Below are 922,746 nucleotides of genomic sequence, written 5' to 3'. Positions count from 1 at the left end.
CCCTATCAAACCTCAAGACCCGGAGGATAGGAAATAACATTGCTGTGGATATCCGCATTAAAGTTGATAATGCCCTGGACATAGGAGAGGCAAACCGGATTTCCATCCACGTTGAACATAACCTGAAAAAAACCTTCGGGCCCTATACCTATGTCCTTGTGAAGGCCGAACCCTATGAACGCGAACCCGCAGGAAACCCCGAGGACGGGAAAATTCCCGAACATCCGATACTATCTGAAAAACACGACATATGCCTGCGAAAGCAACCGATAAAAAAAGGTAAAAACAATAGATTATAAAGGTTCAAAAAGAAACATTATTAAAAAAAAACATTCGCTTCAAATATCATTCGCTTCAAAAAGATCAATGTGGTCAAAAGATCACTTGATTCAAAAATCATTTGCCTCGAAAAGCTCATTTTTACCTCAGGAAAGCTCGTACACGTTCCCCAGAGCCTTTTCAAAAGTTACATCAACGTCTTCTACGTGGGCAAAAATCGGTCCTTTCCGAAGCTCATTGATGAGAAGCTCAAGAGATTCCGTTCTTCCCTCCGCGAGAACAAAAACCCTTCCGTCCCTGAGGTTCTTAGGGTTGCAGTCCACTCCAAAACGTTCGGCAGCGTTTCTTGCAAACCTTCGAAAACCAACGCCCTGTACCCTTCCGGATACAAAGATTTTCGCCCGCACAGTTTCTTCAGTGGTCACAAATGGCTATTTTGGAGAACAATGATATATAGCTATGGTTAGTTCTGAAGAAAATTTTGGATGGAAACCGGTTTTCAGGCCAGGAGAAAAGGCTGTCAAATATAAAGAAAGAACAAAATTTTAAGATTTTTATCCACTGTACAGATAAATTACCATAAGGAATCTTTAACGTCTTTTTTGCCAAATTGTATAATTTTGATCTGATATTTTTAATATTATTCATATTATCGATAAAATATATACTATTTATTATAAATAAGATATTTAATTACCATATTAAAAATTAATATATGATAAGTATCATAAATGTGCATAAAGTGACTTAATAAATGCCAGGAAGGCAGAATTTAAAAGATCAGGTAACAGGGGTTTATTGAGATATTAATGCGCCCTATTAAGGCTGGGTTGGGGTCTTATGATTAGTTTTAAAAGCGTAGCTGTTGACAAACCGGAGAGAAGGCTAAAAGGACGGATTGATGAGCTGGAAAAATCAAAAAGAGAGTTATGGGCCAGGCTTCTCGAATATAAACACTCCGAAAAAGCCATGAGCAAATCGGAAAAAAAATTCGAATATACACCACCCAAGGGAAAAGAATACCGTTTTAATACACAAATAGCTGATAACGGGGTTACTTCCGTTCTTGCTATTTCCTGCGATATCACAGACAGAAAAGAAGCAAAAACCAGGCTGAAAGAAAATGAAAAAAATCTTGCAGAAGCTCAAAAAATAGCTCATCCTGAAAACCGGAACTGGAACACTATGACCCATGAATCATACCGGTCAGAGGACATCTATCAGATTTTCAGGTATAGCCCTCAGAAATTTGGGGCAAGTTACGATGCGTTTTTGAGTTACATGTACCCGAAAGATCAGGATTATGTGGACAATGCCGTAAGCGGAACTCTGGACGGAAAACCTTACGGTATTGACCACAGGATTATCCTGACCAGCGGAGAAGAACAAATAGTCTATGAAGAGGACGAAGTTACTTGTGCAAAAGAAAAAATGAGAAATTCTGGTATTGATATTGTTGGAGATATTCCCTGGGGGACACATTTCTGCCAGTTTTACCAGACAAAAGAAGATTTGACGGATGTACTTGTCCCTTACTTTAAAGCAGGGCTGGAAAACAATGAGTTCTGCATGTGGGTTACATCGCAACCTCTGGATGTGAAAGATGCAAAAGAAGCCCTGAAGAGGGTTGTTCCTGACATCGATGATTACCTGGAGAAAGGGCAAATCGAGATTATTCCTTACACTCACCTGTATGTACAGGAGGATTCTTTCGATTCGGAGAGAATTCTGAATGGGTGGATTGAAAAACTTAATCAAGCCCTTGAAGATGGCTATGAAGGTTTGAGGTTGAGCGGGAACACTTTCTGGCTGGAAAAAGAAGACTGGGAAGATTTTGTTGATTATGAAGAAGGAGTGGACAGAGTCATCGGTAATTACCGGATGATAGCACTGTGTACCTATTGTCTTGAAAGGTGTAACGCAACCGAGATTATCGATGTGGTCATCAACCACCAGTTTGCTTTGATTAAAAAGGAAGGAAAATGGGAGCAGATCGAGAGCTCCAAACGCAAGAGAGCAGAAGAAACTGCACTTCAAGCCGCGAAAGATTGGAAATATACCTTTGATGCCGTGCCGGACCTGATAGCCATAATCGACACCGAATACAGAGTCGTCCGTGCAAACAGGGCCATGGCGGCAAAATTGGGGATGACACCTGAAGAGTGTGTGGGGCTAACCTGTTATCGTGCCATCCATGAGACGAATGAACCCCCTTCTTTTTGTCCACACAGGCAGTTGCTTCAGGACGGGACTGAGCACATAACAGAGGTCTTTGGGAACTGCCTTGAAGGCTATTTCCTGGTAAATGCCTTACCTCTTCAGGATTCCGAAGGAAAAATCGTTGGGAGCGTTCATGTTGCCCATGATATCAGTGAACGCAAGCAGGCTGAAGAAGCACTGATAAGAAGTGAGAACGAATTCCGCACGTTGGCTGAAAACTCTCCTGACCTGATCGCTCGTTTTGACAGACAAAACCGCCACCTGTATGTTAATCCAGTGTCTGTGGAAATTTATGGCCACCCCCAGGAAAAAGTAATTGGAAAAACTCACAGTGAACTGGGAAGAGATCCTGAACAGATAAAGTTCTGGGAAGAACACCATGAAAGGGTTTTTGCCACAGGGAAACCCGAAACAGTAGAATTCCAGTATACTTCACCCCAGGGAGAGGAATACTATTTCAATACGCGGATAGTGCCTGAGTTTGTTGACGGGGAAGTTGCTTCCGTTCTTGCCATTTCCCGCGACATCACCGACATAAAAGAAGCAACGATCAGGCTGAAAGAAACGCTCGATAATTTAGAAGAACTGGTTGAAGACCGGACAGCTCAGCTTGAAAAAGCGTACCGGTTATTGAAAAAAAGTGAAAAAAGTCTTGCAGAAGCTCAAAAAATAGCTCATCTTGGAAACTGGAACTGGAATATTGTGACCGAAGAATTATACTGGTCTGATGAAATCTACAGGATTTTCGGGTGCGCTCCTCAGGAATTTATAGCAACTTACGATATATTTTTGAGTTATGTGCACCCGGACGATAGAGAAAATGTGGAAAATGCCATAAAAGAAGCTTTAAACGGAAAAACTTACAGTATTGACTACCGGATTGTCCTGGCCAGTGGAGAAGAGCGGATAGTCCATGGGCAGGGCAAGGTTTTTTTTGATGAGGATGTACCTGTCCGAATGATGGGAATAGTTCAGGACATCACCGGGAGGAAAAAAGCTGAAAAGGCGCTTGAGTCAGCTAATGCGTATAACCGTAGCCTGATTGAAGCCAGTCTTGACCCGCTGGTTACCATAGGTTCTGACGGGAAGATAACCGACGTGAATAAAGCTACCGAGCTGATTACAGGTTATAACAGATGCGAATTGATAGGAACCGATTTCTCGGATTACTTTACCGAACCTGAAAAAGCTAAAGAAGGGTATAAACAGGCATTCAGGGAAGGGCTGGTGCGAGATTACGCTCTGGAAATTCATCACAGAGACGGGAATATTACACCCGTATTGTATAATGCATCCGTGTATAGGGATGAAGACGGGGAAGTTATCGGGGTTTTTGCTGCAGCCCGTGATGTCACCGAACTTAAAAAAGCCGAAGAGAAAATTCAGACACTTGCGAATGTTGTTGAATCATCGAACGATGCTATTATAACCGAATCTCTTGGTGGTATTATTACCAGCTGGAATAAAGGGGCAGAGCAGGTTTATGGTTATATGGCTGAAGAAGTTATCGGCAAGAACATGTCTATACTCGAACCAGACAATCTTAAAAGGGAAATAAAGCAATTAGTTGACAGGGTTAAGCAGGGAAAAAAAGTTCAGCACCATGAAACATTACGGGTGAAAAAGGACGGTACAATAGTAAATATCTCAGTAACTCTTTCTCCGGTTTTCGATGTCTCCGGAAAGCTTGTTGCTATAAGTAATATTGCCGGAGATATTACGGAAAAGAAAATCTCGGAAAACCTGCTTCATGAAAAGCAAATGGCTGACGTTGCAAACCGTACCAAGAACGATTTTCTGGCAAATATGAGTCACGAACTTAGAACCCCCCTTAACTCAGTAATAGGTTTTTCTGACATGCTTTATGGGCAGGTATACGGAGAATTGAACCAAAAACAAATGAGAGCCGTAGGAAATGTCTCTAGCAGTGGGAAACATCTTCTGAACCTTATCAATGGCATCCTGGATCTTTCTAAAATAGAAGCAAACAAGATGGAGCTTAATTACAGAGAATTTGAACTTGCTACCAAGATTGACCTGATACGAAACGTTCTGCATCCCTTAGCAGATAAAAAGAATATCGACATTGAAATCGATATGGATAGCGAGCTTACCAGGATCTGTGCCGATGAGGAGAAGTTTACCCGGATAATGTATAACCTTGTAGATAATGCCATAAAATTTTCTTATGAAAATAGCCTTGTAAAAATAGGAGTAAGAAAAAAGGACAATCTGGTTGAAATAACGGTTACGGACACCGGAATAGGAATAAAAACCGAAGACCATCACAAACTTTTCAAGCCTTTCAGCCAGGTAAACGCCTTCTATTCAAAAAAATTCCAGGGAACCGGGCTCGGTCTCTCACTGGTCAAGCAGATTGTTAACCTGCATGGGGGTTATGTCTGGTTCAGAAGCGAGCAGGGAGAAGGGAGCACCTTTGCTTTTGCGATCCCGATAACATCAAAGATGAAAGTGTTGGCCTGCTACCATTAAAAGAGTAATGAGATATCCGGTGTGAATTATTAACTGTAAGAAATAGGAAGAAGCTGTAAAAAGCATATGACAAGAACCTTGAAAAGGACATTTTCCTTGACGCGGACATTGCAATTCCATCAGGGATAAATCCAGCCCAAAAATCAACTAAAAATGCTGTTTGAAATTTAAAATACCTGGAAACATAAAACAGGTCTTATTTCCTGACCTTATTTCAATAAAGAGTTATTCAGCATTTTTTATCTTTTTATTACAACTATAGGTTTTTTAAGGCTTTTTCAAATCCGTTCAAGTTCGATCCGGATTTCTTTTTTCACATACTTTGGAACTATACTTTAGAACTTCTTAATATACGGAATTAAGTATACTGGTTGAGAGTACAATTAAGTAAACATTATATGGCTTCAGGTAATTTAATGAAAAGCTTAAGCACAATAATTATATGATTTATTTATTATATTAATAATGTTTTTATTTGACCATGGTTAGTTAATAATTCTCTTTACATGTTTTTTTAAATAGTGTGTTTATATTTAGAAATAGGGGATAAAATGAATGAAAAACATCCTGAGTCCATACTAAAAATCATGGAAAAAATCGGAGTATCTGTTTTAATTTTCGTTTTTTTGATTCTACTGGGAATGTTCACCCTTTACACCATACAGTCGTACTCTTCAATAATACCATCAGACTATACACAGTCAAACCCCACACAATCAAACCTCACACAATCAAACCTCACACAATCAAACCTCACACAATCAAACCTCACACAATCAAACCCCACACAATCAAACCTCACACAATCAAACCTCACACAATCAAACCTCACACAATCAAACCTCACACAATCAAACCCCACACAATCAAACCTCACACAATCAAACCTCACACAGTCAAACATTACACAATCAAACCTCACAAAGCCAAACCCTGCACAGTCAAATTTCATCCCGTCAAATGAAACGGTTTATGTGGCCGGAGACGGAAAAGGAGACTTCAATTGTGATGGGATTGATGACCAGATAGAGATCAATAAAGCCCTCGCTTATGTGGCAGAAAATCCTGAATTCGCTACCGTTTATTTGAAAGGTTCCAACACTTACGTGATCTCAGACAAAATTCGCATCGGGAATGATACGACCCTGAAAGGGGACCCTACAGCCGTGATAAAGCTTAAAGACAACGCATATTGGCCGCATCAAAGCCCGCTGATAACTCAGATGAACAGCTCTGGAAACCAGAACATCACTATAACCGGATTTGAGATCGATGGAAACTATGAAGGTAATACCGAAAAAATGAGAGGAGATGGATACTATAATCTAATCTATTTCATTAACTGTGACAACATACATGTTTGTAATATGTACATGCATGACAGCCACGGAGACGGGCTGAAAATAAAAGACAGCAAAAACATAAAATTTCACGACAACCGAATTTACAAGCTTGGTCATGACGGCCTTTATGCAATCGAATGTCAGGATATAGAAGCATGGAATAATAACGTGAGATGTAAGACAAATTCTGCACTGAGAATCTGGAACTCAAACCATATAAAATTCCATGATAACACTATATACACCGAATTCGAGGATGATGCGGGAGGACCGGGAATTCAGATACAGTATATTAGAACATCCGAAGCTCAGCCGATGAATGATATTGAAGTCTATAACAACACTATTTATGATACATATGGTCCAGGGATCTGGCTTATAGCATTTGGTGAGCCATATTCAAAAACTGAGGCACAGAATGTTCACATACACCACAACATATTCTATGGCTGTGGCACGCATCAGACCTATGATTGGCTGGGCGGTATAGTAACAAGCGGATTTTATGATACCCTCATAGAAAACAATGTGTTTGATGCGAATTATAACGCTGCTGTTGTGTATACGTACCCAACTGGCTCGCGTTATGACGTTGACTTTACTCCAAGAGGTATAGATGGGAATTGTACGACCATAGTGCGCAACAACATTATAACAAATACTTTAAAACGCAAGTACAGCCCGGAAGGAACAGGTTATGGGGCTATTGATAACTTCCCGGAAACACACAGCTTCGTGCTGGAAAATAACTGTCTCTACAATAACTATGCAGGCAACTACAAGAACTGCACATCGACCACTGACATCTATACAGATCCGCGATTTGTAAACCAGCATAAACATAATTACTACCTGAAACAGGACTCTCCTTGCATTGGTGCCGGGTATACTTTGCTAATTTCTTCAGAAGTATCTTACAAAAAAAGAATAAAATCCATAATAAGTGCTTTTGTATCTCAAACGTGCAGGTTTTTTTCCGTTGAGACTTCAGAATAAAAATCGACATCATGAAGTACGTTTTCCTGAAACGTACGATCTCAGCTTAGTTAAAATTTCCTTTCCCTGTCCGCGTAATTCTTTAATATTTTCCTGGAATACAACAGCTGCCGGTACCAGCAGTAACGGAATAGTTGCTGCGGCTTTGGCTCCTTCCGAAACAGGCAGAGCAGCTAAAAAACTCGCTCCCGTAACACCATAAATCGGAACTATAGGAAACAGCATACCCAGGCCAAACGCTCTTCTGAAATGGATGCCCAGTTTTGCAGCCAGAAAACCATTGGATCCTATGACCAGACCAATGCCGATACTGGGCCCTATAGTCTGAAACGGATTATATGACGGTCCGACATAAAGTCCGAAATCGATACCAGAAAAGGAAAAAAGACCATTGAACTGGTTCCTTTCCTCGTTTGAGTTACCCCCAAGGCCTGATAAAACTATACCTATATCAAGCTGCAGGGGTCCTCTTCCTGTTTCCCTTCCACCCATTATAGCCATTAGGTAATTATTTTCTCTGATAAATAATAAAATTTACCTATCTTCGGTTTCACCAGAAAAATCTGGTAAATATAAATTACATTTTCCTTTCTTCGAACAAACCTGAAAAAAAGTATGGAATGATTTCTGTTAAAAGCGTGCAGATGATTCAGATAAACTCATGCGAATAGATAAATTTATACTGAAAATCTGCAAAGACAAAACCGAATCCGGACTTCCTGAAAATCCTCACTATTTCACTAAGTTCGTACACGCGCTACCCTGACGGTCTTTCTATTCCTTGATTCGTTAACAGTCTCGTATTCGAACCCCATGGCACCCAGATCCGTGACAAACCATTTCGGCATATGGCCGCAAATGACATCCAGCCTGTTGAATTCCCCGTTTTTCAGATAGGGGATCAGAATTTTCTTTGAAGTCAGGCCCGGAAATTTAAACATGATATCTTCTATATTAATCGAAAAATCCCCTTTGTTTTCACCGGGTTCCAGAAATTCCGTGATGTCGAACTTACGGGGCTCTTCCTGCCTCTTCTCAATTGTCTCAAGCATGTCTTTTTTGATCAAATCAAGGACATCCAGAACCTTACTGTCCACAAGGAAGATATCAAAGCCTGCTGCCTGAAAAGTTCCGGAAGCAATACCCGGGATTTCACTTGCAACCACTACTTTTGCATCGCCAAGCTGCTTTATAACATCTCCAACAGCCACGCGTACCGCGGCCATGCCTCTCGCGTTGCAAACCTGACTTTCAAAACGGTTCAGAACCTTCCATTCCCCGCCGTCTTCTTCGTATACTGCAATGAATCCCGGCTCAAAGATTGAACTCGTCTGCTGGTTATCGTTTTCCACAACTGCAATTTTCAAGGCGTATCCTCCTTTAGTGTTGAGATTTCTGATGATTTCAGGCTATGATCAAAGCAATAGTGCTATCGGAAATATATACTCGATCTGCATAATACTGCGGAATTAGTTCTGCAATCGAAGGAATATAGTATTTACGGACGCATAGGTTTGATTTGTACTTCAAAGCAGATTTTCCGGAACATACCAGCTACTGTTTTCGAGAAATCAAAATTTCGCTGGCGCGCCCCGCTGCAAACAACGAGACATATCCGCGTCCCCGCTCCAAAAAAGGTCTTCAGAACCTGCAATCGATATGAACTTGCAATCCGTAATTTCGAGAATTCTGCTATCACATTTGCGGTTTCACTTCTACTTTCGGCCGCCCGGTTTCTCAACATTCGGCCGCCCTGTTTTATAGATAATCTATATATTCTCCGACTTTGTCTCAAATTCGTAAGTCGTATATATATTATGATTTTTAACTTTTAAGTGAAATTATATGGAGATTAAACATGAGAAGCGATATAATCAAAGAGGGACCTGAACGAGCCCCCAACCGTTCCCTTCTGAAAGCGACTGGCGTCACGGATTCGGAAATGAAGAAACCTTTTATTGCAGTCGTTAATTCCTGGAATGATATAATTCCCGGCCATATGCATCTGAATAAACTTGCTGAAGCTGTAAAGGCCGGGATCAGGAATGCAGGAGGAGTTCCTTTTGAGTTTCATACCGTAGGGGTTTGCGACGGGATCGCAATGGGACATGAAGGTATGAAATACTCTCTTCCAAGCAGGGAAATTATTGAAGACACAATTGAACTTATGGTTAAAGCCCATCAGTTTGACGGAATGGTCCTTATTCCATCCTGCGATAAAATTGTGCCCGGGCACCTGATGGCAGCAGGCAGGCTTGATATCCCTGCAATTGTTGTAACCGGAGGGCCGATGCTTCCCGGATATGTTGATGATAATTACAGGGATTTAATTTCGGTCTCGGAGGGGGTCGGAGCTTACAGCGCAGGCAAAATTTCCGAAACCGAGCTTAAAAGGCTTGAAGATATCTCCTGTGCAGGAGCAGGTTCCTGTGCCGGAATGTTTACCGCAAACACAATGGCCTGCATGACTGAAGCCCTCGGGCTGAGTCTTCCGGGCTGTGCAACCGCTCATGCGGTGGACGCAAAAAAGGTTCGGATTGCCAAGGAATCCGGAGAGCGCATTGTTGAGCTTGTAAAAGAGAACCTCACCCCAAGAAAGATTGTTACTCACAAATCCTTTGAAAACGCCATGATGGTCGATATGGCAGTCGGAGGTAGCACAAACACAACCCTGCACCTTCCTGCCCTTGCCCATGAATTCGGGCTTAAACTGCCCCTTGAAGCCTTTGACGAACTGAGCAGGACAACTCCCCACCTGATATCCCTCAGGCCCGGAGGCCCCAATTTCATACTGCACTTTGACAGAGCGGGCGGGGTCGAGGCTGTTATGCAGAGACTTGCTTCAAAACTCCACCTTGACCAGCTTACAGTCAACGGAAAAACTATCGGGGAAAACCTGGACGAGCTTGAAATAGTTAACCCGAAGCTGAATAAGGAGATCATTGCAACCCTCGAAAACCCAATCCATGCCGAAGGGGGAATTGCAGTCCTCAAAGGCAGCCTTGCACCAGACGGCTCGGTCGTTAAACAGGCTGCAGTTGACCCGAAAATGCATGTCCATACAGGTCCTGCAAAAGTGTATGACTGTGAGGAAGATGCCATGAAGAGCATCCTTGCAGGAGATGTCAAGCCCGGAGACATTGTCGTTATCCGGTACGAAGGCCCCAAAGGAGGACCGGGAATGAGGGAAATGCTTGCGGCCACAGCTGCACTTGGAGGAAGAGGACTTTTAGAATCCGTAGCCCTGGTAACTGACGGACGCTTCTCCGGCGGGACCCGTGGACCCTGCATCGGGCACGTCTCGCCAGAAGCCAGTGACAGTGGGCCGATTGCTCTTGTGAAAGACGGAGACTTTATCGAAATCAATATTCCCGAAAGAGCCCTGAACCTGAAGATTTCCGAAGAAGAACTTAAGCAGCGAAAAGCTTCCTTTGTGCCTCCGAAAACAGAAATTACAGGTTACCTCGCCAGATATCAGCGTGCTGTCCACTCTGCAAATACGGGAGGGATAGTGGACTAAGTTTTCAGATGATTTATTTTCAGGGGAGGCTCGGAAACACTGCAAAATAAAACGAGGATGATATCATGTGTACAACATTAATTATTACCAGAGGAGCGAGCAAGGACAGCTCGATGATGGCAGCCCATTCAGATGATGATGAACTGGGAGATCAGAGGATTATTTATGTCCCGGCTCAGGAGCATGAACAGGGCTCTATGAGGCAGGTGTTTGAGGAACACTATCGTTATCCCCGCTTAATGACTTATTAAAAAAGAGGGCCGAACTATGAACCGGCCCCTCATCACGTTGCGGAGTCAACGAACCCGGTTCCCGACCTGACCGAGCCAATCGGTTACATCCCCCGAAGCATACTTACGCTTATTTTGACGGTAACTACGGGATCGTGAACGAATATAACCTAATCAGCCAACGAGTTTCGAATCCGCCACTATGAGATGAAAACCTGAAATTCCGAACTTTTAGGTGTACGATCAGCCACCCGAAACAGATGTAACTCATAACCCGGAACAAAAAATTGAATCGGGGAAAAACGGGGAAAAACGGAAAACAGCATAATCATGCCCTGTTGCCCGGCCTGAGCTCCGGAAAAAGCATCCCTGAAGAAATGCTCGAGAAAATAAATCTAGTTGGCTGGAAGCTGACCTATAGCCCTTTTTTTGTGGCCTGGTCTGTAACACAAAAAAGTAATAGGAAGATATCGTGAACCTGCAATATGTAAGTCCGATATCTTATCTAAAGTCTTGAATAAAAGACCGGAGAGTCCGCCATATCTCAGATGCCAACTTCCCGTGATCTTATTATTCAGACAAAATCTTATTCAAACAAGCTCATTTGTTCAGTTTTATTGTTCAGTTTTATTGTTCAGTTTTATTGTTCAGTTTTATTGTTCAGTTTTATTGTTCAGTTTTATTGTTCATTTTATTGTTCAGTTTTATTGTTCATTTTATTGTTCAGTTTTATTCTACCAGCTGGTTAATTTTGTAGTAAAAATCAACTATTAATTTTGCTGCCTCACTTTCCATATTCAGCTGGAAAGTTCGGATCTGCTTTCCCAGGGGTTTTTCAAGGATAACGCCGGAATCGATCAAAGGTGTGATAACCCTTGATACACTGGAATGAGACAATCCGGTCTCTTCGGCTATTCCTGAAAGATAGGTGGGTTCGTTCTGGTTTTCGATCAGGTTTTTAAGTACGGTCATCTGTGCGGTTTTTCCAAATATTTTTTCCATTGAATCCATTGATATCATCTCAGAGGTGGCTATTCTCTATAAGTGATTCTCATTTTCAATAACTAATCACGGTTATAAAGTTATCTATTTATTGAACAGATTTGATATCGGTACAAACCACTCTCAATATTTGGATACAATGTTCTATAGATAATTCATGAAATTTGAGGTACTGAATGATAATTTTTTATTCGGATTATAATCGGCTGTTTCAGCAAATTTTTAGCATCGTGTTTCCGCCCTTCTGGAACTCGTATGCTACCTTCACTTTCATCACATCCCTCTTTTCTGCCCTCAAAAAATCGGTCAGAAGGTCAATGTATGGTGATCTGTTGCCGTTTACATCCAGCAGCGGAAATATTCGGACTTCCTTTGCAACCCTGCACAACTCCGCCATCGATCTCAGGTGAAAGTCCAGCGACAGGTTATCCGTATAGAGGAATAACAGATGCGAGCACAGGGCAAGGTCGAACTCTCCGTCCCCAAAAGGCAGCGAGGGAAGTTCACCCGCAAGATATCGCTTCTGCACCACACCTTTCGGAAAATCTTCCAGAAATTTCGCCATTGCAGACATCCTCCTCCTTTCAAGCTCTGCAATTGAGCCAATTTCCTGCCAGACGAACTTATCCTGGTTTTTCCTGGTCTGGTCAAGTACGTAATCACAGGTCTCCCCGATCCTCTCTTGGATCTGGTCCGCGCTGAAAGAGTAAACAGGATCGATAGATACGATATTTCCGCCGCACTCCGTAAGTTCTGCGTTAAAACTTGCAGGGCCGTCCCCGCAGCCCAGAATTTTTCGCTTGAGATCTGCAGGGGTCAGGCTAAACATTCTCACATAATCCTCAAAAGACCTGCCCCAGGGTTTGATATCAGGATACGTTATTGTCATGATATATACACTATAGATCATAAATATACAATACATATATATAATTATCCTTACCGGATTAAGGCAAGATTCCGAAATTATACATGATGCTTTTTTCTCAATAATGCAAACCCCGGATTCATATTTAGCCTCTTTTCGGACCAGTAACCCTTCTCCTGTTCCCCTCAAAAAATCTGCAGAACTTTTCAGGACACTGTTCTTCAGGGCACTCGCGGACATATTCCAGGACATCGCTCATTTTTGCGCTGGCCATTGAGACGGATGTATCCGCACTTCCGTAATAAATTCGAAGTTCATAAACCTATCTTATCCCCCCACTTTCATTCCAGATAGAAAATCATCCTCTCCGGTCCATTAGCTTATAAAAGCCCACTTTCAAATAATCGGTTAAAACAAAAGCTGTAAGTGCATAGATCCAGATAAAGCCTGCCAGTTTCCATCCGATAGGAGATATATAGATCCCGTATACTGCGATAAAGGTTGCCAGCAGTTTTGTGATCACTGCAGACCAAAAAAGGAGCTTTCCCGGAGGAGGAGACCAGAAATGTCCCCTGGTACGGGCGACAAATATGGTCAGGTGCCCGGCTACGGCAAGTTTCAGGAAGATAAAAGACTGCAGTACACCCGGACTAAGGTAAAGAACCCTGGCTCCGATATAGTATATAAGGAATGAAGCAATCACTCCCAGAATTCCCAGAAATGTGGAAACTCTCACGACCTCGCGCATGTTCCATTCTTCCGGTTTCAGGGAATATTTCACATTGTCATATGCAATAGTCATTATAGGGGCATCGTTGAGAATAGCAAGCAAAACGATCATTATGGCAGTTATGGGATAAAAATTAAACACGATTATCGAAGTGGCAATAAAAAAAAGCACCCGGACGGTTTCGGCAATTCTGTAGATGGAGTAGCTCTTCATCCTCTGGAATATCTTGCGGCTTTCTTTTATCGCGTTAATGATGATCGAGAGGCCTGATATTGTAAACACGATGTCTGCAGCGGATTTTGCAGCATCCGTGGCTCCTGCAACAGCAATTCCCGCATCAGCCATTTTCAGGGCAGGGACATCGTTGACGCCGTCTCCTGTCATACCAACAATATGTTCTTCTTTTTGAAGGAGGTCAACGATCCTGTATTTGTGCTCGGGAAAGACCTGGGCAAACCCGTCTGCCTTTTCTACAAGTTCCTGAGCTTCGGAATCGGATTTTTCTACAAAACCATCGGCTGTAATTATGTTCGTGCCCAGGCCTACCTGGCTTGCTATCTCCTTAGCAATGGCGATATGGTCCCCGGTTACCATTTTCACGTTCACGTTAAGGGAGTTTGCCGTCTTTATGGTCTCCGCAGAGTCCTCATGCGGGGGGTCATAAAGTCCCAGAAGCCCTGCAAACCTGTATTTTCCTTCTTCCCCAACACACACTCCCAGGGCACGATACCCCTTTGAAGCCAGAGAATCTACTTTTTCTTCCACTTTCTGCCTTACTTCTTCTTTATCATCCGACATGTCCAGAATAACCTGGGGCGCACCTTTGGCAACTTTTAATTTTCCTTCAGGTCCTTCAACCGTAGCCTCGGTGTGCTTTATGACGGGGTCAAATGGCGTGAACTCTTTGACTTCATAAGAACCGATTTTTTCTTGAATTGACCCTTCATCCTTTGCCTTCAGAAGGATTGCATTATCAATCGGGTCATTGTCCTCTTCCCTTGAGGCCAGCGAGCCGTAAAGCATGAGATCGTTTTCTTTAAAGTTTCCGAAAGGTGATATTTCGGACAATTTTAGCTTATTCTGGGTAATCGTACCGGTTTTGTCCGAACACAGGATATCCATCCCGGCCATTTCTTCTATGGAGACCAGTTTGCTGACAATGGCTCCTTTGTTTGCGAGCTCGGTGGCTCCAACGGCCATTGAAACGGACATTACGGCAGGAAGAGCTGCCGGAATTGCGGCTACGATCAACACAAGAGCAAACTGGAGGGTTTCCAGAAAAGGAGTATGCCTGAAAAAAAACTCTATAACTAAAACAATCGCAACAATGCAGGCTGCAAGGACAATCAGGTAGTCTCCGATTTTGAGGACCGCTTTTTGGAAGTGGCTCCTGGTCCGAATCTCGGCCACCAGTTTGGTTGTCTCTCCAAAATAGGTATTCATACCCGTAGCCACAACAAGGGCATTCATCTCCCCTTTCTGGATAACGGACCCCGAATAGGCAATATCATCTGATTTTTTTTCTACAGGCATGGATTCCCCGGTGAGAGCGGATTCATCTACCTGCAGATAATCTCCTTCAAAGAGCTTAAGGTCTGCAGGCACAACATCTCCTGAACGTACGCGGACCACATCTCCGGGGACCAGTTCTCGTGCAGGTATCTGGCTCCATTCCCCTCCTCTGAGCACTTTGGCATTAATGGCCATTTTCTGCTTAAGGAGTTCAATGGCATTATCAGCCTTATTTTCCTGCCAGAACCCCACGACCCCGTTTAAGAGAAGGAGCAAGGAAATTATCACGAAGTCTTCCCATCGATGGATAAAAGCTGAAATTACAGCTGCAATTTCAATCATCCAGGGAATGGGACCCCAGAAATAACCGAGAAATTTTCTAAGCGGACTGACCTTCTTTTCGGAAATTTCATTATAGCCATACTGCTCAATCCGGCTCCCAGCTTCCGAAGAAGAAAGTCCTTTGTCACTCGAATCAAGTTTTTTAATGATTTCGCTTGCAGGCGAATCCTTTATTTCATCAACCTTGAGTTGCACATTTTCTTTCATAAATACCCCCAAAACTTGATTGTTCACTAAATCAAAAATCCCCAAAATGCTTACAATGCCGGAATATACCGAATTATATCGATTAGCGAATTTACCTCACGGTGACTAAGAAATCCCGGAGCTTACGTATAATGGAAAATCCTTTGCCATTGAATTTTCTTTGAAGGAAATATTTTTCCAAAGTATGACCTGATAAAATCTGTTTAAATGGAGAACTCTCCCCGTTTGACCGGGTTTGAATTTACTGGATTTGAATTTAAAGATCGAATTTTCATCTTGAGATTTCATTAACTGCCCACCCAATCTAATTTTAGATTATAATTTTTTTGTATCAATAGAACTTTCAATGTATCAATAGAACTTTCAATACTTCATCAGAACCGGCTACAATATTCATCGGCATATTGTTCCTCAGGGCATCTGCGGATATATTCCAGAATATCGTTTATTTTTGCACTGGCCGTGGAGACAGATACTTCTGCACTTCCATAATAAATTCTGATCTCATCCCCCACTAAAACCCAGCCGCAGGGCAAAATGACATCGTTGACGTCTCCACTGCGTTCGTAGAGTTCACGGGGCCCGAAAACCCAGCCTTCTGACCGGTGGAGGACTTTTCTCGGGTCTTCAGAGTCAAGGAGAGCAATCCCAAGCCGATAACTTGTTTTATCTGTGGTCTGGCGTGCACCATAGTACATAATCAGCCATCCGTCAGGCACACGCATCGGATGCGGAGATAAACCTATCTTACGGGCATCCCACCATCCTCCTTCCCGGGCATACAGGAGGACCTGATGCCCGCCCCAGTGTTTCATGTCCGGAGAAAAAGAGATCCAGATGTTTGTTTTTGTACCTGTCGTGCCGGATACTGGCCTGTGTAACAGGGCCCATTTCCCGTTAAATCTGACAGGGAAAAGAGCAGCATCTTTATTTTCAGGCGGCATTATAGCCCCTATTCTCTCAAAATTGCGGAAATCCTCTGTGAAGGCAAGAGAAGCTAAAGGACTCGAATCAGAAAAAGCCGTATATGCTACAGCCCATTTTCCCATCTCCTCTATGTAAGTTATACGTGGGTCTTCAATGCCGTATATTTCCTCAGGATAGTGTGCTGGATCCGGGACCAGGGTTGGTTGAGGATCAATTTCCCAGCCATCAATCCCGTTCTCACTCCTGGCGATTGTAAGGTGAGAAAAACCTCTATGGTCTTCAACCCGCGCAAACAATAGAGTTTTACCGTTAACTATGGCGGCTGCAGGATTAAAAACCGCATTAGCATGATACGGCCAGTCTTCAATCGTAAGTATAGGATTTTTCTTATGCCTTACAAACAATTCTCCATGATTTGCCCAGGGCGTATTACTCCCCCTTCCTTTCCAGCTCATGTTATTTCTTCACTAAAGGTGGTATACACAATTCCTATTTCAAGACCGGGTCCCACGTACTTCCTTTACGTATGCCCTTAATATCTTTGCAACATCCCCCACCCGGGTAATAGCACCAGCGGAAGACTGTGGAGAAATCCACATCAAAAACTTCGGAAATTGTGCCTGTGTTTAATTTTACAGGCCGAGAAGGAAAATCATGGTATCTCTTCCCCGGTCCGGGTACCAGTGATATCCTGCAATAACCGTGCTTTCACCCTGTAAACTGGTTTTTCACTGTAAAAGCATCAAGTTGCCTTGAGAAGCTTAAGAGCAAAAGGCTCAGTAAGCCCCGAATCGAAAGCGAGAAGATTCTGCCAATTTACTTCCCTTGAATGGAGTTTATCAATATTCTCAAGAGTTAGGAAAGAAATATCTCCTGCTGAAGCGGCAAAAACCCTCCCGGAGAATTTATCCCAAGCCTGATCCCCTATACATATTAAATTGTGGTTAAATTATTAAATAGCTGTACGTTTGGAAAAAAAAGGGCATGTAAGCCACTATTGACTCATTTTCATATATTATTAAAGCATTAATATTTTAGGAAAAGCCGGACAGAAGATATAATCTTCAAATAACTATTGGTGTTGAGGAAAAAATGTTTTTTGAAACCAGAGTAATTGAAGTCATCCAGAGGACGCCTGATGTAAAAAGTGTACGATTCGAAAAACCTCAGGGATTCAGCTACCTTGCAGGCCAGTATGTAGTCCTGATTTTAGGTGGCAGTTCGAACCCGATGAAGAAACCTTTTACACTTTCCAGCAGCCCTACTGAAGAGTTTCTTGAAATTACCAAGAAGCTGACAGGCCATCCCTTCTCAAATGCTCTGGCAGCTCTGAAACCGGGAGATCGGGTTTCAATAAATGGGCCTTATGGGGATTTTACCTTCCTCGAAGAGTATAAAAATATAGGTATGCTCTCCGGCGGCATAGGTATAACCCCATTGCGGAGTATAATCAAGTATCTGGTCGATAAGAAGCTAAATACCAGCATAATCCTGCTTTACTCTAACCGCAGTGAGAATGATATAGCCTTCAAAGAAGAGCTTGAGAATGCGCAGAAGCAAAACCCCGACATAAAAATAATTGACACGATCACAAGACCCGGCTCGGACTGGAAGGGAGTTACAGGAAGGATCAATGCCGAAATGATCAAAAAATATATCCCGGATTACCGGGAACGTACGTTCTTTACCTGCGGCCCGTCGAGAATGGTAGATTCGATGGTTTCTCTCTTAAAGGAGCTGGAAATACCGGAGAAACAGATAAAGCGGGAAATTTTTCCAGGTGAGAATTGATCCGGTTAAATTCATAATCTCCTTTCATTTCTGGATATTTACTAGCTGTTATAGACTCGCCGGTGCTTGACCTTGATATTTAAGTGCGAAAGCTCTATATAATATTGCACAATTTTTAATACAGAGTAGCTTCTGTGATAGACGAGGGGAAACGAGATTTTCGGAAGCGGGATTGGTCAATATAATGACCAGTTGAAAGGGTCCTTAACAGGCTTATGTAATTTAATAGGTTTATGTAATGTTACTTAATTACCTATTACTTAATGACCTGTTATTTATGGCCTGTTTGTTTCAAACCTTCTGCTTCTCTCCGGGAGGCTGCTTTCGATTGAATTTCAGATGGTAAGCTATTTCTCGTAAATTAAGACCATACAAATCAGATTTTGTATAAACATAAAATGAGAAAGGAGGTCTTGGAAATGAGTGAGTTGATAGTTTTTGCTTTTTCGGATGATAAAGGTGCATCTGAAATGGATGAAGCAATCAAGAAGCTTCAAAAAGAACAGTTAATAAACCTTGATGATGCTGCAGTCGTTGTCCGCAACCACGATGGTAAGGTTAAGGTAAAGCAGGCTGTAAACCTTGTAGGTGCGGGTACTGTGGGGGGAGCATTCTGGGGGATGTTGATTGGTTTGCTTTTCTGGATGCCCTGGCTGGGAATGGCAATCGGTGCAATAACAGGTGCCATTTCAGGCAAATTAAGTGATTATGGAATCGATGACGATTTCATTCATGAAGTTGCCGAAACTATTGAACCGGGCGGATCTGCTCTCTTCCTGTTGATCTCAAAGTGGACTGAGGATAAGGTTCTCGATGAGTTAAGCAAATACAATCCAAAAGTGGTACGTACTTCCCTTTCAAAAGAGGAAGAAAGCAAACTAAAAGCCACCTTTGGAGCCGGAGAATGAGCGGAGGTCTATAATTCTCGAGCGTATGTACTGAAAAACTCAAGCACAAAAGCTCTCTCTTTTTCAAACATTGAGAGATTTTGTTATATTTGGCCATATTATATTTAGCCAATAAATTCTACATAATCTTTCTTTTCTTCTTTTTATTCTAAACTTTCAGTGCACGTATTTTCAATACTTAAAAGCCGGTCTCAGTTTTTGGTTTATTTCAAACTACTTGGAATTTTATCAGTTATTTTTAACCATTTGCGGATTTATGAGTTGAAGTTTTGTCAGTTGCGGTTTCATCAATTGAGTTTTTATCAGAAATAGTACACTCAACTTCTTTTTCAAGGTTTGATCCCGAGCACGTCCTCCACATACGCCCTGAGAATCTCTGCAACGCTCCAGGCCTGGGAGATAGAACCCCCGGGAGAGTGAGGGTAATCCCCATCGAACACTTCGGAAATTGTGCCGATACCTGCAACCTCAAGGTGCGCATCAAAGCCTTCAAGAAGAACACGCATTTCCTCAAGACTGCTTTTCGAATAATTATTGACTTTCAGGTAAGCTTTTACATAAGCTCCGAGGAGCCAGGGCCAGACTGTCCCGTTGTGATAAGCCGTATCCCTGGTAAGAGCGTCTCCACGATACTGTCCTTTATACAGGGGATGATCACTAGAGAGAGTTTTGAGCCCGAAGGGTGTCAGAAGATCTTTTTCGACTCTGTCTACAATTGCTTTTTCTCTTTCAGGAGAAAGCATAGTATAGGGGAGCGAAACAGCAAAGATTTGATTGGGACGGATTGCAGGGTCTTTAACCTGGTTTCCTGCCTCATCCTGATGTATGAGGTCAAAGAGACAGTTAGTTTCCGGGTTCCAGAAAGTGTTTTCAAAATTCGAAGCAACGCCCGCTGCAAGAGTCTCATATGAGGAGATATCTTCGCCAAGAAGAGTCCCCATATAAGAAGCGGTTTTCAGAGCGTTATACCAGAGAGCATTTACCTCACAGGCTTTACCTGCTCTTGGAGTTACTGCCCATTCCCCGACTTTGGCATCCATCCAGGTTAGCTGAGGCCCCTGCCAGATAAGATAATCGGAATCCATGCCGATTGCAAAATCCGTGCCTGCACAATAGTTGTCTATAATGCTGCTCATGGTATCCCAGACATCCGAGAGGAAAAGGAAGTCTTGAGTATATGCAAAATAGCGATCCAGAGCATGAATAAACCAGAGAGAAGCATCCACTGTGTTGTAAATCGGATCCCCTCCGAAAGCCGGGAAAGTATTGGGGATCAGGCCTCTTCGACAGTACCGGGCGAAATTGTTGAGAGCGGACCTTGCTTCCTCGAAACGATAAGGTATTAAAAGCAAGCCAGGAAGAGAAATCATGGAATCCCTTCCCCAGTCAGAGTACCAGTGATATCCTGCGATAACCGTATTTTCACCCGTAGAGTGGTTTTTAACCACAAAAGAGTCGGTTGCCTTGAGAAGCTTAAGGGCGAAAGGCTTGAGAAGCTTCGAATCTAGAATAAGAAGGTTCTGCCGATTTGCTTCCCTTACATAGAGTTTGTCAACTTGTCCGAGAGTAAGAAAAGAAATGTCTTTTGTTGAAGCAGCGATAAAAAAGCGGGAAGTCCCCTTTTCGAGCTTGCTTTCGAAATAACCCGGATTGAAGATATCCTCCTGAAAGTTAAGTCCCCGTTCCTTCTCAGTGTCATACTCCAGGTTAAAGTACCATATGGGATCAGGGTGATACCGGAGGTTGGATGAAAGTGAGAAAGTAAAACCATTAGAGCTTGCCAGTTCCACTCCCTTAGGACCGGCTTTCTGGTAGAAGGACAGATATCCGGAACGAGCAGTGAGATTGAAATCTCTTGAGCTGACCAGAGGGAAAATTTTTAGCAAAGCTCCCTCTTTTCTGGAAGTTATATCATAGAGGACGTAGGTTGTGTTACTGCCATGAACCATGAAGACTTTTTTCTTTAAGGTAAAATCTCCCGCCTGGTAAACCCAGAGAGGAAAAGGGCTGTGTATGAATTCGGAGAGGTAATTAAAGCCCTCAGGAGAGAGATTGTCCGGATATTTGTGGGTCGCAAGTTTATATACTTCATTATCAATTGAGATCTCCTCATCAAGGGAAGAAAGCAGCAAGAGTCTCCCCGGAAAATTCTCCGGAGCCGCGACAAGCAGGCCGTGGTAAGTCCTGGTTCCTGTCCCTATGACCGTAGAAGAAGCATATCCTCCAAGCCCGTTGCCTATAATCCATTCTCTTTTTGTTCCTTCTTCGTATGTTGAAAGAAAATCTGCCCCAAGTCTGATCCCACTCATGCATATTTATTGGGGTTGATTTATTAAATAGCTGTACGTTTGGAAAATACTGGCCTGGTCTTCGACAGTATCGCAATTTACCGTAAATTCAAAGTCAAATTTTCGCATGTAGGAAGTAACCTGATGTGGATGTAACCTGGTCTCTCTCACCTGGGGTTTTTTCTCAATAACTCCTTTTCGCTTTTTATGGTTTTACAGAATTACAATCTGGCAAAAACGTTTCTGAGATTTTCATTCGCCAGGCCGATTGCACTGCAGGCTGCAGGTGTGCCCCCAAGGAGGTTCAACATAACGAAATCGTGTATTGTCCCCAGGTATCGAACGGTTACTACGTCGACCCCGGCTTGCATCAGCTTGTGGGCATATTCCTCGCCTGCGTTGCGGATCATATCATTTTCATCGATGACGATCAGAGCAGGCGGCTGTCCCTTCAGCCGGTCGGCCGAGGCCTTTAACGGAAATGATGTCGGCTGCCTGAGCGTTTCCTTATCGGGGAAATAATTCTCCCAGAAAAGCTTCATCGCTTCATGGGTATGCCAGAAATCGGTCGAATACTTCCGATATGGCAAAGTATCGAAATTTACATCAGTAACAGGATAAAAGAGCACCTGATAAACAATTTTTGGGCCGCCCCGCTCCTTTGCCAGGAGTGAAACAGCTGCCGCCATATTTCCGCCTACACTGTCGCCGGCAACCGCGAGCCTTGAAGTATCCATGTTGAGTTCTTTCCCGTTCTCTGCAATATATTTTGTCGCAGCATATGCCTCTTCGATCTGTACAAGGTATTTTGCCTCAGGAGACAGCGTAAAATTGACAAATACAACCGCAGCATTTACTCCTCTGGCGATTTCCCTTACCAGCCGGTCATGCGTATCTTTATCCCCCAGTATCCAGCCTGCGCCATGAAAGTACATTACGACGGGCAAGATTTCCTTATTTCCTGCCGGTCTTATTATCCTGACAGAAACCTGTCCCTTGAGCCCTACGGGAATGGTTAGGTTCTCGATGTCCGCAGGTAATTTTGCCACCTTAGCAGCCTGCAAATCGTAAAGAACCCTACAGGCGTCTTTAGGAGAGGATTTGTAGCCTGGAGTTTCGCTCCCCATTTTTATATTTTCTACAAATGTTCCGGTAGCTTGTTCGAGTGGGTCTTTTGTCTGCTTCATAATGTTGTCCTCCGGAGAATGCAGGAAATTTAAGATTTAATAAGCTTTTAAAAACAAATTGAACACATTTTGAATACACCTTTCCGTTTCAAAAATGTTGGTTCTTGCTATATTGTTGGTTTTACCATATTATTGGCTCTTAACATATTGTTGGCTCTACCATATTGTTGGCTCTTATCATCTATAACATGATTTTGCACTATTCCGGCTACCCATCTTTAGTTTTGATTATTATATTTGAATTTCATTGCAGGCCAATACATATGTGGATTATATATAAAAATATATAAAAGTGAGAATAACAAATATTTTCTGTGATTAATAGCAGGCATGGAGAGAAACTTGCGGAAGATATCCGGAAAATCTTTGAAGCTGCCGGACTGAAAGCGGAAATCTTTCCAGGAGCGGAGCCGAACCCGACCGACAGTTCGGTTACGGAAGGGGCAGAAATATACAAAAAAGAGAACTGTGACCTGATCGTTGCTGTAGGAGGGGGAAGCCTATGGACTGTGCAAAAACCGTTGGCATCGGGGCTAAAAACGGAGGGGAAATTAATGACTACGAAGGCATCGGAAAGGTTACGAAGGGGACCCCTCCGCTTATCACGGTAAATGCAACTACCGGTACTGCAAGTGAGATGACGAGTTTTACAATTATTACGGATACGAAAAGGCACATCAAAATGGAAATTGTTGATCCCCGCATCACACCCGACGTGGCAGTCAACGACCCTGGACTGATGGTCAGCATGCCGCCAGCACTTACGGCTGCTACCGGAATGGACGCCCTTACCCATCAGTTGAAGCTTATATTTCCACCATGGCTACCCCGACCACCGATGCGGCTACTATTAAGGCAATCGAGCTTATCTCAAAACACCTCCCGCACGGCGTATGCAACGCAATTCTCCTCCCCTATGTGGAAATGTACAACAAGGAGGTCTGTCCAGAACGGTTTGCCGATATCGCAAAGGCAATGGGAGAAAAAGTTGAGGGCCTGAGCCCGGAAGAAGTCGCAAACAAAACCATAGCTACCATCAAAAAGCTTGCAACCGAAATCGGAATTCCTTCAGGTTTAAAAGAGCTAGGAGCCAGAGAAGAAGACCTCGAACTGCTGGCGGAAAATGCCATGCAGGACGTCTGCCACAAACCCAAGAGAGCTCTCAAAGGAAGATGTAATTGAAATTTACAGGAAAGCTATGTGAGCGAAAAACGAATATGTGAGCGAAAAAAACTCATGCATCGATCCTAAATTATAAATCCATTTAGATATATTATAAATCCATTTAAATATATATCTGACATATTTATACATTCAGAAAGGGGGAATGGGTCTGGATAAATTCAAGAACTCATCAGTTTAGACCATAATGGGGAGAAGGTTCGAGTGTTACTATAGTTTCCCGGACTGGAAGGCAAACAGGGATTACCACCCCTACCCCATATCAGGACAAACAGAATACCTTCAAGGGAAAAAACACGGACTACAATAAACAGAGGGAGTGATGTTTAATGGGACGATTAAGGGACAGGCTCAAGGATCGTGAAAGCACGGGCGGTCCCGTTGGCCACAAAGCAGAAAGTAAACAACGCTACAAAATGCACGAGAAGCTCGTTTCCATAGGGGATGACTACTGGATTGAAAATGAGGCTGGGGAGAGGGCATTTTATGTTGACGGCAAAGCTCTCCGTATTCGCGACACCCTGATTATCAAAGATGTGCAGGGACATGAACTGTACAAACTCAAGGAGAAGCTGCTCAGGATAAAGGATACGCTGAACATCGAAGACGGACAGGGAAGAACGGCTGCAACGATCAAAAAAGCCCTGATCACACCTCTCCGCGACCGCTGGAAAGTAGACCTTGGGGACGGATCTGAAATGGAGGCTCATGGCAATATCCTGGATCACGAATATAATATCGAGTCCGGGAGAGAAAAGGTTGCGGAAGTCTCCAAGAAGTGGTTCCGAATAAGAGATACCTATGGGGTAGAGGTTTCTCCAGGACAGGATACCGCCCTGATCCTGGCAATTACGGTAGCAATTGACCAGATGGCACATGACTGACGTGAGAAGTTTGTAAGAAAAAGAAAGAAAGGGGAAGAAGGGAGGAAGAATGGTTGAAACCACCTCTTTTTTGAATTTTCTTGAGACTATAGGCGTCCTTGGCACATTGGTCTTCGTGCTTACCAGTATGCTTGGGATGGGATTTTCCCTTACGGTGCAGCAGATTCTGGCCCCTCTGAGCAACAGGAAGCTGGTAATTCTCTCACTGGCGGCTAATTTCATACTGGTCCCGTTGCTAGCTCTCGGGGTACTGCTAATATTTCCTCTTTCCGAAGGGCTTTCAATCGGCCTATTCCTGCTCGGTACTTCCGCAGGAGCCCCGTTCCTGCCGAAGCTCGCACAGGTGGCAAAAGGGGACACTGCTTTTGCAGTAGGGCTTATGGTACTCCTGATGGTGGTAACCATTTTTTACGTCCCGATAGTCCTTCCGCTTTTTCTCTCGGGGGTTACAATAAGCCCCTGGGACATAGCAAAGTCCCTCATTCTGCTGATGCTCCTCCCCCTTATTCTTGCCCTGTTCATCCGGGCAAGATACGAGGAAATTGCCAGCGGGCTTCTGCCCCTGATGACCCAGGCTACTAACCTTTCCCTGCTTGTCCTTTTTGTGGCTTTCTTTGTAGTCTACCTCTCGGACCTCATAAGCGTTATAGGCAGTACAGCGGTCCTTGCGGCAGCAGTTTTCCTGCTTATTTCGTTTATTATCGGCTATTTCCTCGGGGGGTCTGCCGGACCTGTAAAAAGAGTACTTGCTCTAGGGACTGCCCAGCGCAACCTTTCGGCAGCCCTGGCAATTTCCGCACTTAATTTCACAGACCCTGAAGTAATGGTCATGATCATGGTAGTGGCACTGGCAGGTCTCATCCTGCTTATGTTTATAGGGGAAGAGCTGGGAAAGCGGGCGGAAAAGCTTGCATAAATCGTCCGGGAGCGGGAAAAACAGGGTACCTGTAGAGTGAATACGCGGAAAAACTCGAAAAAAAGAACATCCATGGAAGCAGAAATCACAAACTTTGTCATAGCCTTTTCAGTATTGCTCTTTGCTTTCAGCCTTGTTTCCCGAAAAATCTCGGGTACTGTCGTCACAGCCCCGATGATTTTTGTTACGGCCGGAATGCTCCTTAGCCCGGAAGGGCTTGACCTGATCAAATGCTGCATTTCTTTTCCCGGATCTGATCCTTGCCGAAGCTGCGCTTCTCGGCGCCATCCTTGCCCCCGACCGATGCCGGGTTGGGCCAGCTGATAGTAAACAACCCCAAAGTGCCTGTCCGGATCCGGCAGGGCCTGAACATCGAAAGTGGGCTCAATGACGGAGGGGAAATCCCGTTCTTCATCTTCTTCCTTGCGTCCTGGGCCTGTTAGGGAGATGGCTTTCAAGCAGAGCCGTAAAGGCCGGCTGGACGTCCGGACTTTACCACAGGATAGAATTTCTGACCCTTGCCGTCATCTCCTGGCTTGTGGCTGATACGGTGGAAGGAAGCGGATTCGTGGCGGTTTTTTTAGCGGGATGGTCCCTGTGGGAATCTCCCTGATAGGTACGAAACTGCACCGGGAAACTGTCATCTTCCTGGGCTGGTCCGGGCCCAGAGGGCTAGCATCAGTCGTCCTATTATTCATTGCTGTGGAAGAGGCAAAAGGAATTCCTGGACTTGAAACGATAAACCTTGCTGTGATTACTATAGTCCTCATAAGTATTTTTGCCCACGGGATTTCCGCAGGCTCTGCAGGTAACTGGTATTCACGGATAGTAGCTGCACTGCCAGACGATGCACCGGAACGGAGAGAAGTGAAGGAACTGCCTGTACGTAAAGGCTTTGACGTTGCCGAAAGCATGAACATGAACTCAAGAGAGAACGCAGCAAAGAGAAACTCCTACTCCTGAGTCATCCTGGCTGATAATTCCCGATTAAATCCCGTTCTTCCTTTCCTACCAGTTAAATCTTGGTCCAGATACTATATATGTTAATTTATATATATACTGGACTTTATACTTATATGTGTCAAATTAGGGACTTAACACATTAATTAAAAAATGGATAAAATAGGTCTTTACCTTCTTCCGTTATTAAATTCTACTGAAAAAACAGGATGTGAAGTTACTGATTTTTAATTTTCCTCAACCTATATGCGTGGAAGTTCGGAACAGAACAGGGAAGTTGACCTGTATGAATTTGGAAAACGAAAGTAGGAAGTAAAAATTGGGGGTAAGAAAGATTGGGGGATATAAATACTAATTCAAATACTGGTTTAACACCAGCCAAAATTTTAATTTACAGCACTGCAGCAATTTTCCTTACACTCGGTATGAAGGCGATTTCGACTGTACTTGTACCGGTTTTTTTCGCTCTCTTTGCCTTTCTAATCTTTGCCCCTCTGGTTCGCTGGCTCATCAGAAAAGGGGTTCCCGGGACAGCTAGCGTTTTTATGGTAATCCTTTTTTTCATTTTTGCTTTTTTTGGAACCGCTGTTCTGTTCGTAAGCTCTTTAATCCAGCTAAGTGACCAGATTCCGGACTATCAAATCCAGTCGCAGATTATTCTGAACAGTATTTCGGCATATTTGCCCAAAGTTGGATACTCCGTTGATGAGGTACTGCAAGGTCTTGCAGCATTTGCCTTCAATGTGTCCGGGGAAATTATTACAGGAGCTTTAAGTGCCGGCTCAACAATTGTGCTCATTGTTGTCACGACAACTTTTTTACTTCTGGATGCTGCAGGTGTACCAGATAGGGTGCAAAAAGAAGCTGGAGATCAACAAACCCCGCTTTCGAAGTTTGCCGAATTAAGCAGAACCGTCATAAATTACATGCTCCTGAGAACTGAAACCAACTTGCTTGGGGGCATTGGAGTTGCCATCATTTTCCTTCTCGGAGGTATAGATTTTGCTCTCCTCTGGGGTCTCCTGTTCTTCCTTTTCGGTTACATCCCTTATCTTGGCTTTTATATGGCCACTATTCCACCTATGCTCCTTGGCCTGTTCAAATACGGGCTTATAGGGGCAGTAGCTGTCCTTGCCATCGCCACTATTATCAATGCACTTGTGGAAAATGTCGTTTTCCCGTCTATTGCAGGAAAGGGTTTGAAATTATCTCCGACGATTGTATTCCTTTCTTTGTTTTACTGGTCCTTCATACTTGGAGCTGCAGGTGCGCTGATTGCCGTACCTCTCACAATGGTTGTAAAAATAGTTCTGGAAAGTTCCGAGGATACACGCTTGATAGCTAAACTGATGGAATCAAGTGGGACCAGAGATCAGGTGGAGGAAAAAGAAGACGAAAATGGAGCCTGAGATCTCAACCCCTTGCAACCGGATTCATGGGTGCTGCTCCGAACCCCTGATCCGAAAACAATTGATTGCCCGATTCTATCTTTTTTATAGAGTTATTGATTTCCACCGTATATCTCCCTCTAATAAAACCTCCTTTTTGTTCAAAAGAGATAGAACCTTCAAAACAAAAACAAGATTCTGCGAAAGCAAACATGTGTGAAGAGATATATATTACAAAATAGCATTTATTAAAAGGAAATACGATAGATAGTCCGTCAGGACTACACATCAAGAAACCTAAATAAGTGGGGAATAATATCTATGGGAAAAGAAGAAAAATCAAAAGTCTATAACATTGTGGCGCTTTGCTTTGACGGACAGAAAAAAGCAGAAGAAATCCTCAAGGAAGTAAAGTCTGAAGGCAAACTGGACAATTATGAAATTGTCGCACAGGCAGTAGTCGAACATGACGAAAAAGGAAAGGTACACATCCACGAACCGGGAAGGGGAGTTCTCGGTGCGGCAATCGGAGCGGTTGGCGGCGGAGTTCTGGCTCTCATAGGGGGGCCCGCAGGCGTGCTGGCCTGGGTCGTAGGCGGAGCTGTGATCGGTGGCGTTGCCGGGAAATACCTCGGGCGCCCAATCAAGAAAGGTAACTTAGAAGAACTCGGGAATGCCCTGAAACCCGACAGTTCGGCTCTCCTGCTCTTGCTCGAAAACATTTACAGCGAAAGGGTCATCAACAGCATGAGCAGTTACAATGCCAATGTGGTGACGTTGACTGTGGGAGACGAGCTTTCAGGAGAGATTGCGGCCTTTGCAGCCGGGGAAGTTGAAAAGCCTCCGGCACAGTGAAACAACTGCTACTTTAGACATAACTGTCCTTGAAGGCACACTAGCCATATTCATTCTGGAAAAGAGCATGAATTGAAGGCGACTTTCGGAGCTGACCTGCTCTTTGGTTAGGGGTAAAGAGCAGCAGTTCCACAGGTTGCCCTTTTGTATCCTCTTTGCCGTGCTGCATATCACCTCCAATGTGCTCATCCGGCTCTCTATTCCCTCCGGTCCGCCGGCGGTTCTGGTTGGAGGAGCAAGCAAAGACCGTAGCCGGGGCCTGAGCATAGTGCCATTCGCCGGGATCGCCTTCCTGTGGTTCATCGGTGTGATGCGCGACCACATAGGACAGTTAGAGGACCGTTTCTTTTCGAGCGTGTTCATTGGCAGCGGATTGCTGTACCTGGGGCTACACTTTTTGTCGCGGCGGCATTGGCGGGCGGGCTCCTGACCAGATATGCTCTTGAACCGGACTTGGTGATTACCGGCGGCGTATACACCTTTAGTAGGAAGCTGATGTTTACCATCACCAATGTCTATTCCATTCGCATGGCAGGCGTATTCATAATCTCGTTGGGCACCATCGCGTTTCGCACCCGCATCATGCCGCGCTGACTGACCTTTTTAACCTATTCGGTGGCGCACGCTCATCTTACTGGTGACTATCAGCTTCAGTTACTGGGTGCCGCTTCTCTTTCCTGCATGGGTGCCGGTCATCAGCCTCCACATCATGATTATGAATCTGCACAAAAAAGCCGCGGGCGATGGATCAGCCTTGCCATGATGTTCGCCGCCGGCACCTTTTTTCTGTTGACCCTGGCCATCGACTCCATCCTGTGTTGGGCGCAGGATAACAAACTTGCGTTTTTGTATCTGCTCAATTTTATATAAATTTAGTATTATATGTAGATTGCCAATGCTGCTGAGACCGTTTTTCGAGTACTGAATTCCGGAGAAGAGTAAAAGGGAAAGATAGCCACCGGAAATGTAGGAAATTTCACGGCTTATCCGGATAGTCTTACCCCTTCAGTGAAGAATGGGGAAACAGGGAAAAGGTAAACAGAATGTGAGCAGCAGAGGAAGAGAAAGAAGGGAAGAAAAGATGATCTTCAAAGGGGGAAAATAAATGGCTGAAGTAATGTATGGACCTATGCAGATGTTAGTTATTGCATTCGAAGACCCGAAATTTCACGGCCAGATCCGCCGCGAACTTGAGTCAGTCATGGAAAAAGGGATTATCCGGCTCATTGACCTGCTGTTCGTATGGAAAGACAATGATGGAAATGTTACCTCTCTGGAAGCAACACAGCTGAACGAAAAAGAGAGAATGCGTTTCGGAGCCGTAGTAGGCGGACTCCTGGGCTTTGGAGCCGGAGGTGTGGAGGGAGCAAAGATAGGCATGGAAGAAGGAGCTCTGGCAGCAGCCCAGGAAAACTACGGAATTACCGAAGGAGATATTATGGAAGTAACCGATGCAATCCCGGAAGGCACCGCCGCTGCTATCCTCATCATCGAACACCTCTGGGCAAAACAACTAAAACAGGCGCTCCGGGATTCAAGAGGGGTACTTATCTCTCAGGGAATGCTCACCCCAGGACTGCTGATGTTAGTTGGAGATGAGCTGGCAGAAGCTGTTAACTTCGCTGAAGAAGAACAAAAATCTCACGAAGCAGCTGCTGCAGTCTGAAAGGCCGCGAAGAAACGGAAAGTTTCCGGGAATTGGTTGCATGGCAAAAACAACGATTTCTGAATAAAGTAAAGTGTAGGGAGGGAAGTGGAAACAGTTCCTTCATTCTTATTTTATACATTTTCTTAAGGCTCAATGCTATATTTTATTTAGATCCCATTTTTGTTTAGATTCCATTTTTATTTAGATCCCATATCAATTACGTAAGTTCTTTGTCCGTTTCAGTCCTGTCGGGTACGAATACTATAACCCGGCTGCTGGCTGGGACAACTACAGAATGATCGGGTTCGGTGCACAGAAGTTCATCCCGCTCAAACCTGACAGAGCTGATAAACTTGCCATGCTCGTTCTTGACAGTGATGACAAGTACACCCTCAGAACCGGGGAAATCCTCGATCTCGGGGAAGGCTATATCCTCGAAGCAAAGCAGGTCGATGTTGACGGTGAGAAAGTCTGGCTCGAATCGCCAGGGACGGAGAATACGTAGATGACGAAATCATTTCAGTCGCGACGGACGGCAACACTACCGGCAGCACCCGGGATGTGGAACTTGATGACATTGAAGACGAAGACGATGTCGTTGTTTTCAGAGTCCATGTCAACCAGGTCTTCCAGGGCGCAGTAGACAGCATTGCCCAGATCGAAGAGCTCTGACTCATTGACTACGCAAACGCAACGACCATAGAGTCGGATGACAAATTTGGTAAGCTCGACGATGTTTCAATCCAGGGCTACCCCCTTACCATCAGCAATGAAGATAACTTCGCCCTTTCCATGGGATCCGAAGAGGAAATCGGCCAGGGAATGTTCTTCAATACAGAAGAAACAAATAAATTCCGAGTGAAGGGTTTTCCTCACCCTTTTCTCTTTCAAATTCTTTTTATTTAGCCTGCTCTTTTTTAATTCCGTTTTCTTGTTCCTGTTTCCGGAATTTTTTGATCTTATGTGCATTTTTATATGTGCTCGAGTTTATATAAACTGGATTTTATATGTAGCATTGCTGATGCTGTCGAAACTGTTTTTCGGATGCTGAATTCCGGAGAGGGGGAAAAGGGGAAGATAGCCGCGGAGATGCGGGAGATTTCACGGCTTATCCGGACAGCCTTTGCCCCCTTTAATGAGGAATGGGAAACAGAGAAAAGGTTAACGGAAGGCGGGCAGCAGAGGAAGAAGAAAAAGAGGAAAAAGAAAAAGAGAAAGAGAAAGAAAAAGAACTTCAACAGGGGGAAAACAAATGGCAGAAGTAATGTATGGACCTATGCAGCTCTTAGTAATAGTATTTGATAATCCGGATTTCCACGGCCAGATCAGGCGTGAACTTGGGTCAATCATGGAAAAGGGAATTATCAGGCTCATTGACCTGCTGTTCGTGTGGAAAGACGAAAATGGAAGCATCAAGTATATGGAAGCTTCTCAGCTGGACAAAGAGGAGAGAATGCATTTCGGAGCCGTAGTAGGCGGACTCCTGGGCTTTGGAGCCGGAGGTGTGGAGGGAGCCGAGATAGGCATGGAAGAAGGAGCAATGGCAGCAGCCCAGGAAAACTACGGAATTACCGAAGAAGATATTCTGGAAGTAACCGATGCAATCCCGGAAGGCACCGCCGCTGCTATTCTTATCATCGAACATCTCTGGGCAAAAGAACTCAAGCAGGCGATCAAAGATGCGGGAGGAGTACTTGTTTCCCAGGGCATGCTCACCCCCGAGCTGCTGGCTTTAGTAGGACAGGAACTGTCAGAAGCAGTTAACTTCGCTGAAGAAGAACAAAAATCCCAAGAAGCAACTGCTGCAGCCTGAAAAGCTATAAGGAAACGGAAGAAACTCGAGAAATGATATAGAGAGAAATAAACTCTCCAAATAAGAGATTGCTCGCCTTCAGTTCACATAATCTCTGCGCTGTCCGAAATCACAATAAAAATCCGAAATCATAATAAAAAAATGGAGAAGATCGGATTTCCATTTTTCTATCTTTAAATTCAAGGAAAAACAAGGTGAAAATTGCTTATTTTTTCCAAAGTTACTAATTTTTTCTTTATTTTCATCAACCTGATCAGGGAAATCAGACGACGAGTGAGTGGACTATCAGGGAGATTCGGACTTAAAAAGGCAGGCAAGAAAGAATATACCTGAAGCTTTCGTTATACCTGAAAGCTTCTGGTGCAGGGACCGTCGGAGATTGGGGAGGAATATAATGGTTGAGATTGAACAGGTGCTTCCCCTTGGTGGAATCCTCCTGAGACTTGCCGTTATTCTGTTGCTGACAATGGGAGCAATAATAGTAAGCCGGTTAATCCTGAAGCACCTTCTCTGGCCGATGATCAAAAAGACAGAAACAAAAGCTGATGACCGGATTCTCCGCCTTCTGGAAAGCCTTCTGATGCTTTTCATCGTGCTGTGGGGTCTGAAAGCCATAGTAAAGTTGTTCAGTGAATCCAGGTTCTATGCAGGACTCGTGGATGACTTCTTCTTCCTTCTCTGCTGGTGTATAGGAGTCTACTTTATTTTTCGCCTCATATCCATTGCTTCAAACTGGTATCTCTCCCGGGTGCCCCTGAAAGATAGGGAAGAGATCGACCAGCGAATTATCCGCACCCTACAATACATATTTTTTCTGGTTTTCGGTTTTCTGGCCATAATTGTGCTTCTTGAACATTTCGGGATCACAGGAGCCGCATTTACCGCGTCCCTTACTGCCCTGGGTATCGGAGGAATCATAATTGGTCTTGCAGCCCAGGCGACGCTTGCGGATATAATTACAGGGATCGTGCTGCTAATCGACCGCCCCTTCAGGATCGGAGACCGCATTCGTATAGAAAAACTCGATACCTGGGGAGATGTTATAGAAATCGGATGGCGGTCGACTCGCATCCTCACCAGGGATAACCGACTGGTAGTAATCCCAAACTCCATTATCGGGGTGGATCTTGTCACGAATTATTCCATACCCGGCAGGATGTTCCGTGTTGAGACCGATGTAGTTGTATCCTACGGTCCTGATATCGAGTATGTACGAAACCTGATTATTGAGGCTATGAAGCAGGAAACCTGGATCATGCACGAACAACCGATACAGGCTCTCTTACTCGAGTTTACCGGATCAGGAGTGAGGTTCAAAGCCAGGTGCTGGATCGAAAACTACGTGGAAACCAGAGTTTCAGAGGACAGGCTCAACACGGCAATATATAAAGCCCTGATAAACGCGAATATATTAATGCCTTCTTCCGACATCATTGTTCATTTTGCGGATCGGGATAAGGAGCTGAAAATTTCCAGGCAGGGCAAAGATACAGGTGATTCCTGATTAATCAGTTAATCTATTCCGGTGGCCGGAGGACGCTTTCCTTTTTATTCCCCTGACCCGCGTGCGACCTGGACCGGGCCGCCAGCCGGATATAAAGGGCCCAACAAAACGACACCGCAATTAAGAGAAACAATACATTGGAGAAATGCCCATGGGCTGAAAGAATACTTTTCTTTATCCCTGGAACGGCTTTTCAATTCATAGGTACATTGGGCGCCTCTACCAGCCTGTCTGGAAGCCCTGCAAAAAAGCAGAAAAAGCAAAAGAAATAGGTTATCGATTCCCTGATCACTTTTACATGAAGCAAAACTCGGGTGCCAAATGCAATTCTGCTGGGCCAGAAAACATCATAACTTAGCCATTTTTTTCAAAATAAAGGAACAATCCATTTCAGCAGACCTAACAAAATAAATCAACATGCATAGGATAATATGTATAAAAGAAGAATTATATAAAGCGAACTAGTGAACATCGAGCTTGGGGATAGTGGTCTCGAAGGTTCCTCTGGGGTTAACAACATCAAAATTTACCGGCAGATACCTGACAGGCAGGTTTAGGGAATAATGAAAAACACCTGACGAATTTCAAGCCTTCAGGTTCAAGCCGATAATAACCAGAATTTAAATGGAATTCATCTCGCCCTGAATAGCTCTGGCTATGCAGGATATTGATATCTGTTGACTGTGTGAACTTACATGGGAACAAACCGTAAAAAGTATACTGCGGATTTCCCTGTTAGAAGCTATACTACCTTGACCCCGGCACAAAACGGTTTGTGGACTTTGAGTAGACTTTCCGGCTACTTATGCTGCTAAGACAGCAGAAAATGTGTAAGTCGTGAAAGAAGACATGTTGCCCCGGCTGTTTCAAGATTTGAAAAACGGTAGTGGAGATGACAGTTTCCCCTCTCCGGCGGGCTGGCATCAAAACACAGGTTTACATCAAAAAACAAGGACCAGCAAAATATCTGAAATAAAAGGAGGTCATGAATATAGCAACTCTAACCGTTTTAAAATTTGACACCCCTGGCGGTGCAGAACACGCACTCCAAGTGATAGAGGATTTGAGCAAGCAACAGCTGATCACCCTGCAGGACGCGGCAATCGTTTCCTGGCCTATGGGCAAAAAGAAACCAAAAACGAAGCAGTTAACCAGCATGACCGGGGTAGGCGCGCTTAGTGGAGCTTTCTGGGGCATGCTATTCGGCCTGATCTTCCTGGTTCCGATCTTCGGGATGGTCGTCGGGGCAGCTATCGGTGCGCTGTCCGCCTCCTTTGCCGATGTGGGGATCAGTGATGATTTCATCAAGTCTGTCCGCAGTAAAGTTACCGAAGGCACCTCTGCCCTCTTTCTACTTACCAGCGATGCCGTGCAGGATAAGGTAGTCGAAGCTACAAGGGGAATGAAGTTCGAACTCATCGCTTCCAACCTGTCAAAGGAAGAAGAAGACAAACTACGCGAAGTATTCGCCGAAGAAGAAGAAGCAGCAGCTCCAGCACACTGAAATTTGACTGGAAAACCATCTTCCGGAAATTAAAAATATTTCCTGAAATTGCTGAAAAAGTAAAAACAGTGATTCTTGCAAGAGATTCTTGAATAAAATGAATGGGGAAAAGGAGAAAACGTCAATTCCTTCCCCCGTTTCTATTTTTGAGTATTTTTTCAGGTTTATTTTTTTGTATTTTCGGAAAATCCAAGTCTGAGAGGAGGAGAAATGCCATTAAAAGAATACAAACCCGGAACCGCCTTCCCCGGAGTAATAGGCCGGACGGCAGACCAGTCCGAATCAGCCTGGCCTGAACCCCGGAGAGCTAAAGAAGGCGCTCCAAATGTCCTGTTTATTGTGCTGGACGACACCGGCTTCGGACAGCTCGGCTGTTACGGCTCACCCATTAATACACCCAATCTGGACAGCCTGGCAGAAGGAGGGCTTGTTTATAACAATATGCACACAACGGCCCTGTGTTCTCCCACCCGCACCTGTATCCTGACAGGGCGAAACCATCATTCGAACAACATGGCCTGCATCACCGAGGGTTCAACAGGCTATCCCGGCTACAACGGGTACATACCTTTTGAAAATGGGTTTCTGTCAGAGATGCTTCTGGAACACGGTTACAATACCTATGCCGTCGGCAAGTGGCATCTGACACCAGCAGACCAGATCGCGTCAGCAGGGCCCTATGGCCGCTGGCCTTTAGGAAGAGGGTTTGAGCGCTATTACGGCTTTTTAGGAGGCGAAACCCACCAGTATTATCCTGAGCTGGTTTACGACAACCATCCCGTAAGCCCTCCCAAAACTCCCGAGGAAGGCTATACCCTGAACGAGGACCTGGCAGACAGGGCTATCCAGTTCATTGCCGACTCCAAACAGGTCGCTCCCAACAAGCCTTTTTTCATGTACTTCTGCCCCGGAGCCATGCATGCTCCTCACCACGTTCCTAAGGAATGGGCGGACAAATACAAAGGCAAGTTCGAAGACGGCTGGGAGGCTTACCGGGAAAAAACATTTGCCCGACAGAAAGAGCTGGGGATCGTCCCAAAAGACGCAAAAATCTCCCGCCACGACCCGGATGTCAAGCCCTGGGGAGAATGTTCGCCTGAAGAGCAGAAGCTCTATGCCCGCATGATGGAGGTTTTTGCCGGTTTCCTTGAGCATACCGATTACCATATTGGAAGGCTGCTGCAGTTCCTGAAAGACATGGGAGAATTTGAAAACACCCTGATCATGGTGATTTCCGACAACGGTGCAAGTTCCGAAGGCGGGCCCACTGGCTCGGTCAACGAAAATTTGTTTTTCAACAACGTGCCCGAATCACTCGAAGAGAACCTTACCCGGCTTGATAAACTTGGAGGCCCGGAGACCTTCAACCACTATGCCTGGGGCTGGACATGGGCAGGAGATACTCCCTTCCGCCGCTGGAAACGAGAAACGTACCGCGGAGGCGTCAGCGATCCCTTTATTGTCCACTGGCCCGGAGGGATCAGTGCCAGAGGCGAGGTCCGCACACAGTACGCCCACGCTATCGATATGGTTCCTACGATCCTGGAATGCCTGGGGATTGAGCCTCTGACGGTTATCAAAGGTGTAACACAGTCGCCCATTGAAGGTGTAAGTTTTGCACATACCCTGGGAAATGCAAATGCCCCTTCCAGACACCACACCCAGTATTTCGAGATGATGGGGCACCGTTCCCTGTATCACGACGGCTGGCGTGCAGTGTGTCCCTGGCCGGGTCCTTCTTTCACTGAAGCAGGAAAACCCTTCGGCGAACCGATTTCGGCAGAAAAGTTAACCGAGCTGGATGCAACAGGCTGGGAACTTTACAATGTTCAGAAGGATTGGACAGAGAACGAGAATGTGGCTGCAGAAAACCGGCCGAAGTTGATCGAGATGATTGCCACCTGGTATGCAGAGGCAGGGAAATATAATGTGTTACCTATCGATGCCCGGGGAGTGCTGCGCCTTGCTGATGAGCGGCCGCAAATAGCAGTGGATCGAACGCGTTACACTTATTATCCCGGAACCCAGGCGATTCCAGCAAATGCAGCAGTTAGTGTGCTCAACCGCCCGCATAGCATCACAGCCGATGTGGAAATCCCTGTCGGAGGCGCTGAAGGGGTTCTGCTTGCCCATGGGGGTATTGACGCCGGATATTCGTTCTATATGAAAGGCGGAAAACTGCACTGGGTACACAACTACGTAGCAAGGGCTCTTTATCATGTCGAATCCGGTGAAAAGGTGCCTGAGGGTCGGCATAAACTCCGTTTCGAGTTCGAGGTGACCGGGGAGCCGGATGTTGCCAGCGGAAAAGGCGCACCTGGAAGGGCTCAGCTCTATATAGACGGGAACCTGGTCGGGCAGGCTGAGGTTCCGGTAACGACCCCACTTATGCTTGGACTAACGAGCGGGGTTACCTGCGGCTCGGCTCCCGGGGCTCCGGTCACACCCGACTACCGGCCTCCCTTTGAGTTTACGGGCAAAATCTACAGCGTGACCGTGGATGTGAGCGGCAAACTGATCGAGGATAAGGAAGTTGGGATGCGGATGGTCATGGCGCGGCAATAAGCAGCTTAACTATCCACTAAACCGATATCTGTGCGGCTCTGGTGATACAGTAAAGATAGGACAAAGGCCTGGCGGTCCGGTAACTGCCAGATCTATCATGGGGGATAAATCATCACGTACAAAGGTTCTCAAAGCGAATTTTCCAGAAGTGCACCGTACTGGCTGCGCCGTGCAGGTGTGGCTAGCTGGCTCTTCCTTGGCATCATGCTCGCCGCCAGTACAGTCCTCAGCGTCATTGCAACAGTGAGCAGTATCACCGTCCCGTTGCTCATCGCAGTGGTGATAGGCATCGTCTTTCGGCCGCTAGTGGACATACTGGAGCGGCGGCGTGTTCCCCGAAATATCGGCACGGTACTGACCATGCTGTTTATATTTCTGGGTGTTGCCGCCCTGTTCGTTATCCTGGTAAAAGGTTTCATTGACCAGGGAGCCGAAATCGTCCTCCAGCTCGAAGCCGGATGGGCAAGCCTGCAGGCCTGGTTGCTGCAGTTCCAGGTCAAAGAGGAAACCCTCAATTCCATCAGCACCGCATTCTCGAATTCCCTGCCTGCACTGGGTCAGGGCATTATCGGGCTTTTCAGCAGCACATTTTCGAGTGCTATAGCGCTCCTGATCGGGATCTATTTCAGCGTTTTCATCCTTTTTTTCATCCTGCGGGACGGGCCCGAAATAGAGGTCTGGCTGGCACGGCAGTTCAACCTAAAACCCGGGACAGGTGCTGCTATCGTTGCCGACGTCAGCCGTTCCATACGCCTCTATTTCCGGGGAACTGCGATCACTGCGGCGATCACTGCGATCGTGGTGGTCATTCCCCTGATCATCCTCAAGGTGCCCCTTATAGGCTCGATTCTCATCCTGTACTTTTTTACTTCATTCATCCCCTACATAGGCGCCTTCATTGGCGGGGCTTTTGCCGTAATTATCGCCTTTGGTTCCGGGGGGCCGGAAACCGCACTGATTATTGCGGTGGCTGTGACCATATCCAACGGAGCGCTTCAGAATGCCATAAATACCTGGGCTCTGGGGACAACTCTTAAGATTCACCCGCTGGTTGTGTTCCTGGTTACGATCGCATCCGGTGTTGTCGGCGGATTCCTGGCCATGATACTGGCAGTGCCGCTGACTGCAGTTGTGATACAGACGGTGCACCGCTTACGCGAGGAAGGGGTTTTCGCGGAGAAGTAAAGAGCCGAGGGCACAGGACAGAAGGAGAATTTCAAATGACCGAAAATACAGGCAGACCTTACGAAATCCGAATAATGGCCCGAATAATTGTCCGGATCATGGAGCTCAAATTCAACCCGGAAATCCGGGCTCAGGGAGGCACTGCTAAATGACAAAATCGCTGCCCCTCCGAATCCATGTGCTGGCAAAGCCTACAGGGGCTATCTGCAACCTCGCCTGCTCCTACTGCTTCTTCCTGGACAAAGAGCTGCTCTATCCGGGCAGCAGGTTCCGTATGTCAGATGAAGTGCTGGAAAACTACGTCCGGCAGCTGATTGCAGCCCACAGTAGCCCGCAGGTGACCGTTGCCTGGCAGGGGGGGGAACCCACCCTGATGGGAATCAACTTTTACCGGCGTGCCATCGAACTGCAGGAAAAGTACAAAAAACCGGGCATGACGTTCGAAAATACGATGCAGACCAACGGCACGCTGCTGGACGACGAATGGTGCCGCTTCTTTAAGGAAAACAATTTTCTCATCGGGATCAGCATCGACGGCCCCCGGGAACTGCATGATGCCTACCGGGTGGACAAAAAAGGGGAGGGGAGCTTCGATAGGGTCATGGAAGGGCTGCGCCTCCTGCAAAAAAATGGCGTGGAATATAATGTCCTGACAACAGTAAACAGGGCTAATGCCGATTATCCGCTGGAGGTCTATCGTTTCCTGCGGGATGAAGCAAAGACCGACTGGATTCAGTTTATTCCGGTAGTAGAGCGAATCAATGAGGGGGGATATACCCTTTACCAGAAGGGAGACACGGTCTCGGACCGTTCGGTACATCCGGAAAAGTTCGGAACTTTCCTGAGCCGCATTTTCGACGAGTGGGTTAGAAATGATGTGGGGAAGGTCTTCGTGCAGACTTTTGAAGCTTCTGCACGCCGATGGCTGGGGCTGCCTTCAGGAATGTGCGTTTTTGAAGAAACATGCGGGATGGGGCTTGCCCTGGAACACAACGGAGACCTCTACTCCTGCGACCATTTTGTGGAGCCGGACTATCTGCTGGGAAATATTATGGAAAAAGAGATAGGCGAGCTTGCCGCTTCGGAAAAGCAGTACATGTTCGGACAGGAAAAAAGGGCCGCTCTCCCGCAGGTATGCCGGGAATGCGAGGTGCTCTTTGCCTGCAGGGGGGAATGCCCTAAAAACCGCTTCCTTACTACTTCTTCCGGGGAATCCGGCCTGAACTACCTCTGTGAGGGCTGGAAAGCTTTCTTCCGGCACATAGATTTCCCGATGCAGGTCCTTGCAGGCCTGATACGCAGGGGCTACCCGGCCGCAGAGGTGATGCGGGTCCTGGCTCTGGAAGAGGCTTTTGAAAGGGCAGGTCGAAACGATCTCTGTCCCTGCGGCAGCGGGCTCAAGTTCAAACGCTGTCACGGTCAGCAGAAAGATCGACTGAAAAAAAAAGTAAGAATTTAAGGACGCTCGGGGCACAACCACGGCCCTGATCTATGTGTTTCCTGAAGAAACAACGTGAAGAGAAGGATAAATCCAGATAAATTTCTTCAAACTTGGATACCGCTTAAAAGCGCTAATCCAGAATCTCAACCAATCTATTATGGGGGTTAAGAATGACAGAAAAGAAACCGAATATACTGGTCATCTGGGGAGATGACATTGGCATTAGTAATCTCAGTTGCTACAGCGACGGCCTGATGGGCTACGGAACACCGAACATTGACAGGATAGCTAACGAAGGTATCAGGTTTACGGACTCTTACGGGGAGCAGAGCTGTACTGCCGGAAGAGCTTCGTTTATCACCGGGCAGAGTGCCTTCCGTACGGGACTGAGTAAAGTGGGCATGCCCGGAGCAAAGGTGGGACTTCAGCCTGAAGACCCTACAATTGCCGAACTGCTGAAACCGCTGGGTTATGCCACCGGTCAGTTTGGAAAGAACCATCTCGGGGACCGGGACGAATACCTGCCCACCAACCATGGTTTTGACGAGTTCTTTGGCAACCTTTATCATTTGAATGCTGAAGAAGAACCTGAAAAACGCGATTATCCACCTGAAAAAGACTTTCCTAATTTCCGGAAGAACTATGGCCCCAGGGGGGTAATCCATAGCTATGCCGACGGCCGCATCGAGGATACGGGCCCGTTGACAAAAAAACGGATGGAAGAAGTAGACCAGGAATTTCTGGATGCAGCCATCGGTTTTATCAAACGTCAGCATGAAGCGGAAAAGCCGTTCTTTGTCTGGTTCAATACCACAAGAATGCATTTCAGGACGCACATCCCGGACAGGATACGGGGACAGTCGGGGCGATGGCAATCCGCGTACCATGATGCCATGATCGAGCATGATCGGCAGATAGGCGTGCTTCTCGACCTGCTGGACGAAATAGGCATCGCTGACGATACCATTGTCATCTACAGCACGGACAACGGACCACATATGAACTCCTGGCCCGATGCAGCTATGACACCGTTCCGCAACGAGAAAGATTCCTGCTGGGAAGGAGCTTTCCGTGTTCCTGAGTTAATACGCTGGCCCGGTAAGATTCCGGCAGGTACAGTTTCTAACGAGATTGTGAGCCATATAGACTGGTTGCCTACTGTGCTTGCCGCAGCAGGAGAAACGGATATTAAAGAGAAGCTTAAAAAAGGCCACAAAGCAGGAGACAAAACTTTCAAGGTGCATCTTGACGGTTATAACCTGCTCCCTTACCTGACCGGGAAGGAAAAAAAATCTCCCAGGAATGATTTCTTTTACTTCTCTGACGACGGAGACCTTATGGCTATAAGGTACGACAACTGGAAACTGGTCTTTTTGGAGCAACGCGCCACCGGCACGCTCCTTATCTGGGCAGAACCTTTTGTCCCGCTGCGTGTACCGAAAATATTCAATCTGCGTACCGACCCGTATGAAAGAGCAGATCGGACATCCAATACTTACTACGACTGGATGCTCGACCATGCCTTCCTGCTGGTGCCTGCCCAGGGTGTAGTAGGAGACTTCCTGGCAACGTTTGAAGAGTTTCCTCCACGCCAGAAAGCAGCAAGCTTTACAGTGGACCGGGTAATGGAAAAGCTTTTGCAGGGAATCGGGAGCACTTGAAGGTTTAAGTCCTCTATATGAACATTCTACTCCTTCAATGTAATCTCAGTAAAATGAGTAGACTGTTCTCATACGGGACCAAAAACAAATTTTCAGGATGAAATTAAAAACCGGTTAGTGCCTATCGGGGTTCCCGGAAGTCTCTCAGAATCCGAGCCTTGCCCCGGTTTCTGCATAGATTGCGGGCCATCGGTTGAAGAGGCGCTGTTTCTCAAGTACTCAACCGATGGCCCGATAATAGAATGCGGAGTCTGTGAGTTGGTGCAATTGGTTGTTCACCAGGTGTCGTTTTTAAAGGGAATCGGGTATGAAGATAAAATCCGCTGCAATTAATTGCTCGTGGGTGTCACTCTTCCGCCGGCTTCCAAAACGAACCGACTTCCGATCTAACAGCGGCTGGAAAGGGGAGTGAAACGCTCGTACAGGACGTCGGGTGGACGATAGTGTCGCAGGTATCCCATACGAGGAATCCCAAATCGGCAGGGTAAGCTTCAGCCTTTACCAGCGAGTGTACATTCCGGCACTTTACTTTCACCACCGCTGAGGGAGGTGGATTTCATGACTTCATCTGAAATAAAGTAAGAGGAATTGACAATGTCCGAAATTCTCTCGTTGTGGAACGAAACACCAGCTAAGAAAGCAATCATCAATTACGTAAACGCCGTCATAAATCCTGAAAGCGCTGATTTTGTGCCGGAAGCCGAGCGAATTGCCATCCTGGACAACGATGGAACCATGTGGGTTGAGAAGCCCATGTATGTTCAGCTTTTCTTTGTCATAGACCGGCTGAAACAGATGGCTGAGGCAGACCCTGCGCTCCTGGACCAGCCACACTTTAAGGCAGCGGCAACGGACGACCTGACCTACTTTTTCAGGCTTGATCCTCATGCTGGCGGCGATTTTAAAGAGCTGATGAAGACCGTCTTTGATTCTCATGCCGGCATGTCTCAGGACGATTTCATGCTTATGGCTAAAGAGTTCCTGGAGACTGCCAAACATCCCCGTTTTGGCATGCTGTACAAAGATCTGACATACAAGCCGATGGTTGAGCTCGCGCACTACCTGGCCGATAACGGCTTTAAGGTCTTCCTGGCGTCCGGTGGCGGTATGAGCTTCTTGCGTACAGTCTCGGAGGAGATCTACAGCATCCCAAAAGAGCGGGTTATCGGCAGCAACATCTCATTTGAGACCCGGATGACTGATGAGGGACCGGTAATTTTTCGCAAGAAAGGCCTGGTCGATCCTATTGACGACGGAGCAGGCAAGCCGGTCAATATCGAGCTGCATATTGGCCGCAAGCCCATTCTGGCTGCCGGCAATTCGGATGGAGATCTGCATATGCTGTGGCTTGCACAGAAAAGCGGTCAAAACTCTCTATCGTTGTTGCTCCGCCATGATGACGCAAAGCGCGAGTATGCCTACGATGAGGGAAGTGAGAAGACGCTGCAGATGGTAAAGGAACGGGACTGGATCGTGATCAGCATGAAGGATGATTGGAAGAAAGTGTTCTGAGATGTTTCGTGAGAGCGGACTGAAAGCAGAAAAATGGGGGAGTCTCAAAGGGGGATCAGGTACAGTCAAAAGATTGAGCCTGTATAAAATCTGGGACTCGATGAATAATATTACAGGTTCCGAAAGAATGGGGGGCAATAATACCTGAATTGATAGAATACAAGCCCGGAAAACCTTTTCCTGGCGTTATCGGAAGGACACTTGACGAATCCTCAACTGCCTGGCCCAGGCCGACAAGGGACGGAGAAGGTGCACCAAATGTGATATTTTTTATTCTGGACGACGTGGGTTACGGGCAGATATCAGTTTTAGGGGGAATCTGCGAAACGCCCAACCTGGAAAGGCTGGCAAACCGGGCCCTGCGCTATACCAACATGCAGACCACAGCGCTCTGTTCTCCTACTCGGGGCTGTGAACTGACAGGCAGGAACCACCATACTCTGGGGCTCTCCGCCATCACCGAACTTTCCATGGGCTACAGGAGAACTGATCAAAGACGATGAAGCGGACCTGAAGCGGATGATGACGGAACAGTAAATTTGTGATATCATTCCGGATTACCAGTTCCGCCTGGGATTGCAGCGGCTTTAGAGCCACCGATATCAAAGTGTTCGAGACGGCAAAGGAAAGCCAAACTATTTCTCACAAGGTGAGAGGGGAATCTGCTTATGAAAGTTGTGAAATTTATTGCCAGAATGAGATACTTTGTACTGATTCCCGTCATCGGGCTGGCAATTACTGCCTGTGTTTTGTTTATTAAAGGCGGCGTAGATCTGGTTCTCTTTATGGGTGAACTGGTTACCGGAATGACAGATGTAAACCCGGAGGTGAACATAATTGTTGAAATTGTGGAGACAGTACATCTCTTCCTGGTCGGTACGGTACTCTTCGTGACCTCTATCGGGCTCTACCAGCTGTTTATTCAGCCGCTCCCTTTACCAGGCTGGCTGGAGATAAATGACATTGAGGAACTGGAACTGAACCTGGTGGGGCTTACCGTTGTCGTGCTGGGGGTTAACTTCCTGGGCGTTATTTTTAAACCCCCGGAAACAAACCTGGCTGTCTATGGAATAGGATATGCCTTACCTATCGCAGCCCTTGCTTACTTCATTAAGGTACGTTCATACGTAAAGGACGGTCAGGAAGGAAGTTTGAAAGACAGGAGCGAAGCGGATTCCACAAACAACAAATCAAACATGTTATCACACGAAAAGAAAGATTAAACCCGGAATTATCAATTATCCCCTTCTCTCTTTATGGTTTGTTTTCCGCATACTACCGGGCAAATCATCATAACTTTGCCCGGGAACCGGTATCTTTTATTGTCGGATCGGAGAAGACAAAGGTGCATACATCACGAAAACCCCGGCCTGTTTCACTGGTAATACTTGCAGTCTGGCTGGTTGTCGTAGTGGGAATAGGCCTGCTGCAGGTCGGGGGGCAGCCCACGCAGCTTGATGAATTGATAAATTTTTAATCAGCGGTAGCTCTTCAGCAGATTTTCTAGGAAAAACCAGACCTTCTCAATCGAGGGGATAAAGATCCTTTCAGCCGGAGTATGAGGGTCTTTGATGGTAGGCCCGAAGGAAATCATTTCGATACACTCGCATTTTGAACCTATTACCCCGCACTCGAGCCCTGCGTGCACAACCCTGATTTTCGGCTCTTTCCCGAAAGCCTCCGCATAAGCCTGCCTGCACTTCGTAAGCAGCCCGGAACGGAGGTCCGGTTCCCAGGCAGGGTATCCGTATTCATGTTCGGCCCGTGCTCCTGCAAGTTTTGCAACTGTTTCCACCTTTCCTGTGATTTCATCCAGTCTTGACATAACAGAACTGCGCTGGCTCGAGAGGATCTTGACCTCATCTTCTCTCGTCCTTACTATTGCCAGGTTATTTGAGGTCTCAACAAGTCCGGGGATAGTGTCTGAGAGCCTGTAGACCCCATGTGGCAACCCGAGGAGCACCCCGAGAAGCCTCTCCTCCGTCCCTGCCGAAAAGACCCTTGCTGCAGGCAATTCTTTTCTTTTAACCTTACCTCCGGCGGTCTCAAAGATAACTCTGTTCTCAACCTCTTTAAGTTCAAGAGTGATTTCAGGATCGGATTCCGCATACTCCTCCATGAGCGTTTGCTGAAACCCGGAGATAAAGGCTTCTGCCTCCTCTTTCTTACTCCTGGGAAGGGCAAGAAATGCCTCTGCATAGTTCGGAATTGCATTATGGACATTCCCGCCGCTGAAGAAGACAAGCCTGAGGTTTTTTTGTCCGGTTTTTTCCTTAAGGCTTACCAGCAGCCTTGCAAGCAACTGAATCCCATTTGCCCGCTGTCTGTGAATCTCAACCCCTGAGTGTCCTCCTTCAAGCCCTTCAATAGAGAGCCTGAAGAGCCCGAACCCGCCTTCTTTTCCATAGTCAAACGGCTCCCATTCAACAGGCAGGGTAACCCGGGAATTCTGCCCTCCTGCACACCCGACTATAAGTTCGCCCTCATCCTCCGAATCCAGGTTCAGCAGAATTCTGCCTTCAAAAAAACCTTCGTCAAGCCCGCTGGCTCCTGTCAGCCCGGTTTCTTCATCAACCGTAAAAAGAAGTTCGAGAGGAGGATGCTCTATCTCTCCTATTTTTCCGGCTTCTGCCAGCGCCATTCCGATTGCAAGTGCGATCCCGTTGTCCGCACCTATTGAAGTCCCATCTCCCTTCAACCAGTCCCCGTCATACACACACCTGATAGGGTCCCTGGAAAAGTCATGTTTGGAGTCTTTGCTCTTCTCACAGACCATGTCCATGTGCCCCTGCAGCACAATTCCGGGAGAATTTTCATACCCCGGAGTAGCCGGGACTTTGATGAGGACATTCTTTACTGCATCGGTTTTTACCTCAAAGCCTCTGGATCTGCCCCATTCCTGCAGCCAGAGGGAAAGCTTTTCTTCGTGCTTCGAACAGCGCGGGATTTTGTTGATCTCCTCGAAAATTTCAAGGATTTGCCGGGTTTTCGGGTGCATGGTAATCAACTCAGACTGTTTGTGCGGATCTTGTGCGGATATTATAAGGCTTCTATCAGGGTCTTGTGAAGACCGTATGAGGACTTTACAAGGATCGGCAGCGGTGTTGGAGACACTAAAACCAACCGAAATATGTCATTCAATAGAGATAAACAGAAATAAAAACACAAAAGGAGGTTAAAAAGTTGTTCTCTTCTTAAATATTCCCCTGAAAATTAAGGTATTAGATTTCTTCTTTAATGCATACCTGAAAAATAAGGAGTTAAACTTCGCGGTTAATTTTCATGACTAAATTTCCTGTTAATTTTCATGGTTCCGGAGACATGAAGCGTTTTGAGCCTCCCTTGGAACCCTGGCTTTTTTAGTCTCCTTCAATTCCTTATGAAGCCCGGATCTGACAATTTCGGCTTTCTCAATAGGGTAGCCAATTGCATGCATATGGTAGGCTGCAAACTCAAGACTTCTGGCCTTTTTTGAATCGCTCATGATGATCCGAATCGGAATTCAAGTTATAATATCTTTTCAATATTTTGAGTGTGTTTTCGGAAACTCTTACCTTCATATCCTTACCAGGCTTGAAAAACACGAAATGGTGTATCTCGTCTGACGGTGTCGGCGTTCCCTTCCCCTTGATACGGAAAATCTTGGACGCATGGAATTTAAACAAATATTTCACTTCATATGCCCGCAGCCCGGTCTCTTCCCTCAGTTCCCGGATTGCCGCCTGGATACTTGCTTCCCCTCGTTTAGGTTTTCCTCCGGGAAGCCGATAGTAGCCTCCCGAACTGCTTACAAGTAAAACCCCTTCATCAGTGTCAACTATTACCGAACCTCTTCGATTATCATATGCGCTGGGAATACGTATCACCTCCTTGAACGGATCATATTCCCCGGATATTTCCTTAACAGGGTTTTTCTGGAAATTATTTAAAACATCGGTAGGCCCGGATTAATAACTGGTCTGTTCCGGTGCCGGGAGCTGGAAGTTTTCATTATTATGTCCCTGCGCTGCACGGGACCTGAGCCTGCCCGCCAACCAGATTAAAAGCGTCCTGCAAACCATCACCGCAATTAAGAGAAAAATACACTGAAGAAATGCCCAGCACTAAAGAACACCTTCCTAACCCCGGAAACGTCTTTTAAATTCACAGGTATATATCAGCGCCTCCGCCAGCTTGTCTGGCGGCCCTTCACAAAAAGGAGAAAAAGAAGCAGAAATTAAAGAGAAACAAGACCAAAATTTCTGCCTTTTGACCTGCTGTTTTCTTTTTCACTCGCAAGCGTCTCAGAAGCTTTTAATTGCTGGCATGTTGTTTTGATTCTTATTTACGTGCTCTTTTTCTTCGTTTTTGTCTTTTTGAGAAAGACCGCTCTCCTGCGCCGAGCGGGACAAGGACGACTCAATATAGTGAGTACGGTTGTAAGGCTCAGATTGATCTATTATTTAGTCCGCTTGAGCGCAGCGAAACGGACCGCGTACTCCCGAGGCGCAATTCGGGTGGCGCAATTCGGTGAAACATCCGCTTTCTTATAACACCCTATGACCCTTCTTATAACACCCTATAACACCCACATTCTTACCCTTAATTTTTAGGATTTTAAGGCTTTCAAGGAACATTGGTTCTGCACTCAAATACCATTAATTCTTAATCGAACCTTCTAAACCGATTTTTCAACAGGAAAAGAGGATTTAAAAGCCTCATTCAAGAAAGGAGCTCTTTCAGGCCAGCCATCTGTGCATTTAAAGCAAGTATTTTGATATGAAATACTTTTATAGAAATATACCCATATTTTATTAAAATAGGAATATACGCAACTGCACTACAAAATCTTACAATTCCCATTGTATTTTCTGGCAGCAATAGCCGGAAGGAAGCGGGAGAAGAAATTAAAGAAAAAGGGTATCAATCAGGCCTGTTTTCGGGGTATGGCGGGTCTGAATTAGCGGGTATGCTTCAACAGATCTATTTTGAGAGGTCCACTTTAGCAGATCGGACTTAACATTGCCGAAATTGATTAGGGGGGTCGAACTTCATGGTAGAAACTTCGGATTTGGTGATCTTCTGGGCTGTGGTTATAGCCCGCTTCTTAATACCGCTTTCCATTCCGCGCTATCCTCTTCCCGGCGTGCTTGCCTCCCTGATCCTTGACGCAGTGGACCAGACTATCTTTCAGCTGTTTACGAACCTGCCCCTTGAAGGCTACCAGGGATATGACAAGGCTCTTGACATCTATTACCTGAGTATCACTTATCTTTCGACCCTACGTAACTGGTCGAACCTCTACGCCTTCAAACTGGACCGCTTCCTCTTCTACTACCGGCTGGTAGGCGTTGCGATCTTCGAACTCGTACATCTGCGTCCTCTGCTTCTTATTTTCCCCAACACCTTCGAGTACTTCTTCATCTTCTATGAGACCATCCGCCTGAAATGGGACCCGAAGGTGCTGACGAAAAGCAAACTGATAACTGCCGCAGCCCTTATCTGGGTTTTCATAAAGCTCCCTCAGGAATACTGGATCCACGTCGCTCAGATGGACACCACCGATTGGATCAAAGCCAATCCCTCAAACGCCTTCATCCTGATTGCTTATGCAATATTCATTCTCGGCCTGGCCTGGTGGCTAATCCGGGATCTGCCTCCTACCCGTCCTGGCCTTCAAATCGAAGCCTTACCCGTGGCAGGGGCTCCGGTACTCGCCCCCCTGCCAGAGGAAGTGAAAAAGGAGCGGGAGCGCCTCATTAACAAACAGGTGCTTGAGAAAATAGCGCTGATATCCCTCCTTGGCATAATCTTTGCCCAGATACTTCCAGGCGTGAGGGCAACTAACCTCCAGCTAGCTATTAGTGTAGCTGTTTTTGTCGTGATAAACACAGCCCTGAGCCACTGGCTGTCCCGGCGCGGAAGACACTGGAAGTCTATCATGCAGGAGTTTATCGTGATGTCGATAGTAAACCTGGGCCTCGTCCTCCTATTTGACTTCTTCCTCCCCACATACGACGGCTCAATAAACCTCGAAAACACACTCTTCTTCGTCCTGCTCCTGACCCTGATCATCACACTCTACGACCGCTACTGGCAGCTCCATACAAGAAACCATGTCAACAGCGGGAATTCCGGCAGTGGGAATTCCGGGGGAGAAGGAGAAAAAAGTTCTTGAGATGGAAAAGAGTTGGGGTTTAGATTTGAAGTCAAGGGAAAAAAGGAAACAGATTTGAAAAAACATATTTCAATATTTATACTCTTTCCAAGTTCTCAATAAGTACATCAAAAGAATTATGTCCCAGGTACCAAGCTCCTTGATTAAACTTAATTGCCGAAACCCCTGAACTTGAGCAGGCATCAACAATTTTCGTTCTTACGATTTCATCGCTTTCTTCTGGATCTTCAATAATCTTTACTCTGGATGCAATCCTTCTAACCCACACATTATTAAAGAAACCCGCAATATTCTTCCCAAACTCATTTCAGGAGAAATAGACGTTTCTGATCTGGATATTCGCGTAAGAAAAGGGAATTGACAGCTACTGGAAAGTATCGGGGGATCTTGAAGGAAAAATGGAGTTGATGCTTTTCTATGTTGAAAACGGGGGGGTTTTACCAACGAATACGGGGATATAGACGAGAAATTCTACAACAAAATCATTGACATGCTTGTAAAATTCTGCACCTTCTTAAAAAAACCTGAAGGAAAAGACCTTTATCCTCGGTTTAAGAAAAGGCTTTTTGAAATTAGAAAAAAATCAGAAAGGATAGGCTGGGGATTTGAAGACGACGTAGAATTACTTATTGAGGACGTTGAAGATTTTTTTTGAAAACCCCGAATGAAGCCTTCATAACCACTTATAAATATCATCCAGACGCAAAATATCTATGTGAAAACATGACCGAAACAGAGCTGCTAAAGAAAATATCGGATGACCTGGATTTCCTGAAAACAAAAATTCTCGAAATCGAGGAAAGCCTTGAGCTGATTGACAGCGAGCTGCACCCTGTAAGAGAAGAATACATTGAGAGACTGGACGAGATCAAAAAAGAGGGGACTATTTCGGGAAGCGAATTTGAAAAGAAATTCGGGGTAAAGCTTTGAGATATTCGTATGAAATCAGCAGGCACCTTGAAAGAGATCTGGAAAAAATTCAAAAAAAAGACAAAGAGCGTTTTGAAATCCTGCTGAACAAAATGAGTGAAATCCTTGACAACCCTCACCGTTTCAAACCATTAAGGCACGATATGAAAGGTCTGAGACGGGTACATATTGATAAGTCGTTTGTTCTCGTTTTTGAAATTGTTGAATCGGAAGACAAAGTTATATTCTGGGATTTTGCACATCATGATGGTGTTTACAGAACATCCTGATTTTATAAAGACTCTCCTCTTGCTTATTGACGTATTTTTCTAAAAATACAATCGATGAAGACGAATTGTGAGAAAAGCATGGCAGAAGAAGCAACTTTAAAATGGTCTGAACTGAAGAAATTGTTTCAAGAAACAGATCAGAAAGAACTTATCAACCTTCTCCACGACCTGTACAAAAATTCCGTTGAAAACCGCAGGTTCATTACTGCCAGGTACGCGAAGGCGGGAGACGAGAACAAAATCCTTGAGGCTTACCGGAAAAAGGTCATAAATGTTTACTATCCACCGAGAGGAGCCGCCAGCAGGCCTCGTTATTCAGTAGCAAAAAAAGCTATTAACGAATATTTTGATGCTTCGGGAGATATTAAGGGGACAATGGACCTGACCCTTACCCTTGTTGAAAATATCATGAAGTACCTTCATGAATTCTCAGGCATTGACGAAGCATCTCAGGTTGGTGGATCTGACATGATGGAAAAGTTTTGTGAACTGGGCAGGACTGAAAAAGGCCAAGAATTTTACCCATATTTCAGAGAGAGGCTTCATAAACTATACCGTGATTCGGATGATAGCCCTTACGGGATTGGAGACAATTTACAATATTATATCTCCAATCTGGTTGATGACATCGCTGATCCAAATGACGATTTTTTTGAAGAAGACCTGCAGGACAACTGATCGTCAACCCGTCCCTTTTTGTTCCGGTCCTTGTTTAAGCTTTATTCTCAATTCTTCAGGTTTCATTCTCAGGCTTCATACTTTCTTTCAGATTTGGAACCTTAAATCAATATCATTTAAATAAGAGAGTAATCTAAAAGATGATAACAAATTTGAATATAATTTTCAATATATACTCTCCAGCGTAAAACCTGTTAGGATCCTAGCTGGAAAAAAAGATGATAGGATGCAAAAAGTAACTCTAGCGGATCAGGTAACAATTTCTGAAGAAAATTCTGAAATGAATTCCGATTATAGTGAAGACTCCCTCGTAGAAAAGGCTGCAATTCCGGAATTCAAAAAGCTGGGTTACACTCCCTAAAACTGTTTCCACGAAAAAATCGGGCTTGACGGGAAAGGAACTCTGGGGAGAAAAACAAAGTCCGAAGTGCTACTTGTCCGAAAACTGAACGAGGCAATCAAAAAGCTCAATCCTGACATCTGCGGGGAAGCTGAAGAACTGGCAATTCAGGAGCTGGAAAAAGACAGAAGCAGGCTCAGCTCTGTAAAGGCAAATCAGGAAGTTTATTCCATAATCAAAAACGGGGTCAAGGTCAAAGTCAGGAACAAAAAAGGGGAACTTGAAGACCAGACCGTTAAAATCATCGATTTCGAGAACCCCGAAAATAACGACTTCTTTTTAGCGTCCCAGTTCTGGATAACCGGAGATATCGACACCAGAAGAACTGACCTTTTAGGCTTTGTAAACGGAATTCCCCTTATCTTTATCGAGTTAAAGGCCCTGGCAGAAAGGTGAAAGAGGCTTTTGACGATAACCTTACGGACTATAAAGAAGTAATTCCCCAGCTTTTCTGGTACAATGCTTTCATAATTCTTTCCAACGGCAGGGAATCAAAAATAGGGACCATTACAAGTGGATTTGAGCACTTTGCGGAATGGAAACGGATCCGGGACGAAAAGGAAACCGGGGACACTATTCTGGACACAATGGTAAAGGGGACCTGTGAAAAAAGCCGCTTCCTTGATATCCTGGAAAATTTCACTCTATTTTCAAGCAGCGAAGGGCACCCTGTCAAGATCATTTCCAAAAATCACCAGTACCTCGGAGTCAACAATGCCATCGAGTCCTTCAAAAAACGCAACGAAAACGAAGGGAAAATAGGGGTCTTCTAGCACACTCAGGGTTCGGGAAAAAGCTATTCCATGATCTTTTTTGCACAAAAAATTCTGCGAAAATTTCCGGGAAACTACACCTTTGTGGTCGTGACCGACAGGGACGAACTTGACGATCAGATCTACCGGAATTTCCAGAACGCAGGCGCAATAAGTGAAGCCGGCGTGCAGGCAAGAAGCGGAGAACATCTCAAGCGTTTGCTCACCGAAGACCACAGGCTTGTTTTCACACTGATCCATAAATTCGGGACAAAAAAAGGCGTAAAACATCCTCTGCTTTCGAAACGTGACGACATCATAGTAATTGCAGACGAAGCCCACAGGACTCAGTATGATACCCTGGCGCAGAACATGAGGGATGCCCTTCCAAATGCTGGTTTTATAGGCTTTACAGGTACGCCTTTAATGGCTGAAGAAGAAAAGACAAGGGACACATTCGGGGACTATGTGAGCATCTACAACTTCATGAACTCCATAGAAGACGGGGCAACTGTTCCTCTCTATTATGAAAATCGGGTTCCTGAAGTCCAGTTGAAAAACGATAACCTTAATGACGATATTTACGGGGAAATTGAAAAGGCCGGCCTTGATGGCGAAGAAGAATCAAAACTTGCCACCGAGTTTGCCAAGGAATATCACATCATTGTAAGGGAAGACCGTCTGGAAACAATTGCAAAAGACATTGTGGAACACTATGTCACACGGGGCTATACCGGCAAAGCCCTTGTCGTATCCATTGATAAGCTCACAACCGTAAAGATGTACGACAAAGTCCGGAAATACTGGAACCAGTATATCGATGAGCTTAAGGCACAGAGAAAAGCTACAACAAGAAGTGAGGACGCAAAAGCGCTGGAAAAGTTGATCTCAGAATTTGAAAGCGTGGACATGGCTGTTGTCGTCAGCGAAGGGCAAAATGAGGTAAAAAAGTTTGAGAAAAATAAGCTGGATATAAAGCCCCACAGGAAAAGAATGAATGAGGAAAATCTGGAAGAGACTTTCAAAGACTCAAAGAGCGATCTCAAAATTGTTTTCGTCTGCAGCAAATGGAGGGAAGGCTTTGATGTTCCTTCACTCTCAACAATTTACCTTGACAGGCCCATGAAAGACCACAGCCTCATGCAGACAATTGCCAGAGCTAACAGGGTCTACGGAGATAAAAGCGGGGGTTTTATTGTTGATTATGTGGGTATCTTCGAAAACCTTGAAAAGGCCCTCAAGATTTACGCCACACCCAGATCCGGCACGATTGAAATTCCGATAAAGCCAAAAGAAATACTTCTGGAAACTCTCGAACAGAAGATCAAAGAGCTGAATAAATTCCTGTCCGACCTTTCTGTAGATCCGAAAAAAATCATCAGGACAAAGTCAGGTTTTGAGAAAATAAGGCTTTTGAAAAATGCCACTGATGCTATTCTCAAAAACAAATCAACGAAAAAGAAGTTTTTAACCGAGGCCGGAGTCGCCCTAAAAATCTATAAATCCATACTCCCCCACAAGCGGGCTTCAGAGTTTCTTTTGCAAATAACTCTTTACGAGGAGCTGATAAACGAAATTCATTCCCTGGACCCTGAAGTTGATATTTCAAGAGTAATGGACAGCATACAGGGGGTTCTGGATAAATCGATCAAGTCCAGAGAATACATTATTGAGGAGTCAAAGAAAGGAAGAATTATTTCACTTAAAGAAATAGACTTCGATGCTCTGGCAGACAGATTTGATAAACAGCACAAGAACACGGAATTTGAATGGTTGAAAAACCTTGTTTCTTACAAATTGAAAGAAATGATAAGATTAAATAGCAGTCGCCTCGATTACCAGAGGAGGTTCGAAACCCTGATCGAAGCATATAATTCGGGTTCTGCTAATGTAGATCATTCTTACAAGGAATTGATCGATTTTGCTAAAGAGTTGAAAAAAGAAGACGAAAGAGCAATAATGGAAAATTTAACTGAAGAAGAACTCTCCCTCTTCGACAAGTTAAAAAAACCTGATCTTACAGAAAAAGAGAAAATCCAGGTAAAGAAAGTTTCAAAAGAGCTGCTTACCACATTAAAAGCCGAGAAACTTGTTCTGGACTGGAGAAAGAAGCAGCAGGCTGTCGCCGCAGTCAAAAAAGAAATCGAAGACGAACTGGATAGAGGACTTCCCGACTCATACGCTGTACCAACTTATGAAGAGAAATGCAATACGGTTTTCCAGCATATCTACGACTCTTATGCCGGTGATAACCACAGCATCTACGAAGCAATAGCCTGAAAAGCCTTCTGAGTTATAAAAGACGTTTCCTATAAAATTAAAACGCGACTAAAGATTTTTAGATGACTTATAATCTGGCTTGTTGTAAGGGCGTATTTGAATATTTAAGCTCTTCAAACTCTTTCTCAACAAAAAAGAATTCCGAAAAGCTCCGGAATACGTTTTTTCATTTGCTCTCTTTCCGCCTGCCCGATGCAGGAGATAATTTTGAAACTCTACCGGGTGCCGAGCTTTCCGCTTTTCTTGCCGTACTTCTTGCTTCCGGTGTACTTTTTGCTTCAGGTTTTCTTCCTGCTCCCGCCCTCGGTGAGGAAACTGCCGAAGCAGCAGAAGCTTTTTCCTGACCCCTGGGCACAGTTCTGGAGCCTGCCTGTTTCCAGTATTTCCGGCCTTCCGGACAGCGCCGGTTTACGCAGAACTCAAGTTCCGGGTTTTCGTCCTCTTTTAACCTGAAGAGTTTCCAGCCGCAGGTCTCACAGCTTTTATCGAGCAGGATCAGTTTTCCGGTCTTGGGGACCGAATGCGTGTACCCACAACGTTTTGTGCAGCCCAGGAAACGGCTGTCTTTAAAAGAGATCAGGAACATGCTCCCGTCACACTGGGGGCAGGGACCCACGGTTTCAGGGGGATAGCATTCCTTTTCAAGTTCGCATTTAAAGCAGGGACCTATGCCGACAGCCCAGTTGTATTTATTGCCTACCTTCAGGACAGCTGCACCTCCCTTCTTACATTCCTTGCTCCGGAGCACCGTGAGAGCCCCGATTTTCGGCAGAGGGAAAGAGTTTCTGCAGTCCGGATAGCCTGTGCAGCCCACAAAACGCCCTGTGTCCGTCTGCACGATCCTGAGTACGTGCCCGCAGGCCTTGCAGGTCCCGATATAGTTTTTCTTGTCTTCGAGGGCAGCTTCGTCCTTGATCGTACCTGCAATGTTTGCGGTCAGCTCCTTTTTGTTTGCTTCAAGCTGAGCGTACATCTCTTTGATCAGGATCGTGCCCTCGTCAAGGGCAGCTTCGAACTCTTTTTTTCCGTCCTCTACTTCCTGAATCAGGGCTTCGATTTTTGCGCGGATGTCTGGCCTGACAAGGATCGGGACGGTCAGGGAGAGTCCGTCCATCAGAGTAAATCCCGTGTCCAGGATCGAGACAGTCTTGCCCTTGGTTTCGAAATAGCCGCGCTTTTTGTTTGTTTCGATATGGGTAGGAGCTGTTGCTTTTGTCCCGATCCCGTGCTTGTCCATAAGGGTCAGGAGCTCAGCTTCGGTCAGCTTCTTCGGAGGGCTGGTTTTGGACTTGGTGTTGCTCAGCTTTTTTACGTCCACTTTCTCTTCTTCCTCTACAAAGGGGAGGAGCTTATCTTTTTTGTTTTCAAATGGATAGGCTTCAAGCCACCCCGCATCTTTAAGCACGGTCCCTGAGGAATCGAAAGGCTCTTCCCGGACCTGCAGGTGAAGGTGAGTCTTTTCAAAAACTGCTGCAGGCATAAGGTTTGACAGGAAATGCCTTACAATAAGGTCATAAACCTCTGCCGCGTGCTGGATGTTTATTGCAGCGCTGATTTCTCCCCTCGCAGCCGCCCGGATAGGGTGGATAGGAGGGTGGTCGTGCGCATCTTTGTCTCCGTTTTTCGGGACTATCGGGGCAGAGAGGATTGACTCGGCAAAGGGCCTATACTCTTTTTGCCTTGCAAAATCAGATAACAGGGTCTTGAAGTCGAAGTCGTCTGCATATTTGTTGGTCTCTGTCCTGGGGTAGCTTGTAAACCCGGCGAGGTAAAGCTGTTCGGCAACTTCAAGGGCAACTTCCGGGCTAATTCCCAGGAACTTTGAAGCCCGCTTCAGAAACTCCGTTGTATTGAGCGGATTCGGAGGGCTGGTCTTTGCTTCCTTTACCGTTTTCTTTACAACAAAGCCTTCTTTTGCTCCCTTTAATCTTTTGAAGATCTCTGCTGCCTTTTCTTTGTCGTGGATATTTCCTGCCCTGTGGGTACCCTCGAAGTCTCCGCCTTTTGCTCCGAAAATTGCAGTAATCTTCCAGAAGTCCTTTGCCTTAAAAGCCCGGATCGCCTTTTCCCTTTCGTAAACAAAACCGCAGGTAGGCGTCTGGCAGGGCCCGATTGAAAGGATATCTTTTGTCCTTGCCTTTTCCCTAACCGAAAGCGTAACAAACCTTGTAAAAGCCGCACCCATTTTCAGGTCAAGGATCTGTCTGGTTTCCGCAGCCATTGCCAGGTTATGGTCAGGGTCTACGGGGCTTTCAAAAGCTTTCCTGACTTCTTTTGGGGACAGGGCTGAAAAGCGTGCCCTTGCAACAGGCGCGTTTGTAACCTCTTCAGCAAGGGTTTTTGCCTCAAACCCTATGTTTTCCCCTTCCCTGTCATAGTCGCATGCAAGGATAATTTTGTCTGCCCTTTTTGCCAGGTTTTTTATTGCAGCTCCGTACTCTTTCCTGGTCACGAATTTTTCGGGGTCTATCCCGAGCAGCGTACCGGGGTTTACCTCACTCCATTTATTGTATTGTTCCGGAAAATCATAGTTCATGATGTGCCCGGATAACCCCATCACAAGCCATTCTTCTCCTTTCCATTTAAACTCATAAGCAGGCAGCCCTTCTACTGAAATTTTATCCACTTCCCCATCGCCCAGGATCTTTGCTATCTGGGCGGCTGCCTTATTCTTTTCTGCAAATGCGACAACTGTCATGGTTAAAAACCTGAACTCCTTGATACGGATAAAAGCTGAAATGCGGAAAGATCCCAGAGTTTCTTTTTTTCCGGAATTATTTTCTGAATTCTTCCCTTACCTTTTTCTCTATGATGGATCTTTATAAATACGATTTCTGCAGGCAGTTTTCTTTGCTTATTATGACGAACATGTAATATACAAGTAATATGCACGTAAATACACATCACATATGTAATGTGCAATGTAATGTGCAAATCAAATACAATATGCACATTATATCATGTAATGGACCTACACATGATTTATATATTTCGCCATTTATAGATTATTAATGGCTTTCCGCAAAATGAAAAGTTATATATCAGTATACCGTTTGTTCTATTTTGCACCCTGGATAGAGATTGATCTTGGTAATCAATCGGTGTAGTGAACCTTTGAGATTAATCGTTGCAACTAATCGATTACTTTGTTGTTATAGTCGGTCAATTGCTGACTAATCGCTGCAATTGATCCCTATAGCTGGATCGTTCTGTACAATTGATACATTCTAATACTTACCCATTCCCCCTCATCATACGGAGTAACAATGACGCTGATGGAAGACGCTAAAAAGGGAATCGTCACCCCCTCAATAGAAGACGTGGCAAAAGCTGAAGGAATAGATGCCGAAACGGTCCGCTCCTGCGTGGCAAAGGGCCTGATAGCCATTCCGAAGAACAACAGGCGAGAAACCCTCCCTGTCGGGATTGGCAAATACATGAGCACAAAAATCAATGCCAACGTCGGCACATCAAGGGACTGCATCGACATTGATGCCGAGGTAGAGAAAGCAAAAGCTGCAAAAGCCTTCGGGGCTCATGCAGTTATGGACCTCTCCACCGGAGGAGACCTGAACGAGATCCGTACCCGCATCCTCAAAGCCGTAAACATCCCTGTAGGCACCGTCCCTATCTACCAGGCGGCAGCGTCCCGGAAAGTTGTCGTGGAAATGACCTCGGACGACATGTTCAACGCTGTCCGGAAGCATGCCGAACAGGGCGTGGACTTTGTGACCGTGCATGCCGGGGTCAACTTAAACTCCCTCGAACGCCTGCGCCAGAGCGACAGGATCATGAACGTGGTCAGCCGCGGGGGCTCATTTACCCTGGCCTGGATGCTCCACAACGGGGAAGACAACCCCTTCTACGCCGAATTTGACTATCTCCTTGAAATCGCAAAAGAATACGACATGACCCTCAGCCTTGGAGACGGTATGCGCCCCGGCTGTATTGCCGATGCCTCCGACCGCCCCAAGTTCATGGAGTTCATCACCCTCGGAGAGCTTGTAAAACGCTCAAGGGCAGCCAATGTCCAGACCTTTGTGGAAGGCCCCGGGCACGTCCCCTTAAACGAGATCGAGCTCAGCGTCAGGGGCATGAAAGAGCTCTGCGACGGAGCCCCACTCTACCTCCTTGGCCCCCTGGTCACCGATATCGCTCCCGGTTTTGACCACATAACCGGAGCGATAGGAGGCGCAGTTGCCGGGATGCACGGCACGGACTTCCTCTGCATGGTAACCCCTTCCGAACACCTCGCTCTCCCCTCCCTCGAAGATATCAAAGAAGGCCTGCTCGTAACAAAGCTCGCAGCCCACACAATTGACCTCATAAAAGAAGGGCAAAGAAAACGCGCCTGGAAACAGGACACGGCCATGGCCTATGCCCGCAGGGACCTCGACTGGGAAAAGCAGTTCGAACTTGCAATCGACAGCGATCGCGCTCGCAAAATCCGGGATGCCCGAAAGACGGAAAGCGATGCCTGTTCCATGTGCGGCGAACTCTGTGCAGTTAAGATCGTAAAAGAAGCTTTCGGGGAAAAGAAGGCAGAAGAATGAAGCAAGAAGAGTAATTTCTTTATTTCCTCTTCTTCCGATTCTATTTTTTCTTTCAATTCCTTTTTCTTCTTTCAATTTCTTTTTTCTTTCACAAATGGATTGGCTGTTCTTTATTAATCGATTTGTACTATTCAGAGTACTCGAAGATGAAACTTCCATCTTTCTCTTCTGCGTTCTGCCGGGCCAAAGCCGGCCGCCCTGAGTAAGAAAAAGGACAGGTGAATTCAGGCTGGTATTAAGAGAATTTAATACTATGGAAAAAAGTCCCCCTTGCTCGAAAAATACTTTCCAATACCCCAAAAAACGTAATTAATCCACATGTAAATACCAGCTCCTCCGCCAGCTTGTCTGGAGGCCCTGCACAAAAAGCAGAAAGAAAATTGAGACTAAAGAAGGAAATTGAAAACAAGTATTTTTTAGAAAGTCTAAGTCATATTTTTAGAAAGTTTAAGTCATATTTACATCCTGCAGGTAATTTGACCATTTTCCTCTTACTTTTATTTTTTCAATTTTTTGAGACGACCGCTCTCCTGCGTCGAGCGGGACAAGAACGACTCAGTATAGTGGATATGGTTGTACGGATCAGAAGACCTGTAATTTTAGTCCTCTTGAGCGCAGCGAAAAGGACCGCGTGCTCCCGAAGCGCAATTCGGGCGGTTAAGCGAATATACTTCGACCATGTGATGCGGGTGGTACCGCAGCTTTGCTTCCCGAAGGCCACCAACCCCGAGGTCGCTTTCCCTGTTGATGTATTCCACCTCGCCTGCAAGAACTGATGCGGTTTCCTCATTGATAGCTTTATAGATCCCTTCACAATCCGGAAGACCTTTCTCAAAGTGGATGATCGCAGTGTCCGTGTTGAGACACTCATAGAGAGAAATAGCGCCGATCTCGGAATCTACCCGGATCAGAAGACCCTGCAGAGGGAGTTCGTTGAAATGTTCTACCGCATAGAGAGCCGCTCCGATTTCGCTGGCAAGGACTAAATTTTTCCTGCACCCCTTCCACTCAGACCATTTTTTAAGGAATTTCATTACTTCTTCCAGGTTTTCGGATATTACCAGTTCAACCGTATTCAAACAGTTCTTCCGGAACCTGTTGAGATGGCTGCGGATTTTCTGGAACTTCTTCCCCGGGAGTTCCGCAAGGTCAGATGCCCTGTACACATATTCGAAATTGTCCCGGTCCGGGACCAGCACGAGCCCGGGATCGAGCTCCTGCATCCACTGTGCAGTACCCGGATCGATGAGCTCAATGGGAGTTTCGTCGCTCACATCCAGTGCCAGCCGTATAAGCTCACGCATAAGTTCAGGGTCCCTGGGACCTATCGGCTGGTGAAATCTGGTAACTCCTTCGGTAGTGCACGAGATAATCACATTCCCGTTTACATACGCATACCGATAAGGTGTAAAATGGTTCCAGCAGACCATGTTCGTGAACGTGTTGCTGCTGTGGGTTTGCGGGTAAAGCGCATAATAACGCTCGAAAAAAGTCCTGTCAGCAAGCGTGACCGGCTTGAAATCTTCCAGGCTGAGCATCAAAGATCACCTTTAAAAACATGAAAAAAATGTTCTGAAACTGCAATACGTGAATTTGCCGGTGTTTGAATCTGTACCCTCATTTTATCGGTTCCCAGGTTTGAGTTAGAATTCTGTTAAGGTTCAAAAAATAACTGGTAATTCAGAATGCTCTTCACTTTCCATAATAGTGCCAGATATTTTCTTAATGTCAGATATTTTCATAATCTCAGATCTTCTTTTAGTTTTGAACAGGACTTTCATCTGGCTTTAAATTTGGTTTAGAGGACTAGAAAGGTATAATCAGTGATTAACAGTTATTCAGGCATTAATAATATGTTCAGTCCTATAAAACCCCATATGGTAAAATCTTTTACTAAATAATTATTTAGTCTTCGGGACTCATGCAGGGGAAACTCACTTCTACAAAATGCATTAAACTTCTACAAAATACATTAAAATATAATCTTCGATCTAATAGTTTAACGTTTGAATATTGGAAGAAAGCATATGTAGCCTCTTCAGATTTTATGGTATTATATTAATTGATCAACTTAAAAAAGGAATAAAAATGGCCGAAATTGAGACAAAAACCGGTTTGAATATCCGCACTGCAAAAAAAGAAGATGTTTCCCTTATTCTTGAATTTGTCAAAGGCATTGCTGAGTTCGAAAAACTCTCCCATCTGGTCAAAGCTACCGAAGAGAACCTGAAAGAGTCCATGTTCGGGGAAAAGGCCTATGCTGAGGTTTTCTTTGCCGAACTTGACGGGGTACCTGCGGGCTTTACGGTCTTTTTCCACAACTTCTCCACCTTTGTAGGGAGGCAGGGGCTCTATATCGAAGACATTTTCGTGAAACCCGAATTCCGGGGAAAAGGAATTGGAAAAGCAATGTTCCTCCACTGCGTAAAGCTTGCAAAAGAGAGGAACTGCGGAAGGATGGAGTGGACAGTGCTCGACTGGAACCCTGCCAGAGAGTTTTATGAGTACTTCGGAGCAGGTCCTGTTAACGGCTGGCACATTTACAGGATGGGGTCGGACAAATTCGAAAGTGCGCTTGAAAAATAAGTTTGAGAGAACCTGCACAGGCTCCTGTCCGACCCTTATCCTCTCCTACCCTGTTGACGCCCAGCTCTTAAAGACCCTTTCCCGGATTAAGCATCCGGGGTTTATGTTGTGTCTTCCTGCTGGATGAAAGAGTGGTGTTCCAGGCGTTGAATTCTTTTTTCAAGGTTCTCTATTTGTGTCAGGACTTCTTCTCCTGCGGCTCCTTCGCCAGGGGCTGAAGTTTCAACCTCCTGACCGGCTTTTCCTGCAAGTTCCTGAACCACCTCCATATACTTTCCTGGCTTCATGACCGGGAAGGTTTCGAACCTGCAGAGCCCTACAAAAGGAAGGTTGGCAGCCGCGTAAACCTTTTCGTCGTCAGCCTCGTAAATCAGAAACATCCGGTAGCCTGCAAGGTCTATCCACTCGTCGATTACTTTCAAACCCTGCGGGTACTCATAGTTCATGTAGCTACTCTTGACCTTTTCGGAGTCTTTCGGCTCCCAGGTGATGATATCCATCAATAACATTGTACCTGACACCCCCAATATTAAAAATAGATCCAAATTCTGTTCTATTGAACTTTAATCGGATTCAAGAATACATTTCGCAAAGTTAAGTGTTGTTTGTCTTCAAACGGGCATATAATTTCCGGAAGGAATGTTTCGAAAAAAGGTTAAGGAAAAAAGGTTAAGGAAAAGGTTTGAAGAAAAGGTTTTGAAGAGAATGTTTGGAAAAAAAACCTGAAACATGGCCTGCCCAGAAAAATACGTAATTATCTGGTGAATTCAATCTTCCTGATCGTAAAGATAATCTTTTATGATACAGAAGCAATCATATTTTACAGGACTTTTGTTACGTTACAAACCTGTTTATCGGGGGAAAATAGTATGCAAATAATTCCATTTTTTGTGAGAGGCATAGCACACAGTTCATATATTCTTGCAGGGAAAAAAAGCTGTGCGGTCATTGACCCGCAAAGGGATGTAGAAGTCTATATAAGAGAGACAAAATCCAGGGGCCTGAAAATTACCCACATCCTGGAGACCCATCTGCATGCAGATTTTGTCTCCGGGCATATGGACCTTGCCGAACTTACGGGAGCGCCTATCTACGCCCCTGAAGCTGCAAAATGTGAGTTTGAACATGTAGGGCTTGTCGAAGAGGATAAGTTCGAAATCGAGGACATGACTGTAAGGGTACTGGAAACTCCGGGCCATACCCCTGAACATATCAGTTATGTAGTTTCGGATACTTCCAGAGGGCCTGACCCGACTGCTGTTTTTTGCGGGGACACCCTTTTTGTGGGGGATGTGGGCAGACCTGACCTCTTTCCAGGAAAGGCCAGAGAACTGGCTTCCATACTTTACGACAGCCTGCACAAAAAACTGCTCTCCCTTCCTGACTCCTGCGAGGTCTATCCTGCACATGGGGAAGGCTCGCTCTGCGGAAGGGCTATGGGTGCCAAACGTTCGAGCACAATCGGATACGAACGCAAATACAATTATGCCCTTCAGATCCCTGATAGAGAGGGGTTCATAGAAAACCTAACAACCGATATGCCCCCTGCTCCCGACCATTTTAGCCGTTGCTCCGAAATCAACCGGAAAGGGCTCACAAAACTCAGAGAAATTCCGCCCCTGAAAGAGCTTCCTCCGGGGGAGTTTTTCAGGTTTGCCGGCAGGTACGACACGGAAGTTCTTGACAGCCGCCACTATGACAATTTCGGGGGGGAGCATGTCCCAGGCGCCTGGTGCATCGACCTCAGGAGTAACTTTGCTACCTACGCTGGCTGGCTCCTGCCTCCCGAAAAGCAGATCCTGCTCGTCTCGGATAGTGAGGAAAATGCAAGGGAATCTGCGGTCTGGCTGCACAGGGTTGGGCTTGACAGGATAGTTGGTTTTCTTAGCGGGGAAATGTTTGCCTGGGCAACTGCCGGATTAAGGGCTTCCCATGTGCCCCAGGTATCGATTCCTGAACTCTATGAATGGGCCAGAAGTAAAAACCCTCCTTTGATTCTGGATGTCAGGGCTCCTTCCGAGTATGAGAGCTTCCATATAGAAAATGCATTAAATATTCAGGTCCAGGACCTGAGGGAAAGGTATAGGGAACTTGACCCTGAAGCTGAGTATGCAGTAATTTGCAGCACGGGGCAAAGGTCAGGTATTGGGTGCAGCATTCTCAAGAAACACGGATTTTCCAGGGTGAATAACGCGGCAGGCGGAATGACCGGATACAATGCCGCAGGTTTCGGACCGGAATGTCCTATGTGCGCTCTTTCCTGGGCTGGAAAAGCAGGTAAGAAAGAGACAGCGGTTATTCAGCAGGGGAAATAAAAAGAAGATTATTTTCTTCAAAAGCCTCTGTACATTCCGATTATACATTCCTCTGCATAGGTAACATTGAAAATATTCGGAGAGAAAAAAGTTCGTAATGAAATTTTTCCAATAATTTATGTGAATCCTTCCCGGAAAGCAGGCTGATAAAATGTATGTCGGATAGAGAAAGTTTCAGTTTATTTCATTTCTGAAAGTTGCGATTTTTACCAGGTTTTATTTATGGAGCATGAGATACGTTTTTACCGGCTATGCAGAGGCAAGGAAGTACTCTGAGAATTGCTCCAACGCCTGTGGTATCTTATGAATAACTTTCAGTGCAGCTCTGTCCATGTAGCCTCCAATTTTTGAGGGCAGGGCAGCTGTTGAACTGTATCTCAAGTTAAAGGGTAAGCTCCTGAAAATAGTATACTACGGGTTCAGGTTTACGGAATTGTATTAACGATTTCCCCCAATTGCATTTATTCTCTTTTATTATTCTCCAGGATTCTCCTGCAGGGAGATTCACCGGAGAAGTTGAAGATTCCCTGATTCCGAATACTTCATGCCTGTTCTTATCACCTTTCCGGGATTTCCCCGTCACTTTTTAAGTTATGAGAGAGGGCTGAAAATGCAGAAAACTGCCTAAAAATTAACGGGCGTGGTAGATAAATATTTATAATAAGTATAAGTACTTTATAATGAGGTAAAAACATAAAAGAACTTTATAGTGGGGGAAGACATAATGAAAATTAGAGTAGTTAGTTCCAGGGAAGAAATCTTTACACTTAACCCTAATGAACGTGTTGTTCACCTGGCTTTCAGGCCTTCGAACAAAGACATTTTTGCACTGGTGGAAACTTGTCCGAAGATTGAGGTAATTCAGCTACCCAAATCATACAGGCGCACGGTTTCAAAGTCCATAGAAATGTTCCTTGAGATGCAGAGAGTCCAGCTTATTGAGGGTGATGTCTGGGGACACAGGAAAGACATTAATGAATATTACAGTATCCCGTCCTCAGTGATTGAGAAGATAAGAGAACTGAAGATGGAAGGCACACCTGCTGAGAGAATCGAAGAAAAGGTTTCAAGGGAAAGCAAGCTGAACCCTGAAATGGTTGCTTACATCCTGACAAAGGAAGCTCCGGCCTGAAGTCCTGTTGGCACAGACTTTATTCGATATGGGATTTTCCTTATACTCTTCAATACAGATAAGAAATGTTGGAAGACCAGGAATCTTTCAAACCCTTATCTGTCATTACAATTTCCAGCTTAGAACTTTGAGTTTAAGGGGCCTGAATTTTCATGTTCTGAAAAATAATTAACATATATCTGGAAAAAGCTGTCAGAGCAGGTAACTTCAGGTAGACACAAGCAGTTTTTTACTGTATATGACTGTGAATATAAATGTAAATATAACCAAATGTTCATTTCACAAGTGTTCATTTTGCAAATGTTCATTTTTTATTTTTTATAAATCTTGCATGTCATAATATTTTACTAATATATATCATAATATTTTACGAATATTGTATAGTTTTTTCGAATTAAAATAGAATTATCAGATAAGACTTACCAGATTTGAGTCTACCAGGCAGCCCTGGACATATAAAATCAAAATACTCGAGTTTGGACTTTCAGGATTGGATTTTTTGTCAGTCTTTACCTTTGGGTACCGGGACTTATTAAGATTACCTGACTTATTAAATGAATCTCTGCTTTTTGGACAGAAAGGGAGAGAAAACGTAATAACTTATATATTTTTGGCGACTGTAATCTTTTTAGTCTTATCTGCAATCTTTTGAATCTTATAACAATACAGGAGACTGAAGGGTGAAACTGGAACTGATAGAGCTGATTTTTCTCTCCGATAAGCGAAAACAGTTATTACTTTTTTTGAAAAGCGGGCCCAAAAACATGGATGAAATCACGGAAGCCCTTCAGGCAGCTTCCACTTCTATCCTTCCCCAGATAAAAAAATTAAAAGATATGTCTCTAGTCGTTCAGGTAGACAAGATCTACACTCTTTCTCCTATAGGCAAAGTCCTCGTTGAAAAAATGCAGCCCCTTATCAGCACTATAGAACTTTTTGAAGATAACTTTGATTACTGGTCGGAAAAAGACCTTCAGGGAATTCCACCTTCCTTCAGGGTGCGGCTTGGAGAACTTGGGAAATGTAAACTGATACAGCCTGACCTGGACCGTATGTTCGAACTCGACCCGGAAGTTGTGGAAAAACTATCTAAGTCCAGCAGCATTTTTGAATCCCTAGCCTACTTTAACCAGCCTCTGATAGCTCTCTGCCAGGAGCTTGCAAAAAAGGGAACAGAATTCACTTTTCTCATGTCGGAACCGGTGCTTGAGCGGTACTCTACAGACTATACTGAAGACTTCCGACTTATGATGTCTCTAGATAATGTGGAATTTTACCGGTATTCGGGAGAAATGAAGATTGCAAATCTTGCTGTTAGCGAGAAGTTTTTCCTGATATCCCTTTTCCCAAAGAACCAGAGGCACTTTGACAGAGAGAACCTTGTAAGCTACGAACCTTCAGCCATTCAGCTGGGCACCGAACTATTCAATAAACTGCTGCTGGATTCGACCCTGGTTACCGAAATTCCTCATAAATGATTAAACTACCAGAAATATTGAAAAAAAGGAAGTAAGATCACAGGAGGCGAGTCATTATAAGCTATTACGAACAGAAGACGGCTTATAGTGAACAAATAAGATTCCTTATGGTTACAGGGCTGCTCCCTATCCTGGCATTTTACATTTTTTCCCAAAACGGGCTTTTCGGCTTTGGGACTGATCCTGAAAAAAGGTACTTTCTGCCGCTTATCCTTCTCATTTACCTTGCTGCAATGTGGAGCTTTTATGATATGCGATTCCTGATAGGTTCCGACGGCATGGTCGCAGTTTTTCCGCCTTTCAGGTACAGAATTCCCTTTTCCATGATCAGCTCGGTGGAGAGTATGGAAAAATGGCCCTGAAATTATTTAGGCCACTTATTATTTAACATCCTTGGAGAAGTTATTTTTGAAATTCAAAAATCTTCATTTTTAGCAGGGCCTTCTCTTAAGCCGAGCTTTCCTCTATGCCCGGTCTGTTTCCTCTTTTCGGAGTAAAGTTTAGCTTTTCACTCCATCAGGATACTGTTTTATTCTCACTTTCTTGAGACCTGTACTTTCTTGAGGTTTTTATTTTATTGCTGCTTTTTACTCTGCCTTTGTGCTTTTATGCTTCACTTTTTCTGCAATATCAATGCCCAGCCGCTTGCATTCCTGCAGATCCTTGTCAGTGGGTTTGTGCAGGATCCTGAGTACAGGGTCCATCACAGTCATTCCCATTTCCCGCATCTTTTCAGCTATCAAGATGGGGGCTTCTCCGCTCCACCCGTAAGACCCAAAAGCAGCTCCTATCTTCCCCTGAGGGATTGAGGCAACAAGAGTCTCATCCATGAACTTTTCCATGGGCAACAGCATTTTGTAGTAAAAAGTAGAAGAACCAACGGCAATTGCTTCGGCTTCCTTGAGTTCCTCGAGCTTCACGTCATAGAAACTGACAACTTTTGTATCCACATTCTTTGATTCGATCCCGTTTCCTATAGCCTCGGCCATAGCTTTGGTATTCCCTGAGGTACTTAGATAGACTACTATTGCTTTCAACCTGTATCCCCCTCTAGCGATCTAATATAGTCTGATTAATGCAAACTCCGGAAAAAGGAGAGCAAAAACCGGCAGTTGCGTATCAAAAGCTCAGAGCTTGAAGGCATGCCCTGGAGCTTTCTCTCCCCAATTCAACAATGATTATAAAAATTATTTTAAATAAGGATTTCGTCGTCCGGATGTAGTTCAAGCTTAAGACAGCTTCCCTTATCTAAGGTATGCCTTTATGCGGATGGGAGCTATATAGTTCACTACCTGAAGGGCGATGCTCTCCAGGAAATTGCGGACGTTATGGGGAATCCTGTCCACCGTATGGGATGCAAAGTTCAGGCTGCCTATTATCTCACCTCTGTGCTTCATAGGAATGACTGCAACTGCAGTGATCTTTTCCGTCCTTAGAAGGTCTGCCATCTTTTCAGCATAGAAATCCAGTCTGTAAATGGGTTTCTCAATCCAGACCTTCTTTGCTTCCGGGGAGTCGGCTCTGTATGTCGAAACTCTTTTCACAAACTCAGATGAAAGCCCTCTGTGCGCCATAAGATTAATCTGGTCCAGAAGCTCGTCTCTTAAGTATATGCCGCCAGCATCGAGCTCTTTTATTTGCAGACAGGCATCAAGGATAAGGGAAAGCACGGTCTTGAGGTTCAGGGTGCTGCTAAGGGACATCCCGAGTTCCCGCTGAATGTCAAGCATCCCCTGCGCTTCCTTTCTCTCGGTAACATCAAGAACTATCCCCTGAAAGTGAATAGGGACACCTTCACTATTGCGCTTGATATACGTCCTCTCCTCAACCCAGCGGATTTTACCGCCCCCTGTTAAGACCCGGTATTCCATCTCAAAAGAATCAAAACCCTCCCTGACTGCGCGCTCGAGACTTTGAGAAACCGAATTGATATCCTCTTTATGAATTATATCCCCATAAAGGAGCCTACCCGAAGTGAAGGCTTCAACGGAATAACCAAATTGTGTTATATTTTCAGAAACGAACTCTACAGGCCAGTTTTCCATATTTTTCCATAGGAAAGCTACTGCTGAGCTCTTGTTTATTATTGTTTTCAGCATTTTCTGCATTTCGAGGGATTTTTTCAGGGCTTCTTCTATTTTTTTCCTTGAGGTTATATCCAGCACTATTCCCTGAAAGCCGATAACTTTCCCGTCTCCCTCTCTCTGGATAAAAGTCCTTTCGTTAACCCAGCTTATTTTTCCGGTTTTTGTAAAAATCCTGTATTCCATATTGAAATCCGGAGATCCGCTTCGAATTCTTTTTTCAAGCTCCTCTTCAACTTTTCCAAGGTCATCAGGATGTATAATGTCCCCTTATAGTACCCTTCCCGATATGAAATCTTCTACCGTGTATCCGAAGTTCACCACGTTTTCCGAAACAAATTCTGCAGGCCATTTTTCTTCGTTTTTCCAGAGAAATACTACTACCTGACTGTTATTGATTATAGTTCTCAGGGCTTCTTCCCTTTCCAGAGCTGCATGGAGGGCTTTTCCCCTTTCGCCGTCCTCAGCATCTGCTACGTGAAGAGAGGTATTTAGTTTGCCTCTGTTTTCTGAAGTCTCACTGTCCATTTTCTTCTAACCGCCTGCACAGGGATGTTTTCAATAGACTTTTCCGGGACAACGTTTTGGAAACTGCAGATCTGCCTGAAGGTACACCGGATCACAATTTTGCCTGTCTTCGCTTGTATGTGAATTTGCCAGTTCGTATATTTGCCGTAAGCACGTTTTCCTGTAGTTTTACGTTCGATTTTAAATATATAATTGTGTTTTTATCAAATATCAGTTTTTTTGATCCCGGAACCTCTTTTCCAGTTTAACGGCATCGAGCAAAGGCGAAAAGTATTTATATAAAAATCATGGCGCTTTCCAAAAGCCGCCTATGCCCCCCGTATTCATTTTTGCAATATAATAGAAATTTATATATACTACCTTGAAGGTAATAAGCTTCCGTATTCCGTATTTGAGATACGGCCCTGCCAGCCAGAAAAACCCCATTACCATACCACCAAAAAACAGCTGGCTGGATAAAACTGTGAACCCGCAAGATATGTCATGAACCCTTCACGAACCCCAACAAAACAATAACAGTATCCGATAAGGATATTAACCGACCAAAAATGAATCTAAAGCGGGTTTCAGGAAGTATATAATACCGTGAACACACGCGAATACGGAATACATAAAATGGCTAAAAAACTAAAAAATGGCTAGAAAACCAAAAAATGGCTAGAAAACCAAAAAATGGCTAAAAAACCAAAAAATGGCTAAAAAACCAAAAAATGGCTAAAAAACCAAAAAATGGCTAAAAACCCAAAAAAATGGCTAAGAAACCAAAAAATGGCTAAAAAACCAAAAAAATGGCTAAAGTCTGAAAAGGCTAGAGTGGAAAAAATAGTCCAAAAAACATAAAAACCTCCATAAAAGGATCTCGGTAAGGTTTTGAGGGAGCCTTACTGCGATTCCTTTGATCTGAAACTATTTCTTCCTATCAGTTTACTTATTTATGCTATTCTTATTTCTATCGCTCGTACCCGAGATCTTTTATTTTAACTTTTTTACCTCAATTTTGTTGACCTTAGTTTTTTTACCTCAGTTTTGTTAACCTTAGCTTTTGTTGACCTCAGCCCTCTTGCCGATTTCCTTTCCCGTCCTTTCTTTACTGCTATGGGAGCGCAGAGGGTCACGAATGCCCAGACTTTCAAGTCTGGGATGAAGTGAACCCTCGCAGGTTTTTCGATATACACCTTAAAAATCTAAAATCGTCACTTTTTTCAATATAATGTTTTTTGACACCATAGCCTACAGATTCAAAATATTCTACAACAAGAAAGTTAAAAAGGATTACGAATCAATCCTCAAAAATATTTTTACTGAGAAAGGCTATAGAATACATGCCATGGAAGTAGTAGAAGATCATGTGCACTTGTGTGTGGAATTCCATCCAAGCATCTCACTATCCAAGGTAATTCAACACCTAAAAGGAGGAAATTCTTACAGATTATTTAAGCTTCATCCTGAATTAAGGGAAAAATACTGGGGTGGAAGTTTCTGGTCAAGTGGCAAGTTCTATAGATCAATTGGGAATGTAACTGCTGACACAATCAGGCATTATATTAACGAATCCCAAGGAAAACCAAAAAAAGAGATTAGATCTAATAGAATAAAGAAATCTGGACAATTGAAACTAACCGATTTCTAACTTCCCCAGAAATAGGCGGACGGCCCGAAGCATACCCTACCTTTTAAGGTAGGGTGGCCGTCCGCAATTTGATTTTCGATTACGGTTATATGGTTTCTTTAAATTGTTTTTACCGGTATTGGTAGTTAATTATAGTTATATATTATGAAAACTTATATTTCTGCATGAACTACCCAAGATGCAAAAATTCCAGAACGAAAACTGGACAACTACTCTGGGAAAAATTAAAGAAGAAAGAGATTGGAGAAGTGATGACTGATCACTGGAAGGCATATGCAGAGTTTATTCCTGAAACCATTCATACTCAATCCAAAGCAGAAACGTATACAGTTGAAGGATATAACGGTATATTAAGGCACTTTCTGGCAAGGTTGAGACGAAAGACAAAGTGTTATACTAAGTGTCTTGAAATGCTAAAGTACTCTGTTCTTCTATTGATGAAATACAGAAAGAAAGAGTTATCTATATTTAATTAACAATACCTTATTTTATTTCTATTTTTCAATCTCTGCCTCTATCTCCAACCTTACCATCTGGACGTGGACATATCCCTCACTATCCAAAGGATGAAGCTTGATAAAATTGGATACAAGCTCATCTATGAATTCCTCTTTCAAATTCTCGGGCACCCTCTGTGTAAATAGGTGCCAGGTTGCGGCAAACCAGCCAGAGAGTCCCCCTTTCCCCCAAACTGAGCAAGTAGCTTTCCTCCGGGCCTCAGGCTTTTCAAAAAAACCTTTCAGGACGGTTTGAACCTTCAGGCAGTCTCGTTACGATTTCGGCACTGAGTTTTCCGTCTCTGCAACCTACATCAAGCACCCTTTAGTTGCCTTTGAGAGGGAGTTTTATGAGGAGTTCGAACCCCCGGCTTTTCTGGGCTGAAGAATTGAACGCATAAAGCTCAGGATTCCAGAAGTACATGAAAAGATTCTACTCTGTTCCGAAATATAACTTTGGTTTGAGAGGAGAAAAGAATCTATAAAGATGATAAAAGGCTATGCAGGTAGAAAAGCTGTAAAGGTGAAAAAAGATCCTGTGAACGGGAGCTGCCCTGTTGTGGTTAAATTTTGTGTGGTGTTTTTCTTGGGTGTGATCTTGTAGATTTAGGTCGGGCAGGTCCGTTCACTATGCTAACTTCAAAACCCTTGAATGGCTATATAAATATTTGTATATTATTATATTAAATCACCTTTTTGTGATATTATGCACCAATATTAGTAGCTTTAACGGATATTTTTTTCCGGGAATTACTCTTTCATACCACATGTAGGAGAGCATTCTTTCCGAAGAACACATTGAAAAATGTTTTTTGACCTTTCCTTTTTCGGCTACCTTTCATCAGTATTTTTGATCAGTATTTTTCATCCATTTTAATCCGACAATCTTTCCAGCAGCCTTTCCTCAAAACTTTTTTATCCTGGGTCTTCGTATTTGGATTCCCGGTATTTTTCTTTGGAGTTTTTTACAGCTTTTTCTTCCCCAACCTGTTTATACTATGAAGTTTTTTCCATTTATACATTAGAACTAATTCCACTATAATTTCCAATATCAAGATAATAAGGAGACTCTAATAAGGAGACTTACAATGAGAAGCACAATTATCAAAGAGGGGCCTGAACGTGCTGCCAATCGTTCCCTCCTGAAAGCAACCGGGGTTACGGATTCGGAAATGAAAAAGCCGTTCATTGCGGTTGTCAATTCCTGGAATGACATCATTCCTGGTCACATTCATCTGGATAAGCTTGCTGAAGCGGTTAAAGCCGGGATAAGGAACGCCGGAGGGGTTCCTTTTGAGTTCCACACCATAGGGGTTTGCGATGGGCTTGCAATGGGGCATGAGGGTATGAAATATTCTCTTCCGAGTAGGGAAGTCATTGAAGATACGATCGAGCTGATGGTCAGAGCCCATCAGTTTGATGGGATAGTCCTTATCCCCACCTGTGATAAGATCGTGCCTGGACATCTCATGGCAGCAGGCAGGCTCGATATCCCTGCCATTGTTGTGACAGGCGGTCCAATGCTCCCCGGATACGTGGACGACAAATACACCGACCTTATTTCGGTCTTTGAGGGAGTCGGAGCCTACAGCGCAGGCAAAATTTCCGAATCAGAGCTTAAAAGGCTTGAAAACCTTTCCTGTGCAGGAGCAGGTTCCTGTGCCGGAATGTTTACAGCAAACACAATGGCCTGCATGACTGAAGCCCTCGGATTGAGTCTCCCGGGCTGTGCAACTGCCCATGCAGTGGACGCAAAAAAGGTTCGGATTGCAAAGGAATCCGGAGAGCGCATTGTTGAGCTTGTAAAAGAGAACCTCACCCCGAGGAAAATTGTTACTCACAAATCCTTTGAAAACGCCATAATGGTCGATATGGCAATCGGAGGAAGCACAAACACAACTTTGCACCTTCCTGCCCTTGCCCATGAATTCGGGCTTGAGCTGCCCCTTGAAGCCTTCGATGAACTGAGTAGAAAAACACCGCATCTTATCTCCCTAAGGCCCGGAGGCCCTAATTTCATGCTGCACTTTGATAGGGCAGGCGGAGTCGAGGCTGTCATGCAGAGGCTCGCTTCAAAACTCCACCTTGACCAGCTCACAGTCAACGGCAAAACTATCGGGGAAAACCTGGACGAGCTCGAAATAGTTAACCCGAAGCTGAATAAAGATATCATTGCGACCCTCGAAAACCCAATCCATGCCGAAGGAGGAATTGCAGTCCTCAAAGGCAGCCTTGCTCCAGATGGCTCGGTCGTTAAACAGGCTGCAGTTGACCCGAAAATGCGTGTCCATACGGGCCCTGCAAAAGTCTATGACTGTGAAGAAGATGCCATGAAGAGCATTCTCGCAGGAGATGTCAAGCCCGGAGATATTGTCGTTATCCGGTACGAAGGTCCCAAAGGCGGCCCAGGGATGCGTGAAATGCTTGCAGCCACCGCTGCAATCGGAGGAATGGGACTGCTCGAATCCGTGGCTCTGATAACTGACGGACGCTTCTCCGGCGGGACCCGCGGGCCCTGCATAGGGCACGTCTCGCCAGAAGCCAGCGAAGGAGGACCAATCGGGCTCGTAAAAGACGGGGATCTCATTGAAATTAACATTCCTGAACGGATCCTGGACCTGAAAGTTTCTGAAGAAGAGCTCAAAAAGCGTAAAGCTGCTTTTGTGCCTCCTAGAAAAGAGGTAACGGGTTACCTTTCCAGGTACCAGCGTTCCGTCCATTCCGCAAACACTGGCGGAATAGTTGACTGAAAACCATTTAATATTTTATTTTCAAGGAGGACTTTCCTCCGTTTCTTCTTTTCTGGATTCAAGGATTTTTCTTTAAGAATTTCGTTTCTTTTTCTCTCTCTTTTGTAATGAGGTTCCCGGTTTAGGGGAAAGATTTCTCAGACAAATGGAAGCAGGAGTATACGGCCTCCGAGAAACGTTTATAGCGCTTGAAAACTATATTTGGTTTAGCTTTAGAATTTAAAGCCATTTATTCAAAGCGATGCATTCAAAGTGATTTATTCAAAACCAATTGCTTAAAACCATTTAACCAAAAACATCTTTTAGTGGGAGAATAAGGAGGCTTAAATTCTGGAAGTAGAGGGGTTATGTTCGATATGCGGGTGCCCGGCTAAACTTCATACCTGCCCTTTATGCGGAAAACTTGTATGCAGCCAGTGCATGGACCACAGAAAGGGAATCTGCATTAGTTGCGCAGGCGGGAGAAAAGGTTCGGTACCCGGCCCGGGGGAGACCGGGACATTTAAGTAAAAAATCAAAAATCGAAAAAGAATTTCGGGAAGAGTAACCTGAATTTTGAAGCGCTTATGCGGCACTCCTGCCTACAGGCTAACTTTCATCTGGCTTATTCTTATCTGGCTTTATTCTTATTAGCTTACCAGCCGTGAATTTCTCCTTCAGGTTCTTCCTCATCATGGTAAAAACGGAATTCTTTCTTATCGGTATCTTCTACAAACACAAATTTCTCGTCAATTCCTATTTTTGCAAACGTAAGCGCATCATCCCCATCTCTCACAGCTGGCAGGATGTCCAGGTCTACATGATCCCTGATTCCGCTCTCCGGAAGAAAAGCCGTAATAATGAACCAGTCAATTCCTCCTGCGTAATCCTTACTTATATAACGGCTGCTGCCTGACGGAATCTTGGTAGCTTTCTGAGCCATTTCGGTCCCGTCAGCCCGGTAAGCCACAAAACGAATTACATGGTTTGTTTTATTCTTTATTATGGCCATTATACTACTCCCCTATCTTAATCCACTGGGAATCCCCATTTTAAGGAATTTTATCTAATGTATCTAATTCTAGGGAGTAAATACTTTTGGTTGCAAAGCTTTTGAATGGTATTAAGCGACTAAAAAATATGCCAATTTCTGACCCCAATTTCTTACCACATATACTCCCTTAAATCAGGTTATTATCACCGCAGGGTTGCAGCACGCCGTTTTATCCCACCTGCGGATGATAGATTAAAAGAAAAATTCTGTTTGCGGGGCAACTTTGATTCCAAATAACAATAATACAACCGACTGTAACCGAAAAAAAAAGAAATGACCGGAAATGAGAGAATCAAGCCGGTTATTCAAACAAATTAAACCAGCAGGTTAATCGGGTGCCTGCTTGAGGGCTCTATATCCAGATCGGCCACGGATTCGGCAATCATGATGTCACTCATCGCAGCCATCGGAAAAACGTACCGGGCATACTCTATCGGCCCGTAGAGGATAAAATCCCCGGCAGCAGCCTGCTGGAGGCAGGTAGAGCCTACGTCGCAGATCTTATACAGGACCGGGTCTTTTTCCTTCTGCCTGTTCAACCAGTTCCAGGCTGAAGGAGCATTGTGAATTCCCGAGCCTGTGGGATGTCCCCATTTTGCTTTAGCGGTAATTGTCATCCTGAGGGCTATTCCTGCTCCGTTTCCCATGGGAGTGATGCTCGGGTCTATAAGCTTGGTTACGATTCCGCACCTGTCTGCAATTGAGAGCAGACCCTCTTCTAACAGCCCTGCCCCTGTTTCGAGCAGTTCCATCCTGCCCTGGAGAGAGGAGTCCACGGCATTGAAACCGAGAATAATAGAACTGTCAATATCGGATTGGGCAAGAGCCTCGATTTCGAAAGCAGTTATGCTCATGTTTATGGAGTTGTAAACCGTCCGGTCTGCTAGCCCTATTTCACTCACATATCGTGCTGCATGTGCACGTACCGCCCCTTCGGGAGAATCGATCAGAAAAGGAGAATCCGATACCTCTGCGATAAAATCAATGTAACGAGTGATGCTTTCCGGGGTCGTACCAAAGATATGGACCATATGGGGGTTTCCGGTCATATCCGAACCCGCTTCCTGCAGGTTTACGAGCTTCTCGGCAGCTGACCTGTCAAAGAGCCCTTTTGCAGCATCTTCCACGATTTCGTGTTTATTGTAAAAAATAGTGCCTGCAAGTAAGGTAGGTAGTTCTCCAGGCTGTCCGCCTACCTTTACTCCTGCAATGTTAGCAATTTCCTGTTCTTTCTGGAACTTAAACATCTTTACGCCCTCAAAATCCACACTTCTCAAAATTCACTAACTCTTTACTCTTTAATACTACCTTATGATTAATTTCCTAACCTTATGACCAATTTGCTTAACCTGATATCCGATTTCTTGCTTATGGTTTCAGAATTCGAATTAACTTCCTTAATCGCAAAACATCCATATAATACATCCATATAAAACATCCATATAAAACATACTGATTAAAAATATATATTCAAACTGATATCATTCTAGATAGAGGAAACTTTCTGATGAAGGTCCTGAAACTTTCGGCCTCAAGGTTTTTCTGTCTTCAGAGTTTTTCTGCCAGACAGATAATTCCTGCCCTTGAATCCATTACAAGTTCTCCAGAGATTATCACATCTCCAGAAGCAGGAACTGCAAAAGAAGCCTTCCTCTTTTTCGGAGCACAGACAACCATTGTTTCTTCAGGGTATACTTCGCCCCTATCCCTGTAATCCTCAACAATCTGCCGGATCTCTTCGGAGTTGTTCAAACCTATTCTGTCAAGGAGTGTAACCTGCTTCTGGAAGCGTTCGATTGCCTCTCTGGAGATATTTTCTATAAAGGGAATTGCTCCCTGCGACCCTATAATCCTGCCTTTTTCATCAATCCCGTTTGCATGGATTGCAAGCAGGGAATGGCCTGCCAGATGGCCCCTTGACTCGGTCCCGCAGACGAGCACATACCGGATATTGGAGTTTGAGATTACGTTCACGATTATTTTTTCCACACCCAGGTTTTCAGTCTTCGAACTCCCCCAGATAGCTGCATCGGGGAGGGCCTCAAGATTGCTTGCGAGGGTTACGACCGCAATCCTGGAATCCGGGTTTCCTGTGACATAGTCCCCTCTTAAAGGGGGCCAGTTCTCTGCAATGGTCTTCAGCGAATCACCTTTTTTCTTTCCTTGTGAAGGTAAGAGAGGGCACTTGCAAGCATGATGGCTTTTGTGAAATGTCCACCCACCCTGGATGTGTCAACAAACACATAATCATCCATTAATACCGGAGCTCCGAGCCCGTCACCTCCTCCGAGGAAAGCGACGGTCCGGAAAATAAGGTTGCCCGAAATTCCGTCGGGGGCAACGATAAAGTTTGATTCCTTTATTGCGTCTTCAATAAGAATTGTATAGTGATTGGCATTGATCCCGAGTTCCAGAGCCCTTGAAGCTACAAATTCCCCGTCTGCAAGAGTTCTGTCCACGCGCCTGTCCCTTCCCAGATCTCCCATCCTGCCCCCGGACAGCACTCCCACTACAGGTTCGACTCCCAGCCTCCTTATGTGCTCTGCGCCAAGGATGATCATACGGAGTTTATCTGAAATCGTGTTTCCTTCGTCTATTCCGACAGGAGCAAGGAAAAAGGGGATTCCATCCGCGGTCAGAAGAAGGGCAAGTCGGCAAACCCTTTTCATATCGAGAGCTCCTTTTAGGTTTGAAAGGGTTCTGGAGGCCTTTGCAGTGCCTCGTATAGCAGCATCTACTTTTCTTGAAACCAGGAGTTCGGAAAGGACTTTTTCGGGGTCGTCAGTATCCACAACCTCAAGATCTGTCCCGATCCTGTCAATCTTTTTTTTGTCTCCTACAAGGACAACCTGTGCATATCCCAGAACCTGGGCTCTCAATGCACTCTCAAGAGTTTTGGGATTCGGGTCCCTGATTCCCATAGCTACTCTTGCCCTGTTCATCCGGGCTCGTGCTTCGATAGCCTCGAGGAGGGCATACATGCCGTTCTTTTCCATATCTATCCAGACTTTTATGTAAGATTTGAAGTAGTTCAAAGAAAAACAAACACAAACATTAATTAATTTTGCCCTTCCCGAGTTTCGCTTCGGGATAACAGGAAATCGGAAATTTTCTGGGAGTTGCACTGCAAGTGCAACAGCACGAGGTCCTTTTCGCTCCACTTCGTTTAACTCAAGAGGACTACTTGATGGTTTTTAGCATCGATATGAGCTCAAGCAGAATATTTTATGAGCAGTTAACGTTGTTTAGGGCGGAGGAATGAATTATATGTTACGTTTTTTTCCTAATGCAGAGCTCATCAGGATCATTGAACATGATCAAGTGGAGAGCTCGAATGCCTTATTATCTCAATCTCGGCATGGGAAGTCGGAACTGGTTTCCAGGCGGTTTCCTGCTTATATACTCGGAAGGAGTCCAGACACAAGGATTATAGCGACTTCTTACAGTGCAAACCTTGCCTCCAGAATGAACAGGGACGAACAGAGGATAACGAGTCAAAAGAGTATCAAATCCTTTTTCCTGACACAAAACTGGCCCCTGGATCAAAGGGCCTTGATATCCGGGATCACTCCACCCAGAACGCTTCTATGTTTGAGATAGTAGGGCATGAAGGAGTGTACATCTCAGGGATTCGTGGAAGTATTACAGGATCTGGTTTCGACATAGGCATCATAGATGACCCATTCAAAAACCGAGAAGAAGCCAAGAGCGAGACAATCAGGGCAAGAGTCTGGGAATGTGGTATGAGAGTACTTTCTACACCAGGCAGGAAGAAGATGAAGCTATCAGGCTCAAATTGAAAACGACATACTTTCGGGCAGGGGCACATTAGCTCAACGCATGGGAAGAAGAACTTCTCAAATTCCCAAATTTCAGGAACGACGATTAAGTTGATACTCTGTCGTATGCTGATTATTTTATTGTGAACAATCTGATTAAGCCCCGTATCCGGTAGACCATTACCTTGGACGGCATGGGCATTTCAGGCGGAGGTTTCAGAACATAAATAACATGAAAGCATTGATTAAAACATGAAGATTATCTGTAGATGCGGACAGATAACAGAAGCAGATAACATAGAATGTGATCTCGGGGGCGTTTGTAGCTCTGTAAGTCATTTATTCATGTGCCCTAATTGCGGAGAGGTATATTACATTTCGATCTCTCAAAAGAGAGCACACGTTGTTAAAGTCGACTTTCCTTTTTATAGTCGGTTCCAAAAACCGACCCCATGAAATATTTTTCCTTCTTCAAATCTGCTGATTCTCCAAAAAAGATTCTCCAAAAAAATCTCAACTCCCTCCTGCAGGTGCAACCCTGGGCCAGATATCTTATGATGAATATGCAAATTACTCCAAGATGCTGGACTGGCTCAAGAATACCAAGAATAAGATGCCTGTAGCAGATCCTGCCCCTATTGACTGCATAGTTCTGGCTATCTGGCTGAAGAGATTGCTCCTCGTCAACAGCCCTAATCTTATTTTCAGAGTTATCAGCCCGTTCATTAAAGTTGTTTCTGGAACACTTCTTGAGATGGTAGATCCAGGCAGCGCAGGTAATTGAATGTTATAAAAATTATAAAAACTTCTGACACCAGTTAATTTTCCCTCATCAACTTGCCGGATCTGATATCTTCTTCTGACTCTATGATAATTTGTTCAGGCATCTTAGCTAAAAACCCGATGTAGCTCTTAAGCTGTAGGTGTACCCCTCTCTGGTTGTTTTCTTTGCATTGATACCGGACAGCCAATTTTTTATATACGAATCTTCAATTAGTTCTTTAGTATTCATGCTGTTTTCACCTACTCACCAACTTTATTAAATTAGATAAGGTTTCATATAAGGAAATTTTCTTATTGGTATGGTTTAAGATGATGTTGGCAATCGAATGGGCTGAAAAATACCGACCCCAGACCCTTGAAGATGTCGTGGGGAACAAGAAGGCAGTGCGGGATTTCAGGGCATGGGCTGAGGAATGGCAGTCCGGGATTCCTGAGACGAGGGCAGTGATTCTCTACGGGCCTGCAGGGATAGGAAAAACTTCAAGTGCTCATGCTCTGGCCAGGGATATGGAGTGGGATGTTATCGAACTCAATGCGAGCGACCAGAGGACGGCAGGGGTTATTGAGAAGATTGCTGGCTCTGCAGCGTCAATGAATAGTCTTTTTGGGAGCAAGCGGCTCATTATTCTTGATGAGGCGGACAACATCCACGGGACTGCAGATCGGGGCGGGATGAGGGCGATTTCCGGAATCATAAAAGGAACACTTCAGCCGATTGTGCTTATTGCAAATGATATTTACGGGTTGACACCCACAATCCGGAACCTCTGCCTGGAAATAAAGTTCGGGTCCGTGCAGAGCCGTTCGATGGTTCCTGCTTTGAAAAAGGTCTGTAAAGCGGAGGAAGTTAATTGCAGTCAGGAAGCTCTCCTGCAGATTGCAGAAAATGCGGGAGGAGACTTCAGGAGTGCAATGAATGACCTTCAGGCTGCAGCGAACGGAAAGGAAAAGCTCGAAGTTGAAGATATAGGGACTGCGGAAAGGGATGTAAAAGAGAACATCTTTAAGGCGATGCAGAAGATTTTTAAAAGCACTGACTGTAGAAAGGCGCTTGAATCGGCATACGGGCTTGATGAAAGTCCTGAAGATCTCGTACACTGGATTGATGAAAATTTGCCCATCCAGTATGCCCGCAAGGACGGAAACCTCGAAGATATAAGGACGGGATTTGGATACATTTCAAAAGCAGACCTGTATCTGGGACGTGTAAAGAAGCGCCAGAATTACAGGATGTGGAGATATGCCAGCATGCTCATGGTCTGCGGGGCTGCCCTTTCAAAGACAAAGCCGTATCCGGGCTTTATCAAATACCAGCAGCCTTCACTCTGGAAAAGGCTCGGACAGACCCGTTCGAAACGGGACATGCGGGACAATATTGCTTCGAAAATCGGGGAACACAGCTTTGAGTCGATGCACTACTCCAGAAACAACCTCCTGGGGTTTTACTCCCGTATGCTGAAGGATGAGGAATCCGCAGTGGAAGTTACCGCAAATCTCAGACTTGAGCTTGAAGAGTTGATGTATCTTACAGGAAGTACAAAGGCAAGCAAAAAACTGCAGAAAATTTATGACGAGGCGCAGAAACTTCTCGAAGAGGGTAAGGATGAAACTGCAGATCCGGATTTTTTTAAAGCTCCTATGCCTGCAGTGGACAACAAGCAGAAAACCCTTAACATAGGATTTAACTCCCTGCTTGAGACCTCCGAAAAAAAAGTAAATTCGGAGAAAAAAGAAAACTATGAGGAAAAAGAGAATTCTGGGAAACTACCAGTGGACGATTCGAAACCTGCAGAAAAGAATTTATTTTCTTTTTCCACACCTCTGCCGGAAAAGAAAGCCCTTTCTGAATCTGTAGAGCAGAAAACCTCCTCCAAGCCTTCGAAAAAGGGGAATCCGTCTAACAATGAACCTTTCAAACAAAAGATATTGGATAAGGTTTCACCTTCCGAAAGTGTGCAGGATAGTACAGGAGATGGGGCAAAGAAAGCAGAGCCTAAAAACCAGAAAACACTCTTTGACTTTTGAATAATTGTAGAGCGCTAACCACTTATTCTTTCTTTTCCAGGTTGGAGAATCCGAAAAAATTCTTTTTTGTTTGCCTTAAACTCTCTTTAAAGCTTCCGTTCTGAAAATAACCTGCTCAGGCAAGTTTTAAACTTTGCTCTTACTCTACCTCAGATTTAGAAGGATACAACTGGATTTTTTGCTATTTATACAATTTTGTTATTTGTACAGCGGGCATACACATTCGGGAGCATAGAAAGAACATCCATGACCGCAAAAGAGGAACTAAAGTTTTATGTGGGCGGAACTGACGGATTGACTCGAATGAAAGAAGAAGTTGCCGGTATTGGGAAGTTTGGACCGGAGTCCGCTCACAAATATTAGTATAGAATTTTATATATAAATATTTTTTAAATATATATAGTACAGATTGTTTTCCGCCTTATTTAAGGAGTCTTAGATGGAAAGTATTCTCATATTCATCCTACTTATATATACATCCAAAATTATTGATTTTTAGGATTTACAGACTATTTATATGGGTATGTTAAGATCATTAAACCCTCATCTCATCCATTAAACCGGTATCCTGGATTAAAACTTGTAGGATAGTGAAAAAAAGTTGAGACGATAAAAAGAAATGTTAAGGAGAGTCTAACAATGTTAAGAAGCGTTGAGATCATAATGATACTTAATGCTACTATCGAACAAAGTTGAGAAAAGAGTCGAGAGAAAAGTTAGTGAGCGGGTTGGGGGGTTTGGGGAATAGTTGGGGGAATAGTTGGGGAATATGGGTTTGGGGTTATACTATGGAAAAGAGACCCGCTCACTAAGCATGAGTAGACATTACATACTATAAATAGCTTTCGATAATATTCATAATAAATTATAATTACAGTCAGATGGATGCTAATACCTCAAACTGTCCCACAATATAGTTTTTCTCTGGAAAATAAACACAATCAGGTTAAGAATATCAGGGTTTCAGGGCTCTTAATGATACTGTAGGAATATACAGGTAGGAAATAATACTACTGAGCTCAAAAAGACTACTTGATAGGTTAAAAAGTGAAATTTGCTCAAGAAGGTAACTAATTACAGTAGCAGCTTCTCTCAGGGGGATAACTTTCGGTCAATTAACAATAAAGTATTACTTGATGTCATCCTGAAGTCTTCTTGAATTTGGCAAAACTAAATTGAGTTATGGTTTGGTTTTTACGATTCCCTTGAATAATAATTCATGAGAATCCAGTACCTTCCGGATATATCCTGAAAATAGCACAATACAAAAAAACAATAAAATTAAACAAAATAAGCAGGTAATATTAGAAAATGTATGAGCGGGTTGGGAGTATGAATTGGGGTGTTGGGGGGTTGGGGTTATCTTACAAAAGAGAGACCCGCTCACATATTACACCATGCTAATCTCGTATAAATATATTTTGCTTGTGAGAATTCTGTTTCAAAAAATAACAGAAAGGATATCTGCAAAGTTAGAACTTATTATACCTCTCAAAAAGGCTACTTAAAAAACTTCTGTTTCGGTCTTCATCAGCCCAGGATCCAGAACAGGAAGAGAGAACTATCAGGAAGAAATTATTAGGAAAAGGGAACTATTTTTATCATTGCTGCTAATGTTCTGAGCCTTCTCCGAACAAAAGACATATATATAACTAGTGACATGTTGGAGTTGCATTTCAAGCAGTTGCTTGTCAGGCAAGCATCTGGAAAATGTCACTAATAGCAAACTGGGCTCGTGGTCTAGTCGGTCATGACATCGCCTTTACACGGCGGGGATCCTGAGTTCGAATCTCAGCGGGCCCACTGATTTTAGTAAAACTCTTTTAAGAACTGATCCGTTTTTTTTATATAGAAGTAGTTCATATTTGTATTATTGAATAGCCACCGCAGGTTAGATTTCCTTTTTAGAACTTACTACATTATATAATACTGATATTGTTATATAGAAAGGGAAACGATAAAGATTAGAATCTTTGTTACCTACAAAAAGATACGCTTTAATATATTTTGAAAGCGTTGACTCTTACAAAGATTATTTTGAATCTACAGTGGGGGAGGAGTTAATATTGAAGAGAAGAAGCAGGACAGATATTGCAGTAGATATTTTAAGAGTTGCAATGAACGGGGCAAAGAAAACACATATCGTATATGAGGTAAATCTTAACTTTAACATTGCTCAGAAATACCTTGAAATGTTAAAGGAAAAAGAGCTTATCAGGCATGAGAACGGTGTTTTCATCACAACAGATAAAGGTAAAGTTTTCCAGGAAATGGCTAAAGAACTTAAACTTTAAGGAGCTTCCTTTTTTATTTAAGTTTTTAATTTGTTTATCTGTTTTTCCTTTTAATCTATTTTCTTTTATTTATTTCTCGGTCTTCATTTCTTGATATTTCTATTTCTCGGTCGTTCTGTTTTTCGCTCACTCCGCTCTTCGATCATCCTTAATTAAGGAACAATTCTTCTGAACATTTATGCGCCCCCGTATATATAACGGCATTTGGAAACATATATACTATGGCGATGAGGGCACTTTTTTTAAACTGCACACTGAAAAAATCACCTCAGGTCTCGAACACTCGCGCGCTTGTGGACAAGGCGGTTATAATTTTTAAAGAGCTGGGGGTTGAAAGTGAGGTAATAAGGGTTATTGATCATAATGTAGCCTTTGGAACTTCTTCAGATGAAGGAAACGGTGACGAATGGCCATTTATCCTTGAAAAAATTAAAGCCTGTGATGTCCTTGTTATAGCAACTCCTATCTGGTTTGGGGTACTCTCTTCGGTATCCAAGCTGGTAATTGAAAGGCTGGATGGGACATATATGGAAGGAGATCCCGAAACCGGGCAGTATCCCCTCTACGGAAAGGTTGCAGGAGTCATCGTTACAGGAAACGAAGACGGAGCACACGACGTATGTTCAACCATACTCTTCAACCTTACACACCTCGGTTGTACCGTGCCTCCAAATGTGGACTGCTACTGGGTGGGAGATGCGGGGCCCGGGCCCAGTTATATAGAAGCAGGAGGGGATAAGCATCTTTATACAAACCGGACAGTAAGGTATATGGCACATAACCTTGTGTACTTCTCAAAACTTCTCAAAAAAAATCCTATCCCTACCAATTTAAAAAGGCTTGACGAAGAGGCGAAAAGTGTAAGTAATTGAAGCCGAAACTGCCTGAAAGGCATAAGCTGTTTTGTTTTTCGAAAAAGTATTCATACTTTACTGAGGGGAATACTTTACTGAGGGGAATACTTCATGAGGAGATGGAGGGTGTTATTTGACTGAAGAGGGTAAATCAATTATAAAACTTAAGGTTGCAGAAGCTGATCAACGGGATGTCGGAAAAGGGATTGTCCGAATCGACGAAAGATTCAGGGAAAAACTTAGCCTGAAGCCCTTTGATGTTGTAGAGATTAAAGGAGGGAAATCAACTTCTGCCCTTATAGGCCGTCCCTATCCCAGTGATGCCGGGCTTGATATCATCCGCATGGACGGGCTCATTCGCACCAATGCAAAAACCAGTATAGGGGAATATGCGGATATCAGCAAAGCAGACTGGAAAGAGGCAAAGAGTGTAACCCTTGCTCCTGTAGCCCAGGGCATGCAGATCTATGCCCCAAGTGAAACCCTCAAGGCCGTATTTATAAACCGCACGGCTTCAAAAGGGGATTTCATTTCCACTACAAGCCTCAGGAGGTCCGAGGGGAGGGAAAATTTTGGGAAAGGGGTCATGTTTGAAGATTTTTTCCAGGACTTTTTCGGGCAAGGCTTCGGACCATCTTTCGGGCTTGGAGAAATTAAACTGCAGGTGGTATCTACCGCTCCTGCGGGAATAGTTAAGATTACGGATATGACGCATGTAGAGCTCCTGCCGGAAGCTATGGAAATAGTCTCCGAACAAAATATCCCTACTGTCATGTATGAGGACCTGGGAGGGCTCAAAGATGCCATCAGCAAGGTAAGGGAAATGATAGAACTGCCCCTTAAGCATCCTGAACTCTTTGACAGGCTTGGAATCGATGCTCCGAAGGGAGTACTGCTGCAAGGCCCACCCGGAACGGGAAAGACAATGCTTGCAAAAGCAGTTGCTAACGAATCAGATGCCTATTTCATTTCCATCAACGGCCCGGAGATAATGTCCAAGTACTACGGGGAATCCGAGAGGGCAATTCGTGAGATCTTTGAGGATGCCGAAAAGAATGCTCCGGCAATTATCTTCCTGGACGAGATTGACTCGATTGCCCCTAAGAGAGCTGAAGTGACCGGAGAAGTAGAAAGGAGAGTCGTTGCCCAGCTTCTTTCCCTGATGGACGGGCTTAAGGCCCGCAAGAATGTCATTGTCATAGGAGCAACCAACCGTCCTGAAGCCCTTGATATTGCACTCCGCCGTCCGGGCAGGTTTGATAGGGAAATTGAATTGAGGGTTCCGGATACGGAAGGAAGGCTTGAGATATTCCAGATCCACACAAGGGGAATGCCTCTTGCCGAAAATGTAAACCTGATGGACTTCGCCCAGATAACCTACGGGTTTGTGGGAGCCGATATTGCCGCACTCTGCAGAGAAGCAGCCATGAGTGCACTTAGGCGGATTTTGCCGAGAATTAACCTTAACGAACCTGAAATTTCAAAAGAGATCCTCGATACCCTTCAGGTCACAAGGGAAGACTTTGAAAATGCCCTTAAAGATGTTCAGCCGTCAGCCATAAGAGAAATCCTGATAGAGGTTCCCAATGTCAGCTGGGAAGATGTGGGCGGTCTTGAGAGAGTAAAAGAGCTTCTTAAAGAAGTTGTGGAGTGGCCTTTGAAGAATCCTGAGTCTTACAGGGATATAGGGGTTGAAGCTCCCAAAGGTGTACTCCTATATGGGCCTCCGGGCACCGGAAAGACCCTGCTTGCAAAAGCCATTGCCCACGAGTCCGACGCCAACTTTATAACTGCCAAGGGAAGCGACCTGCTCTCCAAATGGTACGGGGAATCCGAAAAGAGGATTGCAGAAGTTTTTACGCGGGCAAGGCAGGTTTCTCCATCCATTATTTTCCTTGATGAGCTTGATTCGCTTGCCCCCATCCGCGGGACTTCCGTAGGCGAGCCCCAGGTTACAGCCAGGATCCTTAACCAGCTACTCTCCGAGATGGACGGGCTTGAGGAACTAAGGGCTGTTGTGGTAATAGGGGCAACCAACCGGCCTGATATAATAGACCCGGCTCTCCTAAGGCCCGGGCGTTTTGATGAGCTGATCCTTGTCCCTGTTCCGGATGAGGGAGCCCGCAGGGAAATTTTCAGGGTCCATACAAAAAATATGGCACTTGCAGAGGATGTTGATATTGAAAAACTCGTTTCTTTTACGGACCAGTATACAGGTGCCGACATCGCAGCTGTGTGTAAAAAAGCAGGAAGGTATGCGCTGCGGGAAGACCTGCACGCAAAAGAAGTCAGACAGAAACATTTCCTGCAGGCGATTGAAGAAACGGGACCTTCAGTCACTCCTGATACGATGAAATACTACGAGGCGATAAAAGGAGAACTGAGAAAAAGGAAGTCAAAGGAAATAGAAAACCCCTATTATGTATGAGTGGAAAAGCGAAAAGTTCTAACAGGTGTGTAGATAAGATCCCCTACAAGCTTCAGAATAGATAAATCAGTTAATAGGGATCCTTGCCGCTAAATTTTTTTCAAATTTGGCATGAAAGTATCTTTTATTTCGCACTCCGGCCACTCGTTCAAAATTTCTGATTATATTGGACACCAACATCACATTTTAGTCCTGTTAAGTTGGAGCCAGGGTCCGGAATGTGAACTTGAGGATTCTATGTCTTCACGTACTGTCAGTTTCCTCTTTCTTTACAATAGCAAAGATTTCACTAATTATTGATATCCTTTCATCAATCAAGAATTCCTCACTCTCAATAATCTTTCTCTTTTGAACTTCTCCCTTTTTGTATCACATTTCATCCCCGTACATTTCATCTTTTGTTATGAGATGCCACAGAATTGTCACACTTTTCCTTGTCAGAGCAACTATCGCTTTTGAGTGTCCAATTGTTTTCTTCTTCCGTTCAAAAAATTCTTTTAACATGCTTCCATTTTTTTCTTGCTGCCGCCTGAGCAACCTGAATTAAAATCCATTTTGCAACTTTTGATCCTCTCTTTGTGATCCTCCCATTATGTTATTTATCTGCGGATTGGTAAACTCTAGGTACCAGCCCACGCCATGAAGCAAGTTTAGCTCCGGATGAAAAGTCATTGAAATCGCCTACTTCGGCTATGATAGTTGCGGCACTAATCTCACCAACACCTGGAGAGGACATTAAAAGTTTCATTTCACGGTTATGGTTAGTGTAAACATACCGGAAAATTTCTGCTTCTAAGATGTTAATCTGTTCATCAATATTGTTGATCAGGCTTAAACAGGTTTGAATCCTGATTGCAGCGCTTAAAGACATTTCACGGTCAAGAACCTCTTATCTTATCACTTTTTTTGCGAACATTTGGGGAGAGACTCTCTATGATCTGATCGACATTCTTACCTGAAGAAATTCCTGATAGAATTATGATTCCATTCTTACCAAAAATATCGGTAAGCACATCATTTAGATGAAACATTTCAGAGGCAAGAATTGCATGAGCCACATTTTTTATATCTGTCCTTTTTTGCACAAGTTTGTGACGAAGGCGAATATATGATCTGAATAAACTCAGAGTCGATATTGTCCGTTTTTTTGTGGGTAAAAGCCTTCATGTCACGAGCATTTCCAACAATAACAGTTAGATAGTTTATCAGTGACTCATAAATCGGAACCCAAAAATCGCTTGTTGATTCACATGCAACAACATCACATTTCTCTGAGATAACCCAGTTTTTAAGGTCTAAAATGCCTTTTTCAGTCCTCTTAAAACGAAGTTGCTTTTTCTCACCGAATATGCTGAGAATTGTGGCAATTAAAAATTTGTTATGGATATCTAAACCGCAAGCTTTGTTTATTATTCCTGCCAAGTTACATTACCCCATATTTTTGTATGGGCAGTATGATTGTCTCGAAGGCAACTTGGCATCCGTGATCAAGGTCACAGTTACGCCTTCGATGGCAATTCACTGGTTAGTTTTTTGACGGCTTCAAGAGCCCAAATAAGTACAACCTTCCTGCCCAAGATAATGATGGAGTTAAAAGGTAAAAAAGGAAGACCATAGAATACTTTCATTGGTTGTGCATGTTATTCGAAGAATTTCATATGCGTTTTTTAGTCTATTCGTTGATTTTGGCAGGTTTTCTACAAAGCTCACCTTTTTTATAATTATTGTCGGTTATGGAGGCGATCCGAACATGGCTTACTTAATCACAAATATTTTAAAGTAGTATACGCTACTATATAACAATATTTTTCCTTGTTTGAGGTGAAACTCTCTATCAAAGTCCAGATGTATGCATATAATTAGGCTTCATTTTCTGTATATTTAGCGTGTTTGAACTTATAAAGTCTAGTTATACTATCCATGCCAGCTACACACCCTAATCATAACCCTAAATTTACAACAAAGGAAAAAGGGAAATCTTTGTTTGAATTTCAAAAAGAAGAATTTCTTGCATTGAAATCAAAAAAAGGGGGTTTTTAATCGATTTGCAAGAAAAATGGTTAATTTTGTCCCAGCGAAGAGGTTCGATCGTGATGAAACTTTACAATTTTAAACCATATGTAAAATATGGACTATTTCTCATATTTGTAATTAGTCTAGCCAGTCCCACATATGCAGATACAGATCAACTTTTGTATTGCAACTGGACAGAAGACAGAGGAAATACCACAGTTGACAATTCAGAACACGGAAATAACGGCATAAATAATGACAGTACAACCTTAAATCCCCACAGCGTAACGGGCTTCAACAGACCAGGAGGTATTGCCCTATCCTGGGATGATACAGGACATATTGTGACCTGTTATCAATATTTGTCAATATTCCAGAAGTATAACGCCACGTGCACTATGAATGTTAATAAACTAAGTAACAGCAAGATTCCACAGGAGACTCTGTTATATGAACTCAATGCACTGCACGAGGCCGGGTGGGAAATAGCTGCACATGGATACAATCACACAAATTCAGTTACGTTTCTAAGTAATCATAATCCCACAGAGTGGCTGGATCAGGAAATTTTCCCGAACATTGTAGAAATCACCCGGTATGGATATCCGGTTTCGACTTTAGCGTATCCCTATTCGGATAGAAGGCCGACCACCGATGCAATAGTGGCTCCATATTTCCGAACACTCAGAACCGGAGTCCCGGATGTTATAAACGATAATGTAAATCAAACACCACTGGCTTACTACGATTGGGACGATGCTCAACTTCTGTATGGTGTTGAAATAGATGAACACACCGATACAAGCTTGCAGTCTATACTATATGGAATTGACCGCGCAATAGAAGACGGGACCGTACTGGTATTATATGGGCATACTATTACTGAAAATGTTACCGGACGATACCAAACTTCAACCGCAAGACTGGATGCGATTCTGAACTATACAAGTAATAATGGCGGGGTTTTTTATCGCATGGGAGAGCTGGGAAATACTTCCTGGGAACCACTACCCAGATTCTCGAACGTGACTGCAAATTTCACGGCTTCTACAAATATTTTATTCGCCGGGAAGAGTGTAACCTTTACGGATTACAGTATCAACCAGACAACCGAACTGCTTGATTTCGGGGACGGTTCGCCTGCAAGTAATACTGCAAATATCGTACATACGTATACAACCCCTGGAACCTATACGGTCAATCTGACGGTAACAAATGACGTTTTCAGCGATTCGATGCTCCAGACGATTAAGGTTGTTGAGCCGGCAACTCCTGTTGCTAATTTCACAAGCAACTGCACAACCGGAAACCAGCCTCTGAGTGTAGCTTTCACGGATACGTCAACCGGCGTTAGGACATCCTGGGAATGGGACTTTGGGGACGGAAATACCTCAACAGGCCAGAATCCAGTCCATGAATATTCCAGTGTCGGTAATTACTCTGTCAGATTGACTGTGACAAACGACGAAGGATCAAATTCCACTCAAAAAGTAAATTACATAACAGTACTGCCACAACCTCCCTCGGCTAATTTCTACTCAAATGTAACATCCGGAAATGTCCCGCTAACAGTTCAGTTTTGTGACAGCAGTACAGGAACTCCAGCTTCCTGGAACTGGGACTTCGGAGACGGATATACTTCAACCGAGCAGAACCCGGTTCATACTTACTGCACGGCAGGAACCTTTAATATTTGCCTTGCAGTGAGCAACACAGGCGGTGCCTCTTCAAAAACTGCCTCAATATCCGTGCTGGAGGAGAGCAGTTCCGAAGGAAGCAACAGTGGGGGAAGCAGTCACAGTAGCAGTGGCAAAAGTAGTGGCGGAGGGGGTGGCTCTCCCGAACCTGCAAAAAACGTTGAGGTCAAGGAACTTTCCCAGGTTTTCATCACAAATGATAACCCTGCAAAGTTTAATTTCCAGAAGAACGCTACTGTTATTGTTTATTTGAGCTTTGATTCTAAGAAGACGGTTGGAAAGACAACTACTATTGTTGAAATGTTGAAAAACAAATCGACGCTTACCCCGGAAGCACCTGAAGGCGAGGTATACAGTTACCTTAATATCTGGGTAGGGAACAGCGGGTATGCAACTGAAAAGAATATCGAAAACGCAGTTGTCTGTTTCAGGGTTGAGAAGGCCTGGATACAGGACAAAGGCATTGAACAGGCTTCAATCTTCCTGAACAGGTACAGTGAAAAGAAATGGAATGAACTTCCGTGCACCCTGCTCAGGGAAGATGACGAGTATCTGTATTTCACGGCCGAAACTCCGGAGTTCTCACCTTTTGCAATCACTGGCAAGCTTACAGTCCAGGAAAATGTGATTGAAATCCTGCCTGAAGCTGATCAGGTTCCCGAACAAAACGAAAGTATGGAATCCGAAATTGAAGAGAAGCCTGAGAAGACTATGCCTGGATTTGAAATTATTTACTGTATTATCGGGATTTTTGGAATTTTCCTATGGAGAAGAGGATAATGGAAAAGGGGACAAATGCAGTAGATGGCAGGGATAATTAATCCCTGCTATCTGATTTTTCCTTTTTATAGAAGTTTGTGTTTGTGGTCCAATTCCCGTTAAAATATGAGACTTTTCAGGATTTTTACAGTTGGACTGAAGAACCAGTAGAAAGTGAATACATGGAATGTGAATCCGTAGGATGTTAACAAGCTGCAGAGAATTTACAGGTGACAGATATTGAATCAAAAATGCAAAAAATTTTTGCTTACTGGCATCCTCCTTACAGGCTTCCTTCTTACAAGCTTCCTTCTTACAGACTTCGTTATTATACTTGCAGGCGTTCCTGCAGCTTTATACACGAGTTCAGCACCAATAGTCTACGTTGCGGGAGATGGAAGTGGAGATTTTAACTGTGATGGAACGGAGGACCATGTCCAGATCAATCAGGCTCTTAACTTCTTGGCAGAAAATCCTGAATATACAACTGTCTATCTCAGAGGGCCGTTTACTTACGTTGTTGACGACACCCTCCTTATAGGCAGCAATACTACCTTGGAAGGAGATTCGGATGCAAAAATCAAGCTTGTTAGTAATGCTAAATGGTCAAACTACAAGCCGATGATTAAAGAAAATAATTCTGGAAGCCGCAACATTACAATTTGCGGTTTTACTATTGACGGAAATCGGGAAGGAAATACAAATGTGGTTAGCGGGAAAGGCTACTACAATCTTATCCACCTGAGCGATTGTCAGAACATAAGTGTGTATAATATGTACCTGACAAACAACCATGGGGACGGCTTAAAGACTGAAAACTGTTCGAACGTAAAATTCTACAATAATGAAGCCTACTTACTGGGCCACGATGTTCTATATGCCATTATCTGTTCGGAAGTGGAAGCTTACGGCAACACAATAACCTGCCGAACAAACAGTGGCCTGCGATTATACAATACAAACAATGCCAGATTCCATAACAATAATATCAGGTCCGAAGGTTCCGGCGGGGCAGGGATCGAGGTCCAGAAAGAAGGACCGGATTATGCCATGGACGATATTGAGGTCTGCAATAATGTAATATACAACACTGCTCTTTCGGGGATTCTGGTCTTCGGGTCCGGAAATTATTCCACATCCTCAGCAAATGTGCACATCCACCATAACCAGATATACGATACCGGAATTCGTTTAAGCAGTGAAGTAACGGGTGGAATCTTATCCGAGGGGTTTAACGGGCTTATTGAAAACAATGTGATTGATGGAGCATACGGAGCTGGTATTGTGCAGGATAGGGCATACTATTCGTCTCCGGATGGTTCAGGGTATGTGATTACGGTAAGAAACAACATCATAACAAATACTTGTGTGTCACCGGGAGGAGAAGGGTATGGAATATGTAACCTGCTTACGGACACCCACTTATTTGTCCTGCAGAATAACTCCTTCTATAACAATGCTGGCGGTGATTACACAGGTGTTGAGGCTTCGCCTTCGGATATTAATTCAGATCCTCAATACGCAGACAGGGATATACACGACTACCGCCTGAAGTCAAAAGCAGGTCGCTGGAATGGGAGCTTCTGGGTGAACGATAATATTAGTTCTCCATGCATCGATGCAGGCTATTCCTTATCTGATTTTTCTAACGAACCCGAACCCAATGGAGACAGGATCAACATAGGTCCGTATGGAAATACGCTATATGCCTCTAAGTCAGAATTTGATATGACATACAATAGCAGTGGCAGCAGCATTGACGGTAGCAGTGATGTCTGGGAAAGTAATGAAGAAGACAATGGAGGAAGTAGTGAAGAAGGCGGTGGAGGAAGCAGTCACAGTAGCGGTAGCAGCAGCGGTAGTGGTGGCGGTGCCGGGGGCTCTCCCGAACCTGCAAAAAATATTGAGGTGAAGGAACTTTCCCAGGTCTTTATTACAAACGGCAAGGCTGCGAGGTTTGATTTCACGAAGAACGTAACCTGTGTCGTTTACGTCAGCTTTGATGCAAAAAAGACAGTAGGTAAGACAACAGCCATTGTAGAGATGCTGAAAAATAAATCTGCTCTGGTTTCGGATCTCCCTCCAGATGATCTATATAAGTTCTTTAATCTCTGGATTGGAAACGGTGGATATGGTACCTCGGATACTATAGAAAATCCAGAAATATGTTTCAAGGTTGAAAAAGCCTGGATACAGGCTGAAGAGATCGAACAGGCTTCTATCACCCTGAACAGGTACAATGATAATGAATGGAACCCGCTTGTAACCAGACAATCAGGGGAAGATGATGCATACCTTTATTTCACAGCCGAAACCCCTGGATTCTCTCCCTTTGCAATAACAGGCAAGGTGACAGAAAAAGAAACTTCAACTGAAATCCTGTCTGAACCTGACACGCAGGGTCCTGAACAAAACAATGAAAGTACTGGAGCTGAAGTCAAAACAAAACCTGGGCAGACAGGAAACCAGACCGATAATGCAAGTTTTTCTGGAAAAAAAAGCGTAATTATGCCTGGATTTGAAATTATTTACTGTATTGTCGGGCTGCTTGGAATTTTCCTGTGGAAAAGGAGATAAATTTTTGTTGCTGATTTGAATAAAACTGACTTATTAGAGATCCCCTTGACCCATTTAACTTAGAACCTACAGAAAATAGCTTTCTGGCGTCCCTGAGCGAATTTTAATAAATTATTTTTATAAGTTAGCGTTTTTCCCTTAATCAAATTCTATTATTATTCTACTGAGCTTAACATTTTTATATTATTGATGAAGTCTCCATTTATGGAGTCAATTTTACAACTGAATACAGGCAAATATCAGGAAACCAGTTCTCAGGATAGGAGCATGCGATTGAGGAGTTGAGCTTATTAACGACATAAACGAGCAGGGACTTAATGTTCAATTAATCAAGAAAAACGAAGAAAATATAGAGGCAATTTTTAAAATTGATTGTGACGCGTTCCATGAGAATTTACTTAGTAACTGGTCCCTGGTTCCTTTTATTCGATTCGGACACGTTTTCGGGCTCATTGACCGCAATTCCTTGAAAGGTTTTTCTATATTCATAAGAGCATGGGACAATCCCGGACTTGCTTATATGGTGGAAATAGCAGTAGAAGGAGAATATCAGGGAAAAGGATACGGATCTTATCTTTTATTATGGTCCCTGCTCCACCTAAAAAAGAACGGAATTTCTACTGTTACTTTAACTGTTGATCCGAATAATTTACGGGCTCAGCACATTTATTGTGATAAGTTTGGATTTGAATTTGTAGAATACCGAAAGGATGAATATGGACAGGGGCGCGACAGATTGTTCCTGAAATTAGATCTGGAGAACTGGAAGCAGTAATTTTCTTATTTTTCTTAACTGACAGGCAAAAAGGAAAAGGCGGATTTAAACTGTAACTTATACTTCTCCTGCCACCTTTTCCGTTAGTTTGGTACCTTTCAACAAAAGCCACAGGGTAAGGGACAATTCCCCGATAACCCCGGGTACGAAAACAATTAGCATAAAGATTGTTTCGTAGTCGGTGTAGCTGGGTAAAAGAAAATTTGCAAAACTATCTATCAGGTAACCTAAGGATGCAATCATCAACAGGACGCCAAGAATTCCCGGGATGTAACCCGACCTGAGAATCAGATAACCAAGGAAAAACAAATGAAAGCCAAAAAAGATCAATCCGATCAGCCAGGTATAGTTAAACGCACTGAGAAATAACATTACCTGAGCCTGCATCTGACCCGTCTCAAATACTGTCAGGTAACCGGCCCCGCCTAAAAGTTGCAAAACGCTAAAGAGGTTATACAGGGCGATTCCAAAAATAGTTGCATTCACCAGCCTGAACCAGGCAGTAAGCAGCGAAAGGCTCCTGTTTACCGGTTTGAGTAAAATATAAAGTGCCCAGGCTACCACCACATCGAAAATAACCATTATAATAAAGCCCAGAATACCCAGGCGAAATTGCCACTCATTAACCATAATATTGTTTACGGTTGCTGCAGCATCTTCCGGCACAATCAGATTCTGGAGAACAAAAAAATTAGCAATTATCCCCAGTAAAAATATAATTATATACCCAAAACCTGCGACTATTGCAGCCTGGCGTAGTGAAATATCGGCGGTATGGTTTGCCATTATATTCTCCTCATATTTATTTTTCCATACCCTTATTTATACATTACTTGGAGGTAATTTTTATTTTAAGCCTGAGGGCAAATATGAACAGCTTTACCATACTTTAGTCCTAATATTTTTTTGTAGAATTGGGATTATAATAATTATAAGCAATTAAATCTTGTATATTCAATTAAGTATTTATATAGAAAACCCAGTCATTACGATATTTTCACTTTTCACCTTATATTATATTTCATAGGAGCGATTTGATGAGGACGAAAATTTCGATGACATTGATGTCTGTTATTTTTATGCTTGCGGTTGCAATGATATCCAATATATTCCATTTGCTGCCTGGTAGAAATGAATCCGTCCTTCTGGTATTAATGAGCTCGATCTCTTTTTTCGGTTCCTTACTTTTCTTATCAGAAACAAGAAAAATACTGCCCAGATGGTATCTGGCAGTCCCGTTTTGTATTTCACTATTTTTGCTCGTTATCATAAGTTTTTGGGAAGTTAGTGGTAAAGAACTTCTTAGCAACTATAGGTATCTCGTAACCCCCATAGTGATAGCACTTCTGGCATTACTGTCTCCATTTTCGTTACTGGTCTTTTTATCTTTGCACAGACATCCGGATTCGATGGAAAAATATCTTGCAGTTACATCCATAGCAAGCGTTGTTTCCTTATTTTCTCTTTTTTTTGCAATCAGGGAGCTTTTATCAGGGAATTTACAAGAATCGTATCTCAGTGACGGTCTCATAGCAATTTATTTACTTTACTTGTTAGTTGTGATGCCAATTACAGGATTAAGTTTTTTGCACTATGCAATAAAGCAAAGGAATACCAAGGTTCCATAAAGCAAAATGCCAGGTCGGAGAAACCGTTTATTAAGCAAAGTCCGGTCGGGTCTTGCTAACGGCAGGCGGCCAAGCCTTTCCAATCCTCAAGATCGAGCTCCGGTTTTTCAGTCCGATATTTCGCATACAATGCTATCCCCACAGGGTCTTCAAGGATATCGACTTTGACGCCCTTCTCGCGCAGCATCTGTTCATTGCCCGAGGCGTTAGTAACATCCCCGACTACTACACGGTCGAACTGGCGCATATATATCAACGTAGCGCAAACGTCGCAGGGGCTGAGCGTAGTGAATATCGTGTTGTTGCTGAAGTCCTGCCGTCCCGCATCGCGTATGGCCGAAGTTTCTCCGTGGTTGTAAGGGTCATTGTCCTGCACGAGCGTATTATGCCCTTTGCCGACAATCCGGCGAGTGTTGTTATCGATTATGACACCCCCTATGGGGCAGCCATCTTCATCATAGCTTTTTTGAGCAAGTAAAACGGCTATACGCATAAAATCTCGGTCTCTCAGTTTAACAAAAAATTCATTTTCAACTATCGCAGAAAGACTTTTCGTGGGCAAATGGGCGATAACATTAAGTGTCTCATCCGTAACAGGCGTGTCTTTTGTAATGAAGTGTTTCATACGCTCCCCCCTTTTAAAGTTACGCTAGCATTATTTTCGGTATCATTAAAACAGTTAAAATTGGTTAATTGATACTGATTACCTTATTAAATTTCATTAACATTTAAAGTAAATTTCTGTAGATAATTATAGACTTTTTTGTTTAGTGTATGGATAACTAACACAGAAGCATTTACTCATCCCCAAAGCGGTGGCGTATCGAATCGATAGGTTCGATTTCAAACTTATCCGCACCAACAAGACAGGACCCTTCAAAATCACATGTCCAGATGGGGTATGTTGAAGAATATTTCTCCACAGCTTCTTTGTGGAACTCCCTAACCGGAAGTGCTCGAAGGTTAACATATTTGTCCAGTTTTAGATCCAGGGTGTCGCAAAGAATTCCAGTTAATTCGTTCAGTAAATTTAACAGTACTATAGTTCGCTGGAATTCCGGATTCCACAACTCAATTCTTTCTACAATCTCTTTGACTTTTATATACTGCTCATACTCCCACACGTCAAGTATATCATTATTGAAATGCCTGGACACCATATCATAAACGCCTGGAATATTAACTATTGACTGAAGAGTTCCATCGTTAAGAAGTGTATCATTATTGAAATGTTTGGATACTATTTCAGAAACACCCGGAATATTAACTATTGATTGAAGAGTTTCCTCATTAAGGTGTATGTAAAGAATTCTGTCAAAATCATCCTTTGTCATTTTGCTATAGTTCATGTATCTCGCCATTGTTTATTGCGTAAAAATCTTAAAGGAAAGAAGGAAGTTGATTTCTAATGAAGCTTCCTCTTTTGAACGGTCACGACTATAAAAAAATATTGGTATGGTTAAACGAGAATGTTTTTATTGGCGGACGATTGGAGTATCATTCGCGTATTCAGCGAAATATGCCAATGTCAAAATAGTAATGTCAAAATGAAAAATTTAGTACTGTTATCCAAACTTTTCCCTCAAAAATGAAATTTGAGTACTCATAAGTTACTAAAGAGGATCTCAATATACCTCGTTTGTGTGGTTGATTATTTATAAATGATATATAAGCAATTTGTTGAAATTGAGGGTAAATCGAAATTCTCAGAAAAATATTTGAAATTACCAAAAGTGCTCCTGTATCAATACAAAGCACATTTTTTGTAGGCTTTAAGGATAATTTAGGATTAATTGTTTCTTAAGCTTTGTATCAAATTGATGGTTTGACTACTTCTTCAAAGAAAAGATCTGGTTAGTTTCAGGACCTATTTTCCCCATTAAAAAATAATATAAAAATTGTGCGATTTATAGTCAATTATCTTTATTATAACAAAAACCATATTTATAATTATATATTTATATGTTATATTTATATATAATTTTACCGTATATTAATCTCATATAGGGGGGCTTTAAATGAAAGAAATGGTAAGTGGGAAAATATGGAAAAAGTATGCTTATTTGAAGATTTTAAGCATAATGATACTGGCGTTTTTAATGCTAGTTTGCATAGTAGACGCGGAACCGTTTGCATATATTACGAATTATAAAAACAACTCTCTTTCTGTAATTGATATAGAGAACAACACCATTATAACTACAGTATCTGTAGGAGCTGGTCCTTATGGAGCAGCAGTTTCACCTGATGGAACAAACGTATATGTGACAAACTTTGATGATAACACTACTTCTATAATTGACACTGCCACAAATACGGTTACAGCTACATTGAATGTAGGAGAATATCCTGATGCAGTTGCAGTCGCTCCAGATGGAACAGGGGCATATATTACAGATGCTAATGTCTCTGTAATTAACACCACCATAAATAAAGTTATAACTACAGTACCTGTAGGAAATTCTCCAGCAGGGGTTGCAGTCAACTCAGAAGGCACAGAGATATATGTGACGAATTATGGCAGTGATACGGTTTCTGTAATCGAGGCTGACACAAATACAGCTACCTCCACTATCTCTGTGGGAATTGGTCCTTGGGGAGTTGCAGTTACACCTGATGGAAAAAAAGTATATGTGGCGAATAATGACAGCAATAGTGTATCTGTAATTAATACAACCGCAGATACTGTTACAGCTACAATACCTGTAGGAGTTGGCCCTGAGGAAGTTGCAATAAGTCCAAATGGAACAGAGGTGTATGTAACAAATAAGTTGGATAACACTGTCTCAGTAATTAACAATGACACCAACACAGTTACGGCTGTAGTGCCTGTAGGAGTCACTCCTCGAGGGGTAGTGGTCAGTTCGGATGGAACAGAGGTATATGTGACGAATTCTGGTAGTGATAATCTCTCCATTATAAATACATCTACAAAACAGGTAACAGGATCGATATTTGTGGGACAAAGTCCCTATGATATTGCAATACAACCTGTATCAGTCCCTACATCTGCACCTGAGTTATTCACAACGTATTATACTACTGTTATAAGTTCAGTTTATGACCTGTATTCTACGTTGGGTATCCCCTTAGTGTCTCATAATATAACAAACACCGGTGTAAATGCTTTTGAAGTCACAGTTTCTTCTGAAATAACTGGTTATACAAATGAAGCAATAAACCACCGACAGATTCAACCAGGAGAATTTGTGCAAATTTCTCAAGCACCTTTGTTTAAACCTGGTGTTTTAAGTACCCTGAATGAAAAAAAGAGTGCAAATCTGCACTATAAAGTCATACGTTCTGAAAATGGAGTTGAACAAATATGGGATGAACAGACAATACCCATAGAACTTTACGCGAAAGATACTATGGTTTTTGGGGACATGGATTCAAGTGGAAAAACTGATCCTTTGGCTCCATTACTTGTTGCATGGGTTACTCCACATACAAGAGAAATTGATGAGTTACTCAGAATAGCAGCTGACTATGTTCCTGAGCGAACAATGGGAGCCGCACAAACACCAGAAAAAAGATTGACACAAGTAAAAGCAATTTATTACGCATTAAAGAATAATTATGATATTACTTACATCGACTCATCTATAAGTTACCCAAATAATAACAATGGGCCCACTCAAAGGATTAAACTTCCAAAAGATGCAATAAACCTCAAGTCTGCAAATTGTATAGAAGGAACGATTATTTTTGCATCTGCACTTGAAAGCATTGGAATAGATCCATATATTGTACTTATTCCAAGGCATGCATTTCTTGCATGGGGAGACGGTCAAGGTAACATCGAAGGTGCATTAGAAACCACAATGATTGGGAGTTCCAATTTTGAGGATGCGCGCAATAAAGGAATAGAAGAGTATTACCAGGAAGTAAACAACGGAAACTTCTCTAACAATGAGTCACGAATAATTTCTGTAAAGGAAAATAGAGATTTAGGAATTACACCGATAGAATGAGATATTGGATTTCTAAAATTCAAAAGCTCTTTTTAGCTCTTTTTATTACAGTGGGAGCGCGGAGGGCCACGAATATCCCGCCTTCAGGCAGGGGATGAAGTGAACCCTCAACTCTTTTTGTTTTCGTTTTAAATCTTAGTCGTTGCTTTTTTATAAAATGATTGGAAATCGGACAGGGGCTAGAGAGTAGAGTTTCAATAACTTGGATCAAGGATATCTTGTTAAAGAACACTGTGAATCTTTCCTCTTAACCGTGTAGGCGTCCCGGAGCATACACCCACCTTTAGGTAAGGTGGCCACACGCAATTATTTTGAGGTGTTTCAAAAAATAATTAAATTTTGAAAACTCGTTTTCTTTATTGTAATACGTCTGCGTATTATCATGAAGCTTTTTGAGCATATCCACTACGAGTTCTAACTTTTCCTCAAGCTTTCTCCTGTGATTAAAATACCAGAATAAAGACCTGCCAGGTACGTATTTGCAGACAAGGGCACTTCCGAAAAATTTAGTTATAACACTGAATCCTTCCCCTTTGAATTCGTATCTACATATCCTGTGCGACGCATGACTGAGTTTAAACACACGAACTTCGCAGTCTTTATCCTGTATTCTAGCCCCGAGCACTTCGACAAGCAAGTCCCTGAAAGTATCACCTGAATTAATCGTCCTGACATATTCAAAATATGCTACAAATCCCTCTCCTTTGTTCTTGAAAACAACTTAAACTTCCCTAAGAACCAACGTAAACTTCCCAAAAACCATACGCGGTTAAACTACTTAATCGATAGCATTAAACCCTCAACTGTATAAAGCATTAATTAAATCACAAACCATAACCTGATTATGTACTGCAAATACTTATAGACCCGTATGTCATGTCGTACCTGCTAGCTGGTTGACATTTCATCTTTGATTGAAACAAATGATATATATAAAGAGCCAGGAATATTATTAGTTTGGAACTCAAAATCTAATATGTTATCAAATCTATTTTTTGGGGGGGAAAATGAGAAAAGGCTAGTTATTAACAGCGTTTTATAGCTTCTTTTGGGTAATATAACACAGGTAAGGGCAAGATATTTGGAGCTAAAATTGAGAATTTTTTAACAGTTTTTGGCTTTAATCTTCCAAATAAAAAATCATAAGGCATGCATTCCCAAAAAAGTACAAAAAACAGATACTATAACTGCTATTGCTTGATTGACCCTTGGATGAAAGACGTTGTCAAAATGAAATAAAGGATTTATGAAAGTTTGACAAAAAGGAGTAAGTATATGAATATTCAGATAGGAATGTTTTCCTGGGAAAGCTTGCATTCAATACGCATAGGGGGAATTTCACCCCATGTATCTGAACTCTCTGAGGCCCTTGTTGCGAAAGGGCATAGGGTCCATCTATTTACACGAGGACATGAAAATAGTGATGAAATAATCAATGGCGTCAACTATCATAGAATCGCCTGTGATCAAAATGGGAATATAGTGGAACAGATGAACCGGATGTGCGATAGTATGTACTTCCGTTTCCTGGAGGTAAGAGAACGAGCAGGTGAGTTTGATATCCTGCATGGGCATGACTGGCATCCCGTAAACGTTCTCTGCAGGATAAAGGCCCAGTTAGGGATTCCCTTTATACTGACCTTCCACAGTACAGAATGGGGGCGCAACGGAAACAGATATGGACACTGGTGGGAGGCAAAGGAGATATCACACAGAGAGTGGCTTGGAGGATATGAAGCTTCTGAGGTGATCACTACCTCGACCATACTGAAGAATGAACTCCAGCGAATTTACCGAATTCCTGACTATAAGATCCGGGAGATTCCTAATGGCATAAATGTGGGAAAAATAAAAAGAAAAATTGACCCCGGAAAAGTGAAAAAGCACTATGGTATTCATCCATCTCTTCCAGTTGTGCTTTTTACGGGAAGGATGTCTTATCAGAAAGGACCTGATCTACTGGTTGAAGCTGCAGCAAAAGTCCTGAGGAAAAAGGATGCCCATTTTATGCTCATAGGAGAAGGGGATATGCGGGCTCAATGTGAATATCGAGCTCGAAAACTTGGCATTGGCAATTCCTGCAATTTTCTTGGTTATGCCCCGGACAATACTGTCATAGACTGGTTCAATGTCTGTGATCTTGTATGCGTCCCGAGCCGCAACGAGCCCTTTGGAATCGTGGTGCTTGAAGCCTGGGATGCAAAAAAGCCTGTAGTGGCAAGCGATGCGGTCGCACTTGTGGAGAATTTCAAGACAGGCGTTATTTCTTACAAAAAACCTTCTTCCATCGCATGGGGCCTTAATTATGTTCTTGAAGGGCTTGGTAATAATAAGATGGGGAAAAAAGGTCATGACCTTCTCAAAGAGAAATATAACTGGAAAAAAATAGCTGAAAAGACTCTTGAAACATATGAACATGTGATTGATAAACAAATCAAAGGCAGGAAAAAGTAGTTAAAAAGCAAGGGTTCAGGGCAAAAAAGCACCTAATAAAGTTTTGAAATTTGAGTTTTTTTGTTTTTTAGTTTTTTATTGGTACCTAATATCTCGACTCTTGAAACCCAAAATTTTCAGGTTCAGATTTTCTTTACATTCATATTGATTGTAACTTCTGCGATATCGGCGCTATATTCGGCTACCCTGAGCAGGCTTTCCAGAATCATGCTAAGCGCGATATTACGGGAACTTCCATCTCCTCGTGACTCCAGGGAAACCCCAAACTGGGAAACATTTTTGGCATCCACAAAGAGCAGGAAATAAGATCCTTAAAATTAAACGCCAGCAGTAATATATATCCACTATATGTTAATATATAGTATCAATGTTTACAGGTCATCTAAGAAACCATCTAAAAACAAAAAATGACATTAACTTTTTCAGGATAGAAGTTTCAGAAAAATAACCTGGATAAAGAACATAATTGCGGGAATATTTATTGAAATGGGGGTCATTTAAGGTGGAATATCGCCATGTTAATACTTTAAGCCCTGGGGATCCTTTCAGGGACTGGCTTGTTAAGAAAATTACAGGATATCGACTTCAGAATAAGCAATGTTTGGTTAACGTCTTCAAACATAATTCTTCCCACACTGTCTGTAAGTATCAGTTCGAGGGTGAACACTTCAGCGTAATGGCAAAGTTTTTTTCCGAGCCTACCGGACGTTTGAAAGACTATAACCCCTACAAAGGCATGATGAACGAATACAGGAACCTGAAGTATGCGGCTTCCATAATAAACGTTGCAAAGCCCCTTGCAGTACATAAAAAATACAACTGTGTTCTTGTAACCGAATATATACCTGGAAAATCTTTGGGCTGGTACATAAAACGTGAAGAAAAACTCTATGAACGGCTTGCTGCCGTGGCGCATATGCTTCGCCACCTTCATGAAAATACGAAATCTTCTTACAACAAGGAAAAAGAATTCAAAAATTACCATGAGGTACTGGATCATCTAAAACTGGATCATGATACCAGAAAGACTTTCAATAAATTGCTTGGAAAATGGTGGTATAGCTCTTCGCTCGACAGGGAGTACGGTTGTATGGTTCACAGGGACGTTACTCCTTCTAATTATATTTTTTATAAAGGTAAGCCCTACGCAATTGATTTTGAAAGCTCCTGGTTCCAGGCACATCCTGTAAGAGATCTCGGGATCCTTACTGCAGAACTTAAAAAAGAATTCGAATTGCATAAAGGCGGAGGCTGGAGAGCCGAACCATATATAGGAAATTTTCTCTGGGAATATAGCAGGGATGAGAAGGACTTCACCAGCATTACCGGAGCTTTGCCTTTTTTCATGAGCATAGGGTTACTTCGTTCGGCACGGATTCATAGGGGCAATAACAGAAACTACTTGATAAAAGAAGCATGCGAGTGCTTAAAGACGATTAACAGAGGTTAAATGATTCCAATATACCGTTCTCATGGAAAGAAATAATATGTTGCAATATGATTTGCAGAGAAACAATTCAACAACGTAAACCCTATTCCTTTGCGTTTGTTCTTTAGTTCTAGCAGTACTATTTAGAATATGTCCAATAAATATATATAAATCTCTGTCTATAATTAAGTGAGAGTCATACTCGTGACCTCCCCGCGCAATTCCTGCATAAAATGGCTCAGTGAATATAAGTCCGAAGGTCTGAAGTGCGAAAGCATAAACCTCTGGACGTACAGTCTTCCGGGCTGCAGTCACCCACTCTCCTGCAGCCTAAAACCCATTTTTGATGCTTTCTGTAAATGGCAATCGCCATGTCTGTTTTACTTCCTGCCATAATTTGTCAGAGGAATCATACAGATAAATTCGCTGCCTATTCCGGGCTGGCTGAAGACACAGATCTCTCCTCCCATGAGTTTTACCATCCGGTCCACCAGGGCAAGCCCGAGTCCCGTCCCTTCGTATTTTCGGGTGGAAGAAGAGTCAACCTGTATAAATGGATGAAAAATATTCATAAGATCTTCTTCAGCGATTCCAATTCCTGTATCTTTTACGGAGAGCTGGAGCATGTCTCCGTTTTTTCTGGCACTTACTTTTACAAAGCCGCCTTCTTCTGTGAACTTGATTGCATTGCTTACCAGGTTATAGAGGACCTGTACAAATTTTCCCTCATCGGAATAGATGGTTGTAATCCCGTCTCCTATTTCAAACTCAATCCTTATTTTTTTCTTTGAAAAAACCGGGAAAAGAATGTCTTTGATTTCGTCAAATTTTTCCTTGACAGAGAACTCCGTGCATTTGAAATCCATTTTCCCGGCTTCGATTTTCGAGAGGTCGAGGATTTCGTTTATCAGATTGAGAAGATGTTTTCCGCTGGTAGAAATGTTGCCTACGAACCTCTTTTGTTTTTTATTGAGGGGACCAAAACCCTCCTCATTCAATATGTCGGCAAAACCTATTACTGCATTGAGAGGAGTCCGGAGTTCATGACTCATGTTTGACAGGAACTCACTCTTGCTTCTGTTTGAATTTTCGGCCAGGATTTTTGCCTGAAGCATTTTTTCTTCGGATTTTTTGACCTCCGTGATGTCAAGGATTGACTCTATGGCTCCGATAAGCTTTCCATCTCTGTCCCTGACCGAACCAATGGTTACGGACCAGGTCTCTCCAGTCCAGCTATCTTTATCGCTTACATTAATTTCAAAAGATTGGGTTTTTCCGTTATTCAGAGCTTTTCTAACGAATGGGGCCAGAATAGGGCTTTTATCGCCCCAGAGCTCGTGGTGTGTCCGGCCTGTGACCGCTTCAGTTTTCTCTCCGAAATATTCGCTTACCTTGTTATTTGTCCAGACAATCTTGAGTTCGGTATCAAGGTAAATCAGAACTTCTCTAAGGGAATTCAGAAGAGCATGTTTTTCACTTTCTCTGTGCATGACTTCCTTTTGGAAAAGCTCCAGGTCCTGAAGCATGCTATTTATCCCTCCAGAAAGCCGGATAAACTCGTCTCCTCCTTTGATTTCCAGCCTCTTTGAGAGGTTATTCTCTTCTCCGATGTCAGTAACGAATCTTTCGATTTCTGTTAGGTTAGAGATGATGAGACGTTTAAGCAGATAATTTGTTGCGATTGCCACGATAATGCATGCCAGGCTGAAGATTATTATGAAGAAAACCAGATTGTGCTTTCCCTGGGCATAAAGGGTTCTTGGAGAATTTACTTTTATGAAAATTCCTGGCTCTTCCTCGAGGTCATTTAGACGGATATAACCAGCAATCCATTTTTCGTCTATCACTTCTATGTGCTGTCCGTCTATCTCAGTGTCCGGGTTTCTAAATGGTAAACCTTCAAAATAAGAAGCAGGTTCAGATCCCAAAATCTCCACATCCTCAATTGTGATTTTGACTCCCTGAATTCCGGCAATTTCATTCAAAAGGGATTCAGTGACATACCTGCCCATGATAATGGTTCCCCCAACGGGCCCGGAATCCATACTCGTAAGTATAGGCCTGGAACTGATAATAAGGGGGCCGTTTTCAGTCCTAATTAGCCCGCTTTTCTGATCCCCGGGATGCCGGGCAAGCAGGCTTCCGTTCTCGTGTGTTACTCTCTGGAGTTCAGAGGGTATTTGAAGTATTTCTCCTGTTTCGGGGTCTATAACTTTCTCATAAACAATTTCCCCTGAATTGTTCACATAGAGCACGAGGTTGATTCCTGCTTCAGAAAATATCTCATCCGTAAGGTAAGAATTTATATATGTCGGATTTCCGTTTTCCATAAACTCGAAGGTTTTGTCCCATGAAGCCCAATCATGGTTAAGGGAGGATATCCTTGAAACTTCACTCTGAAAGTTGCTTTCTACGAGCTCAAGCTTTTCACTGATATCCTGTTCCTCCAGATCCAGGTAACCTGATAGCAGGATGGTTCTGGAAGCACCTCCGGAAATAGCAATCAAGAATGCAAATATAAGGCAAATTATGATTAAGGTTTTATCACTAACATTCATAATCACAGCTCAAAAATCCCAGTGTAAAGCTTAAAACTTAATGTTTATTTTTTCTGATGGAGAACCCGTATTTTCTTAGAGCAGGTTCTTCTCTCGGGACAAGATTTCAATTCATAAAGATGTTTTTTCATAAAATTTTGCGTAAACCTCACCTTTCAGTTAATCTCCCTGATTGAAAAGTACCCACATTCCTTGAAAATGTAGACCGAATCTTGAGACCTGGCAAAATCGATAAACGTCTGTTCGAGAGAATCGGGTTTTCCTTTGGTAAGGTAGTTCAGAGGCCTTGTAAGAGTCGAGTTTTCGGATGGAAACGGCTTTCCAGTACCCGCAAGGGCGGCTTTTATGCTTTTATTCGTTATCTCTGTCTTTTTGTAAGACTCTATCCCGGCAATGGAGACCTTCTTACTCCTTTCCGCAAAACCAAAATCAACAAAAGCGATGGAATTGGAAGTATTTTCAACGGCTGCAAGAACTCCATCATTTCCCAGCTTGCCTTCAGCTCCGTATCCGTCAAGATTTTTTCCAAGCCCGAGGTAGCTTGCAAAGGTTTCTTCAGTACCGCTTTCATCTGATCTCTGGAAAACCTGAAAACTGCTGCCAGTCTTGTTTACGTGGATTTCCCCATTTTTTTCGTCGAGAACAAGATCAACTTGACCATCGGAATCGCCAAAAGCCTTAATAAGCTCATTTTTGTCTGTAAAATTGCCTTCTATCCCGTTCAGGATCACCACTACAGCACTCTCCCCTATTGTGTGGGTCTGGAGGTCGGGATATTTCAGGAGTTCTTCATCGGTTACAGCTCTTGAAGCCGAACCTATGTTTACAATTCCCGTGCCGGCAGATGAAATCCCTGCCCCCGACCCTCCCCCGGTTACGCTTACAATGCAGTTTTCATGGGTTTCCATAAAAGCTTCTGCCAGGAGGTCCGACACAGGCTTTACTGTGGTACTGCCTGAAAGAGTAAGTTCGGAACAAGGAATAAGTTCAGCTTCCTCGGATTCCGTAAGATCTGTTTCTTCAACTGGATGAAATAAAGAAAAAGGGTCTTCAACCATCCCGATGGCTGCAAATGCTGCGGCAACTACGATTAGAAGAGCTATCACAGCTACAGGAAAAGAGTCTGCTTTTACACAGGCAGAAATCTTTTTAGGTGATTTATCGGGGTTCATATCCTTGACTCCGTTTATTATGGGGTTTCAAAGAAAAATATATTTTTTTTTGAGAAGTAATTTTTCTTATATATTTAAGAGCAACCTATTTAATATTTCCAGAGATATGATTATCCTTTCATGTCAGCCAGAGATTTTTCATGTATACTGTAATGTGACTTTTGTTTATATCAAAAGTATTTTTATATATAGCATGCTTAATATATATAGTGTTTAAGAAATTTCTTCCTATATAATCTTTAGGTGATCCATTAGTATTCGGTTTATATTAGTGCGGATCTGTATGATACCTCAAAGAATGACACAGATGTGTAGTAATGCTCTATTCGATCAGATTCACCTGCAGACTTACTCTTTGGCTCTGAATTGTACTATATAGAATATCTACGAAAGACATATATATCCCCATATCTGCTAGTGAGTGTAAGTCAGATCCGTGACTGCCCTGCTATGAAAAAGAATTGGGCGGCATAGAGTAGTTACGTATTTGAAAATAGGAACCCCCCTTAACACTTCTACCACATCAGCTCTTCTAGGTTGAAGGTATGAATTCCTGCAGCCTGGAAGACTGAACCGTTTTAAGACTGAAATCAATAAGATTAATATACCTATTTGATGACAATAGCAATTACTTCTCATTTTTGTGGGGGCAAAAAATAAGGGGCATTTTTACAATTGTATTTTTATACATTTTTTGGTAAAATATAGTATTTAGAGGATTTCTACAGAGCCAAGATGTGAATATATGAATATATTAAACAAAATGCTCTTATCATTTGTATTGATAGTGTTGCTTTCCGGTATCATATTGACATTTGCAGCATCTCTTGATTCTGAAAGAGAACTGAAAAACATAAATAGCCTTTATGAGGAGCGAGGTTTATCTATCGCAAAAACGATTGATGCTTCGATAATGAGCGATACGCAGCTACATAATGATTCGCAAACTATCGTGGACAGGTTGATGGGTTCCAATCTGGACGTAACGATGATTAATATTCACGGGAAGGCGCCTGAGGAGATTAAAATACCCGGCTACTGGAGAGGTTACTGGATATTGGCAAGTAGCAACAAGTCAAACGTCCATATGCCTTCAAAAGCCATAAATATCGTGGCCATGAACACGAATAAATATATTCTTAGTTCCTACAATGAAAATGGAAAACCGATTATTGATGTTACCTATCCCTTACATGACCCAGGCGGGAAAAACATCGGAGCTGTAGAAATAAAATACGATATGAGTGCCATGCAAAGTCAGTTGCTCATGAAAAAAACGAATAATATGCAAATCGCATTAATTTTAACTCTTCTGGCGATTATAGCAACGATTCTTAGGCATAAGGAAACACTCAACGATTTGGAAAACTCAGTTAAAGAACGTACATCTAAACTTGAAACAGCTTTCGATTCATTGAAAGAGAGTGAAAAAAGTCTTGCTGAAGCTCAAAAAATGGCTCATATTGGAAATTGGCATTATGACATTCAAACTAATAAGCTGTACTGGTCTGACGAAATGTATAGTATTTTTGGACTCAATCCAAAAGAACTTGAAATAACTTATGACTTATTCTTAACTTATGTGCACTCAAATGATCGAGACTATGTAAATGATTCCGTCAAAAATCTCTTAAATGGAGAAACATCTGACATTGATTTTAGAATCATCACATCCGATGGATCTGAGCGTGTAGTTTACGGAAACACTGAAGTTATTTTCAATGAGAGTAATATTCCTATTCGATTGAAAGGAACAATTCAGGATATTACTGAACATAAAAAAGCTGAAGAGAAAATTCGGATACTTGCGGACGTTGTGGAATCATCGAATGATGCTATTGTGACCGAATCTCTTGAAGATATTATTACCAGCTGGAATGAGGGTGCAGAACAGATTTATGGTTATTCATCTGAAGAAATTCTGGGAAAAAACGGATCAATACTCGAACCTGATAACCTTAAAGGAGAAATAAACCAGTTTATTGGAAAGATCCAACAGGAAGAAAAGATCAAGAACTACGAAACGTTAGGGTTAAGAAAGGATGGGAAGATAATAAATGTCTCACTTACTCTTTCCCCGGTTTTTGATGTCAATGGAAAGATGACTGCTATCTCGGTCATTGCAAGGGATGTTACCAAAAGAAAAGAAGCAGAAGAAGCCCTAGCAAAAACTGAAATAGCCCGAAAACAGGAGATACATCATAGGATTAAGAATAACCTGCAGGTTATTTCCTCCCTGCTGGACCTGCAGGCTGAGAAGTTTAAAAGTAAAAAAGACATCAAGTATTCGGAAGTTCTGGAAGCGTTCAAAGAAAGCCAGGATCGCGTCATTTCAATGGCTTTGATACACGAAGAACTGTATAAAGGCGGAGAAATCGAAACTCTAAACTTCTCTCCATATATTGAGGAACTTGCTGATAATCTTTTCCAGACATACAGCCTCGGAAGTACCTGCATCAGTTTAAAGCTGGATCTTGCAGAAAATGTTTATTTTGATATGGATACAGCAGTACCTTTAGGAATTATTGTTAATGAGCTCGTTACCAATTCCCTCAAACATGCATTTTCCGGTAGAAATGAAGGGAAAATCCAGATAAAACTTGTTAGAGAAAAAAATGGAGAACGTACAAAAAGTGCAAACATAGACTGCAAGAGTACAGGTTTTGCTTTGACAGTTTCAGATAACGGTGTGGGTATTCCTGAAAATCTTGATATAGAAGACCTGAATAGCCTTGGATTTCAACTTGTAACTTCCCTTGTAGATCAGCTAGACGGTGAATTTGAGCTGAAAAGGAGCAAGGGGACAGAATTCACTGTGAGGTTTATAGTGACAGAAAAAGATAATCCAGCATCATAAAATTGTAAAGCGGGTTCTGTGTAGTTTACAGGATTACTATAAATTTTCAGTATGTGTAAGGAGATCTGTTACATGAGAGATAAATTAAAAATTTACAAAATCCTTACAATATTAGTAATTGGATTTGTGTTTCTGGGACTTGGATGTACTGGAAAAAACAGTGGAAGAAGCATTTATGTAAAAGGCTCGGATACGATAAAGCCTCTTGCAGAAGCTGAAGCGGAAAAATTCATGGAAAAAAATCCAGGAAAAAGTATAATCGTCAAAGGGGGCGGCTCCAGTGTCGGAATCGAAGCTCTCATTAACGGGACGATAGACATTGCTGATGCATCCCGGGAAATGACTGACAAAGAAATCGAAGCTGCTCAAAAGAATGGAATCAATCCTGTGCAGCACACCATTGCTTATGATGGTATTACAGTTATCGTAAACTTTGCAAATCCTGTTTCTACCCTTACCTTTGACCAGCTTCGCGGCATTTATAACGGAAGCATAAGCAACTGGAAGGATGTCGGCGGCCAGGATAAACCGATTGTAGTAAACTGCAGGAAAAGCAGTTCAGGAACTTATAAGACCTTCCAGACAATTGTTATGCATGGTGATAATTACCGGCACGACACCCTTAACCAAGCAGATACAGGCTCAATAGTTATCAGTGTCTCTCAGAACTCCGATGCAATAGGATACATTGGCTTTTCGTACTTTGATAACAGCAGCATAAAAGCCTTAAGCCTGAACAACGGAAAAGGCTCTATATTTCCGACTTACGAGACCATCCATAATGGTTCATACCCCCTCTCAAGAGCTCTTAACATGTATACCAATGGGGAAGCTACAGGCCTCAAAAAGGAATTCATTGACTTTGTCCTGAGTGAACAAGGGCAGGAAATTGCAACTGGTGAAGGGTTCATTCCGCTAAAGAGTAAGATCTAAGAGGAAAGGTTCTGTGGTCGGTGAAGTTTGTTTGGGATGTTTCGCGCGCGGTCTGGGATTAACTCTTTAACAGAAGTGCAGGTATAATAAGAAATGATATATTTTTTATTATAATCTGTGCTGTAATATTGTGGGGAAAAACATGGAAATCGAATCAAAGTTTCTGGTACTGGACGAAGCAGATATTCAAAATCTTGAAACGCTATCGCAACTGGGAGACTATTCTCTTTCCGAAGGTGAGGTACAGGTTATCGAAGATATCTTCCTGGACACGACAAGAATGGTTTTAATGTCCGAGGGTTATTTTCTGCGGCTACGAAAAGAGACCGGGAAAATAGGTCAGTGGTTGACCATCAAGAGCCTTGGGGGGTTCGAAGCCGGGGTGCACAGGAGAGAAGAACACGTCAGTTTCCTACCTGAAGAGGTCTCTGTCCTTGAATGCCCGGATATCAAGATCAGGAACATAATTTTTGAACTTAGTTCAGACTTTGACCTGATCCCTGTAATGAAACTTAAACAAAAAAGGTTTGTACGCCAGGTAAAACTGGGAGAAACGCAGGTAGCTGAATTTTCTCTTGACCGCGTGAACCTAAAAAGCGAAACAAAGGAAAAGTTGTACAGTGAACTTGAAATCGAATTGAAAGCTGAAGGAACCCTTCAAGATTTACAAGCTATTACGGAATACCTGCTGGAAAATTACAACCTTGGTGAAAATCCTTTTTCCAAATTCGAAAGGGCTATTTTCTTCAAAAACAATCTTCCTGAAAAAACCCTCTTGAACTTCAGGGAGAGAGCTTTTTGCATGCAGCTGGCAGACCAGGAAAATGTTTATGGAAAGCAGGCTAAAATTCTCCTCTCACTTGATAAGGGTTTGAATACATCGGAATTGAGTCTTCTCCTTAAAGTCCCGGAAGCAGATATCGAAGCCCTGCACGCCGGGTTTGAAAAAGAAAGACTTGCCTTATTCCCTTTTAGCTCTGAAATTAATGCGTCCGGAGAGTTTCACTTTCAGGCTGGGCGCTGTGTTCCTGGCAAGAACAGGGAAAATATCAGCTTGGAGAAGGGGTGGACCCTCGAAACTCTTTTTGAGCTCTATGGAGTAAATAAAACCAGGGCAGAAAAGATCAGGGATAACACACTCATACTTTTTGATGGACTTTTTCCTTATCACAGGTTAGGGACGGAAGAAAGAGAAATGCTGAGTTTTGCAGCTCTACTTCAGGACATCGGAACTTCTGTTTCTCCAGAAGAAAAATTCAGGATGGGGAAGGAAATTCTCCTGACCCACCCTCTGAAAGGTTTAAAGCTCCACGAACTCAGGATGCTTGCTCTAATTATGGAACTGCAGTCCCCCGTAATCAGCGTGAAGAATCTGTCTTCAGCCTTTGAAGAATCACATATTGCGCTGCCTCCGGAAATCAAGAACAAAGCCTTAATTCTCGCATCGTTTACCCGGATTGCGGATCTCCTTAAAAAAGGAGACTTGAAGTTCCTGCCAGGCAGGATCAGGCAGATAGAAGGGGCAGTTGAAGTAGAAATTTTCGGGCAAGATGCGGAAAAAGCTGTAAAAAGAGCAGAAAAAAGAAGCGAACTATGGGAATACCTTTTTGGTACAAAACTCCTCTTCACACCAGGCAAAGAGACGAATGAAGCTGAAATTATTAACAAAAGGGTAAAAGAATCAGGAGAGACAAAAAGGAAGGAGGAAAGTAAAAAAGATAACAAGGGCCTGAAATTCGTAGTCAGACCCGAAAACTCCATGGCTATGGTAGCTCAGAAAGTTTTTTCCCAGCAGTTTGCAAGAATGCTTGCCCATGAGAAAGGAACGCGAAAGGGAGAGGACATAGAAGAACTTCACGATATGAGAGTTTCAATCCGCAGGATGAGGGCTGCTGCAAAGGTCTTTGAAGCGTACCTGGATTCCAAAAAGCTTGGACCTCACCTGAAAGGACTTAAAAGTACCCTTGGAGCACTCGGGGATGTAAGGGACCTGGACGTTTTTAGAGAAAAAGCTGAAGAGTATCTGAAAAAACTGCCTCCTGAGAATGAACATGACCTTGATCCCTTATTTGCTGTCCTTGCTGAAGAAAGAGAAAAATCCCGGAAAAACATGCTTATCTACATGGAAAGCGAGAAGTACTCCAGTTTTAAAAAAGAGTTCTCAGAAGATCTTGCCGATTACGAATTTTGGGCTCTGCCAACTACAACAAAGAAACATGATGCTTTGCCGCATAGAATAAGGGATGTGCTTCCTTCTATCCTTTATGCCCGTTTTGCAGACATCAGTGCCTATTCCGAATGGGTGGAAGGACCGCATGTCTGTGTAGAGAGGTTACACAGGCTCAGGATTGCGGCCAAAGGACTGCGCTATACATTTGAGTTCTTTGGAGATGTGCTGGGAAAAGACGTAGAAATAATGATAGAGGAATTCAAAGCTTTACAGGACCACCTTGGAGACCTGCACGATGCTGTGGTTGCAATCGACCTGCTTGATAATTATCTGCAGACCGGAGAATGGGGCCTTTTAAGAGGAAGAAAAAATTTCGGAGAAAAGAGAATACCCGAAGGTATGAAAGGAGTAGAAGCTTACAGAGTGTACAGAGAAGAAGAACTCCAGACTCTACTCGACACCTTCCCGGAGGCCTGGGCAAAAATACAGAGCGAGGAGTTTAGACAAAGAATTGGAAACGCAGTTAACAACCTGTATAAAGCGGCCACATCTTCATGAAGGAAAGTATGAATTATTTAATTGAAGTTGATTGAAAGATTTTTCATAGCATTTTCAATTTCAGGTAATTGCCTCAAATTCAGAATGTATAAAGAACCGGCAGGGTCTCTAATCCTTGATCTATAATAACCTTGGACTGGAAATTGTGCCCGAAAATTTTTTTGAAATATTTTTTCTGCTTCTCGACTTCCCACAGTTCGAGCTGGCATTCCCATTGGGCCTGTATTTCAAGCACAAGACTCCTGGTAGAGGCAATGTAGAAGCGGACATGGGAAATAATTCCGTTATGAGAGCGGTCAAGACTTTCAGCAATGCGGAGCAGGGTACTCAGGACTCTGATGCTTTTCACTGTATCTTTGTTAAGCCCGGTAAGATTTGGATGTTTCTTTTTAGGCGTGTTTTTTCTGTGAAAATAGGCAAGATTTGCAATAATTTCGATTTCTTCAGGCTGGAAGCCAGGGAGACTGCTTTCCCGGATCAGATGGTAGGCGTGAGACTGGTGAGTATCATAGGAAAGAAACATCCCTATATCATGCAGCGTAGCCCCGTATTCCAGAAGCTCTCGTTCTTCTTCCCTAAACTCATAGATACCCAGGGCCTGGATACTGTCAAAGAGTTCAAGGGCACGCCTGGAAACTATATGGGCGTGTTCCTCATCGAAATTACAGGCCAAGCCCATCTGCATAATGCTGCTCTTTCGGACTGACATCTGGGTAATCAGATGGGAAAACTCGCTTTTCGAGAGGTAGTCTACAAGAAGCCCTTCCCTTAGTCCGGATTTGCTTATCTTAATCTCGGAAATTTCAAGCTCCTCCATCAAAGTCTCTATAATGGCAGCCCCGGCAATAATGATATCTGCTCTCTGAGCATTGATTCCCGGAAATTTTCGTCTTTCCTCCAGAGACAGTGCACACATATCTCTTACAATCTTTTTCAGGTCTTCATAACCGAGTTTTTCGCTGGATTCCCGGTGAAGATAGACAAAGGCTATCTTGGCGAGATTCTCAAGTGTTCCAGAACTCCCAATCGTGCAACCGATCCTGTACCGTGAAAGCTCTTTTACTACTTCTGCACCCTTGTACCGGATATATGCCTTAATCTTTTCGTAGCGTTCTAACGAAACCGGCCCGGCCTCATCAGGGAGAAACATGTTTGTCAATCGTATTGTTCCGAGGTCGAAGGAGTGGAGAAAAAAGTACTGCTTCTGATCCCCTACCGATACTTCGGTACTCCCTCCTCCGATATCAATAAAGAGGGCTTTAGAATGACCCAGCTTGAACTCGTTTGAAACTCCCAGATAGACAAACGGGCTTCTTCGTTTCCTGAAATCGTGGAGACTTCCAGATGTGCTTCTTTTTTCAACATTTCAAGAAACTGAACCTTATTACTCGCATCTCGTGTAGCCGAGGTAGCAACTGCTATGACTTCTTCTGCCTTATAGGCCCGGGCAAGTTCCATGAACTTTTTACAGACGATAACTGCGCGCTCCATGGCCTTAGGCTGCAAAATCTTATCTATGAATCCCTTGTCGCCAAGCCGGACAGCTTCCTTCTGCTTGGTCAGGGGCAGGTAAGACCCATTGGGATTAATCCTGACCAAGAGGAGACGGATCGAATTAGTCCCTATATCGATAAATGCAACAACTCTGCTTTCAGAAGTTTTATTGGGTTCCATTGACTACCATCTAAATACCCTGTTCATTATGTTTTTAAGAATATGGAAAGTCCCAAATCAGCTTAGCAATCGGACTTCAGCATAGAACATACCTGATATGCAAAAAATGGAAAGTCTACCATAAATTGCAATTTAAGCAGTTTAGTTAAAGAGCTGATCCCAAAACACTAAATTTCCTTCCATAATCTCGAATTTGGAATAATCAACCACTCTTCTGGTAATAAACCGGTTATGGACCTCTTATTGATGTGGAAATAAAATTGATTTTGGGATTAGATCAAACAACAATTACAAATAAAAGAAGAAAATATATAAAAATTCTCCATATACTATACAGGGAGCTATATATGAAATGGACATTTAAGATATGCTAGTCTAATATATACAATATATAGAAATATATGCCCTATATATAAACATGCAAATTCTGCAAAGGTAAAAGAGATAAATTAAAGAAAGGATATACGCTAAAAGAGTCACAGAATCTATGTTATCGATTAATTACACCCTTACTTCCGGCTTTTTAGGCGCATAAATTTAATTTTTCCATGATCTCTCTTTGCTTCCTTGTTAGTTCTGTAACTATTGACTCTCCATTTTCAAGCTCTATCTTTTTGATTTTTTCAAGTTCTAAGAGTAAACTCTCTACTGTATAGTCCTTGAGGATCCCCTTTTCCTTCATTATATTCAGGAGCCTCATTCTAATTATGAGTCCAATGAAACAGACAAATAAGAAGCCTTTTGTTGTCGAATCCTTCTTTGTATTGAGTGGAAGTGACTGAATGTCATTTTTCATTGTTTTGAATCTTTTTTCAACAACATCTCTTTCTCTTTATACCGTAAGGCATTCCATCCAGCCGCGTTCCCCATTGTAAAAGAGGAAAAACTTTCCCATCCTGTTTATTCTCTGCGAAACCGCATTCTTCTTGATTGTGATCTTGAAATGATCATCAATTTGTTTCCATGAATAGAAACTTGCCATATACCCTGCTCTTTCTTTGAAGACTTCTCCTGCTTTTCTCCATCCCGGAATTGCTGTTTCCTCTATTTTTTCCTTCACATCATAAATCCTTGAGTAAAATGCATTCTTCTCTTCTATTTCTCTTACCAGTGTGTAATCTTCCACTCCGTAAGCTTTTATCTTCTTGATTGTGTTTTTAAGGGTTGTGACGTCAACAATACTTCCAGGATAGATATCATACATCACGGGAATGCCTTTTTCTTTATCCACTATCATGGAAAGATTTATTTGAGGAAGATCTAAACCGTCTCTATTGTATCCGTATTCAAGTAAATTCATCATTTGGGAATAGCTCGAGAAACTGGTAAGGTCGTAAATCAATGTGCTTTTTGTCCCGAGATTTCTGAACATTTTACCCTAAATGTGGAAGGAATGTCGCTATCCCCTACTTTAGAAAGCAAGTTACTGATATTTTGGCTTTTCAAAGGTAACTCAGGCCACTTAAGGAAAAGAGCAGAACTCTCATACCAGGTTTTAAGGTTATACATGGCTGCAGGACGAGCTATACGGTTGAAAACCATTGAAAGAATCATATTCCTTTCTTTTCCGTTGAACAGATCTCCAAGATACTCTCCAATCTTAAGTTCATCTGTTATCCACTGTAAGGGGAGAAGCTCACCATAGTTGTAGGCTTTCAAGGGCTTGGAAACTGGGCATATGTTTTCACTGGAGTTTAAAGCATCCCGAACTCTAACAGGTTCACCATTAACGTTTCTTCCCAGGTATTTGGATTTATGACGAATCTGTTTCTTTTCTTTATCATAGTAGGGAATGTCTTCATACCAGTATTCAATTCCATTGATCTTCTTGATACGGCGTGTGAGCATCATATGCGCTTATAATATAAGCGCATAAATACATTTAAAACTTTCGGGTTGTGTCAAAAAAGAGGGCAAACTCATGTGCATGTGCGCATGAATTGAGCGGGTCTAAGAAATAAAATTAAGATTATGCGCTTAAAATTTGGGAACTAAGGTTTTATACTTACCAAAAATATCGAAAAAATTGAGCTTTTTAAAGAAGTATTGAACAGCCAGTGTTGTTCCAATAGGAAGACATATATTCTTGTTAGGAAGTGTAGGAAATGCTCTTAGTTTTATGTTTTTATTCATTTGATCAAATAACATAAAACAAAGAGCACTTATTTTTATTTTACTAACAAAATGAAGTTAAAATAGTGGGAACTGTCAAAGTCCTATTGGTTCATATGACCCACGACCTAAATGTAAGATTGGTGGTCCATATGAACGATATATATGTTCTAAAGAGTGGGATGACGAAGGAACAAATGTTTCGTCTTCGTTTAATAAACGGATTCAGTTTTGCCCCTATAATTGCAGACGCAATAATTGATCTGAGTAAAGATTTCTTTCAGAATGATGATTCTGGAGTTTGTAATGGTCAAATTCTTTATCTTGCTATCTCTGATGAAGAAGGCCCTGGCAAATCTATTCTTGATTCAAAGCACGTAGAGGTTATCCTGACATTAGATGCTCCTGAAGATATGGATGTCTACGAGAAACTTGGTTTATCTGCATACAGACAGCATATATTGTTAAGGATCACCCAGGAAGCCAGAGATCAGAATGCTCTTTTAACGATCAAAGATCTTGTAAAACTTCTCAAAAGCAGTTACAGCACAATAAAAAGAGACATAAAACACTTCCGAGAAAGAGAACTTTATGTCCCCTTAAGAGGTATCGTCAAAGACATTGGTCCTTCATCACATAAATCAAAAATTGTAGAGTTATACGTGAAAGGATATACGTCAACTGAGATCCAGAGATCAACAAGACATTCTTTACAAAGCATAGAACGTTATATCAAAGACTTTTCTCGTGTCTCTATTCTTACACAGAGAGAGGAATCAATAGACAATATCCGATTAATCGTTGGAATTTCAGAACGGTTGGTAAAAGAGTACCAGGAACTTTTCATAAAATACAAGGATGGGGACCATAAACAAAGAGTCGAAGAGCTAATAGATAACGTAACTGTTTATGATTCACCAGTGAGTTTCAAAAAAAATGCGGGGATGAGAATGTGAAAGAGGACTATTATAGAAAAGCATATGGTCCTTCTGCGGCAAAGACCTATGAAACAAGCCTGTTCAACCTTATAACGACAGAATTTGGATACATAGGAGGTCCTGATGTAGTCAAACTGTTCGCTAAAAAAATTGTAGAGTTGAATGACCAATACTATCTACGGGGAGAATTTGTTCGTCCAGGTCAAATGAGGTGGCTTGTGTTAAAGGCAGGACAGAAGTATTCAAAGAGTAAAAAGTTGAGTGATATGCAACTCATCCCTGTTACATTAACCTTGATATGTCCCGAAGATATTGAGGACAGAATAACGAAGGTAAAGAAAAACGAATTGATAGAGAAACTAATAGTTAGGTTATGCACTGAAACAAAGGAACAGGGAGGCGTGCTTACAGAAACGGATATCGCTATATTGTTAAGGGTGTCAGGTGCCATGATTTCCAATCACGTTACAAGTTATGAAAAAAAGACAAAGAAAGTCATTCCAAGAGCTGGTACTGAAATGGACATGGGAAAATCCTTAACTCATAAGAGATTAGCATTCCATAATTACAAGAAAAAGATTCCTACTACAGAAAATGCGCGTTTGATAGATCATACTCCAGAGTCGGTAGATCGATATATCAAAGATGGAACACGTATAGAAAAGCTCTATACGGCTGGATACAATGAATGGGATATGGCATTCTTTACAGGGCTCCCGATATATGTAGTCAAGGAATATGTAGAGATAATTAAGTCATATGAAAAAGAAAAAAAGAATATAACTGATCTTGAAAATCAATAACAAGAGTGATTAAAGGGTCATATGAACCTATGTCAGGTTAAAAAGATTTAATAAAATTTTTTGGGCCTTCAAAGTATGTTATTTTTACTCATAGAGTCTATTGCCTGAAAAATATATGTTGAAGATAAAAGGGCTTTTCTAGAAAGTTAGTTTCTTATTAAAAGACATTAAATGATTTTTCTCCAAAATAAACAAAGCATGGTCGGGAGAGCTCTTTCGGCAGGTTCTGATCTTGTAGGCCAGTATCGCGTTGGAAATGTGATTAAAAGGGGCATGGACATCCTCAATGACCGCAAGGAAGGAATGTCTCCAGGATGGAGAAAAGAGTGAACAGGACAACCTCTGCGTGGAATATGCACCCAGGGAAAACGTGGAGCTAACTGCAATAAGGGCAGAACGCATGGTTGATGAAATGAGGGAGAAAGCTTCCAGTGCAAACGTATTCAAAGGCGAGATTGAGAGAAGGCAGACCATATGCCCCGAATGCGGAAAACATTCAGGGGAAGGAAAGTTCTGTAACAACTGCGGTGCACCCATTGCTCTCACAAAATGCCTGAACTGCGGGAACAAAGTACCATTGGCACCAGGTTCTGCGGGGAATGCGGAACAAAGTTAAACTAATGTCTTTAATTCGAAGAACATTCTTTAAATAAAAAATGGGTCTATGCAAGTTTGACCCTTTTTTCTATTTTTTTCTTTCGTTTTATCTAATTTACCCGGCTCCGGTCTTACAAAGGCGCCAAGTTCCTCAAATTTTTTTATATTAAAACCCATAGACAATTGTAAGATTATTGACATTAGAAGCAGTTAGAGTAGGTTCTATCAGATTCCGATACTGCAAGAGTCAAGTATGTCAGAGTTCAGTTTATCAGAATAAGGAGCCTTTTTACTGAGATTGAGCCGGGATTAATTATTTTTTTCTCTACATTAATACCGCAAATTTATTTCAAAAAGGAATTTTGAACGAAAAAAAATACTCCAGCTTATTTAACAGTTATTTAATTTGACAGTCAAATTATAAATACCTCTAATTTAAATATGAACTTAGTGGTTAAACAACCAGAGGGGGAATAAAATATACCAGATTTGATTGGACTTGCAATAGTATTTTTAATCCTGGCGCTAATTGCATATATTTTTGGTGCGAGGGGAATTGCCGGTTTATCCATGAATATCGCAAAGTGGCTTGTTATAATCTTTATTGTACTTGCGATAATTTCGCTATTCTTGTGACGGTACTCCGTATCGCACGAAGCAGAGTTAAAAGATAAGAGATGGACATAAACGGTTCGGTGTCCATGCTTCTTTTTTATCTTCAGGATCAGGGAATGAGACATTAAATTGGATCTTTACTTGGTCCAAATATTTTGTTTAATTACCGGAAATTTTCTATAAAATTTTTTAGAAGATATATATTCCTTAATTATATTTTTAATATCTGGAGGGAGTACTTACCAGTTTCCAATAAATTAATAAAAGATGAATTCTTGCCGTCGCACAACTACAGTATATAATAATTAACTTACCTAAATTCCGACGGGAATACAATCTCAGGTAACAATGTTACCTCAAACGGCGTTAGCGGGCTTTATGTGTGTCCAAGGAGTGATAACAATCTCGTTTTTAATAACTACTTTGTTAACAACGTGAATGGAGAAATTAAGAACGGAACGGGAAATGAGTACAGTACTGCAAAAACCGCGGGCACGAACATTGCAGGTGGCCCCTATATCGGCGGGAACTTTTGGGGAAAACCTGATGGAACAGGCTTTTCCGATACTGCAACCGATGCGGATGGAGACGGAACTGCCGATATCGCATACGTTTTTGAGAAAAGTACCTACGCAGATTCTTTCCCTCTAGTATCTACCACTGGAAAATCAACTGAAGAAAGCGTAGCCTTACTTCCTGAAGCTAAGTTTGAAAGCAATAATACAGGTGGCCCTGCTCTTCTTTGATTTCACAAAGAATGCAACCTGTGTTATGTATGTGAGCTTCAATTCCAGGAAGACAGCAGGCAAGACCACAACTATTGTTGAGGAATTAAAGAATGAATCCACATTTGTTTCCGGACTCCCTCCCGACGAGGTCTATAAATTCGTTAATTTATGGGTTGGCAACAGCGGGTATTCAACTGAAAAGAACATTGAAAACCCTGTAATCGGCTTCAAGGTTGAAAAAATGGCCAACCTGCTTGGAGAATGGATTAAGTCCGCATTGGCCTGGAAGAATGATAATGGCCTAAAGAATGGCTGACAGCCTGAAATAATGGTGACAACTAAGAAATAACTGATAACCTGAAAGAATGGCTGAAACTTTCTTCCGGCTTTCACATTTTCAGGCATTTTTATGCCTGAAAATCATTTTTTGCGCTCTTTTTTTACATTAGCTAAGAAAGAGAATACTATCTGGAAAATTTTAGTCTAAGGTTAAAAGAATAATTATAATGATAAATTATGATGTTTTTACGGTTTTACTGCTCAAATTTACCCTCAAAGAAAATCCTCTTTCATCCGTATGTAAATTAAAAGAATTACATAAAAATGCCTCTTGGACCCGAAATTTCCTTACATAACGAATAAGTTTAGAGATGTCCGAAAAAGGCAAATCCGACTTTCTGGTTTTCAGTCCGGATTTTTGTGACTTATTTTCAGAAACAGGACCATGATATTGCTCCAAAATACATCTTAAAATCCCAGGCTTATACCTTTAGAACCAGCCCTCTGCCAGACCTTTCGAGAAGGACATTGTAAATGAGTTTTTCTTCAGGTAGCAGTTTGACCCGATAATGATAATTAAACAATCAATTCAAAACATTTATATATTTAGTCAAGAAGGTACACCTAATAAAATTTGGAGAAACATTTAATAAAACTTAATGAGTTGAGGTTTCTCCTGTTTTAAGAAAAAATAGATCAAAATTATAAAAAATACCCTGCTGCTTTTCATCAGCCATTCGCCATCTAACAGGTTGCGAATGCCTTGTTGGAAATGCATTGTTCAGAATGCCTTGTTCCAATGGTTTGAGAATTTCCTGAACAACTATTGTGCGAAAATATGCAGCAGTCCTCAAAAGCCCAACCCTAAAAGATTCAGAATCGGCAGAGAATCTGACAGAACCCTATAGAACTCTGTCAGAATCCTACCATAAATTCGGTTCCGAGTCAAAAGCCATCCCGGTTTACTTTAACAAATCGGGGCCCTATCACGATCCAGCCTATGGGATAGTACCCGGGAAAAATCCAACACACAATTTCCCGGGTACTGCAAGTAAGTCCAGCTTCCACCGGGTACTAAGACACCCGTTCCCTGCAAAATTCAGAGGGGAATCCAAACCCTCGATTCGATCAGACCCTAACTGGACTTCATCCCCGGATACAATCGAAGACCTAAATCAATCCAGCCCAGAAGGTCGTAGAAAACCATGTCGATTGTTAAAGAGAAACCCTATTTAGACCCTGTCTTCAAAATTCAGCATAGAACAGGCGAACAGGGAACCAAGCAAAAAGACAGACATCACTGCATGTTTAAGATTTGCAGCTGTTTAAAGGAGTTTGAAACAGCAAACTTTGAAACCCTGAACCCTGAAATGAAATTTTCCACACGATCCAAACCTTCGATCCCCAAACCTTCGATCCAGCCCAATAGGTATCTTCCTGCTAATAATCTCCCTGTTATTCATCTCATTCCTCCAAATCCCATCTCCTTATCCGGGAAAATGTCCGGGAAGACTTGCAGGGTTGAAGAATCGGGCTTTAATTTCCTGCAGCCTGCAGAAAGAAGCCCTTTTTACTTAGTTCGGTCGACCGAAAGTCCTTCAATCGTAACTGGCAGGGCAACAGCCCTCTCTGCTTTCCCAAAAGCCTCTGAAGCCAGGAATTAAAGGACGGGATCTCATGTCAGTTAACGAATCGGTCAGCCGGATAGTGACAGGTTCCGGAGTGATCCTGGCAGGCACACTTATCGGAATGCTGCTTGATATCATAATCAAAGGAGTGCTCACTTCATATCTCTCGCCAACGGATTTCGGCACCTATTCTCTTGCCCTTACGATAATCTCCATCACAGGCGCCGTGGCAACGCTTGGACTCCATGAAGGGGTGCCAAGGTACATTGCCTACTTCAGAGGCAGGCACGAGGAGCACAATATTCCCGAGTTGATTATCTCGGCTATATTGATGGGGCTTATTGCGGGGATGCTTTCCATGCTGGTCTCACCCCTGCTGTTCGAACGGCTGGCTGGAGAAGGGTTTGACATCCAGGGAAAAATCCTGTCCGTTGTCAGGATAATGATCTTTGCCATCCCTTTCACCATACTCCTGAACCTGTCAGTAGCGATCTACAGAGGCTTTGACCGTACAAGTGTCAACATGTACTTCTATAACATTGTAAGGCCGGTATCCCTGCTCGGGTTTGCTTCAGCTGCCGTGTTTTTAGGGGTGTCTCTGAAAGGAGTCGTATTTGCAGACCTGCTTTCAATGGTCTTTACCTTCGGCGTGATGTCAGTTTACTTTATAAAAAAGCCTCCGATCAAGCCGGAATGGAAACTCAAATTCAGCGAGCCCACAAAAAAGCTGATCCGGTACTCGTTCCCGCTGCTAATAAGCGCGACCCTGCTCAACCTCATGACCTGGACCGATACAATAATGCTCGGTTATTTCAAATCCGCCGAAGTCGTTGGAGTTTACAGTGCAGTATATCCTCTTGTCGGGTTCCTGTCCCTGATAATCAGCTCCATGGGCTTCGTTTACATCCCCGTAACCTCAAAGCTCTGGGGAGAAAACCGGACCGAACCTCTTGGTTCGATTTACGCGATAATGACAAAGTGGTGCTTCCTGCTCACTTTCCCGGTCTTTGCCCTGATGTTCGCATATCCTGATATCGTCCTGACAAAAATCTACGGAGCAGACTATGCAGGCGGGGCTACGGTTCTGCGCATCCTTGCCCTGGGGTTCGTAACAAACTCGTACTTCGGGTTTAATTACCACACCATAATGGCATCCGGAGACTCCGATTTCCTGATGAAGTGTTCGGTTACAAGTGCAGGAATCAATGCCGTGCTTAACTTTATACTCATACCTCAGTACGGGATGATAGGTGCAGCAGCTGCATCTTCCGTGTCCTTTGCATCCATAGAGGTCTTAATGACCCTGAGAGCCTGGAGGTCGCAGCACATGCATCCGTTTACTCCGATGTACAGAAGGTTGACCCTGATAGGAGCTGTTCTGGTTGTGGGAATGTTCACAGCAAGAGAAATGCTTCCGCTGTCAGGGGCAAGCTGGGAATATGCAGCCTTTATGGTTGTGTACTTCGCTGCCATCCGGTATGCAAAGGTGCTTGATGAGATGGAAATGGATATGGTAAACGGTATCAAGAAAACAATTGTGCAGAATATGGGTATCCTCCTCGCACAGGCCCTCAAAACTCCTGGTCTCAAACTGTAAGTCCTTAAACTGTAAGTTTTAAAATGTAAAGAAGAGCTTTTCCCGAAGACTCGAGAGAACCGGCCACCCCTTTCTTTTTTGAAGGGGGGCCGGGAATTTGTTTTTACAATTTTTAAGTCAAAGTTCCATGCACAGGGGCTTGCAAAACCTTCAGGAAACCGTACAGCAGGCCTGATTAAAAAATCAAGAGTAAAATAATAAAACAGTTGCTTTTAAAGTCTAATCTGTCGAAAAATCAAAAAAAATATATGCGGTGAGAGAGTATACATCAATAATAAAAAATTTACAAAATAATCAGTCAGAAAAATAAGAGAGTAAAGAAGAGTGGGGACTCATGATCGGAAATGTTTTTCACAGAAATAGGAGAAAAAAAGTGAGGTGTTTAACCTGTATGGGAGTAACACGTAGCTCAAGAAGACACTCTTTTCCGGAAATGAGCCCGAAAAGACCGTCTTTTGAGAGAAAAAAGGCAACATTTACTGAGAATAACACTTCTGAAACCAAGACCTGCAAAAATAAAAATTATGATTATGTAATGCACCAAACTGTAAATTTTTATTTACCTATATTAATAAGGATAAAGGCGACTGATAGAGAAGGAAACTCTATTGAAGTCACATATTGACTGAAAAAAATCAAACCGATGCTGTGAAGAAAATAACCTGCAATAGTTACCAGGGAAAACGCTGACTTACCACTTCTTTTACTTCATTTCTGCTTTTTTTAAAGGGCCGTCAGACAAGCTGGCAGAGGCGCTTCCATATCTGTGAATCTAAATGAGATTCCTATGAGATCCCATCAATCGATGACCAGATGTAAATGGATTTGTGGAAAAAACAAATTTAAAACAAATTTACATCACCTGAAGTCTCTCTATAGAGTTAAAATAATAAGAAATGTAAATAAGAAATAGGTACTTTAAAGACAGATGATTCCTTTAAAATGTGTTCTGGAGCAAGCAAAATGACCCTTGTTATCGCTTTTATAGGAAAGAACGGTGCAATCATGGCCGGAGACATGAGGGAAATAACTTTCGAAGGGGAAAAGCCCGACAGGGAAAAACTTGAAAAAGAGCTATACAACGGCACAATAGTTACGGACGAGGAGCTGGCAAGAAAGGCAGAGGAGGCAGGGGTCAAAATAACGGTCACGGACTGCAAGAACAAAGTCTCGGAGAGAAACGGCATCCTTGTGGGGGAAGTTTCCTCGGTTGAAGGAGGGATCGTTAAAAAAAGGAGGCTGTATGCATCAGCAGGCGCCTATGCAATTGCCGAACTCAGGGACTTGGAACTTACGCTTATCTCACAGGGGAAGAGCAGCAATTTCATAGCTTTCGGAAACGAGTTTACAAAGCAGGTAGCTAACAAGTATTTCAAGGATAACTGGACGAAAAAGAGCAAACTGCAGGATGCAGTGAAGATCCTCATGCTCTGTATGGAAACCGCTGCAAAGAAAACAGCTTCCGTGAGCAAGCAGTTTGTGATTGTCCAAACCTCATCGAATGCTGATGTTTTGAAACTTGTGGAAAAAGACAGAAAAAGCTGAAAAAATATCGGAAAAAGGGAGAAAAGAGAATCGTATTTCTAATTTTTTTAGCTTTTGTTGTTCCGTAATACGGACTATAGTCGGGTTTACGGAATGTCCGGACAGAAATAGATTCGATTTAATATTTGGCAGGATTGGAACCATACCTTGAACCAGTTCTTTTTTCTCCTTCTCCTCGCTCTTCTTTTTCTTCTACTTTTATTTTGTGCCAACCCGATTGCTGTTTCTTATTCTCCCATATATGTTTTACAGCATAAGCAATTCCTGCTGTTGCTAAGAGTAAACCCGTTACTTTGATGATTTTAGACATGATAATTCACCCAATTTATTATTACACCTTATCATTTATTAATATAATCAAACAGTCAATAGAAAAATTAGTTTAATATAAAATAGTGATTAGAAAATAATCTGAAAATAGAGAATAATCTGAAAAGTGCAGAGGAACTCTCTGCTAGCTGTTTTTTATCTTATACCTCTGAAAAGAGCTCGACAAATTCGAATTTTGTCACATCAAACAGGCCTTTGTCTCCAAGTTTAAGCTCGGGAATTACCAGAAGCGACATGAATGCAAGAGTCATGAAAGGTGACTCAAGCGAGTTTCCGAGTTTCCGGGCTTCTTCGTTTAGCAGCCGGTACCTGGAAGCGACCTCGGCTCCTTCGAGGGTACTCATCAGGCCTGCAACCTCAAGCGGGAGATCAAGAAGGTTTTCTGCGGTACCCACAACTACTCCTCCTTTATTTTCCACCAGCCGGTTGACAGCTTCAACTATGTCTTTATCGGTGGCTCCAACTGCAATGATGTTGTGGCTGTCGTGGGCAATGCTGCTGGCAATTGCTCCTTTCTTCAGGCCTATGTTCTTTATGAAACCGATCTGGACAGGGTCATCCGCATATCTGCTCAGGACGACTATTTTCAGGATATCCCTCCCCGGGTCCGAAACCAGGTTGCCGTTTTCGACTTTTGGCAGAATCAGTTCCTGACCTGTGACCAGTTCTCCGTCCCGGGCAACGATTACCCTGATTTTTCGCATTCCTCCCTTTCTGTCCCCGATTTCCCCTGCAGGCACAGCCAGTTTTACATCATCGATTGAAATTTTCTTTCGTTTGAACACGTTTTTTGCAGGAACTTTTTCTACAGGGAAAAGAACCTTTCCGTTCTCGTAAACACATTCTCCATCGATGAAAGTGCTCAGCACGTTGAAGGATTTCAGGTCGTCCACGATAATGAAATCCGCAGGATCTCCCTCACGCATCAGCCCGACATCGAGCCCGTAATGCTCCACCGGATTGATCACCGCTGCCCTGAGCAGGTTATAGATGTCAAGCCCTTTTTCCTGCCCGCGCCGGATCAGTTTATCGATATGCCCTTCATAGATCAGAGTATCGGGGTGGGAATCGTCGGTGCAGAGCATGACCGCTTCGGGATATTCATCTATCAGGCTGTACAGGGTTTCGAAATTTCTGGCTGAACTCCCCTCGCGGATCAGGATCTTCATCCCAAGCTTTATTTTCTCAGCTGCTTCTTCATAAGTAAAAGATTCGTGATCCGTGGAAATTCCTGCCCTGATGTATTTTTGAAGATCGGTTCCCCTCAGGCCAGGCGCATGTCCGTCAATTACTTTACCGTACTTCTTTGCGGATTCCAGTTTTGCAATTACCTCAGGAAATCCCAGAACCACACCAGGGAAATTCATCATCTCGGAAAGGTAACACAGTTCATTCCTTGCCAGCAGGCGGTCAACAGCCGCCGCATCAAGGACTGCCCCTGCGGATTCGAAAGGTGTGGCAGGCACACAGGAGGGCACCCCAAAAAAGACCTTCAGAGGGGATCTTTGCGCATCCTCAAGCATGTAATCAATGCCCTCTTCTCCCATAACGTTCGCAATCTCATGAGGATCGCTAACAACTGCAACGGTACCTTTTGCAACAGCCATCCTGGCAAAAACCGAAGGCACGGTCATGGAACTCTCGATATGCACATGGGCATCCACAAGCCCGGGCAGGATGTACTGCTCATGATCGTGTTCCTTTTCTTCAACACGAATGATCTTCCCGTCTTCAACAGTAATCTCGCCTTTGAACTGCCGCCTGGAAACGGCATCGACAATAATCCCCGGGTACTTTTTCATGAGGGTTTATTTTACTCTCAATTGTATAAATTTTTCTAAAAAGCCAGAACTCCGGAAGCTGGAAAAAAGGAATTGAAAACAAGGGCATCGTAAAGGAAGCTACTCAGCTATATACTAACTGAAAATTCCAAAAAGGGTGCCACAGATGTTCATAAACCGCAAAGTTCTATCTCTTCTGTTTTACAGGACTACTGGGACCATAGAATCAAAAACACAGAGAGCAAAATCTTTGTCTGCGGCTCTTCGATTGCAATGATGGAAAAACATTTTATTAACTACTCCGCTTCCCTCTACGGCAGGCGGACAAAGAAACTCGACTTCCAGCCTTTAAAATTCCTGAGCCTGAAGGACTTCTTCCCGGGCTCCGGCCTGAAAGACCTGATCGAAACTTACGCAGTTCTCGGCGGCACTCCCGCCTACCTCCTCGGGTATGAAGGCGATATTTTTGAAACCATAAAGAGCCGGATTTTGAAAAAAGAAGATTTTCTCTATAAAGACGCCGAATTCATCCTCAGAGAAGAGCTCAAGGAACCCGGATATTATTTTTCGATCATCCGCTCAATCTCTTTTGGCAACGTCACTTCCGGCAAAATCATAAACCACACCGGCCTTTCAAGGTGTCCTCAATATCCTGGCCCTCTTTTGAAACAATCATGCTGTAGACCCTGAAGGAAAAAGGGAACTGCTCCCCATGTAGTTCGAAAAAATAGGAAGCTGGTGGAAAGTCGGAGAAGAAATCAACCTTGCGGCAATAAACGAAAAATCAGATGAAATCCTTTTTGGGAAGATAAAGTACAGCACCCGAAAAACGAAAATTAAAGTCCTGAACAATCTGAAAGAGCGGGTTTGATGAAGAATTGCTCGAACTTACGGCAGTTGAAAAGGTTACTTTAATTGATGTCTTCCGATATTGGAAAAAGTCAGTAGTTTTGGGTTTTATTAAAATATCTCTGTAGAATACTCCATTCCGGTTTAGTTATTCAGACGGTATCCTCCGTCATTTCAAAAAAGTCCTTTGGCGGCTGCTCATAAGGCAAGGAAACCTTGAAAACCTGATCTGTATCCTTTACTCCCACGTCAAATCTTCTCCATGGGTTATGCTGTGGCGTGCCAAAAGTAATGTCTATGGCCTTTTCCTCGATGTCCAAAATGCCTCCATACAACATTCCAAACATGTTCTGTGGATCATAAAAATGGGTGCATAAGCCTCGGGGATAGCTTGTTGAAATCAGTTGTCTGATATCTTCTCTGGAGATTTTCCGTTTGGCAGTAAAAGTGTTTCGGATTACCCCAAAACGTTTTACCGAACTCTTCAAGCGGCCATTTTCCCACGCTAACATTTCGGGTAAAACGGCATGATTACTGGCACAGAGGAATCCTTCCTGATCTGAGCCAGTTACAATCTTATATGCCTTAAATCCGTGGAGATTCTCAAACAGCGCAATATCACCGGATGCATCTCCCATCATCAAATTCATATTATAGGAAATAGGTGCCTTTTCCAGGTATTCCAAAGCTTCGGAGATATTTTTACAGTTTTCCAGCAAAGCACGGATAACGCACCAGAAATTCAAGCCAGTAAGTTGAGGATCCAACCCTAAACCTTTAATAGGCGTTACGGGTATACCATTAGACGATTGACAGAGAGCTAATCCGTGTTCATTTATGCCATTGGCCCGCCCGAATATATTGCACTGAGAACCGGTATGGCTATATTTACCTATAACGGAAGTAGTCGCCAGGCACATCTCCTCCAATATGTCGGTAAAATCGTAGGTATAAGCCAAAACAGTATGTCCTTCCAGGTTTTTCTCCGGCTTCAGCGCCATCACATTACATCCGTGCGCAAAGAAGCTTATGGAATAGAACAACACCTGCGCCGGGTCAACGCCGACCGTATCGGCAAAACCCTGTATCTCTTCATTGACACCGGGACAATACTGATCAAACATTTCAAACATTGCGGCGATTGTTTCCTGTGTTCTAACGGGAAACATACCTGGGGACGCTTGCAGTTTCCTTGCTGCTTCCGGCGTCGCTAAAATCCATTTCCCCAGATGCTGGCCTATTTCGTAATTTGTACCTGAATGGTTCAGATAATATGCGGTCGTTGATTTCATCATTGGTTCCTTGAAACGATTATGACCTAAAATAAGTGATGTCAAATTAAAATATCTTAAAGTTCAGTACACCATCTACAAAATTGTTGATTAACACTATCTGCTGGTCAGCCCTGGAGGGTTTCATACTTGAAAAAGTTGTGTTTCGGTGAAAATAATCGGAAAGTGGAATTTTTGTCAATTAAGGAATAGATTCGAGCCCTTGTTTTCAACAGTAATCTCGTCTTTGAATTGTTTATTACTCAGAAATAAAGAAGCGTTATCTCTCGATTTTGCTTCAATTTCAAATACTTTGCTGTATGTAAAATTTAGACAGATTTATAAGATATCTTCGAGTTTTTTACATAGAGGCGCGAGGTGGAGAATTTATGCCTGAACAGAATGTTCCCCGAGTAAGGCTTTTTGGAGCTCACGAGCTAAAAATTAGCGATATTTTTGACGAGAAAAAAGACATTTATTATGTTCCAATTTTTCAGGGAAATGATGATGTGAACAAACTCCATCAGTCAGCTTATACGGGTAAAAACACAAAATGTGCTATCCTGGACAGTGGAGTTCTCTCTGATCACCCATATTTAAAAGACCGGATGGGCGCAATTGAAGATTTTACAGGTCATGGGCCTCAGGACAGAGAAGGACATGGCACTGCAGTTGCTTTGAATCTTGCAATGACAGTCCCTGATGCATCAATTTTGATTGGCAAGGTCTATGAAAATGATGATGTGCCTTTATCCGAATATATAAATAGAATTGCACGGGGCGTAAACTGGGCAATAGACAGCGGGGCGAGAATAATTAATCTCTCGGTTGGTATGGAAAAAAGAAAGGAAGACATCAGCAAATATTCCGGATGTTCGGAAGCCGTAAAAAATGTATGCAAAGCTATCAATCGAGCAATTGAAAATAGAATCTCAGTCCTTGTTGCAGCCGGAGCAAATTTTCCGGCAGATTGTCATGAATCGATAATCGTAGTCGGCCTGTCCGGAAATCCAGTATATCCAAAAGATGTTCACCCTACTGTTTATTCTCCTTTTAGCCCGATTCTTGTTCCAACTTTTTTGTTTGAAGGTTATGCTCATCTTAAAATGGGTATGTATGAGCAGGCTTTGACTTTATTTAAGCAGGCAGTTGACCTTCACCCTGAGGATCACCAGCTCTGGAAATATCAAGCTCTCTGCCTGTACGGCTTAAAAAAATATAATGATGCCGTACAGTCCTTTGATAAAGCCCTGGCAATCAAACAATCTGATGTAGAGACATGGTACTTGAAGGGAATTACCCTACTGGCCATTACTCAAAATGATAAAGCGATCGAGTGTTTTGATGAAGTCCTGAAGCTTGTAGATAATGCTGGTTTGACAGGGATGAAACTAACCGAATTTTCAAATTCAATATCTGATGACTGGTATAACATGGGTGTCTACTATGAGCGGGCCAGTAGATATGACGAAGCTGCAAACTGCTATGATAAAGCCATCTGGATTGACCCTCTTAACGCCAAAGCCCGGAACAACCGAGGCGTAATTTCGGCAATAGAGGAAAAATATGAAGATTCGATAAAATATTTTGAGGTAGCAACAGAACTCAACCCCTCAATGGTTGATGCCTGGTTCAATAAAGGGCTGGCACTTTCCAGGCTTGGCAGATATGAAGAATCAATAGAATTTTTCGATAAAGCAATAGCAATCGATCCTGCCTGCAACAAAGCATTAAATGAAAAAATCCGGGTCACAGGAAAACTGAAGAGCAGTGAAGAACTGTAGAGTATAAAGAACTGAAGAGCAGTGAAGAGAAGAACAGAAAAAAGAGGTGTTATAATGGCCGAAGATATGGGAGTTCAAATCGACAAAATAATAACCAAAGTAAAAAAGGCAATCCGGGAAGTCGAACAGCGATCGTATAGATCCGAGATTGGAGTTAAAGTTGAAAAGCTGGATTTGAAACTAAAAACCTTCAATAGTAAGGAAGGCGGCCTTGAGCTAAAAGTACCGGTTGTGGATCTGGATCTCGGGCTTGGAGGAAGCATCTCAAAAGAAGAAACCCATACAATAGAACTTACCCTGATTCCTGTCGATGATACCCGTCTTTTCAGGGATATGGAGATCGAAGATAATTTAGTAGATTTAATTATGGGAATAGAACAGGGGATAAAAAACGCACTTATAGAAGTTCCCAGGTTTAAGCTTCAGAAAGCTTCCGTTGAACTCAATTTTGTAGTAAATGCTGCCGGTGAAATCTCCCTGGTCGCTAAAGGAGAAAAGAAAATTGAGACAACAAACAATTTAAAGTTATATTTAACCAGTACTAATTAATTTCAATCTGATCCATTATTTTTGTTTTATCGGAAAGGCCGCCCATAAGCAGGTGATGAGGGCCTGGAATCCTTACCTATGCAGAAAAATGGAAAAAAGTAAATGAAGGGGCCTTTAAACCCTTTTATTCCCGGTTCTCCTTCAGCTTTTTTTCAACAGGCAGAACCCAACGCTTTTTCCGCTGTAATGCCCGATGGAGCCGCTGTTGACGATGGTTCTGTCAGACCCGTGCAACCTCATGATGTAACCGCAGGGGTCCATCTTTTCGGTCTTCAGTGACCATACACCTTCTTCTCCGGTGGTGGAGACGACAGGAGACGGATAAGCCCGGGTTACCGAAGGAGGGGTGCTCCAGCTCGAGCTTGCCGTGCAGGGGGTGGTGCCTGGCTGGATACATAACTCGCCGCCATCCGCCGGACCCAAAGGTTCGGCCCTGAGGTAGAAGCTGCGGATATAGTTGTTTTTCATACCGTAGGTTCCATGGATGATATCTCCCTGTCTGAAAGCTCCGCATCCCTCTGCCGGGTTTGTAACTCCGTCCCGGGTGTACCCGGTAATGCTCAGGTCAGGTGTCGGCCATGTATTATCGATCAGAACCCTTATGATCTGGTCAGTCCCATCCACATTCAGTGCCGGATATGTTGTCAATGTCACGGGGTCGAAAGCTTCCATACAAATCTCCCACAACCCGTCCATGGGAGCGCTCGTAATCCACTTTGCCAGTACAAAGCCTTCCACGAAACGCCTTTCGCTGCCTTCCAGGTCCTCAAGATATGTGTAATACCCGTCAGAATCAAGCTTCTGTGTGTGGTTATAGGGGGCGGTGAAACTGGAACCCACCTGGTCTACGAGTTTGACGTTGAAGGAATTGGTCAGCTGCTGCCAGGGTTCGCCCGGAAGGCTGCGGCGTACGAACACCCTGTACTTGAGGGGCATTGCGCTCGTCCCGCTTCCCGTGAAGGTATTTGGCGGGAATGCAATATGTCCGCAGATGGTCACCACCCCACCGAACGGGCTTTCGTTTGCGGTGAAAGCAGCCATTATCCCGGTACCGGTAGCAAGCCCTGTTGAGCTGTCGATGTCATCGATCCCCATGTTGCCGATAACCGAGATGTAAGGCGTGTGGTCCCCTTCCTCGACGGTCGGGCCCGGGGGTATAAGTATAAGCGTATCCCTTCGGTTGCCCCATCTGGGAATATAGTTCGGGTCCCATGCAGGTGGTGCCACTTCCCAGGAAAGGATCGCCCGGACCTTAACGATTTTTGCTCCCTCACTACAGGGTTTGCGGCGGCCTGTGAGGTTCACGGGCAAAAATACGGAGTACTGCAGTCCCCCCGAAGGGGTATTTTTGATGTCGTGAACGTTCACCACTGAGGTTCCCACATATGTCCAGCCGGCTCCGTCTCCCCAGTCTGCCCAGAACGCCACATACTCCTCACTTCCGGCGGTGCACAGGCCTCCGGAATAGCCGCTTGACTTCTTGAGTTCGATTACACCGGCTAGCTCTTCCAGGTTCGTGTTCAGGCCGATGCATTTCAGCTCCTCGTATGTCGTGTCCCCTGAGGATATCGGAACGAGTCCCTCAATGATGCCGGGTACTGCAGAAAGCTCAAACCCTGCATCGATCAGGGTATCGTGCAGGGATACGGCACTGGCAGCAATGATATTTTTGCCGGATTTTTCCGCAACCTTTTGCCCGAGGGAAAGCGTATCCTTGCCGAGCAGGTTCTTGATCTGTGAAAATCCGAACCTGTGCGCAGGTACTTCTTTGTCTTTGTATACCTGGATAAGTTTTGGCAGACTCAACTTTTCGGGTTCCTTGAGAGTAATTTCTTTCTCGAGGTCCACAAGCTCCAGGATATTCTCCGGAATGCTGACCGCTTCCAGTTCAAGAATATCTTTTATGAGAAGAAACCTGAGGGCATCTATCTGGATATATGCATCGAGCGAGTTCCCCCATACCGGTACAAAATCCGGGGTGTCAGCAGGAGGAGCGGTGTTCCAGGACAGGATTGCCCGTACTTTCGGAAGGTTTTCTTTTATGCACCACTTTTTCTTCGCATCAAGAGGGATGCTTACAGCATATTCCAGGGGTTTGTCGCCGGGTATATTGTAAGCCTTGAAGCTGGCCACCCCGAGGTCTTCCCATGTGTCCGTATCGTCCCAGTCCACATAGAAGCGGATATATTCGGGGGTCCCGCCGGAACAGAGATTTCCGCCGTAACCCGAAGATTTTTTGATATGTATTACAGCCTCCACCCGTTCGAACCTGGAGTTAAAACCCATACATTTCAGTTCTTCATAGGTGGTCTTATTTGTCATCATCTTTACAGCTTTAAATGAACTTTCTTTCAGGTTCCCGAAATAATTGGGGTTTATTGCGGTCAGGTACTTAAAGTAAGTCCTCTCCGTCTCAGCGACCTCATATTTGCCTGAAACGGCGGATACCAGCTCAGTGAACCTCTTTGGACCCACTCCCTTAACATTCATAACTTCTTTGAGATTACTGAAACTTCCGATCTTATTTTTTTTTGCAAGTATTTTTTCAGCAACTTTTATCCCGATATCGGGTTCATCGGGAAATTCTACGGTCTTTGCAATCTCCTCTGCGGTCTCAACGGTATTCAAAAACTCAAGGATCTTTTTTTCGTCCGCAGGATCCACGTCTTCAAGTGCGATTAAGGGCTTTTCTATTGATACTGTTCTTTTAGCTGTCAAAGAATCACTTCCGACACTACTAACTATTCATATGTACTGCTTTTTTTGCAGCCCTGCCTACTAAATCAATATCTACAGCCGCTAATGCTTGCTAAACGTTTTTGGTGGAATCTCCAAGAAAACAAGGTTATCACTGAGAAAATCATTTCATACCGTTTTGCTTTCTTTTCCCACTTTCCGGACTCCACACCGCCAGTATTTTTATATATAGTATTCCAAATTATTAAAGTTTTTCAGCAGGTATATTTGAAAGGAACCTGAGGCATTGAAAGCCATTGGGCAAATTTGTTATGGGTTCTGTCAAGCTTTTGTGTATATTCTATGCCTTTTTGAGTCCCTTTAATAATCTTGCTAAAATTAGAATTAGGATCATCCAATCTTTAAGGAAACGACCTAACTTATTTAGAGGTGTATTCAGTTTTTCTTTTTCACTATTTGAACTCACCTCATCCAAATTGTCCTGAATCTTATCCATTTCTTCATAAAGTTTTGGATCTGAGTCTTCAATTTCCCTTCTTAAATCATCGAGTTCGGCCTGTATTTTAGGGTTTATTGCGGTTAACCTTAAGAAAATATGGATTTGCTTAAATAAAAACGAGATCATTGGATGGGAAAATGGAAACAAATAGAACTTTTCACTTTAAGATTTGAGTAATAGGGAATAGAAAACAAATCTCATAAAAAAGTTTCAATCTACAAGAAATGATTTTATTTCATTACTAACAGTAATTGTCGGACAGCCTGTGAAGGGCGGGGTATTAGTGACCCTCCGCGCTCCTATTGTAATAAATAAAAGGTACACTGTTAAGTCTTCGGGGATGGCTATAATTACATGTTCGCCTGCAACTGGAAAATTTCTTATCCCCCTAAGACATAACAGTACCGAAAAAGGAAAAGATAAAATGAAACCAACACGAGTTCCTAATAATCCTTGTTTTTCTTCTGGACCCTGTGCCAAACATCCAGGTTATTCTGTTGAAGAGCTGAAGGATACACCTTTTGGCCGGTCACACCGGAGCAAACCTGGCAAGGAAAAATTAGCTGAAGCAATTAAAAGAACAAGAGATATGCTTGGACTTCCTGATGATTATCTCGTAGGTATTGTACCGGCTTCCGATACAGGCGCTTTTGAAATGTGCTTGTGGTCCATGCTGGGGTGCCGCGGGGTCGATGTTCTGGTTTGGGAATCTTTCAGTAAAGGATGGGAAACCGACATCACTAAACAGTTAAAATTAAAAGATACCCGAGTTTTTGAGGCAGAATACGGGAAATTACCAGATTTAAAGCAGGTCGATTTCAAGAATGATGTCGTCTTTGTCTGGAATGGGACTACTAGCGGAGTCAAAGTGCCCAACGGCGACTGGATTCCTGATAACCGGGAAGGGCTCACGCTTTGCGATGCCACCTCTGCTATATTTGCTATGGATGTACCCTACCATAAATTGGATGTCATTACCTTCTCATGGCAGAAGGTTTTAGGTGGGGAAGGTGCACACGGAATGCTGATTTTATCCCCGCGGGCTGTTCAGCGCTTAGAAAGCTATACTCCTGCCTGGCCATTGCCCAAGATTTTCCGACTGACCAAAGGTGGTAAACTGAATAAGGATATTTTTGCAGGCTCTACTATTAACACCCCCTCCATGCTGGCTAATGAAGATTGGCTGGCAACAATGAAATGGGCAGAGTCTGTCGGAGGGCTTAAACAACTTATCCGGAGAACAAATGAAAATCTGGCGGTCTTCGAGGAATTTGTTGCTAAAAACAACTGGATCCATTTCTTAGCGGAAACAAAAGAGATAAGATCCAGCACCAGTGTCTGCTTTAAAGTTGATTTACCCGACGAAAAGCTTAAAGAACTGATTAAAACGCTTGAGAATGAAAAAGTTGCTTATGACATCGGTTCTTACCGTGATGCTCCTTCGGGTTTGCGCATCTGGTGCGGTGCTACCATCGAGAAAGAGGATTTAGAATGCCTCTGTGAATGGATCGAATGGGCTTACAATCTGGTTAAATAATTAAATCCTTTTTGTTATCAGCAAAGAAGGGCTCGCAAGAGATCGTTAATATCTTTTTTGCTGATAGCAAAAGGATGTTATTCCTGAATAATTTCATTCTTTAGTGTTTATCTGGGGCTCGGTTTTCTCACAAACAAGTACTGAACGTCTCAATGGAATCTTTTTCTCACGCGGACAGATTTTAAATATCCCTTCAAAAGAGCTTGTGTCCCACAACCAGGAATAATTACCCTCCGAAGGAATTGTTATATCGGCTTCGGATTTTATCTGATGAAAAATACCTTTTTTATCCATTATTTCGCAAACAACTGAATCAACTTTGAAATTGATAGCGGTATCAGCGAGGTTTGTGATTGTAATTCTTACTTTATCTCCCTGCTGGCATGAAAAGTTATCAATAATCCAGTCTTCTTTTCCGTGCAGGAATTTCAAAGACAAATTAGTTGAAAAGTAATTGACGGTAAACATTCCCGAAATTCCGGAAAAGATTAGCAAAATAATATAAATCCACATAGTAATTAACGAAGTTCCCGAAATTACTGAAGTGGTGGTTATAGTGTTTGAATTTTCGGATGTGCTTGACTGCGTACTCGAATTTTCTGGAGTAGCGGATAGCGGATTTGAATTTTCTGAAGTCGTTGATTGAGTGCTCGAATTTACCAGCGTGCTCGAGGAAGTGTTTTGATCTGCATAAATAACGCCTGCGCCAATTATTACCGCTATTATAATAAAGCCGTAATAAATTTTCTGAATATAACTCTGCAATTTCTCTTTCTCAAATTTATCCGAAATAATATCGTCCAACTCAATATCCAGCAACACAACGGTTTCGAGAATTCTTGCCCTGATCGAAGCCGCTTCTACCATTCTTCGATAGTAAGTATCCAGAAGGTACAGACCAATGACAAATATGATAGTTATTAAGGACAAAAAGAATTTTGTAAAATCATTGAAATTGAAGTAAACCTGAATAGAATTAGCGGCTAGCAACGCAGCAATGAAGACAAAACCATATCTACGCAGACCGTCCAGATATCCATCGAATCTGGAAATAACCGCCCTGGCTTCTTTCCATTCGTCAAAAGCATGTGTATAAGATGACTGATTTTCTGCCATACCACACCTCCAGTACAAAAATGATTTTTTATACACCTCTTGGACAGTGTAATGCTCTGCAATGCTTATTCGAAGGAGACTTGCGTCATCCAATTAAGGACAATTTAAGCCCTGTAAGGTTTTATCACAAGCCGCTCTGATAAGCAGCATTACCCTATCATTTATTAACGATCTTCCTTTTTGCGCACCTGATTTATCAGAGAAATTTTCATTTTTCTTACTTTTTCATCACATTTCAACTCAAAAAGCTTTTTCATTTTATTCGATTCTATATTTAAGGATAAACTTCTCTCAAAGTGATTTCGAAAAAAAGAGTCTTTTGCTATCAGAAAAATCAAGCAAAATAGCCGCCGCATGGAAGGAGCCAATTTATTAATTCAGGGAGACTTTTTCAGGATATTTCTTGCAGCCCTGAACATTGAAACTATGGGATAGATGAAAGTAATGAAGGGATGAAGGAAAACTCAAACGAAATCATTTTCCAAGAAATAAATCTGGAACCTGGGGCATTGCAAGCCATTGGGCAAATTTGTTATAAGTTCTGCCGAGTTTCTGTGTGTACTCTATTCTTAATCAGTTATTTTGATGAGTATGTAATGATCTAAATATATTCTAAATTTTGAGCCTATCCCAAAACTCAAATTTTGTCTTTGGATAACCCTTATTTTTAATGATCAATCTAACTTCTGATTATGAAAACAATATGAATAATTTTGATGATTAAGATTTAAACTACGTTTTGGAATGAGCTATTTTTCCAAATCGCTACAGGACTTTGAATTTAAGTGCTCCTCTTCATATTTTTAATTTCAATCTTGATTTAAATTTGTGATAAATAAAGCTAAATTCTTCCTTAAGCAAACTTTAGGATCTATTTACAATGAATTCGAGACTGTCCATCAGTTTTTTCATAAATTGAATGTCTACAGACATACTTTTGTTTTTCCCGTGAATATGAATATTTCGCCACTCAACAGATGCTTCTGAATGATTATCAAGTAGTAATTCAAATACGGTATTGTTAATTAAGTATAGATAACTCTTTATTTCTGTGTTTCATCAATAGAAGAACAGAGTACTTTAGCATTTCAATACTCTTCGTATAACACTTTGTCTTTCGTCTCAACCTTGCCAGAAAGTGCCTTAATATGCCGTTATATCCTTCAACTGTATACGTTTCTGCTTTGGATTGAGTATGAATAGTTTCAGGAATAAACTCTGCATATGCCCTCCAGTGATCAGTCATCACTTCTCCAATCTCTTTCTTCTTTAATTTTTCCCAGAGTAGTTGTCCAGTTTTCGTTCCCCTGCTACCAAAAGAGCAGTTGATGAACTTTTTCCCAACTCTATCAACAGCAATCCAGATCCAGCAATATTTTTTTTGTTACCGATGTAAGTGTGCATCTCATTCAGTTCAACAATAGATATCTCATTTTCGCTTTTTAGCTCCTCTATCTCCTGACCAAATTTCTTTATCCATTTTTGGACAGAAACATGACTTACCCCTAAAAATCGTCCTATTGAGCGAAATCCTAATCCCTCAAGATAAAGTTGCAAAGCCTGTCTCTTAACTAAAGGAGAACTAGCAGTTGATTTTAGCTCGACTGAATAGTTATACCCACAATCGTGGCATTTGTAGCGTTGACGTCCACAAACTATACCGTTTTTTGTGTGATTGGAACTTTTGCATCTTGGGCAATTCATGCAGAAATATAGGTTTTCATAATACATAACTATAATTAACTACCAATACCTCAAATACATTTTTGTTATATTTAGTCATGTTAATAATTTCAATTTGTGTTGACAATTCAAGTGAATTAAATAAATCTAACAGGTTATATTCTGAGAGTGTTTTCCCTTCTTTAGCAAGTAAAAACTTAAGATAAAATTCAATAGAAGAAGCTAAGTCCACAATAGCAGGGACTAGAGGAGTCTCAATTTTTCCATCTGGTAATAATCTTTGTTCAAGACATCTTTCAGCCGATTTCTTATATGAATTTGCATTATTTTTTAGCAACTGCAAATCCAATGTCTCTGAAGGAAGTTTCTTTAAAAATTCAATAAATTCATTGAATTCGGTCTTCTCTGGATATGTTACTCTTTTTTTGTCTCTTAATAACAATGGGATATCATCATCATCACAATTATCCAACTTTAGTGGTATAACAAGTCTTTTCGAGTTACCACAGAATTCAGCGTTAAGAATTGCACCATATTCTGCTCTTGTCCAGCCTGATGTATTAAGGTTATTACTTAAACATGGAATAACATATTTGCTCTTTTTTAAACCTTCTTCAATCTTTTGAATAATTGAATGACCAAAGCCAATTTGTTCAGCATCAACCCAATAAGTTATATTTTCCTTTTTTAAATCTTTAAGAATAGCTTCAATAATAGGCTTATCTTTCGATGAATGGCATATAAAAACATCATATTCAAACGAGTTTGTAATTTTGTTTCCTTTTGATGGATTGATGGTGGTTTTTGTAATATCAATTTCAGATATTTCATCAATCCCTATATTTTTTATTTTTTTGTCCAAAACAGCGGTTATTTCAGGAGGAAACTTCTCAGCACGAACATGTGCCACGACATCAGAGTTGTGATCAATTATAAGAGGGATATTTTGTCCAACCAGAACATCCAAAACAGGCATATTTTTGTTTTTAAAGTTAGTAATATAATCTTCCTTCACAAAGGAACCGTATGATTCAAAATCTTCAGGACACAAATTAACTTTAATACGAATTTTGTTAGTATCGACAAAATTGATATTTGTATAGTTATGCAACCACCAGTAAACACTATTTTCTGAATCTATAGAAAAAATCTTTACAGTCTCAATTCTAACACGTGTACTACTTATGTCGAGTTCATCAGCAAAACGCAGAAGGGAAGCAACCATCTTTTTGCGACTGCTAGGATAATCAGTGAAAAAATCAGAACAATCATTAATTGATAATTTAGAATGGAATTTACAGATATCCATCAAATCGTCCACAAGATCATAAGGTATACTTTTAATCCCATGCGATAACACCGGATATTTTCCTTCATACAGGTAGTCAATCCAAGCTGCTGAAAGAAAATGATGATTTTTGCGAATTTCTTTCTGTTCTTCCAGAAAATATTCATTTGTTGTTTTTGCGGTGAATGCTTCCTCAAACCTTGCACCTAACTTCTCAGCTTTCTCTTTTATTTTAGGATATTTGACAATATCGCATTGCATCCCAATATCATGCAAATAAATACCTGCAAGAAGTAGATAGATCTCCTGCTGAGAAAATTTTGCATCTGGATTTATCAAGAGTAACTTTTCTGCAAAATAAGCAAGTCTTTCACTGTGTTTTTCACCATGATCTGTATAGTCCTGAACTATTCGAGGGGTTTCATCTGCCCAGATAGTTTCCATTACTTCACGAATTGAAGTAAGGCTTCTTGATAACTTAATATCTGGAATATATTTTTTTATGATACGATTTTCTACTTCTGTAAATCCAGACATGATATCACTATACCTAACCTCGTTGTTCTGAACTCAAATAGGGAGAGTTTGACTTCTAATAATCTGATAAAACAAATGTGATATAAGCATTGCTAATTTCGTCTTAAAGTATGTTTTAATTAGTTTATGGGTATTCTAAAAATCGAGCTACACTCAAAAAATTCCCAATTAATAATTAATACCACCTCTACAATTATTCCCTTCATGTCCCCCAAAGCCCGCTGGCAGTTCTGGATAGACCGCGGAGGCACGTTTACTGATATCGTAGCCCGCAGCCCTGATGGAAAACTGATCACACACAAACTCCTTTCCGACGACCCTTCTCATTATAAAGATGCAGCCATGCATGGAATCCGCCAGATACTCGGGCTTCCTAAAGATGCACCCCTGCCTGCAGAACTGATCGAAGCCGTAAAGATGGGGACGACCGTTGGCACAAATGCGCTTCTTGAACGGAAAGGGGAACGGACTGTTCTTGCCATAACGCAGGGATTCGGAGATGCTTTGAGGATAGGGTACCAGAACCGCCCGGATATTTTTGCGCAGAAAATCGAACTCCCTGACCAGCTCTATGAAAGGGTAATCGAAGTTTCCGGAAGGTTCGGAGCCGACGGAAGAGAGCTTGTAGATCTGGATCTCGAAAGTGCGAAAAAAGAGTTTGAAGCGGCTTTCAAATCCGGGATTCGCTCAATCGCCATTGTTCTCATGCATGCCTATAGATATCCCGAACATGAACTCAAAATAGGAAGGCTTGCACGGGAGATTGGTTTTACGCAGGTTTCCCTTTCCCATCAGGCGAGCCCGTTAATAAAACTCGTGAGCAGGGGGGAAACGACTGTTGTGGATGCCTATCTTTCCCCGGTCCTCCGCAGGTACGTTGATATGGTCCAGCAAACTCTGGAAGAAAGAGGGGCAGAAATAGAAGAAAAAGAAGGCGAAAAGAAAGTAAGCCCGGAAGAAAAAAATCCTGAAGAGGAAAACAGGGGAATAAACAGTCCAAGACTCATGTTCATGCAGTCCAGCGGCGGGCTTATAGATGCGGACGCTTTTCAGGGCAAAGACTGCATCCTCTCCGGACCGGCAGGCGGAATTGTGGGGGCGGTTGCTACTTCTCTCATGGCAGGGGCACAAAAAGTAATCACTTTCGATATGGGAGGAACTTCCACGGATGTGGCTCAGTATAGCGGGGAATATGAACGCAGCCTTGAAACAGAAATTGCAGGTGTTCGCCTGCGTTCTCCTATGATGCGCATTCATACCGTAGCTGCAGGTGGGGGTTCAATACTTCACTACGAAGGAGGCAGGTTCAGAGTAGGCCCGGACTCAGCAGGGTCAGACCCGGGACCGGCTTCGTACCGAAAAGGAGGGCCTCTTACGGTTACTGACTGCAATGTTATGCTCGGAAAATTGCAGCCTGAGTTCTTCCCGAACCTTTTTGGGCCCGATGGAGACAAGCCCCTTGACTCCGAACTTGTGCGCAGGAAATTCGCAGAGATTGCAAAAGAGGTCTCTGAAAAAGAGAGGGCGGAAAAGGAAGTATCTGAAAAAGAGATCTCGGAAAAGGGGGGCCCTGAAACACAGTTTTCAAGCGGAGGCATTGTTCGGACCCCTGAGCAGGTAGCAGAAGGTTTTCTTTCGGTTGCAGTCGAGAATATGGCAAATGCCATAAAGAAAATCTCGGTTCAGCGGGGATACAACATAAAAGAATATACTCTCTGCTGCTTCGGAGGAGCCGGGGCTCAGCACGCATGCAGGGTTGCAGACAGCCTGGGGGTCAAAAAGATCTTCATTCACCCTTATGCAGGCGTGCTCTCTGCATACGGGATGGGACTTGCAGACCAGAGGCTGATAAAAGAGAGTTATGTGGGAGCCGAACTTTCCGACGGGCTGATAGATGAATTAAAGATCGTATTTGCCAGACTTGAAAAAGAAGGCCTCCTTATGATGCTGGAACATGGAGTGCGGAAGGAGTGCATTACTGCCCTCTTTAAGGCCCATATGCGTTATGCGGGATCGGATACGCAGTTAGCTGTGGATTTTGCGGATAAGGAAGCCCTCAGGAGCGAGTTTGAAGAAGCCCACAAAAAACGTTTCGGCTTTGTGATAGAGGGAAAAGCCATTGTCGTTGAAGCTGTTTCCGTGGAGACCATAGGGATTACTGAAAGAGTTTCGGATCCAGTGCTGGAAACCGAAGCAAACCCTGTTTTTTCTCCCGTTTCGGCAGTTCAAATGTATAGCTATGGGGAATTTCATGAGACTCCCGTTTTCCGGAGGGGAGAACTCAAACCTGGGACCTGCATAAGCGGGCCTGCGATTTTAATTGAGAAAAATACGACCATTATTATCGAACCCGGCTGGGAAGGAGAGATTACGGAACAAGATCATCTTCTCCTGCACCGCAAAATTCCTCTCCCTACCCATACTGCCATAGGGACCGAAGTTGACCCTGTAATGCTTGAGATTTTCAATAACAGGTTCATGTCCGTTGCCGAGCAGATGGGCTACACTCTGCAGAACACAGCTTACTCGGTTAACATAAAGGAGAGGCTGGACTTCTCCTGTGCGATTTTCGACAGGCATGGCAACCTTATAGCAAACGCCCCTCACATCCCCGTGCACCTGGGTTCCATGGGGGAGTGCGTAAAAGCCCTTATCCGGACACAATTTCAGGAGATGCGGGCAGGAGACGTCTACCTTATTAACTCCCCGTATAACGGGGGTACCCATCTCCCGGATATCACGGTTGTTACTCCAATGTTTGGCAGCTCTGGAGAGATCCTGTTTTATCTGGCTTCCCGGGGCCACCATGCCGATGTAGGAGGGATAAGTCCGGGTTCTGTTCCCCCGGGCAGCAGGACTATTGAAGAAGAAGGGGTACTCAGCGAAGGCATGAGAATAGTCAAACAGGGTATATTCTGTGAAGAAAATTTGAGATCCTGGTTGAATTCAGGGAAGTACCCCTCAAGAAACCCGGAACAGAATATGGCTGACCTCCGGGCCCAGGTGGCTGCAAACGAAAAAGGGCTTCAGGAATTGCACAGGATGGTTGAGGAATTCTCCCTTGAAACCGTTGAGGCTTACATGAACCATGTGCAGGATAACGCTGAAGAAGCTGTGAGAAGAGTTATTGACAGGCTTTCCGACGGAGAATTCACCTATACTCTCGATGACGGAAGTGCGATTAAAGTGAAGGTCACAATCGACCGCGAGCACCGGGGCGCAAAAATTGACTTTACCGGGACCTCACCCCAGCTTTCAAACAACTTCAATGCCCCTGCCTCGGTCTGCATGGCTGCCGTTCTCTATGCTTTTCGGACTCTTGTGAAAAGTGACATCCCCCTGAATGCAGGGTGTTTAAGGCCGCTTGAAATTATCATCCCCGAAGGTTCCATGCTCAGGCCGGAATATCCTGCAGCAGTTGTTGCAGGCAATGTTGAGACCTCGCAGTACATTGTTGATGCCCTTTTCGGGGCCCTTGGCACGCTGGCGGCTTCCCAGGGGACAATGAACAATTTTACCTTCGGAAACTCAGACTTCCAGTACTATGAAACCGTCTGCGGAGGAGCAGGGGCAGGCCCGGGATTTTCTGGGACGGATGCTGTCCATACTCACATGACCAACTCGAGAATTACCGACCCTGAGATCCTTGAAACGAGGTTTCCGGTTTTGCTGGAGGAATTTTCCATCCGGCAAGGGAGCGGAGGAGAAGGAGAGTTCAGGGGTGGAAACGGAGCTGTCCGAAAACTCAGGTTCCTCAAGGACATGCATGCTGCCATTCTTTCAAGCCACAGGAAACTCCCCCCCTTCGGGTTAAATGGGGGCAGGCCCGGAGAGTGTGGAAAGAACACGCTTATCTGCAGGGACGGGAGCATTATCAGAGTTGGAGGACAGGCTGAATTGGAGCTGGAACATGGAGACGTTTTTGTCATCGAAACGCCGGGCGGAGGAGGGTATGGGGGAAAGAAAGTCGCGGGGAGCCGGAAAAAATAATTGAGTCAACCAGGTAAGAAAAAGGACGTGAAGATAATAAAGAAATTAAAAAAGAAAAAAAGTTAAAAAACAGGGGTTGTTCGGAAAGCAGGTTTTCATTTTATGAGTCTGTAAGTATAGACAAAATCTCCTCCGGCTTTTCCGTCATTATCGCCATCCAGAGCAATTCCCCTTTCATCTATTATGAATCCGGATCCGGTTTCGCTTCCAAGCAAGGTAATCGTTATTTCAGCCCCGGTTTCGTCCATGGGATAATCTACATACGGGCGGAACATCAGAATTCTGGACCCCGAATCCAGCAATCCCTCAACAGGCTCTTCTGATGCGGAACTTCTGACTATTACGGTCTCTTTCGTAATGCTTGCACTATTCATGGGCATATCGAATTCGATCCAGATCGGGGAATCATGCCTGAAAGCGAATGTCTGCCTGTCAGGATAAATTGACTTCACCTTCGGAGGGACCTGGCCCTGTTTGAAGTTAAAGGGCAGAGATTTGAAAGCCTCTGGAAGGGACCTGTTACACAACCATTTTTTAGCAGCATATACAATTGCAGCCCCTGCAACTACCCCCAGCAGAAATTTACTCCAACCGTTCATTTTATGCAAAATCGTTCTCCTCCTCTCTTCTTACTGGACTTTGATTTCATGTCCTTTCTTTTTAGCAGAGTATTTTTTAAGAGCGTAAATAGCCGTAGCTCCGACTAACACACCAATAACTATTTTGCCAAGTTTCATGGTTGAAGATCCCCCACCCGTTTCATCTAATTTCACTTCTTTCACTTCTGTTTTCGGTATCGTTTCTTTTTTAGAGGTATCTACCTTGAGTTTTTCAAGCAGATATGCCCCGAGAACTAATTTTCCATATTTACTTAGCCCTTCACTCTTTTGAGATCCCCCGGGCTTAAGTTTCTTCATGATGTATGCGCTAAGCAATAGCTCACCATATCTTTTCATATTTATCAATCCTGAACCCCCTTTATTTATATTCCTTACCGGAGAGCCTCTTATTTTAATATCTTCCGGAAAAGAGAGGAATTAAACTTAAAACCTCTTTATTTATCCTATATCGCACCTAATATATAACGCCAACTATGCGACATATTAAAAATTTTATATTAATTCCGGATGTATAGTGGTTTATTTTTTCCCGGAATACATGAAAAATTAGGAATAAGCAGAAAAGCTAAAAAAGAACTGAGGAAAGAAATAAAAGAGAATAAAAAGAGAAATGAAAAGAGAAACGAGAAGAGGAACTAAAAAAGAAATTTGAAAAAATTCATATAATTTTAAAAGAATTTTTCAGATAAAGTTCTGTTACTTAAAGTTCCGTTACTTAAAGTTTCGTTACTTAAAGTTTCGTTACTTAAAGTTCTGTTACTTAAAGTTCTGTTACTTAAGTATGTTGAACTTGTATTCGAAATCTCCCCCGGCTTTTCCATCCATATCTCCGTCAAGAGACACACCTTTTACGTCCGTGATAGCTCCGGCGCCGGTATCGGTTCCTATTAAAGTAATGGAAACTTTGGCTTTACCATTTTCTGCAGGATATTTTCCATGAGGCCGGAACATAAGAATCCTCCCACCCGCATCAAGAAAACCATCCAGAGGCTCATCAGATACCGAACTTTTGACTATTACCGTATCTTTCGTGACTGTGGAACTGTTTATAGGTGCATCGAATTCGACCCAGATAGGGGATTTCATGTTATGGGAAAAAGTCTGGTGATCCGGATAAACAGCCCTCACCGTAACAGGAGCCGGACCGCGTCTAAACAACTTCCTGGGAACGGATTTGATTTTTTTGTGCATTTGCTGTTCCTGAATATATTTATCATAAGTGTACTTCAGCGTAATTCCGGCAACCAGACCTCCGACGATTCCAGCGACTGTCCCCGCGACTGTCCCCATTACCATTCCACCAAGTATATGTTTCTTTGTCAGTTCTATACCCCCTGATATTTTCAGATTCACCCTCAATCTGATTAACTTAATTTCATTTTATTAAGAGCACTATTTGTAACTGTATTTCCTGAATGAAAAGTCAATGTTTATAGAAGAATCAGTGTTATCAACTCTCAACAAGATAGAAAATTCCCGCTTAATTTTGAATTTAAACAGAATGTTTCTGTTAGCTTGTTGTTTCAGGCGCATATGCCTTCGGTCATATTATGAGGCATTTACGTCTTTTAAGATTCTTCAGGGAAATTGACTTCGTGGAAATTGACTTGATTTTTTTGTGTATTTGCTTCTCATGAATTAGTTTGTCATAACCATACATCAGTGCTATTCCTGCAATCATACCTGCAAGAACTCCACTGGCAGACCCCACTAAAAGACCCTCAAATATGTGCTTTATTGTCAGTTTTATACCCCCCAAGTTCTTTTATTAATCCAACAAAATAGCCTGTTTCTTACAGCTACTTATCCCAGTTTATATTATCAACATTATATATAAACAATAACAAAATAAACTATTTAAACAAATAGACATCTGTTCTTGATTATAATCGATAAAAAAGTAATAGAATAATAATATTTGAATAATAACTTTTGAATAACAACCTTTGAATAATAACTTTTGAATAATAACCTTTGAATAATAACATGAAAAATAACCTTTGAATAACAACCTGAAAAAAATCAAATCGGAAATCTTCATTCCGGTCCGAAAAAGCTTTTTGTATTATCGAAAAGAAGGTTAGGCTATGAAACAATCAATCGGAGCAAAACCCCTCTCATTCCCGACCCCTGCCTGGGTTGTCGGTACCTACGACATGAATGGAAAACCAAATGCCATGACTGTAGCTTGGGGAGGAATCTGCTGTTCAAACCCACCATGCATCAGTGTTTCCTTAAGAAAGGCTACTTACAGCTACGCCGGGATCATGGAAAATAAGGCATTTACTGTAAACATTCCTTCCGAAGCATATGTGAAAGAAACCGATTACTTCGGCATTGCAAGCGGAAAGGACGAGGACAAGTTTGAGTCAACCTGTCTTACTCCGGTTAGAAGCGAACTTGTGCCTGCTCCCTATATCGCAGAGTTTCCGGTTGTCCTTGAGTGTAAGCTTCTCCACAACCTTGAGATAGGGCTTCATACCCTGTTTGTAGGAGAAATCGTGGACATAAAAGCCGAAGAAGCCGTGCTCGATAAAAACGGAAATCCTGACATTGAGAAAATCCGTCCTGTGGTATACGGGACAGGGAACAGGAGCTACTACGGTATAGGGTGTAACCTGGGAAAAGCCTTTTCGATAGGAAAGAAGCCCTGAGAAAACCATCCAGTATCTAATTTGTAGGGCTGAGGGGTAGGTTGAGGGGTATGGTGAAAATGAATTTGCTGCCTTCCCCAAACTTGCTTTCAACCCAGATTTTTCCTGTATGCATCTCCACAAATTTCTTGACAAGAGAAAGGCCAAGGCCTGTTCCTTTCTGTTTTCCGTATTCGGAGTTCTCAAGCTGGATAAAAGGCTGAAAGATTTTTTTGGCTTCGGCTTCGGAGATTCCGACCCCCGTATCTTTGACCATAATTTTTGCTTGATCTCCCTCAACGCTGGCGTTAACAACAACGTATCCTTCTTCGTGAGTGAACTTAATAGCGTTATCCACCAGATTGTATAATATCTGCTTGAACTTCGTTCTATCGGCCCTTATGGTCGTCAGCCCTTTATCAACCATGCTCAGGATCTGGATATCTTTCTTTGATGCCAGAGGGGTAAGTAAAGTTTTGACTTCAGAAATCGAATCGGATACGGAAAACTCCTCTACTTCAAGTTCCATCTTCCCGGCTTCAACCTTGGAGAGGTCCAGAATATCATTAATCAGCTTCAGGAGATGATTCCCACTCACGGAGATATTGCTGACGTATCTCAGCTGCTTTTCGTTAAGCGGGCCAAAGTTTTGAGTAAACAGCATGTCCGAGAAACCTATGATCGAATTCAAGGGCGTCCTCAGTTCATGGCTCATGCTTGCCAGAAATTCACTTTTTGCTTTACTGGCAAATTCGGCTTCCATCTTGGCTCTTACAAGCTCGCTTTGCATTTTTCGATTATCCGTTATATCCGAAACGATCGAAAAAAGAAGTTTTTTTCCATCCATCAAGATGGGATAGCTGTATCGTTCAACATCTCGTAGCACGCCGTTTGATAAGCGGTGAGTAAAAAAGAAGTGGTTTGTGTCCCTGAACTTTTCCTGCTTCAGCCCTTCAATAATCTGTTCTTTTGGAAGTATATTAATATCGGCAATGTTAAGGTTGAGCATTTTTTCCCGGGTGTATCCGTAATAAGAACATGCAGCCGTATTTGCATCAAGTATATTCCCGGTATTAGGATCAAGCAGCATTATTACCGCGCGATTATTTTGGAATAGAAAACGGTACCGAGCTTCGCTTTCCTGTATTAGCTTTTCTGCTTTTTTGCGTTCGGTAATGTCTTCTACTATGTAAATGGTCTGGATATTGAACCCGTTTTCGTCCTTCAAGCCCGAAGAATTGACGTTGACATCCACGGGGTTCCCGTCTTTTCGAACCATCCTGTACTCTTTATTAAAGGAAAAACCCCTGTTTTCGACCTCCTCGGAATACTCCTCAAATTTCTTAATGTGATCCGAAAATAAGATGCTTTTAATGGCCTTCCCTATGAGTTCAAACCGCCTGTAGCCAAGAAGTTTTTCCGCACGGGAATTGCAGTCTACAATAACCCCTTTTTTGTCAACCAGAAGAATCAGGTTGGCTGCATTCTCAAACGTGGACCTGTAGATTTCTTTCTCTGCCCGTATTGCTTCCTCCGCCTTCCTGCGCTGTATCCCCATCCCCATTATGTTAACAGCTATTCGGAGTATGGACGCATCATCCGTTCCCCAACTCCCGGTATTGACCACATTGTCCAGCCCCATGAAGCCTGCAAGTTTTCCACTCACATATAGAGGTAACACGATCAGAGATTTGATCCCCTGTTTTCCTAGCACCTCTTTTTCCACTTCTGCCTCCGGAGGCAGGGCTGAAACATCAGGGATGTGGAGAACTTCATCATTTGAAAGTTTTTCCATCCACCAGGGGCATTCTTCGCAGGGAACATTTTGAAGGTTATTTTTCTGAGGCTCCACCCCTTCAGCACACCATTCATGTGTGTTATCGAAGGCAGTATCGTTTTCTCGAAGCAGGAAAATGTAACTCCTGCCAGCCCCGCAGAGCCTACCAATCTTTTCGAGGGTAACGTTGATATCCCTCCCAAGGCTGGCAGGAGCTATGAACATATTGGAAATTTCGAGCAGTACCTCCTCAATTTCCAGTTTGCGCCTTATTGATTCTTTTGAATTTATTCCGCTATTAAGGTCAAAGACCTCACCTGAATAACTCATAATAACCCCCTTATTTTCAGGCAGTATAGGAATTCTTTTCCTGATTCACCGGGTATTTCCGGATCTTTTTTAGCAACCCGTAATTAAAAGTAAAATCCTTCTCTCCTTTTTAAAAATCAGTAAAAATTTAGATTACGCGCTTCCTGAATTCTCTTTGTATACAAGTTTATTTTGTAAACTGTTTCGACTTTCCAGATAAAATATATATGAAATTTAAAGGATAAAATTATATCTATAGATATGTCCTCAATATTTTTTTATCGATATCGAATAAACCTGGCATTTTAATATAATACTTCTATATTAACACATGAGAAGTCTTAAACATCAGATCCTCAACATCAAAAGGTCTTCAAAGGTAAAAAATCTCAACGGAGAAAAATTCTCAACAGCGAAGAGTAGTCAAGTAAGGACAGCAGGGGTATTCCTGCCCCTTACTCTTTCCTAAAAACCTTTTTTGCCATGACTCTCCAGCCCTTGAAGTCTTTTCCTTCAAATTCTTTTTCAACGGATTCAAGCATGGTTGGTATATCCAGATGCTGCGGGCACTTTTCAACACATTCTCCGCATTGTACGCACTGGGAGGCATAACCCGGGACATCTCCTCTTATTATCCCTCCGGGTTTTGCCGCATACATGAGTTTTGCTTCTTTTTCATTCCCCGAGAGATAGAAATTATCGTAGATTTCAAAACAGCTCGGGATGTCTACTCCCGAAGGGCAGGGAATGCAGTACCTGCAGCCTGTACAGCCTGTTTTCATAAGTTCCCTGTATTTCCGTTCCACTCTCGTTACCAGCTGAAGCTCAGCTTCAGTCAGGGAATTCGGATAGGCTTCCCCGGCAATTTTCAGGTTTTCTTCAATATGAGACTCTTCGTTCATGCCTGAAAGCACAACAGTAACCTCGGGATGGTTCCAGATCCAGCGAAGAGACCATTCTGCAGGCGTTCGCTTTACCGGAGCTTCGTCCCAGACCTCCTGAACTGCAGGCGGGATAGGATATGTCAATTTCCCCCCGCGCAAAGGTTCCATTATAATTACGCTGAGCCCCTTTGAAGCTGCATATTCCAGCCCTTCGGTCCCTGCCTGGTTCTTTTCATCCAGGAAATTGTACTGGATCTGGCAGAAAACCCAGGGATAGGCGTCCACAATCCTTTTGAAATCCCCGATAGTCCCGTGGAAAGAAAAACCAGCATTTACAATGCGTCCGTCAGCTTTGGCTTTATCAAGAAAACTCAAAACATCGAGTTTTTCCATCTTTTCCCACAGAGCTCCCACAAGCCCGTGCACAAGGTAATAATCGATATGGTCCGTCTTGAGCCTCTCAAGCTGCGCATTCAGAATCCTGTCCATATCTTCCAGACTTTTCACGGTCCAGGAGGGGAGCTTTGTTGCAAGCTTGACCTTTTCCCGGTAGCCGTCAGTAAGAGCTCTCCCGACAAAAGGTTCACTCTCCCCCATGTGGTATGGCCAGGCTGTGTCAACATAGTTTACCCCGTTATCGATTGCATAGCGTAGCTGCTCTCTGGCTCTTTCTTCGTCTATCTTTCCTTCTTTAAGAGGAAGCCGCATGCATCCGAACCCGAGTATTGAAAGTTCGTCTCCGTTTTCTGGTATTTTTCTGTACAGCATTTCCAGTACCTTCTGTTTCAAGTTGTTTCCTTGATTTTTAAGGGTTTCTACTCTGGATTCCGGAAAAAATAAGGAATGGGTAATTTCGGATTAATCAATTAATATTGCTCAAAAGATCCGAAGCTAAAATTTTTTGTTTATCTGTTCTATTCATTGAGGGCTTAAGTTGTCCCGCCTTCAACGCAAAAAGTAACAGGAGAATTTATACTGTCAATAAGAGAAACTGAAATTAGAAACATCTTTCCTGTCCAAAGAATGCTCCCTTGACCCCATAACCTCAATTTAATTCACAGATAAATATAAGCGCCTCCACCAGCTTGTCTGGCGGCCCGTCCCAAAAGGAAATAAAAAATGAAACAAAGATAAAGAACTAAATTACTTCAGCTTGTCTGTTATTTTTCATCCTTACTCAAAGAACGACTCGGTACAGCAAATATGGTTGTACGGGTAAGAAAAATCGACTGATTTCACTCGACCGAAGCTTGCCACTCTAACCTCATTAGCGGACCTGGCGGGCGGCTCTGTCTTCATCAATTGTTCTGTCTTCTTTTATAGGGAGACGCATACAGCCGAAGTCCAGTATTGAAAGTCGTCTCCTTTCCCTGGAATTTTTCTGTACAGCATTCCGTTTTCTCCCCTTTTCAATGTATTGATTTTTCCACAGTTAACTTTCGTAGTCAGTCTCTCTTGAAGAGTTTTTTAGCCATAGCTATCCTCTGCTCCAGGTCAGGCCCTTCCAACTCCTCCGCCACGGCTTTGAGCAGCTCAGGGATTTTTAACCCCTGAGGGCATTTTTCCATGCATTGACCACACTCAGTGCACTGGGAAGCAAGTCCCCCGGGCTCGGAATTGGTAAGTAGCAATATTCTTAACGCTTAGAATACTGCTTAGTATAGGAGAGTGTAAAATGAAAGTTGGAGAATTGGAAACCGACCCAGCAATTCAGGAATGGTTTGCCAGCCTGATCCCAGGAGACGCGACAAAACAGGTGTACCTATATTCGATGCAGGAATACACCGAACACACCGGATTAAGCCCTATAGAGCTAATAGAGGAAGCCGAGGAAGAAATACAGGCGGGAATACTACCCAGGAAGAGGAAAATCAGGGCATACATGTTAGGGTTTAAGCAGGCATTAATCAAAAAAAGATTGTCAGATTTCACTATCCGAAGCCGGCTTACTGGTGTACGTTCATTTTACAAGGCGGCCTATATCGAAATTCCCGCTCAACTCAGCGATAGACGGCGACCAATGACAATAAAAGAAAATGATCAGGTCCCGAAGAAATCCGACATCCGAGACGTGCTTAAGGTTGCAGATCCCCTGGAAAAAGCAGTAGTGTTAACTGGAGTGAGTGCGGGGCTCCCATCTAATGAAATCCGGAAATTGCGTATAAGCGACTTCAAAAAAGGCAAAAACCCGGAAACAGGCATCACTACACTTGATTTAAGACGATTCAAGGCCAGAGTTGATTTTATTACATTTTTAACCCCGGAAGCGACTGCGGCAATCGACGAATATCTTGTTTATAGGGACAGAGAAGCTAAAGCCCCAACAGCCCGGAGAAAAAGACAGCTTGAAAACCAGCGAGTTGTATCTGATGACGGCTTTTTATTTATATTGCGGCAAATCCCGCCAGAATATGCAGAAACAGGGGACGAGATGTCTTAAAATGGCTAAAAACAATTTTAAATTGGTACTATATTAGATCTTTTTTAATTTCTGTGCGGCCTGTAACATCTCATTTCCAATCCTTATGTTTTTAAGACACTCCAATGATTCTGGATTTAATGCATCGTTACTTGAAATTACATTTTTAATCATATTTTCGGTGCTTGCTTCAATCATGGATTCTATACGGTTTTCAAAATCTCTTATTTCTTTTTCGGATATCATAGGATTTAAGATAATACTTTAAAGAATATAACTATAAGTGAGGCGGGGTGAAAGTATTATTTCTCTATAATGATCACAAAAAAATTTAACTCCTCGCCCATTTTAACACCCTTATCTTCAATTTGATGCTGTACTTATAGCAATCTTTCCAGAGAGGTATAACTGTTTTATTTTTCTCAGGAAAGTGAAATAATCAAAAGCTCGATTTGTTACTTAAATATGAAAATCTAAAAAAGCAAATTTTGAGTTATGGGATAGGCTCTTCAATAATAATATTGGAATATAAAATCCTCCATTATAATCAAAAAAAGTACAAAATCATACTTAATATGAAATAGTAATGCTATGAAGCATTATGATCTCGAGAAAAGTCCACTAAAATAAGGATTGAAATCATGTCCCTGAATATGGGTTCGGTATAATCTATGAGAATTGGGAAATGTATGAAAACAGATATGGTATCAAATTTTTGAGGATTCCGGATAATCGTATTCTAGATTAGAAGAGTTTTTTCTTTTATGCTTATTTAATAGAAATATTAATTATTAAATCAATAATATCTTTACAATTTATATATTTTATATATGGATAGTTGCAACTGTGTTCAAATATTATAGATTTTTGTGTTAATAGATGCAACAAATCAATTTGAGATTTATAGCGGCACTTGAAATTGAAAGGTATAATGTTACAAGGGGCAGACAAATGGCAAAGGGGGATAAAGAGTACTCACTATTTTCAGCTTCAATAGCTTTTCTTTTACTTCTCGTTATCTTTTCATCTACTGAATTGATATCTGCCGCACAAAGTGACTCATATACTGAATATGCATATGTACCGAATGAGAAAAGTAACACTGTCTCTCTAATTAACACAACAACCAATACTGTTATCTCTACTTTACTTGTAGGAAATGTTCCTTGCGGAGTCGCATTCAGTCCTGATGGACAAAAGGTATATGTGACTAATTTTGGCGACGATAATTCTCCAGGACGCTATTTTTCTGTAATTGACACAGCGACTCAGGAGGTTACAGACCAGCTTGTGGAAGGATTCAAACCTTCTGGAATTGCAGTCATTCCAGATGGAACATTATATGTAGCATGCTATTCTACTAACGACGTTTATGCAATTGATCTGGCAACCAACAACGTTTCCAAGATTCTTGTAGGATTACATCCCCGTGAAGTTACAGCTGTAACCACTCCGGATGGACTAAGGATATATGTGGCAAATAGGCACAGTAACGATATTTCTGTAATTGACACAACCACAAACACTGTTGTGACCAATGTAGGTGTAGGAACGGAGCCTTATGGAATTGCAGTTAGCTCATTGGGAACCAAATTATATGTGACCAACCAAGGAAGTGGCAATGTCTCTGTAATTGACACAGCAACAAATAAGGTTACAGCCAATATAACTGTAGAAAAATATCCTTCTGGAATAGCAGTCACACCTGATGAAAAATGGGTATACGTGGCGAACAAAAAAACTCCCAAAGGAACAGTCTCTGTAATAAGTACATCAAACAACACTGTAATAAAAACTATAGATGTGGGAAACAAACCTAGCGGAGTTGCAGTCACTTCAGATGGAAAATGCGTGTATGTAACAAATTCCGGCAGCAATACTACCTCTGTAATTAACACAACAACTAACATTGTTATCTTAACGATACCTGTAGGAATTCGTCCTTCTGGGTTAGGTCAGTTTATAGGGCATGTTGTAGGATCCAGAATAGAAACCAAGACGACTTTAGTTTCTTTATCCAATCAACAATCCGGGAAAACAAAAGAGCTTCAAGCTACAGTTAATGCAACGTCAGGAACAGAAATACCTTCAGGCACAGTTATTTTCATGGATGCAAACAACCCTATAAAAAATGGAAATAAGGATGTAATCTCTGGACAGGCAATTTTAGATATTTCATCGCTTCCTGTTGGTTCACATTCGATAACTGCAAGATATATAGGTAATGATAAATTTAGACCCAGCACGTCATCTTCATTTCCACTATCGATTGATGAAGGATCTCATTCTGGAAATGATTCTAAGTCTGATTACACTAATGCTATTATTGGTGCTGTTGCTGTTGTTTTATCAGCTATTATTGGTTTATATGGTGCCTACCTTAAACGAAAAGAGAAATAATATAAATTACCAAAAAGACGTCTCTTCTGTGAAAGTTTCAAGTTTATGAATTAAAAAAGTGGCGTTATTAACTAACTAGAGCTAACTCTTTATTTCTATTTTTCATCAATAGAAGGACAGAATACTTTAGCATTTCAAGACTCTTCGTATAACATTTTGTCTTTCGTCTCACCCTTGCCAGAAAGTGCCTCAATATAATATGCTGTTATATTCTTCAACTGTATACGTTTCTGCTTTGGATTGAGTATGGATAGTTTCAGGAATAAACTCTGCATATGCTCTCCAGCGATCAGTCATCACTTCTCCAATCTCTTTCTCCTTTAATTTTTCCCAGAGTAGTTGTCCAGTTTTCGTTCCTCTGCTACCAAAAGAGCAGTTGATGAACTTTTTCCCAACTCTATCAGCAGCAATCCAGATCCAGCAATATTTTTTTTGTTACCGATGTAAGTGTGCATCTCATCCAGTTCAACAATAGATATCTCATTTTCGCTTTTTAGCTCCTCTACCTCCTGACCAAATTTCTTTATCCATTTTTGGACAGAAACATGACTTACCCCTAAAAATCGTCCTATTGAGCGAAATCCTAATCCCTCAAGATAAAGTTGCAAAGCCTGTCTCTTAAAAGTAGTGGAGCTAGAAGTTGATTTTATCTCCACTGAATAGTTATATCCACAATCATGGCATTTGTAGCGTTGACGTCCACAAACTATACCGTTTTTTGTGTGATTGGAATTTTTGCATCTTGGGCAGTTCATGCAGAAATATAGGTTTTCATAATACATAACTATAATTAACTACCAACACCATTAAATACTTATTCTGAGAGAAAACCCCAGTCAAGTATCTCCATTTCATATTGATGTTCTGAATGAGGACTTCATCCATCACCAACATTAATAGTTTATATTAGTATGAGCGTAATCAGACGAAAACCTGTAAATAAGTGGAAGTTCATCAGGATCTCTGAATCTCCCCTCCTCAATGACCCGACAAACCATAGCATTACATCCGTTAACAGCTACACCAAGAATAGGAAAAAGAAGGCAAGGACTTGGAGCTTGAGTTGTTTGACCATCTGCTGATTCCTTAACCCTTTAATACCAGAGGATTCACCACATTCTGGGGCTTGCCCTTCGCAAACATCTCAACGTTCTCAATACTGAAATAAGTACACTCATCTAGAGATTCTTCAGACAAAAATGCAATATGCGGAGTCAACACTACATTATCCATCACTAGAAGTGGACTATTCATTGGCAAAGGCTCTTTTTCGAAGACATCCAGCCCTGCTCCAGCAATCTTTTTTTCCTTAAGAGCTTCTATGAGTGCAGCTTCATCAACCACTTTTCCCCTGGCAGTGTTAATTAATATAGCAGTTGGTTTCATCTTTGCCAGTTCTTTCGCACCTATCATATGCTCTGTTTCGGGTGTAAGAGGCACATGCAGTGTGACTATATCGCTCTCTGAGAGCAGAGTGTCCAGATCGACGAACTTTACTCCCAGCGCCTTTGCCCTCTCAGGACTGGGGTGAGCCGTTACAGAGAGCACATTCATGTTGAACCCGTGTGCGATCTGTATCACCCTCTTACCTATTTCACCTGTTCCCAGCACGCCTATGGTCTTGCTCATGAGCTGGTTGCCCACATAGTACCTCCAATCGAATAACCCTTCTCGCAGGTTCATATCTGCCAGATGGACTCTTCTGTGCAGATTAAGGGCTAAAGCAAAGACAAACTCCGCCACCGACTCGAAGGCATAACTGGGGACGTTCGAAACAATCACTCCGTTATCAGTGGCCGCCTCCATATCTACATTATCGAAGCCCGTCTGCCACAGAGAGATAAGCTTTAGCCTGGGCGCAGAACTTATAGCCTTGGCGTCAACTCCGTATCTTCCTACTATTACAACTTCAGCATCCTTTATTCTCTCAATGAATTCGTCATGAGAGAAAGGCACATTTTTGTAAATTTCGAGTTCGCCCAGCGCTTCGAGCCGCTTTTTGTACTCTTCCGTCAGGAATATGGGGTCTGCTACTACTATCTTCATACGCCACCCTGGGAATTAAAATACTGCACAGGATTATCGTCAAACTTCCTGCAGGAAAAGCTGAAAAAACAGTACGCTCTGCCTTTGTGCTCTGACCTGAAGATAGCTAACTTGCTTTCACATCTCATCTTGCCCGGTTCCAGGTTCCTCATACCTGCCACCCTCAGGACTCGATATACTTCTCCGGATTTTCATCAAACTTCTTTTTATCCGAAAGGGCACAGAAGTAGTACGTGTTTCCTTTGTACTCACTCTTGAACCTTGCATCCTTCTCATCCAGTTTCATCTTACAAACAGGATCAACTACCGTCATAATAACCCCCAATGATTTAAGATGCGTCAAGTTATTTTTATTTTATCACCCGATGCTTAACCATAAAGTCGGAATTCTCAAATCATCCAGAGCACGGGATAAATTCTGAGTTTCAGCCATACAGCCGGGATATACTTATCCAGACTCTACCAGACCCTTTTGCCTCACATCTTACCTCAGAAAAAAATAATTCCAGACCAGCATGAAAACATTGGATCTCACTCCATTAGAAAGCGAACGGTCAACTCTGCAAGGATTCCAAGAATCAGGATCAGGGTCACGACCATCAGTGCAGTCGACCACAAACCTGCATCGTAAACCCTCAAGGACTTTCTCACACTCTTCGAGCCCAGCAGCAGCCCGGAAAAGAGCACGAATAATATTATTGTTATTATGCTCACGGACATCCAGTGATGACCCGTAAGCTCCGCCAACGATTGTCTAAAACCGGTTGACAAATCATGGGTGATGATGATGCAGCCGGTTAAAAATATGGTAATTACAGCCGCTGCTATGAAAGTTGCTGATTCTTTCATCTCAAACCTCCGTTCCCGTCTTTCCGGCATTGGATATAACCGCTCCCATCAGGAACATGAGTAGCACCATGAAGAGCGCCAGGTAGGCAACCATCGTCAGGGCGCGTCTGGACTTGGTTTCACCCTGGAAAGCATCTCTATCGAAGATGTGAAGGGTAATGGAAAGAGCAAAAACGATTATGGGAAGGAAAACAAAGATGTGCTCTTTTGCCTCCATCACAATCTCATGCGCCCAGGGGTGCGGCCCTGCAAGGATCACAGGTTTTACCCGAAAGCCATAGGCAGTTAGATAGTTGTAGCCTCCTGCTATCCAGCATCCTGCAGTTACCAGAAATGCTGTAAAATAGCTTGCTATCCTGGCCCTGGCAAGTGACTTATCTGCTGCATATAGTATTTCCAGAAATATCCAGACAAGAGCAAGGGCAGCCAGGCCTCCAGATATCGAATGCAAAAGGACAAGACTACTCTTTGTCCCGGCAACAACACCATTGTACAGTCCCCAGCTGGCATCAATAACCAGGATTGGTGCAAGGGAATAGCCCACTATTTTGTGCAATCCTCTGTACCGGGCTCTATTTTTTAAAACCAGACCTGGGATAATCTGAAGAACTATGATTAAGATGAGGATCAAACCAAGCTTTCCGTGAACGGATGACAGTATCGATTCTCCGTGCTGCAACTTTATCAACAAACCGTAGATAAATGATCCAAGCATGAAGGTTCCAAAGTAAATGCCATCCCTTTTATGAAGCTTAAAAATATTACCCCGGCTTCTCTTTATTCTTCCCCTAAGCATGGCCCCGGTTGTAAGAGTATAGACCATCAGCACCAGGCTAATGATAGCTATCAGGGCATGACCCACCCAGCTCTCATACACTAGAGCAATACCACCAATAATTAAAAGCAAAACCAGACCTATGTATATATCCGATATTGCTGATCTTCGGTTTGATTCTTCAGAAATTTAGAACCCCCCAATACTGCCTTATTTTGAAAGCTCCTCAGCTATTTCAGTTACCCTAACCGGATCCGGTTCTGGTCTAAAACCAAATCACACAAGGTGAAGACCTGATTGGTCAGAAGAATTCTTCGATATTCGGAACCGCTTTTTCTAAAAAACTGTTCACATGCGAGATCTCCTTTAATGATGCCTTAGAACATGAATAGCCCCAACGAACTCTTTCACGGACACCCTTTTCGAAAAAATACAGTCATAATAAAATATGATTATAATAAATATTATAATTAGTATAATATTACTTTATTATATCATTTAAAAAAAGTCCTGGATTTCAACGGGCACTTCTTTCAGATCTGGATCCGATCCCGAAAACATAATGCATTAACGCAGTCAATATAACAAAAGTATGCTTGCGTATGAGGAAACTATTTTCATAGCTCTGCTCACGCTGCTGGCAAGCGTGATCGGAACTCTGGCCGGATTCGGGATATCCACAATTATGGTGCCCATTCTTCTGATGGTATTTCCTCTGCCTCAGACCCTGCTTCTGGTGGGCATAATTCACTGGTTTAATGATATCTGGAAAATGATCTTATTCCGGAAAGGCATAAGATGGAAGCTTTTCCTTACCTTCGGCCTTCCCGGAATCTTCACAAGTTTCATAGGATCATCTTTATCCTTGAGAATCTCCCAGGAGGTCCTTTCAAGAGCTTTAGGGTTGTTCCTCCTGGCTTATGTTATTTTCATCATCATCAACCGGACCTTCAAGCTTAGCCAGAGGTTATCGGTAGCAATGTCCGGTGGAGCCCTTGCCGGATTTTTTGCAGGTATCTTCGGCATCGGCGGGGAGATAAATGCGGTAGCTCTAAGCACTTTTAACCTCGAGAAAGCTGCTTATATCGCAACTGCAGGTGCCATATCTTTCATGATCGACTCTACAAGGATAGCAACCTATATCAAAGGAGGTACCGAGCTGGACCCTGTCATTTTATCAGGTTTTCTGATCTTCATACCCGCATCTTTAATCGGGGCAATGATCGGGAAAAAAGGAGTTGAAAAAATACCCCAGGGAAAATTCAGGAACTTTGTAGCAGTATTCATACTTTTATTGGGCCTGAAGCTGGTGCTGTTTCCATAGCTTGATAGTACCTTTTGTTTATGATTCCTGTGCATTTTTCGTGACCTTGCGCCCCTTATCAGGCTAATAGTGAATGGATAATGTGACAGAACAATTCGGAGATGAATACAGGGAAATAAATGCGGAACAAGGGACTTTTGGTTCCAAAGTTGAGCATCCTGGATAACAAAAATAAAATTTAGTTAAACTAAGCTCTTCACTTTCAAAGATATGCCTCGGTGATATACCTTCGCATCATTCTATGGCTGTTGAAATAATAGGCGGTCTTGGAAATAGAACTTCTCATCATCTCTCTCCACCCGTCCCTGTCATGATAAAATTTGGGGATGATCAGATATTCCATCTTATTGTAAAGATCTTTAATCTCAATTCTTCTCCTTTCATTTTCTCCTATGGGTACCATGGGATAAGGCCCGATGGCCCAGCCGTTGACGCCCTCAATGCAGCCCTCTATCCACCAGCCGTCCAGGATGCTGAAATTGATAGCTCCGTTGCAGGCGGCCTTCATCCCACTTGTGCCCGATGCCTCCATTGGGGGCAGGGGCGTATTCAGCCACACGTCCACGCCGGAAACCATCCTTGCCGCCAGATCCAGATCATAGTTCTCCAGGTAAACCGCCTCGACCTCCCCCCTCAGCCCGGCCATGTAATTGTAAATCTCTTTAATGACGCGCTTCCCGGCATCATCTTTAGGATGCGCCTTGCCCGCAAATACAAGCTGCAACTTTCCAGTTCGGTTAATCTCTTTTAACCTCTCCGGGTCAGAAAATAACATTGCAGCACGTTTATAAGCAGTGGCCCGGCGGGCAAACCCCAGAGTTAAGACGTTGATATCCATAATGACGCCAGTTTTCTCAGCGATATGGTCTAATAGAGCCTTCTTGGCTTTCAGATGAGCGTTCCAGATCTCCTCATGCGAGACCTCATCCACCCTTTCCAGAAGTTCCGGCTCATTCGCCCAGCCTGGGACATACCTGTCGAAGAGCTCCCTGAAAAACTCACATGTCCATCTACAGGGGGTGAACTCCGTTGGTTATTCCCCGAAGGTGGTATCCGGGAAAGAGCCTTCTGGAATATTCCATATGCGCATTGGTCACACCATTCACATATTTGCTCAGATTCAGGGCCAGATACGTAGCATTTAGATTGTCCACTCCTGCATATTTTTTTATATTTTCCGGAGGAAACTCTTCTCCCAGTAATTTTTGTACATCTGCGTAAGAGAACTTATCAAAAGCAGCTGCTACCGGCGTATGGGTAGTGAAAATGCATAAATCCCTGGTTCTGTCTGTGTCCATGCCGTTTCTCTTCAAAAGCTCCAGGGTGAGCAGGCTCGAATGTCCTTCATTCATGTGATACTTGCGGATCTTGAAGTTCAGGGCTTTGAGCATTCTCACGCCTCCGATGCCCAGGACTATCTCCTGTTTCAGCCTGTATCTGTTGTCGCCTCCGTAGAGGAAGCTGGTAATCTCTCTGTCATCTCGAAAGTTTTCCGGCAAATCTGTATCCAGGAAGAGGACTGGAACCAGTCCACCGGTGGGGCTCTGTTAGTCGTAGATCCATGATTTGATCTTCACCTCATTGCCTCCAATCCTGACATTCACTGTTTCCGGCAACGGTCTCAGGGATCTCGATGGGTCCCAGTCCTCCGGGTACTCCAGCTGATCGCCGCTATCCGTTATCTTTTGTTTCAGGTACCCTTTTCGGCTCAGTAAAGTGACCGCGACCAGAGGAATTTTCAGATCTGCGCCGGATCTTATAGTGTCTCCTGCCAACACGCCAAGCCCGCCGCTGTAGGTGGGCATTTCACTCTTCAGGCCCACTTCCATGGAGAAATAGGCGATTCTCGGACTCTCCAGAAAGCTGCGTTTATGCTCCTCGTTGCAGAAGTAATATGTGCCACCCCTAATTTCCGCCTTAAACTGCGCTTTTTCCGTGTCTATGGGCATTCCATAAATGGGGTCTATCTGGATCATAGACAGTGTAACATAAGTTCTGTAAAATTACAAATTTCAAAAAGTTTTTGAGTCAAAAATTCCATATCAAAAGATCAAGTTTTCCTACTGTATACAAAAAATTAACTTAGAATTTACAGCAAATTCGCGACACTGCCGGATCATATGTTGATTAATAATGAGCTCATCCATAATGAGTTCATCCCAGAACCCATTTCCTTGTTAGCAGTAGTCTTCAGGCTTATTAAAAATGCGGAAGGAATACCAAAAATAACGGAAAAGCCCATTGAAAAATACCTGAATCTGAGAAGCTTTATGTTTCATTAACCCAGATGACTATGATAGTTAAAAATGACTATGATAGTTAAAAGTGGGGGGAAATGAATGGAACAGCAATTAAAACCATTAGCTCTTGGCTTAGCTGCAGCAATAGTATCTGCAATTATCATGGGTTTGCTCGGGATATTTGGTAATTTAGGGATTTACATGGGTGCTGTTGAGATGATGAGACAATGGCATATGTTTTTCTCGTTAACTCTAACAGGTATAATTGCTGGAATGATCGAAGCTGCAATCATTTCGTTTATTTTCGCATATTTGTTCGGGATATTCTATAATAAATTTGCTTGATCCGGATGTAAATAAAAGTTTCATAACTTGAGGTCCCAGTCCGTATTTAACTTGTCAAGGAATTCTATTTACTATGATTATGAGAGCAACTGCGATGCCAGTTGAGATCCACGTTCCTAATCCGCATCCACTGCCATTTCCAAAAAATAAAATCAATAAAAGAAAAATCCGGTTTAACTTGGCCTGAGTCCTAAAACGAGGCGCGGTATTAATTGAAAAATCGTTTATAAATGAATCCGGTATCCGGGAAAGATGTAAATCATGTTGCCGTAGAGAAGATGGATGTCCGGGATGTCGGGTGTATGAAGCATGTACGATTTCGGATAAACCAAGTGAGTGTATGCTTGAAGATGAACAGGCGTTTGAAAACCTATAATATCGTGGAGAAGGACGTGGTTAATTGTCAGCACACTGGAATGTAAAATCGGAAGAGGGTAAAATCATCATTACTCTTGCAGGCGGCTTTGAGTATGATCTACTCGAAGAATGGGCTTATGTGGACAAATCATCAATGGATATTGTACCTGTGGCTCTTAATACCCTCATGGATGAAATTGAAACTGAACCATTGAAAATACTACGGAAAAATCAACTAAACGGTGACATTTAACTTATTTTAGACAGTGAACACTATCAACATGGTTATATTTTTACAATAGTGTTCCGAAAACAAGGCTTTTTAGAGCTTATTTCTCATCATCTCGAAATTCAAATTTTCTCCCAAAAGTATATCAAGCCTTAAGACTCTACATACTGGTAAATACGCCACTCATATTAACCGCATACTTGAATCTGGCCCCCTCCACATTCCCGAACATATGCAGATCATTGTAAATTCTAAAGCATTCCGGGATGTGAACTCCGGACGGGCAGGGCATGCAGTACTCACAGCCGGTACAGCCGACTTTCATGAGTTCATGGTATTTTTTCTCAACTCTGCTGATAAGCTGAAGCTCGGCTTCGGTCAGGGAATTCGGATAGGCTTCTTCGGCAATTTTCAGGTTTTCTTCGACCTGGGATTCCTCGTTCATGCCTGAGAGTGCAACCGTGACTTCGGGATGGTTCCAGACCCAGCGAAGGGCCCATTCCGGAGGTGTCCTTTTTACCGGAGATTCAGCCCAGATCTCTTTTACTTCATCAGGCACAGGACCGGCAAGGTTCCCTCCTAGAAGAGGTTCCATTATAATTATGCCCAGGCCCTTTGAAGCGGCATATTTCAGCCCTTCGGTTCCTGCCTGGTGCTGTTCATCCATGAAATTGTACTGGATCTGGCAAAAAGTCCAGGGATAAGCGTCCACAATCCGTTTGAAATCCTCAACTAACCCGTGGAAAGAGAAACCTGCATTTACAATGCGGCCATCAGCTTTGGCTCGATTGAGGAAATCGATCACGTCAAAGGCCTCCAGTTTGTCCCATAATTTTCCTGCAAGGCTGTGCACAAGATAGTAATCAAAATGATCTGTTTTAAGTCTCTCCAATTGGGCATTCAGGAATTTATCCATATCTTCCCGACACTCCACAAGCCAGGATGGGAGTTTTGTTGCAAGTTTGACTTTTTCCCGATAGCCATCAGCAAGAGTGCGTCCTAAAAACGGCTCGCTCTCTCCCATATGATAGGGCCAGGCTGTGTCAACATAGTTCACTCCCTGGTCGATTGCATATCTCACCAGGCTTCTGGCCCTTTGCTCATCTATTGTGCCATCCTCTTTAAGGGGGAGGCGCATACACCCAAAACCCAGTATTGAAAGTTCGTCCCCGTTCTCTGGCATTTTCCTGTACAGCATTCTTTTTCCTCCTATGAATTTCCTTATGCTCTTATCTCATGAATATCCGTAAGTCCTATTTTCATCCGGTTGACTACTCACTCTTCTTTTGAGGAATTGTTATTATTGGTTAAGTTGTTTGACTGTTGAATATGCTTAATATCACTCAATGGCCTGTGAAGCCGGTGAAAAAATACTTTACAGGCTGTCTCATAACCATTTTAAATTGTACAATTGGGTAATACCCATTTCAATTTTTATTTCATTTCAACAATGAGAGATAATTTTCATAGGCCAACATAGCGTATTTGCTATTCTAGCTCGAATTCCCACTTTATCGAAGTCATAAGCAATATCGAAAACATGGATGAAACCCAGTTCCGAAAATCATACAAAAACGGTACTCTGTTCTTTTCCCCTCTGTTCTTTTCCCAGCCATTTGAACATACCAGTGCCGAGATGATACGGGGTTATACCAAGGTTGAAAAACGAATAGCCAAAATGATTGAAAACCAGTTGGTGAATTACCCTGTTTCAAACTGGCTTACTGCTCAGAAAGGCATCGGCCCGATCCTTAAAGGTGGGCTTATAGCTTATACTGATCCGGTATTGCCAAAGCTTACATATGCTCAGTCGCTCTGGAAGTATGCCGGGTATGCAGTTGTTGAAATGTACCAGACTGGCAGGAAGAGATATTAGCCAATCGCAACCCGTGGTCGACGGCTCACCCGGAAAGCCGAACGGCATCAAAACGGACATGCCGGGTTGATTTGTGCCCGTTGATTGATAAGTGATTAAATTGCAGGAATACCCAATCGTAAATACAGGCACGATGCAGGGACAGTAGAGGCATAATCGATATTTAAATCTTTTTATTAGGTTCCCATTACAACGGATAAATCGTGATTGATATGGCAAGCAAATACATTTCAATGCCCTGTAAGTACCATAGAAATATTATTTGTCCATACTGCAGGCAGGCATTAACGAGGTTATCAAATTTAATTGCCCTTCCAGCTAAATTGCCCTTATATTCCCTGTGATGAAAAAAACAGTTTTATTAAATAAGCATCATTATTATAAAAAGAGAATAGAATATATAATTATCAGCCTGTATGGCTATCAACCGGTATTAATTTTACAGGGGATTAGCATTACGGAAAAAAACCTTCAGAGCAAATTCACGGGTAAGGGGCTTCCTGAAAAAGAGTTACCTGACTTTTTTGAGTCAAAAGACGAACTGAAAATGTTTCTGGGAAGTATTCCGCAGGTCATTTTCATAAGGAAAGCCGAAGCTGCCTTTCCGGTTGAGTTTGTTTCTGCAAACGTTTCCTGGTTCGGATATGAACCTGCAGACTTCAGGGCAGGAAAAATGCTGTATGCTGATATCGTCCATCCCGAGGACCTTGAAGCTTTCAATTTTGGGGTTATAAGCAATTCCGAGCGAGGCATTACCGACTATATTCTGGAATACAGGATTCTTACAAAAAACGGAGAGATCCGCTGGGTTGAGGACAGGACCCTCATCCAGTACGGGAAAAACAGCAGGATAAGCCGCTATATCGGGATTGTTTCGAACATTAACACTCGAAAAGAGCTTGCAGAAAAACTGGAACAGGAGAAACAGAAGTTCAGTTCTCTACTTAACTCAAGCCGCAGTCTTGTAATTATCATGGACAGACAGGGAAAATTCCTGGAAACAAACGATAGGGTGTGTACAAGCCTCGGGTACAGCCGGGAAGAACTCCTCAGGCTCGCTCCTGCTAACATCAATACAAGGTACGGAAATCAGTTCCCAAGGCAGGTCAAAAAGATACTTCATAAAGGAAACATTGCCTTTGAGACCAGCTATCTGAAAAAAGACGGCACCTCTATCCCTGTGGAAGTGGAAGCCCATTTAATGGATTACGAGGGCAGAAGCACAATCCTTACGGTTGCAAATGACATCAGTGAGCAAAAACAAATAAAAAAAGACCTCTCAAACTCCCTGAAAGTAAATAAAGTCCTGGAATTAATTGTAAGCAGCAGCCCTATTGTTGTTTTTCTGAGCAGCCCCAGAGAAAAAAGGCCTGTGGAATTCATAACTGAAAACATAATCCTTTTCGGGTATCCGGCAGGGGCTTTTACCTCAGGGGAACTGGCATATGAGGACATAATCCACCCCCTTGATGTTGAAAAAGTTAGGGATAACCTCTTCAGGAATTACAAGGAAGGCAAAACCGACTATTTCCAAGAGTACAGGATTCTAACAGCCTCCGGAGAGGTTCGCTGGGTTAATGAGCAGACGTTTATCCATTCCGATGAAAAAGGGGATATCGATTACCTGTACGGGACAGTTATTGACATTACTGAAAAAAAGCAGAGTTCGGATCTCCTGCGCATCCGCCGTGATACAGGCACTGCCCTTGCATCCACCGATGAAATGCAGGATATCTTAAGGCAGCTCCTTGACCTTGCGCTTGAGGTCAAACCCCTGGACTCAGGCTGCATTTATCTGATGGACGAGGGAAGCGGCGAGCTGAAATTAAAAACCTGCAGAGGGCTGTCCCCTGCTTTTGTAAAAACAGCGTCAAGTTTTGGGAGATCTCAGGGGCTCGTAAATCTGTTCAGGATAGGAAAACCTATCTACAGGCAGTATTTTGAGCTTAAAAAGATGGCTTCCCTTGAGACACCTCCTGATGAAAAGCTCAGGGCAGCGGCCTTCATTCCCGTATTCTCAGGAGGAATTTTTGCGGCAGTCATGCAGTTCAGTTCCCATAAGGCGGATGAGATTTCCGAAAGCTCCAGAAAACAGCTCGAAACCATTGCCCTTGAACTCGGAAACGAGATTGCAAGGATTAAGGAAAAAGCAGAACTCCAGCAGACCAGCAGCGATTTTCAGGGGCTCTTCAAAAGCATAAAGGACTTCATTTTCATAGTAGATCAGGAAGGTTGCATCATTCACTCGAATCCCGCCTTCCGTAAATACCTTTCTTATACCGAAAAAGAACTTCTGGGAAAGAATATCCTCTCCTTCCATCCCCAGAACCGCGTCCTTGAAGCCGCAAAAAACTTTTCCGAAATCCTTGAAGGAAAAACCTCCTTTTACAGTGTTCCCTTTGTTAGCAGGGAAGGGATAGAAATTCTTGCTGAAACCAAATTCAGTAAAGGCTCATGGAGGGGACAAGAAGTCCTGATCGCAATCTCTAGGCCCGGGATTGCGGAGTAAGAAAAGACGGGCAAAACAGATCTCAATATTACAAATTCATATCAATTTTTAATCTTGTTTTCCGCTCAGAATTCGAACAAGATCAAAATCCTCCTAAATCCATTTTCAAGCAGAAAACAAACAGAATAAATTAATTTTTGTTTGAATAATCAAATATATAAGTTTATCCTGCACCAAAATCTGAGATTATAAAGATATATCCAGTTAGTTGATAACGAGAATTACAATAAATTCAAAAAAAAGTTTAAGTCAAGATGTAGTTCGAAGGAGAGGATTCTGAGCTTTCGAATTATTCTTATATATAAATCTACCGAAATTGTTCTGTTCGGAGAGAGTTAAAACTACGAGAAATATATTATAAGCTGGTGAGCTACAATGAAAAAAGCTCACACCAGTACTTTGGTTCCAACTATGTGAACCCTCTGACGGGGGGAACATATCAGCACTCACGCGAATAGACCCAAACTGACTGGAAAAAGTACCGCAACGTTTGGAACCAGAACTGCACATCATAGGCCGGATAAAAGCCCAAAAATGCCATCCACCACAGAATCTACCACAGCTACAATATCTACCATATCTAACACACCACAAATCCGGCCCTGGTGTGCAGTTGAAATAATTTGAAGCCTCTTTCCTGAACATCCTTTTTCCGAAAAACTCACTGTTGGCAAAATCATTTCTGGAGGCACATGTTGAAACCGGGAAACAACCCGTTACGGAGTTTTCTGGAAAATATATTTAACTCCATCCGCCATTTTATTTAGTAGTGAATATAAAATCACTGTAGATCGTACTTTAAGGGGGAAGGTACTATCGTTACAAAAGAAGAAGTCATTGAAGTTCTGAAGAGCTGCTATGATCCCGAAATTCCGATCAATATCATTGATCTCGGACTTATTTACGGGATTGAGATAAAAGAAAACAGAGTGCATATAAAAATGACCCTGACAGCCCCCGGTTGTCCTATGGGGGGGGTTATTGCTGAGAACGTAAAGCGAAAAGTCGAAGCAATCAAAGGGATAAAAGAAGCCGAAGTAGAACTTGTCTGGGATCCTCCATGGACTCCGGACAGAATTTCGGAAGACGCAATGAAGAAGATAACGAAATAAAACGGCGAACTAAAACCTGGTGAAATTAAACATAATAACTGAAACGTTATGGAATAAAGATTAGAAATTAAACCTTTACGGAATAAAACATCAGGAACTAAAAATTTTGCATTAAAAGTTGGGGGAACAAATATGGGAAATCAGGATCTTAGTGATCTGCCAATGAAGGTAAAGCTGCCCAAGCCAGATGATGCAGGCAGAAGCCATATAGAGGAACTTATTACAAAGCGGAGGTCGATACGGGAATATGCTGACAGAGAACTTTCCGAGCCGCTCATTTCTCGTTTTCTCTGGGCAACCCAGGGGACCAGTTCAAAAGAAGGGTTAAGGACGGCACCTTCGGCAGGCGCACTTTACCCTCTTGAGGTTCATGTCGTAATCGGTGAGGGTAGTGGGCTTGAAGCCGGTATCTACAGGTACGTTACGGAAGAACATTCCCTTATCCAGGAAATCCCTGGCGACATGAGGAAAAAACTCTCGGAAGCCGCCCTATCCCAGGGCATGATCAAAAACGCTCCTGTTTCACTCTTAATTTCTGCAATCTACCCGCGCATAACAAGCAAATATGGGAAAAGAGGTCTCAGATATGCCCATATGGAAGCAGGACACGCTGCCCAGAACGTATACCTGCTTGGAGTTGAATTGGGAATCGGGACCTGTACAATAGGGGCTTTTGAAGATGAAGAGGTAAAAAAAGTCCTCAAAATGCCTGCAAATGAAGACCCTCTCTATATCATGCCCCTGGGCTACATCTAGACCTGCCTGTAAATATTTTTCTGTGCAGAAGAAATAGCATCCGATCAGTAGCCGTAAACCGAACAGTGGCAAATCAGCAAAAGTAAATTCGGATGGACCCGAAAAAAGAAATCAAAGATTCCTTTTCACTGCCGGGTCCATTTCAGCATTTTTCCTGACCAGTCTGCCTCCGGAATATGTATAGATTACGGGCCTTGCATTTGCCAGCCTGATTTTGCGGATATCTTCATTGGAAATCCCTTCAATATGCTTTATCAGCGCTCGTAAACTATTCTGGTGAGCACAGACAATTACATTTTTTCCGTCCTGAAGGGTAGGAAAGATCTCTTTTTCGAAATAGGGCACTGCACGTCTATAGATATCCTTGAGGCTTTCTCCTTCAGGAGGGCCTTCGTCAAAACTCCGGCACCAGTGGAGGATCTGCTCTTCCCCGTATTTCTCTTTCATCTTGTCCTTTTTCTTGCCCTGCAGTATCCCGTAATAGCGTTCGTTTAAGGCTTCATTTAAATGGATAGGGATCAGGTTTTTTTCGGTTTTAGGGGGATATGCATACCGTTTTTCTTTATTATCCTTCCCGGCTTCGTTTCCGCTTTCGGCCCTGCCCCGTTCTGTCTCGGCTTCTTCGTGGACAAAGACCCCAATTTTTTTCTGCTTTGAAAGGATAAGAAAGAGCGTTTCCTGTGCCCGTATCAATTTTGAAGTGAAAGCAAGATCCAGATCAATCTCTTCCAGTTCGGCAGCACAGAGAAGGGCTTCTTTTATCCCTTTTCCAGTCAAAGGGACGTCCACCCAGCCTCCGAACCTGCCATCAACGTTCCAGCCGGATTCCCCATGTCGTACAATTATCAGATAACTCATTCAAATCTTCCAATCTCAAGACTTAATGCTTGTTTTTAAAATGTGACTTTAAAATATATTTAGAATATGGCTTATAAAGTAAAGCAGGACATAAAAATATAGTTTTTTGATTTAAACTTCATGATTTTTTCGATTGCGGCTTGAACTCAATTTCCGTATCATAGAGCAAAGACCAGAGATCCCCCTTTTTGTACATCCTTTCCGCATCAATTTCGGCTCCCTGCCCTATTATTTCAAACTTGACCTTCCGGCCTTTGAAAGTAGCCTCCCCGAGCCTGCTTTCCATTCGGCTGTAATCAAGGGCATCGGCAAGCCGGATGAGAGCAGCCACTTTCAAGGTGACGTCCTGCAGGTCTTCGGGCATTTTCCCGAAAGCTTTTCCCTTAAGTTTTGCAACCTTTTCTTTTCCAACTCTCTTTTTATGCAGAAAAGCCGTCCAGGCAACAACCGGCCACAACCTTTCAGGCAATTCGGCAGGCGGGTGCCGAAGCAGGATATCTCTCCCTGCCCTATGGTGGTTCTCAAGGTCAGTAACTACCCCGGTATCATGCACAAGAGCAGCCATTTCCACTAATGTCCGGTACTCGGGACCTAGCCCGTGGATAGGAGCAAGGATCTCAAAAAGTTCGAGTGCATTCCGGGCCACATTATCGGCATGGCTACGTTCAATTCCATATTTATGAAAAAGGTCTTCAAGGGACATGGGTTCGGGCAGGGTATCATTTTCGAACCCGTTCTTCCCCTCGGATTTGAAATTAGAGCTCATTCAAAATTCCCTTCATTTAATTTCCTTCCTACTATTGAAAATCGAACTGAAGTTATTTCTCAGTTTCCCGAGTTTCGCCTCGCCCGAATTGCGCCTCGCCCGAATTGCGCCTCGGGAGTACGCTGTCCGTTTCGCTGCGCTCAAGCGGACTAAATTATGTTTTATCTGATCCTTACAACTATATTCCCTATACTGAGTCGTTCTTGTTCCGCTCGACCCAGGAGATCGGTCGTCACTAAAAATTGAAAAAACAAAAATAAGAGTGAAAATAACCAAATTCCCTACAGGCTGTAAATCTATCAGGATGTAAATAGAACTTAAACTCTCTATAAAATACTTGTTTTCAAGTTCCTTCTTTAGTCTCAATTTTCTTTCTGCGTTTTGGGCAGGGCCGCCAGACAAGCTGGCGGAAGTACTAATGTTTACCTGTTCTTTGAAAACCAGTTTCTGGGGCTAAGGAACCTGTTCCTTCGATCTGTAGACGTTTCTTCAGTATATTGCCTCTCTCAATTGCGGCACTGGTTTGCAGATTATTTTTGTCTTACCTGATGGAACGGCCAGGGTCCCGGAAGGCACGGGAGAGAAAAATGAGAAATTCCTTTTCCGAACAGAAAAGATAAAAAATTAACTCGTGTAATAACTCCATCCTGAGCCTGCGGATAACTTAATCATTATATATCATGTCCCGACTCTTAGTTAACAATGATCAAAATCAGCTTCAAGCAGGGAACTCTTCTCATAAAGGGCAATGTAAGGGTCCCGAATTCAATCTGGGACGAAAGGAGCGGAAGCTTTCGGGCTCCTGCTCTGTATTACAGGGATATTGTCAACTACCTGAAAGAATCCGACATTGACTTTGAAGATGCTGTCCTTGACCTGCTTCCCTGTCCGGATCTTGCAGCAGCCTATGAGGCTTCGGGAAAGAAGCTGAAGCTCCGGGACTATCAGGCCGAAGCCCTTATCGCGTGGAGTGAAAACGAAAAATGGGGAGTTCTGGTCTTGCCGACAGGAAGCGGAAAGACCCTTGTGGGCATCAGGGCAATTGCCGGGTGCAACACGCCTTCCCTTGTTGTTGTCCCGACTCTTGACCTGCTCGAACAGTGGAAAACCCAGCTTGAAGCAGCCTTTTCCATGGAAATAGGAAAGCTTGGGGGAGGCGAGAAAAGAATCCTTCCCATAACCGTTTCCACATATGACTCTGCCTATATCCATGCCGAAACTCTGGGAAACAGGTTTGGCCTCCTTGTTTTTGACGAAGTACACCACCTGCCTGCAGCCGGGTACAGGAGCATTGCCGAGTTTTCCGCAGCCCCGTGCAGGATGGGGCTCACAGCCACTTACGAAAGGGAAGACGGGCTGCATACGGAACTCAACCGGCTTGTGGGGGGAAAGGTCTACGAGAAAAAGGTCTCGGAACTTGCTGGCGGACACCTTGCCCCTTACACGATAAGGAGGTTTGCCGTAACCCTCACCAAGGAGGAACAGAAAGAATACGATCGAAACTATGTCGTATTCCTTGAATATCTCCGAAAAACCGGAATGCTGATGAGAGGAGCTCGGGACTTTCAGAAACTGGTAATGAAAAGTGGCAGGAACCCTGAAGCCAGAAGAGCCCTCCTTGCAAGAAATGCAGCAAGAGACCTTGCTTTCAACAGCGACTCAAAAATCAAGAAACTGCGGGAGATCCTGGAGCAGCACAGGGAAGACAGGGTGTTTATCTTTACGGAACACAACCGACTGGTACACCGGATTTCCAATGCGTTCTTTATCCCTGCAATCACCTACAGGACCCCGGCAAAAGAAAGGAACTCCATCCTTGAAAAGTTCAGGGCAGGAAGCTACAGGGCAGTTGTTACTTCAAAAGTGCTTGACGAAGGAATTGACGTCCCTGAAGCAAACGTTGGAATCATTGTAAGCGGGACCGGAAGCAAAAGAGCCTACGTCCAGCGCCTGGGCAGGATCCTCAGGAAAAAAGAAGGAAAAGAAGCCGTTCTCTACGAAATCATAGCTGGGGAAACTACCGAAACCGGGACTGCAAGACGGAGAAAAGAAGCACTTTCCTCCGGAAAAAGAACTTCCAAAGCTAAAGACTATACCGGAATCCCGAAAAAGAAAAGTCCGGGAGGTGATTCTTCTGCTCACCTCTGACCTGCTTGTAACCCGCATTTCAAAGGGAAAAATAAAGCCGGAATATGCAGCCTTTGATTCCGAAAACCTGGAACTTGCAGAACTCCTTATAGAGACTTTCGAACAGCATGTGGGAAAAACATACGGGGACCTGCTGTCCGAACTTGAAGGATATGAAGAGATGAATTACCGTTTCATCAGGGGACTTTCCCAGCTTCTTGGCCGGCGGGCTGTGGTTGAAACCTCTTCGGCTGTTGACCCTTCCGGAGCCAGGGAAGCGGTTTTTGAGGCCTGTCGAGGGATGGCACTTTCTCCTGCCGAAAGAAAAGAGGCACTCCAAAAAGCTGCGAAAAAGCTTTCGATTTCAGCCCCGGAGCTTGAAAAATCCCTCTGGGCCGACCTTGAAAAAAACCAGGTCCTTAAAGAATTCGATACACTTTCCCCGGCTGAGCTCCTCAGGCAGTATAACATCTCCCTGACCCAGACCCTTCTTTTCCGCGCTGTTGACCTGGATATCTGGATAACAGGTGATTTCCAGAAAGTCCTCTGGAAGATCCTCAGGTCCGGGCTTATGTATTCCCTGGAGGACGCTGAAGAGGAAACCGGTGAAAAAGAAGAAACTGAAGAGCTAAAGGCTGTCCACCTCCGGCTTGAAGGGCCAGCTTCCCTTTTCCGGATGTCGGAAAGGTACGGGAATTCCTTTGCAAAACTTTTTCCAACTCTCCTGCGAACAAAAGGCTGGAGCCTGAAAGCAGGCATTCTCCACAAAGGTTACCAGGGGAAGCGAATCCTTGAGTTTACCCTCGACAGCTCGGAAGCAGCTTTTAAACCTTCATCCGAAGCAGTTCGATATTCGGAAGCCCTCTATTCCGGACTTCAACTTGAGGAAACCCGGGAAAGATACAGAGCCGGAAAAAAAAGCGGAATAGGAGGAGAAGGTGGAATCAAGGAAGAAAGTGAAATCGGAGAAGAAGGTGGGATCGGGCTTGCAGAAGAGGAAGCCGGGATTCAGGAAATAGCCGCCGAAGAAGCAAGTTATGACAGTACACTTGAACAGGCATTCGGCAGCCTTAGTCTGGGGAGCTGGAAGGCAAAACGGGAACCCACAATTCTCAAGGCGGGAAAACACGCTTTTGTCCCGGACTTTTCTCTACAGAGAAATAGTTTGAAGGTATATCTGGAAATCGTAGGCTTCTGGACTCCGGAATACCTTGAAAAGAAAGTTGAAAAACTCAAAGAAGTGAAGGAACCCCTTATTCTCCTGATTGACAGAAAACTGAAATGTTCCGAAAAAGACTTCCCTGCCCAGGAAGTAATTTTCTTTGATAAAAAGATCCCGGCAAACGAAGTCATGAAGGTGCTTCGGAAATACGAGGAAAAGAAACTTCGTGAAGAGAAATCAATACTTCAGGAGATGGAAATTCCGCTTTCCGGGGAACTGATAAGCCTTGCTGAAATAGCAACTGAAAAAGGAGTCCTGCTCGATGCTTTAAAAGAAGTGATTGCAGCCAGGCTTAAAAAATCAAAGGAAACTGAAGAAGCCGGTACAGGAGAAGAGTCCGAAGAACCGGAGAAGTACAGGGACTATGTACTCCTCGAAAACTTTGTAATCCACAAACAACTGCTTGAGAAAATAGATAAGGAGCTTGAAAAATCCGGGGTTGTGGAGACATATGCGGATGCGGTAAAAGTCTTTGAAGGCTTCGGGCTTGACAGCAGCCTCTATTATCCCGTGCTGGAAGAACTCGGATATAAAGTTAGCTGGGCAGGGTTGAGTGAAGAGGACGCTAAAGTCAAAAAAGTTCGAAAATGAAGGTTTTATTTCAAAATTATTTCGCTTCTTCTATCTTAAAATAGTCCGGTTACATTATAAAAAATCGGACATATTATTTTTTAGGCAGATATAAATTATAAGGTATTTTTTATCATCATATTAGAAAAAACCTTACAGTTCATTACAGAAGAAACCAAAAAGGAAAGAAAGCCAGATTTATCCGGGTTCCATATCATATTTTCCTGGACTTCCACCTCCCACACAGACAGATCAGGCTTCCCAATAATCCGAAGCCTGGAATTGAGTTATTTTTGCTCGATTCATTTCTACCTGAGCTACTACAGCTACCAGATTCTGAATTATTATTTTTTAAATTATTGAAGTCGACAGCATTTTGTCCTTCAGATGATAAATTAGTTTTTCCAGTTCCGACATCTTCAGTTACATTGGAGTTTGTCCCTGTGCTTTGGGCAGTCATATCAGAATCTGTAAGAGGTACTATTACAACTCCGGTAGGAAGGATTCCTGCATTTACCGTAGCAGCAACAGTATCTGTGGCTGTGTCAATTACAGAGACATTGCTGCTTCTGGAGTTTGTCACATATACTTTATTTCCATCCGGTGTGACTGCAATTCCCATAGGTTGTTCTCCAACAGGCACGTTGGCTATTACATTATCTGTGGTCGTGTCAATTACAGAGACGCTATTGCTATCAAAGTTCACTACATATACCCTATTTCCATCCGGGTTGATTACAATTTTACGAGAAGAAGTTCCTACAGGTATAGTGGCTATTACATTATTCGTATCTGTGTCAATTACGGAAACAGTGTTATTGTTAGCTACATATACTTTATTTCCATCAGAAGTGACTGCAACAAGATTGGGTGAGTTTCCTACAGGCACAGTGGCTATTACATTATCCGTGGCTGTGTCAATTACAGAGACAGTGTTGCTGCCATAGTTAGGTACGTATATCTTTTTTCCGTCCGGTGTGACTACAAGTTCATAAGGACTGTCTCCTACAGATATATTGGCTGTAACTTCGTTTGTAGCCGCATCAATTACATAGATAGTGTTGTTGTTACAATTTGCAGCATAGATTTTTTTTCCATCCGGGGTAAATGCAATACTATAAGTACTCGGCCCCACAATAACCGGTGCCATTAAAGTGTTTGTCGCTGGATTAATTACAAAGATGTCAGTGTAGTCATGCTGTTTCGTTACATAAACTCTTGTTCCTGCAGGGTTAAATGTGATTCTTGCAGGATAACTACTTCCTAAATTTACTTTGGCACTAACCTTATTTGTGGCCGTGTCAATTACATAGACAGTGGAGTCGGAAGGCGAGTCCACCACATATATCTTTGTTCCTGCAGGGTTGACTGCAACTCCTACAGGCCATCCTCCGCCGAGAGGCACTCTGGCTGTAACATTGTTAGTTGCTGTGTCAATTACAGCGACATCAGGAGTAGGAACAGTACCATTATAATTCATATCGTAATAATAACCTCTCTGATCATAATCTCCCATAGTTGTCACATATGCAAATGAAGCCGCGCCTGCTACACCAGCGAATATTAAAATCGTAAGTGAAGTTATTCCCAAAACTTTTATGAGAGTATGCTCTTGATATGTTTTATTACATGTTATTTCTTCCATTTTAAATCCCAACTTATGAACTTATGAAAAAGTAACGACATCAGCGACTCACCCTTATATTTTGTTCATACCAGCACTTTATAAACAAAGAGGTTTCGATAAACCTCAATCTTTGGCTGGTTGTTATAGGTTCATAAGCAACCGTTGAAACCAGAAGTTTATCGAACTCCTCTGAGGGATTTTTAACTTATATACACACAAAGCTTGCCTAATTGTGCCTCTTATTACATCTCTTATGGAGTATCGGACAACGTTGGAAAACATACCTGAACTCCATAAAGTTTTTTTTGCGAACTCCTTATAAGTTTTCTCTCCGGATCATCAAACTGTAGTTCTTAACACTCATTTTGAAGCCGTAATTATTCTCTCATAACTGATTGTTAGAGACCATGGTCAGAATATTTATATAATTACGTCTACTGCAAATGATTATTTGGTATAAAAGACAAAATATGGTATTCTAATAAAGAATTTAACTTTTAATATAAAATATAAGAGTAAAATTAAGAATTGGTGAAAAACTGCAGGTAATTTTCAATATGCTAAACATTGTAGTTGAGAAACAGGAACTCAAAAAGTAGAACTTTAGTTTTCACTGAAGTCCGTAATATTCGATGTTCCAGTCCGCCATAGCCTGGATCTTCTTAATTTCTTCTTCGCCGCCTTCCATAGTAAAAAGGTGCCTGAACCTTTTTTGGGCTCTAAGGTATTCTTCAACAGGTCTTGGGCTTTTAATCTTCCTGACCTGCGTTATGTGTCCGTTTTCCATCTCGTACAAAGGCCAGAGGCAGGTCTCGGCTGCAAGCCTTGCAACTTCCAGGGTTTTGGAGGTATCAAAACCCCAGCCCGTAGTACAGGGGGCGTGGGCGTGGACGTAAGTAGGGCCCACGATTTCGGTTGCTTTCTTGACTTTACGCATCATATCTCTTGGGTAGCCGATTGTGGTCGTAGCTACGTAAGGAGAGCCGTGAGCTGCCATGATGGCAGGCATGTTCTTTTTTGGAAGCGGGTTTCCGAAGGAGAATTTTCCGGGAGGGCTTGTTGTGGTGCTGGCATCAAAAGGAGTCCCGGAACTTCTCTGCACTCCGGTGTTCATGTAGGCTTCATTGTCCATACAGATGTAAGTAAAGTCATGACCCCGCTCAAAAGCACCCGAGATAGACCGGACTCCTATATCCATTGTAGCGCCATCGCCTGCGATAACGATGACCTTGATATCGTTCTTTTTGCCAAGGGCTTTTAAGCCTGCTTCAACCCCTGAAGCCACTGCACCTCCGTTTTCAAAAAGAGAATGGATCCAGGGAACCTGCCAGGCAGATTTCGGGTAAGGTGTGGATGTGACTTCCAGACAGCCAGTCGGGTTGACGATAATGCAGTTGGGACCAGCTCCCATAAGTGTAAATTTTGCAGCAAAAATATCACAGCAACCCGGGCAGGCACTGTGCCCGGATGTAATATGGGTTTTCGGTGCGGTTTTACTCATAGCAATTCCTCCTCCAAGTCCGGATAGCTTTTAAGCATGATTCAGGACATTACAGTTTTAATTAATCAATCATCAGGAAAACTGCTGTTAATTGAACTGATTTGAGTTATTCGACCCTGCAATCCTGTCAGATATGCAATTCTATCAGGTCTTCCAGATGCCATCTCTCGAATGCCATATCCAGGTACCTGATATTTTCCCCACCAAGTATATAATTTCCATCCATATATAATATTGACTGGATATTAGAGGAAAATTCCAGAAGCATCAGGGACAATACAAAAAGGTAAACTTATTAATGTGTGAAACATCGACACGATACCGGAAAGTAAAGAATAACATCACCTGTAGTGATTACGATACAATAAAAGGTTAGAAAAAAGCGATTCTTTCGCAGATTAAAAGAACAGGAAGAAAAGCCGGATGGAATCCATTTAATCTATGAATCCATTTAATCTATTATACTGTCTGCGCCTCCAAGATAAAGGCATTTTTGGCCCTGAATCCCGAGGTAAGTAAAATTATTTGAAAGTATTCCGACTCTCTTCACGAAAAACCTATCCATTTGTCTTCTGTAATTAAATAAACGTCAGACCTCGATTCCATCCATTTTTACGATGAAGTTTACCTCAACTTTCGAAACGTTAAGATTGGACTCAAGGTCCGACTCGTACTCTATAAGTATATTTTTAATGACAGTTTCCAAAGAATGTTTTAAATCGGTGACGGTTTCATCCATCAAGATAGTTTTTTCAGCTTCAGTCAGGTTAGAAAGAGCCATCAAACACCACTCCCTAAAGTTTATTTTGTATTGATTTCAACTTTTTCTCAATCCCGCTTTTTCTTAATCCAATTTTTTATAACCCACATTTTTTATAGCCCACTACAATTTTGTAATCCCGACACTTTTTTCCTTCATACAACTGTTTTTCATCTTGACACTGTTTTTTAGTTACTCAGGTCTAATTCAAACCCTGTTTTTCGTGGATTCAATCGGAAATACAAAGATCCCTTCCAACCACGGACAGGCAGGAATTATGTGACCATTACCCTCTTACCCTTCCCATTTTATCCAGTACATGCTGTGAAAGCCACAACATAATTTGAAATTTCCTTCATGTCTGAAATGAAATGTTGCCCCCCAGCAACCATGGAGCTCTTGTTGTCTAATGGTATTATATTTTACCAATAGTATAACCGTTATAATCGTATAAATACTTATTCTGTATAAAAAAGAGATCAAAAGGCATAATTTAAGATATAATTAGGCAAAATATTTAAATATAATTAATTATTTAAATTTAAATTGTAGTAAAAAATATGAATTAGTAGACAGCTTTACTATTTTAAAAAAATGTTAATAAAATATGGGGAAAAGTTCTGAGAAAACTCAATAAATTTTCATATTCAAGATAAAATAATTTACAATTCGGAGACTAGAGATGTAAATTTCAAAAATAAGTATTCGAATTCGGAATATTGCTCGGTGAGTTTCCAAGCCAGTATTTTCAGCTACTCCCTCTTTCCGGATACACTCTCTTTACAGATACACTCCCTTTCCACACTCTCTTTACAGATACTCTTCCCGCCTGGCTGCTTAAACTAGTCATTTTTTCACATTTCTGCAAACAACAACTTCGACTGGGAGCTCCCAGCTGCTAAACTCGGCTGTATCCAGAATATGAAAACTGGCTTCTTCCAGCATTTCCCTGACAAAAATGGGCCTGCAGTCAACATAATTCGGAAAGTTTCTGTGGGCCCATTCATAGAGCTTCAACATTGGAGTGGGATCATAGTTCTGTTTCATGGCTACAACACAGAGTCTTCCGTCTTTTTTAAGCACTCGCTGGCATTCCTTCAAAACCAGAGGGATCTCAGGAGTGTCAAAAAGCTCAAGTGTGAAGCTCATAAAAATTGCGTTAAAGGAAGAATCCGAAAACGGGAGACTAAGGGCGTCCCCATTTATCAGCTGCACCCATTTTGAAAACCCTGCTTTTTCTACTTTTAAGCGGGTTATTTCACACATTTTTTCTGAGATATCAATTCCGTAGACTTTTCCGGAATTTCCGACTGCTTGGGCGAGTTTGAGGATACTCTGACCTGTTCCGAAGCCGATTTCAAGTATTACTTCTCCGGGAGCAGCCTGCACCTTCTGAAGTCCGGTATCTATAAACTCTCCCTCAAAGGGGCTGACAAATAAATCATACCATTTGCCCAACCGGTCATAACTGCTTTTAGCTGCCTTTTTTGAGCGAGTAACTCTGCTTACTTCCATTCAAGAACCTTCCAGTCCTGTCCTTTTTACAGCCCCTGTACTCTTCCGGTTTCTGTCTTTCTTCCAGTTCCTGCCCTTACTTACCTTAGATGAAAGTTTATTCCACTGAAGGGGACTTTATTCCACGTATTCCACATTCCTTTTCACAGGCCGGAAGAGTTTCATGAACTCGTGCACATCTCCGGGAAAATCCGTGCTTACGGGAAGCCCCAGTTCTTTAGCCTCTGCGGATGAGAGGGGAGCGCTGTGGATCATTTCTCCACTTACCAGCTTTTCAACCACGTCATCGAGTCTGCTTTTTCCTTCAGGCCCTGCATCTACCTTGCCTCCAAGAAGCTCTTTTGCGACATTCCGGGTAAGCTTGAGGGCTTTTCTGGAGATATCGCTCATTACAAGAGTGGTGTCATCTGCTTTTTCTTTCTTCATTTCTGCAGCATAGATCCAGGAAGGAGCAGGATAAGTACCGTGCAGGAAATCTCCGATCTGCGGCTCGATTGGCCCTATAACTGCATCCTTATCCATCACGATTTCGTCAGCTGCAAGGGCAATAATTGTACCTCCTGACATTGAGTAATGGGGGATAATAACCCGGGTCTTTTTGGGATGCTTCCTGAGGGCACGGGAAATCTGAATGCTGGCATGGAGCTGGCCTCCGGGGGTGTGCAGGATGAGTTCAAGAGGGTAGTCTTTGTACTGTCTTATCCAGCGCAAAATCTGCTCGGCATCCTCTTCGTCTATATACTGGTAAACAGGCATTCCGAAAAGAGAGATCGCTTCTCGCCTGTGAATCATCGTAAGCACTTTATAAGCATGGTTTTTTTCCATAGCTTTTATTTTTGCCAGACGCTGCATCCGAATTCTTTTGAGTTGAGACTGCGGGTAGACTACCGCGTACAGGAAGAAAAGTATGAAAAAAAGAGACATTAAATCCCAGAAACTGATTGTCGAAACATCAACGGTAGCCAGAAAAACTTCCCCCTTAAACTTCCTGTGGGCACCGCTAAAGCTAACCAGAATGTGCGATTCAACCCCACGTGCTTAATTATTAACATTGTCCTGCAATCTATTAATTATTAGCCCATTTTGAATTGGACGAAAAGGATAGAAGTAAAAACCGGAACAGTTACCATAAACCTATAACCAATGCAGACGAATATTCCCATATGGCTGCCCCGAAGTACCTGAAACGCTATAGAATGGTGCAGGGAAATGAAATGCCTGCCCTCTCAAGGATTACAGAGAGGATTGGAGTCGAATTCGACCCGCAGACAGAACTTGAAAAACTCCGGGATATCCATAAGGCAGGCATCGAAGAATACAGGAAATTGCGGGCAGGTCTTGATCTCGAAGCCGTGGAGGCCCTTGCCTACCCGGACATTTTGGACAGGTTGAGGCTGTATACCCAAAGCTTCCTTGAGATCCCGAAAGCCAGCCCCTCCCTCCTTGACCTTAAGGTTGCAATCGTAGACAGGATGCTTGAAAACTGCACCTGCTGTGAACGCCGTTGCGAGATTAACAGGAAAGAGGGTGAGAAGGGTTTCTGCCGGCTGACTGATGTTTCACGCTATGCTTCGGAGTTCCTGCACATGGGAGAGGAGCCCGAACTTGTCCCCTCCCACACGATCTTTTTTACCGGCTGCGTCTTTGCCTGCGTCTACTGCCAGAACTGGGACATCTCCACATGCCCGGAAAGCGGAACCGAAATCGATCCCCGAAAACTCGCAAAGCTTGTTGACTTCCGAAGGCTGCACGGGGCAAAAAACGTAAACTTCGTAACCCCTGCCCCGCACCCACATACTGTCCTGAAAATCGTGCGGGAAATGTCGTCAAATACGCCGGTTATCTGGAATTCAAACATGTACCACTCAAAAGAAATCGCCGAAATCCTGGAAGGCGTGGTGGATGTCTACCTCGGAGATTTCAAATACGGCAACAACGCCTGTGCCCTGAAATTTTCAAAGGTGAAAAACTACCTGGAAGTCGTCCGGCCCAACTTCGAGTTCGCCTACGAAACAGCCGAAATCCTCCTCCGCCACCTCGCCCTCCCAGGCCATATCGAGTGCTGCACAAGGCCGATTGCCGAATGGGTCTCAGAACACACCCCGCATACCAGGTTCAACCTGATGTTCCAGTACAGGCCCTGCTACCGGGCAATGGAATACCCGGACCTCGGAAGGCATCTGACCCTGGAAGAACAGACAGATGCGATTGATATCGTGAGAGGGGCAGGGATTGAGGATTTGCTGATATGAGTGTTATGCTGCTTTGTCAAGCTTCAAAATAATTAGATCTACAACGGCATGCTACCAGTTACTTTTTCCTCGAAGACGAATGCGTAGCCAAAGAAACATCCGAAAGCATGGAGTGGTACCTCTCCGACCACATGGGCAGCACTTCCCTAATGATTGACGAAACCGGGCTTGAAGCCGAACGAACCGATTACTTCCCATAGGGACAGGTTCGGTCCTGAGGTATGGAGAAATAAGGGTTTCCCGGGCAGGAGAACGATGCTGACACAGGGATGATGTACTAACGGCGCAAGATATTATTCGCCTGAATAATCGTAATTCAAGTAATTTATTGCCATTTAGAGGCCACTTATGATGAATTTTCACGGGCCACGATAGAACTTAAATTCTGCCTGATTCGGGAGTGGTTCTGCCCAAAGACATCTTACAATTCTGCCCCGCAGCGCTTGCAGAATTTAGCATCGCTGTCATGCCCCTCGAAACTGCAATTCTGGCATACTCTGCCGTTTAGGTTTTTGCTTGCAAAGGTGATCTCAGAAGTCACAATCCCTGTCGGGACCGCTATAATACTGTAACCGATGATCATAATTACTGACGCCAGTGCCTGCCCAAGATTGGTCACAGGGACTATGTCCCCGTAGCCTACGGTTGTGAGGGTTATGATTGCCCAGTAGACGCTTCTCGGGATACTGGTAAATCCGCTTTCTGCCCCTTCAATTACGTACATAAGGGAGCCAAGTATCACCACCAGGTTCAAAACCGTGAACAGAAACAGGGTTATTTTTCGCCGGCTTGCACTTAAGGCTCTCATTAATAGATCAGCTTCGCCAATATACTGGACAAGTTTGAGCACTCTGAAGATCCTGAGTAACCGTAAGCTTCGGATCACCAGCAGATAGCGGCTTCCAGGCAGCAGCAGGCTGAGATATGTGGGGAGAATTGCCAGCAGGTCGATGATCCCAAAGAAACTGGTAGCATATCGGAGAGGGCGGCCAACACAGATCAGGCGCAGGAGATACTCTACAGTGAAAAGGATCGTGAAAATCCATTCCAGAATGTAGAATAAACCGCCATATACAGCCGCGACCCTGCTGACGCTGTCAAGCATAACAACAATAACACTCAGCAGGATAGTGAGGATCAGGACTTCATCAAAAAGCTTGCCTGCGGGGGTATCGGCTTCAAATATTATTGTATATAATGTATTTCGCCAGTTATTCTCAGGTGGCTTATTTTGCGAATTATCTTTTACGGAACCAGACATTGTTAATATCCACCCACACAGAAAAGTTTGATACATAATCCGAATTTTCGAAGATGTGCTTATGATGCAGCATCTTACAAAAAAGTTATGTTAACCTATGTTTCAAAAAGTAATAAGTATTTTCTTGCAGTAGCCAATATTACAGTTAAATGCCTCATGTTTTTGGCCTGTAATTAGCTGGCAATAGAACATAAAAATTGTTATTATTATCCCATGAAGAATTTTTTGGTGGCATTCAATGGTGGGATTATATGACGTTGCATTTCTCAAAAATAATACATGAATTAGGGATTAATGAGATATTATCAACTGAAATTGCAGGTCAAATAAAAATGAAATATTTGGATATTACAAAATGGCATCTTTATGATGATATAATTCCTTGTTTAGAACGAGCAATAGATGAAAGTTATGAAAATATGAATTCACATATAGTGATTTTAAAAAACTCTATCTTTCAAACCAGAGTTAATTTGACCTTTTTCTTAGAGATCAAATTCTGCAAGTAAAAATATTAGGATTAATTAGGATATAACAGGTAATGAATCAGGAAGTCGCCTGCTAAAACAGGTGACGTTTCATATTATATATCGTACGTTCCTTCTCCTGTAACAAGCTGACCACTTACTGTTGTCCATCCATCCTGAGACCCAGACAACATAACTTCCATAGTTTCCCAATAGCTATTATATTGCCATCCTCCGATCCACCATTCATTACGTCCGTTCAGGTAGATGGAAATGCTAACGTTTGCATTCGAGGGGGCATCATAATAGGCATACATCTTGCTGTCATAATCAAATTGCTCCGAAGTCCGTGAATAAACTCCGCTGGCGTTGACATTTTGCGTGAGATTATATTTGGGTATAAGGATCATTTCATTGTTCAGAGGGTTCATTGTGTCTATGGGTTGGTCAGATAATACCATAGTACTAAGATCTATACTTCTTGCCTTCTTATTTTTCATAGAAACCATGAGTCCGTGTTCCGTGTCCACTATAGAGTATTCCCATGAAGGATCATGGTTATTGAAGTGCTGCTCTATGATATCCATACCCACGTATGATGTGTCATTTATAACTGGAAGTGGTATGTAAAGAGTCACGTTGTTCAAAGTAGAATCTGTAGTCAATACCACATCATAATCATAACTACTCCTGAGACTCCTATCATACATCCTCTGCTTCTGGTCTTGCCACCACGTAGACAACAACACAGCAGAAATAATTAGTAATAGTACAATTATTTCGTAACGAGTCCTCATATTTAGCCACCGGATTCAACTCTTGAGAAAGGATCCAAATTAAACATAAATTTGACAACTTACTAAGTCACAGTATTAACTTTATTTGTCCATATATTATGATATTATACGTATGCGGACATAAGACGTATACATGTGCACATGGCACGCGTATCAACACACCTTTTTTAATCAGGGTCAAGCAGACTGAAGCGGGTGCCTGCCTTGCTTTGCATCCATATTTATTTATAAAAATAGCTTGAATATTAAGACCGTCTCTAAGATAATCCGTTGCAACGATTTAGGATATATATAACCACGATTATGATTAAGTACACGATGAGAGATTCAATAAAAGTTCCAACAATCACTCCTATAATAGTTGAAAAATCAGCAGGTACAATCACGAAAAAAGAATTAAAAATTAAAAAAAAAGCAAAGCAAGCAATAAATAATATTCCATAACTTGATTTTTTTCATTATAAATTCCATCCTTACTGATAAATTCTTGGTTTGACTGAATTAATTTCTTTGTTTACAATTTCTTTCATTTTAGCTTCAACCTCAATTTAGAGCCTATCCGAAAAGTCCTGCTGCTCTGAAAGTTATCCATGCGCATGCGAAATGTAGCATTGCTAGATAATTCTCAATCTTCTTTTCCCATCTAATCAGCAGCCTTCTGAATCTATTCAGCCAAGAATGTGTCCTTTCCACGACCCACCTTCTTGCCCTGTAACCTGGTATATCTCTTCTGATGTTTTCTTCTCCACGTTTCCTGATATGAGCAGTATATCCGTAATCATCTACCAATTGTCTGATATCAGGAAAATCATATCCTTTATCCATGCAGATATTCTGAGTTACTTTATGCGAAGGTCTTTCAATAATAATGGCATCAAACGTTCCTTTCACAAGCATTTTATCGTGACGATTAGCTCCATCCACGACAACAGAAAGCGGTATGCCTTTACCGTCTGTTAACAGACTTCTTTTTGTACCTTTTTTGCCACGATCAGTAGGATTTGCTCCTGTTCCAGCTCCACCCAATGGTGCTTTTGTCATAGCTCCATCAATAGCTTGCCACTCCCACTCTAGCCCTTCTTCCTTATCATAATCCATCAGACCTGATTGCCACATTTTATCAAATAAGCCTGATCTTTGCCATTCCTGAAATCGATCATGTACAGTGCTTGGAGCTCCATAACATCTTGGCAACGCTTTCCATTGGCAACCTGTACGAAGGAGGTAGAAAATGCCATTCATTATTTTCCGATCATCCTCTCGCGGCCTTCCAGCTTTCTTTTTAGGTTTGGGCAATGGCAGTAAAGCTGTTATTATAGTCCACAATTCATCAGAGATCTCGTAGTCGTGTCCCGTTTTTCGTTTTGTCACTACAAAATATTACCCTGAATCGGAATTCATATATTTTTCGGATAGGCTCTTAGTTGTCCTCTATATTTTTTGCGATCCGGCAGTTAGTATGAGCTGCGATCAGCTTCTAAACATAAATCATACAGCTCAATGCACTCGTCATCGACCTTTGCGGTTTGCATGCTTACACCTCACCTCCGTCAGCGTCCACGATGTCCAAACCGTCTCACGCATTTACAGACCGGCATTAGATGGGTATGAATCCCTCAAAAGAGCCTGTGACATCGTGTATGAGTGATCCAGTCAGTCCACAAACGTAATAATGTACATTAGGATGTTTTGGGGTTCAAGGTTAGGAAATAGACCCAACAACACTACCTATACAGTAATATCATTAAAATAACAAAAATCAAAAAGCATGATACTATGAAGCCTATAACAGCCTTAACTAATTTTTCCATGACTAACAAATCCTTTTATTACTTATTTTAGTCTAATTTGTCCTATTTAGCACCCAGGAGGCAGAATCAGGCAAGATTAAATAGACACACAGCTAAAATAATCACTGCCTCTTAGGACATTCATTATGGAGTTGGAGCTACCGGAAAGTACTTTTTAACTCCATAAATTCCTCTTATCTCACTCCTTATAAGTTTTCTGACCATCCCCTTTAACAATCTACCTTTCATACTCATTTTGAGCCTGCCATTTTCCCCGAACGTTGATTGTTAAAGACCGTGGTCAGAAACTATATATCTAAGCATCCATCCATTCGCATTCAGGCAATTATATAATAACAAAAATAGCATGACATGGGTTCATTTTTAATTATATTTGTGAAAGCCTCACAGATCCGTGGTAAGGAAATCGCACGAAGACTGGTTTTCATCCCTGCTTTCCCCAGACAACCAGTAAATCACTCCACTTTACACAGTTACAGGGCTTGCCCAAAAACCCACCCAACTTCATTACATCAAAACTTTGTCCCATTGGAAATTCAGAAATTTTTCCCTGAACTGCTCTATTGATTACAAAGTGAAGGCAAAAACGACAACAACTTCAAAATTTGGTGAAATATAAGATTGGGATTTATCCGACCTTATTTTTCGTAATATCAGGTAAATTGCCACCTTCAATAACTAAGGTTGAGTTTTTTCTATTATTTTATACAGACTTGAAATAGAAAGATTTTTCACAAACTCAATTTTCAAGAGTTGGCTATTATTTTAATATTATCAGCGTATATACAGTCGCATGCCCTCCGAGTCGCACAGGGAAGAGGATATCTTCGAATCCCAGTTTATAGACAGGTATCTCAGCGAATACGCGAGTGTTTCGTCAATTGTACGTGAGGCGCTGCCTTTCGAACTTCTTGCGACTGTAGGAGGAGTTATTGCAGGGATCATTTTTTCCGGAATGACCAGCGAACTTGAGATGATCCCCGGCCTGATTGTTATTTATCCGGGCGTGCTCGGGCTGCGCGGAAACATTTCCTCGACCCTCGGCTCAAGGCTCGGCAGTGCAATCCACATGGGGCTTATCACTTCCATCGACAGGAACAACCCCGAGCTGACAAATAATATTTCAGGGTCCTTACTCCTGGGTTTTTTAATGGCTATCTTTCTCGGGTTTTTAGGGCATTTTGTCACCCTTGCCCTGGGTTTTGAAAGTGCGGGAGCCTTTAAGCTTATCCTCATCTGTGTGATTTCCGCCCTTACTTCCGGAGTAATCCTCTCTTTTGTTGCGGTCCTGCTTGCCATAGGTATGTTCAGGTTCGGCTTTGACCCCGATAATGTCGTTACGCCTTCGATTGCAACTATCGGGGATATAGTTTCAATGTTCATGCTTTTCCTCTCGGCAAAACTGGTGGTGATGCTTTGAGAAAAGCCGGGAAACAGACCAGCTATTACACCGTACGGGGAATTGTCAAGCGCGGGCTTCCCGTGCTTTCGATCACCTGCGTAATAGGTATCATTGTAGGGCAGGTCCTTAACACCAGAGAAACAAGCCTGCTTTCCATGCCTGCGATCCTTATCCTTATCCCGGCCCTTATCAAGATAGGAGGAGATACAGGCAGCATGCTGGGAGCGAGATTATCCTCGGCTTTTCATATGGGGCTTGGAGACCGGATTTACAGGAACCCTGTCGTGCACAACAGTGTCATTGCTGCCTCAATCGTGGGCTTTGTTTCTTCGATTTCCGTAAGTGTGCTGGTCTTTCTTGCAAGCCATTTTATGGGCTATGGCATGCCCTTCCTCACCCTTCTGGAAATCAGCCTTATCGCAGTTGTTATAGAACTTGTAGTTGTATACTCTGCAACGGTTGCCATTGCGTTTGCATCTCACCGCTTCGGGATAGATCCCGACGACACGGTCATACCTCTAATAGCAAGTCTTGGAGACCTTGTGGGAGTTATGGGTATCTTCATGGCTCTGCATTTGCTGGAGATTATATAAATGGGATGCAACTTAATAGTCCAACTTCTATTCAGAACATTTTTATTTAATTTATCAAGCAGGCTAATTCGGAATAATTCAAAAATCAATAATTACTATGAGGTATATACCTCGTATACACCAACAATAAGGTAGAGTTGATACAGAGACCATGTTCCCTAAAGAATTCAGATACAGTCCAAGGAATCTTATAGACCTTTTGACTGAGATGAAGGATACTTCCGAACTCATGGTAGACCTGGCGTATTCTGCGATGGTCTATGATGATGAGGACATCGCAGAAGAGGTGCTTAACCTTGAAGATAAAATGGATACCCTCGACTATCATATGAAAATGGCTGCAATGTTAAGCACCCGCAGGGTTGATGAGGCTGAAGAACTCCTGGGAGTTCTGAAGGTTGCTGCGTCCTCGGAGAACATAGCAAATGCAGCAGGCGACATTGCTAAGATTGTTCTTATGAACATGGGCATCCCTATGGAGCTGAAGGTAGCCCTCAGGGAAGCAGAAGAAACCATTGTCAGGGCAACCGTTGCTGCAGAATCTGTAATGACCGGGCGCACTCTTGGAGATATCGAGCTTGATATCGAGACCGGGATGTGGGTAATTGCAATCCGCAGAAGTGAAGACTGGATTTACGACCCTGATAAGGAAACCCGTCTCCGTCAGGGGGATGTACTGATCGCCAGAGGGCACGACGAAGGGGTACCGCTCTTCTTTGAAATGGCAACGACAACGAAATTTGTCCCGAGGGAAATCGAGCATGATAAGGGCTTAAAGGACCTTGAACATGCCGTTGATATAATAGTGGACATGAAAAACATGTCCGAGCTCTCTGTAGGGCTTGCGTACTCTGCTATCCTTTTCGATAACGAAGATATCGCATATGAGGTAAGTGCCCTTGAGTCCGAGATGGATTCCATGAAATACGAACTCCAGCACTGGGTACTTGAAACTGCAAAACACGTTGAAGACGTAAACATCCTCAGGGGGATCCTGCACCTTGCCAGCGCCTCTGAAGCAATTTCAGACGCTGCCTACGGGATTGCAGATACTGTCCTCAGGGACATCGAACTCCACCCGATCATTACCCTCGCAGTGCGGAACTCCGAAGAAGTTATCACAAGGCTCCAGGTCGAGAAATGCTCTCCAATCGTTGGCAAGACCTTCTCGGAACTGAAACTTGAAACCGAAACCGGGCTACATGTAATGGCAATCAAGAGAGCTGAACGCTGGGTCTATGCCCCCAAAGGCAACACCATTGTCCAGGCAGGAGACATGCTTATTGCTCGCGGTTCAAGAATAGGAGAGGGGGCACTCATAGAGATGTGTGAGTGCAAGTTGCGCCAGTAAAACCCGAATTTCGGGTCTCTCTTCTTCTTTCTTCTTCGTTTTTTATTTTATTTCTTATTTTTATACCTCGGGCTATAATTACTCTCTGGAGTTTGATATAGTACCTGTTGGATTTTCGAGAAATATGGATACCCTTGAATCCGTCAGGACAGCTGTGGAACTTGCAGGCGGGCTTGGGATCAAGGAAGGAGAAACTGTATTAACCAAGCCGAACGCAAATACTGCGGACCCTGCCCATGGTTTGACAAACCCGAAAGTGTTGAGGGGTGCGCTATTTGGGAAGTTAAAAAGTACAATCCCGGAAAAATAATTGTGGCTGAAAAGTCGATGAGCTCGATGGATACTGAAGAGGTGCTCAAAAAATTGGGGCTCTGGCAGGTTGCGGAGGCAGAGGCAGTTGATGAAATCCTGAAATTTGACCACATGAAATGCGAACACGTGGAGCCGATAGATTACATGATTGTTCTTCCGGCAATCAAGACTCACTGGACTGCAACCTTTACTATGGGGGTTAAGTCCCGGATCAGCATAACCTCAGAAAGGGACAGGAGGCAGTTTTCCCATGGGCAGGGGATGGATATACTCTTTGGGTATATGATTGCTGAATCCAACCTCGTGTCTAAGCCTGATTTTTACATCCCGGATGCTACCAAGTGTTTTGTGACCAAGGTCTCGAACGTAGGAACTCTGAGGGGATCTGGAATTGCCCTTGGAAGCCCGGATGTGATTGCAAACGATGTTGTCAGGACTTGTTCTTCTGAAAACCTTGGGCACGGTTCCCAGGATACAGGTGAAATCGGTCTGGGCTCAGTCGCAGATCAGAAGGGCTATTTAACTGGGATTAGGTGTGGGCAGCAAAGAAGAAATCACAATTAAAAGCTCCGGGATAGAAGAGATGAATGAAATTATTGTTAACCTTTAAATTATTGTTAACCTTTCCTGAACTGCCCGTTGCCTTACAGCCTTAATAGAAAAGGTTCTTGCATCTTTAATGGATCAGTTCATAAATTTCGGTTCAATATATTTCAGTCCAATATATTTCAGCTCCCGTTTTTCAATGGCTGTATAGCTATGCACACACATCACCAAAATTTATTTATTTTCGACAGCCCCATAGTTAGTGGGGTAATATCTATGAATTGCGAAATATGTGGAACAGAGAGCGATGCAAGATACTGCGACGAATGTGGCAAAGTTATGAACGATGTTATCAGACGCGTAGGAGAAGCTCGCTGGGCAGCGATTGATGACTGCTCTTTTATCTATCCGCTTGTAAGGCGCGTAGGTAAAGGAGAGGCTACGGTAAACGATATAATTCAGGCTCTTGAAGTTGAAGATTGAAGAATCTACCCTTCAAAGCTTTGCCCAACACTCAACAGCTTTACGGAAGGGATCCTGAGTTGCATTAATTTTTAAAACCTGAGTTTTCAGGTTACCGGAGATGTTAATTCCTGGGAGCGGCTCGGGAACCCAACAAAGTAAAGTGGATAAACTTTTAAGAAGGAAAGTCCGGTAAATTTAAGCTTTTTTTAAGAAGCTTTTTAAAACTCCAGGCTTAAGTCCGGATTTCGAATTCTTTCGGAATGCGGGATTTCAGTTTTAAGTTGAGCTCTGTTATAAGATCCTTAAGATTATATCTCTTTAGATTTAATATTATAGTGTTAGTAATTTTCTCTGAGCGCAGGGACTGGTGCTGTACATGAAGAGAAAAGCCGGAGCAGTTTTTTAGTGTTCCTGCTCGCAGGAGTGCTCCCGATTTCGGGATGTATAAAAAATGACCAAACCGAAGTATCTGCAGATGAACAATCAGAGACTTTCTATGCCGGCAATGGGGACGAGAATATGGACATCCAGATTATAAAGGTTTTTAGCAGCGAGTTTGAATCTAACAGTGCTATCCCCCGAAAATACACATGCGATGGGGAGAACATAAATCCGCCTCTGGAATTTGCAAACATTCCTGAAGAAACTGAAAGTCTGGTGCTGATCATGGACGATCCTGATTCTCCCATGAATCCGTTTACCCACTGGATCATCTGGAATATTGAGCCAGTGGCAAAGATAGAGGAAGACAGCATCCCGGGGATTGAGGGAATTAATAACTTCAGGAAGATCGGCTATGGAGGGCCGTGCCCTTCCTCAGGCACACACAGGTACTACTTCAGGGTTTACGCACTGGACAGGCAGCTTGAACTCAAAACGGGAGCCGGAAGAAAGGAACTTGAAAGCGAAATGATAGGGCACATCATCGGCGAAGGGGAACTGATGGGTAAATACGGTAAATCCTGACCTGACCAGACCTGAAAAATCTGGCAAGAAATCAAATTTATCAAGGCTCTAATCCGATATCTTATCCGATATCTTATCCCGAATACGATATACTTTTATTATTCAGGCTTCTTGATTATAGATATCAGATATATCCGGGTCATACGGGAGACCTGAATCCGAATCATAAAGTAGACCTGAATCCGAATCATAAAGTAGACCTGAATCCGAATCATAAAGTAGACCTGAATCCGAATCATAAAGTAGACCTGAATCCGAATCATAAAGTAGACCTGAATTCGGATCATAAGACGACCCGGTTTCCTTGAAGATCGATGGGGGAAGATAGTGGAAAGAAATGAAAAAGCCGAACAGAAAAACGCAACAGCAGAAGAGAGTACGGACATACTTGAAAGCCCCGGAGAAAGCCTGGAAAAAGCAACCTTTGCTGCAGGCTGTTTCTGGGGAATTGAAGAGGTTTTCCGGCAGGTAAAAGGTGTGGTCGCAACTGCGGTTGGCTACAGCGGAGGGCACTTTGAAAAGCCTACTTACGAACAGGTTTGTACCCTTGATACAGGGCATGCAGAAGCTGTAAGGGTTATTTTTGACCCGAAAGTCGTGTCGTATAGGGATTTGCTGGATGTTTTCTGGAAGATCCATGACCCGACCACAAAGGACAGGCAGGGCCCAGATGTTGGAAAGCAGTACAGGTCCGTGATTTTTTACCACAACGAAGAGCAAAAAGCTGCTGCTCTCACCTCAAAAGAAGAACTTGAGAGGGCGGGAGTTTTCAAAAATCCCATTGTGACCGAGATTTTGCCGGTTTCTGAGTTCTATATGGCCGAAGACTATCACCAGCAGTACTTTGAAAAAAAAGGATTTTTACAGAATATACTCAGGAGTTTTAAAAAGTAAGTGCTGGAGACAGGGAATAGGGGCGGAAAAAGACCTGATCCGGAGCCGCAATCCAGTATAGCAGAACTGCAGCTTGAAGTACATACCATATAAAAAGATTAATTTAGAGGGATTCTCAAAGTAGTTCCGATGGAAAACGCGGTCTCCATAAGGGAACTATCAAAAGTTTTCGGGAAAACTCCTGTCCTGAAAGCCCTTGACCTTGACATTAAAAAAGGCGAGTTTGCGGTTATTTTTGGTCCTAACGGGGCTGGAAAGACCACCTTTTTGAAGCTGATCTCAACCCTGCTCGAACCTACCGGAGGTTCTGTTTTCGTGTCCGGCTTTAACGTAAGTGAAGAGCCTGAAAAGGTCCGCAAAGAAATAGGGATGCTTTCCCATGATTCCTACCTCTACGGAGAACTTACCGCAAAAGAAAACCTGCATTTTTTCGGGAAAATGTATGGAATCGAGAGTCAGGAACTCGAAAAAAGGATATCACAGCTTTTAAAGGATACGGGGCTTGTAAGAAAAGCGGACGAAAGGGTAAGCACCTTTTCAAGAGGCATGAAACAGCGGCTTTCCATTGCAAGAGCCCTGCTTCACAGACCCTCCATCCTCCTTCTGGACGAACCCTATACAGGGCTTGATCCCGGGGCCTCCCTTGTTTTTGAAAAGCTCCTCAAAAGTTCTGAATTTCAGGGGAGCACAAAACTGATGGTTTCCCACGACCTTGAACGGGGCTTTGCCCTCTGTGACAGGCTTCTGATCCTGAATAAAGGAAAATTTGTATATGATGGCGTTAAGGAAAATTTCTCAGGGTTTCAGGAATTTAGAGAAAAATGTGGCTTTATGTTCACATGAGCCTGAAAGTTAAGAAAACAAAAAAGCAAATAAATACAAAAACTGAAAAATGCAGGTATGGAAGTAAATATTGAAATCAGGCTTGAATTTATTTAAAAAAATAGGACTGACAGATTATATTGAAAAAAGGAGTTTTAAAATGATCCGGAGCTTTTATATCGCTGCAAAAGACCTTAAAGCCGAGTTCCGGACAAAACAGATGCTTAACTCTATGTTCATTTACTCGCTTCTGGTGCTTGTGGTCTTCAGCATTTCTTTCGGGGATTTTCTCGGGGATAGCTCAAAGGTTGAAAAACTTGCTCCCGGCGTTCTCTGGATTGCTTTCACCTTTGCCGGAATGCTCGGGCTTTCCAGAACCTTTGTAATGGAAACTGAAAACGGTTGTCTTGAAGCCCTTATGCTCTGCCCTGTGGACCGGGGTGCGATTTATACCGGAAAAATCCTCTCCAACCTTGCGATTGTATTTCTAATGGAAGCCGTAACCCTTCCCTTCTTTATCATCCTGTTTAATTACAGCCTTGGAACAGGAACCCTGCTCCTGCTCCTGTTAATCCTCTTCCTCGGAACTTTCGGGTTTATCGCAGTCGGAACCCTGCTTTCAGCCCTTACCCTCGGAACCCGGACAAGAGAACTTCTCCTGCCGGTCATTCTCCTGCCGGTCCTCCTGCCGGTCCTGATCCCTGCGGTGGAAGCAACTGCAGGAGTTCTTGCCGGAAACAGCATCGGAGATCTGCTGCCGGAGCTAAGGCTGCTCGCAGTTTACGACCTTGTGTTCTTTGTAATCTCGCATCTGGTCTTTGAATATGTTGTTTCGGACTGAAGGCTTAAATCGAATCAATGAAAAACAAAATAAATAGAATCAGTAATAAAGAAGTAAATCGAATCGATACAGATACATATTTTTGGACATTTGTTAATCCTAACCCATCAAGATACGTGAACAAAATGGCATCAAATTCCAGAAAAACCGGAGTGCTGGCGGTTGTAACTGCCGGTGTAATGATTCTTGCGACATACATGATTTTTTTCTACTTGCCTCCGATTAAAGACGAAGCAGGCGAGGTCCTGAGTGGGAGTTTCAGGATCTTTTTCTTCCACATGCCAATAGCAATCATATCCTATCTGGCTTTTGCAGTCGTATTTGCCGCAAGTATCCTCTACCTCCGGGACAAAGCCCTCAAATGGGATATCTATGCCCGCTCGGCTGCAGAAGTCGGAACCCTTTTTTCGTTCCTTGTGCTGATTACGGGTTCGATCTGGGCAAAGGATGCCTGGGGTTGGTACTGGATCTGGGACATCAGGCTGACTACCTCCCTTGTCCTCTTCCTTGTTTACCTCGCCTACATGATGCTCAGAAAAGCACTCGAAGAGCCTGAGAAAAGAGCCCGGCTCTCGGCAGTCTTCGGGATTTTAGGTTTCATATCCGTGCCTCTGAGTTTTTTTTCGATCAGGCTCTGGCGCTCGGCTCATCCCCTCATGTTCGGAGGAAACACCGGCGGAAGCGGAGGAGGCCTTGAAGGGACAACACTGCAGTTGACCCTCCTTGTTAACTTCATAGCATATTTCTTGCTCTTTCTGACCCTCTTTTCCATAAAAGTGCAGAACGAAAAGATGGAAGAGGAACTTGATGACAGCAGATCTGCCGGATTAGAAGCATGATTTCTGGCAATCTGCTTTTTCTTTTTTGTAAACCTGTCTTTGAATGAAGGGTAACAATAACACAAACTTTACCTCTTCAACTTTAACCGAATACAAACATAGATAACTATTATCATTTAGTCTTACTGTATGTCCTGATCGAACCGATTGAAGTCCAATCATAATAAGTATTGATTTTTTGTCCTTCCTCTTCTTCTGTTATGCGTACGAATTCTTCTCCCAGGAAAAGCACAGCCTTCTTGTAGATCTTTCCTTCGTTGATCTGAATACTGACTCCTTCTCTGAGCTTTCTTGACATCGTTCCTTCCAGGGGGGATGATGCATATTCAAAAACTTTTTCCCATGTTTTGTTCATTTCTATTCACCTTTCAGATGTCTTACCGGAGATGCATTACCGTAATTTCCTGCTTTAGTTTGAACATAAATGCCTAATAAACATGAATGCCTAATATATTCAGTAATACACCGGAATCCTATGTACTAGCTAATGATAAATAAAGTTTTTTATGGGCAGTAATATAACTTAATGTGAATAATGAGAGAGATATGGCAATCAGATAAGTCCAAAACAGGAGGCTTTCTGGCTTTAACATCGAATGTTTTAAAATTAATCAGTACCAAAACAAAATAAGCATCAAAATAAGATCTAACAAGTAATACCCCTTAATCAGGATTTCCCTATCAGGATCATCTCATGAAGATTCCTTAAGTGAGTTTTTATAAGTGAGATCTTTTAAGTGTAAAAATCCTATTAAGGTAAAATTCCTGAAAACATAAAGTGAAATGGAGAATACAACATGTCAGAACACCCTCTCAAAGTTATAATGGATAAAGACCCGGAATTATTTTCCCTGCTTGAAAACATGCGAGAACTTTCTTTTGCAGAAGGCGGAGTTCCTCTTAAGTACAAATTCCTTATTGCAATGGCTCTGGATGCAGCTAACGGTGCCGTTGACGGAGTAAAGGTCCTTGCAATCCAGGCAATGGAAGCCGGAGCTACAAAAGAAGAGGTTATGCAAGCAATAAGAATAGCCCAGTATATTTTCGGAGTTGGAAGCGTTTACACGGCTGCAAGAGCCCTGAATGAAGTATTATAAGTTCTATACTATTCTATTTTCAAGCAGGTCTCAGGTAGAGATTATTCCCTGAGCTTCCGCTTTTTGATTGGTAAACCCCTCCGGCCATAAGTTGCTCATGGGGGAGATTTACGGTCATATTCCGGTTACATTTTTTCATAAACTCGCTATGTTACTATCATAAACTGGTTATATTCTTCCATTATCTGGCTGCGTTACTGTCATAAATATCTGTTTATTTACAATACTGTCAAAAATTATAGGAATTCTTCGAGAGTGACATAATTTTATATCGTATAAAGTATTATTATGTTATAGGGGCGTCTGAAGAATCTTTCCTCTATGTTTCTCCAGAAAACGTATTCCAAATATTCCCGACCAAAAAAAAGCCAGATGCCCTATTATCCTAAACACTCTCCTTTTTCAAAAAGCCGAAGGCATCTACTCAAGCTTTTCATTCGTTTTTTAACGGAAAATCTGTGAGTTTTATGTTTCAGCAAGAATTATAAATGCCGAAACCTCAAATTGACTAATCAGTCATTTTTAGAAGTTTAAATATTTACGAGTTTAAATATATAAAAGAAGGTCAGCGACAAAAAAACAGTTATAATGGGAGCAGCCCTGAAACTTTTTACGGGAAGAGGCTTCCATGTGACTTCCACAGTCCAGATATCAAAAGATGCCGGCGTGGCTAAGGGACCCTGTTTAACTACTTCCCAACCAAGGAATTATTATAAACAGCCTAAACAGCCTTTATTTTGTGGTCAAAGCAGGCTTAGCCGCAGCATCAAAGCATGCATAGGCAAGGAAGTTTCCATCCGGGGCAGGATCGGGAACGGTGGTCAGCACCGGGGTTCTCAGTGATTACCCTCCGGAATTGATCATGAAGATGTTTTTTAAGGGTACAAAGGCTGTTGTGAGTTTGATTCTGGACTAAGATGTGGTTCCGGACAGGAATGAACTCATCGAACAGGGGTTTCAGATTATCTTGAACGGGTTGACTAAAAAATGATTCAAACAGGCTGTCTCAAAACTATACCCGATCGTACATCTGGGTCAGAAACCCATAATCTCTATCTCTTTTACAAGAATCCTCGAGAACATTTAATGGAGGATATGAGGGCTAAACTGAACACAGAAAAAAGTACGGAAAAAAAAGGAAAACAGGAATTGAATTTGTTATGATGTGGTATCCTCTTCAAATTGAATGGAAATCTGTGCCTTTCAACTCAATGATCTTTTTTCTCTGATTAGTTGAGCCAGAGTTGGCATTGCTAGATAATTCTCAATCTTTGTCATAGCTCCATCAATAGTTTGCCACTCCCACGCTAGCCCTTCTACATTTCATACATATTAAAAATATATAACTGGTTTAAAACTGGTTAACATATAACTCAGATCTCACGGCATATATAAACAATGAACCATTTTTGCAGTAATGTTTAGTATCAGGGTTAATGTATTTTCCAGCAAAAAAGAAATCAATAAAAACATTCCGAAAAAACAAGTTACCTGCTGAAAGCAGGACGCATCTTTACACCCTGTCTTTTTCTTTAGTCAGTGCATCTATTTTTGCATGTATCTCTTCCATCTCCTGTTTGTACCTGATTTTGATTTCCTTCACTTCTCTGTAGATAAACATGCTCTCGTCACTGATTCCTGTCATTGCCTCTATGTGTATTATGAGTTCATCTACTCCTTCATCCAGTCGCGGTTCTACTTTCCGCCATTCTGTGTATTTAACCTCCAATTCTTCCTTACTTTTGTCTTCAAGATCAAATATCTCATCCCAGAGGTCCATAATCTGGCTTTCAATCTCTTCTTTTGTAGGCATTATCTTCTCCCCTGTTCGTTAATCTCTGTATAAGGGCATTATATTAATTCCCTTCAGAATTTTTCAGTAACTTTTTTCTGTCAGCTGCCAAGCCAGCTTTTTCACCCAATGCCAGTGTGGAATCAATAGTATTTTTATTTGCATAAATGATAAATTTTTCGAGGGGAAGAATCTCAGGTATTCCCGGTCCTATCAAGAATTATCTATTCCGGGACCCTGCTTGAGGTTTTTATTATTCCGAGGATTTTGTCGCGGACCGGTTTGGGGAAGGATCAAAAACTAATTAGAGGTAGGTGGGAGAAGAGGTGGGAGAAGAGGTGGGAGAAGAGGTGGAGCAGTCCGTGAGGGAAATATATTTTTACAGAAATAAATCTGAATATCTCTTTGAAATCAGCTTTTCCATATAATCTTCTACTGAACGGACCTGCAAAGAGGAAACGAGGAAGTTAACGCAGCTATAAATAAAATCATCGGAATAAGATTTATATCTGAAATACGAGGCCAATCAATGCGCGAATTTGCTGTTGTTATCGAACAGGACGAAGATGGAATTTACGTAGTTTCTGTTCCTGAACTTCCGGGATCTCAAGGACGTCGATTCTCTTCAGACCTTCTAGCCGCATTCCAATGTGGATATTTTTAAGGATATATTTTTCAGCCTCACCGATCAAGTAGAAGAGATCACCTGTATAGTCCTGCATGTCAATATATGAAGTATGTTACCTGCCGGATAACAGGATAGACTTTTGGTTCTATGTACGCTGAAATAGCCTGAGAAATGGTTCTCAAAGTATCAGTCCCAATTTCCTGGCCAACAACAGTCCCATCTTCCTTAACCCCAAAGTATAATTTGCCTTCCTGATGCTTATTGAGCATGGCAACTATGGAGATTACGGCAGGTTTCAATTGTGCAGTGGATTTTTTCAATTCAAGGGTTTCCGGACTCTTTCAGCTCAAAATTCCCATCGAAACTTCCTGTTCACCTGTGCAGTAGCTTCTCGTTTGCGGTCAGAATCTCAACTCCCATATCGCTGAAGTCCTTATCATGGGTTACGAAGATCAGCCCTTTGGCGCGGCAGATTTCTGCAAAGAGCAGGTCGTTGAAGTCATACTTTCCCTGCTCAAAGAAGCTCATGATTTCCGGCAGGTCTATGACATTTAAGTTGGGGTCGCAGGCAAGGGTGTTTCGGAGGATTTTCTTTACGTTTGAGGTAATGTCTGCGGCAACCGGACGAAAACCGAGTGAATTTCTGAAATCCTTGAACCTTGAATAATCCGTCTGCTGTTTGAACTCGATTCTGGAAAAGGCATTGATAAATTCCGAGATTATCATGCAGTTTATGTAGATTGTACCGTTTGAATTCCGGATTTCTCTTAAGGTTCTGGAATATATGGCAGACCTCTGGTCAGGCCAGCCTATGGGGCCGTAAATATAGAGCCAGATATTAGTATCAAAAAAATAACTCTGTTCAGGAGGAAAATCATAGGTTTCTGTGGAATGGATAGGTGCCGGGCCGGGCTTTACAGGCAGGGTCTTTCCGGGGCGAAGCCTAACACTGCGTTTTAAAGGATAGACTACCGCGCGGTGGACACTCTTATGCATCTTCGCCTCCGATCACATCCCTGAGAGCCTTTCTACAGGAATATGCATGTTCAAAATAGCCTTTTGCTCTCTCCATGACCCTCTTGAGGACAGTCTCATCTTCAGGATCAAGATCCGTAAAAAAAAGGTTTTTTTCAATCAGTTCAGCCGGAAAAGTCCCGTAAAGCTGCCCCACAGCCGAATTCAAAAAGGCAGGCGTAAGTTCGTCATTCTCTGCAAAAGAGAGTTCAACTTTCCTGTTTTTGCGGAAAAAGTCCGCAATTATATCGTGCACTTTTTGCCCATCGCAGGTCGCAACACAGAAATTGCTGCCTGCAGCTTCAATAATTTTTACTTTCACCCTCTCTTCCTTAACCTTTCCCATTCAGTCACTCCCACCCTGTGTATCAAGAAGCACAATTAGAAGCATAATTTTTAACCGGGCGCCTTAAGCCAAAAACCTGCACACTTTTGCCAGTTATCCCCCAGTTTTTTTGCCAATTCTTATTTCCAATACCTTTGCCGATTATTCTTTCCTTCAATGCCTTTTACTTATTATTCTTTAACTCTTTCTCACGTTACCGTCAATAACTTTAACGGTTTACCTTTAAGTTGACTGAAATAATCTTCTCTCCCGACAGCTGTTCAATCGTCTTTTTTCTTGAAAAAAAGCCATCCTTTGCCCTCTTTTCCGTACTTTGTCCTTATCAGTACATAATCCCCTTCGAGTTTTTCTCCGTGAAGCGTCACGGCAAATTCTTTCTCATTATGTTTCTGAAGCTCGAAGGTCCCTTTGTCCCAGATCTCAACCTTCCCGGCTCCGTACTCTCCTTCGGGGATTTCTCCCTCAAAATCGGCATATTCTAGCGGGTGGTCTTCAGTCTGGATAGCAAGCCTCTTAATGCCGGCACTTTCAGGCGGCTCCCTGGGGACTGCCCAGCTTTTCAGTACCCCGCCCAGTTCCAGGCGAAAATCATAGTGAAGGTTAGTTGCATCATGTCGCTGGACTACAAAAACAGGCTTATCCGAACTTTTTTCCGAACTTTTTTCGACCCCGCTAGCGAGAGGTTCGGAGGTCTTTTTAAAATCTCTCTTCTTCGCATATTCCTCAAGCATGGAAGATCAATATAAAATATTAATAGGCCGGATATAAATGATTATGCAGCAATATTTGGAAAAGTGACTTACGAAGAAGATATTCTTATCTGCCAATATTCTGTAATAGAAATTCCCGAAAAATCTAAAAAAAGCATCCTAAACAGTTCTTCTTTTACATTCTGGCAAGTGAATAATCGGAGTAAATCTTTAAGAATTCCCTGTCATTTTGCAGGAGCACGGTCTCAAACATTGCTAAATGGACTTTTTCCTCCCTGGCGATATCAAGAAGAATTGTACGGATTTCCTCATTTTTTGTCAGGTTTGCCATCTGTTCGTATATGTTGATGGCATCCAGTTCTGCGATCATTGCAGCTCTCAGGATTTCTTTATCAAGGTCTTCCTGGTTGGTATTCTCAATGTCTGCAATTGTTTCTGAAAACAGGATTCTCCCCCCTGTAAGTATGCCCCGTAAAGATATGAAAAGACAAACTTAATATTTCTTTCTGTTGGACCGACCCCTTAGGAACAGATTCCATTAGAAGTAGATTTCATTAGAAACAGATTCCATTAGAAATAGATTCCATTAGAAATAGATTCCATTAGAAATAGATTCCATTAGAAATAGATTCCATTAGAAACAGATCCGCGTAAGTACTGTAATTAATTAGGATCAGGACTGCAACAGTAGTTATAAATTGATTTACTTATCTTCCTAAGACAGAGATAATAATTTTTAATTAATAAATTTCCTATTTTGAAAAATATTTTGTATATAATTCAATTAAATTTCATATGTATTCTGGCCTATTCACTTTGAACAAATAGGTAATACAAGGCTATATGCTATAATTTTCAAAAAAAGTCAAATCCAAAAGTTTGTTATTTAGACAAGTAATTTATTTCTTCTTAGTAAAAAATATACAAGGTTAGAAAAAAACTTATACATAAATTTCATAAACTATACACATGAATTTTAATCAAAAATGGATTTACTTAAAAATATTTGTTGTACTGAATATTGTTGAAAATCCGCTTACTATTTGCGTATAGTCCGAAAATTTGAATCCCAATAAATTCCTCTGTATTGTTTCTTCCGTACTACCTCAGTCAGTTAACCAGAAATTGATCTTATCCGAGGCCGATAATTCTTGAAGAAAATAAATTCCCTCCTGTTTGCATTTATGATCTTATTTTCGTGTTTTTCCGGCAGCCTTTCTCTTGCCGCCGGAAGTTCCGAAAACTTCGAGCTGTCCCAGAACAATACTTCTCTTTCAGAACCTTCGATTGAAACGGCTCCCCTGAACCCTGACTTTCTGGAATCCGAAAAATCAGAGTCAATTGAATCTATCTCGTCTTCTGGAGATGGAGACTTTTCAGGTACCGGATATACTCCCTCGCCGGTAAACCTATCAGGGCTTTCAAAGCCTGCAGAAAGGCTTTTGCTCAGGGCATCAGCTTCGGAACTACCCGCAACTTTCGACCTGCGTACTAAGGGCCAGGTCACCTCTGTGGAAAACCAGGGAAAAACCGGAAGCTGCTGGGCTTTTTCAAGCCTTGCGTCCCTTGAATCTTACATTCTGGGGGCAGAAGGAGAAAGTTGGGACTTTTCCGAAAATAACATGAAAAACCTCGTTACAACATACTATTCCGACGGTTTTGACTTTGATGTCAATGACGGGGGGAATGCCTTCATGGCTATGGCATACCTTGCCCGCTGGGCCGGACCTGTAAACGAAGCCGAAGACCCTTTTAGCGAGACTTCTACGTCCTCCCCTGAAGGACTTGTCGTGCAAAAATATCTTCAGGAAGCGCTCATACTTCCTGACAGAACGGGCCCTCTGGACAATGAGGTGATCAAACAGGCACTTATGGATTACGGAGCCGTGTATTCCACGATGTACATGGATAAAACGATCTATTACCAGGAAAATAATCATGCTTATCTATACACAGGGTCGGGTAAAGTAAACCATGCGATAACTATCGTAGGCTGGAACGATTCATTTGACAGAAACATGTTCAAACAAATTCCTGCAGGAGACGGGGCTTTCATTGTAAAGAATAGCTGGGGGGAGTCCTGGGGAGAAGAGGGATACTTCTATATTTCCTATTATGACACCAGGCTCGGATACGAAGAAAATGCCGTGTTTACGGCTGCAGATCAGGACAACTTTGACTACAATTACCAGTATGACCCACTCGGATGGGTAAATCAGATCGGGTACTCCGAATCTTTAACTGCCTGGAGTGGCAATGTATTTACTTCGGAAGGAAATGAAATACTTGAGGCTGTAGGATTCTATACTACGGATTTCGATACGGCTTACGAGATATATGTTTACAAAAACCCGACAGATGGTCCCCTCAGTCAGTCGGGTATTTTTGTTGCAAATGAAAACGGAACCTGTGCATTTCCTGGCTACCATACTCAGCTGTTGAGCTCACCAGTAAACCTGAGTTCAGGGGAAAAATTTTCAGTGGTTATTAAGTTCAGCAATCCTTCATCCGGAAACCCGCTTGCTCTTGAGTATAAACTTTCCGGTTATAGCAGCAAGGCGCAGGCCAATTCCGGAGAAAGTTATATAAGTTTAAATGGAGTCAGCTGGCAAGACCTGACATCAGTAGAAGACAAAACATACGATTATTCCGAAGCAAACTTCTGCATAAAGGCTTTCACCATTGTTACTGTTCCTCCAGAGGCTGAATTCTCGTCAAATATCACCAGCTGGGTTTCTCCTCTTACAGTCCAGTTTACCGACCTCTCTAAGGATGCCTTTTCCTGGGAATGGGACCTGAACGGGGACGGAATTGTGGACTCAATAGTCCAAAACCCGGTCTACACCTATAGCTCCAACAAAGCTTATACCGTCTCGTTGAATGTCAGCAACAGGAACGGTTTTGACTCAGAGACAAAGATCAATTACATAACAGTTGCCCCACTCTCAATCCTCTCTGCAAGCCCCAGCGAAAATGTTACAACTTATGAAGGAGGGGAGCAGGCGTTCAGCATCAGCACAAACCATAACAGCACTGTACGCTGGTACCTTAACGGAGTGTTAAAGAGTTCCGAATCCGGTGTTACAAGCAGTTCCTATTCCAGCAGTGCCCTCTCTCCCGGAACTTACACTGTTACCGCCCGCGCTGTAACAGGAAGCGAAAAGGTTGCATGCACCTGGGCCTGGACAGTCCGCGACTGGAACCCCTGGGACGATTCGACCTCTCAGGAAGGAACCGGCATAAGCACAGGAGAACTCCAGGAAGCGATACATGTCTATAAAAACAATCTTCCCATTCCGAACACTGGGGTAGAACTGACGAGCTCCAGACTCGAGGAACTTATATGGCTCTGGCGTGAAGGGTCTGCAAATTGAAAAAACAGTTTAGCAACAACCGGGAAACTGAATCAGGGTTTCTCGTTCCTTTTTAAATTTGCTTTTTAACTCCTGTTTAGTTTTTTTAACTTCTTTTCAGTTCCTCTCTTAATTACTTTCCTATTTTTCTTTAATCCTCTTCTTGATTTTTCCCTTTCTTTGATTATTTTTCTTTTTCCAGAGTCTGTTCGACTCCTTCCCCTATTTTAACATTCATAAGAAAATCGTCAACAGTTGCAAGAAGAGAACCAATTTTCTCGGAATGAAAGCGCACAGCAATCCTTTCATCGCTGATTTCACTTTCCATACTCCTCAGGTTGTCCGGGGAAAGGGCTTTGAGGATTCTGGCTACCGATTGTTTTGACTCTGGGTCAGGAAACCCAATTGTACCTGTGATTTTCATAAATATTCCTCGTGCGTTTTTCCTGCTTAATTCCATTTTTTGCATTTACTGCCAATTTCCTTTTACTTTGCCTTCCCACTGGTATTTTTCCTGAGCTGGTCTCCTATGATCCGGTCAACAATGCTCAGGAACTCCTCCGTACTTCCCAGGGGAATTGAGGCTCCGGATGCAACACTATGCCCGCCTCCGTTTCCGCCGACTGCGCCTGCAGCTTCCCTGAGGGCAAAGGCGAGGTCAAGGCCTCTTGATACAAGTTCGCGGGTTCCCCTGGCAGAAACCTTCAGTATTCCCTCAGACTCGTTTACGCAGATGAAGGGGAGTTCGGGGTGGAGGTATCTGACCACGGTTGTGGCAAGGCTTCCTGTAGAGAGGGCATCAACCGTGTTAATGCACCAGATGTTTTCCCCTTTACGAATTTTTTCCACGCTTTTCCGGATATCCATAGCAAGGTTCTTTTCATACTCTTTTGTAAGGGAGATGGCTTCTCCAACAATGGTCGGGTCTTTCAGGCAAAGCGCAAGGGCAAGCCCGTAAACCTTCTGCTTTCCGCAGGTATTGAGAATGGAGATGAAATCATAGACATTATGCACCAGCTCCCGGTTCAGCAGAAAGATGTCTCCTATGACGGCTTCTATTGCCTCGGGACTTGCCTGCCTGACAAGTTTCAGGGCAATAGCGCTGGCAAGTTTTGATAACTCTTCTTCGGACAGGTTTTCAATGTTTCCGGAAAGCCCTAACTGGTTTAAAAATTCGGCTGCTTTTTCCGGGTAGCCGGTTACATTCAGGAAAGGTTCCGTGCTGTATGCAAGCACATCCGCAAGGGCTCCATCCCCCACCTTCAATCCTTTCCTTATGGACACGACTCCTGCTTTTATGGCTTCGTCCAGAATAAAGGCGTTTGCAGTCCGGAAAAGTTGCCTGTCTCCGACTGCGCCTGCAATTGCCAGTCCTGCAAGATCAATGTTTCCTGCTCCGAGTTCCCTGGCTACAAGATAACAGGTGCCTGAAGCCGAGATATCCGTTGCCCCGTCGATCTCTACCATATGGGCATTTACCACGACTTTTGCAGGGGACTGTCCTACTGGCTTGTGATGGTCAAGCACCACGACGTCAGCCGCAACCTTACCTATAAGTTCCGGTTGTCCGCTGCCCATATCACAGAAAATGACCAGGTCTCCTTTCGATACGGTCCTGTTCACTTCTTCGATCACAGTCTCATTCAGTTTTCCTGCTATTGAAAGTTGGAAACCTATACCTGCCCGTAACAGAGCCAGGGCCATGATCCCTGATGAAGTCAGCCCGTCAGCATCATTATGTGAAACTATGCGCACAAACCTATGCTTCCGGATTTTATCGGCTGCATTTTTTGCAAGGTTAATCAGTTTTTCAAGCTCGCTCAAAACCCATCACTCATAAAATTCAATATCAAAGTCAGAAACCCGGTACAGAGACCGATACATTTTCGATGTATATAATACTTAGTTACCAGCTCACGAAATATGCCAATCTATACTGGCTTGATAATATAAATTATTCTACTGTCTAATAAATCATCCCTGGTATAAATCATCCCTGATATCTCAACTGCCTAATACAGGAATTTGTATAAAGATTAATGCTCAAAACGGTTTTGTTTTTAGTTCTCTGGACTCCTGGCTTTTAGACTAACGGTTATTCTGATTAATGAACTCGACCTCGTCATGTCTAAGGCTTCAAAAACCTATCTCCGGGTTCCCGGAAATGTAGGAAACAAAAGAAAAGCAGGTAGGAGTCGTGGAAAGGGAAGGAGAGAAGAAAGAGAAAGGGGGATAAGAAGCGAAAGGTTTGAAAGCTTTTTCCGGATCGGTTCGGGATGAAAAATATCTGTTTTCCCGGTTCAAGGGTTTGTTTAAAAAAGTTATAGAAAAGGGTCGGAATTGAGAGGAAAGGAGTTTCCTCTCAATTTTAGAGATTGGTGGTAAGAATGGAGGGCTAATCCATTCTGTATTTCGTTTTTCCAAGTTGTGCATATTTGTTACATAATCAAACATTACCATAATATATAACTCTTTTTAGTAAACATATGTACGAATATTTCTTCTTTTAGGCTGATTATTCGATTAAAAACTGTTTTTATTTATAAAAAAACCATTCTTTCGTTAAGGATAACTGAACATATAATCTACTATTCTGGCCCTTCGTTTCTTCGGTTTGTGACTGAAAACTACATCGAATCCGTTTCTCCTTTTCCCTCCAAAATTGTTATATGTTTACAAAGACTGTCTTCGATGAATATGGTATTATTTCAGTCATGTTTTGATTATTTCCAGCAGGTTTGATTACATTTCGTACATTTGATCTGTGTTTAGCTCTTCAAAATCTCTGGGGGTCAACTTAATTAATAAGAAAGCATATAGTTAAAAAAGCGGCAGGGCGCCCTGCCAGTGAACATCAGTAGTGTAGCGGTCATCACCGGGCGTTGCCAACGCTCGAACCCGGGTTCGAATCCCGGCTGGTGTATATTTTTTGATTTTGATGGTTCCCGATTATTTTGATGGTTCCCGATTATTTTGATGGTTCCCGATTATTTTGATGGTTCCCGATTAGGTTGTTTATTCTTAATACCCGAAACTGGAATCTTTTGTTTTTTCTCTTCTACTCCTTGCAGAGCTGAAATTGTCTCATTTGCTCTCGACATAAAAAAATAACATGAAAATTCCCGCTGGTATTAAGGGAAAAAAGAGAAAACTAGAAATGTATCTCATCCTTTATCCGGAGCTTTCATAAGGTCGATACTCGTTGCGGTTCCCACCATGATATCCTCTTCTTTTTCCAGTGCCTCAAGGATGTTTGAGATCAGAAGATGGCTGATCCCCCTCCTTTTTCTGGGGTCTACCACGTACCTCAACCGTATTTCGATCCAGTTTTCCTGCATCTTTGTGTAGAGTTTTGTCTGCACGTCATATGTTGTAATGAAGTATTTTTTTCCCATGAGACTGAGTTCCTTCTGCGCCATGTCCTCAAACTCCCCTACAACCGGTCCGGCGGTTTTAAGGGCAATTTCTTCGGCTTTTTTCCAGTTGCTGCCGTAAATCAGAATAACCCGGATTTCGTCCCAGATAAAGGAGTAGTCCCGCGTATAGTTTTTTATCGTCTGGTTGAGGGCAAAGCTGTTGGGGACCTGGAGAATCCTGCCCGTGTACTGGTCTGCATCCACCCATTCCCGGATTTCCATAATTGTTGTGCTGAAACTTCCTATATCGAGCACGTCGCCTATACTGTCCCCTACCTGGATCCTGTCACCTGCTTTGAAAGGACGAGATATGATTATGAGCACTCCTCCGGCTATATTCCTCAGGAGGTCCTGAAGGGCGATTGCAACTCCGGCGCTCAGGATCCCGTAGGCAATAAGCAATGTGCTCGTTCGCTCAACCCAGATTGCAAAAAGAGAGGCAACCGCAAAGATTGTGATGAGGATAGATACGGTCTTCCTCAAGGCATATCGGTCTTTTGAAGTCGATACTTTTCTCAGGATCAGGTTGTCGGCAATGGAGTTTGCCAGGTAAGCGAGCAGGACCACGACTAAAGAGACCAGAAGAGCATCCAGAAAAACCCGGTTCCGGATAAATAAATCAGTCAGATACCGTATGTACGCAAGAAAAAGGATTAAAACCAGCAGGATAAAAACATTCAGTCTCTGGAGAATCCTCATGTAATAAAATATGGGGTAATTTATATATTAATATGGGCAGGCTTATAAGCAGCCCCTATAAATTACAAAAATAACAGGTATTTCCTTTATTAGGACAAGGCTTACGATATTTATTCGGCGCCTTTAAATATAATAAATGCAATTTCTGTTTTTCTTCTTCAGGCAAAATGAGGCAAAAAGGTAAAAAGAAGAGATAGTATGACTGAAAAGGAGGCAAAAAGGCACGAAATAAGGGTAGGCAATACGGACCTTTTCCTGAGTGCTCTCAAGACTACGGTTCCCGTGTTTCTCGGATACATACCCCTCGGAATGGCTTTCGGATTCCTGATTGACGGGGCCGGATACCACTGGATTTATGCTTTCCTTATGAGCCTCCTCATTTATGCGGGTGCGGGCCAGTTCCTGGCAGTCGCTTTACTTGCTGCAGGTGCCGGGCTTCCGGAGTTTGTTATAGCCACGCTGCTCCTGAACCTCAGGCACGCTTTTTACGGACTGTCCCTGCTGGATAAATTTTCCGATGTCGGGAAAGTCAAGCCTTACCTCATCTTTGCATTAACTGACGAAACCTATGCCCTCCTGACCACAGCCGAAGTTCCGGCAGGCGGGTCAAAGGTAAGGTTTTACTTCTATATTGCAGCTCTCGACCACCTCTACTGGATTATAGGATCGGTGCTCGGGGCAGGGCTTGGCTCTCTGCTGGACCTTAATCTTGAAGGCATGGCTTTTGTACTGACTGCCCTGTTTGTGGTGCTGACAATCGAGCAGTACTTCAACTCCAGCGTACGCTTCCCCTTCGTAGCTGCAGTGGGTGCAGGAGCAGTCTCCCTTATACTCTTCAGTCCTGACAATATGCTGCTAATTTCGATCATTTTGGGGATCATGATTCTGATAGCCAGGGAAAAACTGAGGCAGGGAGATAAGCAATTGAACAAAAGCTTAGGGCAGGCTAAAGGAATCGGACAGGTTCATGCGGCAGCACAGCCTGTTCAGGACAGTTCACAGGAGGAAAACTGATGACCGATACTTTGCAAATGCTTGTAATCATCACTGCAATAGCCCTTGCAACTTTTACTACAAGGGTCCTTCCTTTCCTGTGTTTCGGTTCAAGAGAGCCTCCGGCAATGCTTTCCACAATAGAAAAAAACCTGCCGCCTATGATCCTCCTGCTTCTGGTCATTTACTGCCTGAAAGATGTACAGTGGCTTTCTGCTCCTTACGGGATTCCGGAACTCTTGACAATTGGGGTTGTTGCAGGGCTCCACTTATGGAAAAGGAATGCAATGCTCAGCATTTTTGCAGGGACAGGGCTTTATATGGCACTTGTGCAGTTCAATGTTTTTTCTTTTCTCTGATTTTTGCATCATAATTTTTTTTAAATTTTAATATATCCAGGAATATTTATATACCGTTTCTATTATGCCTCTTAATGTGAAGTGACTTATATGGCTGAAAAAAAAATTGACTTATCTTCACTTAAAAGTAAAGGTTTTCTGTCCCAGAGGCAGGAGAATATGTTTTCAATGCGGCTGAAAGTTGTGAGTGGCAATCTGGATGCCGAAAAACTGCGGGCAATTGCAGATACAGCCGAAAAATACGGTTCCGGCTATGTCCACATAACCTCAAGGCAGCAGATTGAGGTTCCTTTTGTCAAACTCGAAGATGCGGAAACGGCAAATTCTGAACTTGAAAAGCAGGGAATTTCGGGAGGTTCTGCCGGAAAAAAAGTGAGGGCTGTCGTTGCCTGTCAGGGAGACAGGGTTTGCAGAAACGGGTTGATTAACTGCCAGGACCTGGCGTACAGAATTGATGAAAAATACTTTGGGGAAGCTGTCCCGAAAAAATTCAAAGTTGCAGTAACCGGGTGTCCTGCAGCCTGTGTACGACCCCAGGAAAATGATTTCGGAGTCATGGGCACGGTAAAGCCTGAAATTCTTGAGGAAAACTGTGTCGGCTGCAAGCTCTGTGAAAAAGCATGTAAGGTAGGAGCAATAACAGTTCAGGATGATAAAGCCCGTATAGATCCCGAAAAATGCATCCTCTGCGGGGCATGTATTGCAACCTGCAGGAAAGATGCCCTGAGGGAAGAAAAAACCGGGTATACGATCTTTGTCGGAGGAAATGGAGGGCGGCATCCCAGACAGGGAAGAAAGCTTCTTGAGCTTGCAAACGAGGAGCAGCTTTTCTCAATCCTTGAAAAAACCTTTGAATATTACAGGAAAGAAGGACTTGATGGGGAGAGGTTTGGAAACCTCCTTGACAGGCTTGGATTTGAAAAATACCTGAATGTAATCGGCTGTGTGTCGCATGATGAAAATTTATTGTGAATGAATATTTATTGTGAAATTTGAGTAAATAAAAATTCTCCTATTCGTTTTTATTGGTCAGAGAAGCTAAAGCCAGTATCCGGCGAGCTCACACAGCCTGCGCAGTCTTCTTGTCTGTGTCTATGTTGTGCTACTTCTTTTTTTATAGAAATTCTGAATACGAGTGAAGACAGCTGCTCACATATATCTTTTTTCACCAGACCATAAAACAATCAGAATAAGGAAATAATTTCGGGATAAAACACAGAAAAACAACTATCTATTTATAAAGAAAAACCTATTCTATGTAGCTTCTCAGGAAGAATAAAAAACAAAAGATGTCTTAGAATGAACAGAGCTACCCCCCTCCTCGAAAATGGGAGTTCTTATCATGGAATTCCCGTGATGCATTTATTATATCTCCTGCTTATTCTGATAGCTCCTTTTGCAGGGGTAGATCTCCTTCTCTTCCTATCTTTTGGCCTTTTTCTGGGACTGAGGTTTTCCGGGAAGTTTCTGTCCTGCAGAAGGGATGCAGCTAGTCTTTCATTTTCCCTTACGTTGATGCTGCTTGTTTCTGCAGTTTCTCAGGATCTTACGTACACATACCCGTACTATATAGTCCTCGCCGCCTTTGCCATTGCAGCAGTCGGAAACCACATCTCCTTTTTTACCGAAAGAGGTTTCATGGCTGATATCGAGTCCGGAAAGAACAGGATAAAGCAGAGAAGGTTCTCATTGCTCTGGAGTTCTATTTTTCTCTCTCTCAGGATTATTGCGGCATTTCTTGCAGCAAGCTGGATAGTCTACTGGCAGGACCTTCCAATCCCGTACAGCTTTATCTTTTTCATATCCGTTATCGGAGCCGTTACAGGTTCTCTTTTTGAGTCCATACCTACCAGAATAAACAGCAATATTCCGGTACCTCTGGGGGCAGGGATGACGATGTGGATTTTTGAGGAGTTCAGGTACTGGGTGCCTCCAGAGAAAATGCTTGTAGCTCTTGCCTTCTCCCTGTTCCTCGGGGCGATGGCTTACAGGGCGAAAATTGCCGATGTTTCCGCCCTCCTCAGTGCTGCCCTTCTCGGAGTCCTGATAATCGTATTCAGCGGGCTTCCCTGGTTTTTGCTCCTTCTGACCTTTTTCATACTGGGAGGCGGGTTTACCAGGTACAAGTACGCATACAAGGAATCAATCGGGATTGCTCAGGCAAAAAACGGTATTCGTAGCTATGAAAACGTCTTCTCGAACAGTACCGCAGCCCTTGTCCTTGCAGTAGCATATGGAATCTTCCCGGATCAGAGCCTCCCGATCATTTATGCCTACATAGGTACTGTTGCAACCGCGACAGGCGATACTCTGGCAAGTGAGATCGGAACCACGGCAAAAGGAAGACCCCGAATGATCACAACCCTCAAACTTTCTGAACCCGGAGCTGACGGAGCTGTCTCCTTCCTGGGCGAACTTGCCGCAATTTTCGGTTCTGCAACCATAGGTGTGCTTGGCTATGCCCTGGGGATATCTGACAACCTCTTGCTTTCAGTCCTTATTACAACAGCAGGAGGATTTTTCGGGACAAACATTGACAGCCTGCTCGGAGCTACCCTTCAGAAAAGAGGCCTGCTCTCAAACAGTGGGGTAAACTTTGCTGCAACCTTTGCAGGCGCAGGGATTTCAGCCTTCGTATATATTCTCGTAGCCGGTTTTTAAGTTATGAAATGTTTTCTGTGTTAATTTGCAAATTCCATTTAAATCTGGTTTTTTCATGGTTTTGAATATTTTAAAGCCCCTGGATTAATTGTTGATTTTTGTTTCTCTTTCCCTTCTTATTTTCTGTCTTTTGAGAAGACCGCTCTCCTACGTCTAACGGGACAAGAAAGACACTATGTAACTAAATGGTTGTACGGATAAGAAATAAGAACTATCTGTAACTTGGCCTTCTTGAGCAAAGAGGAAAACAACGTTACTTGTCCATAAGTTAGACATGTTATAAATGATTTTTTACATTCCATTTTTTAATCAAGATAACTCCATTATGAAAAAGCCGCGCTGTAAGCGCGGTAAATTTCCGTGAAGACGTCTAATAAGGTTGTTTTGTTTCCTCTAAACCTACAAATCGTTCTTCCTTTTTTACATCTATCAACAAAAATCTATAGCCACCACTACCGTTATTCAATCCTTTTCCTCATCTCTCCTCTCCTACCAGGTTACTTTATGTCGGGACTTGGAAAGGTTTTTTATTCTTTTCTACCGACCAAATAATCCTTATCATCTTTTTAGCTGCCGCACAAAGTGCAGTATTGTAGTGTTTCCCCTCACTTATTTTCTTCATGAAATACTGCTTTATCACCGGATTATGCATCTTTGCTTGCACAACAGCTCTCCCCAAAACCCATCTTAACAATCTTGATCCTCTTTTGTTAGGTCCTGAAATAACTTCCTTGTTCCCAGACTTTTTTACTTTTGGATCATATCCTGCAAAAGCGACTATCTGGTCTGGATGTTGAAAGTTCTCCACGTCTCCAAGTTCCGCCCAGATCATAGCCGCCATTAAATCACTAATTCCAGGAATTGTCTGAAGGTAATGCTTATCCTTCAACGTTTCCCAAGCAGCCAAAATCCTGGTTTCCACTTCTTTTATCTGGCTTTCCATGTATTCAATCAGGTTAAGCAAGGACTTGACCTCAAATAATAAAGCCTCCTCAATAAAGTCAGGAGAAATTGAATCTTTCGCCATTTCTAAGAGTTTTCTTGTTTTCTCAGGACTGTAATGATTTCTGCTCGTTTTTTTCATAAACTCATAGAGCTTTTCCTCTCCCATTCCAAGCATATCTGAGGGTCTTGGTACTTCATTTAGAATGGCTATAGATGTTTTAGTGAATATGCTGGAAAACATCTGGTCATATCGGGGAAAGATAAGATGTACGTTACGTATTAACCGCTTCTTTAGATTAGCCACATTTGATTTCAACTTGAAATGGAATCCACAGTATTCTTTCAATTCCATTCTTTTTTTATCGCCATAACAGGTTTTTGGCGCCTCCCCAAATTGAAGTATCGCAGCAATTGTTTTTGCATCGATTTTATCGGTTTTTGATCCCCTAATGTTGACCGCTGCAAACCCCTTTACCTGAGAAGGATTGTAGGCATGAATTTCATAGTGTTTTGAAAGTTCCGAATATATGGCATACCAGTATATTCCCGTAGCTTCCATTCCAATCCGAGGAATTGAATTTAATCTATTAGATACTGATTCCACACGTTCTATGAATTTCTCGATACTGCTTTTTAAATTCTTGATTTGGATATACCTTCCAATCTGTTTACCCTCATCGTCCAAAATACAGGCTTCATGAGCATCCTTAGCGATATCAATACCGATGTTCAAATACATTTTTTGATCCCCCACAATACGATTTTATAGGCTGGAGACCAAATATCCCTCTGCTCTCTACAGATCGTAAGCTCGTGGAAAATCGCCAGACTCTGTGAGCACAGAGCTGTAACATGTTAAATTGCCGGAGAGCCGTAGGAGTGAGGGTGGTAGTCTAAGATAGCCGGACAATGCCGTAAGTCCTAATAACTACCCTCCCAGCCTACGTTTGTTTTTATGAAAATGCAGCAATAAAAGTATGCTGCAATTATCATTTATACGAGTCCTCTTGAGCGAAGCGGAGCGGAGCGAAAAGGACCTCGTGCTCCCGAAGCGAAACTCGGGTGCCGAAGCGAAACTCGGGTGCCGAAGCGAAACTCGGGAAGCACAACTATAATCCAACTCTGCCAAAAGATATCCATTTTCTGCCAAAAGACATCCATTTATATCTTCAAGAATATATTCTTACTCGGGTTGGGTTACTGCAGTGTCCTTTATGTCATATCTGGGTGAGATTGCCGTATATCAGACTTTCATGTGAGGGAACTGGTATCAGCTGAGAACTAATATCAATTCGGTTCCGGTCTTTTCAGATACGTTGCAGGATACAATGCGAGGCAGAAAGCCTGCCTCCCGGTAATCTATCTTTCTTCCGACTCTACTGGTTTTCGAGAAAGAATAGCCAGAAATTTTACTTTTCAAACTACAGGGAAGCAGACAGATGACAGCAGAAAATAAAAATGAAAAGATTTTACTTGTTGTTGCTCAGGAGCAGTTCAGGGATGAAGAATGCTTTGTTCCGAAGCAGCTATTTGAGGCTGCAGGGGCAAAGGTTACGGTTGCAGCCGAGTTTAAGGAGACTGCAAAAGGGGCACTGGGAGGTACGATTAAACCTGATATAAGGATCTCCGATACCAGAATTGAGGATTATGATGCGATCGTAATTTCCGGGGGTCCTGGTTCGAGAAAATACCTATGGGACAATCAGTACCTGCGTGAACTCGTAAAAGAAGCCGATTCCCTTAAAAAAGTGGTTTCTGCAATCTGCATCTCGCCTGTGATTCTGGCAAGGGCAGGGGTCCTGAAGGGAAAGGAAAGCACTGTTTTCAGTAGCCCGGATACAGTACACGAACTTAAGGAGCACGGGGCTGTCTATCTGGACAGGGACGTCGTAGTTTCGGGAAGGATAGTGACGGGGCGGGACCCGAGAAGTGCGGAAGCCTTTGGAAAAGCCGTTCTTAAAGCCCTGAAAAAAGCCTGATCCCCAAAAATCTAACCCTGACAATCATGCTAACAATCAAACCCTAAAAATTAACGTTAACAATTGAACACTAACTATTGAACTATAACAATCGAATCCCAACAGTTGAAAGCTACGATTGGAAGCCGTAGCCCATGGATTGTAAACTATTCGATAGCAAAGCTGGTGCCCTGTTATGAATTCAGAACTCGAAGCCATACTGTCCTATCATCAGGATAGCAAACATAACTTTAAAGCCTATGCTCCCGGTCCCCGGTTCCTTGAGATGTCAATCAAGCCGGACCCTTTTCTAAATTACAAAGGAGCTCCACTTTTAAAGCTCAAGACCTGGAGTGAAGAAGATATTGAGTCCGAACTTTTACCGACATATGAACAGGCATTTTCTCCGGAGAAACTGGGGCCTTCTGGACTGAACCGGAATAGCATTTCTCAGCTTTTTTTTGACAGTTTTGCCCTTTCAGTCTGGAAAAAAGTAGGGGGCACAAGCTGGGCACTCCGCATCAACCCTTCAAGCGGAAACCTGCACCCGACCGAGGTCTACCTTCTTTCCGGGCCGGTTCCGGAGCTCCTGGAAAAACCGGCTGTCTGCCATTACGCGCCTTTGCAGCACGCCCTTGAGCTAAGAGCGGAATTTTCCCCGGAGACCTGGAAAAAGCTGAGTCCCGGCTTTCCGGAAGGCACATTTTTCATAGGACTGAGTTCAATTTACTGGCGGGTTGCCTGGAAATACGGCATCAGGGCTTTTCGGTATGCAAACCATGACCTCGGACATGCTATTGCTGCCCTTACCTTTGCTGCGGCAGGGCTCGGCTGGAGAACGTGCCTGCTTGCGGACATGGGATCGGAGGAAACAGGAAAACTTCTGGGCGTTTCCGGAAGGAAGGGCCCTGAAAAAGAGGAACCCGCCTGCCTGCTTGCAGTTTATCCGGCAGGGAAAAAATGTCCTTCGGGAAAGGTCGCGTCCTCTGTACTTGCAGATTTTGAAAAGCTTTCCTGGAACGGGGTTCCTAACCGTTTGAGCCCTGCACATGTGGATTGGGCCGGGATTGAAAAGGCTGCTTCAGCAACCCGAAAGAAAGAAACCTTCCATCCTGATGAAAAAAAGCCGGACCTGAAACCTGGAAGAAGAGCCGCAGGCATGTCCGCGGAAATCTCCGGCTCAGGAATCCGTTCCGACCTGGAGGCGGTCTCTCTGCGCAGCGTTATTCACAGGAGAAGAAGTGCCCTTGAAATGAATAACAGTGCTTACATGGACGAAAACAGTTTCTACGGAATCCTTCGAAGAACACTCCCCGAGAAAAATCCCATTTTTGAGACGCTTGCTTCCGGGCCTTTTGCACACCTGCTTCTCTTTGTAAACAGGGTGAAGGGGCTTCGTGAAGGACTTTACATCTTTCTGCGAAAAGCCGGAGAAGCGGAAGAGTTTAAAGCCGCCTTCAGACCGGATTTTCTCTGGGAAAAGCCTGAAAACTGCCCTTATGACCTTGAATTTTACCTGCTTATGGAGGAGGAACTGCACCATTTTGCAGCCCAGCTTTCATGTGCGCAGCGAAAAGCAGAAGATTCCTGTTTTACTGCCTGCATGCTTTCGGAGTTCGAAGAGCCTCTGAAAACAAGCGGCTCATGGATGTACTCTCGCCTTTTCTGGGAATGCGGAGTCCTCGGGCAGCTTCTTTACCTGGAAGCCGAAGCTCGGGGTTTCAGGGGCTGCGGAATAGGGTGTTTTTTCGATGACCCTCTGCACGAAGCTCTGGGGCTTGAAGGGCTTGAGTATCAGGACCTCTATCACTTTGCAGTGGGCTCGCCTCTCCAGGAAATCGGGGTTTTGACCTTCCCTGCGTACAAAAAGTAACTCCAGAGAAACTTTTGCTTCTGTCCTCCCTTCATCTTTTTATTATTTCTTTTTACCCCTGGTTTTTTGCCTTTTATTTTTTGCTTTTTACTTCTTACTTTGTTCTGTTTTTTCTTTTCTTTTGTCTTTCCTGAAAGCTGCCCTTCTTACGATTCCCGGCTGCTTTGCAGGAGGCGTCTCGCATCCTGAGCCCACATCACATTCGACCACAATTCCGCGGAGCAGGCGACCCAGAATATCCGACCCTGTAACTATGCGCTTTTCCTCGCCCCAGTAAAGAATAAGGTCCTGGTCAATTACATCATCTTCCGGATACTGAGGATATACCTTGAACTGCCGGATTACCTTCTCAAGCCTGGTTTTCGGAGACTTTACCACTACAGGGAAATGACAGTAAGAAAGCGGAATGAAAGGCCCCTTCTTATAGACAGCATCTCTCAGGAAGCCGTCAGCATCCAGTACCATTACAGGCTCGTCTGCCGGATTGGTGATGATTACCCATTTTCTTCCGGAGGCTTCTATTTTCTGGAGGAAAGGGTCAGCAGGATCTCGGTTGAATACAGGAAAAACAGGGCGGTTGTTTTCCACTGAAAGAGAGATGACGCTCCTCGGGTCAACAAGGGATCCTTCATCAGAAATGTTGACGTCGTCTATTGAAAGAAAGTTCAGGGCTCCTATCCCTTCAAAAGTGCCTATATCGGTCTTCCCTGACTCGATATGTTTTTCAAGCATAATCCTCATTGCCTGTTCCCTGAACAGCTCAAGTTTTTCTCTGCCCAGCCACCAGTCAAGAATAAGGGCTGTCGGTTTTGCCACCGGATAGAGCAGCATCTGGTAAAAACGGATAAGAGGAGTCAGCTTTGCCCCAACTGAAAGCGCATTCCTGGAAAAATAAGCCTGAGGGGCAATCTCTCCGAAACAGGTAATACCAAAAGTCGAGAAGAGAAAAGCTGAGGTTCCTGCCATTACGGAATCCGTAAGCAGAGCAATAAGGACATTTATGCCCACGTTCCCCCAGAGCATGGTAGTGAGCAGGAAATTGGAGTCCCTTCGAAGCTGCAGGATTTTAATTGCATCTTTATTATTTGCTTCGGATTCAATCTCAAGCCTCAGCCTTCCAAGGCCGAAAATCCCTATCGTCAGCCCTGAAAAGATAGCAGACTGTGTAAGGCAAAGTGCAATTAGGATCCAAGTAATGATTTCATTCATTGTAAGTCTATAACCTCTATAAAACCTGTATAAACCTAATCGAATCCTTAATCAGTTAATCTCTTATAAATTTAATCTCCTCATGTCAGATTTGAGTTCATTACTTCAGGCCCGGTATTACCATTACCCTGCCGGATAAACCTTTTACCTGTTATTAAGTTAAGTTTACCCTGATATAACTTAATTTGCTTCATCTCATTTTGGCCGGTCATTTGACTGGTCACTTGTAAGTTTCTTGAGTCAAGGAAGTCTCGATTTAGTAAGTATCCTTATCGGTCAACCTTACAAAGGAAATTATTATAAGGAGAGCACTAATGCTTAATACCACAACCCGTGTATAAACCCTGAAATCTTTCGGACTCCCAGAAAGAAGATTACGCCCCTTCTGATCGTGATAAACATGGTAAAAGAAACAAAAAAAAACGGATCGACTGCTGAAGTCCCAGAAATTAGCCGTCCTTCTACCGCTCCTGATGCTGATACCCGTGACGCTGCCATAGAAAAACGAATCGTACTCACTATTGCAGTACTTGCCGGATTTATCACGCCATTTGACGGTTCGGCAGTAAATATTGCCCTGCCCACAATTGGGGCAGAATTTCATATGACAGCGATCGCCCTTTCCTGGGTTGCGACCGCTTACCTGTTATCTTCAGCCGTGTTTCTTGTCCCGTTCGGAAAAATCGCAGATATCTACGGAAGGAAAAAGATTTTCCTCTACGGCATTGCTATCTTCAGTTTTGCATCCCTTCTGATGACCATGGTCCCTTCAACCGAACTGCTTATCGTAATACGGGTTTTCCAGGGTTTGGGAAGTGCTATGATCTTCGGGACCGGAGTTGCCATCGTTACCACCGTTTTTCCCCCGGGGGAACGAGGAAAAGCTCTCGGGATCTATGTCACTGCAGTTTACCTCGGGCTCTCCCTTGGACCTTTCCTTGGAGGTTTGATGACGCAGTATTTGGGCTGGAGGAGTATCTTCTTCGTAAATGTGCCTATAGGCATCACCACGGTTGTCATCGTCCTCTGGAAGCTGAAAGGGGAATGGACCGGGTTCAGGGGGGAGAAATTCGACCTTGCAGGGTCTGTTCTCTATGGGGCAGCGGTCGTTGCCGTCATGTACGGGTTTTCATCTCTTCCGGACTTCAAAGGAGCTGCATTTATATTCGTGGGAATTCTCGGAGTTCTCGGCTTTGCGTTATACGAACTGAGAATCCCGTCCCCCGTTCTTGATATCAGGCTCCTTACACAAAACAGGATCTTTGCCTTTTCGAACCTTGCCGCACTTATCAATTACAGTGCCACCTTTGCAGTGACTTTTCTCTTGAGCCTGGACCTGCAGTACACAAAAGGCTTCACTCCCGAGCATGCGGGTTTTATTCTGATAGCGCAGCCTGTTGTCCAGGCCATGGTTTCCCCTGTTGCGGGGAGGCTTTCTGACAGGATTGAGCCCCGGATCGTTGCCTCGGCGGGAATGATGCTCACAGCAACCGGACTTTTCCTCCTCATTTTCCTTACTGAAACGACCCCTCTCTGGCATATGGTCCTCACCCTTCTCATACTCGGAGCAGGGTTCGGGCTCTTTTCTTCCCCGAACACGAATGCAATTATGAGTTCGGTTGATAAGAGGTTCTACGGAGTTGCATCAGGTATGAATGGCACGATGCGACTTCTTGGCCAGATGCTCTCGATGGGAATTGCAATGATGATCTTTGCAGTTGTCATCGGACCTGTGGAGATTACACCTGAATATTACTCCCAATTCATTTTAAGCCTGCACTATGCGTTTATCCTGTTTACGGTCTTCTGTACCCTTGGGATATTTGCGTCCCTGGTGAGAGGAAAAGCCCGACCTGCGGTCAGTGTCAGCATACCTGAAGCAGGTAATAAGAAAGGGCGTTGAAAAGATAACCTTCATGGGGTTTCGTTTTGGAGTAAATCAGCTTATCAGGAAGACTTGCAGCCAGGAGTATATCTCAATTTTATATACTTTCTCTGACATTTTCTGATAAGGAGTTTATAGAATCTATTGTTATCTGGTGTTTTTTTCTTTTTGCCAGACATCCTAGCGACAGGCAGTCCTGAGCAAAACGTTCAGTATCCAACGATTTAATTTTGCCAGGGGGTTTATATGATGAACATATTTAACAAGGACACGGATAAAGGAAAGCATGTTTCCGGTATTGACAGGGGTAAGATCGTAATGTACGGGCTGAGCACCTGTGTGTGGTGCAAAAAAACAAAGAAACTGCTCACCGATCTGGGAGTGGATTTTGAGTATGTTTTTGTGGACTTGCTGGAGGGAGAGGAAGAAAGCAATGCCATTAAGCAAGTCAGCCGTTTTAATTCTTCAGTTTCTTTTCCAACAACGATTATAAATGACGAAAAGGCAATTGTAGGTTTTAAGGAAAAACAAATCCGTGAAGCCCTTGGCTTTTAAGGGGGAGGAATTAAGGTTGAATGAAGAGAAAGTTTCTGAAGAAGGCATATCCGAAGAAGAAGTAGATAAAGTCTACAGACGCTTGGACCAGGAGGTCGAAAAGTCGGGCTACCACCTCAACCCTGACGTTGAGTTCACAAAGGAACTTGTGCGGGGACTGCTGGCTAACGAGAGACGTTACGGTTACTGGTCCTGCCCGTGCAGGCTCTCCGCTGACAACAAGGAAGAAGACCTTGACATAATTTGTCCCTGCTACTACAGAGACCCCGACCTTAACGATTACGGGGCCTGTTACTGTGCACTCTATGTTTCGGACGAAGTCATCCGAGGGGAAAAAGAAGTTGAGTCTATCCCGGAAAGGCGCCCGTCTCGCGAAAAAAGGGAAGCTATAAGAGCTGAGGAAGCTGCAAGAGCGGAGATGATGGAAACTATGGAAATCTCAAAGCTTTCAAAACCTGTCTGGAGATGTAAGGTTTGCGGATATCTATGTGCTATGGAAGAAGCTCCAGGGATCTGTCCTATCTGCAAGGCGAAGAAAGAAAGATTTGAAAGGTTCATTTGAAAATTTTCATATAATTTTCTTTTTTTTCACATTTTCCAATTCTGCTTTTAAAATTTCTTCTTCTTAATTTTCTTCTTTTGAATTATCTCTTTCTATTTTTTAGATCTCCTTATAGAAAATAAGTTGTTAAATATGCTTAATTTATTCAAATTAATGTTTTTATTAACTAGATTTAGATTATATCTAAACATTAGTCGATAAATAACTTTATATAGATTCTTACATATTGAATTTATGACATATATCCAATAGTTTGAGTATTCATAATTCTTTTTAATCTGTGGGGGTGTCTAGAATGAAAAGTGAAGTTTACGGATGATAAATCCATCTTTTTGGAAAAATCAGATTACTGTCAATTAGGCAGAACATATATTTTCTGCCATTTGTGGAGATGGAATAGTACCGTTCGATTCATGCGACGGAGGACACGAGTGGGTAGGTGGCTTTCTTGTGTGGAACCGAGTTATCTCAATGCCCAAATTCTCTACTTCCAGGAGAACCAGAAGATCTTTTTGGACAAGTCTACGCCCATAAAGGGGCCCACTGAGGAAAATAATAGATCTTTACAACCTGGTCTCAAGTAGAGGTTGTTTTTCAGGTGTGAATAAAAATAGGCTGGACGAACATATTGACTTATTCCAGTTTTTAGTTGAATGGGGGGCTATAGAAATATGAACTTTCAAAAATTCAAAAACAAAAAATCATTTTGTTTTATTGCCAGGAGATGCATGTTATTTGCACTCTTAATCATGATGTCATTTTCTACATGTGCAGGTGATTTAGATTCAGTACCAAAAATAGATCCATTAAATCATGATTTTCAGGACTACATTGAATGTCCGGAAAATTGGACATCTCAACATTACGACAAAGATGGGAAGCTTATAACTCTGGGCATTATTCCTTCTCCTACTTCTGTTTACTGGCCTGATGACTATGTTTACAGTCCGGATACCGAACTCATTTCAGAATCTCACCAGTTGATTACAGGTGTTCAGTTATCCGGATATCCGACAGATTCATACTTTAGCCTTGTGGATGAAGGAAGGGTAACTCCCGTAAAGGATCAAGGTTCTACAGGCACTTGCTGGGCTTTTGCTACACTTGCTTCACTTGAATCATATTTGATACCAGTTGATTCATACCAGTGGGACTTTTCAGAGAATAACATGAAAAATCTCCTTTCCGACAGTTATTCTGAAGGATTTGACAGGGCTTACAACGATGCAGGAAACGCGTATATGTCAGCGGCATACCTTACAAGGTGGAGCGGGCCTATACTCGACTCCGATGATCCTTTCAACGAAAACTCGGGAGTGTCTCCTACAGATAAAGATGTACAAAAACATGTTCAGAAAGTACTTATTTTACCGCCACGCAATAACTCCATAGATAATAGACTAATTAAAAAAATCGTTAAAGAAGAGGGAGGGGTTCTCGCATCTTTTAATCTGATTGAAGTTTATTTTAAGTCAAAAGGTGGTTACGATTACGTAACATACTATAATCCCACAATTGGTACGAACAGTGGTCATTCAATATGTATTGTAGGCTGGGACGACAACTTCAACAAATCTGAGTTCGCTACCGTTCCCCCTGGAGACGGAGCCTTTATCTGTAAAAACAGCTGGGGTACAAATAATGGGATTAATGGAACCGGATATTTTTATATTTCATATTACGATGCAAATCTTGGTATGGAAGATGGTTTTAAAGATTTATTTTTCTACACAGCCGAAAGTCCAAACAATTATGAAAAAGTTTATCAATATGACCCTCTGGGATGGACACACAATTACAGATATGATATAAATTCTATCTGGGCTGCTAATGTCTTTACGGCCGAATCAAATGAAGAACTTCAGGCTATAGGGTTTTATACACCACAACCTGACGTCAACTATGACGTCTATGTATATATTAATCCGGTAAACATTCCAAATGGCGGCACGTTATTATGTAATAGTTCAGGAAGTTTTGAACTGCCAGGATATCACACAATCCCTCTCGAACAGAGTGTATCTCTGAGTACAGGAGATAATTTCTCGATTGTTGTGAAACTTAGTTCCGGGTCTACTATAGTATTCCCAATTGAAGGTGTAATTGAGAATTATTCGAGCAAAGCGAGCGCTAACACCGGAGAAAGTTACATTAGCAGCAATGGAACAAGCTGGTCAGATTTGGCATCAGGCGAATCCAAGTATAATTGCTGCATAAAAGCATACACCACTACTTCTGATAATGTTGATCCCGTAATCAATTCGGTGAGTCTGAATAACAGTAATCCGAATGCTGGTGACCTTATCCTGGTAAGTGTAAACGCTACGGATAACGTTGAAGTGACTTCTGTTGAAGCTTCCGGAAATATTCTGAATTACATCAGTGGAAATACCTGGGAAGGAACAATTAATGCACTGTCAGGAACTCACTTCGTGAATGTGTCAGCAAGGGATGAGGCAGGAAATGTTGCATGGAACAACTCGACGAGTTATACTGTAACTGAAATAATACCGGATACTGAACCACCGGTGATTCATTCGGTGAGTCTGAATGACAGCAATCCGAATGCTGGTGACCTTATCCTGGTAAGTGTAAACGCTACGGATAACGTTGCAGTAACTTCTGTTGAAGCTTCCGGAAATATTCTGAATTACATCAGCGGAAATAACTGGGAAGGGACAATTAATGCACTGTCAGGAACTCACTTCGTGAATGTGTCAGCAAGGGATGAGGCAGGAAATGTTGCATGGAACAACTCGACGAGTTATACTGTAACTGAAATAATACCGGATACTGAACCACCGGTGATTCATTCGGTGAGTCTGAATGACAGCAATCCGAATGCTGGTGACCTTATCCTGGTAAGTGTAAACGCTACGGATAACGTTGAAGTGACTTCTGTTGAAGCTTCCGGAAGTACGCTGAATTACATCAGCGGAAATACCTGGGAAGGAACAATTAATGCACTGTCAGGAACTCACTTCGTGAATGTGTCAGCAAGGGATGAGGCAGGAAATGTTGCATGGAACAACTCGACGAGTTATACTGTAACTGAAATAATACCTGACACTCAGGATCCCGTAATCAATTCGGTGAGTCTGAATAACAGTAATCCGAATGCTGGTGACCTTATCCTGGTAAGTGTAAACGCTACGGATAACGTTGAAGTGACTTCTGTTGAAGCTTCCGGAAATATTCTGAATTATATCAGCGGAAATATCTGGGAAGGGACAATTAATGCACTGTCAGGAACTCACTTCGTGAATGTGTCAGCAAGGGATGAGGCAGGAAATGTTGCATGGAACAACTCGACGAGTTATACTGTGACTGAAATAATACAGGATACTGAACCACCGGTGATTCATTCATTCAGTTCGTACCCTGTCAATACAACCGGAGATTCTGTTATTAATGTTACAGTTGATGTAACGGATAACATCGGAGTTGTAAATGTAACTGTGGACGATGTGCAACTTACTAAAAACGGGGACTTATGGGAAGGAAGCATACAGGCTCCATCTGATGCAGGGGAGTATTCTATTCCGGTAGTTGCTCTGGATGCAGCTGGCAATAAGGCCGAAAGTTCACTGCCCTGCAATGTCCTCATACGTGAAGGAAGTGTGTCTTTCAGCATGAATCCGATAATGACCTTTGCGGCGAAAGGAACTACTGTACCTTTCGAGATTACAATTCTAAATGGTCAAAATGTTGATGACACATTAAAAATCCAGATCGATAACGATACGGTTCCGACTTCGAGTAGCATAGACCCGTCCTGGTACTCATGGACTGAAAAAGATGTGAATTTGAGGGCAGGGGAAGAGATTACACTTCTCCTGGAAGTAGAGGTTCCGGAAAACGCTACTGGATTCAGATTCTTTGTGGTTAGTATGGACTCAACACTTTACCCGACCAGTAGAGCAGGTTTTGGGTGTCTGTTGATAAACTAAATGCATGAACGAACAGTAAAAATTGATGGGGGTTTTAATTCTGGATAACAAGATCAAAATCCTCATTTTTGAAATTTTTATGTAAGATTCGGCAAAGTTGATACTGTTTTAGTTACTGATAAAACTAGAGTATTATCTGGATTTATCTTGCTACCAACTTCATCGCGGCTGGAACCGGCAAATGTACTGATTTTGGTGCTCCCTTATAAATGTAGATATTACCCGGATATCGAAAACCGAGATTCTTTGATTTTCAATTCTACTCCTTGCAGGCTAAACCTGTCTCTTCTTCAACACAAAAAAAGGAATAGACGAATTTATATCTGGATTTTTGGAACCTCATATTAATTTACTGAAAAATATTAGCTCCTCTGCGAGCCTGCATGTCGGTCCTTCACAAAATGAAGTAGAAGTAAAAAGCAATAAAAACAATAAAGGCAGAAAAAGCAAAAGAAGCAGAAAGCTAGCAGTTTATCCGGTCATTTTTACATGTTGGTTCCTTAAATAATATGAAATAGTTAAGAAGGTTATACGAACAACCAGGTATGGTAAATAAGGTTGTATGGATTAGAATCCAAGATTTTGAGTCAGACGTTGTTTATTCCAAAATATAAACTTTGTAAAGGTGGACGACCTTTTTTTAATTAAAAAAAGAGCAATAGGACTTACCAGGTTCCAAATTTAACTTCTTGTCGAACTTATTGGTCTTCCTTTCTTATTTTTCTTTCTTTCCCTTTTTTTATCCGGAATATCGAACGTCATCGATTTCATGAAATGACATAAAAGTAAATATATAATTTTAATATAATACTACATTGGGGATGAGCTCAATGAGTAAGATTAAAGCGGGTTTCGATATTTTTGGATTTTTACTTTTGAACTTGTACGCTTAAACTGAGAAACCAGCAGTATGAGACTTCAAATTGTACAAATAATTATCTTGGGAGGGGGATTTCTATTACCATTAAATCAAAGAGAGATTATGATTCATACATTGAAGCAGATAGATTAGCTTTAGGAAAGAACTATAAAAGACCTAAACTAATAGGTGACGAGATATGGAAATTTCAAAGATTATTAAGAAAGGTTGAGTATTATAATAACTGTCAAAAGTCCTTTATTCATAAACTCTATTCAAAATACATATTATTTAGATTCCATAGGATGAGCGTCCATCTAGGGTACAGTATTCCAATAAATGTTTTTGGTCCTGGATTATGCATAGCCCATCGAGGAACCATTGTTGTAAACAAAGATACCATAATTGGAGAAAACTGCAGAATACATGCCTGTACTAATATAGGATCTGGCAGAGATAACGTTCTTCTGGCACCGAAAATCGGGAACTGCGTATACATCGGCCCTGGCGCCAAAATCTTTGGAAATGTCGAAATTGCGGATAATATTGCAATCGGAGCGAATTCTGTAGTAAACAAATCCTTCTATGAGAAAGGGATTTCGATTGCAGGCGTTCCTGCTAAAAAAATCAATAATAAAGGATCAGATGGAATGGTAATTACAGCTACAAAAATTATTTCAGTTCCTGCTCTACATGAAGCTGTTGAGCGCCCACTGTAATTCAATAAGTTAATTGATTGTAACGATTCAAACTGAGAAAAGCAGATTCAATACATTCTCAGCAGCTTTTCTTTTGAATTTTTCAATTATTTTCTGAGCCGCATACTTTTCCTATTCCTGGGCATGATTTTATCTTCTTAACTGTTATGCAAATTATTTATTTAAACAATACTTTTATCCATTATAAAAAACCATCCATTATAAAAAGTCATCCATTATAAAAAGTCATCCATTATAAAAAGTCATCCATTATAAAAAACCATTACGTGGGGGGTAATATTTATGGAAACAATGGACGCGATTCTCACCAGAAGAAGCATCCGGAAATATTTGCCGAAACCGGTTAGCAGGGAGATGATTGAGGAAATTTTGAAAGCCGGGATGAGTGCACCTTCAGCAGGGGATGAACAGCCCTGGCACTTCATTATAATTGACAGACGGGATCTACTTGAAAAAATATCGGAAATGCACCCTTATGCAAAGATGTTAAAGAACGCCCCGGCTGCACTCCTGATCTGTGCAGACCAGAATATTCCGAAATTCAGGGATTTCTGGGTGCAGGATTGCTCGGCAGCAAGTGAAAACATGTTACTCGCTGCCCACGCCCTGGGATTGGGGGCAGTCTGGATAGGGGTTTACCCGGCTGAAAAACTTGTAGCCGGAATCCGGGAATTATTTGAGATCCCTGAACATGTGATCCCATTTTCGGCAATCGTAATCGGGCACCCGGACGAGGAAAAACCCGGAAGGGCCAGGTATGAAGTCTCAAGAATTCATGACAATTCCTGGTAAAGCCTCGCTAAATGGGGGGAGGGACGAATTGAGGCTTATTCTCCCTATTTATTATTTTTAAGTGTCTTTTAATTTTTTAAGGGCTTTTAGTATCTATCCATTCATATTCACTTTCTCATTTCTATCCATCTGATTAAAAAGATAATATACAGGCAAGAATATCCTCGCATAATACCTTTGTATTGGTTGAGTATTTATCCTGAAAGACGAAACTTAATCGGAAAACCTCAATATACCATGTAGGGGGATTTTATGGAAAAGAAGCTGGCATCAATATTTATTTTATTCGTGATCCTTTTTGCCTTATTGCCTTTTTCGGCAGGCGCCGCTGATGAAGAAAACATGCTCAGATATACGAGCTCGGGAAACGTTTTCGGTGATGGAGACTACCTTCAGATCAACCCGGAGACCCCGGGAGACCTGGTGCTCGGGGGGTCAAGGCTTGAGATAAACGGAAACGTTAAGGACGATTTCATCGGGGCCGGGGGAGAACTGATAATTAACGGAGACGTTTCGGGGAATATCATAGCAATGGGGGGCTCGATTCGGGTAAACGGGAATGTAGGAGGAGACCTGGTAGCAGCCGGAGGGCAGATTATACTCTCAAAAGACAGCACGGTTGAAGGCGATATCCTGCTTGCCGGAGGGGAGGTAACTCTGAACGGGCTTGTCAATGGAAACGGGTCGGTCTCTGCCGGAACCCTCCAGACAGGAGAAGACTTTGAGCTTAAAGGAAACCTTGAACTTGAAGCCGAAAATTATCCCTACGACCTAGAAAACAAAGTGGGGGAAAACCTTAGTATCGTACCCCAGACCCAAAATCAAAACCGGTATGCAGGTGAAATTGGAGGTTTAGGAATCGTTTTCTTCTTTATAGGGCTGCTGGCAGCTCTTGCCCTTGGTTTTATCCTTATCTATACCTTCCCGGATTTTGTGACCGGACTTGCGGAAATTGTAAGGGACTCAGCGTTGAAAACCGGCCTGCTTGGCTTCTTGCTCCTGATCTTCGTTCCGGTCCTCTCCCTTGTCCTGTTAATTACAATCTTCGGGTGGAGCCTTTCTCTCCTGCTGATGCTGCTCCTGACCCTCGCAGCCCTTATCGCCACCGTACCGGTCAAACTGCTCACAGGGGAGATGATTTACACAAAGGTCTTCAAAAAAGAATCCGGGAATCTGATATATTACCTCATCGGCGCAGTTATATTTGCAATAGTGTATGAAATACCCTACCTTGGCGGGATCATACAATTTATCGCCCTCCTGCTGGGGCTGGGAGCAATCGGGATCTGGCTTGGAACGCTTGCAAAGCAGCAAAGCTAAGCGGTTGACTGTAAAGCAATCCGTCTTCCGTGAGATTAAGGACGTTAAGGGAAGGACTTCTTCCCTGTCTTTTTTGTCCCTCTCGACGAAGGAGAGCGGTCTTTCCCAAAAAGCAATAAAGAAAAGATAGCATTTGCCCTATTTTTAAAAAATGAAAATTTACTGGGCTATGTTTCTAAGAGGTCTTTTTTTGTTTTTTGCATTTCGGACTGACCCGAGCTACCGCTCGGTGAAAAGACACGTTAAAGATAGCGAATATGATTTTTTTCTGGAAGATTTCCATAACTTCTTTTTTATATTTCGACGACGACCCCTTCTAACAAACCCCTGACAACCGTTTCCATAAGCTTCTCGCTATCCTCTCTCTCCTTTCTAAGTTTAGATTCGAGTTCATCACACAACCCCATGAACTGCTCGACTATTTCAACGATGCGTTTTTGTTCATTGAGGGGCGGGAGTGGTACTAGAGCATTATTTAACTTTGTTAGAGTTACACGAGTAATTGCAACTCCTGACATACCTTCACGCATTAAAGAATAGAAGTAAGGGGACCTAAGCATATAGAGAAGATACTTATTCTCTATTTCTGACGGTAGTTTCATTAAAGCTACACTAGACAACATGCTGAATTGTTCTTCTAAATCATTAATGACAGTAACTCCTGTTGTAGCACCATCTTTGATGTAAAGAATATCACCATATTCTGGATCACAACGAGAATAGATTTCTTCGTGTATCTTGGAAGTCACATAAGTTATGTTTGTGAGGTCTATTCCATCTGTTTTTATGTTCTTTGCAGTTATGTACTTGAAGTCTCCAGTGGATTCGTTAGTGGGAGAATGATGCGTTCCATCAGTTAATTTTAATAAACCATCTCCTAAGCGTATCCAAATCCAATTTTTTGGCAGATCAAAAGGAAATTCGCATTCACTGACTTGTTTCAAAGGTGAAACTTTCTTAATTTTCCCTTCCTTAACCATCTGTCTTTTCTTCGTACCAATTTTCTCAATCAAAACACTCGCCGGCTCATCCTCAAGATTCTGTTCGACAAGTCTCCCCTGAACCGCAAGCTGAAGAATTGCTTGCCTTAATTTTTCAACATTTTCAGGGTTGTCATAGAGAAGATCAAAATTCTCGCAAATGCGCTGCCAGTGCTGTGCGAATTCTTCCTGATTTTCCGCGCTGAGCATTCTGTCAAGGGCAGCGCTGTTGAGTTTGCTTTGAACTTCCTGTTTTTTCTGGCGGCGGGCTTCGAGTTTATCGCAGAGAGCTATCAGTTCGTCAACTTTGGAGACTATGCGTTTTTGCTCGGAGAGAGGTGGGAGAGGAAAAAGAACTTGACTCATTATTTTTCCGGATACTTCTTTGAAAGTGGTTCCTGAAGCATTTCGATCAATTTCTTTTCCAGCATATTTTAAAAAATAATAAATGAATTCGTTCATCTCCATTATGAAAGGAACACAGGATTTGAAACCTTGATTTGTAGCTAGGTCTTCAGTAGCTATAGCCACATAGCCAATAGGTGCACGACTGGAAAAAAGAACGGTTCCAGCAGGCACAAGCTGTGCAGAACTCTTTTGCAGACCAAGTTCGCTTATGTCTCTTTTTCCCTTTGCAACAAATTTTCCTTTGAGATTATATAGATCAGCAGGAGTTAACCATGGAATACCTTCTTCTGAGAAATAATCTGGATTGCTTGTTGCTGGAGTACCCCCACCTACAATATGACCAATATCTCTAAAATGAACCCATTTCCAAGTCTCGGAAATTTCAAACGGTATATCTTTCAATTCAATAGGGGGTAAAGATTCTTCTTTTCTTAATTTTTTTTCTCTAATTAACATCTTCTTTTCATTTCTCATCTGATCAAGTAAAACCGATGCAGGCTCATCATTCGGGTCCTGCGGTACAAGTTTTCCCATAACCGCAAGCTGCAAAATAAGTTCCCTCAGTTTTTCAACGCTATTTGGGGCTTCGCATAAAAGGTCAAAATTTTCAAAAAAGGTTTCCGGGTTCATTTTTAAGCCTGTTTTTGGTTTTTAGACGACTGAGAAGAATTTTACTGCAAAGTCGCAGAACTGGATGATTACTTCTTTATCAAGTTCGAATTCTTTTCTGTTGCCGAGGTAGTTTCTGGATGTGGGGGTTACTGCATCTCCGGCTCGGAGTTCTTCGTAGGTTACGCATTTGATGTGTTTTTTTGAGACGACGATGAAGTAACAATTTTCGTAGGGGTAGTCTTTGTCCAGGTTTTCAAAGATGAAAACTTCATCTTTTCGAAATTTTACTTCTATGAAAAAGACTTCACCGTTTCTGTTGTTCTGGATTACGAAGTCGGGCATCCTGCGGATGTTTGTGGCAACATCGCTTCGGACCCCCCTGAGGAGTTTCATGATGCCGGGAACTGTGTTTTCCATACCGTACCGGAAGACGGAATAATTGAGGGAGAGGAATAATTCTTCGATGAGGGTCTCGGCAATTCTTCCCTTGATCATGTTTTCAACGAACTTGCTGTCTCTTGAGGAAAAGTTTTGTTCCTTTTCGGAATCCGAAATGGATGAAACGGCAGTTTCGGTTTTAGAAATCTCAGTTCTAAAATTCTCCGGCTCGCGGGACTTGACAAATTCCTTCTGGTGCTGCCTGCATAGAGCTTTTCCGTACCTGTCCATCGAATAATTGAATTCCGCATCCGTTATATCAGATTTACAAACCGAGCAAAAATATCCCATATTTTAACCTCACTCTTGTATAAATTCAGTTACGTTTTATGGAATTTAAAAGCTCTTCTTTTAATTCCTGTCGGACTTCAGATATTTCGGAAAGCAGGGCTCTGTACTTTTCCAGCAGCTCTTCAGGGTCACCGTGGTCGTTTTCAACGGTGTTCGGGTTTTTGATGTCGAGGTTGTAGTTGCTGGAGATAACGTCTTCGGCTTTGACTTTCCAGGCGGATTCGTTTTCTGTCCTGTTAGTCCACCAGGCTTTTTCCGGGGCGAACTCTTCTATCCGCATGGGTTTGGTTTTGGAATAGGACTTGTAGCCGGCGGGGTAGGGGTGTTCGTAGTACCAGATTTCTTTCGTGGGCTCGCCTTTAGTGAAGAAGAGGAGGTTGGTCTTTATGCCGGTGTAGGGGTTGAAGACCCCGTTCGGGAGGCGGACGATCGTGTGCAGGTTGCACTCCTGAAGGAGCTTTTCTTTGATGCGGGTCTTTGCGCCTTCCCCGAAAAGGGTTCCGTCGGGGAGGACTATCCCGCATCTGCCTCCGTCTTTTAAAATGTGCATAATCAGGACAAGGAAAAGGTCAGCAGTCTCGCGGGTCTGAAAGGCTGTAGGGAAATTTGTCTCTATGCCGTCTTCTTCCACGCCGCCGAAAGGTGGATTTGTCACAATTACGTCCACGCGGTCTTTCGGGGTGTAGTCCCGCAGGGGACGGGCGAGGGTGTTGTCGTGGCTGATGCGGGACGGGACTTCTATGCCGTGCAGGAGCATGTTGGTTACGCAGAGCAGGTGAGGGAGCTGCTTTTTCTCAACGCCGGAGATGGACTCCTGCAAAATGCGGTGGTCTTCCACGGATTTCACGTATTTTTCGCGGATATGTTCGATCGTGCTGGTAAGAAAACCGCCTGTCCCGCAGGCAGGGTCCAGGATCTTTTCGCCCAGCTTAGGGTCAACCATGTCCACCATAAACTGGGTGACTGCACGAGGGGTGTAGAATTCGCCTGCATTGCCTGCGTTCTGGAGGTCTTTTAAAATTTTCTCGTAGATTGAGCCGAAGGTGTGCAGGTCTTTTGAGCTCGTAAAGTCGATTTCATTGATTTTGTTAATGACCTGGCGGATCAGGGTCCCGTTTTTCATGTAGTTGTAGGAGTCTTCAAAGACATCTTTTACCACCTGGCCCCTCGGGTCGGAGTTTTCGTCAAAGGAGAGACTTTTCAGGGTCTTGAAGAGCTTTTCATTGATGAAGTCCAGAAGAGTGTCTCCGGTAATTCCTTCCGGGTCTTTCGCCCAGTTTCTCCAGCGCAGTTCTTCAGGAATAGGGGAGAAGTATTCGTCGTCTTCCAGTTCGTACTCCTCTTCCCTTGCATCAAATATCTTCAGGAACAGCATCCAGCCAAGCTGGCTTATGCGCTGGGCGTCTCCGTCCACCCCTGCGTCTTTCCGCATGATGTCCTGAATTCCTTTTATCGTCGTGTCCAGTGACATGTTTTTCCTTTCCCGCAAATTAAACCGTTGTAAAAATAAACCTTGTTAAAAATAAACTGGAAACACTATTTTGTAATCCCACATAAGTCCTTCGAATCAAGTTTCCGGCAGCTTAGCTTATAGAAAGCAGGTTTCTACAAGAAGGGCTTCCACCATTCAGGTTTCCAGCAGTGAAGCATCCGTTGTATAGAGCTGGGACTCAAGTCCCCGGACCGCTGCAAGATAGCTGTTCTTGCCCCCGAACAGTTTTACAATCTCCATCGGGGTCCCTATCCTGTCAAAAGGCTGCACCTTAAGCACGCTCATGTTTTCGAGGTTTTCAATCCCGTCATCGGCGTACTTGTCAAGCAGAGTATCAAGGACTTCCTGTGCCTGTTCCCCGTATTTGCTGAAATAATCACCCTTTTTTACCCTCTCGGCCCGCTCTTTCCTGCTCAGGGGCGGGCGGTCGAAGGCTACGTGGCAGATCAGGTCAAAGGGGTCAAAGTCCTTTCCGACTTCTTCCGAAAGCGCATCGAGCAAAACTCCCCTTTCCTCAAGCTCCTTGAGGATTGCCTGTTTTTTCTCGGCTTCGTTCCAGTGTTTCAAAAAAGAGTCAAGGGACTCAAAGTCCTTGAGTACGGTCTTCCTGGTGTAGTCTTTTAAGGACTCGGTAATCAGTTTTCCGTCAGGCCCGTAGTACTGAGTGCGTTCGGTAACGACTTCAACCCCTACATCGTCCACAAAATACTTTTCCCTTCCCGTTTCTCCTTCCCCCTCCCAGGGGCTGCCAGGTCCGTTTCCGCCATCGAAATCATAAATCTCCACGGGCTCGCCGTCAAAGTCCGGGTCGGCAAAGAGTTCAGTTGCTTTCTTGAAGTCCATTATCGTAAAATAGAATTTTCCGTAATCTTCATTAATCCGGGTCCCTCTGCCTATTATCTGCTTGAACTCAGTCATGGACTGGATGCGCTTGTCAAGCACAATCAGCTTGCAGGTCTGGGCATCCACCCCCGTGCTCATCAGTTTTGAGGTCGTGGCAATAACAGGATAGCGACTCTCTGGATTTATGAAGTTATCAAGCTCGGCTTTTCCTTCCTGATTGTCCCCGGTTATCCGCATAACATATTTCCTGTTTTCGCCTGCAAGATCCGGGTTTTCATTTACAAGGGCTTTTCTCATCCGCTCGGCATGGTCTATATTTTCACAGAAGACTATTGTCTTGTCAAAGCGGTCGTTTGCTTTCAAAAAATCGCTTACTTTCCTTGCGACCAGTTCAGTCCTTTTTTCAAGCACAAGGTCCCTGTCATAGTCCTTCTGGTTGTAAATCCTGTCTTCAACCGTTTTGCCGTATTTGTCTGTCTTGCCTTTTTCCGGCCTCCAGCCAACTAGATCTTTGTCAAGGTCGATGCGGACAACCCTGTAAGGTGCAAGAAAACCGTCTTCAATTCCCTGTTTAAGGGAATAGGTGTAAATCGGTTCTCCGAAGTAATGGATATTGGATACGTCTTTTGTCTCTTTTGGAGTCGCAGTAAGTCCGATCTGGGTTGCCGAGGTAAAATATTCGAGGATCTCCCTCCATGCCGAATCTTCAGCTGCGCTTCCTCTGTGGCACTCGTCCACGATCACAAGGTCGAAAAAATCCGGAGAAAACTGTTTGTAGATATTTTTCTCTTCTTCCGTGCCTGAAACTGCCTGGTAGAGGGACAGGTAAATTTCATAGGATTTCTCAGCTTCCCGGTTCTTGATTTTAGTCATTGCTTTCCCGAAATGCTTGAAATCGTTGATTTTTGTCTGGTCAACGAGAATGTTTCTGTCTGCCAGAAAAAGAATCCTTTTCTTTACTCCTGCTTTCCAGAGCCGCCAGATAATCTGAAATGCCGTAAGCGTTTTTCCCGTACCTGTTGCCATAACCAGCAGGATACGGTCCTGCCCTTTTGCAATTGCCTCTACTGTACGGTTTATTGCTATACGCTGGTAGTACCGCAGGGCTTTTCGGTGATCGGTATAATAGTTCTGGGTTACGATTTTCTGTCTTCCTTCATCAAGTCCTTTCCATTCACAGTATTTCTGCCAGAGAAAATCAGGGGAAGGGAATCTGTCCAGTGAAATTTCTTCCTCCACCTTTCCCAGTGTTCCTGTCCGGTCGTGAAGTAAAAAAGCATCCCCGTTCGAACTGAAAGCAAAAGGAATATCCAGCATCTCGGCATACATAAGCGCCTGCTGCATGCCTTCCCCAACAGTATAGATATTTCTTTTAGCTTCCACCACCGCAAGGGGAAGGTTGGATTTATAGGAAAGGATGTAGTCGGCCGCTTTGGTTGTCCCCTGCTCGCAGAAGAGCCTTTAACAATAATCCTGCCTTTTGTAAGGTTCACTTCTTCCCGGATCTGGCGTTCGTCCCAGTTAGCCTGTTTGATCGCAGGTGTGATAAACTTCGAACAAATGTCCCTTTCACTCAGTTCTTTTTTATCGAATTTTTCCATTTAAAGTCATCCGACAGAATTCAATATCACTTTAGACCACTATCACTTCAGACGTTAAGTAATTTTCACTGTTATTCATTACTTTAACTATTAAATGCCTTGTGATTTTAAAATTCTTGCAAGGAGAACTATTATTCAGCATGCTCCAGACTTTTTCATATATTTTTTTATAAATATTTATACCTAGTAATATAACAAGTACAACATTAGTCTATTAAACAAAAAGTTATCCAGATTCTCTAACAATTATATCTCCACATTACGATTATTCGTTAAAAATAATATATACTCAGAGTGCATAGTATAACTTGCGTTCTCATCAGATGAACACCCACTAGCAAACAAACACAAACAAACACCTACTCCAAAAGAAATCTACCCCACACTAAAGATTAAAAACGGAAAATTCACAACCCAAAAGTTAAATACCTCAAACCTCTTCCCAAACTAGAAATTTAAAAGTTAAAACTTTTATAACTCATTTCGGAACTTCCAGGTTTTTCAGGTGGGAACGCAAACTCTTTTAAAACAAAATTAATAGCCAAAATTTAAACATTTTTCACCTGACTTTCCGCTAATTTAGGCACAATTCCTCTTTTTGCTTTATTTTCAGTGCTCTATCTATCGAAAAGTCTCTATTATTCTGTGCCTAATTATTATGCACAATAAAGCCATTTACAAGTGTCAAAATAATAAAAGGAAATGAATAGCTCTATGAGATCACTCCCTATTACGATTCTGTAGAAAAGAAAATCCTACAGAAAAGCAAGTATCTTGGGAAACTTGTGAACGACCAACCAATAAAAGTTCGCTCTCAAAAGAAACCACTGATATCTATCCCTGAAAAGGTACTCTCCTATGGAGAGTACCTTCCCCTCTTAAAAATCACAGAAGAGTTAAAACTTGATCTGCTGCTTAGCAAAAGCTTCTCAGAAAAACAAGCGTGGTAGATCTTAACTCTCGCGATGAACCACATAATAAAACCGCTAGCTTATGATCACATTGAAGAATGGTATGAATGTACTGTTCTCTCCAAAGAGCATCCTGAACTACCCCTTTCCTCTCAATCCATTTCAAACCTTCTGGACTCTATTGGAAATAGTGCTGTACATATTGATTTTGCAAAGTACTTGATAATTCTGACAGAAGGAGAACAAATTGTCATGGAAAGGACAAAAAAGCAAAAAGAAATATTAAATGCGCTTGGAATATGTGCCTAATTCAATGGGAAGTCAGGATGCAAATTCCACCTGATTTTTTCAGGAAAATGCCAACAACCGGAGGATACTTTTATCCTGTTGTTTTTGCAACAGGCAGCGCAGCAATACTCACAGCTACTCGCTTGATCTTTTCCCCGGATAAAAACGAACCCATAGAGCTTGTTTCTCTGGCAACAACTGTTATGGCGGTCATATTACTTGCTATAAGCTTGACCGCTCTCTTTGTCGATGCTGCGGGGCTTTATATCATATATAAAGTGCTTGGAGGAACAGGAACTTATGAAGGCACTGCTAGATTCGTGCTTTATTCGTCTGCTTCACATCATTAATCTTCATTCCTTTCATCGGCTGGATTTTCGGGCTTTACCAGATGTATCTTGTGGGCGGCAAGTTTGTACATACTGAGCCTATCCCAAAACCAATTTCTATTTTCATTTCCTATAAGAGTTTAGATTACTTTCCTTATCCGTAGACCGATTGATTAATTTAAAACAGGGATTTAAATAAGCAATTTTTATTTTTGGGACCAGTTCAATCATTAATAATCTGTAGCTATTCCTTTTTCTTTGCTTCGTTTATATCATCGAGGATAAAGAGTAGGTTTTGAAGAACACCTAGTAAAAAGAATTTACAAGCATAATCTATTCAATTAATTATTATGTTTGAGAATTTACCTGATTATTCTTTTCTGTGATAGAAAACTTAACAATGAACTCAGTCCTATTATTCCTTCTCAGCTCAAGTTCCCCGTTTAACTGGTCTACAAGAGTAGTTACAAGTTGAAGCCCCGGACTATCAGCATTTTCAATATTAAAGTCTTCAGGCATATCTTTGCCGTTATCTGAGACTACCAGAACGAAAGTGGTACGGCCTTCGCTCTTGCTTTCGTTTCTATGGAGTTGGATTCTTATTTCCCCATTATCGCTTCCTACAAATGCGTATTTGAGGGAATTGGATACAAGTTCATTAATTATTATTCCTAATGGGACAGCAGTATCCATATCAAAGAAAATATTCTCATCGAGATCCATATTTAAGCTGACATCATTTCTAAACTTATAGGTGAGAATTAGATTATTAGCGAGTTCCTCAATATACTGTGAGAAGTTAAGAGTATCGACTTCTTCGCCTCTATATAATTCCTCATGGATTAAAGCCATTGAAATGATACGGTCTTGACTTTCTTTGAAAGCTTCAAGGATTTCGGAGTCTTTTATACTATTTTTGCCATTGAATTTTTCAGCTTGAAGGTCGAGTAAGGACGAGATTACCTGAAGATTATTCTTAATCCTGTGGTGGATCTCCTTTTTGCGAACGGTTTCAATTTTTTTCAAAGATTTATAAGCTCTCTTAAGCTCTGCTGTGCGCTCTTTAATCTTCTCTTCTAAAATGTTTGATAGGGTACGGTATTTTAGTTCTGATTCGCGCAGCGCCTTTTCAACCTTTTTGCGCTCGGTGATGTCGTTGAAGAGGATGCTGACCCGCCGTTGCTCGGGATCGCCGGTACGAAAGGCGTAGACATCGTAGTAGTGACCGAGAGCAAAAGCCGGATTCTCAAAGCGTACGGGCTCGCCCGTCAGGGCGACGTTCCCGTATATCTGAAACCAGTGCTCTTCGTGCTCGGGAGCTATCTCTCGCATCCATCGCCCAACAGCGTTCTTGATGCCTGTCTGCCTCTCGAAAGAGGCGTCAATCTCCAGAAAGCGGTAGTCAAGCGGGCAGTCCGCTTCATCAAACAGTACTTCGATCACACAGAAGCCTTCGTCAATCGTGTCGAAGAGCATGTGGTACTTCTTTTCGCTCTTCCTTAATTCTTCCATCAATGTATCCCGTTCTGCCTTCTTTCGAGCTTCACTTACCATACCCTTTTCGAACTCTTCCTGATCACTATATCGAATCCAGAGATATTAACGCGTTGTTCTTCAGGAAAGGGAGAAAAAACAACCAGGTATAGCTTATTTCCCACTTTAACTTCAGTTTTCTCAGGGCTATTTCGGGAGATTACCCTTTGTACATGATCTACGATACTCGAAGGTAGTTTTTCGCCCACTCTTACACTCCATTCATTTAATATAGGCTCACTCGCTTCATTTGAGTGAATAATAGTACCATTACTATCTATACTGAGAACAGGATTTTGATTCGTTGTTGGGGTTTGTTCCACTTTAGCGTCCATACTCCCCTCTTGGATTCTTTTTGTGACCACGAGTTTATTTTACTATATTCCTGCAATCACTAAATAAAATATTGTATTTTAATTTGTATAAATATATAATTGAGTGTGAAATCTAAGTATGCTTCAATTGTAATAATTTAGTTAAGTTTGGAAGAGAATAAGATAGTAGATAATTTTTAATATTGTATGAGCCACAGAATAAAAAAGTGTTCATTTAATTACGAAACACTATTCGGTAGTGGGGGGCGAGTCATTGACCAAATCTGAAAAAAAGAACACATACTCAATGTTTGAAATAAATATGAAGAGACTTGGAAGCTCTTGATTTTCAATAACTCGCCCCCACTACCCACTATCCTCCAATATGAAAATTAAATAATTAATGAGCCTATCCCAAAACTTCATGTAATCTAACTATTACTGCTACCATTACAACTCCTGAATATGACTCTTCTTTTATTTCATATCTTGGAAATACTTTCTTACATGACTCTATCCAGCTAAAGAACCTTTCTACTATACTTTTCTTCTTTTATTCTTCCACATCTACCTTTATTGGTCTTCCTGTATGTAGTTTTGGCATGAGCTCAATATGAGCATGGAGAGATCCGCATTAGCCGTAATTCTGTTAATGTCACTGACAATGGTTCTTGTTTTTATAGTGATGTTTTCCTTAAGCGGGTTTGTTTAATTTTGTTATTGGTACTGTCACCGGCTGTTATCTTTTCCAGCAGCAGTTTCGAATCTCTCGGGTTTCGAAATCCCTTCAGCTTTTCCCTCTTTTTATTTCATTCCGACAATTTAATACACCCTTTCACAGTTTTGGTATCACTCCCGGCAGCGTTTGTTACTGTCAGGCTGACTGTGTATTCCCCTGCCTTCAGGAACGTGTGGGTTGCAGTTTGAGCGTGTTTTGAATGAATGCCGTCTCCGAAATCCCAGTACCAGTTTGTGGGTGTGCCTCCGGTGCTGGTATCGGTGAACAGTACAGTCAGCGGGGATTTGCCGGAAGTCGCGTTAGAAGTGAAAGAATCCCGGGGTTTTATGGGTTCGGCTGAAAGGTCGTACATGTAAATAGCACTCTGACAGATCAAATATAAATATAACTTCGTAATATTATTCATTATGATCAATCTTGATTACATCGGAACCTGGAAAGAGGTTATGAAAAGTCCCTCTCATTTTTACAGCGAAATGCCAAGGACCGGAGGATACGCTGATCCTATCCTTTTTGCAGTAGTTAACGTTGCCATATACTCGCTTTTTTACCTGCTTTTTAATCCCGGAGTGTACGATGTCAACGGCTTCAGTTCTCCAATGATATTTGCGGTCGCACTTCTGGCACCTGTAGCCGGTTTTGTTACTCTCTTCCTCGACGCTACACTACTCCACATTATTCAAAAAGCACTTGGAGGAAAGGGGACTTACGAAGGTACCGTAAGGTTCGTACTCTATGCCTCTGCTGCGCTCTCTCTCCTCTGGGTCCCTCTGGCAGGAGGGATTTTCGGAGTTTACCAGCTATATCTCTACGTTGTGGGCGGCAGGTTTGTTCATGAAGTAAGCCTGGAGAGATCTTCTCTGGCTGTTTTTCTGTCCGTTTTGATGGTTATTGTATTCATAGTGCTGATTTCTTCAAGCGGGCTAGTCTAACTCTGTTATTGAAATTGTTGCCGGTTTTGTTATTTATTGTGAAATTTTATCTTTAATCCGATAATATCATTGTCGAAAGCCTGCAGTTCAGAATAAAAATCAAAGTTGAATTCAAAATTGAATCCGGACCGGAGTAAGGGCGGGAATTGAGAGCTTGCAGAACCTGGAAGTTACCTGTCTTTTCGTGATTTACGGCTCTCGATTCCCTGCTTCTTATTTTTTTATTTTTCTTATTTTTCGATCATTTCCTTGACTTTTTTAGTATTTTCGATGGATTTTTTCTTTAGCTCGATCATCTTTTCCATTTTATCTATTTTTATTTCCATCCACTGTATTTTCATGTCCATTTTCATTAACATAACTTCTTTTTTCTGTTCTTCAGTCAGAAGCTCCCAGAGCTCGAACATTCCGTGATGCATCTGGGTTTTTCCTGCCATTTCTTCTCCCATGTTGAATTACCCCCGTTTCTCTGGTACTGATTTCACTAACATCTTCTTTATCTTTCAAACCCGGAAACCGCTAACAGATCACCGGGCATCACAAAGAGATTATTATTACGGACATATAATTACTACAGAATTATAATTTAGAATCCAATGATAATTGAAAACAGGGTTTGAAAAGGAAAGGGTGGCAAGAGATGTACTGATAATCCCATATTTCGTTTGTAGCTTATCCCAAACAGCCGGGGATTTAATGTGAGTCAGGGGTACCACAGTTTTTCCCCTGCTCTCCGCAATAATCCTTGTTATTTATGCAATTTTTCTTCCGAACATCACTGCAAACTGATAGTACTTATATATACAGCTAACATCACAGAAACCAGCTTCTTTAAGCCAGTCCAGCTGCTGTTCCAGGCTCGTATCTCTGTCAAGCTTAACTCTTTCATAACCTGCCAGAATTTCTTCTTCAGGCAGGCCGCTTGTTTCTACATACTGTCTCCAGGTCGTCTTATTCAGGTTTTCTATGAAAGGAGTTTCACCATGAACCTGATCGGCGTTAATAAAAACCCCGTTCTCTTTGAGTATGGAGTAACTCTTTTTGTAAAGTTCCTCTTTCTTTTTATCCTCAAGGTGATGAATGGATAGGGCTGAAATTACAATATCATATCTGTCCACGAAATCGTATTTTGAATAGTCTGCTGCAATATATTTGACGTTTGAGTTATTTCCGAACCTGTCTTTTGCCATAGCCAGCATCTTTTCCGAGATGTCAATAAGCGTAAAGGATGCTTCCGGATATCTTTTCATCAGAAACGCCGATAGAAGGCCTGTTCCTGCACCTATGTCCATAATACCTGGGTTTTCCGAATCAACTGACGCCACGGATACTGCTGCACCGTAAAAGTCATCGAAGCAGGGTACAAACTTCTTTCTCTGTTCATCGTACTTTTTTGAAATAGCATCAAACTTCTGTTGAATATCGCTCATTTTTTCCTCCGGGTTTCAGCACTGAAGACTGGTCTTTTTCTTTCTTATTGTATTTTTCTTCTTACTTCATTTTCCCTTCTTACAGCACTTTACTTTCATACAACACTTTACTTTCATACAACACTTTACTTTCTCATTGCATTTTTGGGCACGCTCTCGATAAAGCTAAAAAACAATCTATTTATATTTCACGACATTGTTAGAAGCATGGATCTCAAAGATGAAGAGTTAATTGAAGACCAGAAGACCCGTGAATTTGGCGTCTTTGGAGATGTCCTGCGGGAGCTGCAATTGGAAGAAATAGAGGAAACCGATACTTGCCTTGTGGAAATCCAGGAAACCGCTATCAAAGAAAATACAATAGAGATTTTGACTGAAATCAGGGCAACATTAAAAGAGATCGCAGAAACGCAGAAGAAAATACTCGAAGAGATTCAAAAGAACAGGCTCGAATAAACCTCAGTTCATACTTTCTTTTTCACTGGAAGAAAACTTTTATTTTTCAATTTTGGAAGTGGGGATATTAAGAGGTTTAATTTGTTTTAGAGAGATCCTTACATACGACTGTTCCCCACTACCAATAAAATATAATGGTAAAGTCGTATTTATACTTCACTTCTGTTAGTCTCACAGCTTCTGTCATTCTCACATATTTAAGATCCTGTCCGCAAACCGGATTTTTTCAGCCGAAACTCGAAGCTTTCAGATGTCGTCTTCAAGGCTTCTCCTTGCAGCACAGCTTTCAAGTGAAGCATTGGCAACGGCTTTTGCAACCGCAGGCACCACATGCTTATCAAGAGGTTCCGGGATTATGTAGTCTTCCGAGAGCTCACCGACAGACACGACATTTGCAAGGGCATAGGCTGCTGCCATTTCCATTTCAGGGGTTATCTTCCTGGCACAGGTCCCAAGAGCCCCTTTGAAGACCCCGGGGAAACTCAGACAGTTATTGAGCTGGTTTGGAAAATCCGACCTGCCAGTAGCAACAATTCTCGCCCCAGCTCTTTTTGCAGCATCGGGCATGATTTCAGGAGTGGGGTTTGCCATTGCCATCACAATAGCATCTTTTGCCATCGAGCGGACCATATCCTCGGTTACGGTCCCCCCGGCTGAAACTCCGATAAAGAGGTCAGTTCCCGGGAAGGCTTCTTTGAGCCTGCCCTTCAGCTTTCCGGGGTTCGTAAGCCTGGCGATTTCCTCTTTTATGGGGTTCATGCCTATTTCCCGTCCTTCATACACAATTCCCTGGCTGTCGCATGTAAGGATTTTCGCAGGATCTGCACCTGCCCGAATCAGGAACCTGAAAATAGCAACCCCTGCAGCTCCAAGGCCCGCAATAAGTATTTTCAGCTCCCCAAGCTTCTTTTTGACGATTTTAAGAGCGTTCAGGAGCCCGGCAAATACGACAATGGCTGCCCCGTGCTGGTCGTCATGGATTACAGGAATGTCAAGCTCTTCACGCAGGCGGCTCTCTATTTCGAAACAGCGGGGGGCACTGATATCTTCGAGGTTGATACCCCCGAAAGCAGGAGCCAGGTATTGTACCGTTTTTATCACTTCTTCGGTATCCTGAGTGTCGAGACAGATCGGAAAAGCGTCTATGCCGGCAAATTCCTTGAAGATAATCGCCTTTCCTTCCATTACCGGCAGAGCTGCACACGGGCCTATGTTTCCAAGCCCGAGCACTGCTGAACCGTCTGTTATGACAGCTACAGTATTTTTCTTGATAGTGTAAAGGTAGACAAGGCTGGGATTCTCCTTTATTTTCCGGCACGGCTCAGCAACCCCCGGTGTATAGGCAACGCTAAGGTCGTGGATTGTGCGGAGTCGGACCTTGCTTTCAACTTCAAGCACGCCTCCAAGTCTCCTATGCATGGCGAGCGATTCCTGATATAAGGACGCGTGCGTGTCACTATCTTTTACTATGTCCTTTCCGGAGTCCTTTTGAGATTCTCCTACGGAATTTTCTTCTATATTTTCTTCAAGCTTTCTTTCCAAACCTGAAACCGGATGAATTTCTTTTATTCCGAAAGCCCCCTGTTGTATTATAGCAAACATAGCAAACCCTGCTTCCGGAGCGGGAAAGCTCCGGTAAAACGACCTGCACGAAATATTATGATACATTAGGATTTATAGAAATATAATGATTTGTAAAAATAAGCGCTAAATTTAGGGGGTAAAATGAATCCGGAGTAAGGAACTCAGGTTCGGGTTGCAGTTCTGAATTCTAAAATACAGTGGAAATTCTAAAATTCAGATGTAATTCCAAAACTCAGCAGGAAGACATATACCATTTCAGGAGAATTACTCTACATGCAGATTAAAGGCATTGCCCGTGATACTCTTGATTTTATCCTCGAAGCCAGCAAATCAATGGCCCCGGAAGAGTTTGCCGGGCTTTTGCAGGAGCAGGACGGAATAATCACCGAGGTGCTTATCCTGCCCGGGACCGAATCAAGTAATACAAACGCAGTTCTCAGGCTTTACATGATGCCAAATGTAAAAGCCGTAGGCTCGGTCCACAGCCATCCGGGAGCAAACCGAAGACCTTCAAAAGCTGACCTACGCCTGTTCTCAAAAACAGGAAACTGCCATATTATAGCGGGCCGCCCGTACAACAGGGAGAGCTGGACCTGCTATGACAGGGAAGGAAATGTCAGGGACCTTCCTGTTCTTGATATAGAATTCGAAGAGGACGAGGAAATTTGAACAAATAGAAGATTTGAACTAAAAATACCTGATAGGGTTGTACATCCCTGCAGGATTGTATAAATACTTCTGCGAATATGAAAATCATTTTCAGGATTAATTTCACTGTTTTTTATTATCGCCTGAAAATGCAGTGCTTTCCCCAAACCCGCCGGCTGCCTGTTTTATTGCCTACCAAAAACATTTTATTTACATATACACATTATTTAAAGGATACACTCTTTGCCTTTATTCGAGGGAGAGCGGCTTCCGCTTCAAAGATTGTGTCCCGGAAATACATCTGAAACTCAAGAACCAGATGGCCTTCACGTATCTGGAGGTAGTAATACTAATGCCTACATGCCAAGACTGCAGATTTTATACGGCTATTGATGAGATAAAGGGCGAATGTTTCAGCCTCGGATTTGAAGTACGCGGGAAAACCGATTCCAAGAAGTGCCCGGAGCGGGCTTTCAGGCCAAATAAAGGTCCCAAATCGAAGAAAGCGGGAGCGGCACGGTACTAAAATGAATAGTGAATCGGGGACGAGGAAAGCTCGGTTAAATGAGGTAGAAAGTGTAAAAGTATATTGATCGAGCATCCGGATGGAAAAAATGCCGGAAAGCGCAAAAAACTTTTTTCTGCTTGCCGGACTCAAATGAATTGTAAGTTAGGTTCCATTAAATCTTTCCTTTTTATATCTCCTTTTTTACTTTTACGTTTTTTCGATCAATCTGCTTTCTGATCTCCAGATACCACAATATACTCATACCTGTTCTCCGTATCCATTCCGCCCGCATTCGTTACTGTAAGGCTCGCATTATATTTTCCTGGTCTGGTAAACGTTGTGAGTCGCATTCATGGCATGTTTTGAATGAATGCCATCTCCGAAGTCTGGAGCCATGAGGTTGGAGGACCTGCGCTACTGTCGGTGAATAGCACTTTTAATGGTGCACGTCCAGAGGTTGGATATGCAGAAAAGTCTGCAATAAGTGATTTTTCTCCCTGTTCCGAAATAATGCACATATATATATCGGAGTTTCCATTGCGAAAATCGATCCATACAATTCTGTTGCTGTGGATATCGGGACTCCATGATGATCCGCTGGTGGTGATTGTCAAAATCCCAGTTCCATACAAGTGCATATCGTAAATAATCTGCATCAAGAAAAGGTTATAGTGATTTATATTTTTCAGAGATAATTTTCTCAAGTTGGTTAGCCATATATATGTTCAATAGGGGGAGCTTGTATGAAAACATGCCGTCTCTATTTTGTGACAATCACTTAGATAAGAGGAATTTATGGCATTAATATCAACGACATATATGATGTCGCTTAGTACTCTGACCATATGGTTTTCAGGAACAAAATCTTCCAGGTTAAAATGGAAGTAAAAACTGCTGCTTTTGATCGTACTTTCTAAACATGGTGAACACTGGAATTAAGTTTTGTAAAAGAGATAAAGATTACGGGTTTCTGACCCAAATGTACTATCAGGTATAGTTTTATCAGGTATAGTTTTGAGACAGCCTGTTAAAGGTCAGGTTCTCATAAAAAACGAACCTTTTTTCAGAAACTTAATTTCCAAAAATATATCCCTCTTTTTAGCCATTTTTTAATAAAATATAATTAGATAAAAATGGTTTAATAAATTGGGTAGTGGTTTAATAAAATGGGTAATCATAAGTCTGACAGGTCAAATAGTCCATTTACCAGGAGGGAACAAAGGGATAGGAAGTGCCATTTGTTTCGCTCTGGCACACGAGGGTACAAATATTGTAATTGCTGCAAGGAACGAGAGTGGATCCAAAGAAACTCTGGATCGAAAGGACGCGGGAAGTAAAGAATTTTGCGATTCCTGTTGACGTGCACAATGAAGAAGATGTAAGGAGCCTCATATTTTTGTGCCTCAAAATTCGGGGTAAACGAAGTAATCGAGGCAATCACCACCGAACTGAAAGGGCAGATAAAGGTTTATTCAATCTGTCCGGGTGCTGTAGATACGGATATGTAACGGTCAATCTATAAGAGCAGACATGAACTCAAACTTGCAGAACTTACCTTACTTTGTAATAAATCTTTAATGGACACGAATGTAAAAGGCATGTTTTTTTGCACAAAGTACGCCCTTCCCCATCTGCTTAAGAGGGGAGAAGGAAGTCTCATAAATAGATCCTCGGGTGCAGGAAAACATGTGATACACAAACTCTCGATTTACTGTGCCTCGAAATTTGCAGTAATAGGTTTTACCGAGTCTGTTGCTTATGAAATTGGAGGCATTCAGGTATATGCTGTCTGCCCTGCCAGTGTGGATACGGATATGTATCACTCGCTTCACTCGGGTAAACCTGTCCTGAAACCCGAAGGCGTTGCAAGTAAAGTTCTTGAGCTCTGTTTGCCGGAAACGACTCTTCCTTCCGGCTCTTCAATTGAGATTTACAGGCCTCCCATAAGGGTGGTTTAATTCAGATTTTGCTCTGTTTGAAGGAGCGATAAAGAGAGACAAAAATGAGATAATAGAGACAAAAAGAAAGACAAAGGAGAGACAAAAAACAATCTCTGGAAAACGACAAATTCTGATACAAAATCCTGATACAAGGTGGAATCATGTTCAAAAACCGTAAAGATGCTGGAGAAAAACTGGCCCAGGTACTTGAAAAGTACAGGGATAAAAACCTCCTTGTCCTTGCTATTCCACGCGGGGGAGTGGAAGTAGGATTACAGGTTTCAAGAAAGCTGGGTGCTGAATTCTCTCTTATTATTGTAAGGAAACTGCCTTTTCCTGACAACCCGGAAGCCGGATTCGGAGCAGTAGCCGAGGACGGAAGCACCTTTATTTTTGAAAATGCCAGTTGCTGGCTTGCCAGGGAAACCATTGAAAGGATCAAACAGGATCAGATTGTTGAGGTCGAAAGACGCATAAATGCTTTAAGAAGGGGAAATCCTCTGCCTGAGCTTGCAGGAAGAACTGTGATCCTTGTCGATGACGGAATTGCCATGGGTTCTACCATGCGGGCAGCCATTGAACTCTGCAGAGCCCGGAAAGCAGGAAAAATTGTAGTTGCTGTGCCTGTAACTGGAAGAGAGGCAGCAAAATCGATTGAAAAAGAAGCCGACGAACTCGTTGTACTCGATATGCCCATCGATTTCAGGGCCGTTGCTCAGGCTTACGAAAACTGGTATGACGTTTCGGATGAAGAAGTGCTTGACCTGCTCAGGGAGAGGATAAATGAAAAAGAAATTAAAGCCCATGAGTTTGACCAATCTTCACTATCAACGTGAAAGAAATTTGGGTCAGAAACTTTTTAAGCACTTTTTCAGAGACTGTTTTTATATATTTTTCTGTGTGACTTCCATATCATTTATCTGACTTTTGTTACAATTTTTCTCTTTAAAACCCCTACATATCAACATATCACTATTCTTCAACATATCACTATTCTTTGAGTTTTTTGACGCCTTCAAAGAGCTCTTATCTTTAGAATGATGGATGTTGATGCTGTTTTGCCATAGGACGATAGTTACGAATTTTTGATTCTCTGGTTTTAATTTACTTTTCTTATAATTATAAAACTGATCCCAAAACTCGCTTTATTCTCTAATCGATGAAGTTCCAGAAATATTTCCCTTGATTAGTGATCCTGTTGGAAATTCTGAATCCGAGATTCTGAGAATTAATTTTGAGTTGTAGTATCGGCTCGCAAAGGAGCGTATAGTGAAAAAGGATCGAATTTTCATCCTAATTTTTTCAGGATGTATGAGATAAAAAAACAAAATTTAGAAAGGTGAAAAAGATGAATAGATTTTTAGCTTTAGTCTTTTCTTCAGGAACAATTGTCGGCCTTTCCATGGCTGGCCTGGCACTGATTACGAATATTTTGCTGTCAGAACCGGTTTCGTTAAATCCGGTACTGGTCTGGTTTTCAATTACAACAGGACTGTATACAGCGAACAGGTTAATCGAAGGCGATAGAGATGCAGCAGTTGACAATATCATTTCTTCTACGGTAACTGCCTGCAAACCTTTTTTGCTGGTCTTTTCCGTTATCATGACCTTACTCGGGATATTTCTTGCTTTTCACGAAAAGATTGAACTGGGGCTCTTAATTGTTTTAACAATCTTTTATTTTGCCCTTTATACAACCGACCTCAAGAAAACCGTATTCAAAAAAAGGGGAGACGTGCAAAGGATTATCTCGGTGTAAAAAGCCTGATGGTCGGAATCGGGTTGAGTTTTGTTGTCCTTTATACGGGAATCTATTTCCAGACAGACAATTTCATAGCTCTGATCCTTCTCTGTTTTCGTACAGTCCTCAACGAAGCGATGAATTCGATTATCTATGATATGAAGGATCTTGAAGCCGACCGCATCAATGGTGTTAATACCTTCCCACTTGTTCTGGGCATCCGGAAAACGAAATATTTCCTCCATTTCATAAACGGGGTAGTAGCAATTCTCACACTTGCCGGGTTTTTCCTTGGGGCTTTTCCTCCCGCCTGTCTGGGGTTGCTTGTTTCATTGCCTTATTTTGCATTTCTCATCGAATACCTCGTTCATGAACCCTACAGGAGAGGTCATTTACTCTTACAGTATACCCTTCTGGACGGTACTTATATAGTGATGGCCCCTATCGTAATGCTTCTTGCGAATTAAGCCTTGTCCCTGTTGGTTTTTGAATTTATTTCAGGACATAGCAAAGCTTTACGAATTGTTCGGCTTCCTGAATTAAATCAGGAAACCGTTTTCCTTTTTTCCACAACCGGAGTATAGAATAGGGGATCAGGAAATCGGAGCTTTTCCGGGAGGGGTAATGTAATCTAAACAGTATAAGGTCAGCTCAGGCAGAGTTGTGGCTCTGCGGTACGATATTCCCTTCATTCCATTTTTGTAATTCTCTATTGAGTTGTTCCCCTTACAATTACAAAGTAACTTATTTCAACGCAATTAAAATCTTATTGTTTTGCATGATTTTGAGTAAAATCGAAAGGCCAGGACATAATAATAAGTCTTCTTAAAAAGTCTCCTAAATATGTTCCATAAGTATTTTATATTCTTACATCTTTTTTATAATTTAGTTACCGTTGGAGGTACTTGTAAATCTTAGGGGGGTTAGTTACAAAGTTTGCTTTTCTTACTATGTGGCAAGCGAGAGTAGCTCCTGGGTAAAAAAACAACAAAGATCCATTAAGAGACTTGAAACATTGGGGATGAATCAAGTATGGACAGAGTCAGCATCAACGGTTTTTTGAAACCAACGGATAACGTGCCAGTTACCGATGAGTATCTGGGTCATTTTTTGAAAGTCAGCTACATTCAGGAGATTGGCGGCAATTCGATTTACAGCAAAGATCGAAGTGATGTCGAACAAAATGGAGCCTTCCGTTTCTTTCTACCTAAACCGGAACTACTGGGCGGGAAATCTGTCACGATCACGGTGTTTGCACCGGATGGTGAGCAGCTGGGCACTCAAATTTACAGTTTCGGCAGTCTTAATGCGGCTATTTTATCGGAAAACGAAGAAGATAAAACACAACCCCTGATTCTGCATGTGGATCCCAAGGTGATTCAATTTAATGAATCAAGCCCGGTTCTGGATGCCTATCGAAAGGTTGCAGGCAGGGTAATTGATATTTCTGGAGAGAAAAAAGCTGCTGGCGTTCAGATCGTCATCATGGCAAGTGATGATCCGAATGCTACAGTAGATAGTCAAAACTATCATCCGATCTTCTCCGCACAGACCGATAAGGGGGGCTATTTCTTCGGAAGGGTGGATAACAAGACTCACGAACGTGCTTACGGACTGATCGCCGGACTCGAGGGTACGCCTATCCCGATAACTCTGGATAATAGGAGGATCCCCAAAGACCTTATCCTTGTCACTGATTTGTCAGACTTATCCGGGGAGGCCCTTTCCGGCGGAGGAACCCCGATGTTACCTGATGCGGATGACCTGGTTCTCAGTTCTTCGTATTCCCAGGATCTGGGGGGTAAGTGTGTCGATTTTACGATCCCGAACCGCACCCTGGAAGAATTCAGCTTTTACCATACTGTCCGAACCACGGAACCGGAGATCAAGGGTCTGACTATTACGGCCAAAGAAAGCAAGTACATAAAAGACGAACTGCAGACCATCTCCGACGAGCTCTTTACGATTTTCGGTAGACTCAATAATTCATTCAGGACCCTGTCTGTTATTCCTTACACCGTGGATGAAGAAAAAACAGCAGCTGAAATGGATAGTGCGTTGCGGATCAATAGCGCGAAGGTCGCTGCTCCGACCTCGCCGGTCTACTACCTGAAAGTACCTTCAGGAACTGCACAGCTCAAATTAAGCACACAGGACCTATTGCAGGTGAGTTCGGGGATCAACTTCAGCTTTCTGGTCAAAATGCTGGCTGAACAGGCTCGCAGAAAAGCGAAATTACAGGAGTTGCATCAACAACTGGCTGCGGCTTACTGTGGCAAATACGGGGTTCAGGAAGCTAAGACCTACTGCGAGACTTTGACAGCAAAGAATGCTCTGAATTACAATACCCTGGAATCCATCCTTGGACATATCAAGAAGTATGCAAAGTTTGTTGAACTCAACAGCAAACTGGCGAAGGAGTTTGAAGAGTTCATTTCCGATCTTGATGAACTGATGCAGCAACCTTTTGCGGATTCCGGGCTAATAAACGTCATGAAAAACCGAGGAGTAAAGCTGATCCAGGAAGTGGATACAGCCACGAATGAGTCTCAGGATCCGGAAGAACTGCTTGGCTATCTGCGGCGTCTGGTGGCTGAACTGTCACAGGTGGGAGAAAAAGGTGCATACAATTTCGAACCCTGCCCGTCCACTGAAAAAAAGAAAACAATGGGTATTCGGTGCTTGATGAATCAGTTTGAAGACACAAAAGATGTGCTGCGCAATAAGACCATCTTCTCGCTCGGCGAGATCCTGATGATCCGCTCCAATTACGATTTATTTATCACCAGCATTACGGCATTTCTCAACCTGCTGGAGCAGTTCCATAGTTTTTATGTTTCAAGCACTTCCTTCATGATCTCCCTGGAAGATAATTACTTCATCGAAAACTACAACCCCATCAAGAGTTCGTTAGATAAACTTAAAAGGCAGATTTACACCGCCATTAATAAGATTGAGGATATTGAACGCGCTTATATCTCTAACCATCCCGGGCGTAAGGAGCTGACAGTTGAAAATAGCATAGACTGGGATGAAACTCCCACAATTTACGAGAATACCACGATTGCGCACGGCCATATCCTGCATTTCAAGCAAAAGTGGAAGGCTGACGGGTATTCGCTTGGGGATTTGCTCTATAGCCTGCCGCTGGCCCCCTGCCAGGAAAAGCAGATCGCAATTGTCGACTGGGATCGTGAAGAACGTTCCGCCCGAAGCGAAGCACAAACAGTCACAGAAGCCCTCGTAGCCGGGATTTCACACGACAGGGATATCAGTGAAATAATCAATTCGTCTTTTCTGGAGAATATCAATGCCAGTTCAACCAATAAAACAAGCTCCACCAGCGGGGGCATCGGTGGAGCCCTGGGGTTCATAGGCAGTTCGTTCGGCCTCGGCATTGCAGGGGGTGTTTCTCATTCGGGGGCCTCATCCAGTTCCACTGCTACGCAAAACTCATCCCGGAACCTGGCGGGCAGTACATTAAACCGGTTACAGGACAATATTGCTCAGTCGGCTTCAGCGCTCAGAAGCCAGCGCAGCACGGTCATACAGACAGTCGGGCAGACCGAAAACGTGACTGTGCAGACCGAGGTAGTCAAAAACAACAACCACTGTCATGCCATGACGGTGGAGTACTTCGAGGTGCTGAAGCATTATGCGATTGAAACGGAACTTGTGGATGTCCAGGAGTGCCTGTTTATCCCGCTGCCGATGAGCCTCTTCGATCATCAAAAGATCCTCCGGTGGCGGAATACGCTGCGCCGGGCCGTGTATGGCCAAAAACTGGTAAGGGGCTTTGATGCTATCGAAAGGATAGAAAACAATTACGCTGACTCGGACCTGCCTGTCGGCAGCTACGCAGATGAAGTGATCGAGGATTTCAGCGGTAGTTTCTCCATCTCGTTCGAACTCAAACGCCCTTACATCAGCACAATAGAAGAAGCAACAAAAACCGAAACTTACGATCTGAGTGTGCCGTTCCCGTGGTTTTCCGGCTTTATGAAATTCACGCTGGAACGCGAAGTCCCTCTGACCGAAGCCGAGAAAGACACCATTTTCGAATCACAGTACGCCCCTGAGATCGTCCACACGTTTATCGATAAGATCGGGATTCAGGCTATCGCAGAGGATGGTACTGAAGAGCCGCTGGACCTGGACTTTACCCTGCTCTCAAACTACCGCCGCGGAATGCCTCTTGAAGTAAAACTCGCCAGTAAAACGACACCCAATATTACCCGACGCCGGATAAAGCATCTGCGTTTCCGCGCCAACACGACTGTCAAAGCGTCCTCCAAAATCATCTTACGTTCGGCCTATCTTTATTACCGGACTAGGCATCTTAACGAGTCCATTGTCCGGAACAGTCGGGTTAACAATGACATAATTAACACAGTAGAGGTGCATGTTGACCTTACCACACCGCCCTATATCGAGATTCAGACCAGGACCGATGCGGCATTGATATACACGCCGCTTTCCGACAGGGAGCTGAGGGACCCGAGAAAGGAGGACCGTGAAGCTGCGGCCGCGCTGGTCAGCTTTTTGAACGAACACCTGGAAATGGCCCATAAGGTTATCTGGTCCGGCATGGATGCCAGTCGCCTGTTCGGGCTGCTGGACGGCTACATTGCACCGAATTCGGGAGGTAAGAGCGTCGCCAGTGTTGTCGAGAACAAAATCATGGGCACTGTCGGGAATAATCTTGTGCTCAAGGTTGTGCCCGGGGAAAGGCTCGATCCCGTATTCAAGGGTGTTGAAGAACTTGTTACCTATTACCAGCCAACGATGAAGCCGGACCCGTTCCGGATCAGCGTCCCGACAAAAGGAGTCTACGCGGAATCCGTTATGGGCAAATGCAACAGCTGTGAAGAAATTGATGATACCCGACACTGGCGCTTCTCCGAAGTCCCGTGTGATGCGAAACCCACAGCTATCGACACTGTTTCCACCAGTAGCCGCCGTTCGGATGTGGGTGACCTGCAGGTCAAGGATCTACCGTCAAACATCATTGCCATGCAAACAGCACCGTCTTCACCCGATCCCACCGGTCTCGGTGCGGCATTTAATCTACTTGGCAAGAGCGATGTCTTCAAGGACATGACCGGCCTGGCTGGCACCCAGGCCAATGCACTGAAAGCTCTGGAAACCACTTCAAAAAGCGTGACCGATCTGGCAGGTCTGGCTGCCGATATCCAGAAGCAGAGCGCCATGAAGAAAGACATCGGCAAGACTCTGAAAGCCATTCAGGACGCTGAGGGCAAACAGCAGATTTCCAGGGACCAGGCCAATAAGCTTGCTTACAGCGCCCTGAGCTCAATGGTGGGCGAACCTACGGCAAAACCTGCAAACCTGACCCAGGAAAAAGAAGTCCAGGACCTGATCAAGTCCCAGTCGCAGCAAAAGGCACCTAATATCAAGATCAACCGCGGGACGGAATCGGTAGAGGTGAGCGAACCCAAGACCGGCGGTACCGGAACCTCTTTTGATTACACCGTTCCCGGGATCGTGCCGATCATCGCGCAGCCCTCAAACATGACATGCTGGGCTACGGTTGCGACCATGATGATGTCCTGGAAGGATAAAGTGTCGTACACAATTGAGACCGCAATGGACAAAGCCGGTGCGACCTACCGGGCCATGTTCGATGCCAATAAGGGCTTGCCGGCTGCGGATCATGAAGCCTTTGCCGCAGCATGCGGCATGAAAGGAGAGCCGCCCATGTGCTACACCGTAAGCGGCCTGCGTGGGCTTATCGAGCTTTACGGCCCGCTTATCGTGATCGCTGATGAAACTCCCGGTGGCCTCTGGGCTATCCACGCACGGGTAGTCCGTGGCATCTACGGAGATGGCACGGTCGATGGCACCTTCCTGCGGATCAATGACCCGGCTGGCGGCCGTCAGTATACCGAGTCTTTCCGAGCCTTCTCCAAGAAATTCGAAGAAGTTGCGGACGCCCCGCGTTTGCAGGTCATGCACTTCTAAATCGCCCTTTCCATGGTGGCTACAAAGCCATCATGAAACGGGCATTCCTTTTTCTTCGAGATCTCCGGTCATATTTTTCTTTCACGGTGTCGAGCCGTACAATCCAAAACTCCTGCTCCTTTTTGTAATCACGGTGTCTTTCTATTCAATCAGAGACGACTTTATCTTTTACCGGTGTTCTATCCTTATGTTGAAGGGGAGAGCTTTTCTTGCCGAACAAAGGAATGAAGAAGCCCTGGAGAATTACGGGAGATTATTCGAACTGGTTCCCGGAAGCCCGGTATTATTTGAAAACTTGAAGACGATAACTGAACAATTTAAAAAATACTGCCTTTTATTCGGGAACGTCGAGGACGCAAACAGGGTCTTTAGCCAGATAGAAGAAATCTATAAAAAAATCCTCAAAGAAGAACCCGGCAACATGATTGTCTCTGATCATCTTCTTTTCTTATACGAAGTCTCCGGGGACCTGTACTCAAAACTTGGAAGCATTGAAAAAACTGAAGAAAACTACCTCAGGGACCTCGACTTCCTGAAAGAAAAACTCCGGATACAGCCAGGAAATATTTCTTACATCCTGAAGCAGGGCGAAATTTACCAGTCGCTCGGCATGGCTTTTTATAATAACGGGAAAGCTGAAAGGCACTGCGTATCATCTGGCAGGCGAATATGAGAAATCAAAAGAGGCTTTTGAAAAAAGTATACCCATAAACGCAAAAATACTTGATGAAGAACCTGAAAATTTCTTATACATGGGTGGGGCGGTAGTAACATTCACAGAGTACTTAAAGTTACTCACGAGTCTGGGCCGGAAAGAAGAAGCAGAAGAATACACTGCAAAACTTGACGAACTAAAGGAAAGGATTACGAAAATATATGGGTTTGATGAATTTGTAAAAAAAGATGAGGAGCCTGGAAAATAACTCTGAACTGGATATTTCTGGAATAATCCCTGTACTTGTGGGCAAGCCTTCTGAAGATCTCAACTTGGGAGCCATTAAAGAAATTCTTTACAGGTTCCTCATCGGCGTGCAGCTCTTAAAATTCGGTCTTTTGTGAGGATACGGCTAAATATGACCCAAGGAACCTAAAGTTTACAAAATAAGTATAAATCTAATCGGAATTTTCACTAAAAAAATATTGACTTAATATTATTCATAGAGAAATAAAAACTTTTTAAAAAATGCGAGGGGTGGGATTCGAACCCACGAAATCCTTCGATACCAGATCTTAAGTCTGGCGCCTTTGGCCTGGCTGGGCAACCCTCGCACATGGAGAAAAGCTGGCTGGTTTTGAGCCGCAAAAACTTTGTTACGCAGACATGCCTTAAATAAAGTTAAATTATTTAAAGCTTATTCTTTACCATATGGAAATTACATTTCTTGGCACTGGAGTTGCGATCCCTCAGAAGGGTCGGGTACAGTCCGGAATACTTTTAAGACTTGAGGAAAAACCTCTTCTTATTGATTGCGGAAGCGGCGTACTGAGCCGTTTTCCCGATGCCGGAGTCCCACATACGGAAGTTGATACCGTACTTCTCTCACACCTTCACCTTGACCACGTAGCTGACCTGATCCCTCTCGTAAAAGCAAACTGGCTCCGAGGAAAAACCGATATGCGGGTTTATGGGCCTGAAGGGACCGATGACTGGTTCACACAGGTGATCGGGGCTTATGAGTATTTTCAGGACGATGTGGACGTGGACATTATAGAGCTCTACCCAGGAAAAGAATTTACCCCTGAGGGCTTTGACTGCGAAATAACCTGTGCAGCCGCTGTCCACAGCGTCCCGACTCTCGGGTACCGTATAACCGGAGAAGCCGGAGAGATCGTTTACTCCGGGGATACCGAACCCTGCAGGGATATCATGGACCTCGCAGTTGAAGCCGATCTCCTGATCCACGAATGCTCTTTTCCTGCCGGCACAAAAGTAACAAACCACACAACTCCGGGCACCCTTGCCGAAATGCTTGAGGACTATAACGGCGAGATCGGAAGTATCTGCCTGACCCATTTCTACCCCGAAATGAAAGGGCATGAAAAAGAAGCAGTCCGTCGTCTCAGGGGTTATGTCGAAGGCGAGGTGATTATTGCAGAAGACCTGATGGGGCTTGAGCTGTAACGCCCGAGTTGCGGCTCGGGAGTACGCGGTCCTTTTCGCTACGCTCAAGAGGACTATTTTTATGGTTCACAGTTGCTTAGTTTATCAGGGCTAAAAGAAATAGAGAAGAGATCTAATGTGTGGCGCATAGATCTCTCTAAATTAATTTTTATTTTTCTTTCATTTCCATATACACTATGAGACTTTCATGAATTTTTCATATTAAGCACACCTAAAAAAGAGAGAGCCTTACTGACATGGTTACATGAATAAGGGAGCTTGAAACCATTATTTATATATGAACTGCCATAAAACCAAATTACTATGAAACGGCAGGACCAGCGTGAAGTTGATATATATTAAAAAACTGCAGGAAATGCTTCCGGAACTGAAGAAGAAATACCCTATAAAATATATGGGAGTTTTTGGTTCTTATGTCCGGGGAGAGCAGAGCCCATCTAGCGACCTTGACATCCTTGTGGAATTCAATGGGTCCATTACATTGCTGGGGTGTGCCGGACTTGAGAATGAATTATCGGATAGGCTTGGGATTAAGGTCGATCTTGTATCAAAAACTTCTCTGAAACCCAGGATAGGAAAACATGTCCTTTCAGAGGTAGTTGAGGTATGAACAGCAGAGTTGCGGGAGATTATAACGAAGACATACTTTATTCCATTCTCGATATTCAGGAATTCGTCGCTGAATCTGCTTAACTGTGGTGATCATCATGGCAAGAATACTTTCAGAAACAGATATTGGGATCTTAAAGACGCTCGCTCCTGAGTGTGAAGGGCTTCTTTGCTCGGGTTCGGGAGTACCCTATCGTTCCATTCTTCCGCCCCTGGCAAACCACTACTCAAAGGATGCAGCCGATTTCCTGAGAAGAATAAAGATGCTGTCCATGTACGAACTTGAATACCTTATAAGGCTCATTTTGTCAGGAGAAGAAAGCCTGGGCTGCGTTCCATTTGATTACATGACCCTTTTTGTGGAAAATGTCTCCGAAAGGATGGGGAAAGAGGTTGCAGCTCAGGTCAAAAAAACATATGAAAACTCCGAATGCCCGGCCTGAAGACAGTTACCGTTGTTGATAACTAAAAATTCGGATAAGCCTGTTCAGGTTCTTCCGTATTTATCTTCTAGCCTTTCTATGTCGTCTTCTCCCAGGTAATCGCCCTCTGCGATCTCAATGAATACCAGGTTCTGAATGCCTGTGTTTTTTACGCGGTGCACTTCGTTTATGGGTATGTCGACCGTATCTCCTATAAGAACTTTAATATGATTGTTGTTTTTGGTTACACGGCCTTCGCCGCTGACTACATACCAGTGTTCATTTCTATGGGCATGGCGTTGAAGGGAGATTTGTTCCTGAGGCAGGACCGTGATGCGTTTGACCTTATATCCGGGTTTTTGGGCAAGGATTTCATAGAAGCCCCAGGGCCTTTTTGCTTCACGTTTTCGCTTTTTAAGAATTGTTTCGTAAACCCTGATATAGTCCTCTACCATCCGGTCAACAGAGAAACGTTCTTCCACGCTTTCCCTGCATTTCTTTCGGGAGATGGAGTTAACCTTTTCAACAGCCTCTACAGCTTCGGATATCTTGTTTACAAGAAATCCGGTCTCGCCGTCCATTATCAGTTCAGGCATTGCACCCCTGTTTATTGCAATTACGGGTGTCCCGCAGGCAAGGGCTTCAACCACCCCGAGCCCGAAAGCTTCTTCATAGTTGATCATGTGCAGGAGAGCATGGGCATTTGAAAGCAGCTCCTTTTTGCGCTCCTGGGTTACATGTCCTTCGTAAATGATCTGGGAACCATCTATATGGGGCTCAACTTCATTTTTAAAATATTCGGGGTCTGCAATAAAGCCGGCTATTTTCAACTTCCTGCCTGTTTTTTTTGCAACTTCTATTGCTTCTTTTGCACCTTTCTCCCTGTGGATGCGCGAGATAAAAAGAAGATAGTCCTGTGGCCTGTCATTAAACGGAAAAGTTGCGATGTCTATCCCGTGCCGTACTGTTGCTATATAATCGATCTCATTGCACCGGTAGGCATCACTTATGGAAACGTAAAAGGTACTGTTGTTATATTTTTTATAAACCGGCAGAATTTTCCGAGAAGAAAATCCGTGTATGGTTGTTACAACCGGTGTGTCTACCAGCTCACTGTAAGTGAGTGGCAGGTAATCAAAGTGGTTGTGGATTATATCATATTCATTTGCCCTTTCGAAGACCTCTGAGATATGCAGGCCTTCATACACCTTTATCAAGATATCTTTATCTTCTTCGTAAGGCCTTGGGCAGATTGCATGAAGTTTGCCTGCCGTGTGCGAGTCAGCTGTTGCAAACAGTGTAACCTCAATTCCCCTTTTTACCAGGCCTTCGGTTAATAAGGAGACCATGTATTCCCATGGTCCGTACTTTTTAGGTGGCGTGCTCCAGGCAATCGGAGATAACATCGCAATTCGGATAAGGCTTCCCCCGGTATTTTGATATTAAGTTCCTTCCCCAATTTTATTCTATAGAGGCATGCAGGTGTCCTTCAAAAGATCTGCAGAATTCTGCCGGACACTGCTCCACCGGGCACTCATGGATATACTCCAGAACATCGTTAAGTTTTGCGCTCGCCAGGGACACCGATGTATCCGCACTCCCATAATAAAGACGGATCTGGTCTTCATTCAGGACCCAGCCACATGGGAAGACAACATCATTAACATCTCCACTGCGTTCATACAGTTCCCGAGGTCCGAAAACCCATCCTTCGGACCTGTGGAGGACTCTCCTCGGGTCTTCAAGGTCAAGGAGAGCCAGCCCAAGCCGATAACTTAGTTTTGATGTTGTTGGGCGCACTCCGTGGTACATAATTAACCATCCGTCGTATGTACGAATCGGCTGAGGGGATAAACCTATCTTACGGGCATCCCACCACCCTCCTTCCCTTGCATATAGCAGCACCTGATGGTTTCCCCAGTTCCGCATATCCGGAGAAAAGGAAATCCAGATATTTGCCTTTGCCCCGCTCATCGAAGAGACCGGCCTGTGCAACATTGCCCATTTACCGTTAAACTGCAGCGGAAAGAGAGCAGAATCCTTATTTTCAGGAGGTAGGGTGGCTCCTATCCTCTCAAAATTACGGAAATCCCTGGTAAGGGCCAGGGATGTGAGGGGGCCGGAATCCGAAAAAGCAGTGTATGCCACAGCCCATTTTCCCATCTCATCAATATAAGTTATACGTGGATCTTCAATGCCGTATATCTCTTCAGGGTAGTTAATAGCATCCGGAGTCAAAGTTGGTTCGGGGTCAATTTCCCAGCCGTCTATCCCGTTATTACTCTTGGCTACCGTAAAGTGAGAAAAGCCCCTATGGTCTTCAACCCGCACCATTAAGAGAGTTTTACCTTCAACCATGGCGGCTGCGGGGTTAAACACCGAATTAGCCTGATACGGCCAGTCTTCAACAGTAAGGATAGGATTTTTTTTGTGCCTTACAAATAATTCTCCGTGGTCCTTCCAGATCATGTTCTCACTTCTCAGTCGATTTGATTTACCGCTAACAGGCTCTTTTTCTTTGTCAGGCCCTCGCTCCTTGCTGAGGGCTGGAATAGGGCACTGTAAGCTTCATCTGTGCATTTATTTAAAGAGCTTAAAGCCAGGAGGAAGCAGATTACGGATTCTGCACCCTGGTTGCAGTTTATCCCATCACAGTTGATCCCATCGTAGACCGCGCCTGTTAATGAGTCATACATGGGAATTTGCAGGCGGTTTCTGCCCAGGAAATATTCAAAAGAGTACCTTGCAAGTTTCAGATATTTACTCACCCGAACAGCCTCGTAGGCTGAAATGTAAGCCTGGGTCAGGTAGCCCGCTTCGATTGGCTGCTGGTCAAAAATCGGTTTCTCCCCGCTCCAGGAGTACCAGCCCTTATTTCCAATTATATCAAAAAAATCGCCTTTCCACTGGGTTTCGGTGAGAAAGTCCAGAGTGGCAAGCCCGGCTTTTCTGTAAGTGCGGTCTTTGGTGTATTTGTACGCAAGGATCAGGGATTCACTCAGTTTTGCATTGCTGTAAGTTACTGTGGGTTCAAACCATTCCCAATCTTCTTTTCTGTTAGCCTCATACAGGTCGACCAGAGAATCGGCATGGCTGAGAAATAAGGATTCAAAAGTATCCCTGTCTATGAGGGAGTCTACAGCCCTGACAGCATCCCTGCGAGAGTTAAATATTGATTCAAATGAGTCCGCATCAACGCCTGCCCTGAGCATTTCATACAGCCCGCATATTGTGTAGGCTTTTGCCCGCGGGTAGCTCAAATTTTCCATCTGTGTTCCGGCTTTACTGATGAGTGTGTGTGCAAGAGTACGCATGTTTTTTGAAAGATAAGGGCAGCTTATCACATGCCCAAGCCCGTAGACTGCCCGCCCCAGAGTGTCTTCACTGCCTTCTTCGTCCAGAAACTCTCTTTTATAGTTCATGAAGTTGTGGAAGTGTCCTGTGTCGGTCTGGGCATGTTCGAGAAAACTCATGTAGGTGGTAATCAATTTCCAAAGCTCTTCGGCTTTTTCCTGGCTGTCGATAAGCTGGGCCAGTGCAGCAAGCCCTCTACCCATATCATCAGTACTGTACCCGTAATGCCTTGCCGGAACCCCCAGATTGGTATGCTGGATAATCCCCACATTATCGGTCAGCAGTTTGAGGTGGTCGAGTTTTATTTCGGGAAGCTGGTCCGGCAGGAAATTGAACCGGTTTTGGGTTCCGGAGTAGGGTCTGTATTGCTTTAATGCTTTGGTAAAAACCACGTTGTATTCTTTTCCTATATTTTTCCAGGTCATTTTCCTCCCAAAATCGTAGGCCCTTCTGCGCATTTTGTCACACTCTTCTGGGTTTTCTATTAAATATAGAAGCGAATTTTTAAAGCCCTCTGTGTCTCCGAAATCAACGAGCAGACCCCGGTTCTCGGAAAGCATTTCCTGGGCGTACCAGTAAGGGGTGGATACTATTGCTTTTCCCATCCCAATCGCATAGGTAAGAGCGCCGCTTACTATCTGTTCCTTGGAAAGATAGGGAGATACGTAGATGTCACTGGCAAGGATATAATTGCAGAGCTCATCTTTTTCTACAAATTTATCGTGAAATAGTACGTTCTTCTCGAGCCCCAGTTCGGAAACCCTGTTTGTGAGATACTGCCTGTAGCTTTCACCATATTGCTTCCTTATAACAGGGTGAGTGGCACCCAGTATCAGGTACACAAGATCAGGATACTGTCTTACAAGTGCCGGTAGAGCTTCTAGCATGCTTTCGATGCCTTTATTCTGGCTCAGCAGGCCAAAGGTGAGTAGAAGAGGAGATCCTTTCAGCTCCAGTTTCTGTTTGTACTTCTTGCAGTTGTTAAACGGATAATCAGGTAAGCCGTGAAAAATCATCTCGATTTTTTCATCCGGAACTTTATATACTTCTTTTAACATCTCGACTGCAGTCTGGCTCATTACAACCAGCTTTTCGGAATATCTTATGAGCTGCTCTGTAGATATACGATATTCCGGTTCCGGTTCCTTAATTACCGTATGCATGGTGGTAATTACAGGTTTGTTTATTCCTGAAAGCAGAGCAAAAATATAATCTCCCGCGTTTCCCCAGAAAAGCCCGAATTCATGTTGAAGACATACGATATCCGCATCGGACTGGTTTATAAAATCTGCAGCCCTGTAGTAATCTTCAAGTCTGTTTCGTTCTATTTGAAAAATGACCTCTTCAGGATAGTTGTAAGTTTCGGAAGGGTCATTAAGAGCAATGACTTCGCAATGTACATCGTCATGCACACCAGATACCGAATTTAAAAGATCAAAAGTAAATGTTGCAATTCCACATTCTTTCGGAACATAAGTTCCTATAAAGAAGACTTTCAACTGTTTATTCAACTTTTTTCCCCCACTTAAAGTAATCATGTTCTTACTTCCCGCTTTCGGGACTTAAAACACTTAATTCGGCTTTTCCCCCCCTTATAACATTCAATTAAGCATTTACTCCACTTAATAACATTTAATTAAACATATTTTCACTTAATAACACTTTATCAAACTCGTACTCCCTATTAATCAAATTGCATTTCACTAACTGCATATATCCATCAGAAAATGTGCTATTGTTTAAAAAGACACAAAGCCAAAAACATATTGTTCTTTTTGAAAACTCTGATCTTAACCGCTTAATTTACTGCTAAAAGGCGAGAAATACAACCCCCAACCGAGCACTCACTTTACTAAAACTTAGTCAAATGAGTAGCAAAATAATGATTAGATATAGGAAATGTATTCACTTATATTTAATATTATTTATAAATATAATTCAACTAGTTAATGAAAATAAGTAATAAAACTTCTGGAAAAATTATTATTTCTAAAGTCCTATTAGTTCTTTTAAACAAAAAAAATATAGGAAATAAATCAGACAGCTTAAAAAATTTATTTACAGTTTATGTCAGGGCACAAATGCAAAAGATATCTTTCTATAAAAATCAAGGGTGTTTTTGTAATATACCAAGCATCTGATTTAAAGGTAAAACTTGTCTATCTATTATGCTATTTGCGTTCCTGTATTCGTAGTAAGTTTTTTCTCGTGAAACATATTAAAATTATTAATTAAGTTTTCATAACTATTTTATAATAGAACATATAAAGTACGATATAACTTATTAAATTAATTGCATTTATTGGGTGTAATTTGTTTGTACTGTTAATTTCTGCAAATTTATCCATGCAAGAAATCAGATCCTGAAAAGGAAATGGTTTATGCTATCTTTAATTTTTTACCTTGAGAAGATAGCCTCTGATCCGAAGACGTTTCAGGATTAATTCTGGAATCTAAAACTATATTAGTGGATACTCTCCGCCAGATTCGATATTGTACCCTCAAAATTATGAATTACGGTTGAAATGGATCCCAGGTCCGAATCATGAAGCTCAAAAAACCTTAATAAACAGAATAAATTTTTAGGTTAATTTTAAATAAATTTTATTAAACAGAAGTAAGGTGATAGCTCTGTTAAATTCGAAGTTAGTAAGGAAGTTAGTAGTATTTCTTATGGTAAACTGCCTTGTCCTGTCGGTTATTCCTGCAGCTTTATGCATAAGTTCCACACCTGTCATTTACGTAGCAGGTGATGGGAGCGGAGATTTCAATTGTGACGGAACAGATGACCATGTTCAGATAAATCAGGCCCTTAAATTCGTTGCTGAAAATTCTGAATATACAACTGTCCACCTCAAAGGTCCTTTTACCTATGTTATTGACGATACGCTTCTGATCGGCAGCAATACTATCCTCGAGGGGGACTCCGGTGTAAAAATAAAGCTTGTCAGTAATGCTAACTGGGAGGCTTGGAAGCCGATGATTAAAGAAAGAAACACCGGAAGCAGTGGCATTACTATTCGAGGTTTTACAATCGACGGGAACCGGGAAGGAAATACAAATGTGGTAAGCGGAAAAGGATATTATAACCTTATCCACCTCAGCAGCTGTCAGAACATAAAAGTGTATAATATGTATCTGACCAACAACCACGGGGACGGCCTGAAGACCAATAAATGCACAAATGTCGAGTTCTATGATAACGAAATCTACCTGCTCGGGCACGACGGGCTCTATGCCAGTAGCTGTTCTGACGTGGAAGCTTACGGCAATATAATAACCTGCAGGACAAACAGTGGCCTCAGGCTTTATAACACAAACAAAGCCAGCTTCCATGACAACGTTATTACCTCTGAAGGCTCAGGAGGAGCAGGCATTGAAATCCAGAAATATAACACTCCTTCAATGGACGATATTGAAGTCTACAACAACGTAATCTATAAAACTGCTCTTGCAGGGATCTGGATTTTTGGCTCAGGATCCTATTCGGTTTCGACGGCAAACGTTTATGTCCACCATAACCAGATCTATGATACCGGAACCAAGACCAGCAACAGTATAATCGGAGGAATCGTATCCAACGGGTTCGGCGGGCTCATTGAAAACAACGTTATCGATGGGGCCTACGGAGCTGGAATTGTCCAGAAAACTGTTTATTCCCCGGCTCCTTCCGGTTCAGGTTTTGTTCTTACTATCAGGAACAATATACTTTCAAACTCCAGGTCCTCTTCAGGCGGGGGAAGCGGATACGGAATAAACAATGAGCTGTCCGGAACTCATTCTTTTATCCTGCAGAACAACTGCGTCTACGGAAATGCAGGAGGAGATTCCAGAAATGTCCAGCTTTCGGCTTCTGATCTAAAAGTAGACCCCCAGTTTGCCGATAGAAACAGCCACGACTACCACCTGAAATCAAAAGCAGGAAGATGGAACGGAAAAAGCTGGGTCACTGACAGCACGAGCTCCCTCTGCATCGATGCAGGATACAGCGCTTCGGACTATTCTAAGGAGTCTCAGGACAACGGAGGCAGGATTAACATAGGAACATACGGAAACACAAAGTATGCTTCCAAATCCGGAACAACGGAAGTAGTTACCAATCAGGTTCCTGTGATGAATTCCATTCCGGACGCTGCTGTTAAGATAGGAAAAAGTCTGACCTTTACAGTAAGTGCTTCTGATGCAGAGGGGGACAGCCTCAGTTACTCGGCTTCGAACCTACCCACCGGAGCAGCTTTTGATAGCAAATCAGGGGTTTTTTCCTGGACTCCGGCTGTCGGACAGGAAGGAACGTACAGCGTAACCTTTATGGTAAGCGATGGTAAACTGACGGATTCAGCTACGGCAACCATAAACGTTTCTAAACAGGAAGACACTTCTAAGCAGGAAGATCCTTCAATTATAACAGGAGAGATCTACGATAACCGCTTGCGTGAAGCATCGCCTGACATCGTCTACCAGAGTTCGTCCTTTATTGATGTCGGTGCAATGAGTATTGGCCGGTACAGAGATATAATGTGGTTTGACCTGAGCGAGTATGCAGATTCCGAAGAAATCAGTAATGCGACTCTTTCCCTCTACTGGTATTACCCTGCAGGAAAAACAAGACCTGAAGATACTGTGATTGAGATTTACAGGCCTGCCGATTCCTGGAACCCGGACTACGTGAGCTGGAATAAAAAAGACAAAGGGGTTTCCTGGAAAAATGCAGGAGGAGACTGGTACGACAGGAACAGGGTTCTTCAGGGTAGTACTCCGTATGCTACAATAACTATCAAGGGAAGTATCCTTCCTGACAACAGTTACTACGAGCTGGACGTAACCGATCTAGTAAATGAATACATCAGCGGAAAATACGATAATACCGGTTTTCTGATTAAAGCCCACACGGAAAACAATAATTACATAGCTTTCTATAGCAGCGACTGCGGATATGAAAACCAGAAACCCAAACTTACTGTAACTGAAGAGGGATCTGTAAACCAGGTTGATGTCCAGCCTATTGATGTGACCGTAAGCGGAGCAAAGGACAACCGACTACGTGAAGCTTCCGCTGAAAACGTCTACCAGAGTTCAACCTATATTGATGTAGGTGCGCTAAGTGGAGTTAGCAGGTATAGAGATCTGATGCAGTTTGACCTGAGCGAGTATGCTGATCATAGCGGGGTAAACAGTGCGACCCTTTCTCTATACTGGTACTATCCTTCAGAGAAATCAAGATCGGAAGATACTGTGATTGAGATTTACAGGCCTGCCGATTCCTGGAACCCGGACTACGTGAGCTGGAATAAAAAAGACAAAAGGGTTTCCTGGAAAAATGCAGGAGGAGACTGGTACGACAGGAACGGGGTTCTGCAGGGCAGCACTCCTTATGCTACAATGACGATTAAGGGCAGCGACCTTCCGGATAACAGCTACCATGAGATCGACGTGACGGATCTGGTAAGCGAATACGTCAGCGGCAAATACGACAATACCGGTTTTCTGATCAAAGCCCGCACGGAAAACAATAATTATATAGCTTTCTACAGTTCAGAGGCAGGCAGTGAGAATCAGCGTCCTAAATTGAATTTGCAATTGAAGCAGTAATTAATAGGCAAATTTAGCTTCAGGAATGCATCTCTACGGGATGTGGGTTGAGCATGAAAAAATAATGTTTAACCTCATTCCTGTATATTTTTTCAGATTTTCTTTCTACTTTCTTACTGTTTTTTAAGTGATGCCCCGGGTTGATCAGGTCCTGACCCCGAACTTCTTTTTTTTCAGAACTTTTTCAGTGGGAACTCCTTGTGTTACGTTGGATTAGTTATTTTAATCAAATCCTTTCTCTTTTAGAAAATAATTTACTATTTTTCTTCCCGTTGTTCTACATGATGTCCTGTTGTTTCGTGTAATATATTAATATTTTTTATAATGTAATTTGATTTTTTCCGGTGTCTTATTGTTTCTTATTTGTTCCTTCTTTTCGTTATCAATTTCCCCTTCGTTCCCCAATAACAAAAAAACTTAATAACATGAATTCCATACACCTGACTGTTGTATTTATGTTAGAGTGTTGGCGATAGCTATGGTAACAAGTCAGGAAAGACAGAGAGCAAATCTGGCCAGAATGAAAAGAATAATGAAAGAAATTGAAAGCACGCAAAATGACTCTGATCTAATAGCCGAATTAAGTGTACTTCTAAAAAAACAATATCCATTATCCTTAAAATGGCACATGATTATCTTTAAAAGTGAAGTCGAAAAGAGCTTAAGGTATCTTGACGACATTAGAAAAGAAGAGGCGAAGATACCTGGAGGTAGGCAGAAAAAAGAACCAAAAGGAGGTTTAAAACAGGTTTATTATAAATCTTCGGATATACCCCGCGCCTTTAAACTTGACTACTGCCTGGTATATGACTCTGAAAAAAACCAGTATAAATGGTTAAGGTGCAGTACCCCCAGAAATTCAAGATCAAAAGTCTTTACAATTCCTATATCTATGATTGGAAAGTACAAACTTTACTGGAGCGAAGATGCGAAACAGAAATGGGGAGAAGACAGTATAGGACAGAGGGAATTAGCGGAAAGGGCGATCAATAATTAGAAAATACCGGATGTCTCAAAAACCCTCAAAATTTCAACCTATTTACTCCCGAAGAACAGGCAGGTTTTTCTTGAAAAATTTCCTGAATATATGTCTAATTTATCTTATACTTAAAAAAGAAGATTAAAACTAAAGGTACTAAACAAAAGGCATTAAAACTGAAGAAAACTGAAGATTAGATAACAAATGTTGATGTATGTGGAATCGATCCCTGTACGGTCTAATCTCCAGCAAAGGGCATAAAGTGCCTGTTTGGATTCAGGCAGGCATTTCCTTATTCAGGATATAATTAACCATTTCCGGGTTCAGCTTACTTTCCCTTGAAACTCTTTTTTCGATCTCTTCTGTAGATTTACCTTCCATTTTCATTTCTTTAATCTTTTTGATTGCTGAAGCTGGAATGTTGTAATATTCATTAATATCTTTCCTGTGTCCCCAGACATCTCCTTCGAGAAGCTGGACACGCTGCATCTGCAGGAACATCTCTATAGATCTTGAGACCGTGCGCCTGTATGATTTTGGCAGCTGAATTACTTCAATTTTCGGGCAGGTTTCAACCAATCCAAAGATATCCTTGTTTGAAGGCCTGAATGCCAGGTGAACTATTCTTTCGTTTGGATTCAATGTAAAGATTTCTTCTCTGGAACTGACTACTCTAATTTTCATGTTTTCCCCCACGGAAAGTTGTTTCATATTCTAAGTCGGTTTAAGGTTCAATTTCTTTATGTTTTAATCACAATACATACTACATCAACTTATTATAAATAGTTGTCTCATTAAGCTAATATTATTTCAATAGTATATCGGTTATTTTACTCCACTCAGGCCTTTAAGAAAACACATTAAAATGCCTTAAAATGGATTAAAAACTCTAATTAGAGTTTTATTCATAAATAATGTAATATTTATTTCCCTTGATCATATAGAAAAAATTTATCTAAACTAACTCAATTATTCAGGCCATTTAATTCTGGATTTCAGGTTTTTTAATTCTGAATTTCTTATTTCAAGTTTGAAGCCAAATAAAGGTCAAAAAATGAGTTCGCTGTGAGTTGTTTTGCCTAAACTCCTGAGCTGATTGCTTGTAAACATGAAACTATCTGAAGTAAGAATATAAAAAATAGTATTCTGCTATTTGTTCGAAAATTGGTGGCAAAAAATTAAGTCAAAAACTGGTTTGTTGAGAACAGATTCGGCTTGGAAAAAGGGTCAAAACGGTTTAATAAAATAGTGAGTATAGCCCGGCACGGATTCGAACCGAGGTTGCAGGATCCAGAGTCCCGCATGATTGACCACTACACTACCGGGCTTCGATGATTTTTCGCTGTGGGGCGTGATTCTTGCGCCCTGAAACGTATCTTCTAAAGGAAGATTTTATATATATAGCTTTCGGGTGAGCGCCCTTGAATCTACCAAAAATTCAATAAATTGAATCATAAATTAAAATCTCTAAAAATTTAATTTAGAAACATGAAATATTTTTCAAAATGAAGTTTCTCCGGTTCAAGGAATTATTCTGTCAAAAAATCGAAAAGATCGGTTACTTAAGTATTCCGTCACAGACTTATTTCATCACAGACTTTCTTCTGACTGGTTAAGGACAGCAGTCCACCACCAGCGGGCCATGTCCATGAGGTCTTTGGAGAACTGGCCGGAAAGACGGTATTCTTTATTTTTTATGGCAATAAGCCCGGCTCCGAGGAGTTTATTGCGCATTGCATAAAAAGATGCTCGACCTATCTGGAGCTCTTCAAGAATGGTCTTCCATTCATCCGTTCGGATGGCGTTGCCTGCTTCCTGTCGTTCTTCAACCATTGACAGGAATTTCTGTCCCCGTACAGCAGTTGCGTCTTCCTGAAAAATACGCCTCATTAAATTATAGTATGGGTCTCTTGAATGGCCTATACGGGTATTGGCATCCGACCGTATCACTATAGTGGTTGCTGTTCTTGGTGCGTTTTTCACAAGTGGCATTGTCTATCAGGCAATTGGAATTAAATTTATAAAATCTCAGGCTGCAGAATCAGTAGATGATTTCGAGGGCGAAGCAACTATCTTCATTATCAGGTCTATGTACTCCTCTCTCAAAAGGTAAACCATGGGGGTTTTATAGGATTCTTTATGTGCCCTCAGGATTCCGAGTTTCGAATGGATATAGCCTACCATGGATGCTACCGTGTTTCTTGATACGTTATACCTGCTTGAAAGCATTTCATGCAGCTCATCAATAGTCGTTTTCTTTACCTTGATGAAGATACACAGTATAGCCCTTCGATATCCATTGGAATCTACTTCAAGAAATTTCTCTAATCTGGATTTTACTTTAGCTCGGATGGATACCATAATTACCACCTCTACTGATATAGTAAACAATGTCAGTTATAGATCTATATATAGGTTTGTAAATTTATTCGTTCTGATGAGAATGGATATTAAAGCCCCCGTTCTTCAGGAAATTATACTTTGCTTCAAGCTCATCTATGAGTATAGATATGTTCCTTCTATAATATATCGCTTTTTATCATCCTTTCTCACTATCTGTACACCTGTGGGTTTCTTAAAATCGCCTTGACCAAAAGCCGGACTAGTATATTTTCATTTTTAACTATTTTTTTCGATAAAGCACTCCATTCGTTTTAAATTTGAAAAAGCCTGTTAGGCCCCTTTGATGATTTAAACACTTGGATAATATATTTACTTACTGACATTATTATTTTCTTACGAACATATATATTAAGTTTGTGTTCAAATTGCTAAAATAGGCATAGTTTATTTGATTGATATAACAAAAGTAGGAGTTTTCTGTTCTTTCACGCTAATTTCAAGGTCCGCTCCTGATTCATTATAATACAACAAAACCTGAACACGGTCTTGTTTTTATAAATCACTTGTTCTTGATCCTAAATATAATTTATTTTTTAAAATAAATTGATTACATATACAAAAGAGGTTTAAACGTTATTATGGTAGGAATATGCGGCAACTTTAATTGGAGTTCTAAATATCTGAGATTATGCGGGGGCAAGGAAGAACAAATGACTTTAGAGAAAAAAGGCGTGTAATTGAAACTGCAATTTTCCTTCAAAAAGAAGGATTATTCCTAAAAGAGGGATCAATTTTAATAGGGTAATTACCTTAGACAGAAATCAAAAAGGAAATTAAATAACATACCTGGGACAGAGAAAATTACTTTCCAGGATTCAGGCCTCATTCAGGAGCGGATAATGTGGAATATAAGTACGACCTTAATGAGAAAACTCTTTATATTGATGAAAACCGAATACCTGCGTATAGCCTGGAAAAAAACGAGATTGGCAACTGCACCAGTTGTGACTCAATTCTTGTAAGCCTTAGCTATCATGCTTTTGGGGAGACTATTGCAGTCATAACAAAATGCACTTCATGCGGAGCCTTCTACGCAAATATTTATGACTCGGACTGGAACTGGATGGGCGAAGTCCTGATAACACTCCTTCCGATCCCCATACCTATAAGCAACCCTGTAGTTGACAGCTGGGAAGAGCTTAAAGCCGTCCCCATAAAAAAACTTGAAGCCGTTTTTTCAAAGGGAGAGATCGAAGCCCTCTTTGCTCGGGCAAAAGATAAGACTCCTGTCCGCCAGTACCTTTATAGAGCTCGTAAAAAATACGAACTTTTTGAAGAAATCTTTGATTTAAGGTTGGAATTATAATTTTGTTACATCTAAATTCCTGATTCTGGACAAAGAATAGGGAGTGGTTGATTAAAAAAGCCAGTTTAAAAATATGTAATTATATAAAGTTACTTGACATTTAACCAACTCCACGCGTATAAATTCTGATAATATTAATTTCATTAAAATAAACATCTACAATTCTGCTTTGAACTTAAATTAATTACCTGAAAAGACGCTGGAAAATGTGTCTGAATCTGAGAAAAAACATATATAAGTATAGAAAAATATAATATAGATAGAATATTTATACACAGTATAACTACTTAACTAAATTTTGTCTAATTATACATATTAACACTCTAATTTAACTTTTTCTAAACTTTCTTTGGCATTAGTTCACATATGTGTTTTGCATAGTACTTGATGTATGCAGTATAGAGTTTTTACTTCAAAAACTAATATATAAATATAGTACAATAAAAAAATTTTATATCATATTGTTTATATTATTGGTGTAAATATGTCAATAAAATTTGAAATAATTTATATAGTTGGATAATTTATATTATGAGCTCATCCCAAAACCCAGTTTTTAATCTCAATTGTCAGAATTGCTCAGGATTGCTCTCATAATCAGAAGCTCGATTGGTTACTTAAAATACGAGATCCAAAGAAGCAAATTTTGAGTTTTGGGATCAGCTCTATAAGAAAAACAATTTTCATCCCAAAACATTTTATTTAATTTTTCGTCCTCATTTATAGCTCTTATTCGACTAACAAAATAGATCAAAAAAATAATAAAACTTATGGTATTGTTAATTAAGTATAGATAACTCTTTATTTCTGTGTTTCATCAATAGAAGAACAGAGTACTTTAGCATTTCAATACTCTTGGTATAACACTTTGTCTTTCGTCTCAACCTTGCCAGAAAGTGCCTTAATATGCCGTTATATCCTTCAACTGTATACGTTTCTGCTTTGGATTGAGTATGAATAGTTTCAGGAATAAACTCTGCATATGCCCTCCAGTGATCAGTCATCACTTCTCCAATCTCTTTCTTCTTTAATTTTTCCCAGAGTAGTTGTCCAGTTTTCGTTCCCCTGCTACCAAAAGAGCAGTTGATGAACTTTTTCCCAACTCTATCAACAGCAATCCAGATCCAGCAATATTTTTTTTGTTACCGATGTAAGTGTGCATCTCATCCAGTTCAACAATAGATATCTCATTTTCGCTTTTTAGCTCCTCCATCTCCTGACCAAATTTCTTTATCCATTTTTGGACAGAAACATGACTTACCCCTAAAAATCGTCCTATTGAGCGAAATCCTAATCCCTCAAGATAAAGTTGCAAAGCCTGTCTCTTAACTAAAGGAGAACTAGCAGTTGATTTTAGCTCGACTGAATAGTTATACCCACAATCGTGGCATTTGTAGCGTTGACGTCCACAAACTATACCGTTTTTTGTGTGATTGGAACTTTTGCATCTTGGGCAATTCATGCAGAAATATAGGTTTTCATAATATATAACTATAATTAACTACCAATACCAAACTTATTTATCAGACATTAAATTCACCTTTTGCTGAACAAAAGGGCAATTTTGTAATATCTCTAATGAATAATTATTATTTATTTGCATGAGAGATTTATTTGGTTTCATTCAGTCATATTTTCACGGTTTTTCTTACTCCTGCCGGACCCTATCTGATCCTAAAATCAGTTATTTGTACATACTATAGGAATATATTTTCCCTTGGGTTCTATTTCTCTATCTAGCCCCAATTTTGTTAAGTCAATCATTACAAGTACTATAGGAATAGAAAGTATTTTGCCGATCACCGCACCATTTAATGCAAAAAAATATTTCAGGAAAATAATTCTGAATCTGGGAACATCTATACACATATACATTATGAATAGTAAAAGCTTCCTTCAATTTTGTTGTCCAAAAAAATATTTTCGATAAATAATTATACACTATGACCAATCTAGATTATTTAACAAAATATTGATGGAAATTGCTATTTTGTACATATGTGTTTTCAAGGATATTTGAGTCACATCGTCTACCCTATTTCATTCAAACATAATATTATAAATATAAGCCAATTTAATATTGCTGGCGAAAAATACAGACGCTTGAATAATATGTTTTAAACAGTTTTATCTGCGATAAAAAATATCCTCGTTTTAAAAATATATATTAGAAAGATATCCATTATAATATCTGTATTTATTTTCTGTTGTCCTTTATCCATAAATTCAATAAAATATATATTTTACAAAAATGTAACTAAATGTACCTATAAATTATTTATTATTTAATTACTATTTTTTCAAAGAGTATATTGAAATATCTATTTCGTAAAGTGAATCTTAAACGTATCTTGAGCATATGACTACACCTTATAATGTATTTTTAATATGGTTATTTTTTCAGGAGATACATATACTTTGAAACGTTTATTTGAACATATGCTTTGTAAATTATAGTTATAAAAAATGAAAATTTAAATCTTTTGTTTGATATCTATTATATAATAGAGAATTATTTGGCAAACAGTGTTTAATTTGTCTGTATATCTAAATATATATATATTATCCTATTGTTTCAGGATAATTTTCTAAACTCGTATATAGTAAATAAAACATAATATTATGTATGTTTTTATTTGTCTTTGATTTTATATTGGTTTAGATTTAGAGCAGTTTATTATACAACATATAGAAAATATATGTGTGAATATCTTTACTTAATAATAATTAATTAGATATATGTGAAATTTGTTAAAAAAATCGAATAAATGTTAAGTATTTATTTTATGATATAATATAACCAAACATAGTTAAACAAATTTATTTATGTTAAGCTATACTCCACTATATACTGATATATAGGTTTTTTGAAGAAAGTATATTTTTTGAGATTTTGTGAAATAATATTAACCTATAATTATATAATTATTTTTGATCTCATCCGTATACACTATTCAAATGGGATTTTGCATGAAAAACATATCTCGATTTTTGATATATTTTTGATGCATACTTGTATATTTTTTCGACTTTCTGGCAAAATTTTTGATTTATTCCATATTTATCGCACATGATATTCTTCGTATAAAAGCTCAAAAATAAAACATAATTTTTTTTAATCGAATATTTTGATGGTCCATCTTTATCCGATTGATGTTTTGAAACACCTAAATGTCAGTATTTCCTTCAAAGTCCACTTTGACTCTGTAATCCCTGCTTCTCTTGCAGGTGTATTTTTGCATTCAACCCCTCTTTCATCTTTGTATCTTAATCCTCCATGCCCTCTACAGAAGTTAAAATACGTGCAATAGAGCTTCATCTGTATTTCTAACCATTCTTTCATTTTTGAAAACCCTATTGTTTTCCTTGACACTCTGTTGTTATCCTGCCTGAAGGTTAGGTTTTGTCTTTCCAGTAAAGTTGTTGATATTTCGCTTTGTTCAATGTCTTCTCCAAAAATGATTTTCTTCTCTACTTTCTCAAGTACTCCATTTTTTCTTGTTTTTACTACCTGTGCACACCTTAAATCCTCAGAGGAAACGATTTTTGGTTTCTTTGGTCTTCCTCTTTTCCCAGTTCTTGGGAACTCTATCAAAACTCCAAATTGTTTTAAAAGAGCTTCTTTATAAAAGTTCAACCCATCTGTGACAAAAAGAGGGATTTTATCTGGAAGATGTTTGATAGTTAACTCAACCAGTTTGTCTGCAACATACTGCTTTCTTGGACCTATTACAAAGTCAAGAATTAGCCTGCAACCTGGTGCAAAAGATACCCACATCCAGGGCCCATCATCTTCATAATTTTTCATTCGTGGGAATATTTTTTTGGATTATAACCCATAGTTCATCCATTTCTACCTTTGACACATCTACGTTCTTCATCATAGTATCATTTACTTTATCGCATTGTTCAGCTGCACGGGATAGCCAGCGCTTTACGCTGGCAGGTTGTACCTCTAAAACATCGGCAATAGCTTGAATGCTCATTCCTTTCATAGACATCTTTAAAGCTAAATCAATTGTTTTATCATCTTTGCGAAGATCATGATAAAAAGTACCTGTATGGTTGCAAAATGCTTTGCCACATGCATGGCAACGATATCTTCTTGTTTTTTCTCCACGGCTTATGTAAGTTCCATTTCCAGTAACATTGCCTTGACCAGTAAGGCCGTAGAGCTTGCAGCCTTTGTTAGGACAGGCAACGTCAGTAAATTGTGGTTTAGGACCTCTCTTCCCCATAATATAAACATATAATTCCTCATATATAATACCAATCAAATACAAATTGGCCATCAATATTTTAAACAAACCTATATTTTTAATTCATTTACCCTTACTTTCTCCATAAAGGACAAAACTTATACCTGCCCAATCAATAATACCTTAAACACATTATTCGAAACTGATCTTAAAAAAATTAAGGGTTTCCGCATGCTTGAAAAGTTAGACTTATCCCAGACGATAAATAACGAAGAATATAAAAAGAGTATGAAAACACTTGAGGTTAAACTCGGGGAACTTCAACGCCGGGCATGGGAGCTAAAAATCCCTATAATACTTGTTTTTGAAGGCTGGCACGCATCAGGGATGGGGGAAGATATCAACCGTTTTATCCTGCCCCTGGACCCGAGAGGATTTGATTTCCACACCATGACCAGGCCCTGCTATGAAGATCTCCTCAAGCCTTTTCTTCTGCGGTTCTGGGCGCGGGTCCCTGTAAAGGGAAGGATTGGGATCTTTGACCGGAGCTGGTACAGCCGGGCAGTAATCGAGCTTTATGGAAAAGAAAAAGACGAAGAACCCCTGGAAAATGCCCTGGAAGAGATTAACTATTTTGAACGCCAGCTTGCAGACGATGGATATCTGATACTCAAATTTTTCCTCCATATAAGCGAAAAAGAACAGAAAGAACGTTTCAAGAAAATCAAAAAAAGGGATATCCCTCTGATCCTCGATGAATATAAAGGAAAAAACGGAATCGAACAGGACTTTATCGAGCAATACGTTGGATACCTGCCTGTTATGGAAAAAATACTTGAGAGAACCGACGCTCCAAATGCCCCCTGGACAATTGTCGAGGCAAATGACAGGAATTTTGCAGTCCTTAAAATAATGGTAACGGTAACCCACGCGATTGAGACATATATTGAAGAGGTGACAAGGACTCCTGGGCAGCAGACAATCAAGTACCTTGACATTGGAAGTGTAAATCTCCCGATACTTAACGGTTCAACCCTGGAAAAGACCGACCTCTCTAAAAGTATTTCCATAGAAGAATACAGGGAAGCTAAAAAACTTTACCAGCACAGACTTGAAAACCTTCAGTATAAACTTTATAGAAAAAAACGAGCGGTTGTCATAGTCTTTGAAGGCTGGGATGCTGCAGGGAAAGGAGGAGACATCCACCGCCTTGTTGAAGAACTCAACCCCCGGCTTTACAGGGTTGTGCCCGTTGGTTCGCCAAACGATACTGAAAAAACCCACCATTATCTCTGGCGTTTCTGTGAAGCTGTCCCTATGGCAGGGCACATAACCATTTTTGATAGAAGTTGGTACGGACGCGTCCTTGTAGAAAGAGTAGAAGGGTTCAGTACGGAAGAAGAATGGAAAAGAGCTTATCGGGAAATAAATGAATTTGAAAAAATCCTTACCGATGCGGGGGTGATTATCCTCAAGTTCTGGCTCCATATCGATAAAGAAATCCAGCTCGAACGTTTTGAAAGCCGTATGAAAGATCCTGAGAAAAGCTGGAAGATTACAGAAGAAGACTGGCGAAACCGGAAAAAGTGGGAAGACTATAAAGTTGCAGCCGACGAGATGCTCCAAAAAACGAGTACAACAGGTGCCCCCTGGGTAGTAGTTGAGTCCCGAGACAAACATTATTCAAGGATAAAAGTCCTGAAAACCGTAGCTGAAACCCTTGAAAAAGAATTAAAGAAGACTTAAAAAATCAATTTGAATTGAAAAGATTAGAGATAAACAAATTAGAAACAGTTTAAGTCTTGAAAGGATTTGGAAAAGAATGGATGAAAAATTAAATGTCTGATCAAAAAATCAGAGTATTATTTTAAATTCTGAAGACTTTCAGCGCATTCAACAGGTTCAGTGCGTTTAACAGACTCAAGATACTTTCTGGAGCTTTTTCCACACTTTTCGGAACTTTTCACAGCTTTTTCAGAGCCCTTTTCAAGCTCATTTTTTTCCATCCTGTGCCTGCGCAAAGCTACATCAATACTTTTTTGCAGGTCCTTTTCGTCAAAGGGTTTCACAATATATCCCAGAGGTCCTGTCTTCCAGGCACGTTCCACTATTTTACTTTCGGAGCAGGCGGTCAGATAAATCACAGGCACATCAAAGCGTGCTTTGATCTCTTTTGCAGCTTCTATCCCGTTCATATCCCCTTTTAACATTATGTCCATCAGTACAAGGTCAGGAAAAGTGCTTTCGGTTTTACTTATGGCATCCTCTCCAGATGATGCAACGCCTGCTAGTGTATAACCCAAACTCTTTAACATCCGTTTTATTCCCATTGCGACAATATGTTCATCTTCAACTATCAGAATTCTACCTTCTGCCATGAATTGCACCTTCGTTTTTTACTTCAGCTCCTGAATTCTTTTTATTCCCCTATTTACTCTGCTGAAGCTATAGATTTCACTACCAATATCATAATCAATCTTTCTATCACTCGAATTCAAATCTTAGTCCTCTGTCAGAAAATACGTGTTTAAAGGCTTTTTACACCGGTTTATTGATGATGATCTCGAAGGGAACTGTAGTTATCCGTTAAGGGAAATACTACCGACATCAAACTTCAAACTTACATTCCTTTCTATCACCTTAAAGGTAAGAGGCAATACTGATGGTCTTGAATAACTTATGGTCTTCAATGACTTGCAAATTCCATATTATCCCCTGAGCACCCCTCTGGATTGCCATCATTTCATCTCTCCAGCGGACTTTATAGCCAGAGAAACTATGTGATCAAGCGAAGACTCGATCCGAGAGTTTTTCTTATACGGTGTTTCTATATAAATAAATCTATATAGCCTCCTCTATACGGTACTGACATAAAATAAGAGATAATTTCAAGGCTTTATCCTGTGCAGAACAGAAAGGTTATTGCAAGGGATATGCGATAATTTGATGCCGTTCAAAATTTTAACCTTAAGAAATTACCCTCCCCAAGGAGAGCCATTGCCCACAGGACATTAATTGTCTTCTTCTGCCTTTTCAGCAGTCTTATAACAGGATAGTGTAGAAAAAAGAAAAAACAGGATAGTGTAGAAAAAAGAAAAGAAGAAATCAATTGAAAAGGAGGCTCGTAAGGACAAAATTCCACCAGAATAAATCCCACGGAGGGAATATAAATAAAACCGATATTTCCCCTTCTCAGTCTTTTTTTTCCTCTTCAATCGCTTCCTGGTTTTCTTTTTCTTTCCTGTACCTGTGCAGGGCTATTTCTATATTGCTGTGCAGATCCTTTTCGTCAAAGGGTTTTACGATGTAGCCAAAGGGTCCGGTCTTTTTGACCCTCTCGACAATATTGCTGTCGGAATAAGCAGTCAGATAAACCACAGGCACATCAAAGCGTGCTTTGATCTCTTTTGCAGCTTCCACACCGTCAAGTTCTCCTTTAAGCATTATGTCCATCAGCACGAGGTCAGGAAAGGTGCTCTCGGCTTTGCTTATGGCATCCTCTCCGGATGAGGCGACACCTGTAACCGTATATCCCAGGCCCTTCAACATGCGCTTTATCCCTATCGCAACGATATGTTCATCTTCAACTATCAGAATTCGTCCTTCTGCCATTCCTTACACCCTTGGTTTGTACTTCAGCTCCTGAAAGACAATTACAAACGTGGTTCCCCTACTGGTATCAAGTTCTATGCACCCGTTAATCTGGTCTACAAGTGCGGTAACCAGCTGGAGCCCGAGGGAATCCGTGTTTCTGAAATCAAGGTTTTCAGGAAACCCTTTGCCGTTGTCACTCACTAACAGGGTCAACCTATCCTCTACTTTTTTATCCTTCTGTATGCTGCTACTAAGACCGGTAGAATAAACTTTCTCACTCTTAGCCACTTGATCTTCTGTATTTTTATAATTTTCTCTTTTCCCGGACAGATTTCCCCCTTCCCTGTGCAGCTGGATGCAGATTTCCCCGTCTTCACCTTTGGAAAAGGCATGTTTAAGGGCGTTTGAGACAAGTTCGTTGATGATGATACCAAGGGGAACTGCCGTGTCCATGCCCAGGAAAATGTTCTCAACATCAAGCTTCAGGCTGACTTTTCCACTGCCCGTGGAGTAGGCTTGGAAGAGGTAATCAGCAAGGTTTTTAATGTAGTCCGCAAAATCCACACTTACCATGTCTTCGGACTGATAGAGTTTTTCGTGGACAAGAGCCATTGACTTAACCCTGTGCTGGCTGTCTTTGAATGCTTCGATGACCTTTTCGTCAGTGAAGTTTCCAGATTCAAGGTAGAGCAGGGTTGAGATTACCTGCAGGTTGTTCTTGATCCTGTGATGGATTTCTTTTTTGTGGATTTCTTCTATCTGCAGCAGAGCTTCTTCGGCTTTTTTGTGCTCGGTGATGTCCAGGATAATGCCCTGGAGGTGGATTCCTCCTTTCCCGTCTCTCTGGATAAAAGTCCTCTCGTCCACCCAGCGGACTTCCCCGGATTTGGTAAAGATCCGGTATTCTGAGGTATAGACATCACAGCCCTCTTCCACATTTCTGGCAAGTTCTTTTTGCATCTTTTCCTTGTCCTCGGGATAGACAATGTCTCCGTAAAGAATTTCCTTTGAGGTAAAATTCTCAGCTTCATAGCCGAGTCTTGTAATGTTTTCCGAGACGAATTCCGCAGGCCAACCTTCTTCATATTTCCATAAAAAGACAATTACAGGACTATTATTGATGACTCGTTCCATTTCTTCTTTAAGCTTGTTGGAACGTTTCAGCTCCATTGCGTAGTCCAACAGAGCTTTTTCTGCTTCCCTGCGCTGAGCGGTAACAAGATCAAGAGCCATGCGAGTCTCTTCAATTCCGTCCGTAAGAAGCTTAAAGTCACCATGCCCGTGCACAAGGATCTCTCGCTTGAAATCATTATTCTGAAAAGCTGTCAGAACAGCATTGGAATCATCAATTATCCTGTTGAGGGTTTCTGAAAAATTATCAAGGGTATCCCCAAGCTCTCTGAACTCCCCCTGTACATCTACGTTGACCCGTTCCTTTAACTCCCCTTTTGCAAGGGCATTGGTTACCCTTATGGTTTCCCTGATAGGGATAATTACGGCTTTAAGGATTTCATTCAGACCAGTTGGGATTTCCCGGAAATCGATTTCCACATCGGTTTTTGCCCTTACATCAAGCTTTCCTTTAACCGCATCCTGGGCAATGCTCTTGAAGTCCTCAACGATTTCATCAATAGGTCTTGTGATAGAGCGGGCAATCATGTAAGCCAGGGCAGCCATGAACAGGATCGAAATTGCAGAAATGATCAGCAGCCTGTTCCGCAGGGCAGTAACTCCGGCAAGCATTTCCTCTTTTGGGACAACCAGGACGAAGGCAAAGTCTCCGGTTTCAACCGGTTCGTAAAACATAATAACGGTCTTGCCAGTGGTCGGGTCATCGATTTCGATGTTTCCTCCGATCCCCTTCTGTATATCACTGGCTGCCCTCCTAATTTCCTCCATGTCAAAATCAGAAAGGCTCTTCTTTCCGATCCAGTCCTTCTGTGTGGGATGTGAGAGAAAGATCCCGGTATTGCTCACCATGAAAGCATACCCGGTATCAAAAGTTTTGATCTCGCTTGCGACCTCGTCAACATATTCAAGGGGGACATCAACGCCAGCTATCCCTTTGAACTCTCCGTCTTTAAAAATGGGAGAGTCATAGCTCACCATGAATACTCCCTCATAAAAGTAGGGTTCGGTCAGGACGTCTTTACCTGTGGTTTCTGGAAGCTGGTAGTAGTCCGAGGAATCATAATTGACAAGGGGATCGATAGTCATCTGCCCATTAATCATATTGCAGTAAGGAACGAACCTGCCTGTTTCATCATGCCCCGGAGCATTCACATATTCGGAATCCCTGCCGTCAAAAGCATCCGGCTCATACCCTACATAGACCCCTATAAGATCGGGGTTCTCTTTTAGGATATTTTTCAGGATATCCATTGCCTCTTCCCGGTCGGAAGCTTCGTACTCGTCCATCGTGAGTGCAAGGGTTCTTGCAACGGCCCTGTTGGCTTTCATGTCCGCATCAAACTGGTTTGCGTAGTTGGAAGCCATTTCGATGGATTTCTGGTAGGCCAGCATTTCTTCTTGAGCCGTAACCGTGTTTATAATGACTGCCGTAGATACAGCCAGCACCAGAAAAACCCCCACAACAATTAAGATAACCAGCTTTGATTTTAAGGGGACGTCTTTGAACCTCATCGTACTAAACTTCCGCAATTGGTGTTTTTGAGAAAGAATCCCGGATGGAACGGTTATTGTTTAGTGTTTAAAAACCATGGGCATTAAACGTCTGTTACTTCCCGGGAGGATTTCCTGTAATGCATAAAAAGCTCCCTGCCCCAGCGAAGTGCACTTGCATCGAAGCTCATCACCTTTCTGTGGTCATATTTTCTCTGCCTGTCGAAAAGGCAGAGGTACATGAAACGATCGGTGACAGCAATGGTAGGAATACCAAGGCTTTCTTCACAGACCGCTACAGTTGTATTTTCGGAGTCAAAAAGAGACTGAAGGTCGCCGGGAGAGTCGTTTTTGAGCCTTTCAAATACGGATTCCGTCAGCACGAGTTCCACTTCAGCCTCACTCTTTGCAAGCTGCGAATATAAAGAAGGATACAGGGGATGATAATAAGAAAGAGAGCTCAGGATGCACCTGGATTTTGCAAGATTTTCAGTAAATTCCCTGGGGAGGTCAAAAAGGTGGTTCAGGTCAGGTTCGATAACCATGCATTCTCCAAGTTCACCAAGGCGCATGAACATCTCCTTCGGTATCACGTTTGTATCCCGGCTTGCCCAGTATTCCTTGTTTTCCTCGATGACCTCAAGTGTGTTGAACAGGGGCAGCATGTTCCCTACAACCAGTTTTCCAATCTCCGAAAGTTCATAAGTGTCCCCCTCCTGGAGGACCAACTCCTGCTTTTTCAGGATCTTGATCTGAGGCATCATCGCTTTAGCAGTCACATTGAGAGAGGTCTTAATCTGCTCGATGTCCCGGGGCCCTTCCATCAACAAGAAGAGAAGGTTTTTCCTTTTTTCAGAAAGCCAGATAGTATCGCATAAAGATGAGCTCATTGCTACTTTTATAATATTGGAAACCTTTTATTAATATGTTGTGTTATGAGAAATAAATTGATATCAGGAAATAAATTTGGATAGGAAGCCTGATCCTTCATTGAAAGAATAAAAAGAGTATCCCTTATCCTCTTTTGCAATTTCCTGACTTTTATCGATCCCGATTTTTACCGATCCCGATATTACAGGAAAACCCCGGTTAAACCTGAGAAATATACCTTTTTTCGGGTGGAGGTTTTTAAAGCTCTCAAAAATTATAACGGCATCAAAAAATCTCTTTGAAATAGTATTTTCCCACTACTCACTCCTTAACATGAAAGTTTTGAAAAAACCCCATAGGTTGGGCTATGTATTATTGGAGTTATAGAATAAATCACATACTAGGAAAATGATCAAACCTTCTGGAATAGACAAATTGTCTTGAGTAAATCCCCGGTGCAACAAAAGAGAAGGTTTGAAAAAAGATTAAAAGTGGTAAAAAACGGATTAAGTATAGTATAGAAAAAATATTGCATCCTTGAAAAGCAAGTACAAGAAATCTCAGGGAAGAACGATAGCTTTCCGGGCTGCATGTGGGAACGCAATCCGGCACTTACGGGACAAACTGAGAACAGAGAGATAAAAGGATATCTGAGTGCCATCAGATATATGCAGGCAGTTTTTAGCTGCTCGTGAACCCAGCAACAGCATTACAACATTTACCTGAGGGCTGTGACCTTGGAATTCAGGGTCATATTCTTCAGGTACCTCCAAATAATACCTGCTCTTTTTAGGATTTACCTGCTTTATTTCAAGTGATTAAAAGTTTTAGTGGCATTAAAAAATCGCACGAAATAAGTAATGTCCTGAGATTCTTTCCCTAACCCATGGTAGTTGAAGGAACTCCATAGGTTGGGCTATAAATAATAAATCATATAATAAAAGCTGTCAGGACAGCAAAAAGAGGTTCTTCCTGGCATGATTTGAGGCTCAAAAGAAGGGATAATTTTGAGAGGCAAACATAAGATGTAAAACCAGATACATCAAAAATAACCTCAAAGTGATATGAGTTTGGAACTCATCAAAAAGAACACCACCTTCAGAAAAAACAGAATATGAGTTTGGGAACTCATCGAAGAAAAGAAAATCTGTCAGGATATGAGAGAAAAACGAGAAAATGCCAGTTAAAATAAATTCTCATAAGGACCCCCGAACTGAGAGAGAAACCCAAATTAATGTATGAGAGAGGAAGCCCCGATTAGTATACGGTAATGGTCGAAAAGACCCTCAAGATCTCAAGTCAGGGTTTTGTGATGTTGTGGACATTATCCTGAATGGCGACTTGAGATAATGGCGACTTGAGATAATGGCAACCTGAGATAATGGCAACTTGAGATAATGGCAACTTGAGATAATGGCAACTTGAGATAATGGCAACTTGAGATTCATTCGAAAACCGGAGAATTCAGGCAGGTTTATGACCGGATCCAGTAGCTGTATAACATTGTCTCCTCTACCCCTGGAACAAACCGGCACAGTAAAATGACACTGGCAGTATCACTGTAATTACATCATTTCCTGCAGATTTCACCTTTTATTCTTTTTGATTTTATTTCGATTACTTTTTGATTTTATTTCGATTACTTTTTGATTTTATTTCGATTACTTTTTGATTTTATTTCGATTACTTTTTGATTTTATTTTCATCATCCCTATACTCCGATACACTTCAACAGTCCGGCTTTTATGATTGCAGTTTCTACCAGATTCACCATTGCAATTCGATCAATAGCAGCATTTATAATTTTTGCTTGTACTTTAATTCCCGGAACCTGATTCTGAATTCGGTTTCCCTGCTCGTGTCAAGCTCGATGCTACCTTCAACCTGCTCCACAAGGGAAACTACAAGCTGCAGGCCAAGGGAGTCGGTTTCTCTGAAGTCAAGATCTTCCGGGAAACCTTTACCATTATCCCTGACAATAAGTGAAAAACACTTTCCTGGGGCTCCTGCCTTGATTCCTTTTCCGGTGTCAAGCCTTCCGGTCCCTTTGCCATCCTTTCCGTTTTCTTCCTTTTTGAGGCGGACGCAAATCTCACCGTCTTCCCCTTTTAAAAAAGCATGCTTAAGGGAATTTGAGACGAGTTCGTTAATTATAATTCCGAGGGGGACAGCCGTATCCATCCCAAGGAAAACATTATCGACATCAAGTTTCAGGTTGATATTCCTGTCCCCTACGGAATATGCCCCGAAAAGATAATTCACAAGGTTCTGGATGTAGTCTGCAAAGTCTACGCTAATCATATCTTCAGATTGATAGAGCTTTTCGTGGACAAGAGCCATTGACTTAACCCTGTGCTGGCTATCCCTGAAAGCCTCGATTACCTTTTCGTCAGTGAAATTTCCGGATTCGAGGTAGAGGAGGGTAGAGATTACCTGAAGGTTGTTCTTGATTCTGTGGTGAATCTCTTTTTTGCGGACTTCTTCCATCTTCAAAAGGGCTTCTTCGGCTTTTTTATGTTCCGTTATGTCAAGAACAACGCCCTGGAGATGGATCTCGCCTTCCTCATCCCTCTGGATAAAAGTCCTTTCATCCACCCAGCGGACCTCCCCGGACCTGGTAAGGATCCTGTATTCAAAACTATAGTCTTCACAGTTGTATTCCACATTCCTTGCAAATTCGATCTTAACTTTTTCCAGGTCTTCCGGATAGACTATGTCCCCGTAAAGGATTTTTCTTGAAGTAAAGTCCTCTACCTCATACCCAAGCCTCGTAACGTTTTTCGAAACAAACTCTATTGGCCAGCCTTCTTCGTCCTTCCACAAAAAAACAATAACAGGGCTGCTGTTAATTATGCGTTCCAGCTTTTCCTTTAACTTGTTAGAATGCTCAAGCTTCCGAGCATAATCGAGAAGGGCTTTTTCTGCTTCCCTCCGCTGCCTCGTAACCCTGTAAAGGACCAGGCGAGTTTCTTCGATTCCATCGGTAAGAAGCTTGAAATCTCCCTGCCCCTGGACCCTGATAGGCCTCTTGAAGTTGTTATGCTGAAAGGTTGTAAGGACGGCGTTTGAGTCATCAATAATCAGATTAAGAGTTTCGGAAAACTTATCGAGAGTATCCTCAAGTTCTCGAAACTCTCCCTGCACATCGACATTGACCCTTTCTTTTAACTCTCCTTTTGCAAGAGCGTTGGTCACCCTCATGGTTTCTCTGATAGGAACCACTACGGCATTGAGAATTTCATTCAGGCCCCTGGGAATTTCCCGAAAATCGACCTCGACATCCGTTTCAGCCCTTACCCCCAGTTCCCCTTTAACCGCTTCATGGGCAATGCTTTCAAAGTCCTCAACAATTCGGCTAATTGGTTTTGTTACGGACCTTGCAATCATATAAGCGAGGGCAGCCATGAACAGGATTGAAATTGCAGAAATAATCAGCAACCGGTTCCTCAGGTCAGTTACCCCGGCAAGCATTTCTTCTTTTGGAACCACCAGCACGAAAGCAAAATCTCCGGTTTTGACAGGTTCGTAGAAAAGAATAACAGTCCTGCCTGTAGTAGGGTCTATTGTCTCTATATGCCCACCTATGCCGTTTTTTATGTCATCGGAGGCTTTTCCAAGCTCATCTTCCCCAAAATCAGAAAGGTTCTTTTTCCCGATCCAGTCATTATATGTGGGGTGGGAAAGTAGAACTCCGGTGTTGCTTACCATAAAAGCGTACCCGGTTTCAAAAGTCTTGACCTCGCCTACCACCTCGTCCACATAGTCCAGGGAAACATCCACCCCTCCGATCCCTGCAAATTTTCCATCCTTAATGATCGGAGAAACGTAACTCACCATGAAGACTCCTTCATAAAAGTAGGGTTCGGTGAGCAAATCCTTCTTTGTATTCTTTGGGAGCTGATAATAATCCGAAGTATCATAATGAAGAAGAGGAGCAACCGAAACAGTCCCGTTCATTTTATTCCAGTAAGGGACAAACCTGCCAGTCTCATCGTGGGCAAGTGCATTTATGTATTCGGCATCTTTCCCGTCAAAAGCATCAGGTTCAAAAGCAACATAGGTCCCGAGAAGGTGAGGGTTGTCGCGGAGCAGGTTTTCCAGAATCAGGAGGACTTCGGCCCTGTCTGTAGTCTCGTAGCTTTCCATGGTTGTGGAGATTGTCCTTGCAATGGCAAGGTTGGCTTTCATATCCGCATCGAACTGGTTTGCATAATTGGAAGCCATTTCAACGGACTGCTGGTACGCCAGTTTTTCTTCCTGTGTTGTAACCGTGGAAATAATCACGGCTGTGGAAGCCGTAAGGATTAGAAAAACCCCGAGTACGGTATAGAGAATCATCTTTGTTTTCAACGGGGTATCACGGAACATTGTTAATCCTCATTTTTTGTTTCCTTCTTTTTAGCTGCCTAACAGGGGAAAATTACTTTTGTGCCCCGAAAAAAGATCTGCTCTTAACCTCCGGAAAAATCAGGTACTACCGGATTATTATAAACAATTTCTATGAGCAATTAAAATATTTAAAAACTACTAAAAAACGCCTTAAAACATATCTAAAAATAGGATAAGATAAAAAGAAGGAATGCAGGATAGTTTCTGCACCCTTATAACTCATGTTGTGCTTTTGTCCGGTGCTGGTTTTTCTTTTTCTATCTTTATCGGGTTTTCATTCTGGGAATAGAACCAGAGAGGAATATAGAGGGCGAGCACAACGAAACCGACTATTGTGGAGGTCCATCCGACCTCAAGGCTATTGAGATAAACTACTCCCACCAGACAGAGAGGCAGGTTAAAGAACCCGAAAAACGCAGCAACATACTGCCAGCCCCCCGGAGCTTTGAAGGGTCTTTCAAGCCCTGAAAAGCGGGGATCGAACTTCGCTTTCACATATGCAAAAAGGCTGATCCCGTTAGCGCAGACATATCCGATTGCCGAAGCTGCCAGGATAGCTGCAGGCGTCCCGAGGAAGATGAAACCCATGTTAAAGAGAGCAATGACAATCATTGCATTGACAGGGGTTCCGTGGGCGTTCATCTTTCCGAAAAACGTCGGCAGATTCCCTTCTTCAGCCATTGAATACATAGCTCTTGAAGCTCCCAGGAAAGCTGTCTGGATGATAAGGACCATTGCCGCAATCAGCATGAGGATGGTAAGAGACCCTCCAATGGGGCCCAGGGTCATCTGAGCCAGGGGAAGCATTGGCGAAAAGGGCTCGGCCAGAATTCCATCGATGCCCAGGGTACCCGTACAGGCTGCCTGGACAAGGATAAAGGTCAGAAGGCAGATAGCCCCACAAATAAAGAGGGCTTTGGGCACATCAGACCTGGGCTGCCTGTACTCGGGCCCGTATATGGCTGCGGTTTCCCAGGCACAGGCGCTCCACTGAGCCATTGCCATGAGCCCGAGCAGGATAAGGATATGATTAAGATCCCAGCTCCAGTCGGTAGGAAGCCAGGCGCCTGTAATATTGCTGAGCTCAAAGTGCCCGGTTACGAAAGGTGCCAGGGAGATAATTATAAGCGGGGCAAGCGAAAGCACTGCAAGGATATATCCAAGTGTTGCTCCCCCTGAAAGCCCGCGGTAGTTGACAAGGATCAGGAACAAAAATACAGTCGCACCGGACGCCAGGTAAAGAGCCAGATCAGGTATACCTGCAAAGGCGGGGACAAGCCCTTTGAGGTAGCTTCCAATAAGAATTGAAAAGATAGCAAGCACGGGATTCCAGGCAAACCAGTAGCTCCAGGCACTGAAACCTCCGAGCAGTTTGCTTCTGTCATAACGCTTATTTCCGTCTTTTGCCCCGAACACGCTCTGGGCATACCCGGGCAGTCCGGAAGCTTTGGGGAACATTGTTGCAAGTTCGCCGTAAGCAAAGTTCTGCATGAAACCCTGGAAGACAGAAAGTGCCCACACAATTATAGCAAAAGCCCAGACATAACTTGCAAAATAGCCGATAGAAGGAAGGATCAGCACAGGAACCCCTAGAGCAATTGCAAGCCCCTGCTTCCAGTCAATTGTTCGCTGAAGCCCTCCGGTTTCAATATTATCGTCGCTCATTTCAACACACACTCCATTGGTTATTTGCTTTCATAACCTGAAAATTCGCACAGCTCTTACAGTATGGATAAGCCTGCAATACCTGCAAGCAGGAGAAGTCGGAGGAGGTCAGGACCTTGATTGTGAAGCTGCGCAAGCCATTAGCTGCGGTACAGTCTGAAAAAAATCCACTCCTTTCCCAAAAATTCAGAGGGAAAAGAAAGATCCTGATCTCCATCCTTTTTTAGCATTTTTTGTGCAAATACGGCTATGTTCGGTTTTTTCTTGTCTGTGTTTATCGTATCTGTCTTCTAAACGTCTCACAGGAATTGATTTTGATTCCGAGCAGCTTTTCGATATTCATTTTCGCAGCAATGCCCTTTGCAGCTCCGGGTACGGAGGTGATGACACCGATGTCGAGCTCTTCTCTGAGTTCGCGCATAACGTGCTCGTCTACGAGGTCCATCGTGTCAACGTTAAGCTTCTTTGCCACGTATTCTTTTGCCTCTCCGATGCGCATGTTCTTTGAGAACTGCATCCTTGCAACAAGGTCGCCTGCAGCCCTGATTCCGGTCATTCCGGAAGCCATTATGTGGGAAATCGGCATACCCATAGGGTCGCCGACTCCGATCTATATGCCGTCGACGCCGGCAACTTCGACCATTGCCTTGCTTGCCCTTGTAACGGCATCAATCGGAGGCGTTTCAAGCATTGGGATTCCGCCCACACCCATACCCATGTCGACGTGACAGGGGATAGGAGAAGCCTGAACAGCTGCCTTCATGAAGCTAACTGAACGAGCAAGGTTCCAGGCAGAAGTCTTGCTGGTGTTGGTGTTACACACAGGGCCGAAAACGTTTGCTCCGGCTTTTGCAACAAGAGGAGCCTGCTGGTGCGGCCAGAGCCCGGCAAGGGTCACGCCGTCGTACTGAAGGTTTCCGTGCATCCCGAGTACCATCTCGCCTGCCATGCCGGCTTCGATGTACATATCAGGGAACTCCTTTCTCAGAGCTTCGATTGCGTGCAGAGTTCCGTAAAAGTCTCCGTCGCCTGCTGCAGCTATTGTGTCGAAGTTAACCCCATCTGTGCCGGAAGCAAAAAGCTTCTGCATGATCCAGACAGTGTCCCTTGTCAGGTGCTCTGCGGCATGTTCCATGGACTCCCAGGCTTCCGGGATCTTGAAAGCCTTCATGAGATCGCCGGGGTTTTCGAAGGGCCCGTCAGGAGTGTAGTAAAGGCCCATATTCGGCATTGCACCATAGAAAAGGGGAACAATCATGTTCTGCTGGCAGATTTCCATTGCCTGGCACTCGTTTGAGATCACGGGTTTTACCGGCTTGAAACTGTAGTCGATGTGACCGAGTTCCATAGTGTCGGCGCCAAATGCCCTTTCATGCGTCATGCAGCCTACAAGCCGGCTGGAAGGGATTCCTACCCCGCTGTTGCCCTGGTCCCCGTCTAGCCGGATGGTACCGATGTCGTGGGTAACCGGGACTTCCATACCCTGTTCGACACTCACGGCCTTCCCGGGCATCATAAGGATTTCTGCAAGCTCGTCAATCTCATCGGCACTAAGATCAGGAATTTCACCAAGGTCTGAGGCATTCGCCATTCCTGCCTCAAGTTCCTCCAGGATTTTTTCTTTTGTCAGGAAGACTCTTTTCCCGTCTCCCATTCTTAAAGCATATTCAGTTGCCATTTTTTTCCTCCATCGGGGTTCAGAGAAGCATTTCTTTTGCCTTTGCCACTGCTTCACTTGCGTTTTCAGCGTAGCAGTCAGCACCTATTTTGTTTGCCCAGGCCTGAGTTGCAGGGGCGCCACCGACCATGACTTTTATTTTGTCTCTCAGCCCCTCTTCTTTCAGAAGCTCGATAACCTCTCTCTGTCCCGGAAGCGTGGTAGTCATGAGAGCAGAAAGCCCTATCATGTTTGCATTGACATTTTTTGCTTTCTCAACAAAATTCTTAATAGGTACGTCCCTGCCTATGTCATGGACTTCAAAACCAGCAGACTGCAGCATGGTTGAGACGATAGACTTCCCTATGTCGTGCACGTCGCCTTCAACGGTTCCGTTTACGACAACACCAAGCTTTTTTGTCTCGGCTCCTGCGGGGAGATCAGCTTCAAGAACCTTGACGCCTGCTGTCATTGCATCGGCTGCCATCATAACATGGGGCAGGAAGAGTTTTCCCCTCTCAAACAAAACTCCTACCTGGTTCATACCAGCAGAAAGCCCTTTTTCAATAATTTCTGAAGGCTCCATAACCTGCTTTGCTTTCTCAACTGCAGCAAGTACTGCATCTTTTTTACAGGAGATTACTGTATCCGAAAGCTCCTGAATAAGTTCTTCTTTAGTTGCCATTTTTAACCTCCAATGTTCGTAAGAGTCTTCCTCAGTATTCAAAAACTGTTACTGAAGCTTGAGTCTGACATTATACAGTATATAGGTAAAATTATATAGCCCAGCCTATGACATTTTTTCTTAACAGGATGGAACCGGAACTCCCCAAAAGCGCAGGAAAGGCCAGAATGTAAATGACAGGTTCTCAGGTAAAGGATTAAAGAATAAGTTTTTTTAAGAGCACTAAAATTTTCAACACTAGAAAAAACGAGAATCGAAAAAAAACAGGACTGAAAATAAGCTCAGAAATTAAAAATCGGGTTTGATTACATGAGGGTTAATTCAAAAAACCTGTATTTGTTTAGTTATTTACCTCAAATTTACAGTTCGTTCATCCAGTACACAGACCCTTATTTTTCCGGCACTGGTATGGAAATTTGTACAGATATTCAAAGGGAAACTGGGGCCTTCAAAAACTTCCATGCTCTCTCCGGGCCGGCAGAAATATTCCCCCTCAAGTCGGAACTTTTTGAAAAGAGCACATGTTTCACAGAGACAGCCCTCTTTTTTTCTTACCTTTTCGCTGTTGCCCCGGGAACAGAACATGCCTGTACCGCCAGGATAAGAGGGGCAGGTTTTGCAGACACAGGCTTTAAGGTGGTGGTAGGAACTGCAGATCCCGAAATACCTTCCATATATTTCCCTAGCTTTCGGGGTGATATTATCGGGCATATCCCCTGGGAACTCTTCTTCTGCGTCGGCATTCTTGCCGTCTTCTGCCGGGACCTTAAAATCCAGAACACTCCCCCTGTTAAAAAAGACATTATTTTATAAGATGTCAAAATATATTATATATTACTTGAGGGTTTTATAAATACATTTTCACCTTAGCTGTTAAGGATTCTGGATTTAAAAGGCTTTGGAGGATAAGGGATAATATGGGATTTAATCAGGTAGCTGAAAGCGACGAACTTATACTTGATGAAGCACTCGAAAGGCAGCGGATTCTGGAAACCGTGATCAATAACAGTCCTATCATGGTTTTCCTCTGGACCCCGGAAGAGAACTGGCCTGCCAACTACGTCTCGGAAAACGTAACCCAGCTAGGGTACAATGCAGAGGATTTTCTTACAGGCAGGATAATGTATGCAAACATAGTCCATTCCGAAGACATAAACCGGGTAAGAAAAGAACTCACCAAATGCTGTGAAAGCGGAAAAGACGATTTTGTCAACCGATATAGGGTACTGACTGGAAACGGGGAGATCCGATGGGTGGAAGAAAAGACCTTTATACAACGCGATGAAAGAAGAAACGTGGTCAATTTTCAGGCCATAATCAGGGACATTACCTCTGAGATCAAAAACGAAAAAGCCCTGCATGATGCTCTTGAGAGCCAGAAAGCCCTCATGGAAAAACAAAAAGCTCTGCTTGATCGGCAGAGGGCGCTGGAGACAGTGATCAACAACAGTTCGATTGTGGGTTTTCTCTGGAAGGCCGAAAAATACTGGCCCACGCTCTATGTATCCGAGAATGTCCGGCAGTTCGGATACACTCCTGAAGATTTCATTTCAGGGAGAGTCCTCTATGGAAAAATAATTCACCCCGAAGACCTCCTCCTTGTGGAACTCGAACTTGAGGAAAACTGTGAAGAAGGAGGTAAAGAGTTCAACCGTCAGTACCGCATTCTTACAAAGAGCGGAGAAGTCCGATGGGTGGAAGAAAAAACCTTTATACAGCGCAACCAGGACGGTCAGGCGACCAATTTCCAGGGTCTTATCGAAGACATAACCGAAAAGCTCAAAAAGCCTGAAAAATAAGTGGCTATAATCGGGTTATGGCGTTAGCGATGGGTTTTGCTCAAGAGGATTAATGCATTAAAGGTGATAACGTATAGATTGATCTGATCCTTGATCGATTTGACCTTTGATCAATCTGACCTTTGATCAATCTGATCCTTACAACTTCGTTTGTCATATTAACATTTTTTCATTTCATTTATGCTGCTGTTTATGCTTCTTTTTACCCGGCCTCAGACAGGCTGGTATGGCTCCTGGTAGTTATCCATGGGTCGAAAAAAAGTGTTTGAAGTTAAGAGCCTCGGTTATTCTGTTTGATCTGGAAAAATTCAGTTAAAAAAACCAGTTGTAAGGAATAAATCAATATAACGAACGCTATTTATAAGATATAAGAAAATATATATGAGAATTAATAAAATAGGTTGTATAAAATATATAAATGTGTGCTTTATAGTAAGTATACGATGATTTGGCGCAGACGGTTGGTTAAAGTACTCTGGCCCTTACAGACTCAATCATCTGTCGGAGGTCTGATAATACTACATGTCTGATAATACTACATACCTGATTATCACATTCTTATTGAAAGATACTATCAAAAGTGCCGACTAAAGACTGTAGTTGTCCGATTCAGGTGCATAATATGGAAGACTCTTTAATTAACCTTATTTTTCTCTCAGAAAAAAGAAAAAATGTACTTCTCCTGCTACTTAATGGACCAAATGACATCAATACAATTAAGAAAAAACTTAAAGCAAGTGCAACCTCCGTCCAGCCCCAGATAAAAATGCTCAGAGAAAAACACCTTTTAGTCCAGGAAAAGGACATTTACAGGCTTAGCGATATCGGAAAAATCATCACCGAAAAAATGAAACCCCTTCTGGATACCATTAATGTGCTGGAAGAAAATGCGGATTACTTGGCTGATAGGGATCTAAGCAAAATCCCACCATTCCTCCTGCACCGAATAGGCGAACTGGGGCACTGCATTACAATTGAACCCCAGATAGAACATATGTTCGAAATGATTCCCGAATTTGTAAAAAATGCTGAAGAAGCAAAGGAGTTAAGAGCGCTCATTTCTTATTTTCATCCCCTCTTTCCTTCATTTTATCTTGAACTTGCCAAAAAAGGTATCTTGGTATCCCTGACTCTTCCCGAATCAATCCTTAGAAGATGGTTTGAGAATGATTACAGGGAACAAACCAGGCATTTTCTTGAAATGGAGAATAGTAAAATCCTGGTTTGCAAAGAATGTGAAATGTTTCCAACTATTGTGGCGGCAGACAGTTTCATGGAAATAGCTCTTTTCCCTAAGGACTCCGCCTTTGACCGAAAATACCTGATGAGCTTTGAACCCGGAGCTATTTTCTGGGGCAAAGAACTTTATGACTACTACGAAAAAAGTTCAGAGGAAGTTCAGAATATTGACAGCTACGCAGCAGTAAGCCCTGAAAAAACAGGAAAAAAAGCTCCCTGAATGGTTTAAAGATTTTCCTCAAGTCCTGTATCCCCCTTTGCATAGGCTTCATACCAGCCCCCGGGTACAGGCATTTTTTCATAGAGTATTTTTCTCCTAGCTTCAAGCAGTTCCGGCTCCCTTCCCATGAACGCTGCAGCACACAGGACTGTGCTTTCAACTTTTCCTGCCAGTTTTTTTAACCACCTGTAACCTTCAAGCGACCTCAAGAGATGGTGGTCCAGGATCAGAGTTTCAACGTTTCTGGCAAGCAGCAGAGCATTTTCAAATGCCTCTTCTGAAGCTTCAGGGACATGGTGGAAAAGGTAGAGCGGTGGGCCTGAAGAGAAAACTACTGTTGGCTTCAAGGCAAGTACCTCAAGCACAGCTTCCCTGTCCAGGAGCTGGATATCCGAGCTGTGGACAAATACCTCATCGCCTTCACAGACCCTGGTCATCATTACAGTGCCAAAACCCTTAGCCCTTGTCCCGTGAGGGACTGGTTTTGAAAAACTTATGCAATCGAAACTGCTGCCTTCAGCCGAGGGAAGGGAAAAACCCAGAAAGTGAAAGAGCTCTTTTCTCCTGCGGGCAGAAAGCCCTGAAATCTTTTCCGGACCTTTACACCAGAACCGGATACCTTCCGGAGAAGGAAGGGCTTCCACTGGCAGTTGATAAGGATCTTCGGCTTTCATGGGCATATGGTCCCCGTGGTAATGGCTGATTACGATATCCGTTGCACCTCCAGCAGCATGAAGGATCTTTTTCCTTATTTTGAGGGCAGCTGCAACTTCTAAGGGGTGTGGAGGCAAGCCGTAACGCAGGCGAGCGAGGGCAACTCCCGGATCGATCAAAATATTCTTCTTCCCGGTCTTTACAGTGCAGGCAAGAGACCTTGCTCCGAAGGACTCACACCCGAGGATTTCGATCTGCATATGATTCTATCGGTCTGCAGAAATAATAATTCTTTTCATTCCCTGTCCGAAAGGTATTCTTCCGAAAACATTTTTACGGTAAGGAAAAAGGCCAATTAAAAAAAGTTAAGAAAAAAAGGCGATTAAGGAAAATCCGTAATAAGAGTCTGCTTTTCATCTCTTTCCCTGAATTTTGTGACCCCTACCCCAACAAGCCTGAATTTCCGCCTCCCCGTAAATTCCGATAAAAGTTTCATGGCTGTCCTTTTTATCACGAAGATATCGGAAGTCCAGATAGAGAGAGTCTTTGAGCGCGTATACGTGGAAAAATCTTCAAAGCGCACTGTAAGGGTTACGGTTTTAAACAGGAAATGGTGTTTCAGGAGAGCTCCGTGTACGCTCTCTATAAGAATATCCAGAGATCCGGAGATTTTCACAGGGTCATTAGTATCCTCTGCAAAGGTTCCATGCCTGCTGATTGACTTTACACCTTCCTTTTCAACGACCTCTTCAAAATCAAGCCCGTTTGCCAGCTGCTTCATCTTGAGCCCCATTTTTCCAAACCTTTCCGAAAGCAGCTGAATATCGCAGTTTGAAAGCTCTTCCACCCTGTTTATTCCCATCTCATTCAGGGTTTCAGTTGTCTTTTCTCCTATTCCCGGAATTATAGATACAGGCAGTGGAAAGAGAAAATCCCGAACATCTTCGGGCCTGACAACCGTAAGTCCGTCAGGCTTCTGGAAACCCGAAGCAATTTTTGAAATAAGTTTGTTCGGCCCGACCCCCACGGAGCAGGTTATCCCCTGCTGCCTCTGCACCTCATCCTTTATCCTGAGCGCATAGAGGGCTGCTTCTTCAAAATTTCGGATTTCAGGGCCGGGTATGAGATAGGCTTCATCAACACTGACCTGCTGGAACTTTTCTGAAAAACTTCTCAAAAGCTCCATTACTCCTGCCGAAACCCCTGCATAGAGCTTCATGTTCACAGGTAGAAATACGGCCCCCGGACAGAGCCTGTAAGCCTGAGAAATAGGCATTGCCGAATGGATTCCATACTTTCTTGCCTCATATGAGCAGGTGCTTACTACTCCCCTTCCTGACCCTCCTTTAGGGTCAGAACCCACAACTACGGGCATCCCCTTAATTTCGGGTCTTTCTCTTATCTCTACAGACGCAAAAAAACTGTCCATATCGACATGGAAGGTGATTCGCCTTTCGGATGTTTTCGTTTTGGAATTGGGGGCAAGCATCATATAGGATTAGAATAAAACATGTAAAAAAGGCTTGAGGGAGCAGGGTGAAAGTATTAATCCACCTTTTGTTTAAAGTAATCTCAATAAAGAGCCCTATTCAGGGCTCCTGTGTCTCATTGTTATTCCCGTGCATTGTCGCTTTTGATAGGAAGCAAACTCCTATAGCCGGCAGGCAGATATCCCAGTAAAAAATAAGGGGCAATAGCACTCCATCAATACTTGTCTCTTTTGAAATCTCCATGAGGGTGAGAAAAAGGAAAAACATAGAAAAAATACTAACTGCAAATGAAACTACAACGTAGACATACATGGAACCGTCGTGCCCGTTTGAGGACAAAAAAAAGAATAAGGAGCTCGGGGAGAGTAATGCCAGTATAATGAGCCAGAGAGTCTCCACTGTGCTTATCGGAGCTCCAAGAAAGGGTTTTTCATTGGAATAGACCAGAAAATTTATTATAACGAATAAAGACAGGGAAATACACAGGGGGATTGCCAGGTACCACCGGGATAGGGTTTTTCTGGCTTCCAGCAAGAACAACAGGGAACCGAAAAGAGAGGTTAGGCTCAATAATTCGATGGTAGCGATGAAAAATAAATCGGATGTTATGACCTCCGCTGTTGTGACGGACATAGAGCGAGATATGACTGATACAAAAGTTGTGACCCATGTCATCATAAAAACAGCGGATGTCAATGCCAGCGCAACTTTTATCCTCATTAACTCATCACCGCAAAATGTAAAGTAAGGTGCATATGAACCAGGATGTCATAAGGCGATAAATGAAACACTGACAGCCGTTCTTGCTGGCTCCAATGTGACAGTCCCTTCATACAGGGTGCCGCAGCTACCTTCCTATAGTATGAAATGGATACCTAACCTTACATGGGAATATTAAATATAACTTATTATTATTTTCTTTTGGAAAAGTATTTCTATATAACATCGAATATTATAATATATATAGTAAGCCAAACCTTTTATTTTTAGCTTAAATGTGGGGGATTTGATTCAAGCAGAACATGACAGTCCGAGAACCGAAAACGAGATCATAGGACAGTCTTTTCCTGAAATTTCATCAAAGTCACTTGTAGGCAGAGTTGTGACCCTTCCGGATGCCTTGAAAGGAAAAATCGTACTTGTCTGTATTGCTTTTATCCGAAGTGTACAGAGCATGATTGGTTCCTGGGTTCACCCATTTGGACGTGAGTTCGGAAAAGATAGCATGTTTACGGTCTACGAAGTCCCTATGATAATCTCAAATGACGTGCCTCTTGACTTAGAGGAGATTTCAGGTTAAATGGAGGGGGAAATGAAGGAAACAAAGATAATCTTCGGTTTTTTCGCGCTTGTTGTCCTTATTTTTGTAGCCTATACTGTCCTGAGAACCGTACCGATCGATAACTGTGGGGAAAATGGGAAAGGGATTGGCTGTATTGAGCTTCCAGCAGGGTTTTCCATTGATTATTATGCCGAAAATGTCGAAGGCGCAAGGTCCATGGCCCTCAGCCCTAACGGAACCCTTTTTGTGGGGAGCCGGGGCGCCGGAAAGGTCTATGCCCTTCCTGACCGGGATGGGGACAATAAAGCCGATGAGGTGATTGTGCTTGCCAATGGCCTGGAGATGCCAAACGGGGTTGCTTTAAGGAATGGCTCCCTCTATGTGGCCGAAATTTCCAGAGTGATCCGATATGACGACATTGAAGCAAGACTTGAAAACCCGCCAGGGCCGGTTGTGGTCAATGCTGATTTCCTTTCCGACCGCTCCCACGGCTGGAAATACATCAAATTCGGGCCTGACGGAAAGCTGTACGTGCCTGTAGGGATGCCTTGCAATATCTGCGAACAGGAAGACGAGCGCTACGGGACGATTATGCGGATGGAACCTGACGGGAGCCAGCTCGAAGTCTTTGCAAGCGGCATCAGGAACTCGGTCGGCTTTGCCTGGCATCCCGAAACCGAAGAATTATGGTTTACAGACAACGGCAGAGACTGGCTCGGAGACGACCTGCCCCCTGACGAACTCAACAGAGCGCCCGAACCCGGGATGAATTTCGGCTTTCCCTACTGCCACGCAGGCTATATCCCTGACCCGGAATTCGGAGCCCTTCGGAACTGCTCCGAGTTTACGCCGCCTGAACAGAAACTCGGCCCTCACGTGGCTGCCCTCGGGATGACCTTTTACACAGGCACGATGTTCCCCGAAGAATACAGAAACCAGATCTTTATTGCCGAGCACGGCTCCTGGAACAGGAAAATTCCCATCGGCTACCGGGTCACCCTTGTCAAGCTGGAAAACGGAACCCCTGTAAGCTACGAACCCTTTGCGGAAGGCTGGCTACAGGGCCTTGCCGCCTGGGGAAGACCTGTGGACGTTCTTGTAATGCCTGACGGGGCTCTGCTTGTTTCGGATGATAAAAACAATGCAATATACAGGATCAGTTACAGCTGATCCCGAAACTCAGCAAGCTGAAGTTCCGTAAACGTGCCTGAACTAAACGTGCCTGAACAGCCGGACCCCTTCAAGGTAAATCAATACAATTAATAGAAAGGAGTCAATGGGGAAGTTAATAAAAATTATGTAGAAAAATGTATAAATTAATTAAAAAATATTATTGTGTTAGTAAAAATACTTATTATTGAAACTATATATAAGGTAAACAGAGGTGAATAAATTGTTATCAAAAATTCCCATAGACCTTGCAAAAATATCTGAAGACGATCTGGACAAAGAAATCCTCAGAGCCGGGATTATTGCCGAGCTTGATGCCATAAATCTTTACGAACAGATGGCTGCCCTTGCCAAAAATGAGGATATAAGGACAATCCTCCTGGATATTGCAAAGGAAGAAAAAACTCACATCGGGGAGTTTCAGACACTTTTACTCCGCTTCGATTCCCAGCAAAAAGATGAACTTGAAGCCGGAGCCGAAGAAGTAGAGGAAGAGCTGTCCAAATAAATAGATTGGATGAATCTTCTGATTTTTAATTTTTGAAGCTTTTTGTCAGTAAATTTTTTTGCTTCTCTTCCCTTTTTGAACGGTCTTAAGGAGAACTGAACTGAGAAATATAACCCTTTCCTTTAATAATTCCCTGTCATCTTTGCAATCGCCCTGTGAACCCCGTGTATACTCAACCCGCTTCCGAGGTACATCATCGGGCATCGGCCTGCAAGGCATTCGAGTTCTTCGTCTCTGCAGGCACCGAGGGCTTTTTCGGTTTCGGTTTTCCAGTGAATCCAGACTTTTTTGGCACCTCTTTCTTTCAGGACGGGGATCAGGTCTCCGGGTTCGGACTTTGTTATGCCGATGATGGCGCGGTCAAGGCCGGTCGGGAGTTCGGAAACGCTTTTCAGGGAGCCGGGGCCGGGTTTATCGGAGAGATCAACGAGGTAGACTTTTTTGCCCCGCTTTTTGAGTTCCGATGCGGTCCATTTCATGGCCGGTTTTGTATTGTCGGTAATCACTGCAAAAGTATTTGCGTCCCAGAAGTCAATCCAATCTGAGGCTTTTGGTTCCATGCAAAATTCCCCCTTGAGTCATAATTTCATAATTCATAGTTTCAGAATTTGTGGTTCCAAAATGTATGGTTTCAAAATTTATTGTTTTATAATTTGATTTACAAATTATATCTCACTCAGGCAATAAATGTGTTGTAAATTCGGTTTATCTGGCAGGTTTATATGGCAGATTTGTTTTGAAAACGGTTTCGGGCACAGAACAGCATAAAAAACAGCACAAAACCTGTAAATCCCTAATTAGGAAAACTCTAATCATAACGTTTCAAAGCCGAAAAATAAAACGTAAAGGAGAAAATGAAGGAACAGCAGAACTCTGTTAGGAATTCTGCTTACTCATTCATTTACTGGCCCTGAAGCTTCTGCCCGGCAGTCATAAGGGCACCGCCGAGAGCCTTTGCGATTTCGCAGTCCTGGTTACACTTACAGGCGCAGGTGCAGTACTTAGGACTGTTTTCCATCAACCACTGGCCGAGGAAGCCGAAGGCTTTGAGCTGTTCATCATTTGCAGTCTGTACAAAGTTGTTAAGGTCTTCTAACTCCATAAATTATCACCACACAGTGAATACGAGTACAGATTTATATACTTAAGCGTCATAATTATATACTCATCCATTTTTTGTATAGAAATATGACCTTAATAATTCAAACTAGAGGACATTTGTGATATATTTACCCATGTTTTAGCCTTATTTTCCGGATTTTTTCTTACTTTTTTCTTACTTTTTCCCGGACTTTTTCCTATTTCTTTCAAATCCTTTTCAAGGAATCCGTCACGATTTTCCTGAAAATTTCGGGGAATATGTGAAAGCAAAGGTGAACCAATTCAGAGGCTGAGAAAGGCTTATGGGAAGAGGAAAAGATATGTTCAGGCATTATGGAGCTGAAAAATAGGAGTCAGATTCAGGATAGATTGAATAAACCTACATAATATATATATAGTAAAAATAATAATCTTAATTATAATAACACCGGTCAATATGGTAAAATATTGATAAGTGGACAAACCTGAAAATATTAGGACTTGATGCCCGGAGGATAAATGGCAGTTTATCCACCAGGTTGCACAAGCCCTATACAAACAAAGTAGATATACACTTGCCGTATGTTGTGGTGTGTATAAATCAAAAACGGCTAAAAATCAGTTGCACTATAGCAGATTGGGGTTGTATATCTACTTAATCCGTACCAAGACGCTGGCTCGCAAACCTTAAGGCTCCGTGGAAAACCTCGGTGTGCTCGCACTCACATGAATCGGAGTTGCAGAACCGGATACCATATTGTTGCATCCACTGGTCAAGGTAGCTGAAGGCTTCAAGTTGCTCGTCACTGGCGTTCAAAACAAAAGCGGTAATAGGGTGCGTGTAGTCGTCAGTGTCGACAAAACTTGACATTACGCATTCTTCTTCGGCAGTGTTGACAAAACTTGACATTACGCATTCTTCTTCGGCAGTGTTGACAAAACTTGACATTACGCATTCTTCATCCTGTGTACACTGTACTTTCTCGTACACCGAGGGGCGACAAAACCGCCTCCATGCGGCGTGATATTCATCTATATCCATATATCGATACCTCCATATAGTATAAAATATATAGTTTTCATATTTTAAAAATGTGCAGAATACATATATATTTAAGCGTCATGATTATGTACAAATAGCGCACAGTACAGAAAAATGACCCTTGAATGGGAAAGTACAAAATAAAATAGAAGAAGTTTACGAAAAAGTTAAAACATTTTCAATGCAAAATATAGCACGGGAAGGTACCTGACATGAACTCCGAACCCCTGACAGAGGGCCAGAACCTGGGCGGAAAAAAGAACCAATCAGCTAGCAGGGAACCCATAGGTCCACTTGAAAGTATTCCTGACTATTTTTTGAAATATGATGTTGAGAGCAATTACTTCGAAGAACTGCATTCCATAAAAGAAGAAGTTACCTCCCTCCGGAACGAATTTTCCCGATTCCTGCAGCGGACAAACCAGCAACATATTGATAGTATGGTTGAAGATATGCGAAAAAGTTTCATGAGGCCTATGGTTGACTATCTTTGCGAGGACGCAAGCGATCGGATGAGCAACCAGATGACGCGGGATTGCGGAATGAGGGAGCTCTGTGAAACGACATTTAAAGACATTTTACACGAAACGGCAGGACTTGTCGGAAAAGGAAGAGTCGATTCCGCAACGGTTAAAATCTACAGGGACAGGATTGAAAAGCTCAAGAAAGAAGCAAAAAAACCTCAATGCAGCAAGTGCATCTCAGAAGCAAGCAACCTTTTTGAAAAACAGGTAAAACTTATGCGCTCCCTTCAGATCTATGAGGATCGGGAAGAAAAGGGTGAAAAAAGTGATATCAGTGCAATTAAGCCTGACAGGATAGTTACCGAGGTCTGCGAGCCCGTAGCCAATAAACAGAGGCTTTTGATGTTGAAAGCCCTTTCTGGGGAAAGCAAGACCTTCTCCGAACTATCAAAACTCACCGGGCTTCGCGGCGGAAACCTGCTCTTCCACCTGCAGAAACTGCTCGACACAGGCATGGTTTTACAGCGGAGCGAACGCGGGGACTACATTATCACAAGAAAGGGGTATTCCACCCTCCAGGGGCTCTCCAGAATCTATTCCGAAATCGAACTCACGGAATAAAGACATAACCAGAAAAAGCGTTTGAAAACCAAAAAAACAGGTGGAAAAAATCAAGAAAAAGAAGCTCAGATTAACCGGGCTATTTCAGCCGTCGTTTCCTATTGCTTCAACAGGGCACGCGTCCAGTGCCTCTTCACAGGCACTCTTTTCCTCGTCATTTTCCGGCTGCTTATATACATAAGCATTGGATTCATCGTCATTCATTTTGAAATTTTCTGGTGATGTATCCACACACAGGTTACACGCGATGCATTCATAGTCACAATAATAAGGTCCTGGAACATTTTCAGAAACTTTATTTGCCTTATCAGCCATATTTTACTCCCCCGTTGTGTTTATCTCACAGTATATTCACCTATAGCTACATAAATTATAGGTTAGGATATTTTATGAATGTCAAAGATATTGATAATGATTCAAACGTACAAAACTGGTTAGCCGAGAAAGCCGGCTCCAAAAATACACGGGATGCAGGAGTAGTTTTGACTCATGGAACCTTTTCATGACTATGTCGACATTTCTTGAAACCTCCGGAGTATAATACGCTTCCCCGCAGTTTTCACAGATATAGGCGGAAACATCTTTAATGGCGATAATCTGCTCTCCGACTTTTGCCACGAACTCGGTTTTACCTTTGACCAGCTTGCTTTTGCAAAAAACACACCTGTAGGGTTTCATTCTTGATCTCTTTTGAGTATGTAATCTCTTCATCTATCGTTTCTTTGTCTTTTTCTAACCTGATTAAACTACTTCCTTATCCTTTTAGTTTCTTTTTTCTCTCCTAACGCATGAACAAAAGGACAGAACGTGTTTCTGACCGATTTCTTTATATATGGAAATGGTGTGTATAGTGGCGCCATTAACTAGTTAGTATCCGTTAATTTCTGAGAATTTCTGGCCGATTTCCGGTCATATTTTTGACTATCAGGAGCCTGTGGCTGTCGGCAGATGGGATGGGGCCCGAGTCCGGAAACGCTAAGAGGCTCAGAGATTTTTGTATTGTATGGAGAAGGTTGCAATAGAGCGAAACCTCGGCAGTGCAAGGCTGTCGGGAACGCCTGAATAAACCTTTCACGCTCATTGATTATGGAAAGGCTCATCTGAGCATCCGGAAGACAAAGACCTGAGACTGCCTGAGGGCATCAGGACAAAGCAGGACAAAACTACACAAGACGAGATATACTTCGGAGGAATTACTTGGCAAGAAAGAAAGTACAGAGAAAGCTTGACGGATGGAAATCCAAGGAATGGTACAATATTGAAGCCCCGGTTTACTTAAACAGGGCTATCGTCGGAAACACAATGGCAGGAGACCCTTCCCTGCTCGTAGGCCGCAATGTTGAAACAACTGTGGGGGAGCTCACCAACGACATGACCAAGAACAACACAAAGGTCATTCTCAGGATCAACAACGTAGTTGGGGACATTGCAACAACCGACCTCATGGGCCACGAACTCACAACCGACTATATCCGCTCAATCGTTAAGAGGCAGACTTCCAGGATCGACGCAAATGTCGATGTTAAAACCAAAGACGGCTATGTTATCCGCGTAAAGCCGACCTGCTTCACCATTAAAAGGGCACGTTCAAGCCAGATGCAGGCCATCAGGGAAATGATGGTTGAGATCGTCAAAAAGCGTGCATCAGAATCCGACTTCGAGACCTTTATGCAGGAAGCAATCCTTGGCAGGCTCTCCGCAGCTATCTACAGGCAGGCCAAGTTCATCTACCCGCTCCGCAGAGTCGAGATCAGGAAGACCGAAGTCGAAACAATTCCCAAAGCTGCACCTGCACCCGCAGCAGCATAATTTCTTTTTCATTTGAAAATTGGTCGTCCGCAACGGATGACTAATATTATATATTTTAATCAATATATAATACATTCAAACCTTTTCAAGTATAATACTCTTAATCCTTTCAATATGCAATACTTTTAAACCGTAGAAATTCTTTTTTATAATTTTCTTCCTGAAAAAGAGAGACCTGGCTTCGCTTTTTAGTCCGGGCAAAGGCACAGTTGCACGGACAACAAACAATTTTTTATATTTCAAAATCCGATTTACCCCCATGGCTATCTCCTGGTCCGAATCTCACACCCTTGGAACAAGAGAAAAAGTTTTTTCGTGGCGGATAGATAGCCGGGGGAATATTTTCATAAAAAGGAAGTTCAGAAACTGCCGATTTCCCAGGATCGACAAAGTTAGTTGCAACCACCTGGATAAACTCCAGAATTTCATGCAGGACAGGGAATGGAAGGCCCTGGCAAATAATGCAGCAAAGCTGTATCTGGGAACCGAAAAAGAAGGTGTAGGTAAATTCCTGTACAGGCTAAGGCGAGATGTCCCGTATGCCCAGCTTGCAAGCCAGTTAGCGGCTATTTATTATCATTCCGGAGTCTGGGAATGGAACGAGCAGAAAAGAGGTATGAAGTTTCTGCTTCTCCCCGGAAACTGGCAGGAAAAGACGATACAGCATTACAGGGATTCGCTTGCTCAGGAAAAAGAAAGCACTTATATAGAGGATTATATAGAGGATTTTTCAGGAAGCTGCGTAAAAGTAAAACCCGGACAAGCACAGGACAAACTACAAGAACCATTGAAAGAAGGACTTCAACAGGATGAGGTCCGGAAAATTGAGCAGACAAAACTTTCAACTTTTTTCGGATATTGAGGAAAAAATAGGGGAAAATGGAAAAAATAGAGGAAAATGGAAAAAAATAGGGGACAAGAAAAAAATAATTGAAGAATAAAGCTTTTACATCATTCTGGAAGCGGGTTCAGCTAGTTTCGAGTTCCATTTCGATGCCGCCTACTTTCTTTGCAACAAAATTATAAATTACACCAGCAAGGAAACCTAAGATTCTTCCGCAAGTCCATAAAAGAGAACAAAAACTATCATTATAAGTATACTTTCAGTAAGGCCGATAGATCCCTCTGCACTCGCCATAAGAAGAACGAACGGCGAAAAGATAATAGCAAGAATCAGATACATAAACCCGAGGACTTTTGCCATCGATTTGTTATTTAAAGATAATATACGCACCATTCAGGATCACTCCATTAAATATTAAAAAGTAGTTTTAATTATATAAATATTGATTCTGTTAGACAGCCGAAACTGATTCCTTTTTCAGGGGATCTGCCCTTCAGGATTTGTATATGTTTTCGATTACTTTTTCTGCAAAAGGCCCGACTACAGGCAGCCTGTATCTTTCTTCCCTGTATGCTTTATACATAAGGAAAAGCCACAGGAAAAATGGGATCAGGCTTAAAATCAACATTCCGGTAAGTAAATAATCAGAAATTATGCTGGGATTGTATATGATCAGGTAAGGAAGCAATTCAGGGTTGAGGTTGACCAGAAAATAATCCAGAAATCTATTGGGTTCGGGGTCAAAAAAAGCTTGCAAGGGACTTAGAACTATTGAAAGAACCAGAAAAGTCAGAAAAGATTGCATTGCATGAAACCTGACAAACCTGTTCTTAGTCTCAAGCACAAAGAAAATCAAGCCTGTTACCCAGGTAAGAAAATAACATAAAATTCCCTCAATATTTTCTTTCAAACCAAGAGACGTTCTGGAAGATGTAATCTCAATTTCCGATTCGTCGTTCAGTACAGACCCCCCATAAATGAAATTCTAACTAAAATTTTCCCGATAGATATGATTTACTTAATTACAATTCACAAATCAACCCTTAATTTCAACTTAGCATCATAACTATAAGTCAACCATAATTATAATTCTAATTATACAAAAATCGTTCTTATCAAAATTAGGCTTATCAGTCATGGGTATTAAAGAGGAAAACCGGAAAGACTGGAAAATATCTAAAGGCAGATAAACAGAGGCAGAATATATAAAGACAGAAAAACAGAGCCAGAGATATAAAAACAGATGAACAGTTTCGATTCAACGGTACATGCGGCTTATGGGCTCAATTTTAATTACTATGAGGGCTAATTTTTCGTAATCCACTCTATAAAGCAGCCTTAAATGCCTGGAGCGAAGCCGGAAAATTTTATCCTGGCTTTCGATTATTCTTTTTGCACCCTGGGGCACGGGATCAAAAGCAAGCTCTGCAAGGATTTCCCTGACCCGGGAATGAGCGCCCTCATCTGCGCCTCTCATGAAATCCTGTGCAGTAATGTCTAAAAAAACTTCGAACATTTCAAAGCCTCATTTCTTCAAGCCTTTTCAACGGTACAAGCATTCCTCTGGCCTCGTTTTCAAAGCTTCTGAAAACAAGCTCTTTTTCTTCGGCGGTGAGCAGGACATCTATGTCCACCATATGTTCCTTAATTTCTGCAAGCTGCCTCTTTATGAAATTAAGCTCTTCAAAGATTTTTTTATCAATTTTTTCCCCGGCCATCCGAACCACTGCCATTGATTACATAATTTGTAAACCTTAGCTACTAATCAGGGCTTGCAGGCGGCATCACGAGCTATCCCATGCATCACGAGCTATCCCTTAGAATAGAACTGTCTTCTGAAAAGAGTAATCTCTTTACTTCTTCATTAAAGTATCGTGCAAGCCGACCTTATGGAAAACATTATATTCGGCGCGTACCAATTTTATCGATTTAACCTTTATATCTCAATTTTAAGAAAAACAAATACAAAAAATATACTAAAATACAAAAGATAATTATGTATAAGCATGACAAAAATATACCGAAAAACTGGAGATTGAAAGGAGCAGGAGAAAAAAAATGGTAAGTGAAAACCTCGGTTTTTTCATTTATGTATTTTCATCCATTTTTGTGGTTGTAAGCCCTGTCGGCGGAGTTGTAACTTTTATCTCCCTGACAAGTAAGATGACCCGCAAGGAAAAAAACGAGATTGCAAAAAAAGCAGTGATTCTTGCATGTTCAATTGCCCTCTTTTTTGCAATTACCGGGAGTATAATCCTGAACTTATTCAGCATCAGTGTTGATTCGCTTCGGGTTGCCGGAGGAATTCTGCTTTTCACTATAGCATTTGACATGATGCAGGCAAAGGTCTCAAGGGAGAGCATTACCGAAGAAGAGATTACCCAGTCCCAGGAAAGGGAAGATATCTGGGTCTTTCCAATCGGGCTTCCGCTCCTGACAGGCCCGGGTACGATCAGCACGGTTATCGTTCTCATGGGAATGGCAGACGGCTTTCAACAAAAAGGAATTGTGCTCGTATCAATAATAACTACATTCCTCGTCTGCTTGATCGTCTTCCACTTCTCAAGGAGACTCCATAAGTTCATAGGTTATAACGGAATGCTCGTCTTCACAAGACTCATGGGACTTTTGCTTGCAGCTTTAGCAGTGGATCTGACTTCCACGGGAATAATAAATATATTCGGGCCGGAAGCTTGAAACCTTCAGGTTTGAGAGTCCAGAACTCTTAAACCTTCAGATCCTGAAAACGGACTACTCACTCTGTTTTTCCATTATAGTTTTCCATTATAGTGCCGGTTTACGTATTCGATCAGTTTACTGCCTGTAAGCCTTTCACTTGAGGGACCTATACGGATATAAAACTCTTCGTCATTTTTAGCCGGTTTGAGAAAAACAGCTTCATCACTTCTTCTGCATTCTATTTCCATAATTTTTTTGCCATTTACATGTACAAGAGCATACTCTATCATCGGAGCGTAGTCAAGGCCTATGTTCTGCTTTATGAGCTGCTTGAAATGCAGAAGAAACTTATCCTCGTTAGGGAAATCGTCGTTTTTGATTCCAAGGACTTCCCCACTGTTGGAAACACCAATGAGAAGAACGCCACCGTCAGTGTTCAGGTAAGCAACTATAGTCTTGAGGACAGCATGTTCGATATTCCAGTCAGGCTTTCCGGTAATAAGGTTCATCCGCAGCGTGGACTTGAACTCAAGTTTCTTGCTCTCCCCCCTCCGGATCAGCTCCAGAATGTAGTCCGAATCATTTGCAAGCTTTACCGCTTCCCGGATAAGTTCGAGATTCCTACGGATATGGGTTATACTCTTGGGATAGGTTGAAAGCCTGCACTCGAACAAATTTAGCTGGGAAATAAGCTCTCTTGTGATATCTTTGATTTTAAGGGTCTCAAGCTGGACCGGCAAGTCGGGGAGGTAGAGTTTGCTGTGCGTAAGAGAAGAAAGATCCACATCCGGTAGCGATGAAATCCCTGGCAGAAGAGAAACATCCGCGCCTGAAAGTACAGATGTGTTTTCTCCGGTTTCCGCACATATGTTCTCATCCGGAGCTTCACCTGAAAATTCTCTGTCATTTGCTGCAAGGGAAGAAATAATCCCTGAAAATCCAGATTCTCCTGAAAAAGAAGAATTTCCGGAAATGTCATGAAGGGCAGAACCCTTGGAGATAACCGCAACCGGTTCTTCGGATTCCCGGATTTCAGGTCTCAGGATAAAGCCCCTCGCTTCCCAGGCTTTCCGGATCTTCAGGCCAAGGGGATTGTTGAAAAAGTCCGCAAGGTATTCCGAACTTGCTTTCTCGGGGTCAAGAATCAGCTGGATATAAACCTGAAAATTGCCACCCACCCCGGAAAGAGAACTGGTGGCATTCAGTTCTTCATAAAGGGGGAGATAAAGAGAGTTTTCTTTTTCGGCAAAGCCATATTCGAGGTCAGGCTCGGGAAAATTGACCTTCAGCATAAGGTCAGAGAGGCTTGTAGGCTTCAGACCATACTGATTGCATAAGGAATCTATTTCTTTTTCAACCATGCGGATCAAACAGAGAGGGTTTCTGGTGTTAAAGTTACTTCAGGATCGTACTATTAAAATTGATGTTGCGTATTGAATTTTAAGGCTCATATACCTTTTTCATTTCAATATACCTTTTTCATTTCAAATTACTTAAAATTTCATTTTTCTCCCGGAAACAGGGAAAACAGGAAGTAAAAGGTTACAGAATAAAAAGCAGAATAAAAAGAAAAACTCAAGATATCCCTTTAAAGGATATCAAGATCAGTTTAGCCCTTTAAAGGCTTTGAAAATATGATTTTCTTAACAGCGCCTTAAATGTTAGCTGTTTCCTGAACTGCAGTTTGAGTGGATGCGCTTACGGATGTAACTGAGGAAGTACACCCAACTGAGGAAGTACACCCGCATTTTCTGCAGTAGTAAAAATTATTCGATCCAATTATCTGTTTTTTAAGAGGTGTGCCGCACCTGACACATTTTGGAGGAAAATCAAACATATCTAAACTCACTCCATAATCATTATCGGCTCAAGCCTTACAGTTTCTTTTCTTGTCCAATACCCACACACGTTACAGTATTGAAATCCTCTGAAAAGATCGTTTTCAAGTTCGGAATGACATTCCGGACATCTTTTTAAAAAAAGCATATGTTCCGGCTCTTTTTTCTCCCCAGCAATTTTTGTTTTGGTTATTTTCTGCATAATTAATTGCTTCCTTTAATTTTTCACATTCAAGGTAAGTATTTACTACATCATATATATAGATTTTCCAGCAAGTTTATATTTTTAATACCGGTATAACTATACCCTGCAAATGTACACAGCTTCTACCAATAGTCCTCTGGTCAAGAGCCCCTGAACAGCGATTGTTGATAAAAGGCCGTCGACATTTACCGGCTGGAAATCGGATCAGCTTATAAAAAGCAAATCAACGGGTTTCTGGATTCTTATCGGATCTTTTTCAGTGCCTTACGAGCTCCTTTTCAGTTTCGAGGACCTTAAGGGTTATTTTCATAACCGAGTCCGGGTTAAGGGAAATCGAATTGATCCCCTCCTTTACCAGGAACTCTGCAATTTCCGGAAAATCACTCGGAGCCTGCCCGCATATCCCACTGTGCTTTTTATTCCGTTTAGCTCCCTGGACTGCCATTGACATGATTTTCATAACCCCCGTGTCCCTCTCATCGAATTCCGCGGCAAGGAGTTCGGAGTCGCGGTCAACTCCCAGGGTCAGCTGGGTCAGGTCATTTGAGCCAATGGAAAAACCGTCGAAGAATTCACTGAACTCGTCGACGAGCAGGACGTTATTTGGGATTTCACACATAACATAAACCTGAAGCCCGTTTTCTCCGCGTCTGAGCTCGTTTTTCTCCATCTCGGCAATGACTTTCTTCGCTTCCTCAACGGTCCGGCAGAAGGGGATCATAAGAACAAGGTTTGTAAGCCCCATTTCGTCCCTGACTTTTTTCATAGCCCTGCACTCAAGAGCAAAACCTTCCCTGTAGCGTTCATTAAAGTAACGGGAAGCTCCTCTGAATCCTATCATGGGGTTGTTTTCGTCCATTTCAAAGTAGCTGCCCCCTACGAGGCTTGCGTACTCATTGGTCTTGAAATCACTCATCCTGACCACAACCGGTTTCGGGTAAAAAGCCGCAGTAATCATCCCGACTCCTCTTGCAAGCTGGTCGACAAAATAATCTTCCTTTTTCTCATAGCCCAGCGTCAGCCCTTCGATCTCCTGGAGCTCCCCCTGAGCTTTGACTTTTTCGGGATGTACAAGCGCCATAGGATGGACTTTGATGTAGCTTGTGATAATGAACTCGAGTCTTGCAAGCCCGATCCCGTCGTTAGGAATCATGGAATACGCAAAAGCGCTTTCAGGATTTCCAAGGTTCATCATAATCTCGGTCTCTGGGCGTTTCAGGTCTTTCAGGCTCATGGTATCTTTATGGAAGGGGAGGAGCCCTGAATATACAAGTCCATCTTCGCCTTCAGCACAGCTCACGGTAATTTTCCTACCGGTCTCAAGGACTTCAGTAGCATTTCCAGCTCCGACAACCGCAGGAATTCCGAGTTCCCGGCTGACAATCGCTGCATGACAGGTCCTGCCACCCTTGTTGGTGACAATCGCAGCTGCTGTTTTCATAACCGGTTCCCAGTCAGGAGTGGTCGTATCCGCAATCAGGATCTCTCCGGGCCTGAAAGAAGGCAGATCGGAAACATCGGGGATCACATGGGCTTTTCCGGATGCGATCTTATCCCCCACGCTCCTGCCTTTTGCAAGGACTTCGGATTTATCTTCAAGGACATAGGTCTCCAGTACATCCTTTGATTTCTGAGACTGGACGGTTTCGGGCCTTGCCTGCACGATAAAAAGTTCGCCCGTTATTCCGTCCTTTGCCCATTCGATATCCATGGGTCTGGATTCCCTGTACTTGTTAGAATAATGATCCTCAATATCGATCGCATACCTGGCAAGTTTGAGCACTTCTTCATCATTGATACAGAAGCGCAGCCTTTCAGCCTCAGGGACCTCCACGTTCCTTGTGAGGACTTTTGAGTCTCCCCTGCCGTAGATCATCTTGATTTCTTTGCTCCCCAGCTTCTTCTGGATAATCGGCTTATACCCTTCCCTGAAAGTGGGCTTAAAGACATAGAACTCATCGGGATTTACCTGCCCCTGCACGACGTTCTCGCCGAGCCCGTATGCTCCGGTAATGAAAACAACATCCCTGAAACCCGTTTCCGTGTCAAGAGTAAAAATCACGCCGCTTGAAGCCAGGTCCGACCTTACCATCTTCATGATTCCTATGGAAAGGGCTACCTTGAAGTGGTCGAACCTGTTGGTTACGCGGTAGGAAATGGCCCTGTCCGTAAAAAGAGAAGCGAAACAGCGTATACAGGCGTCCCGAAGTCCGGGATACCCCCGAATATTGAGGTAAGTCTCCTGCTGTCCCGCAAAAGAAGCGGTAGGCAGATCCTCGGCCGTTGCCGAACTCCTGACAGCCACATCCGTGTCCTCTCCGTACTGCTCGCAGAGTCGATCGTAAGAAACTTTGATCTCCTCCCAGAGGTCATCCGGAAGTCCCGCACCAAGAATCAGGTCTCTTGCAGCCTTTCCTCTCTTTGCAAGGTCTGACACATTTGAGGTATCAAGCCCTTCCATTATCTTTTTCAGTTTTTCGAGAATTCCTCCTGCCTTCAGCATGTGCCAGTAAGCCTCGGAAGTAACTGAAAAGCCGTTAGGGATCCTCACACCTTTTGAAGTAAGTTCCCTGTACATCTCCCCAAGGGAAGCATTCTTTCCGCCAACCAGCGGGACGTCCTCAATAGTGGTTTCTTCAAACCAGCGGATGTATTTGTTTTTATCTCCAGGCATATTTCCCAAATTCCCCTCATAAGCCCTGTTTGAACTTGACAAGTACTTCAAAACATTTAAAACTTCGAGACATTTAAAATTTAATGGGTTTGTGGGAAAGTTGTCCAAAAACGTATGGCTTAAACCCCTGAACAGAAACTTTCCCGGATAAAATTAAAAGCCCCATAATAATTATGCTCTAATGAAAGAAATCAGTTTGCCTACATAATGAAAATTAAAAAACAGTATTCACGCAAAAGGAAAAATCAAAAAAGCCAGGATTTCATACAGTTGCATCTATTTTAATTTTAATATTGAGTTGAAAAAAGAAAAACAGGCACATCCACGATCAGGGTGATTCGGTGTCCACCTGGCAGAGTCAGTACTCCACCTTATCCTCGAGGGCTTCCCACGCCCTGAAAGCTTCAAGGGCTTCTTCACGAAGAAGTTGTCTGAACTCGATACTTCTTTCCTTGAAGGGGCAGGAAATTTCCCTGTATATAAAGGAGTCATCAAAGTCGATATTTTCGGCATCATTCCTTGTGTTTGCAAAGAAAACTCTATCAATCCTTGCCCAGTAAATAGCCCCTAGACACATGGGACAGGGTTCGCAGGAAGCGTAGATCTCGCATCCGCTAAGGTCAAAGGTGTTCAATTTCCGGGCTGCCTCTCTTATGGCACCGATCTCGGCGTGGGCAGTAGGGTCGTTAAGTACTGTAACCTGGTTGCAGCATTCCGAAATGATTTCTCCATTTTTGGTTATAACAGCCCCAAAAGGCCCTCCCCCCGTTTTCATACTTTCGAGGGAAAGCTCAATGGCACGTCTCATAAACAAGATATCTTTTTCTGACATGTATAGCTCCCTCATTCATAAATTCATATCTATGATAAATGTGGTGACAGGAAATGCCCTTTGATGACAGGAAATAGAATTTAAGTACATAAAGGGCCTTTATAATAAGAATAAAAACTCCCTGCGAAAGAAAAAACAAAAAAAAGGACATTCCGCAGGATAAACCTTAAGTACAAAAACAGATCAAACCATTAAGCGGAGTGATAATGTTGACAACCAAAAGTTTTACCGCTGAAGAAGCAAAAACCGTTGGGGAACAGCTGGGAATAACCTGGGAGAAATTCGATGTTGACCAGTTCCGCAGAGGCATGGACGTAGAACTGGAACACGGAACCAGAGACCCTGCAACAAACGTCACAAACGACGATCCCATAATGACAGGAAAGATTGCTCTGGCTCACCTTAACGAGTTTCCGGACTATTATGACAGGCTGGAAGAAATGGAAGAAGAAGCTGAGGAATACTGGGAAAAAACTGAAGACTGAGATTTAAAAAACAGAAAAAAAACGGAATTTCATTTTTTTATGACTTACTTCGACATCAAAGAACTGTTTTATCACAGAACTGTTTCATCCCTCTATGATATTTCTCAATTTTCCATGACTTCTTTGCCAAATACCCCACCTCAATAATATTTATATGTGGGAAGGGTACAGTACAGAAGGATTTTTCCAAACATTTTATATTACCAATAAGATTACTTAATATATCATGACATGTAGAGGCATGGCATTCATGCATTAAAATTTACAACTGGAGAACGGTTTTACAAATAAGAAGAAGGTCCTTTTAATGAAATACTGGCAGCCGAAATACGAAACAATGAATCCTGAAGAACTGAAAAGACTTCAGCTTAAACGCCTGCAACACAGTGCAAAGCTGGTCTATGATAACGTTCCTTTCTACAGGCAGAAATTCAAAGAGGCAGGAGTCACTCCGGAGGATATCAAAACCCTTGAGGATGTCCGGAAACTGCCTTTCACACGCAAAGCAAACCTTCGGGAGAACTATCCTTTCGGCCTTTTTGCTGCAAAGAATGAGGACATCGTTAGAATCCATGCTTCCTCCGGGACCAGCGGAAAGCCCACGGTTGTCGGTTATACTGCAAAGGACATCGAGACCTGGTCGGACTTAATTGCGCGAAGCCTTACGATGATAGGCCTTTCAAAAGGAGATGTTGTCCAGAATGCCATGAACTACGGCCTCTTTACAGGCGGTCTCGGCTTCCATTACGGCGTTGAAAGGATGGGAGCGATGATTGTGCCGGCAGCAACAGGAAACACTGCCAGGCAGCTTGAGATGATGATCGACTTTGGGGTAACCGCAGTCCACTGCACACCCTCCTATGCTTTTTACCTTGCAGAAACCGCAGAAGAGCTCGGTCTCATAGACAAGCTCTCCTTAAAAGCAGCCATCTTCGGGGGCGAACCCTGGTCGGAAAACACTCGGAAGCAACTTGAGAAAAAGCTCAACCTCAAAGCTTACGACTGCTACGGTTTATCCGAAATGTTCGGGCCCGGGGTCGGTTTCGAGTGCCAGGAACAAAACGGCCTCCACATCTGGAGCGACAACTTCCTGGTCGAGGTTCTTGATAAAAACGGAGAGCAGGTCGCAGAAGGTGAAAAAGGCGAACTTGTCCTGACCTCCCTTAGCAAAGAAGGCTTCTGTAACATCAGGTACCGCACAGGCGATATGACAAAACTCCTCGAATCCGAGTGCGACTGCGGCAGGACAACCACAAGGATCTCACGCCTCCTCGGCAGGGTCGATGACATGATGATCGTGCGCGGAATCAACGTTTTCCCATCCCAGATCCAGGACGTAATCTCCAGGATACCCCAGGTAGGTGAACACTTCCAGCTCATCCTCGACCGCAACAAACACATGCTCGACGAACTCACAATCGAAGTAGAGCTTGAAGAAAACGCCTTCACCGGCGACCTGAAAGATCTCAAAGCCGTCCAGAACCATGTCCAGCGTGAACTCAAGTCTGTCCTCAACATCCGCACAAACGTCGAACTTCTGGAGAAAGGCAGCATCGAGAGGACCGCAGGAAAGGCAAAGAGGATAATAGACAGAAGACCTCAGCTCTGAGCCTTCGTGAAGCTTAGAATTACTGTTCGGTAACTTAAACATTAAACAATCAGGGAATCTTTCTTCTCTGATTCTCCTTTAACTCTTTTTTAGTTCGTTAAACCAAATTTCGATTTCTTTTTTCAAACGGCAACCGGCTTGAAAAAATTAGGCTCTGGTAGTATAGTCAAAAAAACAAGGAATGTGTTGAAGTAACACATTCAGCCCGAGCTTGAACTTACTTAATATTAGGAGCTCATGTTACCAGAGCTCATTGGATCAAACTTTATAGCCCGATCGTACACGATCTCTGAGTAAGCTGGTCCGGTTTTTGTAGCGTTTTCCATATAGATTCTCCAGGCAATGAAAAGCGGTTGATCCGGTTCTATACCATAAGCTCCCACACCGTAGGGAACCTCGTAGCAGTATTGATCGTCTTCACTACAGTTCCTGGCTAGCTTGTAGACATACAGGTATTTAGCATTAGGATTATCAGGAAGATATTCCTCAGCAGACCCGCTGAAATCTGCATCTGTGATTGCTCTAACGCCGTTCCATGCATCCGCTCCGTATATACAGAAGTTCGAGTACGTCGCCTTTCCTGTGGCTGCATGATTAACCCCATAGACAATTATGAATTCATTGGAGTCGTTGCCCAGTGTAATTTCCGGATCTTGCAGGAATGGATAGTACTGCGAGGTGTCAAAGAAAGGAGGTGTAGGCGAAGAGGCTGTCTGGTTTGCTGACCATAGATAAACTGCATCGTTGGTAGGACCTACGCCATTGATTCCTCTCTGAATAGCATCACTCCCTATAGGAACTCCCTGACTGGTCGGAAGCTCTGTGGCATTTGATTCATTATATCTATCAAGAATCGCAATCCTTAGCTCTTCGAGATCATCCATAAGGTCAAACTCTGTTTTTCCGGTTCCACGAACCCTTAACTCCGGATAATCATACGGGTCCAGTTCCGTAGTATTGTTGGGAGTAATCCTGAAAACAGTCGCAGGTGTATTATTTATGTAATTCTCTTCAGCCTGCGTGTCATTAAATAGAGCCGGACGGAAAAATGAGGCAAATGTATCGGAATCATTCTCCACGCCCATGTTCAGCATGACCGAGGGCATCACCTGGGTATTAATTATATTGTCCGAATATCCTGCAGATTGGGCAGCAGCCCGGATGCGTTGATCAATGCCTCTGTCAGCAGTAAGGATTATTATTGTAGTTTGATTGAAAGGATTCCCGGACGACCCGTTTGGAGTTCCTTCGGTTTTGATAACAAGGTTATTAATCGTATCTGCTATGTTAGCGAAGAGCCATCTCTTCTCATCCCCATATGTCCTGTGCATAATGAAATTATCGTAGCTGAAGTACCTGCATTCCGGTGCCGTTCTTCCCACGAAAACAACAGCTTCATCAGGACCAAGGTTCCAGAACGGAGTTGTATTCTCTTTTACTCCAAGCGTACTGGTTATTTGCTTAATTTGTTCATCTACCTCATAACCAGGAGCCGGTGGAACAAAATATATCAGATATTTTGTGGTGGGATTGTTTCCGTATGCAGAAGGCAGTACTCCTTCCTCATATAGCCCGAGAAAATCAAAGTACCCCAATTCACCTTCCTGTACGGTGAATCCATCCTGTTCTAAAGCCTGTTGAAAAGCCCCCGCGTCATAAGTTTCATTCGCTGCGAGGCCGGTTCCAGTTAACATTACGAACGAAATGCCAAGTATTATAACCATTATATATTTTTTCATATATAACCCCCAGGTTAATTTTTCATTTAATATATTAGAAGCCTTGGTGGGGCATTAATTAAACTTGGATAGTTGATCCTGTCAACAGTCCGTATAATTCCTTACTCACATCATGTTTTGCCTTGTCCTTATTTCGTAAAAATAATGCACAGAAATACTCAAAACGCATAACAAAACGTTAATACTCCTTTTTCATGCCATATTCCAACAACTGGTTTTATATGCTGCTTTCAAAGGCCCCGGACAAGTTCTCGTTCGACGGGCGAGCGGCCTTTCCCGTGAAGTCTTCAAAGAGGCTAAAAAAATACAAAGAAGCTGAAAATTCTGAATTTTAGCAAATGTAACCCTGAAAAAGGCTGAAACCTGAAAAGACTTCATTTGGACCATTCTAAATAACAAAATTTATTTTCCAACGCCTCCAATACAAAAAGATATTGGAGGAGTTTTGTGGATCATTCAAACAGTAGTCATGTTGAAGTATTTCTTTTTAGAATCCCGGGCAACTTCCCGCTCGACGTAGGAGAGCGGCTTTTCCGTGATGTCTGCAAAGAAGCAATTTATTCAATAACTTAATAAATTTATTTGAAGATCGATTCTTTGCAAAACAAAAAATAGAACCACCACGAAGATCATTACACTCAAAAGGTTATATACCGTTCATAACATACACTTCATGCTGAAGTCACCTAAATTTCTGAAAAGGAAGTACAATAATGGCCGAAGACTTAAAGGAAATCTACCACTTGTTTAATCCAAACAAAGCTCTTCAAAATGATGATTTGGAAAACTACTATGTAGAAATAGACCAGAATGAAACAAATATTGAAGAGCTAAAAATCCGTCTTGAGCTTAGCCTTGAAACTTATGAACCAATAAAACTTCTTTTCACCGGCCATCGAGGATCAGGTAAAACAACCGCGTTAAACCGTCTTGTTTCGTATCTGAACAGAGAGATGCGAGATAAATTTTATATTGTACATTTTAGTGTTCTTGATCTTCTGGATAATAATGACATAAACTATACTGATGTCTTATTTTCAATACTCACAAAAATAATGGAGAAATGTCAGGACGAAGTATGCGATTTGAGTCCTTCATTAATTGAAAGGACAAAGAAATGGGGGAAATCAATCACAAAAACTGAAGTGCATGAGGATAAGCTTGAGGGTGGTGCAGGCTTTAGCTTACCTGTCTATTTTGTTGAACTGCTGGCAAGGATGAAGAGTGAAACAACCACCAGGCAGGAGATAAGAGAGGAAATCCAGCCGCGTGTATCTGAGCTAATTAACCTTATAAACGATTTAATTGCTGAGATAGAAAGAAGTGGAAGGCAGGTACTTGTCATTATAGATAACCTTGAGAAATGCGATTCTGAAAAAGCATTAAACTTATTCTATTGCCACAGCACCCAGCTAACCCAACCAATGTGCAAGATAATCTATACATTTCCCATATCACTTCGGAGCTCGGACAAGTTCACCCAGATAAAAATGAACTTCAGTGACGATATAATGTATCCGAACATCAAAGTTCATGAAAAAGATGGAAGTATGACCCAGGAACCGGTCGGGAGAGCTTTCATGAAGCAAATTGTAACAAAAAGAGTTTCTCTTGACCTATTTACACCCGAAGCCCTCGAATACATAATTGACATGAGCGGGGGCGTTATCAGGGAGTACATAAGGATTATCAGAGATTCGGCAGTTAGAGCCATAACCAGAAGAAAAACTGTGATAGATAAAGATATCGCCGTCGAAGTTATTAATGGGCTTAAAAATGCATATCAGGCACAATTAAGTGATGAAGACTATGAAGTGCTTTTGAAGATTTACGAAACAAAAGACATAAAAAGAGATGAGAAGCTTGTTGGCCTGCTTCACAATCTCAGTGTTCTCGAATACAAGAACGGAAGAAGCTGGTGTGACCTCAACCCTATAGTCAGGTCGATTCTTGAAGAGAAAAATCTTCTTCCAAGCAGGTAAAATTAATAGGAAGCAAGGATATCTCAAGACATATTTTCAATATTTAGAACCACAATAGGTAGAACCATGGAACTGGACCCATCTCATTTAATGAAAATTGAAGAAATCGTTACACTTCTCGATCTCTCCGATGACTGTACAATTGCATTTGTTCGCTGTAACGAGCCAGTTTTATGTGATGCAATCTGCAAGGAAATTTTTGAGAGGGTACACAGTAGAATTCACATTTACAAAATTGAAATGAATGAAGAATCCACCGATCTTTTCCAGATTTTAGAAGAAACTACCAAATCAGATTCATACAATTCAAAACTTGAGGAAAATAAAAAAATTGCATTTTTTGTTTTTGGGCTCGACAATGCGGTAGAAAAGAAAAATGTTAATGGAAACTCAGAAACCTTGCTTCTACTGAATATGATGCGAGAAAAGTTTTTGGAAATCAAACATCCCATACTTATCTGGATCAACAGTGCATCACTCAATTTAATCCTTAATGAAGCTCAGGATTTTTTCTCATGGAGAACAACTATTTTTGAGTTTGACATAAAGCGAGAAATAACTTCCAGTCCAATGTTTGAATTTGGGGATTTTGATAATTTAAGCAAGAAAGAGATTGAAAAACTTGCCAATTATTATTCTAATTTGATTGAAGAATCTAAGGAAAAGGGAATTGAAGACCCATATAAGTCTGCTTATTGGAATTACAGACTTGGAACAACTAAACTGCTCCTATATTTTCCAAAAGAAGCTTTGCAGTATCTTAAAGATGCTTTGTCAATCTCACTTAGAATTAATGATAAGAGACTAATAAAAGAGATATACAGAAAATTAGGAGTTTCATGCTACTACCTAGAAAATGTGAAGCAGGCAATAGAATATTTTGAAAAAGCTCTAGAAATTTCTACAGAAACTAGAGATCAGGAAGGAAAAGGAAAAATTTTGATGAATCTTGGTATAGTGTGTGGACGAAAAGGACATTTTAAAAAAGCAATTGAATATTACGAAGAGGCTTTGAAAATTTTCAAGGAAATTGATGATAAGTATGGAGAAGGAAATGCTCTAGGAAGTATGGGCGTAGCATATGTTCACCTAGGAGACCTAAGAAAAGGAATTGAATTTTATGGAAAGGGGTTGAAAATTTATAAAAATGTTGGTTACAGAAAAGGTGAAGGAGATATATTTGGAAACTTGGGAAATGCATTTAGTCAATTAGGTGATCAGAGAAAAGCAATTGAGTTCCACGAGCACGAGCTAAGAATTTCTAAAGAAATCGGCGACATGTTAAGAGAAGAGATATCGCTTGGGAATATTGCCAACGCTTATCATTTATCAGGCGAATACAAAAAAGCAATCGAATATTATACTCAGGCGCTCAAAATTGCTAGAGAAATAGGAGACAGACGTGGAGAAGCAAATCATCTTGGAAATCTAGGATCAATATATTTTAATCTGAAAGAACCTGGAAAAGCAATTGAATATTATGATCAATCACTCAAAATTTCAAGAGAATTAGAAGATAAATATGGAGAATGTTCAGATCTTGGAAATTTGGGGGCAGCATACAGCCTTCTAGGGGATCTAGGAAAAGCTATTGAATTATACAAACGGGCTTTGAATATCTCCAGAGAAATCGAAGATAAGCAAAGGGAAGGAAATAATCTCGGTAATTTAGGTTACACATACAGTCAGCTCGGCGACAAGAAAAAAGCAATTGAATTTTTGAAGCAGGCCCTGGATATAGGAAAGGCAATTGAAGACCCGAGGATAATTGGTTTTTGCGAGCAGAAATTGAAGGAACTTGAAGGGTCTGATGGCTGATTATATTTTCTTTTTTAATTTCATGGAAAAAGCCGTTTGCTTCGCAAACGGGACTGCTGTTTGGGAAAGATATAAGTCGAAAAACCGGCCATAATTCAAAACCACAACCCAAAGCAATAATTACTTCTGTAAAAACCCAGAAGTAGAATCAAAAGCCCAAAAACAATAAACTATTAAGTAATCACCCCCAAACCTTACCTGCAATTTTTATCGGACTTGAATTTCTTAACATTCATATTTTTGCTCAGCTTTAAAGGTGGAACTATGCCTCACATAATGGAATTACTTGGGAAAACAAGAGTTGTCGTTAAAGATGGAAAGGTCATTGAAGTCGGAGAGCCTGAAGTTGATTGGTGTCCTCTCTTTGCTAAAATCCGCGGGATCCAGAAGATCACCCCTGAAGAAGTCAAAAAGAACATGGAATTCAGGATCAGCGACTTCGGGATGTTTACGGAAAAACGCAGGTTGGAACTTGAGGACTTTGTTGGGTTCGGAGCATCGGAAGTTATGATGACAGGCCTGAGCAGGGGCTTGCTCGACTCAACCGTGACCGCCTGTGACGGAGCAGGGACAGTCATTTCCAACAACCCTACCCTTGTCCAGGGCATGGGAGGAAGAATGTCCGGACTTGTCGAAACCGAACCTATCGATGGCATCATAAATGGAATTACGGAACGCGGAGGAATCGTGCTTGACCCCTCAACTGCAAAAATGGACCCTGTTGCAGGCGTGAAAAAGGCAGCCGAACTCGGGTACAAAAAGATAGCAGTAACCGCAGCATTCGGTGAAACCGCAAAAGAGTTACGGAAGCTGGAAGCCGAGCTCGGGCTTGACCTGATAGTAATTGGAGTCCATGTTACAGGTTTAAACAGGGAAGAAGCCCAGGTCCTTGTGGAAAATTCGGATATTGTGACCAGCTGCGCTTCAAAGCCCATCAGGGACCTTGTAAAGCCCATCGCACAGGTAGGGACTGCAGTACCGCTTTTTGCTCTTACCCAGAAAGGAAAGGAGCTTGTAATCGAAAGGGCAAAGGACATCAAAAGCCCTATTCTTATCAATACCATGGCCCTGCCTGTGCTGCCTGAGCACAAACAGCCAAAAGACCTGATCTAAAGCGAAATAAAAACGACATCAGAGCCGTTATTGTTTCCTTTCTTTTTTTCTTTTTAGCATGAAAGTGCTTGATCTGAAAAGTACTTTCATTTCTTTGTGCCTGCTATTTGAAGAATTTCATGTTTGTTTTTTCATTTTGCCGTCAAACAATCCGTCCGCAGTATTTTCTACGATAAGATTATATTTTTTAGAACTTATGAATGTTATAACACTGAAAAAGTATTGCCTTAAGTTTTAGGGAAGATGAGATGACCGACGTATCAAATGACAAGCTTGCCATAGTGAATGACAAACCTGTTACAGTGGATGATAAACCCTCCACAGCGAATGAAAAAAAGAACAAAAACAGAACTCTTGAAGAGAGAATTATAATCGAAAAAAACAAACTTTTGCGCTTTATAAGGGAAAGAAACGATTACATCAGAAATCTGCCTGAAACTGAAAAGAAAGCATTTATCGCATCAATACAGAACCTGAAGGAAAGTAAAGACAAAATAGAAAAGCTGCTGTTGAAGAAAGAAGTCAAAGAAGCAAAAAAAGGCATTGATGGCCTCCTTTTCTCTTTTGAGGACCTTCCTCTTTTCGGGAAAGAATACTGGTTTATGAAATTCACATCCGATGACGATTCCAGACGCCAGTTTTTTCTCACATTTGGCAGGAGTGCAGGGGATATCGAGGTAAACGGCAGGTATGTGGAAAACAGCAGGGTGATTAACGATAGAACAGATGGATACTGCGTCGCCTGGGCATATGACGGGATGAAGATAAACCTCACGGATGACCCTGGAGCCATCGAAGTGGAAAATGATAGAGTGACCTGCTCCAGCAAAGATATGAAAGCGGATTTCTATGGAACTTTCCCGAAATATATGCTTGATATTTCAAAAAATGGCGAAAAGATCTGCTGTTTGGAGATAAAAGAGCCGGCTGATGCTAATTACAACTCGGAACTGTCTGAATTTTTCAGAGGCTTATTCGGATACAGGTTCGCTAACCTTTATTTCGATTTCAGGGGTATGCTGTTTGAAAAGGAATTCTCCGGAAAATGCTATGCTCAGAAAGTAATTGTTATCGGACCTTTCATTCCCTGGAAGTGGTCGAGAATCATTTTCAAAAACGGTTCTGTCCTGACTTACTATATCCCGAATATCGAGATTATCGGGGTCGAATACAATATACACAACTCCATGGAATATTACGATGCAGAGAACCGAAAGCTGCACCGCTTCAGAAAGGCAAAAGTGTATGAGTACCCTTCGGAAAAAGGGAGCAAAAGGTGGATACTCACAGCTGAAGAAGGAAAGGTGTTCATGGTCACAAGAAGCTACTGCAAGGAAGCTTTCAGCTTCACAAAGAATTTTAATTTCAGGTATATAGAAAATCTTGTTGATGTAGTCGATTTCCAGGTCGAACTGGAGGACAGGATCATAACCCTTGAAGAGACAGGCAGCGGATTGGGGATGGTTGAAGATACATCAGGATTCGTGATATGAATTCTACAACGAAGGTAAGATTCTAAAAGGAAACGGATTTCTTTGAATACAAAAGCTTTTTTAACTCCTTCTCAAGTAGGGGACAAGGACAGACATACCTTGGTCAAATACAGCAGTTTGTGGCTATAAAAGCACATACATAATTATGCAAATTTCCACAAAATGTAGTAATTATTATAGTTTTATTGTGAAAATATAACAGAAAATAATACAAAAATAAGATATAACGCAACAACTAAATAGAATAAGAACAAATAATTCTTTGGTCTGAAACACTTCTGTGTATTCTGGGCTCTCGAACCTAGATTCTACAGTGCCTCAGTTTCGAGGTGGACGGGGTTCCTTCCGGTTCCTTCCATCTCCAAACTAAAAGTCACAATGAAAGTCGCAGGTTTTCTACCACATTTCCTGCAACCCATCGACTCTTCAGGGATTTGGCTTGGCTTTTCCAAATCCCTGAAGCCACATCTAAGCTTTTTTATCCAATTTTTGCGAAGTTTTGAAGAATTTAATTTATTCTACAGGACCAGCTTTAACGCAAACAAAAGCCAGGTACCATGGTTGATGAGCTTATTTTTGAAGCTGAAACTAATATCTTCCTCAAAAAGCGTCCTTTTCTTTGCTTCGGTATTTTTTGTTCCGGGGTCCGGTTTGCTTTCCGGTTATTTTACTTTTGCAAAGCATTCCTTTGCTTAAGCCCGAAAAAAACCAGATTAAGCACTTATTTCTTTTTCCCGGCTGTTTTACCCTTTATTCTTAATATCGTTCTTTCATCCCTTCATTTTGTTACCACTTTTTTATTTCGCAATGCACTATTTTAGGCTTCAAGCAGTTAATTATGGAAGCTCTTGAGTAGTATAAAGATAATTTTAATAGTTATTGTAGTATACTGAGATGCCTTAACTACATTCCAATGCCGATTAAGTATATATCAATAACCTGCTAATAGGTTATTGCAGGAAGAGTTCTCTGGAGAAAATCAAACTGCAAAGAAGTAAAAGGTCCAGATGAGTAAAAAACCTGAACCCTGGAAAGAAGAATAATTTTAGAAAAAATACCAGATCGAGGGATAAGAAATGACTGTAAGAGATGATATTCACGGACAGATCATTGCAGGCCTTAAAGGCGCAAAGTTTCCTATAAACACACCCGAAAAATTGCTCGCTGCATTCCCTGCCGGCGCAGACACCACATGCAGATCAGGCGACCTTGCTGTTACTGCAGGGGAAGCTGGTAAATTGCTTACAGCCGCCGATTTTCCGTTTAAAGATGCAAAACAGGTGGCCGACACAATTGTTGACAGAGCAGGGCTTTAAGCCCTGCATTCTTTCTTCTAAAAACCCGATAAAAAAGAGGTTAAACGGTCAAAATCCAACGTTATTTATCGTTTCAACTGCGTAAGCCCCACTCACATTAGTCTGGAAAATTTCACTGAGCTTCACGAGAGAAGATAGGAGTGAGCAAGAATCAAAGAGCAGTTACTTCCAGGCCATCTTATCAAGTATCCTTACTAAGTCGTTTGCCTCATCAAAGGATAATTCAGTCCAGCCCTTTCCGCATTCATTGCAATACTGACTAATTTTTGTATGTCTATCCATATACCTGAGAGACTTTATTACTAAATTTTTTTGCCTAAAAGTCATTGAAGAATCCCGAAACTCCATAAAATACTCCTTAAATTATGCCTTCACTTTTCAGTATTCGTAGCTGTAATCAATTAAAAAACCAGAAAAAATTAAAAATCTGATTCTTTTTGAATCTGATACGATTTGATTGTTATTCAGATGGGGTCCATACTATATATACAGGTCTTAAGACAATATATTAAATAGATAAAAATTCCAATATCTAGTCGCGTACCGATGGAATACCCCGGATACCATAATGCGGAACCTCTAAAGCTAAGATCTTAAATCATCCGGACAGGAACCAATAAGAAAGAAACATTAAGTTAAAAACCAATTATTTTGAACGAATACACTTTATCCAGTACTTAAGGGGTGTGCCTATTATGCCTCACATAATGGAAATGATGGGGAAAGCCAGAGTAGTTGTAAAAGACGGGAAGGTCATAGAAGTCGGAGCTCCTGAAGTGGAATGGTGCCCCCTCTTTGTCAAGCTGCGAGGGGTAGAGAAGATGACCCCGGAAGAAATCCGGAAAAACATGGAGGCACGGATCAGAGAGTTCGGGATGTTTACGGAAAAGCGCAAACTCGAATTTGAGACAACCGTGGTTGCCTTCGGCGCCTCCGAAGTCATGATGAGCGGCCTCAAAAACGGCTTTCTTGATACAACCGTGACCGCCTGCGATGGCGCAGGAACCGTAATCTCCGGCAACCCGGCACTGGTCCAGGGAATCGGAGGCAGGATGTCCGGTCTGGTCGAAACCGAGCCAATTGACGTGGTTATCAAAGGAATAGAAGAACGAGGCGGAACCGTACTTTTCCCCTCGACTGCAGCCATAGACCCTGCAGGCGGAGTAAGAAAAGCTGCCGAACTTGGGCACAAAAAAATTGCCGTTACGGTTGCGGACGCAGAAACAGCCAGAAAAGTAAGGGAAATAGAAAAAGAACTCGGGCTTGACCTGCTGGTTATTGCGGTACATGTAACGGGTGTCAGCCGGGAAGAAGCTCAGGGACTACTGGATAATTCGGATATTGTAATCAGCTGCGCTTCCAAATATATCAGGGAGCTTGCAAAGCCTCTTGTGCAGGTAGCAGCAGCGATTCCTCTTTTTGCCCTCACGCAGAAAGGGAAGGAACTGGTGACTGAGAGGGCAAAAGATATCGAAAGCCCCATTCTTATCAATACGATGGAGCTACCGGTTTTGCCGGAGCATAAACAGCCGAAGGAACTAATTTAAGATCAGGATTATTCCAAAACTCGCCTCCTGATAGGGAGTAAAAGAGTCATTTAAAGAGCAAAGCGGAAAAAATACATTTAGACTTTAGTTCTCGGGTTTTCCGGACTGTTTATTCTTACAGCCCGGTCCCGGAGATTTGATTGAAAAGCAGCAACCTATCAATTTTGAATTCCTAATCCGTTTTTGGAGCTTTTTCAGTTGCAGCATTTTTTGCCATAAATGCACCTCATATTTAGATTGTTATATGAGTATGAATTATAATCACATAAAAATATATATTCGTTTTCAGGAAAAACGTTCACTTATTGAATAAATTAGTATTGAATTGTATTATCAAACTATGATCGAACTTACGGATCCAGGATCAATATACTGGGAGAATCATATCCTCAGACTCCTTAACATCCGGAAAAAAAGGCTATTAAAAAGAAAAATTAAAAAAGATTAAACACCAGACAGCACGAAAAATTGTCCGGAGCTTAAAATCCTCCTGAACTCCCGTTATCCTGTTCATTCAGTGATAATTTCTACAAGTTCCAGCTTCTCGGCTTCTCCTCTCACGGTAATCTCCAGAAGTAGCCCTGTTTCGGCAGCATAATATTTGTTTTCCTCGATGCCGGGTTCAAGCGGGGTCCATTCTCTTGTTTTCAGGCAGTTCTCAAAAGAACCGTATGGGACGGAAACCGACTCGTTCATAGATACGACTTCAGCCATATCTTCTGCTTCACCAGCCAGGTACTCCTGCCGATAGGTATCGCCGACCTGAGGGTTACCTTTCATTATAATTCCGGGTTGTGCTCCGTTAACCCCGGCTTCCCAGGAGCCTTCCGTACTCACAACTTCACCTTCATCATATTCTCTGGAATCTTCCCCGAAGTACCAGACATTGCCGTCTTTGTCCTGAGCATACCAGTCAAAAGTCTCTTCAGCTAGCTCCCCGTCTTCAAATTCCCGGTCCCGGACAACGATTGTCTTCACTCCCATTACTGTTCTCGTTTCATTGGTAACGTAAACCTCATCTCTTATCGGTTCGCCTTCGGATTCCCCTTCATAGACAAAAGTTGTGCCTGGAGTCAGGGGAAAATAAGGATTGTCTATAACCTCAACAAAATCATCAGGATTTATAACAGAGCTATATCCCCCTTCCCCTTCTGTTTCCATTGCCCCTTCGGTTGCTTCTTCAGTTACTCCTTCAGTTGTTTCTTCCGTTGCTCCTTCCACTGCCCCTTCGGTTACCTCTTCAGTCACTTCGCCACCTGTTTCTTCGGTTGTACCTTCTTCAGGTGTATTTTGAGAACAACCGGAAGCAAATAACATTGCTGCAATAAGTACTACCGTTACAAAAAAACTGAATCTTTTAATGCTCCTCACCCCATTTGTTTAATTTTAAAAAATTATTGCGTATATGCCCGATATACGGTTATGCAATGATATAGCCATCAAATGATGCAATATCGAATGATGCACGATATAATTTATAATAAATATAATAAATTAATCTAATGTAAGAAGTCTGGAAAAGAAAAAAATCTTATCTTTTTCCCCTCAACTTCCCGATTACGCCGGAGAAATCAAACTCATTTTCAGATGTTTCTGTCTTCTGCTCCCTCTTCTGTACTTTTTCAAGTCTTCTATCCACTATATATTCTCCAATAGGAGTGACAAAACCGACCAGAATGCCCAACCCTATAAAAATATAAACAATAGTGAAAAATTTTCCGATGTTTGTTTTAGGGGTAAAATCTCCATACCCCACAGTTGTCAGGGTGATAACCGAGAAATAGAGAGAATCAAGCCAGCCCCAGCCCTCAACAGAATGATAGAAAAAAGTTCCAATAGCAAGAATGAACGCCGTGATATACAGGAGGGCACGGAACTTATCGTCTTTAAGCATCCTTCTCAGTACCCTTAAAAATGCAAGTAAAGTTAAGAGAAACGGAATCGTAGTCTCTTCCTCCGATAAATCACGTTCTTCCCCCGATAAATCACGTTATCCAATTTAAGATCCGCCTGAGTGGGCAAAACCCTGAGCTCTTCAGAATGAACTCAGATGTTGAGAAATTGGCTTCTAACCTCTCCCCAATTATATATTTTCGATCAATGGTTAAAAAGACATCTATCTGCTAAAGGACGTCTATTCAGCTAAAAGCACCGGCTTTCGTTGTAATCCCATTTTCTGAACCCTTTAAGGAGAAGGTATAGGGCAACAGGCACAAGCAAAAGGTCCACAAGTGCATAGTACGACCCGAACATGGACAGGATTATGTTGAGCAGCAGGAGAGGCATGACTGAAAGTGTATAAAGGGCAAAGGTCTTTCCGTTGTAGAGGTTAATGGAAGGGGAGAACCCGGTCAGGTAAATGAGTACCGAAACCATGTAAAGGGAGATCGTCAGGAAGAGCAGAAGCGACGGAATCAGGGATGAGGGATCGTTTTTAAGGGTAAGCATTGTCAGAATCACCAGGGGGATCAGGTTAAGAAGAAGATAGCTGTTTAGCTTACTCTTAATTATGTCCGAAACTCTCAGGGGGAGGAAGGAATAGGATGAAAACATATCGTACTCGGTAAGCCAGTTGTACATCGAAGATGAAAGCACGCCGAGAACCAGAGCAAAAATTGTCAGTGTGCTCAAAGCCGGCATAACCTTTCCGAGAGCTGAAAGCAGTATCCAGACAAGTAGAAGCGGCAGCACAAAAGAGAAAATGACTTTCCCGAGCCCTCCTTCACTCCTTTTAAGGTCAAGGGAATCTTTTGCAACAAAGGCTGCGTACCTGTACGAACCCAGATACCCGCAGATCTTTGAAAAGGAGTTGGAAAAACTCTTCTGTGCCTGCGGAAATTCTATTTTCAGGAAAATAAGCGAGAGCGCGGAAGGGACAAGGATCAGAACTCCGGAAAGCAGGAGCTGGTTTTCGGACGGAGCGAGGAAAAAGGAAAGGCTCGGAAGGCTGTACAGTGTCCCCTGATCGAGGTTTCCGGAAATATGGAGCAGGAGCAGGGAAGAGAAGAACAGGCAGAAAAGTGAGATCTTTCCTGAGTGAGCGTAAACGGTTGACAGGAAGAAAACTGCAGAAATCCCGATCATAAAGGAAAGAGATAGGGTAAGGAGAAGGGTCAGAAGGGTAAAAGGAGCCCCGAAATTGCCCGCAGGAACAAATTTTGCTGCAAAGGCAAAGCCTGAAACAAAAGGCAGGATGTAGAGGCCAAAATAATATACGATATCTTTTCCTAGGAAGTTGGCAAAGATAAACCTTTCAGAAACAGGAAGCACCCTTGAAGAATATGCAATAAGGCTTGCCTGCCCGAAACGGCGGTTCATAAATTCGCGGCCCATGAGCCCGAAAGCTCCTACCATGCCCCCCACAAGCAGGAAAAGATAATGCATTCCTAGAGCGATCTGGGCATCGCTAACGATCTCTCTGAATACGGGCAGGACCAGGCTTACAAAAAACGTGAATAGAAAAATAAAGACCGGAAAGAGGGCAAAACCACTGTGCCCGAAAAGACTGGAGTGCATCCGCCACTCCTCTTTAATCATGCATTTGAAGATGTCAAACATAAAATCCCTGCAGCTTTTTCTTTTTTGTACTCACATTCTTCGTGTTTACTGTCTTTCACACGTATTTTTTATGCCTTTTTTTACACATTTATTGAAGTAAAAAGTAAGAAAGAGTAAAAAGCCAATAACTACAGGGTACCCTTACGCCAGTGCCGGGACCTTTTTTAAAGGATCTTCCGGAATACCCTTCGGGTTTCCATTCCACCTGCCAATCAGTTCCAGGAAAAACTCTTCAAAGTTCCTGTCCTGAAGAGCCGGGTCGTCAAGGCGACCGGTGTGGATAAGTTCACCTCTGTAAATAATTCCTATACTTGTGCAGATTTCTTTTGCGATTTCGAGGATGTGCGTGGAAATGAAAATAGTCCCCCCGTTCTTCACGTATCCCCGCAAGAAATCCTTTACTTTTTTCTGCATCACAGGATCGAGATTAATGAGCGGTTCATCGATAATGGCAAGTTCCGGCTCATGCAAAAAAGCCTGGGCAAACATCAGTTTCTGTCTTGTGCCTCTTGAGAGGTCTTTGCAGAGGGAGTTTCTCTGATCCCCAAAATCAAAAAACTCAAACCATTTCTCGCAGACCTCTTCATAGTTTTCCATTTTTCGTACCTTGGAAACGAAGTGCAGGTACTCTTCCGCAGTCAGAAAACTAGGAGGGGTTTCCTGTTCCGGGATTACGCCCACAAGTTCCCTGACCCTAAGGGGGTCTTTCAGCACATTTACCCCGTGTACCTTAAGGGTGCCCGAACATGGCTTTATCTGCCCGGTAAGCATTTTGATCATGGTTGTTTTTCCGGAGCCGTTCGGGCCCAGGAGACCGAAAAGTTCACCTTTGCCTATAGAAAGGTCCACGCAGTCTACTGCTTTTGTTTGTCCGTAGGATTTGGAAAGACCCTTTACTTCAATCATGTTTCAGGCTCCTTCAGAGCAGTATCGCTCAAATAGTTAACTAACTCTTCATAAATACTCTTAATATATTTTTAAATCTTTCTATTTTGCAGAGTGAATACGAAGTATTCCGAAATTTTAGAGGAAGCTGGGCCGGAGATATCTGAGAAAAAGTCAAAAAAGTCCTAATGCTGCTGAAAAAAAGGTTTCTTGAGCTTTTATCCGGCATCAAACATTTTTGATTTTGAGGATATTTTTGGAGGACAACCGGGCTCCAGAGGTCTAAAAAGATATCAATCTTTGCTATATATATTAATCAGTTCTCTGTATGACTCTTTAATAATTATTTTGTATATAATGTATATGGGAATCGCCAGTACCATGCCGAGAGGGCCAAGGAGCTTGGATGCGGCAAGCGTCAGGACAACACTCAGGAGCGGGTTGATATCCACTTTTTCCGAGATCATGAACGGAATGAGGTAAAGGTTGTCAATAAGCTGGGCAACTATCACCGTTATCACTGCAAAGAGCGCGGTCATGGGACTATCGATGTAGCCCACAATAACCGGAGGAATTGCCCCCAGAAGAGGGCCGAGATAAGGGATGATATTTAGAAAGCCTGCCAGAGTGCCCAGGTAAAACCATCCTTCAAGCCCTCCAAGATAAAATCCGATACAGCAAATCAGGCCCACAACAGCTGACTCAAGCATTTTAGCACTGAAGAAGTCCTCAAGCTCGCAGCCCATATACTTCAAGGCTCTGGTGATCCCTTCTGCATATTCAGGCGGAGCGTAAGCCTGAATATAGTTCCCTATTTTATTGTGATGCTTGAAGTATACACCAAACATGAGAGGAATTATCAACAGCCCGGTAAATAGATAATAAGAGACTTTCGAAACCAGGTCGGTTATCCCGGAGAAGATGGTATTTCCTATTTTTTGCAGGTCCTGGGGTTTAATGATACCGGAATCCGCAAGCATTGAAAGTTCGGACTCATGTTCGGAAAAAAGTGCGGAAGCTCCGCTTGCATAGTCCTGCTGGATGTTACTGAAATCTCCTATAAGAACCCCGAGGGCCTGCACCTGACTGCTCACAAAAAGCAGAAAAATAAGCCCTGCACCGGCGAGTAGTACCAGACCCACAGCTTTTCGGTTGAAGTTCGGAAACCTGTCCATGAACCTGTTGAACAATTGTATCGTTTTTTCCGCAATCAAAATAAGGACTGCACCTGCAATAAGGACTATGAAAATGTCCTGAAAATAGAAAAGTATTGAAAAAAACAATACGAAAAGTATTGTTGTTAAGGCCAGAAACTTCATAATATTATAGTAATTATTCATTGATATATTTTCCATAATACACCACATAAAAGAGGATTTTTAAAATGTGGTGACAAGTTATATTTAAAGGTTTCTATAAAAAGACATTAGAAGTTGCTGAATAAGCTTAGTGTGATGCGTGTTATACAAAATACGTAGTAAAGTTAGAACTGTTATTCTTGGAAGTATTGTGAAATGACCTCTTCGAGTGTACTCCGTCAATGAGCAGGTTATTAAGAAATATTAGTTGTTACATTTTTATAAATCTTAAATTTTAAATTGATTTGGGCTCGTTTAAAGTGAAACCTGTTAGATATGCTTGTTATATATGCTTTATATTATGCCATTTGTTGGGGTTTAGCTCTGATCATTGCTCTCATAGGTTCTGCGGGTTCGAATCTGATGTCTCACATTAATCTCTTGGGGTATAGGTATCATCTCTTGGGGTATAGGTATCATCTCTTGGGGTATAGGTATCATCTCTTGGGGTATAGGTATCCGAGAAAAACGTTTCCTAATTTTGTCCATGCTTCCCTACTGCTAGTGAATCATAAATGCACATGACGCCACCGTATAACCACGCAGCTATCACAAGTAACCAAACCCGTCCAACCGCAGTAAAAAAACCAGGGTCCATGTACTGCAACAGGGTTCCAATAAAAAACCAAAACATTACCGCTCCGGCCCATCGTGTAGCCTGATCCAGCCTATCAAATATGCTCCGATTCTGTTTCATTGCTTTTCATCCACTGCTTTACTCTTTTCCGTTTTTATGATTGTCTTCTCATCGTCGTCCGTTATCTCGGCAATGTCCCGTTTTTGATATCGAGCTTGTCTCGCAGATATGCCGGTAACGTCAGCCTGACAAGGTTTTCCGCGTCTGCGGTAAAGACTCGTCTTACCATGTTATCACATATGTGCTAACACTATATAAAGATTTTACAGAAAAAAAGGGTATTATGTAATATAATATGTATTACTATATAGATTTATTATGGATTTTACTGGTATATATTTATACTACAAAAAAAAATATCTGATTTAAATATATCCTAATTGTGAAATTTAATGGAAAATATTGCCCTTTTATGAAATTTATGCGTTTGATATCTGACAGTGGAAATAAAGAATAAATTTTCAATAAAATACCAAAATTGGAATTAACCTCACATTTTCTCAGGTTTCTAATGGGATTTCTCGACGGTTGGTAGAATAGAGCATGACTAAGGTGATCTTTAGTGGTAAAGAGTAAAACTCAATAGACAAATTTTAAAAATGGATAATATAAAAACGATTCAAATTAAATTGTTTTTAGCAAGAGTAATATTTCCAGCTCCGAAGATCAATAACCCACACAATAAATCAATGTTCAGCTATCATCAAGTGATATTATTCATCATCCCCAATTTTGTTTTTACTATATATTTTTTCAGATCCTGACCTGTTCTCCATAGATACTTTCTGAAGCAAAGTTACTGCTTCCTGGGGACAGGGAATTCAATTCATTTGCGGTTTCGCTTAAGGAAAGCATAAAATCGGCCCTTAGCCTTGAGATGAGCACTTCGGGCTGCACGCAGCAAAAAAGAGTCGGATCGCCATCAATTATTCTGACATAGCCTTTTTTTTCCATCCCTCTGAGGGTTCCATAGATCTTTGGTCTCGGAACTCCCGCACTTTCGGCAATATCACTCGCTTTTGCCTGTTTCAGGCAGACAAGAGAGGCGTAAACCTTGGCTTCGTTGCCGGTAAACCCCAGTTTCTGAAGGTTTTCGATAAGCTTAAGAGTCATTCCGGTTTCCTCCTTCTTCCACGTGCTGGGTTCTGATCTAACTGACACTCTTTATAATATGAAAGCTCCAAAAACTCAATAATTTCATGTAGCCAGGAATTCCCTGGAAGCAACAACATTCACCTTAGTCCCGCAGACAGGTTTGAATCTACTTTCCGCAGGATTTTTACTATGGTCTCAAGGCTCTTGAGATAGTCATCAACTTCTTTCTCATCGACAAACTGAAGGATTTCATCAGCCAATTCAGTGGTAATCTGGCTCAGCCGGTTGTAATATTCAAGCCCTTTTTCAGTAAGGGAAACGAGTACCTTTCTCCGGTCACCAGGATCGGTTTTTCTGAATACAATCCCTTTTTTTTCCAGATCGTCAACCATCCTCGTAAGGCTGCTCTTCTCCAGGCCAGTGTATTTTCCAAGAGTAGAAGGCATGATTTCTCCTTCGATCCCTATTATTTTAATTACTACTGGCTGATTCTTGCTTAATTCCCTGAACTTGCCTGCAATCTTTATCTGGAAGGCCTGGTCAAAAATCAGGTTGTCGAGAGAGTCCCGTTCCATTGACAGGAGAATAATCTTACTCAGTGTTGCCTCATTCATTTTCCTTATCATCTCTTTTTACCGGATTCAATCGAACCCTTTCCTGATAAACTGACCTTTAACAGCCAGAATGGGATGATTTATCAGGCTACAAGTTGACTATTCAATTATTCAAAAAGGAATAATTGATATATCAACCATTGATAACTCAACTACAATTTGATTGTATTTAAACATTCCGACAGATTCCATAAATAAGCATCACATAAACAAGCATAAAAAACAAACATGAAATTCTTCAAAAAGAAAAGGAAGAAAGAAAAACGAAGAGAAAGAAAAACGAAGAGAAAGAAAAAAACGTAAACAAAAAAGGAAAAAAATGTAACAAAAGAGGACTTCCAGGTCGAATTTTCTGACTTATATTTCTCGAAGTTTCTCGTAAACCCTGTCGATGTATCCGGAACGTGTGATTATGAGAAGCTCATCCCCTTCTTCAAGTTTCGGATTCTCCCGCGCAAGGAAAAACTCATTATTTCTGTAAAACCCGATACATTCGGTATTTTCCGGGAACTGGACATCAGAGATCCTTTTACCGGCATGCTTCTCCTCTGTTTTGAAGCCGATTACACGTACGTCAGCCCTGATGAGGTTACTCAGCTCGATTGTGTCAATTCCGCGCAGGGCGTCGGAAATAATAGTCGAGGAGATATGAGGCGGGTTAATCGGAGAGCTGATCCCAAGCTTCTTTGCAATTTCCATAAACTTCGTATCATCGGTTTTGACAATAACCCTTTCCACTCCCGCTTCCTGTGCTATCAGCCCTATCAGGATATTGTCCTGGTCATGGTTGGTGCAGGCTACAATCGCATCCGTGGAATCCATTCCTGCTTTATCCAGGATGTCCGGGTGGGTACCTTCAGCGTTGATTACGGTGCAGTCAAGCTCTTCAGCAAGCTCCCTCGCAACTTCCTCGTCCTTTTCTATAAGGATAACCTCATTTCCCTGCCGGATCATCGCGCGGGTCAGGTGCATCCCGAGGGAACTCGCTCCAATAATAATTAATCTCATTTTTTCTTTCCTTTCCTGTGCCTTTTTCCTGTAGCTTTTTTCTTTTTTTGATTATCTCTATATTTATCTACTCTTTTCTTAATCTGTTTATCTTATTTCTCCCTTTTACTCTCCATTAATCTGAATCTCATTCAGACTGTGTCTTTTTTTCTCCGTTTTTCCTGTTTCTCCCAAACCAGGTCCTGGGCAGGAGCAGAATAAAGAGCGGGATTATCTCCACCCTCCCAAGCAACATATCCGCACAGAGCACAAGCTTTAGCAGGGCTGGCATTTCCGAAGTTGTCACGCCGGTTGAAAGCCCTGCCGTAGCCAGAGCGCTCGAGGTCTCAAAAATAGCATCAGCCGAGTTTATCCCGTAAAGCATGAAAATGAAAGCCGAAAGTACGAGCACGGCCGAGTAAAGCAGCACATAGGTCATGATTCGGTAGAAATCGTCAGGGTCAACTACCTGGGACTTTACCTTGAGAGGGGTAATCGCCTCCATGGGGAGGAAAAAACGATAGAAGACAAGTCTTATGAGCTGCACTATTACAATCAGCCGGAAGAGCTTGATCCCGCCTGTGGTCGAGCCTATGCTGCCCCCTATACACATAATTGCGCTGAGAAAATCCTTTGAAGCATCGGAAAGGGGAGCCAGGTCCATAGTGGAAAAACCGGTTCCGGTAAGGGCTGACACTACCTGAAAAGCGGCATCAGGCAGCATCCGGAGCAGTTCATACCCACCTGCTCCTGCTGAAAGGGTTAAAGCAAAAAGGACTGTCCCGAGGAAGGAAAGCCCGAGCAAATACCTTACCTGTAGGTCTCTAACAAGAGCTCCGGGATCCTTCAGGACTTCAGGGTAGAGCGAGAAGCTGATCGCACCCATTATGCAGGAAACGGTGATCAGGAACGGGATCATGAAGCCACCATAGGCTCCGATACTTGCAGTCTGCGTTGAAAACCCACCTGTGGAAATCGAACTCAGGGTGTGACAAACAGCATCATAAAAAGGCATGCCACTGAAGAGCAGGAGCAACAGTGAAAGCAAGGTCAGGACAAGGTAAACCGTCCCCAGGGTCCTTGCAGTTGTGATTACACTCGGGCGGATCCGGCTTTCTCCGAAATTCACCCTGTAAAGCCTGAAAGCCGTAGTCCCCGGACGGATGAGGATTCCAAGCACGAGCACGATTATGCCTATTCCCCCAATCCACTGGAACCAGGAGCGGGTGAAGAAAAAGAGCCGGGTAGGAGAAGGCGGGGCAAGGCTCAGGCCGGTTGTGGTCAGGCCCGAGACACACTCAAAATAAGCGTCCAGAAAGGGCATACCGGTTGAAAGCGCCATCGGGACCGCGCTAACCAGCGAGCAAAGAGGAAAGGTAAGAGCTGCAAGGATTAAGGCTTCCTTTATTTCAAGTTCGAAGTCCGGAAGCACTTTCTGGAGTAAAAAACCCATGCCTGCAGTTACAAGGGCACTGCTCCCATAGATTATGGCTGCCTCCGTTTCCCCGAGAACAACAGCAGCAAGCACAGGAACGAGCAGGACTGCTGAAAAGACAAGCAAAAGATGTCCTATGTACCTGAGGACAGCAAGGGGGTTTACCGGAGAAACAAGCTCATACATAAAAACCAGTAATATTTTTTTATTTATTTAAGTCTGTTTCACCCTGGAAGAGAGGTTGGAAGAGAAGGAGAGAAACGAGAATTTCTCTCTCCATTCCTTAGCTGTTTCCAGCCTTAACTGTTTCCAGCCTTAGCTGTTTCCACGCCTTAGTTCTCTCTCTGCCGTATTTTTTACAGGACTCCTGCCTGCTCAGGTATTGCTAAGTCCTGTCTGACTTTTTTTCATGATCCCCTGTAATTTCACAAAAATATCCAGCTTTTTTCCCCTGTGGCTGTCCATCAGGACTATCAGGGGCGGGAAGATAACGAAAGTCACAATCATTGCCAGGAGGACATCTATGACCGTTACCAGCCCGAAGCTGCTAATCATCGGGAACGGCGAAGCGATCAGGGCTGAAAACCCGAATACGGTTGTGGCCCCCGAGGCAATCAGGGCTGTACCCGTAGTAGACGTAGCCTGATTGATGGCTTCCAGAGGGCTCATGCCTGCATCCCTTTCCTCAAAGTAGCGCTCCATCATAAGAATCGAATACTCGGACCCGACTCCCAGGATCAGAGCACCCATAACTGCAGTCATGGGGTTATATGCAATATCCAGGGCAGTCATAACAAGACTTGACCAGCCGATAACGACCAGCATCGGGATAATCGGGGAAAGAGCCTTTACAATATCCCGGTAAACAACCAGGAGTCCGATAAGAACCAGGAAAACTCCGAGTAGAGTCATCATACTTCGACCAGTTGTAAGTCCGGAAAGCATGTCAATGATAACTACCGAGTTACCCGTTATTGTAACCGTGACGCCGGGCGGCGGTTGCATCCACTGGATGTCTTCCAGAACAATGTCCCGAAGTTCTTTTATGCCTGTAATTTCGAGGTCTGCCATAGCGTTTCCGATATTCAGGTCGATATGAAGCAGCTGGCCTCCTTCGATGTATCCCCCCTTCTGGCTTTCGGGGATTTCATCGTATATTGCCTGTATTTCCTCAGAGGTATCGGGAATTGTCCCCCCATTTTGTTCTTTTACCAGGTCCACTATGCTTGTGGCACTGTAAACATGCCCTCTGTTTGCAACTTCGTGCTGGGAGAACTCATCTATCCACTCCAGAAGTTCCGGATCACTTGCGTCATCGACTTTAACGATAACATTCAGGTGGTCTCCAGACCCCGAAAAGATACTCTGCATGTTTTTGTAGTTAATGAGAGAAGGCATGTCCTGCGGAATCATAGAATTAGTATCGGTCTGGACGGGGATTGACTGGTCGACATAGAGCCCGGCACAGCAGGTCACAAGGGCAACTACAAGAATTAAGGTAGAATATTTAATGGTATAACCAGTGACTTTTTTCAGGATTCTTTCTATTGCTCCGGGTTCATGCATGGGAATATCGCCTGCACAAAGTGAATTTTCAAGGTTGCTTTGGAGCCCATTTTCACCATTTTGACCTGCTTTACCTTCTTTGTTCTTCTTTTTTCTGAACAGTCCAAACGGGTTTTTCCGGGCAATCCAGTCAAAACTATAGAGAGTTACCAGCCCGAAAAAGAGCGAGGAAAGGTAGCACATGATCACGCCTATGAGCAGAAGTTTTCCAAAGTCCTGGATCATGGGGACAACTGAAGTAAAAAGCGAGACAAAACCAAGTGCTGTCATTGCCAGAGCGACCATTACGGCAGGTGCGGTGTTCTTGACCGTAGATACAAGGGCCTGTGAAGAAGTTTTTCCGCAGTGAATTTCCTCTTCCATCCGGTTATGGAACTGAATGGAATAATCAATCCCAATCCCGATAAGTATCGGAAAAGCCGCCATGGAAACCATGGTCATGGGCACGCCTAGATATCCCATTATCCCGAAAGTAAAAAAGACTCCAAGCAGCACAACAGGAAGTGGGAGCAGCCTCCATCTGACGTGCTTAAACACCAGGAGAAGGACGACTACCATCAGGATACCTGCAATTCCTATCAGCTCGCCCATACTGGCTCCCATTTCACTTTCAATGTCAAGCCTCAGGGAAGGGCTGCCTGTAACAGTCAGTTTATAGCCTGGAGGAAAATCAGCTTCTTCTAACCCTATTTCAATATTATTGATAATGTCTTCCTTCTGCTGGTCAGTACTGCTCCCTTCGATCTGGATAACTATTAGCGTGTGGGTATCATCAAGTACAAGATCCTCAAAATATTCAGGGTAGCTTTCAATAAGCTCCCGGACTTCCCGATCCGAATCCGGGATTTTTGACCTGCCGGACTCAGCATAGTTAATTTGCTTCATTATGGATGCAGCACTTGAAACCTTTGTGACTCCCGGGACCAGCAGAGCCTGCTGTCCCAGTCTGTCGGCAGCTTTCACGACGTCCTCGGTTTTCACATCGCTTCCTTCAACCATCACAATGACGCTCTCAGTACTGAAAGTTTTCAGAAAGAGGTGGTCATAGTCCTTGTAGAGCTGCGAATCCTTTGATACCTGAGTCTCAGTTCCGGATGCCATTTCTATATACTGGGCACCCTGCAGGGATAGCAGAATCAGTAAAAGTACGCCAGCCAGTATGACGGCACGGTTGTTAAGAATAAAAGTCCCAATTTTTTCAAAGAGGTTTTTAATAAAGAATCCTCCTAAGGAGACATTGTTTTTCAGTAAGGATTGTTTTTCAGTAAGGATTGTTTTTCAGTAAGGATTGTTTTTTAGTCAAATTTATTTTTTAGTCAAGTTATTACAATGAGGGTTGTTTTTTAGTCAAATTTTTCCAACAACTTCATTTTTCAGCCACTGAATTTCTCAACCATTTTGTTTTCCAACCACTTTGGTTTTCATTCAGTATTTCTGCGGTATGATTTCAGAACGAATATCACCATAGAAGTGCCTCATAGTCGGATCACCATAGAAGTGCCTCATAGTCGGATCACCATAGAAGTGCCTCATAGTCGGATCACCATAGAAATGCCTCATAGTCGGATTTTGGCGTAAAAATATCCAGAACAGCACCGGAAAATTGCCCTGAGACTTTTTAGCACTCCATTCCGAGTTCCATAGATTCTCCGGAACTGAGGACTTTCCCTTCAGGGCTAGGGTTCAAAGCATGGAGCCGACAGAAAGTCTCGTTCAGAGAGAGCAAAAAGTCATTTCTGATCCTCGTGATGAGGTCTTCCGGACGTATGCAGCTGAAACGAATAGGATCCCCTTCAATTATCTGTACGTATCCTTTCTCTTCCATTCCCCTCAGGACTTTGTACACCTTGGGTCTGGGAACCCTGCTCGTTTCATAGATTTCCCTTGCCGTTGCCATATTAATACAGACAAGGGTAGCATAGATCTTGGCTTCGTTTTCGGTAAAGCCAAGTTTCTGCAGGTTATTGATAAGTTTCCGGGCCATGTCTTTCCTCCATGAAAGAAGCTAAATACGAAATTTCGGCATCAATACATTTATAAATTTTTTAGTAGATTTTTAATTTTAAGATTTTTTAAACATTTATGTCCTGATTTCAAAGTTTCCTGTCTCCTATCTTATTTTCTGCTTGTTATTGCAGAATCGATTTTTCTCAGGACTCGCAACATTGTTTCAAGGCTCTTTTCAAAATCCCTGAAATCTTGCTCTTCACCCAGGCCCAGAATCTCGGCAGCTATTTCCTCAGTGATTTCATTCAGGAACTCATAGCACCTCTCGCCTTTTTCAGTTAAGGAAACGAGGACCTTTCTCCGATCTGCAGGATCGTTTTTTCTCCGGACAAAGCCTTTCTCTTCCAGGGAATCCACCATTCTCGAAAGACTGCTCCGGTCCATACCCGTATAAGTCCCGATGGTAGAGGGCATAATTTCCTTTACCAGTCCTATTAGCATGATAACGAGAGGCTGGTTTTTGTTAAGTTCCTTGATTTCGGCATTTTGAGAGGCAGCCATTTTGCGGAAAAACCGATCTTCAAATAGTTTAGTGTAAAGTGCCCGGAATTCAAGGTTCATCAACCTTACTTTTCTACCGCATTCAGAGTCCATGTTTCCTCCAGGGAGTTACAAGACAGTAATAGTTGATATTTCAATTGATGAAATTCCAATTGTTGAGATAAATATAGTTAGGATACAGATTGATGTAAAATCAACAAAACTGTGCTAATCGAGAGGATATAATACTATTTAAAAATATCCATCAACAAAATTTGCTTGCGTTTTCAGGAATTTGCCCTAAAATTAGCAATTTTCCAAAAATTCGACCGCAGTTCTTTTCACTCGTTTCGCTGCGCTCAAGCAGACCCGTATAAAGGATAATTGCAGGTAAAATTTGGAGCTTCGCTTAGGAACATCATCAAAACAATGGTAAAATAAAGAGATGCAGGAGAGTAGTTTTCTCTGAAAAACAATGAATACGTGAAAAGAACCCAAAAACAAAAGCAAGGAATCTGCTGGATCGGTTTATAGAACACAAAGAAAAGATCCTGAGATTCCTGACAGATTTGAAAGTTCCGTTTGAGAATAATCAAGCAGAAAGAGATATCAGGATGATGAAACTGCAGCAGAAAATATCAGGAATTTTTAGAACAACACAGGGAGCGCAAGCTTTCTGCAGAATTAGGGCGTACATTTCTACAAATAATTACAGGCTAACAAATACAGAAAAACGGTTTGGAGAATACGAAACAAACTGTTTGACGATTACGAAACAAAAAGTTTGTAAAGACACAAAAAGTTTGGCGAAACCTTGTATAAATTTCTTCAAAAATATCTTATGTTTTTCGTCTTTTACCTTTAAATAGGTTTGATGTATAATTATATTTTACATTTAGAATTGCCAGATGGCGATTTGAAATGTATTTGCTTTGTATTGAAAATATACAGCGCAGAATATTTTGGGATTGAGTAGTTTGTGACAGAGTAGTTTGAAAGACAGACTTCTGTTAGCATAATTTAGGGGAAAATTGGTTAGCAGGCAGGATTTGTAATTGAATCTCGGACTGGAAAGTGTAGACTCTGTTAGATTCCATTTAGATTCTGCTAGAACGTTATTCAGGTTGTTCAGAGACCTTTCATTTTATGTTCAGATCTATCTGGATTCCGTTCGGATTCTATTCAGGTCTATTCAGATATTCTGATCTACTCGGGTTCTATTCCGATTCAGGAGCAAATTCTGCAAAACAGCTGATTGTAAAGAGGGTAGATAATATGGCTAAAGACTTGTACAAGTTACCACCATTGAAATACGGATACGCAGACCTTGAACCGTACATTTCCGAAGAACAGCTGCGCATACACCACGACAAACACCATCAGGGTTATGTGAACAACACTAACGCCCTTCTGGAAATGATGGACAAAGCCAGAAAAGACGGCACGGATTTTGACTATAAGGCAACTGCAAAAGCTCTGTCTTTCAATCTGAGCGGGCATGTCCTTCACGACTTCTTCTGGTGGGAGATGACTCCTGCAAGCAATGCCAGCAAGGAACCTGTCGGCGAATTTGCTGAAGCAATTAAGGAAGATTTCGGAAGTTTTGAAAGATTTAAAAAAGAATTTTCCAAGGTAGCATCAAGTGTCGAAGGTTCCGGCTGGGCAGCCTTAACTTTCTGCAATGACACCAAAAGGCTCGGGATCGTACAGATAGAAAAGCATAATGTAAACCTGGTCCCTGATTTCCCGATCATTATGGACCTGGATGTCTGGGAGCACGCCTACTACATTGATTACAAGAATGATAGGGGCAAATTCATAGAAGGGTTCTGGAACATAATCGACTGGGAAGAACTAGACAAGTACTTCAAAAAGATTCAGAAATAAATCGGGAAGATATTTTTCGACATAATAATCGGAAAATTATTTTTCAGCATAATTCGGCATAATTATGTTGTTTAAGCATAGTTATGTTATTCCGATTACATTTTTTGGATGAAGTGTAATCGGAAACGACTCCGGTTTTTCTCAAAATGCTTTTTGCTTCCAGGGTTCACTCAAGGTTCACTCAAGGTTCACTCAAGGTTCACTCAAAATAGTTTTTATCAAGCTTCTTTTCTGCTCTTCCGTAGTGACTCTCATATACCTCGTATTCTCCGCTTTCCCTGTCAAAAACAAACCTGTAAACCGTATCAAAATAAGGCCAATTTTTAACATACGGATTTCTGGCATCGCTTAATATTACGGTTACATCCCCATCTTTTTCCGAAACCGAATATACAGGATAATCGATCGCCTGAGGCACTGAATTCCCGTATAGCCTCCCGGCTCTTTCGGCATAGGCGGAGGCATCCGGGACGTCTCCGGTCACGGTTACTTTTTCAACGTAGAAGCTTTTTTCGACTCCTGACCAGTAGCTGACTTTCAGGAGTTTATACCGGGTATCATCATACGAATATGCTGCCAGGAATTTGCCGATCGATATAGGATAGGTGTCATTGTAGCTGATCTTGGTTCCTTCTTCCCTGGAGATGCTGTCTATCAGGAGGACTTTTGCAATAGGGAATATTGTGGTCCAAACAAGGAGAATCAGGATAAAAGAAGCATAAAATTTGCCTTCATGCCTGTTTACAAAACCATGGAACCCGTTTAATACACTTAATTTTTTCAGTCCGCTTAATTTTCTGTTCAGTATATCTCTGTTTTTGAGGTTGTTTTTGTTTTTAAGGCTGTCTCTACTTTTTAGGCTCCAGCTGTCTCTGCCCTTAAAAGGCCGTCTCTTCTTGCTTTTAAAATTCCATTTAACTCCGGTTCCAAGCCTCCATTTGTCCCTGTTTTTCATATATTCCGCAGCTACTATGAAAACCGGTAGCAAGGGTATGATATTTATCACAGGGTCGAAGGGGTAAAGGGCTCTAAGGGCGGATTCATTTGTGCTGAACGGATAGAAGGGACGCATTTTTGCGATGGTAGTGTAATCCAGGAGGATGTGCAGGAAAAGTGCCTGAAACCCTCCGAATGCAAAAGCCCTGTCTTTAGTTCTGAACCAGATAAGAAGTGCGACAAGAAAAGCAAAAAAAATCGAATGCGTAAACTCCCTGTGACCCAACAAATAGAAAAGCTGGTTTCTCATCTCGTGACTTACGCTTCCGTTAATGAGCGTAAAGAGCGAGTAGCTGAAATAGTCCAGGTCAGGGATTATAGAAAGAAGAACCAGGCCAAGCCTTTTTTTTCCTTTCAAGCCCAGGGCATAGGCAAGAAGCAGACCGATTCCTATATGGGAAATTGTGTTTACCATAAATATACCGTGAATTTTTCCGTATTATTTGTGGTGTGTTTAATGAATAAGTTTTGGAAAACTATATTTCTGGAAACACTTCAGTTCTAAAGCTCTTCTGATAGAGAAGTTCTACTGCTATAGTGCTTCGCTCCTGTATATTTGGCTCTTATTATATAAATGAGAGGATAATTTATATCCGCTCTGGAAAAAAGACGAAATGGTCATCTGAACTGGATCATTCAAACCAGTTTCTGTTAAGTTCCTCTTCCGGTCCTCCCTGGACACTTGCGTAAACATGATATTCCTCATTCCTTTTGTCAAAAATAAACCTGTAAATAGAGTTGAAGTAAGCCCAGTTTTCAACATAAGGATTTCTTGCATCACTCAGGGTTACCGTTACAGAGTCATCGTCTTCAGAAACCACATAAACCGGATAGTCTATTTCCTGAGGAAGGCCGGCACTATAGAGCTTTTCAGCCTTTTCAATGTAGGCAGAAGCATCAGGAATATCTCCATTTATCAATATTTTTTCAACATATTTGCTTTTCTCGATTCCTGAAAGATAACTAACTTCCAGAACCTTGTAATGAGTAGAATTAAAAGAGTATGCAGTCAGGAACCTGCCTGTGGCTTCAGGATATGTATTCTGGTAGCTTATTTCGGCTTCTTCTGTCCAGGATATATGATTGATGAGGAAGGCTTTTGAAACCGGCATAAAAGCAAGCCAGAAGAGGAGTACAAGGATCAGGGAAGCATAGAGTTTATCGGCGTTCTTACCTATATAAACGCAAAAGTTGTCGAATCTGCCGTTTAGCCTCCCCCTGCGTTTCAAATTCCCTGCAATTACAATGAAGAGGGGCAGGAATGGAAGCAAATTTAGCAGGGGGTCATAGAAATAAACTGCCCCTATAATGGAAGAGTCTGTACTGAACGGATAAAACGGGCGCATTTTCCAGGTTGTGACATAGTCCAGATAAACATGGAGAAAAATGGACTGGAATCCCCCATAGGTAAAAATCCAGTCTCTTGTTTTTACCCAGATTAAAAGTGTAACCAGAAGTATGAAAAGAATTGAGTGCGTGAACTCCCTGTGCCCGAACAGGTAGAATAGCTGGTTCCGGGACTCATGGGACAGGCTGCTGTTGACAGCGAGGAACAACGAATACGGGATAACGTCCAGATCAGGGAGCACGGAGAGAAAAGCAACAACTTTTAGTTTCTTTCCCCTCAGGCCCAGAGCCAGCGCAATCAGCAAACCTATTCCCAGGTGAGAAAGTGTGTTTACCATAAGTCCATGTTTCGGGCAAGAACATTTTTTATTTTAATATTATGGATTTAATATATATTGCTTTTTTGAAAATCGTATTCGGAAGTTGCAAAGTTGTCTCTACTTTCAGCAATAATGTAAAGTAAAAAACAACCTGTTAAAAGATAAATTCAGAGATACTGGCAAAATTCAGAGATACAGACAATATTTATGATACTGGCAAAATATATCCCTATTATAATAAAATGGACTGAAAGGCTATTTTTATAAAAAAATGAATTGATGAGACTGATAGTGCTCTCTCAGGTCACTGGGACGAATTATTCATTGTCCCTGAATTCAGTGTCCTGTCAAAGAAATCAATCATCTCATCATATGCGTCCCGGGCAACGAAGCTTTCGGAAAGTTCTCCGTCTTGGACCATGAAACCGTGTGGTTCTCCCTGGTAAACTTTCAGTTCGAAATATTTGTCAGCGGCATCCAGCTCGGTGGCGTACCGGTAGATATCCGAGACATTGCTCGCCTGGTCGCGAGTTCCGTGGATGATAAGGATCGGGGCTTCAAGCTGGTCGGTCAGGTTTGCAGGTGCTTCCGGCCGGGTCTCAGTTCCACCTGAATACGGAAAACCATACCAGGCAACCCCTGAATTGAATTCCTCTATCTGGGGCAGGAAAAGCATGGTATACCTGCCGCCCGCACAAAAACCGGTGAGACCAATTTTTTCCGGATCAACATCATCCCTGCTCTCCAGGTAACTTACACTGTTTCTGACAAGGGCCTCCATCTCTGAATCCGGAGGCGAGCGGGAATAGGTCTGCCACTGCGGAGCAACCACAACAAACCCGTCTGCTGCCATCCCGTCCACCATCTCCTGGTATCCGGGTTCAAAGCCGTTAAAGGAGTGGATCAGCACCACTGCCGGATATTTTCCCTCTGCAGCCGGAGCAGCTGTATAACTTGGATAGGCCTGGCTCTCACCTGTGATGTTAACGGTCTCGTTCAGGATGTCAGTTGAAGTGTTTCCTGCTGCTCTGGGAACAGCCGGGACATCGGGACTGGGTTCAGGAGTATCGGGCACAGGAACTTCAGGTTCGGAATCTTCCGAACTCGTGCAGCCTGAAACGCCTATAAGGCATACTATGAGCAAAAGCAAGAGTAGTGTTTTCATGAATTTCATTTAATCCCCCTCAAACGTGCATATGCCGGAAATATCGTATTCCAGAATATTGAATTTCCGGGATTTCCAATGTTCCAGAACATCAAATTTCCGGAAATATCGAATATTATGGCAGATATTTACGATGGCTCATTATTTCCGGTATATACAGAATATATGAAAATTATATATCACCGGATATAAAACTGAAGGAACGAAATTTTCCGCGAAAGAGAAAAGCAGAAATAGACCGGAAAAACAGAAAATAACGGGAAAAACAAGAAAATAATCGGGAAACAACTCTGAAAGGAACAAATTAAAAAGATAGTTTGATAGCAGGCGCCGGCTGCAGAGCTTACATCTCGACTATCCTCTCGATCAGGTCCCTTTCGGAGCGGTAAACCCTGAACTTGGCCACTCTTCCCACTTCCAGCGTATTGAAGTCCTCCCTGCTTGCCCTGTATTCCCTTACTTCGTCTTCAACGCAGAGCCGCATTATGACAACGTACTCAATTTCCGGGTACATGGTTTTTAGTTCGGCTTCTACGGACTCGTTGATCTGGAGATTTTCACTCTCCGGGAGCAGTTCTCTGCAGGTTACGTTCTGGACCAGAACTCCTTCAGGGCCGTTCTGGAAGATAATAGTCCTCTCTTCTCCTGAAACTCCGACCACTTCTTTCTGGAGGATGAAACCGACACCTACTACCGGGGACAAATATCCCTTTACCGAGACGAAAATCATGGCGGCAAGGAAAATGATTACAGCTCTTTTTCTTCGGGTGTCGTCTATCTGGTTTGGCTTCAAGTAATCGACCTTGATGTTGCAATCTGATTAGAAAAAATATGATCACATTATTGATCTCAAAATCATAAATATTTTTTTCACATTTTTATTAATTTTCCATATATTTATTATGTGGGGTCAAATGCTAAACTTAACATAAACTTTTTACAGATTCCCCGCTTTCTGGATAGAGCCGGATACATGCCTGCCGGAAAGCATTAAGCAGGAGACAAATCCTTTGTTCCAGACCGAACCCATACTTTACCTCCAGTCCCTCGGGACCGAATGGTTTACTTTCCTCATGTTTTTGATAACTTCAATGGGGTCTGCCGCCTTTTTTGCCGGCATAATAATCATCACCACTTTCGGGATTGATTTCAGGAAGGGTTTTCTTCTGTTCCAGCTGCTGATCTGGACTGCTCTCCTTACCGAGACCTTTAAGGCATTGATCGCCTTCCCAAGGCCGGATTTTGTCGACAGCAGGGTAGTCAACCTGGAATACGGAATCAAAAATACCTCTCCCTTTAATGGAAACGGAGAAACGGGCTTTTTCAAACTGCCGGACAGGGAAATCCTTGAAGCTTTCCGCCTTCAGGACCCTCTGCCTGATTCTCCTTTCGGTTTTCCGTCGGGGCATGTTGCACTTACCACTGTGCTCTGGGGAGGGGCGTCCAGCGTCTTCAACAGCAGAAGAATCGGCAGGCTGGTTCCTGCAGCAGTGTTGCTCGTAGCTTTTTCAAGAATATACCTGGGGAGGCACTTTCTGGGTGATGTCCTTGGGGGCGCTGTCCTGGGCTTAACTATCTTTGTCGCCTTTTCGTACTTCCTCAAAAGCTCCTTGAAAGATGAATTTTTCAAAAAAGAAAACTTTGAACCTGCTTTAAGGCAGAAAAATCTCTTTTTCTACTCCGTTATGTTTGTAGTCCCCACCCTGCTTGTAGCCATGTCTCTTGTCAGCGGCGAAGTAGCGGGCTTTTTCCTTGGCGCAAACATGGCATATCTCCTCATAATACGAAAAGGACTCCCGGAAGATTCCGGAGATGCAGGACAGCGGGCTACACGGGTATTTATCGCCCTCATGCTGTTCGGGGTATCCACCCTTGTTCTTGATTTTGGATTTGCCACAGTGGAACCTGCCAGTTACTCTGGAACTAATCTCATGGAATTTTTAAAAGCCTTCATCCCTGCGCTTACCATATGGGTTTCTGCAAGTATCTGTACAAAGCTTGACCTGTACGGAAGAGAAGAAGTAATGGAAAATTCTTCGGGAATCGAAAAACAGCTAGAAGAGTAGTAAGAGCTCTGTACAAAAAGCCGAAAAAAGAATTTTGATTGAAAAAGAGACACAGAATAAGGGTATTTTTTGATATAGCTTGATTTGTTCTTTTCCGTTTGTTATTACAGCTTCTTTGATAGTTTCTTACTTTACTGTTTTTTCTCCTTCTTTTCAGTCTTTTTGGGAAATACCGCTCTCCTGTGTCGAGCGGGACAAGAACGACTCAATATAGTGAATAATGTTTTACGGTTCGAATGAAATAAAGTAATAAATCAGGAACCGGAAATACAAATTTCCCCTTTTGAGGGGATGAGATTACCGGATTCCTGATACAGAACTCACGGTGCTGAGTTTTTATTTCCTGTGCCTCAGTCCGTATGCCACTGCCAGGCCTGTAACTGCAAACCCTAACTCAAAAGCCGGAGATGATTCAGTTTCTCCTTCTTCGTCCTGAGCTGCAGATTCTCCTGTTTCCAGGTCTTCTTCATCCTGGGCTTCAAGGTCTTCTGAACCTTCCTCTCCTTCGGGCTCAAGGTCTATTATGATCTCATGTTCCGAAAACTGCGGAATATATACTGCAATTGAAGCTGTCCCATTTTCGTATTGCCTGTAGCAGAGGGGGTTGCTTCCGCCTGCAAAGAGCTCGTCGATGCTGCCAGCTTCTTCAATTACCGTTCCGTCATACCTGAGTCTCAGGCGGTCGGGATTGGTGAGGTTGATGGTTTCATTGTCTACATTTATATAGACGACTCTTCCATCTGGCAGTTCGGATTCAACATCGAGGACAATGCGGTCCTGATCTCTTTCCCTTATCTTCAGGCCAACAGGGGCATAATTTGTGACCGGAGCATAATCCGAGCCTGCCCGAAGAGCCATCTCAGCTCCGAATCTTCCGGTTGCTATTTCCCTGTTAAACACCTGATTCATGTAGGTATAATTATTACTGTATCTGTATCCGGTCTGCATCAATGAAGGCTGCATCGGACTTGCCCTGAACATTGCCACACTATCTTCGACAAGTTTGACCGTGATCTTATCGTCCGAGATTTCCGCTTCAGTCCCGTTAATATCTACATCAGGATCTTCGGCAAGGGGATTCCTGAAAAACAGGAGGTAGCCCTCAAAATTATCAGAGGTAATTTTTATCGGAACTGCATTCTCAAGTTCGCTGGAAATGTTTTCTTCCAGGCTTGCCGTTACTCCCTCTGCAAGGTTGTAAGTGACGGTTTTGTCTGCAAAAGCTCTTACCTGGAAAATTCCCATTGGGGAATCCTGAATCAGGATCTGGCTGTCAGCGCCCTGGTAAAAGGCTGTTGTTTCCGTTACCTGTTCGTCAAGGTACTCAAAGTCCGAGACATCAACCGAATCAAAGAGCAGGTTTCCGCTTACGGCAAAGTCTTCTATTGCCCCGCTTTCGTCGAAGCTAAAAGTGGTAAAGTTCCCGTAGGCAAAGCTTCCCTGCCGCATGAAATACATCCCATTACCCCTCCCGGCCCTCATGGCCTGAATGGCTTCCTGACGCATCAGGAGCCTTCCCCTCGGGTTAAGGGTTGTATTCAGTTGCTGCATGTTCATTACCATGTAACTGGCAATTTCCTGCCCTGAAACCCCATACTGCTCTTCGATCTCCAGAATGGTAAGCTGTGTATCCAGATCTTCCGGAAGCTCCAGGTCAGAGATCGCGTCTTCAACCGGAATCCCGAAGGTATCTGCGGCTTCTTCAAAGGTCATTGACCCAAAGCCATTAAACCTGCCGTCATACTGCGCAAAACCGTAACCTTGCGCCATTCCATATCCCGTTCCTGCACCTGAATTACCCATACCTGAATTGCCTCCAGGTCCCATCTGGGCATATGCCGGTAACGCGATAAGGGCGGTAAGCAAAAATGCACATAACAATGATACTTCCAGATTTTTAATCTTCATTTTCGAATCCCCCAGACATAAGTAAATCTGTTTTTTAAATTAGTAAGCACCTGAAATCCAGAAACTATCCGGAAAAAATAACCTTATATAACTATCCGGAAAAAATAACCTTATATAACTATCCGGAAAAAATAACCTTATGTAATGATTTAGCACATCTTATAATTATTTTTTCATGTAGCCCCTCAAATGCCCTGTTTGATATCTAAGAGGAATTAAAGAAGTATGTATCATTTTCTTAAAAGAATTTCCCATCCCATCTCTCAGGCTATTTACAAAAACTTTATATTGGATAATTGAACGTAGGAGAGTCAGTTTCTATCCATGTTCTGGTTCAGGGATCGTACCAAACCTTAAAGGATGTATTATGAAGATTGAAATTATATGAAGGCTGAGATCATCATGTCAAACCGAAAAGTTAACTTATAAATATACTTTTTGACAGTATAGCGCAGAATTTCATTAAGGGTTCAGGAGTACTTTCGGGGTAAATGGCCGGAAAAACAGGATAGTTATTAAAAATATTAATTTTCAATAAAAAAATAAAAATTTTATATCATTGCAAGTTAATTTATTCTGTACTCTCCTATTAAGGAATAGCTTAAATAATGCTTTTAACTATTGAGCGTATTCACAATTAACTGGAGAAACAGCATACTGATAACCGCAACCTGCTGGTTGCAACTGGTGGAAAAGACCTGATGGCCGTTTCACCTGTGGAAGAGATCTCCCACGGCAATATACCATAGAAATCTTATCAAAACAAAGAGGATGACATTCATGGACTTTGAAAAATTGAGACATGGGACCGAACTTATCAAAAGGGGCTTTGCACGGATGCAGAAGGGGGGTGTGATCATGGACGTTACAACCCCGGAACAGGCCAGGATTGCAGAAGAAGCCGGAGCAGTTGCTGTTATGGCCCTTCAAGCTGTACCTGCAGATATCCGAAAGGCTGGGGGGGTCGCCAGGATGGCAGATCCCGAAATCGTACAACAGATTATTGACACGGTCACCATCCCCGTTATGGCAAAAGCAAGGATAGGACACTTTGTCGAAGCCGAAATTCTGGAGGCCCTCGGTGTTGACATGGTGGATGAGTCAGAAGTCCTTACTCCTGCGGATCCTTTCTATCACATAGACAAAACACAGTTTACAGTGCCTTTTGTCTGTGGAGCCAGAAACCTCGGAGAAGCCCTCCGCAGGATCAACGAAGGCGCAGCCATGATCCGGACCAAAGGTGAAGCCGGAACAGGTGACGTTAGCCAGGCAGTAAAGCATATGAAGCAGATCCAGGGTGAAATCCGGGCCCTTGCAGGCAAGACCAAAGAAGAACTTATAATGGTTGCCAGGGAAATCGAAGCCCCGATCGAGCTTGTGGTCGAAACATCCAAAATGCAGCGCCTGCCTGTAGTAAACTTTGCAGCCGGAGGAGTTGCAACCCCTGCCGATGCCGCGCTTATGATGCGCCTTGGTGCGGACGGGGTTTTTGTAGGCTCAGGCATCTTTAAAGCCGAAAACCCTGAAAAGATGGCAAAAGCAGTCGTTGAAGCCGTAAATAACTACGATAACCCTGCAAAACTTGCCGAGATCTCAAAAGGCGTGGGCGCGGGCATGAAAGGCATAAGTGCTGACATGATCCCTGCCCAGGAAGCCCTTCAGGAGCGCGGTTGGTAAAATCCACAATCCCGAGTTGCGTCACCCGAATTGCGATTCGGGAGCCCGCCGTCCTTTTCACTCGCTTCGCTCGCTCAAGAGGACTAATTTACGGGTTTTTACAGACAGTTTCGCGCAAGAGGACCATAAACGGATTATAATAATTAGCTTCTTTCAAGGGGCTAAAATTCAATTTTTTAAAAACAGATTTATTCTTGCAGGTTTGTAAGAATAAAATCAATTTATTTTTTCAGGGTTTTTGATTAAAGAAATAGAGGATTAATTTCCGGAAAATGGTGTTTTTCATGAAGATAGGTGTAATCGCTATTCAGGGAGCGGTTTCCGAGCATGTTGATGCTTTGAGGAGAGCCCTTGCAGAGAGAGGGGTTGAGGCTGAGGTAGTTGAGATAAAGCATAAGGGGATTGTTCCGGAGTGCAGCGGAATTGTGATCCCCGGCGGGGAGAGCACAACGCTCTGCCGGCTGCTTGCGCGTGAGGGAATTGGAGAGGAGATTAAGGAGGCTGCTGCAAGGGGAGTTCCGGTTCTCGGGACCTGTGCGGGGCTGATCGTGCTTGCAAAGGAAGGGGACCGGCAGGTAGAAAAAACCGGGCAGGAGCTGCTCGGGATCATGGATACCAGGGTTAACAGGAACGCTTTTGGGAGACAGAGGGATTCCTTTGAGGCAGAGCTTGATGTGGTTATTCTTGACTCTCCGTTTACCGGGGTGTTCATCCGGGCTCCGGGAATCATTAGCTGCGGGCCTGGTGTGCGCGTGCTTTCCAGGCTTGAAGACATGATTATTGCTGCAGAGCAGGGAAATGTGCTGGCTCTTGCTTTCCATCCGGAATTAACCGATGATCTGCGCATCCACCAGTATTTCCTTGATAAGGTTTTGAGCTGTTAAGAGGCATTCGGAACAGGTTTGCGGTTTTGTTTCCGACAGCTAACTCCCCATTTTTTGCCTCTTTCCTTCCCGGCTCCTTTTTCTTCTATTTTGTTCTCTGTTTTTTGATGGCTTCAAAGTTATATACCCATTGCAACCATATTAATAAGGATAAATACTTTTTTGTAATCATATCTTAAATTCATACTGTTATAGGTTTTAGATGCATGCAAAACGCGGTTTAATAGTACTTCTTTTCAGGTTACTGTTTTAAAAAAATGAAAAATTGAGTGCGTTTTACTAATTTAATTTATTTTATGTGTCGATGTTGACTTTTTGTGGATATGGTTATTTTTTAAAAAAATTGATTCTAAGGCTGTCTGAGAGGCTCAGGTTTTCGGACATGTCAGTGTCTGGATTTGGCTCTGATCTCTTAACTCACTTGAAATCTGCAAACTTATCTTTAATTTCGTGGTTTTGCTGCTGTCCTTGCTTTCATAGGTTTTACGACAAAACCTATGCATGGGATATAATTAATAAAAGAAACGTTTTTAAATACAAAGTATATTGCTAAATTTAAAAAGATTCGTCTAAGGTATCATAATGTCTTCAACAGTTGATTTTTCCATGGCTACAAAATATCCTGAACTATCTAGTGTCTCGTCAATAATGAAATGTCGTAAGTGTTATATTGAATGATCTTCATAAGTATTACTTATGATTAGATATACTGTGACACTTACCGAAGATGAACGTAGATCTCTTTGTGAACTTGCTTCAAAAGGAAAACATAACTCTCAACAAGTCCTCAATGCTCTGATCTTGCTTAATTGCGATAAAAGTGAATTGAATGTTAACCATTCAACCAATGAAGAAATCTCACGTGTCCTGAATATTAGTATGAAAAAAATTGACCGTGTTAAGAAGAGATTTGTTGAAGAAGGCCTTGAAGTTGCCCTCAACGGGAAAGAAAGTGATCGCATTTATACTAAAAAAGTTGATGGTGACGCTGAAGCCCATTTAATCGCCCTTAGTTGCAGTCAACCCCCTGAAGGTTTTGCAAGGTGGTCTTTGAGATTATTAGCCGATAAGGCTGTAGAACTTGGCTATTTCGAGGATATTTCTCACGAAACAGTACGGCGTACTTTAAAAAAACGAAATCAAACCCTGGCAAAAGAAAGGATGGGTAATTCCTCCGGAACAAAACAGTAGCTTTGTTGCAAATATGGAAATGGTTCTGGATGTTTATAAACGTCCGTTTGATCCACGAAACCCTGTTGTATGTATGGACGAATCCCCAAAACAACTGATTGCAGAAACCAGGATTCCTATTTCCTGCTCACCAGGAAAGCCAGCCAGGTACGATTATGAATATGAGCGAAATGGAATGTGCAATGTATTCCTTGCCTGTGAACCGTTGACAGGGAAAAGAATGGTAAAGATTACTGAAAGAAGAACAAAGCGAGACTGGGCTTATTTCCTGGAAGAAATAGAAGTTCAACATAAAAATGCAGATAAAATTACGTTAGTAATGGACAATCTAAACACGCATATACCTGGATCTCTCTATGAAACATTTCCACCACCCAAAGCAAAGGCGCTATGGGACAGATTTGAGTTCGTGTACACACCAAAACATGGAAGCTGGTTGAACATGGCAGAGATTGAACTGAACGTACTTACAGGTCAATGTTTGAAAAGGAGAATGGATAACATCGAGCTTGTTAAGAAAGAAGTTTTGGCATGGCAAAATTACAGAAACAACAAAAATTCAAAGGTTAATTGGCAATTTACAACAGACGATGCAAGGATAAAATTGTCACGTCTTTATCCGACAATTGAGAATTGACTCGACACTAGTTTGCTCAAAAGTAGTGATATTCAGGCAAAACTTTTCAAAGAGTACAAAGATAGGCTCGACGAACTTTTAGAAGTCGAAACTTTAATTATCAACCTTAAACAGCTTGGATGTAAAGGACTTGATACAAAATTCGAAAGTGTAGATGATAATGGAAAATTTAAGTCAACAGTTTCTGAGCTAAAAGTTGCAAAACTATTACTGAGCAATAAGCATGAAGTTGAATTATTATCTGAAAAAGATACATGTTTTAAGAAAAAGAAAGGCGAGACATACAAATCTCCAGACATGATTTGCATAAACGATGATTCTAAGATATGCATAGAAGTAACTAGCCTCAAAAATAGAACAGAATTTGATGACTTTTTATCTATTCTCCGTTCTTCAGATTTGACTAATAGATGGGTTGAAGTCCCTGCCATTGGATCAAAGGAAAATTTCAAAAATCAACAAATATATGACAAAATGAAAAAAGAAAATTTTTACCCCGAACTAGAAAAAAATCCTTATATTATTGCCATCGAGATTCATGAATGGGGAATTAACAGCGAGGATATTCGTAAAATATTATATGGATCTATATGCTGTTTTTGTTCGAACACTATGGGTACTCCAGAAGAAGACTTCGAAAAATTGAAACGAAGAAACTGGGAAAATGTTAACACTGAAGTACAGGCTCGTGATTCATGGATAAAAATCCAGAAGGCAATAAGTAAAGGATGGGAATCCTTTTTGAGTAAATATTCCTTGATTCCAAATTCATCGAATAATTCATATATAGAAGAGGAGGGGATATTTGTTTTAGATAAAATGGATGATGTAAGTGCCATCTTAATACTTGACCACAGTAATAACTGTTTCTTTTATCCCAATCCTTTTTGTAGGGACGAAATAAACAGTCCAAAAATAATAAATTTCATCAATATGACTGAAGATGCTGAAGTATAAAATAAATGGTCCACTTGTAACCCCAAGTTTTTAAATTGTTTTCCTGATTCGATGAGCAATTTCCTTACAGGTTCTAACAGGTCAGGATAACATTTTTCTCTTTCGAACGTCCCATAAAGCAGCCCCCAGCTTTACCAAAAAAATTTAAATCGTTAAACATATCTTCATGCCTGCATAAATAGCTTAGATACCCACCATCCATTACAGAGCCGCCCACATAGCTGACCATATTTTTTAGAGACTTGATTGGAAGGAGTCGGTTCTCTGACTCAACTCGAACTTTTCTAAATCTACTAATAGAGGATTTAAGATTTGGAGCATCTGACGTGTTATAAATGATCAAAACCTGTGCATATCTTGATTTCGAGAGCAATTTTTATCATAATTTTTGAAACGAAAAGATCTCAAATATCTAATGGGAAGAACCTTGATATTTTAACATAAAATATCAAGATTTCTTTTTTGCGGTTAAAAACAAGATGTGCAGAGCCAATTCTAATTTGTTACCATTAACTTTGCACCTAATGACCACTTCGCTGGTACTAGTACCATGAAAACTTAATTATGGATCATCAATTTAGATCAAAACAATATCAGCTGATGGTAGTCACTAAAATGTATGTTCAACATTTGGGTTTTCACGGTACTAGGCCTACCCCCTATAGATGGGTCAACAAAAACTCGGTTTCATTTCCACAACGAGCACATGCATGACAATATAATATACAAGTTAAAATGGAAACTGCACAGATTACACCTATTAAGAAAAATATAATTTTACTTTCCATAAAATAATTACCAAATGACATAATTGATATCAAAATTAATAAATTGGACATATAATAAATAACTGTGAAATTACCAAGCCACGAATACATTTTTCTATTATGTTCTTTGAGCTCATCACCTTCTCTAAATGTAATAAAGTGGCCATCCATAAAATTGCCTGCCTTTATGAATTTAGACATGAAAAATGCAACTGTTGGAGCTGTCAAACTAAAAATGCTAATAGCCAAGAAAACTAAACTAAATGCAAGAGAGCCAATTGTAAAGTAGGGTTTATTGGCAATGACATCAATTTTATTATTTGTAAATACGAGTATGGAAATATAGAACGTAATTAAAAAGAATATAAATTTTATTAGTGAAAAAGCTCTCTCATACATCTTATTATATTCTTCAAATAGCGAAATTTCAATTTCTCTTTGTTTGTCTATCGTTGAATCAGGCATATTATTATCTAATTATAATAAAAGCTGTCCAGTTTTAAAAATTTTTCCTCAGAAAGAGGAAAAATTGCTTTTACTAAGGGTATGGCTGAATAGTTACAACAATTAAACATATCAACCAGAATTTTCGGATATCTACGCTAAATTTCTTGGTGATTTGTTCATTTTATTATTTACAGACTATGGAATTTTTATAAAAAATTATGATAATTTTCGAAAACTTTAAGATGAGTCACACAAATATCAATTAAGAATAATCTAAAAGGTTTATGTATGCCTAATTTTAATGCTGCCCCTCCTATTATTGGATTTGAATATCAAAAAAAGTGTGCACTTAAACTTTTAATTGATTCTATAGAATCTACTGAAGAAGTTTGTCTTACTTTAGAGAAAATTGATGATATTTTTATTGAAGGTATAGACAAAAAAGTTTCAATTCAAACTAAACATAGTGAACTTCAAAATAAGAGTTTAACGGATCGTTCGAGTGATTTTTGGAAAACGATTAGAGTTTGGTCTACAAATGTAAAAAATGGAATTATAAATCCAGATGAATGTTTTTTTGTTCTTATTACTACAGCTGAATTAAGTGCTTCTTCGATTCTAAACGATTTCAGCAAGGAAGAAAGGAATTTCGATGTAGATAAGAAATTAAAATATATTATTAACATCGCAAAAGAAGTTACAAGTTGGAATGAAAAAAGGAGAGGAGAAGATTTTCTTTTGTTAAGTAAAGATGAACAACTTTCAATTATCAATAATTTATATATTTACGGCAGCAGTGACAACATCGAGGTTGTATCAAAAAGAATTAAAAACAAATTAAAGCATTCTGTAGATGACAAATATATTGACGATGTATACCACCAATTATATGGTTGGTGGGAAGACAGAGTTGAAAAACATTTACTTGACAAAACTAAACAAAATGTAATAACTACGCGAGAAGTTCGAGTCAAAAAGTTAGAAATATCTGAAGGATACTGGCGTAACAATCTCTCAATTTGTCTTAATGAGTTAAATACTACACAAATAGAAGATACTGTCAGTTCGAAAAGCACATTAAAGTTCATCGAACAACTGAAATTAATTGGATTTAATGAAGATAGTGAGGATACACTTCAAGCAAAAAAAGACTATTGTAAGGCATTCCTACAGACAACAAAATGGATTAAGAACCAAGAAATTTTTGATGATGAGCTTAGTAAATACAATAGGCGATTAATAGAAGAATGGAATGAAAATTTTAGACATATGCGTAGTGATTTGGGTTCCTCTTGTGACATTGAATATATTAAAAAAAAGGGAAGAGATCTATACTGGGATACACGGAAAGTTCGGCCTCATCTTAAAATTCGTGAAAGATGTGATGAACCGTTTGTTCAACGTGGAGTTTATGAGATTTTATCTGACAAATTAGATGTTGGTTGGCACAAAGATTATGGTATGATATTAGGGAGATATTCAAAATGAATATTTCAACAGAACTCCCACAAACAAAAACAAGTGAGGTTTCAGTTCTTTTGAATCCAGCATTTTGTGCTGAGATTCTATGTAGGTTTATAGAAGGATATGACAAAAATAATGGAGTCGATTTCTTAATTCTATTTTTTGTACTTCCCATAGTAACACACCCCAAGACAGAAGAGATTATGTCACTCCATCCAAAAACGAAGTTATTGGAGATGTTAAAAGAATATCCTGAAATTAAATTCAATATTAAGGAAAGAATTGAAAACTTTATGCCAATTACAAGAAGTGCATTGATTTTTGCTATAGCACATAAAGCGATTGAATTCGATGAAGCCGGCAAATGTAAACTAATACCTAAGTATCGAAAAAGAGGGGGGCAAGTTAATGGATATAAAACCAAAGAATATTTCGATTTGTCGAGTCGTTTTGGTAAAAAATGCAGTATTTATGATTCGGCTACCATGTTTTATCTGTTGGGGATAAGTCCATGATACAAATAAAAGATATAATTTTGTATGGGTTTCGAGATGATCAAATACGTGTTTTAAAATTGAAAACAAACGATGTAAACTTGATAATAGGAGAGTCACATACAGGAAAGTCTGCGTTGATCGATATTATTGATTATTGCTTTGGAAGCCCAGATTTTAAAGTTGAAAAGAATTTTATCGCTAAGAATGTATTATGGTTTGTTTTAAAGATTAAAGTTGGGAATGATTACATATTAATTGGAAGAAAGAATCCAGAGAAGTCAAATAGCACAAATCAATCATACATAGAAACATGCAATGTGGATTATATTCCAGATGTAAAGAAAATTAAGGAAAATGCTACCATAGACATGGTAAAAAGAATAATTGCAGAAAGAATGGGTATTTTGTTAGATGATGGAAAAGTTGTAATCAAGCCCGAGCATTATATCCCTAGCATTACTTTAAGGCATTCACTTTTTTATTCATTTCAAAGTTCTGATGACATTATATCCAATAAGTACATATTTTTCGGACAAAATGAACTCTATGTTGAGCAAGCTATCAAAAAGACTCTCCCTTATTTTTTAGGTGCTTTTGGAAAAGAAGAAATAGAAATCCAAAAACATTTAGATGGTTTACGAGATAAAAAAAGAGAAATTAATCGACAAATCCGTGACTATGAGAAAATAGTCGGTAAAAGATTTGAAAAAGGATATTCACTTATTTCTGAAGCAATTAAGTGTAACTTGATTTTAGAAGAGAATAGATCTTGTTCACCAGAAGAAATTATTCCATTGTTATCTAAGCTTGTTGAGAGCCAAGATCGTGCAAGTAAAATTATTAATGAACCACAAATATTTGAACTCAGAAAGGAAAGAAATGAAATATTAGACAAAATAGACGATATAAAGAGAAACTTAGTTGAGATAAATGGTATGTGTGAATTGTTTGATAATTACAAAGCAGTATCTACTGAAGGATTAGAAAGACTTCATTCAATTAATATTTTTAAAGAGATGCCAGATTCTGAAGCTTTTTGTTGTCCTCTCTGTAATACAGAAATAACGGGTATGTCTTCAAGTATAAAGATGATCAAGGAACATGCTGATGATATTAGAGAAAGATTAGGCGGTTTTGGAAACGATTACGAAGATATGAAAAAATATTCTAAATTAAAACAAGATGAATTAAAACTATTAAAAGGAAAACTTGGCGAGATAACAGCTAAGATAGACGGTCTTTATAAAGAAGACTTGCGCAAAGAGGATTCTATAATATCTCAGTCCAAAACACTTGGTAGAATAAGTCTTTGGATTGAAAACTTAGAAGTCGTTGATTCTTACAAATTAAAGAAACTAGAGAAAGCTTTTGATGAGAATATTAAAGACATTTCAAAAAAATTAACCGATCCACTTGTAAAAGTTGATACTCTGTTAAGTAGTGGTGAGATTGGTACCAAAATCACCAGCAATGCATACAAATTAAAGCTAGATTGTAGCGATAAACCAATAGCTTTTAATTTGAAAAAGTGTACTATTATAGGTCTTGACGTTAATGAAGAACCAATTTTTTTTGAGAATATTGGAAGTACAAAGAATCATATTGGTTATCACCTCTCGGTTTTATTTGCCTTTCATAATTATTTCGTAAAACATCAACGACCTGTTCCTAGATTTCTAATAATTGATCAACCAACAATGTCTCAGTCCTCATCTGCGAGAGATGAAAGCTTAGACTCTACCACAATAAAAAACATTAGAGAAATGTTGCTTAATTATAAAGAATACATTGGGGAAGAGTTCCAACTAATAGTTTTTGAACATGAACAAAAAGGTACATTTGATGAGGAAACATGTGGTAATAAGATACCAGATGGTATTATTTGGAAGACAGATGGATTAAAGTTGATTCCTGACTCTTGGATAGAGTACAAATAACGTAAATTCAACTCAGCTGCAACTAAGAGAATTTTTTGTATGCCTTTTTGGTTTAGCAAAATAGCTTCGATAATAACCTACTTTACTTATTTTTTCCTAATACTTCTTCTTTTACTGTAAATTTACATTTTTTACATTTTACATGTAAAAACATACACATTTTTACTTTTGACTTGAAACCAATACCTCCCATTTATTCACTCTCTCCAGAACATGAGCATTAAGAGTAAACGGTTTATCTGATTCTGCATTTTGCTTCATGTAATGCAAGAAGGGAGAAAAACACAATATGGAATAATACCAATTGTGATATATGAGACAGTCCTGGGATATCAACAGAAGATTATGCAGCAAAAGACGGACAATGTGCAGAATCGGTAAAACGGCAAAGGCAGTAAACAAACCATCAAAAAAACGATAGCAATAAACATGTTAATATGAATTCATACACATAAAAAAACCAAATTCGACATCGATTAAGTTTGATAGTGGTGAAAAACTATATTATCTACCTTAAAAATTTTACAAAGGCTTATTTTTTAACAGGTCTTCGTTTCGTGGGCTTTTTCTACATTACAAGTCCACTGTTTATTTACATCACACGTTTAAACTAAATTAGATATCGATTAACACTGTTAAAAAATGTTATGTCAAAAAGGGCGTTGACCGGAAGAGACTTTCCGGTTGACGGAATACGGCAATTTATCAAGTGATGTGGAAGGCTGGTTGTTGTTGATTTGTTGTTTGCACTATTACTAACATGTTTTTGCCGTCGCCCGTCATGACCATTTAATCAGAATTGAAGATACCCCAATCATTGAGTGTTGTCCTTGGAATTTCCATGAATTCTGCAACCTGGCGTTTGGACATGCCATGTTTGAGAATTAAATTATGTGCTACGGTCCTGAAGGCTTCCAACTGCCTTTCAATTACTTTCGCCTGCCTTGGGTTGGGTTTGGGTTCATCTTCCTTATCAAGCATTTCTGTGAAAAATTCGTGTTTACGTTTTTGGTATTCATGCATGAATGCGTTGCTTACACCGTACATTTCAAGCATGTCCTTTTCTATCGGTAATAGAATGACTCCTATTTCTTCCATATTCGGACCTTTGCCATAGACCTTATATGGCTTAACCGTGGGATCAGTGAACGGGGTTTTCAATACCTTATACGGCATGGTAAACTTTCGGGCGTACGGCTTACCATCTGGAGTATGGTAAACTTTCGACATGTTCCAAAAAGCAACATCGAGTTGCAGCCTGGTGTGATTGTCTAAAAGTGAAAGGTGTTGAAAGTTTGCGATAACAGCTATCCTGCGATACCTGAATACCTGAAAAAATTTATTCAGATCTTTGTTTACCTGGTTCATGAAATCCCTGGAATATGCCCCTACTCCCGCTTCTTCCCAGACTGCGGGAACTTTTCTTTTGTTGGTTATAATTTCCTTCAGCTCTTCGAACGAGAAACAGACATTGGCCGGGTCGAAGTCTGGATCTATTGCGAATGCTTGACAGATCGACATGGTACTTTTACCGGTACCTCTGTCTCCCAGAAATGCAAAAAAGGAGCTATCATTGATCGCGTCGGTCATCTTGGCTTTTGCCTGCAAGTTGAATAGTGCAAGGTAATTCATTTTCCGGGATATTCCCGGTTCCTCTTCAAAGTCCTTGAATTCGAAGTTCTTAAGCAAATCTGTGGCATCGACGTCTTCATGCACCCTTGCTCTTTCATCGAGACTTGGTTTCATTTCATCACCGTCTCCATTTCAGGTAACTTCCATCCTGCCGCAAACATTTCCAGAATTACCGGCATACAATCAAAGTTTCTGAATAATGTATGGTCCGTAATGTATTGTGAAATCTGATTCATATCTTCGATTGGTCTTTTATTCATTTTATAATATTCAATGACTGCTGACTCGATTGAGTAAACTCGCATGATTTTTTTTCTCATCACGGATTTATGTGATTGGTGTGTTAAATATGGTTTTTCCCCCTCGACCTTTCGTTTTTTGAGCTGGTCGTCCAGGGTTAGCCCATTCATAAGGTCTGCTATGATTTCACGATACTTCAAAGGTTGGTAACCGTCATTTCCCGTCATTTTATCGCCCTGGGTGATTTCGTTTCCATTTGGCTGTCCTGCATCTCGGAGAACAAACGAGAGCTCTACCGGTGGGCGACATAAATTCGCGTCTGCAGATTTCACAAGTTCGCATAGAGGGTATGTATTTCCCGTGTTCCTTGGGTTCTGCCGGTTTTGCGGGTTTATCCGGTTCCTGGGGCGCACGGGGGTTTACCTGATCTTGCAGTGCTTTTTTGGTATCCCTTACTGCTTTCCTGTGGCAGTTGGGGTTATTGCACGCCCTACGATTTGGAAAATATGTATGAAATTTTTCTCCGCAATAGTTGCAAGTCAATTCATATTTTCGTGTTGAAGTCATATAGATTCACAAATAAAAATAGTTACGTCACTGTATACATATATTCACCACATAGGCATTATAAAAACTCAGGAACTATATAGAATATCAAAATAAAAGAAGAAATGAATCAATAATATAATTACTTTTTAAACTCTTCTGCAGTTTCAGTTTTCAGGCGCTCATGATATCGCCACGCGTTACTTTTTCTTTTTTGGTACATCCCAATACGGACTTTTGCACTTGGGACAGATGAAAAACTTCCTTATGTTATGTGATCTTACTAGGTTTCGTTCACCTAACGGGTTTGATTTTCCTGCCTTTTCATTAAGTTCTTTATAAATCTTTTGTATATTTTTAGTATTAAGCTTTCTGAGCTCTTCGGCTTCTTTTTCGTTATTACATTCAAGATATTCATAGGGTATATAGCGGTTAATGAACAGGTATCCCGTTGGATTACCTTTTTTGTTGTATTTTATTTTTTGTTTTAGTAACTGGCTTTGTCTGACTTTGTCTTTCTTTTCAGTTGTCCTTCCTCTATATTCCAGATAATTCCATATAGCCCTCGAAGCTTCAGGAGTTAAGAATGTATAAAACTCATATCCCACTTTTTCCCTAATAAGGTGTAGGGTTGTTATTCCGGTTTCTTCGTCATAACCTTCCATAAATCCCCTTACCGTTAAGTTTGAAATTTCGTTTATGGAGAGGCCACTTGAAATGCCAGTAAGAACTAATGCCTTCTCTAAGTGATCAGCTACGGTTAGTGTTTCTCTGATGTCTTCTTTTGTTGGAATTGCTCTATTTTCCATCAATGGCCTTGCACTAGTAGCCGATCTGGGTAAAACAGGTAATTGGATATTATAAAAACTAAAAAAGCTTCTTACACCAGTCAATCTAGCTTTTATCGACATTGGGGCTATATCAGAGGATTCTAAGAATTCCCTAAATTCCCTTAATTCGTTGAAAATCCTTCTTTCCCTCACCAGCTTACCGGATTTTACGTCTTCTTCAGATTCGATGATGATTTGTTCAGGAATCTTATTCAGGAATTCAGTATAAGCTCTTAAACTATCAGTATAGCCTTCTCTGGTTGTTGTTTTTGCTCCAATTCCTGATAACCAGTTTTTTATATATGCATCGTCCTTTAATTCATTATATTTTAAAACATCACCAACTTTGTAACTTAATTAGTTTAAATAAGGGTTACGTATAAGTATTTATTCTAATAAAAAAGATTCAATGACGGAGTGATGAGAATGGTTAAATTGAGCAATGAAATGGTTGAAGATTTTGCAAAAATGACGGTTTTTCCCTTTGCAACCTCTTCGAAAAGCGGAGAACCGAATGTCATACCAATTGGCTTTTGTAAGCTTCAGGAAGATAGAGAGACTATCTGGATTGCGGACAATTTTTTCCATAAGACCCGCCAGAACCTTGAAGAAAACCCGAGAGGTTCAATCTATGTCTGGGGGCCTGAGGTCAAGGGTTGCTACCAGATAAAAGGGGATTTTGAGATCAAAACCGATGGAGAAGAATATGAGAAGATGTACAAAGCTGTCAAGAGTTTGGGAGACAGGTTCCCTGCAAAAGCCCTTGCCGTTATGAAAATCACCGATGTTTATGAGTGCAAATCCGGGGCAGGAGCCGGAAAGCAGCTTCTTTGAAAGCCTTTCATGGGCTATATAAAAAATTTACTATTTTATCAGGACTCAGAGGATGGAAATAATCCTCATTTACTCTCTTTTTTGACGAAATGTTTTCGATAATAGATCCTTCGATGCCTTTTATTGGAATTGGCCTTCTAGGGGCCATACTTGTCCAAATAGATCCGTCTCACTTTCATGCATGAGGTAAAAGCAACTATATGAGGTAGTTAGAGATCAAAAAACGATATCAATCAATTTTCACCAAGTTACATCAATAATCTAAATTATTTAAATGTGTGATCCGTTCATATAAACATATATTAAAAAATCCTCCAATTAGAACTTATATTATTTGATTTGCGAATAATGATTTGACCGTGAAGGGAAAATTGAAAATTATAGAATTCAGTGGAAATATTTAAGTAAATATATTGAAACTATGCAAGTGATCTTACAGTTCTTGAATGACATTTCTAACGGTGGAAAAATATGGATAACCTAGATCTAAATCGTCTATTATTTAACCCGGATTCGTTTTTCAGCCGGAAATCGAAAAATGAAGTCAGTTTTAAGTATCCTGCCCTGATATTACTTGCATACTCGGCATTTGCAATAGCTTCAAGTTTCCTTGTCATGAATATGTTTAGAGAATCGCTTTCTTCCGACCTTGGCTCATCTGGCTCGTCTTTCTCTTCCATAGCAATATTCTTTGGTGCCGCTGGAGGTGTCCTTGGAGGTTTGATTGGAACATTTTTAACATGGTTTATACTGGCTGGGATCCTGTATTTAATATCATCTTTGTTTCATTCAACAGGTTCATTTAAGAGGACTCTGGAATTCGTGAGTTACGGGTTTGTACCACTAATATTTAGCGGTTTCATAAGCTTTGTCGTATCGTATAAATTGCTGTCTTCAGTAGATTTTTCATCAATGGGCTCACAAATCATGGTACAGGGCATAAGACAGGTCTTCTCAAACAATCCCTTCTATTATACATCACAAATAATTGGAATTTTATGCACCTTACTATCTGCGTACATCTGGGTGTTTGCACTTTTACATGCCCGAAACATGTCAATTAAAAATGCTTCCCTTACTGTAGGCATTCCGGCAGGCCTGTATATTGTTTACCTGATATATCTACTGATGTTTACTTCAGGGAGCATTTAATTCCGTAACAACAAAACAAAAGGTTGTATAACAATAAAACAAAAGGGGTGTTATTATATCCCGTAGGGCGCAATTCAAACTACCAGATTTCTTTTTATCATGGAAATCATGGAATTATATGGGTGCAAAATAAGAATATGAGTTTGAAAACAGTTTATGGTTATCTCAGAATGGTTTATAATATTTACGATTTTATTCTGACATTGAGGATGAAAATACATTCTCATAATCTCTCTTTTTTTTGCTAAGTAATGCCGGATAAAAGGTCTTATGATGTCTTTTTCTCGGAGTGTTTTCTTTCTTATTATAATACTTTTTCATAAAAACAGAAAACACTAATTCTGAGAGGTCGCACTGATTGTTAGAGACTATGGCCATAAAACTTATATGTCTGGACTTTTTAGGTTTTTTAGGTGATATTATGGAAGCCTGGAAAGTTTGTGTATTATGTATAATTATAGGATTGATGGCTGTGCCTGCGGTTTCAGCCGAAAATGAATATGCAGTAAACTCCGCTGCTGAAGATACTTCGGCTTCTGCTGGAGTAGAGTATATTGTTAGTCCCTGGACAGAAAACTCTTCTGATACGGATGTCACTTTCTCTGTGCGGTCAACTCAGTATATAATTCAGGGACAGACCATAAAACACTATGTGGGCGTAGGCTCAGGAATAAATTATCTTGAAGTTGATTTGAATTGGGGAGATACGAGTGATTCTCTGACTCTCAGCGTTTACACCCCATCAGGAAGCAAAGTAGGAACTTACCGTGATAATTATGATGGAAGCGTAAATGGCAGGATATGCCTCGATATATATCCTTCTCAGGGATATGTAGAACAGGGAACTTGGCAGTTCAAGGTCTACGGAGAATCGGTCAGTGGAAGCCAAAGTTACACGCTTAATGTCTACCAGCGTTAAGCTTCAAAAAAAGCTTACCATCTTCTTATTATTTTTTTTGTTAACAGCAACAGCTGGAGCTACGGAATATATAGTAAAGCCTGTTCCAAGTGACCAGGTCGGAGTTTCTATTGATGGAGAAGAGGTAGTACTACTAAAGGACTTTACAGTTTACTGGCAGTTCCTTCTCTGGCTGGCTCTAACGCAGATCTTGTCAGTGGTAGATATGCTGATTCTTCCTGCAAAGTTTCTTTTCGCAATACTCGGATTTCGAGTATCTGATCATTCAAATGCTGTTGGGGCCCTGAAGAGAAAATTCATATTTTCATTTATTAAAGTTAATCCCGGAACCTGTCCCAGTGAGATAGCAAATAATTTGGAGATTAACAGAGGGACCCTGCGCTATCATCTCAATGTTCTCGAAGAGGAAAATCTGATTGAGGCTCACATCGATCACGGAAATGTCCGATATTTCCAGAATAATTTCACATATGGCGAGAATGAAAAATTGGTTATTTCATCCCTTCAAAATGAGATGAGCCGCAATATAATATTGAATATATTGTATAGAGAATGCAATACCAACGGAGACCTTGCCCGTAAAATAGGAATTTCCAGAGCTTCAATGAACTGGCATGTGACAAAATTAAAGGATTCGGGTCTTATTGAAGAATATAAGGCAGGCAGGAGTATGATATACAGCATAAATCCTGTTTATCGGGATTTAATCGAAAGATCATACATGAAATTCTTTGAATCCAGGTTTAATTGAAGGAAAGCACTTTAAATAAAGAGTTTCTTGCTAAAACCCTATAATTTTCCTTGAGTTATAGTCTGAACCATAGTCTGAACCTTCCCATAAACAGGACATAATTTTTATTCATATAGTTCAGTGTTCATACAACTATTAAATAATTTTACTGTAAAAATTCGATTGGTGATGGTATAATTTCAAGCAGCCTTCTTATAAGAATTTTTTACGTGAGTTGTCGCAAAATAATTGCATTTCTATTTACTGTTCTGAGTTTGACGCTAATCTCAGGGGTTATAGTATATTTTGTAGAAGGAAAACCGGCTGTTTTATCCACAAGTGTCTACTGGGCTATCACAACACTTCTCACTACTGGATACGGAGATACGGTTCTGCAAACAAATTTCGGCAGATTGGTGGCTTCGGTTGTCAAAATATTAGGATTTAGCATAATAGTAGTCCCGATCGTTATTATAATAGCTGAGATTTTCAAATCTCTATCTGAAACATCTTGGAAAAACTAAAAGTTTGACTATAAGTCCTTTTCCTTTAATTTGTAAATCTCCTGAATACAAAATATATTTGAATATTACAATAAATAAGTCACTTGCACTTAAAAAGAAATAAAAAACTTCAATCATTTATTCTGATGCAGGAAAGGTTCACTCATTTCTATTTTTTAAATATAATTAGAGAATGAAAGTGAAAGCCGGGTTTTCAAACTTAGAGAAAATTCTCTAACATTGGAAGACACATTTTTTGACGCTACCGGAATAAACCTTTTATTTCAGGTAGTAAGTTCATATTTTATTTCCAAAGAAGACCTATTAACACAAAATTAGTTGATTCTGGATTAGATGCCTGAAACATGTCAATTAAGAATGCAGCCTTTACTGTAGTTTCTGTTTTCCAAATAATCAGATCTCATTCCAAAAAAATAAAAATGACTTTGAAGATTACGGATTTTCAATATATATATGATATATGCCAGAGAATAAAATAGCTTTTCATATTAAATGTAAATTCTAAAGAATAATTGTTTCAACTTACGCATCAGGTTTGATTGTTAAAGGATCTGGTGAAAAACTTTGGGGTTTATATAATGTGTACTGGTAATGTTAATCTGAGATAAGTACTGGTGTAACAAGTAGAACTATTACAGGTATTGGTATTACAGTAAATCAAGATTGGTGGATGTATTATAATCAGGTAAAGGCAAGTTATAGTTCTGCGGGAGGAGATAGTGAAGCTCCAGTCTATCGCATGTCAAATGATAACTTGTATATCATAGGAATTCACCACGGTTCATTAAATAGTAATGCTTATTTCTCACCATTTTCGGGGATTGTATCGGATTTGGTTGTATCTGATTTAGGTGTTTACCCTCTTAAAGTTTGAAAAGGTATTACACTCCATTTTTATTTTTTAATAATTTTAGGCGAGATATATTTCATTGAGGGATATTATATGAAAAAACTGAGAACTATCTTCATATTTTCAATGGAATTTTTTGTGATTTTTTATTGTATCACAGGCACAGCTTTCGGAATAAATTCAACCGATAATAACTCAGCTCAGCCGGGTGATTACTTGAATTCTGAAATCAGTAATGTAAATTACGACGACTATAACTATTTTTTTGGTCTGAATTCATACGGAAATACTGTGATTACCAGATACGGTAAACTCCCTGATCTGGAAACTGAAGAACAAAAAGAGAGCTGGAAATCTTCTCTTGAGGATCTAAGTGAAAAAATAAAGGATACTATTGTTTCCGAGTATATGTATCCTCATGGAGAGATAGTAACATGTGGGACTAATTCGCAGGGATATTTCTTAATTTTGTTCAGATATGGTAATGTTGATGAACCTCTGATGGATGAGATATACGCTCTAATAGATAATTCTGCAAAAGAAATGGGTATACAGGATACCCCTGTAGAATTCGGGTATGGAATTTATCAAGCTGAAATCCCACTGGATTCGGAACATGGCGTTTATCACACATATGGAGAAAACGTGGAAAACCTTTCTGAATCAGAGATACGAGCTATTGAAGAATATATGAAGAAAAAACCTGAAAAACTATCTGGAAATTATATTGCAAATTACGGAGAAATTCCATTATTAAAAGACAGGACAGAGGTAAGTTCCTGGGGAAGCAAGCTGTATTCGATTAAAAACGGTACGGAAGGAAAAATCTTACCATATTTGGAAAAAGGCCAGGTGGTAGCATATGGAATAGAGCTCACAAGATTGGTTGTAGATATTTACGATGGTTTACCTTCTGAAGAAAAAGCTGTCTTAGTCGAAGAGATTTACCAGATAATTGATGAAGAAGCAAGAAAACAAAATGTGACTGATATTCCGGTTGCTTTTGAAGAGAGCGGATATCTACAACTTGATGAAGAAGTGATTGAAGACGGAGAAGCGGTTAGAGAAGAAACAAATTTGTTGGGATCTGGAGAAAAAAACACTGGTGAAATCAATAATTTAAACAATAACGATTCTGAGTCTGCTAATAAAAGTAGCTCCAGTGGAGATAAATCAAGTGAAAATAATTCTACTCCAGGTTTTGGATTATTGGGAAGCTTGACCTGTTTGTATGGAGGCTGGAGACTCAGGAAAAAGTAATACAGGATTGAACTACTATCTTTGGAATTTTAATAAGTTTTGTACTTTCCTATACCTTAGAAGTTTGATCCATCCCTTCTCTTATATTTTATATTTCATGCTTGTACAGGTTTGATTTTAAGAATTACATTGGAATATCGATTTATGTTTCTATGTATAAATTCCGAGTTTTAAAGCTAAATAAGCATCTGATCTCATAATATCTTTGATGAATATAGCTCAATAAGTATGACGATTCATGAGCTATTTATTAAATGAAGAATCATTGTAGATTATTTTTACCTACGCAACAGTTACCTATAATTTTGTTTGATTGAGAATGGAAAAACGTATCGATTTAGATGTTGTGCCAGAAATTACGGATTAATTTCTGTTTCAAAATCGATAGCATATAGGCAAGCAGAATTCTTAACCTATGGTCAATGGAGGAGAGTCAAATGTTCAATAAACAGATCACACTAACACTGATGTTCATTGCTCTAGTTTACATATCTTTTCAACCGGTTTCTGCAAGCGATAGCTTAAACCAGACGAATGTAAGCGTAGTATCTGATTTGAATCAGACAGTAGGGGGAGACCTTATAAGTCTTGTGGATACGAATCACTTTGATATAGGGAATAAACCTGTTTTTGATATAATCTGGAGCCCTGAAGGCAGTCATATGCTGATTGATGGATCTGTCAATGTATATCCAAAAGGGAAACCTGATTTAGACGGCTGTGTAGATGCACTCTATGCAGCAAATGTTGATGGATCCGGAATAACGCGTATTGCATGGGCAGAATTTATTTCCAGTAGCGGTGGAATAACAATTAATCCACCCTTATGGAGCCAATCTGGCGATTATTTTGCATATGTGGAGTGGGTAAAAGGAATAATGTATAAGATAAAATCTGTCAATCTTTATGTTATGTCAAAAGATCTAAACCTTATTCAAAAGGTAGAATTAGATCCAAAAGTAACAGGTTTAGAATCTGATTTATCTAACTTCAAATGGTCCCCAAAAGAAAATAAATTTGCTGCACTCGTACCTGGAGAAATTATCATTTACGATCTGGATGAAAAAAATGAGTTAAATTTTAGCATATCGGGTGATGACGCAGAAATAACTGATATGGAATGGTCTCCGGATGGTAAGAAAATCGTATTTTTAAAAAACAGCCATGAGATTATCACCTTAGATCTTGAAAAAAAAGCACTTAATCAGATTTATTCTGCAGAGCATGTTGGAATGTATGGCGAAAAATGGAGTAAGGATAGTAAAAAATTAATTTTCTATGAGATTAAAACATCAGAAAAAGTCGACGATGTCAGTTACGATATATATGTTGCGGATGAAGACCTGGAGAAGCCTGTAAAAATTACAACTTTTACTTCGGGTTCGTCAAGGGTGATACAATGGTATCCGGACAGTGAAAGGATTTTAGTTAAAAAATGTTCTGATGATTCTTGTGCGCTGTATTCACTCTCGATAACCGGAAAGATGAAAAAAATCATCGAGAAGGATAGGGATATCGATGGGATGGTTGCATCTAATGGTTGTATCTCTGCGGTCAGTCTTAATCCCAACTCCACGAATCCACCTTATACAAAAACATATGACCTATTTTTTCATAACGAATCAGATGAATTGACAATCGAAAATGTGTCCTATTACTCGTGGGAAGGTACGGACGTACTATTTGTTACGGATTATAAGTTATCGGTACTAAATACCAGCACACATGATACTTGGGACATACCACTACCATTGAAGAATTTAGATAGACTCAGTTTGGATCCATCCGGGCACTTCATTGCTGTAGATAATATTATTTTCGGAATAAATGAACAAGGTGCCCACACACAAATATCTGACGAAAATTACACAAACAGTACAGCATCCGAAACGGTGATAATCAAAAAAGATATGGGCGAAAATTCAAAAATAAATACTACTGATGACACCACTGCAAATACTTCCGAACTACCTGGATTTACTGCAATTATTACATTAATGGGCGTATTAATTGCATTCGTCTGCATACATATGAAAAAAATAATGTGAGGGTTAATTGTGGAAAAATATCGGAATATGTTTGTGATTGCCCAGAAAGAATTTGCAGACAATATATGGAGCCCAAGGTTCGCAATACTTATGTTTGTGTTCACAACTATTGTTTTTTCTTTAAGTTATGATTCTGGAATTGGGCCACAAGGGAATGCCATAACCAGAGGTTATCTTGATATCTCTCAAATTGTTTCCCTCTTCTTACCATTTATGGGAATTGCACTTGGTTTCGATGCAATTAGCAAAGAGAGGGAGTCCGGGTCTTTGAATGTGCTTCTGACACATCCAATATATAGGGACAATATCATTGCTGGAAAAGCACTTGGAGCAATGATTACACTAATTCTGGTAGTATTTATATCAATTTTCACAGTTCTCGGAACAATACTTTTGGCATCAGGAACCGAGTTAAGTTCACCAATTCTAAACCGATTGATAATCTTTGCAATTCTTACATACTTATATCTATCAATATTTCTGTCACTTGGCATACTTAGTTCTATTGTGACAAAAAATGCCACAAAATCACTGGTATACAACATAGCGATCTGGGTTGTGTTATGTATTGTATTTGGTATGATTTGTGCTACAACTGCTTCTATTGTAACCGATCATAAACCCACAGATTTAGACAATAATGAGCGTTTTCTAAAATTTAATGCAGATATTCAAAAATTGACGCCAGCACATCATTATGCTATGGCGGTAAGTGGTAGACCTAGTTTGAGTTGGTCGGGTGTTTCGAGTGAGAAACCAAGCGTGAAAGGGATATTTGACATGGAATATACGCTGGAGCAGTGGTGGAATGAGCTCTGGATAAATGTTCTAATTTTAATTATTACTCCCATTTTTTTAATTATAATAGCATTTATAATGTTTTTGCGCCAGGATGTATCAAAGGACATGGGGTAACTCGAATGAAAAATAATAATGTTTTTGTGGTTGCTCAAAAAGAGGCTGCTGACCATCTTCAAGATGCCGGATTTTTGGTGTTGCTTATAACATATACTGTAATAGTATTTGCTTCTACCTATATGCTTGGTTCCATGATGATCGGTTCCATGGTGTATGGCGATAATTCAGTTCTCCTGAGTAGTATTCATGTCAAAATGATATCCCAATTTACCCCATTGGTTGGAATAGCTCTGGGATTCGATGCAGTTGTCAGAGAACAGAAATCCGGATCACTGAATGTGTTATTAACTCATCCAATATTCAGGGATAATATTCTTGCAGGGAAATTAATTGGATCAGCATTATTGATAGCTGCTATAATTGTATTTTCGGTTTTTGTATCTGTAGGAACACTCTTGATCTTCTATGGAGTCGAGATCGGATATACGGAACTAATCAGAATAGCTGTGTTCACTATTTTCACATTTTTCTATGCAGTAACATTTTTGGGAATTGCAATTCTCATCTCAACGATAGTAAAAAACTCCACTGATTCACTAATCAGCAATATTGTTGTATGGATCTTTATCTGCATATTATTTGGTGCAATTCTTAAGACAGTTGTTGCCATATTGACAGGTCAAACATCGAATGAAGGGATATTGATCACACAACTTTTGAATATATCACCGCTGCATCACTATGCAGAAGCTGTAACTGGCAGAGCTGATTTGAGTTTTATGGGAGTTAACGTAGAACCAACTATAAGAGGGATTTTTGATACTGAATATACTCTAACTCAATGTTTAAGAGAATTCTGGATGAACATTGTAGCGCTGATAATGACTCCGGTTATACTATTCGTAATAGATTTCATTGCATTTCTCAGGAAGGATATTACTTTGTGAAGTGAGTAGATGACAGACAAAACACAGAATTCGATCAGAAGTTTTGTCCTTCTCTGAGAGCAATCGATAGTATTACTCCATTATTGTGAACTCCCCAGAGAAATCAGGGTCCATTTGTGGAATCCAGGTGGATCAAACCCTTAATTCCTGTCGAACCCGGACAGCAGGGGCTTATTCCGACGCAGTCAGGTAAGCCAGAATCTCTTGTATAAAGGATGCAATACTAACAACAATCTTGCCCGAAAAATAAGAATTTCCAGAGCTTCAATGAACTTGCATATGACAAAATAAAAGGATTCAGGCCTTATTGAAGAAGATAAAGCGGGCAGGAGTACGATATACAGTATAAATCCTGTTTATCGGGATTTACATATCGGAAGAATAAAATTACACACAGTACACAAAAAGTTGACTTAGAATTTACATCAAATTCGCGACATTGCCTTTTCATCTATATTTTGAACATCATTTGAGACTTAAAAAATAACTATTCTGTTATAGCACCAGAATGAAAATGATACTAATGTCTATACCATTAAATCAAAAGCTTCCTCTGTGGAAACATTTTTTTCAGTATGTAATGTCCTTTTTCATAAATGCGAGTACTGAGCCTATAAGCAAGATGAATGGCAGCACAAAAAGATAGGCCAGATTGGGCCAGAATTCCCATGCCCAGGCTCCCAGTGTATAGCGGGTATCAAATATCCCTCCTATTCCAGAAGTCATTCCTGTATCAGTACTTTTGATTCCCACAGCAGTTGAAGTAAAATGATAATCAGGTAAGAAGTTCTTAAGAAGTTGAGTCTGGTCATTTGCCGTATGGAGATCTTCTGAAAATGCATAGCTTACGGTAAAGATTAGATTGGTAAATAGTACTGTTATGACAAGCCAGAAAATTAAGTTGAACAGAAGAGAATTATTTGATTTTTTTGCTATTGTCGAGATCGTCATAGAGATTGCAAGAAAGATTAAAGCATAGAAAAAAGTCAGAAACACAAACGTTTCAATTCTTATGATTTGCTGCATCGTGACCGGAATTCCTGAAGCCATAAGCATAGCTCCGGTTGCCAGATTGATGGATAAGAAGAGCACCAGCAAAATACATGAACCGGATCCCAGTATTTTGCCAAGAATTATATTGTCTCTGAACACAGGATGTGTCAATAAAACATTCATGGAACTTGATTTTATCTCTTTGACAATTGCATCAAAACCCAGTACAATACCCATAATGGGCGCAAAACGGCCGACAACCTCTGCAACTCCTTCAAACCCTCTCATCAAATCAGGACTGCCAAGAACATTTAAAGTATATTCGACTTCTGTCCCCAGTACATATGACCAGGCAAGGACAACCAGCGTGAAAGTGGCTGTAAAAGAAAGGAATACAGGACTTTTCAGATGGTCGGCAAACTCTTTTTGGGCTATGATTTTGATATTTGAGATATTTTCCATTTTATTCCCTCCTTAGATATCATCTCTCAAAAATGAAATGTATGAGGCTGCCAGAAAAACAAATGGCAGAATTAACAAAATTACTGCATTTTGCCAGTAATACCCAATCAGGTAAGATAGTGAATAACGAGTATCCAGAAATCCATTTACATCTGTCTGAACATTGAATGCTCCATAAAAACTTAAATCCAGATTTCCAACCGTTACCTCAGCAAAATGATGCAAAGGCGAGATATTGTAAAGTGAGGATATTGTCGAAGTAAATTCTTCCGTCATATCAAACAGTGACTGACCTGACACAATAGATGCCAGCATTATGATGGTGGGCCCGAGAGCAAAACACATATTGATCCAGACCAAAATTCCAAAGGTGAGCGACTCGATCTCTGTTTTACACCAGACTGAACTAAATATCCCAAAAGTTGCAAAAAGTAAAAGATAAAAAAAAGTAAAAATCCCAAAGATCAGCAGGCGCAGAAGGGAGTTAAAGTCAGCAATTTTTCCAGAAACAAGAAAATCCGAAGCTTCAATTATTAACAGGGATAAAAATACTACAAGAGCAAGAGTTATTGAAATTCCCAGGAATTTGCCTGTGATAATGTTATCTCTGAAAACCGGCTGTGTCAATAAAACATTCAGGCTTTTACTATTTTTTTCTTTAATTATTCCGTCATACCCAAGGGCTATGCCTATCAATGGAAAAAATATCGCAATCACCCGGAGAACTTCATCGAAGCGATTACTTCGAATATATATAAATAGAGTTCCCGTAAAGAGGGTCAGCAATACAATAAAACTTGGTTCATACAATTTATCTGAGAATTCTTTTTGTGCCAGTGTTAAAACACTATCTTTATTCACAATATCATTACTCCCGGTTTTTATGTATCAACCAGATTCCCATTATGCAGAAAAACAATTGAAAGAACATAAAGGAAGGAGATTGATTTCCTGTTTCTTTATGTTCAGTAATTTGTGATGTGTTTGCAGAGTTGGATTCATTAATTTGGACTTCTCCAACAGTACTGGATTCTTCGCTTCCAATTATTTCCTTCACAGGCATATTCTTCCAGATGGGAGAGGAATTTTCAGAGTTCAATTCAACCAAAAAACTGCCCCCATAACTCGAGTCGCTATCTTTAGAAAATAGTATAGAGTCAATAGTGAACTGTTTTCCATTGGGACTCCACCCTCCTGAGATATCATATCTGCCCTTTACTGCAGGCGTTACCTGAGTGAGGTTGGAACCGTCCGAATTAATGATGAATAAAGGAGCTGCGACGTTTTGACGTGTTGATGGGGCAGGCTCATTTTCAATAATTTTTCCGGTAGCTGGATCAAGGGCAGATGTAAAAGCTATAATGTCCCCCGACGGACTTATCGAAAATTGCGAAGCTCCGACCATATTCCAGAAATAAGAAGTAGTCAGTCCGAAATTGGTAATAGAGGACAGGTTTGTTCCGTCAATATCGATTGAGTACAGCTGGTTTTCATTTTCAACGAATAGTATTTTCTTTCCATCAGGGAAACACCGGGAATTGGTAGCATTGCCTTCATACAACAAACGTTCTTCATGTTCTTCTCCCTCCAAAATGTATAAATTTCCTTTTTTGTTTACCACTATGAGGGAACCATCTGGTTGCCAGGAGGAATCAATAGACCTTTCAAAGTTCGTACCGCCATAGTAAGAAATATATTTTTTTAATTTTGAACCATTAATATCAGAGATATAAGTCTGGAAAATTCCATTTTCAGCATTAGAGGTGAAGATTATTTTTTCTCGATCAGGGCTGAGAGAGAAACGTACATATTCTTGCTCTTCGTTCTCTGGTTGGAAAGTCCGAATCAAATTGCCGCTATCATTAATAAGCACTACAGTTCCTTTATCCGTAGTAACAAAAAAATCATTAGAATTGTACCAGGTAGGCTCTCTAGCTTCTGATAGAAGTTCACGGGCATTTGCCCCGTTTCCGTTTGCAAGATATACTCCACTAAAAATATTTCCAGGTTTTTCCCAATCAAACACGATTTTACTGGAGTCCGGACTCCACTTAAGATTATTTTGAGAACCAATAATCCCAAGATTCTCCAATATACTTGAAAGATCAGTAAAATTAGTCCCTACACCCTTCAAATTCGTACCGTCTGGATTACAAACGATATAACAATTACCATAATATGTTGAACCAACTGTTGAAACTCGAAAATATATTTTGTCCCCAGAAGGAGCCCATTTTGCCTCAGGTATAGAATAGCTGCTTAACTCTTTAATTCCATAGTCGATTTCCCCGAAAGTATGGGAATTTGTATCTAAAAGATAGTGTTTGTAAACACTATTCGAACGAGAAATTGGTTTGCAACAGACTATAAGTAAGTATTGCCCATCAGGACTCCATTCTGTTGAACTTACCAAGAACCCATCTTCTTTAAGAATCCTATCAAGCGATGTAACGTTAAGATTCGGACTTTCTGATGTTGGATTTGCTAATGCTATATTTGTTGCAAACAATAATACGACTATTATGGACATATCTTTTAACATTTTGAATTCCTATCCCAAATTAGATATTTAGCCTCCGAACTTAAAAATTAAACCATTCTGGTTGGATACCAGAATGGGAAAATTCAGTCCTTATTTCTTGTATACGATGAAACCATAGGATCCATCACCAGGGGTACCGGAAATATCAACATGGACAGGGCTTGGATTCAAAATGGAAGCAATGAATAGGTTATCGGGCGTACCATCAGGATTTTTATGTACGCGCTGCATTAAGCCTCCATTGTCATTGAACATCTCAGCTTTTATACATTTGTTGTATCCAACACTGTTAAGGTATAATTTAAGATCACTACCGGTAGCTGTACCATTTACCCAGCAATCAACTCCATCTTCTGGGTCCTGGTACGGAGCCAATGTCCCAGCAACACTATTGTACCCTTGGTCAATATCGAAAGACTTTGCATAATCCCATGTATCTCCTGCATCAGGATATTCGGCTGCTGCAACACCCGCAAGCATGATACAAGCTGCGAATGCTACCATTAGACTATTGTTAGGAATATTTAGCTATTGGTCATTTTATAAGTTCGGAATCGATATACACTGGCATAATGATACCAAAAATTATGCTTAATAATTAAATTGTCATGACACTAGGTTTTATATTCATTTCATCTAACCTCTCAAAACTTTTCTATTGAGAGATAAAATCCGCAATTATTAAGTAATCTAAAAACTATGCAGATTTAACTCTCTTTTAGGGGTTAACTCTCTTTTAGGGGTTGGAGTTCGATCATTTTTTCGCGTCTGGTTGAACTCCATAAATTCCTACTTTTTTGCATAAATATATCTTTTATGTCCAAAATCTCTAACAATTCGCACGTATTATTATTCTAAAGCAAAAAATAATCGATATTCACTCTATTTCATAAATGATAAGGGCTTTTGACATAAACTATTTAACGATGAACATATTTTTAGAAAAAAGAGAGATATTTATTCAAAGTTGAGTAGAATTTTGGGAACAATAGTTTTTTATTAGTTGAGAGAAAAATCAACGACTTAAAGTAGCTATAGCTTAGAGTAGCTGAGCCTTACAAGCCTGCTTGCAGGACCACAAATTCTCCTGATCGTTATATACATGATATTTTTGAGGATGGATATAAGTGCCTGCAAATGGAGTAAAAATTATTCTTATGTTAATAATGTTGCTTCCTCTCATATCCCCGATTGGAGCGGATTTCTCCAGTCTTACAGTCCTGAACGATATTAGCGGGGAGGTTGCAGGTTTCGATATAATCCGTGAGGTAATCAACATAAGGAAAACGACAGGAGTCCTTCCCGAACCTGCCCGTTTTTATGAAACCTCACTGCAAGACAGAACCTTCGCTTTTATGCAAAACTCTACAATATCGAACCCGATGTCCGGGAAAAACGGATTGTGAACCTGCTTGAGACCGTGGTCCTTATTTCCAAATAATCAGACTTCAGAACAAAAAAATAAAAATGTCTTTAAATAGCACAGATATTCAATAGATTTATGATTTCTATCCAGAAAATCAAATAACTCTTCATATTAAGTAGTACTTCTAAAGAAATATTATCGCAATTTACGCATCAGATTTGATTGTTAAAGGATATGGTGAAAAACTTTGGGGTTTATATAAAGTGTGCTGGTAATACTAATATGGAGGTCAAACTTTCTTTGAAGGATCCACTTGACCTCCATATGCCCGGAGGCTCGGTTATGTTGGCCTGAAGAGTATTTAAGGTTTGCTTAATCTTGCCTCGGGAGCAAAATCGCGAGGTAAAAAGAATGATAAAGAAAAGCATAAAATCAACGATTTTTGTGTTGCTGCTCCTGGGAACTTTAACAGGCCTGGCTGCAGCAGACGATCATTTGGAACCACCAGACTTAGATGACACAAAGTCATTCGGAAATGACATCATAGATTGTCCCTATGGAACATCCGATACATTTGTTGCAAGTATCAGTCCAGGCGATGACATTGATTGGTGCAAAGCTGGTACCAAAATTGGTGACAGGATGCGTCTCTTTATATCCGCAGATGCATATAATAGTTATGTAGCTGGCTATACATACACTCCTTCTTTAACTTTGGTGGAAAGACTGAGCAAAAGATATGGAGACACTGGGACAGGTATCATTAACACTTCCCCTCTCTATATCAAGTTTGTTAATGATTATTCGAACTCTTACTCGAATTACAAATTTTACTTCGTAAGAACAACTTCGTAAGAACAAAAAAGTGAATTGTATATTCTTATTCTGAAAGTAAAATTATAGATATTCGCGTAAAGAATTTCACTTAAAATGAAGGAATCAATTCAAGATTGTCTAATTATATTATACACTAGAATTAAATACTGAATTTCTTCCTAATTTATGTGTAATACTTTCGACGAATACTATATTTTTCCTTTTTTTGAGTGATATAAGTACTTGCATAAATAAACAAAACTTACATTTTCAAGGGACTTGTATGACAGAAACACTAAAAATAATTTTATTCTTAACCCTTCTAATTTCAAGTATATCTACATGTTTTGCAGCTTCATCCGAAAATCTCAATGTAAGCATTGAAGAGATTATACCCATATCACAAATCGTGACTCCTTATTTTGACAGCCTTGTAGAGTCTTCGGAAACCGGTATCGAAGAACAACCCATAATTAGTGCTTCATGGGGTCCAGACAGCAGCAGATTGCTGGTAGAAGCATCTATCAATTCTCAGAGTGGAGCCAGCCTTCATGCAATTTATTTGCTGAACGCAGATGGAAGCGGAATTCGGGAACTCACATCAACTCCAAGCAACACGAAAGAAAAATCCCTGGGTCTGCACATCCTGGAAAATCCAGATACACAGGAAACATCCTGGAGTCCGGATGGAAACCGGATCGGAATCTTTGCAAATATTAATGCTGTAAGGGACTTTTATGTAACTGCTAATCCAGATAAAACGCTGATCAAAACTGCAGGTAAATGTAATTATACAACAGTTGATGAAATAAAGGAAAATATTCTGGATATTGAATGGCAAACTAATTTTATTTGGAATCCAGAGGGCACAAAAGCCCTTATAATAATGGATAAGGATCCTCTAAATTATCAATTATATTTAATTGATCGGGATGGATATGTACTCCAGAAGCTTACAGATACGTCTGATCGTGTAGAGACTGCAATCTGGAGTAATGATGGCAAAAAAATAGCATATAGCATTACTGGCCCTAACAAGGACGAAGAAACAGGTCTCTGGATAATAAATGAAAACAGAACAGAGGATAATAGACTAGTGGATAACGGAATTGTAATTGCCTGGAGCCCCGATGACAGCAGAATCTTCTATGTTGATGCAAACTCCGGTCTATATTCAATTAAGGCTGATGGAACCGATGAGGTTCAACTTTCAACAGGATTTTCCAGGATTGATGATGTACTTAGTTTCAGCCCTGATGGAAAAAGCCTGATTTTCAGTACTGTAAACGATGAAGGAGTCACCATGTTTCTGGCCGATCAGACTGGAAAAAATGCAAAAGTGCTTGAAGAATTTCCGGGATATATTATTTTCAAGCCCAGCTGGAGCCCGAAAGGAGATAAAATAGCTTATGCACAGGACGATAACCTTTATACGATTAACCCTGATGGAAGCGAAAAAAGCCTTATCGCATCCGCAATAACCGACTATGAATGGCATCCTTCAGGAGACTTCATCAGTTTTATTTCATCAGATTCTGTTTTTGTTGCAAACCCTGATGGATCAACAAAAATACAGCTTACTGAAGATGGTGATGATTATAGATTTCTGGCAGATAGGTATCTGAATGGCTGGAGTCCTGATGGAAGCCGGTTGCTCGTTCGAAACGACTTCAAAGATTTATCCGTAATAAAATTCGAAGGATATGAAGATCCTCTCTCCATTGATTTCTTGACGCCCATAGAGGGAGAAAACTGCGAGCTAAGAATTCGTTGCATGTCGGAACCTGTTACAGATGCTCTTCTGACCCTTGATGAAAAAGAAATTGGCTTTACCAGCAGTTCGGGTTTCCTTAACTACAGCTGTCCTGATGCGGGCAGGTATGTAATAAATGCCAGCAAAACAGGATACAGGTCCACAAGCAAAGTTCTTATCGTGGAGGTGAACTCCTCCGCATCTCCGGAAAAATTCGTGGTTCCGGAAACATCTTCTGATTCTGGAAAAGAGGAAGATTCAAGGCCCGAATTTCAGGTCTCGGGGTTCAGGGGGATTACTGCAGTCCTGTTCCTTCTTTTTTTCATCCGCAGGAGGAATTCTCTGTGAAGGCAGACCTGAGAAATATCGGGGTCATCGCCCAGAAAGAATTCGCAGATTACCTGTACAGCCCTGGTTTCAGGATGTTGCTTGGGATCTTCACATTTGTTGTTCTTTCGATGAGTGTTATTTCGGGAAAAGAAGGGTGCGAGCTCTTTAATCGGGGCTTCGGTTTCATTGATGTTGCTCAGGTAATAACGCTTTTTATTCCCGTTCTCGGGCTTGCCCTTGGCTTTGATTCGATCGTTAGGGAAAAAAATTCCAAATCGTTGAATACATTACTGACACATCCTGTTTTTCGGGATAATATTATAAGTGGAAAAATCATTGGAGGTCTTGGTGCTCTTATTCTTGTGGTCTTTATTTCGGTTACTGCTTCAATTGGTACTGTACTGATACTTACAGGAATAGATGTCGGCTTTTCCGAACTGAACAGGATCCTCATCTTTTCATTGCTCACTTTTTTATACCTTTCAGGTTTTTTTGCCTTCAGCCTGATAATTTCAATTATTTCGAAAAGTTCTGAAAGCTCTTTTATTTCCGGACTTGTAGTGTGGCTAAACCTGATTTTAATCTTTGGAGCTATAGTTACTGCTGCCTCATCTATTATTACCGGGGAATTGATAGTTGACCTGGATAATAATGATGAAGCCAAGGTTATGAGTGAAGACTTGCAAAAACTTTCTCCTGCAAGTTACTATGCTGAAGCTGTAACCGGAGTCCGTGTAAGTTATGGAAGCTTTGGAATTTCTTCAGGCAAAGAAACAAAAGGAATTTTTGATACCAGAGTAGGGCTTGGGAACTGGTTTGCTGATTACTGGACAAATCTGGTGGTATTGACAGGCATACCTTCACTGATGTTTATAGTTTCGTATGTAGCATTTCTCAGAAGAGACATATGAGGGGAAAACGAATGAATTGTGATTTCGAAAAAGCTTTAGTAATAGCCCAGAAAGAATTCGCAGATCGTCTCTGGAGTCCTATTTTTCTTTCCTTACTAGGAACTTTAATAATAGCAATATTTGCAGTTACTTATAGAGAGGTTCTTCAGACCGAACTCTATAGCCAGATAGGACAGATACCTGTACCTTTATCAGCAGTCCTTGAGGGTTTTTACAGTACTTCATTGATGATGACATGGTTCGGCCCGCTTGTAGGTATCGCCTTAAGTTTTGATAGTGTAATAAAGGAAAGAAAATCTGCCTCTTTGAATGTTTTGTTAACACATCCCGTATTCAGGGACACAATCATTCTTGGGAAAATGCTTGGAGCCGTACTTCTTCTTCTGGTAGTAATGCTGATCTCAAGTGGGATCTCCCTGGGCACAATAATTCTCCTTCTGGGAGCAAAAGTAAGTGCAATGGAGTTAAGCCGAATTGCAGTCTGGTTCATCCTTACTTTCCTTTATGCCCTGGTGTTTCTTGGTATAGGACTTGTTTGCTCTATCTATGTTCGAGAAGCTACGGATTCACTTGTCTATAATATCGTTATCTGGTTAACTCTTAGTATTATGTTTTCCTGGATACTGACATTTTTAAGTTATTCCCTTGAACCTGTAGTAAGTGCTGGAGTCCAGGATATAACTGATAGTCTTTTAGCTTTGTCCCCAATGCACCATTATGCTGAACTGAGCACCGGAAAGACAGGTCTTGGATGGGGTGCAGGAGGAGGTTCATATGGCAGAGATAGTATGGAAGGGATTCTGGATATTCGTTTCACGCTGGCTCAGTGGTTAAAAGAATTCTGGACAAATCTTGTAGTCCTGTTCATAGCTCCTTTAATTCTTCTTATAGCTGCATATCTGAAATTCTTGAGGGAGGATATAAGTGCTTGAGAATGAAAAGAAACTCTTCCTAGTTCTATTGATGTTACTTCCTCTTATGTCCCTTCCTGCCGGGGCGGACTTCTCCAGTCTTGCAGTCCTGAGTGATATCAGCGGCAAGGTTGCAAGACCCGGAGACCTTGTGGAGTTCAGCTTTACTGTCGAAAAGGGATACAATACTTCTGAGAGCACCTCAGTTACTTTTTTTATAGAGAAAGTGCCCGAAAACTGGACTGCAGGAGTTTATTCCGATGGCAGTCAGGTCAGCCAGATCACTCTGCCCGAGGAAGCCGATGAAAGGGAACTGACTCTTAAGGTAAGGGTTCCTGAAAATGTAGAAGATGGAGCATATACTGTAAAAATAGGGCTGAAGCCTTATGGAGAAAATCGCCGTAATTATGATAAGATATATCGGGAATTTACGGTAACGATTGACAGGGCCGCAATGTCCAATCTGGAAATTTATTCCGATATCCCGGGAAAAAAGACCCATCCGGGGATTCCCGTCAGTTTCGGGGCTTTTGTAGAAAATAAGTATGAAAGCAGAGCTAATTTTCGGATTTATCTGGTTTCGAAACCTGAACAGTGGGGAGTTGACCTGCTTTCTACCGACGGGGCCCGGATTACAAAGCTGGGAGTTCCTGCAGGCGAGAGTCAGGAGTTTGAAATCCTCGTAAATCCTCCTCTGAATGCAACAAAAGGAGATTATGAAGTCCTGGTGGCAGCATGTCCGGAAAAAGGAAACCGGAGTGTACTTTTGCCTATCAGCGTAAGCATAAACCCCAAACTTTCCATAGACCAGGACCTGAGTGCGTACGTAGAGCTGAATTCAAACATAGTGGGGTTTGAAATCCGGCCGGAAACAACTGCGGAATTTGCGGTTTCCTTAAAAAACCGGTATGATCAGCCGCTTAAACTGGATCTTGAAGTCCTCAGTCTGCCTGAAGGCTGGAGGGCGGAATTTGTCAACGATGACGATGAGGAGGAAAGGCTTTCTTCCCTTATGCTTTCTGCCGGCGAGGAACTGGCTTTTACCGTAAAGGTCAAGCCTTCTCAGAATGCTACAAGCGGGCTTTATCCGGTTATAGTGGCAGCAGTAAGCGGAAACAAGATCGTTTCCCGGCAGCTTGAGGTGAATATCAACAACGATCTTGAAAACGAAGAATTGCTCAAAGTCGATTCAAACCCTGAAGAATTAACCCTGAACCCCGGCAGTTCTTCTGACGTCCGGATCAGCATTGAAAATAGAGGGAACGATGCACTGGAAGATGTCACTCTTGAGATCAATGATGTTAGCGGCCTCAGTACGCAGATCCAGGGCTTCGGGACAATAGACGAACTGGAAGCAGGCGAGTCAAAGAGCATATCTGTAGAAATCACTGCAAATGCTAATGCCGGCTCCGGTGCAAAGGAGATTTTCATCCGGGCGAAGAGCGACGACCTTGTGAGCTCGGAGAAAAGTATCAAGGTGAATGTGGAAAAGTCGTCAAGCAGCGGGCTTCTTGGAATAGCAATGCTGGGCTTTGCAGTACTTGTACTTGTTTTTGTAATACGTAAGTTCGGAAGGCGGTAAATGTGGAATCAACAGGCATAGAATCAACAGGCATGGAATCAACAGGCATAGAATCAACAGGCATAGAATCAACAGGCATGGATTCTATAGGTGTGGAATTGGAACAAAACGGAATTGTACGGAAAACAGATGAATTCGCAATAGAAACCATTCACCTGAGTAAGGTCTTCGGAAAGGAGAACCAGATCCGTGCGGTAGACAACCTCAACCTGCAGGTAAGAAAGGGGGAGGTATTCGGTTTTGTGGGTCCTAACGGAGCTGGCAAGACCACAACTATGAAAATGCTTATCGGACTGCTTGAACCAAGCGAAGGAAGCGGGAAGGTTGCAGGTTTCGATATCATCCGTGAGGTAATCAATATAAGGGAAACGACAGGAGTCCTTCCCGAACCTGCCGGTTTTTATGACAACCTCACTGCAAGACAGAACCTTCGCTTTTATGCAAAACTCTACAATATCGAACCCGATATCCGGGAAAAAAGGATTGTAAGCCTGCTTGAGACCGTGGGCCTTACCCGTGCCGTCGACCAGAAAACAGGCGGCTTTTCCACAGGGATGCGTAAGCGTTTCGGGCTTGCCCAGGCTCTGATCAACGAGCCTTCGGTCCTTTTCCTTGATGAACCGACAAGCGGTATCGATCCCCTTGGAGCTCAGATGATGCGGGACCTTATAAAAGACCTGAACCGGAGTAAAGGAGTTACTGTTTTTCTGAGTTCGCATTCCATGGCAGAAGTAGAAGAGATCTGCGACAGGATCGCAATAATTGCAAGAGGGAAGCTGCTGGCAGTAGGGTCCGTGGAAGACCTGCGGGACATGATCAGGGAAAAGGAAGGCGTGAATTATTTGCTTGAGGTCCAGGAAATTCCTGTTTCTGCCGCTGCAAATGCCGTAAAGAATGTGGAGGGTGTGACAGCTCTTGATATTCGGGATAAGACTCTGTACGTACATACTGAAATGAAACTCCGTACAGAGATTGCAAAGGCTGTTAAAAACGCAGGCGGTACCGTATCCATGTTCGAAGAAGAAGAAATGAACCTGCAGAAGCTGTTCCTCAAAATTATTGAAGGGGCATAAATATGGAAGAAATAAGTTGGAACACAGTATTATTCTATAAACACAGGTTTAGAAGTAAATAGGTTTAAGCTCAAAATTCTCAAAAGTACAGTGGTGTTTGGGTTATGAAGATTGATTATATAGTAAAAGAGGAATTATTACGTTCATTCCCAGTATTAGTTGTTAGTTTTTTAATAATCGGGCTACTAAATAGGGAAGGATATATTCCGCGAGGGATGTCAGGGGTATTTATTCTGGCCCTCTTTATTACAGCTATCCATTTCTCTTTTATGGTCTGGTATAGAAAAAAGGAACAAATTGATAACAATAATTTTTCCGTTATAACTAACCATATTTTGAGTTCAAAGTCTCCTGACGAAAAAATCACGGAGATCTGTAAAGATGAAGAAACTAAAATTTCTTCATCAATTCGAGAACATATGGGTCTTCTACTCGTTACAATACTTTTGTATATCGCCTATCTTTATGCTTCTTTAGTTTATAATATGGATCAGATATACTGGATTTTGCTTTTATTGTTTATCGGAGTCTCACTCTCAAAGATCATATATGGTGAGAGGAAAGCAAATCAAAAAGATCCTATGAGACTGCTGGTTTTCTATGTAATCGCATGTACCTTCATTTTTGTACGTTACCTTGTACTTGACTATCCCATTCTTCCCATCTTGAAAGGAAGTATAATTCTTGGAATACTGCTGATATTTCTGGTATTAGGAATTAAATGGTCGCGGTGCAAACAGAATTCCGATAATTGAGTTTCCTATTATCGGCATACACAGATTCGTGAAAATAAAAGATGTACTTATAGGGATTTTCATGAAAAATCTTTTCCATATAATAGCTCTCCTGACTATCATTTATTTATTTCTTATTTTTGTTCCGAGAGCTTATGCAGATCCGGTCACAGTCCAGTATTTCCATCAAAAAGACTGCCATGATTGCGAAATAACTGATCCAATTGTTGATCGATTTGAAACTCAATATAATAACAGTGTTGTTATATCAAGAATTGAAACCAGTACTGGTGATGGTTTTAATCAATGGAATAAATATGGTTTTCTCGAAGTCCCGGCTATTGTGATAAACAATGAAACAAAGATTCCCAAAGAAGAAATTACTGAAGAAAAGCTAAAAACTTTAATTGATGAATATCTTGTGGAAGAGGAAAATATTACTGCAGGGACGAGCAATAGCGCGAAAAGCGGTATGGTACGTGCAATGGTATTTGGATTGGGGTTGGTAGGTTCTTACCTAATATTGGGCCTGTGTTTGCTCTCATTCCGAAAATCAATTCCAGATTTGGAAAGCTTTTCTTTTGTTACAGGCATCGGTGTAGTTACAGGCATCGGTGTAATTCTTATCGGGTTAAATCTTCTGGGGATCTTAAAATCGCCTGTCCTTCTGGATAATTATTTTCAGAGTTTTGCCAGAAAATATGCGGGTACTCTGGGTGGAGTTTTCTTTCTCAGGATATTGTTTTCGTTTGTAAAAGTTCCCTGCACTGCTCCAATGCTCCTTGTACTTCTCAACAAGACTATTACAAACGGGACAGTTAATAATCTGGCTCTATTGCTTGCTTTTAGTGGAGAGGGGTATTGACACCTTTATTGGGGTTGGCATAATAGCTGATTAACATATGAATTCTTTATATATTTTAAGATGTCTTATTACATAAGATATGCAAGGATGTGAAAAATATGGATAACCTAGATCTAAATCGTCTATTATTTAACCCGGATTCGTTTTTCAGCCGGAAATCGAAAAATGAAGTCAGTTTTAAGTATCCTGCCCTGATATTACTTGTATACTCGGCACTTGCAATAGCTTCAGGTTTCCTTGTCATGAATATGTTTAGAGAATCGCTTTCTTCCGACCTTGGCTCATCTGGCTCGTCTTTCTCTTCCATAGCAACATTCTTTGGTGCCGCTGGAGGTGTCCTTGGGGGTTTGATTGGAACATTTTTAACATGGTTTATACTGGCTGGGATCCTGTATTTAATATCATCTTTGTTTCATTCAACAGGTTCATTTAAGAGGACTCTGGAATTCGTGAGTTACGGGTTTGTACCACTGATATTTAGCGGTTTCATAAACTTTGTCGTATCGTATAAATTGCTGTCTTCAGTAGATTTTTCATCAATGGGCCCGCAAATCATGGTACAGGGTATAAGACAGGTCTTCTCAAACAATCCCTTCTATTATACATCACAAATAATTGGAATTTTATGCACCTTACTATCTGCGTACATCTGGGTGTTTGCACTTTTACATGCCCGAAACATGTCAATTAAAAATGCTTCCCTTACTGTAGGCATTCCGGCAGGCCTGTATATTGTTTACCTGATATATCTACTGATGTTTACTTCAGGGAGCATTTAATTCCGTAACAACAAAACAAAAGGTTGTGTAACAATAAAACAAAAGGGGTGTTATTATATCCCGTAGGCCGCAATTCAAACTACCAGATTTCTTTTTATCATGGAAATCATGGAATTATATGGGTGCAAAATAAGAATATGAGTTTGAAAACAGTTTATGGTTATCTCAGAATGGTTTATAATATTTACGATTTTATTCTGACATTGAGGATGAAAATACATTCTCATAATCTCTCTTTTTTTTTGCTAAGTAATGCCGGATAAAAGGTCTTATGATGTCTTTTTCTTGGAGTGTTTTCTTTCTTATTATAATACTTTTTCATAAAAACAGAAAACACTAATTCTGAGAGATCGCACTGATTGTTAGAGACTATGGACAGAAAACTTATAAAGAGTCGATAATATGTGAATTTTAGAGTTAAACTCACCTTTCAAAGATGAGTGATTTTCCGTTATCCTCTGGCTTTGTTTGTGTATGCCTAATAAAAGAATAATCCTGCCAATAACGATTTTGTTAATATGGCAGGTATTTTTCCATGTTTAGAAAAGAAAATAACGATGCTTGTTTTGTGTCCATTTCTTCCACAATAATTTTGCTTTTTTTGGACTCTTTTTCCTGAACTACCGCAATCTTGATCTCAGACAGTTTTTCAATGAGCTTTTTCAAAGAGAAACCGTACATTTTGGTCTCCCATGCCAGGTATCTGTAGAAAAGTAGGCCAACCATAGCCAAAAACACATGAACTCTAATGTTTTCATCCTTGTGATGATATACTGGTCCTACAGGAACAAGTAAGTGATCATTCAACAGTTTAAAATCATCTTCAACAAGATTCTTACTGTTATATGTTTTCACTATCTTTTTAGTTTGCCACTTTTGCTTATCCGTAAATAGGACGTTCTTCCCAAACGTCTTTTCGCACTTTTTTTCGTTTTCTTCATCAATCCAGAACTTTAACTGAGGTTTTTTCTTCCCTTCCAGAGCATCAATTATTTCATATTTTATAACGCTATTGTATTTTTTCAGAATAATTCCTGCAACCTCACGTTCTACGCTGCTCCTGTTTCTTTCTTTTCCTTTACTGCTTTCTAATCTTCTCTGGAGATCCTCCAAACTATCAATTATTCTTGATTTGTTTGTTTCATAAGTGCTCTTTTGAAGCTTGTAAGTTCCTTCGTTGTAGGTTATTACGGTCGTATATTCTGCTCCGTAAAACTGGTGTTTTGTTCTGTATCCAAAAATTTTGTTACCTTTCGAATTCTTGTATAAACACTCATATTTGGAAAGCGGAACATCGAGAAGCTCCTCGGCTTGATTTGTTTTTACAGATCCTACAAAACTCATTTTTGAGGTTACCTTTTCAATGTTATCTTTTGAGTTGTTACCCTTATCGAAAACAAGAACAAGATCTTCAGAACAGATATTTAATTCAGTCAGTCTGTTTATGATTTTATCTACTATGCCTGAAAATTCTTCAGAGTCATGAACATTTCCAGGATATGTTTCATGAATAAAAGGTATGTTATCCTCGTTTACAGCTAGCGAAACACATATTTGATTTTTGTCTTTCCTATGCTTTTTGTTATATCCTTTATGAAGCAGTTCGCTCTCGTCATCATAATTGTTAGCATACGTAAACCAGTTTGATTCATCCACAAACATTATTGATGGAGTAAATCCCTTTCCTACAAGAACTCTGCAAAGATCGTCTTCAATCTTTTTCATAGTATCCAAGTCGACATAATTCATTTGGTTCAGAAAATTCTGACAATTTAACTTGTGCGGGAATTTCCACATGAAAGCTAAAGGGGATTTTTTGAACCACTCTTCAATCCCGTTTTCACTTAAAACGCCGTGACTTTTTCCGATTACATCAAGTAAGAGGTATTCTCCAACACTCAATCCATCTATTAATTTTTTGTCAGTATGCTTGTTAACTATGTCAATGAATCCAAGTTCTTCATTCACATGAAGAAGTGCGGCAAGCTTGCCGTAATCAAAGGATCTAAGTTTATCATAGGGCAATGATTCACATTGCCTTTTCATCTCAAGTATTTTTTCTGCGCTACCCAGATAAACCTGAAAAATGGTTTTTACCTTTCCATCAACTCTGGCAGATTCTACTATATACCAGTAAGGTTTCCCATTGACGAGTTTCTTTCTTAAAAATACCATAGTATTGATTATGATCTACCTATATAAATAACTTTTTGAAATAAACAATATCAATAGACTTTTTAAAGTGAATTTAAGACTTAGGATCTACAAATAAAAAATTTGCAAAAGGTCAGCTGATATTGTTTTTTAGAGAAAATTGAGGTTAAAATCGCGTTTCTTTGAAACTTCAGTTAAAATATGCTCTGGAACGATGTTGGAGGATGTACACAGATTACCGGTTCTGTGTATGCTGGTTGAATAACTCGATATATCTTTCAAAATTCCCTCCCCTTAGTTAATTTTCTTCATAATATTCAGAATCAGTTGAAAAATAAACAAAATTTAGATTTGCAGGGAATCGTATGCTAAGAACACTGAATATAAGTCTATTCTTAATCTTTCTGATTTCAAGTATATCTACAGGTTTTACAGCTTCACCCGAAAATTTCAGTGTGAGTGTTGAAGAAATTATACCCGTATCACAAATAGTGACTCCTTATTTTGATAGCCTTGTAGAATCTTCCAAAATCAGCGTCAACGAAGAACCATCGTTTTATGGCTCATGGAGTCCTGACGGCAGCAGAGTGGTGATAGATGCATTTTTCAACCCCATGACAGGAACCAGGCTTTACGCCGTGTATGTACTGAATGCAGATGGAAGCGGAATCCGGGAATTGGCATCAACCCCGAATAATACGAAAGAAAGAAGCCTCAGTATAAGAGGAGTATACTATCCCTTTTCTTGGAGTCAATGGAGTCCGGATGGGAGTAGGATAGGAATTTTTGCTAATATTTTCACGGTAAGGGACTTTTATGTAATTGCTGATCCGGATAACACATTGATTAAGACCGCAGGTAAATGTAATTATACAACAGTTGATAATATTAGGGAAAATATTCTGGACCTTGAATGGCAAACTAATTTTATTTGGAATCCGGAGGACACAAAAGCCCTTATAATAATGGATAAGGATCCTCTAAATTATCAATTATACTTACTTGACTCGAATGGCCATGTGCTCCAACAGTTTACAGATACATATAATGTAATAACTGCACTTTGGAGCAATGATGGCAAAAAAATAGCATATAGTACTGGCCATACCGAAGACGAAGAAACTGGTCTCTGGATTATAAACGAAAACGGAACCGAAAATAAGAGACTGGTTAACGGAATTGTGATTGACTGGAGTCCTGATGACAGCAGAGTATTTTATGTTGATGAAAATTTCAGTTTCTATTCAATTAAGGTCGATGGAACGGATAGATTTAAACTTTCAACAGAACATTTTTATAGAAGTGGAGATGTTTTTAGTTTCAGCCCTGATAGAAAAAACCTTATTTTCAATATTGTAAAATCTGGCAAAGTCACTATATTTCTGGCAAATTCGACAGGGAAAAATGTCCAAGTGCTTGAGGAGTTTTCAGGGCGTTGTGTCTTCAAACCCAGCTGGAGCCCGAAAGGAGATAAAATAGCTTTTACACAGGGTACGGACCTTTATACAATCAATCCTGACGGAAGTGAAAAAAACCTGATCGCATCCGCAATAACCGACTATGAATGGCATCCTTCAGGAGACTTTATCAGTTTTACTACATCGGATTCTGTTTTTGTTGCAAGCCCGGACGGATCAACAAAAATACAACTTACTGGAGATGATAATAATTATAGGTTTCTGAATAAAAAATATTTAAGTGGCTGGAGTCCCGATGGGAGCAGACTGCTCATTAGCAATGGGTCTACAGATTTATCCATAATAAAACTCAAAGGATACGAAGATCCTCTCTCCATTGATTTCTTGACGCCCATAGAGGGAGAAAACTGCGAGCTAAGAGTTCGCTGCATGTCGGAACCTGTTGCAGATTCCCTTCTGACCCTTGACGAACAAGAAATTGGTTTTACCAACAACTCAGGCATTCTGAACTATAGCTGTCCTGCTGCAGGCAGGTATGTGATAAATGCCAGCAAAACAGGATACAGGTCAGCAAGCAAAGTTCTTATCGTGGAAGATAACTCCTCTGCATCCCCGGAAACATCCTTAGTTACAGGAACATCATCTGATCCGTCTTCTGATTCCGAAAATGAGGGGACTTCAGGATCTGAATTCCAGGTTTCGGGCTTCAGAGGGACTGCTGTAATCATGTTCCTTCTTTTTTTCGTCTGGAGGAGGAATTCTCTATGAATAGACACCTGAGAAATCTGGTCATTGCTTAGAAAATACAGGTCTAAAGGAAAATAAGTTTCAAAATTCTCAAAATATAGGGCAATCTGACTATGAAAATTGATGATATTGTAAAACCATAACTATGATGTTCAATTGAAACTTATTTCTTTTTCCTCAGTTTATATAAGGAAGGATGCATTTCGGCCTAGAACCTTCCCAGGGATATGTACAGGGAATCTGAAAGTTCAAGTATGTGGAGAATCAGTCAGTGGATCTGAGAGCCATACATTTAATCTTTACTGGTACCAAGCTTGAAAAAAAGCTTATTTTCTGTTTACTTTTTTTCTCTTAATATCAACAGCAGAGGCTACAGAGTATATCATAACTCCGGCTACAAGTGATTACGCTGGAGCTTCAGTTAATGGAGAAGAAGTAACAGAAGCTAGGGTTTTTTCAGTTTACTGGCAGTGTCTACTCTGGCTGGCTATCATGCAGATCTTGTCGGTAATAGATGTACTGATCTTGCCTATAAAACTTATTTTTGCAATCCTCGGGTTCAGGATTACGGAGCGTGCAGATGTCTTTGAGAATTCTAACCGCGCAAGAATCTACGAATATATAAAAACCAGGCCCGGAGCTTACCTTAGTGAAATTATAGAAAAAGCAGGACTAAACAGGGGAGCAGCGCGTTATCACATCAAGATCCTGAAAGCCCATCACAAGATAGAAGCCTACAGTGAATCCGGGAAAACTAGATATTTCCAGAACAATTCAACTTATGGTGAAGGAGAGAAAAAAGTTGTTTCTGCGCTTCAAAATTCCACGAATCAAAGAATAATTTCAGAAATACAGAACGGTAAATGTAACACAAACCTGGATCTTGCGCGTGAAATCGGAGTTTCCAGGGCCACGATCAGCTGGTATGTGAAAAATCTTAAGGAAACAGGTCTCATAGATGAAACAAGAAGTGGAAGAAGTATAATTTACAGCATAAATCCTTCATACGAGACTTTGATAGAAAAATATGGATGAAACTCTTTTTTTCGATTCCTTCGCTGCATCGGGTTGAAGCAGGTATAAGGTCGATCACTTCTGAATCCTGATTCGGGAATGCTCCTATTAACTTGCTTCTTTTATTAATTTCTTTGTTAGTTCCCTCCATCATATTTGTTGTTCTTATTCATCTCCGACAACTCTGTGGAAATTTTGTGGTGAAAAAAAAAGGATATAGAGTCAATCATATTTTTCAGAACTTTCGGTGCACTGAAATTTTGGAGCAGACCGCCGGGAAGAAAAAAATATATTTTAATTTAACCGGAATGACTGAAAGGATTTCATTCCCTATTCGGGGGTCCAGTTTCAGATAGTTCCCATGAAAACAAGACTTGATTAACAGATTTTCAACTTTTTTTGAAAACAGCCCAAAAAAGAAAAAAATCAATTTTACTGAAGCGGTAAAAGGCAAGAAAGTCAATTATCCGCCCAGCGTGATATCTTGATCTTGATAAAACTCCAGTGCATTGAATAAATGTTCTGGCGTAAAATCTGGCCACATTTCGTCAACCACGTATATATCCGAATATACCGTTTGAATCGGCAGCATTCCACTGAGTCTACGTCTTCCTCCCCAACGGATAAGTAAATCTATTCTTGAAATTTCTGCTGATGCAATATTTTCTATCATTTTTTTACTATCTGAAGAGCTCTCAAATGCATACGTTAAATCCCAGTACCAACCATAATTTACCAAAAAATTTATCCTTACTTTACCTTTCCCAAATTTAGTCCTTTTTGTATATGCAAGTAACTCTTTTGGAAACATGTCCGAATTGGTATTCCCCACTACGAGAAGTTCAGCATCATGTTTGGAAAGCTCTTTAACTGATTTTATACAGGCATCTACAAACGCTTTTCTTTGAATTTGAGGCCTTTTTGTGTTATCTTGAGTGAATCCAAAAAAAGTAACTTCACCTATTCCTGTTTTTACGCATATATCATATAACTCCAGGCCTGGAGCTATTCCATGTTTATATCCTTCATGCTTTTCCAAGCCTCTGTCTAAAGCCCATCTCCTGTTTCCATCCGGTATTATAGCTATGTGTCCTGGTAGTCTTTTAAATTTAGGTGTATCCAGAAAATAACCCCCTATTTCTTTGCTTAAAAATGATATAAATAATCTTCACCGAACTCAGCTAACGAATTTTATTCGTAGAATTTAGCTGGAAATCTTGACTTTAATCAGAAAAATCCCCCAAAAGGAAAAGAATCTCTGAAATCTAAAGAAGCCCGGAAAAGTGCCCCTTCTAAAGCTGCAAAATCGCGGATTTTCAATTTCATTTTGCTTAACTCATTTCTCCACAAACGTGTTCGATGGAGATTTAAGCAGACCGCCGGCAGGAAAAATATTTAAAAATAGAGAAGAGAAAGAAGAAATTTCATGATTCTTTCATAGCAAACATAAACACTAAAAGCAAGGTATGTAAATAAGTCGTCCTCTATGGAACCTTGCACGCAACAACAGAGATGCGCTTCTGCTGAAAAGTAAAATATGGATTCAGGCATCTGTTTCAGACACCTTTATTTTAGATACCCGTTATATCAGGCATCTTCATTCGATACCTTTTAATCAGTACTTAATGTAGCCTTTCCGCTCAAGCCATTCAACCTGGGGCCTTGTGTATTTCCAGGTTACTTCGGCTTTGGAATCCTGAACTTCCCAGGGATTGGCTATGACAATATCGCCTTCGCGGATCCACATCCTCTTCTTTTTAGAACCCGGAATCCTGCCCATGCGAACAACTCCGTCCATACACTGAAGTGTTACCCTTTTCGAACCGAGTAAACTCGCAACTGTTGCCAGGACTTCATTTCTGTCCTTGCGCGGGATTCGTACCCTTGATACTTCGGGAGTACCTCCTGCATTGACCGGTTTATTTGATCCTGTTCGCCTTTTTCTAATAGTGCTTCTGTAATTAGCCAGATTAATTCCTCCTTTAAAAAAATTTTATTAATTTTATTTCTAAGTTTTGGATTGAATGGTGCATACAAATCCTCACTTCGATTTCGTTTTGTTATTACTTTTCCTTTCCTGATGAGGTGGAAATAAGTAACAAAACAAAGAGAATAAACCAAAAAAAACAAAAAGAAAAGATGAATCAGGTGTTAATGGAACCTTAATTACAAATTAACACCTGATGCAGATTATCCTTAAAATTTCCTGTGGTTAGGAAGACATTCCCTGCAGTATACTGGTCTGCCTTCGGTGGGTTTGAACGGTACTTCGGTTTCAGCACCGCAATCAGAACAGATCACTTTTGTCATTTCCCTCGGTCCGTTGTTACCACGGAAACCTCCGGAATTTCCCCTGGAATTTCTGTCATTAAAAGCCATTTTCGTTTCACCTCCACTTTAGCGGATATTTAACAATATTAAAAACAAGATGTATATCCTTTAGATTAAAAACAAAAATCGGTTTTTAATAACAGATTATACGTCTCTTTATTTTCAATGCATACATCATACAGTCAAATTACATAAAGGTGCCTATACGAAAGAGAGCACATTCTCTCAAAGAGAACTCTTTTTGAAACATAGCTTTAAAACCGGACACCTAAAAGATTACTAAACTACATAGTTGATTGGCCCTGTAAAACGCTTCTTCTCAAGCTGCAAAAGGCCACAGGCAAAAAAGTATATTCCCGGCCTGATATTCATTAAAAAAATGAAAAAGAAATAAGTGTTGATGTAACTCAGTTACATAAACGACATTTAATATCTGCGGTTTTCTCTGGGTGCCCTGTGGTTAGGAAGACACTCTCTGCAGTAAACCGGTCTTTCGGGGTCAGGTTTGAAAGGCACTTCGGTTTCAACACCGCAATCAGAACAGGTTGCCTTGTGCATTTCTCTGGGAGCACCGAAATTAGAATTTCCTCTGAAGTTTCTGTCATTAAAAGCCATTTTCGTTTCACCTTTGGTTTTAGTTGTTAATTAATTGTTTGAAAATAAGATTGTATAGAACTCTTTGATTAAAAACAAAAATTGGTTTTTAATAACAGGTTTTTATACGGCTCTTTATTTTTCAACACACATACGTTGCACTTATAATATATAAAGATACCCATAAAATAAGAGTACAATCTCTCAAATAAGAACAACTTCTAAGTATGGTTTAAGAACAACTTCTAAGTATGGTTTGCAGAGTAGACAACAGCCTATTTTCTGATATCTCCTGAAAATAGTATTCGATTAACATGTTTTCGCTTGAATCATATAAAACTTCCCAGAGAAAAAAATCGCTTAATATAGAGAAGCCCTGTAAAGCGCTCTTTCTCCAAAATGTCTAAAAATCTCGGGTTTTTAATTTCTCTTTAGGTTCAGGCGAGCCCATGTAAGAAAAAATATGTTTCAACTTAATTGAAAACAAACTTCAAGTTTTCATCCTTAGTAATTATAAATACCACGACAGCAGATTTAATACTGCGGGTTACTCTAAAAAACATTGAAAAATAATTTCTTTTGAAAAGGTTGGTGGGATAATATGAAAGGATTTGCAATGCTTGAAATTGGGAAGGTAGGCTGGATTGATGCTGAAAGACCTTCAGCAGGACCATATGATGCAATCGTAAAGCCTCTTGCGGTCGCACCTTGTACATCAGATGTCCATACTGTCTGGGAAGGTGCGCTTGGAAACCGTAAAAACATGATTTTAGGACACGAAGCCGTAGGGGTTATAGAAGAAACCGGATCAGAGGTCAAAGACTTCAAACCGGGTGATAAAGTAATTGTTCCTGCAATTACACCAGACTGGCGATCCATGGAGGCACAGGATGGAATGCCTATGCACTCAAATGGAATGCTTTCCGGATGGAAGTTTTCAAACTTCAAAAGTGGAGTCTTTGCAGAATATTTCCATGTAAATGATGCAGACATGAATCTGGCTCTACTTCCTAAAGGAATGCCCCTCGAACAGGCTGTCATGCTATCTGATATGGCAACTACCGGAATACAGGGTGCAGAAATGGCAAATATTAAAACAGGATCTACAGTTGCAGTCATAGGAATTGGCCCTGTTGGTCTTATGGCAGTGGCAGGTGCATCTATTCTTGGCGCAGGCAGGCTCATTGCAGTAGGAAGCCGGCAAGTCTGTGTTGACCTTTCTCTGGAATACGGAGCATCCGAAGTTGTTGATTACAGAAAAGGTGGACTCGTTGGGCAGATTCTTGAAAAGACGAATGGAAAAGGTGTGGACTCTGTAATCATAGCAGGAGGAAATGAAAACACAATTTCGGATGCAGTCAAAATTGTAAAACCCGGAGGCACGGTATCAAACGTCAACTACTACGGAACCGGAGACACACTTCCGATTCCACGTATTGAATGGGGGTCGGGTATGTCTCACAAAGACATACGTGGCGGCCTTACAACCGGAGGCCGTCTTAGAATGGAAAGAATGGCAGCCCTATGCACCTACGGAAGAATAAAACCGGAAAAAATGGCCACCCACGTATTCGAAGGATTCGACAAAATAGAAGAGGCTCTCATGCTCATGAAAGATAAACCAAGAGACCTGATCAAACCTGTTGTTCTTCTGGAGGAATAAGCGAGTCAACTGCCCCTCCCTGAACTCTTCGCAAAGCTCAGAGTTTTGAGGAAGGGGTATTCTTGCCTTTTAAGATAAAGGATTGACCAGATAGATAGGACAGAGACGTAAAAGCCCTGCAGAGTACCTTCTAAAGCTGCAAAAATCACGGGTTTTTCAATTTCATTTTTCTTACGATTTTCTTACGATTTTCTTAACAAAAGTATTCTGGGTAGATTTAAGCAGCCCATTAACAGATAAAATATATTTCAAATTAATTAGATATACCCCGGAAAAGTCCAGATTAAAAACCTGAAAATTTATATTCAAGCCATTAGCCTCAAAAAATTAAAGAATTAGAGATAAGGATCATGTCAGACTGCGTTATTACCTATCCAGCGATTCCAGGCACTGCTGGAAAGTCTGATTTGCAATCTGAATATACATTTCCTTTGGCAGGAGTTCACGGCTTACAATATCAAGGGTTTCCTGTGACATTTCTCCTTCCTTTACAAGCTGGCGGCCTGCCTCCCTTGCTGCTTCAAAAACATCATCTATCGGAGCACCCATTTCCAGCATAGAACTTAGGGCTTCCCCGTGAGGACGTAAAAGTGCCCCTGCAAATTCTGTGGATGCATTCCTGCAAAAAGCTTTCATAAACACAAGCAGGGGATCAAAATTATCCATTTCCCTGAATCCGCAGTTGGAAACAAGTAAAAATTTGAGGGTTTTGGGTCCCCCACGTACCGGGTGGCGACAGTGTCCATCTCGCAGCTCAACAAAAGGCTCTACTCTGGGAAGCATCCTGTCAATAAAGTTCTTCATCTGACCTGTGACCCCGTCTACATAGACGGGAGTAGCAAATACTATAACATCAGCAGCATCGATCCTGGGATATAAAATGTTCATATCGTCATTTTGGTAACATTTACCCGGCGTCTTCAGCCAGCAGTTAAATTCACCCGTGCAGGGATTGATCTTTAGCTTCTTTGTATAGAAGAGTTCGACCTCTGCCCCTACCTCTTTCATCCCTTCAAGAAAGGGGTTTAAAATCAGTGCTGTGTTGCCTTTATCCATCCTGGGACCGGAATTTATTAAAAGTTCCACTGAAAAAAATATACATTAAATCTGAAACATCATCCATACATAAAAATTTATTTGAGAAATTATCACACGAAATATAGCGATAAAGAATGATCTTATTTTTTTTCCAGTGTCTTTCCGAGAATTCTTAATCTCCTCTTTTCTTAATATTTCGCTTCTTAACATAGCAAAATAAACAGTTAAACCAGTAAAATGCGATAAATAAATTTTAGATCTGACCAGGTAATGAGTTAAAAAATGCTACAGACAAGCTTTATTATTTATAATTATAAATACAAATAATTATAATTATTATTGAATTGGGCGGAAACTTTCGAATTCCACGAAGATAACTGAAAGTTGCATGGGGATATACAACTTTAAGAGACCTCGTTTGTCTGGCATGAAAATACCCAATTCACTTTCATTTTTTGTGCCTGGTATTCGAAGAATAGTTTTCGAAGGATATCATGAGCGGTGAGCGTTTTTCGAGCATCCAAGTTTTTGGATATTTGGGGAAATATTCGAAAATAATTCCTGACGAATCAATATTGGGGGTAGTGAAATAGGTTTAAGAGCAGGAATGAGTTTTATTTTTCTGGCTGGAATTACGTTAATTCTCACTATAAATTGCAGCCTGGCCCAGGAAGATATTACAGCGATTAATGTTATCCAGGGAGAAGGGCTGGCAAGTCCGTTGATTGACGAAAATGTTTCTGTAGAAGCAATCGTAGTTGGCGATTTCCAGGGTAAGGATAAACTCAATGGATTCTATTTACAGGAAGAAGACAGGGATGCGGATAACCTGCCGGGGACCTCAGAAGGAATCTTCGTCTATGATCCAGGAGAGCTGGGAAAAATCGAAAACATATCCATAGGAGATACGGTGCAGGTTACAGGAATAGTCAAAGAAACATTTGGGCTAACGCAGATAAAATTGTCCGAAATTACGAAGTTAAACGAGACTGCAAGCTCGTTTCAGGTTACTGTTCTGCCAGTTACGCTGCCCGCAGAGGATACAAAATACTTTGAGAGATACGAAGGCATGCTGGTCGAATTGCCACAGGAATTTATCATCACTTCCAATTACAACTTTGCTCTTTATGGCGAAAAAACTCTATCCCCCTCCTCACGGTTGCCAAATCCTACAAGTTTATCCAAACCCGGACTACCGGCCATCACCCTCCAGACCTTAAATCAGCGCAGCAAACTTATCCTCGACGATGGAAGTAAAAAGAGCTATCCTGACCCTGGGGCCTTCCCCTTAACGCTGCAGAGTGGAGATTCCGTTCGGGGTATTACCGGAATCCTGAGCTTTGGCTTCGGAGAATACAGGATCCATCCTCAAAGTATCCGAAATATTTCAGTATCAAACCCAAGTCCTCATAAGCCTGAATCCGTGGGTGGTACTATAAAGATCGCCAATTTTAATGTGGAAAACTATTTCAACGGTGATGGCCAGGGCGGAGGATTCCAGACCTCGAGAGAGGCTAAATCGCAAGCGGAATTCGAACGCCAGCGAGCCAGGATTTTCGATGCCATAACAGATATATAACAGATATGAATGCCGATGTAATCAAGCTGATGGAGATTGAAAACGATGGTTACGGAGAATTCAGTGCTATCCGGGATCCGGTAAACGCCTGAATGCTTATGAAGACAAACTGATAATGTGACTTACGCATTTATTGACTCGGGATTACAGAAGCTGAGTACGAATGCCATTTCAGTCGGGATCATCTACAATTCCCAGAAAGTCGTACCATCCGGCACAGCAGCGACAATATCTATAGGAGCATTTTCATCCAGCAAGGTTTGGGAACAGTGGATCAAGAAGTTCTGCAACCATAACTGCCCAACCACAAAAAAGAGGTAACTCCCAATAGACAGCTGAAAAATTCGAAGAGACCGATATATCAAAGGGTACATATCGGGGTGCTCTGTGGAAATCCTCTGAAAGAACCGACCCCAATTAATTAAAACTGAATTCAGGATCTCTTTTGATCTATTTTCAGCCTCTTGAAGCTGATATGGATGGATTTCTACAGAGCCATTTTTTTCGATCCGGTATATTTACTTGCTGACTACGAATTTACTTACTAACTACGATGTATCTGGTCCTGGCTTCACTACTGATGCTTTCCGAATTATTTACCGTTAAACTAACAGTATATCGTCCTGTTCTATTGTATATGTGGACAGGATTCTGTTCTGTTGAGGAATTTCCATCACCAAAAGACCATTTCCATGCAGCCGGCGATCCTGTGCTGTTGTCAGTAAAATTCACACTGAGCGGTGCAGACCCTGAAGTTGGGAATGCGGAAAAGGCAGCAACAAGGGAGTTTGAAACAGCAATATAACCGGTCTTTGACAACGTATTACTGCCGTTTGCATTAGCTGCGGTCAATGTAACGGAATAGAGTCCTGACTTATTGTATGTGTGGACAGGATTCTGTTCCGTTGTTGCATTGGTTCCGTCTCCGAAAGTCCATCTCCATGACGTCGGCAGACCTGTGCTCTCGTCGGTAAAGCTAACATTGAGAGGCGCACTTCCTGAAGTAGAAGATGCCGAAAAACTGGCAACCGGAGTGTCTAAAATACTTGTGACAGCAATATAGCTGGATTTTGTCAAATAATTAAAGCCATTTGCATTAGCTGCGGTCAGTGTAACAGAATAGAGTCCTGACTCATTGTATGTGTGTACAGGATTCTGTTCCGTTGTTGCATTGGTTCCATCTCCGAAAGTCCATTTCCATGAAGAAGGAAGGCCTGTGCTCTCGTCAGTAAAACGAACGGTAAATGGGGCTTTTCCTGAAGTAGAGGATGCTGAGAAGCTGGCAACAGGGCCGTTTAAAACGTTTGAAACAACAATATAGCCGGATTTTCTCAACGAATTAACGCCGTTTGCATTAGCTGCGGTCAATGTAACAGCGTATCTTCCGGATTTGTTGTAGGTGTGCACGGGATTCTTTTCTTTTGAACCATTTCCATCTCCGAAAGCCCATGTCCATGCTGTAGGTGAGCCTGTGCTCCGGTCAGTAAAGCTAACAGTAAGAGGCATGCTTCCTGATGTCTTGGACGCAGAGAAGCTGGCAACAGGCCCATCTAAAATGTTTGAGACAGCAACATAGCCGAACTTTGTCAACGCATTACTGCCGTTTGGATTGCTTGTTATCAGGGTAACGGAATATTTTCCGGATTTATTGTATGTATGTACGGGATTCTGTTCCGTGGAACTGTTTCCATCTCCGAAAGTCCATTTCCATGACGCAGGTGAGTCTGTGCTCTCGTCGGTAAGACTAACAGTAAGAGGCATACTTCCTGCAGTTTGACTTGCTGAAAAGGCGGTGGAAGGGACAATATAGCCCGGATTCGACGTGACAAAACCGTTTTCAGCGACTACGCTTATGTAGCTTGTTTTTTGTACCCTATTACTTCCCCCCTCATTACTTGTCGTCAAAGAAACAGTATAATTCCCGGATTTATTGTAGGTGTGTACGGGATTCTGTTCTGTTGAATTAGTTCCATCTCCGAAAAACCATTTCCATGAAACTGGAGATCCCGTGCTCTGGTCAGTAAAGCGAATAATAAAAGGTGTTTTTTCTGAAGTCTGAGACGCAGAGAAGCTGGTGACAGGAATGCTTGAAACTCTTGAGATGGCGATATAGCCGGTTTTAGTCAATGCATTACTGCCGTTTGCATTACTTACCGTCAACCTGACAGAATAAAGGCCTGATTCATTGAATGTATGTACCGGGTTTCTATCTGTTGAAGTATTCCCATCTCCGAAAGACCACTTCCACGAATTTGGAGACCCTGTACTCTGGTCAGTAAAACTAACCGTAAGAGGGGGGTTTCCTGAAGTGAGGGAGGCAGAGAATTTTGGAACAGGAACAGCTAAAGGGCTTGAGACCGCAATATAGCCGGTTTTAGACAACGTATTGCTGCCTTTTTCGTTACTTGCTGTCAATCTAACAGAATAAAGTCCTGATTTATTGAAGGTGTATACAGGATTTTTATCTGTTGAAGTATTCCCGTCTCCGAAAGACCATTTCCACAACTTTGGATATCCTTTTCCCTCGCCGGAAAAATCAACAGTAAGAGGCGCTTCTCCTGAAGTCCGAGATGCAGAGAAGCTGGTGACAGGCCCGTCTAAACCGTTTGAAACACGAATATATCTGGATTTTGTTAATGTATTGCTGCCTTTTTCATTTCTTACCCTTAATGTAACGGAGTAAGCTCCTGCTTCACTGTATACGTGTACGGGGTTCTCCGCAGTTGAATAGGTCCCGTCTCCGAAAGTCCACTTCCATGAGCTTGGAGATCCTGTACTCTGGTCAGTAAAACTAACACTAAGAGGCTCCTTTCCTGAAACGGGAGATGCGGAAAAAGCAGCAACAGGGACTTCATACCCGTTTGAAACAATAATATAGCCGTATTTTGTTACTTCACTCCTGGTCCCAGTTTCGTTTAATGTCAACTTAACAGCATACTTTCCTACTTTTTCATATGTGTGTACAGGGTTCTTTTCCGTAGAATAAGTTCCATCCCCAAAAGTCCAGTTCCATGCTGTAGGTGAGCCTGTGCTCTCGTCAGTAAAACTAACACTAAGAGGTGTTTTTCCTGAAGTGGGGGATGCAGAAAATACCGGCTGTGCCAGAACGGTTACTGTGACAACTTTCGAATCAGTACCATTTTTATTGTCTACTGTTAGCGTTACATTGTAATTCCCTGCTCTGGAGTAAGTATGCATCGGATTCTGATCCGGAGAACCTGCTCCGTCTCCGAAGTCCCAGCTCCACCGCTCCACATTCTTCGAGAAATCCGTAAACCGGACAGAAAGAGGTGCATAACCGGATGTGAGACTGCTGCTGAAGTTTACAGCAGGAAGTACCGGTTGTGCCGGGAGGGGACTTATAAACTGACCGAAAGCAACAGGACTGAAACCTGTTTTTACAGTGGCTATAACCTTGTTTGTAGCCGTGTCAATTATAGAGACAGTTTTTCCGAGATTCTGGTTGTTGCCACAGTTCGCTACATACACTCTTGTTCCGTCCGGGGTGACAGCAATTCCGTAAGGGCGCCTTCCGACTTTCACGGCAGTTATATCAGTTTTTGTTGCGAGATCAATTACAGAGACATTGTTGCTGCGTTCATTCGCCACATATACTTTTGTCCCATCCGGACTGACTGCAACTCCCATAGGCCATGTTCCTGCAGGCACTGAGGCTGTAGCGGTGTTTGAACCCGTATCAATTATCGAAATAGTGTTATTTTCGCAATTTGCCACATATAATTTTGTTCCTTCCCGGTTTACTGTGATTCCACATGGTCCGGATCCGGTTTTCACAGTCGCTACAACCTTGTTTGTGGCAGTGTCAATTACAGAAACATTATTGCTGTAACGGTTCGTCACATATACTTTTGTTCCATCCGGGTTGACCGCAACCCCTAAAGGGTTGATTCCCACAGGTATCGTGGCTATAACAGTATTTGTGGACGTATCAATTACGGAAACACCATCGATGTCACGATTCGCCACATATAGTTTTTTTCCGTCCGGGGTTACTGCAATTCCACAGGGACTATATTTATCTCCTATATCCACGGTGGCTATAACTTCGTTTAAGGCCGTATCAATTACAGAGACAGTACCTCGGTGGTTGTAGAAAGAGTTTGTCACATATATCCTTGTTCCATCCGGGCTGGCTGCAACTCCAAGGGGACCGATTCCTACGGACACCGTGGTTGTAAGGCTGCTGTTCTCTGTATTAATTACAGAAACAGTGTTGCTGTTGAGGTTTGCAATATAGGCATATGAAGGCGCAAGAGAACCTTTTGGCACGACATTTACTGTAGTAAGCTTCAAATCCGTACCGTTTGAATTGCTTACTGTCAGCTTAACAGTATAAGTCCCTACTTCAGAATATGCATGCACAGGATTCTGTTTAATTGAAGTAGATCCATCACCAAAATCCCAGTTCCATTTCGTTGCATTTTCCGATAAGTCCGTAAACTGCACAGGTACGGAAAGGAAAACATAATCCGATGTGATGTTGTTATTGAAATTCGCTGAAGGATAAACCGGCTTTACCGGGACGGAACCTATAAACCTACCTGAAGCATGGGGACTTTTTCCTACAGGCATCGTGGCTGTAACGGTGTTGGTAGCAGTGTCAATTACAGAGACGGTGTTACAGAAGTTGATTGCTACATACACTTTTGTTCCGTCAGGTGTGACTTCAACTCCCACGGGATCGGGGCCTACAGGTATTGTGGCCGTAACTTTGTTTGTAGCAACGTCAATTACAGTGACGGTGCTGAAATATTGATCATAATTAGTCACATACACTTTTGTTCCGTCCGGGGTGATTGCAACTCCGAAAGGAGCTCCCTCTACCTTTACAGTATCTGTAACACTATTTGTAGAAACGTCAATTACAGAGACAGTTCCACTATCGGAGTTTGCTACGTACACCTTGGCTCCATCCGGTGTGACCGCGATTTCCTTGGGATCTTTTCCAACGGATACCGTGCTTACAACAACTTTTGTGGCAGTGTCAATTATAGAGACGGTTTTGTCCTCGGAATTTGTTATGTATACCTTTTTTCCATCCGGACTTACCGCCACTCCCTTAGGATTTCTTCCCGTTTTCACGGTACTTACAACAGTATTTGAGGTTGTATCGATTACAGAAATACTGTTACCGGCCAGATTTGCCACATATACCGTTTTCCCATCCGGGCTGACCGCAATCCCCTGAGGAGAACTTCCTGCAGACACCGTGGCTATAACAGCATTTGTTGCCGTGTCAATTACAGATATATCGTTGCTGTGATCATTTGCCACGTATACCTTTGTTCCGTCCGGGTTGATTGCAACTCCAACGGGATTGGATCCCACGGGTATTGTAGCTACAACTTTGTTTGTAGAAACGTCAATTACAGAAATACTATTGCTTCCTTCATTTGTAATGTAGGCAAATGGAGAGGCGCCTGCGATACTCACCAGCATTAAAAAAGCAAGTGCCATAACTCCTAAAGTTTTAGTGGAAGTCTGCCCCCCAAATATCTTATTCCATTTCGTCCCTTCCATTTCAGGCCCCCCTGTATATGAATTATTAAATTTTCCGAGTATTTTGAAAACTTTGAATTTGACCAATCTCTGTAAGGATAATATAGCAACTCATTGCTGTATGAACTGTCTCAGGTTTGGCGGGTTAGCGCGACCGAGTTCGATTACGAGAAAGACTGGGCAAAGAAGATTCACATAAATTTACAAAATAATTGTAAACTAAAAGATAATAATCTTTCTTTTATTAGCTTTGTAAAATTTTCCCAATATTTTATTGAAAATTTTATAAAAATGACTCTGTAGAACCCCTCCGAAATGATTGACATCCATTAATTTGAACTAATGTCAAGATATCTTTTTATCAATTTTAGCCAAGCTGGAATAAGTAGCTTTCTGTAAAGCCAAAAAATCAAATTGTAAAAGTGTTCCTTCTAAAGCTCATTACATATATCTTCCTAACTATTTTTATAAATATTCTTCGAAATCTGGAAAAAACCAAAGTTTTTTCTAATTCATTTTTCTTCAACACACGAATTCGGGGGAGCGTAAAGAAGACCGCCGGCAGAAAAAATAGATTCCAAATGAATTGGTAGCAGAAGAAGATTTTCATTTCATATTCGGCGATCCATTAGCTTATTCATTGTTCACTCACCAAGTAAGATGATTATAGAGATCTTTTCCTTAAATAGGTGGTAAATAATCCACAGGCTACGGCTGCACAGATTACTCCTGCAGATCCGAACAGCCCCATTGAAACATTCTTTACAACCAGGGCAGCACCTCCTGCATCGGTAACCTCACTCAGGCCGGTTATTCCTCCTGGAAAGAAAGACATTGCAGCAGTGGCCCAGATAAGGGCTATAGCCCCTTCTGCTATCATAGCACCGTAAATAATACGTCTGCCATTCCAGGAAAATAATCATGCACGCCGCCTGCAAAAATAGTGCCCGGGACAATCCACAGGAAAACAGCCGGACCGTATAAAGCTCTCAGGATAGCTTCATATATGGGGCCTAATCCTGCAATGTTGAGTAACTGGATAAGGAATATGCTGCGCCAGTTGAGAGGAACAAAATCAACAACATTCTCCTGGGTGTGTGCGGGTGTCTTTCGAGAAGGATCAGTTCATAATACTTTTTCGACAACAAACCATAAGAAAAAAACTTAAAAATTTAAGCTGGAGATTATATACCGCAGAACAACCCATTTCTATCTGATATAATCTCCGGCAAACACCTACTCAAATACCTACTTACTGATAAATTAATTTGTATTCTATTTTAATTCAAACAGGGACTTCTTTTGCAAGTATATAAGCAACCATTTCGGGGTTCAGCTTGCTCTCACCTGAAATCTGTTTCTCAATCTCCTCAGTGGATTTGCCTTCGATTTTCATTTCCTTAATATTTTCAATCAATGAAGACGGAACTATATAATATTCGTTTATATCTTTCCTGTGCCCCCAGATATCTCCTTCGAGAAGCTGGATTCTTTGCATCTGAAGGAACATTTTTATGGAATTAGAGATAGTAGCCATATAAGATTTGGGCAACTGGACTACCTCAATCCTCGGGCAACTCTCTACCAGTTCAAAAATATCTTTGTTCGAAGGCCTGAATGTCAGGTGTGCGATACGCTCATTAGGATTAAGTGTTGAGATTTCTTCTCTGGAACTAACTACTCTAATTTTCATTTTTCCCCCTCATAAGTTTGTTTTAATTTTTCTACAATGTAAAGTATGTATACTTATCATATATATTTTTCTTATTAAACTAATATTATTTAGATAGTATTTGGCAATACGATTTATATATGCTTTACAAAATTGACCTATAAAAGCCGAAAATCAAATGAAATAATGTTTTTACAAGTTATTTTTTTGTCTATGTTTTGGTTTTTACTCTCAACTTTACTATAGTTGATTCTGAAGTTTAGCTCAATTATTTTATCCATTTGTTTCTATCAGCTTCAGGCTCTCATGAGATTTCTTGCATATCTTATAAAGTTTGTTCTTTTTCTCAAAAGCGAACATTCGACTAAACCAAACACGATAGACAATAAAGTCCATCAGACTCAAAAACATTATAAAGGAACTAATTGCTATGCACAAAAAAAGCCTGAAAAAGTAGCAGAAAACATGAAAAACTGGAAAATAAAAAAGATTCGGAGGAATAGCCCTTCTTGCCCTGTTTTTCTACTACATCATGAGAGATTAAGCCCCTTTGCAGCCTCCGGCCTCGGAGAACTTGAGCGCTGGATTGTATATCCCATCCTGGATTGTATATCCCATCCTGTTCGAGGTCACGGGTTTTGGAGGATACCTGATGGGGAATTCGAGAGTATGAAATAAAGCGGGCAGTTTTAACAAGAATTTACTATAGAAAAACCATACCTTCAAATATCCAGATCTTTTTCCCATATCTCTTTTATTGTTAGTTTTGTTATAAGCTCATTTATAGCCTGTAATCTGTGGACCTATTTACTTTTTAGACCGTATGCATATTCTGCGCATATAGAATTCAGGTTTTTATGATCAAAAGCCTGAAAGTACTGAATATATTTTATAAATTTTGAAATATAATTCATTACATTAGAGTTTGTAATATAAATTTATATAATTTTATTGTATTAGTAATACAAAAAATTAAAAAAATAACATTTAAATATCTTAAAATTATAGATAGCTTGTGGAAGCATAATATTAGAAAATATTAAAAGATGAACATGATAACCTATACAGGTGGTGATTATAAAACTGAGGAATTAAAGTAAAAAACTATAGAAAACCCCATTCCAGAAATTAACGCTACTATTCTTTGATGGAATGCGAATTGCATTGCACATGTGAAGAAGAATTCAGGTTATTCCGGTCTCTTAATCCTGGCAAAGTAGTCTATTTTGAAGTAGAGGACATTATCTGCAAAGGGAAAACCGGTTTCCGGGAAGAAGAAAAGGGTAAATCCTTAATGACGACAGAATCAAGCGAAGATAGCGTTACATATTGTTAAGTTTAACAAATTATTGCCTTATATAACTATATTGAGAACTGTAAGGATTAATATCATAGATGTAGGAAAAAAGAGGTGTAAAAATGCAAGTGAAAAGTATGGAGGATTTTAATAAACTGGAAAAGCCAAGGGTCCAAAACATTCCAGGTTTTTATGGGGAAAAGCCCATTGAAGGTGTTGTTGTAAAGGATACTAAATTGTTTAGCGATGAGAGAGGCTTTTTGACCGAGCTCATACGTTTAGACGATGAGGATCTGAAAGCACAGGATATCAAGCAGATAATTGCTTCCTATTCTTACCCCGGAATGATAAAAGGCTGGCATCTTCACTCTAAACAGGAAGATCACCTATTTTGTGTAAGTGGAATGGTAAAAGTTGTCTTATATGACTATCGAGAAGATTCCCCTACATATAAAGTTTTAAATGAAATTTTTATGGGAGATAGATACCCACGTACAGTTTATATTCCACCGGGGGTTTTTCACGGTACAAAAAATGTAGGCAATGATGTATCTGTAGTGATAGGAATGCCTTCCCTACTATATGACCCTGAAGATGTTGACGAAAGGCGGGTTAATCCCATTTCCAATAATATTATTCCCTATGATTGGAACTGCAAAATGGAATGAAGCAGATAAAACAGCCACAATAATAAAAATTTTTATTACAATGGGAGCGGGAGGGGTCACGAATATCCCATCCTTTACAGGTTGTCCGACAATAACCTTCAATAATATGAGTATTCTGAGGAAAACATAATTTCAATTTTATAATTAATCCTCATATATCTTAATTATGGTTTTCATCAAACCAAAAATCAAGTTTGGACTTTACCCCGGATATTCGAGATCTTATCCCGTTCGAGAGAATATAGTTTACATGTATTTGGCTGAAAACTTGGACCAGATTTTAGAACAATTAATGTGGTTTTGGAAGAGGTCTTGAGAGTTATTGGAGAATATGTCAACAATGAATTGAAAAAAGATATGGAATTTGAAAAAAACAGTATTGAGAAAGTAAGCTTGACTGATAAAGAATCTCGTTTTATGAAAAACAAAAAGGGAGTATTTGAACTGGCATACAATTCCCAACTAACAGTGGACCATAAACAGGAGATTAAACAGGAGATTAAACAGGAGATTAAACAGGAGATTAAACAGGAGATTAAACAGGAGATTAAACAGGAGATTAAACAGGAGATTAAACAGGAGATTAAACAGGAGATTAAACAGGAGATTATTGTTGCAAATGATATCTGCCAAGATAGAACTGATACCTATCAATTTTTTCACTTTAAGATTCGAGTAATAGGGAAAGAAAATAAATCTTGTAAAAAAGTTCCAATCCACAAGCAGATAATTTAATTTCATTACTAGCAGTAATTGTCGGACATCCCCTCAAGGACGGGAACCGCACGCAATTTGGTTTCCTAAATTTATGTAACCTCAGTTTGACAGTAGCCACTAATTGGTACTGAATATTTCCCTTCTTTTTTGGTCCATATGGACTTGACAGGTTCTATAAATTTATAAAAATTTGTTATATATTCTACGTAATTCCACTCATTTTTGATACAATCAAGCTATTGATTTGATCAAAATTCGCAAAAATATAGTTTTTGACCCCATTTTTCTTGAATTTGATAGTAAGTGTCAAATTCTTCAAGCTTTTTTTGATGAATTTTGTGGACCTGTGTTTCAGATCCTCAAATTCATATCGCATCAGCGATATGAACAACTGGGCAATAAATCCCAGTATAACAGCCCCATAAATGCTATCCTCTGACCACACTCTTAACGGTTTAATCTGAATTTCGTTTTTTAATGAGTGGAATATTTTTTCGATGGAATCCTTTTTTCGGTATATTTTCAATGCTTCTTCAAGTGTCAAATCCTTGTTTGACTTAAGGCAAAAAAATCCTTCTCTTCCATTTTCTCTTCCATTAATTGATCAAATAACATAAAACAAAGAGCACTTATTTTTATTTTACTAACAAAATGAAGTTAAAATAGTGGGAACTGTCAAATTTAGGTTTAGAAATAAAAAACAAACATTAAATACTTCATAAAACATGCACAAAGGAATGAAAGTGCTTTTTAAATCACAGTACTTTTATTCCAAATAAAATAAGGCTGAAGAGAATCCTCTTCGGGATATATATTATGTTTCATTAGTGGAGTATAGATATTTAAGTTTCATTAAAAGGATATGGATTTTTATCCAGATACGGTTTAAGACATGGTTTTCAGACATGGTTTATGTCATCCAGATAAACAACATCATGGCATAGCCTTTTGATTAAATTTATTTCATGGCTTATGACCAGTACTCCGATATTCATTCTTTCGACAATGTCGAGAACAATATTCCAGATTTAAACCTGAGTAATAGCATCCACCATTGTGGTTACAAGAAATACCGCAATTTTATCCGAGATTTTTAACGCTTGCGTGTTATTGTGACCCAGTTACTGTAATGGCATCTGCGCCTATTATGTTCTACGAAAAGATAACAGGCGTAAAGTCATTTTGTTTTCTTTCTGTTCTAATAGGAATATTCTTCGTCAAAGTGGAAACTTGAAAATGGTAAAAAATAGTTGCTATACCTTTTCTTTCTTAGAGTTGTTCCTATATTGCAGATGGTCTAAAAATCGTTTAACTGCAATCGATGCAGATTTTTTATCTCTCATTGCAAGACCAATCTTACGGTACGCCGGAATGTCCAGTTCCTTTATTGCAATTCGGTATGGAATACGCTGCAAAATAAGCTCCGGCAAAATACTAATCCCCAATCCGCTTTCGACCATTGACATGATGGCATAATCATCCCATGTCGTAAAATGTACTTTTGGTTCAATATTACATTTTTCAAATATTTCCGATATTTCAGCCTTGGCGCCTTTTTCTAAAAGCATGAAAGGGTAGTCACATAGCGCCTTTACAGGAAAACATTCGCAGTCGGCCATCGGATGACCTTCCGGCAAAACAACAAGCAGCTTATCCTGCTCCAAAAAAATCGTTTCAAACTCCGGGTGTGTAGGAAGCCGGAGGAAACCGCAATCCACGCGCCCCTCGGAAATCCAGCTTTCAATTTCCGTATAGTCACCCAACAGAAGCTCGTAATCAATATTAGGATAGTCCTTTTGAAACTCTTTGATGATATTCGGAAGCCAATGGGTCGCTACGCTTGAAAATGTACCAATCCGAATTAGCCCTGATTTCAAGCCGTTCAGTTCGTCCACTTGCACCTGCAATTTCTGATATTCGTTACATACATTTTGAGCAAACGGCAATAATTTTAATCCATCGGAAGTCAGGCGCACACCGGCGCGCCCACGTTCAAGAATCGACACGCTCCATTCCTTTTCCAAATCGTTAATCATGCGGCTGATACCGGATTGAGAGTAGTTCAATACTTCTGCCGCCTTTGTAAAGCTGCCATATTCAACAGTTTTGACAAAAGCCATGTATTTTTGAATGTTCAAGTCCATACGATTCTCACCTACTTTACATCTGGATATGTCATGTTAATTATGATAAACATTTGCTTTCGTAATCCATAAATACCTGATACCCTATAAATGCAGGTATTTCAAGTGAAAGGAAATTGATTATGTTCTTTGTAAGTGAGATTTATACAACAGCGCCATCCAGGTTTAAGACGGAGCTCCAGGAAAAAACATATAGAGTATTGCAAGACCTGCATATCCCATTTGAGCGCGTCGATACCGACGAGGCAATTACGATGGACGATTGCGTTCAGATTAATAAGGCGTTAGATATGGAAATGGTCAAGACGCTGTTTCTGTGCAACAGAAAGCAGACAGATTTTTTTCTTTATGTTACCACAGCAGACAAGCCGTTTAGCGCAAAGGAGTTCAGTAATGCATTGGGTATTTCCCGCGTTTCTTTTGCTCCTGCGTACTTGATGGGAAAGATGCTGGGAACAAAGATAGGTGCGACGACTGTTTTCAGCGCCTTATTGGATAAGGACAATGGGGTACAGATTGCTTTCGATAAAGACGTTCTTGCGGAAGAATGGTATGGGTGCAGCGACGGCACAACTACCGGGTTTATGAAAATCAAAACATCACAAATCTTCCATGATTTTCTGACGTTTACAAAACACTCTCCCAAGATTATTCACGTGTAGAGAAAGAAAGGTGAATAATTTGAGTTTGTATCAAAACAGAATTGTTGTCAAAGTAGGGACTTCTACCTTGACAAATTATATAGGGAAAAGCGATCTGCGTTCCTTTGACCGCATTGCCTGTGTACTGTCCGATATTCAGAACATGGGCCATGAAGTCATTTTAGTTTCATCTGGCGCGATTGCTGTGGGCACGAATAAGCTGCAAATGAAAACACGCCCAACGAGTATGCGTTTGAAGCAGGCTGCCGCTGCGGTAGGACAATGCAGCATTATGTACTTATACGACAAATTTTTCAATGACTACGACAAGACTATCGCACAGATTTTGTTGAACGCCGAGGATATGGAAATTGAGGAAAAGAAGGAAAATCTGATAAACACCTTTGACGCCTTGCTCGAAATGGGCATTATCCCGGTTGTAAATGAAAACGACTCGGTTAGCTATACCGAAATAGAATCGGAAGATAGACTGTTTGGCGATAACGATATGCTTTCTGCGGTTGTCGCAGTATTGTGCAGAGCGCAGAAACTCGTCATTCTGTCCGACATTGACGGCCTTTATGACAGCGATCCTCGCCTCCATCCCAACGCAAAACGGATAGAGTGTATCAACGCAATAGACGAGGGCGTGCAATCATTGGCCGGGGGAGCTGGTTCCCGGCGTGGTACAGGCGGTATGAAAACGAAACTGCAAGCCGCAAAGCTGGCAACTGCGCAGGGGATTGATACTATCATTACAAACGGCAAAAATCCGTCTGATCTGTATGAAATCGTCAAAGGGGGCAGCGTTGGTACGCTTTTTGTCGGTAAACGATAATATACGGAGCCGAAAAGCAAACTGCAAAATTTCTATTTATTGGGCATTGGTAGGTAATTAAATGCACACTTTTAAGGGTTTTTAGGTGAAAGCCAGATCCTCAGCTGTTAAAGGCAAACTGTCATGGAATTTAACGTCGTTCCTTATTGTGACAGTCCATTTTAACCCGTCACTACTTATCGTATAATTCGTTGTCAGACCATTGATCAGATTCGCTTGCTGTCCCTTATTAAAAGCGTACTCTAAACCAGAGGTTCCCCGGTGAATTTAGTTCCCCGGATTCTTCTGATACCATTTGGCCCAAGCCCATTGCGTCGGAGGGAGAAAATACGAAAAGTCTCCCTCCGGCGCTCTGGAATAGATCTTCCAGTTTATGAAGAAATACTGAAATTTTGCAGTCAAGAATTATTTATGTCATCCAGATAAACGACATCATGGCATAGCCTTTTGATTAAATTTATTTCATGGCTTACGACCAGTACTCCGATATTCATTTTTTCAACCACGTCCAGAACAATATTCCAGATTTGAGCCTGGGTAATGGCATCCACCATTGTGGTTATTTCGTCAGCTATTAAAAATTTGGTTTCGGGACTTAAAGCCCTTGCAAGAGCAAATCTCTGGAGTTCACCTCCCGACAGCTCATTGGGCCAGCGGTCAAGCCATTTCTGTTTTATTCCGAAGGAATCAAGAATATCCCGGGGAACCGTATGGCCTTCATTCAAAATATCCTTCATTTTCCATCTGGGGTTTACGGCTTTTTCAGGGTGCTGAAAGACGAGCTGGACCGGGTTATAACCTTTTGAGGAAATTGCTTTTTCGTCGAGACTTACCTTTCCCTGATAATTGTTTTCATAGCCAGCCAGGATTTTACAGAGGGTTGATTTACCGCTTCCACTGTCCCCTATCAGTCCCAGCACCTCTCCACTACCTACAGAGATATTTACATTGTTTAAAATCAGATGATCTCTTTTGTACCCGAAACTGATATTCTCGCCTTTAAGGGACATTATTGCACCTCACCCCTCCTCCGTTTATCATTTTAAACTGAGGGATACCTTTAGAGCAAAGTTCACTCTTTTTAGGACACCTTTCATAAAAGACACATCCATCAAGAACTTCGTCCAGCATTGGCTGATGCCCTTTAATTGCCTGGAATTTGTTCTGGGGAAGGGCTTTCCAGAGAGCCCGGGTATATGGGTGCCTTAAATTCTCTCCGTCATTTTTGAAATCTTCAACATTTGCTACTTCCAGAACCGTCCCTGCATAGAATACTGCAATTTTATCCGAGATTTTTAACGCAGCTTCGATATCATGAGTGATGAGGATAACCGCACAGCCCCTGTTTGCCATGTCCTTGAAGTAACTCAGGGTTTCATTCAGGGTTTTTTCGTCCAGGCCCGGAGTCGGTTCGTCAGCAATAACTAGCTTTGCAGAACCCATCACGGCAGTAGAAACCAGAACCCTTCGGGTCATCCCTCCCGAAAGCTCATGGGGAAACATTCTCTCAACATCCGGTTTTAAATCGTATTTCCGGAAGATATCCCGCTGGAGCTGCTTCATCGTGCCTTCGTTTTCCTCATCAACGGAGCCTATCACCTGATTCGAAATCCTCATCAAAGGGTCAAGGTAGGTTGTGGACTGAGGGACAAGCGCTATTTCTTTTCCCCGTATTTTTTCTTTTATCCCCTGAGTAAGTTTTTTGCCATTGTATTCCATATTCCCGGCAAGTTTAGCGTTTGAAGGCAAAATCCCTAAAATCGCATGGGCAAGAAGACTTTTACCGGACCCGCTCGAGCCGACAACAGCCAGAACCTCACCTCTGTAAGCTTCTATGCTCAAATTACAGATCACTTTTAACTCGGTTTGCCGGAGTCCGGCAGCATATTGGATGAAAGAAAGAGAAAGGTCTTCTACTTTTAATAGAGGCTCAGTCTCCTTCTTTTCTCCAGAGTTTATTTCGGTTTTATTTCCCATATTGACACCATTCAGATCTTATTCTAGATTCATAAGCACATATTCGTGAGCACTTATTCGTGAGCACTTTTTGGGTCCATCAATTTTCCTAAATTTTCTCCGATCAGATCAAATGCCAGAACCACTATCAGCAGGGATAAACCCGGGAAGAAAGCAAGCCACCAGTATCCTGCGGAGAGGTACCTCATAGACTCTGACAGAATTATGCCGATTGCCGGTTCATGGGGAGAAAGTCCGAATCCCAGGAATGTGACGGATGCTTCGTGCAAAATGGCGTGAGGAAACAGCAAAATCGTACCCAGCAAGATCTGGGGGATTAAATGGGGCAGGATATGTTTTGTGGCTATCCACCACTTTGATTTGCCAAGGTTTCTGGAGATATGGATATATTCCTGGGTTTTTAGCTGCTTGATTTCGGCCCTTACAACCCTGGTCAGGCTTGTCCAGTGCGTCAATGCAACCCCGACAATAACCCCTGTAGCTCCTCCTCCCAGGCCTATGGATATAAGGATTATTAACAGCAGGTGAGGAATTGAAAGAAAGAGGTCCACAAGCCAGGACACGAAAGAGTCAGCTGTCTTTCCTACACTTGAAAGCAGGCCTAAAATAACGGTCAGGAAAGTACTGATAACGGAGGCAAAAGCCCCTATCACTATACTCAGGCCAAGGCCTTCCAGTGTCCTTGTAAACATGTCTCTTCCCATCCAGTCGGTCCCGAAGGGGTGTTCAAGGGATGGAGCAAGGTTTTTGGAGCCAAAGTCCGTTGGTAAGGACTCGCCTTCTACAAAGAGGCTGGAAACCACTATTGTAAGCAGCAATAGGGACGTGAAACCGATTATCAGAAACGTCTTCTGCCTTAAATTCAACCCCGGGAATAATCTTCTGTTAACGGTTACGACAGTGGTACTCATATTGTTGCCTCCTGCTGTTTTATCCTGGGGTCTATGAATTCGTAGATAATATCGGCAATCAGGTTTCCGAAAAAGACGAACACCGCACTTACGAGAACTATGCCCAGAAGCAGGGGCACATCCGACCTCAGCCCGGCTGCCACCGTGGCCTGCCCGATTCCGGGATAGGAAAAGACCTGCTCAACCAGAACCGTGCCGCCAAAGAGTTCACTGAAACTTAAAAACTGCAGGGTAATGGCCGGGAGGGCAACGTTCCTGACCCCGTGCCTTAAAACCAGGTCCAGCCCTTTTTCACCTCTTGCTTTTGCAAATAAGATATAATCGCTGGACATAACTTCGACTAATTTTTCTCGGGTAAACATTGCAATCTGGGCAACGCCGAGTAAACTCAAAGTCAGTGCAGGGAGGATTAAGTGCTCTATCCGGTCAAAGAAAGTCACGTTTTCAGCCGTAACACCTATGGGTACACTTAAACCTATAGGGAACCAGCCCAGCTGCACGGAAAATATCATCAAAAAAACCAGGGCCAGCCAGAATGTCGGAGTTGCGGTTAAGATGTAACAGTAGGTTTTTATTGCCCGGTCAAACAGGGTCCCTTTATGCATTCCGGAAGCGATTCCCAAAATGAAGCCCAGAACCCCTGAAATCAGCCAGGAAGAAGCCATCAGAGCCAGAGACGCCGTAAACCGTTCTTTAATCACGTCAATTACAGGCATCCTGTAAATCAACGAGACTCCAAAATCCCCTCTGAACAGATTTCCGGCCCAGTTCAGGAATTTCTCTTCCGGAGGCGTGTTAACTCCCCAGTACTCTTCGAGTTGAGCTTTATGCTCCGCACTCACCGCCATCTCTCCAAGATAAGCTCGAACGGGATCTATAGGAGAATACTGGATTAGCATAAAACTTACAAAAGAAACTATAAGCAAGAGGCTTATTAGCCGGAGAATTTTCTTCCCTATAAAGCCTGATATTTTTGCATTTTCTGACACGTAATTCCCTCATTCACAGCGATCATAATACAACTATATTTCACACCAATGACACATATTATTAATAATTGATCAAATTTTCACACTCAGGAATTGAAAAACAGGCTCCTACAAGCATCAGCTTCCATAAGCAATCTTCAATTATCCCCTGCCGATCCTGACTTAAGGTAAAAATGTACCATGAGTGATATTTACACCATTTTTACTGCAAATATCACTCACCTGAAGTTATCACTCACCTGAAGCCGAGCTGGATTCATCTATCCTTGTCCACTCATAGATATTTCCCAAGATATCTGACCCGGCGTTCTGTTGAGGAGTCCCGAGGTCCAGGGTTTCGTCCACAGCATACAGATAATCCGTTGTGACCAGCCATAACCAGGTTGCATCGCCTGCAGGCCCGTAACCGGTGTTCCCATCGTATGCAGCTAACTGCCAGTATTTTGTGGCCTGGGCCTGGTCTGCCGACCTTAGAGCCGATTCCAGATAACCGTCTACCACAGGATTACTGTAAAGGCCCGGATTCATGTAAGTAGCATCGGCTTTTTTACTGTGGTACTGGTGATACAGATTGAAGGTATCTATACTGCTGTAAACGTACAGGACAGCTGAACTGTACTGGTTTGCGTAGATCTCGTCCCAGTTTGCGCCTATAAGGTTTATTTTTATACCCATTTCCCGGGCCTGCTCGCTTACAGCCACTGAAAGAGCCTGCCTTGTCTGGTCCGAGGAAGAATAGTACAGGTCAAATTCCGCCTCAGTCCCGTTCTTTTCCCGGATCCCGTCACCATCCGGGTCTTCCCACCCCGCAGCTTCGAGGATTTTTATGGCTTCCTCGAGATTCGATTTCTTAATTTTAGCTTCAGGGTTTCCGAATTCCCGCTGGTCCACTCCGGTATATTCCACATCTCCTTTTCCATACAGGACTCCGTCAAGTATAGCTTTCCTGTCGATCCCTGTGTTCAGGGCTTTTCGGATTGCTATATCGGCTGTTACATTATTGCCTATAGGATCGCCCTGAAGGCTTTTATTGCCGGTATTATACTTCATAGGGAAAGAGACCCCGAAGGCCCTTGAGGAGGGAAGGGAGATAAAGTCGTACCCGTCTATGGTTTGATTTACATTGTTGATTTCAATTTCAGCTATGTCCACTTTCCCGGACTTTGCAGCTGCAAATGCAGTATCTTTATCCAGGAATAACATGGTTATTTTTTTGAAGTACGGCTCCTGTCCGTAGTAATCGGGATTGTATTCAAATATTGCCTGCTGGCCCCTATCCCACTGGACCAGCTTGTACGGGCCTGACCCAACCGGATTGCGCCCGTAAGTCTCTTTTTCATATGCAAGTTCCGGCACGATTCCTACGTACCTGAGCCGCCATATGAAACTGGACTGAGGTTCCTTTAATTTGAATTCGACTGCGGTATCGTTTATTACCCTGGCACTTTCAAGATTACTCATGTCCAGTTCGGAATTACTGCCAACTGCGGTATTGAAGGTAAACGCCACGTCACTTGCAGTTAATTTTTCCCCGTTTGAGAATTTGACATTATCCCTTACATTTACGGTCCAGGTCTTCCCGTCGGGGCTGACAGAGTAACCTGTAGCAAGATCGTTAATTATACTCCCGTCATCAGCCGATTTAAAAAGGGTACTCTGTACCAGCGGCTCAAAATTCACATGCCCGCACCCCCACCCCTGCAGCGGATCAAAGCCTGCATCCGGTTCTCCAGTATGTGAATAAACATTCACAACAAGTTCATCGGAAGCTCCGGAAACCGAATTGACCGGCTCCCCGGCTGACATAAAAACTAAAATAAGCGCCAGAACTACAACTACTACCCCTAGCAGCAAATATTGCTGGTTTTTTTTAATTTAAATCCCTCCTCCTTCCTTTATGCATAATCAGGACATAGCCCAGCCTTACTCATTAGCCAGATATTTTTCAGGATCATTTTCTAGCCCAATCTTAATCATTAGTCCGGGTATTACTCACGATAACTTCCTGGCCCCGTATTACTCATGATCAGATACTCAGCTCCCGGCAGGAAATCAAAAAGAAAAAAAGGGAGTTTAAGTAAAATCGAAACCTAACTCCCGGTTTAGTTTTCCGTGCGTTTCCATTCCAGGATGTTCCCGAAGATGTTTGCACCGTGAGGCTGGATTCTGGGGGTCCCGATATCCAGGTCCTCGTCCATAATGTAGACGTAATTGATGGTTGCCATCCAGAGCCAGGTAGCGTCTCCTTTTTCGGAAAAGCCCGTTGTCCCGTCCCAGGCAGCAAGCTGCCAGTTTTCATTTGCAGCGTCCTGGTCAAAACTGGTTATGGCAGCTCTCAGGTAGCCGTCCACAGCAGGATTGCTGTACATTATTACGTTGTTGTAGTTTGACGGGTCGTAGCTCTTGCTGTAGTACCGCAAATAGATGTCAGTCGGGTCCAGCGAACCGTAACCGAAAACCACCGGAGTAGAATGGACAAGGGTATCAATTTCATCCCAGCTTTTACCCTCAACATTAATGTTTATCCCAAGTTTTCTGGCTTCTTCTGAGATAGAAACTGCCAGTGCCTGCCTTTCCATCGCATTGGAAGGATACAGCAGGGTAAACTCGGCTTTTTCTCCGTTCTTCTCAAGAATGCCGTCTCCGTCAGTATCTTCCCAGCCGGCTTCGGATAAAATCTCCTTTGCGCCCTCGGGGTCTCCGTCTTCAAAAATAGCTTCCTTATTGCCCCAGGGTAATTTATCCACACCTGTGAACTCCTCTTTTCCCTGTCCGTTTAATGCCCCATCGATCAGGACCTGCCTGTCTATTCCGATATTCAGGGCTTTTCTTATTGCAGCATCAGAAGTTACATTATTTCCGATTGCGTAGCCGTTTTCATCTTTCTCGCCCGTATTTGCCTGCAGGGGGAAGCTTATTCCACGGGCATCAATAGAGTCAAGGGAAACTATTTTCATCCCATCTACTTCCTGATAGGCGTATGAAGCCGGAATTTCGGCAAGGTCTACCTGTCCAGCCTTCGCTGCTGCAAAAGCCGCATCCGAGGTCATGAAGAGCATTGTTATCTTTTTAAAGTAAGGTTCCTGCCCGTAATAATCCGGGTTTGCTTCAAAGATGACCTGCTGTCCCTTATCCCACTGCACGAACATGTACGGGCCCGACCCGATAGGATTCTGCCCGTAAGATTCACTGTAGGCGTGTTCGGGGACAATCCCCAGGGCTACGAGCTTATTGATAAAAGTAGATTGAGGGTCATTCAGGTGAAATTCGACAGTATAATTATCAATTGCTGAAGCGTTTTCCAGCATGGATAAATCCAGACTCCCACTGCCGGCTGCTGCCGTATTAAAGGTGAAAGCCACATCTTCAGCTGTTAAAGGCACTCCGTCATGGAATTTAACATCGTCCCTTATTGTAACGGTCCACTTTAACCCGTCACTGCTTACCGTATAATTCGTTGCCAGATCATTGATCAGATTCGCCTGGCTGTCCAGTTTGAAAAGTGTACTCTGGACAAGGGGTTCACTGCTTTTGCCCCAGCCACTAATAGGGTTAAAGCCTGCTTCCGGCTCTCCCCCGTGGGTCCCTACGGCTGCTATAAGTTCATCCGATCCCTGGGAATCAAGTTCGTCAGCTCCTTCTGCTACCGTTTCCCCGGAAACCTGGGAAGCCTGGTCAACAGACTCCGAATCCGCAGCAGGGCTGGACATCGAACTGATAACAACAAAAGCTGCTATAATTATGATTATTGAGCCTATAAGCAAATATTGCTGGTTTTTCTTAATCGAAACTCCTCCTCACTTTAAATTAACGCCTTAATAATCTTGACAGCAGAACCGGTACCGTACTGCCTGAAAAGATTTTCAAATAACACCTTTGTGGGAAAAAAACACCGCCAAAGTAATATTTTTTCTATAATTTTTGTTATTAAAAGACTTAAAACAATTTTTCTATAAATACTTTCCTAAAAAAACGTGTTACGAATTTATTTGTTTCTTAAATATATATAACACTAAAAACGATATTTTTCTCTCTCATCAGCCTTTTGATTGACAGAAACTATAAATGCTGAAAATGAGCCTGAAATTTGATGGTTCCAGAGATTATCAAAAGGCATTATGCAGTAAAATTAAGGTCAAAACCCGAACCCTACCTTGACATATTTAAAAACAAAAGTTTAATAGAAAGAAAAGCATATTTTGAGATGTTCCCAAACCACTAAAAACCCCGTTTTTCTTGTATTTATAAAGGGTTTGATAATTTTCCAGCAAGAATTTTGACCCGAAAAAAGGGGTGATTTCAGGCCTTTTCTGGCCAAATAACGGAAATTTTTGCCCTATTCGTGAGCAAGATCCACTAAAACAAGGATTGAAACTGAAGAAATAGGAACCCAGAAGAAAGTTACAATCAATTCGTGAGCAAGATCCACTAAAACAAGGATTGAAACATTACAGCGGGTCTACGGTCCTGTACTCGAGTGGGGAATTCGTGAGCAAGATCCACTAAAACAAGGATTGAAACATTGACCCGGTGCCCCCGCCTTTCTTTAGTCCCGGGATTCGTGAGCAAGATCCACTAAAACAAGGATTGAAACTATATCAGTAAGTGTTAGTTATCTTTGCAGGCGAACGATTCGTGAGCAAGATCCACTAAAACAAGGATTGAAACTTGAAAATGATGGGTGAAACGAATGGCCGAAAAAAAAATTCGTGAGCAAGATCCACTAAAACAAGGATTGAAACTATCCTCGCGGCTGTCAATATCATGATCATATTGCATTCGTGAGCAAGATCCACTAAAACAAGGATTGAAACTCCTTAACGCTCGTTTATGGGACAGAAAAAAACAAAATTCGTGAGCAAGATCCACTAAAACAAGGATTGAAACTTGATTTGATTGCCCCAAGTCTGGACATTTCCGAAAATTCGTGAGCAAGATCCACTAAAACAAGGATTGAAACGCCGTTCGATATACGAAAATGTGTCTATGCCCGATTCGTGAGCAAGATCCACTAAAACAAGGATTGAAACCATTGAACAGACCTCTCAGAAGCGGTGTAGGTATTCGTGAGCAAGATCCACTAAAACAAGGATTGAAACATTTTCCTTTTTTAAATCCCCTATCCACTTTCATGTAATTCGTGAGCAAGATCCACTAAAACAAGGATTGAAACTCGTCTTCGGTAAGGTCCTCATCATCCTCAGAGAAATTCGTGAGCAAGATCCACTAAAACAAGGATTGAAACTAAAAATCATTAATATATCAAAGACGATTGCACAAAATTCGTGAGCAAGATCCACTAAAACAAGGATTGAAACTATATGAGTTTAGCGTATTAGAATATAGAGAATAAGTATTCGTGAGCAAGATCCACTAAAACAAGGATTGAAACAACAATGACCAAAATTGACCATGAAGATACAAGAAAATTCGTGAGCAAGATCCACTAAAACAAGGATTGAAACCTTGCTTCAGTGCCACCAAGTGCTCCCAAAAGCTCATTCGTGAGCAAGATCCACTAAAACAAGGATTGAAACAAAAATACGATATAGAAGAAGAACGAAAGGAAGCCCAATTCGTGAGCAAGATCCACTAAAACAAGGATTGAAACATAACGGGCTGTTCATCTATCATTTTGATAAGTTCTATTCGTGAGCAAGATCCACTAAAACAAGGATTGAAACCATTAAGAAGTTCGCAGACACTCACACAATAGAAGAAATTCGTGAGCAAGATCCACTAAAACAAGGATTGAAACTTCTCTCCTTCTGCGTTTCCGTGGCAACATCAATCATATTCGTGAGCAAGATCCACTAAAACAAGGATTGAAACTATTTGAAATTTGTATCCTTGAGAAGATACTCCATCATTCGTGAGCAAGATCCACTAAAACAAGGATTGAAACTTCTTCAGTCATTCATCTTCCTCCAAAATCTTCTTAATATTCGTGAGCAAGATCCACTAAAACAAGGATTGAAACTTCGATGTAGTTTGAGGTTCCCCCGTTTAGTTCGGCATTCGTGAGCAAGATCCACTAAAACAAGGATTGAAACATTTTGAACTGCATCAAGATAAAGTATTTGCATATCGATTCGTGAGCAAGATCCACTAAAACAAGGATTGAAACGTATTTCAAATTCTGTATTGTATTCAGTCATGTGTTATTCGTGAGCAAGATCCACTAAAACAAGGATTGAAACCAGTATCCGTTTTTCACTGCAATTCTTCGTTTTCTTCATTCGTGAGCAAGATCCACTAAAACAAGGATTGAAACCTACGTCGCGAATTCTACCGCCGATGATACAGGCGAATTCGTGAGCAAGATCCACTAAAACAAGGATTGAAACATTTGATATGCGGATGTTTTTTCTTCTGTTCAATCAGATTCGTGAGCAAGATCCACTAAAACAAGGATTGAAACACAAGAACCTGTAAATCATCTACAGGAATAGTAGCATTCGTGAGCAAGATCCACTAAAACAAGGATTGAAACGACCGTTCCCCGCGTAAGTATCATCTGCGGACCAATTCGTGAGCAAGATCCACTAAAACAAGGATTGAAACTTGATATTGAACTCATGGGAACTCAGATAATTTCACTATTCGTGAGCAAGATCCACTAAAACAAGGATTGAAACTAAGTCTGCGCTTGTTAGCTGTTAACCCGCAGTTAATATTCGTGAGCAAGATCCACTAAAACAAGGATTGAAACAGTTTTATGTATATGTATACATCAAACCCAATCAATATTCGTGAGCAAGATCCACTAAAACAAGGATTGAAACTAATTTGAAGGATTACAACCCCAAGAAAAATTAAAGATTCGTGAGCAAGATCCACTAAAACAAGGATTGAAACCAAGTATAACATAGGTGACTCGGTAAGCGTTGGGATATTCGTGAGCAAGATCCACTAAAACAAGGATTGAAACTAAGAGCTGCCAGAACCATAACGCCCATGAATATCGCAAGGATTCGTGAGCAAGATCCACTAAAACAAGGATTGAAACGGTACTCTCGTTTTCTCATGATGACCGGGTCGGTAGGGATTCGTGAGCAAGATCCACTAAAACAAGGATTGAAACACCCTGGGTGTTCGTTCAGATTATCAGTAAGTGAATATATTCGTGAGCAAGATCCACTAAAACAAGGATTGAAACCTTCATTGCAATCAGGACATATTCTTATTATGGGAAATTCGTGAGCAAGATCCACTAAAACAAGGATTGAAACGTCTTCTCATAGCATTCACGCTTTTACCTGGATTTGATTCGTGAGCAAGATCCACTAAAACAAGGATTGAAACCAATATTCTGAATATGAACACTCAGCAATCAAAAAATTCGTGAGCAAGATCCACTAAAACAAGGATTGAAACTGGATTCCGAAGAAGGAGAATCATTAAAATCTAAAATTCGTGAGCAAGATCCACTAAAACAAGGATTGAAACAAAAGTACAGATGTGTTTTGTCCGGGCAGTACAAATTGATTCGTGAGCAAGATCCACTAAAACAAGGATTGAAACCTCTCCAAAAATCAATATAAAGAGTTGAGGGAACTATTCGTGAGCAAGATCCACTAAAACAAGGATTGAAACTAGTGAGTATACGGGGGTCAATGGGGTTTATATGTGATTCGTGAGCAAGATCCACTAAAACAAGGATTGAAACCGATTTCTACGGTGATACGGTGAAAATTGCAAAAAATTCGTGAGCAAGATCCACTAAAACAAGGATTGAAACTAAGGTGGAAAAGATGTCTGATACAAAAGCAAGTGAATTCGTGAGCAAGATCCACTAAAACAAGGATTGAAACCGGCTGTATGATCTTCTAAGGGAGCTCTGGGACTATATTCGTGAGCAAGATCCACTAAAACAAGGATTGAAACATATAAGCATCAGTAGGTGAAGTATCGAACCTGACAATTCGTGAGCAAGATCCACTAAAACAAGGATTGAAACTTAATAATGCTGTCAATTTCATCATCTGATGGTTCCTCATTCGTGAGCAAGATCCACTAAAACAAGGATTGAAACCAGATACATGGATCTGTCCCAGCCGCTGCATTGACATTCGTGAGCAAGATCCACTAAAACAAGGATTGAAACCAAGCATCAGGTACCGAGTCGGGGACCAGGAAGCAATATTCGTGAGCAAGATCCACTAAAACAAGGATTGAAACTAATTCCCGTACACGACTTCATCAAAATTCAATAGAATTCGTGAGCAAGATCCACTAAAACAAGGATTGAAACACTTCTTGTTCTGTGGAATTGGTAATATCAAACCACTGTATTCGTGAGCAAGATCCACTAAAACAAGGATTGAAACTAATCCGGCTACAGCCTGGGAGAGGTCGGTATAAATTCGTGAGCAAGATCCACTAAAACAAGGATTGAAACACAAATTCTATGTAGATGTTCCGAATGTTCAGATAAAAATTCGTGAGCAAGATCCACTAAAACAAGGATTGAAACTACTTGCCTTTGTGGACGTTGATTGTAGGCATCTTGTATTCGTGAGCAAGATCCACTAAAACAAGGATTGAAACACAAGGGTGCCAACGGTTTCCCCCACTTCGATTTCATTCGTGAGCAAGATCCACTAAAACAAGGATTGAAACCCATCTGCTCCAAGTTCAATTGCGAACCTGCCAAGGATTCGTGAGCAAGATCCACTAAAACAAGGATTGAAACAATAGCATCTCGTCTATGGCATCGAGGTCTTCTCTATTCGTGAGCAAGATCCACTAAAACAAGGATTGAAACCCTTTGATTTTACAGGCAGGCCATTATAATGATTTATTCGTGAGCAAGATCCACTAAAACAAGGATTAAAACTTGAACTCGCTTCCGAATTGAGAAAGATATTCCAATTCGTGAGCAAGATCCACTAAAACAAGGATTGAAACTGTTTTCCCGGGGGACAAATGGGCACCGTTTGATTTATTCGTGAGCAAGATCCACTAAAACAAGGATTGAAACGTGCAGTTTCAACAACCCAACGGTACGTTTTCCCGATTCGTGAGCAAGATCCACTAAAACAAGGATTGAAACTAACAGGTACCCCGACTCCGTACAACGGGCCTATAATTCGTGAGCAAGATCCACTAAAACAAGGATTGAAACTCATTTTCTTCCCTCTACTCTCTCCGAACCTCGCAATTCGTGAGCAAGATCCACTAAAACAAGGATTGAAACATTAACAACCATTACAACCATCGAAACAGCAGCTATATTCGTGAGCAAGATCCATTAAAATAAGGATGAAACTAATATATCACAAAATCGAGAAACTGTCTCTTATCATTCGTTAGCAAGACGGTTAAAAGTTTATTCGGTTTTTTGTCACTTCACCTTTTAAGGGTGACTGAAGCTTATCTTTTGTGCCTTTTGCTTATAGTACCTGTACTTTTAATATTTTTTAAGCACTATAGGTAAACTTTTCATACTGGCGTGGAAATATAAGCTATTTAAATAAGAGAAGGGGGACTGATGGAGTTGATTGCTTCCAAAATTACTGCTGTTTTTTCTCTGGTAGCGTTTGCATTTATTCACAGCCTGACTGCTAGCCTGCCTTTCAAACGCCTGGTCATGAGAGTTGCCGGTCCAGGAGCGGAAAAGCTCTATCTGCCGGCATACAGCCTTGTTGCAGGGCTGACGATACTGCCACTTGTCTATCAGATCTACAAAAATCCGGGGCGGGTTCTTTACAAAATACCTTCGCCCTGGCGCTGGCTCATGGTTGGGGGGCAGTTAATTGCCGGAATGCTTGCTCCTATAGCTTTTATGGATGCCCCTCACCGGTTCAAAGTACGCTCGCAGCTAGCTGGCCCGCAGGCTTCCGAAGCAGATTCCCTGAAGATCCGGGGTGTTTACAGGTGGGTAAGGGATCCCTTTCTGCTCTCAGGGCTGGTCATGGTATGGCTCACTCCCGTCATGACCGTCAACCTGCTTGTCGTATACATTTTGACTACCATATACTTTTATCTGGGGTCTCTTCACTGGGAGACAAGACTGCTGGCGCAGTTCGATGACGAGTACAGAGAGTACCAAAAGCGGGTTCACAGGATAATCCCCGGATTAAGGGGAAGCGTTAAAGAATCGGATCAATCCTCAGTTAATATATAAGAGTAAATATAATTGAAATATAAGGGTAAATGTAATTGAAATATAAGAGTAAATATAATTAAGACCAAGCTTAACGTAAACCAGGAAATACCATAAACCATGCTCGGGAGAAACAGGCAGGTTGGTCAAAGCTTATGATAAAAGCAGGCAGTTCTTTTTTCCACAATGGAAAACGCGGTACTATCGGCGCTATAATCGCCCTCAAAGGAGTGCTTTACATGGTTACGGTTTCCCATATATTCCGGGGAGAGGGGGACCGTCTGACAGTTAATGGAATGGAACTTGTTGTTACCGGAATTTTGAAAGATTATGATTTAGCCCTGATAGAGCTTCCTCATGGCACTGCGGTTGAAATCACCGAGTTTGGCAGCCCGGCAGAGCTGGAACTGGCTGAGCTTATCAATGACACCCGTACTATCCATTATTGCAGGGTGGTTAATTCGGGAGCTTCACTGCTTTTTCTGGGTTTCCAGTGCCATGATATGCCGGAGCCGGAGGATAGCGGTTCTCCTATCGTTCAGGGGGGAAAGGTAATAGGGATAATGTACTCGGTAACACTGGACACCTGCATGGGAATGGCAGTTTCATCTAAAATTCTCCGCAGCCTGGAAGTATAACGATGCTGCGATGCTGAAAACTAATTTCACGTTCGATTTTACTTCCTTTTTATCTTAACTTTCTTTTTATCTTAACTTCCTTTTTATCTTAACTTCCTTTTTATCTTAACTTCCTTTTTATTTTAACTTCCTTTTTATCTTAACTTCCTTTCCTCTGCAGATAAAAAGCGATAGGAAAACCGACCAGAGTAGGAATCCAGAAAGAAAACACCCTGTATCCGAGTACGACGACTACAGCAACCGAGCTGGGTACTCCAAGTCCGGTATATAGTGCAATCATCGTACTCTCCACAACCCCTACTCCTCCGGGGACTACAAAAGCCATTTTTCCGAAGAGCAGGGGAAGCCCGTATCCTATAAGCAGGACTTCGAGACCTACAGGATGTCCTGCGGCTATAAAAAATAAGTAAAGAGTCAGCGCATCAAAACCTATTGAAAAGGCTGCAAGCAGTGCCGGGAACTGCCAGCCTCCATCATGGAGTATATCAAGGGCTGCAAAGAGCCTGCTAACCGAGTTCTCGGTTGAAGTCGGGGTAAAAGGCCTGCGTAGAAGCCTTGCGAATGAAGATGCTATTCCTAGAGCTACGGCTTTAAAACGAGCCCTGTGGTTTCTTCCCCAGCTTACTGCTGCAACTCCAAAGCTCAGTATGCTGAGGATCAGGAGAAAGGCATAAAACTGTATGGTGGAGAGTTCGTGAGCTAAGAGCAGGTGGACTATCCCGGCTGCTGCCAGTAACGTTAAAATTGCATTATTGAATATGGTGGGCAGCGTACCTGCAAGTCCCGAACCCTCTGCGCTTACTCCGGATTTTCGTACCCAGCTGTAAGTAGCTGCTGCATTTCCTAAAGTACCCCCTGCAAGCATCCCCATGCTCGCTGCAGCAAGAGTTATGCAAGCTCCCTTTAAGATGGAGAGTTGCTGGTTAACTATTGCCAGAATAGAATTTATGAGATACCCGTATCCTATGTAACTTATAAGCTCGGCAACGGCAGCGAGCAGTACAGCCCATAAAGCCATTGTCCTGATAACCTGAAGGGACGATTCAACCGAAGCAAGCTGGGGAAGGACCAGATGAACAGCCAGCCCCAGGAAAATAAGGGTTGGAAGGTAATGGCCTGCCCTCAAGGCAAGGGGCGGAGGAGAAACCAGGATTTTATGATTATTGTTTTTATTTTCGTTTTTATTTTCATTTTTATTTCCCGGCATCTTCAAACCTTCCTGTCCGTTATCTCCATCTATAATCCTCTGAACCTTAATATTCATTTTTATCTTATTTTTCATTTTTTGACAGAACTTTTTACAAAAATACGGGATAAGAATCTTTGACATCTGAGGTAAATGCGATGAACTAAAGATGAAACTGTTTCATGCGGCGAAGCAAGTTGTAGCGAGATGAGCATGAAACTGTTTCCTGTAAATCATCACAGCCTTTAATTATTATAACGGAGAATTCTTTCCCATGGTAGAGACTGTATCTATTATTTTTCCCTTTATTTACGCTGCGCTTAATGCGGTTTCATTTGCCCTGTACGGGCTGGATAAATATAAAGCGAGAAAGGAATTGTGGCGGATCCCGGAAAAAACCCTGCTAACAATTTCCCTCTTCGGGCCTATCGGTGCCTGGCTCGGAATGATGCAGTTCAGGCATAAGACCCAGAAAACCATGTTCAGATATCTTGTACCGGGGTTTGTTGGAGTTCACCTCCTGCTGGTGCTCTGGCTAAATTTGTAAACCTGTATAAAGGCCTGATGACCGCATAGTAATGGTGAAAGTGGGCTGGAAAAATGGAGATACATTGTTACATTAATTTATTTTTTTGTAAAATGTTTTTTATACTATTTTCTGCATAAGATAAGAGGTATCACAGTTTTCATTCCTTATCCTGGATGGGGGTACACTCTGGCGATAGGTTTTGGGAACTTCAGATGAATGGGGGACTGAGGAATTGAGATTACCTGGGAATAAAGAGTTCCTGGGGATTAAAATAACATGGGGATAAAAAGGAACCGGGAAACAAGGACAATCGGTGTAAAGATAACCGGGTGTAAAGATAACCGGGTGTAAAGGTAACCGGGTGTAAAGGTAACCGGGTGTAAAGATATCTTAAACTATTCTTGTACTATTTTGAGTTTATTTGGGGAGTCTTAATGGCGGGTAAAGACAGGATCAAAATTGCCATTGCAGGGGTTGGAAACTGTGCAAGTTCGCTTCTGCAGGGGATTGAGTATTACAGAAAAAACGAGGACGCAGATGCGATAGGCCTGATGCATCGGGACCTTGGAGGCTACTTCCCGTATGACATTGAATTGGCAGCTGCTTTCGATATCGACCGGAGGAAGATTGGAAAAGACGTTTCCGAAGCAATTTTTTCCCTTCCGAACTGCACAACTGTTTTCTTTCCAGATGTGCCGAAGACAGGCATTGAAATTAGCCTGGGGAGGGTTCTCGATGGCTGTTCCGAGCATCTTTTCAATTATCCCGAAGAGTGCAGGTTCCTGCCCGTGGAAGGGGAGGGGGCAACAAAAGAGGAAATAGTAAGTGTCCTGCAAAATTCTGGAGCCGAGATTCTTGTAAATTACATGCCTGTGGGTTCCGAAGAAGCTGCCCGATTCTATGCCGAATGCGCCCTTGAAGCAGGCTGTGCATTTATCAACAATATGCCTGTTTTTATTGCGAGCAACCCTGAATGGGCAAAACGCTTTGAAGAAAAGCAGCTTCCGATCATCGGCGATGACATAAAGTCCCAGCTCGGAGCAACCATAGTCCACAGGACTCTTGCCGACCTGTTCAAAAAACGTGGAGTAAAGATCGAAAGGACGTATCAGCTGAACACAGGTGGAAACACCGATTTCCTAAATATGCTAAACCGGAACCGGCTTGTGTCCAAAAAGATCTCGAAAACCGAAGCTGTGCAGTCAGTGCTTGCCGAGCGGCTTGAAAACGGAAATATCCATGTAGGCCCGAGTGACTATGTTTCCTGGCAGAAAGATAACAAGGTCTGCTTCCTGCGGATTGAAGGCAAACTCTTCGGAGATGTGCCCATGAACCTTGAATTAAGGCTTTCGGTAGAAGACTCCCCAAACTCTGCCGGGGTCGTAATTGACGCTATCAGGTGCTGCAAACTTGCACTTGAAAGGGGAAAAGGCGGAATTCTTTATCAGCCGTCCGCATATTTCATGAAACACCCTCCAAAACAGTATCCGGATGATGAGGCATACCGCATGATTGAGGAGTTTATTGCAGGAAATCAGTAGTGAAAGAAGCACTTAACATAAATGCAATACGAGTGGTTCTGTCAGACAGTTGGTTTTGTAATACCGCTGAGCTGCGATCGGTTGATCCTATATCTGGCATGTACGGTTGTTGCAACAGGTTCCGTCGGAGATGAGGAGTGATCTGACCACCTGTGGGCCTCCTTCAGTTCCTGAGAATCGCGCTCTGTCTGGTCGGCATAAGCTACAGCAAAATCAGTTATTGCCCCGCAAAAGAGTCACTTTTGCCGATGTATCCTGAAATGCAGGCTGTATTCCCTGTTCTGGCGTAGTCTTTCTTCCCGACGTAGGGTTCCAGAACCGACGGGCCGGCTTCTTTTGGCTTTTTGTTCTTCGGGTAGGATCTCACCCGGACGTGCAAGCAGGAGAGGATTGTTGCGAATTTGTCTTTTGCCGTTGCCCGCCTTCCGAGCATTTTTTTGCCAGCCCTTTTCGAGGCCTGATCAAACACCTCGAGGACTTTATCCGTCTCCACCTGGTAATACCACACGTCCAGAAAAGCAGTCTGGGAAAGAAGTACCATGGCTTTGCGGTAATTTTTGCCGACATTGACGGGCAAGAGCTGGTCAAGACGTGTCCTGTCCTGTTCCTGAAGCAGACCAATTGGGTCGGTTTGGGAAGGAGCGGGTACCCACATAGCCCATGACTGCTGCAGGGCACCTGTTCTGTATTGCCGATTAAGGCCAACCTACATGTAAGCATCGGATATCTCTAAGCATCGAATCTTTTTTATTCCCGCCAGCTCCTCTCCATTTTCTCGTACAGTCCAAGTAAATTATTTCGCGTGATCTTGAAATATGGGTGGTCGGGCCCATATTCTTTTTCAATTATGTCCAGGGCTTTTTCGTAGAGGTCGATCGCGGTTTCGTATTCACCCATGCTTTCATGAAGACCTGCGAGGTTGTTCAGAGTTGTGCCGACATCGGGGTGTGTGGGGCCCAGTGTGTTTTCATAGATCTTGAGAGCGCGGGAGTAGAGGGGGAGAGCTTTTTTGTGCTGGCCGAGGATTCTGTGCAGTTCCCCAAGGTTGTTTAAGGTCTTGGCAACTTCGGGATTGTCCGGGCCAAGGATTCGCTCGCGGATTTCTAGGGCACGAGTGTAAAGTTCAAGGGCTTTTTCATGTCGGTTTTTCTGGACATAGACACCTGCAAGGTTGTTCAGGGTCGTGGCAAAGCCTGAATGTTCGGTTTTCCCCAGTTTTTCCATGATCTCAAGTGAGCGCGTATAGAGGATCATGGCTTTTTCATATCGTGTTGTCTGGAAATATAGCAGAGCAAGGTTGTTCAGGGTCTGGGCTATCTGGGGGTGTTCATTCCCGTAGATCTTTTCCTGGAGTTTCAGGGCCTGCCCGTATCTTTCCTCGGCGTCCTCAAGTTTGCCCATTTCCGAGAGAAGTACCCCCAGATTGTTCAGGGTGCCGGCAGTATAAGCCAGGACTCTTCTATTCTCAGGCTCCTTTTCTTTGAGTTTTTCGAGCAACCCGAGGGCGCGGATAAAATACTCTTCGGCCTTTTCGGGCTTTTCCATTCCCTGATAGTAAAAAGCCATTCTATTAAGTGTCCTGACAGTTCCCAGGTCCTCAGGACTCAGAAACTTTTCCTGAATTTCAAGAGCCCGGTTATAATACAGAAGGGCTTCTTCGGGCCTATCCATCACATAGTAGAGGATTCCAAGTTCACTGAGCGTGTCTCCGGTCTCAGGCCTGTCCTGCCCTAAAGTTTTTTCCCGGATGCTGAGGGCTTTTAAATACAGCTTCATGGCTTCTTCAAGATTTCCCATGTATCGGTAAATCCCTCCAAGTCCGTTTAATGCAGCCGCAGTCCCCAGGGCTTCCGGGCCGAGCTCCTTTTCCGCAATATCAAGTAGCTCTTCATATATGGGTAATAGCACTTCCCAGGTTGCAGACCTGTAGAACGGCTCGGCTGCACCTATAAACCAGCTTATAAGCACCTCCGTCTTCAGCACCTCTTTTGCATGCCTGAAAGCTTCCTTTAAGCTGATTTCATCTTCCGGTGTGAGCAGTTCAGGATCCAGATCCTTTAACCTCTGATTATATCCTTCAAATAGAACCCTGTGGTTTTCTTCCTTTGACTCTTTCTTTAACTCTTTCTTTTTTTCTCCCTTTTTCACGTCTCTTTCTTCATTTTCAATAAAACCGCTTTCAGTAAAAATTTCCGCTTTTGTCGAACCTTTCCTTGAACTAGCCGTAAATCACCCCTCCTGAATGAAAAGCAGAATCATTAAGATCTTTTAATGGGACTTCTAGCTGGAAATATTCATAATTGAGCCTATATAAGATATCCCAGTTATATTAGTGTATCACAGGCATTAAGGTATGTTCTTACCATACAACCTTATTTGCGATACTATGACTTTAGTATTAATCTTAAAGTATTCGTCGGATACTCTCCAGTTATTCTTTTGTTTTTTAGATGATGTCTTTTTTTAACAAAACCACATATATTTGTCTACTGATCAGGTTTTTTCTTGTCAATTAACATAGTTTTTATATGTCTTGAATTCAATAACTATTTGATATTCGAACTTTATTAAATTCTATCATATATAGATAAAATAAATAAGGCAATTGACTTACCATATGGTAAGTTTTTCGAATTGGGGAAAACGATGGGGAACGTTATACAATTGCCTAAGGGAGTCTGCCAAGGATACTGTTTGCTTTTATCTCATGATATTTAGAAAATATATAATCCAGTTTATGGACTTATAGAAGCCTATGGCCTGCAGGAGCCTGCTAAATTTAGTATTGCAGGGTTTGGATAAAAATTGCCAATTTGCCGGAAGCATCTGTATTTTTCCAGGTCTCTTAATATATGCAGATTGAGGGACCATGGAAATGAAAAGTACACTTGTTGTTGAGGCCAGTCCTGTAATTATGAAACTCATCAGGTTCCTTCTTCGCACTTTTGGCTATGAGAGCAGAGAAGCCGGGGACGGGTTCGAAGCTCTCAAAATTGCTAAAGAAAACAGGTTCGATCCCATACTCCTTGACATGAGGGGAGGTTCTTAAAAGAAGGATCTGGCGGTTATATCTCAAAGTCCATGATGTCGGCAGATTCAAATCAATCATAGATACCTGCACAGTCGTTTACCAGGTATTGTGAAATTTACACAGGTTCTGATCCTTTAAGAGGGATAAGGGATGGAAAATATTTCAAAGTCACCGTTTATGAAAAAGTCTAATGAACTAATATTCATTCTGGTTCTGGGCTTTATATTTACACTGGTAGCTTCCAAATATAATCTTTTTGAATCTGTCGTATTGTTTGTTGAAGCTTACAACAGCGACGAACTGGGGCTCCTGCTAATTCTTTCTATATACACTTCTTTTGGAATGGGGATATTTTCTCTCAGGAGATGGTTGGAACTTGAAAATACCCTCACACTTTACAGGGAAGCAGAAGAAGATCTCAGGAAAAAAGATCATATGTACAGGGCTTTATTTGAAATGTCCAATGATACTGTTATTATTTCGGATGGTAAAAAGGTCCTGGATATAAATAAAAAAGGCTGTGAGATTTTCGGTTTTCGGGAAGGGAAGCCACTTAATATTTCTTTTATCTCCTTCATTCCACCTGAGTACCTTTCCGAGCTTCAGCATGCACTTAAGGAAACCTTCAAGCAGGTTTCTTCTTGTTTTGAAATGAAGTACCAGAAAACTGAAGGGGAAATTGTTGACATTGAGGTTAACCTGTCCCTTATCGATAGAAATGATAATATAATTCAGATCGTAGCCCAGGACATTACCGGGGTGAAAAATGCAGAACGGTTGGAGCAGGAGAGTCGGGAAAGGCTCAAAACCATCCTCGACAACACCCTCTGCGGCATCCTGCTAATCGAAGCCTCCTCCTTAAAAGTTGTAGATGCAAACCCGGTTGCCCTGAAAACCGCAGGTTATTCCGAAAAAGAACTTATAGGAACGGTCTGCAGCCAGTTAATCTGCCAGGCAGGGGAAGAAGGATGTAACATGCCTTCGCTGGATCCGGCCGGGGAACTCTCTGAGAGTATACTTTTCAAAGCCGGAAGAGACCCCATACCTATCCTCAGAAACGTTGTGCCCGTCTCAATAGGAGGAAACGGGTATTTTGTTGAAAGCTTCATTGACCTCTCCGAAATTAAAAAGGCTGAAGAAGAGTTTCTGCAGGCGAAACTTGCAACCGAAGGAGCAAAACGTGCAATGAGCTAATTCCTTGCGACCATGAGCCATGAACTGCAAAAGGCCCTGTTCCCTTGCCCAGAAGTTAAAGCCTTTTGTAATTACTCAGGATCTCACACTGCCTTAAATGAATGGGAAGGACGTGCTTAAAAGCCTGAAAAAAGTTTAATCCCTTTACCAGACACCATTGTTTTTCAGGGTTGCCAGGATATTGGTGAATTCATTAGTGAACCTGCACTTCCGGAAATCCTCAGAGTTCAGGATGCTTTGCTTTATCTCCTGCAGCCCGATCAAAAGACTAATGTCGTTACTGTATTCAAATTCGTCACCGGGTACGGTGATATGTTCTGCAAGGATTTCAAGGAACCTGGGGTCCAGATCATCCGTGATGTAGGTGTCCAGAATCAAAAGGTCTGAAATTCTTTTGTAAAAATCTATCAGGTTCTGGCAGTTATGTATGGAGTAGGTTTTTGCCTCTTGTTTTTGCCGGTTGAGGTAAATAAGGTACCTTGTGATTGTGCTTATAAGGGTTTCGGTAATTTCTTTTTTGGGAAACTCAATTGGGAACCTTCGCATCATTTTTGCGTTCAGGTAGTGGTTTTTCTGCATTTTTTCCCGGTGCCAGATTTCGGGCAGAGTCCTTGCTATGGCAGAGTTAAGGACAGCGGTGACATAATGGTAGAGTGTGACATCCCCAAGCACAACCCCTACTCCGCCTGCAAAAACATAGTTTCCGATAGCATCGTATGACGCATGAAAGCGGTAATGGTTAGTGATGATTATTTTAGGTGTTTTTACATATTTCAGGAGGCTTTCGTTTTCCAGGCGGTAATCGTTGTCAGATTCGATTTCCTGTCTTACGGACCCGTATTTCTTTTCCCCTTCTAGCAGTTTATTATAAGCTACAGGAAACTTTGTTTTCAATTCCTCAGGCTGAAAAATTCGGTATTCTTTCTTTATTTCATATCCAAGGATCTCATACGGCAGTATGTAATGATGCTGTGTGGGCTGGACAGCAAATTCATTCGAAAGAGTATCGTCCATATAAGGATACACGAGTTCTTTTTCTATGCCCACATGTCCTGCGCTTATATTTGTTTGCAGGTATCTGTAGCCATTGGGCGCATCTGTACAATATTCCGAAAGGTTCATTTTGTATAGCAAATCTTTTGATGGGGATACGCCTTCAAATATCTCTATTGAAATGTCTTCCAGCGTTCGAGGTATTTTGCTCAGTCTCTCGACAATATCGTCTTTGCTCCAGAACATATTTCCACTCCGTTTTTATATATTAAGAGTTTCCAGGGAAATCTCTCCTCGGTTATCATTAGCAATATAAAAAAATTAAAGTTCTTATTTTGGGGCATTTTACTTTTGACTCTGGGAATTTCCGGATCAAAGTTTACATATAATTCTTTATATAATAATTTATTCATAACGCAGGTTAACAATTGAAGTTCATCTTTATCTTACCATAACAGAACTCATAACTGAAGCCGTGAATCAAAATTATTTCTGCCCATATAAAAGGAGATTTTTGAAAATTGAAGTCTAATTGCCGGGTTTACATTTTGAAAAAGACTTTTAAAGCCGTTCTTGCGTTTTCAAGCATATTATGATTATTATTAAAATAAATGTAGACTTTTTCAGGCTCAAATTCATTTATTTTCCGGATAGTTTCTTCAATTTCTTCCCGTGTATAATTGTAACTATACCAGCCTTCTCTTCCGTGCATTCGCACATAAACTATTTTTCCGGAGAAAATCCGGTCCCTGTAATCCGGGGAGTCAACGGATACCAGTGTCACCTTTTCCAGAAGCTCTTCACATGTGTCATCGTTTCCGAGCAGTTTTTTGTTCCTTATTTCCAGAGCAAATTTTTCTCCAAGCCCTGTTTCTTCCGCAAACCCGAGAGCTGTTGCAGCATCATCAAACTTCGGCGGCGCTTGAAATAGGTAGAAATCAATAAGGTGTTCCAGGGGTTCAAAAAGTCCCCTAAAATTTTCCCAGGTTTCAAGAGCACTTTCTCCGAACTGTCGCCAGTGGGTAATGGACCTGTGGACTTTTATGCTCCACCTGAGTTCAGCCCCTTTCGTGCTCCAGCTCCTTATGCTTGAAGGGGCAGGAAATCTGTAAAAACTTGCGTTTAACTCTACGGAATTAAGCCCTGAATTTTCCACAAACCAGTCCAGATTTTTCTTTTTATTCCATTCATAGTACCAGCCACTCGTACCCACAAATGTATCCATATAGTCCCCTTACAGGTATACAGGCATGCTGATAGATGTAGCTTTTGGCTCTGAAAAATCCGGGTTATGACGGAATGGATGGTTCGAAAAAGTAAGCTCAAGTAACGTAGAAGAGATTCAAAACCCCATGGCAGGTGCAGGTCGTGGCTATGAAAAAAGCCCTTTCCTCGGGTTTTTCAGGCTTTTCAAGGCTCCTTTCTTCCTGAAGTGTACTTACGAATTCCATGATTTCCAGTATATTCCGTTTGAACTCCCCTCCCTTAAGCCCGCCGACTCCCGGTTTCATCTGATGGCTCTCAAAGACCCACCCCTGTATGGTTTTATTGAGTTCTCCTGTATATTCGGTAATGGTTCTCGGTTTATCTCTCCCGAAGATCGGGCATCGGTCTCGCGGTCCTGGGCAGCCGTCCGGACAGATTTCACCTTCCCTTGCGTATGAGAAAAACAACATTCCATACTCAGGGTAACTGCCTGCGGTTACATCTCCTGGAATGACTGCTGCAAGAGTTTTGAAAAAAACCAGGAGCTCCGAATCTTCAGGTCGGATGAAGAGTTCGTTTACAGGTCTTTTTTCTCCTGAAATCTTTTTTTCCGGGACCTCTTCGGGGATCGCTGTTTCATGAAGATTTGCTTTGGGATTTTCCTCAGTTTCTGTTTCCTGTACGGGGAACTCCAGGATATCTGCAAGCATGTACGCAACCGCATGACACGGCACGGCAGGGATGATATTTTCGGGAATGCCCAGCCTTAGGAGAAAAGGAACGCTGTGCATATCCATTGCGTAAAAGTAAGCTTCAGGCCCGGGAAGTTGTTCAGCGTTTTCTTCCCTGAGAGATATTTTTGTTTTTTCCCTCAGGAGATTTATGAGTTCACTCCTGTTTTTCAGAACCCGGGCTTCTCTTGATGCGGGTGCATTTTCATCCCTGTCAATGATAAGCACGAAGGGGAATCCGTTCTTGCGGGCGTATCGGAGAAAATCGGTGCCGATTTTTCCTCCGCCCAGTACAAGACAATAGTCTTTGATTACTTGAAGGTTGTTAAACACCTCGATTTTTAGCTTCATCGGGATCGCTTTGTCGCCTTGAGTTACCATTAAAACCTCTCAAAAAATACATCTCAAATTTCGTATTAAGCAATTTGTAATTTGTCACTATATAAAATTACATTTTAGAGGCCATTTTAAGTATCCGTTCATTCTTTGTCCCTTTTTTCGGGCTCTTTTGTCAGGCCTGGCTGTTGCCAGTTATAAATAGGTACGCGGCGATTGCTCCAGCCTTCAAGACCATTTTCCCTGATCTCTTTGAGGTTATGCATTACCGAAGCTTCGCATCGGGGTTTTAAAGCCGCAAACTTCTCACAGGTTTCAAAGGCCGTGCATTCCCAGCAACCCTCGTAATCTTTTTCCTCGCAACACTGGATTATCGCACAGGGCTCCGCACCGCACCCTCCTGAGCTTCTGCAGCCTTCGGAACAGGAGTGGTTTGTAAGGGCTTCAAGCACGGTAAGAAATGCATCATACTCCTGAAACTCCGCACCAAAAGGACTTTTTATGCTGGCATAGCTCTGAAAGTCTATATTCTCAAGTTCCTCTTTAAGTTGCCTCGCGATTTTACTGTGTTTATTCTGAAAATGGATACAGTCAGCGCAGTAAAGCCCGCAATAAGCTGTAAGTTCTTTTTCCTCTTCTCCATTCATATGGACAAATCTGCCTTCCTTTTATATAAAAGGGGTAGCAACGAACCTCCATACCAGGTTCAATTTTTGTGTTACAACGTTTAAATCCTGATTATACACTGATATATTTCTCACTGTGTATTTATTGTATCAACATCTGTTTAACGCAGTCTTTAATATAATTATATTTTTATTATGTTACTATATTTAGTTATTGATTGTGCAGTGATTCTGAAAAGTACTTTTGTGTTGTAAGCGGTCTAATCCAGGAAAGAGCGCATTCATCTATTTTCGCACAGTTGAGGACCATTCCCACGTATCTTGCCAGCTGTCCTAGACTTACCTGTTCTTCTTTTTGTACGGTATGCTCCTTCAATCGAAAAGACTTCAGCGTTTTCGGGGGTATAAAGGTCGATTTCATAGTGGCATCTGTCAGATTGAAAAGCTTTTCTTTACTGAAATTTAAGTTTTTAACTTTCTTTTTTTCATTTTCAATTTGATATATTTATATAATATTACATCAATTTTTTTGTGTTTATTTATGTATGAATCAGGAACAAGGGAACCATTTTTGTACTGAACAATACACGTGATTTTATTAACGGGTAAATCTCCAGTACAATACCTGATTTAATTGGATACTGGATTTAGTGGGGTAAACAGATGAGTAAAAAAGAGTGCAACCTTTCGATAGATGAACTTCTGAAGTTTGATGGGGTAATGGCAGCCGGGATTTTCAGCCCGGATGGAAAGCTCGTGGAGTACAAATCAAAGACTGAGATGCCAAAAGTTATGGCTGTGATGACTGCAAAGTTCTGCGGGACCGTAAACATGATGTTCGATGCTCTGGCCAGTGCATACACGGAGCTCTACAAAATGAACTGGGTTCCCCAGCACAACTGGATGTACAGCGGCGGCGACTGGACCGTTATGATCTCAGGTACGAGAGGGGTTTTTGTCGAGAGCTCAAAGGCAGATATAGAGAAGATCCTTAAGGGTCTTGGGATGTGTTAACAAAAGCAATGTTGGCTAGCCTCTTCAGGTTAGCCAATCCGTTTCAGGTGAAATCGTACAACCCGGGATATCATTTATCCTGAATTATTACATGTTAAAGAAAGAAATATTTTAGCGCTGTCCTTTTATACCTGTAACAACATATAATAGATTGATCCATAAGGTCAGTCCCAGATCTATGAAGAAGACGTACAAAGGAAGTATGTAACTTAAATAGGTAATGACTTGACTTAAGTAGTAACTTGACTGAGTAATGACTTAAATAAGTAACTTAAATAGGCATAACTTGACTGAGTAATGACTTAAATAAGCATAACTTAAATAAGCATAACTTGACTGAGTAAAGAACTACATTAAATTGTGGATCGGGCCTTATGGGTCACATCAAGACCCTCATGTTATTTCTCTCTATTCCTGTTTTTCTCTCTTTTTCTTTGCTGCAAATCTATCTTTTACGGTCCCTTAAAGACAACCTGCAATTCTTGCAAAGCAAAGCTTTTGATATCAATATACCCGAAGTGAACCGGAAATGAAGCCTTTTGAATACGTTAAATGTAAAGCCTTTCCCTGTTCCGATATCAATAAAGGCGGATATCTTATGCCTGCTGTAGAAGTCGACCCCGAAAAAGTTAAAGTGGTTATGATTTCCGATGCCCCTCCCGAGGACCCCCTGGACTAATTTTATTCTTCAGGAGAGGCATTTTATCTAAAAACGACTCTTCAGGCATTCAACGATGCAGGCATTCCCGTAAACAGCATTCAGGAAATCCTGAATCGCGGGTTCTACCTGACAACAGCAGTCAAATGTGCAAAAACCCAGCACGTGATTTCGGCAGATACGGTAAAAAATTGCTCTCTGGTGCTCGAAAAATAACTTTCTCTGTTCCCTAATGTTGAGATGTAGTTACAGGGATCAAAGACAAACTACTCCGCTTTAAAAAGATACGTTATTTTCGTTTTTCCCGTTTTCGCACTTTTCTTTGCTCCCCTGTTCTCTGAATTTAATCCGGAATTCTGTCCCTTTTCCTCTTCCAAGTTCGATGTTGCCTTCAATCTGCTCTACAAGGATATTTACAAGTTGAAGTCCGAGAGAAAAGGTACTTTTTAAATCAAAATCCTCAGGAAAGCCGATGCCGTTATCCGAAACTGTAAGCAAGAACTCTGAGATTTCACAGTTTCCGAGATGCCCGTTACAACCTTTCTTCTGAATGCTGCCTGTATGGTGGAGTTTGATCTGGATTTCTCCACTTCTTCCTTCGGGAAAAGCATGCTTTAAAGAGTTAGATACAAGCTCATTGACAATAATCCCCAGGGGAATCCCGGTATCCATCCCGAGAAATGCACTTTCCACATCCAGTTTTAAGCGAATATCTTCACTTCCTACCAGGTATGACCTGAAAAGTTCATTCGCCAGTTTCTGGATATATGCTTTAAAATCGAAGGTTTCGACATCCACAGTTTCTCTTGTTTTATACAGTTCCTCATGGATCAGGGACATTGAGATGACCCGGTTCTGGCTGTCTTTGAAGGATTCTTTTACCTTTAGATCACTGAAATATTCGGCCTGAAGGCTGAGCAGGGATGAGATTACCTGAAGGTTATTTTTAATTCTATGATGGATCTCTTTTTTCCTGATTTCCTCCGTTTTTAAAAGGGTTTCTTCTGCTTTTTTGCGTTCGGTAATATCAAGCATGACACCCACAATTCCGATTACTTCCCCGGCAATATTGCTGTAAATGGCTTTGTGGGAGAGAAAATTCCGTACCTTTCCGTCTGCACACTTTATTTTCAATTCATGAGGTAGGCTTTTTCCTCCCCCCAGGAGTATCCTGTCATAATAGATGGAAGTGTTAAGCGTTTCTTCCGAGTACTGTTCTCTAAATTCGTACATGGAGTGTCCTATTACTTTTTCTTTCGGAAGGCCAAGGACATGCTTTGCAAACATTTCATTGCAGCCCTGGTAGATGCCTGCAAGGTTTCTATAAAATACAGGAGAGGGGATGGCGTCAAGTATTGTTTCAAGGAAGCATATGTTGTTTTGAAGGTCTTTTTCCACCTGTTTGCGGACCGAGATCTCACTGAACAGCTGTTTATTTGTTTCTGTAAGCTCAGAAGTCCTTTCTTTAACGAGCTCTTCCAAGTGTTCCCTGTACTTATTTAATTCTTCTACAACTTGCCTGTGCTCGATAACCTCCGCAATCACAAGGGCAACAGAGTTTAAAAAGTAGGTCTCAGCCGCAGTAAACTTTCTTTTCTTTGTGGAATGGGCTCCCAGTACTCCGAAGGGTTTTTCCACATCTCCTATAATGACGCTCACCCCGCTTGCAATGTTGTGGGAGCTCAGGATTTCCGGGGCTTCAAAGCGGTTTTCTTCTGCAAAGTCCCTTACAATTACAGGAACCTTTGAAAAAATAGTATATCCTGCCTGAGATGATTTTCCTCCTTCCACAACGGCTTTTCCCACAAGTCCGGGTTTCCAGCCGATACCTGCTTTGAGCAGGAAATTTCCATTGGGGGTAAGTTCAAGGATTTTGCAAAATTCAAGGTTCAGGGTCTTTGCGATCAGTTTTACACTTTTATCCATAAAGGCCTGAAGGTTTTCGCATTTAAAAGCCATTTTTCCAAGGGTATAAAGAGCATCATATTGTTTTTCTTTGATACTGAGTTTTTTTCCCAGTTTTTTCTGTTCACTTATATCAAGCCCGTAAATGTTTACAAATTCCTTTTCTGGCACGGGCTGGAAGTCTATGAGATACAATTTTTTACCCACTTTGACTTCTATTTTTTCGGGGTCATTCCTGGAAACAACTCTTTTAATAATGGTTTCCATAGAATGAGGTAATTTCCCTTGTCCTCCAATATCCCAGATATACAGTAAAGGCTCAGCTGCCTTATTTGAATAAAAAATACTCCCGTCAGTCCCTGCCCGAAGCACGGGATTCGGATTCTTAGATACTAACTGATCCATTTTTTCTCCTTTTCTCTTCCGAGCTCCCCTCTTACCCTGGCCCTAAAATTGGCTCATGAAATCCAAAAATTCATTGCCATCGGATTAACTGAAAGTTATATTTTTCCTGTCTGGCATATTCGCTTTCGTAAGAATAAGTGAACAAAAGTTAATATAGTGTTATTTATTTCGTGTCCCCATTGCTTTGTATATACTTTTACTCTAATAATTGTTTCCTCCGTCTCTTCCATGCTTTTTTCTGTGAATGGTTCTAAAAGTTTTTACCAATCATCCGAGTAAATGTTCAATGTGAGCAATTTATATTAACAAAATATGCTCCGATCGATAAATTAAAGCTATATAGATATATATGATATATATTTACGACTTGGAAAATCTATTTATATATGGCAGACAACTCTAATATGTCGAAGAGAGTCCAGAAACTAGACATAAACATGAAAAATATGCATTAAAAACAAAAAAGGTGATATAAAAATGGAAAAAATCAGGAACTTAATTATCGAGAACGTGGCAATGTTCAATAAGGCATTTCCGGATAGGTTCTGCCATTGCCCGGATGTGATCTCTGCGATCTCATACGACTACAAGTTCACTTACGGACAGGTCGAAAACGAGATCGAGAAGATGGTCCATGAAGGGGTTCTTGACGCTGAAATTTCCGACTGGTACGGAATAAAGCTCTTATAAGAACAAACTGCCTCGTGAAAAAAGAAAGGAAAACACAGATCAACGCGTAACGAAGCTCTGGATAAGATCAAGTATTCAAGCAGGCATTTAACTGCCTTCCGAGAACCTGGTCATTTAAACCAGTATTTAAGTCGGGTAAAGAAACATAATACAGCGAAAACTTCAGCCGAAGTTTCACCAGTAGCTATTTCTCCCCCTTTAAAATCTTTTAAGCCGTAGAAAAGCCAGAGGATTTTTCAGTCCGAAACGAGCCTTCAGTCCGAAACAAGCCTTAGAAGTGGACATCTTGAATAACTGATTTTCTTTTGATAATACCTCTTTGCATGTTCCACAAGAAGGGCATGATATTCCTGATAGATAACCGGGTCTCCCGGCACATTCTCTTCAAACAGGGCCTTGATTTCAGAATACTTCGCTTTCTCCTCAGCCAGGCCAAGGTTGCTCACAACTCTTCTGGTGTATGCATCAACCACAAATGAGGGCTGTTTAAAGGCATAAAGCAGAATAGAGTCGGCAGTTTCGGGTCCAACCCCTTTTAGCGAGAGCAATTCTTCCCTTTCAGGCGTTCGGCTTTTCAAATCCGTGAACCAATCTGCAAGAATTTTGAGACGAATTGCTTTCTGGTTATAATAGCCTGCGGACTTTATGGCTGCCTTTAAGTTTTCCATGTCAGTGGAAAGGATTCCTTCCGGAGAAAGGGAGTCCGTTTGCCTGAGGTTGATAAGGGCTTTTTCAACCTGCTGCCAGTTCGTATTCTGTGTAAGCAGAGCCCCGCAGATAATCTCAAACTGCTGGCTTTCGGTATGCGGATAGGTATAATCTCCTGGATGATACCCCCGGATGGCTCCTGTTTTTGTGGGATTTGTCCCGTTTCCATCATGCAGTTCTATGAGGGGCCACCAGCCCTGAGGCCCGTATGAATCAAGGAGGAAGCCGTAAATAGTCCGGATAACAGGTTCACTCAAAGTCTTTCCGGAACTGAGATTCTGAATATTTTTCTTCATTTCAACCTTCCTATATCAGGGAATTCCATTTTAATTCTTCTATACCGCCCGAATTGCGATTTGGGAGCCCGCTGTCCTTTTCGCTCGCTTCGCTCACTCAAGAGGACTCGTATAAATGATAATTGCAGCATACTTTTATTGCTGCATTTTCATAAAAACAAACGTAGGCTGGGAGGGTAGTTATTAGGACTTACGGCATTGTCCGGCTATCTTAGACTACCACCCTCACTCCTACGGCTCTCCGGCAATTTAACATGTTACAGCTCTGTGCTCACAGAGTCTGGCGATTTTCCACGAGCTTACGATCTGTAGAGAGCAGAGGGATATTTGGTCTCCAGCCTATAAAATCGTATTGTGGGGGATCAAAAAATGTATTTGAACATCGGTATTGATATCGCTAAGGATGCTCATGAAGCCTGTATTTTGGACGATGAGGGTAAACAGATTGGAAGGTATATCCAAATCAAGAATTTAAAAAGCAGTATCGAGAAATTCATAGAACGTGTGGAATCAGTATCTAATAGATTAAATTCAATTCCTCGGATTGGAATGGAAGCTACGGGAATATACTGGTATGCCATATATTCGGAACTTTCAAAACACTATGAAATTCATGCCTACAATCCTTCTCAGGTAAAGGGGTTTGCAGCGGTCAACATTAGGGGATCAAAAACCGATAAAATCGATGCAAAAACAATTGCTGCGATACTTCAATTTGGGGAGGCGCCAAAAACCTGTTATGGCGATAAAAAAAGAATGGAATTGAAAGAATACTGTGGATTCCATTTCAAGTTGAAATCAAATGTGGCTAATCTAAAGAAGCGGTTAATACGTAACGTACATCTTATCTTTCCCCGATATGACCAGATGTTTTCCAGCATATTCACTAAAACATCTATAGCCATTCTAAATGAAGTACCAAGACCCTCAGATATGCTTGGAATGGGAGAGGAAAAGCTCTATGAGTTTATGAAAAAAACGAGCAGAAATCATTACAGTCCTGAGAAAACAAGAAAACTCTTAGAAATGGCGAAAGATTCAATTTCTCCTGACTTTATTGAGGAGGCTTTATTATTTGAGGTCAAGTCCTTGCTTAACCTGATTGAATACATGGAAAGCCAGATAAAAGAAGTGGAAACCAGGATTTTGGCTGCTTGGGAAACGTTGAAGGATAAGCATTACCTTCAGACAATTCCTGGAATTAGTGATTTAATGGCGGCTATGATCTGGGCGGAACTTGGAGACGTGGAGAACTTTCAACATCCAGACCAGATAGTCGCTTTTGCAGGATATGATCCAAAAGTAAAAAAGTCTGGGAACAAGGAAGTTATTTCAGGACCTAACAAAAGAGGATCAAGATTGTTAAGATGGGTTTTGGGGAGAGCTGTTGTGCAAGCAAAGATGCATAATCCGGTGATAAAGCAGTATTTCATGAAGAAAATAAGTGAGGGGAAACACTACAATACTGCACTTTGTGCGGCAGCTAAAAAGATGATAAGGATTATTTGGTCGGTAGAAAAGAATAAAAAACCTTTCCAAGTCCCGACATAAAGTAACATGGTAGGAGAGGAGAGATGAGGAAAAGGATTGAATAACGGTAGTGGTGGCTATAGATTTTTGTTGATAGATGTAAAAAAGGAAGAACGATTTGTAGGTTTAGAGGAAACAAAACAACCTTATTAGACGTCTTCACGGAAATTTACCGCGCTTACAGCGCGGCTTTTTCATAATGGAGTTATCTTGATTAAAAAATGGAATGTAAAAAATCATTTATAACATGTCTAAATCAGATTAAATAATAGACCTGAGCTTTAAAACCATACTTGCTGTACTGTGTCGTTATTGTCCCCTGTGTCGTTATTGTCCCGCTCGACGCAGGAGAGCGGTCTTTCCCGTAAAAATGAAGAAAAAAGTAAGCTGCTGCGTGAGCTCGTAAGCATAAACGAGAACCGAATTGATCAAACCGGTATAATTTTCGGCCTTTATTTATCTTTCATTTGTTTTGCTCTTCTTTGTTTTGTGAAGGGCCATCAGACAAGCTGGCGGAGGAGTTTATGTTTAATGGTGTATTTTTATGAGGTTCTCGAGGTCAAGCCAGGTATTTTTTTGATGGGGGAAGATTGAATCCAAAAAAAATGTAAGGTTTCTCAGTCTGCCTGTCGGAGGCAAGTGAGAATGTATTGAGGCGAAGTAATATTGGACTGTAAAATATTAGACTGTATCTATTAGCCTGTCTGCAGTTAACGCTTAATTTCTTTCGGGCCCGGAACTGCAGCGGTCAAGCAGGGCATTAAGGCCTGTTTTTAAAGGCTGCACTTCTTCTTCTTCTTCTTTTACAGGGGTAGAAGGTACCTGGATTTTTGCAGGGGAGTATTTGACCGCGAGTACTCTTATTATGCCGAGCACAAGCAGCAGAACGGCGAGGCTCAGAATAAATTCATACCCGAACTTCTGGGAATAAAGACCTACGGCGATCTCCCGCAGGACTATCAGGATCGTGGCATCCGTTATATCCGTGAGTTTGATCCTATCGTGTTCGTGGTAATCGACAAAGGCTTTGAAAAGGTCTATAACAATGAAAACTGTCAGTACACTTGTTACCATGTGGTTGAAGCCGCTTTCAAGGGACTCAAAAATTATGAAGCGGATCTCAAGTAAGGTTTTTGCCATTCCCAGAATTAAAGCCAGAAGCAGTATGTAAAGGATGACTGTGGTTATAACATCCGTAACCTGCTTAAATAACTTTATACTATCCATTTTTTCTCTCCATATAAAATATCACATACCTACTTTTATGATTATATATAGTTTTTCACATTATAATATATAGTTTTCTCAAAAATGGATATTATATATCTGCTGATTTTTTCTTTTTACTTCAAGTTTGGAGATCTTTTCTTAAGCAAGTTCCTTCGAGGTAGAATACAGGATTTTAAGGTCAGGGAACGTAATTAAGATCAGGGAACTTAAATTCTAATAAAGAAAAGAGGGGCGAAACTCGAAAGACAAGTAATTCCATAAGCAGGTAATTGCCCAAAGTGGAAGTTTAAAAAATAATGGCATCTTATATACTAACGTCTATTCCATGTACTAACGTCTCTTGAATTAGCATCTTGTGATTAGATGTTTATCGATTTTTATGAAAACTCATATTAGGGGGTAACATTCTGGTTTTGATCGCCATGCATAAGGTTACATTTGCAGTTTTAGGTATTCTCGTAATCGGAATTTTTTCACTTGTTATGGTAGACGGAGCCTTTCTTCCGAAGAAATATCTTGAGCCATGGTCGGGGACCTATCACACACAGTTCGAAGACCCAAGGGTCCAGGTCCTGGCGCACGGGGTGCTTGCTCCGAATTCCCACAACCTGCAGTCCTGGAGAGTGGTACTTGAAGGAGAGAACAGCTTCCTCCTTTATGTTGACCCTGGCAGACTTAGCCCCAAAGCCGACCCTCCGGGCCGACAGGTTACCATCAGCCAGGGGACTTTCCTGGAATACGTCGGAGTTGCAGCGGGAAATCTGGGGTACGAAGCCGAAATGCAGCTTTTTCCGGAAGGGGAATACGGGCCGGAGGGCACTGCCACAAACCTGGGGAGCAAACCGGTTGCAAGAGTGATTCTTAAGGAAACTACCAGAGAAACTGAGCCTGAGTCTTCTATTCTCTATAAATCAATGTTTGTGCCTGACGCATACAGGGTTCCTTACAGAGAAATGCAGCTTTCTAAGGAAGATATTGAAACACTTGAAGCCCTGAGCACAGAAAATGTCACAATCCTGATTTTCCAGGACCCTGAAAGCCTTGAATCGCTCGGAAACATTGTTCTAAGGGCAGCAGAAGTTGAAACTGGAAACGATGGGATACAGAAGGAAGGCTTTGAGCTATTCAGGCCCAATGAATGGAAGAAAAATGAGTATAGGTACGGCTTCAGCCTGGATGGGCAGGGGCTCCCGGCCTTTAACATACATCTGATGCAGGGCCTGATCAGTCTCTTTCCTTTTTTGAATTCTCCAGAAGTATCGGGGCAATCCTTTCTCAGCCAGACGGAATCTGCAGTTGAAAATACGCCGGCATATGCTTTGATAATTACGAAGGGTAATAGCCGCACGGCACAGGTCGAAGCAGGAATCCTGTACAGCCGTTTCCTGCTCGCAGCTACGGATATGGGATACGCCATGCAGCCCATGAGCCAGGCTCTTGAAGAGTATCCTGAAATGGCTGAAATATATATGGAAATCCACGAGGCATATACAGGGGAAAACGAAACTATCCAGATGCTCATAAGGGTGGGAGTGCCGGAAAAAGAGGTCTCTCCGACGATGCGGCTTGATGTGATGGACATCACCGAAGTATCAAAAGCTACAGAAAATAGCTACATAAGGCTTTGACTTGTTCCTTCGTTTTTCTGGCGGCTCTGTAGTGATCCCTGCAGAGCCATTTTACACTTTTGTTTTATTGAAATTCAACGATTTTTAGTCCGTATAAAGCCATTTTAAATTTCCTCACTCATACCTCAGAGCATCCACAGGTTTCAGTTCGGCCGCATTCTTTGCAGGCACAAGCCCTGCAATAAGCCCTACGATTATAGAGACAAGGGTTGCAATGAGGGTACCTTTCAGGCTGAGGGCAAATTCGAAAGGCACGTTCATTTTAACGGAAATCAGGAGCAAAATCAATTGCACTGCAGCCGTACCCAGCAGGATGCCTATTATTCCGCCCACAAGGCTGATCATTGCGGCGTTGCAGAGGAAAATCAGCATGATATCGCGATTTTTTGCCCCTATTGCCTTCATTATTCCGATCTCTTTTGTCTTCTCAAGAACCGAGGTAAACATTGTGTTTGCGATCCCTGTGGAGCCTACAAGGAGAGAAATTCCTGCAATGAAGGCTAAAAACGATGTAAGACCGTTAATCAATTTTTGAGTGCTCTCAATCGCTTCTTTTGAGGAGCTAACATAGAAATCCTGCGTATCTTCGGTAACCTTTCTCGAGAGTCTCAATTTACGCTCAATCTCCTCAAGAGCGGAATCATAGTCTGCCCCGCCATAGAGCTTTATTTCTATACTGTCGTAGACGTCTCTTTCCCTTTCAGGCATATCCTCATCACTATACGGGATGGAGTATGCCTCCTGATAGGGCATGTAAATGCTGCTCCCAAAAAGCCCCCCCATCCCCCCGAGAAGCCCCCCGCTGTTTTCCAGAATCCCGATTACCCTGTAGGACCTGCCGTTGAGAAGGATCATCTGGTTGAGCCGGATCTCCCGCTCGAAGGTATTTTTTGCGAGTTCGTTTGAAATAACCACAACAGCCCGGTCTCCGGGCTCCAGCATTCTCCCTTCTCCCACATTCTTATTAGTGATCTCAGGCCAGACTCCGGGGTCCACACCTTTAACCCGGACATAGGTCGTCTCGCTCCCTAATTTTAATTCCGCTCCGTCTTCAACATTGACGTTTACATACTCTATATCCGGGATTCTCTGGAGGACAAACACGTCCATTCTCGTGAGTTCGGCTTCTTCTACGGGTTCGTATACCACAGGCCCGGAGTTTTCGTTATCCGTTTCCCCTCCGCCTTCTGCAGTCGCCCCCAAACTCCCGTCCGAGCTTTCGACCGTATCTTCTTCGTATCCCACAGCTTCTTCCGACGAGATTTTAAAAGGAGTGGAGGCCACTATTGTAATGGTGTCGCCTCCCAGCTCTTCCAGGGTTTCGGTCACCTGCTCCTGGAAATATTCCCCTGTCGTAACAATTGCCACTACCGAGGCAATGCCTATGATGATCCCTATAATGGTCAGCCAGCTCCTCAGCCTATTGGCTTTGACCATGTTCAGGGCAATTTTCAAAATCTTTGCCAATTTCATTGAAACCACGGGCTCAGGTTTCTTATTTATTCTTCCGGCTTCTGTTCGTCCGGAGAGTTTTCGCCTTGCCAGTTTCCGTCGGCGTTCTTTTCTTTCAGTTTCTTCTGGTGCTTTTTATAAATAAAAAAGCCTACAGCGCCGAGCAGGATCAGCAACCCGAGCTTATAAGAGAATAAACCCGATTCATTACTTTCCTCCTGCATTTTGGAACCTACCGGAAGAGTGACCGGGGAGGCATAAAGGGAGAACACGTTTTCTTCGACCTGTCTCATCCCGTCACTGGAGGTATAAGTTATTTCAAATTTTATCGGAAGATCCTGGCCTATGTTTTTAGGTTCAAGGTTGAAGTCCGCAATCGTGATGTCTCCTTTTTGCAGGTTTCCAAGGATTACCGAATTACTTCCGTCCGTTACGGTCCAGTTTTCCTGCGAGGGGATAGAGATCTTGACTGAGTTTGCGCCGTTGTTTCCTATATTGGAAACCGAAAATGTGTAAGCTCCCGTAGGACTCCTTTCCATGAAAGCAATATCAAAATCCGTGGTACCTCCGATGTAGATTCCAGCCTTGCTTTCGATCGTCTTTCGCTTCTGGTTTTCAACATATCCAGCTTCCGTAATTGTCTGGAGCTCTTCGATGTCATCATAGGTAAGCACCATATCCAGCTTGTACAGGCCTGGCTTTGTGTTTACGTTGGTCAGGACATCAAAACTGACATTGGCAGTTTCTCCTACATCAATAAGGTTAATATGCTTGACATTGCTGGAACCAACAGGCAGGATCAGGTCGTTTGTGCATTCCCAGGAGAACATTGAGTTCTTCAGGGGTGAATTCCCTACATTTTTTATGCCGAAACTAAGGGTGGTTTTCTCTCCGGGAATCAGCTTTTCGACACTGATATATTCGATTTCGGCGTTTGACTCGCTGTCTATATCGATCGTGAGTTCCCGGTTAAGGGAGACTTTATTTTTTCTGTCTGTTGAGTAGAAGTAGACTTTGAGAGGATATTTGCCTTCATTTACGTCGTTTTCCACTCCTATTTTAAACTTGACGACCCTTCTGCGGTCATCTTCGGAGCGTTTCCCGAGAGTGCCTATATCCTCTAAAAGATTCTCTCCCGAAAGAGCCCGGAAAGGATACTCTGGCTCGATTTTCAGATAACAGTTCTCTATGTCATTATACCCTGTATTCTCGATAGCGATCCTTACCTCAAGCACGTCCCCGGGATTTACGGGATCAGGATCCTGGTTGAGCAGGGCAATACTTATACCTTTATCAAGACTCCTGTTTGAATCAAGAGTGCTTGCAGCAAAGGCAGTTCCGCTGCATAATAACAGACATAACAGAATCAAAAAAATAAAACTTGCAAAGTTTTTAAGCCCCATTTTTGGATACCTCAATTTAACTGTTCACTTACTAATTTCCTGAATTTTGCCACCTATTTTCTTCAGAAGATTTTCATCAGAAACCCAATTTGAAAATAAACATGAAATTTGTTCAATTTCCAGTTCAATCCCGACTGAAAAACCTTATTTTTCCCCTTAAGGCCACCAGGATATTCTGATCATGTTTCAGGACTGATCTGTGCTTTATTTGGCCCGTCACTTATCATTTCCCCGTCCTTTAGCTGGATATGTCGACTTGCAAAGCCTGCAAGGTGCATATCATGAGTGACCATAACTACCGTTTTTCCTTTTTCCTTCCAGAGTCTGTAAAGAATTGAAATAACTTCTTTTCCGGTGATGCTGTCAAGGGCTCCTGTAGGCTCGTCTGCAAGGACGATTTCCGGGTCACAGGCAAGGGCTCTTGCAATCGAAACTCTCTGCTGCTGCCCCCCTGAAAGCTGGGCAGGTTTGTTCTGCATCTTATCGGAAAGCCCTACCAGTTCAAGCAGTTCCTTTGCCTTTTTTTCTGCAACTCTGTCCTCAATTTCTTGAATTTCCAGGGGCAAGAGCACGTTTTCAAGAGCCGTCATTCCTGGAATAAGGTTGTACTGCTGGAAAACAAACCCGATTGTTTTGCCTCTGAGGGCTGCGAGATCCGATTCCTGAAGCCGGGATATATCCCTCCCTCTAAGGAAAATTTTGCCCTGAGAAGGAATGTCAAGACAGCCCACCAGGTTCATCATCGTGGACTTCCCGCTTCCTGAGGGCCCGATTATAGCGGCAAATTCTCCTCTTCCCAGTTTCACACTCACATTTTTCAAAGCATTGACCTGGAACTCTCCCATCTGATAGGTTTTCCAGACGTTCTGAAAGGCGATCAGTGTATTTTCCATGTTTTCTCCTGAAGGACTTACTTAGTAAGTATAATACAAGATTTAAAAGGTTTGTTCAATTTCCTTTTTGTTTTTTGGGAATTCAGTTTTGCTCATAATACAAAATTTCGAAATATCGTGGCAGTCTCAGGTTATTCTGCTTCCTAATTCAAAAGAATTTCCCTAAATAACTTCAAAATCAGTAGACTATTTTCTATCAATCTTTTATGAGTTTTCCCAGCCCGATCCTCAAACTGATTGTTTTCTGCTCTTCTTGAGTCCACTTCTCTTCCCTGCTCTATGATTGTTTGAGACTTTGCACAGAAAATATAAATATAATAATTTCTGATGCGGTTTATTGAGGAACTTTGTCCCTCATTCGAAGTCCGAGTCCTCAAAAATAAACAATTCGTCAAGCGTGGTGTCCAGAGCTCTGGCTATGCTGTAAGCAAGCTTGAGTGAAGGGTTGTATTTTCCCTTTTCAAGGAAAACAACAGTTTCTCGTCTGACTCCTACCATTTTTGCAAGAGCTTCCTGGGTCAGGTTATGCCTTGCCCGAAACTCTTTGATCCTTGTTTTCACGCTACATCCTCCGGTGTCCTTACTCAATATCACCCTTCTGCATGAAATACCACCTGAAAACATTTGCCGAGATTACCATAAAGAAAAGAAGTATCCCCAGAATTAATTCAGCCGTAAGTTCGGCAAGTTTGAAGAATTCAATCCAGTAGAGCACCATGATCAGAACAAGCGTCAGGAGCCAGGAATATGTAATTCCGTATGCTGCGAGTTTCTTTGTCCTTTCGTCCCTGTCAGGAAGATCCCCACGCCTGAAGAGCCTGAAGGCTGTCACAATAAAGATAACCAGTCCCATACTAATCAGAATGATTGAAATTGATGCATCAACTTCAAGAAAAGACGCAGAAAGTATTCCGGCAAGCATAATGATTATTCCAAGAACCAGTTTGTACCTGTATATTTTTTCCACATTTTTACCCTCTTTTTTTTCAATATATTTTTCAATATTTTTTTATAGATTACTTAAATCGGCTTTTTAACTTGTTCATTATTTATAACATATTATTTGGGATTTCTAACATTATGTTAGATATTAATAACACAATCTTCTATTTCCAGTTTTTGCCTGGAGTGAAGGTTTAAGTTAGATATAATAAACATAATGATCTATAAATCTAACAAAATGTGCTTTATATCTAACTAATATCTTCCGGATAGCAAAACTCATCAGAATAACAAAACTCATCAGGATAACAAAACTCATCAGGATAACAAAACTCATCAGGATAACAAAACTCATCAGGATAACAAAACTCATCAGGATAACAAAACTCATCATAACTCCTGCTCAAAACAGTTTTTTCTCGGCTCTAACTCAGTATAAATACAAGAAGTAACTTACAAAAAAAATATTAAGGTAAAAATAGAATGTAAAGTAAAAATAGAATGTAAAATATTTAAGTGTCCCCCGGGCAACTGACCGGAACCTACCATGCCTGGAATCTGCTGTTTCATGGATGTTTGATAAATGTACCTTTTCTGTATTCTTCAAAAGCCGTTTTCAATTCTGCCTGCGTGTTCATAACAATAGGCCCATACCAGGCAACCGGCTCCCCAATGGGCTTTCCCGCTACAAGCAGGAATCTTACCCCTCGCTCGCCTGCAGTCACCTCTATCGAATCTCCGTCCCCGTAAAAAACCAGGTTCTCTTTTTCTATCATACAGTCCACTGCCGGGTCAAGATATCTTTCTCCTTCAACTTCAAAGGTGCAAGTGTCTTTTTCCCGGTCGAAATTTCCGCTGCCCTCTACCACGTACGCAAAGACAGCATATCCGGGAACTGTACGATGGAAAAACTTCTCCGCCGGCGGGACTGTAACATCCAGGTATTCAGGTCTGGTTATTATTTCACGAACAGGTCCTTCAATCCCGTTAACTTCCCCGCAAATAATTCTTATCTTCAGTCCCTTTTCCATAAAAAGTTCAGGCACTATGTTACTTTTGATCTCCTGATAGCGCGGATTCATCATTTTGTGCGAGGCCGGGAGGTTTGCCCAGAGCTGAAACCCCCAGAGAATCCCGTTTTTATCTCCCTCTGGCATTTCCTGATGGATAATCCCGCTTCCGGCAGTCATCCATTGCAGTTCTCCAGGCCGGATCACACCTTTATTTCCCAGGCTGTCCTCATGCCGGACCTTCCCCTGAAGGACATAAGTGATAGTCTCTATTCCCCTGTGCGGATGCCAGGGAAATCCCATGACGTAATCCCCCGGTTTTTCAGAATGAAAGTCATCAAGCAACAAAAAAGGGTCAAGCTCGGGTACATGCCGAAAACCAAACACCCTTTTTAAGTGTACTCCTGCTCCCTCAATGGTGGGCATGCTCCTCATTACTTTTCTTACTCTTCTAAGATTTGCCATTATATTAATTCCCCCAAAAACATAAGGCTCAAATTGATATCTCTGATTTTTCTGAAAAATATGTTTTAGTCTGTAATATTTTAGTGTAATATTTTATATAAACGAACTTATGTTTTGATATGTTACGATGTAAGATTCGTGAACTCCTGAGTTTTTTCATTTTGGCCCGGGGTTTTTCTATTTGAATCTGAAGCTTACCAGGTGAGTCCTAATTTTTCTCATTTGAATCCTGGTTTTCTTTCCTTTTACTTGCTTCTGTTTATTTGTAGAATATTTGTAGAAGAAAGATTTTGCAAAATTTTGATAAGAGATATTTAATAAAAAGTCATATATTATGAATTATGGGAAAATATGAGTCTGGGGTATATAGGAAAGCTGATCACCGGAACGATAAAGGAATGGATACAAGACAATGCAAAGACTTACAGTGCTGCTCTTGCATATTATTTTGTGTTAAGCCTGCCTTCCCTTTTGTTGTTTTCGGTATCCGTAGGGAGTCTTTTTTTAAGGTCTAAGCAGATTCAGGACGTCATAATCAGCAATCTGCAAGGGTTCGTTGATCAGAGTGTAATTGATATGATTAGTTCTCTCTTTGAATACATTCCGGAAGTAAATTCCCTTTCAATAGGTGCATTGATCGGGTTTGTGATCCTTCTCTGGAGTGCAAGTAATGTTTTCAGGCAAATGAAGAAATTCCTTGAGGTAGCCTGGGATATTGAACCTGCCGGGTCAAGTACGGTTAAAGACTTCATTAAAGGTTCAATCGTCTCTTTTTTCGTGGTCATTGTTTTTGGAGGGCTTCTTGCGCTCAGCATAATTGTCGAAGGGGTACTTTATGCAGTTTCAAAAGTGTTTCAGGAGTGTTGCCCCTTTCCTCCGATTCTTGCCCGATACGCCGGTTCCATAGCCAGCTTTCTGATCCTTGTCCTGTTTTTCATGCTTGTCTACAGGGTTTTGCCCGATACAAAAATGGATCTAAAACCCGTTTTTGTAGGGTCGCTGGTAACAGTAATTCTCATAAACATAGGCAAATATGCTATTGGGTTTTATTTCTCATACAGCAACCCTGTTAGCGTTTATGGAGCGATCGGATCAGTCGTTGGGGTATTTCTTCTGATCTATTACATCTCGATCATGATTACAATTGGTGCGGAATTCACCAAGGTTTACTCGGAATCACGGACTACCGCTGAAGTTAAAGATTGTTCAGAGCTATAAGGCCTTCTCCGAAAAACGCCGGGAACCTTCATCTATTATTAAAATACAGAAATGAAATCCCATTTTGAAGCCTAAAACCCTGATGTAGACGTTGATTTCAACTTTGCAGGGTCCGGAAGCCTGCGTACGTAAATAGAGGGAAGTGCTCCGGTCGATGTTTTTGCTTCAGCTTCGCAGAGTTACATTGATATACTTGCCGGAGAGGAGTTAATTGAAAACAACTCAAGAGAAGACTTTGCCCAGAACTCCCCTGTGCTCATAGTCCCACCAAGCAGTACCCTCAACATAAGCGGAATAGAAGATCTGACCGCCCCCGAAGTTGAGAGGACCGCAATCGGAAATCCCGAAACAGCTATCCCTCCCCCTTGCAAAAAAAGGAATACTGGCAGGAAATATCCCGGAAAACTTGCCCAGGTACTGGTCTTAATTTACCTAATACTTTTCTGGAATCATTTCTTTTCAACCTTTTCTTCCTGCAGCACTTTTTTTGCAATGATAAAAACTGCAAATGCAATTATAATGAAGTTTACCAGCTCCCCTAGAAAAGCTCCCCAGCTTATTACTATCGCCCCCAGTTCAACTGTTGCCGTCTCCCAGCCCCCTCCGGGAACAAAAGGTGTGATAATCGGCATGATGATGTTGTCCACAAATGACTTTATTAGAGCTGTGGATGCAATACCCATGATAAAGGCAATTGCCAGGGGAATCACCTTGTATTCGTAAAGGAATTCCTTGAATTCACTAAAAAGTCCCATATTTTCCCTCCGTATAAATGAAATAATATAAATTACCGGGATAGGTTCTTAACAAAATGTGAAACATTGATCAGAACAAATAATTGAAAAATCAGTAACAGAGTTAAACAACGGAAATAAAGCTAAAATCACGGTTAAAGAGAGATTGTGAAACTGAATTTGTTGCCTGCTTTCAAAGGGTTAATTATTAAGAGAAGAGAAAAATAGAAGAGACAGGAAAAATAAAAATTGTGATTTTCGATGGCAGAGACAAAAGCGATGGGTTTATGGGCTGCAGCTTCTATAGGAGTTGGGGCAATGGTCGGAGCCGGGATCTTTTCAATTTTCGGAACGGCTGTCCAGATTTCCGGAAACGCGGTCTACGTTTCTTTTATTATTGCAGGGCTGATCGCACTTTTAAATACCTATTCCTATGCAAAGATGGGGGTCAGGTACCCTTCGGCAGGCGGCCCTGTAGAGTTCATGCTTAAAGGGTTCGGAGACGGAATTTTAAGTGGCGGACTGAACATCCTGCTCTGGGTGGGTTATGTTTTCGGACTCGCCCTCTATGCAAAAGGTTTTTCGTACTATGCAGTAACCTTCCTCCCGGCAGGCTCGGCTTCTGTATGGACCAGTTTCTTTGCCACGGCTATCATCCTTGCCTTTACAGCCATCAATTTCAGAGGGGCAAAAACCGTGGGGAGATCGGAGCTCTTTATTGTTTCCATAAAAGTTGGGATTCTCTTGCTTTTTGCTGCTGCAGGGATTTTTTATATTACTCCAGGAAACCTTTCAACTTCAGCCTGGCCGACTCCCAAAAATCTCTTTTTCGGGGCTGGAATGGTTTTTCTCGCATACCAGGGCTTCGGGCTGATAACAAATGCTGCAGAAGACATGAAAAACCCGGAAAAAAACCTTCCGAGAGCCCTTTATCTGAGTGTCGTGCTCGTCATCATAATCTACGTATCCGTCAGCCTTGCTGTGATAGGAAACCTTTCCATCCCTGAGGTCCAAAATGCACAGGACTATGCCCTTGCAGCTGCTGCAAAGCCTTTTCTCGGGGATCTCGGTTTTAAAATAATGGCTTTTGCTGCCCTTTTTTCGACCTCTTCCGCAATCAATGCCTCCCTTTACGGGGGTGCAAATGTAAGTTACCTTCTGGCAAAAGACGGAGAATTGCCAGAAATTTTTGAGAGGAAAGTCTGGCACCGAAGCCCCGAAGGGCTCTTTATCACCTCAGGCCTGGTTATCCTCTGCGCAAACTTTCTCCAGCTTGAAGGGATAGGTATGCTTGCCAGTACTTCCCTTCTTATTGTTTATGTGGCAGTTAATGTTTCCCACCTCCGCCTGTTAAAAGAAACCGGAGCAAAATCCTATATTATATGGGCTTCACTTTTAAGCAGCCTGACGTTCTTTGGCGTGCTTTTGTACTACGAGTTCATGCACTCGAAAACAACTCTCGGGCTACTTGGGTTTACGGTTTTTTGTTGCTTTGCTGCCGAATGGACCTACAGAAAATACTCCGGTAGGCCTATAAAGGAAAGGACAAGCTGAATCTGAGAACCTAACCTCCAAAAAGAGTTGAAACCTGACTGGAAGATTTCCTGGGGTGCATTCATCGTAATTATAGAGAGCTTAAGGAAAAAACCAAAATATGCATAATTTTATATAATATTGGTTATGAATATATGTATAGGGCATCTGAAAATACTTTTTTCATACACTCAACATCTTTTACACCCCACTCCCAAACCCCCGAACTCTCAGATGCCCATCCCTCACTTTTTTTATGGGGAGGATGCAGGCAAAAGATAGAAATCAGGATCTTCTACTGGCTCCTGTATCAGAAAGGGTCGGAACTATCGTTCCTGATAGGAAGCGGGCTTTTTCCAGCCTCAAAGGGGACTGCCTCAAATGGGACTTCATCATAGCTTATACGTATCCACACATGAAGGCTTCGATCCGTGTGCTGGGAAAGAATAGATTTCTTTTAAAGGGGCCGTGTCCGAAGAGGGAATAATAACTTATGAGCTTTGGAGAGAGAACGGATGTTTTTGATCTTTTAAGATTAAGTTATTGAAATAATTTGAGTACTTCCAGAAAAGGCTATAAAATAGCAGTATAAACTCAATTTTATATATTTTCAGGTATTTTATACATATGGGCATCTGAAAAACTTTTTTCAAACCCCCACTTTTCCATTCCCCAATTCCCACCTCACCGAAAAACAGATGCCCTATTCCTTCAAATTCATTTGTCTTTTTATGTGTAAATGCTTTCATATCACGGGCATTTCCAACGATAAGAGACAGATGTTTTATCAAGGAATCATGAATAGGGACCCAAAAGTCACATTTTGGCCTTCGATGGCAATTCAATGGTTAATTTTTTGACGGCTTCGAAGAGCCAGAGAGAAAACAACCTTCCTGTCCAAAGGGAATGATGGAGTTAATATACAAAAAAGGTAAGTGAAAAGGACTTTCATTTTTTGGGCATGTTATTCCAAGGATTTCATGTGTGTTTTTTTTGGAAACTGCTTGTGCGTTTTTATTGGAAACTGCTTTATACTTTTCAGACCTGGAAGAACCTGCAAATTTCCCTCGAAATTTCTCTCGAAATTTCCCCGAAATTACCCTGAAGAAAACACCGTTAAAGTTCACCCTATAAAAATTGCAGGTAGGAGAGGACCGGGATACGCGAACACAGCAGCTTTCTGGGCACTGAAAAAATGGGTAAACTTCTTTTCAAGCTCTCAGCCCCTTCCATAATCGGGATGCTTGTTTATGCTTTTTACAACATAGTCGACACTATCTTCGTTGGCAGGGCTCTCGGGGAAGAAAGCGTTTCCGGCATTGGAGGGCTTGTGATAGCTTTTCCGATCCACATGCTGGCAATGGGAGTTGCAATCGGGCTCGGAGTAGGAGGGTCTTCGATAGTTTCAAGGGCCCTCGGGTCTAAAGAACTTCATAGGGCTGAAAAAGCCCTTGGGACCGTGTTTTTCCTGGGAGTTTTTCTCGGGCTTGCTTACTCCCTTATAGGGCTTTCCTTCATAGAGCCGCTGCTGAAACTTTTCGGAGCAACTCCAGGGATTATGCCCTATGCACGGAGTTACCTTGAAATAATAATGGCAGGTTCGGTTGTTTTTACTCTCGGGATCGCAGCCGAAGACCTTGTAAGAGCCGAGGGCAACGCCCGTTATGCAATGTTCGGAATGCTTTTAGGAGCCGGGTTGAATATTGTGCTTGATCCGGTTTTCATTTTCGGACTTGACATGGGAGTAAGGGGAGCTGCTGTTGCAACGGTTCTTGCCCAGCTTGTATCCACTGTCTTCTTATTGCGTTACTTCCTTGCCGGAAAAGGCTCGGTTGCCTTCAAGCCTGGATTTCCGGTCCCGGACTCCGCCATCTCAAAAGAAGTGGTGGCAATAGGCATCGGTCCCTTTATTGTTGAAGCTTCAAACAGTGTCATGATGATTTTTGTAAACAACGCCCTTGCAACCTACGGAGGAGACGTCTCAATTGCAGCCTTCGGGATCATCCACCGCCTGCTCCTGCTAATCTTCCTGCCGATGCTCGGGATTTCCTTCGGCCTCCAGCCCATAGTGGGCTATAACTATGGTGCAAAACAGTTTTCAAGAGTGATCGAATCCGTTAAGGTCGCCCTGAAAGTCAGCACTCTCTTCTCCCTCCCCGGGTTTCTGGTCATGTTTCTCTTTCCGGCTCCAATCATCCATATCTTCAGCCCTGATCCTGAACTCACAGCCGCAGGAGCCCGAGCCATGCGGATTGTGGTGCTTATCCTGCCCTTCATAGGTTTCCAGCTTGTAGGCACAACCGTGTTTCAGGCCCTTGGAAAACCAAAACCCGCTTTTTTCCTGTCTCTTGCAAGGCAGCTCCTGTTCCTGCTGCCTCTGGTGCTGGTCCTGCCGAGATTTTACGGACTGGACGGAGTGTGGGCTGCTTTTCCCATTTCGGATTTTCTGGCTTGCGTGCTGGCTGCGGGATTGCTGGAGAGGGAGTATCAAAAGTTTAAGACTAAGGAAAAGAAAGAGAAAAGCTTCCAATTAAGCCTGGAAATTGAGGCCTGATCTGATAGGAGGTTTTGACAAATAAATTAAGAAATAAATACATAAATGAAGAATAGGTTATCTGGCACTCATATCAGGCTGCATTATCCCGAATATATTTTTTTCTGTGTCGAGACAATATGCAAGCCAGCCTACACCGGGTATGGGTCTCTTTTCTCCAGTCACTTTGCCTCCGTGCTTCTGTATCTGATTCAGGTATTTATCGATGTCCGGGACGTCTATTGTGCAGATATAGGTGCTAATCGGAGTGTCTGCGCCCGGTCCTCCTACCTGCCTTCTCATCATACCACCATTGATTCCTGGCTCTTCTTGTTTACCTGTTGTTATGTTCCAGTATTCTATGGGACCTTCCCACTTCTCTATCTTCCAGCCGAACACATCCTCATAGAACTTTTTTGCCCTTTCAATATCTTCCGCACGTATCTCGAAATGAATAACTCTTGGCATTATAAGTACCCCCTGTTATAACTAGATGGGCTGGATGGTATTTATATATTAATTTAGGCTTCACTTTTTTAGGCAGTTACTTTTAAAACTTGAAAGAGTAGAAAGGAGAAAGATAAATATTCCGATAGTTATGGCCAAAGTGTGAACTAAGTATAGTCTTGAAACGTTATGACCAAAATGTGTACCTTCCGGGGACAAAAAAGACTTAAAATGATAACCTTTTTGGGATATTCAAGTAAGTTTTTTAGTCTGCAGGATGACCGTTATAGTACTTCCACTGCACTTTCACTATCATCTGCATGCTCTTTTTGTTTATACCGGGTTCCTTATTCGGTTTCCGTGAAACTGATCCTGAATGTAGTTCCTCCGTTAGTCTCCATTTCGATTGTACCCTCCAGCTGTTCTACAAGGATATTTACCAGCTGCAGGCCCAGAGAATCCGTGTTCTTGAAGTCGACGTTTTCAGGAAAACCCAACCCGTTGTCCGAAACAACCAGTAAATAAAGGTAACTGTTCTTAATTGAACTCCCTCTATAATTATTACTTATGATCTCATCTATGTTTTTATTTTCACTGATCTCCTTCCGGCAGAGTTTTATCCGGATTTCCCCTCTTCTTCCTGCAGGGAAGGCGTATTTCAGGGCATTGGAGACAAGTTCGTTGATAATGATTCCCAGAGGAATTGCCGTGTCCATTCCCAGGAATGTATCCTCTGCCTCCAGTTTCAGTTTTACGTCCTCTTTCCTGACCGTATACGAGCCGAGAAGGTCCGAAGTCAGCTTCCGGAGATAGGCTGAAAAATCAAGGGTTTCGATGTCCCCTGCCCTGTACAGCTCTTCGTGGATAATGGCCATGGACACCACGCGGTTCTGGCTTTCCCTGAATGCCTCAATAACTTCCCTGTCTTTGAACTTATCAGCCTGCAGTTCAAGAAGGCTGGATATTACCTGGAGGTTGTTCTTGATCCTGTGGTGGATCTCTTTCTTGCGGATCTCCTCGGTCCTTGCCAGGGCTTCTTCTGCTTCCTTTCTTTCGGTGATGTCATAGATTGAACCCTGCACAAGCACGGGTTTCCCTGAAGAATCGGAGATGTTCTGTATGATCTCATTGACCCATCGAACTTTTCCGTCCTTGTGCCTTATCCGGTATTCCCGGTTAATGATCGTCCCAGGGATGGTTTTCAGTTTCTCGGCGTCTTCAAAAATGCGGAGCCTGTCCTCTTCCTTCACAATCATGTCCCAGCGTACTTTTCCGGAAAGGAATTCTTCTTCGCTGTACCCGGTTATTTCTTCCAGGAGACCCTCTGCAAAAACCGGATCAAAGTTAACGTCTCCCTGGAAGGCAACTCCTTTGAAGTTTTGTATAAAAGAGCGGTATTTCTCTTCGCTTTCCCTTACTTTTTCAAGGGAATTTTTAATCTGCGTAATGTCTTTGTTTGCCCCGAGCATCCTGTATATGCGCCCGTTTTCATCCTTCAGGAATACTCCTCTGTTTTCCACATAAAGATAGGTACCGTCCTTCCTTTTGAGCCTGTATTCCTCGCGGTATTTTTCTCCCTTTTCCAGGCATCTGTTAAATGAATCGACTGCTCTTTTGCGATCCTTCGGGTGCAGGAGTTTTTTCCAGTCCTTCAGGCTGCTTAATTTTTTGAATTCTTCATCCCCGTAATCCATAAGTTCTCTGATAGCTCCTCCCCAGCCTATTTTATCCTCAGGGACGTCATAATCGTATACCAGCTGCCCGGTCTGCTCGGCAACGATGCGGAATTTTTCTTCGCTTCTCCGAAGTTCTTCAGTTGCAAGTTTTCTCTCGGTAATGTTTTTAATCACCCCGATCATCCGGTATACTCTGCCCTCTTTGTCTCTCAAATAGGTTCCGCAATCTTCCACATAAATATAGTCCCCTTCCTTCCTTTTGAGCCTGTATTCCTGGGAGTAATTCCCTCCGATCTTGGAAGCATTTCTAAAATACATGGCTGCTTTTTCATAGTCCTCAGGATGAATGTGCTTTTTCAAGAGCTCAAAGGTCGTAAGCTTGTGCATTTCCTCACTGGTATAACCGCTGATATCTTCAACGGCTCCTGCCCATTTAATGCGGTTTGAAGCTACATCGTAATCGTATACGAGCTGTCCTGTCTTTTCTGCTGCTACACGGAACCTTTCTTCGCTTTCCTGAAGTTTTTCTGCGGCAAGCTTTATGGGAGTGATATCTTTTATTACCCCGATAGCCTTGCGGATCTTCCCCTTTTCGTTTCGCAGATAGATTCCGCTGTCTTCTACATGGAAGTAGTTCCCGTCTTTCCTCCTGAACCTGTATTCCACCCGGAAGTGGCTGTCTTTTTCCTGAAACTTTTTGAATTCTGCAAGGGCCTTTTTCCGGTCTTCGGGGTGGACATGCTCCGCCCACGTCTTCCCATCGAATTTTCGGAATTCCTCTATGCCGTAGCCGGTAATTTCGGTTATGGCACCTGCCCAGGTAAGCACGTCATTTATATGGTCGTGTTCAAAGACAATCTGTCCTGTCTGTTCGGCAGCTACCCTGAAGCGCTCCTCACTTTCTAAGAGTTTCTTCTGGGAAAGCTTTTTTTCTTCAATATCTTTGATGACCCCAAATGCTTTGGATATGTTTCCACTTTCGTCTTTAAAGTAGACTCCTTCATCTTCCACGGTGACATAGCTTCCGTCTGCCCTTTTGAGCCTGTACTCTTCAGAGAAATCCCCTCCTTTTTCTCTGCAGCGGTAATGTGCCTCCATTACCTTTTCCCGGTCTTCGGGATGGATCAGCCCAAGCCAGCCGTCGACGTTGGTTTCCTGAAATTCCTCAAAGTCGTATCCGGTAATTTCGGGGATTGCTCCCGCCCATTCAATTGTCCCTTTTATGTAATCATCATGATACAGGACCTGTCCGGTATGTTCTGCAATAAGGCGGTACCTTTCTTCACTTCTTTCCAGTTTTTCCAGGGCACGTTTCTGTTCCGTTATGTCCTTTATCACCCCGACAGCCCTGTAGACCTTCCCGTCCTTATCTTTTATGTAAAAGCCGTTTTCCTCTGCGTAGAAATAGCTGCCATCTTTTCTCCTGAGTCTGTACTCTTTACAGAAGTCTTCCCCAGTATCCAGGCATTTTTTATAGGTCTCAACAGCTCTCTGGCGTTCCTCCGGATAGAGGTGTTCGGCCCATACCTCTGGGACGAATTTCTGGAACTCCTCATAACTGTAGCCCGTCAGTTCTTCGATTGCCCCTTCCCAGGTACTCCGTTTTGTCCTCAAATCATAATCATAAATAAGCTGTCCTGTCCTTTCTGCAACTGCCCGGAACCTTTCTTCACTTTTCTTCAGGATTTCCCGGGCTATTTTCTTTTCACTTATATCTTTTACTACGCCAATAATCCGGTTCATCTGACCTTGTTTATTTCTAAGGTACACGCTGCTATCTTCCACATAGAAATAGCTTCCGTCCTTTCTCCTGAACCGATACTCTGCGAGATATTTTCTTCCTGTTTCCATGCATTTTTCATGGATTTCCAAGGCATTTTCCATATCTTCCGGATGGATATGGTCCTTCCAGCCTTCCAGGTCTACCTGCCCGAACTCTTCAGGGCTGTATCCGGTAAGCTCTCTGATTGCTCCCACCCATTCAATTTTCCCTGTGCTGATGTCATAATCATATATAAGCTGCCCTGTATGTTCGGCAACGACGCGGTATCTTTCCTCGTTTTTCCGGAATATTTCTTCCGCAGCTTTACGCTGGGTTATGTCCTGCATTACCCCTCCCATGCCGGAAATTTCCCTTTTCTCATCCTTAAATGCATCCCGATTGACCAGGAAGTCTCTTATTTTTCCGTCAGCACAGAGTAACCCTACTTCATTGTCCAGGGTTCCTCCGGTCCTTGCCAGTTCTAGAGATACTCTATGGAAGTATTGTTTGATACTCCCGGAAGCCTTCCATTTAAAAATGTATTCATCTACGCGTTATGCATCCATTATTTAAAAAAGTACATGATGCGGATTGAATATTTATATAATTGCGGGTATCCCATTCAAACCGGAAGATTGATTCATTAATCCTTAGTTCATTTTATCGCGATTCGACTTAAATCCGCAGAAAAATATCTCCGACAGCACCTTCCCGGAATTTTAAAACTGGAATTTTAAAAACGAAGATTCAAATATATAAAATTTGAAATATTTTTATTTAGTAATGGACCGAGTACCGGACAAAATTCCGAAAAAAAGGTTTTTGTGATGGGATAAACAGATAAATTATTATAGCTAAGTGATAGATGAAATAGCTATCTATATATGATGACATATCACCTGGAAGAACATTCATATACAAGTGTTTACAAAAGTAAAATGGGGAATATAAGAAAAAAAATTCTCCAGAGGATGGAGAAAACAAAAAACCCCTACTTTCCCCATCCTCTTAATATGTTATCATAAATTGGCATAATTTTTCTATGAATTATCATTATTCTGAACTATACTTAAAAAATATTTTTTCAAATTGCCTTTCAGATAATCTCTGAAAAGGTGACATTTCTGAAAGTCCAAGATTGAACTTTAAGGAAAGAGTTTGGGCATTTTATTGATTCTCCAGGAAAAGTGGAGCGCCCATGAAGGCGGTTATTGCTCCTACAGGAAGAATAATCGGAGCCGGAAATCTTCTTGCCACAAGGTCTGCGCTGATCAGCAGGTTTCTAGGAGCTGGTTAATAACCTTTTTCAGGGTCACCGTGCCCTGCTTCGAACATCCGTTTCCCACCTTTTTCCAGTTCGAATTCGACCATGCCTTTCTGATCGGTTGTCCTTTCAAGAGGTGTCGGCCACCAGGCCTGCACTTTGGTTCTAGGGAGTTATCACAATCCAATGATGGCAAGCTGTCCCTAACCGCTTACTCCGGTGACCCCTTTCAGGACGTTCGGATTGAATTCGAGGTCAAACTGTCCCGCATCAAAGTTTGCAACATTTTCGACGTTTACGGTTGCATAAACCGTACTCCCCTTCACCGGCTAAGACGTGCTGCTGTATCTCTAAAGATCCCTGCGCCCAGTATAAGCGGGGATTTCAATGTCATTCCGGCATGCACGGATACAGACCGGGAGAACTGCTTTTTTTCCGCGGCCCTCACTAATAGTAAAGGTTTTTGAGTTTTATTTTATTACTAATTTTAAAAAAAGTATTAATAATGTAGAATATTAAACTTCTTATTTAATTAATTATTTATACTAAAGTATTTTTAAGTAATATTAATTCATTATTTACTTTTAATAATTATTACCTGATTTTGTTAAATCGGAGGCTTCATGCAAAAATGAGATTCAATGCTTTTTACGTAAAGAAAAATTTAGAGAATCATATGAATGCCAATAAAAAAGGTAGAAAGCAAATAAAGCTTCGAAAAACAGGGAATTAATGGGAGTTTTTTGCGGAAGTAATGCATTAAAAGCTTCTGAAGAACGTATTGAGAATTGTTATTTATTTTTAGGGGCATTTTATTTTCCTTAGCCCCGGTGATGGTTACAGGAAGCCCTATTAGAGCAGAAAATGCATGTGACCAAAAGGAAATAATTTGTAATTTTTTGGCAATGTTCTATAAATTCTCTTATATTAGAAATCCTTTTTTGTAACTCATTTATTTCTTTTTGACCTTCCTTGGTGATGTCCAACTTTGTGCTCGTATAAAATTTTCAGTGTTTTAGATACTACTATGTAAACTAAAGGCATGTTTTCGAAGAAATTTAAAAAACGCACATGAAATTCCTGAATTATAAACACAAAAAATGAAAATACGCCGGAACTTTCATGCCAGGTCAATAAAAATCTTAACCAGAAACTACCTGAAAGGTAAAACCAGCTAATCTCTGTGTATTTTCAACTTTACTTGTTTTACAATTTATTTAATTGTTATAATGAACTTGATTGAATACGAAATATTTATCTACCATTACGTAGTATTATAATATAGTAAATCAAATTTACTTGATTTACTGGCGTGGGCGAACATCCTTACAAGATCGAAAATATTCAGAGAGTAATTTGCCATTTTTTTACTCTATCTGAATAGAAGGAGTGGGGGATATAACCTCCATTAATTCTCCTCTTTTATTTTTTCTTGCCCTTTGAGTTCTTTACTGGATTCAAAAATACATCATTTTTCAGAACAACACTTCCCAAATCAAGATATTTTTTGTTATACCTTAATACCCGTCTCAATATTTTCAAAATAAGTAATCAATACACGGTTAATAGGAATCAGATATTTTTTCAGGGCAAGCAATATCCCGACAGAAAGGGATGCAACAAGCAGGGAACCGGCCATATCCATCGGGAAATGCAGCCCGGCATAAACCCTTGCAAACCCGCTGAGGAGCGCCAGAATGAAAAATATAGCTCCGTTGCGTCTCAAACCGGAGGTCAGGAGCATAAGGGAAACCGAAAACATTACAGTAGCATGGTCGGAAGGGAAGGATGACTCAGCTGCATGCGCTATGAGGAGAGTCCCCGTGGGGAGCATAAAAGGCCTGGGGTGAAAATAGAATAGAGTGATGATGAAATTGATCCCCAGGCCGAGAAGAGCTGCATATCCGGCAAACAGAGCTTCCTGACGATATTCATTTTTTGCAAACCATATGTAGGTGAGATAAACTGCAAAAAGAAATATGAGATAATTTGCTGCAAATATCATCGTTGTATCGAGAGCAGAGCTCTTTCCAGCCATATCATTGATAAGATGAAATAATGCAAGATTCTGGTTTGTTATCATAAAACTCACTTTTAAACATGCAGATTTGACTTACATTATTTTGTAACATTAATTGACTTTTGGTCGTCTGCACAAATGGTTGAATTTTTTGCTGAAAATTCTATTTGATGGTTTAGCTCTCAAAAAATAATACTTAAAAAAACATCCCTGTTTATATTCCATCTTTCAAAAAAAATTATCTCGTAATTCAAAATCGACATGGATATATATAGTATTCAACACACATTAAATATATTAATACATATTAATACCAACTTCAAAAGGATGAAAAACGTGCTTTTGCTGGACATAACAACATTTGAACTTGAAAATAGTGTTAAGTTATTTAAGCGATGGGAACAGGTTCTGAGCAGGGGTGCCCCGAAAGGGGTGAAAGTTCTTAACCGGTGGTTCGAAGCTGGAGGCGAGCGTATTATCACTGTCTATGATGTAGAGTCCATCAAAGATTATGCGACTTACAATTTACTGTTTACCGATTTATGTCATACCGAAGTCTTCCCTGTTGTGGGAGCTGAAGAATTTAAAAAATTTGTCTCAAAATGTATGGACAAATTAAGTCCGGAAGCCAAAATACGCAGTTCCGTATAATAACAACCATTTTAAAGAATAACTGAAAACTTCACCAGTTTTACTTTTCACCAGTTTTACTTTTCACCAGTTTTACTTTTAATGGATTAAATAATAAATTTGACTGGAAATCTTGAATTCTCAATTTATTTGTTATGACTAATATTTTGTATTTTCCTCTAAAGATATTCATTTCTGATGATTTTGTTTTTAACCGAACTTTAGCTTGTGAATGGGGCAATCGTTAAATTCAAATATATTCATTTTCAACTACTAAATCAATAGTTATTTTCAAATATAGTTGCTTTTAACTATACCCATAATGAATATTGCCCCTGGTAAAGGGTCTTGCAGCAGGAGGAAAATTATTGATGCCTGAATCATTATTTGTGGTGGGAGGGGAAGTCGAGCCTCCTTATTTCATAGGACGGGAAAATGAAATTGAAAAAATGAAGCTGGACATAGAAACCCTGGCACAGAATAATGTTATCATAGGGCCGCGCAGAATCGGGAAGACTTCCCTGCTCAGGAACCTTAAAACACGTGTTGAAGACGAGGTTCTCTTCGTTACCATAAATTGCAGAGAAATGACAGGTCTGAGTGACTTCTTCAGGGTTGTTACGCGAGCTTTGCTTGCAGCATACGAGGAAAAACACCAGCTTAAAGGGCTTGTGCAGAAATATTCCCGGGTATTTAGAGGAAAAATCACGGCTGCCTATAAATCACTTTCTGAGATCGGGGGCAGCATCGAACACATAGGGAATGTTTATCTCAGGTTCCGGGAAAAAGACGTTAACGAACAGGAACTGGTAGCTGAAACTTTTGATTTCATCAGGGGATTTTCAGGAGAAAAGAAAGAACCGATAATTCTTGCTTTTGATGAGTTTCAGGAATTAAGGAGATTTAACGGATATATTTTCAACATATTAAAGAGCCAGATGGACAGCCAGTCTTCGGTCAGATACATCTTCTCAGGGTCTTCGGTATCCCTGCTGCATGAAGTATTTCTAAAACCTGATTCTCCGCTGTACCTCATGACTGCAAGAATTCAACTTGAGCCCATAGAAGAACAGCATGTTAAAAAATATATACGGGACCGTCTCCTGACCCAGAACATACGGATTACTGACAGCGCGCTGGAAAGAATATATGCATGTACCGGAGGCTTTCCTTTCTATTTCCAGAAAATAGGATTTATTCTCTATCAGAACTCAGTTCTGAAAAATAAAAATACTATTGATGATGTCGATGTTGAAAATGCATTCAATTCCATGCTAAACGAATTCGATAGTGAATTTGAATCCAGGTACGAATGGAAATTCAGCGATCAGCAAAAAACCATCCTGAAATTCCTGTCAAGGGAGAAATACCGCAGATTAAGCGAAATCTCATCAGATATGCAGACGCCTGCCTCCTCGCTGACAACCTCGATGAGAGATCTTTACAACACGATGACAATTGAAAAACCGGAAGAAGGAATGTACGGTATCCTGGACAACGTATTCAGGATCTGGGTCAGGAGAAACATCCTTGATGAGTTCAGTGAGTAAATTCGAAGTGAGTAAATGCGAAAGCAGACAAACCTTTTACGCTTGCACATGTTAGAGAGTGCCCGGATCAATGAGAAAGGCTTGAGGATAAATATAAAGGATTTATTTCTTTAGCTTATCCAACGGAAGAGTAAAGATGAATGTGCTTCCTTTCCCAATTTCACTTTGAACATTGATATTTCCGTCATGTATTTTTACAACTTTTTTTACAATTGCCAAGCCTAGACCCGTTCCTTTGTATTCGCATGATAAAGAAGATGCTATTTGCTGGAACGGTTCAAACAGGAGTTTTTGATTTTCTGAAGAGATCCCAATACCATTGTCTATTACTGATACTGATAATTCATCATTAATTATATCTGCTTTCACACATACTTTCCCATTGGAGGGGGTGAATTTAATGGCATTACTGACAAGATTATACAATATTTGCTTAAACATGGATTTGTCAGCATAAAGCAAATCTACTTCTTTACTAATTAAAATCTCCAGGGAAATATTTTTTTCAGTAGATAAGGGGGAAACAGTTTCCAGTACCTCGGAGATGGTCTCACGGACTGCAAAACATTCAAGATGCAGCTCCATTTTTCCCGCTTCAATTTTTGATAGATCTAAAATGTCATTTATCAGATCAAGCAAATACTTTCCACCAGACCTTATATTTTTGACATATCTAGCCTGCTTTTTATTCAGCTTTCCAGGTGATTCGGTGAGTAAGAGGTCAGAAAATCCGATAACTGCGTTTAAGGGTGTCCTTAACTCATGACTCATTTTTGCAAGAAATTCACTTTTTGATTTATTTGCATCTTCAGCTCCATTTTTTGCATTGATCAGGTTTTGTTCATTTTCCTTTAACATCTGTTCTATCTTTTTTTGATCAGTTACATCATCAACGTGTGGATTGACCTTTGATCTTGATCTGTAACCCATTTACGGACTCATTTATGGGACAGCGCAAGTTTTACCCCGATTACGGTAAAAATGCCTGCTTTCCCCCAGTTAATATATTTCCCGATTCCCGGTCTCCGTACGATTTTATCCCCGATTATCCCGGCAAAGACCGAGATTACGGAAAAAATCAGCCAGGCCTGTACAAGGAACACTATTCCCAGAAATATCATCTGCATCGGAATACTTCCCGATTCCAGATTTACAAACTGGGGGAGGAATGCGAGGAAGAAGAGAGCGACTTTAGGGTTCAGGACATTCATGAAAATCCCGCGCCTGTAAAGGGCAAATGCATTTGTTTCCCGAACAGGGGCAGAAGATACCAGTTCCCCGCTTTCTCTTAAAGCCTGCCAGGCAAGGTAAAGCAAATAGGCTGCTCCGGCATATTTGACGATTTCGAAGGCAAGGGTCGATTTGTACAGAAGGGCGGAAATTCCTAAGGCAGCTGCACTGGTGTGGACGAGTATGCCCGTACACAGGCCCGTTGCGGTTGCAATTCCTGCCATTTTGCCCTGTGAAATACTCTGAGTGAGCACGAAAAGAATATCGGGGCCCGGAAGAAATGTAAGGGCTGCAGAAGCTGCAATGAAATAAAGTAATTGGGATTGTTCGATCAAGCTTTCTCACTTTTTTTCCTTTTAAACGTATTCAGAAGCTGGATTTTAATTGTAAATGAATATATTTATTTATACAGGTTTTATTTTTGAATTTCCTAAAAGATATTCATTATGGAAATCCGCCTGGTAAAAGATTAATTCCTTCTGAATATAAAAGCTAATATGGAGTAAAGAACCTGTTTAGAGTAGAACTCCCCGGTTTCTGGAGAATGCTTTACACAATTACAAATGGCAATCAAGGCGTCAAAATTCTTATAATAGTGATTGACATAACCGATCATAAAAAATACGACAAAATATTCGGTTACAAGAAATAATTATGATCGAATTTAATTTGACTATATATTTGATACACACTTTTGGTGTGTTTCCGAGTCCGTATTCAAAAACAAGATCAACTAAAACAAGGATTGAAACAATCCTCCATTTCCTTACTGCATTTTTCCTGTTGCAAAACAACTTCCGGCAAAATAAGGATAAAACAAAAAACTACAATCGAACTTATAATTTGTCCGTCCCCCGTAGATTTGACAGAACCTCATATACAAAATTATTTTAAGTACCATAATTTCTATAAACACAGTTATGTCAGAAGCTGGAACAAATGTCTTAATAACTGTATCAAGACCACTTGAAAAACAATTACGTGCTCCTGAAGCTACAAGAAATAATTATAATAGAGTTTTACAGGAGCTAATACAGGAGCATAACAGGCGACTATTAGGTGAACGCGGAGCAAAACTTATCAGAGAGCATAAGGATGAATTTGTAAACATTAAAGAACTTTGTGAACATGAATAAATTTTAATGGACTTCGAAGTTTTTTATACATCCAAAAATATACAATACTATTCCTGATGAAAGAAGAAAGCAGATGTTATCTGAAATATTAGGGCTTTGCGATCCCTTTCTTGAAATTCTCAGCTCAACTGACTTTCGATGAGTTCGATTGACTACCCAATTAAAGGCTACCGATTTTCTTTACTGAAATAAGCAGCGTAGATTTTTCCTTCGTCGGTCAGCCTCCAGATTTTCACTCCACTTTTTCCGCCTGCAGGCTCCCCTCTTTTTATCGAGCCTTTCCTGCCGGAGAGAAGCCCGGAAAATTCCAGGGACTTGAGGATTGGATTAAGGGTCTGAGGCGTTACTCCGAGGTGGTTTGCTATGTTTTTGCTTATGAAGGGCCTGAGTTTTTCATCGCTGCACTGCTCGGTCGGGTCTTTTAGCTTCTTTTCTTCCTGCATCAGGTAGGAGAGGGTCTTTTTTCCCTGCTTTCCGATTTTTTCGAAATAACCGGGATCAGGCATGGGGAGTTCAAGTTTGATGCTACCGTTTCCTTTTTCCTGGATTACAAAGGCTTTGCAGCGGCACATGCCTGCAGCACTCAAGGCTGCAAGTGAGAGGATTTTCGTGCCGCCTGTAACGTTTAAAACAACTTCGACTCCTTCGGGCTGGGCATTGATCAATTCGATTATCGTTATGAGGCATTCTTTGAAATTAAAGGGGTCTACTTTGAAGGTTTTGACTCTGATCCCGAAACCCCCAAGGAGACTTTCCAGCTCAGAAGCTTTTTCCGGGGGATTCACGATTTCCGCACCTGCTTTTATCTCGGATTCCGGATAGAGCTCGGATAAAGGCTTTCCGGCAACCAGCAGGACCTCATCTACGTTTTCCATCAGGCGGACTCCCAGTTTTACGATATCTCCCGACCCTCCGAGGGTTGCAATCATTACTGCCATGCTTTTTCCCGAGCCTTGCTTTTCTTATTTCATTCCTTTTTCTGTCTTTTTTCTTTCCTGTTATTTTTCAATTCCTTTTCTGTTATTGTCCTGTTACTTTTTCTCTTACAGTTCAGGTCATTCAGCAATAAATAAGCATTCTTTTTCTGCGTATGTTTCAGGGTTGAAGTCCTTCCCGATTACGAGCCTTTTTCCCAGGCAGGCCATGCAAACCGGAGACAGGAGCACGGAATCTTCTTCAGTCCTCTCTTCATGGTCAAGTAGCTGCTCGATTTCGTCTGCAAGTCCGTTCATCTTTTCAGGGTCAAGCTCGCCGAAAAAAACGCTTTTCTGGAACCTGCTGAGCCCGAAGTCCAGGCATTTTTCCGAGACCCTGTTCCGTAGGTTGTTATCGGTTATGTCGTAGACGAGCCACAAAAACATGTTTCATCCCTCAATACCCGGAACTTTTTCCGGTATCGTATCGCCAGCACAAAATTATCGCCAGTATACAAAAGGAGCATATCCGCTGCTCTCTCCGGTAAGAAATTTTGCAACCGCCCTTGTCTGCTTCAGGATTAAGATGGAAAATGAGTGCCGGAAACCCCTGTAATTTACAGTTTTTGCAAGCCTTTCGGAGACTGCTTCTAGAGTTTTGCGCCTTCCGGCCCTGTTCAGGTAAAAACCGCCTTCAACCGACTTGAGGTCTTTTTCTGTTACAAGCTTTTTTGAGATAAGGCTTATCACAGCCCTGTCCACAACCGGCTGCCGGAATTCTTCAATCAGGTCAAGGATAAGAGACGGCTTTCCCGGAAGGTCGGTATGCTGGAAACCCATGTAGGGGTTGAGGCCTGAGAGCACGCAGGCTTTTTCCACTTCGGTATAGAGAATTCCGTACCCGTAACTGAGCATTGCATTAAAAAGGTCTCCAGGCGGCCTTTTTGTTCTCGTCCCCGAGTACACGGCTTCGGGAAGGACATTTGAGAGGGCCTGAAAGTAAATCCTTGAAGCCTCGCCTTCAATCCCGAACAGGCTCTCCCTTGCTTCTTCAATATATCCCCACTCTTCAGCCCGCTCCTTTATTTTTTCGGACAGGGACATGATCCTTTCCGCCTGTCCCACTAAGCGCTCATTATTTCTCTTTTTTGCCAGGCTTTTCAGCAGATATCCCTGGTTCCTTATTTTAGCTCCGATCATGGAGCCCATAAGAAAAATCCCTTTTCCGTCATCATAAGCCCTTGCCTGGTAGCGCTGTACGGTTGCAGAGTTTTCCTGTTCGCAGGAATAAGTCCTTGCAAAAGGCTTCCCCAGCCGGTCAAAATAAACTATGTCTATTCCTTTTTTAACCGCAAGCTCTATCGCATCAGCAGTAACTGCAGCTCCTTTGTAAATAAGGATCTGAGACACTTTATCCGCTGAAAACCCTTTTTTGAGCAGCTTTTCAGTCTTATCAACGAAAATAAACCGGTTGCTCTTCTTATGTATATAAGTCCCGTATTCGTCAACAATCAACCTAATCCAGAATTCCCTCCTGAATTTGAAAACCATAATAGAAGTTCACTTTTCATTTAAGCCTACAGATCTATAAGTATTATTTCGCGAAGAATTCGGTCTTTATCCGAATTCTTGAAGTTTGTATCCCCGTTTTCCTGAAGAATCACGCTTTTTTCTCAATTTGACCCATGAATTTTCAAAAAAACAACATCTACATAGAACATCATAAAAAACTATTTTGAAGTATTTCTAAAGAAAATTTGGATTTTTCTGAGGAGCCCGGATGAAAAATCCACCATGAGGCGGCGCTATGAACTTCGTATTAGAATTATAAATGTATCCCGGATACCCTACTTTACAAATGATTTTAAAGAAGTGTACAGATATGTACATTGTCAAAAAAATAATTTCGCTGCCAAGCAGTCGAAAATACAAAAGTTTATATGGTATCCATCCTTATATACTCCTTAGCTAATTGTCGATGGACAAATTTAGTTAACAAAAATGGAAGTAAGCAAATTTTAAATATTATACAGTTTAAGCAAAAAATAATTTGCTTGCTATTGTTTTTTAGATTTGGAATTATTTAATAATTTGCTGTAAATAAGGGAAAACGACCCTCTAAAACAGCAACAGCCACTAAAACAAGGATTGAAACTCTTCTGGGAAAACTTTTCCATGTGCCAGATATGGGACTAAAACAGCAACAGCCACTAAAACAAGGATTGAAACCTCTTTTTGTATTTTTTAAAAAACCAGTGTTTTCCACCTAAAACAGCAACAGCCACTAAAACAAGGATTGAAACCAGTATAGATCCGGTTATTCCTCTTATCTCTTGATTCTAAAACAGCAACAGCCACTAAAACAAGGATTGAAACTTGTTTTCTCGAAAAATTTGGGATCTATATCTGCCACTAAAACAGCAACAGCCACTAAAACAAGGATTGAAACTTTTCCATTTTTTGCACTCCGTTTTTGTTTTTACCTAAAACAGCAACAGCCACTAAAACAAGGATTGAAACCTGACACTCTCATTCCCCTAGACACAAGTGTCTCTGCTAAAACAGCAACAGCCACTAAAACAAGGATTGAAACCTTTATCAATGATATCAATCACGGTTAGACTTTTATTCTAAAACAGCAACAGCCACTAAAACAAGGATTGAAACTAAATATAACTACATGAGCTAGTCCTTTGGTCAAAACTAAAACAGCAACAGCCACTAAAACAAGGATTGAAACTGGGTTTTCCATTCCTTCTTCCTTGAGATATACACGCTAAAACAGCAACAGCCACTAAAACAAGGATTGAAACTTCATTTATTTTTAGCTTTAAAACCGAAGATAATTTCTAAAACAGCAACAGCCACTAAAACAAGGATTGAAACAAATTTATTGTCTTCCTCTGCTTGTTTCAATCTCTCGCTAAAACAGCAACAGCCACTAAAACAAGGATTGAAACTCTTGTAACCATCTTCCATTTCTTGCGTAATTATTCCTAAAACAGCAACAGCCACTAAAACAAGGATTGAAACGTTTTTCTGCTTCGACAGGAACAACCGTGTGCCCCTTACTAAAACAGCAACAGCCACTAAAACAAGGATTGAAACATCTCTCGATTCTTCTGGGTGATGATCAATCTTCCAGCTAAAACAGCAACAGCCACTAAAACAAGGATTGAAACCTTATTATCAATTCTAGCAATCCTTTCCATCACCGATCTAAAACAGCAACAGCCACTAAAACAAGGATTGAAACTCAGTATCTATCTCTCTCGCAGAAATCTTTATTACAGCTAAAACAGCAACAGCCACTAAAACAAGGATTGAAACTATCAAGCTGTTCATCAAGATTTTCTGATGACAACTAAAACAGCAACAGCCACTAAAACAAGGATTGAAACTCTTCTTGGCCAATTAAATCCATTTTGTTTCCGACTAAAACAGCAACAGCCACTAAAACAAGGATTGAAACATATAGCCCTCCTTCACAGTCAGATCTTCAACCTCAACTAAAACAGCAACAGCCACTAAAACAAGGATTGAAACTAGAAAATATGCACAAACACTTGATACTTCAATGCTAAAACAGCAACAGCCACTAAAACAAGGATTGAAACTTATAAACATCGCTATTATCCTCAACTGTTCATTCAACTAAAACAGCAACAGCCACTAAAACAAGGATTGAAACTTTCACAATAATTATAGAATTTATGCACTCTTCACTAAAACAGCAACAGCCACTAAAACAAGGATTGAAACGAATACATCCTTTTTGTACAGCTTTTTATAAATTTTGAGCAGTGATCCAAGTTTCGTGATGTCAGAAAAACGGTAACAGCCACTAAAACAAGGATTGAAACCCCCATTTCTGGGAATCTCTCCTTTTGGTACCCTGATGAAAAACGGTAACAGCCACTAAAACAAGGATTGAAACTAATATCCATAAACTCCACCTCCGTGGATAAAAACTGAAATCACGAAAAAGTATCGAGTCCTTTAATTCGGAAAAAACCCGAATTCTTCGCGGCTAAGTATATCAGGCTCTGTAGACGACTGGAAATTAAGAACCATTTATGGAGGTACCTGATATACAGAACCAGACTCTAGCCGAAATTCAACTGAAACTGTATAACAAAGCGAAGAGGAACCCGCAAAAACGGTTCCGGAAGCTTAAAAAACTGCTTTTGAAAGACGAGATCCTCTATACAGCCTGGAAAAACCTGAACAAGAACACAAAAGGCACTGGTTTTGACTCTCTAACTGTCCAGCAGGTAGAAGCTTCCGGGGTCGACAAATTCATCCGTGTCGTAAAGAAAGAGCTTGAAGATGGCAAATATATTGCCGATGCAGTAAAAAGGGTTGAGATTCCAAAACGAAACGGAGAAACAAGACAGCTTGGAATCCTGACTCTGAGAGACCGGCTTGTCCAGGGAGCTGTAAAACTCGTCCTTGAACCTATTTTTGAAGCTGATTTTGAAAATTGTTCCTACGGCTACCGGGCGTACAGGTCTGCAAAACTTGCCAGTCTTGAAGTCTACAAATGGCTCGAAGCCGGAAACACCCATTACCTGAAGGGGGATATCGAGGGCTGTTTTGACAACATCCCCCATGATAAGCTCATGAAGATCATTAAAACAAGGATTGGAGATGAGCTGATCCTTTCCCTGGTCGAGAGCTGGCTCAAAAAAGGTTCTTTTGGAAGCGGTTCCGGAAAAAACTCAAATAAAGGGTTGCTCCAAGGCGGGATAATCTCTCCGCTTCTTGTAAACTTCTACCTGGACCAGTTCGACAACCACTGGGCAGAAATCGGGCTCAAGAATGTTGAAGGGGAATCAATTGAACACCTCGTACGTTTTGCAGATGATTTTGTAGTCCTTTCAAAGGAGTGGATTAAGCCTGAGAGGGCTGAGACTATTATGGCTGAACTTGGGCTCGAATTAAACAGAGAAAAAACCTATGTGGGGGCAGCAGCTAATGGGTTTGAATTCGTGGGGTTCTATTTTCAGGAAATTCTGGATGAAAACGGCTTGGGAAACAGAATAAATGTATTACCCACCGATGGGTCAATTGAGAAGATAATAGAGAGTATTGAGAGCATAGATATTGAATTTAAAGGAAAAAAGAACAAATTTGACTCTGAAAACGAGTATCAGGCTCTTAATATTGTAATAAAAAATATTTATAATGTCGTAGACCCTTGGGTAAATTACTACAGGCACACGGATTATGCTTCCGGGCTTGAAAGAATTGAACAATGTTTTAATAAAAAAATTCAAGATTTTATTTAAATATATATCATGTTTATAATTATTTAGAAATGTTATCTGATTAATATGATAAGTTATTTATCTTATAACAAAAATCAATAAAATTTAAAAAATGTATTTGTAAAAAATTCTTTATAGATATTATGAATCCTGGGAACATTAAGCTCAAAACCCTTGAAATGACTTTTGAAGGCGAAGAGGAGTTCAGGGGAGATGCAAATCAGATCCGTGGGTTTTTTGCATCAAAATTCAATGAATATGACCTTCTCCACAACCATAATACTGACAGGTTTTACTACCGCTACCCTTTAGTGCAGTACAAAGTTCTTGACAGGACACCTCTGGTAGTTGGGGTAAACGAAGGCGCAGAAATCTTGAAAGGTTTATTTGATAAATTTGATACGGTAACCCTTCCTCACGAAGACTTTGAGATCACGGAACGCTCTTTGAGGCTTAAAAAACAGGACTTTGGGCTTACAAAAAGCATTTACTTTTATGAATTTCTAACTCCCTGGATGGCCCTTAATAAAGAAAATGAGGAGAAATTTCTTGAGACCAAAAACCCCGAAGAGCAAAAGGAAATGCTAAGAAGGACCCTGGCAGGAAATTTACTCTCGATGTCAAAGACTTTTGGATATACGGTTCCCGATACCATAAAATGTGATGTCGATGTGGAACTCAGGCGTTCAAAGTACAAAAATATGGATTTTACTTCTTTTACAGGCGGTTTTATAGCTAATTTTTTGATTCCGGATTTTATGGGAATAGGAAAAGGGGTTGCGAAGGGGTTTGGGACTGTGAGGAAAATAAGGGGGTATAATTGCCAAAAATCCTCTGATTTTCTAAAAAGTACTGTTTGGAATGCCAATACATTATCTCGTAATTAAGCTTGTACAAGGGAATAATACATGGTTAAAACTGAAATCAAATTTAAGACTTTGACTCCCATCTGGACCGGAGATGCAAATCAAAAATGTACAACAATAAAAGAGACCAGCATCATCGGGAGCATGCGGTGGTGGTATGAAGCAATAGTGAGAGGTATGGGAGGATATGCTTGTGATCCTTCAAATGGGGGATGTGAGTTCAACACAAAGGACTATGAGAAAGCATTGGAAAAAGGACAAAATGTAGATGAAGCACTGGAAATTGGACTTAAAAACGTTTGCCCTGCCTGCAGGTTATTTGGATGTACCGGGTGGAAACGGCGATTTAAGATTGTAGCAAACGATTTAGGGGGTACTTTTAGTCAAAGAATGAATGATGATGGCTATAGTGGGATTTTAGAAATTGAATTTTATGAGATTTTTAAGATTTCAGATAGCGAGAAGTGGCTATTATTTCAAACATTGCAAATAATTGAAAATTACGGAGCATTCGGTGGTAGAACAACTCGTAAGCCTCAGGGAAGTCCAGTTGGGAAGGATTACGGTTTAATCGAAGTCAATTTAGTAAATACTGATTGGGCAAGCAAATCTGATTATAATAAAACTCAAAAATGGATTAAGACTATTACAGAAAATTGTGGAAAAATTAACAATAAAAACTGGTTTGATTTTAGGTATTACTGGATAATAAAAGGGGAATACTTGGATCGGTTGAAGATAAATGAAATATTTGGATTGGACAATAAAGGAAATGTTTCTATTTATGGAGACGAATTTTTAGAATTTCTTCGAGGAAATCGTGCTTCAAGTATGATACCAGGTTCGAGTAAAAAAATATTTTCGTTTAAGATCGGAAATAAAGTTTTTGGTTACGTGCGAAATGAACAAGAACTTGATATTATCAAAAGAAAGTTACAAACCAGAATTAAGCAGGATATTAACAATATAATTACAGGAAAAGACATTCTTCTAAATATTCAAAACGGGAGGAATGGGGATGTCTAATACGCATTCGTATGATTTTTATAGCTATTTTTCAGATTCATCAGAAATAAATGATATATCAGATTATTATTCAAAAATTCAGCTATATTCATTGGATAAAAAAGAAAAATTAGAAGATTATAAAAATGAAATTGACAATAGTAATTTGAGGTTGAAAAGTGCAATCCAGTTGTTGCATGACTTAAATTTATGCCAGCCAATGATTAATATTAGTATTCTTCCTGTTAATTCCTTTTTTGTCCAATTTAAATTCAAACTTAAGAAACCGTTTTACAGTAAAGATGATGAACAGTTCTATATTATTGACAATCCTATATGTAAAGAATCCATTTTTAAGATTCCCATGGTGCGCCCAAGCGGATGGGCTGGCACCTTAAGAAATGCTATCGTTAAAAGTAATGATGAAGAAAAGCATGACGAATTAAAGTCTCGATCTATTGACCGGTTATTTGGATACGTATCTGACAAAGAGAATGATAACAAAAAAGGATTTTTAATTCTATTTCCTACATATTTTGACAATATCAAACTTGAAGTCATAAATCCACATGATAGAGAAAGAAAAGCAGGTATAAATCCTATTTATTATGAAGTTGTACCTGCCAAAAGTACCGGCTCATTCAGTTTGCTTTATGTTCCTTTTTGTGTTTCTGATGAAGAAAAATCACATGCTAATGATAACGTTGCCTTCGATATATACCTCATTTCTAAAGGACTTAAAGATATGTTCTTGGTCCATGGTTTCGGTGCCAAAACGGCAAGTGGATTTGGGATTGTCGAAGATAAACTCATGGACGGGAAAATTACCCTGAAAACAAAATGTGTTACTGTTTCTATACATGAAGATATGAAGCCACCAGAAAAGATATTTTTAAAATATCTTAATGAAGATGGAACTCTAAAAGATTCGTTTAAAGGTGCAGAGGGTAAACCGATAACTAATATTACGGGTGAAAAATTAGCTCAAAGTGGCGGAGGGCCTCTAAAAGAGTTTAAAATGTTCAAACGATGGTATAAATTCCATGCATCTGGCTGGCAGAAACATCTTCAGTCTGAAGCTAAAACCTCTATTGAATGGCCAACTTGGTCTTTTAGCACTTTTGAAGAACTAACTGATATTGCTAAACATATCAGCCAAAGACTGCAGGATTCCAAGAAGGTGAGGGAGTGAACAAAGACCGGAATTTGAATGTTCTTGAAGAGAACAGGGGCGTATTAATGAATGGACAAGAGCGCATTAAAGAAAATGCCGATTTCATTCTTCTGTCTGAAATTTACTCTCTGTTGCACGATTTAGGGAAATTAAGTAAAGAGTTCATAGTTGAACAAAGTAAAGAATGCTTCGATTCAAAAAAAAATTACAGTATCTATTGCAAATTTAAGCATTATAATATTTTTAGCGAAAACAACGATAAATTTGATTATAGTGAATTTTTGAGTTCAAGTTTTAAAGAAATAATTTCTAAAGAAGTATTCAAGGACATTATAAATAAAAATATTAGGACTAACACAATTAAACCTATATTCTCCGAAAAATTGGCGGGGCCTAAAGAAATAATTTCAGAACATCATGGAAAAAAAACTGATAAAAGACTTATCGAGTTATTAAAAAATATTGATCGTCTTGATTCTGGAGTAGACAAAGGTATTCTTCAAAATATTGGAAAGCAATCAATTGAGTGTACAAAAATATCTACTTCTTTTGGGCATGAAAAGAAAATTAACATTGAAGATTTAAAGCCGAGCAGAGAAAATCTTTGCAATGAATTGTCTACCTACTTAGAAGAAATTTCTGAAAAACCAGATAATATAGTGATGCAGAGAAAAAAAATAATTGAACTGTTGAAAAAAGAATTCCTAAAAGCCCTTGGAGATACCAGGCGAAGTGGAAATGATGTTACTCTATGGGATCATTCTTATTCTGTTGCAAGTCTTTACAAATCAGCCATTGCAAATATGATACATAATGGGGAATGGACTAATCTAAAAGATTTAAAGTGGGTTATTATAGGGGTGCAATACGATAAACTTGGTCTGGTAGAAAAGGCACACAAGTTGGTTGATATTGTAGCATACAGAAAACTAACTGAGGATATTGATCAAGAAATAAAAACGTATATAGAAGAAGAATTTCCAATTGGAAATGAAATCTACAGAGATGAAAGTGGTATCTATTTTGTTGGTCCTGATATAGGCCGGGATTCTCTAGAGAAATTGATAAAAGAAGAAATACTGTGTAGAGTAAATAAAAAGTCTGATGGGGAAGTTATACCATATATATCCATAAGTGAATCTTCTCGTTCTCTAGTCTTACTTACAAATCTTTTAACCGAAGCAAGAGGTAATTTTCAGCTTCACGAAGAAGTCCCTGAATGGAAAGAAAAATGGGATCAAGTTTTGACCATCGATGTTCAAGATGCCCAGGTTTCAAAAAGTTCTTGTGATGTTTGCAAGAGTAATGATCAATGTATTAATAATGGAAGAATAAAACGTAGTTTTTGCAAAAATACCTGTACAAGATATCATGAATGTATAGCTGGGGGAGGCAATAAAGAATATCAGGTTGATATTTGCCCTGTATGTAAAGTTCATCCGAAATGTGAACATCAGGAAGTTTGTAAGTGTTGTTTGAATAGGGGAGAAAGCCGAATAAAAGATTGGTTACCTAATAATTTCTCCGATAAAAAGTACCCCACAATTTGGATTAATGAAATTGCAGATTCAAATGGAAAAGTAGCAATCGTAACAGGAAGGTTCAATCTAAGTAAGTGGCTTAATGGAGAACTCCTAAATACTGTTTTTTCCCAGACAACTCAAAACTTAGAATCATACGATAATTGGAACTCGTTGAGTGACTGCTTGAGGCAAGAACTGAAAATAAATAAAGGAAAGCCAAAATGTTTAGAAGAGATTGCTGGAGAGTCTTACCAACGTGAAATGAATTCCCACCAGTTCTATGAAAATTTAGTGGTAGATAGAAATCCACTTTGGGATGCTAAAATAAACAATTGGAAGGATGGTTCCAGTTGTGAAAAAGCGACAGAACGTCTGTTACTAACTATTTTCAGGAAACATCCATCTCCTTCAAGATTGAGGCGGATTTGGACATCTACTGAAACCTTCTGGAAGGAAACCAGTGACTTTTTAAAGAATAATGAAAATTACTACATTTACATACCCACTGCCCATGATTACAAAGATATTGAAACCTCATCGAAGATTCGATTTAAGCGCCTAAATATCACTTTAAAAGATACAAAAGGTCTATTACGTGGCACATACGTAGCAAAATTCAAGAAATTGAGCATTGTAATGTATTTCGATGGAGAAAAATTCATCACTACCCAAAATTTAGACATACCTGAATTAAAGGGCTTGTTTGATGATACGACAGACAAGTTAAAAAAATATATTGGGGATGAAATTGAAATCGAACTTGAAGGAACAAAACCAGATAAATTTGAAAGATATATAATCAATGATGTTTTTTATGGGAGTTATTACAATCCTTTCCTTGAAGTTTTGTTATCTCCAGTTACGTTTCAATTTATAGTGCCTGCAAACAGTGTTCCAAAAATAATATCTGAAATTCACGCAAAATATTCATTAGAAATGGGAAATGTTGCAGGGAGACTACCTCTAAACTTAGGTGTTGTCTTTTTTGATTCAAAAACAGCTCTTTATGCCGCTGTAAATGCATCTAGAAGAATGCTTAACGGTTTTGAAGACGTTGAATTTATGGATTTTTCAGTAAGTAATTTTTCAAAAGACTCTCCTATAGTTAATCTGGAAGTTGACAATCTGGAAGTTGATAACCAGGGAATTAGGAAGAAAGAAATTCAATTGAATAAATGCTTAGATGAGCAGGCAAAATATTATTTTAACTTCCTTCTTAAGACCTCTGAAGATAAAGCACAGAAAAAAAAGAGCTTTTTTAAAACATTTATAGAGAATGAAAAGGAATTTCTAATCAACGGGTCCGATTTAGACCAGGGAGATTGTGTAAAGCTTTATCCCAATTATTTCGATTTCGAATTTTTAGATACCACGGCCCGAAGATTGGAAATTAGTTATGATAGTGATCATAAGAGAATTGATAAAAGTTCGCTTAAAGGTTCAAAGCCTTACCTTCTTGAAGAGTTCTCGTCAGTCTTTGAAAAGGTATGGAACTTGTTCAATACACAATACATGACAACTTCACAACTGAAAAACATACAAGAAAACCTTGTGAAACTCCATATGGATTGGAAAGACTGTAAAGAGAAAAATAAAACTGAATACTATGAAACTCTCGAAAAACAAATTGAAAACATTTTGATAAATGTTGGAACTCGTAAGTGGTGGAATTCTTTAGATAAAGAGGGAAAAGAGCTGCTTAAGAAGGTTTGTCTCGACAAAACGATTTTTGATATTCTGGAGTTTTACAACTCTATACTAAAATTGAAGCCAAATGGTGATAAAAATGAGTAAATACTTTATGTTTACGCTTGATCCGATACACATCGGCACCGGGGGCTACCAGATAGGCCGTGTAGATAATACTATAGTGAGAGAGCCAGCAACCAATCTTCCAAAAATTCCCGGAAGCAGCATTGCAGGGACTGCAAGGACTTATGCTACATATAAAGAAATAGAGGATCAGAAAGAAGATCAAGAATATAAGGTAAAAATTACTTGTGCAGGACAAGACAATGATGTATCACCTGGAAATAATAAAAAAGGTCACTGTGGAAAATGCATTATCTGTAGATCCTTTGGTTTCTCAAAGAATGATGATAGAGGAAGCTCACAGGGGCTTGTTTACTTTAGCGACGCTCACATCCTTTTATTCCCAGTTAGTACAAGGATTGGGCCTGCATGGATAACTTCTCCCATGATTTTAGAAGATTTTGGAATTCAATTAGAGACAAAAAACAAGCCTTCGAATAGCTTTATAGTGGTTGGCTCTGAGTTCTCAGGGGAATCAAGCCTGAATCTTGGGTGGCTCAATCTTCCAATTGAAGATGAAAAAGAATTGCCATCATTTGATCATCTTGCATCCCTCGGTTCAAAGAAAAATAAATTGCTCTCCAGCAGAATTGTAATCGTACCTGATTCATTAATCTCCCAGATTATAAATTCTAACCTTGAGGTAAGAACTTCAGTATCTATTGATCCAGTAACTGGTGCAGGAAAGGATGGTGCCCTTTTTACCAGTGAAGCCATCCCGAGGAGCACTATACTCTGGTTTGAACTGGGTATAAACGATCCTGATTATTTTGGATATGGCAAAAAGAGTGAGAACAGCTCAAAGGAAGGGAAAAGTAACACCCTGATCTCGCTTCTCGATGTAAAATCAATTGTTAAAGGTGGGTTCTGCTACTTTGAGACTCTTGGTATCGGTGGGATGGTCACAAGAGGTTTCGGAAGAGTTACGATTGAGGAAGTGGGAGAAAATGGCTCAAAATAATATTGATTTTATCGCTGCAAAAAGCGGTTTCGATATTGTTGATAAATTAATGAAACCTGAAGGTTCAAAGGAAGGGATGAAACCTAAAGAGATAGAATCTTTCATAAATAAATCATTAGGAGTTCTGTCATCAAATGGGGTGTACGCTCTATGGTTATATTTAAAAGCTTCAAACAAAAACGGGAATCGAAATAACAGAATCGATGTAGTGAAGATTCTGGAAGAGTGTAATATAGAAATTGAATCCGGCGTTGGGGGAAGTGAAGAAGGAAAAATCATCAATCTTTCAACTGATATAAGAAAATTGCTTTTCGCAAAGCAAGTTCTTGAACAAACCTTTATTTATGCACGTTATCGTGCAAAATCTCTAAATGCAGGAGAAAGAGGGAATTCGGAAGAGGAAGAAAATGCTGATGAGGAAAAGAGAGAGTGAGAACTATGGGTTATACATGCTTTGAGATAAGATTTAAAGCAAAATCTCCTATCTTCATCGGCAGTCGAAAAATAGGATTTATTCAGCAAGCCCGGAGGTATATCCCTGGTAAAACAATGTGGGGCGCTCTAACCGCAAACGCGGCAAGAAAATTAATTGACGAAGGAATAAAATACAATCCCAAAGTTTACGAAGAGGTTGGGAAATGTATTGAAAGATATGTAAAAAATACGTATTTCTTTCCAGAGATTACAGACCAAGAAAATGGGAACATTCAACATACATTTAATCCAATCTTTACGCAAGAAGGCTTAAAATATGGCAAGTGTTCCGAAAGAGAATTTGAATCCACTTTCATTAGCTCTTTTGTTTCCACAGCAACAGTAGGAAACAGGAACTCGGCAATGGATGAAAGTTTGCATGAGACCGAATATATCTTGAACAAGGTAAATTGCAAAACTTTGGATAAAATAAATTGTGGAGTTATGCAGGTTTATTGGAAAGGGTATCTTTTTGTGAAAGAAGACATTTCTGAAAAATGTTCTGTAAAAAACAGCGAAAAATTTGAAGAGATAGAACTTGGGTATGAGAATACCTCAATAAAGTTGTTTGAAGCTTTAAATGAAATCCATGTTGGGGGAGATCTTAGATATGGATTCGGGAAATTGGAATTGAGAATAACTGAAGTGAAAAAGATTGAGCGTACCCCTGTTTTTGACTGGTTTCTTGAAAGCGCTGAAGATCGTTTGATTTTCAACAAAGATAATGGTAATAAAGGAGTTCCTATATTCGGCCATCTGTTACTGGACTCTGAGAAATCTATAAAATATAGAGGTGAGCTTGAGCCACTTGTAGGAAGAATGTACGATCTGAAAAAGGGTTTTGGAAGGTATTTGAGTTCAAATGGGGTTGCGTTTGTTCCGGGTACTTGCTTTGAAGAAAAAATTAACAAGATTGAACTTGGTTCCTTTGGGCTGCTTAAATTTGCGAATTTAGAGTGACACATTCAATTTTAAAAATTATATGAAATTGTTTCTGAATTAATATCCCATTTTTAAAGAGGCTCTAAAATGGTGGATACAAAAGAGTATTATCTTTGTTACATTGACATATTAGGATTCGAAAATCGTGCTAAAGGAATCGTAGATACATATGATCTACATGATCAAAATATAGAGCCCAGCCATATAAGACATAAATTAAGACAACTTCTAAAAAATAAAGTAGAAGATCTTAAAAAGAGGAAATCTTTTATTGGAATAAGTACGGGGCGCGATGATTGGTTAATAGTTTCGGAAGATTTTCAGAAATTGCTTATTTCTATTTCTGAAATTATAGAACTACAACAAGATTTTCCTTTTGAAATCGCTCTGGGCAGTGTAAGTTATCAAGAAAATACAGATTTTAATAGTGACTCCTTTATTGACGAAGACTCTACCATTTATTTTTTAAAAAATAATATTATTGGTGAATACAGCAAATTTTATAAAGCCACTCATAACGAATCAACTAGGACTACTTTTATTTTATTCACAGAGAATTTATACCAAAAATTGGACTACTGTGACCAGGAAATCTTTAATCCACAAGAATATAAAAAGAAATATTTATATTATGTTGACACCGTGAGCTTCAAAAGATGGGCAAAAAGTCTTAACTTCTTAAATACACTCGGGATTCCTAAAGGCTCAATATATGAGGGAATAGACAGACTTTTCGTTATTCCCAAAGAATATGATGAAATAAAGAAAATCCTAGAAAACAATAAAGTTGTCGTTATTACTGGAAATCCCGAATCTGGCAAAACGTTTACTGCTGTCAGGCTTTTATGGGAATATTACTTAAAAGAGTATCAGCCTGTATGGAAAAGGGCAGAGAACTCATTACATGAAAAGAAAAAAGGGTTTGAAAAAATCGACTCTGATCTAAAGGAAAAACAGATATTTTATTTTGAAGATCCCTTTGGAGAAAATAAGTACGAAAAAATAGAATTACTGGAAAAAGAGATTAAAGCAATAATAGATAAAATTCGTGAATTTGAGAACATATATTTAATAATAACTTCTAGAAGTGAGGTTTTTCAAGAGTTCAATTCTCACAACTACTCTATTGATTTCGGAAAGGTTGTGCAAAAGCTCAATGCGAAAAGTAACTTTCAAGATTATAATGAAAGAGAAAAGCTTCTTCTCATGTGGGCGAAAAAAAATAGATGCATATGGCTATCTGATGTAGAACTTAAAACTTACATCTTGGAGCAACTAAAATTACCTATCAGTCTGCCAACTCCCCTCCGGATTAGAGATTTTTGCGTTACAAGTCGCAATATCACAGACTCTGCAATTTTGCATGAAAAGATAATTGAAAAGTCAAGAGATGCAGCTGTAAGTTTTGCGGATGAAATTAGCACTCTTTCAGAAGATAAAATCTTATTTTTGTCGTTTCCTTTTACATCGGGTTCCTTTAAACTGGAGTTCGTTAAAGAAAAATATATTGAAATGGTTCAAGAATTTGGAATCAAAGATGCTTTGAGTTCCTCTTCGGTTATTGAATGGTTTAGAGGCGATAAAATCGAGATTTTTAATGACCGAATAAGATTTTCACATCCAACATACCTTCAATCCTTAAAATATCTACTTACAGCAAAAGAATGTTCCACAACTATTTTTCCAGAAATCTATTCTAAGTTTTTATGGAAATTAGCTGAAGACGAAAATGCTGCAGGTTATATTTCGAGGGTTATAGCAGATAATTACAGCAATCTTCCAAATGAAATTCAGGGTTTACTTTTCACATTGGCAAAAAGTGATAGTGCAAAAAGATCTGTAGTTCGGACTCTTGTATATAATTACTCAAATCTCCCAAAAGAAGCACAGACCCTACTACATGATTTATATATGGAAGAGGGACTGAAAAAAGATATTGCAAGAGCTATAACGGATTATTTTTATGTCGTTCCCGAAGAATTGAAGACATTACTGTTTGATATGTCGCATGATAATAAAGTTGCAGGCCACCTGGCACGAGCCTTGACAGATAATTACAATAATCTTTCAGATGAGGCAAAGAATTTAATAATTGAAATTTACAAAACAGAGAACTTTGACAAGGACATAGCTCGTGCTATCATTGAAAATTATAGAGTTCTTCCTGATCACTTAAAGTGTGTACTCTTTAATATGTTAGAAAAAGAAGAATATAGATCCCATATCGCAAAGGCAATTGCAGATAAATGTCAAAATATTCCTACTGATGTCTTTGAATATAGTTTATTAAAACTTTCAAATGATGAAAAATGTGAAAAATTTGTTGCAAGAGCTATTATTAAAAATTTTGACAACACATCCGATAAACTAAAAAACATTTTGTATAAGTGTCTTGACGATTCTCCGAATACTAAGTACATTGTACAATCTATTGAAATGAATTTTGAAAAGCTTTCAGCAGATTCACGTGCAATTATATTATCCCAATTATCCAATAATGAGAAAACTGCAAAGTACGCCGCTAAAATATCATCAAAATTATAATAGAATTCCAACTATCATACAGTCACATAAAATATTATTTGTTTGATTTTGATTTTCATATTCGAAATTATTTAATAATTTGCTGAAAATCAAATTTGATACTTGCTGCTCACCCCCAAGTTCCTAAAGAATTTCATTCCAAAGTACATGTATGTTCACTACCAAAAAACTAATATCAATATCGGGCAGTGTAAAATGAAAAAGTTTATAACTTGCTGCTCCTTATATACTATCCAGTTATTTGTCGACCAGCAAATTTTGTTGACCAAAACAAAAACAGGTAAATTCCAAAGATTAGACAGTTAAAGTAAAAAATAAGCTGTTTGATACTGGTTTTAAGATTTGAGATTACTTAATAATTTGCTGAAAATAAGGGAAAACGACCCTCTAAAACAGCAACAGCCACTAAAACAAGGATTGAAACGATCATTTCTTCTTGGGAAGAAATAAGCTTTGACATCTAAAACAGCAACAGCCACTAAAACAAGGATTGAAACCTTCGCATTTGTTCTTCAAATACGATTTCGGATTCACGCTAAAACAGCAACAGCCACTAAAACAAGGATTGAAACCCATTGAACCACGGGGCAGGAATGTGGAATGTTCCGCTAAAACAGCAACAGCCACTAAAACAAGGATTGAAACTCTCTTCAATCTTGCAGGTTTGTATGTTATCCAACATTATCTAAAACAGCAACAGCCACTAAAACAAGGATTGAAACTTCTATAAAACTCAAGGCTACCTCTATTGTATCCTTCTAAAACAGCAACAGCCACTAAAACAAGGATTGAAACATTCTCTTTCTCTAACCTGATCTCTATGTATTTTTTGAAAAACGGTAACAGCCACTAAAACAAGGATTGAAACTGATAAGAAACACGGCAAGCAACAATTTCATTCTGGAAAAACGGTAACAGCCACTAAAACAAGGATTGAAACCACAAATTCTTCCCCTGACATTCTTTCACTCCTTTTATATTGAAAAACGGTAACAGCCACTAAAACAAGGATTGAAACCAATAATCTATAATCATTTTGCCTCTCCTCTCCTTTTGAAAAACGGTAACAGCCACTAAAACAAGGATTGAAACGACTATGTTCTAAAATATCCATTATACCTATAAGACAGAGAAAAACGGTAACAGCCACTAAAACAAGGATTGAAACATAAAATTGACTGCATCTTTCATTAATTCATCTCCATGAAAAACGGTAACAGCCACTAAAACAAGGATTGAAACCCTTTGTATTACGATACAATCCTATTCCTACTTCCAGGAAAAACGGTAACAGCCACTAAAACAAGGATTGAAACATTGCCTGATTGATCCTGAACCCTTACATGCTGGACAGCTAAAACAGCAACAGCCACTAAAACAAGGATTGAAACTTCAAAATTCTTCCCGTGTCAAGCTGAGGCTTACCACTAAAACAGCAACAGCCACTAAAACAAGGATTGAAACCTGCTTCATTTCCAGGGAACCTGGATACGGCTTCCGACACTAAAACAGCAACAGCCACTAAAACAAGGATTGAAACTATTTTGGTCGTCTTCGACCAATGTTACGTTTTCCGGACTAAAACAGCAACAACCACTAAAACAAGGATTGAAACTTATTTATTTCTTTAATAAAAGGAAGTATGGACAGTACTAAAACAGCAACAGCCACTAAAACAAGGATTGAAACATACTCTCAACTTTTCCTCTAGAGAAAGTATGTCAAGCTAAAACAGCAACAGCCACCAAAACAAGGATTAAAACTGCGGGTTTGATTTTTCCAGGAAGCTTAAAACTCCTGCTAACACTCCAGTTTATTCTTTGAAAGTTGGAGAATATCGGGTACTGCTTGCTGTTAGGGATTTGCAGCTTATTATCTTGGTCCTGGAAGCTGGAAATCGGAGCAAAGCATACAGAAAGTTTTGTAAAAACTTTTTTTACGGTCAGCAATCGGTTATTTAACTCACCTTTCAAAGATGAGTGATTTTCCGTTATCCTCTGGCTTTGTTTGTGTATGCCTAATAAAAGAATAATCCTGCCAATAACGATTTTGTTAATATGGCAGGTATTTTTCCATGTTTAGAAAAGAAAATAACGATGCTTGTTTTGTGTCCATTTCTTCCACAATAATTTTGCTTTTTTTGGACTCTTTTTCCTGAACTACCGCAATCTTGATCTCAGACAGTTTTTCAATGAGCTTTTTCAAAGAGAAACCGTACATTTTGGTCTCCCATGCCAGGTATCTGTAGAAAAGTAGGCCAGCCATAGCCAAAAACACATGAACTCTAATGTTTTCATCCTTGTGATGATATACTGGTCCTACAGGAACAAGCAAGTGATCATTCAACAGTTTAAAATCATCTTCAACAAGATTCTTACTGTTATATGTTTTCACTATCTTTTTAGTTTGCCACTTTTGCTTATCCGTAAATAGGACGTTCTTCCCAAACGTCTTTTCGCACTTTTTTTCGTTTTCTTCATCAATCCAGAACTTTAACTGAGGAAAATTCTTCCCTTCCAGAGCATCAATTATTTCATATTTTATAACGCTATTGCATTTTTTCAGAATAATTCCTGCAACCTCACGTTCTACGCTGCTCCTGTTTCTTTCTTTTCCTTTACTGCTTTCTAATCTTCTCTGGAGATCCTCCAAACTATCAATTATTCTTGATTTGTTTGTTTCATAAGTGCTCTTTTGAAGCTTGTAAGTTCCTTCGTTGTAGGTTATTACGGTTGTATATTCTGCTCCGTAAAACTGGTGTTTTGTTCTGTATCCAAAAATTTTGTTACCTTTCGAATTCTTGTATAAACACTCATATTTGGAAAGCGGAACATCGAGAAGCTCCTCGGCTTGATTTGTTTTTGCAGATCCTACAAAACTCATTTTTGAGGTTACCTTTTCAATGTTATCTTTTGAGTTGTTACCCTTATCGAAAACAAGAACAAGATCTTCAGAACAGATATTTAATTCAGTCAGTCTGTTTATGATTTTATCTACTATGCCTGAAAATTCTTCAGAGTCATGAACATTTCCAGGATATGTTTCATGAATAAAAGGTATGTTATCCTCGTTTACAGCTAGCGAAACACATATTTGATTTTTGTCTTTCCTATGCTTTTTGTTATATCCTTTATGAAGCAGTTCGCTCTCGTCATCATAATTGTTAGCATATGTAAACCAGTTTGATTCATCCACAAACATTATTGATGGAGTTAATCCCTTTCCTACAAGAACTCTGCAGAGATCGTCTACAATCTTTTTCATAGTATCTAAGTCGACATAATTCATTTGGTTCAAAAAATTCTGACAATTTAACTTGTGCGGGAATTTCCACATGAAAGCTAAAGGGGATTTTTTGAACCACTCTTCAATCCCGTTTTCACTTAAAACGCCGTGACTTTTTCCGATTACATCAAGTAAGAGGTATTCTCCAACACTCAATCCATCTATTAATTTTTTGTCAGTATGCTTGTTAACTATGTCAATGAATCCAAGTTCTTCATTCACATGAAGAAGTGCGGCAAGCTTGCCGTAATCAAAGGATCTAAGTTTATCATAGGGCAATGATTCACATTGCCTTTTCATCTCAAGTATTTTTTCTGCGCTACCCAGATAAACCTGAAAAATGGTTTTTACCTTTCCATCAACTCTGGCAGATTCTACTATATACCAGTAAGGTTTCCCATTGACGAGTTTCTTTCTTAAAAATACCATAGTATTAATTATGATCTACCTATATAAATAAATTTTTGAAATAAACAATACTAATAGACTTTTTAAAGTGAATTTAAAACTTAGGATCTACAAATAAAAAATTTGCAAAAGGTCAGCTGATACTGTTTTTTAGAGAAAAGTGAGGTTAAAATCACGTTTCTTTGAAACTTCAGTTTAACAGCGGTTTTCGGAAATTATTTTCATCTTCTAAGCAGGCTGCCGGGGATTTTCCTGGACTGAAAAAAAGATATTGTGAAGATAAAAGACATAGAAGAAGAGACCCAAACTATATTAGGGCAGAATAAGAAAAGAACTTCTGGAAGGAGGAATAAAATCCATGACAGAAATGACTCTGATCGAAGCACTGGAAAAACTTGCATTAATCGCAAAAAAAGGAATAGATGAACCGATTCATATTCCGGATAATGCAGATGAACCTGTTACAATTGGTGAGGCAATTAGAGCGATACAGGATCACGCTTCTGACATTTCTGAAACTGATGATTATATCATAAGTAGTGAGGGTATTCGGAAAACAGGGGAAGATGGAAGCGAGATTGTATATCAGGTTAAAGAAAGTCAGTGACAGCCTTTACTCTCTATTCAAAACTAAATAGCTTCGGGGTCGCTATGCATAAAACTTTTAGGAAATTTAATGGTAAAACCTACATGCTCGATGAGCTCAGTTATTTCGGACTGGATAAATCCGATGCCGGGAAGAGAAAAGCGATGTTGAAGAAGAGTGGACTTGGGGTAAGGTGCATGAAAAAAGCAAATGGCAAGTACGTAATATATCGTGAGTACGTTGGGGACATAAACAAAGAAGATGGCTCTTCATTTTTTAGGGTGGGCTAAGAGCCTATCAGAAAAGTAGTTACCTGCTGTAACTTTTACAACCTCTGATATGCAAACCCGTAGCAGATACTTTGATATTATAGACGCATTGTAACTTTTCAACATGCATTACTGACTTTTCGGACAGATTCTAAAACTAATTTTACCCCCAAACTCACCGGAACCCAAAGCCTAAAATAACTCCCGGAGTAATTCTCTAAATGGGAGAATAGTCATGACCAGCGAAACCGAAACTCCGGAATGTTGTCCTCCGTTTGACCCCGCCCCCTGGGACGGCAAACTCTTTGAATGGAAGAATAAAAAGTTCATCAAAGATTCCGTGACCACTCAGAATTACATGCCCCTGAACTTCGGGGAAGTAGTTATGAGGATGAACGAAAAAGTTGCCAGGGCAGGGGCTGAAATTCCTGACTGGCTCTGCCTGTCGGACCACACATCAGAAAGCAATATGGACCTCTATCTGGCTGTTGATAGAGAGGTCGAGGGAGCTGAAAACCTGACCCTGAGCGGGAAGTTTTTGAGCAAAGTCTACGAGGGAGATTTTGAAAAAACAGGGGAATGGTGTGCGGACTTTGAAGGGTATGCAAAAGGGCAGGGGCTTGAAATTAAGAAATGGTATATGTGGTATACCACCTGTCCGGCCTGTGCCGAAAAATACGGGAAGAATTATGTTGTGATTATTGCAGAAGTCCAATAAATCGAGTTAGAATAGCGGCGGTTTGAGTATACAGGCTGATAGTTGAGTTTATAGAGTTTATAGTTACTTGAGCGGAAATTTTGATCCGGGATCTTTCTTCTTCTGGCCGGTGGCAGAAAAAATATATTAAAAAAGAGTTGGAATGCCGGCAAACAGAATTTTTTCCTGAGAAGGAAAGATTTAATTTCCAGCTCTGGAAAGCTGGTTTATTCTCTTTTGGAATCTTCTTCTAGAATATAGAGAGATCAGTATCTAACCAGTTATATATAAACCTGGGGAAAGTACCTAACCAGTTGCTTATAATAATGTGGTTAAACATCTAACCAGCTACATATAAATAAGTGGTTAATTATCTAACCAAATTATATAAACCACAAAGGACATAGAATAAACCATATGGATTTGATGCAACTCTCGGCTCAGAACCCCTGGTGGAGGAATCCTGCTGCTATCCGGGATGATGCCAAACTGAAAAAACTGGATGAATCGCTCATGAAGTGGAGTCCGGGGCTTCTTTCGGAGCTGAAGTTTGACAGGGACAGGATTTACACTTTGAGGGGGCCGAGGCAGGTTGGAAAGACTACGCTGGTCAAGCTCATAATTCGGGAGCTGCTTGAAAAAATCGAGTATTTCCAGAGCGTTTTTTACTTTACCTGTGACCTTGTGGCTGATGAAAAAGAGCTTTTTGAGGGTCTGGATCTCTACCTTAAGTGGGCGGCAGCTTTCCGGCTGGAGAGAAAATATATTTTCCTGGATGAAATTTCTTCGGTCCGGGACTGGGAAAAGGGACTGAAGTACCTTGTTGATACCGGAGCCCTGAATAATACAACCGTAGTCCTGACAGGGTCTCACTCGATCGATATAAAGAGCAGCATCGAAAGGCTTCCGGGGAGGAGGGGGGAAGGAGAAGGGACTCTGGATAAGATCTTTTTTCCGATGAAGTTTTCCGAATATGCGGAGACCCTTAACTCCGACCTGAAGCAGTTCATGGAAGCAAACAGGCTCGTTGAAGCCGAAAAAAGGAAGGAAATCCTTTCAAACCTGTCCGAAGGCAGAGCTGACCCTCTCTTGAACATGCTCCTCCTCTACCAGCCCGAACTTGATAGGCTCTTTGACCAGTATCTGCTCACCGGAGGGATCCCGAGAGCTGTTAACGAGTTTTTCTCAAAAAACAAAATCGATGGCAGCACCTATGAAATCTATATACAGTCCCTCATAGGCGACCTGGCCCGCTGGAACATTCCGGAGATGCCGGTAAAACAGGCTCTCAGAAGCATAGCCGGAAAGCTTACAACACCCGTTAGCTGGAGGAGTATCACAGATGAAACCGATATCGGAGCTCACGTAACAGTCCGGAAATATGTCACTGCCCTTGAAGACTCTTTTGTCCTTAACGTGCTCTATCCCCTTGACCTTCCAAAAAAGACTGCAAACTTCAAAAAAGCGAAAAAAATCTACTTCCGGGACCCTTTCATCTTCCATGCCCTGCACGCCTGGGCTTCAGGCCTTACTGACTACTTTGAATCTGCAAATCTCTATCTCAGCAGCCCCGAAACCAGAAGCAAACTGGTAGAATCCGTTTTTCATTCCCATTTGCTGCGTTTCATATATGAAAAATATCCGAGCGACGTCTTCTCCCCTCATGACCGCGTCTTCTATTTGAAAACAGGCGGCGGCAAAAAAGAAGTTGATTTTGTCCTGAAAGAAAAGGGAAGCATTCTTCTCGGAATAGAACTGAAATACCAGAACCGGATAAACAGCAGCGATTATCGGGGCCTGACTGTATTTGAAAGAGGAATCCTTGTTTCAAAAGACAGATTTGATCTCAGCGGAAAATATGTTACATTACCAGCTTCCATCTTCCTGCTTCTGCTGTAACTTCTTTTCCCCAGCTTCCTGAGAACAAAAATATTAACAGAGCATCTCCCTCCTGAGCGGACGAAGCTCACCATAAAAACCGATATTGCAAACTTTCAGGCGTTGCTCTTTTTATATCGGATAAAACCGGTAATCGAATGCAGCAGAAATCCGGCAAAAGCCATACAGATTCCGAAGAAAATCAGTAGCAACAGAAGTAAAATAGTCAGCCCTAAACCAGGGATCTCTCCGGGGTAAGGTGTCTGTAAAAAATTCAGGGTCACATACAGCCCACCTGAAACAAGAAGGAGACCTGGCAGGGTAAAACAATAAAGCGGCTTCTTAAATTCCATCTCGTTCAAAACGTTCGACAAAACATCCCGGCAATACCTTGAATGATTTCCCGTTGAGCGGTACACATCATACACTTGAGTCACATATTGAAGCGTAAGATCACCTTTCTGGTCACAGATAAATTCTTTCAGGTTTATAATATTGGACAAGTTTTCTGCTACGAAGTGCACTCAATATATAAAAATCCATCCGGAGAAAATTAGAATTTATTCCCGAAGAGGGAATTTACTTTTAAAGAATACTACTTTTTAGCTCTTGAAAGCAAACTGATCACAATATGAGCAGGGAGATAAACATCCGACCAGCCGTTTATAAGTGAGTGGTTAAGCACCTGACCAACCATTTGTAAATAAATGGTTAAACACCTGACCAGCCCGGAAAAAAGGAAAGTTACTTCTTTTTCTCTCCTCCTTTTCCAAGATTTTTCCTGACAACTTTTCTTCTTTGCCTTTTTTCCTGGCCCCTGCTTTTATCAGTTCCCTCACCTTTTGGTTCTTGCCTTGCCCATCCGCTCTTCTTAGTTCCCTCTCCTTTCGGCTCTTTCCTTTCCCATCCGCTTTTTTTAGCTCCTTCTCCTTTTGGCCCCTTTCTTGTCCCTTCTCCTCTTTTAGCTCCTCCTCTCTGCTCTCTTTCCTGTCCCCGGCTTCTCTTCACTATCTCGCTTGTGGGCTCTTTTCTTGTCCAGAAGCTCCTCCTGGCTCTCGGCTTTTCTTCTTCCGTTTCCTCTTCGTCTTCCTCTTCATCGAAGTCGATTCCGAGTTTGGAACTTATGGAGTTTCTTGCCTGTCGGGCATCGGGATAGTCCGGCCGGATCCGGAGGGCTCTTTCAAAGGCTCCGAGGGCTTCGTCGTCTTTTTCAAGACCGGCAAGAATCATACCCTTGCAGTACCAGGCTTCGGCTAAATCTGGTTTGATTGAGATAGCTTTATTGCAGGGCTCAAGTGCTTTTTTATATTTACCGAGCTTGAGGTGGACCATTGCTTTCCCGACCCGGGTCTTTGCATTGTCCGGGTTTATCTTGAGGGCGGAATCGTAAGCTATTGCAGCTTCAACCGGACGGTCCAGGCTGTAGAGAGCAAAGGCTTTCCCTTCCCAGGCGCGGGCGAGGTTAGGGTTTATTTTAAGAGCGGCATCATAGGCTGTTATGGCCTCCTCATATCTGCCCAGGTCAGAAAGGACAGTGCCCTTTGCATGCCAGGCGCCAGCCAGTTTGGGGTTTGAAGCAAGGGCATTTTCAGAGGCTGCAAGGGCTTTTTCATGCTGTCCGAGCCTGCAGAGGACGGAGGTTTTCAGGTTCCAGGCCTTGTCATGATCCTGCTTTATCTCAAGCAGCCTGTCAAACGTCTGCAGGGCATCTTCTTCCCTGTTGAGCTGAAGGAGCACGAAACCTTTTTCGTAGAGGTAGGCGGGATTTTCAGGTTCGATCTCAAGGGCTTTTTCATAGGCTTTCAGGGAATCCTTATACATCCTGTGCCTCAGAAAAACCGAGCCTTTACCTGCCCAGGCGGCTGCATTCTCAGGGTTTGTCTCCAGGGTTTTTTGATAAGGCTCAAGGGCTTTTTTCAGGCGGTCATATGCTGTTTCACTGGATTTGTCTGCCCTGCCCGCACCGGTCCTAGGGGTTCTGCCTTTCTTGCCTGCGCCTTTTTTTCCTGTTTTGCCTGCTCTGTCTGGCCTGCCTTCCTTGCCTGTCCTGCCTGGATTTTTTTTAAAATCAGTTGCCATAGTATCGGTCCCGTGTAATTCGGTTTAGAGTGATTTTCCGTGTAATTCGGTTTAGAGTGATTTGATAGAGTGATTCTTTTTTTGCATGAGAATTAGGTACACACCCAACCTCCCCTGCGGGCGGCAAATTCTCCGAGAAATCTTATTTCAAAGTCCGTTCTCTTATTTCAAACTGATCCTGTGAACTTATTATATCTCCGGAGACGAGAAATAACCTCCTCGAAGTTTCGGAAAAGCCAAAATGACTGTTATGAAATAACTGATACGAATGGATAATCTTTTCACATGGAAAAAAACCTGCTGATATAATTAAAATGCAAATAGACATTCCCCGGTTAAAAAGACCGACAGATAACGTATTTCTGTTTCAGTTACCGATATAATATATTTAGATAAGTTTGACTAAAAATATTATAAAACTTTCCATTATATCCCAATATTGATAATATATATTATATATTAAAATACCATAATAATATTATGCGTATTGTCCAGGTACTTATTCCGGTGGGGAAACGAGAGCCGGTCCTGGCCGTGCTTGACAACGAGAAGATCGACTATGCGGTCTGGGACGAAACAGGGAGAGGGGAGTTCGAAGCCCTGGTACAGTTCCCCATACCTCCTATCGGGGTCGAGCCTGTGCTCGAAAAGCTGCGTGAAGCGGGAATCCGCGAAAATGCATACACAATCGTCCTGTCACCCGAGACGGTTGTTTCCTCACGCCTGGAAGCGTTGAAGAAACGTTATTCCGGACTTCGCATTTCCAGGGAAGAACTCATCGCACGTGCGGAAGACCTCGCACCCGCAACTTCCACTTTTTGTGCTTTTCTTGTCCTGAGCACTATTATCGCTACAGGAGGGCTGCTACTTGACTCTGCTGCAACAATCATAGGGGCAATGGTGGTTGCCCCGCTCATGGGCCCGGCAATCTCAGCCAGCGTCGGGACAGTCATCGATGAGAGAAAACTTACCACCCGTGGTATAAAACTACAGGTAGGAGGGCTCCTGCTTGCAATCCTGGTCGCTGCTGCGATAGGCGCAATCGTGAAAGGAACACTGCTTTTGCCTCCTGGTCTCGATATCCGCGACATAGGCCAGATTGCTGAGCGTACCAGCCCTAACTTCCTGTCCCTCTTCCTTGCGCTGGGCTCAGGGCTTGCCGGCGCCATAAGCATTATGCGGGGCTCAGGTTCGACCCTTGTGGGGGTGGCAATTGCCGTTGCCCTCGTTCCTCCGGCTGCAACATCGGGGCTCGGGTTTGCCTGGGGATTCTATGATATTGCGCTGACAGCGGCTGTACTGGTGCTCGTGAACCTGCTTGCCATCAACGTATCTGCCCTCATCCTGTTCTGGATTTCAGGCTTTCGTCCGGCTGAGGAAAAAGCTGTTGGTCGTGCACGCGCCGAGGTGATCTCGCGTGCAGCAGTTCTTGCTATTGCAATCGCCTTCCTCTCCATAATCCTCGCTCTTGTTACTTACACATCCTTCCAGGCCGCCCTTGTTGAACAGCAGGTTAACCAGGAACTTGAGATAATGTTTGAAGAACCCGAATATGCAGAAGCAGGATTTATACTGAGCGGGATCATAAATATAGACTATAAACCCGAAGACATCCTGCTGGAAATGATCGTCGACCTCATACCCACAGTACCCCTGCAGAAAAAACCGGTCATTGTGAATTTTGTCGTGGGGTATCAAGCCGGGGAAGAAATTCCTCCTGATATTGCCAGCACAGCTGAAGAACGACTGAAAGAAGTCACTGGCAAGGAAGTTGAAGTCACTGTCGGCTTTGCCATAGCTCAGCAGACATCAGATTAAGCTCCGGGACACCCTCCCACCGGAAATTCCCCTTTTTTCCTGCGCACCGTGAGAACTGATATTAAAAAACAATTGAAACCCCATGAAAATCAAATTACTTTTTAACTTTTGAACCCGATTAACTGCACAGGATGTTTATCCATCCTATTCTTTTAACATATATCCATCAGCATCTATCCATTTTTAATGATGATTTACCATGACCCGGAGTTACTTCCCCAGCATCTTCTCCCACACTTCAAAACCCCGTCTTTTCGAACCCGGGGAACCCGAATTCTGGAATGACCCTCATATCTCAAAGAGCATGCTTGAAGCTCACCTTGACCAGAACCATGATGGGGCAAGCCGGAAAACTGCAGAAATCGAAAAAACGGTTCACCACCTTACAGGTTCAGGTTTCCTGAAAACAGGAGATAGGGTGCTCGACCCTGGATGCGGCCCGGGTCTGTATAGCAGCAGGTTATGCATGGAAGGCGTGCAGGTCACAGGAATCGATATATCCCGGAGATCTATAGACTATGCCCGCAATCTGGCTGAAAAGGAGCAGCTTGATATTGATTATGTCTGCACTGATTATTTCGACATCGAGTATGAGGAAACCTTTGATGTCGTGCTTCAGATATACGGGGAAATCTGTACTTTTTCCGAGGAAAAACTAGACCTTCTCCTGAACCTCATCCGCAGGGCATTGAAGGATGAAGGGATTTTCATCTTTGATGTGTCTACACGAGCGCTTCGAATGCGGGAAGGGCTTAAGAACAGGTGGTACGTCTCAGAAGACGGCTTCTGGAGGCCCGGCAAGCACCTCGTGCTGGAAGAAGGATTCGATTACCCGGAAAATGACACCCGGATGAACCAGTATATCATCGCAGACGAAGATGGAGCGGTAAAGACATACAGGCTCTGGATACATGATTATTCCCTTGAAACAATAAGCCTGGCGCTTGAGCAGAGCGGATTTGAAGTTGAGCAGGTATGGAACAGTCTTTCGGGAGAAACGTACGGAGAAGGCGGAGACTGGATAGCCATAGCTGCGAGGAAAGTCTAGCCGAATTACCTGCCGGTGAATTGAAAATATCGGTTAGTCTAAAGGTCTCTCGATAATGGTTCAGATGATTTTGAAAAACGTATAAAGATATTCGGGAAGCAGACCGACTGGAAATAGACCGACTGGAAATAACAGTCCTTATGGATAATTACACGGATATATTTCTAATAGAAAGTACCGACGTATGCAGACGACCTCAGTTACCTTTTTTCCCGCAGATACTTTTTGCCGAACACGGCTTTTCGTGCCTGATCAAAGTATGGGCAGGGAATGAGGAGCACACCGTGTTGATGGATGCAGCAGTCACTCCAGCCAACCTATTTAATAACGCAGAGCTTTTGAAAGCTGCTTGGCAGAATAGAAGCTGTTGCCCTCAGCCATGGACATCCGGACCATTTTCTCGAGCTTGTTGACCTTTTGAAATTCGTGAGTAGAGAGCAGGATAAAGAAGTCCCACTTGTTCTTCATCCTGATGCCCTCCTTGAACGCCGCTTTAATATTCCTGTAATCGGGCACCCTTTAATACTGCCCGAACTTGATGAAGGAGAACTGAAAGAAGCAAGAGCTGACATCGTAAAGTCCGAAAAAGCGTTCCCGATTGCAAACGGTCTTATCCACACAACCGGCGAGATCGAGCGCAAAATCCCCTTCGAAAAAGGTTTCCCCGGGCTGAGGCAAAGGTTAACGGGAACTGGATAACTTACCCCTTCCGGGATGACCAGGGACTTGTGATAAAATTGAAAGGTAAAGGGCTTGTTGTTATAAGTGGTTGCGCTTGCACAGGCTGGAAAGCAATAAACCGCTTTGCCGAAGAGATGCCGGAACAATTTATACTCAATTCGGTCGGCACAATATACTCAATTCGGTCGGCACAACCTATGTATCTGGCGGAAATCCCTGAGGCGAGATAGCCGAGAAGGAAAAAAAGCTGGAAAGTAAAACTGTAATTGTCTCAGTCTCCTGCTTCAGTCGATCAAAAGGATGGACATGGGTTCAGGCTGTCCCTTGATAGGGAATGCCAGAGGCATTTCAGCTTCTTCTGCCGTCTTTTTCATATTGATCCCGACAGCATGTTCCGGAATCCTCGCCATGTTTGAATGAACGCAAAGCCCTTTTTCCACATTGCACTTTTCACAGAGCCTGCAAGAACCGTTGACAAATGCAACTGCAAAGGTAAAACCTTCGTTAAAAGCCGCCTTTTCAAGCTCGAGCATTGAGAGCAGCATTTTTTTGCTGTAGTCGAAATAGTCGTCCCAGAACTTTCCTGCTTTTTCCTTTGTTTCTGCAGGGGCTTCCGGGTCAAGCCAGGTCTTGTAAGGGGCTTTTGCAATCTCCTCATCAGCAACCGCAGGCGAACGGAACTTGACAAGCAGGGCATACCTGTACTCTTTAAGTATTTCCCGAAACTCGTCAACCGTAGGGACATGCGGCGGACATGTCAGTTTTTTCCCGTACCCTATACAGCCTCTGCACTTTAAGACAACCCTTTTTTCCACAAAGACCTGATAGGTGGGAATTATCTTTGCGTCAACAGCTTCCAGCTCAAGGGCTTTTTTCACAAGGAACTCAAGTTCTTCGGAGGTTACATCTTGAAACGGCATAATCTTCCCTTCTCAAACCTATTTTTCACTCAAAAACGGCACAGAAGTCATTTATCTCTTCGCCATTTTACCAGAAGACCGAATAATACTTAACTTTATTCAAATACATTTGACGCAGGCAATAGATCACTTAACTCTTAATCACTCGCTCAAAAGGACTCGTATAAATGATAATTGCAGCATACTTTTATTGCTGCATTTTCATAAAAACAAACGTAGGCTGGGAGGGTAGTTATTAGGACTTACGGCATTGTCCGGCTATCTTAGACTACCACCCTCACTCCTACGGCTCTCCGGCAATTTAACATGTTACAGCTCTGTGCTCACAGAGTCTGGCGATTTTCCACGAGCTTACGATCTGTAGAGAGCAGAGGGATATTTGGTCTCCAGCCTATAAAATCGTATTGTGGGGGATCAAAAAATGTATTTGAACATCGGTATTGATATCGCTAAGGATGCTCATGAAGCCTGTATTTTGGACGATGAGGGTAAACAGATTGGAAGGTATATCCAAATCAAGAATTTAAAAAGCAGTATCGAGAAATTCATAGAACGTGTGGAATCAGTATCTAATAGATTAAATTCAATTCCTCGGATTGGAATGGAAGCTACGGGAATATACTGGTATGCCATATATTCGGAACTTTCAAAACACTATGAAATTCATGCCTACAATCCTTCTCAGGTAAAGGGGTTTGCAGCGGTCAACATTAGGGGATCAAAAACCGATAAAATCGATGCAAAAACAATTGCTGCGATACTTCAATTTGGGGAGGCGCCAAAAACCTGTTATGGCGATAAAAAAAGAATGGAATTGAAAGAATACTGTGGATTCCATTTCAAGTTGAAATCAAATGTGGCTAATCTAAAGAAGCGGTTAATACGTAACGTACATCTTATCTTTCCCCGATATGACCAGATGTTTTCCAGCATATTCACTAAAACATCTATAGCCATTCTAAATGAAGTACCAAGACCCTCAGATATGCTTGGGAATGGGAGAGGAAAAGCTCTATGAGTTTATGAAAAAAACGAGCAGAAATCATTACAGTCCTGAGAAAACAAGAAAACTCTTAGAAATGGCGAAAGATTCAATTTCTCCTGACTTTATTGGAGGAGGCTTTATTATTTGGAGGTCAAGTCCTTGCTTAACCTGATTGAATACATGGAAAGCCAGATAAAAGAAGTGGAAACCAGGATTTTGGCTGCTTGGGAAACGTTGAAGGATAAGCATTACCTTCAGACAATTCCTAGAATTAGTGATTTAATGGCGGCTATGATCTGGGCGGAACTTGGAGACGTGGAGAACTTTCAACATCCAGACCAGATAGTCGCTTTTGCAGGATATGATCCAAAAGTAAAAAAGTCTGGGAACAAGGAAGTTATTTCAGGACCTAACAAAAGAGGATCAAGATTGTTAAGATGGGTTTTGGGGAGAGCTGTTGTGCAAGCAAAGATGCATAATCCGGTGATAAAGCAGTATTTCATGAAGAAAATAAGTGAGGGGAAACACTACAATACTGCACTTTGTGCGGCAGCTAAAAAGATGATAAGGATTATTTGGTCGGTAGAAAAGAATAAAAAACCTTTCCAAGTCCCGACATAAAGTAACCTGGTAGGAGAGGAGAGATGAGGAAAAGGATTGAATAACGGTAGTGGTGGCTATAGATTTTTGTTGATAGATGTAAAAAAGGAAGAACGATTTGTAGGTTTAGAGGAAACAAAACAACCTTATTAGACGTCTTCACGGAAATTTACCGCGCTTACAGCGCGGCTTTTTCATAATGGAGTTATCTTGATTAAAAAATGGAATGTAAAAAATCATTTATAACATGTCTAAATTACGAATATCTCTGACCCGCACAACCATATTCTCTATCTTGTGTCCTTCATATTTGTGTTTCTTGATTTAAGGATTGACTTTTAATATTTTACCAATCTTTAACGGCAAACTTTCAGGGAAAATAGTACTCCTATAAAGGTAATATAAAAAGATATATAATTAACAATGAGTAACAAAAAAGAAAACAAAAGTATTAAATATCAGTTAGTAGTATAGAGAAGTGTCTCTACCCGACAGACACAAATATGAAATCGCCTCCTAAATCGTAGAAAGCACCTGCAACTCCTTTTTTACCCCTGCCTGGAAAAAGCGGGCAGGGGTCAAGGGTGCTACATCATTTATGGGATTTCCATAAAATCTCTTCAAAAGCAAAATGTTGGTTTCCTTGAAATTTATTTTGAATGGGCAATTTGGTGTAAGAGTTTATGAAACGTCCAGAAGTAAGCTGCATATCTTAAAGCTAAAAAGAATTAGACGATTATTATTAAAATGAGTAGAGATAATTAATTAGAAGCCCAAACTCGCCTTTCAGCAACTTTGTATTTTTTCATATTTTCAAAGTAAGCTTGAGAGACAGAGGATTATGTTACTGTATCTGAAGGGGGTTGAAATTACGATTTCGAGGAAAATGAATCTGGAAAGTTTGGATGAATCGAAGAAATATCGTGTTGGAGCATATAGTGCCAGATATGTCCGAAAAACAAGAGATAAAGGAATTCCCAAGTATGAATTTCCCGAGGAGGGTATGAGCCCGAGGGCAGCTTATCAACTGGTACATGATGAGCAGAGTCTCGACGGCAATCCTTTCCTGAATCTGGCAAGTTTTGTCAACACATGGATGGAACCGGAAGCAGATAAGCTTGTCATGGAAAACATCAGCAAAAATATCATAGATATTTTCGAATATCCCCAAACTTCCAGAGTTATTCACCATAATATTGTGAATATGCTTGGCCGCCTTTTTAATGGCCATCACACCGATTTTGTGGGCACGTCAACAGCTGGCTCTTCGGAAGCCATAATGCTGGGTTTGCTGGCTCATAAGTGGAACTGGAAAAAATCAGGGGGGCAAGGTACTGATAAGCCAAACATAATTTTCGGAAACGATGCTCACGTTTGCTGGGATAAGTTTGCCAGGTACTTTGATGTTGATGCCAGAAAAGTTCCTATAGACAAGGACAAGCGCACAATCACGGCTGAAGCTGTCGCAGAGAGGATTGACGAGAACACGATCTGTGTCGGTTGCGTTCTGGGGACGACCTTTACAGGAGAAATAGATCCTGTAAAAGACATTAACGATTTACTTCTGGAATATAAGAAAGAAAAAGGCTGGGACATACCCATCCATATCGATGCTGCAAGTGGCGGCTTCATATTGCCCTTTACCGAACCGGATTTTGAGTGGGATTTCAGGCTGGAAAGAGTAAAATCCGTAAATGTTTCAGGGCATAAGTACGGATTGACTTATCCGGGCCTTGGCTGGCTGATCTTCCGTAATAAAAGTGACCTCCCCGAAGACCTGATTTTCCATGTAAACTACCTTGGGGAAATGGAAGATTCGTACACCCTGAACTTTTCAGGAGGCAGTGCAATGGTTGCGGCCCAATATTACAATTTTTTAAGGTTCGGAAGAGCTGGTTATACCGGAATAATGAAAAAAATCCTTGACGTTTCCCAGGATCTCGCCAGGAAAGTTGACAGTCTGGGCCGTTTCGAAATGCTGAACAAAGGAGAAAGGCTCCCTATAATTGCTTTTAGACAAAAAGAGGAAACTGGTTATTCCCTGCTTCAGCTCTCGCACAAATTGAGGGAAAGAGGATGGATAGTCCCTGCCTACTGTCTCCCGGAAAATGCGGCGGATATCGAGATAATGCGCATCGTCGTACGAGAAAACTTCACTCCGGACATGGCATCAATTATAGTCGAAGACCTTGAAAAAGCCTGCCAATTCCTTGAAAACGGAACTGAATCCGGGACAGAAAAACCATGTCCATCAGAAAAGGAGATGGCCCATATTTGCTAATCCGGCCAATATCTGTAAACAACGGGCATAAAAAGGTTTCTTAGGGGAGTTACAGATGATCAAACCTCCTTAACAACCCTGAATCCCAGGCTGTTGAATTTCTGATCCTGCGGCGCAAAAAGCCTTTCAGCAGACCTGCAGCAGCCTGCATTTCCGTTCCAGCCCCCTCCCCTTCTTATCCTAACGGGAGTGGATATTCCCTGGAATTGGTTTTCCCATGCCCTGCCGTCCGGAGGCGCTCCTTTGTAGCTGATATGGTACTCGTCCTGCACCCACTCACCTACATTTCCATAGATGTCGTAAAGCCCCCAGGGATTGGGCTTCTTCAAACCGACCGGATGAGTTTCAAGTCCTGAGTTTTCAAGAAACCAGGCATATTCTTTAAGTTTCGTTTCGTCGTTCCCGAAAAAGTAGCTGCCTGTGGTTCCTGCTCTTGCTGCATATTCCCACTCGGCTTCTGTGGGGAGGCGGTAAACTGATTTCCTTTCGCCAGTAGTTTCAAAAGCATTAAGTTTTCGGATAAAAGCCTGAACCTCTTCCCAGGAAACAGTTTCAACCGGATGTTTTTCCCCCCGGAAATATGAGGGGTTACTTCCCGTAACTTTACTCCACTGTTCCTGTGTAACCGGATACCTGCCAAGATAAAAAGGCTTTTTTATAGATACCCTGTGTACGGGGCTTTCCCAGAGCTTTCTGCGCTTCTCACGGGAAGGAGAACCCATATCAAATTCTCCTGCAGGAAGCAGAACAAACTCCATTCCGATTGAGTTCCAGATCATGGTATAGATTCCGATTTGACTGCCACTGAAGTCTGAAATCGAATCTCCGGCTGACTATCAGTTCCGGTACTGGCTGAGTTTTTAGTAAAATTCTCAGCTAAAGCTTCAGCCAAGTTATCAGGTAAGTCCTCAGACAAAGTTTCAGCTAAGTTCTCAAACGTAGATGCAGATGCTTTTGAGCATGTACATTCTTTACAAAGGTATCTGTTTGGGTCCAGAGGCTCACAACTCCAGTAAAAATAAGAAATACTCTTCAGCTTCTTGCTATTTTCTTCTTCTGTTTTTTAATTCTTCCTGTTTGATTTTTATTAATTTTTTGTTTTTTAATTCTGTTTGCATTATTTAGACTGAGTTTCAATTTTAGGTGATCCCTTATTAACCGGGTGATATTATCCGGATATCCGAAATTAGGATCTGTTTTATTGATACCCCTTGAGGGACTGAACCTGTCAAGTCTGCGACTCAAAAAGGAACAGACAATTCATATCTTGACATGGAGAATCTCATTAAAATTCACAGATAAGTAAATATAATCACCTCCGCCAGCTTGTCTGGCGGCCCTTAACAAAAAGAAAAAGAAGCAGAAATTAAAGAGAAATGAGACCAAAATTTCTGCCTGTTGACCTACTGTTTTCTTTTTCACTCACAAGTGTCTCAGAAGCTTTTAATTGCTGGCATGTTGTTTTTTTCTTTACGTGCTCTTTTTCTTCTTTTTTGTTTTCTGGGGAAAGACCGCTCTCCTGCGTCGAGCGGGACAGGAACGACTCGAGATAGAGAGTAACATTATATGGGGAAGAAATCTTAATTTAGTACGGGAGTGAAGCGTCTGTCTCTAATATATAAAATAATCTGCTTGAGCGTAGCGAAACAGACAGCGTACTGCAGAGCCTCTCCTCTGCTAGCGAAACTCGGGCTATCAACCATGTAAAGGTGGACCACCCAATTTTTAGTTTTCACATTATTAAAGTTCCATATTATAATTTAGATTTAATTTTTCATATTCTTATTATAGTTTTTCAAATAATGCTGCAATAAAAAGAATTCATCAGAGAGTCCGAAAATTCGAAAAACATTAAAATATAAGGAGAGAAATTAGGCTCAAGAATGAAAAGTTTTTTACGGCTTAAACAAAAAAGTTTTTAATGAATTATACGAACAGTGGATAAACTTCAGGTGGACAGATGAAACAGTCACTGGTTAATCTCATCTTCTATTCTGACAGGAGAAAAGATCTTTTACTTCTTCTGAAAGAAGAGCCGAGAGATATCGATACAATCAAGAACTTACTCAACGTAGATGCCAGATCTATCCAACCTCATATTAAAAAAATGAAAGATGCCCGCCTGATAATTGAAGAAAAGAAAGTTTACATGTTATCCGAAATCGGTGAAGTAATAGTTGAAAATATGGAGCCATTCCTGAATTCGATAGAAGTCTTTGAAGCTAATGGCGAATACTGGAAAACCCGGGATTTAACTCAGATTCCCGATTACCTTCTGGAGAGAATTGACGAACTCGAGCACTGTGAACTGCTTGAGCCTGACGCGGAACACATGCTTGAAACTCCGAAAGTTTTCATGGATAATATCCGGAGTTCAAAAGAGATCTTTACTCTTGTCTCTTATTTCCATCCGGAAGCACCTTCCCTCTACGCATCCCTTGCGGAAAACGGAACCAAACTCACGCTCTGCATGACGAAAAATGTCATAGAGCGTCTGGTTACCGGTTTTCCTGAAGAAGCAAAGAGGCTTTTCAAAAGCGAAAATTCAAAAATATTCATCTGCCAGAAACCCTCACCCATTCCAATAATCGTTGTAACGGACAAGTTCCTTTCTCTAAAAATGTTCGAAAATGACGGAAAGTTGAGAGACCAGCTACTCATATCCACCGAAGAAAAAGCTTTAAGATGGGGAAAGGAGCTTTTCTGGCACTGCATGCGGGTGGCTGAACCAACGGAAGAAAAGCCGGATATTTGATTTTTTAAGCCATAACATCTCAAAGTTCACTCTGCTTTTCACGGCTTCGAACTTTTTCGCACTCACAGTAAACCATCTGGATTTTCAGCCCTTTGCTATCTATTTCATGTTCTTTGGGTACATAAGTAAACCCATATATGCCCCCCATTTGTGCAGTGAGTGCAGCTGCAAGGGCATCCAGGATATCGTCTTTTAAAAGGTCCTTTCGCCTGTACTTTGAAAGGGCAAATTCGACGAGTTCATCTGCAAATGGGCAGACCTTACCCAGAACTCCCTTTCTTTCAAGAAAACCTTCATCTTTCTTTTTCGGGTATTTCATGGGAAAGCCTGCAAAAGCCTGAAAACAGATTTCAGGTCCGACTTCTCTGACCTTTTCCCTGAAATTTTCGTTTTCAATCAGGAAGCCGTCCACATCCCGGATTTTGGGCACTATGTTCCAGGCCTGTTTAGATATGCGTTTTCCCGTGAGCCTTTCGTTAACCTCGCAGGCTTCCTTATAGGTTTTTGCATAAATTGCTTCCCTGCACGGCACAGGAAAAATGCTGGACTTCCGGGCTTTCAGAATACTCCGGGCTCCAAGGTCCGAAAGCCGCTCTCCACTCCCTCCTGTTTTCAGGCCTATAGGGATATCGATAAGGATGAGGGGATTAGCCTGTTCATAGTTATTTTTCAAAAAATCAACAAGGCATGAGAACTCTGGGAAAATTTCAACCTTCCAGCTACAGTCAGACTCATTTTCTCCTTCGAGGAACACTGAAAACCATCCCGCTCTGCAGCCGTCAACCCCGACAAAACCTTTTTGCCCATACCTGTACCTGGGGCTGTAAACTTAAAAGAGTTTTTCCTGCGGAGAAGAAGAACTGCGGGAAACCGTTAATTAGCAGCAGAATATACGAAGATAGTATACTAATCCATAGTATACTAATCCGCAGAAATGCTGAGAATCCTTAAAAGATCTGATGAAATCGGAGGCAGGTTATGAAATTCTGGTTGCTCAAAGCCGCAGGCACTCTGGAAGATGAAGAGATAATCCTTGAGAACAGCGTGATTACCATCGGAGGGGCGGAGTTTCCGGATTTGTCCGGTATTGAAGACAAAGAGCAGGTAAAAAAACTCATACTTGAGAAATACCCCGGCATGAGAGGAGAGCTTTCCGAAACCTGGGCCGGAGAGATCTATTCCTTTGTCACGAAAATAAAGAAAGGAGACCTTGTGGCAGTCCCTTTCAAGACCAGAAATGAGGTGTTGGTCGGAAAGGTTACCGGAAACTACGAATACAGGCAGCTCAGCGATTTTATCAGCCATGTCCGGCTGGTCAGGTGGCTTAAAACCGTTCCAAAAGGGTACTTTGAAGAAGAATACGACATAGACCTCAACTCCCCCGAGGCTATCTCCTTAATAAGTACCGAACCTGAAAAGCTTTCGGTTCTTGTAGAAACAAAAAGCCTGGAATCACTCGCCAGAGAACTCTCCTCTACCCTTGGAGACCTGGACTTGATGAAGGAGAAAATGCTTGAACTTGTGGACAGGCTTGCTGAAACCGAAGAAATACCTGAAGTGCGAAAAATAGCGGCAGAAATGGAAAAGATACTGAAAGAAAAATGAGAAAAGAAAAGGAAACTTTCCATTCCTCTACCTGAAAATTAATTTTTACTTTTATTTTTTCTGAATTTTTACTGCTAGTAAATATTTACATTAAATATTTTTATTAAGTATTTTTATTAAGTATTTTTATTAAGTATTTTTATTAAGTATTTTTGTCTATAAGGTCGTTTAAGTCAAGCTCAAACCCTACAACGGCATATCCGAGTGCGAAGTTGCTTATTACCTCGGGGTGGAGTTCCCCAAAGACTCCGAGCTTTTTGCCGTTGACATAAACATCTGCCCGCCTGCCTTCAAGGAAAGCCGGGTCTTCGGACTCTTTTACCTCATAGGGAAGCATCATCTCCCTCAGAAGGGCGTCCACGACCTCATATACCTCGGTGAAGTTTGCCTGCGGGTGGATTGAGACTGCAGCTACATGCTGACCGGTTGTCTCGTTGCTTACGACTTCTCCGAACTCGAAGATCTTCTGCGGAAGTTCCCTGTGCTGGTTTAAGGCAAGAATTTCAAGCAAGTTCGGGAGCACGGTTGTCCTGATCATTGTCTGGTCTTCGCTGATCGGGTGAAGCACGTAGGTAACATCTTCAGTCTCTGGCCTGCACATGTTTTCAAAGTTGATCTTTTCGCTGGTAAGCGTGAAAGGCATAACCTCATAGTAGCCGAGCCCGACCATAATTTCGTTTACCGAAGCCCGCATGAGAGAAATCGGGTGGGATTTGCCCGGGGTATAAGTTTCAGGAACCGTGACCTTGATGTTCTCATAGCCATAACCTTTTGCAATGTCCTCTACAAGGTCATAGTTATGCAGGATATCCGCCCTGTAGGTAGGAACCTTTACCTCAACGGTTTCCTCATCAAGGGCAGATGCTCCAAAGCGCATCCTTTCAAGCTGTTTTACGATTTCTTCAACCGGGAGTTCCATGCCCATCAGAGCCTTCACCTCGCCTTTTGTAAGCAGCCTTTCTTCGGGCTCAAGGTCAGGCAGGACAAGTTCTTCGCCTCCCGGACGGATCACCCTTACAAACTCGATCTGCCCTCCTCTTTCGGCAAGGGCTGTGACCACGATGTTTAAGGCCGTATACACAGCTTCCCCAAGGCCGGTTACATCGATAAAGAGGTCAGTTGTCTGTTCGGTAACAGTTGTGAGTGTCCCGTTGATAATGGGCGGGAAGGACAGCACGTTGTCATTTGCGTCCAGGATTATCGGGTATTTTTCAAAATCCCTGACGAGATGGGCAAACCTTGTGCCTTTGGGATGCTTTTCCAGGATTTCCGTCATGCTCATTTTTTCGGTGTAGTCAAGGGGCACGAACTCAAAGCCGGGGTCAACTGCCATGTACCTGAAGGGCGGTTTCACGTTTTCAAGGTTATGAACCCCGATAGAAACTTTTTTCCTGTTTCTCCCAAGGCCCCAGTGCAGGTCTTCCTGCAGGTCCATGAGAGACTTAATAGAAGAGGACGTAAACTTTACTCCCCTTACAACCGCACACCCGAGGAAGGGCCTGATCTTCAGGATATCCTCACTGACAGATATGGATACCTCATAAGGCTTTATCGCATATTCGGGAAGCCCTGTCTCAAGGTCCAGAAAACCCCTCATTGCCCTGGCTGCCCCTTCCACACTGTAAAGGTCAGGCCTGTCAGGGAAGAACTCGATATCGACATACTCATCTTCAACTCTTTCGATATCGGCCCCGATCATGGGCACCCTTTTTATGATGGTTTCCTTATCTGTTCCCGTGAGTTTCTCAAGGTCTTCATAATGCAAGGTGATTACTGGCATGGGGATTTCATCTCATCTCTTACTAGCTAACTTAACCCCAAAAATAATCAACTTTAGATTTAATGCTTTTGTTTCCGGACATTATAAAAATAGCAATTTTTCAAAATGGAAAGCAGCACCTATTTCGACGAGTGGCCGAGTTTTTTCTTCATTCCTGCAGCAGTCACTTTTTTAGTCAATACAGGGATCGAAATTAGATAGGCTGCGTCAGCTGACCCAGCTTACCGGTAAGCCTTATATTCTCTGAATAGTCGACCGGACAGACGACCACTGAGACAACATCCTCGGCGAGGGCTTTCTTGAGCGTTGGCAGGAGGTCGGCAGCAGCCTCAACGCGGTAGCCCCTGGCCCCGAAACTCTCGGCGTACTTGACCAGGTCCGGGTTGCCGAAATCGACAAAGGAGTGGTGCCCCAGTTCCAGGTCCATCTTCCACTTGATCAGGCCGTAGGCGTCATCGACCCAGACGAGTACAACAAACGGGATACGCTCCCGTATCGCAGTCTCCAGTTCCTGGGAATTCATCAGGAAGCTGCCATCGCCTGTCACGGCGAGCACCTTCCGGTCAGGATAAGCGAGCTTCGCGCCTATTGCCCCGGGCACAGCAAACGCCATAGTCGCCAAACCATTTGAGATCACACAGGTATTCGGATGATACGTCGGGTAGAGGCGGGCCATCCACATTTTCAGAGCACCGGTATCAACCAGCGCGATATCCGAATCCCCCATGGCCGCACGGATGTCGGAGACCAGCCGCTGCGGTTTGACCGGATATACATCGGCATGTGCCCCATACTCAAGCTCTTCCCTGAGCAGGTTCCGGATTTTTCGGTCCTCGGCATCCAACCCCTCTTTCGGAGTTATTATTGCTGCTAACCCGTCAAGCGCAGCCGAGAGGTTACCCTCAACGCTGGCGGTGACGGGATAGTGCGCGTCGATCTCTGCCGGGTATCTATGCAGGTGCAGGATCTTCTTGTCGGCATTGGGGTTTATGCGGACGGGATCGAACTCCTGGAGGTCGTAACCGACGCAGATGATCACGTCCGCCTCATCAAATCCGAAGTTCACGTAGTCATGTTGCATGAACCCTATGGTGCCCAGGGAGTTGGGATGGTCATCAGGGAAGATACCCTTGCCCATGAACGTGGTTGCAATCGGGATCCGAAGGCGTTCGGAGAACCGGACAAGAGCGGCCCCGGCGTAGTCTCGCACTGCACCATGACCTGCGAGGATAATCGGTTTTGTCGCCTCTTGCAGAACTTGCGCTGCGCGTGTAATCTGTGCGGGCCCTGGCATGCTGTCCGCTTTATCAGATCGGGCAAGCGGGCGCAAGCCGGCGAGGCCCGAGATCGCCTCTATGTCCTCAGGAACGCAAAGATAGACGGCACCCGGCCGCGAAGTTTGGGCTTTCTCGAACGCTTCCCGCACCATCTCAGGTACGGAAGCGGAGTCGACAATCATCTCGGCCCATTTTGTAACCGGCTTGAACATACTCAGCAGATCGACAACCTGATGCGTCTCCTTATGGATACGGTTGAGGCCGACCTGGGCACTGATCGCCACCAAAGGAGTGCTATCGGTGAAGGCGTCGGCGGTTCCCAGAAGCAGATTAATCGCGCCCGGTCCCAGCGTGGATATACAGACACCCGCCTTGCCCGTAACGCGGCCATAGATGTCAGCCATGAATGAAGCACCCTGCTCATGGCGCACCACAATGAAACGGATCGTTGAGTCTCTCATAGCATCGACGAGTCTGATATTCTCCTCACCGGGGAGCCCAAAAATATACTCGACACCTTCGTTCTCAAGGCACCGGACCAGGAGCTGAGCTGCGGTGAGGGTGATGTCCTCTGCCACGATCTTCTCCTCTGCGCCCTTGCTCTTGCCTGCCGAGCTGGAGCTTCTGCGGGCCGACACGGCTTCTTGAAGACTCCCGTGAGTGGTCATCAATTACCCTCCTGTACTCTCTTTAACTACATCATTCGCGTCGTGATATGATCGGGTGCGTTGCGTCCTCCGGCTGTAATGCGTGCAGCTTCTATGACAGTTATTCCTGTGATTCTTCCTATCGCTTTTCATTTCATTCCCCTTCCCTTTTATATCCACCAATAATCATAATTATAATTTAAGTTATATATAATTATATTACTCTTCAGGACTAACTTATTCCGTCACAGAACAGACCCTTAATGCAAAAGCCACTGGTACTAACAGGAATTGTAGGAACCAGCATACATAAACCAAAAGTTCTTTTAAAATGGATGCCTATTCTTGCAGCCAGGGAAACATTATACCCTATGAGTAAACCAGAAAAGGCCATTGAATTGATTCGGTTCCGGATTTGAATTCCCTCCGAGGCTTGATACAACTATGCCTATGTCCAGTTGCAAGGGTCTTTTTTCTACTCCCCTTCCACCCATTATATTATTACTTTTCCTGATCCGTAAAACTTACAAAAGCCCTCTTCTCTCAAATCAGGAGACAGCCAGAAAATGATGATCGCAGGAATTGATGAAGCCGGAAAAGGTCCTGTAATCGGGCCTATGTGCATAGGAGGCGTAAAAATCGAGGAGTCCAGGGCCCATATCCTCAAGGTGCTTGGGGTTGCCGATTCCAAGAAACTGACGCCGAAAAAAAGAGAGCAGCTTGCATCCCAGATCAAAAAACATGCAGAAGGCTTCTTCATCCTTGAGATCAGCCCCTCTCAGATTGACGAACTCCGGAAAATTATGAGTATGAACGAGATTATGGTTATCTGTTTTGCAAAAGTTCTCGAACAGCTGAAACCGGATATCGTATATGCCGATGCTGCGGACGTAAAAGCCGAACGTTTTGCCGAAAACCTCCGCAGGCAGTACGCAAAAACCAGCCCCGCTCACGCAAAGAAAATAGAGATCATCTCCATGCACCAGGCAGATGCAACCTATCCCGTAGTCTCCGCAGCCTCGATCATTGCAAAAGTACGCAGGGACGAACTCATCGAAGAGCTAAAAAAAGAATGGGGCGTAGACTTCGGAAGCGGTTATCCCTCAGACCCCAAAACAAAAGCTTTCCTCTTGAAATGGGGAAAAGAACACGGCGGAAAGTTCCCGGAAATCGTCAGGCAGTCCTGGCAAACCGTAGAAAACGTAAGAAAAGAACTGGAAAAATCCGGAAAAGAGTAAAACCCGGAAAAGAGTAAAACCCGGAAAAGGTAAGGTCCGGACTTGAGAAATGCAGAATTTAGAGATTCAAAATTGATAAATCCAGGATCTATAAGTCCAGAATTCATGATTCCGGAATTAGTTAAGTTTTTCCCCAGGCCTGTCTGGCAGCCCCCTGAAAAAATAGAAGAGAGAAAAAAGTATGAAACTCCCCAAGAGTATGAAACTCCTGGATTTTCCTCTATCTTTTTAATTGCATCCTTTCTCTTCTTTTATGTTAAAAGAAGCCTTTTTTAATTCGTTACAAATGTCTCGTTGCCATCAACTTCACTCTCGTTTTCGGAAACCTCATATGAAGAAGTTTCATTCATCAGAGGCATGTAATCTTTACTCCCGGTTGTTTCATTGATAACGTACGGAGTGTCACCTATACGGTCTCCGTTAGCGTCTTCTCCCGAATATTTTTCCCAGTAGTTGCCTGTTGAACTGATGTTCCAGAAGTTAGTCCCATCGTCCTCAGCATTGATGTGGTTGAAAAAATCGTTCATGTAGACCGTGTTATCAGAGGAATCATTAAAGTATAATCCTACACCGTTCAGGTATAAGGAATTATTAAACAGAACATTGGACTCAGACATCAGGCTAAAGATTCCATATTCGTTCTTAGAAATCGTGTTTGACATCAGAGAGTTCATATCAGACGTTTCAAGGGAAACTCCTTTCATATTTGAGTCAGCTGTGTTGTTCATAAGGGTGTTATTTGCAGAATTATACAGCAGGATTCCCTTATCATTTGTTAGCACAAGGTTGCCTAACAGTGTGTTTTCTTCAGAATTCTCAAGGGCAATCCCCTGATATCCAAGACTCACAAGGTTATTTACGAGGTAGTTTCCCTTCGCTCCTGCGAGAGAAATTCCCACATCATTCATTATCAGAGCGTTGTTACTTAAAGAGCAATTTTCAACTCCTTCAAGGTAAATCCCCACCTCATATTCTTCCCCTCCGGAAGACACACCGGAAATAAAGAAACCGTCTATTGTGACATTGTTTGAGTTAACGTAAAAGACGTCTTCATCCGAAACCGTACCCAGCACATAAGTGCGTTTTCCCGGAGCCTCTGAGGAAGAGTTTGCAAGAATTGAAATTTTCTTATCTACCTTTACGTTTTCCTTATATATTCCGGGGTTTACGAGAATCGTGTCCCCTTCCTGTGCATTATTAATAGCTTCCTGGATAGAGCTGTAATTTTCTCCTCCATTTGAATCTACGGAAATAACCGCAGCAGCTGTCGAGACTGCGACTGACCCGAGTATGAAGAAGAAAGTTAAAAAAGCATCTAGAATCAGTTTTCCTTTCATGAACCAATGCCCCCTTTAGTTGATATAATTACACGCTTAAATTATACACATAGAAAAATAAATAGTGTATTATAAAAACTTATAAGAATATAAGTTAAAGTAATAAAAAGATTTTGAAATATGTGTTCTGAATAATAAATCTGAACTTTCGTTTACTATCCTACCAAATACAGTCTCATGTAGTCGGAAAATCGATTTAATGGCGGGATGAAAAGATCTAAAGAAATGATCCAGGAAACAGGAAAAAAATCTATGTCATAAGGCCCGTAGAATTAAACCGTTGTCTTCAGTTGAACCAATGTCTTCATATCCGTAACTGAAAAAAAGAAGGGAAAAGAAAAGGAAAATTAAAAAATAGTTAAAAATATTCAAGCTGCAGCCCGACTCCCACTTCCTTAAGCCTGCAAACCTTTGAAAGCTCAATTTTTGAATTTAAGTCCGTACAGTGGCAGGCATGGAGGCATTCCGGGTCAAGTTTTTTTAGGTATTCAAGAGTCCCGCTCATCCGTTCTTCTGAGGGTTCCAGGAGATGAAAGCCACCTACTATATCAAGGACCCTGCTGTCTCCACATACTTCTTTTGCATATTCGGTAATATTACAGATCCCGGAATGGGAACAGCCCGTAATAATTACGAGCCCTGCTTCTGCCCTGTATACGAGTGCCGTATCATCCCGAAGGAGGTCGGGAATTTTATTTCCCTCGCTGTCCTTCACATATCCGACAGCTGCCCCTGCCTCAAAGGCGAAGTTCCCGGGGATTTCCCCAAGGAAAACGAGCCTCTCGCTCAGCCAGAATGGAGTACTTGAGAGCTGTAGCCTGAAATGTTCTGAAAGCTTTTTGGGAGTGAACAGACTTCCGATTTCCCCTATCCCTTCGATTTTTTTGCTTTCGAAGGCCAGGGGGTGGGCAACGAGAATTGGAGACCTGCCGGGCAGCCTTTCTATCCCTGCTTCCATGAATAAACGGATCAGAGGTTCGAGTCCCCAGCTGTGGTCCAGGTGCCCGTGGGAGAGAGCCAGGTAATCAAGATCCAAAAGTGAAAGTCCCATTTTCCGGGCGTTTTTAAGGAATATATCCGAATACCCGGTATCAAAAAGAACTCGGGTGCCCGAATCCTCCAGCAGAAAGGACAAACCGGGCTCGGCAAAGAAATACCTGTCAATAAGGGTGTTATTATCAACAAGGACCGTGAGTTTCATGAAGTGTTTATTTTACCTGCGGCCTATAATAACATTATTACCAAATGCTCGTAGAAATAGTCAGGATTCAGTTTGTCGCTGCAGCAGATTTCGTCCAAAATAAAAAAATCGTTAAAAAATAAAAGTCCTTGTTTATAAAAAGAAAAAAATCTGAAAAAGAAAATGAGCAGCGGATCAGAAGTTTTCAGTAATATAATCCGCCATGGACTCGAAGACCCTTTTTCCGTCAGCAGAGCCAAGGATTGATTCGGAAGCTCTTTCCGGATGGGGCATGAGGCCGAGAATGTTTCTTGATGTGTTTACTATTCCTGCGATGTTTTCCAGAGAGCCGTTGGGGTTGGCTTCATCAGTTACTCTCCCTTTTTCATCCACGTAACGGAAAACAACCTGCTCGTTTTCGTCAAGTTCTGCAAGGGCAGATTCCTCAGCGTAGAACTTGCCTTCCATATGGGCGATTGGCATCCTTATAACCTCTCCTTTCCTGAACTTCGAGGTAAAGGGGGTATCAGCGGTCTCGACCCTGAGATTGGTCCAGTGGCACCTGAACTTAGGATATTCGTTTGTGGTAAGAGCTCCTTCAAGAAGCCGGGCTTCGGTCAGCACCTGGAAACCGTTGCAGATCCCGAGCACGGGTTTTCCTTCGGCTGCTATTTTTTTTACGGAATCCATAATCGGAGTTCGGGCTGCAATCGCCCCTGCCCTGAGGTAATCTCCGTAGGAAAAACCTCCCGGGACAACGACTCCGTCAAAGCCGGCCAGGTTTTCTTCTTTGTACCAGACAGTTTCGGCATCCACACCAACCACGTCTTTAAGGACATGGAAGACGTCCATGTCACAGTTTGTGCCTCCGAACTGAATAATGGCAATCTTCATCTTTTTCCCTCAATCTTCCTTCAGTGTTTTAAAAACGTTTAGCTTTCCGGATTTGCTTAATTTTCAATCCCTTTTCTTTCCGGGAAGCCCTCAGTTAAGTTCCTTGAGCTTTATAGTGTAGTTGTGGATGATTGGGTTTGCGATAAGCTTCTGGCACATCTCATCAACCTTCTGCTCCGCAACTTCGGCAGATTCTGCTTCGAGCACTATTTCGTACAGTTTTGCGGTCTTTACGCTTTCAACTGCATATCCGAGGTGCCCGAGAGCCCTTTTAGCTGTGCTGCCTTCAGGGTCAAGCATGCCTGCTTTCTGTTCAATAGTCACTGTTGCCTGGTACTGCATCTTTGTAAGCCTCAATTTTGAATTTTTAATTTAATCGGAATTTCACCTGCTTTCCGGGAGCCTGAATGCGGCATCAGGTGAAAGAGAAGGTGAATTTAAAGCGTGAACTTTAAGGCAATAATTTCCGGTCTGCACCATAATAAATAGAAGATGCTTAAAAACGTTGCGTATATTGGAGGGTACAGATAAAAAACTTCCTTTATAGCAGGCAAAGCCCTTCAAAACCAGAGCTTTCTTTCCTGTCTACGGCTTCTCCTAGATTTATAAAATTATAGAATATATAAATCAGAACAGAATAGTTAAGTTTTAAATGTATATAAAACGTAATTATATATTGGGTGAAATACTGGACCTCAATGAACCGGATAGCCGGGATTGTAAACAGGATAGTCCGGAATAGGATATGCACCTGACCGGGCAGCTTGTCCTCTGCAAAAACGGAGTCCTGAGGGGCAGCAATTGCTGCAGAGCTTACACGCCGAGAAATAACCTGTATGCCACCCGCTGTTGCTGCCTTTACTGTGCGCACTCCATCTGGATAGGGGACGAAAAAAGCGCAAGAAACCCCTTCGCTGCCCTGCAGGGAGACCCCGTGTTCGCTGCAGAAGTGCTTCGTGAAGAATCACCCGGATAAAACCGGATGACGAGAAGAGAAAAAGAGACAAAAGGCAATTAAAGATGCCAAATACACTTTTGAGTTATAAAAGAATGCTAAAAAAGCCAAATTGGCAGAAATTTCAGTATCGTTTCCCTTCACGATCTCCTTTTTCTTTTGGGTAGGGCCTCCAGACAAGGCTGGCGGAGGCGCTGATATTTATCCGTAAATTGAAAAACGGTTTCCGGATTTAAGAAAAAGTATTCTCTCAATTCGGGGGGCATTTATCAGCATACGTTTCCTCTTAATTGAGGTGTTGACTTTCAATTTGTTTTTCGACCTGCCCGACCCCAGCCTACCCGGCGCGGCGCAGGAGAGAAAAAGAGAATATTTGGAAATGTCCTGCCGGAAGATTGCAAAATAATAAATACAGGGTGACGCTCGTGTATACCGGACAGAAAGAACAGAAAAAAAGGTGCAATCATGTGCGGAATAGCGGGCGTGTTCGGAACCCCTTACAGTAATACGGAAGTAAAGAAAATGCTTGCGGCCCTGGGACACAGGGGACCTGATGCCTGCGGAATCCATACTGCAGGAGAGCTGAGCATAGGAAATGCCCTGCTTAAAATAACAGGAGATATGCCCCAGCCGCTTACGGGAAAAGGGGCTCTTGTGCTCAACGGGGAAATTTTTAATTTCCGCGAGCTTGCAGCTGAGAAAGAAATAAAAACCGATTCCGATACCGAACTGCTTTTTTCACTTATAGAAAAAGGGGTAAAGGAAGGAAGTACACCAATGGACTCTGTCGGCTCTGCACTTTCAAAAGTAAACGGGGACTATGCCCTTGCATATGCCTGCGGAGGAGAACTTGTACTTGCCAGAGACCCGTCTGGGGTAAAGCCTCTCTTTTACTGCTCCGGAAAAGAGGAAGAAAAGACGGAAATAGCCTTTGCCTCCGAAAAAAAAGCCCTTGCTTTTATCGGCAGAAAGGCAAAGCCTTTCCCGCAGGGAGTGATTCTGGGTTTCAATACCGAAAACGGGGAGATTACAGAAAAAATCCCGGAAGGGTACCTGAAGATAAAATCGCCTGAAGAAAGGATTTATGAAGAACAGGAGGCTTTGTCTCAACTGAAAAAAGCCCTTGAAAAAGCTGTGGAACTCAGGCTTACCCCGACCGCAGGTATTGCATTTTCAGGAGGTATTGACAGTACCTATTTAGCAGCCCTTGCAAAACGTATCGATCCCGGGGTTTCCCTTTATGCGGTTGGACTTCCGGATTCCCATGACATTGCCCAGGCCGAGAGGGCAGCTGAAGCCATCGGCATGAAGAAAAACCTGGAAGTCCATCTCCTTTCACCCGAAGAAATAGAAGCTGCAGTCCCTCAGGTAATCTATGCAACCGAATCTACGGACCCGATGAAAATTGCAATAGGGCTACCCCTTTATATCGTGGCAAAAACCGCAAGGGAAGACGGGAAGAGAGTCCTCCTGACCGGACAGGGGGCAGATGAACTCTTTGGAGGGTACAGGAGGCATGAGGAGTTCCTCGAAAAGGGGGCTGAGGTACTCGACAGGGCGATTTACTCGGACCTCGCAAGCATCTCTAAAATTAACCTTGAAAGGGATGATATGGTTACAATGGCCAGTTCGGTGGAACTCAGGGTCCCCTTCCTTGATAAAGAAGTGATTAGAATCGGGCTTGCAATAAGCCCGGAGCTGAAAGTCCTGAAAAAAAAAGGCTACTATGAAGACAGCTACTATGAAGACAGCTACTATGAAGACGGCTTTTATGAACGAAAATATATTCTCAGGAAGGCGGCCGAAGGGTTAATCCCTCCGGAAATTCTCTGGAAAGAAAAAAAAGCAATGCAGTACGGGACCGGAGTACAGAAGGTGCTCGACCGGCTTGCCAGGGATTCGGGCTTTTCTAAAAAGCAGGGAAGCCATATAGAAAAGTACCTCATGCAAATTGCTTCGGAAAAAGGTTTCGATTTTGTGAACAAATGAAAAATAGCGGAACAGGAAATAACGAAAGTTTTCCTCCGGATATCCTGAAAAAAAACCGGCACAAATGGCCGGTACAAATGAGTAAGTATAAACAGTTTGATTGTTATATTCGAGTAGAAAACTATTACCTTAAACTATACCCGGAATTTAAGGGGGAATTCAAATAAAAATAGCAATTACCGGAAAAGGCGGCGTTGGAAAAACTACTCTCTCAGGCACTCTGGCAAGACTGCTTGCAAGAGACGGATACGAAGTACTGGCAATCGATGCGGACCCGGATATGAACCTTGCATCTTCTCTGGGAATAGAAAATCCCCCAAAGCCCCTCACGGAATTCAAAGACCTTATTGAAGAAAGAGCAGGTGCCGAAGGTGGAGCTTTTATCTATAACCCGAAAGTGGACGACATCGCAGGCAAATACGGAGTAATAGGGCCTGACGGGGTCAGGATGCTTGTCATGGGCACCGTGGACAAAGGAGGAAGCGGGTGCATGTGCCCGGCTTCAGCTTTCCTGAGAGCTCTTCTCAGACACCTGATGCTCAGGGAAAAGAGTGCCGTTATCCTGGACATGGAAGCCGGAATCGAGCACCTGGGAAGAGGCACCACACGCGGGATGGATATTATGATTGTGGTGGTAGAGCCAGGGGCCAGGTCCCTTGAAACCGCCGAAAGAATCAAAAAACTCTCGTCCGAAATCGGGATAAAACATATCGCTGCCGTAATTAACAAAGGAGGCGCCGGAAAAGTCAACGCCAGGCTTGAGGAGCTGGGCATCCCGGTGCTTGGAGAAATTCCCTTTGACCAGCAGCTAATGCAGGCTGACCTGGAAAAAAGGGCTCCTATTGAAATAGGCGGCGAAGCAGTTGACTCCATAGTGAAAATCAAAGAAAAACTCATAGAAATCGTTGAGGAAATCAGGAAAGAAGAAGAGGCAAGTAAGAAATAAAGGCTGAAACACAGCCCCACAATTTTGTATTAATTCTTCAATTTCCACTCAAATTTTTTCCTGAAATTTTTTTGCATTTCCAGGGCTCAGTTAAAGCTGCTGTCCGGGGAATCTGACAGGGTTCCTTTTTTATAAATAAGCTCCAGGAGCCTCAGTCTTTTCTCCCTGATAAGGACGTCAGTGGGGTCTATTTCCAGAGCCCTGTCGTAAGCTTCCATAGCCTCTCCGTATCTGCCAAGGCTTTCCAGGACCGAGCCTTTCTGGTACCAGGAAAAAACATCCTCAGGGTTGACCTTGAGGACTTCGTCATAACACTCTATGGCTTTTTCAAAATCCCCCAGGTTATTGTAGGCAAAACCTTTGAGGCACTTAATTCCCAGGTGCTCGGGATCGAGTTCAAGAGCCTTATCGTAACAGGCAAGAGCTTCCTCGGACTTCCCTATCCTGTCCAGGACAAAACCCTTCTGGAGCCAGGCATCAAAGCACCCGGGGTCCAGATTTAAGGCTTTATCATAGAGCCTGAGTTTCTCTTCATAATTATCAGCTTCTTGTGCTGTTATAAGGAGCTGTCCGGGATCCTCTCTTTCTTCGGTTTTTCCTGCCGCTTCCGGTTCCTTTTGCTTTTCCTTAGCGCTTTCTGTGATATTATTTTCCTCTGCCATTTCGAATCCTCCGTTTCCGGATCAAGATTTATTTGGACCCCTTTCGGAATTATCTTCAATGCCTGATTTTCCTGTTTATGCTTGAAATCAGGGTTCGACTGGTATTGTGCACTTTTGTCTCCAATGAGATATACTTTTTCTGATCTGAATCCGGAAATTTTCCAGGGCCGGCGGTTCGAATAAGGAGAGTACGGCGCAAGGACAGTGCCCGGAGCTTTTTTTGTCCGATCAATTCCAAATATATTTCAAATATATTTTTATGTCGAATTCTCCTCGTATATTGCCTCGCAGATGCTTCCGAGGTCATTGCTAACCTGCTTCATTTCCTTGACATCCTTTACAGGGACGTTGTTCACATATATTGCAAAGGCTAGCTTCCGGTCTTCGGATGTGTTCATATATCCGCCCAGAGCCTGGGAACAGAGGATTAGTCTGTCGTTGACTGCATCATACTTGGCAGTTGTTCCGGTCTTGGCCCGGACTTTTCCTTTCGCAGGGCTCTCGGGACCAACAGAAGTCGCCAGAGACCCGTCAACTCCGAGAATGGGCAGCGCGTCCCGATATACCTGAGAGTCATTTCCGGAAGACATATACCTCAGGAGATCAACCGTAGTTCTGGGTGTCATATAATCAGCAGGAGAATTTCCTCTGCCATCAGATATGGATACGGCATTAAGGTCAATTCCGGTTTTTTCCAGGAAGGAGCGCTCTATGATCAGGCCGTCCCAGAAGCTTCTTTTTCCTTCCTTTACCGCCATAAGAGGTAGAAGGGAATCCGCCTGCATGTTCTGGCTGACCTTCATTATCAGTTTCAGGTTCTCAGAGAAAGGCGGAGAGGTCAGAAGAGCTACTCTTTCAAACTCCGAGTAGTTCGTGGTGGCTGGTAACAGGTCTGCAGGGTTATTGCCTTTAACCGAAGCGTTTACTTTCACTCCCTGACGCTCCAGCGCTTCTATCAGAAGAGAGCGGGCAAAAGAAGAAGGATCATCCACCTTATACGTCTGGACAATAGTGCCTTCGCCTGCGGGTACCTGCCCTGATACATTGATTATACCCGGACCGCCTGTTGAGATCTCTATCCGGGCAGTCTCATTCGCGTCGGTTGTTGTAACATTGGCTTCGACCACGTAGGCTGCTGTCTGAGGCCTCCAATCAACATCAGCCGCCATTCCCGGCGGAGCTGGCTTGACCATAATATCAATCAGGTTATCATTGATAACTACCGGTGTGAGAGTATAATCGTTGTCACTATCAGGAGGAGTGATTTTATCGAAGAGTCGGTCGTCAATGATAACTTCTCCCGAGACACTTTTGATACCGGCAGCTGATACCTGTTGGGCCAGCTGGTCCAGGCCGGATAAAGGGTCTGGGGTCGTTAAAATTGCGTTGCCAATGGAGTTTGCATAGCTGTGATCAATGTCGGTATAAGCTATCTTTCCATCCGGGGTGGTCCGGCCTCCCATTGTCAGGTCTCCGCTGGCTACCAGTATAAGGTCTCCGTTCAGGTTTCCTGAAGAGTCCACATGACCGCGGGTATACAGAGGAGTCTCGAACCTGTAATCAGCCCCTATTACATCGAGTGCAGCGGCTCCCGTGTAAAGCTTGGTGGTAGAGCCAGGAATGAACATCTTCTCCGGATTCAGCTGGTAGATGATTTCCCCGGTCTCCAGATCTTCTACAAGGATTCCCCAAAAGGCATGATCATATTTTGTGTCATTCATTATTTCTGTTACAGACGCGGGAAGAGGGTCACCCTCTAAAGGGCTATCCTGACTGTTTCCTACAGCCCCTGCAAATGGTTGGCAAACAGTAATAAGGCATATTGTTCCCAGCAGTAAATAGCATAAATAACTCTTAGATCTGCGAGCATAAGATTTCATGTAATCTCCCCTTAACCTTTCTATAGGATAGTTTATCAGCGAATCTAATAAACATATAAGAATCAAAAATAAACAATCGGCTGCGCCACTCAATGAACTGCCTTATAGAGAAAAAGAGATAGATATCAGAAAAAGAAGAATGTAGAAATGAAACGAAATAAGTACATTAAAAGAGTTTACCAGGAAAAAGAGCTTATTGAGAAGCTCTTGCCTTTTGCCTGCCCATTTCCGAAAGAATTTTTACCTTGACTTCAAGTGCAGGAGCAAATCCCGGTTTCAATTCAAGAGCTCTGCTGCAGCTTTGAAGGGCTTCTTCTTGTCTGCCCAGCTCCGAAAGGACAAGCCCTTTGCCTGCCCAGAGTTCAGGGGCTTCCGGAGCAGCCTGAAGAGCCGTATCGTATGCGCCCAGAGCTTCTTCATACCTGCCCAGCCTGGAAAAAAGACTGCTGACAGATTTCAGGGCTTCCAGGTAATCAGGCCTGATTTTAAGGGCTGAGCCGTACGCTTCAAGGGCTTCTTCTTTCCGGTCAAGTGCAGAAAGGACCGAACCTTTTCCTGCCCAGGCCTCGGCATATTTCGGGTTTCTCCGGAGTACCGTTTCGTATGTTTCAAGGGCTTCATCAAATCTGCCAAGCCGTGAAAGCACAACTCCTTTATTGTCCCATGCCATTTCAAAAGCCGGTTCAAGCTCAATTACCCTGTCATAGGCAGCTAATGCATCTTCAAGCCTGCCCATTTCCGAGAGGACCACACCTCTGTTGTACCAGACCCTGAAGTCAGCAGGGACTATTTCAAGCACCTGTCCTGTAAGCTGCAGGGCAGTTTCGAACCTTCTCGCCTTATAAAAGAGAACAGCTTTCTGGAAAAGGGCTGTAGCGTCCTGAGGGTCTTTTTCAAGCATCTCAGTACAGGTCTGAAGCTCTTTGAATAAAGTAAGGGAAGCATAAAGATCCCTGACAGCCAGAAAGAGAGGCAGGAGTTCATACTTTTCTCCATCAGCTGTTAAGATTTTTGTTTCGGGAGTATAGGAAAGAGATGCTTGCTCTCGCATGCCGGTACTCTCTCCGGGTATTTCCATATTTTCAATAACTGTCTCCAGTTCGGATAAAACTCCGGGGAAAAGGGGAGAATTATTGTTTATGGAAAAGACGGACCTGAGATGCTTTCGGTGTTTCTTGTTGTTTTTATCCCATAGAATAGCGGAAATTTGGTGACACGCAGTTAAAAACTCTTTGAGAGCAGTGTACAGGTTCGTATCTCCGAAACTATTTAAATTGCCAAAACTCCTGAGTGCAACATTACAATGCCCCCTAAGTTCAGGAAGAAGTTTATCAAATTCGGAATCAAATTCTCTCATAAATACCGGGCCTCCCGTTAGTACCTGTCCTTCTTTTCATAGAAATTTCATAGATTAAAACTTCATAGACTCATTGATTAAAACTTCATAGACTATCTGTTATAGAATTACTCGGAACTGCAGATCTTACTCAGAGGTCTTCCTGAGAAAGGGTGGTTGATTTCAGTGGTCTGAAAAAGAACTTAAAACTGAGTTCTGGCTCAGATTAGGTTTAACTTTCCCTTTTTTTGCTATGATCAGGTCTATCGCTGACCCTTTATCCACATGCGTTCCGCCCCTCGGTTCCTGCTGGACAACGTCTCCGAAACGGAGACCTCCTACAAAAACGCTCTTCTCTCCGACATTACCTACACGAAGTCCTGCTTCTTCCAGCTTTTTAACAGCATGCTCCAGAGGTAACCTGATAACAGGGGGCACTTCAACTTCTTTTAGTTCAGACTCTGCCTCCTGTACTTCCGAACCGGATGTTTCCGAATCGGATACTTCCGGAGTACTGCTTTTACTTTCCTCTCCCAGAACTTCTTCCAGAAGCTCGATTGCGCCGCTGATCCTGAGGAGCGTTTCATTCAGGTTTTTCTTTCCGTTCTCAAGTTTTACAAGTTTTTCCTCGATGTCTTTGAGGATTTTCTGACCTGATTCGTATTCAGCCCTGAGTTCTACCAAACGCTGTTCAAGTTGTGTTTTCATAGACCTGTAAACCCTCTTTACTTTTTATTTAATCCTTCTATTTATTCCATCTACAATTTCGATCCAATACATTTTAAGTTTTATATTTTTGCTTAACAGTAAAGGATTTCATGAAAGGAAGCTAATCTCATGGAAGAAGATATAACTTCATGTGTAAATATTTCGTGTGAAGAATATAACAACATGTGATCGGAAACATATTCGGAACAAACGCAAGTCCGAAAAAGTTGGCACAAAAACTGGAAAGAACCATTGCTTCTGATTTCTATTTAAGCTTTCAGCCTTACACTACCATTTAGCATGAATATATAAACATGTAAAGTAAGGACTGATAAAGAGTGGGTTTGGAATAATAAGGAGTGATCACGATGGAAAAAGCAAGTCCCAGGCAAATTGAGGAAATAAATGAGTACGGAAAGGAAATAATCGAATTGCTTAAGCTGAAAACCTCACCAGTGGCAGTAGCCCTGGTTCCTGAAGGTGCTGAAATTCCTGAAGGGATCAAGCGAGTCAAAGAGAGAATGAAACACTGCCAGATGACGGACCGCGTGCGCAGGACAAAAGAGGAGTTTTATGCCGTTCTTGAAGACCAGACCTGCAAAGGAGGGGCGGCAGCAATGGGGCTCGGGCACATGCCGCCCAAACTGGCGAGCGGGGAATTCTATTATGACAAATTGAAGCATTTTAAGACCCTTGAAGCTTCGAAAAAGACCCTTGACAGGGTCCCGATGGTAGAGGCAGAATCAACAGTTGCAACCCTTTACGCTCCTCTTGAAAGTGCAAGTTTCATGCCTGATGTTATTGTGATAATCGGCACTCCCGAACAGTTAATGCTCCTGACCCAGGCAGCCCTCTATAATGAAGGCGGGAGAATTGAAGCCGAATTTGCAGGCAAGCAGAGTCTCTGTTCCGACGCCGTCGCCGAACCGTACCTGACAGGCAAAATGGGAATAACAGTCGGTTGTACGGGCAGCAGGGCTTATACGGAGATTCAGGAATCAGAGCTGACTGTTGGAATTCCCGCAAAAATACTGAAAAACCTCGTAGAAGGGTTAAGGGCGATTGTCGGAAAAGCTCCTGCGCATTGATAATACAGGGGAAAGAGCATACTTATACAGAAAATCGCGGAAAATAGGAAGTAAAAGGTTACAAAAATGCCTGATTACAGGAAATAGAGGATAACAGGCAGTAAAATAACTCCCATTGCATGGGATTTCCTGATTTTCATAAAAGACGGGAGCATGCCTATCGGGGTAGAAATTAAAAAAATGAAGAGCCCGAAAACCCCTGTAAAAAGAAAGACCGTTATTGCAAGCCCTGCCAGGACTCCGGTGCAGAGTTTTGTATAGTCAAGTTTCCGGAGCATGTGATGGGCGTTGTTCCCTATCCAGACTGTAGAAAAGTACGAAAACAGGGCAGTCAACAGGACCGCAGCAAAAAAAAGCTGGACTACCTGAAAATCAGGTGATCCGGTATCCAGGATTTCATTTACAGCCACCATTGCTCCGCTCCTTGTCTTTCCTATCACCATGAGGGCTACCAGCCCGAAAATCGCATTTGAGGTATTTACCCCGGAAACCGAGACAATAAATTCCTTTGAGCTCTCAAGCGCCCGGCAGTCTGAATCGGGATCGGAAAAAAGAAAGGACTTTTGCTCTCCGGGTTCAGGCCCGATACTGTCTTTTTTGACGGGCCTTCGGTCAAAATCGGACCTTACAAAAAGTCCGGCCAGAAGGGCAGCAATAGCAGAGGAAACTCCCGGCAGCCAGGCTACAAGAGAACCTGCGGTACTGCCCGTAAAGACTCCTCTTAAGATCCTTTTTCGGGAAAGCTCGAATTTTGAAACGGATTCGGCTGGGATCTCGGATTTTGTGAGAAGGCTTATAATGAGCTGGGAAGCCCCGAAAAGTCCGCTCAGGAGAGGGAGGAGTACGGATGCCTGCCCGAGGCTTATGACCGGGAGCAGGATATTTTCTCTTGAAAATGCGAAGAGTCCCAGAACTCCTGTGATCAAGAACAGCAGAAGAGCATAAGCTTTGTACCTGTATTTTGCAAGTGAACCCTGACCCTTTACCTCCTCGCCCTTCTCGCTCGCAAGCATGATAAACACAATCGTTAGCAAGACCCATGCCATATACTCATGCATGTAAGGGTAAACTGCCGCGAAGAAAAGGGAAAAAGGCAGGACAAAAAGCATGGATACAACTACCGAACCTGCACTTCCGAGAGCAGAAAGCCGGACCGCTTCTGCCCCTGAGCCTTCAAGCAAAAGCCTGTGCCCCGGAAGAACCGCAAGCGCAGTATCCCCGTCAGGTGCCCCCAAAAACACCGACGGAATTATGTCATGGAACGTGTGAGATATCGCATTTGAGAGGATTACGAGGGCAATGTAGAAAGGGGCGACCCCCCTCTCAGCCAGAAAAGGGGCAAGTGCTACAAGGGCAAGTGCAAAATTATTAGTATGTATACCAGGCAAAAGCCCTGAAAATATGCCCAGCAGATAACCCGCAAGCACAGAAAAAAGGATAAGGAATAAAGAAATTTCTTCCACTCAACAGCACTCCCATGGGAACTATAGCATAGTTCATTAGAATTTGACAAACTTAACTAAATATTTTACAAAATAAGTATTAATAGTTATTTGTGCCAATATGTACCCGTTCTTTCGAGCTTATATACTTGAAGTCAAAAACATTTGCGATCATTTATTAATCGGTTACCTTTATCCCTGCACTAAGAGATACTTCAGAGCCTTTTTCCGCGCCATACAGAGCTAAAGCCAGCCACTCAGGTAAGAAAAAAAGAATCTGCAAACAAGTACCGCAATTAAAAGAGAACGTCCTCCCGAGACGGGACTCGGGTAGTAAAAAACGGAAATTTCAAATTAAGACTAATAATTTTGGCTTCAATATTATAAATAAATATTCTTTTAGAATTTTGTCTTTTTTACCAATCAGGAGACGTATTACAGGAAGATATAAATAGCAGCGTTTGCTAGTGCAAACAACTTAAGCCCATCATTACGATAAATTGCTTGAAAATTTTGAAGGCAATTTATTACATCAAAGAAATAGAAAAATAATTTCCAGTTATGTTTTATATAGAACAGCTATACTATAGCTTGTAGTCCTAAATGCTAATATTGAATGGGGTTCATGAGAGCATTTAGCAAAAAACAGAAGCCTGGGGCAAATGAGGTTCGCCATTCCTCAGTCATGCCCTGCGCAACCGGGACCCCACCCGGATGAGGTAACTATCGAGGTTTTTTGCCATTCCTCGGTGCCCGAGTCCGAGAGAGGTTTCGTAAACGGAAGCCGAAAATGAGGTTCGCCATTCCTCAACCGGTTCCCGTAGATATCAGAACCAACGGAGAAGTGAGAGGCAAATCCCTCTCTCAATACTATTTTTACCTCTCACTTCCACTCTGGTTCCTAAACTGCCTTATTCAATTTTAAGAGATCAGCTCAGGGATTGATCCGCCTTAAAGTCAATTATCTCCATTTCCAGTACATCCTATCAACAGCCTACTGTTTTTTCAGTCCTCTTTTGCTTCCTTTTTTCTCCCTCTCTGATTACCTCTGCCTCTTCTGACTCTCCCCTGCCCGGCCGATCATCTTTCAGGTCACTTCCTCTCCCAGGTAGTATCCTTTTCCTGTCACTTCCTCTTCCCGGTTGATTATGCCTTTTCTCAACTCCTCTTGCTTCCCCTGAAATTATACGAATACCTGAATAATAAGTAAGGTTTGATTGCTGAGAAGGATATACTTTTGGAAACAGAGTTCCAGAATAAAGTTGAGGAAACCCTTGATGCAAATAAAAAATACACCGACTTCTCCGGAAAGCACGTAAAAAACCATATATACGAGAGATCCCTTTCCTAAAGCGGCCTTCACAATTATAATTTTACAGATCAAAGTAAATAGATCAAAGAAAAATTATTTTGAAATAAAATAGAACCCAAATACGCATAAATACAGATTTTCCGCTTTTTCCAGATAATTCGTGCAAAGTAGAAAAAAGGATTTTAAAAGGATTTCAAATGACGATTAAATGTAAAAAATGCAACCATGAAGCCATCATTTTTCAAAAATACTCCGGAATGCACCTCTGCAAAAAGCATTTTATAGAGGACGTTGAAAGGAAAATTAAGCTGACAGTCCGAAAAGACTACAGCATCAGGAAAAATGACGTAATAGCCGTTGCTCTGAGCGGGGGAAAGGACAGCTCGGTTGCTCTCTATGTGATGCATAAAATCCTGGGGAACAGGCCGGATATTCAGATAGTGGCTGTTTCAATCGACGAGGGAATCCACGGATATCGTCCCCACTCCCTCGAACTTGCAAAAAAGCTTACGGAAACCCTTGGGGTCCGGCATATCATAAAGTCATTTAAAGACGAACACGGGGTTACAATGGACGACCTGGCTGCGATGGACCGGGAAAAAGGCGCATGCAGCTACTGCGGGGTTCTCAGGAAAAGCATCCTTAACAGGATGGCGCTTGAAATAGGGGCAACGAAACTGGTAACAGGGCACAACCTGGACGATGAAGCCCAGACCGTTCTCCTCAACCATTTCAGGGGAGATATGGAAAGAATGGTCAGGCTTGCACCCCCCGTAGCCGTAGAAGGTCTTGTGCTGCGGGCAAAGCCCCTGCGGAATATCCCGGAAAAAGAAGTTGCACTCTATGCCCTGGTAAACTCCCTGCCTGTAGACTTCAGCGAGTGCCCGTATGCGGGAGAAGCCCTCAGAGGAGAAATTCGGGAACTGCTAAACAACTTTGAGACAAATCACCCGGGCACCAAGTATTCCCTTCTACGCGGTTTTGACAAGCTTGTGGGAGCCCTTGCAAAGGAACTGCCGCCTGCAAAAATCGAAAAGTGCAGGATTTGCGGAAATACCTGTACCGAAGATATCTGCCAGGCGTGTAAACTGCTCGGAAGGACCTGAAAAGAGGACTATAATTATAGGACTATAATTATAGATCCTTTGATCCATACAACCTTATTCAGCCGAATAAATTGAGATTTCTTCCCCATACAATGTTACTCTCTGTATTTTGTCGTTCTTGTCCCGTTCGCCACAGGAGAGCGGTCTTTCCCACAAAAAAGAAGAGATAAAGAAATTAGAAACTACTTCGAGTGCCTGCGAGTAAGAATGAGAAACAAACAGATCAAACCGGCATAATTTTCGGTCTGATCCATCAATCTTAAATTCGGTTTCCAGGATTAAGGAAATTATTCTCTCTGAATTGGATACCATTTTATCGGAAGCTTTTTCTCCATAAGACTGACAGACCATGGATAAGTACAGTGCAGGAAGAAAAAACATAAAGATTCCAGTTCCGGGCACCGGAATGGATTAACTGCTTAATTATAGAGCCTAAAAAAGAAAATAAGAAATAAAACAGAAAACTAAAAAAGGAATTTTTGGATTTCAGGAGCTTTCAGAAATAATCGGGATCTGAAAGCAGTTCATAAGGGTTATAGATCTTCCTGCCTTCCATGGTCAGGTAGAGGCGGGTCCACAGGACAGTGGTCAGTGGCTGAAGTATGAGGATCGGGACGAAGTATGTTAGGCCTGAAACAAGAGTACTTTCCGAGCCAAGAAGCTCGCTGACAAGCCCATTGATGAAAGCCAGCCCGACTACAATTATCCAGATGAAGAAAACATCGAGTTTATTCTCATTGAAAAAATTGTAACCTTTTTTTATAGCGTCAAGAGGATCAAGTTCGTCGATTACGAGGGCGTAAGGGGTAAGGGAAAGTGAGATATTTATGACCAGGATGTAGATCACCCAGACAAGGATTCCCAGGACGAGTGTACCCATACCCTGCACAGTTGCTGTCGGGTTTTCGATCACTTCGCTCAGATCTCCGATTGTAAGGGCTCCAGGCACTACGAATACGATGCCTGCAAGAAGTACCAGGGTTACCAGCAGGTTTGCAAGGAAGAACCTGACAGCGTTTTTCGAGCCGAACCTGACCATGTCGGAGATTACGGTATCCCCGGTCTCGGAAGCTTTTTTTGCCATCCCGATTGCTCCTGCCGTGAAAAAGGCCTGCAGGAACATCCCAAGCAGGGAAAAACCAAGAATTAAGGCTATCGAGGCTGGAATGTTGGCCCGGAACCCGTCCACGAGCAGGGAGTAAAGTTCCTCGCTTGAAAGAGTTGTAAGGTCAATAACGTTCCCCGAAGCTGAGCTGAAGAACATGAAACCCAGTATAGCGAAGAAAAAAACATAAAGGAGTAAATTAGCAAAAAAATTCAGGACATATGGAATACAAATATTTAGATTTCTAACCCATGTCTTGAACCCTCTATTCAGTATTGTTCCAAAATCTTCATGCATGTGACACAACCTTCCGAATAAAAAGGCAGTGGCTCTGCATCCCTACAACAGCCATGTCCTGACTGGCTGCAAAAACAGGGTTCGTTTGCAGGCTCACATATACCATTTTTCGGATACATATGCAGAAGGTAAATATATAATCTCTCATAATCTTTCATCTCCGTATGTAAATACGAAGACCCTCAAAAAGAAAATTAACAGTTGACGCAAAGGTGACCCCATGAAAAAACTGGAAACCTACAAATCCCCCACATCCCCGGACAATTCTACTGGTCCCAAAAATCCCACCTCCCCCGAAAAACCAGAAACATACAACACCCCTAAAGAAATCCTCGTCCTGGGCCACTGCCTGCTCAACCCCCTCGCAAGACTCAAAGGCGCAAAACCCGCAACTGCGATCGACCCCAAAGGCGCAAACATAATCCAGCTCCCCTGCCCCGAATCCATGTACCTTGGAATGAGGCGCCGGGAAATCACGAAAGACCAGCTCGACCACCCCGCCTACAGGAGCTTCTGCCGCAAAATTTTCACCCCCCTTGCCGACATGCTTGAAGACCTCGCAGCCAACGGCATAAAGCTCAGGATTATCGGCGTCCCCAAAAGCCCCTCCTGCGGCGTATACATAACAAGCGTAGGCGGCGAACCCGGAAAATCAAAAGAGTTCCACCACAGCCATGCCCCGGGACCGGGCGTTTTCATGGAAGAGATTATAAAAGAGCTTGAAGGGCGCAGGGTTGAGTTTGAGATAGAGGATGCGGGAAAGTAAGAACAAAGAACTCCGTTTCAAACGCAAGAATATTTTTTCCAAGGGAGAAATAGTAGATACTTTACCTCTAAAACTTACTTTTATAATTGTCTCTTTCTCCAATTTACAAGCATTCTGACGATCTCGTTGATATTTACACCTACCCCACAAATGGAAGGCTCTAATGAAAAAATTTTGTTTGCCGTTTCGAATAGATTATCTTCAGTAGCAGATTCTCTTTCAATTTTTTGAATAGCTTTTAGTATCTTCTCCCCATTATTCAAATTCGCTCCCGTTATTTGCAGTATTAGTTCAAGTAGCGCTCTTTCGCTACTCCAATTAATTATCGTTCCAAGAAGCTTGCTAACAGAGTAATAATCATCTGATCCTTCAGGTATGAACTTCTCAATCCCCTCCTGCTCCAGCTTTACTAAATGCCTATAACGAACAGTCACTTCAGGATTATCAGGAAGCGGGATTTTTTCTATGGCTTTTAACTTCTCAAAGCTATTGTTGATTTCCCGAAAATGTTGAAGGATAATGGCAAAATAATCCCTTTTTTGCCCTCCATTAACATAAATACTAATTCTCCTTGCTTCACTGTCAGCTCTGATTACAGCATCAGAATTAAAGTTATCATTATCCAGAACCACACCGGTTCGCCATCGAAGATCATCTTTTATGTCTTTGTGCATCTTTACGATGAAACGTGGCATTACCGAAGGAGGAAGAAAATCATAATCTATTACAAACTTCAGAGCCTCTTCGTAATCAAATTCAAAATTAGGTTCCTGAATTTCCAGAGAAGCAGGAAGGAGAACAGTGCTATTATCAAGGTCATAAGAAAGTTCAAATTTTTTCATCAAACTGACAAAAAAACCGTATTGGTAAGGAGGATAATAATAATCGGTTTCAGTTTTTTGCTTTAAGATCACAGGAAGCATAACATCAGGTATTAGAACTCCCCTGGATTCAGCAATTTCCTTTGAGTTAACAATTTTATATACAGCATTAGTTACCCATTGAGGTTCTAGAACATAAGTATTCAAGAGAGGTATGTCTCTAAAATGAAGTATTATACCCAAATCATGAAGGAAATCAACAAGAGTATTCTGTTCGGACTCGTTTTTTATTCCTTCTTCATCACAGATTGTTTTATACTCATTATATTCGATAAAATTACAGTGCTCACAACTGTCACTCACCTCAATCGAAGGACAAGTTGGACATATTTTCTCAACCCTGCTCTTTACATTGAACCAGCTTTTCGGCCACTTAATTTCAAGATGTTTAACTGCCTTCAATTCCTCTACCAAAATATTCAAGAAATCCTTTGTTCCTTCCCCAGATTTACAGGAAAGCCTGTAAAAGCCCCTAATTGAACGATACTTCTCTCGCAGGAACTTCCTGTTCAATTCAAAAGCTGGATTTTCATCAATCTTATTAATCACAACCAGAACTGGAGAATCTCCACCGAAGTTTTCTATGAGTTTGAGCCAGTACTCAGGCTTTTCGTCCTTCCTTCCGTCTAAAACCAGAATATAAAGACTTCTTTTGGACAAAAAGAATTGATGTGTGGCATGCATGATCTCCTGCCCTCCAAAGTCCCAGAAATTAGCTTTTATTTCCCAATCCCCGTTTTTTACCGTCCATTTCCTGATGTTAATACCTTGAGTTTGTGGCTCATTTCCATCAACTTCTTCCCCGAAAACACGTTTTACAAGAGAAGTTTTACCTGCACTTCCTTCTCCAACCAGCAAAACTTTAACTTCATTTAATGGTTCTTTCCCGTCTTCAAGAGACCTGAAATAGTTGATAACTGCTTCCCTACCATTTCGAATAATTTCTACTGGAGGATTTTCGAAAGGATTTCCTTGCAAAAATATTCCTTTCTTTTTGATAAGTCTTGATTTTATTTGGAACTGTTTAGGTATATATCTTGGTTCTTCTACCCACTTTATATTCGATTCTAATTCTAAGATTTCGGGAGGAAGCGAAATAAGTTGATTTCTGGAGATGTCAAGCCCAATAAGATTTTTCAACTCTGAGATTTCAGGAGGAAGCGAACTCAATTTATTCCTAGAGATATTAAGCCAAATAAGATTTTTCAACTTTACTATTTCTGGAGGAAGCGAACCCAATTTATTTCTGGAGATATCAAGCCAAATAAGATTTTTCAACTCTGAGATTTCAGGAGGAAGCGAATTCAATTGATTACCTGAAACATCGAGTTGAGTCAAGTTTTTCAACTCTGAGATTTCAGGAGGAAGCGAACTCAATTGATTACCTGAAACATCGAGTTGAGTCAAGTTTTTTAACTCGGATATTTCAGGAGGAAGAGAACCTAATCTATTTCTGGAGATGTCAAGCCCAATAAGATTTTTCAACTTTGATATTTCAGGAGGAAACGAACTCAATTTATTTTTATGAAGGTTAAGTGTTGTAAGATTTTTTAACTCGGATATTTCAGGAGGAAGCGAACTCAATTGATTGCTAAATATGTCAAGTTGAGTCAAGTTTTTTAACTCGGATATTTCAGGAGAAAGCAAACTCAATTGATTATTATGGAGGTTAAGTATCGTAAGATTTTTTAACTCTGATATTTCAGGAGGAAGCGAAGTCATTTGATTACCAGAGAGGTCAAGTTGAGTCAAGTTTTTCAACTCTGATATTTCAGGCGGCAGAGATGTAATTTCTTTGAATGAAAGATCCAATATTATTGCTTTACTTTTTTGAGCTTCTCTAATTAGATAATTAATTTCGTTTGATTCCATCTATAACCCCTACCTCACTGTCTCACCAGTTTACTATTACCACCAATGAAGAATTCAATTTAGTATTGCAGTGGCTATCAAGAACTAGCCCCTACATAAAGAAATAATTTAAACTAAAAAATAGAGAGGGTTGTCAACTAAATATTTTTCTATTTTATTGTATGAAAAGAGCAAAAGCTGTGAAGAGCTAAAGATACTTTATAGAGAAAAAAGATCAAAACAAGTTAGTTGAAAGTATTATTGAAGTTTTTTTCCACCACAGACCCGATCATACTCTCAAGATCTTCAACCGTATTGATGTTCGCAAAAGTCCTCAACTCAGGATCAATTTCCCGAATTTCCGAAATCTCAACAAAAACAACATCCTTCATCTCAAAAACCGGTGTAAGCACCGAATGTCTTCCCCCCTCAAAAACCTTCTCGATTTCCAGCAGCATTTTTCTCGAATAGACTGCATGCAGAGGCTCATACATTCTGTCCTTCTCCCACCTAGGAAGAGCAGCATCATGCCCGTCTGCCTTTTCAAACAGCAGGTCAACAACTTCGGGATTTACAAATGGCATATCCCCGGCGCAGACAAAAGAGTACTCCGACCTTGATTCGAGCAGCCCTGCCCGGATGCCTTCAAGGGGCCCGGCATCTTCTCTGGAATCAAAACAGAAACGTATTTCCCGGTCAGGGAATTTTTCGAGCACCGGGAGGAGTTTTTCTTTCTGGGGGATGTCGCGGACCGAGAGAATTACCTCGTCTACGACCCGGAAAAGGTTTTCAAGCAGGCGTCCGAGGATGGTTTTTCCTTCAAATTTGAGGAGGGCTTTTTCGACCATACCCATCCGGCGGCCCCTGCCTCCTGCCAGCATGATTGCGCTTCTGGCTTTTGTTTTTCCCGTTTTAAGTTCCGTTTTTCCACTCATTAAATCCCGTCCAGCTTTTTGCTGCTCTCAACCTTTTTATTCAGGCGTGTTCCCTGTCGTGGACCCAGAACTCTTCTTTTTCCGTGATTTCCTTTTTCCAGATGGGAGCTTCGGCTTTTATCCGCTCGATGGCTTCGCTGAGGGCGGGGAAGAGTTCGGTCCTGTGGGCAGAGGCGATCACGATGTAGACTATGTCTTCACCGGCTTTGATAACGCCGGTTTTATGGTGGAGGAAGACTTCGAGGATGCCTTCTTTTTGCTTAATATCTTCCCGGATTTTGTCCAGCACCTTTGAGGCTTCGGGTTCGTATTTTTCGAACTCGAGCCTGGCTGTCTTTTCCTCTCCTGCCAGCTCGCGGACGATGCCGGTAAAAGTGCCGATTGCCCCTGCTTTCCTGATAACCGGGTTTTTCCGGGCTTTCTTTATAAGGGCTTCGAGGGTGTAGCGGTCAGGCTGGGCAAGGGTCATGCCTACAAGGGAAGCTGTGAGCTCTTCGTGAGGATCAATATCAGCAGGTACTCTGAAAACGATATTTGGAACTCCCTCGAGGTCTCCAATCACGATTTTAGGGAGATTGCTGTCCTTAAATCCTTCTACTACAGCAAAATCAAGCCCCCGGTCGCAGAGCATATCGAGGGCGTTTTCAAGGCTGGTATCTCTGGCAAAGCTGACAAGTTCGGAGCCCGTGATCCCTACTACCATGTCCGCTCCCGCATCAAAATGCCTGCCTGTATCCGTTTCCCCGGGGTTGAGACGCTGTTCTCCCATGTGTTTTACAGTACCGACTGTCCCGAAGCCGGAAAGCTGCCGGACAAGAGCTGAAACAAGGGCTGTCTTTCCCGATTTTTTATACCCTACAACAGAAATGACCTTCATCAAAGAGCCTTATGGACTTCCCGGTATAAGTAAGAGCCGGCACCTTTCTTTTCTTTAGTTTCTTTTTTTGCAGGCTTCAGGGCACTATAGACTAAACTAAAAGAAAAAGTATGAAAATTAAACCAAATACACATAAAAAAAGACCAATTTGATAATTTTTGTAAAGGTTCAAATATTGAAACTTTGATAATATATAGTGTCTGTTTGTTCGGTGAAGTCAGAGAGATTCAGATAGAGACCAGGAATTCAAAGTAAATCAAAGGAACTCAGAGAATTCAGAGGAGTTCCGAGAAAAATCAGATAAAATGGGGGTAAGTATGGAAGTAAGCAAAGTAAGGATTCATGACCTCCCCGAGGAAGAGCGTCCCAGGGAAAGGCTTATTCGAAACGGGCCGGAATCACTTTCAAACGCAGAGCTGCTGGGAATAATCCTGAGGACTGGATCAAGGGAAGAAAATGTAATCAGCCTCTGCAGCCGGATACTCAAGGAATACAATATCAAGCAGCTCAGCCTTGCAAACGTTTCGAGGCTTACGCAGGTTCATGGGGTCGGAAAAGCAAAGGCTGCCCAGATAGCTGCGGTTTTTGAACTTGCAAGGCGGCTTGAGATTTTTGTTGAAGAACCGAAACGGAAAATCTGTTCCCCAAAGGATGTCTATTCCCTTATGTATCCCAGAATGCGGGAACAAAAAAAAGAAAAATTTATAACACTCTATCTTGATACAAAAAACCAGATTCTTAAAGAAGAAGTGGTATCCATAGGCAGCCTGAACGCCAGCATCGTGCACCCGCGTGAGGTATTTAAGTCGGCTCTTCTGGAATCCTCGGCTTCGGTGATCATGGTTCACAACCACCCCTCAGGAGACCCGAGCCCGAGCAGGGAAGACATTATGGTTACCGAAAAACTTGTTGAGGGAGGAAAGCTCCTCGGAATCGACATCCTTGACCACATAATCATAGGAGATGGCAGGTACGTGAGCCTTAAAGATGAAGGGTTTGTAAGGTAAAAAGTTTGATTTTGCAGGACCCGCAAAAAACCAAACTTTCAAGAAATAAACTCTCAAGAAATAAACTTTCAAGAGATAAACTTTCAAGAGATAAACTCTCAAAGTACCGAAAATCTCCAATATAACTCATTTTTAGCAAAAATCCATAAAAATCACTTATTATTCTTGAATAGGCGGAGTTTAGAAATCTCCCCTACTTTAACGACAGAATTGGGCAAATAAGCGTATAAATTTCACATCTTTGCGCATTACGGAAAAAAGGAAAAACGGAAAAAAGAAATTCAGAGTTGAAGCTTATGAAAGTTATCGGCATTAACGGAAGCCCTCGAAAAAACGGGAATACCGCAATCCTGATTCAAATTGTGTTTGATGAACTGGAGAAAGAGGGCATTGAAACCGAACTCATTCAACTATCAGACAAAAACATAACGGGCTGCAAAGCTTGCCGGGCCTGCCATAAAAACAAAAATAAGCAATGTGTCAATAAGGATGACTTTTTTAATGAATGCCTGGAGAAAATGGCGGCTTCGGACGGGATTATTCTTGGATCTCCCGTTTATTCCGCTGGTGTGACTTCCCAGATGAAAGCCCTGATTGACCGGGCAAGTATGGTGCTGGCAGGAAACAGGGGGCTTTTAAAACATAAAGTAGGAGCCTCGGTTGTCGCTGCCCGCCGTGGAGGAGCCATCAGTGCTTTTGATACCCTGAACAACTTCCTTTACAGTAAGGAAATGTTTCTTGTTGGCTCAAGTTACTGGAACATGGTTTACGGAAATGCCATAGGAGAAGTCGAACAGGATCAGGAAGGCATTGAGAATATGAAAAAACTCGGGCAAAATATGGCCTGGCTCCTGAAAAAAATTCATTGTAATTGAGATGAAATTCGTTGCATTCGGGTAAAAACAGTTAGATACTTGTATTGTTAGGTGCTTATACTCGCCCCCGATTTACCTGACAAACCAATACATCCGGCAGATATATCCGGCAAACCAATACATTTTACAAACCAATAACTTATACTCCTACTATATAACTTGCTAAACCTACGATACCTATATGTATATCTATAGGAAATGGGCTTTTCGATCAAACAAATTATCCTCCCACTTTCCATCCCCCTAAAAAGGAGGTCTTCGGCATTACAAAACATATAAACGCCTGTGCACTGGATAACAGACAGACTGAGGAAATTACTCTAAACGACCCCTATACCGTGCCTTACCGGGGCATCTATGCGGTCTGTGACGCGAAAAACGAATATGCGGAGATTATTGAGCACTCCAACTGCTACAGCGGGGCGGCCTGGTCCCTTCATCATTATGCAAAAGCTCCTCTTATCCTGAAAGCCCGTTCAACGGGAAATATGATCCGCTATTATATGAAAACAGGGGCCTCAAAACTCGAACTCAAACCCTCGGTAGCAGCCGCAGGCATAGAATCCGTGATCGTGCAGGGGGACGAAGTTGAGATCACCTATGCAGGGCTGGGAGGCGGAGGAGTCGGTGCAACCCGCTGCAGAGCACTTGCAGACGGAGTTTTACGCTACAGGATTTCCGAATCCGGGGGAGAACGCTGTGCTAAGGGGACGGTTGTGGTTCCCCGCAGGGACCGCGTTCTTATAGGCATAGATGACACCGATTCAAAGGATGTCGGAGCTACCTGGACCCTGACCCACAATATTGCAAAAGAATTGGACTGCCAGGAAGCAGTCTACCTCTCCCATGCCCTTGTCCAGCTCTTCCCTGTTCCGGAAAAGACCCAGAACTGCATGTCAACGGTCCTGGAATTCGGCTGTGTAGACGAAAAAGCAAAGGAAAAGCTCGTAAGCTCTTTTAAAAGAGCCCTTCAAAAATACAGTGCATCCGGGGAAACAGGACTCGTTGTCTTATCTGATTTTTATGCAAAAGGGCTTTACACCTACAGTAACCGCTGCCGGACCGAAAGGGTCTCAAAAGAGTACACCCTGCGCTGTGCCAGAGAAAACAATGTGGAAGTCCTGCTCAACGGAAACGGGGTAATAGGTGCTCTTGCCTCTCTGCCCTGGTTCGGAAAACCCGAAGAGTCAATTATTCCCGGAACAGCGATACAGCCGGATGCTTATGGAAAAAACTAATTAAACATACCTTAAACCAATTATAAGGCATTAAAACTAATTACAAGGCACTAAAATCAATTATAATGGTATCGGAATTTACCTGAAAGAATGGTATGGAAACTGCCGAAACTCCTGTAATTCCCGGAAGGGGGGTCAATTTGAACGCAGAAGAAAAAGAAGCAGTATCATGTAACGGGTTTGAAGCCCTCTATCTTGCAGCCCTTGACAGCGACGTCACTCTTATAACAGGAGTCCCCGGATATCCTGTCACTTCCCTGATGGAACTTTTTTTGAAAACAGATAACATCTCGACTGAAATGGATAAGATCCCAACTAAAGCAAATAATGCCTCAACCGCCTCACACGGTCCAACCTATAAAGCCAGATGGCTTACAAACGAGAAAGTTGCACTTGAAATCGCACTTGGCGCGTCGGTTTCAGGCAGACGGTCACTTGTGATTGTAAAACACGTTGGGATGAACCTTCTCTCCGACCCCCTTATAACCTCGGTTACACATACGACAGGTGCAGGGCTGGTAATTATTGCTGGAGACGATCCCGGCGTAAAAGGCTCTCAGAATGAGCAGGACTCCCGCTGGTACGGCCGAATAGCGGAAGTTGCAGTATTTGACCCGGTTGACCCCGATGCTGCGTATCGAACCCTTCGGAGGGCTTACGAACTTTCGGAAGAAATCCGAGCCCCGGTAATTCTAAGGGTAACCGCAGGTCTTGAGAAAACTGAAGGAAAAATCCTGCGCCTTCCCCCGGCTTCAGCTCCCCACCCCATTTTTGACCGTTCAATCTGGGAATTCCGGATGGTAGAAAAACACCAGCATTTTCATTCCAAAGTCTACCCGGTGCTTGAAGCAGAAGCCGAAAATACTGACCTGAATGAGGTTAGAGAAGGAACGGAAAATAGGCAAAAGGCTGAAAAGATTGGTATTATCTCCTCTGGCTTTGCGACTTCAATCATAGAAGACACGTTGAAAAAATCTGGTGGTTACCCCGGAGTATCTCAGCTTGTGCTAAACCTTGTAAATCCCCTCCCCCTGCAGAAAATAGGGGTTTTCCTTAAAAATAACCGGAGAGTACTGGTAGTTGAAGAGTCCGAACCCTTTATAGAAGAACAGATCCGGATTGCAGGCAATGTCTGCGGCAAAAAAACAGGGCACCTCCCTTACGGGCAAATAACGCCAGAAGATATCTCTTTTGCCCTTGAGCACATTGAAGAAGAAACACCTTCAATTCCTGTGGATTCTATTCGGACAGGTGCCAGGAAAAAAGACCGGGCTTCCATCTGTGATGACTGTCCCTATCTTCCTCTTTACCATTTTCTCCGCATACCCGATGTGCAAATTGCCGGAGACATGGGCTGTTCGGTCCGGAGCGCTCCCGAACCCCTTGCTGCAGTTGATGTAAGCTTTGCCCTGGGTTCGGCAATCTCGGTTGCCTGCGGCTTTGAGAAAAAAGGCATAGCCGTAATAGGAGACTTTGCCCTCGCGCATTCCGGCATCCTCGGACTCTTAAACGCTGCAAGCGAAGGTGATGAAGTGCTTGTACTCGTGCTCCAGAACGAAGTCGCAGCCATGACAGGCGGGCAGAAAGTCCCTGACCTGCAAAAAGTAGTCGAAGCAATAGTGCCTGATGTGTCTTTTTTTGATCTGGATTCAGAGGAAAAAAAGACGACCTCCGGCTCAGGACTTTCGGATCTTATTCTGGAAAAACTCGCTCTTCCGGGAATTTCAGTTATTTTTATAAAAGGCCGGTGCAGAAAATATTATTGAGACTTTTGGCTTTGGCATGAAAGTATTTTTAATTACTTTCATAATTTGTGCCCTTAATTCAAAAAAGTCATGTGAATTTTTTCGTTTCTTCTTTTTCGTTTCTTCTTTCATTTTTAGTAAAGATCGCTCGCCCAAGTAAAGAAACTGACAATTGTTAAAGTCATCCTGAGCACAGCTCACTTCTTCCCATAAATAGTCATCTTGAGCGAAGCTCACTACTGTAATTATACCTCAAATAGTATGCTTTAACCAACCAATACTTTGTTAAATTTTAACTGAAGTATAGTCGATTATTTTCAATACCTGACAGAAAATAGTTAACTTTATTCTCTTGAAATTTCTCAACTTTTTTATCACTGAACCAAAAAATATTCACTCTTATTTTCTTGGGCTGGTCTTTCCGAGAAGTTTCAAGAAATAGAGAATGTTATCATTTCCATCATCATTAGACTGTTTTTCTCTGGATATAACTTCAAATTGATTTGAAGTTTAATAAAGAATTAAATGCTTTGTGGAAAAATAAATAACTAAAGAGAAACAATTAATGATAGGGAATTAGGGCATATTTCAGTAACTTGAAAGAATAATTCGAAAATTCAAGATCCCAAAATGGGAAACTGATGGGGAGAAAATTTTTGAATAGAAAACTCCGAATTCTACTGCTAATAGGGGCTTTATTACTAATCACAGGAACAGTTCTGAATATTACAAGAGATCCACTTATCTTGAGTTCTGGAGCTGTGGCTGCACTATTTATGATCCTGCTTTTCAGAATTGACCCCCTGAGCCCTCAAGAATGACAGGGAAAGAAAGGGTTAATCTTTTTTGCATACTTATTTTTTGCATACTTATATACCTGATTTACGTCCTTACAACATACTTATTTACGTTCTTACATTCTACATACTTAATTAATGTTCAACTAATTTATTACTGGTTTTGCGAGGTATAGAGAATGGATCCGAAAATTAAATTTGCATCAGTCTACCTGATACTTCTGCTTTTTGTTTTTTTTGCTGGCTGCTCCGGAAATGAGACAGAACAGAACACACCAGGCTACACTGCAGATGTACTCAAAACCGAAGCCGTAACTTTTTCAGGGATGTTGGGGCAGGGGGCTTACCTGCCGGTAAATTACAGCCAGGAAGCCCTCGATGTCGAGTTAAAAGCGCCTTCTTATGAGTTGCCCCTGGAAACGGACAAAATCTCCAACTACGCAGCCTTTTCGGGAAAAATTCCTCTGAATGAATCGGCGCTTGAAATGCTGGAAAGGAACGGTTTTGTGGTAATAAAAAACCCTTATGACTCTTCGGAAGAGGACATAACTTCAATGTACGTGACCCTCAAGGATGAGGAAATTCCTGTTTTTATCACCACGGATTCCCTCCTGCACCTCTATCACATCCAGTTTGATGAGACCCTGCGCCAGATCGAGGAAAAGGAGTTTTACGATACTCTCTGGGAGACCGATCTTGCCCTGCTGAACAGTTCGATTGAAGAATATAACAGTGCATCAGGAGAAGAAAAGGAAGCTGCAAGAAGAAACGTAGCCTATTTTGCAGTTGCTTTGAGCCTGATACAGCCGAAGCCCGAACAGGTGCAGGTAGCAGATGAACCTTACGGCTTTGTTGATGAGGCCCTCTTCCCTGCAGGTTCGGTTGAAAAATACCAGTTTGAGATCCCTTCATTTGTAAAAGAAAATGCTGATGCCGAACTTGCCCTGATAGAAGCCCATGAAGGCTTTGCTCTCTCTCCGATTTTTCTCTATGAAGAAGACTATTCCCAGTACGTGCCAAGAGGCCACTATACCCGCTCCGAGAAACTGCAAAACTACTTCAGGGCCTTTATGTGGCACGGCAGAATGAGCATGCTCCTGAAGGACAGCCTGATACAGTCAGAAGACCCTGCTAAAGATGCCCGCATCCAGACCATCCAGGCAAGCCTGATTTCTTCCCAGCTCGAAAACTCGCCCGAGCTCCTTGAAAACTGGGACAGGATCTACGGGGTTACGGCTTTTTATGTGGGCTTTTCCGATGACCTTGGCCCTTACGAATACATGGAAGCCATGGACAGGGTCTTTGGCAACGAAGAAAGGGAGTTTAACGCGACATCAGTAGAGGAATTAAAGGCCGTCCTTGCCGAAAACCAGGGCCCGCAAATCTACGGAGGTACAGGAAACTGTGTCCTGCAGCCGCCCTTCACGCCAGAGCAGGCTGACGAATGCCTCGAAAACACCACAGGTTTCCGCTTTATGGGGCAGCGCTTTATCCCTGACTCCTACATGTTCTCAAACCTTGTCGGAGCCTATACAGGGGAATATACGGGAGACTATACGAAAGAAGCTGAAGTCCCGTTTACGCTGGTAATATCAGGAGCCGGAAGACCCATCCGCGGCTTCCCGCGCGGGCTCGATGCAATGGCTCTTCTGGGCTCGGAGAGAGCTGTTTACTGGCTCGACGAGCTGAACGATTCGAGCTACGAAAATTACAGTGTCCGATACGGAGAACTTGATACGGAATTTTCGAATTTCAGCACGGCCGACTGGAACAGGAACCTCTACTGGTCCTGGCTTTATTCCCTCCAGCCCCTCCTGAAAGACTATGGAGAAGGTTACCCGACTTTCATGCAGACCGATGCCTGGCAGGATAAGGAACTGAGCACCTCTCTGGCTTCGTGGACAGAACTCAGACACGACACTATCCTGTATACAAAGCAAAGTTATATAGTACTCGAGTCCGCAATGGACCTTCCGGAAGAAAAAACGGTAGTAGGTTATGTAGAGCCGGTCCCCGACTTTTACGCGAGACTGCTTGCCTTAACGAAGATGACAAATCAGGGCCTGGACGAAATGGATGTGCTTGACCCGAGATCAAAGGCAAGGCTTGCAAACCTTGAAAATATACTTTCCAGACTCCAGGAAATCTCGGAAAAGGAACTCGAAAACGAAGAACTGACAGAAGAAGATTACGAATTCATCAAGAATTTCGGGGACCAGCTTGAAAGCGTCATAGCCGATGTTGATGAGAAAGCCAGGAAAACCACTATCGTTGCTGATGTCCATACCGATGGGAATACTGGAGATGTACTCGAAGAAGGAACAGGATATGTGGATATGGTCGTGGTAGCATACAAGCTTCCGGACGACAGGATCCTTATCGGTGCAGGTCCGGTCTTCAGCTATTACGAGTTCAAACAACCCATGTCCGAGCGCCTGACCGACGAAAAATGGAGGGAAATGCTGGAGGAAGAACCGCCGGAAACCCCGGAATGGACTTCCGCCTACATTTCTTAATTTTTATTTTCAATACAGAATCGGAATTCTCTGATCTTTGGGCCCGACAAGAAAAAGGTCCGGAAACTGAGTAACTCTGATATTCGACTTCTTTTCAAAGTTTCGAGATAACTTCAAAATGATTCGCAGTCAAAGTCAAATATAAGTAAAATAGTGTTGTATCTCCTGTTGCATAATTTGTGCTTTTTTCCGGAAAATAATCAAGAAAATTTTTAGTCATTTGTCTGGTTTTGCTGGCAACTGCTCTAACAGGAAAAACATCCCTGAATACCAAACCAAAGTAGGCGAGATGAAATGATGAAGTGTCTGACCAGGACTGCTATTGCTTATTTAACATTTTTAATTCTTTTTGGCTCCATTTTCACAGCGGGGTGCCTGGAGCAAAGTTCCGGGTTAAGTGGGGAGAGTGGGACAGAAGAAAAAGAAGTAAACAATAATGGAAGCTCTTCGACAGGTTACTTAACATCAGAAGAAACAGACAATAATGGAAAATCCTCGACAGGTTATTTGAAAACCGAAGCAGTAAATCTTTCCGGGCTTGAGGCTGGAAACTCTTCTCTTGCAGTAAACTACAGACTTGACGCTCTTGATATAGAGCTGAAAGCTCCCCAGTACAACCTGCCCCTGAAGGAATCGGAAATTACGAACTACGGAGACTTTTCTGATAAGTTTTTGACAGATGAGGCAGCCCTTGAGAAGCTGAAAGAAAACGGCTTTGTGGTGATTTCCAACCCTTACAACCCAGAAGAAGAAGATATCACCGCCATGTATGACATACTTGGAAGGGAAGGGCAGCTGATTTTCATAAGTTCGGATACCCTTCTCCACCTCTACCACGTCCAGTTTGACGACAGCATGAGCCAGGTTGAGGAAAGTGAATTATTTGACCTTTTATGGGAGCTTGATGAAGCCCTGCTGAACAGCTCGATTGAAGAATATAACAGCGCATCAGGAGAAGAAAAGGAAGCCACAAGAAGAAATACAGCCTACTTTGCGGTTGCATTGAGCCTGCTCCGACCAGATGAAAATCAGATAAAATATCAGTTTGAGGTTCCTGCTTTTGTAAGAGAAGATGTTGATGCCGAACTTGCCCTGATAGAAGCCCATGAAGGCTTTGCTCTGTCTCCGATTTTTTTCTATAAAGAAGACTATTCCCAGTACGTGCCGAGAGGGCATTATACCCATTCCGAAAAGCTGCAAAACTACTTCAGGGCCTTTATGTGGCATGGCAGGATGAGCATGCTCCTCAAAGGAAAATTGATCCAGGCCGAAGACCCGGAAAAGGAAGCCCGCATCCAGACCATCCAGGCAAGCCTGATCAGCTCCCGGCTCAAAGACAATCCGGACCTTCTTCAGAAATGGGACAGGCTCTACGCTATCACTGCCTTTTATGTCGGTGTTTCTGATGATCTCGGTCCTTATGAATATATGGAAGCAATGGATACGGTGTTCGGAAACGAATCAAGGGATTTTAACACAACAACGATCAGAGAGCTGAAAGTGGAGCTTGCAGGATATCGGAGCCCGGAGATCTACGGAGGCACAGGAAGCGGAACCCACGAACTCATTCTAACGGCTGAACAGGCCGATGAACTCCTTGAGGATACGAAAGGTTTCAGGTTTATGGGGCAACGCTTTATCCCGGACTCTTATATGTTCTCAAGGCTCACCGGCCCTTACACTAACGAATATACAGGAAATCAGGAAGGTTTGCCTTTTACCTATATATCTTCCTCCTACGGAAACAACCGGGGATTTCCGCGTGGACTTGATACGATGGCTCTCCTGGGTTCGGAAAGGGCTGTTTACTGGCTTGACGAGCTGAACGATTCAAGCTACGAAAATTACAGTCTCAGATACGGGGAACTGGACTCGGAGTTTTCGAACTTCAGTACAGCCGACTGGAACAGGAACCTCTACTGGTCCTGGCTTTATTCTCTCCAGCCCCTCCTGAAAGACTACGGCTCAGGCTACCCGACCTTCATGCAGACCGATGCCTGGCAGGACAAGGAACTAACCACCTCTCTGGCATCCTGGACCGAGCTCAGGCATGATACGATTCTCTATTCAAAACAGAACTATGTAATAGCGACAGAGCTTCCTATATTTGGAAATCGAACCGTAGGATATGTTGAGCCTGTGCCCGCATTTTATAACAGGCTGCTGGCCCTTACCCGGATGACCGGAGACGGGCTTGGAGAACTGGATGCGCTTGATGAAGATAGTAAACGAAGGTTTGAGAGCCTTGAAAGCATTCTGGAAAGGCTTATCGATATTTCCGAAAAGGAGCTTGAAAATGAGGAGCTGACAGAAGAAGACAAATTTTACATCTTTGAATTTGGTGAACGGCTTGAAATGCTCGGGGGTGTTGACGAAGAAACCAGAAAAACTACCCTTGTTGCAGATGTCCACACCGAGCCCAATTCCGAACTCGTGCTTGAGGAAGGAACAGGATATGTGGATATGATAATCGTAGCTTACAAGCTTCCTGACGGCAGGGTCTTCCTGGCTGCTGGGCCGGTTATGAGCCATTACGAGTTCAAACAGCCAATGTCCGAGCGCCTGACCGACGAAAAATGGAGAGAAATGCTGGAGGAAGAGCCGCCGGAAAAGCCGGAGTGGACTTCAACATACGGGGCTTAAAGCCCCAAAACTTTTTTGATTTTTTGTTCTTGAAGTCAGGAAGATCGACCAGGATCGAAAAACTGATGAGTTGCCGGAGAGCAGAAGCAAGGACGAATTTTAAGCAGGAACGGACATTCCCGAATTCGTTTTGCAGTCCGAAATTTCCCGGAGCCATATATGGAAAGCTATTAATTGCATAAGTATGAGTAATAACATGTGGGCTAGATGATTACGGAAGCCCTGACAAAACCATGAGGTAATAAGAATGTGCAGCGTCGGAGACCCGTTTGATTTCAATATGGAAGGAAAACTGCCGGTTAAAGAGTATGTATGCAAGGACTGTGGGAATAAATTCAAAGGTATCGGGAAAAATGTAAAGTGCCCTGCCTGTCAGTCTTCAAATGTATCAGAAACCTGATGTAGCAGAATTCTGATGTAGCAGAAACCGATCAACTGCTGAAAGAATAGGATTTTTAGATACTTATCTGTAGCATGAATAAATCGAATACTACCAACGAAATATCACTGATGGAAAGTGAAATGCTTTTCCTGCGCGGCACTGCAGGAATAGTGGCTATTGTGAAAGCAGGGCCGTATGGGCAGTACTTTCTGGAAACTGAAAATGAAGAGATCGTACTCGGACTCGAACCTCACGACCTTATTGTTGCTTCTGCGTTTTCGGTTGATGAAAAAACGGAGAAAGGGCTTAAATGCGTTCTCTTCATGATTCGGGAAATCAGGTCCCCATTAATAGTCCTTCCAAAGGACCATCCTGCCTCAGCAAGGCTTCCAATCGTAGTGTCGGCCGGTAAGAAAACCGTGCTGAACTGCAACATCACACCAGGCACTCACCCGAATCAGGACGTGCTCTGCGGTTCAAATGAATTTGATAGAGTGGAGTTAACAGGAACTCCGGATGGCGTACAAATCAAAAATCTGCCACCTTGCGCGGTATTAAAGGTTAACTTTGATATCTGACCGGCACATCTCTTTAATTCTATTATCCCTGATTTTATTATTTCTGATTTTATTATTTCTGATTTTATTATTTCTGATTTTATTATTTCTGATTTTATTATTTCTGATTTTATTATTTCTGATTTTATTATTTCTGATTCTATTATTTCTGAATAAAAGTGACTGCATAATAACTGAATAACTTCTAATAATAAGTTGTCCCTGCTAATCGCTCATATACCCTAAATTTGACAAATTTCGAGAACTAAAACAGTGCAAAGTTACAAAAAACGCCTTTCTGAGATGCACTCTCATTTGAAGAAATGAAAATTCATAACTAACATAGAAATCTGTATAAAATATTAAATTGTATCTACAATTTCGATAGTATCCACTAATTCTCAGAGAATAATCTCCTTGATTTTAAGCCAAATGAGTTTGATATATAATATCAATATAAAAAATGTTATTATAAATTCTACCAAATTTCACCCATTCTTGCTACAATCAGGCTATTGATCTTGTCAAAATTAGCGAAAATATACTTTTTGACCCCATTTTTCAAGAAATTGACTGTAAGTGTCAAATTCGACAGGCTTTTTTTGATGAATTTTGTGGATCTGTGTTTTACTTCCTCAAACTCATATCTCATCAACGATATGAATACCTCAGCTCATCTCCTTCTATAAGCTCAATATTGTCTTTGGTATTAGCTCCCTTATCAAAAACAATAAGAGAACCTTTTTTAAGTTTACTCTTCACCTGGTTATATGTATCAGGAAAGTGTTGTAAGTCAAGAACATTTCCTTTGTTCACTGTGATACCAATAGCTTCGCCTTGATTCATCCAGTTACTTGCTTCCTTGATACTGAAATTCTCAGTGAGCTTATAGCTCAACAATCCGATCAATAAACTATTGATGTCATGGCCTTTACTTTTATACTTACCAAAAATGGCGGAAAAATTGAGCTTTTCAAAAAAGTATTGAACAGCCAGTGTTGCTCCAATAGGAAGACATATATCCTTGTTAGGAATTGTAGGGAAGGCTCTCTGTTTTGTGATGTTCATTTGACCGAATTACACAAAAAAAGAGCACTTATTTTTAGGTAACTGTCAATGTCAGGATGTAAGGCAGGCCCTTGAGCAAGATGACTGCCCCGACAGTACAGCGTTCTCCCTTATAATAAAAAGAACCACCCGATTTTATCATAAGCTTCATCAACCTGCTGATTCGCTCAAGCCTGGCTTATGGCATTCAGGTGTTTAATGCCATTTCCGGCGTTTACGTTAAATTTTGTTTTAATTTTATTCATTATGATATATTTATATATCAATTCACTTGTTTCCTGAAAGTGGGAGCAAAAATGGATTTTGCTAAACCTGAAAACCTTGAAAATATCCCTTTATTGATTTTACATCCATCCACATCCCTTAGTTAGCTTTTGTTGCAATTGCAAAAAGCGTAATATTTCCAAAACCAGTGCCTTCCGGAGTCTGGGCTTTTCTGAATCCTTCAGTAATCTCCTGTCTGATATTTTCTCTGATCTCTTCGGGAATGTCTTTCAATACTCCATCCGGACTGTCTTTCTCTTCCAGGTGCTGCAAAAACTCTTCCGGAGAATTATACTTCAACTGGACAGCCTTTGGTTCGATTGAGATACCGGTAAAGCCGGCGCCTGAAAGCAGATCGTGGAGTTCCGGTGCGGTTACTTTTCTCATGCCCCTGTGCCATTCGTGGCGCTTTTCAATGTTATATTTTGCAAGAATGGGATCTACAAGTGCCCTCATTGTGTTAGGGCTGTCCCTATCAAGTGTTGTCATGCCAACCCTGCCCCCTGGACGGAGTACCCGATATATTTCTTTAAGGGCGGTTTTCTTGTCGTCAACCCAGTGGAATGAGGAGCAAAAATACGCATGGTTTATCGAGTTGTCCGGCACGACTCTGAGGTCCTCGGCCTGCCCTACCAGAAAACGGACATTTCCGGGGGAACCTTCCACAACTTTTTTTCGAGCAAGCTTAATGCGATATGAGGAAGGATCGATTCCTGTGAGCTGGCCAGTCGGTCCGAGAATTCCAGCGACGTTCAAAGCCTGCCGCCCGGTCCCGCAGCCTACATCGAGCACGAAATCCCCTTTTTTTATTCCCATCATTTCTACCAGTATCTGTCCTTTCTGGAACTGGTGATCGCAGTTCCGGTCATACCTTTCAGCACCCTCGGGAGAGTCCCAGTCAATTTCACTCATTTTCGGTCGCCTTCTGGAATCTTAAGACATTTCAGCGGAGAAAAACAAAGAACCTTATTTTTCAAACTGAAATCTGAAATTAATTTTTTTGATTCTTACTAACTGAGTCAAAATTTATAAATATTTCTTATTTGGTATGAAATTATCTCTGATTTCGCACTCCGGACCCTCGTTCAAAATTTCTGATTATATTGGACACCAACACCTGGAGAGGACATTAAAATTTTCATTTCACGGGTATGGTTTGTATAGGCGTGCCGGAAAATTTCTGTTTCTAAGATGTTGATCTGTCATCAATATTCTTTATAAGGATTAAACAGTGTTGATTAACATGCAAAAACATCACATTTCTCTGAGATAACCCAGTTTTTAAGGTCTAAAATGCCTTTTTCAGTTCTCTTTTTCATCACAAAAGTTTAATTTTTTACAACTGTTTTTAACTTTTTTTCTTAAACCCGGACATTTTAAAATTTAATTATTTATTGATAACCTCCTTCTAAAGATTTTTCATAAAAAAGGCAAACAACTTCGAAAATCATTTATATACAACTCCTTAAATTATGTTAACCAATTACATTAAATACCATAATTACTATCGGTAATATATATGCAGCTTCCAACACCCGAAAATCTTAAAAAAAGAAGGAATGAACTCGGGCTTACCCAGAGCGACCTGGCTAAAAGGGCAGGTGTAAGCCAGCCCCTTATAGCCCGTATAGAATCTGGAGACGTAGACCCCAGGCTTTCAACAGTCAGGAAAATCCTTGATGCTTTTGAGGAAGCTGAAAAGGAGCAGCAGATCATCATAAAAGACCTGATGCATTCCCCTGTTCTTCATGTTTCCCCCGAAGACTCGGTAGAAGAAGTGGTAAACCTTATGCATATTCATGGTTTTTCACAGATCCCCGTTCTTGACAGGGGCATTCCGGTTGGAAGTATTTCGGAAGATATGATCGTGAAACTGATGAGTGAGAGTAAGAAAAAATCAATATCTCAGTTGAAAATTTCAGGAATAATGGGAGAATCTTTTCCGACAGTATCGCCAAGAATATCGATCTCAGTAGTTTCCCACATCCTGGAAGGAAACCCGGCCGTACTTGTAGTAGAAAAAGGAGCAGTAGTGGGCGTTGTAACAAAACATGACGTGATGAAACTCCTTCAGGGACAATAATTTGAGCCATTTTCCTTAATCTCGGATCTGAGATCGAACATGGAAAGCACATGAATTATATACTAGGATTCATTTAAACCTGAATCCTTAATTAAATTCGGTGCTTAATCTGTCTGAAATGACCAAAGAAACATGGCAAATGCGATCGAAAATACATCCGGCGTGAGCTGATGCGTAGCCCTTATAGTACGCTGTGTTCGTAAAAATATAACCCTGGATTATCAGGACTACATGACTGAAGATTATAGAGGTTACATAAATTTCCTTAACAGTCAAAACTAAAAAGCGATTGAATCTTTGAAAAAATGTGGAGAACAATAAGATGGATATGGAAGATGCCCTTCTCATGATGCCTGGACCCGTACCTGTTACACCCAGAGTCCTTAGGGTGATGTCAAAACCGATGATTAACCACCGGAGTGCTGAATTTGCAGGAATTTATACCGATTGCAGGCAGATTCTTGCTGACGTGTTTCAGACAAAGAATGACATCTTTTTACTCAGCGGCTCCGGGACTGCCGGGATGGAAGCCGCAGTCGGGTCTGTGGCCGGAAGTGGGGACAAAGTTATCGCCATAGAAAATGGGAAGTTCGGACAGCGTTTCAAAGACCTTGCAGCTATTTATGCTGACGTGGTACCCCTGGAGTTTGAATGGGGACTTCCAGTTGACCTTGAAATGGTCAAGGAGAAGCTCGAAGAAGGGGCAAAAGCCATCACCCTTGTCCACAACGAAACCTCTGCAGGTATCCTTAACCCTGCTGTAGAAATCGGCAAACTTGCAAAAAAGCACGATGCTATTTTTATTATGGACGGCGTAACCTCCCTCGGAGGAGATGAAGTCAAAGTCGATGAATGGGGCATTGACATTGCAATCGTGGGATCGCAGAAGTGCATTGCAGCTCCACCCGGGATGTCAGCTGTTTCCGTAAGCGAAAAAGCCTTTGAGGCAATAAACGCCATGAAGAAAAGGCCATACTATAATGACCTTAAAGCATATAAAAAGAGCGGAGACAAACCCAAACCTGAAACACCATACACCCCTGCAATTCCTCTGTTCTATGCCATGCAGGAAGCCCTTCACATCGTAAAGGAAGAAGGCATGGAAGCAAGGATCAAAAGGCACAGGTCTCTCTCCGAAGCGGTAAGGGTAGCGGTCGGCGCAATGAACATAGAGATGTTCCCTCAGCTTAACGAATATAGCAAGTACTCCAACACCGTCACTGCAATGAAAGCCCCTGCAGGGATTGATGGGGAAGACATTAAAAACGATATGAAGAAGCGGGGTGTAATTATAGCCGGAGGGCAGGAACGCCTTAAGGGCAAGATTTTCAGGATCGGAAACATGGGGAATGTAACTGCAAGAGATGTCCTCTCCACCATCCAGCAGCTGGAAATCGTGCTGAGCAAGCGAGGTTACATTGACTGCGTAGGAGCAGGTACGGAAGCTGCAATGCGCGTTATTGACAGGGTATAAGAGGATAAAAAAATCCTCCAAAACCAAAGTATATAAATAGTTCAGGAAAACCAGAGAACATTGATATTTAAATTCCGATCGGATTCACATGCCCACAATAGGAATTGCAGATACCACGTTTGCGCGCTATAATATGGGGCGTGCAGCAATCGACGAGATACAGAAAAACGTATCCGTACAGATTAAAAGGGTAACAGTGCCCGGGATAAAAGACCTTCCTGTAGCTGCCAAAAAGCTTATTGAAGAAGAAGGCTGCGATATCGTAATGGCCCTTGGAATGCCCGGTGCCCAGCAAAAAGACAAAATGTGCGCTCATGAAGCTTCTCAGGGTCTTATAATGGCCCAGCTCATGACCAACACTCATATTATAGAGGTCTTTGTCCACGAGGATGAAGGAAAAGACGAAAAAGAACTTTCTCTTCTCATGGACAGAAGGACCCGGGAACATGCTTTAAACGTGATAAAACTGCTCTTCAAGCCGGAAAAACTGGTAAGGGAAGCCGGTACCGGCCAGAGGCAGGGTTTTGAGGACGCTGGTCCTTTGAGAATGTGAAGCGACTTTAAGTTAAAAACAAGACTGGAGACCTTACTAAATGACTATCAGCCTAGGATTTGTTGTAGCTGAATTTAACAGGGATCTGACCTACCAGATGGAGCTGCTTGGAAGAGAACATGCAGAATTCCTGGGGGCAACAGTTAAAGAGACCATTCTCGTGCCCGGGGTCTTTGACATGCCCCTTGCAATCAAGAAGCTCTGCCAGAGGGAGGATATTGATGCAGTGGTGACTATAGGGTCGGTAATCGAAGGTGAGACCGACCATGATCAGGTGGTTATGCAGCATGCCGCAAGGAAAATCATGGACCTTTCCCTTGAGTTTAACAAGCCGGTAACTCTCGGAATTCCGGGTCCGGGCATGACCAGGATGGCTGCTCATGAACGTGTTGACTATGCTAAAAGGGCAGTGGAAGCTGCAGTAAAGCTGGTGCGGCGGCTGTGAAGTTCCTTGACGCTTCGATAAGCTAGCAAAAATGTAACAAACCAGGACCATCCCTATGACATCCGCAAGGCTCAAGCGTGTAGAAGAATCCGCAACGATCCGGATCTCCAATATCGCAACCAGAATGATAAAAGAGGGTGCAGACGTAATCAATTTCAGCCTTGGTGAACCTGATTTCGATACCCCTAAAAACATCTGCGATGCTGCAGCAAAGGCTATGTACGAGGGAAAAACCCATTACGCTCCTTCTGCAGGCATTCCGGAGCTGAGGGCAGCTATTGCCGAAAAATTGAAGACGGAAAACTATCTTGAAGTGACCGAAAAAGACGTGCTGGTCACCCCAGGGGCAAAACAGGCGATTTTCGAAATAATGATGGGTGCCCTTGACGACGGGGATCAGGCTCTCCTCTTTGACCCTGCCTGGGTAACATATGATGCCTGCATACGTTTTTCAGGAGCAGATACGGTCTGGGTGCCTACAGTCCCTGAAAAAGGCTTTTTGCCGGATAATTTCGCCGAGTACATAAATGACAAGACAAAGCTCATTGTTGTAAACAGCCCGGGCAACCCGACAGGCGGAGTATTCGGGAAAAAGACTCTCCAGTGCATTGCCGATCTTGCAATTGACCACGACATGCTGGTAGTCTCAGATGAAATATATGAGAAAATCATCTATGACCGGGAACATATCAGTATCGGCAGTTTTGACGGAATGCAGGATAGAACCATCACTGTAAACGGTTTTTCCAAGGCATACGCAATGACCGGCTGGAGACTCGGATACCTTACCGCTCCCCCTGAGATCTTTAAACTTCTGCAGAAGATCCAGTCCCACTCGGTAAGCAGCGCCACAACCTTTGTTCAATACGGCGGACTTGAAGCCCTGCAGGGTCCCCAGGACGGCGTCAAAGCAATGGTTGACCGCTTTAAAATGCGCAGGGATATCCTTATCGACGGGCTGAACAAAATAGGGATTGAGTGCAAGAAACCGGACGGAGCCTTCTATGCCTTTGCCAATGTGAGCGAGTATGGAAACGGGACCGAGGTTGCTGAAAGGCTCCTGAAGGAAGCTCATGTGGCAGTGACTCCGGGAATTGCATTCGGAGCTTCAGGCGAGGACTTTATCAGGATTTCTTATGCAACATCCATTGACAGAATCCGGGAAGCGCTTGAAAGGCTTGAAAAGATATTTGCATGAAACACGATTCTGGGAACTTTTTAAAAAAGAGGAACGAAAAATACAGGCCAGAAAAGTGTTTTTATTAAAGGCGGTATGGGTAAATTTACCCATACCGTTTAAGGACCTCTTTTATTATTGCCCCCGTACTGCAGAGGGGGCACTCTTTTGAAAGTGGAATCCTGACTACTTTTGCAGGGAGCCCTCTTTTAGTAAGTTCTTTTTCCAGAAGCTCAATTTCAAAATGCTGATCATACCCCAGGGCGATGATATCCGGCCTAATCTCTTTCAGGGGTTCGAAAATATCTTTTTCACTACCAAGAATGGCTTTGTCTACCGTCCGGAGGGCATCTACCATCTCAAGCCGCTGCTCCTCGGGAATTATAGGTTTTGGCTTATGAGTTACATTGGAATCCCTGGCAATAATAACGAAGAGCTCATCTCCAAGAGCTCGCGCCTGGCTCAGGAAATAAACATGTCCCGGATGGAGTATGTCAAAAGTTCCGGTAGCAAGTACACGCGTCAACAAATCACCTGGTCTCGGGTAACATCCTGCAAGCATAAGAAACTTACTGAAAATAGTCCCTTCCCCCTGCCTTCAAAGATTCCATATTATTCAACCTGTATATGATGTGAACGATTATTGTTATTTCAGGGGATAGCCCTTGCAGAGACACACTTTGAATTACCGTAAGTAATATATATCTATCGAAAATATAACTATATTGTATAGAATTAGCAAGCTGACAGCTGCAGTCTTAAAAGAAAGGATGAAAAAAGGAAATTTTAACCTTTTCCGGAAGAGCTGTTACCTTTGAGATTAACACAAGTAATTTATAATTCTGACAAAAATTACCATTTAGATTAATTTATAATAAGAGGAAAACCGCATGGTTGAAAAATCGGTTCATGAGATCAATAAAAAAATTGAAGATGGAAGCGTCAATGTAGTCACAGCCGAGGAAATGGTCGGAATTGTTGAAAGCCTTGGCGTGGAAGGTGCTGCAAGAGAGGTTGATGTGGTCACTACAGGCACGTTCGGAGCCATGTGCTCTTCAGGTTTGATGCTTAATCTCGGACATTCAGAACCCCCGATAAAGATCCAGAAACTCTGGTTTAACAACGTTGAGGCATATAGCGGACTTGCTGCTGTGGATGCTTACCTCGGGGCTGCCCAGATCTCGGATACAAGGGGAATACAATATGGTGGGGCGCACGTTATTGAAGACCTGCTGAGAAGAAAAGAAATCGACGTGCATGCAACATCATATGGGACAGACTGCTACCCCAGAAAAGTTCTTGATACGAGAATCACCCTTGACGACTTAAACGAGGCAGTCCTTCTCAACCCCAGAAATGCTTACCAGAAATATGCCGCTGCAACAAACAGTTCAAAAAGGATTCTTAACACCTATATGGGAGAGCTGCTGCCCAACTTCGGAAACGTAACTTACTCGGGAGCCGGAGTGCTTTCTCCCCTCTCAAATGACCCTACCTACGAAACTATCGGGATGGGCACAAGGATTTTCATGGGAGGGGCTCAGGGCTATATCATAGGCAATGGGACCCAGCACTCTCCCTCAAGCAGTTTTGGGACCCTTATGCTTAAAGGAAACCTGAAAGAAATGAGCTCCGATTATATAAGGGCTGCTTCTTTTGCAGGCTACGGGACAACCCTTTATATGGGAATCGGGATCCCCATACCTATTCTGAATGAAAAAATCGCAGCCTCAACTGCGGTGCGTGACGAAGATATCTTTACCGACATTCTTGATTATGCCGTCGGCAGCAGGGATAAGCCTGTGATAAAGCAGGTAAACTATGCCGAACTCAGATCAGGCTCAGTGGAGCTTGAAGGGAAGAACACACCTACCTCATCCCTCTCAAGCTTCAAGAACGCCAGAAAGATTGCAAATGAACTAAAGGAATGGGTTAAGCACGGAAAATTCTTTGTCAGCATTCCCGTGGAAAGACTTTCCCACGAGGGTTCGGCAAAATCTATGAAACAAACTCAACCGGTCCCTCTCGTAAAAGACGTCATGGCCGACTTTATTGTTACCATCAAAAAGGACCAGACGGTTCAGGACGCTGCAAAGAAGATCTGGGAGAACTCCTTTAACCACCTTGCTGTGGTTTCGGATACAGGGGAACTGGTTGGAATTCTGACAGCCTGGGACATCTCAAAAGCTGTTGCCGAAAACATATTTGATTCCGTAGAAAGCGTCATGACGAAAAAAGTCCTTACCTGCGCCCCGAACGAACCCGTGGACCTTGCAGCTCGCAGGCTTGACCGCTATGGTGTTTCGGCAATGCCTGTAATCGATACACAGAGGAAAGTACTCGGAATAATCACGAGCGACAATATAAGCAAGCTTCTCGCAAGGAGGTACTGAGCATGAAAATAAAGATCTGCATCCCTACGGAAAGGATTCAAAATCCCATCATCTCCGAGACGATTGTCGAAACCGGAATCCTGCTTAATATCATGGTCGCAAATATCGACTCAACTTACGGCGAACTGATTGCGGATGTAAAGGATTCCAGGTTCGCCCGAATTAAAAAAGCTCTCGAATCCAGGGGAGCATTAGTTGCAATTCTGGACCGCCCCATTCACAGGGACGAAGAAGAATGCGTGGAATGCGGAGCCTGTATCTCGGTCTGTCCGATGAATGTTTACTCCTTTGATGAGACCTGGAGCTTATGCGTGGACGAAAAGAAATGTATCCAGTGCGGCATGTGTATCAAAATGTGCCCGCACGGCGCTTTAAAACTAGGGGAATGAAAGAAAACCGAAACTCAGTTTTTTCTTCCTTTTTCCTCTTCTTTTTCTTCCTTTTTCCTCTTCTTTTTCTTTCTTTTCCTTTCTTTTCCCTTTTTGCCGCAGATATCACTCTTTCACAGTTTTGATTTATCGGATTAATTATTGACTTGCTTCGGCACGCAGAGGTAGAAGCTTTCAGTTCTCTCTCCCTGCGCCGCACCGGGTCTGAACCGGCCAGCCAGCAAGATAAAAAGTAATCTACTAAGAGGCCCCCAATGAAGAGAAACAATACATTGGAAAAAAAGCCTCTTAGCCAGGAGAATCCGTACTTAACCACAAAAACCGTAAAGGAGTATAGTTGTGGATACTGATATCCATTCTGAAACTCCCATTATTTATAGATTGAAACAAATAATAATAAAGTATAGTAAGAAGATGTAAGAAGATAACATGTGAAAGTCACCTGCGTTCAGGATTTTTTACATTTTGAGAGAAAAAACTGGTAGGAGAATCATTGAAGACAAAGAAAATGGATTTGCATAATGACTTTGGAATCCTTGAAAAAGGGGGAGCAAAAATATGAGAATCCTTGTACTTTATACGGGTGAACTCGGAAAAAAAGTTATCCAGAATTTGATAAATCCGTCAACTTTCTGCGTGTCATGCGGTGAACTCTGCAACCACTGCCGTCAGGTAAGGAAATCCTATGCAAACCTGCTTGTTGGGATCCACGAATTCCCGGAAGACCTGCCTGCGTTTATCGAAGAGCCTGCCCAGTTCCTGCCTCCGAAACTTCCGGAATGTGACCTTATACTTGCCATAGGGATCCATCCCGACCTCCTCATAGCCCTTCCTGAAGTCATACAAAAAACAGGGGCAAAAGCAGTAATCGCCCCCGCTGAAGACTCGAAGAAGACTCCTGCCGGCGTCCTTGAGCAGCTCAGAAAAGAACTTGAAGCCATGGGTGTCGAATTTGAGGCCCCAAAACCCTTCTGTGCCCTGGAAAAGACCGGAAAGCCAGCTATAGATGCTTTCGTAGACCTTGGTTTCGGAAAACCGGTGCTCAGAATAGAAATGAGCCCTGACGGAAAGATGTTCATAGGCGCAGGCGTCCTTAGAGATGCACCCTGTGGCTCAACCTGGTTTGTCGCAAAAAAGCTCGGCTGGACCGACGTTTCGGGATATAAAGAAAGCATTTCAGGTTCCCACCACTCTTACCCCTGTACCGGAAGCATGGATAAAGATCCTCAGATAGGAGATACGATCCTGCACAAAGCCGGATATATCATCAGGGAAGCTGTGGAAGAAGGAATGGAGTGCGAGAAAAAGGAAAAATCCAGAATTTCGGCAAGCTATGGTAATGAAGCTCAAGCTACTGGCTCCTGAGATTCAAGCTTCTGAGATTTAAAATGTATATAAAGGTGTATATGAAGGCACAATTTTTTCGTGCCATTCTTTACTTTCAGAAGTAAAGGACCAGAGTTGGTTTAATTTAAATGTTTACTTTTGAAATATTGACATTTAGCTGATGTATACGTTTGAAACCTTATTTTCAGGTTGCTTCTGGGGATAAACCTCTTCACAGGGTTCACAGGGCTGGATCACTACAAAGCCTTCCCCTCGGAAAACCATCTGGACGGATTCTCCACTGTTTTTTCCAATTAAAGTTTTCAGGGAAATGTCGGTTTTTATCTCCGGCTCGAGGTTCCCTGACCAGGCAACCGTAGCATTCGGAGAAGTGAAGAACGGATATTCCTTAGTTACCCTGAAAGTCAAAGGGTCCTGGTGGGTGGTGATGGCAACTATGCCTGTTCCTTCGAGTTTCACGTTGTAAATCTCGTTATCCATCACCCCTGAGAATTTTCTCATCATCCTGATATCCCAGTTGAGGGGGTCTTCAATAGCCAGGATGTCGTTACAGTTCACGCAGATTGAGTCGTTTTCAAGCTTCAGAAGCGAAACCTTCTTGCCCCTGTCCGCAAGGTAGAGTTTTCCTCTTCCTTCTGCTTTTGTAAAGCTGAACCCTTCTCCTGCCAGAGATATTTTCACGAGTTTCCCAGGCCCGTATTCGAGGGAATCTTCACGAGTAAACCTTATATCCCCTCTGTATGCCGTCATAGATCCCATTCTGATCCAGACCACGCCATTGAGATGCACCTTCAGCAGCTGCTCTCTTTCCAGTTCAAAAGTTTCCGGCCCCGGGGCTCTTTCTCCAGTCCTTCGGATAAAATCTTCTAAAGAATGGTATCCCATCGTTTTTTACCTCTGGCCATCCTTGTGTTTTTAATATTCTCCGATGATTAATAAGTTATAATAAATATAAATAAGTATTTCTATATTCTTTTCAATAGTGTTGGTAAGAGATTATTATCCAGAGAAAACTTCCTGTTATTTATATGAAGCATGCCTAACAATTGTAAAAGATAAAATCTCTTTTTCAGATTAAAGTCCAGGAGGTAACCATGAAACCAAAGATTGATTCCACAAGTTTTGGTTTGATTACTGTAGAAGGAGAGACATTTGAATACGATATTCTCATCCGTCTTGACGGCAGGGTTGAAAAACGAGAGAAAATGCTTTCAAAAGGAAAGTATGGGACTTCTCATAAAATCTCTCTTGAAGAAGCCGAACAGATCTATGAGGAAGGAATTGAAAAAATCATCATAGGGACAGGGCAGACAGGTTTTGTGGAACTTTCGGAAGAAGCTGAAGACTTTTTCATGGGAAAGAAATGCGGGATCGAACTTTTCCCTACTCCCTGGGCAATTGAACGCTGGAATGAAATTGAAGGCAGGGTCTCTGCAATGTTCCATGTAACCTGCTAAGGGATAAAAAAGATCACAGATAGATAGTTAACACATAGACAGATAGTTAACACATAATTACGGGCTTAACAGACAAAATAGATACTGTATATTAACGAGGCAGTGCTGTCTTATTTTTGCTGAAACAGCCCTGCCCTATAATTAATTCGTATAGTTGTGTTTTTCCGCAGAATTCTTTCCTTAGCATTTTTCTGCGGCATTTTTCTACGGCATGTTTCTAAGGCGATTTTCCTTTATTCCTTTGTTTCTCTTTTTTCCTTCATTTCTTTGCTTTCTTTATTCCGATCATTCTTTTGTTTCCCTTTATTCCTTCATTCCTTCGTTTCCTTCATATGTACGTCCATCTGCGGGAAGGGGATTTCAATTCCTTCTCTTCTGTAAGCTTCAAAGATCCCTGCCGTCAGGTCATTCTTTACACCCCAAAAATCATCTGTGTTAGTCCAGGCCCTGACCTGCAAGTTTACGGAAGAACTGGCAAGTTCGGTAGTGACAACCGCAGGTTCGGGGTCAGGCAGGACAAGAGGATGTCCTTTCGTAAGTTCAAGAGCGAACCGGATAGCTTTTTCAAGATCCGAAGAGTAGCTTATACCCACATCAACAGAAACCCTTCTTGTAGGCATTCGCGTCATATTAACAATAGAACTTCCCCAGACGAGTTTATTCGGAATTGTTATAAGCTGGTTGTCGGGAGTCAGGAGTTCAGTTGACATAATACTTACGGATTTTATTTTTCCGGTCTGTCCGTTTACGGTCACCACCTCTCCCGTATCGACAGGCCTGATTGCCGCAACCCATATCCCGGCTGTTATATTGGTAAAGGTATCCTGCATCCCGAGGCCCAGTACCAGGCCTATTATCGCAGATAGGCCCACTACAAAACTATCCACGTCAAAATTCAGGCTCTTCAAAAAGATCAGGAAAACTATCACATACAGGAGGATGCTCAGAAAATTTGCCAGAAACTGAATCGTAAGCTCAGGTAGTTTTGTTTTCTGCATCCCTCTTCTGAAAATATAAACAAGAATTTTCACCGAAATAAAGCCTGCAATCAGTATTATTACTGCAAAAATCAGCCTTGATACTGTTACGTCAGTATACGGGATTACCTGTCCCATTATTCCATTGCTTATTACGTTATCCATTTTTAATCTCCCTCGATTTTTATCCCTGATACACAAAAAATCAAAAAAGCTTTTCATCCTGATAGTAGGACATATTTTATGATGTTAGCCGGGATTGATAACCCGGGGTTATACCATTAGAATTGAATTCAGCACAAAATATGTTTAATTGATTTTATAAGTAACTTATCGAAGATAGCTTTCTGACATGTCTTCTCACTCAGGAAAAACCTTCACACTCAGGAAGAGAGTTACATAGAACAAACTTTAACATATACGGGAACTAAAGGAACTATGCCTTGAAAAACACATCAAAGGACTGACTTTACTAAATTATTTATCATATTAGATTATTAATGCTTTTAAGCGTTAAACTGAAGGGTTAGACTCAAAATAAGATTGTTAATCTGTAAATTTATTGGCCACTAACCCTTTACCGAAAATTCTTTACTGACCATTTACCGTAGATTTACTTGCCCGATATACACCTCAACAAATTCAGGAAGTTATAAATTGAAGTGGATCAAAAAGCTCTTAGGAAAACAGGAAAGCTCCGGTGAGAAAACCGCTCCCAGTGAAGTCGGTTTTGAGGAACTGCCCGCATGGCTGGAAGAGAGTTCTCAAAAAATATCTTCCGATATAGAAAAGGATGTCTCAGGCATATTCAAAGAGCTTGAAGCTGCTATTTCCGAGCTTAAAGAGAGCAGTGTAAGGCTCCAGGAAGCAAAAGTTGAGGGAAATTTTGACGTAAGGGCTGTAAAACGAGCGAAGAGCAACAGGGAAAATGTGACAAAACAGGTCGGAGTATTTCTGGACAAATTAGGAGTTCTTGAGAGCAGGGATTTCAGGGCTCTTAAGGAATATCAAGAAACAGCTGTGCAGAACCTGAACACCTGCCTTGAACACATGAGCCAGAGTTTCCGGTACACAAAAACCGTCTTTCCCCATGAATCAAAGGATCTTACCGAAAGCCTTGGAGAGACAGGCCAGATTCTTAATAAGCTCAAAGGAACGATCCAGGGGCACAAGAGAGAAATGGACGCTCTTGAATCAAGTTCTGCAGGCATAAAAGAAATTCAGCGCTTATCTGCTTCAATAAAGGCCGAAAATCTGGAACTTGAAGCAAAAACCCGGAAAATCCAGGCTATGAAAAATGAAATTGCCAAAACCGATCAGGCTCTCGAAGATTTCAAGAAAGGAGAAGCCTGGCAAAACCTTCAGCGCCTTCAGGAAGAGCTGGACACAGCCAGTGGCCGGCTCAAAAAAGCCGAAACAGGTCTGAACTCCCTTATCCTCCCCTTTTCGGGAAACCTCTCAAAGATAAAAAAACTCCATGAAAGCGGTCGATACACATTAAAACCAGATGTAAAACAGCAACTTGACCTCTGCCTTGAAGCCCCTGCTAACCTTGACCTTTCTTTCTTCCCGGAGCTCCAGAAGGTCTTTGAAGACCCTGCCCTTGACATACAGACCCAGAAAAAAGAAAAAACCCTTGCGCAAGTCAAAGCCGCAATGTCAGGCTTTGAAGAGAAGAAAAAAGAATACATCGAAGCCCGGAAAGCACTTGAAGCAAAAAAAGCCGAATTTGCAGGCTCAGATACCGGAAAACTTACCGAACTCGAACACAAGGAAGCAGAACTACTGGCTAGAACCCGCCTGCTTGAAGAAGAACTTGAGAGTTCCGAAAAGAAATTAACTGTTTTCAAAGGAGAACTAAAAAACAAGGAAGCAGAAATTCAGGCAAATGTAGCCGTAATTGACAGTAGCGTAAAAATTCAACTCCTGCCCTGAGTTTAGTCTTTTTGTTTTCTTCTTTTCCTGTAACTGTTCAGGGTACAAACGGCGTTCCCTTAAGCGTCGCTATAATAGCCTTTAAAACGGGCAACCCGTTCTTTCTAATTGTAGAAATCTACGCTCTAATCCTGCAGAAAGTTTGCACTCCTTGTGTTTTCTAAAAGTTCCTTATATTTTCTGCTGCAGTTTCATCATCCTGATATCTCTTTCTGCTTGATCATTCTCAAACGGAACTTTCAAATTTTTCAAAGCTTCCTCGCATCAATTAAAGATATATATTTTGAAAGTTCACCCATAATAAAGGGATAAAATAAATGGTAAACACACTCTCCCACCTCGGAGTCGGCCTTCTGATCGCTCTGGCTCTCGGATATAAAGGAAGAAAACGAGAAATTCTGGCATTTCTGGCAATTCTGCCTGACCTGGACTTCATCCCGTACATCCTCTTTGCCCTTGTCAGCGACAGCGTAAGCCATGAAACCCGAAACCAGCTTTTTTACCTGCTGGGCCACAGGGAGTTCATGCATTCCATCCTTTTCATTGCTCTGGTTACACTTTTAATCTGGCTTATAACAAAAGACCGCAGGTTCACCGCCGCCGGGTTTGCAGCTATTTTCCTCCACAGCTACCTTGATTATGCCACCAGCTGGAAAATGCGCCCCCTCTACCCGTTCAGCACCGAGACATCAATCATGGGAGCCGTCTACTTTTTCGACCCCCTGGCAAACCTTCTTCCCCTGGTGCCCGTCTTTATCGTACTTGTCGGACATATGAAAAGAAATGGCAGATGGAACGGGAGGTTCAACAACTTCTGTACCTTTGTCACCGAAAACCGGAGCAAATTCTATACAACGCTTCTGGTCGTGCTCCTGGTCTGGATCACAGTCCTGCCGGTTGCAAAAATATTTCTCGTGAAACATATTTCCGACACCGAGGGGGCAAAAATCAGCTACCAGGAAACTTACCCTTCCTCACCCGGAAAGTTCCTTACCGCATATTCCTATAACGCCACCCACTACAAGATTCTGGAAGTCAGCTACTGGGCAGGGATCGAAAGAAGCGATTATATCGAAAAAATAAACGTGACCGGCGACGTCCCCGATGCTGCTGCCTACGCCGAAAGAGCCGAAAAACTCTACAGCACAGCCGTCCCTCAGGAAATCGATTATCCTGTCTACAGCGTCTCGGAAGAAAACGGTTCGGTAACTGTCTTGCTGAGTGATGCGAGAAACCCGTATGTTGAAATGTGGGCGTATTTTGATACGGTTTACAGGTTCGTTTTTGATACGGAGAGCGGGGAGTATGAGGCGTATGCAAGCGTACAGGGGGAAGAGGAGGAAGAGAAATTAGGGGAGAATTATTTTGGGTGAGATTTAGGTATTCGATTTTATTCCAGATAGCAATCAGTTTAAAGCTACTTGATCAGGAATAATGGTAAATACCACTGCAGTGGCAAAAGAAGCTGACTAATTTATTCAGCTTAAACTGGTTTTAGATTTAAAATCTTTTGTTTTTGTCTTTTTCGCACTTCACCGCCTGCTCTGCAGGCGTATGGCCGCCCTGTTTTTAAGAAACATCGAAGCTCAAACCGGTCTGGATTACGAAAATCTTGCAATAATTGACGGGCGATAAGAAGTCATATTTCATTTTTAAAGATTTCATTGCCATTCTCGACCTTGAGAGATACCTCAGGGGAAATGAAATCGTTATCATCTCGGGGATCAGGCGATGTGGGAAGAGTTCACTTTTGAAGTTGATAGCCGGGCAGCTTGAGGGGGTTAAGTTTTATGTGGACTTTGATGACATCCGGCTTGCAAACTTCGAAGTTAAGAATTTTCAGGATTTGCAGGACCTCGTAACTGAGCTTTACAGGGAGGAACTTGACAAAAGCGAAACAGGGCAAGTGTATTATTTTTTAGATGAGATACAGAACGTGCCGCTCTGGGAAAGATGGTTTAACAACCTTTACAAGGAAAGCAAAAAGGTATTTGCCACAGGCTCGAATTCCCAGCTCCTCAGTTCGGAAATATCTACATTTTTGACCGGAAGAAACAAAGTGCTCAGGCTTTTTCCTTTCTCCTTTAAGGAGTTCCTGCGCCTGAAGGGAATCGAGATTACAGGAGAAGAAATTGAAGCCGGACTTCTTACCAGCTCCGGGAAAGCTGAGATATTCAGTTATTTTCTGGAATACTTCGAAAGCGGAGGCTTTCCGCTTGTCCTGAAAAGCGGGGACCTTGAACTTTCCAGAGGATATTTTGAGGATATCCTGACCAAAGACGTTCTGGTCCGCTACAATATAAAGGAGGGAAAAGTTCTTAAGGACCTTGCCCTGTTCCTGCTTTCTAACGTGGGGAGGGCGCATTCTTACCCCACATTGAGAAACATAACCGGGATAAAGAGTTTAAGCACGATCAAAAACTATATTGATTACTTCCGGAATGTGTTTTTGCTCTACCAGGTTCCCAGGTTTGACTACTCACTGAAAAAGCAGAAGGTGTCGTCTTCAAAGATATATACCGTTGACAACAGTTTTCTGAAGACGGTGGTGTTCAATTTTTCCGAAAACAAAGGACAGAGGCTTGAGAACCTGGTCTTTGTCGAACTGTTGAGAAGAGAAAAAGAACCGTACTACCATTCCGAAAAAAAGGAATGCGATTTTGTGCTGAGGGAAGGACTGCGGGTTAGCGAGGCAATTCAGGTTTCAGTGAACCTTAACAATCCTGAAACAAAGAAGAGGGAAATTGAAGGATTAAAAGAGGCAATGGAAGCTTATAAACTTGACAGCGGGCTTATCCTGACGCTTGAAGAGGAAGGCACATTGGATGCAGGAGGGAGAGAAATAGTCGTGAAACCGGTATGGAAATGGTTCCTCGAATGAAAAGTTTGTTTAGTGTCTCTTGAAACTTCTCGAATGGGGGCTATCCAAGTGAGGTTGGCTAAACAAGCGTTTTGCTCCGCAGGTGTATGGTTACCCTGTATTTAAGAAGAATCAAAACTCAAAACGGCCCTGAATTCAGAAAATCCTGTAAAACAAACCGGCACCCGACCTGTTCAAAAATCGATTCAAAAAAAGAGACCCTGCAAAAATAAGTTTCCCTCCTGGCTCCCCTCCGGATTGAAAGCCTGCCGCCGGAAATTTTCATGCAATTTGTTACTCAGCGGAAGCTGATTGATTTTTAGAAGAAATAGATCTTGAGATCTCGAATCGGAGAGGCTATCTAAGTGTGCCTGTCAAATCGGCCTTAATTACGAAATTCATGCAAAAATTTACGTGTGCATGTGCGAAAAAACGTGATTATGCAGGGTCATTCGGGTCATTCATTACTATATCCCAGTTTTGCATTAATCGCCTCGGCTTTTGCAAGGTATTTCGCAGCTTCTTCGGATTTGCCCATATTCTCAAGTACACTTGAATATGTTTCAAATATCATGGAAGAACGGGCAAGGTAATTAAAGTCCTCGGGATCGGTTTCAAGCAGTTTTGCATTGAGGTTCATTGCTTTTTCGAGGGCTTCCTTTGCTTTTTCCAGATCCGTTTGGGCTAAGAATGTGATTCCCATCTGGTGGAATGTGCCTTCAAGAACAGTTAAATAATTCAGATTTTCGGGGTTTTTTTCGTGCAATTTTTCGCGGATTGCAAGGGAACGTTTGAATTCTTCAATCGCCTCCTCATACATTTCGTTCTCTCTGAAAGAAATACCCATCTTTTCAGCGATTTCGGCAATCAGTTCCTTATCTTCCATTATTTCCGGTTTGACAGCATAAAGTTTATTCTCTGCTTTTTTAGCGAGCTCAAGGTATTCCTTGACAATGCCGTTTTCTTTTCCCCGGGATTCTTCATCGAGCTTAATTCTTGATCCGAGGAGATAAATGCCGGTGACAAACCTTTGCAGGAATAACGGATAGTCAGAGGATTCTTCCAATATTTTTTCATGAATGTCGAGAGCCAGCCTGTGATAACGGGCTTCCTGCTCAATATCCCCTCTTTCGGAATGAAGGAGTGCAAGGTTAGTGTATGTGACCGCGAGGTCTTCTTTATATTCCCTTTCTTCGGGGTTCAGGTCAAGCATACGCTGCTGGACTGCAAGTAATTTGCTGTACATCTCGGATGCCTTTTCATGCTCTTCCTGATTTTTGAATAATTGAATAAAGTTGTTGAGTACCTTTTTGAGCACTGAATAATGTATATCCATTTCCGCTTCCAGCCCGAAATTGTTTTCAAGCACTGACAGAGCATCCTCAAAATATTTCCGTGCTTTTTCGGGTTTTTCATCAAGATAGAGTTTTCCTATAGCAGCCTGTACCTCAGCCTTATATGTTTTATAGTCCAGGGCATCGGGCTCTGTTTCCAGAAGGCTTTCGTAGATTTCGATTTCTTTTTCGTAGTAATCCTTTGCTTTTTCAGTTTCCCCGTGTTCTGCAAAGAGGTCTCCGAGTTCTTCATATGTATCGGAAATTTCAATTATGGGATTCAGGTCTTCGGGATCTTCATCATGCAGGTTCCGGAAAACATCCAGTTTGTCTTTGTAGCAGAGTTCTGCAGCCTCGAATTCCCCTATTTTTGAAAAACGGTCCCCCAGGTCATCCAGATACATTGCAATTTTTTTGTTGTGTGCAAATTCTGAAGGGTGGTTTATTATCAGGTCCCGGTAAATTTCCCTGGCTTTTGTGTAATTCGCGATTGACTTTTCAAGATCTTCTCTATTGGAAAACGCAATGCCATAGCTTTCATGAATATTGGCTAAAGAAACTGCATACGCATAGTCCTCGGGAAATTCTTTATAGCCTTTATCCATCAATTCCACAGCTTCCTCGTAATACCGTTCTGCCTTTTCCAAAGTTTCCATATCGGAATACAGGCTCCCAAGGTAGCTGTAAGTATAGCTCAGGTAATATTCGGCCATGCTGTTTTCAGGGTCTCTCTCAATCATTTTCCTGTAAATTCCTGCTGCTCTGAGGTAATTTTCTTCGGCTTCCTTCAGGTGTCCGTAATTCCGGAAAAAATACCCGTAAAGTTCGATGTCCTCATCAAAATCGCCGAGAAAATCCGTCTCTCCAGACCCAAGCTCGAAGAGTTTTTCGTAGATGTCTATTTTTTTGTCAAAGAGCTTCACCGTCTCGTCCATCAACTCCCCGACTTGATAACACAACCCCATACTTCCAATAATCTCCAGGAAGCCGGAAAGATATTCCTGATTTTCAGGGTCTGATTTTACCAGTTCTTCAAATGCCCGGACCACTTTCTCAAACTGCTTTTTCATCGGTCTCAGCAGCTCTTTAGCTCTTTCCTCATCAATAAGCTCGTCAAATGAACTCCCTATCTCTTCAATCGTATTGCTTATGAATTTTTGATAGTTCTTTTTCCCCGGCTCTTCCGAAAAAAGCGGCTCGATGATTTTTAGGGCTTCCCCATAAAATTCCAGAGCTTCCTCAGGATCTCTAGCCTTACTTATTGCGTATCCCTTCAAAAATAAGGTATGGAAAGAAATTTCAGGGTCTTTTTCTTTTTTCATTATTTTATCGACATCTTTCAAGCTCTCAAGAGCCCTGTCATACTCTCCATTCTCAATGAAAGTGGCTGCTTTGCCAAATAAACGATTTGCAGAATCCTGAAGTCGTCTTGATACCATAATTACAGTTATTGTCCTTATACATGATTAATACTAACGGACCTGATACTACAAAACACGGTCAAAAGTCAGATTCCATTTTTAAGCTTTACATTTCTATTTCACCGTTATTTATATATATAAGTAAAATTCCAGCGAAAGCTTATATAATTTCAAAAAGTAAGTCACAGGGTTTAGTTACTGAAAAAGCATTAGCAGAAGAATTTACTGAATACAGGTAAAAATCTAACTCAAATGATCAGAATTACGTATAATATATTCCACGCAACTTATATAATTATGAGTAATATATCTGGTATACTCATTTTTGTTGAGATCGGGAAACCTGTCTCAAAAAAATGAGTATGTAAACAGGAAAACTGGGTGTAGGGGTAGCTTGCGGAGAGAATCGTAAGCGATGACAAACTTGTCGTTTTATCGGATTTGATCGTAACTAGCCCCATTACACAGAAGTAATTGGAAGAATAATACCTTCCGCCTCCCTTCCAGACTGGGATCCAGATGCCGGATATCCATCCCCAATAGGTCATTCCGGCAGGAAGTTCGAGTGAAGGAGCTTTTCCTTCACTCATTTCTATTATTTATCTCTCTCATCATTCATTCTTCTTTGCCGGCCTCGAATTCAGATTTTTCACTTTCTGCTTTTCCGGCTTTGAGGTCCGTGAGTCTCAGCTGTTTTTGACCCTCATCTTCTGCTTTGATACGGGCCATCCCGACGACCTTGTCTCCGGATTTCATGTTCATGATCCTTACGCCCTGTGTGTTTCTTCCCTGGATTGAGATATCTTTTGCCGGGATGCGGATGATTATGCCTTCTGCGCTTGTGAACATGAGTTCGTCGTCTTCAGCTACGGATTTTACATTGGAGACTGAGCCGTTCCTGAGATTTGTGACAATTGTAATCACACCTTTTCCGCCGCGGCGGTGGGCCGGGTACTGGGAATATTCTGTCCTTTTACCGAAGCCGTTTTCAGTCACAGTAAGGAGGGTTGTAGTCTCATCGACCAGGTCAAGGCTGACCACTTCGTCGCCGGGACCGTCAAGAGTCATGCCGCGGACACCTCTTGCGGTTCTCCCCATAGGGCGGACGTCTCCTTCGGAGAAACGGATGGATTTGCCTTTCTTTGAGACCATCACAATTTCCTGTTTTCCGTCAGTAAGGAGAACTTTGACAAGCTCGTCGCCTTCATCCAGGCTGACTGCGATTATGCCGGCTTTCCTCGGGTTCCGGAACTCGGATAGTGGGGTCTTTTTGATCGTCCCTGCCCTTGTTGCCATAAGAAGGTATCTGTCTTCGGCAAACTCTTTTACAGGGATCATTGCATTGACCATTTCACCTTCCCGCAGCTCAAGCAGGTTTACTATGGCTTTGCCTCTCGACTGGCGGGAGCCTTCGGGGATTTCATAGACCTTCTGCCAGTAGAGCCTTCCCCTGTTTGTAAAGAAGAGGATATAGTTGTGAGTTGAGGAAATGAAGAGGTTTTCCACAAAGTCTTCCTCCTTCATTTCCATGCCAATAATACCTCTGCCTCCGCGGCGTTGCATGGAATAGGTGTCAAGAGGAAGACGTTTTATGTAACCGCTGTTTGTAATCGTGACCACAACGTCTTCTTCCGGGATCAGGTCTTCATCGGTCACTTCTTCCGTGTAATGTATGATCTTTGTCCTGCGGGCATCTCCGTACTTATTCTTGAGTTCAAGGAGTTCGGCCCTGATAATCTCGTACTTGAGTTCATCGCTTTCAAGGATCTTTTTGAGTTCGGCGATCAATTTTATGAGGCTTTCCAGTTCCTCAAGGATTTTCCGGGTCTCAAGCCCGGTAAGGCGCTGCAGGCGCATGTCCAGAATAGCCTTTGCCTGCACTTCGTCAAGGGAAAAATTATCCACCAGGCCCTGCTTAGCTTCGTCAGCGTTTGCAGAACCCTTGATAAGGGCAACCACTGCGTCTATGTTATCAAGGGAAATCCTCAACCCTTCAAGAATGTGGGCTCTTTCTTCGCCCTTCTTCAGGTCGTAGAGCGTCCGCTTCTGGATTATTTCCATCCGGTACTCAAGGTAGATCTCCAGAAGCTGTTTCAGGTTCAGCTCCTTGGGCTTTCCGTCCACAAGGGCAAGGTTGATAACCCCGAAAGTAGTTTCCATCTGGGTGTGCTTGTAAAGCTGGTTTAAGATAACCCTGGCGTTTGTGCCCTTTGAAAGCTCGATTACGACCCTTATTCCATCCCTGTCGGATTCGTCCCGCAGATCGGAAATTCCGACAATTACCTTTTCCCTGACAAGCTGGGCGATGTTTTCAATCATTCTGGCCTTGTTCACCTGGTAGGGAAGTTCGGTAACTACAATCTGCTGCCTATCTTTTTTAAGCTCCTGGATTTCGGTAACCGCCCTTATCTTTACAGGCCCTCTGCCTGTCATGTATGCAGACCTTATGCCTGCTGTCCCCAGGATATGAGCTCCTGTGGGAAAGTCCGGCCCCTTTACCACGTTCATCAGTCCCGAAATCGTGGTTTCCGGGTTTTCAATAAGCATAAGGGTCCCGTCAATGACCTCACTTATATTGTGGGGCGCCATGTTCGTTGCCATTCCTACGGCAATTCCGGTTGACCCGTTGATAAGGAGATTCGGGAGCTTTGCAGGAAGGACTTCCGGTTCTTCGAGGGACCCGTCATAGTTAGGCCTGAACGGAACGGTCTCCTTTTCAATGTCAGCTAGCATCTCCTCTGCAATCCTATCCATGCGGACTTCGGTATATCGCATGGCTGCAGCCTCGTCCCCATCAATGGACCCGAAGTTTCCCTGCCCATCGATCAGAGGATAGCGAAGTGAGAAGTCCTGCACCATCCTCACGATACTGTCATAGACAGCAGCGTCTCCGTGAGGGTGGTATTTACCAAGCACGTCACCCACCACACGGGCTGACTTCTTATAGGGTTTGTCGTGAGTAATCCCGGATTCCTTCATTGAAAAAAGGATCCTGCGGTGGACCGGCTTTAAGCCGTCTCTTGCATCGGGAAGTGCCCTTCCGACGATGACGCTCATTGCATAATTAATGTAAGAGCGCTTCATTTCATCGTCAATAAGAATAGCTGTAACTCCATTATCATCGGGTTCAGACCCTTCGTCTCCAGGTTCATCCGAAGAAGGATCGGATAACGCCAATTCGATTTTCTTGCCGGGCTCTTCGCGAATAAGGGTAGCCTGATAAGATTTTTTTATTTCAACTTCTGATTCTTTTTCTTCTTTGTATTTTGCCATTTTCAGCCACCTCAGATGTCCAGATCCACGACCTCTTTTGCGTGAGTTTCAATGAAGTTTCTGCGAGGCTCGACCTCATCTCCCATCAGGACGCGGAAGATTTCGTCAGCGCGGATCGCATCTTCCAGAGTAACCTGCAAAAGTGTGCGGCTCTCAGGGTTCATGGTGGTTTCCCAGAGCTGCTCCGGGTTCATTTCTCCAAGACCTTTGTAGCGTTGGATGGCAAGTCCTTTTTCCCCGAGTTCTTTTTTCTTTACTTCAAGTTCCCTGTCCGAGTGTATATAGTACTCAGATTTGCCTTTCTTTATGCGGTAGAGCGGAGGCTGGGCGATATATACGTATCCGGCGTCGATCAGGGGCCTCATATAGCGGAAGAACAGAGTAAGAAGAAGAGTCCTGATGTGCGCTCCATCCACATCAGCATCAGTCATGAGGATGACTTTATGATAGCGAGCACTTTCCAGAGTGAAGTCCTCACTGACTCCGGTCCCGAGGGCAGTAATAAGAGAGACGACCTCGTTGTTTTTCAGGATCTTCGCAAGTCTGGATTTCTCCACATTCAAGATCTTGCCCCTGAGGGGTAATATTGCCTGAAAACCCCTGTCCCTGCCCTGTTTTGCCGAACCTCCTGCCGAATTACCTTCTACGATGTAAATCTCGCAGACTGAAGGGTCTTTTTCCGAGCAATCTGCAAGTTTTCCGGGCAGGGTGCTGACCTCGAGCGCGCTCTTTCGGCGGGTAAGTTCCCTTGCCTTTTTTGCAGCCTCCCGGGCTCTCTGGGCGAGGAGGGCTTTTTCAAGGATAACGTTTGCGACCTTCGGGTTTTCCTCAAAGTATTCCGCAAGCCCGTCCGTTACAAGGGAGTCAACTATTCCCTTGACATCACTGTTTCCGAGCCTTGTCTTGGTCTGCCCCTCAAACTGAGGTTCCATAAGCTTGACACTGATGATTGCAGTCAGCCCTTCCCTTACATCGTCTCCGGTCAGCTTTGTGTCTTCTTTGGAGAGCTTGTTGGCTTTTATGTAATCATTTGCAACCCTTGTAAGGGCACTCTTGAAACCTATTATATGGGTCCCGCCCTCATGGGTATTGATGTTGTTTGCAAAAGAGTACACGTTTTCAGTATAGCTGTTCGTGTACTGCATTGCAATTTCTACAACCATGTCATCTCTTTGCCGTTCGAAATAAATCGGCTTATCGTGAAGGGGCTGCTTTTTCTTGTTCAGGTACTCCACGAATTCGACAATTCCGCCGCTATAAGTGAAAGTGTCAGCCTGCCCGTCGGGGCTTCTTAAGTCATTCAGGCTGATTGTGAGGCCCCTGTTAAGGAAAGCCAGCTCTCTAAGCCTGTTTGAGAGAATATCGTACTGGAAATCCGTGGTTTCAAAAATTCTTGCATCGGGTTTGAAAGTGGTTTTTGTGCCTGCAAGGTCCGAAGTTCCTATTTCCCGAACATCTGACTCCGGCTTTCCGCGAATGTAACGCTGGGAGTACTTTTTTCCATCTCTGCTTACTTCTACTTCAGTCCATTCCGAAAGGGCATTTACTACCGAGACACCTACCCCATGCAGTCCTCCGGAGACCTTGTAGGTATCCTTGTCGAATTTTCCTCCCGCGTGCAGAATCGTCATCACGACCTCAAGGGCTGATTTTTTGTGCACCGGATGGGGGTCGATAGGGATACCCCTCCCATTGTCAATTACCGTCACGCTTCCATCGGGATTGATCGTGACATCGACCCTTGTACAGAAGCCTGCAAGAGCTTCATCAATACTGTTGTCTACAACCTCGTAGACTAAGTGGTGGAGCCCGCGGCCATCTGTGCTCCCTATATACATGCTCGGGCGTTTTCGGACAGCTTCAAGGCCCTCGAGTACCTGGATATGTGAAGCGTCATAAACCTGTTCATCACTCATCGTGGTTTATTCTCCATAAAAATCTGATAAAGTTATTTATTTTAAATCTCATAACATATTATACATTTTTTAAAATTCGAAGGGAAACTCGGTTCGAAATCGAACTTTAGAAGTCGTATCAATTCTCTGAAATTTTGCTTTTTATTAGAAAATTTTTATATATAATTTTTATGTTTCTACGGTAAGCCAGATTCAATATGCGTTCATACATTTTAAGCCTTTAGATCTACAGCATATTTAGCCTGATTTTTCTGCCCAGAATCTCTCGAAAAAGGTAATTTTTAGCATAATTTTGTACCCGAAAATGCCCTTTTCAGAGCAATTTATTAAGATGTTCTTGGTTGAAATAAATATTTGCTGTCTCACAGAGAAAAATTTGCTTACCTCAGGGCAATCAGAGAGTGACTCGCGGCATTTTAGAAGTTTGAGAAGCATTACTGAGACATAGTTCTTTGTGCCTGAAATTATCAAGCATTAAAAAGATCGTGATCCTTAAAGGTAACTATTGAATGCATAAATAACTGAAATGTGCAAAACATAACTGGGAAACATAAATTTTCATCCCGTACCATTCTGCAAATCGGGAGCTTTCCACCAGGAGACAGTTGATACTTTGAGCCTCAAACTTACGGACGTCGCTCGGATTGGACTTTAATTTCCGGAAGCAAACACCGATTCCAGCCGGCACAAAGCCCAGGACAAAACAAACTGAAAGATCACTGAGGCTCCATGTTAAAAATATCAACCGATTAACTCCGGACTGCTGTAATCAGCTACCATTTTTAGAACAGCTTGCTGTAATTCTGCTAGCGTGGGTTTAAGGCATGGGATTCGGACTTCAACTTTTATCCACTACCAGCATTCACTACCAGCAGTCTTTTCAAATCATTTATAATCCTGGCAGGAGTATTCGACAGGAATAGTCGGTTCTCTCTTATCCGAGCTCAGATATCTTTCAGGTATTATTCAGTTTCCGGTACTACTTTGTACTAATTTGTTCACCCGATTACTCTCAGACCATGCCCAGTTCTTTCAGCCGGTTAGGAAGATAGACCTCGGTTACGAAGTCCAGACCCTTTCCTGCGAAAGCCTGCTGTTCGGCCTTCTTGCCGATATTGAGCTGGAGCTGGATCTGCTCTTTCCAGTATTCGGATTCAAAGCGGGGGTCGGAAAGTTCGCTCCGAAGCGCACTTATGTCCTGCTCGGTGAGCTTGTCGGTTGAAAGTTCGTATTCTACAATATCCGAAGGTTGAAGCCCAAGGAATTTGGCAGCGGGGGTTGCCATGAATTCCGAGAGGTGAGCGCTTTTTATAGCCCCGTAGGCAACCGAGGCATAGATCCTGTAAGACCAAGGGTCACCGTCGGTAAAGACTGCTACGGGAATCTCCAACTCCTCGTTCATACGCTTGATTATTCTGCGGGTTGACCGTGCAGGCTGGCCCTTCAGGTGGACAAGAATTGCATTATAAGCCTCATCAAACCCGTTTTCCATTAAACGGGCATACATACCACCGGTTTCTATGGCAATAATCATGCTTGCGTCGTGATTCTTAAACTCAATATTTTCCACATTGAAGGGGATCTGGTACCCACCTTCTCCCACATCCTTCTGGCAGTGGATATTCCGCGTGCCCCGTTTGGTCAGTTCCGAGATCTCAATAGGCCCGAACATAGTAGCCCCGTCTTCTTCAGGGCGCATGTGGAAATACTCCCTCTGGAGGCTGGTCAGGAGTTCGAGGTCTTCGATCAGGCGGTCGCTTTCAGCCTGTTCCTTGAATTTGGCATAGTCCCAGCCTTCGGAGATGTAATAAAGTTCTCGAAGCGTTGAACCGCGGTTCTGGGAAAGGTGTTCGTTTATGAGGAAGTCTGTCGCATATGTGGTCTTCAGGAGCTGGAACGCCCCTTTTACGGTCTTTGCGCTCCTCTCACTTTCCCGTCCCCCGTAGACCCAAACATCACTCTCATCGGAATATTCTATATTTGCCTTGGTCCGGCTGGGGAGGCTGACACTCGGGATAACCTCCTCTTCAAACTGGTTGTAGATCTTTCCTGCAAGCTCAAGGAGCCTTTCCTTTGCCAGGAGATCTCCCTGCATTTTTTTGCTGTTTGCTTCGTTATTTACGTCTCCTGCCATTTCAAACACCCCTGAAAGCCTTTGCCCCGGTAACCAGTTCTTCTTCAATCCCTTCCACAATCAGCTGAGGAAGCTTTCGGAGTTCTTCGTCGGTTGCAGAACCTATTTTGTAGCTGAGTACTTTGGAAGAGCCTGCAGCTGCCGAAACCTCCCAGATGTAATCGTAATCGTTGCCCATGGTAACAACCTTTGGCTCAGGTTTTGCCCCGTCAATTTTGCAGGGGAGCATTTCGTGCACCCTGAAAGAATACGCCGAGGTCCCGAAATTCTTGACCTTTATTGCCACATCCGCAGTCCCGTCGCCATTGTTTTTGACCTTCCTGTGCACAAGCAGGTTCCCCATGATCTTTGCAACAACAGGGTTTATGTCAGGGACGTCCTTGTCCAGGATATTTGCAACCTTTGCTGCCATTTTCGGCAGCACTTTCGTAATGATAATCTCTTTTTCCCTGCGCTTCTTGAGGTTGCTCTGCTTGCTCAGGTAATGCTTGAGTTTTCTTGCAACTTCTTTGACTGCAAGGTCCACTTCATCTTTAATTACGGGAATATCGGCAATCGCATCTTTTGATTCGGATGTAAAGGGCACGTTAATGGATGCGACGTGGATCAGGAGGAGAACAGGCCCTGTAGGAACCCCTCCTCCGGGCTGGTTTAAGCCGTACTGCTTCCATTTTATGTCCTCTACGGCATGGGTGGTCACGCATCCTCCCTGCTGGTAAAGCAGAGGCACACGATTTGCAAAACGCATGATACTGATCTTTTCTTCTTTCGGGAGATTGCCCCCGTATGCAAGCCCCACTTCCACTACAAAGGGGTTCCCGGAATATACGGCCGGTTTTCGCGTGCTTGTGGCAATGAAGTCCACGTTTGTCTCTTTCTCAAGCCCCCTATAGATCAGCTCTTCCCCGATCGGGGAAAGGCAGTCCGTAGGCGGGGACATGATCTTTACCTTCTGGAAAGCCTCGATCAGTTTTCTTGCCTCATGGCGCCCCAGGGCATGGGGATCTATTTCGGGATCAAGCCCCGCCGCCTTGCAGATTTCCTCGGCAGTGAGCAGCCCGATCTTACAAAAAGAGTAGCGGAGGAAGGGAGCAAGCTTCTGGCGCTCCGTGTAGTGGAGCATTTTCATAAGCGTTCCCAGTTCAATCCCTTCGGGATGGGGCAGGATTTCTTCTGCGGGATCAGGAATTTTATCCGTAGCCCTTTCAAAGACCTCCTCGTTGCCGTCAGGGTCGATAAGAGTAACCCTTGCATGGGGGTTTACAATTGCAGTGGCCTTAAGGTATTCGTAAATAGACTGCCTCCTCCCTTTTACATAGGCAGCTTTCATCTCCAGTTCGATCTGGGTCCCGTGAGGGCGGAACCAGTCCCTGACCTCATCGACCAGGATATCAGGCTCATTGGTGCCGGTATTGATCATGAGCTCGTAATAGTGAGCAGGAACGTTTGAGCCGGTCTTGGAGAGGATTTTTGTGTGCCTGCCTGCCGTCATCTGAGCATAAAGTACAGCTGCCGAAATTCCTATTCCCTGCTGCCCCCTGCTCTGCTTGAGGGCATGGAACCTTGAACCGTAGAGCAGCTTTGCAAAGACTTTGGGGATCTGTTCTCTTACGATCCCCGGCCCGTTGTCTTCAATGATAACGGTTACATAATCCTGGCCTGTTCTCTCAACCTGAACAAGGATATCCGGCAGGATCCCGGCTTCCTCACAGGCATCCAGGGAGTTATCCACGGCTTCTTTTACAGTTGTTATGAGACTTCGGGGCGCTGAATCAAAACCCAGGATCTGCCTGTTCTTCTCGAAAAATTCGGCTACACTTATTGATTTTTGTTTTTTGGCGAGTTCTTCTGCAATGGGGATTTCCATGAACTTTTACCTCAGGGCTGAAAAATTGATCTGATGCTTAAAAGGATACGGTCTTCACAGTAAGCTTCTCTGTCTGAAAAGGAATTCTTTCTTAATAAAAGCGTAAGGTAATAAATATTAGCGCCTGCTAAAAAAGATAACGATTCTTCCGGCTCTTTCCTGCAGGAAGTTCAGGCTTTCAGGCGCCAGGAATCAGAGTTCCGCCCCGATAATCGTCTGGGTTGCGGTTACGGTTTCGCTTTCCCTTATCCTGTCTACCACGGCATTGAGGATGCTAAGATCTTCGACGTCTATGATTATGACAAAATCGTACTCTCCGAAAACATGGTAGACGTCCTTGATTCCCTCTATATTCTTCAATTCCCTGTATGCTGCCTTTTCATATCCGGGCAGCACGTTTATCATTGTAACTCCTATAACCATAGGTATCACTTAAGGTAACGGCTGCAAGATATTTATTTTTATCCGACAGCCCGAAGAAAAAAACCTGCTAATTGGATAAGTATTTAGAGAGATACAAAGATGCCGATATTGAAGGATTGAAGGTTAGTGATAGGGTTGTTAAGGTTTTGCGCATGCAGTAAAAACTCATAATTAGATTGTTTTCAGCAATATAGAGTCCCGTTGTGCGTTTCTTGATTTGATCAAGTTGTAAAGAAGGTAAAATATCATTTAATCACTTAAGGATTCTAAATATTCATCTATGCCGGTCTTACATATTGGTTTAATTCTAATTTCATATCCATTTTCTACTTTTTGGACTTTGTAAAAGTTGAATGGAACATCGTTATAATTTTTATGAATTATTCTATAAATTTTAAGAGCATCGCATTTCTTTACGTTTAATCCAAAAATGATGCCTTCCAGTTCTGTTTTTTCGAATGTACATCTTTTTATATTTTGATTCTGTTCATTTGCTTCTTCAAATAAAAACATTCGATATTCTTTTTCATATTCCCAGCATGACCCTTTAGTTGATAAAAATTGCATTAGTTGTTTTCCATTTATGTCCAATAAATTTATAGGATCTGGCATTTTTCCATCATACGTCATTTCTACTATTGGTATACGTTCTGAATTTATTGTTAATCCATAGCCCTCTTCTCCATATTCTGGTATAGGCCCGTACTTTGCTTTGAAACTTAAGCATACTCCTTTATGATGGTCTGCATAGTGACTCCACATCGTAACATCCTTATTTTCTTCACTGAGACAATATGTAGGGATATGTGGTATATCAAAGTGTAATCTTTTTTTGGGAGCGGTTCGTTTAAACTTGTTGCCAGTTATCTGGTAATCCCCTAAGGCGATTCCGACTACCATATTATTTACTGCAACTTCTCTACTCATGCCACCCTTTTTAATCATATAGTCTATGAATTCTTCAAATGTACCTTCATAGTAACCATCCACTACACTGTCAACTGGGTCGTTATAGTCACGAGGATCTCTAAAGTAAAGTTCATTATATTCTAATGTGTCAAATAAGTGTTGATTTATTGGTCGAAATTTATAAAATAATTTTTCAACGGGTTTATTATCGAGTTTCAGTTCATTCATAGGAATACAAAAAGGTTAAAATAAATTTCAACTTTTCGGAATTTTATGAATCTTTTTTAGTTTTCTTATTCAGATTATCCTGTGTGTAAAATGGCAACTTTTATTTTAGTTCACTGTTGATTAAGGACAGATAAACATTTGTGACAAAGGGCAAAGTTATGGTATTAAGGGAAGAATTGAAGCAGTTTTTAGGGAATGCAAAAAAAGAGATGAAGCAACTATATGAGAAGATAAAACAGCATCCATTAACTTGTCTAATTTGTATAATTGCCATTGTAACTGCTGTAGTCCTATTAATTGCACTTCCATATTGGCGAGTAGCTCAATTTGGAATAACGAACCCAAAAGACTTAGCTGATGCTGAAAACAGCTACCGTTCCACATTAGCTCAAATATTGGGTGGCATTGCAGTTGGGATTGGAATTTATTTTGCTTGGGGAAATCTTACAAATTCTAGAGAAGGTCAGATTACTGATCGTTTCACTAGAGCTATTGAACAGTTAGGAAGTAAAGAATTGGAAATTAGATTAGGTGGAATATACGCCCTTGAGAGAATTGCAAATGAATCCGAGAAAGATTACTGGCCAATTGTGGAGATTCTAACGGCTTATATTCGGAAAAACTCACCTGTAGAATTAGCTGAAAGTCGAGATAAAATAACTCTAGATATTCAAGCAATTCTTACTGTAATTGGAAAAACCAAAAATAATTTTAATAATGAAAATTCCAAACGTCTCGATTTGCGAGGAACATTTCTTCAAGGGGCTAATCTTCAAGAGACTAATCTTCAAGGAGCTAATCTTCAAGAGGCTAATCTCCAAGGAGTTGACCTTCAAGAGGCTAATCTTCAAGGAGCTGACTTTAGTGAGGCTAATCTTCAAGGGGCTGACCTTAGGGACAGTCATCTCGAAGGAGCTGATCTTTGCAGTGCTCATATTGAAGAGGCTTATCTTTATGATACTCATCTTGAAAAGGCTGTCCTTCTGGATGTTCATCTTGAAAGAGCAGGCTTAAATGATGCTTATCTTGAAAAGGCTAGCTTTAATGGTGCTCATCTTGAAAAAGCTGAATTTTGGGGAGCAAATCTTAAAGGAGCTGAATTTTGGGGAGCTAATCTTGAAGGGACTCTCCTTAGAGAGGCTAACCTTGAAGGAGCTAACCTTATAGAAGCTAACCTTGAAAGAGCTAACCTTATAGAAGCTAACCTTGAAAGAGCTATCCTTATGTACGCTAACCTCAAAGGAGCTAACTTTGAAGGAGTAAACCTTGAAGAAGCTAATTTTGAAGGAACAAACCTTAAAAGAACTAAAAATCTGACAGTTGACCAGCTTTCAAAAGTGAAAACACTTTACAAGGCAGAATTAGATCCAGAGCTAGAAAAGCCATTAAAAGAGAAGTACCCAACCCTTTTTGAAAAACCTAAAGATAAACCTTTGTTTTCAGATGAAATATAACAAGATTCCTTCAGTACCTAATATGCCCTATGCCTAACTAAGAGATTTTATACAGATCTAATTTTCAAGAGTTGGCTATTATTTTAATATTATCAGTGTATAATACAGTCGCATGCCCGCCGAGTCGCACAGGGAAGAGGATATCTTCGAATCCCAGTTTATAGACAGGCATCTCAGCGAATACGCGAGTGTTTCGTCAATTGTACGTGAGGTACTGCCTTGTGAACTTTTTGCAACTGTAGGAGGAGTTATTGCAGAGATCATTTATTCAGGAATGACCAGCGAACTTGAGATGATCCCGGCCTGATTGTTATTTATCCGGGCGTGCTCGGGCTGCGCGGAAACATTTCCTCGACCCTCGGCTCAAGGCTCGGCAGTGCAATCCACATGGGGCTGATCACTTCCATCGACAGGAACAACCCCGAGCTGACAAATAATCAGGGCCCCTCCTTCTGGGCTTTATCATGGCTATCTTTCTCGGGTTTTTTGGGCATTTTGTCACCCTTGTCCTGGGTTTTGAAAGTGCGGGGGCCTTTAAGCTCATTCTCATCTGTGTGATTTCAGCTCTTACTTCCGGAGTAATCCTTCAATTCTCTGTATGCTGCCTTTTCATATCCGGACAACACGTTTATCATTATAACTCCTATAACCTTTCAATTTTTCCTGATATTGATTTTTTAACGCTTTGCAGGCTCGTGGCAGGGAGATCACATAAAACTAAGATTTGTGTTCCTTGCTGTGCAAAAAGTCTATGATGAAATACATTATGGAAAAAAAAATCAAATCGGTGACAGTAAGTTACAATTCTGTCAAATTAGGGAAAAAGGTAACTAAGCTGGACCGAAAAAATATTTTCATTTTGTTCCATTTCATTTTTTATTTTTATTGCATCCTCTTCCGGAATCCAATAAGTACGGGGACCATCACTATAAAGAAAACGAATCTTACACCAGGTAAATTTTTCCACTTTAATATCATATTTGTCCAGTATTGCAAGAAATTTTTCATCCTTTACTGCCTGTTCAGAGACCGGAAGAATGTAATAATCTTCTTTTTTCATAACTTGAGCAGGTATGGATAGAGTCCAATTTTTTTTATTATTCTCTTTCATCTCTGTTACAAGTTCGCTTCTGATGTCACTCCAGTTATCTTTGTCTGCCATTATGTAGTAATCCATATCGGAATAATTAGTGTCATATGTTAGTCTATAGTTCCGAGTCATGTTATAGTGTTGAAGAATGGCTTTTACTTCGGACTCAGAAATTCCATCTTTAAATTGAATAGTCATACCACCTACTTTTGATTCAGGATATGGTGTTTTCGTATCCTCTACCGGTGTTTTTACAGATAACCCCCAAAACGTTAAAAGAGTTAGAAAAATGATAAAAATCACGATTTCCTTATTGATTTTGCTCATATCAACCACTCCAGAAGTTGTGGAGTTTAATCCCTCAAAATCCGTTTTTATAGGATTGACAATTCAACTTTCCAAAAGACATCTTTTCTGGAATTAATATATGCGCACTATATCAAGCACACATACATAATGAGGTACTTTAGGTAAGGTACTTTAGATGATTTTTAGGGTTCAAAGCTTGGAAACAGACCCAATAACACTACCTATACAGCAATATCATTAAAATAACAAAAATCACAAAGCATAATACTATGAAGCCTATAACAGCCTTAGCTAATTTTTCCATGATTAGCAAATCCTTTTATTACTGATTTTAGTCCAATTTCTATTACAATGTTGAACAAAGGAAAGAGAAAGAACGAAGAAGATATTCTCATGTACTTCCTCACTTCAGTTAATCTTCCTCTAAGAAAGCACTATAGCTCCCGTATTGGTCGCATTTTATATACAAATTGTCAAAGTGTTCACGTAATTTTCTATCTATGTCATTGATGTAAATTCCATACGTGAAATATAGTTACCAAAATTAGCCCCTGAATTCCCAATAATTGGAGATGTATCGCTCATACAAATGTAGAGGCTCTAAGACAATCTGCTGTAATGATTTACGATATATATAATCATGATTATGATTGAGTACACGATGAGAGATTCGATAAAAGTTCCAACAATTACACTTATAATAGTTGATAAATCAGCAGGTACAATCACAAAGAACGAATTAAAAACTAAAAAAAAGGCGAAGCAAGCGATAAATAATATTCCATAACTTGATTTTTTCATTATAAATTCCATCCCTACTGATAAATTTTTGGTTTGACTGAATTAATTTCCTTGTTTACAATTTCTTTCATTTTAGTGTCAGCCTAAATTTTAGTTGTCCTATAGTAAAAGTTCCAGAATTTTTGGATAAAAGTTGTCCCTCACTATTTGGAAATAATTATTGAGGACTTTGTGCTTAAAATTCTCAATAACTATTTCACAATCAGATATTTTACATCTTATAGCTGTGTTTTTGAGTTATTTCATTATGTCATTTCATAAGTGCGATGGACATTTCCAAATTGATCACATGTTGAGTAAACTTTGATATTCTTATCATAGAGTACTAAACCAGCCCCAGCGATTTCAAATCCCCAATGGAAATGTCCACTGCCATAAATTTCAGATATATGAGTGACAGTATTATCACTCGCCCCTTCCTGCCAGTTACTCACCTGAAAAATAGTTGGAGTACCTAATGTGTACCATGCATCTATATAATGAGCTTCCACAATAGCAGGAGATATACTATACCCATAATATCCTTTTGAATAGATAGTAAACAGTCTCCCTCCCATAATATTATAGAAACTCTGTGATGCCGTTATCGTATCAGTATAATCAAGATTGACAGAACTTGTTGCTGCAGTAGTACTTTGAGTTATTGTTTTATTATTTGGTTCTTCCGTCATGTTAGTAACGAAAAAGAAATTTTCATTGGTGAAAGTTATATCTGATCCATCTTTTAGTTCATATGTTCTTAAATTATTTTTTTCTGAAGCAGTATCGTTTTTCAGTATTGAAATTTTGTCTTTATTTGCTTCGCAATAATTCAAAATTAAATCGTCTGTTGACAAGCTTTTTGTATTAGAGTTGAGAGCATCTATTAGACCTTGTTCCCATTCAGAAGGCTTTTCACTTGCCGTTAATTCTTCCTGTGCACTTACGGCTGGTATTAACGCCATACTAACCAGCATTGTCAAAAGAAATATTCCTATTTTGTTCTTAATCATTCGTCTAACTCCTAAGTTATTTTCCCTCAGGAGGCAGGATCAAGCAAGCTTAAATACAGACAAAGTTAACATAATCCTGCCTTTTAGGGTGTATTTTATGGAGTTCGTATGAACCTGGAAAGTCTTTTGAACTCCATAAATTCCTCTTATCTAACTCCTTATAAGTTTTCTGACCATCCCCTTTAACAATCTACCTTTCATACTCATTTTGAGCCCGCCATTTTCTCCGAACGTTGATTGTTAAAGACCGTGGTCAGAAACTATATATCTAAGCATCCCTCCATTCGTATTCAAACCTTTATATAAAAAGGAGAGTGGCATGATGTTGGTTCATTTCAAATTATATTTGTGAAAGTTCCACAGACCCATGGCAAGTAGATAGCACGAAGGCTTGTTGTTCCCTACCCCTGCTTTCCTCCACAAGCCTGTAAATAACTCCGAGTTACACAGTTACAGGGCTTACCCAAAAACCCACCCAACTTCATTACATCAAAACTTTGTCTCATTGGAAATTCAGAAATTTTTCCCTGAACTGCTCTATTGATTACAAAGTGACGGCAAAAACGACAACAACTTCAAAATTTGGTGAAATATAAGATTGGGATTTATCCGACTTTATTCTTCGTAATATCAGGTAAATTGCCACCTTTAATAACTAAGGTTGATTTTTTCCATTATTTTGTACAGACTTGAAATAGAAAGATTTTATACAGATCTAATTTTCAAGAGTTGGCTATTATTTTAATATTACCAGCGTATAATACAGTCGCATGCCCTCCGAGTCGCACAGGGAAGAGGATATCTTCGAATCCCAGTTTATAGACAGGTATCTCAGCGAATACGCGAGTGTTTCGTCAATTGTACGTGAGGCACTGCCTTGTGAATTTCTTGCAACTGTAGGAGGAGTTATTGCAGAGATCATTTATTCAGGAATGACCAGCGAACTTGAGATGATCCCGGCCTGATTGTTATTTATCCGGGCGTGCTCGGGCTGCGCGGAAACATTTCCTCGACCCTCGGCTCAAGACTCGGCAGTGCAATCCACATGGGGCTTATCACTTCCATTGACAGGAACAACCCTGAGCTGACAAATAATCAGGGCCCCTCCTTCTGGGCTTTATCATGGCTATCTTTCTCGGGTTTTTAGGGCATTTTGTCACCCTTGCCCTGGGTTTTGAAAGTGCGGGGGCCTTTAAGCTCATTCTCATCTGTGTGATTTCAGCTCTTACTTCCGGAGTAATCCTTCAATTCTCTGTATGCTGCCTTTTCATATCCGGACAACACGTTTATCATTATAACTCCTATAACCTTTCAATTTTGCCTGATATTGATTTTTTAACGCTTTGCAGGCTCGTGGCAGGGAGATCACATAAAACTAAGATTTGTGTTCCTTGCTGTGCAAAAAGTCTATAATGAAATACATTATGGGAAAAAAAATCAAATCGGTGACAGTAAGTTACAATTCTGTCAAATTAGGGAAAAAGGTAACTAAGCTGGACCGAAAAAATATTTTCATTTTGTTCCATTTCATTTTTTATTTTTATTGCATCCTCTTCCGGAATCCAATAAGTACGGGGACCATCACTATAAAGAAAACGAATCTTACACCAGGTAAATTTATCCACTTTAATATCATATTTGTCCAGTATTGCAAGAAATTTTTCATCCTTTACTGCTTGTTCAGAAACCGGAAGAACGTAATAATCTTCTTTTTTCATAACTTGAGCAGGTATGGATAGGGTCCAATTTTTTTTATTATTCTCTTTCATCTCTGTTACAAGTTCGCTTCTGATGTCACTCCAGTTATCTTTGTCTGCCATTATGTAGTAATCCATATCGGAATAATTAGTGTCATATGTTAGTCTATAGTTCCGAGTCATGTTATAGTGTTGAAGAATGACTTTTACTTCGGACTCAGAAATTCCATCTTTAAATTGAATAGTCATACCACCTACTTTTGATTCAGGATATGGTGTTTTCGTATCCTCTACCGGTGTTTTTACAGATAACCCCCAAAACGTTAAAAGAGTTAGAAAAATGATAAAAATCACGATTTCCTTATTGATTTTGCTCATATTAACCACTTCAGAAGTTGTGGAGTTTAATCCCTCAATTGTACACGACTAATTTCAAAACCAGAGGTTTCATCAGTTTATGTGTCAAATCAGAAAGGAAATGAATGATTATAATATAAGTCTCACCAGAAATCCGGTTATCCAATCCCTATCTTACTTTTTCCTGAGCTTCCACCCTCCATACAGGCAGGTCAAGCTTCCTAATAATCCAAAACCCGGAGTAGAGCTAATTTCACTCGATTCATTTCCGCCGGAGCTACTATCATTGTCAGATTCCGAATTATTGTTGTTTGAATTATTGAGTCCGACAGCATTTTTTTCTTCAGATGATAAGTTCGTTTTTTCAACCCCTATGTCTTCAGTTACGTTGGAGTTTGTCCCTGTGCTTTGGACAGTCATATCAGAATCTGTAGGAGGTACAATTACAACACTAGTAGGGTGGACTCCTACATTCACCGTAGCCGTAACAGTGTCCGTGTCTGTGTCAATTACGGATACATTGTCGCTTTTGGCGTTTGTCACATATACATTTTTTCCGTCTGGTGTGACTGCAACTCCTAAAGGAGTAATTCCTACAGGAACTGTGGCTGTAACAGTGTTATTTACTGTGTCAATTACAGAAACAGTGTTACCGGAATCATTGTAGTTACCAGAGATTGTCACATATGCCTTTTTTCCATCAGGACTGACTGCAATATCACTGGGGGTATCTCCATCTCCTACGGGCACGGTGGCCGTAACATTGTCTGCAGTTGTGTCGATTACAGAAACAGTGTTGCTGCCTGTATTAGTCACGTAAACCTTATTTCCATCAGGAGCAATTGCAACTTCATTAGGACTGTCTCCTACAGATATAGTGGTTGTAACTTTGTTTGTAATTGCGTCAATTACAGAAGTAGTATTGTTGAAAATGTTCGTAACATAGATTTTTTTTCCGTCAGGACTAATGACAACATTACGAGTAATCATCCCCACATTAATCTGTTCCATTAAAGTATTTGTAGCTGTGTCAATTACAGAGATATTGGTTCTATCACGGTCTGTCACATAAACTTTTGTTCCTGCAGGGTTGACTGCAACTTGCATAGGATAACGTCCTACATTCACTGTAGCACTAACCGTATTTGTCGCTATGTCAATTACCGAGATAGTTGGACCGAATCCTGGAGTTGCCACATATACCTTTGTTCCTGCAGGGTTGACTGCAATATCTCTAGGCCAGCCTTCTACAGGCACTCTGGCTGTAACATTGTTAGTTGCTGTGTCAATTACAGCGACATTAGGAGCAGGAACAGTACCATTATAATTCGTATCGTAATAATAACCTCTCTGATCATAATCTCCCAGATTTGTCACATATGCAAATGGAGCCGCACCTGCCACCCCTATCAATATTAAAATCGTAAGTGAAGTTATTCCCAAAACTCTTATGAGAGTATGCTCTCGATATGTTTTATCATATGTTATTTCTTCCATTTTAAATCCCAACCTATAGACTCATTAAAAAGCAACAACATCAGCGACTCTCTCCTGGATTTTGTTCATACCAGCACCCTATAAATAAAGAGGTTTCGATAAACCCCAATCTTTGACTGGTTGTTATATAGGTTCATAGGCAACCGTTGAAAACCAGAAGTTTATCGAACTCCTCTGAGGAATTTTTACCTTATATATATACGCACAGATTCTGAGCTACCATATGTACGTTCAAGTAATCCTGGAGTACCACACAGCGAACCAGTAGGCTCTGGATCATTAAGGCGCAAATATGTATACCCATCTTGAACTATGTATCCTTTACAAAGTCGAAAATGACCTGGAATCATACTGAAGAATGGTCTTTCATTTTCAATTTCTGATATAGCGTCACTATTAAAAAGCCTAATAGTTATGGTTCCCGTTTTTTCCCATTTATCTTCAGCCCATTCTACTATGTCATCAGCTGAAAGCCCAGACGCAGGTTCTCCCTCATCGCCCCAAGGGAAATAGTAATAAATGGAGTATTGTGTAGGGGTAGGAATCGGTTTATTATAATATTCACAAGCCATTTGGATGCATGCTGGACCACACCAATTTGGGTCTTCTTGTCCAATACCGTCAATATCAAGTATATTACCTGTAAATGAACTTCTCACTACTCCACCGTCACTGAGTTTTTTAATATTTTCTTCAGTAACTGCAGCATTAATATTAATTCCTTTATTAGCTGCTGCTTGTTCTATAGATTTGGCAAGTTCATCACTTTTTTGCCATTCTTTTAAATTGTTTTCCTTTCCATAAGTCAAAATCCTGTCATATAGTGACCATATTCCGGGTTCGGTTTCAGTTGCGGGTTTATCTTCAACCTCATTAAGGGAGTACGCATCTACAAATATCCGATGTTCAATTCCAGTGGTCTTGTCTTTCACCACAGTCATCGCTCCTATCCTTGGATAGCTGTATACAACCAAATTTGTTGATTTGATTTTCCCATCTGAATATTCACTTTTGGCTATTTCTATTGATTTTTTCATGGCTTCAGCCGCTTTATAAGGTTCAGGATCAAATACAATGTCATAGAGTGAAGGGCCCAATGTTTCATCGGCACATATGTCAATTACACCTATCAATTTTTTTTCTTTGTATACTGAGAATTGATAAAATAATTTCTGACCATTTATGTCATAAAGCTCAACCGGTTTGGGATCAACAGATGCACCTGTCCAGTTTTCAAAGCCCGGTGCATCGGCTGCTATGAAACTTATCATGTTAGCATTGGCATGCTTAAAAGCTTCCTCAGCAGTTACAGAATAATTATCCTCTGTCTGTGCACTTACGGCTGGTATCAACGCCATACCAGTCAACATTGCCAAAAGAAGTATGCTTATCGTAATTTTGTTCTTAATCATTCGTCTTTCTCCTAAGTTGTTTTTCCCTTAGGAGGCAGGATCAGGCAAGCTTAAATACAGACAAAGCTGACATAATCCTGCCTTTTAGGGTGTATTTTATGGAGTTCGTATGGTACGGGAAATACTTTTGAACTCCATAAATTCCTCTTATCTCACTCCTTATAAGTTTTCTGACCATACCATCTAACAATCTACCTTTCATACTCATTTTGAGCCTACAATTTTTCCATGAGCGTTGATTGTTAAAGACTGTGGTCAGAAACTATATATCTAAGCATCCCTCCAGTCGTATTCAAACATTTAGATAAAAAGGAGAGTGGCATGATGTTGGTTCATTTTAAATTATATTTGTCTTCGAATTCAGCAACAGGATCAAAGATTAATGTCAATATAAACCTGAATACGTCCACAAAAAGGCATGATAAGGGAAAATTCGAATAACTAGTGGATAAATACACTGCTTAAAATGACAAAAACCTTAGAATAGTTTTAATTTCATAAAGCTCAGAAATAACATGCTTACGTTGATTAAACGGAAGGGTATGAACTTATTTTCGCTAGCTGGAGAAAGGAAAAATGGAAGGAAAACTGAGAAATTCTGGTATTGGGATAATTGGAAATGTGCCCTGGGGGACGCACTTTTGCCAATTTTACCAGACAAAGGAAGACTTGATGGAGATACTTGTTCCTTATTTCAAAGCAGGGCTTGAGAATAATGAAAATTGCATCTGGATCACGTCACAACTTCTGGAAGTGGAAGAGGCAAAAGAAGCCCTTAGAAGAGCTGTTCCTGATTTTGAGATTTATCTGAAGAAAGGACAGATAGAAATTTTTCCTTACATCCGCGGATACATAAATGAAGGTGTTTTCGATTCGGAAAGAGCTGTAAACGGATTGAAAGAAAAACTAAATCAGGCTCTGGAAAGAGGTTATGAAGGGCTCAGGGTAACGGGGGACGCCTGCTGGCTGGAAAAAGAAGGCTGGACCGATTTTGTTAATTATGAGAATAAGGTAGATTCTGTTATTGAAAAACACCAGATGATATCTTTGTGTTCATATCATCTTAAGATGTGCAACGCAACCGAAATTCTTGACATCGCCTTTAACCACCGGTTCTCTTTGATCAAAAGAGAAGGACTATGGGACCGGATAGAAAATTCCGGGAGAAGAAGGGCAGAAAAAGCAGTTTTTCAGGCTGCAAAAGACTGGGAACAAACATTTGATGCCGTGCCAGATCTCGTAGCCATAATTGACAATGAATGCAGAATTGTTCGTGCGAACAGAGCCATGGCAGCAAGACTGGGAGTGACACAGGAAGAATGTTCAGGATTGACATGTCATCGTGTTATGCATGGGACAGATGAACCTCCCTCTTTTTGTCCGCATAAGCAATTACTTAAAGATGGACTTGAGCGCATAACAGAAGTTCACGAAGAACTTCTGGGCGGCGATTTCGTATTAAGTGTTTCGCCATTATATGGTCCGGATGGAAAAATTATGGGGTGTGTTCATGTTGCCCGTGACATCACAGAGCGGAAAAGAGCGGAGAAAGCTCTAAAAAAAGCACATGAATGTTTGGAAGAAAAAGTTAAAGCACGTACCGCTGAGCTTGAAGAGGCTTATAAGGCCTTAAAGGAAAACGAAGGAAGGCTCTCCGAAGCTCAAAAAATGGCTCATATAGGGAATTGGGATTGGGATCTTGTAACCAATAGATCGTACTGGTCTGATGAAATGTATCGTATTTTCGGGCTTGAACCACAAGAATTCGGTTTAACTTATGATAAAATTTTTAATTATATTCATCCCGATGATCGAGATTACCTTGAAAATTCCATTAAGAGAGCTTTAAATGAAGGGTCCTGTGACAGTGATTATCGGATCATCTCAGATGATGGTGGCGAGCGAGTAGTTCATGCACAGGGTGAAGTAGTATTTGATGAGGAAAATAAACCTATTCTGATGAAAGGAACAGTTCAGGATATTACTGAGCGTAAGAAGGCTGAAGAAGCCCTGGAAAAAATGGAGAGAATCCGAATAAAAGAAATTCACCACAGAATAAAAAATAACCTTCAGGTAATCTCTTCCCTGCTGGACCTTCAGGCCGAAAAGTTCAGGGATAAAGAGGTACTTGAAGCTTTCAGGGAAAGCCAGAACCGTGTAATCTCAATGTCCCTGATTCACGAAGAACTCTATAAAGGGAAAGGAAACGATGCACTGGACTTTTCGGCATACCTTCGAAAGCTCTCTGAAAAACTTTTCCAGACGTATAGCCTGAATGGTAAAAATATTAGCCTGTACATGAATCTGGAAGAAAATACATCATTTAACATGGATATAGCAGTCCCGCTGGGTATAATCGTTAATGAGATTGTTTCCAATGCTTTCAAACACGCATTTCCCGAAAAAAAAGGGGAAATTCGAATCCAGCTTCAAAAAGAAAAAATATGTAATGAAGTAAACAGATCCCTTTTCAGCCTGAAAATTTCAGATAACGGAATAGGAATTCCTGAAGGCATGGAACTGGCAAGTTTCGAATCCCTCGGAATGAAATTAGTAAATACTCTTATTGACCAGCTGTGTGGAAAAATAGAGATTATACGAGCACATGGAACGGAATTCAGAATTACCTTCAATGTAACGGAACGATCACAAATCCCGGTGGGTGTCGAGTAGAAACATCCACACCATAGGGGCCAGATTAGGAATTATACTACGTATTTGCCACTTGCCTTTTTTATGCGCCATATTCCGAGTTTAGTCAAATATCCATAATTTCGATTGTCAGGAGTGCAGAACAAACAAAATGAAATAAATTTGAAATCAATTACCTTAAAAACAGTTTAAGTGGTGTTTCTTAAGTTTAGTTTAGAAGTAGACGGTAGGGTTCGAGTCCCTATTCTCGAGGTCCCTACCTGCGATCCAACCCAAGATTAAGAGGAAACCCTATTACCCTTAATCTGCACATATATAATAACACGGTCATATATATCATGATTGATATGAAAAATTGGTCTTCGCTACAAGTTTCAATATATTTGAATAATTATATTATATTGAAAATTTTAATGGCATTGAAAATGATCAGAACTGGCATAAGAAAAGAACAATAATATGCTTGAAATATTTTACGTCGAATTATTTTTTGTTTGAAACCAATTTTTTGTATAATTAATTTAAAATAATTTATATTACCAGTATATTACGTAGTGGGAAGTAAGATGGGGAAAAATCTACCACATAAAGAATCACCTGGGAGTCGCTGATCCTCTCTTCGAATCGATCTGCTTGGGGGAGCAGGAAGATTCAAAGAGGCTGTATTGGGGGATACGGTACGGATGCAGTGATTCCGGGTTTCTTCTTACGTTACTAATTTTTCTTACAACCGATTTTATTTTTCAGTTGTGTCTGTTGTTCTGCTGTCATATCGCAGGCGCTCAACTTCTATTCTGTCAAACCCGCGAAATATGGCTCCAGTGGCAATTTTTGCATTAGGCCCATTTCACGATGAAGAAGAGGAGTGGAAGGAAGTACGTGCCCGGCTCGATAAGGAGCTTGAGAAGTTTCCCTTGCTTACCCCCATCGTTACAGAAATATTTGGCGGTAAGTACGATGAGGAGAAACTACGCTTCCCTGACAACATAATTCTCAAGCTGCCGGGAAGTCCCTTACACAATATGCCAGCAACCGACATCCGGGATTGGAAGGCAATCCGCGACTGGGAGAGCAAGCTGGCTGCACAGTTTCAACCTCCCTGGCACACTGAAAGAAACGGAAAAATGGTTAAAACTAAAATTAAACTCAAAATTCAAGTTCCAACCCTACAGGACAGTGATCCGAACCTGTGACTTCAGGGTAAATCGGGGCAGTTTTTACAGCAGAGTTGCGGCTCTGCAGTACGCTGTCCTTCTCGCTGTGCTCGAGAGGACTAATTTCAATTTGAGATAATAAGAAAAATGGCTAAAAATAAAATTAAACTCAAAATTCAAGTTCCAACCCTACAGGACAGTGATCCGAACCTGTGACTTCAGGGTAAATCGGGGCAGTTTTTACATTTTCCCGAAGGTTTTCACTGACGAAGAAGTAATCCAGGCGCCATCCAACGTTTCTTTCGCGGGCCCGGGTTCTCAAGGACCACCAGGAATAGTTTCCGCCTTCACTGTTGAACAGGCGGAATGTATCAAGATATCCGGCATTAAGGAACTTATCCATCCAGGCTCTTTCTTCGGGAAGGAAACCCGAGGTGGTTTCGTTTTCTTTGGGTCTTGCGAGGTCGATTTCTCTGTGGGCGGTATTAACATCCCCGCAGATGACAAGCTTTTTACCCTCGGCTCTAAGGACATTTGCATAATCCAAAAAAGCATCATAAAAAGCCATTTTGTATTCCAGGCGTTCCTGAGAGGCTTTTCCATTTGGAAAATAGATGTTCATCAGAGTGAAATTCTCGTAATCGACCCGGAGAAAACGGCCTTCCCTGTCAAACTCCTCAATTCCCATCCCTGTTTCGACTTTTAAGGGTTTTTGCTTTGAAAACGTCCCGACCCCGCTGTACCCGCTTCTTTCCGCAGATACAAAATAATTGTAGTAGCCGGGAATGTTCTTGACTTCCCTCGGGAGCTTTTCCGGGGAGGCTTTGGTTTCCTGGACGCAGACGACATCGAATTTCTGCTCCAGCAGCAAATCCAGAAAGCCCTTTTTCATTGCAGCCCGGAGACCGTTTACGTTCCAGGAAATAAGGTTATAATTTACCGGCATTTTTTACCTCGTTAATTCTTTTTTGTCTCTTTTCTTCGGCTATATGGAGGCCTGAATTTTCGGATAATATCGATATAAAGTTATTCCGGATTGAACATAGGGTCATAGAGCCATAAAGAAGGCATTGATTCATAAGTCATATAGGATAGAGTCCTCTGTCATTATATAGAAACATTTGATTTACTATGAAATTATCCGGAGTTTCAATAAATAAATGCTTCTCTAACCAACCTCCTGCATAAACAGAGTGAAAAAAATAAAATAATACTTCGGATAATTATTAAGAACACATATTTAAGAAAATTCTGAATGCAGCCTCAGTAGAGCTGAATATTAAGTCAAAAAAATAGGGAAGTCATATGGATTTAATAAAAGTTATATGCGGAATGCTTGCGGTTGCTTTTTTGCTGGGTATTTTTACCTGTGGTAGCCACAATGACCGGGCAGCAGTTGCAGAAGAATTCAAAAATGAAACTTTAGGTGAGCCCACCCCAGGGGTGACCGGGGAATCTCTGGCTTCAGAAGAAAACACAACCGTAGAACAGGCTAACCAGGGACCTGCCCCGCCAGACTCTCTTATTCTTGCAAAAGGGGAGAGTAAGATGGCGACCGAGAGGAGAAACATCGAATATAAAGTCAGGGCTACAGCCAGACTTGTTGAGGCACAGGGGGAAAAGCTCTTCCCCTCGTTCAGGGAACCAAAATCCCCCTGGTACAACGGTGACTTCTATGTTTTTGTCTGGGCGATGAACGGGACTCAGGTAGTCTACCCTCCGGACAGGGAACGTGAAGGAGAAAACATGAGCGGGCTTCTGGACGCAGAAGGAAAGCCCATAGGGAAGCTCTTCATAGAGGCAGTCCGGAGTGAAAGTGGCGAAGGCTGGGTAGATTACAGCTGGAAGGAGTCAGAAAGTTCCGAGCCTGCCCACAGGTTTACCTTCGTGAAAAAGGCTACCTTTGAAGGGAGGGCTTATTTAGTCGGTTCAAGTTTCTATTCGGATGACTATATCCTCTGCAAGAACCTGACAGAATGCCCCTATCTCGAAGAGCCGGGAAACATCCGTGTTGCCGAAATGCTGAACCCAGAAGATACTGATAAAAACCTTGACCTGAACTACAGCATAGCTCATTCGGTTATCGAGCCCGGAGAAAATATCGCCCCCCACATGATGAAAAATCCGGAAGTCCATTATATCCTCGAAGGAGAAGGCATCCTCTATATCGATGGAATCCCTGTAGAACTGCAGCCGGACCAGCTCATATACATCCCTGCAGGGGCGATCCAGACGACATACAATACCGGAAACATCACCCTCAAATTCCTGGCCATAGACCAGCCCGGCTGGTCGGAGAAAAACACAGAAGTCTTTGAATAAAATCCAAACTGGTCGAATAGACAAAAAAAATGGTTGAATAAAGTATCCATATGGACAACCCTTAAAGAAACTCCGGGTCACTCTCGTATGTAATGCACATCCCCCAGCTGTCAAGGTTGCCTTCATTTCCTGCTTCCCGGTCTGTAACCTTCAGGGTCCAGATCCCTTTCATCTCTTTGTTTACAGCAGGCAGCAGGAACTCATCAGATTCGGTACTGAAGGTTTTTTTGAGGTCTCTTTTCCCGTATCCTGTTCTGTTATGCAGCACCAGTTCCTCCCCTGACGGTATAACAAGTACGGCTTCCAGATCCCTTATCGAAGGATGGGTAATTTCCAGGGACACGCCAAAGCTTACTATTTTCCCCCTTCTTTCAACCTCAATACTGCTTTCGATGCCTTTGGGATCATTATCAGGCACCTTGAGGAAGGGAAAAATCTCCCTTTTAAGCTCTTCCTTTCCGACCTTCCGTATCAGAAATTTAAGTCCCCAGCTGCGGAAAGAACCCTTATGTTCCCTTGCAAGATCCTCAACTTTCAGATTCCACCTTCCCCAGGCCCGTTCTCCTACACAGGTTTCAAGGGCAGGAACCGACCCCAAATTGTACGTCCTTACAAGGCTCCGGTCCCTTCTGGCTTGCCTGTCGTGCAGGACTATCCTGCTCCCTGCAGGCGTAAACAGCATGAGCCTCAGGTCCCTGAGATAAGGGTGTTCAATATTTACACTGACCCTGATGTCTTTTACAAGCCCATCTGTCGGGACATAAATGGAACTCAGGATTCCGTCAGGGCTCAGATCCGGAATAGGGACTCCGGGAAAAGCCTCTTTTTCAACCAGAAACAGGTCGCCAAGATCTTTCGGCGTTCCAAGGCCTACAGCAGCCCAGGAATTGTTTATAGCCGCGTACTCAGGCCCTTTTTCCCCGTATAGCTGGCGACAGGCGTTCAGGAGGGAATACCTGGCTTCCCGGAACGTCCACCTGCTGAGGGTTGCACTAGAGAGGTATTCTGTAAGAGCGAGGTAATAGATCTTTTCTGCTTTAGCCCTTGAAATCCCTTTGACCTTTATCCCGTAGTGGGTCCCGCCCTTAATGGTCAGGTAAGCAGCTTTATTGAGGATTCCACTGTTCAGGTGAATATACCCTGCCCGGTTCTTATGCAGATCAGGAATTTCGCCGGGAGCAAGCCGCACGTAATTGTCAATGTGATCGGGCTGACCGAACCTTGGAGGATCGGAAAGGTCCCGCAGGGCATCTCCCGGGTGAAAAGGGGTGTAGACTCCTTCCCCTATTTCCCAGTTTTCTATCTTTCCTTCATTTGAGATAAAAGTTGCAAAAACATCTGCAAAAGACTCATCAAGAGCTCCTGCTTCTTCACTGTACACAAACCGGGCTGTCTGGGCGGCAACGGCATGCGTCAGCTCATGAGCCACAATATCGAGTGCAAGCGCCATTGGTCTCCAGCGAAAACCATCCCCGTCCCCGAAAACAAGCTGTTTGTGGTAGTCGCTCCAGAAGGAATTGTTGTAGTTCACTAAAAAGTGAACCGAAGAAACGAGAGGAGAACCTTTATTATCATAACTGTCTCTACCAAAAGTGTTTTTGTAGTAATCGTACACTATGCCCATATTTTTATGAGCTGCCCGGGCTACCTCATCCGTAGCTAACTGATCTTCATGCAGCAGTTCTCCGGGCAGGATGGACTCATTTTTCGCGGTGTAGGTCTTTCGAAAAAGGGCAGATCGGATCTGGGAAAATGTATAAAGCTGCTCTCCGGTATGGGCGTCTATGAAATGGAACTTCCCTGCAAATCCTTCGGCAAAGATGGACTCAACCTGCCAGACCAGATGAAGCTTTTTAAACCTAAACTCTTTCAGGTGAAGCTTATTCAGGTGGAAATCGCTGGTGGAAAGCCGTATTTCACTATCCCTAAAAAGCATAAGCTTTGAACGGGGAACCATTGCAGCCTGTTCCGAACCGATATCTCGGTGGACAATTTCAATGGCTTCTTCTCTTTTGATTTTCGGCTCAAGGGCTACAGGCACCTCTGTCAGGCGAAAGTCCTTGTATGCGATAACCTCGCCGGCAGGGTTTATGTGTACCTGGACCGAACCCTCAAAAACCGGGATGCCTTTTATATGCTGAAGAAAAATAACATGGTGAAACCCGGAAAAATCAGTCTCGGTGGTGAAAAGTTCCAGGCTCTCATCAAGCCCGGGCTGCATGTCCGGAAGCTCCCTGTACTCTTCCAGAAACTTTCTTGCTATTGTTTCAGGATTTCCGGCTGAAGGCTTTGAAAGGGTGCCTTTGACGAATTTGGGAATCTTCATCCGGGAATCCCAGAAAATTTCGGATTCCGGGTCTATTTCCTTTAGTTTCCCGACAGCTTTTTCCTGTTTTTTATTCAGTCCTCTCATATTTGCCACATATCTTAATTTCCCATCTCAGTATATTCCATATTCATCCTGAAGTTATTTATAAGATAATTACGAAAGTTTCGAAAGATTTAGACATACCTGCGTTCTAATAATTCCTTCAAATTGAACTGTTCATATCCTCCGTACTGTGCCGGAAAATCATTGATTGCAAGCCAGAAATCTCCGGTTTCCGGATAGGCCACCATACTCCACATATTTGCTATATGTGCTTTAAACTGCCCCACCGGTTCTTCTGCTTTATAGGCAAAGTCAGGATACAATGCACAAATAGTACAGAGAATATTATTTGTCCAGGAAGGGAAAAAAACGTCGCGGGTCTGGCGGGTATAAGGGTCATAACAGTCACTCAAGATTTTTATTGCGTTTTCAACCGTAATATTGCCAAAATACTTGTGAATCAACTGCTGGTAGCGTTCAAAACGGCTGGGGGCCTGGACATAAAAATTATAAGGTTCTTTCAGGCTGTCCTGCCAGTTTTCGATCGTTGAGATGTCTTTTAGCTGGTTTACCGGGACCTGATCAGCTACCATGTTGTACCCGGAATAACCCATCCAGCCCGGATAACAGTTGGAATGGTTAGTCTGCCACAGGGCTTCAATACCCTGCATAGGGTAGCGGCAGCAGACTTTCCTGGAAGAAGTTTCGACCACGACTGCCTTTTTAGCCCTGGCATCAACTACATGGTAGGCAATCCCGGTACAGCGAGGGTACTCCTGGAAAATCCCGATCGCATCCTCGACTGTCCGCGCATGAGTCAGGAGCAAACGAGTAAATATGGCGATCCCGCAGCCTTTCATACTTTCATGCTGCATGGAATTTAACTGGGTCATCATCGCAAGCCCATCCGCATTTATACCCCCGTCCAGCCCTATCATTCCCGGATAAGTCAAAAAAGCATGCCCAATCCCATCATCGGGATTTGCCACAACCAGCATTCGGTTTTCCAACTGTTCCGGCATATTGAAATTGTCTTCATTTTTCCCGAATATCAATTTTCCATCGCCTCCAGCCCACTCTCCCCAGGCAGAAAAACTGCTGCAGCCCCCACCGGCAGGTTTACTTATATTCTGCCGGGAAGCTCCATTATTCCCGGCTTTACTGACAACAGGATTCTCACTCTTATTCTCGCCCTGATTATCGTCCTGATTATCGCCCTGATTTTTATCCTTCTTATCTCCCTGATTATCACCTTTCCAGTAATCAGGATGGCAGTAAATACACCACTGATCATAATTTGTGTTCCAGAGCATGATCTGTTCAAGGCTTATGTTTATTCCGGCATCTTTGACCCCATCGGCAATTCCGATCATTTCTTCTTTGAATTCCTGCGGTAAAAAAGGTTCAGCTGCCTTTTGCCCCATCCATAAGAGTTCCTCTGCCGTATCAATATCCGAGCCTGTCTGTGCAGCAACATAAGCAGCGGTGGCTAAAAGGGTCCTGTTAACCATCAGGTCTATTTTATCTGCCAGCAAATACCCATGCTGATAACCCATTTCGTAAGCTTTTCCTTTAAGGCGAAGGACTTTTGCCCCTTTTATTTCCTCAAAACAAGCCTTACTAAGAATTTCATCTTTTTTCATGGTTAAATACACGATATTAAAATATTTAATACTGTTCGATTGATTGGTGCAGGTATGTGTAAACAACTTTTCAGGTAAGACGCAGGTCTCTTCTTGCCAGGCTCATTCTGAAAAAAGAGCATAGTGTAAACTATCCAACCACTTATTGCAGTCTTCTTCTATCGTGGATTTTCTCGCAAAGAAAAAATCAGAGGTAAATAAGAATCCTCTTTTGAACCCTCTGTTATTATTTTCAGCAGATAATCCATAGAAAAAGTCAAACAAAAAACATTAATCTCATTCACACTATTCATAATTCCAATGTACAGAACAATCCGGATCCCCCCGGAAAAAGGAGAAGAAATCAGGGAAAAAGCAATTTCCGGGAAATTTCTGGATACTAAAAGAAAAATCCGAAGAATCGTGATTGAGGGAGGTACCTTTCTGGAAATTCCTGTAACTGGGACTGCAGGTGAAACGGTTGAAGGATTCCCTGTTATTGATCAGAAAAGTCCCGAATTTCTAAAGCCTTCAGTGTCCCTCAAAGAATGTCTGAAAACCTCCCTCTCCGAATCCGAAATTGCTCATATCCCCTCTGGCTGGCAGATGCTTGGAGATATAGCAATAGTTAGTATCCCAGACGCGCTCGATGAAAAAAAGCTCCTGATAGCCGAGGCTCTCCTCTCCATGTGCCCGAAGTGCCGGAGCGTGGTCAGAGACTTCGGGATCGAAGGGCAGTTCCGCCAGCCAAAAAGAGAGCTCCTTATCGGCAGCGGGACGGAAACAGTCCACAAGGAACACGGCTGCTTTTTTAAACAGGACGTAACGAAAGTGATGTATTCCAAAGGGAACCTTGAAGAAAGAAAAAGGATGAGCAAACTTGGACAGGGAGAAACTGTTGTGGATATGTTTGCAGGGATTGGGTACTTTTCAATTCCCATGGCTGTCCATGCGCATCCGGAAAAAATCATCTCGATAGAAATAAACCCCGAATCCTTTGCCTACCTGAAGGAAAATATCAGGCTAAACCACGTGGAGGACATTATCACCCCGATTCTTGGAGACTGCTCACAGGCTGCTCCCGAGGGGGAAGCTGACAGAGTTATTATGGGGTATGTGGGAACAACCCACCACTATCTGGAGCCGGCTATAAAAACCCTGAAAAAAAGAGGAGGAATCCTGCATTACCATGAAACGGTGCCTGAAAATCTCGCCTGGACCAGACCTGAAGAGAGGATAAAAAAAACTGCAGGATGCCTGGGGAAAAAAGTTGAGGTCCTGGCAATCCGAAGAATAAAGAAGTATTCTCCGGGTGTCCTGCATGTGGTTGTGGACGCGCGGATTTTTTAATGAAGGTTTTAATAGGGCTTTACCAGGTCCAATAAGGGCTTAATTTTCAGGTTTCGGATCTTAAAATTCTCAGAACCTTCTTTTTGGTGTGAAACGATATCCTCGAGCCATTTCCTTTGTCGGAGATCCTGTACCTATATAGACGTCCATATGTACAATTTTTTCGTAAATGTTCCGCCTGTGGACAATCGGCCACCAGCCGTAAAGGAAAATATGCACCGGTTCCCACATTGCAACCCACCCGATAATAAGAAGCCCCTCAGAGAAAAGGGTGTTCACCAGGCTTTCTTCAAAAGCCGAAAGCAGTCGGATCACGAGCAGGCAGAGGAAAAGGAAGATAAGAGCTATTATAAAGTTCTTTCTCCCCTGATGAAGCAGCCTTTTCAGTTCGATTTCGGCAAGGAGTTTTTTATATGAAAAATGATTTTTTATAGCCTCTTTAAGGTCGATTTCGAGTTGTGCATTGACCTCAGTAGACGGCAGATATATCATGATTTCAAGGGGCTTTTTCAGGGGAAATTCGTCTACAGCGTTATAGAGGTATTCTTCTGCGTCCAGATTAAGCTCTTTTTCGTGAAACGGAGCAGGGTCAAAGGAATCAAAGAGCTGAAGAAAGCTTTTGAGTTCGAGTTCAATCACAGGAATTCCCGCATGTTCCCTGTAAAGAGCTTCCGTCCCTTCACCTGAAAACCTTTTCTCCCTGTCTGCGTCGGTCTCTCTTCTAATAATCTCCCCCCGTACCGTTTGGGGACGAATGCACCTTATTTAAAAATGACACAATATCTTTCCTGCCATGCCTCTTATCCTATAGTTAATCTACCTGAAATCCCTGGTAAATATTGGGCTGGCAAGATATAAACCCTGAGATAAAACCTGAGATAATCCACAAACCAGGAAATCTTCCGGAAAACTGTTTTAATCGAGCTTCTTCCGGAATCAGGAAGCAACAGCTGTATGATAAATGATCTTTCTCTTTCTGGGAAAAGTTTATGTTATAATCCCGTAATTCTCCGGTCTAAATCAAAAGCTGGCCACGGCAGACATAATAGCCTGATGGAGTTCTTTTGGATTCTTAGAGCTGATCATCACTCTTTTCCCGGTGATGAGTTTCAGGGTTACAACGAAACTTGCTCTTTTGGAAAGGGGGTTATCTTTGTAATCCTTCCCTGTAAAAGGGTCATATGCCTGAATCCTGCAATCTTCAACCACATAAATTGGAATTTTTTTAAATGAAGGGTTCAGAGGTATTAAACGGATGTAGATTCCATCTTTTCGGACCTCTGTGATATGTTTTGTATAGTAGAACAGAAGAGGGAAAAATACCCCAAAGACAAACCAGAGCGCAAATAAGTAGATGTCCGGAATATTCTGGACCCCGGCAGGTTTTCCGAAGACCAGGCTGTAGACCTCGACATACCAGAGTAGAAGGGCAGGATAGAGAACAGAAATCAGAAAAATGTTATTATGCAGATCCTGTACTTCTCGAAAAATTAAACATGTTTCCGGATGCTCCATAGCAACACTCCCTATAGCGACCTGACCAGACACATGCCCTGATCAACATATTCCTTACATTACTTCTCAGGCAGGTGTCTTATTATATGAAGCAGGCAACTTACACGTACTCAGCAAATCAAAGTAAACACATTCAAAGTAAACACATTCAAAGTAAACACATTCAAAGTAAACATATGTCGTACCTTAGTTAACGCCGTGACTTTCAAGAAAACTTATTAAAGGAGTAAGTTCCTGCCGCTGGGAACGTTTTTGACTGGAAAGGTCTTTGATTGAAATCTTTCTATTTTTCTCTATCAAAGCGGGGTAAATAAAGCTTCCGAAAAAAATGGGAGTTCTATATCATTTTTTATTTAAAAACCCAGGAATTAATAAAAAAATAACAGAAGTAACGAATCACTTTAAAAAAATATTAATATTTATTCCAAAACTAAAAAACAGTATGGAAAAGTTTATAAATAAAAAGATCAACCGGATTTTTGCAGGACTTATAAGACATTTAAAACTCGAACATTCCGATATACTGGAATGAATAATATGAAATGTTTGAACCAAAAAAATTAAAACTAAAAAAGTTCGGACTGAAATGTTTGAACTGAAAAAAACTTATCCGGGCTTCTGTTCATTTATTGCCCTGCTAACTGCTTCTGAAAGTTTTACCGGGACCAGGGAACCAATCATTCATTTTTTACTTTACTCCCTTCCCCAAATTCAAAAAAAATTTAAAAAATGGAGAATATGGGACTTAAAACCCGAGTTTCTCCATTTCCTCCAGCACAGCTACACTGAAATCCGTGAAATTCTGAATTCCACCGGTCCAGGCAGCAACCATCATAGCGTCTGAAATTTCAGCTCTTGTGGCTTTGAATTTCTTAAGCCTTTCAAGGATTTTGACTGCGCTTTCTATGTTGTTATTGGAACAAGCAATAGCAAAGACCATAAGGTGCTTCTGCTTCATGGAAAGCCCGCCTTCCCTCTCAGCCCAGATAGCTTCATAAAAGCCGGCAAGCCCTTCGCCAAAATCCTCATTTATCTTCTCAGCGTAAACAACAGACCTGGGCATAAAGCCCTTTACTTCCTTTATTTCCTGGATATTCTTCCCCATAATAATCGATATGTGATAGGAAAGGATCAGATATAACAGTATCTCTTAGCAGCATTTTGATCAGCCCCCCTGAAAAAAAGTAATGTTAATCATCCAAATGGGTCTTCTTGAGCTTAGCTCTCGACTCTACTATAAAATAGTCTGCTTGATAAAGTAGTCTGCTTGAGCGAGCAAAGCGAGCGAAACAGACCGCGTACTCCCGAGGCGCAACTCGGGTAGTAAAGGTTTACACTCATTAACCCCATATTGCCGGGCAGACACGACTAAGAGGTAAAAAATGCTGTACCGCAAGTTAGGAAAAACAGGCGAAAAGGTCTCTATTCTGGGCTACGGCTGTATGAGGCTCCCAGTACTCGAGGAAGCGCCGGAAAAAATAGATGAAAAGAAAGCAACCGAACTCCTCCGCTATGCCATCGACCACGGGGTAAATTACGTTGACGCTGCCTATTCCTACCACGGCGGGATGGGGGAAATTTTCCTGGGAAAAGCCCTTTCTGACGGTTACCGGGAAAAAGTCCATCTGGCGACAAAGCTCTCCTGCAAGCGCGTAAACCGTAAGGAGGACATGGACCGCTTCTTAAACGAGCAGCTTGAAAAGCTCCGGACGGACTGCATCGACTTCTACCTCCTGCACGCAGTAAAGAAAAGCTACTGGGAGAAAATGAAGAAATTTGGGGTTATAGAGTTCCTGGAAAAAGCTCGGGAAGCCGGGAAGATCAAATACACCGGTTTTTCCTTCCATGACGAACTTGAGGTTTTCAAGGAAGTCGTGGACGCTTATCCCTGGGACCTCTGCCAGATCCAGTTCAATTTCCTGGACGAGGACTTCCAGGCAGGAGTCGAGGGACTTAAATATGCAGCTGGAAAGGGGCTTGCCGTCGTTATCATGGAGCCTCTACGCGGCGGAAATCTTGCTTCAAAAGTTCCGGAAGAGGCTAAAAAGGTCTGGGACCGTGCCGGAATAGAAAGAACTCCTGCAGAATGGGCTTTCCGTTATCTCTGGAACTATCCCGAAATCAGTGTCGTCCTGAGCGGGATGTCGGGACCGGAGCACCTGGAAGAAAACCTGAGAATTACAGAAAAAGGGTATCCCGACTCCCTTTCAGCCGAAGAAAAAAACCTGATCAGAGAAGTTAAGGAGATCTACAAAGCCCGGATCAAAGTCAACTGCACAGGCTGCAAATACTGCATGCCCTGCCCCTCGGGAGTAAATATCCCGCGGAACCTCAGTTACCTTAATGACGTTTTTATGCTTGACGACGTGGCAAATGCCAGGTTCCAGTATGGAGTCCTGCTGTCTCCTGAAGAAAAAGCCGGGAACTGCGCTGAGTGCGGGGAGTGTGAAGAGGTCTGCCCTCAGAATATCAGGATACGGGAAATGTTGAAGGAAGTAAGGGATTATATGGGGGAATGAAGGAGAGTGGAGGAATGAAGGAAAGTTGGAGTTTTTTTGCATTACTTCACTTTTTATTTGAATTTTCAAATACCCATGTCCTTCATGCGGAACCTCTGACTTCAATTGATTCACAGGAAAACTCCATTTTACCTTCGGTACTTAAAGCATTAAGCCCGGAGGAGGTCTCTCTCAGGGAACGCATGAAATCAGCCCTGATTCTTGCCATCATTTCCTCGGGCCGCGTGCAGCAAAAGAGGATTGGATCGCCTCCAAGGATCCGGACGTAACCTTTCTTCTCCATACCCCTGAGGATGCCGTAAACCTTGGCCCTCGGAACCCCGGCGGCTTTGGAAATTTCACTTGCCCTTGCCTGGCCCAGGCAGACAAGAACGGCATAAATCTTTGCTTCATTTTCGGTAAAACCTAGCTTCTGGAGATTTTTAATTAATTTCGAACTCATGTTTAGTCTCCTGAAGAGATAAAAGGCCGAGAATTCGCAACTCCCGGTATTTCATCCATTGACCCCCGTTACTTCATCCATTATTTCTCAGTTCTCCGGTTCAAAATTTTACACATTTCAATCCACTTTCCTGCAGCCTGCAGTTGCTGGCTGCTAGAGTGATCATACTTCAGTTCTTTACTCAAACTGCTGCTGCAACTGCTGCCAAACTTGCCGCCCTTCTCTTCTCCCGGCGAGTATCCATCATTACGATAAGGGGTGGGAAGACCACGAAGGTGACAAAGATTGCCAGACAAACATCAATGACCGTCACAAGCCCGAAATTGCTCAGAATGGGGAAGGGAGAAAATATAAGAGCCGAAAACCCGAAGACCGTTGTAGCTCCCGAAGCTATCAGAGCTGAACCGGTGGTGGTTACTGCCTGGTTAATTGCGCTCACCGGGTCGAGACCGTTATCTTTTTCCTCAAAGTAACGTTCCATCATCAGGATGGAATACTCGGACCCGACTCCCAGGATCAAAGCCCCTAGCACTGCGGTCATGGGGGTATAGGCGATATTCAGCCCTGCCATGATGAGTCCGGACCAGCCCACCACAATAAACATAGGAATTATTGGGGAAAGGGCTTTTATTGGGTCCCTGTAAACCACGATCAAACCCATCAGAACAAGCCCTACACCGAGCATGGTCATAAGTGATCTACCGCTCGTAAGGGCGACGACTATGTCAATCATCGCTACACTTTGGCCGGTAATAACGACGGAAACACCAGGAGGCAGCTGCATCCACTGTATATCTTCCTGGATAATATCCCGCAGTTCTTTAATGCCTGTTATCTCGATATTCTCCATGGCTTGTCCTATATCAAGGTCAATTGTAAGCAACTGGCTCCCTAACATATACTCTTGTTTCTGGCTGTCAGAGATTTCATCGTATATTGCCTGTATTTCCTCAGAGGTTTCAGGAATTGTACCGCCGTTTTGCTCCTTTACAAGGTCTACAATACTTGTGGCCCCATTTACGTGGCGCCGGTTTGTGACCTCATGCTGACTAAACTCATCTATCCACTTCAGAATTTCCGGGTCACTGTTATCCTTTACTCTCAGAATGATGTTGAAATGGTCTCCACTCCCCGGAAGCAGGTCCATCATTTGCTTATAATTTATAAGGGAAGGCATGTCCTGTGGAATGAAGGAATTTGTGTCGGTCTGGATGGGAACTGACCGGTCTGCATAAAGCCCCGCAAAACATGTAAGCAGGGCAACTACAAGGATAATCTTTGAATGCCTTATGGTAAAGTCAGCGCTCTTTATCAGAGCGTTTTCAAGGGCTTTGGCTCTCTCAACTTTTGCCGATGGAATGTTTGGGGGAGGATTTTCGGTTTCGCTTTCTGCTGTTTTCTGTTTAAATCGCCTGAGAGGGCTCTTTTTGGAAACCCAATCAAAACTATACAGGGTTACTAGTCCGAAAAAGAGTGCAGAGAGGTAACACATGACGATGCCTATCAGGAGTAATATTCCAAACTCCTGTATCATTGGCACAGTGGATGTAAAAAGCGAGACAAAACCAAGCGATGTCATGATAAGAGCAATCAGTACGGCGGGAGCAGTGTGTTTTGTGGTGAGAATGAGGGCTTTTTTTGAACTGTTTCCAGCCCGGATTTCCTCTTCCATTCTGTTATGGAACTGAATAGCATAGTCAATTCCTATCCCGATAAGTACCGGAAAAGCTGCCATGGAAACCATTGTCATGGGCACACCACTATATCCCATAAACCCGAAAGTAAAAAAAACCCCAAGCAACACAACCGGAAGGGGCAAAAGTCCCCACCTTACATGCCTGAAGACCAGAAGAAGCACGATAACCATCAGGATGGAGGATATACCGAGCAACACCCCCATACTCTGGGTCATCTCATTGTCGATGTCAATCCGCAGGGCAGGGGAACCGGTGACAATGAGGCTATACCCGGGAGGAAAACCAGCTTCGTTGAGAGAAGGGTAAAGGGCATTAAGAATATCTTCTTTCTGCTGATCAGTTGAGCTGCCTGCAATCTTTATTACTATCATCATATGAGTCTTGTCAGGTAGGAGAGTTTCGAACAAGGATGGCTGGCTATTTATCAGCTCCTGAACCCCCCGGTCCGAATCGGGGATCTTCGACCTTCCGGAGACTTGGTAATTTATTTGATTTATCAGGGTTGCAGGACTTGTAACTGACAAAACTCCCGGGACAATCAGCATCTGCTGCTCCAGCTTATCCGCAGCTTTCATTACGGCTTCGGATGCAACCTCATTTCCCTGAATCATCACTACAATGCTGTCGGTCTCAAAGTTTTTCTTGTAGAGTTGATCATAGTTTTTGTATAGTTGTGTGTCTTTAGAAACATAAGTTTCCGTCCCGGAAGCCATCTCGATCAGCTGTGCTCCCTGTAAGGAAATAATGACAAAAAGGATCAAAGTGACAATTATAGCTGGACGGCTACTCTGGATGAAAACACCCAATTTTTCGAATATGTTTTTTATAGCGGTACCCCCTTAAAGACTGAATTTACTCTTTATCTGGAACGTTTTTCATTTTTCAGGAAAAAATCCATGGCCACGGCTTTCAAAACAAATTTTCCATGAAAATTATTCGAATCATTTCCCAGTACCTTGCTTTCTACTCAGGAAATTCGGTCTGGATTTGCTTTACGTTCTCAAAAAATCAGGTCAGATTATTTTTCACAGGATCCCATAAAAGTGCCTGCAGGCCACAGCTCAAAAGAGAGAGGCACCAGAGTTTTAGGGGTGTGTAGAGATTCAGCCGGAACAGAATGCAGGGATCAACTTTCCGCCGGCTCTTTCGGGTTTGCAGTACTGTTTTAATGTATCCTCAATGTATCCTTAATTTTTTTTGATGCCCGGGTTCTTAATACCCCCTGCTCCTGCAAGCACTTCTTCTACATTTCTGCGGGTTCTCTGTTCTGTAGACCCTCTTTCAAACATCCCTCCTATTTATTTCAGGCATTTTTCCCCGGGGATCATTCCTCTCCACCCAGTTTGGAATCGATTTTCTTCATGATCCGTACTTCCGTTTTCAGGCAGGCTTCATACTCTCTGAGATCCTGCTCGTCAAGAAAATCCATGATAGAAGCATGAACTTCTTCCATTATTCCGAGGAGAATCTCATGGTACCTTGCTCCTTTTTCAGTTAGGGATACCAGAACTTTTCTCCGGTCTCCGGGGTCGATTCTTCTCTTAACGATTCCTTTTGTTTCCATGGAATCTATCATTCTTGAGAGGCTGCTCCTATCTAGGTTCATGCACAGGCCGAGGTATGAAGGAATGATTTCCCCAATCATGCCGATTATCAGAATAACCGTTGGCTGTTGTTTGCCGAGCTTTTCGAGCTCTTCAAATCTGGCTCTGGATATTTTTTGAGAGATATCTCTTTCAAACAATTTATTGAACAGCATTGTCCTTTCCAGCATCAGTAGCCGGAATTCTCTTATTCTGTTGTCATTTAACATGCTTCCTCCAAGACGCCACATGTGTAACTGCAGAGCAGATCAAAGGATACCATAGCCAGATTACGTCGTCGATCTATAAGCGCCTGAGGATTTACTTTAGTTTCATACGATGAAAACTTACTGTTTGAGAACAATAACTGATGTAATTACCAATAATTGATATTTACAACAATTTGGTTGTATGATATTTAAGTTTATCGAATTTATATAAAAATCCGATAAAAAAGTAATTAACCCCCTGCTTAATCGCCCTGATTAATCGGAAGATATGCAGGACCATCCAAACCTGGAAGTTTTCTATTACCTCTTTTACTTCCTGCAGGGCTGGAAGCTGTCTCGTCTAGCATGCAAAAAAGACTGACAGATAGGTTCATGCAACTATTAAGAAAGTAAGATACCATGGAGAAATGTCCAATGGTTAGAGAAATAATATTTCCTGAACCCGAACCTCATAAAAATCCACATGTTAATATAAAGTGCCCTTGCCAGCTTGTCTGGAGACCGAACAAAAAAAACAGAAAAGATAAAAGAAGCAATGAGTTCTCGATTTCCCAGATCACTTTGATATTCAGTCTCTTGCAGGTGCCACAAGTTGTATTTGCTTGCTGGCTGGCTTTTTTTCTTTTTTCTTTTCCTTCTTTTAGGGAAAGACCTCTCCTGCGTCGAGCGGGAAAGGACGACACGATATAGTGAATATGGTTGTGTGGGCAAAAATATTGAAATTTAGTCCGCTTGAGCTCAGCAAAAGGGCTTAAATCTCAAGTTCCTGGCCGTCAATCAATAAGCTCTCAGCCACGGCATTTCCATATTTGTCAACAACAACCTTTACATCGACTCCTTCTTCCCCTCCCCACTGTTGACGTTCTATCTCAATACCCCTGCCTTCGGGGACAAAATAGCTCTCAATGCCATATTCGACCCTGAGTTCTTTAATGCGGGGTTCTTCAGCTATAAGCCCGTCTCCGTCTTCTTCCCAGTCATAGATCAGCTGTTTTACCGTGCCTTTGATATAAAGTTCATTATCAGGAGGAGTGCTGTAGATCTTTTTGGGCACCCCGTACCCGTCTTCCACTGCCAGTGCCAGGTATACCCGGTCATTATACTCAAAATGACGGTCTTCAGCCGGGATCTTTTCCAGATCAAGGATGCTGATCTCGTAATTCAGGATCACGTAGTCCCCCCTGAAAAGGTCTCTCGGATCTACAGGTTCGGTTTTAAGCAGAATTTCTTTCCCGGTCTTCAGGGTATATTCTTTGAAGAGGATGAAACCCGAAAAGATCAGGAGCCAGAAAACTATCGTGAGATAAAAGATCTGCTTCTGTTTCATTTCCTGACCCCCCTCGCTTTTGAAAAAGCTGCAGTTTCAAAGCCCTTAAAGCTAAGATAGCTGCTTTTTATTGTTCCTTTCATCGTTCCTTTCATCGTTCCTTTCATCGTTCCTTTCATCGTTCCTTTCATTATTCTCCTCCCGAAAACTGGACCTTAAGCTCCCTTCTCTTTCTTTCCAGCACCAGACTTATGACCAGCAAGACAAGCCCTCCCAGCATGAAAAATAGTGACCTTGGAAGCAGTTCCCAGAAGAAGTCGAAATATCTCGCAAAAATAATGAGAACAAACCAGAACATCGAGGTATTGATGATCCATATATTTTCGGTGCTGTACCCGGCATACAGGAGCAGGGTCAATAATCCAAGGAAGATGATGTTGAAAAGGACCATGTAAGTTTCTTCCGATGCAGGGATGTATATTGTTGTGAGGGTGATCCCGGCCATCAACAATGCAACTATGGATATACTCAGATCTGCCTGAAAACTTTTAAGCTTTTCCCGAAGTGATTTTGGGAGCAGGACTGCCAGGAAGATAATTCCAGGGATGGCGTAAATAAAAGGAATGATTTTGTCAGGCTGGTATTCCCCAAGCTTGAAGGTGTGTGCGAATAAGGCAAAGAGTGCAGCCTGTAGCCCCATAAACTTAAACGGGGTTTCGGCATGTTTTACTTCTTCTGCCAGTCCATGCAAAACCCCCAGGAAATAGATGGAAATGCCTGAGATAAGATAGAGGTCCCAGATACTTATCAATTTATCAAGGTCCGGACTCTCCCGGTACAGCAAGCTGACCCAGAGATAAAAAAGCAGGGAACAGAGTCCGGCAATTGGAGCGGACCGGTAGCCGTAGATAAGGGGAAAAACTCCGAGAATCCAGATCAGGACAAGGGTGCTGTTGTTGGCGTTTATATTGTAGATCTGGGCAATTAAAAACAAGCTGGCTCCAAAGAGCAGGGTTGAGAGGAAAATAAGGGCAGAACCCAGCCGGAAATATTTCTGCTGCTCGTATTTTAAACGATAACCCGCATAATGTACACCCACCGTAGTTCCGACAAGCAGCAAAACCTTGACCATGCTCCCGATTTTTTCCCAGTTGGAAGCCACAAACAGAATGGCACCAAGGCCGATTAAAACAGCCCCTATGGTCGAAAAAGCAACGATTTGTTTTTTTGACCTGCGCTCCCTTTTATACCCCGCAAGATCTTCCTTCATCTTTTCTGCCTGAGCGTGATCAATGGTGCCTTCATCCAGCCATTTCAGGATAAGGTCTTCATCGAACATATGGAAAGTATATCAACAGGTTCTATATACTTTTTTCAGGCACAACCCGAAATTTCTGCCTGCTTCATGCCTTCTCCTTGTCTTTACTTCATATCCTTGCCCTAAAAAATGTCGAATCGAAAAGCTTGAATCGCAACTCTTATATGTATATGAAACCTTGAGGTCATCGAATTAGTTACATATGAAACTAAATTAAAATAACCTTAATCTCAAAAAATCCTCCCAACATCGAAAAAAGAGGAGAAACTATGGAAGATCCACGAGAAATCTGCGGTCCTATCGCACATATTTACCGAAGCAACCTGGCATATATGGGAAGGGAGCTTGAACCTTACGGGATCGGGAGCGGACAATTTGATTTTTTAATGGTTTTATACCGGAGGGACGGAATCTCCCAGGAAACCCTTGCAAGGGCCCTGAAGGTAAGCAAAGCCACGAGCACAAGAGCGATTAGGAACCTGGAAAAAGAGGGGTACGTGTACAGACAGGTCGACGAAGCCGACCGCAGGGCTTACAAAGTTTACCTGACCGAAAGGGGAAAGGAAATGAGAGGGGTTATCCTGGAAAAACTGCTGTTTTTTGTAGATTCCCTCCTTTCTGATTTCACCCCGGAAGAAAAAGAAACTTTCAGGCAGCTTGTCCAGAAGGCAGCACTTAACCTCTTCGAACCCGGGTTCGAACCTCCGGAAAAGCCGGAATCAGCGAAATAAAAACGAAACGGAAGACTCCGGCATGGAAGAAAAAAGTGAATTTCTGGGAAAAGAGAGCATAAAGAAGCTCCTGTTCAAACTTTCAACCCCTGTGATCATAGGGATGATAGTGCAGGCTCTCTATAATGTTGTAGACACCCTTTTTGTGGGGAAGGCATATGGGGCAGAAAGTGTCCAGGCAATAGGAGGGCTTTCAATAGCTTTTCCAATCCAGATGATTATCATGGCTTTTGGAATTGTCCTTGGGACAGGAGGGTCTTCCATTATTTCCCGCGCCCTTGGGGCAAGGGAAAATGAAAAAGCCGAGCGAACTCTGGGAAATGTTTTTTCCCTGAGCTTGCTTCTCAGTATACTCATTGCTGTCCCCTTCCTCCTTTACCTTGATCTGATTCTGGAAATCTTCGGGGCCACGCCCGGAATCCTGCCCTATGCGAGCGAGTACCTTGAATACATAATTGCAGGAGGGCTTTTCTTTGTCTTCGGAGTCGCAGTCCAGCACATCGTCAGAGCCGAAGGGAATGCACGCCTTGCAATGAACGCCATGCTGATAGGAGCAGGCATCAATATTCTCCTTGACCCTCTCTTTATCTTCAGCTTCGGAATGGGAGTAAAAGGAGCGGCAATTGCAACCGTTATCTCCCAGGCTGTGAGTTCCGGCTGGCTGCTGCATTACTGCCTTAAAGGAAAGGGAGCCGTGCACTTTAAAGCCGGAAACCTCAAACCGAACCTGAAAATCATAAAAGAAATAGGAGCTATAGGGCTCGGATCTTTTGTTATGCAGGCTTCGAGCAGCCTTATGATGATCTTTGTGTACAATGCCCTTGCAAACCATGGAGGAGATGTTGCAATTGCTGTTTTTGGGATTGTAATAAAGATCAATTCCTTCATCTTCCTGCCTCTCCTGGGCATGTCCTTTGGGCTGCAGCCGATTGTAGGATTCAACTACGGGGCAAAAAAGTTCGAAAGGATAGTAGAAGCCGTAAAACTTGCTCTTATTGCGACAACGTCCTTCGGGCTCCTTGGCCTGCTTACCATCTATCTCTTTACAGAGCAGCTTCTCGTGCTTTTCAGCGCCGACCCCGAATACCTGGCTGTTGGAAAACATGCTGTAATGATCATGCTGATGGGAATGCCTCTGATAGGCCTGAACGTGGTCACGGTAACCCTTTTCCAGGCTCTCGGACAGGCAAAACCGTCTTTTCTTCTCTCTCTCAGCCGGCAGCTTCTTTTCCTGATCCCGCTTGTGCTTATTTTACCGAAGTATTACGGCCTGGACGGGGTCTGGGCAGCTTACCCGACTTCGGACCTCCTCTCTTTCATGCTCTCAGCATTTCTGCTTTTCAGGGTATACCGGACTTTTAAAAAACATTCAGCCCACGCGGGGACCGGCACGGGGAAAGAAATGGCGGTTTCCGGGGGGTTTGAATGAAGTCTTATACGCTGAAATGAAGATAGGAACTTTCTCTTTTCCCTTTCCCCTCCTCCCTTTTCTATCCTCTTTCTCTCCTTTCCTCTCTTTCCTTCTTCTTCCTCCTCCTTTTGACCCTATCCTTGAAGAGTTTCAGTTTACGGATCAATCCTCAGAACCATTGTTTCAAAATCAGTTTGAACCTCAATCACATACATTTTCTATCAAACAAATTGAGGTGACGGGAAATGAACTGCAGTGAATTGAAAGAGGGTCAGGTTCTTGTTTGCGAAGGGTGTGGTTTTGAACTAAAAGTGGTAAAAGCGTGTGGAGAAACCTGTTGTACTACTGATGCCTGCTGTACAGGCAACATAACGTGCTGTGGGGAGCCGATGAAATTAAAGCAATAAGCATAGAGCAGAGCATATAGTAAATAAAAAAGAATTGTAACGGATACTGAAAGAGGAAAATTATCTGAGTTTTTCTTTTGAAGCTGCATTTTTAAAATGCTTTTTCCCTGCTGTTTCTTTGCTTTTTTCTTTTTTCCAGCAGACCTTGCATCAGCATAATTGCTGCGTATGAACTGAAAAACCAGACCACAAGGGCGATTCCAAGAGACAACCCCCACTTCCCAAGGTGCTCCATGCAAAAGGTGGCAGTGAACACGCAGATGGTACAGCCCAGCATCCCTGCACTGGCTCCAAAAGCAATGTCAGCTGCCTGCTCGGAGTTTCCAAAGTGCCCTGCCATAATCACAGCTGCGGCCATTACTGCAGGAAAAGCGGCAAAGATCCCTGCAAAGGACTTCGAAGGCACGAGCTGGAGTACTACATAACAGGCAGCGACAGCCAGACCCCCGAAGATGAACCTCAAACTCAGATCTCGAATATCGATTTTCATTAGCAACCTCGCGATTCCGGACTTGTTTTGATTTCCATTGGTTTAGTCCTCGTTTGATTTTTTTGAAGATATTTTCCTTGACTGATTTTTCACTTTTTCAAAACCCGAACCATGTAAAGTAAATAAGCGGAGCGAGCAACGCCCATAAGGAAAGGGCATAAGCAAGGCCCTTTTTCCACCCATACCTGAGAGTAAAACAGCTGGCAGCTAATGCACAGCAGATGTCTGCTGCCATTCCCACCAGTGCTCCTTTCGAAAGCTGCTCGGTCACGGACAGCAGTTCGTTTCCTTTATATTCCAGGCTCAGACCCACGACTGCTGCAAGGTACACTGCCGGAAAGGCAGCAAAGATTCCCCCCAGCTTACCCCCGAAAGTCCGGGCGATCAGAGTGGAAGCTAAAACCGCACTTCCCCCGAACAGGAAGCGGAGGAATAAAGAAGAAGGATCGATGTCAAACATGATGTTTCTGTCCCGAAGAACTGAACGACCTTTGTTGATATTTGGATACCCACTGATACCGGGATACCATGCAATGAACTTTATTTTTCCCTGCCGTACTTTCCCCTGATCTCGGATTCTTTTAAGACTTTTAGCCCCAGTCCCTCCAGAATTTCGGAGATCCTTTTTCGGTCCGCACTTTTCATGGATTTCCGGTCAAAGTAAGCAAATTCGGCATTTGATTTCTCAACCGCCTGCCGGATAAGAGCTTCGTCCACGAATTCCAGCTGGTACTTGGGGAAATTATGCCCGAAAGAGACAGCGGTTTCAAGTAAAAGCCCGGTCTGGCGCATGGCATAGTGTCCGCCTCCGAAACCTACCGCTGTCGGTACTTTTTCCAGGGAGACGGCAAGGATGGCACGGGCAACGATTTCCCCTGGAACCGGTTCTTCCCACTGCCCCTCGGTGCTCCCGATTTCGGCATAGAGGGAGGGCACAGTTAGCTCGGTTGGCCCATGATGGGTTACTTCCAGAGTTACATCGTAGTCCAGTCCCTTTGCTTCGGCAAGCCTTTTCATCTCCCCCAGTATGGATTTCATAGCCGGAGGAGAGGAGACTGCAAGCTCTCTCGGGTGCCCCCCGAGCCTGGCTTCGTTCGAGGGATTTCCTGTGCAGTGCACGGTCAGGGACTTTACCTCCTCCTTGCTCCTGTGCTTGGAGGCAAAAATAATCAATTTAGCAGGAAGCCCGACAGCTTCCAGTTTTTTATCAAGCCCGTCCTGGAAAACATGGATTTCCTCGATATCTACAAGCCTGAACTTCCCGTCCGCAGACTCCCGGGCAGCGGAGAAGCCGGATTCAGGCGGAAGTTTGAGATCTTTCCATTCCCTCAGTTCCAAAAGATGAGTTTTGATGTTCTGGCTGGCAAGATCAGGAGCAGAACAGATGATGGTTATTTTTGAATTATTCACATTTTCTGGATTTATATCTGTCATTGTCGGATCAGTCCGGTTTTCTTCTGAATTTATCCTGAATCTATTCTGGACTTTCGTTCTGAAACATTTTCGTTCAAAAACAATTGCCTTTAGAATTCTTAAAGATAGATAAAACCAACCCCAAAATTCAGTCTCAATCTAAAAAATTACTGTTTTGTTTTTGACTGTCCAGGGTTATTCAAGACTGATGCGTTGGTTTCTGGTTCATACATCCGCAAAAGCCCGAAAAGGGAAATTATTCACCGGGAAGGTCGAAAGATCAAATTAAGAACTGTAAATCTGCTTCTCCCCTTCAAATAACCGATGCCACGAACGTACAAACTCATACTATGGTAAAAATCAGTAACAAAAACTAAAGAATTTATTTTTGCAAGTGGTCGTCCATTCCCATATTTTGAGAAACCAACGTTTTTGAAAGTAAGTCTCGTCTTAAAAAGCTAAAAATTTTCAGTTTTAGATACCATAAATATAACAAAATATACATAGTAAAAAAATATTTATTAAACAAATTAAATAAATAATTTATAGTAATTAAATATTAAGCATGAAAAATAACTAATTTTCAGATTTATAGGTTAAAAACAAAGTATCAACTAATCAAACGATATTCAAACGATATTAATTTTTTCTGATAGTCTAATTTAATGCGCGTTAATTTTTTATATAAGTTTGTAGTTTTTATCGAGGGGTTTTATTTTTAAAAATGAATATCTTCGATTTACTTTATTTGTATGTTGAAAACATACCCGGGTACATCGAAAAACATAGTTAGATAAAAAATAAAATAAGAGATGTTCTCCATGATACGACGTGTTCCGATCCATACCAAAAGACTGTTTTCAATTTTAATGATTATTATATTGCTCACACCGAATGTATATTGTCTTGAAAACACAGAGGCAAGCCAGGACATAAGTCCTGAGAGTTCACAAGTTGACTCTGATTCCCACGAGGAAAATAATGAAAACACAATAGAATCTGAGGAAGAAACTAGTGAAACAATTTCCGATCCTGATAGTGAAAGCGTGGACGAGGATACGGAAACTGTTTCTGCAGATACTATATCAACTGCAACTAAAGCTTCCGGAGATGAGGCGCCTTTAAAGGATGCCAAAGCATATCTTAGTCCTAACCTGGAAAATGAGAACAATTACTTTGACACAAGCCTGTTTACAGGTTCTTTTGTCTATTCTTATCCGATTGAAACTTTAAAAGGAAGAGCCGGATTAGAACCGGAGGTTTCTCTAACCTATTCCAGTGCCACAGGCTCAAAAGGAACATACGGTTCACTTGGAATGGGCTGGTCATTGAATGAGAACTGCATTATCAGGGATACAAGGTACACTCCTGAAAACACAAATGACGATAGATTTATTCTCGTTTTGGACGGTTCAACTTACAAACTCGTTTATGTGGAAGAGGATGATTCATATCATACCGAAACTGAAAGCTTTATGAAAATTGAAAAAAGTACAACCAGCAGCAATTCTTTTGGAGACTACTGGATCCTCAACATACCGGACGGGACAAAATATCGTTTTGGTTATAACACTGATTCCGAACAAAGAAACTCCGTTGCCTCAAGAAATTATGTCAGTAAATGGTGGCTCGATCTTGTAGAGGATGTTAATGGCAACCAGATTAAATATACGTATCTTGAAAATCCGGTAAGTGGAGAAGTAGGAAGCACATATCTTGACAGCATAACCTACAACGACAATCATGCAGTTATTGATTTTGAGTTCACGGAAAAACCACGTGTTTTCACTATTTACGAATATAGCAACAAAATCATCGAAAAAAACTTGATCTCCAGTATTACTGTCCGTAACGATGAAACCGTTCTCTGGAAATATGATCTTGATTACGAAACCCAACAGTTAAAATTACACCTGAAATCCATTACAAAAACAGGATTAAACAATGAAGAATTCCAACCTACTGTTTTTGAATATGACTCCCTTACCGGAGGATGGCAAGAAAGTGATTCCTGGATATCACCTGCCTGTTTGTCAGGAAGAGACAAGGGGATACGATTTGTAGATGTCAATGGCGACGGATTGGAAGACCTCGTTCAAGGTTATAAAGATGATCTTAGTCGAATCAGGTGTTCAACCTGGATAAACACCGGAGACGGTTGGGAACTGAATAGTTCCTGGGAACCGCCAACATATTTCAGAGATTATACGCACGATACGGGTGCACGCCTTGCGGATGTCAATGGAGACGGATTGGTTGATATTATCCAGCATGGGACTGACATTTCTTCTGCCTGGTTGAATACCGGCGTCGGATGGGAACAAAATAACTCGTGGATACCTCCACTGCGTTTTGGCTGGTTAAAAGATTATGGTGTAAGAGTTTTAGATGTCAACGGAGACGGACTAGTTGACATAATTAAGGGTTACAAAAGTGGTAGTAGATTGTACTATGATGCTTATCTCAATACCGGTGCAGGCTGGATACAGGATAATTCATGGAACCCGCCTACTTACTTCACATACGAGAGTCTTGATAAAGGAGTACAACTCGCTGACCTTAATGGAGACGGACTTGTCGATATCGCTAAACTAGATTCTGCATGGTTAAACACCGGAAGTGGATGGGAACAGGATAATTCCTGGGCGTCTCCAGTATCTCTCAGATCCGATCGGGGTGTAGGTTTAGTGGATGTCAACGGAGACGGTTTGGCTGACATTCTTCAGAGTTATTATAATGATGTCGGGTACACTTACGATGCCTGGATAAACACTGGCAATGGCTGGGAAAGGGATAACTCATGGAATTCTCCTGTATTGTTCGCAAGCTACGGCAAAGGCCAGGGAGTGCGCTTTGCAGATTTGAACGGGGACGGGCTGACAGATATTGTCAAAGCAGGTTATGGTGATTACTATACCTGGATAAACACTAACACTGAGAGCACGGAAAATTACAAAACTCCAGGTCTGCTCAAAAAAATACAGCACCCAACCGGTGGAAGCACGGCCATAAAATATGAACCTTCTACGCTCTTCGATAACACCGGGGAAGACAGCGTTTCGGATTTGGCCATGAGTATGTGGGTCACAAGCAGTGTGACAAGGGATAATGGAATTACAGGCACGGGAAGCGTCGTTTCAACAACCGATTACACTTATAAAAACGGAATGCAGTACTTCGACCCACCGGAAGAAATCGAATTCAGAGGATTTGGCGAGGTCACCGTTGAAAACGAATATTCGATAGTAAAGCACTTTTTCCACCAGGACAACGTCCTCAAGGGCATCGAACATCATACTGAAGTCCGGGACAAAAACGGAAACCTTTACAGTTCCCTGAACATGGAATATACTGCTCAGGAAATATACCCTGATGTCAACCTGATTTTGCTGGACTCGGAGTCCAAAACACAGTTTGACGGGCTTGTACAGAACCCGTCCAGTTCAGCCGGCTGGTCCTCTTTCATTGAATATAACGAGTATGACGATTACGGGAACCCGCTTTCCATAACAGATTACGGGGACGTGGATACTACCGGAGATGGAAAATATTACCATTTTGGATATGCCAATGCAGTAAATCCGTGGATCCTCGGGAAAAAAACTCATGAATGGGTGGAAGACTCCGATCATGTAAAGAAGAGCGAATCATGGTACTATTATGACGAAACAAATGACAACAGTGCCATCAGCAAAGGGCAGCTCACTAAAACAGTATCATGGAACAATATGGGAGATAATCCCAATGTTCTGTACGATTATGATGCATATGGAAACATAATACGGATTACGAACCCGGAAGGGGTTTCAAAGGACATAGAGTATGATGCAAACCATTTATACCCCGTTTCCATTGAAAACGTCCTGGGTCAAAAAGAGTGTTACGAATTCAACGACCTTGGCAGGATCACAAAAATAACAGACAGCAATAGTGTCTCTACCGAATATACCTATGACAACCTGCACAGGATAACAAAGGTGATAAAACCTTACGATAGCTTGAGTTCGCCGTCTACAGAATACATATATTATCTGGATGGTGCAGCGCCCGAAATGATTTCAACCAGAACAAAGGATAGTAGTGGAGAGAATACTTATTCCACGTTCGACTCCACCGACTCATACGACGGCTTCGGTCAACTGATCCAGAAAAAGTATGAAGGGGAAGATGGCTGGATTATCCAGAACACCGCATATAACGAACTGGGCCTTGTAGAAAGTGCCGAAGTCCCGCATTATTCGGACCAAACCGGCTTATCCGTAACCTACGAGTACGATGCAACCGGACGGCCAACGGTTATCACCAATACTGACGGCACTACCCTGACATACGATTACAACCTTGACGACACCACGATTACCAACCAGAACGGCGTTGACAAAACACTAACAAGTGATGTTTTCGGAAATATTGTCAAGGTATATGAGTTTAACGAAGGCGAAACTTACGTTACATCCTACAGTTACGATGCCCTGAATAATCTCATCGAGATTACGCCGGGCTTCAATGACCCTCAGGCTCCGCCCAGTGTTTATTTCACCTACGATTCCCTCGGCAGGAAAGTGGCAATGGACGACTCTGACATGGGCAGCTGGACCTATGAATACGACCTGAACGGAAACCTGATAAACCAGACCGATTCACGGGGAGTTTCGACAATCCTCAGTTATGATGACCTGGACAGGGTTACTGCAATAGATTACCCTAACGATGAGGACATCAGTTTCACCTACGACCTTGAATTTAACGGTACGCTTTCCCGGGTAACAAAAGGACCCGCATCATCAAGTTACGACTACGACCTGCGCTACAGGGTAGAAAGCGAAACCTTAACCATTGACGGTACACCCTACACCACGTCCTATGATTATGACAGCATGGACAGGGTCACAGGAATCACCTACCCGAACAGCGAAGCCGTCAGCCTGACATACAATGCGCAGACCCTTCTTGAAAGCGTTGACGGCGTGATTGACGACCTTGACTACAACGCAAGGAACCAGATCACAAGAAAGGAATATTCCAACGGCGTAATCACAACCTACACCTACGACAGTCAAAAACTGCTGCTGGACAGAATCTATTCCGCAGGCCTCCAGGACCTCAACTACGATTTCGACAACGTAGGCAATGTCCTCGAGATCGCGGACAACACCCAAAATACCGTAAAAACCTACGGATACGACGACCTTGACAGGCTTGTCAGCGCATATATGTCATCCAATGGCACGCGGATCTACCAGAGAGACTTCGTCTATGACCGGTATGGACGTATCGAGTTTGTCGGAACTTCCTCCGGTGATGAAATCCCAGGTCTTGTCGGGACCTCCTATAATGAGATGCCCAGTCATGGGATGGCTCCTTATGAATACGCTCAGACACCGTTCCATGCTCCTGCTACTTATGTTGCAAACAATCTCGTTTACGACGCAAACGGAAACCTGGTAGACGATGAGGATTTCATCTACGTCTACAACGATGCCAACCAGTTAAGTGAGGTCCGTTACTCCGCTAACAATTCCCTCGTGGAAAAGTACTGGTACGATGCAAACGGCCAGAGAATCAAGAAACAGAATTCCGATGGAGAATTCACCTATTACATCAACAAGTTCTACGAAATCGATAATGGCATTGCCACCAGCTATTTCTTCCGCGATGACGAACGCGTAGCCAAAGAAACATCCGAAAGCATGGAGTGGTACCTCTCCGACCATATAGGTAGCACTTCCCTGATGGTTGATGAAACCGGGCTTGAGGTAGAACGCACCGATTACTTCCCATACGGACAGGTAAGGTCAGGCGGGCTGGAGAAATACGGGTTTACAGGGCAGGAAAATGATGCTGATACAGGGCTGATGTACTACGGTGCGAGGTATTATTCGCCTGGGTACAGGGTTTTCGTTCAGCCGGATACAATGCTTCCCGATCCTTATAATCCGCAGGCGTTGAACAGGTATTCTTATGCGCTGAATAATCCGGTGAAGTATACTGATCCAAGCGGACATTATGTTGAGACCGCCATTGATTTAGCTTTCCTTGCAATGGACATTAACGATATCCGCACCGGGAATGCTGATAAATGGACATACATAGGTCTCGCTACTGATGTTGTATGTGCTGCTCTGCCGGGTGTTACAGGCGGAAGGCTTGGGGTTCAGGCTCTGGAGGAAACAGTTACTCATGCGGACAACGTTGGGGACTTGTTCAAGCTGCTGGATAAGACAGCGGATTCTGTAGATACTGTTGTTAATGGTGAGAAGAAAGCAGAGAAGGGATTTAAAGTTGCCAATAATTTCATCAAACTATCAGATGATGTTTCCATAAAGCCAATGGAAGGGCTGGAGAAAAATCCTTTAGAAAACCTGGAATATACTAAGAAGGTTATGAAACAGATGGAAAAAGGAGATTATCATAATTTCCCAACTGAGGTAGACAAATATGGAAATTATGGGAAGGTAGGAAGATTAAAAGGCGGAGATGGGGTATTAAGAACTAAAGTGAGTATTGAAGGAACTTATGATGGAAAAAATGGTGTGTTCGAGTATATTATAGAACCTGATGGAACAACGTGTAATCACAGGCTTTTTAAGCCTTATAAAAACTAACAGGAGTAAAAAAATGAACAGAAAATACGGATTTCCATCTTATTTCCCAGAAATTCTTCTAGAAAAAGCTGTAGATTTAAAAGAAATTGGGATTTACAACTATGCATGGAAATCAGATGAATCAATCGCCACCGTTGAGTTTCTGGCAAACAATGGTTTCATTATTTTGGGAGGTGATGTTTTTTCATTAAACAATGAAGTTATTGAAAGCACGGGTGATAGTTGGTATTTTGAAAGCGAAAATATTAGAGAAAAAGCAACAATTGATGAAAGTAAAGAACAAGCTGTTTCCTACATAGAAAAATATGCAAAAAAAAATACTGATGAAGAGTATATATATTCCATTGTTTTCGAAGCTTCAAAATAAAGTGGAAAATAATGTAAAGTCAGGTACTCTGATCCTTATATAATCACGGATAAAAATTACACCTGCAGAATCTGAATGGTTATAATGTGCTATATTAAATCAATAAATTTTATGAAACCGACAATCATAGCCATCAGTTATTTCTTTCTCAGCAATAAGTGCATGTTTTCTACGATCAAAAATGGAGAAACTATTCGAGTAAAATGAATGGGTGAGAACTGTGGCACAAGCATTTAACAAGTTTGCAAAAAAGTACGTCGGAGATATAATGGAGGAAGAAGGTTTTGTTCCATACAAAACCACTGATTTTATTCGATTGACGGAGGATAATAAACTGCTCCAGTATATTGGTTTTCCAAGTGGAAAATAAGGTGGCTATCGAATTTTAGATATGGGATATCTTCCACTTTTTAAACCTCACATAAGGGAGGACATTGCATCTGAAATTGCAGGGGGAATGCACGATAAAGCTCCCTGTGGGTGGAGCCTTTTAAGTTGGAAATTCCCTAAAGGAGATAAAGAAACAACAGAGCAATCTATGCTGGGAATAAGGGATGTGATTCTTAAATACTCCATCCCTTATTTAAAGAAGTATTCTACTTTCAGCAGTGTTTTGCAAATGCTTGAAGAAGATAATCCTGATGTTGTGCCACCTCTTTATCGTGCTCTTTGCAAAGGGAAGGCGCATTATAAAGGATACTTTGCTCTTGGAGCAGGAGATTATTCTAAAGCTGAGAACTATTTCAAAGAATAATACTCTTTGTTTGGACCAGAAGATAGGAGCAATGAAATTTCAAGAGCAATCATGGAAGAACTAGAAGAAATTTGAGGTGCTGTTCATGATCCTGAAGAGATTGAGAGAGTAATGGAAAAGAATAGACAAAATACTATTAACATATTGAGTTTAAGGAAATATACTGATATTGATTGAATAACAATAATTCAGTCAATTTCATCTTCTTTTTTCAGCCGGATACGATGCTTCCTGATCCGTATAATCCGCAGGCTCTGAACAGGTATTCTTATGTGCTGAATAATCCGGTGAAGTATACTGATCCGAGCGGGCACTATGTTGAGACTGCCATTGATGTAGCGTTCCTTGCAATGGACATTAACGATATTCGTACCGGGAATGCTGATAAATGGACATACATAGGTCTTGCTACTGATGTTGTATGTGCTCTGGCGCCGGGTGTTACAGGCGGAAGGCTTGGAGTTCAGGCTCTAGAGGAAACGGTTACTCATGTGGATAACGTTGAGGATTTGTTTAAGCTACTGGATAAGACAGTGGATGCAGAGAAGAAAGTTGACGATGTGATAGATTCTGGAAAAGTTGCTAAAAATAGTAACCAAATTTACAACGTTATCAAAAGAACGGACTTACCTAATACAAAAATCACAAGTTCGAAATTACAACATGAATGGAAACATGCAAGTGATTTCGGAATAAAAGGTAATTGGAATAAAGCTAATGGAGATCTATATGAAAAAGCTATTCAGAATCATATAATAACTGCACCTGAAGTTTATAAATCGACTTATAGACAAAATCAAGATGTTTATGTTTATTTGAATAAGGAGACAGGAGTGGGAGTATATACAGATCTTTCTGGGAACTATATTGGAGGCTGGAAATTCAGTCGGGAACAGATTAAGTATCATACAACTAATGGACTTAAAATAGAGTGATTTCTATGGGTAGTTACATCTCAATTGGTCTTACTTATGGAATAGTACAAAGATTTGCAAATCTTGTGTATGATGATATTACTAATAATAAAATAGAGAAGGAATTAAAAAAATTAATTGAATATTTTTTGGATTTTGATGGGATCATCAAAAATATCAAATATAGTGAAGATTTGGAGGGAGAACACTGGAAAGAAGTAAACTCTCCATCTCCTTTTTTCCCACGTGATTGCTATAAAAGTTTTTCAAGAGGATTTTATGGAGAAGTTGCAGTTCATGCTGACATACTAAAAAGTGGAGGCGTTGATCTTATAATGAGGCTCGAAAAACAATTTGAGTTTTTTGGCTTTCTGTTGGATATAAAAGAAGAAGATCTGTTGGAAACTCACTCAAAGGAAGAAATAGGATACATGACGGAAGAGTTAATTGACACAATGATGAGCATATATAAGTATTCAAAGTATGACTACACATTTTGTGATCAGGAAGCGGAATTTAAGTATTCTTTATCAAGCCTAAAAAAATTGAAAGAAGATGTCTATTCAATAGTCATCATTCCAGACTCGGACAACAATTCATTTACTGTCATCAAGAGCGATTGGAATATTGATGGTCTAACTGGCAGGGAAAAATATGGAAAAGAGATAAGATTCCCTCAAAATGTCTGAAGTATTTATTTTTGGTATCTATTCAGCCGAGACAGAACAATACTCTCCTCTTATGGCTACTCTGCGACCCCGTCCCACGCACCTGTTACCTACAACGGAAACACCCTCGACTATGATGCAAACGGAAACCTGGTCGACGATGAGGATTTTATCTACGTCTACAACGATGCCAACCAGTTAAGCGAGGTCCGTTACTCTGGCAATAATTCCCTTGTGGAAAAGTACTGGTACGATGCAAGCGGCCAGAGAATCAAGAAACAGAATTCCGATGGAGAATTCACCTATTACATCAACAAGTTCTACGAAATCGATAACGGCATCTCTACCAGCTACTTCTTCCGCGATGATGAACGCGTAGCCAAAGAAACATCCGAAAGTATGGAGTGGTACCTCTCCGATCACATAGGCAGCACTTCCCTGATGGTTGACGAGAATGGGCTTGAGGTCGAACGCACCGATTACTTCCCATACGGACAGGTAAGGTCAGGCGAGCTGGAGAAATACGGGTTTACAGGTCAGGAAAATGATGCTGATACAGGGCTGATGTACTACGGTGCAAGATATTATTCGCCTGAGTACAGGGTTTTCGTTCAGCCGGATACGATGCTTCCTGATCCGTATAATCCGCAGGCGTTGAACAGGTATTCTTATGTGCTGAATAATCCGGTAAAGTATACTGATCCAAGCGGGCACTATGTTGAGACTGCCATTGATGTAGCATTCCTTGCAATGGACATCAATGATATTCGTACCGGGAATGCTGATAAATGGACATACATAGGTCTCGCTACTGATGTTGTATGTGCTGCTCTGCCTGTTGCTACAGGTGGAAGGCTTGGGGTTCAGGCTCTGGAGGAAACGGTTACTCACGCGGATAATGTTGGGGACTTGTTCAAGCTGCTGGATAAGACGGCGGATGCAGAGAAGAAAGTGGATAATGTAATTGATTCTGGAAAAATTGTGAACAAAATTGATAAACGAATGCTGAACAAGTGGTCAGCACAGAGCTCTAAAACAGTTGAAGATAGTTTATATTATCATTATGACAAACATGTATTGAGTAGAAATATCGATATGAGTATAGAAGAATATACGACTAATGCAGAAAATTTATTTAAACAATATGAGAAAAATAATTTGCCAGGAAATACAAAAATAACAAAGACTGGGTTAAGTGATGGGACTACAGGTATAAAAATAGTAGTTGGACCTAAGAGTAACAATGAAATGGGTATCTTTACAAAAGATGGTAAAATAGTCTCATATCATCCGAAAAATCCTAAGAGGTGAGGGTATGGAAAAGTTAGAGGAAATAATAGATGTGTTGGATCAAATGAAAAATATAATTCGATTTGTACATCTAGGAGACATTCCAGAAAACGATCTTGAGATTGATCTTTGGGCTGAGTTGGACCTAGCATCAGCTGATGTATATGGAATTCTTACAAGGTATAGTGATGTAGAGTCTTCAAGAAAAGTGAAAAGGGAGGAAATTGATTTTTTAGTTTCAGTGAGGCTAAAAAATCTCAACGACTTAAGCGCAAAAATAAACCTTGAAGACTATCCACATATGGAAATAAATTTTTTAATCATATCTTATACCATCAAAATATTAGAGAGATATTACAAGTTAATTAATGAAGGCAATATCAATTGAGAGAATAATTATCTGTAATATATAAAAAATTTAAGAGCAAATCAGGGAGTATTTTATTTTCCCTGATGATTCTTAATTTTTCAAATCGTACACTCTACATTTGACCTTGGCAAATCATATTGCATTTTAGCTTAGAAATACTACTTCTTCTTTTTTGATTATCTCTTATTTTCAGCCGGATACGATACTTCCCGACCCATATAATCCGCAGGCTTTGAACAGGTATTCTTATGCGCTGAATAATCCGGTGAAGTATACTGATCCGAGCGGACATTATGTTGAGACTGCCATTGATTTAGCTTTCCTTGCAATGGATATTAATGATATCCGTACCGGGAACGCTGATAAGTGGACATACATAGGTCTCGCTACTGATGTTGTATGCGCTCTGGCGCCGGGTGTTACAGGTGGAAGGCTTGCAGTTACAGCGGTGGAGGAAACGGTTACTCATGCGGATAACGTTGGAGATTTGTTCAAGCTGCTGGATAAGACGGCAGATGGAAAAAAGTATCTCAAGGATGGAACTCTTATTTAAAACGGACATCTTGCAGGAACAAAACATCCAAATACCGGTGTTCTTTTTGATAGTGAAGGTTTTCCAGTCTTTGATTCAGCATTTAATACAAAAATTGGTGGCCCATTTGTATTTTGTTGACATTATATAATATTAGAGATATACATAATTCCATGGGAAAACGAGGTTCAAAACCACAGTTCACTAAGATTACTTGTCCAAATGAACAGTGTGATCTCTATGGGCTTAAAGGTCAAGATAATGTTATTGGTAATGGAACATATGAAAGCAGAGGCGTGAAAACTCGGAAATACAAATGTAAGCATTGCGGCAGAGTTTTTAATGACCATACCGGTTCTTATTTTTCCAATCTTCGCAAGAATGAAAAAACAATCCTTTTAGCTCTAAAAATAGCTATGGAAGGAATGAGTATCGAAGCTATTGCCGAAGTTTTAGAGATACAATCTGCTACTGTCACTCGTTGGTTAGCTCTTGCAGCTGAACAATGCGATAAAGTAAATGATAATTTGATGAAGAACCTTGATGTAACAAAGATAGAAATGGACGAACTATGGGGTTATAGTCAAAAAAAATAGTTCTACGAATGGAAAATTATGAAGATTGAGAAGAAGGTTATCTTTGGGAATGACATTGAACAAAGACAGATATCAACAAGTTTACTTGAAAGACAGAACCTAACTTTCAGGCAAGACAACAACAGGGTTTCAAGGAAAACAATCGGTTTTTCAAAAGTAGCAAGATGGTTAGAGTACCAAATGAACCTTGTACGTATTTTAACTTCTGTAGAAAGCACGGGGGATTAACGTATGAAGATGAAAGAGGTGTTAAATAAAAGAGTAAAATGAGTATTTGAAATCCCGCCCGAGGGCGGAACTTGAATTTACTCTGCTGTCGGAGCTTCTTCTGCGGTTTCAAGGCCGAGAAGGGCTTTTATGGATTTGCTTCCGTATTCAACGATCTTGGCGTTGACCTGAACGATGTCAGGAGCAATTTCCTTGCCGCGCATCATCTTTCTCCTGCGCTGGCCGGGGAGTTTTGGAGTATATCCTACGCCTGTTGCGGTCAGGATCCTCTGTCTCCTGGGGCCCATGAGGTCCGGCTTCATAACGAAACCGCTGCTGTCACAGCCGCCAGTTATCTGGACTTTGTAGCCGGTGAGCCCGAAAATGGCACCATCAACAACGTCTCCGATTGATTTTCCGATCAATGCATTTGCTTCTGCGTCCTTGATGTCGATCTGGTAAGAACGCCCTTCTTTTGGGTCAGAAACTACAACTTTGAAATTTGCCATGTGAAATCCTCCAATCAGATTTATATGTAATATTTCCTTTGCCTTATCTGCCTTTTTTATCCGAAAGTTATCCGAATTTACCTGAGACTTTTTTCCGAATAATTATCTCTCGAAACCCTGCCGAATCCCTGATCTGCTGCCCTGCATCTCAGGCATTACTTTGCCCAGAAAGGATTACCTTTCCGTTTTAGGGTCAGGAAAATATCGAGAGTTTCCTTTTCATCGGTTGAAAGGGAGTCGTAGATTTCGTGCTCAAGAACCTTGGCATGCCTTTCAGGCACGTTAACATAGAGCACGTCTTCTTCTTTAATCTGCCTGCCTACGGTTGCACCTTCAATTGCCATTGCAACTTCTTTGCCTACCTTTGCAGAAGAAATATTTTCTCCTTCGGACTGCAGACCTTTGATCTTGCCCACAACGTTTCCGTTTTCAAGCATGACATCCGCATTTGTCCGCACGACTCCGCCGAGTACTCTTACCCCGACGACTGCGGGTTTGCTCTGCCGGAAAACGCATCCGGGAAGGATCTTGAACTTTCCGGGGCGAATTATCGTTTCGAAAATCTTCTTCTCAGCCAGTTCCTGCTGTTCCTTTACGTATTTCTGGTAATCTTCGACCAGGCGGTAGATCACGTCACTTGTGAACACCTTTACCGTGCTTTCCTGCAGGAAATCCCTGGCATCAGGGTGAACCTTAACATTGAAACCTATAAGCACCGAATAGAGGGGATCTTCAACTGTCGAAGCCTCAACCGCATCCCTGTGGGAAATGTCTCCCACCTCAGCTTTCCTGATAGGGACTTCATCTTTCTGGAACTCGTGGACAAGGGCTTCAAGGGAACCGAGAGTATCTGCTTTAATCATAACTCCGACTGACCCCGTATCAATCCTGACCTCATCAATCTCGGACTTTACCTGGGCTACAATCTCCTCAAGGTTTTCTTCCGTTGAAACCCTTATGGGAGAACCTGCAAGAGCACCTTCAAGGCCGGGAGCGGAGATCTTTACTCCGGCTGCGGCAGTAACTTTACTCACCTGCTTAAACTTGCTCTCGTAGCGGATTTCAGAAAGTTCCCTCGGTTTTAAAAGAGCCCTGACCTTTGTCCGGATCGGCTCTCCCAGGCTTCCGATAACAACAGTATCTCCTTTCTTTAATGTACCATCGTAGAGAATAACGTCAAGGGTTGCTCCAAGCCCTTTTTCTTCCTTTACCTCGAGGACTGTCCCGATACCCGGGTTTTTTGCACTGTACTGCAGGTTTGCCTCAAGGAACTTCTGAGCAAGGCCTAAAAGCACCATCAGGACATCAGGAATACCTTCTCCCGTAACAGCACTTGCAGGGACCACACCCAGAGTTTTCTGGAAGTTTGTGACCCGGTCATAACGTTCGGCTGCAAAGCCCTGGTTGTAGAGTTCGCCTATTACCTCGTAGAGCTTGGTTTCGAGCCGTCCCTGGACATCCGGAGACTGCTGTTTGAAAGTCGCTGCAAAAGGCATGTCCTTGTGTGAAGCCCAGCCCCCAATCCTGTCGATCTTGTTAGCAACGACAACAAAAGGAGTCTTGAACCGCTTTAAGATCTGCAGGCTTTCGTAAGTCTGGGGTTTAAAGCCTTCATTTATGTCAACAACAACAATCGCAAGATCGGCAAGGGCGCCTCCCCTGCTCCTGAGGGTTGTAAAAGCGTGGTGTCCCGGTGTATCGATAAAAAGCAGTCCCGGAACCATGAAACGGTCCCTTAACCTTGGGTCTCCGAGCTTGTTGACAATCACATCTATAGGGACTTCGGTTGCTCCTATATGCTGGGTGATAGCCCCGGCTTCCCCACTGACAATTGCAGTACCCCTTATCTTGTCAAGCAGAGTGGTCTTCCCGTGGTCGACGTGCCCCATCACGCAGACTATAGGAGTCCTGAGATTTTTCTTGTCGGTCATATACAAAACCTCTCTCATTCCCGCGTCTTATTTACTGCAGGTCCAGAAGGGTCCGGGTTTCCCCGGAAGGACCCATTTTACAGGTGCCGGATAAACGGATTCGTGCCATGGCACGAAAAAAGGCTCTGGCGTACCTGTATTACTCGTACAGACAGACCTCATCGACTCTGGAATACTTCCCGATTTCTGAGTCCTTAAAGTGAATTGCAATTTCCCTTGCTGCAGCTTCGGGAGAGTCGGAGGCGTGAACCACATTCCTTCCCACATCCAGAGCAAAGTCTCCGCGAATGGTTCCGGGAGCGGCGTCCACAGGGTTTGTAGCTCCGTTTATTGCTCTCATAACCTTAATCGCATCCTTTCCGGCAACTACCATTGATACGGAGGGACCGGAGGTAATGAACTCGATAAGGGAGGGGAAAAAGGGCCTTGCTGCGTGCTCACCGTAGTGTTCTTTTGCAGTGGCTTCGGCAATAACATTCATTCTGAGGGCTACAATCTTTAACCCTCTCTTTTCGATTCTGGAGATGACTTCTCCGACAAGTCCGCGCTGGACTCCGTCAGGTTTCACCATAACGTATGTCTGTTCCATATGCACACCTTGCTATATTTGAACTAATTCCGGCAGTTATGCTTTTTTCAACTGGATTTTGCCTTTCTCAGTCCACTCGGTGCGGCGCGGAAGCCTGCCAAGGGCGAAGTTGCTCATGCACTTGGAAGAGCACATGAAATAGGTGGAGCCATCTTTTTTGATGTAGAGTTTACCGGTACCAGGCTCCAGCATCTGTCCGCAAAAATAGCATTTCCTCTGTTCCATTTATTTTCACCGCTTATCTTTTTACCTGGTAGTCAGTTTCTTTGCTTCTCTTGACGTTTCCAGAAGCATCAGAATGTCACCGATACGGACAGGGCCAACGCAGTTCCTTGTGATTACACGACCCTTGTCTCTGCCTTCCAGAACCCTGCACTGGATCTGGCTAGCTTCACCATGCATACCTGTGTTCCCGATAACGTCAATAACTTCGGCAGCAAAGCCGCCGGTTGTGCTTTCTTCAGCCATAATCAGCACCCCATGTTATCAGGATTATTTAAGAGCTTCAAGTTTCTGAGCGATGTCCTGGACCATTTCAGCTGCTTTGCCTGCATCCACAATTGCTACGGTTGCACAGGAGACTCCAAGTCCGCTTGCTGCACCAAGTTCTTTCTGGTTCTTGATGAAGATGTAGGGAGCTTTCTTCTCTTCGGAAAGAGGGCCGATGTGAGCGACGATCTCTGTGGGCTCAATGTCTTCGGCAATCAGGACAAGCTTTGCGTTGCCTCTTTCGATTGCTTTTGTGGCTTCGTTTGTGCCCTTTTTGATCTTTCCGGTATCTCTGGCAAGTTCCAGAGCTTCAAGTGCTTTGTTTGTGAGTTCTTCAGGAACATCGAATTTAGCTAATTGTGCCATTTAGGTTTCTCCTTCGAAATTGCGGGTCTCGCAATTTTTCATCAATCATAGGTTTTTAACACATATCTGTCAACATTGAATATTCAAATTCCTAAAAAAAGAATCTGAAAAGCCTTCAATGCGGAGAGTAAATGAGTTGAAATATAGATACTGCTAGCTAAATGCTGCAGATTGCACCTTACAAGTACATGATCACCTATAAACTTTCTGCTTGAAAAGTAGAGCAACAGGAGGCGAGCTTATATAAAACCATAAAAAACGGAGTCTCTAAGAGCATCAAGAAAAGTCCGCCTCCTGAATCGGATCTGAAGCCGAGGCATGGGGTAAAGGAAGGAGCCAAAAATCGGATAAATGCGTCATGGTTATAAGGAATGTGAGGATTTTGATTCGTATGAATATAATTTATTACGAGGCCCATAATAATCTTTATCTTAACCTTACAAACCGCTGCAGTGCGGACTGCGTCTTCTGCATCCGCAACTTTGCAGACGGCGTTTATGGGTACGACCTGAGGCTCTCAAAAGAACCAACAATGGAAGAGATTCTCGAAGCTCTTGAAGGGCTTGACCTTTCTAATTACAGGGAAGTTGTGTTCACAGGACTCGGAGAGCCAACCCTCAGGTTCGATGTGGTGCTGGCAGTCACCCGCTGGCTTAAAAGCCGGGACGTAAGGGTAAGGCTTGATACCAATGGGCATGCTGCACTGATTAATCCCGAACTGGACGTAGTTTCCGAATTAAAAAAAGCAGGTATAGACTCTATTTCAGTCAGCCTCAATGCAGAGTCCGAAGAAAAATACAATAAACTCTGCAGACCGGCCCGCAAAAATGCTTACAGAGCAATACTTGATTTTGTAAAAAAGGCAGGAGAAGCGGGAATCCCTACCAGGGTTACGGTTGTTAAAATCCCTGAAATAGATATGGAAAAGTGCAGAAAGGTTTCAGAGGAACTCGGTTCGGAATTCCACATCAGGACGCTGTCCGAGGCTGCAAGTAAAGAAATAGAAGGAAATAATTAAGCAAAAAAATATTTGGGGAAACTCCTTATCTCAGGAGCCGTCTCCGCTTTACATCTTTTCCTGCTTTATAGTTTTTCTCAGTTATTCTCTGAAATCTTCTTCTTTAAGATTTTCAAAATCCTCAAGGTTCTCATTCTTTTCGTGGTATTTGACAAGCCTGCGTTTCAGGAAGAAGACCGTGCCCGCCAGAGATCCGATGAGAAAGGCAGCAGGAAACTTTACCGAATCAAGCTTTTCCAGGACTTTTAAAGAACTCTTTTCGGTAGATAACTCCTCCGACCCCGAATCTTCTCCTGTTTTTGTATTCCCGCTCCCGCTGCTTGAGGTAGCAGGAGCGTCTTCGACCTTATTTTCAACGCCTCCGGTAACTGACGTTTCTTCTTTTGCTGGCTCGATGCTTTCTTTGGCAAGGACATCATCCGTTTCTTTTTCAGTTTCTTCAGGCAGGAAACTTTCGTCTCCCAGCAGCGGGGCAAAAGCAGTTTTGTTCCGTTCAAAAAGATATACTGTTCCTGCACCACTCCCTACCGCAATAGTTGTGCTGTCGCGTGAAACGTCCAGGCTGTTAATATTTCCTCCGCAGCTGTAGTTCCAGAGTTCTTCTCCGTCCATATTAAGGACATAGAGGGTATCATCCCAGCTCCCGGCTGCAATGAAGGAAGAGTCGGCAGAGATCTCAACGGCATAGACTTCATCTTTTGCCTTGTAGTCCCATAGTTTCTCTCCGGTGCGGTTAAACAGGTAAACCTTGTCGTCAAAACTGCCTGCCGCAAGATACGCGCCGTTGGTCGTTAAAGAGACGCTGCTGATCCAGTAGCCCGGATTATGCATCCAGGAAAATTCCCCTTTGCGGTCAAAAAGATAAACATTATAGTTAGACCCCCCGGCAGCCACATAGTAAGCGGACGGAGTCATACTCACGCAGTTAATCAGGCTTCCGGTTTTTCGGTTCCATATCATTTTTCCTTCGCTGTCAAAGAGATAGACATAATTGTTGGCATTTCCGACTGCCACATAAGTCCCTTCTCTGGATATCGCGATACTGCGTACAGCTGCCCCTGAATCAAAACTCCACAGCAGTTTGCCTGCACTATTTATGAAATAAACCTTTCCGTCCTCACCTCCTGCGGCTACATACAGGCCATTGGAAGATACTGCAACACTGTTCAGGTTGCCTCCGGTTTTGTATGACCAGAGAAGGTCGCCTTCCCGGTTAAAAAAGTACACTTTTTTGTCGTTACTTCCTGCCACAATCCGAGATCCATCTGAAGAAACAGATACTGTATAAACTATATTTCCAGTTTTATAATTCCAAAGTTGTGTCCCTCTTGAATCAAATAAGGAAACATTGTGGTCAAACCCCCCGACTACAAGATAGTGTCCAGTTGAAGAAAGTGATACGGTATTCACTATACATCCGGTTTCACATTTGCATGACAGGTCAAAAGCCTTGAGTTCCGAAAGGTTCACATCCTCGCTATCCAGAACAAAAGAATCTGAGGCTTCTGCTCCTGAAAAAAGGCAGAAACACAGACCCAGTACCAAAAATAACTTTGTTCCTGATGAGTGATTCATATAATTTATAATGAAATACTTTGTTATTCATGAATTTTTTGTTATAGTATATCCGGCAGGAAAAATTAATAAAATTTATTTATTCCTGCTCACACAGAAATAAGCAGTAATAATTAAATTATAGATATAATTAAATAAAGCAGAAAAAATTCGGAAATTCTGAAAAAAGAATTACTTTATCCTGCATTCGGAAAAGGGATAATTTAAGTTGGAACAAGAGTTTAAGGTTATATTTATGGCAGTAGCTGTAAGTATGCCCGTAGCTGCAAGTCTGCCTAATGAATAAGCTTTTTCCTTATTCATTTGCAGGTATCTTGCCTATTAATCTGTTTTAACTTTCCCTGACCCGGGTGTGGAATTAAAAAAAGTTTATAGGATGTGATTTTTGGTGGCGAGAGAAGTCTGGAACACCAGAGTTGGGTTTATTCTTGCAGCAATAGGTTCTGCAGTCGGCCTTGGAAACATCTGGAGGTTCAGCTACATGGCGTATGAAAACGGAGGAGGTGCTTTCCTGATCCCGTATTTTGTCGCCCTCCTGACTGCGGGTATCCCGCTTATGATACTTGAGTTCGGACTTGGAAGCAAGTTTCGCGGCTCAGCCCCGCTTTCACTTAAAAGGGCAAAAAAAAGTTTCGAGTGGATAGGCTGGTGGGGTGTAATTGCCAGTTTTATAATTACGACTTATTACTCCGTAATAGTGGGCTGGAGCCTTGTATACCTTTTAAAAGCGTTTACTCTCGGCTGGGGTACAGATACGGGAGCTTTTTTCAATAACGAACTATTACATGTCTCTGATTCTCCCTGGAACCTGGGAAGTTTTTCCTATCCGGTTCTTATAGGGCTGCTGGCTACATGGTTGATTATCTGGTTTGTCGAAAAAAGAGGTGTGCAGGCGGGAATCGAGAGGTCAAGTAAAATCTTTATTCCTCTTCTCTGGGTTCTTTTAATCGTGCTTGTGTTCAGAGCAATAACCCTTGAAGGCTCAATCAATGGAATAGAGTGGTACCTGAAGCCGGACTTCAGCAAACTAACAGACATAAAGGTCTGGCAGGCAGCCTACGGGCAGGCTTTTTACAGCCTGAGTATTGGTATGGCAATAATGATTACCTATTCAAGCTATCTTTCAAAAAAGAGCGATATCGTAAACAACGCTTTCATTGTCAGCCTGGCAGACGGAGCTTTCAGTTTCACAATGGGCTTTGCGATTTTCGGGACTCTCGGCTACATGGCTTACGCCAAAGGGCTCGGAATTGAAGAAGTGGTGGCCCAGAGCATAGGCCTTGCCTTTGTGGTGCTGCCAGAAGCCCTTAATATGCTCCCGGGATTAAAAGCCCTCACTGCAGTTGCTTTTTTCCTTTGCATCGTTATAGCAGCTCTTTCTTCCCTCATATCTCTCGTGGAAGCTTTTGCCTCTTCAATAATGGACAAGTTTGAGATGAAAAGGGGCAAGGCAGTTGACCTCACAATAGGCTTTGGGCTGCTCTTCAGCCTTATCTATGCAACCAGGGGAGGGATTTACTGGCTTGATATTATAGACCACTTTATCAATACCTATGGACTGATCATAGTGGGAATCCTCGAAACCATTGCAATCGGCTGGATCTATGGTGCAGATAAGATAAGAGAATGGGTCAATAATTATTCGGATATCATGGCAGGAATCTGGTGGGATGCCTGTGTAAAATTTGTAATCCCGGTTGCCTTGATGTATATCGTTTTTGTAGATACCCGGTCGAACCTGGCCGCACCCTATGAGGGTTACGATCTTGCAGCCATAATGATCGGAGCCGGAGTAATTGTCCTTGGAATTCTAATCTCTATCCTTACGCCTTTTATCAATAAGGAGGTGAAGTAAAATGTTGCTCTCAACAGGCAGCTTCTTGATGGCTGTTTTCGGGTTTGTGATCCTGTACGGAGGGCTGGGACTCTGCCTGAGCATAGCCCTGAGAAAAAGAATGCCCTGAAGAGAAAGGTGGAGAACAGGATCATCAGGGTGGGTTTTTAGATAAAATAAAAGCCCAGAAACCGTTTTTAAATTCAAATATTATTGGACGCCTCCGCCAGCCTGTCTGGCGGTCCTTCCAAAAAAGCAGACCGAAACAAAAGGAAAGAAAAAAACAAAAAGAAACAGTAAATTATCAATTTTCCTGGTCACATTTAAATCTTAGTTTCTTACAGGTGCCCTCAATCGTTTTTATTTACCGGCTTTTGTACTTCTTTTACTTTTTTCTTATTTGTTTGAAAGACCGCTCTTCTTCGTCTGGCGTGATCGTAGTTTTATTTTCCGTCACTTTTCCCCTCCCTCCTGCAGAAAGGAGTACAGGGGCAGATAGTCAAACTCGCTCACGTTAACCTCATAAGGGTAATCGCAGATCCCATCCTTATCAAGGTCCGTGCAGTTCTGGCCGAATCCCGTGCCATCGGGTTTTGCCCAGAAATTACCTCCTATGTTTGGCCCTCCGATGATGTTCTTTCCCGAAGTTTTTGTGTTGTTCCAGCTAATATTCTGGTTACCATAAGCTGGTTCCAGATTCTGAGTGTTGTTGAAGAGATTATTATAGAAAGTATTGTTTCTGCAAAAGGACATGTAGAGCCCGAAATCCCTGTTTGATTCTATCAGGTTATCCCGTAAAAGGTTATCGTTAGAATTCAAAAGGACAATTCCCTCTGCATTGAGAGTTATTATGTTGTTCCTCGCAGTGTTATTCTCGGAAAAAGAAGTGTAAATTCCATAATTATTTTTGGAAATAAGGTTGTCCGTGATCAGGTTTGAAGCTGCATGGCCGTGGTCACCGGAATAAATATAGAGCCCCTGATACCCGTTCCGATAAATGGTATTATTTTTAAGGGAATTGTTGCCTGAACTATCCAGAACAATGCCTTCAGTGTTGGTTGAAACCATATTGCTGGTCAGTAAATTAGTTTCCGAGTTTTGAAGGTACGCTCCCCGCTGGTTGTTTTCTACAGTGTTGTTTGTAATGTTGTTCCGGTCGGAAGAAACCAGATGCACCCCATAAAGGTATTCGGAGATTACATTGTTCTTAATCGTGTTTTCGGAGGTATTGAGCAGGTATATCCCGGATGCTTCTTTTCGTAAGGAGTGGGGCCCGGTTATGTAGAATCCTGAAACCGTAACGCCTTTTGAAGTCACTTTAATCACGGTATCGGTCGTATTGGAAGCCTTTATAATCGTGCTCCCCGGACCGACCGATTCCGAAACAAGGCTTATGTTTTCCACATCCAGAAGGATATTTTCTTCATAAGTGCCGGGATATACAAGGACAGTACTTCCCGGAGTTGCAGAGTCCACAGCAGCCTGAATCGAGGAAAAATCCGTAACAGGTGCCCCACCCTTTATGAGCAATACTGGTCCGGGAGCTCTTACAAGAGGAATAGCATCGATTTTGCCGGTATTTTCAATATTGTAAGCAGAATCGCTAAGTCCATCGATATCAGAATCTTCAGCAGTTTCCGAAAAGCCGCTGCCATCAGGTTTTGCCCAGAAATTCCCGCCCAGATAGGGGCCCCCCATAAAATTCGTCCCCCTGGTTCCTTCTATATTCCAGGTATTGTTCTCGCTCCCTTCAAACTTTACATTTATTGAATTGTTGAAATAGTTGTCATACAGCCTGTTGCCATTGGAATCAGCCAGCAGGATTCCACAGTCTGTATTTTCCCGGAGGCTGTTCCGGCTGATTGTATTGTTTTCCGAAGACTCTATCAGGATGCCGTAGTAACTGGCCAGCAGCTCATTATCACGGAGGATATTTGAGCCCGAATTCGACAGGTAAAGAGCAGGCCCGGAAGAAGAATTTGAATTGTATGCAGTATTGTTAAGCAGGAGGTTGTTATCCGAAGAGTTAAGGTATATTCCGGAATCTCCATTGATCTCCGCACTGTTATTGCTGAGGGTATTATTGCTCGAAGCCAGAAGCACAATCCCGAAGGCACTTTCTGTTACTTTGTTGTTGCATAACCTGCACCCGGAAACTGAGTCAACGTATATGCCTGATGTATCTGATTCCGTACCCGCACCTTTCACCGTAAACCCACAGATTGTGACATTGTTTGCAGTCACCTGGAAAGTATTCTCATCAGGATTAAGAGCCTGAACCGTGACCTCTTCAGGGTTGATCGATCTTGAATAGATTTTCAAACCTTCCACAGCTACAGCCACGTTTTCTACATAGGTCCCCGGATAAACAAGAATGGTTGAACCCGGGTCGGCAGCCGAAATAGCCTCCCGGATTGAGTCGTAATCGGCATCCGATTCGTCATCTCCTACGCTTATGGCCACCGATTCCGGAGGTCTTGAAAGGGGGAGGTAATCGGTATTTTCTGGACCGTCGATTTCATAAGCTGAATCGCAAATCCCGTCAAGGTCAAAATCCTCTGAGGTCTGAGAGAAACCCGTACCATTCGGATTTGCCCAGAAATTTCCTCCAAGAGACGGGCCTCCGACAATGTTAGTGCCGGAAGTAAGCGAACTATTCCAGATATTTCCTTCGCTAATTCCGAGCCTTATGTTCATAGTATTGTTAAAATAATTATTATAGATCCATTCATCGTCTTCCTGGTCTGGAATAGAGATCCCGCAGTCTACACTGGAGATTATTGTATTGTTGAGAATTTCGATTCCACGACAGGCATCTCCTAAACTAATGCCTATGCTGCAGTTTGAAATCTTATTGCCGTAAATGCCGGTTCCAAACGAAAATGAAAGTTCTATCCCGTGAGTGCAGTCCGTAATCGTATTATTCCGGATATATATACCACGATCATATGCATCGATTCCACTGGAGCAATTAAAAATCGTGTTACAGGATATAACGTCGCCTCCTCCGCAACAGGCAAAGCTTATCCCTGTGCCGTTTGAGATTTTATTTTCGGCTATTAAATTATTCGATGCCCAAGGTCCCAGTAAAATGTAACCCTTTTCAATGATATTTCCTGTCAGATTATTTGTCCCGCTTCCTTCACCCGCAGCAATCCCATCATTGACAAACAGGTTTTTCGAGACAGTATTGTAACTGGAATTATCAAGGCGGATTCCTCTATAATTTTCAAACAGCACGTTTTCGGTAATAACGCAATTGCTGGCGTTTTCAAGTGAGATCCCGCATGGAGGCCGGTAGTGTTCGAATCCCCTGGCCTTAAAAATCTCCTCTGCTATAAAAGCAGAAACGTTTTCAGCAGCCGATTCTCGATTTGTACTCGCAGGTTCAGTAAAGTTTCTGGCAACAAAGCCTCTGGGATAGTTGGGAGGTTCTCCAGCTCCTGTTATATTAAAACCAGTGATTGTCACATTGTCAGCTCTTATGAGAAAAGCGCTTTTGTTTTCGTCCAGAGGTTCAACCAGCACATCAGGCTTTCCTGACTCCGACCTGACCGTAAGCCGGTTTGTATTTACAATAACATTTTCCCTGTATGTTCCAGGTTTAACTATAATCGTGTCCCCTGAAACCGAATTGTTTACAGCCTCCTGAATTGACCTGAAATCCGCTCCAGAATCGTTATCTACGGTAATTTCCTTTGCGGATACAGGACTGTAAACTGCAATTGTGATAAGCGCAATAGCTACTACTATAATTACTCTGCTTGCTCCCATTAACGCCCACATCCTCTTCCTACTCCCGATGAACCTGTTTCAAAAATTCATTTAATTCTGTTTTGAGAGCAGCCAGAATTTTCCTATCTTAGCAGTATTCTATTCCCAGTAAAATCCCAGTAAAATACCGGCCGAAAGGAAAATACGGATATAACAGGTCCAATAAACCAATGCAAATGGGTGCTGTGAGACCCCCTTTCCCCGAACCTGTTGTTTTTATCAGCCACAATCAAGCACGAGGATTTTTGCAGTACCCCTATGGAAGATACTGGCATGCAAGCTGATATAATTATCTGACGGCAACTAAAAAAATACGGGAGATCGGAAGTTCGGGAAGAATATTCTATAGATGAAAGGTAAAGGTGAAATTAAAAAATATAAATTAGATATGTTTACAGAATTTAAATATTTAAAAAGTTTACAGAATTTTAAAGTTTTAAGCGGAGTAATGGGCTTTAAATAAGAAATAGAGAGAAAAAGGGTAAACTTCTCAAACCTTCTCAGCCCGGAAAACAATAGACCCTTTTTTCATGCCGTTTTCGGAATAGTTTGCCGGAATGTTAAGTACGACTTCAACATCTTTACCGGTGCCGTTTGAAATTACTTCTGAGAAATCAGGCCAGAAATGAGAGGAAAGATAGATACCTTCGGAAAAAACTGAATCCGAAGAGTTTACGATCTTAGCCGTGACTTTCACATCGCTTTTTCCTGTGTTTTTTATGTTCAAGACCTGCGGGTTACTTGCCTGCCCGGGGAGCAGGGCCCCGAAATCCAGGCTGCCCAGGGCAAGCTCTATGGAGACATCGGATTTTTTGTTTGCTTCAGGTGTCCCTATTATTACTGTAAGGTCCACTGAGGGCATTGAAGGGGGTTCGGCAAGCGGGAGATAGTCGAAGTCGCTCCCGTTGACGGTATAAGGCAGGTCACAGATCCCGTCCGAGTCCGAATCTTCAGCAGTCTGCGAAAACCCGGTTCCGTTAAGGTCAGCCCAGAAATTTCCTCCCAGATAGGGACCGCCCACAATATTTTCTCCCGAAGTTTTTGTAGTGTTCCAGGTGTTTCCTTCACTGTTTTCAGCTTTTACATTTACAGTGTTGTTAAAGTAGTTGTTGTAGATGCGGTTGTCAGTACTATAATCCAGCAGGATGCCTGATTCGTTACTGGAACTTATACTGTTGTTGAAAAGTTCGTTATTGTGGCAGTCTTCTCTCAAATAGATGCCTTTGCTACTGTTTGAAATTGTGTTATCATACACCCTGGAGTCAAAGACGAAAATCAAGTAGATCCCGTTCTCACAGTCCGTAATCCGGTTGTCACGAAGGACGGTCCTTGCCTGGGTGTCATACATATCAATTCCGTTACTGCAATTTCGGACCTCATTCTTTGAAACAAGATTGCCTCCTCCGCAGCAGGCAATGCTTATCCCTCCGCCGTTTGAGAGCCTGTTCTGGAACATTATATTGTCCCAGCAGTGCGCGCCAATGATGATGTACCCCCTGTTAATGGCATTGTTAATCACCATATTCTTGCTGCACCCTTCATCAAACCATATGCCGTTTCGGGAAAAGTTATTCTCCGAGATCGTAATGTTTTCGGAGCTTTGGAGGTACACTCCATAACGGTTTTCTAAAATATTGTTTCTTTCGACCGTACAGTTTTTAGCCTGATCAAGGCAGATCCCTGCCGAGGGACAACCAGCCCCGTTCCACCTGGTGACAAAGATCTCTCCTTCCCCGGAATCGTAAGCCTGTCTGGCTTCCATTCCCGAAGTCCCGTTAAGTCTTCCCGAACTTCTCGAGTTAAAAGAGTTTGTGATCCCGGCAGCCTCAAAGGAGCTGAAAACCTCACCTGACCCGGTTATGTTGAAACCGCTGATAGTTACATTATCTGCTTTGATCTGGAACACGCTGGAGTTTTCATCCTTTGACCTGATAAGTACGCCGTCAGAGTTCTCAGGTTCCGAAGTTACCGTTATCCCCGAAACATTGACAATTATATTTTCCTCATAGTCCCCGGCTTTCACAATAACAAGGTCCCCGGTTGTTGAGTTATTTACAGCTGCCTGGATTGAAGCTCCGGGTTCCACATAAATAACTTCCGCATTCCCTGCCCCTGCGGAAACAAGAAGCAAAGCAACAGCCAGCATAGCACTCATCAGCCTGGTAATACAATCTCCGATAAGTATAATCTTCAGACCTACCCCACCCCGGTATTTTTGCACAGCTCCGCAGGCTCAGGATTGTCTTAATTTTGAACCGACAGTTCCCGTGCATAAGACTATTATTTATTAATATACTATCAAATTCATTACTATATATATCAACTGTCTTTAAAAATGGGTTAAGGATCATGAAAGTTGTCAGCGCCAGGGTTCAAATATTTCGAGAATAGGGGACAGGAGTATGAAAAAATACGAAAATACCTGGCTTCCTATCATCTGCTCAATAATGTTTTTTGCGCTGGCAAACGGGACTCTGCTGGGGCCCGTGCTTCCCGAAATGCTAGGCCCGCTGAAAACTGCGGAACAGGATATCGGAATGGTAGTTGCGGTATTTACTCTTGCAACGGCACTTTTTACCCCGGTCTTCGGGATGTTCGCGGATCGTTTGAGTCGGAAAACCCTTCTCATCCCTTGCCTTATTCTCAACGGGTTTGCGGGGATTGCATGTTATTTTGCTCCGGATTTTGAAACTCTCCTTATCTTCAGGTTCGTGCAGGGGATCGGGGCTGCAGGGATGCTGCTCGTTGCTATGCTCCTTATCGGAGATCTTTATCCGGGGCATGAAAGGGTTCATGCTACAAGCAGGGTGGGTATGACTTCTGCGATCGGGCTCGTAGGCTTCCCGGTGCTGGGGGGTTTGATGGCTCTGAAAAGCTGGAACTTCCCTTTCCTTTTCTATGGGCTTGTCCTTCCCCTCGCTGTTTTTGCTGCAATACTCCTGCCAAATGGAAAAGGACATGAAGGCCCGGGTGTAAAAGGATACGGAAAGAAAATAGATGAAAAAGGAACCAGGTTAAGCGGAACAGAGCTAAACGGAACAGAGCTAAACGGAACAGAGCTAAACAGGAAAGAAAATAATGGGAATGAAAAGAAGCGGAAAAAAAGTTTACTCGAACCCCTTTCCACACTCATGGATTTCAAAGTCCTTTATGCAATATTCCTGGGGTTTGCGATTTTCTTTCTCCTCTTTGTCATAGTCATATATTTGCCTTTCAAACTCAAGACCGATTTTGGGTACACGTCAAAAGAAGCAGGGTTTGCCCAGGGAATAATCGGGATAACCGTTATTTTTGTTTCAAGCCGTGTAAAAGGGCTTTCCCTCAAATATTCCCTGCTCTCCCTTACAGGGGCAGGTTTTTTCCTGACGGCCCTGGCCTGTGGAATGATCGGGCTTGTGAATTCGAAAGTTGTTCTGGTCCTCCTTCTAATGCTTTTCGGAATTGGAGGCGGGCTTATCCAGATCATGGGGGATACCCTGATACTCCAGGTCGCCCCGATGGCTTCAATGGGGAGCACTGTTTCCCTGTATAATTCCATGAAGTATGCGGGTCAGACACTTTCTCCTGTTTTTTTCGGTTTTATGCTGGTCCGTTTCGGACTTAAGCCTGTTTTTCTTTCAGGGGCAGGATTCGGCTTTGTGGTCGCAGGGATGTGCTGGTTCCTGAAGGGAAGATTAAAGACGGAACATGAATATGCGCATGTGGAAGAGCATACAAAGGGAAAGGATTCTTCCCTGACTTTCAAAAATGATTGATCTGTGATATTCTTGATACTTCTTGATACCATTGAAAGTTGTGAGCGTTTTATTGAAGGAATGGATTTCGATGAGTTCGTCTCCGATGAAAAAAACACTTTTGTCTTAAGGCATCCCCTTAAAATCATTGTTGTGTGGAAAACAGCTAATGAGCGGTTGCCTGAACTGAAAAAAGATATTGAAAAGATACTGAAAGAAAAGAACCTTTATTAAAGTCATTTCACAAGAGCATACATACAGGAATCAAAGAGCCTGCCGTTTTTATAAACACTTTTCTTCATTGTGCCTTCTAAAACAAATCCGGCCTTTTCAAGGGCTTTTCTTGAGCCGATATTGTGTGCATAAGGCTCTGCAAATATCCGGACAGTATCATACTGTTCAAAAGCTGTCTTGCAAAGCTCTTTTATTGCTCTGCTCATTATTCCCCTGCCCCATAAAGGTTCTCCCAGCCAGTATGCAATCTCTGCACTCTTACAGTAAACATCGTTTTTAGAGAATATGGCAATGCACCCCACCGCTTCTCCATTCACAACGATCGCCCGACAGAATTGTTGTGTTTCTTCATTAGAGCTGAAGCTCTCTACTGTTTTTCTGCAATCCTCCAGGGTAGAAGGAAAAGCATCTCTCATATTTTCTACGACCTTTGGATTTTGGGAGTATTTGAAAAAATTTTCAGTATCGGATTTATTCCATTTTCTCAATTCGAAATCCATTTTAACGACATCCTTATGAGATAATGCTCTTTTAGAGATAAATGTTCTTTTAATATGCTTAGCACACCGGATTCAAGATAATCAAAGTTTTGACTGCACGGCTCTCAAACATATTCATGTTTTTCTCTACTGCCTTGGATGTCTTTTTTTAGTTATGTTATTTCTGCTCCTTCTTACAACATAACATATTTGAAAGAACAGGGCATAGAGAAAAATGCAATGGGTCTTCAAACAGATGTAGACCTTCTTGTGATGAATGATGCTGCACCCGTTATTAATTTTGAAGTCATAAGACCCAATGTCCGTTATTTGTCAGAAACGAGGACATGAAACAGGATGTGGAACAGAAAGTAATGTCCAGATACCTGGACCGGAAATATCATGAAGACTTTTTGAACAGAGAGCTGCTGAAACGAATCATCTCAAAAGGGGGGCTTGAAAGGCCTGAAGACTACAGGAGTGTGTTCCGAATCCCGGGAAGGTACGAAATAATTCCGAAAGAGTTCGCAGAGGAATTTGCTTTTGCCGCCGGTTTCAGGAACATTCTGGTTCATATTTATGAAGAATTGGATCTCGATATGTTAAGAAAACTACTTGCTGAAAACCTTAAAGACTTTGACACATTTGCCTTTTACACTGCAGAATATGTGGCAAAGCTTGGAGAGTAATGCGGAAGTACATTTAGAAGAAAGGACGGAGTATTTTATCCCGAAATTATTTCGCGCTAAATATTGGTTGTAATCCCTTATCTTTTGTGAAACTTAATGGTAAAAAGATACATTGGATCATTGCGCAAAAGTCGAAAGGTGAATCTACCTCGACGATAGCTGAGATCCAGGGGATCTCAGCCCGTCGAGTTCAGCAGATCCATAAAGAATATGTTGAGCATGTTACTTTGAGATTCTCATCGAAGGTAAATATAATCGTAAGATATCTCATAACAGAATCCATAACTATCTACTTAGCATGAACCTTGCCAAAGAAATAATGTATGGTTCTGCAAACTACTCTTCGTCAACAGGAAAACATCTTCTGGGGGGTAAAATGGCCAGGGGCATGATATATGTTTATACCGGGGAAGGGGAAGGAAAGACCACGAATGCTCTTGGGTTGGCCCTCAGAGCGGTAGGTCACGGGTACAGGGCCATAATTATCCAGTTCATGAAAGGTAGAAAATACATCGGAGAATACAGGATAAAGGATAGGCTTGCCCCGGAATATGAGATCCATCAGTTCGGAAGGGAAGAGTTTATAGACTTTAAGAATCCCATACCCCTGGATTATGAACTGGCGGCAAAAGGGCTCGAATTTGCAAAAAATGCCCTCAAGAGGAAGCCAAGACTTTTGATACTGGATGAGATAAATCTTGCAGCTCACTTCGGAATTGTGAAGGCCGAAGATATCCTGAAATTGCTGGAGGATATACCGGAAGAGACAACAGTCGTCCTGACAGGGAGGAGGGCTCCCCGAGAACTGATCGAAAGGGCAGATCTTGTTACTGAAATGAAGTTTGTGAAGCATCCCTTTGAAAAAAACGTCCCTGCAAGGAAAGGGATTGAATACTAATTTACGGATTAAATTTAATTTCCAGATTAATTTCTAACAAATTTCAAAATTCATTGCCTATGGTTTTCCGTTTGTGTATATTTTTCTGTATGTATATATTCAAAAATGAATGGCAAATACGTAGTATACCGCGAATATACCGGGGACATTAATAAAGAAGACGGCTCTTCGCTGTTTCGGGTAGGGTAGAGTAGAAATACTTGCTTTATTATGACATTTCCATACTTGATTTTTTCAGGCTGGTGTCTCATGTGACATGGTACAATGCTCTTTCAAAAAGGTAAATTCCGGAATATTTCTTTCTTCAATTTTTGTATTGATTTTTCCGAAGGAAAATCAAGGATTCTTTTCTCGTAAAAACTCACTGATTCATTTATCAGGCTTCTATGGTCCGAAATATATTTAGGGAACCTTGAGTCCAGGGTAAATGTGTAAGCCCAGTCTTCTTCCGATCTTATGGACCTTCCAATACTCTGGCAGACTGAAATAGCAGTTTTGTATTTATAAAAAAATTTGTCTTTGTCCTTTCTTGTCGAAATGTAAAGATCACTTATATCAGGAAAAGGGACTTTAATCAAAATTTGAAACCTGGAGGAGTCATCTGCAAGGTCTACGCCCTCTGTCATGGAAGGGGTGCAAAGCACGGTAGGTTCGGGGGATTCAAGATGGTGGTTCAGAACCTCTAATCTGTTTTGCTGGTTGTGTGTTAAAAGTCGGGAATGCCCTTCTTTACAGTATGATTTTAAGTATTTCGAGATGTCGGAATTCGATGTGTGAATGATTCCTTTATACTTCGGGAACATTGATAATATGACATCCACAGCCACTACCAGGTTACCCCACAAAATACGGTCGTTATTCAGAACCAGGTTTTCAAAATTCAGTTTGCCTATGGAAAGATGATATACTCCATGGTTTTCCGGGGGGAATGTCGGAGGAATCGGGATGAAAACCGTATCTTCGGGATTAAGTCCCATATTCCCGGCAAAGTAAGAACAATCAAGAATAGTGGCAGACAGTATTACACGGATTTTTCCAAACCTGAAAAATTTGCTTTCAGCGTATTCGTTAATGAAAATGGGTTTGAAATTAACGGACTCTATTTCCTTATCTTTTTCTTTTCCTTTTTCTTTGATTTCCATTATCCATTTGGACGGGTTTTTCCAGTATTCTAACAAAAATCTCGCAATTTTGCCATGCAAATTTACTAATTTATTGAGTCTCTCAACCCTGAGCCGGGCTTCATATTTCGGTTTTTCACTTCGGTCCTTTTGTGATCTGGCAACCAGGGATGAAATATTATCTTCATTGCTACGTTTTTCTTTTATCCTTTCTTTTAAAACGTCAATTAAATCTTCAATTCTGCTATCTACTTTGTTCCGGATAATTTTTACAATCCTGTGAAGCTCTTTTTCAGGATAATTTAATTTTTCCAGGTTGATAACTTCTTTTGCTATTTCTTCAGGAATTGTTTTTTTAATATTCTCCAGCCAGAAAGCATATACTTCCAGCTTTTCCTTCATTGTAAGCTCTATGTCCCCGAGGTCCGGAAAGTTAGAACCCGGCAGAAAGTTTAAATTCCTATTCGAAAACGTGAATTTTATGAAATTCGCGATCTGGAATTCTATGTTATGCCCTTCGTCAGCGATTAAAACCTCCCGTTCCCCAAAGTCGCCTACGTAATTGGATTCGATTAAAAAATAATTATAGTTAAAAATCGTGATTGGAGAGTTTAAACCTTTCATCTTCTGGACATAATACTCACACTTCTCATGTCCCTTAGTTTTCCAGCACAAACTCCCTCTGCTGGAAGAAAAGCCCGCAAAATGACTACTCTGATTATCTTTACCTTGTTCTTCATAACCCAGGTCGCATTTAACAGGTTTCCGGTCACATTCCGGTATTACTTCAAATTTTTCTATCATTTTATGCTTTTTATTTTCGCTTTCCTCGTCTTCCTCTTCATCTACCGAAAGCTTGCAAAGGCCCTCAGAACAAGGGTAACCGGACCCATCCTCCTTTTTTTCTCCCATTTCCTGTAATGCTTTACAGGTCCAGTTCCCTCTTCCAGTAACTTCATTTGCATACTGAGGATAATCTTCAATGTATTGTTTCTGGAGAGACTTCTGGTTGGTGCAGATGTAGGCACTTTTAAAATACCTGGCAATTGCAATAGACAGTGCAGTTTTTCCCGAACCCGTTGGAGCCTGAATTATAAAATTTATTTTTCCCCTGTCAAGTCCTTCCTGAATTTTATCTAAAACGTATTCCTGTTGTTCTCTGAACTCTTCATGAGGGAAAAAGTCTTTGACGACCATAGAAATTCCAGATTAAGTTTATACCTGCTGTGCTTATTTATATGGTAAATATGAAACGATATATATACATATGCATAAGCGGCTACCGGAATCACCTACCTTGCAGGGACGTCCGCAGCGCTAAAGTTACCATCAGGTAATTCGGGTAATTAGAGTAAATCGGGAATCTATTTTTCCATTATTACTTAACTCTAAATAGCCCGAGTTCCAATTTGTCTCCATGTCCAAGCAAACTGAGGATTTACTGGTTAGGACTTTAAATGATGTATCTTCTCTATTTGGAAAGGAGAGGTACAAAAAAGCTCTTGAAAAACTTGATAAAGCCGAAAAACTGGCGGAAAAAACAAAGAGGACGGACATCCTGTGCCGGGTTCTACTGCAAAAGGGAGCGATAATGACTGCCATGGGTAAGCCGGACGAGGGCCAGGACCTGTACGATAAAGCCCTGGATATTTTCAGGACTTCCGATTTAAATGAGCCAGAGAGTTCTGTTCTTAAATCTACCCTTTCTAATACCTTTAGTGAACTTGCAAGACACTTTAAAATGACTGATAATCTCGAGAATGCAGAAAAGTGCTACATGAATGAAATAAAAGTCTACGAGATCCTTCTGGAGAAGGACCCCGAATATGAGGACTCAAACCAGGAAATTGCCAGAATTTTCAAAGCTATTGGGGATCTATATGAGTACTTTAGGCCAGAAGAGATGGACCCCGAAACTGAAAGGCAGTATTACGAAAAAATTTTGGACATAAGGGAGAAAGCCTTTGAACTGCTTCCTGATAGTGAGACCTATATATATGGTCTGGCCCATGCCCTTGGAAATCTTGTTGATTATTATATAATTCGGCAGGACTACGAATCCGCGATCCAACTTCAAGAACGCGTTGTTGAGGTGATGGAGGAACTTATTGATCTTCTGGCAAACTGGAAGGACCTGAAAGCCAAGAGCAATACCTATGACAAATTGGGTTCCCTTTATGCGGAAATAGGACAAGAAGAGCTTGCACAGGAACAGTATTCAAAAGCCCTTGAATATTATGAGATGATTTTTGATGATGAGCTCTGGCCCCTTTCTGTTAAGGCGATGCTGGCTTCCGAACTCATGGAACGCGGAAAGACCCTCCTCCTTTCAAAGAAATACGAGAGTGCAAAAGAATCTATGGACATGGCCCTCGATTTCCTTGAAGGAGTAGACAAAGAAGAACTGGAAGACAGCACAAAAGGATCCATGGACCTAACATATGTTTTTCTTGGAGAAGGAGATGAGGAAGAGTCGGAAGACTCCGGTTATCTGTCAGAATTGGCTGGAATCTTCAGGGAGTATGCAAAAACTCTCTCAGACTTGAACCGGAATGAAGACGCAGAAGAGTTTACTGCAAAATCGGAAAAAATATTGGGGAAGCTGGCTGAAGAGGGGGACTGAAGCTTCATAAACTTTCTCTCACATCCCCTTCACATCTTGCAGAAAGCCGGGGATGGTTTATCGGATTTTTGAGTACCGGGACTCCCCATTCGATGAAGGTGGGCTGCTTTTATGATTAAGCCGCACATTCCCGTGCAGGACCATGTTCATGAGCGCGATCCTGACCATTGTAGAGTCAAAAATTAAAGCCTTCACCATATCAGGACTTGTGTACTTTTTAAGGATGTACCTGCAAGCCGTAAACAGGAAACCCGCTGTCCCGCACGCTGGGTCGCAGATCCTGTCATTGATATCAGGGTTCACAAGCTTGAATATCATTAGGGATTTTCGTAAAATTTGGACTATTAAGATTTTCTCAGCCTTATGTTACCATGAAAATGATAATATGTATTTCAAACTTACCGATAAAAATTATAGATATTTAACTAAACTTACCGATGTAAATTATAAATATTGAACTAAAATTACCGATTTAAGTGATAACTTTTTAAAGAACAGGCAAATCAACAGTGGTTCTCCAGTACATGGAAGAAAAAATTAAAAAAGGAACGGCAAAAGAAAACATACTCATAATAAACTTCGAAGACCCTCGTTTCAGGAAGCTTGACCTTATCTCAAAGCGCCAGATGATAAAAAGAAGTTTTAAAGAATATGTCGAAACAGGCGGATTTCCAAAAGTTGTGCTGGAGGAAGAGGAGAGAAATAAAAAAGAGCTCCTTTATACATATTTCCGTGACATCCTGATAAAAGATATAACAATGAGATATGGAATAAAAGACATCAAAAAATTAGAAGAACTTGCAAGATATTACCATACAAACATATCCTCCCCGAACTCGTATAACAGGATTAAAAATGTCCTTAAAACCAGCCTTGATACAGTCGAACGTTACTCTTCATACATTGAAAGCACATATATGCTTTTTTCATAAAAAAGTACTCTTACTCCTTAAAAGAACAGGTCCTTAACCCAAGAAAAGTCTACTGTATAGATACAGGCCTTAGAAACACAGTAGCATTTGCTTTCTCGGAAGATTACGGCAGGCTTGTTGAGAATATAGTTTTTATGCACCTCAGAAGAAAATACAGGGATATATATTACTGGAAAAACGAAAAACAAAAAGAAGTCGACTTCCTGGTCAATGAAAAAAATGTGCTCACGCAGGCAGTCCAGGTCTGCTGGGATATAGAAAGTGAAATGACAAGAAAAAGAGAGACTGAAGGGTTGCTCTTAGCAATGGACAGTTTTGAGCTGAATGAAGGTCTTATCCTTACCGAGGACGTAGAAGAAGAAATCATGGTAGAGAACAAGAAAATAATTTTTATGCCTGTCTGGAAATGGCTTCTTGTTGAAGGGGAAACATGAGGGAAGCATGAGGGGAAACATGAGGGGAAACATAAGGGGAAACATGAAGGACCAAACTGTTTAAATTTTAACCATGCCAGGTCCAGGTTTCACTTTTTTGTCTTTACAATGATGGTTATTTCCAGCTTTTAAGACTCGGCATACTCACCTGTCGTCTGCAACCGGCCTTTCCAAAAATTTGAATCTCATATTTAGAGTTTTAAGGGAAAGACCGCTTTCCTTCGTCGAGCAGGACAAGAACAGTTCGGTAAGCCCACTATGGTTGTGCGGATCAGAATTCACGATCTAATTTTTTACATGTTGACTTCAAGAATAACCTTCGACCTGTCACCAACGTCCCATCTATGCTCATTCAGTAAAAATATAAAAAGATTAGGAATTTATCCGGACCTTTGCTGATATGTATTCAGATATTTGATTCATTTTGTACCTTAACTCCCATTTTTTGTAGGGAATATGTTGAATTTGAGAGTTTTATCTAATTCTCTTACTTTCTTAGGAACTTCAGTAATGATACTTTTTTCACCAAAGTTTATACTTTTCACTTTTCTAAACTTCAATAGGATATCAATGGGTGAGACCTTGTCATTTATCTCTGCTTTTTTAATTGCCTTCAACAATTTACAGTACGCATATAATGAAAGAAATGCCACAAACACATGCCCATAAACGCTCTCATCATCATGAAGATACAATTTGTCAGCGTCTAATGTTGTTTTGTATGCATCAAACAACTTTTCAATCGAGTCTCTTTTTTTGTAGAGTTCATACATCTCCTTTTTTCCTATGTCGTAATTGGAGATAATCAAGAACTTCCCTGCTCTATTTTGTTTTAAAGAGTACTCTTCATCGCTGATCTTCCCTTCCTCTCTCTTTCTGAAGATCGTCTTCTGTTCTTCAAGTCTTAGATCCAGGTCTTCATATAAATATAGGAACCTATTTCCTAACTTTCTTTTACCACATTTGATGAGTCTATCATGATAGATGAATTCTTCATTAAGGTGTATTCTTGTGTCATAATAGTGGCTGTTCCTTTTTGTTGGTAACACAAATTTGATATGTTTTTCTTCTAAGCAGTTAAGGATGTTCTCTGAGAAAAAACCACGATCAAGAAGAAGTATCTTATCGCTGATATCCAACTCTTCTATTGTTTTGTATAATGTCTTTATGTCCTTCACACTGCCTGGAACTGATTTGATCATAGTAGGCATTTCACTATCAAGACCACAAAGAAGGGCAAAGTTGATTTGGGGAACTTGAATACAGTCTTTGTTGTAGCCTTTTTCAGCCTGTAGAATATTCATAGATCGAGAGAAACAGGAACTTAAGTCATAGACGAGTTGAGTGTCTGCATTTTTGAGATGATTGAATAGCTCATTCTGCCCAAACCTATCACAGCCTACTTCCCTTAACACTTTTGAAAGATTGGATGGATTAAGATTTGGTTTTATACCTTCAAGATTATAGAGATCTTCCCAAGTATCTTTAATTCGTTTGAGGGGGACATATCCATTTACACGAACAATTGACATTGCATAGAGTTCTTCCCAATATTCCGGAAAATTTTTCATGAGAAAAGGTTTGAGCTCTCCCATCATATTATGTAAAATCATTGAATTTCCATAGTCAGTGACAGAGTGAGGCACAGGTATCACATTAGTTTTAGGTTTCTCACCTTTAGGTATAAAGCCGTAATCTTTGTCGAGTCTACCAATGTAAACTGAAACTTTACGACCCTTCTTAATTTTTTTGTCATATTTACTCGTAGAGCGATAAACATAATGACAAGCGCCTCGAACTTTGATTTCAAGACATTTTTCTCCAGCTTTACGCTGATCTTCAAGCCAGCATCTTGCCCAGGGTTCCATAATCCCTATTATGTAGGGAATATAGGCATATATAAGTTTCGATTTGAAATCGTTCTAATGATATTAAAAATGAGAAAAAATAAGCAAATTAGATGATATAGTCCCTATAAATAGGCAGAGTTAAGGATTTAAGTAATAATGTGGCAAATTTTAATTTCAATGGATTCGATGTTCAAGAATCAACTAATACTGAACTGCATAACAACACTGCAAATTTTAACAAAGATAACGGTATAGCTTTAAGTTCTTCCATACAAAATGAAGTAACTGGAAATATTGCAAATTACAATGGCGATGGAATTAATTTATTCAATTGCAGTACCAGCTTGCTAAACAATAATATTGCAAATTCAAACAGGTATGCAGGAATTGACCCTGGGAGCTCAAAAGATAATATCCTAACCGATAACATTGCAAATTCAAACAGGAAACACGGCTTTGAGCTTGTCGGCTCAGATAACAACACTTTGAGAGGTAATATTGGGAATTCAGATGTGGATCATTTACCAGATGATTCTCCCAATCGTACTTCTAAGAATGAGACTAAAGATCAGGGTATAGAAAACAAATCTTTCATTGATTCCACAATTTCTGTAATTATATCCTGGGTACATCACAATAATTTTTCGGATAATGTTGACAATAATCCAATAAATAACCCTTCTGACAATTTCATCAATAATTCGAAAAGCAATTTTCTCGATAATATTAGCGATGATTCAATAAACGTCTACGTACACCCAGAAGACTCGATCCAGCAGGCAATAGACAATTCAAGTTCCGGCGATATTATTGCTGTTTATCCGGGATTATATAAGGAAAATTTGATTGTGAACAAATCTCTCATCATAATTTCAAAGCCTGGAGAATCAACTGAGACTATAATTCAGGCTGCAGATCCGGAAGATGATATATTCTATGTAGCTGCTGACAATGTAACAATTTGCGGGTTTAATGTGACAGGAACAGACAAGGCAGGCATACGTTATACCGGATCCTGTGGCATTATCGCTGGCAATAAACTGGTTTCTGACAAATACGGAATTTACCTGAAAAAAGCTGAAAACATTACAATTGAAAATAACAATGCATCTCAAAATGGGCGTGGAATTTACTTGAGAGACTCAAGTAGAAATATCGTAAAAAATAATGAAGTAAGTCATAATTGGTTTTATGGGAAGGAGTATAGAAACGGGATCCTTCTTAAAAATTCAAATAACAACAAGCTAACAGGTAATAATGTATCGAGAAATTGGGATGGTATACGCCTCGAAAATTCTTCAAACAACGAACTGAGCAAAAATGCAGTTATAGATGACTATTTCTGCATTGGTCTTGAAGATTCAAATAATAACAAACTTCTTGACAATACCGTCAAATCAATCGGATACTCATTTGATATCACACTGGGGAATTCTCATAATAATACATTACAAGGTAACAGTGCAGGCTTTATGACTGAAGTAAGAGTATCATCTGGGCCTGAGAGCACAAATAATACACTTGAGGGCAGGCAACATATTAGAAGAGATTAAAGTAGCCAGTTTTTTATCAAAGGTTGAACCCGGGGTCCCGGTAATTTAAGTTTAGATCACTTATAGACTCTGAAACCTTTTATGTCGATCTAATCTCTATAAATATGCTCCAGGATTAATTATCATGATACTTGCCTTTACAGATATTTCATAACCAACAGGATATCACACAAAACATTTCTATTTGCAATATTATTTTTAAGATATTTTGTCTAGTTTGATTATTTGAATTGTCACTTTTGAATCCAAAACTAGATTGTATTCTTGTCAGAGTCTTCCGCCACCTCCTCAAATTAGCCTACCCCAATGGTTTCTGGAAAGGCCTCTGTGAGACCTGCCTCGATCCCGCCCAGAAAACTTACCTGGAAGCAAACAAAAACCAGCCCTCGTGCAGAAAAGGCAAATTTGCCCTCTGCGGAGACAAAACAGGAGTTTTCCCGGTGGAACTGCAGGTGCCGGATTTCTCAAAAGGGATAGTCAAGAAAGATGTGGATCTCTGCTACAGGTGCCTGAAAGAAGTCGATGAAGCTTATATAAGGGCATAAAAGGGAACAGGTTGAGATGGAAAACGTACATCATTGAGTAAAATTGAAGCTGCTTTTTAAAAGGCGGCTTTATTTCTTTTTTTCTCTTTTTTGAGGTTCTTTTTTACGGAAGTGCCTGAAAATTGATTTTTGTTCTTTTTTAGTTTTTTGAGTGGTTAGCTATATCTCTGCAAATTATATTTTTTTTATAAATACTCTTTTGTAGTTATATACGCATATACAAGGCTCCATTTTTTCTTATTTAAGTCACATTTTTTATCTTGTTTATCATATTTTGTCATGTATTTGTAAAAAAAGGAAATGTTTATCTATATGTACATCTTCCAAACATTAAATAATATTTTACATATTATATACATATTTTTTATATGTATACTGTTGGTACAGTTCTTGAAAGTAATGAAGTGTGAAGGCGAGGGTAGAAGGAAAATTTGCTTTCAAAATATCCAGAAGAGAAAAACAGGTTTGATGTTTTGAGTAAATTTGGAATAATGAAGTTTCAGTGAGTTATAGATCCAATGTAATTGAGGAATAAGAAGCCGAAGACTTGAAAATTTGAGAGTTCAAAAATTTAAGTATTCTATAAATCGATGTCCTTAGACAAATCATCTCATTATATCATTTTTCACAATACTGACTGAGAAAACTTGGAAATTAGGAATAAAATTTAGAGTGTTTAAATAAAAAGTATAAAATAAAAGACAAAGAAGGAAGAACAAGTGAAATTTCAAGATAAATTATATCCAATATCTTTAGCTTTAACAATTCTATTTTTATTTTTAATTCTCTTTTCATCTGCCGCATCGGCAGATATCGAACAAAGTGCTGAGCCAATGGTGCCATATGCATATATTACGAATTCTAACAACAATACTGTTTCTGTAATTGACACAGCTTCAAACACCATTGCAGCAACGGTACAGGTAGGAAGTTCTCCTTATGGAGTTGCAGTGAGACCGGATGGAAAAAAGGTATACGTAGCTAACTACTACAGCCACAGTGTCTCTGTGATTGACACAGATACAAACACTGTTACAGCCACAGTGAATGTAGGAACCTATCCTTCAGGAGTTGCAGTGAAACCGGATAGAACAATGGCATATGTGACTAATTACGGTAGTAATACTGTCTCTTTCATTGATACAACCTCAGATACTCTTGCTGGTAGTGTGAATGTAGGAAGTGATCCATATGGAGTTGCAGTTAGTCCGAATGGAACAGTATATGTAGCGAACAGAGTCAGCGACACGATTTCAGTAATTGACGCCACCAAAAAAATAGTTACGGCCACTGTGAATGTAGGAGATAATCCTCGCGGAGTTGAAGTCACACCGGATGGAACGAAAGTATACGTGGCTAATTACAATAGTGGCAGTGTCTCTGTAATCGATACGGCAACAAACAATGTTACAGCTACGGTCTACGTAGGAAACAATCCTAATGGAATTGCAGCCAGTCCTGATGGGAAAAAGGTGTATGTATCGAATTATAATAGTTATGTCTCTGTAATTAACACTTCAACTAATGCTGTTACGTACGCAGTGGATGTAGGAAGCAGACCCTCAGGAATCGCAGTTACGCCAGATGGGACAAAAGCATATGTATCGAATCGGGTAGGGAACAGTGTTTCAGTAATTGATACTACAACCGACACTCTTGAAGACACTGTAACTGGATTTAACAGTCCTAATTCATTTGGGCATTTTATAGGTGCTCCTCCAACACAAACATTATATCCCGTTGCAAACTTCAGCAGCAACGTTACTCAGGGATATGCTCCTCTTTCTGTCCAATTTACTGACCAATCTGAAAACGCAACGTCATGGAACTGGAGTTTTGGAGATGGATTTTATTCAACCGAGCAAAACCCAACTCATGTTTATACCACAGTTGGGAACTATTCAGCAACGCTCACAGTGACAAATGCATATGGTCAGAACACGAAGAGCAGCAAGATAAATGTGCAAAATGTCTCTCCTATGGTGCCATATGCATATATTACGAATTCTAACAACAATACTGTTTCTGTAATTGACACAGCTTCAAACACCATTGCAGCAACGGTACAGGTAGGAAGTTCTCCTCATGGAGTTGCAGTGAGACCGGATGGAAAAAAGGTATACGTAGCTAACTACTACAGCCACAGTGTCTCTGTGATTGACACAGATACAAACACTGTTACAGCCACAGTGAATGTAGGAACCTATCCTTCAGGAGTTGCAGTGAAACCGGATAGAACAATGGCATATGTGACTAATTACGGTAGTAATACTGTCTCTTTCATTGATACAACCTCAGATACTCTTGCTGGTAGTGTGAATGTAGGAAGTGATCCATATGGAGTTGCAGTTAGTCCGAATGGAACAGTATATGTAGCGAACAGAGTCAGCGACACGATTTCAGTAATTGACGCCACCAAAAAATAGTTACGGCCACTGTGAATGTAGGAGATAATCCTCGCGGAGTTGAAGTCACACCGGATGGAACAAAAGTATACGTGGCTAATTACAATAGTGGCAGTGTCTCTGTAATCGATACGGCAACAAACAATGTTACAGCTACGGTCTACGTAGGAAACAATCCTAATGGAATTGCAGCCAGTCCTGATGGGAAAAAGGTGTATGTATCGAATTATAATAGTTATGTCTCTGTAATTAATACTTCAACTAATACTGTTGCATACTCCGTGGATGTAGGAAGTAGACCCTCAGGAATCGCAGTTACTCCAGATGGAACAAAAGCATATGTATCGAATCAAGTCGGGAACAGTGTTTCAGTAATTGACACTACAACCAACACTCTTGAAGACACTGTAACTGGATTAAACAGTCCTAATTCTTTTGGGCATTTTATAGGTGCTCCTCCAACACAAACACTATTCCCTGTTGCAAACTTCAGTAGCAACGTTATTCAGGGATATGCTCCTCTTTCTGTTCAATTTACTGACCAATCTGAAAACGCAACCTCATGGAACTGGAACTTTGGAGATGGATTTTATTCAACCGAGCAAAACCCAACTCATGTTTATACCACAGTTGGAAACTATTCAGTAACACTTACTGTGAAAAATTCATATGGTCAAAATACGAAGAGCAGCAAGATAAATGTGCAAAATGTCTCTCCTATGGTGCCGTATGCATACATAACGAATTACGGCAGCAATACTGTTTCTGTAATTGATACAGCCTCAAACACTGTTACAGCCACTGTTAATGTAGGATCAAGTCCTTTTGGAGTTGCAGCCAGTCCGGATGGAACAAAGATATATGTGGCAAACTCTGGAACCAGCAGTGTCTCCGTGATTGAGACATCCACGAACAATGTTGTAGCTACGGTGAATGTAGGAAGTTATCCTCGGGGAATTGCAATCAACCCGGATGGAACAAAGATATATGTGGGGATATCTGGCAGCGATAGAGTCTCTGTAATTGATACTGCCACAAACACTGTTACAGCCACGGTTTATTTAGGATTCTATACATACGGAATTGCGGTCAGTCCAGATGGAGCAAAGGCATATGTAGCTAACTCGAACAGCAACAGTGTCTCTGTGATTGACACTGCCACAAAAACAGTTATAGCCATGGTGAAAGTAGGAAGTTATCCTTATGGAGTTACATTCACACCGGATGGAAAGAAGGCATATGTAGCAAACTCGAACAGCTACAACGTTTCTGTGATTGACACTGCCACAAACAATGTTACAAACACTGTTGATGTAGGAGGTTCACCTATTGGAGTTGTAGCCAGTCCGGACGGAACGAAGGTATATGTGGCAAACTCTGGAACTAGCAGTGTCTCCATTATTGACACTGAAACAGATACTGTGATAAACACTGTTGATGTAGGCAGTCATCCGTGGGGAGTTTCAGTTACACCTGATGGAACAAAAGTATATGTGGCAAATAAAGACAGCAACAGCGTCTCTGTAATTGACACTGTAACCAACACTGTTACAGACACGGTGATTGTGGGAAGTAGTCCCAGGGCATTAGGACAGTTTATATGTACTCCTCCAGCACAAACGTTACTTCCTGTTGCAAACTTTAGTACTAATGTAACAAGTGGTTATGCTCCTCTTTCTGTACAATTCACCGACCTTTCAGAAGATACAACCTCATGGAACTGGAGTTTTGGAGACGGAGAGAATTCAACAGAACAAAATCCAACTCATATTTACCGCACAGTTGGAAATTATACAGTAACGCTTACGGTAACAAATGAATATGGCCAGAATACTAAGAAAAGCAAGATAAACGTACAAAGTGCTTCGCCAATGGTGCCGTATGCATACATAACGAATTACGGCAGCAATACTGTTTCTGTAATTGATACAGCCTCAAACACTGTTACAGCCACTGTTAATGTAGGATCAAGTCCTTTTGGAGTTGCAGCCAGTCCAGATGGAACAAAGATATATGTGGCAAACTCTGGAACCAGCAGTGTCTCCGTGATTGAGACATCCACGAACAATGTTGTAGCTACGGTGAATGTAGGAAGCAATACTCGGGGAATTGCAATCAACCCAGAGGGAACAAAGGTATATGTGGGAATCTCGGGCAGCAACAGTGTTTCGGTAATTGACACCGCAACAAACACGGTTACAGCCTCAGTAAATTTAGGATTCGATACATATGGGATTGCAGTCAGTCCTGATGGATCAAAGGCATATATAGCTAATTCTTACAGTAACAGTGTCTCTGTGATTGACACTGCAACAAAAGCAGTTATAGACACAGTAAAAGTAGGAAGCTCTCCTTATGGAGTTGCATTCACACCTGATGGAACAAAGGTATATGTGGCAAACTCAAACAGCTACAACGTTTCTGTGATTGACACTGCCACAGACAATGTTACAAACACAATCAAGGTAGGAAGTTCTCCTTACGGAGTTGCAGTCAGTCCGGACGGAAAGAAAGTATATGTGGCAAACTCTGGAATCAGCAGTGTCTCTGTTATTGACACTGCAACTGATACTGTGACATCCACTGTTGATGTAGGCAGTCATCCGTGGGGAGTTTCAGTTACACCTGATGGAACAAAAGTATATGTGGCAAATAAAGACAGCAACAGCGTCTCTGTTATTGACACCGTAACAAACACTGTTACAGACGCGGTGATTGTGGGAAGTAGTCCCAGGGCATTAGGACAGTTTATATGTACTCCTCCAGCACAAGTGTTACTTCCTGTTGCAAACTTTAGTACTAATGTAACCAGCGGTTATGCTCCGCTTTCTGTACAATTCACTGACCTTTCAGAAGATGCAACTACATGGAACTGGAGTTTTGGAGACGGAGAGAATTCAACAGAACAAAATCCAACTCATATTTACCGCACAGTTGGAAATTATACAGTAACGCTTACGGTAACAAATGAATATGGCCAGAATACTAAGAAAAGCAAGATAAACGTACAAAGTGCTTCGCCAATGGTGCCGTATGCATACATAACGAATTACGGCAGCAATACTGTTTCTGTAATTGATACAGCCTCAAACACTGTTACAGCCACTGTTAATGTAGGATCAAGTCCTTTTGGAGTTGCAGCCAGTCCAGATGGAACAAAGATATATGTGGCAAACTCTGGAACCAGCAGTGTCTCCGTGATTGAGACATCCACGAACAATGTTGTAGCTACGGTGAATGTAGGAAGCAATACTCGGGGAATTGCAATCAACCCAGAGGGAACAAAGGTATATGTGGGAATCTCGGGCAGCAACAGTGTTTCGGTAATTGACACCGCAACAAACACGGTTACAGCCTCAGTAAATTTAGGATTCGATACATATGGGATTGCAGTCAGTCCTGATGGATCAAAGGCATATATAGCTAATTCTTACAGTAACAGTGTCTCTGTGATTGACACTGCAACAAAAGCAGTTATAGACACAGTAAAAGTAGGAAGCTCTCCTTATGGAGTTGCATTCACACCTGATGGAACAAAGGTATATGTGGCAAACTCAAACAGCTACAACGTTTCTGTGATTGACACTGCCACAGACAATGTTACAAACACAATCAAGGTAGGAAGTTCTCCTTACGGAGTTGCAGTCAGTCCGGATGGAAAGAAAGTATATGTGGCAAACTCTGGAACCAGCAGTGTCTCTATTATTGACACTGCAACTGATACTGTGACATCCACTGTTGATGTAGGAAGTCATCCGTGGGGAGTTTCAGTTACACCTGATGGAACAAAAGTATATGTGGCAAATAAAGACAGCAACAGCGTCTCTATTATTGACACCGTAACAAACACTGTTACAGACACGGTGATTGTGGGAAGTAGCCCTAGGGCATTAGGACAGTTTATATGTACTCCTCCAGTATCTCAACCAATAACAAAAGGAAGTTCAGACCTCACCGTCGATGGCATAAACTGGAGCCCGACTAAGATAAATGAGGGCGAGACTGTAACATTCAATGCAAGCATCCGAAACATCGGGGAAGGGGACACGCTCTCTCCATTTTATGTGAGGTTCCTTGCAGATAATCAATACATTGGGCAGAAGAGGGTTGATCAACTAAATGCCAGTGAATCAACAGTTATTACCCAAGACTGGGCTGCTACAGCTTATGCAGAAAATGTCACTGTTGTTGTAGACTATTATGATCATGTCAAAGAGCTGGACGAGACAAACAACAGGCTTACTGTTTCTCTCTCTGAAGTTGAGCAGGCAGACCTGATCGTTTCAAACCTTACATGGACACCAGAAAACTTCCATGATGGGACACAGGTTGCTTTTGAAGCCGAAATCCTTAATACAGGGATTGGAAATGCTTCCAAGCCATTTGATGTTGGCTTCTATATTAATGAGAGTAAAATTGGTACAGTTACAGTGGATAACAGTCTTTTTGCCGGGGAGTCAAGAAAAGTCTCGGCAGAGTGGAATGCAGTTCCGGGTACGTATGTCCTGAATGTAAAAGCTGATGATACAAATACAATACTTGAGTCCAACGAATCAAACAACCTTGGGTCAGCTGTTCTCCCCTCGATTTACCAGCCGGAACTCATAATTTCGAATGTAACAATTCCATCATCGATTGATGACGGAGATACTGTTGATTTCAATGCTACCGTTGAGAACATAGGATCTAACAGTACAGAAAACTGGTTTGGAGTAAGGTTCTATATCGATGGGAATGATCTAGGCTATGTAGTTATTGAAGGGCTGGGGGCTGGTGGATACGAGACCGTTTCAAAAAGCTGGACTGCAGTGCCTGGGAATCATACGCTGACAGTTACGGCAGATGCAGGTGGCTGGTATGCTTCTCCGTATAGTGCAAATGGCCCTAGAGTAGAAGAGTTAAATGAAACAAACAATAATCTAACACAGGCCCTTCCGGAGATCAAAAAATCCGACATAACCGTTTCCAGTCTTACATGGAATCCTTCAAACTTCAGTGATGGAGAGACTGTAACATTCAATACCAGCATTCAAAATGAAGGACCTGGAAGTACCTCCGAAAAGTTCCATGTCCAGTTCCTGATAGATGGGGTTTCTATTGCCTATAGGCCTCTTGACGGCCTGGCTTCAGGGTCTCATGAACCCATTTCTCAGACCTGGACTGCAGAACCCGGAGAACATACGATAGAGGTAGTAGCAGATGCTTCAAATGAAATAACTGAATCGGATGAAACTGATAATTCCCTGAAATTGGTCCTCCCGGAGGTCGAGCAATCCGACCTGATAGTATCCGACTTTACATGGTCTCCTGAGAATTTCTCGACAGGAGATACTGTTACCTTCGATGCCTATATTGAAAACATCGGGAACGGAAGCACACTGAGGACTTTCAATACAGGCTTTACTATTGATGAAAATCTAGCCGGTACAAAATCAGTTGCCGGTATATCAAAAGGCGAATCGGTAAAGGTTTCTCAGGTATGGACTGCAACTTCCGGAGATCATAATGTTAGTATAAAAGTTGACTATCATGGACAGATTAATGAATCGAATGAGAGCAATAACCTGCTAGTTACAAATCTTTCTTACATTGAAGAAAAATACCTTTTACTTGTAAGCAGTGACAGCCAGAGTTATGCTGAAAACGGTACTGCTGTATTTACCGCAAAAGCATCCAGTCTGGCTTCTCCCAACGTTTACCTGACGGATAGCGACGTAAATTTGACTCTAAGCATTCTGGATGATAACAGCAGTGTTGTGTATAACACTCCGATGAGCTATACGACTGCAGGGTTCACCGCAAACGTGGACCTTTCAGGTTATCCGAAAGGGAACTATGTTGCCAGAGTAGCATTAAGAGATAATAATGGACTGACAGCCGAAAAAACAATTTCATTTAAGGTTACTGAAAACTTCAGTGTGTCTATTTCAACAGATAAATCAATTTATGGCAGGAATGAAATCGTGCATATCACCGGCAGAGCACAATATGACGATGCAAGTCCTGTTGTCAATACACCTGCCGTCCTGACTATAAAATTAAAAGGTTATACGCGAACTTACAGCCTTGTAACGGATGCTGACGGGTATTTCTCATATTATTTCCAGCCGGGAAGTAGTGAAGCTGGCAATTTCACGGCCAAAATAAGCGTTAATTCCAATAAACTCTGGATAAGTGCAGAGACTTCTTTTGAGATGTACGGACTTTACATGAGTCCTTCCGGCACCATAGACTATGAAATGTCTGAAAATTCATCCGAAAACATCACTTTCTCCGTCAGAAATTACGGAGAAGTAGATCTTCATGGTGTAACTGCCTCGCTTGAAGGAGACGCAGTAACCGGAGTGGAAACTCAGCTGGTACAGCTGCCACCTGAAACCCTTGCTGCCGGGGCTCAAGGAACATTCAAGGTAAAAATCAATGCTGCAAATGTGGATGTCTCCCAAGCAAATTATGTAGTTTCAGTTACTTCCGATGAAGGCAGTTCTGAAGAAGCTGAATTATTTGTTCATCTGGTAGAAGCCAGTCCTGCCGCCATCGTAAGTCCAACATCGATAACAGTCGGAATGAACCCGAATGATACTCTGGCCAAAATTGTCAGTATCTCCAATGTCGGATACGAATCAATGAATGACATTAACATTTCAACGCCGTCTCTTGATTGGGTTTCTGTAAGTTCTGCAGATCTAGGGAGCATTTCACCGGGCGCCAACAAAACATTCAATATTTTCCTTCATCCGGACAACGGAACCGCTGCAGGAGTTTACCAAGAAACGATCACCATCTCAAGCAGCAACCATCAGCCTGTAAACATATACCTGACAATCTCAATCACTTCTTCCGAACAAGGAGACCTGATGTTCCATGTCGTGAATGATATCGGAGAAAATGTCTCAGGAGCATCAATAGCAATCCAGAACCCGGACGTTCTTACCCAGGTATTCCAGGGCACCACAGATGAAAATGGCTATTATCTCTTTAAAAATATTTCAATCGGCACGTATAATTATTTCGTAAAAGCTTCCAACCATACCTCTGTAAGTGGTTCATCAACAGTTTCTCCTGAAATACAGACCCTAGTAGAACCTGTGCTTTCCAAAGACATCCTCGGAGTAGAACTCACTGTAACTCCGGTACAGATAGAAGATGAGTATGATATCCAGCTGGACCTTACTTTTGAAACCGATGTACCTCCACCTCTATTGATTCCTAACCCTCTGTATATCAGGTACGGAGTAAATTTCTCGGATCCGGTTTACGAAAACGACAGCTCGATAACAATTTCCAACCCCGGGCTTGTTTCTGTTTTCAACGTAACGGTGGACTCTTCATCTCTGCAGGGAGTGAACATAACTTTCCCAACCGGATATACCTTCTTTGTTGACGAGCTCAAAGCTCAGAGTTCTATCACAATCCCCTATCATTTAAATACCACTTATGTTGCCTGTGGTGGGGAATCATACCGAAACAGTATCAGAATCCGAGGAGATTATCTCACCTTTGAAGAAAACAGTGACGTAACCAGGAAAGTGTACCTTTCGTCAGAGCTTCCTTTTTTTGTCTATATGTATAACTGCCCGGTTAGTACAGGCCCGATAGTCGATGTAATAGAAGAATATTTCAGACATGATTACAATAGTCCCGGAGGAAGCTATTCCTCAGGCAACTATGATGATGGTGAATCCATTCCCCAGGTAGTGGAAACCGTTCGCGAAAGGGTCAAATTCTACATATCCCAGGAAGCCACTCTCGAAAGAGATGCATTTGCTGCCAGCCTTGAACTGACAAATAAATTAGCTGACCAGAACATCGAGAATGTAAATGTAAACCTCGAGATAAAAGATGCAGATGGAAACGATGCCTCGGATCTATTCTTCGTTAACCTGACGTCCCTGAGCAGCATCAGTTCTGTCGACGGCGATGGTCTGATAAGTCCTTCATCAGTTGCAAGCGCAGACTGGCTGTTAGTACCCGAGAAAAATGCAGGGGGCACTACACCCTCGGGCAAGGACTACACAGTTCAGGCATTCATAGACTATACCGTAGACGGCGTAACCTTCAGCGTAAACAGCACAGAAGAAAGTATCACTGTAATGCCGCAGCCACTACTGAATCTGACCTACACGATCCCCGCTGAAGTCAAAGCAAATACACCTTTCAATATTACCCTGGATGTTACTAACGTAGGATACGGTACAGCAAAGAACCTTAAACTTGACAGCGCCCAGCCCGTAATCTACGAAAATAAAGCAGGATTGCTTGTCTCCTTCGAACTCATCGGCAGTGGACTTGTGGATGGGCCTGAAACCGATTCATTGCTGATAGACTTCGGAGACGTGGCACCCGGAGAAAGTAAGGAAGCTTACTGGATAATGACATCAAGCCTTGATGGAGAATTTACAGAGTTTAAAGGATCCTTCAGTCACAGTAATGCGTTGGGTGGGGCTGAGACTTCGCTGATTAATAGCATTACGTATATTATCCCAGGTTCAGTCCATAACATAAACAAGGGCAGTAGCTTTGCTTCGATCCAGGCAGCTATAGATGATGCCGATTCCGGGAATGAATTGCATGTAGATAGTGGGGTTTATTATGAGGATGTAATTATTAACAAACAAATAATTTTAAGAGGCATCGACATTGGCACTGGTAAACCCGTAATAAATGCTTGTTGGCAGAGTAATGCGGTTACACTTTATGCTGATGGGGTCGTCCTTGATGGTTTTGTTGTTACTGGAGCTGGAAAAAAAGCTGTAGAGGTATTATCGGATGGTAATACTATTGTCAACAATAATATTAGCTCCAATATGCAATGGGGGATTTACCTCAGTTCTAAAAACAACGAAATCACAAATAATGTCATTAATAACAATTATTATGGAATTTACCTATTGTCTTCCAGCAGTAATAGAATTTATAACAATAGATTAATTGAAAACGATATAAGTGCTTTTGATGATAGTTTAAACCAATGGGACAACGGGATTATAGGAAATTACTACTCAGAAACTACTGAAATGGATAATGATCTCAACGGTATTATGGATACTGATTATAACGGTATTTGCGATGATCCTTACCCGATAGCAGGAGGTGACAGTGTAGATAATTATCCTCTATATCTCCCCCAGCCTAATGAACCACCGATTGTATCTTTTAGTTATACTCCCGAAGGTCTAATTCTCATCGATCAGGAAGTAACTTTTGATGCTACCGCATCTTATGATCCATATGGTCCTTATGATGGCGGTGAAATTGTTTCATACAATTGGGACTTTGGAGACGGCTCTACTGGTACAGGACCTATAGTTAGTCATACCTACCCAGCGTTAGGAGATTATGAAGTTAATCTTACATTAACTGACGACGATGGAGCTACTAGTTACTATACTAAAGCGGTTCCGATTTCATCAGTACTTGGAGAAGACATTAAAACTACAGTTTTGGATACACAGAACAAACTAAATGAAATTAAGTCTGAAACTAAATGGTCTGCAGAGGATGGAGATTATTTTAGTAGAAAATTAGAAGCTGATGAAAGAAACGAAGGTATAATTCTTATTGGTCATGTACTTGAAAACGCGGCAATTTTCAAAGGTGAAACTGCTGAAAATATTCTAAAATGGATGAAATATACAATAGGGGAAAATATACAGGGAGAAATTTTGGTTGAAGGTTACGATAGTATGTTCTCTCTTTTAGGCGCAATCGTAAAAGAATATGATCCTTTACAAAATTATATGGTGCCACCTTTGAATAAAATGGTAGATGATTATAAAATAAAACTAAATAATAATAAAGATGAAGTTCTAGATTCTGTTAATAGTTTAACTGAAGACGAAATTAAAAACTACCAAGCTGATTTATCAAAGAGAAGGTTAGCAAACAAAATTATCGTTCTAAATTTACAAAGAAATGCTCTAATGTTACACAATTCTCAAGATTATAGTGAAGATTCAGGCTTAAACGAATACACAAAATTATTTCTACTGAAAACAGGGGCTAAAACGCTAGGAGCTCTAGCTTTCGGTACAGCTGGCTGGCATGCAGTTGGAGCAGTGACCACTGTTCCAGAACTAATCATTAATGATTTTAATATTGAACAAGATAATTTTATGTTTGATCTTGCTACTGTGATAGATCTCAATTCATACATGGAAGCATATCGTGTATACGACAATACAAACCAAGGATTAAAAAATATAGAAAATCGAGTACCTCCTCAGATTGCTGAGGGTAAAATAACAGACATTGAAAATGTGGCTTTAGGTGACTATAAACTCTGGGGCGAAAATAATTATTTATTCACACATACTGCATATTCTGATGTTAAAATTCAGAACAGTGGTAAATTTGATACTAATTATCAATTGATAGCAGATTATCAGTCATGGTTTTTCGGAATTAAAAGTAATGATGTTCAAGTATTTGATGGAGTCAGCTGGACACCTGTAACTATTTCTGAATCATTACAAATTAAAGGTGGCGTAGATAGAAGCAATACAATTAGGATATACTATTTGCAAGATGAAGTTGGTGAGAGACCATATACTCAAATCAATTTTAATTTATTTGGAGAAACTGAAACTGGAACTTATTTTGTTGGTAGTGATAATACTATTTTTGGAACTACAAAAATAGCAACATCAAGTGATTCCATAGTATCTCAAGAAGAGATTGATAAAGCAGAAATGCTTGAGTATCCAATTAAGACTTGTGTAGTTAATCAAATCAACAATAAAGAGAATACGCTCGTAATCTGGATCGAAAACCCATTCAAAACTCCAATCTCTTGCAATTTTAGCCAGGAAATCACTCCTGAAATAGAAATAATAGATGCAGCTAATGGAACGATAGAAGGAAATGTCATCAACTGGAATTTGTATCTTGAACCATATGAATATCGTCAGATAGTTGTGACGTTTATATCAAATGGTGAACCTGGAGTCATGGTCGAACTACCTCAAACAGAGCTGAATATCTACGATCCTGTTAATGATAAAACAATTAACTTCCTATCTAATTCAAACAACTTTACAACAGAATTCCCTATAGATATTAGTGCATACCCACCAACCAATGCTTCAGTTGGAGAAAATATAAACGTACCCTTCAAGATCACTAATCTCTTGAATGACTCGCCATATGCAGGAAGTATTTTTTTAGAAATGGAAAATCTCGACGGTGATCAAGTATATAACTCAACAACAATAGTTACTTTGGAATCAAATGAAACGCAAGAAATAAACATTGTGGCTTCACCTGAAATTAACCCTGGGATTTCCATCATGAAGGGAATTTGGCAAGGAACCAGTGCCAATATGAGCATTTTTACAAGTTATATCTATATTGATGCTGGTGATGTTTCAGGCACTATACTTTTACAAAACCAATATAATAACAATGGAACTGAAGTGAAGTTGGGCAACTACAGTACAACTACAATACCTGATGGAAGCTACACATTTGTTGGTATACCCATAGGAAACTATTCCTTAACAGCATCCCACCTAGGTTATTCAGATTATAATGGGGAAGTAACTATTGGTGAGGGGCTTAATACAATACCTCAAATCGTTTTAGAACAAAATATGACTCTACCCTCGAGTATCACTAATCTACAATCCACAACAGGCAATACCTGGATCAACTGGACATGGCAGAATCCCTCAGATCCCAACTTCAACCACACTGAAATCTACCTGAACGGCACCTTCCAGACCAACATCTCTGTAGAATACTTCAACGCTACTGGCCTTCAACCGGATACAAATTATACTATCGGTACACGCACAGTGGACAGCAATGGAAATGTAAACGAGATATGGGTTAATGCAACTGCAAAGACTCTTTCTCTGCCAGACATTATTCCACCTGCAATTGAATCAGTAGTAATATTCCCGATCAGTACCACAACCGATTCTACAATTAATGTTACAGTCAATGTTACGGATAATGTTGGAGTCAGTGGTGTAAAAGTAAATGATATTCCACTGCTCAATCAGGGTGGAAGTATCTGGAACGGGAGCATTACAGCACTTGAAGGTACTCATTCTGTAAATGTATCTGCTGTAGATGAATCAGGTAATGTTGCCTGGGATAATTCTACTTCATATGCCGCTCTAACGCCCGATTATTTACCGCCTGCCAACATTACTAACCTCCAATCCACCACCGACACAACTTGGATCAACTTCACCTGGACTAATCCCCACAACCCCGATTTCAACCACACTGAAATTTACCTTAACAACATCTTCCAGACCAACACCTCTGCCGAATTCTTCAACGCCACCGGCCTCGAACCCGAAACAGAATACACCATAAGTACGCGCACGGTAGACGTTTCCGGAAACAAAAATGAGACATGGGTCAATTCAACCGCAACAACATCAGCAGAATTGGCATCTGATACTGAAAAACCTGTTATTCAATCGGTAGTTCTGTTCCCGGCCAATACAACCGCTGGTTCTACGATAAATATCACTGTGGATGCAACAGACAACGTTGGAGTTACCGAAGTAACTGCAGGAGAAATCCAGCTTACAAAAACAGACAACATCTGGCAGGGAAGCATAACTGCTCCTCCTTCAATCGGCGATTATTCCATGCTGATAACAGCAAAAGACGCTGCCGGCAACGCAGCTGAAATTACTGAAAACTACAAAGTTGTAGCTCCAACAGGCAGCCTTGGTGTAGGTATTTCTCCAAAGGTTACAACCGCATCAACATCGGGAACAACGATTGATTACACTGTGAATATCAAGAGCATACAGAATTTTGATGACATAGTTAGTATTGACGTAATCATGGACGGCCTGCCTGCCAGTTATCAGATATCATCAGATTGGTTTGAGTGGAATAATCAGACAGTAAATGTCCCGGCAAATAGTACGGTAAGTTTGCCCCTAAAACTGACGATTCCACCCGGACAGGCGGCATCCAGGAAAGCTTTCAAAGTAAGAGCAAATTCAACGCTCTGGATCACAAGTGCGTATGATACTGGAGTGATAGCGATTTCATAAAGGTGGTAAAAATGCGGTCAAACAAAATGAAAATTGGTTTAGTGTTGCTCCTGAGCTTGCTGACAATTAATACTGCGAGTGCAAATCCGGGTTTTAATGTAGACGTTGAAACGACCTCCAGTACAGTTGGACCGGGAGGAACTGTCACATATGCAGTAACTCTAACTGCAATGGATTCTCTTACTGTAGATGAATTCGCTGATCTCTCAGTTATTGATTCAGCTGGAAATCCTGTAAGCTGGACTACAGAATTTGGTGATAACCTATTTCTGATAGGGCCGGGTTCACCGGAAAAAACTGTCACTCTGGAAGTAACCGTGCCAGAAGGAACTCCTGCAGGAGAGTATCAGATGAAAGTACTTGGAGAAGGGTATCTACCTGATTTATATGACCCTACAATACCAGATGAATTTTTGGGGTCAATTGAGTCAAGTGATTTTCCAATTACAGTGACTGTAACACAGATACCAGAATTTCCAACAATAGCAGTGCCTGTGATTTCAGCACTTGGAATAGTATTTTTGGCGTCGAGGAGAAAGGAAGGAAATTCGTAAAACAGTAAATATTGAGTAACAGAACACTGAGCAAAGCTGTTTTTTAAAGCGACTTTTTTTATTTTTTATTTTTTTTGAGAGTGCTTTTTTATAGAAGTACCTGAAAATTAATTATTGCGCCTTTTTTAATGATTTTATCTAGTTAGATATATCTCCGTAGTTTATGTTTTTTATAAGCTTTTTTTCATATTTGTACATTCATATAATGCTTTATTTTCACATACTATGTTTACATATATTACTGTGTTTATCATATTTTATCATACTTTTGCAAAAAAAGAGAAGATTTATTAATATCGGTGTCTACTAAACATTTATCAATATTTTACAGAATATATACATATTTTTTATATGTATACTGTTGGAATCGTTCATGAAAAGTATTGGATGTAAAGGAGGTCGGAAAGGAAATTTGACTCTGTGGAAAGTTTTGGTTCAGTTTGATACCAAAAGTGAGGACAAAACTCATTTTATTGGATTTAACCTACAAATAATCTAACAAGTACAGCAGTTATGCTATTATTTTTCATTGGCCTTTTTTTAATTTTCACTTGTCTTGGGTCAAGAGAGAAAATCAGTTTTTCTCTCACATATGAGGTCAAGCAATGAAGAATAAGCGGATTCTTATGCAAAATTACTCTCATGAAGATACGAAAGTTTCAGTGATTAAGGGTTTAATTTAGGAATGATGAAAATATAACTTCTAAATTTCAGCTTGAGAATTGATCTATAGTTACATTTTCCCCAATAACCATTCTTGGCAACAAAACTCCTTGATCTTAGATTTGAATCATTCCTTTAGCTTTAAAATTAAAGGGTAAAGAACGGGGTGTAGTTCGATGGAAATAAATAGACAACTGATTTATTCACTTATATTTGTTGCTTTTCTGGTAACGATTACAGGGACAGCACTCGCTCCTGAAGTCGATATGGAGCAAGTTGGACATCTTGCCGGGAACGTTTGCGGCGTTGCAGTTTCAGGCAATTACGTCTATGTAGCCGATTATAATAATGGTCTTGTGATCGTTGATATCAGCAACCCCTATTCTCCAAGTATTAAAGGGAGTTACAGTACTGCCGGAAACTCTGAGGGTGTTTCAGTTTCAGGCAATTATGCTTGCGTAGCCGATGGTTATAATGGTCTTGTGATTGTTGACATCGGCAACCCATCTTCTCCAGTTATTACTGGGAGTTATGATACTGCTGGATATGCTTACGGTGTTTCGGTTTCCGGCAATTATGCCTATGTAGCCGATTATAATAATGGTCTTGTGATCGTTGACGTCAGCAATCCCTCTTCTCCATTTCTAAAAGGAAGCTGCAATTCTGTCGGATTGGCTAGAGGTGTTTCGGTTTCCGGCAATTACGCTTATGTAGCCGCTAATAATAATCGTTTTGCGATTGTTGATATAAGCAATCCCTCTTCTCCAACTCTCAACGGGAGTTATGATACTGCCGGAAATGCTGATGGTGTTTCAGTTTCAGGCAATTATGCTTATGTAGCCAATGGCTATAATGGTCTTTTAATTTTTGATGTAGGCAATCCATCTTCTTTAATTATCGAGGGAAATTATGATACTGCAGGATATGCTCGCGGCATTTCAGTTTCCGGTAATTATGCCTATGTGACTGATTGGAGTAACGGTCTTTTAATTTTTGATATAAGTAATCCCTCTTCTCCAATTCTCGAGAAAAGTTACGATACTGCCGGAGGTGCTCAAGATGTTGCAGTTTCCGGTAATTACGCCTACGTAGCCGATTGGAATAATGGTTTAGTTATTTTGAAAACGAACCTAGAAAAACCAGTACTTCCTATTGCAAACTTCAGTACTAACGTGACATCGGGTTATGCTCCCCTTTGTGTGCAATTTTTAGGCAGTTCCCTAAATACAACCGGGTGGAACTGGGACTTTGGAGATGGGAACACTTCAAATGAGCAGAGTCCAATACATACTTACTCTGTAGCAGGGCCATATACCGTTAACCTTACTACAAGCAATGCAAATGGTACTAACTCAAAACTTGCTACGATAAGTTTGTTAACTACTACTCCGGTTTACTATTCTGGAAATGGTCATTACTATGATGTGATCTCTGCGACAGGTGGCATTACTTGGGGAGATGCAAATACTACAGCTCAATCTTTATCTTACTCAGTTATGAATGGACATCTGGTTACAATCACTTCTCAGGATGAAAATGACTTTATTGTTGACAAATTTGGCTTATCAGACTATTGGTTAGGTGGCATCCAACCAGCTGGCAGCTCAGAACCTGCTGGCGGCTGGCAATGGGTAACTGGTGAACCGTGGGTTTATACCAATTGGGATTATGGTGGGCCCAGCAACTCATATTGGGGAGGCTACTCGATAAATCTCCCGAATGGTTATCCCGAAGATGCGCTTCAGTTTCATGGCAACAGTAGGTGGAATGATGTTCCACAAGAGTGTCCAGTACATGGCTATATTGTCGAATACGAGGCAGTAACTAATTCTATCCCTGAACTTCCTTTAGCGAATTTTAGTACTAATCTCAGTAAGGGTTATGCACCTCTTACAGTTCAGTTTAATGACAGTTCGTTAAATGTAGCTTTGTGGAACTGGGACTTTGGAGATGGAAATACTTCATTCGAGCAGAGTCCGATGCATACTTACTCTGCAGCAGGAACTTATACTGCCAATCTGACAGTAAGCAATACAAATGGAACTTCTTCAAAAACAGCTATTATAAATGTTTCTGCACTAGTACAGCCAATATTTCCTGTTGCAAATTTTACAGCCAATGTCACTAAAGGTTATGCTCCACTTTCTGTGCAGTTTAACGACAGTTCTCTAAATGCAACCGCATGGAACTGGGACTTTGGAGACGGAGTTAATTCAACGCAACAGAGCCCAATTCATACTTACTTTGCAGTAGGAAAATATACAGTTAAACTGACAGTAAGCAACACAAACGGTACAGATTCGAAATCAGCTACGATAACTGTTTTCCCTAAGCATACCGAAAATTATACTTTTGTTTCAAAATGGGGTTATTATGGCGGGGGCGACGGACAATTCAATCTTCCATATAGTGTTGCTGTAGATTCTTCTGGCGGTGTTTATGTTGATGATTATATCAATCGTCGAATTCAAAAATTTGACAGCGAAGGCACATTTCTAACAAAATGGGGCTCTTATGGCAGCGGTGACGGACAATTTGATCTTCCATATGGTGTTGCTGTAGATTCTTCAGATAACGTTTACGTTGGTGATATGTGGAATCACCGCATTCAGAAGTTTGACAGCGAAGGCACATTCCTAACTAAATGGGGCTCTTATGGCAGCGATGACGGACAACTTCATAATGTGTGTGGTGTTGCCGTAGATTCCTCAGGCAATGTTTATGCTGCAGATACGGAAAATAATCGCATTCAGAAATTTGACAGCGAAGGCACATTCCTTTCTGAATGGGGTTATTTGGGCAGCGGTAATGGGCAATTTGATCACCCACATAGTGTTGCTGCAGATCCTTCGGGTTATGTTTATGTTGCCGATACGTACAATCATCGCATCCAGAAGTTTGACAACAGCGGCAACTTCATTACCAGATGGGGTTATTATGGCAGTAGCGACGGACAATTTTCTCGTCCATATGGTATCGCTGTAGATTCTTTGGGTAATGTTTATGTTGCTGATACAAACAATCATCGCATCCAGAAGTTTGACAGCAACGGAACATTCCTTGCTGGATGGGGTTCTTATGGCAGCAATGACGGACAGTTAATTCAACCATTTGGTGTTACAGCAGATTCTTCGGGTAATGTATATGTTGCCGATACATACAATCATCGCATCCAGAAGTTTACTAATATCCCAAAACAACCTCCATCTGCAAACTTTAGCAGCAACGTTACATACGGTTATGTTCCCCTCTCTGTGCAGTTTTCGGACAGTTCTCTAAATGCAACCGCATGGAACTGGGACTTTGGAGACGGAGTTAATTCAACTCAGCAGGGCCCGATGCATACTTATGTTGCGGTAGGAAACTACACGGTTAACCTGACAGTAAGCAATGCAATCGGTAATGATTCGAAACTTGCTACAATAACTGTTCTGAAAAAACCTGTGCCGGTACTCCCTGAAGCGAACTTCAGTGCCAATGTCAGTGAAGGTTATGCTCCTCTTTCCGTGCAGTTTACATACCTATCGAAGAATGTAACACAATGGAACTGGAACTTCGGAGACGGCAGCAGCAATGTATCTGATGCAAACCCAGAGCACATATTTACATCCCCAGGACTGTTCAATGTTGTATTGACTGCAAGCAACGGTAATGGTTCAGACTCAAAGTCCATGACCATAAATGTGACTTCAAAGCCTGTACTTCCTGTAGCAAACTTCAGCAACAATGTCACTGAAGGTTATGCTCCACTGGATGTGCAGTTCACAGATCTGTCACAGAATGCAACCGAATGGAGCTGGGACTTTGGAGACGGAGATAATTCGACGCAGCAGAGCCCAATGCATACTTATGTTACAGCAGGAAACTACACGGTTAACCTGACAGTAAGCAATGCAAACGGTACTGATTCGAAACTTGCTACAATAACTGCGGTCATGTATAGCGTACCTCCTCTTCAATCAATCAGTAATCTTCAGTCATCGACCGGGTCCACCTGGATCAATTGGACATGGACTAACCCCACAGACCCGGATTTCAATCACACCGAAATTTACCTGAACGGTACCTTCCAGACCAACACCTCTGCTGAATACTTCAACGCTACAGGCCTCCAGCCTGAAACAGGTTATAGGCTCAGTACGAGAACGGCGGATATCAATGGTAACTTAAATGAAACGTGGGTTAATGCGACTGCGACAACCGGTGCAGAATCCGTTACTGAAAACTTCAACGTATCTATCTCAACTGACAAACCTATTTATGACAGAGAGGAGACTGTACATATCACAGGCAAGGCTCAATATATTGATGGAAGCCCTGTTGTAAACGCACCGGCGCTCCTGAATCTAAAGTTAAAAGGTTATACGCAAACTTACAGTCTGGTAACAGATTCCGATGGATATATCTCATATTATTTCAACCCTGGGCATAGTGAAGCCGGAAATTTCACTGCCAAACTTAGCGTAAAACCCAATAAACTCTGGATAAGCGCAGAGACTTCTTTTGACATGTATGGGCTTTACATGATCCCTTCAGGCATCATAGAGTATGAGATGTCTAAAAATTCATCCGAAAATATCACGTTTTCACTAAGAAATTATGGAGAAACAGATCTGCATGGTGTAACTGTACAGCTTGACGAGGACACAATATCTGGCGTGGAAACTCGAATATTACAGATGCCTCCTGAAACCCTTGTTGCTGGTGCTGAAGGGTCATTCAAGATTAAAATCAGTTCTGAAAATGTGGATGTCTCTCAGGCAAATTATACAGTCAGAATTACTACCGATGAAGGCAGTTCTGAAGAAGCTAAACTATTTGTTTATCTTGTAGATGCCAGCCCTGCTGCCATTGTCAGTCCAACATCGATAGTAGTCGGATTGAATCCGAATAATATTCTGGTAAAAACAGTCGACATCACCAACGCCGGATACAAATCAATGAATGATATTAACATTTCGAAACCAGCTCTTGATTGGGTTTCTGTAAGCTCTGCAAACCTTGGGAATATTTCTCCAGGCATGAATAAATCTTTCAACGTTTTCTTCAATCCAGGCAACGACACTTCTGTAGGAGTATATCAGGAAACAATTACCATCTCAAGCAGTAACCATCCGCCTGTAAGCATAAACCTGGTAATCTCAGTCACTTCTTCCGAAAAGGGTGACCTGATGTTCCATGTTGTAAATGATATTGGACAGAATATCCCCGGAGCTTCGGTTGTAATCCAGAATCCGGCTGTCCTTACGGAGATATTCCAGGGGACTGCAGACGAAAACGGATATTACCTTTTCGAAAATATTTCCGTCGGCACGTATAATTATTTTATAAAGGCGTCTGACCATGCACCCGTAAGTGGCTCCTCAACTGTTTCCCCTGGAATACAGACCCTTGCGGAACCTGTGCTCTCCAAGAATATTCTTGGTGTAAAGCTTACCGTAACTCCAATACAGATAGAAGACGATTATGATATCAAACTAAATCTTACTTTCGAAACCGATGTACCGCCACCTCTGTTGATTCCTGACCCGATGTACATTAAATACGGAGTCAATTTCTCAGATCCGGTATATGAAACCGACAGCTATATAACGATTTCAAATCCGGGGCTTATTTCGATCTTCAATGTAACGGTGGATTCGTCCTCTCTACAGGGGGTAAACATAACTTTCCCAACCGGGAACACATTCTTTGTCGACGAACTCAAGCCCCAGAGTTCTATCACAATCCCCTATCATCTAAAAGCTACCAATGTTGCATGCGGCGGTGACGAATATCGGAACAGCATCAGAATTGGTGGCAACTATCTGACCTTTGAGCCAAACAGTGACATAACACATGAAGTTTACCTCTCGTCGGAGATTCCTGTTTTTATCTATATGTATAACTGTCCGGTTGGCTCTTCGGTCAGCAGTACAATAGTAGATTATTTCAAATACAGCTATAGTACCCCCAGAGGAAGCTATTCACCTATTACTATAGAATATATTCCTAAAGTGGTAGAAACAGTTCATGAGAGGGTCAAGTTATATATTCCGCAGAAAGCCACTCTCGAAAGAGATGCGTTTGCCGCCAGCCTTGAACTAACAAATAAATTAACTGACCAGAACATCGAAAGTGTAAGTGTAAACCTCAAGATAAAGGACAAAAATGGAAAAAATGCCTCCGGTCTATTCTTTGTTAGCCTGACGGCTTTAGACGGCATCAATTCTATCGACGGCAACGGAGTTATGAGTCCTTCAGCAGTTGTAAGTGCAGACTGGCTGTTAGTACCCGAGAAAAATGCAGGGGGCACTACTCCCTTAGGCGAGGATTACACAGTTCAGGCATTCATAAACTATACCGTAAATGGTGTGCCTTTCAGCACAAACAGTACGGAAGAAAACATCACTGTGATGCCTCAACCGTTACTGAACCTGACCTACACAATCCCTGATACAGTAAAAGCAGACAAGCCTTTCAACCTAACTTTGACTGTCAACAATGTGGGTTATGGCACTGCAAAGAACCTTAAACTTGATAGCGGTCAGCCCATGATATATGAAAATAAAGCAGGGTTGTTAGTATCCTTTGAACTCATTGGCAGTGGACTTGTGGACGGACCTGAAACCGATTCATTGCTGATAGACTTTGGAGACGTGGCACCCAGAGAAAGCAAAGAAGCTTACTGGATAATGACATCAAGCCTTGATGGAGAATTTACTGAGTTTAAAGGGTCTTTCAGTCACAGTAATGCTCTTGGAGGAGCTGAGACCTCTTTAATTAATGATATAAAATATATCATTATCAAGGAATTGGATACCAATCCTCCATCTTCAATTACCAATCTCCAATCCACTTCCGAATCCACCTGGATCAACTGGACCTGGAATAACCCCTCCGACCCCGACTTCTCCCACACCGAAATCTACCTCAACGGTGCCTTCCAGACCAGCACCTCCGCCAAATTCTTCAACGCCACCGGCCTCGAACCCGAAACAGAATACACCATAAGTACGCGCACGGTGGATGTTTCTGGAAACATAAATGAAACATGGGTAAATTCAACCGCGACGACTTTGGCAGAGTTGGTATCTGATACTGAAAAACCTGTAATCGAGTCGGTAGTTCTGTTCCCGGCCACCACAACCGCTGGTTCTACGATAAACGTTACTGTGGATGCCACTGATAACATTGAAGTTACCGAAGTAACCGCAGGCGATGTCCAGCTTGCAAAAACAGACAACATCTGGCAGGGCAGCATAACCGCTCCTTCTTCAATCGGCGATTATTCCATGCTGATAACAGCAAAAGACGCTGCCGGCAACGCAGTTGAAATTACTGAAAACTACAAAGTTGTAGCTCCAACAGGCAGCCTTGGTGTGGGTATTTCTCCAAAGGTTACAACCGCATCAACATCGGGAACAACGATTGATTACACTGTGAATATCAAGAGCATACAGAATTTTGATGACATAGTTAGTATTGACGTAATCATGGGCGGCCTGCCTGCCAGTTATCAGATATCATCAGATTGGTTTGAGTGGAATAATCAGACAGTAAATGTCCCGGCAAATAGTACGGTAAGTTTGCCCCTAAAACTGACGATTCCACCCGGACAGGCGGCATCCAGGAAAGCTTTCAAAGTAAGAGCAAATTCAACGCTCTGGATCACAAGTGCGTATGATACTGGAGTGATAGCGATTTCATAAAGGTGGTAAAAATGCGGTCAAACAAAATGAAAATTGGTTTAGTGTTGCTCCTGAGCTTGCTGACAATTAATACTGCGAGTGCAAATCCGGGTTTTAATGTAGACGTTGAAACGACCTCCAGTACAGTTGGACCGGGAGGAACTGTCACATATGCAGTAACTCTAACTGCAATGACTGCTCTTGATGTGGAGGAATTCGCGGACCTCTCAGTTACAGTTACTGATCCAGATGGAAATCCGGTAAGCTGGACTACTACATTCAGTGATAACTTATTTCTAATTGGACCCTATCCATCGGAGAAAACCGTCACTCTGGAAGTAACTGTACCAGAAGGAACTCCTGCAGGGGAGTATCAGATAAAAATACTCGGAGAAGGGTATCTACCTGATTTCATCGATCCTACAATACCAGATGAATTTTTGGGATCGATTGAATCAAGTGAATTTCCAATAACAGTGACTGTAACACAGATACCAGAATTTCCAACAATAGCATTGCCTGCGATTTCAGCACTTGGAATAGTATTTTTGGCATCGAGGAAAAGGGAAGGAAATTCGTAAAACAGTGAATATTGAGTAAACGTTGAGTTAAGCTGTATTTTGCAGCTTTCTTTTTTCTTTTTTCTCTTCTTAAAGTCTCACTTTTATTCTTCAAGTTTCTCTGCGTATTCTGCAGCATAAAAGGCAAATGTATCAAAGTCTTTCAGATTCTCAGCAAGCAGTTTTCTTAACATATCGAGATCTACTTCTTCGTAAATACGAACCAGAATGTTCCTGAAACCGGCGGCAAAAGCAAATTCCTCTGCAAACTCTTTCGGAATTATTTCGTGCCTGCCCAGGATCCGGAACACACTCCTGTAATCTTCAGGTCTTTCAAGCCCCTCTTTTGAGATGATGATTTCCCCTATGTCAATGGCACATTCAATTGCAAGTTGGAAATTTCTCTCGACTGCGGAACGCTTCTCATAGTTGCTTTCAAGATCCGGGCTTTCGGGATCTATTGATTTCAGGTAGTCTACGCAGCGCTGCATAAAGTTTAATTTCCGAAATATCTTATCTGCCACCGACATCCTGAACGCCCCTCTTCTCCCTGATTCGTTTCAGCAACTCCCTGTTCAAAAAGTCTTCATGATATTTCCGGTCCAGGTATCTTGACATGACTTGCTGCTCCACATCCAGTTTCAGGTCCTCGTTTCTGACAAATAACGGCACATTGGGTCTTATGACTTCAAAATTAATAACGGGTGCAGCATCATTCATCACAAGTAGGTCTACATGATCGGTTTTAAGGAGGGTTGAAAGCTCTCCCATCAGTTTCAGGCGCTTTTCTATCCTTTCTCCTTTTGTAAGTCTATCGGAAAGGTACACAGCTATATCAATGTCGCTCAGCGGTCCTTCTGTGCCTTCGGCTGTCGAACCGAAGAGGTATGCAAGTTCGATATATTCCCGTGACTTAAAAAATTCCGGAAGCATTGTACACAGAAGCTCTTTCTTTACCTTTTTCGTTTGAAGACCCATTGTATTTTCTCTATGTCCTGTTCTTTCAAATATGTTATGTTGTAAGAAGGAACCTGATCATGATTGGGATCTGATGCGGCTATACCTGCACAACCTCTTCACGAATTCTTTCTCCAATCCCGGGTTTCAGTGCATTTTTCATAACAAGATCGACCTTTATCCCAAGCATATCCGAAAGATCCTGTTTGAGCCCGATGAATTCAAAGAGGTCAGGTGTTTTGGAAAGGGCCGGTGTTTCAGAAAATTCCACCAGAACATCGAGGTCACTATCTTCTTTCTGTTCCCCACGGACATAAGATCCGAAAATCCCCAGATAGCTGATTCCATATTGTTTTGAAAGTGCCGGGAGGTGTTGCCTTAGAATTTTTGTGAAATACGCTGTATCTTTCGTTTGTTCGCCCGTTGGTACTGAAGTGGTTTTGCCTGTCATGTGACATCTCAAGTCCTGGCGTTTAATTGTTATTAGCAAAAATACTCCTAAAATACTTTCACGTTCTCTATTTATAAGTAAGTCTTGACCTTATCCGGAATCACTCTTTTTTCAAGAATATTCGACCTGCAGTCAACTAGTGTAGGAAAAGGGTTATACTCGAAAGGAAGATAAATGGTTATAAAGCAGATCCAAGGGAATTTCTGAAAAAGGTGATTATGTGACCGTTGAGAATGAACAATACGTGGTTAATGAAAATGGGGAAAAAGTGGCGATTATTCTTCCTATAGAGGAATATGAAAAAATGAAAGAGGATCTCCACGATCTGGCTATCGTTGCAGAAAGACGTAACGAGAAAACTATTAATTTTGAAGAGATGAAAAGAATATTGTGAAGTCGGAGCAATGGCAACTTATACCGTCGATTTCAAGTCCATCGGAGAAAAAAATTTAAGGAAAGTGCCAAAAGAAAGGCTCCACAACACCATAAAAAATTTATGTACTTGCAGATGTACCTCTTCCTGTGGATTCAAAAAAATTTTCCGGGGCTGAACATCTATATCGTGTTAGAGTTGGAGATTACAGGATAATATATGAAGTAGTGCACAAAACGAAGACTGTAACAATTTTTTAAGTAAGGAATAGGCGTTCTGCTTGTCGTGGATTATAACTCATATTCACTCTGTACTTCACTCTGCCCTTTCTTTTCCTGAACATCCAAGGGGAGCTTTGAGTCTGAACTAATTTCCTTTCCTTTTTTCCGGGAATCCGGGATAATTATTTACCTTTCCCGCCCTATTTTTTCATATGATTTTTGATCCGATCACAGTCTGTAACCTGGAACTCCAGAATCGCTTTGTGAGGTCCGCAACTCATGAATTTATGGCAGAAAATGACGGGACCCCCACTTCCAGGCTTGGAGACCTCTATGAAGAGCTTGCAATAAATGAAGTCGGGCTTATTATAACCGGCTATTCTTATGTCCTCCCCGGCGGGCAGAGTGATAATTTGCAGCAGGGCATCTATGATGACCGTTTCATCGAGCCTTACCGGAAGATAACCGAGAGGGTCCACAAATACAGAAGCAAGATCGTACTCCAAATAGTACATGGAGGACGGCAGGCAGACATCTCGGACGAGTATCCTGTTCCGGTTGCACCGTCAGTGGTCAAAGACGGGCATTCTTCAGTGGTCCCCAGAGAAATGACCGAACAGGAGATCCTGGAAATGGTAGAAGCTTTTACCAGGGCGGCTGTGAGGGCAAAGGCGGCAGGTTTTGACGGGGTTCAGCTCCACTGTGCCCATGGATTCCTTTTGAGCAACTTCATCTCCCCTTACACAAACCGGCGTACTGACAGGTGGGGTGGGTCCATCGAAAACCGGGCGAGGATAGTCATGGAGATTATAAAGCGTATAAAAGAGGAAGCAGGGGACGAGTTTCCGATTCTTGTTAAAATGAATGCAACGGATGGTTTTCTGCCCGGTTCTTCAAAGGCAGGGTTGGGCCTCGATGCCCCCGAGTGCGTGGAAATTGCAAAAATTTTTGAAAGAACCGGCGTCTGTGCAATAGAGGTCAGCGGAGGAATAGGCGAAGCAGGTGGAGTGACCATAAAGACTGCAATTAACTCTCCTGCAAAGGAGGCATATTTCAAGAACTACTCAAAAATGATAAAGTCTGCCGTAAACGTTCCGGTAATCCTTGTAGGCGGTATCCGCTCCCTTTCCATCATGCAGTGCCTGCTTGAAAACGGTTGTGCGGATCTGATCTCAATGAGCAGGACATTTATCAGCGAACCTGACTTTATTCCCAAACTCCGGTCAGAGACGGTGAAAAAAGCAAGATGTGTGTCCTGCAACCTTTGCTTTGACCCGGCAGGGATCAGGTGCAATTTCGAGTTTGATTGAAAACCTGATCTTGTCTTTTTCCGATTTCTTTTTTCTTAAACTTTCACGTCCCGGTTTTATTACATTTTTTGCGTTCTATTTTTCCAATATAACTTTTTTCTTTTTCACTTTTTCTTGACTCTTCTTATAATTTTTCTAACTGTTTTTTACTTTTTGTTTACAATTATTTTGGAATCACTATCTGGAAACGCGGATTTTAACGTATATTTTTTATAATAGATGGATACAAAAGAGATAAGCTTTAACGGCTGTTTGCAGTGACTCCGGTTTGCATTTTTCTGCCGGGTCCGCTACCTGAAAAAAATTGTGAGGAAACAGAAGAATGTCAGAAGAAAACCGTGTCGGCAGTAAGATACGCCATCTTAGAGAAGCCCGGGATATGACTGTTGAAGAACTGGCTGAAGCCAGTCAGAGCAGCGTGGAGTTAATCCAGCAGTTAGAAAACGGAGCCCTTGTTCCGTCCTTGACCCCTCTCTTAAAAATTGCCCGAGCTTTAGGTGTCCGTCTCGGTACTTTTCTGGACGATATGCCTCAGAGGGGACCTGTAGTGGTAAGGGCAGGACTGTCTGAAAACGTAGTTCGTTTTTCCGGGAAAACCGAGCAGCCAAAAAAGAGCGCTCTTGATTTTTATTCCCTTGCTTCGGATAAAGCAGACCGCCATATGGAGCCTTTCATCATAGATATTCACCCTTCTCCCGAGGAAAGCCACAAACTCTCATCTCACGAAGGAGAGGAGTTCATCTATGTCCTATCCGGAGAAATCGAGATCTTCTACGGCAAGGATGTTCACAGGCTGAGTGTCGGAGACAGCATCTATTACGATTCCATCGTCCCCCATGATGTCCATACAGAAGGAAAAAAGGATGCACGAATAATGGCTGTAATCTATGCTCCTCTCTGAGAGTCCCTGTGGAACTGGCAAGAAGTAAGAATGTGATTAAATAGCAAGTTTAGATAAAAAATCGGATAATTGAGTACAGATATTAAGAGTTAGGGAATCCAAAATGTTCAGTATAAACGTTAGTCCGCGCTTTGGAGATATTGATGGTCTCGGGCATGTAAATAACACAGTCCTTCCGGTGTGGTTCGAAACAGGAAGAAACGCTATTTTCAGGCTTTTCTCCCCGGACCTTGACCTCAGCCCTGATGTGTGGCACCTGATCCTTGTCAGAACAGAATTTGATTTTCTGAGCCAGATGTATTTCAGGTCCGATGTGGAGATCAGGACCTTCGTTGCAAAGATAGGAAACAGTTCCTTTACCGTCGGGCACGAGGCCTGGCAGGAAGGGGAACTCAAGGTAAGAGGCCAGGCAGTGCTGGTATATTATGACTTCAAACTCCAGAAAGCCCTCCCCCTTCCGGACTCTATCCGCGAGGTCCTTAAAAGGCACATGTTCCCTTCAATGGAATCTTCGCCGGCGGATGCAGAGACTGACACGGACTCTCCCTGCTCGATTTGAATATATTTCAGGAACGTCTTTGATTGGCTTATATATAAAACCCCGTCTATTAGCCGGAGTTCCTGAAAGTAGTCCAGAAGAAGAGGCTGAAACCATGCATCTTATAGAAGATTCTCTGGGAGAATACTTTGAAAAACAGGTAGTTATCGACCCTGACCACGAATTTATTATTTATCCGGACCGCAACCTGCGCTTTACCTACGGACAGTTCAATGAAAGGGTCAACAACCTTGCAAAAGGGCTGCTTGCGATCGGCATAAAAAAGGGAGACCATGTAGGGATCTGGGCAAAGAACGTCCCTGACTGGCTTACTTTCATGTTTGCAACCTCAAAGATAGGAGCAGTGCTCGTCACGGTAAATACCGCTTATAAGAGCCATGAAGTTGAGTATGTACTCAAGCAGTCGGATATGAAGGCCCTGGCTCTTATCGATAGTTTCAGGGAAGTGGATTACCTCGAAATTATCAATGAACTTGTCCCGGAGTTGAAAAGTTCGGAAAGAGGACGCCTGAAAAGTAAAAAATTCCCGTACCTGAAGAGCGTAATCTATGTCGGGCAGGAAAAACACAGGGGAATGTACAACACCAGCGAGCTGATGCTCCTTGGCAGCCATTATCCGGACGACGAGCTTAAAGAAATTCTGGCAAGTGTTAGCGGAGATGATGTGGTCAACATGCAGTATACCTCAGGGACAACAGGCTTCCCGAAAGGAGTTATGCTGACAAGTAAAAATATCCTGAACAACGGCCTCTCCATCGGCGACCGACAGAAATTCACTCATGAAGACCGCCTCTGCCTGCCTGTTCCTCTCTTCCACTGTTTTGGAATCGTGCTCGGAGTCATGGCTATCCTGACCCACAGGGCAACACTTGTTATGCTTGAGGTTTTCGACCCTCTCCTGGTGCTTGCCGCTGTCCAGAAAGAGAAGTGTACAGCTCTTTACGGCGTTCCTACTATGTTCATTGCCGAATACACTCACCCCATGTTTGACATGTTCGACCTTTCCTCCCTGAGGACAGGGATCATGGCCGGTTCCACTTGCCCTGTGGAGGCCATGAAAAAGGTCGTAAAGGATATGCACTGCCACCAGATAACCAGCGTTTACGGGCTTACGGAAGCTTCCCCCGGCATGACCCAGACAACGGTCGATGACCCTGTAGAACTCCGGGTTGAAACTGTGGGCAAGTGCTTCCCCAGCGTTGAAGTCCGGGTAGTTGACCCGGGCACAAATGAGCCGGTACCCCCGAATACTGTTGGGGAGCTCTGCTGCCGCGGATACAATATCATGAAAGGCTACTACAATATGCCGGAAGAAACGAAAAAAGTGATTGATGAAGGCGGCTGGCTACACAGCGGGGACCTCGGGACTTGTGACGAACTTGGTTACTACAGGATTACAGGTCGCATAAAGGACATGATTATCCGGGGCGGAGAAAATATCTACCCAAGAGAAATTGAGGAGTTCTTGCATGCAATACCCGGAGTCAGAGATGCCCAGGTCGTCGGCATACCTGATGAGAAATACGGGGAAATCGTAGGAGCCTTTGTTATTCTCGAAAAAGGTGCAGACCTTACGGAAGCCGATATCAGGGACTATGCTGTAAGCAAAATCGCCAGATATAAGGTACCGAAGCACGTTTTCATCGTAAATGAGTACCCGTTGACCGCAAGCGGCAAAATCCAGAAATACAAGCTCAGAGAACTGGCTGTGGAGCTTCTGAAAAAGAGAAAGGAAAACGAAGAGTAATTCAATACTATCGACCTTCGAGTCGATGGTTTTTTAGTTTTCAGTTTTATTTAAGAGAGTTATTTTATCCACTAGCTGCTTGAGCATAATTTTTCTTTTTTAGCTATCCCATATTTTTGCTTTGATTGAAAATTTTAATGCTATTGAAAAACTAGGAACTATCTATATTTTAAAGATGGACTATAATTTCCAGCAGTTAATAAAATAATGCTTCGGTCAAATAATACTAAGCAAACAAAATTAATTAATCATTGAATATTTAACGGAATTTATTATATATAGAATTTAAGCATTGAAAAGACTGTAATTGTAGGAGAAGCACTTTGGTGCATGTTTGCAAATAGAATACTTGGGGAGTATTCATTTATAGGGGTTTCATCTGATTGAGAGCCCGGGGATCATAATAAAGAGTTCTCAATTAATCACCAAAACCAACGCAAATTTATATTGCCTTCTCTTACAATTGGGTAAAGAATATGTGGGAGTATTCTTTAAAGGGGGTTTCATCCGATTGAGAGCCCAGAGGACCAGAATATAGGGCTCTCAATCAATCACTACCACTGATATTTCAGCCGCTTTTTAAACAAATGACAAATCATATGGAATAGAAAACCTGCTATTTACATAATTTTCATTTATGGAATTCCCCAGAACTTTAATTGACCCCCACTAAATCTTTCTAATAGTTAGTTTTACTATTCTATGATATATAAATTCTTTGATATTTTGACCAGTTAGAAATTTACCACTGTTAGAAATTTAACACTGTTAGAAATTTAACACTAAATTAACACAGAAACTTCACATTATGCTTCTTTTTTAATCACTTTTAGACTGTTTCAATAGCTTGTAAACTTGTACTTAAATTACCAATAAAATGTTTATATGATTTTGCCAGCGGCTTTATTTAATATCAATCTAATTTTTCTATGGGGAATATTATGGTCTCAGGTAATAAGTGTAGAAAAGCATTCTGTTTTCATGAACATGCTCAAAAAAGAGCACACAAGCAACAAGGCACATCACATAAACAAAAGATGCAGCTTAAATCAGGATCTTTGATGGCTGTTCAAATCAGCGAGACCGAAGAAATCCGGCAGATAGTAGCTGACACTCCTGAAAACCTCCGCATCTGTATGGAACACTGCGGCACATGCCCGAGCCTGCCCTTTCCACCTGAACCATTTCTTTTCTGTGCGAGAGGGTGTTCTCCTGAAAAGATCTCAAAAAAAAGCTGCAATTGCCCGACATGTCCCATCTATAACAAATACAAGCTTCAAAACCTGTACTTCTGCGAGACCGGAAAAGCTGTAAAAAGAAGAGAAGAAGAAAGAGAAGGATAGGAAGGATGGTGTAGAAGGATTTAACGGACCCAATTGAACTTAATAAAGTTCTGATTAGCAGCAGTTCTAATTGTCAGTCATTCAATTATCAGTCAGTATAATTACCAGCTATTCTAATTATCAGTCAGTATAATTACAAGCCATTCTAATTAGCAGTTATTCATTTCCTATATCGTTTTTTATAATTTATTTAGCTAGATGACTTTAGTTTCATAATTTTTATTAGAAATTACATTTCCATTAAATTATATGGTTGTTTGAATATTAGTTACTAGTGAAACATTGAGAATCTTCTTAATACTGGATCTTTTGGTTATGTATTTGGGGGGAAGAAGTTATGAGAACAAATCTAATAATATCGTGTTTCTTGCTGGTGTTTTTCTTATTGTTGACACCATTTAATGCCGCAGCATTTGAAACAAATTCAGATGCCGTACCTGCCGACGCAAATGTAAACGTTTCAAACCTTTCCGGGACAGATGCTGCAGATAATCTGGTTTCCGTAACCATAGGCGCATCTATCTACGCGAAAGGAGAAATTTGCAATAATGAATACGCTACGATCTCCGTAACAACAGAAAACATGGGGGATAAATCAAGTGAAGGCCATATTATCGTCGCGTTTCCGAATAATGAGGAAATCTTGAGTAGGGAAGGAAGCGGGGACAGAGTAGACATCTATCCAAGCGGCAGTTCAATTGAGACCAAAGACGGGACAAAAATTGATTCATCGGAGTATCTTTTTGTCGATCTGGTAAAGTACGACTGGGAAACAGGGAAAAACGAAACTCTTAACCTGGAGGTCAAGCCGAATAAAGGCTCCGAGGAAATTGTGTACCTGGTCAGGGCAGAATTAATGAATGACGCAACCGGGGATTATGAGAGGTATCCCGGAACTTTGAGTGGATTGAGTGACGTGGACCAGCAGGGCTGGTACGTTTACAATAATTCGCTTGGAGTATCCGGCGATCCCGATTTGATGATCGAGGACATATCCTGGGAACCGGAAAATCCCCATGAAAACGAAAACGTGACATTCAAAGTTACACTGAAGAATGTGGGGCTTGAATCATCCGGAAATTGCAGTGTGAAATGTTATCTGGATGGAAATGAGATCTCTTTTTCCACGGTTTCCGGACTTGAAGCCGATTCGACGACTTCCTTTACATTCAACTGGGTCCCGACCAGTTCCGGAAGTATGGACTTGAAGGTAGTTGTGGATTCGGAGGGCCAGTTTGTTGAGTTTACCGAAGAGAATAACGAAAAAGCAGAAATACTTAAAGTGATAAGCTACACGAACTCGTCGTCTCCTTCTTCGTCGTCTCCGGGTTCGGGTTCGTCAAGTTCTTCATCCAGTTCCGGTGGAGGAGCTGGTGGCTCTCCAGAACCTGCCAGCAATGTTGAAATAAAAGAACTTGCCCAGCAGTTTGTCAGTAACGGCAACCATGCTAAATTCGTATTTGCAAAAAATGTAACCTCAATCGCTTACATTGAATTCGATCCGAAAAAGACTGTCGGGAAAACCACAACCATTGTCGAGACGCTTAAAGGAAAATCCACCCTTGTGAAGGAACTTCCCTCAGGGAAAGTTTACGAAAACACGAATATCTGGGTCGGAAACGAAGGGACTGCAAGCTCGGAGAACATTGAAAACGCAATTGTTGGTTTCAAAGTTGAAAAAACCTGGATTAATTCAAACGGAGTGGATTCGTCTTCTATCAAACTCTGGAAGTTTGAAGACGAAAAGTGGGTTGAACTTCCGACCAGCCAGACCGATGAAGACGAGGACTATGTCTATTATGAGGCAGATACTCCAGGTTTCGAGTCTTTCTCAATAATGTCCCTTTATCCGGAAGAAGCCACGGAAGAGACGTCTCTGCCTCTTGGGAGTTATGTCGAGGATAAAGATATAAAGGCAGTTTCCGAAACTTCAGAAGAAAAATCAGATGTTGCCGATTCGGAAGCCGGAGAGAATAATTCAGGAAGCATGAAAAAAGGATTGCTAGCAATCGGCATACTTGCTGCAGTAATTCTGGCTGGCTATGTGATTTCAAGGAAGCGAAATTAAGGTTTCACTTCCTGTTTTTCTCTTTTTTGAATTATCTAGAGTTGTAAATTCTTCTTTTTTGCAATTTCGTTCATATTTTGCAGAGTTTTCTATAGTTCCCGATGCTCACAGGAAGAAGCTTGGAGGGTTTACATCAATCCGCCCAGCACTACCCCAAGCCCCATAATAGCCACACAACCTATAGCTGCCACATCGGTCTTATTCCAGGTAATTTTGTTTTTCTTAACGTTCTGGCGGCTCCTGTAACCCCGCAGATCCATGGTCAGGCCGAGAACCTGGGTCTTTCCGAGGGAGTTTGCGACCAGGGGCACAAGGATTGGTTTTACACTCATGATTTTTCCGCGGAGGCCTGTGCCGGGGTTGTACCCCCTTGCGAGCTGGGCTTCGTGGATGCGCTGACCTTCTACCTGGAGGCTCGGGATAAAGCGGAGGGCGATTACGAACATGAGCACATAGTCCACAGGGACGCGGATTGCAAGGAGGGCTTTCATGAGGTCGCTTGGCTTTGTGGTGACTACCAGGAGCTGGAAGGCAAAAAGCATTGCAAAAAAACGGAGGGAAAGAACGGTTCCGAAGTCCAATGCTCCGGTTGTGATCGGGACAAGCCCTCCGGCTGTAAGAGTGCCGGCAGGGATCAGGTAGCCGACGGTTTCCCCGCTTTTCAGGGTAAAGATGGTGAGCAGTATAAGACTGATACTCAGAAAGAACAGGAGTTTTACCTGCTTGAGAAGTTCCTGCTGAAGCCCGGCTCCAAGGGATGCAAGAAAAATCGCAAACACCATAAAGGCCAGAAAAACCGGGTTTGTTGTTAACACGCCCAGGGCTATTATGCCCGTTACTGCAGCGATTTTCGACAGCGGGTTCATGCGGTGTAAATAACTGTCCCTGTTTATGTACTGCATAATCTCTTTCATGCGCATGTGCCTCCTCTTACACTTTTTTTACTGATACTTTCTTTACTGACATGCTCTTTGCAATCACTTTCTTCCTTGACAGATTCTTTGCCGGAAAATTTCCTGGTTACTGAATCTTCCACGATTTTTCCGGACCCCATCCGAATAACTCTTTCTACATGATCCCTTACGATCTGCAGGTTATGAGTTACCATGACTATTGTATGGCCTTCTTGCTGGAGCTTGCGCATGAGCTGCATCATCCGATCGGACTCTTCGGCATCCAGGCCTGTAGTGGGTTCGTCAAGCACGATCAGCTCAGGCTTCATTGCAATTACGCAGGCAACAGCCAGCCTCTGCCTTTCTCCCCGGCTGAGGTGGCGGGGGAAAACTTTTTGCTTATCACTCAGATTTACAAGCTCCAGGGCACGGAGGATTGCCTCTGCTGCCTCAGACCCTTTTCTGCCGATATTATTTAGCCCGAAATTGATTTCGGCTTCAACTGTATCTTCAAAGAGCATGTTGTCCGGGTTCTGGAAGACCAGCCCGGTATGTTTCACAAGCTCGTTTATGAGGGCTGTAGAGGTCTCAAGTCCCTTTACTGTCACTTTTCCGGAGTAAGGGCGCAGGAGGCCGTTGAAGTGTTTTACGAGGGTAGTTTTGCCCGATCCGTTTTCTCCCAGAATAGCAACAAGCTCCCCCGGATAGATATCAAGATCAATGCCTTCAAGCGCCGGGACTTCTCCATAGCGCTGGGTGAGGTTCTTTACGGAAATAATCGGTTGCTCGGCTTTTCTTGAAAGGGGACTGCCGGTTGGAAGAGCTGAAGTAGAAGTAAGATTTGTAGAAGTTAAATCCGAAGACTTTGTGGTAAAGTCCGAAGGACTTTTTATTGTCTTTATCTCCCCTTTCTCAAGGAGCACGACCCTGTCCCCAATTTCAAGGAAGTCCTCGATGTTGTGGTCTATGATTACAATCGTTTTTCCGGCTTCTTTCAGCCTCTTCAGGACAGAAAATACCTTTCGGACTGCCTGGGAGTCGAGTTCAGCAGTGGCTTCGTCAAGGATCAGGACTTCCGTATCCAGGGCAAGGGTTGCTGCAAGGGCAACTTTTTGCTTTTGCCCTCCGGAAAGCATATGAGGAGCCCGGTTTTTCAGATGGCTGATTTCGCAGAAATCCATTGCCTCTTTTGACCTGCGTACCATCTCTTTTTCCGGATGGCCGCGGTTTTCAAGTCCTGAAAGGATTTCTTCTTCAACGGTCGTAAAGATCAGCTGAGATTCCGCATCGTCAAAAACCACCCCGATATGCCGGCTCAGTTCCTTTATGCCGTCAAATTCTTTTACATCCCTGTTCTGAAAGCTGATATTCCCTTCAATTTTGCCCCCGATCTCGTGGTGGAGAATGCCTGCCATTGCAAAGGCTAAGGTGGTTTTTCCGGCTGCACTGTGCCCGGTAACAAGTAGCAGTTCTCCTTTCCGGACTTCCAGATCTATGTTTTTTAACGCAGGGATTGTTGCTGTTCCGTAGGTATACGAGAAGTTCCTGAGTTCGATCATGCTTTATGCTTTCCCCCGGGCAAGTACCTTTGAGGCGGGTACGTAAAGGATCTGGGCAATGAAAGAGTTGGCAATTGCAGTTAACCCTACTATAGGGATAATAGCTGCTACAAAAGCTCCCATGGTCGCGTACTTTGTCAGAATGGAGGAAGTAACGAGAAGCATTGCAACAACCACAAAAGTTATTCCGCTGGCGAGAGTCCCGAGCAGAGTTGCAACTGCAGGGGAAAGAGACAGCCTGTTCATAAGGGATTTGTACGTGACCAGGCAGACTACAGCCCCGACAGGTTCACTGATAAGGTTTGCCGGCGGGAAAATAGAATGGCTGAGAAGAGCACAGATTATTCCTGCTACAACCCCTATCCCTATTACCTCGGTAAAGGTTGGTACGACAAGGATAATGGCAAGACAGTAAAAGGCTATAACGAGATTTGAGACAATCGGACCCGGAATTACCAGGGATAAGTAACGAACGATTGCACCGACGGCTAGTAAAATTCCAACAATAGCAATATCCTGAGATTTCATTAAAATCATCTTCCTGCATCATTTTTCAGGAGAACTTTCCTGAGTTCATAAATACCACAAATCAGATCAGTAACACAATGATCAATTGAACAGAGTAAATTGATAAAACATAACAAACAAATTCTACACTATAGTACACTAAAGCATAATAATGTACATTAGTATATGTACTTTACGCTTTATGGACATATGTCTACAATTATTTTCCCGAAAATACCCAAATCCAACCCTAAACAGTTCCGATTTTCTATTTTCTCCTGAGAAATTTCTTACAGCCTTGAAGAACTGTCCATAGGAAAAATAGCTCTGATAGGAAAACTGATCAGGATACAGGACATAAGATTAAACGAGATAAGATTAGCAGGGACTATCCTGGGAATGATTATGGATAAGGATTATTTTGGGGTTTTGTATGTCTTCGATGGACGAACGTGAGCTGGCTGAAATCAGGATGATCGAAGATGGATTAAGAAAAGCCTACGATGGGGATGCAAAAGGGGTGGTAGATGTTTTCAGCGGTCTGAGAGATTTTGCAGTACAGCTAATCCATCTTGACCTTACCGCAGAAAATGAGATCGATGCAAAAGCTCTGATAATTGCTATGGGGGATATAGGCAGAATGGCTGCCGAAAAAAGAATGGAAATCGCATCCATAGCTTCAGTCCGCTCTCTTGGAGAAGTGGCAGTTGAAGCCGCAAACTGTAAGCGAGAGTCCCTTGCCTTAAAAGCTCTTTCCGGGCTTGGAGAGCTTGCCCTGGAATTTGCAGGAAAGGGTATGGATGCCGTGGCAAGAAATGCAGCCGAAACCCTGGAAAACCTGGGGAAAAATTCCTCAGAGGCAAAAATGGAGGTTCTGGCAAGCCTTTCAGAAACCTATCTTATGCAATTAGCCAGGAAAGCAATGGACGAAAACCTTCCCGAGACCTGGGCTGCCGCCGTAAACCACCTTGCGGGAATTGGGGCCTCCTCAACTGGGAAGGAAATGGAGAATAGCTCGGTCGGGGCTGCAATCCTCCTTGAGGAACTGGGTACTGCTGCTGCAAGGAAAGGAAATGAGCCGCAGGTAAAGGTTGTAATCGAGGCCCTTGAAAAACTTGGGAGGGAACTTTCCCGAAAGGACTCTAAAAATGCGCTTATCCAGACGGTATGGGCCCTGGAAACCCTCCGGGTACTTGCGATGGAATATGGTATTGAAACTGCCGTTAATGCAGCAAAGCTGGCATTGGAAGCTCTGAATACGACAGGAATCCCTGATGAAGAACAGAACCTGGAAAGATTCCAGGAAATAAAGGAGTTCCACAGACGTATACTTAGAAAAAGTTAACTGAGATGGGGTTTATTGGCGTAATGAGGGCGATGAAAATATCCAAAAATATATTTTTCACGTTACAAAAAACATATAGAAAAGGAATCAAAAATTTCGATGAAAAACCTGAAAAAAAATTTGGTGCTCCGGCCGGGATTCGAACCCGAGTCTTCGGCTCGAAAGGCCGGAATGATTGGCCGGACTACACTACCGGAGCACATCGCATCTCACAGCGAGACCAACAATATACCTTGTAATATATAAATCTGTCCCTTCTTGGGGGTTCTGGTACAGTTTGCCGCTCAAATACGGTTCATATACCTTTATATTCAGGACAGTCCCCTCAATTTTTTCCATGTATTGTGTGACTGGCTGAAAAATATTTAGTAAGAAACTCCTCTTCAGGGCTCAGAAACTTAGGAAAGCGCGGGAACAGAAAGGGAGCATTAAAGCAACTCGATTAACAAAGATAGAAAACGCCAGGTAACACATAAGTAAATATAAGTTTTCAGAGCAATTGGAACACTTACAATTGGAACACTTAAAATTAGAACACTTAAAATTAGAACACTTAAAATATATGGTGCTCCGGCCGGGATTCGAACCCGAGTCTTCGGCTCGAAAGGCCGGAATGATTGGCCGGACTACACTACCGGAGCATTTTGAATGTACTTGATTGGACTTTATTCCCCTTATTGAAGGAGTCTTCAATAAAGGGGTTCTCTTATAAATAGCTATCTATTGCAGAGAGTTTCTGAGAAAGTATTAATTCAAGACCTTTTCAGATATTTTTATCCCTTCCAGGCCTCTTAAGCTTTTGCAAATAATTCAGATACTACATATTTGACAATTTGCTTTAACTTTATTTAAGACACTTTCAGATATTAACTTTATTTAAGATACTTTCAGATATCTTCTTCGAATTCGTCCTTGTCTTCAGTTTCAAGATCCGGGTTTTCTTCAGCTGTCTCAGCTTCTTCCACCATAAGGTTTCCAATCCATTCGCTGAGTCTTCCGCAGTACTCGGGTTCACAGTCTCCGGTACAGCCGGTACAGGCTGAGAACAGATCTCTGGAGAGCAGAAGATCGTATTTCTCCTTAACTTCCTCCTTTGCTTTAAGGAGGTATGTTCTTGCTCCGTTTGAGACTCCCACCTCACGGATAATCAGGTCCTTGTCCAGAAGCTTTTTTATGATTCTGGAACATTTCCTGCTGTCGATATTCAACTCTTTCCAGATAACGTTCTGGAAAACGCCTTCTTTGTGTCTTCTAATTATATTGTATGCTTCTTCTTCAAGATCCATGCCTGCTTCCACACTAATGAGGTTCCTTCTTAAGACGTTTCAGTCTTCGACAGGAGTAATCAGTATGATGTTATTGCCCCGAAGCACTACAGAACCAAGAGAGCGGACTTTTTCCCCTCTTACTATCTCCATCGTGTCAACGAGATGAAGATTCATATAGTCGTCCACACTCTTCAGAGTGCCTTCAAGCAAATTAAGGTCGCCTTTCATTTCTACCTGGATCCTCGATCCAACGATTTTCTGAACTTTTTTATTTGGGAACAAAATTAAACCCTCGCTGATTTATTCTGGATTTTCGGTTCCCCGTACTCTCGGGTGCCTGTTTTTTAAATTACAAAGCCGGCGCAGAGCAAATTGTGTCGGGGCAATATGCGCATTTACAATAAGTCTGCTGCCTTTATCAGATGCTTCCTACCAGCAACTGAAAAACCATTCCGAATCGTCACTCCACCGGCTTTTAAGAAAACTGAGATTACATACCCTTTTCAAAGATATATAACCATCGATGTCCGGGAGTGTAAAGGGAGCCTTATGAGCCTCTCAAACCGAAATGAATCTTCAGACGTTTCAGTAACCGTGATCCCGGATTTCAACAAAAACCCGAACTCAGATATACCCCTGAATATCCGTACTTTCGTTACTGGACTTTGCGGGCTCCTTTCGAAGAGGTCGCGGCATCGCTCTTGCAATAGGCCCGAAAACTGATTCATACTCATTGATATGCTGGGTCAGCCAGCGGTTCAATTCAAGAGCTGCAACCGGAGAGAGGATCACTTCGGCTTCAACGCGCCTCTCGATAACCCTGGACTCTGAGGCATCCCCGAACATCTTGGGGGTGTCATTGTAGAAACCTATCCTGAAATCATAAGGGCTGTGTCCGCCTGCAGCTCCTATTGCATATATCTGCCGGAAGTCTTCAGGCTTTACAAATTCAATCGTAATACTCTTTTTACCTTTTTTGGAAACTGAGCTTTCAACATTTTCCCTGGATTCAATATTCTCAGCCATAAAATTACCTCTGTACTTTGATTTCACGGAAATCCCGGTATCCGGTATTTGCCAGTTGTTCATAAATACTGACAGCTTTCTTTCTTACAAACGATTCTCGGTATAACAGGAATAGTTTACCTCTTCATCACTTATAAATCACTGGTTTTCAAAAAGCTGTGAGTTGCTCAGCCCTGGACTTTCTTCCTGAGCCTCTTTGATTCTTCTGCTGCTTCCTTTTTCGAATGGACCCTTGCAATCAGTTCCACAGCATCGAGGTTACGTACCGCATTATCCAGGTATCCGAAAACATCCCCCTGGTATGCGGAAATGCCGTATTTGTCCTCAAGCTTTCGGATAATCCGGGTAGGATCCAACCCTTCCATCCTCAGCCGGATAATCTTCTCCGAAAATTTCTGCTCTGCACATCCGCAGTAAGGAGAATCCCGGCAGCCACAGGTTAAAAAATCCGAGGCAAAGTTCAGCATAAGTTCCCTTATTTTGATGTCCAGATGGGAGAGAGATTCCCCGTCAAAGATTATATCGAGAGCTGCACCCTGAAAAACTCTCGAAGGCATGTTCACATGCAGAGAGCTTCCGATCTGATTTGCATACTTGAAGTAGGCAGCATCGAAAAACTCCAGGTTGGTTACAATTTTCAGTGGACTGTTTCCCGCAAGCACGGCGTCTCGAATCAGGAAAGCTTTGGAGACCGGCAGGAAATGAGCTGCAATAATCTTTCCGAAACGGGTAAGTGATACTTTTTTTCCCTTTTTCTCAAGGAACCGGTAGCTCTGAAGCCGGGAAACCAGTTTATCGAGATCAAAGACTCCGAACATTAGGGAATGGATATTCCTTAAATCCTGAATGGAAGAGGTAACTGCAACCGAGGCCAGGACCTCTTCCAGCTGTTCAGCTTCCCCGTACTCAACGCCTACAGAGAGCATTTCCCCCTGCAGTAACTTGATTGCAACCTCTTCTTCGGTATCGGACTGGGCACTTGAATAGGACTTCCCCGGAACGGGCATGAGCACGACAACGCCCCGGTCATGATAATCGGGTCTCCCTGCCCTTCCGCTCATCTGCAGGAAGTCCTGGACCGAAATCCAGTCTATTCCCATTGCAAGGGATTCGAATATAACCTGGGAAGCCGGAAAGTCCACCCCGGCTGCAAGAGCAGCAGTTGTCACGATCACCGGAAGCTCTCCTTTTGCAAAAAGGGTTTCCACTTTTTTTCTTTCATACTGCGAAAGCCCTGCATGGTAAGGGGAAGCCCGGATTGAAAGGGTTCCCGCAAGCTTATGGCAGTTTCTCCTTGAATTCGTAAAGACTATTGTCTGTCCCCTATGCTTTTTTGAAGAGCACATCGAATATTCTTCTTTTGCAAGCTGGGAAATCAGTTTTGCCTTTTCATTTTCCTGGCAGAAAAGGAGATGCCTGTCTATGGGGACCGGCCTGTGTTCATACTGGACAAGTCGGGCTCCGAGTTTCTTTGCATAGGCCTCAGGGTTTGCAACGGTTGCGGAAAGGTAGATAAACTGGGCTTCAGGCGCCACATAACGAAGCCTTCCTATAAGCCCGTCCAGCCTGTGCCCTCTTTCCTGGTCTTCGAGCATATGGACCTCGTCTATAACAACAGTCCCTATTTTGCCAAGAAAATCGGCATTTCCCGAGCGGAGCATGTGGTCTACTCCTTCATAAGTACCTACAATTATATCCGCATTAGGACTTGTATTCATTTTCACGCGCTGAGAGGTCTTTATAAGAATTGCACCAATTTTAATGGAGCTTGTAAGCCCTAGCTTTGAATAGCGTTCCGTAAACTGGTCATATTTCTGGTTTGCAAGAGCAACAAGGGGGACCAGGTAAAGCATTTTTCCTTTTTTATCCAGCAGGTTCTGAACCCCTGCCATCTCACCTATAAGAGTTTTTCCGGTTGCGGTTGCGGAAACCACAAACTGGTTTTTTCCTTCCAGAAGACCGGCTTCCACAGATAGAGCCTGTACAGGGAGCAGGGTTTCGGATTTCTGGAGCAGCATTTCCTTAAACTTCTTTTTAAGGGGGAGGTTCTTTATCCTAAAAGTGGCTTCGGTGGGGCTTGTCCGGATAGTGTCATAACGCGTGAATTCAGGGTCCAGCCTCTCAGGGCTCAGCATCCGGATTGTACGGTCAAGGTCTCTTGTTTTGTGGAGGACTCGTTCAAGAAAATCAACCGATTTTTCTCCATACTGAGAGTCTGCCGAACGAACTGCCCGGAGCAATTCTTCTTTTGCACACTCGGCACAGATGAGCTCGTCATGGTACTTGATAGACTTGCTGTTCACAAAATTAAAACGTCGGTTGAACCAGCAGTACTTGCAGATCTTAACCCTATCCGCACTGAGCTGAAAGCCCCTGAGCATTTCAAGAAAAGCCTCTTCATTTGCGGGGTCCCCTCCTTCTGCGAGCATAATCCTGTTTGCACTGCGCAAAAGCTCTATGAACTGCTGGGGAGGGATGAATTCCTCATTTTTTTTACCGGTAAGAACCCTGATTTTATGAGGACGTGGACCTTTATAACTGTCCTTTATGTGAAGCTCAGCCATATAAAGCGGCTGTTTCATCCGGTCCTTTATGGTCATCACTACAACTTTTGATTTTTCGGCATAGCCTAGGACCCATAGCGTCATTGTGTATCCTGATATGTGAATAATATAAGTAAGCTTCCTTTGAGATTCAAAATACAGTATCTGGAATATTCTTAAAAAATTAAAGGCAAGCTCCTTCCTTTGCAAATCTGCACATACAATTCCGGGTCTCAGGAATTTTTCCGATCGCATCCGAGAGAATTTCGAAGATTGAGTCCTGAGCCTTTCCGACAACTTCCGTGACTTCTTCAGCAGTTAATTTCTGTGTGGTCATCCCACATGCCTGGTTTGTAACGGTGGCGAGGGAAGCATAACAGAGGCTGAGTTCCTTTGCAAGAACTACTTCCGGTACACCTGTCATGCCAACAACGTCTGCAAACTGGCTCATCATGCGGATTTCAGCCCTTGTCTCAAAACGGGGACCTTCAGTGCAGGCATAAACGCCTTCTGTGTAGGCAATTCCTTTTTTTTCCAGGGAATATCTGAGAGCTGCCCTTATTTCCGGGCAGTAGGGTTCGGAAACGTCTACATGCACGGTTTTATCGTCATAAAAAGTCGAAAACCTGCTACAGGTAAAATCTATGAAATCGTCAAGCACGACAAAACTGCCAACGGGATGCCCGCGCATTGACCCGACCGAGTTTGTGGAGATTACGCGCTTTACTCCAAGGGAATGGACAGCCCAGATATTTGCCCTGTAATTAACTCTGTGTGGAGGGATATGGATTTCTTCGACATGCCTGGGAATTATTGCAATATTTCTTCCTTTTATACTGGTTAAATATGCAGTAATTCTTCCAAAAGGAGTCTTTATCGGTATGTTTTCACAATCTCTGTGGGAGTTAAAACCCACCCCACCGAGTATTGCAATTTCCGCTATTTCAGCTTCCGTATCCATTTTTAAATCTCTTCCCGTGTTTAAATATTAAATCCGTTAATTTTCAATTGATTGGTTACCCCAAAGTTCATGAAGTTTTTTTACTTTGTATTCCTTTCACTCTTTTCTCGTTTTCCGAAGTCTGGATTGACAGGGAATACTTTATCCCTGCAAGGGCAATGAGCACGGCAATTATGATCGAATATACGAAGTACTGCAGCGCAACGGAGGGATCACTTAACAACCCATCGGAAATGTAGGCTACAGCCAGGATGTATGTGCTTGCTCCCCAGAAGAGCAATCCGGCTGCGATTACGAAGAGGGAGATAGAGATACTTCTGTATACGGGCTTGCCGTCCATTCTGAGATCGAAAATCTTTCCCAGGTCTGCAAGCAGGAGAGCTGCCACGTACCCCCATACGGAGGTATTGATGAAGACCGAGATCAAAGTCAGGGTCCCATGGTACCAGACTCCTTCTTCGGAGTAAAGTAGCCAGACCTGCAGAGTTCCGTACACAGTAGCTACAAGCCCGGCAAGCAGGGCAGCAGTGTAGCTGATGAAGACCATTTTCTGCTCAAGGAAAGCGTCCCAGAGTCTTTCTTTTTCGATGGCAACAATATCATCGAGCCCGAAGCCCCTGTAAAGCATGTAGAGTCCGACAGCTGCAAGAATTCCCACAACCGCCCCTTCGGAGTAGCCGGCGAGCAGGAAAATGGCATAAATAAGAAAAGCAAGGCCTATAGGCACAAAAAAAGTCTGAGAGATCTTGGGGTCACTGAAGACGTGCTTGAGTATATAATACGTGCTTTCCAGGTTTTCGCTCTGCATAACGACAATACGTTTTACGGAATCAATTTTCATTCTGGACTGCACTATAGGGACAAGGGTTTCGTCCTCCGCCCCGTCCGAGACAAAGACTGCTCCCTTCACTTCGTTCTTCTGAATATAGAGTTCGAGCTGTTCGGCGATTTTCTGGTCGGAAATCACCCCGACATTCTTATCCCCTGCAAAAGAAACGATCTCAGCGTCAACTCCTTTTTCCAGAAGCTCGTCAAGGATCCGGATCCCTCCGAAAATCGTATTCGTGTCCGAGTCCTCAGGGTCAGCAATCCCCAATGCAACTGCTGCCCGAACATTTGCCTCCCTCCCTACTATGGGAGTTTCCATTTTTGCTTTTTCGCCCAGGTCGTTATCCCTGTCTATGCATATAACTAAAGTCTGCATGTCTCCTCTATCATTTTTATGGAGGTATTCTGTCCCGGAGATCCAGTATTCTACTGAAAATGTATCTTATCAGGTTTCTTCTTTCTCAGTTTGCAGGGGATAAATTACAGGAGCCGTGTTATTATAGTTACCGGATCCTTTCCTCTCCGGGAATCTCTGCCTGACAGGATACACTCTTTACACTCTGTGAATTTATTGAATTTCCCTACTCTTTACAAGCATACTATTTTAATTTATAGTTAATAAGGTATGGGTTTTTTAAGTTTATACCAAATTAAATGTGCAGTGGATTAAATATACTGCATTAGTGATTGATTTTGGCGAAACAAAAATCAATTACCAACATAAAATACTTTTTTAATATGAAAGGAATTTCTTCCATTAATCAAAAAACAGTTTTAAAGTATTTAGACTATATGGTTGCCAGGAGATTGGAGCCAACAACGCTCGACTATAGTGTAAGAATAATGAAGTTTTCTCTCACATTTACGAAGACCGATATTGATAAACCGACAGAGGATGATTTGTCGCCTGAAGAAGAGGACAAAGATCAGAAGTAACGATTGCTATTTGACACAACTATTAATGTAATGTCTACGACAAGTATAACCTATGGCACAACCTATGACATGTTCCAACCTCACTCCACATAAGCTCCAGACGGGTCAGTCCATTTACTAATTCTGCGCCGATCTGATTCTGTCGAATTCTGACTTTATGGGAGTATAGAAGAAACATTTTGAAGCAACAAGCAATTTTTTCTAAATTCCCTTCTGCTGGCTACCTACCCGAAAATTATCCGAAAATTATTTTTTCTAAATTCTAAAGAGCCTTAACTTTCAAGGATAATGTTATAATTCTGGATGCTAATATATAAGTGCCTGAAAAACAGGCTCTTTATAAAAAAATCTATCATTATTATTATATAAAAATCAAAGGGGTTTCTATGGTAAAAGAAACTGAAACTGAAAAAAAAGAAACCGGTAAAAAAGGGTTCAATATACAGGAAAAAGTTAAAAAATTAGGAGATGATATCGACATCCTTGCAAAAAAGACCGGAGATGAAGCCTCAAAACTTGGAAAGAACATAAATGGAGAAATAAAATCACTATCCGGGGAAATAAAGTCCATTGATGTAAAAGACGAGGTAAAGGGCATTACCGGTAAGGTTGAAAAGCTGGTTGACACAACCGGAGAGAGTGCGAGAAAGCTTGCCTCGGATATCAAGGCAGATATCAAAAAGCTAATGGATAAAATTTGAACAAAGTAACGAAAATAAGAAGGCAGAAATGTTTTCTCAATCCCTCTTCTTTTCCGTTACTCGTTTTATCCGTTATTCTTCCTATCTGTTTTAACATTAAGGACATTTTTTACTCAGCAGACTTAAAAGCTGGAAACTTAGATCCGCAGCAGTTCATTTCACCACGGCCGAAGCTTCCCGGTCAAAGGGATTTGTCCGCATGGATAGGGAGAAAAGGTAGGGATAGTTGGTCTTGAGGTACTCCATATAGGCGACCCATTCATAAACAAGCAGGATGTAGACCCTTTTTATATCCCCCTCGAGGTGTTCCAGGTCGCTTATAGGAAGCCCGTGGAGTTCTTCCCGGCTAATCAACTCTTCTTTGAGGTGAAAAACCGCCATAAGGAGGTCGGAAAAGGACTCGTGTTCGAGCATAACAGGGTTTTCGAGCAGGCGCAGGAGTGAGTCGTTTCTCTGCTCCAGGAAATCCCTCAGTTTCAGCAGGTCAAGGGAATCGGCCTTAACGGCATAATCGTATTTCTTCAGCCGCCGGCTCACGTCGGCAAAATCATTTTTACTCCAGCCCTTTTTTACGATCAGGTACTTCCGGACCTCTTCAATCCCGGGGTCTGCCTCTGAAAAGAATACCAGCAGCCTTGTCCCGTCTGGCTGAAAAAAGTCCCTATTACCATATTCAGTTTTTCAATCCTGTTTTTCTTCTCCATATCATTGAGCAGCTGGTGGATAATCATTGAAACCAGAAGAACGTTTATGGGAAGAAAAGCCAGGCTGCTCAGGAAAGTTTTGAAGATGCTGCCCGAATCCCCGATAATCAGGTATTCTGCAGAATACAGGAAGAACGATGAGAAGACCAGAGTGAGAATAAAGACCCGATAAAGTTTGTGGTTTTTCATACTGGTGTTTCCAGGGTTTGATCTGATTCGATTCATGTATAAGGAGGAGAGGGACCTAAAAAAGCTTACGCAATTCTGGGCACAGCGGAGCCCGGAAATTCAAAACCCTTACATTTCAATTTCGGAAAGCTTAATTCAGAAGGTCGTCAGCTCCCATGGAGCCTGTTGGGGTCCCGGGGATGTGACTGCTGCCCTGTGCATAGACAGCATCAACCACTTCGCCTTCGGTCACCGTAACCGTAACGGTTGCGGTATCGGTCACATCCGGGTCCTTTTCGGAAATCAGGTCGAATTCGTAGACAAATTTCCAGCAGTAGGGACAGCGAAGGGTCACGGTCTCTACGAGGATAGGTTCGGTTAAGTTATATTCCCTGTAGGAATCAAGGTTTCTGACATAGGTTTCGGCAATCTGCCGGCTTTCCTCTTCCGAAGTTGCGTTGAATTCATCGGAACCGGTTTCATTACTGGTTCCATTACTTTCAGTGCAGCCGGAAATGGCAGTAACAATACAGATAATAATCAAAAGTAGAGGAAAAATTCGATGGTTTTTCACTGGCTCTCATCCTTTACATTTCGTTTACTGTGGATAGGAATATAAAAGGAGTATTATTTGAAAGTTACTTACCGGGTTCGTGTGATTTAGGTTCATGTGACCTATGAGCTTCATGCAGGTTTAAATGTTTTCAGGAAAGCCTGATGCTTATTTTTGGCCAGGATGAAATTAATTTCAAAGCTTCAGGAGCAGGTTTGTCGAAAAGATATAAAATGCATTGAGTACGGATTCTCCCACAAAAACACCAAGCAGACATTTGAGCAGGGGTATTTTCAGGCTTGAGCCGACATAAACTATCAAATCCGTGGGTACAAGCGGAAAAAAACTCCAGCCGACAATTACCGGGAGTTCTTTGTCGGTGAGGCTTCTCCTTATTCTTCGGAAATATTTTCCGTGCTTTGTTTCAAAATAGGAGTCAAAGCCCAGGAATTTTGAAAGATAGTAGACTATGGTAGAAGAACTCAGTATTCCTGCCATGTTTACGATGAAGAGTTCCAGAGGGTCGAAGATCAGTACTCCTGCCAGCAGGAGGGGAGTTGAAGGGATCATTGTAAGACCCCTGGCGGACAGGAGCAGGAAATAGATAATCAAAGCCATGTAATAGTCTTTTTCGGACAGGTCTTCCAGAAAAAGGATATTGATCTCATCAGGATAGAGGAAGTATGCCGTTATTCCTCCTGCAACCAGGAGAAGCCAGAGGTAAAAAGCGGGCTTTTTAGGGGTCATTTTTAGCTCATCCCCTTTCCGGCTTTTCCGGCGGTCTTACATCTTCATGAAAAGCTCCGCCTCTTCTTCCATCGTCCCAGTGTGCTTTTCTGGTACTTACGTAGACAAGATCGGTATACTTGTTTATCCCGTAAAGCGTGTAAGTGGAATTATTTCCAGGGTCAGGGATATCATAAGTGATCATCAAGAATTCATCTTTTTTATTGGCAGTGCCGTAATGGCTCTCGAAAAGCTCTATAAAGTCATCTTCCGGGCTTAATGAGATATTTAAATATTCCAGCGCAAATTCGTCTTTTGTGTAAGTTTCAAACTTGAATTCATGAGGATCGGTCCCGCTGTGCTTAACAAGCAAATTTACGTGTGTATTCATGAAAAAAGGGTTGGAAAAAACCAGAATATATGATATAAAAATAAGTATGAATAGGGTTAGAAAGGTATAAATGGTAATTTTCAGGTATTTTTTCATTTTTCCTTCCATCAATCTGAATTAGCTTTGTAACAGTTATAAATATTCCTTTCAATGAGGCAGCTCCCTTTAAAGAAATAGTCCTTTTAAAGAAACTCTAAACGATATCCGGAAGAAAAACTGAAAAAAATCTAAAACAAAATCTAAAACAAAACCTAAAACAAAATCTAAAACAAAAAATAAAACAAAATCTAAAACAAAACCTAAAACAAAATCTAAAACAAAATCTAAAACAAAATCTGAAGCATAAATGTTCCCTGAAAGTTATATTCTCTGAATGATTACTTTTCTTTTTACTTTCCTTTTTTCGTTTTTCTATCCATGACTACATTTAATATTATTTTATTATTATTATTATTATTATTGGAGTTTTTTGTACTATTGCCATTTTATGAACCATTCAGTTAATTATATTATTTATTAAGAGTAAATATATTTAACATCCTTCCTATAATAACTAGGAAACTATTTTCCGCCAGATAAGATAAGGAACGGTTGTCATGTCCAATTATAATGATCAGCGCAGGTTTACAAGGAAAAGTTCCGTAAGGGATAACTCAACTCCTGTTGATAATGGTCAGAGTAATCCAGTCCGGAGTAGCCCGGCCCAAAATGTTTTTTTTCAGGGTTATCCTGTTCAGGGCAGTCCGGTTCGGGGCAACTCCCTTAGTTTTCATTCTATACTTCCGGATAATTCTCCTTACACCCCCTTTTCCGTACAGGATTCAGGGTTGAAGGTTTTTCTGGATATGGACGGAGTTCTCACGGATTTTACAGGTGCATGCGAGCTATTGGGCGAACACATGATGTTCTGGTACACTACCGACAAAGAACGTTTCTGGAGACACATTACAGCTGCAGGAGCCGATTTCTGGTCAGAAATGCCCTGGATGGAAGGAGGCAGGGAACTTCATTGTTTTTTAAAAAGGACCGGCTTACATCCTACAATCCTTTCTGCCCTTCCCAATCCTGACCGAAAGCTTGCTCTCATTAATGCCAGAAAAGGAAAAATAGAGTGGCTGAAAAAGGAACTCGGAACCCCTTACGCAAACAATGCAATCCTCTGCTTCCGCCCGGAAAAGGCCCTCCAGTCCGGAACCTCCAGGGTCCTGATCGATGACAACTCCGAGAACATTCACGAATGGGAAGAAGCAGGCGGTACAGGCATCCTGCATAAAAACACAAATCGAACAATCAGGTGCCTTGGCAGAATAGTCGAAAAAGAACAGATGACCTGAATATTTCTTTCCCCCGAAAGCTAATAAACGTTAGTCTGATCATCCAAATTAAATAATTAAACTGCATTGTCCATATTGTTTTTACTCCCACCGGCCTCTGACGCCTCGATCGCATAAAGTTATTTTTCATCCGGTGGGAGCCCTTAATCTTCACCTTTTTTTACTTTTTTCTTTTCACCTTTCTCTTTTCGCCTTTCTCTTTTCGCCTTTTTCTTACATTTTTGTTTCACTTTTATCGGTTCTCCAGTTCTTTTTTTTCAGGAAACTAAATTTGATTCCGAAACCGGTAGAAAAAAATCGAAACCAGGGCAGAATTCGCGCCCCTCATGTTCTGGCGGATTGCGTAAGGGGAAACAACGACCTGGGTGTTTTCTCCCTCGGTCAAAAAGACTATGATCGGAACCCTTTCGTTCTCCGGATTGAACATCCTGAAAGCTGTCAGAAGGGCTTCATAAAAATAATTAACAATTTGAGTATTTGATATCAGTTTTCGAGTCTTTAAACAAAGTATTATTTTTAAATCAAGCTATTTATAGAATAAAAAAGAATTATTGTATAAAATACAACATATATTACAGCTGTAGAATCCAGAAAGTCAATAAAAAATTATCTGGACAGGGGATCTTTGGGTTTTAGTATGGAATTTATTACTGTTAAAGCTGGACAATTGATTAAATGTCTCAGGCTTTTAAGGCCTGAATTTCTGAATATTTAAGAGTTCAGGGTCAAGGGTTCAGGGTCCCTCAAGATTCCCTGCAGCTTTAAAGTGATTTTGGGGAATGAATATGACAGCAGAGTTTAAAGTTGATGTTCAGGAAATGTACAATAAAATGGCAGATGAGGCCGTTGGGGCCCAGAAAGCCGTTGTGGGAGTAATAAATAAAAAGCGGGGAACCGAGTTCAAAGTAACGGATGCAAAACCCTACGTCGACGCGGTAAATAAAATGAAGCCTGTCGGAGAGCAGTCCAAAGAGGTTTTCGACCTGCACATCGATTCCGTAAACACCCATTACGAAACCCTTACAGGCCTCACGGACACGGTCAGGCCTGAAGATGATCCATTTGTAGAGCATTACCAGACCCCTCCGATCCTCGAAATTCTCTATGAAGAGGACCCGGCTTTCCATGAATCGGTCATGAAGTTCGTAGAGGAAATAGGAAAGTCCGAAGCCCTGATCGGAAAAGAGTCAATCCGCAGGTACGGGGGCTTTTACGGGCCGACCTGTGTCGTGGACTTTGCCTTTGTGCCCGGAAGCACAAGCAATGTTGTAAACAGGATTCTCAAGCAGATGGACATCCCTGTAGAACACAAGCGTGCGATCCTGTCTTCAAAGTCCTGGGGGATGAACACATCCTATGGGATAGGGGCGAAGTTCCAGACAGCGATCGAAGACGGAAAAACTCCATCCGAAGCCATAAAAGAAGAAATTGATATGCTCAAGATGGTCTACGAGTCCCCGATTGATGCCCAGGTCAAACTCATGGAAGAAGCCGGACATACTTCCTTTGATACCAGGAAGTATATGGAGACATATAAACAGAGGATCCGAAAAACCGTAAAGAACGCCATGGACGCCGATGTTTTCTACGGGAACATTGTGACTGTACCTGCTTACGGCGTGGGAGACGTAGCCCACCACATATCCCAGTCCATGTACAACATGACAAAGGACGATGTCGTGCTGGCAGTCATCAACGCTGTCACGGACGTTCTGGAGGGTACCATGAACCGGGCAAAAGGAAAGTTCAGGGACGAATATTCCCCTCTGACGATCGGCACGGATGCGACGGCTGCTGCAGTCACCAAGATTCTCTGGATGGACGGGTTTACCACCATGATGGTGCTTGACCTGCTGGTCAAGCGCTTCCACAACCTTGTACTTACAAACCCGAGGCGTGGGGCGGCAGCTGAGCTGCACAACGTGGACTTCATTGACATGATCGAAAAGGGAGAAAGGATTATCGACCATATCCCGAGAGGTGCCGGATCCATTGTACAGGGTGTGCCTATCGACCTGAGTCCCATCGATAAAAACGAGGTCCTGCAGAATCCCCAGCGTTACACATATCCGGCCTGTGCGATCACTGTCCGGTTCTCAGCGCTCATGCGCCTGGCGGACTTCCCATGTCTCCTGACAAGCGAGCCCGTAACTGCAACGCTTATGACAAACATCATTTCACTGCACAAAAAGCAGGCACATTCTCCTGCCAGGGTCTGCAAGTTCTGTTCGGCGAACTACTTTGACTACAAGTGCAACGACTGTAACTGGTCAGATGCAGTGTAAAGGGTAGTGATTGAGGATAAAGGGTATGTGAGGGGTAGGTAAGGAAAAGAGGAATCGGAGTATAGGCAGCTGATGAAAAAAGCCGCAGTAGGAGAGGAAAAGTTGCAATGAAAAATCAGTAAAAAATGAAATGACAACGTAGTTAAAAGTAAATTCAAAAATAAATTCAAAAATAATTCCGAATTAAGGTTAAGGGTACTAAAATTACAGGAATTATTTCCTGCAGCAATTTTTCTCTCTTTTTTCTTTCCTCTTTCAGGTTGTGCCCTTTTCAGGGTACGGTTTCCTCCTGCAGTTCTCTTTACCTCTTTATCTCAGTCTCTTTGTCTCAAACTTTTCAGTGAGGAGTTGATATGACAGACACAAACCTCATGAAACGTGCTCTTGCGGAGTTGGTGGGTACTTATGTCCTGGTCTTTCTGGGAACAGGCTCGGTGGTAACGACCGTGCTCCTGATGGAGGGCTGGGTGCCCCTTCCCGGAAACCAGTTTAATATCGGGATTGACATCGAAGCCTGGTTTGCCATAGGAATGGCTTTTGCAATTGCAATAATCGCCATGGTCTATGCCTTCGGGCATATCTCCGGCGCCCACATCAACCCTGCGGTGAGCCTTGCCCTCTGGGCCACAGGCCGCTTTCCCGCAAAAGAACTCTCTGCCTATATTGTCGCCCAACTCATAGGTGCAGGCCTGGCTTCCTTTTCCCTCGTAGCGATCCTGGGAATGAGGGCTGTTGATACGGGCCTGGGGGCTACTTCGATGTTCTATGGGGTCAGTTACGGGCAGGCAATCTTCTGCGAAGCTGTATGTACCTTTTTCCTCATGCTTACCATTATGGGTACAGCTGTTGACCGACGGGCTCCCTCCGGCTTTGCAGGGCTTGCAATCGGGCTTGTGGTAGCGGCAGATGTGATCGTTGTAGGCAACATTACAGGTTCTTCCCTGAACCCGGCCCGCACCTTCGGCCCTTACCTTGCCGAGTCTTTGCTGGGTGGAGCTAACCTCTGGGCCCAGTTCCCGATTTATATCATAGGTCCCATAGCAGGAGCACTTGTTGCAGCATTCCTGTATGATTTTATTGCCGAACCGAAAAAGGTAGCTTGAAAAGCAGATTGCTGCATGGACATAGTAAACGGGTGCGAAGACCTGTGTAAAAAGGATAAAAATCAAGAAAGCCAAAAGTGCTCTGTTTTTCTTCCGGCACCAGTAAAAATACAATAAGAGCTGCTTCCGCCTGTAAAAGAAGAGATAATGGGAGACATCCATTTGTGGAAATTTTGTTAGGCGGAAGCGACATAAATAAAAACACATTTTTTTTAATTATATTTGTTTATCCAGATAACAGACCTTAGCTTTGCGCTAATACCCGGATTTTATTTCGGGAAAATGCCCTGCCGGACTTCCGGAGAATACCTGTAATTCAATTTTCGGGGCTTGCCCCAACCTTCATATCAGAAACAATGTGAGAAAACCGTTTTCTGCTACAAGGGCAACCTCCGAGGAAGTAGCTTTTCCCCTTTCGGTCTGGCATTCATAAGAAGCCGCGATTCCGGTCCAGTTTTCATAAAACTCTCATTTTGTAAAAATGGAATTATTCTCAGTAAATACTTACTCCTTTTACCGAGGACAGGTTAAGGATATCGTCAACAAGGTCGCCAGGGACTTTGTGGTCGGTAATGATTGTAAGCCTGGGATTGTCCGTAAGGTACGGGTCATCCGAAACAGCCTGGCGAATGCTTACATTGTGTTTGGAAATAAGGCCTGCAACTTCTGCAAGGATGCCAATATGAGCGGCATCTTCAGGAATGATGATAATTACCCCGAGTCCGAGAGCAGGGGCCACGTCTCTGAGAAAAGGGATTGAATGGACATTTTTGAATATGGTGCTCAGGAGTTCGTCGGAGATTATGGTCTTTGTGGTCGCGTCAACAACCCGTCGGTCAACCCCCACCTCCTTTGCAAGCTGGGTGTGTGCAATCTCGATGCTTCCGGAAGTTACTTTTCCTTCCTCGTTCACCTGAAACCCGCGCTCAAAAAGTAACTTAAGTACCTTTGCCTGTGCCGGGTATTTTTCAAACTTACTAAGTAGTGTCTGCCACATACAAACTAACTTTTAATTGAGTCTCCGAATATAAAGCTTGCTGATTGAATCCGGGGCTGGAGGGCTTCAAGGTTTGAGTGGATATCGGCTACCAGCAGGATTTTAATTTTATTCTTCACATTTCCTGAAGGACTCGAACCTGAAGTTTCGGAATATGCTCACCGAATGAGATCTGGAAGTTTGGCTGCTTTAAGCTCCCGATATATTAATTTGCATCTCATATGAAAGGTCAAATATTTTCATTTGAAGCTACGGTTGTGAGCCTGGAGAATTTTACCCCTTTGAGAACCATCATAGCCTCGGAAAGTTCTGCTATTTCCTTGCCGTCTCCATTAAGGATAACTACTTCAAAACAGTCTTCGTGGTTGAGGTGAATGTGTATTGAAGACTTGATCAGGTGGGAGTAGTGGTGCTGAATATCAGTTAGGGAATTTGAAAGCCCTCGCTTTGTGTGATCGTAAACGAATGCAATTGTCCCGACACGATGTCCTTTAATGCCGTTCATCCACTCATAATAGGAAATATAACTCCTTATGGCATCTCTTATGCCTTCAGAGCGGGAGGAATAACCTCTTTTTCCAATAATCTCATCAAATTCACCAAGAAGGATGTCGGGAAGAGAAATCCCTATCCTCATGAGTTCTGTTTCCATCATATCACCTATCGGTAATTTCAAATTTGCCTGGATAGTACTACATATAGTAATATACGTATTACTATATATGTTTTTTTCACTTAGAAACTAATATAAAAAAGTTTGATGGCAAGAAAAAAAGGAGATATAATTGACAGGCAATAGAATAAACGATCAAATTGAGTCTTGAAATTCCGCGTTAAAAACACTTTCAAATTAAAACTGTTTTTCTGTAATAAAGAATATATTTTCACATATCGTATTTCCAGTAAGTAATACAAATAATAAATATAATAACATCAAATATTATGAAGTATATGAAAAGTATTAAATAGGAGCTTGTCATACAGTTATATGTCTAAGCGAACAGACAAAAACAAAAAACGCCTCCTAAATCGATGAATAAACTTGCAACGCTGTATATTCCTCACCTGTGAGTGCAGGCAGGCGGGGAATATCAGGTTCAAGGGCATCACAACAAAAAGACAAAAATTCGTTGGAGGCTAAGGTTCCACCGCATTAATTTATGTTTTAACTGTCTTAAAAAATATGGCTATCTGTTTGATGTCAATCACGAAAATTTATTATCCATGCCCGCATCCCCTTCAGACACTCTTTTTCTACCAGCAATCGCCACCTGCGTTAGTTTGATCTACCTGCAGTACAGGAACCTGTATATGGAAGAATCCAGTTCAGACAGTCAACAAAAATCCGGAAAAACAAAGTATCAGCTCATTCTTATCGCCTCCCTCAAAAAAGAAATTGAGATGGCTCGCCGGCTTGACCCTGAAAAGCTTGCACACGAACTCGAAAAAACGGGTTTTTCCTGCCAGTACTGCGGGAAGTGCTGCCGGCGGGCTTTTGGGGACAACCGGGTAGTGTTGACTCCTCCGGAAATTGAGAAAATACAGAAACACACAGGGCTTTCAAAACTTGAGATTGCAGGCCCCCTTATCCCTGAAACCTGCCAGCCCGAAGAAACCGGAAACAAGGAAGAAGATAGAGACAGAGAAATTGATAGAGAAATTTCTTTCGTACAACCGGAAATATCAAAAACAGATGAAGAGCCGTTTTCGGAAACCTCCCCGCTGTTTGAGCTCCTGAAGGAGGACATTGACTCTGAGGGCAATATCCATGCCTACGGCTGGATGCTCAGGCAAAAAAGGAATGGAGACTGCATTTTCCTCGAAAAAGAAACAAACAGGTGCAGGATTTATCCCGTTCGCCCGATGCTCTGCAGCACCTATCCATTTTACATTGAAGGGCTTAAACTGTACACCTGCGAATGTGAAGGGCTTGGAGGGCATATTTCTACGGAAGAAAGCCGGAAACTTGCAGAGGCCCTGCTCTCCAGATATATCGCGGAACTTGAGGACACGCTTGCAATGTACGAAAAATACGAAGATTTTGAAAAAGGCAAAGAAGGGCTGGAGATTGCCAGAAATAATCTGGAAAAAGGCACATGTGTTTATGTGGTTCACGACAGCAAAGGAGTTACAAAAATAATCAATTAATAATCAATTGAGACACTATTCGGTGATCCCGTATTAACCGGTTGATATATCCGGATATCCGAAAACTAAGTTCGGAACTATAATCTCTGTCTGAATCTGTCAAAGCTGCAACTCAAAAAGGAACAGACAATTCATATCTTCCCCTAGAACCCTCATTAAAATTCACAGATACATATCAGCACCTCCGCCAACCTGTCTGGCGGCCCTTCACAAAAAAGAAGAAAAAGCAAAAAACAGGAGTTATAGTGCCTTCCGGTCATTTTTACCTGTTAGTTTATTTCCGTTCAATTAATATTTTATTTGCTAGCTTTTATTCCTTCTTTGTTCTTTTTCGTCTATTTGGGAAAGACCGCTCTCCTGCGTCGAGCGGGACAAGAACGACAGAATATAGTGAATATGGTTGTACAAATCAGAATACCCCGAATTTTAGTCTGCTTGAGCGGAGCGAAACAGACCTCGTGCTCCCGAAGCGAAATTCGGGCGGGGCAGAATCCCGGAGTTTGAGTCAGACTTGTTTTTTTTCAAAAATATCAATCATGTATCAATCATGTAAAGGTGGACCACCCACGATTACGGAGTCCCGGAAAAAGAATTTCAGTTTTCTTTCCCTGCGTCACGCGGGTTTGACCGGCCTGCCACCCGGATAAAAAATAACCGTCAAAGCACCCCGCATTTAAGAAAGATATACTGAAAAAAATACTAAAGAAACATGCCTTATCCTTGTCCTGAACCCCATTTCCATTCCGGCTCAGCAATTAAATTTATTTATTAGAAAGCTCCAGTTATCCCCATGACCGGAATGTCTGGTAGTGACAACCGTCCGATGACCGTTTCGGAGAAGATCTTTTCGAAGGCCTCTGGAACTCCCGTGAAAGCCGGGGATTTCGTACTGGCAAACATAGACCTGGCAATGACCCACGACATCACAGGTCCGCTGGCAGTCCAGGGCTTTTACGAAATCATGAGAGATGAAGAAGAAAAAAAAGTCTGGGATCCCAGCAAAATCGTAATCATTTTCGATCACCAGGTCCCTGCAGACTCGATTAATGCCGCTGAAAACCACATCATGCTCAGGAAGTTTGCAAAAGAGCAGGGCATTTTAAACTACGATGTTTATGAAGGAGTCTGCCATCAGGTTCTGCCCGAAAAAGGGCATGTGCTGCCCGGAGACCTTATTGTGGGCTCTGACTCCCATACCTGCGCATACGGGTCTTTAGGGGCATTTTCTACCGGCATAGGGTCTACTGACATGGCAGCCGTTTTTGCTACAGGCAAACTCTGGTTCAGGGTTCCTGATACCTTCCGTTTTGAAGTTGAAGGCAAACTGCCAGACCGTGTTTACTCCAAAGACCTTATCCTGCACCTTATAGGAGATGTAGGAGTGGAAGGTGCCAGGTATATGGCAGCCGAGTATGCAGGTTCAACCATCCGTTCCCTCTCCATTCCCGAGCGAATGACTATCTCCAATATGGCAATCGAGATGGGAGGAAAGGCAGGAATTATCGAAGCCGATGAAGTTACCGAAGCATACCTTCAGGAGAGGATTCCGGGCTACAAACTTGACCCATACTGGAAGTCCGATGAAGGGGCTAAATACCTGGACATCAGGCACTACGATGTCTCTGACCTTGAACCCCAGGTAGCCTGTCCTCACAATGTGGATAACGTAAAACCGGTAAGCGAAGTTGAGGGCACGAAGCTTGACCAGATCTTTATGGGCTCCTGTACGAACGGCAGGTTTGAAGACATCAAGATAATGGCCGACATCATGGGCGATGAGCCGGTTGCAAAAGGTTTGCGCCTCCTTGTTGTGCCTGCTTCGAAAACCGAGTATATGAAACTCTTAAAAGCCGGATATATTGAAAAACTCATGAATGCCGGCGCAATCGTAGAATCTCCCTGCTGCGGACCCTGCATGGGCGGCTCTTTCGGCCTCCTCGGCCCGGGAGAAGTCGGGCTTGCAACTTCCAACCGCAACTTCAAGGGCAGAGAAGGAAGCGCAGAATCATTTGTCTACCTTTCTTCCCCTGCAACCGCAGGAGCATCCGCCCTTACGGGAGAAATTACCGACCCCAGGAAGGTTTGAAAACCCTCCTGTTTTTACTTCTTTTTATTTTTCATGATTATTATAACTGCTATTTATCTTGAACAGGTGTTAGAATGCCGGAGGCTGACTTATCCATTTTAAACAGGGTGTACGAGATAATCCTGGACCGAAAAGAGAACTATGACGAAAATTCATATGTCTGCAAACTCCTGAACCATCGCAAAGGCATGAACAAAATCCTTGAGAAAGTGGGAGAGGAATCCATTGAAACCATCCTTGCAGTCAGAAATGAAGACCATAAAGAAATAGTCTCGGAAAGCTCGGACCTGATTTTCCATCTACTGGTACTGCTTGCAGCAAACAATGTTACCCTTGACGAGATTGCGGCAGAGCTCGTTTCCAGACACGAAAAAATGAAAAGAGACTAAATGGAGAGACACTGATATAAAGAGATTAAATACGAGATGAGGATATCTTAAAAACCCGGACTTCTGTCCCCTGTCTGGCATTTCCTTTGTTAATTACAGTTTCAACCAGATGGTTTCGGTTTCAATAAGAGGTCTTAGTATTAATTAGCTGAGCCAATTAGCTGAGCCTTATTTCAACAAATTAATTGGGGTTTCAAAAAAAGGACCCAGGTTTTAATTAGGTGAGCCCGAGTTCAATAAACTGATCCAGCTTTAAGACACCGATTACCTTTTCAATATACCGCGAGTTCGTTCAGCACATCGGTTTTTGACAGGGTCCCTTTGGGAACTCCGTTGATTGTTACAATAAGCCTTCCCACATTATACTTGTGGAAGAGTTTTACCACATCATAGAGCTGCATGTCCCCGTCAACCGTTATCAGCTCTTTTGTCATTATGTCCTTGACCTTGACATTGGGCTTTCCCTGGGCAATTGCATGTGCAATATCAGTATAGGTAATTATCCCCACGATTTTTCCTTTGTCTTCCACGGGAGCTCCGTGTACGTTATTCCGGATAAAGAGCCTTGTAGCTTCCTGAATACTGGCATTGAAGTTCACAAGCAGCGGAGGATACTTCATATAATGTTTGACATGTTTTTTGGGCAGGGAAATCATTTCTGTAATGTTAAAAAGGATTGAGTTGTTGGTGTCATCCCTTCCAGTAACTTCTCCCCGGACTATGAGGCGGTTTACAGGGGTTGGCCCTACCTGTAGCTTGTCGTCCATTACAAAGTCCTTGATATTACCTATTACCCTGATTACCCCATTACAGGCATCGGGATTCCGGACGGTCGTAAAGCTGATTTCTGCAGCTGTTGCCCCGTTAACGATCACATTATTCCTGTAGAGGGGGACAACGGATTCATTTGTCAACTGCTGGATGCGCAAAGCATCATATGCTGCCCCTGTTGGTTTATAACCCCCCTTTGGCCCGGGTACGCCTTCAACCAGCCCAAGGGCCTTTAGTAACTGCATCTGGTTGCGGACCGTACCAGGGTTTCTCTGGATAACTTCGGCAATTTCTTCCCCTTTGATTGCCCTGTCTTTTTGCCGCTGAAGGTTGATTAATGCAATAATAATGTCTTTTTGAATCGGAGTGAGTTCCATACTACCACCATCAATTTCATATACCTTGTATCAGGATGAAGTACATACATCAAGAATTGTATAATGATATATACCTTAATTTATCATAATCTTAATTTACCATAATTAATGATTATAAATCCTTAATACAAATTACAATTACAAATATAAATAAAATCCGGTTCTGCTGAATAATACAGTCTTTTTCCTGCCTGTATTTAAGTGTTGTAAAAACTAAAATTCCTTATAGAACCATAATTGTAATCGATTATTGAGCAGCCAACAAACAAATGTAAATCAGACAGTATTTTACATTTCATGAATACTGCTCCAGATCGAGCTTGATAGAAAGAAACCATTATGATTTGAAGTTATATATAATTGCGTATGCCGCTAAACCCATAACTTAATTATCCTTCGTGACAGTTTTCCGGGATCGTATAAGTTTTTGGGCATAAAAAGCCTGGAGAGAAGCGCTGTTTAAAGAATCCGGATGAGAAAAGTAGAAAAACTCCGCTCAGGAACTTTTAAAAAACTTTTGCTTACGGACTTTAAATTTTTCTGCTAAACTTCCTCACTCAGAAAAACCACTATATAGATTAACAGAGCCCCCAGAGGGTTAGAAAATATGATATTTGAAAAAATTCACACAGTTCCTACTTCCGAGGAGTTAACCAATAAAGCTTTCAAACGGGCAGCAAGAGCAATGTCCGGGAAAACTATTGAGGGGAGGGAAAGCCGGCTCAGGGCTAATGAGTCCATGTTGCTGACAGCTGCAAACATTTTCACGGATAACCTTGCAAACATAGTCCGGCGTTTTCCAAGTTTTGAACAGCTGCCCAGATTCTATTACGAACTGACCGACATCCTTGTGGGCGTAGAAAAACTCAAGATGTCCCTGGCCTCCATTGACTGGGCAAGCAGGAAGATCCATGAGGTTGCAAGAAGTTATGTAGGAAAAATGAGGGAGGCCGATACCCCCGAACCTATCAGGAAAGAAGCCTTCGGAAGGCTTGCCTCCATAATCAAGTCCATCAATAAGGACCTTCTCTTCCTGAATGAAGCAAGAAACATCCTCAGGAAACTTCCTGATGTCCGGGACGAACCCACTATTGTAATTGCGGGCTATCCAAACGTAGGAAAATCAAGTTTTGTTTCGAAAATTACCGGAGCAAGCCCGGAAATAGCCCCATACCCCTTCACAACAAAAGGAGTAACAATCGGCCACTTCATAAGGGATGGAGTCCGCTATCAGGTCATGGATACCCCCGGGCTCCTTGACCGCCCGATGGCGGAGAGAAACGATATTGAACGCCAGGCGATTACCGCAATCCACTTCCTGGATGCAGTTGTAATGTTCATTATCGATCCGAGTGAGAGCTGCGGATATGAGATTGAGGACCAGAAACGCCTGCTTGCCGAAATCAGGGAAAATTTTGACCTTCCCCTGCTCGTTGTTGCCAACAAAGCTGACAGGCCGGAGTTCAGGAAAATGGACGAGATCGAACTGAACATCTCCACAATTACCGGAGAAGGAATCGAAGAAGTAGTGGACAGACTTCTGGAAATGATTGAAGAAAAGCGCCTTCGGGCTTCAGAAGAGCCCTCAACAGAAGGACCGGATGAGGAGCCCACGCTCTGATTCCTTATCTGAATTTTTAGAGTTTATAAGTATAGAGTACCTTGTTAGAATATCTTTTTTAGAGTATCCTTAGCTGCATCAGCAGGGCAAGAACAATAAGTATCAGCCCTGTTATCAGCCTTATCTCCACCCTTCTTTTTTCACGGAATTCGGTGACTTTTTTCGGGCTTAACCCGAAGGACAGCAAAAGGCCAAGGCACATTACTGGGAGCAGAAGGCCAAAGTTGTAGATCCCCATGTATATTATTCCTCTTATAATATCGGTTTTTACTGCCATCATACTCAGGATTGAGAGATAGATTGCTCCTACGCAGGGGGCTTTGACCAGAGAAAACATGCTCCCTGCAAGGAAAGACAGAAGCAGGAGATTTTTTTCACCCATACGGCTCATAAAGTCCTTCAGGGATTTCGGGGTCCTGAAGGTAGACTTTGCATGTGTTCTAAGCCAGTATGCATCATAAATGTGCCAGAACCCGAGGAGGGCAGTCAACAGGATCGTAATCGCCGTAAAATGGCTCCGAAATTCAGGCAGGAAACTGACAGTACTCAAAATGCTTATTCCTGCAAACATGTACATGGTGAAAATGCCCGCAGAAAATCCCAGGGTGATTTTGAGCATCTCGTTTCTCCCCCCTGCCTGGGCAAGAGTGACAGAAGCCAGAAAAGCCATTACTGCAAGCAAGCAGGGGTTAAAACCTGCAAGGATGCCCGCTATCAGGATCAAGAAGGGGCTCATTTTCTCAAGTTTTTTATTGTTTCCGTCTCTGCTTCCTGTGAGAGGGTCCGCGGACTCAGGGACGAAAAGCAGGGCAGGGGGTTCGATGGTTTCCAGCAGAAGAACTTCTATTGAGTTTGAGCTTTCGTAAAAATAGCTATTTGACCCGTTTGCCGCCGGGATGAACGAACCGGAAGCAGGGCTCAATAACAAAAAAACAGACATGAATGCAAGAGGTACTTTAGTTACAGGCATAAGGCACACAGCTCTTTTTCATACCTTTCTTCAGAAGCTATTTTTGTGAAAATGTCCAGAAATTCACCATTCGGTGGCACATACTTTTTGATACAGACAGTTTTTCAGTGTGTAATTTCAATGGACAGAAATGTTCCGGCAACATAACCGGGAAAAAAGGTCATTGCAAAATAATATTGATCAGCAGGCTGCGGAATAGTTGCAATAAGCACATTTCTTCATATCAGGGTATGGGATGCCCCAATATAAATATTCCCAAAGTTTGCAGTGTTATTACGGAAATAGGGAAAAGGAATGAGAACAGTAGAACAAGAAAAAAGAAAGGAAGAATAAGAGAAAGAATATGGAACAAAAAAGAATAGAAGAATAAGAGAAAGGAATAGAGAACAAAAAGAATAGACGAATAAGAGAAGTAAGACTAGGACAATAAAAAAGAATATAGGGATAAGAGAAGTAAAACTGGAACAAAAGAAACCAAGCTGGAAAAAAGAAGAGAAAAAAGAAATGAAAAGATCTTTCTCCTTAAAAAACTCAGAGCACTTTTTCCATAATTTCCAGGGATTTTTCGATATCTTTCATTGAGGCTGCATAGGAAATTCTTATATAGCCGTCACCCTCGCTTCCGAAGGCTGTTCCCGGGACAACAACAACCCCGTTTGAGATCATTTTAGAGGCGATCTCGGCTGAGCTTTCAACTTTTGGGAAGGCATAGAAAGCCCCTTTCGGAAGAGCGCATTCCATTCCCAGCTCGTTGAGTCCTTTTACGAGTACGTCCCTGCGTTTTCGGAACTCTTCACGCATTGCATTGACCGAGTCTTTCGGGCCGGTAACTGCGGCATAGGCAGCCTTCTGAGCAATTGAATTTGCACAGGCCTGTATGTACTGGTGGACTTTGTTCATCTGGGCTATGTACTCTTTTCTGGCTGCAAGATATCCGAGCCTCCAGCCTGTCATGGAATAGCTTTTTGAGGTAGCGTTTACGGTAACCACATTATCCGAATAGCTGGCAGGGCTTACGTGTTCGCCTTCGTAGATGAAGTACTCGTAAACCTCGTCAGAAATGATGGTTATATTGTGGTCATCCGCAATCTCGGCAAGGGCTTTGACATCCGCCCTGCTTGAGACCGCACCTGTAGGGTTGGACGGAGAGTTAAGGATAAGGGCTTTTGTCTTAGGAGTGATTCTCTCAAGGACAGCGTCCGGCTTCATGGTAAGGTCTTCTGCCAGGGGGATACTTACCACCTTTCCGTTCAGGATCTCAGTCAGGGCGTTGTAGGACACAAAGCCGGGGTTTGAGATCATAACTTCGTCTCCGATATTAAGGAGGGCTGTAAGGGCAATGGTAAGGGCTTCAGATGCACCTGAGGTTACAATTATTTCCTGGGGAGAAACAGAAAACCCATTTTCCTCCCGGAATTTCTGGCTCAGGGCTTCTCTCAGTTCAGGGATTCCCGGACCTACGGTATAACCCGTAAAACCTTCATTTATGGCTTTTATTGCTGCGGCTTTTATGTGTTCCGGGGTATCGAAGTCAGGCTGTCCTAGCCCAAGGTTGATGGCATTTGAACCTGCAGCTTCGAAAATCTTTCTGATCCCGGAAGTATCGATCCGGGATATGTTTTCTGAAAAACTGATTTCCTTCAAGTTACACCCTCCTTATGTCCCTGCAAATTACATCTTTTAAAATCCTGCTTTTCTTAAGAAACTCAATCCGTTTATTTAGACATTCAGTTTTTAGTTAGATAGTTAGATTAAAGCCATTATCCTATCAATGCTCAATCCGTTATTCAACATTTGTGTGCCTGGACTTGAGTTCTGCTTCCGAAGCACCTGTAAGCGTAATCAGCTGGGCAATTACCGAGTCAAGGAAGACAAGGGAAGTAATTTCAAAAGCAGTACCCAGAGGAGGCAAATTCTTGTAATCCCCTCTCATGTTTTTTTCAAGAGACCCTCCTGCATCATGATCGTTTTTGGTCTTGCTCGGAAGGACCATGGTTACATCAGAAATTTTACCAAGTGACGAATCTTTCTTGGAGGTGACAGTTATGAGAGTTGAACCGATCTCCTTTACTATTCTTCCGAGATTTGCTATGGAACGGGTTTCTCCTGACCCTGAAATAGCAATAACAACATCTTGAGGATGGACTGCAGGGGTTGTGGTCTCACCAACAACATAAACACTAAATCCGAGATGCATCAGCCTCATTGCAAAAGCTTTGGCAACAAGCCCGGAACGCCCTGCACCCATTACAAAAACCCTCTCCCCTTCCATGATTTTTTGAAGCATGCTTTCTATAGCCTGACAGTCAAGCATCGTGACAACCTCACTGAGGTTGTTCACCATAAGTTCCATAGATAAAATTACATCTTTACAGTCATTTACCTGATCTTTTTTCATAGAAGTTCTCCAAAAAGTATTGAGTTGAGTTCTCAATAAATAACAGAAAATAATAAGTGCTTAACTTTCAATTTACTTACTTTTATCGGATAACTGATACTAATCTCAAAATACCGGCGAAGATCCCTGGACATACGTACTGCAATCCTGAGGTCTATACGCATTGCATCCTGAGACTATAAAGTAATGTAAATAATTATCGTAAATACAGACCATATTTACCAGAATATCTACCGTAAGTATGGAATGTAAAACTGAATTTAATTTATGAAATCCTTCCAGATAATTTTTTTCGCTTTTTTAAACTTATGGTAAGGATTTCAGGATAAATTTCTGGAAGCTTCCGTTAATCCCCTTCTTGCCGGAAGTTTATCGGTTTGTTTGCGGCTCAGTCTTATAATTAATAGCTTTTAGTTCCCAGCTGTCAATATTGTTTCTGAACTCCTTATAGAGCCGCTGGATGTCGCAGTCACTCCCGTTCCAGTAGAAGTCCTTACGTACTTCTCCTTTCTGGAGTTCTTCAAGTACGAACCGGGACAGATGGAAGAGAGCTTTTTTGTTGGAAAAAGGAATACTATAGTTTACACGATATCCGCCGGCCGTTTTACCATAGGAAACCAGTATGTACCCTTTGCTTTCATACTCCGTGATCTCATCAAAATCGCAGATGATCTCAAACTCGTGAACAGTAGATGGGTCTACCTTTGAGATTCCTATGAGTACCTGCGCTATAATATAATCAGGAACCTTTCGTCCAAACCATACTGCAATTTTTCCGTAGGTACAGACTACGTTAACGTCGTTCCTGCCCATCTCAAAGGAGCCTAGGGACTGAGGAGGGGATATTTTTGCTTCCAGGTCTTGGGTCTTCTGGGCACACATTGTTTCCACTTCGTTTACTTACTTGCAGAGACAAGTGCACTGATCAGATTCCTGTCCTTTTTAAGGGTTTTGAGCTGGTTTGCGGGCCCTATCACCGTAAGTCTCTTGCTGTTTTGTTTTTTGAATAACTTACCCAACAAAGAGGATTCTGCGTTTGCAGGGTAGCTTTGCATCTCAATTCCTGAAAACACATCCGGTTGAATTGCTGACATTGTCATCTCAATGAGTTTTGCTTCCTCCATAGGGTTAAGCCCTTTTTCAAGTACAAGTATTTTGCCCTTCCGCACCTCATCGATTATATACCGGACTTTTTCCATAGAAGCCATCTGAGAGATTCTGGCCTCGGATATAAGATCAAGTTGGATTCCCTGCATTTTGATCACCCGAACTGCTTGGCCAGAGCTTCATAGAACGAGTCCATTCCCATTCCTTCAAGTGCCGAGACTGGAACCATGGGGTGTTGAGGGAAGGCTTCCTTTATGACTCCGGGATCCGCATCAGGAAGGTCTACTTTGTTTGCTACGATGAGAAGCGGCAGGTTTCTGGCTTCCATGTTCCCTATTACCGTTACGTTAACCTGAGTATAGGGGTTTTCTGTGGAATCCATCACCAGTATGACCCCATCAAGATCATCCAGCCATTTTACAGCTTCAATTACGCCTTCTGTAGCTTCTTTCGACCTTTTCTTTGATTCGGAGTCGCTCATACCCTGTTCCATAAAGTCATGGAAGTCTATTTTGGTTGCAAGTCCGGGGGTATCCACAATATCAAGGCTGATAGTATGCCCGTTAGTTTCGATGGAGAGCCCGTTCCTTCTCTTTGCATGTCTGGTTTCGTGGGCGATATGAGAAACTGAGCCCATTGTTTCCTCGCTTCCGACCCAGTCCCGGAGAATGCGATTGCTAAGGGTTGTCTTGCCGGCATTGGGGGGACCGTAGATACCTATGCATGCTCCTTTCTTCTTGAACATTTTGTTAAATATTTTTGAAAAGCTTACCTTAAATCGTTTTATCATATTCATGGCTTCCCTCCATTGGGAAAAGCATAACACCAAAGGATTTCTCGGATTGCTTTCCTTTATAAATTACTGGTGTTTTCGTGACCTTTTTATTTAATTGATCCTTGCATATAAATAATTTCCATTTGTTAAGCTAAGGGAATCAGAGAGATTGTAGATACTGACATCTCCTTTCTGACATACTTGGAATAAACAGCAAACCTTGCATCTCTATGTGAGAATAGAAAGTACCTCCGTGAAATAACACCAGAATATAAATAAATTACTTCCTATCGCCTGACTCCCGGACATATTTAACAAAAAACTTTTTTGTAAAGAGGAACTTCGTTCTGCCGTTAACTCTCTTCATTTTCTATTGAATTTTTATGTTTGTACTGATGTTCTGTACTTTCCTTTATATTTTTTCCTATTTTTATTCATTATATCTTAAAAATATAAATGGTTTTTATCCTATGAAGGAGCTAGAAGATTAGTCTTCTTTTTAGTTTCCCTATCCTTTTACTATCGTACTCCGAAAAACCCTGGCTGCTGAACCTCAACTCTCGGCCAGGATTACCATATTCATACCATATTCATACATTAAACGCTGTTCAATTACTCTGCACATTTTTAATTTAAATCAAGAAATTTTATTGTTGAATATAAAATTTCAGTCTCTTGATATTGAAAAAATGACAATTTCATTTTTTCAGAGTAAAAGAGAAATGTATTCATTAAAAGGGAAAGCTATTTATTTCTACCTGTATCGACCTTTTTTAAATACTATTTATTTCTTTTTGGGAGGCACCGCCAGACAAAAACAGATTTTCTATATGGTGGGCAGGCCGATTGAATTCCTGAAGTTTTGGGGTCCAAATATTAAGGCTCTGAATAATATCACCCTGAGAACACCCTGGTTCTAAGGGACTACGAACTTTTCCCGGAAGCCTTACCTGTCTTTTATCGCGGAATTTATGGCTATCTCGGCTATGTTAGATCCAAGGTCTCCTATCCTGGAAAGGCTGTCCACTATCATTCCGAGGGAAATCATGATTTCATGGGACTCAAGTTTGAGAATGGAGGCATGAAGTTCTTTTACACGCAGGCGCATACTATCTATGCTGTCTATTACCTGGTTTGCAAGAGAAGTGTCAGCATTGTAAAGGGCGTCTATTGCCTGCTGAACAAGTTCCATGTAGGTATTGCTGAGGTTCTCTATGACTTCCATTACATCTTCTCTGACCGGCTCCTGCATTTTGGAGGCAACGTTTGCAATCCTTTGTGAATGATCTGCTATTCTTTCTATAGGGCTTGCCGCCATTCTGAAGTCATGGTATTCCTCGATACTTGTTTCCGAGGAATCGGGCATTCTCCCGCCGCAGAGAACGGAACGGAACTGTTTGGAAATAAGGAGACACAACCTGTCGACTTCGTCATCCCTCTGGCTTACATCAAGAGCAAGGTCGTGGTCAATATTTTTGAGGGCTCGTATGGCATCTTTTTGCATGGAGCCTGCAATCAGGAACATCCTGTGTATGCCTTTTTTAATGTGGAGTTCATTGGGATTAAGAAGGTCCTGAATGACCACGCCGTTTGAGCTTTCCTCAATGATTTCAGGGCCTATGAGTTTGTAACAGACCTTCCGGATGACCTGTTTCTGCTCGGCAAGTATCTTTTTTGAGGTAAACTCCATTCTGTCATAGCCATAGAGGTATGCAGCAATGATATCCCTTTCCAGGGTTCTGGCTTCATATCCTGTCACATCGATTCTTTTCGTTTTTATCGTGCGTCCTTCCAGAATAGGGTCAATTAACAGTTTTCCGTCTGGCTGAGCCTGAATGGAAACTCTCGTCCCTGTTTCGATTCCTACTTTTTCGGCCCACTGTTTCGGGAGAGAAATGATATAAGTGGATCCGCCCGTCTGCTGTACTTTTCTGGTCTCTATATGGATTCCCCGTTTTTGGTTGCTCAGGCCAGGCCTGGAAGTAAGAGGATGCTCACTTCATATTTAAAGTATTTATTAGTGTGTAGATAACGGCTTAATATATATACAATTTGGCTTTACTATTTATATTTAGAGATTTTTTTTCTTTTCTGCAGAGAAATTCCTGAACCCTGTATAAAGTTTAGCTGCCCGGAATAGAGGTAAAAAATATTAAAGAACAGAGCGTTCTGGACTTGATGACATTTGAAGGGTATGCCTGCGCTTTCGGGGCCGGGACCATAATAAACGCCATAGCTACCTGGAAAGGTGCAGCATTCGGGATAGACTTAAAAACCTTTGCAGAGACGTCTCTCTCCGAGGGAAAATCAGGCATTGAAGGCTCAATAGATGGAATGCCTGAAGGAGACACTCGCCTTATGGAACACTGCGTAGAACTCGTCCTTGAGCTGTTCGGACTTGAACTCGAAGGTACTATAAAAACGGGAAGTGAAATCCCCATTGCAGGGGGACTAAAGAGCAGTAGTGCTGCAGCAAACGCTTCAGTCCTTGCAACCCTCAGGGCAGTTGGTGAGACTCTCCCTCCTCTTGAAATAGTAAAACTGGGCGTAAGAGCTGCAAAAGAAGTGGGAGTTACGGTAACAGGAGCTTTTGACGATGCCTGTGCTTCTTTTTTAGGCGGGATTGTTGTTACTGACAACCGAAAAATGGAACTTGTCAGGCGCGAAGAAGCCGACTCAAAAGTCTTGATATTTGCCCCTGCAAAAAAAGCTTTCAGTGCAGATACAAATGTGAAGCGTTCCCGGCTGATTGCCCCATATGTAGAAATGGCATACGAGCTCGCCCTCAAAGGGGAGTACGAACGTGCAATGACACTTAATGGCTTTCTCTACTGCGGAGCCCTTGGTTTTGATACGGAATACATGCTCAGGGCTCTGGAATGCGGAGTGACGGGAGTCAGCCTTTCAGGTACCGGCCCTTCCTATGCAGCCCTTGTGAAGGCAGAACAGGTAAAAGAGCTTAAATCTGCATGGGAAAGCTGCGGTATAGAAGGAAAGATCATAGAAACCAGTATAAGTAACAGAGACGCAATATCTTTTAAAGGGAGGGGTCCTCTTGAGTGAACTTGAATCCGTCCGCAAAGAAATAGAGGAAATTGACAGGGAAATCCTTTCCCTTATTGATAAAAGGGTCAACCTTGCCGAGAGAGTTCTTGAATCAAAAAGAATAAATGGAACTTCCATAAATGACCGTAAGCAAAACGAGGTTGTAATCAACAGGGCATTAAACACTGCAACCGAACTCAACCTTGATTTAGGATCGATAAAGGAAATATTTGAAATTCTTATCAGGATGAGTATCGAACGCCAGAACGAATTAAGTGGAAAGGGAAGCCTGCCCTGACTTGCCTCAAAGGAGCAAAAAATGGTCGATATCTCAATGATTATGGGCTCTGAGTCCGACAGATCAATCGCCAACCGCGCGGTAGCCGTACTTGAAAAGAGCAAATACACATATGAAGTAATGGTTATCTCTGCTCACAGAAATCCTGACGAACTTGATAGCTATATTTCAGATTCGGATGCGAAAGTTTTTATCACTATAGCCGGTCTGTCGGCAGCTCTCCCGGGGGTTGTTGCTTCCAGGACAAAAAAACCTGTAATAGGCGTACCTGTAAGCGCAAAACTCGGCGGGCTTGATGCCCTTCTCTCAATAGCCCAGATGCCCCCCGGGGTACCTGTCGGAAGCGTAGGAATTGACAATGGAGCGAATGGCGCATATCTTGCCCTGAGAATTCTGGATTTAATCGAAAACCCTTAATGAGAATGAATTCGAATTTTAAGCTGGTTACTGCAGGAATCCGATTCCTGAAACTCATTTTTTCATATTTTTCCATATTGATTCATATTCTGTTTTTCCACCTTTCGGAGTTGATCCCGCCAGCATATAGAGGACCTTTCAAGCAACTCTTTTTGAACAGATCTTATGATCTCTTATGAGCGTCTTAATGCGTAAAAACAGACAGGAAACTCTGAAATGGATGTAAAAGGAAAATAGAAAAACAGAATGAAAGAGGTATGATGTCAGTAATTTGTGTTGGGGGAATGGGCACCTGAGTACTGGGAGTGGGGGGATATGGGGGGTAAAATAGTCGGCTGAGGTTTACAGCGAGAAAAGATTTTTTTCTTCTCAGGTGCCCAATTTAACAAATATAAGCAATAATATATAAAAACGTGGGTATACAGATAAATTTCAGGACATTTTTGCAGTACCGATATTTTTCACGGCAGAGCTGCGCCACCTGAATAGCGATTCGGGATCGCAGGAAACCGAAGGTTTTCTGGGAGTTACGATGTAATCGCAACAGTCCGCCGTCTGTTTAGCTCGCTTTCGCTCGCTCAAGCAGACTACTTGATGGGTTTTTACAGTTAGTTTCGCTGCAGCTCACATTTCGACTCCCCTTTCAAAAATAAGGTGATTTTTGCAACAACTGGATAAACTTATTTAATCTACCGTTAAACATGCTCAACAAAATCAATGATTTTGGCTTGAATCCCACAATGTTCAAAAAAATCCAGTTCAAATTTAGAAAACAAAATAAAAAAAGAAATAAATAAAAGAATGTGGCATGAACAGGCATCTGGCTTGGGAAATCTGATCTGGGAAATATCTGGAGAAAGGATGTTTCTGTCGAACACAGTTCCTCAGATGCCAGCTAAATTATATACATCTATATATAAAAGTGATGTCATATTGTAGAGTTGCGGAACAGTTTCTTGTGAAAAATCAGGTCTTATCAACCAGTCTTGCATCCAGGATCTTTAAAGAGCCTGTATCGCCTTCCCACTCGATTTCACTTTTCACGATTTCTATACGCTTTTTGAAGAAAGGCGCATCAAGGACTACGGTTTCGTATTCGCCTCCTTCCCCTGCCATGTGGACCATGTACCTACGGTTCAGGGCTTTGAGGTTTTCAATTGAATTCACATTAATAGGGCGACCAAGCCAGGAGCTGTCAAGCCCCTCGGCTGCAACCCGGACAATCCTTATATCAAGAACTTTTGCCATCTCGTTCAGGAGTTCTTCGGGGTCTCTGTGCCAGAGAGGGGCATAGACTTCAAGCCCGAGGGAATCGCAGATCTTCTGCACCCTGCTTGCCTGGTACTGAGACTCAATCGCGCCTACAGACACCCCATCCACATTTACCCTCTTCAGGGCAAGAGTGAGGTCATCCAGCTCAAGTTCCTTAATACCGCTGGACTCCTGCTGGATCAGCGGGATTTCACTGGCGGCAGAGATCAATTCGACCATATGGAGATTAATTGAGTGGTACATGTAGGAGTCGTCCCTTGCGGGAATAATATTGATGAGGTGGGTGACCTCGTGCCCTTCTTCAAGGGCTTTGTGGATGGCAAAGATCGAGTCCTTGCCTCCAGAAATCAGTGCTGCTAGTTTCATCTGCATCCTCTTCCGTAATTCTATTTTTTGTATTTCCAGATTGTAATTCGCGGATTATAGTTCTTAAGTCACTATAATAATATTTTATATGCTTTTTCATTTCAACCTGCTTCTACGGGCTTTTACAAGCTCAGCCCTCTGCTTCCAGTTTTCCGAAGCTGGTTTCATAGCGGGATTTCATATCTTCCCAGGTTGGAAGGCTGGTCTGGCAGCCCCGGGACTGTACCGCAAAGGAAGCTACAGTTGATCCTATTTTTCCGCATGTGGGAAGGGAATACCCCCGGGTGTAGGCGAGCAAAAAACCTGCCCTGTAAGCATCTCCTGCTCCGGTGGGGTCTACGGCCTTTACAGAAACTACAGGAATTTCCCATTCTTCATCGTCGGTGTAAATTCTACTGCCTTCTGCATCGTATGTTATAACAATGACCTCAATCATAGCCCTGAGCTCGGAGAAGCTTTTCCCGGTCATCTCCGAAACCCGTTTAATTTCGTGCCGGTTTGCAAAGAGAATATCAGTGTGGGCAAGGATTGCCTCGAGTTTTTCTTGTGAGTAAGTCACCAGGTCCTGCCCCGGATCAAAGGAGACAAAACCGGCAACTTGAGCGATCTTTGCGTTGTAGACGCAGTCTGCTGTTGCCAGGTGTACAAAATCCACGGGTTCAGGTTCAAGTTCTTTGAACTTTGAGGACGCTCCCCAGTAAAAATAGGTAGTCTGGTTGTCTTCCCTATCCGTGAAAATGAAAGCCTTGGAAAGCTTCAGGGTTTCAATGATGTAAAGATGGGAGAGGTCAACACGTGCATCCTTGAGAAGCTGCTCATATCCTGAACTTGAAAAATCCATTCCGACAGGAGATACCAGCTGGCTTTTTCCTCCCAGCTTTGCAATGGCAACTGCAATATTTGCAGCCCCTCCGCCAGGATACTCTTCATAGTCAATTACAGGTGAAGACTCGTTTTTTCCTGCTATTTTTTCAACATCAACGATGTAATCAAGGGCAGTATGCCCCACTACGGAAATTATTCTGTCCATGTAGTTTCCTCTTTTTTACGGGTCTGGAGGGGCCCCGAAGTTTTTGGGATAGAATATATTGTTAAAAGTTAGGTAAAATGAAAACTCAGGAAAAGATAAAATTGCTGGTTTATCCATTTCTGCCGTGACAGATATTTCTTTTTTAGTCAGAGGTTCTAAGACTCTGGCTACAGAAAAACGATCTTATTAGAAGCCGCCTTCCTCTGTCCCGGCATTTAAACAGGAAGGAAAAACTTTTATTTTTTCGCCTTTCCTTTCTGCTGCTGCTCGCCTTTCTCAACTGACCTTTCGAATTCCGTGACTTCGACAACTGTCAACGGGATATCGCGGAGAGACTTGCCTATGACGGATTTTGCGATCCTTTCAGCATGTTCCGCAGATTCAGCATCAAAAACCTTCATCTCAAAAATAAGCCCTACAAGTGCGGTATTTGCCGCTACGAAAACACTGCTAAAAGGCTCACCACATGCCGGGCAGGACGTAGATCCCACATCAACCTCTACAAAATCCAGTTTGGGGTTAAGGCGTTTTCCAGCCTCGGAAATCGCAACCCCTATTGCATCGTCAGCCGTTTTTACATCTCTAACCAACCAAGCTGCTTCAAGTACCACATGAAAGTTCTTCATAATTTATCCACCGCAGTTATTCAATATACATAATAAGAAATATTCCCAGAACAGGGAAAAGTCTTACAAAATCTGAAGAATAGAGCAAAGTACATTAAACATTCAGGACATCAATTATTCAGGTTTCGCATAAAAGCGTTTGTATTATAAACTTTACTTATTATATGTTTTTTCAGTTTTTGATCCTAGTTTCTGTTTTTCAGTTTTTGATTCTAGTTTTTCAGCTTTATGTTTAGCTTTTATATTTTGTTACTAATGTTTTAACCTTTCAGTTTTCGTTTTCAGATTGCTTACCTACTATTCCTGAAGCTATGTAAGTATTACCCATATTTACGATTTTTTGATTCTTTCATTCCAACCAGGTTCTTTCAGGTCCTGGTTTCTTCAGAGTCCCGGTTCTTTCAGAATTCTTGTCTCGTTGAAAGGCTCAAATCGTAAAAAGAGTCTCATCGTCCACGACAAAAACCCCGAGTTTTGCTCCGGCATCAAGCCAGGCGTGCCCATAACTGAAAGAAGCCAGGGCATTTACAGGGTCTCCATTTTCAAGAAAGTAGATCCCGTCCTTATAGTAGGCTGTTGCCATTGTGTAATAGTCCTCTGCAACTGCACGCATATGGGAATTAGGGATCGGAATATACTTTGCTTTCTGAAGAGCCCTTTTCAACATATCCTCGTATCGGTTGACCTTTTCGTTCAAATCGGCAGGCATCTTGACCACCTTAGAAACCTTAAATAGTTTTTTTTCCTTTACGGTTTTTTCACTTGATCCTGCTATTTCAGATCGGTGTAAATCGGTATTTGGACCTTATTCCGTCTCTTCCATGATTTCCTCAGGCCCGGATGCAAGTTTCACAAGAGCTTCAGCTTCGAGGAAATGCAGTTTTCCGGGAACCACCAGGATATGGAGAGGCTTTCCAAAATCAAAGCCCTTCAGGTTTTCCGCGTAGTCAGCTTTTACCACAGGTTTCTCAGAGCCGGCTCTTGCAATTCCCACAGCAACAGCCCTGTCCATTATCCCTTCTCCTCTTCGATTCTCAACTTCGAGCAGGAGTTCGAGCGCATGGTTGACGGTCATATACCCTTTATCTTTATCGATGTCCAGAAAAACCATGGTGTGGAGGCCAAGTTCGGAGTTCTTTTTTATGGTGTCATAAGGAGTTTCCGAAATTATCCTGGCCCCTCTACGACTTTCATATGGGTATGGAATACTTGCGGATTTCCCAAAGCGGTAGTTCTGAAGCCCGGTAAGCCCCGAGACAGCTGAAGCGATGGATGCCCCATGAATCAGGTGGGTTTCTATACCTAGCTTTTCTGCCCTGAGGCGCAGGTCAACATGGGTTGTGGAGACCATTGTGTCCCCGCCTGTGAGGAAGACGACATTTTTGTCTTTTGCTTCGTCCAGCCAGGTGGGCTGCTGTTCCACGTCTTCCCTAAAGAGCAAATGGACTTTCTTTCCATAGAGCTTTTCCATTTTTTCAGGGTTTGTTCCCATGAGGCAGGAAGTATAAAATTCTGCGTACACAAGGTCAGCTTCCCGGACAGCCTCAAGTCCTTTTAAGGAAATATCGTATTCGTCAAAAAGGCCCAGCCCTATAAATGTGAGCATACCCCGCTTTAGGGGCTTATTGGTTTAAAGTTTTTGGCGCCGCAGGTCTACTAAGGAGATCCGTAGCTTTATTTTACGATTTGTGGAGACGCTCAACGTATTTATATCTATAAATTAATAATAGGGATGAAGTTTACATTCATATTTTTTGGAGGTATTTATTTATGGCAAAGGTTACGCTAATTCACGCCACCTGGTGCACGGCATGTCCGGCAGCACGCAGGTTCTGGAAAGACCTTAAAACGGAATACGATTTTGAGTATGAAGAGATTGACGTCGAAACCCCTGAAGGCCAGGCTCTTATTGAGCAGCACGGCATAGTCGGCGTCCCTACAACTCTAATCGACGGAGAGCCTGTATTTACGGGTCTTCCTAAAAAAGCCGATGCTATAGCCCGCATTACCCGAAAGTAAGTTAAAACTTTATTTTTTGAACTCATTTTTGTTCCGGGAGGTAAATATGTACGACCTGATAATCATAGGAGGAGGGCCTGCAGGGCTTGCAGCGGGAATTTACGCTGTACGTTTCGGGCTTGACACTCTTATTCTGGAAAAAAGCGAGATCAGTGGCCAGATCTCGATGTCAGATATTGTAGAAAACTATCCTGGCTTTCCGTCAATTTCCGGACTTGAGTTGATGGAAAAATATAAAGCTCATGCTCAGGAAGCCGGGGTTAAGACCAAAATTACGGAAGTTCTCTCGGTCCGGACCGAAGGGACAAGGAAAATAGTCTCAACAGATAGTGGGGACCTGGAAGCAAAAGCCTTAATCATTGCCACAGGCGCAAATCCAAAGCACCTGGGTGTACCCGGAGAGGAGGAATTTATCAGCAAGGGAGTATCCTACTGCGCAATCTGCGATGGGCCTTTTTTCAAAAATAAAACTGTAGTTGTGGTGGGAGGCGGCAACTCAGCTGTTACGGATGCTCTTCTTCTTTCAAAGGTTGCCCAGAAGGTGTATCTCGTCCACAGGCGGGACCGTTTGAAGGCTGCAAAAGTCCTTCAGGACAGGGCACTTGCAACTCCGAACATCGAATTCATCCTCAATACTCTTGTCCAGGAAATAGCAGGAAGCCGGGAAGGGGTCAAGAAGGTCGAAAAAGTTATCCTGCAAGACCTCAACACCAAAGAATCAAGAGAACTTTCGACCAATGGGGTTTTCATCTATGTGGGCATCCGGCCGAACACCGAATTTGTTAATGTGGAAAAGAATAATGAAGGCTTCATCATGACCGACCGCTGGATGGAAACCTCGGAAAAGGGAATTTATGCCGCAGGTGACTGCCGTGACACCCCGATCTGGCAACTTGTAGCAGCAGTGAGAGATGGAGCAATCGCAGCCACGGCTGCAAATGAATATATTGAAAGCCTGAAATAAAAAACGCATCTGATAGACTCAAAACAGAACCTGTTCAAGAAAAAACATTTAGGAAGCGGGTTGAATGCAAAATCCGGAGATTTGCTTCTCTGGCCGGAATGACCTCAAACTGAGGTTATTCCGGTAATGCTTCTTCTTGATGGTTCCTGTCAAAATCATAAAGCCAACACTATTCAGGCAAAATTAAAAAGGGGTAAGATTGCCCTTTATCCCTGACCTTTGCTCGGTTCGGACTCACACGTGCAGTAATTCGCTTTAAGGTTTATTCCAGCATTTGATTAATTCTATTGTAAAAATCTATGATCAATCTTGTCGCGTCGCTTTCCATATTCAGCTGGAATGTCCGGATTTGCTTTCCAAGAGGTTTTTCGATGACAATACCCGACTCAATTAGTGGGGTAATGACTCTTGATACGCTGGAGTGAGACAAACCGGTTTCTTCAGCTATTCCCGATAGGTAAGTTGACTCGTTCTGGTGCTCGATCAGGTTTTTAAGCACGGTCATCTGTGCAGTTTTTCCAAAGATTTTTTCAAGTGGATCCATTGGCTATCATCTCAGAGGTGGCTGTTCTCCGTAAGTGATTCTGATTTCCAATATTAACTTGCTATTTACGGTTATAAACTTATCTCCCAATTGGTTAGTCAGGCGATTCATATTAAATCTTCTAAATATTTGGATAACTCCGCCCTCCCTCCGCTTCACTGTGTACATTTTTAGTGGATACCTTCATTTTAATTTTTGAGAAATGTTTAATACCTAAGAAAATATATACTGTATGAGGTGGAGGGAAATGCATAACATTAATCTTGACCGTGAAATTTTAAAGCTTATAGAAGAACAACCTGAGATCAGTGAAAGAGAGATTGCCCACACTCTTTCTGTTTCGGAAGAGCTGGTTAAACTACGGATTTCAAGCCTTCATGATATTAGAGAAAAAATTCTGATTATGGGACACGGGAACAATGTTCACAATAACCTTCAGAAGGTCCTTGAAGCCGAAAACTATAACGTTGTCAGTACCTTGGACAACTTTTCAGCCCTTGAAACAGTAAATGCGGAAAAACCAGACCTTGTACTACTTGATACGGATATGGATGCCTTTGAAATCTGCAGGCAGCTCAAAGCCAGCCCAAGGCACTGGTGGGTCCCTGTTATGATGCTGAGTGAGAGGGATAAAACGGAAGATGGTGTCAAAGCCTTTAACTCTGGAGCTGACGATTACATTACTATGCCTTTAAATCCTCTGGAATTGAAGGCAAGAGTAGGGATGATCCTGAGACGTTGCCGGATTTGAAAAATGGTTAATTTTTCTCTCAAATAAACAAGGGCATCCCATAAGGATATCAGACATTTTCAGGGTGGAGTTTTCTTTTATTTCTCCTTTTCATGTTCTGTAGACTCTGATAGGTTGCTCCTGAATTCAAAATTCTTAGATTGCTTGTGGATATCTTAAGATATTTATTTATATCTTTCTTGAGATGTCCTTTAGCTTTATTCAAAAAAACATATCTATCAATAATGTTAATTACTTATGTTAAAAATTTATACAATTAAATACTAAATAAATTAAATTTCATAGTTTTTGAGATATATTTTGCTTAATTATTAACTATTTTTAATAAGATTTATTGTTATATTCCGTAATATCGCCCTTTAAAAGGAGTGTAATTCCATTAAAATGCAGCTTCTTCAAAATCATATTTTCCCACAAAACCAAATTCAACTGCAAAAATCAGATTTTCCAGCGAAAATTACATAACTTTATTGGAAGTTCCTGAGAAATTTGCCGCGACTCAGAGATTAGAGTTTCCAGATCTCCATATATGCAAGCCAGAATCAACTTCTTCTTATCCGAAAGATATCTGCCTGGATTTTACTTATTTACTTTTCGGGAAGAACTTCTTGGTTAAGCAGGATATGACTACCATAATGAGATAACTTGAGCATAAAAAGCATAGATATGTAATATTTTAGTTAATATATATAAAAATTGATTGATTTATCAGATAATGTATCGAAGATTTACTAAAAATCGACTTGTCCTCAGAGTGGATTTTGAATACTCTATTTTTAAAATAATAATGCATATGAATATTTCAAAATGTTTAAAAAAGAATAAAACGTAAATTATTATGCGTAACTGTTTATCCGTCCTTATTTTTGGTAAGGAACTAAAGTACAAAACCGACTTAATGCTCTTAAGGCATATAATATTGTTGTTCAAGGTAGATGTGGTAAACTGGTGAAAAAACGCAGCTCAAAAAAAGGTGTGGTAAACTATGACTTCGAATGAATGGTATAGTAAAGGCGTTGCACTCCAAGAACTAAAAAGGTATAAAGAAGCTCTGGATGCATACAACAAAGCTCTGGAAATAAGCCCTGACAATCCAAAAATTCTGTTTAACAAAGGGCTTGTCCTCAAAAGCCTCATGAAGTACGATGAAGCTCTTGATGCTTTTGATAGGGCACTTGAGATCAACCCTACTGATGCTAAAACCTGGTGCTTCAAAGCTGAGCTCCTCCTTGGGATCATGAAGTATGAGGAAGCTCTTGATGCATTTTACCGGGCTGTATCCCTGGCTCCTGAAGATCCGGAAGTATGGTACAGGCGGGGAATGGCTCTGAGGGAGATGCGGGCATATGAAGATGCTATGGACGACCTTGAGAAAGCTATCCGGCTCTATTCAAAGAACTACGACATCAGCTCCATGAGTGCAAGCGAATGGTGCAAGAAAGGAATGGGGCTTTGCAAAATAAAGAGTTATCAGGAGGCTCTTGATGCTTTCAACAGAGCACTTGAGTTAAACCCGACTAACGGAAAAGCCCTCTACAACAAAGGAGTGGCCCTGCGCTGGCTTGGGAAAAACGAAGAAGCAAAACTGTATCTTGAGAAAGCAGTGGAGGTTTTTGACGGCAAGATCAAAGCAAATCCCGAGAACGCAAGGTTCTGGTACAACAAAGGAATTGCCCTGAGAGATCTTGAGAGATACAAAGAAGCTCTGGAAGCCTTCGAAAAAGCCATTGACATCAACCCGAGTTTTACAAAAGCGTGGATTGGCAAAGGAATAGTATACGACAGAGTAAAGAAGCATCAGAAAGCAATGGAAGCTTACGAAAGGGCAGTCGATATAAATCCCTTATATTCAGACCTGGTTTAAGCAGCCTTTACGGCTGAAATTATCTTTTTTTTAACATTTTTAAATATCTTTTTCTTCAACTATTTTATTGTCTGGTCTTCAACCATTTCATTCCGACCGGCGTTTAATTGCCAATCGGCTTAACTATCATTAACTTTCGATTTGTTAATCAGTCTCCACATGAACCCCGGTCAGGCTGCTGATACATTTTACCAGGTCCGGAAATGTGTTGAGTTGAAAATCAAAGCACGGCTCAATTACTTCTAAAGGCCTCCAGTCTCCATAAGATGCATATGCTGTTTTCAGTCCCAACCGACGGGCAGGAGCCATGTCTTTTTTGAGGCTATCCCCCACAACCAGGCTTTCTTCAGGTTTAATTCCGAGGGCTTCGAGAGCAAAGAGAAAATGGGCAGGGTTCGGTTTTTTCGTACCGGTCATATCCGCAGACACCAGGAGCTCGAAGGAATCAAGAAGTCCGACCTTTGTGAGTCTTGTAAGGGCATGATATCTATCGGCATCGGTTATTATCGCGAGCCTGAGACCAAGTTTTTTCAATCCCTCAAGTGTCTCCTTTACCCCGGGATAAAGTTCGAGTTTCTCCAGTTTTTCCCTATCATAGATCTCACAGCACTGTAGATATGCCTGCTCTGTGAAAAGTTTTCGCTCCTGCATGTAGTCCTTTATGTTTTCATAGTCTTCAAACCCGTAAGTTCCCCTGAGGAAATATGCGAAAAGTTCTGCAGGTTCCTTCTTAAGGTTCCTGTCCCTCTCTCCAAGATAGGAAAGGATCTCCCTGCATGCTATTAGTTTTACGGCTACGAAATCAAAAAGAGTATTGTCCATATCAAAGAGAACAGCTTTCAGAGTTTTCTGGCGATCTTGCTGTACATTCTTCCGAGCGTTTTCCATAGTTTCCCTGAACTCTTTTTTCCAGATTCTTTTTTCCGGACATTTCAAACTGCTTTTTGGGGAGAGGCTATAAAAACCATAAAAGATAGATGTATAGGTTATAAAGGGTAATAGGCTTAAGTAGGTAACGAACGCGAGTACTTCAAAAAATATGGGTCTTACTCGTAAAAGACAATAGAGGAAATTTGGACATGAACTCTGGAGAACAAAAGGATAAATCTTTTGCAAGAGAAGGAAAAAGAGAAATAACCGAAACAGAAAAGGGGGCCGTTTCCGAGGATATGCACGTACCGGACGAATTGGAAAAAACGAAAGGAGAGGAAGTCAGCGACGAAATTCTTGCAGCCGAGCTTAATGAATGTGGCCTTGACCTTCTCAGGCTTGGCAAGTCCAACGAAGCAATAGTTGCCTTTGATAAGGCGATTGAAAAAGACCCGGAGAATATTTATCTTTTGAATAATAAGGCGGCAGCTCTCGAAAGCTTTGGAAGGTTCGAAGAAGCTCTCCAATTCTATCAAAAAGCTGTTGAAATCGATTCCGAAGATGCAGACATATGGAATAACATGGCTTTTTCCTACTCCCAGTTGGGAGAATATAAAAGAGCAATAGAAGCTTACGGGAAAGCTCTTGAACTCAGGCCGGACTATCCAAACGCATGGTATGGAAAAGCCCTGAACCTCAGCCAGGCAGGGAATTATGAGAAGGCCGTTGAAGCCTATGAGAAAGTCCTTGAAGAAAATTCGGATTATAAAGAAGCCTGGGTAGGAAAGGGTATTGCCCTCGGACAAATGGGGCGCTACGATGAAGCAATAATTGCGTACGATAAAGCAATCGAAATAGACCCCGGTTTTCTAGAAGCCTGGTATTACAAAGGAGTAGACCTTGATAGCCTTGGCAGTCACGGGCAAGCTCTGAAAGCCTATGAAAAAGCCGTGGAACTCGACCCTGAAAATGACGATGCCTGGAATAATATGGGGATAGACCTGGAAAACCTGGAAAAGTATGAGGAAGCAATCAACGCTTTTGATAAAGCAATTGCGATCAACTCTGAAAACTCCGATGTATGGTATAATAAAGGTTTTACCCTAAGCCAGATGCATAGGTTTGAAGAAGCTGTTGAAGCATACAGAAAAGCTACACAGCTTGACTCCGAGTATCTGGAAGCCTATACAAGCCTCGGTTTTGTACTGGCTCAGCTCAAACGCTTTGAAGAAGCCCTGGAAACCTACGAAAAAGCACTTGAACTCGATCCGAAAGCTGCCGATTCCTGGTTTGGAAAAGCCGTCTGCCTGAGTTTCCTCGGACGTGAGGAAGAAGCTGAAGACGCTTATAGAAAAGCTGTGGAAATCGACCCAAGGTATGCGGAGATAGGAGGAGACATTCAGTAAATCCTAGAGAACATTCGGCAAATCCGGAAAGATTTTTCCCCCTGATTTTACATTTTCCTTCTTTTTTTACCTGTAATCTGAGACTGAGAAACTTTTTTCAAATAGCTAATTATCTTTTTATAAATATCGAAACGCTCCCTACAGAGTAGAGCGGATGAAAGAATGAAAGGATGGATTCTTTACAAGAATAAAGCTGCCGAATTGAGGCCTGACCTGTATGAAATTCACCGTTTCATCGAGGTTGAGGGTGAGAAGGGAATAGAACTAAGGATTGTGGATTGTGGATTGTAAAACCCGAACGGTTCTACCTGATCGTAACAAGGGACGACAGGAAAAGCATTTTTCTGGACGGAGAAATTGTCCCTCTTCCGGACTTTCTCCTGCCGGGGGTGGGTGCACAGGCACAACCTACTTGCTATTGCAGTAATCCGCCACCTGGAACGCCCGTGAGTCCGCATCTTTAACTCCTCTCAAAGTTTTGACACCGTCAAAGACAAGCTCTACTCCAGCTTTACTCCCAGCAGATCCTGGCCGAAAGAGGTATTTCCTCTCCCAGGACGACGTTTGCCAAAAATCCGGTCAACATAAACATGGTTGAACAATACAGTGGTTTCCCTCTCATAGTAAAAGCCCTCTCCGGCTCCATGGGTAAAGGCATCATCCTTTCTGAAAAACATGACAATTTCCGGGATCTCATGGAACTTATCCACGTGACCAACTCCAACGCAAACAGAATCCTTCAGGAGTTATGCTCGGCTTGACCTGTTAGGTTTTATCCGGCCTGCCCGGTTTGACCATTCAGTTTGTTTTTTCCCACCACATCTTTACCCTTGTAGACCATCCTCTCTGAATAAGGGCTCCGTTATCTTTTTCAAGCACACCTTCAAAATAGTCCCTGAGGATGGCTTCCTGGGAATCGGATTTTGCGTTGTAGTATGACTTTAAATCCTCGACAGCTTCATCAAGGGTTGCAAACCTGTGGACGTGCTCGAAGGGAAACACGTTTACATTCGGGTAGATTCCCATGTCATAGAGTACATTGTAGAGAACATCACATTTAGGGGCTGGCTGGTACTCACTCCCGTGAAGAAGGGGCCAGAGCTTCCGGGAATGCATATCCCAGGAAGTTTCCCCTGCAAACCAGTACAGGTAAACGTATTTCGAAGAAGCGTCCAGCATCTTCTGTACCGAAGTCCGTATATCTTTCATGCCCAGGGAATAAGATGCAAAAACCACATCATAAGGAGCGGAAAGGTCGGACTCGACATCAACGGCTTCCCAGTCTTTGTGAACAGGGTCGATATTTTCGATTCCGTACTCCTTGATGTTCTCCTGCATAACACTTATCATGCCCTCCGAAGGCTCTACAGCGGTTACATGGGCTACACGCTGTGAAATCGGAATAGCAAGGGTTCCGGGCCCGGCTCCGATATCGAGAACCCTGGAGTCGGGAGAAAGCTTCATGCCTTCTATTCTCTTCCCGGTTATTTCCCTTGACTTCTCATCCTGGAACATCCTCCAGAAACGCCTGGCGTTTTCCTTACTGTACCATATGGTCGCACAATCTACATTCCTGTTTGATTTTAGCTGTTTTTCCAGCGTTTCTTTCCAGACTTCGTTCCAGTCAATGACATCTGAGTCCATATTACAACCTCGGTTAGCCTCTATTTTCGAAGATATAGTATTACTAAAATAAAAACAAGTATTAACATATCTACTTTGTTGTGAAACCACAACAGCAAAGAAGCAATTTGCTTCCTCTTCGATGGCGACCACTGAAAAGCCTGCGGAGTTCATTATTTCCACGGTTTCGAAGGCATAGAAGAATGCGTGGGAGTTCTGTAGATATTCTAAAAAAAGTGGAATACAATTTTCAATAATTATCTCAATAACATGAAGGAATTTAACGCTTTCTGAACCTTTAAAAGTAGATCAATTTTTTTACGGCTTTACCCCTCGACTATCACAACCCCTTCCATCGAGGCGTGAATTGAACAATAGTACCTGTAGGTGCCCTCTCGCGTAAAAGTGAATCCATAAGAGTCCCCGTCCCTTAGTGTGCCGGAAGAGAAATCAGGGCCTGTTACTTTGTGTGTGAACAGATCCAGGTTTGTCCATCGGACCGTGTCCCCGGGAGAAATCGTAACCGAGTCTGGGTTAAAGGCAAAGTCTTCTATTTTCACTTCAACTGTTTTGGGTTCGGCTGGAATTTCAGCTTCAGGAACTGTCACGTTTTCAACAGGCGTTTGATTGGAAGTGTAATTTTCCGGATTTTCGACAATTTCCGCCGGAGCCTGAGGTACTTCAGCCGGAACTACGGGCGTTTCGACAGGAGTTACAGCGAGATCGGATTCTTCAACACCATTTTCTGCACAGCCTTCAGCCAGGATCCAGAGCAGGATTATGAAAATAATATATTCTCTTCTCATCGTCCCCTCCACAAATACGATGTACAGGTGCTTTAAGTATAGTCTTTATTACATAATAGTTGCTATCCGATTAATTAATCATACCGTTTGGTTCAAGCGTATCAGTCTACTTTCGCTTGTCGAAAGTCACGACCGGTACAATGGTTCACCATATGTTTCTTCATGGCATTTTTACCCTAGCAGATGACCCAAATTAGACTTTCATGCTTCTCCACATTGTCTTACGAGCTTAGCACATCTGCATTACTACTGATACACCCCATAATAGGTTTACTCCAAATGGAATGGGTAGCATAAGGCAATTTATGACATAACTTCTGGTCTCACTTACAGAACTTTCGGTGCACTGCCAGAAAAGGTGTTTAAGAGTTTTTAGTTTCTCCAACTCTTTCCCTGCGTAACTAATATTTAAAACGAGTTATAAGTTATTAGCCAGAAGCAGGTTTACAACCATTTACAGAACCGGATTTATGACCTATTACCACAACCGGGTTAATGAGGCATTTATGGCCCATTACCACAACCGGGTTAATGAGGCATTTATGACCTATTACCACAACCGGGTTAATGAGGCGCTACTATGATCAAAATTGAGTTACACGGCACATACAACCTTTATTATGCGATTCTTGGAATGCGAAATCCCATGAACTCCTGGCACCTGATGGACAGCAGTGAGCCTGATCAGGCAGGGAACTGCAAACTCGGGGAAAAGGATCTGAACCTGGCCCATCGCCTGACCCTTGCGGGAAACGAACACGGAAAGTTTCTGCGGTTCATTACGGTCTGCTTTGACCTCTCAGCTCCTCTCTACTGGTGGAAAGAGTTTGATACCTACAAATTTACGGAAAAAAACTCAACCTCAACAATGCACAAGCTGACCAGCAGGGATCTGGCTCCCCATGATTTTTCCTTTGATACGATAACGGAATACAGGCATGCCCAGATCCGGCACCTCAACGATCTTATCAAAGCCTACAAATCCCGCGAAGGGGACACTGAAGAGGATAATGCATATCGGAAAGCCGTCTTCAGGGAACTCGTCCAGGACCTCCCGAGCGCCTACATGCAGAAAAGAACGGTTATCACCAACTATGCCGAACTCCGAAACATCTACTTCCAGCGCCGCCACCATAAGCTTGACGAGTGGCTGGACTTCTGCGACTGGATGAAAAAAGAACTCCCGTATGCAGAAGAACTGATCTGCGTGGAAAAAGACGAAACCAAAAACTAAAAACTGAAAGCTAAAACTGAAAGCTAAAACTAAAAGCTAAAACTGAAAGCTAAAACTAAAAGCTAAAACTAAAAGCTAAAACTAAAAGCTAAAACTAAAAGCTAAAAACTAATAACTAATGTTTAAAAAGAAGTAACTAATGTTTAAAAAGAAGTTGCTTCGCAGGTTTTTAAAAAATCCCTGCCTCATACTTCTTTCTCAAGCTCTTTTTTCAAGCTTTTAGAAAAACAACTTTTTGTATTTTATTAGTTCAAATGCTCTTTTACGTCTCTTTTACGTCTCTTTTTCTTCTATTTTTCCTTCCACTAAAAGCCTGAGAATACTTACGCTGTAATCTCAAAAGGATAAACTTCCTCCCATCTATCCCCGGTTATCGAACTAATCCCTCCTTCATCTACTCTAATCCGCATTGTGTCCCCTCCGTTATTTAGAACTTCTTACAGTGTATTTTTTAATTGTCTACACCATAAATTATGGATTTAATTTATACTGTTATTGTTATAAATTTTTATTAATTTTTTGATTATGTGGGAAATCTGTCCTTTTTTACCAGGACCTGGAGTTCCCGCTGGCTAATCCAAATATACAACTTCCCGAGAACTCTGTTTGCTTAGTTTCCGGTTGCCAATCTTGAGAATCGGGTATTTTAGCCTTTTTGCAGGATTCAAAAAGAAGACTTGCAACATAAAAACGCAAACATTATAGGGCTTCAGAGTGTATTCTCTGTTTCTTTCCCTTCACTTCTGTAAATAATCCGGGATATAAAGGATACAAAGCATGACCGAACTTGAAAAAACAGTTACTCTGGGGCGAGGTGTGGTCCTTGCAATTCTTATGGTTATAGGTTCGGGGCTCCTCGGCTTGCCGGGGATGATTGCAGATTCTGGGACAGCGCAGGAAGTGGTCTTCGGCTGGCTCCTGATCATTCTGGCTGCAATGCCTCTTATTCAGATATGTGCAGGGCTAGGAGAGAAATTCCCCTGCTCGGGGGGGCTTTTCCATTATGCCCGCGAGGCTGTGGGAGAGTGGGGAGGGTACGCAGTAACAGCTCTCGTCTGCGGGTCCTTTATCCTGGGAGAGCCGGCAGTCGCTCTCATTGGGGGAGAATACCTGCAGCACCTCTTCACCCTGCCTGATTTCGGGGTCCATCTGCTGGCTTTTCTCCTGATTACGGTCATGACTCTTATCACGGTTGCCGGGGTCAGACTTGTCTCTTTTTTCAACTACGCAGCCGTAGCCATACTGCTTTTCCTGATTACTGCCCTCACTTTCTATAACTTCAATTTCTTTTCCTCAGGGTTTGAATTTTCGGTGAGGGCTCTCTTTGAAGGGGCATCAGGCCTTGCAGGTTTCGGCTCCGGAGTTCCCGACCCTTACAATGTCTGGAGAATTTCTGCTCTCCTCTTCTGGGCTTTTCTGGGCTGGGAAAATATGTCCTTTGGCCTTGGAGAACTCCAGAACCCGGAAAAAAACGTCAAAAGAGTTTTCTGGCTCAGTTTCGGGCTTACAATCTTCATTTACCTGATGCTGGCAGTCACAAGTATAGGGGCTGATGCAGCCGGAGTTCCCCTCTCCGGAGCGTCAGGGCTTGTGGAACTTGTTAAGTTCACTCCTCCTGGAAATCTGCTCATCTGGTTGATGGCAGTAGTCATTGTTGCCAATGTAACCTGCTGGAACTTTGCTTCAAGCCGGCTTATCTATGCATCAGGAAAAGAAAAAGTGCTCCCCGCTTACCTGGGAAAACTCTCGAAACGCGGACAGCCCATGGCAAGTATCCTGAGTATGTATACGGTATTCTTGCTTGTGCTTCTGGGAACCTATGTATTCAAGGTTCCGGTTTCTTCCCTGCTCATGCTCGTCAACCAGAATTTCCTCTTCCTCTACGGCTTTGTCCTGCTTTCCTACTGGAAAACCGAAACAGGCTGGAGGCGCTGGGTCTATTCAGGGCTTTCCCTCCTATCTCTTTCCTTCCTGGTTTCAGGGTTTAGCTGGAGGATTCTCTACTCAGTTGCCCTTACAGGAATCGGATATTATGTTTTTGTCAGGAAGACTGCAAGGCAGAAAGGTCAGGAGGAAAAAACTGCTTACAAGGCTTTTTCAGATATGTGAGTTCTGCCTTTAAAACCAATTTTTAGACCCAATTTTTAGACCCATATCTGTAAATTCAGGTGATATCCACAGTTACAAGTTTGGTATTTGAGTAAAACAAAGTTTGGAGGGCTGAAATCTTAGTTTGAATTCTGATCCTGACAACCTTAATGCGGTTTCCGGGAGTACGGAAAGTAACTCGCTTACAAATGGGGACATTAAAAGCCCAGATGAAACTGAGAGGGCGGGACTAAGAAATAAAGAGTAAGAAACTAAAAAACAAAGGCTCAAAAAAGTAAAGATAAAAGTTAAAAAGTAAATCAAAAAAAGGGTTAGAGCTGCACGTAATGTGCAACTTCACCGAGATCTTCTTCAATTCTGAGGAGCTGGTTATATTTTGCAGTCCTCTCACCACGGGCCGGGGCTCCGGTCTTGATCATTTCTGCCCCGATGGCGACTGCGAGATCTGAGATTGTGGTGTCTTCGGTTTCGGCAGAGCGGTGGCTTACAATAACGGTATAGCCGTTTCTGGAAGCCATGCTTGCGGCATCGAAGGCTTCGGAGATTGAGCCGATCTGGTTGACTTTGAGGAGAAGGGCATTTGCGGCTCCCATGTCCACGCCCTTGGAAAGCCTTTCGATGTTTGTGACAAAGAGGTCGTCCCCTACAATGATCGTGTCCCAGAGTTCGCTGGTAAGGGCTTCAAAGTCCTCGAAGGCTTCCTCGTAGAAGGGGTCCTCAATAGAAAGGATGGGGTAGGAGTTTACAAGCTCCACATAGTAGTCAAGCAGTTCAGGAGCAGCCAGTTTCTTTCCGTCAATATTGTAGAATTCTTCTTCATAGAACTCAGTTGCGGCGGCATCAAGCCCAATTGTAACCTCGGACTCGGTATAGCCTGCTTCTTCAATTGCCTGTACGAGGGCGTCAAGAGCTTCTGTGGACTCGCTCATTTTGGGAGCATACCCACCTTCATAACCCACATTAGTAGAAGAGCGCCCGTATTTTTTCTCCAGCAGTTTCCCGAGGGTCTGGTAGATTTCTGCCCCGATCTGCAGGGCCTCGTAGAATGTTTCTGCGCCTTTGGGCTGGATCATGAACTCCTGAATTGCAAGTTCGTTTCCTGCGTGCTTGCCCCCGTTCAGGACATTCATTGTGGGCACCGGAAGGGTAAAAGCATTAGATCCGCCGAAGTAGCGGTAAAGGGGCATGTTAAGGGAATCAGCTGCGGCTTTTGCAACTGCCATGGAGACACCAAGAATGGAGTTGGCTCCAAGGTTTGATTTGTTTTCGGTCTCGTCGAGCTCGATCATCAGCTCATCGATTTCCCGCTGGCTTCGCACATCAAGTCCAAGCAATTCCTTCTGGATAATGGTATTTACGTTCTTGACCGCAGTCAGAACCCCTTTTCCCCCGTATCTGTTGGGGTCCGCATCACGCAGTTCAAGGGCTTCATTCGTACCCGTGGAAGCTCCCGAAGGGACACTCGCTCTGCCAAATCCCTTTGGTGTAAACACATCTACTTCAATTGTGGGATTTCCCCTTGAATCCAGGATCTCCCGAGCATGTATCTTTTGGATCTTATATTCTCCAGAATCCTGCTGTAAACCGATATACGACATCATTTCACCCTTTCTAATCTCTGATCTATGTATACATATATTCTGTTATTTGAACTTGACTTTTCCTTAACATAAGCGTTACATGTCCGAATCGTATTTAATTCTTTATCCGGTTAGAACGAATAAATTTGCCTGAGTTATATCCGTACTTCTGATAATAGGGACTCCTCTATTTTACACTTCAAGTTCGCTGTTGATCTCAGGACAGAAATATTTAGAAATCCCGAGTTTGAAGATTTCTCAATAGTCCTTTAAAGCGAATCCTTCCATTTTAAAGAATTGAAGGTATTCGTGCGCTTAAAACCGGTTATTCCACTTATCAGATATGTTTATTTCCGACTATCGGGAACATCCAGATTTTATAGGGCAAAATATATCTCTTTATTTCCGGAAGGCCTTTTTTCTACTTATAAGATGTTTAATTCCTGCAAACACTTGCTTTAAAGGTTTTGGTTAGAGGACTACAAAGATTATTTTTTTCTGGAGATCGATTTCCTCACTCTTTTATATGAAATCTCTTTTAAGAAAGTCTTACTCGGGTTAGATGCCATTTTTACTTGCGGACAATACTCAATTTATTTTAAAAAATAATTTTATCTACATAAAATATATAAACATGAAAGTATTATTCATTCACAATGACCGACGATTCTCCAGTTAATTTAACCGAAAAAGAGTATTCAATTATTGATATGCTCCAGAGCCTGGGACTCCCGAGGACAGAGGCTACCGCAATCGTTTGTTTAAAGGACTGCAGGGAACTCAGATCCCTTCATATCGAACTTGTTTCCGGACTCAGACAACCGGAAGTGAGTGTAGCTATGCGCCCTCTGAGGGATAGGGGCTGGGTGGATGAAAGATCCGAAAAGAAGAACAAAGGAAAAGGGAGACCTGTGAAATACTACCAGTTAACAGTACCGTTCCCGCAGATAGTCCAGATCCTTGAAGAGGAGTTTTTAAAAGATAATGAAGAGAAAATGATCGCTCTCAAGAGGCTGAGGGAACTGGAAATTATTATGCAAAATTAAGTTTGGTTCAAATCCAATTCACTGTAATTAAATTTTAGAAAATCACAATAATAATTATTTCAAAAATAATTGTAAGGAAATCTGCCGGATCTGATTTCCAATAAATCTTCATCGGTTTTAATCAGTTTTAATTATACAAATTTCCAAATCGTTTACAAATTTCCAAATCGTTTTAATCGTAATCCATTAGGAAGATCATTCCTTGTCCGGGACAGGCGTAAAGTTCACAGGAGAAAAGCCCTGTTCCGTATCCATAATCCTTCTGGCAGAAATTCCTTCAAGCTCGAAAATGAATACCTCGACAACCATAAAAACTTCGCTTTCCCCTCTCAGGCATCCCAGTTTAACGCTGTTTTCCCTGGCTGTTCCTGCATGAAGGTGAATTTTTGGCTTCCCGTTTTCCTGGAAAATATCGCCTATTCCGAGAATCTCATGTGCGTCATTAAAGCCAGTCCAGACCGGTTCAGGAGGCCTTCTGTTCTCTTTAGGGCCTGTAACAAGCTTTCCCTCCCTCAACGCGCCGAGCAGCATAAATACAGCCGCCTCAATCTTCTCCAGTTCTGCAAGTTTAATAAGTTCCAGGATAAGGTCGTCTCCGTGGTCAACCCTGACGACAAAGACTCTGCCGATCCTTCCTTTTGTGTATTCCATTTTTTCCTCTTACTGATCCGTTATTTTTCCGTCTACGATTCTGACAATCCTATCGGCTTTTCCGGCCAGCTCCTCATTATGGGTTACCACAATAAAGGTCTGGTTATATTCCTTATTCAGCTTACGGAGCAGTTCATAGATCAAATCTCCGGTTTTGGTGTCCAGGTTGCCCGTAGGCTCGTCCCCGAGTACGATTGCCGGTGAACAGCTAAGAGCCCGGGCTACAGCAACCCTCTGGTTCTGTCCTCCCGAGAGCTCACCTGGCCTGTGATCCATTCTGTCTTCAAGTCCAACATCTTTTAAAAGTTTTTCGGCAATACCCTTTGCTTCGTCTTTACCCTTCCCCGCAATCAGGAGAGGCATCATCACGTTTTCCAGGGCAGTGAAATCCGGCAGCAGGTGGTGATACTGGAAGACAAAACCAAGCATCCGGTTTCTCATCCCGGAACGCTCTTTATCCGACATTTTTGTAACGTCATCGCCGTCTATCAGGAGGGTCCCGGAAGTGGGCGTGTCGAGTAGACCTATGAGATGCATAAGTGTGCTTTTACCTGAGCCAGAAGGACCTACAATTGCAACAAACTCCCCTGTTCTAATTTTCAGGTTTGCATTGTCAAGTGCGCGAAATTCCACGCCGTCTTTGTAAACTTTGGTCAGGTTTTTAAGTTCTATAATCGGGATTTCATCTGTCATGCTTTTCCTGCGGGTTCAAAACTTTAATCTTAAAAATAGAGGGGTTCTTAAGTAAAGAGCTTTTGGGCAGAGGGGCAACTTTTTCTTTAAAATTATCTGATTATTATCTTTCAGACTGTAACCTTGCAGCCCTTTCAATCTCAACATATTACTCTGAACATTCTCCTGTGAAAAACCGGTCATAGTACTGGCTGAACATCGGCTGGAAGACTTTTATCTGCTGGTTCTTTCCTGCTCACAAGATAAGCTGCTGTGAGGATGAGCACACAGCCCAGAAAAGTCGAGATATAAAGCGGATTTTTCAGGACTGCGATGTCAAAGAAAATTCCTGATACGGGTTCGAGCAGGGCAAGAATACTGCCTGTCTGCGCCCTGATGCCCGAAATTCCTTTGAGGTACAGGATGGCCGCGAACGTAATGGTCAGGCCGAAGAGAAACAGAGTACTGAAGTTTCCACTGTAGGTATATATGGGGGTTGCAAGGGCAGATGGTAGCATGAAGAAAAGGCTTATTCCGGTCAGCCAGAAAGTCTGGGATATCCCTGTATAGTCATGTCTCAGGTAGCGAATAGTGATTATGGTTGCGCCAAAGGAAAGCCCTGAAAGCAGCCCGAAAGATAGACCTTTCATAAAATCGGACCCCCCGTTCAGGTTTCCCAGAACTTCGCCTGGGTGGGCAATGAGTAAGACTCCTGCAAGTGAAAGGAACAGAGGCAGAAGGCTTTTATTGCTGCTTTTTTCTCCCAGGATTGAAGGGGCGAGCAGGTTCACATATACAGGAGCCGTATAAAGAAGCAGGACAGCAACTGAAATCCCGCTATACCTTATGGCCGATAAATAACATACGCCTGTTACCGCATTCAGAAAACCCAGCAGCAGCAGATATTTCCTGTTCCTGCCGGGCCTGAGCTGTTCAAGGCTTCCGCTCAACAGCAGGTAAAAGAAAATCATGCATAAACCGAAAAAGAGCCGGCAGAAGAGAACGGACCCTACGGACATGTCCTGGACCCTGTCAAGAAAAACCCCCATGGTGCCATAGATTATGCTCCCTGTTATGACTTCGGAATAAGGCTTGAAAGAGTTTTCCTGTGCATGCATATCCTGGAAATAAAATACTGCAGATATATATTTTTTGGAAACGGAAAAAGTAAGGTTTGTAAGGCCCGAATATATTTTAACAATGAACTTCGCTTAAGAGCATTGAATCATAGATGTTTTAGCCCCCCACAACGTCATTCACTATCTATCTCATTCTTTTCCCGGAAGAGTCGCACTACCTGTATTTAGCTTCGGTATCATAGGAAATCGGAGACTACCCAATATTTCTCAAAAACAGGATTTTCAGGACCGAATACATCAAAAAGAGGAAATCTCAAAAAAATTCTTACCGGGAAGGAAAATAAAAAAGAGGAGGACTTATTTATACAGTACCCTTAGAAGCCCTTTTTTCCATGATATCATTTTGCTTGGTACTATCTTTTCCCCTACAATCAATTTCTTCAGGAAATCAAAGTTATCCAGACTTACCACGACTGCTGCTGCAAGGATAAAGAAGGAGCCTATAAGCATCCCGTTATGAATCGGGTTCCCCAGAACTGTATAATCAAAGAAGATGCAGGAAACCGGTTCAAGAAGGGTGAGGATGCTGCCTGTAATGGCACTTACACCCGCAACCCCTCTGATATAGAAGACTGCACCTACGCCGGTAATAAGGACTCCAAAAAGCATGAGGATGGGAAGATTTGAAGCGAGCACCTGTCCCGGAACGGTGACTGCGAAAGGAGACAGGAAAACCAGGCTGATCGCACTCTGCCAGACAAGCTGGGTAAGGCCGTTATATTCATTCCTGAGGAAACGGACGGATATTATGACTCCGCTGCTGAAGAGGCCTCCGACAAGTCCGAATATTACGCCTTTAAGATAGTTGCTTCCAAATTCAAGCTGTTCAAAACCACCTTCAGGTCTCGTTACGTAGAATACGCCGAGAAGCCCCAGGAAAAGGGCAAGAATAGTTCTTCCAGTATTTTTTTCTCCGAGAATAATCGGGGCAAGAAAAGTCAGGTATATGGGATCGGTATACAGGAGAAGAACAGCAGAAGAAGCTCCAAGATATCGGATTGCAGAATAATAGGAAAACATTTGCAAAACGTACAGAATTCCCAGAAGAAGCAGGTATTTTTTCTTTCGTTTCAACGCGAGTTGCCCTAGATTTCCGGTAATTGCAAGATAAAATATTATGGCTGAAAGCCCGAAAAGAACTCTATAGAAAATAATAGATCCTACAGACATGTCCTTAAGCAATTCCATAAAAATTCCGACGGTGCCATAAATAATACACGCAGATAATAATTCAAGATGATGTTTGGGGGTAGCAGTCACAGAAGCAAGCATATATATATTCAGGGGGTACGAATGTATATATATTTTTAGTAAGATAATGGCAATTCCAGTGGTATAACACTTCTTTCAATAATTAAACATGTTCGCAAAAAGTTAATTATTTCCTACAGGGACAAGCCAGAGTTTCAAAATGATTCTTTTAAGAGGGCAGTTCAGTTTCCGGATTTTTTTAAATTAAGAACCACATACTGTCTGCTTCCTGTCCTGTATATTGTAAGCCCCTTTAGTCCTTGCTTCCAGGCATAAATCAAAGCTTGCTCAATATCTTCTTCTCCGGCATCTGCAGGCATATTTATGGTCTTTGAAATTCCTGCATGGCAGTGGCGTTGAAAAGCTGCCTGTATATCAATATGAGTTTTCCACCCAATATCAAGGGCTGATCTGAAGAGGTTTTTTTCATTCTCGGACACAATTTCAGGGTCGTTTATGTCCTGCAGGGTTCCATGTGAGTAGACATGCTCAAGGAGCTCATTATAATCGGATTCCGAGAGCCTGGGCTTGAAATGTGTTTCAAAGAGAGGGTGTACGAGCAGGAATTCTTTTCCCACTGTCCGGGTCCTCCTGTAGACCCAGCTGAAAACAGGTTCGATTCCTGCAGAACAGCCTGCAAGAATGCTTATAGTGCCGGTCGGGGCAATTGCGGTCAATGTGGCGTTTCTCATAGGGAGTTCCCATATGGATTTTTCATACTCCGGAAAAGGTCCCCTTTCTGCCGCAAGTTTTCTTGATTCCCGGACTGCAGCCCAGCTAATCTGTTCCATAAGCTTTTCTGCAAGTTCGACGGCTTCTGTTGATTCATAGGACAGCCCCAGTTTCAAAAGCATATCATGAAATCCCATAACTCCGAGTCCGATTTTCCTTGTCTTTCGGGTAGCCTCCGCAATCTCCTGGACAGGGTACACATTGATATCAATTTCATTATCCAGAAAACGGACGGCTTTTCCGGTTGTTTCCCTCAAAAAGTCCCAGCTGATTTTTCCGTCCGCAACAAAAAGGGATAGGTTAAGGCTGCCCAGATTGCAGGACTCATAAGGCAGGAGAGGCTCTTCTCCACAGGGATTTGTGGCGGTGATGTCCCCAAGCACCGGCGTGAAGTTATCCCTGTTAATACGGTTATAGAAAAGAACACCCGGCTCTCCGTTTCTCCATATCCCGTCAACTATTTCGGAGAACACATCCCCAACCGTTGCCCCTGTCCCGGAGTTCCAGACCTCTTCGGTGCTGCCCGCTTCAACAAGCCTGAAAAAAGCATCGTGAACCATTACGGAGAGGTTGAAATTTCTGAAGCTCCCTTCAACACGCTTTGCCCTGATGAAGGGAATAATATCATCGTGCGAGACGTCAAGAATTCCTATGTTTGCGCCTCTTCGTCTGCCGAACTGTTTTATGACTTCGGTTGCCTCGTTAAAGAGCCTCATGAAAGAAAGCGGCCCGCTCGCAACTCCGTCAACACAGAGGGCATGAGACCCTTTTGGCCTTACCTTTGAGAAATTAAACCCGGTTCCTCCTCCGGTTTTCTGAATGAGGGCTGCCGTTTTGAGGGCATCAAATATCTCCTCGACACTGTCCTTCACTGGGACTACAAAACAGGCGGCAAGCTGGCCGAGTTCCGTCCCTGCATTCATAAGCGTTGGAGAACTCGGGACAAAGATTTTACGGACCATCAGGTCTTTGAATTCCAGATATTCTGTTTTATCCGTTGCAATTGCCCTTGCAACCCTTTCACAGATATCTTCCCAGCCTTTTTCCCCTTCGCGCAAATATCTGGCTTTAAGGGCTTCGGCAATCAGGACATCCCATCCATCGGCTGTTTCCTGCACAGAAATCATCCCCCGGAATAGTCAGCAGACTTCAGTCTTCGATAAAAGAAATCATATTCAATATTGGGCAGGATTTTTATCTTTTTATCCGAACTAATGTTCAGAAGTTGTGATCAGAATTTGAAATCAGAAATTAGGAATAAGAAATTATAATCAGGGTCATATTTGCTTGAATTTGAAATAGTTTTTGCGGTTAAGTAAAAGTATTATCCCAGCCATCCCAGCCAAGAGCACATTTCTTCAATATATTGTTTCTCTGAATTGCGTTCGGGTTTGCCGGTTGTTTTGTCTGACGGACAGGCGGACAAAATATCTCGCGGTACAGCAAGAAAAAAACTGAAAGTTTTTCTTTGGTACCCCGGAACATATGAACTGATTAATCATAAACCATCGTAATCGGGAAAAACAGATCTCAGCGAGAAAACGATCCCAAGGAATAGAATTAGAGGAACTAAATCAAGGAAATTGAATCAAAAGAGAACAAACAGAGGATATGGAATCAAAAAGAGGCAGACAGAACATATTCCAGGCATAATATTTTCCGTAAACTTATTCCTGTATCCGGGTTTCCTCATCTCCTATTCTCGGGATGGGAGTACTTACTTTATCATCCATTTTTTCAATCAACCCGTTCATCTGGCGGTACCATTCGTCAACGTTCTTTTTTACCATCTGCTTCATTTCCCAGGGCTCGATAGCTACATATTCATGGTAGCATCCTCCGCTCTCCAGAGATCTTGTTTCCCTGTAAACAACTCCGCATGTTATGAGGTTCTGTAGAGAACGGTATGCAGTACTTCTTTCTCTGTTAAGAATTTCCCCCAGTCTGTCGGTTGTAAGAGGGCCATGCATGAGCAGGACCTTGTATGCTTCGATGTCAAGAGACTTCAAACCGAGCACACATTTTACCATGTCTTCACATCTGAAGCTTGCTCTGATCATCTCATGAATTGAATCTACCATAAAACCACTATTGAGAAATTTTGCTTTCATTAAAGCTAATCAGGGTCGATATTGCTTCTCTCCTCTCCCCTCAATCCTGATCCCATTTACCTTATTTGAGGAGCACAGGATCAAGCAAGTTTTTCGGACTACCTTGAAAATCGGGAGGTTTACAGGTTTCCGTAAACTTGCTTTCAGCATTGATCCGTATCCACTTTCCAATTCAAAGTGCCCAGTTCTGTCGATGAACACCTGTGGAATCTCTACTCCTGAAGAGGGAAAAGGTCATTATCCTGTGTACCATCCCAGCAGGATTTGAGTAGAAAAGGCGGTGTTGAATCCAGGGCCTGTCTTTTTTATAGCAGAGCTCAACTTTCTCTCCGATCCGGATGTCCGCCAGGGAATAACAATCTCTGGTATTCTCTTTTATTGTTCCTGGAGCAAGGATTTCAAAATAAAAGACTTTCTTTTCCCTGAGAAGAGATATGGATTCGGAAAGAAGAGTTACTTTTCTCTGGCAAGTTTTGGGGACTGACAGCTTGTTTTCGAACACCGTTTTTCGCTCCTGTGATCCTCAGTTTGCCATTAATGTACACATAGTATAAATAACGTTATGTTTGCTCATACATAACGAATGGAGAATCTGTGGAAATCCCAAAATGGAAACTGGAGCGATTAAGATGATTGGATATTCTTAAAAAACAATCACGGCTTAATGAAAATCGCTTGAAATGTGCTTTTCCCGAACCCGTAAAAAGCCTGAAAAGGGGCAATTTAAGAAATAATAAACTTAAGATTATGAAAAAATGATTGGGATTTTTGGGAAAACGCCCGGATCTCGATCTGCCTTTGCAAATCTTTCTTAGCAGATCTTTCTTAGCAGATCTTTCTTGCAAATCTTAGTAGATCTTAGATGATATTAGCGATCATCGCTGATATTAAACTGATCTTATATGACTTTGTTCAGGACACTGAAAACTGACATTCTCTTCCCGAATCCCTTCAATAGTTCCTTACTTTAGTTTTCTTCAGACCAGTTCAGCCTTCACGATTTTTACTTCGGTTTTCGGACGGTCCTGGCGGTCGGTTTTTACCTTCCCCATGGCATTGACAACTTCCATTCCTTCTACAACCTTTCCGAAAACAGGGTGCATTTTGTCAAGGTAATTGTTGTTTACGAGGTTAATGAAAAACTGGCTCCCGCCGGTGTTCGGGCCTGCGTTTGCCATAGAGATAGTGCCCTTATCGTTTCTGTTGTGCTTTGTGAACTCGTCAGGAATCTCATAGCCAGGTCCTCCCATGCCCGTTCCTGTCGGGTCTCCGCCCTGGATCATGAAGTTGTCGATTATCCTGTGGAAAACTACACCGTCATAGAAGCCCTGGTCTACGAGTTTTGCAAAGTTTCCTGCAGTAATCGGCATGTCCTCAAACAGTTCAATTGTGATATCGCCCATAGTGGTGTGTAAAACCACTTTCTTTCCCTTCCATACAGCCATTTATTTTCCTCTACCGGTCTTTTAACCTTATTTTTATGTGTGCCTGGCTTTTTGCAGGCTTTTTGTGCATTGTATGCTCACCTTACATGTAAATGCTTCGCCTCCCGAATTGCGCCTCGGGATCGCAGGAAATCGGAGATTTTCTGGGAGTTGCGATGTAATCGCAACAGTACGTTGTCTGTTTCGCTTCGCTCAAGCAGACTAATTGATGAGTTTTTATAGGCAGTTTCATTCAAGCAGACTATTTATGGGTTAAGAAGTGAACTCGCTCAAGAGGACTCGTATAAATGATAATTGCAGCATACTTTTATTGCTGCATTTTCATAAAAACAAACGTAGGCTGGGAGGGTAGTTATTAGGACTTACGGCATTGTCCGGCTATCTTAGACTACCACCCTCACTCCTACGGCTCTCCGGCAATTTAACATGTTACAGCTCTGTGCTCACAGAGTCTGGCGATTTTCCACGAGCTTACGATCTGTAGAGAGCAGAGGGATATTTGGTCTCCAGCCTATAAAATCGTATTGTGGGGGATCAAAAAATGTATTTGAACATCGGTATTGATATCGCTAAGGATGCTCATGAAGCCTGTATTTTGGACGATGAGGGTAAACAGATTGGAAGGTATATCCAAATCAAGAATTTAAAAAGCAGTATCGAGAAATTCATAGAACGTGTGGAATCAGTATCTAATAGATTAAATTCAATTCCTCGGATTGGAATGGAAGCTACGGGAATATACTGGTATGCCATATATTCGGAACTTTCAAAACACTATGAAATTCATGCCTACAATCCTTCTCAGGTAAAGGGGTTTGCAGCGGTCAACATTAGGGGATCAAAAACCGATAAAATCGATGCAAAAACAATTGCTGCGATACTTCAATTTGGGGAGACGCCAAAAACCTGTTATGGCGATAAAAAAAGAATGGAATTGAAAGAATACTGTGGATTCCATTTCAAGTTGAAATCAAATGTGGCTAATCTAAAGAAGCGGTTAATACGTAACGTACATCTTATCTTTCCCCGATATGACCAGATGTTTTCCAGCATATTCACTAAAACATCTATAGCCATTCTAAATGAAGTACCAAGACCCTCAGATATGCTTGGAATGGGAGAGGAAAAGCTCTATGAGTTTATGAAAAAAACGAGCAGAAATCATTACAGTCCTGAGAAAACAAGAAAACTCTTAGAAATGGCGAAAGATTCAATTTCTCCTGACTTTATTGAGGAGGCTTTATTATTTGAGGTCAAGTCCTTGCTTAACCTGATTGAATACATGGAAAGCCAGATAAAAGAAGTGGAAACCAGGATTTTGGCTGCTTGGGAAACGTTGAAGGATAAGCATTACCTTCAGACAATTCCTGGAATTAGTGATTTAATGGCGGCTATGATCTGGGCGGAACTTGGAGACGTGGAGAACTTTCAACATCCAGACCAGATAGTCGCTTTTGCAGGATATGATCCAAAAGTAAAAAAGTCTGGGAACAAGGAAGTTATTTCAGGACCTAACAAAAGAGGATCAAGATTGTTAAGATGGGTTTTGGGGAGAGCTGTTGTGCAAGCAAAGATGCATAATCCGGTGATAAAGCAGTATTTCATGAAGAAAATAAGTGAGGGGAAACACTACAATACTGCACTTTGTGCGGCAGCTAAAAAGATGATAAGGATTATTTGGTCGGTAGAAAAGAATAAAAAACCTTTCCAAGTCGGGAGATAAAGTAACCTGGTAGGAGAGGAGAGATGAGGAAAAGGATTGAATAACGGTAGTGGTGGCTATAGATTTTTGTTGATAGATGTAAAAAAGGAAGAACGATTTGTAGGTTTAGAGGAAACAAAACAACCTTATTAGACGTCTTCACGGAAATTTACCGCGCTTACAGCGCGGCTTTTTCATAATGGAGTTATCTTGATTAAAAAATGGAATGTAAAAAATCATTTATAACATGTCTAATTTATGGGTTTTAGTAGTGAGCTTTATTCAAGATTATAGGTTATCACACGAGTATGAGTTTCATTCAAGGAGACTGATTTGAGAGTTTACAGCCTTTAGTTTCTTCTAATTGAACTATGAGTTCAACATTCTCAGTTATTTTTCACTTTTGCCAGGCAGGAGAGAGTTTTGAACTTCGGGCATTTTGGGAGGCAAAAGGAAGATAGATCAAATCTCTTAATTTTTAGTTATTGTTATGTACTTTACACGCCCGGGTATTCTATAAATAGCGTATTTGAGAGCGGATATGAATAGAAGGATTCGATGTCTGACAATAAATTTTCAGGATCTAGTTAAATAATTTCTAAAATATATTTTAAATGCTGCAAGTATATAATGTTTTTGAGTGAGATTTGAAGCTTTTCTTTTCTGATAGTGAAACTTACTACTTTATTTTCAATGTTTTCGGAATACAGCGGTTTAAATTTTAAGGGATATGGAAAAAATTGTACAAACTCTATATAGTGTCATCCTTTTGAAGGAGTTCCACTTCTTTTATTATTTTATATCACTACTTGCTTTTTTATAAACATGTTCGTTAATTTTTTTATTGGGTATAAATTACGTAAAGTTTCGTTAAGTTCAGTCAAATATTACTAAAAGTGGATAAAAGTTCTTTTTGGTTCCGAGAGGCTCCAAAATAAATAGTTTCAATAGGTTTCGATAAGTTCCGAAAAATAGTTCCGACAAACGAGAGTGGGGGAAATTTCTATGGACAGATTTCAGGTTTTTTGCCTGTGGGTAGCCGCAGGACATGCTTGACTCTGCAAATTCAACTCCCGGACAGCCAGAAGCCACAAACCCGATACTTGAAGATATATACAGGATAACAAAGGCGATGGTCACGATTTACGACCATGTTTGAGACATAACGGATCGGAGGGGGCCCGAGATACTTCAAGGGTTTTTGCGTTCGGGTCCCACTTATTCTTTTATATTTTTAAGGTTCGGAGAGGTTTTTTTAATTGGAGATATATCAACGATTGTCTCGCACTTCAGCGAGTCTGGAACATACGACTTCTAGAAAATAAAAACACAAATATCAGCTATCTTTTAAATGTAAAGTCTCAAAAAGTTAATTATTTCTACAGTAGGAGACCATTGCAAATCAAAGAGGAAAGGTATCCAACTTTATGAGTTTTTAAATTGGTCACGCACTGCGTGATGAATTCGAAAGATTATAACTAACTTTGTAGAGTTTTAAATTCGCCAAGCAGTGCTTGGCAAATTTGATGAACAGGAAAAATTGTATGCTTGTGGTCTTTAAAAGTGAGTATCGTAATTTTTAAGGAACTGGGACTTAATGAATGAAACACCCTTCAGAGATTTTGAATCAATATACGCTGAAGTAAGAAACATAATAGAACACACAAGAGATAATGTGTCCACGAACTCTGCCATACAAATTATAAAGACCATTCAAAGGCTTTCTGGAATGAGGTGCAGAAAATCCTTCCGGATTATGAAGAAAGGAAAGAATGGTTGAGAGTTCACGGGGATTTGTTGAAGATATGAATCTATGAACAAAGTAGATTTGTTTACCCCAACTATCCTCATCAGTTTTCGGTTCATTTTTTCCGGCAACTGTTTTTAACTCAATTCTTGCATGCTTACAAATTTTACATGATTTTTTGCGTACCGGCTTTTCCTTCTGAATTTTATTTCCGGGCACGGACATATATAAAACAGATTATTATACAATTCATCTAATTTTATAAGATTGGCAACAGTTTATCCTCATCCAAAAGCTTTTTATATCAAGTATGGCATTAGACACTATTGTACATAAATATACACCAGTGATGATTAATGCACGATTCAATCCTCCACATTCTCAACACAACAAAGACCCGGATTCAGGCTTTCGGGACCGACATCCATGAGGAAGAAATGCAGCTGCAGTTCCAGAAAAGGGACTTTATTGCAGCTGTTGCAGCTGTAAGGGCAGACGGGCGGGTGCCTGTAATTGCGGAAGTCAAGCCGGCATCCCCGGGGAAGAGCTTCAGGGAAATCCCGCCGGCAGCAGCTGCCGAGCTTGCATGGGAGATGGAGGAAGCCGGAGCTGTCGCAATTTCAGTCCTTACCGAGCCAGGGGTCTTTCGGGGTTCACTCGAAAACCTGAAAGAGGTCAGGAAAACCGTATGCCTGCCAGTGCTTAGAAAGGACTTTATCATTGACAGGCGACAGCTTGAGGAAACGGGAAGCGATCTTATACTCCTGATTGCAGGCATCCTTGGACCGGAGCTAGACAATTTTGTTGACCTTGCTCTTGAAAAGGGTTTTGAGCCGCTGGTTGAGGTCCACAACAAAGAAGAGCTCGAAATTGCACTGGAAACCGATACAAAGCTCATAGGGATTAACAACCGGAACTTCGAGACTCTTAATATCGACCTGGCGACTACGGAAGTACTTGCTCCCCTTATCCGGGAATACGACCTGGACCACGGGACCAGCCATATCATCCTGAGCGAGAGCGGGATGAGCAGTCCTGCGGATGTGAGGCGCGTGATGGAAGCAGGGGCTGACGCAGTGCTGATAGGGTCTGCACTTATGGAGAGCGATTCTGTTCTTGAGAAAACTAAAGAATTCGTCCAGAGTTTTTGCTGGCGTGAATAACTGCTTTTCTTTGACTTTTCGGAGTTTTCAGCCTGCTGAAATGAGGTTGAAAATCCGCTTTCATTTCAAAACTAAATTCTGTTCATAAAATCCCGATGAACGAGATCGGGAATCAAAAAATTCAGAATTCAACACCTGGACTCACGAAACCAGGACTCAAAATAATCAGGACTCAGGACTCATAAAATCAGGATCAAGGAGTAATCGAATTGACAGGAACTAAAGTTTCGGAATTTCAGCTAAAAGGAAAGTATGGAAAATATGGGGGGCAGTACGTACCCGAAGTCCTCATGCCGGCCTTAGAAGAACTGGATGCCGGGTATGAAAAGTACAAAAACGACCCAGAATTCCTTGCAGAGCTTGACTACTACATGAGGGATTTTGCAGGAAGGGAAACGCCCCTTTACTTTGCCCGGAACCTGAGCAAGAAATACGGGACAAAAGTCTACCTCAAGCGGGAAGACCTGGTTCACGGGGGTGCCCACAAGCTCAACAATGCTCTCGGGCAGGCACTGCTTGCAAAGTTCATGGGAAAAACCAGGTTGATTGCCGAAACCGGGGCAGGACAGCACGGGACTGCAACAGCCATGGTTGGAGCAAACCTCGGGTTTGATACCGTTGTCTACATGGGAGCAAAAGACATCAAACGCCAGCAGATGAATGCGTACAGGATGGAACTCATGGGGACCGAGGTAAAAGCCGTGGAGACAGGCTCAAAAACCCTTAAGGACGCAATCAACGAGGCAATGCGGGACTGGGTTACCAACATTGAAAACACCCACTACCTGATCGGGTCGGTGGTCGGGCCCCATCCCTATCCTATGATCGTAAGGGACTTCCAGAGCGTTATCGGGAAGGAAGTAAAGGAACAGGCAATGGAAAAAGAAGGCAGACTGCCTGATTCTATCATCGCCTGCGCAGGCGGCGGAAGTAATGCCATGGGGACTTTCCATCCCTTTATCGAAAACAGGGAAGTCAAGCTGATTGCCGTAGAAGCCGGGGGAAAAGCCCTGAAGTGCACGGAAAAAGCTGCTCTTCACTCAGCTTCCCTCTGTGTCGGAGAAGAAGGAATCCTGCACGGGGCCAGGACAAAGATCCTGCAGGACAAAAACGGGCAGATCCTTGAGTCCGAATCCGTGTCAGCAGGGCTTGACTATTCAGGGGTCGGCCCCGAACTTGCTTACCTTTCGGAAAGCGGCAGGGTTACTGCCCGCAATGTTACGGATGACGAAGCACTTGATGCGTTTAACGAACTGAGCCGGCTTGAAGGGATCATTCCGGCCCTTGAATCCTCCCATGCCCTTGCCTACCTGAAAAAAGCCGCGGAGTCAGGAGAACTCGGAGAGTTTGTGGTAGTGAACCTCTCAGGAAGAGGAGATAAAGACCTGGAAACTGTCCTGAGCCTGAGAAGGGGGGTCTGAAATGGCAGCTGAACTTAAAAGGCAAAAAATTTCCGAAAAATTCGGCGAGTTGAAGCAGAAAAAAGAAGGAGCCCTCATAGGCTATGTGATGGCAGGAGACCCCTCGGCAGAAGTAACCTCCGGGATTGTAAAAGCCCTGGTAAATGGAGGTGCGGATATAATCGAGCTCGGATTCCCGTTTTCAGACCCTGTGGCTGACGGGCCGACCATCCAGGCAGCAGGACAGAGAGCACTTGCAGCGGGAATGGATATTGAGCACTACTTTGAGCTTGTCAGGAGCCTTGAGGTCAAGGTCCCGCTTGTGTGCATGACCTATTACAACCCGGTGTTCAGGTACGGCGTGGAAACATTCGTTGAACATGCCGCAGAAGCAGGAATAAGCGGACTCATCATCCCCGATATCCCGGTAGAAGAAGCAGCTGACCTGAAGAGCAGCTGTGAAAAGAACGGGCTTGACCTGATTTTTCTGGTCGCACCCACAACAACCGATGCAAGAATCCAAAAGATCCTGGAGAGAGGTTCGGGCTTCGTCTACCTGGTATCAAGGCTCGGGGTTACGGGGGCCAGAGCGGATGTTGCAGGTTCCACAAAAGAACTGCTTGCCAGGGTAAAAACCGATATTCCGAAAGCCGTGGGGTTCGGGATCTCAACCGGAAAGCAGGCTGCAGAAGTTAGAAAAGCCGGAGCGGACGCTGTAATTGTTGGCTCGGCTTTTGTCAGGATCATCGAAGAAGGAAATGGCGTAAACGAAAAGCTGGAAGCCCTTGCAAGGGAACTCAAATCCGGCATACTCGGAGCAAATTGAAGGAAATTCAGACGGAGGCAGACGAATGAAGGAAATGAAAGAATACATCGGGAAACTGGAAGAAGGCTCGGATCTGAGTTCGGAAGAAGCCGAAGCCGCAATCGGGGAAATTCTCAGCACAGCTGAAGACGAAGAAATAGGGGCGTTCCTCTTAGCCCTGAGGGCAAAAGGAGAAAAGCCTCAGGAAATCGCAGGTTTTGTTCGGGGCATGAAGCAAGCCGGAAATACAATCGAGCCGGGAACGCCTTTCAGGGTCGTGGATACCTGCGGGACAGGAGGAGACGGGCTTAACACGATCAATGTCTCAACAGCAGCTGCAATCGTGACCGCAGCCGCCGGAGTCCCTGTGGCCAAGCACGGAAACCGGGCTGCAACCTCAATGTCCGGAAGTTCGGATGTGCTTGAAGCCCTCGGGATCAAAGTGGACCTTACTCCGGAACAGGTCCGGAAGACGATTGAAAAGATCGGGATAGGATTCATGTTCGCCCCGGTTTTCCACCCTGCAATGAAGCGGGTTGCAGGAGTAAGGAAAAAGCTCGGAGTAAGGACGGTTTTCAATATCCTCGGACCCCTGACAAACCCGGCAGGAGCAAAAGGGCAGGTTGTGGGCGTTTTTGATAACAAACTCTGTGAGCCGATAGCTTATGCCCTTGCCGAGCTCGGGACCGAACACGCCCTTGTGGTGCACGGGGACGGAATGGATGAAATCTCTAATACCGGAGAGACCTTTGTTGCGGAATTAAAAGACGGAAGGGTTTCCACATATACCATTACTCCGGAGTCCATGGGCATGCTGCGGGCAAAGCCCGAAGATATCAAAGGCGGCACTCCGAAAGAAAATGCCCGTGACCTTCTCTGCATCTTTAAGGGACAGAAAGGGCCAAAAAGGGACATTGTTATCCTGAATGCAGCTGCAGCTCTGTACGTAAGCGGGATCGTGGGCTCAATCCGGCGGGCAATCCCCATTGCTGAAGACGCAATTGACAGCGGGAAAGTCATGGTCAAGTTCAACCAGTTTCGAAATTTCACTGCCGAACTTTCCAGCCAGGACAAAAAAGAGGGCTCTAGCAAGGGAGAAGCGTTTCTTGCCTCCTCAGATACATCCGTGTTAAGCCCGGCTACCGGGGAAAAGGCATGAAAGCAAGGCCAAAAACAAGGGTAAAAATCTGCGGGATCCGCGGTCAGGAAGATATAGAACTTGCAGCTCTTTACGGAGCCGATGCCGTGGGTTTCATCACGGAAGTCCCTGTGGAAAGCCCAAGGAAACTCGATTCGGACGCTGCGGCTGCCCTTATCTCAAAAGTCCCGAAATGCCTTGATTCGGTAATGGTAATAATGCCTGAAACTTCTGCCTGTGCCCTCGAACTTATCGAGAAAGTAAAGCCGAACATAGTGCAGGTCCACTCAGGTCTGCCTCTCAGCGAACTTGAAGCTGTAAGAGAAAAAACCGACATCCCAATCATAAAGACCCTTTCCGTGCCTGCCGGGCAGGAGGCTTCCAAACTCCATAACATTGTAACACGACTGCTTGAGGAAGTCCGAGAGCTGGAGGAGAGCGGGGCTGTGGACAGTGTGCTTCTGGACTCGGGGATTGCCGGAAAAACCGGCGGTACAGGTTGCGTACATGACTGGGACCTGAGCCGGAGAATTGCGGAAGAAACAGAACTTCCCCTGATCCTTGCAGGCGGGCTCAAACCCGAAAACGTGCAGGAAGCTGTCAGGGCCGTTTCCCCCTATGCTGTAGACACAGCTTCAGGGGTAGAGGATAGGGGAAAAAAAGATGCTGCGAAAATCAGAAAATTTATTGAAGAAGTGAGGTGCACCGATGCTTTCCTTTGATCTTGGAAAAGAAGAATTTCTGGAGCTTGTCTCCGGGCTCGAAAAGCCTAACCTTGTCCAGCTCTTTGCAAAAGTAGAAGGCTTTTCTCCTGCCTTCTCTCCGCTCGACCTGTACGGAGCCCTGCGGAGTTCGGGGACAACAGGTTACTCCTACCTGCTGGAGTCTGTAGAAAAGCAGGAAAGCAGAGCAAGGTACTCTTTTGTTGGAAACGACCCTGATGCTGTACTGAAAATAAGTGACCGAAAAATTTCCCTTGAACTCCTGAATATGGAAGCTTCACCTTTTTTTGAAGCGGTCTGCACAAAGATGGAGGAAGTCTGCGGTCCGGAAACCGCAGAAAAGGAACCAGATAGAAATGCAGAGTCGAAAAAGTTTACGGCTGTAATTCCAGAGGGAAAAGATGTTTTCGATGCCCTCCGTCTGGCTTTTCCTCCGACAAACGGGATGGAACTCCTCAATTCCAGACGTTTTGAGAGACAGACATTCCTCGGAGGGGCTATAGGCTATACGGCATACGATGCAATATATGACAGCTGGTTGGGGGTCGAGAAGGGATTCGAGTCCGACATCCCCGACCTTCAGTACCTACTCGTTTCGAAGAGTTTTGTCTTCGACCACCTGACTGAAGAGGTCTACATAGTCCTCATCCCCTTCGTAAGCCCGGGTTCGGATGCGGAAAAGGTGTACGAAGAAGCTCTCTCGGAAGCAGAACGGTTTTACTCCGCAATTAAAAAAGCTGCCCAATCGGATGATCCAGCAAAGGCAGCAGCAGAAGGAGCAATTGCAGCAGGTGTAGAGGTTTCTGGCCAGTCTGCAATATCAGGTTCACATGTGCAGGTCTGCAGCGTTGACAGGTCTGGATTTGAGGAGTCCGTACTCCAGGCAAAGGAACATATTTTTGCAGGGGATATTTTCCAGGTCGTCCTTTCCAGGAAATGCGAGTTTAAAATGGAGCAGTCTCCTTTTGAGCTTTACATGCAGCTCAGGGCAATCAACCCGAGCCCTTACATGTATATCTTCGAGTTTGGGGATCTGGCAATCGTGGGGGCAAGCCCTGAGACTCTGCTGACCGTACACAAACGCACTGTTATCATAAACCCTATCGCAGGCACCTGTCCTAGGGGAAAGTCCGAAGCTGAAGACGAAGCTCTGGCCTCACATATGCTCAACGACGAAAAGGAAAGGGCAGAACATGTAATGCTTGTTGACCTCGGGCGAAACGATGTCCGGATGGTTTCGGAAAGCGGCTCGGTTAAAGTCTCAGGCTTCATGGAGGTCCTGAAGTATTCCCATGTCCAGCACATCGAAAGCACGGTTTCGGGAACCCTCAGGCCCGAATGCGACCAGTTCGATGCCTTCAGGGCGGTATTTCCGGCAGGAACACTTTCAGGGGCTCCGAAAATCCGGGCGATGGAAATTATTTCCGAACTTGAAGCCGTTCCGAGAGGAATCTACGGCGGCGGGGTTGGGTACTACAGCTGGAACGGAGACGCTGATTTTGCGATCGTAATCAGGACCCTGCTTATACAGGAAAAAAAGGTTTCAGTGCAGGCAGGGGCAGGAATTGTTGCGGACTCCGATCCCGCATATGAGTTCAGGGAAACTGACAGGAAAATGGCAGCAATGCTTGCGGCTATCGGCGGAGAAATCCGGGTTGAAAAATGAATCCGGAGTGAGTATGTGGGAAATCCGGGAATAATTCCGAGAACGGCTATAAATGAAGATAATTACGGGGATGAAAACCGTGGATAAAAATTCAATAATTAACAATTCAGGAAAAATGAATTTAATGAAAATGCTTTCTGAAGAAAAAAGAAGTGGAGGAGCAACTCAGGGAGCAAAAGCTTCTGGAGGTGTTTTCAGATGAAAATCGTTTTCATAAACAATAAGGATTCCTTCGTATGGAACCTCGTGGACTACATTTCATACTTCGAAAAAGATACCCTGGTTCTTCCCAACACGGTTACCCTTGAAGAGTTAAGGGAGATAAAGCCTGATGCACTTGTAATTTCCCCCGGGCCCGGGAACCCGTCCGACCTTAAAGACATTGGAAACTGCCTGGAAATCATCCGGGAAATGGGCAGGGAAACTCCTCTTCTGGGAGTCTGTCTTGGACACCAGGCAATCAATGTAGCTTTCGGAGGCCCTGTCAGGAGATGCAAGGTAGGGCCTGTACACGGCAAAAGTTCCAGAATCCGGCATACTGAATCTCCACTCTTTGCAACGCTTAAAGAACAGTTTGAAGCCGGACGCTACCATTCCCTGGAGATAGGTGAGCCTGCTCCCGGAATAAAGGTAACTGCACGAGCAGAAGACGGAACCATCATGGCAGTTGAACATAAAAAGTACCCTATCTATGGCTTGCAGTTCCATCCGGAATCCGTGCTGACCCCCGAAGGATTAAAAATAATAGAAAAATTCCTTGAAATTTCTAAAAATTTTAATGAAAGGCAGCCGGCTGTTTAAAACAGCCAGGATTTTTTATTCCTTGACCAGGAAATGTTTACACTTATATTCAGGCAACGAATCAATTAACCAGTTGTTTTGCCAGTTAGTTGCCTTAGCCAGTTGCCTTCGGAAACACACGTATATTATTTTCCTTAAATCCGGGCTTAAGGCTCTTCTTCCTCAGCCTCTTCTTCGAAGAATTCTTCTTCTGTGAATTCTTCATTGGGCCGGTCGCCTCCATAGCCCGCAGGCTGAAGATTCTGCAAATCTGAGAATTGACTTACAGTCTGAGAGATGAGTTGGGGGTATTTTTCGATCTGCTCCCTGGGAACAAACCCGGCCTCTTCGGAAGCTTTTATAATTCCTTCCCTTGCATCCTTTGCGGTGTTGCCCAGATCGTCAAGTTGTTTTTGGCCTGCAAGGTAAGCAATTTCTTCCAGTGACATGGTTGTCCAGAGGGTTACAACTTCCATTCTTTTTTCAACGGCACCTCTTCCAATCATTTCAAGAACCTTAACCGCTTTTCCTGAAGACTCCAGCATCTCCGCCTGTGATGCCTCTTTTCCGATTTCCTGCGCGGCTTTTGAGAAGGACCAGAGAGCGTTAGAGAAGTCTTTTTCGATGGTAGGATCGGCAAGAGTACCGATAACTTCTACAGCACTGGATGCAACAGTTTCCATCTGTTTCTGAACGGCTCTGTTGCCGATATTCCTGAGTGAAATCGCAACCCTTTTTAAATCAGTCTCAAAATCTCCGTTGAACAGTTCTTTTCCGAGTTCTTGGAGGTATCCAATATATTGGAGCGCATCATACTCGTTTTGCTCCCTTACTGCCTTTTCTCCAGATTCTCCAAGTTCAATAGCTTTTTGTTCGTTCAATGAGAACATGTTTAAACCCCTTTGCAGTCAAATACTGTAAAAAATGCTGATTTTAGGAATTAAACTATTTATATAGGAATACTCCGATATTAGTCTTCCTATATTTGTGGAAATCTCTAGAGAGTTTACGGACTTTTATGTTGAAGTTCAGCGTTATGAAATGCATTAATTAGAAAAGAAAGACCGGTTTCGGTCTTTATCCTCCGAAATTCATTTTTGAGTTGAAAAAAGATAAAGAGACGATTTAAAGAAGAGATTTGAAGAAGAGACGCTTAATAAAGAATTGTTTTGCAGCATCTCGACAGAACCCCTTGGAGTAAATTCGAAAAATTAGAAATCTTCCATCAGGGTTGCGGCGTTTATTGCAGCTTTTTCAAGTCCTGCATCTGCAGCGCACCTTCCGATATCCCTGATTAAAGAAAAAAAATCTTCATTGAAGGTTTTAAATTCATTTTCCGAATCCATACAAAAATTATGGAGTTCTTTTAAACAAAACTGGCTTGTAATAGCTTCCTTTTCCATTCCCTGTCTGATAGCCTCTTTTCCTACTTCTTTAAGGGAAATAGCTATCAGCCGAAGAGAAAAAAGAGTTTCCATGTCAGCTGTTTTTTCTCCCAGAGCTTTAAGAGCAAGAACAACTTCCAGCACTGCTCTGCGAACTCCGTTTCTTGCCGCTTCCAGCCCGATCAGCCCGAGGGAAGCTGTAGAGTTAAGAACGCAGGCCGTCATATTTTCCTCAGCCGCCGCCAGCCCCAGGGATTTTATGCATTCGATTGTCCCGCCTGCTACCTCTTGCGGGATCCTACCTGAAAAAAATCTTATACCAAGCTCACCCAGCTCATCTATTATCCTGAGAAGCCGAGCCTCTTCTCGAACCCTGACAGCTTCAAGTCCGGGCTCAAGCAGAAGGATTTCTCCTGTTAAAAGCACGTTTAGCCTCCAGTTTCACAGCCGTTATTATAAGTTATGAACCCGCAAGTTATTACTTTTTCGTCTTTTACCGATATCTCTTCATTGACTTCAAAAGCCGGACTGAAATAACAGGAATTGGGGGAAAAATCGGGTTTAAAAAAAGAATCGGTTTGAAAATTGACTCAAAAAATGAAGAAAAAAGCAGTATCTACAGAGGTTATTTCCTATATAGGGACCTTTTCCGAATTAGAGATTTGAATAAACCTTTTCTTGCAGCTCCTTTATCTCCTGAAGCTTCTCAGTTTTTTCAGTGGTTTCCGTGAGTTCCGGGAATTTAAAGCTTTCAAGAGCAATTTCCGTGACAATGGGAGCATTGGTCAGGGCTTTTTCTTCAGCCTGTACTTTCAGGGTTTCAAGTGCCCACTGGCTCTGGAGTGCAGCCTCAAGAAGTTTTTTCTTCAAAGAAATCTTGCCTGTATCTTCAATTGAGAGAGCTACTGAACTCAGGGCTTCATCATAGTATTTTTCCGCAGCAAGAGTACCTATTTCCTCAAGTAGCAGGAGGGTACTGATAGTTTCGGTCTCAAGGCTATCCGAAGCTAACTTTTTTCCTAACTCTCCAAGGCAGTTTATTGCGTTAAGCAAAGCTTCTTCCATCCCCTGCACTGCAGCAGTAGCCCCTATGTCTCTTAAGAACAGAGAAAAAGCAACCATTTCTTCCTGATCTTTCTTATCAGGAGGGGAGAGATTCCAGATTTCCATCATGGTTGTAGCAGTTACTTTTGAACCTGTTTCAAACGAACCTTCGGCTGCCGTTCGCCCGAGCTTTCCTGTCTCTGTAATAGTCCTTTTCAGGACAGCCCCGTATCCTTTTTTTGCGGCAATTTTTGCCAGTTTTCCGATAGCAAGGACTGAGTTGATAGTAACAAGTTCCATTCCTTCCTTTACAGCTGCCTGTGCGATGTTAGAAATTGAGAGGATGACTCTGTCAGCATCTGCCTCCTCATTTTCAGAGAGAAAATCTTCTGCAATTCCCGTAAGGGAATCCAGGGCCTGGAAAACTCTATCCTCATTTTTTTCCTCAACTGAAGATAAACCTATGTCGACTGCCTCTGCCTCGTTTAATGTGATCATTCTTTTTGCCCCTCTTTATCAGTCTATAATAATGTAATCAAGCTTCAGGCTCGTTTTTCTGCATCGTATAATAATTGTTACCCTTTATATGCCGTTTAAGACCGTTACACAGCATAAAACAATTTCACTGATTCGATTGATGTAAAGGACGATCTTACCTGGCATATTCTATGAAGTTAAGGGATTATTAGTGTTGCTATTTTGTAATGGAGATGCTTTTTTTATGAGACACCTGAGGTTTGAGACTACCGGTGAACCTGAAAAGTAAAGAACCTGAGAAGTAAAGAACCTGAAAAGTAAAAAACATGATAGGGACATTAATGCCGCTATGAATATCAAAAAATTCGCTCTCATAGATCAGAATCTAATTGTATTCTGACACCTGCGGAACGTGAGGAATATCTTGGGGACTTGCCTTCAACAGAGGGGGAATGAACCAAGAAGCCACTCAGTCTTTAGCTGAGTAGTAGTTCACAAATGGAAAAAAGTCGTCAAAACTTCAAGAATACAAAACTTTTCAAGAAAACAGATTTTTTCGGAAAGCAGAACATTTTAGGAAAACAAAATCTGTAAGGAAGTTGATCTTTCGCGAAAAAATGAAAAAATTAAAGTTAAGAGCTGGAACTGTCCAGCCAAAATTACACATTCCTACTCATTCAAAAGATTCGGCTTCGTGTATGTACTCTGAGCTATTAAAGGTCTCAATAGAAAGTTTTGATACAAGCATATAACTTACCAAAAATTTTTCTTTTGGCTCAAGCATTATCGTTCCGAGGGCATCAGCAGCTTTTATAATAACATTTTCGAAATTTCGGAGATCAGCATTTGGAAACTGTTGCTCGGCATAAACAGGAAGATACTCGAGAGGATGAATCTCTCCCCTGTGTTCCGTAGGGAACCCCAGAGTACCCTGTAAATCATCAGAGAAGAACTGCTCATCTTTGTCCTGAGGAAGCAGAGATATACTTGATGCAGGAGAAAGAAGTCCTCCATCCTCCGGAACCTTTGCGTTCTTTTGCCGGGACGTTTCTTTTCCTATAACTCCTATCGCAAGAGAAGATACTAACGATTCCCTTTTCATCTTGTGCAGGGATGCAGAGCTTGCAATTTCTCCGAGGTAAGCAACTGCGATTCTGACTGCTGCCTCCATTTCCTGTCCGACAGCAGACTTCCCGACCGCACAGAGAGAGTAAATGATACTGAATCCCGTATCGGACATTTTCTGTTCTCTTGCAGCCTCAGCCATCCTCCCAAGCGAAATGAGGGAGATTAAAACCCCAAGCTCCATTTTTTGGAGAGCAGCTGCATTTCCGATGTCTCTTATGCTGATTATAGCCCTTTTTGCATCGAGTTCAAGCCCTTGATTTATATATTTTGTCCCCTGCTCTGTTAAATAATCTATAGATCTCAGTACACCCAGTTCATTATTTTCCTTAACTGAACTCAATCCGAGGTCTATTGCCCCAGTTTCGTTTAAAATAGACACTTAAACACCCCAATTTTCTTCTCCCCGGAAAAACGTCCATATCTTAGACGGTCTCGCCGGCATTCAAGTCTCTTCCATATTAGAAGCAGATGTTGTATAGTTCAGGCATTAGCATGAGTTTTTGCCTGGAATTCCTTTAAATGGCTCGAAAAAACTCACGACTCAATATAAGGAAACTTTCTCTTTCCTCTCCAATTTTTGTTCAGTTTTTCTTCCAGTTTTTCGAGACCTAAATTATCAAAATCCATGAGAGCTACTTCGGCTATTAGAGATGCACTCACAAGATAGCGGTCCTGTGCATCAAACTTGATGGTTTCAAGAGAATAAGCTGCCTGGAGCAGTACTCTTTCAAGCCCCTGCGTGTCGGCATTCTTCCCAATGTCCCCGAGTAAACGCACACTTGAGTCAGCAGTTTCTTTCAGGTCCTTTTCAATTGCCTCCGTCCCTATTTCCTGTAATAGAAGTTCGGCGTTTAAGGCTGCATCCTCGAATTTCTGGCTTACCGAAACTTTTCCCGTTTCCCCAAGTAAAGTCACCGTGCGGTTTGCGGCGTCCCCCAGGCTTTGATTCATTACGCTTTTTCCAATTTCCCCCAGAGCGAAAATAACTGCTATCGTTTCTTTCCTTGTTCTTATAAAGGCTGCAGTATTGCCCATCTCTCCAAGGCAGGAAGCTGCAATCTTTACAGGAACCTCCATTTTCTGTCCTCCTGCTGCCTTTCCAATTTCCCCGATGGCGAGAGCAATACTGACAACGGCATTTTCCAACCCCCGCCTACAAGCTTCTTTTGCAACAGGGGAGTAAAGAAGGAGGGCATTTGTAACAACCAGTTCCAATCCAGCAAACGCTGACGCTATTCCTATCTCTTTTATACGTTCGATTAATCTCTTCGTATCACTTTCCAGCCCATCTCTTGCATATTTTTCCGCAAGCTCTGACAGGTAGTAAAGCACTTCTAATACACCGGCTTCGTCTTTTCCCTCGACTGAAGCCAGCCCTATCACTAAAGCCTCATCTTCATCAAGAGGTAGAATCCTGCATGCCCCCAGATTCTCTCTTAAGTAAGTATGGATATGTGAGGATATTAGCTTTATTATGAAAAAGATAAGAAAAGTGATCTGAAGAATTCTCCATATTTTCTTTAGAAATAAGAAAATATTCAAACAAATCCTGAATCTATTTCGGATAACCCTCACTGGAAAAGCTAGCTGAATACCAAAAATTATAAATAGAATTGTACGGTAGTAAGATACCGGTTGCTTGCGAGATCATCAAAGCCTCATTTCACACACACACGAGAATCGAAACGATTACTCTAGAAGGATAGGTTTCATCCCTTCTTCCTGTCCGTTTCTAACGTGGCTCGTGAGCAACTACCCTCTCATCTTTTCTCTTAAATCTTGAGCTTATACATGGTTGTTTATAAAGCGGGTATTTTTAAACCAACTAATTTCTTTTTTGTCAATCCTCAGCTGATCCAGGGCAATTTACTTTATCCTGTTTTGTCTTACGGAATACAATGTGATACTCAGGATAGGTATTTTAGAAACAGAAGACATATTACCGGATTGATTCGAAGCTCCTAAAACTTACCCTGGGCAAGTTTTAGGAGCTTCCTGAAGAAGGGGAATCAATATGGATAAAGAGCCGCATATTCCATCAATTGCTGAACAGGAACAAATGGTCACATTAATGTGTCTCTGCCCTGAATGTCCTTCCTGGGTTGAATGTGGGGAAAAGGGCGGATTTTGCTTTGAAACAATAGAAAAAAGCAGCTGTATAAGCGAAGAAAATGGATGCTTATGCCCTACCTGTCCGGTAGCAAGCAGCTTGGGGTTAGAAAACATGTATTATTGTATACAGGGTTCTAAGAGCCCATAAAGACTTAAGCTCTTGACCCCGAGACTGAAAATTTGACTGAGTTGATTGAGCCGACTGAGCCACAAAAAAGATCCGGGAATAGAACTCCCGGACCCGGATTGTTTAAATATAAATTCCTCAACTTTCGGGTTAGAATACAAGTCCCAGTTCTTCTAGCTTCTTCCTTGCTCCGTCATAGACCTGCACGTACTCTTCAGTCGGGGTCACTGTCTTTACGTCGTAGCACTCCTGGAAAGTCTTTCCAGCCGGAGCGCTTGCATAGTTCTTCTCGTAGAGTGCAACAAGCTTGTCGAGGATTTTGTTTACCTCTGAGATTTCCACACCTGCAGTTGCCCTTGCTACTTCTCCCATCATTCTGGCTTCCATGCCCGTGGTCTTGTCAGTTACGACACCCTTTGCGGATGCAACACCCGAGAGAATTTCTCTTCCTGATGCTGTGTCAGTAATGGACTGGGCTGAAGCCTCGAGGAGGCACATCTCGGTACAGGGCCCTGCACATGGGTAGTACTGGTTTCCTGAGAGCATATCCGTAAATTCGGAGATGGTTGCGCATGCCCATCCTGCGATTGCGAGGGTTTCCCTGGTGTTGGTTGAACCCCATCGGATGTGGACCGGCCCGTCCAGGTGCCAGCTTGCATTGCTCATGACAAAGGCGTTGATGTGGGTTGCAACGTCGACAATTGTGGTTTCTTCGATACCGCCTGCGTATCCTCCGAAGATCGGCATCTGTTCGTCCATAATTATGTCGCTGTTTGCATTGTAGTGGGCAATAACGGCTATTGCGTCCAGGTCGATTTTAAGTTCGTTGAGTTGCGAGACCTCATGGCTGTCCGTGCTCTGCATCCCGCCAGCGCAGTCGGCGGAAATGTTCCCCTGAGCGGACAGGGAGGTCTCTGGGCCCTAGACAGCCATGCCAGGCCTTCCAGCCATTGCACATGCCTGTTTAATAAGTCTGGTTTCTGTCTTTGCTGCAAGGACCTCATACGGGCTTTTTGGGACCGGAGGTTTCCCGCGGACTGAGGTCATCACACCGTTGACGATTGTGTCTACTTCCTTTTCAAGGGCGTAGCTCAGGTGGACTGGCATGAAAACCTCTTCGGAAATCGGAGAGCCTGTAGGTCCGCCCTGTACAATTGGCTTTCTCTTGTCCCCTACGCTTCTCTTCTTTACGTTTACTGCGTCTCTGCCGGTTCCGAGGGTGAACTCCTTCTGGACATTGTTGATTGCGTCCCATATCTCATCTTCTGTGTATTTCACTATCCTGTGGGTATCGGTACAGTAGATACCGCACTCGAGGAGCATCTCGAATCCTGCCTGGAAGAGCTTTTCCATCATGTCCCTGTCAGTGGGGACGAATTCTCCCTTGAAGTCAAGCCCGTACTTCTGCTTGAGCTCCATTGCCTTCATGGGGATTTTCATAAGGTCCCAGTCGTCCTGGGTGCACTTTTCTCCTACTTTTGCCCTGTCGTAGAAGTCATAGCAGTCAAATGATTTTCTGAATGTCATGTGCTTTTGCCTCCCAGGATTATTTCATTATGTTAAGTGCAACTTTTGCAGCTTCGGCAGCGTTTTCTGCTGTGGCGTCCGCCCCTATCTCCTCGATCCATTTACCGGATACGGGAGCTCCTCCGAACATGCACTTTACGCTGTCCCTGAGGTTTTCTTCCCTGAGCCTGTCCATGAGGTCTTTCTGGCCGAGCATTGAGGTTGTCATAAGGGCCGAGCCAACAAGGATAACCTTTTGCCCTTTGTGCTTTTCAGCCTCTTCCACAACGTTTTCGTTGAGGACGTCGGTTCCGAGGTCAAGGATCTCAAACCCGTTTGCCCCTAACATGGTGGTAACAAGGCGGTGTCCGATGTCGTGGATATCTCCTTCTGCAACGAAGGTGATTGCAAGTCCGGTTTCTTCTCCTTCTACTTTGTTCTTTTCAAGTTCTGGAGTAAGTATTTCCATTGCACTGCTCATGGCTTTTGCAGACATCATGATCTGAGGCAGAAAGATCTCTGCGGCTTCGAACTTATCTCCGATGATCTTCATACCAGGGGAGAGACCCTTTGTGATAATGTCAATAGGCGGAATTCCTGCATCCAGAGCTTCCTGGGTTAACTGTACACAGCCTGCGATGTTTTGAGTTACGATCGCGTTGGTTAGTTTTTCAAAAATTTCGGTATTTTTCATCCCATCATCACTTCTTTCTGTTTTATGACTTTCGTCCGGTACAGGAAACCTGCCCTGTTTGCCGGTTGACGGAATCTTCTTACCTATTTAACTTATAAATAACTTTCTCTCAAATAATACTAATATATATAATTTTTTAAAGAAAAATTTAAAAAAAAGGTTTAAATATAAATAATATTTGGTAGAACTTTAAATGAAATCCGAATAAATCCTTTTGAAAAATAATATTCAATAGAAAAATAAAAAGCCTTCAGTAGAAAGCAATTTCAATTCAAAGTAAAAAATATGAGAGCAGGGCTTATCTGAAAAAGACAAGAAACAGAACGAATGATGCCAGATTCAACAGAAAACCAAACACACTTGCTGTCAACCCTGCTTTTGCTGTTGAGTCTGGACTTTTTTTGAGACGGGACCTGGCAAGGACAATACCTGCAAGGGCGAAAGGTATTGCAAAGGACGTAAAGAACAGGCTACCAATCCCGAACCAGAAAGAAAGAGCAAGAAATACACTGATCAGTCCGAAAAAAAGGCTCAAAATTCCTTTAATATCTGAATTTCCGTTAATCCTGTCTCCTCCTGTTACTAATGTAGTTTTTAACCCGCAGATATGATTTTTTAACTGACAAATCCTGTATTAACAGATTCTCGATTCATGTTTTCGAGACAAAGACCCCTGTCAAGATCAGTATTTGTTTTTCGCTCTCAGCCATGTTCCGCTTTTATTCGATTTTCACCCCAATCTTTCCGCTCTCAAGTTTCCAATCATACCGTTTTAACTGCAGTGAATCATTGAGGCACTCCCCTGTCCTTACATCAAACCTCCTGCCATGACAGAGGCATGATAGCGTAAATTCTTCCAGTCTTCCCCTATCCATAGGGCACCTTGCATGAGGGCAGACGTTTGTAAAAGCATGGATCTCTCCTTCGGTCTTAAGGAGTAAGACATTTCTTCCCCCGGGTTCAACATGCAGAAGCTTTCCTTCTTTCAGGCTGCTTTCATCAGCTGCATAAAACCAGGGAGGTTCAAAATCAGGATTCGAACCTTTTTCAGGCACTTTTTCAGAAGACATTTTATCAACCACCAGAAACCGGAATTATAAGATTAAATGTATTCCGGGTCAGCTCATGATTCGGAACTTCTTTTCGTTCTATTTTATCATTAGGCTGGCTGCCTGTATAAGTTTTGCTGAAATCAGAATGGATGAATAAAGAAATGAAAAGAGAGTAAAGGACCTAAAGGACATGAAAAAAAGAAAAAAGGAAGTAAATAGGGGAATTTCGATTTTTAATTTGAATCTGGTGCTTAATGGAGATTTCCATCTTCATTGAGAATCTTTAATAGCTCAATTATCGAGTAAGATGCCCTGGTAATCCCCATGCTGCGTTTGTCCGTATCCGTGCCTGCGATGTAGAGGTTTTTGATCGGAGTCCGGATATCCGCGAATTTGCCGTTAATTGTGACGGCGGCTTTTTCGGGCACCATAATCTGCTCGTGCTGCATATCGATGTATTTTTCTATATTTGGAAGGGCACGGAAAATGGTGTCATAGGCTTTTTTGAGTTCGTGCTCTTCGGTCTGATCATCATCTATCACAAAGGAAAAACCTACCAGCTGTTTATCCTTTGGGGCAAGGGACGGGTCATAATTGCTTATGGGCATTGCCCAGTAGGCAAAGTCTTTAAACCAGATTTCCGAGCCCGTATAGTTGAATTCAGGGAGTTCTTCTTTCAGGCCAAGCCAGATTGTCAGACTTTTTGTATGCACGATTCCTTTAAGCTCTTCTTTATAATCCGATGGCAGGTCCTTTACAAGCCTTGGAAGATCGGTTGCAAAACCTGTATGGATAACAAGATCCGCCGGATATATTTCGTCAGCCTCCACGCCCGAGATCTTTCCATCCTGTACCAGGATACTTTTTACTTCGCACTCAGATTTTATTTCTACCGTGTCAGGAAGGGAATAAAGGATGGCATTCAACAGAGCCTTCAACCCTTTTCTCGGATAGCCCTGGGAATAGTTTACCTTGTTTGTAGCAAGTCTTTCAAGCGAGGCAAAGGGCTGGGCAACTCTGTCCATTCGGGACTGAAGAGAAGCATGGAGATGGTACTGGAGCACTGAAGCGAGGATTGACTCGGTTGACTGCCGCTTTTTTGCCTCCAGCTTTCCGATCATGGCATCAAACTGCTCCTGTGTAATGCTATCCCTGACAAAGCTGCTGCCAGAAAGAATACGCTGGGCAGAGGTCTCTTTCATCGACTTTCCCGAAAGGAAACCTGAGATCGTGTCCACGAAATCATAGGTGTCTTTACACAGGTTTTTCGGGAGGAAATCATACACAGACTGGTCCGAAAGATCTATTCCGAAAGAGGAAAGTGTAAGGGCTTTCGTAAGGGTCTGGGACAGAATAAGCCTGTCCTTTCTCGGAAGCGCGTCAAAGGTCACGAAATCCTTCAGGTTCGAAGGGACTTTGGTAAAAGAATTTTCAGTCCTGACATAGTAGTGCCCGTAGTCCTCAAATACAGGCAAAAAATCAAAGTAGTTATCCATCAGCCTTGGAAGTGGACCTTCAATCAGATGGGTTATTGCATGTGCTCCTGTATCCACCTGATATCCATCTACCATATAGCTGTTGCAGTTTCCCCCAAGATGCCGTTCTTTCTCAAGAACAAGGACCTTCTTCCCATGTTTGGAAAGAGTCAGCGCAGCCAGAAGCCCGCTTACTCCAGCCCCGACAATAATTACATCATACTTTTTCATTCCCTAAACTACCTCTATTTTTTCCAGTGAATCAAGTTTTCAGTTAAGGAAGTTCATGTACCGTATAATCTCGACTCATAACAGATAGGATTTCATATGTGTTAGGAATATCTTAACAAAAATTATGTTCTAAAACGTAATGAAGTACTTAAAACATTGGATATATGTGGAATTATTTTTATATGTAATTTATGATCAACATCATGCTCAACAGGAGTTGTCTTCATGTCTCTCCTTCTGCAGGTAGTATAGAGGAAAAATAGTATTTATAACTAATAGCCTGCTTGATAAAGGTCATTAAAATCTTAATTTCTGGAAGAAAATATGCTGTAAAATATGCTGTTTCAGTACCGAAGAACCCCGAGTGTAAGAAATGAAATATAACACCGTAATTTTTGATTTTGACTATACACTTGCCGACGCAACGGATGGTATTGTATCGAGTTTTAACCACGCTTTTAGTGAGCTGGACCTTGCTAGCTATGACATTGAAAGCATAAAAAGGACTGTGGGTTTATCACTGGATGAGGCGTTCGTACAGCTGACGGCGAATGAGGATAAAGCCCTTAGAAATCGTTTTAAAATATTATTTAAGGAAAAAGCCGATGAAGTCATGTCGAAAAATACCGTGCTTTTTGACGACACGATTAGCACACTGAGGCAGTTAAAACGTGATGGACTCAATACGGGGATCGTAACTACAAAATACCACTACAGGATCATGGAGACCTTAAATACTTACGGCATTTCAGACCTTGTAGACATTATTGTTGGGGGAGAGGATGTTAAAGCACCAAAACCATCTCCTGAAGGCCTTCTACTTGCAATTGACAGCCTTAACTCGCGGCAAAATAACGTGCTGTATATCGGAGATAGTCTGGTAGATGCCAAAACAGCATTGGCAGCAAATGTTGATTTTGTGGCAGTTACCACGGGAACAACAGAAGTAAAAGAGTTTTCACAATATCCGTGCATAAGGATATTAAAGAATCTATCCGAGCTTTTTGATCGGTAAAGGCAAAAAGAAAAATGAAAGACGACTGCGAAAATATTATGAAAAATTAAGTATTCTATCTTGGGTTTGAACTTCTTGGCTTTGGATGTAAACTTCTAAAATTTATTTCAGGTCAGAACAAGCTTACAAATTATTATATATTTCCTTACTTGACTAATTTTTAGTAAACAACATATCAAACAGAAGGAATTCAACGTGAAAATCCACTGCATCCGGCACGTAAATTTTGAAACTCCCGGGACCATTACCGAATGGATAGAACGGAAAAATCATTTCCTGTCAACTACCCACTTATACGAAAACGAAAGCTTCCCGGAAATCGATACTTTCGACCTCCTCATAGTCATGGGAGGGCCCATGAATATTTATGAGTATGAAAAATATCCCTGGCTGAGGGAAGAAAAAGCCTTTCTCGAAAAAGCCATTGCAGGAAGAAAAGCAGTACTTGGGATTTGCCTTGGAGCCCAGCTGCTGGCTGATATCCTGAAGGCGGAAGTATTTAAGAATGACTCTAAAGAGATAGGGTGGTTCCCGGTATTTGCGGAAAGGACCGAAAAAGCCGAAATCCCGCTCCTCGAAGGTATCCCTGAAAAATTCCTTGCGTTTCACTGGCATGGGGACACCTTCAGCCTGCCGGGAGGGGCAAAGAAGCTCTTTGAAAGCGAAGCCTGCAAAAACCAGGGGTTCACTTATGAAAACAGAGTAGTAGGGCTGCAGTTTCATCTGGAAATGAGTAACGAGACAATCGGAAACGTAATTGAAAACTGCAGGGATGAACTCGTTGAAGGCAGATACATCCAGAAAGAAGATGAAATGCTGAACAGGCCTGATCTTCTTAAAGAATCCGAACAATTAATGTTCAGGCTGCTGGACAACCTTGAAAAAACAATTACTTACTGAAGTATGTCCTCAACCAAAAGTGAATGCAAAAAATAAAGAAGTCAATTGAGAAATAAAGTACCTTCAGGAACAGGCCCCAAAAAATATCAGGCCAACTCTTTTCTCGTTGTCGATTTCAGGACATGCCGGAAACTGTCGTTAAAACACCATGGGAGTTAGTTTTATACCAACAGCATGGCGATAGCCACAACTAACAAAAACATCAGGGTATACGTGCAAACTATCACATTGTTCTGCTGCATGGGAGACCTTCCATATAGAGATTTTTAAAAATCTCCGATAGTGAATTTGTAATTATAAAAATAAGAATCTTCAGTATTATTTATGTTAAATCAGGATAAATAGCTTTCCATTTTAATTTGCCACAAAATTAATTTGTACAGTCAAAACCAGTGAAGGAGTAGAGTAAGCTGTTATTTCCAGTGTTGAAAGCCTTAACCAGTTTCTATGGAAAAATAATGTACAAAAAAAGAGATCCTGAAATTTACCAGTCGAAAAAAAGTGAATTCCTTTTGAAATAAAGATAACTCCGGAAATAATTTGTTCGAAAAAAAGTAACCCTGAAACCGAGGAAAATAAGTTTCCCTTCTAGTTCCCCTCGTCGTCCAGGGCCTCTCAACGATTACTCTTTTGCAGGTTCACACACCCTGCACTTCCTGTCTTTCACCTTTCTCCAGGCCTTTCAAACCCCTTTTACCACAACGTCTTCTTCCCGGGGTTTCTCTTCCGGACCTGGCATAAAGTGTATGTGAGTCATATTCCGCTTTTTTTGGCCAGGGCCATTTTTCTACAACGTCCTCTGCCGGGCCGGCCATAAGCTGGAACGATTATCAACCTGTAAGCCTTTCAGGAAAAACCAAGGGCACCTTGGACTCCCTGAGGACCAGGATGAACTTCAGGCATTGGTCGGAACCAAAAGAAAACACAGGTTCCATTTCTGCAAAGATTTTTTGGATCTGAACTTTACGGGAAACAATATCAGGTGTGCCTTGAAGAAAGCTTTTTCTTCAAGAATTGATTCTCGCTTCCTGATGGACTCCAATCCCTTTGCCACGAGGGAATTAAGGTTGATCCAGTACCGTCAGATCCAATACAAACTGATCAGCGTTAACAAAATAAAAAGTACGCCAAACGTACCGATTATTAATTTGTTTTGCTGCATCATTTTGTTGTGCTGTATCATTTCATCTTGTTGCATGCGAATCATCCAGACCAAATATCTCCGATAACTATTTGTTCGACGATTCAACAAACCGGAATCCACTATCCTACTTAGGTTAGCAGACAATAAAGACTTTTCTATTTACATTCAAATAAGAAGTTTTTTCAAAGCAGCTATTCTGGACAGGAAACCCTTGCTGTTTTTTAGATTCCCGATAAATCCGGGGTCTGGTCGATGCTTCATTTCAATGCTATATTATATAAACCGAGGAAACCTAGTTTTCATAAAAGGGAATCCAGAGTGGGAGCACAATGGCAAAAAGGCTAAAGGTTGCAAACCCGGCCCGCTGCATAGGCTGCTATTCCTGTATGATGGCCTGTGCAAGGACCTGGTACGATACCATATCTTTGAAAAACAGCAGAATTAACATCCAGACTCGTGGCGGAATCGAAACTGCGTATTCTATGATTGTCTGTCACGCCTGTGTTGACCCTCCGTGCATGAGAGCCTGCCCTCTTGGTGCGTTGACCAAAAGGAAAGGGGGAGGCGTTACTCTTAACAAGGAAATCTGTGACGGATGCGGAAACTGTATCGAAGCCTGCATAGTCGGGGCAATTCATCTGGATGCGGAAAAAAAAGCAGTCATTTGCAAGCACTGCGGAGTCTGCACAAAGTTTTGCCCGCATGATGTCCTTGAAATGATCGAGGTCGAAGATAGCGGAGAGTTGAAAGTCACGGATACGAGCCCGGTTGAAGATACGAGTCCTGAAAGCCCTACAGCTTCCCATAAGGAGCTTTACGGGAAAAAAGAGCCCGAGGTGAAAAAATGACAACAGAACAGTACGCTATTCCGGGTCTTAAAAACGTACTATACATCGACCTGACCAATCAGACTTATCACATTGAGGAAAGACCGGACCTCTATGAAAAATACCTCGGAGGCATAGGAGTTGCCACAAACCTCATGCTCGAAGAATATAAAGAAGGTACAGAACCTCTTGACCCCGAAATGCCGGTAATCCTCAGCACCGGTCCCCTCTCAGGCGTGTATCCCACCTGTACCAAAACAGTTGCACTGTTCCGTTCTCCCCTTAACGGAGAACTAGGAGAGTCTTATGCGGGAGGGCACCTTGCAATGTCCCTGCGTTATGCAGGATTTGAAACAATTGTTATCAAAGGTTCTTCCAGGTATCCTGTGTATGTGACGGTACACGATGACAAGGTTGCATTTAGGGACGCATCTTCCATATGGAGCCTCTCTTCTGCAATTGATGTGGGGCAGATCCTCCGCAGGGTAGAGCCCGGTGCAGGAAGGCGCAGCATTATCAGGATCGGGCCTGCAGGGGAGAAAGGAGTCACGTATGCAAGTGTAAACGTGGATACCTACAGGCACTTCGGGCGCCTGGGGCTCGGGACAGTTTTCGGGGCAAAGAAACTCAAGGCTCTTCTTGTTGCAGGACACCAGGAACTTAAAAGCCCAGACCACAATGCATACAAAAAAATGTACGGAAACCTTTACGAAACGATTGTAAAAACCGGGCTGATGGAAAAATACCATAACCTTGGCACAAGCGAAAATATCCTGGTCTTAAACGAACTCAAAGGACTCCCAACACGAAACCTGCAGGCAACCTCAATCGAAGGGGTAGAAGGCATCTCGGGAGAGAACTTTGCAGAAAAGTACCTGATCCGCAGGGTTTCGTGCGCCGGATGTCCCATAGGCTGCGTCCATGTAGCCATGTTGAAGCGTCAGTTCTCACAAGCTCACGAATATGAAACCCTCAACATTTCCTACGACTTTGAATTAATCTACGCTCTTGGTTCTAATCTTGGCGTTACTGACCCCGAGGCCGTGCTCGAGTTGATCGATGCCTGTGAAAAAACCGGGGTGGATATAATCAGCATGGGAGTCATACTTGCCTGGGTTACGGAGATGCAGCAGCGCGGGAAGATTTCCACCAACGAGACCCTGGGACTCAAATTTTCCTGGGGTGACAAAGCAACATACCTCAGGGCAATAGAGCTTGTAGTCCAGGCCCCTAACGAATTTTATGCAGACCTTGGAAAAGGAGTGGATTATGCCTCCAAAAAATACGGGGGAGAAGATTTTGCTATCCGCCTGGGGGGTCTCGAGATTCCCGGCTACCACACAGGGCTTGGAAACATGCTCGGGCTTTCGGTTGGAGCCCGACACTCCCACCTGGATAGCGCAGGTTATTCCGCAGACCAGAAAGCGTTCAACCAGCCGACAACGGATGAAAAAATTGTTGACTACATTATCGATGAAGAAGACCGCCGCAGCATCCTGAACTGCATGGTTGCCTGTCTCTTTGCCAGAAATGTCTATACATACGAAAACATGGTTCAGGCCCTGAAATGTATAGGGATAGAAAGGACCGAAGAAGAACTCAAAGAACTTGGAATGGACATCTTCAGGAAAAAGTACGAATTAAAGAAAAAATTCGGGTTCAGGTACGAAAATCTTACTCTTCCGAAAAGATTTTTTGAGACAGCCTCCACTACAGGAAAGCTCGAAGAAGAAAGGGTTAAAAAAGCAATTGAAATGTATGTGGAAAAAAGAGGAGTTAAGGCCCTCTGAAGCTGTTGAAGCCTCAGAGCCTTTAAATCCACTTTAAAGCCCTGTTAAAAAACCCTGAAATTATTTTCCAGGGTATTCAGGGCAGAAAAAGCTTAAGATGAAGTTAGAAAAAAGGATTTTTTGAGAAGTTAAGCCTTTGAACTTTCAGATGCTGTAATATCTTTATTTGCCCTAGCTTTATCCTCTATTTTTTCTTCCGAGACTTTCTCAACTTTTACCTCAGCTATTTCACTGGCCTTTTGTTCAGCTTTTTTTCCTCCATCCAGACGATTCATAACTTTGCATGCCACAAGGTCGCCTGCTACATTCACCGCGGTCCTGCTCATATCAAGTATTCTGTCAACTCCCATTATGAGGGCTATCCCACTTGTAGGAATCCCTACGCTGTTGAGAATCAGGGCAAGGACAACAATTCCCACCCCCGGAATCGAAGGTGTACCAATGGATGCTGCAACAGCCATAACCATTACTACAAGGAGCTGGAAAGGCCCTAGCTCTATCCCGAAGACTTCAGCCAGAAAGACCGTAGCTACGCCCTGATAAAGCGCAGTCCCGTTCATATTTACCGTGGCTCCAAGAGGGACTACGAACTGTGAGATCGAAGGTTTTACCCCTAACTTTTCTTCTGCGGTCTTGATAGAAAAGGGCATAACTGCAGCCGAACTGGACGTGGAAAAAGCAAGGAGCATAACATCTCTTACGGCTTTAAGGAACTTAAAGGGATTATACCTTGCAACAACGGTGACAATAAGGAGGTTCAGGCACATGAGGAGCAGCAGGCTTGCAAGTACGGTGCCCACATATACCATCATTCCGAGCAGGGCTTCTATTCCCAGTTTGATAGTAAACTTGGTGAGAAGCCCGAAAACTGCGATAGGGGCAAGACTCATGCTCCATCTGACCACAGTCATACAGACAGCCTGCACGGAGTTGAGTACACCGATCATCGGAGCTGACTGTTCCTTATTCAGAGACACAAGAGCAATACCTATGATTATTGCAACGATCACAACCTGCAGCATTTCCCCACTAGCCAGAGCTCCGAGGGGATTCGAAGGGAGAAGCCCCCCGATAAGCGATGCGGGGAGGGTCAGAATCGAAGTATCGAAATTCAAAGCAGATGTATCTACCTGAACATCACTTCCCACTGCACTCTCAATAAGGTCCCCGCTTATAAACTGCCCGGGATGGATGTAAAGCGCCATTCCAAGCCCGATAGCAGCTGCGATTGCAGTTGTAATTACGAAATAAATAGCTGTTGAAACCCCCGTCTTTTTTAGGGCGCTCATGCTCTGGCTTGAAGCCACCCCAAGGATAATGGAGGCAAAAACGAGAGGGACCACAATCATTTTCAGAAGCCCGAGGAAAATATAGCCCGGAATGGCAATCCATTCACTTATGACCTCCGCATAAGCGGGATCGACGTACCCTCCAAAAGGTCCGAGAAATAGTCCCAGAAAGATGCCGAGTCCCATGCCTATGAGAATCTTTAGCCAGAGTTTCTTCTCAAGCAAATCACGGAGCTGGTTACTCAGATTTTTCAGGGAATTGTTGCGCCTGAAATCCAGAGGGTAATAAATGCTCATTATTCCGCCAGTGATTTCATGGCGAAGCATCCGGGTCTCCTCTGCAATTTCCTGAGCGAATTCCCTCGGGTTCGGAATATAACGGTTGTTCTTATCTTTCATGGGGGATCACAATAAAAAATCGTTAGGGAATTCAAAAGTTTACATCCTTTTTTCAGGAATTTGGTTTAATTGAACAGGGATTCAATTGTGAATTTGATTCAACTGTATGTTACTTTCACATTAAATTATATAAAAGCTTAGAAAAATACGTTAATTTATCAAGTCTAGCTGACTCCACAAATAGGAATCTCTTCATAAAATAGTTGTATGAAGAATATAAACAGATCTAAAGACGGAAAAAGAACCAGCGACAAAACTGGTATGAAGTAGCAGTTTTCAATAAACACGTCTGTGATATCGTAAAACAAAAGGATCGCTTTCGGATATTCTTAGTAAATAGCCGATTAATCAGGCCCAGTATCCAGAAAACAGGATTATTGAATCCGAAGGTAGCCTGGCTTCCTGTAGCAACCCTTTTCTGGGCAGTGTCAATACCTGTGACTTCGGAACTTACACTCGATGGAAAGTAGCTGATAGAGCTGTTATGTTTGGTTGTGGAAGTGGGGACAATTGTAGGGGCAAATAATCAAAGGTCCCATTTTTGATTTCATATGAAGAGTCTGCAATTCCGTCCTTATAGGCATCCGTAAGGTTTTCGGAAAAGCCTTTCCCTTTGGGGTTTGCCCAATAGTTGCCTCCCAGGTAAGCTCCTACTCAACAGTTGCTGTCTAGACAATAGTTTCGGTAAAACTAGAATTAGAACTGTTAGATAAAAGCTTAAAAAAAGAGAAGAGAGCAAAGAAGTTATTGCTCCCAAATTTAATCACCTATTCAACCTATCGAGAATGGGATGATCAGAATAAGCCATCAAGGATCGAAAGTTCAGATAAAGTAAATCCGCCTATACGGATAACCAGCTCATCATCCTCGATGATAATACATTGAACTTTTCTTCTTATGGCCCGGTTACTGTTATAGTTATATTATAAGAGTCGGTGTCTGTATCAAGTGTGACTGTATAGTTACCTGATTCACCGAATCTATAGGTGGGGTTCTGTTCATAGGAGACTCCTGTAAAGTCGGCACCTTCTCTCACTATAGTCCACTCATAGACAGTGGAATTAGTTGACGCATCTGTAAAGTTGACTGTTAAAGGTGCCGCTCCTGAGGTAACATCAAAGGTGAAGTATGCCTTATCAGTACCTTCATTCTTCCTCTTACCAGACATTAGGTTCGGATGCCGTGGAAGTTGGAGTCACTCCGTAGTATGCTCCTGTGCTACATCCTGTTATGTAGTTACTGGTGGCATTTACATCCATGTAGGCAGATCCTATGTAGTTGAGAATACCATACCCGGTAACACCTAACTGGTATGTTGGGTTGGTAGCAAGTGTGTCGTAGACGCCTACTATGTTGTTCTCGTACACGTCCATTGTACAACCTGAGTAAGCGTTGTAGACCAGGATACCTGCTCCGTAGGAGTCGTTGATCTGGTTGTGGTAGATGGTTAATCCATTGCCCCAATTCCAGACTGAGATAGCACCATTGTACTTTGCCCAGGTACATATCCCACTATTGTGGATTGTGTTGTTGTAGATGAGGACTGTCTGGGCAGTTGTTCCAGCTGTGCCTAATGCATCCATCAGCTGGATAGCATCAAGTCCGCCTTGGATATCGTTGTCGTAGATGGTGATATTGTTGGTCAGTCGGCTGATGGCATCCTGATTACCGATCTGAATACCTTCACTACCATACTTGGGTGCACTGGTTGTGCCTGTGTAGTCTCTTAGGATGTTGTCGTGGATGATTGCATCTTCTGAGTTGTCGAACCTTATACCTGCATTGGTAATATGCTCGATCTCATTATCATAGATGTCTGCTCCTAAGACCTGAGCACAGTAGACGGTAGCATGCTGCATATTCTCCGCTTCGTTTGCATAGTATGTGAAGTTTTTTGCATTGAAAATTCTTGCCGAATCTCCCATGCCATCATAGAAGTGGTTATCATGGATTGAGATGTTGTATGCAAAGTTTGCTTCTGAAGTCCCTCCTCTGATATAGATTGTATTGTAGAAACCCTTACCCCATTTTCTTTCTAGGTTATTGCTGTCGTAAGTTCCAAGGTGTGTAAGGTTTGCTTCATTACAATCGAATTCCAGGCCACAGATCTCTACGTCATGGGTTGCCGTATAAGTACTATCCAACTGACCAATCACAGGCACCATGGAGTTCCACATGCAATCATCATTCAACCTAATGACTGCGCCCGTCGTACTAATCAGTGTAGTATCATCTCCAATGAGAATAGTTCCCGTAATATCATAAGTAAAAGGACCTACGAGTTCGACTACTCCACCGCCCAGTGCATCTACTGCAGCGAGTGCTTGATTTATCTGCACCTGATCATCATCACCGTCAACTGTATAGTTACATCCGGACGGTCCAATTGTCAAATAAGTTAAGTTTCCTGTCCCTGGTTCCTCAAATGTGTAGAATACGCTGTAATTACTGGGGTTTTCCCAGTCCCCGTTCACGTATGCACTCACTCTCCAATAATAGGTGGCATTCTGTTCTACAGCCACATAATAGTAAGTATTCGTGGTTGTCCTATCCCTCGTTAATGTATGGAAGTCAGGATACCTGGACACTTCAAGATGGTAATTTGTGGCACCATCAACTTGTGTCCAATTAAAAGTTAATGAGTTGCTGGCATCCAGGGTTACATATTCATCAGCAGATGGATATATTAACGTGGAAGCTGGCGGTTCTGGTTCCTCAAAAGTGTAGAATACGCCGTAGTTACTGGGGTTTTCCCAGTCCCCGTTCACGTATGCACTCACTCTCCAATAATAGGTGGCATTCTGTTCTACAGCCACATAATAGTAAGTATTCGTGGTTGTCCTATCCCTCGTTAATGTATGGAAGTCAGGATACCTGGACACTTCAAGATGGTAATTTGTGGCACCATCAACTTGTGTCCAATTAAAAGTTAATGAGTTGCTGGCATCCAGGGTTACATATTCATCAGCAGATGGATATATTAGCGTGGGAGCTGGCGGTTCTGGTTCCTCAAATGTGTAGAATACGCCGTAGTTACTGGGGTTTTCCCAATCCCCGTTCACGTATGCACTCACTCTCCAATAATATGTAGCATTCTGTTCTACAGCCACATAATAGTAAGTATTCGTGGTTGTCCTATCCCTCGTTAATGTATGGAAGTCAGGATACCTGGACACTTCAAGATGGTAATTTGTGGCACCATCAACTTGTGTCCAATTAAAAGTTAATGAGTTGCTGGCATCCAGGGTTACATATTCATCAGCAGATGGATATATTAGCGTGGGAGCTGCCGATCCGATGGCTATTATTCCATTCAAAACAAGAGCTATAAAAATAGTAATCGTAAATAATCGCAAATAACATTTTTTAGCAAATATGTTCATTTATTAATGTCACCTCTCACATGAATTATTTCTTTTGAAACCTAAGTTTAATTCTATTTCAGGTAAAACATGTACTAAATTCTTAAAGATTCCACATTACATCTGCATTTATTGCATAAATAAATTAAGTATACAAACTCCTGTTTGCTAATATATGAGCATGAATGTGTAAGGCTGATCAAACTTAAAAAACTGTCATATGGGTAGGGGTTCAAAATTTAAAAATTTCTTATCTTTAATACACTAAAACGACTAAAAAATTTTAAACGACCAAAAAATGGCTTGCCTGGATAAAAAAGACAACTACTAAACAAAGCAGTTAAAAAGTGAAAAAAGTGTACGTAAATTAATGAAAAAAAGAAGGGAATGTAAAGTGCTTCCCTGCTTTTCCAAATTGTTAATCTCGTTATGTTTCAGAGTGCTTATTTCATGATTCTCTTCTTTGCAAGAAATTCTGAAGCAAGGATCCCAAAAATCACAAAGGCACTTTCAAATCCTGGTGCTTTCTTATCTCTGTCAGTTGTTTGCTCCTCACCGGTAATTGTCACGGGTTCTTCTTCTTCAGTCGGAGTGATCACCACAGTCCCGAGCTCTTCTCCTGTAATAGCATAGCGGGATAAACCCGGGGTTTCTGCCGTGAAATAGTAGTATTCTTCGTCTTCAGAAGTCATTTCTGTCGGAAGAGCATTCCATTCGTCTTCATTGAACCTGTTTATCGTTATGGTTGAGACATCGATATTGTTTTCTTCGACCCAGCTCTTTGAGACCCTGAAGTTAACGGATGCTGCATTAATATTGTTTTCACTTTCGAACCGTTCGTTTCCTACCAGGATATTCATCATCTGATAGATTGCGCTTTCGGGAGTTTTTTCGTACCTATCGGCTTCAAGCAGTTCAATCCTAACAATAACATTTCCGGAATACAGCTGGGATGTGAAACTGAGCCCCATTATTCCGGAAACAGGATTATTGAAGCTAAAGCTGGTTTTGGACCCCGCAACAACCCTTTTCTGGGCACTGTCAATACCTGAGACTCCGGTACTGTTTCCACTTGAGGGAATGTAATTGGCAGAGCTTCTGTGCTTTGTTGTCGTGGAGGGAATTTCCGTAAGGGGCAGATAGTCAAAGGTTCCGTTTACAAATTCATAGGAAGAATCGGCAATTCCGTCTTTGTCAGAGTCCGTGCAGTTTTCGGAAAAGCCTGTCCCGCTGGGGTTTGCCCAGTAGTTACCTCCGAGATAAGGGCCTCCAACTATACTTTCCCCTGAAGTTTTGCTGGTGTTCCAGCTGTTGTTAGCCTCGCTGTAGATGAGGGTGTTGTTTACGTTGCTTAAGTAGTTGTTGTAGATGGTGTTATTTCCACTCTCGGGTTTTTCCATGCTCCCTTCAAGTCCGATGCGTGAGAAAATTTCCGTCTGATCCAGATCTATAGCAAGTCCTGCAAGGCTATTTTCAACAATTGTGTTGCCGTAGATCAGGCTGTTATTCATATCATAGATCACCAGGCCGTAAGAATTGCCGGTTAAAGTATTATCGGCAAGGATGCTTTTTCCCGTTACCAGAAGCCCGAAGGCACTTCCATCTACAGTACAGCCTGTTACCGTATATTCGGCTCCCTCGCCTGCCTGGTAATTTTGAATCAGGATTCCTCCGGAACTACAATTAGTTACGGAACAATCACTTACACTGCAGTTGTAGCCATCGAGGACTGCAAGTCCAATCTTACAGTTTTCGAGAGTGTTGCTTTTAAGGGTGGCATTCACCGGTTCATAGAGACAAATGCCCACGACCTGAGAAGAGTCTTCAACGTAGTTGCCTTCGAGTCTGAAGTCCCGTATCTCATCAAAAAAGATTCCAAATCCTGATTTCTGACTATCGCTTACAAGGGAGGAACTGACGAGAGGGGAATTTGCAGATGTAAACCTATCATAAGTAAATGTCACATTCCTGACCGTATTATCAATAAATTCTACACTGCTTGAATTGTACAGGTGAATACCATGGTAGCCGACATCGTTTACCGAATTATGCGCAATCACGGCACCCTGACAGTCTTCAAAATAAATGCCTTTGTAGCCTGCCCGGTCAACGGCATTGTTCGCGAGCCTGATTCCCCGGCAATATCTAGAGTAGATCCCAAAGCCATAGACTCTCCGAGCCTGTACGAGTTCCGATGTAAAGAGGGTAGTTCCCGTCAGGAGGTTGTTTTCCTCGCTGCGAACAAGTCCTGAGTTTCTGGAAGAAAGAAGTCCATAGCTTTCCGTTGCATCCTGAACAGAATTGCCCTTAAGCGTACAGCTTTCGGAATTGTTCATGTAAACGCCACATGTGGAGTTCCTGACACTATTGTCAACAATAGTTACATTCTCAGTATACTGTAATCCAATTCCGTAATTGGAATTCTTAACCTTGCTGTCCGAGATGCTGACATCCTGCAAGTATGCAAGTCCGATTCCGATTTTTGTGTTGTTTATGGTGTTGTTGGCCAGATTTGCACTCGTGTTATACAGACTAATCCCATTTGTGACGTTCTGCAGCACAACATCCTTAATTTCAACATTTCCGCAGTTTATGCAATAGATTGCTCCTGCGTTACTTCCGATTGATGGATCTGGCTCCCCTTCAAGGAAGTAAATCGGTTTTCCGTCGACAAGATTGCTGGTGTCAATTATGTTCCCGGTGTTGTTGGAATGGTCATAGTCGTCAACACTGAATCCGAAGTTGTACCGATTTCCGGACATAATATTGTCTTCAAGAGTACAGTTTTTGACATTATCGAGTTCGAGTCCGTATTCTCCTGAACTTACAGTGTTATTCCTCATGACAGTTCCGTCAGAATCTTCAATATATATGCCATAATCCGAGTTTGAAACGGTATTGTTTGTCAGAATGGAACTTCCTGCATAATAAAGAAGGATGCCATCGTCGTAAGGGTTTGAGATTGTGTTACCGGAGAGATTGCAATTTTCCGAACTATACAGAGTAATACCATTGTCATAACTATCTGAAACAATGTTATCGGTAAGATTACAGCGGCCGGAATAATACAGGTAAATGCCATCATAACCACTGTTTGAGACTGTGTTGTTGACAAGATTACAGTTGCTAGAATTTGAGAGATAAATACCTTCATAACCAGTATCCGAGACCGTGTTGCCTGTCAGGCCACAGCTTCCTGAATAATACAGATAGATGCCTTGATACTCAGTATTTGAAATTGTGTTGTTGGCAAGAAGACAGTTGCTGGGAGAGCTGAGATAGAAGCCATAACTGGTAGAATCGGAAACCGTATTGTTGATCAGGTTGCATCCGCCGGAACTCTCCATCTGAATAGCGCAGTCGTTCCCCGAAAACTTGTTATTGATTATATTAACCCCTGAAACCCCGGTTATGAAAACTCCCGTATAGTATCCTTCCCCGGTAATATTGAATCCACTGATGGTCACGTTATTGGCAATTACTTTGAAGTTGTGGCTCGGGGAAAACGTTCTTACAATCGTATCGTCGGGATTTCCGGAAAGGGAACGAATGGTGAGGTTTGCTACATCAACATCTATAACCTCCGTATACGTTCCCGGATAGACAATTATCGTATCTCCAGGACTTGCATTGTCTACCGCAGCCTGGATAGTTGTATAATTACCGCTGCCCCCTCCAACGTATAGGGTTGAAAATGCCGGTGGAGAAGGTGGAACCAGTCCAACAGGTGTAGAGGCTGCTGTTCCACTGGCAATAAGAATGATTAAACATGCAATTGTTAAAAATTGAAACTTATTTTTTTTGCATAGTAATGCCATTTTTTTCAGATCTCCTCATATTCATATTAACCATCAATGAACTAAATTTCATTTTATTTCAGATGAAATATCTACTAAATTTTTATATATTGTATTTTATTAGTGTAATCGATAGTATAAATAATTTAATCCTGTAGGGGACGGATTGCTAATAGATTACTAATAAATGGACATTGCTGTGCAAAAGCGGTCTTGAAAAAATCAGAAAAAGTTGGAAATGCGGGCAAAAAGATGCAGCTCTCGTCATTTTTTAACATTGGAATCAAGTGACTGCAGGACAGGGTGAAGAAAAGTAGGGTCATTCATATCTTTTTCAGGTATGTGAAGAGAAAGGGAGAAAAAATGCACCTGAAATTCTCTGAATAACAGGCACAAAGCGATGAAAGTACTTTTCAAATCAAGTACTTTCATTCCAAAGTGAAGAAAAACCCATTTATTAAAATGGTTTCACGGAAACAACCCATGGAAAAATATCATAGATGTTATTTTTTGTCAAATTGACGTTGCTGTCTGCTATGTCCTTATACTCAACACCTTTTCCAATCCCACAGTCAATGGCTTCTCCATCACCTTCCAGTTTGACAAGCCAGGCATTCCCATTTTTAACACCTGCGGCTATGTACCCGCCGTCTGAAGTCTGCCGACCGGAATAGAGCGTGCAATTTGGAAATACTTTCATCCACTCCTGATTACCTTCACTGTCCGTATTAAGTATGAAAGCAGAACCATCTATGGCATAGGAAAAAGAATCATTATACCTTCCGGTCAGCACATAACCATCGTCTGAAGTCATCGAAATCGAGATTGCAGCATCATCCCTCGACCCGCCGAAGGTCTTATTCCACTGTTCCTGGCCATATTCATCGGTTTTTACAAGCCAGATATCGTCACTGTTTGAGTCCTTTGATCTGGTTGTGCTGGCAATTACATATCCACCGTCGGGAGTCTGCTTAACAGAATCAGAACTTAACGTTTCAAGACTCTGGTTTTTGCCAAAGGTACTATTCCATTGTTGATTGCCGTTTATATCGTATTTAGTAATCCGGATATCATAATCTACCAGAAGCGCAGCGAAATAACTTCCGATTTCATACTCAACCATATCCCCTACTATGTATCCCCCGTCAGAGGTACGTTCAGCCTTATATTTGAGGTAATCCTCGTGAGTGATTTCATCTGAGACCTTGTTCCATATCTCATTTCCATTACTGTCGGTCCTGACCAGCCAGGGTTCAGCATAGCCGGAAGGAAACGTATAGCCTGATAACACATAACCGCCATCCGAGGTCTGGCTGGCAAAGTATCCCTCATCAAAATACGTCCCTCCGAAAGTTTTATTCCACTGCGGATTCCCCTTTTCATCAACCTTGATAAGCCAGGCATCCGGATAGCCTTTCGTACCTTTGCCGTATGAGGAGCTTATCCCTGCAACGATATACCCATCGTCCGAAGTCTGTCGAACACACCAGGAGCTATCTTCACCATCTCCGCCAAAAGACCTGTTCCATTGTTCTGCAGGTGCTGCTGCACCGGCTACATTCGAAAACTGCGAAAGCAGAATTAAAATAAGAAGTATCCGGAACATTCTATACCCTGTATTATTAACCATTCTATACCCTTCATTCTTAACCATTCTATCACCCCAAAAATATATACGCTTCCGGGTTATATTCGACGATCTTGATTGAGGCTCTCAGCCTTTATCAGCAGCAAAGTAGATTTCTTGAACTCTTTAAACTCATTTTTATTAACTCCTTATAAGTTTTCTGACCATAATCTCTAACAATCAAAGAAAGGGAGAATTATGGAGTTGAAAAGGAGATTAAAAAAGCCAATTTGTGAATCTGGCCAGAAAAAGCCTATAACTATTTATCAATAAGTCATCAATTTATGTAAAATGTATTAAGTCAAACCTGATTTTAACTCCAGAAATCGGAGGCTAACCGTGAGAAATATTATAAAATATGGGATTTTCCTGGTTGGGGCTCTTTCTTTGCTGACATTAAATGCTTTAGCGTTGTCCAGTTCTTCAAACGATAATACTGAACTCAAGAACAATAGCAATGAACCCATTGGTATTAACATATGTATAGACTTCATATGGTATACCCATGAGGAGCTAAGAGACTACTCCGATACGATTGTAATTGGTACTGTTAAAGAAATACTTCCACCCAGATGGAACACAGCAGACGGAAAAAAACCGCTTAAATTATTTAATAAATTTGAATATCCTGAAGACATCATTTACACTGACATCGTGATAAGTGTTGATGAATACCTGAAAAATCCGTTATCATCCGGAGAGCTTATAGTCAGAGTCACCGGTGGGACGGTTGGGGATTTTAGCATGACTACAGATGCTGATCCAAGTTTCAACACCGGCGAAAAGGTTCTGCTCTTTCTGAGAAAAGACACTAACTCGCATACAAATGATATTGGTCCTGAACACTTCATAGTTACGGATTTTTACCGCGGTAAATATACCTTAACCGAGGATGGGAAGGCTATAACCCCTGCTGAAACGGTTACCCTGAAAGAATTGTTGAATACAATAAATCAAACCAGTAATAACACAGGCGATACCAAAGCATTAGATAATAAAGAAACAGCAGGTAAACAAGCAGGGGTCGGTTCTACGATCCAGTCAAAAAGAATTCCTTTCATTAATTCCTTCTGGATGTTTGGAGCAGTGCTTGGAGCAGTTCTGATTGTAAGACGCAGTGTAAGACACAGGTAAAAATAAGGCTAAAGGCTATTCATGATCTTATTAAACGGCTACTATCTTCATTAAGAAGGTAGCACTACGAGTTTATTATAAAGCCGAAAGACCAAAGCATTTTGGAGAGGGGGAGAAAATTGAGTACATATAGCAATGGCATTCTTTTATTCAGGTTCAGGAATGAGAGACTCGAAGTAATGCTGGTTCATCCGGGTGGGCCTATCTGGGCAAAAAAGGACTATGGAGTGTGGTCAATACCCAAAGGGCTGCCCGAAGAGCATGAATCCCCTCTTGATACGGCAAAAAGAGAATTTAGAGAAGAGACGGGTTTTGAGGCTGAAGGCGAATTTATTGATCTGGGGGAGTTAAATCAACCTAATAGAAAAATAGTTCATATATGGGCTCTTGAAAAGAATCTATGTAATATATAGGGGTTAGTAAATACTCTGGATGTTCTTAGCTGGGAAATAAACCTCAATAAGCCTTTTTTTAATTCACTATTCAAAAAACGTAGATGAAGTAACATGCTTTGTAGTTTTAAATTTATTTCATATGATTTTATCGCTCAGAAAAAAATTGTAATATATTATACTACATTTAAAAAAAATTCATATACATGAGGTTTCATTTTTAATTGGTTGTTAAATGAATGAAGTGCAAATATTGTGATGAAGAGATGTATCTGGCGTTTACCAACGAACGGGTCTGTAAATGTGGTAGAAAATATGAGGTTAACGGCCGTTTTATTTCTCATTGAAAAAATAAATAAATAAATAAATAAATAAATAAATAAATAAATGTTAAATTTTTAAATTTTTATTTTCGTAAATTCTGTTTTCAGGGTATGGTGATAGTATGATAAACTATAATGACAAAGAAAATCCAAATCAGATGCTTGTTAAAGCATTTATTATACCAATTGGTGTAACGATAATAACACTCGTGGCGATGTTTTGTGTAGAGGCTATCAGTGAATCGTTTGCAGCAATATTGTTTTTTATTGGTCTCCTGATTACGTCCGGGTTCGCGGTTATGTATTGGGTAGCAGCGTGGAGGGTATTGACCTATAAAAATCGCAGCCATTGGTGGTATATATCAATGTTGGGTGGCGGGTTAGTCGGTCTAATTGTAATCACGTTGTTGGGAAACAGGAGTGATGACCCTAATTATGATGAACACTAGATGAACACTAATCAAAACTGCGGTTTTATGTTCGTTCATTAAAATATGGTTGAATTTCAGGTGATTTGCGGGGTTTATTGGGTGGGTTGGGTGTTTGTACCTTCCTGCCTGTCATATGTAAGCATCTAGTGTTTCATCAAAGATTCTTCTTGAATCCTGGTCAATCTGAGGAGGGCCTCCATCTCCTTGGAGATGTCAAAACGAGAGATGAAGAAATGAAGTTATCTATAATTCACAATCATTCAACGACGATATCGCAGTTAATTTTCTTTATTCTTTTAATTTATACCACATGCTGTGACATCATTCAAAACAAAATTTATAATGTGATTTCGTTTCTTTTTAACAGTTGTAATGTGTCAACAGCTGTTTATATCAGCATACGATGATGATCATGATCATTATATTATAAATACAATTAATTTCAAACCCCATGACTTCATTTAAAACTTTATTTCAGTCAAATACCCCGCTAACTTGCTGCGGGGTGCGCCACCGAAACTTTGATTATAAAACCGGATCAAAATGTTCTGGATAGGGGGGAGAAAAATGAGTACATATAGCAATGGCATTCTTTTATTCAGGTTCAGGAATGAGAGACCCGAAGTAATGCTGGTTCATCCGGGTGGGCCTATCTGGGCAAAAAAGGACTATGGAGTGTGGTCAATACCCAAAGGGCTGCCCGAAGAGCATGAATCCCCTCTTGATACGGCAAAAAGAGAATTTAGGGAAGAGACGGGTTTTGAGGTTGAAGGCGAATTTATTGATCTGGGGGAGTTAAATCAACCTAATAGAAAAATAGTTCATGTTTGGGCTCTTGAAAAAGACCTGGATATAATAAATACCGTAAGTAATACATTTACGCTTGAGTGGCCAAAAAACTCCGGGAAAATACACGAGTATCCGGAGGTCGACAAAGCAGGCTGGTTCGATATTGAGCTGGCCAGGAAAAAAATACGAAAAGGACAGATAGGTTTTCTTGATAAACTCATGGACGCTATAAATTACTCCCGGAAAGAAGAGAATTTTGATAAGGAAAAAAGGTATAGACAAACTACATTATTTTAAACATTAATCATAATTTACGTTCAAGCAGGTCACATCCGGACGGTTTACAGATGGTTTATTTTATCTTTTAGCATTCATTGTTTTTTAGCTATTAGGTAGATTCTTTTGAATTTTAAGTCGATCATGCCTGAATCATCTGTTTGTTCTTCAAAAGTTTCTTTAACCACTTTCCGGAAAGAACTTATGTAATCTTCGTCCAGGGTTTCCGTATAAAATGCCTGGTTCAAATAACCGTTTTCGGCTCCGGATTGATAAATCTTATACGCTTCTTCAGGAGAGAAGAGATTCGACTCTTTTCTAATTTCACTATGAATAATATCAAATCCGCAACTCCTGAATAGCTGTTCATATTCTTCTTCACTTTCGAGGAAAAACCACGGATTTTTAAAGCTTTTAAATATCTCTCGTATACCCGGATGGTTACGTATTTTCTCTATCGCTGCAACGAAGTTAGGACAATACATCCGGGTAGCCGGAGCCTGTATCCCGATTCTGCCTTCCTGCTTGAGAGCATTAAAACAGCGAGTTATTGCCTGTTCAGGTTTTTGAAACCACTGGAAAGCCGAATTACAGACGATAACATCAAAGTTGACAGGAAGCTCAAAATCTTCGGCATCCATTACGGAATATGTTAAATTCGTAAACTCCTGGCCGGAGCTTATTGCCTGTTCTATCATACCCTGAGAAATGTCGATGCCCATCACATTTCCTCCTGTGATCTGCGCGATTTTTTTTGTGATATGCCCCGGTCCGCAGCAGAGGTCAAGGACATCTTCTCCGGGTTGAATCGATAACAGGTTCAGAAGGACTTCGGAAGCCGACTTTTGAACAAGTGAATTTTTTGCATACGTAAAAGCCCTGGAATTAAAGTTTACTTCTGACATTTTTGATCACTTTTCCTGGGTCCAATTCCTACTGCTTTTATTCTGTAGTTAATAGAAAAGTAAGTACAGTAATGGCATCCTTTTATTCAGGTTCAGGAATGAGCGGCTAGAACTAATGCCGTTTCACTCCTATTTTGCTCATCCCAATCCCAAAAAACTGAGGGGATTTTAACCCCTGAATACATTATGCTTTGAGAAGTTCTAATTTTCTGGCATTCAATCCTTAGTTAGTTGCCCTTGCTTTCGAATATATAATATACAATCTGTCAATACGATACCATACAACATCATACAAATATCTAGCATAAGAGAAAGGATAACTCGCCCAAAAAACCAATTTCTTGAAACGCGATAAATCTCCATAACTCTCCATCCGCATGGATTCGCTTAAAAATCCCTTCCAAATAAGAGATTTCTGCATCTGCTTCCATCGCCTGAATACATGGGCTATTATAAGTAAGAAGGTACCAGCGATTGCGAATTGCTTTTTTGTCATTTTTTCACCCCCAATGACTTAATTATTTAATAATTTAATACTATTAATTTAATAATCCCGAATAGGATAAAATTTCCTTTATTTAGCCAAACTAGACCTCTTCATAACCTTTTTTGGAATTAAAGTTCATGTTGGAAAATTCTCAAACTTTTTATTTTTTATAGTTTGATATGTTCGAATATATCTTCTTTCTCCTATTAATTTTTACTCCAAAAAGACTTGATTTGCCACTTGACTTGTCCTGCTCCCTCATATAATTGGACATGTTCTGATGAAAAGTCCCCGTGATCAAAAGTTTGCTTATATGCAAGTACAGTACTTCGCTAAAAATCTCTTCCTCATATTTTCTCATCATCGTTTTACCTCAGAGCGTGTCTAAAGTTTAAATTTTAACCATGATGTCTAATGCATTTATATTATGCATCGAGCGAATAAGTCAAATATAATTAATTTACTGGGTGAACTTAAGATCAACAATGCCAACTATCCAAATTTAGAAGTGATTTGAATTTTAAGACAGCCTCTAAGAAGATTGGTGAAATATAAAAGAAATTAAACTTGAACTTATTCCCTAAATGAGCAGAATTAAGGTTCGAAGTAAGGGTAGGTGAGGAAAGGAAAAATCTAAAACGTTTCAAAATGGATTATAAAATATTTACTATTTTGTCTTGATCCAGAGGGTAAAGTAAACATCCTGATAAACTCACTTTTTTGATGAAATATTCCAACAAAACGTATTATAATGCCTTTTTTCTGAATATCCTTTCTTTTCGTAACAATTTCTCGTATGAGTTAGTAGAGTTGATTGTTAGAGACTATGGACAGAAAACTTATAAAGAGTTGATAATATGTGAATTTTAGAGTTAAAATATGCTCTGGAACGATGTTGGAGGATGTACACAGATTACCGGTTCTGAGTATGCTGGCTGAGTAACTCGATGTATCTTTAAAAATTCCCTCCCCTTAGTTAATTTTCTTCATAATATTCAGAATCAGTTGAAAAATAAACAAACTTTACATTTGCAGGGGATTGTATGCTAAGGACACTGAAAATAAGCCTATTCGTAATCCTCCTAATTTCAAGCATATCCACATGTTTTGCAGCTTCATCCGAAAATCTCAATGTAAGCGTTGAAGAAATTATACCTGTATCACAAATAGTGACTCCTTATTTTGACAGTCTTGTAGATTCCTCGAAAACCGGCATCAAAGAACAACCATTGTTTTATGGCTCATGGAGTCCCGATAGTAGCAGATTGCTGGTAAAAGCATCTCTCAACTCTCAGTATGGAGCTACTCTTCATGCAATTTATATGCTAAACGCAGATGGAACCGGAATTCGGGAAATCGTATCAACTCCAAACAATACGGGTGAAAAATCCCTGGGCCTGAACGAGATGGGATGGAGTCCGGATGGAAATCGAATCGGAATTATTACAGGTATTCCCAGAGTAAGGGACTTATATGTGCTTGCAGACCCCGATAAAACACTGATCAAGACTGCAGGTAAGTGTAATTACACGACAGTTGATGAAATTGGGGAAAATATTCTGGATCTTGATTGGCAAACTAATCTTAAGTGGAATCCGGAAGGCACAAAGGCTCTTATAATAATGGATCAGCATCCTCTAAGTTATCAATTATACTTACTTGACCCGGACGGTTATGTGCTCCGGAAACTTACAGATACATCTGAATCTGATCGCGTACGGACTGCACTCTGGAGTCATGATGGCAAAAAAATAGCATATAGTATAACCAGCACAACTGGTCAGACTACAGACGAAGAAACCGGGCTCTGGATTATAAACGAAAATGGAACGGAGAATGAGAGACTGACGGATAACGGGATAGCAATTGCCTGGAGTCCTGATGACAGCAGAGTGTTTTATATTGATGAAATTTTCGGTCTCTATTCAATTAAGGTCGATGGGACTGATGAAGTTCAACTTTCAACGGATTTTGCCAGGGGTGATGATGTTTTTAGTTTCAGCCCGGATGGAAAAAGCCTGATTTTCAGTACTGTAAACTATGATGGAGTCACTATATTTCTGGCAGATTCTACAGGAAAAAATGCAAAAGTGCTTGAAGAGTTTCCAGGATATATTGTCTTCAATCCAAGCTGGAGCCCAAAAGGAGATAAAATAGCTTATACACATTCACAGGACAGTAACCTTTATACAATAAACCCTGATGGAAGTGGAAAAAACCTTATCGCATCAGCAATAACCGAGTATGAATGGCACCCTTCAGGAGACTTTATCAGTTTTGTTTCATCAGCTTCTGTTTTTGTTGCAAGCCCGGACGGATCAACAAAAATACAACTTACTGAAGATGATAATAATTATAGGTTTCTGGCAGATAGGTATCGGAATGGCTGGAGTCCTGATGGGAGCAGATTGCTTGTGTCTCAAGGCGGGTTCAAAAGTTTATTCGTAATAGAACTCGAAGGATATGAAGATCCTCTCTCCATTGATTTCTTGACGCCCATAGAGGGAGAAAACTGCGAGCTAAGAGTTCGTTGCATGTCGGAACCTGTTGCAGATGCCCTTCTGACCCTTGACGAACAAGAAATTGGTTTTACCAACAACTCAGGCATTCTGAACTATAGCTGTCCTGCTGCAGGCAGGTATGTGATAAATGCCAGCAAAACAGGATACAGGTCAGCAAGCAAAGTTCTTATCGTGGAAGATAACTCCTCTGCATCTCCTGAAAAATCAGTAGTTTCGGGAACATCCTCTGATCCGTCTTCTGATTCAGAAAATGAGGGAACTTCAGGATCTGTATTTCAGGTTTCGGGCTTCAGAGGGACTACTGTAGTCCTGTTCCTTCTTTTTTTCATCTGTAGGAGGAATTTTCCGTGAAGTTAAACACCTGAGAAATCTGGTCATTGCTCAGAAAATACGGGTCTAAAAGGAAATGGTTTCGAAATTCTCAAAATATAGTGGTAGTAGGATCTATAGAATAGGGGACTTGGAGTTCAAAGCAGATAGTAATTGAATTGATTGAGGAAGTTATAGATCAGGGATACGTGGAACAGGGAAATGGCAATTTAAAGTCTACGGAGAGTCGGTCAGTGAATCTGAAAGCTATACGTTTAATCTTTGCCGGCACCAAGTTTGGAAAAAAGCTTACCATTTGCCTTCTCTTTTTTCTTTTAACAACTACAGCCGGGGCTACGGAATATATTGTAAGCCCGTGTACAAGTGATCAGGCCGGAGTTTCAGTTAACGGAGAAGAGGTAGTATTACTTGAAGACACAATAGAACCATACTGGCATTTTCTACTCTGGTTAACTGTAATGAACATACTGTCAGTAGTAGATATGCTGATCCTTCCTGCAAAGTTTCTTTTCGCAATCCTAGGGTTCCGGATTACGGAGTGTGCAGATGTCTTTGAGAACTCTAACCGCGCAAGAATCTACGAATATATAAAAACCAGACCCGGAGCTTACCTGGGTGAAATTATAGAAAAAGCAGGACTAAACAGGGGAGCAGTTCGTTATCACATCAAGATCCTGAAAGCCCATCACAAGATAGAAGCCTACAGTGAATCCGGGAAAACTAGATATTTCCAGAACAATTCAACTTATGGTGAAGGAGAGAAAAAAGTTGTTTCTGCGCTTCAAAATTCCACGAATCAAAGAATAATTTCAGAAATACAGAACGGTAAATGTAACACAAACCTGGATCTTGCGCGTGAAATCGGAGTTTCCAGGGCCACGATCAGCTGGTATGTGAAAAATCTTAAGGAAACAGGTCTCATAGATGAAACAAGAAGTGGAAGAAGTATAATTTACAGCATAAATCCTTCATACGAGACTTTGATAGAAAAATATGGATGAAACTCTTTTTTTCTCTTCCTTCGTTGCATCGGGTTGAAGCAGGTATAAGGTCGATCACTTCTGGAATGTTCTACATGTAGTTTCCTCCAGATATCTCTAACTGATTTTTTACTGGCTTATTTCAGGCATGTAACTATTCCTTAATCCTGATTGTTAGAGACTATGGACAGAAAACTTATAAAGAAGTTATCAAAATTAGCTTTTGGAGTTCAAACTAGTCCTCCCAAACAGTTTTGAACCCTTCTTGTGCCGGAAGCATGGCTATGCTGGCCTTGAGAATTTTCAAGGCTGTCAAACCCTGCTTCCGATTAGCATGTTTTGACCTTGAGATCGGGGTTATATAATGAGTCTATCCCAAAATAAATATCCAATTGAAATTATAATTTTAGAACCATGTATTCCCATGAGATAGATGTTGTTCTATGGGAATTCATAGAACATTACCTTCCTCTATAGAAACCACATACAAGAAGACCTCGTTCGAATATGAGGAAATTAATGAATGAAACTTTGTATGTTGTTACAACGGATTATAAGAGACCTGAAGGAAGGTCTGTAAACAGGCCTTCCAAAGTGACAGCTGATGGAATGTATGACACAGTTAAAATTAGAAACTATAACAGGAAAAGAGGAATAAAGTCCAACATACCAGTAAACACAAGAAATAGAAAGAAAAAGAAGATTTGGGATGAGCTCAATATATAAATATATTTTATAAAGGTTTTAAACAAATAATCTATTGTAAAAATACTTATATGTAGTTACTCATATAACACACAAACATTGACCAAAATTTGAATGCATAATCATAAAGATTAGTTGATAGAAACTGCAAACTGAGAGACAGTCCTCAAAAAGGTGGTTTCCACGCCATAGAAAATAAGAATAATTTGCCAATATTTCAGTCTTAATTAAATCACACATACTAGATTGAATATTTATTACGGATTTGTATAAAAGATATTAGAATTCTCAATGAGTGAGACTAAAATGGATTTAAGCATTATTTCGATTTTTACATTTGAGCTTATTTAGTTAACTGAGAAAGCAGCGTAAGACTTCAAGCTGTACCAATAATCATGAGTGAGGGATACCTATTACCATTAAATCAAAAAAAGATTATGATTTATATCTTGAAGCAGACAGAATAGCTTTAGGAAAAAACTATAAAAAACCTAAATTAATTGGCGATGATATATGGAAATTTCAGAGGTTATTAAGAAAGGCCGAGTATTATAATAACTGCCAAAAATCCTTTCTTCATAAACTATATTTGAACTATGTATTATTTAGATTGCATAGAATGAGCATCCATTTCGGATACAGCATTCCGCTAAATGTTTTTGGGCCAGGATTATGCATAGCTCATAGAGGAACAATTGTTGTAAATAAAGATGCCAGAGTTGGAGAGAACTGCAGAATACACGCCTGCACCAATATAGGATCTGGCAGAGAATACGATTTTCTAGCACCAAAAATAGGAAACGATGTATATATCGGTCCTGGAGCCAAAATCTTTGGAAATATTGAAATTGCAGATCATATTGCAATAGGGGCAAATTCCGTAGTCAATAAATCCTTTTATGAAAAAGGGATTTCAATAGCAGGCGTTCCTGCTAAAAAAATAAATAATAAAGGATCAGAGGGAATGGTAACTGATGCTACAAAAATTATTTCCGTCCCCTCTCGGCAGGAAACTATTGACCACGCAATTGTAACTGAACACATTAATTAACTGAACACATTAATTGATAAATAGTAAACACTAACCAAACCTTACAAACTGCTCAAACCTTATAAACTGCTTTCGGCAGGTAACTTGTTTTTTCAGAATATTTTTACTGATAGTGTTTTTGCTGAAAAACACGCATACGATAAGGAATTTCGTGCTCTATTGGCTTTGACAGGAATTCAGAAACTTTTCCATCAAGCTCTTTTGTAATCCTGAAAACTGAAGAGGTTGATATTCCTTTAATTCCAAACGAAGTCATGATCTTATCCACCCTTCGGGTAGAAACACCCTGCAGGTAAGATTCCGCTACAGCGGATAAGATAGCCGTTTCAACTCTGGAATATTTCTCAAATACCTGAGTTTCAAAGGGAAACTCACGGAATTGAGGCTTTAATAATTCAAGTTCACCATACTTGGTCAGGAGACTTCGAGGAGGGCTTCCTCCTCCATTAAAACGTTTAAAAACCACGTAATTAACTGGCGAATTCTACCTTCCTGATCGACAAGATAATCTTTTATGAGTGAGAATAAATCTACCATTGACTCTGTATCCTGTTTTTTTGTGGTGAAAAAAAAGGATATAGAGTCAATCATATTTTACAGAACTTTTGGTACACTGCCAAAATAGTGCGTAAAGTAGGAAAAATTGTACGGAAAAGTAAATTTTAACCACGGCTAAATTTTACAAATATCAATAATAGCAGTAAATCGGAAAATATGAAGTAAGAGATAATGAGGGTTGAAAATGAGAGCTTACCGGACAAAAAATTATGTACTTTTTGCATTTTCACTTCTGTTTTTAATTCAAGGCTCAGCTTCGGTTCAGGCTGCAGGTGTAACGGATCCGATGGGGGATTTTGCTTATCCTGATATTACAGAGCTTGCCTGTGAGGTCAGAGACGGTTATCTTTATGCCGAAATCAGCTTTGCAGAAAGCCTCGAGGGAAAAGACTGTTCAGGGGCAGTTTTTATTGATACCGATAAAAACTCCGGGACAGGGTACAATAAAGGGATAGGGGCAGACTACGTTTACACCTTCAGTGTTATGAGCATAATTTATTCCGACCCGATTATCTCTGCTGAATTAAACGACGATCCTGTAAGCGAAACCACACTTTCTATTTCCGGAAACAAATTATTTATTACGCTTCCTCTCAGTATGCTTGGAAACGACGATGGGGACATGGATCTTTTTGTTACCAGCCATTCCGAACTTATAAAAGCTCTCTTTTTTGACCGGGCGCCTGATTATGGAGTCCTGAACACAAAAACAGGAGAACTTAGCATTCCAGGCCTGACAGGGAGTCTTGATGGAAGTTTTCAGGATCAAGCAGGGGATTCTGAGGGTGCGGACATTACAGAGATTGATATCATGGCACATGATGGAGTCCTTGACCTGCTGTTAACTTATGAGAATGATGTTGAGTCCGGAAGCGGCTTTTACGGAGAAGACATAAACGGCTGGATTTTCATCGATTCGGACCAGAATATAGCAACAGGCTTTACTAATACGGAACAGGCACCTCCTTCTTTTGGAATAGATTACCGCATTGATTATACTATCGGTCCCATGCTGGGTACGGATGCGAGCCTGAAGATAAAAAATGAAGAATCAGACCTGACCCGGATAGGATATACGGAAACAGGAGGTATTTCCCTGGGTGTACCCTACAACGACGCAATGTTCATACCCTCCGGAAACCAGGTATTTCTGAGGCTTCCTTTAGGGCTTCTAGGTTATGATGACGGCAAAGTTAACCTCGTTGTTGACTCCTTTACGGTCGATGGGTCTCTTTCCGGAGAAATGGAACAGGTCCCTGACTTTGGGAAAGGAGCGCTGGATACCGGGACCGGAAGCTTAAGTCCCCTGCTGACATATACCGAAAATCCCCTAGAGATCAACGATCCTGCCGGGGACTCTACAGGCTTTGGCTATGACGGAGACGACCTCACCCTGGTTGAAGCAGGATACTCAGACAATATCATGCTGCTGACAATTGAATACTCCGAACTAGAACTTGACGACGGGGCGATTACTACCATATTTTTCGATACCGACCAGGGGGTAACTCCCCTTCCCGAATATATGCTCGTGTACTCCCTTTACAACGGAAAACTGGATGCGGACATTTTCGGGGACGTGGACGGGACTTACGGCGTAAGGGGTGCCGGGCATCTGATCAGCATGAAAGGAAACCGTATGTACCTGAGCATTCCCCTTGACTTCCTGCAAGATGAAGGCAATATGGACATCTACGTTGAAACGGCTCTTGTGCCAAGCAAAGCCGACATCCCCCTTACCGACCAGAGCAGGGAATGGCTTTCAGGAGACGAAGTAAAGACCGGAATCGGCCAGGTTCACATCGACCCCGACAAATTCGGAAGAACGATTTACGACAGGGTACCTGACACAGGCTTCATCTCAGTCTCAAAGCAGGGTACGGTGCAAACCGGACAGAACCAGGAGGCAAATCAGGACAAAGCCCAGCAATTCCCGCAGGACGGACAGGACACCGTCGGCCTGAAAGGAGAAGCTGATGCTCAGAACCCCGAAAGTCCGGGCCCCGGAACTTTATTTGCTCTTCTGGCGCTGCTTGCGGGAGTGTTCACCTTAAAGCGCAAAAATATCTGAAGCAAAAGAACCTGTATCCGAAAATGCAAAACAGAAAAGTGCAAAACAGAAAAGTGCAAAACAGAAATAAAGCTGTAAAACCAGTTAATAATATGAAAGCTCTCACCTTCGGAGAAGCCCTTTTTGATATCATCAAAAGCACCGCCCATCTCGGAGGTGCCCCTCTTAACCTTGCAGCCCACCTCGCAAAACTGGGAGCAAAACCGGCTGTACTCACCGCAGTCGGAAAGGACGAGCTTGGCAAAATTCTGCTTTCAAGGGCTGAAGAGATGGGAGTTGACACTTCGTACATCCTGATCGACGAAAAGAGGCCGACAGGAACCGTAACCGTAGAACTGCAAGCCGAAGGAATCCCCATTTTCACAATCAATGAAGGCGTAGCCTGGGACGCGATTACCCCGGATGAAAGAGAATTTGAAGCCCTTACAGCTGAAGAGTGGGACGTTTTCTGTTTCGGGACCCTTGCCCAGAGGTCGGAAGAAAACAGGAAGACGCTGAAAAGGCTGCTCCCGGAAATAAAGGCAAAACACTTTTTCTACGATGTAAACCTGAGAGCCGGATTTTACAGAAAGGAATGGATCTTATCTTCCCTTGAGCACTGCACAATCCTCAAAATGAATGAAGGAGAGGCAGCACAAATTTCCGGTATGCTTTTCGGCACCACGTATACCTGTAGAACTCTCTGCCGCCTGCTTACGGATAAGTACCCGAAAATCTCCGTAATCTGCATAACAAAAGGACCTGAGGGAGCAGCTGTCTATCAGGATGGAGTCTATGAGGAAATAAAAACCACACCCGTAGAAGTTGCAGATACCGTAGGAGCAGGGGATGCTTTTTCTGCCGGATTCCTGTATACCTTTCTTTCAGGGTACGGAGTTTCAAAAGCCGCATCAGTCGCCAGCATGCTCGGGACTTATGTTGCATCAAAACCGGGGTCGGTGCCGGAGTATTCGGAAGAACTTAGGGAGAAATTGAGGACTTAAGGTATCCACAACCCCATAAGGCCTGGAAGACGGTTCAAACTGCCCTGTTTTCAAAACTGTTTTTCCAAACCATTCGTATTCAGAGCTTCAACGGCCAAAGCCTGGTTTTCGCTAACAAGCCTTATAAGATGTCCAAAAGCTTCCAATTTTGAGCTGAAATCCCGACTTAAAAAGATTCAAATATAAGTTCAACAGTTTTCGTTGTTAGAAATACTTAGTTTCCAAACTGAAAATTTGAGGTTATGTTCTCGTGATTTCATAAGATTATCAGTGAGACGACTAAATACCAGCCGGTTTTCTGATTTATTCTTCCGATCAGAGTTTATTCTTCTGACAAGGTTTTATTCTTCCGGCCACATGCCAGCTAGGAAGGGGTGAATACATGTATAGTTTAAGAAAAGCAACGCAGGAAGACTATGATTTTATTTATGACTTGAAAAAGACTACCATGAAAGATTATGTAATAAAAACGTGGGGTAGCTGGGATGAAGATGTTCAAAGACTTTTTTTCAGCAGGGAACTCAAAGCTATAGAACACCAAATTATCGTTGTAAAGGACAAAAATGTTGGCACTTTTGCTTTCAGTAGAAATGAAACATCCATTATTATTGATGAGATTCTAATACTGCCAGAATATCAGAGTAAAGGAATAGGAACTTTAATTTTTTCAGATATTATCGTCGATGCTCAAAAGGCAAAAAAAGAAGTAACTCTCAGGGTATTGAAAGTAAATTATATAGCTCAAAAATTCTACAACAAACTTGGGTTTGAAAAAGTCGGAGATACGGAAACCCATTTTCTTCTAAGTAAAAAGCCTCTCCTTAAAAAATCACACCCGTAGAAGTTGCAGATACTGTAGGGGCAGGAGATGCTTTTTCTGCCGGATTCCTTTATGCTATCTTTCAGGGTACGGAGTTTCAAATGCAGCTTCAGTTGCCAGCATGCTTGGGACTTATATTGCATCAAAACCGGGGGCAGTGACTGAGTATTCGGAAGAACTTATGAAGGAACTGGGAATTTTTGAGTGAGAAAATAGATAGTTATAGTTACACAATACTGGTAATAACAATACTAAAACTGATCTTTCAAAGATGTTGGGTGAATGGGTCTCACGTTATCGAAAATCGTAGTACCTAATATTCGATAATTAGAAAACTGGTCCTACTGATCATTAAATGAAAATATTTGCTATGTTTGGATGAGGTTAAATTCATTGCTTTGTTCCTATTTAGCCTACATTCGGCAGGTCGACATTAGATTTTGAGCATTTTTACTGATTGTGTTTTCCATTCATCCTATAAATCTGTAATTGGTTTAAAACTGGTTAACATATAACTCAGATCTCACGGCATATATAAACAATGAACCATTTTTGCAATAATGTTTAGTATCAGATATAATGTATTTTTCAGCAAAAACGCTATCAGTAAAAATATTCCGAAAAAAACAAGTTACCTGCCGAAAGAAGGATTTAGGACAATTGACTTAAAATTTGGGACATATTGGCACTAATAACTCTGCTAAATTGCCAGAATATATGATAAATTACTACAAAAATGCCAGTGATTTGAACTTGAAATGTATTACCAACTTTAAAATATTGTAAAGTAGCGTGGGCTCTACTCATATCGAATTTAAAACATAAAAATATACAAAAGTCATGAGAATTCGCTATCAATAGAACCAGTTATTTATAAAATTTATAGTTACACAGTCGCATGATTGCGTTTTCACTCTATGTTTGAAAGATGAGTAAATAAACAGATAACACAAACTCGTTCTTTTTGTTTATGTGAGCTTGCTGCAATAGACTTGAGAGACTGGAAAATTCGGCAAACCTCCTTTTTACAAGCCTCGGGATCTGAAATAGAGATTTAGCGGGTTCGAATTCCATCCCTCGCACTAAATGAGGGGGATATAGGTAACTTGAAAAAACGCAACGCTATTGTGAAGATAATGCACAACCGTTTTAGTTTCAAAAGTTGCCCTAACTAAAAATCAACGTTTTCATAAAACCAGCTTAATAAATATTTCTATTTTTTGTCCAAGTTGATAATCTTCAATAGTATATTTTTGGAAATGTTTTAGTGCTAAAAATCTATATATTACTTATAAAAAATCAAATAATCAATAATTTTTATGTTCTAATGCAAAAGTTACGAATAGCCCATATTTTTTGAAAGTTGCTCACTAAAAAAATCACCCTATTTCTATAGATTCGGTTTAACAAATTAAATTTTTATGATAAGTTTGTTTCAAAACCCGCTCTTACATCACTTAACGAATATCTGGTCTAGTAAAACCTAGTCAAGTAGAACTTTTATTGTTATTCCATTTTAGCCAAAAAAAGAAAAACTAGGATTTTTGAAACAGGCTCTCTTTTATACTGAGCTAATATAATATTATTACAAGGAGGTATGAACTTGTTCAACCAATATTTTACTGAACAGGGTCCATTAACATCATTTTTCTTAGGAAATTTCTCAGCATTTATCATAAGTTGGTTGACTTATCGTTTTGTAAAACGCCGAGAAATGCTTGATAATGTGAGAATAGTGGAAGAACGTGAAAAAAGGGAGCGAATACGACAAGAAGTTACAAGTTGGGCAAATCCTATCTTGCTAACAGTTATTGATCTAAAGGGCAGATTGAAGAACATATTAGATTATGAAGGATATCTTGCTCTAAGTAAAAATTGCAATGAACAAGTTAATCCGAATTGGGCAATTTCTTATGATTATTTTATGAATAGCACTATTTTTCTGTTTGGTCAGTATTTTGCTTGGATTCAAATGCTTAAGAATAAATTGAACTTCGAATTATTTGAATCCCAAAAGGAAAAAGATGATTTCTTTAAAGCCATAAGGTTGGTTGAAGGTGCTCTTGGCCGATTTCCTCAGGAAGAACATTGTGCAGGCAAAGACACTCAAGTATTTAGATTACAGCAAAAAGTAATTGGTGAATTATTTACTGTTACTAGTGAAAGCGACAAGTACCACTGTATAAACTATTCAGATTTCCTCAAAAAGTTAGATGATCCTAACTTTACATATCATTTAGAACCGCTTAAACTATTAATTGAAGATGTGCGTCCAGGAATGGACTGTCGTTGGAAAAGATTAGAAGCAACAAGACAAGCTCTTATCATATTAGAAGGTCAATGCAATAAACTACTAAGTATATCAAATGAGGCTTAATTGTTTTCTTCCACAGGAAAAGTTTGTATAACTAAATTCCAAGATGGTAATTTATTTGTTGACGTAAACTATCAAATTCCAAGGGTTTAGTTTTACTAATTAATGTAACACATTAATTGTTTTTTCGTTTTGGTTAGTTATGATTAACGATTATTCAATTACAGTTCATGTTGTAAAAACATTTAATAAGTATGAAGCCTAATAATATTCTGATAAATATGAGTGATAAATCTCCATACTTAGGAATTCCAACTTATGGAGTTATTTTTTTAGTCAGCGCATTCATTGTAATGGCTCAACATTTTTCAGATGTGAGTTTCGGCGCCTTTGGAATACTAGCTTGGTTTGTAGTAATAGTGGGAGTTATTGGTTTCGCAGGTTATGTTTTGAACCAATAAATCAGAATTATTTTTCAAAAAGATAAACTTAGTTTCTTTACTTCTTTTGTGCCCAAGTTTATTTTGCTATCTCTCTTAACTCTATCTTTCATTCTCTTCAATGTACTTCTATGTTTAATCCCTAATTTCCTTGCCTCTTCAGGAGTTAAAGCCAAAAGCTTCTGTTTAATCTCTTCCTCATTAATGAAAACCTGAGACTTGGTTACATCTAAAGGCTGATCCTCAATATTATTGGCTTCTTTCCCAATGTAAACCAATCCATCAGCCTGAATATGCTTTCTCTTTAAGACTCCTATTTCCCCATCAAACTTATTTTCAAGATGTTCAACATACTGTAAAATTGTCCTGCTCAATGGCTTAAAATATTGAGATCCTTCCTTAACTCCTCCTGATTCATAATCAATAAACGGCTCATAAACTATCTTCTGATAATCCTTAGTAAATGGTGCAAGAGGCTTAACAGCTTTGTTGTTTTCTTCAATTGCCTGAAATCCTACAAGGAAGAAGTTAAAAGGCTTAATCTGTTCTTTCCAGCGTCTCCCTTCATTCAGTTTCTTAAACCTGCTTAACACATTGGAAGTACTAACAGTAAGCCTGGAAATAGCATAAAGGTTAGAATACTTCTCTTCAATATCCCTTTCAGTAACCTGCTCATAATGCAGTTTAAGAATATCTTCCCAGATTTCAGCCTGCCAATCTTCAACTGAGTTAGGAAAAGGGTTTGTTAAATGCCCAAGCCCATGAAGCTTGTAAGACCTTTCATCTTCCATGAACCTGATTTTTCCATTCTCATAGTAGTACAGGGCATACCTTTTGGAAGCAATCCCATAAAACCAGAGATCTTTTTTCTCAGGCTTTAGCAATGGAATATCAATGTTATAGGGGTTAAGAGGCTGAAAGAACTCTGAAAGCTCCTGAGCCTTTTCAGGAGGAACAAACACAGAATCAGTGTCCATATAGGCATGAATAGCCCCAAGCTCTTTTAACATGGCTTCAGCCATTGTTAAGAAAAGCCTAGCTCCTGAAGTAATCATAACAGCTAAGAGAGGATGAAAATACTTTCCTGACTTCTCAAACCTGTTTTCCTTAGTAACAAAGTTATCAAGCCCATAAACCTGAAACTCACTTTTCTTCTCTTCTGGGTTAAGCTCAATAAAGATTCCATAACTGAGAGCATTTACAAGAATCTTGATAGCCTGGGCTCTGCTTGATAGATGCTGATATTCAGGATCATTCCCCTCTGTGTTTTTCAATTCCTGCTTAATCTTCTGCCTCTCTTCTACAAGAACCTGAACAACATTATCCTTTAAGGGATCAATATCAATTCCAAGAACCCCAGATTTCCTTAACCCCTTCTGTACTCCTTCAGGAATGAATTTTACAGCCTCTATGATCTTTGGAACCTTGCCAGTAAGGAGATATGAGCCTACAACATCCGGTAAAGAATACCACATCTCAGAACCAGAACTCAGATAATTGATTCCTACGTTAAAGCCTGTATTATTACCCTTGTAATCCATCCTTACAGGTAAAATATCATTCTCAGGTTGAATCTTGACCATAACAACAAGCTTTTTCCATGTATCCTGTTTCTGAAGGTCTGAAAGCTTCAGTTTTGAAATAAATCTCTTGACTTCCTCTGTAATGTCCTGAATTTCCAGGCTTTCAGCTATGATGTATTTCCAGAGGTTCATTAACATTGTAACTGTAGGGTACATACTTGTAAAATCAAGAACTGTAACCTTTGTAGGTTTCTTCCTGATCTTGCATTCTGTTCTTCCCCCAAAATAGGAAGTCATTATGTTTCCAATGGCTGAATCTGGAAAATCTGTGTTCAGTTCCAAAAATGTCTTAACCCCTAACTGCTCAAGAGCATGTTTCCCAATAGAAGCAGAACTAAAGATCTTTGTTATGGGTATGTGGATCTGATAAACATCAAGCTCCTTAACAAGCTTCTCATAAACAGCTTGGGTAGTTTCAACATCCTTTACCAGATAATCAATATACTTTTCAGTAACTTTTCCATGCTCAACTCCTTTCATCTTCTGAACAGGCGTATTAAGCTTCTCTCCTGCTCTTTCGAGGGAAATATGGTTTGATTGAAGGAGAACTTCAGCCAGCCTTTGAGTATCCAAGAAATAACCTGAAAAATAGCATTCTCCTTTGTTCTGCTTGGTGGTGGTAAACTTGAAGCTATTAGAGTATCCCAGCTTCCTGACAATTACAGGAGGGTTGAAAGGGTCATCTGAGAGGGTAAGGGTAAAGCCTCCTCTGTTCCTTCCCCTTGAATCTCCTGACCTTTTTGCTATCCGGCTTATGTCAAAAGCCAGGTTATACCCATTGCAGAGGGTTTTAAGCCCAAAGACTTCAGGATAAAATACATTGTCTATGAACTCATCCAGGGAATACAGGCTTATGTTATGTTTTCTTGAATAGGCTTCCAGTATCTTTACTTCCCTTTCATTCAGGGTAGATGGATCATAGAATAAACCATCATGCTGAATAACTCCATCCTGGTAGATCTGGAAGTATCCTATCTTTAAATTTTGATATTGGTCGGTTGTGGTTTCAGTATCAAAGACCAGTACCCTGTTATGCCTGAGAGGAGTATCATAACGCCTAAAGCTCCTATGCTCTCCTTTTTTCTCAAGTCTCTGAGTATATCCCCTAACTGCAACTTTAGACATTTTGCACCATCTCATTTCCAAGATCAATTAACTGAGTTCCTAATTCTGTAAGCAAGGCACCAATAGAAACTAACTGAAAAGCTCTCTTCTGTTCAGGAGAGGCATTTCCAGATCTGGCTTTTGGGGGTAACTTATTCTGTTCCCGTGTTATCTTGGTGTGATGATTTTTACATAGAGGTTTAACCACGTCTGAATTACTCCTTCCGTATGGATGATGCATTTCAATAACATCTGGGTCATCCTCCCCGCAAACAACACAGCAAAGAGAGGATTTTCCTTCTCTCTTCTGCTTGTTCAAAGTTTTTTTATATGTTTCCTTGTCCATAGTTTCATCTCCTCAGTGCTGATAGAGTTCAAAAAATTCTGGTTCTTCCTCGGCTTCCCTTATCTCATAGAGCTTATCAAGGTCAGTTTCAAAGTGGTGGACTTTGCCTTCAGCATCCACTATTTGAATATCCTTGAATTTGGCAAGAACAGAAGGATCATTGTATTTTATTGCCTTGTCAACATTGGAGAAGTATTCTCCAATCAAAGATCTATCCTTAAAACTGGCTGTAACAATCGTTTTTTGTCCTTCGGTGGAGTAGATCCTCATTTCAGCCTGGATAGTATCGGCTTTTGTAACCTTCCAAGTTCCTCCTGATTTATACAGGTTCTTTCCAAGATGCTTGACTGCAAATTCTGTCCTTTTGCCTATTTTTTCAAGTACGGAAGAAAGGTTTTCCCCTTTTCTCATTTCCCTTAAAATTTGGAGAGATAGGTTTCTATCTCTCTTATCTTGGGATGAAAGAGTTTTCCACGCTGTCTGGCTAAGGTCAAAATCTCGTATCTTTAGGTTTCTAAGCTGGCTGAGGCTTTTATCAGGGAAAAACTTGTGTTTCCTAATGATTTCCTTAGCATATTTTGTATCCCTGGGCTGAGCCTTGAGCCATTCTCCATAAGTCCTGTAGTCTTTGGAAAACCTTGGTCTGCTCATCTGTCAGCCTCCATCATTCTGATAAAAGCTGTTCTCATAACTTCAGCCTGAGAGCATCCGTATTCTTCTGCTTTCTGTTCCAATTTCTCCTTAAGGTAAGGAGACAGTGTAATTAAAACTCTGTCTTTTGTGGTCATGTAACTCACAATAAACAATATGATCCATCACACTTATGTACAAAATTGAGTATAACTTTAAGTACAAGTTTGATGTATATTTTATATATACTTGGGATTAATATGAAGAAGAAAGAGTATGATTTTGATACCGAAATAAAGAATTATCTTGCCCAAAAAGGGTATGTAAGAAGGCGGCAACTCATAGAAGACCTAATGAAAGCACACAAAAATGAAAGGGGATATAGTCTCAAGAGTATAAACCGTAAACTGGATAATTTGATTAATCACGGTATAATTATAAGTCTTAAACACTCCGATTTTGGAAAATTAGGAATAGAAGATGCTGATAAAAGAGCTAGTTATCTTACCTTGAAAAATATATCCAAAATAAAGGAGCATATGGATAAGATTTTAAAAAGGCTTGCTTCAGAGGAGCCTATTAAGCAAAAAATGGCTTTAAAAGAGATTGCCCTTTATGAGCAAGTATATGTTTTAACTCCTGAACAATTGGATCTAGTAGTAAAGCAATTTGATAAGGGTATTGATAAGGGCACTATAGATGATGACCTTGCTAATACGCTATTACTTTTATTATACACATATATTTTGAAAAAATGTATTGAGCCCACGAATAAAGCAAAAACAATTGACTTGTTAGTAAAATTGCTAGACAAATATCCAGTTCCTGTTTCAACCCATGTAAACCTTAGAACTCACATCATCTATCTTCTTGGGCATTATGGACATAAAGCCGTAATTGAAAGGTTTATGGAAGATGCAAGAACCCTGAAAGATCCATTTTCTGTAGAAAATGTTTACAATACAGAATATACAGCCAATCTTATTGAGGAACACAGGGAAGAACTTTACAAACTGGAAGAAGAGTTAGCAATAGAAGGAAAAGACAACGCATTACGGTTTGTTTCTAACATACGAACTCAAGCTCTAATTAATTTGGGCTTGCATGAAAATCCTTATACTAAAGGAAAGAAGGAGGTTGACGATTCTTGGTGAGACTTCTTCTTTTGAATGGGCACGGCATAAATATGCATGTTGATGGAGCCAAGCTTCATATTAAAGATGGAAGGTTTTCAACTACAGAAGAGCCTCAAGAATACATATTTTCTCCAAAAAGGATTGATATTGACAGCATTATCATTTATGGTAAGAGTGGGAACCTTACCTTAGAGGCTGTTAGATGGCTTATTAAGCATAATGTCCAGATCTCAATTCTTAATTGGGATGGCAAACTTTTAACAACAATGCTTCCTCCTGAAAGTACCAACGTAAAAACAAAGTTTGCTCAGTACCATGCTTTTGAGGATAAGGAAGCAAGGCTTGAGATAGCAAAGAATTTTATTGAGGCTAAATTTGACAAGTCTAAGACTGTTCTTGATTTTTTGAGCCAAAGGTATCCTGAAATTGAATTTGATATTTCAGAGGGACTCACAAAACTAAAAGATGTAAAGAGTACCAGGGAAATTTTGGGAATAGAGGGAACTTTAGCCGGTAAATACTGGATAGAGTTTTCAAAGGCTGTTCCAAAAGAATATGATTTCTGTAACAGGATAGACCAGTTCAGAAGAGCTATGGGTTCAGGGGATATGGTAAACACTATGCTCAATTATGGCTATTCTCTGCTTGAATCTGAATGCCTGAGAGTCATAAATACTGTGGGTCTGGATGCTCATGTAGGGTTTTTGCATGAAATGACACCAAGCAAAAACAGCTTAGCGTATGACCTTCAGGAGCCTTTCAGGTTTCTTGTGGATCTGGCAGTTATCAGCCTGGTTGAAAGTGGAGCTATGGAAAGTAAAGATTTCATAAGGACAGAAAATTACAATCTCAGGCTGAAGCCTACAGGAGCTAGGAAGATTGTTAATGAGTTTTCCAATATGCTGAATAAAAAGGTAAGTTACCAGGGAAAAGAAAGCACTTGGAGTTATGTTATCTTTCTGAAGGTAAGGGAATTAGCCCATTACCTTACAAGTAAAAAGGAAAAACTGAATTTCGTTAAGCCTGAGTATGAAATTGAGAGAATTGATTCTTATGACATAAGGCAAAAGATTCTCAATATTTCTTATGTTGACTGGAAGAAGTTAGGATTTTCTAAAGGTACTTTACATTATATGAAGCAAAATGCCAAGTCAGATAAACCCTTTACTCTCAATGCTCATGTTCTGGAAAGAGTAAATAAGTGGGAGGCATTGGTTTCAAGTCAAAAGTAAAATGTGTATGTTTTTACTGTAAATTGTAAAAAATGTAAATTTTACAGGTAAAATAGTAAAACGATATCAAGAGAAATTGTAAATTTTACAGTAAAATAGTAAAAAGGTATCAAGAGAAATTGTAAATTTTACAGTAAAATAGTAAAACGATATCATGAGAAAATGTAAAATTTACAGTAAAATACAAAAAATAAACGGAATCTAGCGGAAACAACATTTTCTGTTGTCAAAAAGAAGTCTTGGGAAGTACTAAGGGCAAGAAAGTTCTATGAACAAGTCAAAGAAATAAAAATTAAACTGTTAGTGGGTAACCAAACAAAATGTTGAAGAAATAATTTACATCAAAATAAGGACTTCTACAGAGCCCGTTAGTTAAACAATTAACAGATATTCTGGAGAATAAAACCAAAAATTCATTTCTGACCGTATTAAATAATAAAACTTATTTTACCAGCTTCCAATATTAAAGAAAAATCTGAGGAGTTTTATGGATCCAATCTCTCTTGCTCATCAAGCAACAGATGTTCTCGCTCCTGCCCTGCCGTTCATTTATGCGGAAAGAGATGTTGTAACAGCGAAAGTTCACGATATGCTTCTTGAGAAAGGTATCGAAAAATTGGGCTCTAAATCTTTAAATAAAGCTAAAGTTGTGTTTGATAAAATAAGGTCAAAAAAGAGCAAACCCATAGAAATAGCCCTTGAGAAATTGTCCAAAAACTCAGAAGACACAACAGCAAAAGAAGAGCTTCAACAAGGAATCTTGAAATTGCTAAGTGAAGACCGAGATCTAGCAAGGAAAATTGATCTTACTATAAATCTCAACGTGGAGAATATTAATCATCTCGCCTTGGGAAACTATAATACATTTTTCAATATTGAAACTCCTTCTGGTGATGAGTATATCAAAATCATTGAATATCTGGATGAAAGAAGAAAAGAAGCAGAAAACCACGAAATTATGAGCCGATATAATTCTTCAGCTCTTCCAGCTTATCCTGAAAGGTTAAAGGAATTCGTTACTAATAACAGGGCTGATGAGTTAAGAAACGCCCTTACATATCTTGAAAAACACAACATTTTACTTATTAGTGGTATTGGAGGTGTGGGGAAAACTACGCTTGCAAGAGCTCTTGTTGATCTCAGACCTATAAATGTCCCAGAACCTTTTTGGTTTAGCTTTTATGATAACCAGGACGCAAAACTGGATGATATCCTTGAAGAACTTGCAGCATATATGAGAGCTCCTGAAATTACAGAATTTAAATCAGACAGGAGAGAACCCGGAAAAAATGATGTGGATAAGTTCACAGGCGTGCTCAATGACAGAAGCGAAATCTGGCTCTTTTTTGATGATTTGAGCATTATACTTGAAAATACAAAATTTAATGATAAGGGAATTGAACTTCTTTTTTCTTCTTTACGATACCGTACCCATAATGCAAAGATCATTATCACAAGCCGTGTTCTTCCCAATTTTAAAAATGGAGAAAGTCTTATCGACGTAGTTGAGGAGGAGGAGAAACAGCATCTCAATGGGTTGAGAACGGATTTTGCAGTTGATTATCTCGCCAAAAATGGACTTGATAGTTTAACGCTTGACGAATTAAAAATACTAGCTAAGGACGTAGATGGGCATCCTCTGGCACTAAAGCTTTTAGTAGGCCTTGTTAAAAAGTTTGGAGTATCTGATACATTAAACGATCTGACTCGATATAGAGACCTCAAAGAAAGCACAATCAAGAAAACCAGAAAAATGTTTGATAAATTGGCGGGGAACGAAAAGGAGCTATTAGAGCGCATATCAGTCTATCGTCGGGCTGAAACTATGAATGCAATTAAAATTATGTTTACAGATAAGACGGCCATAGATGCTGTAGACAATTTGATAGACAAATCATTATTGGAAACTGACCATAAAGGGAGGTACTGGCTTCAAAATCAAGTAGAAAAATTTTCTTATATTGATCTAAAAAATAAAAAAGAAGTCCATAAACTTGCAATGGAATATTACCGTTTCCTAATTACAGATGAGCTTGGAGAAAAAGAATATAATGATCTTGCGTTTGAAGCCTTATACCATGCAAATATGGCAGAAGAATACGATCAGGTTGACAACATCCTTCGTGAGAATCTCCATTTTGAATTTGATAATGATACCATATTAGATACTATATTAAAATCTTTTAATTTAATGATAGAACAATTTGCTATAAATCCTTTTGTTAGGGAAGTAGAAGACGAAATTCATGCTGCGATTTTTAGGGGTACAGCGATGGCATACCGTAATAGTGGAGAATCGAGAAAAGCAATTGAAAAATATGAAAAGGCACTGAAAATTTATCAAGAAATTGGGCAGCGGCGAAATGAAGGGGATACTCTTGGATATCTGGGGAAAGCATATAATGATCTTGGAGAGTCGAGAAAAGCAATTGAGTGTCATGAAAAGGCACAGAAAATTGCTCAAGAACTTGGGTACCGGCGAAAAGAAGTAAATAACCTTGGAGATATGGGTCTAGCATATAATAATCTTGGAGAGTCGAGAAAAGCAATTGAATGTCATGAAAAGGCACTGAAAATTGCTCAAGAACTTGGGTACTGGCGAAAAGAAGTAGATAACCTTGGAGATATGGGTCTAGCATATAATGATCTTGGAGAGTCGAGAAAAGCAATTGAGTGTCATGAAAAAGCACTGAAAATTGCTCAAGAACATGGGGAACAAGAATTAATTAATTCTTGTAAGAGACAGCTTGAGGAACTGAAAAATGATACACGATAGACTTCGTTGCTAGGTTTAAGATAAAAACTATGAGCCGATCCCAAAATTCAAAATTTGCTCTTTGAATCTCATATTTAAGTGGAAAATCGAGCTTCTGATTATGAAATAAAACTGGAATAATTCTGAGAATTGAGATTAAAACTGGGTTTTGGGATGAGCTCAAACATAAATTAAGATGAGATGGGGCAACTCTAAAAAATTTTGTGCATTATCTCTACAAATCTCTACTAAAGGATGTACAAAAAAAGACTTTTTTATTCAACTTTTATTTAAAAAATGGTGTAATTTTTATTCAAGGCAGTTTTCTAAGATAAGAGGTTGTGCATCATCTTCACACATGCGTTGCGTTTTTTGAAGATACCTATATCCCCGCACTAAATGAGGGGGATATAGGTAAGTCAAAAAAATGCAACGCTGTTTTGTATAGTATTTGCACAACCTATTCTTTTAAAAATTGTCCAACTAAAAACGAACTACATATTTTTATTTTTTTATCAATAAAAAATCGAGATTTTTTAAGCTAGTACAGAGTTTATTTACAACCCGTTTTTTTAAGAAATTGCCTAATAAAATTAACTTTCATTTTTAATGAGATCTGTATAATAATGATTTAAGTTTTTTATCTGGGTTTATAAAAGTTATGCAAACTTAATTTTTGAAGGTCTTATTAATCTTAATATCTTTATTGTATCTATATATAATTTCCAAAAACTATATAAAAATGATATAGGATCTATGCAATCTAACCACGAATTAAGTAATAAGTCTTTTAACTATTTAAAATACAAAATTAAACCATAATGTATTTTATACTTAAGTTTTGATCTTAAATGATAAATCCTATAAGTTTCTTATGAAAAGATAATTTTTTTCAGAAAGGTGTGAAATAATGATGCAACAGGATTCATTATGGCAACTGGCGCAATCAGTCACAAAATTCCTTGAACCCTTAGTTCCTTACATAATAGCAGGAACAAAAAAAGCGGCTGAGGAAGCTGTTAAAAAAGTAGGATCTAATGTTTGGGAAAAGGGAAAGAGTCTTTGGGGAAAATTGTACTCTAAAGAGCAACCTGAATTAAAAGAAGCTGCAGGAGATATGGTAATTTTACCCACTGATGTAGAGGTGAAGCAGAATTTTACTCAGGAAGTTCAAAAAACTCTTGAAAATGATCCTGATTTAGCTAGAGAGATTGAAACTATGATGCAAGACAGCGTGATACAGAGGGTATTAGCTAACAGTAATTCAAAGATAGAGGACGTGGAACAAAACGCAATAAGTAATGTACGCCAAGAGGTCATTGCCACAAATAATAGCTCTATCAAAGGAGTGAGGCAGACCCAGAATGCCAGAAACTGAAGAAAACTCAGTGAAAGAGAAAATTGTAGCTACAAATGGTTCTAGTATTTCAGATGTTACACAAATAGGTGTTCAGAACATTCATAATGTATATTCTTCAGGTGCTCCTTATATAGTGCCTTTTCAAGTTCCATCACTGACAGAAGATGCTGTAGATCTACCTGAAGTAAAACAAGAGGTTAAAAGCCGCCTCCTCAATGGTAGCAATCCAAAGGGGATACTTGCCATTACTGCCATACAGGGACTAGGAGGTATTGGAAAAACAACTCTAACAATTGTTCTAACCCATGATGAAGAAGTTCAAAAATACTTTTCAGATGGAATACTTTGGGTTACTTTGGGTCAGGAACCTGAAAAGTTATATTTGCTAAACAGCTGGATACAAGATCTTGGAGACTATCGATCAAATCATACTACAATTGAAGCGGCATCAAACCATTTGAGAACACTTCTTTACGAAAAACATATTCTTTTGGTCATAGATGATGCTTGGGATACCAGTGATGTAAAACCTTTTTTAGTAGGTGGATCTAACTGCCAGACTATAATAACAACAAGAAAAACTTACATAGCCGAAGAGCTTGGTGCAAAATGCTACTCTTTGAATGTGATGACTGAGGAACAATCTCTTGAGCTCTTCAAGAATATTCTAAAAGATCGGTGGAATGATAACGAAAAAGAGAATGCCCTTAAAGTCGCCAAAGATGTTGGTCATCTTCCATTAGCTCTAAATTTGGCAGCCAAAAGAAGAATGAGGGACTATTCCTGGATAGAGCTACATGAAGCCCTTGAAGAAGAAATTGCCCGCCTTAGTATTTTAGAAAGCCCACGAAGACTAATGAAAAGAGAAGAAAGTCTCGAAGCATCCTTAAGTCTCAAAGCATCTTTAAACCTGAGTTTAAGAGCTCTCAGATCCTTTGATGTGGAAGCATATGAGGACTTTATCTGGCTTGGAGTTCTGCCTGAAGACATTAAAATAAATAAAAGAATGGCTTCCACCTTATGGGATACAGACACCAAAGAAGCTGGAGAAATGCTTGAAATTCTTTGGGAAGAGGGTCTGCTTATACAAGATTTAGAAGTTCAATTTGGGAGTGAAAGACTAAAAACATATCGAGTCCATGACCTTTTTCATGATACTGCTCGTTATTACTTAACACTCTCACCTCTTACCAACAAAGCTACAGATATTCCAGGATTAGGATGGAAACTTAACGAAGCACATGCTTCTTTATTAGACCGTTATTCATCAAAAACACAGAAAAAAGGAATGTGGCATACTCTAATAGACGATGCCTACATCCACAGCCATCTCACTTGGCATATGGAAAAAGCAGGTCAGATTGAAAATATTCACAAATTACTAATTGAGGAAACTGAAGAAGGAAAAAACGGATGGTATGAAACCCTTGAATCCTTAGGACAAAATGCAAATTTTATTGAAGATGTTATGAGAGCATGGAATTTATCCGAAAAACATTCAGAAAGCCAAATAGAACAAACGGGTAAAGCTTCTATTATTGGACTGGAAATCCGTTATGCTCTTATTTATACCTCAATAAACAGTTTGTCAGCAAACATTCCTGTAGAATTACTGGTCGCATTTCTTGATACTAATAGATGGACTGAAGCTAAGGCATTTATATACGCACAAAAGGAACCTGACCCTTATAAAAGAATAATTAAATTGATCTCAATTTGTCAAAAAACAAAATATGAATCCATAAAAATGGATATTTTGGGAAATGCCCTTGATGCAGCTTCAAAGATTCAATCTGTTTATGGAATAACAAAAGCACTTTCAGTTATTGTTCCAAATTTGGATGGGCAAAGAAAAGAAAAAATGATGGAAAAAACTCTTGACATAGCTTCCAAGATTCAAGATGATTATTTTAGAGTGGAGGCACTTTCTGCTATTGTTCCTTATTTGGATGGGCAAAGAAAAGAAGTGATGGAAATAATTTTTGATGCAGTCTCCAAGGTTCAATATGATTACACAAGAGTAAAGGCACTTTCATCTCTGCTTCCTTATTTGGATGGAAAAAGAAAAGAAGAAGTAATTGAAAAAGCCCTCGATGCAGTATCAAAGATTGAAAATAATTATGATAGAGTACAAGCACTTTCAGTTATTGTTCCAAATTTGGATAGGCAAAAAAAAGAAGAAATGATGGAAAAAACTCTTGACATAGCTTCCAAGATTCAAGATGAATATAAAAGATCAAAAATACTCTCTGTTTTTATTTCTAATTTGGATGGACAAAGAAAAGAAATTTTAATGGAAAAAGCTCTTGATATAGTCTCTAAGATTCAAGATAATTCTTGTAGAGTAAAAGCACTTTCATCTCTGCTTCCTTATTTTAGCAGTCAAAGAAAAGAAGAAATACTGGAAAAAGCTATTGATGCAGCCTCCAAGATTCAAGATGATTATACAAGAGTAGAGGCACTTTCATTTATTATTCCTTATTTGGATGGAAAAAGAAAAGAAGAAGTAATTGAAAAAGCCCTTGATGCAGCATCAAAGATTGAAAATGATTACACAAGAGCAAAAGCACTTTCATCTGTTGTTCCTTATTTGGATGGAAAAAGAAAAGAAGAAGTAATTGAAAAAGCCCTCGATGCAGCATCAAAGATTGAAAATGATTTTAGAGTAGAGGCACTTTCATCTGTTGTTCCTTATCTGGATGGAAAAAGAAAAGAAGAAGTAATTGAAAAAGCCCTCGATGCAGCCTCCAAGATTGAAAATGATTACACAAGAGCAAAAGCACTTTCATCTCTTGCTCCTTGTTTTGATGGGCAAAGTAAAGAAGAACTTATGGAAAAAGCCCTTGATATAGCCTTCCAGATTGAAAATAATTATGACAGAGAGTATGTACTTTCAGCTATTCTTCTTAATTTGAATATGAAAGTAAAAGAAGAATTGATGGATAAAGCCCTTGATGTAATCTCCAAGATTAATGATAATTATTATAAAGAAAAGGTACTTTTAGCTATTATTTCTTATTTTGATGGGAAAAGAAATGAAAAATTTGTGGAAGAAGCTCTTAAGGTAACCTTCGATATTCAAGATGGTTATGCAAGAGAAGAGACACTTTCTTCAATTGTTTCTTATTTTGATGTTAAAAGAAAAGAAGAGGTACTGGAAAAGGTTCTTGATATAACCTTCAAGATTAAAGATGATTATATAAGAGCACAAGTAATTTCCTCAATTGTCCTTAATTTGTATGGACAAAGAAAACAAGAAGTGATTATAAAAATTCTAGATATAGCCTCTAAGATTGACAATGAATCTCATAGAGCACAGGTACTTTTTTCTATTATTCCTTATTTGGATGGACAAAGAAAAGAAGAAGTGATGGAAAAAGCTCTTGATGCAGCATCAAAGATTGAAAATAATTATGAACAAGTACTATTACTTTTAGCTATTGTTCCTCATTTGGGTGAGCAAAGAAAAGAAGAGGTGATTAAAAAAGTCCTCGATTCAGTCTCCAAAATTAAAGATGATTATTTTAGAGAGGAGGCACTTTCTGCTGTTTTGCCTAATCTCGATGGGCAAATAAAAGAAAAAATGATGGAAAAAGTCCTTGATATAGCTTTCAAGATTGAAACTTATTCAGATAGAGCACAGGCACTTTTATCTATTATTCCATATTTGGATGTGAAAAGAAACGAAGAAGTGATAGAAAAAGCCCTCGACGCAGTCTCCAAGATAAAAAATGATTCAAAAAAAGTAAAGGCACTTTCCTCTATTGTTCCATTCTTGCATGAGCAAAGAAAAGAAGAAATGATGGAAAAAGTCTTTGATGTAGCTTCCAAGATTAAAAACGAATATTATAGAGCGCAGGCACTTACTGATATTGTTTTTTATTTTGAGGGGAAGAAAAAGGAAGAAGTATTTAAAACAGCTCTTGATGCAATCTCCAAGATTAAATATAGTTATGATAGTGCACATGCTTATGATAGTGCACAGGCACTTTTATCTCTGGTTCCTTATTTGGATGGTCAAAGAAAAGATGAAATGATGGAAAAAGTCCTTGATATAGCTTCCAAGATTAAAAACGAAAATTATAGAGCAAATGTACTTTCCTCTATTGTTCCTTATTTTTATGGTCAAAGAAAAGAAGAAGTTGTTGAACTAGCTCTTGATGCAGCCTCTAAGATTAAAAAGGACTCTGATAGAGCACAGGCGCTTTCCTCTACTATTCCTTATTTTAATGGACGAAAAAAAGAAAAACTGATAGAAAAAACTCTTAACATAGCTTCCAAGATTGAAGAAGATTCAGATAGAGCACAGGCACTTTCCTTTATTATTCCAAATTTGGATGGGCAAAAAAAAGAAGAAGTGATGGGAATAGCCCTTGATTTAGCCTCCCAGATTGAGATTGATTACTATAGAGCAGAGGTACTTTTCGCTATTTTTCCTTATTTGGATGGGCAAAGGAAAGAAGAAGCGGTGGAAAAAGCCCTTAACTCAATCTTCAAGCAAGATGATTATAGAAGAGCTGAGTTATTCCACATTATGTTATCACGCATGAGGAATTTTTCAATAAATAATCTTTATTTTTGTTGGAGAAAAACAATTCAAGTTCTAAGAGAACGTACTCGAAGTAATTTACTTATTGACATTATTGCATTAATCCCGATTATAATTGACTTGAGTGAAGATGAAACTCTGTTTGAAATTTCTCAGGCTATAGAAGACGTATCTCGATGGTGGCCTTAATTAAAATTACTTGTCTAACTCTCTAATTTGAAATAATCAATTAATTTTCTGATTTGAAAAATAGTTTTTATAATTTTAAAGGTAAAAATAAAGAGGGTGTGGAGCAGACCCAAAATGCCAGATAATGAAAAAACTTCATTGGATCAGAAAATCATAGCTACAAACGGGTCTCATATTGAAAATGTTAATCAAGAGATACATATACACTCATTAGATGCTCGTTATAGGAAACATTTTCAAGTTCCACGTTTAACAGGAGAGTTTGTAGAAATCCCCAAAAAAGAAGAGATTAAAAACCGCTTACTCAACAGTAACAACTCAAAAGGAATATTTGCTGTTACTGCAATTCAAGGACTAGGAGGTATTGGAAAAACAATCCTTGCTAAAATTTTAGCTAATGATAAGGCTGTTCAAAATCACTTTTCAGATGGGATACTCTGGGCTGCCCTTGGTCAGGAGCCTGATATACTCTCTTGGCTAATCAATTGGATACAGGAACTTGGAGATTACCGATCCACTTATACCACAGTAGAAACGGCATCAAATCATCTTAGATCATTGCTCCATGAAAAATCTATCCTTTTAGTCATAGATGATGCTTGGGATACCAGTGATGTAAACCCTTTTTTAGTAGGTGGGTCTAGCTGCCAAGCTATAATAACAACAAGAAAAAATTACGTTGCCGAGGATTTGGATCCAGAATTTTTTCCTTTGAATGTTATGACAAAAGAGCAATCCCAAGAGCTATTCAAGAATGTTCTCAAAGATTGCTGGGATGAAGTTGAAAAAGAGAATGCCCTTAAAGTCGCCAAAGATGTTGGTTATCTTCCATTAGCTCTAAATTTGGCAGCTAAAAGAAGAAAAAGAGGTTATTCTTGGATAGAGCTACATGAAGCTCTTGAGGAAGAAATTGCCCGCCTTAGTATTTTAGAAAGCCCACGAAGATTAAGGAAAGGGGAAGAAAGTTTTGAAGTATCCTTAAGTCTCAAAGCATCCTTAAACTTGAGTTTGAGAGCTCTCAGATCCTTTGATGTGGAAGCATATGAGGACTTTATCTGGCTTGGGATTCTGTCAGAAGACGTTAAAATAAATGAAAGAATGGCTTCCACCTTATGGAACATAGATAAAGAAGAAGCTAGGCAGATACTTGAAGTTCTCTGGGAAGAAGGTCTGCTTATCGAGGATGCAATAATACTTTTGGGAAACGAAAGAATAAAAACATACCTAATGCATGACCTTTTTCATGATATTGCTCGTCATTATTTAACACTTTCACCTGTTACTAAAAGAGCCACAGATATTCTTGGATTAGGATTAAAACTTAGTGAAGCACACTCTTCCTTATTAAATCGCTATCAATCACAAACACAGAAAGGTTTGTGGCATACCCTGATAGATGACGGCTACATCTACAGTCATCTTTCATGGCATATGGAGAAAGCGGGAAAAATTGAAGATATTCATAAATTGCTAAGTGAAGAAAACGAAAAAGGAAAAAATGGATGGTATGAAGCACTTGAATCCCTCGGATTAAATACAGTTTTTGTTGAAGATATAATGAGAGCATGGAAATTAGCTGAAAAAGAGTCAAAACGTCAAATAGAACACGGGGGTAAAGTTTCTTCTATCGGACGGGAAATACGTTATGCTCTTATTTACACCTCAATCAACAGTTTGTCAGCTAATATCCCTGAAGAGCTACTGGTCGCCTTTCTTGAAACTAAGAAATGGACTGAAGCTAAAGTGCTCATATATGCACAAAAGGAACCTGATCTTTACACAAGAGTATCTAAATTAATCTCAATTTATAATAGAATAAACGGCGAGTACATAAAAGAAGAAGTAATGGAAAAAGCTCTTGATGCAGCCTACAAGATTGAAGGTAACGATGCGAGAGCATATGCATTTTCATCTATTATTTCTTATTTGGATGGACAAAGAAAAGAAGAAGTGATGGAAAAAGCTCTTGATGCAACTTACAGCATTGGATATGATGATGGAAGAGTATGGGCACTTTCAGGTCTTATTCCTAATCTGGATGGACCCAAGAAAGAGGAACTGATAGAGAAAGCCCTTGATATAGCCTCCGAAAATAAATATGACTCTTCAAAAATAGAGACACTTTCAGTTATTGTTCGTTATATTGATGGACTAAACAAAGAAAAAGTGATGGAAAAAGCCCTTGATATGGCCTCCAGTTTTGAAGATGATGATGACATATCACAGGTACTTTCAGTCATTGTTCCTCATTTGGATGGACAGAAAAAAGAAGAACTGATGGAAAAAGTTATTGATATAGCCTTAAATATTGAAGATAACTCTAAAAGAGTAAAAGCACTTTCATCTGTTATTCCTTATTTTGATGTGCCAAAAAAAGAACTGATGGAAAAAGTTCTTGATGCAGTTTTCAAAATTAAAGACGATTACTTTCAAGTAAAGACACTCTCAGTCATTGTTCCTTATTTGGACAAGTTACAAAAGAAAGAAGTAATGGAAATAGCCCTTGATATAGCTTCCAAGATTGAAAATGGTAATTCCAGAGCAAAGGCGCTTTCAGCTCTTGCTCCTTGTTTTGATGGGCAGAAAAAAGAAGACTTAATGGAAAAAGCGCTTGATGCAATGTATGGGATTGAAGATGATTCTTCAAGAGTAAAGACATTTTTAGATATTTTTCCTTATTTTGATGGGCCAAAGAAAGAAAAACTGACGGAGAAGACCCTTGATATTATCTCTAAGATGACATATGATTATTCAGCTATATTGGTTCTTTCTTATATTGTTCGTTATTTTGATGGCCCAAACAAAGAAAAAGTGATGGAGAAAGCCCTTGATATAGCCTCCTGTATTGAAAACGATGATGACATAGTTAAGATTCTCTCAGTTATTGTTCCTTATTTGAATGGCCCAAAAAAAGAAGAAGTGATGGAAAAGGCCCTATATTTAGCCTCTAGGATTGTAGATGATTATTCAAGAGTATGGGCACTTTCAGTTATTGTTCCAAATCTCGATGGACAGAGAAAAGAAGAACTTATGGGAAGAGCTCTTAATATATTCTCTAAGATTGATCTTAATATTGTCTCTGAGTATGAAGATTATGATGGTGACATTCCAGAGTTTCCTGGTCTTCAGGCATTTTCAGACCTTATTCATTTTTTTGATGGGCCAAAAAAAGAGGAAATTATTGGAATAGCTCTCGATCTAGTCTCTAATATTGAAGATGATTCTACAAGAGTAGAGGCACTCTCATATATTGTTAATTATCTTTATGGTCCAAAAAAACAAAAACTAATAGAAAAAGCTCTAGATATAATTTCTGAGATTCAAGATGATTCTGCAAGAGCACAGGCACTTTTAGCTATTATTCGTCGTTTGGATGGTAAAATAAAAGGAGATGTAATGGAAAAAGCTCTTGATGCAGTATCTAAGATTGGGGACAGCTATTCAAGAGTATGGGCACTTTTATCTATTGTTCCGAATTTGAGTGGGCAGAGAAAAGAAGAAGTGATGGGAAAAGTCCTTGATGCAACCTCTAGGATTGAAGATGATGATGACGTATCAAGGGTACTTTCAGTTATTATTCCAAATTTGGGTGGGCAGATAAAAGAAGAAGTGATGGATAAAACCATTGATCTTGCCTCCAAGACTAAATATAATTATTTCCGAGCAGAGATGCTTGCAGCTATTGTTCCTAATTTGGATGGGCCAAAAAAAGAAGGAGTAATGGAAAAAGCCTTTGATGCCGCCTACAAGATTGAACATAATTATTCAAGAGTATGGGCACTTTCAGCTATCATTCCTTATTTGGATGGGCCAAAAAAAGAAGAAGTGATGGGAATAGCCCTTGATCTAGCCTCCAAGATTGAAGATGATTCTACAAGAGCACAGGCACTTTTAGCTATTGTTCCTTATTTGGATGGGCAAAGAAAAGGAGAAGCGATAGGAGAAGTTCTTGATACAGTCTTCAATATTGAAGATGATTACGACATAGTAGAGGCACTTTTAGCTATTGTTCCTTATTTTGATGGGCAGAGAAAAGAAGAACTGATGGATAAAGCCTTTGATGCAAACTCCAAGATGCCATATGATTATTCAAGTGTATGGATACTCTCATCTATTGTTCCTTATTTGGATGACCAAAGAAAAGAAGAACTAATGGGCAAAGCTCTTTCCGCAGTCTCTAAAATTAAAGATGGTAATAAAAGATCACGGATACTTTTAGCTATTATTCCTTATTTGGATGGACAAAGAAAAGAAGAACTGATGGAAAAAGCCTTTGATGCAAACTCCAAGATCCAATATAATTCTGCAAGAGCACAGGCACTTTTAGCTATTGTTCCTTACTTCGATGGGCCAAAAAAACAAGAAGTGATTGAAATAACCCTTGATTTAGCTTTCAATATTGAAGATGATGGAGCAAGAGCACAGGCCCTTTCGTCTCTTATTCCTTATTTGGATGTACGAAAAAAAGGAGAAGTAATGGAAAAAGCTCTTGATGCAGCCAACAAGATTGAAGATAATGATGACATAGTGGAGGCTCTTTTAGCTACTGTGCCTAATTTGGATGGACCAGACAAAGAAAAACTGATGGAAAAAGCTCTTAATATATTCTCTAAGATTGACCTTGATATAGCCTCTAATATTGAATATGATGATGACTATAACATATTAGAAGCATTTTTAGATCTTATTCCTTATTTTGATGGACCAAAAAAACATGAGATACGAGAAATAGCCTTTGATATAATCTCCAATATTGAAGATGACTTTACAAGAATAGAGGCACTTTTAGCTATTATTCCTTTTTTGGATGGACAAAGAAAAGGAGAAGCGATAGAAAAAGCCTTTGATATAGCTTCAAAGATTCGTTTTGAGAATTCAAAAGCATGGGTACTTTCAGCTATTTATCCTTATTTGGATGGACAAAGAAAGAAAGAACTGATGGAGAAGGCCTTCTATTTAGCTTCCTGTATTGAATTTAATTATGATATATATCAGGCACATTCATCTATTGCTACTTGTTTGGACGACCAAAAAAAAGAAGAAATGATTGAAAAAGCCCTTGATACAGCCTCCAAGATTGAATATGATGATAAAAGAGCACGGGCACTCCAGATTATGTTATCATACTTAAGAAATTTGCCTGTGGATAGTCTTTATTTTTGGTGGAAAAGAACAATTCAGGTTCTAAGAGAGCGTACTCGAAGTAATTTACTTATGGATATTATTATGTTAATCCCGCTTATAACTGATCTGGGCGAAGATGAAACATTATTTGAAATTTCTCAGGCTATTGTAGATGTATCTCGCTGGTGGCCATAAAGTATGTCTGCTGAGAAAAACTTCTATTTTTATTGTTGCTTTAAAATTGCCTTCAAAATTTTAAACTTAGCCTCCCAAATCTCAAAAAATTATAACTTTTCTTAAAATTTAACCTGGCCCCCAGAAACCAAGCTTTCCCAAGCTTTAACCCTCTCCAAAACATGGCTGTTAAGCGTGAAAGGCTTATAGCTTTTGGCACTCTGCTTCATGTAATGTAAAGTTCTCTTAGAAAACCCTAGTTTTTTCCAATCAACATAAGAAATGTTAAGAATTTTTTGCCTAATTTCTTGAGAATCAACCCTGAAAACCCCAAACTCAGGCTTAACAAAATCAAGTTTTTTGGTTTTTCTGATAAATAATGGCTTAACTCCCAGGTTTTTAAGAGTAAAACAGACCTCCAGGTTCTTTGTTTTGCAGAAACAGGGCTGATGAGGATTGGTAGGTTTATATGCTCTTAGAACAAATCCCTGTGTAGAGTGGATTTCATGACGGTAATTGAGACATTAAAGGACTTTTTTATTCTTCTCCAGGAGGAAGATACGGAAAAATTGCTTTCCATTTTTGTAGGGGAACCTGTGATAGATACGCCCATGGAAGGAAGAATTACAGGCAGGGAGGAATTCATTGCATTTGTCGACCGGCAGCACCAATGGCTAAAAGGGCATGACGTAGGACAGCAATTCGTAGAGATTACAGCAAGCGTGCAGCGCGTCTGCGTCGAGCTTCTTCTGTACCTGCAGCATGATACCAGAAGTATGGACCTGCCGGTAGCCATCGTGGCTGACCTTGACGGGGACAAAAAAGTATCTGCGATCCGGATATATCACAGCATGTGGCCGCTCACAGGCAGGCACAGGGTAAGAGAGCCTCTGCTTAAACCTGCGGAAGGGCTTGAAGAGCCTGATTTTGTGAAGCAGTACATGCAGGCGCTGGGCAGCGGTGATGCTGCTATCATTGTGAACCTCTTCGAGGACGACGGCTATGCCAGGGAGCCCAGCAGTTAGGAATACACGCATTCGGGAAGAAGCAGCCTGAATAACTTCTATTCAACTATCTTGAAGGACGGTGGGATCTCACTCAAGCACTGCACAGCTACTTTTGATGGTAAACGTGCAGTAATCGAATATATTGCCGATGGCTGGGGAAAACAGAACTGCCACCACAGGCAGGGGTGGCTGTCTATGAACTCGGAAAAAACAGGAAGATGCACGCTGCCAGAATATACGACGATGTTACATCACCCGGAGAAGCAGTATAATTTCATTGCCCAGGATATTCATCTATCTTTAGGGAAATGTTCACAAACCACATCCCTTACCTTGTTCAGCCACCCCTTCCTTTGTTCGGGTATGCTTCCGGCTATAGTCCTGAACATCCTGCGATGAAAATTTCGTACGCCACAGAAGTCAAAGACACAACCCTTCTTTTATAAATGCAAAATAAAAAACATGACAAAATATGACTTCTTCTCAGATATAATAACAAGCCTATTCGATAATCCCATAGGTTTCTTAGTTTCGTTTATCATGTTAGCAGTCCCACCAGTACGGTTGTTATGGGTTTTTATAGCTGGTCTAATTACTTGCTTTCTCCGTTTTGCTTTCTCTGTTAGACCGATACCAGTAATTTAGAGCATCTCGATGGAGCCAAAGTGCTATTATGCTCATAACTATACTTACCACCAGCAAAAGGGTGGGTTCAGGATAGCGCCTGAAACTAATCCTGCTATCAGGAAATAGGCATGACATCCGAGAGGCACAAGAAAGACTCCTGCCGCCTGGAAGAATGGTGCAATCGTTGATGCTTCCTCTGTCTGCAATGCCTGGAGGTAGAACCAGATCGCACTCATGTAAAGGATTCCCGAGGCTGCTATGCCCACCATAAATTCATGGTCCAATACAAATACGCCAGGCCGGAAAAACAGCAGTGTAAACAATACTGGTATGTGAAGTTATTTAATTTTAAAAAACATTTATTCCAGAGAGGAAAATGGTAGACACTTCTATTTCATTGCTTCAAACAAATACACAATTTACAACCCTGATTTTAATTCTGGTGCTGTGGGAGCTCTTCTGGAAGGGGATAGCTCTGTGGAAGGCAGCACGAGAATCTCAGAGATACTGGTTTATCGCCATACTCATTTTGAATACGTTAGGTATTTTACCTATCCTTTATATTTTCTTATTTAAGGAAGGGAAAAAGGGAATATAAATAAAGAAGATCAAGTTGCACATCTCACACCGATATTCAGAGATTTCGACGGAAATTAAATGGATTGTTCACAAAGTCTGAGAATTACCAGTTACTATATAATTTACAAGCTTCTTTACCGCTTTTATTTAAAAGTTTAATAATTTTCTTTTCTTTATCCAATCCTTTATCTTCTTCAAATTACTTCTATCAAATCCACATTTCAGTCTTTCAGTGCTCCTCTCTCCTGCATCCTAAGCTGTTTTTCCTGTTGTACAACGTGCCAGGCCTAATGAGATAAATGCCTCTCTTGTCCCGGAGCTTTTAATTTATGATGACTCTTCTTCCTCTGTAATTTCCTGGTGCGGGATAGGTTCTTTTTGACTTATTGATTCACTCATGGTATAAAATTTGTTACATAGAAGTATACTCCTCCGATCCATTCATTTCTATCACGCGCAATTTGATTATTCAAAATGTAGGCTTTGATTTCCTCAACCCTTTGATCTGTGAAACTTTTAGCTTCTTTCTGTTCCTTTTGTCTTATTTCTCTTCCTGTACCTATTTGTCTACCCACTCTTTTGTAGAAACCATTTAATGGTAGGTTATTATCAGGAACTGCATCCGGTATATTAGCCAGGAAAACTTCTACACCACACTTTATGGAGTTCATGATGGTTTTATTATCATGGTCGGTTTCAGCAAAATAGATCACCATTTTATCATTTTTTAAGTAAAGATTAGGATTATTACGGTCTTCTACATTATTATTTACTAAAATTTTAAATGTGCTTACATAAGACTTCCAGTCTACACTTTTTTCCGTCCAACTCCAGGTAATATGTTTTGCAATCTCAACTGCCTGCTGCTGTGTTTTGATATTAACAATGATTCTATCGGTTTCATTGCCCAAATCTGTATTTGGATTTATTAAATGAAAATAATCACCTTCATCTAATCCATCCAACCTACGAAAATAATTAGTTATAGTCCAATAATCACTAAAATCAAATGAATTTATCTTCTTTTGAGGTATCAATCCCGCATACAATAACTCGGGACTTAATACAAATTCTTTAGGATTTACTGGTTCGTTTATGTAGTCCTTTTTAGGACTTGTACTTAAAATATGATATATGGCGTTAGTTAGATACTCATTTAATTTTCCGGCTCTTCCATGATGGTCATAGACAATATCATATACTTCCCCCAACATAAGTAAAGTCTCAATAATGTTAGCATCATTCTGAGATACAGTTTGGGAGGAAGGATCTCTAAATTTTTTCCCATTGATACACATATTATTACATATCAACTTCCTGCTTATCAATATTGAGGAATCAATATTGAGGATCTTTTTAAGAGGGAAATGAATGTCTTCCAGAATTACCCTGTTTCTCTTGTCATCTGCAGCCCCTCCAGTCCCCATACCTGAAAATCCCTGCCAAACATCACGATCACCCAGCAAAGAGCCTCACCCAGCAAAGATCCTGCAACCACTGCTCAGTCCCGTGCCCGGGATGATTTTCTGGGTGCTCCGCAGGCTTCGAAGTCCAACAGAAAAGGAGAATTCAATCTTTTGCATGCATTGTAAGTAATTCCTTTCGATCTTGGAACACTTCTTCAAGAGCCCTCAGAAAATCCTCATGCTACTCAAATATAAGATACGTTCCTTTTTCTTCCATATGAGGACCTATCTTCCCGGAACATATCAAAAAATTAATTTAAAAGTGGATGGTAAAGTTTTGAGTCCCTGTTCTCAAGTCCCTACCTGCGATCCAGCTCATCGATTAAGAGGAAACCCTATTACCCTTAATCTATACATCTTTATCAGTGCTTTTTATGTCGTGTCAACACATTTATTTTTGTGACGACAAATAAAATAGCCTACACATACGCCTTTCACAAAACCAATTAAACCGGCGCCCATAACAACACAAAAAGCTATTTTTGCAACTTTTTTGCATACTCTTTTAACCCCATCCATCGATACACCTCTATTATTTTAACTTTCGATTAAGTTTTTCTTTATTTCATGTGTTCTAATATTCATCTGTTCTAATATTATAGTACTAAATGCGTAAGTACATTTTGTTATGCTTAGTATATTGTTGAGATCTGCGCGCCACAAAAAATGAGACGTATTTTTTGAATTGTAAACATATTCTCAAAACTCTCATTATATCCATCTGTAGAACTCTCTGCCGCCTGCTTACGGACAGGTGCCCGAAAATATCAGTGATCTGTATAACAAAAGAGTCGGTTCCAGGGGTGCTTTTTCTGCGGGATTTCTGTAATACCTTCCTTTCAGGGTACGAAACTACAAAAGCCGCTTCAATTGCCAGCATGCTTGTTATTTTTGTACGCGACTGTAGAACAGCAGTAATCCGGTTTTTAAGATGTAGATTTGTATAACTGTGAAATTATTTTCGTCTAATACAAGATCGAAAGAGTTAATTATATATTAGGTATCTGTAAAAACAAAATTATAAATTATATCATAAAATATCATTAGCAGATCAAATTAGATTCGAGTTTAGTACCCATGGGTGAATATTTTCATAAATTGTGAGTCTCCAATTTAAGTTATAATGAGAGAGTGCCGAAACTGGCACCCCCTATCTGGAAAAGGAGAATGGAAACAAGTTTCGGTGGTAAAGATATATGAGTGACAACCAGACCCCTGAGCAAAAAGCCAGAAATGAAATTGATAAAAAACTAAATAACGCTGGCTGGATTGTGCAGAAAAAAAGCAAGATAGAGTGGAGTGCTTCAAGGGGTATTGCAGTTAAGGAATATTTGACCGATGTAGGGCCTGCTGATTATGTGCTGTTTGTTGATAAAAAGCCAGTCGGAGTCATTGAGGCAAAAAGAGACGAGGAAGGCCACCGATTAACTGTTGTAGAAGAACAATCATCCGAATATGCTTCAAGTAAGCTAAAGTACCTTAACAATGACCCCCTTCCTTTTGTATATGAAAGTACCGGGGAACTTACACGGTTCACAGATTTTCGCGACCCCAAACCGAGGTCAAGACCTGTTTTTTCTTTTTTCAGCCCGGAGACTTTTGATGAATACTTAAAAAAGAAACCCTTGCGAGAAAGGCTGCTTGACATTCCTGAACTGTACACAGACGGGCTGCGGGACTGCCAGATAACAGCGATCTCAAAGCTTGAAAAGTCCTTTAAGGACAACCGCCCGAGAGCTCTTGTCCAGATGGCTACAGGTTCCGGAAAGACGTATACTGCCATAACCTTCATTTACCGATTACTGAAATTTGCGAATGCAAAAAAGGTGCTCTTCCTTGTTGATACCAAAAACCTTGGTGAACAGGCAGAACAGGAATTCATGGCTTATGTGCCCAATGACGATAACCGCAAATTTACCGAGCTGTATAATGTGCAGCGCCTGCGTTCCAGTTACATCTCTTCGGACAGCCAGGTGTGTATTTCCACAATCCAGCGGATTTACTCCATCCTGAAGGGTGAAGAGCTGGACGAGAAAATTGAAGAAGAAAACCCTGCCGAGAGGGGCTGGCAGCCAAGGGAGCCACTTCCTGTAGTATATAATGAGAAGGTTCCCGTTGAAGAATTTGATTTTATCGTCATAGACGAGTGCCACCGCTCCATATACAATCTGTGGCAGCAGGTGCTGGACTATTTCGATGCTTTTCTGATAGGCCTTACAGCAACACCGGACAAACGCACTTTCGGGTTTTTCAATGAAAACGTTGTTAGCGAGTACAGCCATGAAGATGCTGTTGCAGACGGCGTGAATGTGGGTTATGATGTGTATACCATCGAGACTGAAATCAGCAAAAACGGGGCAAAGATTGCTGCAAAGGAATTTGTGGACAAAAGGGAGAAGCTTACCCGCAAAAAACGCTGGGAACAGCTTGATGAAGAGTTCAGCTATGATGCCCGGAAACTGGACAGGGACGTGGTCAACCCCAGCCAGATACGGCATGTGATACGGACTTTTAAGGAAAAGCTGCCTGAGATCTTTCCCTGCAGAAAGGAAGTCCCGAAAACCCTGATTTTTGCCAAGAGCGACAGCCATGCCGATGATATTATCAATATCGTTCGGGAAGAGTTTGCGGAAGGCAATGCATTTTGCAAGAAAGTGACCTATAAAGCCGAAGAAGACCCAAAATCAATATTATCGGCTTTCCGCAATGAATACGACCCCAGAATAGCAGTTACAGTGGACATGATCGCCACGGGCACGGATGTCAAGCCGCTGGAATGCCTGCTCTTCATGAGAGACGTTAAAAGCCGGAACTATTTCGAGCAGATGAAAGGCAGAGGCACGCGGACCCTGGGCTACGATGACCTGAAAAAAGTGACTCCTTCGGCAGTTTCGGACAAGACTCATTTTGTGGTTGTGGACGCCGCTGGCGTTACAAAAACGATGAAAACCGACAGCCGGCCTCTGGAACGCAAGAAAAGCACATCTCTGAAAGACCTGCTTGCAGCAGTAACCTTTGGCGCACAGGACGAAGACCTTTATGTTTCCCTGGCTAACAGGCTGGCAAGGCTGGACCGGCAGTTAAGCGAGAACGAAAGAGCCACTTTTGCGGAAAAAGCGAACGGAAAGACCATCAACCAGACAGTCAGGGACCTGCTCTATGCGTATAACCCTGACATTATCGACCTCCACGCCTCCGAAATCAAACAGCTCCATCCGGAAATTCAGGACGTTGAGGCAAAGAAAAAGGCGCAAGAAAAGCTAATTGATATTGCCAGATCCACTTTTTCCGGCGAGCTAAACGAATATATTGAAAACGTCCGCAAAGTCCATGAGCAGATTATCGATACAGTGAACACCGACACCGTCCACAGGGCCGAGTGGGACAAAGACGCTGTGGTAAGGGCGGATGAGCTGGTCAGTGACTTTAAGACATATCTGGAAGCTAATAAGGAAGAGATCGCAGCCCTGAGAATTTTCTACAACCAGCCTTACCGGCGCAGGGAAGTCACCTTTACGATGATAAAAGAGGTGCTGGACAAATTGAAGCTCGAAAAACCCCACTTTGCCCCTTCCAGGATCTGGCAGGCTTACGAACAGCTCGAAAAGGTGAACGGAAACTCCCCGAAAAACGAACTCACGGCTCTCGTCTCCTTAATCCGCAGGATAACCGAAATCGACCCTGTACTGACCCCCTACGACCAGACCGTGAACCGCAACTTCCAGGATTGGGTGTTCAAAAAACAGGCCGGAACCCTCAAGTTCAGTGAAGACCAGATGAACTGGCTCCGTATGATAAAAGATTATGTTGCAACAAGCTTCCACCTGGAAATCGAGGACCTTGATTACACCCCCTTTGACGCTCTTGGCGGGCGCGGCAGGATGTACCAGCTTTTCGGGGACGAGATGAATGCGGTTATCAGTGAATTGAATGAGGCACTGTCAGCATGAAAATGAAATGAGAAGAACGGGTTGGGTGAAAATTTTGGTGATGACCGGATGAAAAGTTTGGTGAAAACTCTGGTGAAAAACTGGGTGAAATCGCGAGTAAAAGTAAGAAATAAGATCCGGAGGACAATTAAGAGAAATATCCGGAGATGAGTTCGGAGAAAGTTTCGGATAAAACTGTGGAGAAACTGTGGAGAAATTGTGGGGTGAAAAGCTGGGTGAAAAGGGGGGTGAAAGCGGGATGAAAGTGGGGTGAAAAGGGGGTGAAAAGTTCTTGTACATAATCCAGCGAGGCACTGGCGGCGTAAGCAAAAATAGGAAATTAGTAAATATTATCGTGATGATCATAATATAATCTTCAAATGTTGCCGTCTTTTTTTCCTCATCAACAGAAAAAACCAGAACAAAGTGTTTGTCAATGTGCACTCTTTTGAGATGGTTCATCAGGGCCCTTAAATTTTTGAATCTAAGTGGGTCCCAGCTGATTTCTTCTGTTTTATTAAAAATATTTTAAAGTTCTTTTTGATTCTTGTGTGCTAACCTTTCGAATTTGCCATCAAGCCCCTATCTGATTTTTAAACAATGCATAAAAATTTGTAAAGCATTTGATGTAACGCACTGATTGACAGAGCATATGACAGATGATTTACAGGCAGACTTTGAAAAAAACGAGTCAGAAATATTACCCTCGGTAATTATACCGTTAGTATTATATACAGGAACTTACATATTATATATTGTTCACAAGGAACAAAGCTGTAAAATGAAGCAAATTCAGGACAGAGTAAAGCTTAGTCCCGCAATGAACTTCATTGACGTGTAAGCTGTAAAATGGAGCAAATTCAGACGGCTTGAGAACCGATCTCGAAATCTACTTCATTGGCGCGTGAACTGTAAAATGAAGCAAATTAAGGACAGTCTGAAAGCTATCCAGTATATACTTCATTAACGCGTAGCTATAAGGTGGAGCAAATTAAGGACAGCCTGAAAACTGACCCGAAATCTACTTCGTTGACGCGTAAGCTATAAGGTGGAGCAAATTAAGGCGGCTTGAAAACCTATCCCTAAATTGACTTCATTGATGCTTTTACTGCGAGGTGGAGCAAATTCAGGACAGAGCAAAATCTGATCCGGTAACATACTTCATTGACGCGTAAGCATAAGTTGGAGCAAATTCAGGAAGGTTTGAAAACCTATCCCGTAATTATACTTCATTTATGGCGTAAACTGCGAGATGAAGCAAATTAAGGCAGTCTGAAAGCTGATCCAGTAATATACTTCATTGGCACGCAAACTTAAAATGGAGCAAATTCAGGACAGAGTAAATCTCAGCCCCGCAATAAACTTCATTGTTGCAGACCAAACCTTGTGAACCCCTTATTCACTCTTTTAATCAAAGTTAAAGCGTATATACCTCATTTCTCTTCCTTTACTACTTTTCTCCATTTCGTTTTAGATGTTTGACAAATGACATCATGAAACTGTTTTGTGGCAAAATAACCATAATTTTTCTTCGTTTGCGGCTCTAAGTTTGTGGCTCTAATGCAGGCGTATATGCCGCTATCAGTTCTAATTTCTTATTAAACTGATTAAAAGGCACAAGTAAACAATTATTTAATCAACTGACATCTTAAAAGTACTCCAAAATTGATAATGAATGGTTCGGAGAAAAGTTCGGAGAAAAGTTCGGAGAAAAGTTCGGAGAAAAGTTCGGAGAAAAGTTCGGAGAAAATACTCCACTTTATCTCATAAAATAAATACATTTCTGCTCAGGAACTAGCCACACTATTAGGGATTAGTTCGCATGCAGTTGAAAAACAGATTGCAAATCTCAAAGACAAAGGACTTTTAAAAAGGATAGGTCCGGATAAAGGTGGCTATTGGGAAGTTAATCTGGAAAACAGAGAACTTAACTCCTGAGAGTAAATCGGGTGAAAAGTTGGGTGAAAAGTTGGGTGAAAATACACCGGATGATTAGTGATATTATTAACAAAATAAAAGAGGCTTTGACTGATTAAGATGAAAACGATTAAATCTTTAACTGAAGCCGAAATAGCTGAATTGCCCATATTACCAGATGGGTGGAGTTGGGTGAGGCTGGGAGAATCAATTGAAGTTTTAACTGACGGTTCTCATTTTTCACCAAAATCTATTGGCAAAGGTTATCCGTATATAACGGTAAAAGATATAAAAAATGATCAAATTGATTTTGACAATTGTTCAAAAATCTCAGAGGATGACTACAACAATCTTGTTAAAAGTGGATGCAAACCTTATAAAGGAGATGTACTCTTTTCAAAGGATGGTACTGTTGGCAAAGTGTCATTAGTAAGCTTTGAAAGAGATTTTGTGGTTTTATCTTCTTTAGCCATCATTCGCCCATTTACCAGTATAAATAGTTCTAATTCTAAGTTTTTGTTTTGGGTATTTAAATCCAGTCATTTCTTGAACCAAGCTCTAAAAAGCAAAAAAGGAGTGGCAATACGCAGAATTATTTTAAGGGATTTGAAAGCACTTATTATTCCATTCCCTCCTCTCCCCGAACAACGCGCCATAGTCTCCAAAATCGAGCAACTCTTCAGTGAACTGGACAACGGTATTGCCAACCTCAAACTGGCACAGGAACAGCTCAAAGTTTATCGGCAGGCGGTGCTGAAGAAAGCATTTGAAGGAGAGCTTACAAAAAAATGGCGGGAGCAGCAGACGGATTTGCCTAATACACAAAATTTGATGGAGCAAATTCGAAGGGAATGGGAAGAAGCTACGAAAGCTTCTGGAAAAAAGACGAAAGCAGTAAAAAATCTCACCGAGGCGGAATTAGAAGAATTATCCCTACTACCAGAGGGGTGGGGCTGGGTAAAGTTAGGTCGAGTTGTATGGTCAGTTAAAGATGGACCTCACTACAGCCCTAAATATGAAGAAAATGGAATTCCATTCATTTCTGGTGGTAATGTCAGACCTTCAGGTGTTGATTTTTCCAATGTTAAGTATATTTCAAAGGAACTTCATGAAGAATTATCTAAAAGATGTAAACCTGAGTTAAATGATATCTTGTATACTAAGGGAGGAACAACCGGTGTTGCAAGAGTTAATACTTATGATTTTGATTTTGATGTTTGGGTTCATGTAGCCGTCCTTAAAACTATAAAATCTATCTATCCTTTTTACCTACAACATGTATTGAATTCTTCTCACTGTTATCGTCAATCCCAAAAATACACGCATGGAGTAGGAAATCAAGATCTGGGATTAACAAGAATGATATTAATTACTTTACCAATTTGCTCATTCTCCGAACAAGAGGTCGTCGTTCAAGAAATCGAAACCCGCCTTTCAGTCTGCGACAAGATAGAACAGGATATTGAAACGAATCTGGAAAAAGCTGAAGCACTGCGGCAGAGTATTTTGAAAAAAGCGTTTGAAGGGAAGTTGCTTAATGAAAGGGAGCTGGCAGAGGTTCGAGGAGCAGAGGATTGGGAACCGGCTGAGGTTTTGCTGGAGAGGATAAAGGCTGAAAGAGTGAAAAATGGGAAAAAGTGAGGAACTATTATGATCTCTGAACAATTAAAAAGCATTATTAGGGATGGAGAAGGGCTTACTGTAGAATTCAAAGAGTGCAGAGATCAAATAAATCGGGATGTGTATGAAACTGTCTGTGCTTTTTTAAATCGCAGCGGAGGGCACATAGTTCTTGGAGTTGATGACACCGGGAACATTAAAGGAATTAATGCTGATGCCTTGCCTCAAATTAAAAAGGATCTGGTTACTACGTTGAATAACCCGCAAAAGATCAATCCACCTCTGTACATACTGCCGGAAACAGTTAGCGTGGAAGGAAAAACCCTCCTCTACCTGAGTATTCCTGAAAGTTCTCAGGTTCATCGCTGTAATGGAAAAATATTTGACCGTAATGAGGATGGGGATCTGGATGTAACAAACCACCCTGATGCTGTGGCTCATCTCTATATCCGTAAACAGAGTTCTTTTTCTGAGAACCGAATTTATCCTTATGTCAGGCTTGAAGATCTTCGGGATGACCTTATCCAGAAAGTGCGGAAAATGGTCCGTGCCGAAAACCCAAACCATCCATGGGGAACAATGACCGATGAAGAGCTTTTAAGCAGTGCCAGACTATATCTTCATGATTACCAGACCGGCAAAGAGGGTTATACTCTTGCTGCTATTCTTTTACTGGGCAAAGACGAGGTTATCCAGAGCGTCCTGCCCCATTTCAAGACTGATGCCATCCTTCGCAGAGTAAACCTTGACCGCTATGACGACAGGGACGACATCCGAACCAACCTGATAGAAAGCTATGACCGGCTGATGGCTTTTGTTGCAAAACATTTGCCAGACCCCTTCTATCTGGAAAAAGACCAGAGAATCAGCCTTAGAGATCATATTTTTAGAGAAGTTGTTGCAAATATGCTCATTCACAGGGAGTACATAAACGGTTTTCCTGCAAAATTCGTAATTGGAACTGATCAGGTTGTTGCGGAAAATGCAAACCGTCCACACGGGCATGGCAGAATAAATCCTTCCAATTTCACACCATACCCTAAAAATCCTGTAATTGCTCGCTTTTTTAAAGAGATCGGAAGGGCGGATGAGTTAGGTTCAGGTGTCAGGAATCTCTACAAATACACAAGGATTTATTCCGGTGGGGCTGACCCACAGCTTCTTGAAGGAGACATTTTTAAGATAATTGTTCCCGTCACCCCCCAAGCTACCCCCCAAGCTACCCCCCAAGCTACCCCCCAAGCTGAGAACGACAAGATCAACGCATTATTAGAGTATTGTATCGAACCAAGAAGTCGGGAGGAAATTCAAGAGTTTATGGGATTAAAAGATAGGAAACATTTCAGATTAGAAATCCTAAATCCACTTATTCAAGAAGGAAAACTTTTCCTAACCATCCCTGATAAACCGAATAGTCCTAACCAAAAATATTACTCTTATCTCAAAGGTCCAAACCATGTCTGAAAACACCTCATCCATCGTTTCCAAAGTCTGGAGCTTCTGCAACGTCCTGAGGGACGGGGGCGTGAGCTACGGCGATTATCTGGAACAGCTGACCTATCTCATATTCCTGAAAATGGCGGAAGAGTACAGGAAGCCGCCGTACAACAGGGATATCGGCATCCCGGAGAAATACACCTGGGATAATCTGAAACAGCAGCGTGGGGCTGAACTCGATACCCGCTACAAAGAGCTGTTAGAAGAACTCGGGCAAAAGCCGGGGATGCTTGGGCAGATCTTCCTCAAAGCCCAGAACAAGGTCAGCGACCCTGCCATGCTCTACAAGATCATTGATATGATCGACAAGGAAAGCTGGGTCATGATGGGTGTGGACACAAAAGGAGAGATTTACGAAGGGCTCCTGCAGAAGAACGCCGAAGATACGAAAAGCGGAGCCGGGCAGTACTTCACCCCGAGGCCGCTCATCAAGGTAATGGTGCAGTGCCTCCGGCCCGAGCCCATGAAAACAATAGGGGATCCCTGCTGCGGCACAGGCGGGTTCTTTTTGGCAGCTTATGACTTCCTTACCTCACACTACCGGCTGGACCGGGAGCAGAGCCGCTTCCTGAAAAATAAAACCTTTGGCGGGAACGAAATCGTTGCCGGGACCAGACGGCTTGCTTTAATGAACATGTTCCTGCACAACATCGGGGAAATAGACGGAGAGCCTATGATCTCCAATTCCGATGCTCTCATAGCCGATCCGGGTTACCGTTACGATTACATTCTCACAAACCCGCCTTTCGGAAAGAAAAGCAGCATGACCTTCACAAACGAAGAAGGCGAGCAGGAAAAAGAAGACCTCACCTACAACCGCCAGGACTTCTGGACAAGCACAAGCAACAAGCAGCTCAACTTCTTGCAGCACATCCATACGATCCTTAAGACCGGCGGGCAGGCAGCAGTGGTACTGCCGGATAACGTTCTTTTTGAAGGCGGAGCAGGAGAGACCATCCGCAAAAAACTTCTTGAAACTACCGACCTGCACACAATCATGCGCCTGCCGACAGGCATTTTCTATGCAAACGGTGTAAAGGCGAACGTGCTTTTCTTTGAAGCAAAACCCGCATCAAAAGACCCCTGGACAAAAGAAGTCTGGATCTATGACTACCGCACAAATGTGCATCACACCTTGAAGAAAAACCCTATGAAATATTCCGATCTGGAAGACTTTATCAAGTGCTACAACCCTGAAAACCGCCACAGCCGTACAGAGACTTGGAGCGAAGAAGCTCCCGAAGGCAGGTTCCGGAAATTCAGCTACGATGAAATAGTGGCGAGAGATAAAACGAATCTTGATATCTTCTGGCTCAAAGACAAAAGTCTAGCTGACCTCGATAATCTTCCTGACCCTGATATTCTCGCAAATGAGATCATCGAGAATATGGAGGCTTCACTGGCAAGTTTCAAAGAAATAATGGCTACAATTAACGGTGAAGGCGAAGAGAATTGAAACATCTATTTCTTCTTTTTTCCCTGCCAGATAATGGGTTAACCCTCTGACCTTTAAGATCAGGGTAGACTCTCAAGTGGTCTGTTTATCCCCAGAACCCACACCGTGATTCATCCCGCTAAAAAACCCATGACAGGATCACAGAAAACAAGTCTATAGTAACTGAACAGTAAACAAAAAACAAGGTTAATATCTATAGAGTAGAATCTACCGAATATTATGATGCAGTTCCCCGTTAACAGCAAGGAGTTGGCTAAAAATAATCCCCACAAATAAAAAAATCAAAATTCTGTCAGTCGTACTAACGGTACTTGTTATCACAGCCTTATCCCTGCTCACATATTCTCATATTACCTCTGGTTATTGTACGGAAACCATACCCCCAGGCAATATCATTGCTATCTATCAGGCAGACCACACATACGGGGACCTTAATGCAGTTTATGTAAGAGGAGCCGAATTGGATATCGATCCCGAGAACTATGACCGGATGATAAGCTACGAAGACATTCCTCAGATTGCTTCAATGGACGGGGTTGAAAATGTAATTCTTTATGATGCCAGTTATTTGGATCCCATTATTTATACAACTGCAGGCGAAGACAGATTACCGGATAAATTGAATCTCATTGCAGTGCCTGAAGCTATAGCACAGGATTACCTTAATCAGACTGTTATCCCCTACGGGACAGAATATCTGGAAGAAGGCAGGCTTCCTCGGGACGGCTCCCATGAAATTTCAATCTCAAAGAAATTGCTGGAAAAGCACTTTGCATACACCGATGAAATGCTGACCCGGGCAATCGGCAGCAAGGTAAATTATGAAAACGAAACCTATACCATCGCAGGCATAAACAGCTATGATATATGTTACATCTCCTTTGACGCAAAAAGAAACTATGGACTCTATCAGTATGATGCGGATACTTTTGATGAATTTATAAAAAGAAATCTCGACTATAAGCAAACGAATGATTATTTTCATCCGGAATATGCAAATGAAATCTTTATCTTTACAGCGGACGGCTCGGAAAAGTCGGTACTGGACAGGCTTTTTCAAGAGTATCCTGCTGAAAATTACATTTCCAGGGAATATGTTTCTGTATGGAAAAAGACATTTAACGGAAGTGTTCTGCGAAAAATAGTCGTCGTCGATATTATTGGTGTTGCCTGGCTGGGTGTTCTCCTTGTGCTCTTAAACAAAAAGCCCTTTTCAAAAGTATAAAATATAACCTCGTACAAAAGTTGTATTACAGAGAAAAACAGAGGAAAATGAATGAAAAAAATATATGAAAAACCAGATACTCCGACAGCAGGACTTTACATAACAGGCTTCATACTATGCGGTTATTTCATCATTAAAGTCATTCTAACCTTATAAACTGTTTTTTACGAAATCTTCATAATTCTCCCTGCGGATTTCAGCAGAGACCTTCTCTTCCACATGTTTAGTGTTTTTCTACATGTTTAGTGTTTTTCTACATGTTTAGTGTTTTTCTACATGTTTAGTGTTCTTCTCTTCTTATCTTAGCAGAGTTTTTTCTCTTCCGTATCTTCAGAGTTCTTCATTTCCGATTAATTTTTTCGACAGGTAATAAGCCAGAACGAACCCTATTGAGAGGCCCAGGATTTCAATTACATGGCTTTGCAGAAACTCAAGGTGGAAAGAGGCTTCAAACATATCCATGAGGTGTTCCAGTCCGACATAATCTCTGGATTCTCTGGGAAAACTCCACCCGAATAGAGGCCAGAGGAAAGTTTGGGGATCGGACCACATCTGGTCTTCAAAGAGGTGTAAAAAAGAGCCTGCTGTAAGAGAAAGGCCCCTGATGTCCCTGCTTCTTTCGTACATGTACAAACCTATCATAAAGAGAAGAAGGGAAAAAAGCAGGGTATGACCTATAATGCGGCCGCTTGAAAACGTTGAAGCAAAGATTACTTCGCCTATTGGCTTGTCTATCAAATCGGGCAGGATAGCTCCGATTGCCAGATAGCGCGGATCTATGATAGTCCTCAACCGAGGTATAAAAAGCCCAAGCCCGAAAAATATTCCGAGCGTAACGCCCAGATGTCCAAAGAGAAGCATCGGAAATCAGACTGTCCTTTTTTATTTTAATATTTCCTGTTTCGATATAAGGTTTCTATATGAATTTTCATTAAATAGAAGCTAAATATAGAACTTTAAAAAGCAAGAAATTTGAACCCAAATTCTACAGGACTGCAAATTATAAAAGTCTGGCCATCATTATTCCTGGTCGTTATTATACCTGGCTACTATTATTATACCTGGCTGCTGTCATTATACCTGACTGTTATTATGTCGACCACCATTAAAAGGGAATTCCCCAGAGGGGGTACCATTTTTCCACACTTTTTTCAACAGGCATCTCCCTTTCCATTGCGGTTCTGAGCCTGAATTCAAAAGGGCTGTCCCTCTGCCTGTTGGAAAGCGGAATAAAGGGGTAGTAAGTCCCCTGTTTAAAGTTGTAAATCCAGTAAACTGCTTTTCCAGCCCCTGTTTTTGTACCGTGCCCGGCTGTTCCGGCTTCAGGTTCGCTGTCAAACCTGTAAATGGCACAGAGGATCTGCTCGCCAAAGCCGCGGTCTTCAAGGGTCTGGCTTACAAGGTGGATGTTTGCAACCAGGTCTTCGAAATCAGGGTCCCTGAAAATAGCCCAGAGGAAATCAAACTCGTCTTTTTCCATCCTGAATTCGGTTTCCGTCTCTTTTGAGCTGTATTCCAGAAGCTCTTCAATCTCATTTCGGGCAGATTCGTAGGATGTAGCCCCAATCGGCTTAAAACAGATCCCCGCGTATCCTGAAGGCTTTAAGCCCAGACTGCTTTCAAGAGTAATACTGGCTGTGGAAATTGCAAAGAGTTTTTCACTTTTCGCCTTCGGAAGCCTGCTCCGTCCCATAACCGCATCCATAAAATCCCGCAAACCCATTTTAACCTATCTCCTCTGGAAACCATATCACTTGTTGTTAATCTTCCGGACTGCTATTCTGAGTTCTCTGACTGTTATTCGATATATTCTTCTTGTTTATATTCGATTCGTATTCTTCTTGTCTGTTAATTCTGTTCCTGTTTAACTCATTTCCTTCTGCATCTTTTCAAGCTGGGCTAACCTTTTTTCCACGGAGGGGTGAGTGGAAAAGATGTCCATGAACGAAGAGCCCGAGATTGCGGGGATAATGAAGAAGGCATTCATGCCCTCGACCTTCCTGAGGTCCTCACCCGGAACTCTATCCATAAGCCCGCTTATCTTCATCAGGGCAGAAGCGAGGTTTGCAGGCTGCCCGGTGATGATTGCCGATCCCCTGTCTGCAGCAAATTCCCTGTAGCGGGAAAGGGCACGGATCAGCAGGAAACTGACGACCCAGACTGCGATTGAGACCAGCCAGACAAGCAAAATGCCCCCGCCTTCCCGCCGCCTGTCTCCTCCCATGCCTCCGAAATAGAGGCTGTAGCGGACAATGTAGAAAGCTATGGTTGAGATAAAACTGGCAATTGTCAGGACAGCCATGTCCCTGTTCTTGACATGGCTCAGCTCATGAGCAAGCACTGCCTCAAGTTCGGCCGGCGTAAGTTTGTCCATGATCCCTGTTGTGACCGCAACAACGGCTTTACCCGGACTCCTGCCCGTGGCAAAAGCATTCGGCACCCGGGTCTGGACAATTGCTATCTGCGGCTTCGGAAGGTCAGCTATCGCACACAGCCTGGTGACCATATCATGCAGCTGCGGGGCTTCGCTTTCGGAGACAACGTGTGCTCCTGTTGTCCAGAGCACCATTTTGTCCGAATAAAAGTACTGAATGCCCATGAACGCGCCTACAAAAAACAGCATAAACACAGGCGGAGTCCCGCTGTACGAGAGAAAAGCTAGGAAGAAGAGGTAAACTGCCGCCAGAAGGAACATAGTAAAGAGCATCCGTCCCTGAAGTCCCAGGTCCCGTTCCCATTTTCTTTTCATATGCTATTGCTCCTGCCTACTATGATAGGCTTATAAAGCAGATACGAAATAAGTATCTGATAAATTTTCAATAAGGTAAATCAGCTGTAAATCAAACAAACAGCTTCGAAAAAGTAAAAATCCAGATATCAGCAGTACAATCTATCATCAATACCAAATTGTGACCGATATCCTGTCAAAAACCTGAAAATCAACTCCTGTTATCTTCAATAACACATTTCTTCAAAGATTTAAAGCCTTTCCCTTCTGAAAAATAAAAACAAAGCAATAAACAGGTTTGAATATACATGGTACCCGGAAACACCTCCACTTGATAATGATGGATTGGAATCAAAATGGAATTTCCGGAATTGAAAAGGGATTTCAATAATAGAATTTATAAGTAATGTCTTCATTTGCAGTAACAGAAAATATTTTCTATATAAACTCCAGCTTAAACTGCTCAAACTTTCAGGAGCAGGATGCCTTAAATCTGAAAATATAACTCCTTTGATTTGAATGTAACTTAATCCTTTCCTTATTGAAAAAAGAATTTCAGGTTCAGTCATGCAAAACATACTCTCAGTCCAGTCCCTGACAAAAAAATTTGACGATTTTACCGCAGTGAAGGGCATCAGTTTTGATGTTGAAACAGGTTCGATCTTTGCATTCCTCGGCCCGAACGGTGCAGGCAAGTCCACAACTATCAAGATGCTCACGACGGTCCTGAAACCCACAAGCGGGGAAATCCGGATCAACGGATATAACGCCCTTAAAGAACAGGACAAAGCCCGCTCTTCTTTTGGCATAGTCTTTCAGGACTACAGCCTGGACAGTGAGCTTACTGCTTACGAAAACATGGAATACCACTCCGTTATCTACAAAGTCCCCAAAGCCGAAAGGGAAGAGAGGATCAAAACTGCCCTTGAGATCGTCGGGCTCTGGGACCGGCGGAACGATTTAGTGAAAAAGTACTCAGGCGGGATGAAAAGGAGGCTTGAGATTGCGCGGGCGCTTGTCCACTACCCGAGGGTTCTTTTCCTGGATGAGCCTACGGTGGGGCTTGACCCCCAGACGCGAATGTCCATCTGGAGCCACATAAAAAGATTGAATGAAGAAAGGAAAATGACGATTTTCCTGACCACGCACTATATGGACGAAGCCGAAGCGATGGCGGACAAAATAGCAATCATTGACCACGGGAAAATAATCGAATCCGGAACCCTGGCAGAGATCATGGAAAGGACGGAAACCGAATCCTTAGAAGAATCCTTCCTGAAACTCACCGGGAGGGACATCCGGGACGAAAACGGAAACGGAGGGGATAAAATGCGGTTTATGCGGGGCATTGGCAGGAGGCACGGGCATTGATCGAAGTAATCTACATCCTGTGGCTGAGGCAGCTCAAGCACTACTGGCGCTCAAAAGCCCGGCTGCTAGGCTCCCTCGGGCAGCCCCTCCTCTTCATGGTCGCCTTCGGTTTCGGCTTCGGGCCCATGTACACTAGAGCCAGCGGAGGGGGAAACTACATGGACTTCCTGGCACCGGGAATAGTTTCCATGTCGATCCTCTTTACAGCCATCTTTTCCGGACTTGAGGTTATCTGGGACCGGCAGTTCGGCTTTCTGAAAGAAACTTTCGTAGCCCCGATTTCCCGAACGGAAATCATGGTCGGAAAAACCCTAGGAGGTGCAACTATAGCCATGATCCAGGGCTTGATCGTGCTCAGCCTGACTTATGTGCTGGGCTTCAGGATTTCCAGCCTTGCGAGCCTTGGAATGGGTTTAATTTTTATGTCTCTGATAGCCATTTTCTTTACGGGCCTTGGTCTTACGATCGCCTCCTCGATGGAAGATATGCAAGGTTTTCAGCTGATCATGAACTTCCTTATCATGCCTATCTTCTTCCTTTCAGGCGCCCTCTTCCCCCTCGAAAATCTGCCCCCGGCAATCTACTTCATAAGCAGAATCGACCCCCTGACTTACGGCGTGGACGGGCTCCGGGGAGTCCTTTCCGGGATGAGCACGTTTGGAATCTACAGCGACCTTGCAGTAATAGGTACGCTCTCAGTGCTTGTCTGCATAATCGGAGCTTTCCTGTTTTCGAAAGTTGAGGCTTAAGCGCCTTTTTTTCTTCCGGAAATCTCGCTTTAAGGCTAAAGTTCGGGTTTAAAGCTAAAGTACCGTATGAAATCAGAGGATTAAATCAGAGGATTATATATAGCATTAAAGTATCTTCTACATCATTATTGTATAATTATGTACTCTTTAATTGGATGTCCGGATTAGTATACGAAGTGAAAAAATGAGACGATGCGAATGCTGGATCTTATTGAATATTTAGGCATGGGAGCTTTTCTCGGTCTTGCTGCAGGGACATCGCCTGGCCCACTCCTAGCCGTAACTATTTCTGAGACCCTGCAGCACGGCAAGTGGGAAGGAATAAAGGTTGCAGTATCTCCTCTGATTACGGACCTGCCAATAATTTTAGCCGTACTGTTTGTTCTTTCCCACCTGACAGGCTCTGATTTTGTTATCGGGATTATTGCATTTTTCGGGGCTTCATATCTGATATATTCGGGAATGGAATCCCTGAAATCCGGAACGGACAGCTTTGAAATAAAAGAGGCAAAAAAAGACGCCCTTAAAAAAGGAGTTATTGTCAACTTCGGAAACCCGCACCCTTACGTCTTCTGGCTCTCCATAGGCGGGCCAATAATTTATAAGAGCTTCAGCACCCACGTCTGGGCTACAATCCTATTCATAGCCGGGTTCTATATGCTGCTTGTAGGATCAAAAGTGGGAGTCGCACTGATTGTAGAGAAGTCAAAATCTTTTGTCAACAGCAAGTATTACTTATCCATTATCCGGGCTCTTGGGATTGCACAGATTGTCTTCGGCTTGACTTTTATTAAAGTGGGCCTGGATTCGTTGAATGTAATTTGAAGCCTCCCCTTTTGAAGCCGTTCCCATTGAATTTTTATCTCCGTACGTTTCTATTTAAGCCGGGAAAGAAGAAAGGGAAGAGGAGAAAAGAGGAAAAGGGGAGAGGAAAAGAGAAGAAGAAAAAACGAACAGGAAAAGGAGAAAAAAAAGAAAAGCATACAGGGAAAAGGGAAAAGGAAAGGGAAAAAAGCTTCACCACACACTCGGATTATACTCAAACTCGAACTCATTAACCTTTTCTTCATGAAGTCCCAGTTTTTCAAACATCTCCTTAAACACTGCCTGATATTCATCTTCAGGAATTTTTTTTCCGGCGCTGGCTCTATGCATTAGAATGTCTGCACGTACAAATCCGGAACTGCTCACATGAAGTGTATATTTGTTAAATTTGTGGCTGGTGCTGACAGTAATTTCAGGGATTACGTAAGCTATGTATCCTATTTGCGTTCTGTCCCTGTAGAATTCTTCATCATTCCACATACCGGATTCTACAACAGTACTCGTACTGCTTTGATTCAGGTAGGCATAGACTGCCGGAAAATCTACGCTTTCGTTTGTACTCACTTCCGCACCCCACTCTCGCTTTGAGCCTTCAAGCTTCAGTCTCTCAAGTACCTCCTGCGAACCGGTTTCGTTCAGCTCTAAACTCAGCCCCAGCATTTCAAGCATCCACGAATCATCCGGAAAGTCGGATACATCAGGATGATCGGGGTTCCAGAGTGTAATTATCACTTCCGGACCTTCATATTTACAAAATTCAATGTAAGTGTCATCGGACGTATTTTCGTTGTAGTAAAACACAACCCTGTACACCATGTAATCGTTCTCAAACCGCTCTTCAAGGGCTTCGACATTCCCGGGCTCTATTAAAGTTGATTCGTTGAGCCTGGCATCACCGCTAATATCGTATCCCGATTCCTCTGCTTTTACAAGCACCGATTCAAAATCAATAGGTCCTACGTAAATTTCATTTCCGTCATAAGAAGCCTGGTCCATACCGACAAGGAGTGCAGCAAACCCCCCATAAAAAAGTACGATTAAACCCACAGGGATCAGTACTATATATAGTAAAATTTTCAAGGTTTTATCCATATTCCCAACCTCAAGGTTACAAACCTCTGATTTTCCAAATCTCTAATTTCCCAAGCCTTTAATTTCCCAACTCTTATTTTATCCCGGACAGCAGGATGCCTTTTAATTAAAAATCCGACATGGCATAAGAAAACTTCAGGACTCCCGATTCAAGATGGTTAAATTTCATCTGCATTTGGCGGGAAAGTTTCTTCTAATTTTTATTAGTAGTTCTTCTACTTTTTTATATTTTTTGATTATTTGCTTAGCTTGTGTTTCTTTATATTTTCGTAAACAGTACAAACCTTAACTCTGCCTATTTATAGGGACTATATCATCTAATTTGCTTATTTTTTCTCATTTTTAATATCAGTAGAACGATTTCAAATCGAAACTTATATATGCCTATATTCCCTACATAATAGGGATTATGGAACCCTGGGCAAGATGCTGGCTTGAAGATCAGCGTAAAGCTGGAGAAAAATGTCTTGAAATCAAAGTTCGAGGCGCTTGTCATTATGTTTATCGCTCTACGAGTAAATATGACAAAAAAATTAAGAAAGGTCGTAAAGTTTCAGTTTACATTGGTAGACTCGACAAAGATTACGGCTTTATACCTAAAGGTGAGAAACCTAAAACTAATGTGATACCTGTGCCTCACTCTGTCACTGACTATGGAAATTCAATGATTTTACATAATATGATGGGAGAGCTCAAACCTTTTCTCATGAAAAATTTTCCGGAATATTGGGAAGAACTCTATGCAATGTCAATTGTTCGTGTAAATGGATATGTCCCCCTCAAACGAATTAAAGATACTTGGGAAGATCTCTATAATCTTGAAGGTATAAAACCAAATCTTAATCCATCCAATCTTTCAAAAGTGTTAAGGGAAGTAGGCTGTGATAGGTTTGGGCAGAATGAGCTATTCAATCATCTCAAAAATGCAGACACTCAACTCGTCTATGACTTAAGTTCCTGTTTCTCTCGATCTATGAATATTCTACAGGCTGAAAAGGCTACAACAAAGACTGTATTCAAGTTCCCCAAATCAACTTTGCCCTTCTTTGTGGTCTTGATAGTGAAATGCCTACTATGATCAAATCAGTTCCAGGCAGTGTGAAGGACATAAAGACATTATACAAACAATAGAAGAGTTGGATATCAGCGATAAGATACTTCTTCTTGATCGTGGTTTTTTCTCAGAGAACATCCTTAACTGCTTAGAAGAAAAACATATCAAATTTGTGTTACCAACAAAAAGGAACAGCCACTATTATGACACAAGAATACACCTTAATGAAGAATTCATCTATCATGATAGACTCATCAAATGTGGTAAAAGAAAGTTAGGAAATAGGTTCCTATATTTATATGAAGACCTGGATCTAAGACTTGAAGAACAGAAGACGATCTTCAGAAAGAGAGAGGAAGGGAAGATCAGCGATGAAGAGTACTCTTTAAAACAAAATAGAGCAGGGAAGTTCTTGATTATCTCCAATTACGACATAGGAAAAAAGGAGATGTATGAACTCTACAAAAAAAGAGACTCGATTGAAAAGTTGTTTGATGCATACAAAACAACATTAGACGCTGACAAATTGTATCTTCATGATGATGAGAGCGTTTATGGGCATGTGTTTGTGGCATTTCTTTCATTATATGCGTACTGTAAATTGTTGAAGGCAATTAAAAAAGCAGAGATAAATGACAAGGTCTCACCCATTGATATCCTATTGAAGTTTAGAAAAGTGAAAAGTATAAACTTTGGTGAAAAAAGTATCATTACTGAAGTTCCTAAGAAAGTAAGAGAATTAGATAAAACTCTCAAATTCAACATATTCCCTACAAAAAATGGGAGTTAAGGTTAAATAATTATCAGTGGATGCAACGATTCCTATGCCAACAATATTATTAACTGCAATATTATTCAACCCGGTGTTATTATCTGAGTTAACCAGAACGATTCCAAAATAGTTATTTGATAGGATGTTGCTGTCAAACCTTGAATTGCTTGTATTAAATAAAAAAATAGCCTGGGAGTTGTTCTGGAGAACCTGATCTTTTATTGACATGTTCTGGCAGTTGATACAGTAAATAGCCCCGGCATTTGAGGCAGAATTTAAAGCAACATTCGAGACGTTAACAAGATAATAGACAGGTTTTCCATTTACAGTATTGGTAGTATCGATATTATTCCGCATACTCGCATTTCTATACGCAATATAAATCTCAAAATTATATGTGTTATTAACCATCGTGTTATTAACAAGTGTATTGTTACTGGCAAGTTCACTGTCATCTGGGAACAATCGGATTCCTGCCCAGCTATTGTCTGATGCTGTGTTATTGATCAGTATATTGTTGTTAGCATGCCAGAGATGTATTCCTATCTCATTAGCTTGTAAATGGTTGTTTGCAATAGTGTTATACTGCACACTGTCCAGATAAATTCCACTTCCTGAAATGGAATTTTTCAAACTAAAACCTTTGATGGTCACATTGTTCGCAGTTACATGAAAGATGTGATCACCTGGACTAAGAGCTTGAACGATCGTATCTTCCGGATTTCCTGACTTTGAGGTTATTGTTAACTTCTTATCTACATCTACATTTTCGATGTATGTTCCTGTATTAACGAGTATTATATCTCCGTTATTAGAATTGATCACAGCTTGCTGTATAGAGGTATAATCTCCTTCTCCACCGCTATCAACAGTAATCGTATCCGCCGCAACGGTGTTTACATATATTATCAGAAAAGAAAACGCGATTATAAAATAGGTTTTAGTTTTCAGTTAGCCACCTTCTCGGGTGATTCATTATTCATATTTATATTGGGACTTCCGCGGTTGAACTGATGAAGCAATAGACTCTAATCCCCAAGCTATCTAAAAACTATTTTGGTCATAATGTCTATTGTACTTGATTTTATTCATCAGTATGGGGTTCTGCAAGAAGCTTTCAATTCCTGGGGCTCTCATATAGTATGAAATAACTTGCTTTTTTTCATGGCACAGTATGATTTTTTAATATAAATTATTTATGGCCAAATCATCAAACTATTTAGTGTTGTATGATTTTTTAATAAAAAGTCACACTAAATAATAAACAACTGGAATATTTTTTCAAACAACCAAAAATAATGGATTAACATACCTGTCTTTCCGCAGATGTTCTCCATATATAAATACTTTTGTTGATATTTTTTTAGAGCAATTTCCACAAATTTCGGATTGAAATTATCCTAAATTATCTTAGATCTCAATTGTTGCTGCCCAAAACAAAAAGGAAAACTTACTGAATATATAAGGTTTTAATGAGTGAGTAAACTGAGAAATACAAGTTAAAATAATCAAAATAGATATTGGGGGAAACGATATCGGGAAAGATAGTGAAATTTCTCAGACATCTGAAGAAGGTGGGATATACAGTTTTGTAAAAAAACACTAATATATCTACATAAGTCTGAAAATGGATTAGCAAAATAAGGACATTAAAATAAGAGAGACAAAGAAAAAAATAAGAAAAAATAAAGCCGCCTTTAAAAAGCAGCTTTGATTTTACTTAATGATGTGCATGTTCCTGCTCAATCATCTCTTTCTTATGCCTGATATAAGCCTCATCGACTCCTTTCAGGCACCTGTAGCAGAGATCCACATCTTTCTTGACTATCCCTTTTGAGAAATCCGGGACCTGCAGTTCCACCGAGAAAACTCCTGTTTTGTCTCCGCAGAGGGCGCATTTGCCTTTTCTGCATGAAGGTTGGTTTTTGTTTACTTCCAGGTAAGTTTTCTGGGCGGAATCGAGGCAGGTCTCACAGAGACCTTTCCAGACCCCGTTGGGGTAGGCGAATTTGAGGAGGGGGCGGATAACCCGGACCGGGATGACGGTCGGGATTGCTTTTCCGCATAGGTCGCAATCTGTCATTTCTCATACCTCCTTATACCAGTACCATTGCTGCTTTCATAGCCAGTTCCACGAAGGGTTCGGGCCAGATACCCATTACCAGCACGCCTGCCACTGCAACCAGAAGGGCGGCTGCATACGGGAAAGGAACGCTGACGGATTTACCCTCGGGGGGCAGGAAGTACATGTATCCCACAAGCCGCGCGTAGTAGAACAGGGAAAGGGCACTGTTCAGGATTGCTATTACTGCAAGCCAGGCCATGCCCGCCTGGATGGTTGAAGAGAAGAGCACGAACTTGGCCATGAAACCTGCAGTCGGGGGAATACCTGCGAGGGCAAAGACGAAGACCGTCATGGAAAGGGCCGCAAGAGGCATTCTTTTCCCGAGGCCCTTAAAGCTGTCCAGGTGGTCGGGGACATTGAGGTTGCCTGTCTTTTCCTGGCTTACCATCCAGACCACGACTCCGGCTGCAATAAAGGCTCCTGCTTTCATAAAGGCGTGGGCAAGAGCGTACATGATGCCTCCTCCGAGGGCCACAGGGGTCATAACGGCAAAAGCCATTGCAATGTATCCGGCCTGGGCTACGGAAGAGTAGGCAAGCATGCGTTTTACGCTGGTCTGGGCAACTGCGACCACGTTTCCGAAGGTCATGGTTGCAACTGCCAGAATGGTAAAGATAAACTGCCAGTCAGGCTGCAGGGCTGCAAGAGCTATAATGAAGATTCTGAAAGCTGCTACAAAACCCATCTTCTTGGACCCGGCTGCAAGCAGGGCGGAAACGACCGAGGGAGAACCCTGGTAGGTATCCGGAGCCCACATGTGGAAGGGCACAAGTGCCATCTTGAAGCCGAAACCTGCAATAAGCAGCACGACTGCTACAAGCCCGATCGGGTTTTCTATAAGGAGCCAGGGGTTTGCAGCAATCAGGGGGATGCTCGTGGTGCCGGTTGCCCCGTAGACAAAGGAAAGCCCGAAGAGCATGAGGGCTGCCGAGACCGAACCGATCACGAAATACTTCATGGCTCCTTCAAGAGACCTCGGGTTCTGCTTTTCGTAGCCTGCAAGGGCGTAGGTTGCAAGACTTGCCAGTTCAAAGGCAACGAAGAGTACGATCAGGTCGTTTGCAGAAGCTACGACCATCATCCCGAAGGTTGCAAAGAGCATCAGGGTGTAGAACTCTTCGGTATGGTCACTGTTTTCATTGTACTTGATTGCAGCAATCGAAACGATCAGGGCAACTACCAGGAAGACCAGTTTGAAGAACTGGGAGAGAGCATCGATATTCAGAGCTTCCGAGAAAACCGAATATCCGATCTGTAAGCCCTCCATAGTCAGGAGCCCGAAACTTTTAACCGTCAGGAAGAGGGCTGCAAGGATTCCCAGGGTTGCCAGGTAACCAAGTATGTTCTTGGACCGGGGGGACAGGAAAACTCCGGCCAGAAGTATGACCAGGCCGGTTGCAACCACTACGATTTCAGGTGCAAGATACATTAACTCGTTCATTTCTTACACCCCCAGGCCAGCCGCCAGGCTGACTATTGCTTCCGAATTCTTAATCATCATATTAAGCACCGGACTCGGGTTCAGGCCAAAATAAAGCACAAGTAGGGCGATTACTCCCATCGAAAAGACCTGCAGGGTATTGATGTCCCTGATACTCCCGAGTTTCTCATTGTACACTCCGAACATTGCCCTCTGCATTGCCCAGAGGTGGTAACCTGCAGTAATCACTATTGCCAGCAGGGCAAGTAAGACAAAACCGGGCAGGTTCACGAAAGTAAAGGTCAGGACCAGGAACTCGGCAATAAAGCCTGTCAGGCCCGGAAGCCCGAGGGATGCCATAAAGCCGACCATCATAAGCACGGTGAGCATCGGCATCTTCCTTGCAAGCCCGCCGAGATCGTTAATGATCCTTGTGCCTGTGGCGCTCTGGATCACTCCTGCAGACATGAACATGATGCTCATGATAAGCCCGTGGGAAAACTGCTGGAACATGGCGCCTGAAACCGAAAGGGCAACAAGGCCTGCCGAACCCAGGGTTACAAAGCCCATGTGGCTCAGACTGGAGTAGGCGATCATGCGCTTGAGGTCTTTCTGCCTCAAGGCCAGAAGAGCCCCGTAGACTATGCTGAATGAGCCAAGCAGGCCAAGCATCATGATCATCAGATTAGGGTTTCCGGTGTGAGGGAGCATCGGGAGGGAGATCCTGAAAAGCCCGTATCCTCCGATCTTGAGCAGGATAAAGAGTACACTGCCTGCGGTCGGGGCTTCGACATATGCATCCGGAAGCCAGGAGTGGAAGGGGAAGGTCGGCAGCTTTGCCAGGAATCCGAAGAGGATTGCCAGGAATATTGCGTCCTTCATCAGGCCGGACCCGAAGAACTGGAACTGTGCGATCAGTTCTCTGATGTCAAAGGTCGGAACCCCTGTCTGGTGGAGGGCTGTGTAGAAGAGCCCGAAGATCCCGAGCAGCATCACCAGGGATGCAACGTGTGTGTAGATAAAGAACTTGTAGGACGCATGAGCCCGCTTTTCTCCTCCCCAGATGTTTACGATGAAGAAGAGAGGGACAAGGGTCAGCTCCCAGAAGATGTAGAAGACTACGAAATCGAGGGCCACAAAGACCCCTATGACGGCGGCCTGCATGGTAAGGATCAGCCCGTAGAACCTGTTCGGGGCTTCCCTTTCCTCATTCCAGCTGAAAAGGATCAGGAGGGGGATAACGATTGCATTCAGGAGGATAAGGGGCATTGAAATGCCGTCAATTCCAACCGAATAATTGATCCCGAGGAAGGGAACCCACGGAATTGATTCATAGAACTGCATTGCAGCAGTGCTGCTGTCAAAGTTCAGGTAGGCGTAAAGGGTAAGGCCCAGGGTCACAAGGGACCCGATAAGACCCAGCCCCGCAGCCTGGTCTTTTGTTTTTGTGAAAAAGGTCACAGCTGCGAAAATCAGCGGCACCAGAATCAACAACGATGCGACCGGCAGCATCAGAGTACCTCCGTTATTAATTTAATGAGTATTATCAGCAGGCTCACACCCGCGATTATGACGGTTGCATAGGTCTGGACAACCCCGGTCTGAACCTTCCTGAGTTCTTCCCCAACTCCAACCGTGAGAATTCCGATTCCTTCAACGATACTGTCGACGATCACATCAACTACCTGTGTAAGGAAAGCGATAACTCCGTAGACTATTCCTATCGAGAAGAACTCGGTATAAATTTCGTGCTGGTAGTAGCGCCTGTAAAGCAGTCTGTAAATCGGGTTTTTCATGGAAGCCAGAGGTCCGAGGCTGAATGCTTTGAGATAATAGATCACAAAAGCGATTGCAAGACCTGCAACGGCCATGATTAACGGGAGCCACAGGATTAAGACAGGTTCATGCCCGACTGCCTCTACAAGCTCGTTTCCGCCTATGCCTGCAAGGTTTCCTATATTCAGGTCCACAAAGCTGTTGGTAAAGGTTTCTTCAAGGAAATTCATAAAGCCGGTCCTTGTCAGCGATCCGAAAACAAGGGCAAAAAGGGCAAGTATGGAGAGAGGAACGGTCATAATGGCGGGGGATTCATGCCCGTGATAGTCGCTTCTCGGCTTTCCCGTAAAGGTCATGAAGATCAGCCTGAAGATGTAAATAGAGGTCAGGAGGGCTGCAACAATTGCGAAGATATAGGGGATCCAGTTCCCGCTGTGTTCTGCGAAAAGGTATGCATTTTCAATGATCGGGTCCTTTGACATAAAGCCGCTTGTCCCTATCGAGGTTCCGGGAATCCCGAAGCCTGCAAGGGAAAGGGCTGCGATGGCCATGGTTCCGGCAGTGATCGGCATTACCTTTCCGACGCCTCCGAGCTCCCTCATGTCCTGGGTGCCGACTGCATGGATTACACTGCCTGCACAGAGGAAGAGAAGGGCTTTGAAGAAAGCGTGGTTGATCAGGTGGAAAAGGGAAACTCCGACTGCTTCAAGTCCTACTGTAGCCCCAAGGCCCAGGGCAAGCATCATGTACCCGAGCTGGCTGATAGTCGAGTAAGCGAGCACACGCTTCAGGTCGTTCATTACAATGCCCATGGTGCCTGCAAAGAGAGCGGTAAAGCCTCCCAGATACGCAACAACCATGAGGGTACCGGGGGCTGCGAGAAACATCGGGAAAGTCCTTGCAACCAGGTAAACCCCGGCAGTAACCATTGTTGCTGCATGGATGAGGGCTGAGACGGTTGTGGGACCCTCCATCGCATCGGGCAGCCACACATGTAAGGGGAACTGCCCGGATTTACCTACGGCTCCCCCGAAGAAGAGCAGGGTGATAATAGTAAGGTGGCTTACTTCAAAGCCGAAAATATTTACCTGAAGCGCCGAAAGCTGGGGAATATAGCTGAAGATTTCGTCAAAGCGAAGCAAATATACTCCTTCCTGGAAGCCGCCTGCAAGTTTCAGGAGATCGGAAGTAAGCACGATTATTCCCGTAAGGAACATTACGTCTCCGACCCTGGTTGTCAGGAAAGCTTTCTTGGCAGCAGCCGCAGCCGAGGGTTTTTCGAACCAGAACCCTATCAGGAGATAGGAACAGAGCCCGACAAGTTCCCACGAAACAAAGAGCTGCAGGATGTTGTCCGAGAGGACCAGGGAAAGCATTGCTGCGGTAAACAGTGCGGTTTCTGCAAAGTACCTGGCTTTTCCCTCATCATGGGACATGTAGCTGACTGCGTAGATGTGGATTAACAGGCTCACAAAGGAGACCATTGACAGCATAACTGCAGCCAGGGGGTCGATTAATATTCCTATGTCAAGCACTGCAAACCAGGAATATGACTGGCTTACGACTTCTCCGGGGTTTGCCAGCAGCCCGAGGGTAATCGCAAAAGAGATTACAAAGGAGGCGGCGATGGCAAGGATGGGAACGATTGCCCCTCCTGAGGGCATTTTCTTGCCAAAGAAGAAGGTGATCGCAAAGGCCAGTGCCGGAAGCAGGGGAATCAAAAATGCAAATTCTTCCAGTGCCGTTTTTACCACCTCAAAATGTTAAGCTCGTTAAGGTTAATTTTATCGTGCATCCTGTAGATTGCCATGAAAATCGCAAACCCTACGGCTGCTTCAGCGGCTGCAAGGGCAATTGAAAATATGGCAAAGACCTGCCCGTTCAGGGTGTCCGTATAGCTTGAGAATGCTACAAGGTTCAGGTTTGCGGAGTTCAGCATGAGTTCGATACACATGATCATCCTGATCCCGCTTTTATGGGTCATCACGCCGTAAAGCCCTATTGAAAAGAGCAGGGCTGCAAGCCCAAGATAAAATGTTAACGGAATAGCGGTCATCTGTTGCCCTCCCCTTTTGCCATGTAGATTGCCCCTATCAGGGATGCGAGCAGGACAATTGACAGGACCTCAAAAGGCACCACGTACTGGGTAAAGATCAACATGCCTATGCCCTGGATATTACTCGGGTCAGCCGGGTTCTCAGGAAGTTCCGAAACCGTATGCCAGGAAGTCCCGAAAGCGCCTGTTACTATGACCGCGACAAAAAGCAGAGAGACGAGGAGAGCCAGGGGCCGGTTAATTCGCACGAGACCCACCTCCGAGTTCGCGTTTTGTAAGCATAACCGCAAAGAGGATCAGCACTCCGATTGCTCCTATATAGACCAGCACCTGAATTATTCCAAGGAACTGAGCGTTTAAGAGAATGTAAAGTACTGCAACACCGAACATGCACATAATCAGGGCAAGCCCGGCTCTAACGACATCTTTTGCAATAACCACAAAAATTGCAAAGAAGACCGTGACAAGTGCAAGGAGTCCGAAGACAGCCATTTCCAGAGCTGCTCCAACCGTTTCAAGTCCGATCATTTCTCATCACCCTCCTTGATATCAACTTCCCTTGCGAGTTTTTCAGGGGTCATGAGCAGATCTTTGTGAGCCCATTTTACCATACCTTTGGTATATTCTTTCCCACTGGAAAGAGCACCTTTGGGGCACTGGTCAATGCAGAGCCCGCAGAAGAGGCAGTGGCCTACATCGATTTCAGGAAACCAGCGCTGTTTGCTGCTGCCCGGTTCAATCGGGGCTTTTACGATCTTGATCGCATTGTTAGGGCAGGTATTGGCACAGATCCCACAGCCTATGCATTTGCCTTTGTCGAGGATCTGAAGCCCTCTGAACCTATCGGATAGCGGGCTTTCCACTTCCGGACACAGCCTGGTTACGCGTTTTTTAGGGATGTTTTTTATTGCATATTTGATATTTTTAAGAACCATATCTTAAGCCCCCAGATAAAGTCCAAGACCCACAGCCCAGACGAGGTTCAAAAGGGACAGGGGCAGGAGTTTCTTCCAGCTCAGGTCCACTACCTGGTCGATCCTGAATCTCGGGACAGCCCACCTCATTCCGATGATAGTCATCAGCACAAGTACGGTTTTAAGCAGGAAGAAACCTGTGGGGGCAATCAGACCGAGCACCGGGTTGTTTGCAACAAAAGCCGGCACGTTCCAGCCTCCGAGGAAAAGGAGTGCAACAAGGAAGGAACCAAGGATCATGTGGATATACTCGGCAAAGAAACCGAGACCGAAACGCATTCCGGTGTATTCGGTAATCCAGCCTGCAACCAGTTCTTCTTCAGACTCGTTCTGGTCGAAGGGGAGCCGTCCCATATCAGCCATAAGGGCAATAAAGAAAACAATGAATCCGATCGGCTGCAGGAAGATGTTCCAGTGTAGTCCCTGAGCGCTGGCAATTTCCACGATGTTCAGGGAACCTGTCATTATAGCAACACTGACAACAGTGATTCCGAGGGGCACTTCATACCCGACCATGCGGGCGAAGTTCCTGAAAGCTCCGAGCAGGGAATACTTGTTATTAGAACCGTAAGCAATCATGAAAATTCCGAAAATGGAAATCGCAGAAACTGCTTCAATATAAAGAACACTGACATCCATCTCGGTTACAGCAAGGGGGTACTGGACACCGTTAATGAAAACCGCACCCACAGGGATTGCGACAAGCATCAGGAAAACCGAGCTCATCATGAAAATAGGAGCATTATCAAAGAGAAGACGGTCGGCATTTCTCGGTCTCACGTCCTCTTTGGTAAAGAGCTTGATTGCATCGGCTACCAGCTGCAGCAGCCCGAACTTTCCTACCCTTGAAGGTCCGTATCTGAACTGGATGTCGGCCGAGAGTTTACGCTCAAGCCAGACAGCCCCCATTGCTCCAAGGAAGATGGCTCCCACAAGAACCAGGCCCACAACCCCGCGGATCCAGGGGATTAAGGGAATTATGAATTCAGGAATTTCTATCATGATATTCACCTGTCCGCTTCACTGGTACAGCCGTCCATGCTGCCTGAAATCGCTGCAACGTCCGCAACTGTCGTACCTTTGATCAGAGGAGGCAGAGCCTGCAGAGTCGGGAAGTAGGGGCCTCTGACTTTTACCCTGTACGGTTTGTCGCTGCCGTCGGAGATCATGTACATGCCCATTTCACCTCTCGGGTCTTCGACCCTGTGGAAGACTTCTCCGGCAGGCACTCTCATTACAGGAGTCCTTCTGCCGTAGGGGGTGCCTTCAGGGAAGAGGGGGCCGTTCGGGATCCGGTCAAGGCACTGCTCAAGGATATAAATGCTCTCCCGCATCTCGTTGAGCCTGACCTGCACTCTTGCAAAACAATCGCCTGCAGTTTCCGTGCAGACCTTGAAGTCGAGGTCCTTATACACAAGGTATGGTTCGTTCTTCCGGATATCGAAGGGGACACCCGTTGCCCGCAGCGCAGGGCCCGAAACCCCGAGGCTCTTTGCGACATCTGCGGTCAAGACACCGACTCCTATGGTTCTTTCCCTGTAAATCCTGTCCGAATTGAACAATTCTTCGTAGTCGGAAATGACTTTCTTGAGATTGTTCAGGACAGGAAGGGCTTTTTCCTTGAAGCCTTCGGGCAGGTCGTCGCGGACCCCTCCGAATTTCAGGTAGCTGTGGGTGACCCTTGCTCCTGTGACCATGTCAATCAGGGTGAGGACATCTTCTCTTTCCTTGATGGTATACATGAACATGGAAACGAAGCCTATGAACTCCCCGAACTCTCCCATGCCGAGCAGGTGGCTCTGTATCCTGGAGAGTTCTTCTAAAATGACCCTTATATACTGTGCCCTCTCCGGGGGTTCGATGCCCAGCAGCTTTTCAGTGCAGCCCACAAAACATTCTTCGTTTGTAAGGGCTACAAGGTAACAGATCCTGTCCACTATCGTTATTCCCTGGAGGTAGGTTTTATTCTCCAGGATTTTTTCAATTCCCTTGTGGATGAAACCCAGTTCCACTTCAGCATCCATTACGGTTTCCCCTTTCAACCTCAGGTTTAACCTGAATGGTCCGGGCTGCATGGGATGCTGTGGGCCCAGGTGTACGATCATTTCATTTGGTTCAAGCATTTCTTCCATTTTTCACCCCTCACACAAGGTTTCTTGCTGTCCTGTTCGGGAAACCTTCGTAGTCTTTCCGGAGAGGCCACTCTCCCAGCATATCTTCGGGGAGCACAAGGGCCTTCAGATTCGGGTGGTTTTTAAAGAAGATCCCGAAGAGTTCGTAGGTTTCTCTCTCATACCAGTTCGCATTCCAGTATACCGGTACGATGGACTCGATTTCAGGGGAATCCCTGGACAGCTTTGCTTTGAGCATCAGGACAACGGGATGGTCATACGAAGCTATATGATACACTGCTTCCTGCTCGTTCCTCCGGGGATAGTCCACTCCGCAAACGGAACAGAGGTGGTCGAACTGAAGGGAGTCCTTAAGGTACTGGCAGACCTCTTTTGCTTTCTCCTTATCCACATATGCCCGGATACGGATAGGGGACTCGATCTCGGCTTCGGAAATTGCCTCAGGAAATTTCCCGGTTAATGATTCGATAATTGTTCTGGCATCCATTCTTTTCCCTCAAATAAACCTGAAATTTCTCAGTATTCCGTGCCCCGGTCTTTTTTAGCTTTAATCTTTTCCTGCAGCTCCACAAATCCCTGAATAAGGGCTTCGGGTCTGGGCGGGCAGCCGGGAATGAAGACATCGATAGGAAAGAGTTCATCGATATTCTGCACCGTGCTGTAAGACTCATAGAAGGGGCCGCCGCTGATCGAACAGTCCCCCATAGCGAGAACCCATTTGGGAGCCGGCATCTGTTCCCAGAGCCTCTTTAAGGCAGGCAGGTATTTTTTTGTCACATAACCACTGATGATCATGACATCCGCATGCCTCGGGGAGTTTCTGGGAATGATCCCGAAGCGGTCAGTATCATAGTGGGCACAGCCGGTAGCGATCATTTCCACACCGCAGCAGCCCATTGGCTGGGTCATGAACCAGAGCGAGTTTTTCCGGCCCCAGTTGATCAGGTCCTGAGCCTTGGTCTTCTTGAGAAAGTCGCTGATCGCATTGGTGGTTGTTGTGATAACGCCGGGAATTTCTTCTTCCGGAGTTCCTGTTGTGTTAGTCGTTTTTGTCTCCTTCACTTCACCCATGTAAGGGCCTCCTTCTTCCAGAGATACACGTATCCGAAGAGCAGTATGAAGATAAATAGTAACATCTCAACTACTGCAATTGAGGTAATCCCATGCCCCTTATAGACGGTAGCCCACGGGTAAAGGAAAAGCACCTCAATATCAAAGAGCACAAAAGCAATCGCATAAAGATAATACTCGACATTGAACTGGATTCTGGCAGTTCCCGTAGGAATGGAACCCGATTCGTATGTCGTGTATTTGCTGGCTGCTTTGCTCCTCGGACTCAGTTGCTTTACCATGAACATTGTCATGGGCGGCATAATCAGTCCCACGGCAAGAAATATCGCAACCGGTATATAGCTATCAATTATTCCAGACATCGTATCACCTATCAAAGTGCAGCAATCTGAAATTGCAGCGTCGCATGATCTTGATTTTTTTGTTTTTAAAGATAAAAGGACAAAAAAAACCGTATCCGGACTCCCGGTTGTTTCGAAAAACCACTGTGGTCCGAACACAGGTCCTGCAAGGAATGCCCGGATCCGGGCCTTCTTTCTTCCGACAGAAAGGCTTTTCCGAATACGGACTATTTAGTGCCGAGCTCCGATAAATTTCCTTTTTCGTTGCCCGGAGTTATGTAATAAACTGCCGAATGTCAGGGGAGACCCTTTCTTCCGGCAACATGGATTCAATTGCCGTGAAAGTAGTATAATTAATAGTTATGATTCGAAGTAGCTATGCTAGTTCTGCAAATGAATCAGGGGTTATTTATAGCTATTTGCTAGATAATTAATATTATATAAATATTAAGTCTAAATAATTAAAAATCTCTTTTTAAAATATGCGTATGTTAATATAATATAGAGGAAAAGCCCTGACCCGATCGCGAAATTATATATACACCATAAATATGTTATTATTTTTGAACAGCTGAAAATTCCTGATAATTATTCATCTGCAGGTCCGGAGTTTTCCTCTGGCATGGAAAGGAATTATATATAACCGTTAATTATTTTTATTTCCAGAATATACCCTGTGGATACTGCATGAATAATAATGTTAAATAGAAGGGATCCGGTGCTCCTGAGGCAACCTTTAAAATGAAAATATTAAGGAACTGAAAGGGCTGAAAATTTCCTGCGTAATTAAGGGAGAAGCGGCATCTGCTCTCATCCAAATTATACATTCCGGGCATCATACGGACAACCACCATAATCTAAATGGTTATTATGTCGGTAAATAGGTATGTCGGATTGCCAGGATGGCTGAATAGCTATATCCTGAATATCTATGATGACGTAATGGATATCTGGAATGTTTTGGTGCGAGCCCTTAAGTATTATTATGTACAGGTAGCTGTCTGCAAATGCCTTCCGGCAATCACAATAGTTCGAAAAAAGCGGGGATTTCCGTGTTTTTGAGCGGTTACTTTTAAGCCGTATTGTATTCTGAAAGGGGATATATTCATAGTATACTACTGATTAGATATTAAAAACAGGGCGTTATCCGCAGGAAAGCCAGGTTTTCCTTTTGCCCTGAGAAGAATAACATGAGCGGCACACTAACCAACACATTATAATAAGTCTTTTCACGATAGGAAAGCTGGTGGATCGCATGAAAATAAACGATAACTGCGTAGGGTGCGGCCAATGCGCTTCTTTTTGCAAAAAAGGAGCAATAGAGGTCAGGGGAAGAGCACGGGCTACCGATGCCTGTGTGGATTGCGGGCTGTGCGTCCCCTACTGTCCTGTAAAAGCCATCGAGGTGCCGGCATGAAAACGATTATCATAGGGGCAGGTCTCGGAGGGCTCTTAAGCGCTGCCAGGCTAGCAAAGACAGGGCATGAAGTTGAAGTTTTTGAAAGGCTTCCTATTACAGGAGGCAGGTTTACCAATCTCGATTATAAAGGGTTCCAGCTCTCAAGCGGAGCTTTCCATATGCTTCCAAGCGGGCCCGGAGGACCGCTTGCCAGGCTCCTGGAGGAAATAGGAGCTAATGTGCATATCATCCGGTCGGAAATGACCACCATACGGGTGCCGCTCAAGAAAGGGAACCCCGATTACGCAAAAGGCTTTAAAGACATCTCTTTTAGTGATTTTCCCTCGCTTCTTTCCTATAAAGACCGAATGAAAATTGCTCTTTTGATTGTGAGCACAAGAAAGAACCGTCCTGCAGGAACTACGCTTCAGGCCTGGATAAAGGCTCAGGTAAATGACGAATGGCTGGTAAAATTTGCCGATTCTTTCTGCGGCTGGGCGCTAAGCCTGAAAAGCAATGAAGTCCCGGTAGAAGAGGTTTTTGAGATAATAGAAAACATGTACCGGTTCGGAGGTCCCGGAATCCCGATTGGAGGTTGCAAAGGGGTTATTGATGCTCTTGAAGCCGTAATCCGGGCAAATGAGGGAAAAATCCATACCGGACAGGAAGTCTCAAAAATCCTGGTTGAAAACGGAAATGCTGCAGGGGTTGTTGCTGAAGGCAAAGAGCATAAGGCTGATCTCGTTATCAGCAACCTTGGGCATACTGCAACCGCTCTGCTCTGCGGGGAAGCCCTCTCTGAAAAAATGCATTCTGATTACCTTAAAATGCTTGAGACCCTTAAGCCGTCTGCCGGAATAAAGATCTGCCTTGCTGCAGACGAGCCTCTGGTCGGGCACTCAGGGGTCCTGTTAACCCCCTATACCAGGCGGATAAACGGAATCAATGAAGTTACTCAGGCTGACCCGAAACTTGCTCCTCCGGGAAAACACCTTACCATGTGCCACCAGTATGTAGCCCCTGAGAACGTAAAGAACCTCGAAGCCGAAATTCAGATGGGGCTTGACGACCTCAAAGAAGTTTTTCCCGGCAAGAAGTATGAAATCCTCCTGATCCAGTCCTACCACGACGAATGGCCCGTAAACAGGGCGGCTTCAGGTACGGATCCAGGAAATGAAACTCCTTTTACCGGGCTCTATGTCGTAGGAGACGGGGCCAAAGGAAAGGGAGGAATAGAAGTTGAAGGGGTAGCCCTTGGCGTCTCTTCGGCTGTGAAGAAAATCCTGGGCTGAAAAGTCAAAAAACAATAAAGCAGAATCAGCAGGTGTTTTACCATTACTCCGGAAAAAGCTCCGTTCGTAACTTTCTCAAAAAACGTTTTCATTCCCGTAACCAATATCTGCAGAAACCGCTGCGGATACTGCGGTTTTCGGCGGGATCCCGGACAGCCCGGAGCCCGGCTTATGAAACCTGCAGAGGTAACCTCAATTCTTAAAAACGGAGTAAGGGCAGGGTGTACCGAAGCCCTCTTCACTTTCGGGGAGTATGCCGAGGAAGTGCCCGGATACAACCTGATGCTTGATGAAATCGGCTTTTCCTCGACACTTGACTATCTCTTATTCCTTTGCGAAACTGCAGTCGAGATGGGAATTCTTCCCCATACGAACGCTGGAGTCATGACCCGTTCCGAACTTGAAGCGTTAAAGCCCCTGAATGCGAGTATGGGGCTGATGCTCGAGAGTACGGCAACCCTGGAAGCCCATAAAGACTGCCTCGGGAAAATTCCGGAATGCAGGCTTGAGACAATCCGGGAAGCCGGAAAACTTCAGATTCCCTATACAAGCGGCCTCCTCATAGGTATAGGGGAGGACCGGGAGGATAGAATCGAGTCTCTCGAAGCCCTCGCATCCCTGCACAGGGAGTACGGGCACATTCAGGAAGTAATAATTCAGAACTTTGCCCCTAAGCCCGGGACGCCCATGGAAAATTACCCGGAGCCCACCGTGGGGGAAATGATGGATGCGGTAGTTCTTGCCAGGCAGATCCTGCCCTCTGATGTCTCAATACAGGTCGCCCCTAATCTCATAAACCCTAAAACCCTTATCGGAAAGGGAGTAACGGATCTTGGGGGCATCTCTCCTCTTACTATTGATTGGATCAACCCCGAAGCCGAATGGCCTGACGTGAAAGATCTGCAGAATAAGCTCGGGGACATTCCGCTCAGAGAACGCCTGCCAGTTTACCCTCAGTATGTGAAAAGAGGGTGGTATTCGGAAAGGATTGGCAGCCTCGTCGAGCGGCTCTCGGATAATGAGGGCTACAGAAAGCAGCCCGCAACAGAGAACGCGGAGGATTTAGAAAAATGAACAGCAAAATTCCCGAAGACCTCATGGAACGCGCATACCAGGGGAAGTGCACAAAAGAAGACGCGCTGCAACTCCTGGAAGTACCCCCTTTCGAACTTTTCAGGTTTGCAGACAAGCTCCGCGACCTGGCAGTAGGGGACACAGTGACTTATGTTGTTAACAGGAACATAAACTTCACAAGCCGCTGTATAGGAACATGCGGGTTCTGTGCATTCAGGACAAATAACGGTAAGGTCCTCAGCATCGAAGAAATTATGGAAAAGGTCAGAGAAGCCGAAAAGGCAAACGCAACCGAAGTCTGTATCCAGGGAGGGTTACTTCCGGATGTAGGCCTGGACTTTTACCAGGGGATTGCCGAAACCATAAAAGCCGAATTCCCGGAAATGCATATCCACTCTTTTTCGCCGATGGAGGTCTACCATGCTTCCCGTGTTAGTGAAATCCCGGTAAAAGAAGCCCTCAGGAAGCTTAAAAGAAGCGGGCTTGATACCATGCCCGGGACAGCAGCCGAAATTCTCTCGGATCGCGTGCGGAAAATAATCTGCCCTTCAAAACTCAGGACCTCAGAATGGGTCGAGGTAGTCCGGCAGGCACATGCAGCAGGCATTCCGACCACTGCAACCATGATGTACGGGCACGTTGAAACCCCGGAAGAGAGAATCGATCACATGCTGATTATCAGGGAGATCCAGAAAGAGACCGGAGGAATTACCGAGTTTGTACCCCTGCCTTTTATGCCCTACAACAATCCGATTGGGGAAAAAATGATTCGAGAAGGCCGCTATGCAACTCCGGGCCTTGAGGACCTGAAAATCTATGCAGTATCCCGTGTCCTCTTCCATGGGCACGTGGACAATATCCAGGCAAGCTGGGTGAAACTCGGAAAGAAACTCGCCCAGTTTTCTCTCCACTGCGGGACCAATGACCTTGGCGGTACCCTTATGGAAGAAAGCATCTCCAGGTCTGCAGGAGCCTCCCACGGGGAAATGATTACTGTAGATGAGCTTGAATGGATGATCCACGGAGCCGGCAGGATCCCTAAAGAGAGGAATACTCTGTACAGGGGAGTTGAGTTTGCCTCCGGAAACGTGCGAAAGATGTCCGGGTGCGGAGCTTACGAATAAACCCGGGAAAAAGAAAACATATCTAATCTGGAAAGGAATGAACGGCATGTACATGAGAAAACCGGCAATTCCGGATGATGTCATTGAAAGGGCTCAGCAGGGAAAATGCACTAGAGAAGACGCCCTTCTCCTGCTTGAAGGAAACCCCTTTGAGCTTTTTGAGCTTGCCAACGAACTCAGAGCAAGTACCGTAGGCGACGTTGTAAGTTATGTGGTAAACAGGAATATCTATATTACAAACAAATGCGTCGGAACCTGCGGGTTCTGTGCTTACAGGACCGATAAAGGGTATATTCTGGGTATTGGGGAAATCCTGAAGCAAACGGAAGAGGCAAGAGAAGCCGGAGCTGTCGAGGTCTGTGTCCAGGGAGGATATACCCCAGAGGTAGATATGGAATTCTATCTTGAGATTATAGAGTCCATAAAGTCAAGTTTTCCTGATATCTGCGTCCATGCCCTGTCCCCGATGGAAGTAAACTACGCAGCAAGGCTTTCCGGCATGTCTGTCGAAGATGCCCTGCGTAAACTTAAAAAAAGCGGGCTTGATTCCCTTACCGGGACCTCTGCCGAGATCCTTTCCGACAGGGTGAGAAAGATAATCTGCCCCGGAAAGGTCACTACCCGGCAGTGGATTGACACTGTAAAAGCGGCACACAGGGCAGGGATTTCCACCAATTCCACTATCATGTACGGACACGTAGAAACTCTTGAAGAACGCCTTGACCACGTCTTCACCATCCGCGAAATCCAGAAAGAGACCGGGGGCATTTCGGAACTCATCCCCATGTCTTTTTTGCCCTACAACAACCCCATAGGGGAAAAAATGATGGCCTCAGGAAAGTTCACCAGCACAGGACTTGAAGACCTCCAGCTTATAGCCATTTCTCGCATAATATTACATACCCACGTAAACAATATTCAGGCCAGCTGGGTAAAATTAGGGAAAAAACTTGCCCAGTTTGCTCTGCAGTGCGGAGCCAACGACCTGGGAGGCACGCTTATGGAAGACCAGATCTCAACAGCTTCCGGGGGCAGCTATGGAGAATATGTATCTCCTGCCGAGTTTGAATGGATGATAAAAGGGGCAGGAAGAGTCCCCATACAGAGAGATACCCTCTACCGGAAGGTAGAACCAAGGTTGCCGGTTGGTGAAAGTTTGCTTCCGGGTTATGCAAAGCCAAAGATGGGCAGCAAAGAGTGAAAGCTGTAAATGGGCAGCAAAGAATAAAAACTTAATAAAAACTGAATTCGCGGGTAGGAAGAATAAAAGCCGAACAGGTAGATCAATCACAGAATTTCCCCGAGCTATAATTAACGAAAATATACAGGAGTCCAGATGAGAGCCGTAATCCCCTACAAAAAAGCCGGCGCAAAATCCAGGCTGTCGCCAGTCCTTAGCCTGGAGGAGAGGGAAGAGTTTGTAGAACTCATGCTAAATCAGGTAATCGATTCTTTAAGAAATGCCGAAATTGAAAAAATCGATGTCTTAAGCCCTTCTGTCTACGGACTCGAGGATATGACAAAAGCGAGAGTTCTGCTGGACGAAGATGACCTGAACGAAGCTCTCAACAGGTACCTCGCAGGCTCAAAAGAGCCTGTCCTGATTGTAATGGCCGACCTGCCTTTACTCTCCCCTGCCCACATAAAAGGCATATGTTCAACTGAAAAGGATGTATGCATCGTCCCGGGAAAAGGCGGGGGTACGAACGCCCTGTTTATAAAGAACCCCTCCAGATACAGGGTAAAGTATTACGGCTCAAGTTTTCTGACCCACTGTTCAATTGCAACAGATACCGGACAGGATTTTGAAATTTATGACTCCTTCCTTGCAGGCACGGATATAGACGAACCTGAAGATCTCGTAGAACTTCTCATCCACGGAAATGGTTCGGCAAAAGAATACATCAACCGAAAATTCCGCCTGGAAGTCAGCCGGGGAAGGGTCGGACTGGTTCCGCTTTAAGCTACTTGTCTGAAAATACCCCCGATAGACATCTGGCGTTTCCTCTTAATTATAAATTTCCTAAGTATCTTTTTTCCTTTACCCTTTCTTTTCTTTAAATCCTTCTATTTTTATCGACTTTTTTCTTTTTTCGGTATGAAAATACTTTTAAATCACTGTCATTATTTGTGTCTGTGATTTGAAATATTTCAGGTTTGTTTTTTGATCCAATAATTTTTGATCCAATAATTTTAAATAATTAATATGGTAATTAACCTATGAATTAAAAATCAAATGATTCACTGATATTCTCAGTTTTTGTTTTTAAAGTGGATGAACTTCGGGTATGGAAATCCAGCAAAACTCTGGAAGAGTTTCTTCCTTAAGAGGTGGGCCTGTGCGGTCTTTTACGGATGAAGAAAGAGAGATCATAAAAAGAAAAATTATAGACCGGGGAAAGGACTGCTTTTCCAGGTACGGGATTAAGAAAACAGGCATTGAAGACCTTACCGAGGGTCTGGGGATTTCGAAGAGTTCTTTTTATTCCTTTTTTATCAGTAAGGAAGATCTTTTTCTGCAGATCTTTAAGGAGGAAAAAGAGGCTTTAAAGGACAACATACTCGAAAATTCCTTCCTGAAATACAGGACGGAACCCGATAAGGCGATAAGGGCTTATCTCCGCTACGTGCTGGATATCGTAGATAACCATCCGATCTGGAGAAAAGTTTTAATTGAGAAAGAACAGTTTGAACTCACAATTTCCCGGTCTTCGGAGGAAGAACTCAAAAATATTCGTAGAGACAACGTGGCAATAATTCTTCCTTTTTTTGAAGAGTGGGAAGAAGCCGGGCTTCTTATTGACAAGCCCGCCCGGATTCTTGCAGAGACCACACAGACGGTTCTTTCCTTTATTCACTTCAGAAACGAAATCGAGGACGAAGATTTTTCCGAAATTATGGAGATCTTTATCGATCTGATAGCAGACAATATTGTAAAAAAGAGTTCATAGTGTCTCTGGCAGGAGTTCGGGTATATAACTGAGGTAGCTGATAGACAATGCTGTACTTAACAAAATGCTGTACTTAACAAGTTAGTATGGGAGCCAATAACTTTAAACTAGATAAATACAATAAATGTGGAAACTGATTCGAATTCTAAATTATATTAAAAGGATACATATGAATTCGGACATTACCTTCCTTGAAAAGAAAGTTAAATATTAAAAGATCTTAAGATATGAAAAAGATTATTAACAGAATATAATTTCGAAAGCATAGTTATCAAAAAAGAGATATTCAGGAATTATATTATATTCATTCGCTTAAATATTCATTCGCTTAAATATTCATTCGCTTAAAAACCCATTCGTTTAAATAATGTGGCATTATGTTTGTGAGCCTTTCTATTCATGCTATATTATTTGCAAGAGACGATATCTGCGGTTAACTATTATGATTTACCTTCAAAAGTTACAGGTGAGCTGGTGAGCATCAACATAAACAGATACAAATGTGGATACTGTGGTGCCTGTGTGGGAGTCTGCCCCAAGGGAGCACTCGAACTTGTGGAGACCTGGATTGAAGTAGATGAAAGTATGTGCATAAAATGCGGGATATGTGATCGTATCTGCCCGGTGGGAGCAATTGAGGTAATGAAATGAAGGATAGCTATGATGTTCTCGTGATAGGAGCCGGGCCTGCAGGTTCCATTGCTGCAAAAACGGCAGCTGAAAAAGGGCTTGATGTGCTTTTAATCGAAAAGCGCCAGGAAATAGGCGACCCTGTACGCTGTGCCGAAGGCGTAAACAAAGAATATCTCAAAAAACACGTTGAAATTGACGAAAGCTGGATCTGCGCCGACCTTAAAGGTTCCCGTATTTACTCCCCAAACGGCACCAAGGTCGAAATGGCAGAAGAAATCTCCGGTGGAGAGGTGGGTTATGTCCTTGAAAGAAAAATATTTGACCGTGCCCTCGCTGAGCATGCTGCAAAAGCCGGAGCAGAGGTTAGGGTAAAGACAAGGGCAACAGGCCTGATCATTGAAGACGATTTCGTGAAGGGAGCAAGGCTCATGCACCTGGGAAAAGAGTATGAAGTAAGGGCAAAAATAGTCATAGGTGCAGACGGAGTCGAGTCCAAGGTAGGCAGGTGGGCAGGAATAGATACCTCTCTGAAGCCCATAGACATAGAAACCTGCTCCCAGTACCTTATAGCAGGCGTGGACATAGATCCGGAATACTGCGAATTTTACATCGGAAATGAGATTGCCCCCGGGGGATACGTCTGGATCTTCCCTAAGGGGGGAGGGAAAGCCAATGTGGGAATAGGAATTCTGGGAAACAGAACAGGTAAATTCAAACCCAGACCTGTCGATTACCTCAATAATTTCGTAGAGAAAAAGTTCCCCAACGCCAGGATTGTAGAAATGATCTTCGGAGGAGTTCCGGTTTCGGGAAGCATTGAAAAAACTTCCTCAAACGGCTTAATGCTTGTCGGAGATGCGGCCCGCCAGTCCGACCCTATTACAGGCGGTGGAATCCTCAATGCAATGGATGCAGGAAAGATTGCCGGAGAAGCCTCTTACGAAGCCATCTCCGCAGGAGATGTTTCCCTTGAAAAACTTGAAGAAGTTTATGAAAAACGCTGGAGGGAAACTACCGGGCATGACATAGACATGAGCCTCATCGTAAAGAATTGTTTTATCAACCTCAAGGACGAGGACCTGGACGCCCTTGCCGATTCTCTCAAGGAAGTAAAGTTCGAGAGCATGAGGCTTTTTGACCTACTGCAGGCCCTCTTCAAAGCCAACAAAAAACTACTCTGGGACCTTCGCGTACTTTTCAAGGACGTAGCAAAAGAAGCGATGAAGAACAGAACATAATGCCTGAAAACCAGGCATTTCTACTCTTTTTATTATTCTTTTTTGAAAGTTATTCTTGCTCTTTATTGGGGCTTTTATTTCTTTTACTGGGATTATCCCGAAACTTCAGCTGCTTCAATAAATCACTTGTTCCAGAACTCCGGCGTAAAGAGCACTATTACAGTGTAGACTTCAAGCCTTCCTATCCACATGTTCGCAATCAGGATTAATTTTCCGAGAGGGGGGATCGGGTCAAAAGTTCCCATCGGACCTACCACATTAAGGCCGGGACCTATGTTCCCGAGGGTAGCTATGGAGGCAGTAGTTGAAGTTATGATATCCATGCCGAGTACCGCGAGGATAAGGGCACTTGACATAAAAATAAAGAGATAGATTACCACAAAGGAAAATATAGAGTTTATAACCTCGTCCGGAACGTTCTTGTTGTTGAATTTTACACCTCTTATGGCTCTCGGATGGAGGGACTTAAAAAGCTCCACTCTCCCGTGCCTGAGGAGCATGAGGATGCGCACGACTTTGATGCCTCCACCCGTAGAGCCGGCACACCCGCCTACAAACATAACGAGGAGAAGCACCATTTTTGCCGAGTCGGACCAGAGGTTAAAATCCGTTGTGGCAAACCCGGTCGTTGTCATGATGGAAACTACCTGAAAGATCGAAAGTCTGAAAGAGTCGAAAAACCCCGTATTAATATCGCGATAGAGCAGGAGGGTTAAAAGTCCGGTTGCTGCAAGGGTGAGGGCTGTATAGAAGCGAAATTCATCGTCTTTTAGAAGAAAGTCCTTATCAACATAAATTGCCCTGTAATGGAGAGCAAAGTTTGCACCTGAAACGAACATGAAAAACGTTATTATGTATTCTACCAGAGGGCTTCCGAAAGCTTCAATGCTCGCTCCATAAGGTGAAAAGCCTCCGCATGCCATTGTGGTAAAAGTATGGGTAATAGCATCGTATAAAGAAAGTCCTGCAAGCAGAAGGGCAACAACCTCCGCGAATGAGATTACAAAGTAGACCATCCACAGGATCTTTGCAGTTTCCCTTATTCTTGGTTTTAGCTTATCTTCGGTAGGTCCCGGCGCTTCAGCCCTGAAAAGCTGGCGTCCGGCAACTCCGAGTTTTGGCAGGACGGCAATGAAAAGCACAATGATACCCATTCCGCCCAGCCACTGCATCATGGACCGCCAGAAGAGGATGCCTTTTGGATGACTGTCAATGTTAGTTAAAATTGTAGAGCCCGTGGTTGTAAAGGCCGACATGGATTCGAAAAGAGAATTGAGGGGAGAAATCCCATCCAGCATAAAAGGAATTGCCCCGAAGACTGCAACTGCAAGCCAGCCCAGAGCAACGATTGCAAAACCTTCTTTGCGCATCCATTCTTCATCGGTTTTGTATGAAAGCAGGATTAAGCCGGTAAGGACGGTTATGACGATAGATACAAGAAATGGCGTCAGGCTTTCCCCGTAATAATAAGCGACTCCGAGAGGAACAATCATAAGCAACCCGAGAAGCCTGAGTAAACCGCCAAGCACATAAAAAACAATCTTAATATTCATGCCGATCCTCTGTTTTTTGCAGCTATGACCCTTTCAATGTATTCATACTTATTCCTTACTTAAACAACTTCTCAACATGAGGGACCGCGGAAGAAAGAGCAAAAACGATAACTCTATCCCCCTCCCAGATAATGAAATCTCCTCTGGGGATAATGACTTCATTCTTATGGACCACCATGGTGATGATTGCTCCTTTGGGAAACTTGACCTTGCTGAGCGCTTTTCCCACTATTTTTGACTGCCGGGATGCAGTGTACTCAATAATTTCGGCTTTTTCGCCTTCAAGCGTTGCAAGGGTTTCTATGCCCTTTCCCATAGTAAGCTTGAGGACCTCATTTACGGTTGCTGCTCTCGGGCTTACTGCAATGTCGATCCCAACCATCTCGAAAAGAGGCACATAGTCCGAGCGGTCAGCTCTTGCAATCACCTTTTTGGCGCCCATTTGCTTTGCAAGCAGGGAACAGAGCAGGTTTTTTTCGTCACTGTCCGTAACCGCAACAACAACATCCATATCCTCAATATTTTCTTCCTTTAGAAGGCTGACATCAGTGCCGTCCCCGTTGAGGATAAGGGCATTTTCCAGCACCTCGGCAACTTCTATGCAGCGGCTTTTCCGGTATTCAATGATCTTGAGGTCTGCGTTCTCATCCTTATCGATAATTTTGGCAAGGTAGAAGCCCACAATTCCGCAGCCGATAAGAAGTATTCTGTTTCTGTGGGACTCTTTGTCCCCGAAAACGCTCTCAAGGTTTTCCATGGCACTGGGCTTGCCCACAACTACCATACGGTCGTTTGCCTTGATCAGGTCGTCTCCTCTGGGGATAATTATTTCTTTTTCCCGGAAAATCGCACTGACAATGCAGCAGTCGTCAAGTTTGAGATCCTGCATATATTTTCCTACATACCTGTTGTCAGGACGAATGGCAAATTCCATCATCTGAACTTTGCCCCCTGCAAACATTTCCGCATCTATTGCGGAAGGGTTTGAGAGCACCTCAGCAACCTCCGAGGCAAGTGCAAGTTCGGGACAGATCATAATGTCCACACCTACCTGAGCTCTGGAGGTGACAGGCACATCGATGTAGTCCGGGTTGCTGACCCTGGCAATAGTTTTTGTTTCTTTCCAGCCGTGGTGGGATCTTATGATTAGCTTTGCAGTCATACAGGCAACGATATTAACTTCATCAATGCCAGTGACCGCAACGAGAATATCCACATCCGGAAGGACACTCGCAAGAATATCGGCATTTGCTCCGTTCCCTTCCACGACCTGAACATCCAGTTCATCTGCCCGTCTCAGAGCGCTCTCATTGTTTTCGATAACAATCACATCATGTGTGAGGGAAAGAAATTTTGCGATATGATATCCCACTTCACCTGCGCCGATAACCACTGCTTTCATAAGATTCCCTCAAAGAAAAGAATGTTCTCAAATATTACCTGCTTGCTTAAGTATTCTTTGGAAAAAAGAAACCGTAAATGAGTATATTTCTAAGAATTAGTATATTGTAACGTATAAATAGTCACCTTGTATATCGTAACGTATAAATAATCATCTAAAACTACAGAATTGGTGGGAGTTCAGGCATATCTGTGGTTATGTAGTGGTAATTAAATGTCTGACTATTCTGAAAAAAAAGAGATGCCTGAAAAACAGGTGTCTGAATATTCAGAGCCTGATGTTTTTGAGCCTGCGGACATCTCCGGTTCAGGAGTGCCAGAAGTCACTTGTGAAGAGTACCAGTACGGTGTACAATTCCAGCCTGCCAATCCACATATTACTGATAAGGACAATTTTACCCAGCGGGAGAAGAGACTCAAAGTTTCCCATAGGGCCAAAAAGATTAAAGCCAGGCCCGATGTTTCCGAGGGTCGTTATCGAAGTTGTAACCGAGCTAATAAGTTCTACCCCTAGCAGGGTTCAGAAGCATTGAGCTGAAGACAAAGACGGAGATGTAAATCACAACAAAAGAGAGTACGGACTGCAAAACGTCATCAGAAACAGTTTTTCCATTGAAACGGATGGGTTTCACAACTTTTGGGTGAATAAATTTAAAGAGTTCTCTTCTTGCGTATTTCAACATTAACAGAAAACGCACAACCTTCATGCCTCCTTCCGTAGAACCTGCACAGCCTCCTATAAACATGACTGCAAGGACCAGGACTTTTGCAGAGTCCTTCCACAGATTAAAGTCGACAGAGGCAAAACCCGTGGCTGTCATAACCGATGTTATCTGAAAAGAAGCGTAGCGGATGGAATTGAACAGGGAAAGTCCCATGTCTTTGTACAGGACAAGGGTAAGCAAGCCTGTAAAACCCAGAAGAAAGGATGCATAGACCCTAAATTCCTCATCCCTGAACAGTATGTTTTTATCAGTGCGGACTGCCCGGTAATAGAGGGCAAAGTTCGCCCCGGTTGCAAACATGAAAAAGGTAAGGACAAACTCGATTAGAGGGCTTCCAAAAGCTTCGATCCCTGCTCCGTAAGGGGAAAACCCGCCGCAGGCCATACAGGCAAAGGTATGGATGAGGGCATCGTAAAGGGACATCCCTGCCAGCATCAGGGCCAGAACCTCAAGAGCAGAGATAAGGACATAAAGGACCCACAGGATCTTTGCCGTATCTTTTATTCTCGGTTTTAGCTTATCTTCTGCGGGGCCCGGGGCTTTCAAGGGGTTCCCTGTAATAAAGAGCCACAAAAAGGGGAACAAACATGGTAAAAGCCAGAAGTACCAGAATTTTCCCCAGGGCGTTAAAAATAGCTTTATCATTCATGGAAAAACTTCTTCTCCGGAAAACTTATTTGAAGAATTTTTCCACTTCGGAAACCGCAGAAGCCATTGAGAATATAACTACACGGTCTCCGTTGTTGACGACGAAATCACCCCTCGGAATTATAGTTTCTTTTCCTCGTACTACCATATTGATAAGAGCTCCTTTGGGGAACTTTACCTTGTTTAAGGGTTTGCCGACAATTTTTGACCTATCGGAAGCCGTATATTCTATGATTTCGGCTTTTTCGCCTTCGATAGTCGTGAGCGTCTGTATGCCTTTGCCCATGGTTAGCTTGAGGACCTCGTTTACGGTTGCTTCTCTGGGGCTTACGGCCATGTCGATTCCGACCATTTCGAAAAGAGGCAGGTAGTCCGAGCGGTCAGCCCTGGCAATTACCTTTTTTGCCCCAAGCTGCTTTGCAAGCAGGGCGCAGAGCAGGTTCTTTTCGTCGCTGTCCGTGACCGCAACGACAACGTCCATGTCCTCAATATTTTCTTCCTTTAGAAGGGTGACATCAGTGCCGTCTCCGTTGAGCACAAGGGCATTTTCCAGCATCTCGGCAACTTCTATGCAGCGACTTTTCTTGTGCTCGATAATCCTCAAATCGGCGTTTTCCTCCCTGTCAATCAATTTTGCCAGATAGAAGCCTACGGTTCCGCAGCCAATAAGGAGAATTCTGTTTCTATGGGGCACTTTGCTCTCGAAAACGTTTTCAAGGGTTTCCAGGGCATCGGGCTTGCCTACAACTACCATGTGGTCGTTTGCTTTAATTAAATCGTCTCCGTGGGGAATTATGATCTGGTCTTCACGGAAAACCGCACTGACAATGCAACAGTCTGAAAGTCGGAGGTCCTGCATCTGCTTTCCAACGAGCCTGCTCTCCGGGTTTATTGCAAACTCGGTCATCTTTACTTTTCCCTCTGCAAACATTTCCGCATCTATGGCAGAAGGGCTTGAGAGCACGTCAGCAACTTCCGATGCGAGTGCAAGTTCGGGACAGATCATAAGGTCGACGCCAACCTGAGCTCTTGACGTAACAGGGGAATCTATATAATCAGGATTGCTAACCCTTGCTATGGTCTTTGTATCCTTCCAGCTGAGTTTGTTTTTTGTAATGAGTTTGGTGGTCATGCAGGTAACAATATTAACCTCATCAACACCCGTAACAGCTACAAGCAGATCAGCATTATGCAGAAATTTTGAAAGAACTTCTGCGTTCGCGCCGTTTCCTTCTACCACGAGCACGTCAAGTTCGTCTGCTCTTTTTGCTGCTTCCTCGTCTTTTTCTATAATTACCACATCATTTTTAGAGGAGAGAGCTTTTGCAATATGATAGCCTACTTCCCCTGCACCAATAATTACAGCTTTCATAGAACACCTTCAAAAAAACTGTTTTTAACGAATCTACCACTGTATAAATCACCGAACCAGAAGCAATGAGCACAGGACAGATTAAAAAGAACGAAAAGATTCGAATAAAAATAACCGAAGTGAAAGCAGTCAAAGTAAATAAAGCTAAAATAAACATATAGAATATCTCAGGCTCAATCCTTATGCGTAAAATGGCGCCTGATACGTAATTCGTTGCAGTAAAATTAACCAGCGTGTTATCATCTCTGGAAATTAACGTTTTGCAAACAAGAATTTTTCAAACCTATGCTTTTGCAAAGTAAGTATGATTCTTAGCATAGAATTAAACAGGTATATATAAATGTTTTTCAAACTTCCGGTATAGAAAATAGTCTTGATATAAAGATATTCTGCAAAGAAAAAAGCTATTCTGCAAAGAAAAAAGAAAGTTTATAAAGAATAATTCTCATGAAATCAAAAACAAAACAAGATAGAAAAAAGTGTGTAAAAGGGAAAAATAGAAAATTAAAAAAGATCTGAAAAATTAAAATTTAAGCCAAAGTTTTTTCAACTTTCAAAGGCATCTTTTACTTTTTCAAAAATCCCTTTTTTATGCTTTTCGGCTTTACTCTTTTCCTCTCCTTCGGGCTTCTTTCCTTTGCTCAGATACTCAAACTGGCGGAGCAGCTCTTTCTGCTCCTGATTGAGCTTTGTAGGAGTTTTGATCATCACTCTTACGAGCTGGTCCCCTTTGCCGTGCCCATGGAGGCGCTGTATGCCCTTGTCCCTGAGCCTGAAGACTGAATGGGTCTGAGTCCCTGCCGGGATATTCATTTTGACCTTACCGTAAAGGGTATCGACCATAACATCGGCTCCGAGTGCGGCCTGTGTGAAGGTTATTGGCAGTTCGGAGATTACATCGTAATCTACCCGCTTGAATTTCTTGTGTTCCATCACGTGGATGATAATATAAAGGTCTCCTGAGGGTGCACCCGGCTCTCCCGAATCGCCTTCTCCGCTGAGCCTGAGGGTCATACCCGAGTCCGCTCCTGCAGGTACGTTAACTGTTATTGTTCTCTTATTCCGGACTCTGCCCGCCCCGCCGCAAACAGAGCATGGGGACTCAATTATCTGGCCTCTGCCGTGACAGGTACTGCAGGTGGTGGTGCTTATGAACTGCATCCCCAGAGTTGAACGGGTGGTGCGGACCTGCCCCGTACCGCCACAGGTAGGGCAGCGTTTCGGGCTTGTGCCCGGTTTTGCTCCCGTGCCTGAACAGGTGGAACACCTTTCTGTCCTTGGGATATCGATATCTTTACGGACGCCGAAAGCAGCTTCTTCGAAGGTTATATAGAGGTCATACTGGAGGTCCGAACCTCTCCTTGGGCCCATAGGCCCGCCTCTCCTACCGCCTCCGAAAAACATTTCAAAAATATCTCCGAACCCACCGAAGTCCGCACCCCGGAAGATGTCCTCTGCACTGTATTGGTTATCAATTCCGGCGTGCCCGAAGCGGTCGTACTGAGCCCGTTTTTCCGTGTCTGAAAGAACGGCGTAAGCCTCGGATATTTCCTTGAATTTTTCCTCAGCCCCGGGGTCCTTGTTTCTGTCAGGATGGTACTGCAGTGCAAGTTTCCGGTATTTTTTCTTTATGTCTTCGACTGAGGCATCTTTAGGTAGTCCGAGAATTTCGTAATAATCACGTTTGGTAGCCATCAGGATTCCCTGTAGTTTTAAAAAAAATAAAGGAGACGGAACCTGTTCCCAGGTTTCCGGTCAGGCCTGGGAATTCCCAGGCATCTATTGTTTCTGTTAATTCTTCTTTATTTACTTACTCTTTTCGTCGTCAACTACTTCGTAGTCGGCGTCAACGACGGTATCATCAGGACCCTTTGCATCAGTGCCCGCTTCGCCTGCAGCCTGTTGAGCCTCCTGCTGGGCTTTCTGGTACATGGCTGTCGAAATAGGGTATACGGCTTCCTGAAGAGCCTCTGTCTTTGCCTTAATATCTTCGGCATCCTTTCCTTCAAGGGCTTTCTTCAGATCTTCAATTGCAGCATCAACTTTTGATTTCTGGTCTTCGGTAGCTGCATCGCCGGCTTCCTTGAGAGTCTTTTCCGCAGCATTGATCAAGGCTTCGGCGTTGTTTCTGGTCTCAACTTCTTCCTTGCGCTTCTTGTCTTCTTCGGCGTGGAGTTCCGCGTCCTTGACCATGCGTTCAATTTCTGCATCGGAAAGTCCGCCTGGTTTCTGGATGGAAATGGACTGCTCCTTGCCTGTGCCCAGGTCCTTTGCATTCACATGCAGAATCCCGTTTGCATCAATGTCAAAGGCGACCTCGATCTGCGGGATGCCCCTCGGCGCCGGGGGTATGCCGTCAAGGGTGAACCTGCCGAGAGTCTTGTTTTCAGAAGCAATTCCGCGTTCTCCCTGCAGGACATGGATCTCGACCGAGGGCTGGTTATCAGCAGCGGTTGAGAATATCTGGCTCTTTTTGGTCGGAATGGTGGTATTTCTCTGGATGAGTGGGGTTGCAATGCCCCCGAGAGTCTCGATTCCCAGGGTAAGGGGAGTAACGTCGAGCAGGAGGACATCTTTTACTTCTCCGCCCAGGACTCCTGCCTGGATAGCTGCCCCGATTGCAACTGCCTCGTCAGGGTTGATATTCTTGTAGGGCTTTTTGCCTGTGAAGTTCTCGACAAGTTCGACCACAGCAGGCATCCTTGTTGCGCCTCCTACGAGGATCACTTTGTCAAGGTCATTCGGGGTAAGTTTTGCATCGCTGAGGGCGCGGCGCATGGATACGAGGGTTTTTTCCAGGAGGTCCTCAGTCATCTTCTGGAACTGGGCTCTGGTCAGGTCCACGTCCATATGCTTTGGTTCCCCGTCAGTCCCGACGGTCAGGAAGGGGAGATTGATGTTGGTGCTGGCGACTCCCGAAAGCTCGATCTTTGCTTTTTCGGCAGCGTCTTTCAGGCGCTGGAGGATAGCTTTATTTTTGGAAAGGTCAATTCCTTCGGTTTTCTTAAATTCTGCGAGCAGGTAGTCGATAATACGCTGGTCGAAGTCGTCTCCGCCAAGGCGGGTGTCCCCGCTTGTGGACTTAACCTCAAAGACCCCGCCTCCGAGCTCCAGGATTGATACGTCAAAGGTCCCGCCTCCAAGGTCGTAGACAAGGATCTTCTGGTCCACATCTCCTTTGTCAAGCCCGTAAGCCAGGGATGCGGCTGTGGGCTCGTTTATGATTCTCATGACTTCAAGCCCGGCAATCGAACCTGCATCCTTTGTAGCCTGCCTCTGCGCATCGTTGAAATAAGCAGGAACTGTAATAACAGCTTGTTTTATTGTCTCTCCGAGATAAGCTTCTGCTTCCGTTTTGAGCTTCTGGAGGATCATTGCAGAAATTTCCTGAGGAGTGTATTCTTTTCCATGGAGTGTGACTTTGTAGTTTGCTTCTCCCATGTGCCTTTTAATGGAATAAACAGTGTTCTCAGGGTTTGAAATTGCCTGCCGCTTTGCGACCTGGCCCACAAGTTTCTCTCCTTTCTTGGAGAATCCTACGACTGAAGGAGTTGTTCTGCTTCCTTCGGCATTCGGGAGCACGACAGCGTCCCCGCCTTCCATCACTGCCATACAAGAGTTGGTAGTACCAAGGTCTATACCCAGTATCTTTGCCATATTATAGCCTCATAGTAAATTGTCAATTAAGTTATTTAGTTGGATTACCCATACAGGTTGTTTTTCAGGTTAATCAATTAAATTTCCGGTCAACGGACCCGGAAATAACTTAATAAATTTGTTCCTTCTGATCGGCAGGTCTATTTGTTAGTTTGTCTGCCCGGAGAAGTTATTGAATTTAGTGTCGATTTTAATGTAAGTTCGGTTTAACAGGTGTGAATGTAAGTTCGGTTTAACCGGTGTAAATGGAAGTTCGGTGTATGTCTGGTTTTGAGTTAATCAATTTTATTTTTCTGTCTCTTCAGGGTTTTTTGCCACTGAAACCAGAGCAGGTCTGACAACCTTTTCGTTCAGAGAATAACCCTGTTTGTAAACATCAACTATGGTATTATCCGGAACTTCGGAAGTTTCTATGTGCTGGATTGCCTCATGTCTGTGAGGGTCAAACTCCCCTGTCTTTTCGCATTTTATTCTCTCAAGCCCGTATTTTTCCAGGATAGAGAAAAACTGCTTTGAAAGCTGCTCAATTCCGCTTACAATCGAACCCATGTCTTCTGCAGTCCGTGCAGATTTCAGGGCACGTTCGAAGTTATCTGTCACTTCGACAAAGTCAAGAAGCACCTGTTCGAGCACAGCTTTTCGGTTTTCTTCCATCTGACGGGCGGTCCGTTTTTTGAAGTTCTCAAAATCCGCTGCAAGCCGGAAAAGTTGATCCTTGAGTAGTTCGTTTTCCTCCCTGCAGGTAGCCTCTGGACTCTTTTTAGCGCCTGAACCCGCAGGTTCTTTTTCAGGGCCTGCCGTTTTTTCACCGGCTTGTTCGGTAGAAGGTCCAGAGTTCCGGGCTTCGGAATTTTCAGCCTGATTCTGGCTATCTTCTTTAGAATGCGTACTTTCCTTTTTAGTGGACTTCTTCATTTATAGATCCCCATGAAATTATTGTAACGGTTCGCTCGCCTTGATCTGTGATTGTTTGTAATTCTATAAATAGTTTTTGGATAATCTGGTAGCAAATCTCCCAGAGTGAGCAAAAAAACGCATATGAAATTCTTTGAATAAGAGCCTATCCGACAGGTCCTGCCTACAACCCATCTTCTTACTCTAAAATCTGATATCTCTATTCTTGCGTTTTCCTCTCCTCGGGTTTTGATATGAACAGCATAACCATATTCTTTAACCAATTCTCTGATCTCAGGAGAATCATATCCTTTATCCATGCATATATTTTGAATTACTTTCATGCGTGTTCGGTTAAGTGATGAATAGTGATAAATTACCTCCATTCTCACAACAGTCTCCAAAAGTGTTATCACAGTGGAAGTTGGTAATGGGTGTCGATTTCATGTGAAAAAGACAAAATTTAAGGCATCCTTTTGGTGCAAAATCGATAGCTTTCAGGCAAGAAAATCCCTTAACCGATGACCAATGATTAATAGTTAGGATTTCTATAAAAACATATGTAGGAGTGAGTTTCTGATGTTTAACCGATGACTCACGAGAAGTCATCAGACTGGCTACGAATAATCTCAGTATCCATAAAGAAAAGTCATTCTACGAAACATTCTCCGAAGAGGAAGCAAAGCAGATCCGGAACAAGATAGAGTTACATTACACGCTGGAATTTAGAGTTATGTTACACTCCAAAATGCAAGTTGGCTCAATGCTGCAGAAATAGAGATATGAGAAAATTTCAAAGTATTATGTGAAATAATTGAATGGGTACGACACTAGATTTATAAGATGAGCAACATACATTGCGAAGGATATATAGAGGGAAACTCGGTGTTATGGAGATATCCGGACATTTAGCAGTTCGGAAACCGAAAATTGCTCAACGCCCAGAGAAGTTCCTGTATTCAACTGATTTTCTTTTAAAAAATGTAAAGGTCACACCTGGAAAGCTGTCAAGTTGTATCTCCAGTTACTGAGCAGAAGAATAACTCAACCCGTACTTAGATTAAGGAAGGCAGATAGAAAGGAATCTGCATAAAGCAAATTAAAAATGGTACCGAAGAGGTGACAAACGTGATTTTATCAGATCCAGGCGGCACTAAAGAGGGGATAAAGCAGCAAGATCTGGAAAAGAAAATGGGGAATGGTCCATACCGGAAAGAATCTTCCGAGTTAGTGGTTTCAGAGAGCCAGGATAAAGATACCGTTAAATGGCATTCTCAGGAAAATGAGAAAATCTTTAGAGAGCTTGAAACTTCCTCCAGGGGACTTGACCCTGAAGAAGCAGCCATCAGGCTCAAGGAATATGGAGAAAATACCCTTCCGACAAAGAAGCCCCCGAAACTTGCGGAAATAGTTCTTCACCAGTTTAAAAGCCCTTTAATTTACATCCTTCTTATAGCAGGAATAATCGCTGTTTTTATGGACGATCTCAGAGATGCGGGATTCATTTTTCTTGTAGTAATTATTAATGCTGTAATCGGTACTATCCAGGAATGGAAAGCAGAACAGAGTGCATCCCAGCTCCAGACAATCTTAAAAATTATGTCCCGGATCAGAAGAAGGGGGGTCGAGAGTGAAATTCCGGCTGAAGAGATAGTCCCCGGAGATATTGTCCTGCTCGAATCCGGAAGCCGTATCCCTGCCGACCTTCGTATTCTCCGGGCGACAAACCTCACCGTTGACGAATCGCTCCTTACCGGTGAGTCCGCTGCTGTACAGAAAACTGTGGGCGTACTTAAAGAAGATACTCCTGTGAGTGACCGGCACAATATGACATACGCTGGCAGTACTGTAATTACGGGACGCGGCTGTGGAGTTGCGACTGCAACAGGCAGCCGAACCGAAGTTGGCAGGATTGCCCGTGCAGTTACGGAAACCGAGTCTGCAAAGCCCCCTCTCCTCATACGGATGGAAGATTTTTCCCGGAGAATAGGAATTTTTGTGATCTTTGCCAGCGTCGTGATGAGCGCGGTTGCCCTTTCACAGGGAACCGCTCCTGTGGAGGTTTTTTTCCTTGCAGTAGCTCTCGTAGTGTCCGCTATTCCTGAAGGGTTGCCTGTAGGGGTTACGGTTGCACTTTCAATTGCGTCCACCCGTATGGCTAAAAGAAATGTAATCGTCCGCAAACTTTCTGCTGTCGAAAGTTTGGGAAGCTGCACTACAATAGCAACCGACAAGACAGGGACTCTCACTGTCAACCAGCAGACGGCAAGGATGGTCCTGTTGCCCCCTGGAAACTATTTTGAAATCTTGGGAGAAGGTTACATCCCTGAAGGTGAGGTAAAGAAGAAAGATGGGGGTTTCCCTAATGCAGAAGAGATGAAGAGACTCCAAAAATTTGCGCTGGCTACTGCAATCTGTAATGAAGGGACCCTCTATGAGGAAAATGGAAAATGGGTTAATCACGGAGACTCTATAGATGTAGCATTCCTTGCACTCGCATCCAAGATAGGAATAAACCCGAAAGAGGCGATGAAGGAAGTAAAAATAATTGCCGAAGTCCCTTTCGAATCAGAAAGAATGTACGCAGCTGTATATTATCAGGAAGATCGAAGCGAACCCGTCAGGTTGGCTGTCAAAGGGGCTATGGAAGCCGTTCTCCCGTATTGTACAGCGATGAATACATCGGAAGGCTCAGTTCCGATTAACCCTGATGCCCTGAACCAGGGACTGAATTTCCTGATGGAGGAGGGATATCGCGCTCTCGTTGTGGCTGAAGGTCAGATCTCAGGGGAAGTCGGCGAGGCGCCAGAACTCGAATCCGTAAAGCCAGAGCTCACATTTCTCGGCATTGCGGCGTTCATAGATCCTTTAAGGCCCGATGTTACCGAAGCGGTCCATACCTGCAAGAGAGCCGGAATTGATGTAATAATGATTACCGGGGATCACCCGAAAACCGCATATGCAATCGCCAGAGAGCTCGACATCACTCATTCCATCGAAGAAATGATCACAGGCAGAGAGATGGAAAAACTTGGAGACCCCGAACTCCCTGTTTTTATCTCTACGCTTGAGAAAGTGCGAGTTTTTGCAAGGGTGACACCAATTCAGAAGATGCAGATTGTAGATTCACTTGTCAGGAGGGGACATTTTGTTGCTGTTACAGGTGACGGAGTTAATGATGCTCCTGCACTCCAGAGGGCAAATATCGGCGTGGCAATGGGGTCAGGTACCGATGTGGCAAAAGATACATCTTCAATGATAGTAACTGATGATACATTCTCCTCGATTGTTGCAGGGGCTGAAGAAGGAAGAATTGCTTATGACAATATCAGGAAGGTCACTCTCCTTCTTATTTCAACCGGGCTTGCAGAAGTTATCCTTTTCATACTCGCGCTTTTTGCGGGCTTGCCAGTACCATTGCTTGCAGTGCAACTCCTCTGGCTTAATCTCGTTACAAACGGGATTCAGGGAGTGGCTATGGCCTTCGAGGCAGGGGAACCCGGAACAATGCTCAGGAAGCCGAGAAAGCCGGAAGAAGGGATTTTTAATAAACTGATGATAGAACAGACCCTTATCTCAGGAGTGACCGTTGGGGTCGTAGCGTTTGCAGTCTGGTTATGGTTAACTGGAGAAGGATATGAGGAAGACCATGCAAGAAATTTCCTGTTACTATTGATGATTCTCTTTGAAAATTGCCATGTGTTCAACTGCCGCTCCGAATACCGCTCCGCGTTCCGGGTGCCAATCAGGAACAATTATTTTCTGATTGCAGGCGTTATTATTATGCAGGGACTTCACATTGTTTCCATGCACATACCTTTTATGCAGGAACTTCTTGATTTAAACCCTGTTTCATTTGAGAGCTGGTTTAGCCTTTTTCTGATTGCCAGCATTGTCGTTGTCGTAATGGAGATATTTAAAAAGGTTAACTACCACTCAGCTAAAGACTGAGTGACTTCCTGGTTCATTCCTTCCTCTCTTGAGAGCAAGTCCCCAAGTTCTTCCCCACTTTCCGCAGGTGTCATGCCAAAGAAAAATCAGTAAAAGTGGTTCTGAAGTTTATACGATAGCACTTTGAGCATTACAACGCCTGCAATCATGCAGCCTGCAACTGCCGAAATTACCTGTTCCCATCCAATAGCGGAAATTCCTCCTCCCAGAGCAAACTGCACGCCTCCAACAAGGGAGACAAATACGAAGGAAAGTCCAAAGCCTGCAAGTGCTCCTCCCATAATGGAACTCAGGGTGTCTAGCCCCTGTCTCTCATAGAAGACCATCCCCCCTATAAACATGACAGCAAAGATCATAAGCACAAATGCCGACGGCAGGGGGCTTGATTTAGTAGAAAATATATCAAATACCCCTAACCCCATGTCGACCAGGAATATACCCATAAGAACCGCAACAGTGAGGGTTTTGACAAAAGGATTTTCAACCAAAGACTGAGATTTTGGGTTTCTGCTGTTGATTTTACCAGCCACCATCAAGATTATTTATTTACCTTTCCTTTTATGCTATAAACTATATAAATTATATAAACCTTTACTTACGTAACAGAATTAGTTACCTCTTATCCCTTTTTCCTTCTTTCCTTCACATCTCCTGATCTGTCTATTCGGATAATTTTTCCGTAGATTCAAAGAATTCATTTTCGTCTTCTTCCTTCTCTTCTTTTTGCGGGAAAGTTCACTCTCCTGTATCGACCCATCAAATAGTCCGCTTGAGCGGAGCGAAAAGGACAGCGCACTGCAGAGCCGCAACTCTGCTGGCGCAGTTCGGCCGAAGCAAATTAGTCCTCTTGAGCGAGCTAAGCGAGCGAAAAGGACCTCGTGCTCCCGAAGCGAAACTCGGGAGACAAAAAATAATATAAAATGACCGGGTTTTTCTTCTCCGATGAAAATCCTGATTGCAGAATTCGCTGTAGGTACGGATATCGAAAAGTCCCTGATCCCGGAAGGGGCAGCTATGTTAAAAACACTTGCAGAAAGCTTTGTCCGGGTAGGGCATGAAGTGTACTATCCGTCTGCAGGTACGGAAATAGGTGCAGGCACTTCCTTGAAATCCACGGTTGAAAACTTCGGGCAGGTAGTTGAAAGGGAGGCAAAGAAATGTGATGCCGGACTTCTTATTGCTCCTGACGGAATGCTTCCCGAGCTGAACCGGGCACTTGAAGAAAACACCGTAAACCTGGGGTGCTCACCGGAATCGGCAGCCTGCTGTGCGGACAAAGTCCTGTGCACAGAAGTCCTGAAAAAGGCAGGAATTAGGGTTCCGGAGATTGCGGAAAGGGCTGAAAAGGGCAAAAAGTATGTCATAAAGCCAAGGTTCGGATGCGGGGCAGAGGCAACATCTCTTGTTACGGAATTCGAAAAAACGGAAGCTTTCATTGCCAATGATTGCATCGCAAGTGAATATATTGAAGGAAAACACCTGAGCGTAAGTCTGATTGCCGGGGAAAAGCCGCTTCCACTTACCGTAAACCGCCAGTTCATCGAGTTTGGAGAGAAAAAGGCCGGAGACGAAGAAAATTCTGAGAAAACCGGGATATCGGGCATAAAATACAACGGAAGCCTAACTCCCTACAGGACTCCGCGAAAAGAGGAACTCTATGAGACTGCTATCTCTGCAGTGAAGTGTCTGGGTTGCTTTGGGTATGTGGGTGTGGATATCGTACTTTCAGACCTTCCGTATGTCGTTGATGTAAATCCAAGACCTACGGCTTCTTTGTTCGGGATTAGCAGGGTTATGAAGGAAGAAATCGGCGACCTTCTTCTCAGGAACAGGTTTGGCGAACTCCCGGATTCCGTGCGGATCGAAGGGGAATATCACTTTTCGAAAGATATGCTTGGAGAACTTTTCGGAAAGAATTGAGTCCGGGAAAGTGTGGAGAATTAGAACCGGGTAAGGTGTGGAGAATTAAAACCGGGAAAAATGTGGAGAATTCGAGCAGATAAATGCGCGGAGAATTATGCGTTTAATATTTGCTGACCTGGAAATACACGGAAAGGAATCAAAAATGAATTCAAAAATCATAGGACTTGACATTGGAGGGGCGAACACAAAGCTTGCTTCTGCGGACGGAAAGATCGTAGAACTTCATTATCTGCCTCTCTGGAAAAATACCAGGCTGCCGGAGGTCTTAAAGGAGATTGCACAAAGGCTGAAGCCTGAAGGGGTAGCTGTTGTGATGACCGGGGAGCTTGCGGACTGTTTTGAAGACAAAGAGCAGGGTATTCGTTTCATAAAAGAAACGGTTGATTCGGCTTTCGGTTCTGAAAAGGTCTCATATATAAACAGTCAGGGAAAGTTCCAGAGTGAAGCTGATTCCCTGAGGGAGCTTGCTGCCGCAAACTGGGCAGCTTCAGCCCGGTTGATCGGAAAAGAGCTTGGAGATTGTATTTTTGTTGATGTCGGGAGTACCACAAGCGATATCATCCCTATCATATCAGGGGAACACAGAGCAGGGCTCACGGACTTCGAACGCCTGCTCAGGAGTGAACTCGTATACGCAGGCACCCTCAGGACAAACCTTGCCGCTCTTCTTGAAAAGGTAAAGCTTGAGAAAGGCTTGTGCAGGACCTCCTCGGAACTCTTTGCAACGACGGCAGACGCTTACCTCCTCCTTGGGAAAATCGAAGAAGCTGCATACACCTGTGAGACGGCTGACGGGGCTGGCAGGAGCAGAATAGATGCCATGCGCAGGATTGCAAGGCTTGTCTGTGCAGACCTTTCGGAGGTCGGGGACAGAGAAATCTGTGAGATTGCAGAGCAGGTAAAAGAGAAACAGGTCTCTACCCTGGCTGAAGCAATCTTCGAGGTTGCGGAAAGAAACGGACTTAACATGATTGTATCTGCGGGCCTGGGAGAGTTTCTGATTCAGGAAGCTGCAGAAAGGCTCGGATTCGAATGCATTTCGGTTTCCGGGCGCTGGGGAGAAGAGATTTCAAAGGTTTTCCCGGCATATGCTGCTGCTCGCCTGCTGGCAGCCGAAAAATCAGGAAACTGAAGCTCCAGAAAATTTGTCTCCCTTTTAGCTAAAATTTATTCCACTAAAAAATCGAACTCATTTCCCTTAAAAATCGAACCTATTTCCCTTAATAAGTGAGCCTTAACTGAAAGCCATTAATTGAGAAAAACCTTAAAGAACGAGAAATCTCCATGAAAACCATTCGGGTAGTTATTAAAGTGGGAGGAAGCCTTATCAGTGAAGCTCCGGCGCTTCTTAACAGGCTCGTAAAAGAATTTGGTTCCGGACATTCGGAAGCTACTGTGGATGAGCAGGTTTCCGATGAGCAGGTTTCCGAAAGCCCCCTTTTTTCCATCCTTATCGTGCCCGGAGGAGGAATATTTGCAGATGCTGTAAGGGGGGCTGACGAGAGGTTCGGGCTTGGGGACGATGCAGCTCACTGGATGGCTGTACTTGGCATGGAGCAGTACGCCTGCTACCTGCAGGACAAAAGCCTGGCTCAGGTCAAGGATTCGATTACAGAAGAACCGTCTTCCGGAGTTTCTATTCTTTTTCCTTACAGGTTGCTGAAGGCTGAAGACCCTCTGCCTCACTCCTGGAACGTGACTTCGGATACAATTGCTGCCTGGGTTGCGAAGCAGACCGGAGCCCTCTTCATTAAGGTTACGGATGTTGACGGGATTTTCAGGGAGGGAAAACTTGCCAGGGAGGTTTTTGCCACCGATTTCTCAGAAAATTTTGAGAGCTGCATTGACCCTTTCCTGCCCGAATTTCTCCTGAAAAACAGAATGGAATGCAGAGTTATTAACGGAAAATTTCCTGAGAGGGTGATTCGGGCGGTGTACGGAAAACCTGTACCCTGTACAACGGTAAAGGGGAATATTTAAATCGTATATCGTATATGACTAGGGAGAGAAGCAAGCCGTGTCCAAAAAGCATCATTATATTCAGTTAATCAGACTTATTGATGTTAACACAGGCGCCGAAAAAAGCAAGATCTTGAGCTTAAGAAGGGGCCTGATTCACCGGTTAATTCATTGCAGTTCACTATAAGAAATAATTCAGGAGAATAAAAATGTCATCACAGAAAATTGAATACTGTACCTCATGCGGTATCCGTCTTGTGGAGAAAGGCTATGTGAAGTTTCCCTGCCCTCAGTGCGGAGCAGAGATCGGAAGATGTATAAGCTGCAGGCAGCAGGGTAACGTATATACCTGTCCGAAGTGCGGATTCAAAGCTCCGTGATTTTGGCCAGAGTTTCAGAAGCTCAAGAAGCGCATTGTAAAAGCAGCTTGAATTTGTTCATGGAATCGTAATATATTACAAGAGGGATTGAAATGGGTGATGTTGCAGCAAAAATTAAAATTATGCCAGAAGGTATCGAAACCGACCTTGCGGAATTGAAAGAGAAAATAAAAGCCGTAATTCCTGCAATGGCCGACCTTCACGGAGATATTGTTGAGGAACCTATCGCTTTTGGTTTGAAGGCTCTGATTGTAACATTAATCGTTAATGATGAAGAAGGTGGAACTGAACCTGCAGAAGAAGCCTTTGCAAAAGTTTCCGGCGTCGAGAACGTTCAGGTTCTGGAAGCCTACCGCATCTGAGAAGGGAAAAAGAACCGGACAATGTGTCCGGAAGACTTTTTCATCATTCTCTTTTTCGTAAAAGGGCTCGTAGATCAGGGGAAGATCGTTACGTTCGCAACGTAAAGGCCGCGGGTTCAAATCCCGCCGAGTCCATTTATTTGAATCTGTTAATTAGACAGTTTATATCCTGTTAATTATTTCGGTCTTATTTCTCATTCAAATCTGTTTTTTAACGGGATCACCAGACATGCCGGAGACGGTATTTTTTATAAATTGATTAAAAATCCGCTTTCAGCCGGGAGGGTTTCATGGTTTTTTATCATCAACTGATACTTAAATTTAAAAATGTTGTAATTTATTTGTCCTGTCTTATGTTATCTTATTTTTACACAAATATTTAATATTTTCAGACTTTTTAAGCTCTTCCGATATATTTTATGGTAAATTTATCTTTTTAAACTGTCAAAAAATTGAAAACAATTAAATACAAATAACTCTTTTTAAATATTAGTGTGGTTGTCCCACGCTAAAATAACCCCCTCAGATGACCAGGGAAAGTTGAAGCTCCCCCTGGCCATCTATAATATATTTTTTAAGGATGAACTTTCAGTTGAACTTTTCTGTTTGTGCGGTATTTTTCGTTATCCCGATCCTAACTTTACAAAAGCCTGTGCTACATCATATACTTTTTAAATAATGGATACATAACAGAGCAACGTATATTTTTTTACAATAAAACTCCAGGGTATCGGATTGAAGGGAGTAAATAGCGGAAAAATGGGAAAGTCCGCAAGGCTATTTTTAACCCTGTTTTTAAACTAATATATTGTTCTCGCTCTACGATTCAGGAGACTAAGGAAAAAGTGAAAAATGGGGGACTGGAAGATTAAAACTAACGGATTTCCCGAGAAAAAAGAAGATATTGAAGAAGAAGAGGATAGGGAACTGGAGCAGGAAAGCTCAATAAAACTGCAAGAAAAAATAATAGAGCCCTTCCCTTCGGAGAATCCTAACCCTGTCCTCAGAGTAGAAAAGGATGGGAAAGTTCTTTTTGCCAATAGGGCAGCTTGTTTTCTTCTTGAACACTGGGGTATTAAAGAAGGAGGTGAGCTTCCTCAAGCCCTGAAACACGGTATAAGAAGGGCTTTTTCCCAGAAAACACCTGAAAAACTTGAAATCAGAATAGGGGAAACTACGTATGCCCTGATGCTCTATCCTCGTCCGGAAATTGAGCTCATAGACATTTACGGGTTTGATATAAGTTTCAGGGTCCGGGCTGAGGAAAAACTCAGGTCCTGGCATGAGAGGCTGGAAAATCTTGTTGAGCTGAGAACCCTGGAGTACATAGAAGCAAACGATAAACTTGCATGGGAACTCACTGAAAGGAAAGGTATTGAAAAGACCCTGCGGAACAATCTCCAGTTTCTTGAGACCCTTTTAGACAGCATTCCGAGCCCCGTCTTCCAGAGGGATCGGAACGATATTTATGTAAACTGCAACGAGAGTTTTGCCCGGCAAATCATGGGGCTTCCTAAAAAGCTGGTCATAGGGGGCTCCTTCTCCGAGTTTCAAAAAAAGATCCCAAAAGAACTTGCTGAGATATATTACAAACATGACAGGGAACTTCTCGATAGTAGGGGGAGCCGTTACTACGAGACCAGAGTTAACTGTGCTGACGGCGTAAGCAGAGACTTCCTGTTCCATAAAGCTACTTATGAGAATAGTTTGGGAGAAGTTGCCGGTGTTGTGGGTGTAATGCTGGATATCACCCCGTGCAAAGAAGCTGAGAAATTTTTCCGAAAAGGGGAGAAGAGGTACAGGATTACTGCTAAGCAGACAGGGCAGATAGTTTATGATTATGATGTTGAATCTGGAAAAATTGGCTGGGCCGGATCAATCCAGCAGCTTACAGGCTACAGCTCTGAAGAGTTTAGTCAGGTAGATCTGGAAGGATGGATAGCTCATGTCCATCCTGAGGATCGAGGAAGGGTCTGGGAATCACATGAAAAGTGTATGGAAAACGGGGGGAAATGTCTTGAAGAATACGGATTCAGAAAAAAAGACGGGAGTTACATCTGCGTTGAAGATGTCGGCATTTACCTTAAAGTAGGGGATAAAAGAGTTTGCAGGGTTCTTGGAGTAATAAAAGATATCACAGAGAAGAGATCCTCCCGGGGAAAACTTCAGGAAAGCGAAGAAAGGTTCCGAATAACTACCGAGCAGACAGGGCAGATAGTGTTTGAGCACGACCACGGAGATAATATGATTAAGTGGGCAGGAGCTGTCCAAGATGTCACGGGATATACGGCGGAGGAGTTTAGCAAATTCGACTATGCTATGTGGACAAACCATATCCATCCTAGAGACCGGGAACGAGTTCTTGGCGAACTCCGGATATTTCATATGACTGACACTAAGTTCCGCGTTGAGTACAGGTTCAGGAAAAAGGATGGAACCTATATTCATGTGGAAGATAGCGGGGTTTACCAGAGGAATGAAGAAGGAAGCATTCGAAGGTCTTTAGGTGTAATAAAAGACATTACAGGCATAAAACTGGCTTCTGAAAAACTGAAAGAAAGCGAGGCTCGATACAGGTCCTTCATGAAAAACTTCCGGGGAATTGCTTTCCAGATGGGAATCGACTTCACCCTGATTCTCATAGATGGCAATACGGAAGAAACCACAGGGTACTGCAGAGAAGAATTCTTCTCCGGAAAAGTTAACTGGTACCAGCTTGTCCATCCTGCAGATAGATATAGGGTTTTTGAGAATAGAGGGAGACTGAAAAAGGATCCCCTGCTTTTAATAGGGCATGAGTACCGGATAAGGCACAGGGATGGAAATATAAGGTGGGTTCGTGAGATTATACAGAACGTCTCCGACCCTTCGGACAAAAAGAGAATTTTACAGGGGACAATCTATGATATCAGCAAGCAAAAAGAAGCTGAAGAATCTCTTGCAAAAGTGGAAGAAATCCGTAAGAAGGAAATACACCACAGGATCAAAAACAACCTGCAGGTAATCTCAAGCCTCCTTGAACTTCAGGCAGAGAAATTTGACGATCCCGAGGTCCTCGAAGCCTTCCGGGAGAGCCAGAACCGGGTTGCTACGATGGCAATAATTCATGAGGAACTGTACAGGTCCCGAAATAACGAGACTCTGGATTTTTCAGCTTACCTTCAGAAACTGACTGCAGACCTGTTCAACTCATACATTGTCCGAAAAGGAGATGTCGGGATGCAGCTCAACATTGAAGAGATTTTCCTTGGAATGGATACTGCAGTTCCTCTTGGGATAATCATCAATGAGCTTGTATCCAATTCTCTTAAACACGCATTTCCATCGGGCAGGAAAGGTGAAGTTTGCATCAGCCTCTGCAGAACAGAAGAAAATAATGAAAATAAAAGTATAAGTAATATCATCAATAATATGGATTCTAAGAGTCCAGTCGATAAAAATATACAGCACATACTGGTAGTTTCGGATAATGGGTTGGGTTTTCCGGAAAACGTTGATTTCAGGAACACGAACTCTCTGGGTCTCCAGCTGGTAAATATACTTGTTGAACAACTGGAGGGTACGATTGAACTTGAAAATGATTCGGGGACCAAGTTCAAGATCTGGTTTAAAGAACCCTGCCAGTCATCTGAAAGAGTGTCCAGTGCCAAAGGGGAGATATAATGAAAAAAGCAAAAATTCTGGTTGTTGAAGACCAGAACATTGTCGCTCTGAACATCAGAAACAAACTCAAAAATCTGGGTTATACCGTACCCGGTACTGCTTCCACAGGAGAGGAAGCAATAAGAAAGGCGGAGCTGACAAATGCGGATCTTGTTTTGATGGATATCATGTTGAAAGGAGATATGGATGGAATTGAAGCCGCACGTGAAATAAAAGCTCGCCTTAAAATTCCTGTCCTGTATCTGACAGCTTATACTGACGATGAAACCCTTGAAAGGGCTAAAATGACGGAACCGGCGGGATACATTTCCAAGCCTTTCAAAGAAGAAGACCTGCACAGCAATATCGAGATGGCACTCCATAAACACAAAGCCGAAAAAAAAGAGATTGAATCCGATAGTGATGAATAAAACTTCTCAATATACCTTAACAGGGGTCCGTATCCGGCTAAAACCTGCAATAAATCGGATACATATTTCATGACAAATTCTAAAAATTTAGTAGCCTTTTTTCGAAACCCTTTAAAGGCATGTTTTAAGGTTGGGGAGTAAAAAGAAAGTCTGAACCTGCATAACTCTCAGGGAATTTCATAAATAAATTCTTCGCCTGCCTTAGAAACATTTTTCTCTGCTCATAAAACTTTTATAAACTCCCATTATCAGACACTAATAAAGTCCGCTTTCCTGAAATGTCTGCCTAAGAAATTCCAGTGGGAATTTTCTAGCGCCGGGAGTTCAGGAAAGTGACTAAATTAAATAGGAGCCAGAGACCACAGAAAAACCAGAATACAGGACCTGCTGTGCTTATAAGAAACTCGCCTTTTTCCGGATTATCAGGAAACAGATCGATATACAAAGAGCCGGCAGTCAGCAACAGAAAACTTATGATCGTAAATAAAAGCAAAACCGTTCTTGTTCTGGAAGCTATTGTATCTGAACGGGAAGTATCTGAGCGGGAAAAATCATTCATAGAATAGATTAGCAGGAGTAATGATAAATAATTTTTTAAATTAGTTCGTTTTGAAGAAAGTTAGGACTAATCCTGAAAAATACGAGAAAGCCTGGTCGGAGTCGTAGTTTAGGAAGATTCGGACCATTTCTCATAAAGAGAAGGGCGTTAACTGTAGTGTGAAATTTGTGATTGTGGATTGAACCTGTGGATTGAACTGGAGATTGGATGATGAACTCCATTGGATGTATAACGCCCAGAATATTAAAAGTAAGAAATCTTATATAAATCATTTCAATTTTATATATTTTTTAAAGTATTTTTTCTTGTATTATATATCTCAAAATATTATTTACAGGAAAACTGAATTAGAATAAGCTGGAGAATTCCAGCTCTATCGAACAGAATCCCTGTCCGAAAACTGTGCCTCGAATCAGAGCTTGAGGATTTTTACAGCTTTCAGGGCATCGCTAACCATGGTCTCAATCCCAAGCTTTTTCTCTTCAAGGACTATAAGGTCATAGTTTGCCTTAACTTCGGGTCGCTCCGGAACTGCGGTACAGGTTCCTGCCGGCCTTGTAGAGATATCGTAAGTTCCAATTCTGCGGGCGATATCCACGATCTCGGTCTTGTCAAAGGCAATTAACGGGTGATAAATCGGGATAGGAAGCTGGTAGATTTCGGCATGCATATTGGCCGCAGTCTGGGAAGCCACCTGTCCGAGAGATGAGCCGGTAATAATCCCGCTTGCCCCAACTTTTTTCATAACTTCGTAGGCTTCCCTGTACATCATGCGCTTGCAGAGGAGGCAGGTGTTTTTCCGCTCGCATGTCCCGATAAAAGCCCTTAGATTTGGACCGTGGGGGATCTCATAAGTTGTGAACTGTTGTCCTGGGGCCCAGGCCTGAAGCTGGCGGATGCAATCAAAAGCCCTTTTCCTTGCTGCATCTTCTGCGTAGGGAGAGTTATTGCAGTAAACAGGTGTAATCATTACCCCGCGTTTCATCATCAGCCATGCGGCAACAGGGGAATCGAGGCCTCCGGACATAAGCACTACCATACTGCCCTGCGTGCCAAGGGGTAGCCCTCCCACTCCTTTAACCGTTTCCAGATAAACGTAAGCCAGATTCTGCCGCATCTCTACAAAAATTTCCTTATCCGGAGAACTTAGGTTCACTCTGGGATGTTTTCCTTCTTTTTCAAGTGCGTTCCAGACAGCATCCCCGCATTTTCGCCCCACATCTGCTGAGGAGAACGGATGGTTTCCGCTTCTTCTTGCCCGAATGGCAAAAGACTCTCCTTCCCGAATTAGGCCTGTTCCAAGAAAGGCACAGGTTCTGGACGCGCTCTCAAGGTCCGGTTCCGTTACTAATGCAGGGGAAGTTGAAACGACTCCAAAAACGTCTGCTGCAGCTCCTGCTGCTTGCGGATCTGTTGTCTCGATAAATATCCTTCCCCATTCTCTCCGCAGAAGGGAATGCGGAATGTTCCTTGAGTCCAGCATTGCGGCAATGTTCTTCATGAGAATTTTCTCATACCAGTTCCGAACTCCTGTGCTTTTAAGGGCAAGCTCCCCGTATCTAACTATAACAACATTTGCCTGGCCTTCGGAACCCTGGCGAGAAGGATCTGAGTCCTGATTATCCGTATTGTCAGTAAAAGTATCTGGCATGTTCTGGCTATCTCTTTTTGTTTTTTTCTCAACGTCATATGTATTTTTTGAGTTTATCTCTTAGGAATTGCCTACCATGGATACTTAACGCTTAGGGTAACATAGCGTTTAAAGGTTTCAGAAAAAAGAATTTTTCTGGAAAAAATGGTACATTGCGGCAACCCAGAAGAGCTCAATGGGAACCTTTAAATACAGGAATATTCTCGAACATCCGGGAATTGCAGGGGCATATATGAAAGAATATTAAAAAACATGAAAAATTGCTCTTTTAGTTTATCATCGTTGATCGGTATAAAATATATACAGACCGTAATATTATTTTTGGAAAATCTATATAAGTCAGTACTTGCATAGAATTGTATGCTATTGTGTACTACGCACAATATCGAAGACATTGGGTAAGACTGGGTAAATATTGCCCAACTATCGAAACGACGAAAACAAAAAAGACAACCACGCCAGGGGTGGAGTACCAATGGATACTCTGAAGAAGCTTGCAGGGAAATCGATTGTAACAGCAATTGCTGCATATAGCCTTCTGCTGATACTGTTTCCTGTGGGCTGGATCGTTTTGCTCGGTACGACTATCGGAAAGCCGAGCCCAGAAGAAGGATCTGTCGAAGCGAGAATTCTTGGGGCAGACCTTTAAGTCTGAAACCCCGAGAGAAAAGGCATGGGTGTCAGAAACCAACAAGGAAGCCCTAAATGGATTTCTGGCCAACATTCTTGCCGCCCAGCACCGGTGTCGAAACAAACAAGGGAGTCCAAAAGACTTCTGGTCAACATTCGCACCACCCTCTTGCAATCTGAAAACTGGTTTCAAGCGGGTGTCGGAAACTAACAAGGAAACAGCAGTTTCAGGGAAGCTATCCGGCTACCTGCCATATCAAGAGGCGGATCTGGGAGGAACTGGATAAAAAAGATAGAAGCGGCCGTTTCTGGCTACATTCAGGCAACCCACTTTTTTTTATTCCAATATATTTTGTTCCAATATATTTTGTCGGAGTATTTTTCTATTAATTTTACTGCTTTGAACATATTTCTTATTAGTTCTTATGGCCTTACCCCAAACTCCAGTAACCTTCCCTCTCCATTAATGATTGTCTTTTTTCCGTCCTCGTAGACGTATCTTAGTGATATATTTCCATCCTCGCCGTACTTTGTCCAGACTGTGGTGTTTTTGTCCTGTGACCACATGTACTCGTATCCGGTATTGTTTTCTTCACTCCCTGTGATTATCATAGCTTTGCAAAGAGTTTTGTTTCCGAACTCTTCGGTGCCGGTAACTGTCATATTAAGGGCTTTTCCTGTTGTGGGGTTTTTAATCTGGACCTGAGACCCCGCAGGGCACCAGTTGCCTTCGGCTTGCTCGGAGATGTTGACATTAATTTCGGTTTCATTGCCCGAAATTGAAATTTTTGTTCCACTGTCCCCCAAGCAGCCTGATGCGAGAAGGACGGTTGTGAGAAATAAGATCAGAATTGCCTGTTTTTTTGACAACTTATATCACCTGGTTTTCATTTCCAATTAAAGATAAGGATTAGTCCATAAAAATTATTCCATTATTCCATCTGTGACCATTGATATTACCGAGAGGAAGGATGCAGAAGAAGCCCTGGAAAAAGCTGAACAATTCAGGATGAAATTTTAATATTAATACCTGCATATTTTAATTTATAAAAATAAAGGGGGTAGTTAAATGAGTGAAAATCTTTTAAAAAAAATTCTGATTGCAACGGATGGTTCGGAAAACGCCCAAAAAGCAGCTGCTTATGGAATCGACATTGCGAAAGTAACAGGGGCTCAAGTATATGCCCTTTATGTTGTTTCTACCGAGCACGCCGGAACTGCCAGGTCGGTTATGGGCTGGACCGATGCATTTGAAGAATATCTCGCAAATAAAGGAGGAGTTGCAACCGCTTATGTAGAAAAACTCGGAAAAGAAGCCGGAGTTAAAGTGGAGCCGTTGTACTTGAAAGGCGTCCCGGCTGAAAAAATCCTTGAATATGCAGAGGAGAGTGATATTGACCTGATAGTAATGGGCACACAGGGCCTGACCGGAGTCCAGAGGTTCCTGATCGGTAGTGTGGCAGAAAACGTTCTAAGGCACTCAAAAGTACCCGTAATGATTATAAGGTAATGTAGGCCCTCAAACTGCCAGTTATTTTTCCGATCGGATTACAAATTTACCAGGACAGTTTCCAGATTATCTGAAGTACACGGATTATCCGGAAGCTGTTCATGGTATTCAGTCAATTATTTTTATGGAAATCGCAGAGTTTTAAAGTATTTCAGCCCTGTTGAACTCCTCAACCCTGGATTTTCAGTTCTTTACAGCTTCAGTCCTCAAAAATCCCTGAACCTGTAAATACGGCTTTTGCTTCCTCAAGGCTCAGGTCTTCCGGGGGGACAATGATGTCGGATTCCAGAATTTCTTCTGCGCCAATTGCTTCTCCTTTTTCCTTTATCTCCGAGATCAGCTTTGAAAGTTCTTTTCGAAACTCCTCGGCTTTCTCTTCCGAAACAAGGACTACGATTCTGTTATCTATCTTGTTTAATTCCTCGCAGAGGGCTTCAGGTGCCCGGTACTGCCCTTCTCCAATGATCCGGATTATCATCTTCAGACCTCCTTTTTTTCTTCCCCAGTTTTCTCTTTTTCGGGCTCCTTCCCAGCTTCGGCTTTAAGCTTTGCAAGTTCGGATTCGACACTGGTCTGGGCACTGATTTTTGCAAGTTCACGTTCAATATCATCCTTGCTGCCTGTGAGGTCTTCGAGGGTGCCGGCTTCCATAAGCTCGTCAATTGCCTCGGCGCGAGCTTTCATCTCTTCGGTCTTATTTTCAGCTCTTTCAAGGGCAAGCCCCACATCTGCCATCTCTTCGCCTATCCCGGTGACGGACTCATTAATCTTCACCTGGGCTTCGGCTGCGGAGTACTGGGCTTTAATGGACTCTTTCTTTGTCCTGAAAATCTCTACTTTTGTAGAAAGCCTCTTCTCCGAGGAAACGAGCTTTTCTTCCTGTTTTTCTAGCTCTACGATTTCCCTGTCAATCCCATCAACCTGCTGCTGGAGGGCTGCTTTTCTCTCAAGAGCAAGCCTTGCGAGATCTTCCCGGTCAGCGGCAACCGCATCTCTTGCCTGTTTCTCAAGTTTTTCGTTGTTCTGAATCAGTTTTGCCCGCTGGAGCTGGAGGCGTTTTTTAGAAGTTGTCACTTCTGCAATACCTCTCTTTACGTTCTGCAGCAATTCCAGCTGCTTTTCATAGGAATAATCAAGGGTTTCCCGAGGGTCTTCCATTTTGTTAAGCACTTTGTTCATCTTTGATTTAAATACGGTTTCCATCCGTGTTAATAATCCCATGTGTTTTCCCCTTTGCTTTTTTAAAAATTGGTCTGTAAACAGACTGGCATATTTTTTCTTTTTCTGGTATGAAAGCACTGTGATTTGAAAGTTACTTTCATTACCTGGTGGATATTATTTGAAGAATTTCATGCTTCTTTTCCGGAGTACGTTTTTTGAAAAATCCTGCAATTTTTTTTGCAGTACCCTTTTCTTTCTGTACCTTTTCTTTCTGTATCTTTTGGCTGGAGTTCTATTTTTAGCTTATCAGTACTTCATTCTGTTCCTCTTTACTTTATCGCTTACTTCATCCCTCTGTTTTATTTAGTTTTGCTTTACCACCCCTTCTCCCTTTCTTTACATTATTTTATACCTGCATTATTATATTTTAATCATGATTATTCGTAGTCACGCGAACGTTTTATATATTCAAAACACAACTTATCTAAAGATATTATGGCAAAACCTGAGACCAGAACTGAATTTTTTTATACCGAAAGAGGGCTCATAGCCGTAGACAGCCCTGTTAAACTCCAGATCCTGAATTTGCTCAGGGAAGAGCCAAAATCGTTTGACGAAATTGTAAAATTTACGGCAAAAGCCAAATCAACCATTTCCGTTCATCTTAATAATCTCAGAACATGCGAGCTTGTTGAAGAAAATTCGGACCCCGAAGACCGGCGCAAGAAGATTTATTCCCTTACTTCCCAGTACATGGGTTGCTCCAAGGAGCCTTTTCCGGAGCATTACCGAAGCTTGCTGGAAAAAGTTGCTGAAAACGAAAATGACAGGTCCTGCTTTATGGGAGCCCTTTTTCATGTGCTACGATTCGGTTTTGAAGCATACGGTATTGATAATGCCCCTGTTGTCAGGACGATCGGAAAAGACATTGGAAAATGTCTTTCTGCTAATTTTGAATCAAACACCCCTGAAGCCCTGTTTAAGGAAATTGCAGCCTTTATGGAATTTCACGGGGACTGCCGGGTCTCGGTGCTCATGGGCGGTTCTCCTGCCCTTCAGATTGAAGACGACTTTAAAGCCAGGTTCATGCCGGCAATAGGAAAACCTTTCTGTGTTCTCAGAGAAGGCATCCTTGAAGGCGTCCTTAAAGGAAAACTGGGAAAAGAGTGCGGAGTCCTGGAAACCGAGTGTTATGGGACCGGGCACACCCGCTGCCTTTTTGAAATTACAATGTAAATTATCTTTTTCCATTTTCCATTTTTACATAATTATTTTTATCCCGAACTTCCAGGCATTGTGAAAACGAAATTAGCGGGAATCTCCGATTACGACTCCCATTTCGGATTTCAGGCGGGGCCCTATTGCTGCCACGATTCCGGGTCCGTCTGTTTTTTCACGGCATACGACGGCATGCTCAAGCAGCCCGAGGCGCTCGATTTCGTAAATGTCCCGGCCGTGCCCTGTCTTTTTTACCGCACTTTTAATTTCCGAACGGGTGGCGGCATTAATGATAACCCTGTCAGTACTTGCTTTTTTCCATCCCCACCATAGGTCAAACTGTTTTTTTGTAAAACTGGCTTTTATTTTTTTGTTAGCCTCAAATACCTCAACTTCAACCGGCAGGTGAGGGACCAGACCGAACCTTGATGCAAGCTGTTTTGGCTTTCCGCTGCCCAGGGCTTTAAGTTCCTCTGCTTCGATGCGCACAGGGATACCGATGTTGGCAATAAACGCGTCCTCCGTAAAAGCCTGAAGAAAACCCAGGTACACCTTCCCTGGTTCGGCTTTTTTTGCAGGACTTCCGTACCTGGATTTCAGGAGATTTGCCGATACCTCTTCATCTTCACCCTCAAGGGTAAACTCTGCCCAGTTTTCCGGGGTAATGGAGACCTCAACCTTTACTTCAAGGTCTTTTAATTCATTCTCAACCAGGCTTTTCAGGAGTTCAGCCATTCTGTCCCGCTTTTTTCCATAAATATGCTGAAGGGTCACAACTTTTTCCATTTTCTTCCTGCCGCTTTTCTCTCTACCTGGATCTGCCGTATTAAGTATTTTCCGGTTTTGGACCCTTAAGATAAGCCTCAAGGAGTCTTTCAGTCTCTTCCAGAGCCGAAACTACTGCTTCATCAACAGGGCTTTCAGCCTTCTCAACCTGGCTATGCAGTTTCCTGATATCCCGGCTGTAAGGGCCAAGTTTTCTGGAAACCATCTCTTTACTCTGTCCTTGTTCAACTGCTTCCCTGTGGATGCTCTCGATCTTATTTCTAAGGTTCCTGACCTTTTCAAGGATCTCAACACTTAGAAGGTCAAGCTCTTTTATGTTCTCAATTTCGGTTGCTTCTTTCGGTTTCTCTGATTTATTGCCTTCCGCCGCTTCGCCTTTTTCTTCAATTTCTTCTTCTGTTTTTTGTATTTCTTCGCTTGCAGGAGATTCTGCTGTAATTATGTTTCGGAACTCTTTAAGGGCGGTTTCCACTTCCTTTCCGTACTCAGTAAGTTCGACAAACTTAATCCGTCCTTCAAATGTGAATCTTATAAGTCCGGACTGCTCCATCTTCGAAAGAATTCTCGTGGTATGGGCAAAAGTCGAGTCTATCTCCTTTGAAATAACCGAAGCATAGGTTTTTCCCATCGAACCTATAAACAGCAATGCAAGAGTGGGCTTCTCCTGCAAAAATAGCTTTTCTACATCATCGTCGGACATGATATCACATTGAGTTTTTTAACGGATTATTTGCGGATCTGAACTCGGGCGTTTATTATTCTTTTATAGTTTATATAATATTTGAACAGGTTTCTGCCTCCGGGCTTCAAAGGAACATTCGCTTCAGCCGGAAAGTGCCTGGATTATTTTCTTTATTTCAGCAATGGGAGCATCTGTCCTGAACGAAGTCCCGCTGAAATGAGTCCTTGAAGCCTCAAACCCGTCGGCTTTAAGAGTCTCGATCAGAGTCTCGATCCCTGTTGCAGAAGCCCCAAGTTCCTTACAGATTACGTGCTGGTCATAGAACATGGGAATGTCGAGTTCGTCCCTGCAGAACGTAATTATTTTTTTTGCTTTCTCTTTCATGTTCAGAGGGTGCACCTCAAGCTCGGAAAGCGCCTCATTGCAGAACTCCGATTTTCTAAAAGGTCCGAGCCACAGAGGACCTGCAACCTTTGTCTGGGCTCCACAGGCAGGACATTCTTTCTCAATATGCACGGCAAGCCCGTAGACAGGGCCTCTGAATCCACACTTCGGGCAGTGAACGCTGAATCCCATGGATTTCAAGGTCTTGTCAGCCTGTCCGGCTCCGGGAAGCACTTCAAGGTAGCTGCGAACATAGTGCCGCGTGACATGTGAAAGTAGGGGCAGCATCCCTTTTTCGTGTTTTGCAAGTTCTCTGGCACAGGCTCCGAGGAGGACCCTTAAGCCCATCTCGCTGTGATACTCCGTATTCAGAGGTACGGATGCGTACTTTCTGATTCCCGAATTCAAATGGGCTCCACAGAGGGGAGCAGTATCTGTTGCAGTAACCGCGAGCATGCCCTGTGCCGAAGTTGCGGTTGCATCGAGGTAAGGCGCAGGGGTCCCGAACGGGTCGACATCCACGATATGGAATTTCTGCTCATGAAGCAGCACATTTGCATTCTTGCGTGTAGCCTGGGCTTTTTCCTCAAGCCCATTAATCTTTATATTTTCCTTTATCAGTTCAAACGCTTCAGGGTTCCAGTCATTCATGGTCGCATGTATTCCTACTTCCCCTGCAATCCTGAGACCCCGGATTCCTGATGCTGAAAAGGCATCTACGTAGCGGACCTCCTCTCTCTTCAAGTCTTTTCTCGAAAGAAGCCTCTTCACAAATGCTGCAGTTGCTGCAACATTGATATCCCGGTTCAACTCCATCTCCGGGTTATAGAACACCGGCGCTGCCGAGGGAGGGAAATTTGCATCCGGAGGTGGGACCGGAACCGAAATCTTTGTCGTCCCTTCCACTATAGTTCTACGGATCATCTGAAGTTGCTATACTTTGTGATATTATTTTACCGTGATGGTCATCTGCATGTTCGGATACCCATTTGCACTGAAACTGTAGCTTCCGTTTTCAGTAAACGTATAGTTCAGGGTATTTCCGTATCCAAGCTGTTGATCCTCAAAAAGCTCCTCTTCACTACTCAGGGTAAAAACATCGGATTCATCGAAATTTCTCCACACAACCGTATCCCCTTCATTTATCTCCAGTTCGGAGGGAATAAAGAGATAATTCTTGAGCCTTACAAGGTAAGTTTCCGGCTCGGTTTCCTCAGGCT

At 42.2% G+C, this 922,746-nt stretch carries 772 protein-coding genes, 7 tRNA genes, 33 pseudogenes and 3 CRISPR repeat arrays (2 of these 815 cut by a window edge); of the genes and pseudogenes, 418 read left to right on the top strand and 394 right to left on the bottom strand.

Going from position 1 to position 922,746, the window contains the following annotated elements:
• Positions 1 to 299: the end of a cation diffusion facilitator family transporter gene (locus tag MSSIT_RS12015; protein WP_148705490.1), read on the top strand. It extends 712 nt beyond the left edge of the window; 299 of the gene's 1,011 nt are visible here — the last part of the coding sequence; its start codon lies off the left edge, out of view; the stop codon is at positions 297 to 299.
• Between the two features lie 126 nt (positions 300 to 425).
• On the opposite strand, the gene MSSIT_RS12010 is transcribed toward MSSIT_RS12015, so the two are convergent.
• Positions 426 to 704: an acylphosphatase gene (locus MSSIT_RS12010; RefSeq protein ID WP_048172652.1), complete on the bottom strand. Its 279-nt coding sequence runs from the start codon at positions 702 to 704 to the stop codon at positions 426 to 428.
• Between the two features lie 415 nt (positions 705 to 1,119).
• Here MSSIT_RS12010 and MSSIT_RS22130 point away from each other — a divergent pair, with 415 nt between their 5' ends.
• Positions 1,120 to 4,992, top strand: a complete 3,873-nt coding sequence (locus MSSIT_RS22130) for a PAS domain S-box protein (RefSeq protein WP_082088984.1) — start codon at positions 1,120 to 1,122, stop codon at positions 4,990 to 4,992.
• Between the two features lie 551 nt (positions 4,993 to 5,543).
• A complete protein-coding gene (locus MSSIT_RS12000; protein WP_082088983.1) occupies positions 5,544 to 7,331 on the top strand; it encodes a right-handed parallel beta-helix repeat-containing protein in 1,788 nt (595 codons plus the stop codon).
• Between the two features lie 9 nt (positions 7,332 to 7,340).
• On the opposite strand, the gene MSSIT_RS11995 is transcribed toward MSSIT_RS12000, so the two are convergent.
• A complete protein-coding gene (locus MSSIT_RS11995; protein ID WP_048172651.1) occupies positions 7,341 to 7,832 on the bottom strand; it encodes a hypothetical protein in 492 nt (163 codons plus the stop codon).
• A gap of 239 nt (positions 7,833 to 8,071) precedes the next feature.
• Positions 8,072 to 8,698, bottom strand: coding sequence for a Fe-only nitrogenase accessory protein AnfO (anfO, locus tag MSSIT_RS11990; protein WP_048172649.1), 627 nt, complete (start codon positions 8,696 to 8,698; stop codon positions 8,072 to 8,074).
• A 491-nt stretch (positions 8,699 to 9,189) separates the two neighbouring features.
• Here anfO and ilvD (MSSIT_RS11985) point away from each other — a divergent pair, with 491 nt between their 5' ends.
• Entirely contained in the window at positions 9,190 to 10,851 is a 1,662-nt protein-coding gene (gene ilvD, locus MSSIT_RS11985; protein WP_048172647.1) for a dihydroxy-acid dehydratase, read from the top strand.
• A 65-nt stretch (positions 10,852 to 10,916) separates the two neighbouring features.
• Complete coding sequence (locus MSSIT_RS11980) at positions 10,917 to 11,102, top strand: C69 family dipeptidase (protein WP_048172645.1); 186 nt, start codon at positions 10,917 to 10,919, stop codon at positions 11,100 to 11,102.
• 708 nt (positions 11,103 to 11,810) lie between these two features.
• On the opposite strand, the gene MSSIT_RS11970 is transcribed toward MSSIT_RS11980, so the two are convergent.
• The 6 genes and pseudogenes from MSSIT_RS11970 to MSSIT_RS24840 form a co-directional block, all read right to left on the bottom strand.
• Entirely contained in the window at positions 11,811 to 12,092 is a 282-nt protein-coding gene (locus tag MSSIT_RS11970; protein WP_048172642.1) for a helix-turn-helix domain-containing protein, read from the bottom strand.
• A gap of 202 nt (positions 12,093 to 12,294) precedes the next feature.
• Positions 12,295 to 12,993: a methyltransferase domain-containing protein gene (locus MSSIT_RS11965; protein WP_231589787.1), complete on the bottom strand. Its 699-nt coding sequence runs from the start codon at positions 12,991 to 12,993 to the stop codon at positions 12,295 to 12,297.
• A gap of 103 nt (positions 12,994 to 13,096) precedes the next feature.
• Positions 13,097 to 13,267, bottom strand: a pseudogene (locus MSSIT_RS23285) (glycosidase); the annotation flags it as partial.
• Between the two features lie 42 nt (positions 13,268 to 13,309).
• Positions 13,310 to 15,742 carry a plasma-membrane proton-efflux P-type ATPase gene (locus tag MSSIT_RS11960; RefSeq protein ID WP_048172640.1) on the bottom strand — a complete coding sequence of 811 codons (2,433 nt, stop codon included), beginning with the start codon at positions 15,740 to 15,742 and terminating at the stop codon, positions 13,310 to 13,312.
• A 374-nt stretch (positions 15,743 to 16,116) separates the two neighbouring features.
• Positions 16,117 to 17,124 carry a glycoside hydrolase family 130 protein gene (locus tag MSSIT_RS11955; protein ID WP_048172638.1) on the bottom strand — a complete coding sequence of 336 codons (1,008 nt, stop codon included), beginning with the start codon at positions 17,122 to 17,124 and terminating at the stop codon, positions 16,117 to 16,119.
• 177 nt (positions 17,125 to 17,301) lie between these two features.
• Positions 17,302 to 17,367, bottom strand: coding sequence for an amylo-alpha-1,6-glucosidase (locus tag MSSIT_RS24840; protein WP_231590549.1), 66 nt, complete (start codon positions 17,365 to 17,367; stop codon positions 17,302 to 17,304).
• A 394-nt stretch (positions 17,368 to 17,761) separates the two neighbouring features.
• Here MSSIT_RS24840 and MSSIT_RS11950 point away from each other — a divergent pair, with 394 nt between their 5' ends.
• Together MSSIT_RS11950 and MSSIT_RS11945 are read left to right on the top strand one after the other, a co-directional pair.
• Positions 17,762 to 18,460, top strand: a complete 699-nt coding sequence (locus tag MSSIT_RS11950; protein WP_048172637.1) for a ferredoxin--NADP reductase — start codon at positions 17,762 to 17,764, stop codon at positions 18,458 to 18,460.
• Between the two features lie 419 nt (positions 18,461 to 18,879).
• Positions 18,880 to 19,368: a DUF1269 domain-containing protein gene (locus MSSIT_RS11945; protein ID WP_048172635.1), complete on the top strand. Its 489-nt coding sequence runs from the start codon at positions 18,880 to 18,882 to the stop codon at positions 19,366 to 19,368.
• 329 nt (positions 19,369 to 19,697) lie between these two features.
• On the opposite strand, the gene MSSIT_RS11940 is transcribed toward MSSIT_RS11945, so the two are convergent.
• Positions 19,698 to 21,677: an amylo-alpha-1,6-glucosidase gene (locus MSSIT_RS11940; protein WP_048172633.1), complete on the bottom strand. Its 1,980-nt coding sequence runs from the start codon at positions 21,675 to 21,677 to the stop codon at positions 19,698 to 19,700.
• A gap of 200 nt (positions 21,678 to 21,877) precedes the next feature.
• Positions 21,878 to 22,843 carry an alpha/beta hydrolase gene (locus MSSIT_RS11935; RefSeq protein WP_048172631.1) on the bottom strand — a complete coding sequence of 322 codons (966 nt, stop codon included), beginning with the start codon at positions 22,841 to 22,843 and terminating at the stop codon, positions 21,878 to 21,880.
• 314 nt (positions 22,844 to 23,157) lie between these two features.
• On the opposite strand from MSSIT_RS11935, the pseudogene MSSIT_RS24835 reads away from it, so the two are divergent.
• The 4 genes and pseudogenes from MSSIT_RS24835 to MSSIT_RS11920 form a co-directional block, all read left to right on the top strand.
• A pseudogene (locus MSSIT_RS24835) lies at positions 23,158 to 23,516 on the top strand (iron-containing alcohol dehydrogenase); the annotation flags it as partial.
• A 146-nt stretch (positions 23,517 to 23,662) separates the two neighbouring features.
• Positions 23,663 to 24,025: a dehydroquinate synthase/iron-containing alcohol dehydrogenase family protein gene (locus tag MSSIT_RS24825; protein ID WP_231589785.1), complete on the top strand. Its 363-nt coding sequence runs from the start codon at positions 23,663 to 23,665 to the stop codon at positions 24,023 to 24,025.
• A gap of 329 nt (positions 24,026 to 24,354) precedes the next feature.
• The gene (locus tag MSSIT_RS11925; RefSeq protein ID WP_048172629.1) at positions 24,355 to 24,909 is read left to right on the top strand and encodes an LURP-one-related/scramblase family protein; all 555 of its coding nucleotides are present in this window, start codon (positions 24,355 to 24,357) and stop codon (positions 24,907 to 24,909) included.
• A gap of 49 nt (positions 24,910 to 24,958) precedes the next feature.
• Positions 24,959 to 25,825: a bile acid:sodium symporter family protein gene (locus tag MSSIT_RS11920; protein WP_048172628.1), complete on the top strand. Its 867-nt coding sequence runs from the start codon at positions 24,959 to 24,961 to the stop codon at positions 25,823 to 25,825.
• Positions 25,826 to 25,933: 108 nt separating this feature from the next.
• On the opposite strand, the gene MSSIT_RS24820 is transcribed toward MSSIT_RS11920, so the two are convergent.
• A complete protein-coding gene (locus MSSIT_RS24820) occupies positions 25,934 to 26,113 on the bottom strand; it encodes a hypothetical protein (RefSeq protein ID WP_048172626.1) in 180 nt (59 codons plus the stop codon).
• 2 nt (positions 26,114 to 26,115) lie between these two features.
• Here MSSIT_RS24820 and MSSIT_RS24815 point away from each other — a divergent pair, with 2 nt between their 5' ends.
• The 4 genes from MSSIT_RS24815 (at position 26,116) to MSSIT_RS11900 (ending at position 29,028) form a co-directional block, all read left to right on the top strand.
• Positions 26,116 to 26,268, top strand: coding sequence for a hypothetical protein (locus tag MSSIT_RS24815; RefSeq protein WP_231589784.1), 153 nt, complete (start codon positions 26,116 to 26,118; stop codon positions 26,266 to 26,268).
• Between the two features lie 154 nt (positions 26,269 to 26,422).
• Entirely contained in the window at positions 26,423 to 26,788 is a 366-nt protein-coding gene (locus tag MSSIT_RS24810; RefSeq protein WP_231589783.1) for a hypothetical protein, read from the top strand.
• 332 nt (positions 26,789 to 27,120) lie between these two features.
• Positions 27,121 to 28,194: an AI-2E family transporter gene (locus tag MSSIT_RS11905; protein WP_048172622.1), complete on the top strand. Its 1,074-nt coding sequence runs from the start codon at positions 27,121 to 27,123 to the stop codon at positions 28,192 to 28,194.
• Between the two features lie 300 nt (positions 28,195 to 28,494).
• Complete coding sequence (locus MSSIT_RS11900; RefSeq protein WP_048172621.1) at positions 28,495 to 29,028, top strand: DUF1269 domain-containing protein; 534 nt, start codon at positions 28,495 to 28,497, stop codon at positions 29,026 to 29,028.
• 40 nt (positions 29,029 to 29,068) lie between these two features.
• On the opposite strand, the gene MSSIT_RS23270 is transcribed toward MSSIT_RS11900, so the two are convergent.
• Positions 29,069 to 29,350, bottom strand: a complete 282-nt coding sequence (locus MSSIT_RS23270; protein WP_048172619.1) for a hypothetical protein — start codon at positions 29,348 to 29,350, stop codon at positions 29,069 to 29,071.
• A 293-nt stretch (positions 29,351 to 29,643) separates the two neighbouring features.
• Between MSSIT_RS23270 and MSSIT_RS23265 the strand changes: the two genes are divergently transcribed.
• The 3 genes and pseudogenes from MSSIT_RS23265 (at position 29,644) to MSSIT_RS25720 (ending at position 31,348) form a co-directional block, all read left to right on the top strand.
• Positions 29,644 to 29,898 carry a hypothetical protein gene (locus tag MSSIT_RS23265; RefSeq protein ID WP_148705497.1) on the top strand — a complete coding sequence of 85 codons (255 nt, stop codon included), beginning with the start codon at positions 29,644 to 29,646 and terminating at the stop codon, positions 29,896 to 29,898.
• A 235-nt stretch (positions 29,899 to 30,133) separates the two neighbouring features.
• Positions 30,134 to 30,694, top strand: a complete 561-nt coding sequence (locus MSSIT_RS11885; protein WP_048172614.1) for a DUF1269 domain-containing protein — start codon at positions 30,134 to 30,136, stop codon at positions 30,692 to 30,694.
• Between the two features lie 277 nt (positions 30,695 to 30,971).
• Positions 30,972 to 31,348 (top strand): annotated as a pseudogene (locus tag MSSIT_RS25720) (S-layer protein domain-containing protein).
• A 66-nt stretch (positions 31,349 to 31,414) separates the two neighbouring features.
• Here MSSIT_RS25720 and MSSIT_RS24800 read toward each other — a convergent pair.
• Positions 31,415 to 31,567, bottom strand: coding sequence for a hypothetical protein (locus MSSIT_RS24800; RefSeq protein ID WP_231589782.1), 153 nt, complete (start codon positions 31,565 to 31,567; stop codon positions 31,415 to 31,417).
• 153 nt (positions 31,568 to 31,720) lie between these two features.
• Here MSSIT_RS24800 and MSSIT_RS24140 point away from each other — a divergent pair, with 153 nt between their 5' ends.
• From MSSIT_RS24140 to MSSIT_RS25340, 13 genes are all read left to right on the top strand, one after another.
• The gene (locus tag MSSIT_RS24140; protein WP_197080265.1) at positions 31,721 to 31,978 is read left to right on the top strand and encodes a hypothetical protein; all 258 of its coding nucleotides are present in this window, start codon (positions 31,721 to 31,723) and stop codon (positions 31,976 to 31,978) included.
• On the top strand, positions 31,929 to 32,489 hold the full coding sequence (locus MSSIT_RS11870; RefSeq protein WP_048172609.1) for a DUF1269 domain-containing protein: 561 nt from the start codon (positions 31,929 to 31,931) through the stop codon (positions 32,487 to 32,489). The genes MSSIT_RS24140 and MSSIT_RS11870 overlap by 50 nt, the downstream gene beginning before the upstream one ends.
• A 394-nt stretch (positions 32,490 to 32,883) precedes the next feature.
• The gene (locus tag MSSIT_RS11865; RefSeq protein WP_048174739.1) at positions 32,884 to 33,993 is read left to right on the top strand and encodes a mechanosensitive ion channel family protein; all 1,110 of its coding nucleotides are present in this window, start codon (positions 32,884 to 32,886) and stop codon (positions 33,991 to 33,993) included.
• Positions 33,994 to 35,149: 1,156 nt separating this feature from the next.
• Entirely contained in the window at positions 35,150 to 35,497 is a 348-nt protein-coding gene (locus tag MSSIT_RS11860; RefSeq protein ID WP_231589781.1) for a DUF1269 domain-containing protein, read from the top strand.
• Between the two features lie 210 nt (positions 35,498 to 35,707).
• Positions 35,708 to 38,062 (top strand): arylsulfatase, encoded by a 2,355-nt coding sequence (locus tag MSSIT_RS11855; protein ID WP_048172607.1) that lies wholly within the window; start codon positions 35,708 to 35,710, stop codon positions 38,060 to 38,062.
• 177 nt (positions 38,063 to 38,239) lie between these two features.
• The gene (locus tag MSSIT_RS11850; protein ID WP_148705500.1) at positions 38,240 to 39,247 is read left to right on the top strand and encodes an AI-2E family transporter; all 1,008 of its coding nucleotides are present in this window, start codon (positions 38,240 to 38,242) and stop codon (positions 39,245 to 39,247) included.
• 148 nt (positions 39,248 to 39,395) lie between these two features.
• Positions 39,396 to 40,706 carry an anaerobic sulfatase maturase gene (locus MSSIT_RS11845; RefSeq protein ID WP_048172603.1) on the top strand — a complete coding sequence of 437 codons (1,311 nt, stop codon included), beginning with the start codon at positions 39,396 to 39,398 and terminating at the stop codon, positions 40,704 to 40,706.
• 152 nt (positions 40,707 to 40,858) lie between these two features.
• On the top strand, positions 40,859 to 42,349 hold the full coding sequence (locus MSSIT_RS11840; RefSeq protein ID WP_048172601.1) for an arylsulfatase: 1,491 nt from the start codon (positions 40,859 to 40,861) through the stop codon (positions 42,347 to 42,349).
• 117 nt (positions 42,350 to 42,466) lie between these two features.
• Positions 42,467 to 42,682, top strand: coding sequence for a hypothetical protein (locus MSSIT_RS23255; RefSeq protein ID WP_148705503.1), 216 nt, complete (start codon positions 42,467 to 42,469; stop codon positions 42,680 to 42,682).
• 261 nt (positions 42,683 to 42,943) lie between these two features.
• Positions 42,944 to 43,861, top strand: a complete 918-nt coding sequence (locus MSSIT_RS11835; protein ID WP_048172599.1) for an HAD family hydrolase — start codon at positions 42,944 to 42,946, stop codon at positions 43,859 to 43,861.
• 149 nt (positions 43,862 to 44,010) lie between these two features.
• Positions 44,011 to 44,364: a sulfatase-like hydrolase/transferase gene (locus tag MSSIT_RS11830; protein ID WP_048172597.1), complete on the top strand. Its 354-nt coding sequence runs from the start codon at positions 44,011 to 44,013 to the stop codon at positions 44,362 to 44,364.
• A gap of 165 nt (positions 44,365 to 44,529) precedes the next feature.
• Complete coding sequence (locus tag MSSIT_RS11825) at positions 44,530 to 45,084, top strand: YqhA family protein (RefSeq protein WP_048172595.1); 555 nt, start codon at positions 44,530 to 44,532, stop codon at positions 45,082 to 45,084.
• A 122-nt stretch (positions 45,085 to 45,206) separates the two neighbouring features.
• Positions 45,207 to 45,338: a hypothetical protein gene (locus tag MSSIT_RS25340; protein ID WP_269430787.1), complete on the top strand. Its 132-nt coding sequence runs from the start codon at positions 45,207 to 45,209 to the stop codon at positions 45,336 to 45,338.
• On the opposite strand, the gene pepD is transcribed toward MSSIT_RS25340, so the two are convergent.
• From pepD to MSSIT_RS24795, 4 genes are all read right to left on the bottom strand, one after another.
• Positions 45,339 to 46,859 (bottom strand): beta-Ala-His dipeptidase, encoded by a 1,521-nt coding sequence (gene pepD, locus MSSIT_RS11815; protein WP_048172592.1) that lies wholly within the window; start codon positions 46,857 to 46,859, stop codon positions 45,339 to 45,341.
• Positions 46,860 to 47,159: 300 nt separating this feature from the next.
• Positions 47,160 to 47,345: a hypothetical protein gene (locus tag MSSIT_RS11810; protein WP_048172590.1), complete on the bottom strand. Its 186-nt coding sequence runs from the start codon at positions 47,343 to 47,345 to the stop codon at positions 47,160 to 47,162.
• Positions 47,314 to 47,727 (bottom strand): NUDIX domain-containing protein, encoded by a 414-nt coding sequence (locus MSSIT_RS11805; RefSeq protein ID WP_048172589.1) that lies wholly within the window; start codon positions 47,725 to 47,727, stop codon positions 47,314 to 47,316. The genes MSSIT_RS11810 and MSSIT_RS11805 overlap by 32 nt, the downstream gene beginning before the upstream one ends.
• A gap of 835 nt (positions 47,728 to 48,562) precedes the next feature.
• The gene (locus MSSIT_RS24795) at positions 48,563 to 48,703 is read right to left on the bottom strand and encodes a hypothetical protein (RefSeq protein WP_231589780.1); all 141 of its coding nucleotides are present in this window, start codon (positions 48,701 to 48,703) and stop codon (positions 48,563 to 48,565) included.
• A gap of 190 nt (positions 48,704 to 48,893) precedes the next feature.
• On the opposite strand from MSSIT_RS24795, the gene MSSIT_RS11800 reads away from it, so the two are divergent.
• Complete coding sequence (locus tag MSSIT_RS11800; RefSeq protein ID WP_048172587.1) at positions 48,894 to 50,018, top strand: hypothetical protein; 1,125 nt, start codon at positions 48,894 to 48,896, stop codon at positions 50,016 to 50,018.
• A 76-nt stretch (positions 50,019 to 50,094) separates the two neighbouring features.
• Here the strand turns inward: MSSIT_RS11800 and MSSIT_RS11795 are convergent, their stop codons facing one another.
• A complete protein-coding gene (locus MSSIT_RS11795) occupies positions 50,095 to 50,286 on the bottom strand; it encodes a hypothetical protein (RefSeq protein ID WP_048172585.1) in 192 nt (63 codons plus the stop codon).
• 222 nt (positions 50,287 to 50,508) lie between these two features.
• Between MSSIT_RS11795 and MSSIT_RS23245 the strand changes: the two genes are divergently transcribed.
• From MSSIT_RS23245 to MSSIT_RS11775, 7 genes and pseudogenes are all read left to right on the top strand, one after another.
• Positions 50,509 to 50,673, top strand: coding sequence for a hypothetical protein (locus MSSIT_RS23245; RefSeq protein ID WP_156158850.1), 165 nt, complete (start codon positions 50,509 to 50,511; stop codon positions 50,671 to 50,673).
• Between the two features lie 68 nt (positions 50,674 to 50,741).
• A complete protein-coding gene (locus MSSIT_RS11790; RefSeq protein ID WP_156158849.1) occupies positions 50,742 to 50,948 on the top strand; it encodes a hypothetical protein in 207 nt (68 codons plus the stop codon).
• Positions 50,945 to 51,217: a type II toxin-antitoxin system mRNA interferase toxin, RelE/StbE family gene (locus MSSIT_RS11785; RefSeq protein WP_048172582.1), complete on the top strand. Its 273-nt coding sequence runs from the start codon at positions 50,945 to 50,947 to the stop codon at positions 51,215 to 51,217. The genes MSSIT_RS11790 and MSSIT_RS11785 overlap by 4 nt, the downstream gene beginning before the upstream one ends.
• A 78-nt stretch (positions 51,218 to 51,295) precedes the next feature.
• Positions 51,296 to 51,895, top strand: coding sequence for a hypothetical protein (locus tag MSSIT_RS11780; protein WP_048172580.1), 600 nt, complete (start codon positions 51,296 to 51,298; stop codon positions 51,893 to 51,895).
• A 226-nt stretch (positions 51,896 to 52,121) separates the two neighbouring features.
• A complete protein-coding gene (locus tag MSSIT_RS25335) occupies positions 52,122 to 52,256 on the top strand; it encodes a hypothetical protein (protein ID WP_269430786.1) in 135 nt (44 codons plus the stop codon).
• Between the two features lie 66 nt (positions 52,257 to 52,322).
• Positions 52,323 to 53,068 (top strand): annotated as a pseudogene (locus MSSIT_RS25715) (type I restriction endonuclease).
• A 30-nt stretch (positions 53,069 to 53,098) separates the two neighbouring features.
• The gene (locus MSSIT_RS11775) at positions 53,099 to 55,327 is read left to right on the top strand and encodes a type I restriction endonuclease subunit R (RefSeq protein WP_231589777.1); all 2,229 of its coding nucleotides are present in this window, start codon (positions 53,099 to 53,101) and stop codon (positions 55,325 to 55,327) included.
• A gap of 166 nt (positions 55,328 to 55,493) precedes the next feature.
• Here MSSIT_RS11775 and MSSIT_RS11770 read toward each other — a convergent pair whose 3' ends face one another.
• Positions 55,494 to 58,025, bottom strand: a complete 2,532-nt coding sequence (locus tag MSSIT_RS11770) for a DNA topoisomerase I (protein WP_048172579.1) — start codon at positions 58,023 to 58,025, stop codon at positions 55,494 to 55,496.
• Between the two features lie 568 nt (positions 58,026 to 58,593).
• Between MSSIT_RS11770 and thiC the strand changes: the two genes are divergently transcribed.
• Positions 58,594 to 59,880, top strand: coding sequence for a phosphomethylpyrimidine synthase (thiC, locus tag MSSIT_RS11765; RefSeq protein ID WP_048172577.1), 1,287 nt, complete (start codon positions 58,594 to 58,596; stop codon positions 59,878 to 59,880).
• A gap of 599 nt (positions 59,881 to 60,479) precedes the next feature.
• On the opposite strand, the gene MSSIT_RS11760 is transcribed toward thiC, so the two are convergent.
• Positions 60,480 to 61,418: a DUF2156 domain-containing protein gene (locus MSSIT_RS11760; protein ID WP_048172576.1), complete on the bottom strand. Its 939-nt coding sequence runs from the start codon at positions 61,416 to 61,418 to the stop codon at positions 60,480 to 60,482.
• 550 nt (positions 61,419 to 61,968) lie between these two features.
• Here MSSIT_RS11760 and MSSIT_RS11755 point away from each other — a divergent pair.
• Positions 61,969 to 62,466: a GNAT family N-acetyltransferase gene (locus MSSIT_RS11755; protein ID WP_048172574.1), complete on the top strand. Its 498-nt coding sequence runs from the start codon at positions 61,969 to 61,971 to the stop codon at positions 62,464 to 62,466.
• Positions 62,467 to 62,567: 101 nt separating this feature from the next.
• On the opposite strand, the gene MSSIT_RS11750 is transcribed toward MSSIT_RS11755, so the two are convergent.
• Positions 62,568 to 62,975, bottom strand: coding sequence for a DUF3303 domain-containing protein (locus MSSIT_RS11750; protein WP_048172572.1), 408 nt, complete (start codon positions 62,973 to 62,975; stop codon positions 62,568 to 62,570).
• 360 nt (positions 62,976 to 63,335) lie between these two features.
• Here MSSIT_RS11750 and MSSIT_RS11745 point away from each other — a divergent pair, with 360 nt between their 5' ends.
• From MSSIT_RS11745 to MSSIT_RS11725, 4 genes are all read left to right on the top strand, one after another.
• Positions 63,336 to 64,781: an MBL fold metallo-hydrolase gene (locus MSSIT_RS11745; protein WP_048174737.1), complete on the top strand. Its 1,446-nt coding sequence runs from the start codon at positions 63,336 to 63,338 to the stop codon at positions 64,779 to 64,781.
• Positions 64,782 to 65,505: 724 nt separating this feature from the next.
• Positions 65,506 to 65,913, top strand: a complete 408-nt coding sequence (locus tag MSSIT_RS11735; protein ID WP_048172568.1) for a DUF1699 family protein — start codon at positions 65,506 to 65,508, stop codon at positions 65,911 to 65,913.
• Positions 65,914 to 66,593: 680 nt separating this feature from the next.
• Positions 66,594 to 67,391: a helix-turn-helix transcriptional regulator gene (locus MSSIT_RS11730; protein ID WP_048172566.1), complete on the top strand. Its 798-nt coding sequence runs from the start codon at positions 66,594 to 66,596 to the stop codon at positions 67,389 to 67,391.
• A 107-nt stretch (positions 67,392 to 67,498) separates the two neighbouring features.
• Positions 67,499 to 67,753 (top strand): hypothetical protein, encoded by a 255-nt coding sequence (locus tag MSSIT_RS11725; RefSeq protein ID WP_048172565.1) that lies wholly within the window; start codon positions 67,499 to 67,501, stop codon positions 67,751 to 67,753.
• 225 nt (positions 67,754 to 67,978) lie between these two features.
• Here the strand turns inward: MSSIT_RS11725 and MSSIT_RS11720 are convergent, their stop codons facing one another.
• From MSSIT_RS11720 to MSSIT_RS24775, 4 genes are all read right to left on the bottom strand, one after another.
• Positions 67,979 to 68,428, bottom strand: a complete 450-nt coding sequence (locus MSSIT_RS11720) for a flavodoxin domain-containing protein (RefSeq protein ID WP_048172563.1) — start codon at positions 68,426 to 68,428, stop codon at positions 67,979 to 67,981.
• Between the two features lie 207 nt (positions 68,429 to 68,635).
• Positions 68,636 to 69,736 carry a PAS domain-containing protein gene (locus MSSIT_RS11715; RefSeq protein ID WP_394296914.1) on the bottom strand — a complete coding sequence of 367 codons (1,101 nt, stop codon included), beginning with the start codon at positions 69,734 to 69,736 and terminating at the stop codon, positions 68,636 to 68,638.
• Between the two features lie 9 nt (positions 69,737 to 69,745).
• On the bottom strand, positions 69,746 to 70,003 hold the full coding sequence (locus MSSIT_RS24780) for a hypothetical protein (RefSeq protein WP_231589776.1): 258 nt from the start codon (positions 70,001 to 70,003) through the stop codon (positions 69,746 to 69,748).
• A 986-nt stretch (positions 70,004 to 70,989) separates the two neighbouring features.
• Positions 70,990 to 71,178 carry a hypothetical protein gene (locus tag MSSIT_RS24775; protein ID WP_048183464.1) on the bottom strand — a complete coding sequence of 63 codons (189 nt, stop codon included), beginning with the start codon at positions 71,176 to 71,178 and terminating at the stop codon, positions 70,990 to 70,992.
• A 35-nt stretch (positions 71,179 to 71,213) separates the two neighbouring features.
• On the opposite strand from MSSIT_RS24775, the gene tnpA reads away from it, so the two are divergent.
• From tnpA to ilvD (MSSIT_RS11700), 3 genes and pseudogenes are all read left to right on the top strand, one after another.
• Positions 71,214 to 71,633 (top strand): IS200/IS605 family transposase, encoded by a 420-nt coding sequence (gene tnpA, locus MSSIT_RS11710; RefSeq protein WP_048172561.1) that lies wholly within the window; start codon positions 71,214 to 71,216, stop codon positions 71,631 to 71,633.
• Between the two features lie 194 nt (positions 71,634 to 71,827).
• Positions 71,828 to 72,109, top strand: a pseudogene (locus MSSIT_RS11705) (IS1 family transposase); the annotation flags it as partial.
• Positions 72,110 to 73,218: 1,109 nt separating this feature from the next.
• On the top strand, positions 73,219 to 74,880 hold the full coding sequence (gene ilvD / locus MSSIT_RS11700; protein ID WP_048172558.1) for a dihydroxy-acid dehydratase: 1,662 nt from the start codon (positions 73,219 to 73,221) through the stop codon (positions 74,878 to 74,880).
• Between the two features lie 634 nt (positions 74,881 to 75,514).
• On the opposite strand, the gene MSSIT_RS11695 is transcribed toward ilvD (MSSIT_RS11700), so the two are convergent.
• The 4 genes from MSSIT_RS11695 to mtxX form a co-directional block, all read right to left on the bottom strand.
• Positions 75,515 to 75,871 carry a hypothetical protein gene (locus MSSIT_RS11695; protein WP_048172556.1) on the bottom strand — a complete coding sequence of 119 codons (357 nt, stop codon included), beginning with the start codon at positions 75,869 to 75,871 and terminating at the stop codon, positions 75,515 to 75,517.
• A gap of 356 nt (positions 75,872 to 76,227) precedes the next feature.
• Positions 76,228 to 77,160 carry a tetrahydromethanopterin S-methyltransferase subunit H gene (gene mtrH, locus MSSIT_RS11690; RefSeq protein ID WP_048172554.1) on the bottom strand — a complete coding sequence of 311 codons (933 nt, stop codon included), beginning with the start codon at positions 77,158 to 77,160 and terminating at the stop codon, positions 76,228 to 76,230.
• A gap of 301 nt (positions 77,161 to 77,461) precedes the next feature.
• Positions 77,462 to 78,055 (bottom strand): tetrahydromethanopterin S-methyltransferase subunit A, encoded by a 594-nt coding sequence (locus MSSIT_RS11685; RefSeq protein WP_082088978.1) that lies wholly within the window; start codon positions 78,053 to 78,055, stop codon positions 77,462 to 77,464.
• On the bottom strand, positions 78,052 to 78,909 hold the full coding sequence (gene mtxX, locus MSSIT_RS11680) for a methanogenesis marker protein Mmp4/MtxX (RefSeq protein WP_048172550.1): 858 nt from the start codon (positions 78,907 to 78,909) through the stop codon (positions 78,052 to 78,054). The genes MSSIT_RS11685 and mtxX overlap by 4 nt, the downstream gene beginning before the upstream one ends.
• Before the next feature lie 591 nt (positions 78,910 to 79,500).
• On the opposite strand from mtxX, the gene MSSIT_RS11670 reads away from it, so the two are divergent.
• The 7 genes from MSSIT_RS11670 to MSSIT_RS11640 all read left to right on the top strand — a co-directional run bounded on the left by MSSIT_RS11670 (position 79,501) and on the right by MSSIT_RS11640 (position 88,076).
• Entirely contained in the window at positions 79,501 to 79,713 is a 213-nt protein-coding gene (locus tag MSSIT_RS11670; protein ID WP_048172547.1) for a terminase large subunit domain-containing protein, read from the top strand.
• Positions 79,714 to 80,272: 559 nt separating this feature from the next.
• Positions 80,273 to 80,476, top strand: coding sequence for a hypothetical protein (locus MSSIT_RS11665; RefSeq protein ID WP_048172545.1), 204 nt, complete (start codon positions 80,273 to 80,275; stop codon positions 80,474 to 80,476).
• Positions 80,477 to 80,784: 308 nt separating this feature from the next.
• Entirely contained in the window at positions 80,785 to 82,500 is a 1,716-nt protein-coding gene (locus MSSIT_RS11660; RefSeq protein ID WP_048172543.1) for a replication factor C large subunit, read from the top strand.
• 1,729 nt (positions 82,501 to 84,229) lie between these two features.
• Positions 84,230 to 84,303 (top strand) — tRNA-Val (locus tag MSSIT_RS11655).
• Positions 84,304 to 84,473: 170 nt separating this feature from the next.
• Positions 84,474 to 84,794, top strand: a complete 321-nt coding sequence (locus MSSIT_RS11650; protein WP_231589775.1) for a winged helix-turn-helix domain-containing protein — start codon at positions 84,474 to 84,476, stop codon at positions 84,792 to 84,794.
• A gap of 221 nt (positions 84,795 to 85,015) precedes the next feature.
• Positions 85,016 to 85,666, top strand: coding sequence for a flavodoxin family protein (locus MSSIT_RS11645; RefSeq protein WP_048172542.1), 651 nt, complete (start codon positions 85,016 to 85,018; stop codon positions 85,664 to 85,666).
• A 115-nt stretch (positions 85,667 to 85,781) separates the two neighbouring features.
• Positions 85,782 to 88,076 (top strand): CDC48 family AAA ATPase, encoded by a 2,295-nt coding sequence (locus MSSIT_RS11640; RefSeq protein WP_048172539.1) that lies wholly within the window; start codon positions 85,782 to 85,784, stop codon positions 88,074 to 88,076.
• A gap of 243 nt (positions 88,077 to 88,319) precedes the next feature.
• Here the strand turns inward: MSSIT_RS11640 and MSSIT_RS11635 are convergent.
• A pseudogene (locus tag MSSIT_RS11635) lies at positions 88,320 to 89,498 on the bottom strand (IS110 family transposase).
• Positions 89,499 to 90,268: 770 nt separating this feature from the next.
• Between MSSIT_RS11635 and MSSIT_RS11630 the strand changes: the two are divergent.
• The 3 genes from MSSIT_RS11630 (at position 90,269) to MSSIT_RS24135 (ending at position 95,897) form a co-directional block, all read left to right on the top strand.
• A complete protein-coding gene (locus tag MSSIT_RS11630; RefSeq protein WP_231589774.1) occupies positions 90,269 to 92,566 on the top strand; it encodes a PGF-pre-PGF domain-containing protein in 2,298 nt (765 codons plus the stop codon).
• Positions 92,567 to 92,785: 219 nt separating this feature from the next.
• Positions 92,786 to 95,122, top strand: a complete 2,337-nt coding sequence (locus tag MSSIT_RS11625; protein ID WP_394296895.1) for a PGF-pre-PGF domain-containing protein — start codon at positions 92,786 to 92,788, stop codon at positions 95,120 to 95,122.
• 289 nt (positions 95,123 to 95,411) lie between these two features.
• Entirely contained in the window at positions 95,412 to 95,897 is a 486-nt protein-coding gene (locus MSSIT_RS24135) for a GNAT family N-acetyltransferase (protein WP_082088976.1), read from the top strand.
• A 57-nt stretch (positions 95,898 to 95,954) separates the two neighbouring features.
• Here MSSIT_RS24135 and MSSIT_RS11615 read toward each other — a convergent pair whose 3' ends face one another.
• Positions 95,955 to 96,683: a DUF4386 domain-containing protein gene (locus MSSIT_RS11615; protein ID WP_048172534.1), complete on the bottom strand. Its 729-nt coding sequence runs from the start codon at positions 96,681 to 96,683 to the stop codon at positions 95,955 to 95,957.
• Between the two features lie 293 nt (positions 96,684 to 96,976).
• Between MSSIT_RS11615 and MSSIT_RS22095 the strand changes: the two genes are divergently transcribed.
• Positions 96,977 to 97,525 (top strand): hypothetical protein, encoded by a 549-nt coding sequence (locus MSSIT_RS22095; protein WP_231589773.1) that lies wholly within the window; start codon positions 96,977 to 96,979, stop codon positions 97,523 to 97,525.
• A 55-nt stretch (positions 97,526 to 97,580) separates the two neighbouring features.
• Here the strand turns inward: MSSIT_RS22095 and MSSIT_RS11600 are convergent, their stop codons facing one another.
• Both MSSIT_RS11600 and MSSIT_RS11595 read right to left on the bottom strand, forming a co-directional pair.
• A complete protein-coding gene (locus MSSIT_RS11600) occupies positions 97,581 to 98,150 on the bottom strand; it encodes a nucleoside deaminase (RefSeq protein ID WP_048172525.1) in 570 nt (189 codons plus the stop codon).
• A 172-nt stretch (positions 98,151 to 98,322) separates the two neighbouring features.
• A complete protein-coding gene (locus MSSIT_RS11595; protein WP_231589772.1) occupies positions 98,323 to 98,859 on the bottom strand; it encodes a hypothetical protein in 537 nt (178 codons plus the stop codon).
• Between the two features lie 684 nt (positions 98,860 to 99,543).
• On the opposite strand from MSSIT_RS11595, the gene MSSIT_RS21295 reads away from it, so the two are divergent.
• Complete coding sequence (locus MSSIT_RS21295) at positions 99,544 to 101,499, top strand: YVTN family beta-propeller repeat protein (protein ID WP_052721631.1); 1,956 nt, start codon at positions 99,544 to 99,546, stop codon at positions 101,497 to 101,499.
• 283 nt (positions 101,500 to 101,782) lie between these two features.
• Here the strand turns inward: MSSIT_RS21295 and MSSIT_RS11585 are convergent, their stop codons facing one another.
• On the bottom strand, positions 101,783 to 102,136 hold the full coding sequence (locus tag MSSIT_RS11585; RefSeq protein WP_052721630.1) for a hypothetical protein: 354 nt from the start codon (positions 102,134 to 102,136) through the stop codon (positions 101,783 to 101,785).
• 638 nt (positions 102,137 to 102,774) lie between these two features.
• On the opposite strand from MSSIT_RS11585, the gene MSSIT_RS11580 reads away from it, so the two are divergent.
• On the top strand, positions 102,775 to 103,953 hold the full coding sequence (locus tag MSSIT_RS11580; protein WP_231589771.1) for a glycosyltransferase family 4 protein: 1,179 nt from the start codon (positions 102,775 to 102,777) through the stop codon (positions 103,951 to 103,953).
• Between the two features lie 122 nt (positions 103,954 to 104,075).
• On the opposite strand, the pseudogene MSSIT_RS23240 reads toward MSSIT_RS11580, so the two are convergent.
• Positions 104,076 to 104,249: pseudogene (locus MSSIT_RS23240) on the bottom strand (phosphate uptake regulator PhoU); the annotation flags it as partial.
• A 206-nt stretch (positions 104,250 to 104,455) separates the two neighbouring features.
• Here MSSIT_RS23240 and MSSIT_RS11575 point away from each other — a divergent pair.
• Entirely contained in the window at positions 104,456 to 105,403 is a 948-nt protein-coding gene (locus MSSIT_RS11575; RefSeq protein ID WP_048172522.1) for a phosphotransferase, read from the top strand.
• 359 nt (positions 105,404 to 105,762) lie between these two features.
• Here MSSIT_RS11575 and MSSIT_RS11565 read toward each other — a convergent pair whose 3' ends face one another.
• Positions 105,763 to 107,889, bottom strand: coding sequence for a sensor histidine kinase (locus MSSIT_RS11565; protein WP_197080263.1), 2,127 nt, complete (start codon positions 107,887 to 107,889; stop codon positions 105,763 to 105,765).
• 206 nt (positions 107,890 to 108,095) lie between these two features.
• Positions 108,096 to 109,112 (bottom strand): substrate-binding domain-containing protein, encoded by a 1,017-nt coding sequence (locus tag MSSIT_RS11560; RefSeq protein WP_048172519.1) that lies wholly within the window; start codon positions 109,110 to 109,112, stop codon positions 108,096 to 108,098.
• Positions 109,113 to 109,857: 745 nt separating this feature from the next.
• Here MSSIT_RS11560 and MSSIT_RS11555 point away from each other — a divergent pair.
• The 3 genes from MSSIT_RS11555 (at position 109,858) to MSSIT_RS11545 (ending at position 115,630) form a co-directional block, all read left to right on the top strand.
• Entirely contained in the window at positions 109,858 to 111,969 is a 2,112-nt protein-coding gene (locus MSSIT_RS11555) for a PAS domain S-box protein (protein ID WP_082088974.1), read from the top strand.
• 72 nt (positions 111,970 to 112,041) lie between these two features.
• Positions 112,042 to 112,902: a PstS family phosphate ABC transporter substrate-binding protein gene (locus tag MSSIT_RS11550; RefSeq protein WP_048172517.1), complete on the top strand. Its 861-nt coding sequence runs from the start codon at positions 112,042 to 112,044 to the stop codon at positions 112,900 to 112,902.
• Positions 112,903 to 113,044: 142 nt separating this feature from the next.
• Positions 113,045 to 115,630 carry a CYTH and CHAD domain-containing protein gene (locus tag MSSIT_RS11545; protein ID WP_048172515.1) on the top strand — a complete coding sequence of 862 codons (2,586 nt, stop codon included), beginning with the start codon at positions 113,045 to 113,047 and terminating at the stop codon, positions 115,628 to 115,630.
• A 79-nt stretch (positions 115,631 to 115,709) separates the two neighbouring features.
• Here MSSIT_RS11545 and MSSIT_RS24770 read toward each other — a convergent pair whose 3' ends face one another.
• The 3 genes and pseudogenes from MSSIT_RS24770 to MSSIT_RS22090 all read right to left on the bottom strand — a co-directional run bounded on the left by MSSIT_RS24770 (position 115,710) and on the right by MSSIT_RS22090 (position 119,155).
• Entirely contained in the window at positions 115,710 to 116,309 is a 600-nt protein-coding gene (locus MSSIT_RS24770; RefSeq protein ID WP_231590547.1) for an HD domain-containing protein, read from the bottom strand.
• Between the two features lie 117 nt (positions 116,310 to 116,426).
• Positions 116,427 to 117,304: pseudogene (locus MSSIT_RS24765) on the bottom strand (Ppx/GppA phosphatase family protein); the annotation flags it as partial.
• A gap of 523 nt (positions 117,305 to 117,827) precedes the next feature.
• Positions 117,828 to 119,155: pseudogene (locus MSSIT_RS22090) on the bottom strand (IS1634 family transposase).
• Positions 119,156 to 119,568: 413 nt separating this feature from the next.
• On the opposite strand from MSSIT_RS22090, the gene MSSIT_RS11530 reads away from it, so the two are divergent.
• The 4 genes from MSSIT_RS11530 to MSSIT_RS11520 all read left to right on the top strand — a co-directional run bounded on the left by MSSIT_RS11530 (position 119,569) and on the right by MSSIT_RS11520 (position 121,773).
• Positions 119,569 to 120,372 (top strand): DUF1670 domain-containing protein, encoded by an 804-nt coding sequence (locus MSSIT_RS11530; protein ID WP_048174730.1) that lies wholly within the window; start codon positions 119,569 to 119,571, stop codon positions 120,370 to 120,372.
• Positions 120,369 to 121,157, top strand: a complete 789-nt coding sequence (locus tag MSSIT_RS11525; protein WP_048172513.1) for a DUF1670 domain-containing protein — start codon at positions 120,369 to 120,371, stop codon at positions 121,155 to 121,157. The genes MSSIT_RS11530 and MSSIT_RS11525 overlap by 4 nt, the downstream gene beginning before the upstream one ends.
• 198 nt (positions 121,158 to 121,355) lie before the next feature.
• Positions 121,356 to 121,487 carry a hypothetical protein gene (locus MSSIT_RS25330; protein ID WP_269430785.1) on the top strand — a complete coding sequence of 44 codons (132 nt, stop codon included), beginning with the start codon at positions 121,356 to 121,358 and terminating at the stop codon, positions 121,485 to 121,487.
• Positions 121,444 to 121,773, top strand: a complete 330-nt coding sequence (locus MSSIT_RS11520; RefSeq protein ID WP_052721624.1) for a hypothetical protein — start codon at positions 121,444 to 121,446, stop codon at positions 121,771 to 121,773. The genes MSSIT_RS25330 and MSSIT_RS11520 overlap by 44 nt, the downstream gene beginning before the upstream one ends.
• 394 nt (positions 121,774 to 122,167) lie before the next feature.
• On the opposite strand, the gene MSSIT_RS24760 is transcribed toward MSSIT_RS11520, so the two are convergent.
• Positions 122,168 to 122,326 carry a hypothetical protein gene (locus MSSIT_RS24760; protein WP_231590575.1) on the bottom strand — a complete coding sequence of 53 codons (159 nt, stop codon included), beginning with the start codon at positions 122,324 to 122,326 and terminating at the stop codon, positions 122,168 to 122,170.
• Here MSSIT_RS24760 and MSSIT_RS22085 point away from each other — a divergent pair.
• From MSSIT_RS22085 to MSSIT_RS11490, 7 genes and pseudogenes are all read left to right on the top strand, one after another.
• Positions 122,271 to 122,390: a DUF1328 domain-containing protein gene (locus tag MSSIT_RS22085; protein WP_231590546.1), complete on the top strand. Its 120-nt coding sequence runs from the start codon at positions 122,271 to 122,273 to the stop codon at positions 122,388 to 122,390. The genes MSSIT_RS24760 and MSSIT_RS22085 overlap by 56 nt on opposite strands.
• 308 nt (positions 122,391 to 122,698) lie before the next feature.
• Positions 122,699 to 123,115, top strand: a pseudogene (locus MSSIT_RS25850) (NosD domain-containing protein); the annotation flags it as partial.
• Positions 123,111 to 123,338 (top strand): annotated as a pseudogene (locus MSSIT_RS25845) (PGF-pre-PGF domain-containing protein); the annotation flags it as partial. The pseudogenes MSSIT_RS25850 and MSSIT_RS25845, both read left to right, overlap by 5 nt.
• Positions 123,339 to 124,875: 1,537 nt before the next feature.
• Positions 124,876 to 125,040, top strand: coding sequence for a hypothetical protein (locus tag MSSIT_RS24130; protein WP_197080262.1), 165 nt, complete (start codon positions 124,876 to 124,878; stop codon positions 125,038 to 125,040).
• Between the two features lie 13 nt (positions 125,041 to 125,053).
• Positions 125,054 to 126,601, top strand: coding sequence for an oligosaccharide flippase family protein (locus MSSIT_RS11495; protein WP_048172504.1), 1,548 nt, complete (start codon positions 125,054 to 125,056; stop codon positions 126,599 to 126,601).
• 391 nt (positions 126,602 to 126,992) lie between these two features.
• Positions 126,993 to 127,226 (top strand): hypothetical protein, encoded by a 234-nt coding sequence (locus MSSIT_RS23235; protein ID WP_148705463.1) that lies wholly within the window; start codon positions 126,993 to 126,995, stop codon positions 127,224 to 127,226.
• Between the two features lie 338 nt (positions 127,227 to 127,564).
• Entirely contained in the window at positions 127,565 to 128,146 is a 582-nt protein-coding gene (locus tag MSSIT_RS11490; protein WP_048172501.1) for a DUF2121 domain-containing protein, read from the top strand.
• A 118-nt stretch (positions 128,147 to 128,264) separates the two neighbouring features.
• Here the strand turns inward: MSSIT_RS11490 and MSSIT_RS11485 are convergent, their stop codons facing one another.
• Positions 128,265 to 128,456: a hypothetical protein gene (locus tag MSSIT_RS11485; RefSeq protein WP_048172499.1), complete on the bottom strand. Its 192-nt coding sequence runs from the start codon at positions 128,454 to 128,456 to the stop codon at positions 128,265 to 128,267.
• Positions 128,457 to 128,616: 160 nt separating this feature from the next.
• Positions 128,617 to 130,278 carry an adenine deaminase gene (gene ade, locus MSSIT_RS11480; RefSeq protein WP_048172498.1) on the bottom strand — a complete coding sequence of 554 codons (1,662 nt, stop codon included), beginning with the start codon at positions 130,276 to 130,278 and terminating at the stop codon, positions 128,617 to 128,619.
• Positions 130,279 to 130,530: 252 nt separating this feature from the next.
• On the opposite strand from ade, the gene MSSIT_RS11475 reads away from it, so the two are divergent.
• Complete coding sequence (locus tag MSSIT_RS11475; protein WP_048172496.1) at positions 130,531 to 130,947, top strand: AAA family ATPase; 417 nt, start codon at positions 130,531 to 130,533, stop codon at positions 130,945 to 130,947.
• A gap of 37 nt (positions 130,948 to 130,984) precedes the next feature.
• Positions 130,985 to 131,128 carry a DUF234 domain-containing protein gene (locus MSSIT_RS25705; protein ID WP_082089134.1) on the top strand — a complete coding sequence of 48 codons (144 nt, stop codon included), beginning with the start codon at positions 130,985 to 130,987 and terminating at the stop codon, positions 131,126 to 131,128.
• Positions 131,129 to 131,258: 130 nt separating this feature from the next.
• Here MSSIT_RS25705 and MSSIT_RS11470 read toward each other — a convergent pair whose 3' ends face one another.
• Positions 131,259 to 132,401 (bottom strand): C45 family autoproteolytic acyltransferase/hydolase, encoded by a 1,143-nt coding sequence (locus MSSIT_RS11470; protein ID WP_082088971.1) that lies wholly within the window; start codon positions 132,399 to 132,401, stop codon positions 131,259 to 131,261.
• A 365-nt stretch (positions 132,402 to 132,766) separates the two neighbouring features.
• On the opposite strand from MSSIT_RS11470, the gene MSSIT_RS11465 reads away from it, so the two are divergent.
• Together MSSIT_RS11465 and MSSIT_RS11460 are read left to right on the top strand one after the other, a co-directional pair.
• Positions 132,767 to 134,161 carry a tetratricopeptide repeat protein gene (locus tag MSSIT_RS11465; protein WP_048172491.1) on the top strand — a complete coding sequence of 465 codons (1,395 nt, stop codon included), beginning with the start codon at positions 132,767 to 132,769 and terminating at the stop codon, positions 134,159 to 134,161.
• A 54-nt stretch (positions 134,162 to 134,215) separates the two neighbouring features.
• On the top strand, positions 134,216 to 134,710 hold the full coding sequence (locus MSSIT_RS11460; protein ID WP_048172489.1) for a trypco2 family protein: 495 nt from the start codon (positions 134,216 to 134,218) through the stop codon (positions 134,708 to 134,710).
• A 141-nt stretch (positions 134,711 to 134,851) separates the two neighbouring features.
• Here the strand turns inward: MSSIT_RS11460 and MSSIT_RS11455 are convergent, their stop codons facing one another.
• Together MSSIT_RS11455 and MSSIT_RS11450 are read right to left on the bottom strand one after the other, a co-directional pair.
• On the bottom strand, positions 134,852 to 137,428 hold the full coding sequence (locus MSSIT_RS11455) for a helix-hairpin-helix domain-containing protein (RefSeq protein WP_048172487.1): 2,577 nt from the start codon (positions 137,426 to 137,428) through the stop codon (positions 134,852 to 134,854).
• A gap of 319 nt (positions 137,429 to 137,747) precedes the next feature.
• On the bottom strand, positions 137,748 to 138,032 hold the full coding sequence (locus MSSIT_RS11450) for a hypothetical protein (protein ID WP_048172485.1): 285 nt from the start codon (positions 138,030 to 138,032) through the stop codon (positions 137,748 to 137,750).
• 298 nt (positions 138,033 to 138,330) lie between these two features.
• Between MSSIT_RS11450 and MSSIT_RS11445 the strand changes: the two genes are divergently transcribed.
• Positions 138,331 to 139,443, top strand: coding sequence for a phosphoserine transaminase (locus MSSIT_RS11445; RefSeq protein WP_048174729.1), 1,113 nt, complete (start codon positions 138,331 to 138,333; stop codon positions 139,441 to 139,443).
• A gap of 93 nt (positions 139,444 to 139,536) precedes the next feature.
• On the opposite strand, the gene MSSIT_RS11440 is transcribed toward MSSIT_RS11445, so the two are convergent.
• The 3 genes from MSSIT_RS11440 to MSSIT_RS21275 form a co-directional block, all read right to left on the bottom strand.
• Complete coding sequence (locus tag MSSIT_RS11440; RefSeq protein ID WP_048172482.1) at positions 139,537 to 140,559, bottom strand: hypothetical protein; 1,023 nt, start codon at positions 140,557 to 140,559, stop codon at positions 139,537 to 139,539.
• A gap of 1,021 nt (positions 140,560 to 141,580) precedes the next feature.
• Positions 141,581 to 142,263 (bottom strand): IS1 family transposase gene (locus tag MSSIT_RS22075; protein WP_156158846.1). Its coding sequence is split into 2 segments (ribosomal slippage): positions 141,581 to 141,940 and positions 141,943 to 142,263, totalling 681 coding nucleotides; the frame shifts between segments, so codons are not numbered across the junction.
• A gap of 16 nt (positions 142,264 to 142,279) precedes the next feature.
• A complete protein-coding gene (locus MSSIT_RS21275; RefSeq protein WP_052721623.1) occupies positions 142,280 to 144,067 on the bottom strand; it encodes a toll/interleukin-1 receptor domain-containing protein in 1,788 nt (595 codons plus the stop codon).
• Positions 144,068 to 144,271: 204 nt separating this feature from the next.
• Here MSSIT_RS21275 and MSSIT_RS11415 point away from each other — a divergent pair, with 204 nt between their 5' ends.
• Positions 144,272 to 148,057 carry a hydantoinase B/oxoprolinase family protein gene (locus MSSIT_RS11415; RefSeq protein WP_048172478.1) on the top strand — a complete coding sequence of 1,262 codons (3,786 nt, stop codon included), beginning with the start codon at positions 144,272 to 144,274 and terminating at the stop codon, positions 148,055 to 148,057.
• Positions 148,058 to 148,152: 95 nt separating this feature from the next.
• Here the strand turns inward: MSSIT_RS11415 and MSSIT_RS11410 are convergent, their stop codons facing one another.
• Positions 148,153 to 148,656: an Ig-like domain-containing protein gene (locus MSSIT_RS11410; RefSeq protein ID WP_048172476.1), complete on the bottom strand. Its 504-nt coding sequence runs from the start codon at positions 148,654 to 148,656 to the stop codon at positions 148,153 to 148,155.
• A 30-nt stretch (positions 148,657 to 148,686) separates the two neighbouring features.
• On the bottom strand, positions 148,687 to 149,013 hold the full coding sequence (locus tag MSSIT_RS11405; protein ID WP_231590545.1) for a hypothetical protein: 327 nt from the start codon (positions 149,011 to 149,013) through the stop codon (positions 148,687 to 148,689).
• Between the two features lie 171 nt (positions 149,014 to 149,184).
• Between MSSIT_RS11405 and MSSIT_RS25325 the strand changes: the two genes are divergently transcribed.
• Entirely contained in the window at positions 149,185 to 149,316 is a 132-nt protein-coding gene (locus MSSIT_RS25325; RefSeq protein ID WP_269430784.1) for a hypothetical protein, read from the top strand.
• 132 nt (positions 149,317 to 149,448) lie between these two features.
• On the opposite strand, the gene MSSIT_RS11400 is transcribed toward MSSIT_RS25325, so the two are convergent.
• Together MSSIT_RS11400 and MSSIT_RS11395 are read right to left on the bottom strand one after the other, a co-directional pair.
• Entirely contained in the window at positions 149,449 to 149,967 is a 519-nt protein-coding gene (locus MSSIT_RS11400; protein ID WP_052721761.1) for an Ig-like domain-containing protein, read from the bottom strand.
• A gap of 253 nt (positions 149,968 to 150,220) precedes the next feature.
• Positions 150,221 to 150,436, bottom strand: a complete 216-nt coding sequence (locus MSSIT_RS11395; RefSeq protein ID WP_048172472.1) for a hypothetical protein — start codon at positions 150,434 to 150,436, stop codon at positions 150,221 to 150,223.
• Between the two features lie 328 nt (positions 150,437 to 150,764).
• On the opposite strand from MSSIT_RS11395, the gene MSSIT_RS11390 reads away from it, so the two are divergent.
• Entirely contained in the window at positions 150,765 to 151,331 is a 567-nt protein-coding gene (locus tag MSSIT_RS11390; RefSeq protein WP_048172470.1) for a flavin reductase family protein, read from the top strand.
• Positions 151,332 to 151,347: 16 nt separating this feature from the next.
• Here MSSIT_RS11390 and MSSIT_RS21270 read toward each other — a convergent pair whose 3' ends face one another.
• From MSSIT_RS21270 to MSSIT_RS22070, 3 genes are all read right to left on the bottom strand, one after another.
• Complete coding sequence (locus MSSIT_RS21270; protein WP_052721622.1) at positions 151,348 to 153,417, bottom strand: sensor histidine kinase; 2,070 nt, start codon at positions 153,415 to 153,417, stop codon at positions 151,348 to 151,350.
• Positions 153,418 to 153,851: 434 nt separating this feature from the next.
• The gene (locus MSSIT_RS11380; protein ID WP_048174724.1) at positions 153,852 to 155,048 is read right to left on the bottom strand and encodes an aldo/keto reductase; all 1,197 of its coding nucleotides are present in this window, start codon (positions 155,046 to 155,048) and stop codon (positions 153,852 to 153,854) included.
• Positions 155,049 to 155,725: 677 nt separating this feature from the next.
• The gene (locus MSSIT_RS22070; protein ID WP_315968677.1) at positions 155,726 to 155,911 is read right to left on the bottom strand and encodes a 4Fe-4S dicluster domain-containing protein; all 186 of its coding nucleotides are present in this window, start codon (positions 155,909 to 155,911) and stop codon (positions 155,726 to 155,728) included.
• Positions 155,912 to 155,955: 44 nt separating this feature from the next.
• Here MSSIT_RS22070 and MSSIT_RS11375 point away from each other — a divergent pair, with 44 nt between their 5' ends.
• Entirely contained in the window at positions 155,956 to 156,720 is a 765-nt protein-coding gene (locus MSSIT_RS11375; RefSeq protein WP_048172469.1) for a tyrosine-type recombinase/integrase, read from the top strand.
• 33 nt (positions 156,721 to 156,753) lie between these two features.
• On the opposite strand, the gene MSSIT_RS11370 is transcribed toward MSSIT_RS11375, so the two are convergent.
• On the bottom strand, positions 156,754 to 156,945 hold the full coding sequence (locus MSSIT_RS11370) for a hypothetical protein (RefSeq protein ID WP_048172466.1): 192 nt from the start codon (positions 156,943 to 156,945) through the stop codon (positions 156,754 to 156,756).
• A 705-nt stretch (positions 156,946 to 157,650) separates the two neighbouring features.
• Between MSSIT_RS11370 and MSSIT_RS11365 the strand changes: the two genes are divergently transcribed.
• Positions 157,651 to 159,099, top strand: a complete 1,449-nt coding sequence (locus MSSIT_RS11365; protein ID WP_052721621.1) for a YVTN family beta-propeller repeat protein — start codon at positions 157,651 to 157,653, stop codon at positions 159,097 to 159,099.
• 67 nt (positions 159,100 to 159,166) lie between these two features.
• Here MSSIT_RS11365 and MSSIT_RS22065 read toward each other — a convergent pair.
• The 5 genes and pseudogenes from MSSIT_RS22065 to MSSIT_RS21265 form a co-directional block, all read right to left on the bottom strand.
• Positions 159,167 to 159,854, bottom strand: a pseudogene (locus MSSIT_RS22065) (IS1 family transposase).
• Positions 159,855 to 160,185: 331 nt separating this feature from the next.
• Positions 160,186 to 161,145 (bottom strand): 2-hydroxyacid dehydrogenase, encoded by a 960-nt coding sequence (locus MSSIT_RS11355; protein WP_048172464.1) that lies wholly within the window; start codon positions 161,143 to 161,145, stop codon positions 160,186 to 160,188.
• A 163-nt stretch (positions 161,146 to 161,308) separates the two neighbouring features.
• The gene (locus tag MSSIT_RS22060; protein ID WP_082088968.1) at positions 161,309 to 161,458 is read right to left on the bottom strand and encodes a YHS domain-containing protein; all 150 of its coding nucleotides are present in this window, start codon (positions 161,456 to 161,458) and stop codon (positions 161,309 to 161,311) included.
• Positions 161,459 to 161,676: 218 nt separating this feature from the next.
• A complete protein-coding gene (locus tag MSSIT_RS11350; RefSeq protein WP_048172462.1) occupies positions 161,677 to 161,994 on the bottom strand; it encodes a hypothetical protein in 318 nt (105 codons plus the stop codon).
• Between the two features lies 1 nt (position 161,995).
• Positions 161,996 to 162,871, bottom strand: coding sequence for a hypothetical protein (locus MSSIT_RS21265; RefSeq protein ID WP_052721620.1), 876 nt, complete (start codon positions 162,869 to 162,871; stop codon positions 161,996 to 161,998).
• A gap of 490 nt (positions 162,872 to 163,361) precedes the next feature.
• Between MSSIT_RS21265 and MSSIT_RS11340 the strand changes: the two genes are divergently transcribed.
• Positions 163,362 to 164,093: a sulfite exporter TauE/SafE family protein gene (locus MSSIT_RS11340; protein WP_048172461.1), complete on the top strand. Its 732-nt coding sequence runs from the start codon at positions 163,362 to 163,364 to the stop codon at positions 164,091 to 164,093.
• A gap of 202 nt (positions 164,094 to 164,295) precedes the next feature.
• Here the strand turns inward: MSSIT_RS11340 and glgP are convergent.
• The 3 genes and pseudogenes from glgP to MSSIT_RS25540 form a co-directional block, all read right to left on the bottom strand.
• A pseudogene (gene glgP / locus MSSIT_RS25550) lies at positions 164,296 to 165,042 on the bottom strand (alpha-glucan family phosphorylase); the annotation flags it as partial.
• A 61-nt stretch (positions 165,043 to 165,103) separates the two neighbouring features.
• Positions 165,104 to 165,592, bottom strand: coding sequence for a hypothetical protein (locus MSSIT_RS25545; protein ID WP_315968676.1), 489 nt, complete (start codon positions 165,590 to 165,592; stop codon positions 165,104 to 165,106).
• 48 nt (positions 165,593 to 165,640) lie between these two features.
• On the bottom strand, positions 165,641 to 166,069 hold the full coding sequence (locus MSSIT_RS25540) for a hypothetical protein (protein ID WP_315968675.1): 429 nt from the start codon (positions 166,067 to 166,069) through the stop codon (positions 165,641 to 165,643).
• A 363-nt stretch (positions 166,070 to 166,432) separates the two neighbouring features.
• Between MSSIT_RS25540 and MSSIT_RS11330 the strand changes: the two genes are divergently transcribed.
• Both MSSIT_RS11330 and MSSIT_RS11325 read left to right on the top strand, forming a co-directional pair.
• Positions 166,433 to 166,678 carry a hypothetical protein gene (locus MSSIT_RS11330; protein WP_187151731.1) on the top strand — a complete coding sequence of 82 codons (246 nt, stop codon included), beginning with the start codon at positions 166,433 to 166,435 and terminating at the stop codon, positions 166,676 to 166,678.
• A 400-nt stretch (positions 166,679 to 167,078) separates the two neighbouring features.
• Complete coding sequence (locus tag MSSIT_RS11325; RefSeq protein WP_048172458.1) at positions 167,079 to 167,288, top strand: hypothetical protein; 210 nt, start codon at positions 167,079 to 167,081, stop codon at positions 167,286 to 167,288.
• Between the two features lie 136 nt (positions 167,289 to 167,424).
• Here MSSIT_RS11325 and MSSIT_RS11320 read toward each other — a convergent pair whose 3' ends face one another.
• Positions 167,425 to 168,462, bottom strand: a complete 1,038-nt coding sequence (locus MSSIT_RS11320) for an aldo/keto reductase (protein WP_231589769.1) — start codon at positions 168,460 to 168,462, stop codon at positions 167,425 to 167,427.
• Positions 168,463 to 168,804: 342 nt separating this feature from the next.
• Between MSSIT_RS11320 and MSSIT_RS11315 the strand changes: the two genes are divergently transcribed.
• Both MSSIT_RS11315 and MSSIT_RS21260 read left to right on the top strand, forming a co-directional pair.
• Positions 168,805 to 169,140, top strand: a complete 336-nt coding sequence (locus MSSIT_RS11315) for a hypothetical protein (RefSeq protein WP_048172456.1) — start codon at positions 168,805 to 168,807, stop codon at positions 169,138 to 169,140.
• 343 nt (positions 169,141 to 169,483) lie between these two features.
• The gene (locus MSSIT_RS21260; RefSeq protein WP_052721619.1) at positions 169,484 to 171,649 is read left to right on the top strand and encodes a PAS domain S-box protein; all 2,166 of its coding nucleotides are present in this window, start codon (positions 169,484 to 169,486) and stop codon (positions 171,647 to 171,649) included.
• Positions 171,650 to 172,158: 509 nt separating this feature from the next.
• Here the strand turns inward: MSSIT_RS21260 and MSSIT_RS23225 are convergent.
• Complete coding sequence (locus MSSIT_RS23225; RefSeq protein WP_156158844.1) at positions 172,159 to 172,341, bottom strand: hypothetical protein; 183 nt, start codon at positions 172,339 to 172,341, stop codon at positions 172,159 to 172,161.
• 123 nt (positions 172,342 to 172,464) lie between these two features.
• On the opposite strand from MSSIT_RS23225, the gene MSSIT_RS11305 reads away from it, so the two are divergent.
• Together MSSIT_RS11305 and MSSIT_RS22055 are read left to right on the top strand one after the other, a co-directional pair.
• On the top strand, positions 172,465 to 172,761 hold the full coding sequence (locus MSSIT_RS11305) for a metal-sulfur cluster assembly factor (protein WP_048172454.1): 297 nt from the start codon (positions 172,465 to 172,467) through the stop codon (positions 172,759 to 172,761).
• A 132-nt stretch (positions 172,762 to 172,893) separates the two neighbouring features.
• Positions 172,894 to 173,517 carry a SagB/ThcOx family dehydrogenase gene (locus MSSIT_RS22055; RefSeq protein ID WP_187151730.1) on the top strand — a complete coding sequence of 208 codons (624 nt, stop codon included), beginning with the start codon at positions 172,894 to 172,896 and terminating at the stop codon, positions 173,515 to 173,517.
• Between the two features lie 111 nt (positions 173,518 to 173,628).
• On the opposite strand, the gene MSSIT_RS11295 is transcribed toward MSSIT_RS22055, so the two are convergent.
• Both MSSIT_RS11295 and MSSIT_RS11290 read right to left on the bottom strand, forming a co-directional pair.
• Positions 173,629 to 174,375, bottom strand: coding sequence for a histidine phosphatase family protein (locus MSSIT_RS11295; protein ID WP_048172453.1), 747 nt, complete (start codon positions 174,373 to 174,375; stop codon positions 173,629 to 173,631).
• 118 nt (positions 174,376 to 174,493) lie between these two features.
• On the bottom strand, positions 174,494 to 175,141 hold the full coding sequence (locus MSSIT_RS11290) for an HD domain-containing protein (RefSeq protein ID WP_048172451.1): 648 nt from the start codon (positions 175,139 to 175,141) through the stop codon (positions 174,494 to 174,496).
• 702 nt (positions 175,142 to 175,843) lie between these two features.
• Here MSSIT_RS11290 and MSSIT_RS11280 point away from each other — a divergent pair.
• Positions 175,844 to 177,289 carry a DEAD/DEAH box helicase gene (locus MSSIT_RS11280; protein ID WP_048172447.1) on the top strand — a complete coding sequence of 482 codons (1,446 nt, stop codon included), beginning with the start codon at positions 175,844 to 175,846 and terminating at the stop codon, positions 177,287 to 177,289.
• Complete coding sequence (locus MSSIT_RS11275) at positions 177,267 to 179,081, top strand: DUF790 family protein (RefSeq protein ID WP_231589768.1); 1,815 nt, start codon at positions 177,267 to 177,269, stop codon at positions 179,079 to 179,081. Before MSSIT_RS11280 ends, MSSIT_RS11275 begins: the two co-directional genes overlap by 23 nt.
• A gap of 193 nt (positions 179,082 to 179,274) precedes the next feature.
• Here the strand turns inward: MSSIT_RS11275 and MSSIT_RS11270 are convergent, their stop codons facing one another.
• From MSSIT_RS11270 to MSSIT_RS11250, 5 genes are all read right to left on the bottom strand, one after another.
• A complete protein-coding gene (locus tag MSSIT_RS11270; protein ID WP_048172445.1) occupies positions 179,275 to 180,705 on the bottom strand; it encodes a YVTN family beta-propeller repeat protein in 1,431 nt (476 codons plus the stop codon).
• Positions 180,706 to 181,297: 592 nt separating this feature from the next.
• The gene (locus tag MSSIT_RS11265; RefSeq protein ID WP_048172443.1) at positions 181,298 to 182,188 is read right to left on the bottom strand and encodes a thiamine pyrophosphate-dependent enzyme; all 891 of its coding nucleotides are present in this window, start codon (positions 182,186 to 182,188) and stop codon (positions 181,298 to 181,300) included.
• 589 nt (positions 182,189 to 182,777) lie between these two features.
• Complete coding sequence (locus MSSIT_RS11260) at positions 182,778 to 182,969, bottom strand: hypothetical protein (protein ID WP_048172441.1); 192 nt, start codon at positions 182,967 to 182,969, stop codon at positions 182,778 to 182,780.
• Positions 182,970 to 183,794: 825 nt separating this feature from the next.
• Complete coding sequence (locus tag MSSIT_RS11255) at positions 183,795 to 184,463, bottom strand: class I SAM-dependent methyltransferase (protein ID WP_048172439.1); 669 nt, start codon at positions 184,461 to 184,463, stop codon at positions 183,795 to 183,797.
• A gap of 117 nt (positions 184,464 to 184,580) precedes the next feature.
• Positions 184,581 to 185,387, bottom strand: a complete 807-nt coding sequence (locus MSSIT_RS11250; protein ID WP_082088967.1) for an SDH family Clp fold serine proteinase — start codon at positions 185,385 to 185,387, stop codon at positions 184,581 to 184,583.
• A 239-nt stretch (positions 185,388 to 185,626) separates the two neighbouring features.
• Between MSSIT_RS11250 and MSSIT_RS11245 the strand changes: the two genes are divergently transcribed.
• Complete coding sequence (locus MSSIT_RS11245; RefSeq protein ID WP_048174714.1) at positions 185,627 to 186,715, top strand: radical SAM protein; 1,089 nt, start codon at positions 185,627 to 185,629, stop codon at positions 186,713 to 186,715.
• A gap of 421 nt (positions 186,716 to 187,136) precedes the next feature.
• Here MSSIT_RS11245 and MSSIT_RS11240 read toward each other — a convergent pair whose 3' ends face one another.
• Positions 187,137 to 187,976: an ion transporter gene (locus MSSIT_RS11240; protein WP_048172436.1), complete on the bottom strand. Its 840-nt coding sequence runs from the start codon at positions 187,974 to 187,976 to the stop codon at positions 187,137 to 187,139.
• 251 nt (positions 187,977 to 188,227) lie between these two features.
• On the opposite strand from MSSIT_RS11240, the gene MSSIT_RS11235 reads away from it, so the two are divergent.
• On the top strand, positions 188,228 to 188,485 hold the full coding sequence (locus MSSIT_RS11235) for a hypothetical protein (RefSeq protein ID WP_052721618.1): 258 nt from the start codon (positions 188,228 to 188,230) through the stop codon (positions 188,483 to 188,485).
• 74 nt (positions 188,486 to 188,559) lie between these two features.
• Here the strand turns inward: MSSIT_RS11235 and MSSIT_RS11230 are convergent, their stop codons facing one another.
• Positions 188,560 to 189,114 (bottom strand): hypothetical protein, encoded by a 555-nt coding sequence (locus MSSIT_RS11230; RefSeq protein WP_231589767.1) that lies wholly within the window; start codon positions 189,112 to 189,114, stop codon positions 188,560 to 188,562.
• A gap of 444 nt (positions 189,115 to 189,558) precedes the next feature.
• Between MSSIT_RS11230 and MSSIT_RS25320 the strand changes: the two genes are divergently transcribed.
• Positions 189,559 to 189,684 carry a hypothetical protein gene (locus MSSIT_RS25320; RefSeq protein WP_261788792.1) on the top strand — a complete coding sequence of 42 codons (126 nt, stop codon included), beginning with the start codon at positions 189,559 to 189,561 and terminating at the stop codon, positions 189,682 to 189,684.
• Positions 189,685 to 189,795: 111 nt separating this feature from the next.
• On the opposite strand, the gene MSSIT_RS11225 is transcribed toward MSSIT_RS25320, so the two are convergent.
• Positions 189,796 to 190,611 (bottom strand): IS5 family transposase, encoded by an 816-nt coding sequence (locus MSSIT_RS11225; protein WP_048172434.1) that lies wholly within the window; start codon positions 190,609 to 190,611, stop codon positions 189,796 to 189,798.
• A 1,233-nt stretch (positions 190,612 to 191,844) separates the two neighbouring features.
• Between MSSIT_RS11225 and MSSIT_RS11220 the strand changes: the two genes are divergently transcribed.
• From MSSIT_RS11220 to MSSIT_RS11175, 11 genes are all read left to right on the top strand, one after another.
• Positions 191,845 to 192,471 (top strand): magnesium transporter, encoded by a 627-nt coding sequence (locus MSSIT_RS11220; RefSeq protein ID WP_048172432.1) that lies wholly within the window; start codon positions 191,845 to 191,847, stop codon positions 192,469 to 192,471.
• Positions 192,468 to 193,046 carry a magnesium transporter gene (locus MSSIT_RS11215; protein ID WP_187151729.1) on the top strand — a complete coding sequence of 193 codons (579 nt, stop codon included), beginning with the start codon at positions 192,468 to 192,470 and terminating at the stop codon, positions 193,044 to 193,046. Before MSSIT_RS11220 ends, MSSIT_RS11215 begins: the two co-directional genes overlap by 4 nt.
• Before the next feature lie 151 nt (positions 193,047 to 193,197).
• Positions 193,198 to 194,397 carry a potassium channel family protein gene (locus MSSIT_RS11210; protein WP_048172430.1) on the top strand — a complete coding sequence of 400 codons (1,200 nt, stop codon included), beginning with the start codon at positions 193,198 to 193,200 and terminating at the stop codon, positions 194,395 to 194,397.
• Positions 194,398 to 194,521: 124 nt separating this feature from the next.
• Entirely contained in the window at positions 194,522 to 194,707 is a 186-nt protein-coding gene (locus MSSIT_RS24755) for a hypothetical protein (protein WP_231589766.1), read from the top strand.
• Positions 194,708 to 194,709: 2 nt separating this feature from the next.
• Positions 194,710 to 195,273, top strand: a complete 564-nt coding sequence (locus tag MSSIT_RS11205) for a DUF362 domain-containing protein (RefSeq protein ID WP_231589765.1) — start codon at positions 194,710 to 194,712, stop codon at positions 195,271 to 195,273.
• Positions 195,274 to 195,531: 258 nt separating this feature from the next.
• Positions 195,532 to 195,738 (top strand): hypothetical protein, encoded by a 207-nt coding sequence (locus MSSIT_RS11200; protein WP_048172428.1) that lies wholly within the window; start codon positions 195,532 to 195,534, stop codon positions 195,736 to 195,738.
• 387 nt (positions 195,739 to 196,125) lie between these two features.
• Complete coding sequence (locus tag MSSIT_RS11195) at positions 196,126 to 196,686, top strand: YbhB/YbcL family Raf kinase inhibitor-like protein (protein ID WP_231589764.1); 561 nt, start codon at positions 196,126 to 196,128, stop codon at positions 196,684 to 196,686.
• A 327-nt stretch (positions 196,687 to 197,013) separates the two neighbouring features.
• On the top strand, positions 197,014 to 197,580 hold the full coding sequence (gene msrA / locus MSSIT_RS11190; RefSeq protein WP_197080261.1) for a peptide-methionine (S)-S-oxide reductase MsrA: 567 nt from the start codon (positions 197,014 to 197,016) through the stop codon (positions 197,578 to 197,580).
• Positions 197,581 to 197,709: 129 nt separating this feature from the next.
• Complete coding sequence (locus MSSIT_RS11185; protein ID WP_048172426.1) at positions 197,710 to 198,423, top strand: ABC transporter ATP-binding protein; 714 nt, start codon at positions 197,710 to 197,712, stop codon at positions 198,421 to 198,423.
• A 139-nt stretch (positions 198,424 to 198,562) separates the two neighbouring features.
• Entirely contained in the window at positions 198,563 to 199,243 is a 681-nt protein-coding gene (locus MSSIT_RS11180; RefSeq protein ID WP_048174708.1) for a heme exporter protein CcmB, read from the top strand.
• 125 nt (positions 199,244 to 199,368) lie between these two features.
• On the top strand, positions 199,369 to 200,082 hold the full coding sequence (locus MSSIT_RS11175) for a cytochrome c biogenesis protein (protein ID WP_048172424.1): 714 nt from the start codon (positions 199,369 to 199,371) through the stop codon (positions 200,080 to 200,082).
• Between the two features lie 112 nt (positions 200,083 to 200,194).
• On the opposite strand, the gene MSSIT_RS11170 is transcribed toward MSSIT_RS11175, so the two are convergent.
• On the bottom strand, positions 200,195 to 200,437 hold the full coding sequence (locus tag MSSIT_RS11170) for a hypothetical protein (protein WP_048172423.1): 243 nt from the start codon (positions 200,435 to 200,437) through the stop codon (positions 200,195 to 200,197).
• 442 nt (positions 200,438 to 200,879) lie between these two features.
• Between MSSIT_RS11170 and MSSIT_RS11165 the strand changes: the two genes are divergently transcribed.
• Both MSSIT_RS11165 and MSSIT_RS24750 read left to right on the top strand, forming a co-directional pair.
• Positions 200,880 to 201,179, top strand: a complete 300-nt coding sequence (locus MSSIT_RS11165; RefSeq protein ID WP_048172421.1) for a carboxymuconolactone decarboxylase family protein — start codon at positions 200,880 to 200,882, stop codon at positions 201,177 to 201,179.
• A gap of 588 nt (positions 201,180 to 201,767) precedes the next feature.
• Entirely contained in the window at positions 201,768 to 202,022 is a 255-nt protein-coding gene (locus tag MSSIT_RS24750) for a TetR family transcriptional regulator (protein WP_048172420.1), read from the top strand.
• 670 nt (positions 202,023 to 202,692) lie between these two features.
• Here the strand turns inward: MSSIT_RS24750 and MSSIT_RS11155 are convergent.
• From MSSIT_RS11155 to MSSIT_RS11130, 8 genes are all read right to left on the bottom strand, one after another.
• On the bottom strand, positions 202,693 to 202,992 hold the full coding sequence (locus tag MSSIT_RS11155) for a hypothetical protein (RefSeq protein ID WP_048172418.1): 300 nt from the start codon (positions 202,990 to 202,992) through the stop codon (positions 202,693 to 202,695).
• A 43-nt stretch (positions 202,993 to 203,035) separates the two neighbouring features.
• The gene (locus tag MSSIT_RS23215; RefSeq protein ID WP_156158843.1) at positions 203,036 to 203,188 is read right to left on the bottom strand and encodes a hypothetical protein; all 153 of its coding nucleotides are present in this window, start codon (positions 203,186 to 203,188) and stop codon (positions 203,036 to 203,038) included.
• Between the two features lie 331 nt (positions 203,189 to 203,519).
• Positions 203,520 to 203,693, bottom strand: a complete 174-nt coding sequence (locus MSSIT_RS24120) for a hypothetical protein (protein WP_197080260.1) — start codon at positions 203,691 to 203,693, stop codon at positions 203,520 to 203,522.
• 1 nt (position 203,694) lies between these two features.
• Positions 203,695 to 203,919 (bottom strand): AlbA family DNA-binding domain-containing protein, encoded by a 225-nt coding sequence (locus MSSIT_RS24115; RefSeq protein WP_052721617.1) that lies wholly within the window; start codon positions 203,917 to 203,919, stop codon positions 203,695 to 203,697.
• Between the two features lie 52 nt (positions 203,920 to 203,971).
• Positions 203,972 to 204,595 carry a type II toxin-antitoxin system VapC family toxin gene (locus MSSIT_RS11145; protein WP_048172417.1) on the bottom strand — a complete coding sequence of 208 codons (624 nt, stop codon included), beginning with the start codon at positions 204,593 to 204,595 and terminating at the stop codon, positions 203,972 to 203,974.
• Positions 204,588 to 204,959 (bottom strand): STAS-like domain-containing protein, encoded by a 372-nt coding sequence (locus MSSIT_RS11140; protein ID WP_048172415.1) that lies wholly within the window; start codon positions 204,957 to 204,959, stop codon positions 204,588 to 204,590. Before MSSIT_RS11140 ends, MSSIT_RS11145 begins: the two co-directional genes overlap by 8 nt.
• 260 nt (positions 204,960 to 205,219) lie before the next feature.
• On the bottom strand, positions 205,220 to 205,690 hold the full coding sequence (locus MSSIT_RS11135) for a DNA polymerase ligase N-terminal domain-containing protein (RefSeq protein WP_048172413.1): 471 nt from the start codon (positions 205,688 to 205,690) through the stop codon (positions 205,220 to 205,222).
• 154 nt (positions 205,691 to 205,844) lie between these two features.
• Positions 205,845 to 206,090 (bottom strand): demethoxyubiquinone hydroxylase family protein, encoded by a 246-nt coding sequence (locus tag MSSIT_RS11130; protein ID WP_449288711.1) that lies wholly within the window; start codon positions 206,088 to 206,090, stop codon positions 205,845 to 205,847.
• Positions 206,091 to 206,853: 763 nt separating this feature from the next.
• Here MSSIT_RS11130 and MSSIT_RS11125 point away from each other — a divergent pair.
• The gene (locus MSSIT_RS11125; protein WP_048174707.1) at positions 206,854 to 209,043 is read left to right on the top strand and encodes a lectin like domain-containing protein; all 2,190 of its coding nucleotides are present in this window, start codon (positions 206,854 to 206,856) and stop codon (positions 209,041 to 209,043) included.
• A gap of 163 nt (positions 209,044 to 209,206) precedes the next feature.
• Here the strand turns inward: MSSIT_RS11125 and MSSIT_RS11120 are convergent, their stop codons facing one another.
• Positions 209,207 to 209,446 carry a KEOPS complex subunit Pcc1 gene (locus tag MSSIT_RS11120; RefSeq protein ID WP_048174706.1) on the bottom strand — a complete coding sequence of 80 codons (240 nt, stop codon included), beginning with the start codon at positions 209,444 to 209,446 and terminating at the stop codon, positions 209,207 to 209,209.
• A gap of 62 nt (positions 209,447 to 209,508) precedes the next feature.
• Positions 209,509 to 210,846 (bottom strand): DHHA1 domain-containing protein, encoded by a 1,338-nt coding sequence (locus tag MSSIT_RS11115; protein ID WP_048172408.1) that lies wholly within the window; start codon positions 210,844 to 210,846, stop codon positions 209,509 to 209,511.
• A gap of 1,027 nt (positions 210,847 to 211,873) precedes the next feature.
• Here MSSIT_RS11115 and MSSIT_RS11110 point away from each other — a divergent pair.
• Positions 211,874 to 211,945: transfer RNA gene (locus MSSIT_RS11110), tRNA-Gly, on the top strand.
• A gap of 241 nt (positions 211,946 to 212,186) precedes the next feature.
• Here the strand turns inward: MSSIT_RS11110 and MSSIT_RS11105 are convergent.
• Positions 212,187 to 213,137 (bottom strand): mechanosensitive ion channel family protein, encoded by a 951-nt coding sequence (locus MSSIT_RS11105; RefSeq protein WP_048172407.1) that lies wholly within the window; start codon positions 213,135 to 213,137, stop codon positions 212,187 to 212,189.
• 198 nt (positions 213,138 to 213,335) lie between these two features.
• Between MSSIT_RS11105 and MSSIT_RS11100 the strand changes: the two genes are divergently transcribed.
• From MSSIT_RS11100 to MSSIT_RS11085, 4 genes are all read left to right on the top strand, one after another.
• The gene (locus tag MSSIT_RS11100) at positions 213,336 to 214,151 is read left to right on the top strand and encodes an AzlC family ABC transporter permease (protein WP_082088965.1); all 816 of its coding nucleotides are present in this window, start codon (positions 213,336 to 213,338) and stop codon (positions 214,149 to 214,151) included.
• Entirely contained in the window at positions 214,151 to 214,489 is a 339-nt protein-coding gene (locus tag MSSIT_RS11095; protein WP_048172405.1) for a branched-chain amino acid transporter permease, read from the top strand. Before MSSIT_RS11100 ends, MSSIT_RS11095 begins: the two co-directional genes overlap by 1 nt.
• A 90-nt stretch (positions 214,490 to 214,579) precedes the next feature.
• Positions 214,580 to 215,461, top strand: a complete 882-nt coding sequence (locus tag MSSIT_RS11090) for a 4Fe-4S binding protein (protein ID WP_048172403.1) — start codon at positions 214,580 to 214,582, stop codon at positions 215,459 to 215,461.
• A gap of 327 nt (positions 215,462 to 215,788) precedes the next feature.
• A complete protein-coding gene (locus tag MSSIT_RS11085) occupies positions 215,789 to 217,150 on the top strand; it encodes a TIGR00297 family protein (RefSeq protein ID WP_048172402.1) in 1,362 nt (453 codons plus the stop codon).
• 502 nt (positions 217,151 to 217,652) lie between these two features.
• Here the strand turns inward: MSSIT_RS11085 and MSSIT_RS11080 are convergent.
• Positions 217,653 to 218,834 (bottom strand): IS110 family RNA-guided transposase, encoded by a 1,182-nt coding sequence (locus MSSIT_RS11080; RefSeq protein WP_048172108.1) that lies wholly within the window; start codon positions 218,832 to 218,834, stop codon positions 217,653 to 217,655.
• Positions 218,835 to 219,534: 700 nt separating this feature from the next.
• Between MSSIT_RS11080 and MSSIT_RS11075 the strand changes: the two genes are divergently transcribed.
• Together MSSIT_RS11075 and MSSIT_RS11070 are read left to right on the top strand one after the other, a co-directional pair.
• Positions 219,535 to 220,074, top strand: a complete 540-nt coding sequence (locus MSSIT_RS11075; RefSeq protein WP_048172400.1) for a DJ-1/PfpI family protein — start codon at positions 219,535 to 219,537, stop codon at positions 220,072 to 220,074.
• Between the two features lie 175 nt (positions 220,075 to 220,249).
• Positions 220,250 to 221,926 (top strand): nitroreductase family protein, encoded by a 1,677-nt coding sequence (locus MSSIT_RS11070; protein WP_048172398.1) that lies wholly within the window; start codon positions 220,250 to 220,252, stop codon positions 221,924 to 221,926.
• 87 nt (positions 221,927 to 222,013) lie between these two features.
• Here the strand turns inward: MSSIT_RS11070 and MSSIT_RS11065 are convergent, their stop codons facing one another.
• Entirely contained in the window at positions 222,014 to 223,135 is a 1,122-nt protein-coding gene (locus tag MSSIT_RS11065) for a DUF21 domain-containing protein (RefSeq protein ID WP_048172397.1), read from the bottom strand.
• Positions 223,136 to 223,535: 400 nt separating this feature from the next.
• On the opposite strand from MSSIT_RS11065, the gene MSSIT_RS11060 reads away from it, so the two are divergent.
• The 7 genes from MSSIT_RS11060 (at position 223,536) to MSSIT_RS11030 (ending at position 233,777) form a co-directional block, all read left to right on the top strand.
• Complete coding sequence (locus MSSIT_RS11060) at positions 223,536 to 225,038, top strand: MFS transporter (RefSeq protein ID WP_048172395.1); 1,503 nt, start codon at positions 223,536 to 223,538, stop codon at positions 225,036 to 225,038.
• Between the two features lie 228 nt (positions 225,039 to 225,266).
• Positions 225,267 to 225,575 (top strand): glutaredoxin family protein, encoded by a 309-nt coding sequence (locus tag MSSIT_RS11055; RefSeq protein ID WP_261788790.1) that lies wholly within the window; start codon positions 225,267 to 225,269, stop codon positions 225,573 to 225,575.
• Positions 225,576 to 225,591: 16 nt separating this feature from the next.
• On the top strand, positions 225,592 to 226,137 hold the full coding sequence (locus tag MSSIT_RS11050; protein WP_048174703.1) for a ferredoxin-thioredoxin reductase catalytic domain-containing protein: 546 nt from the start codon (positions 225,592 to 225,594) through the stop codon (positions 226,135 to 226,137).
• Positions 226,138 to 226,865: 728 nt separating this feature from the next.
• Positions 226,866 to 230,087, top strand: a complete 3,222-nt coding sequence (locus tag MSSIT_RS21255) for a lectin like domain-containing protein (RefSeq protein ID WP_197080259.1) — start codon at positions 226,866 to 226,868, stop codon at positions 230,085 to 230,087.
• A 1,164-nt stretch (positions 230,088 to 231,251) separates the two neighbouring features.
• Positions 231,252 to 231,665: a serine O-acetyltransferase gene (locus tag MSSIT_RS11040; protein WP_082088963.1), complete on the top strand. Its 414-nt coding sequence runs from the start codon at positions 231,252 to 231,254 to the stop codon at positions 231,663 to 231,665.
• Positions 231,666 to 231,947: 282 nt separating this feature from the next.
• Positions 231,948 to 232,457, top strand: a complete 510-nt coding sequence (locus MSSIT_RS11035; protein ID WP_048172392.1) for a nitroreductase family protein — start codon at positions 231,948 to 231,950, stop codon at positions 232,455 to 232,457.
• Positions 232,458 to 232,709: 252 nt separating this feature from the next.
• A complete protein-coding gene (locus MSSIT_RS11030) occupies positions 232,710 to 233,777 on the top strand; it encodes a hypothetical protein (RefSeq protein ID WP_048172390.1) in 1,068 nt (355 codons plus the stop codon).
• Between the two features lie 293 nt (positions 233,778 to 234,070).
• On the opposite strand, the gene MSSIT_RS11025 is transcribed toward MSSIT_RS11030, so the two are convergent.
• The 4 genes and pseudogenes from MSSIT_RS11025 to hsdR form a co-directional block, all read right to left on the bottom strand.
• A complete protein-coding gene (locus MSSIT_RS11025) occupies positions 234,071 to 235,795 on the bottom strand; it encodes a restriction endonuclease subunit S (RefSeq protein WP_048172388.1) in 1,725 nt (574 codons plus the stop codon).
• Between the two features lie 21 nt (positions 235,796 to 235,816).
• A complete protein-coding gene (locus MSSIT_RS11020; protein ID WP_048172386.1) occupies positions 235,817 to 236,506 on the bottom strand; it encodes a hypothetical protein in 690 nt (229 codons plus the stop codon).
• Positions 236,507 to 236,531: 25 nt separating this feature from the next.
• On the bottom strand, positions 236,532 to 237,977 hold the full coding sequence (locus MSSIT_RS11015) for a class I SAM-dependent DNA methyltransferase (RefSeq protein ID WP_048172385.1): 1,446 nt from the start codon (positions 237,975 to 237,977) through the stop codon (positions 236,532 to 236,534).
• A 156-nt stretch (positions 237,978 to 238,133) separates the two neighbouring features.
• Positions 238,134 to 240,442: pseudogene (gene hsdR / locus MSSIT_RS11010) on the bottom strand (EcoAI/FtnUII family type I restriction enzme subunit R).
• 719 nt (positions 240,443 to 241,161) lie between these two features.
• Here hsdR and MSSIT_RS22045 point away from each other — a divergent pair.
• Together MSSIT_RS22045 and MSSIT_RS11000 are read left to right on the top strand one after the other, a co-directional pair.
• A pseudogene (locus MSSIT_RS22045) lies at positions 241,162 to 241,578 on the top strand (IS1634 family transposase); the annotation flags it as partial.
• Positions 241,579 to 241,679: 101 nt separating this feature from the next.
• Positions 241,680 to 241,991, top strand: a complete 312-nt coding sequence (locus MSSIT_RS11000) for a YIP1 family protein (RefSeq protein ID WP_048172381.1) — start codon at positions 241,680 to 241,682, stop codon at positions 241,989 to 241,991.
• A gap of 327 nt (positions 241,992 to 242,318) precedes the next feature.
• Here the strand turns inward: MSSIT_RS11000 and MSSIT_RS25840 are convergent.
• The 3 genes and pseudogenes from MSSIT_RS25840 to MSSIT_RS10985 all read right to left on the bottom strand — a co-directional run.
• Positions 242,319 to 243,020 (bottom strand): annotated as a pseudogene (locus MSSIT_RS25840) (sensor histidine kinase); the annotation flags it as partial.
• Between the two features lie 497 nt (positions 243,021 to 243,517).
• Positions 243,518 to 243,838, bottom strand: coding sequence for a hypothetical protein (locus tag MSSIT_RS10990; RefSeq protein ID WP_048172380.1), 321 nt, complete (start codon positions 243,836 to 243,838; stop codon positions 243,518 to 243,520).
• Between the two features lie 788 nt (positions 243,839 to 244,626).
• Positions 244,627 to 244,908, bottom strand: a complete 282-nt coding sequence (locus tag MSSIT_RS10985) for a PKD domain-containing protein (RefSeq protein ID WP_048172378.1) — start codon at positions 244,906 to 244,908, stop codon at positions 244,627 to 244,629.
• 55 nt (positions 244,909 to 244,963) lie between these two features.
• Here MSSIT_RS10985 and MSSIT_RS10980 point away from each other — a divergent pair, with 55 nt between their 5' ends.
• Entirely contained in the window at positions 244,964 to 245,488 is a 525-nt protein-coding gene (locus tag MSSIT_RS10980; RefSeq protein ID WP_048172376.1) for a YIP1 family protein, read from the top strand.
• 230 nt (positions 245,489 to 245,718) lie between these two features.
• Here the strand turns inward: MSSIT_RS10980 and MSSIT_RS10975 are convergent, their stop codons facing one another.
• Both MSSIT_RS10975 and MSSIT_RS10970 read right to left on the bottom strand, forming a co-directional pair.
• Entirely contained in the window at positions 245,719 to 245,937 is a 219-nt protein-coding gene (locus MSSIT_RS10975) for a hypothetical protein (RefSeq protein WP_048172374.1), read from the bottom strand.
• 303 nt (positions 245,938 to 246,240) lie between these two features.
• Positions 246,241 to 246,918: a class I SAM-dependent methyltransferase gene (locus MSSIT_RS10970; RefSeq protein ID WP_048172373.1), complete on the bottom strand. Its 678-nt coding sequence runs from the start codon at positions 246,916 to 246,918 to the stop codon at positions 246,241 to 246,243.
• 207 nt (positions 246,919 to 247,125) lie between these two features.
• Between MSSIT_RS10970 and MSSIT_RS10965 the strand changes: the two genes are divergently transcribed.
• Positions 247,126 to 247,374 (top strand): hypothetical protein, encoded by a 249-nt coding sequence (locus tag MSSIT_RS10965; RefSeq protein WP_048172371.1) that lies wholly within the window; start codon positions 247,126 to 247,128, stop codon positions 247,372 to 247,374.
• Between the two features lie 246 nt (positions 247,375 to 247,620).
• Here the strand turns inward: MSSIT_RS10965 and MSSIT_RS10960 are convergent, their stop codons facing one another.
• Positions 247,621 to 248,976, bottom strand: coding sequence for an NAD(P)-dependent malic enzyme (locus MSSIT_RS10960; protein WP_082088961.1), 1,356 nt, complete (start codon positions 248,974 to 248,976; stop codon positions 247,621 to 247,623).
• A 255-nt stretch (positions 248,977 to 249,231) separates the two neighbouring features.
• On the opposite strand from MSSIT_RS10960, the gene MSSIT_RS10955 reads away from it, so the two are divergent.
• Both MSSIT_RS10955 and MSSIT_RS24110 read left to right on the top strand, forming a co-directional pair.
• Entirely contained in the window at positions 249,232 to 249,627 is a 396-nt protein-coding gene (locus tag MSSIT_RS10955; RefSeq protein ID WP_048172369.1) for a Mov34/MPN/PAD-1 family protein, read from the top strand.
• Positions 249,628 to 249,958: 331 nt separating this feature from the next.
• A complete protein-coding gene (locus MSSIT_RS24110) occupies positions 249,959 to 250,132 on the top strand; it encodes a hypothetical protein (protein ID WP_015412686.1) in 174 nt (57 codons plus the stop codon).
• Between the two features lie 332 nt (positions 250,133 to 250,464).
• Here the strand turns inward: MSSIT_RS24110 and MSSIT_RS10945 are convergent, their stop codons facing one another.
• Positions 250,465 to 250,728 (bottom strand): hypothetical protein, encoded by a 264-nt coding sequence (locus MSSIT_RS10945; protein ID WP_156158842.1) that lies wholly within the window; start codon positions 250,726 to 250,728, stop codon positions 250,465 to 250,467.
• Between the two features lie 813 nt (positions 250,729 to 251,541).
• Between MSSIT_RS10945 and MSSIT_RS25690 the strand changes: the two genes are divergently transcribed.
• From MSSIT_RS25690 to MSSIT_RS25685, 8 genes are all read left to right on the top strand, one after another.
• Positions 251,542 to 251,622, top strand: a complete 81-nt coding sequence (locus tag MSSIT_RS25690) for a hypothetical protein (RefSeq protein WP_082089132.1) — start codon at positions 251,542 to 251,544, stop codon at positions 251,620 to 251,622.
• A 69-nt stretch (positions 251,623 to 251,691) separates the two neighbouring features.
• Positions 251,692 to 252,072: an SDR family NAD(P)-dependent oxidoreductase gene (locus tag MSSIT_RS10935; protein WP_231589763.1), complete on the top strand. Its 381-nt coding sequence runs from the start codon at positions 251,692 to 251,694 to the stop codon at positions 252,070 to 252,072.
• Between the two features lie 143 nt (positions 252,073 to 252,215).
• A complete protein-coding gene (locus tag MSSIT_RS10930; RefSeq protein ID WP_048172362.1) occupies positions 252,216 to 252,890 on the top strand; it encodes a phosphoribosyltransferase in 675 nt (224 codons plus the stop codon).
• A 512-nt stretch (positions 252,891 to 253,402) separates the two neighbouring features.
• Complete coding sequence (locus tag MSSIT_RS10925) at positions 253,403 to 253,813, top strand: hypothetical protein (RefSeq protein ID WP_048172360.1); 411 nt, start codon at positions 253,403 to 253,405, stop codon at positions 253,811 to 253,813.
• Between the two features lie 8 nt (positions 253,814 to 253,821).
• Entirely contained in the window at positions 253,822 to 254,262 is a 441-nt protein-coding gene (locus tag MSSIT_RS21250) for a UbiA family prenyltransferase (protein ID WP_052721613.1), read from the top strand.
• A 565-nt stretch (positions 254,263 to 254,827) separates the two neighbouring features.
• Positions 254,828 to 259,777, top strand: coding sequence for a papain-like cysteine protease family protein (locus MSSIT_RS10915; RefSeq protein ID WP_052721612.1), 4,950 nt, complete (start codon positions 254,828 to 254,830; stop codon positions 259,775 to 259,777).
• A gap of 187 nt (positions 259,778 to 259,964) precedes the next feature.
• Complete coding sequence (locus tag MSSIT_RS10910) at positions 259,965 to 260,450, top strand: tetratricopeptide repeat protein (protein ID WP_048172358.1); 486 nt, start codon at positions 259,965 to 259,967, stop codon at positions 260,448 to 260,450.
• A complete protein-coding gene (locus tag MSSIT_RS25685) occupies positions 260,398 to 260,700 on the top strand; it encodes a hypothetical protein (protein WP_156158938.1) in 303 nt (100 codons plus the stop codon). The genes MSSIT_RS10910 and MSSIT_RS25685 overlap by 53 nt, the downstream gene beginning before the upstream one ends.
• Positions 260,701 to 260,961: 261 nt before the next feature.
• On the opposite strand, the gene MSSIT_RS10905 is transcribed toward MSSIT_RS25685, so the two are convergent.
• A tRNA-Leu gene (locus MSSIT_RS10905) sits at positions 260,962 to 261,046 on the bottom strand.
• Positions 261,047 to 261,143: 97 nt separating this feature from the next.
• Between MSSIT_RS10905 and MSSIT_RS10900 the strand changes: the two genes are divergently transcribed.
• From MSSIT_RS10900 to MSSIT_RS10890, 3 genes are all read left to right on the top strand, one after another.
• Positions 261,144 to 261,899 (top strand): MBL fold metallo-hydrolase, encoded by a 756-nt coding sequence (locus MSSIT_RS10900; protein ID WP_048172356.1) that lies wholly within the window; start codon positions 261,144 to 261,146, stop codon positions 261,897 to 261,899.
• Between the two features lie 322 nt (positions 261,900 to 262,221).
• Positions 262,222 to 262,509, top strand: a complete 288-nt coding sequence (locus MSSIT_RS10895) for a nucleotidyltransferase family protein (RefSeq protein WP_231589761.1) — start codon at positions 262,222 to 262,224, stop codon at positions 262,507 to 262,509.
• Positions 262,510 to 262,606: 97 nt separating this feature from the next.
• On the top strand, positions 262,607 to 262,951 hold the full coding sequence (locus MSSIT_RS10890; RefSeq protein WP_048174695.1) for a hypothetical protein: 345 nt from the start codon (positions 262,607 to 262,609) through the stop codon (positions 262,949 to 262,951).
• Positions 262,952 to 262,995: 44 nt separating this feature from the next.
• On the opposite strand, the gene MSSIT_RS10885 is transcribed toward MSSIT_RS10890, so the two are convergent.
• From MSSIT_RS10885 to MSSIT_RS10875, 3 genes are read right to left on the bottom strand one after another with little or no spacing between them, the layout of a single operon-like run.
• On the bottom strand, positions 262,996 to 264,336 hold the full coding sequence (locus MSSIT_RS10885; RefSeq protein WP_082088960.1) for a glycosyltransferase: 1,341 nt from the start codon (positions 264,334 to 264,336) through the stop codon (positions 262,996 to 262,998).
• Between the two features lie 55 nt (positions 264,337 to 264,391).
• Positions 264,392 to 265,399, bottom strand: a complete 1,008-nt coding sequence (locus MSSIT_RS10880; protein WP_048172352.1) for a glycoside hydrolase family 130 protein — start codon at positions 265,397 to 265,399, stop codon at positions 264,392 to 264,394.
• 11 nt (positions 265,400 to 265,410) lie between these two features.
• Complete coding sequence (locus tag MSSIT_RS10875) at positions 265,411 to 267,795, bottom strand: glycosyltransferase family 4 protein (protein WP_048174694.1); 2,385 nt, start codon at positions 267,793 to 267,795, stop codon at positions 265,411 to 265,413.
• Positions 267,796 to 268,957: 1,162 nt separating this feature from the next.
• On the opposite strand from MSSIT_RS10875, the gene MSSIT_RS10870 reads away from it, so the two are divergent.
• Together MSSIT_RS10870 and MSSIT_RS10865 are read left to right on the top strand one after the other, a co-directional pair.
• Positions 268,958 to 271,873, top strand: a complete 2,916-nt coding sequence (locus MSSIT_RS10870; protein ID WP_231589760.1) for a disaggregatase related repeat-containing protein — start codon at positions 268,958 to 268,960, stop codon at positions 271,871 to 271,873.
• Positions 271,874 to 272,351: 478 nt separating this feature from the next.
• A complete protein-coding gene (locus MSSIT_RS10865; RefSeq protein WP_048172348.1) occupies positions 272,352 to 272,870 on the top strand; it encodes a hypothetical protein in 519 nt (172 codons plus the stop codon).
• A 258-nt stretch (positions 272,871 to 273,128) separates the two neighbouring features.
• On the opposite strand, the gene MSSIT_RS10860 is transcribed toward MSSIT_RS10865, so the two are convergent.
• The 4 genes from MSSIT_RS10860 to MSSIT_RS10845 form a co-directional block, all read right to left on the bottom strand.
• The gene (locus tag MSSIT_RS10860) at positions 273,129 to 273,536 is read right to left on the bottom strand and encodes a DUF1699 family protein (RefSeq protein WP_048174693.1); all 408 of its coding nucleotides are present in this window, start codon (positions 273,534 to 273,536) and stop codon (positions 273,129 to 273,131) included.
• A 571-nt stretch (positions 273,537 to 274,107) separates the two neighbouring features.
• Positions 274,108 to 274,180: transfer RNA gene (locus MSSIT_RS10855), tRNA-Gln, on the bottom strand.
• Positions 274,181 to 274,442: 262 nt separating this feature from the next.
• The gene (locus MSSIT_RS10850) at positions 274,443 to 274,844 is read right to left on the bottom strand and encodes a hypothetical protein (RefSeq protein ID WP_048172346.1); all 402 of its coding nucleotides are present in this window, start codon (positions 274,842 to 274,844) and stop codon (positions 274,443 to 274,445) included.
• A gap of 36 nt (positions 274,845 to 274,880) precedes the next feature.
• A complete protein-coding gene (locus tag MSSIT_RS10845) occupies positions 274,881 to 275,213 on the bottom strand; it encodes a DUF2551 domain-containing protein (RefSeq protein WP_048065388.1) in 333 nt (110 codons plus the stop codon).
• Between the two features lie 883 nt (positions 275,214 to 276,096).
• Here MSSIT_RS10845 and MSSIT_RS10840 point away from each other — a divergent pair.
• Entirely contained in the window at positions 276,097 to 276,561 is a 465-nt protein-coding gene (locus tag MSSIT_RS10840) for a hypothetical protein (RefSeq protein ID WP_048172343.1), read from the top strand.
• Between the two features lie 779 nt (positions 276,562 to 277,340).
• Here MSSIT_RS10840 and MSSIT_RS22035 read toward each other — a convergent pair.
• Together MSSIT_RS22035 and MSSIT_RS22030 are read right to left on the bottom strand one after the other, a co-directional pair.
• Positions 277,341 to 278,023, bottom strand: a protein-coding gene (locus MSSIT_RS22035) for an IS1 family transposase (protein WP_148704729.1) whose coding sequence is annotated in 2 segments (ribosomal slippage) — positions 277,341 to 277,700 and positions 277,703 to 278,023 — 681 coding nt in all. Because the reading frame shifts where the segments join, the coding sequence is not laid out codon by codon here.
• Positions 278,024 to 279,703: 1,680 nt separating this feature from the next.
• A protein-coding gene (locus MSSIT_RS22030; protein ID WP_156158937.1) for an IS1 family transposase occupies positions 279,704 to 280,799 on the bottom strand; the annotation gives its coding sequence in 2 pieces (ribosomal slippage) (positions 279,704 to 280,376 and positions 280,375 to 280,799; 1,098 coding nt in all).
• Between the two features lie 192 nt (positions 280,800 to 280,991).
• On the opposite strand from MSSIT_RS22030, the gene pap reads away from it, so the two are divergent.
• On the top strand, positions 280,992 to 282,506 hold the full coding sequence (gene pap / locus MSSIT_RS10810; protein WP_048172337.1) for a polyphosphate:AMP phosphotransferase: 1,515 nt from the start codon (positions 280,992 to 280,994) through the stop codon (positions 282,504 to 282,506).
• A gap of 116 nt (positions 282,507 to 282,622) precedes the next feature.
• On the opposite strand, the gene MSSIT_RS10805 is transcribed toward pap, so the two are convergent.
• The 9 genes and pseudogenes from MSSIT_RS10805 to MSSIT_RS22025 all read right to left on the bottom strand — a co-directional run bounded on the left by MSSIT_RS10805 (position 282,623) and on the right by MSSIT_RS22025 (position 296,827).
• Positions 282,623 to 283,138 carry a response regulator gene (locus MSSIT_RS10805; RefSeq protein ID WP_048172335.1) on the bottom strand — a complete coding sequence of 172 codons (516 nt, stop codon included), beginning with the start codon at positions 283,136 to 283,138 and terminating at the stop codon, positions 282,623 to 282,625.
• Positions 283,139 to 283,952: 814 nt separating this feature from the next.
• Entirely contained in the window at positions 283,953 to 284,372 is a 420-nt protein-coding gene (locus MSSIT_RS10800) for a response regulator (protein ID WP_048172334.1), read from the bottom strand.
• A gap of 3 nt (positions 284,373 to 284,375) precedes the next feature.
• On the bottom strand, positions 284,376 to 286,997 hold the full coding sequence (locus MSSIT_RS10795) for a histidine kinase dimerization/phosphoacceptor domain -containing protein (protein ID WP_048172332.1): 2,622 nt from the start codon (positions 286,995 to 286,997) through the stop codon (positions 284,376 to 284,378).
• Between the two features lie 83 nt (positions 286,998 to 287,080).
• Positions 287,081 to 287,866, bottom strand: a complete 786-nt coding sequence (locus MSSIT_RS10790; RefSeq protein WP_048172330.1) for a helix-turn-helix transcriptional regulator — start codon at positions 287,864 to 287,866, stop codon at positions 287,081 to 287,083.
• 1,777 nt (positions 287,867 to 289,643) lie between these two features.
• On the bottom strand, positions 289,644 to 292,214 hold the full coding sequence (locus MSSIT_RS10785) for a histidine kinase dimerization/phosphoacceptor domain -containing protein (protein ID WP_048172328.1): 2,571 nt from the start codon (positions 292,212 to 292,214) through the stop codon (positions 289,644 to 289,646).
• A 240-nt stretch (positions 292,215 to 292,454) separates the two neighbouring features.
• Positions 292,455 to 293,900 carry an APC family permease gene (locus MSSIT_RS10780; RefSeq protein ID WP_048172326.1) on the bottom strand — a complete coding sequence of 482 codons (1,446 nt, stop codon included), beginning with the start codon at positions 293,898 to 293,900 and terminating at the stop codon, positions 292,455 to 292,457.
• A 274-nt stretch (positions 293,901 to 294,174) separates the two neighbouring features.
• Positions 294,175 to 295,578, bottom strand: a pseudogene (gene mtbB / locus MSSIT_RS10770) ([dimethylamine--corrinoid protein] Co-methyltransferase).
• Positions 295,579 to 295,597: 19 nt separating this feature from the next.
• The gene (gene mtbC, locus MSSIT_RS10765; RefSeq protein WP_048172322.1) at positions 295,598 to 296,242 is read right to left on the bottom strand and encodes a dimethylamine corrinoid protein MtbC; all 645 of its coding nucleotides are present in this window, start codon (positions 296,240 to 296,242) and stop codon (positions 295,598 to 295,600) included.
• Between the two features lie 348 nt (positions 296,243 to 296,590).
• The gene (locus MSSIT_RS22025) at positions 296,591 to 296,827 is read right to left on the bottom strand and encodes a DUF2769 domain-containing protein (protein WP_231590543.1); all 237 of its coding nucleotides are present in this window, start codon (positions 296,825 to 296,827) and stop codon (positions 296,591 to 296,593) included.
• A gap of 332 nt (positions 296,828 to 297,159) precedes the next feature.
• Here MSSIT_RS22025 and MSSIT_RS10755 point away from each other — a divergent pair, with 332 nt between their 5' ends.
• Both MSSIT_RS10755 and MSSIT_RS10750 read left to right on the top strand, forming a co-directional pair.
• Positions 297,160 to 298,041, top strand: coding sequence for a PAS domain-containing protein (locus MSSIT_RS10755; protein WP_048172318.1), 882 nt, complete (start codon positions 297,160 to 297,162; stop codon positions 298,039 to 298,041).
• Between the two features lie 622 nt (positions 298,042 to 298,663).
• A complete protein-coding gene (locus tag MSSIT_RS10750) occupies positions 298,664 to 299,500 on the top strand; it encodes a helix-turn-helix transcriptional regulator (protein ID WP_048172316.1) in 837 nt (278 codons plus the stop codon).
• Positions 299,501 to 299,505: 5 nt separating this feature from the next.
• Here MSSIT_RS10750 and MSSIT_RS10745 read toward each other — a convergent pair whose 3' ends face one another.
• From MSSIT_RS10745 to MSSIT_RS10735, 3 genes are all read right to left on the bottom strand, one after another.
• Positions 299,506 to 300,414, bottom strand: a complete 909-nt coding sequence (locus tag MSSIT_RS10745; protein ID WP_048172314.1) for an MBL fold metallo-hydrolase — start codon at positions 300,412 to 300,414, stop codon at positions 299,506 to 299,508.
• Positions 300,415 to 300,536: 122 nt separating this feature from the next.
• A complete protein-coding gene (gene dinB / locus MSSIT_RS10740; protein ID WP_048172312.1) occupies positions 300,537 to 301,646 on the bottom strand; it encodes a DNA polymerase IV in 1,110 nt (369 codons plus the stop codon).
• Between the two features lie 97 nt (positions 301,647 to 301,743).
• Positions 301,744 to 302,364: a hypothetical protein gene (locus MSSIT_RS10735; RefSeq protein ID WP_048172311.1), complete on the bottom strand. Its 621-nt coding sequence runs from the start codon at positions 302,362 to 302,364 to the stop codon at positions 301,744 to 301,746.
• A 286-nt stretch (positions 302,365 to 302,650) separates the two neighbouring features.
• Between MSSIT_RS10735 and MSSIT_RS10730 the strand changes: the two genes are divergently transcribed.
• The 3 genes from MSSIT_RS10730 (at position 302,651) to MSSIT_RS10720 (ending at position 304,604) form a co-directional block, all read left to right on the top strand.
• Positions 302,651 to 302,944 (top strand): hypothetical protein, encoded by a 294-nt coding sequence (locus tag MSSIT_RS10730; RefSeq protein ID WP_048172309.1) that lies wholly within the window; start codon positions 302,651 to 302,653, stop codon positions 302,942 to 302,944.
• Positions 302,945 to 302,956: 12 nt separating this feature from the next.
• On the top strand, positions 302,957 to 304,096 hold the full coding sequence (locus tag MSSIT_RS10725) for a PQQ-dependent sugar dehydrogenase (RefSeq protein WP_048174691.1): 1,140 nt from the start codon (positions 302,957 to 302,959) through the stop codon (positions 304,094 to 304,096).
• 223 nt (positions 304,097 to 304,319) lie between these two features.
• Positions 304,320 to 304,604: a ferritin family protein gene (locus tag MSSIT_RS10720; RefSeq protein WP_048172308.1), complete on the top strand. Its 285-nt coding sequence runs from the start codon at positions 304,320 to 304,322 to the stop codon at positions 304,602 to 304,604.
• A gap of 122 nt (positions 304,605 to 304,726) precedes the next feature.
• Here the strand turns inward: MSSIT_RS10720 and MSSIT_RS10715 are convergent, their stop codons facing one another.
• From MSSIT_RS10715 to MSSIT_RS10705, 3 genes are all read right to left on the bottom strand, one after another.
• The gene (locus MSSIT_RS10715; protein ID WP_048172306.1) at positions 304,727 to 305,164 is read right to left on the bottom strand and encodes a CoA-binding protein; all 438 of its coding nucleotides are present in this window, start codon (positions 305,162 to 305,164) and stop codon (positions 304,727 to 304,729) included.
• A 341-nt stretch (positions 305,165 to 305,505) separates the two neighbouring features.
• Entirely contained in the window at positions 305,506 to 305,706 is a 201-nt protein-coding gene (locus MSSIT_RS10710) for a hypothetical protein (protein WP_048172304.1), read from the bottom strand.
• Positions 305,707 to 306,339: 633 nt separating this feature from the next.
• Entirely contained in the window at positions 306,340 to 306,726 is a 387-nt protein-coding gene (locus MSSIT_RS10705; RefSeq protein ID WP_048182994.1) for a hypothetical protein, read from the bottom strand.
• Positions 306,727 to 306,938: 212 nt separating this feature from the next.
• Between MSSIT_RS10705 and MSSIT_RS10700 the strand changes: the two genes are divergently transcribed.
• On the top strand, positions 306,939 to 307,811 hold the full coding sequence (locus MSSIT_RS10700) for a winged helix-turn-helix domain-containing protein (protein ID WP_082088958.1): 873 nt from the start codon (positions 306,939 to 306,941) through the stop codon (positions 307,809 to 307,811).
• An 84-nt stretch (positions 307,812 to 307,895) separates the two neighbouring features.
• Here MSSIT_RS10700 and MSSIT_RS10695 read toward each other — a convergent pair whose 3' ends face one another.
• Both MSSIT_RS10695 and MSSIT_RS10690 read right to left on the bottom strand, forming a co-directional pair.
• On the bottom strand, positions 307,896 to 308,126 hold the full coding sequence (locus MSSIT_RS10695; RefSeq protein ID WP_048172301.1) for a ferredoxin: 231 nt from the start codon (positions 308,124 to 308,126) through the stop codon (positions 307,896 to 307,898).
• Positions 308,127 to 308,207: 81 nt separating this feature from the next.
• A complete protein-coding gene (locus tag MSSIT_RS10690) occupies positions 308,208 to 308,489 on the bottom strand; it encodes a type II toxin-antitoxin system MqsA family antitoxin (RefSeq protein ID WP_082088957.1) in 282 nt (93 codons plus the stop codon).
• Between the two features lie 519 nt (positions 308,490 to 309,008).
• On the opposite strand from MSSIT_RS10690, the gene MSSIT_RS10685 reads away from it, so the two are divergent.
• Positions 309,009 to 309,620 (top strand): 30S ribosomal protein S3ae, encoded by a 612-nt coding sequence (locus tag MSSIT_RS10685; RefSeq protein WP_048172299.1) that lies wholly within the window; start codon positions 309,009 to 309,011, stop codon positions 309,618 to 309,620.
• Positions 309,621 to 309,695: 75 nt separating this feature from the next.
• Here MSSIT_RS10685 and MSSIT_RS10680 read toward each other — a convergent pair whose 3' ends face one another.
• A complete protein-coding gene (locus MSSIT_RS10680) occupies positions 309,696 to 309,881 on the bottom strand; it encodes a hypothetical protein (RefSeq protein WP_048172297.1) in 186 nt (61 codons plus the stop codon).
• Between MSSIT_RS10680 and MSSIT_RS10675 the strand changes: the two genes are divergently transcribed.
• Complete coding sequence (locus MSSIT_RS10675) at positions 309,880 to 310,482, top strand: hypothetical protein (RefSeq protein WP_048172295.1); 603 nt, start codon at positions 309,880 to 309,882, stop codon at positions 310,480 to 310,482. The two genes, MSSIT_RS10680 and MSSIT_RS10675, sit on opposite strands and share 2 nt — an antisense overlap.
• A 475-nt stretch (positions 310,483 to 310,957) precedes the next feature.
• On the opposite strand, the gene MSSIT_RS10665 is transcribed toward MSSIT_RS10675, so the two are convergent.
• The 3 genes from MSSIT_RS10665 to MSSIT_RS10655 form a co-directional block, all read right to left on the bottom strand.
• Positions 310,958 to 311,374, bottom strand: a complete 417-nt coding sequence (locus MSSIT_RS10665; RefSeq protein ID WP_052721611.1) for a DUF4870 domain-containing protein — start codon at positions 311,372 to 311,374, stop codon at positions 310,958 to 310,960.
• Positions 311,375 to 311,722: 348 nt separating this feature from the next.
• Positions 311,723 to 311,980, bottom strand: coding sequence for a type II toxin-antitoxin system RelE/ParE family toxin (locus MSSIT_RS10660; RefSeq protein ID WP_048172291.1), 258 nt, complete (start codon positions 311,978 to 311,980; stop codon positions 311,723 to 311,725).
• 1 nt (position 311,981) lies between these two features.
• Positions 311,982 to 312,182, bottom strand: coding sequence for a hypothetical protein (locus MSSIT_RS10655; RefSeq protein ID WP_148705408.1), 201 nt, complete (start codon positions 312,180 to 312,182; stop codon positions 311,982 to 311,984).
• Positions 312,183 to 312,522: 340 nt separating this feature from the next.
• On the opposite strand from MSSIT_RS10655, the gene MSSIT_RS10650 reads away from it, so the two are divergent.
• Positions 312,523 to 313,161, top strand: a complete 639-nt coding sequence (locus MSSIT_RS10650) for a MarC family protein (RefSeq protein ID WP_048172287.1) — start codon at positions 312,523 to 312,525, stop codon at positions 313,159 to 313,161.
• Positions 313,162 to 313,235: 74 nt separating this feature from the next.
• Here the strand turns inward: MSSIT_RS10650 and MSSIT_RS10645 are convergent, their stop codons facing one another.
• The 4 genes from MSSIT_RS10645 to MSSIT_RS10630 all read right to left on the bottom strand — a co-directional run bounded on the left by MSSIT_RS10645 (position 313,236) and on the right by MSSIT_RS10630 (position 318,692).
• Positions 313,236 to 314,504, bottom strand: a complete 1,269-nt coding sequence (locus MSSIT_RS10645; RefSeq protein ID WP_048174688.1) for an AlbA family DNA-binding domain-containing protein — start codon at positions 314,502 to 314,504, stop codon at positions 313,236 to 313,238.
• A gap of 484 nt (positions 314,505 to 314,988) precedes the next feature.
• Positions 314,989 to 315,183, bottom strand: a complete 195-nt coding sequence (locus MSSIT_RS10640) for a hypothetical protein (protein WP_048172285.1) — start codon at positions 315,181 to 315,183, stop codon at positions 314,989 to 314,991.
• Positions 315,184 to 315,442: 259 nt separating this feature from the next.
• Positions 315,443 to 317,860, bottom strand: coding sequence for a phosphoenolpyruvate synthase (gene ppsA / locus MSSIT_RS10635; protein ID WP_048172283.1), 2,418 nt, complete (start codon positions 317,858 to 317,860; stop codon positions 315,443 to 315,445).
• Positions 317,861 to 318,218: 358 nt separating this feature from the next.
• Complete coding sequence (locus MSSIT_RS10630) at positions 318,219 to 318,692, bottom strand: nucleoside deaminase (RefSeq protein WP_048172281.1); 474 nt, start codon at positions 318,690 to 318,692, stop codon at positions 318,219 to 318,221.
• Between the two features lie 206 nt (positions 318,693 to 318,898).
• Between MSSIT_RS10630 and MSSIT_RS10625 the strand changes: the two genes are divergently transcribed.
• Both MSSIT_RS10625 and MSSIT_RS10620 read left to right on the top strand, forming a co-directional pair.
• The gene (locus tag MSSIT_RS10625) at positions 318,899 to 319,177 is read left to right on the top strand and encodes a DUF5661 family protein (protein ID WP_048172280.1); all 279 of its coding nucleotides are present in this window, start codon (positions 318,899 to 318,901) and stop codon (positions 319,175 to 319,177) included.
• A 307-nt stretch (positions 319,178 to 319,484) separates the two neighbouring features.
• On the top strand, positions 319,485 to 320,786 hold the full coding sequence (locus MSSIT_RS10620; RefSeq protein ID WP_048172278.1) for a phenylacetate--CoA ligase family protein: 1,302 nt from the start codon (positions 319,485 to 319,487) through the stop codon (positions 320,784 to 320,786).
• A gap of 227 nt (positions 320,787 to 321,013) precedes the next feature.
• On the opposite strand, the gene MSSIT_RS10615 is transcribed toward MSSIT_RS10620, so the two are convergent.
• Positions 321,014 to 322,525, bottom strand: a complete 1,512-nt coding sequence (locus MSSIT_RS10615; protein WP_048172276.1) for a hypothetical protein — start codon at positions 322,523 to 322,525, stop codon at positions 321,014 to 321,016.
• Positions 322,526 to 322,972: 447 nt separating this feature from the next.
• On the opposite strand from MSSIT_RS10615, the gene MSSIT_RS25315 reads away from it, so the two are divergent.
• The 7 genes from MSSIT_RS25315 (at position 322,973) to MSSIT_RS10580 (ending at position 331,794) form a co-directional block, all read left to right on the top strand.
• Positions 322,973 to 323,098, top strand: coding sequence for a hypothetical protein (locus MSSIT_RS25315; protein WP_269430093.1), 126 nt, complete (start codon positions 322,973 to 322,975; stop codon positions 323,096 to 323,098).
• A 140-nt stretch (positions 323,099 to 323,238) separates the two neighbouring features.
• Positions 323,239 to 324,507, top strand: coding sequence for a P-loop NTPase fold protein (locus MSSIT_RS10610; RefSeq protein ID WP_048172274.1), 1,269 nt, complete (start codon positions 323,239 to 323,241; stop codon positions 324,505 to 324,507).
• A 90-nt stretch (positions 324,508 to 324,597) separates the two neighbouring features.
• Positions 324,598 to 326,325 carry a tetratricopeptide repeat protein gene (locus tag MSSIT_RS21245; RefSeq protein WP_231590514.1) on the top strand — a complete coding sequence of 576 codons (1,728 nt, stop codon included), beginning with the start codon at positions 324,598 to 324,600 and terminating at the stop codon, positions 326,323 to 326,325.
• A 264-nt stretch (positions 326,326 to 326,589) separates the two neighbouring features.
• The gene (locus MSSIT_RS10600; RefSeq protein ID WP_048172272.1) at positions 326,590 to 327,438 is read left to right on the top strand and encodes a methanogenesis marker 8 protein; all 849 of its coding nucleotides are present in this window, start codon (positions 326,590 to 326,592) and stop codon (positions 327,436 to 327,438) included.
• Positions 327,439 to 327,686: 248 nt separating this feature from the next.
• On the top strand, positions 327,687 to 328,931 hold the full coding sequence (locus MSSIT_RS10595; RefSeq protein ID WP_231590513.1) for a hypothetical protein: 1,245 nt from the start codon (positions 327,687 to 327,689) through the stop codon (positions 328,929 to 328,931).
• 1,076 nt (positions 328,932 to 330,007) lie between these two features.
• Positions 330,008 to 330,247, top strand: a complete 240-nt coding sequence (locus MSSIT_RS10590; protein WP_048172270.1) for an MTH865 family protein — start codon at positions 330,008 to 330,010, stop codon at positions 330,245 to 330,247.
• A gap of 695 nt (positions 330,248 to 330,942) precedes the next feature.
• Positions 330,943 to 331,794 (top strand): methanogenesis marker 8 protein, encoded by an 852-nt coding sequence (locus MSSIT_RS10580; protein WP_048172267.1) that lies wholly within the window; start codon positions 330,943 to 330,945, stop codon positions 331,792 to 331,794.
• A 510-nt stretch (positions 331,795 to 332,304) separates the two neighbouring features.
• On the opposite strand, the gene MSSIT_RS10575 is transcribed toward MSSIT_RS10580, so the two are convergent.
• The 12 genes from MSSIT_RS10575 to MSSIT_RS10515 form a co-directional block, all read right to left on the bottom strand.
• Positions 332,305 to 333,111: a hypothetical protein gene (locus MSSIT_RS10575; RefSeq protein WP_052721609.1), complete on the bottom strand. Its 807-nt coding sequence runs from the start codon at positions 333,109 to 333,111 to the stop codon at positions 332,305 to 332,307.
• 214 nt (positions 333,112 to 333,325) lie between these two features.
• Complete coding sequence (locus MSSIT_RS10570) at positions 333,326 to 333,688, bottom strand: potassium channel family protein (RefSeq protein ID WP_048172265.1); 363 nt, start codon at positions 333,686 to 333,688, stop codon at positions 333,326 to 333,328.
• A 248-nt stretch (positions 333,689 to 333,936) separates the two neighbouring features.
• Positions 333,937 to 335,352, bottom strand: coding sequence for a hypothetical protein (locus tag MSSIT_RS10565; protein ID WP_048172263.1), 1,416 nt, complete (start codon positions 335,350 to 335,352; stop codon positions 333,937 to 333,939).
• Positions 335,353 to 335,493: 141 nt separating this feature from the next.
• On the bottom strand, positions 335,494 to 336,258 hold the full coding sequence (locus MSSIT_RS10560) for an ABC transporter ATP-binding protein (RefSeq protein WP_048172261.1): 765 nt from the start codon (positions 336,256 to 336,258) through the stop codon (positions 335,494 to 335,496).
• Positions 336,259 to 336,530: 272 nt separating this feature from the next.
• Entirely contained in the window at positions 336,531 to 337,592 is a 1,062-nt protein-coding gene (locus MSSIT_RS10555; RefSeq protein WP_231590512.1) for an AI-2E family transporter, read from the bottom strand.
• Positions 337,593 to 338,985: 1,393 nt separating this feature from the next.
• Positions 338,986 to 339,345 carry a TrmB family transcriptional regulator gene (locus MSSIT_RS10545; protein ID WP_048172257.1) on the bottom strand — a complete coding sequence of 120 codons (360 nt, stop codon included), beginning with the start codon at positions 339,343 to 339,345 and terminating at the stop codon, positions 338,986 to 338,988.
• A 119-nt stretch (positions 339,346 to 339,464) separates the two neighbouring features.
• On the bottom strand, positions 339,465 to 339,941 hold the full coding sequence (locus MSSIT_RS10540) for a MarR family winged helix-turn-helix transcriptional regulator (RefSeq protein ID WP_048174684.1): 477 nt from the start codon (positions 339,939 to 339,941) through the stop codon (positions 339,465 to 339,467).
• Positions 339,942 to 340,298: 357 nt separating this feature from the next.
• Positions 340,299 to 340,949: a potassium channel family protein gene (locus MSSIT_RS10535; protein ID WP_048172256.1), complete on the bottom strand. Its 651-nt coding sequence runs from the start codon at positions 340,947 to 340,949 to the stop codon at positions 340,299 to 340,301.
• A gap of 127 nt (positions 340,950 to 341,076) precedes the next feature.
• Complete coding sequence (locus MSSIT_RS10530) at positions 341,077 to 342,549, bottom strand: TrkH family potassium uptake protein (protein ID WP_048172254.1); 1,473 nt, start codon at positions 342,547 to 342,549, stop codon at positions 341,077 to 341,079.
• Between the two features lie 189 nt (positions 342,550 to 342,738).
• Entirely contained in the window at positions 342,739 to 345,144 is a 2,406-nt protein-coding gene (locus MSSIT_RS10525; protein ID WP_048172251.1) for a hydrophobe/amphiphile efflux-3 (HAE3) family transporter, read from the bottom strand.
• A gap of 403 nt (positions 345,145 to 345,547) precedes the next feature.
• Entirely contained in the window at positions 345,548 to 345,913 is a 366-nt protein-coding gene (locus tag MSSIT_RS10520; RefSeq protein ID WP_048172250.1) for a TrmB family transcriptional regulator, read from the bottom strand.
• A 131-nt stretch (positions 345,914 to 346,044) separates the two neighbouring features.
• Positions 346,045 to 346,530 (bottom strand): MarR family winged helix-turn-helix transcriptional regulator, encoded by a 486-nt coding sequence (locus MSSIT_RS10515; RefSeq protein WP_048172248.1) that lies wholly within the window; start codon positions 346,528 to 346,530, stop codon positions 346,045 to 346,047.
• Between the two features lie 368 nt (positions 346,531 to 346,898).
• Between MSSIT_RS10515 and MSSIT_RS22020 the strand changes: the two are divergent.
• Both MSSIT_RS22020 and MSSIT_RS10510 read left to right on the top strand, forming a co-directional pair.
• Positions 346,899 to 347,120: pseudogene (locus MSSIT_RS22020) on the top strand (IS66 family transposase); the annotation flags it as partial.
• A 571-nt stretch (positions 347,121 to 347,691) separates the two neighbouring features.
• Positions 347,692 to 348,303, top strand: coding sequence for a superoxide dismutase (locus MSSIT_RS10510; protein WP_048174683.1), 612 nt, complete (start codon positions 347,692 to 347,694; stop codon positions 348,301 to 348,303).
• 199 nt (positions 348,304 to 348,502) lie between these two features.
• Here MSSIT_RS10510 and MSSIT_RS10505 read toward each other — a convergent pair whose 3' ends face one another.
• The 4 genes from MSSIT_RS10505 to MSSIT_RS10490 all read right to left on the bottom strand — a co-directional run bounded on the left by MSSIT_RS10505 (position 348,503) and on the right by MSSIT_RS10490 (position 352,924).
• Positions 348,503 to 349,714, bottom strand: coding sequence for a metal-dependent hydrolase (locus MSSIT_RS10505; protein WP_048172247.1), 1,212 nt, complete (start codon positions 349,712 to 349,714; stop codon positions 348,503 to 348,505).
• A 217-nt stretch (positions 349,715 to 349,931) separates the two neighbouring features.
• Positions 349,932 to 350,984: a metal-dependent hydrolase gene (locus MSSIT_RS10500; protein WP_048172244.1), complete on the bottom strand. Its 1,053-nt coding sequence runs from the start codon at positions 350,982 to 350,984 to the stop codon at positions 349,932 to 349,934.
• 286 nt (positions 350,985 to 351,270) lie between these two features.
• Entirely contained in the window at positions 351,271 to 352,140 is an 870-nt protein-coding gene (locus MSSIT_RS10495; RefSeq protein ID WP_048172243.1) for a dienelactone hydrolase family protein, read from the bottom strand.
• A 334-nt stretch (positions 352,141 to 352,474) separates the two neighbouring features.
• The gene (locus MSSIT_RS10490) at positions 352,475 to 352,924 is read right to left on the bottom strand and encodes a hypothetical protein (RefSeq protein ID WP_048172241.1); all 450 of its coding nucleotides are present in this window, start codon (positions 352,922 to 352,924) and stop codon (positions 352,475 to 352,477) included.
• A gap of 217 nt (positions 352,925 to 353,141) precedes the next feature.
• Between MSSIT_RS10490 and MSSIT_RS10485 the strand changes: the two genes are divergently transcribed.
• Positions 353,142 to 354,197, top strand: coding sequence for a phosphatase PAP2 family protein (locus MSSIT_RS10485; protein WP_048172239.1), 1,056 nt, complete (start codon positions 353,142 to 353,144; stop codon positions 354,195 to 354,197).
• A gap of 336 nt (positions 354,198 to 354,533) precedes the next feature.
• On the opposite strand, the gene MSSIT_RS10480 is transcribed toward MSSIT_RS10485, so the two are convergent.
• Complete coding sequence (locus MSSIT_RS10480; protein ID WP_048172236.1) at positions 354,534 to 356,105, bottom strand: MAST domain-containing protein; 1,572 nt, start codon at positions 356,103 to 356,105, stop codon at positions 354,534 to 354,536.
• A gap of 780 nt (positions 356,106 to 356,885) precedes the next feature.
• Here MSSIT_RS10480 and pdxS point away from each other — a divergent pair.
• The 4 genes from pdxS (at position 356,886) to MSSIT_RS10455 (ending at position 361,451) form a co-directional block, all read left to right on the top strand.
• A complete protein-coding gene (pdxS, locus tag MSSIT_RS10475; RefSeq protein ID WP_048172235.1) occupies positions 356,886 to 357,782 on the top strand; it encodes a pyridoxal 5'-phosphate synthase lyase subunit PdxS in 897 nt (298 codons plus the stop codon).
• Between the two features lie 284 nt (positions 357,783 to 358,066).
• A complete protein-coding gene (gene pdxT / locus MSSIT_RS10470; protein WP_048172233.1) occupies positions 358,067 to 358,666 on the top strand; it encodes a pyridoxal 5'-phosphate synthase glutaminase subunit PdxT in 600 nt (199 codons plus the stop codon).
• A gap of 696 nt (positions 358,667 to 359,362) precedes the next feature.
• Positions 359,363 to 360,494, top strand: a protein-coding gene (locus MSSIT_RS22015) for an IS630 family transposase (protein WP_231590511.1) whose coding sequence is annotated in 2 segments (ribosomal slippage) — positions 359,363 to 359,796 and positions 359,795 to 360,494 — 1,134 coding nt in all. Because the reading frame shifts where the segments join, the coding sequence is not laid out codon by codon here.
• 12 nt (positions 360,495 to 360,506) lie between these two features.
• Positions 360,507 to 361,451 (top strand): hypothetical protein, encoded by a 945-nt coding sequence (locus MSSIT_RS10455; protein WP_048172227.1) that lies wholly within the window; start codon positions 360,507 to 360,509, stop codon positions 361,449 to 361,451.
• A 659-nt stretch (positions 361,452 to 362,110) separates the two neighbouring features.
• On the opposite strand, the gene MSSIT_RS10450 is transcribed toward MSSIT_RS10455, so the two are convergent.
• Positions 362,111 to 362,683 (bottom strand): hypothetical protein, encoded by a 573-nt coding sequence (locus MSSIT_RS10450; RefSeq protein WP_048172226.1) that lies wholly within the window; start codon positions 362,681 to 362,683, stop codon positions 362,111 to 362,113.
• A gap of 270 nt (positions 362,684 to 362,953) precedes the next feature.
• Between MSSIT_RS10450 and MSSIT_RS10445 the strand changes: the two genes are divergently transcribed.
• Genes MSSIT_RS10445 through MSSIT_RS10435 form a run of 3 tightly spaced genes read left to right on the top strand, consistent with a single transcriptional unit; the run spans position 362,954 to position 366,563 of the window.
• Positions 362,954 to 364,153, top strand: coding sequence for an ABC-three component system protein (locus MSSIT_RS10445; RefSeq protein ID WP_048172225.1), 1,200 nt, complete (start codon positions 362,954 to 362,956; stop codon positions 364,151 to 364,153).
• Complete coding sequence (locus tag MSSIT_RS21240) at positions 364,150 to 364,644, top strand: three component ABC system middle component (RefSeq protein ID WP_052721608.1); 495 nt, start codon at positions 364,150 to 364,152, stop codon at positions 364,642 to 364,644. Before MSSIT_RS10445 ends, MSSIT_RS21240 begins: the two co-directional genes overlap by 4 nt.
• Positions 364,641 to 366,563, top strand: a complete 1,923-nt coding sequence (locus MSSIT_RS10435) for a DUF3732 domain-containing protein (RefSeq protein WP_048172223.1) — start codon at positions 364,641 to 364,643, stop codon at positions 366,561 to 366,563. The genes MSSIT_RS21240 and MSSIT_RS10435 overlap by 4 nt, the downstream gene beginning before the upstream one ends.
• A 789-nt stretch (positions 366,564 to 367,352) precedes the next feature.
• Here the strand turns inward: MSSIT_RS10435 and MSSIT_RS10430 are convergent.
• From MSSIT_RS10430 to MSSIT_RS10420, 3 genes are all read right to left on the bottom strand, one after another.
• Complete coding sequence (locus MSSIT_RS10430) at positions 367,353 to 368,309, bottom strand: hypothetical protein (RefSeq protein ID WP_048172221.1); 957 nt, start codon at positions 368,307 to 368,309, stop codon at positions 367,353 to 367,355.
• Positions 368,306 to 368,767 carry a hypothetical protein gene (locus MSSIT_RS10425; RefSeq protein ID WP_048172220.1) on the bottom strand — a complete coding sequence of 154 codons (462 nt, stop codon included), beginning with the start codon at positions 368,765 to 368,767 and terminating at the stop codon, positions 368,306 to 368,308. The genes MSSIT_RS10430 and MSSIT_RS10425 overlap by 4 nt, the downstream gene beginning before the upstream one ends.
• A gap of 414 nt (positions 368,768 to 369,181) precedes the next feature.
• The gene (locus MSSIT_RS10420; protein ID WP_048172217.1) at positions 369,182 to 369,964 is read right to left on the bottom strand and encodes a PQQ-binding-like beta-propeller repeat protein; all 783 of its coding nucleotides are present in this window, start codon (positions 369,962 to 369,964) and stop codon (positions 369,182 to 369,184) included.
• Between the two features lie 273 nt (positions 369,965 to 370,237).
• On the opposite strand from MSSIT_RS10420, the gene MSSIT_RS10415 reads away from it, so the two are divergent.
• From MSSIT_RS10415 to MSSIT_RS10380, 9 genes are all read left to right on the top strand, one after another.
• Positions 370,238 to 370,645 carry a pyridoxamine 5'-phosphate oxidase family protein gene (locus MSSIT_RS10415; protein WP_048172216.1) on the top strand — a complete coding sequence of 136 codons (408 nt, stop codon included), beginning with the start codon at positions 370,238 to 370,240 and terminating at the stop codon, positions 370,643 to 370,645.
• A 471-nt stretch (positions 370,646 to 371,116) separates the two neighbouring features.
• Positions 371,117 to 371,797 carry a YIP1 family protein gene (locus MSSIT_RS10410; RefSeq protein ID WP_048172214.1) on the top strand — a complete coding sequence of 227 codons (681 nt, stop codon included), beginning with the start codon at positions 371,117 to 371,119 and terminating at the stop codon, positions 371,795 to 371,797.
• Between the two features lie 358 nt (positions 371,798 to 372,155).
• A complete protein-coding gene (locus MSSIT_RS10405; RefSeq protein WP_231590510.1) occupies positions 372,156 to 372,716 on the top strand; it encodes a hypothetical protein in 561 nt (186 codons plus the stop codon).
• Positions 372,676 to 373,467, top strand: coding sequence for a winged helix-turn-helix transcriptional regulator (locus tag MSSIT_RS10400; RefSeq protein WP_231590509.1), 792 nt, complete (start codon positions 372,676 to 372,678; stop codon positions 373,465 to 373,467). The genes MSSIT_RS10405 and MSSIT_RS10400 overlap by 41 nt, the downstream gene beginning before the upstream one ends.
• Before the next feature lie 209 nt (positions 373,468 to 373,676).
• Positions 373,677 to 373,970 (top strand): potassium channel family protein, encoded by a 294-nt coding sequence (locus MSSIT_RS22010; protein WP_231590508.1) that lies wholly within the window; start codon positions 373,677 to 373,679, stop codon positions 373,968 to 373,970.
• A 943-nt stretch (positions 373,971 to 374,913) separates the two neighbouring features.
• On the top strand, positions 374,914 to 376,080 hold the full coding sequence (locus MSSIT_RS10395) for a hypothetical protein (protein ID WP_048172210.1): 1,167 nt from the start codon (positions 374,914 to 374,916) through the stop codon (positions 376,078 to 376,080).
• A 437-nt stretch (positions 376,081 to 376,517) separates the two neighbouring features.
• Positions 376,518 to 378,128: a TolB-like translocation protein gene (locus MSSIT_RS10390; protein WP_048172208.1), complete on the top strand. Its 1,611-nt coding sequence runs from the start codon at positions 376,518 to 376,520 to the stop codon at positions 378,126 to 378,128.
• A gap of 9 nt (positions 378,129 to 378,137) precedes the next feature.
• On the top strand, positions 378,138 to 379,043 hold the full coding sequence (locus tag MSSIT_RS10385) for an ABC transporter permease (RefSeq protein WP_048172206.1): 906 nt from the start codon (positions 378,138 to 378,140) through the stop codon (positions 379,041 to 379,043).
• A gap of 5 nt (positions 379,044 to 379,048) precedes the next feature.
• Positions 379,049 to 379,933: an ABC transporter permease gene (locus MSSIT_RS10380; protein WP_048172204.1), complete on the top strand. Its 885-nt coding sequence runs from the start codon at positions 379,049 to 379,051 to the stop codon at positions 379,931 to 379,933.
• A 570-nt stretch (positions 379,934 to 380,503) separates the two neighbouring features.
• Here MSSIT_RS10380 and MSSIT_RS10375 read toward each other — a convergent pair.
• The 4 genes from MSSIT_RS10375 to MSSIT_RS10360 form a co-directional block, all read right to left on the bottom strand.
• Positions 380,504 to 381,388: an ABC transporter permease gene (locus MSSIT_RS10375; protein ID WP_048172203.1), complete on the bottom strand. Its 885-nt coding sequence runs from the start codon at positions 381,386 to 381,388 to the stop codon at positions 380,504 to 380,506.
• Between the two features lie 12 nt (positions 381,389 to 381,400).
• A complete protein-coding gene (locus tag MSSIT_RS10370; RefSeq protein ID WP_048172201.1) occupies positions 381,401 to 382,249 on the bottom strand; it encodes an ABC transporter permease in 849 nt (282 codons plus the stop codon).
• A 7-nt stretch (positions 382,250 to 382,256) separates the two neighbouring features.
• Positions 382,257 to 383,930 (bottom strand): TolB-like translocation protein, encoded by a 1,674-nt coding sequence (locus tag MSSIT_RS10365; RefSeq protein WP_048172200.1) that lies wholly within the window; start codon positions 383,928 to 383,930, stop codon positions 382,257 to 382,259.
• Positions 383,931 to 384,020: 90 nt separating this feature from the next.
• On the bottom strand, positions 384,021 to 384,434 hold the full coding sequence (locus MSSIT_RS10360; RefSeq protein WP_148705364.1) for a hypothetical protein: 414 nt from the start codon (positions 384,432 to 384,434) through the stop codon (positions 384,021 to 384,023).
• A 653-nt stretch (positions 384,435 to 385,087) separates the two neighbouring features.
• On the opposite strand from MSSIT_RS10360, the gene MSSIT_RS10355 reads away from it, so the two are divergent.
• The 10 genes from MSSIT_RS10355 to MSSIT_RS10310 all read left to right on the top strand — a co-directional run bounded on the left by MSSIT_RS10355 (position 385,088) and on the right by MSSIT_RS10310 (position 395,050).
• Complete coding sequence (locus MSSIT_RS10355) at positions 385,088 to 385,336, top strand: hypothetical protein (protein ID WP_231590507.1); 249 nt, start codon at positions 385,088 to 385,090, stop codon at positions 385,334 to 385,336.
• 371 nt (positions 385,337 to 385,707) lie between these two features.
• On the top strand, positions 385,708 to 386,151 hold the full coding sequence (locus tag MSSIT_RS10350) for a hypothetical protein (protein ID WP_048172195.1): 444 nt from the start codon (positions 385,708 to 385,710) through the stop codon (positions 386,149 to 386,151).
• A 244-nt stretch (positions 386,152 to 386,395) separates the two neighbouring features.
• Complete coding sequence (locus tag MSSIT_RS10345; protein WP_048172193.1) at positions 386,396 to 388,213, top strand: TolB family protein; 1,818 nt, start codon at positions 386,396 to 386,398, stop codon at positions 388,211 to 388,213.
• Entirely contained in the window at positions 388,210 to 389,106 is an 897-nt protein-coding gene (locus tag MSSIT_RS10340; protein WP_048172191.1) for an ABC transporter permease, read from the top strand. Before MSSIT_RS10345 ends, MSSIT_RS10340 begins: the two co-directional genes overlap by 4 nt.
• A gap of 11 nt (positions 389,107 to 389,117) precedes the next feature.
• The gene (locus MSSIT_RS10335) at positions 389,118 to 390,038 is read left to right on the top strand and encodes an ABC transporter permease (protein WP_048174681.1); all 921 of its coding nucleotides are present in this window, start codon (positions 389,118 to 389,120) and stop codon (positions 390,036 to 390,038) included.
• Complete coding sequence (locus MSSIT_RS10330) at positions 390,031 to 391,599, top strand: COG1470 family protein (protein ID WP_048172189.1); 1,569 nt, start codon at positions 390,031 to 390,033, stop codon at positions 391,597 to 391,599. The genes MSSIT_RS10335 and MSSIT_RS10330 overlap by 8 nt, the downstream gene beginning before the upstream one ends.
• Positions 391,600 to 391,601: 2 nt before the next feature.
• Positions 391,602 to 392,672, top strand: a complete 1,071-nt coding sequence (locus tag MSSIT_RS10325) for an ABC transporter ATP-binding protein (RefSeq protein WP_048172187.1) — start codon at positions 391,602 to 391,604, stop codon at positions 392,670 to 392,672.
• Between the two features lie 104 nt (positions 392,673 to 392,776).
• Positions 392,777 to 393,427, top strand: coding sequence for a hypothetical protein (locus MSSIT_RS10320; RefSeq protein WP_048172185.1), 651 nt, complete (start codon positions 392,777 to 392,779; stop codon positions 393,425 to 393,427).
• 28 nt (positions 393,428 to 393,455) lie between these two features.
• Positions 393,456 to 394,271 carry a cytochrome c biogenesis protein CcdA gene (locus MSSIT_RS10315; protein ID WP_231590506.1) on the top strand — a complete coding sequence of 272 codons (816 nt, stop codon included), beginning with the start codon at positions 393,456 to 393,458 and terminating at the stop codon, positions 394,269 to 394,271.
• A gap of 98 nt (positions 394,272 to 394,369) precedes the next feature.
• Positions 394,370 to 395,050 (top strand): YIP1 family protein, encoded by a 681-nt coding sequence (locus tag MSSIT_RS10310; RefSeq protein ID WP_048172184.1) that lies wholly within the window; start codon positions 394,370 to 394,372, stop codon positions 395,048 to 395,050.
• A 513-nt stretch (positions 395,051 to 395,563) separates the two neighbouring features.
• Here MSSIT_RS10310 and MSSIT_RS10305 read toward each other — a convergent pair.
• Positions 395,564 to 397,225, bottom strand: a complete 1,662-nt coding sequence (locus tag MSSIT_RS10305; protein WP_048169579.1) for an IS1634 family transposase — start codon at positions 397,223 to 397,225, stop codon at positions 395,564 to 395,566.
• Between the two features lie 344 nt (positions 397,226 to 397,569).
• Here MSSIT_RS10305 and MSSIT_RS10300 point away from each other — a divergent pair, with 344 nt between their 5' ends.
• Together MSSIT_RS10300 and MSSIT_RS10295 are read left to right on the top strand one after the other, a co-directional pair.
• Positions 397,570 to 399,390 carry a TolB family protein gene (locus tag MSSIT_RS10300; RefSeq protein ID WP_048172182.1) on the top strand — a complete coding sequence of 607 codons (1,821 nt, stop codon included), beginning with the start codon at positions 397,570 to 397,572 and terminating at the stop codon, positions 399,388 to 399,390.
• A 471-nt stretch (positions 399,391 to 399,861) separates the two neighbouring features.
• On the top strand, positions 399,862 to 400,404 hold the full coding sequence (locus MSSIT_RS10295; RefSeq protein WP_231590505.1) for a winged helix-turn-helix transcriptional regulator: 543 nt from the start codon (positions 399,862 to 399,864) through the stop codon (positions 400,402 to 400,404).
• A 61-nt stretch (positions 400,405 to 400,465) separates the two neighbouring features.
• Here MSSIT_RS10295 and MSSIT_RS23190 read toward each other — a convergent pair.
• The 5 genes and pseudogenes from MSSIT_RS23190 to MSSIT_RS10265 all read right to left on the bottom strand — a co-directional run.
• A pseudogene (locus MSSIT_RS23190) lies at positions 400,466 to 400,552 on the bottom strand (transposase); the annotation flags it as partial.
• Positions 400,553 to 400,846: 294 nt separating this feature from the next.
• Positions 400,847 to 401,461: an undecaprenyl diphosphate synthase family protein gene (locus MSSIT_RS10285; RefSeq protein ID WP_261789134.1), complete on the bottom strand. Its 615-nt coding sequence runs from the start codon at positions 401,459 to 401,461 to the stop codon at positions 400,847 to 400,849.
• 537 nt (positions 401,462 to 401,998) lie between these two features.
• Positions 401,999 to 402,331, bottom strand: coding sequence for a translation initiation factor eIF-1A (gene eif1A / locus MSSIT_RS22005; RefSeq protein WP_082088951.1), 333 nt, complete (start codon positions 402,329 to 402,331; stop codon positions 401,999 to 402,001).
• Positions 402,332 to 402,579: 248 nt separating this feature from the next.
• On the bottom strand, positions 402,580 to 402,762 hold the full coding sequence (locus MSSIT_RS10270) for a CxxC-x17-CxxC domain-containing protein (RefSeq protein WP_048172172.1): 183 nt from the start codon (positions 402,760 to 402,762) through the stop codon (positions 402,580 to 402,582).
• A 378-nt stretch (positions 402,763 to 403,140) separates the two neighbouring features.
• Positions 403,141 to 403,329, bottom strand: coding sequence for a CxxC-x17-CxxC domain-containing protein (locus MSSIT_RS10265; protein ID WP_048065234.1), 189 nt, complete (start codon positions 403,327 to 403,329; stop codon positions 403,141 to 403,143).
• A gap of 580 nt (positions 403,330 to 403,909) precedes the next feature.
• Between MSSIT_RS10265 and MSSIT_RS10260 the strand changes: the two genes are divergently transcribed.
• Entirely contained in the window at positions 403,910 to 404,971 is a 1,062-nt protein-coding gene (locus MSSIT_RS10260; protein WP_048172170.1) for an NAD(P)-dependent alcohol dehydrogenase, read from the top strand.
• A gap of 366 nt (positions 404,972 to 405,337) precedes the next feature.
• Here MSSIT_RS10260 and MSSIT_RS10255 read toward each other — a convergent pair whose 3' ends face one another.
• The gene (locus MSSIT_RS10255) at positions 405,338 to 406,057 is read right to left on the bottom strand and encodes a flavodoxin family protein (protein ID WP_082088950.1); all 720 of its coding nucleotides are present in this window, start codon (positions 406,055 to 406,057) and stop codon (positions 405,338 to 405,340) included.
• A gap of 559 nt (positions 406,058 to 406,616) precedes the next feature.
• Between MSSIT_RS10255 and MSSIT_RS10250 the strand changes: the two genes are divergently transcribed.
• On the top strand, positions 406,617 to 407,588 hold the full coding sequence (locus MSSIT_RS10250) for a hypothetical protein (RefSeq protein WP_052721606.1): 972 nt from the start codon (positions 406,617 to 406,619) through the stop codon (positions 407,586 to 407,588).
• A gap of 537 nt (positions 407,589 to 408,125) precedes the next feature.
• Here the strand turns inward: MSSIT_RS10250 and MSSIT_RS25310 are convergent.
• The 4 genes and pseudogenes from MSSIT_RS25310 to MSSIT_RS10230 all read right to left on the bottom strand — a co-directional run bounded on the left by MSSIT_RS25310 (position 408,126) and on the right by MSSIT_RS10230 (position 414,801).
• Entirely contained in the window at positions 408,126 to 413,129 is a 5,004-nt protein-coding gene (locus MSSIT_RS25310; RefSeq protein ID WP_048172168.1) for a PKD domain-containing protein, read from the bottom strand.
• A 643-nt stretch (positions 413,130 to 413,772) separates the two neighbouring features.
• On the bottom strand, positions 413,773 to 413,988 hold the full coding sequence (locus MSSIT_RS24105; RefSeq protein WP_048172163.1) for a hypothetical protein: 216 nt from the start codon (positions 413,986 to 413,988) through the stop codon (positions 413,773 to 413,775).
• Positions 413,985 to 414,170, bottom strand: a pseudogene (locus tag MSSIT_RS25680) (carbon starvation CstA family protein); the annotation flags it as partial. The pseudogene MSSIT_RS25680 and the gene MSSIT_RS24105, both read right to left, overlap by 4 nt.
• Positions 414,171 to 414,393: 223 nt before the next feature.
• Entirely contained in the window at positions 414,394 to 414,801 is a 408-nt protein-coding gene (locus MSSIT_RS10230; protein WP_048172161.1) for a DUF1699 family protein, read from the bottom strand.
• 285 nt (positions 414,802 to 415,086) lie between these two features.
• Between MSSIT_RS10230 and MSSIT_RS10225 the strand changes: the two genes are divergently transcribed.
• The 4 genes and pseudogenes from MSSIT_RS10225 to MSSIT_RS25675 form a co-directional block, all read left to right on the top strand.
• A complete protein-coding gene (locus MSSIT_RS10225) occupies positions 415,087 to 415,458 on the top strand; it encodes a hypothetical protein (protein WP_048172160.1) in 372 nt (123 codons plus the stop codon).
• 469 nt (positions 415,459 to 415,927) lie between these two features.
• Positions 415,928 to 416,116, top strand: coding sequence for a hypothetical protein (locus tag MSSIT_RS10220; RefSeq protein ID WP_048172159.1), 189 nt, complete (start codon positions 415,928 to 415,930; stop codon positions 416,114 to 416,116).
• Between the two features lie 83 nt (positions 416,117 to 416,199).
• Positions 416,200 to 416,745 (top strand): dTDP-4-dehydrorhamnose 3,5-epimerase family protein, encoded by a 546-nt coding sequence (locus MSSIT_RS10215; RefSeq protein WP_048172158.1) that lies wholly within the window; start codon positions 416,200 to 416,202, stop codon positions 416,743 to 416,745.
• Positions 416,746 to 416,974: 229 nt separating this feature from the next.
• Positions 416,975 to 417,222 (top strand): annotated as a pseudogene (locus MSSIT_RS25675) (hypothetical protein); the annotation flags it as partial.
• Positions 417,223 to 417,664: 442 nt separating this feature from the next.
• Here the strand turns inward: MSSIT_RS25675 and MSSIT_RS10205 are convergent.
• Together MSSIT_RS10205 and MSSIT_RS10200 are read right to left on the bottom strand one after the other, a co-directional pair.
• A pseudogene (locus MSSIT_RS10205) lies at positions 417,665 to 418,048 on the bottom strand (IS1634 family transposase); the annotation flags it as partial.
• A 667-nt stretch (positions 418,049 to 418,715) separates the two neighbouring features.
• Positions 418,716 to 419,606, bottom strand: coding sequence for a LysR family transcriptional regulator (locus MSSIT_RS10200; protein ID WP_048172149.1), 891 nt, complete (start codon positions 419,604 to 419,606; stop codon positions 418,716 to 418,718).
• A 254-nt stretch (positions 419,607 to 419,860) separates the two neighbouring features.
• On the opposite strand from MSSIT_RS10200, the gene MSSIT_RS10195 reads away from it, so the two are divergent.
• Both MSSIT_RS10195 and proB read left to right on the top strand, forming a co-directional pair.
• A complete protein-coding gene (locus MSSIT_RS10195; RefSeq protein WP_197080361.1) occupies positions 419,861 to 420,268 on the top strand; it encodes a YbaK/EbsC family protein in 408 nt (135 codons plus the stop codon).
• Between the two features lie 10 nt (positions 420,269 to 420,278).
• Entirely contained in the window at positions 420,279 to 421,085 is an 807-nt protein-coding gene (gene proB / locus MSSIT_RS10190; RefSeq protein ID WP_197080360.1) for a glutamate 5-kinase, read from the top strand.
• Positions 421,086 to 421,166: 81 nt separating this feature from the next.
• Here proB and MSSIT_RS24725 read toward each other — a convergent pair whose 3' ends face one another.
• From MSSIT_RS24725 to MSSIT_RS10160, 7 genes are all read right to left on the bottom strand, one after another.
• Entirely contained in the window at positions 421,167 to 421,265 is a 99-nt protein-coding gene (locus MSSIT_RS24725) for an ABC transporter substrate-binding protein (RefSeq protein ID WP_231590541.1), read from the bottom strand.
• A gap of 218 nt (positions 421,266 to 421,483) precedes the next feature.
• Positions 421,484 to 422,095 carry an ABC transporter ATP-binding protein gene (locus MSSIT_RS10185; RefSeq protein ID WP_048172142.1) on the bottom strand — a complete coding sequence of 204 codons (612 nt, stop codon included), beginning with the start codon at positions 422,093 to 422,095 and terminating at the stop codon, positions 421,484 to 421,486.
• On the bottom strand, positions 422,085 to 423,062 hold the full coding sequence (locus MSSIT_RS10180) for an oligopeptide/dipeptide ABC transporter ATP-binding protein (protein ID WP_048172141.1): 978 nt from the start codon (positions 423,060 to 423,062) through the stop codon (positions 422,085 to 422,087). Before MSSIT_RS10180 ends, MSSIT_RS10185 begins: the two co-directional genes overlap by 11 nt.
• 53 nt (positions 423,063 to 423,115) lie before the next feature.
• On the bottom strand, positions 423,116 to 423,973 hold the full coding sequence (locus MSSIT_RS10175) for an ABC transporter permease (protein ID WP_048172139.1): 858 nt from the start codon (positions 423,971 to 423,973) through the stop codon (positions 423,116 to 423,118).
• Complete coding sequence (locus tag MSSIT_RS10170; RefSeq protein ID WP_048172137.1) at positions 423,970 to 424,962, bottom strand: ABC transporter permease; 993 nt, start codon at positions 424,960 to 424,962, stop codon at positions 423,970 to 423,972. The genes MSSIT_RS10175 and MSSIT_RS10170 overlap by 4 nt, the downstream gene beginning before the upstream one ends.
• Positions 424,963 to 425,193: 231 nt before the next feature.
• Entirely contained in the window at positions 425,194 to 426,768 is a 1,575-nt protein-coding gene (locus MSSIT_RS10165) for an ABC transporter substrate-binding protein (RefSeq protein ID WP_231590503.1), read from the bottom strand.
• A gap of 296 nt (positions 426,769 to 427,064) precedes the next feature.
• The gene (locus tag MSSIT_RS10160) at positions 427,065 to 428,726 is read right to left on the bottom strand and encodes an ABC transporter substrate-binding protein (RefSeq protein ID WP_156158841.1); all 1,662 of its coding nucleotides are present in this window, start codon (positions 428,724 to 428,726) and stop codon (positions 427,065 to 427,067) included.
• A gap of 326 nt (positions 428,727 to 429,052) precedes the next feature.
• Between MSSIT_RS10160 and MSSIT_RS25305 the strand changes: the two genes are divergently transcribed.
• The 3 genes from MSSIT_RS25305 (at position 429,053) to MSSIT_RS10150 (ending at position 435,708) form a co-directional block, all read left to right on the top strand.
• Positions 429,053 to 429,184, top strand: coding sequence for a hypothetical protein (locus tag MSSIT_RS25305; protein WP_269430092.1), 132 nt, complete (start codon positions 429,053 to 429,055; stop codon positions 429,182 to 429,184).
• A 116-nt stretch (positions 429,185 to 429,300) separates the two neighbouring features.
• Positions 429,301 to 434,234: a CRISPR direct-repeat array (repeat unit 37 nt; unit sequence ATTCGTGAGCAAGATCCACTAAAACAAGGATTGAAAC).
• A gap of 221 nt (positions 434,235 to 434,455) precedes the next feature.
• Positions 434,456 to 435,091, top strand: a complete 636-nt coding sequence (locus MSSIT_RS10155; protein ID WP_394296905.1) for a methyltransferase family protein — start codon at positions 434,456 to 434,458, stop codon at positions 435,089 to 435,091.
• Between the two features lie 134 nt (positions 435,092 to 435,225).
• Positions 435,226 to 435,708, top strand: coding sequence for a hypothetical protein (locus MSSIT_RS10150; RefSeq protein ID WP_048172132.1), 483 nt, complete (start codon positions 435,226 to 435,228; stop codon positions 435,706 to 435,708).
• Between the two features lie 139 nt (positions 435,709 to 435,847).
• On the opposite strand, the gene MSSIT_RS10145 is transcribed toward MSSIT_RS10150, so the two are convergent.
• On the bottom strand, positions 435,848 to 436,972 hold the full coding sequence (locus MSSIT_RS10145; protein ID WP_231590502.1) for a lysylphosphatidylglycerol synthase transmembrane domain-containing protein: 1,125 nt from the start codon (positions 436,970 to 436,972) through the stop codon (positions 435,848 to 435,850).
• 196 nt (positions 436,973 to 437,168) lie between these two features.
• Between MSSIT_RS10145 and MSSIT_RS10140 the strand changes: the two genes are divergently transcribed.
• The gene (locus MSSIT_RS10140; protein ID WP_048172130.1) at positions 437,169 to 437,441 is read left to right on the top strand and encodes a DUF1294 domain-containing protein; all 273 of its coding nucleotides are present in this window, start codon (positions 437,169 to 437,171) and stop codon (positions 437,439 to 437,441) included.
• Between the two features lie 416 nt (positions 437,442 to 437,857).
• Complete coding sequence (locus MSSIT_RS10135) at positions 437,858 to 438,964, top strand: inositol-3-phosphate synthase (protein WP_048172128.1); 1,107 nt, start codon at positions 437,858 to 437,860, stop codon at positions 438,962 to 438,964.
• A 217-nt stretch (positions 438,965 to 439,181) separates the two neighbouring features.
• Here the strand turns inward: MSSIT_RS10135 and MSSIT_RS10130 are convergent, their stop codons facing one another.
• On the bottom strand, positions 439,182 to 439,619 hold the full coding sequence (locus MSSIT_RS10130) for a hypothetical protein (RefSeq protein WP_048172126.1): 438 nt from the start codon (positions 439,617 to 439,619) through the stop codon (positions 439,182 to 439,184).
• A gap of 92 nt (positions 439,620 to 439,711) precedes the next feature.
• On the bottom strand, positions 439,712 to 441,112 hold the full coding sequence (locus MSSIT_RS10125) for a tetratricopeptide repeat protein (protein ID WP_082088949.1): 1,401 nt from the start codon (positions 441,110 to 441,112) through the stop codon (positions 439,712 to 439,714).
• A 727-nt stretch (positions 441,113 to 441,839) separates the two neighbouring features.
• Between MSSIT_RS10125 and MSSIT_RS24720 the strand changes: the two genes are divergently transcribed.
• The gene (locus tag MSSIT_RS24720; RefSeq protein ID WP_231590501.1) at positions 441,840 to 442,013 is read left to right on the top strand and encodes a response regulator; all 174 of its coding nucleotides are present in this window, start codon (positions 441,840 to 441,842) and stop codon (positions 442,011 to 442,013) included.
• Positions 442,014 to 442,145: 132 nt separating this feature from the next.
• Positions 442,146 to 443,189 (top strand): PAS domain-containing protein, encoded by a 1,044-nt coding sequence (locus MSSIT_RS10115; RefSeq protein WP_048174674.1) that lies wholly within the window; start codon positions 442,146 to 442,148, stop codon positions 443,187 to 443,189.
• 144 nt (positions 443,190 to 443,333) lie between these two features.
• On the opposite strand, the gene MSSIT_RS10110 is transcribed toward MSSIT_RS10115, so the two are convergent.
• The 4 genes from MSSIT_RS10110 to MSSIT_RS10095 all read right to left on the bottom strand — a co-directional run bounded on the left by MSSIT_RS10110 (position 443,334) and on the right by MSSIT_RS10095 (position 447,102).
• Positions 443,334 to 444,428, bottom strand: coding sequence for a hypothetical protein (locus MSSIT_RS10110; RefSeq protein WP_048172124.1), 1,095 nt, complete (start codon positions 444,426 to 444,428; stop codon positions 443,334 to 443,336).
• Positions 444,429 to 444,723: 295 nt separating this feature from the next.
• Positions 444,724 to 445,407, bottom strand: a complete 684-nt coding sequence (locus MSSIT_RS10105; protein WP_048172122.1) for a DUF72 domain-containing protein — start codon at positions 445,405 to 445,407, stop codon at positions 444,724 to 444,726.
• Positions 445,408 to 445,504: 97 nt separating this feature from the next.
• Positions 445,505 to 446,500, bottom strand: coding sequence for a hypothetical protein (locus MSSIT_RS10100; RefSeq protein ID WP_048172121.1), 996 nt, complete (start codon positions 446,498 to 446,500; stop codon positions 445,505 to 445,507).
• 98 nt (positions 446,501 to 446,598) lie between these two features.
• Positions 446,599 to 447,102, bottom strand: a complete 504-nt coding sequence (locus MSSIT_RS10095; protein WP_048172119.1) for a DUF3795 domain-containing protein — start codon at positions 447,100 to 447,102, stop codon at positions 446,599 to 446,601.
• A gap of 642 nt (positions 447,103 to 447,744) precedes the next feature.
• On the opposite strand from MSSIT_RS10095, the gene MSSIT_RS10085 reads away from it, so the two are divergent.
• Both MSSIT_RS10085 and MSSIT_RS23180 read left to right on the top strand, forming a co-directional pair.
• Positions 447,745 to 448,095, top strand: coding sequence for a DUF2173 family protein (locus MSSIT_RS10085; RefSeq protein WP_048172116.1), 351 nt, complete (start codon positions 447,745 to 447,747; stop codon positions 448,093 to 448,095).
• 529 nt (positions 448,096 to 448,624) lie between these two features.
• On the top strand, positions 448,625 to 448,774 hold the full coding sequence (locus MSSIT_RS23180; RefSeq protein ID WP_156158840.1) for a hypothetical protein: 150 nt from the start codon (positions 448,625 to 448,627) through the stop codon (positions 448,772 to 448,774).
• 255 nt (positions 448,775 to 449,029) lie between these two features.
• Here MSSIT_RS23180 and MSSIT_RS10080 read toward each other — a convergent pair whose 3' ends face one another.
• Positions 449,030 to 451,063 (bottom strand): histidine kinase dimerization/phosphoacceptor domain -containing protein, encoded by a 2,034-nt coding sequence (locus MSSIT_RS10080; RefSeq protein WP_048172114.1) that lies wholly within the window; start codon positions 451,061 to 451,063, stop codon positions 449,030 to 449,032.
• A 477-nt stretch (positions 451,064 to 451,540) separates the two neighbouring features.
• On the opposite strand from MSSIT_RS10080, the gene MSSIT_RS10075 reads away from it, so the two are divergent.
• A complete protein-coding gene (locus MSSIT_RS10075) occupies positions 451,541 to 451,753 on the top strand; it encodes a hypothetical protein (protein ID WP_048172112.1) in 213 nt (70 codons plus the stop codon).
• A 254-nt stretch (positions 451,754 to 452,007) separates the two neighbouring features.
• Here MSSIT_RS10075 and MSSIT_RS10070 read toward each other — a convergent pair whose 3' ends face one another.
• On the bottom strand, positions 452,008 to 452,757 hold the full coding sequence (locus tag MSSIT_RS10070) for an endonuclease III domain-containing protein (protein WP_048172110.1): 750 nt from the start codon (positions 452,755 to 452,757) through the stop codon (positions 452,008 to 452,010).
• 369 nt (positions 452,758 to 453,126) lie between these two features.
• On the opposite strand from MSSIT_RS10070, the gene MSSIT_RS10065 reads away from it, so the two are divergent.
• On the top strand, positions 453,127 to 454,308 hold the full coding sequence (locus tag MSSIT_RS10065) for an IS110 family RNA-guided transposase (protein WP_048172108.1): 1,182 nt from the start codon (positions 453,127 to 453,129) through the stop codon (positions 454,306 to 454,308).
• Positions 454,309 to 455,004: 696 nt separating this feature from the next.
• Here the strand turns inward: MSSIT_RS10065 and MSSIT_RS10060 are convergent.
• Positions 455,005 to 455,514, bottom strand: a complete 510-nt coding sequence (locus MSSIT_RS10060; RefSeq protein WP_048172106.1) for a phosphate-starvation-inducible PsiE family protein — start codon at positions 455,512 to 455,514, stop codon at positions 455,005 to 455,007.
• 425 nt (positions 455,515 to 455,939) lie between these two features.
• Here MSSIT_RS10060 and MSSIT_RS10055 point away from each other — a divergent pair, with 425 nt between their 5' ends.
• Positions 455,940 to 457,145, top strand: a complete 1,206-nt coding sequence (locus MSSIT_RS10055; protein ID WP_048172104.1) for an Acg family FMN-binding oxidoreductase — start codon at positions 455,940 to 455,942, stop codon at positions 457,143 to 457,145.
• 114 nt (positions 457,146 to 457,259) lie between these two features.
• On the opposite strand, the gene MSSIT_RS10050 is transcribed toward MSSIT_RS10055, so the two are convergent.
• The 6 genes from MSSIT_RS10050 to MSSIT_RS10020 form a co-directional block, all read right to left on the bottom strand.
• Positions 457,260 to 458,618 (bottom strand): ABC transporter permease, encoded by a 1,359-nt coding sequence (locus MSSIT_RS10050; RefSeq protein WP_048172103.1) that lies wholly within the window; start codon positions 458,616 to 458,618, stop codon positions 457,260 to 457,262.
• Between the two features lie 26 nt (positions 458,619 to 458,644).
• Positions 458,645 to 460,000 carry a COG1361 S-layer family protein gene (locus MSSIT_RS10045; RefSeq protein WP_048172102.1) on the bottom strand — a complete coding sequence of 452 codons (1,356 nt, stop codon included), beginning with the start codon at positions 459,998 to 460,000 and terminating at the stop codon, positions 458,645 to 458,647.
• A gap of 179 nt (positions 460,001 to 460,179) precedes the next feature.
• Positions 460,180 to 460,893 carry an ABC transporter ATP-binding protein gene (locus MSSIT_RS10040; RefSeq protein WP_048172101.1) on the bottom strand — a complete coding sequence of 238 codons (714 nt, stop codon included), beginning with the start codon at positions 460,891 to 460,893 and terminating at the stop codon, positions 460,180 to 460,182.
• Positions 460,894 to 461,247: 354 nt separating this feature from the next.
• A complete protein-coding gene (locus MSSIT_RS10035) occupies positions 461,248 to 461,454 on the bottom strand; it encodes a helix-turn-helix transcriptional regulator (protein ID WP_048174673.1) in 207 nt (68 codons plus the stop codon).
• A 19-nt stretch (positions 461,455 to 461,473) separates the two neighbouring features.
• Entirely contained in the window at positions 461,474 to 461,860 is a 387-nt protein-coding gene (locus MSSIT_RS10030) for a hypothetical protein (protein WP_082088948.1), read from the bottom strand.
• Positions 461,861 to 462,401: 541 nt separating this feature from the next.
• A complete protein-coding gene (locus tag MSSIT_RS10020) occupies positions 462,402 to 463,310 on the bottom strand; it encodes a pirin family protein (RefSeq protein WP_048172099.1) in 909 nt (302 codons plus the stop codon).
• A gap of 351 nt (positions 463,311 to 463,661) precedes the next feature.
• On the opposite strand from MSSIT_RS10020, the gene MSSIT_RS10015 reads away from it, so the two are divergent.
• On the top strand, positions 463,662 to 464,528 hold the full coding sequence (locus MSSIT_RS10015; RefSeq protein WP_048172098.1) for a YihY/virulence factor BrkB family protein: 867 nt from the start codon (positions 463,662 to 463,664) through the stop codon (positions 464,526 to 464,528).
• 132 nt (positions 464,529 to 464,660) lie between these two features.
• A pseudogene (locus tag MSSIT_RS25535) lies at positions 464,661 to 464,822 on the top strand (molybdate ABC transporter substrate-binding protein); the annotation flags it as partial.
• A gap of 155 nt (positions 464,823 to 464,977) precedes the next feature.
• On the opposite strand, the gene MSSIT_RS10010 reads toward MSSIT_RS25535, so the two are convergent.
• Complete coding sequence (locus MSSIT_RS10010) at positions 464,978 to 465,283, bottom strand: MscL family protein (RefSeq protein WP_048172097.1); 306 nt, start codon at positions 465,281 to 465,283, stop codon at positions 464,978 to 464,980.
• A gap of 240 nt (positions 465,284 to 465,523) precedes the next feature.
• Between MSSIT_RS10010 and MSSIT_RS10005 the strand changes: the two genes are divergently transcribed.
• Both MSSIT_RS10005 and MSSIT_RS10000 read left to right on the top strand, forming a co-directional pair.
• On the top strand, positions 465,524 to 466,816 hold the full coding sequence (locus MSSIT_RS10005) for an APC family permease (RefSeq protein WP_048172096.1): 1,293 nt from the start codon (positions 465,524 to 465,526) through the stop codon (positions 466,814 to 466,816).
• 244 nt (positions 466,817 to 467,060) lie between these two features.
• Positions 467,061 to 467,282 (top strand): hypothetical protein, encoded by a 222-nt coding sequence (locus MSSIT_RS10000; protein WP_231590500.1) that lies wholly within the window; start codon positions 467,061 to 467,063, stop codon positions 467,280 to 467,282.
• A 4-nt stretch (positions 467,283 to 467,286) separates the two neighbouring features.
• On the opposite strand, the gene MSSIT_RS24095 is transcribed toward MSSIT_RS10000, so the two are convergent.
• The gene (locus MSSIT_RS24095) at positions 467,287 to 467,586 is read right to left on the bottom strand and encodes a hypothetical protein (protein ID WP_231590499.1); all 300 of its coding nucleotides are present in this window, start codon (positions 467,584 to 467,586) and stop codon (positions 467,287 to 467,289) included.
• Positions 467,587 to 467,990: 404 nt separating this feature from the next.
• On the opposite strand from MSSIT_RS24095, the gene MSSIT_RS09985 reads away from it, so the two are divergent.
• A complete protein-coding gene (locus MSSIT_RS09985) occupies positions 467,991 to 469,349 on the top strand; it encodes an MATE family efflux transporter (protein ID WP_197080359.1) in 1,359 nt (452 codons plus the stop codon).
• A 57-nt stretch (positions 469,350 to 469,406) separates the two neighbouring features.
• On the opposite strand, the gene MSSIT_RS09980 is transcribed toward MSSIT_RS09985, so the two are convergent.
• The 5 genes from MSSIT_RS09980 to MSSIT_RS09970 all read right to left on the bottom strand — a co-directional run bounded on the left by MSSIT_RS09980 (position 469,407) and on the right by MSSIT_RS09970 (position 476,515).
• Complete coding sequence (locus tag MSSIT_RS09980; RefSeq protein ID WP_048172088.1) at positions 469,407 to 469,796, bottom strand: VOC family protein; 390 nt, start codon at positions 469,794 to 469,796, stop codon at positions 469,407 to 469,409.
• 326 nt (positions 469,797 to 470,122) lie between these two features.
• On the bottom strand, positions 470,123 to 473,572 hold the full coding sequence (locus tag MSSIT_RS21235; protein WP_052721604.1) for a PAS domain-containing protein: 3,450 nt from the start codon (positions 473,570 to 473,572) through the stop codon (positions 470,123 to 470,125).
• Positions 473,573 to 474,506: 934 nt separating this feature from the next.
• Positions 474,507 to 474,635 carry a hypothetical protein gene (locus tag MSSIT_RS25295; RefSeq protein WP_269430822.1) on the bottom strand — a complete coding sequence of 43 codons (129 nt, stop codon included), beginning with the start codon at positions 474,633 to 474,635 and terminating at the stop codon, positions 474,507 to 474,509.
• A gap of 45 nt (positions 474,636 to 474,680) precedes the next feature.
• Positions 474,681 to 474,803 (bottom strand): cohesin domain-containing protein, encoded by a 123-nt coding sequence (locus MSSIT_RS21985; protein WP_082088947.1) that lies wholly within the window; start codon positions 474,801 to 474,803, stop codon positions 474,681 to 474,683.
• Between the two features lie 1,184 nt (positions 474,804 to 475,987).
• Positions 475,988 to 476,515 carry an undecaprenyl-diphosphatase gene (locus tag MSSIT_RS09970; RefSeq protein WP_231590498.1) on the bottom strand — a complete coding sequence of 176 codons (528 nt, stop codon included), beginning with the start codon at positions 476,513 to 476,515 and terminating at the stop codon, positions 475,988 to 475,990.
• A gap of 309 nt (positions 476,516 to 476,824) precedes the next feature.
• Between MSSIT_RS09970 and MSSIT_RS09965 the strand changes: the two genes are divergently transcribed.
• Together MSSIT_RS09965 and MSSIT_RS09960 are read left to right on the top strand one after the other, a co-directional pair.
• On the top strand, positions 476,825 to 477,148 hold the full coding sequence (locus MSSIT_RS09965) for a DUF3303 domain-containing protein (RefSeq protein WP_197080357.1): 324 nt from the start codon (positions 476,825 to 476,827) through the stop codon (positions 477,146 to 477,148).
• 350 nt (positions 477,149 to 477,498) lie between these two features.
• On the top strand, positions 477,499 to 478,677 hold the full coding sequence (locus MSSIT_RS09960; protein WP_048172082.1) for an AAA family ATPase: 1,179 nt from the start codon (positions 477,499 to 477,501) through the stop codon (positions 478,675 to 478,677).
• Between the two features lie 102 nt (positions 478,678 to 478,779).
• Here MSSIT_RS09960 and MSSIT_RS09955 read toward each other — a convergent pair whose 3' ends face one another.
• Both MSSIT_RS09955 and MSSIT_RS09950 read right to left on the bottom strand, forming a co-directional pair.
• Entirely contained in the window at positions 478,780 to 479,607 is an 828-nt protein-coding gene (locus MSSIT_RS09955; protein WP_052721603.1) for a sensor histidine kinase, read from the bottom strand.
• A gap of 8 nt (positions 479,608 to 479,615) precedes the next feature.
• Positions 479,616 to 480,242, bottom strand: a complete 627-nt coding sequence (locus MSSIT_RS09950; protein ID WP_048172080.1) for a LysE family translocator — start codon at positions 480,240 to 480,242, stop codon at positions 479,616 to 479,618.
• A 585-nt stretch (positions 480,243 to 480,827) separates the two neighbouring features.
• On the opposite strand from MSSIT_RS09950, the gene MSSIT_RS23170 reads away from it, so the two are divergent.
• Positions 480,828 to 481,043, top strand: a complete 216-nt coding sequence (locus MSSIT_RS23170; RefSeq protein ID WP_156158838.1) for a hypothetical protein — start codon at positions 480,828 to 480,830, stop codon at positions 481,041 to 481,043.
• 167 nt (positions 481,044 to 481,210) lie between these two features.
• Here MSSIT_RS23170 and MSSIT_RS09940 read toward each other — a convergent pair whose 3' ends face one another.
• The 3 genes from MSSIT_RS09940 to cas1 (MSSIT_RS09930) all read right to left on the bottom strand — a co-directional run bounded on the left by MSSIT_RS09940 (position 481,211) and on the right by cas1 (MSSIT_RS09930) (position 483,472).
• Complete coding sequence (locus MSSIT_RS09940; protein WP_048172077.1) at positions 481,211 to 481,981, bottom strand: HFX_2341 family transcriptional regulator domain-containing protein; 771 nt, start codon at positions 481,979 to 481,981, stop codon at positions 481,211 to 481,213.
• 117 nt (positions 481,982 to 482,098) lie between these two features.
• Positions 482,099 to 482,404, bottom strand: coding sequence for a CRISPR-associated endonuclease Cas2 (gene cas2 / locus MSSIT_RS09935; RefSeq protein ID WP_048172076.1), 306 nt, complete (start codon positions 482,402 to 482,404; stop codon positions 482,099 to 482,101).
• A gap of 54 nt (positions 482,405 to 482,458) precedes the next feature.
• Positions 482,459 to 483,472, bottom strand: a complete 1,014-nt coding sequence (gene cas1 / locus MSSIT_RS09930) for a CRISPR-associated endonuclease Cas1 (protein WP_197080356.1) — start codon at positions 483,470 to 483,472, stop codon at positions 482,459 to 482,461.
• Positions 483,473 to 484,075: 603 nt separating this feature from the next.
• Positions 484,076 to 485,894: direct repeats of the CRISPR family, unit length 37 nt; unit sequence CTAAAACAGCAACAGCCACTAAAACAAGGATTGAAAC.
• Between the two features lie 139 nt (positions 485,895 to 486,033).
• On the opposite strand from cas1 (MSSIT_RS09930), the gene MSSIT_RS21980 reads away from it, so the two are divergent.
• From MSSIT_RS21980 to MSSIT_RS09885, 9 genes are all read left to right on the top strand, one after another.
• Complete coding sequence (locus MSSIT_RS21980) at positions 486,034 to 487,248, top strand: reverse transcriptase domain-containing protein (RefSeq protein ID WP_082088946.1); 1,215 nt, start codon at positions 486,034 to 486,036, stop codon at positions 487,246 to 487,248.
• Positions 487,249 to 487,370: 122 nt separating this feature from the next.
• On the top strand, positions 487,371 to 488,114 hold the full coding sequence (locus tag MSSIT_RS09920) for a CRISPR-associated endonuclease Cas6 (protein WP_048172073.1): 744 nt from the start codon (positions 487,371 to 487,373) through the stop codon (positions 488,112 to 488,114).
• A gap of 21 nt (positions 488,115 to 488,135) precedes the next feature.
• Positions 488,136 to 489,119 (top strand): type III-B CRISPR module RAMP protein Cmr1, encoded by a 984-nt coding sequence (gene cmr1 / locus MSSIT_RS09915; RefSeq protein WP_048172071.1) that lies wholly within the window; start codon positions 488,136 to 488,138, stop codon positions 489,117 to 489,119.
• A complete protein-coding gene (locus tag MSSIT_RS09910) occupies positions 489,112 to 490,290 on the top strand; it encodes an RAMP superfamily CRISPR-associated protein (protein ID WP_197080355.1) in 1,179 nt (392 codons plus the stop codon). The genes cmr1 and MSSIT_RS09910 overlap by 8 nt, the downstream gene beginning before the upstream one ends.
• Positions 490,287 to 493,589, top strand: a complete 3,303-nt coding sequence (locus MSSIT_RS09905; RefSeq protein WP_156158837.1) for a hypothetical protein — start codon at positions 490,287 to 490,289, stop codon at positions 493,587 to 493,589. The genes MSSIT_RS09910 and MSSIT_RS09905 overlap by 4 nt, the downstream gene beginning before the upstream one ends.
• A complete protein-coding gene (gene cmr4, locus MSSIT_RS09900; protein WP_197080354.1) occupies positions 493,582 to 494,568 on the top strand; it encodes a type III-B CRISPR module RAMP protein Cmr4 in 987 nt (328 codons plus the stop codon). Before MSSIT_RS09905 ends, cmr4 begins: the two co-directional genes overlap by 8 nt.
• Entirely contained in the window at positions 494,555 to 495,001 is a 447-nt protein-coding gene (locus MSSIT_RS09895; RefSeq protein ID WP_052721601.1) for a hypothetical protein, read from the top strand. The genes cmr4 and MSSIT_RS09895 overlap by 14 nt, the downstream gene beginning before the upstream one ends.
• Before the next feature lie 5 nt (positions 495,002 to 495,006).
• Entirely contained in the window at positions 495,007 to 496,002 is a 996-nt protein-coding gene (locus tag MSSIT_RS09890; protein ID WP_156158836.1) for an RAMP superfamily CRISPR-associated protein, read from the top strand.
• A gap of 69 nt (positions 496,003 to 496,071) precedes the next feature.
• Positions 496,072 to 498,528 (top strand): nSTAND3 domain-containing NTPase, encoded by a 2,457-nt coding sequence (locus MSSIT_RS09885; protein WP_048172055.1) that lies wholly within the window; start codon positions 496,072 to 496,074, stop codon positions 498,526 to 498,528.
• A gap of 387 nt (positions 498,529 to 498,915) precedes the next feature.
• Positions 498,916 to 500,291: direct repeats of the CRISPR family, unit length 37 nt; unit sequence CTAAAACAGCAACAGCCACTAAAACAAGGATTGAAAC.
• A gap of 289 nt (positions 500,292 to 500,580) precedes the next feature.
• Here MSSIT_RS09885 and MSSIT_RS09875 read toward each other — a convergent pair.
• Positions 500,581 to 502,242 (bottom strand): IS1634 family transposase, encoded by a 1,662-nt coding sequence (locus tag MSSIT_RS09875; RefSeq protein ID WP_048172052.1) that lies wholly within the window; start codon positions 502,240 to 502,242, stop codon positions 500,581 to 500,583.
• A gap of 337 nt (positions 502,243 to 502,579) precedes the next feature.
• On the opposite strand from MSSIT_RS09875, the gene MSSIT_RS09870 reads away from it, so the two are divergent.
• The 4 genes from MSSIT_RS09870 (at position 502,580) to MSSIT_RS09855 (ending at position 505,672) form a co-directional block, all read left to right on the top strand.
• Entirely contained in the window at positions 502,580 to 502,828 is a 249-nt protein-coding gene (locus MSSIT_RS09870; protein ID WP_048172050.1) for a hypothetical protein, read from the top strand.
• A gap of 44 nt (positions 502,829 to 502,872) precedes the next feature.
• Positions 502,873 to 503,097 carry a hypothetical protein gene (locus MSSIT_RS09865; protein WP_048174666.1) on the top strand — a complete coding sequence of 75 codons (225 nt, stop codon included), beginning with the start codon at positions 502,873 to 502,875 and terminating at the stop codon, positions 503,095 to 503,097.
• A 214-nt stretch (positions 503,098 to 503,311) separates the two neighbouring features.
• Complete coding sequence (locus MSSIT_RS09860) at positions 503,312 to 503,794, top strand: hydrolase (protein WP_048172047.1); 483 nt, start codon at positions 503,312 to 503,314, stop codon at positions 503,792 to 503,794.
• Positions 503,795 to 504,190: 396 nt separating this feature from the next.
• On the top strand, positions 504,191 to 505,672 hold the full coding sequence (locus MSSIT_RS09855) for an ATP-binding protein (protein WP_048172043.1): 1,482 nt from the start codon (positions 504,191 to 504,193) through the stop codon (positions 505,670 to 505,672).
• Positions 505,673 to 505,767: 95 nt separating this feature from the next.
• On the opposite strand, the gene MSSIT_RS23165 is transcribed toward MSSIT_RS09855, so the two are convergent.
• Together MSSIT_RS23165 and MSSIT_RS09845 are read right to left on the bottom strand one after the other, a co-directional pair.
• Positions 505,768 to 506,154, bottom strand: a complete 387-nt coding sequence (locus tag MSSIT_RS23165) for a hypothetical protein (RefSeq protein WP_148705313.1) — start codon at positions 506,152 to 506,154, stop codon at positions 505,768 to 505,770.
• A 241-nt stretch (positions 506,155 to 506,395) separates the two neighbouring features.
• Positions 506,396 to 507,730, bottom strand: coding sequence for a tetratricopeptide repeat protein (locus MSSIT_RS09845; RefSeq protein WP_048172041.1), 1,335 nt, complete (start codon positions 507,728 to 507,730; stop codon positions 506,396 to 506,398).
• 480 nt (positions 507,731 to 508,210) lie between these two features.
• On the opposite strand from MSSIT_RS09845, the gene MSSIT_RS09840 reads away from it, so the two are divergent.
• The 3 genes from MSSIT_RS09840 to MSSIT_RS24090 all read left to right on the top strand — a co-directional run bounded on the left by MSSIT_RS09840 (position 508,211) and on the right by MSSIT_RS24090 (position 511,295).
• The gene (locus tag MSSIT_RS09840) at positions 508,211 to 509,548 is read left to right on the top strand and encodes a TIGR00341 family protein (RefSeq protein WP_048172039.1); all 1,338 of its coding nucleotides are present in this window, start codon (positions 508,211 to 508,213) and stop codon (positions 509,546 to 509,548) included.
• 199 nt (positions 509,549 to 509,747) lie between these two features.
• Positions 509,748 to 510,596: an SAM-dependent methyltransferase gene (locus tag MSSIT_RS09835; RefSeq protein WP_052721599.1), complete on the top strand. Its 849-nt coding sequence runs from the start codon at positions 509,748 to 509,750 to the stop codon at positions 510,594 to 510,596.
• Between the two features lie 426 nt (positions 510,597 to 511,022).
• On the top strand, positions 511,023 to 511,295 hold the full coding sequence (locus MSSIT_RS24090) for an MBL fold metallo-hydrolase (RefSeq protein ID WP_052721597.1): 273 nt from the start codon (positions 511,023 to 511,025) through the stop codon (positions 511,293 to 511,295).
• Positions 511,296 to 511,561: 266 nt separating this feature from the next.
• Here the strand turns inward: MSSIT_RS24090 and MSSIT_RS09825 are convergent, their stop codons facing one another.
• Entirely contained in the window at positions 511,562 to 512,197 is a 636-nt protein-coding gene (locus MSSIT_RS09825) for a DUF2284 domain-containing protein (protein ID WP_048172037.1), read from the bottom strand.
• 421 nt (positions 512,198 to 512,618) lie between these two features.
• Here MSSIT_RS09825 and MSSIT_RS09820 point away from each other — a divergent pair, with 421 nt between their 5' ends.
• The 3 genes from MSSIT_RS09820 (at position 512,619) to MSSIT_RS09810 (ending at position 516,063) form a co-directional block, all read left to right on the top strand.
• Entirely contained in the window at positions 512,619 to 513,215 is a 597-nt protein-coding gene (locus MSSIT_RS09820) for an IS110 family transposase (RefSeq protein WP_048172032.1), read from the top strand.
• A 126-nt stretch (positions 513,216 to 513,341) separates the two neighbouring features.
• The gene (locus MSSIT_RS09815; protein ID WP_156158835.1) at positions 513,342 to 513,803 is read left to right on the top strand and encodes a transposase; all 462 of its coding nucleotides are present in this window, start codon (positions 513,342 to 513,344) and stop codon (positions 513,801 to 513,803) included.
• A gap of 865 nt (positions 513,804 to 514,668) precedes the next feature.
• Entirely contained in the window at positions 514,669 to 516,063 is a 1,395-nt protein-coding gene (locus tag MSSIT_RS09810; protein WP_048174663.1) for a glutamate decarboxylase, read from the top strand.
• Between the two features lie 59 nt (positions 516,064 to 516,122).
• Here MSSIT_RS09810 and MSSIT_RS09805 read toward each other — a convergent pair whose 3' ends face one another.
• Positions 516,123 to 516,842, bottom strand: coding sequence for a formylglycine-generating enzyme family protein (locus tag MSSIT_RS09805; RefSeq protein ID WP_231590497.1), 720 nt, complete (start codon positions 516,840 to 516,842; stop codon positions 516,123 to 516,125).
• 1,181 nt (positions 516,843 to 518,023) lie between these two features.
• Here MSSIT_RS09805 and MSSIT_RS09800 point away from each other — a divergent pair.
• Entirely contained in the window at positions 518,024 to 518,818 is a 795-nt protein-coding gene (locus tag MSSIT_RS09800) for a helix-turn-helix transcriptional regulator (protein ID WP_048172028.1), read from the top strand.
• Positions 518,819 to 518,837: 19 nt separating this feature from the next.
• On the opposite strand, the pseudogene MSSIT_RS09795 reads toward MSSIT_RS09800, so the two are convergent.
• Positions 518,838 to 519,593, bottom strand: a pseudogene (locus tag MSSIT_RS09795) (DUF429 domain-containing protein); the annotation flags it as partial.
• A gap of 203 nt (positions 519,594 to 519,796) precedes the next feature.
• Here MSSIT_RS09795 and MSSIT_RS09790 point away from each other — a divergent pair.
• A complete protein-coding gene (locus tag MSSIT_RS09790) occupies positions 519,797 to 520,423 on the top strand; it encodes a restriction endonuclease (protein WP_048172022.1) in 627 nt (208 codons plus the stop codon).
• Between the two features lie 142 nt (positions 520,424 to 520,565).
• Here the strand turns inward: MSSIT_RS09790 and pheT are convergent, their stop codons facing one another.
• The gene (gene pheT, locus MSSIT_RS09785) at positions 520,566 to 522,203 is read right to left on the bottom strand and encodes a phenylalanine--tRNA ligase subunit beta (protein ID WP_048172020.1); all 1,638 of its coding nucleotides are present in this window, start codon (positions 522,201 to 522,203) and stop codon (positions 520,566 to 520,568) included.
• Positions 522,204 to 522,396: 193 nt separating this feature from the next.
• Entirely contained in the window at positions 522,397 to 524,148 is a 1,752-nt protein-coding gene (locus tag MSSIT_RS09780) for an acetolactate synthase large subunit (RefSeq protein ID WP_197080353.1), read from the bottom strand.
• 545 nt (positions 524,149 to 524,693) lie between these two features.
• Here MSSIT_RS09780 and rnhB point away from each other — a divergent pair.
• Entirely contained in the window at positions 524,694 to 525,365 is a 672-nt protein-coding gene (rnhB, locus tag MSSIT_RS09775; protein ID WP_048172018.1) for a ribonuclease HII, read from the top strand.
• Positions 525,366 to 525,407: 42 nt separating this feature from the next.
• Entirely contained in the window at positions 525,408 to 525,641 is a 234-nt protein-coding gene (locus MSSIT_RS23160) for a hypothetical protein (RefSeq protein WP_148705307.1), read from the top strand.
• On the opposite strand, the gene MSSIT_RS09770 is transcribed toward MSSIT_RS23160, so the two are convergent.
• The 4 genes from MSSIT_RS09770 to purS form a co-directional block, all read right to left on the bottom strand.
• Positions 525,638 to 526,702 carry a right-handed parallel beta-helix repeat-containing protein gene (locus tag MSSIT_RS09770; RefSeq protein WP_048172016.1) on the bottom strand — a complete coding sequence of 355 codons (1,065 nt, stop codon included), beginning with the start codon at positions 526,700 to 526,702 and terminating at the stop codon, positions 525,638 to 525,640. The two genes, MSSIT_RS23160 and MSSIT_RS09770, sit on opposite strands and share 4 nt — an antisense overlap.
• Positions 526,703 to 527,060: 358 nt before the next feature.
• Complete coding sequence (locus MSSIT_RS09765; protein ID WP_048172014.1) at positions 527,061 to 527,903, bottom strand: MBL fold metallo-hydrolase; 843 nt, start codon at positions 527,901 to 527,903, stop codon at positions 527,061 to 527,063.
• 174 nt (positions 527,904 to 528,077) lie between these two features.
• Positions 528,078 to 528,776, bottom strand: coding sequence for a phosphoribosylformylglycinamidine synthase subunit PurQ (purQ, locus tag MSSIT_RS09760; protein WP_048172013.1), 699 nt, complete (start codon positions 528,774 to 528,776; stop codon positions 528,078 to 528,080).
• Between the two features lie 90 nt (positions 528,777 to 528,866).
• Positions 528,867 to 529,118 (bottom strand): phosphoribosylformylglycinamidine synthase subunit PurS, encoded by a 252-nt coding sequence (gene purS / locus MSSIT_RS09755; protein ID WP_048174661.1) that lies wholly within the window; start codon positions 529,116 to 529,118, stop codon positions 528,867 to 528,869.
• 403 nt (positions 529,119 to 529,521) lie between these two features.
• Between purS and MSSIT_RS09750 the strand changes: the two genes are divergently transcribed.
• The 3 genes from MSSIT_RS09750 (at position 529,522) to MSSIT_RS09740 (ending at position 532,666) form a co-directional block, all read left to right on the top strand.
• On the top strand, positions 529,522 to 529,752 hold the full coding sequence (locus MSSIT_RS09750) for a hypothetical protein (RefSeq protein WP_048172012.1): 231 nt from the start codon (positions 529,522 to 529,524) through the stop codon (positions 529,750 to 529,752).
• 444 nt (positions 529,753 to 530,196) lie between these two features.
• Positions 530,197 to 531,720 carry an asparagine synthetase B family protein gene (locus MSSIT_RS09745; protein ID WP_048172010.1) on the top strand — a complete coding sequence of 508 codons (1,524 nt, stop codon included), beginning with the start codon at positions 530,197 to 530,199 and terminating at the stop codon, positions 531,718 to 531,720.
• A gap of 157 nt (positions 531,721 to 531,877) precedes the next feature.
• Positions 531,878 to 532,666 carry an ATP-binding protein gene (locus MSSIT_RS09740; RefSeq protein ID WP_082088944.1) on the top strand — a complete coding sequence of 263 codons (789 nt, stop codon included), beginning with the start codon at positions 531,878 to 531,880 and terminating at the stop codon, positions 532,664 to 532,666.
• Positions 532,667 to 532,752: 86 nt separating this feature from the next.
• Here the strand turns inward: MSSIT_RS09740 and MSSIT_RS09735 are convergent, their stop codons facing one another.
• From MSSIT_RS09735 to MSSIT_RS09715, 4 genes are all read right to left on the bottom strand, one after another.
• Positions 532,753 to 533,328, bottom strand: coding sequence for a tetratricopeptide repeat protein (locus MSSIT_RS09735; RefSeq protein WP_048172007.1), 576 nt, complete (start codon positions 533,326 to 533,328; stop codon positions 532,753 to 532,755).
• Between the two features lie 257 nt (positions 533,329 to 533,585).
• The gene (gene dacB / locus MSSIT_RS09725; RefSeq protein ID WP_052721595.1) at positions 533,586 to 535,208 is read right to left on the bottom strand and encodes a D-alanyl-D-alanine carboxypeptidase/D-alanyl-D-alanine endopeptidase; all 1,623 of its coding nucleotides are present in this window, start codon (positions 535,206 to 535,208) and stop codon (positions 533,586 to 533,588) included.
• 193 nt (positions 535,209 to 535,401) lie between these two features.
• Complete coding sequence (locus tag MSSIT_RS09720) at positions 535,402 to 536,565, bottom strand: tetratricopeptide repeat protein (RefSeq protein ID WP_048172005.1); 1,164 nt, start codon at positions 536,563 to 536,565, stop codon at positions 535,402 to 535,404.
• 162 nt (positions 536,566 to 536,727) lie between these two features.
• The gene (locus MSSIT_RS09715) at positions 536,728 to 537,252 is read right to left on the bottom strand and encodes a PASTA domain-containing protein (RefSeq protein WP_048172004.1); all 525 of its coding nucleotides are present in this window, start codon (positions 537,250 to 537,252) and stop codon (positions 536,728 to 536,730) included.
• Positions 537,253 to 537,620: 368 nt separating this feature from the next.
• On the opposite strand from MSSIT_RS09715, the gene MSSIT_RS09710 reads away from it, so the two are divergent.
• Positions 537,621 to 538,340, top strand: coding sequence for a DUF169 domain-containing protein (locus MSSIT_RS09710; RefSeq protein WP_048172002.1), 720 nt, complete (start codon positions 537,621 to 537,623; stop codon positions 538,338 to 538,340).
• A 74-nt stretch (positions 538,341 to 538,414) separates the two neighbouring features.
• Here the strand turns inward: MSSIT_RS09710 and MSSIT_RS09705 are convergent, their stop codons facing one another.
• Together MSSIT_RS09705 and MSSIT_RS23155 are read right to left on the bottom strand one after the other, a co-directional pair.
• The gene (locus tag MSSIT_RS09705; RefSeq protein WP_048171999.1) at positions 538,415 to 539,803 is read right to left on the bottom strand and encodes a tripartite tricarboxylate transporter permease; all 1,389 of its coding nucleotides are present in this window, start codon (positions 539,801 to 539,803) and stop codon (positions 538,415 to 538,417) included.
• Positions 539,804 to 540,461: 658 nt separating this feature from the next.
• On the bottom strand, positions 540,462 to 540,650 hold the full coding sequence (locus MSSIT_RS23155) for a hypothetical protein (protein ID WP_148705301.1): 189 nt from the start codon (positions 540,648 to 540,650) through the stop codon (positions 540,462 to 540,464).
• Positions 540,651 to 540,995: 345 nt separating this feature from the next.
• Here MSSIT_RS23155 and MSSIT_RS23150 point away from each other — a divergent pair, with 345 nt between their 5' ends.
• The gene (locus tag MSSIT_RS23150; RefSeq protein ID WP_156158834.1) at positions 540,996 to 541,133 is read left to right on the top strand and encodes a hypothetical protein; all 138 of its coding nucleotides are present in this window, start codon (positions 540,996 to 540,998) and stop codon (positions 541,131 to 541,133) included.
• Between the two features lie 158 nt (positions 541,134 to 541,291).
• Positions 541,292 to 542,200, top strand: coding sequence for a TIGR00269 family protein (locus MSSIT_RS09695; RefSeq protein ID WP_048171995.1), 909 nt, complete (start codon positions 541,292 to 541,294; stop codon positions 542,198 to 542,200).
• A 496-nt stretch (positions 542,201 to 542,696) separates the two neighbouring features.
• Here MSSIT_RS09695 and MSSIT_RS09685 read toward each other — a convergent pair whose 3' ends face one another.
• Positions 542,697 to 543,464 (bottom strand): DUF7847 domain-containing protein, encoded by a 768-nt coding sequence (locus tag MSSIT_RS09685; RefSeq protein WP_231590496.1) that lies wholly within the window; start codon positions 543,462 to 543,464, stop codon positions 542,697 to 542,699.
• A gap of 130 nt (positions 543,465 to 543,594) precedes the next feature.
• Positions 543,595 to 543,750 carry a hypothetical protein gene (locus MSSIT_RS23145; RefSeq protein WP_156158833.1) on the bottom strand — a complete coding sequence of 52 codons (156 nt, stop codon included), beginning with the start codon at positions 543,748 to 543,750 and terminating at the stop codon, positions 543,595 to 543,597.
• A gap of 72 nt (positions 543,751 to 543,822) precedes the next feature.
• On the opposite strand from MSSIT_RS23145, the gene MSSIT_RS09680 reads away from it, so the two are divergent.
• Positions 543,823 to 544,368, top strand: coding sequence for a DUF523 domain-containing protein (locus MSSIT_RS09680; RefSeq protein ID WP_048171991.1), 546 nt, complete (start codon positions 543,823 to 543,825; stop codon positions 544,366 to 544,368).
• Positions 544,369 to 544,448: 80 nt separating this feature from the next.
• On the opposite strand, the gene MSSIT_RS09675 is transcribed toward MSSIT_RS09680, so the two are convergent.
• The 3 genes from MSSIT_RS09675 to MSSIT_RS09665 all read right to left on the bottom strand — a co-directional run bounded on the left by MSSIT_RS09675 (position 544,449) and on the right by MSSIT_RS09665 (position 548,912).
• Positions 544,449 to 547,121: a COR domain-containing protein gene (locus MSSIT_RS09675; protein ID WP_052721594.1), complete on the bottom strand. Its 2,673-nt coding sequence runs from the start codon at positions 547,119 to 547,121 to the stop codon at positions 544,449 to 544,451.
• A gap of 224 nt (positions 547,122 to 547,345) precedes the next feature.
• Positions 547,346 to 548,035, bottom strand: a complete 690-nt coding sequence (locus MSSIT_RS09670) for a molybdenum cofactor guanylyltransferase (protein WP_048171989.1) — start codon at positions 548,033 to 548,035, stop codon at positions 547,346 to 547,348.
• A gap of 40 nt (positions 548,036 to 548,075) precedes the next feature.
• Positions 548,076 to 548,912, bottom strand: coding sequence for a molybdopterin synthase (locus MSSIT_RS09665; protein ID WP_048171986.1), 837 nt, complete (start codon positions 548,910 to 548,912; stop codon positions 548,076 to 548,078).
• Positions 548,913 to 549,229: 317 nt separating this feature from the next.
• Here MSSIT_RS09665 and radC point away from each other — a divergent pair, with 317 nt between their 5' ends.
• From radC to MSSIT_RS09620, 8 genes are all read left to right on the top strand, one after another.
• Positions 549,230 to 549,919, top strand: coding sequence for a RadC family protein (radC, locus tag MSSIT_RS09660; protein ID WP_048171984.1), 690 nt, complete (start codon positions 549,230 to 549,232; stop codon positions 549,917 to 549,919).
• Between the two features lie 296 nt (positions 549,920 to 550,215).
• Complete coding sequence (locus tag MSSIT_RS09655; protein WP_048171983.1) at positions 550,216 to 550,794, top strand: flavodoxin family protein; 579 nt, start codon at positions 550,216 to 550,218, stop codon at positions 550,792 to 550,794.
• 338 nt (positions 550,795 to 551,132) lie between these two features.
• A complete protein-coding gene (gene mmp11 / locus MSSIT_RS09650; protein WP_048171981.1) occupies positions 551,133 to 552,032 on the top strand; it encodes a methanogenesis marker protein 11 in 900 nt (299 codons plus the stop codon).
• Between the two features lie 95 nt (positions 552,033 to 552,127).
• Positions 552,128 to 553,798 carry a thiamine pyrophosphate-dependent enzyme gene (locus MSSIT_RS09645; protein ID WP_082088943.1) on the top strand — a complete coding sequence of 557 codons (1,671 nt, stop codon included), beginning with the start codon at positions 552,128 to 552,130 and terminating at the stop codon, positions 553,796 to 553,798.
• A 955-nt stretch (positions 553,799 to 554,753) separates the two neighbouring features.
• Entirely contained in the window at positions 554,754 to 557,090 is a 2,337-nt protein-coding gene (locus MSSIT_RS09630; protein WP_048171975.1) for a DUF3160 domain-containing protein, read from the top strand.
• 297 nt (positions 557,091 to 557,387) lie between these two features.
• Positions 557,388 to 559,733, top strand: a complete 2,346-nt coding sequence (locus MSSIT_RS09625; RefSeq protein ID WP_048174657.1) for a DUF3160 domain-containing protein — start codon at positions 557,388 to 557,390, stop codon at positions 559,731 to 559,733.
• A 247-nt stretch (positions 559,734 to 559,980) separates the two neighbouring features.
• A complete protein-coding gene (locus MSSIT_RS24085) occupies positions 559,981 to 560,133 on the top strand; it encodes an FmdB family zinc ribbon protein (protein WP_148705289.1) in 153 nt (50 codons plus the stop codon).
• Positions 560,134 to 560,207: 74 nt separating this feature from the next.
• Positions 560,208 to 560,693, top strand: coding sequence for a hypothetical protein (locus tag MSSIT_RS09620; RefSeq protein WP_048171973.1), 486 nt, complete (start codon positions 560,208 to 560,210; stop codon positions 560,691 to 560,693).
• 642 nt (positions 560,694 to 561,335) lie between these two features.
• On the opposite strand, the pseudogene MSSIT_RS21970 reads toward MSSIT_RS09620, so the two are convergent.
• Positions 561,336 to 561,740, bottom strand: a pseudogene (locus MSSIT_RS21970) (IS1634 family transposase); the annotation flags it as partial.
• Between the two features lie 363 nt (positions 561,741 to 562,103).
• Positions 562,104 to 562,916, bottom strand: a complete 813-nt coding sequence (locus MSSIT_RS09605; protein WP_048171969.1) for a class I SAM-dependent methyltransferase — start codon at positions 562,914 to 562,916, stop codon at positions 562,104 to 562,106.
• A gap of 607 nt (positions 562,917 to 563,523) precedes the next feature.
• Between MSSIT_RS09605 and MSSIT_RS09600 the strand changes: the two genes are divergently transcribed.
• The 5 genes from MSSIT_RS09600 (at position 563,524) to MSSIT_RS09580 (ending at position 567,757) form a co-directional block, all read left to right on the top strand.
• A complete protein-coding gene (locus MSSIT_RS09600; protein ID WP_048171967.1) occupies positions 563,524 to 564,087 on the top strand; it encodes a helix-turn-helix domain-containing protein in 564 nt (187 codons plus the stop codon).
• A gap of 322 nt (positions 564,088 to 564,409) precedes the next feature.
• Positions 564,410 to 565,561 (top strand): pyridoxal-phosphate-dependent aminotransferase family protein, encoded by a 1,152-nt coding sequence (locus MSSIT_RS09595; RefSeq protein WP_048171963.1) that lies wholly within the window; start codon positions 564,410 to 564,412, stop codon positions 565,559 to 565,561.
• Positions 565,562 to 565,649: 88 nt separating this feature from the next.
• A complete protein-coding gene (ribC, locus tag MSSIT_RS09590; protein WP_048171962.1) occupies positions 565,650 to 566,114 on the top strand; it encodes a riboflavin synthase in 465 nt (154 codons plus the stop codon).
• Between the two features lie 40 nt (positions 566,115 to 566,154).
• Positions 566,155 to 566,559, top strand: a complete 405-nt coding sequence (ribH, locus tag MSSIT_RS09585; RefSeq protein ID WP_011032198.1) for a 6,7-dimethyl-8-ribityllumazine synthase — start codon at positions 566,155 to 566,157, stop codon at positions 566,557 to 566,559.
• A gap of 55 nt (positions 566,560 to 566,614) precedes the next feature.
• Complete coding sequence (locus tag MSSIT_RS09580) at positions 566,615 to 567,757, top strand: pyridoxal phosphate-dependent aminotransferase (RefSeq protein ID WP_048171961.1); 1,143 nt, start codon at positions 566,615 to 566,617, stop codon at positions 567,755 to 567,757.
• An 85-nt stretch (positions 567,758 to 567,842) separates the two neighbouring features.
• On the opposite strand, the gene MSSIT_RS09575 is transcribed toward MSSIT_RS09580, so the two are convergent.
• Positions 567,843 to 568,298 carry an adenylyltransferase/cytidyltransferase family protein gene (locus MSSIT_RS09575; RefSeq protein ID WP_048171959.1) on the bottom strand — a complete coding sequence of 152 codons (456 nt, stop codon included), beginning with the start codon at positions 568,296 to 568,298 and terminating at the stop codon, positions 567,843 to 567,845.
• A gap of 328 nt (positions 568,299 to 568,626) precedes the next feature.
• Here MSSIT_RS09575 and MSSIT_RS09570 point away from each other — a divergent pair, with 328 nt between their 5' ends.
• Positions 568,627 to 570,129, top strand: coding sequence for an L-aspartate semialdehyde sulfurtransferase (locus MSSIT_RS09570; RefSeq protein ID WP_048171957.1), 1,503 nt, complete (start codon positions 568,627 to 568,629; stop codon positions 570,127 to 570,129).
• 2 nt (positions 570,130 to 570,131) lie between these two features.
• Positions 570,132 to 570,518, top strand: a complete 387-nt coding sequence (locus MSSIT_RS09565) for a 4Fe-4S binding protein (RefSeq protein WP_048171956.1) — start codon at positions 570,132 to 570,134, stop codon at positions 570,516 to 570,518.
• On the opposite strand, the gene MSSIT_RS23135 is transcribed toward MSSIT_RS09565, so the two are convergent.
• Positions 570,478 to 570,834 (bottom strand): hypothetical protein, encoded by a 357-nt coding sequence (locus MSSIT_RS23135; RefSeq protein WP_156158832.1) that lies wholly within the window; start codon positions 570,832 to 570,834, stop codon positions 570,478 to 570,480. The two genes, MSSIT_RS09565 and MSSIT_RS23135, sit on opposite strands and share 41 nt — an antisense overlap.
• A 242-nt stretch (positions 570,835 to 571,076) precedes the next feature.
• Here MSSIT_RS23135 and MSSIT_RS09560 point away from each other — a divergent pair, with 242 nt between their 5' ends.
• The gene (locus tag MSSIT_RS09560; RefSeq protein WP_048171955.1) at positions 571,077 to 571,883 is read left to right on the top strand and encodes a DUF166 domain-containing protein; all 807 of its coding nucleotides are present in this window, start codon (positions 571,077 to 571,079) and stop codon (positions 571,881 to 571,883) included.
• A 135-nt stretch (positions 571,884 to 572,018) separates the two neighbouring features.
• Here the strand turns inward: MSSIT_RS09560 and MSSIT_RS09555 are convergent, their stop codons facing one another.
• On the bottom strand, positions 572,019 to 572,750 hold the full coding sequence (locus tag MSSIT_RS09555) for an AIM24 family protein (RefSeq protein WP_048171954.1): 732 nt from the start codon (positions 572,748 to 572,750) through the stop codon (positions 572,019 to 572,021).
• A gap of 209 nt (positions 572,751 to 572,959) precedes the next feature.
• Here MSSIT_RS09555 and MSSIT_RS09550 point away from each other — a divergent pair, with 209 nt between their 5' ends.
• Positions 572,960 to 573,322 carry an Mth938-like domain-containing protein gene (locus MSSIT_RS09550; RefSeq protein ID WP_048171951.1) on the top strand — a complete coding sequence of 121 codons (363 nt, stop codon included), beginning with the start codon at positions 572,960 to 572,962 and terminating at the stop codon, positions 573,320 to 573,322.
• A gap of 311 nt (positions 573,323 to 573,633) precedes the next feature.
• Here MSSIT_RS09550 and MSSIT_RS09545 read toward each other — a convergent pair whose 3' ends face one another.
• The gene (locus MSSIT_RS09545; protein WP_048171950.1) at positions 573,634 to 574,464 is read right to left on the bottom strand and encodes a mechanosensitive ion channel family protein; all 831 of its coding nucleotides are present in this window, start codon (positions 574,462 to 574,464) and stop codon (positions 573,634 to 573,636) included.
• 492 nt (positions 574,465 to 574,956) lie between these two features.
• Between MSSIT_RS09545 and MSSIT_RS09540 the strand changes: the two genes are divergently transcribed.
• Entirely contained in the window at positions 574,957 to 576,234 is a 1,278-nt protein-coding gene (locus MSSIT_RS09540) for a hypothetical protein (RefSeq protein WP_048171947.1), read from the top strand.
• A 37-nt stretch (positions 576,235 to 576,271) separates the two neighbouring features.
• On the opposite strand, the pseudogene MSSIT_RS21965 reads toward MSSIT_RS09540, so the two are convergent.
• Positions 576,272 to 576,486, bottom strand: a pseudogene (locus MSSIT_RS21965) (IS66 family transposase); the annotation flags it as partial.
• 65 nt (positions 576,487 to 576,551) lie between these two features.
• Between MSSIT_RS21965 and MSSIT_RS09535 the strand changes: the two are divergent.
• Together MSSIT_RS09535 and MSSIT_RS09530 are read left to right on the top strand one after the other, a co-directional pair.
• The gene (locus MSSIT_RS09535) at positions 576,552 to 577,607 is read left to right on the top strand and encodes a metal-dependent hydrolase (protein ID WP_048171945.1); all 1,056 of its coding nucleotides are present in this window, start codon (positions 576,552 to 576,554) and stop codon (positions 577,605 to 577,607) included.
• A 248-nt stretch (positions 577,608 to 577,855) separates the two neighbouring features.
• On the top strand, positions 577,856 to 579,115 hold the full coding sequence (locus MSSIT_RS09530; RefSeq protein ID WP_048171943.1) for an ATP-binding protein: 1,260 nt from the start codon (positions 577,856 to 577,858) through the stop codon (positions 579,113 to 579,115).
• A gap of 436 nt (positions 579,116 to 579,551) precedes the next feature.
• Here the strand turns inward: MSSIT_RS09530 and MSSIT_RS09525 are convergent, their stop codons facing one another.
• The 8 genes from MSSIT_RS09525 to MSSIT_RS09490 all read right to left on the bottom strand — a co-directional run bounded on the left by MSSIT_RS09525 (position 579,552) and on the right by MSSIT_RS09490 (position 592,599).
• Complete coding sequence (locus MSSIT_RS09525) at positions 579,552 to 581,867, bottom strand: tetratricopeptide repeat protein (RefSeq protein ID WP_048171940.1); 2,316 nt, start codon at positions 581,865 to 581,867, stop codon at positions 579,552 to 579,554.
• A 269-nt stretch (positions 581,868 to 582,136) separates the two neighbouring features.
• Positions 582,137 to 582,439 (bottom strand): hypothetical protein, encoded by a 303-nt coding sequence (locus MSSIT_RS09520; protein ID WP_048171938.1) that lies wholly within the window; start codon positions 582,437 to 582,439, stop codon positions 582,137 to 582,139.
• 25 nt (positions 582,440 to 582,464) lie between these two features.
• A complete protein-coding gene (gene gyrA / locus MSSIT_RS09515; protein ID WP_231590495.1) occupies positions 582,465 to 585,122 on the bottom strand; it encodes a DNA gyrase subunit A in 2,658 nt (885 codons plus the stop codon).
• Between the two features lie 11 nt (positions 585,123 to 585,133).
• Entirely contained in the window at positions 585,134 to 587,038 is a 1,905-nt protein-coding gene (gene gyrB, locus MSSIT_RS09510) for a DNA topoisomerase (ATP-hydrolyzing) subunit B (RefSeq protein ID WP_048171936.1), read from the bottom strand.
• A gap of 1,012 nt (positions 587,039 to 588,050) precedes the next feature.
• Entirely contained in the window at positions 588,051 to 589,172 is a 1,122-nt protein-coding gene (locus MSSIT_RS09505; protein ID WP_048171934.1) for a DNA topoisomerase IV subunit A, read from the bottom strand.
• Between the two features lies 1 nt (position 589,173).
• Positions 589,174 to 591,039, bottom strand: coding sequence for a DNA topoisomerase VI subunit B (locus MSSIT_RS09500; protein ID WP_048171932.1), 1,866 nt, complete (start codon positions 591,037 to 591,039; stop codon positions 589,174 to 589,176).
• Positions 591,040 to 591,231: 192 nt separating this feature from the next.
• Positions 591,232 to 591,462: an Lrp/AsnC ligand binding domain-containing protein gene (locus MSSIT_RS09495; RefSeq protein ID WP_048171929.1), complete on the bottom strand. Its 231-nt coding sequence runs from the start codon at positions 591,460 to 591,462 to the stop codon at positions 591,232 to 591,234.
• A gap of 249 nt (positions 591,463 to 591,711) precedes the next feature.
• A complete protein-coding gene (locus MSSIT_RS09490) occupies positions 591,712 to 592,599 on the bottom strand; it encodes a DUF2971 domain-containing protein (protein ID WP_048171926.1) in 888 nt (295 codons plus the stop codon).
• A 158-nt stretch (positions 592,600 to 592,757) separates the two neighbouring features.
• On the opposite strand from MSSIT_RS09490, the gene MSSIT_RS09485 reads away from it, so the two are divergent.
• Together MSSIT_RS09485 and MSSIT_RS25670 are read left to right on the top strand one after the other, a co-directional pair.
• Positions 592,758 to 594,053 (top strand): pentapeptide repeat-containing protein, encoded by a 1,296-nt coding sequence (locus MSSIT_RS09485; protein ID WP_231590494.1) that lies wholly within the window; start codon positions 592,758 to 592,760, stop codon positions 594,051 to 594,053.
• 112 nt (positions 594,054 to 594,165) lie between these two features.
• Positions 594,166 to 594,360 (top strand): hypothetical protein, encoded by a 195-nt coding sequence (locus MSSIT_RS25670; protein WP_048171924.1) that lies wholly within the window; start codon positions 594,166 to 594,168, stop codon positions 594,358 to 594,360.
• 507 nt (positions 594,361 to 594,867) lie between these two features.
• Here the strand turns inward: MSSIT_RS25670 and MSSIT_RS09470 are convergent.
• The gene (locus MSSIT_RS09470) at positions 594,868 to 595,470 is read right to left on the bottom strand and encodes a UPF0228 family protein (protein WP_048171921.1); all 603 of its coding nucleotides are present in this window, start codon (positions 595,468 to 595,470) and stop codon (positions 594,868 to 594,870) included.
• A 643-nt stretch (positions 595,471 to 596,113) separates the two neighbouring features.
• Here MSSIT_RS09470 and MSSIT_RS25290 point away from each other — a divergent pair.
• A complete protein-coding gene (locus tag MSSIT_RS25290; protein ID WP_264357970.1) occupies positions 596,114 to 596,239 on the top strand; it encodes a hypothetical protein in 126 nt (41 codons plus the stop codon).
• 259 nt (positions 596,240 to 596,498) lie between these two features.
• On the opposite strand, the gene MSSIT_RS09465 is transcribed toward MSSIT_RS25290, so the two are convergent.
• Positions 596,499 to 597,245, bottom strand: a complete 747-nt coding sequence (locus tag MSSIT_RS09465) for a hypothetical protein (RefSeq protein WP_052721592.1) — start codon at positions 597,243 to 597,245, stop codon at positions 596,499 to 596,501.
• Between the two features lie 770 nt (positions 597,246 to 598,015).
• Here MSSIT_RS09465 and MSSIT_RS25665 point away from each other — a divergent pair.
• Positions 598,016 to 598,210: a hypothetical protein gene (locus tag MSSIT_RS25665; protein ID WP_048171919.1), complete on the top strand. Its 195-nt coding sequence runs from the start codon at positions 598,016 to 598,018 to the stop codon at positions 598,208 to 598,210.
• A 507-nt stretch (positions 598,211 to 598,717) separates the two neighbouring features.
• Here the strand turns inward: MSSIT_RS25665 and MSSIT_RS09455 are convergent.
• The 3 genes from MSSIT_RS09455 to MSSIT_RS09445 form a co-directional block, all read right to left on the bottom strand.
• Complete coding sequence (locus MSSIT_RS09455) at positions 598,718 to 599,320, bottom strand: UPF0228 family protein (protein ID WP_048171917.1); 603 nt, start codon at positions 599,318 to 599,320, stop codon at positions 598,718 to 598,720.
• A 153-nt stretch (positions 599,321 to 599,473) separates the two neighbouring features.
• The gene (locus MSSIT_RS09450) at positions 599,474 to 600,796 is read right to left on the bottom strand and encodes a beta-propeller fold lactonase family protein (RefSeq protein WP_048171915.1); all 1,323 of its coding nucleotides are present in this window, start codon (positions 600,794 to 600,796) and stop codon (positions 599,474 to 599,476) included.
• A gap of 185 nt (positions 600,797 to 600,981) precedes the next feature.
• Complete coding sequence (locus tag MSSIT_RS09445; protein ID WP_048171913.1) at positions 600,982 to 602,208, bottom strand: C39 family peptidase; 1,227 nt, start codon at positions 602,206 to 602,208, stop codon at positions 600,982 to 600,984.
• A gap of 576 nt (positions 602,209 to 602,784) precedes the next feature.
• Here MSSIT_RS09445 and MSSIT_RS09440 point away from each other — a divergent pair.
• Together MSSIT_RS09440 and MSSIT_RS09435 are read left to right on the top strand one after the other, a co-directional pair.
• A complete protein-coding gene (locus MSSIT_RS09440; protein WP_052721591.1) occupies positions 602,785 to 604,881 on the top strand; it encodes an MEDS domain-containing protein in 2,097 nt (698 codons plus the stop codon).
• A 791-nt stretch (positions 604,882 to 605,672) separates the two neighbouring features.
• Positions 605,673 to 606,053: a hypothetical protein gene (locus tag MSSIT_RS09435; protein WP_052721590.1), complete on the top strand. Its 381-nt coding sequence runs from the start codon at positions 605,673 to 605,675 to the stop codon at positions 606,051 to 606,053.
• 130 nt (positions 606,054 to 606,183) lie between these two features.
• Here MSSIT_RS09435 and MSSIT_RS09430 read toward each other — a convergent pair whose 3' ends face one another.
• The gene (locus tag MSSIT_RS09430; RefSeq protein ID WP_048171910.1) at positions 606,184 to 606,960 is read right to left on the bottom strand and encodes an exodeoxyribonuclease III; all 777 of its coding nucleotides are present in this window, start codon (positions 606,958 to 606,960) and stop codon (positions 606,184 to 606,186) included.
• 359 nt (positions 606,961 to 607,319) lie between these two features.
• Between MSSIT_RS09430 and MSSIT_RS09425 the strand changes: the two genes are divergently transcribed.
• A complete protein-coding gene (locus MSSIT_RS09425) occupies positions 607,320 to 608,336 on the top strand; it encodes a cache domain-containing protein (protein ID WP_048171909.1) in 1,017 nt (338 codons plus the stop codon).
• 61 nt (positions 608,337 to 608,397) lie between these two features.
• Here the strand turns inward: MSSIT_RS09425 and MSSIT_RS21215 are convergent, their stop codons facing one another.
• Both MSSIT_RS21215 and MSSIT_RS09415 read right to left on the bottom strand, forming a co-directional pair.
• Positions 608,398 to 610,749 carry a M4 family metallopeptidase gene (locus MSSIT_RS21215; RefSeq protein WP_148705276.1) on the bottom strand — a complete coding sequence of 784 codons (2,352 nt, stop codon included), beginning with the start codon at positions 610,747 to 610,749 and terminating at the stop codon, positions 608,398 to 608,400.
• A gap of 89 nt (positions 610,750 to 610,838) precedes the next feature.
• Complete coding sequence (locus MSSIT_RS09415) at positions 610,839 to 612,350, bottom strand: C45 family autoproteolytic acyltransferase/hydolase (RefSeq protein ID WP_048171906.1); 1,512 nt, start codon at positions 612,348 to 612,350, stop codon at positions 610,839 to 610,841.
• 300 nt (positions 612,351 to 612,650) lie between these two features.
• Here MSSIT_RS09415 and MSSIT_RS09410 point away from each other — a divergent pair, with 300 nt between their 5' ends.
• Positions 612,651 to 613,679: a class I SAM-dependent methyltransferase gene (locus MSSIT_RS09410; RefSeq protein WP_048171904.1), complete on the top strand. Its 1,029-nt coding sequence runs from the start codon at positions 612,651 to 612,653 to the stop codon at positions 613,677 to 613,679.
• 69 nt (positions 613,680 to 613,748) lie between these two features.
• Here the strand turns inward: MSSIT_RS09410 and MSSIT_RS09405 are convergent, their stop codons facing one another.
• The 3 genes from MSSIT_RS09405 to MSSIT_RS09390 form a co-directional block, all read right to left on the bottom strand.
• Positions 613,749 to 614,318: a hypothetical protein gene (locus MSSIT_RS09405; RefSeq protein WP_048171902.1), complete on the bottom strand. Its 570-nt coding sequence runs from the start codon at positions 614,316 to 614,318 to the stop codon at positions 613,749 to 613,751.
• Positions 614,319 to 614,699: 381 nt separating this feature from the next.
• Positions 614,700 to 615,194: a DUF6141 family protein gene (locus tag MSSIT_RS09400; protein WP_222702755.1), complete on the bottom strand. Its 495-nt coding sequence runs from the start codon at positions 615,192 to 615,194 to the stop codon at positions 614,700 to 614,702.
• 745 nt (positions 615,195 to 615,939) lie between these two features.
• Entirely contained in the window at positions 615,940 to 616,299 is a 360-nt protein-coding gene (locus MSSIT_RS09390; RefSeq protein ID WP_048171898.1) for a carboxymuconolactone decarboxylase family protein, read from the bottom strand.
• 277 nt (positions 616,300 to 616,576) lie between these two features.
• Here MSSIT_RS09390 and MSSIT_RS09385 point away from each other — a divergent pair, with 277 nt between their 5' ends.
• On the top strand, positions 616,577 to 617,713 hold the full coding sequence (locus MSSIT_RS09385; RefSeq protein ID WP_048171896.1) for an aldo/keto reductase: 1,137 nt from the start codon (positions 616,577 to 616,579) through the stop codon (positions 617,711 to 617,713).
• An 82-nt stretch (positions 617,714 to 617,795) separates the two neighbouring features.
• Here MSSIT_RS09385 and MSSIT_RS09380 read toward each other — a convergent pair whose 3' ends face one another.
• The 6 genes from MSSIT_RS09380 to MSSIT_RS09355 form a co-directional block, all read right to left on the bottom strand.
• Complete coding sequence (locus MSSIT_RS09380) at positions 617,796 to 618,155, bottom strand: TrmB family transcriptional regulator (RefSeq protein ID WP_048171895.1); 360 nt, start codon at positions 618,153 to 618,155, stop codon at positions 617,796 to 617,798.
• Positions 618,156 to 618,336: 181 nt separating this feature from the next.
• Positions 618,337 to 620,679, bottom strand: a complete 2,343-nt coding sequence (locus MSSIT_RS09375) for an efflux RND transporter permease subunit (protein WP_048171892.1) — start codon at positions 620,677 to 620,679, stop codon at positions 618,337 to 618,339.
• A gap of 497 nt (positions 620,680 to 621,176) precedes the next feature.
• Positions 621,177 to 621,665, bottom strand: a complete 489-nt coding sequence (locus MSSIT_RS09370; protein ID WP_048171891.1) for a MarR family winged helix-turn-helix transcriptional regulator — start codon at positions 621,663 to 621,665, stop codon at positions 621,177 to 621,179.
• A 751-nt stretch (positions 621,666 to 622,416) separates the two neighbouring features.
• Complete coding sequence (locus MSSIT_RS09360) at positions 622,417 to 622,992, bottom strand: GDYXXLXY domain-containing protein (RefSeq protein ID WP_048171887.1); 576 nt, start codon at positions 622,990 to 622,992, stop codon at positions 622,417 to 622,419.
• Positions 622,989 to 623,123, bottom strand: a complete 135-nt coding sequence (locus tag MSSIT_RS25285) for a hypothetical protein (protein ID WP_269430820.1) — start codon at positions 623,121 to 623,123, stop codon at positions 622,989 to 622,991. The genes MSSIT_RS09360 and MSSIT_RS25285 overlap by 4 nt, the downstream gene beginning before the upstream one ends.
• Positions 623,123 to 624,271 (bottom strand): DUF2157 domain-containing protein, encoded by a 1,149-nt coding sequence (locus MSSIT_RS09355; protein WP_048171885.1) that lies wholly within the window; start codon positions 624,269 to 624,271, stop codon positions 623,123 to 623,125. Before MSSIT_RS09355 ends, MSSIT_RS25285 begins: the two co-directional genes overlap by 1 nt.
• A gap of 248 nt (positions 624,272 to 624,519) precedes the next feature.
• Here MSSIT_RS09355 and MSSIT_RS09350 point away from each other — a divergent pair, with 248 nt between their 5' ends.
• The 3 genes from MSSIT_RS09350 (at position 624,520) to MSSIT_RS24080 (ending at position 626,799) form a co-directional block, all read left to right on the top strand.
• Positions 624,520 to 624,981 carry a MarR family winged helix-turn-helix transcriptional regulator gene (locus MSSIT_RS09350; protein WP_048171883.1) on the top strand — a complete coding sequence of 154 codons (462 nt, stop codon included), beginning with the start codon at positions 624,520 to 624,522 and terminating at the stop codon, positions 624,979 to 624,981.
• A 22-nt stretch (positions 624,982 to 625,003) separates the two neighbouring features.
• Positions 625,004 to 626,410, top strand: a complete 1,407-nt coding sequence (locus MSSIT_RS09345; protein WP_048171882.1) for an MATE family efflux transporter — start codon at positions 625,004 to 625,006, stop codon at positions 626,408 to 626,410.
• 227 nt (positions 626,411 to 626,637) lie between these two features.
• On the top strand, positions 626,638 to 626,799 hold the full coding sequence (locus MSSIT_RS24080) for a hypothetical protein (RefSeq protein WP_187151907.1): 162 nt from the start codon (positions 626,638 to 626,640) through the stop codon (positions 626,797 to 626,799).
• A gap of 91 nt (positions 626,800 to 626,890) precedes the next feature.
• On the opposite strand, the gene MSSIT_RS09335 is transcribed toward MSSIT_RS24080, so the two are convergent.
• The 3 genes from MSSIT_RS09335 to MSSIT_RS09325 form a co-directional block, all read right to left on the bottom strand.
• Complete coding sequence (locus MSSIT_RS09335) at positions 626,891 to 627,289, bottom strand: DUF3147 family protein (protein ID WP_048171878.1); 399 nt, start codon at positions 627,287 to 627,289, stop codon at positions 626,891 to 626,893.
• Positions 627,290 to 627,386: 97 nt separating this feature from the next.
• Positions 627,387 to 627,749, bottom strand: a complete 363-nt coding sequence (locus MSSIT_RS09330; protein ID WP_048171875.1) for a DUF3147 family protein — start codon at positions 627,747 to 627,749, stop codon at positions 627,387 to 627,389.
• 80 nt (positions 627,750 to 627,829) lie between these two features.
• Complete coding sequence (locus tag MSSIT_RS09325) at positions 627,830 to 628,723, bottom strand: D-aminoacyl-tRNA deacylase (protein WP_048171873.1); 894 nt, start codon at positions 628,721 to 628,723, stop codon at positions 627,830 to 627,832.
• Positions 628,724 to 629,571: 848 nt separating this feature from the next.
• Between MSSIT_RS09325 and MSSIT_RS09320 the strand changes: the two genes are divergently transcribed.
• From MSSIT_RS09320 to MSSIT_RS24700, 10 genes and pseudogenes are all read left to right on the top strand, one after another.
• Positions 629,572 to 635,307 carry an RHS repeat-associated core domain-containing protein gene (locus MSSIT_RS09320; protein WP_197080351.1) on the top strand — a complete coding sequence of 1,912 codons (5,736 nt, stop codon included), beginning with the start codon at positions 629,572 to 629,574 and terminating at the stop codon, positions 635,305 to 635,307.
• A gap of 13 nt (positions 635,308 to 635,320) precedes the next feature.
• Positions 635,321 to 635,674, top strand: coding sequence for an Imm40 family immunity protein (gene imm40 / locus MSSIT_RS09315; RefSeq protein WP_048171868.1), 354 nt, complete (start codon positions 635,321 to 635,323; stop codon positions 635,672 to 635,674).
• A gap of 220 nt (positions 635,675 to 635,894) precedes the next feature.
• The gene (locus MSSIT_RS23125) at positions 635,895 to 636,044 is read left to right on the top strand and encodes a hypothetical protein (RefSeq protein WP_187151904.1); all 150 of its coding nucleotides are present in this window, start codon (positions 635,895 to 635,897) and stop codon (positions 636,042 to 636,044) included.
• A 21-nt stretch (positions 636,045 to 636,065) separates the two neighbouring features.
• Complete coding sequence (locus MSSIT_RS09310; protein ID WP_048171865.1) at positions 636,066 to 636,428, top strand: hypothetical protein; 363 nt, start codon at positions 636,066 to 636,068, stop codon at positions 636,426 to 636,428.
• Positions 636,429 to 636,652: 224 nt separating this feature from the next.
• Positions 636,653 to 637,363, top strand: a complete 711-nt coding sequence (locus MSSIT_RS09305) for a colicin D domain-containing protein (RefSeq protein WP_197080350.1) — start codon at positions 636,653 to 636,655, stop codon at positions 637,361 to 637,363.
• A gap of 5 nt (positions 637,364 to 637,368) precedes the next feature.
• Complete coding sequence (locus MSSIT_RS09300; RefSeq protein ID WP_048171862.1) at positions 637,369 to 638,031, top strand: Imm64 family immunity protein; 663 nt, start codon at positions 637,369 to 637,371, stop codon at positions 638,029 to 638,031.
• Positions 638,032 to 638,244: 213 nt separating this feature from the next.
• On the top strand, positions 638,245 to 639,321 hold the full coding sequence (locus MSSIT_RS21210; protein ID WP_052721587.1) for an RHS repeat-associated core domain-containing protein: 1,077 nt from the start codon (positions 638,245 to 638,247) through the stop codon (positions 639,319 to 639,321).
• Between the two features lie 4 nt (positions 639,322 to 639,325).
• On the top strand, positions 639,326 to 639,688 hold the full coding sequence (locus tag MSSIT_RS09290; RefSeq protein WP_048171860.1) for a hypothetical protein: 363 nt from the start codon (positions 639,326 to 639,328) through the stop codon (positions 639,686 to 639,688).
• A 154-nt stretch (positions 639,689 to 639,842) separates the two neighbouring features.
• Positions 639,843 to 640,223 carry an RHS repeat-associated core domain-containing protein gene (locus MSSIT_RS09285; protein ID WP_156158830.1) on the top strand — a complete coding sequence of 127 codons (381 nt, stop codon included), beginning with the start codon at positions 639,843 to 639,845 and terminating at the stop codon, positions 640,221 to 640,223.
• Between the two features lie 152 nt (positions 640,224 to 640,375).
• Positions 640,376 to 641,052: pseudogene (locus MSSIT_RS24700) on the top strand (IS1-like element ISMac25 family transposase); the annotation flags it as partial.
• 51 nt (positions 641,053 to 641,103) lie between these two features.
• On the opposite strand, the gene MSSIT_RS09270 reads toward MSSIT_RS24700, so the two are convergent.
• From MSSIT_RS09270 to rpl7ae, 6 genes are all read right to left on the bottom strand, one after another.
• On the bottom strand, positions 641,104 to 641,514 hold the full coding sequence (locus MSSIT_RS09270; RefSeq protein WP_048171854.1) for a 30S ribosomal protein S6e: 411 nt from the start codon (positions 641,512 to 641,514) through the stop codon (positions 641,104 to 641,106).
• A gap of 155 nt (positions 641,515 to 641,669) precedes the next feature.
• Positions 641,670 to 643,445, bottom strand: coding sequence for a translation initiation factor IF-2 (gene infB / locus MSSIT_RS09265; RefSeq protein ID WP_048171852.1), 1,776 nt, complete (start codon positions 643,443 to 643,445; stop codon positions 641,670 to 641,672).
• A 139-nt stretch (positions 643,446 to 643,584) separates the two neighbouring features.
• The gene (gene ndk / locus MSSIT_RS09260) at positions 643,585 to 644,034 is read right to left on the bottom strand and encodes a nucleoside-diphosphate kinase (RefSeq protein ID WP_048171850.1); all 450 of its coding nucleotides are present in this window, start codon (positions 644,032 to 644,034) and stop codon (positions 643,585 to 643,587) included.
• A 36-nt stretch (positions 644,035 to 644,070) separates the two neighbouring features.
• A complete protein-coding gene (locus tag MSSIT_RS09255) occupies positions 644,071 to 644,259 on the bottom strand; it encodes a 50S ribosomal protein L24e (RefSeq protein ID WP_011034383.1) in 189 nt (62 codons plus the stop codon).
• A gap of 21 nt (positions 644,260 to 644,280) precedes the next feature.
• The gene (locus tag MSSIT_RS09250) at positions 644,281 to 644,502 is read right to left on the bottom strand and encodes a 30S ribosomal protein S28e (RefSeq protein ID WP_011034384.1); all 222 of its coding nucleotides are present in this window, start codon (positions 644,500 to 644,502) and stop codon (positions 644,281 to 644,283) included.
• Between the two features lie 24 nt (positions 644,503 to 644,526).
• On the bottom strand, positions 644,527 to 644,889 hold the full coding sequence (rpl7ae, locus tag MSSIT_RS09245; RefSeq protein WP_048171848.1) for a 50S ribosomal protein L7Ae: 363 nt from the start codon (positions 644,887 to 644,889) through the stop codon (positions 644,527 to 644,529).
• A 358-nt stretch (positions 644,890 to 645,247) separates the two neighbouring features.
• Here rpl7ae and MSSIT_RS09240 point away from each other — a divergent pair, with 358 nt between their 5' ends.
• Positions 645,248 to 645,907, top strand: coding sequence for a TatD family nuclease-associated radical SAM protein (locus tag MSSIT_RS09240; protein ID WP_048171846.1), 660 nt, complete (start codon positions 645,248 to 645,250; stop codon positions 645,905 to 645,907).
• Positions 645,908 to 645,988: 81 nt separating this feature from the next.
• Here the strand turns inward: MSSIT_RS09240 and MSSIT_RS09235 are convergent, their stop codons facing one another.
• Complete coding sequence (locus tag MSSIT_RS09235; protein ID WP_048171844.1) at positions 645,989 to 647,482, bottom strand: WD40 repeat domain-containing protein; 1,494 nt, start codon at positions 647,480 to 647,482, stop codon at positions 645,989 to 645,991.
• A gap of 388 nt (positions 647,483 to 647,870) precedes the next feature.
• On the opposite strand from MSSIT_RS09235, the gene MSSIT_RS09230 reads away from it, so the two are divergent.
• Positions 647,871 to 649,337, top strand: coding sequence for a sodium-dependent transporter (locus MSSIT_RS09230; protein ID WP_231590540.1), 1,467 nt, complete (start codon positions 647,871 to 647,873; stop codon positions 649,335 to 649,337).
• 1 nt (position 649,338) lies between these two features.
• Complete coding sequence (locus MSSIT_RS23120; RefSeq protein WP_148705256.1) at positions 649,339 to 649,446, top strand: MetS family NSS transporter small subunit; 108 nt, start codon at positions 649,339 to 649,341, stop codon at positions 649,444 to 649,446.
• Positions 649,447 to 649,769: 323 nt separating this feature from the next.
• On the opposite strand, the gene MSSIT_RS21205 is transcribed toward MSSIT_RS23120, so the two are convergent.
• Together MSSIT_RS21205 and MSSIT_RS09220 are read right to left on the bottom strand one after the other, a co-directional pair.
• Entirely contained in the window at positions 649,770 to 653,090 is a 3,321-nt protein-coding gene (locus MSSIT_RS21205; protein WP_052721586.1) for a right-handed parallel beta-helix repeat-containing protein, read from the bottom strand.
• A 490-nt stretch (positions 653,091 to 653,580) separates the two neighbouring features.
• The gene (locus tag MSSIT_RS09220) at positions 653,581 to 655,311 is read right to left on the bottom strand and encodes a right-handed parallel beta-helix repeat-containing protein (RefSeq protein WP_231590492.1); all 1,731 of its coding nucleotides are present in this window, start codon (positions 655,309 to 655,311) and stop codon (positions 653,581 to 653,583) included.
• A 181-nt stretch (positions 655,312 to 655,492) separates the two neighbouring features.
• On the opposite strand from MSSIT_RS09220, the gene MSSIT_RS21200 reads away from it, so the two are divergent.
• Together MSSIT_RS21200 and MSSIT_RS09205 are read left to right on the top strand one after the other, a co-directional pair.
• On the top strand, positions 655,493 to 656,845 hold the full coding sequence (locus MSSIT_RS21200; RefSeq protein ID WP_052721585.1) for an MFS transporter: 1,353 nt from the start codon (positions 655,493 to 655,495) through the stop codon (positions 656,843 to 656,845).
• 3 nt (positions 656,846 to 656,848) lie between these two features.
• The gene (locus MSSIT_RS09205; RefSeq protein WP_048171840.1) at positions 656,849 to 657,058 is read left to right on the top strand and encodes a ribonuclease HepT family protein; all 210 of its coding nucleotides are present in this window, start codon (positions 656,849 to 656,851) and stop codon (positions 657,056 to 657,058) included.
• 2 nt (positions 657,059 to 657,060) lie between these two features.
• Here the strand turns inward: MSSIT_RS09205 and MSSIT_RS09200 are convergent, their stop codons facing one another.
• Positions 657,061 to 657,558 (bottom strand): GNAT family N-acetyltransferase, encoded by a 498-nt coding sequence (locus MSSIT_RS09200; protein WP_048171839.1) that lies wholly within the window; start codon positions 657,556 to 657,558, stop codon positions 657,061 to 657,063.
• Positions 657,559 to 657,884: 326 nt separating this feature from the next.
• On the opposite strand from MSSIT_RS09200, the gene hepT (MSSIT_RS09195) reads away from it, so the two are divergent.
• From hepT (MSSIT_RS09195) to MSSIT_RS09190, 3 genes and pseudogenes are all read left to right on the top strand, one after another.
• Positions 657,885 to 658,226 carry a type VII toxin-antitoxin system HepT family RNase toxin gene (hepT, locus tag MSSIT_RS09195; protein ID WP_052721584.1) on the top strand — a complete coding sequence of 114 codons (342 nt, stop codon included), beginning with the start codon at positions 657,885 to 657,887 and terminating at the stop codon, positions 658,224 to 658,226.
• Positions 658,227 to 658,312: 86 nt separating this feature from the next.
• Positions 658,313 to 658,542 (top strand): annotated as a pseudogene (locus MSSIT_RS23115) (IS481 family transposase); the annotation flags it as partial.
• Positions 658,525 to 659,124 carry a cob(I)yrinic acid a,c-diamide adenosyltransferase gene (locus tag MSSIT_RS09190; protein WP_231590539.1) on the top strand — a complete coding sequence of 200 codons (600 nt, stop codon included), beginning with the start codon at positions 658,525 to 658,527 and terminating at the stop codon, positions 659,122 to 659,124. The pseudogene MSSIT_RS23115 and the gene MSSIT_RS09190, both read left to right, overlap by 18 nt.
• 272 nt (positions 659,125 to 659,396) lie before the next feature.
• On the opposite strand, the gene MSSIT_RS09185 is transcribed toward MSSIT_RS09190, so the two are convergent.
• On the bottom strand, positions 659,397 to 661,442 hold the full coding sequence (locus MSSIT_RS09185; RefSeq protein WP_048171837.1) for a helicase C-terminal domain-containing protein: 2,046 nt from the start codon (positions 661,440 to 661,442) through the stop codon (positions 659,397 to 659,399).
• A gap of 220 nt (positions 661,443 to 661,662) precedes the next feature.
• On the opposite strand from MSSIT_RS09185, the gene MSSIT_RS09180 reads away from it, so the two are divergent.
• The gene (locus MSSIT_RS09180) at positions 661,663 to 662,868 is read left to right on the top strand and encodes a tetratricopeptide repeat protein (protein ID WP_048171836.1); all 1,206 of its coding nucleotides are present in this window, start codon (positions 661,663 to 661,665) and stop codon (positions 662,866 to 662,868) included.
• Positions 662,869 to 662,925: 57 nt separating this feature from the next.
• Here MSSIT_RS09180 and MSSIT_RS09175 read toward each other — a convergent pair whose 3' ends face one another.
• Positions 662,926 to 663,186: an N-6 DNA methylase gene (locus tag MSSIT_RS09175; RefSeq protein ID WP_048171834.1), complete on the bottom strand. Its 261-nt coding sequence runs from the start codon at positions 663,184 to 663,186 to the stop codon at positions 662,926 to 662,928.
• A gap of 206 nt (positions 663,187 to 663,392) precedes the next feature.
• Between MSSIT_RS09175 and MSSIT_RS21195 the strand changes: the two genes are divergently transcribed.
• Entirely contained in the window at positions 663,393 to 663,800 is a 408-nt protein-coding gene (locus MSSIT_RS21195) for an ATP-binding protein (RefSeq protein ID WP_148705251.1), read from the top strand.
• Positions 663,782 to 664,234, top strand: a complete 453-nt coding sequence (locus MSSIT_RS21190; RefSeq protein WP_082088933.1) for a DUF4143 domain-containing protein — start codon at positions 663,782 to 663,784, stop codon at positions 664,232 to 664,234. The genes MSSIT_RS21195 and MSSIT_RS21190 overlap by 19 nt, the downstream gene beginning before the upstream one ends.
• Before the next feature lie 431 nt (positions 664,235 to 664,665).
• Here the strand turns inward: MSSIT_RS21190 and MSSIT_RS09165 are convergent, their stop codons facing one another.
• Positions 664,666 to 666,102: a transposase gene (locus MSSIT_RS09165; protein WP_048171832.1), complete on the bottom strand. Its 1,437-nt coding sequence runs from the start codon at positions 666,100 to 666,102 to the stop codon at positions 664,666 to 664,668.
• A gap of 140 nt (positions 666,103 to 666,242) precedes the next feature.
• Between MSSIT_RS09165 and MSSIT_RS21185 the strand changes: the two genes are divergently transcribed.
• The 7 genes from MSSIT_RS21185 to MSSIT_RS09120 all read left to right on the top strand — a co-directional run bounded on the left by MSSIT_RS21185 (position 666,243) and on the right by MSSIT_RS09120 (position 693,080).
• Positions 666,243 to 667,637: a right-handed parallel beta-helix repeat-containing protein gene (locus MSSIT_RS21185; RefSeq protein WP_052721581.1), complete on the top strand. Its 1,395-nt coding sequence runs from the start codon at positions 666,243 to 666,245 to the stop codon at positions 667,635 to 667,637.
• Between the two features lie 239 nt (positions 667,638 to 667,876).
• A complete protein-coding gene (gene fpoO / locus MSSIT_RS09155; RefSeq protein ID WP_231590491.1) occupies positions 667,877 to 668,182 on the top strand; it encodes a F420H2 dehydrogenase subunit FpoO in 306 nt (101 codons plus the stop codon).
• 833 nt (positions 668,183 to 669,015) lie between these two features.
• Positions 669,016 to 670,608, top strand: coding sequence for a YVTN family beta-propeller repeat protein (locus tag MSSIT_RS09150; RefSeq protein WP_052721580.1), 1,593 nt, complete (start codon positions 669,016 to 669,018; stop codon positions 670,606 to 670,608).
• 11 nt (positions 670,609 to 670,619) lie between these two features.
• On the top strand, positions 670,620 to 683,612 hold the full coding sequence (locus tag MSSIT_RS24695; RefSeq protein ID WP_052721579.1) for a CARDB domain-containing protein: 12,993 nt from the start codon (positions 670,620 to 670,622) through the stop codon (positions 683,610 to 683,612).
• A gap of 11 nt (positions 683,613 to 683,623) precedes the next feature.
• The gene (locus MSSIT_RS09135; protein ID WP_156158829.1) at positions 683,624 to 684,166 is read left to right on the top strand and encodes a hypothetical protein; all 543 of its coding nucleotides are present in this window, start codon (positions 683,624 to 683,626) and stop codon (positions 684,164 to 684,166) included.
• Between the two features lie 839 nt (positions 684,167 to 685,005).
• Complete coding sequence (locus tag MSSIT_RS24690; RefSeq protein ID WP_052721578.1) at positions 685,006 to 692,520, top strand: PKD domain-containing protein; 7,515 nt, start codon at positions 685,006 to 685,008, stop codon at positions 692,518 to 692,520.
• Between the two features lie 11 nt (positions 692,521 to 692,531).
• Positions 692,532 to 693,080 (top strand): hypothetical protein, encoded by a 549-nt coding sequence (locus MSSIT_RS09120; protein WP_156157323.1) that lies wholly within the window; start codon positions 692,532 to 692,534, stop codon positions 693,078 to 693,080.
• Positions 693,081 to 693,163: 83 nt separating this feature from the next.
• Here the strand turns inward: MSSIT_RS09120 and hepT (MSSIT_RS09115) are convergent, their stop codons facing one another.
• From hepT (MSSIT_RS09115) to MSSIT_RS09105, 3 genes are all read right to left on the bottom strand, one after another.
• The gene (gene hepT, locus MSSIT_RS09115) at positions 693,164 to 693,589 is read right to left on the bottom strand and encodes a type VII toxin-antitoxin system HepT family RNase toxin (protein WP_048171821.1); all 426 of its coding nucleotides are present in this window, start codon (positions 693,587 to 693,589) and stop codon (positions 693,164 to 693,166) included.
• Positions 693,573 to 694,037: a type VII toxin-antitoxin system MntA family adenylyltransferase antitoxin gene (mntA, locus tag MSSIT_RS09110; protein WP_048171820.1), complete on the bottom strand. Its 465-nt coding sequence runs from the start codon at positions 694,035 to 694,037 to the stop codon at positions 693,573 to 693,575. Before mntA ends, hepT (MSSIT_RS09115) begins: the two co-directional genes overlap by 17 nt.
• A 79-nt stretch (positions 694,038 to 694,116) precedes the next feature.
• Entirely contained in the window at positions 694,117 to 694,467 is a 351-nt protein-coding gene (locus MSSIT_RS09105; RefSeq protein ID WP_082088931.1) for a nucleotidyltransferase family protein, read from the bottom strand.
• 220 nt (positions 694,468 to 694,687) lie between these two features.
• Between MSSIT_RS09105 and MSSIT_RS21830 the strand changes: the two genes are divergently transcribed.
• The 8 genes from MSSIT_RS21830 to MSSIT_RS24685 all read left to right on the top strand — a co-directional run bounded on the left by MSSIT_RS21830 (position 694,688) and on the right by MSSIT_RS24685 (position 702,989).
• Positions 694,688 to 694,861 carry a type II toxin-antitoxin system prevent-host-death family antitoxin gene (locus MSSIT_RS21830; protein ID WP_082088930.1) on the top strand — a complete coding sequence of 58 codons (174 nt, stop codon included), beginning with the start codon at positions 694,688 to 694,690 and terminating at the stop codon, positions 694,859 to 694,861.
• A gap of 128 nt (positions 694,862 to 694,989) precedes the next feature.
• Positions 694,990 to 695,100, top strand: a complete 111-nt coding sequence (locus tag MSSIT_RS25660) for a type II toxin-antitoxin system RelE family toxin (protein WP_187151895.1) — start codon at positions 694,990 to 694,992, stop codon at positions 695,098 to 695,100.
• Between the two features lie 173 nt (positions 695,101 to 695,273).
• Positions 695,274 to 696,371 carry an NADH:flavin oxidoreductase gene (locus MSSIT_RS09100; RefSeq protein WP_048171817.1) on the top strand — a complete coding sequence of 366 codons (1,098 nt, stop codon included), beginning with the start codon at positions 695,274 to 695,276 and terminating at the stop codon, positions 696,369 to 696,371.
• Between the two features lie 322 nt (positions 696,372 to 696,693).
• Positions 696,694 to 697,272, top strand: a complete 579-nt coding sequence (locus MSSIT_RS09095) for a helix-turn-helix domain-containing protein (RefSeq protein WP_048171815.1) — start codon at positions 696,694 to 696,696, stop codon at positions 697,270 to 697,272.
• 103 nt (positions 697,273 to 697,375) lie between these two features.
• Positions 697,376 to 697,831, top strand: coding sequence for an acyl-CoA thioesterase (locus MSSIT_RS09090; protein WP_048171814.1), 456 nt, complete (start codon positions 697,376 to 697,378; stop codon positions 697,829 to 697,831).
• A gap of 94 nt (positions 697,832 to 697,925) precedes the next feature.
• Positions 697,926 to 699,578 carry an AMP-binding protein gene (locus tag MSSIT_RS09085; RefSeq protein ID WP_048174634.1) on the top strand — a complete coding sequence of 551 codons (1,653 nt, stop codon included), beginning with the start codon at positions 697,926 to 697,928 and terminating at the stop codon, positions 699,576 to 699,578.
• Between the two features lie 1,061 nt (positions 699,579 to 700,639).
• A complete protein-coding gene (locus MSSIT_RS09080; protein ID WP_231590490.1) occupies positions 700,640 to 700,921 on the top strand; it encodes a DUF2769 domain-containing protein in 282 nt (93 codons plus the stop codon).
• A gap of 337 nt (positions 700,922 to 701,258) precedes the next feature.
• Positions 701,259 to 702,989, top strand: a complete 1,731-nt coding sequence (locus tag MSSIT_RS24685) for a PGF-pre-PGF domain-containing protein (RefSeq protein ID WP_082088929.1) — start codon at positions 701,259 to 701,261, stop codon at positions 702,987 to 702,989.
• Positions 702,990 to 703,117: 128 nt separating this feature from the next.
• On the opposite strand, the gene MSSIT_RS09070 is transcribed toward MSSIT_RS24685, so the two are convergent.
• The 3 genes from MSSIT_RS09070 to MSSIT_RS09060 are packed head-to-tail and all read right to left on the bottom strand — an operon-like array spanning position 703,118 to position 705,969.
• Positions 703,118 to 703,903, bottom strand: coding sequence for an energy-coupling factor transporter transmembrane component T family protein (locus MSSIT_RS09070; protein ID WP_048171810.1), 786 nt, complete (start codon positions 703,901 to 703,903; stop codon positions 703,118 to 703,120).
• A complete protein-coding gene (locus MSSIT_RS09065) occupies positions 703,900 to 705,441 on the bottom strand; it encodes an ABC transporter ATP-binding protein (protein WP_048171808.1) in 1,542 nt (513 codons plus the stop codon). The genes MSSIT_RS09070 and MSSIT_RS09065 overlap by 4 nt, the downstream gene beginning before the upstream one ends.
• A 3-nt stretch (positions 705,442 to 705,444) precedes the next feature.
• Positions 705,445 to 705,969 carry a tryptophan transporter gene (locus MSSIT_RS09060; RefSeq protein WP_048171806.1) on the bottom strand — a complete coding sequence of 175 codons (525 nt, stop codon included), beginning with the start codon at positions 705,967 to 705,969 and terminating at the stop codon, positions 705,445 to 705,447.
• Between the two features lie 412 nt (positions 705,970 to 706,381).
• Between MSSIT_RS09060 and MSSIT_RS09055 the strand changes: the two genes are divergently transcribed.
• Positions 706,382 to 707,293 carry a hypothetical protein gene (locus MSSIT_RS09055; RefSeq protein ID WP_048171804.1) on the top strand — a complete coding sequence of 304 codons (912 nt, stop codon included), beginning with the start codon at positions 706,382 to 706,384 and terminating at the stop codon, positions 707,291 to 707,293.
• A gap of 121 nt (positions 707,294 to 707,414) precedes the next feature.
• Here MSSIT_RS09055 and MSSIT_RS09050 read toward each other — a convergent pair.
• The 8 genes from MSSIT_RS09050 to MSSIT_RS09015 all read right to left on the bottom strand — a co-directional run bounded on the left by MSSIT_RS09050 (position 707,415) and on the right by MSSIT_RS09015 (position 714,295).
• Positions 707,415 to 707,492: transfer RNA gene (locus MSSIT_RS09050), tRNA-Glu, on the bottom strand.
• Between the two features lie 364 nt (positions 707,493 to 707,856).
• A tRNA-Glu gene (locus MSSIT_RS09045) sits at positions 707,857 to 707,934 on the bottom strand.
• Between the two features lie 246 nt (positions 707,935 to 708,180).
• On the bottom strand, positions 708,181 to 708,579 hold the full coding sequence (locus MSSIT_RS09040; RefSeq protein ID WP_187151896.1) for a helix-turn-helix transcriptional regulator: 399 nt from the start codon (positions 708,577 to 708,579) through the stop codon (positions 708,181 to 708,183).
• A 39-nt stretch (positions 708,580 to 708,618) separates the two neighbouring features.
• A complete protein-coding gene (locus tag MSSIT_RS09035) occupies positions 708,619 to 708,843 on the bottom strand; it encodes an LSM domain-containing protein (protein WP_048134347.1) in 225 nt (74 codons plus the stop codon).
• A gap of 342 nt (positions 708,844 to 709,185) precedes the next feature.
• The gene (locus MSSIT_RS09030) at positions 709,186 to 709,587 is read right to left on the bottom strand and encodes a DUF3467 domain-containing protein (protein ID WP_048174632.1); all 402 of its coding nucleotides are present in this window, start codon (positions 709,585 to 709,587) and stop codon (positions 709,186 to 709,188) included.
• 167 nt (positions 709,588 to 709,754) lie between these two features.
• Positions 709,755 to 712,235 (bottom strand): DUF5814 domain-containing protein, encoded by a 2,481-nt coding sequence (locus MSSIT_RS09025; RefSeq protein WP_048171800.1) that lies wholly within the window; start codon positions 712,233 to 712,235, stop codon positions 709,755 to 709,757.
• 79 nt (positions 712,236 to 712,314) lie between these two features.
• Positions 712,315 to 713,091, bottom strand: a complete 777-nt coding sequence (gene mtnP, locus MSSIT_RS09020; protein ID WP_048171798.1) for an S-methyl-5'-thioadenosine phosphorylase — start codon at positions 713,089 to 713,091, stop codon at positions 712,315 to 712,317.
• 67 nt (positions 713,092 to 713,158) lie between these two features.
• Entirely contained in the window at positions 713,159 to 714,295 is a 1,137-nt protein-coding gene (locus MSSIT_RS09015) for a DUF373 family protein (protein ID WP_048171796.1), read from the bottom strand.
• 362 nt (positions 714,296 to 714,657) lie between these two features.
• On the opposite strand from MSSIT_RS09015, the gene MSSIT_RS09010 reads away from it, so the two are divergent.
• On the top strand, positions 714,658 to 714,855 hold the full coding sequence (locus MSSIT_RS09010) for a hypothetical protein (protein WP_156158828.1): 198 nt from the start codon (positions 714,658 to 714,660) through the stop codon (positions 714,853 to 714,855).
• Between the two features lie 317 nt (positions 714,856 to 715,172).
• Positions 715,173 to 715,556 carry a hypothetical protein gene (locus MSSIT_RS09005; RefSeq protein ID WP_048171792.1) on the top strand — a complete coding sequence of 128 codons (384 nt, stop codon included), beginning with the start codon at positions 715,173 to 715,175 and terminating at the stop codon, positions 715,554 to 715,556.
• 153 nt (positions 715,557 to 715,709) lie between these two features.
• On the opposite strand, the gene MSSIT_RS24680 is transcribed toward MSSIT_RS09005, so the two are convergent.
• The 5 genes from MSSIT_RS24680 to MSSIT_RS08985 all read right to left on the bottom strand — a co-directional run bounded on the left by MSSIT_RS24680 (position 715,710) and on the right by MSSIT_RS08985 (position 718,098).
• A complete protein-coding gene (locus MSSIT_RS24680; protein WP_231590489.1) occupies positions 715,710 to 716,093 on the bottom strand; it encodes a hypothetical protein in 384 nt (127 codons plus the stop codon).
• Between the two features lie 38 nt (positions 716,094 to 716,131).
• On the bottom strand, positions 716,132 to 716,485 hold the full coding sequence (locus tag MSSIT_RS24675; RefSeq protein WP_231590488.1) for a hypothetical protein: 354 nt from the start codon (positions 716,483 to 716,485) through the stop codon (positions 716,132 to 716,134).
• Between the two features lie 94 nt (positions 716,486 to 716,579).
• The gene (locus tag MSSIT_RS08995) at positions 716,580 to 717,002 is read right to left on the bottom strand and encodes a hypothetical protein (protein ID WP_156158827.1); all 423 of its coding nucleotides are present in this window, start codon (positions 717,000 to 717,002) and stop codon (positions 716,580 to 716,582) included.
• 174 nt (positions 717,003 to 717,176) lie between these two features.
• Positions 717,177 to 717,728: a TVP38/TMEM64 family protein gene (locus tag MSSIT_RS08990; protein WP_048171789.1), complete on the bottom strand. Its 552-nt coding sequence runs from the start codon at positions 717,726 to 717,728 to the stop codon at positions 717,177 to 717,179.
• A 7-nt stretch (positions 717,729 to 717,735) separates the two neighbouring features.
• A complete protein-coding gene (locus MSSIT_RS08985) occupies positions 717,736 to 718,098 on the bottom strand; it encodes a hypothetical protein (RefSeq protein ID WP_156158826.1) in 363 nt (120 codons plus the stop codon).
• A gap of 596 nt (positions 718,099 to 718,694) precedes the next feature.
• Between MSSIT_RS08985 and MSSIT_RS08980 the strand changes: the two genes are divergently transcribed.
• From MSSIT_RS08980 to MSSIT_RS08965, 3 genes are all read left to right on the top strand, one after another.
• Positions 718,695 to 719,432, top strand: coding sequence for a 5' nucleotidase, NT5C type (locus MSSIT_RS08980; RefSeq protein WP_048171786.1), 738 nt, complete (start codon positions 718,695 to 718,697; stop codon positions 719,430 to 719,432).
• 785 nt (positions 719,433 to 720,217) lie between these two features.
• The gene (locus MSSIT_RS08970) at positions 720,218 to 721,717 is read left to right on the top strand and encodes a DUF2193 domain-containing protein (protein ID WP_048171782.1); all 1,500 of its coding nucleotides are present in this window, start codon (positions 720,218 to 720,220) and stop codon (positions 721,715 to 721,717) included.
• Between the two features lie 353 nt (positions 721,718 to 722,070).
• Positions 722,071 to 722,820: an MIP/aquaporin family protein gene (locus tag MSSIT_RS08965; RefSeq protein ID WP_048171780.1), complete on the top strand. Its 750-nt coding sequence runs from the start codon at positions 722,071 to 722,073 to the stop codon at positions 722,818 to 722,820.
• A gap of 493 nt (positions 722,821 to 723,313) precedes the next feature.
• Here the strand turns inward: MSSIT_RS08965 and MSSIT_RS08960 are convergent, their stop codons facing one another.
• Complete coding sequence (locus tag MSSIT_RS08960) at positions 723,314 to 723,817, bottom strand: amino acid-binding protein (RefSeq protein ID WP_048171778.1); 504 nt, start codon at positions 723,815 to 723,817, stop codon at positions 723,314 to 723,316.
• 229 nt (positions 723,818 to 724,046) lie between these two features.
• Positions 724,047 to 724,469, bottom strand: coding sequence for a nickel-responsive transcriptional regulator NikR (nikR, locus tag MSSIT_RS08955; RefSeq protein ID WP_048171776.1), 423 nt, complete (start codon positions 724,467 to 724,469; stop codon positions 724,047 to 724,049).
• 572 nt (positions 724,470 to 725,041) lie between these two features.
• Here nikR and MSSIT_RS08950 point away from each other — a divergent pair.
• From MSSIT_RS08950 to hisE, 3 genes are all read left to right on the top strand, one after another.
• On the top strand, positions 725,042 to 725,965 hold the full coding sequence (locus MSSIT_RS08950) for a YkgJ family cysteine cluster protein (RefSeq protein WP_231590487.1): 924 nt from the start codon (positions 725,042 to 725,044) through the stop codon (positions 725,963 to 725,965).
• An 823-nt stretch (positions 725,966 to 726,788) separates the two neighbouring features.
• Positions 726,789 to 728,051, top strand: a complete 1,263-nt coding sequence (locus MSSIT_RS08945) for a 3-isopropylmalate dehydratase large subunit (RefSeq protein WP_048171772.1) — start codon at positions 726,789 to 726,791, stop codon at positions 728,049 to 728,051.
• A 74-nt stretch (positions 728,052 to 728,125) separates the two neighbouring features.
• Complete coding sequence (hisE, locus tag MSSIT_RS08940; protein ID WP_048171770.1) at positions 728,126 to 728,440, top strand: phosphoribosyl-ATP diphosphatase; 315 nt, start codon at positions 728,126 to 728,128, stop codon at positions 728,438 to 728,440.
• 272 nt (positions 728,441 to 728,712) lie between these two features.
• Here hisE and MSSIT_RS08935 read toward each other — a convergent pair whose 3' ends face one another.
• Positions 728,713 to 729,588, bottom strand: coding sequence for a CBS domain-containing protein (locus tag MSSIT_RS08935; protein WP_048171768.1), 876 nt, complete (start codon positions 729,586 to 729,588; stop codon positions 728,713 to 728,715).
• A 607-nt stretch (positions 729,589 to 730,195) separates the two neighbouring features.
• Between MSSIT_RS08935 and MSSIT_RS08930 the strand changes: the two genes are divergently transcribed.
• The gene (locus MSSIT_RS08930; protein WP_048171766.1) at positions 730,196 to 731,209 is read left to right on the top strand and encodes an NOG1 family protein; all 1,014 of its coding nucleotides are present in this window, start codon (positions 730,196 to 730,198) and stop codon (positions 731,207 to 731,209) included.
• Positions 731,210 to 731,267: 58 nt separating this feature from the next.
• Here the strand turns inward: MSSIT_RS08930 and MSSIT_RS08925 are convergent, their stop codons facing one another.
• The 7 genes from MSSIT_RS08925 to MSSIT_RS08890 all read right to left on the bottom strand — a co-directional run bounded on the left by MSSIT_RS08925 (position 731,268) and on the right by MSSIT_RS08890 (position 738,401).
• A complete protein-coding gene (locus MSSIT_RS08925) occupies positions 731,268 to 732,179 on the bottom strand; it encodes a cytochrome c biogenesis CcdA family protein (RefSeq protein WP_231590486.1) in 912 nt (303 codons plus the stop codon).
• Positions 732,180 to 732,710: 531 nt separating this feature from the next.
• The gene (locus MSSIT_RS08920; RefSeq protein ID WP_048171764.1) at positions 732,711 to 733,823 is read right to left on the bottom strand and encodes a pyridoxal phosphate-dependent aminotransferase; all 1,113 of its coding nucleotides are present in this window, start codon (positions 733,821 to 733,823) and stop codon (positions 732,711 to 732,713) included.
• Positions 733,824 to 733,962: 139 nt separating this feature from the next.
• Positions 733,963 to 734,577: a 6-phospho-3-hexuloisomerase gene (hxlB, locus tag MSSIT_RS08915; RefSeq protein WP_048171762.1), complete on the bottom strand. Its 615-nt coding sequence runs from the start codon at positions 734,575 to 734,577 to the stop codon at positions 733,963 to 733,965.
• A 369-nt stretch (positions 734,578 to 734,946) separates the two neighbouring features.
• Positions 734,947 to 735,459: a hypothetical protein gene (locus MSSIT_RS08910; protein ID WP_048171760.1), complete on the bottom strand. Its 513-nt coding sequence runs from the start codon at positions 735,457 to 735,459 to the stop codon at positions 734,947 to 734,949.
• 14 nt (positions 735,460 to 735,473) lie between these two features.
• Positions 735,474 to 735,833 carry a DUF2073 domain-containing protein gene (locus MSSIT_RS08905; RefSeq protein WP_011021399.1) on the bottom strand — a complete coding sequence of 120 codons (360 nt, stop codon included), beginning with the start codon at positions 735,831 to 735,833 and terminating at the stop codon, positions 735,474 to 735,476.
• A 5-nt stretch (positions 735,834 to 735,838) separates the two neighbouring features.
• Entirely contained in the window at positions 735,839 to 736,480 is a 642-nt protein-coding gene (locus tag MSSIT_RS08900; protein WP_048171758.1) for an Era-like GTP-binding protein, read from the bottom strand.
• A gap of 925 nt (positions 736,481 to 737,405) precedes the next feature.
• Complete coding sequence (locus MSSIT_RS08890; protein ID WP_082088927.1) at positions 737,406 to 738,401, bottom strand: phosphate uptake regulator PhoU; 996 nt, start codon at positions 738,399 to 738,401, stop codon at positions 737,406 to 737,408.
• Positions 738,402 to 738,637: 236 nt separating this feature from the next.
• Between MSSIT_RS08890 and MSSIT_RS08885 the strand changes: the two genes are divergently transcribed.
• From MSSIT_RS08885 to MSSIT_RS08875, 3 genes are read left to right on the top strand one after another with little or no spacing between them, the layout of a single operon-like run.
• Entirely contained in the window at positions 738,638 to 739,522 is an 885-nt protein-coding gene (locus MSSIT_RS08885; protein ID WP_048171752.1) for a shikimate kinase, read from the top strand.
• On the top strand, positions 739,515 to 739,802 hold the full coding sequence (locus MSSIT_RS08880; protein WP_048171750.1) for a chorismate mutase: 288 nt from the start codon (positions 739,515 to 739,517) through the stop codon (positions 739,800 to 739,802). The genes MSSIT_RS08885 and MSSIT_RS08880 overlap by 8 nt, the downstream gene beginning before the upstream one ends.
• Positions 739,803 to 739,823: 21 nt before the next feature.
• Positions 739,824 to 740,219 (top strand): 5-(carboxyamino)imidazole ribonucleotide mutase, encoded by a 396-nt coding sequence (locus tag MSSIT_RS08875; RefSeq protein ID WP_048171748.1) that lies wholly within the window; start codon positions 739,824 to 739,826, stop codon positions 740,217 to 740,219.
• Between the two features lie 432 nt (positions 740,220 to 740,651).
• Here the strand turns inward: MSSIT_RS08875 and MSSIT_RS23090 are convergent, their stop codons facing one another.
• From MSSIT_RS23090 to dph5, 6 genes are all read right to left on the bottom strand, one after another.
• On the bottom strand, positions 740,652 to 740,801 hold the full coding sequence (locus tag MSSIT_RS23090) for a hypothetical protein (RefSeq protein ID WP_156157321.1): 150 nt from the start codon (positions 740,799 to 740,801) through the stop codon (positions 740,652 to 740,654).
• Positions 740,802 to 741,185: 384 nt separating this feature from the next.
• Positions 741,186 to 741,857, bottom strand: coding sequence for a diphthine--ammonia ligase (locus MSSIT_RS08870; protein WP_048174630.1), 672 nt, complete (start codon positions 741,855 to 741,857; stop codon positions 741,186 to 741,188).
• Positions 741,858 to 741,987: 130 nt separating this feature from the next.
• Positions 741,988 to 742,887 (bottom strand): carbohydrate kinase family protein, encoded by a 900-nt coding sequence (locus tag MSSIT_RS08865; RefSeq protein ID WP_048171746.1) that lies wholly within the window; start codon positions 742,885 to 742,887, stop codon positions 741,988 to 741,990.
• A 236-nt stretch (positions 742,888 to 743,123) separates the two neighbouring features.
• A complete protein-coding gene (locus tag MSSIT_RS08860) occupies positions 743,124 to 743,513 on the bottom strand; it encodes a DUF555 domain-containing protein (RefSeq protein WP_048171744.1) in 390 nt (129 codons plus the stop codon).
• A 427-nt stretch (positions 743,514 to 743,940) separates the two neighbouring features.
• Entirely contained in the window at positions 743,941 to 744,222 is a 282-nt protein-coding gene (locus tag MSSIT_RS08855) for a DUF357 domain-containing protein (protein WP_048171741.1), read from the bottom strand.
• Between the two features lie 96 nt (positions 744,223 to 744,318).
• The gene (gene dph5 / locus MSSIT_RS08850; protein ID WP_048171739.1) at positions 744,319 to 745,119 is read right to left on the bottom strand and encodes a diphthine synthase; all 801 of its coding nucleotides are present in this window, start codon (positions 745,117 to 745,119) and stop codon (positions 744,319 to 744,321) included.
• Between the two features lie 164 nt (positions 745,120 to 745,283).
• On the opposite strand from dph5, the gene MSSIT_RS08845 reads away from it, so the two are divergent.
• Positions 745,284 to 745,532, top strand: coding sequence for a glutaredoxin family protein (locus tag MSSIT_RS08845; RefSeq protein ID WP_048171737.1), 249 nt, complete (start codon positions 745,284 to 745,286; stop codon positions 745,530 to 745,532).
• A 46-nt stretch (positions 745,533 to 745,578) separates the two neighbouring features.
• Complete coding sequence (trxB, locus tag MSSIT_RS08840) at positions 745,579 to 746,496, top strand: thioredoxin-disulfide reductase (RefSeq protein WP_048171735.1); 918 nt, start codon at positions 745,579 to 745,581, stop codon at positions 746,494 to 746,496.
• A 262-nt stretch (positions 746,497 to 746,758) separates the two neighbouring features.
• Here the strand turns inward: trxB and MSSIT_RS08835 are convergent, their stop codons facing one another.
• The gene (locus MSSIT_RS08835; RefSeq protein ID WP_048171733.1) at positions 746,759 to 747,040 is read right to left on the bottom strand and encodes a MarR family transcriptional regulator; all 282 of its coding nucleotides are present in this window, start codon (positions 747,038 to 747,040) and stop codon (positions 746,759 to 746,761) included.
• A gap of 247 nt (positions 747,041 to 747,287) precedes the next feature.
• On the opposite strand from MSSIT_RS08835, the gene MSSIT_RS08830 reads away from it, so the two are divergent.
• On the top strand, positions 747,288 to 747,791 hold the full coding sequence (locus MSSIT_RS08830) for a response regulator (protein WP_048174629.1): 504 nt from the start codon (positions 747,288 to 747,290) through the stop codon (positions 747,789 to 747,791).
• 985 nt (positions 747,792 to 748,776) lie between these two features.
• On the top strand, positions 748,777 to 749,655 hold the full coding sequence (locus tag MSSIT_RS08825) for a tetratricopeptide repeat protein (protein ID WP_048171731.1): 879 nt from the start codon (positions 748,777 to 748,779) through the stop codon (positions 749,653 to 749,655).
• Positions 749,656 to 749,799: 144 nt separating this feature from the next.
• Here MSSIT_RS08825 and MSSIT_RS08820 read toward each other — a convergent pair whose 3' ends face one another.
• Positions 749,800 to 750,543, bottom strand: coding sequence for an HAD family hydrolase (locus tag MSSIT_RS08820; RefSeq protein ID WP_048174628.1), 744 nt, complete (start codon positions 750,541 to 750,543; stop codon positions 749,800 to 749,802).
• 191 nt (positions 750,544 to 750,734) lie between these two features.
• Between MSSIT_RS08820 and MSSIT_RS08815 the strand changes: the two genes are divergently transcribed.
• The 4 genes from MSSIT_RS08815 to MSSIT_RS24665 all read left to right on the top strand — a co-directional run bounded on the left by MSSIT_RS08815 (position 750,735) and on the right by MSSIT_RS24665 (position 752,692).
• Complete coding sequence (locus tag MSSIT_RS08815; RefSeq protein ID WP_048171729.1) at positions 750,735 to 751,931, top strand: tetratricopeptide repeat protein; 1,197 nt, start codon at positions 750,735 to 750,737, stop codon at positions 751,929 to 751,931.
• A gap of 162 nt (positions 751,932 to 752,093) precedes the next feature.
• Positions 752,094 to 752,222, top strand: coding sequence for a hypothetical protein (locus MSSIT_RS25280; RefSeq protein WP_261789091.1), 129 nt, complete (start codon positions 752,094 to 752,096; stop codon positions 752,220 to 752,222).
• Entirely contained in the window at positions 752,210 to 752,395 is a 186-nt protein-coding gene (locus MSSIT_RS24670; RefSeq protein WP_231590485.1) for a hypothetical protein, read from the top strand. The genes MSSIT_RS25280 and MSSIT_RS24670 overlap by 13 nt, the downstream gene beginning before the upstream one ends.
• A gap of 60 nt (positions 752,396 to 752,455) precedes the next feature.
• A complete protein-coding gene (locus MSSIT_RS24665) occupies positions 752,456 to 752,692 on the top strand; it encodes an ATP-grasp domain-containing protein (RefSeq protein WP_331456189.1) in 237 nt (78 codons plus the stop codon).
• Between the two features lie 37 nt (positions 752,693 to 752,729).
• Here the strand turns inward: MSSIT_RS24665 and MSSIT_RS08805 are convergent, their stop codons facing one another.
• Together MSSIT_RS08805 and MSSIT_RS08800 are read right to left on the bottom strand one after the other, a co-directional pair.
• Positions 752,730 to 753,575, bottom strand: coding sequence for a class I SAM-dependent methyltransferase (locus MSSIT_RS08805; RefSeq protein WP_048171727.1), 846 nt, complete (start codon positions 753,573 to 753,575; stop codon positions 752,730 to 752,732).
• 305 nt (positions 753,576 to 753,880) lie between these two features.
• Entirely contained in the window at positions 753,881 to 754,360 is a 480-nt protein-coding gene (locus tag MSSIT_RS08800) for a cupredoxin domain-containing protein (protein WP_048171725.1), read from the bottom strand.
• A 580-nt stretch (positions 754,361 to 754,940) separates the two neighbouring features.
• On the opposite strand from MSSIT_RS08800, the gene MSSIT_RS08795 reads away from it, so the two are divergent.
• The 3 genes from MSSIT_RS08795 (at position 754,941) to MSSIT_RS25275 (ending at position 757,950) form a co-directional block, all read left to right on the top strand.
• Positions 754,941 to 755,594, top strand: a complete 654-nt coding sequence (locus tag MSSIT_RS08795) for a hypothetical protein (protein ID WP_048171723.1) — start codon at positions 754,941 to 754,943, stop codon at positions 755,592 to 755,594.
• Between the two features lie 777 nt (positions 755,595 to 756,371).
• The gene (locus MSSIT_RS08790) at positions 756,372 to 757,703 is read left to right on the top strand and encodes an APC family permease (protein ID WP_048171722.1); all 1,332 of its coding nucleotides are present in this window, start codon (positions 756,372 to 756,374) and stop codon (positions 757,701 to 757,703) included.
• A 124-nt stretch (positions 757,704 to 757,827) separates the two neighbouring features.
• Positions 757,828 to 757,950: a hypothetical protein gene (locus MSSIT_RS25275; RefSeq protein ID WP_269430819.1), complete on the top strand. Its 123-nt coding sequence runs from the start codon at positions 757,828 to 757,830 to the stop codon at positions 757,948 to 757,950.
• Between the two features lie 64 nt (positions 757,951 to 758,014).
• Here MSSIT_RS25275 and eno read toward each other — a convergent pair whose 3' ends face one another.
• Positions 758,015 to 759,301, bottom strand: a complete 1,287-nt coding sequence (eno, locus tag MSSIT_RS08785) for a phosphopyruvate hydratase (protein WP_048171720.1) — start codon at positions 759,299 to 759,301, stop codon at positions 758,015 to 758,017.
• A 638-nt stretch (positions 759,302 to 759,939) separates the two neighbouring features.
• Here eno and MSSIT_RS08780 point away from each other — a divergent pair.
• On the top strand, positions 759,940 to 760,329 hold the full coding sequence (locus MSSIT_RS08780) for a transcriptional regulator (RefSeq protein WP_048171718.1): 390 nt from the start codon (positions 759,940 to 759,942) through the stop codon (positions 760,327 to 760,329).
• A 195-nt stretch (positions 760,330 to 760,524) separates the two neighbouring features.
• On the opposite strand, the gene MSSIT_RS08775 is transcribed toward MSSIT_RS08780, so the two are convergent.
• From MSSIT_RS08775 to MSSIT_RS08740, 8 genes are all read right to left on the bottom strand, one after another.
• On the bottom strand, positions 760,525 to 760,980 hold the full coding sequence (locus MSSIT_RS08775; protein ID WP_048171717.1) for a PPC domain-containing DNA-binding protein: 456 nt from the start codon (positions 760,978 to 760,980) through the stop codon (positions 760,525 to 760,527).
• A 9-nt stretch (positions 760,981 to 760,989) separates the two neighbouring features.
• Positions 760,990 to 761,673, bottom strand: a complete 684-nt coding sequence (locus MSSIT_RS08770) for an ABC transporter ATP-binding protein (protein ID WP_048171715.1) — start codon at positions 761,671 to 761,673, stop codon at positions 760,990 to 760,992.
• A 179-nt stretch (positions 761,674 to 761,852) separates the two neighbouring features.
• Positions 761,853 to 762,770 (bottom strand): DMT family transporter, encoded by a 918-nt coding sequence (locus MSSIT_RS08765; RefSeq protein ID WP_048171713.1) that lies wholly within the window; start codon positions 762,768 to 762,770, stop codon positions 761,853 to 761,855.
• Between the two features lie 318 nt (positions 762,771 to 763,088).
• Entirely contained in the window at positions 763,089 to 764,063 is a 975-nt protein-coding gene (locus tag MSSIT_RS08760) for a DMT family transporter (protein ID WP_231590484.1), read from the bottom strand.
• A gap of 161 nt (positions 764,064 to 764,224) precedes the next feature.
• Entirely contained in the window at positions 764,225 to 765,901 is a 1,677-nt protein-coding gene (locus MSSIT_RS08755; RefSeq protein ID WP_048171711.1) for an adenosylcobalamin-dependent ribonucleoside-diphosphate reductase, read from the bottom strand.
• A gap of 540 nt (positions 765,902 to 766,441) precedes the next feature.
• Positions 766,442 to 766,855 (bottom strand): helix-turn-helix domain-containing protein, encoded by a 414-nt coding sequence (locus MSSIT_RS08750; RefSeq protein ID WP_048174626.1) that lies wholly within the window; start codon positions 766,853 to 766,855, stop codon positions 766,442 to 766,444.
• A gap of 202 nt (positions 766,856 to 767,057) precedes the next feature.
• Complete coding sequence (locus MSSIT_RS08745; RefSeq protein ID WP_048171709.1) at positions 767,058 to 767,387, bottom strand: hypothetical protein; 330 nt, start codon at positions 767,385 to 767,387, stop codon at positions 767,058 to 767,060.
• Positions 767,388 to 767,862: 475 nt separating this feature from the next.
• Positions 767,863 to 768,330: a peptidylprolyl isomerase gene (locus MSSIT_RS08740; protein ID WP_048171708.1), complete on the bottom strand. Its 468-nt coding sequence runs from the start codon at positions 768,328 to 768,330 to the stop codon at positions 767,863 to 767,865.
• Between the two features lie 541 nt (positions 768,331 to 768,871).
• On the opposite strand from MSSIT_RS08740, the gene MSSIT_RS08735 reads away from it, so the two are divergent.
• The 10 genes and pseudogenes from MSSIT_RS08735 to MSSIT_RS08695 all read left to right on the top strand — a co-directional run bounded on the left by MSSIT_RS08735 (position 768,872) and on the right by MSSIT_RS08695 (position 779,474).
• Entirely contained in the window at positions 768,872 to 770,053 is a 1,182-nt protein-coding gene (locus MSSIT_RS08735) for an IS110 family RNA-guided transposase (RefSeq protein ID WP_048171706.1), read from the top strand.
• A gap of 1,704 nt (positions 770,054 to 771,757) precedes the next feature.
• Positions 771,758 to 771,841 (top strand): annotated as a pseudogene (locus tag MSSIT_RS25655) (hypothetical protein); the annotation flags it as partial.
• A gap of 294 nt (positions 771,842 to 772,135) precedes the next feature.
• Positions 772,136 to 772,942 carry an indole-3-glycerol-phosphate synthase gene (locus MSSIT_RS08725; protein WP_048171701.1) on the top strand — a complete coding sequence of 269 codons (807 nt, stop codon included), beginning with the start codon at positions 772,136 to 772,138 and terminating at the stop codon, positions 772,940 to 772,942.
• Between the two features lie 209 nt (positions 772,943 to 773,151).
• The gene (gene trpB, locus MSSIT_RS08720) at positions 773,152 to 774,363 is read left to right on the top strand and encodes a tryptophan synthase subunit beta (RefSeq protein ID WP_048171698.1); all 1,212 of its coding nucleotides are present in this window, start codon (positions 773,152 to 773,154) and stop codon (positions 774,361 to 774,363) included.
• A gap of 1 nt (position 774,364) precedes the next feature.
• Positions 774,365 to 775,168 carry a tryptophan synthase subunit alpha gene (trpA, locus tag MSSIT_RS08715; RefSeq protein ID WP_048171696.1) on the top strand — a complete coding sequence of 268 codons (804 nt, stop codon included), beginning with the start codon at positions 774,365 to 774,367 and terminating at the stop codon, positions 775,166 to 775,168.
• A gap of 25 nt (positions 775,169 to 775,193) precedes the next feature.
• Positions 775,194 to 776,306 carry an anthranilate phosphoribosyltransferase gene (trpD, locus tag MSSIT_RS08710; RefSeq protein ID WP_082088926.1) on the top strand — a complete coding sequence of 371 codons (1,113 nt, stop codon included), beginning with the start codon at positions 775,194 to 775,196 and terminating at the stop codon, positions 776,304 to 776,306.
• On the top strand, positions 776,303 to 777,007 hold the full coding sequence (locus MSSIT_RS08705) for a phosphoribosylanthranilate isomerase (RefSeq protein WP_048171694.1): 705 nt from the start codon (positions 776,303 to 776,305) through the stop codon (positions 777,005 to 777,007). Before trpD ends, MSSIT_RS08705 begins: the two co-directional genes overlap by 4 nt.
• Positions 776,994 to 778,673: an anthranilate synthase component I gene (gene trpE, locus MSSIT_RS08700; RefSeq protein ID WP_048171692.1), complete on the top strand. Its 1,680-nt coding sequence runs from the start codon at positions 776,994 to 776,996 to the stop codon at positions 778,671 to 778,673. Before MSSIT_RS08705 ends, trpE begins: the two co-directional genes overlap by 14 nt.
• A gap of 52 nt (positions 778,674 to 778,725) precedes the next feature.
• Complete coding sequence (locus tag MSSIT_RS23085) at positions 778,726 to 778,875, top strand: hypothetical protein (RefSeq protein WP_156157317.1); 150 nt, start codon at positions 778,726 to 778,728, stop codon at positions 778,873 to 778,875.
• Positions 778,872 to 779,474 (top strand): aminodeoxychorismate/anthranilate synthase component II, encoded by a 603-nt coding sequence (locus tag MSSIT_RS08695; RefSeq protein ID WP_048171690.1) that lies wholly within the window; start codon positions 778,872 to 778,874, stop codon positions 779,472 to 779,474. Before MSSIT_RS23085 ends, MSSIT_RS08695 begins: the two co-directional genes overlap by 4 nt.
• A gap of 146 nt (positions 779,475 to 779,620) precedes the next feature.
• Here MSSIT_RS08695 and MSSIT_RS08690 read toward each other — a convergent pair whose 3' ends face one another.
• The 5 genes from MSSIT_RS08690 to MSSIT_RS08670 form a co-directional block, all read right to left on the bottom strand.
• Positions 779,621 to 780,343, bottom strand: coding sequence for a hypothetical protein (locus MSSIT_RS08690; protein WP_048171688.1), 723 nt, complete (start codon positions 780,341 to 780,343; stop codon positions 779,621 to 779,623).
• A gap of 321 nt (positions 780,344 to 780,664) precedes the next feature.
• Entirely contained in the window at positions 780,665 to 781,264 is a 600-nt protein-coding gene (locus MSSIT_RS08685; RefSeq protein WP_048171686.1) for a hypothetical protein, read from the bottom strand.
• A 228-nt stretch (positions 781,265 to 781,492) separates the two neighbouring features.
• Positions 781,493 to 782,380 carry a hypothetical protein gene (locus MSSIT_RS08680; RefSeq protein ID WP_048171684.1) on the bottom strand — a complete coding sequence of 296 codons (888 nt, stop codon included), beginning with the start codon at positions 782,378 to 782,380 and terminating at the stop codon, positions 781,493 to 781,495.
• Positions 782,381 to 783,032: 652 nt separating this feature from the next.
• Positions 783,033 to 783,866, bottom strand: a complete 834-nt coding sequence (locus MSSIT_RS08675; protein ID WP_048171682.1) for a hypothetical protein — start codon at positions 783,864 to 783,866, stop codon at positions 783,033 to 783,035.
• A 155-nt stretch (positions 783,867 to 784,021) separates the two neighbouring features.
• The gene (locus tag MSSIT_RS08670) at positions 784,022 to 784,870 is read right to left on the bottom strand and encodes a hypothetical protein (RefSeq protein ID WP_082089124.1); all 849 of its coding nucleotides are present in this window, start codon (positions 784,868 to 784,870) and stop codon (positions 784,022 to 784,024) included.
• A gap of 631 nt (positions 784,871 to 785,501) precedes the next feature.
• On the opposite strand from MSSIT_RS08670, the gene MSSIT_RS08665 reads away from it, so the two are divergent.
• On the top strand, positions 785,502 to 785,747 hold the full coding sequence (locus tag MSSIT_RS08665; RefSeq protein ID WP_048171680.1) for a DUF2769 domain-containing protein: 246 nt from the start codon (positions 785,502 to 785,504) through the stop codon (positions 785,745 to 785,747).
• A 129-nt stretch (positions 785,748 to 785,876) separates the two neighbouring features.
• On the opposite strand, the pseudogene MSSIT_RS23080 reads toward MSSIT_RS08665, so the two are convergent.
• The 5 genes and pseudogenes from MSSIT_RS23080 to MSSIT_RS08635 all read right to left on the bottom strand — a co-directional run bounded on the left by MSSIT_RS23080 (position 785,877) and on the right by MSSIT_RS08635 (position 790,684).
• Positions 785,877 to 787,253, bottom strand: a pseudogene (locus tag MSSIT_RS23080) (monomethylamine:corrinoid methyltransferase).
• Positions 787,254 to 787,272: 19 nt separating this feature from the next.
• Complete coding sequence (locus MSSIT_RS08650) at positions 787,273 to 787,926, bottom strand: methyltransferase cognate corrinoid protein (protein WP_048171675.1); 654 nt, start codon at positions 787,924 to 787,926, stop codon at positions 787,273 to 787,275.
• Positions 787,927 to 788,224: 298 nt separating this feature from the next.
• Entirely contained in the window at positions 788,225 to 788,461 is a 237-nt protein-coding gene (locus tag MSSIT_RS23075; protein WP_048171673.1) for a hypothetical protein, read from the bottom strand.
• A gap of 184 nt (positions 788,462 to 788,645) precedes the next feature.
• Entirely contained in the window at positions 788,646 to 788,996 is a 351-nt protein-coding gene (locus MSSIT_RS08640) for a Rieske (2Fe-2S) protein (RefSeq protein WP_048171672.1), read from the bottom strand.
• 233 nt (positions 788,997 to 789,229) lie between these two features.
• Complete coding sequence (locus tag MSSIT_RS08635) at positions 789,230 to 790,684, bottom strand: phytoene desaturase family protein (RefSeq protein ID WP_048171670.1); 1,455 nt, start codon at positions 790,682 to 790,684, stop codon at positions 789,230 to 789,232.
• A gap of 373 nt (positions 790,685 to 791,057) precedes the next feature.
• On the opposite strand from MSSIT_RS08635, the gene MSSIT_RS08630 reads away from it, so the two are divergent.
• Complete coding sequence (locus MSSIT_RS08630) at positions 791,058 to 791,699, top strand: HAD family hydrolase (RefSeq protein ID WP_048171669.1); 642 nt, start codon at positions 791,058 to 791,060, stop codon at positions 791,697 to 791,699.
• Between the two features lie 195 nt (positions 791,700 to 791,894).
• Positions 791,895 to 792,599 (top strand): type 1 glutamine amidotransferase, encoded by a 705-nt coding sequence (locus MSSIT_RS08625; RefSeq protein WP_048171667.1) that lies wholly within the window; start codon positions 791,895 to 791,897, stop codon positions 792,597 to 792,599.
• Between the two features lie 638 nt (positions 792,600 to 793,237).
• Here MSSIT_RS08625 and MSSIT_RS23070 read toward each other — a convergent pair.
• Positions 793,238 to 793,414, bottom strand: a complete 177-nt coding sequence (locus tag MSSIT_RS23070; protein ID WP_156158825.1) for a hypothetical protein — start codon at positions 793,412 to 793,414, stop codon at positions 793,238 to 793,240.
• A 658-nt stretch (positions 793,415 to 794,072) separates the two neighbouring features.
• On the opposite strand from MSSIT_RS23070, the gene MSSIT_RS08620 reads away from it, so the two are divergent.
• Together MSSIT_RS08620 and MSSIT_RS08615 are read left to right on the top strand one after the other, a co-directional pair.
• A complete protein-coding gene (locus tag MSSIT_RS08620; RefSeq protein ID WP_048171665.1) occupies positions 794,073 to 794,591 on the top strand; it encodes a 4Fe-4S binding protein in 519 nt (172 codons plus the stop codon).
• On the top strand, positions 794,588 to 796,360 hold the full coding sequence (locus MSSIT_RS08615; RefSeq protein ID WP_048171664.1) for an aldehyde ferredoxin oxidoreductase family protein: 1,773 nt from the start codon (positions 794,588 to 794,590) through the stop codon (positions 796,358 to 796,360). Before MSSIT_RS08620 ends, MSSIT_RS08615 begins: the two co-directional genes overlap by 4 nt.
• A gap of 128 nt (positions 796,361 to 796,488) precedes the next feature.
• Here MSSIT_RS08615 and MSSIT_RS08610 read toward each other — a convergent pair whose 3' ends face one another.
• The 5 genes from MSSIT_RS08610 to MSSIT_RS08590 form a co-directional block, all read right to left on the bottom strand.
• Complete coding sequence (locus MSSIT_RS08610) at positions 796,489 to 798,048, bottom strand: dicarboxylate/amino acid:cation symporter (protein WP_269430818.1); 1,560 nt, start codon at positions 798,046 to 798,048, stop codon at positions 796,489 to 796,491.
• 895 nt (positions 798,049 to 798,943) lie between these two features.
• The gene (locus MSSIT_RS08605) at positions 798,944 to 799,216 is read right to left on the bottom strand and encodes a hypothetical protein (RefSeq protein ID WP_048171662.1); all 273 of its coding nucleotides are present in this window, start codon (positions 799,214 to 799,216) and stop codon (positions 798,944 to 798,946) included.
• Positions 799,206 to 800,441: a right-handed parallel beta-helix repeat-containing protein gene (locus MSSIT_RS24015; protein ID WP_231590483.1), complete on the bottom strand. Its 1,236-nt coding sequence runs from the start codon at positions 800,439 to 800,441 to the stop codon at positions 799,206 to 799,208. The genes MSSIT_RS08605 and MSSIT_RS24015 overlap by 11 nt, the downstream gene beginning before the upstream one ends.
• 1,412 nt (positions 800,442 to 801,853) lie before the next feature.
• Positions 801,854 to 805,228, bottom strand: coding sequence for a NosD domain-containing protein (locus MSSIT_RS08595; protein ID WP_082088923.1), 3,375 nt, complete (start codon positions 805,226 to 805,228; stop codon positions 801,854 to 801,856).
• A 436-nt stretch (positions 805,229 to 805,664) separates the two neighbouring features.
• Positions 805,665 to 806,861, bottom strand: coding sequence for a hypothetical protein (locus tag MSSIT_RS08590; protein ID WP_048171659.1), 1,197 nt, complete (start codon positions 806,859 to 806,861; stop codon positions 805,665 to 805,667).
• A 312-nt stretch (positions 806,862 to 807,173) separates the two neighbouring features.
• Between MSSIT_RS08590 and MSSIT_RS24010 the strand changes: the two genes are divergently transcribed.
• The 3 genes from MSSIT_RS24010 (at position 807,174) to MSSIT_RS08570 (ending at position 810,200) form a co-directional block, all read left to right on the top strand.
• A complete protein-coding gene (locus MSSIT_RS24010) occupies positions 807,174 to 807,968 on the top strand; it encodes a hypothetical protein (RefSeq protein WP_197080349.1) in 795 nt (264 codons plus the stop codon).
• Between the two features lie 119 nt (positions 807,969 to 808,087).
• Positions 808,088 to 808,381, top strand: a complete 294-nt coding sequence (locus tag MSSIT_RS08580) for an NUDIX domain-containing protein (protein ID WP_231590482.1) — start codon at positions 808,088 to 808,090, stop codon at positions 808,379 to 808,381.
• 1,300 nt (positions 808,382 to 809,681) lie between these two features.
• Entirely contained in the window at positions 809,682 to 810,200 is a 519-nt protein-coding gene (locus MSSIT_RS08570) for an NUDIX domain-containing protein (protein ID WP_048174619.1), read from the top strand.
• A gap of 74 nt (positions 810,201 to 810,274) precedes the next feature.
• On the opposite strand, the gene MSSIT_RS08565 is transcribed toward MSSIT_RS08570, so the two are convergent.
• On the bottom strand, positions 810,275 to 811,084 hold the full coding sequence (locus tag MSSIT_RS08565; RefSeq protein WP_048171658.1) for a methyltransferase domain-containing protein: 810 nt from the start codon (positions 811,082 to 811,084) through the stop codon (positions 810,275 to 810,277).
• 1,530 nt (positions 811,085 to 812,614) lie between these two features.
• Between MSSIT_RS08565 and MSSIT_RS08550 the strand changes: the two genes are divergently transcribed.
• The 4 genes from MSSIT_RS08550 (at position 812,615) to MSSIT_RS08535 (ending at position 817,159) form a co-directional block, all read left to right on the top strand.
• A complete protein-coding gene (locus MSSIT_RS08550; protein ID WP_156158824.1) occupies positions 812,615 to 814,444 on the top strand; it encodes a DUF5050 domain-containing protein in 1,830 nt (609 codons plus the stop codon).
• Between the two features lie 212 nt (positions 814,445 to 814,656).
• The gene (locus tag MSSIT_RS08545) at positions 814,657 to 815,424 is read left to right on the top strand and encodes a winged helix-turn-helix transcriptional regulator (protein WP_048174618.1); all 768 of its coding nucleotides are present in this window, start codon (positions 814,657 to 814,659) and stop codon (positions 815,422 to 815,424) included.
• A 498-nt stretch (positions 815,425 to 815,922) separates the two neighbouring features.
• Positions 815,923 to 816,129, top strand: coding sequence for a hypothetical protein (locus tag MSSIT_RS08540; RefSeq protein WP_048171650.1), 207 nt, complete (start codon positions 815,923 to 815,925; stop codon positions 816,127 to 816,129).
• Between the two features lie 568 nt (positions 816,130 to 816,697).
• Positions 816,698 to 817,159 carry a serine O-acetyltransferase gene (locus MSSIT_RS08535; RefSeq protein ID WP_231590481.1) on the top strand — a complete coding sequence of 154 codons (462 nt, stop codon included), beginning with the start codon at positions 816,698 to 816,700 and terminating at the stop codon, positions 817,157 to 817,159.
• Between the two features lie 139 nt (positions 817,160 to 817,298).
• Here MSSIT_RS08535 and MSSIT_RS08530 read toward each other — a convergent pair.
• Positions 817,299 to 817,746 (bottom strand): annotated as a pseudogene (locus MSSIT_RS08530) (transposase); the annotation flags it as partial.
• A 155-nt stretch (positions 817,747 to 817,901) separates the two neighbouring features.
• On the opposite strand from MSSIT_RS08530, the gene MSSIT_RS08525 reads away from it, so the two are divergent.
• The 6 genes from MSSIT_RS08525 (at position 817,902) to MSSIT_RS23065 (ending at position 824,366) form a co-directional block, all read left to right on the top strand.
• Entirely contained in the window at positions 817,902 to 819,788 is a 1,887-nt protein-coding gene (locus MSSIT_RS08525; protein ID WP_048171647.1) for a hypothetical protein, read from the top strand.
• 92 nt (positions 819,789 to 819,880) lie between these two features.
• On the top strand, positions 819,881 to 820,771 hold the full coding sequence (locus tag MSSIT_RS08520) for a carbohydrate kinase family protein (protein ID WP_231590480.1): 891 nt from the start codon (positions 819,881 to 819,883) through the stop codon (positions 820,769 to 820,771).
• 382 nt (positions 820,772 to 821,153) lie between these two features.
• The gene (locus tag MSSIT_RS08515) at positions 821,154 to 821,612 is read left to right on the top strand and encodes a GNAT family N-acetyltransferase (RefSeq protein WP_048171642.1); all 459 of its coding nucleotides are present in this window, start codon (positions 821,154 to 821,156) and stop codon (positions 821,610 to 821,612) included.
• Complete coding sequence (locus MSSIT_RS25530) at positions 821,600 to 821,752, top strand: PfkB family carbohydrate kinase (RefSeq protein ID WP_082089120.1); 153 nt, start codon at positions 821,600 to 821,602, stop codon at positions 821,750 to 821,752. Before MSSIT_RS08515 ends, MSSIT_RS25530 begins: the two co-directional genes overlap by 13 nt.
• A gap of 1,442 nt (positions 821,753 to 823,194) precedes the next feature.
• Positions 823,195 to 823,968, top strand: coding sequence for a hypothetical protein (locus MSSIT_RS08510; protein WP_156158823.1), 774 nt, complete (start codon positions 823,195 to 823,197; stop codon positions 823,966 to 823,968).
• Positions 823,969 to 824,159: 191 nt separating this feature from the next.
• The gene (locus tag MSSIT_RS23065; protein WP_156158822.1) at positions 824,160 to 824,366 is read left to right on the top strand and encodes a hypothetical protein; all 207 of its coding nucleotides are present in this window, start codon (positions 824,160 to 824,162) and stop codon (positions 824,364 to 824,366) included.
• A gap of 14 nt (positions 824,367 to 824,380) precedes the next feature.
• Here MSSIT_RS23065 and MSSIT_RS08505 read toward each other — a convergent pair whose 3' ends face one another.
• Genes MSSIT_RS08505 through MSSIT_RS24005 form a run of 4 tightly spaced genes read right to left on the bottom strand, consistent with a single transcriptional unit; the run spans position 824,381 to position 828,166 of the window.
• A complete protein-coding gene (locus tag MSSIT_RS08505; protein WP_048171638.1) occupies positions 824,381 to 827,053 on the bottom strand; it encodes a DNA polymerase in 2,673 nt (890 codons plus the stop codon).
• The gene (locus MSSIT_RS08500) at positions 827,046 to 827,378 is read right to left on the bottom strand and encodes an HNH endonuclease (RefSeq protein ID WP_048171636.1); all 333 of its coding nucleotides are present in this window, start codon (positions 827,376 to 827,378) and stop codon (positions 827,046 to 827,048) included. Before MSSIT_RS08500 ends, MSSIT_RS08505 begins: the two co-directional genes overlap by 8 nt.
• 12 nt (positions 827,379 to 827,390) lie before the next feature.
• The gene (locus tag MSSIT_RS08495; RefSeq protein WP_048171634.1) at positions 827,391 to 828,029 is read right to left on the bottom strand and encodes a hypothetical protein; all 639 of its coding nucleotides are present in this window, start codon (positions 828,027 to 828,029) and stop codon (positions 827,391 to 827,393) included.
• A complete protein-coding gene (locus MSSIT_RS24005) occupies positions 828,026 to 828,166 on the bottom strand; it encodes a hypothetical protein (protein ID WP_197080347.1) in 141 nt (46 codons plus the stop codon). The genes MSSIT_RS08495 and MSSIT_RS24005 overlap by 4 nt, the downstream gene beginning before the upstream one ends.
• Positions 828,167 to 828,268: 102 nt before the next feature.
• Between MSSIT_RS24005 and MSSIT_RS08490 the strand changes: the two genes are divergently transcribed.
• From MSSIT_RS08490 to MSSIT_RS23060, 8 genes are all read left to right on the top strand, one after another.
• A complete protein-coding gene (locus MSSIT_RS08490; RefSeq protein ID WP_048171631.1) occupies positions 828,269 to 829,162 on the top strand; it encodes a hypothetical protein in 894 nt (297 codons plus the stop codon).
• A complete protein-coding gene (gene cas1, locus MSSIT_RS08485; RefSeq protein WP_048174617.1) occupies positions 829,159 to 830,376 on the top strand; it encodes a CRISPR-associated endonuclease Cas1 in 1,218 nt (405 codons plus the stop codon). Before MSSIT_RS08490 ends, cas1 (MSSIT_RS08485) begins: the two co-directional genes overlap by 4 nt.
• A 487-nt stretch (positions 830,377 to 830,863) precedes the next feature.
• Complete coding sequence (locus MSSIT_RS08480) at positions 830,864 to 833,152, top strand: tetratricopeptide repeat protein (protein WP_048171629.1); 2,289 nt, start codon at positions 830,864 to 830,866, stop codon at positions 833,150 to 833,152.
• Positions 833,153 to 834,041: 889 nt separating this feature from the next.
• On the top strand, positions 834,042 to 834,509 hold the full coding sequence (locus tag MSSIT_RS08475; RefSeq protein WP_048171627.1) for a hypothetical protein: 468 nt from the start codon (positions 834,042 to 834,044) through the stop codon (positions 834,507 to 834,509).
• Entirely contained in the window at positions 834,496 to 839,229 is a 4,734-nt protein-coding gene (locus MSSIT_RS21170) for an NB-ARC domain-containing protein (protein ID WP_052721575.1), read from the top strand. Before MSSIT_RS08475 ends, MSSIT_RS21170 begins: the two co-directional genes overlap by 14 nt.
• Before the next feature lie 114 nt (positions 839,230 to 839,343).
• Entirely contained in the window at positions 839,344 to 844,548 is a 5,205-nt protein-coding gene (locus MSSIT_RS08460; protein ID WP_048171626.1) for an NB-ARC domain-containing protein, read from the top strand.
• Between the two features lie 485 nt (positions 844,549 to 845,033).
• Entirely contained in the window at positions 845,034 to 845,552 is a 519-nt protein-coding gene (locus tag MSSIT_RS08455) for a nuclear transport factor 2-like protein (RefSeq protein WP_048171624.1), read from the top strand.
• 51 nt (positions 845,553 to 845,603) lie between these two features.
• Positions 845,604 to 845,933: a hypothetical protein gene (locus MSSIT_RS23060; protein ID WP_156158821.1), complete on the top strand. Its 330-nt coding sequence runs from the start codon at positions 845,604 to 845,606 to the stop codon at positions 845,931 to 845,933.
• Positions 845,934 to 846,223: 290 nt separating this feature from the next.
• On the opposite strand, the gene MSSIT_RS24655 is transcribed toward MSSIT_RS23060, so the two are convergent.
• Entirely contained in the window at positions 846,224 to 846,445 is a 222-nt protein-coding gene (locus MSSIT_RS24655; RefSeq protein WP_048171622.1) for a hypothetical protein, read from the bottom strand.
• A gap of 92 nt (positions 846,446 to 846,537) precedes the next feature.
• On the opposite strand from MSSIT_RS24655, the gene MSSIT_RS24000 reads away from it, so the two are divergent.
• Positions 846,538 to 846,759, top strand: a complete 222-nt coding sequence (locus MSSIT_RS24000; RefSeq protein WP_048171620.1) for a DUF5652 family protein — start codon at positions 846,538 to 846,540, stop codon at positions 846,757 to 846,759.
• Between the two features lie 376 nt (positions 846,760 to 847,135).
• Here the strand turns inward: MSSIT_RS24000 and MSSIT_RS08440 are convergent, their stop codons facing one another.
• Complete coding sequence (locus tag MSSIT_RS08440) at positions 847,136 to 848,206, bottom strand: hypothetical protein (protein WP_156158820.1); 1,071 nt, start codon at positions 848,204 to 848,206, stop codon at positions 847,136 to 847,138.
• Positions 848,207 to 848,578: 372 nt separating this feature from the next.
• On the bottom strand, positions 848,579 to 848,725 hold the full coding sequence (locus MSSIT_RS23995; RefSeq protein WP_187151901.1) for a hypothetical protein: 147 nt from the start codon (positions 848,723 to 848,725) through the stop codon (positions 848,579 to 848,581).
• Positions 848,726 to 849,402: 677 nt separating this feature from the next.
• Here MSSIT_RS23995 and MSSIT_RS08435 point away from each other — a divergent pair.
• The 6 genes from MSSIT_RS08435 (at position 849,403) to MSSIT_RS08410 (ending at position 859,850) form a co-directional block, all read left to right on the top strand.
• A complete protein-coding gene (locus tag MSSIT_RS08435; protein WP_048171615.1) occupies positions 849,403 to 852,156 on the top strand; it encodes a type I restriction endonuclease subunit R in 2,754 nt (917 codons plus the stop codon).
• A 1,758-nt stretch (positions 852,157 to 853,914) separates the two neighbouring features.
• Positions 853,915 to 854,073, top strand: coding sequence for an HTH domain-containing protein (locus MSSIT_RS25650; protein WP_082089119.1), 159 nt, complete (start codon positions 853,915 to 853,917; stop codon positions 854,071 to 854,073).
• A gap of 99 nt (positions 854,074 to 854,172) precedes the next feature.
• Positions 854,173 to 855,693, top strand: coding sequence for a restriction endonuclease subunit S (locus MSSIT_RS08425; protein ID WP_082088920.1), 1,521 nt, complete (start codon positions 854,173 to 854,175; stop codon positions 855,691 to 855,693).
• Between the two features lie 9 nt (positions 855,694 to 855,702).
• The gene (locus MSSIT_RS08420) at positions 855,703 to 857,136 is read left to right on the top strand and encodes an RNA-binding domain-containing protein (protein ID WP_048171611.1); all 1,434 of its coding nucleotides are present in this window, start codon (positions 855,703 to 855,705) and stop codon (positions 857,134 to 857,136) included.
• Entirely contained in the window at positions 857,129 to 858,625 is a 1,497-nt protein-coding gene (locus MSSIT_RS08415; protein WP_048171609.1) for a class I SAM-dependent DNA methyltransferase, read from the top strand. Before MSSIT_RS08420 ends, MSSIT_RS08415 begins: the two co-directional genes overlap by 8 nt.
• A 460-nt stretch (positions 858,626 to 859,085) precedes the next feature.
• Complete coding sequence (locus tag MSSIT_RS08410) at positions 859,086 to 859,850, top strand: ABC transporter permease (RefSeq protein WP_048171608.1); 765 nt, start codon at positions 859,086 to 859,088, stop codon at positions 859,848 to 859,850.
• A gap of 330 nt (positions 859,851 to 860,180) precedes the next feature.
• Here MSSIT_RS08410 and MSSIT_RS08405 read toward each other — a convergent pair whose 3' ends face one another.
• From MSSIT_RS08405 to MSSIT_RS08390, 4 genes are all read right to left on the bottom strand, one after another.
• Positions 860,181 to 860,711, bottom strand: coding sequence for a metal-dependent hydrolase (locus tag MSSIT_RS08405; RefSeq protein ID WP_048171605.1), 531 nt, complete (start codon positions 860,709 to 860,711; stop codon positions 860,181 to 860,183).
• 244 nt (positions 860,712 to 860,955) lie between these two features.
• The gene (gene pspAB, locus MSSIT_RS08400) at positions 860,956 to 861,573 is read right to left on the bottom strand and encodes a PspA-associated protein PspAB (protein ID WP_048171603.1); all 618 of its coding nucleotides are present in this window, start codon (positions 861,571 to 861,573) and stop codon (positions 860,956 to 860,958) included.
• Positions 861,574 to 861,714: 141 nt separating this feature from the next.
• Positions 861,715 to 862,599 carry a zinc metalloprotease HtpX gene (htpX, locus tag MSSIT_RS08395; protein WP_048171601.1) on the bottom strand — a complete coding sequence of 295 codons (885 nt, stop codon included), beginning with the start codon at positions 862,597 to 862,599 and terminating at the stop codon, positions 861,715 to 861,717.
• Positions 862,600 to 862,829: 230 nt separating this feature from the next.
• Entirely contained in the window at positions 862,830 to 863,147 is a 318-nt protein-coding gene (locus MSSIT_RS08390; RefSeq protein WP_048171599.1) for a hypothetical protein, read from the bottom strand.
• On the opposite strand from MSSIT_RS08390, the gene MSSIT_RS08385 reads away from it, so the two are divergent.
• The 3 genes from MSSIT_RS08385 to MSSIT_RS08375 all read left to right on the top strand — a co-directional run bounded on the left by MSSIT_RS08385 (position 863,146) and on the right by MSSIT_RS08375 (position 865,523).
• On the top strand, positions 863,146 to 863,949 hold the full coding sequence (locus tag MSSIT_RS08385; protein ID WP_048171597.1) for an ABC transporter ATP-binding protein: 804 nt from the start codon (positions 863,146 to 863,148) through the stop codon (positions 863,947 to 863,949). The genes MSSIT_RS08390 and MSSIT_RS08385 overlap by 2 nt on opposite strands.
• Entirely contained in the window at positions 863,946 to 864,698 is a 753-nt protein-coding gene (locus MSSIT_RS08380; RefSeq protein ID WP_048171595.1) for an ABC transporter permease, read from the top strand. The genes MSSIT_RS08385 and MSSIT_RS08380 overlap by 4 nt, the downstream gene beginning before the upstream one ends.
• A gap of 198 nt (positions 864,699 to 864,896) precedes the next feature.
• On the top strand, positions 864,897 to 865,523 hold the full coding sequence (locus tag MSSIT_RS08375) for a LysE family translocator (protein WP_048171592.1): 627 nt from the start codon (positions 864,897 to 864,899) through the stop codon (positions 865,521 to 865,523).
• 192 nt (positions 865,524 to 865,715) lie between these two features.
• On the opposite strand, the gene MSSIT_RS08370 is transcribed toward MSSIT_RS08375, so the two are convergent.
• On the bottom strand, positions 865,716 to 866,615 hold the full coding sequence (locus MSSIT_RS08370; RefSeq protein ID WP_048171590.1) for a hypothetical protein: 900 nt from the start codon (positions 866,613 to 866,615) through the stop codon (positions 865,716 to 865,718).
• Between the two features lie 409 nt (positions 866,616 to 867,024).
• On the opposite strand from MSSIT_RS08370, the gene MSSIT_RS08365 reads away from it, so the two are divergent.
• Together MSSIT_RS08365 and MSSIT_RS08360 are read left to right on the top strand one after the other, a co-directional pair.
• Positions 867,025 to 867,693, top strand: coding sequence for a hypothetical protein (locus MSSIT_RS08365; RefSeq protein WP_048171589.1), 669 nt, complete (start codon positions 867,025 to 867,027; stop codon positions 867,691 to 867,693).
• A 4-nt stretch (positions 867,694 to 867,697) separates the two neighbouring features.
• Complete coding sequence (locus tag MSSIT_RS08360) at positions 867,698 to 868,459, top strand: transposase (protein ID WP_082088919.1); 762 nt, start codon at positions 867,698 to 867,700, stop codon at positions 868,457 to 868,459.
• On the opposite strand, the gene MSSIT_RS08355 is transcribed toward MSSIT_RS08360, so the two are convergent.
• The 15 genes from MSSIT_RS08355 to MSSIT_RS23055 form a co-directional block, all read right to left on the bottom strand.
• Positions 868,409 to 869,266, bottom strand: coding sequence for a right-handed parallel beta-helix repeat-containing protein (locus MSSIT_RS08355; RefSeq protein WP_048171585.1), 858 nt, complete (start codon positions 869,264 to 869,266; stop codon positions 868,409 to 868,411). The genes MSSIT_RS08360 and MSSIT_RS08355 overlap by 51 nt on opposite strands.
• Positions 869,267 to 870,161: 895 nt before the next feature.
• On the bottom strand, positions 870,162 to 870,524 hold the full coding sequence (locus MSSIT_RS08350) for a F420H2 dehydrogenase subunit FpoO (RefSeq protein ID WP_048171583.1): 363 nt from the start codon (positions 870,522 to 870,524) through the stop codon (positions 870,162 to 870,164).
• A gap of 13 nt (positions 870,525 to 870,537) precedes the next feature.
• Positions 870,538 to 872,007: a F(420)H(2) dehydrogenase subunit N gene (fpoN, locus tag MSSIT_RS08345; RefSeq protein ID WP_048171581.1), complete on the bottom strand. Its 1,470-nt coding sequence runs from the start codon at positions 872,005 to 872,007 to the stop codon at positions 870,538 to 870,540.
• A 3-nt stretch (positions 872,008 to 872,010) separates the two neighbouring features.
• Positions 872,011 to 873,498 (bottom strand): F(420)H(2) dehydrogenase subunit M, encoded by a 1,488-nt coding sequence (gene fpoM, locus MSSIT_RS08340; protein WP_048171579.1) that lies wholly within the window; start codon positions 873,496 to 873,498, stop codon positions 872,011 to 872,013.
• Entirely contained in the window at positions 873,498 to 875,516 is a 2,019-nt protein-coding gene (gene fpoL, locus MSSIT_RS08335) for a F420H2 dehydrogenase subunit FpoL (protein WP_048171578.1), read from the bottom strand. Before fpoL ends, fpoM begins: the two co-directional genes overlap by 1 nt.
• A complete protein-coding gene (fpoK, locus tag MSSIT_RS08330) occupies positions 875,510 to 875,818 on the bottom strand; it encodes a F420H2 dehydrogenase subunit FpoK (protein ID WP_048171576.1) in 309 nt (102 codons plus the stop codon). The genes fpoL and fpoK overlap by 7 nt, the downstream gene beginning before the upstream one ends.
• Positions 875,815 to 876,066 (bottom strand): F420H2 dehydrogenase subunit FpoJ, encoded by a 252-nt coding sequence (gene fpoJ / locus MSSIT_RS25270; RefSeq protein WP_048171573.1) that lies wholly within the window; start codon positions 876,064 to 876,066, stop codon positions 875,815 to 875,817. Before fpoJ ends, fpoK begins: the two co-directional genes overlap by 4 nt.
• On the bottom strand, positions 876,056 to 876,346 hold the full coding sequence (locus MSSIT_RS25265; protein WP_048171571.1) for an NADH-quinone oxidoreductase subunit J: 291 nt from the start codon (positions 876,344 to 876,346) through the stop codon (positions 876,056 to 876,058). The genes fpoJ and MSSIT_RS25265 overlap by 11 nt, the downstream gene beginning before the upstream one ends.
• Positions 876,343 to 876,753, bottom strand: coding sequence for a F420H2 dehydrogenase subunit FpoI (fpoI, locus tag MSSIT_RS08315; protein ID WP_048171569.1), 411 nt, complete (start codon positions 876,751 to 876,753; stop codon positions 876,343 to 876,345). The genes MSSIT_RS25265 and fpoI overlap by 4 nt, the downstream gene beginning before the upstream one ends.
• A gap of 3 nt (positions 876,754 to 876,756) precedes the next feature.
• Positions 876,757 to 877,794, bottom strand: a complete 1,038-nt coding sequence (gene fpoH / locus MSSIT_RS08310; RefSeq protein ID WP_048171568.1) for a F420H2 dehydrogenase subunit FpoH — start codon at positions 877,792 to 877,794, stop codon at positions 876,757 to 876,759.
• A gap of 5 nt (positions 877,795 to 877,799) precedes the next feature.
• Entirely contained in the window at positions 877,800 to 878,924 is a 1,125-nt protein-coding gene (gene fpoD / locus MSSIT_RS08305) for a F420H2 dehydrogenase subunit FpoD (protein ID WP_048171566.1), read from the bottom strand.
• Positions 878,925 to 878,934: 10 nt separating this feature from the next.
• Positions 878,935 to 879,411, bottom strand: coding sequence for a F420H2 dehydrogenase subunit FpoC (gene fpoC, locus MSSIT_RS08300; RefSeq protein WP_048171565.1), 477 nt, complete (start codon positions 879,409 to 879,411; stop codon positions 878,935 to 878,937).
• A gap of 29 nt (positions 879,412 to 879,440) precedes the next feature.
• A complete protein-coding gene (gene fpoB, locus MSSIT_RS08295; protein WP_048171563.1) occupies positions 879,441 to 879,995 on the bottom strand; it encodes a F(420)H(2) dehydrogenase subunit B in 555 nt (184 codons plus the stop codon).
• Positions 879,983 to 880,372, bottom strand: coding sequence for a F420H2 dehydrogenase subunit FpoA (fpoA, locus tag MSSIT_RS08290; RefSeq protein ID WP_231590536.1), 390 nt, complete (start codon positions 880,370 to 880,372; stop codon positions 879,983 to 879,985). The genes fpoB and fpoA overlap by 13 nt, the downstream gene beginning before the upstream one ends.
• A gap of 620 nt (positions 880,373 to 880,992) precedes the next feature.
• Positions 880,993 to 881,175, bottom strand: a complete 183-nt coding sequence (locus tag MSSIT_RS23055; protein WP_148705193.1) for a hypothetical protein — start codon at positions 881,173 to 881,175, stop codon at positions 880,993 to 880,995.
• Between the two features lie 416 nt (positions 881,176 to 881,591).
• Here MSSIT_RS23055 and MSSIT_RS08280 point away from each other — a divergent pair, with 416 nt between their 5' ends.
• From MSSIT_RS08280 to MSSIT_RS08240, 9 genes are all read left to right on the top strand, one after another.
• A complete protein-coding gene (locus MSSIT_RS08280; RefSeq protein ID WP_048171558.1) occupies positions 881,592 to 881,753 on the top strand; it encodes a 4Fe-4S binding protein in 162 nt (53 codons plus the stop codon).
• Positions 881,750 to 883,027: a phytoene desaturase family protein gene (locus MSSIT_RS08275; protein WP_048171556.1), complete on the top strand. Its 1,278-nt coding sequence runs from the start codon at positions 881,750 to 881,752 to the stop codon at positions 883,025 to 883,027. Before MSSIT_RS08280 ends, MSSIT_RS08275 begins: the two co-directional genes overlap by 4 nt.
• A 42-nt stretch (positions 883,028 to 883,069) precedes the next feature.
• Complete coding sequence (gene cofG / locus MSSIT_RS08270; protein ID WP_048171554.1) at positions 883,070 to 884,101, top strand: 7,8-didemethyl-8-hydroxy-5-deazariboflavin synthase subunit CofG; 1,032 nt, start codon at positions 883,070 to 883,072, stop codon at positions 884,099 to 884,101.
• Positions 884,098 to 885,225 (top strand): 5-amino-6-(D-ribitylamino)uracil--L-tyrosine 4-hydroxyphenyl transferase CofH, encoded by a 1,128-nt coding sequence (cofH, locus tag MSSIT_RS08265; protein ID WP_048171552.1) that lies wholly within the window; start codon positions 884,098 to 884,100, stop codon positions 885,223 to 885,225. The genes cofG and cofH (MSSIT_RS08265) overlap by 4 nt, the downstream gene beginning before the upstream one ends.
• Positions 885,226 to 885,271: 46 nt before the next feature.
• Complete coding sequence (gene cofH / locus MSSIT_RS08260) at positions 885,272 to 886,426, top strand: 7,8-didemethyl-8-hydroxy-5-deazariboflavin synthase subunit CofH (protein WP_048174613.1); 1,155 nt, start codon at positions 885,272 to 885,274, stop codon at positions 886,424 to 886,426.
• A gap of 135 nt (positions 886,427 to 886,561) precedes the next feature.
• Complete coding sequence (gene cofC / locus MSSIT_RS08255) at positions 886,562 to 887,188, top strand: 2-phospho-L-lactate guanylyltransferase (protein ID WP_048171550.1); 627 nt, start codon at positions 886,562 to 886,564, stop codon at positions 887,186 to 887,188.
• A 376-nt stretch (positions 887,189 to 887,564) separates the two neighbouring features.
• Positions 887,565 to 888,176: a TetR/AcrR family transcriptional regulator gene (locus MSSIT_RS08250; protein ID WP_048174612.1), complete on the top strand. Its 612-nt coding sequence runs from the start codon at positions 887,565 to 887,567 to the stop codon at positions 888,174 to 888,176.
• A gap of 411 nt (positions 888,177 to 888,587) precedes the next feature.
• Entirely contained in the window at positions 888,588 to 888,827 is a 240-nt protein-coding gene (locus MSSIT_RS08245; protein ID WP_269430817.1) for a 4Fe-4S binding protein, read from the top strand.
• Complete coding sequence (locus tag MSSIT_RS08240; RefSeq protein ID WP_048171547.1) at positions 888,824 to 890,047, top strand: digeranylgeranylglycerophospholipid reductase; 1,224 nt, start codon at positions 888,824 to 888,826, stop codon at positions 890,045 to 890,047. Before MSSIT_RS08245 ends, MSSIT_RS08240 begins: the two co-directional genes overlap by 4 nt.
• Positions 890,048 to 890,169: 122 nt before the next feature.
• Here MSSIT_RS08240 and MSSIT_RS08235 read toward each other — a convergent pair whose 3' ends face one another.
• Together MSSIT_RS08235 and trkA (MSSIT_RS08230) are read right to left on the bottom strand one after the other, a co-directional pair.
• A complete protein-coding gene (locus MSSIT_RS08235; protein ID WP_048171545.1) occupies positions 890,170 to 891,600 on the bottom strand; it encodes a TrkH family potassium uptake protein in 1,431 nt (476 codons plus the stop codon).
• Between the two features lie 55 nt (positions 891,601 to 891,655).
• Positions 891,656 to 893,002 carry a Trk system potassium transporter TrkA gene (gene trkA, locus MSSIT_RS08230; protein WP_048171543.1) on the bottom strand — a complete coding sequence of 449 codons (1,347 nt, stop codon included), beginning with the start codon at positions 893,000 to 893,002 and terminating at the stop codon, positions 891,656 to 891,658.
• Between the two features lie 213 nt (positions 893,003 to 893,215).
• On the opposite strand from trkA (MSSIT_RS08230), the gene MSSIT_RS25525 reads away from it, so the two are divergent.
• Entirely contained in the window at positions 893,216 to 893,515 is a 300-nt protein-coding gene (locus tag MSSIT_RS25525; RefSeq protein ID WP_331456185.1) for a hypothetical protein, read from the top strand.
• Here MSSIT_RS25525 and MSSIT_RS08225 read toward each other — a convergent pair.
• The 7 genes and pseudogenes from MSSIT_RS08225 to MSSIT_RS23050 all read right to left on the bottom strand — a co-directional run.
• Positions 893,496 to 894,272, bottom strand: coding sequence for a TrkH family potassium uptake protein (locus MSSIT_RS08225; RefSeq protein WP_269430816.1), 777 nt, complete (start codon positions 894,270 to 894,272; stop codon positions 893,496 to 893,498). The two genes, MSSIT_RS25525 and MSSIT_RS08225, sit on opposite strands and share 20 nt — an antisense overlap.
• Complete coding sequence (locus tag MSSIT_RS25255) at positions 894,244 to 894,375, bottom strand: hypothetical protein (protein ID WP_269430815.1); 132 nt, start codon at positions 894,373 to 894,375, stop codon at positions 894,244 to 894,246. Before MSSIT_RS25255 ends, MSSIT_RS08225 begins: the two co-directional genes overlap by 29 nt.
• A 24-nt stretch (positions 894,376 to 894,399) precedes the next feature.
• Positions 894,400 to 895,746, bottom strand: a complete 1,347-nt coding sequence (gene trkA / locus MSSIT_RS08220) for a Trk system potassium transporter TrkA (RefSeq protein ID WP_048171541.1) — start codon at positions 895,744 to 895,746, stop codon at positions 894,400 to 894,402.
• 546 nt (positions 895,747 to 896,292) lie between these two features.
• Positions 896,293 to 897,441, bottom strand: coding sequence for a molecular chaperone DnaJ (gene dnaJ / locus MSSIT_RS08215; RefSeq protein ID WP_048171539.1), 1,149 nt, complete (start codon positions 897,439 to 897,441; stop codon positions 896,293 to 896,295).
• Positions 897,442 to 897,552: 111 nt separating this feature from the next.
• On the bottom strand, positions 897,553 to 899,403 hold the full coding sequence (gene dnaK / locus MSSIT_RS08210; RefSeq protein WP_048171537.1) for a molecular chaperone DnaK: 1,851 nt from the start codon (positions 899,401 to 899,403) through the stop codon (positions 897,553 to 897,555).
• 285 nt (positions 899,404 to 899,688) lie between these two features.
• Positions 899,689 to 900,318: a nucleotide exchange factor GrpE gene (gene grpE / locus MSSIT_RS08205; RefSeq protein WP_048171534.1), complete on the bottom strand. Its 630-nt coding sequence runs from the start codon at positions 900,316 to 900,318 to the stop codon at positions 899,689 to 899,691.
• Between the two features lie 155 nt (positions 900,319 to 900,473).
• Positions 900,474 to 900,632: pseudogene (locus MSSIT_RS23050) on the bottom strand (IS5/IS1182 family transposase); the annotation flags it as partial.
• Positions 900,633 to 900,898: 266 nt separating this feature from the next.
• Here MSSIT_RS23050 and MSSIT_RS23045 point away from each other — a divergent pair.
• Together MSSIT_RS23045 and MSSIT_RS08195 are read left to right on the top strand one after the other, a co-directional pair.
• Positions 900,899 to 901,080, top strand: a pseudogene (locus MSSIT_RS23045) (hypothetical protein); the annotation flags it as partial.
• Positions 901,081 to 901,425: 345 nt separating this feature from the next.
• Positions 901,426 to 904,248: a cation-translocating P-type ATPase gene (locus MSSIT_RS08195; protein WP_048171529.1), complete on the top strand. Its 2,823-nt coding sequence runs from the start codon at positions 901,426 to 901,428 to the stop codon at positions 904,246 to 904,248.
• An 86-nt stretch (positions 904,249 to 904,334) separates the two neighbouring features.
• On the opposite strand, the gene MSSIT_RS08190 is transcribed toward MSSIT_RS08195, so the two are convergent.
• Positions 904,335 to 904,736, bottom strand: a complete 402-nt coding sequence (locus MSSIT_RS08190; protein ID WP_231590479.1) for a heat-shock protein — start codon at positions 904,734 to 904,736, stop codon at positions 904,335 to 904,337.
• Positions 904,737 to 905,190: 454 nt separating this feature from the next.
• Between MSSIT_RS08190 and MSSIT_RS08185 the strand changes: the two genes are divergently transcribed.
• The 8 genes from MSSIT_RS08185 to MSSIT_RS08150 all read left to right on the top strand — a co-directional run bounded on the left by MSSIT_RS08185 (position 905,191) and on the right by MSSIT_RS08150 (position 912,945).
• Positions 905,191 to 906,168, top strand: a complete 978-nt coding sequence (locus MSSIT_RS08185) for an ATP-grasp domain-containing protein (protein ID WP_048171525.1) — start codon at positions 905,191 to 905,193, stop codon at positions 906,166 to 906,168.
• A 145-nt stretch (positions 906,169 to 906,313) separates the two neighbouring features.
• Entirely contained in the window at positions 906,314 to 907,303 is a 990-nt protein-coding gene (locus MSSIT_RS08180) for a hydantoinase/oxoprolinase family protein (RefSeq protein WP_048174611.1), read from the top strand.
• A 152-nt stretch (positions 907,304 to 907,455) separates the two neighbouring features.
• Positions 907,456 to 908,151, top strand: a complete 696-nt coding sequence (locus MSSIT_RS08175; protein WP_048171523.1) for an amino acid kinase family protein — start codon at positions 907,456 to 907,458, stop codon at positions 908,149 to 908,151.
• A gap of 188 nt (positions 908,152 to 908,339) precedes the next feature.
• Positions 908,340 to 908,510 carry a zinc finger domain-containing protein gene (locus tag MSSIT_RS08170; protein ID WP_048171521.1) on the top strand — a complete coding sequence of 57 codons (171 nt, stop codon included), beginning with the start codon at positions 908,340 to 908,342 and terminating at the stop codon, positions 908,508 to 908,510.
• 92 nt (positions 908,511 to 908,602) lie between these two features.
• Positions 908,603 to 908,872: an elongation factor 1-beta gene (locus MSSIT_RS08165; RefSeq protein WP_048171519.1), complete on the top strand. Its 270-nt coding sequence runs from the start codon at positions 908,603 to 908,605 to the stop codon at positions 908,870 to 908,872.
• A gap of 63 nt (positions 908,873 to 908,935) precedes the next feature.
• A tRNA-Ala gene (locus MSSIT_RS08160) sits at positions 908,936 to 909,007 on the top strand.
• A 717-nt stretch (positions 909,008 to 909,724) separates the two neighbouring features.
• Positions 909,725 to 912,535, top strand: a complete 2,811-nt coding sequence (locus MSSIT_RS08155) for a PAS domain-containing protein (RefSeq protein ID WP_048171517.1) — start codon at positions 909,725 to 909,727, stop codon at positions 912,533 to 912,535.
• Entirely contained in the window at positions 912,535 to 912,945 is a 411-nt protein-coding gene (locus MSSIT_RS08150) for a response regulator (RefSeq protein ID WP_048171515.1), read from the top strand. The genes MSSIT_RS08155 and MSSIT_RS08150 overlap by 1 nt, the downstream gene beginning before the upstream one ends.
• 971 nt (positions 912,946 to 913,916) lie before the next feature.
• On the opposite strand, the gene thiI is transcribed toward MSSIT_RS08150, so the two are convergent.
• Positions 913,917 to 915,155 (bottom strand): tRNA uracil 4-sulfurtransferase ThiI, encoded by a 1,239-nt coding sequence (thiI, locus tag MSSIT_RS08140; RefSeq protein WP_048171511.1) that lies wholly within the window; start codon positions 915,153 to 915,155, stop codon positions 913,917 to 913,919.
• A gap of 475 nt (positions 915,156 to 915,630) precedes the next feature.
• Here thiI and MSSIT_RS23040 point away from each other — a divergent pair, with 475 nt between their 5' ends.
• Positions 915,631 to 915,804 (top strand): hypothetical protein, encoded by a 174-nt coding sequence (locus MSSIT_RS23040; RefSeq protein ID WP_156157324.1) that lies wholly within the window; start codon positions 915,631 to 915,633, stop codon positions 915,802 to 915,804.
• A 404-nt stretch (positions 915,805 to 916,208) separates the two neighbouring features.
• Here the strand turns inward: MSSIT_RS23040 and MSSIT_RS08130 are convergent, their stop codons facing one another.
• Positions 916,209 to 916,655 carry a hypothetical protein gene (locus tag MSSIT_RS08130; protein WP_048171507.1) on the bottom strand — a complete coding sequence of 149 codons (447 nt, stop codon included), beginning with the start codon at positions 916,653 to 916,655 and terminating at the stop codon, positions 916,209 to 916,211.
• Between the two features lie 199 nt (positions 916,656 to 916,854).
• Here MSSIT_RS08130 and MSSIT_RS08125 point away from each other — a divergent pair, with 199 nt between their 5' ends.
• The gene (locus tag MSSIT_RS08125) at positions 916,855 to 917,295 is read left to right on the top strand and encodes a universal stress protein (RefSeq protein ID WP_048171506.1); all 441 of its coding nucleotides are present in this window, start codon (positions 916,855 to 916,857) and stop codon (positions 917,293 to 917,295) included.
• Positions 917,296 to 917,494: 199 nt separating this feature from the next.
• Here the strand turns inward: MSSIT_RS08125 and pspAA are convergent, their stop codons facing one another.
• Entirely contained in the window at positions 917,495 to 917,773 is a 279-nt protein-coding gene (pspAA, locus tag MSSIT_RS08120; RefSeq protein WP_048171504.1) for a PspA-associated protein PspAA, read from the bottom strand.
• A 2-nt stretch (positions 917,774 to 917,775) separates the two neighbouring features.
• Positions 917,776 to 918,516, bottom strand: a complete 741-nt coding sequence (locus MSSIT_RS08115) for a PspA/IM30 family protein (RefSeq protein WP_048174610.1) — start codon at positions 918,514 to 918,516, stop codon at positions 917,776 to 917,778.
• Positions 918,517 to 918,951: 435 nt separating this feature from the next.
• Here MSSIT_RS08115 and MSSIT_RS08110 point away from each other — a divergent pair, with 435 nt between their 5' ends.
• The gene (locus tag MSSIT_RS08110; protein WP_048171502.1) at positions 918,952 to 919,692 is read left to right on the top strand and encodes a V4R domain-containing protein; all 741 of its coding nucleotides are present in this window, start codon (positions 918,952 to 918,954) and stop codon (positions 919,690 to 919,692) included.
• 72 nt (positions 919,693 to 919,764) lie between these two features.
• Here MSSIT_RS08110 and MSSIT_RS08105 read toward each other — a convergent pair whose 3' ends face one another.
• The 4 genes from MSSIT_RS08105 to MSSIT_RS08090 form a co-directional block, all read right to left on the bottom strand.
• A complete protein-coding gene (locus MSSIT_RS08105; RefSeq protein ID WP_048171501.1) occupies positions 919,765 to 920,460 on the bottom strand; it encodes a DUF2110 family protein in 696 nt (231 codons plus the stop codon).
• A gap of 40 nt (positions 920,461 to 920,500) precedes the next feature.
• A complete protein-coding gene (locus MSSIT_RS08100) occupies positions 920,501 to 921,160 on the bottom strand; it encodes a MarR family winged helix-turn-helix transcriptional regulator (protein WP_048171498.1) in 660 nt (219 codons plus the stop codon).
• Positions 921,161 to 921,283: 123 nt separating this feature from the next.
• Positions 921,284 to 922,450, bottom strand: a complete 1,167-nt coding sequence (locus MSSIT_RS08095) for a tRNA (guanine(10)-N(2))-dimethyltransferase (RefSeq protein WP_048171496.1) — start codon at positions 922,448 to 922,450, stop codon at positions 921,284 to 921,286.
• 24 nt (positions 922,451 to 922,474) lie between these two features.
• Positions 922,475 to 922,746 carry the 3' portion of a cupredoxin domain-containing protein gene (locus MSSIT_RS08090; RefSeq protein WP_231590478.1) on the bottom strand. The gene runs 418 nt beyond the window's last position, so 272 of the gene's 690 nt are visible here — the last part of the coding sequence; its start codon lies off the right edge, out of view; the stop codon is at positions 922,475 to 922,477.

The organism is Methanosarcina siciliae T4/M (assembly GCF_000970085.1).
GTDB lineage: Archaea > Halobacteriota > Methanosarcinia > Methanosarcinales > Methanosarcinaceae > Methanosarcina > Methanosarcina siciliae.
Note: the sequence above shows the minus strand (reverse complement) of the source record. Positions and strands in the feature narration are given on the sequence as shown.

Excerpts from the sequence above, each read along its gene's own strand:
- MSSIT_RS10500 (WP_048172244.1), bottom strand. The coding sequence starts at position 350,984 with ATGGTAAACACACTTTCTCACCTGGGAATAGGTTTGCTGATTGCGCTG.
- MSSIT_RS25255 (WP_269430815.1), bottom strand. The coding sequence starts at position 894,375 with ATGAATGATAAAGCTATTTTTAACGCCCTGGGGAAAATTCTGGTACTT.
- MSSIT_RS11175 (WP_048172424.1), top strand. The coding sequence starts at position 199,369 with ATGGCATCAAATTCCAGAAAAACCGGAGTGCTGGCGGTTGTAACTGCC.
- MSSIT_RS11155 (WP_048172418.1), bottom strand. The coding sequence starts at position 202,992 with ATGCCTACAAAAGAAGAGATTGAAAGCCAGATTATGGACCTCTGGGAT.
- MSSIT_RS08480 (WP_048171629.1), top strand. The coding sequence starts at position 830,864 with ATGGATCCAATCTCTCTTGCTCATCAAGCAACAGATGTTCTCGCTCCT.
- MSSIT_RS08610 (WP_269430818.1), bottom strand. The coding sequence starts at position 798,048 with ATGAAAGATAAGAACAACCGTTATATTCCGAACCCGAGGGAATTCGCT.
- MSSIT_RS08115 (WP_048174610.1), bottom strand. The coding sequence starts at position 918,516 with ATGGGATTATTAACACGGATGGAAACCGTATTTAAATCAAAGATGAAC.
- MSSIT_RS08740 (WP_048171708.1), bottom strand. The coding sequence starts at position 768,330 with ATGGCTGTATGGAAGGGAAAGAAAGTGGTTTTACACACCACTATGGGC.
- MSSIT_RS10080 (WP_048172114.1), bottom strand. The coding sequence starts at position 451,063 with ATGGATCAGTTAGTATCTAAGAATCCGAATCCCGTGCTTCGGGCAGGG.
- MSSIT_RS09390 (WP_048171898.1), bottom strand. The coding sequence starts at position 616,299 with ATGGGGAAGAATATCCAGGAAATAAAGGAAGTAAAGGGCTTTATGCCC.
- MSSIT_RS25525 (WP_331456185.1), top strand. The coding sequence starts at position 893,216 with ATGTCTGACTATTCTGAAAAAAAAGAGATGCCTGAAAAACAGGTGTCT.
- MSSIT_RS09570 (WP_048171957.1), top strand. The coding sequence starts at position 568,627 with ATGGTTGAAAAATCGGTTCATGAGATCAATAAAAAAATTGAAGATGGA.
- MSSIT_RS10860 (WP_048174693.1), bottom strand. The coding sequence starts at position 273,536 with ATGAAAATTAGAGTAGTCAGTTCCAGAGAAGAAATCTTTACATTGAAT.
- MSSIT_RS10390 (WP_048172208.1), top strand. The coding sequence starts at position 376,518 with ATGTTCAATAAACAGATCACACTAACACTGATGTTCATTGCTCTAGTT.
- MSSIT_RS08105 (WP_048171501.1), bottom strand. The coding sequence starts at position 920,460 with ATGGAAAAAGTTGTGACCCTTCAGCATATTTATGGAAAAAAGCGGGAC.
- MSSIT_RS10100 (WP_048172121.1), bottom strand. The coding sequence starts at position 446,500 with ATGGTAACTCAAGGCGACAAAGCGATCCCGATGAAGCTAAAAATCGAG.
- MSSIT_RS21275 (WP_052721623.1), bottom strand. The coding sequence starts at position 144,067 with ATGTCTGGATTTACAGAAGTAGAAAATCGTATCATAAAAAAATATATT.
- MSSIT_RS08375 (WP_048171592.1), top strand. The coding sequence starts at position 864,897 with ATGCTGGATCTTATTGAATATTTAGGCATGGGAGCTTTTCTCGGTCTT.
- MSSIT_RS08170 (WP_048171521.1), top strand. The coding sequence starts at position 908,340 with ATGTCATCACAGAAAATTGAATACTGTACCTCATGCGGTATCCGTCTT.
- MSSIT_RS09150 (WP_052721580.1), top strand. The coding sequence starts at position 669,016 with ATGGTGCCATATGCATATATTACGAATTCTAACAACAATACTGTTTCT.
- MSSIT_RS08990 (WP_048171789.1), bottom strand. The coding sequence starts at position 717,728 with ATGACCCCTAAAAAGCCCGCTTTTTACCTCTGGCTTCTCCTGGTTGCA.
- MSSIT_RS11810 (WP_048172590.1), bottom strand. The coding sequence starts at position 47,345 with ATGAGCGATTCAAAAAAGGCCAGAAGTCTTGAGTTTGCAGCCTACCAT.
- dinB (WP_048172312.1), bottom strand. The coding sequence starts at position 301,646 with ATGATGCTTGCCCCCAATTCCAAAACGAAAACATCCGAAAGGCGAATC.
- MSSIT_RS10510 (WP_048174683.1), top strand. The coding sequence starts at position 347,692 with ATGGCTAAAGACTTGTACAAGTTACCACCATTGAAATACGGATACGCA.
- MSSIT_RS11315 (WP_048172456.1), top strand. The coding sequence starts at position 168,805 with ATGGATGAAACCCAGTTCCGAAAATCATACAAAAACGGTACTCTGTTC.
- MSSIT_RS21195 (WP_148705251.1), top strand. The coding sequence starts at position 663,393 with ATGGAAGAAAAAATTAAAAAAGGAACGGCAAAAGAAAACATACTCATA.
- MSSIT_RS08150 (WP_048171515.1), top strand. The coding sequence starts at position 912,535 with ATGAAAAAAGCAAAAATTCTGGTTGTTGAAGACCAGAACATTGTCGCT.
- MSSIT_RS21270 (WP_052721622.1), bottom strand. The coding sequence starts at position 153,417 with ATGAGTTATTCAGGTGAGGTCTTTGACCTTAATAGCGGAATAAATTCA.
- MSSIT_RS09060 (WP_048171806.1), bottom strand. The coding sequence starts at position 705,969 with ATGAAATCTCAGGATATTGCTATTGTTGGAATTTTACTAGCCGTCGGT.
- MSSIT_RS08970 (WP_048171782.1), top strand. The coding sequence starts at position 720,218 with ATGACAGCAGAGTTTAAAGTTGATGTTCAGGAAATGTACAATAAAATG.
- MSSIT_RS09380 (WP_048171895.1), bottom strand. The coding sequence starts at position 618,155 with ATGAGTTCGAAATTAATTAAAAATCTCCAGAAGCTAGGTTTTACCGAA.
- MSSIT_RS09430 (WP_048171910.1), bottom strand. The coding sequence starts at position 606,960 with ATGCCGGTAAATTATAACCTTATTTCCTGGAACGTAAACGGTCTCCGG.
- mtxX (WP_048172550.1), bottom strand. The coding sequence starts at position 78,909 with ATGGAAAAGAACGGCATGTATGCCCTCCTCGAGGCTATCGAAGCACGA.
- MSSIT_RS10935 (WP_231589763.1), top strand. The coding sequence starts at position 251,692 with ATGGACACGAATGTAAAAGGCATGTTTTTTTGCACAAAGTACGCCCTT.
- MSSIT_RS09895 (WP_052721601.1), top strand. The coding sequence starts at position 494,555 with ATGGCTCAAAATAATATTGATTTTATCGCTGCAAAAAGCGGTTTCGAT.
- MSSIT_RS10990 (WP_048172380.1), bottom strand. The coding sequence starts at position 243,838 with ATGGACGCTAAAGTGGAACAAACCCCAACAACGAATCAAAATCCTGTT.
- MSSIT_RS10175 (WP_048172139.1), bottom strand. The coding sequence starts at position 423,973 with ATGAGTACCACTGTCGTAACCGTTAACAGAAGATTATTCCCGGGGTTG.
- cas2 (WP_048172076.1), bottom strand. The coding sequence starts at position 482,404 with ATGTTTTTGTGGCTCGTCTACGACATAACCGATAACAACCTACGGAAC.
- MSSIT_RS11775 (WP_231589777.1), top strand. The coding sequence starts at position 53,099 with ATGATCTTTTTTGCACAAAAAATTCTGCGAAAATTTCCGGGAAACTAC.
- MSSIT_RS11855 (WP_048172607.1), top strand. The coding sequence starts at position 35,708 with ATGCCATTAAAAGAATACAAACCCGGAACCGCCTTCCCCGGAGTAATA.
- MSSIT_RS11460 (WP_048172489.1), top strand. The coding sequence starts at position 134,216 with ATGGCCGAAGATATGGGAGTTCAAATCGACAAAATAATAACCAAAGTA.
- MSSIT_RS11555 (WP_082088974.1), top strand. The coding sequence starts at position 109,858 with ATGAATATATTAAACAAAATGCTCTTATCATTTGTATTGATAGTGTTG.
- MSSIT_RS24080 (WP_187151907.1), top strand. The coding sequence starts at position 626,638 with ATGAACTGCAGTGAATTGAAAGAGGGTCAGGTTCTTGTTTGCGAAGGG.
- MSSIT_RS10555 (WP_231590512.1), bottom strand. The coding sequence starts at position 337,592 with ATGGAAAATATATCAATGAATAATTACTATAATATTATGAAGTTTCTG.
- MSSIT_RS08950 (WP_231590487.1), top strand. The coding sequence starts at position 725,042 with ATGCCCGCATCCCCTTCAGACACTCTTTTTCTACCAGCAATCGCCACC.
- MSSIT_RS10575 (WP_052721609.1), bottom strand. The coding sequence starts at position 333,111 with ATGTTATTTGCTTCCGGTTGTTCTCAAAATACACCTGAAGAAGGTACA.
- MSSIT_RS11790 (WP_156158849.1), top strand. The coding sequence starts at position 50,742 with ATGACCGAAACAGAGCTGCTAAAGAAAATATCGGATGACCTGGATTTC.
- MSSIT_RS11055 (WP_261788790.1), top strand. The coding sequence starts at position 225,267 with ATGATGAACATATTTAACAAGGACACGGATAAAGGAAAGCATGTTTCC.
- MSSIT_RS11865 (WP_048174739.1), top strand. The coding sequence starts at position 32,884 with ATGGTTGAGATTGAACAGGTGCTTCCCCTTGGTGGAATCCTCCTGAGA.
- MSSIT_RS21255 (WP_197080259.1), top strand. The coding sequence starts at position 226,866 with ATGTTATTTGCACTCTTAATCATGATGTCATTTTCTACATGTGCAGGT.
- MSSIT_RS10795 (WP_048172332.1), bottom strand. The coding sequence starts at position 286,997 with ATGAGGTTCAAAGACGTCCCCTTAAAATCAAAGCTGGTTATCTTAATT.
- MSSIT_RS08815 (WP_048171729.1), top strand. The coding sequence starts at position 750,735 with ATGAACTCTGGAGAACAAAAGGATAAATCTTTTGCAAGAGAAGGAAAA.
- MSSIT_RS10675 (WP_048172295.1), top strand. The coding sequence starts at position 309,880 with ATGGCTATCTCCTGGTCCGAATCTCACACCCTTGGAACAAGAGAAAAA.
- MSSIT_RS11265 (WP_048172443.1), bottom strand. The coding sequence starts at position 182,188 with ATGAGTAAAACCGCACCGAAAACCCATATTACATCCGGGCACAGTGCC.
- MSSIT_RS11870 (WP_048172609.1), top strand. The coding sequence starts at position 31,929 with ATGGCAGAAGTAATGTATGGACCTATGCAGCTCTTAGTAATAGTATTT.
- MSSIT_RS09335 (WP_048171878.1), bottom strand. The coding sequence starts at position 627,289 with ATGAAAATCGATATTCGAGATCTGAGTTTGAGGTTCATCTTCGGGGGT.
- pspAB (WP_048171603.1), bottom strand. The coding sequence starts at position 861,573 with ATGGGTTTGCGGGATTTTATGGATGCGGTTATGGGACGGAGCAGGCTT.
- MSSIT_RS08365 (WP_048171589.1), top strand. The coding sequence starts at position 867,025 with ATGGAACCCTGGGCAAGATGCTGGCTTGAAGATCAGCGTAAAGCTGGA.
- MSSIT_RS08615 (WP_048171664.1), top strand. The coding sequence starts at position 794,588 with ATGACAACAGAACAGTACGCTATTCCGGGTCTTAAAAACGTACTATAC.
- pdxS (WP_048172235.1), top strand. The coding sequence starts at position 356,886 with ATGGACTTTGAAAAATTGAGACATGGGACCGAACTTATCAAAAGGGGC.
- MSSIT_RS21245 (WP_231590514.1), top strand. The coding sequence starts at position 324,598 with ATGAAAATTGAAGAAATCGTTACACTTCTCGATCTCTCCGATGACTGT.
- MSSIT_RS09250 (WP_011034384.1), bottom strand. The coding sequence starts at position 644,502 with ATGGCTGAAGAAAGCACAACCGGCGGCTTTGCTGCCGAAGTTATTGAC.
- MSSIT_RS09015 (WP_048171796.1), bottom strand. The coding sequence starts at position 714,295 with ATGCAGACTTTAGTTATATGCATAGACAGGGATAACGACCTGGGCGAA.
- thiC (WP_048172577.1), top strand. The coding sequence starts at position 58,594 with ATGACGCTGATGGAAGACGCTAAAAAGGGAATCGTCACCCCCTCAATA.
- MSSIT_RS08460 (WP_048171626.1), top strand. The coding sequence starts at position 839,344 with ATGCCAGATAATGAAAAAACTTCATTGGATCAGAAAATCATAGCTACA.
- MSSIT_RS10355 (WP_231590507.1), top strand. The coding sequence starts at position 385,088 with ATGTTAATAATGTTGCTTCCTCTCATATCCCCGATTGGAGCGGATTTC.
- MSSIT_RS09820 (WP_048172032.1), top strand. The coding sequence starts at position 512,619 with ATGTATTTGAACATCGGTATTGATATCGCTAAGGATGCTCATGAAGCC.
- MSSIT_RS09010 (WP_156158828.1), top strand. The coding sequence starts at position 714,658 with ATGAAAGGAATTTCTTCCATTAATCAAAAAACAGTTTTAAAGTATTTA.
- MSSIT_RS09385 (WP_048171896.1), top strand. The coding sequence starts at position 616,577 with ATGCTGTACCGCAAGTTAGGAAAAACAGGCGAAAAGGTCTCTATTCTG.
- MSSIT_RS11390 (WP_048172470.1), top strand. The coding sequence starts at position 150,765 with ATGAAACAATCAATCGGAGCAAAACCCCTCTCATTCCCGACCCCTGCC.
- MSSIT_RS11945 (WP_048172635.1), top strand. The coding sequence starts at position 18,880 with ATGAGTGAGTTGATAGTTTTTGCTTTTTCGGATGATAAAGGTGCATCT.
- MSSIT_RS11665 (WP_048172545.1), top strand. The coding sequence starts at position 80,273 with ATGCTGGACTGGCTCAAGAATACCAAGAATAAGATGCCTGTAGCAGAT.
- MSSIT_RS25310 (WP_048172168.1), bottom strand. The coding sequence starts at position 413,129 with ATGGAAGGGACGAAATGGAATAAGATATTTGGGGGGCAGACTTCCACT.
- MSSIT_RS09720 (WP_048172005.1), bottom strand. The coding sequence starts at position 536,565 with ATGAGAGAATTTGATTCCGAATTTGATAAACTTCTTCCTGAACTTAGG.
- MSSIT_RS08570 (WP_048174619.1), top strand. The coding sequence starts at position 809,682 with ATGAGTACATATAGCAATGGCATTCTTTTATTCAGGTTCAGGAATGAG.
- MSSIT_RS10930 (WP_048172362.1), top strand. The coding sequence starts at position 252,216 with ATGTTCAAAAACCGTAAAGATGCTGGAGAAAAACTGGCCCAGGTACTT.
- MSSIT_RS10040 (WP_048172101.1), bottom strand. The coding sequence starts at position 460,893 with ATGGAAAATACACTGATCGCCTTTCAGAACGTCTGGAAAACCTATCAG.
- MSSIT_RS10915 (WP_052721612.1), top strand. The coding sequence starts at position 254,828 with ATGGACAGAGTCAGCATCAACGGTTTTTTGAAACCAACGGATAACGTG.
- MSSIT_RS21205 (WP_052721586.1), bottom strand. The coding sequence starts at position 653,090 with ATGGGAGCAAGCAGAGTAATTATAGTAGTAGCTATTGCGCTTATCACA.
- MSSIT_RS10880 (WP_048172352.1), bottom strand. The coding sequence starts at position 265,399 with ATGATCTGGAAGGACCACGGAGAATTATTTGTAAGGCACAAAAAAAAT.
- MSSIT_RS08680 (WP_048171684.1), bottom strand. The coding sequence starts at position 782,380 with ATGATCACATTAAACGAGGCAGAGGCAGTCGACATAGGTTTATCTTCA.
- MSSIT_RS09715 (WP_048172004.1), bottom strand. The coding sequence starts at position 537,252 with ATGAAAACACAACTTGAACAGCGTTTGGTAGAACTCAGGGCTGAATAC.
- MSSIT_RS25280 (WP_261789091.1), top strand. The coding sequence starts at position 752,094 with ATGAAAGGATGGATTCTTTACAAGAATAAAGCTGCCGAATTGAGGCCT.
- MSSIT_RS11580 (WP_231589771.1), top strand. The coding sequence starts at position 102,775 with ATGAATATTCAGATAGGAATGTTTTCCTGGGAAAGCTTGCATTCAATA.
- MSSIT_RS21250 (WP_052721613.1), top strand. The coding sequence starts at position 253,822 with ATGGTCGGAATCGGGTTGAGTTTTGTTGTCCTTTATACGGGAATCTAT.
- MSSIT_RS09490 (WP_048171926.1), bottom strand. The coding sequence starts at position 592,599 with ATGAATGAACTGAAACTCGATAATAAACCCGTTGAAAAATTATTTTAT.
- MSSIT_RS08935 (WP_048171768.1), bottom strand. The coding sequence starts at position 729,588 with ATGGAACTCACTCCGATTCAAAAAGACATTATTATTGCATTAATCAAC.
- htpX (WP_048171601.1), bottom strand. The coding sequence starts at position 862,599 with ATGAAAAGAAAATGGGAACGGGACCTGGGACTTCAGGGACGGATGCTC.
- MSSIT_RS08415 (WP_048171609.1), top strand. The coding sequence starts at position 857,129 with ATGTCTGAAAACACCTCATCCATCGTTTCCAAAGTCTGGAGCTTCTGC.
- MSSIT_RS11135 (WP_048172413.1), bottom strand. The coding sequence starts at position 205,690 with ATGCTTGAGGAATATGCGAAGAAGAGAGATTTTAAAAAGACCTCCGAA.
- MSSIT_RS24085 (WP_148705289.1), top strand. The coding sequence starts at position 559,981 with ATGTGCAGCGTCGGAGACCCGTTTGATTTCAATATGGAAGGAAAACTG.
- MSSIT_RS10430 (WP_048172221.1), bottom strand. The coding sequence starts at position 368,309 with ATGAAACCAAGTCTCGATGAAAGAGCAAGGGTGCATGAAGACGTCGAT.
- MSSIT_RS08855 (WP_048171741.1), bottom strand. The coding sequence starts at position 744,222 with ATGCCTGCCGATTTGAACGAAAAGGTCAACCGATACGAGGATATGTTG.
- MSSIT_RS10625 (WP_048172280.1), top strand. The coding sequence starts at position 318,899 with ATGTTGACAACCAAAAGTTTTACCGCTGAAGAAGCAAAAACCGTTGGG.
- MSSIT_RS10640 (WP_048172285.1), bottom strand. The coding sequence starts at position 315,183 with ATGCAGAAAATAACCAAAACAAAAATTGCTGGGGAGAAAAAAGAGCCG.
- MSSIT_RS09960 (WP_048172082.1), top strand. The coding sequence starts at position 477,499 with ATGCCTGAATCATTATTTGTGGTGGGAGGGGAAGTCGAGCCTCCTTAT.
- MSSIT_RS24000 (WP_048171620.1), top strand. The coding sequence starts at position 846,538 with ATGGTAGACACTTCTATTTCATTGCTTCAAACAAATACACAATTTACA.
- MSSIT_RS11845 (WP_048172603.1), top strand. The coding sequence starts at position 39,396 with ATGACAAAATCGCTGCCCCTCCGAATCCATGTGCTGGCAAAGCCTACA.
- MSSIT_RS09525 (WP_048171940.1), bottom strand. The coding sequence starts at position 581,867 with ATGGTATCAAGACGACTTCAGGATTCTGCAAATCGTTTATTTGGCAAA.
- MSSIT_RS11970 (WP_048172642.1), bottom strand. The coding sequence starts at position 12,092 with ATGGATTCAATGGAAAAAATATTTGGAAAAACCGCACAGATGACCGTA.
- MSSIT_RS09565 (WP_048171956.1), top strand. The coding sequence starts at position 570,132 with ATGAAAATAAAGATCTGCATCCCTACGGAAAGGATTCAAAATCCCATC.
- MSSIT_RS24720 (WP_231590501.1), top strand. The coding sequence starts at position 441,840 with ATGAAAAGTACACTTGTTGTTGAGGCCAGTCCTGTAATTATGAAACTC.
- MSSIT_RS11965 (WP_231589787.1), bottom strand. The coding sequence starts at position 12,993 with ATGATCTATAGTGTATATATCATGACAATAACGTATCCTGATATCAAA.
- MSSIT_RS08945 (WP_048171772.1), top strand. The coding sequence starts at position 726,789 with ATGACCGTTTCGGAGAAGATCTTTTCGAAGGCCTCTGGAACTCCCGTG.
- MSSIT_RS23145 (WP_156158833.1), bottom strand. The coding sequence starts at position 543,750 with ATGAGAGATTATATATTTACCTTCTGCATATGTATCCGAAAAATGGTA.
- MSSIT_RS09685 (WP_231590496.1), bottom strand. The coding sequence starts at position 543,464 with ATGTTCTTCAGCTCAGCTTCGGGGAACGTTATTGACCTTACAACTCTT.
- MSSIT_RS24120 (WP_197080260.1), bottom strand. The coding sequence starts at position 203,693 with ATGCAGGACTATACAGGTGATCTCTTCTACTTGATCGGTGAGGCTGAA.
- MSSIT_RS08280 (WP_048171558.1), top strand. The coding sequence starts at position 881,592 with ATGAAAATAAACGATAACTGCGTAGGGTGCGGCCAATGCGCTTCTTTT.
- grpE (WP_048171534.1), bottom strand. The coding sequence starts at position 900,318 with ATGAAGAAGTCCACTAAAAAGGAAAGTACGCATTCTAAAGAAGATAGC.
- MSSIT_RS10375 (WP_048172203.1), bottom strand. The coding sequence starts at position 381,388 with ATGGAAAATATCTCAAATATCAAAATCATAGCCCAAAAAGAGTTTGCC.
- MSSIT_RS11495 (WP_048172504.1), top strand. The coding sequence starts at position 125,054 with ATGTCAGTTAACGAATCGGTCAGCCGGATAGTGACAGGTTCCGGAGTG.
- MSSIT_RS10220 (WP_048172159.1), top strand. The coding sequence starts at position 415,928 with ATGGAATGCGAATTGCATTGCACATGTGAAGAAGAATTCAGGTTATTC.
- MSSIT_RS10780 (WP_048172326.1), bottom strand. The coding sequence starts at position 293,900 with ATGAGCGACGATAATATTGAAACCGGAGGGCTTCAGCGAACAATTGAC.
- gyrA (WP_231590495.1), bottom strand. The coding sequence starts at position 585,122 with ATGGCAAAATACAAAGAAGAAAAAGAATCAGAAGTTGAAATAAAAAAA.
- MSSIT_RS09940 (WP_048172077.1), bottom strand. The coding sequence starts at position 481,981 with ATGGCAGTAATGATTGCAACCCTCGGAGGGTCGGGAGATATCGTAAAA.
- MSSIT_RS08505 (WP_048171638.1), bottom strand. The coding sequence starts at position 827,053 with ATGTCTAAAGTTGCAGTTAGGGGATATACTCAGAGACTTGAGAAAAAA.
- rpl7ae (WP_048171848.1), bottom strand. The coding sequence starts at position 644,889 with ATGGCACAATTAGCTAAATTCGATGTTCCTGAAGAACTCACAAACAAA.
- MSSIT_RS09505 (WP_048171934.1), bottom strand. The coding sequence starts at position 589,172 with ATGGCAGGAGACGTAAATAACGAAGCAAACAGCAAAAAAATGCAGGGA.
- eno (WP_048171720.1), bottom strand. The coding sequence starts at position 759,301 with ATGTCGTATATCGGTTTACAGCAGGATTCTGGAGAATATAAGATCCAA.
- MSSIT_RS11015 (WP_048172385.1), bottom strand. The coding sequence starts at position 237,977 with ATGTCACTGGACACGACGATAAAAGGAATTCAGGACATCATGCGGAAA.
- MSSIT_RS08385 (WP_048171597.1), top strand. The coding sequence starts at position 863,146 with ATGCAAAACATACTCTCAGTCCAGTCCCTGACAAAAAAATTTGACGAT.
- MSSIT_RS09595 (WP_048171963.1), top strand. The coding sequence starts at position 564,410 with ATGGATATGGAAGATGCCCTTCTCATGATGCCTGGACCCGTACCTGTT.
- MSSIT_RS11235 (WP_052721618.1), top strand. The coding sequence starts at position 188,228 with ATGACGTTGCATTTCTCAAAAATAATACATGAATTAGGGATTAATGAG.
- hepT (WP_048171821.1), bottom strand. The coding sequence starts at position 693,589 with ATGTCGGTGGCAGATAAGATATTTCGGAAATTAAACTTTATGCAGCGC.
- MSSIT_RS09770 (WP_048172016.1), bottom strand. The coding sequence starts at position 526,702 with ATGAAAGGAAAACTGATTCTAGATGCTTTTTTAACTTTCTTCTTCATA.
- MSSIT_RS09910 (WP_197080355.1), top strand. The coding sequence starts at position 489,112 with ATGTCTAATACGCATTCGTATGATTTTTATAGCTATTTTTCAGATTCA.
- MSSIT_RS10135 (WP_048172128.1), top strand. The coding sequence starts at position 437,858 with ATGGCGGGTAAAGACAGGATCAAAATTGCCATTGCAGGGGTTGGAAAC.
- fpoI (WP_048171569.1), bottom strand. The coding sequence starts at position 876,753 with ATGGTTCTTAAAAATATCAAATATGCAATAAAAAACATCCCTAAAAAA.
- MSSIT_RS09675 (WP_052721594.1), bottom strand. The coding sequence starts at position 547,121 with ATGGAATCAAACGAAATTAATTATCTAATTAGAGAAGCTCAAAAAAGT.
- fpoC (WP_048171565.1), bottom strand. The coding sequence starts at position 879,411 with ATGGATGCCAGAACAATTATCGAATCATTAACCGGGAAATTTCCTGAG.
- MSSIT_RS08640 (WP_048171672.1), bottom strand. The coding sequence starts at position 788,996 with ATGTCTTCTGAAAAAGTGCCTGAAAAAGGTTCGAATCCTGATTTTGAA.
- MSSIT_RS09885 (WP_048172055.1), top strand. The coding sequence starts at position 496,072 with ATGGTGGATACAAAAGAGTATTATCTTTGTTACATTGACATATTAGGA.
- MSSIT_RS11745 (WP_048174737.1), top strand. The coding sequence starts at position 63,336 with ATGCAAATAATTCCATTTTTTGTGAGAGGCATAGCACACAGTTCATAT.
- MSSIT_RS10435 (WP_048172223.1), top strand. The coding sequence starts at position 364,641 with ATGATACAAATAAAAGATATAATTTTGTATGGGTTTCGAGATGATCAA.
- MSSIT_RS09750 (WP_048172012.1), top strand. The coding sequence starts at position 529,522 with ATGCACCTGACCGGGCAGCTTGTCCTCTGCAAAAACGGAGTCCTGAGG.
- MSSIT_RS08765 (WP_048171713.1), bottom strand. The coding sequence starts at position 762,770 with ATGCATGCACAGGAAAACTCTTTCAAGCCTTATTCCGAAGTCATAACA.
- MSSIT_RS09620 (WP_048171973.1), top strand. The coding sequence starts at position 560,208 with ATGAATAAATCGAATACTACCAACGAAATATCACTGATGGAAAGTGAA.
- MSSIT_RS08155 (WP_048171517.1), top strand. The coding sequence starts at position 909,725 with ATGGGGGACTGGAAGATTAAAACTAACGGATTTCCCGAGAAAAAAGAA.
- MSSIT_RS11980 (WP_048172645.1), top strand. The coding sequence starts at position 10,917 with ATGTGTACAACATTAATTATTACCAGAGGAGCGAGCAAGGACAGCTCG.
- MSSIT_RS11090 (WP_048172403.1), top strand. The coding sequence starts at position 214,580 with ATGGCTGAAAAAAAAATTGACTTATCTTCACTTAAAAGTAAAGGTTTT.
- MSSIT_RS10960 (WP_082088961.1), bottom strand. The coding sequence starts at position 248,976 with ATGTTTGCTATAATACAACAGGGGGCTTTCGGAATAAAAGAAATTCAT.
- MSSIT_RS08825 (WP_048171731.1), top strand. The coding sequence starts at position 748,777 with ATGACTTCGAATGAATGGTATAGTAAAGGCGTTGCACTCCAAGAACTA.
- MSSIT_RS11240 (WP_048172436.1), bottom strand. The coding sequence starts at position 187,976 with ATGTCTGGTTCCGTAAAAGATAATTCGCAAAATAAGCCACCTGAGAAT.
- MSSIT_RS09835 (WP_052721599.1), top strand. The coding sequence starts at position 509,748 with ATGACCCGGAGTTACTTCCCCAGCATCTTCTCCCACACTTCAAAACCC.
- MSSIT_RS11950 (WP_048172637.1), top strand. The coding sequence starts at position 17,762 with ATGTTTTTTGAAACCAGAGTAATTGAAGTCATCCAGAGGACGCCTGAT.
- MSSIT_RS10725 (WP_048174691.1), top strand. The coding sequence starts at position 302,957 with ATGAAGGAAACAAAGATAATCTTCGGTTTTTTCGCGCTTGTTGTCCTT.
- MSSIT_RS11030 (WP_048172390.1), top strand. The coding sequence starts at position 232,710 with ATGGAAAAGAAGCTGGCATCAATATTTATTTTATTCGTGATCCTTTTT.
- pspAA (WP_048171504.1), bottom strand. The coding sequence starts at position 917,773 with ATGATAATCCGGATCATTGGAGAAGGGCAGTACCGGGCACCTGAAGCC.
- MSSIT_RS10015 (WP_048172098.1), top strand. The coding sequence starts at position 463,662 with ATGAGTCTGGGGTATATAGGAAAGCTGATCACCGGAACGATAAAGGAA.
- MSSIT_RS08235 (WP_048171545.1), bottom strand. The coding sequence starts at position 891,600 with ATGAATATTAAGATTGTTTTTTATGTGCTTGGCGGTTTACTCAGGCTT.
- MSSIT_RS23995 (WP_187151901.1), bottom strand. The coding sequence starts at position 848,725 with ATGGATGGGGTTAAAAGAGTATGCAAAAAAGTTGCAAAAATAGCTTTT.
- MSSIT_RS09040 (WP_187151896.1), bottom strand. The coding sequence starts at position 708,579 with ATGGATCTTGAAGAAGAAGCATACAATATAATTAGAAGACACAAAGAA.
- MSSIT_RS25305 (WP_269430092.1), top strand. The coding sequence starts at position 429,053 with ATGGTTCCAGAGATTATCAAAAGGCATTATGCAGTAAAATTAAGGTCA.
- MSSIT_RS11835 (WP_048172599.1), top strand. The coding sequence starts at position 42,944 with ATGTCCGAAATTCTCTCGTTGTGGAACGAAACACCAGCTAAGAAAGCA.
- MSSIT_RS10150 (WP_048172132.1), top strand. The coding sequence starts at position 435,226 with ATGATAAAAGCAGGCAGTTCTTTTTTCCACAATGGAAAACGCGGTACT.
- MSSIT_RS10130 (WP_048172126.1), bottom strand. The coding sequence starts at position 439,619 with ATGTGGGTACCCGCTCCTTCCCAAACCGACCCAATTGGTCTGCTTCAG.
- MSSIT_RS22095 (WP_231589773.1), top strand. The coding sequence starts at position 96,977 with ATGCTTGCGGTTGCAATGATATCCAATATATTCCATTTGCTGCCTGGT.
- MSSIT_RS11245 (WP_048174714.1), top strand. The coding sequence starts at position 185,627 with ATGGCTGCCCCGAAGTACCTGAAACGCTATAGAATGGTGCAGGGAAAT.
- MSSIT_RS11520 (WP_052721624.1), top strand. The coding sequence starts at position 121,444 with ATGACCGCAAGGAAGGAATGTCTCCAGGATGGAGAAAAGAGTGAACAG.
- dnaJ (WP_048171539.1), bottom strand. The coding sequence starts at position 897,441 with ATGGCTACCAAACGTGATTATTACGAAATTCTCGGACTACCTAAAGAT.
- imm40 (WP_048171868.1), top strand. The coding sequence starts at position 635,321 with ATGAACAGAAAATACGGATTTCCATCTTATTTCCCAGAAATTCTTCTA.
- gyrB (WP_048171936.1), bottom strand. The coding sequence starts at position 587,038 with ATGAGTGATGAACAGGTTTATGACGCTTCACATATCCAGGTACTCGAG.
- MSSIT_RS10985 (WP_048172378.1), bottom strand. The coding sequence starts at position 244,908 with ATGTACGACCTTTCAGCCGAACCCATAAAACCCCGGGATTCTTTCACT.
- MSSIT_RS10250 (WP_052721606.1), top strand. The coding sequence starts at position 406,617 with ATGAGTTTTATTTTTCTGGCTGGAATTACGTTAATTCTCACTATAAAT.
- MSSIT_RS22025 (WP_231590543.1), bottom strand. The coding sequence starts at position 296,827 with ATGTTCTGTTCCCGGGGCAACAGCGAAAAGGTAAGAAAAAAAGAGGGC.
- cofH (WP_048171552.1), top strand. The coding sequence starts at position 884,098 with ATGAACAGCAAAATTCCCGAAGACCTCATGGAACGCGCATACCAGGGG.
- mtbC (WP_048172322.1), bottom strand. The coding sequence starts at position 296,242 with ATGGCAACTAAAGAAGAACTTATTCAGGAGCTTTCGGATACAGTAATC.
- MSSIT_RS21260 (WP_052721619.1), top strand. The coding sequence starts at position 169,484 with ATGAAAAAAACAGTTTTATTAAATAAGCATCATTATTATAAAAAGAGA.
- MSSIT_RS09120 (WP_156157323.1), top strand. The coding sequence starts at position 692,532 with ATGCGGTCAAACAAAATGAAAATTGGTTTAGTGTTGCTCCTGAGCTTG.
- MSSIT_RS09485 (WP_231590494.1), top strand. The coding sequence starts at position 592,758 with ATGGTATTAAGGGAAGAATTGAAGCAGTTTTTAGGGAATGCAAAAAAA.
- MSSIT_RS10345 (WP_048172193.1), top strand. The coding sequence starts at position 386,396 with ATGACAGAAACACTAAAAATAATTTTATTCTTAACCCTTCTAATTTCA.
- trxB (WP_048171735.1), top strand. The coding sequence starts at position 745,579 with ATGTACGACCTGATAATCATAGGAGGAGGGCCTGCAGGGCTTGCAGCG.
- MSSIT_RS23170 (WP_156158838.1), top strand. The coding sequence starts at position 480,828 with ATGTCAGAAGCTGGAACAAATGTCTTAATAACTGTATCAAGACCACTT.
- MSSIT_RS08435 (WP_048171615.1), top strand. The coding sequence starts at position 849,403 with ATGAGTGACAACCAGACCCCTGAGCAAAAAGCCAGAAATGAAATTGAT.
- MSSIT_RS11120 (WP_048174706.1), bottom strand. The coding sequence starts at position 209,446 with ATGAAAATCACAGGTACAATTGGGTTTCCTGACCCAGAGTCAAAACAA.
- MSSIT_RS08275 (WP_048171556.1), top strand. The coding sequence starts at position 881,750 with ATGAAAACGATTATCATAGGGGCAGGTCTCGGAGGGCTCTTAAGCGCT.
- MSSIT_RS24105 (WP_048172163.1), bottom strand. The coding sequence starts at position 413,988 with ATGATAGCAGAAGGGGCTATAGCCCTTATCTGGGCCACTGCTGCAATG.
- MSSIT_RS09305 (WP_197080350.1), top strand. The coding sequence starts at position 636,653 with ATGCTTCCTGATCCGTATAATCCGCAGGCTCTGAACAGGTATTCTTAT.
- MSSIT_RS08550 (WP_156158824.1), top strand. The coding sequence starts at position 812,615 with ATGCTAAGGACACTGAAAATAAGCCTATTCGTAATCCTCCTAATTTCA.
- MSSIT_RS10545 (WP_048172257.1), bottom strand. The coding sequence starts at position 339,345 with ATGACTCTTAAGCTTATCGAAAACCTTCAGAAACTGGGGTTTACCGGC.
- MSSIT_RS10050 (WP_048172103.1), bottom strand. The coding sequence starts at position 458,618 with ATGAAATTGGCAAAGATTTTGAAAATTGCCCTGAACATGGTCAAAGCC.
- MSSIT_RS10265 (WP_048065234.1), bottom strand. The coding sequence starts at position 403,329 with ATGGCTTTTAATGACAGAAACTTCAGAGGAAATTCTAATTTCGGTGCT.
- MSSIT_RS24820 (WP_048172626.1), bottom strand. The coding sequence starts at position 26,113 with ATGGCGCCGAGAAGCGCAGCTTCGGCAAGGATCAGATCCGGGAAAAGA.
- MSSIT_RS09175 (WP_048171834.1), bottom strand. The coding sequence starts at position 663,186 with ATGATATTCAAGCTTGTGAACCCTGATATCAATGACAGGATCTGCGAC.
- MSSIT_RS08965 (WP_048171780.1), top strand. The coding sequence starts at position 722,071 with ATGACAGACACAAACCTCATGAAACGTGCTCTTGCGGAGTTGGTGGGT.
- MSSIT_RS11210 (WP_048172430.1), top strand. The coding sequence starts at position 193,198 with ATGTTCCCTAAAGAATTCAGATACAGTCCAAGGAATCTTATAGACCTT.
- MSSIT_RS10155 (WP_394296905.1), top strand. The coding sequence starts at position 434,456 with ATGGAGTTGATTGCTTCCAAAATTACTGCTGTTTTTTCTCTGGTAGCG.
- MSSIT_RS11375 (WP_048172469.1), top strand. The coding sequence starts at position 155,956 with ATGAAAGTTGGAGAATTGGAAACCGACCCAGCAATTCAGGAATGGTTT.
- MSSIT_RS08790 (WP_048171722.1), top strand. The coding sequence starts at position 756,372 with ATGACCGAACTTGAAAAAACAGTTACTCTGGGGCGAGGTGTGGTCCTT.
- MSSIT_RS09135 (WP_156158829.1), top strand. The coding sequence starts at position 683,624 with ATGCGGTCAAACAAAATGAAAATTGGTTTAGTGTTGCTCCTGAGCTTG.
- MSSIT_RS11770 (WP_048172579.1), bottom strand. The coding sequence starts at position 58,025 with ATGACAGTTGTCGCATTTGCAGAAAAGAATAAGGCAGCCGCCCAGATA.
- MSSIT_RS09845 (WP_048172041.1), bottom strand. The coding sequence starts at position 507,730 with ATGGCAACTGATTTTAAAAAAAATCCAGGCAGGACAGGCAAGGAAGGC.
- MSSIT_RS11760 (WP_048172576.1), bottom strand. The coding sequence starts at position 61,418 with ATGCTCAGCCTGGAAGATTTCAAGCCGGTCACGCTTGCTGACAGGACT.
- MSSIT_RS10870 (WP_231589760.1), top strand. The coding sequence starts at position 268,958 with ATGGTAAACTGCCTTGTCCTGTCGGTTATTCCTGCAGCTTTATGCATA.
- MSSIT_RS09985 (WP_197080359.1), top strand. The coding sequence starts at position 467,991 with ATGGGTAAACTTCTTTTCAAGCTCTCAGCCCCTTCCATAATCGGGATG.
- MSSIT_RS09350 (WP_048171883.1), top strand. The coding sequence starts at position 624,520 with ATGGAAGATCCACGAGAAATCTGCGGTCCTATCGCACATATTTACCGA.
- MSSIT_RS10695 (WP_048172301.1), bottom strand. The coding sequence starts at position 308,126 with ATGGCTGATAAGGCAAATAAAGTTTCTGAAAATGTTCCAGGACCTTAT.
- MSSIT_RS11560 (WP_048172519.1), bottom strand. The coding sequence starts at position 109,112 with ATGAACCCCGATAAATCACCTAAAAAGATTTCTGCCTGTGTAAAAGCA.
- MSSIT_RS10890 (WP_048174695.1), top strand. The coding sequence starts at position 262,607 with ATGGCAAGAATACTTTCAGAAACAGATATTGGGATCTTAAAGACGCTC.
- MSSIT_RS21215 (WP_148705276.1), bottom strand. The coding sequence starts at position 610,749 with ATGAGAGGACTGAATAAAAAACAGGAAAAAGCTGTCGGGAAACTAAAG.
- MSSIT_RS08705 (WP_048171694.1), top strand. The coding sequence starts at position 776,303 with ATGAAAGCAAGGCCAAAAACAAGGGTAAAAATCTGCGGGATCCGCGGT.
- MSSIT_RS10925 (WP_048172360.1), top strand. The coding sequence starts at position 253,403 with ATGAATAGATTTTTAGCTTTAGTCTTTTCTTCAGGAACAATTGTCGGC.
- MSSIT_RS11075 (WP_048172400.1), top strand. The coding sequence starts at position 219,535 with ATGACAGCAGAAAATAAAAATGAAAAGATTTTACTTGTTGTTGCTCAG.
- MSSIT_RS09800 (WP_048172028.1), top strand. The coding sequence starts at position 518,024 with ATGAAACAGTCACTGGTTAATCTCATCTTCTATTCTGACAGGAGAAAA.
- MSSIT_RS08760 (WP_231590484.1), bottom strand. The coding sequence starts at position 764,063 with ATGCTTGCTTCTGTGACTGCTACCCCCAAACATCATCTTGAATTATTA.
- MSSIT_RS08185 (WP_048171525.1), top strand. The coding sequence starts at position 905,191 with ATGAAAATCCTGATTGCAGAATTCGCTGTAGGTACGGATATCGAAAAG.
- MSSIT_RS25325 (WP_269430784.1), top strand. The coding sequence starts at position 149,185 with ATGTATAGTGGTTTATTTTTTCCCGGAATACATGAAAAATTAGGAATA.
- trpD (WP_082088926.1), top strand. The coding sequence starts at position 775,194 with ATGAAGGAAATGAAAGAATACATCGGGAAACTGGAAGAAGGCTCGGAT.
- MSSIT_RS24755 (WP_231589766.1), top strand. The coding sequence starts at position 194,522 with ATGGATACCCTTGAATCCGTCAGGACAGCTGTGGAACTTGCAGGCGGG.
- MSSIT_RS09665 (WP_048171986.1), bottom strand. The coding sequence starts at position 548,912 with ATGAAGGTCATTTCTGTTGTAGGGTATAAAAAATCGGGAAAGACAGCC.
- MSSIT_RS11935 (WP_048172631.1), bottom strand. The coding sequence starts at position 22,843 with ATGAAGCAGACAAAAGACCCACTCGAACAAGCTACCGGAACATTTGTA.
- fpoM (WP_048171579.1), bottom strand. The coding sequence starts at position 873,498 with ATGCTGCCGGTCGCATCGTTGTTGATTCTGGTGCCGCTGATTTTCGCA.
- dph5 (WP_048171739.1), bottom strand. The coding sequence starts at position 745,119 with ATGCTCACATTTATAGGGCTGGGCCTTTTTGACGAATACGATATTTCC.
- MSSIT_RS23120 (WP_148705256.1), top strand. The coding sequence starts at position 649,339 with ATGTTGCTCTCAACAGGCAGCTTCTTGATGGCTGTTTTCGGGTTTGTG.
- tnpA (WP_048172561.1), top strand. The coding sequence starts at position 71,214 with ATGTTTTTTGACACCATAGCCTACAGATTCAAAATATTCTACAACAAG.
- MSSIT_RS24130 (WP_197080262.1), top strand. The coding sequence starts at position 124,876 with ATGTCCGGGAAGACTTGCAGGGTTGAAGAATCGGGCTTTAATTTCCTG.
- MSSIT_RS11900 (WP_048172621.1), top strand. The coding sequence starts at position 28,495 with ATGGGAAAAGAAGAAAAATCAAAAGTCTATAACATTGTGGCGCTTTGC.
- MSSIT_RS09575 (WP_048171959.1), bottom strand. The coding sequence starts at position 568,298 with ATGCTTGCAGGATGTTACCCGAGACCAGGTGATTTGTTGACGCGTGTA.
- MSSIT_RS12000 (WP_082088983.1), top strand. The coding sequence starts at position 5,544 with ATGAATGAAAAACATCCTGAGTCCATACTAAAAATCATGGAAAAAATC.
- MSSIT_RS11735 (WP_048172568.1), top strand. The coding sequence starts at position 65,506 with ATGAAAATTAGAGTAGTTAGTTCCAGGGAAGAAATCTTTACACTTAAC.
- MSSIT_RS09680 (WP_048171991.1), top strand. The coding sequence starts at position 543,823 with ATGAAAAAACTGGAAACCTACAAATCCCCCACATCCCCGGACAATTCT.
- MSSIT_RS10515 (WP_048172248.1), bottom strand. The coding sequence starts at position 346,530 with ATGGACTCTGAATGCGGTAGAAAAGTAAGGTTGATGAACCTTGAATTC.
- MSSIT_RS10560 (WP_048172261.1), bottom strand. The coding sequence starts at position 336,258 with ATGATTGAAGTAAAGGGTCTTTCCAAATCCTACGGACAAACAAAAGCA.
- MSSIT_RS10900 (WP_048172356.1), top strand. The coding sequence starts at position 261,144 with ATGGAAATTACATTTCTTGGCACTGGAGTTGCGATCCCTCAGAAGGGT.
- MSSIT_RS11270 (WP_048172445.1), bottom strand. The coding sequence starts at position 180,705 with ATGGAAGAAATAACATGTAATAAAACATATCAAGAGCATACTCTCATA.
- MSSIT_RS11020 (WP_048172386.1), bottom strand. The coding sequence starts at position 236,506 with ATGGGATATTTTTGCTCGGTTTGTAAATCTGATATAACGGATGCGGAA.
- MSSIT_RS10410 (WP_048172214.1), top strand. The coding sequence starts at position 371,117 with ATGGATAACCTAGATCTAAATCGTCTATTATTTAACCCGGATTCGTTT.
- MSSIT_RS09090 (WP_048171814.1), top strand. The coding sequence starts at position 697,376 with ATGTTCAGTATAAACGTTAGTCCGCGCTTTGGAGATATTGATGGTCTC.
- MSSIT_RS11365 (WP_052721621.1), top strand. The coding sequence starts at position 157,651 with ATGGCAAAGGGGGATAAAGAGTACTCACTATTTTCAGCTTCAATAGCT.
- MSSIT_RS11145 (WP_048172417.1), bottom strand. The coding sequence starts at position 204,595 with ATGCATAAGAGTGTCCACCGCGCGGTAGTCTATCCTTTAAAACGCAGT.
- MSSIT_RS08425 (WP_082088920.1), top strand. The coding sequence starts at position 854,173 with ATGAAAACGATTAAATCTTTAACTGAAGCCGAAATAGCTGAATTGCCC.
- MSSIT_RS09300 (WP_048171862.1), top strand. The coding sequence starts at position 637,369 with ATGGGTAGTTACATCTCAATTGGTCTTACTTATGGAATAGTACAAAGA.
- cmr4 (WP_197080354.1), top strand. The coding sequence starts at position 493,582 with ATGAGTAAATACTTTATGTTTACGCTTGATCCGATACACATCGGCACC.
- MSSIT_RS10885 (WP_082088960.1), bottom strand. The coding sequence starts at position 264,336 with ATGTTATCTCCGATTGCCTGGAGCACGCCACCTAAAAAGTACGGACCA.
- MSSIT_RS08180 (WP_048174611.1), top strand. The coding sequence starts at position 906,314 with ATGAATTCAAAAATCATAGGACTTGACATTGGAGGGGCGAACACAAAG.
- ribC (WP_048171962.1), top strand. The coding sequence starts at position 565,650 with ATGCCCACAATAGGAATTGCAGATACCACGTTTGCGCGCTATAATATG.
- MSSIT_RS10005 (WP_048172096.1), top strand. The coding sequence starts at position 465,524 with ATGGCAGAGACAAAAGCGATGGGTTTATGGGCTGCAGCTTCTATAGGA.
- MSSIT_RS09500 (WP_048171932.1), bottom strand. The coding sequence starts at position 591,039 with ATGGAAATCCCCATTGCAGAAGAACTCGCCAAAAAACAAAAATCAATA.
- MSSIT_RS24690 (WP_052721578.1), top strand. The coding sequence starts at position 685,006 with ATGGAAATAAATAGACAACTGATTTATTCACTTATATTTGTTGCTTTT.
- MSSIT_RS09670 (WP_048171989.1), bottom strand. The coding sequence starts at position 548,035 with ATGAGTGGAAAAACGGAACTTAAAACGGGAAAAACAAAAGCCAGAAGC.
- MSSIT_RS11600 (WP_048172525.1), bottom strand. The coding sequence starts at position 98,150 with ATGAAACACTTCATTACAAAAGACACGCCTGTTACGGATGAGACACTT.
- MSSIT_RS10215 (WP_048172158.1), top strand. The coding sequence starts at position 416,200 with ATGCAAGTGAAAAGTATGGAGGATTTTAATAAACTGGAAAAGCCAAGG.
- MSSIT_RS10800 (WP_048172334.1), bottom strand. The coding sequence starts at position 284,372 with ATGGCAGAAGGACGAATTCTGATAGTTGAAGATGAACATATCGTTGCG.
- MSSIT_RS11320 (WP_231589769.1), bottom strand. The coding sequence starts at position 168,462 with ATGCTGTACAGGAAAATGCCAGAGAACGGGGACGAACTTTCAATACTG.
- trpE (WP_048171692.1), top strand. The coding sequence starts at position 776,994 with ATGCTTTCCTTTGATCTTGGAAAAGAAGAATTTCTGGAGCTTGTCTCC.
- MSSIT_RS09185 (WP_048171837.1), bottom strand. The coding sequence starts at position 661,442 with ATGGTCGTCAAAGACTTTTTCCCTCATGAAGAGTTCAGAGAACAACAG.
- MSSIT_RS08620 (WP_048171665.1), top strand. The coding sequence starts at position 794,073 with ATGGCAAAAAGGCTAAAGGTTGCAAACCCGGCCCGCTGCATAGGCTGC.
- MSSIT_RS23040 (WP_156157324.1), top strand. The coding sequence starts at position 915,631 with ATGGATACTCTGAAGAAGCTTGCAGGGAAATCGATTGTAACAGCAATT.
- MSSIT_RS11445 (WP_048174729.1), top strand. The coding sequence starts at position 138,331 with ATGAAACCAACACGAGTTCCTAATAATCCTTGTTTTTCTTCTGGACCC.
- MSSIT_RS10650 (WP_048172287.1), top strand. The coding sequence starts at position 312,523 with ATGGTAAGTGAAAACCTCGGTTTTTTCATTTATGTATTTTCATCCATT.
- MSSIT_RS09865 (WP_048174666.1), top strand. The coding sequence starts at position 502,873 with ATGCATAAAACTTTTAGGAAATTTAATGGTAAAACCTACATGCTCGAT.
- MSSIT_RS10615 (WP_048172276.1), bottom strand. The coding sequence starts at position 322,525 with ATGAAAAAATATATAATGGTTATAATACTTGGCATTTCGTTCGTAATG.
- MSSIT_RS09790 (WP_048172022.1), top strand. The coding sequence starts at position 519,797 with ATGAAATTCTGGTTGCTCAAAGCCGCAGGCACTCTGGAAGATGAAGAG.
- MSSIT_RS10140 (WP_048172130.1), top strand. The coding sequence starts at position 437,169 with ATGGTAGAGACTGTATCTATTATTTTTCCCTTTATTTACGCTGCGCTT.
- MSSIT_RS24780 (WP_231589776.1), bottom strand. The coding sequence starts at position 70,003 with ATGGACAGTGAGACTTCAGAAAACAGAGGCAAACTAAATACCTCTCTT.
- MSSIT_RS08775 (WP_048171717.1), bottom strand. The coding sequence starts at position 760,980 with ATGGAATACACAAAAGGAAGGATCGGCAGAGTCTTTGTCGTCAGGGTT.
- MSSIT_RS08780 (WP_048171718.1), top strand. The coding sequence starts at position 759,940 with ATGACCGACGATTCTCCAGTTAATTTAACCGAAAAAGAGTATTCAATT.
- MSSIT_RS09030 (WP_048174632.1), bottom strand. The coding sequence starts at position 709,587 with ATGGCTGAGAATATTGAATCCAGGGAAAATGTTGAAAGCTCAGTTTCC.
- MSSIT_RS10415 (WP_048172216.1), top strand. The coding sequence starts at position 370,238 with ATGGTTAAATTGAGCAATGAAATGGTTGAAGATTTTGCAAAAATGACG.
- MSSIT_RS11465 (WP_048172491.1), top strand. The coding sequence starts at position 132,767 with ATGCCTGAACAGAATGTTCCCCGAGTAAGGCTTTTTGGAGCTCACGAG.
- MSSIT_RS24675 (WP_231590488.1), bottom strand. The coding sequence starts at position 716,485 with ATGAATCGAATCAGATCAAACCCTGGAAACACCAGTATGAAAAACCAC.
- purQ (WP_048172013.1), bottom strand. The coding sequence starts at position 528,776 with ATGAAGATTGCCATTATTCAGTTCGGAGGCACAAACTGTGACATGGAC.
- MSSIT_RS10075 (WP_048172112.1), top strand. The coding sequence starts at position 451,541 with ATGGAAAAAATCAGGAACTTAATTATCGAGAACGTGGCAATGTTCAAT.
- MSSIT_RS09165 (WP_048171832.1), bottom strand. The coding sequence starts at position 666,102 with ATGGAACCCTGGGCAAGATGCTGGCTTGAAGATCAGCGTAAAGCTGGA.
- ilvD (WP_048172647.1), top strand. The coding sequence starts at position 9,190 with ATGAGAAGCGATATAATCAAAGAGGGACCTGAACGAGCCCCCAACCGT.
- MSSIT_RS22130 (WP_082088984.1), top strand. The coding sequence starts at position 1,120 with ATGATTAGTTTTAAAAGCGTAGCTGTTGACAAACCGGAGAGAAGGCTA.
- MSSIT_RS09465 (WP_052721592.1), bottom strand. The coding sequence starts at position 597,245 with ATGATTAAGAACAAAATAGGAATATTTCTTTTGACAATGCTGGTTAGT.
- MSSIT_RS09310 (WP_048171865.1), top strand. The coding sequence starts at position 636,066 with ATGGGATATCTTCCACTTTTTAAACCTCACATAAGGGAGGACATTGCA.
- MSSIT_RS10185 (WP_048172142.1), bottom strand. The coding sequence starts at position 422,095 with ATGTCCCTTAAAGGCGAGAATATCAGTTTCGGGTACAAAAGAGATCAT.
- MSSIT_RS10595 (WP_231590513.1), top strand. The coding sequence starts at position 327,687 with ATGACCGACGTATCAAATGACAAGCTTGCCATAGTGAATGACAAACCT.
- MSSIT_RS11920 (WP_048172628.1), top strand. The coding sequence starts at position 24,959 with ATGGTTGAAACCACCTCTTTTTTGAATTTTCTTGAGACTATAGGCGTC.
- MSSIT_RS09580 (WP_048171961.1), top strand. The coding sequence starts at position 566,615 with ATGACATCCGCAAGGCTCAAGCGTGTAGAAGAATCCGCAACGATCCGG.
- MSSIT_RS10705 (WP_048182994.1), bottom strand. The coding sequence starts at position 306,726 with ATGGATATAGATGAATATCACGCCGCATGGAGGCGGTTTTGTCGCCCC.
- MSSIT_RS09645 (WP_082088943.1), top strand. The coding sequence starts at position 552,128 with ATGGAAACTGCCGAAACTCCTGTAATTCCCGGAAGGGGGGTCAATTTG.
- MSSIT_RS09440 (WP_052721591.1), top strand. The coding sequence starts at position 602,785 with ATGGAAGGAAAACTGAGAAATTCTGGTATTGGGATAATTGGAAATGTG.
- MSSIT_RS09780 (WP_197080353.1), bottom strand. The coding sequence starts at position 524,148 with ATGACCACTCACGGGAGTCTTCAAGAAGCCGTGTCGGCCCGCAGAAGC.
- MSSIT_RS09625 (WP_048174657.1), top strand. The coding sequence starts at position 557,388 with ATGAAGTGTCTGACCAGGACTGCTATTGCTTATTTAACATTTTTAATT.
- MSSIT_RS11825 (WP_048172595.1), top strand. The coding sequence starts at position 44,530 with ATGAAAGTTGTGAAATTTATTGCCAGAATGAGATACTTTGTACTGATT.
- MSSIT_RS09190 (WP_231590539.1), top strand. The coding sequence starts at position 658,525 with ATGAACCTTGCCAAAGAAATAATGTATGGTTCTGCAAACTACTCTTCG.
- fpoN (WP_048171581.1), bottom strand. The coding sequence starts at position 872,007 with ATGAACGAGTTAATGTATCTTGCACCTGAAATCGTAGTGGTTGCAACC.
- MSSIT_RS08565 (WP_048171658.1), bottom strand. The coding sequence starts at position 811,084 with ATGTCAGAAGTAAACTTTAATTCCAGGGCTTTTACGTATGCAAAAAAT.
- MSSIT_RS23055 (WP_148705193.1), bottom strand. The coding sequence starts at position 881,175 with ATGATGCCCGGAATGTATAATTTGGATGAGAGCAGATGCCGCTTCTCC.
- MSSIT_RS10380 (WP_048172204.1), top strand. The coding sequence starts at position 379,049 with ATGAAAAATAATAATGTTTTTGTGGTTGCTCAAAAAGAGGCTGCTGAC.
- MSSIT_RS09550 (WP_048171951.1), top strand. The coding sequence starts at position 572,960 with ATGAAACCAAAGATTGATTCCACAAGTTTTGGTTTGATTACTGTAGAA.
- MSSIT_RS09605 (WP_048171969.1), bottom strand. The coding sequence starts at position 562,916 with ATGAGTGAAATTGACTGGGACTCTCCCGAGGGTGCTGAAAGGTATGAC.
- MSSIT_RS08770 (WP_048171715.1), bottom strand. The coding sequence starts at position 761,673 with ATGACAGATGAAATCCCGATTATAGAACTTAAAAACCTGACCAAAGTT.
- MSSIT_RS10975 (WP_048172374.1), bottom strand. The coding sequence starts at position 245,937 with ATGGGAGAAGAAATGGCAGGAAAAACCCAGATGCATCACGGAATGTTC.
- MSSIT_RS08540 (WP_048171650.1), top strand. The coding sequence starts at position 815,923 with ATGAATGAAACTTTGTATGTTGTTACAACGGATTATAAGAGACCTGAA.
- MSSIT_RS23245 (WP_156158850.1), top strand. The coding sequence starts at position 50,509 with ATGCTTGTAAAATTCTGCACCTTCTTAAAAAAACCTGAAGGAAAAGAC.
- MSSIT_RS24140 (WP_197080265.1), top strand. The coding sequence starts at position 31,721 with ATGCTGAATTCCGGAGAGGGGGAAAAGGGGAAGATAGCCGCGGAGATG.
- MSSIT_RS10630 (WP_048172281.1), bottom strand. The coding sequence starts at position 318,692 with ATGTCAGAAAAAGATATCTTGTTTATGAGACGTGCCATTGAGCTTTCC.
- MSSIT_RS11670 (WP_048172547.1), top strand. The coding sequence starts at position 79,501 with ATGTTTGAGATAGTAGGGCATGAAGGAGTGTACATCTCAGGGATTCGT.
- MSSIT_RS10540 (WP_048174684.1), bottom strand. The coding sequence starts at position 339,941 with ATGAATGAGGCAACACTGAGTAAGATTATTCTCCTGTCAATGGAACGG.
- MSSIT_RS08490 (WP_048171631.1), top strand. The coding sequence starts at position 828,269 with ATGAAGAAGAAAGAGTATGATTTTGATACCGAAATAAAGAATTATCTT.
- MSSIT_RS22060 (WP_082088968.1), bottom strand. The coding sequence starts at position 161,458 with ATGACGGTAGTTGATCCTGTTTGTAAGATGAAACTGGATGAGAAGGAT.
- MSSIT_RS09290 (WP_048171860.1), top strand. The coding sequence starts at position 639,326 with ATGGAAAAGTTAGAGGAAATAATAGATGTGTTGGATCAAATGAAAAAT.
- MSSIT_RS10655 (WP_148705408.1), bottom strand. The coding sequence starts at position 312,182 with ATGGCCGGGGAAAAAATTGATAAAAAAATCTTTGAAGAGCTTAATTTC.
- MSSIT_RS11550 (WP_048172517.1), top strand. The coding sequence starts at position 112,042 with ATGAGAGATAAATTAAAAATTTACAAAATCCTTACAATATTAGTAATT.
- MSSIT_RS09320 (WP_197080351.1), top strand. The coding sequence starts at position 629,572 with ATGATTATTATATTGCTCACACCGAATGTATATTGTCTTGAAAACACA.
- MSSIT_RS10010 (WP_048172097.1), bottom strand. The coding sequence starts at position 465,283 with ATGGGACTTTTTAGTGAATTCAAGGAATTCCTTTACGAATACAAGGTG.
- purS (WP_048174661.1), bottom strand. The coding sequence starts at position 529,118 with ATGCAGTACCAGGCAACAGTGACTATTGAACAGAAAGCAGGCATGCTT.
- MSSIT_RS11250 (WP_082088967.1), bottom strand. The coding sequence starts at position 185,387 with ATGTCTCTTTTTTTCATACTTTTCTTCCTGTACGCGGTAGTCTACCCG.
- MSSIT_RS09535 (WP_048171945.1), top strand. The coding sequence starts at position 576,552 with ATGGTAAACACACTCTCCCACCTCGGAGTCGGCCTTCTGATCGCTCTG.
- ilvD (WP_048172558.1), top strand. The coding sequence starts at position 73,219 with ATGAGAAGCACAATTATCAAAGAGGGGCCTGAACGTGCTGCCAATCGT.
- MSSIT_RS09970 (WP_231590498.1), bottom strand. The coding sequence starts at position 476,515 with ATGGCTGGAAAGAGCTCTGCTCTCGATACAACGATGATATTTGCAGCA.
- MSSIT_RS08795 (WP_048171723.1), top strand. The coding sequence starts at position 754,941 with ATGATCAAAATTGAGTTACACGGCACATACAACCTTTATTATGCGATT.
- MSSIT_RS10165 (WP_231590503.1), bottom strand. The coding sequence starts at position 426,768 with ATGTCAGCCGGGGAGCCGGTCAATTCGGTTTCCGGAGCTTCCGATGAA.
- MSSIT_RS11350 (WP_048172462.1), bottom strand. The coding sequence starts at position 161,994 with ATGAAAGAATCAGCAACTTTCATAGCAGCGGCTGTAATTACCATATTT.
- MSSIT_RS21980 (WP_082088946.1), top strand. The coding sequence starts at position 486,034 with ATGGAGGTACCTGATATACAGAACCAGACTCTAGCCGAAATTCAACTG.
- MSSIT_RS10590 (WP_048172270.1), top strand. The coding sequence starts at position 330,008 with ATGACTGTAAGAGATGATATTCACGGACAGATCATTGCAGGCCTTAAA.
- MSSIT_RS11415 (WP_048172478.1), top strand. The coding sequence starts at position 144,272 with ATGTCCCCCAAAGCCCGCTGGCAGTTCTGGATAGACCGCGGAGGCACG.
- MSSIT_RS10055 (WP_048172104.1), top strand. The coding sequence starts at position 455,940 with ATGCATAAGGTTACATTTGCAGTTTTAGGTATTCTCGTAATCGGAATT.
- MSSIT_RS08590 (WP_048171659.1), bottom strand. The coding sequence starts at position 806,861 with ATGGTTAAGAATGAAGGGTATAGAATGGTTAATAATACAGGGTATAGA.
- MSSIT_RS09810 (WP_048174663.1), top strand. The coding sequence starts at position 514,669 with ATGAATCTGGAAAGTTTGGATGAATCGAAGAAATATCGTGTTGGAGCA.
- fpoB (WP_048171563.1), bottom strand. The coding sequence starts at position 879,995 with ATGGGTGAAGTGAAGGAGACAAAAACGACTAACACAACAGGAACTCCG.
- MSSIT_RS25285 (WP_269430820.1), bottom strand. The coding sequence starts at position 623,123 with ATGAAAGGAACGATGAAAGGAACGATGAAAGGAACGATGAAAGGAACG.
- MSSIT_RS08845 (WP_048171737.1), top strand. The coding sequence starts at position 745,284 with ATGGCAAAGGTTACGCTAATTCACGCCACCTGGTGCACGGCATGTCCG.
- MSSIT_RS11380 (WP_048174724.1), bottom strand. The coding sequence starts at position 155,048 with ATGCTGTACAGAAAAATACCAGAAAACGGAGACGAACTTTCAATACTC.
- MSSIT_RS11960 (WP_048172640.1), bottom strand. The coding sequence starts at position 15,742 with ATGAAAGAAAATGTGCAACTCAAGGTTGATGAAATAAAGGATTCGCCT.
- cofH (WP_048174613.1), top strand. The coding sequence starts at position 885,272 with ATGTACATGAGAAAACCGGCAATTCCGGATGATGTCATTGAAAGGGCT.
- MSSIT_RS08910 (WP_048171760.1), bottom strand. The coding sequence starts at position 735,459 with ATGTGTGCCCAGAAGACCCAAGACCTGGAAGCAAAAATATCCCCTCCT.
- MSSIT_RS09955 (WP_052721603.1), bottom strand. The coding sequence starts at position 479,607 with ATGGGTTACAGATCAAGATCAAAGGTCAATCCACACGTTGATGATGTA.
- MSSIT_RS09025 (WP_048171800.1), bottom strand. The coding sequence starts at position 712,235 with ATGACGCTATGGGTCCTAGGCTATGCCGAAAAATCAAAAGTTGTAGTG.
- MSSIT_RS09765 (WP_048172014.1), bottom strand. The coding sequence starts at position 527,903 with ATGAAACTCACGGTCCTTGTTGATAATAACACCCTTATTGACAGGTAT.
- MSSIT_RS08100 (WP_048171498.1), bottom strand. The coding sequence starts at position 921,160 with ATGTCCGACGATGATGTAGAAAAGCTATTTTTGCAGGAGAAGCCCACT.
- mtnP (WP_048171798.1), bottom strand. The coding sequence starts at position 713,091 with ATGGATACGGAAGCTGAAATAGCGGAAATTGCAATACTCGGTGGGGTG.
- MSSIT_RS09710 (WP_048172002.1), top strand. The coding sequence starts at position 537,621 with ATGGAAAAAGCAAGTCCCAGGCAAATTGAGGAAATAAATGAGTACGGA.
- MSSIT_RS10180 (WP_048172141.1), bottom strand. The coding sequence starts at position 423,062 with ATGGGAAATAAAACCGAAATAAACTCTGGAGAAAAGAAGGAGACTGAG.
- cmr1 (WP_048172071.1), top strand. The coding sequence starts at position 488,136 with ATGGTTAAAACTGAAATCAAATTTAAGACTTTGACTCCCATCTGGACC.
- MSSIT_RS09745 (WP_048172010.1), top strand. The coding sequence starts at position 530,197 with ATGTGCGGAATAGCGGGCGTGTTCGGAACCCCTTACAGTAATACGGAA.
- MSSIT_RS11170 (WP_048172423.1), bottom strand. The coding sequence starts at position 200,437 with ATGAACAAAACATGGGAAAAAGTTTTTGAATATGCATCATCCCCCCTG.
- MSSIT_RS11725 (WP_048172565.1), top strand. The coding sequence starts at position 67,499 with ATGGTTACAGGGCTGCTCCCTATCCTGGCATTTTACATTTTTTCCCAA.
- infB (WP_048171852.1), bottom strand. The coding sequence starts at position 643,445 with ATGACCGACAAGAAAAATCTCAGGACTCCTATAGTCTGCGTGATGGGG.
- MSSIT_RS24795 (WP_231589780.1), bottom strand. The coding sequence starts at position 48,703 with ATGGGAATTGTAAGATTTTGTAGTGCAGTTGCGTATATTCCTATTTTA.
- MSSIT_RS08095 (WP_048171496.1), bottom strand. The coding sequence starts at position 922,450 with ATGATCCGTAGAACTATAGTGGAAGGGACGACAAAGATTTCGGTTCCG.
- MSSIT_RS09410 (WP_048171904.1), top strand. The coding sequence starts at position 612,651 with ATGTACAGAACAATCCGGATCCCCCCGGAAAAAGGAGAAGAAATCAGG.
- MSSIT_RS11475 (WP_048172496.1), top strand. The coding sequence starts at position 130,531 with ATGATGGAAAAACATTTTATTAACTACTCCGCTTCCCTCTACGGCAGG.
- MSSIT_RS08835 (WP_048171733.1), bottom strand. The coding sequence starts at position 747,040 with ATGGATCCACTTGAAAAAATCTTTGGAAAAACTGCACAGATGACCGTG.
- MSSIT_RS10225 (WP_048172160.1), top strand. The coding sequence starts at position 415,087 with ATGAGATTTCTTGCATATCTTATAAAGTTTGTTCTTTTTCTCAAAAGC.
- MSSIT_RS24110 (WP_015412686.1), top strand. The coding sequence starts at position 249,959 with ATGCCTACATGCCAAGACTGCAGATTTTATACGGCTATTGATGAGATA.
- MSSIT_RS08605 (WP_048171662.1), bottom strand. The coding sequence starts at position 799,216 with ATGTCTGGTAAGAGGAAGAATGAAGGTACTGATAAGGCATACTTCACC.
- thiI (WP_048171511.1), bottom strand. The coding sequence starts at position 915,155 with ATGCCAGATACTTTTACTGACAATACGGATAATCAGGACTCAGATCCT.
- MSSIT_RS08960 (WP_048171778.1), bottom strand. The coding sequence starts at position 723,817 with ATGTGGCAGACACTACTTAGTAAGTTTGAAAAATACCCGGCACAGGCA.
- MSSIT_RS10320 (WP_048172185.1), top strand. The coding sequence starts at position 392,777 with ATGAAGATTGATTATATAGTAAAAGAGGAATTATTACGTTCATTCCCA.
- MSSIT_RS09805 (WP_231590497.1), bottom strand. The coding sequence starts at position 516,842 with ATGATCTGGAACTCAATCGGAATGGAGTTTGTTCTGCTTCCTGCAGGA.
- MSSIT_RS10310 (WP_048172184.1), top strand. The coding sequence starts at position 394,370 with ATGGATAACCTAGATCTAAATCGTCTATTATTTAACCCGGATTCGTTT.
- MSSIT_RS09370 (WP_048171891.1), bottom strand. The coding sequence starts at position 621,665 with ATGTTAAATGACAACAGAATAAGAGAATTCCGGCTACTGATGCTGGAA.
- MSSIT_RS09425 (WP_048171909.1), top strand. The coding sequence starts at position 607,320 with ATGGATTTAATAAAAGTTATATGCGGAATGCTTGCGGTTGCTTTTTTG.
- MSSIT_RS08725 (WP_048171701.1), top strand. The coding sequence starts at position 772,136 with ATGCACGATTCAATCCTCCACATTCTCAACACAACAAAGACCCGGATT.
- MSSIT_RS09355 (WP_048171885.1), bottom strand. The coding sequence starts at position 624,271 with ATGTTCGATGAAGACCTTATCCTGAAATGGCTGGATGAAGGCACCATT.
- MSSIT_RS10305 (WP_048169579.1), bottom strand. The coding sequence starts at position 397,225 with ATGGTATTTTTAAGAAAGAAACTCGTCAATGGGAAACCTTACTGGTAT.
- MSSIT_RS10660 (WP_048172291.1), bottom strand. The coding sequence starts at position 311,980 with ATGTTCGAAGTTTTTTTAGACATTACTGCACAGGATTTCATGAGAGGC.
- MSSIT_RS11185 (WP_048172426.1), top strand. The coding sequence starts at position 197,710 with ATGGAAAACGCGGTCTCCATAAGGGAACTATCAAAAGTTTTCGGGAAA.
- MSSIT_RS08455 (WP_048171624.1), top strand. The coding sequence starts at position 845,034 with ATGACGGTAATTGAGACATTAAAGGACTTTTTTATTCTTCTCCAGGAG.
- MSSIT_RS09070 (WP_048171810.1), bottom strand. The coding sequence starts at position 703,903 with ATGAAAGAGATTATGCAGTACATAAACAGGGACAGTTATTTACACCGC.
- MSSIT_RS11470 (WP_082088971.1), bottom strand. The coding sequence starts at position 132,401 with ATGATGAAATCAACGACCGCATATTATCTGAACCATTCAGGTACAAAT.
- MSSIT_RS10195 (WP_197080361.1), top strand. The coding sequence starts at position 419,861 with ATGGACGATTGCGTTCAGATTAATAAGGCGTTAGATATGGAAATGGTC.
- MSSIT_RS09695 (WP_048171995.1), top strand. The coding sequence starts at position 541,292 with ATGACGATTAAATGTAAAAAATGCAACCATGAAGCCATCATTTTTCAA.
- MSSIT_RS08755 (WP_048171711.1), bottom strand. The coding sequence starts at position 765,901 with ATGATTTCTGTGCAGGAAACAGCCGATGGATGGGATGTCCTGATTGCC.
- MSSIT_RS09920 (WP_048172073.1), top strand. The coding sequence starts at position 487,371 with ATGAATCCTGGGAACATTAAGCTCAAAACCCTTGAAATGACTTTTGAA.
- ribH (WP_011032198.1), top strand. The coding sequence starts at position 566,155 with ATGACTATCAGCCTAGGATTTGTTGTAGCTGAATTTAACAGGGATCTG.
- MSSIT_RS10790 (WP_048172330.1), bottom strand. The coding sequence starts at position 287,866 with ATGAGCTCATCTTTATGCGATACTATCTGGCTTTCTGAAAAAAGGAAA.
- MSSIT_RS09330 (WP_048171875.1), bottom strand. The coding sequence starts at position 627,749 with ATGTTTGACATCGATCCTTCTTCTTTATTCCTCCGCTTCCTGTTCGGG.
- MSSIT_RS10620 (WP_048172278.1), top strand. The coding sequence starts at position 319,485 with ATGAAATACTGGCAGCCGAAATACGAAACAATGAATCCTGAAGAACTG.
- MSSIT_RS10045 (WP_048172102.1), bottom strand. The coding sequence starts at position 460,000 with ATGGGGCTTAAAAACTTTGCAAGTTTTATTTTTTTGATTCTGTTATGT.
- MSSIT_RS10805 (WP_048172335.1), bottom strand. The coding sequence starts at position 283,138 with ATGGCAGAAGGTAGAATTCTGATAGTTGAAGATGAACATATTGTCGCA.
- nikR (WP_048171776.1), bottom strand. The coding sequence starts at position 724,469 with ATGGAAACAGAACTCATGAGGATAGGGATTTCTCTTCCCGACATCCTT.
- ade (WP_048172498.1), bottom strand. The coding sequence starts at position 130,278 with ATGAAAAAGTACCCGGGGATTATTGTCGATGCCGTTTCCAGGCGGCAG.
- MSSIT_RS25670 (WP_048171924.1), top strand. The coding sequence starts at position 594,166 with ATGCCCGCCGAGTCGCACAGGGAAGAGGATATCTTCGAATCCCAGTTT.
- MSSIT_RS23235 (WP_148705463.1), top strand. The coding sequence starts at position 126,993 with ATGGGAGTAACACGTAGCTCAAGAAGACACTCTTTTCCGGAAATGAGC.
- MSSIT_RS10480 (WP_048172236.1), bottom strand. The coding sequence starts at position 356,105 with ATGAAGATTAAAAATCTGGAAGTATCATTGTTATGTGCATTTTTGCTT.
- MSSIT_RS11200 (WP_048172428.1), top strand. The coding sequence starts at position 195,532 with ATGAATTGCGAAATATGTGGAACAGAGAGCGATGCAAGATACTGCGAC.
- MSSIT_RS08515 (WP_048171642.1), top strand. The coding sequence starts at position 821,154 with ATGTATAGTTTAAGAAAAGCAACGCAGGAAGACTATGATTTTATTTAT.
- MSSIT_RS10230 (WP_048172161.1), bottom strand. The coding sequence starts at position 414,801 with ATGAAAATTAGAGTAGTTAGTTCCAGAGAAGAAATCTCAACACTTAAT.
- MSSIT_RS11955 (WP_048172638.1), bottom strand. The coding sequence starts at position 17,124 with ATGAGCTGGAAAGGAAGGGGGAGTAATACGCCCTGGGCAAATCATGGA.
- MSSIT_RS08830 (WP_048174629.1), top strand. The coding sequence starts at position 747,288 with ATGCATAACATTAATCTTGACCGTGAAATTTTAAAGCTTATAGAAGAA.
- MSSIT_RS08110 (WP_048171502.1), top strand. The coding sequence starts at position 918,952 with ATGGCAAAACCTGAGACCAGAACTGAATTTTTTTATACCGAAAGAGGG.
- MSSIT_RS09555 (WP_048171954.1), bottom strand. The coding sequence starts at position 572,750 with ATGGGATACCATTCTTTAGAAGATTTTATCCGAAGGACTGGAGAAAGA.
- dacB (WP_052721595.1), bottom strand. The coding sequence starts at position 535,208 with ATGAAATCTTATGCTCGCAGATCTAAGAGTTATTTATGCTATTTACTG.
- MSSIT_RS09325 (WP_048171873.1), bottom strand. The coding sequence starts at position 628,723 with ATGACAGATATAAATCCAGAAAATGTGAATAATTCAAAAATAACCATC.
- MSSIT_RS08930 (WP_048171766.1), top strand. The coding sequence starts at position 730,196 with ATGATATTTGAAAAAATTCACACAGTTCCTACTTCCGAGGAGTTAACC.
- MSSIT_RS09890 (WP_156158836.1), top strand. The coding sequence starts at position 495,007 with ATGGGTTATACATGCTTTGAGATAAGATTTAAAGCAAAATCTCCTATC.
- MSSIT_RS10600 (WP_048172272.1), top strand. The coding sequence starts at position 326,590 with ATGCCTCACATAATGGAATTACTTGGGAAAACAAGAGTTGTCGTTAAA.
- MSSIT_RS25540 (WP_315968675.1), bottom strand. The coding sequence starts at position 166,069 with ATGATCCAGATAGACCCCATTTATGGAATGCCCATAGACACGGAAAAA.
- MSSIT_RS08690 (WP_048171688.1), bottom strand. The coding sequence starts at position 780,343 with ATGTTCTCATTGAACGAACAAAAAGCTATTGAACTTGGAGAATCTGGA.
- MSSIT_RS10570 (WP_048172265.1), bottom strand. The coding sequence starts at position 333,688 with ATGCTTAAAGACGATAAGTTCCGTGCCCTCCTGTATATCACGGCGTTC.
- MSSIT_RS09445 (WP_048171913.1), bottom strand. The coding sequence starts at position 602,208 with ATGATTAAGAACAAAATTACGATAAGCATACTTCTTTTGGCAATGTTG.
- MSSIT_RS09860 (WP_048172047.1), top strand. The coding sequence starts at position 503,312 with ATGACCAGCGAAACCGAAACTCCGGAATGTTGTCCTCCGTTTGACCCC.
- MSSIT_RS08860 (WP_048171744.1), bottom strand. The coding sequence starts at position 743,513 with ATGAAGAACTTTCATGTGGTACTTGAAGCAGCTTGGTTGGTTAGAGAT.
- MSSIT_RS25290 (WP_264357970.1), top strand. The coding sequence starts at position 596,114 with ATGAGAGATTCGATAAAAGTTCCAACAATTACACTTATAATAGTTGAT.
- MSSIT_RS21240 (WP_052721608.1), top strand. The coding sequence starts at position 364,150 with ATGAATATTTCAACAGAACTCCCACAAACAAAAACAAGTGAGGTTTCA.
- MSSIT_RS21170 (WP_052721575.1), top strand. The coding sequence starts at position 834,496 with ATGCCAGAAACTGAAGAAAACTCAGTGAAAGAGAAAATTGTAGCTACA.
- MSSIT_RS10850 (WP_048172346.1), bottom strand. The coding sequence starts at position 274,844 with ATGCCACTTGTGAAAAACGCACCAAGAACAGCAACCACTATAGTGATA.
- MSSIT_RS10070 (WP_048172110.1), bottom strand. The coding sequence starts at position 452,757 with ATGAAGAAAAATATTCAGAATCTCAGTTCCGGAAAGACTTTGAGTGAA.
- MSSIT_RS10710 (WP_048172304.1), bottom strand. The coding sequence starts at position 305,706 with ATGGAGTTAGAAGACCTTAACAACTTTGTACAGACTGCAAATGATGAA.
- MSSIT_RS10750 (WP_048172316.1), top strand. The coding sequence starts at position 298,664 with ATGGAAGACTCTTTAATTAACCTTATTTTTCTCTCAGAAAAAAGAAAA.
- MSSIT_RS08520 (WP_231590480.1), top strand. The coding sequence starts at position 819,881 with ATGAAAGCTCTCACCTTCGGAGAAGCCCTTTTTGATATCATCAAAAGC.
- MSSIT_RS10955 (WP_048172369.1), top strand. The coding sequence starts at position 249,232 with ATGCAGATTAAAGGCATTGCCCGTGATACTCTTGATTTTATCCTCGAA.
- MSSIT_RS08900 (WP_048171758.1), bottom strand. The coding sequence starts at position 736,480 with ATGAATATGATAAAACGATTTAAGGTAAGCTTTTCAAAAATATTTAAC.
- MSSIT_RS23070 (WP_156158825.1), bottom strand. The coding sequence starts at position 793,414 with ATGGCCGGCCCGGCAGAGGACGTTGTAGAAAAATGGCCCTGGCCAAAA.
- MSSIT_RS10865 (WP_048172348.1), top strand. The coding sequence starts at position 272,352 with ATGGTAACAAGTCAGGAAAGACAGAGAGCAAATCTGGCCAGAATGAAA.
- MSSIT_RS10910 (WP_048172358.1), top strand. The coding sequence starts at position 259,965 with ATGTTGAAGGGGAGAGCTTTTCTTGCCGAACAAAGGAATGAAGAAGCC.
- MSSIT_RS08595 (WP_082088923.1), bottom strand. The coding sequence starts at position 805,228 with ATGGCATTACTATGCAAAAAAAATAAGTTTCAATTTTTAACAATTGCA.
- MSSIT_RS11060 (WP_048172395.1), top strand. The coding sequence starts at position 223,536 with ATGGTAAAAGAAACAAAAAAAAACGGATCGACTGCTGAAGTCCCAGAA.
- MSSIT_RS11995 (WP_048172651.1), bottom strand. The coding sequence starts at position 7,832 with ATGGCTATAATGGGTGGAAGGGAAACAGGAAGAGGACCCCTGCAGCTT.
- MSSIT_RS10980 (WP_048172376.1), top strand. The coding sequence starts at position 244,964 with ATGATCAATCTTGATTACATCGGAACCTGGAAAGAGGTTATGAAAAGT.
- MSSIT_RS11295 (WP_048172453.1), bottom strand. The coding sequence starts at position 174,375 with ATGAGTTATCTGATAATTGTACGACATGGGGAATCCGGCTGGAACGTT.
- MSSIT_RS10535 (WP_048172256.1), bottom strand. The coding sequence starts at position 340,949 with ATGAGATTAATTATTATTGGAGCGAGTTCCCTCGGGATGCACCTGACC.
- MSSIT_RS09560 (WP_048171955.1), top strand. The coding sequence starts at position 571,077 with ATGAGAATCCTTGTACTTTATACGGGTGAACTCGGAAAAAAAGTTATC.
- hepT (WP_052721584.1), top strand. The coding sequence starts at position 657,885 with ATGAAACAGGATGTGGAACAGAAAGTAATGTCCAGATACCTGGACCGG.
- MSSIT_RS09825 (WP_048172037.1), bottom strand. The coding sequence starts at position 512,197 with ATGCCGTTTCAAGATGTAACCTCCGAAGAACTTGAGTTCCTTGTGAAA.
- MSSIT_RS11085 (WP_048172402.1), top strand. The coding sequence starts at position 215,789 with ATGAACAGAGCTACCCCCCTCCTCGAAAATGGGAGTTCTTATCATGGA.
- MSSIT_RS11450 (WP_048172485.1), bottom strand. The coding sequence starts at position 138,032 with ATGATCTCGTTTTTATTTAAGCAAATCCATATTTTCTTAAGGTTAACC.
- MSSIT_RS11800 (WP_048172587.1), top strand. The coding sequence starts at position 48,894 with ATGGTAGAAACTTCGGATTTGGTGATCTTCTGGGCTGTGGTTATAGCC.
- MSSIT_RS09545 (WP_048171950.1), bottom strand. The coding sequence starts at position 574,464 with ATGGATAACGTAATAAGCAATGGAATAATGGGACAGGTAATCCCGTAT.
- MSSIT_RS09100 (WP_048171817.1), top strand. The coding sequence starts at position 695,274 with ATGATTTTTGATCCGATCACAGTCTGTAACCTGGAACTCCAGAATCGC.
- MSSIT_RS11780 (WP_048172580.1), top strand. The coding sequence starts at position 51,296 with ATGGCAGAAGAAGCAACTTTAAAATGGTCTGAACTGAAGAAATTGTTT.
- MSSIT_RS11530 (WP_048174730.1), top strand. The coding sequence starts at position 119,569 with ATGAACGATATATATGTTCTAAAGAGTGGGATGACGAAGGAACAAATG.
- MSSIT_RS10445 (WP_048172225.1), top strand. The coding sequence starts at position 362,954 with ATGCCTAATTTTAATGCTGCCCCTCCTATTATTGGATTTGAATATCAA.
- MSSIT_RS11485 (WP_048172499.1), bottom strand. The coding sequence starts at position 128,456 with ATGTCTAAAATCATCAAAGTAACGGGTTTACTCTTAGCAACAGCAGGA.
- hisE (WP_048171770.1), top strand. The coding sequence starts at position 728,126 with ATGCCGGAGGCTGACTTATCCATTTTAAACAGGGTGTACGAGATAATC.
- MSSIT_RS09200 (WP_048171839.1), bottom strand. The coding sequence starts at position 657,558 with ATGGATTTCGAATTGAGAAAATGGAATAAATCCGATACTGAAAATTTT.
- MSSIT_RS10680 (WP_048172297.1), bottom strand. The coding sequence starts at position 309,881 with ATGGGGGTAAATCGGATTTTGAAATATAAAAAATTGTTTGTTGTCCGT.
- MSSIT_RS09855 (WP_048172043.1), top strand. The coding sequence starts at position 504,191 with ATGGATTTGATGCAACTCTCGGCTCAGAACCCCTGGTGGAGGAATCCT.
- MSSIT_RS09655 (WP_048171983.1), top strand. The coding sequence starts at position 550,216 with ATGAAAGTTATCGGCATTAACGGAAGCCCTCGAAAAAACGGGAATACC.
- MSSIT_RS11840 (WP_048172601.1), top strand. The coding sequence starts at position 40,859 with ATGACAGAAAAGAAACCGAATATACTGGTCATCTGGGGAGATGACATT.
- MSSIT_RS10095 (WP_048172119.1), bottom strand. The coding sequence starts at position 447,102 with ATGAATGGAGAAGAGGAAAAAGAACTTACAGCTTATTGCGGGCTTTAC.
- MSSIT_RS25320 (WP_261788792.1), top strand. The coding sequence starts at position 189,559 with ATGAGAGATTCAATAAAAGTTCCAACAATCACTCCTATAATAGTTGAA.
- MSSIT_RS11545 (WP_048172515.1), top strand. The coding sequence starts at position 113,045 with ATGGAAATCGAATCAAAGTTTCTGGTACTGGACGAAGCAGATATTCAA.
- MSSIT_RS10845 (WP_048065388.1), bottom strand. The coding sequence starts at position 275,213 with ATGGTATCCATCCGAGCTAAAGTAAAATCCAGATTAGAGAAATTTCTT.
- MSSIT_RS10200 (WP_048172149.1), bottom strand. The coding sequence starts at position 419,606 with ATGGACTTGAACATTCAAAAATACATGGCTTTTGTCAAAACTGTTGAA.
- MSSIT_RS09085 (WP_048174634.1), top strand. The coding sequence starts at position 697,926 with ATGCATCTTATAGAAGATTCTCTGGGAGAATACTTTGAAAAACAGGTA.
- MSSIT_RS09400 (WP_222702755.1), bottom strand. The coding sequence starts at position 615,194 with ATGGAGCATCCGGAAACATGTTTAATTTTTCGAGAAGTACAGGATCTG.
- MSSIT_RS11355 (WP_048172464.1), bottom strand. The coding sequence starts at position 161,145 with ATGAAGATAGTAGTAGCAGACCCCATATTCCTGACGGAAGAGTACAAA.
- MSSIT_RS08805 (WP_048171727.1), bottom strand. The coding sequence starts at position 753,575 with ATGGACTCAGATGTCATTGACTGGAACGAAGTCTGGAAAGAAACGCTG.
- MSSIT_RS09870 (WP_048172050.1), top strand. The coding sequence starts at position 502,580 with ATGACAGAAATGACTCTGATCGAAGCACTGGAAAAACTTGCATTAATC.
- MSSIT_RS09255 (WP_011034383.1), bottom strand. The coding sequence starts at position 644,259 with ATGGAACAGAGGAAATGCTATTTTTGCGGACAGATGCTGGAGCCTGGT.
- MSSIT_RS11180 (WP_048174708.1), top strand. The coding sequence starts at position 198,563 with ATGATCCGGAGCTTTTATATCGCTGCAAAAGACCTTAAAGCCGAGTTC.
- MSSIT_RS11925 (WP_048172629.1), top strand. The coding sequence starts at position 24,355 with ATGGGACGATTAAGGGACAGGCTCAAGGATCGTGAAAGCACGGGCGGT.
- MSSIT_RS09840 (WP_048172039.1), top strand. The coding sequence starts at position 508,211 with ATGCGTATTGTCCAGGTACTTATTCCGGTGGGGAAACGAGAGCCGGTC.
- MSSIT_RS10115 (WP_048174674.1), top strand. The coding sequence starts at position 442,146 with ATGGAAAATATTTCAAAGTCACCGTTTATGAAAAAGTCTAATGAACTA.
- pepD (WP_048172592.1), bottom strand. The coding sequence starts at position 46,859 with ATGCACCCGAAAACCCGGCAAATCCTTGAAATTTTCGAGGAGATCAAC.
- MSSIT_RS08500 (WP_048171636.1), bottom strand. The coding sequence starts at position 827,378 with ATGGACAAGGAAACATATAAAAAAACTTTGAACAAGCAGAAGAGAGAA.
- MSSIT_RS23085 (WP_156157317.1), top strand. The coding sequence starts at position 778,726 with ATGAAGATAATTACGGGGATGAAAACCGTGGATAAAAATTCAATAATT.
- MSSIT_RS08370 (WP_048171590.1), bottom strand. The coding sequence starts at position 866,615 with ATGGATAAAACCTTGAAAATTTTACTATATATAGTACTGATCCCTGTG.
- MSSIT_RS11440 (WP_048172482.1), bottom strand. The coding sequence starts at position 140,559 with ATGGCAGAAAATCAGTCATCTTATACACATGCTTTTGACGAATGGAAA.
- MSSIT_RS08635 (WP_048171670.1), bottom strand. The coding sequence starts at position 790,684 with ATGAAAAAGTATGATGTAATTATTGTCGGGGCTGGAGTAAGCGGGCTT.
- MSSIT_RS09600 (WP_048171967.1), top strand. The coding sequence starts at position 563,524 with ATGCAGCTTCCAACACCCGAAAATCTTAAAAAAAGAAGGAATGAACTC.
- MSSIT_RS08175 (WP_048171523.1), top strand. The coding sequence starts at position 907,456 with ATGAAAACCATTCGGGTAGTTATTAAAGTGGGAGGAAGCCTTATCAGT.
- MSSIT_RS11260 (WP_048172441.1), bottom strand. The coding sequence starts at position 182,969 with ATGGCTCTTTCTAACCTGACTGAAGCTGAAAAAACTATCTTGATGGAT.
- MSSIT_RS11025 (WP_048172388.1), bottom strand. The coding sequence starts at position 235,795 with ATGAACCCGGAAACCTTTTTTGAAAATTTTGACCTTTTATGCGAAGCC.
- MSSIT_RS08985 (WP_156158826.1), bottom strand. The coding sequence starts at position 718,098 with ATGAATACACACGTAAATTTGCTTGTTAAGCACAGCGGGACCGATCCT.
- MSSIT_RS09435 (WP_052721590.1), top strand. The coding sequence starts at position 605,673 with ATGGCTCCAGTGGCAATTTTTGCATTAGGCCCATTTCACGATGAAGAA.
- MSSIT_RS09080 (WP_231590490.1), top strand. The coding sequence starts at position 700,640 with ATGGCTGTTCAAATCAGCGAGACCGAAGAAATCCGGCAGATAGTAGCT.
- MSSIT_RS08630 (WP_048171669.1), top strand. The coding sequence starts at position 791,058 with ATGAAATATAACACCGTAATTTTTGATTTTGACTATACACTTGCCGAC.
- MSSIT_RS09415 (WP_048171906.1), bottom strand. The coding sequence starts at position 612,350 with ATGAAAAAAGATGAAATTCTTAGTAAGGCTTGTTTTGAGGAAATAAAA.
- MSSIT_RS09875 (WP_048172052.1), bottom strand. The coding sequence starts at position 502,242 with ATGGTATTTTTAAGAAAGAAACTCGTCAATGGGAAACCTTACTGGTAT.
- MSSIT_RS09980 (WP_048172088.1), bottom strand. The coding sequence starts at position 469,796 with ATGCCAAGAGTTATTCATTTCGAGATACGTGCGGAAGATATTGAAAGG.
- MSSIT_RS10020 (WP_048172099.1), bottom strand. The coding sequence starts at position 463,310 with ATGGCAAATCTTAGAAGAGTAAGAAAAGTAATGAGGAGCATGCCCACC.
- MSSIT_RS08865 (WP_048171746.1), bottom strand. The coding sequence starts at position 742,887 with ATGGACAGAATAATTTCCGTAGTGGGGCATACTGCCCTTGATTACATC.
- hxlB (WP_048171762.1), bottom strand. The coding sequence starts at position 734,577 with ATGAAAAAAGATCAGGTAAATGACTGTAAAGATGTAATTTTATCTATG.
- MSSIT_RS09470 (WP_048171921.1), bottom strand. The coding sequence starts at position 595,470 with ATGAGCAAAATCAATAAGGAAATCGTGATTTTTATCATTTTTCTAACT.
- MSSIT_RS23065 (WP_156158822.1), top strand. The coding sequence starts at position 824,160 with ATGAAGCCTAATAATATTCTGATAAATATGAGTGATAAATCTCCATAC.
- MSSIT_RS11615 (WP_048172534.1), bottom strand. The coding sequence starts at position 96,683 with ATGGCAAACCATACCGCCGATATTTCACTACGCCAGGCTGCAATAGTC.
- MSSIT_RS10530 (WP_048172254.1), bottom strand. The coding sequence starts at position 342,549 with ATGTATGAGCTTGTTTCTCCGGTAAACCCCCTTGCTGTCCTCAGGTAC.
- MSSIT_RS11860 (WP_231589781.1), top strand. The coding sequence starts at position 35,150 with ATGACCGGGGTAGGCGCGCTTAGTGGAGCTTTCTGGGGCATGCTATTC.
- MSSIT_RS11095 (WP_048172405.1), top strand. The coding sequence starts at position 214,151 with ATGACCGATACTTTGCAAATGCTTGTAATCATCACTGCAATAGCCCTT.
- MSSIT_RS25330 (WP_269430785.1), top strand. The coding sequence starts at position 121,356 with ATGGTCGGGAGAGCTCTTTCGGCAGGTTCTGATCTTGTAGGCCAGTAT.
- MSSIT_RS11370 (WP_048172466.1), bottom strand. The coding sequence starts at position 156,945 with ATGATATCCGAAAAAGAAATAAGAGATTTTGAAAACCGTATAGAATCC.
- MSSIT_RS10065 (WP_048172108.1), top strand. The coding sequence starts at position 453,127 with ATGTATTTGAACATCGGTATTGATATCGCTAAGGATGCTCATGAAGCC.
- MSSIT_RS10715 (WP_048172306.1), bottom strand. The coding sequence starts at position 305,164 with ATGGAACCAAAAGCCTCAGATTGGATTGACTTCTGGGACGCAAATACT.
- MSSIT_RS10350 (WP_048172195.1), top strand. The coding sequence starts at position 385,708 with ATGATAAAGAAAAGCATAAAATCAACGATTTTTGTGTTGCTGCTCCTG.
- MSSIT_RS10580 (WP_048172267.1), top strand. The coding sequence starts at position 330,943 with ATGCCTCACATAATGGAAATGATGGGGAAAGCCAGAGTAGTTGTAAAA.
- MSSIT_RS09235 (WP_048171844.1), bottom strand. The coding sequence starts at position 647,482 with ATGAATCACTCATCAGGAACAAAGTTATTTTTGGTACTGGGTCTGTGT.
- MSSIT_RS09965 (WP_197080357.1), top strand. The coding sequence starts at position 476,825 with ATGAAAAACGTGCTTTTGCTGGACATAACAACATTTGAACTTGAAAAT.
- MSSIT_RS10505 (WP_048172247.1), bottom strand. The coding sequence starts at position 349,714 with ATGGTAAACACAATTTCCCATATAGGAATCGGTCTGCTTCTTGCCTAT.
- MSSIT_RS11940 (WP_048172633.1), bottom strand. The coding sequence starts at position 21,677 with ATGAGTGGGATCAGACTTGGGGCAGATTTTCTTTCAACATACGAAGAA.
- MSSIT_RS10610 (WP_048172274.1), top strand. The coding sequence starts at position 323,239 with ATGGCCGAAGACTTAAAGGAAATCTACCACTTGTTTAATCCAAACAAA.
- MSSIT_RS24750 (WP_048172420.1), top strand. The coding sequence starts at position 201,768 with ATGGGAGCAGCCCTGAAACTTTTTACGGGAAGAGGCTTCCATGTGACT.
- MSSIT_RS08650 (WP_048171675.1), bottom strand. The coding sequence starts at position 787,926 with ATGAAAAATACCGAAATTTTTGAAAAACTAACCAACGCGATCGTAACT.
- MSSIT_RS08240 (WP_048171547.1), top strand. The coding sequence starts at position 888,824 with ATGAAGGATAGCTATGATGTTCTCGTGATAGGAGCCGGGCCTGCAGGT.
- MSSIT_RS10395 (WP_048172210.1), top strand. The coding sequence starts at position 374,914 with ATGAAAAAACTGAGAACTATCTTCATATTTTCAATGGAATTTTTTGTG.
- MSSIT_RS11165 (WP_048172421.1), top strand. The coding sequence starts at position 200,880 with ATGTCAGAACACCCTCTCAAAGTTATAATGGATAAAGACCCGGAATTA.
- trkA (WP_048171541.1), bottom strand. The coding sequence starts at position 895,746 with ATGAAAGCTGTAATTATTGGTGCAGGGGAAGTAGGCTATCATATTGCA.
- trpA (WP_048171696.1), top strand. The coding sequence starts at position 774,365 with ATGGCAGCTGAACTTAAAAGGCAAAAAATTTCCGAAAAATTCGGCGAG.
- MSSIT_RS24770 (WP_231590547.1), bottom strand. The coding sequence starts at position 116,309 with ATGGGCTTGGCCTGTAATTTCGATGAGGAACACGCCCATATAGTTTCC.
- MSSIT_RS11330 (WP_187151731.1), top strand. The coding sequence starts at position 166,433 with ATGGAACAGCAATTAAAACCATTAGCTCTTGGCTTAGCTGCAGCAATA.
- MSSIT_RS10700 (WP_082088958.1), top strand. The coding sequence starts at position 306,939 with ATGAACTCCGAACCCCTGACAGAGGGCCAGAACCTGGGCGGAAAAAAG.
- MSSIT_RS23180 (WP_156158840.1), top strand. The coding sequence starts at position 448,625 with ATGAAGCCTTTTGAATACGTTAAATGTAAAGCCTTTCCCTGTTCCGAT.
- MSSIT_RS09345 (WP_048171882.1), top strand. The coding sequence starts at position 625,004 with ATGGAAGAAAAAAGTGAATTTCTGGGAAAAGAGAGCATAAAGAAGCTC.
- MSSIT_RS08885 (WP_048171752.1), top strand. The coding sequence starts at position 738,638 with ATGACATTTGAAGGGTATGCCTGCGCTTTCGGGGCCGGGACCATAATA.
- MSSIT_RS10110 (WP_048172124.1), bottom strand. The coding sequence starts at position 444,428 with ATGTTCTGGAGCAAAGACGATATTGTCGAGAGACTGAGCAAAATACCT.
- MSSIT_RS08525 (WP_048171647.1), top strand. The coding sequence starts at position 817,902 with ATGAGAGCTTACCGGACAAAAAATTATGTACTTTTTGCATTTTCACTT.
- MSSIT_RS24005 (WP_197080347.1), bottom strand. The coding sequence starts at position 828,166 with ATGACCACAAAAGACAGAGTTTTAATTACACTGTCTCCTTACCTTAAG.
- MSSIT_RS11595 (WP_231589772.1), bottom strand. The coding sequence starts at position 98,859 with ATGACAAAGGATGATTTTGACAGAATTCTTTACATACACCTTAATGAG.
- MSSIT_RS09520 (WP_048171938.1), bottom strand. The coding sequence starts at position 582,439 with ATGAGTGAAGGAAAAGCTCCTTCACTCGAACTTCCTGCCGGAATGACC.
- MSSIT_RS11070 (WP_048172398.1), top strand. The coding sequence starts at position 220,250 with ATGAATTCAGAACTCGAAGCCATACTGTCCTATCATCAGGATAGCAAA.
- ppsA (WP_048172283.1), bottom strand. The coding sequence starts at position 317,860 with ATGCCTGGAGATAAAAACAAATACATCCGCTGGTTTGAAGAAACCACT.
- fpoK (WP_048171576.1), bottom strand. The coding sequence starts at position 875,818 with ATGACCGCTATTCCGTTAACATTTTATCTTGGGCTTGCAGCCCTGCTC.
- MSSIT_RS10270 (WP_048172172.1), bottom strand. The coding sequence starts at position 402,762 with ATGGCTTTTAATGACAGAAATTCCAGGGGAAATTCCGGAGGTTTCCGT.
- MSSIT_RS11750 (WP_048172572.1), bottom strand. The coding sequence starts at position 62,975 with ATGTTATTGATGGATATCATCACCTGGGAGCCGAAAGACTCCGAAAAG.
- MSSIT_RS10450 (WP_048172226.1), bottom strand. The coding sequence starts at position 362,683 with ATGCCTGATTCAACGATAGACAAACAAAGAGAAATTGAAATTTCGCTA.
- radC (WP_048171984.1), top strand. The coding sequence starts at position 549,230 with ATGGAAGTAAGCAAAGTAAGGATTCATGACCTCCCCGAGGAAGAGCGT.
- MSSIT_RS08800 (WP_048171725.1), bottom strand. The coding sequence starts at position 754,360 with ATGAGAAGAGAATATATTATTTTCATAATCCTGCTCTGGATCCTGGCT.
- MSSIT_RS11080 (WP_048172108.1), bottom strand. The coding sequence starts at position 218,834 with ATGTATTTGAACATCGGTATTGATATCGCTAAGGATGCTCATGAAGCC.
- MSSIT_RS11290 (WP_048172451.1), bottom strand. The coding sequence starts at position 175,141 with ATGAGCTCTAATTTCAAATCCGAGGGGAAGAACGGGTTCGAAAATGAT.
- MSSIT_RS08905 (WP_011021399.1), bottom strand. The coding sequence starts at position 735,833 with ATGCAGGGAATCCAACTTGATCTTATATCCGAGGCCAGAATCTCTCAG.
- MSSIT_RS10300 (WP_048172182.1), top strand. The coding sequence starts at position 397,570 with ATGCTAAGAACACTGAATATAAGTCTATTCTTAATCTTTCTGATTTCA.
- MSSIT_RS08695 (WP_048171690.1), top strand. The coding sequence starts at position 778,872 with ATGAAAATCGTTTTCATAAACAATAAGGATTCCTTCGTATGGAACCTC.
- MSSIT_RS11040 (WP_082088963.1), top strand. The coding sequence starts at position 231,252 with ATGAGCGTCCATCTAGGGTACAGTATTCCAATAAATGTTTTTGGTCCT.
- MSSIT_RS09630 (WP_048171975.1), top strand. The coding sequence starts at position 554,754 with ATGGATCCGAAAATTAAATTTGCATCAGTCTACCTGATACTTCTGCTT.
- MSSIT_RS11885 (WP_048172614.1), top strand. The coding sequence starts at position 30,134 with ATGGCTGAAGTAATGTATGGACCTATGCAGATGTTAGTTATTGCATTC.
- fpoH (WP_048171568.1), bottom strand. The coding sequence starts at position 877,794 with ATGATAGAAATTCCTGAATTCATAATTCCCTTAATCCCCTGGATCCGC.
- MSSIT_RS08350 (WP_048171583.1), bottom strand. The coding sequence starts at position 870,524 with ATGACAGATTGCGACCTATGCGGAAAAGCAATCCCGACCGTCATCCCG.
- MSSIT_RS10520 (WP_048172250.1), bottom strand. The coding sequence starts at position 345,913 with ATGGCCCGGAAACTTATCAATAACCTGCAGAAACTTGGCTTTACCGAA.
- MSSIT_RS10360 (WP_148705364.1), bottom strand. The coding sequence starts at position 384,434 with ATGGTAGCATTCGCAGCTTGTATCATGCTTGCGGGTGTTGCAGCAGCC.
- MSSIT_RS10745 (WP_048172314.1), bottom strand. The coding sequence starts at position 300,414 with ATGCAGATCGAAATCCTCGGGTGTGAGTCCTTCGGAGCAAGGTCTCTT.
- MSSIT_RS11100 (WP_082088965.1), top strand. The coding sequence starts at position 213,336 with ATGACTGAAAAGGAGGCAAAAAGGCACGAAATAAGGGTAGGCAATACG.
- MSSIT_RS08390 (WP_048171599.1), bottom strand. The coding sequence starts at position 863,147 with ATGACTGAACCTGAAATTCTTTTTTCAATAAGGAAAGGATTAAGTTAC.
- MSSIT_RS10785 (WP_048172328.1), bottom strand. The coding sequence starts at position 292,214 with ATGTTCCGTGATACCCCGTTGAAAACAAAGATGATTCTCTATACCGTA.
- MSSIT_RS09105 (WP_082088931.1), bottom strand. The coding sequence starts at position 694,467 with ATGACAGGCAAAACCACTTCAGTACCAACGGGCGAACAAACGAAAGAT.
- MSSIT_RS08125 (WP_048171506.1), top strand. The coding sequence starts at position 916,855 with ATGAGTGAAAATCTTTTAAAAAAAATTCTGATTGCAACGGATGGTTCG.
- MSSIT_RS11490 (WP_048172501.1), top strand. The coding sequence starts at position 127,565 with ATGACCCTTGTTATCGCTTTTATAGGAAAGAACGGTGCAATCATGGCC.
- MSSIT_RS10335 (WP_048174681.1), top strand. The coding sequence starts at position 389,118 with ATGAATTGTGATTTCGAAAAAGCTTTAGTAATAGCCCAGAAAGAATTC.
- MSSIT_RS24685 (WP_082088929.1), top strand. The coding sequence starts at position 701,259 with ATGAGAACAAATCTAATAATATCGTGTTTCTTGCTGGTGTTTTTCTTA.
- MSSIT_RS09240 (WP_048171846.1), top strand. The coding sequence starts at position 645,248 with ATGGTTATAAGGAATGTGAGGATTTTGATTCGTATGAATATAATTTAT.
- MSSIT_RS09055 (WP_048171804.1), top strand. The coding sequence starts at position 706,382 with ATGTCTTCGATGGACGAACGTGAGCTGGCTGAAATCAGGATGATCGAA.
- MSSIT_RS11410 (WP_048172476.1), bottom strand. The coding sequence starts at position 148,656 with ATGAACGGTTGGAGTAAATTTCTGCTGGGGGTAGTTGCAGGGGCTGCA.
- MSSIT_RS08980 (WP_048171786.1), top strand. The coding sequence starts at position 718,695 with ATGTCCAATTATAATGATCAGCGCAGGTTTACAAGGAAAAGTTCCGTA.
- MSSIT_RS10365 (WP_048172200.1), bottom strand. The coding sequence starts at position 383,930 with ATGTTAAAAGATATGTCCATAATAGTCGTATTATTGTTTGCAACAAAT.
- MSSIT_RS08735 (WP_048171706.1), top strand. The coding sequence starts at position 768,872 with ATGTATTTGAACATCGGTATTGATATCGCTAAGGATGCTCATGAAGCC.
- MSSIT_RS08420 (WP_048171611.1), top strand. The coding sequence starts at position 855,703 with ATGATCTCTGAACAATTAAAAAGCATTATTAGGGATGGAGAAGGGCTT.
- rnhB (WP_048172018.1), top strand. The coding sequence starts at position 524,694 with ATGATGATCGCAGGAATTGATGAAGCCGGAAAAGGTCCTGTAATCGGG.
- MSSIT_RS10645 (WP_048174688.1), bottom strand. The coding sequence starts at position 314,504 with ATGGTTGAAAAAGAAATAGATTCCTTATGCAATCAGTATGGTCTGAAG.
- MSSIT_RS10000 (WP_231590500.1), top strand. The coding sequence starts at position 467,061 with ATGCAGGCAAAAGATAGAAATCAGGATCTTCTACTGGCTCCTGTATCA.
- MSSIT_RS11660 (WP_048172543.1), top strand. The coding sequence starts at position 80,785 with ATGATGTTGGCAATCGAATGGGCTGAAAAATACCGACCCCAGACCCTT.
- MSSIT_RS09095 (WP_048171815.1), top strand. The coding sequence starts at position 696,694 with ATGTCAGAAGAAAACCGTGTCGGCAGTAAGATACGCCATCTTAGAGAA.
- MSSIT_RS11400 (WP_052721761.1), bottom strand. The coding sequence starts at position 149,967 with ATGGGGACAGTCGCGGGGACAGTCGCTGGAATCGTCGGAGGTCTGGTT.
- MSSIT_RS10690 (WP_082088957.1), bottom strand. The coding sequence starts at position 308,489 with ATGAAACCCTACAGGTGTGTTTTTTGCAAAAGCAAGCTGGTCAAAGGT.
- pdxT (WP_048172233.1), top strand. The coding sequence starts at position 358,067 with ATGAAGATAGGTGTAATCGCTATTCAGGGAGCGGTTTCCGAGCATGTT.
- MSSIT_RS10105 (WP_048172122.1), bottom strand. The coding sequence starts at position 445,407 with ATGGATACATTTGTGGGTACGAGTGGCTGGTACTATGAATGGAATAAA.
- trkA (WP_048171543.1), bottom strand. The coding sequence starts at position 893,002 with ATGAAAGCAGTGGTTATCGGCGCAGGTGAAGTGGGATATCATATCGCA.
- pap (WP_048172337.1), top strand. The coding sequence starts at position 280,992 with ATGCTTGAAAAGTTAGACTTATCCCAGACGATAAATAACGAAGAATAT.
- MSSIT_RS11645 (WP_048172542.1), top strand. The coding sequence starts at position 85,016 with ATGGCGATGAGGGCACTTTTTTTAAACTGCACACTGAAAAAATCACCT.
- MSSIT_RS24825 (WP_231589785.1), top strand. The coding sequence starts at position 23,663 with ATGGCTACCCCGACCACCGATGCGGCTACTATTAAGGCAATCGAGCTT.
- MSSIT_RS11280 (WP_048172447.1), top strand. The coding sequence starts at position 175,844 with ATGATCAAAATCAGCTTCAAGCAGGGAACTCTTCTCATAAAGGGCAAT.
- MSSIT_RS10085 (WP_048172116.1), top strand. The coding sequence starts at position 447,745 with ATGAGTAAAAAAGAGTGCAACCTTTCGATAGATGAACTTCTGAAGTTT.
- MSSIT_RS11220 (WP_048172432.1), top strand. The coding sequence starts at position 191,845 with ATGCCCTCCGAGTCGCACAGGGAAGAGGATATCTTCGAATCCCAGTTT.
- MSSIT_RS08405 (WP_048171605.1), bottom strand. The coding sequence starts at position 860,711 with ATGCTTCTCTTTGGACATCTGGGCGTTACGCTCGGAATATTTTTCGGG.
- MSSIT_RS10965 (WP_048172371.1), top strand. The coding sequence starts at position 247,126 with ATGGATCTCAAAGATGAAGAGTTAATTGAAGACCAGAAGACCCGTGAA.
- MSSIT_RS11695 (WP_048172556.1), bottom strand. The coding sequence starts at position 75,871 with ATGGCCATAATAAAGAATAAAACAAACCATGTAATTCGTTTTGTGGCT.
- MSSIT_RS11000 (WP_048172381.1), top strand. The coding sequence starts at position 241,680 with ATGCAAATTCCACCTGATTTTTTCAGGAAAATGCCAACAACCGGAGGA.
- cofC (WP_048171550.1), top strand. The coding sequence starts at position 886,562 with ATGAGAGCCGTAATCCCCTACAAAAAAGCCGGCGCAAAATCCAGGCTG.
- MSSIT_RS21295 (WP_052721631.1), top strand. The coding sequence starts at position 99,544 with ATGAAAGAAATGGTAAGTGGGAAAATATGGAAAAAGTATGCTTATTTG.
- MSSIT_RS09270 (WP_048171854.1), bottom strand. The coding sequence starts at position 641,514 with ATGGCAAATTTCAAAGTTGTAGTTTCTGACCCAAAAGAAGGGCGTTCT.
- MSSIT_RS08165 (WP_048171519.1), top strand. The coding sequence starts at position 908,603 with ATGGGTGATGTTGCAGCAAAAATTAAAATTATGCCAGAAGGTATCGAA.
- MSSIT_RS10565 (WP_048172263.1), bottom strand. The coding sequence starts at position 335,352 with ATGTTTGACATCTTCAAATGCATGATTAAAGAGGAGTGGCGGATGCAC.
- MSSIT_RS11405 (WP_231590545.1), bottom strand. The coding sequence starts at position 149,013 with ATGAAAAGATATGGTGAGCTATTGCTTAGCGCATACATCATGAAGAAA.
- MSSIT_RS09735 (WP_048172007.1), bottom strand. The coding sequence starts at position 533,328 with ATGGCAGAGGAAAATAATATCACAGAAAGCGCTAAGGAAAAGCAAAAG.
- MSSIT_RS11755 (WP_048172574.1), top strand. The coding sequence starts at position 61,969 with ATGGCCGAAATTGAGACAAAAACCGGTTTGAATATCCGCACTGCAAAA.
- MSSIT_RS11065 (WP_048172397.1), bottom strand. The coding sequence starts at position 223,135 with ATGAATGAAATCATTACTTGGATCCTAATTGCACTTTGCCTTACACAG.
- MSSIT_RS08875 (WP_048171748.1), top strand. The coding sequence starts at position 739,824 with ATGGTCGATATCTCAATGATTATGGGCTCTGAGTCCGACAGATCAATC.
- MSSIT_RS09360 (WP_048171887.1), bottom strand. The coding sequence starts at position 622,992 with ATGAAACAGAAGCAGATCTTTTATCTCACGATAGTTTTCTGGCTCCTG.
- MSSIT_RS09065 (WP_048171808.1), bottom strand. The coding sequence starts at position 705,441 with ATGATCGAACTCAGGAACTTCTCGTATACCTACGGAACAGCAACAATC.
- ndk (WP_048171850.1), bottom strand. The coding sequence starts at position 644,034 with ATGGAACAGACATACGTTATGGTGAAACCTGACGGAGTCCAGCGCGGA.
- MSSIT_RS09495 (WP_048171929.1), bottom strand. The coding sequence starts at position 591,462 with ATGGTTATAGGAGTTACAATGATAAACGTGCTGCCCGGATATGAAAAG.
- mntA (WP_048171820.1), bottom strand. The coding sequence starts at position 694,037 with ATGGGTCTTCAAACGAAAAAGGTAAAGAAAGAGCTTCTGTGTACAATG.
- MSSIT_RS11105 (WP_048172407.1), bottom strand. The coding sequence starts at position 213,137 with ATGAGGATTCTCCAGAGACTGAATGTTTTTATCCTGCTGGTTTTAATC.
- MSSIT_RS22055 (WP_187151730.1), top strand. The coding sequence starts at position 172,894 with ATGGGAAATCAGGATCTTAGTGATCTGCCAATGAAGGTAAAGCTGCCC.
- MSSIT_RS09180 (WP_048171836.1), top strand. The coding sequence starts at position 661,663 with ATGTCCAAGCAAACTGAGGATTTACTGGTTAGGACTTTAAATGATGTA.
- MSSIT_RS11140 (WP_048172415.1), bottom strand. The coding sequence starts at position 204,959 with ATGGGAAAGGTTAAGGAAGAGAGGGTGAAAGTAAAAATTATTGAAGCT.
- MSSIT_RS10260 (WP_048172170.1), top strand. The coding sequence starts at position 403,910 with ATGAAAGGATTTGCAATGCTTGAAATTGGGAAGGTAGGCTGGATTGAT.
- MSSIT_RS08820 (WP_048174628.1), bottom strand. The coding sequence starts at position 750,543 with ATGGAAAACGCTCGGAAGAATGTACAGCAAGATCGCCAGAAAACTCTG.
- MSSIT_RS08870 (WP_048174630.1), bottom strand. The coding sequence starts at position 741,857 with ATGAAACTAGCAGCACTGATTTCTGGAGGCAAGGACTCGATCTTTGCC.
- MSSIT_RS25265 (WP_048171571.1), bottom strand. The coding sequence starts at position 876,346 with ATGATCGGACTTGAAACGGTTGGAGCAGCTCTGGAAATGGCTGTCTTC.
- MSSIT_RS21200 (WP_052721585.1), top strand. The coding sequence starts at position 655,493 with ATGAAAAAATACGAAAATACCTGGCTTCCTATCATCTGCTCAATAATG.
- MSSIT_RS10735 (WP_048172311.1), bottom strand. The coding sequence starts at position 302,364 with ATGAGGATAAAAGTTGCGCTGGCATTGACATCCGCTGTTTTTATGATG.
- MSSIT_RS08665 (WP_048171680.1), top strand. The coding sequence starts at position 785,502 with ATGGATAAAGAGCCGCATATTCCATCAATTGCTGAACAGGAACAAATG.
- MSSIT_RS09455 (WP_048171917.1), bottom strand. The coding sequence starts at position 599,320 with ATGAGCAAAATCAATAAGGAAATCGTGATTTTTATCATTTTTCTAACT.
- MSSIT_RS10145 (WP_231590502.1), bottom strand. The coding sequence starts at position 436,972 with ATGAATATTAAGGTTCAGAGGATTATAGATGGAGATAACGGACAGGAA.
- MSSIT_RS10970 (WP_048172373.1), bottom strand. The coding sequence starts at position 246,918 with ATGAGCGATATTCAACAGAAGTTTGATGCTATTTCAAAAAAGTACGAT.
- MSSIT_RS10060 (WP_048172106.1), bottom strand. The coding sequence starts at position 455,514 with ATGGATAGTATAAAGTTATTTAAGCAGGTTACGGATGTTATAACCACA.
- MSSIT_RS08925 (WP_231590486.1), bottom strand. The coding sequence starts at position 732,179 with ATGCCTGTAACTAAAGTACCTCTTGCATTCATGTCTGTTTTTTTGTTA.
- pheT (WP_048172020.1), bottom strand. The coding sequence starts at position 522,203 with ATGCCAGTAATCACCTTGCATTATGAAGACCTTGAGAAACTCACGGGA.
- MSSIT_RS11255 (WP_048172439.1), bottom strand. The coding sequence starts at position 184,463 with ATGGAAGTAAGCAGAGTTACTCGCTCAAAAAAGGCAGCTAAAAGCAGT.
- MSSIT_RS08495 (WP_048171634.1), bottom strand. The coding sequence starts at position 828,029 with ATGAGCAGACCAAGGTTTTCCAAAGACTACAGGACTTATGGAGAATGG.
- fpoD (WP_048171566.1), bottom strand. The coding sequence starts at position 878,924 with ATGGAAGAAATGCTTGAACCAAATGAAATGATCGTACACCTGGGCCCA.
- MSSIT_RS25665 (WP_048171919.1), top strand. The coding sequence starts at position 598,016 with ATGCCCTCCGAGTCGCACAGGGAAGAGGATATCTTCGAATCCCAGTTT.
- dnaK (WP_048171537.1), bottom strand. The coding sequence starts at position 899,403 with ATGGCAAAGATACTGGGTATAGACCTTGGTACTACCAACTCTTGTATG.
- MSSIT_RS24760 (WP_231590575.1), bottom strand. The coding sequence starts at position 122,326 with ATGGATAAACCGGCAATTCCCCTCGCACCAAAAATATATGCAATTAGC.
- MSSIT_RS11125 (WP_048174707.1), top strand. The coding sequence starts at position 206,854 with ATGATCTTATTTTCGTGTTTTTCCGGCAGCCTTTCTCTTGCCGCCGGA.
- MSSIT_RS08750 (WP_048174626.1), bottom strand. The coding sequence starts at position 766,855 with ATGGTAGATTCAATTCATGAGATGATCAGAGCAAGCTTCAGATGTGAA.
- MSSIT_RS25335 (WP_269430786.1), top strand. The coding sequence starts at position 52,122 with ATGCAAAAAGTAACTCTAGCGGATCAGGTAACAATTTCTGAAGAAAAT.
- MSSIT_RS11340 (WP_048172461.1), top strand. The coding sequence starts at position 163,362 with ATGCTTGCGTATGAGGAAACTATTTTCATAGCTCTGCTCACGCTGCTG.
- mtrH (WP_048172554.1), bottom strand. The coding sequence starts at position 77,160 with ATGTTTAAGTTCCAGAAAGAACAGGAAATTGCTAACATTGCAGGAGTA.
- MSSIT_RS10295 (WP_231590505.1), top strand. The coding sequence starts at position 399,862 with ATGCAGATCTTGTCGGTAATAGATGTACTGATCTTGCCTATAAAACTT.
- MSSIT_RS11035 (WP_048172392.1), top strand. The coding sequence starts at position 231,948 with ATGGAAACAATGGACGCGATTCTCACCAGAAGAAGCATCCGGAAATAT.
- MSSIT_RS10495 (WP_048172243.1), bottom strand. The coding sequence starts at position 352,140 with ATGAAATTCATGAAAACACTACTCTTGCTTTTGCTCATAGTATGCCTT.
- MSSIT_RS09450 (WP_048171915.1), bottom strand. The coding sequence starts at position 600,796 with ATGGAAGAAATAACATATGATAAAACATATCGAGAGCATACTCTCATA.
- MSSIT_RS21235 (WP_052721604.1), bottom strand. The coding sequence starts at position 473,572 with ATGGGAGGGGTAATGCAGGACATAACCCAGCGTAAAGCTGCGGAAGAA.
- MSSIT_RS10755 (WP_048172318.1), top strand. The coding sequence starts at position 297,160 with ATGGGATTTAATCAGGTAGCTGAAAGCGACGAACTTATACTTGATGAA.
- MSSIT_RS08475 (WP_048171627.1), top strand. The coding sequence starts at position 834,042 with ATGATGCAACAGGATTCATTATGGCAACTGGCGCAATCAGTCACAAAA.